At 60.6% G+C, this 922746-nt stretch carries 845 protein-coding genes, 12 tRNA genes, 6 rRNA genes, 1 other RNA gene, 12 pseudogenes and 1 riboswitch (2 of these 877 only partly in view); of the genes and pseudogenes, 356 read left to right on the forward strand and 520 right to left on the reverse strand.

The window, feature by feature from the left end:
- A protein-coding gene (purL, locus tag JN756_RS26285) for a phosphoribosylformylglycinamidine synthase (protein WP_017846153.1) crosses the window boundary here: on the reverse strand, positions 1–691 show its start. 3206 nt of this gene lie to the left of the window's left edge; only the first 691 of its 3897 coding nucleotides appear in the window; it begins with the start codon at positions 689–691; the stop codon falls past the left edge of the window.
- 286 nt (positions 692–977) lie between these two features.
- On the opposite strand from purL, the gene mltF reads away from it, so the two are divergent.
- A complete protein-coding gene (gene mltF, locus JN756_RS26290; RefSeq protein ID WP_046382191.1) occupies positions 978–2438 on the forward strand; it encodes a membrane-bound lytic murein transglycosylase MltF in 1461 nt (486 codons plus the stop codon).
- A gap of 66 nt (positions 2439–2504) precedes the next feature.
- Here the strand turns inward: mltF and JN756_RS26295 are convergent, their stop codons facing one another.
- The 5 genes from JN756_RS26295 to treP all read right to left on the reverse strand — a co-directional run bounded on the left by JN756_RS26295 (position 2505) and on the right by treP (position 9995).
- The gene (locus tag JN756_RS26295; RefSeq protein ID WP_017846155.1) at positions 2505–2801 is read right to left on the reverse strand and encodes a PTS sugar transporter subunit IIB; all 297 of its coding nucleotides are present in this window, start codon (positions 2799–2801) and stop codon (positions 2505–2507) included.
- 2 nt (positions 2802–2803) lie between these two features.
- The gene (gene ptsP, locus JN756_RS26300; protein ID WP_201021489.1) at positions 2804–5335 is read right to left on the reverse strand and encodes a phosphoenolpyruvate--protein phosphotransferase; all 2532 of its coding nucleotides are present in this window, start codon (positions 5333–5335) and stop codon (positions 2804–2806) included.
- Positions 5336–5456: 121 nt separating this feature from the next.
- Positions 5457–6677, reverse strand: coding sequence for a maltoporin (locus JN756_RS26305; RefSeq protein ID WP_026139927.1), 1221 nt, complete (start codon positions 6675–6677; stop codon positions 5457–5459).
- 111 nt (positions 6678–6788) lie between these two features.
- Complete coding sequence (gene treC, locus JN756_RS26310) at positions 6789–8435, reverse strand: alpha,alpha-phosphotrehalase (RefSeq protein ID WP_057004574.1); 1647 nt, start codon at positions 8433–8435, stop codon at positions 6789–6791.
- 117 nt (positions 8436–8552) lie between these two features.
- Positions 8553–9995 carry a PTS system trehalose-specific EIIBC component gene (gene treP, locus JN756_RS26315; protein WP_017846159.1) on the reverse strand — a complete coding sequence of 481 codons (1443 nt, stop codon included), beginning with the start codon at positions 9993–9995 and terminating at the stop codon, positions 8553–8555.
- A 238-nt stretch (positions 9996–10233) separates the two neighbouring features.
- Between treP and treR the strand changes: the two genes are divergently transcribed.
- From treR to JN756_RS26330, 3 genes are all read left to right on the forward strand, one after another.
- Positions 10234–10938 (forward strand): trehalose operon repressor, encoded by a 705-nt coding sequence (treR, locus tag JN756_RS26320; protein WP_017846160.1) that lies wholly within the window; start codon positions 10234–10236, stop codon positions 10936–10938.
- Between the two features lie 372 nt (positions 10939–11310).
- Entirely contained in the window at positions 11311–12342 is a 1032-nt protein-coding gene (locus JN756_RS26325; RefSeq protein ID WP_201021490.1) for a hypothetical protein, read from the forward strand.
- Positions 12321–13100, forward strand: a complete 780-nt coding sequence (locus JN756_RS26330) for a hypothetical protein (RefSeq protein WP_201021491.1) — start codon at positions 12321–12323, stop codon at positions 13098–13100. The genes JN756_RS26325 and JN756_RS26330 overlap by 22 nt, the downstream gene beginning before the upstream one ends.
- Before the next feature lie 243 nt (positions 13101–13343).
- Here the strand turns inward: JN756_RS26330 and JN756_RS26335 are convergent, their stop codons facing one another.
- Positions 13344–14588, reverse strand: a complete 1245-nt coding sequence (locus JN756_RS26335; protein ID WP_201021492.1) for a DNA cytosine methyltransferase — start codon at positions 14586–14588, stop codon at positions 13344–13346.
- Between the two features lie 156 nt (positions 14589–14744).
- Between JN756_RS26335 and JN756_RS32250 the strand changes: the two genes are divergently transcribed.
- Positions 14745–14921 carry a helix-turn-helix domain-containing protein gene (locus tag JN756_RS32250; protein WP_350339033.1) on the forward strand — a complete coding sequence of 59 codons (177 nt, stop codon included), beginning with the start codon at positions 14745–14747 and terminating at the stop codon, positions 14919–14921.
- Positions 14922–15136: 215 nt separating this feature from the next.
- On the opposite strand, the gene JN756_RS26340 is transcribed toward JN756_RS32250, so the two are convergent.
- Positions 15137–16287 (reverse strand): IS3 family transposase gene (locus JN756_RS26340; RefSeq protein ID WP_104502081.1). Its coding sequence is split into 2 segments (ribosomal slippage): positions 15137–16053 and positions 16053–16287, totalling 1152 coding nucleotides; the frame shifts between segments, so codons are not numbered across the junction.
- Between the two features lie 61 nt (positions 16288–16348).
- On the opposite strand from JN756_RS26340, the gene JN756_RS26345 reads away from it, so the two are divergent.
- Positions 16349–17227 (forward strand): restriction endonuclease, SacI family, encoded by an 879-nt coding sequence (locus JN756_RS26345; RefSeq protein ID WP_268933229.1) that lies wholly within the window; start codon positions 16349–16351, stop codon positions 17225–17227.
- Between the two features lie 68 nt (positions 17228–17295).
- Here the strand turns inward: JN756_RS26345 and JN756_RS26350 are convergent, their stop codons facing one another.
- The 4 genes from JN756_RS26350 to JN756_RS26365 form a co-directional block, all read right to left on the reverse strand.
- Entirely contained in the window at positions 17296–17469 is a 174-nt protein-coding gene (locus JN756_RS26350; RefSeq protein ID WP_201021496.1) for a hypothetical protein, read from the reverse strand.
- Positions 17470–17593: 124 nt separating this feature from the next.
- Positions 17594–18916, reverse strand: coding sequence for a DUF6602 domain-containing protein (locus tag JN756_RS26355; RefSeq protein WP_201021497.1), 1323 nt, complete (start codon positions 18914–18916; stop codon positions 17594–17596).
- 128 nt (positions 18917–19044) lie between these two features.
- Positions 19045–21192 (reverse strand): hypothetical protein, encoded by a 2148-nt coding sequence (locus JN756_RS26360; RefSeq protein WP_201021498.1) that lies wholly within the window; start codon positions 21190–21192, stop codon positions 19045–19047.
- Between the two features lie 243 nt (positions 21193–21435).
- Entirely contained in the window at positions 21436–21810 is a 375-nt protein-coding gene (locus JN756_RS26365; protein ID WP_201021499.1) for a plasmid mobilization protein, read from the reverse strand.
- Positions 21811–22110: 300 nt separating this feature from the next.
- On the opposite strand from JN756_RS26365, the gene JN756_RS26370 reads away from it, so the two are divergent.
- The 4 genes from JN756_RS26370 to JN756_RS26385 all read left to right on the forward strand — a co-directional run bounded on the left by JN756_RS26370 (position 22111) and on the right by JN756_RS26385 (position 25654).
- Entirely contained in the window at positions 22111–22476 is a 366-nt protein-coding gene (locus JN756_RS26370) for a hypothetical protein (protein WP_201021500.1), read from the forward strand.
- A gap of 376 nt (positions 22477–22852) precedes the next feature.
- Positions 22853–23590 (forward strand): P-type conjugative transfer protein TrbJ, encoded by a 738-nt coding sequence (trbJ, locus tag JN756_RS26375; protein ID WP_201022326.1) that lies wholly within the window; start codon positions 22853–22855, stop codon positions 23588–23590.
- 193 nt (positions 23591–23783) lie between these two features.
- Positions 23784–25331, forward strand: a complete 1548-nt coding sequence (trbL, locus tag JN756_RS26380; protein WP_201021501.1) for a P-type conjugative transfer protein TrbL — start codon at positions 23784–23786, stop codon at positions 25329–25331.
- Between the two features lie 2 nt (positions 25332–25333).
- Positions 25334–25654: a hypothetical protein gene (locus tag JN756_RS26385; RefSeq protein ID WP_201021502.1), complete on the forward strand. Its 321-nt coding sequence runs from the start codon at positions 25334–25336 to the stop codon at positions 25652–25654.
- A gap of 286 nt (positions 25655–25940) precedes the next feature.
- Here the strand turns inward: JN756_RS26385 and JN756_RS26390 are convergent, their stop codons facing one another.
- Together JN756_RS26390 and JN756_RS26395 are read right to left on the reverse strand one after the other, a co-directional pair.
- Positions 25941–27251: a replication protein gene (locus JN756_RS26390; RefSeq protein ID WP_250690862.1), complete on the reverse strand. Its 1311-nt coding sequence runs from the start codon at positions 27249–27251 to the stop codon at positions 25941–25943.
- Between the two features lie 162 nt (positions 27252–27413).
- Positions 27414–27632, reverse strand: coding sequence for a helix-turn-helix transcriptional regulator (locus tag JN756_RS26395; protein ID WP_082367901.1), 219 nt, complete (start codon positions 27630–27632; stop codon positions 27414–27416).
- Between the two features lie 91 nt (positions 27633–27723).
- Between JN756_RS26395 and JN756_RS26400 the strand changes: the two genes are divergently transcribed.
- Positions 27724–28665 carry a LuxR family transcriptional regulator gene (locus JN756_RS26400; protein ID WP_236255061.1) on the forward strand — a complete coding sequence of 314 codons (942 nt, stop codon included), beginning with the start codon at positions 27724–27726 and terminating at the stop codon, positions 28663–28665.
- Between the two features lie 121 nt (positions 28666–28786).
- Positions 28787–29632, forward strand: a complete 846-nt coding sequence (locus JN756_RS26405) for a PD-(D/E)XK nuclease domain-containing protein (RefSeq protein ID WP_201021504.1) — start codon at positions 28787–28789, stop codon at positions 29630–29632.
- A gap of 288 nt (positions 29633–29920) precedes the next feature.
- Here the strand turns inward: JN756_RS26405 and JN756_RS26410 are convergent, their stop codons facing one another.
- From JN756_RS26410 to JN756_RS26435, 6 genes are all read right to left on the reverse strand, one after another.
- Positions 29921–30481, reverse strand: coding sequence for a hypothetical protein (locus JN756_RS26410; protein WP_201021505.1), 561 nt, complete (start codon positions 30479–30481; stop codon positions 29921–29923).
- Between the two features lie 347 nt (positions 30482–30828).
- Positions 30829–32040 carry a tyrosine-type recombinase/integrase gene (locus tag JN756_RS26415; protein ID WP_201022328.1) on the reverse strand — a complete coding sequence of 404 codons (1212 nt, stop codon included), beginning with the start codon at positions 32038–32040 and terminating at the stop codon, positions 30829–30831.
- Between the two features lie 307 nt (positions 32041–32347).
- Entirely contained in the window at positions 32348–33925 is a 1578-nt protein-coding gene (gene guaA, locus JN756_RS26420) for a glutamine-hydrolyzing GMP synthase (RefSeq protein ID WP_046382186.1), read from the reverse strand.
- Between the two features lie 82 nt (positions 33926–34007).
- Positions 34008–35477 carry an IMP dehydrogenase gene (gene guaB, locus JN756_RS26425; protein ID WP_017846162.1) on the reverse strand — a complete coding sequence of 490 codons (1470 nt, stop codon included), beginning with the start codon at positions 35475–35477 and terminating at the stop codon, positions 34008–34010.
- A 240-nt stretch (positions 35478–35717) separates the two neighbouring features.
- The gene (locus JN756_RS26430) at positions 35718–36266 is read right to left on the reverse strand and encodes a hypothetical protein (protein ID WP_017846163.1); all 549 of its coding nucleotides are present in this window, start codon (positions 36264–36266) and stop codon (positions 35718–35720) included.
- Positions 36267–36402: 136 nt separating this feature from the next.
- Positions 36403–37170: a sulfite exporter TauE/SafE family protein gene (locus JN756_RS26435; protein ID WP_046382185.1), complete on the reverse strand. Its 768-nt coding sequence runs from the start codon at positions 37168–37170 to the stop codon at positions 36403–36405.
- Positions 37171–37269: 99 nt separating this feature from the next.
- On the opposite strand from JN756_RS26435, the gene JN756_RS26440 reads away from it, so the two are divergent.
- The 4 genes from JN756_RS26440 (at position 37270) to leuA (ending at position 42398) form a co-directional block, all read left to right on the forward strand.
- Positions 37270–38160 carry a LysR family transcriptional regulator gene (locus tag JN756_RS26440; protein WP_126588812.1) on the forward strand — a complete coding sequence of 297 codons (891 nt, stop codon included), beginning with the start codon at positions 37270–37272 and terminating at the stop codon, positions 38158–38160.
- 30 nt (positions 38161–38190) lie between these two features.
- Positions 38191–39570: an exodeoxyribonuclease VII large subunit gene (gene xseA / locus JN756_RS26445; protein ID WP_201021506.1), complete on the forward strand. Its 1380-nt coding sequence runs from the start codon at positions 38191–38193 to the stop codon at positions 39568–39570.
- Between the two features lie 3 nt (positions 39571–39573).
- The gene (locus JN756_RS26450; RefSeq protein ID WP_079444633.1) at positions 39574–40395 is read left to right on the forward strand and encodes a M23 family metallopeptidase; all 822 of its coding nucleotides are present in this window, start codon (positions 39574–39576) and stop codon (positions 40393–40395) included.
- Between the two features lie 323 nt (positions 40396–40718).
- The gene (gene leuA, locus JN756_RS26455) at positions 40719–42398 is read left to right on the forward strand and encodes a 2-isopropylmalate synthase (RefSeq protein WP_057004577.1); all 1680 of its coding nucleotides are present in this window, start codon (positions 40719–40721) and stop codon (positions 42396–42398) included.
- Positions 42399–42568: 170 nt separating this feature from the next.
- Here leuA and JN756_RS26460 read toward each other — a convergent pair whose 3' ends face one another.
- From JN756_RS26460 to trmJ, 21 genes are all read right to left on the reverse strand, one after another.
- Positions 42569–43360 carry an amidohydrolase gene (locus tag JN756_RS26460; protein ID WP_104904505.1) on the reverse strand — a complete coding sequence of 264 codons (792 nt, stop codon included), beginning with the start codon at positions 43358–43360 and terminating at the stop codon, positions 42569–42571.
- A complete protein-coding gene (locus JN756_RS26465) occupies positions 43348–44496 on the reverse strand; it encodes a pyridoxal phosphate-dependent aminotransferase (protein WP_057004578.1) in 1149 nt (382 codons plus the stop codon). The genes JN756_RS26460 and JN756_RS26465 overlap by 13 nt, the downstream gene beginning before the upstream one ends.
- A gap of 114 nt (positions 44497–44610) precedes the next feature.
- Positions 44611–46080 (reverse strand): ribosome biogenesis GTPase Der, encoded by a 1470-nt coding sequence (gene der / locus JN756_RS26470; protein WP_017846171.1) that lies wholly within the window; start codon positions 46078–46080, stop codon positions 44611–44613.
- A gap of 259 nt (positions 46081–46339) precedes the next feature.
- Complete coding sequence (bamB, locus tag JN756_RS26475; RefSeq protein ID WP_017846172.1) at positions 46340–47491, reverse strand: outer membrane protein assembly factor BamB; 1152 nt, start codon at positions 47489–47491, stop codon at positions 46340–46342.
- Positions 47484–48125: a YfgM family protein gene (locus tag JN756_RS26480; RefSeq protein WP_046382180.1), complete on the reverse strand. Its 642-nt coding sequence runs from the start codon at positions 48123–48125 to the stop codon at positions 47484–47486. The genes bamB and JN756_RS26480 overlap by 8 nt, the downstream gene beginning before the upstream one ends.
- A gap of 41 nt (positions 48126–48166) precedes the next feature.
- Entirely contained in the window at positions 48167–49456 is a 1290-nt protein-coding gene (hisS, locus tag JN756_RS26485; protein WP_017846174.1) for a histidine--tRNA ligase, read from the reverse strand.
- Positions 49457–49479: 23 nt separating this feature from the next.
- The gene (gene ispG / locus JN756_RS26490; protein ID WP_017846175.1) at positions 49480–50589 is read right to left on the reverse strand and encodes a flavodoxin-dependent (E)-4-hydroxy-3-methylbut-2-enyl-diphosphate synthase; all 1110 of its coding nucleotides are present in this window, start codon (positions 50587–50589) and stop codon (positions 49480–49482) included.
- Between the two features lie 2 nt (positions 50590–50591).
- A complete protein-coding gene (locus JN756_RS26495) occupies positions 50592–51617 on the reverse strand; it encodes a RodZ domain-containing protein (RefSeq protein WP_057004579.1) in 1026 nt (341 codons plus the stop codon).
- Entirely contained in the window at positions 51617–52375 is a 759-nt protein-coding gene (gene pilW / locus JN756_RS26500; protein ID WP_177030479.1) for a type IV pilus biogenesis/stability protein PilW, read from the reverse strand. Before pilW ends, JN756_RS26495 begins: the two co-directional genes overlap by 1 nt.
- A 12-nt stretch (positions 52376–52387) precedes the next feature.
- Positions 52388–53536, reverse strand: coding sequence for a dual-specificity RNA methyltransferase RlmN (rlmN, locus tag JN756_RS26505; RefSeq protein ID WP_017846178.1), 1149 nt, complete (start codon positions 53534–53536; stop codon positions 52388–52390).
- Positions 53537–53564: 28 nt separating this feature from the next.
- Positions 53565–53990, reverse strand: a complete 426-nt coding sequence (ndk, locus tag JN756_RS26510) for a nucleoside-diphosphate kinase (protein ID WP_017846179.1) — start codon at positions 53988–53990, stop codon at positions 53565–53567.
- A 91-nt stretch (positions 53991–54081) separates the two neighbouring features.
- Positions 54082–54282, reverse strand: coding sequence for a Fe-S cluster assembly protein IscX (iscX, locus tag JN756_RS26515; RefSeq protein ID WP_057004581.1), 201 nt, complete (start codon positions 54280–54282; stop codon positions 54082–54084).
- A gap of 14 nt (positions 54283–54296) precedes the next feature.
- Positions 54297–54638 carry an ISC system 2Fe-2S type ferredoxin gene (gene fdx / locus JN756_RS26520; protein ID WP_104904502.1) on the reverse strand — a complete coding sequence of 114 codons (342 nt, stop codon included), beginning with the start codon at positions 54636–54638 and terminating at the stop codon, positions 54297–54299.
- Positions 54639–54641: 3 nt separating this feature from the next.
- On the reverse strand, positions 54642–56504 hold the full coding sequence (gene hscA, locus JN756_RS26525) for a Fe-S protein assembly chaperone HscA (RefSeq protein ID WP_046382175.1): 1863 nt from the start codon (positions 56502–56504) through the stop codon (positions 54642–54644).
- Between the two features lie 51 nt (positions 56505–56555).
- Positions 56556–57077, reverse strand: a complete 522-nt coding sequence (gene hscB / locus JN756_RS26530; RefSeq protein ID WP_046382174.1) for a co-chaperone HscB — start codon at positions 57075–57077, stop codon at positions 56556–56558.
- An 8-nt stretch (positions 57078–57085) separates the two neighbouring features.
- Positions 57086–57409 (reverse strand): iron-sulfur cluster assembly protein IscA, encoded by a 324-nt coding sequence (gene iscA, locus JN756_RS26535; protein WP_010565230.1) that lies wholly within the window; start codon positions 57407–57409, stop codon positions 57086–57088.
- Positions 57410–57438: 29 nt separating this feature from the next.
- Entirely contained in the window at positions 57439–57825 is a 387-nt protein-coding gene (gene iscU / locus JN756_RS26540) for a Fe-S cluster assembly scaffold IscU (RefSeq protein WP_003443374.1), read from the reverse strand.
- Between the two features lie 99 nt (positions 57826–57924).
- Positions 57925–59139 (reverse strand): IscS subfamily cysteine desulfurase, encoded by a 1215-nt coding sequence (locus JN756_RS26545; RefSeq protein ID WP_046382173.1) that lies wholly within the window; start codon positions 59137–59139, stop codon positions 57925–57927.
- A gap of 50 nt (positions 59140–59189) precedes the next feature.
- Positions 59190–59681: a Fe-S cluster assembly transcriptional regulator IscR gene (gene iscR / locus JN756_RS26550; RefSeq protein WP_003194020.1), complete on the reverse strand. Its 492-nt coding sequence runs from the start codon at positions 59679–59681 to the stop codon at positions 59190–59192.
- A gap of 303 nt (positions 59682–59984) precedes the next feature.
- Complete coding sequence (gene cysE, locus JN756_RS26555; protein ID WP_201021507.1) at positions 59985–60767, reverse strand: serine O-acetyltransferase; 783 nt, start codon at positions 60765–60767, stop codon at positions 59985–59987.
- A gap of 2 nt (positions 60768–60769) precedes the next feature.
- The gene (trmJ, locus tag JN756_RS26560) at positions 60770–61540 is read right to left on the reverse strand and encodes a tRNA (cytosine(32)/uridine(32)-2'-O)-methyltransferase TrmJ (protein ID WP_003210307.1); all 771 of its coding nucleotides are present in this window, start codon (positions 61538–61540) and stop codon (positions 60770–60772) included.
- Between the two features lie 145 nt (positions 61541–61685).
- Between trmJ and suhB the strand changes: the two genes are divergently transcribed.
- On the forward strand, positions 61686–62501 hold the full coding sequence (suhB, locus tag JN756_RS26565) for a type III secretion system regulator SuhB (RefSeq protein ID WP_017846186.1): 816 nt from the start codon (positions 61686–61688) through the stop codon (positions 62499–62501).
- Between the two features lie 204 nt (positions 62502–62705).
- On the opposite strand, the gene JN756_RS26570 is transcribed toward suhB, so the two are convergent.
- From JN756_RS26570 to queA, 6 genes are all read right to left on the reverse strand, one after another.
- Entirely contained in the window at positions 62706–63248 is a 543-nt protein-coding gene (locus JN756_RS26570; protein WP_017846187.1) for a glycine zipper 2TM domain-containing protein, read from the reverse strand.
- 124 nt (positions 63249–63372) lie between these two features.
- The gene (gene secF / locus JN756_RS26575; RefSeq protein ID WP_017846188.1) at positions 63373–64287 is read right to left on the reverse strand and encodes a protein translocase subunit SecF; all 915 of its coding nucleotides are present in this window, start codon (positions 64285–64287) and stop codon (positions 63373–63375) included.
- A 9-nt stretch (positions 64288–64296) separates the two neighbouring features.
- A complete protein-coding gene (secD, locus tag JN756_RS26580) occupies positions 64297–66165 on the reverse strand; it encodes a protein translocase subunit SecD (protein ID WP_057004584.1) in 1869 nt (622 codons plus the stop codon).
- 62 nt (positions 66166–66227) lie between these two features.
- Positions 66228–66566, reverse strand: coding sequence for a preprotein translocase subunit YajC (yajC, locus tag JN756_RS26585; RefSeq protein ID WP_003175975.1), 339 nt, complete (start codon positions 66564–66566; stop codon positions 66228–66230).
- A gap of 43 nt (positions 66567–66609) precedes the next feature.
- Positions 66610–67725 (reverse strand): tRNA guanosine(34) transglycosylase Tgt, encoded by a 1116-nt coding sequence (gene tgt, locus JN756_RS26590; RefSeq protein ID WP_010565220.1) that lies wholly within the window; start codon positions 67723–67725, stop codon positions 66610–66612.
- A 5-nt stretch (positions 67726–67730) separates the two neighbouring features.
- Positions 67731–68780 carry a tRNA preQ1(34) S-adenosylmethionine ribosyltransferase-isomerase QueA gene (queA, locus tag JN756_RS26595; protein ID WP_017846191.1) on the reverse strand — a complete coding sequence of 350 codons (1050 nt, stop codon included), beginning with the start codon at positions 68778–68780 and terminating at the stop codon, positions 67731–67733.
- Between the two features lie 108 nt (positions 68781–68888).
- Between queA and JN756_RS26600 the strand changes: the two genes are divergently transcribed.
- From JN756_RS26600 to JN756_RS26625, 6 genes are all read left to right on the forward strand, one after another.
- A tRNA-Leu gene (locus JN756_RS26600) sits at positions 68889–68973 on the forward strand.
- 163 nt (positions 68974–69136) lie between these two features.
- Positions 69137–70456 carry a tyrosine-type recombinase/integrase gene (locus tag JN756_RS26605; protein WP_201021508.1) on the forward strand — a complete coding sequence of 440 codons (1320 nt, stop codon included), beginning with the start codon at positions 69137–69139 and terminating at the stop codon, positions 70454–70456.
- 330 nt (positions 70457–70786) lie between these two features.
- The gene (locus JN756_RS26610) at positions 70787–71065 is read left to right on the forward strand and encodes a hypothetical protein (RefSeq protein WP_201021509.1); all 279 of its coding nucleotides are present in this window, start codon (positions 70787–70789) and stop codon (positions 71063–71065) included.
- A 290-nt stretch (positions 71066–71355) separates the two neighbouring features.
- On the forward strand, positions 71356–72333 hold the full coding sequence (locus tag JN756_RS26615; RefSeq protein WP_201021510.1) for an integrase domain-containing protein: 978 nt from the start codon (positions 71356–71358) through the stop codon (positions 72331–72333).
- Entirely contained in the window at positions 72330–72602 is a 273-nt protein-coding gene (locus tag JN756_RS26620) for a hypothetical protein (protein WP_201021511.1), read from the forward strand. Before JN756_RS26615 ends, JN756_RS26620 begins: the two co-directional genes overlap by 4 nt.
- Before the next feature lie 438 nt (positions 72603–73040).
- On the forward strand, positions 73041–74045 hold the full coding sequence (locus JN756_RS26625; protein WP_201021512.1) for a DNA translocase FtsK: 1005 nt from the start codon (positions 73041–73043) through the stop codon (positions 74043–74045).
- A gap of 146 nt (positions 74046–74191) precedes the next feature.
- Here JN756_RS26625 and JN756_RS26630 read toward each other — a convergent pair whose 3' ends face one another.
- From JN756_RS26630 to JN756_RS26650, 5 genes are all read right to left on the reverse strand, one after another.
- On the reverse strand, positions 74192–75547 hold the full coding sequence (locus JN756_RS26630) for an ATP-binding protein (RefSeq protein WP_201021513.1): 1356 nt from the start codon (positions 75545–75547) through the stop codon (positions 74192–74194).
- Positions 75523–76188, reverse strand: a complete 666-nt coding sequence (locus JN756_RS26635; RefSeq protein WP_201021514.1) for a response regulator — start codon at positions 76186–76188, stop codon at positions 75523–75525. The genes JN756_RS26630 and JN756_RS26635 overlap by 25 nt, the downstream gene beginning before the upstream one ends.
- Positions 76189–76294: 106 nt before the next feature.
- Positions 76295–76732 (reverse strand): hypothetical protein, encoded by a 438-nt coding sequence (locus tag JN756_RS26640; protein WP_201021515.1) that lies wholly within the window; start codon positions 76730–76732, stop codon positions 76295–76297.
- A gap of 28 nt (positions 76733–76760) precedes the next feature.
- Positions 76761–77525, reverse strand: a complete 765-nt coding sequence (locus JN756_RS26645; protein ID WP_201021516.1) for a COG4705 family protein — start codon at positions 77523–77525, stop codon at positions 76761–76763.
- A 460-nt stretch (positions 77526–77985) separates the two neighbouring features.
- Complete coding sequence (locus tag JN756_RS26650; protein ID WP_201021517.1) at positions 77986–78465, reverse strand: MarR family winged helix-turn-helix transcriptional regulator; 480 nt, start codon at positions 78463–78465, stop codon at positions 77986–77988.
- Positions 78466–78531: 66 nt separating this feature from the next.
- Between JN756_RS26650 and JN756_RS26655 the strand changes: the two genes are divergently transcribed.
- Positions 78532–79239: a DUF2798 domain-containing protein gene (locus JN756_RS26655; protein ID WP_201021518.1), complete on the forward strand. Its 708-nt coding sequence runs from the start codon at positions 78532–78534 to the stop codon at positions 79237–79239.
- 272 nt (positions 79240–79511) lie between these two features.
- Here the strand turns inward: JN756_RS26655 and JN756_RS26660 are convergent, their stop codons facing one another.
- Positions 79512–79820, reverse strand: coding sequence for a DUF3077 domain-containing protein (locus JN756_RS26660; RefSeq protein WP_017846211.1), 309 nt, complete (start codon positions 79818–79820; stop codon positions 79512–79514).
- A 400-nt stretch (positions 79821–80220) separates the two neighbouring features.
- Here JN756_RS26660 and JN756_RS26665 point away from each other — a divergent pair, with 400 nt between their 5' ends.
- The 3 genes from JN756_RS26665 to JN756_RS26675 all read left to right on the forward strand — a co-directional run bounded on the left by JN756_RS26665 (position 80221) and on the right by JN756_RS26675 (position 82998).
- Positions 80221–80598, forward strand: a complete 378-nt coding sequence (locus JN756_RS26665; protein ID WP_201021519.1) for a c-type cytochrome — start codon at positions 80221–80223, stop codon at positions 80596–80598.
- A 209-nt stretch (positions 80599–80807) separates the two neighbouring features.
- Positions 80808–81788, forward strand: a complete 981-nt coding sequence (locus JN756_RS26670) for an AraC family transcriptional regulator (RefSeq protein WP_046382169.1) — start codon at positions 80808–80810, stop codon at positions 81786–81788.
- A 910-nt stretch (positions 81789–82698) separates the two neighbouring features.
- Entirely contained in the window at positions 82699–82998 is a 300-nt protein-coding gene (locus tag JN756_RS26675) for a 7(1) septoil knot domain-containing protein (protein ID WP_057004590.1), read from the forward strand.
- Here JN756_RS26675 and JN756_RS26680 read toward each other — a convergent pair.
- From JN756_RS26680 to JN756_RS26705, 6 genes and pseudogenes are all read right to left on the reverse strand, one after another.
- Positions 82991–83176, reverse strand: a pseudogene (locus JN756_RS26680) (DUF6124 family protein); the annotation flags it as partial. The gene JN756_RS26675 and the pseudogene JN756_RS26680 sit on opposite strands and share 8 nt — an antisense overlap.
- A pseudogene (locus tag JN756_RS26685) lies at positions 83168–83621 on the reverse strand (site-specific integrase); the annotation flags it as partial. The pseudogenes JN756_RS26685 and JN756_RS26680, both read right to left, overlap by 9 nt.
- A 93-nt stretch (positions 83622–83714) precedes the next feature.
- Positions 83715–84065 (reverse strand): DUF7079 family protein, encoded by a 351-nt coding sequence (locus JN756_RS26690; protein WP_046484735.1) that lies wholly within the window; start codon positions 84063–84065, stop codon positions 83715–83717.
- Positions 84066–84282: 217 nt separating this feature from the next.
- Entirely contained in the window at positions 84283–84522 is a 240-nt protein-coding gene (locus JN756_RS26695; RefSeq protein WP_169866149.1) for a DUF7660 family protein, read from the reverse strand.
- A gap of 218 nt (positions 84523–84740) precedes the next feature.
- Positions 84741–85277 (reverse strand): dihydrofolate reductase family protein, encoded by a 537-nt coding sequence (locus tag JN756_RS26700; RefSeq protein WP_169866139.1) that lies wholly within the window; start codon positions 85275–85277, stop codon positions 84741–84743.
- A 191-nt stretch (positions 85278–85468) separates the two neighbouring features.
- Positions 85469–85834, reverse strand: a complete 366-nt coding sequence (locus tag JN756_RS26705) for an SMI1/KNR4 family protein (RefSeq protein WP_201021520.1) — start codon at positions 85832–85834, stop codon at positions 85469–85471.
- A gap of 380 nt (positions 85835–86214) precedes the next feature.
- Between JN756_RS26705 and JN756_RS26710 the strand changes: the two genes are divergently transcribed.
- Entirely contained in the window at positions 86215–86577 is a 363-nt protein-coding gene (locus tag JN756_RS26710; protein WP_017846747.1) for a DUF167 domain-containing protein, read from the forward strand.
- A 227-nt stretch (positions 86578–86804) separates the two neighbouring features.
- Here the strand turns inward: JN756_RS26710 and JN756_RS26715 are convergent, their stop codons facing one another.
- On the reverse strand, positions 86805–87455 hold the full coding sequence (locus tag JN756_RS26715; RefSeq protein WP_057005266.1) for a LysE/ArgO family amino acid transporter: 651 nt from the start codon (positions 87453–87455) through the stop codon (positions 86805–86807).
- A gap of 545 nt (positions 87456–88000) precedes the next feature.
- On the opposite strand from JN756_RS26715, the gene JN756_RS26720 reads away from it, so the two are divergent.
- Positions 88001–88654 (forward strand): NBR1-Ig-like domain-containing protein, encoded by a 654-nt coding sequence (locus JN756_RS26720; protein WP_232565975.1) that lies wholly within the window; start codon positions 88001–88003, stop codon positions 88652–88654.
- 448 nt (positions 88655–89102) lie between these two features.
- Here JN756_RS26720 and JN756_RS26725 read toward each other — a convergent pair whose 3' ends face one another.
- The gene (locus tag JN756_RS26725; protein WP_057005268.1) at positions 89103–89990 is read right to left on the reverse strand and encodes a LysR substrate-binding domain-containing protein; all 888 of its coding nucleotides are present in this window, start codon (positions 89988–89990) and stop codon (positions 89103–89105) included.
- Positions 89991–90116: 126 nt separating this feature from the next.
- Here JN756_RS26725 and JN756_RS26730 point away from each other — a divergent pair, with 126 nt between their 5' ends.
- Together JN756_RS26730 and JN756_RS26735 are read left to right on the forward strand one after the other, a co-directional pair.
- On the forward strand, positions 90117–90626 hold the full coding sequence (locus JN756_RS26730) for a hypothetical protein (protein WP_046385181.1): 510 nt from the start codon (positions 90117–90119) through the stop codon (positions 90624–90626).
- Between the two features lie 370 nt (positions 90627–90996).
- A complete protein-coding gene (locus JN756_RS26735; RefSeq protein WP_017846741.1) occupies positions 90997–91326 on the forward strand; it encodes a hypothetical protein in 330 nt (109 codons plus the stop codon).
- 44 nt (positions 91327–91370) lie between these two features.
- On the opposite strand, the gene JN756_RS26740 is transcribed toward JN756_RS26735, so the two are convergent.
- Positions 91371–92006: a LysE family translocator gene (locus JN756_RS26740; RefSeq protein WP_046382117.1), complete on the reverse strand. Its 636-nt coding sequence runs from the start codon at positions 92004–92006 to the stop codon at positions 91371–91373.
- Between the two features lie 166 nt (positions 92007–92172).
- Between JN756_RS26740 and JN756_RS26745 the strand changes: the two genes are divergently transcribed.
- A complete protein-coding gene (locus JN756_RS26745; RefSeq protein ID WP_017846739.1) occupies positions 92173–92544 on the forward strand; it encodes a PH domain-containing protein in 372 nt (123 codons plus the stop codon).
- A 33-nt stretch (positions 92545–92577) separates the two neighbouring features.
- Positions 92578–92742: pseudogene (locus JN756_RS26750) on the forward strand (T6SS effector amidase Tae4 family protein); the annotation flags it as partial.
- Between the two features lie 411 nt (positions 92743–93153).
- Here JN756_RS26750 and JN756_RS26760 read toward each other — a convergent pair.
- Positions 93154–93531 carry a c-type cytochrome gene (locus JN756_RS26760; protein WP_201021521.1) on the reverse strand — a complete coding sequence of 126 codons (378 nt, stop codon included), beginning with the start codon at positions 93529–93531 and terminating at the stop codon, positions 93154–93156.
- A gap of 42 nt (positions 93532–93573) precedes the next feature.
- Entirely contained in the window at positions 93574–93915 is a 342-nt protein-coding gene (locus JN756_RS26765) for a demethoxyubiquinone hydroxylase family protein (RefSeq protein WP_236255062.1), read from the reverse strand.
- 181 nt (positions 93916–94096) lie between these two features.
- On the opposite strand from JN756_RS26765, the gene JN756_RS26770 reads away from it, so the two are divergent.
- The 5 genes from JN756_RS26770 (at position 94097) to JN756_RS26790 (ending at position 99425) form a co-directional block, all read left to right on the forward strand.
- Complete coding sequence (locus JN756_RS26770) at positions 94097–94477, forward strand: response regulator (RefSeq protein ID WP_017846735.1); 381 nt, start codon at positions 94097–94099, stop codon at positions 94475–94477.
- A 204-nt stretch (positions 94478–94681) separates the two neighbouring features.
- Positions 94682–94876 carry a hypothetical protein gene (locus tag JN756_RS26775; protein ID WP_046382114.1) on the forward strand — a complete coding sequence of 65 codons (195 nt, stop codon included), beginning with the start codon at positions 94682–94684 and terminating at the stop codon, positions 94874–94876.
- Between the two features lie 123 nt (positions 94877–94999).
- A complete protein-coding gene (locus JN756_RS26780; protein ID WP_201021522.1) occupies positions 95000–96895 on the forward strand; it encodes an alkaline phosphatase D family protein in 1896 nt (631 codons plus the stop codon).
- 134 nt (positions 96896–97029) lie between these two features.
- Positions 97030–98031 carry a sensor domain-containing diguanylate cyclase gene (locus JN756_RS26785; protein ID WP_201021523.1) on the forward strand — a complete coding sequence of 334 codons (1002 nt, stop codon included), beginning with the start codon at positions 97030–97032 and terminating at the stop codon, positions 98029–98031.
- A gap of 143 nt (positions 98032–98174) precedes the next feature.
- Positions 98175–99425: a 2-aminoadipate transaminase gene (locus JN756_RS26790; RefSeq protein ID WP_201021524.1), complete on the forward strand. Its 1251-nt coding sequence runs from the start codon at positions 98175–98177 to the stop codon at positions 99423–99425.
- Here JN756_RS26790 and JN756_RS26795 read toward each other — a convergent pair.
- Positions 99422–101446: a c-type cytochrome gene (locus JN756_RS26795; protein WP_201021525.1), complete on the reverse strand. Its 2025-nt coding sequence runs from the start codon at positions 101444–101446 to the stop codon at positions 99422–99424. The genes JN756_RS26790 and JN756_RS26795 overlap by 4 nt on opposite strands.
- A 229-nt stretch (positions 101447–101675) precedes the next feature.
- Between JN756_RS26795 and JN756_RS26800 the strand changes: the two genes are divergently transcribed.
- From JN756_RS26800 to JN756_RS26810, 3 genes are all read left to right on the forward strand, one after another.
- Positions 101676–101909 carry a type II toxin-antitoxin system Phd/YefM family antitoxin gene (locus tag JN756_RS26800; protein WP_227778728.1) on the forward strand — a complete coding sequence of 78 codons (234 nt, stop codon included), beginning with the start codon at positions 101676–101678 and terminating at the stop codon, positions 101907–101909.
- Entirely contained in the window at positions 101876–101953 is a 78-nt protein-coding gene (locus tag JN756_RS26805) for a type II toxin-antitoxin system YoeB family toxin (protein ID WP_141123716.1), read from the forward strand. Before JN756_RS26800 ends, JN756_RS26805 begins: the two co-directional genes overlap by 34 nt.
- Before the next feature lie 292 nt (positions 101954–102245).
- Positions 102246–102962 (forward strand): hypothetical protein, encoded by a 717-nt coding sequence (locus JN756_RS26810; RefSeq protein WP_046382109.1) that lies wholly within the window; start codon positions 102246–102248, stop codon positions 102960–102962.
- A gap of 59 nt (positions 102963–103021) precedes the next feature.
- Here the strand turns inward: JN756_RS26810 and ptaA are convergent, their stop codons facing one another.
- From ptaA to cyoA, 6 genes are all read right to left on the reverse strand, one after another.
- Positions 103022–104116: a pyoverdine biosynthesis transaminase PtaA gene (gene ptaA / locus JN756_RS26815; RefSeq protein WP_201021526.1), complete on the reverse strand. Its 1095-nt coding sequence runs from the start codon at positions 104114–104116 to the stop codon at positions 103022–103024.
- A 148-nt stretch (positions 104117–104264) separates the two neighbouring features.
- A complete protein-coding gene (cyoE, locus tag JN756_RS26820) occupies positions 104265–105152 on the reverse strand; it encodes a heme o synthase (protein WP_017846726.1) in 888 nt (295 codons plus the stop codon).
- An 11-nt stretch (positions 105153–105163) separates the two neighbouring features.
- Entirely contained in the window at positions 105164–105499 is a 336-nt protein-coding gene (gene cyoD / locus JN756_RS26825; protein ID WP_017846725.1) for a cytochrome o ubiquinol oxidase subunit IV, read from the reverse strand.
- Positions 105499–106125 (reverse strand): cytochrome o ubiquinol oxidase subunit III, encoded by a 627-nt coding sequence (locus JN756_RS26830; RefSeq protein WP_017846724.1) that lies wholly within the window; start codon positions 106123–106125, stop codon positions 105499–105501. The genes cyoD and JN756_RS26830 overlap by 1 nt, the downstream gene beginning before the upstream one ends.
- A gap of 3 nt (positions 106126–106128) precedes the next feature.
- Positions 106129–108147 (reverse strand): cytochrome o ubiquinol oxidase subunit I, encoded by a 2019-nt coding sequence (gene cyoB / locus JN756_RS26835; protein ID WP_128191942.1) that lies wholly within the window; start codon positions 108145–108147, stop codon positions 106129–106131.
- A 3-nt stretch (positions 108148–108150) separates the two neighbouring features.
- Positions 108151–109092, reverse strand: coding sequence for a ubiquinol oxidase subunit II (gene cyoA / locus JN756_RS26840; RefSeq protein ID WP_026139992.1), 942 nt, complete (start codon positions 109090–109092; stop codon positions 108151–108153).
- A 27-nt stretch (positions 109093–109119) separates the two neighbouring features.
- Between cyoA and JN756_RS32260 the strand changes: the two are divergent.
- Positions 109120–109409: pseudogene (locus tag JN756_RS32260) on the forward strand (hypothetical protein).
- 473 nt (positions 109410–109882) lie between these two features.
- Here JN756_RS32260 and JN756_RS26845 read toward each other — a convergent pair.
- Complete coding sequence (locus tag JN756_RS26845) at positions 109883–110389, reverse strand: disulfide bond formation protein B (RefSeq protein WP_017846721.1); 507 nt, start codon at positions 110387–110389, stop codon at positions 109883–109885.
- A 778-nt stretch (positions 110390–111167) separates the two neighbouring features.
- The gene (hmpA, locus tag JN756_RS26850) at positions 111168–112349 is read right to left on the reverse strand and encodes an NO-inducible flavohemoprotein (RefSeq protein WP_046484756.1); all 1182 of its coding nucleotides are present in this window, start codon (positions 112347–112349) and stop codon (positions 111168–111170) included.
- A gap of 146 nt (positions 112350–112495) precedes the next feature.
- Between hmpA and norR the strand changes: the two genes are divergently transcribed.
- A complete protein-coding gene (norR, locus tag JN756_RS26855) occupies positions 112496–114040 on the forward strand; it encodes a nitric oxide reductase transcriptional regulator NorR (RefSeq protein WP_057005278.1) in 1545 nt (514 codons plus the stop codon).
- Positions 114041–114247: 207 nt separating this feature from the next.
- Here the strand turns inward: norR and JN756_RS26860 are convergent, their stop codons facing one another.
- Positions 114248–115159: a DMT family transporter gene (locus JN756_RS26860; protein ID WP_057005279.1), complete on the reverse strand. Its 912-nt coding sequence runs from the start codon at positions 115157–115159 to the stop codon at positions 114248–114250.
- Between the two features lie 138 nt (positions 115160–115297).
- Here JN756_RS26860 and JN756_RS26865 point away from each other — a divergent pair, with 138 nt between their 5' ends.
- On the forward strand, positions 115298–116173 hold the full coding sequence (locus JN756_RS26865) for a helix-turn-helix domain-containing protein (protein ID WP_017849547.1): 876 nt from the start codon (positions 115298–115300) through the stop codon (positions 116171–116173).
- Here JN756_RS26865 and JN756_RS26870 read toward each other — a convergent pair.
- The 8 genes from JN756_RS26870 to JN756_RS26905 form a co-directional block, all read right to left on the reverse strand.
- Positions 116170–118677, reverse strand: coding sequence for a LuxR C-terminal-related transcriptional regulator (locus JN756_RS26870; RefSeq protein WP_128192588.1), 2508 nt, complete (start codon positions 118675–118677; stop codon positions 116170–116172). The two genes, JN756_RS26865 and JN756_RS26870, sit on opposite strands and share 4 nt — an antisense overlap.
- A gap of 226 nt (positions 118678–118903) precedes the next feature.
- Positions 118904–120262 (reverse strand): DUF1329 domain-containing protein, encoded by a 1359-nt coding sequence (locus JN756_RS26875; RefSeq protein ID WP_046382101.1) that lies wholly within the window; start codon positions 120260–120262, stop codon positions 118904–118906.
- Positions 120263–120288: 26 nt separating this feature from the next.
- The gene (locus JN756_RS26880) at positions 120289–122079 is read right to left on the reverse strand and encodes a DUF1302 domain-containing protein (protein WP_046382100.1); all 1791 of its coding nucleotides are present in this window, start codon (positions 122077–122079) and stop codon (positions 120289–120291) included.
- Between the two features lie 483 nt (positions 122080–122562).
- Positions 122563–123474 carry an SDR family oxidoreductase gene (locus JN756_RS26885; protein ID WP_017847774.1) on the reverse strand — a complete coding sequence of 304 codons (912 nt, stop codon included), beginning with the start codon at positions 123472–123474 and terminating at the stop codon, positions 122563–122565.
- A 118-nt stretch (positions 123475–123592) separates the two neighbouring features.
- The gene (locus tag JN756_RS26890) at positions 123593–124495 is read right to left on the reverse strand and encodes an alpha/beta fold hydrolase (protein ID WP_057005282.1); all 903 of its coding nucleotides are present in this window, start codon (positions 124493–124495) and stop codon (positions 123593–123595) included.
- A complete protein-coding gene (locus JN756_RS26895) occupies positions 124495–125277 on the reverse strand; it encodes a class II aldolase/adducin family protein (RefSeq protein WP_201021527.1) in 783 nt (260 codons plus the stop codon). The genes JN756_RS26890 and JN756_RS26895 overlap by 1 nt, the downstream gene beginning before the upstream one ends.
- Positions 125278–125426: 149 nt before the next feature.
- The gene (locus tag JN756_RS26900; protein ID WP_017847771.1) at positions 125427–126113 is read right to left on the reverse strand and encodes an LrgB family protein; all 687 of its coding nucleotides are present in this window, start codon (positions 126111–126113) and stop codon (positions 125427–125429) included.
- Complete coding sequence (locus JN756_RS26905) at positions 126103–126489, reverse strand: CidA/LrgA family protein (RefSeq protein ID WP_046488242.1); 387 nt, start codon at positions 126487–126489, stop codon at positions 126103–126105. The genes JN756_RS26900 and JN756_RS26905 overlap by 11 nt, the downstream gene beginning before the upstream one ends.
- Positions 126490–126587: 98 nt before the next feature.
- Here JN756_RS26905 and JN756_RS26910 point away from each other — a divergent pair, with 98 nt between their 5' ends.
- The gene (locus JN756_RS26910; RefSeq protein WP_046382098.1) at positions 126588–127484 is read left to right on the forward strand and encodes a LysR family transcriptional regulator; all 897 of its coding nucleotides are present in this window, start codon (positions 126588–126590) and stop codon (positions 127482–127484) included.
- Here JN756_RS26910 and JN756_RS26915 read toward each other — a convergent pair.
- A complete protein-coding gene (locus tag JN756_RS26915; protein ID WP_017847768.1) occupies positions 127465–127920 on the reverse strand; it encodes a flavodoxin in 456 nt (151 codons plus the stop codon). The two genes, JN756_RS26910 and JN756_RS26915, sit on opposite strands and share 20 nt — an antisense overlap.
- A gap of 129 nt (positions 127921–128049) precedes the next feature.
- Between JN756_RS26915 and JN756_RS26920 the strand changes: the two genes are divergently transcribed.
- Complete coding sequence (locus JN756_RS26920) at positions 128050–128517, forward strand: PAS domain S-box protein (RefSeq protein WP_017847767.1); 468 nt, start codon at positions 128050–128052, stop codon at positions 128515–128517.
- A 60-nt stretch (positions 128518–128577) separates the two neighbouring features.
- Entirely contained in the window at positions 128578–129183 is a 606-nt protein-coding gene (locus tag JN756_RS26925; protein ID WP_017847766.1) for a hypothetical protein, read from the forward strand.
- A gap of 3 nt (positions 129184–129186) precedes the next feature.
- On the opposite strand, the gene JN756_RS26930 is transcribed toward JN756_RS26925, so the two are convergent.
- Positions 129187–130146, reverse strand: coding sequence for a MerR family transcriptional regulator (locus JN756_RS26930; RefSeq protein ID WP_108524590.1), 960 nt, complete (start codon positions 130144–130146; stop codon positions 129187–129189).
- A gap of 217 nt (positions 130147–130363) precedes the next feature.
- Between JN756_RS26930 and JN756_RS26935 the strand changes: the two genes are divergently transcribed.
- Genes JN756_RS26935 through JN756_RS26960 form a run of 6 tightly spaced genes read left to right on the forward strand, consistent with a single transcriptional unit; the run spans position 130364 to position 133296 of the window.
- Positions 130364–130924: a putative antibiotic biosynthesis monooxygenase gene (locus JN756_RS26935; protein WP_046382095.1), complete on the forward strand. Its 561-nt coding sequence runs from the start codon at positions 130364–130366 to the stop codon at positions 130922–130924.
- A gap of 56 nt (positions 130925–130980) precedes the next feature.
- Positions 130981–131691, forward strand: coding sequence for a dihydromonapterin reductase (gene folM, locus JN756_RS26940; RefSeq protein WP_201021528.1), 711 nt, complete (start codon positions 130981–130983; stop codon positions 131689–131691).
- Between the two features lie 20 nt (positions 131692–131711).
- Positions 131712–132272 (forward strand): GTP cyclohydrolase I FolE, encoded by a 561-nt coding sequence (gene folE, locus JN756_RS26945; RefSeq protein WP_017847762.1) that lies wholly within the window; start codon positions 131712–131714, stop codon positions 132270–132272.
- A 2-nt stretch (positions 132273–132274) separates the two neighbouring features.
- Positions 132275–132646, forward strand: a complete 372-nt coding sequence (folX, locus tag JN756_RS26950) for a dihydroneopterin triphosphate 2'-epimerase (RefSeq protein WP_026140129.1) — start codon at positions 132275–132277, stop codon at positions 132644–132646.
- A 22-nt stretch (positions 132647–132668) separates the two neighbouring features.
- Positions 132669–132965, forward strand: a complete 297-nt coding sequence (locus JN756_RS26955) for a DUF1244 domain-containing protein (protein ID WP_017847760.1) — start codon at positions 132669–132671, stop codon at positions 132963–132965.
- On the forward strand, positions 132958–133296 hold the full coding sequence (locus JN756_RS26960; protein WP_017847759.1) for a HopJ type III effector protein: 339 nt from the start codon (positions 132958–132960) through the stop codon (positions 133294–133296). Before JN756_RS26955 ends, JN756_RS26960 begins: the two co-directional genes overlap by 8 nt.
- A gap of 209 nt (positions 133297–133505) precedes the next feature.
- On the opposite strand, the gene trxB is transcribed toward JN756_RS26960, so the two are convergent.
- Complete coding sequence (trxB, locus tag JN756_RS26965) at positions 133506–134462, reverse strand: thioredoxin-disulfide reductase (RefSeq protein WP_017847758.1); 957 nt, start codon at positions 134460–134462, stop codon at positions 133506–133508.
- A gap of 292 nt (positions 134463–134754) precedes the next feature.
- Between trxB and cysZ the strand changes: the two genes are divergently transcribed.
- The 4 genes from cysZ (at position 134755) to JN756_RS26985 (ending at position 138940) form a co-directional block, all read left to right on the forward strand.
- Positions 134755–135510, forward strand: a complete 756-nt coding sequence (cysZ, locus tag JN756_RS26970; RefSeq protein ID WP_017847757.1) for a sulfate transporter CysZ — start codon at positions 134755–134757, stop codon at positions 135508–135510.
- Positions 135511–136473: 963 nt separating this feature from the next.
- Positions 136474–137652, forward strand: a complete 1179-nt coding sequence (locus JN756_RS26975; RefSeq protein WP_017847755.1) for a glycosyltransferase family 4 protein — start codon at positions 136474–136476, stop codon at positions 137650–137652.
- Positions 137653–137916: 264 nt separating this feature from the next.
- A complete protein-coding gene (locus JN756_RS26980) occupies positions 137917–138519 on the forward strand; it encodes a chromosomal replication initiator protein DnaA (RefSeq protein WP_201021529.1) in 603 nt (200 codons plus the stop codon).
- Between the two features lie 241 nt (positions 138520–138760).
- Positions 138761–138940, forward strand: coding sequence for a hypothetical protein (locus JN756_RS26985; protein ID WP_032804636.1), 180 nt, complete (start codon positions 138761–138763; stop codon positions 138938–138940).
- Positions 138941–138989: 49 nt separating this feature from the next.
- On the opposite strand, the gene JN756_RS26990 is transcribed toward JN756_RS26985, so the two are convergent.
- The 7 genes from JN756_RS26990 to rplU form a co-directional block, all read right to left on the reverse strand.
- A complete protein-coding gene (locus JN756_RS26990) occupies positions 138990–140093 on the reverse strand; it encodes an NADH:flavin oxidoreductase (protein WP_017847753.1) in 1104 nt (367 codons plus the stop codon).
- A gap of 219 nt (positions 140094–140312) precedes the next feature.
- On the reverse strand, positions 140313–140795 hold the full coding sequence (locus tag JN756_RS26995) for a glutathione peroxidase (protein WP_017847752.1): 483 nt from the start codon (positions 140793–140795) through the stop codon (positions 140313–140315).
- A gap of 101 nt (positions 140796–140896) precedes the next feature.
- Positions 140897–141361, reverse strand: coding sequence for a CreA family protein (locus tag JN756_RS27000; protein WP_017847751.1), 465 nt, complete (start codon positions 141359–141361; stop codon positions 140897–140899).
- 16 nt (positions 141362–141377) lie between these two features.
- Positions 141378–142496, reverse strand: coding sequence for a glutamate 5-kinase (gene proB / locus JN756_RS27005; protein WP_057005288.1), 1119 nt, complete (start codon positions 142494–142496; stop codon positions 141378–141380).
- 139 nt (positions 142497–142635) lie between these two features.
- Positions 142636–143859, reverse strand: coding sequence for an Obg family GTPase CgtA (gene cgtA / locus JN756_RS27010; protein WP_017847749.1), 1224 nt, complete (start codon positions 143857–143859; stop codon positions 142636–142638).
- Positions 143860–144052: 193 nt separating this feature from the next.
- Positions 144053–144328 carry a 50S ribosomal protein L27 gene (gene rpmA / locus JN756_RS27015; protein ID WP_007901871.1) on the reverse strand — a complete coding sequence of 92 codons (276 nt, stop codon included), beginning with the start codon at positions 144326–144328 and terminating at the stop codon, positions 144053–144055.
- A gap of 34 nt (positions 144329–144362) precedes the next feature.
- The gene (rplU, locus tag JN756_RS27020) at positions 144363–144677 is read right to left on the reverse strand and encodes a 50S ribosomal protein L21 (protein ID WP_017847748.1); all 315 of its coding nucleotides are present in this window, start codon (positions 144675–144677) and stop codon (positions 144363–144365) included.
- Positions 144678–144916: 239 nt separating this feature from the next.
- Here rplU and JN756_RS27025 point away from each other — a divergent pair, with 239 nt between their 5' ends.
- The 3 genes from JN756_RS27025 (at position 144917) to JN756_RS27035 (ending at position 146839) form a co-directional block, all read left to right on the forward strand.
- Entirely contained in the window at positions 144917–145885 is a 969-nt protein-coding gene (locus JN756_RS27025) for a polyprenyl synthetase family protein (RefSeq protein ID WP_017847747.1), read from the forward strand.
- Positions 145886–146081: 196 nt separating this feature from the next.
- The gene (locus tag JN756_RS27030) at positions 146082–146423 is read left to right on the forward strand and encodes a zinc ribbon domain-containing protein YjdM (RefSeq protein WP_046382089.1); all 342 of its coding nucleotides are present in this window, start codon (positions 146082–146084) and stop codon (positions 146421–146423) included.
- 158 nt (positions 146424–146581) lie between these two features.
- On the forward strand, positions 146582–146839 hold the full coding sequence (locus JN756_RS27035; RefSeq protein ID WP_003194088.1) for a PA4570 family protein: 258 nt from the start codon (positions 146582–146584) through the stop codon (positions 146837–146839).
- Positions 146840–146974: 135 nt separating this feature from the next.
- Here JN756_RS27035 and bamJ read toward each other — a convergent pair whose 3' ends face one another.
- A complete protein-coding gene (gene bamJ / locus JN756_RS27040; protein WP_017847745.1) occupies positions 146975–147592 on the reverse strand; it encodes a BamJ family beta-barrel-assembly machinery protein in 618 nt (205 codons plus the stop codon).
- A 279-nt stretch (positions 147593–147871) separates the two neighbouring features.
- Here bamJ and JN756_RS32510 point away from each other — a divergent pair.
- Together JN756_RS32510 and JN756_RS32515 are read left to right on the forward strand one after the other, a co-directional pair.
- Positions 147872–148936, forward strand: a pseudogene (locus JN756_RS32510) (methyl-accepting chemotaxis protein); the annotation flags it as partial.
- Positions 148937–149194: 258 nt separating this feature from the next.
- Positions 149195–149791 (forward strand): annotated as a pseudogene (locus JN756_RS32515) (methyl-accepting chemotaxis protein); the annotation flags it as partial.
- A 605-nt stretch (positions 149792–150396) separates the two neighbouring features.
- Here the strand turns inward: JN756_RS32515 and JN756_RS27050 are convergent.
- The 4 genes from JN756_RS27050 to JN756_RS27065 are packed head-to-tail and all read right to left on the reverse strand — an operon-like array spanning position 150397 to position 154482.
- The gene (locus tag JN756_RS27050; protein ID WP_017847743.1) at positions 150397–150765 is read right to left on the reverse strand and encodes a glyoxalase superfamily protein; all 369 of its coding nucleotides are present in this window, start codon (positions 150763–150765) and stop codon (positions 150397–150399) included.
- 29 nt (positions 150766–150794) lie between these two features.
- Positions 150795–152258 (reverse strand): N-acyl-D-amino-acid deacylase family protein, encoded by a 1464-nt coding sequence (locus tag JN756_RS27055; protein WP_128192591.1) that lies wholly within the window; start codon positions 152256–152258, stop codon positions 150795–150797.
- A 1-nt stretch (position 152259) separates the two neighbouring features.
- A complete protein-coding gene (locus tag JN756_RS27060) occupies positions 152260–153120 on the reverse strand; it encodes a MurR/RpiR family transcriptional regulator (protein WP_017847741.1) in 861 nt (286 codons plus the stop codon).
- A gap of 12 nt (positions 153121–153132) precedes the next feature.
- Positions 153133–154482, reverse strand: coding sequence for a GntT/GntP/DsdX family permease (locus JN756_RS27065; RefSeq protein ID WP_198718519.1), 1350 nt, complete (start codon positions 154480–154482; stop codon positions 153133–153135).
- A 248-nt stretch (positions 154483–154730) separates the two neighbouring features.
- Between JN756_RS27065 and JN756_RS27070 the strand changes: the two genes are divergently transcribed.
- A complete protein-coding gene (locus JN756_RS27070; RefSeq protein ID WP_201021530.1) occupies positions 154731–155111 on the forward strand; it encodes a lysozyme inhibitor LprI family protein in 381 nt (126 codons plus the stop codon).
- A gap of 132 nt (positions 155112–155243) precedes the next feature.
- On the opposite strand, the gene JN756_RS27075 is transcribed toward JN756_RS27070, so the two are convergent.
- The 5 genes from JN756_RS27075 to JN756_RS27095 all read right to left on the reverse strand — a co-directional run bounded on the left by JN756_RS27075 (position 155244) and on the right by JN756_RS27095 (position 160307).
- Entirely contained in the window at positions 155244–156689 is a 1446-nt protein-coding gene (locus tag JN756_RS27075) for a SulP family inorganic anion transporter (RefSeq protein WP_046382084.1), read from the reverse strand.
- A 215-nt stretch (positions 156690–156904) separates the two neighbouring features.
- Positions 156905–157798 (reverse strand): NAD-dependent epimerase/dehydratase family protein, encoded by an 894-nt coding sequence (locus JN756_RS27080; RefSeq protein WP_201021531.1) that lies wholly within the window; start codon positions 157796–157798, stop codon positions 156905–156907.
- A 103-nt stretch (positions 157799–157901) separates the two neighbouring features.
- On the reverse strand, positions 157902–158798 hold the full coding sequence (locus tag JN756_RS27085) for a LysR family transcriptional regulator (RefSeq protein ID WP_201021532.1): 897 nt from the start codon (positions 158796–158798) through the stop codon (positions 157902–157904).
- A gap of 30 nt (positions 158799–158828) precedes the next feature.
- Positions 158829–159419 carry an NADPH:quinone oxidoreductase MdaB gene (gene mdaB / locus JN756_RS27090; RefSeq protein ID WP_017847735.1) on the reverse strand — a complete coding sequence of 197 codons (591 nt, stop codon included), beginning with the start codon at positions 159417–159419 and terminating at the stop codon, positions 158829–158831.
- Positions 159420–159542: 123 nt separating this feature from the next.
- Positions 159543–160307, reverse strand: coding sequence for a sulfite exporter TauE/SafE family protein (locus JN756_RS27095; RefSeq protein WP_201021533.1), 765 nt, complete (start codon positions 160305–160307; stop codon positions 159543–159545).
- A gap of 184 nt (positions 160308–160491) precedes the next feature.
- On the opposite strand from JN756_RS27095, the gene JN756_RS27100 reads away from it, so the two are divergent.
- Positions 160492–161388 (forward strand): LysR substrate-binding domain-containing protein, encoded by an 897-nt coding sequence (locus JN756_RS27100; protein ID WP_169866036.1) that lies wholly within the window; start codon positions 160492–160494, stop codon positions 161386–161388.
- On the opposite strand, the gene JN756_RS27105 is transcribed toward JN756_RS27100, so the two are convergent.
- Both JN756_RS27105 and kynU read right to left on the reverse strand, forming a co-directional pair.
- Positions 161334–162740: an amino acid permease gene (locus JN756_RS27105; RefSeq protein WP_201021534.1), complete on the reverse strand. Its 1407-nt coding sequence runs from the start codon at positions 162738–162740 to the stop codon at positions 161334–161336. The genes JN756_RS27100 and JN756_RS27105 overlap by 55 nt on opposite strands.
- 636 nt (positions 162741–163376) lie before the next feature.
- Complete coding sequence (kynU, locus tag JN756_RS27110) at positions 163377–164627, reverse strand: kynureninase (protein WP_201021535.1); 1251 nt, start codon at positions 164625–164627, stop codon at positions 163377–163379.
- 144 nt (positions 164628–164771) lie between these two features.
- Between kynU and JN756_RS27115 the strand changes: the two genes are divergently transcribed.
- On the forward strand, positions 164772–165245 hold the full coding sequence (locus JN756_RS27115; protein ID WP_017849466.1) for an Lrp/AsnC family transcriptional regulator: 474 nt from the start codon (positions 164772–164774) through the stop codon (positions 165243–165245).
- Positions 165246–165372: 127 nt separating this feature from the next.
- Here JN756_RS27115 and catA read toward each other — a convergent pair whose 3' ends face one another.
- Genes catA through JN756_RS27130 form a run of 3 tightly spaced genes read right to left on the reverse strand, consistent with a single transcriptional unit; the run spans position 165373 to position 167774 of the window.
- Positions 165373–166302 (reverse strand): catechol 1,2-dioxygenase, encoded by a 930-nt coding sequence (gene catA / locus JN756_RS27120; protein ID WP_201021536.1) that lies wholly within the window; start codon positions 166300–166302, stop codon positions 165373–165375.
- 41 nt (positions 166303–166343) lie between these two features.
- A complete protein-coding gene (gene catC / locus JN756_RS27125; RefSeq protein WP_017849468.1) occupies positions 166344–166634 on the reverse strand; it encodes a muconolactone Delta-isomerase in 291 nt (96 codons plus the stop codon).
- 12 nt (positions 166635–166646) lie between these two features.
- Positions 166647–167774, reverse strand: coding sequence for a muconate cycloisomerase family protein (locus tag JN756_RS27130; protein ID WP_201021537.1), 1128 nt, complete (start codon positions 167772–167774; stop codon positions 166647–166649).
- A 114-nt stretch (positions 167775–167888) separates the two neighbouring features.
- Here JN756_RS27130 and JN756_RS27135 point away from each other — a divergent pair, with 114 nt between their 5' ends.
- Complete coding sequence (locus JN756_RS27135; protein WP_017849470.1) at positions 167889–168764, forward strand: LysR family transcriptional regulator; 876 nt, start codon at positions 167889–167891, stop codon at positions 168762–168764.
- A 133-nt stretch (positions 168765–168897) separates the two neighbouring features.
- Here the strand turns inward: JN756_RS27135 and JN756_RS27140 are convergent, their stop codons facing one another.
- Positions 168898–169890 carry an AraC family transcriptional regulator gene (locus JN756_RS27140; RefSeq protein WP_046382074.1) on the reverse strand — a complete coding sequence of 331 codons (993 nt, stop codon included), beginning with the start codon at positions 169888–169890 and terminating at the stop codon, positions 168898–168900.
- A gap of 312 nt (positions 169891–170202) precedes the next feature.
- On the opposite strand from JN756_RS27140, the gene antA reads away from it, so the two are divergent.
- The 4 genes from antA to JN756_RS27160 all read left to right on the forward strand — a co-directional run bounded on the left by antA (position 170203) and on the right by JN756_RS27160 (position 174720).
- Positions 170203–171594, forward strand: a complete 1392-nt coding sequence (gene antA, locus JN756_RS27145; protein ID WP_128192637.1) for an anthranilate 1,2-dioxygenase large subunit — start codon at positions 170203–170205, stop codon at positions 171592–171594.
- Complete coding sequence (gene antB, locus JN756_RS27150) at positions 171594–172085, forward strand: anthranilate 1,2-dioxygenase small subunit (protein WP_017849473.1); 492 nt, start codon at positions 171594–171596, stop codon at positions 172083–172085. The genes antA and antB overlap by 1 nt, the downstream gene beginning before the upstream one ends.
- Positions 172086–172235: 150 nt before the next feature.
- Entirely contained in the window at positions 172236–173243 is a 1008-nt protein-coding gene (gene antC, locus JN756_RS27155; RefSeq protein WP_201021538.1) for an anthranilate 1,2-dioxygenase electron transfer component AntC, read from the forward strand.
- A gap of 73 nt (positions 173244–173316) precedes the next feature.
- Positions 173317–174720, forward strand: coding sequence for an amino acid permease (locus tag JN756_RS27160; protein ID WP_201021539.1), 1404 nt, complete (start codon positions 173317–173319; stop codon positions 174718–174720).
- 82 nt (positions 174721–174802) lie between these two features.
- Here JN756_RS27160 and kynA read toward each other — a convergent pair whose 3' ends face one another.
- Together kynA and kynB are read right to left on the reverse strand one after the other, a co-directional pair.
- Positions 174803–175660 (reverse strand): tryptophan 2,3-dioxygenase, encoded by an 858-nt coding sequence (gene kynA, locus JN756_RS27165; protein ID WP_046488227.1) that lies wholly within the window; start codon positions 175658–175660, stop codon positions 174803–174805.
- Complete coding sequence (kynB, locus tag JN756_RS27170; protein WP_201021540.1) at positions 175657–176307, reverse strand: arylformamidase; 651 nt, start codon at positions 176305–176307, stop codon at positions 175657–175659. Before kynB ends, kynA begins: the two co-directional genes overlap by 4 nt.
- Positions 176308–176692: 385 nt before the next feature.
- Here kynB and JN756_RS27175 point away from each other — a divergent pair, with 385 nt between their 5' ends.
- Positions 176693–177037 carry a cupin domain-containing protein gene (locus JN756_RS27175; RefSeq protein WP_010566207.1) on the forward strand — a complete coding sequence of 115 codons (345 nt, stop codon included), beginning with the start codon at positions 176693–176695 and terminating at the stop codon, positions 177035–177037.
- A 54-nt stretch (positions 177038–177091) separates the two neighbouring features.
- On the opposite strand, the gene mmsB is transcribed toward JN756_RS27175, so the two are convergent.
- Both mmsB and JN756_RS27185 read right to left on the reverse strand, forming a co-directional pair.
- On the reverse strand, positions 177092–177979 hold the full coding sequence (mmsB, locus tag JN756_RS27180; protein WP_017849480.1) for a 3-hydroxyisobutyrate dehydrogenase: 888 nt from the start codon (positions 177977–177979) through the stop codon (positions 177092–177094).
- A 15-nt stretch (positions 177980–177994) separates the two neighbouring features.
- Complete coding sequence (locus JN756_RS27185; RefSeq protein ID WP_057005303.1) at positions 177995–179512, reverse strand: CoA-acylating methylmalonate-semialdehyde dehydrogenase; 1518 nt, start codon at positions 179510–179512, stop codon at positions 177995–177997.
- Between the two features lie 131 nt (positions 179513–179643).
- Between JN756_RS27185 and JN756_RS27190 the strand changes: the two genes are divergently transcribed.
- Positions 179644–180594, forward strand: a complete 951-nt coding sequence (locus JN756_RS27190; RefSeq protein WP_017849482.1) for a LysR family transcriptional regulator — start codon at positions 179644–179646, stop codon at positions 180592–180594.
- Between the two features lie 204 nt (positions 180595–180798).
- Here JN756_RS27190 and hxsC read toward each other — a convergent pair whose 3' ends face one another.
- Genes hxsC through hxsA2 form a run of 4 tightly spaced genes read right to left on the reverse strand, consistent with a single transcriptional unit; the run spans position 180799 to position 183992 of the window.
- Entirely contained in the window at positions 180799–181962 is a 1164-nt protein-coding gene (gene hxsC / locus JN756_RS27195; RefSeq protein WP_201021541.1) for a His-Xaa-Ser system radical SAM maturase HxsC, read from the reverse strand.
- Positions 181956–183413: a His-Xaa-Ser system radical SAM maturase HxsB gene (gene hxsB / locus JN756_RS27200; RefSeq protein ID WP_201021542.1), complete on the reverse strand. Its 1458-nt coding sequence runs from the start codon at positions 183411–183413 to the stop codon at positions 181956–181958. The genes hxsC and hxsB overlap by 7 nt, the downstream gene beginning before the upstream one ends.
- Entirely contained in the window at positions 183406–183708 is a 303-nt protein-coding gene (gene hxsD / locus JN756_RS27205) for a His-Xaa-Ser system protein HxsD (RefSeq protein WP_026140347.1), read from the reverse strand. Before hxsD ends, hxsB begins: the two co-directional genes overlap by 8 nt.
- Positions 183708–183992 carry a His-Xaa-Ser repeat protein HxsA2 gene (gene hxsA2, locus JN756_RS32265; RefSeq protein WP_350339034.1) on the reverse strand — a complete coding sequence of 95 codons (285 nt, stop codon included), beginning with the start codon at positions 183990–183992 and terminating at the stop codon, positions 183708–183710. The genes hxsD and hxsA2 overlap by 1 nt, the downstream gene beginning before the upstream one ends.
- Positions 183993–184186: 194 nt before the next feature.
- On the opposite strand from hxsA2, the pseudogene JN756_RS27210 reads away from it, so the two are divergent.
- A pseudogene (locus tag JN756_RS27210) lies at positions 184187–184300 on the forward strand (LysR family transcriptional regulator); the annotation flags it as partial.
- Positions 184301–184614: 314 nt separating this feature from the next.
- A complete protein-coding gene (locus JN756_RS27215) occupies positions 184615–184905 on the forward strand; it encodes a DUF3077 domain-containing protein (RefSeq protein WP_017849488.1) in 291 nt (96 codons plus the stop codon).
- A 143-nt stretch (positions 184906–185048) separates the two neighbouring features.
- On the opposite strand, the gene yfiB is transcribed toward JN756_RS27215, so the two are convergent.
- The 20 genes from yfiB to mrcB all read right to left on the reverse strand — a co-directional run bounded on the left by yfiB (position 185049) and on the right by mrcB (position 212420).
- Positions 185049–185540 carry an outer membrane lipoprotein YfiB gene (gene yfiB / locus JN756_RS27220; RefSeq protein ID WP_079444696.1) on the reverse strand — a complete coding sequence of 164 codons (492 nt, stop codon included), beginning with the start codon at positions 185538–185540 and terminating at the stop codon, positions 185049–185051.
- Between the two features lie 4 nt (positions 185541–185544).
- Positions 185545–186807, reverse strand: coding sequence for a diguanylate cyclase DgcN/YfiN (dgcN, locus tag JN756_RS27225; RefSeq protein ID WP_046488234.1), 1263 nt, complete (start codon positions 186805–186807; stop codon positions 185545–185547).
- On the reverse strand, positions 186804–187379 hold the full coding sequence (gene yfiR / locus JN756_RS27230) for a regulatory sequestration protein YfiR (protein ID WP_046382063.1): 576 nt from the start codon (positions 187377–187379) through the stop codon (positions 186804–186806). Before yfiR ends, dgcN begins: the two co-directional genes overlap by 4 nt.
- A 143-nt stretch (positions 187380–187522) precedes the next feature.
- A complete protein-coding gene (recD, locus tag JN756_RS27235; RefSeq protein ID WP_201021544.1) occupies positions 187523–189592 on the reverse strand; it encodes an exodeoxyribonuclease V subunit alpha in 2070 nt (689 codons plus the stop codon).
- A complete protein-coding gene (gene recB, locus JN756_RS27240) occupies positions 189589–193263 on the reverse strand; it encodes an exodeoxyribonuclease V subunit beta (RefSeq protein ID WP_017849493.1) in 3675 nt (1224 codons plus the stop codon). The genes recD and recB overlap by 4 nt, the downstream gene beginning before the upstream one ends.
- The gene (gene recC / locus JN756_RS27245; RefSeq protein WP_201021545.1) at positions 193260–196712 is read right to left on the reverse strand and encodes an exodeoxyribonuclease V subunit gamma; all 3453 of its coding nucleotides are present in this window, start codon (positions 196710–196712) and stop codon (positions 193260–193262) included. The genes recB and recC overlap by 4 nt, the downstream gene beginning before the upstream one ends.
- A 136-nt stretch (positions 196713–196848) precedes the next feature.
- A 5S ribosomal RNA gene (gene rrf / locus JN756_RS27250) occupies positions 196849–196964 on the reverse strand.
- A 156-nt stretch (positions 196965–197120) separates the two neighbouring features.
- Positions 197121–200012: ribosomal RNA gene (locus JN756_RS27255) — 23S ribosomal RNA — on the reverse strand.
- A gap of 247 nt (positions 200013–200259) precedes the next feature.
- A tRNA-Ala gene (locus tag JN756_RS27260) sits at positions 200260–200335 on the reverse strand.
- 27 nt (positions 200336–200362) lie between these two features.
- Positions 200363–200439: transfer RNA gene (locus JN756_RS27265), tRNA-Ile, on the reverse strand.
- Positions 200440–200521: 82 nt separating this feature from the next.
- A 16S ribosomal RNA gene (locus JN756_RS27270) occupies positions 200522–202058 on the reverse strand.
- Together the 16S, 23S and 5S rRNA genes with 2 tRNA genes alongside form the textbook arrangement of a ribosomal RNA operon.
- Positions 202059–202602: 544 nt before the next feature.
- Complete coding sequence (gene msrQ, locus JN756_RS27275) at positions 202603–203223, reverse strand: protein-methionine-sulfoxide reductase heme-binding subunit MsrQ (protein WP_046382059.1); 621 nt, start codon at positions 203221–203223, stop codon at positions 202603–202605.
- Positions 203223–204236 carry a protein-methionine-sulfoxide reductase catalytic subunit MsrP gene (gene msrP, locus JN756_RS27280; RefSeq protein WP_017847455.1) on the reverse strand — a complete coding sequence of 338 codons (1014 nt, stop codon included), beginning with the start codon at positions 204234–204236 and terminating at the stop codon, positions 203223–203225. Before msrP ends, msrQ begins: the two co-directional genes overlap by 1 nt.
- A 63-nt stretch (positions 204237–204299) precedes the next feature.
- A complete protein-coding gene (pssA, locus tag JN756_RS27285) occupies positions 204300–205157 on the reverse strand; it encodes a CDP-diacylglycerol--serine O-phosphatidyltransferase (protein ID WP_017847454.1) in 858 nt (285 codons plus the stop codon).
- A 144-nt stretch (positions 205158–205301) separates the two neighbouring features.
- Entirely contained in the window at positions 205302–206318 is a 1017-nt protein-coding gene (ilvC, locus tag JN756_RS27290) for a ketol-acid reductoisomerase (RefSeq protein WP_003212125.1), read from the reverse strand.
- A 47-nt stretch (positions 206319–206365) separates the two neighbouring features.
- Positions 206366–206857, reverse strand: coding sequence for an acetolactate synthase small subunit (gene ilvN, locus JN756_RS27295; protein ID WP_003176102.1), 492 nt, complete (start codon positions 206855–206857; stop codon positions 206366–206368).
- Positions 206858–206859: 2 nt separating this feature from the next.
- The gene (locus JN756_RS27300; protein WP_046385175.1) at positions 206860–208584 is read right to left on the reverse strand and encodes an acetolactate synthase 3 large subunit; all 1725 of its coding nucleotides are present in this window, start codon (positions 208582–208584) and stop codon (positions 206860–206862) included.
- A 431-nt stretch (positions 208585–209015) separates the two neighbouring features.
- On the reverse strand, positions 209016–209345 hold the full coding sequence (locus JN756_RS27305; RefSeq protein ID WP_128191749.1) for a YqcC family protein: 330 nt from the start codon (positions 209343–209345) through the stop codon (positions 209016–209018).
- Positions 209345–210079 carry a tetratricopeptide repeat protein gene (locus JN756_RS27310; RefSeq protein WP_057005452.1) on the reverse strand — a complete coding sequence of 245 codons (735 nt, stop codon included), beginning with the start codon at positions 210077–210079 and terminating at the stop codon, positions 209345–209347. Before JN756_RS27310 ends, JN756_RS27305 begins: the two co-directional genes overlap by 1 nt.
- Before the next feature lie 16 nt (positions 210080–210095).
- Positions 210096–212420, reverse strand: a complete 2325-nt coding sequence (gene mrcB / locus JN756_RS27315; protein ID WP_026140090.1) for a penicillin-binding protein 1B — start codon at positions 212418–212420, stop codon at positions 210096–210098.
- A 117-nt stretch (positions 212421–212537) separates the two neighbouring features.
- Here mrcB and JN756_RS27320 point away from each other — a divergent pair, with 117 nt between their 5' ends.
- The 3 genes from JN756_RS27320 to JN756_RS27330 all read left to right on the forward strand — a co-directional run bounded on the left by JN756_RS27320 (position 212538) and on the right by JN756_RS27330 (position 215008).
- A complete protein-coding gene (locus JN756_RS27320) occupies positions 212538–214094 on the forward strand; it encodes a bifunctional aminoglycoside phosphotransferase/ATP-binding protein (protein WP_017847448.1) in 1557 nt (518 codons plus the stop codon).
- Between the two features lie 92 nt (positions 214095–214186).
- Positions 214187–214531 carry a pentapeptide repeat-containing protein gene (locus JN756_RS27325; protein ID WP_017847447.1) on the forward strand — a complete coding sequence of 115 codons (345 nt, stop codon included), beginning with the start codon at positions 214187–214189 and terminating at the stop codon, positions 214529–214531.
- A 204-nt stretch (positions 214532–214735) separates the two neighbouring features.
- A complete protein-coding gene (locus tag JN756_RS27330) occupies positions 214736–215008 on the forward strand; it encodes a TfoX/Sxy family protein (RefSeq protein ID WP_017847446.1) in 273 nt (90 codons plus the stop codon).
- 220 nt (positions 215009–215228) lie between these two features.
- On the opposite strand, the gene JN756_RS27335 is transcribed toward JN756_RS27330, so the two are convergent.
- The 3 genes from JN756_RS27335 to JN756_RS27345 are packed head-to-tail and all read right to left on the reverse strand — an operon-like array spanning position 215229 to position 217908.
- Positions 215229–215996 (reverse strand): heme ABC transporter ATP-binding protein, encoded by a 768-nt coding sequence (locus tag JN756_RS27335; RefSeq protein WP_046382057.1) that lies wholly within the window; start codon positions 215994–215996, stop codon positions 215229–215231.
- Positions 215996–216979, reverse strand: a complete 984-nt coding sequence (locus tag JN756_RS27340; protein ID WP_164887008.1) for a FecCD family ABC transporter permease — start codon at positions 216977–216979, stop codon at positions 215996–215998. Before JN756_RS27340 ends, JN756_RS27335 begins: the two co-directional genes overlap by 1 nt.
- Positions 216980–217029: 50 nt before the next feature.
- Positions 217030–217908 (reverse strand): heme/hemin ABC transporter substrate-binding protein, encoded by an 879-nt coding sequence (locus JN756_RS27345; protein ID WP_201021546.1) that lies wholly within the window; start codon positions 217906–217908, stop codon positions 217030–217032.
- 156 nt (positions 217909–218064) lie between these two features.
- Between JN756_RS27345 and JN756_RS27350 the strand changes: the two genes are divergently transcribed.
- Positions 218065–218382 carry a Rieske (2Fe-2S) protein gene (locus JN756_RS27350; protein ID WP_046382054.1) on the forward strand — a complete coding sequence of 106 codons (318 nt, stop codon included), beginning with the start codon at positions 218065–218067 and terminating at the stop codon, positions 218380–218382.
- On the opposite strand, the gene sfsA is transcribed toward JN756_RS27350, so the two are convergent.
- Both sfsA and JN756_RS27360 read right to left on the reverse strand, forming a co-directional pair.
- Positions 218379–219092, reverse strand: a complete 714-nt coding sequence (gene sfsA, locus JN756_RS27355; RefSeq protein ID WP_017847441.1) for a DNA/RNA nuclease SfsA — start codon at positions 219090–219092, stop codon at positions 218379–218381. The genes JN756_RS27350 and sfsA overlap by 4 nt on opposite strands.
- Positions 219092–220264, reverse strand: coding sequence for a pyridoxal phosphate-dependent aminotransferase (locus JN756_RS27360; RefSeq protein ID WP_046487535.1), 1173 nt, complete (start codon positions 220262–220264; stop codon positions 219092–219094). The genes sfsA and JN756_RS27360 overlap by 1 nt, the downstream gene beginning before the upstream one ends.
- 321 nt (positions 220265–220585) lie before the next feature.
- On the opposite strand from JN756_RS27360, the gene dksA reads away from it, so the two are divergent.
- The 14 genes from dksA to JN756_RS27430 all read left to right on the forward strand — a co-directional run bounded on the left by dksA (position 220586) and on the right by JN756_RS27430 (position 240033).
- On the forward strand, positions 220586–221029 hold the full coding sequence (gene dksA, locus JN756_RS27365) for an RNA polymerase-binding protein DksA (protein ID WP_017847439.1): 444 nt from the start codon (positions 220586–220588) through the stop codon (positions 221027–221029).
- 84 nt (positions 221030–221113) lie between these two features.
- Positions 221114–222001 carry a tRNA glutamyl-Q(34) synthetase GluQRS gene (gene gluQRS, locus JN756_RS27370; protein WP_046382052.1) on the forward strand — a complete coding sequence of 296 codons (888 nt, stop codon included), beginning with the start codon at positions 221114–221116 and terminating at the stop codon, positions 221999–222001.
- A gap of 62 nt (positions 222002–222063) precedes the next feature.
- A complete protein-coding gene (locus tag JN756_RS27375; RefSeq protein ID WP_003176118.1) occupies positions 222064–222240 on the forward strand; it encodes a hypothetical protein in 177 nt (58 codons plus the stop codon).
- Positions 222224–225178 (forward strand): sensor histidine kinase, encoded by a 2955-nt coding sequence (locus tag JN756_RS27380; RefSeq protein WP_164887002.1) that lies wholly within the window; start codon positions 222224–222226, stop codon positions 225176–225178. The genes JN756_RS27375 and JN756_RS27380 overlap by 17 nt, the downstream gene beginning before the upstream one ends.
- 22 nt (positions 225179–225200) lie before the next feature.
- A complete protein-coding gene (locus JN756_RS27385; RefSeq protein WP_017847436.1) occupies positions 225201–226640 on the forward strand; it encodes a sigma-54-dependent transcriptional regulator in 1440 nt (479 codons plus the stop codon).
- A 697-nt stretch (positions 226641–227337) separates the two neighbouring features.
- Complete coding sequence (locus JN756_RS27390) at positions 227338–228741, forward strand: polynucleotide adenylyltransferase PcnB (protein ID WP_046382050.1); 1404 nt, start codon at positions 227338–227340, stop codon at positions 228739–228741.
- 2 nt (positions 228742–228743) lie between these two features.
- The gene (gene folK / locus JN756_RS27395; protein WP_017847434.1) at positions 228744–229241 is read left to right on the forward strand and encodes a 2-amino-4-hydroxy-6-hydroxymethyldihydropteridine diphosphokinase; all 498 of its coding nucleotides are present in this window, start codon (positions 228744–228746) and stop codon (positions 229239–229241) included.
- Between the two features lie 240 nt (positions 229242–229481).
- Positions 229482–230282, forward strand: coding sequence for a 3-methyl-2-oxobutanoate hydroxymethyltransferase (gene panB, locus JN756_RS27400; RefSeq protein WP_201021547.1), 801 nt, complete (start codon positions 229482–229484; stop codon positions 230280–230282).
- Complete coding sequence (panC, locus tag JN756_RS27405; RefSeq protein ID WP_201021548.1) at positions 230279–231130, forward strand: pantoate--beta-alanine ligase; 852 nt, start codon at positions 230279–230281, stop codon at positions 231128–231130. The genes panB and panC overlap by 4 nt, the downstream gene beginning before the upstream one ends.
- A 213-nt stretch (positions 231131–231343) precedes the next feature.
- Positions 231344–233008, forward strand: coding sequence for a glucose-6-phosphate isomerase (gene pgi, locus JN756_RS27410; RefSeq protein ID WP_017847431.1), 1665 nt, complete (start codon positions 231344–231346; stop codon positions 233006–233008).
- Between the two features lie 105 nt (positions 233009–233113).
- Positions 233114–235051 (forward strand): acetate--CoA ligase, encoded by a 1938-nt coding sequence (acs, locus tag JN756_RS27415; RefSeq protein ID WP_126588582.1) that lies wholly within the window; start codon positions 233114–233116, stop codon positions 235049–235051.
- A 16-nt stretch (positions 235052–235067) separates the two neighbouring features.
- Entirely contained in the window at positions 235068–235937 is an 870-nt protein-coding gene (locus JN756_RS27420) for an oxygenase MpaB family protein (RefSeq protein WP_046382047.1), read from the forward strand.
- Between the two features lie 57 nt (positions 235938–235994).
- Complete coding sequence (locus JN756_RS27425) at positions 235995–237011, forward strand: class I SAM-dependent rRNA methyltransferase (RefSeq protein ID WP_046487567.1); 1017 nt, start codon at positions 235995–235997, stop codon at positions 237009–237011.
- 88 nt (positions 237012–237099) lie between these two features.
- Entirely contained in the window at positions 237100–240033 is a 2934-nt protein-coding gene (locus tag JN756_RS27430; protein WP_201021549.1) for a DUF748 domain-containing protein, read from the forward strand.
- Positions 240034–240225: 192 nt separating this feature from the next.
- On the opposite strand, the gene JN756_RS27435 is transcribed toward JN756_RS27430, so the two are convergent.
- The 16 genes from JN756_RS27435 to rlmE all read right to left on the reverse strand — a co-directional run bounded on the left by JN756_RS27435 (position 240226) and on the right by rlmE (position 256481).
- Complete coding sequence (locus JN756_RS27435; RefSeq protein ID WP_046382044.1) at positions 240226–240828, reverse strand: BON domain-containing protein; 603 nt, start codon at positions 240826–240828, stop codon at positions 240226–240228.
- Between the two features lie 295 nt (positions 240829–241123).
- Positions 241124–243229, reverse strand: a complete 2106-nt coding sequence (gene pnp, locus JN756_RS27440; RefSeq protein WP_017847425.1) for a polyribonucleotide nucleotidyltransferase — start codon at positions 243227–243229, stop codon at positions 241124–241126.
- A 195-nt stretch (positions 243230–243424) separates the two neighbouring features.
- Positions 243425–243694, reverse strand: a complete 270-nt coding sequence (rpsO, locus tag JN756_RS27445) for a 30S ribosomal protein S15 (RefSeq protein ID WP_003176135.1) — start codon at positions 243692–243694, stop codon at positions 243425–243427.
- Between the two features lie 159 nt (positions 243695–243853).
- Entirely contained in the window at positions 243854–244771 is a 918-nt protein-coding gene (gene truB / locus JN756_RS27450; protein WP_014719950.1) for a tRNA pseudouridine(55) synthase TruB, read from the reverse strand.
- Positions 244772–244774: 3 nt separating this feature from the next.
- On the reverse strand, positions 244775–245170 hold the full coding sequence (gene rbfA / locus JN756_RS27455) for a 30S ribosome-binding factor RbfA (protein ID WP_017847424.1): 396 nt from the start codon (positions 245168–245170) through the stop codon (positions 244775–244777).
- A 159-nt stretch (positions 245171–245329) separates the two neighbouring features.
- Positions 245330–247858 (reverse strand): translation initiation factor IF-2, encoded by a 2529-nt coding sequence (gene infB / locus JN756_RS27460; protein ID WP_046382043.1) that lies wholly within the window; start codon positions 247856–247858, stop codon positions 245330–245332.
- Between the two features lie 27 nt (positions 247859–247885).
- Positions 247886–249367 (reverse strand): transcription termination factor NusA, encoded by a 1482-nt coding sequence (gene nusA, locus JN756_RS27465; RefSeq protein WP_008057419.1) that lies wholly within the window; start codon positions 249365–249367, stop codon positions 247886–247888.
- Positions 249368–249414: 47 nt separating this feature from the next.
- Positions 249415–249873 (reverse strand): ribosome maturation factor RimP, encoded by a 459-nt coding sequence (gene rimP / locus JN756_RS27470; protein ID WP_026140087.1) that lies wholly within the window; start codon positions 249871–249873, stop codon positions 249415–249417.
- Between the two features lie 141 nt (positions 249874–250014).
- Positions 250015–250091: transfer RNA gene (locus tag JN756_RS27475), tRNA-Met, on the reverse strand.
- A 96-nt stretch (positions 250092–250187) separates the two neighbouring features.
- Positions 250188–250273, reverse strand: a tRNA-Leu gene (locus JN756_RS27480).
- A gap of 22 nt (positions 250274–250295) precedes the next feature.
- Positions 250296–250679, reverse strand: a complete 384-nt coding sequence (gene secG / locus JN756_RS27485; protein WP_010206600.1) for a preprotein translocase subunit SecG — start codon at positions 250677–250679, stop codon at positions 250296–250298.
- Positions 250680–250683: 4 nt separating this feature from the next.
- Entirely contained in the window at positions 250684–251439 is a 756-nt protein-coding gene (tpiA, locus tag JN756_RS27490; protein WP_046382042.1) for a triose-phosphate isomerase, read from the reverse strand.
- A 66-nt stretch (positions 251440–251505) separates the two neighbouring features.
- The gene (gene glmM / locus JN756_RS27495) at positions 251506–252843 is read right to left on the reverse strand and encodes a phosphoglucosamine mutase (protein WP_017847420.1); all 1338 of its coding nucleotides are present in this window, start codon (positions 252841–252843) and stop codon (positions 251506–251508) included.
- 16 nt (positions 252844–252859) lie between these two features.
- Positions 252860–253711 (reverse strand): dihydropteroate synthase, encoded by an 852-nt coding sequence (folP, locus tag JN756_RS27500; protein ID WP_026140085.1) that lies wholly within the window; start codon positions 253709–253711, stop codon positions 252860–252862.
- An 8-nt stretch (positions 253712–253719) separates the two neighbouring features.
- Complete coding sequence (gene ftsH / locus JN756_RS27505) at positions 253720–255630, reverse strand: ATP-dependent zinc metalloprotease FtsH (RefSeq protein ID WP_017847418.1); 1911 nt, start codon at positions 255628–255630, stop codon at positions 253720–253722.
- 200 nt (positions 255631–255830) lie between these two features.
- Positions 255831–256481 (reverse strand): 23S rRNA (uridine(2552)-2'-O)-methyltransferase RlmE, encoded by a 651-nt coding sequence (gene rlmE, locus JN756_RS27510; protein WP_017847417.1) that lies wholly within the window; start codon positions 256479–256481, stop codon positions 255831–255833.
- Positions 256482–256586: 105 nt separating this feature from the next.
- Between rlmE and JN756_RS27515 the strand changes: the two genes are divergently transcribed.
- Positions 256587–256895: a YhbY family RNA-binding protein gene (locus JN756_RS27515; RefSeq protein WP_017139256.1), complete on the forward strand. Its 309-nt coding sequence runs from the start codon at positions 256587–256589 to the stop codon at positions 256893–256895.
- A 9-nt stretch (positions 256896–256904) separates the two neighbouring features.
- Here JN756_RS27515 and JN756_RS27520 read toward each other — a convergent pair whose 3' ends face one another.
- From JN756_RS27520 to grpE, 8 genes are all read right to left on the reverse strand, one after another.
- The gene (locus tag JN756_RS27520) at positions 256905–257309 is read right to left on the reverse strand and encodes a hypothetical protein (RefSeq protein WP_017847416.1); all 405 of its coding nucleotides are present in this window, start codon (positions 257307–257309) and stop codon (positions 256905–256907) included.
- A 28-nt stretch (positions 257310–257337) separates the two neighbouring features.
- Positions 257338–257814 carry a transcription elongation factor GreA gene (gene greA / locus JN756_RS27525; RefSeq protein WP_017847415.1) on the reverse strand — a complete coding sequence of 159 codons (477 nt, stop codon included), beginning with the start codon at positions 257812–257814 and terminating at the stop codon, positions 257338–257340.
- Positions 257811–261032: a carbamoyl-phosphate synthase large subunit gene (gene carB, locus JN756_RS27530; RefSeq protein ID WP_017847414.1), complete on the reverse strand. Its 3222-nt coding sequence runs from the start codon at positions 261030–261032 to the stop codon at positions 257811–257813. Before carB ends, greA begins: the two co-directional genes overlap by 4 nt.
- Before the next feature lie 105 nt (positions 261033–261137).
- Positions 261138–262274 carry a glutamine-hydrolyzing carbamoyl-phosphate synthase small subunit gene (carA, locus tag JN756_RS27535; RefSeq protein ID WP_108525435.1) on the reverse strand — a complete coding sequence of 379 codons (1137 nt, stop codon included), beginning with the start codon at positions 262272–262274 and terminating at the stop codon, positions 261138–261140.
- 259 nt (positions 262275–262533) lie between these two features.
- The gene (gene dapB / locus JN756_RS27540; protein WP_026140082.1) at positions 262534–263340 is read right to left on the reverse strand and encodes a 4-hydroxy-tetrahydrodipicolinate reductase; all 807 of its coding nucleotides are present in this window, start codon (positions 263338–263340) and stop codon (positions 262534–262536) included.
- Between the two features lie 10 nt (positions 263341–263350).
- Positions 263351–264475, reverse strand: a complete 1125-nt coding sequence (dnaJ, locus tag JN756_RS27545) for a molecular chaperone DnaJ (RefSeq protein WP_017847411.1) — start codon at positions 264473–264475, stop codon at positions 263351–263353.
- 316 nt (positions 264476–264791) lie between these two features.
- Positions 264792–266708, reverse strand: coding sequence for a molecular chaperone DnaK (dnaK, locus tag JN756_RS27550; protein ID WP_017847410.1), 1917 nt, complete (start codon positions 266706–266708; stop codon positions 264792–264794).
- Positions 266709–266810: 102 nt separating this feature from the next.
- Positions 266811–267371: a nucleotide exchange factor GrpE gene (gene grpE / locus JN756_RS27555; protein ID WP_017847409.1), complete on the reverse strand. Its 561-nt coding sequence runs from the start codon at positions 267369–267371 to the stop codon at positions 266811–266813.
- Positions 267372–267625: 254 nt separating this feature from the next.
- Between grpE and recN the strand changes: the two genes are divergently transcribed.
- Positions 267626–269299: a DNA repair protein RecN gene (recN, locus tag JN756_RS27560; RefSeq protein ID WP_046382039.1), complete on the forward strand. Its 1674-nt coding sequence runs from the start codon at positions 267626–267628 to the stop codon at positions 269297–269299.
- Positions 269300–269388: 89 nt separating this feature from the next.
- Here recN and fur read toward each other — a convergent pair whose 3' ends face one another.
- Positions 269389–269793 (reverse strand): ferric iron uptake transcriptional regulator, encoded by a 405-nt coding sequence (fur, locus tag JN756_RS27565; protein ID WP_046385174.1) that lies wholly within the window; start codon positions 269791–269793, stop codon positions 269389–269391.
- A gap of 98 nt (positions 269794–269891) precedes the next feature.
- Between fur and JN756_RS27570 the strand changes: the two genes are divergently transcribed.
- Positions 269892–270419, forward strand: a complete 528-nt coding sequence (locus JN756_RS27570) for an outer membrane protein assembly factor BamE (RefSeq protein WP_046382038.1) — start codon at positions 269892–269894, stop codon at positions 270417–270419.
- 62 nt (positions 270420–270481) lie between these two features.
- On the opposite strand, the gene JN756_RS27575 is transcribed toward JN756_RS27570, so the two are convergent.
- Complete coding sequence (locus tag JN756_RS27575; protein ID WP_126588585.1) at positions 270482–270784, reverse strand: RnfH family protein; 303 nt, start codon at positions 270782–270784, stop codon at positions 270482–270484.
- Positions 270777–271211 (reverse strand): type II toxin-antitoxin system RatA family toxin, encoded by a 435-nt coding sequence (locus JN756_RS27580; protein ID WP_046382036.1) that lies wholly within the window; start codon positions 271209–271211, stop codon positions 270777–270779. The genes JN756_RS27575 and JN756_RS27580 overlap by 8 nt, the downstream gene beginning before the upstream one ends.
- A 168-nt stretch (positions 271212–271379) precedes the next feature.
- On the opposite strand from JN756_RS27580, the gene smpB reads away from it, so the two are divergent.
- Positions 271380–271862: an SsrA-binding protein SmpB gene (smpB, locus tag JN756_RS27585; RefSeq protein WP_017847403.1), complete on the forward strand. Its 483-nt coding sequence runs from the start codon at positions 271380–271382 to the stop codon at positions 271860–271862.
- A 38-nt stretch (positions 271863–271900) separates the two neighbouring features.
- On the opposite strand, the gene JN756_RS27590 is transcribed toward smpB, so the two are convergent.
- Entirely contained in the window at positions 271901–272668 is a 768-nt protein-coding gene (locus JN756_RS27590) for an FCD domain-containing protein (RefSeq protein ID WP_017847402.1), read from the reverse strand.
- Between the two features lie 261 nt (positions 272669–272929).
- On the opposite strand from JN756_RS27590, the gene JN756_RS27595 reads away from it, so the two are divergent.
- The 8 genes from JN756_RS27595 (at position 272930) to JN756_RS27630 (ending at position 282873) form a co-directional block, all read left to right on the forward strand.
- Positions 272930–274624, forward strand: a complete 1695-nt coding sequence (locus JN756_RS27595) for a lactate permease LctP family transporter (protein ID WP_126588586.1) — start codon at positions 272930–272932, stop codon at positions 274622–274624.
- 136 nt (positions 274625–274760) lie between these two features.
- Positions 274761–275585 (forward strand): (Fe-S)-binding protein, encoded by an 825-nt coding sequence (locus JN756_RS27600; protein WP_201021552.1) that lies wholly within the window; start codon positions 274761–274763, stop codon positions 275583–275585.
- The gene (locus JN756_RS27605; RefSeq protein ID WP_126588587.1) at positions 275582–277033 is read left to right on the forward strand and encodes a LutB/LldF family L-lactate oxidation iron-sulfur protein; all 1452 of its coding nucleotides are present in this window, start codon (positions 275582–275584) and stop codon (positions 277031–277033) included. Before JN756_RS27600 ends, JN756_RS27605 begins: the two co-directional genes overlap by 4 nt.
- Positions 277033–277704 (forward strand): LutC/YkgG family protein, encoded by a 672-nt coding sequence (locus JN756_RS27610; protein ID WP_046487594.1) that lies wholly within the window; start codon positions 277033–277035, stop codon positions 277702–277704. Before JN756_RS27605 ends, JN756_RS27610 begins: the two co-directional genes overlap by 1 nt.
- Positions 277701–280511 carry an FAD-binding and (Fe-S)-binding domain-containing protein gene (locus tag JN756_RS27615; protein ID WP_046382032.1) on the forward strand — a complete coding sequence of 937 codons (2811 nt, stop codon included), beginning with the start codon at positions 277701–277703 and terminating at the stop codon, positions 280509–280511. Before JN756_RS27610 ends, JN756_RS27615 begins: the two co-directional genes overlap by 4 nt.
- 137 nt (positions 280512–280648) lie before the next feature.
- A complete protein-coding gene (locus JN756_RS27620; RefSeq protein ID WP_017847396.1) occupies positions 280649–280933 on the forward strand; it encodes a PA2433 domain-containing protein in 285 nt (94 codons plus the stop codon).
- A 102-nt stretch (positions 280934–281035) separates the two neighbouring features.
- Positions 281036–281429, forward strand: a transfer-messenger RNA (tmRNA) gene (gene ssrA, locus JN756_RS27625).
- Positions 281430–281616: 187 nt separating this feature from the next.
- Entirely contained in the window at positions 281617–282873 is a 1257-nt protein-coding gene (locus tag JN756_RS27630) for an integrase domain-containing protein (RefSeq protein ID WP_169850659.1), read from the forward strand.
- Positions 282874–282992: 119 nt separating this feature from the next.
- Here JN756_RS27630 and JN756_RS27635 read toward each other — a convergent pair whose 3' ends face one another.
- From JN756_RS27635 to JN756_RS27655, 5 genes are all read right to left on the reverse strand, one after another.
- Positions 282993–283262 (reverse strand): hypothetical protein, encoded by a 270-nt coding sequence (locus JN756_RS27635; RefSeq protein ID WP_236250265.1) that lies wholly within the window; start codon positions 283260–283262, stop codon positions 282993–282995.
- The gene (locus JN756_RS27640; protein ID WP_169850660.1) at positions 283259–284242 is read right to left on the reverse strand and encodes an integrase domain-containing protein; all 984 of its coding nucleotides are present in this window, start codon (positions 284240–284242) and stop codon (positions 283259–283261) included. Before JN756_RS27640 ends, JN756_RS27635 begins: the two co-directional genes overlap by 4 nt.
- On the reverse strand, positions 284226–284579 hold the full coding sequence (locus tag JN756_RS27645) for a hypothetical protein (RefSeq protein WP_169850661.1): 354 nt from the start codon (positions 284577–284579) through the stop codon (positions 284226–284228). The genes JN756_RS27640 and JN756_RS27645 overlap by 17 nt, the downstream gene beginning before the upstream one ends.
- Positions 284566–285972 carry a YfjI family protein gene (locus tag JN756_RS27650; RefSeq protein WP_169850662.1) on the reverse strand — a complete coding sequence of 469 codons (1407 nt, stop codon included), beginning with the start codon at positions 285970–285972 and terminating at the stop codon, positions 284566–284568. The genes JN756_RS27645 and JN756_RS27650 overlap by 14 nt, the downstream gene beginning before the upstream one ends.
- A 1067-nt stretch (positions 285973–287039) precedes the next feature.
- Positions 287040–287576, reverse strand: coding sequence for a LasR-specific antiactivator QslA (locus JN756_RS27655; protein ID WP_057711090.1), 537 nt, complete (start codon positions 287574–287576; stop codon positions 287040–287042).
- 1060 nt (positions 287577–288636) lie between these two features.
- Between JN756_RS27655 and JN756_RS27660 the strand changes: the two genes are divergently transcribed.
- The 4 genes from JN756_RS27660 to JN756_RS27675 are packed head-to-tail and all read left to right on the forward strand — an operon-like array spanning position 288637 to position 292358.
- A complete protein-coding gene (locus JN756_RS27660; protein WP_169850663.1) occupies positions 288637–289206 on the forward strand; it encodes a hypothetical protein in 570 nt (189 codons plus the stop codon).
- Positions 289206–290579: a 7-cyano-7-deazaguanine synthase gene (locus JN756_RS27665; protein ID WP_169850664.1), complete on the forward strand. Its 1374-nt coding sequence runs from the start codon at positions 289206–289208 to the stop codon at positions 290577–290579. Before JN756_RS27660 ends, JN756_RS27665 begins: the two co-directional genes overlap by 1 nt.
- Positions 290576–291745 (forward strand): XRE family transcriptional regulator, encoded by a 1170-nt coding sequence (locus JN756_RS27670; RefSeq protein WP_169850665.1) that lies wholly within the window; start codon positions 290576–290578, stop codon positions 291743–291745. Before JN756_RS27665 ends, JN756_RS27670 begins: the two co-directional genes overlap by 4 nt.
- Positions 291720–292358: a PIN domain-containing protein gene (locus JN756_RS27675; RefSeq protein ID WP_057711086.1), complete on the forward strand. Its 639-nt coding sequence runs from the start codon at positions 291720–291722 to the stop codon at positions 292356–292358. The genes JN756_RS27670 and JN756_RS27675 overlap by 26 nt, the downstream gene beginning before the upstream one ends.
- Before the next feature lie 49 nt (positions 292359–292407).
- On the opposite strand, the gene JN756_RS27680 is transcribed toward JN756_RS27675, so the two are convergent.
- The 6 genes from JN756_RS27680 to JN756_RS27705 all read right to left on the reverse strand — a co-directional run bounded on the left by JN756_RS27680 (position 292408) and on the right by JN756_RS27705 (position 312716).
- The gene (locus JN756_RS27680) at positions 292408–294507 is read right to left on the reverse strand and encodes a UvrD-helicase domain-containing protein (protein WP_169850666.1); all 2100 of its coding nucleotides are present in this window, start codon (positions 294505–294507) and stop codon (positions 292408–292410) included.
- A complete protein-coding gene (locus JN756_RS27685; protein ID WP_169850667.1) occupies positions 294504–300836 on the reverse strand; it encodes a DEAD/DEAH box helicase family protein in 6333 nt (2110 codons plus the stop codon). The genes JN756_RS27680 and JN756_RS27685 overlap by 4 nt, the downstream gene beginning before the upstream one ends.
- A 5-nt stretch (positions 300837–300841) precedes the next feature.
- Entirely contained in the window at positions 300842–302626 is a 1785-nt protein-coding gene (locus tag JN756_RS27690) for a DUF262 domain-containing protein (RefSeq protein ID WP_057711083.1), read from the reverse strand.
- A 173-nt stretch (positions 302627–302799) separates the two neighbouring features.
- Positions 302800–307722: an Eco57I restriction-modification methylase domain-containing protein gene (locus JN756_RS27695; protein WP_201021553.1), complete on the reverse strand. Its 4923-nt coding sequence runs from the start codon at positions 307720–307722 to the stop codon at positions 302800–302802.
- A gap of 14 nt (positions 307723–307736) precedes the next feature.
- Positions 307737–310601 carry a DEAD/DEAH box helicase gene (locus JN756_RS27700; RefSeq protein ID WP_169850669.1) on the reverse strand — a complete coding sequence of 955 codons (2865 nt, stop codon included), beginning with the start codon at positions 310599–310601 and terminating at the stop codon, positions 307737–307739.
- 1194 nt (positions 310602–311795) lie between these two features.
- Positions 311796–312716 carry a LysR family transcriptional regulator gene (locus JN756_RS27705; RefSeq protein WP_201021554.1) on the reverse strand — a complete coding sequence of 307 codons (921 nt, stop codon included), beginning with the start codon at positions 312714–312716 and terminating at the stop codon, positions 311796–311798.
- Between the two features lie 159 nt (positions 312717–312875).
- On the opposite strand from JN756_RS27705, the gene JN756_RS27710 reads away from it, so the two are divergent.
- Complete coding sequence (locus JN756_RS27710; protein WP_201021555.1) at positions 312876–314186, forward strand: MFS transporter; 1311 nt, start codon at positions 312876–312878, stop codon at positions 314184–314186.
- 68 nt (positions 314187–314254) lie between these two features.
- Positions 314255–315439 (forward strand): M20 aminoacylase family protein, encoded by a 1185-nt coding sequence (locus tag JN756_RS27715; RefSeq protein ID WP_108525469.1) that lies wholly within the window; start codon positions 314255–314257, stop codon positions 315437–315439.
- 156 nt (positions 315440–315595) lie between these two features.
- On the opposite strand, the gene JN756_RS27720 is transcribed toward JN756_RS27715, so the two are convergent.
- Entirely contained in the window at positions 315596–316801 is a 1206-nt protein-coding gene (locus tag JN756_RS27720; RefSeq protein WP_046382023.1) for an MFS transporter, read from the reverse strand.
- Between the two features lie 110 nt (positions 316802–316911).
- Between JN756_RS27720 and JN756_RS27725 the strand changes: the two genes are divergently transcribed.
- On the forward strand, positions 316912–317538 hold the full coding sequence (locus JN756_RS27725; RefSeq protein ID WP_057005089.1) for a TetR/AcrR family transcriptional regulator: 627 nt from the start codon (positions 316912–316914) through the stop codon (positions 317536–317538).
- Between the two features lie 66 nt (positions 317539–317604).
- Here JN756_RS27725 and JN756_RS27730 read toward each other — a convergent pair whose 3' ends face one another.
- Together JN756_RS27730 and JN756_RS27735 are read right to left on the reverse strand one after the other, a co-directional pair.
- Positions 317605–318450, reverse strand: a complete 846-nt coding sequence (locus tag JN756_RS27730) for an MBL fold metallo-hydrolase (protein ID WP_201021556.1) — start codon at positions 318448–318450, stop codon at positions 317605–317607.
- Between the two features lie 46 nt (positions 318451–318496).
- The gene (locus JN756_RS27735; RefSeq protein ID WP_177029903.1) at positions 318497–319690 is read right to left on the reverse strand and encodes an MFS transporter; all 1194 of its coding nucleotides are present in this window, start codon (positions 319688–319690) and stop codon (positions 318497–318499) included.
- A 495-nt stretch (positions 319691–320185) separates the two neighbouring features.
- Here JN756_RS27735 and JN756_RS27740 point away from each other — a divergent pair, with 495 nt between their 5' ends.
- A complete protein-coding gene (locus JN756_RS27740) occupies positions 320186–321136 on the forward strand; it encodes a LysR family transcriptional regulator (RefSeq protein WP_201021557.1) in 951 nt (316 codons plus the stop codon).
- A gap of 146 nt (positions 321137–321282) precedes the next feature.
- Here the strand turns inward: JN756_RS27740 and JN756_RS27745 are convergent, their stop codons facing one another.
- From JN756_RS27745 to JN756_RS27755, 3 genes are all read right to left on the reverse strand, one after another.
- Complete coding sequence (locus JN756_RS27745; protein ID WP_201021558.1) at positions 321283–322647, reverse strand: glycosyltransferase family protein; 1365 nt, start codon at positions 322645–322647, stop codon at positions 321283–321285.
- Positions 322648–323045: 398 nt separating this feature from the next.
- Positions 323046–323324, reverse strand: coding sequence for a hypothetical protein (locus JN756_RS27750; protein ID WP_201021559.1), 279 nt, complete (start codon positions 323322–323324; stop codon positions 323046–323048).
- Positions 323325–323409: 85 nt separating this feature from the next.
- A complete protein-coding gene (locus JN756_RS27755) occupies positions 323410–324327 on the reverse strand; it encodes a LysR family transcriptional regulator (RefSeq protein ID WP_201021560.1) in 918 nt (305 codons plus the stop codon).
- A gap of 101 nt (positions 324328–324428) precedes the next feature.
- Here JN756_RS27755 and ilvD (JN756_RS27760) point away from each other — a divergent pair, with 101 nt between their 5' ends.
- The gene (gene ilvD, locus JN756_RS27760; protein WP_057005093.1) at positions 324429–326360 is read left to right on the forward strand and encodes a dihydroxy-acid dehydratase; all 1932 of its coding nucleotides are present in this window, start codon (positions 324429–324431) and stop codon (positions 326358–326360) included.
- Positions 326361–326428: 68 nt separating this feature from the next.
- Here ilvD (JN756_RS27760) and JN756_RS27765 read toward each other — a convergent pair whose 3' ends face one another.
- Positions 326429–326872, reverse strand: coding sequence for a tautomerase family protein (locus JN756_RS27765; RefSeq protein WP_017847343.1), 444 nt, complete (start codon positions 326870–326872; stop codon positions 326429–326431).
- Positions 326873–326967: 95 nt separating this feature from the next.
- On the opposite strand from JN756_RS27765, the gene JN756_RS27770 reads away from it, so the two are divergent.
- Positions 326968–327930 carry a GlxA family transcriptional regulator gene (locus JN756_RS27770; protein ID WP_201021561.1) on the forward strand — a complete coding sequence of 321 codons (963 nt, stop codon included), beginning with the start codon at positions 326968–326970 and terminating at the stop codon, positions 327928–327930.
- A gap of 52 nt (positions 327931–327982) precedes the next feature.
- Here the strand turns inward: JN756_RS27770 and JN756_RS27775 are convergent, their stop codons facing one another.
- A complete protein-coding gene (locus tag JN756_RS27775; RefSeq protein ID WP_177029908.1) occupies positions 327983–328477 on the reverse strand; it encodes a winged helix-turn-helix transcriptional regulator in 495 nt (164 codons plus the stop codon).
- A 111-nt stretch (positions 328478–328588) separates the two neighbouring features.
- Here JN756_RS27775 and fabF point away from each other — a divergent pair, with 111 nt between their 5' ends.
- Together fabF and JN756_RS27785 are read left to right on the forward strand one after the other, a co-directional pair.
- A complete protein-coding gene (fabF, locus tag JN756_RS27780; RefSeq protein ID WP_046382015.1) occupies positions 328589–329857 on the forward strand; it encodes a beta-ketoacyl-ACP synthase II in 1269 nt (422 codons plus the stop codon).
- A 113-nt stretch (positions 329858–329970) separates the two neighbouring features.
- Entirely contained in the window at positions 329971–330567 is a 597-nt protein-coding gene (locus JN756_RS27785) for an NADPH-dependent FMN reductase (RefSeq protein WP_201021562.1), read from the forward strand.
- A gap of 67 nt (positions 330568–330634) precedes the next feature.
- Here the strand turns inward: JN756_RS27785 and JN756_RS27790 are convergent, their stop codons facing one another.
- Both JN756_RS27790 and JN756_RS27795 read right to left on the reverse strand, forming a co-directional pair.
- On the reverse strand, positions 330635–331669 hold the full coding sequence (locus JN756_RS27790; RefSeq protein WP_201021563.1) for an alpha/beta hydrolase family protein: 1035 nt from the start codon (positions 331667–331669) through the stop codon (positions 330635–330637).
- Positions 331670–331798: 129 nt separating this feature from the next.
- Positions 331799–332662, reverse strand: a complete 864-nt coding sequence (locus tag JN756_RS27795) for a LysR family transcriptional regulator (RefSeq protein WP_017847337.1) — start codon at positions 332660–332662, stop codon at positions 331799–331801.
- 108 nt (positions 332663–332770) lie between these two features.
- Between JN756_RS27795 and JN756_RS27800 the strand changes: the two genes are divergently transcribed.
- Positions 332771–333163, forward strand: a complete 393-nt coding sequence (locus JN756_RS27800; protein ID WP_017847336.1) for a tautomerase family protein — start codon at positions 332771–332773, stop codon at positions 333161–333163.
- Between the two features lie 181 nt (positions 333164–333344).
- Here JN756_RS27800 and lpdA read toward each other — a convergent pair whose 3' ends face one another.
- From lpdA to JN756_RS27855, 11 genes are all read right to left on the reverse strand, one after another.
- On the reverse strand, positions 333345–334736 hold the full coding sequence (lpdA, locus tag JN756_RS27805; RefSeq protein WP_046382013.1) for a dihydrolipoyl dehydrogenase: 1392 nt from the start codon (positions 334734–334736) through the stop codon (positions 333345–333347).
- A 10-nt stretch (positions 334737–334746) separates the two neighbouring features.
- Positions 334747–335961 (reverse strand): pyruvate dehydrogenase complex dihydrolipoamide acetyltransferase, encoded by a 1215-nt coding sequence (locus JN756_RS27810; RefSeq protein ID WP_201021564.1) that lies wholly within the window; start codon positions 335959–335961, stop codon positions 334747–334749.
- Positions 335961–336446 (reverse strand): VOC family protein, encoded by a 486-nt coding sequence (locus tag JN756_RS27815; protein ID WP_046382011.1) that lies wholly within the window; start codon positions 336444–336446, stop codon positions 335961–335963. Before JN756_RS27815 ends, JN756_RS27810 begins: the two co-directional genes overlap by 1 nt.
- Entirely contained in the window at positions 336443–338635 is a 2193-nt protein-coding gene (locus tag JN756_RS27820) for an alpha-ketoacid dehydrogenase subunit alpha/beta (protein WP_201021565.1), read from the reverse strand. Before JN756_RS27820 ends, JN756_RS27815 begins: the two co-directional genes overlap by 4 nt.
- Before the next feature lie 62 nt (positions 338636–338697).
- Positions 338698–339540, reverse strand: coding sequence for an SDR family NAD(P)-dependent oxidoreductase (locus JN756_RS27825; RefSeq protein ID WP_079444744.1), 843 nt, complete (start codon positions 339538–339540; stop codon positions 338698–338700).
- A gap of 126 nt (positions 339541–339666) precedes the next feature.
- Positions 339667–340914 carry an OprD family porin gene (locus tag JN756_RS27830; RefSeq protein ID WP_371928143.1) on the reverse strand — a complete coding sequence of 416 codons (1248 nt, stop codon included), beginning with the start codon at positions 340912–340914 and terminating at the stop codon, positions 339667–339669.
- Between the two features lie 115 nt (positions 340915–341029).
- Positions 341030–341752 carry an ABC transporter ATP-binding protein gene (locus JN756_RS27835; RefSeq protein ID WP_079444746.1) on the reverse strand — a complete coding sequence of 241 codons (723 nt, stop codon included), beginning with the start codon at positions 341750–341752 and terminating at the stop codon, positions 341030–341032.
- Positions 341749–342504, reverse strand: a complete 756-nt coding sequence (locus JN756_RS27840) for an ABC transporter ATP-binding protein (protein WP_046382007.1) — start codon at positions 342502–342504, stop codon at positions 341749–341751. The genes JN756_RS27835 and JN756_RS27840 overlap by 4 nt, the downstream gene beginning before the upstream one ends.
- Positions 342501–343778 carry a branched-chain amino acid ABC transporter permease gene (locus JN756_RS27845; RefSeq protein WP_201021566.1) on the reverse strand — a complete coding sequence of 426 codons (1278 nt, stop codon included), beginning with the start codon at positions 343776–343778 and terminating at the stop codon, positions 342501–342503. The genes JN756_RS27840 and JN756_RS27845 overlap by 4 nt, the downstream gene beginning before the upstream one ends.
- A 3-nt stretch (positions 343779–343781) precedes the next feature.
- Positions 343782–344723: a branched-chain amino acid ABC transporter permease gene (locus JN756_RS27850; protein ID WP_046382005.1), complete on the reverse strand. Its 942-nt coding sequence runs from the start codon at positions 344721–344723 to the stop codon at positions 343782–343784.
- A gap of 59 nt (positions 344724–344782) precedes the next feature.
- Entirely contained in the window at positions 344783–346024 is a 1242-nt protein-coding gene (locus JN756_RS27855) for a branched-chain amino acid ABC transporter substrate-binding protein (RefSeq protein ID WP_052735750.1), read from the reverse strand.
- Positions 346025–346309: 285 nt separating this feature from the next.
- Between JN756_RS27855 and JN756_RS27860 the strand changes: the two genes are divergently transcribed.
- From JN756_RS27860 to JN756_RS27875, 4 genes are all read left to right on the forward strand, one after another.
- Positions 346310–347023: a FadR/GntR family transcriptional regulator gene (locus JN756_RS27860; protein WP_046382004.1), complete on the forward strand. Its 714-nt coding sequence runs from the start codon at positions 346310–346312 to the stop codon at positions 347021–347023.
- Between the two features lie 87 nt (positions 347024–347110).
- Complete coding sequence (locus JN756_RS27865) at positions 347111–347293, forward strand: hypothetical protein (RefSeq protein WP_126587246.1); 183 nt, start codon at positions 347111–347113, stop codon at positions 347291–347293.
- 8 nt (positions 347294–347301) lie between these two features.
- A complete protein-coding gene (locus JN756_RS27870; RefSeq protein WP_201021567.1) occupies positions 347302–348132 on the forward strand; it encodes a shikimate dehydrogenase family protein in 831 nt (276 codons plus the stop codon).
- Between the two features lie 29 nt (positions 348133–348161).
- Positions 348162–348902, forward strand: a complete 741-nt coding sequence (locus JN756_RS27875) for an SDR family NAD(P)-dependent oxidoreductase (protein ID WP_046382002.1) — start codon at positions 348162–348164, stop codon at positions 348900–348902.
- A 96-nt stretch (positions 348903–348998) separates the two neighbouring features.
- On the opposite strand, the gene JN756_RS27880 is transcribed toward JN756_RS27875, so the two are convergent.
- The 3 genes from JN756_RS27880 to JN756_RS27890 all read right to left on the reverse strand — a co-directional run bounded on the left by JN756_RS27880 (position 348999) and on the right by JN756_RS27890 (position 352204).
- Positions 348999–349772 (reverse strand): AraC family transcriptional regulator, encoded by a 774-nt coding sequence (locus JN756_RS27880; RefSeq protein ID WP_046382001.1) that lies wholly within the window; start codon positions 349770–349772, stop codon positions 348999–349001.
- Between the two features lie 11 nt (positions 349773–349783).
- On the reverse strand, positions 349784–351175 hold the full coding sequence (locus JN756_RS27885) for an MFS transporter (protein ID WP_057005099.1): 1392 nt from the start codon (positions 351173–351175) through the stop codon (positions 349784–349786).
- Between the two features lie 141 nt (positions 351176–351316).
- Complete coding sequence (locus JN756_RS27890; RefSeq protein ID WP_017847335.1) at positions 351317–352204, reverse strand: LysR family transcriptional regulator; 888 nt, start codon at positions 352202–352204, stop codon at positions 351317–351319.
- Positions 352205–352335: 131 nt separating this feature from the next.
- Here JN756_RS27890 and JN756_RS27895 point away from each other — a divergent pair, with 131 nt between their 5' ends.
- The 3 genes from JN756_RS27895 (at position 352336) to JN756_RS27905 (ending at position 355222) form a co-directional block, all read left to right on the forward strand.
- Positions 352336–353373, forward strand: coding sequence for an SDR family oxidoreductase (locus JN756_RS27895; RefSeq protein WP_201022329.1), 1038 nt, complete (start codon positions 352336–352338; stop codon positions 353371–353373).
- Entirely contained in the window at positions 353370–353933 is a 564-nt protein-coding gene (locus tag JN756_RS27900) for a histidine phosphatase family protein (RefSeq protein WP_017847333.1), read from the forward strand. Before JN756_RS27895 ends, JN756_RS27900 begins: the two co-directional genes overlap by 4 nt.
- Before the next feature lie 248 nt (positions 353934–354181).
- A complete protein-coding gene (locus JN756_RS27905; RefSeq protein ID WP_201021568.1) occupies positions 354182–355222 on the forward strand; it encodes an NAD(P)-dependent oxidoreductase in 1041 nt (346 codons plus the stop codon).
- Between the two features lie 10 nt (positions 355223–355232).
- Here JN756_RS27905 and JN756_RS27910 read toward each other — a convergent pair whose 3' ends face one another.
- Both JN756_RS27910 and JN756_RS27915 read right to left on the reverse strand, forming a co-directional pair.
- Positions 355233–355427 (reverse strand): hypothetical protein, encoded by a 195-nt coding sequence (locus JN756_RS27910; protein ID WP_046381997.1) that lies wholly within the window; start codon positions 355425–355427, stop codon positions 355233–355235.
- Positions 355428–355459: 32 nt separating this feature from the next.
- Positions 355460–355717, reverse strand: a complete 258-nt coding sequence (locus JN756_RS27915) for a hypothetical protein (RefSeq protein ID WP_079444752.1) — start codon at positions 355715–355717, stop codon at positions 355460–355462.
- Positions 355718–355836: 119 nt separating this feature from the next.
- On the opposite strand from JN756_RS27915, the gene JN756_RS27920 reads away from it, so the two are divergent.
- Positions 355837–356712, forward strand: a complete 876-nt coding sequence (locus JN756_RS27920; protein ID WP_017847330.1) for a BrxR family helix-turn-helix transcriptional regulator — start codon at positions 355837–355839, stop codon at positions 356710–356712.
- Here JN756_RS27920 and JN756_RS27925 read toward each other — a convergent pair.
- Both JN756_RS27925 and JN756_RS27930 read right to left on the reverse strand, forming a co-directional pair.
- Positions 356678–357337 carry an ankyrin repeat domain-containing protein gene (locus JN756_RS27925; RefSeq protein WP_186355083.1) on the reverse strand — a complete coding sequence of 220 codons (660 nt, stop codon included), beginning with the start codon at positions 357335–357337 and terminating at the stop codon, positions 356678–356680. The genes JN756_RS27920 and JN756_RS27925 overlap by 35 nt on opposite strands.
- Positions 357319–358791: a hypothetical protein gene (locus tag JN756_RS27930; RefSeq protein WP_201021569.1), complete on the reverse strand. Its 1473-nt coding sequence runs from the start codon at positions 358789–358791 to the stop codon at positions 357319–357321. Before JN756_RS27930 ends, JN756_RS27925 begins: the two co-directional genes overlap by 19 nt.
- Positions 358792–359341: 550 nt before the next feature.
- Here JN756_RS27930 and JN756_RS27935 point away from each other — a divergent pair.
- From JN756_RS27935 to JN756_RS27950, 4 genes are all read left to right on the forward strand, one after another.
- Positions 359342–360274, forward strand: coding sequence for a chemotaxis protein CheV (locus JN756_RS27935; RefSeq protein ID WP_201021570.1), 933 nt, complete (start codon positions 359342–359344; stop codon positions 360272–360274).
- Between the two features lie 76 nt (positions 360275–360350).
- On the forward strand, positions 360351–361493 hold the full coding sequence (locus tag JN756_RS27940) for a cyclic di-GMP phosphodiesterase (RefSeq protein ID WP_126588649.1): 1143 nt from the start codon (positions 360351–360353) through the stop codon (positions 361491–361493).
- A gap of 130 nt (positions 361494–361623) precedes the next feature.
- Complete coding sequence (locus JN756_RS27945; RefSeq protein ID WP_079444755.1) at positions 361624–363786, forward strand: methyl-accepting chemotaxis protein; 2163 nt, start codon at positions 361624–361626, stop codon at positions 363784–363786.
- Between the two features lie 158 nt (positions 363787–363944).
- Positions 363945–365384, forward strand: a complete 1440-nt coding sequence (locus JN756_RS27950; protein WP_169864213.1) for an ArnT family glycosyltransferase — start codon at positions 363945–363947, stop codon at positions 365382–365384.
- A 15-nt stretch (positions 365385–365399) separates the two neighbouring features.
- On the opposite strand, the gene JN756_RS27955 is transcribed toward JN756_RS27950, so the two are convergent.
- On the reverse strand, positions 365400–365888 hold the full coding sequence (locus JN756_RS27955) for a TIGR00645 family protein (RefSeq protein ID WP_017847323.1): 489 nt from the start codon (positions 365886–365888) through the stop codon (positions 365400–365402).
- Positions 365889–366051: 163 nt separating this feature from the next.
- Here JN756_RS27955 and JN756_RS27960 point away from each other — a divergent pair, with 163 nt between their 5' ends.
- The gene (locus tag JN756_RS27960) at positions 366052–367875 is read left to right on the forward strand and encodes a hypothetical protein (protein WP_126588650.1); all 1824 of its coding nucleotides are present in this window, start codon (positions 366052–366054) and stop codon (positions 367873–367875) included.
- Positions 367876–367881: 6 nt separating this feature from the next.
- Here JN756_RS27960 and JN756_RS27965 read toward each other — a convergent pair whose 3' ends face one another.
- Entirely contained in the window at positions 367882–368199 is a 318-nt protein-coding gene (locus JN756_RS27965) for a PA4575 family protein (protein ID WP_017847321.1), read from the reverse strand.
- Positions 368200–368378: 179 nt separating this feature from the next.
- On the reverse strand, positions 368379–370817 hold the full coding sequence (locus JN756_RS27970; RefSeq protein WP_017847320.1) for a Lon protease family protein: 2439 nt from the start codon (positions 370815–370817) through the stop codon (positions 368379–368381).
- A 267-nt stretch (positions 370818–371084) separates the two neighbouring features.
- Between JN756_RS27970 and JN756_RS27975 the strand changes: the two genes are divergently transcribed.
- From JN756_RS27975 to JN756_RS27995, 5 genes are all read left to right on the forward strand, one after another.
- Positions 371085–371573 carry a DUF3015 domain-containing protein gene (locus JN756_RS27975; RefSeq protein ID WP_046381990.1) on the forward strand — a complete coding sequence of 163 codons (489 nt, stop codon included), beginning with the start codon at positions 371085–371087 and terminating at the stop codon, positions 371571–371573.
- 92 nt (positions 371574–371665) lie between these two features.
- Positions 371666–373519 carry an Lnb N-terminal periplasmic domain-containing protein gene (locus JN756_RS27980; protein ID WP_046381989.1) on the forward strand — a complete coding sequence of 618 codons (1854 nt, stop codon included), beginning with the start codon at positions 371666–371668 and terminating at the stop codon, positions 373517–373519.
- A gap of 34 nt (positions 373520–373553) precedes the next feature.
- Entirely contained in the window at positions 373554–373859 is a 306-nt protein-coding gene (locus JN756_RS27985) for a chorismate mutase (RefSeq protein ID WP_046487702.1), read from the forward strand.
- Between the two features lie 94 nt (positions 373860–373953).
- Positions 373954–374310, forward strand: coding sequence for a hypothetical protein (locus JN756_RS27990; protein ID WP_046381987.1), 357 nt, complete (start codon positions 373954–373956; stop codon positions 374308–374310).
- Positions 374311–374380: 70 nt separating this feature from the next.
- A complete protein-coding gene (locus tag JN756_RS27995) occupies positions 374381–374878 on the forward strand; it encodes a GreA/GreB family elongation factor (RefSeq protein ID WP_201021571.1) in 498 nt (165 codons plus the stop codon).
- On the opposite strand, the gene gdhA is transcribed toward JN756_RS27995, so the two are convergent.
- Together gdhA and ettA are read right to left on the reverse strand one after the other, a co-directional pair.
- Positions 374875–376212: an NADP-specific glutamate dehydrogenase gene (gene gdhA, locus JN756_RS28000; protein WP_108525511.1), complete on the reverse strand. Its 1338-nt coding sequence runs from the start codon at positions 376210–376212 to the stop codon at positions 374875–374877. The genes JN756_RS27995 and gdhA overlap by 4 nt on opposite strands.
- 299 nt (positions 376213–376511) lie before the next feature.
- Positions 376512–378176 (reverse strand): energy-dependent translational throttle protein EttA, encoded by a 1665-nt coding sequence (gene ettA, locus JN756_RS28005; RefSeq protein WP_017848266.1) that lies wholly within the window; start codon positions 378174–378176, stop codon positions 376512–376514.
- A gap of 285 nt (positions 378177–378461) precedes the next feature.
- Here ettA and JN756_RS28010 point away from each other — a divergent pair, with 285 nt between their 5' ends.
- Positions 378462–382313, forward strand: a complete 3852-nt coding sequence (locus tag JN756_RS28010; RefSeq protein ID WP_057005133.1) for a sensor domain-containing protein — start codon at positions 378462–378464, stop codon at positions 382311–382313.
- 244 nt (positions 382314–382557) lie between these two features.
- Positions 382558–383811: a serine hydroxymethyltransferase gene (glyA, locus tag JN756_RS28015; RefSeq protein WP_017848268.1), complete on the forward strand. Its 1254-nt coding sequence runs from the start codon at positions 382558–382560 to the stop codon at positions 383809–383811.
- Between the two features lie 186 nt (positions 383812–383997).
- Here the strand turns inward: glyA (JN756_RS28015) and yjiA are convergent, their stop codons facing one another.
- The 3 genes from yjiA to JN756_RS28030 form a co-directional block, all read right to left on the reverse strand.
- Positions 383998–384957: a GTPase gene (yjiA, locus tag JN756_RS28020; protein WP_201021572.1), complete on the reverse strand. Its 960-nt coding sequence runs from the start codon at positions 384955–384957 to the stop codon at positions 383998–384000.
- Between the two features lie 156 nt (positions 384958–385113).
- Entirely contained in the window at positions 385114–385311 is a 198-nt protein-coding gene (locus JN756_RS28025; RefSeq protein ID WP_017737420.1) for a YbdD/YjiX family protein, read from the reverse strand.
- 15 nt (positions 385312–385326) lie between these two features.
- A complete protein-coding gene (locus JN756_RS28030; protein WP_057005111.1) occupies positions 385327–387393 on the reverse strand; it encodes a carbon starvation CstA family protein in 2067 nt (688 codons plus the stop codon).
- A gap of 175 nt (positions 387394–387568) precedes the next feature.
- Here JN756_RS28030 and JN756_RS28035 point away from each other — a divergent pair, with 175 nt between their 5' ends.
- Complete coding sequence (locus JN756_RS28035) at positions 387569–387937, forward strand: PilZ domain-containing protein (protein ID WP_108525513.1); 369 nt, start codon at positions 387569–387571, stop codon at positions 387935–387937.
- Between the two features lie 55 nt (positions 387938–387992).
- On the opposite strand, the gene radA is transcribed toward JN756_RS28035, so the two are convergent.
- The 3 genes from radA to katB all read right to left on the reverse strand — a co-directional run bounded on the left by radA (position 387993) and on the right by katB (position 391623).
- A complete protein-coding gene (radA, locus tag JN756_RS28040; RefSeq protein WP_017848272.1) occupies positions 387993–389360 on the reverse strand; it encodes a DNA repair protein RadA in 1368 nt (455 codons plus the stop codon).
- A 35-nt stretch (positions 389361–389395) separates the two neighbouring features.
- Positions 389396–389944 (reverse strand): ankyrin repeat domain-containing protein, encoded by a 549-nt coding sequence (locus JN756_RS28045; protein ID WP_104904399.1) that lies wholly within the window; start codon positions 389942–389944, stop codon positions 389396–389398.
- A 137-nt stretch (positions 389945–390081) separates the two neighbouring features.
- Positions 390082–391623, reverse strand: a complete 1542-nt coding sequence (katB, locus tag JN756_RS28050; protein ID WP_201021573.1) for a catalase KatB — start codon at positions 391621–391623, stop codon at positions 390082–390084.
- 287 nt (positions 391624–391910) lie between these two features.
- Here katB and mscL point away from each other — a divergent pair, with 287 nt between their 5' ends.
- Entirely contained in the window at positions 391911–392327 is a 417-nt protein-coding gene (mscL, locus tag JN756_RS28055; protein WP_017848275.1) for a large-conductance mechanosensitive channel protein MscL, read from the forward strand.
- Positions 392328–392372: 45 nt separating this feature from the next.
- On the opposite strand, the gene JN756_RS28060 is transcribed toward mscL, so the two are convergent.
- Complete coding sequence (locus JN756_RS28060) at positions 392373–393149, reverse strand: ferredoxin--NADP reductase (RefSeq protein ID WP_046381980.1); 777 nt, start codon at positions 393147–393149, stop codon at positions 392373–392375.
- A gap of 401 nt (positions 393150–393550) precedes the next feature.
- Here JN756_RS28060 and JN756_RS28065 point away from each other — a divergent pair, with 401 nt between their 5' ends.
- Positions 393551–394261: a helix-turn-helix transcriptional regulator gene (locus JN756_RS28065; protein WP_046381979.1), complete on the forward strand. Its 711-nt coding sequence runs from the start codon at positions 393551–393553 to the stop codon at positions 394259–394261.
- A 169-nt stretch (positions 394262–394430) separates the two neighbouring features.
- Entirely contained in the window at positions 394431–395555 is a 1125-nt protein-coding gene (locus tag JN756_RS28070; protein WP_057005115.1) for a methyltransferase, read from the forward strand.
- 69 nt (positions 395556–395624) lie between these two features.
- Here JN756_RS28070 and JN756_RS28075 read toward each other — a convergent pair whose 3' ends face one another.
- From JN756_RS28075 to JN756_RS28085, 3 genes are read right to left on the reverse strand one after another with little or no spacing between them, the layout of a single operon-like run.
- Positions 395625–395792, reverse strand: a complete 168-nt coding sequence (locus JN756_RS28075; protein WP_017848279.1) for a DUF2474 domain-containing protein — start codon at positions 395790–395792, stop codon at positions 395625–395627.
- Between the two features lie 12 nt (positions 395793–395804).
- Positions 395805–396812: a cytochrome d ubiquinol oxidase subunit II gene (gene cydB, locus JN756_RS28080; RefSeq protein WP_046381977.1), complete on the reverse strand. Its 1008-nt coding sequence runs from the start codon at positions 396810–396812 to the stop codon at positions 395805–395807.
- A gap of 1 nt (position 396813) precedes the next feature.
- Complete coding sequence (locus tag JN756_RS28085) at positions 396814–398253, reverse strand: cytochrome ubiquinol oxidase subunit I (RefSeq protein WP_046381976.1); 1440 nt, start codon at positions 398251–398253, stop codon at positions 396814–396816.
- A 317-nt stretch (positions 398254–398570) separates the two neighbouring features.
- Here JN756_RS28085 and JN756_RS28090 point away from each other — a divergent pair, with 317 nt between their 5' ends.
- Positions 398571–399809, forward strand: coding sequence for an MFS transporter (locus tag JN756_RS28090; RefSeq protein ID WP_017848282.1), 1239 nt, complete (start codon positions 398571–398573; stop codon positions 399807–399809).
- 48 nt (positions 399810–399857) lie between these two features.
- Here JN756_RS28090 and JN756_RS28095 read toward each other — a convergent pair whose 3' ends face one another.
- Complete coding sequence (locus tag JN756_RS28095) at positions 399858–400304, reverse strand: DUF4879 domain-containing protein (protein WP_046381975.1); 447 nt, start codon at positions 400302–400304, stop codon at positions 399858–399860.
- A 222-nt stretch (positions 400305–400526) separates the two neighbouring features.
- Between JN756_RS28095 and JN756_RS28100 the strand changes: the two genes are divergently transcribed.
- Positions 400527–401822, forward strand: a complete 1296-nt coding sequence (locus JN756_RS28100) for an NCS2 family permease (RefSeq protein WP_017848284.1) — start codon at positions 400527–400529, stop codon at positions 401820–401822.
- Positions 401819–402898 carry a tRNA (uridine(54)-C5)-methyltransferase TrmA gene (gene trmA, locus JN756_RS28105; RefSeq protein WP_057005117.1) on the forward strand — a complete coding sequence of 360 codons (1080 nt, stop codon included), beginning with the start codon at positions 401819–401821 and terminating at the stop codon, positions 402896–402898. Before JN756_RS28100 ends, trmA begins: the two co-directional genes overlap by 4 nt.
- 6 nt (positions 402899–402904) lie before the next feature.
- On the opposite strand, the gene JN756_RS28110 is transcribed toward trmA, so the two are convergent.
- Together JN756_RS28110 and JN756_RS28115 are read right to left on the reverse strand one after the other, a co-directional pair.
- Positions 402905–403342, reverse strand: coding sequence for a DUF2442 domain-containing protein (locus JN756_RS28110; protein WP_046381973.1), 438 nt, complete (start codon positions 403340–403342; stop codon positions 402905–402907).
- On the reverse strand, positions 403339–403767 hold the full coding sequence (locus JN756_RS28115; protein WP_193040357.1) for a DUF4160 domain-containing protein: 429 nt from the start codon (positions 403765–403767) through the stop codon (positions 403339–403341). Before JN756_RS28115 ends, JN756_RS28110 begins: the two co-directional genes overlap by 4 nt.
- Before the next feature lie 273 nt (positions 403768–404040).
- Between JN756_RS28115 and aroQ the strand changes: the two genes are divergently transcribed.
- Together aroQ and JN756_RS28125 are read left to right on the forward strand one after the other, a co-directional pair.
- Positions 404041–404481, forward strand: coding sequence for a type II 3-dehydroquinate dehydratase (aroQ, locus tag JN756_RS28120; RefSeq protein WP_017848288.1), 441 nt, complete (start codon positions 404041–404043; stop codon positions 404479–404481).
- A 5-nt stretch (positions 404482–404486) separates the two neighbouring features.
- A complete protein-coding gene (locus JN756_RS28125; protein WP_046482177.1) occupies positions 404487–405335 on the forward strand; it encodes a shikimate dehydrogenase in 849 nt (282 codons plus the stop codon).
- 64 nt (positions 405336–405399) lie between these two features.
- On the opposite strand, the gene JN756_RS28130 is transcribed toward JN756_RS28125, so the two are convergent.
- Both JN756_RS28130 and quiC read right to left on the reverse strand, forming a co-directional pair.
- A complete protein-coding gene (locus tag JN756_RS28130; protein WP_057005119.1) occupies positions 405400–406065 on the reverse strand; it encodes a TetR/AcrR family transcriptional regulator in 666 nt (221 codons plus the stop codon).
- 82 nt (positions 406066–406147) lie between these two features.
- Positions 406148–408046 (reverse strand): 3-dehydroshikimate dehydratase QuiC, encoded by a 1899-nt coding sequence (gene quiC / locus JN756_RS28135; RefSeq protein ID WP_201021574.1) that lies wholly within the window; start codon positions 408044–408046, stop codon positions 406148–406150.
- 210 nt (positions 408047–408256) lie between these two features.
- Here quiC and JN756_RS28140 point away from each other — a divergent pair, with 210 nt between their 5' ends.
- Positions 408257–409591 (forward strand): MFS transporter, encoded by a 1335-nt coding sequence (locus JN756_RS28140; RefSeq protein WP_046381969.1) that lies wholly within the window; start codon positions 408257–408259, stop codon positions 409589–409591.
- Between the two features lies 1 nt (position 409592).
- On the opposite strand, the gene JN756_RS28145 is transcribed toward JN756_RS28140, so the two are convergent.
- Positions 409593–410471, reverse strand: coding sequence for a DMT family transporter (locus JN756_RS28145; protein WP_017848293.1), 879 nt, complete (start codon positions 410469–410471; stop codon positions 409593–409595).
- Between the two features lie 185 nt (positions 410472–410656).
- On the opposite strand from JN756_RS28145, the gene JN756_RS28150 reads away from it, so the two are divergent.
- The 3 genes from JN756_RS28150 to JN756_RS28160 are packed head-to-tail and all read left to right on the forward strand — an operon-like array spanning position 410657 to position 412983.
- Positions 410657–411070, forward strand: coding sequence for a lipoprotein (locus tag JN756_RS28150; protein ID WP_046381968.1), 414 nt, complete (start codon positions 410657–410659; stop codon positions 411068–411070).
- Between the two features lie 44 nt (positions 411071–411114).
- Positions 411115–412002 (forward strand): KPN_02809 family neutral zinc metallopeptidase, encoded by an 888-nt coding sequence (ypfJ, locus tag JN756_RS28155; protein ID WP_017848295.1) that lies wholly within the window; start codon positions 411115–411117, stop codon positions 412000–412002.
- Positions 412003–412983: an alpha/beta hydrolase family protein gene (locus tag JN756_RS28160; protein ID WP_201021575.1), complete on the forward strand. Its 981-nt coding sequence runs from the start codon at positions 412003–412005 to the stop codon at positions 412981–412983.
- Positions 412984–413103: 120 nt separating this feature from the next.
- Here JN756_RS28160 and JN756_RS28165 read toward each other — a convergent pair whose 3' ends face one another.
- From JN756_RS28165 to JN756_RS28175, 3 genes are read right to left on the reverse strand one after another with little or no spacing between them, the layout of a single operon-like run.
- Positions 413104–413703 (reverse strand): HAD family hydrolase, encoded by a 600-nt coding sequence (locus tag JN756_RS28165; protein WP_046381966.1) that lies wholly within the window; start codon positions 413701–413703, stop codon positions 413104–413106.
- The gene (gene tesB, locus JN756_RS28170) at positions 413700–414569 is read right to left on the reverse strand and encodes an acyl-CoA thioesterase II (RefSeq protein ID WP_201021576.1); all 870 of its coding nucleotides are present in this window, start codon (positions 414567–414569) and stop codon (positions 413700–413702) included. The genes JN756_RS28165 and tesB overlap by 4 nt, the downstream gene beginning before the upstream one ends.
- A gap of 38 nt (positions 414570–414607) precedes the next feature.
- The gene (locus tag JN756_RS28175) at positions 414608–415177 is read right to left on the reverse strand and encodes a GNAT family N-acetyltransferase (RefSeq protein ID WP_046381964.1); all 570 of its coding nucleotides are present in this window, start codon (positions 415175–415177) and stop codon (positions 414608–414610) included.
- A 76-nt stretch (positions 415178–415253) separates the two neighbouring features.
- On the opposite strand from JN756_RS28175, the gene JN756_RS28180 reads away from it, so the two are divergent.
- Positions 415254–416174, forward strand: a complete 921-nt coding sequence (locus tag JN756_RS28180; protein WP_128191691.1) for a histone deacetylase family protein — start codon at positions 415254–415256, stop codon at positions 416172–416174.
- A gap of 171 nt (positions 416175–416345) precedes the next feature.
- Positions 416346–417572: a TIGR03862 family flavoprotein gene (locus JN756_RS28185; protein ID WP_017848301.1), complete on the forward strand. Its 1227-nt coding sequence runs from the start codon at positions 416346–416348 to the stop codon at positions 417570–417572.
- Between the two features lie 138 nt (positions 417573–417710).
- Here JN756_RS28185 and rhlE1 read toward each other — a convergent pair whose 3' ends face one another.
- Both rhlE1 and yedA read right to left on the reverse strand, forming a co-directional pair.
- Positions 417711–419045 (reverse strand): RNA helicase RhlE1, encoded by a 1335-nt coding sequence (gene rhlE1 / locus JN756_RS28190; RefSeq protein WP_017848302.1) that lies wholly within the window; start codon positions 419043–419045, stop codon positions 417711–417713.
- Positions 419046–419105: 60 nt separating this feature from the next.
- Positions 419106–420002 (reverse strand): drug/metabolite exporter YedA, encoded by an 897-nt coding sequence (gene yedA / locus JN756_RS28195; RefSeq protein ID WP_057005123.1) that lies wholly within the window; start codon positions 420000–420002, stop codon positions 419106–419108.
- A 160-nt stretch (positions 420003–420162) separates the two neighbouring features.
- Between yedA and JN756_RS28200 the strand changes: the two genes are divergently transcribed.
- Entirely contained in the window at positions 420163–420624 is a 462-nt protein-coding gene (locus JN756_RS28200) for an Lrp/AsnC family transcriptional regulator (RefSeq protein WP_046381959.1), read from the forward strand.
- A gap of 175 nt (positions 420625–420799) precedes the next feature.
- Here the strand turns inward: JN756_RS28200 and JN756_RS28205 are convergent, their stop codons facing one another.
- Positions 420800–421096, reverse strand: a complete 297-nt coding sequence (locus JN756_RS28205) for a DUF3077 domain-containing protein (RefSeq protein ID WP_017848305.1) — start codon at positions 421094–421096, stop codon at positions 420800–420802.
- Positions 421097–421590: 494 nt separating this feature from the next.
- Here JN756_RS28205 and JN756_RS28210 point away from each other — a divergent pair, with 494 nt between their 5' ends.
- Together JN756_RS28210 and JN756_RS28215 are read left to right on the forward strand one after the other, a co-directional pair.
- Positions 421591–422157, forward strand: a complete 567-nt coding sequence (locus JN756_RS28210) for a hypothetical protein (RefSeq protein ID WP_046381958.1) — start codon at positions 421591–421593, stop codon at positions 422155–422157.
- The gene (locus JN756_RS28215; protein ID WP_017848306.1) at positions 422147–422419 is read left to right on the forward strand and encodes an acyl carrier protein; all 273 of its coding nucleotides are present in this window, start codon (positions 422147–422149) and stop codon (positions 422417–422419) included. Before JN756_RS28210 ends, JN756_RS28215 begins: the two co-directional genes overlap by 11 nt.
- A 175-nt stretch (positions 422420–422594) precedes the next feature.
- Here the strand turns inward: JN756_RS28215 and JN756_RS28220 are convergent, their stop codons facing one another.
- From JN756_RS28220 to JN756_RS28230, 3 genes are all read right to left on the reverse strand, one after another.
- Complete coding sequence (locus JN756_RS28220; RefSeq protein WP_017848307.1) at positions 422595–423206, reverse strand: 3'-5' exonuclease; 612 nt, start codon at positions 423204–423206, stop codon at positions 422595–422597.
- A gap of 46 nt (positions 423207–423252) precedes the next feature.
- On the reverse strand, positions 423253–423729 hold the full coding sequence (locus tag JN756_RS28225) for an NYN domain-containing protein (RefSeq protein ID WP_128191689.1): 477 nt from the start codon (positions 423727–423729) through the stop codon (positions 423253–423255).
- Positions 423730–423857: 128 nt separating this feature from the next.
- Positions 423858–424622, reverse strand: coding sequence for a DUF2076 domain-containing protein (locus JN756_RS28230; RefSeq protein ID WP_017848309.1), 765 nt, complete (start codon positions 424620–424622; stop codon positions 423858–423860).
- 181 nt (positions 424623–424803) lie between these two features.
- On the opposite strand from JN756_RS28230, the gene JN756_RS28235 reads away from it, so the two are divergent.
- Together JN756_RS28235 and JN756_RS28240 are read left to right on the forward strand one after the other, a co-directional pair.
- Positions 424804–425463 carry a DUF7847 domain-containing protein gene (locus JN756_RS28235; RefSeq protein WP_046381956.1) on the forward strand — a complete coding sequence of 220 codons (660 nt, stop codon included), beginning with the start codon at positions 424804–424806 and terminating at the stop codon, positions 425461–425463.
- A 40-nt stretch (positions 425464–425503) separates the two neighbouring features.
- Positions 425504–426592: an endonuclease/exonuclease/phosphatase family protein gene (locus tag JN756_RS28240; protein WP_177029867.1), complete on the forward strand. Its 1089-nt coding sequence runs from the start codon at positions 425504–425506 to the stop codon at positions 426590–426592.
- A gap of 32 nt (positions 426593–426624) precedes the next feature.
- On the opposite strand, the gene hrpB is transcribed toward JN756_RS28240, so the two are convergent.
- A complete protein-coding gene (gene hrpB / locus JN756_RS28245) occupies positions 426625–429132 on the reverse strand; it encodes an ATP-dependent helicase HrpB (RefSeq protein ID WP_201021577.1) in 2508 nt (835 codons plus the stop codon).
- Between the two features lie 183 nt (positions 429133–429315).
- Here hrpB and pmcY point away from each other — a divergent pair, with 183 nt between their 5' ends.
- Positions 429316–429735, forward strand: a complete 420-nt coding sequence (gene pmcY, locus JN756_RS28250; protein ID WP_201021578.1) for a periplasmic Zn2+ metallochaperone PmcY — start codon at positions 429316–429318, stop codon at positions 429733–429735.
- Between the two features lie 15 nt (positions 429736–429750).
- Positions 429751–430644, forward strand: coding sequence for a cation diffusion facilitator family transporter (locus tag JN756_RS28255; protein WP_017848314.1), 894 nt, complete (start codon positions 429751–429753; stop codon positions 430642–430644).
- Here JN756_RS28255 and JN756_RS28260 read toward each other — a convergent pair.
- Positions 430641–431786 (reverse strand): DUF6515 family protein, encoded by a 1146-nt coding sequence (locus tag JN756_RS28260; RefSeq protein ID WP_128191685.1) that lies wholly within the window; start codon positions 431784–431786, stop codon positions 430641–430643. The two genes, JN756_RS28255 and JN756_RS28260, sit on opposite strands and share 4 nt — an antisense overlap.
- Positions 431787–432201: 415 nt before the next feature.
- Between JN756_RS28260 and JN756_RS28265 the strand changes: the two genes are divergently transcribed.
- Complete coding sequence (locus JN756_RS28265; protein WP_003194418.1) at positions 432202–432681, forward strand: Lrp/AsnC family transcriptional regulator; 480 nt, start codon at positions 432202–432204, stop codon at positions 432679–432681.
- A gap of 162 nt (positions 432682–432843) precedes the next feature.
- On the forward strand, positions 432844–433053 hold the full coding sequence (locus tag JN756_RS28270) for a DUF2788 domain-containing protein (RefSeq protein WP_026140189.1): 210 nt from the start codon (positions 432844–432846) through the stop codon (positions 433051–433053).
- Here JN756_RS28270 and JN756_RS28275 read toward each other — a convergent pair.
- The 4 genes from JN756_RS28275 to JN756_RS28290 form a co-directional block, all read right to left on the reverse strand.
- On the reverse strand, positions 433048–433683 hold the full coding sequence (locus JN756_RS28275; protein ID WP_046381941.1) for a pseudouridine synthase: 636 nt from the start codon (positions 433681–433683) through the stop codon (positions 433048–433050). The two genes, JN756_RS28270 and JN756_RS28275, sit on opposite strands and share 6 nt — an antisense overlap.
- Before the next feature lie 71 nt (positions 433684–433754).
- Complete coding sequence (amn, locus tag JN756_RS28280) at positions 433755–435227, reverse strand: AMP nucleosidase (RefSeq protein WP_164886999.1); 1473 nt, start codon at positions 435225–435227, stop codon at positions 433755–433757.
- A gap of 155 nt (positions 435228–435382) precedes the next feature.
- Positions 435383–437035 (reverse strand): acyl-CoA dehydrogenase family protein, encoded by a 1653-nt coding sequence (locus JN756_RS28285; protein ID WP_046381939.1) that lies wholly within the window; start codon positions 437033–437035, stop codon positions 435383–435385.
- 69 nt (positions 437036–437104) lie between these two features.
- Complete coding sequence (locus JN756_RS28290) at positions 437105–439498, reverse strand: hybrid sensor histidine kinase/response regulator (RefSeq protein WP_201021580.1); 2394 nt, start codon at positions 439496–439498, stop codon at positions 437105–437107.
- Positions 439499–439786: 288 nt separating this feature from the next.
- Here JN756_RS28290 and JN756_RS28295 point away from each other — a divergent pair, with 288 nt between their 5' ends.
- From JN756_RS28295 to JN756_RS28310, 4 genes are all read left to right on the forward strand, one after another.
- The gene (locus JN756_RS28295) at positions 439787–440584 is read left to right on the forward strand and encodes a hydroxymethylpyrimidine/phosphomethylpyrimidine kinase (RefSeq protein ID WP_026140190.1); all 798 of its coding nucleotides are present in this window, start codon (positions 439787–439789) and stop codon (positions 440582–440584) included.
- Positions 440585–440602: 18 nt separating this feature from the next.
- Positions 440603–441232 carry a thiamine phosphate synthase gene (thiE, locus tag JN756_RS28300; RefSeq protein WP_017848322.1) on the forward strand — a complete coding sequence of 210 codons (630 nt, stop codon included), beginning with the start codon at positions 440603–440605 and terminating at the stop codon, positions 441230–441232.
- Positions 441233–441243: 11 nt separating this feature from the next.
- Positions 441244–442527: a glutamate-1-semialdehyde 2,1-aminomutase gene (gene hemL, locus JN756_RS28305; protein WP_201021581.1), complete on the forward strand. Its 1284-nt coding sequence runs from the start codon at positions 441244–441246 to the stop codon at positions 442525–442527.
- A gap of 224 nt (positions 442528–442751) precedes the next feature.
- Entirely contained in the window at positions 442752–443306 is a 555-nt protein-coding gene (locus JN756_RS28310; protein WP_017848324.1) for a tetratricopeptide repeat protein, read from the forward strand.
- Between the two features lie 42 nt (positions 443307–443348).
- On the opposite strand, the gene JN756_RS28315 is transcribed toward JN756_RS28310, so the two are convergent.
- Complete coding sequence (locus JN756_RS28315; protein WP_003194436.1) at positions 443349–443675, reverse strand: DUF1820 family protein; 327 nt, start codon at positions 443673–443675, stop codon at positions 443349–443351.
- A 131-nt stretch (positions 443676–443806) separates the two neighbouring features.
- Between JN756_RS28315 and miaB the strand changes: the two genes are divergently transcribed.
- From miaB to lnt, 5 genes are all read left to right on the forward strand, one after another.
- On the forward strand, positions 443807–445132 hold the full coding sequence (gene miaB, locus JN756_RS28320) for a tRNA (N6-isopentenyl adenosine(37)-C2)-methylthiotransferase MiaB (protein ID WP_201021582.1): 1326 nt from the start codon (positions 443807–443809) through the stop codon (positions 445130–445132).
- Between the two features lie 184 nt (positions 445133–445316).
- Positions 445317–446318: a PhoH family protein gene (locus tag JN756_RS28325; RefSeq protein WP_017848326.1), complete on the forward strand. Its 1002-nt coding sequence runs from the start codon at positions 445317–445319 to the stop codon at positions 446316–446318.
- Complete coding sequence (ybeY, locus tag JN756_RS28330) at positions 446311–446769, forward strand: rRNA maturation RNase YbeY (RefSeq protein ID WP_017848327.1); 459 nt, start codon at positions 446311–446313, stop codon at positions 446767–446769. Before JN756_RS28325 ends, ybeY begins: the two co-directional genes overlap by 8 nt.
- A gap of 42 nt (positions 446770–446811) precedes the next feature.
- Positions 446812–447651 carry a CorC family transporter gene (locus JN756_RS28335; RefSeq protein WP_017848328.1) on the forward strand — a complete coding sequence of 280 codons (840 nt, stop codon included), beginning with the start codon at positions 446812–446814 and terminating at the stop codon, positions 447649–447651.
- Positions 447652–447659: 8 nt separating this feature from the next.
- Positions 447660–449183, forward strand: a complete 1524-nt coding sequence (lnt, locus tag JN756_RS28340; protein WP_017848329.1) for an apolipoprotein N-acyltransferase — start codon at positions 447660–447662, stop codon at positions 449181–449183.
- Positions 449184–449307: 124 nt separating this feature from the next.
- Here lnt and JN756_RS28345 read toward each other — a convergent pair whose 3' ends face one another.
- Positions 449308–450069 carry a YdcF family protein gene (locus JN756_RS28345; protein WP_108525541.1) on the reverse strand — a complete coding sequence of 254 codons (762 nt, stop codon included), beginning with the start codon at positions 450067–450069 and terminating at the stop codon, positions 449308–449310.
- Between the two features lie 107 nt (positions 450070–450176).
- Positions 450177–450494: a hypothetical protein gene (locus tag JN756_RS28350; RefSeq protein WP_046381934.1), complete on the reverse strand. Its 318-nt coding sequence runs from the start codon at positions 450492–450494 to the stop codon at positions 450177–450179.
- A gap of 262 nt (positions 450495–450756) precedes the next feature.
- Between JN756_RS28350 and leuS the strand changes: the two genes are divergently transcribed.
- From leuS to JN756_RS28375, 5 genes are all read left to right on the forward strand, one after another.
- Entirely contained in the window at positions 450757–453363 is a 2607-nt protein-coding gene (gene leuS / locus JN756_RS28355) for a leucine--tRNA ligase (RefSeq protein WP_046381933.1), read from the forward strand.
- 89 nt (positions 453364–453452) lie between these two features.
- Positions 453453–454058, forward strand: coding sequence for an LPS-assembly lipoprotein LptE (locus tag JN756_RS28360; RefSeq protein WP_017848334.1), 606 nt, complete (start codon positions 453453–453455; stop codon positions 454056–454058).
- Positions 454059–454097: 39 nt separating this feature from the next.
- On the forward strand, positions 454098–455135 hold the full coding sequence (gene holA / locus JN756_RS28365) for a DNA polymerase III subunit delta (protein ID WP_046381932.1): 1038 nt from the start codon (positions 454098–454100) through the stop codon (positions 455133–455135).
- Between the two features lie 160 nt (positions 455136–455295).
- Positions 455296–455460, forward strand: coding sequence for an alternative ribosome rescue factor ArfA (gene arfA, locus JN756_RS28370; protein ID WP_003176285.1), 165 nt, complete (start codon positions 455296–455298; stop codon positions 455458–455460).
- Between the two features lie 61 nt (positions 455461–455521).
- Positions 455522–456847 (forward strand): lytic murein transglycosylase, encoded by a 1326-nt coding sequence (locus JN756_RS28375; protein ID WP_201021583.1) that lies wholly within the window; start codon positions 455522–455524, stop codon positions 456845–456847.
- A gap of 128 nt (positions 456848–456975) precedes the next feature.
- On the opposite strand, the gene JN756_RS28380 is transcribed toward JN756_RS28375, so the two are convergent.
- From JN756_RS28380 to JN756_RS28440, 13 genes are all read right to left on the reverse strand, one after another.
- Complete coding sequence (locus JN756_RS28380; protein ID WP_201021584.1) at positions 456976–457908, reverse strand: S66 peptidase family protein; 933 nt, start codon at positions 457906–457908, stop codon at positions 456976–456978.
- Positions 457909–458059: 151 nt separating this feature from the next.
- On the reverse strand, positions 458060–459061 hold the full coding sequence (gene lipA, locus JN756_RS28385) for a lipoyl synthase (RefSeq protein ID WP_162231495.1): 1002 nt from the start codon (positions 459059–459061) through the stop codon (positions 458060–458062).
- Between the two features lie 26 nt (positions 459062–459087).
- A complete protein-coding gene (lipB, locus tag JN756_RS28390; RefSeq protein ID WP_046381930.1) occupies positions 459088–459735 on the reverse strand; it encodes a lipoyl(octanoyl) transferase LipB in 648 nt (215 codons plus the stop codon).
- The gene (locus JN756_RS28395) at positions 459735–460010 is read right to left on the reverse strand and encodes a DUF493 domain-containing protein (protein ID WP_017848340.1); all 276 of its coding nucleotides are present in this window, start codon (positions 460008–460010) and stop codon (positions 459735–459737) included. The genes lipB and JN756_RS28395 overlap by 1 nt, the downstream gene beginning before the upstream one ends.
- An 85-nt stretch (positions 460011–460095) precedes the next feature.
- Entirely contained in the window at positions 460096–461253 is a 1158-nt protein-coding gene (locus tag JN756_RS28400) for a D-alanyl-D-alanine carboxypeptidase family protein (protein WP_102616986.1), read from the reverse strand.
- A 183-nt stretch (positions 461254–461436) separates the two neighbouring features.
- The gene (locus JN756_RS28405) at positions 461437–462435 is read right to left on the reverse strand and encodes a septal ring lytic transglycosylase RlpA family protein (protein ID WP_017848342.1); all 999 of its coding nucleotides are present in this window, start codon (positions 462433–462435) and stop codon (positions 461437–461439) included.
- Positions 462435–463445, reverse strand: coding sequence for a lytic murein transglycosylase B (gene mltB, locus JN756_RS28410; RefSeq protein WP_046381928.1), 1011 nt, complete (start codon positions 463443–463445; stop codon positions 462435–462437). The genes JN756_RS28405 and mltB overlap by 1 nt, the downstream gene beginning before the upstream one ends.
- Positions 463446–463462: 17 nt before the next feature.
- Positions 463463–464566 (reverse strand): rod shape-determining protein RodA, encoded by a 1104-nt coding sequence (gene rodA, locus JN756_RS28415; protein ID WP_017848344.1) that lies wholly within the window; start codon positions 464564–464566, stop codon positions 463463–463465.
- 31 nt (positions 464567–464597) lie between these two features.
- Positions 464598–466496, reverse strand: a complete 1899-nt coding sequence (gene mrdA, locus JN756_RS28420) for a penicillin-binding protein 2 (RefSeq protein ID WP_046381927.1) — start codon at positions 466494–466496, stop codon at positions 464598–464600.
- A 15-nt stretch (positions 466497–466511) separates the two neighbouring features.
- Positions 466512–466979 (reverse strand): 23S rRNA (pseudouridine(1915)-N(3))-methyltransferase RlmH, encoded by a 468-nt coding sequence (gene rlmH / locus JN756_RS28425; protein ID WP_003176297.1) that lies wholly within the window; start codon positions 466977–466979, stop codon positions 466512–466514.
- Between the two features lie 9 nt (positions 466980–466988).
- Positions 466989–467483 carry a ribosome silencing factor gene (rsfS, locus tag JN756_RS28430; RefSeq protein ID WP_003176298.1) on the reverse strand — a complete coding sequence of 165 codons (495 nt, stop codon included), beginning with the start codon at positions 467481–467483 and terminating at the stop codon, positions 466989–466991.
- 69 nt (positions 467484–467552) lie between these two features.
- Complete coding sequence (gene nadD, locus JN756_RS28435) at positions 467553–468197, reverse strand: nicotinate-nucleotide adenylyltransferase (protein WP_017848346.1); 645 nt, start codon at positions 468195–468197, stop codon at positions 467553–467555.
- Positions 468197–469462: a glutamate-5-semialdehyde dehydrogenase gene (locus JN756_RS28440; RefSeq protein ID WP_046381926.1), complete on the reverse strand. Its 1266-nt coding sequence runs from the start codon at positions 469460–469462 to the stop codon at positions 468197–468199. Before JN756_RS28440 ends, nadD begins: the two co-directional genes overlap by 1 nt.
- A 174-nt stretch (positions 469463–469636) precedes the next feature.
- On the opposite strand from JN756_RS28440, the gene JN756_RS28445 reads away from it, so the two are divergent.
- Positions 469637–470320, forward strand: coding sequence for a DNA-3-methyladenine glycosylase (locus JN756_RS28445; protein WP_046381925.1), 684 nt, complete (start codon positions 469637–469639; stop codon positions 470318–470320).
- Positions 470321–470345: 25 nt separating this feature from the next.
- On the forward strand, positions 470346–471662 hold the full coding sequence (locus JN756_RS28450) for a bifunctional DedA family/phosphatase PAP2 family protein (protein WP_057005933.1): 1317 nt from the start codon (positions 470346–470348) through the stop codon (positions 471660–471662).
- Here the strand turns inward: JN756_RS28450 and JN756_RS28455 are convergent.
- From JN756_RS28455 to JN756_RS28470, 4 genes are all read right to left on the reverse strand, one after another.
- Positions 471656–471871, reverse strand: a complete 216-nt coding sequence (locus JN756_RS28455) for a hypothetical protein (protein WP_026140195.1) — start codon at positions 471869–471871, stop codon at positions 471656–471658. The genes JN756_RS28450 and JN756_RS28455 overlap by 7 nt on opposite strands.
- Positions 471872–471973: 102 nt before the next feature.
- Positions 471974–472564: an LON peptidase substrate-binding domain-containing protein gene (locus tag JN756_RS28460; RefSeq protein ID WP_017848351.1), complete on the reverse strand. Its 591-nt coding sequence runs from the start codon at positions 472562–472564 to the stop codon at positions 471974–471976.
- A 21-nt stretch (positions 472565–472585) separates the two neighbouring features.
- Positions 472586–473302 carry an LrgB family protein gene (locus tag JN756_RS28465; protein ID WP_017848352.1) on the reverse strand — a complete coding sequence of 239 codons (717 nt, stop codon included), beginning with the start codon at positions 473300–473302 and terminating at the stop codon, positions 472586–472588.
- Positions 473299–473661 carry a CidA/LrgA family protein gene (locus JN756_RS28470; RefSeq protein ID WP_017848353.1) on the reverse strand — a complete coding sequence of 121 codons (363 nt, stop codon included), beginning with the start codon at positions 473659–473661 and terminating at the stop codon, positions 473299–473301. The genes JN756_RS28465 and JN756_RS28470 overlap by 4 nt, the downstream gene beginning before the upstream one ends.
- Positions 473662–473820: 159 nt before the next feature.
- Here JN756_RS28470 and JN756_RS28475 point away from each other — a divergent pair, with 159 nt between their 5' ends.
- The 3 genes from JN756_RS28475 (at position 473821) to JN756_RS28485 (ending at position 476862) form a co-directional block, all read left to right on the forward strand.
- Entirely contained in the window at positions 473821–474276 is a 456-nt protein-coding gene (locus JN756_RS28475; protein WP_017848354.1) for a MaoC family dehydratase, read from the forward strand.
- A 195-nt stretch (positions 474277–474471) separates the two neighbouring features.
- Positions 474472–476190 (forward strand): C13 family peptidase, encoded by a 1719-nt coding sequence (locus JN756_RS28480; RefSeq protein WP_128191677.1) that lies wholly within the window; start codon positions 474472–474474, stop codon positions 476188–476190.
- A gap of 30 nt (positions 476191–476220) precedes the next feature.
- Positions 476221–476862, forward strand: a complete 642-nt coding sequence (locus JN756_RS28485) for an oxidoreductase (protein ID WP_046381921.1) — start codon at positions 476221–476223, stop codon at positions 476860–476862.
- A 59-nt stretch (positions 476863–476921) separates the two neighbouring features.
- On the opposite strand, the gene JN756_RS28490 is transcribed toward JN756_RS28485, so the two are convergent.
- From JN756_RS28490 to JN756_RS28510, 5 genes are all read right to left on the reverse strand, one after another.
- A complete protein-coding gene (locus tag JN756_RS28490; protein WP_017848357.1) occupies positions 476922–477206 on the reverse strand; it encodes a YceK/YidQ family lipoprotein in 285 nt (94 codons plus the stop codon).
- The gene (gene ubiX / locus JN756_RS28495) at positions 477199–477828 is read right to left on the reverse strand and encodes a flavin prenyltransferase UbiX (RefSeq protein WP_010206807.1); all 630 of its coding nucleotides are present in this window, start codon (positions 477826–477828) and stop codon (positions 477199–477201) included. The genes JN756_RS28490 and ubiX overlap by 8 nt, the downstream gene beginning before the upstream one ends.
- The gene (gene mpl, locus JN756_RS28500; RefSeq protein ID WP_128191676.1) at positions 477825–479174 is read right to left on the reverse strand and encodes a UDP-N-acetylmuramate:L-alanyl-gamma-D-glutamyl-meso-diaminopimelate ligase; all 1350 of its coding nucleotides are present in this window, start codon (positions 479172–479174) and stop codon (positions 477825–477827) included. Before mpl ends, ubiX begins: the two co-directional genes overlap by 4 nt.
- 195 nt (positions 479175–479369) lie before the next feature.
- On the reverse strand, positions 479370–480446 hold the full coding sequence (locus JN756_RS28505; protein WP_128191675.1) for a hypothetical protein: 1077 nt from the start codon (positions 480444–480446) through the stop codon (positions 479370–479372).
- Positions 480447–480657: 211 nt separating this feature from the next.
- Complete coding sequence (locus JN756_RS28510; RefSeq protein ID WP_057005937.1) at positions 480658–482583, reverse strand: sigma-54-dependent Fis family transcriptional regulator; 1926 nt, start codon at positions 482581–482583, stop codon at positions 480658–480660.
- 274 nt (positions 482584–482857) lie between these two features.
- Between JN756_RS28510 and exaC the strand changes: the two genes are divergently transcribed.
- The 9 genes from exaC to JN756_RS28560 all read left to right on the forward strand — a co-directional run bounded on the left by exaC (position 482858) and on the right by JN756_RS28560 (position 492245).
- Positions 482858–484378 (forward strand): acetaldehyde dehydrogenase ExaC, encoded by a 1521-nt coding sequence (exaC, locus tag JN756_RS28515; protein ID WP_017848361.1) that lies wholly within the window; start codon positions 482858–482860, stop codon positions 484376–484378.
- Positions 484379–484562: 184 nt separating this feature from the next.
- Entirely contained in the window at positions 484563–485996 is a 1434-nt protein-coding gene (gene eat / locus JN756_RS28525) for an ethanolamine permease (protein WP_017848362.1), read from the forward strand.
- Positions 485997–486059: 63 nt separating this feature from the next.
- The gene (locus JN756_RS28530) at positions 486060–487454 is read left to right on the forward strand and encodes an ethanolamine ammonia-lyase subunit EutB (RefSeq protein WP_017848363.1); all 1395 of its coding nucleotides are present in this window, start codon (positions 486060–486062) and stop codon (positions 487452–487454) included.
- Positions 487451–488284: an ethanolamine ammonia-lyase subunit EutC gene (gene eutC, locus JN756_RS28535; RefSeq protein ID WP_017848364.1), complete on the forward strand. Its 834-nt coding sequence runs from the start codon at positions 487451–487453 to the stop codon at positions 488282–488284. The genes JN756_RS28530 and eutC overlap by 4 nt, the downstream gene beginning before the upstream one ends.
- 92 nt (positions 488285–488376) lie before the next feature.
- Positions 488377–488835: a GNAT family N-acetyltransferase gene (locus JN756_RS28540; RefSeq protein ID WP_017848365.1), complete on the forward strand. Its 459-nt coding sequence runs from the start codon at positions 488377–488379 to the stop codon at positions 488833–488835.
- A gap of 309 nt (positions 488836–489144) precedes the next feature.
- Positions 489145–489801: a DedA family protein gene (locus JN756_RS28545; RefSeq protein ID WP_057005938.1), complete on the forward strand. Its 657-nt coding sequence runs from the start codon at positions 489145–489147 to the stop codon at positions 489799–489801.
- 6 nt (positions 489802–489807) lie between these two features.
- Positions 489808–490623 (forward strand): M90 family metallopeptidase, encoded by an 816-nt coding sequence (locus tag JN756_RS28550; protein WP_057005939.1) that lies wholly within the window; start codon positions 489808–489810, stop codon positions 490621–490623.
- Between the two features lie 107 nt (positions 490624–490730).
- On the forward strand, positions 490731–491258 hold the full coding sequence (gene ppa / locus JN756_RS28555; protein WP_003176323.1) for an inorganic diphosphatase: 528 nt from the start codon (positions 490731–490733) through the stop codon (positions 491256–491258).
- A gap of 213 nt (positions 491259–491471) precedes the next feature.
- Positions 491472–492245, forward strand: coding sequence for a LexA family transcriptional regulator (locus JN756_RS28560; protein ID WP_201021585.1), 774 nt, complete (start codon positions 491472–491474; stop codon positions 492243–492245).
- Positions 492246–492579: 334 nt separating this feature from the next.
- Here JN756_RS28560 and JN756_RS28565 read toward each other — a convergent pair whose 3' ends face one another.
- From JN756_RS28565 to JN756_RS28595, 7 genes are all read right to left on the reverse strand, one after another.
- Complete coding sequence (locus JN756_RS28565) at positions 492580–493713, reverse strand: ABC transporter permease (RefSeq protein WP_046381914.1); 1134 nt, start codon at positions 493711–493713, stop codon at positions 492580–492582.
- Position 493714: 1 nt separating this feature from the next.
- Positions 493715–496450, reverse strand: a complete 2736-nt coding sequence (rbbA, locus tag JN756_RS28570) for a ribosome-associated ATPase/putative transporter RbbA (RefSeq protein WP_201021586.1) — start codon at positions 496448–496450, stop codon at positions 493715–493717.
- Complete coding sequence (locus tag JN756_RS28575) at positions 496447–497520, reverse strand: HlyD family secretion protein (RefSeq protein ID WP_046381912.1); 1074 nt, start codon at positions 497518–497520, stop codon at positions 496447–496449. The genes rbbA and JN756_RS28575 overlap by 4 nt, the downstream gene beginning before the upstream one ends.
- Positions 497521–497527: 7 nt before the next feature.
- Positions 497528–499000 (reverse strand): efflux transporter outer membrane subunit, encoded by a 1473-nt coding sequence (locus JN756_RS28580; protein ID WP_079444792.1) that lies wholly within the window; start codon positions 498998–499000, stop codon positions 497528–497530.
- Between the two features lie 342 nt (positions 499001–499342).
- A complete protein-coding gene (locus tag JN756_RS28585; RefSeq protein ID WP_201021587.1) occupies positions 499343–500188 on the reverse strand; it encodes a MipA/OmpV family protein in 846 nt (281 codons plus the stop codon).
- A gap of 146 nt (positions 500189–500334) precedes the next feature.
- Entirely contained in the window at positions 500335–501510 is a 1176-nt protein-coding gene (locus JN756_RS28590) for a sensor histidine kinase (RefSeq protein ID WP_046381910.1), read from the reverse strand.
- On the reverse strand, positions 501507–502205 hold the full coding sequence (locus JN756_RS28595) for a response regulator (protein WP_046381909.1): 699 nt from the start codon (positions 502203–502205) through the stop codon (positions 501507–501509). The genes JN756_RS28590 and JN756_RS28595 overlap by 4 nt, the downstream gene beginning before the upstream one ends.
- 217 nt (positions 502206–502422) lie before the next feature.
- Between JN756_RS28595 and JN756_RS28600 the strand changes: the two genes are divergently transcribed.
- The 4 genes from JN756_RS28600 to ycaC all read left to right on the forward strand — a co-directional run bounded on the left by JN756_RS28600 (position 502423) and on the right by ycaC (position 506907).
- A complete protein-coding gene (locus JN756_RS28600) occupies positions 502423–503670 on the forward strand; it encodes an aminotransferase class I/II-fold pyridoxal phosphate-dependent enzyme (protein ID WP_200806983.1) in 1248 nt (415 codons plus the stop codon).
- Positions 503671–503685: 15 nt separating this feature from the next.
- Positions 503686–504810: a GNAT family N-acetyltransferase gene (locus JN756_RS28605; protein ID WP_079444794.1), complete on the forward strand. Its 1125-nt coding sequence runs from the start codon at positions 503686–503688 to the stop codon at positions 504808–504810.
- On the forward strand, positions 504807–506027 hold the full coding sequence (locus JN756_RS28610) for an MFS transporter (RefSeq protein WP_201021588.1): 1221 nt from the start codon (positions 504807–504809) through the stop codon (positions 506025–506027). Before JN756_RS28605 ends, JN756_RS28610 begins: the two co-directional genes overlap by 4 nt.
- A 247-nt stretch (positions 506028–506274) precedes the next feature.
- Entirely contained in the window at positions 506275–506907 is a 633-nt protein-coding gene (gene ycaC, locus JN756_RS28615; protein ID WP_046381905.1) for an isochorismate family cysteine hydrolase YcaC, read from the forward strand.
- An 88-nt stretch (positions 506908–506995) separates the two neighbouring features.
- Here the strand turns inward: ycaC and JN756_RS28620 are convergent, their stop codons facing one another.
- The 5 genes from JN756_RS28620 to JN756_RS28640 all read right to left on the reverse strand — a co-directional run bounded on the left by JN756_RS28620 (position 506996) and on the right by JN756_RS28640 (position 510873).
- A complete protein-coding gene (locus tag JN756_RS28620) occupies positions 506996–507715 on the reverse strand; it encodes a hypothetical protein (RefSeq protein ID WP_046381904.1) in 720 nt (239 codons plus the stop codon).
- Positions 507716–507783: 68 nt separating this feature from the next.
- Positions 507784–508011 (reverse strand): GTPase domain-containing protein, encoded by a 228-nt coding sequence (locus JN756_RS28625; protein ID WP_046381903.1) that lies wholly within the window; start codon positions 508009–508011, stop codon positions 507784–507786.
- A 41-nt stretch (positions 508012–508052) separates the two neighbouring features.
- Positions 508053–509180: a GTPase gene (locus tag JN756_RS28630; protein ID WP_057005487.1), complete on the reverse strand. Its 1128-nt coding sequence runs from the start codon at positions 509178–509180 to the stop codon at positions 508053–508055.
- 94 nt (positions 509181–509274) lie between these two features.
- Positions 509275–510405: a YcjF family protein gene (locus tag JN756_RS28635; protein WP_082643882.1), complete on the reverse strand. Its 1131-nt coding sequence runs from the start codon at positions 510403–510405 to the stop codon at positions 509275–509277.
- 207 nt (positions 510406–510612) lie between these two features.
- Positions 510613–510873: a hypothetical protein gene (locus JN756_RS28640; RefSeq protein ID WP_046381900.1), complete on the reverse strand. Its 261-nt coding sequence runs from the start codon at positions 510871–510873 to the stop codon at positions 510613–510615.
- Positions 510874–510992: 119 nt separating this feature from the next.
- Here JN756_RS28640 and JN756_RS28645 point away from each other — a divergent pair.
- The 9 genes and pseudogenes from JN756_RS28645 to JN756_RS28690 all read left to right on the forward strand — a co-directional run.
- A pseudogene (locus JN756_RS28645) lies at positions 510993–511259 on the forward strand (BrxR family helix-turn-helix transcriptional regulator); the annotation flags it as partial.
- A 123-nt stretch (positions 511260–511382) separates the two neighbouring features.
- Positions 511383–512027 (forward strand): NAD(P)H-dependent oxidoreductase, encoded by a 645-nt coding sequence (locus tag JN756_RS28650; protein ID WP_046381898.1) that lies wholly within the window; start codon positions 511383–511385, stop codon positions 512025–512027.
- The gene (locus JN756_RS28655) at positions 511966–512337 is read left to right on the forward strand and encodes a MerR family transcriptional regulator (protein ID WP_057005484.1); all 372 of its coding nucleotides are present in this window, start codon (positions 511966–511968) and stop codon (positions 512335–512337) included. Before JN756_RS28650 ends, JN756_RS28655 begins: the two co-directional genes overlap by 62 nt.
- 120 nt (positions 512338–512457) lie before the next feature.
- Complete coding sequence (locus JN756_RS28660; RefSeq protein ID WP_201021589.1) at positions 512458–513426, forward strand: Rossmann-fold NAD(P)-binding domain-containing protein; 969 nt, start codon at positions 512458–512460, stop codon at positions 513424–513426.
- Positions 513427–513484: 58 nt separating this feature from the next.
- A complete protein-coding gene (locus JN756_RS28665) occupies positions 513485–514096 on the forward strand; it encodes a helix-turn-helix transcriptional regulator (RefSeq protein WP_126589118.1) in 612 nt (203 codons plus the stop codon).
- 99 nt (positions 514097–514195) lie between these two features.
- Positions 514196–514438, forward strand: a complete 243-nt coding sequence (locus JN756_RS28670) for an exodeoxyribonuclease VII small subunit (protein ID WP_003176346.1) — start codon at positions 514196–514198, stop codon at positions 514436–514438.
- Positions 514435–515322, forward strand: coding sequence for a (2E,6E)-farnesyl diphosphate synthase (ispA, locus tag JN756_RS28675; RefSeq protein WP_017849569.1), 888 nt, complete (start codon positions 514435–514437; stop codon positions 515320–515322). Before JN756_RS28670 ends, ispA begins: the two co-directional genes overlap by 4 nt.
- A 110-nt stretch (positions 515323–515432) precedes the next feature.
- The gene (gene dxs / locus JN756_RS28680; RefSeq protein WP_046381896.1) at positions 515433–517331 is read left to right on the forward strand and encodes a 1-deoxy-D-xylulose-5-phosphate synthase; all 1899 of its coding nucleotides are present in this window, start codon (positions 515433–515435) and stop codon (positions 517329–517331) included.
- Positions 517332–517464: 133 nt separating this feature from the next.
- A complete protein-coding gene (locus JN756_RS28690; RefSeq protein WP_201021590.1) occupies positions 517465–519357 on the forward strand; it encodes a TonB-dependent receptor domain-containing protein in 1893 nt (630 codons plus the stop codon).
- A gap of 28 nt (positions 519358–519385) precedes the next feature.
- Here the strand turns inward: JN756_RS28690 and JN756_RS28695 are convergent, their stop codons facing one another.
- The 10 genes from JN756_RS28695 to nrdR form a co-directional block, all read right to left on the reverse strand.
- Positions 519386–520186, reverse strand: a complete 801-nt coding sequence (locus JN756_RS28695) for a cobalamin-binding protein (protein WP_046381894.1) — start codon at positions 520184–520186, stop codon at positions 519386–519388.
- On the reverse strand, positions 520183–520602 hold the full coding sequence (locus JN756_RS28700; protein ID WP_026140360.1) for a nuclear fragile X mental retardation-interacting protein 1: 420 nt from the start codon (positions 520600–520602) through the stop codon (positions 520183–520185). Before JN756_RS28700 ends, JN756_RS28695 begins: the two co-directional genes overlap by 4 nt.
- Positions 520599–521216 (reverse strand): GTP cyclohydrolase II, encoded by a 618-nt coding sequence (gene ribA / locus JN756_RS28705; RefSeq protein ID WP_017849574.1) that lies wholly within the window; start codon positions 521214–521216, stop codon positions 520599–520601. Before ribA ends, JN756_RS28700 begins: the two co-directional genes overlap by 4 nt.
- 142 nt (positions 521217–521358) lie before the next feature.
- On the reverse strand, positions 521359–522324 hold the full coding sequence (gene thiL / locus JN756_RS28710) for a thiamine-phosphate kinase (RefSeq protein WP_201021591.1): 966 nt from the start codon (positions 522322–522324) through the stop codon (positions 521359–521361).
- An 18-nt stretch (positions 522325–522342) separates the two neighbouring features.
- Entirely contained in the window at positions 522343–522843 is a 501-nt protein-coding gene (gene nusB, locus JN756_RS28715) for a transcription antitermination factor NusB (protein ID WP_017849576.1), read from the reverse strand.
- On the reverse strand, positions 522840–523316 hold the full coding sequence (ribH, locus tag JN756_RS28720; protein ID WP_017849577.1) for a 6,7-dimethyl-8-ribityllumazine synthase: 477 nt from the start codon (positions 523314–523316) through the stop codon (positions 522840–522842). The genes nusB and ribH overlap by 4 nt, the downstream gene beginning before the upstream one ends.
- A gap of 88 nt (positions 523317–523404) precedes the next feature.
- Entirely contained in the window at positions 523405–524496 is a 1092-nt protein-coding gene (ribBA, locus tag JN756_RS28725) for a bifunctional 3,4-dihydroxy-2-butanone-4-phosphate synthase/GTP cyclohydrolase II (protein ID WP_201021592.1), read from the reverse strand.
- Between the two features lie 15 nt (positions 524497–524511).
- A complete protein-coding gene (locus tag JN756_RS28730; protein ID WP_017849579.1) occupies positions 524512–525189 on the reverse strand; it encodes a riboflavin synthase in 678 nt (225 codons plus the stop codon).
- A gap of 47 nt (positions 525190–525236) precedes the next feature.
- A complete protein-coding gene (gene ribD / locus JN756_RS28735; protein WP_046381891.1) occupies positions 525237–526373 on the reverse strand; it encodes a bifunctional diaminohydroxyphosphoribosylaminopyrimidine deaminase/5-amino-6-(5-phosphoribosylamino)uracil reductase RibD in 1137 nt (378 codons plus the stop codon).
- Positions 526370–526834 carry a transcriptional regulator NrdR gene (nrdR, locus tag JN756_RS28740; RefSeq protein WP_026140361.1) on the reverse strand — a complete coding sequence of 155 codons (465 nt, stop codon included), beginning with the start codon at positions 526832–526834 and terminating at the stop codon, positions 526370–526372. Before nrdR ends, ribD begins: the two co-directional genes overlap by 4 nt.
- A gap of 139 nt (positions 526835–526973) precedes the next feature.
- On the opposite strand from nrdR, the gene JN756_RS28745 reads away from it, so the two are divergent.
- Genes JN756_RS28745 through trxA form a run of 3 tightly spaced genes read left to right on the forward strand, consistent with a single transcriptional unit; the run spans position 526974 to position 528993 of the window.
- Positions 526974–527429 (forward strand): YbaY family lipoprotein, encoded by a 456-nt coding sequence (locus JN756_RS28745; protein WP_017849582.1) that lies wholly within the window; start codon positions 526974–526976, stop codon positions 527427–527429.
- Positions 527426–528088 carry a class I SAM-dependent methyltransferase gene (locus JN756_RS28750; protein ID WP_201021593.1) on the forward strand — a complete coding sequence of 221 codons (663 nt, stop codon included), beginning with the start codon at positions 527426–527428 and terminating at the stop codon, positions 528086–528088. The genes JN756_RS28745 and JN756_RS28750 overlap by 4 nt, the downstream gene beginning before the upstream one ends.
- Before the next feature lie 32 nt (positions 528089–528120).
- Positions 528121–528993, forward strand: a complete 873-nt coding sequence (trxA, locus tag JN756_RS28755; RefSeq protein ID WP_177029849.1) for a thioredoxin — start codon at positions 528121–528123, stop codon at positions 528991–528993.
- Between the two features lie 101 nt (positions 528994–529094).
- Here the strand turns inward: trxA and JN756_RS28760 are convergent, their stop codons facing one another.
- On the reverse strand, positions 529095–529445 hold the full coding sequence (locus tag JN756_RS28760; RefSeq protein WP_128191662.1) for a hypothetical protein: 351 nt from the start codon (positions 529443–529445) through the stop codon (positions 529095–529097).
- A gap of 132 nt (positions 529446–529577) precedes the next feature.
- On the opposite strand from JN756_RS28760, the gene JN756_RS28765 reads away from it, so the two are divergent.
- The 5 genes from JN756_RS28765 to JN756_RS28785 all read left to right on the forward strand — a co-directional run bounded on the left by JN756_RS28765 (position 529578) and on the right by JN756_RS28785 (position 533496).
- Positions 529578–530183: a DUF2796 domain-containing protein gene (locus tag JN756_RS28765; RefSeq protein ID WP_046381887.1), complete on the forward strand. Its 606-nt coding sequence runs from the start codon at positions 529578–529580 to the stop codon at positions 530181–530183.
- A 6-nt stretch (positions 530184–530189) separates the two neighbouring features.
- Positions 530190–530900 carry an ABC transporter ATP-binding protein gene (locus JN756_RS28770; protein ID WP_057005475.1) on the forward strand — a complete coding sequence of 237 codons (711 nt, stop codon included), beginning with the start codon at positions 530190–530192 and terminating at the stop codon, positions 530898–530900.
- 1 nt (position 530901) lies between these two features.
- A complete protein-coding gene (locus JN756_RS28775; RefSeq protein ID WP_026140362.1) occupies positions 530902–532167 on the forward strand; it encodes an ABC transporter permease in 1266 nt (421 codons plus the stop codon).
- Between the two features lie 11 nt (positions 532168–532178).
- Positions 532179–532700: a DUF3299 domain-containing protein gene (locus JN756_RS28780; protein WP_046482555.1), complete on the forward strand. Its 522-nt coding sequence runs from the start codon at positions 532179–532181 to the stop codon at positions 532698–532700.
- Positions 532701–532794: 94 nt separating this feature from the next.
- Positions 532795–533496, forward strand: coding sequence for an OmpW/AlkL family protein (locus JN756_RS28785; protein WP_079444805.1), 702 nt, complete (start codon positions 532795–532797; stop codon positions 533494–533496).
- Between the two features lie 136 nt (positions 533497–533632).
- Here JN756_RS28785 and JN756_RS28790 read toward each other — a convergent pair whose 3' ends face one another.
- A complete protein-coding gene (locus tag JN756_RS28790; protein ID WP_026140363.1) occupies positions 533633–534517 on the reverse strand; it encodes a sugar nucleotide-binding protein in 885 nt (294 codons plus the stop codon).
- Between the two features lie 166 nt (positions 534518–534683).
- Between JN756_RS28790 and JN756_RS28795 the strand changes: the two genes are divergently transcribed.
- A complete protein-coding gene (locus tag JN756_RS28795) occupies positions 534684–538931 on the forward strand; it encodes a DEAD/DEAH box helicase (protein ID WP_201021594.1) in 4248 nt (1415 codons plus the stop codon).
- Between the two features lie 165 nt (positions 538932–539096).
- Here the strand turns inward: JN756_RS28795 and JN756_RS28800 are convergent, their stop codons facing one another.
- Positions 539097–540068, reverse strand: a complete 972-nt coding sequence (locus JN756_RS28800) for a GlxA family transcriptional regulator (protein WP_046482562.1) — start codon at positions 540066–540068, stop codon at positions 539097–539099.
- Between the two features lie 97 nt (positions 540069–540165).
- Here JN756_RS28800 and JN756_RS28805 point away from each other — a divergent pair, with 97 nt between their 5' ends.
- Complete coding sequence (locus tag JN756_RS28805; protein WP_169881740.1) at positions 540166–540726, forward strand: cysteine hydrolase family protein; 561 nt, start codon at positions 540166–540168, stop codon at positions 540724–540726.
- A 21-nt stretch (positions 540727–540747) separates the two neighbouring features.
- On the opposite strand, the gene tam is transcribed toward JN756_RS28805, so the two are convergent.
- Complete coding sequence (gene tam, locus JN756_RS28810; protein WP_046381880.1) at positions 540748–541509, reverse strand: trans-aconitate 2-methyltransferase; 762 nt, start codon at positions 541507–541509, stop codon at positions 540748–540750.
- Between the two features lie 252 nt (positions 541510–541761).
- Here tam and JN756_RS28815 point away from each other — a divergent pair, with 252 nt between their 5' ends.
- The gene (locus JN756_RS28815) at positions 541762–542586 is read left to right on the forward strand and encodes an alpha/beta fold hydrolase (RefSeq protein WP_057005471.1); all 825 of its coding nucleotides are present in this window, start codon (positions 541762–541764) and stop codon (positions 542584–542586) included.
- A gap of 82 nt (positions 542587–542668) precedes the next feature.
- Here JN756_RS28815 and JN756_RS28820 read toward each other — a convergent pair whose 3' ends face one another.
- Both JN756_RS28820 and JN756_RS28825 read right to left on the reverse strand, forming a co-directional pair.
- The gene (locus JN756_RS28820) at positions 542669–543184 is read right to left on the reverse strand and encodes a single-stranded DNA-binding protein (protein ID WP_017849542.1); all 516 of its coding nucleotides are present in this window, start codon (positions 543182–543184) and stop codon (positions 542669–542671) included.
- Positions 543185–543193: 9 nt separating this feature from the next.
- Entirely contained in the window at positions 543194–544588 is a 1395-nt protein-coding gene (locus JN756_RS28825) for an MFS transporter (protein ID WP_046381879.1), read from the reverse strand.
- 178 nt (positions 544589–544766) lie between these two features.
- Here JN756_RS28825 and uvrA point away from each other — a divergent pair, with 178 nt between their 5' ends.
- Complete coding sequence (gene uvrA / locus JN756_RS28830; protein WP_017849544.1) at positions 544767–547601, forward strand: excinuclease ABC subunit UvrA; 2835 nt, start codon at positions 544767–544769, stop codon at positions 547599–547601.
- A gap of 66 nt (positions 547602–547667) precedes the next feature.
- On the opposite strand, the gene bfr is transcribed toward uvrA, so the two are convergent.
- The 55 genes from bfr to tyrS all read right to left on the reverse strand — a co-directional run bounded on the left by bfr (position 547668) and on the right by tyrS (position 590219).
- The gene (gene bfr / locus JN756_RS28835; RefSeq protein WP_017848805.1) at positions 547668–548132 is read right to left on the reverse strand and encodes a bacterioferritin; all 465 of its coding nucleotides are present in this window, start codon (positions 548130–548132) and stop codon (positions 547668–547670) included.
- Between the two features lie 155 nt (positions 548133–548287).
- Complete coding sequence (locus tag JN756_RS28840) at positions 548288–549736, reverse strand: catalase (RefSeq protein ID WP_017848804.1); 1449 nt, start codon at positions 549734–549736, stop codon at positions 548288–548290.
- Between the two features lie 239 nt (positions 549737–549975).
- Positions 549976–550362, reverse strand: a complete 387-nt coding sequence (rplQ, locus tag JN756_RS28845) for a 50S ribosomal protein L17 (protein WP_003176402.1) — start codon at positions 550360–550362, stop codon at positions 549976–549978.
- Positions 550363–550403: 41 nt separating this feature from the next.
- Positions 550404–551405, reverse strand: a complete 1002-nt coding sequence (locus tag JN756_RS28850) for a DNA-directed RNA polymerase subunit alpha (protein WP_003176403.1) — start codon at positions 551403–551405, stop codon at positions 550404–550406.
- Between the two features lie 22 nt (positions 551406–551427).
- Positions 551428–552048 (reverse strand): 30S ribosomal protein S4, encoded by a 621-nt coding sequence (gene rpsD / locus JN756_RS28855; RefSeq protein WP_003176404.1) that lies wholly within the window; start codon positions 552046–552048, stop codon positions 551428–551430.
- Positions 552049–552066: 18 nt separating this feature from the next.
- Entirely contained in the window at positions 552067–552456 is a 390-nt protein-coding gene (gene rpsK, locus JN756_RS28860) for a 30S ribosomal protein S11 (protein ID WP_002555466.1), read from the reverse strand.
- Positions 552457–552486: 30 nt separating this feature from the next.
- A complete protein-coding gene (gene rpsM, locus JN756_RS28865) occupies positions 552487–552843 on the reverse strand; it encodes a 30S ribosomal protein S13 (protein WP_017848803.1) in 357 nt (118 codons plus the stop codon).
- A 129-nt stretch (positions 552844–552972) separates the two neighbouring features.
- Positions 552973–553089 carry a 50S ribosomal protein L36 gene (rpmJ, locus tag JN756_RS28870; protein ID WP_002555468.1) on the reverse strand — a complete coding sequence of 39 codons (117 nt, stop codon included), beginning with the start codon at positions 553087–553089 and terminating at the stop codon, positions 552973–552975.
- A gap of 27 nt (positions 553090–553116) precedes the next feature.
- Positions 553117–554445, reverse strand: coding sequence for a preprotein translocase subunit SecY (gene secY, locus JN756_RS28875; protein ID WP_003176406.1), 1329 nt, complete (start codon positions 554443–554445; stop codon positions 553117–553119).
- The gene (rplO, locus tag JN756_RS28880; RefSeq protein WP_003176407.1) at positions 554446–554883 is read right to left on the reverse strand and encodes a 50S ribosomal protein L15; all 438 of its coding nucleotides are present in this window, start codon (positions 554881–554883) and stop codon (positions 554446–554448) included.
- A gap of 3 nt (positions 554884–554886) precedes the next feature.
- The gene (gene rpmD, locus JN756_RS28885; protein ID WP_003176408.1) at positions 554887–555063 is read right to left on the reverse strand and encodes a 50S ribosomal protein L30; all 177 of its coding nucleotides are present in this window, start codon (positions 555061–555063) and stop codon (positions 554887–554889) included.
- A 2-nt stretch (positions 555064–555065) separates the two neighbouring features.
- A complete protein-coding gene (rpsE, locus tag JN756_RS28890) occupies positions 555066–555566 on the reverse strand; it encodes a 30S ribosomal protein S5 (protein WP_003186035.1) in 501 nt (166 codons plus the stop codon).
- A 3-nt stretch (positions 555567–555569) separates the two neighbouring features.
- Positions 555570–555920 carry a 50S ribosomal protein L18 gene (gene rplR, locus JN756_RS28895; RefSeq protein WP_003186037.1) on the reverse strand — a complete coding sequence of 117 codons (351 nt, stop codon included), beginning with the start codon at positions 555918–555920 and terminating at the stop codon, positions 555570–555572.
- Positions 555921–555930: 10 nt separating this feature from the next.
- A complete protein-coding gene (gene rplF, locus JN756_RS28900) occupies positions 555931–556464 on the reverse strand; it encodes a 50S ribosomal protein L6 (RefSeq protein ID WP_003176412.1) in 534 nt (177 codons plus the stop codon).
- A 12-nt stretch (positions 556465–556476) separates the two neighbouring features.
- The gene (gene rpsH / locus JN756_RS28905) at positions 556477–556869 is read right to left on the reverse strand and encodes a 30S ribosomal protein S8 (protein ID WP_017848802.1); all 393 of its coding nucleotides are present in this window, start codon (positions 556867–556869) and stop codon (positions 556477–556479) included.
- Positions 556870–557076: 207 nt separating this feature from the next.
- Positions 557077–557382 (reverse strand): 30S ribosomal protein S14, encoded by a 306-nt coding sequence (gene rpsN / locus JN756_RS28910; RefSeq protein ID WP_003176414.1) that lies wholly within the window; start codon positions 557380–557382, stop codon positions 557077–557079.
- A gap of 13 nt (positions 557383–557395) precedes the next feature.
- Positions 557396–557935 carry a 50S ribosomal protein L5 gene (gene rplE / locus JN756_RS28915; RefSeq protein ID WP_003194642.1) on the reverse strand — a complete coding sequence of 180 codons (540 nt, stop codon included), beginning with the start codon at positions 557933–557935 and terminating at the stop codon, positions 557396–557398.
- Between the two features lie 22 nt (positions 557936–557957).
- The gene (gene rplX, locus JN756_RS28920; RefSeq protein ID WP_007896770.1) at positions 557958–558272 is read right to left on the reverse strand and encodes a 50S ribosomal protein L24; all 315 of its coding nucleotides are present in this window, start codon (positions 558270–558272) and stop codon (positions 557958–557960) included.
- 11 nt (positions 558273–558283) lie between these two features.
- Complete coding sequence (gene rplN, locus JN756_RS28925) at positions 558284–558652, reverse strand: 50S ribosomal protein L14 (protein ID WP_002555479.1); 369 nt, start codon at positions 558650–558652, stop codon at positions 558284–558286.
- A 23-nt stretch (positions 558653–558675) separates the two neighbouring features.
- Positions 558676–558942, reverse strand: a complete 267-nt coding sequence (gene rpsQ / locus JN756_RS28930) for a 30S ribosomal protein S17 (protein WP_003176419.1) — start codon at positions 558940–558942, stop codon at positions 558676–558678.
- Positions 558943–558944: 2 nt separating this feature from the next.
- Positions 558945–559136, reverse strand: coding sequence for a 50S ribosomal protein L29 (gene rpmC, locus JN756_RS28935; protein ID WP_002555481.1), 192 nt, complete (start codon positions 559134–559136; stop codon positions 558945–558947).
- Positions 559136–559549, reverse strand: a complete 414-nt coding sequence (rplP, locus tag JN756_RS28940; protein ID WP_003232424.1) for a 50S ribosomal protein L16 — start codon at positions 559547–559549, stop codon at positions 559136–559138. Before rplP ends, rpmC begins: the two co-directional genes overlap by 1 nt.
- Positions 559550–559561: 12 nt before the next feature.
- On the reverse strand, positions 559562–560248 hold the full coding sequence (gene rpsC / locus JN756_RS28945) for a 30S ribosomal protein S3 (RefSeq protein WP_003176422.1): 687 nt from the start codon (positions 560246–560248) through the stop codon (positions 559562–559564).
- Between the two features lie 13 nt (positions 560249–560261).
- The gene (gene rplV, locus JN756_RS28950) at positions 560262–560594 is read right to left on the reverse strand and encodes a 50S ribosomal protein L22 (protein WP_003103908.1); all 333 of its coding nucleotides are present in this window, start codon (positions 560592–560594) and stop codon (positions 560262–560264) included.
- Between the two features lie 11 nt (positions 560595–560605).
- Entirely contained in the window at positions 560606–560881 is a 276-nt protein-coding gene (rpsS, locus tag JN756_RS28955; RefSeq protein ID WP_002555486.1) for a 30S ribosomal protein S19, read from the reverse strand.
- 16 nt (positions 560882–560897) lie between these two features.
- On the reverse strand, positions 560898–561722 hold the full coding sequence (rplB, locus tag JN756_RS28960; protein ID WP_003210080.1) for a 50S ribosomal protein L2: 825 nt from the start codon (positions 561720–561722) through the stop codon (positions 560898–560900).
- Positions 561723–561736: 14 nt separating this feature from the next.
- Entirely contained in the window at positions 561737–562036 is a 300-nt protein-coding gene (gene rplW / locus JN756_RS28965; RefSeq protein WP_002555488.1) for a 50S ribosomal protein L23, read from the reverse strand.
- A complete protein-coding gene (gene rplD / locus JN756_RS28970) occupies positions 562033–562635 on the reverse strand; it encodes a 50S ribosomal protein L4 (RefSeq protein WP_003210082.1) in 603 nt (200 codons plus the stop codon). The genes rplW and rplD overlap by 4 nt, the downstream gene beginning before the upstream one ends.
- A gap of 12 nt (positions 562636–562647) precedes the next feature.
- Positions 562648–563283: a 50S ribosomal protein L3 gene (gene rplC, locus JN756_RS28975; RefSeq protein ID WP_007253310.1), complete on the reverse strand. Its 636-nt coding sequence runs from the start codon at positions 563281–563283 to the stop codon at positions 562648–562650.
- An 81-nt stretch (positions 563284–563364) separates the two neighbouring features.
- Entirely contained in the window at positions 563365–563676 is a 312-nt protein-coding gene (gene rpsJ / locus JN756_RS28980; RefSeq protein WP_003186070.1) for a 30S ribosomal protein S10, read from the reverse strand.
- A 158-nt stretch (positions 563677–563834) separates the two neighbouring features.
- Positions 563835–565028, reverse strand: a complete 1194-nt coding sequence (tuf, locus tag JN756_RS28985) for an elongation factor Tu (RefSeq protein ID WP_017848801.1) — start codon at positions 565026–565028, stop codon at positions 563835–563837.
- 30 nt (positions 565029–565058) lie between these two features.
- Complete coding sequence (gene fusA / locus JN756_RS28990) at positions 565059–567164, reverse strand: elongation factor G (RefSeq protein ID WP_017848800.1); 2106 nt, start codon at positions 567162–567164, stop codon at positions 565059–565061.
- Positions 567165–567194: 30 nt separating this feature from the next.
- The gene (gene rpsG / locus JN756_RS28995) at positions 567195–567665 is read right to left on the reverse strand and encodes a 30S ribosomal protein S7 (RefSeq protein WP_002555493.1); all 471 of its coding nucleotides are present in this window, start codon (positions 567663–567665) and stop codon (positions 567195–567197) included.
- A gap of 118 nt (positions 567666–567783) precedes the next feature.
- Positions 567784–568155, reverse strand: coding sequence for a 30S ribosomal protein S12 (gene rpsL, locus JN756_RS29000; protein ID WP_002555494.1), 372 nt, complete (start codon positions 568153–568155; stop codon positions 567784–567786).
- Between the two features lie 217 nt (positions 568156–568372).
- Positions 568373–572572 carry a DNA-directed RNA polymerase subunit beta' gene (gene rpoC / locus JN756_RS29005; RefSeq protein WP_017848799.1) on the reverse strand — a complete coding sequence of 1400 codons (4200 nt, stop codon included), beginning with the start codon at positions 572570–572572 and terminating at the stop codon, positions 568373–568375.
- Positions 572573–572636: 64 nt separating this feature from the next.
- Complete coding sequence (gene rpoB, locus JN756_RS29010) at positions 572637–576710, reverse strand: DNA-directed RNA polymerase subunit beta (protein ID WP_017848798.1); 4074 nt, start codon at positions 576708–576710, stop codon at positions 572637–572639.
- 219 nt (positions 576711–576929) lie between these two features.
- Positions 576930–577295, reverse strand: a complete 366-nt coding sequence (gene rplL, locus JN756_RS29015; RefSeq protein WP_057005470.1) for a 50S ribosomal protein L7/L12 — start codon at positions 577293–577295, stop codon at positions 576930–576932.
- A gap of 78 nt (positions 577296–577373) precedes the next feature.
- On the reverse strand, positions 577374–577874 hold the full coding sequence (rplJ, locus tag JN756_RS29020; protein ID WP_016969477.1) for a 50S ribosomal protein L10: 501 nt from the start codon (positions 577872–577874) through the stop codon (positions 577374–577376).
- A 199-nt stretch (positions 577875–578073) separates the two neighbouring features.
- Positions 578074–578769, reverse strand: a complete 696-nt coding sequence (gene rplA, locus JN756_RS29025) for a 50S ribosomal protein L1 (protein WP_003232403.1) — start codon at positions 578767–578769, stop codon at positions 578074–578076.
- A complete protein-coding gene (rplK, locus tag JN756_RS29030; RefSeq protein ID WP_003176435.1) occupies positions 578769–579200 on the reverse strand; it encodes a 50S ribosomal protein L11 in 432 nt (143 codons plus the stop codon). Before rplK ends, rplA begins: the two co-directional genes overlap by 1 nt.
- 116 nt (positions 579201–579316) lie before the next feature.
- Entirely contained in the window at positions 579317–579850 is a 534-nt protein-coding gene (gene nusG / locus JN756_RS29035; RefSeq protein ID WP_003176436.1) for a transcription termination/antitermination protein NusG, read from the reverse strand.
- A 9-nt stretch (positions 579851–579859) separates the two neighbouring features.
- A complete protein-coding gene (secE, locus tag JN756_RS29040) occupies positions 579860–580228 on the reverse strand; it encodes a preprotein translocase subunit SecE (protein ID WP_003194658.1) in 369 nt (122 codons plus the stop codon).
- Between the two features lie 45 nt (positions 580229–580273).
- A tRNA-Trp gene (locus JN756_RS29045) sits at positions 580274–580349 on the reverse strand.
- Between the two features lie 161 nt (positions 580350–580510).
- Positions 580511–580586: transfer RNA gene (locus tag JN756_RS29050), tRNA-Thr, on the reverse strand.
- A 26-nt stretch (positions 580587–580612) separates the two neighbouring features.
- Positions 580613–580686 (reverse strand) — tRNA-Gly (locus JN756_RS29055).
- A gap of 24 nt (positions 580687–580710) precedes the next feature.
- Positions 580711–580795, reverse strand: a tRNA-Tyr gene (locus JN756_RS29060).
- Positions 580796–580937: 142 nt separating this feature from the next.
- Complete coding sequence (locus JN756_RS29065; protein ID WP_126586793.1) at positions 580938–581384, reverse strand: hypothetical protein; 447 nt, start codon at positions 581382–581384, stop codon at positions 580938–580940.
- Between the two features lie 7 nt (positions 581385–581391).
- On the reverse strand, positions 581392–582141 hold the full coding sequence (locus JN756_RS29070) for a pantothenate kinase (protein ID WP_108525571.1): 750 nt from the start codon (positions 582139–582141) through the stop codon (positions 581392–581394).
- On the reverse strand, positions 582131–583090 hold the full coding sequence (gene birA / locus JN756_RS29075; RefSeq protein ID WP_017848794.1) for a bifunctional biotin--[acetyl-CoA-carboxylase] ligase/biotin operon repressor BirA: 960 nt from the start codon (positions 583088–583090) through the stop codon (positions 582131–582133). The genes JN756_RS29070 and birA overlap by 11 nt, the downstream gene beginning before the upstream one ends.
- Before the next feature lie 167 nt (positions 583091–583257).
- A 5S ribosomal RNA gene (rrf, locus tag JN756_RS29080) occupies positions 583258–583373 on the reverse strand.
- A 156-nt stretch (positions 583374–583529) separates the two neighbouring features.
- A 23S ribosomal RNA gene (locus JN756_RS29085) occupies positions 583530–586421 on the reverse strand.
- 247 nt (positions 586422–586668) lie between these two features.
- A tRNA-Ala gene (locus JN756_RS29090) sits at positions 586669–586744 on the reverse strand.
- A 27-nt stretch (positions 586745–586771) separates the two neighbouring features.
- A tRNA-Ile gene (locus tag JN756_RS29095) sits at positions 586772–586848 on the reverse strand.
- Between the two features lie 82 nt (positions 586849–586930).
- A 16S ribosomal RNA gene (locus JN756_RS29100) occupies positions 586931–588467 on the reverse strand.
- 552 nt (positions 588468–589019) lie between these two features.
- On the reverse strand, positions 589020–590219 hold the full coding sequence (gene tyrS / locus JN756_RS29105) for a tyrosine--tRNA ligase (RefSeq protein WP_017847777.1): 1200 nt from the start codon (positions 590217–590219) through the stop codon (positions 589020–589022).
- A 209-nt stretch (positions 590220–590428) separates the two neighbouring features.
- Between tyrS and JN756_RS29110 the strand changes: the two genes are divergently transcribed.
- Both JN756_RS29110 and JN756_RS29115 read left to right on the forward strand, forming a co-directional pair.
- Positions 590429–591847, forward strand: coding sequence for a peptidoglycan DD-metalloendopeptidase family protein (locus tag JN756_RS29110; RefSeq protein ID WP_108524974.1), 1419 nt, complete (start codon positions 590429–590431; stop codon positions 591845–591847).
- 3 nt (positions 591848–591850) lie between these two features.
- Entirely contained in the window at positions 591851–592942 is a 1092-nt protein-coding gene (locus JN756_RS29115) for an anhydro-N-acetylmuramic acid kinase (protein WP_169863692.1), read from the forward strand.
- 78 nt (positions 592943–593020) lie between these two features.
- Here the strand turns inward: JN756_RS29115 and erpA are convergent, their stop codons facing one another.
- Together erpA and argC are read right to left on the reverse strand one after the other, a co-directional pair.
- On the reverse strand, positions 593021–593371 hold the full coding sequence (erpA, locus tag JN756_RS29120; protein ID WP_007906865.1) for an iron-sulfur cluster insertion protein ErpA: 351 nt from the start codon (positions 593369–593371) through the stop codon (positions 593021–593023).
- Positions 593372–593536: 165 nt separating this feature from the next.
- Positions 593537–594571 (reverse strand): N-acetyl-gamma-glutamyl-phosphate reductase, encoded by a 1035-nt coding sequence (argC, locus tag JN756_RS29125; RefSeq protein WP_017847781.1) that lies wholly within the window; start codon positions 594569–594571, stop codon positions 593537–593539.
- A gap of 136 nt (positions 594572–594707) precedes the next feature.
- On the opposite strand from argC, the gene hemJ reads away from it, so the two are divergent.
- The 6 genes from hemJ to coq7 all read left to right on the forward strand — a co-directional run bounded on the left by hemJ (position 594708) and on the right by coq7 (position 599146).
- Positions 594708–595136, forward strand: coding sequence for a protoporphyrinogen oxidase HemJ (gene hemJ, locus JN756_RS29130; protein ID WP_017847782.1), 429 nt, complete (start codon positions 594708–594710; stop codon positions 595134–595136).
- A 24-nt stretch (positions 595137–595160) separates the two neighbouring features.
- Positions 595161–596123 (forward strand): NAD(P)H-dependent flavin oxidoreductase, encoded by a 963-nt coding sequence (locus JN756_RS29135; protein WP_079444811.1) that lies wholly within the window; start codon positions 595161–595163, stop codon positions 596121–596123.
- Positions 596124–596192: 69 nt separating this feature from the next.
- Complete coding sequence (locus JN756_RS29140) at positions 596193–597143, forward strand: DUF805 domain-containing protein (protein ID WP_201021595.1); 951 nt, start codon at positions 596193–596195, stop codon at positions 597141–597143.
- Positions 597144–597206: 63 nt separating this feature from the next.
- A complete protein-coding gene (locus tag JN756_RS29145; protein ID WP_017847785.1) occupies positions 597207–597995 on the forward strand; it encodes an SDR family NAD(P)-dependent oxidoreductase in 789 nt (262 codons plus the stop codon).
- A 46-nt stretch (positions 597996–598041) separates the two neighbouring features.
- A complete protein-coding gene (locus JN756_RS29150; protein ID WP_017847786.1) occupies positions 598042–598380 on the forward strand; it encodes a histidine triad nucleotide-binding protein in 339 nt (112 codons plus the stop codon).
- 118 nt (positions 598381–598498) lie between these two features.
- Positions 598499–599146: a 2-polyprenyl-3-methyl-6-methoxy-1,4-benzoquinone monooxygenase gene (gene coq7, locus JN756_RS29155; RefSeq protein WP_017847787.1), complete on the forward strand. Its 648-nt coding sequence runs from the start codon at positions 598499–598501 to the stop codon at positions 599144–599146.
- A 57-nt stretch (positions 599147–599203) separates the two neighbouring features.
- Here coq7 and JN756_RS29160 read toward each other — a convergent pair whose 3' ends face one another.
- A complete protein-coding gene (locus JN756_RS29160; RefSeq protein ID WP_005792019.1) occupies positions 599204–599626 on the reverse strand; it encodes an OsmC family protein in 423 nt (140 codons plus the stop codon).
- 248 nt (positions 599627–599874) lie between these two features.
- Between JN756_RS29160 and crp the strand changes: the two genes are divergently transcribed.
- Positions 599875–600519 carry a cAMP-activated global transcriptional regulator CRP gene (gene crp, locus JN756_RS29165; RefSeq protein ID WP_017847788.1) on the forward strand — a complete coding sequence of 215 codons (645 nt, stop codon included), beginning with the start codon at positions 599875–599877 and terminating at the stop codon, positions 600517–600519.
- Here the strand turns inward: crp and JN756_RS29170 are convergent.
- From JN756_RS29170 to JN756_RS29235, 14 genes are all read right to left on the reverse strand, one after another.
- Complete coding sequence (locus JN756_RS29170; protein WP_128192554.1) at positions 600516–601211, reverse strand: lipoate--protein ligase family protein; 696 nt, start codon at positions 601209–601211, stop codon at positions 600516–600518. The two genes, crp and JN756_RS29170, sit on opposite strands and share 4 nt — an antisense overlap.
- Positions 601212–601393: 182 nt before the next feature.
- Positions 601394–602230: an indole-3-glycerol phosphate synthase TrpC gene (gene trpC / locus JN756_RS29175; RefSeq protein WP_201021596.1), complete on the reverse strand. Its 837-nt coding sequence runs from the start codon at positions 602228–602230 to the stop codon at positions 601394–601396.
- Positions 602227–603276 carry an anthranilate phosphoribosyltransferase gene (gene trpD, locus JN756_RS29180; protein ID WP_017847791.1) on the reverse strand — a complete coding sequence of 350 codons (1050 nt, stop codon included), beginning with the start codon at positions 603274–603276 and terminating at the stop codon, positions 602227–602229. Before trpD ends, trpC begins: the two co-directional genes overlap by 4 nt.
- A gap of 9 nt (positions 603277–603285) precedes the next feature.
- Positions 603286–603879, reverse strand: coding sequence for an aminodeoxychorismate/anthranilate synthase component II (locus JN756_RS29185; protein WP_017847792.1), 594 nt, complete (start codon positions 603877–603879; stop codon positions 603286–603288).
- 20 nt (positions 603880–603899) lie between these two features.
- A complete protein-coding gene (gene trpE / locus JN756_RS29190) occupies positions 603900–605381 on the reverse strand; it encodes an anthranilate synthase component I (protein WP_046381870.1) in 1482 nt (493 codons plus the stop codon).
- A gap of 69 nt (positions 605382–605450) precedes the next feature.
- Complete coding sequence (locus JN756_RS29195; protein WP_046381869.1) at positions 605451–606269, reverse strand: phosphoglycolate phosphatase; 819 nt, start codon at positions 606267–606269, stop codon at positions 605451–605453.
- On the reverse strand, positions 606266–606940 hold the full coding sequence (gene rpe, locus JN756_RS29200) for a ribulose-phosphate 3-epimerase (protein WP_046381868.1): 675 nt from the start codon (positions 606938–606940) through the stop codon (positions 606266–606268). Before rpe ends, JN756_RS29195 begins: the two co-directional genes overlap by 4 nt.
- An 84-nt stretch (positions 606941–607024) precedes the next feature.
- Positions 607025–608173 carry an iron-containing alcohol dehydrogenase gene (locus tag JN756_RS29205; protein WP_126587658.1) on the reverse strand — a complete coding sequence of 383 codons (1149 nt, stop codon included), beginning with the start codon at positions 608171–608173 and terminating at the stop codon, positions 607025–607027.
- Positions 608174–608357: 184 nt separating this feature from the next.
- Positions 608358–609182: an ABC transporter permease gene (locus tag JN756_RS29210; RefSeq protein ID WP_017847797.1), complete on the reverse strand. Its 825-nt coding sequence runs from the start codon at positions 609180–609182 to the stop codon at positions 608358–608360.
- A gap of 12 nt (positions 609183–609194) precedes the next feature.
- Positions 609195–610442, reverse strand: coding sequence for an ABC transporter permease (locus JN756_RS29215; RefSeq protein ID WP_046381866.1), 1248 nt, complete (start codon positions 610440–610442; stop codon positions 609195–609197).
- Between the two features lie 148 nt (positions 610443–610590).
- Positions 610591–611631, reverse strand: a complete 1041-nt coding sequence (locus JN756_RS29220; RefSeq protein WP_057005388.1) for an ABC transporter substrate-binding protein — start codon at positions 611629–611631, stop codon at positions 610591–610593.
- A gap of 44 nt (positions 611632–611675) precedes the next feature.
- Entirely contained in the window at positions 611676–612788 is a 1113-nt protein-coding gene (locus tag JN756_RS29225) for an ABC transporter ATP-binding protein (RefSeq protein WP_046381864.1), read from the reverse strand.
- Between the two features lie 225 nt (positions 612789–613013).
- Positions 613014–613643, reverse strand: a complete 630-nt coding sequence (locus JN756_RS29230; RefSeq protein WP_017847801.1) for a response regulator — start codon at positions 613641–613643, stop codon at positions 613014–613016.
- Between the two features lie 18 nt (positions 613644–613661).
- The gene (locus tag JN756_RS29235; RefSeq protein WP_046381863.1) at positions 613662–615656 is read right to left on the reverse strand and encodes a sensor histidine kinase; all 1995 of its coding nucleotides are present in this window, start codon (positions 615654–615656) and stop codon (positions 613662–613664) included.
- A gap of 77 nt (positions 615657–615733) precedes the next feature.
- On the opposite strand from JN756_RS29235, the gene JN756_RS29240 reads away from it, so the two are divergent.
- On the forward strand, positions 615734–616708 hold the full coding sequence (locus JN756_RS29240; RefSeq protein WP_201021597.1) for an alpha/beta hydrolase family protein: 975 nt from the start codon (positions 615734–615736) through the stop codon (positions 616706–616708).
- 23 nt (positions 616709–616731) lie between these two features.
- Here JN756_RS29240 and JN756_RS29245 read toward each other — a convergent pair whose 3' ends face one another.
- Genes JN756_RS29245 through JN756_RS29255 form a run of 3 tightly spaced genes read right to left on the reverse strand, consistent with a single transcriptional unit; the run spans position 616732 to position 619197 of the window.
- Positions 616732–617499 (reverse strand): TerB family tellurite resistance protein, encoded by a 768-nt coding sequence (locus JN756_RS29245; RefSeq protein WP_017847804.1) that lies wholly within the window; start codon positions 617497–617499, stop codon positions 616732–616734.
- Between the two features lies 1 nt (position 617500).
- Positions 617501–618175 (reverse strand): N-acetylmuramate alpha-1-phosphate uridylyltransferase MurU, encoded by a 675-nt coding sequence (gene murU, locus JN756_RS29250; RefSeq protein WP_201021598.1) that lies wholly within the window; start codon positions 618173–618175, stop codon positions 617501–617503.
- On the reverse strand, positions 618172–619197 hold the full coding sequence (locus JN756_RS29255; RefSeq protein ID WP_201021599.1) for an aminoglycoside phosphotransferase family protein: 1026 nt from the start codon (positions 619195–619197) through the stop codon (positions 618172–618174). The genes murU and JN756_RS29255 overlap by 4 nt, the downstream gene beginning before the upstream one ends.
- A gap of 130 nt (positions 619198–619327) precedes the next feature.
- On the opposite strand from JN756_RS29255, the gene JN756_RS29260 reads away from it, so the two are divergent.
- The 11 genes from JN756_RS29260 (at position 619328) to JN756_RS29310 (ending at position 633362) form a co-directional block, all read left to right on the forward strand.
- The gene (locus JN756_RS29260) at positions 619328–622105 is read left to right on the forward strand and encodes an LPS-assembly protein LptD (protein ID WP_169881909.1); all 2778 of its coding nucleotides are present in this window, start codon (positions 619328–619330) and stop codon (positions 622103–622105) included.
- Positions 622080–623420, forward strand: coding sequence for a peptidylprolyl isomerase (locus JN756_RS29265; RefSeq protein ID WP_026140134.1), 1341 nt, complete (start codon positions 622080–622082; stop codon positions 623418–623420). Before JN756_RS29260 ends, JN756_RS29265 begins: the two co-directional genes overlap by 26 nt.
- Entirely contained in the window at positions 623417–624406 is a 990-nt protein-coding gene (gene pdxA, locus JN756_RS29270) for a 4-hydroxythreonine-4-phosphate dehydrogenase PdxA (RefSeq protein ID WP_128192551.1), read from the forward strand. The genes JN756_RS29265 and pdxA overlap by 4 nt, the downstream gene beginning before the upstream one ends.
- Positions 624403–625215 carry a 16S rRNA (adenine(1518)-N(6)/adenine(1519)-N(6))-dimethyltransferase RsmA gene (gene rsmA / locus JN756_RS29275; RefSeq protein ID WP_108524964.1) on the forward strand — a complete coding sequence of 271 codons (813 nt, stop codon included), beginning with the start codon at positions 624403–624405 and terminating at the stop codon, positions 625213–625215. The genes pdxA and rsmA overlap by 4 nt, the downstream gene beginning before the upstream one ends.
- A gap of 107 nt (positions 625216–625322) precedes the next feature.
- Positions 625323–625703, forward strand: a complete 381-nt coding sequence (apaG, locus tag JN756_RS29280; RefSeq protein WP_017847811.1) for a Co2+/Mg2+ efflux facilitator ApaG/CorD — start codon at positions 625323–625325, stop codon at positions 625701–625703.
- On the forward strand, positions 625703–626554 hold the full coding sequence (locus JN756_RS29285; RefSeq protein WP_079444819.1) for a symmetrical bis(5'-nucleosyl)-tetraphosphatase: 852 nt from the start codon (positions 625703–625705) through the stop codon (positions 626552–626554). The genes apaG and JN756_RS29285 overlap by 1 nt, the downstream gene beginning before the upstream one ends.
- Before the next feature lie 33 nt (positions 626555–626587).
- The gene (gene glpE, locus JN756_RS29290; protein ID WP_046381857.1) at positions 626588–626917 is read left to right on the forward strand and encodes a thiosulfate sulfurtransferase GlpE; all 330 of its coding nucleotides are present in this window, start codon (positions 626588–626590) and stop codon (positions 626915–626917) included.
- Between the two features lie 285 nt (positions 626918–627202).
- Positions 627203–629125, forward strand: coding sequence for a PrkA family serine protein kinase (locus JN756_RS29295; protein ID WP_017847814.1), 1923 nt, complete (start codon positions 627203–627205; stop codon positions 629123–629125).
- Between the two features lie 113 nt (positions 629126–629238).
- Positions 629239–630510, forward strand: a complete 1272-nt coding sequence (locus JN756_RS29300; protein ID WP_017847815.1) for a YeaH/YhbH family protein — start codon at positions 629239–629241, stop codon at positions 630508–630510.
- Positions 630507–632069: a SpoVR family protein gene (locus JN756_RS29305; protein ID WP_046381856.1), complete on the forward strand. Its 1563-nt coding sequence runs from the start codon at positions 630507–630509 to the stop codon at positions 632067–632069. The genes JN756_RS29300 and JN756_RS29305 overlap by 4 nt, the downstream gene beginning before the upstream one ends.
- 63 nt (positions 632070–632132) lie before the next feature.
- Entirely contained in the window at positions 632133–633362 is a 1230-nt protein-coding gene (locus JN756_RS29310; protein ID WP_108524960.1) for a multifunctional CCA addition/repair protein, read from the forward strand.
- On the opposite strand, the gene folK (JN756_RS29315) is transcribed toward JN756_RS29310, so the two are convergent.
- Both folK (JN756_RS29315) and folB read right to left on the reverse strand, forming a co-directional pair.
- Positions 633357–633875, reverse strand: a complete 519-nt coding sequence (gene folK / locus JN756_RS29315) for a 2-amino-4-hydroxy-6-hydroxymethyldihydropteridine diphosphokinase (protein WP_046381854.1) — start codon at positions 633873–633875, stop codon at positions 633357–633359. The genes JN756_RS29310 and folK (JN756_RS29315) overlap by 6 nt on opposite strands.
- On the reverse strand, positions 633866–634219 hold the full coding sequence (folB, locus tag JN756_RS29320) for a dihydroneopterin aldolase (RefSeq protein WP_026140135.1): 354 nt from the start codon (positions 634217–634219) through the stop codon (positions 633866–633868). Before folB ends, folK (JN756_RS29315) begins: the two co-directional genes overlap by 10 nt.
- 72 nt (positions 634220–634291) lie before the next feature.
- Between folB and plsY the strand changes: the two genes are divergently transcribed.
- The gene (plsY, locus tag JN756_RS29325; protein WP_046489144.1) at positions 634292–634861 is read left to right on the forward strand and encodes a glycerol-3-phosphate 1-O-acyltransferase PlsY; all 570 of its coding nucleotides are present in this window, start codon (positions 634292–634294) and stop codon (positions 634859–634861) included.
- A gap of 33 nt (positions 634862–634894) precedes the next feature.
- On the opposite strand, the gene tsaD is transcribed toward plsY, so the two are convergent.
- Positions 634895–635920, reverse strand: coding sequence for a tRNA (adenosine(37)-N6)-threonylcarbamoyltransferase complex transferase subunit TsaD (tsaD, locus tag JN756_RS29330; protein WP_017847821.1), 1026 nt, complete (start codon positions 635918–635920; stop codon positions 634895–634897).
- Between the two features lie 203 nt (positions 635921–636123).
- On the opposite strand from tsaD, the gene rpsU reads away from it, so the two are divergent.
- The 5 genes from rpsU (at position 636124) to JN756_RS29355 (ending at position 644645) form a co-directional block, all read left to right on the forward strand.
- The gene (rpsU, locus tag JN756_RS29335) at positions 636124–636339 is read left to right on the forward strand and encodes a 30S ribosomal protein S21 (RefSeq protein ID WP_002551877.1); all 216 of its coding nucleotides are present in this window, start codon (positions 636124–636126) and stop codon (positions 636337–636339) included.
- A gap of 448 nt (positions 636340–636787) precedes the next feature.
- Positions 636788–638758 (forward strand): DNA primase, encoded by a 1971-nt coding sequence (gene dnaG / locus JN756_RS29340; RefSeq protein ID WP_017847822.1) that lies wholly within the window; start codon positions 636788–636790, stop codon positions 638756–638758.
- Positions 638759–638825: 67 nt separating this feature from the next.
- Entirely contained in the window at positions 638826–640676 is a 1851-nt protein-coding gene (gene rpoD, locus JN756_RS29345) for an RNA polymerase sigma factor RpoD (protein WP_017847823.1), read from the forward strand.
- Between the two features lie 133 nt (positions 640677–640809).
- Positions 640810–644553, forward strand: a complete 3744-nt coding sequence (locus tag JN756_RS29350) for an EAL domain-containing protein (RefSeq protein ID WP_201021600.1) — start codon at positions 640810–640812, stop codon at positions 644551–644553.
- Between the two features lie 15 nt (positions 644554–644568).
- A tRNA-Ile gene (locus JN756_RS29355) sits at positions 644569–644645 on the forward strand.
- Between the two features lie 74 nt (positions 644646–644719).
- On the opposite strand, the gene JN756_RS29360 is transcribed toward JN756_RS29355, so the two are convergent.
- Entirely contained in the window at positions 644720–645145 is a 426-nt protein-coding gene (locus JN756_RS29360; protein WP_108524955.1) for a VOC family protein, read from the reverse strand.
- A gap of 115 nt (positions 645146–645260) precedes the next feature.
- Between JN756_RS29360 and JN756_RS29365 the strand changes: the two genes are divergently transcribed.
- From JN756_RS29365 to pqqE, 9 genes are all read left to right on the forward strand, one after another.
- Entirely contained in the window at positions 645261–645707 is a 447-nt protein-coding gene (locus JN756_RS29365; protein WP_017847827.1) for an Lrp/AsnC family transcriptional regulator, read from the forward strand.
- 165 nt (positions 645708–645872) lie between these two features.
- Complete coding sequence (locus tag JN756_RS29370; RefSeq protein WP_046385157.1) at positions 645873–647555, forward strand: flavin monoamine oxidase family protein; 1683 nt, start codon at positions 645873–645875, stop codon at positions 647553–647555.
- Between the two features lie 11 nt (positions 647556–647566).
- Entirely contained in the window at positions 647567–648361 is a 795-nt protein-coding gene (locus JN756_RS29375; protein WP_046381847.1) for a carbon-nitrogen hydrolase family protein, read from the forward strand.
- A 48-nt stretch (positions 648362–648409) separates the two neighbouring features.
- On the forward strand, positions 648410–650800 hold the full coding sequence (gene pqqF / locus JN756_RS29380; RefSeq protein WP_201021601.1) for a pyrroloquinoline quinone biosynthesis protein PqqF: 2391 nt from the start codon (positions 648410–648412) through the stop codon (positions 650798–650800).
- Between the two features lie 159 nt (positions 650801–650959).
- Positions 650960–651034 carry a pyrroloquinoline quinone precursor peptide PqqA gene (gene pqqA, locus JN756_RS29385; protein ID WP_003194766.1) on the forward strand — a complete coding sequence of 25 codons (75 nt, stop codon included), beginning with the start codon at positions 650960–650962 and terminating at the stop codon, positions 651032–651034.
- Positions 651035–651105: 71 nt separating this feature from the next.
- Entirely contained in the window at positions 651106–652017 is a 912-nt protein-coding gene (gene pqqB, locus JN756_RS29390) for a pyrroloquinoline quinone biosynthesis protein PqqB (protein WP_017847831.1), read from the forward strand.
- Between the two features lie 105 nt (positions 652018–652122).
- Positions 652123–652875: a pyrroloquinoline-quinone synthase PqqC gene (gene pqqC, locus JN756_RS29395; RefSeq protein WP_017847832.1), complete on the forward strand. Its 753-nt coding sequence runs from the start codon at positions 652123–652125 to the stop codon at positions 652873–652875.
- Entirely contained in the window at positions 652872–653147 is a 276-nt protein-coding gene (gene pqqD / locus JN756_RS29400; RefSeq protein ID WP_046381845.1) for a pyrroloquinoline quinone biosynthesis peptide chaperone PqqD, read from the forward strand. The genes pqqC and pqqD overlap by 4 nt, the downstream gene beginning before the upstream one ends.
- Positions 653140–654270, forward strand: a complete 1131-nt coding sequence (gene pqqE, locus JN756_RS29405) for a pyrroloquinoline quinone biosynthesis protein PqqE (RefSeq protein ID WP_017847834.1) — start codon at positions 653140–653142, stop codon at positions 654268–654270. Before pqqD ends, pqqE begins: the two co-directional genes overlap by 8 nt.
- 5 nt (positions 654271–654275) lie before the next feature.
- On the opposite strand, the gene JN756_RS29410 is transcribed toward pqqE, so the two are convergent.
- Entirely contained in the window at positions 654276–654434 is a 159-nt protein-coding gene (locus tag JN756_RS29410; protein WP_010207008.1) for a YqaE/Pmp3 family membrane protein, read from the reverse strand.
- Between the two features lie 182 nt (positions 654435–654616).
- The gene (locus JN756_RS29415; RefSeq protein ID WP_046381844.1) at positions 654617–655885 is read right to left on the reverse strand and encodes an aspartate aminotransferase family protein; all 1269 of its coding nucleotides are present in this window, start codon (positions 655883–655885) and stop codon (positions 654617–654619) included.
- A 209-nt stretch (positions 655886–656094) separates the two neighbouring features.
- Here JN756_RS29415 and JN756_RS29420 point away from each other — a divergent pair, with 209 nt between their 5' ends.
- Positions 656095–656994 (forward strand): LysR family transcriptional regulator, encoded by a 900-nt coding sequence (locus tag JN756_RS29420; protein ID WP_046381843.1) that lies wholly within the window; start codon positions 656095–656097, stop codon positions 656992–656994.
- Between the two features lie 226 nt (positions 656995–657220).
- Here JN756_RS29420 and JN756_RS29425 read toward each other — a convergent pair whose 3' ends face one another.
- The 10 genes from JN756_RS29425 to bioB form a co-directional block, all read right to left on the reverse strand.
- Complete coding sequence (locus JN756_RS29425) at positions 657221–658999, reverse strand: acyl-CoA dehydrogenase C-terminal domain-containing protein (protein WP_128192548.1); 1779 nt, start codon at positions 658997–658999, stop codon at positions 657221–657223.
- Between the two features lie 122 nt (positions 659000–659121).
- Positions 659122–660891 (reverse strand): acyl-CoA dehydrogenase C-terminal domain-containing protein, encoded by a 1770-nt coding sequence (locus tag JN756_RS29430; RefSeq protein WP_201021602.1) that lies wholly within the window; start codon positions 660889–660891, stop codon positions 659122–659124.
- Positions 660892–660981: 90 nt separating this feature from the next.
- Complete coding sequence (locus JN756_RS29435; RefSeq protein ID WP_057005403.1) at positions 660982–662271, reverse strand: GGDEF domain-containing protein; 1290 nt, start codon at positions 662269–662271, stop codon at positions 660982–660984.
- Between the two features lie 204 nt (positions 662272–662475).
- On the reverse strand, positions 662476–664281 hold the full coding sequence (locus tag JN756_RS29440) for a phenylacyl-CoA dehydrogenase (RefSeq protein WP_057005404.1): 1806 nt from the start codon (positions 664279–664281) through the stop codon (positions 662476–662478).
- Between the two features lie 249 nt (positions 664282–664530).
- Positions 664531–664812, reverse strand: coding sequence for a hypothetical protein (locus JN756_RS29445; RefSeq protein ID WP_046381838.1), 282 nt, complete (start codon positions 664810–664812; stop codon positions 664531–664533).
- A 104-nt stretch (positions 664813–664916) separates the two neighbouring features.
- Complete coding sequence (gene bioD, locus JN756_RS29450; protein WP_046381837.1) at positions 664917–665597, reverse strand: dethiobiotin synthase; 681 nt, start codon at positions 665595–665597, stop codon at positions 664917–664919.
- Positions 665594–666406 (reverse strand): malonyl-ACP O-methyltransferase BioC, encoded by an 813-nt coding sequence (gene bioC, locus JN756_RS29455; RefSeq protein WP_017847843.1) that lies wholly within the window; start codon positions 666404–666406, stop codon positions 665594–665596. Before bioC ends, bioD begins: the two co-directional genes overlap by 4 nt.
- Entirely contained in the window at positions 666399–667130 is a 732-nt protein-coding gene (locus tag JN756_RS29460) for an alpha/beta fold hydrolase (protein WP_201021603.1), read from the reverse strand. The genes bioC and JN756_RS29460 overlap by 8 nt, the downstream gene beginning before the upstream one ends.
- On the reverse strand, positions 667123–668304 hold the full coding sequence (bioF, locus tag JN756_RS29465; protein WP_017847845.1) for an 8-amino-7-oxononanoate synthase: 1182 nt from the start codon (positions 668302–668304) through the stop codon (positions 667123–667125). Before bioF ends, JN756_RS29460 begins: the two co-directional genes overlap by 8 nt.
- A 154-nt stretch (positions 668305–668458) precedes the next feature.
- A complete protein-coding gene (gene bioB / locus JN756_RS29470) occupies positions 668459–669514 on the reverse strand; it encodes a biotin synthase BioB (RefSeq protein WP_017847846.1) in 1056 nt (351 codons plus the stop codon).
- A gap of 92 nt (positions 669515–669606) precedes the next feature.
- On the opposite strand from bioB, the gene JN756_RS29475 reads away from it, so the two are divergent.
- The 5 genes from JN756_RS29475 (at position 669607) to rarD (ending at position 675511) form a co-directional block, all read left to right on the forward strand.
- Complete coding sequence (locus JN756_RS29475) at positions 669607–670344, forward strand: ComFC family protein (protein ID WP_108524941.1); 738 nt, start codon at positions 669607–669609, stop codon at positions 670342–670344.
- Positions 670345–670402: 58 nt separating this feature from the next.
- Positions 670403–671167, forward strand: coding sequence for a TOBE domain-containing protein (locus JN756_RS29480; RefSeq protein ID WP_057005408.1), 765 nt, complete (start codon positions 670403–670405; stop codon positions 671165–671167).
- A gap of 90 nt (positions 671168–671257) precedes the next feature.
- Positions 671258–673156 carry a PhoX family protein gene (locus tag JN756_RS29485; RefSeq protein ID WP_177029588.1) on the forward strand — a complete coding sequence of 633 codons (1899 nt, stop codon included), beginning with the start codon at positions 671258–671260 and terminating at the stop codon, positions 673154–673156.
- A gap of 376 nt (positions 673157–673532) precedes the next feature.
- Positions 673533–674507: a serine/threonine protein kinase gene (locus tag JN756_RS29490; RefSeq protein WP_017847850.1), complete on the forward strand. Its 975-nt coding sequence runs from the start codon at positions 673533–673535 to the stop codon at positions 674505–674507.
- A gap of 119 nt (positions 674508–674626) precedes the next feature.
- A complete protein-coding gene (gene rarD, locus JN756_RS29495; protein ID WP_017847851.1) occupies positions 674627–675511 on the forward strand; it encodes an EamA family transporter RarD in 885 nt (294 codons plus the stop codon).
- Between the two features lie 222 nt (positions 675512–675733).
- Here rarD and JN756_RS29500 read toward each other — a convergent pair whose 3' ends face one another.
- Positions 675734–676252, reverse strand: coding sequence for a glycine cleavage system transcriptional repressor (locus JN756_RS29500; protein WP_017847852.1), 519 nt, complete (start codon positions 676250–676252; stop codon positions 675734–675736).
- 388 nt (positions 676253–676640) lie between these two features.
- Between JN756_RS29500 and JN756_RS29505 the strand changes: the two genes are divergently transcribed.
- The gene (locus tag JN756_RS29505; protein WP_201021604.1) at positions 676641–678818 is read left to right on the forward strand and encodes a malate synthase G; all 2178 of its coding nucleotides are present in this window, start codon (positions 676641–676643) and stop codon (positions 678816–678818) included.
- Positions 678819–678974: 156 nt separating this feature from the next.
- Here JN756_RS29505 and JN756_RS29510 read toward each other — a convergent pair whose 3' ends face one another.
- Complete coding sequence (locus JN756_RS29510; RefSeq protein WP_046381830.1) at positions 678975–679421, reverse strand: response regulator; 447 nt, start codon at positions 679419–679421, stop codon at positions 678975–678977.
- A gap of 247 nt (positions 679422–679668) precedes the next feature.
- Between JN756_RS29510 and JN756_RS29515 the strand changes: the two genes are divergently transcribed.
- The 8 genes from JN756_RS29515 (at position 679669) to JN756_RS29550 (ending at position 688912) form a co-directional block, all read left to right on the forward strand.
- Complete coding sequence (locus JN756_RS29515; RefSeq protein ID WP_032804651.1) at positions 679669–681591, forward strand: DUF294 nucleotidyltransferase-like domain-containing protein; 1923 nt, start codon at positions 679669–679671, stop codon at positions 681589–681591.
- Entirely contained in the window at positions 681588–682295 is a 708-nt protein-coding gene (locus JN756_RS29520) for a 3'-5' exonuclease (protein WP_017847856.1), read from the forward strand. The genes JN756_RS29515 and JN756_RS29520 overlap by 4 nt, the downstream gene beginning before the upstream one ends.
- Positions 682296–682392: 97 nt before the next feature.
- Entirely contained in the window at positions 682393–682911 is a 519-nt protein-coding gene (locus tag JN756_RS29525) for an RNA polymerase sigma factor (RefSeq protein ID WP_026140138.1), read from the forward strand.
- Complete coding sequence (locus tag JN756_RS29530; protein WP_201021605.1) at positions 682908–683876, forward strand: FecR domain-containing protein; 969 nt, start codon at positions 682908–682910, stop codon at positions 683874–683876. The genes JN756_RS29525 and JN756_RS29530 overlap by 4 nt, the downstream gene beginning before the upstream one ends.
- Before the next feature lie 228 nt (positions 683877–684104).
- Positions 684105–686534, forward strand: coding sequence for a TonB-dependent siderophore receptor (locus JN756_RS29535; RefSeq protein ID WP_201021606.1), 2430 nt, complete (start codon positions 684105–684107; stop codon positions 686532–686534).
- Positions 686535–686596: 62 nt separating this feature from the next.
- Positions 686597–687700, forward strand: a complete 1104-nt coding sequence (locus JN756_RS29540) for a PepSY-associated TM helix domain-containing protein (RefSeq protein ID WP_201021607.1) — start codon at positions 686597–686599, stop codon at positions 687698–687700.
- Positions 687697–687879, forward strand: a complete 183-nt coding sequence (locus JN756_RS29545; protein WP_017847861.1) for a hypothetical protein — start codon at positions 687697–687699, stop codon at positions 687877–687879. Before JN756_RS29540 ends, JN756_RS29545 begins: the two co-directional genes overlap by 4 nt.
- A 403-nt stretch (positions 687880–688282) precedes the next feature.
- Positions 688283–688912 carry a glutathione S-transferase gene (locus JN756_RS29550; protein ID WP_017847862.1) on the forward strand — a complete coding sequence of 210 codons (630 nt, stop codon included), beginning with the start codon at positions 688283–688285 and terminating at the stop codon, positions 688910–688912.
- Positions 688913–688996: 84 nt separating this feature from the next.
- On the opposite strand, the gene creD is transcribed toward JN756_RS29550, so the two are convergent.
- From creD to rloA2, 4 genes are read right to left on the reverse strand one after another with little or no spacing between them, the layout of a single operon-like run.
- Positions 688997–690370 (reverse strand): cell envelope integrity protein CreD, encoded by a 1374-nt coding sequence (creD, locus tag JN756_RS29555; protein ID WP_201021608.1) that lies wholly within the window; start codon positions 690368–690370, stop codon positions 688997–688999.
- 51 nt (positions 690371–690421) lie between these two features.
- Positions 690422–691861, reverse strand: a complete 1440-nt coding sequence (gene creC, locus JN756_RS29560) for a two-component system sensor histidine kinase CreC (RefSeq protein WP_046381824.1) — start codon at positions 691859–691861, stop codon at positions 690422–690424.
- Complete coding sequence (creB, locus tag JN756_RS29565) at positions 691861–692529, reverse strand: two-component system response regulator CreB (protein WP_057003915.1); 669 nt, start codon at positions 692527–692529, stop codon at positions 691861–691863. Before creB ends, creC begins: the two co-directional genes overlap by 1 nt.
- A gap of 9 nt (positions 692530–692538) precedes the next feature.
- Positions 692539–693039, reverse strand: a complete 501-nt coding sequence (gene rloA2, locus JN756_RS29570) for a retropepsin-like aspartic peptidase RloA2 (RefSeq protein ID WP_046381822.1) — start codon at positions 693037–693039, stop codon at positions 692539–692541.
- A gap of 172 nt (positions 693040–693211) precedes the next feature.
- Between rloA2 and yihG the strand changes: the two genes are divergently transcribed.
- On the forward strand, positions 693212–694117 hold the full coding sequence (yihG, locus tag JN756_RS29575) for a 1-acylglycerol-3-phosphate O-acyltransferase, YihG family (RefSeq protein WP_201021609.1): 906 nt from the start codon (positions 693212–693214) through the stop codon (positions 694115–694117).
- A 3-nt stretch (positions 694118–694120) separates the two neighbouring features.
- Here yihG and JN756_RS29580 read toward each other — a convergent pair whose 3' ends face one another.
- The gene (locus JN756_RS29580) at positions 694121–694324 is read right to left on the reverse strand and encodes a hypothetical protein (protein WP_017847868.1); all 204 of its coding nucleotides are present in this window, start codon (positions 694322–694324) and stop codon (positions 694121–694123) included.
- Positions 694325–694627: 303 nt separating this feature from the next.
- Between JN756_RS29580 and JN756_RS29585 the strand changes: the two genes are divergently transcribed.
- Positions 694628–695104 (forward strand): hypothetical protein, encoded by a 477-nt coding sequence (locus tag JN756_RS29585; RefSeq protein WP_128192633.1) that lies wholly within the window; start codon positions 694628–694630, stop codon positions 695102–695104.
- Between the two features lie 66 nt (positions 695105–695170).
- Here JN756_RS29585 and JN756_RS29590 read toward each other — a convergent pair whose 3' ends face one another.
- Complete coding sequence (locus tag JN756_RS29590) at positions 695171–695743, reverse strand: DUF2780 domain-containing protein (protein ID WP_201021610.1); 573 nt, start codon at positions 695741–695743, stop codon at positions 695171–695173.
- A gap of 136 nt (positions 695744–695879) precedes the next feature.
- On the opposite strand from JN756_RS29590, the gene JN756_RS29595 reads away from it, so the two are divergent.
- The gene (locus JN756_RS29595) at positions 695880–696338 is read left to right on the forward strand and encodes an anti-sigma factor (RefSeq protein ID WP_057003918.1); all 459 of its coding nucleotides are present in this window, start codon (positions 695880–695882) and stop codon (positions 696336–696338) included.
- Between the two features lie 274 nt (positions 696339–696612).
- Here the strand turns inward: JN756_RS29595 and fdhA are convergent, their stop codons facing one another.
- From fdhA to JN756_RS29635, 8 genes are all read right to left on the reverse strand, one after another.
- On the reverse strand, positions 696613–697812 hold the full coding sequence (gene fdhA, locus JN756_RS29600; protein ID WP_201021611.1) for a formaldehyde dehydrogenase, glutathione-independent: 1200 nt from the start codon (positions 697810–697812) through the stop codon (positions 696613–696615).
- A gap of 186 nt (positions 697813–697998) precedes the next feature.
- Positions 697999–698856, reverse strand: coding sequence for a formyltetrahydrofolate deformylase (gene purU, locus JN756_RS29605; protein ID WP_017847874.1), 858 nt, complete (start codon positions 698854–698856; stop codon positions 697999–698001).
- A 177-nt stretch (positions 698857–699033) separates the two neighbouring features.
- Complete coding sequence (locus tag JN756_RS29610) at positions 699034–699666, reverse strand: sarcosine oxidase subunit gamma (RefSeq protein WP_046381817.1); 633 nt, start codon at positions 699664–699666, stop codon at positions 699034–699036.
- A 110-nt stretch (positions 699667–699776) separates the two neighbouring features.
- Positions 699777–702794, reverse strand: a complete 3018-nt coding sequence (locus JN756_RS29615; protein WP_046381816.1) for a sarcosine oxidase subunit alpha — start codon at positions 702792–702794, stop codon at positions 699777–699779.
- Positions 702791–703093 carry a sarcosine oxidase subunit delta gene (locus JN756_RS29620; RefSeq protein ID WP_017847877.1) on the reverse strand — a complete coding sequence of 101 codons (303 nt, stop codon included), beginning with the start codon at positions 703091–703093 and terminating at the stop codon, positions 702791–702793. The genes JN756_RS29615 and JN756_RS29620 overlap by 4 nt, the downstream gene beginning before the upstream one ends.
- Positions 703094–703108: 15 nt before the next feature.
- Positions 703109–704359: a sarcosine oxidase subunit beta gene (locus JN756_RS29625; protein WP_003209185.1), complete on the reverse strand. Its 1251-nt coding sequence runs from the start codon at positions 704357–704359 to the stop codon at positions 703109–703111.
- A 22-nt stretch (positions 704360–704381) separates the two neighbouring features.
- Complete coding sequence (gene glyA / locus JN756_RS29630) at positions 704382–705635, reverse strand: serine hydroxymethyltransferase (RefSeq protein WP_017847878.1); 1254 nt, start codon at positions 705633–705635, stop codon at positions 704382–704384.
- Between the two features lie 251 nt (positions 705636–705886).
- A complete protein-coding gene (locus JN756_RS29635) occupies positions 705887–706615 on the reverse strand; it encodes a TraX family protein (RefSeq protein WP_201021612.1) in 729 nt (242 codons plus the stop codon).
- A 90-nt stretch (positions 706616–706705) separates the two neighbouring features.
- Here JN756_RS29635 and JN756_RS29640 point away from each other — a divergent pair, with 90 nt between their 5' ends.
- Positions 706706–707746: a threonine aldolase family protein gene (locus JN756_RS29640; protein WP_128192631.1), complete on the forward strand. Its 1041-nt coding sequence runs from the start codon at positions 706706–706708 to the stop codon at positions 707744–707746.
- Between the two features lie 115 nt (positions 707747–707861).
- Here JN756_RS29640 and JN756_RS29645 read toward each other — a convergent pair whose 3' ends face one another.
- The gene (locus tag JN756_RS29645; protein WP_057003921.1) at positions 707862–709679 is read right to left on the reverse strand and encodes a flavin monoamine oxidase family protein; all 1818 of its coding nucleotides are present in this window, start codon (positions 709677–709679) and stop codon (positions 707862–707864) included.
- 277 nt (positions 709680–709956) lie between these two features.
- Here JN756_RS29645 and JN756_RS29650 point away from each other — a divergent pair, with 277 nt between their 5' ends.
- Both JN756_RS29650 and JN756_RS29655 read left to right on the forward strand, forming a co-directional pair.
- A complete protein-coding gene (locus JN756_RS29650) occupies positions 709957–711402 on the forward strand; it encodes a purine-cytosine permease family protein (protein ID WP_046381813.1) in 1446 nt (481 codons plus the stop codon).
- On the forward strand, positions 711399–712214 hold the full coding sequence (locus JN756_RS29655; protein ID WP_046381812.1) for a nitrilase-related carbon-nitrogen hydrolase: 816 nt from the start codon (positions 711399–711401) through the stop codon (positions 712212–712214). Before JN756_RS29650 ends, JN756_RS29655 begins: the two co-directional genes overlap by 4 nt.
- A gap of 3 nt (positions 712215–712217) precedes the next feature.
- Here the strand turns inward: JN756_RS29655 and gbcB are convergent, their stop codons facing one another.
- Positions 712218–713318, reverse strand: coding sequence for a glycine betaine monooxygenase reductase subunit (gbcB, locus tag JN756_RS29660; RefSeq protein ID WP_017847881.1), 1101 nt, complete (start codon positions 713316–713318; stop codon positions 712218–712220).
- A 282-nt stretch (positions 713319–713600) separates the two neighbouring features.
- Here gbcB and gbca point away from each other — a divergent pair, with 282 nt between their 5' ends.
- Positions 713601–714893, forward strand: coding sequence for a glycine betaine monooxygenase oxygenase subunit (gbca, locus tag JN756_RS29665; RefSeq protein WP_017847882.1), 1293 nt, complete (start codon positions 713601–713603; stop codon positions 714891–714893).
- 685 nt (positions 714894–715578) lie between these two features.
- Here the strand turns inward: gbca and etfB are convergent.
- From etfB to JN756_RS29695, 6 genes are all read right to left on the reverse strand, one after another.
- Positions 715579–716349, reverse strand: coding sequence for an electron transfer flavoprotein subunit beta (gene etfB / locus JN756_RS29670; RefSeq protein ID WP_046487910.1), 771 nt, complete (start codon positions 716347–716349; stop codon positions 715579–715581).
- Between the two features lie 15 nt (positions 716350–716364).
- Positions 716365–717585 carry an electron transfer flavoprotein subunit alpha gene (gene etfA / locus JN756_RS29675; protein WP_201021613.1) on the reverse strand — a complete coding sequence of 407 codons (1221 nt, stop codon included), beginning with the start codon at positions 717583–717585 and terminating at the stop codon, positions 716365–716367.
- Complete coding sequence (dgcB, locus tag JN756_RS29680; RefSeq protein WP_201021614.1) at positions 717585–719528, reverse strand: dimethylglycine demethylation protein DgcB; 1944 nt, start codon at positions 719526–719528, stop codon at positions 717585–717587. Before dgcB ends, etfA begins: the two co-directional genes overlap by 1 nt.
- Positions 719529–719701: 173 nt before the next feature.
- On the reverse strand, positions 719702–721762 hold the full coding sequence (gene dgcA, locus JN756_RS29685; protein WP_017849541.1) for a dimethylglycine demethylation protein DgcA: 2061 nt from the start codon (positions 721760–721762) through the stop codon (positions 719702–719704).
- 16 nt (positions 721763–721778) lie between these two features.
- Positions 721779–722309 carry a DUF5943 domain-containing protein gene (locus tag JN756_RS29690; protein WP_046381807.1) on the reverse strand — a complete coding sequence of 177 codons (531 nt, stop codon included), beginning with the start codon at positions 722307–722309 and terminating at the stop codon, positions 721779–721781.
- Between the two features lie 51 nt (positions 722310–722360).
- A complete protein-coding gene (locus JN756_RS29695; protein ID WP_017849539.1) occupies positions 722361–723338 on the reverse strand; it encodes a dipeptidase in 978 nt (325 codons plus the stop codon).
- Between the two features lie 219 nt (positions 723339–723557).
- Here JN756_RS29695 and JN756_RS29700 point away from each other — a divergent pair, with 219 nt between their 5' ends.
- Positions 723558–723959, forward strand: coding sequence for a lysozyme inhibitor LprI family protein (locus JN756_RS29700; protein ID WP_046381806.1), 402 nt, complete (start codon positions 723558–723560; stop codon positions 723957–723959).
- 40 nt (positions 723960–723999) lie between these two features.
- Here JN756_RS29700 and JN756_RS29705 read toward each other — a convergent pair whose 3' ends face one another.
- Positions 724000–724962, reverse strand: coding sequence for a tyrosinase family protein (locus JN756_RS29705; protein ID WP_201021615.1), 963 nt, complete (start codon positions 724960–724962; stop codon positions 724000–724002).
- A 202-nt stretch (positions 724963–725164) separates the two neighbouring features.
- Here JN756_RS29705 and JN756_RS29710 point away from each other — a divergent pair, with 202 nt between their 5' ends.
- Positions 725165–725581 carry a DUF3010 family protein gene (locus JN756_RS29710; RefSeq protein WP_108524915.1) on the forward strand — a complete coding sequence of 139 codons (417 nt, stop codon included), beginning with the start codon at positions 725165–725167 and terminating at the stop codon, positions 725579–725581.
- A gap of 253 nt (positions 725582–725834) precedes the next feature.
- On the opposite strand, the gene JN756_RS29715 is transcribed toward JN756_RS29710, so the two are convergent.
- Together JN756_RS29715 and JN756_RS29720 are read right to left on the reverse strand one after the other, a co-directional pair.
- A complete protein-coding gene (locus tag JN756_RS29715; protein WP_046487921.1) occupies positions 725835–727013 on the reverse strand; it encodes an AAA family ATPase in 1179 nt (392 codons plus the stop codon).
- A 68-nt stretch (positions 727014–727081) separates the two neighbouring features.
- Complete coding sequence (locus JN756_RS29720; protein ID WP_017844925.1) at positions 727082–728026, reverse strand: GlxA family transcriptional regulator; 945 nt, start codon at positions 728024–728026, stop codon at positions 727082–727084.
- Between the two features lie 193 nt (positions 728027–728219).
- Here JN756_RS29720 and JN756_RS29725 point away from each other — a divergent pair, with 193 nt between their 5' ends.
- The 5 genes from JN756_RS29725 to JN756_RS29745 all read left to right on the forward strand — a co-directional run bounded on the left by JN756_RS29725 (position 728220) and on the right by JN756_RS29745 (position 732062).
- Positions 728220–729164, forward strand: a complete 945-nt coding sequence (locus tag JN756_RS29725) for a choline ABC transporter substrate-binding protein (protein ID WP_017844926.1) — start codon at positions 728220–728222, stop codon at positions 729162–729164.
- 87 nt (positions 729165–729251) lie between these two features.
- On the forward strand, positions 729252–730139 hold the full coding sequence (cdhC, locus tag JN756_RS29730) for a 3-dehydrocarnitine:acetyl-CoA trimethylamine transferase CdhC (RefSeq protein ID WP_017844927.1): 888 nt from the start codon (positions 729252–729254) through the stop codon (positions 730137–730139).
- Between the two features lie 85 nt (positions 730140–730224).
- On the forward strand, positions 730225–731190 hold the full coding sequence (locus JN756_RS29735) for an L-carnitine dehydrogenase (protein ID WP_046381800.1): 966 nt from the start codon (positions 730225–730227) through the stop codon (positions 731188–731190).
- Positions 731191–731203: 13 nt separating this feature from the next.
- Positions 731204–731701: a thioesterase family protein gene (locus JN756_RS29740; protein WP_108524909.1), complete on the forward strand. Its 498-nt coding sequence runs from the start codon at positions 731204–731206 to the stop codon at positions 731699–731701.
- Between the two features lie 97 nt (positions 731702–731798).
- A complete protein-coding gene (locus tag JN756_RS29745) occupies positions 731799–732062 on the forward strand; it encodes a hypothetical protein (RefSeq protein WP_108524907.1) in 264 nt (87 codons plus the stop codon).
- A 94-nt stretch (positions 732063–732156) separates the two neighbouring features.
- Here JN756_RS29745 and gbdR read toward each other — a convergent pair whose 3' ends face one another.
- A complete protein-coding gene (gbdR, locus tag JN756_RS29750) occupies positions 732157–733260 on the reverse strand; it encodes a choline metabolism transcriptional regulator GbdR (protein WP_017844931.1) in 1104 nt (367 codons plus the stop codon).
- 516 nt (positions 733261–733776) lie between these two features.
- The gene (locus JN756_RS29755) at positions 733777–735153 is read right to left on the reverse strand and encodes an L-serine ammonia-lyase (protein WP_017844932.1); all 1377 of its coding nucleotides are present in this window, start codon (positions 735151–735153) and stop codon (positions 733777–733779) included.
- Between the two features lie 415 nt (positions 735154–735568).
- On the opposite strand from JN756_RS29755, the gene JN756_RS29760 reads away from it, so the two are divergent.
- The 3 genes from JN756_RS29760 (at position 735569) to choV (ending at position 738606) form a co-directional block, all read left to right on the forward strand.
- A complete protein-coding gene (locus tag JN756_RS29760) occupies positions 735569–736516 on the forward strand; it encodes a choline ABC transporter substrate-binding protein (protein WP_017844933.1) in 948 nt (315 codons plus the stop codon).
- A 69-nt stretch (positions 736517–736585) separates the two neighbouring features.
- Positions 736586–737431: a choline ABC transporter permease subunit gene (gene choW, locus JN756_RS29765; protein ID WP_015886271.1), complete on the forward strand. Its 846-nt coding sequence runs from the start codon at positions 736586–736588 to the stop codon at positions 737429–737431.
- Positions 737428–738606 carry a choline ABC transporter ATP-binding protein gene (choV, locus tag JN756_RS29770; protein ID WP_046381796.1) on the forward strand — a complete coding sequence of 393 codons (1179 nt, stop codon included), beginning with the start codon at positions 737428–737430 and terminating at the stop codon, positions 738604–738606. Before choW ends, choV begins: the two co-directional genes overlap by 4 nt.
- Before the next feature lie 174 nt (positions 738607–738780).
- On the opposite strand, the gene JN756_RS29775 is transcribed toward choV, so the two are convergent.
- Positions 738781–740715 carry a BCCT family transporter gene (locus tag JN756_RS29775; RefSeq protein ID WP_231590018.1) on the reverse strand — a complete coding sequence of 645 codons (1935 nt, stop codon included), beginning with the start codon at positions 740713–740715 and terminating at the stop codon, positions 738781–738783.
- A gap of 390 nt (positions 740716–741105) precedes the next feature.
- Here JN756_RS29775 and betI point away from each other — a divergent pair, with 390 nt between their 5' ends.
- From betI to yccS, 10 genes are all read left to right on the forward strand, one after another.
- Entirely contained in the window at positions 741106–741699 is a 594-nt protein-coding gene (betI, locus tag JN756_RS29780; RefSeq protein WP_017844937.1) for a transcriptional regulator BetI, read from the forward strand.
- 110 nt (positions 741700–741809) lie between these two features.
- Positions 741810–743282, forward strand: a complete 1473-nt coding sequence (gene betB, locus JN756_RS29785; protein ID WP_017844938.1) for a betaine-aldehyde dehydrogenase — start codon at positions 741810–741812, stop codon at positions 743280–743282.
- Between the two features lie 141 nt (positions 743283–743423).
- The gene (gene betA / locus JN756_RS29790; RefSeq protein WP_057003932.1) at positions 743424–745127 is read left to right on the forward strand and encodes a choline dehydrogenase; all 1704 of its coding nucleotides are present in this window, start codon (positions 743424–743426) and stop codon (positions 745125–745127) included.
- A 205-nt stretch (positions 745128–745332) separates the two neighbouring features.
- Positions 745333–746775 carry a TldD/PmbA family protein gene (locus JN756_RS29795; RefSeq protein ID WP_046381792.1) on the forward strand — a complete coding sequence of 481 codons (1443 nt, stop codon included), beginning with the start codon at positions 745333–745335 and terminating at the stop codon, positions 746773–746775.
- Positions 746775–748091, forward strand: a complete 1317-nt coding sequence (locus JN756_RS29800) for a TldD/PmbA family protein (RefSeq protein WP_201021616.1) — start codon at positions 746775–746777, stop codon at positions 748089–748091. The genes JN756_RS29795 and JN756_RS29800 overlap by 1 nt, the downstream gene beginning before the upstream one ends.
- 235 nt (positions 748092–748326) lie before the next feature.
- Positions 748327–749217: an alpha/beta fold hydrolase gene (locus JN756_RS29805; protein ID WP_201021617.1), complete on the forward strand. Its 891-nt coding sequence runs from the start codon at positions 748327–748329 to the stop codon at positions 749215–749217.
- A 35-nt stretch (positions 749218–749252) separates the two neighbouring features.
- Complete coding sequence (gene mdtD / locus JN756_RS29810; protein ID WP_017844943.1) at positions 749253–750680, forward strand: multidrug transporter subunit MdtD; 1428 nt, start codon at positions 749253–749255, stop codon at positions 750678–750680.
- A gap of 131 nt (positions 750681–750811) precedes the next feature.
- A complete protein-coding gene (gene dbpA / locus JN756_RS29815) occupies positions 750812–752149 on the forward strand; it encodes an ATP-dependent RNA helicase DbpA (protein WP_232566626.1) in 1338 nt (445 codons plus the stop codon).
- A gap of 150 nt (positions 752150–752299) precedes the next feature.
- Positions 752300–753478 carry a BaiN/RdsA family NAD(P)/FAD-dependent oxidoreductase gene (locus JN756_RS29820; RefSeq protein ID WP_126585132.1) on the forward strand — a complete coding sequence of 393 codons (1179 nt, stop codon included), beginning with the start codon at positions 752300–752302 and terminating at the stop codon, positions 753476–753478.
- Between the two features lie 161 nt (positions 753479–753639).
- The gene (gene yccS, locus JN756_RS29825; protein ID WP_201021618.1) at positions 753640–755823 is read left to right on the forward strand and encodes a YccS family putative transporter; all 2184 of its coding nucleotides are present in this window, start codon (positions 753640–753642) and stop codon (positions 755821–755823) included.
- A 4-nt stretch (positions 755824–755827) separates the two neighbouring features.
- Here the strand turns inward: yccS and JN756_RS29830 are convergent, their stop codons facing one another.
- Entirely contained in the window at positions 755828–756565 is a 738-nt protein-coding gene (locus JN756_RS29830; RefSeq protein WP_046381789.1) for a substrate-binding periplasmic protein, read from the reverse strand.
- 202 nt (positions 756566–756767) lie between these two features.
- On the opposite strand from JN756_RS29830, the gene JN756_RS29835 reads away from it, so the two are divergent.
- Positions 756768–757220: a GNAT family N-acetyltransferase gene (locus tag JN756_RS29835; RefSeq protein WP_017844948.1), complete on the forward strand. Its 453-nt coding sequence runs from the start codon at positions 756768–756770 to the stop codon at positions 757218–757220.
- Between the two features lie 35 nt (positions 757221–757255).
- Here the strand turns inward: JN756_RS29835 and JN756_RS29840 are convergent, their stop codons facing one another.
- The 3 genes from JN756_RS29840 to JN756_RS29850 are packed head-to-tail and all read right to left on the reverse strand — an operon-like array spanning position 757256 to position 760221.
- Complete coding sequence (locus JN756_RS29840; protein WP_046381788.1) at positions 757256–757552, reverse strand: winged helix-turn-helix domain-containing protein; 297 nt, start codon at positions 757550–757552, stop codon at positions 757256–757258.
- A gap of 19 nt (positions 757553–757571) precedes the next feature.
- Positions 757572–758072 carry a M48 metallopeptidase family protein gene (locus JN756_RS29845; protein WP_010207148.1) on the reverse strand — a complete coding sequence of 167 codons (501 nt, stop codon included), beginning with the start codon at positions 758070–758072 and terminating at the stop codon, positions 757572–757574.
- 43 nt (positions 758073–758115) lie between these two features.
- Positions 758116–760221, reverse strand: coding sequence for a putative bifunctional diguanylate cyclase/phosphodiesterase (locus tag JN756_RS29850; RefSeq protein ID WP_108524897.1), 2106 nt, complete (start codon positions 760219–760221; stop codon positions 758116–758118).
- A 312-nt stretch (positions 760222–760533) separates the two neighbouring features.
- Between JN756_RS29850 and JN756_RS29855 the strand changes: the two genes are divergently transcribed.
- Positions 760534–761199, forward strand: a complete 666-nt coding sequence (locus JN756_RS29855; protein WP_046381787.1) for a polysaccharide lyase family 7 protein — start codon at positions 760534–760536, stop codon at positions 761197–761199.
- A gap of 151 nt (positions 761200–761350) precedes the next feature.
- On the opposite strand, the gene fba is transcribed toward JN756_RS29855, so the two are convergent.
- The 6 genes from fba to tkt all read right to left on the reverse strand — a co-directional run bounded on the left by fba (position 761351) and on the right by tkt (position 767783).
- Positions 761351–762415, reverse strand: a complete 1065-nt coding sequence (fba, locus tag JN756_RS29860; protein ID WP_003177554.1) for a class II fructose-bisphosphate aldolase — start codon at positions 762413–762415, stop codon at positions 761351–761353.
- 282 nt (positions 762416–762697) lie between these two features.
- Positions 762698–763030 carry an MliC family protein gene (locus JN756_RS29865; protein ID WP_046381786.1) on the reverse strand — a complete coding sequence of 111 codons (333 nt, stop codon included), beginning with the start codon at positions 763028–763030 and terminating at the stop codon, positions 762698–762700.
- Positions 763031–763090: 60 nt separating this feature from the next.
- A complete protein-coding gene (locus tag JN756_RS29870; RefSeq protein ID WP_017844953.1) occupies positions 763091–763318 on the reverse strand; it encodes a hypothetical protein in 228 nt (75 codons plus the stop codon).
- Between the two features lie 26 nt (positions 763319–763344).
- Complete coding sequence (locus tag JN756_RS29875; RefSeq protein WP_017844954.1) at positions 763345–764508, reverse strand: phosphoglycerate kinase; 1164 nt, start codon at positions 764506–764508, stop codon at positions 763345–763347.
- An 18-nt stretch (positions 764509–764526) separates the two neighbouring features.
- On the reverse strand, positions 764527–765576 hold the full coding sequence (gene epd, locus JN756_RS29880) for an erythrose-4-phosphate dehydrogenase (RefSeq protein ID WP_017844955.1): 1050 nt from the start codon (positions 765574–765576) through the stop codon (positions 764527–764529).
- Positions 765577–765785: 209 nt separating this feature from the next.
- Positions 765786–767783 carry a transketolase gene (tkt, locus tag JN756_RS29885; RefSeq protein WP_017844956.1) on the reverse strand — a complete coding sequence of 666 codons (1998 nt, stop codon included), beginning with the start codon at positions 767781–767783 and terminating at the stop codon, positions 765786–765788.
- 259 nt (positions 767784–768042) lie between these two features.
- On the opposite strand from tkt, the gene JN756_RS29890 reads away from it, so the two are divergent.
- The 5 genes from JN756_RS29890 to JN756_RS29910 all read left to right on the forward strand — a co-directional run bounded on the left by JN756_RS29890 (position 768043) and on the right by JN756_RS29910 (position 773014).
- A complete protein-coding gene (locus tag JN756_RS29890; RefSeq protein ID WP_026139787.1) occupies positions 768043–769038 on the forward strand; it encodes an ArsR/SmtB family transcription factor in 996 nt (331 codons plus the stop codon).
- Between the two features lie 19 nt (positions 769039–769057).
- On the forward strand, positions 769058–770248 hold the full coding sequence (metK, locus tag JN756_RS29895) for a methionine adenosyltransferase (protein ID WP_017844958.1): 1191 nt from the start codon (positions 769058–769060) through the stop codon (positions 770246–770248).
- Positions 770249–770467: 219 nt separating this feature from the next.
- Complete coding sequence (locus JN756_RS29900) at positions 770468–770818, forward strand: DUF1090 family protein (RefSeq protein ID WP_046487951.1); 351 nt, start codon at positions 770468–770470, stop codon at positions 770816–770818.
- 99 nt (positions 770819–770917) lie between these two features.
- Positions 770918–772579, forward strand: a complete 1662-nt coding sequence (ligB, locus tag JN756_RS29905; protein WP_201021619.1) for an NAD-dependent DNA ligase LigB — start codon at positions 770918–770920, stop codon at positions 772577–772579.
- Between the two features lie 39 nt (positions 772580–772618).
- Complete coding sequence (locus tag JN756_RS29910) at positions 772619–773014, forward strand: DUF1090 domain-containing protein (RefSeq protein ID WP_046381783.1); 396 nt, start codon at positions 772619–772621, stop codon at positions 773012–773014.
- A 5-nt stretch (positions 773015–773019) separates the two neighbouring features.
- On the opposite strand, the gene JN756_RS29915 is transcribed toward JN756_RS29910, so the two are convergent.
- Complete coding sequence (locus tag JN756_RS29915; protein WP_017844962.1) at positions 773020–773469, reverse strand: c-type cytochrome; 450 nt, start codon at positions 773467–773469, stop codon at positions 773020–773022.
- Between the two features lie 129 nt (positions 773470–773598).
- Here JN756_RS29915 and mltA point away from each other — a divergent pair, with 129 nt between their 5' ends.
- The gene (mltA, locus tag JN756_RS29920; RefSeq protein WP_046381782.1) at positions 773599–774783 is read left to right on the forward strand and encodes a murein transglycosylase A; all 1185 of its coding nucleotides are present in this window, start codon (positions 773599–773601) and stop codon (positions 774781–774783) included.
- Between the two features lie 52 nt (positions 774784–774835).
- Here mltA and JN756_RS29925 read toward each other — a convergent pair whose 3' ends face one another.
- From JN756_RS29925 to JN756_RS29940, 4 genes are all read right to left on the reverse strand, one after another.
- Positions 774836–775222 (reverse strand): MAPEG family protein, encoded by a 387-nt coding sequence (locus JN756_RS29925; protein ID WP_046381781.1) that lies wholly within the window; start codon positions 775220–775222, stop codon positions 774836–774838.
- Between the two features lie 180 nt (positions 775223–775402).
- Positions 775403–776290, reverse strand: a complete 888-nt coding sequence (locus JN756_RS29930; RefSeq protein WP_057003940.1) for a formate/nitrite transporter family protein — start codon at positions 776288–776290, stop codon at positions 775403–775405.
- Positions 776291–776361: 71 nt separating this feature from the next.
- Positions 776362–778293: a patatin-like phospholipase family protein gene (locus tag JN756_RS29935; protein ID WP_201021620.1), complete on the reverse strand. Its 1932-nt coding sequence runs from the start codon at positions 778291–778293 to the stop codon at positions 776362–776364.
- A 98-nt stretch (positions 778294–778391) separates the two neighbouring features.
- Positions 778392–778796, reverse strand: a complete 405-nt coding sequence (locus tag JN756_RS29940; RefSeq protein WP_017844967.1) for an acyl-CoA thioesterase — start codon at positions 778794–778796, stop codon at positions 778392–778394.
- Between the two features lie 198 nt (positions 778797–778994).
- A riboswitch (S-adenosyl-L-homocysteine riboswitch) is annotated at positions 778995–779101 on the forward strand.
- A gap of 21 nt (positions 779102–779122) precedes the next feature.
- Here JN756_RS29940 and ahcY point away from each other — a divergent pair.
- The 5 genes from ahcY to rhlE2 all read left to right on the forward strand — a co-directional run bounded on the left by ahcY (position 779123) and on the right by rhlE2 (position 785702).
- Entirely contained in the window at positions 779123–780532 is a 1410-nt protein-coding gene (ahcY, locus tag JN756_RS29945; RefSeq protein ID WP_017844968.1) for an adenosylhomocysteinase, read from the forward strand.
- Positions 780533–780704: 172 nt separating this feature from the next.
- Positions 780705–781550 (forward strand): methylenetetrahydrofolate reductase [NAD(P)H], encoded by an 846-nt coding sequence (metF, locus tag JN756_RS29950; RefSeq protein ID WP_017844969.1) that lies wholly within the window; start codon positions 780705–780707, stop codon positions 781548–781550.
- A gap of 78 nt (positions 781551–781628) precedes the next feature.
- Positions 781629–782711: a hypothetical protein gene (locus tag JN756_RS29955; RefSeq protein WP_046381779.1), complete on the forward strand. Its 1083-nt coding sequence runs from the start codon at positions 781629–781631 to the stop codon at positions 782709–782711.
- A gap of 63 nt (positions 782712–782774) precedes the next feature.
- A complete protein-coding gene (locus tag JN756_RS29960; RefSeq protein ID WP_057003943.1) occupies positions 782775–783578 on the forward strand; it encodes a substrate-binding periplasmic protein in 804 nt (267 codons plus the stop codon).
- A 222-nt stretch (positions 783579–783800) separates the two neighbouring features.
- Entirely contained in the window at positions 783801–785702 is a 1902-nt protein-coding gene (gene rhlE2 / locus JN756_RS29965; protein WP_201021621.1) for an RNA helicase RhlE2, read from the forward strand.
- 146 nt (positions 785703–785848) lie between these two features.
- Here the strand turns inward: rhlE2 and JN756_RS29970 are convergent, their stop codons facing one another.
- Both JN756_RS29970 and JN756_RS29975 read right to left on the reverse strand, forming a co-directional pair.
- The gene (locus JN756_RS29970; RefSeq protein ID WP_017844972.1) at positions 785849–786445 is read right to left on the reverse strand and encodes a YceI family protein; all 597 of its coding nucleotides are present in this window, start codon (positions 786443–786445) and stop codon (positions 785849–785851) included.
- A 32-nt stretch (positions 786446–786477) separates the two neighbouring features.
- Entirely contained in the window at positions 786478–787029 is a 552-nt protein-coding gene (locus JN756_RS29975; RefSeq protein WP_017844973.1) for a cytochrome b, read from the reverse strand.
- Positions 787030–787301: 272 nt separating this feature from the next.
- On the opposite strand from JN756_RS29975, the gene JN756_RS29980 reads away from it, so the two are divergent.
- Together JN756_RS29980 and JN756_RS29985 are read left to right on the forward strand one after the other, a co-directional pair.
- A complete protein-coding gene (locus JN756_RS29980) occupies positions 787302–788708 on the forward strand; it encodes an adenosylmethionine--8-amino-7-oxononanoate transaminase (protein WP_046381777.1) in 1407 nt (468 codons plus the stop codon).
- Positions 788709–788747: 39 nt separating this feature from the next.
- On the forward strand, positions 788748–789467 hold the full coding sequence (locus tag JN756_RS29985) for a 16S rRNA (uracil(1498)-N(3))-methyltransferase (protein ID WP_017844975.1): 720 nt from the start codon (positions 788748–788750) through the stop codon (positions 789465–789467).
- A gap of 18 nt (positions 789468–789485) precedes the next feature.
- On the opposite strand, the gene JN756_RS29990 is transcribed toward JN756_RS29985, so the two are convergent.
- The gene (locus JN756_RS29990; protein WP_057003945.1) at positions 789486–790388 is read right to left on the reverse strand and encodes a transporter substrate-binding domain-containing protein; all 903 of its coding nucleotides are present in this window, start codon (positions 790386–790388) and stop codon (positions 789486–789488) included.
- Between the two features lie 27 nt (positions 790389–790415).
- A complete protein-coding gene (locus JN756_RS29995) occupies positions 790416–791657 on the reverse strand; it encodes a D-amino acid dehydrogenase (protein WP_201021622.1) in 1242 nt (413 codons plus the stop codon).
- Positions 791658–791764: 107 nt separating this feature from the next.
- Between JN756_RS29995 and JN756_RS30000 the strand changes: the two genes are divergently transcribed.
- Entirely contained in the window at positions 791765–792667 is a 903-nt protein-coding gene (locus tag JN756_RS30000) for a LysR family transcriptional regulator (protein ID WP_057003947.1), read from the forward strand.
- Between the two features lie 141 nt (positions 792668–792808).
- Here JN756_RS30000 and trhA read toward each other — a convergent pair whose 3' ends face one another.
- Positions 792809–793426 (reverse strand): PAQR family membrane homeostasis protein TrhA, encoded by a 618-nt coding sequence (trhA, locus tag JN756_RS30005; RefSeq protein WP_017844979.1) that lies wholly within the window; start codon positions 793424–793426, stop codon positions 792809–792811.
- A gap of 144 nt (positions 793427–793570) precedes the next feature.
- Between trhA and JN756_RS30010 the strand changes: the two genes are divergently transcribed.
- Complete coding sequence (locus JN756_RS30010) at positions 793571–794491, forward strand: LysR family transcriptional regulator (protein WP_017844980.1); 921 nt, start codon at positions 793571–793573, stop codon at positions 794489–794491.
- A gap of 105 nt (positions 794492–794596) precedes the next feature.
- Here the strand turns inward: JN756_RS30010 and madM are convergent, their stop codons facing one another.
- The 19 genes and pseudogenes from madM to pilG all read right to left on the reverse strand — a co-directional run bounded on the left by madM (position 794597) and on the right by pilG (position 814081).
- A complete protein-coding gene (gene madM / locus JN756_RS30015) occupies positions 794597–795361 on the reverse strand; it encodes a malonate transporter subunit MadM (protein ID WP_017844981.1) in 765 nt (254 codons plus the stop codon).
- Position 795362: 1 nt separating this feature from the next.
- On the reverse strand, positions 795363–795776 hold the full coding sequence (gene madL, locus JN756_RS30020; protein WP_017844982.1) for a malonate transporter subunit MadL: 414 nt from the start codon (positions 795774–795776) through the stop codon (positions 795363–795365).
- Between the two features lie 66 nt (positions 795777–795842).
- Complete coding sequence (mdcH, locus tag JN756_RS30025) at positions 795843–796742, reverse strand: malonate decarboxylase subunit epsilon (RefSeq protein ID WP_046381773.1); 900 nt, start codon at positions 796740–796742, stop codon at positions 795843–795845.
- Positions 796739–797335, reverse strand: coding sequence for a malonate decarboxylase holo-ACP synthase (locus JN756_RS30030; protein WP_046381772.1), 597 nt, complete (start codon positions 797333–797335; stop codon positions 796739–796741). Before JN756_RS30030 ends, mdcH begins: the two co-directional genes overlap by 4 nt.
- On the reverse strand, positions 797329–798099 hold the full coding sequence (mdcE, locus tag JN756_RS30035) for a biotin-independent malonate decarboxylase subunit gamma (RefSeq protein WP_046381771.1): 771 nt from the start codon (positions 798097–798099) through the stop codon (positions 797329–797331). The genes JN756_RS30030 and mdcE overlap by 7 nt, the downstream gene beginning before the upstream one ends.
- A complete protein-coding gene (locus JN756_RS30040; protein WP_046381770.1) occupies positions 798096–798938 on the reverse strand; it encodes a biotin-independent malonate decarboxylase subunit beta in 843 nt (280 codons plus the stop codon). The genes mdcE and JN756_RS30040 overlap by 4 nt, the downstream gene beginning before the upstream one ends.
- The gene (locus tag JN756_RS30045) at positions 798931–799230 is read right to left on the reverse strand and encodes a malonate decarboxylase subunit delta (RefSeq protein WP_046381769.1); all 300 of its coding nucleotides are present in this window, start codon (positions 799228–799230) and stop codon (positions 798931–798933) included. The genes JN756_RS30040 and JN756_RS30045 overlap by 8 nt, the downstream gene beginning before the upstream one ends.
- Complete coding sequence (locus JN756_RS30050; protein WP_046381768.1) at positions 799230–800078, reverse strand: triphosphoribosyl-dephospho-CoA synthase; 849 nt, start codon at positions 800076–800078, stop codon at positions 799230–799232. Before JN756_RS30050 ends, JN756_RS30045 begins: the two co-directional genes overlap by 1 nt.
- Positions 800079–801749: a malonate decarboxylase subunit alpha gene (gene mdcA / locus JN756_RS30055; RefSeq protein WP_046381767.1), complete on the reverse strand. Its 1671-nt coding sequence runs from the start codon at positions 801747–801749 to the stop codon at positions 800079–800081.
- A gap of 242 nt (positions 801750–801991) precedes the next feature.
- Positions 801992–802432: a group II truncated hemoglobin gene (locus JN756_RS30060; protein ID WP_017844991.1), complete on the reverse strand. Its 441-nt coding sequence runs from the start codon at positions 802430–802432 to the stop codon at positions 801992–801994.
- A 499-nt stretch (positions 802433–802931) separates the two neighbouring features.
- Positions 802932–803033: pseudogene (locus JN756_RS32520) on the reverse strand (DUF6124 family protein); the annotation flags it as partial.
- A gap of 56 nt (positions 803034–803089) precedes the next feature.
- Positions 803090–803509, reverse strand: a complete 420-nt coding sequence (locus JN756_RS30065) for a hypothetical protein (RefSeq protein ID WP_046381766.1) — start codon at positions 803507–803509, stop codon at positions 803090–803092.
- Entirely contained in the window at positions 803487–803870 is a 384-nt protein-coding gene (locus JN756_RS30070; protein ID WP_082643803.1) for a polymorphic toxin type 44 domain-containing protein, read from the reverse strand. The genes JN756_RS30065 and JN756_RS30070 overlap by 23 nt, the downstream gene beginning before the upstream one ends.
- Positions 803871–804246: 376 nt before the next feature.
- A complete protein-coding gene (locus JN756_RS30075) occupies positions 804247–804702 on the reverse strand; it encodes a chemotaxis protein CheW (RefSeq protein WP_017844993.1) in 456 nt (151 codons plus the stop codon).
- Positions 804695–810514 carry an Hpt domain-containing protein gene (locus JN756_RS30080; protein ID WP_108524877.1) on the reverse strand — a complete coding sequence of 1940 codons (5820 nt, stop codon included), beginning with the start codon at positions 810512–810514 and terminating at the stop codon, positions 804695–804697. Before JN756_RS30080 ends, JN756_RS30075 begins: the two co-directional genes overlap by 8 nt.
- A gap of 162 nt (positions 810515–810676) precedes the next feature.
- On the reverse strand, positions 810677–812728 hold the full coding sequence (locus tag JN756_RS30085; RefSeq protein WP_046381764.1) for a methyl-accepting chemotaxis protein: 2052 nt from the start codon (positions 812726–812728) through the stop codon (positions 810677–810679).
- Entirely contained in the window at positions 812725–813249 is a 525-nt protein-coding gene (locus JN756_RS30090) for a chemotaxis protein CheW (RefSeq protein ID WP_169863666.1), read from the reverse strand. Before JN756_RS30090 ends, JN756_RS30085 begins: the two co-directional genes overlap by 4 nt.
- Before the next feature lie 12 nt (positions 813250–813261).
- Positions 813262–813627 carry a twitching motility response regulator PilH gene (gene pilH, locus JN756_RS30095; protein WP_017844997.1) on the reverse strand — a complete coding sequence of 122 codons (366 nt, stop codon included), beginning with the start codon at positions 813625–813627 and terminating at the stop codon, positions 813262–813264.
- 46 nt (positions 813628–813673) lie between these two features.
- Positions 813674–814081, reverse strand: a complete 408-nt coding sequence (gene pilG / locus JN756_RS30100) for a twitching motility response regulator PilG (RefSeq protein ID WP_010564379.1) — start codon at positions 814079–814081, stop codon at positions 813674–813676.
- Positions 814082–814320: 239 nt separating this feature from the next.
- Here pilG and gshB point away from each other — a divergent pair, with 239 nt between their 5' ends.
- The 7 genes from gshB (at position 814321) to JN756_RS30135 (ending at position 820349) form a co-directional block, all read left to right on the forward strand.
- Complete coding sequence (gene gshB / locus JN756_RS30105; protein ID WP_057003952.1) at positions 814321–815274, forward strand: glutathione synthase; 954 nt, start codon at positions 814321–814323, stop codon at positions 815272–815274.
- A 77-nt stretch (positions 815275–815351) separates the two neighbouring features.
- Entirely contained in the window at positions 815352–816257 is a 906-nt protein-coding gene (locus JN756_RS30110) for an energy transducer TonB (RefSeq protein ID WP_017844999.1), read from the forward strand.
- Between the two features lie 197 nt (positions 816258–816454).
- Positions 816455–817024 (forward strand): YqgE/AlgH family protein, encoded by a 570-nt coding sequence (locus JN756_RS30115; RefSeq protein WP_017845000.1) that lies wholly within the window; start codon positions 816455–816457, stop codon positions 817022–817024.
- Positions 817024–817461 (forward strand): Holliday junction resolvase RuvX, encoded by a 438-nt coding sequence (ruvX, locus tag JN756_RS30120; protein WP_005792259.1) that lies wholly within the window; start codon positions 817024–817026, stop codon positions 817459–817461. The genes JN756_RS30115 and ruvX overlap by 1 nt, the downstream gene beginning before the upstream one ends.
- A gap of 84 nt (positions 817462–817545) precedes the next feature.
- Complete coding sequence (pyrR, locus tag JN756_RS30125; protein ID WP_017845001.1) at positions 817546–818052, forward strand: bifunctional pyr operon transcriptional regulator/uracil phosphoribosyltransferase PyrR; 507 nt, start codon at positions 817546–817548, stop codon at positions 818050–818052.
- Positions 818053–818076: 24 nt separating this feature from the next.
- Complete coding sequence (locus JN756_RS30130) at positions 818077–819081, forward strand: aspartate carbamoyltransferase catalytic subunit (RefSeq protein ID WP_017845002.1); 1005 nt, start codon at positions 818077–818079, stop codon at positions 819079–819081.
- The gene (locus tag JN756_RS30135; protein ID WP_057003953.1) at positions 819078–820349 is read left to right on the forward strand and encodes a dihydroorotase; all 1272 of its coding nucleotides are present in this window, start codon (positions 819078–819080) and stop codon (positions 820347–820349) included. Before JN756_RS30130 ends, JN756_RS30135 begins: the two co-directional genes overlap by 4 nt.
- A 133-nt stretch (positions 820350–820482) precedes the next feature.
- On the opposite strand, the gene JN756_RS30140 is transcribed toward JN756_RS30135, so the two are convergent.
- Entirely contained in the window at positions 820483–820911 is a 429-nt protein-coding gene (locus JN756_RS30140) for a TM2 domain-containing protein (RefSeq protein WP_017845004.1), read from the reverse strand.
- A 250-nt stretch (positions 820912–821161) separates the two neighbouring features.
- Here JN756_RS30140 and JN756_RS30145 point away from each other — a divergent pair, with 250 nt between their 5' ends.
- Positions 821162–821797 carry a C40 family peptidase gene (locus JN756_RS30145; RefSeq protein WP_046381760.1) on the forward strand — a complete coding sequence of 212 codons (636 nt, stop codon included), beginning with the start codon at positions 821162–821164 and terminating at the stop codon, positions 821795–821797.
- A 75-nt stretch (positions 821798–821872) separates the two neighbouring features.
- Here JN756_RS30145 and JN756_RS30150 read toward each other — a convergent pair whose 3' ends face one another.
- The gene (locus JN756_RS30150) at positions 821873–822907 is read right to left on the reverse strand and encodes a type IV pilus twitching motility protein PilT (protein WP_046381759.1); all 1035 of its coding nucleotides are present in this window, start codon (positions 822905–822907) and stop codon (positions 821873–821875) included.
- A gap of 57 nt (positions 822908–822964) precedes the next feature.
- Here JN756_RS30150 and JN756_RS30155 point away from each other — a divergent pair, with 57 nt between their 5' ends.
- The 9 genes from JN756_RS30155 to JN756_RS30195 all read left to right on the forward strand — a co-directional run bounded on the left by JN756_RS30155 (position 822965) and on the right by JN756_RS30195 (position 829593).
- Positions 822965–823651, forward strand: coding sequence for a YggS family pyridoxal phosphate-dependent enzyme (locus JN756_RS30155; protein WP_017845007.1), 687 nt, complete (start codon positions 822965–822967; stop codon positions 823649–823651).
- A 33-nt stretch (positions 823652–823684) separates the two neighbouring features.
- Entirely contained in the window at positions 823685–824503 is an 819-nt protein-coding gene (gene proC, locus JN756_RS30160; RefSeq protein WP_017845008.1) for a pyrroline-5-carboxylate reductase, read from the forward strand.
- Between the two features lie 39 nt (positions 824504–824542).
- Positions 824543–825130, forward strand: coding sequence for a YggT family protein (locus JN756_RS30165; protein WP_017845009.1), 588 nt, complete (start codon positions 824543–824545; stop codon positions 825128–825130).
- A gap of 104 nt (positions 825131–825234) precedes the next feature.
- Positions 825235–826374 carry a homoserine O-succinyltransferase MetX gene (gene metX, locus JN756_RS30170; RefSeq protein WP_046381757.1) on the forward strand — a complete coding sequence of 380 codons (1140 nt, stop codon included), beginning with the start codon at positions 825235–825237 and terminating at the stop codon, positions 826372–826374.
- Positions 826375–826381: 7 nt separating this feature from the next.
- A complete protein-coding gene (gene metW / locus JN756_RS30175; protein ID WP_017845011.1) occupies positions 826382–827002 on the forward strand; it encodes a methionine biosynthesis protein MetW in 621 nt (206 codons plus the stop codon).
- 21 nt (positions 827003–827023) lie between these two features.
- Positions 827024–827458 carry a DUF4426 domain-containing protein gene (locus JN756_RS30180; protein ID WP_201021623.1) on the forward strand — a complete coding sequence of 145 codons (435 nt, stop codon included), beginning with the start codon at positions 827024–827026 and terminating at the stop codon, positions 827456–827458.
- Complete coding sequence (rdgB, locus tag JN756_RS30185; protein WP_026139793.1) at positions 827455–828051, forward strand: RdgB/HAM1 family non-canonical purine NTP pyrophosphatase; 597 nt, start codon at positions 827455–827457, stop codon at positions 828049–828051. The genes JN756_RS30180 and rdgB overlap by 4 nt, the downstream gene beginning before the upstream one ends.
- The gene (hemW, locus tag JN756_RS30190) at positions 828048–829250 is read left to right on the forward strand and encodes a radical SAM family heme chaperone HemW (RefSeq protein ID WP_046381755.1); all 1203 of its coding nucleotides are present in this window, start codon (positions 828048–828050) and stop codon (positions 829248–829250) included. The genes rdgB and hemW overlap by 4 nt, the downstream gene beginning before the upstream one ends.
- 19 nt (positions 829251–829269) lie before the next feature.
- A complete protein-coding gene (locus tag JN756_RS30195; protein WP_003176691.1) occupies positions 829270–829593 on the forward strand; it encodes a DUF3392 domain-containing protein in 324 nt (107 codons plus the stop codon).
- A 143-nt stretch (positions 829594–829736) separates the two neighbouring features.
- On the opposite strand, the gene trmB is transcribed toward JN756_RS30195, so the two are convergent.
- The 4 genes from trmB to JN756_RS30215 form a co-directional block, all read right to left on the reverse strand.
- Complete coding sequence (trmB, locus tag JN756_RS30200; protein ID WP_017845015.1) at positions 829737–830462, reverse strand: tRNA (guanosine(46)-N7)-methyltransferase TrmB; 726 nt, start codon at positions 830460–830462, stop codon at positions 829737–829739.
- A gap of 9 nt (positions 830463–830471) precedes the next feature.
- Positions 830472–831266: a thiazole synthase gene (locus JN756_RS30205; RefSeq protein ID WP_017845016.1), complete on the reverse strand. Its 795-nt coding sequence runs from the start codon at positions 831264–831266 to the stop codon at positions 830472–830474.
- 65 nt (positions 831267–831331) lie between these two features.
- Entirely contained in the window at positions 831332–831532 is a 201-nt protein-coding gene (gene thiS / locus JN756_RS30210; RefSeq protein ID WP_046381754.1) for a sulfur carrier protein ThiS, read from the reverse strand.
- An 85-nt stretch (positions 831533–831617) separates the two neighbouring features.
- A complete protein-coding gene (locus JN756_RS30215; protein ID WP_017845018.1) occupies positions 831618–831998 on the reverse strand; it encodes a DUF423 domain-containing protein in 381 nt (126 codons plus the stop codon).
- Between the two features lie 74 nt (positions 831999–832072).
- Between JN756_RS30215 and mtgA the strand changes: the two genes are divergently transcribed.
- On the forward strand, positions 832073–832795 hold the full coding sequence (gene mtgA / locus JN756_RS30220; RefSeq protein ID WP_046487827.1) for a monofunctional biosynthetic peptidoglycan transglycosylase: 723 nt from the start codon (positions 832073–832075) through the stop codon (positions 832793–832795).
- A gap of 48 nt (positions 832796–832843) precedes the next feature.
- Here the strand turns inward: mtgA and rpoH are convergent, their stop codons facing one another.
- The 4 genes from rpoH to ftsY form a co-directional block, all read right to left on the reverse strand.
- Positions 832844–833698 (reverse strand): RNA polymerase sigma factor RpoH, encoded by an 855-nt coding sequence (rpoH, locus tag JN756_RS30225; protein WP_017845020.1) that lies wholly within the window; start codon positions 833696–833698, stop codon positions 832844–832846.
- A gap of 129 nt (positions 833699–833827) precedes the next feature.
- Entirely contained in the window at positions 833828–834850 is a 1023-nt protein-coding gene (gene ftsX, locus JN756_RS30230; protein WP_017845021.1) for a permease-like cell division protein FtsX, read from the reverse strand.
- Positions 834847–835518 (reverse strand): cell division ATP-binding protein FtsE, encoded by a 672-nt coding sequence (ftsE, locus tag JN756_RS30235; RefSeq protein ID WP_017476533.1) that lies wholly within the window; start codon positions 835516–835518, stop codon positions 834847–834849. The genes ftsX and ftsE overlap by 4 nt, the downstream gene beginning before the upstream one ends.
- The gene (gene ftsY / locus JN756_RS30240; RefSeq protein ID WP_017845022.1) at positions 835515–836819 is read right to left on the reverse strand and encodes a signal recognition particle-docking protein FtsY; all 1305 of its coding nucleotides are present in this window, start codon (positions 836817–836819) and stop codon (positions 835515–835517) included. The genes ftsE and ftsY overlap by 4 nt, the downstream gene beginning before the upstream one ends.
- 341 nt (positions 836820–837160) lie before the next feature.
- Here ftsY and JN756_RS30245 point away from each other — a divergent pair, with 341 nt between their 5' ends.
- The 4 genes from JN756_RS30245 (at position 837161) to JN756_RS30260 (ending at position 841674) form a co-directional block, all read left to right on the forward strand.
- Positions 837161–838516, forward strand: a complete 1356-nt coding sequence (locus tag JN756_RS30245; RefSeq protein WP_017845024.1) for a M16 family metallopeptidase — start codon at positions 837161–837163, stop codon at positions 838514–838516.
- Positions 838509–839999, forward strand: coding sequence for a M16 family metallopeptidase (locus tag JN756_RS30250; RefSeq protein WP_201021624.1), 1491 nt, complete (start codon positions 838509–838511; stop codon positions 839997–839999). Before JN756_RS30245 ends, JN756_RS30250 begins: the two co-directional genes overlap by 8 nt.
- Entirely contained in the window at positions 839999–840616 is a 618-nt protein-coding gene (rsmD, locus tag JN756_RS30255; RefSeq protein ID WP_017845026.1) for a 16S rRNA (guanine(966)-N(2))-methyltransferase RsmD, read from the forward strand. The genes JN756_RS30250 and rsmD overlap by 1 nt, the downstream gene beginning before the upstream one ends.
- 62 nt (positions 840617–840678) lie before the next feature.
- Positions 840679–841674, forward strand: a complete 996-nt coding sequence (locus tag JN756_RS30260; protein ID WP_201021625.1) for a hydrolase — start codon at positions 840679–840681, stop codon at positions 841672–841674.
- Between the two features lie 27 nt (positions 841675–841701).
- Here the strand turns inward: JN756_RS30260 and JN756_RS30265 are convergent, their stop codons facing one another.
- Positions 841702–842556, reverse strand: coding sequence for a sulfurtransferase (locus JN756_RS30265; RefSeq protein WP_017845028.1), 855 nt, complete (start codon positions 842554–842556; stop codon positions 841702–841704).
- 33 nt (positions 842557–842589) lie between these two features.
- Positions 842590–843261 carry a TetR/AcrR family transcriptional regulator gene (locus JN756_RS30270; protein ID WP_017845029.1) on the reverse strand — a complete coding sequence of 224 codons (672 nt, stop codon included), beginning with the start codon at positions 843259–843261 and terminating at the stop codon, positions 842590–842592.
- A gap of 146 nt (positions 843262–843407) precedes the next feature.
- Between JN756_RS30270 and JN756_RS30275 the strand changes: the two genes are divergently transcribed.
- From JN756_RS30275 to JN756_RS30295, 5 genes are all read left to right on the forward strand, one after another.
- Positions 843408–844835, forward strand: coding sequence for a coniferyl aldehyde dehydrogenase (locus JN756_RS30275; RefSeq protein WP_046381748.1), 1428 nt, complete (start codon positions 843408–843410; stop codon positions 844833–844835).
- A gap of 28 nt (positions 844836–844863) precedes the next feature.
- Complete coding sequence (locus JN756_RS30280; RefSeq protein ID WP_201021626.1) at positions 844864–845409, forward strand: twin-arginine translocation pathway signal protein; 546 nt, start codon at positions 844864–844866, stop codon at positions 845407–845409.
- 36 nt (positions 845410–845445) lie between these two features.
- Positions 845446–847041 carry a GMC family oxidoreductase gene (locus JN756_RS30285; RefSeq protein ID WP_046381747.1) on the forward strand — a complete coding sequence of 532 codons (1596 nt, stop codon included), beginning with the start codon at positions 845446–845448 and terminating at the stop codon, positions 847039–847041.
- Positions 847042–847144: 103 nt separating this feature from the next.
- Positions 847145–847624 (forward strand): pantetheine-phosphate adenylyltransferase, encoded by a 480-nt coding sequence (coaD, locus tag JN756_RS30290; RefSeq protein WP_003176711.1) that lies wholly within the window; start codon positions 847145–847147, stop codon positions 847622–847624.
- A 103-nt stretch (positions 847625–847727) separates the two neighbouring features.
- Positions 847728–847979 carry a YfhL family 4Fe-4S dicluster ferredoxin gene (locus tag JN756_RS30295; RefSeq protein WP_003195146.1) on the forward strand — a complete coding sequence of 84 codons (252 nt, stop codon included), beginning with the start codon at positions 847728–847730 and terminating at the stop codon, positions 847977–847979.
- Positions 847980–848083: 104 nt separating this feature from the next.
- Here the strand turns inward: JN756_RS30295 and mutM are convergent, their stop codons facing one another.
- Complete coding sequence (gene mutM / locus JN756_RS30300) at positions 848084–848896, reverse strand: bifunctional DNA-formamidopyrimidine glycosylase/DNA-(apurinic or apyrimidinic site) lyase (protein ID WP_017845033.1); 813 nt, start codon at positions 848894–848896, stop codon at positions 848084–848086.
- A 21-nt stretch (positions 848897–848917) separates the two neighbouring features.
- Positions 848918–849730, reverse strand: coding sequence for an HDOD domain-containing protein (locus JN756_RS30305; RefSeq protein WP_169850532.1), 813 nt, complete (start codon positions 849728–849730; stop codon positions 848918–848920).
- 240 nt (positions 849731–849970) lie between these two features.
- Here JN756_RS30305 and JN756_RS30310 point away from each other — a divergent pair, with 240 nt between their 5' ends.
- On the forward strand, positions 849971–851167 hold the full coding sequence (locus JN756_RS30310) for a class I SAM-dependent rRNA methyltransferase (protein WP_046381745.1): 1197 nt from the start codon (positions 849971–849973) through the stop codon (positions 851165–851167).
- A gap of 131 nt (positions 851168–851298) precedes the next feature.
- On the opposite strand, the gene JN756_RS30315 is transcribed toward JN756_RS30310, so the two are convergent.
- Entirely contained in the window at positions 851299–851757 is a 459-nt protein-coding gene (locus JN756_RS30315; RefSeq protein ID WP_177031835.1) for an REP-associated tyrosine transposase, read from the reverse strand.
- A gap of 451 nt (positions 851758–852208) precedes the next feature.
- Between JN756_RS30315 and ilvD (JN756_RS30320) the strand changes: the two genes are divergently transcribed.
- Complete coding sequence (gene ilvD / locus JN756_RS30320; RefSeq protein WP_057003962.1) at positions 852209–854050, forward strand: dihydroxy-acid dehydratase; 1842 nt, start codon at positions 852209–852211, stop codon at positions 854048–854050.
- Between the two features lie 56 nt (positions 854051–854106).
- Here ilvD (JN756_RS30320) and JN756_RS30325 read toward each other — a convergent pair whose 3' ends face one another.
- The gene (locus tag JN756_RS30325; protein WP_201021627.1) at positions 854107–855285 is read right to left on the reverse strand and encodes a GDSL-type esterase/lipase family protein; all 1179 of its coding nucleotides are present in this window, start codon (positions 855283–855285) and stop codon (positions 854107–854109) included.
- Between the two features lie 222 nt (positions 855286–855507).
- Positions 855508–856569 carry an HAD family hydrolase gene (locus JN756_RS30330; RefSeq protein ID WP_046381742.1) on the reverse strand — a complete coding sequence of 354 codons (1062 nt, stop codon included), beginning with the start codon at positions 856567–856569 and terminating at the stop codon, positions 855508–855510.
- 241 nt (positions 856570–856810) lie between these two features.
- On the opposite strand from JN756_RS30330, the gene JN756_RS30335 reads away from it, so the two are divergent.
- Entirely contained in the window at positions 856811–858202 is a 1392-nt protein-coding gene (locus tag JN756_RS30335; RefSeq protein ID WP_169881778.1) for an L-cystine transporter, read from the forward strand.
- 100 nt (positions 858203–858302) lie between these two features.
- Here JN756_RS30335 and JN756_RS30340 read toward each other — a convergent pair whose 3' ends face one another.
- The gene (locus JN756_RS30340; RefSeq protein ID WP_046381740.1) at positions 858303–858815 is read right to left on the reverse strand and encodes a dihydrofolate reductase; all 513 of its coding nucleotides are present in this window, start codon (positions 858813–858815) and stop codon (positions 858303–858305) included.
- A gap of 90 nt (positions 858816–858905) precedes the next feature.
- Here JN756_RS30340 and JN756_RS30345 point away from each other — a divergent pair, with 90 nt between their 5' ends.
- Positions 858906–860285: a DUF2868 domain-containing protein gene (locus JN756_RS30345; protein ID WP_126585153.1), complete on the forward strand. Its 1380-nt coding sequence runs from the start codon at positions 858906–858908 to the stop codon at positions 860283–860285.
- Positions 860278–861645 (forward strand): DUF3482 domain-containing protein, encoded by a 1368-nt coding sequence (locus JN756_RS30350; protein ID WP_017845042.1) that lies wholly within the window; start codon positions 860278–860280, stop codon positions 861643–861645. Before JN756_RS30345 ends, JN756_RS30350 begins: the two co-directional genes overlap by 8 nt.
- A 6-nt stretch (positions 861646–861651) precedes the next feature.
- On the opposite strand, the gene JN756_RS30355 is transcribed toward JN756_RS30350, so the two are convergent.
- The 8 genes and pseudogenes from JN756_RS30355 to JN756_RS30390 all read right to left on the reverse strand — a co-directional run bounded on the left by JN756_RS30355 (position 861652) and on the right by JN756_RS30390 (position 871283).
- Complete coding sequence (locus tag JN756_RS30355; protein WP_046381737.1) at positions 861652–862194, reverse strand: hypothetical protein; 543 nt, start codon at positions 862192–862194, stop codon at positions 861652–861654.
- Between the two features lie 93 nt (positions 862195–862287).
- Positions 862288–862842 carry a phosphonate degradation HD-domain oxygenase gene (locus tag JN756_RS30360; protein ID WP_026139794.1) on the reverse strand — a complete coding sequence of 185 codons (555 nt, stop codon included), beginning with the start codon at positions 862840–862842 and terminating at the stop codon, positions 862288–862290.
- Positions 862842–863972: pseudogene (locus tag JN756_RS30365) on the reverse strand (TIGR03364 family FAD-dependent oxidoreductase); the annotation flags it as partial. The pseudogene JN756_RS30365 and the gene JN756_RS30360, both read right to left, overlap by 1 nt.
- A 125-nt stretch (positions 863973–864097) precedes the next feature.
- Positions 864098–865111, reverse strand: coding sequence for a putative 2-aminoethylphosphonate ABC transporter substrate-binding protein (locus JN756_RS30370; RefSeq protein ID WP_046381735.1), 1014 nt, complete (start codon positions 865109–865111; stop codon positions 864098–864100).
- 18 nt (positions 865112–865129) lie between these two features.
- A complete protein-coding gene (locus JN756_RS30375; protein WP_104904286.1) occupies positions 865130–866842 on the reverse strand; it encodes a putative 2-aminoethylphosphonate ABC transporter permease subunit in 1713 nt (570 codons plus the stop codon).
- A 1-nt stretch (position 866843) separates the two neighbouring features.
- Positions 866844–867908, reverse strand: coding sequence for a putative 2-aminoethylphosphonate ABC transporter ATP-binding protein (locus tag JN756_RS30380; RefSeq protein WP_046381733.1), 1065 nt, complete (start codon positions 867906–867908; stop codon positions 866844–866846).
- A gap of 236 nt (positions 867909–868144) precedes the next feature.
- A complete protein-coding gene (locus JN756_RS30385) occupies positions 868145–869008 on the reverse strand; it encodes a LysR family transcriptional regulator (protein WP_057003967.1) in 864 nt (287 codons plus the stop codon).
- Between the two features lie 16 nt (positions 869009–869024).
- Complete coding sequence (locus JN756_RS30390) at positions 869025–871283, reverse strand: heavy metal translocating P-type ATPase (protein WP_198864257.1); 2259 nt, start codon at positions 871281–871283, stop codon at positions 869025–869027.
- 84 nt (positions 871284–871367) lie between these two features.
- On the opposite strand from JN756_RS30390, the gene cadR reads away from it, so the two are divergent.
- Positions 871368–871817, forward strand: a complete 450-nt coding sequence (cadR, locus tag JN756_RS30395; protein ID WP_017845051.1) for a Cd(II)/Pb(II)-responsive transcriptional regulator — start codon at positions 871368–871370, stop codon at positions 871815–871817.
- Positions 871818–871899: 82 nt separating this feature from the next.
- Here the strand turns inward: cadR and JN756_RS30400 are convergent, their stop codons facing one another.
- The 3 genes from JN756_RS30400 to JN756_RS30410 all read right to left on the reverse strand — a co-directional run bounded on the left by JN756_RS30400 (position 871900) and on the right by JN756_RS30410 (position 874447).
- The gene (locus tag JN756_RS30400) at positions 871900–872733 is read right to left on the reverse strand and encodes a thymidylate synthase (protein ID WP_057003969.1); all 834 of its coding nucleotides are present in this window, start codon (positions 872731–872733) and stop codon (positions 871900–871902) included.
- A 52-nt stretch (positions 872734–872785) separates the two neighbouring features.
- Entirely contained in the window at positions 872786–873598 is an 813-nt protein-coding gene (lgt, locus tag JN756_RS30405) for a prolipoprotein diacylglyceryl transferase (protein WP_057003970.1), read from the reverse strand.
- Positions 873599–873664: 66 nt separating this feature from the next.
- Positions 873665–874447, reverse strand: a complete 783-nt coding sequence (locus JN756_RS30410) for a sulfite exporter TauE/SafE family protein (RefSeq protein ID WP_017845054.1) — start codon at positions 874445–874447, stop codon at positions 873665–873667.
- Positions 874448–874568: 121 nt separating this feature from the next.
- Here JN756_RS30410 and JN756_RS30415 point away from each other — a divergent pair, with 121 nt between their 5' ends.
- The gene (locus JN756_RS30415) at positions 874569–875315 is read left to right on the forward strand and encodes an NRDE family protein (RefSeq protein WP_201021628.1); all 747 of its coding nucleotides are present in this window, start codon (positions 874569–874571) and stop codon (positions 875313–875315) included.
- Positions 875316–875456: 141 nt separating this feature from the next.
- On the opposite strand, the gene ptsP (JN756_RS30420) is transcribed toward JN756_RS30415, so the two are convergent.
- Positions 875457–877736, reverse strand: coding sequence for a phosphoenolpyruvate--protein phosphotransferase (ptsP, locus tag JN756_RS30420; RefSeq protein ID WP_017845056.1), 2280 nt, complete (start codon positions 877734–877736; stop codon positions 875457–875459).
- Between the two features lie 22 nt (positions 877737–877758).
- On the reverse strand, positions 877759–878238 hold the full coding sequence (locus tag JN756_RS30425) for an RNA pyrophosphohydrolase (RefSeq protein WP_026139795.1): 480 nt from the start codon (positions 878236–878238) through the stop codon (positions 877759–877761).
- A 143-nt stretch (positions 878239–878381) separates the two neighbouring features.
- Between JN756_RS30425 and JN756_RS30430 the strand changes: the two genes are divergently transcribed.
- Positions 878382–879038 (forward strand): histidinol-phosphatase, encoded by a 657-nt coding sequence (locus tag JN756_RS30430; protein WP_046381729.1) that lies wholly within the window; start codon positions 878382–878384, stop codon positions 879036–879038.
- A 111-nt stretch (positions 879039–879149) separates the two neighbouring features.
- On the opposite strand, the gene JN756_RS30435 is transcribed toward JN756_RS30430, so the two are convergent.
- Positions 879150–879563: a DUF2269 family protein gene (locus JN756_RS30435; RefSeq protein ID WP_017845059.1), complete on the reverse strand. Its 414-nt coding sequence runs from the start codon at positions 879561–879563 to the stop codon at positions 879150–879152.
- Positions 879564–879604: 41 nt separating this feature from the next.
- A complete protein-coding gene (gene ilvA, locus JN756_RS30440) occupies positions 879605–881119 on the reverse strand; it encodes a threonine ammonia-lyase, biosynthetic (RefSeq protein WP_017845060.1) in 1515 nt (504 codons plus the stop codon).
- A gap of 135 nt (positions 881120–881254) precedes the next feature.
- On the opposite strand from ilvA, the gene rpiA reads away from it, so the two are divergent.
- Positions 881255–881926, forward strand: coding sequence for a ribose-5-phosphate isomerase RpiA (rpiA, locus tag JN756_RS30445; protein WP_079444884.1), 672 nt, complete (start codon positions 881255–881257; stop codon positions 881924–881926).
- Positions 881927–881957: 31 nt separating this feature from the next.
- On the opposite strand, the gene JN756_RS30450 is transcribed toward rpiA, so the two are convergent.
- The 4 genes from JN756_RS30450 to JN756_RS30465 form a co-directional block, all read right to left on the reverse strand.
- Positions 881958–882872 carry an SdiA-regulated domain-containing protein gene (locus JN756_RS30450; RefSeq protein ID WP_108524858.1) on the reverse strand — a complete coding sequence of 305 codons (915 nt, stop codon included), beginning with the start codon at positions 882870–882872 and terminating at the stop codon, positions 881958–881960.
- Between the two features lie 118 nt (positions 882873–882990).
- Positions 882991–883917: an SdiA-regulated domain-containing protein gene (locus JN756_RS30455; protein ID WP_169881783.1), complete on the reverse strand. Its 927-nt coding sequence runs from the start codon at positions 883915–883917 to the stop codon at positions 882991–882993.
- A gap of 171 nt (positions 883918–884088) precedes the next feature.
- Positions 884089–884754, reverse strand: coding sequence for a fumarylacetoacetate hydrolase family protein (locus JN756_RS30460; protein WP_017845064.1), 666 nt, complete (start codon positions 884752–884754; stop codon positions 884089–884091).
- A 22-nt stretch (positions 884755–884776) separates the two neighbouring features.
- Positions 884777–886171 (reverse strand): D-2-hydroxyglutarate dehydrogenase, encoded by a 1395-nt coding sequence (locus JN756_RS30465; RefSeq protein WP_046381725.1) that lies wholly within the window; start codon positions 886169–886171, stop codon positions 884777–884779.
- 367 nt (positions 886172–886538) lie between these two features.
- Between JN756_RS30465 and serA the strand changes: the two genes are divergently transcribed.
- Complete coding sequence (serA, locus tag JN756_RS30470; RefSeq protein WP_017845066.1) at positions 886539–887768, forward strand: phosphoglycerate dehydrogenase; 1230 nt, start codon at positions 886539–886541, stop codon at positions 887766–887768.
- A 67-nt stretch (positions 887769–887835) separates the two neighbouring features.
- Here serA and JN756_RS30475 read toward each other — a convergent pair whose 3' ends face one another.
- Positions 887836–888276 carry a DUF4399 domain-containing protein gene (locus JN756_RS30475; protein WP_046381724.1) on the reverse strand — a complete coding sequence of 147 codons (441 nt, stop codon included), beginning with the start codon at positions 888274–888276 and terminating at the stop codon, positions 887836–887838.
- Between the two features lie 133 nt (positions 888277–888409).
- Between JN756_RS30475 and JN756_RS30480 the strand changes: the two genes are divergently transcribed.
- Positions 888410–888904: a transporter substrate-binding domain-containing protein gene (locus JN756_RS30480; RefSeq protein ID WP_046381723.1), complete on the forward strand. Its 495-nt coding sequence runs from the start codon at positions 888410–888412 to the stop codon at positions 888902–888904.
- Between the two features lies 1 nt (position 888905).
- Here JN756_RS30480 and JN756_RS30485 read toward each other — a convergent pair whose 3' ends face one another.
- The gene (locus JN756_RS30485) at positions 888906–889406 is read right to left on the reverse strand and encodes a 2-thiouracil desulfurase family protein (protein ID WP_201021629.1); all 501 of its coding nucleotides are present in this window, start codon (positions 889404–889406) and stop codon (positions 888906–888908) included.
- A gap of 2 nt (positions 889407–889408) precedes the next feature.
- Entirely contained in the window at positions 889409–890041 is a 633-nt protein-coding gene (locus JN756_RS30490) for a 2OG-Fe(II) oxygenase (RefSeq protein ID WP_201022330.1), read from the reverse strand.
- A 131-nt stretch (positions 890042–890172) separates the two neighbouring features.
- On the opposite strand from JN756_RS30490, the gene JN756_RS30495 reads away from it, so the two are divergent.
- On the forward strand, positions 890173–890925 hold the full coding sequence (locus JN756_RS30495; protein ID WP_017845071.1) for a DUF2059 domain-containing protein: 753 nt from the start codon (positions 890173–890175) through the stop codon (positions 890923–890925).
- A gap of 105 nt (positions 890926–891030) precedes the next feature.
- On the opposite strand, the gene bipL is transcribed toward JN756_RS30495, so the two are convergent.
- A complete protein-coding gene (gene bipL / locus JN756_RS30500; RefSeq protein ID WP_046381721.1) occupies positions 891031–891972 on the reverse strand; it encodes a phospholipase BipL in 942 nt (313 codons plus the stop codon).
- A gap of 111 nt (positions 891973–892083) precedes the next feature.
- Between bipL and JN756_RS30505 the strand changes: the two genes are divergently transcribed.
- Together JN756_RS30505 and JN756_RS30510 are read left to right on the forward strand one after the other, a co-directional pair.
- Positions 892084–892659 carry a DUF6436 domain-containing protein gene (locus tag JN756_RS30505; RefSeq protein ID WP_046381720.1) on the forward strand — a complete coding sequence of 192 codons (576 nt, stop codon included), beginning with the start codon at positions 892084–892086 and terminating at the stop codon, positions 892657–892659.
- Positions 892660–892690: 31 nt separating this feature from the next.
- A complete protein-coding gene (locus JN756_RS30510; RefSeq protein WP_201021630.1) occupies positions 892691–895045 on the forward strand; it encodes a penicillin acylase family protein in 2355 nt (784 codons plus the stop codon).
- Between the two features lie 54 nt (positions 895046–895099).
- Here the strand turns inward: JN756_RS30510 and JN756_RS30515 are convergent, their stop codons facing one another.
- A complete protein-coding gene (locus JN756_RS30515; RefSeq protein WP_201021631.1) occupies positions 895100–896065 on the reverse strand; it encodes a GlxA family transcriptional regulator in 966 nt (321 codons plus the stop codon).
- Positions 896066–896315: 250 nt separating this feature from the next.
- Here JN756_RS30515 and JN756_RS30520 point away from each other — a divergent pair, with 250 nt between their 5' ends.
- A complete protein-coding gene (locus JN756_RS30520; protein ID WP_108524846.1) occupies positions 896316–896957 on the forward strand; it encodes an HD domain-containing protein in 642 nt (213 codons plus the stop codon).
- A gap of 181 nt (positions 896958–897138) precedes the next feature.
- Here the strand turns inward: JN756_RS30520 and JN756_RS30525 are convergent.
- From JN756_RS30525 to JN756_RS30570, 10 genes and pseudogenes are all read right to left on the reverse strand, one after another.
- Positions 897139–897240: pseudogene (locus tag JN756_RS30525) on the reverse strand (putrescine ABC transporter permease PotI); the annotation flags it as partial.
- A gap of 127 nt (positions 897241–897367) precedes the next feature.
- A pseudogene (locus tag JN756_RS30530) lies at positions 897368–897469 on the reverse strand (putrescine ABC transporter permease PotI); the annotation flags it as partial.
- A gap of 136 nt (positions 897470–897605) precedes the next feature.
- Positions 897606–898490 carry an ABC transporter permease subunit gene (locus JN756_RS30535; RefSeq protein ID WP_015886412.1) on the reverse strand — a complete coding sequence of 295 codons (885 nt, stop codon included), beginning with the start codon at positions 898488–898490 and terminating at the stop codon, positions 897606–897608.
- The gene (locus JN756_RS30540) at positions 898487–899407 is read right to left on the reverse strand and encodes an ABC transporter permease subunit (RefSeq protein ID WP_046381716.1); all 921 of its coding nucleotides are present in this window, start codon (positions 899405–899407) and stop codon (positions 898487–898489) included. The genes JN756_RS30535 and JN756_RS30540 overlap by 4 nt, the downstream gene beginning before the upstream one ends.
- Entirely contained in the window at positions 899404–900546 is a 1143-nt protein-coding gene (locus JN756_RS30545; RefSeq protein WP_017845078.1) for an ABC transporter ATP-binding protein, read from the reverse strand. Before JN756_RS30545 ends, JN756_RS30540 begins: the two co-directional genes overlap by 4 nt.
- A gap of 67 nt (positions 900547–900613) precedes the next feature.
- Positions 900614–901708 carry a polyamine ABC transporter substrate-binding protein gene (locus JN756_RS30550; protein ID WP_017845079.1) on the reverse strand — a complete coding sequence of 365 codons (1095 nt, stop codon included), beginning with the start codon at positions 901706–901708 and terminating at the stop codon, positions 900614–900616.
- A 239-nt stretch (positions 901709–901947) separates the two neighbouring features.
- On the reverse strand, positions 901948–903042 hold the full coding sequence (locus JN756_RS30555; RefSeq protein WP_046385153.1) for a polyamine ABC transporter substrate-binding protein: 1095 nt from the start codon (positions 903040–903042) through the stop codon (positions 901948–901950).
- 207 nt (positions 903043–903249) lie between these two features.
- Positions 903250–904614 carry an aspartate aminotransferase family protein gene (locus tag JN756_RS30560; RefSeq protein WP_017845081.1) on the reverse strand — a complete coding sequence of 455 codons (1365 nt, stop codon included), beginning with the start codon at positions 904612–904614 and terminating at the stop codon, positions 903250–903252.
- A 58-nt stretch (positions 904615–904672) separates the two neighbouring features.
- Positions 904673–906031, reverse strand: a complete 1359-nt coding sequence (locus JN756_RS30565; RefSeq protein WP_017845082.1) for a glutamine synthetase family protein — start codon at positions 906029–906031, stop codon at positions 904673–904675.
- A gap of 118 nt (positions 906032–906149) precedes the next feature.
- Entirely contained in the window at positions 906150–906422 is a 273-nt protein-coding gene (locus tag JN756_RS30570) for a glutamine amidotransferase (protein WP_128192375.1), read from the reverse strand.
- A 278-nt stretch (positions 906423–906700) separates the two neighbouring features.
- On the opposite strand from JN756_RS30570, the gene JN756_RS30575 reads away from it, so the two are divergent.
- Together JN756_RS30575 and JN756_RS30580 are read left to right on the forward strand one after the other, a co-directional pair.
- Positions 906701–908077, forward strand: coding sequence for a glutamine synthetase family protein (locus JN756_RS30575; RefSeq protein ID WP_026139798.1), 1377 nt, complete (start codon positions 906701–906703; stop codon positions 908075–908077).
- Between the two features lie 232 nt (positions 908078–908309).
- Positions 908310–908951 (forward strand): TetR/AcrR family transcriptional regulator, encoded by a 642-nt coding sequence (locus JN756_RS30580; protein ID WP_046381715.1) that lies wholly within the window; start codon positions 908310–908312, stop codon positions 908949–908951.
- 296 nt (positions 908952–909247) lie between these two features.
- On the opposite strand, the gene JN756_RS30585 is transcribed toward JN756_RS30580, so the two are convergent.
- The 10 genes from JN756_RS30585 to argE form a co-directional block, all read right to left on the reverse strand.
- The gene (locus tag JN756_RS30585; protein WP_017845085.1) at positions 909248–909463 is read right to left on the reverse strand and encodes a TOBE domain-containing protein; all 216 of its coding nucleotides are present in this window, start codon (positions 909461–909463) and stop codon (positions 909248–909250) included.
- Between the two features lie 28 nt (positions 909464–909491).
- Positions 909492–910298 carry an aliphatic sulfonates ABC transporter ATP-binding protein gene (gene ssuB, locus JN756_RS30590; RefSeq protein ID WP_046381714.1) on the reverse strand — a complete coding sequence of 269 codons (807 nt, stop codon included), beginning with the start codon at positions 910296–910298 and terminating at the stop codon, positions 909492–909494.
- Positions 910295–911083 (reverse strand): aliphatic sulfonate ABC transporter permease SsuC, encoded by a 789-nt coding sequence (gene ssuC / locus JN756_RS30595; protein WP_046381713.1) that lies wholly within the window; start codon positions 911081–911083, stop codon positions 910295–910297. The genes ssuB and ssuC overlap by 4 nt, the downstream gene beginning before the upstream one ends.
- A gap of 9 nt (positions 911084–911092) precedes the next feature.
- Positions 911093–912241 (reverse strand): FMNH2-dependent alkanesulfonate monooxygenase, encoded by a 1149-nt coding sequence (gene ssuD, locus JN756_RS30600; RefSeq protein ID WP_057003983.1) that lies wholly within the window; start codon positions 912239–912241, stop codon positions 911093–911095.
- Between the two features lie 25 nt (positions 912242–912266).
- Entirely contained in the window at positions 912267–913235 is a 969-nt protein-coding gene (locus JN756_RS30605; RefSeq protein WP_046381711.1) for a sulfonate ABC transporter substrate-binding protein, read from the reverse strand.
- Positions 913236–913328: 93 nt separating this feature from the next.
- Entirely contained in the window at positions 913329–913922 is a 594-nt protein-coding gene (gene ssuE / locus JN756_RS30610; protein ID WP_017845090.1) for an NADPH-dependent FMN reductase, read from the reverse strand.
- A gap of 319 nt (positions 913923–914241) precedes the next feature.
- Positions 914242–914880, reverse strand: coding sequence for a peroxiredoxin (locus tag JN756_RS30615; protein ID WP_046381710.1), 639 nt, complete (start codon positions 914878–914880; stop codon positions 914242–914244).
- 273 nt (positions 914881–915153) lie between these two features.
- Entirely contained in the window at positions 915154–916503 is a 1350-nt protein-coding gene (locus JN756_RS30620; RefSeq protein ID WP_057003984.1) for an OprD family porin, read from the reverse strand.
- Between the two features lie 734 nt (positions 916504–917237).
- On the reverse strand, positions 917238–918536 hold the full coding sequence (gene argA, locus JN756_RS30625; protein ID WP_017845093.1) for an amino-acid N-acetyltransferase: 1299 nt from the start codon (positions 918534–918536) through the stop codon (positions 917238–917240).
- Positions 918537–918669: 133 nt separating this feature from the next.
- On the reverse strand, positions 918670–919818 hold the full coding sequence (gene argE, locus JN756_RS30630) for an acetylornithine deacetylase (RefSeq protein WP_046488840.1): 1149 nt from the start codon (positions 919816–919818) through the stop codon (positions 918670–918672).
- Between the two features lie 158 nt (positions 919819–919976).
- On the opposite strand from argE, the gene JN756_RS30635 reads away from it, so the two are divergent.
- Complete coding sequence (locus tag JN756_RS30635; protein WP_017845095.1) at positions 919977–921344, forward strand: CYTH domain-containing protein; 1368 nt, start codon at positions 919977–919979, stop codon at positions 921342–921344.
- A gap of 84 nt (positions 921345–921428) precedes the next feature.
- Here JN756_RS30635 and JN756_RS30640 read toward each other — a convergent pair whose 3' ends face one another.
- Positions 921429–921899, reverse strand: a complete 471-nt coding sequence (locus JN756_RS30640; protein WP_046381706.1) for an Lrp/AsnC family transcriptional regulator — start codon at positions 921897–921899, stop codon at positions 921429–921431.
- 127 nt (positions 921900–922026) lie between these two features.
- Here JN756_RS30640 and JN756_RS30645 point away from each other — a divergent pair, with 127 nt between their 5' ends.
- The gene (locus JN756_RS30645; RefSeq protein ID WP_017845097.1) at positions 922027–922365 is read left to right on the forward strand and encodes an ACT-like domain-containing protein; all 339 of its coding nucleotides are present in this window, start codon (positions 922027–922029) and stop codon (positions 922363–922365) included.
- Between the two features lie 80 nt (positions 922366–922445).
- Positions 922446–922746 carry the start of a GspE/PulE family protein gene (locus JN756_RS30650; protein ID WP_201021632.1) on the forward strand. The gene runs 1382 nt beyond the window's last position, so only the first 301 of its 1683 coding nucleotides appear in the window; its start codon is at positions 922446–922448; its stop codon lies beyond the right edge, outside the window.

The following is a 922746-nucleotide window of genomic DNA, read 5'->3' on the forward strand; positions in this document are numbered from 1 at the left end:
GGCTTTCGCCGTCAATGTCCCAACTGGCGTTGAAGATCTTGTGACGGCAGTGCTCGGAGTTGGCCTGGGCGAACATCATCAGTTCGATGTCGTGCGGGTTGCGCTTCAAGCCGTTGAAGGCGTTGACCAGATAATCGATCTCGTCTTCGGCCAGGGCCAGGCCCAGCTCGGTGTTGGCCTTCGCGAGGGCGGCGCGGCCACCGCCGAGCACGTCAATCGCGGTCAGCGGCTTGGGCTCGGCGTGGCTGAACAGAGCACCGGCCTGTTCCAGCTGGCTGACGATGATCTGGGTCATGCGGTCGTGCAGGCTGCCGGCGATCAGCTCGGCTTCGGCCTCGCTGAACTGGCCCGCGACATAGAAGGCAATACCGCGTTCCAGGCGCTGGATTTTTTCCAGGCCGCAGTTGCGGGCGATATCGCTGGCCTTGCTCGACCAGGGCGAGATGGTGCCGAACCGCGGCAGAACCAGGAACAAGCGGCCAGTCGGCTCTTGAACGGGAACGCTTGGGCCGTACTTCAGAAGGCGTGCCAGCACTTGCTGTTCGTCGGCGGTCAAGACGCCGGTCACGTCGGCGAAATGAGCAAATTCAGCATACAGGCCTGTAACAGCTGGAACCTTCTGGCTCAGTTGCTCAAGGAGTTTGCTGTGGCGAAAGGCAGAAAGGGCAGGAGCGCCGCGCAGGATCAACATCTTCGGGACAGCCTCGGGAAGGGGTGTGCTTTGAGGCCGTGCATTCTAACGTAAACCGTCGTCAACGGCACCCGAAACACTAACGCTGGCCGCTGCCGAACGTCAGTTGGCTGGGTTTGCACGGTGCCGGGGCGTTATCCGGGGCGGCGGGCACAGTTATTTTAACCGTCACAATCGCTCTCCAAGCCACGTTTCTGCGGGCTGCAGCACAGTTTCAAGGCGGCTAGCAGACAAGTCCCCCGCTGTCGAGATATGGCGCCGTGGGCCGTTTGCGTATACTGCGCAGATGTTCTCCCCAACTGCTTTGCGCCCGCGATGCGCCAAATGGCTCATCGCCACCGGACTCTTCCTGATGCTCAGCGCCTGTGTTGATAAACCCAGCACGCTCGAGCGAATCAAGGAGGATGGCGTATTGCGGGTGATTACCCGGAACAGCCCGGCCACGTATTTCCAGGACCGCAACGGTGAAACCGGTTTCGAATACGAACTGGTCAAGCGCTTTGCCGACGACCTGGGGGTGAAGCTGGAAATCGAGACCGCCGACAACCTCGACGACCTGTTCGGCCAGTTGGGCAAACCCAACGGCCCGGTCCTCGCCGCCGCCGGCTTGGTCAGCAGCGAGCGACGCAAGCAGCAGGTGCGCTTTTCCCACCCTTACCTGGAAGTCACCCCGCAGATCATCTACCGCAACGGCCAGTCGCGCCCCACCAACGCGGCAGACCTGGCGGGCAAGAAGATCATCGTGCTCAAGGGCAGCACCCACGCCGAACAACTGGCCGAGCTTAAAAAGCAGAACCCTGCGATCGAATACGAAGAATCCGACGCCGTTGAAGTGGTCGACCTGCTGCGCATGGTCGACGAGGGCCAGATCGACCTGACCCTGGTGGACTCCAACGAAGTGGCGATGAACCAGGTTTACTTTCCCAACGTGCGCGTGGCGTTCGACCTCGGCGATGCCAGCAACCAAAGCTGGGCCGTGGCCGCCGGCGAAGACAACAGCCTGCTCAACGAGGTCAACAGCTACCTGGACAAGGTCGGCAAGAACGGCACCTTGCAGCGCCTGAAAGATCGCTATTACGGGCACGTCGATGTACTCGGCTACATGGGCGCCTACACCTTCGCCCAGCACTTGCAGCAGCGCCTGCCCAAGTACGAGAAACACTTCAAGACCTTCGCCAAGGAAGAAAAGGTCGACTGGCGCCTGTTGGCCGCCATCGGCTATCAGGAATCACTCTGGCAACCGGCGGTCACCTCCAAGACCGGCGTGCGCGGCCTGATGATGCTGACCCAGAACACCGCCCAGGCGATGGGCGTGTCCAACCGCCTGGACGCCAAGCAAAGCATCATGGGCGGCGCCAAGTACCTGGCGAAGATCAAGGACGAGCTGGACGACGATATCGCCGAGCCGGACCGCACCTGGTTTGCCCTGGCCGCCTACAACGTGGGCACCGGGCATCTGGACGACGCACGCAAGCTGGCGCAGAAGGACGGCCTGAACCCGAACAAGTGGCTGGACGTGAAGAAAATGCTGCCGCGCCTGTCGCAGAAGCAGTGGTACAGCAAGACCCGCTACGGCTATGCACGGGGCGGCGAGCCGGTACACTTCGTGGCGAACATCCGGCGCTACTACGACATCCTCACCTGGGTGACCCAGCCACAGCTGGAAGGCAACCAGGTAGTCGAAGGCAACCTGCATGTGCCAGGGGTCAACAAGACCAAGCCGCCGGAAGAGAACCCGCAGCTGTAAACCCGAAGCCCCCAAACACCACCGCCCAATGTGGGAGGGGGCTTGCCCCCTCCCACATTTGAATCGCTACTGGCCTTGGAGGCCGGTGAGCAGATGTACCGCGCCACCCGCCAGCACCATCACTCCCGACACTCCCGCTGCCTTTAACGCCGCCGCATCCACCCGCGCCGCATCCCGCAGTTGCACACGCACCCGCGTCAGCGCCACGCGTTGTTGCGACTGGAGGTTATCCGCGCCACCAAGGGCATTCAGCACATCGGCGGACAACAGGTTCTCCGCCGCCGGCACAGGCGCCGCGACGGTTTCGGCGATCAAGTCCGGGGTCAGGGCTTTCCAGAACGCCCGCTGCAATTTCTCGAACATGCTCAGTGCTCCACGACAGGTGAGGTTTCAACGGTGGCCGCGTGGTACAGGCGCAAGGCCTCGCGCACCTGCGCGGCTTCTTCAAGGCCGAGCACTTGATGGGCGATGATCTGGCAGTCCGCCAGGTCCAGCTCGCGCACGGTGGCCTTGATGGTCGGGATCAGCGGTACGCTGACCGACAGCTCGTCCACCCCCAGCCCGATCAACACCGGCACCGCCGACGCTTCAGACGCCAGCGCCCCGCACACGCCAACCCACTTGCCGTGGGCATGGGCGGCCTTGACGGTGGTGGCGATCAGACGCAGCACCGCCGGGTGAAAGCTGTCGGCCTGGCTGGCCAGGCGCGGGTGATCGCGGTCCATCGCCAGGGTGTACTGGGTCAGGTCGTTGGTGCCGATGGAGAAAAAGTCCACATGGGGCGCGAACACGTCCGCCATCAAGGCCGCGGACGGCACTTCGATCATGATGCCCAGCTTCGGCAGCTCGGCGAGCCCCAGCGCCAACGCTTCCTCTTCAAGCATCGTGCGCGCCAGGCGCAGCTCCGAGAGCAGGCTGACCATCGGCAGCATGATGTGCAGCCGCGTCAACCCGGCACTCGCGAGGATCGCGCGGAACTGTTCGCGCAACAACTCGGGGCGCTCCAGACACAAACGAATACCGCGCAAGCCCAGGAACGGGTTGGTCTCGGCATCCATCGGCACATAGGCCAACGGCTTATCGCCGCCGACATCCAACGTGCGTACCACCAGGTTGCGCTCCGGGCCCAGGGCGCGGGCGATGGCGTTGTAGGTGCCGGCTTGCTCCTCGGGGCTCGGTGCGCGATGGCGGTCCAGGTACAGAAACTCTGACCGCAGCAGCCCCACGCCTTCGCCGCCCAGGCTCAGGGATTGCTCGACCTCCTGAAGCGACGCGACGTTGGCCGTGACTTCGACGTGATGACCATCGCGGGTGATGGCCGCCAGGCGTGCCTGCGCGACGTCGCGTTGGCGCCGCGCTATTTGCTCCCGGTGGGTGGCCTGCAATTGCTCGATCTCGGCCAGGTCCGGGTCCAGGTGCAACTCGCCCTTGTCGGCGTCCAGCAACACCTGCCGACCGTCGGCCAACGCCAGTACCTGCGGCGGCACCCCGCAAATCGCCGGCAGCCCCAGCGCCCGGGCGAGGATCGCGACGTGGCTGGTCGCCCCGCCGCCGACGGTGACGAACCCAAGCACCTTGTGCGTGTCGAGGCTGGCGGTCTGCGACGGCGTCAGTTGCTCGGCGATCAGGATCGCGCGCTCGGGCAGTTCCCAGGCGCGGTCGTGAATGCCGAGGATCAGTTTCAGCACGCGCTGGCCGACGTCGGCCAGGTCCGCCGCACGTTCGGCGAGCAGGGCATTGCCCAGGCCCTGGAACAGTTGGGCGGTGGCGAGCGTGGCGCTGTTCCAGGCAAAGGCGGCGCTTTTGCCGACGACCAGCAGGTCGTGGGCTTGCTCCAGCAGGGTCGGGTCTTCGAGCAGTTCCTGATGGGCGCGGAAGATCTGCGCCTGGGCACTGCCGACCGCCTTGGCCTGCAAGCTCTGCAAGGCCTCGGTAGCGGCGTGCAGGCCACGGTCCAACGCCGCGCGTTCGAGTGCTTCGCCGCCGCCCGTTTCGGGAATGCTCAGCGCCGGCTCTGCCACCTGGACCACCTGGCCAAACGCCGAGCCCGGCGACGCACACACGCCCCGCAGCACGTTCGCGGACGCCAGCGACACACGCGGTTCGACGTCCTCGACCGGCGCCGCGACGCTCTCGCCGCACCCCTCGGCCAACAGCGCCACCAACGCCTTGATCGCCGCGGCGGCATCCTCTCCCGCCGCGCTCACCTGCAAGGTGTCGCCCTGCACGGTTTGCAGTGCCATGATCGCCACCAGCGACTTGGCGTTGGCGCTCTGGGTTTGCTTGTGCAGGTAGATACTGGCGTCAAACCCCTTCGCTGCCTGGGCAAACACCGCCGCCGGGCGCGCGTGCAAACCGTTGGCATTGGGCAACGTCAACGGTTTGGAGAACAGTGCGTCGCCCTCCTCTTCGTCCTCGGTTTCAGCCGCCTCGCCTGGCGACAGGCGCACCAGCGGCTGGCCCAGTGTGACCGGGCCGCTGTCCGACGCCAGCAGCGCAAACGGCTCGCCGCTGACCACCAGCATCAAGGTCAACAGGCTCCGGGCATTGAGCGCTACGTAGTCGGCGTCGAACTCGATCAACGGCTGCCCGGCCTCCACCCGCTGGCCTTCCCCGACCAAACGGCTGAACCCCTTGCCCGCCAGGTTCACGGTGTCCAGGCCGATATGCAGCAGCACCTGGACGCCATTGTCAGCCGTGATGCTCACCGCATGGCCAGTGTCCTGGATATTGCTGATCACCCCGGCCAACGGTGCGCAGAGGGTCTGCGAGGTCGGGTCGATGCACAGGCCGTCGCCGATCAGACGGCTGGAGAATACCGGGTCGGGGACCTTGTCCAGTGCCAGCAGCACGCCCGACAAGGGCGCAAGCAATTCCAGGGGTTGAGTTGCGGTCATGACTTCACCTGCTGTTTTGTTCTGTAAAAATCATTGGGTGGATACAAATCCCGAGGTGACAAAGATCAAATGTGGGAAGGGCTTGCCCCTCCCCCATTTAAGCCTGTCTACATCCGAAGATTCACTTCCACCAGTACTCGACTTGCACACCGACGTTCGAGCCATGCCGCGCGGTGCCGTAGGCGCCGGTGTCAGACAACGCCGACCCAGCCGCCAGCTCATTCGCCGCGCGTTTGGCCGCTGCGTTCCAGCTCGCATAGGTGTAGTACAGACGCACTTCCGGGCGCGCCCAGAAATCCGGGCCCTTGGGCGACCAGGTCGGGGCGAAGGTGAATTTGCTCAGTTTGCGCGTACCGCCGGTGGCGTCGACCTGATCATGACCAAGCTCGGTGACCAGTTTGAACTGCTCACTGATGGCATAGGCCGGGCGCACACCGATGGACATCCAGGTCTGGTCCTGGCTGCCGGGGCGAATGTCTTTCTGGTACACGGCCTCGATCTGCCCACCGAAACGCGGGGTCACCTGCCAGTCGAAAAACTCCACGGCGCGGTAGCTTTTGCTGCTGTTATCCAGGGCCGTATTGCCGGTGTAGCCAAGGCCGGTGCCGGGACCTTCGCCATACTGCAGGGCGAACTTGTTCTTGCCGCCAAGGAAAGGTTTTTGCACATGTTGCGCGGTCAGCGCCCAACCGCTGTTGGCATCACGCCCACCGGCTTTTTCGATGTAGCTCAAGCCCAGTTCCAGCTCGCCGCCGGGGTTGGTCTTGAAGCCGGCCACGTTGAAGTCGTGACGCGTGGCGTATTCCTTCTGGTACAGGTTGTCCTTGCGCGAAAGCGCGTAGCTGTATTTCAGGTCGCCAATCAGCACATCCTCGATGCCGCCGCCCGTGGCGCTCTGGTTCCAGTAGTAGAAATCGGAGATATGGATGTCGTTACGCTTGTAGTAACGCCGCCCCGCCCACAGCGAGCCGCCGTTGAGGCTGGGCAGGTTGGACCACTGTGCATACATCTGCGGCATGCGCGCCGAGCCGTTGTCTTCGCCCTGGAATTTAAGCGCGCGGTCGTACTTGTTGTAGAGCGAAGCCATGGCGTCGACGCTGAGCACGGAGCCGTCGTCGAGGGTCAGCAGGTCCTGGCGCAGTTCCAGTTCGGCGTACTGTTCGCATTCGTTGCCCAACCGGTATTTGGATTGCGCGCCCGGCAGTTGGAAGCATTGCTGCTTGCCACTGCCGGTCGACGTCCCCGCGCCGCTACGCAAGTAACCGGCAAACTCCAGGGCCTGAGCGCCGAACGGCAAGCTCAGACACGATGCAACGAGGCCCAGCTTTATTGTTGTTTTCATGAAGTACTCCGATATTTTTATTATGTTTGTGTGAAGCGCCCGGTGCTCCCACACCGGGAATTGACCTTCTGCTTCGCGTCGCGCGGGGCAGTTGCAACGACGTTCCAGCCGTCAGTCCTTGAGGTGCAGCACAAAGGATTCGTAAGGCCGCAACAGCAGCGGGCCCGTGCTGACCTGGCAATCGGGGTAGTTGCTGATCAGCAGGCGTTGTCGGGTAGCGGCGTTGAGGACGTGATCGGGCAGCTGGATTTCGCAGGGTTTGCCGTAGAAGTTGTTCAGCACCAGCAGGCGCTCGCCATGGCCTTCGCGCAGGTAGGCCCAGACCTGGAGGTGGCCCAGCAACAGTTCGCGGTAAACGCCGTCTTGAATCAGCGGTTCCTGGCGACGCAGGGCGATCAGGCTGCGGTAGTGATGCAGCACCGAATCCGGGTCATCCCGTTGGCTGTCGACGTTGATCTGCGCCGCGTTGGCCGGGATGCCGATCCACGGTTCGCCGCTGCTGAAACCGGCATGCTGGCGGGCATTCCACTGCATCGGCGTGCGCCCGTTGTCCCGCGACTTCTGCATGATCGCCGCCATGCTCGACGCCTCGGACTCACCGGCATCGCGCTTGAGGCGGTAGATGTTGAGGGTTTCGACATCGCGGTACTGCTCGATCGTGTCGAAGCCCGGATTGGTCATGCCCAACTCCTCGCCCTGGTACACATACGGCGTGCCCTGCAGGAAGTGCAGCGCCGTGGCGAGCATCTTGGCCGAGACCACACGATGCTCACCGTCATCCCCAAAACGCGAGACCACCCGTGGCTGGTCGTGGTTACACCAGAACAGCGCGTTCCAACCGCCGCCGGCCTGCATGCCCAGTTGCCAGTCGGAAAAGATCTGCTTGAGCTGCAGGAAATCGAAGTCGGCCTTCACCCACTTCTGCAGGTTCGGGTAGTCGACTTTCAGGTGGTGGAAGTTGAAGGTCATCGACAGTTCTTTGGACTCCGGCCGCGAGTAGCGGATGCAGTGTTCCAGGCTGGTGGATGACATCTCGCCGACGTTGATCAGGTCATGGCCTGCGAAGACTTCGCGGTGCATTTCCTGCAGGTACGCGTGTACGTTCGGACCGTCGGTGTAGAAACGCCGACCGTCGCTGGCGTCCTCGGGGAAATCGGCGGGCTTGGAGATCAGGTTGATCACATCCAGGCGGAAACCGCCGACGCCTTTGTCGCGCCAGAAACGCATCAGCTTGAACACCTCGGCGCGCACCTTGGGGTTGTCCCAATTCAGGTCGGCCTGGGTGTGATCGAACAGGTGCAGGAAGTACTGGCCGGTTTGCGCTTCGTATTCCCAGGCCGAGCCGCCGAATTTGGATTCCCAGTTGTTCGGCTGGTCGCGCCAGATGTAAAAGTCGCGGTACGGGTTGTCGAGGCTGCTGCGCGCCTGCTGGAACCACTCGTGCTCGATGGAGGTGTGGTTGACCACGATGTCGAGCATCAACTTGATGCCGCGCTTGGCCGCTTCGCTGATCAGTTGGTCGCAATCGGCCATGGTCCCGTAGCTCGGGTCGATGGCGTAGTAGTCGCTGATGTCGTAGCCGTTGTCGCGCTGCGGCGAGCGCAGGAACGGGGTGATCCACAGGCAGTCGACGCCCAGCCATTGCAGGTAGTCGAGTTTGTCCACGATACCCAGCAGGTCACCGGTGGCGTTACCCGCGTGGCTGTGAAAGCTTTTGGGGTAGATCTGGTAGATCACCGAGTGTTGCCAGTTTTGCATGGTGGGTTCCTTCAGTAAAATTGTGTACCCGCCGCTCGGGCCTCATCGGGAGCAAGCCCCCTCCCACAGGGGGAACGCATTCAACTGCGGGGCGGGCTTGCTCGCGAACGCGGTAATTCAGGCAACGCGATACCCAGGCCGCACGATCTTCATGCTCAATGCACAGGTCAGAACAAACGGCACGACCATCGCGATGACCATCCCGATCACAAACATCGGGATGGCATGCGGCACGATCGAGATAAACCCGGGCAAGCCGCCGACCCCGATGGCCGAGGCCTGCACCTTGTTCAGCGACAGGAAAATGCTGCCCAGTGCCGAGCCCAGCAGCGCGGCATAAAACGGGAACTTGAAGCGCAGGTTCACGCCGAACATCGCCGGTTCAGTGATACCGAAATACGCGGAGACAGCGGAAGTCGAGGCCATGCTTTTGTCCCGCGCATTGCGCGCCATGTAGAACACCGCCAGCGCGGCGCTGCCCTGGGCCAGGTTGGACATGACGATCATCGGCCAGATAAACGTGCCGCCCTGGGTGGAGATCAGTTGCAGGTCCACCGCCAGGAACATGTGGTGCATGCCGGTGATCACCAGCGGCGCATACAACAGGCCGAAAATCGCCCCGCCGAGCATCGGCGCCAGGTCAAACAGGGTGACCACGCCCTGGGTGATCAGGATGCCGAGGTGACGGGTCACCGGGCCGATGATCGCCAGCGCGAGCACGCCGGTGACGACGATGGTGGTGATCGGCACGACCAACAGTTGGATGGCATTTGGCACCCGCGCGCGCAGCCATTTCTCGATGACACTCATCACATACGCCGCCATCAGGATCGGCAGGATCTGCCCCTGGTAACCAACTTTCTCGATCTTGAACCAACCGAAAATATCGAAGTACGGCAGGCTCTGGCCATCGAGGCCGGCCACCGCCTTGCCGTAGTTCCAGGCGTTGAGCAGGTCCGGGTGGACCAGCATCAGGCCAAGCACGATGCCGAGGATTTCACTGCCGCCAAAACGCTTGGCCGCCGACCAGCCCACCAGCGCCGGCAGGAACACGAACGAGGTGTTGGCCATCAGGTTGATCAGGCTCCACAGGCCATCCAGGTTCGGGTAGGCCTCCAGCAGCGTCTTGCCCTCGATGAACATGCCCTTGGCGCCCATCAGGTTGTTCACGCCCATCAACAGGCCGGCGATGATCAACGCGGGCAGGATCGGCATGAACACATCGGAGAACACCCGCACCAGACGCTGCATGGCGTTGGTCTTGTCGGCGCCCTTCTTCTTGACGTCGGCGATGGTGGCGGCGGCGAGGCCGGTCTGTTCGCGCAGGGCGGCGTAGACCTTTTCCACTTCGCCGGGGCCGATCACCACCTGGAACAGCCCACCGGTAAAGAACGAGCCCTTGACCAGGTCGACTTGGTTCAACGCGCTGCCGTTGACCAGGCTCGGGTCCTTGAGCGCCAGGCGCAGGCGGGTCACGCAATGGGCGGCTTGCTCAAGATTGTCGCGGCCCCCGAGGTGCTCGAGAATTTCGCGGGCGATGTTCGAATAGTCGTGGCTCATGCTTGGTTTCCACTTTAATTTTTTTATTTGGGGGGCAGTCATTGGCAGCACGCCGAAGGCAAAAGTACTCGTACAGACGAGTTAAAGCAACAACTCGTCTGTACGAGTTACATATTGTCTATTTTTTCTGGATCAGGCCCCGCCACAGCCCACAGATTTCCGTGGGCCCAATGGACAAACCCCAGCCGTGCCACTAAGGTTCCTGCCTTGAACGCAAACGCGGCACAGAGCCATCCCCATGAGCAAATACAACCAGATCTATACCGATCTGCTTGCCAACATCACCACCGAACGCCTGCAACGCGGCACCCGTCTTCCCTCTGAAACCGAACTGATGGATGCCTACCAGGCCAGTCGTGGCACCGTGCGGCGGGCCATCGAGCAGCTGCAGGAGCGTGGGTTTGCGCAGAAAATCCATGGCAAAGGCACGTTTGTGTTATCGCCCAACCCCATCGAGTTCCAACTGGGCGGCATCGTCAGCTTCCACGAAACCCACGCCGACCTGGGCGATGACGTCCACACCGACGTCGTCGAATTCACCCAGTTCCCGCTGGAAGGCTCACTGCTGCAGCATATCGAGGCCGAACCCGGCACCCTGATCACCCGCATCAAACGGGTGCGGCGCATCGGCGGCAAACGGGTGATCCTCGACATCAACCACTTCGTCGCCGACCTGATCCCCGGCCTGGACCGCACCATCGCCGAGCAGTCGATCTACGCCTTCATCGAACAGACGTTGCAGCTGCACATCAGCTACGCCCAACGCACCATCGAAGCCCTGCCCCGCGGCAAAGACGACCAGGCACACCTCGACCTCGAGGGGCAAAGCCATGTGATCGTGGTAAGCAACCAGACGTTTCTGCAGGACGGGCGGCAGTTCGAGTACACCGAGTCGCGGCATACGTTGGATAAGTTCTACTTTTCGGATATTGCGCGGCGCTAAGGCCGAGCGAAGCTCAAACGTGGCCGCGGGCCGCTATCGCGACGATTCGGTGACCTCAGCCGAACGTGGACGCCGTGCCATGGGGGACCAGTCCACTTCGTCTTGCGATATGTCTTTCATATGATGTTGCCCGCCCTCCCGGCTTCCCGCTGAGGCGTTTTGAAGTCGAGCTCTATCAAAGATGCGCCTGAAGGTCGGTGAAATACGCTCCACGACGGCAAGGCAAACCTTCTATCAGAATCGGGCCCAGAACGAAAAAAACCGGCACGAATTGGCCGGGATGGGTAACTCGATCACGATGTTAACCGCTTTTTTGACTTGTTAACCATTGCTGTTTACAGTGTAAATAAATGGTTAACAAGGTGACGCGAAATGCCGGTTTTACTGGATGACATTAAGGGTTATCTCGAATCCACAGTAGGCTTGGAGGCGCATCTTCAAGCAGCCTCCGGCCTGAAAATCCCCTTTCACATCAAGGATGCCTACAAGCTCGTCTATCTGGTCCTTATGGTAGGGCCGAAAGCGAAACAGAAGCTACCGATGCTCCTACTGCTTCCAGTGGAAAATAAGTACCCGGGTGCCGTAACGCTAGGGAAGCACATCGCCCAGGTACAAAAAGCCACGGACAAGGTGGTTGTGTATGTATGCCAGTCACTGTCGGTACCGGAGCGGCGTAGCCTGATCGCCAACAACATCAACTTCATCCAGCCTGGCTATCAGATGTTCGTCCCAGAGTTGGCGATGGACCTGCGCGAGAGCGTTCGGACACGCCGAAACGAGAAAGACGTGTCCACTCTTCTTCCCGCAGCACAAGCGATGGTCTTGGCTCGCCTGTATGAAGGATGGGACAGCGACACGATCTTCAACTCCAACGGCATCATGAACGGTTTCAAATACAGCCGCGTCACACTTGCCAAAGTGATCGATCAGATGCTGAAGCTTGGCATCGTCCATCCTGCACAAAGTCAGGGATTCAAAAACTGCTATTCGTTCGGTGCACCTCCGGCCGAGGTCTTCAAAAATGTTCGCCGCTTTATGCGCTCTCCCGTTAAACGGAAGGTTGCGATCGACCGAGTGCTTCATACAGGCAACGGTGTATTTCTTGCTGGCGAGACCGCTCTGGCCAAATGCACGATGCTGGCGGGTCCCGTCCAACCGATTTTCGGAATGACCAAAAAGCAGTTCGACACCCTCGTCGAGGAGCAGGCATTCAAGGTCACCGACTCGGTGGATGAGACCCGGGCATGGGTGGAAATATGGGCTTATCGAAGCCTGAAGGAAGGAAAAAACATCGCCGATGAAGCGTCATTGCTTCTGAGCTTGGAAAACATCCCGGACGAACGTGTCCAGTTGGCTTTAGACGAACTTAAGGAGGCAGTGGCTTGGCTAAAATCAGAGGACTAGACGTATTCGGGCAACACTTCAGCGATTTTCGTGATCACTATGTGCTGATTGGCGGCGTTGCCTCCTGGCTCACAATGGATGAGGCGGGCCAATCGTTCCGCGCGACCAAAGATCTTGACATCGTGCTGGTTATTGAAGCGCTCAACGCCGATTTTGCTGGGGCGTTCTGGGCCTTTATACGTGCCGGACGTTACACCATCCGGCAGGTTGGTGGGGTTGACGGTCAGCGACCTGTTTTCTACCGGTTCCAGAACCCTGAGGATGAGGCTTATCCCGTCCAGATCGAATTGTTCTCGCGCGCACCCGAGGGTATCGAGTTCCCGGCGGACGCAACCCTGACTCCTATTCCCACAGACGAATCGGTATCAAGCCTGTCCGCCATCTTGCTCAATACCCCCTACTACCACTTCGTCCTTGAGGGTCGGCAGAGCAATGAAGTACTGACCTTCATCGGCGCCGACCGGCTGATCCCGCTCAAGGCCCAGGCATGGCTCGATTTGTCAGCACGAAAGGAGGCAGGCGAGCAGGTCGACAGCAAGAACATCAAGAAACATCGAAATGACGTTCTGAATCTGAGCGGTCAATTGACAGATGAGCCTATCGCGCTACCAAAAAGCATTCAGACCGACATGAGAGCGTTTCTGGAGCTCTTGGCATTGGAAAAGATCGATCTCAAGGCCATCGGATTGAAAGGGACCCTGGAGGACTATATCGAGCGCCTGACATTGAGTTTCGGCTTACAACAGCCAATCCAATAGGAACACACTCTGAAAACCACCGGTTCCGCTTGCTAGCGGGATGCACAAAGCTGCCAGAAGTTGCCACACCCAAAAAGCCAAAAGCCCGCAATTACGCGGGCTCCAGGGCATTTCTTGCTAGATGGTGCCGGACATCCAATCATTCCCACTCTATTATTAACAGAAGGCAAAAACCCAATAAAACCAGAGGATTCAACCTTCTAACAGAAGAAATACCATGAAAAAAGCCATTTAACATTAATATCACGCGTCCGACGCCAGGACAGACGAACGCAACCTTGCAGTATTTCCTTTCCCCGTGCCGGGGTGGGCTAGGTGTACACCTAACAGCGAATGGTATTTTTCAGGCACCGGACAGGCAGGCTCTGGCTTGGGAACGCTGGTTCTCCGTGGCGGGAGAAGGGTCAAAGGCCCCGCAAGGGCAGAATCCAAAAGTTGAACTCGGATCTCTCTCGCGAGAATTTCGGCGATCAGCGAAGGAACAGCATTACCCAGCATCCTCTGCATCTCCGTACGACCGCAGTCTACTCGAAGGTCATCAGGAAACGTTTGCAGGCGACAAAGCTCTGCAAAACTTAAACGTCTGCTGTCCCAGTGAAAGGGGCCGATTGCAGAGCCAGGTTGAGCTTGCACCGTCCATGAAGGAAGCCTCTTTGACAGCTTCAATAGGAAGCTCCAGTAGCGTGTTCGCCATCCGAACAGCGGCTGACCTCCACCCCTATCCGTATGCCAGAGGTAGTTTTGGCCCTCAGGTATGGTCGGAAGTAATTCGCCCCATTTGCCACCGGGACGAAGAGTTTTAAGCTCTTCAGTAGAGGGTGCCGGTAGATCGCCGAGCGCATCCCAAGCAGTGCGGAAAGGCTCCTTAGACGAAAATAGATCAGAGCTGAGATTTTCTGGCTTAGCGTGGGTTGTTTCCGGGAAGCGGAATTCACGGCCCTCCCTAGATCCGACCAGAAAGACACGCTCGCGTGTCTGGGGCACACCATATTCTGCGCAATTGATTACTCGCCAGCTTACGTGATAACGAGTTCCAACCTCACGGTTGATTTGATCGATACCGGTAAGGATGTATTGTAGACCTTCGTCTTTACCGGCATATGCAAGTCCTCCTACGTTTTCGAGAAGGAAAGCTCGCGGCTGCGTATCGCGGAGAACACGCAGATACCCAGTCAATGTATCAGCGCGAGGATCATTCAAACGGAGAGAATCTCCTTTTGACCAGTATCCAGCTTTGGAAAACGGTTGGCAGGGCGGCCCACCGATGAGAACGTCAGCCTCACCTACTGCGAGCTTTCCTGCCTCTAGGATTTGCTGAGACGAGACGTTATTGATGTCCGCCTCTATGACAGCCCAGTCACGATTGAGGCGCATGGTGCGACAGGAGGTGCGGTCTAACTCAAGGGCCACAGCCGTCTCGAATCCCGCAGCTTCAAAGCCAAAATCGAGGCCACCAATACCCGAAAATAGTGAAATAGTTTTTAACATAGGGGATGCTATGGCCTTAAAAAATAGGCAGTGGCACGGGTGCCATACTGAGAACGTACTGTGACACAAGAAAATTGTACTGTCAATACAACTTTTACGCTTCGCATACGATTGCGCGAAGCCATGGAGGCTCATCGGCAGCGTACCGGTACCCGAATGACGTACCAGACACTGGCTGAGGCGTCGGGATTATCTGTTTCAACCCTGCAGTCCTTGGCGGCGCGCCCTACTTACAACACTCGCCTCAGTACGATCGCGAGACTCTGCGTTGCTCTCCACTGTCAGCCAGGAGACCTTTTGGAGCTAATGGAAAGCGTAGATGGCAATTTCTAACTCAAATGCGGAACTAATACTTAGAGCTGAAGCTTCATCGGCCACAGGCCCCAATGCATGTAACAACGGGTGGCTGATTAAAATAGAGGAGCTTTCGCGCCTATGCGAAGTTGGTGGTTCAGCAACACACATAGCCTTTTTAGGTACGTCTATTCTTGCTAAAGCATCCTCCGACACTGTTGACCTATTCGCCATAATGAATCGCCCCGGGCTTTCTAGACACTCTCAAGGCTCGCTGCGTAACGCTTTTCAAACTCTACCGGTGACAGCTGATTGTTGAAACTGTGGCGTCGTTTTGGGTTGTAAAACATCTCGATGTAATCGAACACATCATCTCGAGCATCCTGGCGTGTAGTGTAGATTTTACGCTTGATCCGTTCCCGCTTCAGCAACTGGAAAAAGCTCTCCGCCACAGCGTTGTCGTGGCAATTACCTCGACGACTCATGCTGGCTACCAGGTTGTTAGCTTTCAAGAAGCTTCGCCAGTCTGAGCTGCTGTACTGACTGCCTTGATCCGAGTGGATCATCACCTCTTGCTTCGGCTTACGTCTCCAAACCGCCATCAGCAGTGCATCAATGGCTACGTCGCTGGTCATCTGCGACTTCATTGACCAACCAATGATCTGGCGTGAAAACAGATCGAGCACCACGGCCAAATACAGCCAGCCTTCATATGTTCGGATGTAGGTAATGTCTGTGACCCAAACTTTGTTGGGTTCTCTGACATCGAATTGGCGCTTCAGTAAGTTCGGTGAGGCAACGGCTGGCTTACCGCCGTATTTTCCAGGCCTCCGTCGATACCCAGTCTGAGAACGTAAACCTTCAAGGCGCATCAACCTAGCCACCCGGTGACGGCCACAGCTCTCACCAACCTCTCGCAGGTCATCATGGATCTTTCGATAGCCATAAACGCCACCGCTTTCCAGCCAGGAGTGTTTGATCAATCCAAGCAGTCGCTGATCGTCCTTGGCTCGCGCAGATTTTGGTTCTGATAGCCACGCGTAGTAGCCGCTGGGATGAACCTTGAGCGTCAGGCAAAGCCGTCGAATCGCGTAATGACCCGCTTGCTGCTTAATAAAGGCGTACTTCAGCCGCACTCCTTGGCAAAGTACGCGGCGGCCTTTTTTAAGATGTCTCGCTCCTCCGTCACCCGTTTCAGCTCGGCACGTAGACGACGAACCTCAGCGCTCTGATCATCCTCCTCAACGCGCTGTTCCTGAGGCTTGGTGTAGCGCTTAACCCAGGCATAGAGGCTGTGCACAGACACACCCAATCGTGCAGCCACCTCCGAGACAGGAAGCTGCTTTTCGGTCACTTGCTTGACCGCCTGGATTTTGAATTCTTCGGGATAACGCTGGTTGCTCATGGCACCTCCTAATGGGCCTCATTTTAAGGCTTGGAGGTGTCTACGAAACTAGGGGCGATTCATAAAGCCCAGACACTCCCCAGACAATAAGAATTCGTATTCAGCAAGGACTCTTTGTCACAGCGTGCTTGTTCCTCTCTCCGCAGAACTCGGCATAAATATTGGAGTAAATGGAAGAGAGCCATTAAACAACCAGCCATATTTCAGAATGTCGTATCTGAATGATGGAACCCCGATACACCCCCGCGCCGCACCAGCATTCAATTACATGCTAGAACTCATCACCGAACTTCAGCAATCAAACTCAAATGAAGCGAGAGAAGCACTTCGCTCGTTCATAGTTGTTAGAAAAAACTATCACACCATTTATGATATCGCTCAAACAGATATCATTGCTGACCAAATTAGCTTGGCATCCGCAATTGATGCTTTGGTTTCAAGTAATTCCGAAGGGGGAAGGCGTGCACAGGCTGCAGCCGCTGGGATCTTTGACTTATTCGCAGGCCCTGACCGCGTGGAAAGCGGCAAAATAAATGACCCAAGCAGGCATTACCCTGGAGACGTAGCAATTCGCGCCATAGATGGATCTTGGGAAAAATCCATTGAGGTTCGGGATAAACCAGTGAGCGAATCTGATATTTTCATTTTTGGTCGAGCCTGCCATTCAAAAGGAGTGCGAGAGGTAGGTTTTGTGCTCGCCTCGTCTAACCAACGGGAACTCAGAAGTAACGAACTACGTGAATGGGCAAACGGCTTAGGCATAGGCCTCAGCATATTTTACGGCTGGCATCGATTAGTAGATGAGGCGCTATTCTGGGCCTCAACGCCGACTATCGATGGAGTAAGACTTATCGTGGACTACATTGAGCGTCGACTGATATTGATTGAGGCTTCGAACGAATCTGTCAGGGCTTGGCAGAAGCTAACACGCTCTGAGTGATTCGCTCAAAAATAGAAATGTACAACTATATAGACAAGGACGCCTAACCGCGCCCTTGTTCACTACCATCAAGACGCTGGGTTGGATTCCTTAGTGGCAAAGGCTGTCAATAGCTGGCGCTCTAGGATGGCCAACTCATCCGCATTACCATCACGAACAACCTCGGCCAGCAGCTCAACCGCATACGACGGGTCGGTCCGGAAAAGCTCTACCATTGCCTCATCGTGAGTACAGTCTTTCATGAATCACCTCTAGATCGTAGATACCATCAAGCCTCAAAAATAGCCGGCCCAGGCCACTACAAAACCATCCGACTCTGGCCGATATTGCAGGTGTGAATTTTACCGACCACTAGCGGACTCTTACTTATTCGCCCACTAAAACAATTGACATATAGTGAGGCTCAATTTCGTTCTCTGCGCACCACAAATCAAAACGCTCCATCTCCGATGCAACGAACCCTGTCTCATCGTCATTTGTGATTACATAGGTTTCTGGATGTATTGGCCTGATGTATCCATCATCTCGCATAAACTGCCGAGTATTCACTAAAGCCTCAGTCAATTGCTCAATGGTCACACCATGATTTCGGCTCAGATACTCACTCATGCCGTCATCCAAGGGAAGATACCCTCCTTGCATCGCCATTATGTTTATTGCAGACATTTCAGGCTTATCTATCTTCGAAGGCGCCCAAAAATCATCATCGCCCCTCACCATATGTTTTTCCTTAAACTCTACTGTTCTATAAGCCCAACCTGCTGCCTCACCAACCTCCTTTGCCTCTGCAATTAACAGAGGTTGGACACTATCCATATGCAGGCCATCATCCCAAGGCATTCTGGCATTAAAGTACTCGCCAATTTTTGACCAGATCAACTCTAAGATCAATTTTGCCGAGTTATGCCTGGTAGAAAACACCGGCACCCACTCATTTTTATTTTGCATAACTAGAAAAGGATTGCCACCACCTTTCACGAGACAAAAATTATTCGATGTGACAAGTGTAGGAATGCTTGGCACCCCCCAGCCACTTCCGCTTTTCCAAGCATCTTCCAGAATATCTAAAAAAGCAGCTCTAAGACCGCTCTCGGTGTTATACCCTTCGTATCCATGAATGATCGAAATTGGCGACAATGACTCTTGAACAAGCGCATAAAACAATATCCCATCGGCTTTTGATAATTTATGGATATCGAGATATTCCTCAGGCCCCACTTTGCCAGTCAACTGAGAGAAACGTCGCCGCGCATTGGTGATATCTGGCCTGTACCCTTCGTTAATCAATCGATCTTCGAAATTATCAGCAAACTTTCTTCTGATTTTGGCCAAATGCTGCATAGCGTCAACGTAATCAGCCTTCCGCAAGTTCTTCTTGACTTCAAAGATACAAAGCACACTATTTATATCGTATTTATGCTGTTGAGTAAGCCCATATCTTTCCCCCTCCCCATGCACCAACATACAATCGACTTGCTCAGCTAACATCTCACCTCCAACCGAGATGAAACCTGAAACAACATGTAAATCTAAGTGCCTGGGAATAGCAAAATCTTGATATATACCTTGCTTCGTGATTTCTTCATACGCAGCGCCCAGAGTCGGCATGTGAGGCATATGAAAGCCATCGAGTTTTCTTTTCTCGACCGCAATGAATTCTTCAAGAAGTTCCGACGCCTTGCGAATCATACAAACCCCATCAAACAAAAGGAACGAACAGAAGAAGACAGACTTATTTTAGTCACTAAAAATATCCACTCTCGGCTTGTTCCTGCTGGTCATCTATTGGAATGGGCAGGCCGCCGTGTTAGCCCAAGTTAATCGGAAGTAACCGTTTCAATCAGCTTCTTCCACGTGATTTTCGCCATGATGGCGTGCCCTGCGAGATTGTCATAGAAGTACACTTCCTCGTTTGGGTCTGAAATAGGGACTAGCAAGCCAGTCATGCCCCTGTCGACGCATCCAGTCCCAATGGTTCCATCCAGTTGGCGGATGACTGCGCCGTGATAGTTACCGGCATCGTACAAAGATCGAATTCCTGCCTTGAGCCAATCCCAGTCAACTGCAGAGATTGGAACCGCTTTTGACTGGTGAAAAACCACAGGGATAATGCTGTCGATACCTTTCAAAATCTGCTTGGGAAACTCAGCGATCAGCTCATCATCGGGAATCGCATCGACCGCGCTCACCACTGACGTTTTGTCGTGACAAGATCCAATATCAAGATAGGGAGATAGATAGTCTGCAAACTCCTTGTACGCTTCACTGCGGACTTGGTATCCCACGCTGGCCGCAACCTTCGGGATCGCTTGCTTCATGATTTCACGCAGCTCACCAAGCATGTGCCCTCGGGGCTCTTGGGGAAGCTGATAGCCAAGTCGTAATGCCAAGTCACCAAACAGAAATGGCCCGCTACACCCGAGTTCAAAACAATGCTGATGAAAAGGATGGTCATCACCTAGAAGGTGGGAAAAAATCCAGAGCCTCATCGCTTCCGCAGAATGTAGCCTTTGCAGGGGATTATTCGTCAGGGTAGGAATGGGCTCCTCAATATCATCAGTTCCGATACTGATCTGCTGCATTTCAATCGCGTAGCGAAGCGCCTCGTATTGAGACCAGCAAACGAACGGCTCTAGTTTCAACGCCGCAGCTTCGCTGGCCGCTGCATTCCTTAGAGCGAGGATGAGGGTTCCGATAGCGATACCAGTCTTGAACGCGTCGCTACAACGTATCTGTCCCCCTGAAAATGGAGTGCCTTGCGCGAGGTTTTGGATAAGCGGAAGTGCTACATCTGGATCTGTCCAATCCAGATAATTGTGCCCAATGTATGGCATATACCGGTCGCGAACGCTTGGATTGCAAACAAACTTCTGGGCGTATTGTCCGAGACTGCCCCAAAACTCGAATCGTCTCGGCAGGGCTTGCATGCGGAGAGCCTTGACTTGAATATCCCAGCTAAATGCATCGCCAAACTCAAGATCGTAGCGATCACAAAGAAGAGCTTTTGCCTCATCGACGTGTGCAAAAACGGAGCCTGGTACTAGACGGGGCACATCGTCTAGATTTTTATCGAAAAAGAGAGCGATGTCGGAATCGCGCTGAGGAAGGCCATGGTCTCTCCACCATGCATACATCGCGTATGGATCAATGCCGCAAAGGGTTAAGCCCCATACACCTCTCCCCATACCGTTGACATCTTTCCAGAGCATCATGAAGCCGTGAGACCCAGCTCGATCACCAGCGCGAGCTATCACATCCATGGCGGTAATGACTGACCTCGGCGGCCAGTTTTCGTCCATGTCTGGGTCGTCTTCTGTCAAATACAGGTTAATGGTCTGCAAAGCTTCGGGAGCAAGCGCAAGGCTTCCGGTTAGGTGCCAAGCTTCCGGGAGGTGGCAACTCAGACTTAAATCCTTGCCGGGTACATCGAGAGCCAGCTTGAGGGCGAGGCATCGTTTACCCGACCAAGCATTCAATGCACCCACCGCGTGGTTCAAAAGGGTCGACCACTCGGTGGCTACCACCACGAAACAGATATCGTAGTCACCTACAAATGGCAGAAGGTTTCTCAACTCCTGCTCATAGCCTCCCAGCTCAGTGACTGTCTGGCGCTCAGTCTCTGCCGCTCTCTTAATCTCGAATACAACCAGCGTTCTTGACTCCGGGTTGAAGCAAAGAATGTCCGGGCGAAGCACCTCTCCAGTTGTAAGAGAAATGCTCATATTGACAGAGATGATTTCTAGCAATGTAAGCTGATTGAGCACATGCTCAGCTGCCTCTGCGGAGGCTAATCTGGATCTATAATCAATACCAAATGAAGGAATGAAGTGGGCCTGGCGCACGCCTTCGGCTATTGACACCAAGGCCTCTTTTCCAGCGATAGCGTCATGCAAACCTTCGCTTTCGATCAGGTGTACGAGCCAGGCCGCTACCTCGCTTTCCAGTGGTATCGACGATGCGCTCATGAGCCCTCCGTGGGAGCGGGATTGGAATTTCAACGATAGTTGTGAAGCGAGTCGCGCTTCATGGGGAGTTCTGTAGTAGGTGTTTCAGATGCTCGCCCCTGCCCCCCTATCTTAGCTGCTCTCTAGGGCGGCAAGAAAAGTCCCTGGTCGATGGTCGATGGTCGATGGTCAGGCAAGGCACAACTCTAGCTACTGACAATACTGAATTGGATTGCACAATCCAAAGAATTCCAGGCGTCAGCCCTAACGCTTTCGAGCAAAAACGACAGCGCTCATTTTTCCCCGAATACCTGCTTGCAACTCACGAAACTCGACCATCATCCGCTCAACCTCGATGGAGCTGGCTCCCAGGCCGTTTTTCTCCGCAAGCCACAGCTTCAACAAACCGGCAACCCGCCCCAAGTCGCCGTTAATTCTGCATAGATCAGCCACCGCCTTCAGGTCAACGACCGACCGTATGGGCGTGTTCAGTCCGAGTGCCCGCAGGTAGCCCGAACGGGACATGCCCGCTTCTTCGGCGCGCTCGGTGATGGCCGCCTTTTCCTCGTCAGTCACCCACACCTCTATCGGCTTTCCACGCCGTCGAGGTGGGGCCTTCCCTTTGGTGCCCTCTGTCATGGCTTGTGCTCCTGTTGTTGCTTTTCAGCTCTTAGACGCGGCAGCGGCTAGGGCCTCGCAGAGCAAGATGCCGTTGAGCCGCAGGCGAATAAGGGGCGGTGTTGGATGGGTTCGGGCTTGCCCGTACCCGTACAACACACATCTTGCCGTCCAGATAGACGCAAACATATGCGTATCTATGCGAACAGCTCATTAGGAACGATTGTAAGCATGCTTACGCATGTCTACGCTAGATTACGCATGTCAGATGTGCAATTTTATGCGCATAATTGCGCAACCATGCTTTAGGCGGAGTCTGCAATGACAAAAACACCAAAAGAAGGGCCTACAGGCGCAGGCCGAGTAGCATTTTTAGCCCGTCTTGAGGATTTCCGTAGCCTGATCCAGGCCGGGTGGCCGGTGACGGTCGTGTACGAGAACCACGGCGGAGATAACACTGGTCTGAGCTACAGCCAGTTCGCCCGATACGTCGGAAAATACATCCGCACGCCGACCAAGCGCGGAAATCAGCGACCAAGCGTTGCAGACGAGACACTACTTCCTACGACGCCACTGGTAGAACAAAAGCAGTCTGGCGCGACAATACAGCCAGGCACCATGTCAAAGCGTCAACCTGGGTTCAGGCATGATCCTAGCAGCGGCAACAATCGTGACGACCTGATCTAACTTTGGTGGATGCCCGAGAGTTTCAGCGACTTCACCTCTCTCAAGCTGTATACGGCCATTAAGGACGCAAAGATTGGCCCCTCCACCGGCATGCGAAGCCGACTGACTGAAAATCACATTCCGTCGGTTCTTTGAGAGTTTTCTGGGAAACCTTATCGACATTCGCCGCCCGTCGACATCTTGCATGTCAACCTAAATAGCCAATCATTCCATCGATGCGACCGGCATATCGGGGCACGATCAAGCACGAATAATAGTGACTGATTGAGGTCGACATATGCGTCAAATAATCTCAAAGCCCATCAAAGACAGAACGCTGTCAGCAGATACTTCGCACAAAACGACCGTTTATCCGCTCCGGAAACTTATTCGCCAAATGGCCAACAGCGCCAGGATTGTCGGAGCCGTTTTTGTAGGGATGGTATGCATCTCCCCTGCCCCTGCTTACGCAATCTATTGCTCGAACTGCTCGACGTTCTATCAGCAGATGTTCGAGTACGTCGAGCAGGTCAACACGGCATTGAATACCGCTGAGCAACTGCAAACGCAGATTCAGCAGTACCAAAACATGGTGTCGCAAGGCACGAGCTTGCCGAATTCGATGTTTGGCAGCATCGCGGCCGATCTAAAAAATGTGGCCAACATCTACAACCGCTCGCAAGCCCTAGGGCGACAAATCCAGGACATGGATTCGAAATTCAACACGGCCTTCCCAGGCTTCGAGTCTTACCTGAATCAAGCTGCGAACTCGGCAGAAGCTCCGAGCCGTGATCGCTATGAAAAGTGGTCCGTGCAGGGTCGTGACAACGTGAAAACGGCAATGAAAGCAGCGGATTTAAATACAGGAGCTTTCGAGTCTGAAGACGCTCAGCTCGCGCGCATGGTTTCACGTTCACAGTCAGCCGTGGGCCGGATGCAGGCGATTCAGGCAGGTAACGAAATAGCCTCACAAAATGTCCAGCAGTTGCAGAAGCTGCGCGATCTGATGGCCACACAAATCAACATGCAGGGCAACTACATGGCTCAGCAGGTTGATCGAAAGGCTGAGGGCGAGGCAACGGAACAGCAGTTTGAAGCACGTGAAAACACACGTGGTGGCGTGAAGGGGTACTGAGAATGACTATTTCAAAATGGCTTATCGCGTTGATCTGCTCCGGCTCAGCACTAACCGCTTTTATGGTCACCTTGGCAGTTCAAAGCAACAGCGAATGTACCTCGGTGACTGAGCACCAACGGCGACAGAGTGACGCTGATACCTCGTTTGAAGCACGCCCGAATACTCGCGGCGGCGTTAAGGGGTACTAGCTATGGATACTCGCCTACTATTGTTCCTCGTCTTGGCGAGTTCATTCGTGAGCGGAGATGCTATGGCCGCGACCGACCTTTCCCATGCCGACACATCGGTGCAGGGCCTACTCGACCTCGTTTTGCAGCAGTCGCACCAGTGGTCAGGAAAGCTGTATGACTATGCGATCAGATTATTCTGGCTGCTGGCCTCCATTCAATTCATTTGGACGTTCATACCTCTGATCATGAAACAAGCCGACTTCGGCGAGATTGTCGGCGAGCTGCTGCGCTTCGTCCTGGTGGTCGGCTTCTTCCTTGCTGTTATGAGGTACTCGGTGGAGTGGTCATCTGCCATTGTCGATAGTTTCCGCGATGCGGCTGCGTCTGCGAGCGGCCTCGGGCGTGCATTAGAACCCGGCGATATGCTGGCGGTTGCACTGGATTTTGGCCGCACTATGGTAAAGGGCATATCAGTGTTTTCTCCGGCCAAAGGACTTCTGATCGCAGTATGCGCAATCCTTGTATTGGCGTGTTTCGCCTTCATCGCTGCATTCATGTTCGTAACGCTCGTAGAGTCTTACGTCATCATCAATGCTTCGGTGCTGTTCTTTGGCTTTGGCGGCTCACAATGGACGCGTGATTTTGCGATCGCCCCAATGCGCTTCACCGTCGCAATAGGAGCCAAGCTGTTCGTCTTAACGCTAATCGTCGGCTTGATCGTCCAGTCGGCCAAGCAGTGGTTGGCCGCCTACACCAATGACGAAGCGTCGTTGATGACGATGGTCGGTCTGGCCTTGGTGTGCTGCTATCTGACAAAGACTATTCCCGACCTGATCGGCGGCATGATTAGCGGCACGTCGATGGGTGGCGGGTCAGCCATCGGTGGTATGGCGGCCGCCGGTGCTGCCGGTGCAGCGGCGGCAATCGCAACCATCGCCACGGCCGGGGCGGCAGCACCTGCTGCTGCCGGTGCAGCGGGTGCCGGAGGCATCAGCGGCGGCGGTCTGGCAGGGGCGATCAACTCCAGTTTTACCGGTGCAAGCTCCGCTGGTGCTGCCTCGCCAGTAGGTGGAGCTACGTCCCCCGGCGTAGGGTCTAGCACTGGCGGCGGCGCAGCGGCCAAGGCGGCGAGCTCCGCAGGTGCGAAGATCGGCGGTGGTGCAGCTACCCCATCGGCTACGTCCAACGACATCGTCCAGCAGACCGCTAAGCAGGCCGGGAAGGCCGCACAGAGCGGCGGTGACAATGATCAGAAAGCAACATCGAAAGGGGGAGCTGTTAGTTCCGGCAGCGCACTGTCCCAAGCGGCCAATGGTGGTGCAAAAGCGCTTGGCGTAATTGCCTCGCTGACAGTGCCAGGCATGGAGAATGCCCACTCAGCGTCGCTTGGTGCTGATCTTCTACAGCCAGCTCCCATTGACTCCAGTTCGCCCACGTCCGCAGAACCAACTGGGGAAACCGCAGGCATGGAATCCAACGTCATTCGACCAGATACGAACACCAGCTCGAATTCCGGCCGCCTCGTCGTTTCGAGCATAACCTCAAGCAACGACCACCCGGAGAAATAATCATGAATAGCATTCTAATGTTCGCTGGATTCGTAGTGCTCGCCTCCACCTTAGCCATTGGCATGTGGGCGTTCGGCCGTTGGCTGCGAAGCAAAGGCTACGGGCCATTGCTCGATAGACTGGATCGACAATGCACCGCGTTGCAGCTTCAAGTTAGCCCGCTGGCCCTTTCGGCTTCCTTTTACATGTTTTCTGGAGTGCAACATCTGAATCGCCTCCCTCTATTGGGTAGCAAGAGCAATGCTGCTCAAGCCCAGCAAATTCTGACGGCGATCCGAGCGGCGCAGGAAGCCCAAAGGCTCGACTCCTCCGTCAACCGCTGACCCTACAATCCCCCGCCAGAGTGCGGGGGTTTGTTTCCCGGGGCCACCATATCCAAGTAGTACGTACGGACTTGTCTCAGCTCACCCTTTCAGACCACCCGCACGTAACCGTAATCTCCCCCTAAGTTCAAAATCCGAGCCGCCTTATTACTTCGGACCAGCACCCTACTGGCACTCCATCACAACGACGACCCCAGACAGCCTTGATCCAACGCGCGGAAAGCTCTGCCATTAGTAATACGCACGGACTTTGAACACTTGGACCATCAGACTGGACGGGCCGCCGTCAAAGCGCGGGGGCTTCGCCATTAGTAATACGGACGGACTTGGTACACTGAATCTCCGACGTGTTTATGTACCTGGACACTGCCATAACTGATACACCCATTAGCTTAGCGATAGCCCGTACGCTCAACCCCTCGCGCCTTAGAGCCTGTGCCTGTGTTTGCTTGGCTTTAGCGGTATCAAGGTAGGTTTGTCGGTCTACTGAACCGGCAGCTCGCCTACGAAGCTCGTGGCGCCTCCTATCCCGCTCTGCAGCCTCGACCCGACTGACAATGGTCTTGAGCTGGTGTTGTTCGTCGGCAGTGATCCCGAACAGGTTGATAAGGGTGTCGTTCTTCGGCGTGTACAGCGGCGCGTAGTCCTTGCCGCCAAAGCTGACTTTCTCCCCGGCCTCGTAGGCTTTAGCCTTGCTGAACAGGGTCATAAGCTCTTTCGAGCGGCTATTCCACTGCGGATCAAGCTCGCGGGCCAGTGCGGCCGCTTCGTGGTACATCTGCTTGCTGTTGGTTGCACCGGAAAGCAACAGGAAGTTCAACCGCCAGAACAGGTGTTGCATCCGTTGGCCTTCCACGACGCCGCCGCGCAGCTCGGCGAGCTTGCGCAGGTCTTCGAGGCGATCCCAAGCGAGTTGGCGGCCCGAGAAACCGCGCAGATTGTCGGCCTTGCCGCCGGGCACCAAAAGGAAAGGCTTTTTCGTGGCGCGCCGCTGGCCCTGTCCCTGCCGCTGCTGCTCGATAGTCCACCGGGCAGTGGGTAGCAATGCCTCGGCCATGTACTCGAAGTTGTACCGGATCGGCTGGCCATCAATGCCGTTCGTGACATGCACCACGCGGCAGACTTCGCCGCTCTTGCTGTTGACCGTCTCAACGGTGCGCAATACCCGGCTTGCATCCTTGGCCATCGGGTCGGCCCCGATATGCGCGAGGCGATCCACTAGATACCGCTGGCAGGCGTTCCAGCGGGGCAGGGCTTGGCGCGGAATCGTGCCCTCTAGCAGCCACTTGGCCTGTATCCCCCGGCCGCTGTAGATCAGCATGGACGGCGCGGGCACGCCTTCTTCGGCACAAAAATACAACACTGAGGCGGCCAATTTTTCAGGGTCGCGGCCAGCCAGTGCAGGGATGCGGTAGGTATCAAGGTCGGCGAACAGCAGGCCAAGCCGCAGAAGATTAACGACTCGCCGATTGGGTCGGATGAACTCTGCTTGGGACATCCACGTGTCACGTTTTTTGTCCAACAAACTGAGCACTTTTGGCATATCAGCCAAACGATGAGAGGACTGGCGCTTTTCACCTTGGGAGTCGACGAGCAACGAAAAAAAACCGGCTCTCGTCCTATCGTGGTACATCTGCGCTTCGTCCTCAGAGCTGAAAAGCGCAAGCTGTAAACTTGCGCTTTTCAGCTCTACAAGGTCGTTTGCAGTTTCTGAGTAAGGACGCGATGTCGACCTTGTCTCAGGCCTGAGCCCCACCGCTCAGACTGCCATTCCTGGCCTAGGAGCGGGGCCGGACTCCCTGCATGTATCAATCCACTCCTCTACCTCGGCTAAATCCCATACGACCTTGCGGCTACTCACCGCAATTCGACGTGGAAATTTACCCTTCATTTCAAAGTTATAGATCGTGCGCTCACACAGCGGGATCATCGCCAGGAGTGTCTTTTTGTCGATTAGTTTTTTGCTCGATGAATGCATAGCTAGGCCCTATCAGTCACAGCGAATGTGTGCCTGATCGTGCCTTTAGGTGCCTATTGCTTCGACAGAATGATTGGCTAGAATGGTTGACATGAAAAAACAAATGACCATAGCTACTTGGGAGGGGTGTGATGCCTCCGTCGCAGAGGCCCTTCACCGATTCCTTGATCGCTGGGAGCCCTACTCCACAGCATCTAAACGCTATCCGATCGTTCGTCTGGTCGAAGAGCTTATCGACCCTGCCGTGGCGTCATATGCCGAAACGCTTCCATCGCGTTATCAGGGCCATATACCCGGGGCAGGAACGAATGTAGCGTTCAGCGCGATTATCCAGCTTGTTGGCATTGCCGCTATGGTCCGACTACAGCGTCAGCTGCTACGAGCTTTTGTTCTGACTCACGACAAGCAGTCGGGGGATGATCGCTGCTTCATTGCGACGCTTGAGACGTTGATAGAACTGGTGTTGGCATGTAAGCGCAAGCAGCCGTATACCAAGGATATGGACGGTTTGAACGGTCAACGCTTAAAGGGGTTTTGTAGATTCTGTGGCGCGCGAGCAGAGCTAGCATTGTTCGCAGAAGGTGAAGGTAAGCGTGACCTTGATGAACACCTACGCCTGAGCAACCTGTACTGCACCACCCACCGCCCAAAGACACCAGATGGACGCTGGAATCCGGCTTACAGGCAAGCAATGAGATCTGTAGCGCAGTTCGACCTAGAGCTGGCCAGATTGAGCAGACAATGCGCGATACGAGCAGAACCTAAGGCAAAGTCAGGTGACGAGCTCATCGACGCGTATATCTTTCAGTACATGCTTAGCCAAACACTACATCTAGCGGACGAAGCTCAGCTAAGAAATCTCGCTCGACTAATGGTGGACATGAAGTTGACAGACCGGAGAAAGCAAATCCTCGTGTTGCAGAAATTCGGCTTCAATCAGTCAGAAATTGCTCGCAGACTAGAGATCGAGCGCCAAGCAGTTTCCAAGGCACTTCGCTCAATCCCTGATAGCTTTCGACTTCCGACAGCGTAAGGTCGCCTTTTAAAATGCACGCATTGTTGACCGTACCGCCCTGAAGGGCGCTCCACGGAGCGTCGTAAAATTCTTGAAACATGTCCCACAGCGTTATACACAACCTATCACGGAGCGCCCATTGGAATACTTAGAAAACCGCATAAAAAGATTAATGTCTGAATCCAGACAACTTGAAGCAAGAGTCGCATACCATCAAATCGACTGGAGCAATTGGACGCCAAATAAAGACCAAAATAATCCACCGCAGTATTTACTTGACGCAGAGGACGAGTTCGTCAGACCTTTTCAGGAAACATTAGAGAGCATCTACCTAAACATCATCTGCTACTTAGACAATAAAAATCTAAATCACTATCTAAACACATACCTCCAAATATTTGGCAATAATCCGTCAAGTCTAAATCATCGAGATGAATTTGAGATAGATCATTATGGCTCGGGTGAGCCATACAGTGTATTCATAGCTAAAACGAGTAAATTCTTATCATCCTTTGAATTTACAGAATCAAGTGAAGATCAGTATGAAAGAATAACTGGCCTACAATACCTAGAAACGATACTTAAAAATACAGCCGTCATCATTTCAAAAAACAAATTAGAACCAAAATCAGAGGTCGATGTATACAAAGCGGTAAAGTCAACCCTAAACGTTGTCTTTGCAAGCTCAAAATCCCCAAAGAGCAATTTTATAAAAACAGCCAAAGAATATTACCCAGACATATTAATCCCCGAGCTATATGCGGCCGTAGAATATAAATACGCTGCTGACGAACAGAAACTGAAATCTACAATCGAACAAATTGCGGCAGATGTGAAAGGCTATACCGGAGATAGTGACTATCGCGTTTTCTACGCTGTATTTTATGTAACAGAAGATTTCTGGGGACAGCAGAAATTTTCGAAAGCCTGGAACGACCAAAATTTCCCAAAAAATTGGATGCCAATATACGTTGTGGGAAAGTAATTACGGCAAATGACTAGACTCCCTGGGGCCTTGAATCAAGCGCGAGACATGCGGATCGACAAAGAAGAGACCATAATCCCCTCTGGTCGTAGGCAGCCGTAAGGACGCTAGCTGGCAGTCCATACTATCTTCTCCAGTAGCGATAGACTGGAAACGGCCGTTGCCACCTATGTAAAAGGTAGCAATTGGCCGACTAAATACAGTCAGCCCCCGTCCACTAAAGGACCATAGCGAACGAAGGATTTATCGCGCTACCCACATGAAAGAGGTCGACAACTGACATATCAATCAGTACTGAATAATCATTTTTCTATAGAAATGGGGATCACTTAACGTAGGGCTAAACAAACAATCGACGAATTCGCCATCAGTCCCGCCAAAACCATCATCCATGCCAGATATCACGAAGTAGCCTCTATAATTTTCATAGATCTCATAGTGCAAATCTTGAAAGAAGTCTATAAAGTTTACATCACAAAAACATTCAGAAAGGATTCTAGACTCATAGAATCTCATTCTCTTGGTACTGCCATCGCTATATCTATAGAGATTCTCTAAGCGATTCAATACATTATTCTCTACGATTTTTAGCTCATTTAACGATATGTCGTGTCTGCATTTAAATGCACAGAATAAATAATAATTCGGATTTCCTGAGCTGTAGGATCTTGATATTAGATCCCCCATGGTCAGACCTAGTTTTGCGAAACTAGGGTTGCTGGCGTCAGCACCCAAATAGAGCCATCCATCTATTGACTCCATATCAAGCTTCGTCCTCTCCCAAACATACTCCATTTTGTAATCATCAAAGGCATCAATGTCTTCAATGGTTATTTTATCTTTTCTCAATCTCCCCACTCCCTAGCACGAAAAAACATAAAACCAGAAGCCTAAGAAGGGTTCTAAGGGATCATTCTTGGCCTGCGCATTATGACAGATGTATTTACTTTACGGCCATGAGACACGTCCCGCCGATTCGTATCAGCTGAAGCAGTACACACTTGGCATTGCATACGATGACGAATTGCTTTTGGTCGTTAGCAGTCAACCGTGAATTATTACTTTCACCCATCAGCCATACCTGTGACTGGTCATATCAAACGCAAATAACTAGTCGGCACCAATGAAAGCCGCTGCTTAAGCGCAGGGCAATTTCCCCCTAAGCGATTTGCTGGCATGAGAGATGACCATGCAGACTACCTATTCGTTTCTCGCAGTTTCTTAAGCGTCCATTCATCAATCATATCGGCCCAATCCTGCAACATCGCACGACGCTGATCCCGGTACTCGGCCTTGTTGTAAACGGCGCGCACGCCTTTCTGCTCGTGTGCGAGGCACTTTTCGATCCAGTCGGAGTTGTAGCCCGCCTCATGCAACAGCGTGCTGGCCGTGCGCCGCAGGTCGTGGGGACCGAACTTGCCTAGGGGCACCCCTTCCTTTTGGGCAAGGCGATAGGTGAGCGTCAGTACCTGATTGATCGTAGCGGCACTCATCGGCAAATCAGAGTCGTAGCGTGACGGCAAAACGTAGTCTGAACCTCCTGCCAAGGTTTTCAACGCGATGAAGAAGTCCAATGCCTGCTGGGACAGAAACACCAAATGAGGGTTACGTCGCTTCATCCGCTCTTTGGGGATCGTCCACAGCGCCTCGCTGAAATTGATCTCACCCCACGTTGCGTTGGTCAGCTCGCTCTTGCGCACCATCGTCAGCAGAAGGAGCTTTGCCGCAGCACGAACCGAAGTCGCGGTACCGATTCTGTCCATGTACTGGTACATCAGTGCGATTTCATCGGGCGTCAACGCACGGTCACGTGGCTCAAATTTCGCGATGCTGGCAGGCCGTACCAGATCTGCCGGGTTTTCAACCTTCTGACCACGCTCAATGGCCCAACGGAAGACTTGCAGCATGATCTCCCGTGAATGGACGGCGGTTGCAGGGGCACCCCGCTCCACTATGGCATCCGTCAGCGCTCGCAGATCCTCATGGGTGATTTCGACCAGCTTCTGATTGCCAAACTTCGGCTTCAACTCACGCTCATAGACTGATCGACGCATGTCTCGCGTCGAGTCCGCCATCTGGTAACCGCGCAGCCATTTTTCAGCCCAAGCGTCAAAAGTCTCGGCACCCTTCGTGCGCGCCTTCGCACGCGCTTTCTCCTTTGCCGGAGACTTCCCAGCGGCGACCATCTTCTTCGCCTCCCCTAGCAGCTCGCGAGCCTCTGCCAGAGTGATTCCCCCTCCGCCATAACGACCGAAGGTGATGGTCTCCTGCCGACCGTTGATAGAGTAGTTGTAGCGAAAGGAGATTGAGCCGGCCGGGGTGACGGCCACGTACAAGCCGTCACGGTCAATCACCTTGTAGAGCTTGTTCTGGGGCTTGAGATTTCGAAGTTTGGTATCGGTGAGCATGGCTTCCACTATTTCCATGAAAAAATACCATGCTCTGAAAAGCGCGGAAAAATGGGGTCGGCCCCCAGTAAAACCGGGCCTTTAAGCCAACTCGATACCATGCCATCACTGAGGAAAAGGACATGGTATTGAGCTTAAAGCATGGAATTAGATGCAGTCAGTACCCCGTACCATGCCACATAAACACCGTGCTTGGCGATGCAGAACACTACCCGAATTTACCAGACCCAAAAAGCCAAAAGCCCGCAATTACGCGGGCTCCAGGGTATTTCTTGCTAGATGGTGCCGGACAATGCCGGACGTCCAATCATTCCCACTCAATCGTCGCCGGCGGCTTGCTCGACACGTCATACGTCACGCGCGAGATGCCTTCGATTTCATTGATGATACGGCCGCTGACGGTTTCCAGCAGTTCGTAAGGCAGGTGTGCCCAACGGGCGGTCATGAAGTCGATGGTTTCCACCGCACGCAGGGCCACGACCCAGGCGTAACGACGGCCGTCACCGACCACGCCCACCGATTTCACCGGCTGGAACACCACGAACGCCTGGCTGACTTTGTGATACCAGTCGGCCTTGCGCAGTTCTTCGATGAAGATGTGGTCGGCGCGACGCAGCAGGTCGGCGTATTCCTTCTTCACTTCACCGAGGATCCGCACGCCCAGGCCCGGGCCCGGGAATGGGTGGCGGTAGACCATGTCGTAGGGCAGGCCCAGTTCCAGGCCGAGACGGCGGACTTCGTCCTTGAACAGCTCACGCAGCGGTTCGACCAGCTTGAGGTTCATTTCCTCGGGCAGGCCACCCACGTTGTGGTGGGACTTGATCACGTGGGCCTTGCCGCTCTTGGCGCCGGCCGACTCGATCACGTCGGGGTAGATGGTGCCCTGGGCGAGGTACTTGATGTTGTCCAGTTTGTTGGACTGGGCATCGAATACGTCGATGAAGGTGCGGCCGATGATCTTGCGCTTCTTCTCCGGGTCGGACTCGCCGGCCAGGTTGTTCAGGAACTGATCTTCAGCGTTGGCGCGGATCACCTTGACGCCCATGTTCTCGGCGAACATGGCCATCACTTGCTCGCCTTCGTGCAGGCGCAGCAGGCCGTTGTCGACGAATACGCAGGTCAGTTGATCACCGATGGCCTTGTGCAGCAGCGCAGCAACCACGGAGGAGTCAACGCCGCCGGACAGGCCGAGCAGGACGTTGTCGGTGCCGACCTGGGCACGCACGTTGGCGATGGCGTCTTCAGCGATTTTCGACGGGGTCCACAGGGCTTCACACTCGCAGATGTCGAGGATGAAGCGCGACAGGATGCGCCCGCCTTGCTTGGTGTGGGTCACTTCCGGGTGGAACTGCACGCCGTAGTAACCACGCTCGTCGTTGAACATGCCGGCGATCGGGCAGCTCGGGGTGCTGGCCAGGATGTGGAAGTCTTGCGGCATCTTGGTGACTTTGTCACCGTGGCTCATCCACACGTCGAGGCCGAACAGGCCGTCGGCGTCGACGTGGTCTTCGATGCCGTCCAACAGGCGGCTCTTGCCGACCACGTCGACACGGGCATAACCGAATTCACGCAGCTCGGAACCTTCAACCTTGCCGCCCAACTGCTCGGCCATGGTCTGCATGCCGTAGCAGATACCGAACACGGGCACGCCCAGGTCGAATACGGCTTGCGGGCAGCGCGGGCTGTTGGCTTCGTGTACCGACTCGGGGCCGCCGGCGAGGATGACGCCTTTCGGTGCGAATTCGCGGATCGCTGCGTCGTCCATGTCGAACGGATGCAGTTCGCAGTACACGCCGATTTCACGCACGCGACGGGCGATCAGTTGGGTGTACTGGGAACCGAAATCGAGGATCAGGATACGGTGGGCGTGAATGTCGAGGGCCATGAGATCAGTCTCGTCTAATGAATCAGAAACAACTCGGGGCTGAATAAGACAGCCCCGGTTACTTAACTTTATGCTGGAAGCCTCAACCTACGCGGTAGTTTGGCGCTTCCTTGGTGATCTGCACGTCATGGACGTGGGATTCGGCCATACCGGCGCCGGTGATCCGCACGAACTCTGGCTTGGTACGCATTTCGTCGATGTTGGCGCTACCGGTGTAGCCCATCGAGGAACGCAGGCCGCCCATCAGTTGATGGATGATCGCGCTCAGGGTGCCTTTGTACGGCACACGGCCTTCGATGCCTTCCGGAACGAGTTTCTCGGCGCCTGCCGAAGAGTCCTGGAAGTAACGGTCGGAAGAACCTTGCGCCTGGGACATGGCGCCCAGCGAACCCATGCCGCGGTAAGCCTTGTACGAACGACCCTGGAACAGTTCGATCTCGCCCGGGGCTTCTTCAGTACCGGCGAACATCGAGCCCATCATCACGCAGGAAGCACCGGCGACGATGGCCTTGGACAGGTCACCGGAGAACCGGATACCGCCGTCGGCGATCAACGGAACGCCCGTGCCTTCGAGGGCCTCGGCGACGTTGGCGATGGCGCTGATTTGCGGCACGCCCACACCGGCGACGATACGCGTGGTGCAGATCGAGCCAGGGCCGATACCGACCTTGACCGCATCCGCGCCCGCTTCGGCCAGGGCCTTGGCGGCAGCGCCGGTGGCGATGTTGCCGCCGATCACCTGGACTTCAGGGAAATTCTGTTTGACCCAGCGAACGCGGTCGATCACGCCCTTGGAGTGACCGTGAGCGGTGTCGACCACCACCACGTCCACACCGGCAGCAACCAGGGCCGCTACGCGATCACCGGTGTCTTTACCGGTGCCGACTGCCGCGCCGACGCGCAGACGACCTTGGTCATCCTTGCTGGCCAGCGGGTAAGCCTTGGCTTTTTCGATGTCGTTGACGGTCATCATGCCCTTGAGGGCGAACTTGTCGTCGACGATCAGCACGCGCTCGATGCGGTGCTTGTGCAGCAATTCGCGCACGTCGTTCTTGTTGGCGCCTTCCTTGACCGTGACCAGACGCTCTTTAGGCGTCATCACTTCGCGGACGGTGACTTCAAGACGGTTCTCGAAACGCACGTCACGGGAGGTGACGATGCCGACGAGGTCGCCATTGTGCAGCACCGGCACGCCGGAGATGTTGTGCAGACGGGTCAGTTCGAACAGGTCGCGCACGGTGGCGTCAGCGTCGATGGTGATCGGATCTTTCACCACCCCGGCTTCATAACGCTTGACCTTGCGCACTTCGGCAGCTTGCTGCTCGACGGTCATGTTCTTGTGGATGATGCCGATACCGCCTTCCTGAGCCATGGCGATGGCCAGACGGGCTTCGGTGACGGTATCCATGGCAGCGGAAACCAGGGGAATATTCAGCTCGATGCCACGGGTTAGGCGGGTCTTGAGACTGACTTCGTTAGGAAGCACCTCGGAATAACCGGGCACTAGGAGAATGTCGTCGAATGTCAGAGCTTCTTGGCTGATACGCAGCATCGCGGGGGCTCCCGAGCGGGAAAATGGAAGCGCGCCATTATACTCAGACACCCCTCAGGTCTCAACGTAAAACTCTGACAAACTTGGTAATACTGATAGATGGAGAAAAGATGCTGCTTTTCTGTAGGAGCGAGCTTGCTCGCGAAGAACACCAAGACACCGCGTTTAACCAGACTACCCGGATTATCGTTGACGATTTTCGCGAGCAAGCTCGCTCCTACAAAGGGTTGAGCTTGCAGCCTACAACTCGACCTTGACCCAACTGATCTTCTGGTCCAACCAATCGGCAAATTCGTCGATAAAGCTCTGCTTGAACCCCGCCTCCGCCCAGTTGTTGAAGATGAATCCGAGGTTGGAAAACCCACATTCCTGCAGGAACAGAAAACCGTTGATGTCATCCTCATGCCCACACAGCGGGCAGGTGAAGTTGTCGGTGTGGCCGGGCATCCACTCTTCCAGGCTGTCGAACAGCGCCTCGCCGATTTCCTTGAGGCATTCCGGGCAGCCGGCTTCTTCGAGAAAACCCTTGGCCGGTGTATAGATGCAACGCTTGTAGATGATTTCCAGGCCATTGACGGGTTCGTTGAACGGCAGCGCATCCGGGTGCAGCACCACGGCGCGGGCGCCGTCGGCCAGGGCGTAGGCCATGCGGTTGCCGGTGCGCCCGCAGGTGGTCAGCTCTTCCTTGATGATGTTCTTGCGCACCAGCCAGCGCACGATCGCCCGGGCACGGGGTTCGTGGACGGGCAAGGTGGAGATTTTCGGGACAAGGATGCTTTGGGAATTCATGGGAGCCCTGCGGTATGACGTCTGGCGCCGTCGCGGGCGAGCCCGGCTCCCACCTTGCAATGCGATCGACTGTGGGAGCGGGCTTGCTCGCGAAGAAGCCCTGAAGGCAGGCAGCTTAATCCCTGCCCGACACAGGTCAAGTACTCAGGTACCGCCCAATCAAGGCAATGCCACTGGCCAGCACCAGCCACGTGACCAATCGCACAAACGCCTCACGGGACATGCGCAACGTCAGCCGCCGCCCACACCACAACCCCAGGGCCATCGCCGGCAGCAGGCAAACCGCCAGCAGCAACAGCGGCATGTCGGCATACACCCCGGCGATCAGGAACAGGCTCAGGCGCACCACGGTGCTGCAACTGATCAACGCACTTTGCGTGGCGCGCGCGGCGTCCTTGGGCAAACGACTGCTCAAGTAGATCGCATATAGAAAGCCGCCACTGCCGAACAACGCACCGAACAAACCGCCGACGGTGCCCATGGGAACCGCCCAGCCCGCCGCCAGTTGCGCCGGCCGGGCCTTCACCGCCAAGGTGTAAATCGCGTAGGCGCTGATAAACAGCCCCATCAACAACAGCAACAGATCCGAATGCAGGTTGAGCAAAAACACCACGCCCAGGGTGCAACCGATCGCCATGCACGGCAGCAGTCGCAACAGCTCCGGCTTGTTCACATCCCGTCGCGATTGCAGCAGGTTGCCGAAGGCCGCGATGAAATCCAGCAACACCAGCAGCGGGATGATCTTCGACAGCGGCATGAACATAAGCAGGATCGGCCCCGCCACCAGCGCCGTACCGAACCCGGCGATGCCAAACACGATATAGGCCACGGCAACGCCCAGGCCGATCACCAGCCAATCTGTACCGCCAAACGACCACTGACTCATCAGCTCAACCGGGCTCATGGGTAATTCCTTGAAAGAGATGTCCATCACTTTAGCCATCGGTGAGAGTTGCGACTAATATCTTCAAAGCCCTCTACCCATCTCGAAAAGGCATGACGTGTGATTTCCACCCGCCAACTGCGCTACTTCGTCGAAATCGCCGACAGCGGCAGCTTCAGCGCCGCCGCCGAGCGCCTGTTTGTCGCGCAATCGGCCCTGAGCCGGCAGATCAAAGAACTGGAAAACCAACTGCACACCCCGTTGTTCGAACGCACCGCGCGCCAGCCTCGGCTGACCGCCGCCGGTGAAGCCTTCTACCCGCGGGCGCGCAACCTGCTGAGTGAACTGCACAAGGCCAGCGAGATGGCGACGCAAGTGGGTAACGGCCAGGTCGGCACCCTGCGCTTGAGCCATTCGAGCACCGTGCCGATGAGCGGCGCGCTGCTGCGCGGCATCAGCACCTGGCTGGAGCGCTGCCCCGGCGTATCGATGGATATCGCCAAACTGTCCTCCGAAGCCCAACTCGAAGAAATTGCCGACGGTCGCCTGGACGTCGGCCTACTGCGCCTGCCGGTGCTACGCCAGCGCGAAGGCGTGCGTGTGCTGCCTTTATACAGTGAGCAGTTACTGCTGGCCGTACCGCCGAACCACGCGCTAGCCCGCTGCCAGGCACCGGTCGAATTGGCCCGACTCAAGGACGAAGCGTTTATCTCGGTCCCCCACCCCCAGCGCGGCGGGCTGAGCTATCTGTCGGCCGAGTTGTGCATGCGTGCCGGATTTTTCCCCAAGGCCGCACGGGTCATGTCGCGCAAGACCACGCAGTTGCAGTTGATCCAGGCCGGCTTCGGTATTGCCTTGTTACCAAAATCGATGCAGGACATCGCCCCGGCCGCCGTGCATTTTTTACCCCTGGCCGACCCGGACTGCCTGAGTACCGTAGCCCTGGCCTGCCCGCACACACCGAGCGCGTTGGTGGAGCAATTCTGCCAAACCTTGCGCGAATGCCTATAAACTGCCGCCCATGATTAAAGATCCCTTTCCATGATTAAAGATCCGTTCGCCCGCTTGGGCCTGGACCGCGAGGTCCTGACTGTCAGCCAACTCAACGGCCGTGCGCGGGTGTTGCTGGAAGACGTGTTCACCAATATCTGGGTCGAAGGCGAGATCTCCAACCTCGCCCGCCCGGCGTCCGGCCATGTGTACTTCACCCTCAAGGACAGCGGCGCCCAAGTGCGTTGCGCGCTGTTCCGGCAGAACGCCGCGCGGGTGCGCCAGGCCTTGAAGGACGGCCTGGCGGTGAAAGTGCGCGGCAAGGTCTCGCTGTTCGAGGGCCGTGGCGACTATCAACTGATCCTCGACACCGTCGAGCCCGCCGGCGATGGCGCGCTGCGCCTGGCCTTCGATGCGCTGAAGGAAAAACTCAGCGCCGAAGGCCTGTTCAGCGCCGACCGCAAGGTGGCGTTGCCGGCCCATCCGCAGCGCATCGGCATTATCAGCTCGCCGACCGGCGCGGTGATCCGCGACATCATCAGCGTGTTCCGCCGCCGCGCGCCGCAGGTGCAGCTCACCTTGATCCCCACGGCCGTACAAGGTCGCGAAGCGGTGGCGCAGATCGTGCGCGCGCTGAAGCTGGCCGATGCGCGTGGCTTCGACGCATTGATCCTGGCCCGTGGCGGCGGCTCGCTGGAAGACCTCTGGTGCTTCAACGAAGAAGCCGTGGCCCGCGCGGTGGATGCGTGCGTGACGCCGATCGTCAGCGCCATCGGCCATGAGACTGATGTGTCGATCAGCGACTTTGTCGCCGACGTGCGCGCGCCGACACCGTCTGCCGCCGCAGAACTGCTCGCTCCGGACGCCAGCAACCTGGTGCGCCAGGTCGACAGCCTGCACCGCCGCCTGGTGATGCTGATGCGCAACCGGCTGAACCACGACCGCCTGCGCCTCGAAGGCATGGCCCGCCGCCTGCGCCACCCCGGCGAACGTCTGCGCCAACAGGCCCAGCGCCTGGACGACCTGGACATGCGCCTGCGCCGCGCCTTCGAACGCAGCCTCAATACCCGCCGCGAACGCTTGATCCGCCTGGAAACCCGCCTCGCCGGCCAACACCCCGGGCGCCAACTGGCCTTGCTGCGCCAACGCCTGGACAGCCTCGCCGAACGCCTGCCCCGCGCCATGCGCGAAGGCCTCAAGGCGCGCCGCCTGCAACTGCAAAGCCAGGTGCAGACGCTGCAAGTGGTCAGCCCGCTGGCGACTCTCGGCCGCGGCTACAGCATCCTGCTCGACGAGCACGGCCAGGCGATTCGCAATGCTGCGCAGACCCACACCGGCCAGCGCCTGACTGCGCGCCTCGGTGAAGGCCAATTGCAAGTGCGGGTGGAAGACAACCACCTGACACCCGTCACCCTTTCGTTATTGGATTGATCGATGCCACGTTTTTTCAGCCTGTTGATGCTGCTGTGCCTGACCGTCAACGCCCACGCCGACAGCTTCATCATCCGGGCCTTGAACAAGCCGGTGCCCGGCGGTGTGGCCGTCGTCGACCTGGGCCCCGCGGCGACCGCGCCGAAAGCCACCTACCAGGGCAAGCCGGTCCTGGTGGTCAAGGAGCAGGCCAACTGGCTGGCGATTGTCGGCATTCCGTTGACGGTCAAACCGGGCAACGAACGCATCAGCAGCGGCGGGCGCAACCTGCCGTTTATCGTCGGCTACAAGCAGTACCCGGAACAGCGCATCACCCTGAAGAACAAAAGCCAGGTCAACCCCGCCCCGGCGCAACTCAAGCGCATCGAGGCCGAGCTGGCGGTGCAGATCAAGGCTTACCGCAGTTTCAGCCCTAATCTGCCAAGCAACCTGCTGCTGGACAAACCGGTCAACGGGCCGCTGTCGAGCAAGTTCGGCGTGCGTCGCTTCTTCAACGGCGAAGAACGCAATCCGCATTCAGGCCTGGATTTCGCCGTCCCCGCCGGCACACCGATCAAGACCCCGGCGGCGGGCAAGGTGATCCTGACCGGCAACTACTTCTTCAACGGCAACACCGTGTTCGTCGACCACGGCCAGGGCTTTATCAGCATGTTCTGCCATATGTCGAAGATCGATGTCAGCGCGGGCCAGCAACTGGCACGCGGCGCGGTGGTGGGCAAGGTCGGCGCGACGGGTCGCGCGACCGGGCCGCATATGCACTGGAATGTCAGCCTGAACGATGCACGGGTGGATCCCGCGATCTTTATCGGCGCATTTCAACCTTGACCGACTCGATTGCGCAGCCGATAAAGGCTGCGCAATTAAAACCAGCCACAGACTATTTACCAAGCATAAAATCTCGTTTCCTACGCCCACAGAAGAACTTATCTCAATTTTTCTGGACTACTTGCCATCTTTCACCCCGGCGGTTAGGGTTGAGCTTATGAAAACCTCTCACACACTCATTTTGCTCCGCCAGCACCGCAGCCTGTGCCTTGTCAGCGCACGACTGCCAGGCTGAATCGATCTGCCTCGTCCCTTGTTTTATACCCCATAACAATTTTCCGGCAGGCCGCCCTTTTTCGGCCCCTCCACCAAAGGATTTCCCGATGAGCATGCTCAAAGACCCGTCTTCGAAGTACCGCGCGTTTCCGACCATCGATATTCCGGACCGCACCTGGCCGTCGAAAACCATCACCACCGCGCCGATCTGGTGCAGCTCCGACCTGCGTGATGGCAACCAGTCGCTGATCGAACCGATGGATGCAGTGAAAAAACTGCGCTTCTGGAAGACCCTGGTCGCCGTCGGCGTGAAGGAAATCGAAGCCTCGTTCCCGGCCGCTTCGCAAACCGACTTCGACTTCGTCCGCACCCTGATCGAAGGCAACCACATCCCCGAGGACACCACCATCCAGGTGCTGACCCAGGGCCGTGAAGACTTGATCGAGCGCACCTTCGAATCCCTGCGCGGCGCGAAAAAAGCCATCGTCCACCTGTACAACGCTACCTCGCCGTCCTTCCGTCGCATCGTGTTCAACCAGGACAAGGACGGGATCAAGGCCATCGCGGTCAACGCGGCCAAACTGTTCGTCAAATACGCCGCCCAGCAGCCGGAAACCCAGTGGACGTTCGAATACTCGCCAGAGACCTTCAGCGCCACCGAGCTGGAATTCGCCAAGGAAGTGTGTGACGCAGTGATCGAGGTGTGGAACCCGACGCCCGAGCACAAGATGATCCTCAACCTGCCGGCCACCGTTGAATGCGCCACGCCGAACATCTATGCCGACCAGATCGAGTGGTTCGGTCGTCATGTCAACCGTCGTGACAGCGTGATCATCAGCCTGCACACCCACAACGACCGTGGCACCGGCGTAGCTGCCACCGAATTGGGCCTGATGGCCGGCGCCGACCGTGTCGAAGGCTGCCTGTTCGGCAACGGCGAGCGTACCGGTAACGTCGACCTGGTCAACGTGGCGTTGAACCTCTACACCCAGGGCGTGAACCCTGAGCTGGACTTCTCCGACATCGACGGCGTGCGCAAAGTGGTCGAGGAATGCAACCAGATCCAGGTGCATCCACGTCACCCGTATGTCGGCGACCTGGTACACACCGCATTCTCCGGCTCCCACCAGGACGCAATCCGCAAGGGCTTCGCCCAGCAGAAACCCGACGCCCTGTGGGAAGTGCCGTACTTGCCGATCGACCCGGCCGACATCGGCCGCAGCTACGAGGCGGTGATCCGGGTGAACAGCCAGTCGGGCAAAGGCGGCATCGCCTACCTGCTGGAGCAGGAATACGGCATCAGCTTGCCGCGTCGCATGCAGATCGAGTTCAGCCAAGTGGTTCAGGCCGAAACCGACCGCGTGGGCCTGGAGATGAGCGCTTCGCAGATTCACGCGCTGTTGCAGCGTGAATACCTGCAAGCCAACACGCCCTACGCGTTGGTCAGCCATCGCCTGCAGGAAGAAAACGGTAACAGCACCGTGGAAGTGGAAGTCTCGGGCAAAGGCCAGGGCGAAACCAACCTGCGCTGGCACGGCAAGGGCAACGGCGCGCTCGAAGCCCTGGTCGCCAGCCTGCCGATTGGTGTGGAAATCATGGACTACAACGAACACGCGATCGGTGCCGGCACCAACGCCAAGGCTGCGGCCTACATCGAGCTGCGAGTGAACGGTGAGCGTCCGGTGCATGGCGTGGGCATTGATGAAAACTTCACCACGGCCAGCTTCAAGGCGGTATTCAGCGCCCTGAACCGCTCGTTGAGCCATCTGGAAGCGAAAGCGGCGTAAACACTGAGCGCTGACATGCAAAAGGCCCCTGGGTGAGAACTCAGGGGCCTTTTTTGTTGGGCTTTGGATGTGTGTGGTCTGTTGGGGCCTCATCGCGGGCAAGCCCACTCCCACATTTTGACCGTGTTCGACTCGAATGTGGGAGTGGGCTTGCCCGCGATAGCGGTCTGTCAGACAAACTGAAAAGTATCGGCATCCAGGTTCGCCGGAAATTTGCTGCGGTAAGCCGCCAATTCATCCGCTTTGAGGCACACTGTAAACACCCCGTCCGCCTCCCCCGCACTCAACAGGCTCTCACCCTGGAAATCCAGCACCTGGCTATCCCCGGTATAAGCGAAGCCTTTGCCGTCGGTACCCACCCGATTCACCGCCGCCACATAACACAGGTTCTCGATCGCCCGCGCTGGCAGCAACCGGTTCCAATGCTGGCGTCGCGCCCCCGGCCAGTTGGCGGTGTACAGCAGCAGGTCGGTATCCTGGGCGTCACGACTCCACACCGGAAAGCGCAGGTCGTAGCAAATCAATGGGCGAATACGCCAGCCCTTTATCTCGAACAGCACCTGGCGCTCGCCGGGCGTGTAGTGATTGTGCTCGCCGGCCATGCGGAACAGGTGGCGCTTATCGTAATGCAGCACCTCGCCATCCGGCCGCGCCCATAACAGGCGGTTGCGGTGGCTGCCGTCGGCGGCCTGGATGATCACACTGCCGGTGATCACCGCGTTGTACTTCGCCGCCTGGCTCTGGAGCCAGCGATGGGTCGGGCCATTTTCCGGTTCGGCCTGGGTGGCCGAGTCCATGGAGAAACCGGTAGTGAACATCTCCGGCAGGATGATCAGGTCAGCGCCACGGGCCTGTTCCAGCAACAGTTCGAAGTGATCGAAGTTGGCCTGGCGGTTGTGCCAGGCCAGGCTGGTCTGGACCAGGGCGATGTTCAGGTCGGGTAGTGCATTCAGATCACGCATAGTTTCTCAGCTGCTTGTTGCAGCGTCTCCTCGCGTTTGGCAAAGCACAGGCGCACCAGGCGCTGGCCTTGGGGTGGATGCTGATAGAACACCGAAACCGGGATCGTCGCTACGCCATGCTCGCGGGTCATCCACAACGACATGGCGACGTCATCCAGGTCTGGGCGAATCGCTGAATAATCCACCAGTTGGAAGTAAGTACCGGTGACCCGGGTAAAGCTGAAACGCGACGGCGTCAACAGGTCGCAGAACAGGTCGCGCTTGGCCTGGTAAAAGGCCGGCAGTTCTTCGACGTGTTCCGGGTGTTCGGCCATGAAGTCTGCCAACGCGTACTGCAGCGGGGTCACGCCGCAGAAGTTGACATATTGATGCACCTTGCGCAATTCGACGGTCAGTGCCGGTGGCGCGACCACGTAGCCGGTTTTCCAGCCGGTGACGTGATAGGTCTTGCCGAAGGAACTGACCACGAACGCACGTTGATACAGTTCTTCGTGGGCCAGCACGCTGACATGAGGCACACCGTCAAACACCAGATGTTCGTAGACCTCATCGCTGACCAGGTAAATATCGCGGTCGCGGATCAAGGCCGCCAACAGGTCCAGCTCGGCACGGCTGATCAGTGCGCCGGTGGGGTTATGCGGCGTGTTCAGGATGATCATGCGCGTGCGCGCAGACAACGCCGCCTGGATCTTTTCAAAGTCGAGGCTGAAGTTTTCCAGGTTCAGTTGCACATGCACGCAGCGACCGCCGGCCAACTCGACCGAAGGCTCATAACTGTCGTAGCACGGGTCGAACACGATGACCTCATCGCCGCTGCGGATCACCGCCTGGATCGCGCAGAAGATCGCCGCCGTGGCTCCGGGCGTGATCGTCACTTCGCTGTCAGGGCTGACCGTGGCGCCATAGCTGCGCGCGATCTTGGCCGCCACTTGCTGGCGCAGGGCTGGCAGGCCGGTCATCGGTGCGTATTGGTTATGGCCGCTGGCGACATGCTTGCCCACGGCATCGAGCAAACCCTGCGGGCCATTGAAGTCAGGGAAGCCCTGGGACAGGTTGAGCGCGCCGGTTTCGGCAGCGAGTTGCGACATGGTGGTGAAAATGGTCGTGCCGACATTTGGCAGCTTGCTGTTGATCATCGGAGGCCCCTGCAGGTGAACCCCAAGTTTTAAGCTGCCAACTGCATCGGGTCAAGGCGCAAACCACCGCGCACAAAAAAGGGCCCGTAAAGAGCCCTTTTTGCGAGGTCGGAATCAGCGCTTGTCGCGGCGCTTCTTGTCGGCCTTCTTGTGGTGAGTCATCAAACGACGCTTCTTGTTCACCTGACGGTCAGTCAGTGTGTTCTTGTTGCCTTCGTATGGGTTCTCGCCACCCTTGAACTCGATGCGGATCGGCGTACCGACCAGCTTCAAGACACGGCGGTAGGTGTTTTCCAGGTAACGCACGTAGGATTTAGGCACCTTCTCGATCTGGTTACCGTGGATCACGATAATCGGCGGGTTGGCACCACCCAAGTGGGCGTAACGCAGTTTGATCCGGCGGTTGTTGACCATCGGCGGTGCGTGCTCGCCGACCGCGTCTTCGAGGATCTGAGTCAGACGGTTGGTCGGCCAGCGGGTGACCGCGGACTTGAACGAGTTCTGTACGGACGCGTAGAGGTTGCCCACGCCGGTACCGTGCAGTGCCGAGATAAAGTGGATATCGGCGAACTCGACGAAGAACAGACGACGCTGCAGTTCGATCTTGACGAAATCGCGCTCGCTCGGCGTCATGCCGTCCCACTTGTTGATCGCGATCACCAGCGCCCGACCAGCCTCAAGGGCGAAGCCCAGCAGGTTGAGGTCGTGGTCCACCACGCCTTCGCGGGCGTCCATCACGAAGATCACCACGTTGGCGTCTTTGATCGCCTGCAGGGTTTTCACCACGGAGAACTTTTCAACTTCCTCATGGATCTTGCCGCGCTTGCGCACACCGGCGGTGTCGATCAGCGTGTACTTCTCGTCGTTACGCTCGAACGGGATGTAGATACTGTCGCGAGTAGTGCCGGGCTGGTCATACACGATGACCCGGTCTTCACCGAGCATACGGTTGACCAGGGTCGACTTGCCGACGTTGGGACGGCCGATGATGGCGATCTTGATACCGTCTTTTTCGCTCGGGCCCGGAATGCGCTTGGCTTCCTCACCTTCGGCGACGACCTCTTCTTCGCCCTCTTCTTCCTCGGCGTCATCCTTAGGGAAGTCGCGCAGGGCGATTTCCAACATCTGGGTGATGCCGCGACCGTGGGCACCGGCGATCGGGATCGCGTCGCCCAGGCCCATCGGGCTGAATTCGGCACGGGCCATTTCAGGATCGATGTTGTCGATCTTGTTGGCGACCACGTAGGAACGCTTGTTGCGCTTGCGCAGGTGCTCGCCGATCATCTGGTCGGCAGCGGTGTAGCCCGCGCGGGCGTCCACCAGGAACAACACGACATCGGCTTCTTCAATGGCCAGCAGCGACTGCTCGGCCATCTTTTCGTCCATGCCATGCTCGTCACCGGAGATACCACCGGTGTCGACAATAATGTAGGAGCGCCCTTGCCACTTTGCCTCACCGTATTGGCGATCACGGGTCAGACCGGACAAGTCGCCGACAATGGCGTCGCGAGTCCTGGTCAGGCGGTTGAACAAGGTGGACTTGCCGACGTTAGGTCGGCCCACCAGGGCGATTACGGGAACCATGCGGCTCTCCACTTCGTTATTTCAGAAAATACAAAAGCCGCTGCAAGGCAGCGGCTGGTGCTCGGGGCGGCATTTGAAATGCCACATACCCTGCCCGACACTGGTTCCTGTAGGAGCGAGCTTGCTCGCGAAAAACCTGAGGACGCCGCGTTTATCCAGAAACCCGCGTGAGCGTTGACGTCCTTCGCGAGCAAGCTCGCTCCTACATTAAGCAATGAAGCAGGGCCGCCTGGGGGTAACCCCAAGCATAGTCAAACCTTTACTTGATGGTCAGGGCTTCCAGCTTGCCGCTGTTGCCAAACACATAAAGCATGTTACCCACGACCAGCGGACGCGCACGCAGGCCGTCGCTGTCGATGCGCTCGCGACCCACAAAGCGACCGTCTACCTGGCTCAGCAGGTGCAGGTAGCCTTCGAAGTCGCCTACCGCTACGTAGCTGGAGAACACTTCCGGTGCCGACAGTTGACGGCGGGCCAGAGAGTCGTTGCTCCACAGCGCAGTGGTGGAACGTTCGTCGACACTTTCAACGGTGCCGGACGACAGGCTTACGTAGACGCTGCCAAACCCTTGGGCGACACCGGCGTAGCTGGAAGCATCACGCTGCCAGTTGACGCGGCCGCTTTGCAGGTCCAGTGCCGCGACACGGCCCTGGTAGGTAGCGACGTAGAGGGTTTCGCCGGACAGCAGCAAGCCACCGTCGATGTCGACGACGCGATCCAGTTCCGAACGACCTTGCGGGATCGCCACACGCGTTTCCCAGATCGGCACGCCGTTCTGGGTATTCAGGGCGACCACTTTACCGGTCGACAGGCCCGCAACGGCCAGATTATTGGTCACAACCGGACCACTGGTACCGCGCAGGGTCAGCACCGCAGGGGTGCTGTCGTACAACCAGCGCTGGGCGCCAGTGCTGGCGTCGAGGCCGATCACACGGTCGTCCTGGGTTTGCACCACGACGATGTCGCCGTTGGTGGCAGGCGGTGCGAGAACTTCACTGGTCACGCGAGCGCGCCATTTCTCTTCACCGGTGCTGGAGTCCAGCGCCACAACTTCGCCCTTGAGCGTGCCGAGCATGACCATGCCGTAACCCACGCCGACGGCGCCGGATACAGGCAGTTCGAGGTCCTTCTTCCACTTCACGTCGCCGTTCATGCGATCCATGGAGATCACCACGCCGGTCACGTCAGCGGCCACAATGTTGTCACCGTCGATTGCCGGTACCAACATGTTGTAGGTTTCGCCCTGACCGTCACCGATGGAGCGGCTCCACTGCTTTTGCAGGACCACTTCTTCCTTGAAGCTGGTCAGCTCGGCCGGAGGCAGTTCTTTTTTACTGTTGCTGCTGCAACCCGCGGCCAGAACGGCCAGAGCCAGCAATGCTGCATGTTTCCAACGGATCACGTCACGCATCCCCTTTGGCCAAGTCGTCGAGCTTGATTTGTAAGCCACCGACCGCCGCTTCATCAGACAGCGCCGCCTTGGCTTTTTTGTACGCAGCATTGGCTTCGTCGGTACGACCCAATTGGACCAACAGGTCACCCTTGAGCTCTTCGCGAGTGGCTACAAATGCCTTGTCAGCGTCGCCGTCGAGCAGTTTGAGTGCTTCGTCGGCCTTGTTCTGTGCCGCCAATACCTGAGCCAGGCGCTGACGTGCGATTTCACCCAGGGTCGGGTTGGTCGGCTTGTCGGCGATGGCCTTCAGTTCGGCGACGGCGTCATCCAGCTTGCCGGTGTCGACCGCGACTTTCGCGACGAACAGGCTGCCGTATTGGGCGTAGGTGCTACCGCCAAATTCGCTCTTGAGCTTGCCGGCCAGGTCTGCCACTTGCGCAGGATCGGGCTTGCCGCTCGGCGTCAGCGTGCTTTCCAGCAATTGCTGATAGAGGATCGAGGCGCCTTGGGACTGGTTGGCCTGATACTTGTGCCAGGCTTGCCAGCCGAACACCACCACTAAAGCCAGCAGGCCGCCGGTAACCAGGGGCTTGCCGTTACGCTGCCACCAGTCCTTGAACTCGGCCAGCTGCTCATCATCAGTACTCGACACCCCAACACTCCTTAATCGCTAAATTCGGCTGTTCGACAGCTTCAACCCTGCACGACGCAGGTGGCCAAGTGCGCGGCGAGCGCATCAAAGGCAATGTTCTGTTGCTCGCCCTGGCCACGCAGGGGTTTGAAACCTATCACTTGCTGGGCCAATTCGTCATCGCCGAGGATCAGCGCGTACAGCGCACCGCTCTTGTCGGCCTTCTTGAACTGGCTCTTGAAGCTGCCGGCGCCGGCATTGATCTGCAGGCGCAGGTTCGGCAACTGGTCGCGCACTTTTTCGCTCAGGGCCAGGGCAGCCAGTTCGGCGGCCTCGCCAAAGGCGCACAGGTACACATCCACCTGACGGGAGATTTCTTCCGGAACCTGTTCCAGGGTTTCCAGCAGCAGGATCAGGCGCTCGATACCCATGGCAAAACCCACGCCGGGGGTCGGCTTGCCGCCCATCTGCTCGACCAGGCCATCATAACGGCCACCGGCACACACGGTGCCCTGGGCGCCGAGCTTGTCGGTGACCCACTCGAACACGGTCTTGCTGTAGTAATCGAGGCCGCGCACCAGTTTCGGGTTGATCACGTAAGGAATCCCGGCGGCTTCCAGGCGCGCCTTGAGCCCCTCGAAGTGGGTGCGGGATTCGTCGTCCAGGTAATCGGCCATCTTCGGCGCATTGACCAGCACGGCCTGCGTGTCGGCGTTCTTGGTATCGAGGACGCGCAACGGGTTGGTTTTCAGACGGCGCTGGCTGTCTTCGTCCAACTTGTCCAGGTGGGCAGACAGGTACTCGACCAGGGCGACGCGATAGCGGCCCCGGGACTCACTGGTGCCCAGGCTGTTGAGTTCAAGCTTGACCGCATCGCGGATGCCCAGCAGGCCCCACAGGCGCCAGGTCAGCACGATCAGTTCGGCGTCGATGTCCGGACCGTCGAGGTTGAACACTTCCAGGCCGATCTGGTGGAACTGGCGATAACGGCCTTTCTGCGGGCGCTCGTGGCGGAACATCGGCCCGATGTACCACAGCTTCTGCGGCTGGCCACCGCCGGTGAGGCCATGCTCGAGCACGGCGCGCACGCACGCGGCGGTGCCTTCCGGACGCAAGGTCAGGGAATCACCGTTGCGGTCTTCGAAGGTGTACATCTCTTTTTCAACGATGTCGGTCACTTCACCGATGGAGCGCTTGAACAGCTCGGTGAACTCGACGATCGGCATACGGATCTGTTTGTAACCGTAGTTATCCAGCAGACGCGCAACGGTGTTCTCGAAGTAGCGCCACAGCGGCGTCTGCTCCGGAAGGATGTCGTTCATGCCACGAATGGCTTGCAGAGACTTGCTCACATCTATTCCTTAAATTCGCTGGATCAGCCGCGCGCGATAACTGCAGCGTCAGCCTCGACCTTTTCGGCCGCTTTCTGGCGGATCAGTCTTTCGAGCTCATCCACCAGATTGTCATTCGTCAGTTTCTGCGACGGCTTGCCGTCGATGTAAATCAGGTTCGGCGTGCCGCCGGTCAAGCCGATATGGGCTTCCTTGGCTTCACCCGGCCCGTTGACCACACAACCGATCACCGCGACATCCAGCGGCACCAGCAGGTCTTCGAGGCGCCCTTCCAGTTCGTTCATGGTTTTCACCACGTCGAAGTTCTGCCGCGAGCAGCTCGGGCAGGCAATGAAGTTGATGCCACGGGAACGCAAATGCAGGGATTTGAGAATGTCGTAACCGACCTTCACTTCCTCTACCGGGTCTGCCGCCAGGGAGATGCGGATAGTATCGCCAATCCCTTCGGCGAGCAGCATACCGAGACCCACCGCAGATTTCACTGTGCCTGAGCGCAAACCGCCCGCTTCAGTGATACCCAGGTGCAGCGGCTGCACGATTTCCTTGGCCAGCAGGCGGTAGGCTTCTACCGCCATGAACACGTCGGAGGCCTTTACGCTGACCTTGAAGTCCTGGAAGTTCAGACGCTCAAGGTGTTCAACGTGGCGCAGCGCCGATTCAACCAGCGCGGCCGGGGTCGGCTCGCCGTATTTTTTTTGCAGGTCTTTTTCCAGGGAACCGGCGTTGACGCCGATGCGGATCGGAATCCCGCGATCACGGGCAGCATCCACCACTGCGCGCACACGGTCTTCGCGACCGATGTTGCCCGGGTTGATGCGCAGGCAATCGACGCCCAGTTCGGCCACGCGCAAAGCGATCCGGTAGTCGAAGTGGATGTCGGCAACCAGCGGCACCTTGACCAGTTGCTTGATGCGGCCGAAGGCTTCGGCGGCATCCATATCCGGTACGGAAACCCGCACGATGTCGACGCCGGCGGCTTCCAGACGGTTGATCTGGGCGACGGTGGCAGCGACATCGTTGGTGTCGCTGTTGGTCATGCTCTGTACCGCGATGGGGGCGTCGCCACCCACCGGCACCGAGCCGACCCAGATCTTGCGCGATACGCGACGTTTGATTGGAGATTCGCCGTGCATGACTATTGTCCCAACTTCAGGCGAGCAGTTTCGCCACTGGTGAACGGCGCTACGTCGACAGGCTGGCCGTTGTAGGCCACTTGCGCGCCACGGGCAAAGCCCAGACGCAGCGTCAAAGGAGGCTTGCCGCCCTGGTCGAGCGTATCTCCCTTACGCTTCAGACCGCTAAACAGCACTTTGCCATTGCCATCGCTGAGTTGCGTCCAGCAGTCAGCAACGAAGGTAATTTGTACGTGCCCGTCACCGGCGATCAACACGGGAGTGGTCGGCGGCGAAATCGCGGGGGCCGTCGGGGCGGCGGCAGGCGCTGGCGCCTGCACGGGAGCGACCGGGGCGGTGGCTTGCGCCACAGGCGCCGCCGGAGTGTGCGCCGGTGCAGCCGGTACGACCGGGGCGTGCGCCGGTACGGCTGGAGCCGGCACCGCAGCAGTGGTGGCCGCCGGGGCCGATTCCGCCGCGGGTTGCTCGGCCGTCACTGGCGCTTCGGGCGCAGCCTGGCCTTCGGCGACAGCCTGGTCTTCCGGCTCGTCCAACGGGTGAATCTGCGTGGTGCCGTCGGCGCTTTCGACTTCGACGTGCTCCATGGCGTTGCTGGTCAGGTCCTTGGTGCGCTGGGAGGCCTGGTCCTGCCACCAGACGAAACCGCCACCAATCACGGCGATCAGCAGCAACAGGCTGACGATGCGCAGGATCGTATGGGACACCCGCACCGGCTCTTCGATGCGCCCCAGGCCATGGACGTTGCTGCCCTGGGAGTCGGTGCCGGTGACCTGGTCGAATTGCTGGACCAAGATGGCCTGGTCGATACCCAACAATTTGGCGTAGGCGCGGATATAGCCGCGGGCGAAGGTATGCCCAGGCAGCTTGTCGAACGCGCCGGCTTCCAGGTTGCCCAGTGACGTGGTGGTCAAATTGAGCTTGAGGGCCACTTCCGCCAGCGACCAACCATTGCTTTCGCGGGCCTGACGCAAGGTGTCGCCTGGGTTTACGCGATTAGCTGCTACAACTTCCGGGTGCGCCGCTTTCATCATTGCTCCGACAGGTATTGCTGATATTCCGGCGTACCGGGATAGAGTCGTTCGAGTTGCTGGCCATAACGTGCGGCCGTGTCGCGTTCTTCATGAACCGTCGCCAGGCGCACACCGAGCAATAGACTACGTGCATTTTGCCCGCTGAGCAGGCTAAAACGTTCGTAATAGTCACGTGCCGGCACATAATGCCTGTCTTCGTAAGACAACTCAGCCATTTCGAGCAAAGCGCGAGGCTGGCGACTGTTCAGGTGCAGGGCTTTTTCCAGGTGTTGGCGCGCGATGTCACGCTGGCCGAGACGCTTGGAGGCCACCCCAAGGTTCTCGAACACGCGCGACCGCTCTGGGTAGAGGGTATCGGCGCTGGCTTGCTGGAAATAACGGGAAGCCTGGTCATAGCGTTTCTGCTCGAACAGGAAGCTGCCGTAGTTGTTCAGCAACCGGGGATCGGCAGGACGGGAAGCCAGGGCCTTGCTGAAATACTGCTCGGCCAACTCAGGCTCGGCCTGGACCTGGAACACCAGGGCGAGTGCGCCATTGGCCTCGGCATCGTCGCCGTCCAGTTCAAGGGCCTTTTTCAACGGCACCTTGGCCTGCTCGCTCATGCCCTGGCGCAGGTAACCCAAGCCCAGTTGCACATAAGCCACTCGCGCCTCTTCGCGGCCCTTGCCGGTTTGCAAAGGGCTGTCATAGCCCGATGAAACACAACCGGTCGCGAGACCGGTAACAAGCAAAAGCAGCGCAAGGCGCAAGGGCATAGAGATCCTCTCTCAGGTTCGAGTCGCGGCGCTTTGCGGCACATCGTCGGCGGCGCTCAGTTCGCGCACGGCGATATAACGTTCGCTGCGACGGGTGCGATCCAGCACCTGTCCTACCAATTGGCCACAGGCGGCATCGATGTCTTCACCACGGGTGGTACGCACGGTGACGTTGAAGCCGGCCTGGTGCAGTTGATCCTGGAAACGGCGGATGGCGTTGTTGCTCGGCCGCTCATAGCCAGAATGGGGAAACGGGTTGAACGGAATCAGGTTGATCTTGCACGGGATGTTCTTGAGCAACTCGATCATCTCGATCGCGTGTTCGACCTTGTCGTTGATGTCCTTGAGCAAGGTGTACTCGATGGTCAGCACGCGCTTTTCGCCCAGGGACGACATGTAGCGCTGGCAAGATTCAAGCAGCATCTTAAGCGGATACTTCTTGTTGATCGGCACCAATTGGTTACGCAATGCGTCATTGGGTGCGTGCAGCGACAACGCCAGGGAGACGTCGATGTGCTTGGACAGCTCATCGATCATCGGCACCACGCCGGAGGTCGACAGGGTCACACGGCGCTTGGAGATGCCGTAACCCAGGTCGTCCATCATCAGGTGCATGGCCGCGATCACGTTGTCGAAGTTCAGCAGCGGCTCACCCATGCCCATCATCACCACGTTGGTGATGGCACGGTCGACGGTCGCCGGGACGCTGCCAAAGGATTTGTTGGCAATCCACACCTGGCCGATGACTTCGGCGGCGGTGAGGTTGCTATTGAAGCCTTGCTTGCCGGTGGAGCAGAAACTGCAGTCCAGGGCACAGCCTGCCTGGGACGAAACGCACAAGGTGCCACGTTTGCCCTGGGGAATGTAGACGGTCTCGACGCAGCTGCCGGACGCCACGCGCACCACCCACTTACGGGTGCCGTCGCTGGAGATGTCCTCGCTGACAACTTCGGGACCACGGACCTCGGCAATAGCCTTGAGCTTGTCGCGCAGGGCCTTGCTGACGTTCGTCATGGCGTCGAAATCATCGACGCCAAAGTGGTGAATCCATTTCATTACCTGACCGGCACGGAAACGCTTCTCCCCGATCGAGTCGAAGAATTTTTCCATTTCCTGTTGAGTCAGACCCAGCAGGTTGGTTTTTACAGTCGATGTAGTCATGGATTCACCTTCACTCTTAAGCCAATGCTTAGCGAGTGGTTACTTCAGTAGCTGCGAAGAAGTACGAAATTTCGCGGGCAGCAGCGGCTTCGGAGTCCGAACCGTGTACAGCGTTGGCGTCGATGGAATCAGCGAAATCAGCACGGATGGTGCCGGCAGCTGCTTCTTTAGGGTTGGTAGCGCCCATCAGCTCACGGTTCAGAGCGATAGCGTTTTCGCCTTCCAGAACCTGAACGACAACAGGACCGGAGATCATGAAGGCAACCAGGTCGCCGAAGAAGCCACGAGCGCTGTGCTCAGCGTAGAAGCCTTCAGCTTCAGCCTTGGACAGTTGCTTGAGTTTCGAGGCTACAACCTTCAGGCCGGCTTTTTCGAAACGAGTGGTGATCTCGCCGATGACGTTTTTTGCAACAGCGTCAGGCTTGATGATGGAGAAAGTACGTTGAACAGCCATGGTGTAACTCCAGAAACGGTAATTTGCGAAAAATTAAACCCGCGAATTATACGCGGGTTCTTGGGTATTGCCTAACTGCGTAAAGGAGGCGTCAGTCCTGTTCTTCGTTCCAGGCAGTCTGGATCGCTTCCAGGACCTTTTCACCGCCGCGGTCGCGCTCATCGTCAAACCCAGGCAAAGCCATGACCATGTCACGCAAAGCGACAAAGTTCAGCGAGTAGGGATCCATATCCGGATTGCCATCGGCCAACAGGATAGCGATCTCTTGCACATCAACCCATTTAAGACTCATGACACTTCCTTGAATCAATGCGGCGCTTCGGCCGCATGGTTGAGCGAATATTTCGGAATTTCGACGGTGATGTCTTCGGTCCCGACCTTGGCCTGACAGCTTAGGCGAGAAGTCGGCTCCAGGCCCCAGGCACGGTCAAGAAAGTCTTCTTCCAACTCGTCAGCTTCTTCCAGAGAGTCGAAACCCTCGCGAATGATGCAGTGACAAGTGGTGCAAGCGCAGACACCGCCGCAGGCACTTTCGATCTCGATGTGGTTGTCATGGGCAACTTCGAGGATGGACTTGCCGGTCTCAGCCTCCACGACCATACCGTCCGGGCAATGCTCGGCGTGTGGCAGAAAAATGACCTGCGGCATCAATTATTCCTCAATTTCATTCAGGTTGCGGCCCGCCAGGGCGGCTTTTACCGTCTGGTTCATGCGGCGGGCAGCGAAGGCATCGGTCACTTGCGACAGGCGCTTGGTCTGCTGCTCGATGGCATAGCCATCGGAGCCTTTCATCAATTCGGCGAGCTCCTGCATCTGCAGGTCGATAACCATGCGCTCTTCGGCATCCAACAGGCGTTCACCGTCGACATCCAGAGCGCCCTGCACCGCTTCGAGCAGGCGCTGGGCATCGACTTGCTGCTCGCGCAGCACGCGGGCGACCTTGTCGTCACTGGCATACTGGAACGAATCCTTGAGCATCTTGGCGATTTCGCCGTCGGTCAGGCCGTAGGACGGCTTGACTTGGATGCTGGCCTCAACGCCCGAGCCCAATTCACGCGCAGCCACACTGAGCAGGCCATCGGCGTCGACCTGGAAGGTCACGCGAATCTTCGCCGCGCCCGCGACCATCGCCGGGATACCGCGCAATTCAAAGCGCGCCAGGGAGCGGCAGTCGCTGATCAGCTCGCGCTCGCCCTGCAGCACATGAATCATCATGGCCGTCTGGCCGTCTTTGTAGGTGGTGAAGTCCTGGGCGCGGGCGACGGGGATGGTGGTGTTGCGCGGAATCACCTTCTCCATCAGGCCGCCCATGGTTTCCAGGCCCAGGGACAGCGGAATCACGTCGAGCAGCAACAGTTCGCCACCGTCGCGCTTGTTGCCCGCCAGGGTATCGGCCTGGATCGCGGCTCCGATGGCCACCACTTGATCCGGGTCGATTTCTGTCAGCGGCTGACGACCGAACGCTTCGGCAACGGCTTCGCGCACGCGCGGCACGCGGGTCGAACCACCGACCATGACCACGGCAGCCACGTCTTCGAGTTCTACGCCGGAGTCACGCACAGCGCGGCGACAGGCTTTGAGGCTGCGGGCAACCATCGGCTCGATCAGCGCATCGAAGGCTTCGCGGGTCAGTTTGGCCGACCAATTGCCGTAGGAAACGTCAACAGAGGCCGCGTCAGTCAGGGCTTCTTTGGCGGCGCAGGCGGTTTGCAGCAGATGGCGCTGCTCGCCCGGGTCCAGGTCATCGGACAAACCGGCACTGCTGATGATCCAGCGCGCGATCGCATGGTCGAAGTCATCGCCGCCCAGGGCGGTATCGCCGCCGGTGGCCAACACTTCGAAGACCCCGCCGGTCAGGCGCAGGATCGAAATATCAAAGGTACCGCCGCCCAGGTCGTAAATGGCGACCAGGCCTTCGGCCTGCTGGTCGAGGCCATAGGCCACGGCGGCCGCGGTCGGCTCATTGAGCAGGCGCAGTACGTTCAGGCCTGCGAGTTTCGCCGCGTCCTTGGTCGCCTGGCGCTGGGCGTCGTCGAAATACGCTGGCACGGTGATCACCGCCCCCACCAGTTCGCCGCCCAGGGTGGTCTCTGCGCGCTGGCGCAGCACCTTGAGGATATCGGCCGACACTTCCACCGGGCTTTTCGGGCCCTGGACGGTGTCGATGAACGGCATGTGCGACTCGCCGCCGACAAAGCGGTACGGCAGTTGATCGCCCAATTGCTTGACGTCGGACAACCCACGACCCATCAAGCGCTTGACCGACAGCACGGTGTTCAACGGGTCGGTGGACGCCGCCAGCTTGGCCGACTCACCGACTTCGGTGCGATCGGCGTGATAGCGCACCGCCGACGGCAGGATCACCTGGCCATCAGCATCGGGCAACGGCTCGGACAGGCCGCTGCGCAAGGCGGCGACCAGGGAATTGGTGGTGCCCAAGTCAATCCCGACCGCCAGGCGACGCTGGTGCGGTTGAGGACTTTGGCCGGGTTCGGCGATCTGCAGTAGGGCCATGGTAATCAGGTCTTATCTGTCTTTCAGGCGTGCAACAGGGGCAGCGCTGGGTTAATCGTCGAGGCGCTCTTCTAACTGGCGCACTTCGTAGGAGAGCTTGTCGAGGAACTGCATGCGCCGCATCAGGCGTTCGGCCTGCTCACGTTGCGCTGCATCGTCCCAACAGGCTGCGAAGCTTTCGTTGAGCTCATCCTGGGCCACTTTCAGACGCCGCTTGAAGACTGCGACACCCGCCAGATCGGCTTCGTCCTGCAAGTCTTCGAGTTCCTCGCGCCACTGCATCTGCTGCATCAGAAAGTCCGGATCATGCACCGTGACTTCCAGCGGCAACTCACCACCGTTCATCGCGAGCAGGTAACGCGCGCGCTTGGGGGGGCTTTTGAGGGTCTGATAGGCTTCGTTGAGGCTGGCCGACTGCTCCAGCGCCAGGCGCTGTTCACGCTCGGAAGCGTCGGCAAAGCGGTCCGGATGCACGCCACGCGCCAATTCACGGTAGCGCGTGGCAAGCTGCTCGAGGTCCAGCCGAAAGCTCGGCTGCAACTCGAATAAAGCGAAATGACAAGGAGTGCCCACAAGTAGCCTCAGATGTTGAAGCTTTCGCCGCAGCCACATTCACCGCGCACGTTGGGGTTGTTGAACTTGAAGCCTTCGTTCAACCCTTCCTTGACGAAATCGAGTTCGGTGCCGTCCAGGTAGGTCAGGCTTTTCGGGTCGATGATCACTTTCTCGCCGTGACTTTCGAACACCTGATCTTCCGCCACTACCTCGTCGACGAACTCCAGCACATAGGCAAGGCCGGAACAGCCCGTGGTGCGAACACCCAGACGAATCCCCTCACCTTTACCGCGCCCATCCAGGGAGCGTCGCACGTGCCGCGCAGCCGCTTCTGTCATGCTGATAGCCATCGTTGACTCCTTACTCGTCGCCAAATGCTTTAGATCAAGCCTTTCTTCTGCTTGTAGTCGCGAACGGCCGCCTTGATGGCGTCTTCTGCGAGCACGGAGCAGTGAATCTTCACTGGCGGCAAGGCCAGTTCTTCGGCCAGCTGAGTGTTCTTGATGGTCTCTGCTTCATCCAGAGTCTTGCCTTTCATCCACTCGGTCGCCAGGGAGCTGGAGGCAATGGCCGAACCGCAGCCGTAAGTCTTGAACTTGGCGTCTTCGATGATGCCTTGTTCGTTGACCTTGATCTGCAGGCGCATCACATCGCCGCACGCCGGAGCGCCGACCATGCCGGTGCCGACATCAGGGTCTTCCGCGTCCATCTTGCCGACGTTGCGCGGGTTTTCGTAGTGGTCGATGACCTTTTCGCTGTAAGCCATGGTACTGAATCCTCACTCATCAGGGCCGCTCTGGAACCCTGTAAAAACGTCTGCGTTTTCCGCCACGTTCCTACAGAGCTGGGGTGGCGGCTTCTATAGTTAGTGTGCCGCCCACTCGATCTTGGAAATGTCGATGCCGTCTTTGTACATGTCCCACAGCGGCGACAAGGTGCGCAGCTTGGTGACGGCCTCGCAGACTTTCTGCGCGGCGTAGTCGACTTCTTCTTCGGTGGTGAAACGGCCAAACGTAAAGCGGATCGAGCTGTGCGCCAGTTCGTCGTTGCGGCCCAGGGCGCGCAGCACGTAGGACGGCTCAAGGGAGGCCGAGGTGCAGGCCGAACCGGACGAAACCGCCAGGTCCTTGAGCGCCATGATCAGCGACTCGCCTTCGACGTAGTTGAAGCTCAAATTCAGGTTGTGCGGTACACGGGCAGTCATGCTGCCGTTGATGTACAGCTCTTCAAGGTTTTCGACCTGCTTGTAGAAGCGATCGCTCAGGCCCTTGATACGCACGTTTTCGGCAGCCATTTCTTCCTTGGCGATACGGAACGCTTCGCCCATGCCGACGATCTGGTGAGTCGCCAGGGTGCCCGAACGCATGCCGCGCTCGTGACCGCCGCCGTGCATGGTGGCTTCGATGCGAACGCGAGGCTTGCGGCTCACGTACAGGGCGCCGATGCCTTTGGGGCCGTAGGTTTTGTGCGCCGAGAACGACATCAGGTCGACTTTCAGCTTCGACAGGTCGATGTCGACCTTGCCGGTGGACTGAGCCGCGTCGACGTGCAGCAACACACCTTTGGAGCGGGTCAGCTCGCCGATGGCCGCGATGTCGTTGATGGTGCCGATTTCGTTGTTCACGTGGATCACGGAAACCAGGATGGTGTCTTCACGCATGGCCGCTTCGATCATCGCCGGCGTCACGATACCGTCGGTGGTCGGCTCGATGTAGGTGACTTCGAACCCTTCACGCTCCAGTTGGCGCATGGTGTCGAGGACCGCCTTGTGCTCGATCTTGGTGGTGATCAGGTGCTTGCCTTTGGTCGCGTAGAAATGCGCGGCGCCCTTGATTGCCAGGTTGTCGGATTCGGTGGCACCGGAGGTCCAGACGATTTCGCGTGGATCTGCACCCACCAGGTCGGCGACTTGGCGACGAGCGTTTTCAACCGCTTCTTCGGCTTTCCAGCCGAATACGTGGGAACGCGACGCCGGGTTGCCGAAGTTTCCGTCAACCAGCAGGCATTCGCTCATCTTTTGCGCGACACGCGGATCAACCGGGGTGGTCGCTGAGTAATCAAGGTAAATCGGCAATTTCATGGACTTTCTCCTAAATCAGGCTGGCTGGCGTGCCGTTAGCTCTTCGGCTGTCACTCGACGGCGGACGCTTCAATCTTGTCCAGACGCGGCGCCTTGGTGTTGCAACGGCGCTGGTCCTGACGCTGGGCTACTTCTTGCACCTCACGGCGAGTCACAAGATCAGCCAAGCTGATACCACTCAAAAACTCATGGATCTGCAGGCTCAAGTCACACCACAAGTGGTGGGTCAGGCAGGTGTCGCCGGCATGGCAATCACCCAAACCCTGGCATTTGGTGGCATCGACGGATTCGTTGACCGCGTCGATCACCTGGGCCACCTGGATGCCCTGCATGTCGCGGGACAGTTGATAGCCGCCACCCGGCCCACGCACACTGGAGACCAGATTGCTGCGGCGCAATTTGGCGAACAGTTGCTCGAGGTAGGACAGGGAAATGCCTTGGCGCTCGGAGATATCGGCCAGGGACACCGGCCCAGTTTGCGCGTGCAAAGCCAAGTCAAGCATGGCGGTCACCGCGTATCGGCCTTTTGTAGTCAGTCTCATGGACAAGTACCAAGGTGTTTCAGAATGGGAGCAAGTATGCTATTCCCGAGTATTTAAGTCAACTATAAGACCTAGTACTTTAGTCAGGATTACCCGTAAAAAGGGCGCGCAAATAATAGCAGGATGGGGTGGGGACGAACAGAAGGAACAGCGGTCAAGCAGGAATTCCAAGACCAATGGAGAACAACCTGTGGGAGGGGGCTTGCTCCCGATGGCGAAGGACCAGTCAATGTATGGGTGACTGACCCACCGCTATCGGGAGCAAGCCCCTTCCCACAGGGGACTTTTGGTGATCGTGAGGCTTCAGCCAGCCTTGGTGGCGGCTTCGTCTTTGATCTCGGCGAAGTCCTCTTCGCGCAGCTCAGGCAGGTCTTTCGCACAATAGTTACTGCCCAACTCCTTCAGCGCGCCGCACATGCCGTCCAGCTTGCCATCTACCGCCTGCAGGTGGTCGAGCAACTGGCCGATGGCACGGGCCACCGGGTCGGGCATGTCTTCGCTGACGCCGTAGGCATCGAAGCCGATCTTCTCAGCCATGGCCTTGCGCTTGGCTTCCTGCTCATCGCCGACTTCCGGCTTGACGATGATGCGCCCCGGAATGCCGACCACGGTTGCGCCCGGCGGCACCGCCTTGGTCACCACCGCATTGGAGCCGACCTTGGCCCCTGCCCCCACGGTGAACGGACCCAGCACCTTGGCGCCCGCCCCGACCACTACACCGTTTTCCAGGGTCGGGTGACGCTTGCCCTTGTTCCAGCTGGTGCCGCCCAGGGTTACGCCCTGGTACAGGGTCACGTCGTTACCGATTTCGGCGGTCTCGCCAATCACGATGCCCATGCCATGGTCGATAAAGAAGCGGCGGCCGACCTTGGCGCCCGGGTGAATCTCGATGCCGGTCAACCAGCGCCCAAAGTTGGACACCACCCGCGCCAGCCATTTCCAGCCCATGCCCCACAAGGCACCGGACAGGCGATGAATCCAGATCGCATGCATGCCCGGGTAGCAGGTCAGTACTTCAAAGGCGTTGCGCGCCGCCGGGTCACGGTGGAAAACACTCTGGATATCTTCTCGCAAACGCTCGAACATTTTTAATCCTTCCGCTTAAGAAGCTCGCCACGGGCCGCTTTCTGGGTTTCCGTGAGGATGCCACGCAATATATTCATTTCCGCCCGGCTGACCGAGCTGCGTCCGTACAGACGACGCAGGCGCGCCATCAAGTGCCGCGGTTTTTCCGGATCGAGGAATTCGATGGCCACCAGAGTTTGCTCCAGGTGTTCATAGAACCGCTCCAGCTCGTCCATGGTGGCCAACTCGCCACTCTTGGTCGACGCCACTTCATCCTTCTCAACCTTGCTCGGCTGCCCTTCAGCGGCCAGCCAGGCCATGCGTACTTCGTAACTCAACACCTGCACCGCCGCCCCGAGGTTCAGCGAGCTGAACTCCGGGTCTGATGGAATATGCACGTGATAATGACATCGCTGCAGCTCTTCGTTGGTCAGGCCGGAGTCTTCACGGCCGAACACCAGGGCGATTTCAGCGCCGCCGGCGGCCTCTTCCACCACTTTGGTCCCGCATTCACGCGGATCGAGCAATGGCCAGGGGATGCGCCGGTCGCGGGCGCTGGTGCCGAGCACCAGGTTGCAGCCGACCAATGCGTCTTCCAAAGTGGCGACGACCTGGGCTTTTTCAAGGATGTCATTGGCGCCGGATGCGCGGGCATCGGCCTCGTGGTGCGGGAACACGCGCGGCTCGACCAGCACCAGGCGCGTCAGCCCCATGTTTTTCATGGCTCGCGCCACCCCGCCGATATTGCCGGGATGACTGGTATTGACCAAGACGACACGAATGTTTTGCAGCAAGGGAGGCGCTCTCGGACACGGGAAAGGGGAGCAAATCTTACAGAACAGCCTAAGGTTATGCCACGAAAGCTCACGCCGTCCTTCACCTGAAGAAAGTTTCTGCTAGAATGCTCGGCTTTCTTTAACAACCTTAGGTGACACATCCATGCAGCCCATGCTGAATATCGCGCTGCGCGCCGCCCGCAGCGCCAGTGAATTGATCTTCCGCTCCATCGAGCGCCTGGATACCATCAAGGTCGACGAAAAAGACGCCAAGGATTATGTATCCGAGGTGGATCGCGCCGCCGAACAGAAAATCATCGACGCCCTGCGCAAGGCCTACCCGACCCACGGCATTCTCGGCGAAGAAACCGGCCTGCACAAAGGCAGCGGCGAAGGCGAAGACTACCTGTGGATCATCGACCCACTGGATGGCACCACCAACTTCCTGCGCGGTATCCCGCACTTTGCCGTGAGCATTGCCTGCAAATACCGTGGCCGCCTGGAACACGCCGTTGTGCTGGACCCGGTTCGCCAGGAAGAATTCACCGCCAGCCGTGGCCGTGGCGCCCAACTGAACGGTCGTCGCCTGCGCGTCAGCGGCCGCACCAGCCTGGACGGCGCCCTGCTGGGCACCGGCTTCCCATTCCGTGACGACCAGATGGACAACCTGGACAACTACCTGGGTATGTTCCGCGCCCTGGTTGGCCAGACCGCCGGCATCCGCCGCGCCGGTGCAGCCAGCCTGGACCTGGCCTACGTCGCCGCTGGTCGTTTCGATGCCTTCTGGGAATCGGGCCTGTCCGAGTGGGACATGGCAGCGGGCGCCCTGCTGATCCAAGAGGCCGGCGGCCTGGTGAGCGACTTCACCGGCGGTCATGACTTCCTGGAGAAAGGCCACGTGGTAGCCGGCAACACCAAATGCTTCAAGGCAGTGCTGACGGCGATCCAGCCGCACCTGCCGGCTTCGCTGAAGCGCTAAGCGAGCGAGCACAAAAAAGCACCCTTCGGGGTGCTTTTTTATGCCTGGAATTTGGTGTGAGCTTAAATACCAGCAACACCACAAGCCAACTGTGGGAGGGGGGCTTGCCCCCGATAGCGGAGTTTCAGCTACAGATAGGCTGACTGACACACCGCCATCGGGGGCAAGCCCCCTCCCACATTGTGAACTGTGCCAGGCCCGGGGTTATTGCTGGTTCTGGCCCAGGATCAGACGCCCCTCTTTATCGACCGGGATCTGGCCACCAGGGTCACGATCCATACGCACCGAACCTTCCTTGCCATCCAAGGTGTAACGCACGTCATAACCGACGACCTTGTCGCTGATGTCGTTGACGGTGTTACAACGGGTTTGCGTGGTGGTGTAGGTATCGCGGTTCTGCATGCCTTCCTGCACCTTGTTACCGGCATAACCGCCACCGACCGCACCGGCCACGGTGGCCAGCTTCTTACCGTTACCGCCACCGATCTGGTTGCCCAACAGGCCACCGGCCAGCGCACCGACCACCGTACCGACGATCTGGTGTTGATCCTGCACCGGCTTCTGCCGGGTCACGGCGACGTCCTTGCAGACCTCGCGCGGGGTTTTAATCTGGGTTTTCACCGGCTGCACCGCCAGCACTTGCGCATACTCAGGGCCGCTTTTTACCAGGCTGTAGGTGGCAACAGCACCCCCGGCAGTCACACCGACAGCACCCAATACCGCACCAACCAGTAACGACTTGTTCACGTTGAACCTCCTGACCATCACAAACGGACCGAAAGATCCGCGCTATACCCAGCCTTGGAGCAAAAAAAAAGGCGCGAGTTCAATACTCGCGCCTTCTTTGTAACAGCAGATCAACAACCACCCATCAAGGGCGGTCGTCGACCTCCTTGCCAGTCGCGGCCGGAGGGATCAGGTCTTCGCTGTTGAGGTTCAGCCAGATCAGCACCACGTTGGCGATGTAGATCGACGAGTAGGTGCCCGCCAGAACGCCGATAAACAGCGCCAGGGAGAAGCCCCACAGGTTGTCGCCACCGAAGATCATCAACGCTGCGATCGCCAGCAAGGTGGAGATCGACGTCGCCATGGTGCGCAACAGGGTCTGGGTAGTGGAGATGTTGATGTTCTCGATCAACGTCGCCTTGCGCAGTACGCGGAAGTTCTCGCGAACCCGGTCGAATACCACGATGGTGTCGTTGAGCGAGTAACCAATGATCGCCAGCACCGCGGCCAGCACGGTCAGGTCGAAGGTGATCTGGAAGTACGCCAGGATACCCACGGTCACGACCACGTCGTGGATCAGCGAGACAATGGCGCCGACACCGAACTTCCACTGAAAGCGGAACGCCAGGTAGATCATGATGCCGACCAGCGCCATCAGCATGCCGAGGCCGCCCTGGTCGCGCAGCTCTTCACCCACTTGCGGGCCGACGAACTCGACGCGCTTGACCGCCGCCGGGTTATCACCGCCGACCTTCTGCAAGGCCTCGGCAACCTGGTGACCCAGTTGCGGGTCTTCGCCCGGCATCCGCACCAGCAGATCGGTGGTCGCACCGAAGCTCTGCACGATAGCTTCGTGATAGCCGGCCTTGACCAGCTCTTCGCGCACCTGAGTCACGTCGGCCGGCTTCTCGTAGGTCAGCTCGATGAGCGTACCGCCGGTGAAGTCCAGACCGTAGTTCAGGCCCTTATGGAACCAGCTGAACAACGCCAGAACGGTAAGGAGCACGGTGACGCCGAACGCAATATTGCGAACGCCCATGAAGTTGATTGTACGTAACATGGCAGCCCCTTAAATCCACAACTTCTTGAAGTCACGCCCGCCAAAGATCAGGTTGACCATTGCGCGGGTCACCATGATGGCCGTGAACATCGAGGTAAAGATACCGAGGGACATGGTCACCGCAAAACCTTTGACCGGGCCGGTGCCCATGGCAAAGAGAATCCCGCCGACCAGCAATGTGGTCAGGTTGGAGTCGAGAATCGCGGTAAATGCCCGGCCGAAGCCTTCGTTGATTGCGCGCTGCACGGTCATGCCGGCGGCGATCTCTTCACGAATCCGCGAGAAGATCAGCACGTTGGCGTCCACCGCCATCCCCATGGTGAGGACGATACCGGCGATGCCTGGCAGGGTCAGCGTAGCGCCCAGCAACGACATCAAGGCCAGCAGCATTACCATGTTGCCCGCCAGGGCCACGGTGGCGATGATGCCGAAGAAGCGGTAGATGGCGATGATGAACAGCGACACGAACAGCATGCCCCACAAGGCCGCATCGATACCCTTGGTGATGTTGTCGGCACCCAGGCTCGGGCCGATGGTGCGTTCTTCAGCGAAGTACATCGGCGCTGCCAGGCCACCGGCACGCAGCAGCAGGGCCAGCTCGGACGATTCGCCCTGACCGTTCAGGCCGGTGATGCGGAACTGAGCACCCAGCGGCGACTGGATGGTCGCCAGGCTGATGATCTTCTTCTCTTCCTTGAAGGTCTGCACCGGCACGTCTTTCTCGACGCCGTTGACCATTTGCTTGGTGTAGGTGGTGATCGGGCGTTGCTCGATGAAGATCACCGCCATGCTGCGCCCGACGTTGCTGCGCGTGGCGCGGCTCATCAGTTCGCCACCATGGCCATCCAGGCGGATGTTCACTTCAGGCGTACCGTGCTCGCCGAAACCGGCCTTGGCGTCAGTCACCTGGTCGCCGGTGATGATCAAGCCACGCTCGATCTGCGCCGCAGGGCGGTTGCCTTCACGGAACTCGAACGTCTCGGAAGTGGCTTTGGAAGCACCCGGCTCGGCGGCCAGACGGAATTCCAGGTTGGCGGTCTTGCCGAGGATACGCTTGGCTTCAGCGGTATCCTGCACGCCCGGCAGCTCAACCACGATGCGGTTGGCGCCCTGGCGCTGAACGATCGGCTCGGCCACACCCAGCTCGTTGACGCGGTTACGCACCGTGGTCAAGTTCTGCTTGATGGAGTATTCGCGGATTTCCGCCAGCTTGGCCGGGGTCATCGCCAGACGCAGTACAGGTTGACCGTTGAGGTCGGCCGGTACGATGTCGAAATCGTTGAAGTTCTTGCGGATCAGCGCACGGGCCTGCTCGCGGGAAGCTTCGTCAGAGAAGCCCAGCTGGATGGCACCGTTGAGCTGCGGCAGGCTGCGATAACGCAACTTCTCTTTACGCAGCAGGCTCTTCACGTCGCCTTCGTAGACTTTCAGGCGCGCGTCGAGGGCTTTGTCCATGTCGACTTCCAGCAGGAAGTGCACACCACCGGACAAGTCCAGACCCAGCTTCATCGGGTGCGCGCCAATGCTGCGCAGCCATTTTGGCGTGGTCTGTGCCAGGTTGAGCGCGACAACGTAGTCGTCACCCATGGCCTTGCGCACGACGTCTTTGGCCGGCAATTGGTCTTCTTGCTTGGTCAGGCGCAACAAGCCGCCCTTCGCATCAGCTGCCAACGTTGCCGCTTTGACCTGGATGCCCGCATCGGTGAGCGCTTTGCTCGCGCGTTCCAGGTCAGCCTGATTGACCTTCAGCGAAGTGCTGGCGCCAGAGATCTGGATCGCAGGGTCATCAGGATAGAGATTGGGAGCGGAATAAATAAAACCGATCGCCAGCACCGCCAGGATCAGTAGGTATTTCCACAGAGGGTATTTGTTCAGCATCACGCCGCCCGCTTATAACGCGGGGCGCCTTGCGCGCCCCGTCGATTGGTAAAAGTTGTTACTCAGATCGCTTTGAGCGTGCCTTTAGGCAGCGTGGCGGCGATGGCGCCCTTCTGGAACTTCATTTCGACGGTGTCGGAGACTTCCAGAACCACGAAAGCATCGGAAACCTTGGTGATCTTGCCCGCGATACCGCCGGTGGTCACGACTTCGTCACCTTTCTGCAGGCTGCCGAGCAGGTTTTTCTGCTCTTTGGCGCGCTTGGCCTGTGGACGCCAGATCATCAGGTAGAAGATGACCAGGAAGCCGACCAGGAAAATCCACTCGAAACCACCGCCCATAGGGCCGGCAGCAGCAGGCGCAGCGGCATCAGCCATGGCGTTAGAGATAAAAAAGCTCATTTAGCACTCCAGTTGCAAATAGTGAATCTTAGGGTCGGAAAACTCAGTCCAAGGGCGGCACAGGGAGCCCGCGCTTGGCATAGAAGGCATCGACGAAGGCGGCCAATGTACCCTGTTGAATAGCCTCGCGCAAACCAGCCATCAGGACTTGGTAATGACGCAAATTGTGGATGGTATTCAACATGCTACCCAGCATTTCCCCACACTTGTCCAGATGGTGCAGATAAGCACGGGAGAAGTTCTGGCAGGTATAGCAGTCACAGGTGGGATCCAGCGGCGAATCATCATGGCGATGGAACGCGTTACGGATCTTCAGCACGCCTGTATCGATGAACAGATGCCCATTGCGGGCATTACGGGTTGGCATCACGCAATCGAACATGTCCACACCGCGGCGCACACCCTCTACGAGATCCTCCGGTTTGCCAACGCCCATAAGGTAACGAGGTTTGTCAGCGGGCATCAGGCCCGGCAGGTAATCCAGCACCTTGATCATCTCGTGCTTGGGCTCACCCACCGACAGACCGCCGATGGCCAGGCCGTCGAAGCCGATCTTATCCAGGCCTTCCAGCGAGCGCTTGCGCAGGCTTTCATGCATGCCGCCCTGGACGATACCGAACAGCGCCGCAGTGTTGTCGCCGTGGGCGTTCTTCGAGCGCTGGGCCCAACGCAGCGACAACTCCATGGAAACCCGCGCGACGTCTTCATCGGCCGGGTACGGCGTGCATTCGTCGAAAATCATCACGATGTCGGAGCCCAGGTCGCGCTGGACCTGCATCGACTCTTCCGGGCCCATGAACACTTTGGAACCGTCGACCGGCGAGGCGAAGGTCACGCCCTCCTCCTTGATCTTGCGCATGGCGCCCAGGCTGAACACCTGGAAACCACCCGAGTCAGTGAGGATCGGGCCTTGCCACTTCATGAAGTCATGCAGGTCGCCGTGCTTCTTGATCACTTCCGTGCCCGGGCGCAGCCACAGGTGGAAGGTGTTGCCGAGGATGATTTCGGCGCCGGTGGCGACGATATCGCGCGGCAGCATGCCTTTGACGGTGCCGTAGGTGCCGACCGGCATGAACGCCGGGGTCTCTACCGTACCGCGCGGAAAGGTCAGACGACCGCGACGGGCTTTGCCGTCAGTGGCCAGCAATTCAAACGACATACGACTCATAGTTGTTCCTCTGGGCCGCGTGGCGCCGGATTACGGGTGATAAACATCGCATCACCGTAGCTGAAAAAACGGTATCCATTGTCGATGGCAGCCTGATAAGCAGCCATGGTTTCCGGATAACCGGCAAATGCCGACACCAGCATCAACAGCGTGGATTCCGGCAAATGGAAGTTGGTCACCAGCGCATCGACCACATGAAACGGCCGGCCTGGGTAAATAAAGATATCGGTGTCGCCGCTGAACGGCTTGAGCACGCCATCACGCGCCGCGCTTTCCAGGGAACGCACGCTGGTGGTGCCCACGGCAATCACCCGCCCGCCGCGCGCCTTGCACGCGTTGACCGCGTCCACGACGTCCTGGCTGACTTCCAGCCATTCGCTGTGCATATGGTGGTCTTCGATGTTATCCACACGCACCGGCTGAAACGTGCCGGCCCCCACGTGCAGGGTCACATACGCGCTCTCGACGCCCTTGGCGGCGATCGCATCCAGCAGTGGCTGGTCGAAATGCAGCCCGGCCGTCGGCGCCGCGACGGCACCGAGGCGCTGGGAATACACCGTCTGATAGCGCTCGCGGTCCGCATCTTCGTCGGGGCGGTCTATATAAGGAGGCAACGGCATATGGCCGACGCGCTCCAGCAGCGGCAACACTTCCTCGGCAAACTTGAGCTCGAACAACGCATCATGACGCGCCACCATCTCGGCCTCGCCACCGCCATCGATCAGCAGAGTCGAACCCGGTTTCGGCGACTTGCTGGAGCGCACGTGGGCCAGCACGCGATGGCTGTCCAGCACCCGCTCCACCAGAATTTCCAGCTTGCCGCCGGAAGCTTTCTGGCCAAACAGCCGCGCCGGAATCACCCGGGTATTGTTGAACACCATCAAATCGCCCGGGCGCAAATGCTCAAGCAAATCAGTGAATTGACGGTGTGCGAGGGCACCGCTGAGCCCGTCCAGGGTCAGCAGTCGACTGGCGCGACGCTCGGCCAAAGGGTGGCGGGCGATCAGCGAATCAGGGAGCTCAAAAGTAAAGTCAGCAACGCGCATGATGGGGTTCGTCTAGCAGGGCCGGGAAGTCTAGCGGAAATAGTCAAAATTGACCATGAAACGTGATTGACCAACGGTAATCTCATCTCTATACTTCGCCGCCATTGAGCCCTGATGGCGGAATTGGTAGACGCGGCGGATTCAAAATCCGTTTTCGAAAGGAGTGGGAGTTCGAGTCTCCCTCGGGGCACCATTTGCAGTACATAGACGACTACCAGCGTCTACGGAACACCCCTAGAGCCCGCTAACTGCGGGCTTTTTGGTCTCAGGGGTTCCATCCCCATCTCTTGCAAGCCAGCCTCCTTTTGGTACATTTCCTGTACAGATTCCAGTTCGAGAACCGGAGGTGTACAGCCATGCCCCTCACCGCCTTGCAGATCAAAGCGTCCAAGCCGACCGACAAGCAATATACGTTGGGTGATAGTTCGGGTCTTGCCCTTCTGGTTCAGCCGAACGGGCGCAAGTACTGGCATTTCCGGTATACGTACCGTGGTCGACCGGCGCGGATGTCGCTCGGCGTCTATCCGACCATCTCCTTGCAGGAAGCTCGAGAACGGGCTGCTGAATGCCGCAAGCTGCTCAAGGACGATATCAATCCTGGAGCCAAGCGACGGGATGACAAGCAGCAGCAACGGGAGGCTGGGCTTAACACCTTCCGGCGGGCTACGGAGTACTGGTACCAGTTCAAGGCCGACTCTGGTCGCAGCCGTGCGACGCTAAAGAAGATTCGCGACTACCTCGACAAGGATCTGCTGCCGGCACTCGGCGAGATTCAGCTGGAGCACATCACTCGCGCCGACTGCGCGAAGTTGCAGGCCAGCATCGAAAAGCGCGGGGCGTTCAATGTGGCGGACAAGGCTCGGACTTGGCTCAAGCAGATTTTCAGTCAGGCGATTGCGCGGGGGTTGTGCGAACACAATCCAGCTTCAGAACTTCACGCCATTGCGTTGGCCCCTCCTCCCCCTGAGCACTATCCGCATTTACGTGAAAGCGAATTGCCGGAATTTCTCCAAGCGCTGAGCAAGACCACCAGCCGGCTGCCGTCGAGGATCGCTTCTTGGATGGCGATACTGACGGCGAGTCGACCCGGTATGGTTCGCTATGCGACGTGGGATGAAATCGATTTTGAAGAAGGTACGTGGACCATTCCTGCGGCGCGCATGAAGATGCGCAGAGACTACGTTAGTCCTCTGCCCCATCAACTGGTCGCCATGTTGATCAAGCTGCACCAATGCACGGGACGCAGTCGCTATCTTTTTCCGGGGAGTGGAGAGAAGCGGCCCGTCATCAGCGAGAACACGATCAATCTGGTGTTTGCCAAGATTGGCTATAAAGGGCGAATGGTCAGCCATGGCGTTCGTCACACCGCAAGTACGTTGCTGCGGGAACATGGGTGGTTGAAAGACCATGTCGAAAGTCAGCTGGCGCATGTCGAGGGCGGCATTGCTGGGGAGTACAACCAAGCGCTGTACCTGACGCAACGGCGGATCATGATGCAGTGGTATGCCGACTATCTCGATGCGCTCAGGGACGGGATTACGGCGAGCCTGCGGGATCAGTTTGATACGAGGGTTAATCAGTTCCTGTCGCACAAGGCCTCGGTGCTTCTCGGGGTCAACGCGGTTGGCCGCGACATCAGCGCCCTGGAAGATGAGCGTGGCGCATTTCAGCGATAACAGGTCACGCAGTTTCGCCTTCCACGCGGGTCCATCCAAACAGGGCTGCAAAGCCGCCCTGTTTGGATGGACCTCACTTAAAAATTCAAAAGCCACCGCAATCGTCTTCTGGAAACCACGGATTTCCATAGACGGCTGATGTCATTTGCAGCTGCAGGGTTCTCGAAAAATCGAGCCTTGACCCTGTCTATCGGCGAGCGTAGAAAAGATCGTGCAAGCGCTGTCGTTGACAGCAACCCAGGTAGCCAGAACCTTTAAGGCTACGCCACACCGTGGTGGTTCTCCCCCGAAGTGCGATTAGCGTCCGGCGGCTCGCACGGTCACAGCGATGTGAAGGATGCCTACTTCTACCAGCGTGCCCACTGCGGCAATTCATACATCTACATTCCTGCCCTGCAGCAACTTATCCGCTTGGCCATTTCATTGCGCCAACTTGCGCCCGTCTCTTTCCCCCGGAAAGAGACGGGCGCGCCTACCGCTGCTGCAGCCCACCTCGGACAAGGCTTTGCGGCATTCCCCCTCGTGACAATTGGCGTGACAAACACCGAAGTCACCAGCAACAGCAATGCAGATGATGGTGCCGCAGCCCAGGGAATGGACTGCACCTGACTGACAGTCAGGCATGCACCGGTCATCGCATCACTGCCTTCACCCAACTCAAGATCTCGCGGCGCCGGTCTCGTCAGCCAGTGCAGCCTCCACCCGCCCACTTCTTTGGAAGTGCTCAGGAGGCCAGATCATGAGATGCCCAAGCTCCCGGTCGTAAAGAGCCGCCAGTCCCGCGTTAGTGGACAACCCTCACAGGTCGCAGGGGCCTTGATCCCTGATAACACTCAGCATTCTTGGCGGGATGACGTGGGGGAAGGCTTCAAGGGTTTGGTTTCAAGAGGGGTTTGGTCATGGCGTTGGTCGGTAGACGGGATGGACGTAATTTTGGCTATGGTCGGCAGCTGAGCTATGCCGGGCCGCAGGCTCTCAAAGATCTGTTTGACGGCGGGCATTACGGGACCGTCAAAGCGCACAGTGATCGTTGGCAGGCCTTTGTGCGGTGGTGTCGGTCGGAGGATGGCCCGGGGTTTAACGATGCGCGGCAGATTGATCGGCAGACCTTGATGGATTACGCGGAGCATCTGCGTCACCTGGTTGAGCGCGGCGATATCGCCATCGCCACCGCACAAAATCGACTGTCCAGCGTCAACCGAACCATGGCTGCGCTTCGCGGTGATCAATATGTGAAAGTGCCAAGTCCGAGCCAGACGTTAGGCATGCAGCGGACCACGGTTCGCACGGCAGTTCCCCAAGGGCAAGACCGTGAGCAAGTGATGCGCATCTTCGAAGCGCTTTGCGAACAGCATCCGCGTGCCGCCGCCATCGCACAATTGGCACGTGCCACTGGCATGCGTCTGCGCGAAGCCATTCTGGCCGACCTACCACGACTCAAGCGTGAAGCCGAACACTACGACAAGATCAACATCCAGGACGGCACCAAAGGTGGCCGCGGCGGTGCAACAGCACCTCGCTGGATCATGGTGGATGATCACATTCGTGACGCGCTGAGGTTTGCCGAACAGGTATCTCCCGAGGGTAGCCGCAACCTGCTGGCACCGAACGAGAGCTACCTCGACTTCCAACACGAAATCGTCCGTCCTGCACGGGACATCCTCCATACGCACAACCTCAAAGGCTTCCATGAGCTCCGGGCGGCCTATGCGTGCGAACGCTACAAGCAAATCACCAAGCATCCTGCGCCTATCAACAGAGGCCGTTGCTACCAGATCGACCAACACCTCGATCAAGAGGCTCGCGTACGAATCAGCTATGAACTCGGGCACGGCCGTATCGACGTGGTATCGGCTTACATTGGCGGTCGAGCATGAGCAAGCCATTCGATATGGAGCTGTTCCTAGCGGGCGTCCTGACCGGATCGCACACCACGCGCCAACGCCATATTCGTCAGGCGAAGATCATCCAAACGGCAGTTGCCGAGCGCTGGCAACGGAACAATCCATGGACTTGGCAACGGAAGCATCTCCTATGGTTTCTGGATCACAGGATGGGTGATCTAGCAGAAGCGACGCGCTATTACTACCGCCTAACCATACAGTTGATTGCCCTACGCCTTGGAAAACCGTGGTTTCAATCGTAAGAAGTTCTGTTCGCGCCCAAAAGTCCAACCTCCAGCCACGATGTATTACAGACGTCAGCCAGCTCACCAATCCAAAGGAAAAAGCATCCCGAGGCGGCCAGTAATGGCAGGCAGAAAACGACCGATTGTGTTGAAAAAGTCGACTCGGCCTGACTAGCCATACATTGAGCGGTGAAAGCGCTTTTTTATACGCTGCCACGTCAAATCTGAGCCCTGAACAGCGGGTCAATTCGACTGACCGTTACCTCGCCTATCGAGGCATGCCAGGCAATTTCTTTGTTTTGGGCCAGAAGCCATTCGCTCAAATCAATGCAAGCGACCGAACAAATTTATTTTCAAAAATCGAAATGTTAGGAGGCCGTGGAGGCTGTTACTGCTGCTCATGCAGAAACGGTAGGTTTGTCTCCAAAATGAAATTGTACGCAAGGAGCGTCACACATGAATGCATCCCCAACTGATCACTCGCCTGACCTCATGGCTGCGGCCGAGGACGTCCTCGTCGCCGAGCAATGGGCTTCCATCTCGTTGTTACAGCGCAGACTCAAGCTAGGCTACAGTGCTGCCCGCTCATTGATGGACGCACTCGAGAGAAACGGAGTGGTCAGTAACCTGCATATCCATGGTTTTCTCACCCTTACCCCGACGTATATGAGGAAAATAGAGTCTGCGCGGCCGATGTCAGGGCGTGAGAAATATACTCGCAAGGTTTTTGAGACGGCACTTTTTCTCTGGGAGACTCACGAGGAAGGCGGATATGGCGATACACGAGCCATTAATTTTCTCTCGCCCATCGGAAGAGAGGCAGTAAAACAGCGCAACGTTGTATTTAAGGTGCTTGATGGCGCACCCAATGCGTCGCTGTTTAGTGCCGCTGGCGCGCTGGCTGGGTGGCTGCTAGAAAACTTTCTCCCTGCTGTGGAGTACGGGGATATCAAGTCTGAGCTTGCGACGTTGTGTGCTGCGCAAGAATGGAGATACCAAAAGGTCACGGATACCGAAGAAAAAATGGAACGGTCTTATCTTCGCCTCGCTAGATACATTCGACGGGTATTAACTGAAGAGGCTCCGCCGAACACAAATATATTTATATATTTCATTTGGGATGGCTTCGTTCCTAAAGGGCACGGAAAGAACGGCCCGGGTAGGGGGGAGCATGTAGTGCCACGAAAGTTTTTATTGCACGCGGGTGTTGGGCTGTTCAAAGCAGGTTGGCCGATTGACGGCGTAGCACGCGTACTGAGGTACAGCCTGGCTATCGTACATATCACATTGGATGAAAGTAGATTTCTGGATGCCAGCAGGATAAACGGCGGCTTGGGGCTCAAAGAGCTGATGCCAGAGGGTTGGCGCATAGGTGTTGACTGTATATACGAGCGTCTCCACAAGGCCAGGATTGCTTTTGATCCGCCAGCGGAACACGATGCATGCGCATGTGCCTTGTAAATAATGAATCGCCACTCGTTTGCTAGACCTCGCGCCCGGCTGTTTTGGGTCGACTGTTGTCTGATGCCCCCGGCAGAAGTCGGCCCATAGCTGCCCGTTATGGTTTCCAGGACATTGGAGGCGCTTCACAATCCAGCACAAAAGCTTCACGTTTTACCTCTTTTAAACCAGACCGAAACACATAACCCGCTCTTGTTCATCTCATCCGAAAAACTCAATCGGATGTGCGCCCCCGCACGATCGGCTATCGCCTTTACAATCGATAAACCCAGCCCGGAGCCTGCCTCATCGGTTCCCAAACTGCGGTAGAACGGATCGAACACCAGCATTTTTTCTTCTGCGCTGATGCCTGGGCCTGAGTCCTTGACTTGAAGGATCACTGTTTCCTGCGCCAACTCGACCGTCAGGTCGACTCGTCCGCCAACGGGGGTATAACGGATAGCATTATCCACCAGATTCTTGACCAGGATTAACAGATCCATTGCGTTGATATTGACCTGTACGTCTTCGATGCTTTCAACACCGATATCGATGCGCTTGCGCTCTGCTAGCGGCAGTAAGTCCTCTAGTACCCGTCGATAGACTTCATGGACTGAAACTGATGTCTGTGATCGATCCGAGCTTGATTGTGCTGCCGCCAGGGCCAGCAGTTGATCGATCAATTTTCTGCTGCGTTCAATTCCCCGAGACAATGGCAACAAACGTTCATAGGCCGCCGCCGACATTTCTATGGCCGACAGTCGCTCGGCTTGTAGTGAGAGGGCCGTCATCGGGGAACGTAGTTCGTGGGCTGCGTCGGCGATGAAGCGACGCTGGGCTTCCATGGACTGCGCAACGCGCATCAACAATCGATTGATGGCCACGACGAAAGGTCGGATCTCGGTTGGCAGGTGGTTATCGTCAATAGGATGCAACGCCTGTTCGTCGCGCTGATCGATTTCGTCCGAGAGGGTTGCTATGGGACGGAATAGTTTGCGTACCAGATCGCTCACCACCAGCAACAGCACCGGAAACAGAATGAGAAACGGCAACAGACTACGCCAAGCGCTTTTTCGCGCCTCTTTTTCACGCACGTCAGCTTCTTGGGCGACAACGATGCGTTCGCCACCGACCATTGTTCTAACCAGCACGCGAAAATTTTCGCCTGCCACGCTCAAGGTCGACAAGCCATCGGCTAGTCTTGCCGGGAAGGGCAACGGTGTTGTTGCGTCATCACTGCCGGTCGCTTTACTGCTGTCGGTCAGGTATTGGACGATAACCCTGGACTCTTCGTCGTCGCCAACTACCTGTTCAACCACAGGATAGTGAAAGGTCATCTTTTGCCGATCAAAAAGGATGGCCACTTGACGCAAGGTCTCGTCCTGCATTTCGTGCGCCTCGTTAATCGCAGAGACAAAAGCGAAAAAACCTGCCAGTACCGCCACGATCAGGATGGCCAGCGACAGCGTTACAGACAAACGCACCTGTACCGAGTCATTCAAGCGCTTTTTGAAACCATCCATCCCATTCCCCTGACATTCTTGATGACATGGTTCCCCAGTTTTCGCCGCAGTGCATGAATCAGAAACTCCACCGCATTGCTTTCCACTTCATTACCCCAGCCGTAAATACGGTCTTCCAGCTCACTGCGCGAGAGAATGGCACCAGGTCTTATTAATAGGGCCTGTAGCAGGGCGAACTCGCGGCTGGAGAGTTGAATATCGGGGGTTTCGGCAGTAGCCGCTTGTTTGGATAGCAGATCCAGCGACACTACACCGTTGTCCAGCACTGACTGGGCACTGCCGCCTTTGCGGCGTAAAACAGCTCGCATGCGTGCCAGTAACTCCGCCATGGCGAAGGGTTTGAGCAGGAAGTCGTCCGCGCCGCCGTCGAGGCCGCGCAGGCGATCATCGAGTCCATCCCTTGCGGTGATGATCAGCAACGGTACCGGGTTGTTGCGTCCACGAATGCCATCGAGGACATCGAGCCCGTCTTTGCCGGGCAAGCCGAGATCCAGCAGCACCATGTCATAAGCTTGTGTTTCCAGTGCTGCAAGGGCGGTGAGTCCGTTTTTTACCCAGTCTGCGGCGTAGCTAGCATCGTTCAGCGCGCCTTGAATGGCATCCCCAATCATAGGGTCATCTTCGACCAGCAATATCCGCATTTATCACTCCAGAAAAAGGCGCGCCGATCATGACCGTCGCGCCTGTATTGAAGCATCTGGGCCGGCGTTTGTCCGTCGCCGGATCAACGCAATGTGCGGCTGTCGGTCACTGCTTGCCCTTCATGGAGTCGAAGGCTTTCAACAGATCATCCATCGAAGCCTTGCAATAGCCCTGCTTCGGTGTGCTGGCGCGCAGGGCGTCGAGTGCCCGATCAATGGCTTTGTCCAGCACATGCCAGTCACTTGCAGCCCGGGGTTTGATGCCAGCTTCGGCGGAGTCCCAGGACGTTTCCAGATCCTTGATGCGGGTTTTCGCCCCCGGCAGGTCATTTTTATCGACGAGCGCGGCGACATCGGTGGCGATGGTGCGGAACTCGGACAGATCGCCCAGTTTTGAACCGGACTGGGCGGATGCGCTCACCGATGTGTTCGGCGTGCCGGCACCGGGTTTGTCCGCAGGTTTCGAGCAGCCGGCGGCGACGCTGAGTAAAAAGATCGACGAGACGATGGCAACGTGGCGAATGACATTTTGAAGTGGACGCATGACAAATCCTTGATTGGCTTTTGAAGGGTTACTGAGTGACGTTTTTGCGGTTGCCAATGCTGATTTGCGCGACCGCAACCAGAAGAACAATGACGCACAGGAAGATAGCGCTGGTCCAGGCGGCGCCCATGCCGAGGCCGCCGTAGGTTTTGGCCTGGGTCAGCAAGTCGCCGAGGGAGGCGCCAAACGGACGGGTAAGGATGTAGGCGATCCAGAAGGTAAGCACGACATTGCCGCCCAAGCGCCAGGCCACCAGGGTGGTGGCGATCAGCCCACCGAAAATCACGGCGCCGAGGGTGAAGCCCAGGCCCAGCGCTTCAGTAGCTAGGTCGCCCGCTGCTGTGCCGAGAGCAAAGGTGCAAAGCACTGTCGTCCAGTAGAAAAGCTCCCGTCGCGGGGTTACGATTTCGCGGATCGACAGGTTGTGCTCCACCCGGTACCAGACCAGGAAATTGATCGTCAGCAGAACGGCAAAGACCGCCGTGCTGGTGTACAGGCTGATGTCGAGCATGTCGGTCATGATGTCCGTGATCTGTGTCCCGACGATGCTTACCAGCACCACGGTTAACCAGTAGATCCGGGGTGAATAGGCCTTGGTACGCAGTTGGAAACACAACGCGAGCGCTAGCAAGACGGCCATACCGATGCTCGTCCAACCAGCGCCCAAACCGGCATCCACGGCCAGAAAGTCCGCTCCGGTTTCACCCACCGTCGTGGACAGAATCTTGATCACCCAGAATGACAGCGTCACCTCGGGTACTTTGTTGAGCCATCCGGATTTTTCGGGATTCATGTGCGGGTAGCCTCTCCTGAGCGGCGCTGAACTTGCGCAGGGGGGAAGATACTTAGCGAAACTTAGCTGAGACTGAGGGACGGCAATACGATTGCCGCAGTTCTCTTGCCGGGTAGATCGCTGAAGGCATTACTCCGGATTTGGGAACGTTACATATTACTTCCGCGGCCTATTCTGGAGGCTGGCATGCGCAATTGTCTGAAACGGAACCGATTGGCAGCTATTCGCAGATAGCTGCCCAAACAATGGGCAGCTCAACCCATACCGGCCGTTTGCGACCGCCAGAAAGCGGCCAGCTCTGGCCAGTGGTAACTCGCCGCATTGGCCAGAGGTAGACACTCGATGTGTCTACGAAATTGGGGGCGATTCAACCCTTCAGCTCAGCAGTCGTTAGTGATAAGGCCGTGCGTCCTTCCCCACAAGACATTCCCGACACCTGGCCCTTCCGCGCCCGGCGGCCTCAAGCGATGCCAGAGCTAGCCCTGGCGCGCAGGAGTAGCTGGCGGGCCAAGGCTTGGAGTTGTTCGGCCTCGTCCGCAGCCAGCTCGCCGAAGAGGTGATGGGCGAGTTCGGTCTCGATGGCCATGAAACGTTGCACCTCGGTGGCACCCGCGGCCGTCACGCTCATGCGCAGGAGGCGACCGTCCCCGGCGTCTGCCCTTCGTACCATCAGGCCGCGTGCCTCCAGTGCATGGATGAGGTGGGCCACCTGGCCTTTGTCGCGCCCTGTGAGATTGGCAAGCTGCTGCTGCGTGCCGCCAGGCTGCTCAAAGCACAGGCACAGGATTCTCATGTGCAGCGGCCCGAGTCCGTCGACCTGCTCAACGCGCATGCGATCCCTGAGGAGCTGCTGGGCCGTACCGAAGACCGTCATCAGCGAGACGAAGGTCGTGCGCGCAGTGTCGTCAGTTGGGGCGTGGCATGTCGTCAGTTTCTTCATGGGTCTACTCGTTGATGAGTTAAACATTATTGTTATACTGTTGAGATTATCAACGATATCCAGTCGATGCCCTCTATTTCTATGAAATCCAATCGCACCACCCGACCGTCCCTGCGCGCCATCCTTCCCGACCTAGTGTTGCTGCCCTCGGTCGCGCTAATACTCAGCTTCATCATGACCTGGGCGACGCTCGGTTTCACTCCTGAGTTCCTGGCGCGTTGGGGCCGAGGCTTCCTTACGACCCTGGTAGTGCTCCCCTTCGTGCTGGTGTGCCTTGGCGCGCTGGAAAAAGGGGTGGATAAGGTCATCGGCGGCATGAGCTGGGTGGCGCGCAAGCTGGTCGTCTCCGCCATCACCGCCTGCTTCATCGAAACCATCATTGCCTTTGCCGTGACTGCTGTGGGCCACCCCTTCGACGCTTCGTTCGCAGACACCTGGTGGCTGGCTTTCAGCCGCTCGCTACCGGCGGGCCTAGCCATCGCGTTCTTCATGTGCTTCTACATGAAGCCGCGGATGGATCGCATGCGCAAGGCTGCGCAAAAAGGCGTGCCCCCCAGCTCCGAACCTGAGCCATTTAGGGAACATCCTCGAACTTCTGCTCCTAGCCGTTTTCTGCCTGACACGACTGACCGGCTTGGGTCGAAAGTTTCCTATAGCGGCAGACCAGACTCCGCCAAATCCGATTGCTTTGTTAACAACAACTCACACAACACGCATCTCGTCGGAAATCAGAAAGGCGAAATAGGCAATCTTCCATCCACCAAGCTCCACTAATGCAAATCACTCGCACGTACACTTCCCCGCATATTAAAAAGTGTACATGCCCTTTTATAAATATTAATCAAATACTTAACCTACTCTTCGAGTCTCCCTCGGGGCACCATCTTAAAAAAAGACCTTGAAATTCAAGGTCTTTTTTTTCGCCTGTCGAAAAGTGGGCAACCAGCAAAATCCCCGACCAGCGCAACATCAACTTGAAACACAGCCCCTTGTGGGAGCTGGCTTGCCTGCGATAGCGTCAGCCGCAACACCCTCAAACCACCAGACTAACTACCTGCCACTTCACCCTCCTCCGTCACCCCATTGGCCAACATCCCATTCGCCAAATCATCCACCACCGCCTTCGCCATCTCCCCCAAATAATGCGCCGCCCAGGCATAACGATCCGCGCCCGTGTCCATGGCCGCATCCAACGCCAGCAGCTTTGAACAGTGGAGAAGTTCGGAGGCGTGCTCCAACGCATCGCGGATGGGCACGCCGGCGTTCACGCGGAATAGTCGGTGAAGGTTGGGCTGCTTGCCACAGGTGGAAAAGGTGATGACACCGAGGGTTTTGTTGAGGGGTGGGTTGATCATTGGGCACCTCCTGGATGGGCGGAGGTGTGGGTGGTGGGGTTGTGAGGGTATGGCCTGTCAGAAACGCTCATTGCTTAAGCTCCTAATATAGTGAGCCTATTGTTTCTCGGATTCTCAAGTCCGGTCGCTGGGTTGGAAGCGACGGGGAGAAAGTTAGCGCAGGAGCGATTGGGGTTGAAAGTCAGTATCTGTGGCGAAAAATTTCCGTTAGGTCGGTCGGGGACGCCGATTCCCCCAGATGCAGGAAACAACCGGGGTCTACCCCCGATTACCTCCGGGAAAACGTGTTGGTTTAATGGGCATCAGAAATGACCGTGTGCGCCGACGCGATGGCTGATATCTTTCCCGCGCGCCCAATCGCGTCCAATCAACGCCGGTCCCATCAAGGAAGATAAAAACAATGAAAGTATTGCTCATCGCTTCGCTAGGAATGTTGTCGCTGACTCAAACATCACTATCCTTCGCGGATAATGCTAATGGAAAAAATCTCTATCTACAGCGATGCAGCATGTGCCATGGAATGGATCTCAAAGCAACAGGACCGCTGGCTAAAAAAAGTAATCCGCCGACGCCTGATCTAACAACGCTCGCTTTCAAAAAACGATTAAATGATTATCCGGGCGTGATTGTGTCTTCGATAATACTTCGCCCAAATGGCGACTTAATTCCAAAAACCTTGCGAGAGAATGGAGTAAAGCTATCGCCGCACTCATGGAGCGTTAAGGATTTTCGCGATTTAAATCAATACATGGGTGGCGTTATTTCACAAACCCGATGACCGTCGAAGTGCCTGGTCCTGTGCTGTCTCCGTGGATTGACATGACGCTTTAAGCGCTCTGCCAACAGTTCAAACTCGATACCTTTGCTACAGATTGGCCTACGCTGGAGCTGCACGCTGCCGAGAAAGAAACGAAGAACGCGCTGCGGTTATCGCAGGAACTCAACGGCTCAACAGCCACATGAACGGTGATTTTTAGAATAGCTAACATGACGACCAAGCCTTCTGCGCAAGTATCCCGCGCTGAGTACGCGCGACGGATAAATCGTGTACTCAACTACATCGATGCTCACCTCGATCAGCCGTTAGATGGCGCGCAGTTAGCCGACATCGCCAATTTCTCGCGCTTCCATTTTCATCGAATTTTCGCCGCATGGATGGGCGAAACGCTTGGCAGCTATGCACAGCGTCGACGGCTCGAGAAGGCGGCCTTCCGGCTGTCCTGTGGTAGCCATGAAACAGTACTTGAAACAGCGTTGGCCACCGGCTTCCATTCGGGTGAAGCGTTTGCGCGAGCCTTCAAACTCAAGTTCGGCTGCACGCCATCGACCTGGCGCTCCACGACTCTTCAGCGGCTGAAAATGCAGGCGTCCGCGATCGGACAGCAACCAGGCAACCAAGAGAGCAATCCTGATCAGGTCTTCAGCAATATCCATCAGGAAGGCGAGCCCGCGCTCGGTGAATCTGACGTCTCTTATCGGCTAACGGAAACTTGTGCCATGGATGTACGTATCGTTGATTTACCAAAAGCACGCGTCGCGTATCAACGTTTGATCGGACCATATGGGCCCGCCATCGGCGAATTTTGGCGCGGCACCATTGCGCCGTGGATGCACTCAAATGGCCTCAGTGATGAAACGTGTTATGGCATAGGTCATGACGACCCGTCTCTCACTCCAGCCAACAAGTGCCGCTATGACGCGTGCGTCGAAGTACCCGCTCATTTTGTTGCTAGCGGCCAGGTAGATATTCTAACTCTGCCGGGCGGCCGTTATGCCGTAGCGAGTTTCAAAGGGAAAGCTGAGGTTTTAGGTAACGCCTGGATGTGGCTGACGCGTGAATGGATGCCGTCCAGCGGACTACAATGCGACGATAGGCCTTGCTTCGAGATGTTTTCTGCGACCACGGCACTTGACCCCCACACCGGTGAGTTTAGTTGCGACATCTGCATTCCAGTGCGAGCGCTGTAACGCAACTCCCGCGTGCCGCATTGTTTAGGGGCGTGAGCGCATCGCATTCACCAGCCACTATCGTTATGCCATGCAGCTGCATGGCATAACGCAAAATCGAGCAAGCGATAAGAGCCCATATCCCTAACGACGCATTCGTTAAAATCCCTCCTTGATCTAGCTGCACAGGTGAAAATCAGACGAGTTAATTCTCTTCACTCGAAATGGTTTACGGCCAAAAGCGGGCGATCACCACCAGCAGCTATGGGGCGAGAGCGGGGATTCGGAATAGGCCGCATTCGGCCAATAGTTGCCTGTCGGAACCGGCTGAAATAGCCCCAGAGCGGTCATCTCCGCGTTCCAGTATTATCATGCCGATCTTCGGACTATTTATTGGTAGGTTGATCCATGGTCAGAAGCGTTAGGCTTCAAAAAAAACTGCATACACGGCATCTGATCGAGACAGCTGAAGAGGTGGTACTTGATGACAGCCTTGTTGGAAAGCTATGGGCGCTCAATCAAGGTGACAGATTTGAGTTGAATTCAGCTTCTCTCACTTTATGGGCTGGCTGGTGAAATGACTGCATGAGCAAGCCTGAACCGGCCAAGTATAAAACGAGTAGCTGGTCACTTTCTTCCCGCGAAATAGAATTCCGAACCGCTAGATTTGGATAGCGGACTACAGTGATCGCTTTAGAGCGATAAGGCGTGGGCCTTCACGCTGCCAAGCAGCTCGACGCCATCGATGGCGCTTGAGCTCAATCGCGCAGTCGGCAAGGCTGAGGGGGTTGACCAAAGCCATCACAAGCCAGATCGCCGAGCCGTTGTATGTGCCGTATGATGACGCCGCCAGCAATCGGGCAGGTGAGTTGAAACGGCCCGCGTGGATATCGATAGACTGGAGGCTTCGATTTTTTAGGATGAAATGCTCATGTTCAAAGCTGCCCTCGCTTCCTTGCTGTTGACCTGCACTTTTTGCGCTCACGCCGGTACGACGGTCGATGTGTCGAAGATTTACGGCAAGATCCAGTTCGTGAACAGCTATCCCGACTACAAGGTGAAAGTGGTGAATCAGTACCCCGACCTTAAGGTAAAGAAGGTGGTTTCCTGGCCGGACTCTGTTGGCAAATGGCAAATCGTCGACAGCTACCCCGACTACAAGATCCAGATCGTCGATTCCTATCCGGACTTCACTATTGAATATGTGGAGAGCTGGCCTGGGGTCAATTGATCGCGGCAAGCCGTTGCAGGTGGCCTGAGACGGCTTGTTGGGCGGGTTGGCCAGGGCAAGGCGTTTCACGATCGAGCAATTTGGCGGTGAGGAGTACGCCCAGTTCGCTCAGTTGATGGATCGCCAGGGCGATGTCGCGGTGTTTGCCGTTCAGGTCTTCGTACAGGTCGAGCAGCAGTTGAACCGCCTGCAGGTTATTCGTCCTGCGATAGATCAGTGATGCCTTCTTACGTATCATCTCATGAGTGCCATACATGGCTGGATCAAGGCCAACGGCCTTCACCCAGCCTTTGACGATACGAGCGTATTGGCGAGTGGATAGATGGACTGTGTTTGTTCAGTAATCTTGAACTGCACTGGCCGCTGCGTTTTCTGCTGCATCACATGGCTCGTGATGATACGTGCTCGCCATGGACGACGTCGCGCACGCGGAGCATGGTTAAGTCGCAAGCTCGAAGTTTGCTGTCGATGGCCAGATCGAAGAGAGCCAGCTCCCTGGTTCTTTCCGCAATTTGAAGCCTTACTCGGATGGCCCAGATATCTCTCAGTTGTAGCGGGGGGGGCTGGCCCACCAATTTTCCTTTGTTCCAGGGCTGACGGCTGCGGGTAGCGATGATGCTCATGACATGTCCTCCACGTGTGGAAGGACAAGGATGGCAAACCAGAGCAACGGTCGCTAGGAGCCCGTAGCCACTAGGAGCATTAATGAAGTCGAGTCAGGCATATGCGAGCGGAAGCCGGGCTGCCACTTGCCCCCAGCATCTTCTGATTTCTTTAATAATGCCGCTGTCAACCAGCTTGTTCGTAGAGACCTCACATACCGACAAATGCTCTAACAGCCATTCATCTGTCCATCCCGCCCATTCACCTGCAATGGATTTGAGGTTTCCTTCAAGCACAGGGAAAACTTCATTCCAAAGGATGCTGTGAATTTCTTGGGGCGAATAGCCTGTCTCCAGGACTACGCGAGCAACATAGTCAAAAGTCGCGTCGGTGATCTCGGTATCGAGAAAAAACTCTGAAAGTGCCTGCCAGATCTTCAGGCGGTTTGCGTCGACAGTTTTCATACAATATCCCGAAGCTTGAATGGCGCCCAGCGGCTAGAAGTTATAGTAGCCGAAACGTTCAGACAGATATTCGCCGTCAGAATGGGCCGCTTTCGACCCAATACAGCCAGTTAAAATTGGCGGTGACCGACCAGAATCGGTCGATCGTGAGGTGGAGCCGAGCCCGTTCGGCTACCCCCTAGACGCAACGCTTAAAGCGAATAAACACTTCACCTGTTTACTCGTATATTTTTCCGCAGTACAAAAAATTAGCGAATTGCCGCCAAGGATTGGAGCCTTGAAGCCCCTGATCGACGCCAAAATTACTGTCCTCGGCCCATGCAATAGCTCCGTCTAGGAAGGCTTCTATCGTCCCGTTTTCCCAGTCACCATTCGATTTGTCTTCCGCCAGGGCGTGGGCAAAAGCCAGAAAGGTATTGGCGTCCTTGACCTGATCCAATTGCTCATGAAGCTCCATGGGTTTCTCCGCTCAAAGTCATAAGTAGCTCGTCGGATTATCCATAGAGCGAATAATGTCCGCTACTGGCCGATTTCTGCCTGTCATATCCGGTAGAAGTCGACCATTAACTGACTGCCAGCCAGAAGAAAAGCCAACGTTCGAGAATCGGCCTCGGCAAATAAATCCGCCCGCCCCTTTCCCCTCATTGCTCTAGATCGAACACCCTCGCGAACCGGTCATACCGTCAACCGATAGGTAGACTGCACCAACCCCGAAGGAAAGCTGCAGCTGGATACCAGTTTCAAGTCAATGTCCTGCTGAAGGGCCCCAAACAATCGCCTTCCCGATCCGATCAGTACGGGAACAGTGGTAATCACCATATCGGCGACTAACCCATCGCGCAGGAAGGATTGCACCAACTGCCCGCCATCGACATAGACACGATGCATGCCTTGCCTCGCCAGTTCGGCCATCAGCTCCCCTGGTGCGAGGTTTGAGAAGCGCAGCTTGCCCTTCAACGCCTTGGGCACCGGCGTACCGGCCAGTTGTTCAGACAGCACCACGACGGGCCGGTCGTAGAACCATGTGTCGAAGGTCAGCACCTTCTCATAGCTGCCTCGCCCCATCACGATTACATCCTTGTCGGCAACGAAGGCGCAGTAGCCATGATCTTCAGTCGGATCATCACGCTGCAAAAGCCAATCAATGTCGCCATCTGGCCGGGCGATGAAGCCGTCCAGGCTGACGGCGATGAAAACATGTGCAGTGGCCATCAGGACCTCCTAATTGAAACGACGTTTATTCATCCTTGATCATAAGCAGAATAAAAGATTCGCCTTCGCTGACTGCCGTTCAAAATTTCAGATTTAACGTAGATGCGCCCACTTCAATTTTGGCGAAGCGTTTTTACTTACTCTGGGCCAGCAGCGGACACCTGGTATGGATCGCAGATATCGTACATACACTACTCAAGGGCTATACAGACCTGTTCGAACCAGGCGGCAAAGGTTGGCCAACTTTCGTCTGTACTTCCGTTGTGGGACCAGTATCGAACAACACCAGCCTGCGATATGCAGAAGTAGTCGCTGTTGTCCTCAATGAAAGGCAACCAATCCCGAGGCAGGCCCTGGGCCCAGGCGGCTTCGGTAATTTCAAAGATATCCAGATGGCTGCATCCTCCCAAAATCACCGCGGGTTCAAATGCGGCGTTTGCGACATCGCTGCCACCTTTCAGGAAGCGGATATATTCATCGGGAAAGCGAAAATTGAGCCTGCTCTCTGCGTCAGCAATTTCAGCATCTGTTGGAATACGAAAAGGATTGTCTGTCATTCGTTCAAGTCCGAGTGTTGATCAGTATCGTGCGGTGGACGATAGCTTATTCAATCAGAGAGTGTAGAAGCCCGCTTGGGTCGACTTCTGCCGGTCGCAATAGGCCGGGACGGGCAAGAAGCAGTCGTTCGTCTTTTCCCCAAGCGCCGGTGCTACGGCTGCTGCCCTCTTGTCTTTCCTCCAAGCCCCGCGCTACCCTCGACACTGTTAAACACCGTTCGCAAAAGGAATTGCTGCAATGGTGTCTAACCGTTTTTACTTCCGCCCTCCTCGTAAATACTGCACTCCAGAGCGGCAGCGCACGTCCGCCCAAAAATGTTATGCACCCATTGATGTCTATTTATAGTTAGGCATTTTTATCCGACCTACGTAGGATCCATGTGAAGAAAGCAAAAGCGATTACCAAAAAGAAATCATCCGGCCGTGGCTTTGAGATGTCCTCGTTTTGTGGGTGGGATGGAGAGACTTTAGTTCTGAACATACTTGGAACTCCGAGCGCCAAAAAGGATGCCATCGGCAAGGCGAAAGGAAGTCAACTCAAGATCAGCGTCACCGCCGCACCCGTAGCAGGCAGGGCGACTGACCATATGGTTAAGTTTCTCGCCCGAGAGTTTGACGTCTCGGTTTCTGACATCACGGTTGTGTTCGGTCGTTTTAATTTGAACAAGCAAATGCGTATAAGGGCGCCCGGAAGCTTACCTGCCGTAGTGGCCAAGGCCCTGTCAGAAGCAGAAAGCACCTGACCATTCGCTACGGGCGCGTGCAGCCTAATGAGCCGCCCTGCTGTCATGGACTGTTCCAGTGTCTGCTTGCAATAAAAGGGGGGGACAGATTTATTTTCTGCACTAAGCGTCCGCTTCTGGCCGACTTCTGCCTATCGCAACCGGCAGATTACTCTTTCTCCAGCGCGATACGCCCAAGCCGACCTGGTGAAAGACGACATTGAGGCGTTCGCAGCCCTTTGGACTCTTCAGAGTCTGACCCCGATTACCTGCTGAAAGACACCCACTGAATCAGTGATCAACATCCCGGCCAGGTACACCATCAACACCGCCACACCCGCATCCAACCAGCGCCACACCACTGGCGCCTGGAACAGCCGCGTCAAACGCTGACATCCCAGCGCCAGTATCACAAACCACACCAACGATGCCGTCATCGCGCCACTCGCGAACAGTGCTTGTTGGCCGGTGGGTTTGGCTGCGCCGATCGAGCCGATCAGCACGACGGTATCAAGCCAGGCGTAAGGATTGGCAAACCCGAGCACCAGTGCGGTGCGCAGCAAGCCTCGTTGCGAGTGACCGCCTTGCGTGTTGGGCATGGACTGGTTACGTAGGCAGGCCAGCAAGCGTTGACCGCCAAACCAAAGCAAATACGCCGCACCGGACAGCAGCAACAGCGCCACCACACCCGGCCGACTTCCCAGCAATGAACCCAACCCTGCGACGCCAACAGCGATCAGTAGGACATCGGCGAGTACGCAGATAGCAACCACGGCCCAGATCGGACCCCGGCCCACACCTTGGCGGATGACCAAGGTGTCTTTCGGACCAGGCGCGGCGAACAGCCCCATGCCCAAAAGCAAGCCTTCGAGGTAAAGAGCGTTGAAGTTTAGAAGCATGGGATGTTCGAACCCGCTAGAATATTAGAGAAGTTGAATCGGTTGATTACCGAACTTGGTGTGCGGACGTTTATGGCACTATTTAAATTGATGGTTGCGAGCGGGAAAAATTTAGCAGCGTTTGAACAAAGGAAAATGAATCTTTAGTGGCCTGAGAGATTGCTGAATATCCATCAACAATTTTTTTGTAGTCCTGCAGCATGGCATCAGACATTTGCAGGATGCCGAAGCCTGATCGAACAATGGATTCACAGCACGTTTTTATTTGAGTCATCGCTATATCCAAAGATGATTGTAAAGGAATGCAACACACACAAGGTTCGCAAGCATGCGAGAAACCACGACACTGGATGTAGCCAACCCAAAAGGGACCTATCCATGTCCTTCACCACGTCGCTAGCAGGTCGCAAGTGTGCATCGCTCGATATACGTAGCGGCGAGCAGGTTGTCCTTTTTGGCGAACAACGTGACGACTATCACCAAGGACCGGAGATCAACACTCGAATATGAACATCAGAACACGCGATACGCTTCGAGCCTTGGTTATGCGACGCAGCCGAGAACTGGGAAAGCCCCTGACAGCCCTGGCCAAAGAAGCCGGCATTTCCCGAACCTACCTCTACGGATTGACCGGCGGAGCCTCACAAGATCCCTCAGTACGCACCCTGATCAAACTGGCCAAGGCGTTGCAGGTTTCGCCGCTGCTGTTATTCCGCTACTTCGCCGACCTGGCTGGCGCACCGGGCGATGCCTGTTCAATGGCAACCACTAATCGCGCCACCGGCCTGCGTGACCCCAGCGACATAGCTGTCTTCAACGCGGATGTCACCACCCCAGACCAGACCGTGGTGCTGCCCGGTGAGACGTTTCAGAAAACCTGGGAGATCCAGAACCTTGGCGCCCGCCCGTGGCGCGGTCGGAAATTGGTACGGGTCGACGGCGAATACGTAATCGCTCGCCGCAGCGCGTCCGGCGTTCCCTTGGAAGTGGTGATGGACACCCACCTGCGCAGCCTGAACAACGAAATCCCCATCGCCGACACCCTGCCCGGCCAGCCGGTACGTATCAGCGTGGAGTTCGGCGCCCCAAGGGAGACCTGCACACTCACGTCGATCTGGCGTATCGAAGATGAACAGGGCCAGCCTTGTTATGGACCCGCCTTCATCCTGCATGTAATCGTCAACGTCATGGCACGTTAAGGTCCGACGGGAGCCCCACAAATCTGTCCAAAACTCTGTGCCTGATGACGGGCGTCTATCAATGTAGACCGCAACGGCATTTACACCTCCATAAAAATAAAACCTCGACTACTGTATTAAACCAACTAACCCCCTCTTCCTTATTACACAAAATCAAAAAAACACATTGCACGCCCCTTCAACTCATCCAAAAGTCTTAACTCCCTACTAATAGGTCGTGGTTTTGCAAACAGACGTTGACGCATTTATCCCGCCAGGAATAAGGAACTCCAAAGGGGCTGGCGGTTTATCTCAATGGCGCGCGGATCAATGAAGCGTTCCGCGATACCGTGAATTTCGACCTGATGCCCAGCGTGGCCATCGACCACGCTGATGCATGCCGGTTTCAATGTGAAGTTCTGAGTCGCTCAGCGTCTGAACCAATCCGGTACAGGCCCCACCGCGTCCCCTACGTCACCTGCGCTTCCTCCAACAGCCAACGCGCAAATACCTGGATGGGCGCGCGGCTCAGTTCAAGCGGTTCGGGTAGCACGAGGCAAAAGGCCTTGGCGACATTCTTCTCTTGTGGCCATGGCGCGACCAGCCGGCCTTGCGCCAGTTCGGCTTCCACGTACAGGCGCGGTACGAGTGCCACGCCGAGCCCCGCCAGCGCGGCTTCGATCAGCATCGCATGCAAATCGTAGCGCGCGCCCATCGCGGCGTTGCTCAGGACAATCCCGGTTTGCTGGGCGTAACGCTGCCAGGCATCCGGGTTCTGTCGTCGGTGTAATCGCGGCAATGAATCCAGAGCCGTTGCCTGCTTGCCCGGCTTCAGCAGGCCAGGGTGACAAACCGGAATTAACACTTCGTTCAACAGGCGGTGCGTCTGCATGCCCGTCCACGCCGGGTGCTCAAAATGGATGGCGGCATCAAAACCGCTGCCGGCGAGCACGAACGGTTCCATACGTTCCGAGAGGTGCACGCAGATATTCGGGTGTTGCTGGCCAAAGCCGGCCAACCGCGGAATTAGCCAGCGCAGGGCAAAGGTTGGGCTGACGGCGATATCCAGGCTGGCGCCGTCGCTGGGCTGGCCCATCAAATACTGGCTGTCCCTGTCGAGCCGGTCGAGTAGTTCGCGCACTTGGGCCGCGTAGCGCTCACCGTTGGGCAAGAGCCGCACGCGGTTGCCAACACGCTCGAATAACGTGACCCCCAGAAACGCCTCCAGACGGCCTATCTGCCGGCTGATGGCGCCTTCAGTCAGGGCCAACTCGTCTGCGGCACGGGCGAAACTGCCATGCCGGGCTGCGGCTTCAAAGGCCATCAGGGCAGCGTTACTCGGGAGCTTTCGACGCATGGGCATTCCTGGTTCAAGTCAAGGCCTCCACCTTGATGTTTAATCACTGAAGAGTGCCGAAAAGTCGTTTTATGGATCATTACCGTGTCACTAGCATGATTAAACATCAACCAACGAAGTGACATGATGATTTATACAGTCGAATGCAACTACGCTGACCCCGCCAGCGAAGCTGAGTGGAATGCGTTTTACAGCCTGGAAAAACTGCCAGCGCTGATCTCGGTGAGCGGATTCAGCTCCTCGCAGCGTTTCAAAGCCTTGAGCGGCGATTGCCCGGCCTACCTGGCCCTGCATTCAGTCGACACGCTTGCCGTGTTGCAGAGCGACGAGTACCGCCAAAAAGGGGGAGGCAATTTTGCCCGTTGGCAGTCGCACATCACTGATTGGAAGCGCAACCTCTATGCCGGGCTGGACCGGGCAGTTGGCGTGGGCGCGGACGAATTCCTGTTGGTCAGTGAACAAGGCCCTCAAGTACTGATTGGATTAGGCCTTACACCTGTAGCGCTGCACGCGGTTGCGTTGGACAAGAACCCTGCACACCGTTGGCTGGCCAAACTGGGTTGCACTCAGGCAAGGGCCAGCGATCTGCAGGGGCTGAAGGTATATAGCGCAATGACCATGCAGTTAGTGTCATGAGCCACGCGGACATAAATCACTGGAGGCTTGCCGGCCGGCACAGGATTGGAAATCCATATTTAAGCGCCCGAAGCATAATCGTTCTAACTGTGGTCTGAATCGCCCCTGATTTACTGGTCGAATCTGACGGACTGCTTTTAGCCGATTTCTCCCGGTTTGGGGAACCATAGAAATGTGTCCGTTCTGCACAATCGAAAGCAGCCCCTCTCGGGCGGCCACTTCGGGTCGGTATCCCACCTATCGCTTGATCTAGGTTTTGCACGCGCCCGCCGCGTGGAGCTGATCCTGGAGCGCTGACGCGTGGGTCTTTTTTTTCCGGCGCAGAACAGTGATCATCGCCCTCCCCACCAAAACCCGAGGAAGCGAGACCATGGAATTGACGCTGGAAGCGGTTGCGCTCTTCGCACTGAAACTGGTGTACGAGACCGACGGCGGCAGCCCGGTCTTGCGTGACGATCTGGTGATGGACGGGTACGAGCGGGAAGTGTTTGGGTTACTGGTACGGCAGCGGGATTTGGCTGCGATTCAACGCAAGATCGAGGAATGCGTGGTGCAGGCGCTGGAGGCATTGGGCGGCGCCCACACGGTGCTGGGGCGGGAGTTGCGGCGGTTGGCGACTGACGTGCAAAACGTCCATCAACTCGACGCACTGCCCACGCCGCTAACCACCCTCAAGGACTATTTGAAAGACATCCTGTGAATCGCTGATCAGCGTGCCGGCTGCGGCCAAAAGCGCATGCCCGGTTAGCGCCGCCCTTCAACCGCCATCCGCACGGCCAAGCCCATCAGCACCGAGCCCATCAGCCAGCGCTGCACCACCTGCCAACCGGGCCGGGTGACGAAAAACACCGCGATGGAACCCGCCATCATGGCAATCATTGCGTTGACGCTCACGCTGATGAAAATCTGCGTAAAGCCCAGCACCAGGGATTGCGTCAGCACACTGCCGTGGCCGTTCGGGTCGATGAACTGAGGCAGCAACGACAGGTACATCACCGCGACTTTAGGATTCAGCAGGTTGGTCACAAAGCCCATCATGAACAGCTTGCGCGGGCTATCCAGGGGCAGGTCCCGCACCTGAAAAGGCGAACGACCACCCGGCTTGACCGCCTGCCAGGCCAGGTAGACCAGGTACAACGCACCGCCGAGCCGCAGCGCGTCATACGCCAAGGGAACCGCCATCACCAATGCGGTGATACCCAATGCCGCGCACAGCATGTAAACGATAAACCCCAACGCCACCCCGCCCAGGGAGATCATCCCGGCCATGCGTCCCTGGCAAATCGAGCGGGAAATGAGGTAAATCATGTTCGGCCCGGGCGTCAGCACCATGCCGAGTGAGATCAGCGCGTAGGCAAGCAAGCTGGACATATCGGGCATTGTTTAGCTCCTGGATTTTTATTCTGCCGGCGTGAAATCCTTCGCCGACGTTGCAGTGTCAGGCGCCATGGTAGGGCGTTGAAAAGCAGGGCGTTAGATACAGATCCACGAGCAAAACGTCATACACCGGCTGGCGATTACCGGCTCACTCACCCAGGACAGGCACATGATCGACTTCAACAACAAAGGCTTCTTCAAACTCAAGCAAAACAACGAATACGCCGAACGCGTCGCCGCCCTGCTGCTGGACGGCGAAGAAGTGATCGATGCCTACAAAGCCATGCGCGACGGCGTGGTCTTCACCACCAAGCGCATCATCGCGGTGAACGTGCAGGGGATTACCGGCAGCAAGAAGGACTTCACCTCGCTGCCGTACAAAAACATCGTGGCGTATTCGGTGGAAACCTCCGGGACGTTCGATCTGGATTCGGAGTTGGAGATTTACTTTTCGTCGCTGGGGAAAGTGAAATTCGAGTTCACGGGGAAGACTTCGATTGTTGAAATCTCGCGGATCATTTCCAAGCACCTGCTGGCGTGATCAGCGGGCAAAAAAAGACCTTGGCGCAGGAGGAATGAGACGTTTGGCAATCGCAGTGGTGACCACATTGATTTATGGAATGGACGGCGATTGACGGATTGGCTGAGCTACCCGCGAATTCAGTTGGGGTTCTCGATCGAAGGGACGTTCTCGGATTATCACGACTCCAGGGAAATATGGTTTTGGAGGGTTATATGAAGGTATGTAAGGCGGTCGTGTTCGTGTTTTTGGTGGTTGCCGTCGCTGTTGGGGTGTTTAACGGTGTGGTGATGGCGGTGGCGGCGTACTTTGGGCCGTTTTATGAGGGGGATGCGGAGCAGACTCGGAACTTTGGGATTTGGTTGGTGGGGAACGGGGTCACTGTTGTGGGGGCGGTTGTGGGTGGGGTGGTTTGGTATTGCAGGTATTTGGGGCGAGGCTGATGCACCGCGCCCACATTTGAGGGGATGTCCTTATCGGTGTAAGGGCTTCAGAACGACGCAGGTTTTATGTGGGAGTTGTCGAGCCCCAGCGAGGCTGCGATGCAGGCGCTGCGGTCTGGCAGGTGTCACGCGGTGATCCCATCGCAGCCTCGCCGGGGCTCGACAACTCCCACATGGGGTCAGGCGATCACTCAGGTTGAAACGTCGCCAGGTAGGCCAGGATGTTGTCGATCTTTTCCTGATCGCTGATACCCCAGAAGATCATGCGCGTGCCGCTCACCACCTTCTTCGGCGCCTCGATATAGGCCGCGAGTTTTTCCCGGGTCCAGACCACCCCGGAGTTTTTCATCGCATCTGAATACTGATAGTCGGGAGTGGTGCCGGCTGACCTGCCGATGATGCCGTTGAGTTCGGGGCCAAAGCCGCCGCGCGCGCCCTCGCCGATGCTATGGCAGCCGCCGCAGGTTTTGGCGAAGAGCTTGCCACCCGCTTCGGCATCGCCGGCGGCGAAGGCTGCGCCGGTGTTGAGGATCAGGACGAAGGTCAGTAACGCGCGGTATTTCATAAGGGCTCCACATCGGGTGATACGGGTAATTATGCCGGTTTGTCAGGAACGCATGCCCATCCAGATCACCGCTTCGGTCCACGCTGTTACCACCGGCGCCAGCGCCCTGAACCACGGGTCGTCCCGCTCGATCTGCGCGGCAGAGTGATCATGGTGGTGCTGTTCCTCCTCGACGATCGTGGCAATCGCGGCCACGGCCAGCGGGTCGATGTCACGCAATGTGTGGAGTTGATGGGCCAGGTGCCTGAGGACCACACTCTCGACCGCAACCGTGGTGGCAACAATCGCTTTGCGGCCGCACAGGCCGGTGATCAGCCCCAGTACCAGGCCGCCGAGACCGCATAGCCAGTAACTGCGGCAGCGGCGGTAACCCCGTCGTCGCAATTCGGCCTCAAGCAAGCGGACCGGGAGTGGGTGGAAAAGCGCCCGTATCGTGCAGCAGCACCCGGCAAATGCGCAACCTAGACGCGCAAAACGACCATCCATCGCTCAGCGCATATCGGATCGAACCTAATCCGCTCCGCCCCACTCCACCCTACTGAACCCTGATGGTGGAGTAAGGATCATGGCTCAGCCATCGATTTTAGTGCTGGAAGACGACGAAATCATTCGCGCGTTAATGGTGGACGTGTTGGAGGATTTCGGCGCACATGTCACCTCGTTTCCTTCGGCGGATGAAGGCATGATCTACCTGGAGCGGGCCGATGACCCGGTGGACCTGATTGTGAGTGATATCCAGATGCCTGGTTTACTCAACGGCTATGACCTGAGTCGAGTGGTGGCCCATCGCTGGCCGTCGGTGCCGGTGCTGCTGACGTCCGGCAACACCGGGCTGGCGGCGCAGCTGGGGGGATCGGTACGCTTCCTGCCCAAGCCGTGGAGCACCGAACATCTGCTCGAATGCGTACAAACCGCACTGACCCGGCAGGGCGCGTCGATGCATTGATAGCTTCGCGATATCGCTTTGCTCAACGTCACGACGGGCTGGCAGTGGGCTCCGATTTACGGTGCCCACGGTGAATGAAGATTCCCACTCCTGAGTAGTCTCGTTTTGACTCAATAGGTTTATAGCGACTGCCTTCTTACCCGCTGTAAGTTCGGTTCGCGTCGACAGTGTTCGCCGCAAACCGAACTTACAGAGGAAACCGTGATGAATATTTTCTACAGCCATCTGAACTTCGAAAATTCGTTTCTGCCGACCTACTTGAACACACAGGTAGACCACCACTCCCCCTCAAAAACGCCTCCTCAGGGAGCGGCCATTGACGTCAATGGCGAGCAGTCGCCTAAAAAAGACCGCGCCGTGAGCGGGCTGGACAGCCTGGGTCGGGGAAACATCATCTGAGGCGCCCAACCAGAGGCTGCCGACCTGCTGCCTCTTCCTCCTTTCGATCCGCCCGGCCTTAACACAATACTGACATCCGCCGGGTTAACCTTCGTGATCACCCTGCGCGGAGCTTTCAACCCTATGCCTCACGCCGGCACCCTGCCCGACGTCCTCGCCGGCCCGCTGCTGCGGCGCCTTGAACCCCTGCGCCTGGTAATGTGGCTGGTGGGGACACGGCAACTGCCTTTGACCCTCAGGCTGCACGTCGCCGGACAGAGCCGCGACATCGTGCTGGACCAAGGCCAGTGCCAAATCGTGCCGGTGGGGCGCCAGGCCTTTATCCACTTGATCGACATCCCGTTGGACGAGGCCCTGCCCCAGGACGCGCTGATCGGCTACGACTTGCTGATCGACGGGCGCGGCATCGCCCACTGGGCAGCGCACCTGCTCTATTGCGACGCGCAATCGCCGAGTTTCGTGCTGCATAGCCGTATTCATCAACTGGTCCACGGCTCCTGCCGCAAGCCCCATCACCCGGCGGACGAAGGCTTGCTGTGCGTCGATCGCCTGCTGGCCGACGCCCAGACCCCGGCCCAACGCCCGGCATTGTTGATGATGAGCGGCGACCAGGTGTACGCCGACGATGTCGCCGGGCCGATGCTGCGGGCGATTCATGGGCTGATCGCGCGCCTGGGGCTGTTCGACGAATACCTGGAAGGCGCCGTGGTGGACGACAGCGCCAGCCTCTACGGGCATCACGCCAGTTATTACCAACGGGCCGAACTGCTCCCCGCGCTGGACAGCAACGAGACCTTGCGCGAGCGTTTTTTCGGCGGCGTGAAGAAGCCGATTTTCACCAGCAGCACCGCCGACAATCATCTGGTGACCTTCGCCGAAGCGATGGCCATGTATTTGTTGGTCTGGTCCCCCACCCCCTGGACGCTGATCGCGCCACAGCCGCCGCAACTGAGCGCCGACGCGCAACAGCGTTATGCCCGCGAACAGGTGCAGATCGATCGCTTCCGCAACGGCCTGCCCGGCGCCGCGCGGGTGTTTGCCCATCTGTCCACGCTGATGATCTTCGACGATCACGACATCACCGACGACTGGAACCTCAGCGCGCAGTGGGAAGAAACCGCCTACGGCCATCCGTTCTCCAAACGCATCATCGGTAACGCGCTGCTGGCTTACCTGCTGTGCCAAGGCTGGGGCAACCAGCCGCAGGTATTTGGCCCGCTGATCAACCAGACCCAGGCGCTTGTCGCCCAGGCACAGCACAACCACCTGAACGCGAGTGCGCAGGATCAACTGCTCGACACGCTGCTGGCCTTCCAACAGTGGCATTACGTGCTGCCGACCACCCCTGCGCTGGTGGTGCTCGACACCCGCACCCGCCGCTGGCGCAGCGAATTCAACCTCAAGCAACCGTCCGGCCTGCTGGACTGGGAAGCCTTGAGCGAACTGCAACAAGCGCTGCTGGACCACCCGTCGGCAATCATCGTCTCCCCCGCGCCGATCTTTGGCGTCAAGCTGATCGAGACCGTGCAAAAAGTGTTCAGTTGGTGCGGCTACCCGCTGCTGGTCGACGCCGAAAACTGGATGGCGCATCGCGGCGCCGCCCAGGTGATCCTGAATATCTTCCGCCACTCCCGCACACCGGGTAACTACGTCATCCTCTCGGGCGACGTGCATTACTCGTTCGTCTACGAAGTGCTGATCCGCCATCGCAACGCCGGCCCCAAGCTCTGGCAGATCACCAGCAGCGGCATCAAGAACGAATTCCCGCCGCGCCTGCTGGAATGGTTCGACCGCCTCAACCGCTGGCTCTACTCGCCGCGCTCCCCACTCAACTGGTTCACCCGCCGCCGCACCATGCAGGTGGTGCCGCATATCCCGGAACACGCCGAAGCCGGTGAACGCTTGTGGAACTCGGCGGGGATCGGCCAGGTATTTTTCAACGAGCAAGGCCAGCCCGAGGCCATTTACCAGCACAACGCCAACGGGAAGGCACCGACGAGGATGCGGGCGCCGAAATAATGGCCCATCGCCGCACATCGACAGCTGCACAGTCGCTCTATTCAAAGCGTGCAAGCCCCGTTGTACAGTAGCGCCAGCCACGGAGTATCGGCGTCAATTTGACCGGCCTTGAGGCCCACGCAGGGAGCGCGCACATGGACGATACAGCCGGCAACAAACCGTCAACTGACCTCAATGCCGACATGTTGCATGCCGTCATGGAACTGGTCAGCGACGGGGTCTGGGACTGGAACGCGAATACGGGGTTCGTTTACCGCAACCCGGGCTGGTACGAAATGCTCGGTTACCCCCGCCACTCCCTGGAGAACAGCGTGTTCACCTGGGAGAACATCATCCACCCCGACGACTACTCCCGCGTGATGACGGTGTTCGATGACTACATCAACCGTCGCTCGCCCTATTACCAAATCGAATACCGTTGCCGCAAAAAAGACGGCAGCTACCTGTGGATCGAAGACCGCGGCTATGTGGTTGCGCGTAATCTCGACGGCTCGGTAGCGCGCATGGTCGGCGCCCATCGCGACATCAATACGCGCAAGTGCGCGATCGAACAGCTCGAACGGCGCAACCAATCCCTTGAAGCCTTGGTTGCCGAACGCACACGCGAGTTGTCGCGGGTCAACCAGCAACTGCAGTTGCAACTGGACGAGAACCGCTCCCTGGCCGAGCGTGACTCCCTGACCCGCGTGGCCAACCGTTATCGCCTGGAGAAAGTGCTGCTGGAAGAATGTGAGCGCGCCCAACGCTTTCGCCTGCCGTTGGCCCTGGTCGCCATGGATATCGATGACTTCAAGCCGATCAATGATCGACACGGCCACGGCGTCGGCGACCAGACCCTGATGAGCGTCGTGGAGAGCCTGGAGGCCTGCGTGCGCCCCGGTGACTTGCTCGCGCGCTGGGGTGGCGATGAGTTCGTGGTGGTGCTGCCCAAAAGCACCCTGGAGAGCGCAAAAAACCTGGCCGAGCGCATTCGCCAAAGCATGAGCGAAGTCCCCACCGTGGGCGACTTCAAAATCACCCTGAGCCTGGGGGTGGTGGAGCGTCATGCGGGTGAAGGCCCCGACGCCCTGATGGCGCGGGCCGATCAGGCGTTGTATCGCTCCAAGGCGGCGGGGAAGGACATCGTCTCGGAATGAATGCGCGGGTTTGTGGCCCCGAACGGCTGCTTGGCAAGCGCTCCTTCCGATTTGGAATGACCCGGCGACTTTATTTCGTTTGCGGCCCGGCCCGGCTCACGGCTTAGATAAAAAGACGCCCGCCACTGCCGAGTCCGAGATTCATGAGCCGCGAAACCATCAGCCAGTCGATTTCCATCGTCCACCCCATCAGCCTCAGCCACGGCAAGAACGCCGAAGTCTGGGACACCGCGGGCAAGCGCTACATCGACTTTGTCGGCGGCATCGGCGTGCTCAACCTCGGGCACTGCCACCCGGCGGTGGTCGAGGCGATTCGCCAGCAGGCGACCCAACTGACCCACTACGCCTTCAACGCCGCTCCGCACAGGCCTTACATCGAGCTGATGGATCGTCTGAGTGCATTTATCCCGGTGGACTACCCGGTCAGCGGGATGCTCACCAACAGCGGTGCGGAAGCCGCGGAAAACGCCCTGAAGATCGTGCGCGGCGCTACCGGCCGCACCGCGGTGATCGCCTTCGACGGCGCCTTCCACGGCCGCACCCTCGCCACCCTCAACCTGAATGGCAAGGTCGCGCCCTACAAGCAAAAAGTTGGTGTCCTGCCGGGCCCGGTGTATCACCTGCCCTACCCCAGCGCCGACAACGGCGTGACCTGCGCCGAAGCGCTGAAGGCCATGGACCGCTTGTTCAGCGTGGAAATCGACGTCGACGATGTAGCCTGCTTCATCATTGAGCCGGTGCAGGGTGAAGGCGGCTTCCTCGCGCTGGATATCGCGTTCGCCCAGGCCCTCCGCCGCTTCTGCGATGAGAAAAACATCCTGCTGATCGTCGATGAAATCCAGTCCGGTTTCGGCCGCACCGGGCAACGTTTTGCCTTCTCGCGCCTGAGCATAACGCCGGACTTGATCCTGCTCGGCAAAAGCATCGCCGGCGGTGTGCCGTTGGGTGCTGTGGTGGGGCGCAAGGCATTACTCGACAACCTGCCCAAAGGCGGGCTGGGCGGCACATATTCGGGCAATCCCATCGCCTGCGCGGCGGCGTTGGCCACCCTGGAGGTGATGACGGATGCACAGTTGCAGGCCTGGGGCACGCGACAGGAAGAGGCCATCCTGCGCCGCTACGAAACCTGGCGCGCGCAACGCCTGTCGCCTTACCTGGGCCGACTGACCGGCGTCGGCGCCATGCGTGGCATCGAGTTGGCCCACGCCGACGGCACGCCCGCGCCCCAGCAACTGAGCCAGTTGCTGAGCCTGGCGCGGGACGCCGGCTTGCTGCTGATGCCCAGCGGCAAGTCGCGGCACATCGTCCGCTTACTGGCACCGCTGACCATTGAGCCGGTGGTGTTGGAGGAAGGCCTGGACATCCTCCAGGCGTGCCTCAAGCAACTGGACTAGTAACGCGCATCCACCGGCTTGCCGCCGTTGGGCCAGTCTTTGACCTTGTCCGGGAAGTCCGGGCGAGGTTGCCCCGAGAAATACGCTGCGACGTCCACCGCTTCCTGGTCGGACAAACCGCCCTGGCCCAACGGGAATTGCTCGTGGAAGCCGATCGGCATGTTGCGTTTGACGAACGCCGCCGCCGTGTAGGTGCGTGCCATGCCGGCGCCGATATTGAACGACTGATCGCCCCACAGCGGCGGGTACACCCGCTCGCCGTCGGCACGCGCCAGGCCCTCACCGTTGTCGCCATGGCACACCGCGCATTGCTTGGCGTAGACCGCCTTGCCATTGGCCAGGTCCGGTTTGATCGCCGGGTCGACCTTGCCTACACCGCGCCCGGCCACCTTGTCTTCGGGGCGGGTGTTGTTCTTCATCCAGTCGAAGTACGCGACCATCGCCTGCATATCCGCCGATTGCGGCGGCAACGGTTTGCCGTTCATCGAGCGCCGGAAGCAGCCGTTGATGCGTTCTTCCAGGCTCACCACCTTGCCCGCGCGCGGTGCATAGCTGGGGAAGAAGGCCGACACACCGACGAAGGGCGAACCGTCCGCCACGGTGCCGGCGTTGAGGTGGCAACTGGTGCAATTGAGCGCGTTGCCGACGTTGTCGGGCAGCAATGCCTTGGTTTGCAGGTGCAGGCGCATGCCGCGCACCACCTGGTCGGCGTTCGGCGCCGCGAGCAGGTCGGCCAGGCGCGGGGTTTCGAAAGTGGAGGAGTCGGTCGTGGCCGGGTTGAGCTGATCGCGCAATGTCTTGACCTGCGCGGCGCTGATCGACGTGCCCTGGTTGCCCCAGCGCGTGCGAACGAAACTGAGGATTTCGGCGACCTCCTGGTCCGTCAGCCGGGCAAACCCGGGCATGGTGTAGACCCGTGGGTGAGTGGCCGTTTGTGCGGTCTCCCAACCGGTGAGGGTGATGTGCAGCAGGGATGTCGGGTCGTTCGAGACGATGCTCGGGTTGCCGGCCAATGGCGGGAACAAGCCTTTCACCCCCGCGCCATCACTGCGGTGGCAGTCGCTGCAGAACTGCATATAACCCAGGCCGCCACGGCTGGTGAACAGGTCGGCGGGCGGCGCGGCCGGTGCGCGGGCCACCGACGGCATCGGCAGATCGTCCGGGCCGGGCGGCAAGGATTTCAGATAGCGGGCAATCGCGGTCAGGTCGTCGTCGCTGAAATGCTGGGTGCTGTGGTGAATCACATCGGCCATGTTGCCGGCGACGGTGGCAAAGCGGTTCTGCCCGGTCTTGAGCAGTTGCACGGTGTCTTCCACGGTCCACAGGTTGCGCAGGCTCAGGGCGCGCCAATGCTCGACGGTTTCGCCGGCCAGGTAATGCTGGCCGCCGCGCCCGTCGTCGCTCATGGCCTTTTCCTGGAAGGCGATGCCCCGCGGGGTATGACAGGAGCCGCAGTGGCCCAGGCCCTGGACCAGATACGCGCCACGGTTGAGCTGCGCGTCACGGCCGGGGTCGGGCTGGAACGCTTGCTTGTCGAGAAAGGCGAAGTTCCACAAGGCCAGGCCCCAGCGCTGGTTGAACGGGAAGCCCATGTCCGCCTCGAGGTTGGCCTGCCGCACGGGTTCCACGCCTTGCATCAGGTAGGCGTACAAGGCGCGCATGTCCTCCTCGCTCATCTTGGCGTAGGACGGATACGGCATCGCCGGGTACAGGTTCATACCCGCAGGTGTGACACCTTCACGCATGACCCGGTCGAACTGTTCGAAGCTGTAGGCGCCAATACCGGTCTCGCGGTCCGGCGTGATATTGCTCGAATAGATCGTGCCCATCGGCGTGCTCAGCTCCAGCCCGCCGGCCATCGTGTTGCCTGGCTTGGCGGTGTGGCAGGCAATGCAGTCGCCCAATTGCGCGACATATTTGCCGTGTTCGATCAGTGCGGTATCGGCGGAATTGGCGTGCAGGGGTAGCGTCAGACCAAACGTCGCTCCCAGCAAGGCCAGGCGTGACAGAGAAAGCGCCATTGCATTAGTCCTTTAATGACCTCGCGTGGGGAAGCCCCCTCGGCGCAGGTCCGTTGTCGTTTTTATGGGTTCATCAGACCTTTGTGTTGTAACGGGTTTGGCGCTGCGGGGTTTTGATGTGGGTCAGGCTCAAACCGTAAGGGTGCCACCCATTGACCGTTGATAAGGAAACCCTTGAACACATGTACGTATTTCTGGACGTTTCGTACCATCAAGCGAGGACATACCCATGGAAACAATCAACTACACCAATGCCCGTGCCCATCTCTCCGAGACAATGGATCGGGTCAATGACGATCACATCCCGTTGCTGCTCACCCGGCAAAAAGGTGAGCCCGTGGTGATGATCTCGCTATCGGAATTCAATGCCCTTGAAGAGACGGCCCCGAACCACTCAAATACAACCTCAGTGGCTTCTGGTCTCGGCGAATCACCGCCGAACATCGCTTGGTCTATGGCATAGAGGATGATGAGACTCAGGTCTTGATGTGTCGTTATCACTATTAACGGGGAATACCTGTTGAAGCCGACTGCCCTGGTCCGCGCCTGAAAACATCCGACGCTTTTCTGCAGGGAAGCACACTGGCGCTGGCACCGTCGATACTGTCGAGCGGCGCCTGGGCGGGCGGCATGGTCATCGGCAGCCTGTTGAGCATGCGGGTTGACCGTAGGTCTGTTTTGCGGGCGCTGGCCGCGTTGCGTCGCAATAAGGGCATTGTGCTGCCTTGACCTGCCCCCCCTCCCCGCCGAAAATGCCCGACGCTTTTTTGTCCCTGTTTACTGAAGTAGTGAAATTTCAATGCCCGATTCCTACACCGCTGAATCCGCCGAAGAATCCGTAGTCGCCTTGCAATCCAAAGCTGAATACGAAAACGCCATCAATCTTTCACAGCATGTGCCAGCGGCCAAGATCATCAGCGAGATGGTGCTGGACGCGTTCCACACCTCCAAGGAAAGCGACCAGATCCGCGAGTTGCGCGTGGCCATCCGCCAGGCCCACGATGCCTTCGACGACGACAAGGCCTACGACCTGATGGGCCAACTCAAGCAGCTCAAGGACGCCGAAGCCGCCGACAACATCGCCCTGGAAGACCTGAGCAGCAAGTTCTCGATCAGCCGCATCCTGTCCAGCTTCAAGGACGACCCGGCGTTTCAGGAGCTGGTCTACGGCCTGGCCCTCAAGGTGTTGAACCAGTCCCACCAGGCCATCAGCAACCCGAGCGCCGGCAAGGGCAAGGCCGCGCGGCCGAAGAAAGACGCCGAAGTGTTTGTGATCAGCAAGGATGGCATCAGCGTCACCCTGCCGCTGCGCACGCCGCGCTCGAAGCTCAATGTCGACCGTGAAGCGTTCGAGTTCCTGGGTTTCAGCTTCGTGGGTGAAGGCGATGACGCCGAGCTGGAAGTCGAGAGCTTTGTGGATAACGCCGGCGCCGAACAGCCGTTGAGCCGCAAGAGCGTGATCACGGCGTTGCAGCAGCAGACCGCGTTCGATGGGTACAGCATCGCGCAGCAGTAGTACCGCAGAACCCAATGTAGGAGGGGGATTGCTCCCTCCCACATTGGTTTTGTATTGGGTTAAACGCTGCGCTGGACCTGCGCCGCAAACACCTCGCGAAACCGCTCCATCTCGTGCTTGTTCCCCACCGTCACCCGCACCCACTGCGGCCAACTCTTCCATACGCGGCCGATCATCACACCTTGCGCGGCCAGTTTCTCGATCACTTGCTCCGCCGGTTGCTTCACGTCGATCATGAAGCAGTTGCTCTGCGACAGCGTGCAGGTGAACCCGCGGGCCTTGAGCCAGGCGACGGTCTCCTCGCGCTGTTGCGCGTTCAGGGCCTTGCGTTGCGGCAACAGGTTGACGTCTTCGAGGCTGGCCTGCGCGCCGAGCAAGCCGCTGCCGGCAGGGACGTTGTCGCCCCCGAACACCGCGAGGCGCGCCAGCAACGCCGGGGCGCCGATCGCCAGGCCCACGCGCGCGCCGGCCATGCCGTAGATTTTCGAGAAGGTGCGCAACACCAGCAGGTCGTCGTGTTCCTTGACCCAACTGACACAGCTGGGAGCGTCGGCGAAGTCGATGTACGCCTCGTCCACCACCAGCACGCTGCCTTGGGGTTTGTTCGCCAGCGCGTGCCGGATGGCCTCGGTGGACGTCAGGGTACCGGTGGGGTTATTCGGGTTGCACAGGTAGAGCATGCCCGCCTGGGGATCGGCGGCGAGCATCGAGGGAATGTCGTGGGCGTGCTCGGCCGTGAGGCTCACTTCCTGCACCGGCGCCCCGCTCGCCTCGGCCGCCTGGCGCGGCACCTCGTAGGACGGCGTGGCCATCACCAGGCCGCGGCTTTCGCCGGTAAACGCCAACACCGCGTAGCGCAGCGCAGCCATGGAGCCGGAAAACACTGCCACCTGTGCTTCGGCAATCCCCTGCTGCCGGGCAAACAACGCGGCCAGGGCGTACATGTGGCCGTAGGGATAACGCCCGGCCGTGGCAATCGCGTCCTGCATCGCCTCGCGGGCGGCGCCCGAGGGGCCGTAGGGGCTTTCGTTATAGTTGAGCCGTACCTTCTCAGCCTTTGCCGGTGGTGGGCTGGCGACTGCCCAGTCCAGGCGCCCCAGCAAGGGCAAGGCCGCGCCCAAGGCGAGAAGGGACCGACGACTAACGCTGACCATGGTGACAACTCCTTGTACGCGGGTAATGGATTCGCACAGCTCGTACAGTGAGGTATGACGAGAAAGGCGCCGGCCGATTTAATCCCGCGCCCAAGAAAAAGCCCCGCACTTCTCACGAAGGCGGGGCTTGTTCACTGCTTGGAACCACTCAGGGCGCGTAGGTCAGCAACAGCTCTCTCGGCACCTGGAAATCCAGGGACATCATCACGCTGAGCGCGGTGATGGTGAAGATCGAGAACACGAACAGCTTGCGTGCCCAGACGGTGTCGTCCACCGCCTTGTAACCGGTCCAGGCCATGTACAACCAGTACATGCCCATGGCGGCGGCGACGGCAAGGTAGCTCATGCCGGCGTAGCCACTGAAGGTCAACATCAAGGTCGCCACGAGGAAGGCCAGGATGTACAGCAGGATGTGTTTCTTGGCCACCTGGATGCCGCGCTTGACCGGCAGAACCGGAATCGACGCAGCCAGGTAGTCGTTGAAACGGAAGATCGCGATGGCATAGGAATGCGGCATCTGCCACAGGCTGAACATCACCAGCAGCACCAGCGCGGCCATGTCGAAGCTATTGGTCACAGCCACATAACCAATCACCGGCGGCATCGCCCCCGACAGACTGCCCACCAGCGTGCCGTGAACCGACTTGCGCTTGAGGTACAGGCTGTAGAGGCCGACGTAGATGACAAAGCCGATCACGGCAAACAGCGCCGCCAACGGGTTGGCCACCTTGTACAACAACACCACGCCGGCAACACCCAGGACGGTCGCGAACAGCAGTGCCAGTTTCAGGGAGATAAGGCCCTGGACCAGCACGCGATTCTTGGTGCGTTCCATCTTGATATCGATGTCGCGGTCGATGCAGTTGTTGAACACACAACCGGAAGCTACCACCAGGGACGTGCCGATCATGGCGGCCAGGAAGATGGCCAGATCGACATGTCCCTTGGAGGCCAGGAAGAAGCCGCCTGCCACAGAAAGCACGTTACCGAAAATGATCCCCGGTTTGGTGATTTGGATAAAGTGCTTAAGCGACATCGGGTCTTACCTCACTTCGCCATCATGTAGGTGTGGATGCTGAACATGATCCACAGCGACAGACCAACCAGCAGAACGATCACCAGGCCTGCGAACACGAACGCAATCACGTTCTCGCGCTGGGCCTCGGAGCGGTCCAGGTGCAGGAAGTACACCAGGTGAACCAGGACCTGAATCACCGCGAACGCCAGGACGATCATCAAGGTGATCGACTTCGGCAAGGTTGGGTACATCACCAGGCCGAACGGGATCAGGGTCAGGATGACCGACAGGATGAAGCCGATAGCGTAAGTCTTTACGCTGCCGTGACTCGCATCATGGCTGTCATGGGAGTGTGCATTAGCCATTACAGGGTCCCCATCAAGTAGACGACGGTGAATACGCAGATCCAGACCACATCCAGGAAGTGCCAGAACAGGCTCAGGCAGTTCAGGCGAGTCTTGTTGGTGTTGGTCAGGCCGTGTTTATTGACCTGATACATCATCATCGCCATCCAGATCAGGCCAGATGTCACGTGCAGACCGTGGGTCCCCACCAGCGTGAAGAACGCCGACAGGAAGCCGCTGCGGCTAGGGCCGTAGCCTTCGGAGATCAGCAGGTGGAACTCGTTGATCTCCATGCCGATGAAGCCCAGGCCGAACAGGAAGGTCAGGCCCAACCAGGTCAGTACGCCCTGCTTGTTGCCCTTGTAGAAGGACAACATGGCGAAGCCGTAGGTGATCGAACTGAACAACAGCAAGGCGGTTTCGCCGAGCACGTAAGGCAGTTCGAAGATGTCGTGGCCCGCCGGGCCACCCGCTACGTTGTTTACCAGTACCGCGTACACCGCGAAGATCGACGCAAACAAGATGCAGTCGGTCATCAGGTAGAGCCAGAAACCGTAGACGGTTACCGGGCCCGAGTCGTGGTGATGGTCATCGTGCCCATGGTCATCGACATGGGCGTGTCCAGCATTGGTCACTAAGTTCGACATGGTTTAAGCCTGTTCCAACGAGGTTTCTACACGGTTGGCCGGGATCTTCTTCTCGGCCACCAGGCGAGCGTGCTGCTCGGCTTCGATGCGCTCGATCGTTTCGACCGGCACCATGTAGCCTTGATCATCACGTGCAGCGTGGACAATGAAGTAGCCGATGGTGCCCACCAGGCTCACGATTGCCAGCCACCAGATGTGCCAGATCATCGCGAAACCGAACACGGTCAACAGCGCACCCATCACCACGCCAGTGGCGGTGTTGTTTGGCATGTGGATCGGTTCGTAGTGCTTAGGCTGCTGGTACGCAGTACCGTTTTCCTTGGCTTCGGTGAACGCATCGATGGTGTTCGCGGTAGGAATCACGGCGAAGTTGTAGAACGGAGGTGGCGACGAAGTCGACCATTCCAGGGTGTGGCCGTTCCATGGGTCGCCCGACTCGCACATGTTCTGCTTGCGATCACGCACGCTGACATACAGCTGGATCAGCTGGCAGGCGATACCCACCGCGATCAGCACCGCACCGATCATGGCGACGTACAGGTACGGCACCCACTCAGGGTTGGTGGTGGCGTTCAGACGACGGGTCATGCCCATGAAGCCCAGTGCATAGAGCGGCATGAACGCGACGAAGAAGCCCGAGATCCAGAACCAGAATGCAGCCTTGCCCCAACCGTCGTGCAGCTTGAAGCCGAACGCTTTCGGGAAGAAGAAGCTGAAACCAGCGATGTAACCGAATACCGCACCGCCAATGATCACGTTGTGGAAGTGAGCGATCACGAACAAGCTGTTGTGCAGCACGAAGTCAGCACCCGGGATGGCCAGCAGTACGCCGGTCATACCGCCGATGGCGAAGGTCACCATGAAGCCCAGTGTCCACACGACCTGGCTGGTCATACGCAGACGGCCGTGGTAGATGGTGAACAGCCAGTTGAATAGCTTCACCCCCGTCGGGATCGAAATCAGCATCGTCGCCAGGCCGAAGAAGGCGTTGACGCTGGCCCCCGAACCCATGGTGAAGAAGTGGTGCAGCCACACCATGAAGCCCAGTACCGAGATCGCACCGGAGGCGTAGACCATCGAGTGGTGACCGAACAGGCGCTTGCCGGTAAAGGTCGAGATCACTTCGGAGAAGATACCGAACGCTGGCAGGATCAGGATGTACACCTCAGGGTGACCCCATGCCCAGAACAGGTTCACGTACATCATTGGATTGCCACCAAGTTCGTTGGTGAAAATGTGGAAATCCAGGTAACGGTCAAGCGACAGCAGTGCCAGCGTAGCGGTGAGGATCGGGAACGAAGCCACGATCAGCACGTTGGCCCAGGTGCAGGTCCAGGTGAAGATCGGCATGTCCATCATCTTCATGCCAGGGGCGCGCATTTTCAGCACGGTGGCCAGGAAGTTGACCCCCGTCAGCGTCGTCCCGAGCCCTGATAACTGTAGCGCCCAGATGTAGTAGTCCACACCCACGCCCGGACTGTATTTCAGGCCCGACAATGGCGGATACGCAACCCAACCGGTCTTGGCGAATTCGCCGACGCCCAGGGACACGTTGATCAGCACCACGCCAGACACCAGCAGCCAGAAGCTCAGGGAGTTCAGGAACGGGTAGGCAACGTCGCGGGCACCGATCTGCAGCGGCACTGCAAGGTTCATCAGGCCGGTGAAGAAAGGCATCGCCATGAAGATGATCATGATCACACCGTGAGCGGTGAAGATCTGGTCATAGTGTTCAGGCGGCAGGTAGCCTGGCGCGCCCTCAGTGGCCATGGCCAACTGGGTACGCATCATGATGGCGTCGGCAAAACCACGCAGCAGCATGACCATGGCAACGACGATGTACATCACACCGATTTTCTTGTGGTCGACCGAAGTCAGCCACTCAGTCCACAAGTAGGTCCACTTCTTGAAGTAAGTGATACCCCCAACCAGTGCCAGACCACCCAGCGCGATCATGGCGATGGTAATCATCACAATCGGCTCGTGGAACGGGACCGCATCCCAACTTAATTTACCAAACATCGTTTACTCCTCTGCCCCAGCAGTTGAATGCGAGCCCGTGTCAGAACCTTCAACCGCAGCCACTTCTTTCTTCTCGTGCTTGACCGGCTTGCCTGGTTTCATGCCTTCGTACTTGTCGACGACTTTCTGAAACAGGTCAGGCGTGTAAGTGGAGTACAGCGCGACTGGGTTGTTCTGGCTTGGTTTGGCAAGGGCTTCGTATTCAGCTTGATCAAGCTGTTTAGGTGCGGCCTTGACTTCGGCTACCCAGGCGTCGAATTCTTCCTGGCTCGTCGAGATCGCTTTGAATTTCATGCCGGTGAAACCTGCGCCGCTATAGTTGGCGGAGATGCCGTCCATTTCAGCTTTCTGGTTGGCGATCAGGTGCAGCTTGGTCTGCATGCCGGCCATCGCGTAGATCTGGCCACCCAGGCCTGGGATGAAGAACGAGTTCATCACAGTGTCGGAGGTGATCTTGAAGTTAACCGGGGTATGTTCCGGGAACACGATCTTGTTGACGGTGGCGATACCCAGGTCCGGGTAGATGAACAGCCACTTCCAGTCCAGCGCGACCACTTCGATGTTGATCGGCTTGACCTCGGAGTCCAGCGGACGGTATGGGTCCAGCGCGTGGGTGGACTTGTAGGTCACATAACCCAGGGCAATGATGATGAGGATCGGAACCAGCCACACCGCGATTTCAATCTTGGTGGAGTGCGACCACTTCGGCGCGTAAGTCGCCTTGGTGTTCGACGCGCGGTATTTCCAGGCGAAGGCGAAGGTCATGATGATCACAGGGACCACGACCAGCAACATCAGCAGGGTGGCAGTGATGATCAGGTTGCGTTCATCCAGACCGACCTGTCCTTTTGGGTCGAGCAAGGACCACTTGCAGCCTCCCAGCATTAACATCATGCCAAGCAGCGGCAAAAAGCCTAGTAATCGGGGGTACCTGTTTTTACTCATCTCACGACCTCTAAAGCAGCTTGCGCAATGCAGTTGGGTTTTGATCGCCAACACTTCACCCTGCCAAGGGTTGGCATTTCTCTTCGATTGAATAAGAGCCTGCCCGTGCGCCCTAATTGGACGGTTCGCGGACCTGCGGTGAGTTCTTATTCGATTTCGTGGTTAAAGGCCTTGTTACAGACCAATTCCATTTGGTGCGGATAGTTGAAAGGCTGCCGGAACCTGGGGTCGCACAGAGCCATCCATCTGCCCCTCGACCGCTCCAATGCTCAAATATTGAACAGCACCGGACATTCAGTGCGGGCGATTGTAGTTAGCTAGCGATGTATAAACCATGTCTTATAAAGAAATAATTTTTATCGATTCCAGCAATAATCCTTCACCTATTTTGCAAAGGTTCGCGATCTTATCGCGTTGGATTCTCAACAAAAACCACAAAAAATGCCGTGTTATAGGGCAAACTGCCACACCCCTTACCCGCCGTAAGGGCCTGAAAAAGCGCTCCAAGCCCCCATAAAACAGGGCACTCGCTGACCACCGAAAGCCGCGAACGGCGCGCTATTCGCGGTGTTGCTCAAACGATGAACTGACAGCACACATTAACGGCCATGGGCAAATTCACGCGGCGTTGTGACGGCTCGGAAACGCCCTGCGACAGCGCCTGTGTGACAACATGTCGCACACTGCGCGCCGTCAAAATTGTCCCGCGTCACTGTCCCTTCAAAAATCCCTACAAACAAAAACGCCCCGGTTTTCCTTTAAGAAAGGCCGGGGCGTTTCAATGAATGGCTCAGGCTTTGCGTTGGCGATTGCGATAGATACCCAGGGGCACCAGGATCACCGTCAGCACGAACGCCACCAGCGCCCATTGCGCCAGCGACAGGCCGAGCACCGGCGGGTACGGCGTGCTGCAGAAGCCGTCGACCTGGAAGACCAGCGGAAACACCTTGGCCAGGGGCAGGCCGTCAACGATCGGTTGCAGCACATCCACGCCGCAACTGACCTCAGGGAAGAACTGGGTGTACACATGGTGACCGGCAGCCGCCACACCGCCCAAGGCACTGAGCACCACCAACCCTTCAAACAGCGTGATCGCCCCTTTGTTGCGCATAGCCGCACCAATAAACGCAAAAACGGCAATCAACAGCAAGGCATAGCGCTGCAGGATACACAGCGGGCACGGCGCTTCGCCCAACACCACCTGCATGTACAGCGCACCGCCGATCAGCGCCAGGCAGATGATGCCCAGCAACACCAGAAAGCGCCGCTCCCTGCCTAAACGCAATTCGTCACTCATCTCCGTATCCCTTTGTTTGGTTGTGCCTGTGGCGGCAAGTTTACACACAGAGAGTGGTTTAAACAGAAGGGGGTTAACGGCGGATTAATACGCCACTTGTAGGAGCGAGCTTGCTCGCTCCTACAGGTGTATGGGTGTGGGGGTGTGGGGGGGTTATTCGAGGGCGGCGGGGGGCCGAAGAAGTCGTAGCGGCTTTGTTTTTCGGGTACGCCCAAGGCCTTGAGGTGGCGCTTAATACGCTACTTGTAGGAGCGAGCTTGCTCGCGAAGAACTCAAAGACGCTGCGGTCATCCAGGATGCAGGCGTTATCGTTGACGTTCTTCGCGAGCAAGCTCGCTCCTACAGGTGTGTGGGTGTGTGGGGGGGCCGAAGAAGTCGTAGCGGCTTTGTTTTTCGGGTACGCCCATGGCCTTGAGGTGGCGTTTAATATGCCACTTGTAGGAGCGAGCTTGCTCGCGAAGAACTTAAAGACGCCGCGTTCATCCAGGATGCGGGCGTTATCGTTGACGTTCTTCGCGAGCAAGCTCGCTCCTACAGGTGTGTGGGTGTGTGGGGGGTTATTCGAGGGCGGCGGCCGGGCCGAAGAATTCGTAGCGGCTTTGTTTTTCGGGTACGCCCAAGGCCTTGAGGTGGCGTTTAATATGCCACTTGTAGGAGCGAGCTTGCTCGCGAAGAACTTAAAGACGCTGCGGTCATCCAGGATGCAGGCGTTATCGTTGACGTTCTTCGCGAGCAAGCTCGCTCCTACAGGTGTGTGGGTGTGTGGGTGTGTGGGGGGTTATTCGAGGGCGGCGGCTGGGCCGAAGAATTCGTAGCGGCTTTGTTTTTCGGGTACGCCCAAGGCCTTGAGGTGGCGTTTGATTGCGGCCATGAAGCCTTTAGGGCCGAGGAAGTACGCATCCAGGTCGCGCTGCTCAGGCAACCACGCCGCCAGTTGTTCCTGGCTCAGCAGGCCCACGGTGTCGCCTGCCGGGCTCACGCCATCGTCCTCGTCATAGCAGTAGAAGCGCTTGAGCTGCGGATGCTTGGCCGCCAGGGCGTCGACCCATTCCCGAAACGCATGCACCCCGCCGTTACGCGCGCAGTGGATAAAATGCACCGGACGCTGGGTGGCCAGGGCCGCTTCGAGCATCGGCAGTGTTGGCGTGATGCCCACCCCGCCGCTGATCAGCACCAGCGGTTTATCGCTGGCGGCCAGGGTGAACTCGCCCGCTGGCGGGAACAGGTCGATCGTCGCGCCGACCTGCAATTGATCATGCAGGTAGTTGGACACCCGCCCACCGGCTTCACGCTTGACGCTGATGCGGTATTGGCCGGCATCGCTGAGGGCCGACAAGGAATAGTTGCGGCGCACTTCTTCGCCATCGAGCAGCAGCGTCATACCAATGTACTGACCGGGCTCGGCGGCGAGGATCGGGCCGTTGTCCAGCGGGGCGAAATAGAAGGAAGTGATTTCGGCACTTTCCTCCACGCGCTTGACCAGCTTGAACGGCCGCGCACCTCGCCAGCCGCCCGGTGCCTGGGCTTTCTCATCATAGATCGCAGCTTCGGCGCCGATCAGGATGTCCGCCAACTGACCGTAGGCCGCGCCCCAGGCGCTCATCACCTCGGGAGTGGCAATCTCGCTGCCCAACACTTCGGAAATCGCACGCAGCAGGCAGGCTCCCACGATCGGGTAATGTTCCGGCAGGATCTGCAAGGCCACGTGTTTGTTGATGATCTTCGCCACCAGATCACCCAGTTGATCCAACTGGTCGATATGTCGTGCATACATCAACACACCATTGGCCAGGGCACGGGGCTGGTCGCCGCTGACCTGGTGCGCCTGGTTGAACAGCGGGCGCACCTCCGGGTACTCGGAGAGCATCATGCGGTAGAAATGGGTGATCAGCGCTTCGCCGCCGCTTTCCAGCAGGGGCACGGTGGATTTGATGATGGCACGGTCTTGGGCACTAAGCATGGAGCCTCCTGGGCTTCTTTACTGATTGCCTTGGAGTACTCAGTATTCATGCCAACTAATAAATCGTTTAATTTCAATAAGTTAAATTACCAGTAGTCAGTATGACCTCCTACGCCTTATAGTCATAAGGACTACAAGGAGTCATTATGACTGCGCAATCGCTGCTCACCACCCTGCTCCCCCTGGTCGCCGACCTGTCCCGCGAACTGCCCGAAGGCGAGCGTTACCGCCGCCTGTTGCAAGCCATGCGCGCCCTGCTGCCGTGCGACGCCGCCGCGCTGTTGCGCCTGGACGGTGAGTCGCTGGTGCCGCTGGCAGTGGACGGCTTGAGCGCCGATACCCTGGGCCGACGCTTCAAGGTCAGCGAACACCCGCGTTTCGCCGTGCTGCTCGGCAGCCCCGGCCCGACGCGTTTCGACAGCGACAGTGAATTGCCCGACCCCTACGACGGCCTGGTGGACGGCCTGCACGGGCACCTCGAAATTCACGACTGCATGGGCTGCCCGCTGTATGTCGATGACAAACCATGGGGCCTGCTGACCCTGGACGCCCTCGACACCGAGCGCTTCGAACGGGTCGAGTTGGACGCCCTGCAAGCCTTCGCCAGCCTCGCCGCCGCCACGGTCAACGTCGCCGAACGCATTGAACATCTGGCATTGCGCGCCGAAGACGAACGCCAGCGTGCCGAGATCTACCGCCAGGCCAGCGGCCAGCAGCACAAAGAGATGATCGGCCAGAGCAAGCCCCACAAGCGCCTGGTCGAAGAGATCAACCTGGTGGGCGGCAGCGACCTCACCGTGTTGATCACCGGCGAAACCGGGGTCGGCAAGGAACTGGTAGCCCAGGCGATCCACGCCGCATCGTCCCGTGCGGACAAGCCGCTGATCAGCCTCAACTGCGCCGCCCTGCCGGAAACCCTGGTGGAAAGCGAGCTGTTCGGCCACGTGCGCGGTGCCTTCACCGGCGCGCTGAACGAGCGCCGGGGCAAATTCGAACTGGCCAACGGCGGCACGTTGTTTCTGGACGAAGTCGGCGAGCTGTCGTTGACGGTGCAGGCCAAGCTGCTGCGCGTCCTGCAAAGCGGTCAACTGCAGCGCCTGGGCTCGGACAAGGAACATCAAGTGGACGTGCGCCTGATCGCCGCCACCAACCGCGACCTGGCCGAAGAAGTGCGCAACGGCCGCTACCGTGCCGACTTCTACCACCGCCTCAGCGTCTACCCGCTGCAAGTGCCGGCACTGCGCGAACGCGGGCGCGATGTGTTGCTGCTGGCCGGGTTCTTTCTCGAACAGAACCGTTCGCGCATGGGCCTGGGCAGCCTGCGCCTGACCAGCGACGCCCAAGCCGCGTTGCTGGCCTACAACTGGCCGGGCAATGTGCGCGAGCTGGAACATTTGATCGGACGCAGCGCACTGAAAGCCCTGGGAAACTGTCGCGAACGTCCGAAGATTCTCAGCCTGAGCGCCCAAGACCTGGACCTGCCCGACGTCAGCGCAGCGCCGATCGCCCCACCACCCGAAGTCACCGCCATCGCCGGCGGCGACCTGCGCCAGGCCACCGAACACTACCAGCGCCAAGTCATCAACGCCTGCCTGGAACGCCACCAACACAACTGGGCCAGCACCGCCCGCGAACTAGGCCTGGACCGCGCCAACCTAGGCCGCATGGCCAAACGCCTAGGCCTCAAATAACCCAGATCCCCCAACCAAACCCAATAAATACTGAAATACTGAAATACTGAAATGCTGAAAATGTGGGAGGGGGCTTGCCCCCGATAGCGGTGGGTCAGTCACTTATTTGTAGCTGACCCACTGCTATCGGGGGCAAGCCCCCTCCCACCTAAAGCAACACCCTCCCACCTAAAGCAATCCCCTCCCACCTTAACCCCCCTTCCCACCTCAGACTTGCTTCGCCCTGAACACCGCCTCCCCCGCCTGAACCACCCTAACCCTACGAAACACCAACACATTCCCCACCATCACCAACACCAACCCCACCAACGCCGGCGCAGTCCACTGATACCCCTCAGCAAACGCCGACACATTCAGCGCCACCACCGGAAACAACACCGTGCAATACGCCGCCCGCTCAGGCCCCATACGCCCGACCAGCGTCAGATACGCCGTAAACCCAATCACCGACCCCGGAATCACCAAATACCCCAACGCCCCGACATACCGCGCACTCCAGTCCATCTCGAACGGAATACCGCGCACCACGCAATAGGTCGCCAACATCACCGCACCATATGCCATGCCCCAGGCATTGGTAGTCAACGGCCGCAACCCCGCCTTCTGCTGCAGGCTCGAAAGCATATTGCCAGCCGAAAAACACATCGTCCCCAACAGCGCCAAACCCAGCCCGAGCAAGGTCTGCGGGCTCGCGGTGTGCCCCGCCAGCTCCGGCCAGAACAACAGGCCCAAGCCCAGCAAGCCAAGGCCGCCGCCCATCAACACATTGCGCGCGACCCGCTGGCCAAAAAACACCCGCGCATTCAGGGCATTCCACAGCGTCGCCGTAGAAAACACCACCGCCACCAGCCCGCTGGGAATCCACTGGCTGGCCGTGAGAAAACACATGAAGTTCACACAGAACAGGCACAACCCCTGGGCCAGGCAGATCAGATGCCCGCGCCGGTTCATCACCTGCAACTTGCGGCTGAGCAGCAACAGCACAAACAACACCAACGCCGCCAGGGCGAAGCGATAGACAATCGACACGGGAATCGCCACCACACCCAGTTGCCACTTGAGGGCGATCCAGGTGGTGCCCCAGATCAGCACGGTGAGTAAATACAGGAAAAGGTTCATAACAGGCTCCGCTGGTTGAGCCACAGTGTCGCCTTCAAGCCCTGGCCGGCGCTTGCAGATTCTTGCGCTTTTGTCGCACGGCAGGCTCACAGCGCCAGCGGCTCGGAGTAGGATGCAAGGCGTCGGAGAGTACACACCATGTCAACGCTGGAATCCCTGCAAGTCTTTCAAGCCCTCAACCGCTCGCCCCACGCTCGCCTCGAAGCCTGCGCCGAGCTCGGTGACGGCTTGTCTGCGGCGTTGTGGAGCAACCACCACGATTCCCAGGACTACCAGGCGCCCGGCCATCACACCTTGTCCTGCTACATCGGCGGCGGCACCGGCACGTTTCGTCGCGACCAGCCGGGCACCAAGGGCGGGCCCGACAAGTTGTGCATCCTGCCGGCCGAGCATCAGTCGGCCTGGGTGATCAACGGCGACATCCGCCTGGCCCACGTGTATTTCAGCCAGGCGCAATTCGCCCTGGGCTGCATCACCCTGCTCGACCGCGAACCGCGCGCGCTGCAACTGCAGGAAAGCACCTTCCTCGAAGACCCCAGCCAGGCGCGACGCTTTCACCAGTTGATCGCCCTCAACTGGCACGAGCCCGCCGAACGCCTGCTGACCAGCAGCCTGGCCCATGAAATGCTCAGCCACACCTTGCTCAGCCAAGTCGGCGCGCGCGACGGGCTGCGTTTGAAAGGCGGGCTGGCGGCGCATCAGCGGCGGTTGTTGGTGGACTACATCGACCAGCACCTGGACGACCCCATCAGCCTCGGGCAATTGGCCGGGATGTGTGCGCTGTCGGAATACCATTTTGCGCGGATGTTCCGCCAAAGCTTCGGCCTGCCGCCCCATCAATACCTGCTGGCTCGGCGCCTGGCCCGCGCGCAGAACCTGCTGCGCAGCGGCAGCCTGCCCGTGGGTGACATCGCGTTGATGTGCGGCTTCTCCAGCGCCAGCCACTTCACCCATCGCTTTCGCCAGGCCATGGGCGCGACGCCCGGCGAATACCGTCAGGCGTTCTGCGCTTAAACCATCAAGCCCAACGTCTTGGCCTTGGCCACCGCCTGGGTGCGTCGCTCCACGCCGAGCTTGCTGTGGATGCGCCGCGCGTGGGTCTTGACGGTGTGCAGCGAGATAAACAAGCGGTCGGCGATTTCCAGGTTGGAGTTGCCCAGGGCGATCAGTTGCAGCACTTCCAGCTCGCGTTGGCTCAGCGGGTTGTCCGCCGTGCCGGTCGGCGAGGCCTGCGGTTCCAGGCCCAGCTCACTCAACAGCCCGGGCGAGCGTAAACGCAGCTCGCGGATCGCTTGCTGCACCTGGCAACGCCCTGCCAGTTCCAGGCCGTGTTGCAGTGAACGACGCGCCACCGCCGGTTCGCCCAGTTGCCAGGCCACTTCACCCAGCACCAGGTGCAATTCGGCCTCCAGACACAGCATGCCGCGTTGGCGGGAAGCGTCCAGCAGTGCGTTGAGCCGCGCCAGCGGTTGATCGGCGACACCCAGTTTGACCTCGGCCAACACCAGCAGGTATTCAAGACGCGGGATCAATTCCAGCGTGGCCGGCGGCGCCTGCTTGGCGTCGGGCCCTCGGAAATGGCGGAGCACCCGGCGCAGCGCTGCCACCGTCAATTCGGCGCGACCCTGTTGCAACCAGAAGTGCCCGCTGACCAGCAGCAACACCGCGCGGTACACCGTGTCCGGCACCTGGCGCTGCTGCATCAGGCGCTCGGCCTCGCGCAACTGGATAAAGGCCTGGGCGTAATCACCGTGATTGGCCGCCAACAACGCAAGGCCCAGATAGCCATACAACACGCGCTTGTCCTGGCTGTGCAGGCACATGCTCAAGCCCGTCTCGAAGCACTCGGCAGCCAACGCGTCCTGCCCCTGGCGCAGGGCCAGATGCCCACGCCGCAAGGCGATACGTCCGACCAGCGGCCCAGCCTTCAGCCGCTGCTTGAGCAACATCGCCTGCACCTGCTCCAACAGGTTTTGCGCGCGGTACGGCGCGCCGCGCTGTTCGAGCAATTGCGCGTGATCCAGCTCCAGCAGGGCTTCGAGCAACAGCGAACCATGGGCCCGCGCCAGGCACAGCGCTTCGCGGTTCAGGGTCTGGGCCGCCTCCAGCTCACCGCGCAGCAAGGCTTGCTGGGTCAGCCCCGACAGGCACATCAGACGTGATGTCCACGCACTGTCGGGCAACGCCTGCAAGGCCTCGAGGAAATGCTCGCGAGAACGTTGCGCATCACCCGCCAGATGCAGCAACCACCCCCACTGCGCCTGCCAGCGCGCCAACAACAGGCGTTGCTGCGGCGCCGACGGTTGCGGGGCGAAACGCGCCAGTTGGCCGATGCACAACGCGGCCTGCTCGAAGCGCCCGGCGAACAGCAACGCGGCCGTGACCAGCCCCACCAACTGCGCGGAACACAGCATCAGCTCGTCACCGTGTTGTTCATGCAGGCGCAACAACAGCACGGCATTCTGCTGGCGGAACAGGTCTTCGAAGCTGAAGTGCTGCAACAGGCTGACGGCCACTTCGTATTCTTCGGCCAGCAGCGCCTGCTCGAACGCGGCTTGCCAGTCGCCCTCGGCGCTGAACCATTGGCAGGCCCGTCGGTGCCAGGAGCGTTTGGCCGGCCAGGGCTCATCCCGTATCAACTGCGCAAGCGGCGCGAAGACTTGTAACCAGTCGGCGGCATCGTCCCAGGGCTGGATAAATGCGCCGAGCGCCTGCAAGTCCCGCAGGTACTGAGCGCCATCGCCAAAGCCGAACAGGTGCTCGCACAAGCCCGCATTGAAACGCGGCAAATGCGCCAGCACCCGCCAGGCTTCCTCCAGTTCCGCCGGCAAGGTGCTGAACAGCTCGTGTTGCAGGTAGTCGAGCAAGGTCTTGTCGGGATGGCCGTCGCCGAGCAAGGCGATGCGAACCCCGGCGCACCAACCGGCGCTGAACCGCATCACGCGCTCGACGCTGTGACCCGGCGCCTCGCCGAGCAGGGCCTGGACTTCCTCGGCGCTGAAGATCAACTCGGCCGCGCTGCATTCCAGCAGCTCATCGTCGAGCAGCAGCCGCGGCCAGTTGCACCCAGGGCGCCGCCGCGCACCCAGCCACCAGGTCAGCGCCGGGTGGCTGGCGCTGAGCAGGCGGTCGAGCAAGGCGTCCAGCTCGGGCGCGGGCAGACGGCTGAAATCATCGAGAAACAACCACGCCGACGTCTGCCAGCGGCTGAGATCCTGCAACAGCGTGGCTTCATCGGTAAACGCCAGGCCCAGGTTGTGCGCCAGGCGCCGGCACAAATCCAGCGGGCTTAGCGGCACGCCATTGAGCGGTAGCCAGTACACCTGACAACCCGCCGGCGCCTGCAAGGCGCACTCGGCGAGCAACGCGCTCTTGCCACTGCCGCCCGGGGCACAGAGCAACTTGACCCGCGCCTGCGCCGCCAACAACGGCTCGGCCAGGCGCGGGCGCAACAGATGATGGGCGGACAGCCGTGGCATGAATCCAGGACGGTCCAGGCAGCGTGTCATGGCGGTCATTGCTGCATCCTGCGTTTTTATTGTTATGCAACCTGACACCTACCCTAGCCCCGTGCTCGGCGATTCTTGAAGAAGTATTCAACGCAGTGATTAATAGCCATGCACAAAACCCAATGTGGGAGGGGGCTTGCCCCCGATGGCGGTGGATCAGTCAGCTCTCTGTAGCTGATCCACCGCTATCGGGGGCAAGCCCCCTCCCACATTAAGATTGCATTTCAAACAGGCATCAACGCACGCCCGAAGCCCTCAACGCCGCCGGCGTGTAGTCCGCCGCCTTGGCCGCAAACCCGAACACAAAACTGCTCTTCTCCTCATTCTTCATGCCCAGGGCGATGTAGCGTCCGGCGATGAGGTCGTACAGGGTTTCCACGGTGTAGGCCGGCACCTGATGGTCGTAGTAGAACTGTGCATGACCTTCGGCGACACGCCACAGTTGGCCGCGGCCGTCATAGTGATCCACCAGCGCGACCTGCCAGCTGTCTTCGTCGATGTACATGTGGCGCTTGGCATAGATGTGCCGTTCGCTCGGCTTGACGGTGCCGACCACTTCCCACACGCGGTGCAGCTCATAGCGGGTCAAGTCCTGGTTGATATGCCCGGCCTTGATGATGTCGTCGTACTTGAGGTTCGGCGAATCGAGCTTGTAGCTGTTGTAGGGGATGTACATCTCTTTCTTGCCCACCAGCTTCCAGTCATAGCGATCGGGGGCGCCGGAGAACATGTCGAAGTTATCCGTGGTGCGCAGGCCGTCGGACGCGGTGCCCGGGCCGTCGTAGGACACTTGCGGCGCCCGGCGCACACGGCGCTGGCCGGCGTTGTAGATCCAGGCCAGGCGCGGTTCCTTGACCTGGTCGAGGGTCTCGTGGACCAGCAGCACGTTGCCCGCCAGCCGCGCCGGGGCCGTTACCGATTGCTTGAAGAAACTCAGCACGTTGGCGGCCTTGGCGGCGTCGATATCCGGGATCGCCTGCGGCACCGCGACTTCTTCTTCAAAGCGGATCGGCGTGTAGCTGCCGTTCGTCTGCGGGGTGGCCTGGGTGATGATGCGCCGCAGGTTGCCGCCGTGGTAACGGGTGATGTGGTTCCACAGCACCTCCACGCCATTCTTGGGGATCGGGAACGCGTAGTAGCGGTTGCCGGTGAAGTTCTCCAGGCCGTTGCCGTCGTTGATCGCATGCACGTTCAGCGCGCTGCGCTTGATCGACTCGTAGATATCCGGCGGCAGGTTGACCGTGCGGTGGCTCGGGTACACCGGGATCTTGTAGGTCTCGGGGTAACGCTTGAACATCGCCACCTGGCCGTCGGAGAGTTTGTCCTTGTATTTGTCGACGGTCGCGGCGGTGATCACGAACAGCGGTTTTTCATTGGCGAACGGGTCGGCGAGGAAGCCCTTGCTGTCCACCGCACCGGCATTTTTTGGAATGCCGCCGGTCCAGGCCGGGATCGAGCCATCGGCGTTGCCGGCCTTTTCGGCGCCGACCGGGGTCAGGCTGGTGCCGAGCTTGGCGGCTTCTTCGGGCGACACGGCCGCCATGACGTTGGCGGCCAACACACTCAGGGCCATCACAGCAATTAACTTACGCATAGAGTCTTGTCCTTCTTTAAGCCAAATCAGAAGTTCACGCCGAAGCTGAGGGCGAGGAAGTCGCGGTCGGTCAGGGTGTTGTAGTCGCCACCAAAAAAGTCGGTGTAACTCAGGCTGGCGGTGTAGGTGTTGCGGTAGTCCGCATCGACGCCGACGCTGATCGCCTTGGCGCCCTGGTTGAACAGGCCGTTGGGGCCGTAGCCGTTGACGTCGTGGGACCAGGACAGGTTGGGCTTGAGGTTCACCCCGGCAAACACGTTGTTGTAGTCGAGGATGGCGCGGGCACGATAACCCCAGGAATTGGCCGTGACGAAACCGTCGGTGTCGCCACCGTAACCATAGGCGCCGTATACCGAGTCGCGGCCGTAGCGCAGTTTGCTTTTCGCTTCCAGCCCGCCGACGTGGACGAAGGCGGCCTCTCCCACCAGGGTCAGGCGTTCGGCCCCCAGTACCTGGTCGAAGAACTGAGTCATGGTGCTCTGGATCTGGGTGATTTCCTTGCGCCGGTAACCGGCATTGTCGGCGCCGAACGAGCTGTGGATCGGCGAGGCGGTGTTGCCGGCAATCGGGTTGATCAGGGCCAGGGTCAGGTCGGTGGTGTTGAGTTGCACCGGCGCATTCGGGCGGTAGCTGATTTCCCCGGTCCAGGCCGTGCCGGTGGGCAGGGTGGTGGAGAAGCTGGCGCCGTACAGGCGAATGTCTTCCGGGTAATCGAGATAGTACTGGCCACGGCCGAGCATGGTGCTCTGGGCCAGGGCCGAGCCGGTGCCTGGCGCAATGGCGTTGGCGGTGTTGACGATGCGCCCGATGGTGGCCAGGTTGGTGTTGGCGGTGAGGGTGCCGACGGTCGGCGTGCGGCTGTGGTAGTTCATGAAGTACAGGCCGTACTCGGTGTCGTCGCCCAGCCAGCGCAAGGCCGCGCCGAATTGGCCGCCATCGCGGGCATCACGGTCCTTGGCGCGCTGCACCACGACGCCTTCACGCGTGACCTCAAAGCCCTGGCCGAACGCTGCGGCCACCGGTTGCAACGGCGCAATCGCCGGGCTGCCGACCGTGTAGTTACCGTTGCAACCGTGGGCCGCCACGTCGCCACCAAAGAACGTGCCGCAGTTATCCAGCACGGTGTTTTCCCAGTTCAACTGGTAGAAGCCTTCTACCGTCAGTTGGTTGGTCAGGCTCTGGGAGGCGAACAGCATATTGACCGGTATCAGCCCTTCCTTGATCTCGGCGCCGGGGCGGCGGAAGGCCGATACGTCGATGGGGTTGATGCTGTTGATGGAGTTACCGATAAACGTACTCTCGCCCCAACTCACCACCTGCTTGCCGACGCGCACGTTGCCCGGCAGGTCGGCGATGGAATAGTTGTGATAGACGAACGCATCCAGCAGCTCGTAACCGGAGGAGCGCGCACCTTCGTCGCGATGGTGATTGCTGATCTGCTTGAACTCGCGGTCTTCGTCCTGCAGTTCGAAGTCGTACCAGTACTTGCCGCGCACGAACACGCCGCTGTCGCCGTACTTGAGTTCCAGGTCGTGGATGCCTTTGAAGATCTTGGAGAAGGTCTCGCCCTTCTTGAAGTTCAGTCGCCCGTCATCCCCGGTGGAAGCCTGCCCCGTGCCGCCATTGGACACGCCCACCAGTTTCTTGTCGGCATCGCGCATGCCCCAGCTGGCGCCGACCGACAGCGAGGAATCGAATTGCCCTTCGATCTCGCCGATGTTGAACGAAACAGCCTGTGCCTGGGCACAGCATCCCAACGCAACCGCGGCGGCCAGCGCCTGCGGCGTGAAGATGGCGCGCATTGTTGTTTTTGTCATGCGTCTTCCCCGGTGAGTGACAGAAGGCCCCACCCTACTGCCGCCCTTCGGGAGCGATAAGCGCACCAAGGAGGTATTCGTGTTGTCGCCCGAAAGGATTAACGCCGCTCTGGCGCGGCTCTGCGCGGGGGCATGCGCCCCATGGATGGCGGGTTATCAGGCCGGTGGATGGCGCCAGGGGGTGACTGTTGTCATATCCGTAACAGTCCTTGTCCTGAAGCGCTATTACTCATTTTGTTACAACCCTCTATTCTTGCCTGGCTTTCAGGGCAAACGGCCCGCTCCCACCTTCGGGAGAACAGCTGAAATTCGACGGATTGGCTACTGTATTCAATCTGTTACCGGTGTTCACTGACGTTGAGTCTGTCGCTCCTTGATCCAACGTCTTACTTCGGCCGCTGCTTTGCAGCGGCCTTTTTTATGCCTGAAAAAAAGCGGGGCGCCGTCAGCGCCCCGCAGTATTGAAGGTGTATCCGGCAATGATCAGAGGCTGAACTTCTGCAAATTGGCCATCATCTCCTTCAAAGCCTCGATAGTGTCCTTGGGATGCACCGCGCCTTCGAAGTCACAGATCTGTTGCCAGTGCGCGGCCACGTCGTCCGGCGAGAACCCGGCTTCCGGGTCGAAGCCCACACCCAGGCTGCGTTCCCAGCGGGTCTTGCCGATCCAGCCGCCGCCCACTTCGAACAAGCCTGAGGTTTCCTGGCACGCCTCGCTGCCCAGGTACACCACCAGCGGGCTGACCAGTTCCGGCTTGAGGCGCTCGAACACCTGCGGCGGGATCAGGCCTTCGGTCATGCGCGTGCCGCCGGTGGGGGCGATGGCGTTGACCAGGATGTTGTTCTTGCGCCCTTCCAGCGCCAGGGTGCGGGTCAAGCCATACAGGCCGAGCTTGGCCATGCCGTAGTTGGACTGCCCGAAATTGCCGTAGATGCCCGACGTGGACGCAGTAAAAATCACCCGCCCATAGCTTTGTTCACGCAGATGCGGCCAGGCGGCGCGGGTAACTTTGTAGGCACCTTCGACATGCACCCGGTAAACCAGGTCCCAGTCGCTGTCGTCCATTTTGTGGAAGGTCTTGTCGCGCAGGATACCGGCGTTGTTCACCACCACGTCGATACGGCCGAAGGCATCCAGGGCGTTCTGTACGATTTTCTCGCCGTCGGTGACGGAATCATGGTTGGCTTCGGCGATACCGCCGGCTTCGCGGATTTGTGCGACCACACGGTCGGCCGCCGACGCATTGGCGCCCTCGCCCTGGGTGGAACCGCCGAGATCGTTGACCAGCACTTTGGCCCCGTGCCTGGCGAACAGCAGCGCATGGGCCCGGCCCAACCCGCCGCCGGCACCGGTGACGATCACGACCTTATCCTGGAACTGCACTGACTCACTCATACCGAACTCCAATGGCGACGATGGGAATGGCTCGAGTGTCAGGCACGGCGCCTGCGGTCACAATAAATACGGCCACGGCTGAATGGTGCGCGATAAGGCAGCAGGATGATCGCCTGTTTCAGGAATAGGCCATGCGCGGCGGCGCGTGCGCGATCTGCTGTCGAAACTCCAGGTAATGCTTGAGCACCTGCACCGGCGCTTCGATCTGCGGGTAGTGGCCGATATTGGCCAGCAATACCGTGTCGGCGTGGGGCACCAACTGGCGGTAACGCTCGACCATGTGCGCGCCGGAAATCGGGTCGAACTCGCCGTCGATCACCCGCAGCGGCACGTCGCCACGTTGCAGGGCGCCCACCCAACGCTCACGCAGGCGACGGCGCTGGGGAATGTAGTTGATCAGTTTATGCAGGATGCGCGGCCCGTCATTACAGTCGATCAAGCTCCAGAAATCATCGAGGGCGCTCTCACTGGGGCGGGTCTGTGCGCCGAAGATCTGGCTGAAGCTGTCGGACAGGGCATTGCGCCCAAACGTGCGACCGATCATCCAGCCCAAGGGGCTGAGCAGCAGTTTCTGCACCAGGGCCAGGCGATGGGTTTCGGGGAACAACCCGCCATTGAGGAACACGCAACTGGCCATCTGGAAGCGGCCTTCGTGATGCCGCGCCAATAACTCCTGGGCGACGCTGTCCCCGTAATCATGGGCCAGCACATGCACCGGTTGTCGCACATGCAGGTGGTCGAGCAGCGCCTGTTGCAGATCCGCCTGTTCCAACAGGCAATAGTCGTGATCCAGCGGCTTGGCCGAATCGCCAAACCCGAGCATGTCGCAGGCGATCACCAGGTTGCGCTGGGCCAGGGGCTGCCACAGGTAATGCCAGTCCCAACTGGCGGTCGGGAAGCCATGGATCAGCAGCAGCGGCTCACCCTGCCCGGCCACCCAATAGCGAATGGTGTGGCCACGAAAAACAAAACTCTGGCCGCACTTGCGCCAGGCTCTGAGCGGAATTTCGGCGAGAGGCATCAACTTTTATACCCTGGATCTTGCAGGTCCAATTTACGCAGCAGCGCCGGCCAGGCCAGCGCGCCCCCCATACCTTGGGCGCTCTTTGTGACAGCCGCCACCATCGCCCTGGCCCCGGCGAGAATCTGCGGGTCGATGGCGATCAATTCAGCCCCGCCGTTGCGCGCAAGCACTTGGATATCACAGGCGCGCTGAAAGGTGAACATCATCAAGAAGGTGTCGGCGATGGTCGCGCCGCAGGTCAGCAGGCCATGGTTGTGCAGCATCAGGAAATTGTTGTCGCCGAGGTCGGCCTGCAAACGGGCTTTTTCCTCGTGGTTCAGCGCCACGCCTTCGTATGCGTGATAGGCCAGGCTGGACAACACAAACAAGGACTGCTGGCTGATCGGCAGTACGCCCTGCTTCTGCGCAGACACCGCAACCCCCGCCGCCGTATGGGTATGCAGCACGCACTCCACGTCGTGGCGCACTTCGTGGATCGCGCTGTGGATGGTGTAGCCGGCCGGGTTGATGTCGTAGGGGCTGTCCATCCGTTTGTTGCCGGCCTGGTCGACCTTGATCAGGCTCGACGCCGTGATCTCGTGAAACATCATCCCATAGGGGTTGATCAGGAAATCATCGGTGCCCGGCACCTTGGCCGAGATATGCGTGAAAATCAGATCATCCCAGTCGTGCAGGGCGACCAGGCGATAGCACGCAGCCAGATCGACGCGCGTCTGCCATTCGGCGGCGCTGACCTGATCTTTGACACTCTGTGGCGATACAACGGGGGCTAGGCTCACGGCAACGACCTCCTTGACGCACTTTCTTATTATTTTTTAAGTGAAGGGTCAGTGTAGTCAGACGTCGTGGCGCAGGTAGTTGCCTTCGCAGCCAGCTTGATGGCCGCACGAGTCAGCCATGAGAATAGTTTAAATCTGTCCAAGTCGCGTCAGAGAAGTGCCGCCAACAAAGGCGCGGCAAACAGGTTGAGCAGCCCCGTCAACACCATCATCAGGCCTGCGACAGAGCCCTCTTCGCCCCCCACTTCATGGGCCCGGCTCACGCCCGCGCCGTGCGCGCCCACCCCAAACAATGCCCCGCGTGCCAAAGGCGTGCGCAGCGGCAGCCACTTGAGCAGCACACCCCCGAGCATGGCGCCGAACACGCCGGTGAACATCACGAACACCGCCGTCAGTTCCGGCACGCCGCCGAGGTCAGAAGACATCGGCATGGCAAACGGTGTGGTGATCGAACGCGGCACCAGCGACATCGTCACCGCACTGTCCAGCGCCAGCGCCTTGGCCAGGCCGAACGAGGTGCCGATGGACGCCGCGCTGCCGGCCAGCATCCCCAGCAGCAAGGCCGACCAATACCGCGCCAGCAAACGTCGCTGCTGCCAGATCGGCACCGCGAACGCCACCGTCACTGGGCCCAGCACCAGCATCAGCCAATGGGTGTCGCTGGCGTATTCGGCATAGGCGGTGTGCATCGGCACGGCCACCGCGAGCAGCAGCGCGGGCACCAGGATCAGCGGCGACAACAGGTAGCGCCCGGTCCGACGGTAGATCCAGCGACTGAAGAAATACGCGCCCAGGGTCAGGGCAAGCCAGAACACTGGCATCAGTTCAAGCTTCATGGCGCAGCTTCCAGCGACACACCAGTTCCACGGTGAAGGCCGTCACCAGCATGACCGCCAGGGTGCTGAAGCCGATCACCAGCAGAATCCGCCAACCGTCATTGCGCACCAGGCCACCGTAGTCCAGCAGGCTCATCAAGGCCGGAATAAAGAACAACAACATTTCCGCCATCAACACGCCCGCCCCCAGTTGCAGGGCCGCCGGCTTGACCAGGCCGGTGGCGAAAGCCGCCAGCAACAGGCCCAGGCCCATCACCCCACCGGGGATGGGCCACGCCAACCAGGCCACCAGTTGCGTACCGAGCAGGTAGATGGCCAGCAGCACGACCAATTCAGTCAGCAGACGGCCGACGTGTTTGAAGCTTAAACGTTTCATGGGCTTTGGGTCCTCGTAGGCCTCCATTTTAGAGAGACCGCTTCCATCCCCACAGCGAATTGTTAGACTGCCAACTATTCCAAACTGGAATCGTACCCATGGAATTCAAACAGCTGCGCAGTTTTGTCGAAGTCATCCACCGCGGCGGTTTTACCCAGGCCGGGAAAACCCTGCACATCAGCCAGTCCGCCGTGAGCAAACAGGTCGCACAGCTGGAACACAGCCTGGGCACGCCGTTGCTCGACCGCATCGGCTCGCAGATCCGCCTGACTGCCGCCGGCCAGGTTGTGCTGCAACGCGCCGAAGCCATGCTGCGCCTGCAGAATGAGTTGCTCAGCGAGCTGGACGACATGCAGCACCTGACCCGTGGCGAGTTGCGCCTGGGCTTGCCGCAGTTGGGCGGCGATACGCTGTTTGCCGACTTGTTCGCCGAGTACCGCCGGCGCTATCCGAACGTCACCATCCAGTTGCTGGAGGGCGGCAGCCGCAGTATCGAGCAGGCGATTTTGAGCGGCGAGCTGGAAGTGGGCGGCAGCTTGAAACCCAGCGACCCGGCATTCGCCTGGCAAGACTTCTGCGATGAACCGCTGGATGCCTTGCTGCCGATGAACCACCCCTTGGCACAGAACGCCCAGGTGCGCCTGGAAGAATTGGCAGACACACCGTTCCTGATGTATCAGCGCAGCTTTGTCTTGAACGACCGCTTGACGCAGGCGTGTCAGCGAGTGGGCTTTACGCCGAAGGAAGGAGGCCGCAGCGGCCAGGCGGATTTTCTCGCCGCCCTGGTCGCGGCCGGTCAAGGCGTGGTGCTGTTGCCCAGCGTGGTCGCTCGCGGGCTGGTGCGGCCCGGGGTGGTGCGCCTCACGCTGAAGGCGCCCGACTTCCTGCGCTGGGACATCGCGTTTGTCTGGCGTGAGGGCGCCTATCTGTCGAAAGCCGCCCAGGCCTGGCTGGCGTTGTTGCGGGAGTTCCCGGTCAGCCGCGCAGGGCAGTGATCAACTCGGCCAGCCAGGGCTCGGCGTCGGTTTCCGGGGTGACGCTTTCGCTGGCGTCCAGGCGCAGCATCGGCTGCACTTCGCGCACGCCCAACTCACTGAACAGCTCACGCATGTGCTCGCCGCCGGCGCAGAAGGTATCGCCATAGCTGGCGTCGCCCAGGCCGATGACCGCGCCCGGCAGACCGCGCCAGGCTGCGGGCAACTGGTCGCGAATGCTCGAATACAGCGGTTGCAGGTTGTCCGGCAGTTCGCCCATGCCGGTGGTGGACGTCACCGCCAGCAACGCCTGCGGGGCAAAGGCCAACACGTCCGCCAGGGTCGCGCGCGGGTTGTGCCAGGCCTCGAAGCCGGCCGATGTAAGGATGCCGGCAGCGTGGCGGGCGACTTCTTCAGCCGTGCCGTACACCGAGCCGGAAAGAATGGCGACTCTCATCAATACTGATCCTGTCATTGAGCGAAAGCCTGGGATATTACCAGCTGGGGCAAATATTTCGGCGCGTGCCGTGCAACATTCAAGACTTGCCATAAACTGGCAGTTCAAGCACACGCCAGGGACCGCGCAATGATTAACGCCAAGCTGCTGCAAATGGTCGTCAACGCTTCCAACGACGGGATTGTCGTGGCCGAGCGGGAAGGCCGGGACAAACCGCTGATCTACGTCAACCCGGCATTCGAGCGCCTGACCGGTTACACCCTGGACGACGTCCTGTATCAGGACTGCCGCTTCCTGCAGTCCGGCGACCGTGATCAACCGGCGCTGATGGCCATTCGCGAAGCACTGGACAGCGGCGGCGCCTGCCGGGAAATCCTGCGCAACTATCGCAAGGACGGCAGCCACTTCTGGAACGAGCTGTCGCTTTCAACGGTGTACAACCATGCCGACAAGCAGACCTATTTCGTCGGCGTGCAAAAGGACGTGACCTTGCAGGTCAAGGCCCAGCAGCGCGTCGCGCAATTGGAGGCGGAGTTGGCGCAGGTCAAGGCCGAGCTGGCAGCGATCAAGGCGACGAGCGGATCTAACAAAACTTAGAAAATGATGTCTTTAGAGCGGATAATGGCGTTTTAACACTCTCCCCCTTGAGCAAGATCAATGCAACGCGACGCGCTTCTGACTCAGGACGAGTTGGATTTCATTCAGGACATGCAGCACAACCCCCAACTCAACCTGCGGGATGCATCGTCGAGCCTGACCGTCAACGGCGCTGCGCAGCTTCGCGATTTGCTCACTCGGCTGGCCGCCCACGATCACGTCACCCTCCAGGCGCAATTCGACAACCAGCAACTCACCTTCCCGCTGCAGTTGGTGGAAGACGAGTTTCATGCTGTGCATTTACGCCTGGGCGTACCGAGCATTTTTGAAGACGGGCCGATGATTCGTCCGTGGCGCCTGGCTCTTGAAACGCCAGTGGCGCTGGAAAATGTCAGGGGCAACCCGAGTGCGCTGTGGGTGCATGAGGTTTCGTTCAAGGGTGTGCTGGTGGAGATCCGTGGCCGGATCAAGACGCCGAAGACCTTTGCCCTGTGGTTCAGCCCTTCCGGCTATGAACGCATTGCGCTACGCGGCACGCTGGAGCGAGAAACCGCACGGGGACTGTTTGCCTATCGCCTGGGCCAGAACAACCCGGATGAGACCGAGCGCCTGCGCCAATTCATCCTGCACCAGCACCGCCTGGTACATCCGCAGATGCACGCCTGATCTTCAGGTATCCAGGTTACCGCTGAGAAATTGCTGCAAGCGCCGTTGCATCAAGCGTCCTTCATTGCCCAGGCAGCCAACGGCGGAGCCCGTCAGATCGGCCTGGGCCAAGTCCGACGCGGCACCGGCAAGAAACAGCGGGCAATCGAGGGTCAACGCCAGGCGGTTCAAACGCCCGGCCAACGCTTGGGTGTGTGAGTAATTGGAGAAGAGGACCAGCGCCTCGGGTTGCGTCTTTTCACACACCAGCGTCAATTCATCGAAAGGCTGCCCCATCCCCAGCACCTTCACGGCCAGATCGTCTCGACCGATCAACAGCCCCGCCACCAGCAATTCCAATTTACGGCACTCGCCGGGAATGGCCGCGAGCAACACCCGTGGCGCCGCCGACGCACACGCCAGTTGCAAACGCTGCAACACCCGCACCCGCAGGAAGTTGTCGAAGAACAGCCATTCACTGGCTTGGCCGAAGCGCCCCTGATGACGCAACAGGTCGTTCCAAAGAGGCATCAGGATGTCCTGGAACGCGACGTTGAGCGGGTAGGTGGCGATCACCTGGTTGTACAGTTGCTCCAGTTGACGATCATCGAACGCGCCCACGGCCAGCACCAGGCGCGCCTGCCATTGCGGCCATTCGCCTAGCTCGACCGTGTCGTGCTCGACACGCACGGCGGCGGCCTGCTGATCGTCACGCGCAAGGATCTTGCCCACTTTGCTCACGGCCACGCCACGCTCGATCCAATCGACAATGCGATGAACCGTTTGAATATCGGCCCTGGAGTACAGACGATGCCCGCTTTCGGTGCGCGTGGGTTGAATCAGGCCGTAACGCCGCTCCCAGGCACGCAGGGTGACCGGGTTGATGCCCGTCAATCTCGACACGTCACGAATCGGAAACAACTCATCGGAATCGGCAGGGCTGGGGGCGATGGATTCGCGAATAGGAGCAATGATTTCGGGCATCAGAGGTCATGAACGTCCGTTTGAAAGTGAGTCCCATTTAACGCCTTTACCGCGATGTATATCAAGGTGTGTACCTAATGGACCAATGCTGCTGGTGTATTTCTGCAAAACAGGAATAATCCTTGCTTACCGATAAAGCGTCGCTGCAACACCCCCGCAGCGTCGTCTGTGTGCCACCTACCCGGTTCAGCGCACCCGTTCTATTTGGAGATACACAATGTCTACCTCACCCGTCACCCTGATGGTTGCGCGCCGCGTGGCCAAGGGCCGCTACGAAGAGTTGATGGCCTGGCTGCGCGAAGGCGAGCGACTGGCCACTGACTTCCCCGGCTACCTGGGCTCCGGCGTCCTCGCACCACCGCCCCTTGATGATGAATTTCAGATTATTTTCCGCTTCGCCGACGAAAAAACCCTGCATGCCTGGGAATTTTCCGCGTCACGCAGCGCGTGGCTGAGCCGGGGCAGCGAGCTGTTTGCCGACCCGTCCGAGCATCGCGTGCGTGGCATCGATGGCTGGTTCGGGGCTGCGGGTACACGGCCGCCGCGCTGGAAACAGGCGGTGGCGATCTGGCTGGCGTTTTTCCCGGTGTCGTTGCTGTTCAACTTCGGCCTGGGGCCATTGCTCGGCGGGCTGGACCTGTTCAGCCGCGTGCTGGTCAGCACCTTGGCGCTCACTCCGCTGATGGTCTACTTGTTCATTCCACTCTCGACCCACCTGCTGGCCAACTGGTTGCACCCTTCGCCGCCACGCGCCAAGGCCAGCGAAGCCGCGGCGTGAGTACAGGGGGGCTCGTCACTGGTATGATTTGACCCTGCCAGCGACTCGAGCCTCCCATGACTGCAACGAACGCCCCGATCCTGATCACCGGCGCCGGCCAGCGCGTCGGCCTGCATTGTGCCGAACGCCTGCTCGACGAGGGCCACTCGGTGCTTTTCAGCTACCGCAGCGAACGCCCCGGCGTGCAGGCGCTACGCGAGCGTGGCGCGATCGGCGTGTTTGCCGACTTCTCCAGCGAAGCCGGGATTCTTGCGTTTATCGCCGAGTTGAAGCGTCATACCCAACGCCTGCGCGCGATCATCCACAACGCTTCGGCCTGGATCGCGGAAACCCCAGGCGACGAAAGCCGTGCCTTTACCGACATGTTCAGCGTACACATGCTTGCGCCGTACCTGATCAACCTGCATTGTTCACCCTTGCTGCATCGCTCTTCACCCGCCGACATCGTGCATATCAGCGATGATGTGGTGCGCAAGGGCAGCCGCCAGCACATCGCCTACTGCGCCACCAAGGCCGGGCTCGACAGCCTCACGCTGTCGTTTGCCGCGCAGTTTGCGCCGCTGATCAAAGTCAACGGCATCGCCCCGGCGATGGTGATGTTCAACGAAGGCGACGACGCGGCCTACCGTACCCAGGTACTGGCCAAGTCGGCACTGGGCATCGAGCCCGGGCCCGAGGTGATTTACCAGAGCGTGCGTTACCTGCTGGACAACCCCTACGTCACCGGTACCACCCTGACCGTCAACGGTGGGCGGCATATCAAGTAAGCCGTTTGTGAGGATGTTGTATGACCTTATCCCTGCCCCACCACTATCGCGAGATCCTTAAAGGCCTGGGTGAAGACCCGGAACGCGAAGGCCTGCTCGACACCCCCAAGCGTGCCGCCAAAGCCATGCAATACCTGTGTCATGGCTACGAGCAAAACCTCGAAGAGATCGTCAACGGTGCGCTGTTCGCCTCCGACAATGACGAGATGGTGATCCTCAAGGACATCGAACTGTACTCGCTCTGCGAGCACCACCTGCTGCCCTTTATCGGCAAGGCTCATGTGGCCTATATTCCGACCGGCAGGGTGCTGGGCCTGTCGAAGCTGGCGCGCATCGTCGACATGTTCGCGCGGCGCCTGCAGATCCAGGAAAACCTCACGCGGCAAATCGCCGACGCCATCCAGGACGTGACCCAGGCCTCCGGCGTGGCGGTGGTGATCGAAGCCAAGCACATGTGCATGATGATGCGCGGCGTGGAAAAACAGAATTCAACCATGAACACCTCGGTGATGCTCGGCGCGTTCCGCGAGTCGAACACCACGCGCATGGAGTTCCTGCAACTGATTGGACGGAGCAAGTAGCAATGCCACAACTTCAACCAGGCATGGCGCGCATCCGGGTCAAGGACCTGTGCCTGCGCACCTATATCGGCATCAACGAGGATGAAATCCTCAACAAGCAGGATGTGCTGATCAACCTGACCATCCTGTATGCCGCCCAGGACGCCGTGCGCGACAACGATATCGACCACGCGTTGAATTACCGCACCATCACCAAGGCGATCATCGCCCACGTCGAAGGCAACCGCTTCGCCCTGCTGGAGCGCCTGACCCAGGAACTGCTGGACCTGGTGATGAGCAACGAGTCGGTGCTGTATGCCGAAGTCGAAGTGGACAAGCCCCACGCGCTGCGCTTTGCCGAATCGGTTTCGATTACCCTGGCGGCCAGCCGCTAACCCCTGGATTTACGTGAGCCCTATGACCGATCAACAACGCCTCGAACTCGAAGCCGCCGCCTTTCGGCGGCTGGTCGCACACCTGGACAGCCGCAAGGATGTGCAGAATATCGACCTGATGAACCTCGCCGGCTTCTGCCGCAACTGCCTGTCCAAGTGGTACAAGGCCGAGGCCGACGAGCGCCAGATCGCGCTGAGCCTCGATGACGCCCGTGAAGTGGTGTACGGCATGCCGTATGCCGAGTGGAAAGCCCAATACCAGCAAGAAGCCAGCGCCGAACAACAGGCGGCGTTCGCCAAAGGAAAACCCCATGACTGACCTGAATACCCTGCGCGCCAGCCTCGACAGCGGCGAACATCTCTTCGCCGACACCTTGGCCTTCGTTGCCGCCGGTTACGACTACCAGCCGCAAGCCTTCACCAACGGCACCGTGGAAAACGCCGCCGGGCAGAACGAAGGTTCGTGCAAGACCCTGGGCCTGGCCTTGCTGGAAGGGTTGAGCGACCAGCACGCCTTGTTGGCGTTTGGCGAGCATTACCGTTCGGTGGTCGCCACGCCTGAGGGCAGTGACCATGGCAATATTCGGGCGTTGATCGCGCATGGGTTGGCGGGTGTGAAGTTTGACCAGCAACCACTGACTCGCCGCTGATCCAACGTGCAAACCCGATTTAATGTGGGAGCTGGCTTGCCTGCGATGGCGACGGTAAATCCTGCATAGACGTTGGCTGACACACCGCTATCGCAGGCAAGCCAGCTCCCACAGTGATTGGATTACCAAATTGAGATAGCGATGGATCATCAAATCCCGCGCAAAAAAAACCGGCTTTCGCCGGTTTTTTCATTTCAGCGGGTTCAGACCTAAGCGTTCTGCAAACCGTCGAGGTAACGCTCGGCATCCAGGGCCGCCATGCAACCGGCGCCGGCCGAGGTGATGGCCTGGCGGTACACGTGGTCAGCCACGTCACCGGCGGCGAAGATGCCTTCGATGTTGGTCGCCGTGGCATTGCCTTCGCGACCGCCCTGCACCACCAGGTAACCGTCTTTGGCGTCCAGCACGCCTTCGAACAACGAAGTGTTCGGCGTGTGGCCGATGGCGATGAACACGCCGTCGACTGTCAGCTCGTCGAAGCTGCCGTCGTTGTTTTTCAGGCGCGCACCGGTCACGCCCATGTTGTCGCCGAGGACTTCATCCAGGGTGGCGTTGAGCTTGAGGATGATCTTGCCTTCAGCGACACGCGCGTGCAGCTTGTCGATCAGGATCTTCTCGGCGCGGAAGGTTTCGCGACGGTGAATCAGGGTCACGGTGCTGGCGATGTTGGCCAGGTACAGCGCCTCTTCCACGGCCGTGTTGCCACCGCCGACCACGGCGACCGGCTTGTTGCGGTAGAAGAAACCGTCGCACGTCGCGCAGGCGGACACGCCCTTGCCCATGAACGCTTCTTCCGACGGCAGGCCCAGGTAACGGGCGCTGGCGCCGGTCGCGATGATCAGCGCGTCACAGGTGTAGACGCCGCTGTCGCCGGTCAGGCTGTAAGGCTTTTTCGAGAAGTCGACCTGGTTGATGTGGTCAAACACGATCTCGGTTTCGAAGCGCTCGGCGTGCTCTTTCATACGCTCCATCAGCACCGGGCCGGTCAGACCGTGGACGTCGCCCGGCCAGTTGTCGACTTCAGTGGTGGTGGTCAACTGACCGCCCGCCTGCATGCCGGTGATCAGCAGTGGCTTGAGGTTGGCTCGGGCAGCGTAGACGGCAGCGCTGTAACCGGCAGGGCCGGAACCGAGAATAATCACTCGCGAATGACGGGTATCAGACATGACTCGCTCCTGTCGACCGCCCGGACAACAAGGCGGCTGGAATAAAAAAGGACCGCGAAGCACTTGGGGAAGGCTTGAACTCGCAGATCCTGAAAATAATGGGTGCAGCGTATAGAGGGGGGCAAGATTAAGGAAATACGGAATAACAATCCAGCTCATAGGCAGTATCTATGCAGCAGGCCCAGTTGATCGACGCGTTTGTTTCTGCTGATGTCCTGGCATTGCGCGTGCTTTCGTCCTGAAGGCAAAGCCGGTAAGGTCGGCGCGTTCGTCATTCTGCTCGGAGTTCTCCATGCCCGCCCCTGTTCTTTCCGGTCCGCAATACCTGCGTGAAGGCCTCAAACTGGTGTTGAGCCCCGGCCTGCGCCTGTTTGTGCTGCTGCCGCTGGCGATCAACCTGGTGCTGTTCGTCGGCCTGATCTATTTCGCCGGCCATCAGTTCAGCCTGTGGGTCGACGCGTTGATGCCGACGCTGCCCGGCTGGCTGAGTTTCCTCAGCTATATCCTGTGGCCGCTGTTCGTGGTGCTGGTGGTGTTGATGGTGTTTTTCACCTTCACCATGCTCGCCAATGTCATCGCTGCGCCGTTCAACGGTTTTCTCGCGGAGAAAGTTGAAGTGGTGGTGCGTGGCACCGACGATTTCCCGCCGTTCAGTTGGGCCGAGCTGGTGGCGATGGTCCCGCGCACCCTGGCGCGGGAGATGCGCAAGCTGGGCTACTTCCTGCCGCGGGCCATCGGCCTGTTTATCCTGTCGTTCATTCCGGTGGTCAACCTGATCGCCGCGCCGTTGTGGCTGCTGTTCGGCGTGTGGATGATGGCGATTCAATACATCGACTACCCGGCCGACAACCACAAGCTGGGCTGGAACGAAATGCTCGCCTGGCTGCGCCAGAAACGCTGGCAGAGCATGAGCTTCGGCGGCAGCGTCTACCTGGTGCTGCTGGTGCCGGTGGTCAACCTGCTGATGATGCCGGCGGCGGTGGCCGGGGCGACGTTGTTCTGGGTGCGCGAGCAAGGTGCCGAGACGGCGTTGAACACACCGCGATAACGGTACGCTGGCCGGTCGACCGTTGCCGGAACTGATTGTTTTTTGAGGCCACACAACCTGAGCCGACCTTGGGGCAACCGAGGTCGGCAACCAAACCCGTGACAACAGGAGCCTCACAATGATCAGCACGCTTCCCAACCTGCCAACAAACACAGGACTCAGGATCGACCCGCCTCCCAGCGGGCCACCCCGCACCCCACCCAGCGTCCCGCCATCAAAACCAGGACCCAGGTTCGGGCCAATGCTTCCCGACTTTCCATTCAGGGACCAGAATACAAAACCACCAGGCCTGCCCGGCCCGCTTCCCGACTTTCCATCCAGGGACCAGAATCCAAAACCACCAGGCAGGCCCGGCCCGCTTCCCGACGTTCCATCCAGGGACCAGAATCCAAAACCACCAGGCAGGCCCGGCCCGCTTCCCGACTTTCCATCCAGGGACCAGAATACAAAACCACCAGGCATGCCCGGCCCGCGTCCCGACTTTCCATTCAGGGACCAGAATACAAAACCACCAGGCCTGCCCGGCCCGCTTCCCGACTATCCATCCAGGGACCAGAATACAAAACCACCAGGCAGGCCCGGCCCGCTTCCCGACTTTCCATTCAGGGACCAGAATACAAAACCACCAGGCCTGCCCGGCCCGCTTCCCGACTTTCAATCCAGGGACCAGAATACAAAACCAACAGACAGTAGCTCGATCAGCGTGCCCCCAAACGCGAACGGGACTCTGAACCCTGGCGACCGTGAATTCGGCCCGCAAAATAAAGTGCTCGGTGTGCAAGATACGAGCTATGTCACGCCGTCTAAAATCACCTTCTGAGCCCCCCAGGCCAGCGATCTGCACAGAGCCGAAGGGCTCTGTGCTTAAAGGATTGGCGCATTGCCGCCTGCCGCCAATGCCCGTCATAAATCCATCATCTGTATGACACATCGGCGACACAGCCCACAGCGACACTGTGGGTCATGACGACAGCTTCGCTTCACATCACTCTGATTACCGAAACCTTCCCGCCAGAGATCAACGGGGTGGCCAATACATTGGGTCGCCTGTGCGAGGGTTTGCGCGCGCGCGGCCATCAGGTCGAACTGGTGCGCCCGCGCCAAGGCATTGACCAAAGCCGCCCCAGCGACAACGAATTGCTGCTGTGCCGCGGTTGGCCGCTGCCCGGCTATCCAGGCCTGCAATGGGGCCAGTCGTCGATGCACAAGCTGCTGCGCCGCTGGACACGCCAACGCCCGGACGTGCTGTATATCGCCACAGAAGGACCGCTCGGGTTGTCGGCACTACGTGCAGCGCGTCGCTTGGGGATCAGCGTGGTCAGCGGTTTTCACACCAATTTCCAGCAGTACTCGAACCAGTACGGCCTGAGCATGTTGAGCCGCGTGGTCACGCACTACCTGCGCTGGTTTCATAACCGCTCGACCTTGACCCTGGTACCCAGCGCCAGCCAACGCCTGGAGCTGGAGCGCCGCCACTTCGAACGCCTGGGGATGTTGTCGCGCGGGGTCGACAGCCAGTTGTTCCACCCGGCCAAGCGCGATAACGCCTTGCGCGAAAGCTGGGGCCTGGGCAATGACGATATTGCAGTGCTGCACGTCGGGCGCCTGGCGCAGGAAAAGAACCTGGGCATGCTCAAGCGCTGCTTCGATGCCTTGCGCAGTACTTATCCACAGCGTCGCCTGCAACTGATCGTGGTCGGCGACGGACCGCAACGCGCGCTGCTCGAGCACGACCTGCCGCACGCCATATTCTGCGGCACCCAGCGCGGCGAAGAACTGGCGCGACACTACGCCTCGGGAGACCTGTTCCTGTTTCCCAGCCTGACCGAAACCTTCGGCAACGTGGTGTTGGAAGCCATGGCCTCCGGGCTCGCGGTGGTGGCATATGACCAGGCGGCCGCGACCCAGCATATCCGCCACGGTTACAACGGCGTGCTGGCGATGCCCGGCGATGAGGAAGCGTTCTGCGACGCGGCCAATTGGCTGCTGGAAGATCGCGAGCATTTGCGCAGGGCCCGCCTCAATGCGCGCCATCATGCCAGTCACCAGGGCTGGCCGGCGATCATCGAGCAGTTCGAGAACCAGTTACGCGATGTGTGCGCAGAACCGTTGGCTGCTCCAACGCAGCCTTATGTTCGTTGAACGATCTGCGAATAACGTCAGTTAGTTCGCCTTCCCTCCAGCCTTCCCCCTGAATAACGGCTTCAACATTAGGATTTTTTACCTGAAGCCATCGGAGTCGGCGCGCCACAACAGGATATTTCCGGAACGTCGCGCGATTTATCGCCACCTACATGACACCTGCCAAGGAAGAGGTGTCTGTCTCTGGACGCACTCAAAAAAGGCAGGTCATTCATGATGACACATTAATTAGAGAGCACTATGTCGACACTGATAAATGGATCAATGGCGCTGCGATTCCAACCGTTCAACACGCCCACTCAAGGGCCGACAGACACCTGCCCATCCAACAGCGCCCAGAACGATCACGGACGACCGTCACACCCACAACCCTATAACGCGAACCACGGCTGGAACCGCCCGCAGCCGGCACGTCCGGGCAACCAGTGGCAACGCCCGCAACCGTCGCGCCCTGGAAACGATTGGCAGCCGCCACAGAACGACTGGCAGCGCCCGCCACAGAACGGCGGCTATCGCCCGCAACCCACGCGCCCTGGAAACAACTGGCAGCCGCCGCAGAATGACTGGCAGCGCCCGCCACAGAACGGCGGCTATCGCCCGCAACCCACACACCCTGGAAACAACTGGCAGCCGCCGCAGAATGACTGGCAGCGTCCGCCGCACAACGACGGCTATCGCCCGCAACCCACACGCCCGGAAAACAACTGGCAGCCGCCGCAGAATCAATGGGAACGTCCGCACAACGGCGGCGGCTATCGCCCACAGTTCACTGACCGCCCGTCAACGCATGACGGTCAAGCATCCTACGCCACCACGCAATATGCAGCGGTCCATTCCGAACCGGCGGAAGATGCCTACTACGGTTAATCCGGATAGGCCAACAACAAGACAATAGGCCTTGAAAAACCCAACGCGCTGAAAACCGGCGGGAGGCCGGGCGCTGTCTACCCGGCCTCCCGCCCGAGCTAGCGGACCGTGTTGCACACCGATTGCCATAGGTTGCGCAAGGTTTACTCGATATTTCCCCCTGGAACGGCGAACGGTGGATGACCAATCATTGATACCTGCTGCTAACGCAGGTCCCTTAGATCAATGGAGACCCTGAGATATGGCAATTTACGGAATGGGAGTGCGCAATGGCATCAACATGCCAACCGCAGAGTGGACGCGTCAGCAACAATGGCTGGATCAGTCTCGAGCAGCACCGCCCACTTATGACCAGGCTGCGCGCCAAGACGGGCACAAGACCGATCACCGCCAGGAGCTGCGCAAGTCAGTAGAGTATTGACCGCTCCAACTGAACAGCTCCCGGTGGCAACCACCGGGAGCCCGGCCCGTTACACCAGGGTCGTCAACGCCTCACGACTGAACGGCAAGATGTCGCCCTCGCGGTGTTCGCGGACCTTCACCGCCCAATCCGGGTCCACCAGCAGGGCACGGCCGACGGCGACCAGATCAAACTCATCGTTGTTCAAACGCTCCAGCAGCTTCTCCAGGCTGGCCGGTTGCGCAACCTTGTCAGTGTTGACCATAAACTGCAGGAACTCGCCATCCAGGCCGACGCTGCCGACAGTGATGGTCGGCTTGCCGGTGAGCTGGCGGGTCCAGCCGGCCAGGTTGAGGTTGGAACCTTCGAACTCCGGCTCCCAGAAGCGCCGGGTGGAGCAGTGGAAAATATCCACGCCGGCGTCGGACAGCGGCTTGAGAAACTCGCCCAAAGCCTCGGGGGTTTGCACCAGGCGCGCGGTGTAGTCCTGCTGCTTCCACTGGGAAAAACGCAGGATGATCGGAAAATCCGGGCCGACGGCGGCACGGATGGCCTGGATCAGTTCGATGGCAAAGCGCGAACGGTTGGCCAGGCTGCCGCCGTATTCGTCGCTGCGCTGGTTGCTGCCTTCCCAGAAGAACTGGTCCACCAGGTAACCATGGGCGCCGTGGATCTCCACGCCGTCCATGCCGATGCGCTGGGCGTCCCTGGCCGCCTGGGCGAAGGCGGCAATCACGTCCTTGATGTCCTGATGGGTCATGCCGTGGACAACCACGTTGCCATCCTTGAGTTTTTCCATCGGTCCGTAGGCCGGTACGCTGGCATCCGGCTCGGTACCGATGCGGCGCACGCTGCCCACATGCCACAACTGCGGGACGATCTTGCCGCCTTCGGCATGCACGGCATCGACCACTTTCTTCCAGCCCGCCAGCGCCGCTTCACCATAGAAGTGCGGGACATTGGGATAGCCGTTGGACGCCGGGTGATCGACCACGGTGCCTTCGGTGATGATCAGGCCCACACCCGCCGCGGCGCGGCGGCGGTAGTACTCGATGACTTTGGAATTGGGGACACCGCCCGGGGAAAACGAACGGGTCATCGGCGCCATTACCACACGACTCGACAGTTGCAGCGTTCCGAGGTGGAACGGTTTGAACAAGGCTTGGACAGGCATGGCAACACTCCACGAAAGACGGTTTTTATGATGCCGATAATATGGCGCGTGCAGCGTGCTGAGTAGCACTATTGATCAGGGTGATTAAGGCTTAGAAATGCCGGACACCTGTAGGAGCGAGCTGGCTCGCGAAAATCGTCAACGATAACGCGTTCATACTGGATCAACGCGGTGCGCCTGGATTTTTCGCGAGCACGCTCACGCCTACAGGTCAGGGGATCAGCTCAGGGCTTTTTCGATGGCCTGGACGACGGCCGGATCATCCGGTGCCGTTCGCGGCGAGAAACGCGCAAGCACCCGCCCGTCTTTGCCCAGCAGGAATTTCTCGAAGTTCCAGGTGATGTCCCCAGGAAACTCGGCGCCCTCGCCCGCCAACAAGCGGTACAACTGGTGACGCTCAGGGCCGTTCACATCGAGTTTGCTGCCCAGCGGAAAGCTCACCCCGTAATTGAGGCTGCAGAATTCCTGGATGTCTTTCTCGGTCCCCGGTTCCTGGCCCGCAAACTGGTTGCAGGGCAGGCCGAGTACGGTAAACCCCTGGTCCTTGTACTGCTGATAGAGGTTTTCCAACGCCGCGTATTGCGGGGTCAAGCCACATTTGGAGGCCACGTTGACCACCAGCACAACTTTGCCCTTGAAGGGCGCCAGTGGCAGCTCTTGTCCGTCCAACGCTTTGAGTTTCAGGTCGTGGAAAGCACTCATGACGAACTCCAGATATCCCATGTTCTTTGCATTGCGGCTCTTCGAGATTACAACCCGCAAGCCTGCAATCATAGACGCCGATTACAAAACTCGCCTGCGGATCACTGCGCGGTCGGCCACGGCAAAATCGGAATCGCGGTAACGGCGTTCTGCGGGCTGCCTTCGATCAGGCGGTCGCTGTAGACCAGGTACACCAGGGTATTGCGCTTCTTGTCGAGGAAGCGCACCACCTGCATGGTCTTGAACACCAGCGACGTGCGTTCCTTGAACACTTCGTCGCCATCCTTGAGTTCTCCCTTGAAGCGGATCGGCCCGACCTGGCGGCAGGCAATCGACGCCTCGGAGCGGTCTTCGGCCAGGCCCAGGCCGCCTTTGACGCCGCCGGTCTTGGCGCGGGACAGGTAGCAGGTCACGCCATCGACCTTGGGGTCATCGAAGGCTTCGACCACGATCCGGTCGTTGGGGCCGACAAACTTGAACACCGTCGACACCTGGCCGATCTCTTCGGCCGACGCCAGCAACGGCATGGCCAACAGCAGGCCGAGCAATCCCTTCATCACACGCATCGTGTATTCCTTTCGTTTAAACCAGAATCAGGTTGTCGCGGTGGACCAGTTCCGGTTCCGCCATGTAACCCAACAGACCGACAATCGCCTCAGACGACTGCCCGATGATTTTCTGCGCTTCCAGCGCGCTATAGTTGGCCAGGCCGCGGGCGATCTCACGACCGTCCGGCGCCACGCACACCACCATCTCGCCACGGCGGAAGCTGCCCTGCACCAACTTGACGCCCACCGGCAGCAGGCTCTTGTGACCCAGGGACAACGCCGCCACGGCACCATCGTCGAGTACCAGGGTGCCGCGGGTCTGTAAATGCCCGGCCAGCCACTGCTTGCGCGCGGCCAGCATGCCGCGTTCCGGCGACAGCAGCGTACCGATGCGCTCACCGGCCTTGAGGCGGTCGAGCACGCGCTCCAGGCGCCCGCCGACGATGATCGTGTGGGCTCCCGAACGCGCCGCCAGGCGCGCCGCACGCAGCTTGGTCTGCATGCCGCCACGGCCCAGCGCGCCGCCGACGCTGCCGGCCACGGCGTCCAGCGCCGGGTCATCGGCGCGGGCTTCGTAGATCAATTTGGCGTCGGGGTTGGTGCGCGGGTCGGCGTCGAACATACCGTCACGGTCGGTGAGGATCACCAACAGGTCGGCTTCCACCAGGTTGGCCACCAGAGCGGCCAGGGTGTCGTTGTCGCCGAAACGGATTTCGTCGGTGACCACCGTGTCGTTTTCGTTGATCACCGGGATCGCCTTGAGCTCCACCAGCGCGCGCAACGTACTGCGGGCGTTGAGGTAGCGCTTGCGGTCGGACAGGTCGTCGTGGGTCAGCAGGATCTGCGCGGTGTGAAGGCCGTGCTCGGCGAAGCTGGATTCCCAGGCTTGCACCAGGCCCATCTGACCGATGGCGGCAGCGGCTTGCAGTTCATGCATCGCGCTGGGTCGCGCGGTCCAGCCGAGGCGGCTCATCCCGGCGGCAACCGCTCCGGACGAGACCAGCACCAACTCGACGCCGGCCTCATGCAAGGCCACCATCTGCTCGACCCACACGCTCATGGCTGCGCGATCCAGCCCTTTGCCATCCGCCGTCAGCAACGCACTTCCGATCTTTACGACCCAGCGCTGCGCACCTGTCACTTTGCTCCGCATCATCTTCAACCTTAGTTAGAGGGCGGGACGCGACCCAGCGCCGCCCATAACGTTATTCGTGACTACATTCGTGACTGCAGGTATCCCCAGATACCAAAACGCCGCTCGAGTGAGCGGCGCTTAAGTTTACTGCAACGAATCAGTCGCGCACGTAAATGATTTCCGGACCGTCTTCATCATCCACGTCTTCTTCGTCCCAATCATCGTCGCCGATGTCATGGACCGACTTCACGCCGCTGCGGCGCAAGGCACGCTGGTCGTCCAGGGCTTGCAGCTGGGCGCGGGCTTCGTCTTCGATGCGCTGGTCGAGCTCGGCGAGTTCGGCCTTGAACACCGGGTCGGCCGCCAGGCGGTCGGCGCGGTCTTCCAGGTAACGCATGATGTCGCGGGTCAGGCGTTCGGTGCCTTCTTTGGCGATGGCCGAGATCACGTAGACCGGACCGGTCCACTCCAGGCGATCGACGATTTCCTTGACGCGCTCCTCGTGCTCTTCCTCGAGGATCTGGTCGCACTTGTTCAGCACCAGCCAGCGATCACGCTCAGCCAGGGACGGGCTGAACTTGGTCAGTTCGTTGACGATCACTTCGGCGGCGTCCGGTGCGCTGGTGTCATCCAGCGGCGCCATGTCGACGAGGTGCAGCAGCAAACGGGTACGCGACAAGTGCTTGAGGAAACGGATACCCAGGCCCGCACCTTCGGAAGCCCCTTCGATCAGGCCGGGAATGTCGGCGATCACGAAGCTTTTCCAACGGTCGACGCTGACCACGCCCAGGTTTGGCACCAGGGTGGTGAACGGGTAGTCGGCGACTTTCGGCTTGGCGGCCGAGACCGAGCGGATGAAGGTACTTTTGCCGGCGTTCGGCAGGCCCAACAGGCCCACGTCGGCCAGTACTTTCATTTCCAGTTTGAGGTCACGCTGCTCGCCCGGCTTGCCTGGCGTGGTCTGGCGTGGCGCACGGTTGGTACTGGACTTGAAACGGGTGTTACCCAGACCGTGCCAGCCGCCCTGCACAACCATCAGCTTCTGGCCGGCCTTGGTCAGGTCGCCGATCACTTCCTGGGTCGCGGAGTCGATGATCGTGGTGCCGACCGGTACGCGCAGCACCATGTCTTCACCTTTTTTACCGGTGCAATCGGTGCTGCCGCCGTTGGAACCACGCTCGGCATCGAAGTGCCGGGTGTAACGGTAGTCCACCAGGGTGTTGAGGTTTTCGTCGGCCATCATGTAGATGGAACCGCCGTCACCGCCGTCACCGCCGTTGGGGCCACCGTTTTCGATGAATTTTTCGCGACGGAAACTCATGCAACCGTTACCGCCGTCGCCTGCTTTTACTCGGATGGAAACTTCATCAACGAACTTCATAACAAAACGCCTCTCGCCGCACGGACGAGCTTAAGAAACCAAGACATAAGACTCTTGCAAAAATGAGCGCAGCGACCTCAATCAACGACCGCAAATCCAGCGCTTGAGCTCATTACAAACAGCTTTGCAAGAGACTCACTCCACAAACGAAAAAGCCCCGTCGCGAGACAGGGCTTTTCCAGCAACTACGTAATTATGCCGCGACGACGTCAGTCTTCGGGACGATGCTCACGTAACGGCGACCGAAGGCGCCTTTTACTTCGAACTTGATCACGCCGTCGATTTTAGCGAACAGAGTGTGATCTTTACCCATGCCAACACCGTAACCGGCGTGGAATTGGGTGCCGCGCTGACGCACGATGATGTTGCCCGGAATGATAACCTGGCCGCCATACATCTTCACGCCAAGGCGTTTGGCTTCTGAGTCGCGACCGTTACGGGTACTACCACCAGCTTTTTTGTGTGCCATGAGTCAATTCTCCTAGTGAGGAATTAGGCTGAAATTAAGCCTGAATACCGGTGATTTTGATCTCGGTGTACCACTGGCGGTGGCCCATACGCTTCATGTGGTGCTTACGACGACGGAACTTGATGATGCGGACTTTATCGTGACGACCTTGGGAGATCACTTCAGCCACAACGGTAGCGCCAGCAACAACTGGAGCGCCAATGTTCACGTCATCGCCATTGGCGACCAACAGAACGCGATCAAAAGTCACGGAGTCGCCGGTAGCGAGTTCCAGTTTTTCGATCTTCAGGTATTCACCTGGGGCGACCTTGTATTGCTTGCCACCAGTAACAATTACTGCGTACGACATGGTATTTCTCCGATAATCCTGCTCACCCAGCGCTTTATAAGAAGAGGTATTGGCTGGCATGGCTGCATGGGATGGACGTCCCGAATGCAATTGCGTAAGGCAGGTGCTGCCCAGGAAGTTCAGGGTGCGCGATTGTACGCAAGGCGCGGATACGTTGCAAGAGGCCGTCTATCGCGCCTTGACACTGCGGGGTCAGGGTCCTAGCATGCCGCGCAACCCTTCTGGAGCGACTGTCGCTGATGCAACCCCAAGCTTTCTACCGCGCGGTCGCGGACGATTTTAGCGCCGTCGACGGCATCATCAAGCAGCAGCTGACGTCTAAAGTGCCGCTGGTCTCCAAAATTGGCGACTACATTACGTCGGCGGGCGGTAAACGCCTGCGTCCTTTATTAGTGTTGCTGTGCGGCAAGGCCCTGGGCCGCGAAGGCGATGACCTGCGCCTGCTGGCTGCCACCATCGAGTTCCTGCACACCGCGACCCTGCTGCACGACGACGTGGTCGACATGTCCGGCATGCGCCGTGGTCGCGAGACCGCCAACGCGATGTGGGGCAACGCCCCGAGCGTGCTGGTCGGCGACTTCCTGTACTCGCGCTCGTTCGAAATGATGGTCGAACTGGGCTCGATGCCGGTGATGAAGATTCTTTCACAGGCCACGCGCATCATCGCCGAAGGCGAAGTGTTGCAGTTGTCGAAGGTGCGTGACGCCAGCACCACCGAAGAAACCTACATGGAAGTGATTCGCGGCAAAACCGCGATGCTCTTCGAAGCCTCGACCCACAGCGCCGCCGCCCTGTGCCAAGCCACGGCCGAGCAGGCCGAAGCCCTGCGCACCTTCGGCGACCACCTGGGCGTGGCGTTCCAACTGGTGGACGACCTGCTCGACTACCGTGGCGACGCCGAGACCCTGGGCAAGAACGTCGGCGACGACCTGGCCGAGGGCAAGCCGACCTTGCCGCTGATCTACACCATGCGCGAAGGCACGCCGGAACAGGCGGCCCTGGTACGCAAGGCGATCCAGAAAGGCGGGATCGAAGACCTGGAAAGCATCCGCGCCGCCGTGGAAGCCTCCGGCGCCCTGGACTACACCGCCCACCTGGCGCGTGACTACGTGGCCCGTGCGATCAAGTGCCTGGACGCCCTCCCCGCCAGCGAATACCGGGACGCCCTGGTCGAGCTGAGCGAGTTCGCGGTCGCGCGCACGCACTAGAAATACCAAATGTGGGAGGGGGCTTGCCCCCGATAGCGGTGGATCAGTCAACTTATGCTTAGACTGAAATACCGCCATCGGGGGCAAGCCCCCTCCCACATTTAGTTTGTATTACCAATCCAAGACCGCGCCCTGTCTTCCTACAATTCCCTATATAATGTGCGACTTTAGCCATCCTGACCTTTAAGGAGCTTTAGTGAGCACGTTGCCACCCTGCCCGAAATGCAATTCCGAATTCACCTACGAAGACGGCGCCCAACTGATCTGCCCGGAATGCGCCCATGAGTGGTCCGCCACTGGCGAGGCCGAAGTGGCCGGCGATGAAACCGTGAAGAAAGACTCTGTAGGCAACGTCCTGCAGGACGGCGACACCATCACCGTGATCAAAGACCTCAAGGTCAAGGGCACCTCCCTGGTGGTCAAGGTCGGCACCAAGGTCAAGAACATCCGCCTGTGCGACGGCGACCACGATATCGACTGCAAGATCGACGGTATCGGCCCGATGAAACTCAAGTCCGAGTTTGTCCGCAAGGTCTGATCCTGCTGCTTCCATCCCGCGCCCGCCGCGGGATGGCGTTTCGCCCTGGCTGTTGATCCCTCGCACGACCCACGCAGAAAAATCCGCAAACCGCCAATAGGCACTTGCTATTCTACGAATAAGAATTATTCTCATTGAAACCCATCAAGGAGAACGACATGACTTATTTGATAGATGCCTGGCTGGACCGCCCACACCCTTACCTGCGCATCCTCCATCGGGAAACCGGGGAAGTCTGTGCGGTGCTGGAGGAAGAAGCGCTGAACGAACTGCAGGACCAGGGCGACCTGGACGTGAATGGCCTGAGTTCCAGTGAACCCGGTGTACTGAAGGAAGTGGTGCGCAACCTGTTTCTGTTCTGCTATGCCCGAGCATTGCGCCCGGCGACGGAACTCAATGGCAAGTTTCACCCATGAGCGACCGCGCAAAACCCTGTAGGAGCGAGCTTGTTCGCGAAGAACGCACAAGCAACGCGTTCATCCAGGATGCTCGCGTCATCGTTGACGTTTGTCGCAAGCAAGCTCGTTCCTACAGGTAATCAAAAGCAGGTCTTACAGAACGTCGAGCAGCTCGACGTCGAATACCAGAACGCTGTGCGGCGGAATGCTGCCAACGCCTTGAGCGCCGTAAGCCAGTTCGCTCGGCACGAACAGGCGCCATTTGCTGCCGGCATTCATCAGTTGCAGGGCTTCGGTCCAGCCGGCGATCACGCCGCCAACCGGGAATTCTGCAGGCTGGCCGCGCTCGTAGGAGCTGTCGAACACCGTGCCGTCGATCAGGGTGCCGTGGTAGTGAGTACGCACTTGGTCTTCACGGGTCGGCTTGGCGCCTTCACCGGCAGTCAGCACTTCGAATTGCAGGCCGGAAGCCAGAGTGGTGATGCCGTCACGCTTGGCGTTTTCCGCCAGGAACGCCAGGCCCTCGCCTGCAGCCGCTTCCGCCTTGGCAGCCGCTTCGGCTTGCATGATTTCGCGGATGACCTTGAAGCTCGCGGCCATTTGCTCTTGATCAACACGGCTTGGCTTGCCGGCGAACGCGTCGGTCAGGCCGGCCAGGATTGCGTCCAGGCTCACGCCCGGTGGCGGGTTGTCGCGCAGTTGGTCGCCCAACTGACGGCCGATACCGTAGCTGACGCGGGTTTCGTCGGTGGACAGATTAACTTCGGACATGAAGAGGCTCCGCTGTAGGGCAGCGCTGAAAACACGGTTTTCCCGCACCGCCCAGAACTAAAAGGGCCAGCAGACTAGCACAGAATGCGCGTGCGGAATGAGCCCCGCCCACGTCATGCCTGCCTGGCGCCGATGCTCGGTGATGCAGGGTCCCGTACATCGCGCGGACTAATTAATCGTTTCAGTTTCCCCTGCGCCCGCCGATATGGCCTAAACACCTTGGCTGGCTCAAACAACAACACCGTCCAGCAGACAAACATCATTTTTGCGGAGCACTCGATGAACAGCTGGTTCGGTAACATCAGCGTCAACCTCAAACTGGGCCTGGGCTTCGGCCTGGTGCTTGTCCTCACCTCGATCCTGGCGCTGACCGGCTGGACCAGCCTCGGCGGCCTGATCGACCGTAGCAACTGGATGAGCGACATCACCCAGCTCAACGCCTCCCTGACCAAGCTGCGCATCGTGCGCCTGCAATACATGCTGGCCAACGGCGATGAAAGCGTGGCGCAGAACGTACAAACCAGCCTGGATGCCTTCGCCGCCCAGCAGCAAACACTCCTGGACAGCTTCAAGAGCCCGGACAACGTCAAACTGCTCAACGAGCAGAAAGCCGTCATCACGGCGTATCAGCAATCGCTGAACAAAATGCGTGAGGCCTACCGTACCGGCAATGCTGCGCGCCAGGTCATGGGCGATAAGGCCGACATCGCCAACGCCCAGATCGACGCACTGGACAGCAGTGTGCAGCAGACGCCCGACAACCCCGAGCGCTTCACCCAGTACCAGGCCGTGACTCATGCCAAACAAGAGTTCCAGTTGGCCCGCTACGAAGTGCGCGGCTACACCGGCAACGTCAACGCCGACACCGAAGCCCGCGCCGCCGCCCAGATCGAAAAAGCCATCAACGGCTTGAAAGGCCTCGGCGCGGCGTTCGGCGGCAGCCAACAGGTCGCGCTCAGCGCCCTGGAAAGCGCGCTCGGCGCCTATCGCAGTGCGGTGCAGAACTACAAGGCGGCTAACGCCAATATCGTCGCCGCGCGCGCCGAAATGACCACCCAAGGGGCGGATATCGTCACCATCAGCGATAAGCTCTACGACATCCAGCTCGCCCGCCGCGACGCCGAAAGCGCCCAAGCCCGCAGCCTGCAATTGATCAGCACGCTGCTCGCGTTACTGGTCGGCATCGTCGCGGCACTGGTGATCACCCGCCAGATCACACGCCCGATCCAGGAAACCCTGGCCGTGGTCGAGCGCATTGCCTCCGGCGACCTGAGCCACAATATCCAGGTCACCCGCCGCGATGAGCTGGGCGTACTGCAACAAGGCATCCAGCGCATGGGCACGACCCTGCGCGAGTTGATCAGTGGCATTCGCGACGGCGTAACCCAGATCGCCAGCGCCGCCGAAGAGTTGTCGGCCGTGACCGAGCAGACCAGCGCCGGTGTGAACAGCCAGAAGATCGAAACCGATCAAGTCGCCACCGCCATGCACGAAATGACCGCCACCGTGCAGGAAGTCGCACGCAACGCCGAGCAAGCCTCCCGGGCCGCTGCCGATGCCGATGGCCAAGCCCGCGCAGGCGACAAAGTGGTGGCCGAAGCCATCGCCCAGATCGAACGCCTGGCCGCCGAAGTGGCGCGCTCCACCGACGCCATGAGCCATCTGCAACAAGAGAGCAACAAAATCGGCAGCGTGATGGACGTGATCAAGGCCGTGGCCGAGCAGACCAACCTGCTCGCGCTCAACGCCGCGATTGAAGCGGCGCGTGCCGGTGAAGCCGGTCGCGGCTTTGCCGTCGTCGCCGACGAAGTGCGTGGCCTGGCCCAGCGCACGCAGAAATCCACCGAAGAAATCGAAGGCCTGGTGGCCGGCTTGCAGAACGGCACCCAGCAGGTGGCCGCGGTGATGAACAACAGCCGCAGCCTCACCGACAGCAGCGTCGAACTGACGCGCAAGGCCGGCGTATCCCTGGAAAACATCACCCGCACGGTGTCGAACATCCAGTCGATGAACCAGCAGATCGCAGCGGCAGCCGAAGAGCAAAGCGCCGTGGCCGAAGAAATCAGCCGCAGCATCATCAACGTGCGTGACGTGTCGGAACAGACCGCCACCGCGAGTGACGAGACGGCCAAGTCGAGTGTGGAACTGGCGCGCTTGGGCAGCCAGTTGCAGCAGATGGTCAGCCACTTCCGGGTGTAAAAACCAAAAAGCCGCCTCGGTCTGCACCGGGGCGGCTCCACTTCTCAGACCTTAGCGGTCATCGAAGCTGTCTCGCAGGAATGTCCATGCGTGATAAACACGCAAGGCATTCATGACGAGGTTCCACGCACGTCGTGCAAACTTAGACATACTCGGCCCTCCATGAGTTGGGCCTTACCTCCAGCGCACTTACCGGAACATGTGAGCCTTTGGACGCACGTCAGTGCTCCTGTGAGGCGGCTGGGTTTATGGTCCTCTTGCATGAATCCGGCACGGATTACTAGCCCGTGGCAGTCGGTCCAAAATTAGCGCGCGAACCCAGCCAACCTACCTCACGATGAACGCAGAACGAGGGCGATACTAGCTCAGTCCCCTACGCCAAGGTGTGACAAGCAACGGCCAATTCCCCTTAAAAGTTGTTGCTGTTTTTTGCGGGGCTCAAGTGAAAGACCACCTATCGTCAGGCCTTGCATAAAGCCCCGAAGCGGCAGTAGTATCGCCAACACGTCAGTGCTTCCTGTGAGATCGCAACCCCAGCCGCAAACCGGGTTTGCACAAAAAAACCGCCCTACTAAGGCGGTTTTTTATTGCCTGCGATTTACCCCTCAGCCCTCGCCTTCCTCGACAAACACCAGCCGATTGCCAAACGGATCGTGGATGCTCATCTCCCGCGAACCCCAGGGCATTTCTTCAACGCCTGGCTTGGCAAAACGATAGTCCTTGCCCTGCAATTGCTGCTGATAGGCGTCTACACCCTGCGCCTGAATCCGCACCGCCGCACCCGGCGATGCATCGCCATGGTGCTCGGACAAATGCAGCACGCACTCACCCAACGACACCTGCAGGTACAACGGAAAATTCGCCTCGAAGCGATGCTGCCAATCGACCTTGAACCCAAGGAAGTCGACATAAAACTCCAACGCCTTGGCCTCGTCGAAAATCCGCAGGATGGGGGTGACTTTTCCTAAGTGCATGGCAACCGCTCCGTGTGTAAGAGCGCCCACTATAGAGTCGAAAACCCAGCCCGCAAATCCCCACTGCGCGCCAGGAACCGCCCCGGCCGCTGACCATTCGGCTGCCCGTCGCTGTAGCTCAACACGCCGTTGACCCACACGCCATCAATCCCTTCTGCCGCCTGCTGCGGCGCCTTGAAATCCGCCACATCGCGCACGCGCAGCGGATCGAACAGCACCAAGTCGGCCCAGTGCCCTACACGGATTTCGCCCCGCTCCGACAAGCCGAACCGCGCCGCCGACAAGCCGGTCATCTTATGCACCGCCGTGTGCAGCGGGAACAGCCCGACGTCCCGACTGAAGTGGCCCAACACCCGTGGAAACGCGCCCCACAAGCGCGGATGCGGGAACGGATCTTCGGGCAACCCATCCGACCCGACCATCGACAGCGGATGCGCGAGGATACGGCGCACATCCGCTTCGTCCATGCCGTAATACACCGCCCCCGCCGGTTGCAGGCGACGGGCCGCGTCCATCAGCGAAACATCCCACTCGGCGGCGATCGCCTGCAAGTCGCGCCCGCCCATTTCCGGGTGCGCTGTCGACCAGGTGATGGTGATGCGAAATGCATCGGTGACTTGCTTGAGATCCAGGGTCGAAGAACTCGCCGCATAGGGGTAACAATCACACCCCACCGGATGGGTTTTCGCCGCCTGCTCCAGCGCCGCCAACAGCTGCGGACTACGCCCCCAGTTACCCGCACCGGCACATTTGAGGTGGGAAATGATCACCGGCACCTGAGCATGCCGACCGATCAGAAACGCCTCGTCCATGGCCGCCAGCACCGGCTCGAACTCACTGCGCAGATGGGTGGTGTACACCGCGCCGAACGCCGTCAGTTCTTCGCTCAGTTGCAGCACTTCATCGGTCTCGGCATTGAACGCGCTGGCGTAGGCCAGGCCGGTGGATAAGCCAAGGGCGCCATCCTCCAGGCTCTCGCGCAACTGCGCGCGCATCGCGGCGATTTCATCGAAAGTGGCGCTGCGATGCAGGTCGTCCATATGGTTGCTGCGCAGCGCCGTGTGGCCGATCAGCGCCGCGACGTTGACCGCCGGCTGGGCGCGTTCCACGGCGGCGCGGTAATCGGCAAAACGCGGATAGGTGAACGCTTCACGCGGGCCCAACAGGTTCATCGGGTCCGGCGGCTCAGCGCGCAAACTCACCGGCGAGGCGCTGATACCGCAGTTGCCGACAATCACCGTGGTCACCCCCTGGCTGAGCTTGGGCAGCATCTGCGGCTGACGGATCACCACCGTGTCATCGTGGGTGTGTACATCGATAAACCCCGGCGCCAACACCCGGCCTCGGGCGTCGATCACCTGCGTGGCCAGCGCGGCCGACAAGTCGCCGATCGCCTCGATACGCCCGTCGCGCAGCCCCACATCGGCGACATACCCAGGCGTGTTGCGGCCATCCATGACCAGCGCCTGGCGGATCAGCGTGTCGTACTGCATATCAGTCTCCCAGCGGCAGGCTGTCGGGCCCGCCGCGATAGTCGTCGAGGGCCAGCTTGATGCGGCGCAGGCGTTCCTGGTTGTCGTCCGGCATGGCCAGCGCCAGCTCGGTGGCGAGCAGGTCGATGGCCAGCAGCATGCCGTAGCGCGCCGCCGTGGGTTTGTAGATGAAGCTGGTTTCGGCCGGTTGCAGCGCCAGCACCACATCCGCCAGCCCGGCCAGGGGTGAACCGGCCAGGGTGATGGCGACGATGGGCGTGTCGTAGTTGCGCGCCAGGGCCACCACGTCCAGCAACTCCGGGGTGAGGCCGCTGAGCGAACAAACGATCAGCGCCTGCTCGGGCCCCAGCGTCGCCGCCGTGACGCGCATCATCACCGGGTCATGGCAGGCGGCAATCGGATAGCCCAGGCGCACCAGACGCACTTGCAACTCCTCGCTGCACAGGCTCGACGGGCCGCCCATGCCGAACGCGTGGATCATCCGCGCCTTGCCCAGCAGGCTGACTGCGTCGACGAAGCCGGCCTGATCGAACCCCGACAGGTGCTGGCGCAACGTCGCCTCGATATCACCGAGAATCTGCCGATGAAACCCCGACTGCTCAGGCTTGCCCGCCGGGTCGAGGAAGCGGCTGCCCACGCCACTGGCCTGGGCCAGTTGCAGGCGCAAGTCACGCAAATCCCGGCACCCGACGCTGCGCGCAAACCGCGACAACGTGGCAGTGCTGACCTCGGCGCGTTGGGATAACGCCTCCAGGCTGGCCGACGCGGCAAAGCCCACGTCATCGAGCATCAGCTTGGCGATACGCCCTTCGCCGGCACTGAAAGACGCCTGGCGGGCGCGGATCTGGTAGAGGATGTCCATGGAGGCTCCGGGTTACAGGACGCAGGACAGACCATACGTCAGACCGAAGGCGACCAGCGAAATCAGGGTCTCCAACACGGTCCAGGTCTTGAAGGTCTGGATCACAGTCATATTGAAGTATTCCTTGATCAGCCAGAAGCCGCCGTCGTTGACGTGGGAAAAGATCACCGAACCCGCCCCGGTCGCCAGCACCAGCAATTCAGGGTGTGGATAACCCAGGCCCAGCGCAACCGGCGCAACCACCCCGGAAGCGGTGGTCATGGCCACGGTGGCCGAGCCGGTGGCGATACGCATCAACGCGGCGAACAACCAGCCCATCACCAGCGGCGACAGGTTGAACGCGTGGGCCAGGCCGAGGATTTCGTTGGTCACGCCGGCGTCCACCAGAATCCGGTTCAACCCGCCGCCCGCGCCCACCAGCAAGGTGATACTCGCGGTCGGCGCCAGGCATTCGTTGGTGAACTTGAGGATCGACTCGCGGTTGAAACCCTGCGCCAGGCCGAGGGTCCAGAAACTCACCAGGGTCGCCACCAGCAGCGCGATCACCGAGTTGCCGATAAACAACAGGAACTGGTTGAAACCGCTGCCGGGCGTGGAAATCAGATTGGCCCAGCCGCCGATCATCATCAGCACCACCGGCAACAGAATGGTGCCCATGGTCAGGGCGAAACTCGGCAAACGGCTGCGTGGCTCGCGCTCGATGAACTGGCGCTCCAGCGGGTTTTCCGCCGGCAGGTGAATGCGCGGCACGATGAACTTGGCGTACAGCGGGCCGGCGATGATCGCCGTGGGAATGCCGATCAAAATCGCATAGAGCACGGTCTGCCCGACCGAGGCGTTATACGCCAGCACCGCCATCATCGCCGCCGGGTGCGGCGGCACCAGCGCATGCACCACAGACAGGCCGGCAACCATCGGCAAGCCGACCATCAGGATCGACACCCCCACACGCCGCGCCACGGTAAAGGCGATCGGCACCAGCAACACAAAACCGACCTCGAAAAACAGCGGCAGCCCCACCAGAAAGGCAATGCACACCATCGCCCAATGGGCATTGCGCTCGCCGAACCGGTTGATCAACGTGCGTGCCACCTGCTCGGCGCCGCCGGATTCAGCCATCATCTTGCCGAGCATGGTGCCCAGCGCAACCACCAGAGCGATATGCCCCAGGGTTTTGCCGACGCCCGCTTCGTAGGAGCCCATGATGGTGTCCGCCGGCATCCCGGCCATCAGCGCCAGGCCGATGGACACCAGGGTGATGACGATAAACGGGTTGAGTCGGTAACGTGCAATCAGCACGATCAAAGCAATGATGGCGATGGCGGCGTATGCCAATAGCCCGAAGCCCGGTGATGCGGCCATGCGGTACTCCTCGGAAAGGGTCACGTCGAATTGGTTGTGAAACTCATAAATCATTACCGAGGAGCATTTTCAATTTTTATGAAAGTAATTTTCGCCCACAGATAAGCGCTGTCGCGTTGGGACATGCCCAACGGCCGTGCATGAAAATTCGGGGGGTGTTCTTACATCAAATTCAGAAAAGACCGGAAACTCAACGCGCACGCTTGAGTCTTAAAATGCGCCCCCACGAACATCCAGGACACTCGATCATGACCCGCACCTCTCTCACCGCCTGCGCCCTGCTGCTCGCCCTGTGCGGCAGCGCGTCGGCCGCCGACAACGCCGCACTGAAGAAATGCATGGACAGCGCCAACACGACCGTGGACATGGTCAAGTGCAACACCCAGCAGGCCAAGGTGCAGGACAAACGCCTGAACACTGCCTACCAGGCCGCCCTCGCCGCCCAGGAAGGCGCGCGCAAGCAGCAATTGCAGGACGTGCAGCGCCTGTGGATCAAATACCGCGATGCCAATTGCGCCTTTGCCGGCAGTGCCACCGGCGGCAGCATCGATCAGGTCAACGGCTCCGCCTGTGTACTGGACATGACCCAGACCCGCGCCCAGGAACTGGAAGACCTGGTCGGGCCGTAATGAATGAAAACCCTCGCCCTCCCGTAGGAGCGAGCTTGCTCGCGAAAATCGTCAACGATGACGCGTGTTGCCTGGATAGACGTGGCGCTCTCGGGTTTTTCGCGAGCAAGCTCGCTCCTACAGGGGTTGCGGTCAGTCGTGATGGACCTTGGCGCGCTTGAGCAGCTTCTTGCAGCGCTCGGACAAATGCAGCACGCGCAGATGCTTGCCGGCCTTGCTGTAACGCTCGCGCAAGGTCATCAGCGCGGCAATCGCGGAGTAGTCGACAACGCTCAGGTGGCGGCAATCCAGCGTCACCGCGGCCGGGTCGTTGGCCGGGTCGAATTGATTCAAAAACGGCGTGGTCGAGGCAAAGAACAACGTGCCATGCACGCGGTAGAGTTTGCTGCCGTCCGCTTCCAGATATTCATCGGCGTACAGTTCACGCGCCTGTTGCCAGGCGAAGTTCAGCGCCGCGATCACGATCCCGCAGAGCACCGCCGTGGCCAGGTCGGTGAACACGGTGATCACGGTCACCGCAATGATCACCAGCACGTCATTGAGCGGCACCTTGTTGATCACCCGCAGCGACGCCCAGGCGAAGGTCTGCTGCGACACCACGAACATCACCCCGACCAGCGCCGCCAGCGGAATGCGCTCAATCAGCGGTGACAGAAACAGAATGAACAACAGGATCATCACCCCAGCCAAGACCCCGGACAAACGCCCGCGCCCGCCGGAGCTGAGGTTGATCACGGTTTGCCCGATCATCGCGCAACCGCCCATGCCGCCGAACAGGCCCGAGACCATATTCGCCGCGCCCAGGGCCATGCTTTCGCGGTCGGGGTAGCCGCGGCTCTCGGTGATTTCGTCGGTGAGGTTGAGGGTCAACAGGGTTTCCAGCAGGCCGACCATTGCCATCAGAAACGCGTAGGGCGCGATGATGCCGAGGGTATCCAGGCTCCAGGGGATCTGCGGCAGTGCGAAGCTCGGCAGGCCACCGGCGATGTGGGCCATGTCGCCCAGCGTGCGCGTCGGCAAGCCCAGCAGGTACACCGCCAGGCCCACGCCGAGGATCGCCACCAGGGCGGGCGGCACGGCACGGGTCAGGCGCGGCAACAGGTAGACAATGGCCATGGTCACCAGCACCAGGCCGCTCATCACATACAGCGGCGTGCCGCTGAGCCAGGTATCACCGCTCTTGAAATGCTCCAACTGCGCCAGGGCGATGATGATCGCCAGGCCGTTGACGAACCCCAGCATCACCGGGTGCGGCACCATCCGCACCAGCTTGCCCAGGCGCAGCAGGCCGAAGACCAGCATGATCAGCCCGCCCAGCAGCACCGTCGCGAGCAAATACTCCACGCCGTGTTGCACCACCAGCGCGACGATCACCACCGCCATCGACCCTGCGGCGCCAGAGACCATCCCCGGCCGCCCGCCGAACAATGCCGTGAGGGTGCAGATGATGAATGCGCCGTAGAGCCCCATCAGCGGGTTGAGATGCGCCACCAGGGCAAAGGCGATGCACTCGGGCAGCAAGGCAAAAGACGTGGTGAGGCCGGCCAGGGCGTCGGCGCGAAGACGGGTGAGGTTCATGAGGTACCGGGCATTGCGGGGAATAAGGCGGGGAATGGTACGGAAATGCGGGCGGCGGGGCCAGTGAAGCGTCAGGGCAGATTGACCGGGATACCCCGTTCGCGGGCAAGCCCACTCCCATGGTTTGATCGGTGCACCCGTTATCGAGGTGTGAACACCGTCAAATGTGGGAGTGGGCTTGCCCGCGAAGGGTGCACCACGGTCTCACGCCGACATCAGACCATTTCGCGGCGAATCCACTCCACCACCGATGTGCGCTTGGGCACCCACCCCAACAATTCACGGGCATGCTTGCCGCGCACCCGGCTGTTGGAACCCAGGCCGTAGTTGGCCATTTCATAGCCCCATTCGGCTTCTGCGTCGGCCAACGGCCAGTCCTGCGGCTTGCCCAGGTTCAGGGCTTCGGCGATGGCGGTGGTCATGTCGATGAACGCCGCTTCACCGCTTTCCACGAAGTAGAACGTGCCCGGCACATTCTTCTCCAGCGCCAGCCGATAGAGCGCGACCACATCCTCGATATGCACATTGGACCAGATGTTCTGCCCCGTGCCGACATGGCGCCCCACTCCGCTCTTGCGCGCCTGCTTGAGCAAGCGCGGCAGTTGCACGCTGTCGCGCTTCACGCCCAGGCTGTGGCCGTAGATCAGGGTGTTGCAGATCACCGCCGAGTTCACCCCGTCTTGGGCGGCCGCCAGGATCAGGTTGTCGATGGCGACACGTGCGGCCTTGTCGACGGTCGGTTCCGGCAGGTGGTCTTCGACGTAGATGACATCGCTGGCCTTGCCGCCCGATGCATCGCCGACGATGCTCGAACCACTGGTGTGCAGGAACGGTTTGTTCGAACCTTTCAAGGCGGCCAACAGCGTTTCCACCGCCGCGCGATGGTCGCTGCTGGCGGCGTTGATCACCGCGTCGGCCTGCCGGGCCTGTTCGGTCAACACCGCACGGTCATCCAGGGTGCCGATGACCGGGGTGATGCCCAGGGCCGTCATCTCGGCGGCTTGATCGGCGCTGCGCACCAGGCCCGTCACATGGTGGCCGGCCTTGACCAGGCCGGTGGCGATGGAGCCGCCGATAAATCCGGCGGCGCCGGTAACGAATACGTTCATGGAGGTCTCTCCTGACTGAGTAAGTGATGGGCCCAGTATCAAGCCCCCATCCCTGGCGAATAAGACCGTGTTGCCCAATTCAATCTTGCGCGCAGGTCACGAATCAGCAGGCGTACCGCGCCAGCTTGGCCTGGATGAAGTCCAGGAAGCATTGGATGCGCAAGGCCAGTTGCGAGTTGCGGTAAAACACCGCGTGGATCGGCTGGCGATAACCGCTGTTGAAGGCTTCCAGCAGCGGCACCAGGCGCCCGGCGTCGATGTCGTCGCTGGTCATGAAGTTCGACAGGCAGCCAATGCCCTGCCCTTCGAGCGCCAGCTGGCGCACGGTTTCACCGCTGGACGCGGCAATGCCGGGCTCGATCAGCCAGCGGTCGCCCGCCACGTGGCGCAACGGCCAGTGGTTGAGCGTCTCGGTCTGGGTGAAGCCGAGCAAGGTGTGCTCGGCCAACTCGGCGACCGTGGTCGGCGTACCGTACTGCTTGAGGTAAGCGGGGCTGGCGAGGATATGCAGCGGGGTGCAGCCCAGGGACCGCGCATGCAGGGTGGAATCGGCCAGCGCGCCGATGCGAATCGCAATGTCGGTGCTCTGCTCCAACAGGTCGATGATCAAGTCATCACTGTTCAACTCCAGCTGGATCTCTGGGTACAGCCTGCGAAACTCGGCGATGTACGGCACGATCCCATGCAGCATGAACGGCACGGCGGCGTTGATGCGCAAGCGCCCCGCCGGTTTTTTCTGGCGCGACGACAAGCGCTCCTCCAGATCATCCATCTGCGCCAGGATCACCTTGGCCTGTTCGAAGAAGTACTTGCCCTCCTCGGTCAGGTCCATGCGCCGCGTGGTGCGGTTGATCAGCGTGGTGTCGAGCTTGGCTTCCAGGCGCGACAAGGTGCGGCTGACCGCCGACGGCGTCTGCCCGACCTGCTCCGCCGCCGCCGAAATCGAGCCGCACTCAATCACGTTGACGAAGATCTGTAGCTCATCGGATCGGGCTTTCACAGGCTGTCCTCTTTCTCGGTTCAGCGCAGCTTACACCGAGAGGTCGAACACCTGCGCCAGATGCTGCTCGTAGCGCGCCACATCGGCGTCGATGGCCGGGCGCTTCATGACGTCCACGCAGAGGAACGTCGGCAAGGCCGTCATGCCGAGGAACTCATTGGCCTTGTGAAACGCGAAGTACACCGCGTCCACGCCTTTGCCTTCAAAAAAATCGCTCGGGTCGTCGAAGGCTTGCTGCGGGGCGTTCCAGGTCAGCGACAACATGTATTGCTTGCCGTGGATCAGGCCGCCGCTGCCGTATTTCTGCGAGGCGTCGGAACGGGTACGGCCATCGCTGGCGTAGAGGCTGCCGTGGCCTTCGGTGAAGACTTCGTCGATGTACTTCTTCACGATCCACGGCGCGCCCATCCACCAGCCGGGCATCTGGTAGATGATCACGTCGGCCCAGAGGAATTTGGCGACTTCTTCGGCCACATCGTAGCCTTCATCGATATGCGTGACCTTGACGTCGATACCGCCACGGTCGAGCACAGCCACGGCAGCGTCATGCAGGGTGGTGTTGTAGCGACCGTCGGAGTGGGCGAATTTTTTACCGCCGTTGAGCAGCAGGACTTTTTTCATGGGGGAGCGCCTTGAGATTAAAAATGTCTGAAGGCAGGGTATCGATGTGCCTTGCGCGGAATAAGCCTTGGCGCGGCAAAATACATTTGACTGAAAATCACGAATAAAACTCTATTATTGCCTTTATCCACTGATCAACAGATGCGCGCCCAACAGCGCCATGCCGATAAAAAACACCCGCTTGAACAACACGGCACTGATCCGTTGGCGCAACACCTGCCCCAGCCACATGCCCAACAAGGCCGGCGCCAGCGCCAACAGCGAGGCATTGATCTCACCGCCGCCGAGGCTGCCGCGCCAGGCCAACCCGGCCGCCAGCGCCAGTGTCGACACGCTGAACGACAGCCCCAACGCCTGCACCAACTGATCGCGATTCAACCCCAGCGCTTGCAGATACGGCACCGCCGGAATCACGAAGACGCCGGTGGCCGAGGTGATCAGGCCGGTGACCAGCCCACACACCGGCGCCAACCAACGCTCGGTCGCGGGCTTCACCTTGAATGCGGGCAGGAACAGCCCACTCAACGCATACACCAGCAAGGCCGCGCCCAATGCGCGCACCACCCCGGCGCCACTGCCCATTCCCAGCCACAGCGTGCCCAACCCGGTGCCGAGGACAATCAACAGCAACAGCGGCCACAAGCGCTTGAGCAACACGCTCAAGTGGCCGCCGAAGGCCAGTTGCCAAAGGTTGGTCACCGTCGAAGGGATGATCAGCAACGCCGCAGCCTGCGCCGGCAACATAGCCAGGCCGAGCAAGCCCATGGCGACGGTGGGCAAGCCCAGGCCGATCACACCTTTGACGGTGCCGGCCAGCAGGAAGGTGCCGATCACCAGCAGGGTCAGGGCGGGGCCGAGGTTTTGGTAGAACGCGAGGAAGGTTGTCATCGGCCGAGTGTGGGGCTTTTCGCTGGGCGCGAAAATTCACCATATACTGAGGCTGCCTCTTGTTTTGCATGAGGCTGATGCCGCCATCGCGGGCAAGCCCCCTCCCACTGTTGAAATGCATTCCAAGTGTGGGAGCGGGCTTGCTCGCGATAGCGCCAGTCCAGCGAAAGGAAATCTTCCAGCCATGCACTTTGACCTGATCGACCTGCGCCTCTACCTGCACGTCCTCGATGCCGGCAACATCACCGCCGGCGCCAGCCGCAGCCACTTGTCCCTGGCCGCCGCCAGCGCGCGCATCCGCGCGATGGAAGCTGCGCTCGGGGTTGAATGCCTTGAACGCGGCCGCCGTGGCGTCACGCCGACGGCCGCGGGCCAGGCCTTGGCGCGTCATGCCCGGCTGTTGCTGCAACAGGCCGAGCACCTGCAACAGGACCTGGCGGAATACGCCAACGGCGTCAAAGGCCAGGTGCGCCTGCTGTGCAACACCACCGCCCTCAGCGAATACCTGCCGGAACTGCTCGCGGATTTCCTGCGCGACCACCCCAACCTGGACATCGACCTGCAGGAACTGCCCAGCCTGCGCATCACCCAGGCCTTGCGCCAGGGCACCGCAGACCTCGGGATCATCTCCGACGCGGTGGACACCCACGGCTTGCAGACCCTGGCGTTTCGCGACGATCCGCTGGTGCTGGTCATGCCGCTGGAGCATCCGTTGGCGGCAAGTACGGTGAGTTTTATCGACAGTCTGCATTACGACTATGTGGGCCTGGCCGCCCACAGCGCGCTGGCGGTGTACCTGGAAGAACAGGCGTTGCACGCGGGGTTTCGCTTGCACACGCGGATCCGCGCCGAGGGTTTTGACGGCGTGCTGCGCATGGTCGCACGCGGCGCGGGCCTGGGGATCGTGCCCCAGGCGGCGCTGGCGCGCTGGCCGTGGGCGCAGCGCGTCAAGGCCCAGCCGTTGCGAGAAGCTTGGGCCTGTCGAACGCTGCTGTTATGCGCGCGCTCGTTCGAACACCTGCCGGGTTATGCCAGGGCCTTGCTCGACACCTTGGCCCTGCCCTTGCGGAAAAATCCGTAATACACCGCCGACAGAATCAGCAGGAACGGCACGCCGAACACCAAGGTCATCTTGAACGCGTCGGTGAAATACGTGGTGATCATCACCGCGCCCATCAGCACCAGGCCCAGCAGCGTGCTGTAGGGAAACAGGCGCAGCTGGAACGACAACTTCGCCCCGCCATGACGCTTGCGATAACGGCGGAAGAACAGGTGCGTCAGGAAGATCATGAACCAGGTGAAGATCGCGCCGAACATCGAGATCGCCATCATCAGCGTGAACGAGCTTTCCGGGTAGACCACGTTAAGCAAGGTCGCCAGGCCGATGCCCGAGCTGGACAGCAACAAGGCGTTCAGCGGGATGCCGCTCTTGCTCAACGCACCCATGGACGCGGGCGCAAAGCCGGCGCGGGACAGGCTGAACATCATGCGTGTGGTGATGTAGAGCTGGCTGTTCATCGCTGACAGCGCCGCGATCAGGATCACGAAATTCATCACCCCGGTGGCGCCGGGAATGCCGAGGGTCTGCATCACTGTGACGAACGGGCTCTGCGTCTGCCCGGCCTGGTTCCACGGCACGATGGCCAGCATCAGCGCCAGGGTCAGCAGGTAAAACACCACCAGGCGCACGATGGTCGCGCGAAAGGCTTTCTTCACCGCCTGCTCCGGGTCGGCCGCTTCACCGGCGGCGACGGCGATCATCTCTACGCTCAAGTAGCTGAAGATCGAGACGATCACTGCGATCCACATACCGCTCAAGCCATGCGGGAAAAAGCCGTCGTGGGCCGTGTAGTTCTGCACCCCGTACTGCGGGTTGCCGGAGCCGAACACCACGTACACCGCGAGGAGGATGAAACCGACGATGGCGCTGATCTTGATCGTCGAAAACCAGTATTCGAAGTTGCCGAAGGTTTTCACGCTGATGGCATTGAGCAGGATCAGCACGCTGGAGAACGACACGATCCACACCCACTCCGGCACGTTGGCGAACCAGTACTTCATGTACATCGCCACCGCCGTGACCTCGGCGCCCACCGCCAGCACAATCGCCGCCCAATAGGCGTAGCGCACCAGGAACCCGGCCAGCGGGCTGATGTAGAACTCGGCGTAGGCCCCGAAGGAGCCGGAGGTGGAATGGGCCACCGTCATCTCCGCCAGGCAGCCCATCAGCAGCAAGGTGATCAACGCTCCGATGGCGTAACTCAGCAGCACGCTGGGCCCGGCATAGCCGATGGCATAGGCGCTGCCCATGAACAGCCCGGTGCCGATGGCGCCACCGATGGCGATCATGCTCATCTGGCCGGAAGTGAGCTGGCGCCTCAGGCCCAGTTCGCGGTGGGTGATTTCTGCAAAGCCGTCGTTTGGCGTGGTCACGTGGTGTGCCCCTTATTGTTGTGATTGCACGATTTGTCTGTTGCCGCAGATCCTCTGTGGGAGGGGGCTTGCTGGTGATAGCAGTCGTTCAGTTGATACCTTAGGTGACTGACCCGCCGCCATCGGGGGCAAGCCCCCTCCCACATTGAGCCTGCGTCAGGCACTCAATGGATGAACACCGCAGACCCCATATAGCAGTCTTTCAGTCGATACCTAGGTGACTGATCCGCCGCCATCGGGGGCAAGCCCCCTCCCACATTGAGCCTGCGTCAGACACTCAATGGATGAACACCGCAGACCCCATATAGCAGTCTTTCAGTCGATACCTAGGTGACTGATCCGCCGCCATCGGGGGCAAGCCCCCTCCCACATTGAGCCTGCGTCAGGCACTCAGTGGATGAACACCGCAGCCCCATATAGCAGTCTTTCAGTCGAGACCTAGGTGACTGACCCGCCGCCATCGGGGGCAAGCCCCCTCCCACATTGAGCCTGCGTCAGGCACTCAGTGGGTGAACACCGCAGACCCCATGTGGGAGGGGGCTTGCCCCCGATGGCGGTGTGTCGGTCGCCGGATTCGCACGCTGATACAGCGCTATCGGGAGCAAGCTCCCTCCCCCCATTGTTGTCTGTGTTTATTCAAGTGACGCTGTTACGGACTTTGAATTGCGCCTGGTCCCAGGTGCGGTTGTCGAGGATCTCACCGAGGATTTCCACGGCGTCCCACACTTCGGTAAAGCAGGTGTACAGCGGCGTAAAACCAAAACGCATGATGCGCGGCTCGCGGTAGTCGCCAATCACTCCACGGGCAATCAGTGCCTGGATCACCGCATAACCTTCAGGGTGTTCGAAACTCACATGGCTGCCGCGTCTGGCGTGTTCACGCGGGGTGATCAACACCAGGCCATGGGCGGCGCAGCGGGCTTCGACCAATGCGATAAACAGGTCGGTCAAGGCCAGGGATTTACTGCGCAGGCTGGCCATGTCGGTCTGTTCGAAAATCTCCAGGCCGCATTCCACCATGGCCAGCGAGGTGATCGGCTGGGTGCCGCACAGGTAACGCGCGATACCGGCACTCGGTGCATAACGCGTCTCCATGGCGAACTGCCGGGTATGCCCGAACCAGCCCGACAACGGCTGGCGCACCACGTCCACCAGCGCCGGGTTGACCCACACGAACGCCTGGGAACCAGGGCCGCCATTGAGGTATTTGTAGGTGCAACCGATCGCATAATCGGCGCCGGCCCGATGCAGGGCGATGGGCACCGCACCTGCCGAATGCGCCAGGTCCCAGAGGCTCAGCGCGCCGCACTCGTGGCTCAACGTGGTGAGCGCGTGCATGTCGTACATGTAGCCGGTCTTGTAGTTGACGTGGGTGAGCATCACCACCGCCACGTCCGGGTCGATGGCCTGGGGCAGTTCGTCCGGGCTGTTGACCAGGCGCAGCGAATAGCCCTGTTGCAGCAGTTCGGCGAGGCCTTCGGCGATGTACAGGTCGGTGGGGAAGTTGCTCGCTTCGCTGACGATCACCTTGCGCTGCGGCGCGCGTTGGCGCTGCACGCTCAAGGCGGCGCTGAGCACCTTGAACAGGTTGATGGAAGTGGTATCGGTGATCACCACTTCGCCCTCCCCCGCGCCGATCAACGGCGCCAGGCGATTGCCCAGGCGCTGGGACAAGTCCGCCCAACCCGCGCTGTTCCAGCTGCGAATCAAGCCATTGCCCCACTCCTCGGCGATCACCTGCTGCGCCCGCGCAAGCGCGGCCACCGGACGTGCGCCGAGGGAGTTGCCGTCGAGGTAGATCACCCCCTGCGGCAAGGCGAACTGGTGGCGCAGCGGCGCCAACCGGTCCTGGTCGTCAAGGGCTTGGCAATGGCTTCGAGTGATCATGGGCTGTCCTGGTTTTTATAAGTGAAGATGCCGTAAATAATGAGCGAAGTTTTAGAGAATTTTCGTGCAAAGTTGTGGGCAACAGGCTAATTAAGCTGTAGGAAATTCGAAGTTCAACCGAAAACACGCGGATTTATTCTAAGCATGATTCTCGACGCCACCGACCTGCGCCTCCTGCATTTCCTGCAACAGGACGGCCGTATCAGCAACCAGGAACTCGCGGAAAAAGTCGCGCTGTCGCCCTCCGCCTGCCTGCGCCGTCTGCGCCTGTTGGAAAGCGAAGGCATCATCAGCGGCTATCGGGCGGTGTTGAATGCCGAGCGGTTGGGGATCGAACTCGAGGCCATCGTCCACCTATCGGTGCGCCAGGACGTGGAGGACTGGCACGAGACGTTTATCCAGAAGGTGCAAGGCTGGCCGGAAGTGGCCAGCGCCTACGTGATCACCGGCGCCAGCAACTACGTGCTGCGGGTGCAGGCGCGCAACCTCAAGCACTTTTCGGACTTTATCGTGAACCACCTGAACCGCACGGCGGGGGTGATGGATATCCGTTCGGAGATCGTGTTGCAGAAGATCAAGGATCGCGATGAAGTGTTGGACCTGGTGCTGCGCAAATAGTCAGCCACACCACAAAACAATGTGGGAGGGTGGCTTGCCCCCGATAGCCGTGTGTCAGTCACTTAAATGCTTACTGATCCGCCGCTATCGGGAGCAAGCTCCCTCCCACATTTTTTGACCGCGTTGATCAATCTTCCAATGCACGCACGCGCTGCATGCGCTTTTGCTCCAGCGGCGCATCGGCAAGCTGCACCTCGAAGTCAAAATCGATCTGCGCAAAACGCCCTTCCACACCCAGTTCCCGCGCCAGGTGCTGATCGTCGCTGAAGCGAATTTCGGCAATCAATTCATCCCGTGTCGCGTAGGCAAAATCATCGTGCAGGTACGGGTCGTCCGACAGGTTGATCTGCGTGGTCAGGTGCCGATGCCCCGGCGCCGAGATGAAGAAGTGAATATGCGCCGGCCGCTGCCCGTGGCGTCCCAGTTGATCGAGCAACTGCTGGGTCGGCCCGGTCGGCGGGCAGCCATAACCCGACGGCACGATGCTGCGAAAACGGAAGTTGCCGTGGGCATCGGTCTCGATGCGGCGGCGCAGGTTGAATTCCGACTGCGCGGTGTCGAACCAGGAGTAAGTGCCGCCGGTATTGGCCTGCCACACATCGACAATCGCCCCGGCCAACGGCTTGCCCTGCGTGTCCCGTACCTGGCCGCGCATGAACAGCGGCACGCCCGGGTCCTGGCCGTCGTCCAGGCGCGCTTCGTATTTCGACAGCGGCGCCCCCGCCACATACAGCGGGCCTTCGATGGTGCGCGGGGTGCCGCCGGTTTTGCCGGTTTCTTCGTCGGCGGCGTCCATCAACAGGTCCAGGTAATGCTCCAGGCCAAGCCCGGCGGCGAGCAAACCGGCTTCCTGGTGTTGGCCCAATTCATTGAGGTAGTTGACCGCCGCCCAGAACTCTTCGGGGGTGACTTCCAGGTCTTCGATGATGTTCACCGTGTCCCGCAGGATCCGGTAAATCAGCGTCTTGGTGCGCGGGTTGCCGCTTTCGCTGCGGTGGCCGCTGGCTTCTTCGAGAAACTGTTGGGCATGGGCAGTCTGGGACAGTCGGATGGACATGGTGCAATCCTCATCTTGTAATTATTGGGGATAAAACAGGCTCAGCGGTCGTCCGCGTGGATCGACGACGGGTGCCGGCACAGCGCATTCACTTCGATGGCCATGTAGGGATAAAGCGGCAGTTGCATCAGCAGGTCGTGCAGTTCCTGCACGCTGTCGACATCGAACACGCTGTAGTTGGCGTAGAGCCCGGCGATGCGCCACAGATGGCGCCATTTGCCCTCTTGCTGCAGGCGCTGCGCCAGGGCTTTTTCGTCGGCCTTGAGGCTGGCGGCACGTTCGGGGTTCATGTCGACGGGCAGGTGTACGCTCATTTTTACGTGGAACAACATGGCAGGCGCCTCTTAGTGGTTGTCACGACGGAAGAACGCCAGGCGCTCTTCATCGATGGCCAGGCCCAGGCCCGGTGCGGTGCTGACATGCAGCTGGAAATCGCGGTACACCAGCGGCTCGGTGAGGATGTCTTCGGTGAGCAGCAGCGGGCCGAACAGCTCGGTGCCCCACGCCAGTGTGTCCAGGGTGAGAAACGCATGGGCCGAGGCCTGGGTGCCGAGGCCGCCTTCGAGCATGGTGCCGCCGTACAAGCCGATCCCGGCCGCTTCGGCAATCGCGGCCGTGCGCAACACCGCGCGCGGGCCACCGTTCTTGGCGATCTTGAGGGCGAACACCGAAGCCGCGCCTTCGCGGGCCAGGTTGAAGGCGTCCTCGACACATTCGATGGATTCGTCGGCCATGATCGGCACCGGGCTCGACAGATTAAGCCGGGCCATGCCGCCGCGGTTGTTGCGCGAGATCGGCTGTTCGATCAGGTCGATAGCGTTGTCGCCGAGCACCTTGCAGGCGCGCAGGGCAACGGCTTCATCCCAGGCCTGGTTGACATCGACGCGCACGCTGGCGCGCTCGCCCAGGGCTTTTTTGATCGCGATCACATGGGCCAGGTCGGCACTGACCTCACCGGCGCCGATCTTCAATTTGAAGACGCGGTGACGGCGCAGGTCGAGCATCTTCTCGGCTTCGGCAATGTCCTGCTCGGTGTTGCCGCTGGCCAGGGTCCAGGCCACCGGCAACGCATCGCGCACGCGGCCGCCGAGCAGTTCGCTGACCGGCAGGTGCAGGCGTTTGCCCAGCGCATCGAGCAAGGCGCTTTCGATGGCGGACTTGGCGAAGGTGTTGCCGCGAATGCTGCGCGCCAGGCGCGACATGGCGGCATTGATGTTGTTCGCGTCCTGGCCGATCAGCAGCGGGGCGAAGTGGCGGTCGATGTTGATCTTGATGCTGTCAGGGCTTTCGTTGCCGTAGCTCAGGCCGCCGATGGTGGTGGCTTCGCCGAGGCCTTCGATGCCGTCGGCGCAACGCAGGCGGACGATCACCAGGGTCTGGTTCTGCATCGTGTGCATCGCCAGCTTGTGCGGGCGGATAGTGGGGAGGTCGACGATGATGGTTTCGATCGACTCGATGGCACAAATCGGCATGGCTATACCCGTTGGGTTCTTTATAGATTTGAGCCGATTCTGTGCCGCATTTTTCTTGGCTTCCAATATAGAATTGGTCTCGCACAATACCTTCAAGGTATCAAAGGAGCTGTCATGGAACTGCGACATCTGCGCTATTTCCAGGTGCTGGGCGAAACCCTCAACTTCACCCGCGCCGCCGAACGCCTGCACATCGCCCAGCCGCCGTTGAGCCGACAGATCCAGCAATTGGAGGATGAATTGGGCGTGATACTGCTCGAGCGCGGCCGACCGCTGCGGCTGACCGAGGCCGGGCGGTTTTTCTATGAACACGCCACTGTGCTGCTGGAGCAGTTGGGCAAGGTCTGCGACACCACCCGGCGTATCGGCCAGGGCGAGAAGACCTGGCTGGGCATCGGCTTTGCGCCGTCGACCTTGTATGGCGTGCTGCCCGAGTTGATTCGGCGGCTGCGCAACCACGACGCGCTGGAACTGGAACTGGGGCTGTCGGAAATGACTACCCTGCAGCAGGTTGAAGCGCTCAAGGCCGGGCGGATCGACGTGGGCTTCGGGCGGATTCGCATCGATGACCCGGCCATCGTCCAGCGGGTGCTGGTCGAGGACCGCCTGGTTGCGGTGTTGCCCGCCGGCCACGCCTTGCTGGGCGCGCCCGCCACCCTCGCCCAATTGGCCGCCGAGCCGTTTGTGCTGTACCCCGGCAACCCGCGGCCCAGTTATGCCGACCATGTGATCGCGCTGTTCGACGCCCACGGTTTGAGCCTCAAGGTGGCGCAGTGGACCAACGAGTTGCAGACCGCCATCGGCCTGGTCGGCGCGGGTATGGGCGTGACGCTGGTGCCGGCGTCGGTGCAGGTGCTGCATCGCGCGGACATCGGCTACACGCCGGTGGTGGAAGCCACCGCGACCTCGCCGATTATTCTCAGCCGGCGGGTGAATGATCAGTCGCCGGGGCTGAATCATTGTTTGCAGTTGGTTGAAGAACTGATCTGAAATCTCCCAGGTACTGCAGATCTAATGTGGGAGGGGGCTTGCCCCCGATGGCGGTGTGTCAGCCCACACATCTACTGACTGACACACCGCCATCGGGGGCAAGCCCCCTCCTACATTTAATCTGCGGTGTTTTTTAGACAGTGCGCAGGCGCTTACGCTGCAGGGTTTGGCTCGGCGACTCATCGAACAGCTTGCGATACTCCGCCGAGAACCGCCCCAGGTGGGTGAAGCCCCAGCCCAGGGCAATCTCGGAGATGGTGCGGGTGGAGCCGTGTTCGAGGATCTCCTGGCGCACCGCCCCCAGCCGATACTTTTTCAGGTAAGCCATCGGCGACAGCGCGAAGTATTTGCGAAACGCATCGAACAGCTTGAACCGCGAGACCCCGGCGGCGGCTTCCAGGTCTTCCAGATGCACCGCTTCGCGGGCGTTGTCGTGAATGTGCTGGCGGGCGCGGATCAAGTAGTGCGGCAGCTTCACGCCAAGCACGTCGCGCAATTCCTCTGAATAATTATTCGGCTGGGCGAGGATCAGGCCCTTGATCAACGAGCTTTCCAGGTCGCGGGTAAACGCCGCCTGCTCGTACAACTCGCTGCTGCGCGCAAGCTCTGCGATGAAATAACGCGCCATGCGCCACCACGAGGCCGGGGCGCCGTCCACCGCATCCATCACCGGCTCGAAACGCAGCGGCGCCTCGATCGGCCGTTGCAGCAACCCTTCCAGCGACTCGCTCATCGCCGCCCGCGTAATCACCACCTGCAACTTGCGGCAATCGCCGGAAATCGCCAGCACCTGGTGCTCGTTGGGCGAGATGATCACGCCTTGATCGCGGTTGGAACTCAAGCGCTCGCCGTTCTTGCTCAACTCCTGCTCGCCTACCAGAGGCAGGCTCAGGCTGTAGCTGCTGAAGTGTTCGGCGTCCTCGATGTCGATGGTCACGTCGGTGCCGTATTCGATCACGCCCAAGGTGGTGGCGCGGGACTTGAACACGTTGGCGCTGTGATGGAAACGCAGGCGCTCGGGCGTGGCCGTCGCCAGGCGGTGCGGCCCGCAGATGCCGGACATCCAGCTGCGGGCGCCCTCCAAGTCGAAGCGTTCGATACGGATATCGCGTGTATGGCTACTCATCAGGCTGCACCCACGGCGGTTAGGCGGTTGCGCGCTCTGGCGGCGCGTCGTGACAGATCGACAGCAAGTTCTGCGCCACGGCGGCAGTCTCGCTGCTGGGTGGATAACAACGCTCGACTATGTGGATAAACCACCGACTTCTGCGCGCACCGCCCTGCATGACAGTAGCGCATCGCGTCACCGCCCTGCACCGGCGTGGGTATTTCATGCCCAACTATCCGGCCCGCCTTCGCCCATTAAGCGGATAGCCCGCCGCCTCGGCGCAGTCGCTTAATGGCTGACCCGTTCAGCCATTATCAAAAGGTGCGTCCCATGAGTGGTGCAAGAAGCGTCGAGCAATGGAAAAGCTTCATCGACAGCTGCCTGGATTTCCGCCCCGCCGATGAAGTGTTCCGCATCGCCCGCGACATGTTCACCGAGCCGCAACTGTTCGACCTGGAGATGGAACTGATCTTCGAGAAGAACTGGATCTACGCCTGCCACGAAAGCGAACTGGCGAATAACCACGATTTCGTGACGATGCGCGCCGGGCGCCAGCCGATGATCATCACCCGCGACGGCGACGGCCAGCTCAACGCGCTGGTCAACGCCTGCCAGCATCGCGGCACCACCCTCACCCGCGTCGGCAAGGGCAACCAGTCGACCTTCACCTGCCCGTTCCACGCCTGGTGCTACAAGAGCGACGGCCGGCTGGTGAAGGTCAAGGCGCCGGGGGAATACCCGGAAGGTTTCGACAAGGCCACGCGCGGCCTGAAAAAGGCGCGCATCGACAGCTACAAAGGCTTTGTGTTCATCAGCCTGGACGTGAACGGCACCGACAGCCTGGAAGACTTCCTCGGCGACGCCAAAGTGTTTTTCGACATGATGGTCGCCCAGTCCGCCACCGGTGAGCTGGAGGTGCTGCCGGGCAAGTCCGCCTACACCTACGACGGCAACTGGAAGCTGCAGAACGAAAACGGCCTGGACGGTTATCACGTCAGCACCGTCCACTACAACTATGTGGCCACGGTGCAGCACCGCCAGCAGGTCAATACCGCGAACGGCACCGCGGCCGGCACGACGCTGGACTACAGCAAACTCGGCGCCGGCGACGCGAATACCGACGACGGCTGGTTCGCCTTCAACAATGGCCACAGCCTGTTGTTCAGCGACATGCCCAACCCCACGGTACGCTCCGGCTACGCCACCATCATGCCGCGCCTGGTGGCAGAACACGGCCAGCCAAAAGCCGAGTGGATGATGCATCGCCTGCGCAACCTGAACATCTATCCGAGCCTGTTCTTCCTCGACCAGATCAGCTCGCAGTTGCGCATCATCCGCCCGTTGGCGTGGAACAAGACCGAGATCATCAGCCAGTGCCTGGGGGTGAAGCACGAGTCCGACGCCGACCGGGAAAACCGCATCCGTCAGTTCGAGGACTTCTTCAACGTCTCGGGCATGGGCACGCCGGACGATCTGGTGGAGTTTCGCGAGGCCCAGCGCGGTTTCCAGGGCCGCCTGGAGCGCTGGAGCGATATCTCACGCGGCAGCCACTGCTGGGCCACCGGGCCAACGCCGAACAGCGAAGCCCTCGGCATCCAGCCCGCCATGACCGGCACCGAATTCACCCACGAAGGCTTGTACGTCAACCAGCACCGCAACTGGCAGCAGTTCCTGCTCAACGGCCTCGACCAACGCGCGCTGAAGCTGCGGGAGGTGGAATGATGAATGCGCCATTGCAGTACCGGATCGAGCAATTTTTCTATCGCAAATCCGAGCTGTGCGACGCCCAGGACTGGGACGCCTACGTGCAGCTGTTCGACCCGCAGAGCGAATTCCACCTGCCGCAATGGGACTCCGAACACGTCTACACCCGCGACCCCAAGCGCGAAATGTCGCTGATCTATTACGCCAACCGCTCGGGCCTGGAAGACCGCGTGTTCCGCCTGCGCACCGGCAAGGCGGCGTCGGCCACGCCCATGCCGCGCACCTTGCACCTGATCCACAACGTGCGTATCGCCGAGCAGGCGGACGGCACACTGGAGGTGCGCTTGAACTGGCACACGCTGTTCTATCGCCTGGCCACGTCGGAGCAGTTCTACGGCCACGCGACCTATCGCCTCAAGCCCCATGGCGACAGCTGGCTGATCACCCGCAAGCACGCGTTGTTGCTCAACGACACCATCAACTCGGTGCTGGATTTCTATCACCTGTAACGCTGGCTAACGCCCCTTGTAGGAGCGAGCTTGCTCGCGAAGGACGTCAACGATGACGCGGGCATCCTGAATGCACGCGGCGTCCTTGAGTTTTTCGCGAGCAAGCTCGCTCCTACAAGGGTTCACACATGAACCCACGGAGTACTGGGGATGAATCACAAAGTGGCCTTCAGTTTTGCCGACGGCAAGACGCTGTTTTTCCCGGTGGGCGCGCATGAAATCCTGCTGGATGCGGCCCTGCGCAATGGCATCAAGATTCCGCTGGATTGCCGCGAAGGCGTGTGCGGCACCTGCCAGGGCCGCTGCGAGAGCGGCGAATACAGCCAGGACTATGTGGACGAGGACGCCCTCTCCAGCCGCGACCTGCAACAGCGCAAGATGCTCAGTTGCCAGACCCGGGTGAAGTCGGATGCGACGTTCTACTTCGACTTCGATTCCAGCCTGTGCAACGCACCGGGGCCGGTGCAGGTGCGCGGCACGGTGAGCGAGGTGCGGCAGGTCTCGACCGGCACGGCGATCCTGCAAGTGCAGCTGGACCAGGCGCTGGACTTTCTGCCGGGCCAATACGCCCGCCTGGCGGTTCCGGGCACCGACAGCTGGCGCGCATATTCCTTCGCCAACCGGCCGGGCAATCAGCTGCGGTTTCTGATCCGCCTGCTGCCCGACGGGGTGATGAGCAACTACCTGCGCGAACGTTGCCAGGTCGGCGATCCGCTGCTGATGGAGGCGCCGCTGGGTGCGTTCTACCTGCGCCATGTCAGCCGACCGCTGGTGCTGGTCGCCGGCGGCACCGGGTTGTCGGCGTTGCTGGGCATGCTCGATGAACTGGCGGCCAACGCCTGCGAACGGCCGGTCCACCTGTACTACGGCGTGCGCGGCGCCGAGGACCTGTGCGAAGCGGCGCGCATCGAGGGTTACGCGTCCACGCTCGCGGATTTTCGCTACACCGAAGTACTGAGCGACCCGCCGCCCGCATGGTCCGGCAAGCGTGGCTACCTCACCGAGCATTTCGACCTGGCCGAATGGCGGGACAGTTCGGCCGATATCTACGTGTGCGGGCCCCCTCCGATGGTCGAATCCATCCAACAATGGCTGGCGGATCAGGCACTTGATGGCGTTCAGTTGTATTACGAAAAGTTCACGCAGAGTAATATCTGACCCCTCAGCACTTCTGAGGGGTTGGGCGCGGCGTGCAATCAACCCCGAGAAAAACAAGTAGAAGGGAATGTTAATGGCGGATGACATGATTAACCCGGTAGGCCTCAAGCGTGGCCTGAAGAACCGGCATATTCAGCTGATTGCCTTGGGCGGCGCGATCGGTACGGGGCTGTTCCTCGGCTCGGCCGGCGTGCTCAAGTCGGCGGGGCCGTCGATGATCCTCGGCTACGCGATTGCCGGTTTTATCGCGTTCCTGATCATGCGCCAGCTCGGCGAGATGATCGTCGAGGAGCCGGTGGCCGGTTCGTTCAGCCACTTTGCCCACAAATACTGGGGCGGTTACGCGGGCTTCCTGGCGGGCTGGAACTACTGGGTACTCTACGTGCTGGTGGGCATGGCCGAACTGACGGCCGTGGGCAAGTACATCCAGTTCTGGTGGCCGGAGATTCCGACCTGGGTCAGCGCGCTGGTGTTCTTTGTCGCGGTGAACCTGATCAACACCCTGAACGTGAAGTTCTTCGGTGAGACCGAGTTCTGGTTCGCGATCATCAAGGTGGTGGCGATTGTCGGCATGATCGTGCTCGGCTGCTACCTGTTGTTCAGCGGCACCGGCGGCCCGCAAGCGTCGATCAGCAACCTGTGGAGCCACGGCGGTTTCTTCCCCAATGGCGGCATGGGGTTGTTGATGTCCATGGCGTTCATCATGTTCTCGTTCGGTGGCCTGGAGCTGGTAGGCATCACCGCCGCCGAGGCCAACGAGCCGCGTAAAGTGATCCCGAAAGCGATCAACCAGGTGGTGTACCGCATCCTGATTTTCTACGTCGGCGCGCTGACCGTGCTGCTCTCGCTGTACCCGTGGGATCAACTGCTGCAGACCCTCGGCGCGTCGGGCGATGCCTACAGCGGCAGCCCGTTTGTGCAGATCTTCTCGCTGATCGGTAACGACACCGCCGCGCACATCCTCAACTTCGTGGTGCTGACCGCGGCGCTGTCGGTGTACAACAGCGGCGTGTACTGCAACAGCCGCATGCTGTTCGGCCTGGCCGAGCAAGGCGACGCGCCGAAAGCGCTGATGAAACTCAACAAACAAGGCGTGCCGCTGCGGGCCCTGGCGATTTCGGCGCTGGTGACGCTGCTGTGCGTGGTGGTCAACTACGTCGCGCCGCACAGCGCGCTGGAGTTGCTGTTCGCCCTGGTGGTCGCCTCGCTGATGATCAACTGGGCGCTGATCAGCCTGACCCACATCAAGTTCCGCAAGGCCATGGCCGAGCAAGGCGTTGTGCCGTCGTTCAAGACCTTCTGGTTCCCGTTCAGCAACTACCTGTGCCTGGCGTTCATGCTGATGATCATCAGCGTGATGCTGGCGATTCCGGGCGTTCGCGATTCGGTGTATGCGATGCCGGTTTGGGTGGGGGTGATCTACATTGCCTACCGCTTGCGCGTCAAAAACGCGAAAGCGGTAGCCGCCGCGCAGTAATACTCCTGTGGGAGGGAGCAAGCCCCCTCCCACATTTGATTGCATTCCAAATGAAAAGCCCCGGTAATCCGGGGCTTTTTGTTTAGAGCGTGGAACGTACTCGCCACAGCTCGGGGAACAGCACCGTGTCGAGCATCTTGCGCAGGTAACCCACGCCCTCGGTGCCGCCGGTGCCGGGCTGGAAGCCGATGATCCGTTCCACCGTGGTCACATGGCGAAAGCGCCATTGACGGAAGGAGTCTTCCAGGTCGATAAACTTTTCGGCCAACTGGTACAGGTCCCAATAACGGCTCGGGTCGCGGTAGACCTCGCGCCACGCCGCTTCCACGGAGGCATCGTGAACCGTCGCCGCCGTCGGGTCGCGTTCGGCGCGTTGCGGGTCGATCGTCAGGCCGGCCTTGACCATCAGGTTGATCGCCTCGTCGTACAGCGACGGCGTGGCGATCGCCACTTGCAGTTCTTGCAACAATTGCGGGCGATGGGCGTGGGGCCGCAACAGCGCCGGGCTTTTGTTGCCGAGGATGAATTCGATCTCACGGTACTGGAACGACTGGAACCCGGACGATTGGCCGAGGAACGGGCGAATCGCCTTGTACTCCGACGGGGTCATGGTCGCCAGCACCGCCCAGGCGTGTACCAGTTGATCGAAGATCCGCGAGACCCGCGCCAGCATCTTGAACGCCGGCGGCAACTCGCCCAGGCGCAGGTGTTCGCGGGCGGCCTTGAGCTCGTGGAGCATCAGTTTCATCCACAGCTCGGAGGTCTGGTGCTGGATGATAAAGAGCATCTCGTTGTGGTCCGGCGACAGCGGGTGCTGGGCGCTGAGGACTTTGCCCAGGTCCAGGTAGTCGCCGTAGCTCATGGACTCGGAAAAATTCAACTCGGCGTTATGCCATTCTTCCGGCGGCTGGTAATCCTCTGAGAAGGGACATTGGCTCATCGTGCGGGCTCCACAAGCGGGCGCAGGATTGCGCGGACAGGGCTGGCGTCGAGGTGGGCAAACCGCAGCGGCAGGGCGATCAGTTCATAGTCGCCCTCCGGTACGTCATCAAGCACGATGCCTTCGAGTATCGCCATGCCATGACGGGCCACGGCATTGTGAGAATCCATGGTCTTGGACTGTTGCGGGTCCAGGGACGGCGTGTCGATACCAATCAGGCGCACGCCCAGGCTGGCGAGCAGCTCGATGGTCTGCGGGGCGATGGCGGTGAAGTTCGCATCCCATTCGGTCAGCGGCGCCTGTGGATAAGTGCGCAGCAACACACGTTCCGGCAAGTTATCCACACGCCCTTGCAACTGCTGCGGCTGCACCAGCGCGCCGCTGTCCAGGCAATGCACCACGCGGCACGGGCCCATGTACACGTCCAGCGACACCTCGCCGATCGGCGCGCCGTCCGCGCTGTAATGCAGCGGCGCATCGACATGGGCGCCGGTGTGCGGCGACAAGGTAACGCGCCCGACATTCACCGGGCACTCCGGGCCGAACTGCCACACGCGCTCTTCCTGGAACGGCGTATCCCCCGGCCAGGTCGGGGTCGCCGTACTCAAGGGCGGGCTGATGTCCCACCACGTTTTTATTGGGTTCATATCAAGGCTCTCGGTCGTGACTGAAGTGAATGATACGAGGGCCAGCCGTGAATTTTCTTGCGAATTCCTGCGACAAGCGGGAAATCTTTCGCACTTAATGCGAGGAAACGGCTTATCTACGCTCAAAAGTGTCGCCTAGCCACAGTGACGCTGCCACCGAGGGTCAATGTGGGAGGGGGCTTGCCCCCGATAGCAGTGTGTCAGTTGACACATGTGCTAGCTGATCCGCAGCCATCGGGGGCAAGCCCCCTCCCACATTAACTGCACATGGCCTGAGCAGTGGTGCTCGCCTGCGCTTCTGGGCATCCCGATGTCGAGTTCAGACCATTGACCCTGCCTGCGACGCTATAGGGTTCGACTCTCGTTCACTTGCCTCGGAGTCATCATGTCCAAGCCCATCACCGTACTGCGCGACACCCACCCCTTGCCGGTCCTGGATGCCTGCAAATGGGAAAAGCTCGAAGGCGACCCGCACACCGTCAACCTCAACGCCTACACCAGCGAAGACGGCAGCAAGATCATGGGCACCTGGATCTGCACACCGGGCAAGTGGTACGTGGAATACGTGAAGTGGGAATACTGCCATTTCCAGGAAGGCTACTGCGTGATCACCCCAGAAGGCCTGGAGCCGATCCACTTGCGCGCGGGGGATATCTTTGTGGTGGAGCCGGGGATGAAGGGGACGTGGGAAGTGGTCGAGACGGTGCGTAAGTATTTTGTGTTTGCCTGAACCGCAATAAATAAATAGTGGCGAGGGAGCAAGCGCCCTCGCCACAGGCGGTATCTATTTGGGCTTGCGGTAGCTGTTGATGATCGCCGAGAAGTCCTTGCCCCCTTCCCCGCGCTGGCTCATCGATTGATACAACTGCTGGGCCACAGCGCCGAGGATCACCGGCTGGTGCGCCTGGCGCGCAGCTTCGGTGGCCAGCCCCAGGTCCTTGAGCATCAGGTCGGCACCGAAACCACCGGTATAACCCCGCGATGACGGCGCGGTTTCGATCACGCCCGGCCACGGGTTGTACGTGTCGGAACTCCAGCAGCGCCCGGTGGAACTGTTGATGATCCCAGCCAGCACCTGAGTGTCGATGCCCAGCGCATCGCCCAGGGCCATCGCTTCGCTGACGCCGACCATGCTGATGCCCAGGAGCAGGTTGTTGCAGATCTTGGCGATCTGGCCGGTGCCGACGTCGCCGCAACGCACAATGTTGCGGCCCATCTGCGCCAGCACCGGTTGCAGGGTGGCGAACAAGTCCGCGCTGGCGCCGACCATGAAAGTCAGCGTCCCGGCTTGCGCGCCGCCAGTGCCGCCGGAGACCGGCGCATCGGCGACGGCCACCCCTTGCTTGGCTGCCGCCGCCGCGACATCGCGGATGGTCTGCGGGTCGATGGTGCTGCAATCCACCGCCGGCACGCCTTGGCCGATGCCGGCCAAAACGCCGTCTTCACCCAGCCAGACACTGCGCACATGGGCAGCGGCCGGCAGCATGGTAATCACCAACTCGGCACCGGTGGCCGCATCGCGCGGTGAACCGCTGATGCTGCCGCCCAGTTCGGCCAGTTCCTTGAGTACCGCCTGGTTCAGGTCGAACAGGTTCAGCGCGTGGCCGGCCTTGATCAGGTTGCGGGCCATGGGCGCGCCCATGTTGCCCAAGCCGATAAATGCAATCTTCATGCTCGTCTCCCGGAATCAGCGCAGGTTGATGGTGGTGTTGACGCCATCGTTGACCGTGTCGTCATCGAACCAGCGGCTGGTGACGGTTTTGGTCTGAGTGTAGAACTGCACCACTTGCTTGCCATACGGGCCGAGGTCGCCGAGCTTGGAACCGCGCGAACCGGTGAAGCTGAAGAACGGCACCGGCACCGGGATCGGGATGTTGATGCCGACCTGGCCGACGTCGATTTCGCTCTGGAACTTACGCGCCGCCGCCCCGCTCTGGGTGAACAGGCCGGTGCCGTTGCCGAATGGGTTGGCGTTGACCAGCGCGATGGCTTCATCGAGGGTGTCGACTTCCAGCACCACCAGCACCGGGCCGAAAATTTCCTGGGTGTAGATCTGCATGTCGGTGGTCACGCCCGAGAACAGCGTTGGGCCGACGAAATTGCCTTGCTCGAAGCCCGGCACCTGGATGTCACGCCCGTCCAGCTCCAGCTTGGCGCCTTCTTTCACGCCGCTTTCGATCAGTTCCAGAATGCGCGCCTTGGCACGCTTGGAAATCACCGGGCCGACATCCGTGCCGGCTTCGCTGCCGGCATTGACCTTGAGCTTCTGCGCCAGCGCCTTCAGATCGGGCAGCCATTGCTTGGAAGCGCCCACCAGCACCACCACCGAAGTGGCCATGCAACGCTGGCCCGCCGCGCCGAAACCGGCACCGACCAAGGCGTTGAGGGTGTGTTCGCGGTTGGCATCCGGCAACACCACCGCATGGTTCTTGGCGCCCATCATCGATTGCACGCGCTTGCCGTGTTTGCCGGCCAGGTCGTACACATGGGTGCCCACGGCGGTCGAACCGACGAACGACACTGCCTTGATGTCTTTATGCGTGCAGAGCGCATCCACCACGTCCTTGCCGCCGTGTACCACGTTGAGCACGCCGGCCGGCACACCGGCTTCCAGCGCCAGCTCCACCAGCAGCATCGTGGACAGCGGGTCTTGCTCGGAAGGCTTGAGGACGAAGGTGTTACCGCAGGCAATCGCCATCGGGAACATCCACAGCGGAATCATCGCCGGGAAGTTGAACGGAGTAATCCCGGCGCACACGCCGATGGGTTGGCGCAGGGTGTAGGTATCGACACCACCGGCGACGTTTTCAGCAAACTCGCCCATTTGCAGGGTGCCGATGGAGCAGGCGTGCTCCACCACTTCCAGGCCACGGAAAATATCGCCCTCGGCATCGGCAATGGTCTTGCCCTGCTCGGCGCTGAGGACCACGGCGATGCGCTTGGAGTGCTCGCGGATCAAGGCTTGCAGCTTGAGCATGATACGCATGCGTGCGCCGATCGGAGTCAGCTTCCAGGTCTGGAAGGCACGATGGGCGGCGTCGATGGCAGCGTTGACTTCTTCAGCGGTGGCAAACGGGACTTTGGCCAGCACTTGCTGGGTCGCCGGGTTGACGATGTCTTGCCAGTGGGTGGTCTTGGACTCGACCCATTCACCGTTGATCAACAACTTGACCTGTTGCACGGAAATATCGGCAGATGCGTTCATGTGGTCTCCAATTTGTATTTATAGGCAGAGAACCAAGGCGTTGAATCGCCTTGAGGATGAGGCGTTCGGACTGTTTTTGGAGTATAGATGTGCAAACTTCTAATAAGAACGCACATAAAAGCCGGTCCAATATGCAAAAAAACATCACATCACTGGGTTCCCTGAACTGGGACGACCTGAAGTTTTTCCTCGAAGTGGCCCGCACCCGCAAGGCCAGCGTCGCCGCCAAGCGGCTGGCGGTGGACTACACCACCGTGTCGCGGCGCATCAGTTCACTGGAAGTATCACTCGGCACCCTGCTGTTCGAAAAATCCCGGACCAGCGGTTTCGTCCTCACCAACGAAGGCCAGCGCTTGCTCGGCTACGCCGAATCCATCGAAAGCACCTTGCACATGGCCTGCGAACAAGTCTCCGGCTCCGGCGTGGCGCTGTCCGGGCATGTCCGCATGGGCTGCACCGAAGGCTTCGGCAGCTTCTTCGTCACCCCGCAGTTGAGCCACTTCGTCGACACCTACCCGGCGATCTCGGTCGACATCCTGCCCCTGCCCCACTTCATCAGCCTGTCCAAGCGCGAAGCCGACATCGTCATCGCCCTGGAACGCCCGGAACACGGGCCGTATGTGTGCTGCAAACTGTGCGACTACAAGTTGCAGTTGTACGCGACCCAGGACTACCTCGACCAACACCCACCCATCCACCGCCCGACGGATCTGGCCGAGCATCCGTTCATCAGCTACGTCGACGACCTGGCCTTCAGCTCGGAGCTGTTGTACCTGGCCAACGTAGTCCCCGGCGCCAGCGCCAGCCTGCGCAGCACCAGCGTGATCGCGCAGTACGTGGCAGCGCAGCAAGGACGGTCGATGGCGATTCTGCCGTGCTTTTTGGCAGCGCAGGATCCACGGCTATTGCCGGTGCTCGGGGAGCAGATTGCGGTTACGCGGCAGTTTTGGATGTATTGCCGGGAGGACTTGAGGAAGTTGAAACGGATTACGTTGTTGTGGGACTACATACGCGAGGTGACGGAGCAGAATCGGGGGTTGTTGATGGGGGAGACGCGGGAGATGCGGTTTGCCAGTCAGTAAGTCTGCGAGGACTCAGGCGGGCAAATCCTGACGAGGTCTGAGGGGGGCTGCCAGGTTTTGTAACTTGAGTTGGTCCTTGAGCCCTGAGTATTTCTGAGGACCACTCCGCAGAACTTACTGCCCGAAAACGCCTGCGCGAACGAAGCGAGTAAACCCGCTGCTTACATAGAGGACGCTGTGCGGCTTAGCCATCTGAGGCCAAAATCAAAATGGGGTTAGGTGCTTGCTGTAGCCGAATTTAACACCTGATGCGAAAAAGCCCCCGCACTCTCGTTGTTTTGCGCAGTTCTGGCACTCAGGCGCGTACTCATTCTTCCAGTCGCTGATTGACTTGCGGTAGTAGGGCTGAATGTCTGAATTCACCAAGCACAGCTGATGGTTATAGACCGAGATATTCATACCGTACTTGGCCAAAATGCCAACCGATCTGCTGAGAGTGTCTTTGTACTCGACCGGGTCGATCCACAGCTCATCAAGATTGGCCCTGGTGAAGCCCATCATCTCAAGGCCCATCAGCGCCACATGGTCAACAAACAGCAGATTGCGTGCGATGAACTCACACAGTTCAGGCAGGCGCTGCACCGATAGCTTGTGAATAACAACTCGGATCTCAACCTTTTGGCCCAAGCGCTTCAGATTGAGAATGCCCTGAATGGTTTCATCGAATGCGCCTTGGGCCTGGACGATGTAGTCATGCAGCATCGGATCGTCTGAATAGACAGGGATTCCGATCATCGCGTCGGGCAATTCAATCTGCGCATACCTTTCAGCGAATGCTGGGTCTTTGAAGCTGCGCCCATTCGAAAGAATATGGATTGCGGTCCTTGGCAGATAACTTTTGGTCAAGCTGATGATCTTCAGGAAGCGCTCCCGATTGGTCGTCGGCTCGCCCCCAGTAAACCCCAGCTCGCGGGTATCTTTTGGAATAAGCGGAATTAGACTCTCGATTTCGTCAAGTATCCACGAGTCATCAGCGGCCTTAGGTGGTTGTGAACACATAAGACAGTAATGATTGCATTGCTCAGTGACCAGAATGCTGTTGTGAGGCGACGATGCTCGAAACAGTACGCTAATGCTCTGACGATCTGCTGAAAGCCGGATGATGTCACCATCACCGATGTAGCTGTAGTCATTCGGTAAGATTGAGTAATCAGAGTCGGAAGGCAGCACCTCAACAAACTGCCGATGTTTCTCAAGCAAGAGGTAGTGCGCAAATCCTAGGGGGATCTGTTGATCGGAAACCAAGTAGGCCATTTCCCATCGCAAGACTTCGGGCAGATTTCGGCTGGTCGACACCTTGAGCAGAGTGAGGTCCCTATGAACATCAACCGCGTGGATACGGATAATCTTTCCGCCGAGTTTCAGCATCGGTTGGCCCAACCCATAAAAATCCGCTTTGTTTGCTCATCACGCCCCATCAGCTCAATAAGATGCTTGAAAATCCCCATGTTTCTCTTGCAGAAAGAAGACTCAGGTTTTCTTGCTACTACGTCCTTATGAATGGCGTGATGGTAGACGGGCTCAGCCCCACAGTAAGGTTCAAATGCACAGTCAGAGCACATTGGAGCACTTAAGGTGAAAGAGTTTTCCAGTGCATCCAGAAGCTGATCAGAGAGAATGATTTCTTCATATGAGTGCTCAAGAATGTTACCCAGACGGAACGTATGATCCCCCATTTCAGCAAGCATACGGCTTTCATCTGAGGCGTAGACCGATCCGTCGTAGTTGAACACGATGGCTGCGATACCAGCACCCGCAGGGTTCATCAAATCAACGAACCCTGGGTCCCCTGATGTCAGCATTTTTGTCAGCACGAGTGAAGAATATTGCTCTACAAATCGTATGCCTACCTTGTTTAGCTCAATGATGTACTCAAGGCCCTCCTTGTAGAATTCCAGCCAGCGCTCCGTATCATACGACATGAATTTTTTGGTCTTGATCGCAAAGCCGTAAGGGGAAAGGGAGCGAAGGAATATCCCATCAAAGCCCAGGCGCAAGTATTCATCAATAATATCGCGTGCTCGTGGCAGGCTCTTATCTGTAGTTGTCATCAGTGCGGAAACTTGGTCATAGCCGAGGGCTACACGGGCTTTCTTCAAGCCTTCCTCAAAACGCTGATGGCTATCTCGGCCTGGTCGTGGGCGATTTGCATTATGCAGCTCCATTGGCCCGTCGAGCGAAGATGAAAGCACGATGTTGTGCTGTTTACAGAAGTCGAGCACGTCATCGGTCAGTAGCGAAAGCGTGGTCGCAATGACAAACTGAAGGTCACGGCGTTCCTTGATGTTACGTTTTTTGGCCTCAAGAACAACGTACCTCACCATCTCGAAGTTCAGCAGCGGCTCGCCACCCTGAAATTCAATTTTGATGGCTGGATTGGGAGACCTAAAGACGAAGTCCAGTGACTTGTCTGCCATCTCTGTGGTCATATCGAATTCGCCTTTGCTCTCCGTCTGCCTTGAAACCTGACAGTATGGACAGCTATGGTCGCAGCGAAGAGTCACTACAAAGATATGCAGATTGGTGAACTCGGCCAGCCTGGACAATCGCGTGCGAATCTTTAGTGCCAGGAGCTGAAGTGGTGCTTGCTCATTGGGGAAGCGAATGAACTGCTTGGACCGAAGCGAAGGGATCAACTCTGACGAGAGCGGAAGTGTCTTGCGAATGATCGGCTCCAACATCGGCACCGGTATGACATGAAATTCGCCTGCCATGTTGGTAATGACGTACTCGTGGTCATTCAGGCGATCGAACTTAAAGGGCAGCAACTCATAAGAACGTTGCTGCGCGTAGAATTCCAGCTTTTGGAATTTACTCACTAATAAGCCCGGTTTTTGAAAAGGCCAGTCCGAGGATCAGGTTCTTGATCGGCTGCGTCTCAACTGCCAATCGGTGGCGTAACTGATAGTCGAGCACATCCTTCTTGAACTCTTGGATGGCAGACAGAAAGGACGGCTCGTCCATGCCGATATTCGATGACAACACACAGATAAACTGTCCCTCATCGGATGTGATATCAACCGTGAAAGCATTGATCGACCGATAAGCAGCTTTCTGCAAAACCTGTGCATCATAAAGCCGCTCATCAAAGACGATCATCTGAGAGAAAGCCATTATCGACCCGAATAGTGGGAGCTGTGGGAGCTGTGGGAAGAGTGGGAGCTATGGGAACTGTGGTAAGCCATCAGTTGTCCCTGATCCCCGCGCTTGAGGACGAACGAGAACAGATCATTGCCTCCGCGAACAGTAAGGTTCTCGCTTTGAGCTTCAGCTTGAAATGTGTTCTTGGCTTCCGAGCTGGGCTCGACAATGTCATGCGAAGTTAGGGCGGAAGCCTGTTCTGTAGCTACGGCTGCGGCCAGAGTGGCCAGAGGAACCAAGAAGGAACGCTTTCTCATCACGGTATATCCTTATAGATTTGATGGTTATTTGTTGAGTGTCGGTGACGTGCATTCATGATGTCAATGTGGAATCGACTGATGGCCTTTTACTCATCTCAATCCGACAGACGGCCCCCTCCTCAGCTTGGACTTATTCAATGGAGTTCAAGGCGCCCGCTAAATAAATCGCAGAGCATCCCAGCGATGACCTCGACTTGAGGAAGTTGAAACGGATTACGTTGTTGTGGGACTACATCAGGGAAGTGACGGAGCAGAATCGGGGGTTGTTGATGGGGGAGACGCGGGAGATGCGGTTTGCGGATTAAAGGGCCAGCAACGACGATTCGCTTTAAATTGCAGGACGATTCCTAGAGAATCTCCACCCTATTGCGCCTTAGGGTTCGAGTCACTAGCCTCCGTACTTCGCTGAAATCAGCGAACGGGTTTAGCGACCCGAACCCGGACACAGCCCCCAACGGCAGGAGCTTTGTGCTCTTCGTTCTCGTGTTATGGCGGCTGTGCGTGGGAGATCTTCGGGTCTGCCGGGTCCTGGGTCCGGTTCGCTAACCTGCGTACAGCTGCCACCCTTTCATGTTTAGCGACATGAATGGGTGGTTCCTAAAACTCCCAGGTATAGATCATGACCAAAATCGTCCCCGACCCACCGCTTTCTGCCTTCACCACCCTCGGCGTCGTCACCTTCGGCGACTACGGCGAAAACGAAAAACCACTGTTCCGCGTCAACGCGGGCATGCCGCTCGGCGAAGCGCTGGAACACGCCTCTACCCTGCTTTACTACGCCAAGAAACTCGCGATGGAAGCCGCCATGGATGTACGTGGCGAGCAATACGCCTGGGCGGCGCATTATCTGTGTGAGATGGGCAAGGCGGTGGTGGATGACTTGACGCAGGCGCTGACGCCGAGCAGTTAAGCGAACACTGTACAAATGTGGGAGGGGGCTTGCCCCCGATAGCGGTCGGTCAGACAGATGCATGCTGACTGACACACCGCTATCGGGGGCAAGCCCCCTCCCACATTTGATTGCATTTCACGCATTGGAATGGGCGAAGTCGCTTAGTCGGTACTTACCACAATCGACACCCGCCGATTCTCGGTGCGCCCTGCGGCGGTGTCGTTGGCGGCCACCGGCTGGCTGCTGCCCAGGCCGCGCAGTTGGATATTTTCCTCCTTCATCCCCACGCGGGTCAGCACCGTGGCCACGCTTTTGGCGCGGCGCAGGGACAGTTGCTGGTTATAGCTCTCTTTGCCCGAGGCGTCGGTGTGGCCGTCTACCCGCACGCGGTCGATGCCCACGCCCAGCAACGCCTTGCCGATGCGCTCGACAATGACCGTGCTGGGGGCGTTGAGGCTTTCGACGTCGCTGCCGAACAGCACTTTGCCCGACAGGCCGAACGCCCAGCCGTCGTCGGTCAGTTCGAAGCCTTGTTGCTTGAGGACGGCGACTTGCGCCGGGCTCAGGCCTTTGGGAGGGGGTGTCTGGCAGCCGCTCAGGGCCAGCAGGGCCACAAATAAGGTGATAAACACAACGCGTGCAGTCGAGAACAAGGGATCAACTCCTGTGGTGAACGTTGACGACGGGGAGCTCCGCCTCCGCCGTTTGCTGGCCGCCCAGTGACAACCGTTTGGCCTGGTACATCGCCGCATCGGCGGCGTTGAGCAGGGCGCCGGGGGTGACGCCATGATCGGGGTAGATGGCGATGCCGATACTCAGGGAGGTCAACACGTGGGTGTCGCCCGGCACCGGGATCGGTATGTCCATGCTGGCAATGATCTTGTCGGCGATGCGCTGGGCATCTTCCACCTTGTGCAGCGGCGAGAGCAGGATGGCGAACTCGTCGCCGCCCAGGCGTGCCACCAGGTCGTCTTCGCGCAATTGCGCGCGCACGCGCGTGGCAACCGCCACCAGCACCGCATCGCCGGCGGCGTGACCGAAGTTGTCGTTGATGTCTTTGAAGCGGTCACTGTCGAGAAACAGCACCGCCACCCGCTCGTTGGCCTTGGCGGCGCTGCGCAGGGCACGGATCAGGCGGCCTTCGAAGAACGCGCGGTTGGGCAGGCCGGTCAGGCTGTCGTGATTGGCCTGGTGGGCAAGGCTTTCGTTTTCGCTTTGCAGGTGGTTTTGCCAGGCTTGCATTTCTTCCAGCAGGGCATTGAAGTCGTTGCCCAGGCTGTCGAGTTCGGCGATTTGTGCCCGTGGCACGCGGCGGTCGAAGTCGCGCTCGATGCGCGCGGCGTGGGCCACCGCCGCGAGGCTGTGCAACGGCCCGGTAATCCCCTGCAACAGGCGCCGCGCCAAATGCACGGCGACCCAGGCGCTGAGGACGGTGCAGATCAGAATCCCGGCCAGGCCGCTGAGCAAAAAGCGCAACAGGCTGCCGCCGTGACCGGTCAGGTGAATGCTGCCGATGGTGCGCCCCTGGTGAACGATCGGCTGGCTGATCGGCTGTTCGAGCAGCGAATGAGCCAGTTGCAGCTCGACCCGGGACAACATCCCGGTGTCCGGCCGCAGCCACTGCGCCAGTAGCCGGCCGTTGGCGTCGAAGACTTGGGCCTGGGCCACTTCTTCGGTGGAGGCGATCAGGCTGAGGGCTTCGGTGGCCGCCGCACGGTCGTTGAACACCACCGCCGCTTCCACGGTGTAATTGATGGAGCGTGCGATCAGGTGCAGGTTGTGCTCGGCATACACGCGCAGCGCCAGCACCCCGAGCAAGGTCAGGGACACACTGGCCAGCGTCACCGCCACCAACGCCAGGATCAAGTGCCCGCGGCCGATGACCGAGCGCAGGGTCGGTTGCGCTTTCGTCCATCTCATGACGCAGGCGCTCGACGGCGCGACAGCTGCAACACGCTGGGGTGAATACGCACGCCGCTGCGGGCCACGGAGTCGAGGTTGACCTCGAACGACACCTGCTCATCGCCCACCCGCAGGCAGAACAGACTGCCGACGGTGCATTGGTCGCCGCCTTCGCTGATGCTCAGTACCGGGTGGCCCATCAATGACGCAAACAAGCGGCTGCGCTCATCGGTATTGAGTTCGCCGATGTACACAGCGTCGCAGGCATTGACGATATCGGGGTTGTCGGCCAGCAGGCGCTGCACCACCACCGGGCGACCGGTGGCTTGGGTGGTGCCTTTGACCAGGTCGTCGGTGTATTGGGTCGGCCCGACGACGCACAGGCGCAATTGCGCCGGTTCCACCGGCCAGCGCGCATAACTGAGGATACCCAGCACCACCTGGGTCACCGCCTGGGCACGGGAGTCGGCCATGCCCACGGGGCTGGCCGTCTGGGCAAAAGCACGCGGCGCGAGCAGGCACAGCACGGCCACCAGTAACATGCGTCTCCAGCTCAAGCGATGCTCTGTGGACGAGACAGCCACGTTCATGCAGCGATTCTCTCAGGTGTCAACGAGGGGTGATGCCGCAACGATAGCACAGCGGCGGAAAGCCCCGCGAGGCCACGCCTCGAAGGGTCCCGCTATTTTTTCAGAAAAATATGACACTCAAATCCGAAATACCAAATGACCGATCAGTCAGGTTTCCCGGGCTCATGCCCCAACTCCAGCATCAACCCGCTCAAGCGCTTGACCTTGCGCCGCACGGCTTCTTCGAACACCCCGCCGCGTGGCTCGATCAGGCTGAACCAGCGCTTGGCGCGGGTGATGCCGGTGTAGATCAGTTCTTTGGTGAGCACCGGGTTCAGCGCGTCCGGCAGGATCAACGCGGTGTGGGTGAACTCGGAGCCCTGGGATTTGTGCACGGTCATGGCGTACACGGTTTCCACATCGTTGAGCCGGCTGGGCAGCACAAAGCGCACGCCGCCCTGGCCGTCGTTACGCGGGAAGGCCACGCGCAACACGTGGGGGCCACCGGCGCTTTCGGGCAATTTCAGGGCGATGCCGATGTCGCCGTTCATCAGGCCCAGGCCGTAATCGTTGCGGGTCATCAGCACCGGGCGGCCTTCGTACCACTGCTCGTCGCCGTCGATCAGCCGCGCTTTGCGCAAGGCGGCGGTGATGCGCAGGTTCAGCCCTTCCACGCCCCAAGGTCCCTTGCGCACGGCGCAGAGCAGTTGGAAGGCGTCGAAGGCGTGCAGCAGTTGTTGCGCCCAATGGGTCCAGGCGGGGTCGTCACGCGGGGTGTCGAGAGACGGGCGCGCGGCGTGCAGCAGGTTCAGGTAGGCACGGTAGCCCTCGGCGCCATCGCCCGGCCCGTCCAGCACCAGGCGTTCCAATGCGTGGTCGTGTTCGCCCTTGAGGCTGACGCAGAACAAGTCGCGGTGGCTGCCCGCGGCCAGTAACCGTCGGGCTTCTTCGGCGTTCTGCTGGTTGACCCAACGCGCCAGTTGGCCGATGCCGCTGCCTTCGCCGAAGCGCCGCGAGTAGCGCAGCATCACCACTTGCTGGGCCAGCGGATGGCTGCCGTCGCGGTCTTCCTGCAGGCCGCTGTTGCCCAGGTCTTCACCGCTGACCGCTTGCAGCCATCGGCGGGTGTCGGCGCTGTACCAGCCGGCCTCGGCGTCGCGGCACAGGTCGCCGAGTACGGCGCCAGCCTCGACCGAGGCGAGTTGGTCCTTGTCGCCCAGCAGCACCAAGCGTGCGTGGGGCGGCAAGGCATCAAGCAGGTTGGCCATCATTTCCAGGTCGATCATCGAGGCTTCATCCACCACCAGCACATCCAGCGGCAATGGATTGCCCAGGTGATGGCGGAAGTGGCGGGTGCCCGGACGGCTGCCGAGCAGGCGGTGGACGGTGGTGACCTGGGTCGGGATTTTTTCCCGCACGTTCTCAGGCACATTCAACGACAGCACTTGCTGGCTGATGGACTCGGTAAGCCGTGCGGCGGCTTTACCGGTGGGCGCCGCCAGACGAATGCGCAACGGGCTGCCGGCTTCCACGGCCGGCGCCTGCAACAGCGCGAGCAAGCGCACCACGGTGGTGGTCTTGCCGGTGCCGGGGCCGCCGGTGACGATACTGAACGCCCCGCGAGTGGCCAGGGCGCAGGCGAGTTTCTGCCAGTCGATCACGCCATCGGGCGGCGCTTGGTCGAACAGGCCGTTCAGGCGCTGGGGCAGATCGGCGGCGAGGCTTTCTGCTGTGGCCAGGCGCAGGCGCAAGGCCGTGTCGATGCGCCGTTCGTAGGTCCAATAGCGGCGCAGGTACAAGCGTTTGCCAGACAGCACCAACGGGCGACTTTGCGCGGCCTCGCTGCCGTCGACGGCCAACGCGACCAAGGGGCTGGCGGCCAGGGCGTGGCACCAATGCGCGCCGTCCAGGCCCGCGAGCAGTTGCGACGGCAGCAGCATGGTGCCGGTTTGCAGGTCGCCTTCCGGCGGCAGGGACAGGGCGAAATCCGGTGCCTTGAGGGTCTCGAACAGGTCCAGGCACACATGGCCGTGGCCCAGTTGATGGCTGGTCAGGGCCGCGGCCAGCAACACCAAGGGGTCGGCCTGCGGGTCGAGTTCGTGCAGAAAGCCGACGAACGCCTTATCCAGCGCGCGCAGCCAGCCACGCTCGACCCAACGTTCGAACAGTTGCACCAGATCGGCGGCGCGGCTGAGGGGCATCAGTGCCTCCAGCGGTAACGGCGACAGGCTCATAGCAACACTCCTTGTTCCCAGGCGGGCTCAGCCTTGGGCGGTAACGATTGGCCTTGGAACATCAGGTCCAGGCTCTCGATCAGCGCCCGTGGCGGCCGCGTGAAGTACGCCCCCTGGCTGGCGGCCCGAGTGCCGCGCAGGAACAGATAGAGCGCGCCGCCGACATGGCGGTCGTAGTCGTAATCCGGCAGGCGCGCCTTGAGTTGGCGATGCAGGGCCAGCAGGTAAAGCACGTATTGCAGGTCGTACCGATGCTCAAGGATCGACTGTTCCATGGCGTCCTGGGTGTAGGCCGAATCATCGGGGCCGAGCCAGTTGGATTTGTAGTCGGCCACGTAATAACGGCCGTCGTGCTCGAAGGTCAGGTCGATGAAGCCCTTGAACATGCCGTTGAGCAACACCGGTTCCGCTGCGACGCGGGAGACGCCGTTGTGGGTGTACTGGCACACCAGCTTGTCGAGGGCGAGCACGTCGACTTTATGGCTGGCGAACCAGAACTCCATTTCGATCTGGTAGTGCTGCAGGCCACTGAGCGTGACCTGATCGTTATCCAGCGGCAGCGGTGTTTGCAGCAGATGACCGAGCCAACCGCTGAGGGTGATGATCCAGCCTTCCCAGTTGCGGCGGTTGCAGCGCGCGCCCACGGCCTTTTCGATAGCCTGCGGGGTCACGTCGAAGCCGTCTTCGCCCGCCCACTCCAGCAGGCCATGGAGGAAGGTGCCGGGGTTAGGGCCGCGTGGGAAACGGTGAATATCGCTGCCGGACGCAGCCGCTTCACGTGGTGCGTCAGGGTCGAGGCGTTCGTCGTCGAACAGCTTCTGGGCTTGCGGGCTTTCCGGCGCTTCAAGGTTGGCGGCGCTCATGCTGTCGCCGATGCGCAAGGCGCTGTAGGACGCGATCCACCAGTTTTCCGCAGCCTTGCGTTTGGGCAGCAAGGGCGCGAGCAGCGTGGCTTCGTTACGCGGCGGGTGGAAAACGCTGGCGTGGGCTTCGGGCATCGGCGCGTAATGCACGGCGGCACAGCCTGCCTGCAGGTCCAGCAACCAGCGCGCCAGGCCGGCGGACTCCGCCAACGCGGCGCCGGCACCGAGCAAATAGCCCAGCGCCGACAGGTGCAGCACCGAGCTGCTGTTGTTGCCGCGCTTGAGGTCGGCAATGCCCAGCCAGCACGCATGTTTGGCGCGGGTCAGGGCGACGTAGAACAGACGCAGGTCTTCCGCCAGGCGCTCGTCATCGGCCTGGGCGATCAACTCGGTGGTCGGGCGCAGGCTCACCTGCGACTTGCCGTTGGCATCGTGGTAATGCAGCGGCAAGCGGCTGCCATCCACCGGTTTGGCCGAGCAGATGAAGGGCAGGAACACCAGGTCGTATTCCAGGCCCTTGGATTTGTGGATGGTCACCACCTTGACCAGTTGCTCGTCGCTTTCCAGGCGCAGGATCTGTTCTTCACCGGCCTGCCCCGACAGCGCGAGGTGTTCGGCCAGGTGGCGGATCAAGGCCTGTTCGCCGTCCAGTTCGGAGGCCGCCTGTTGCAGCAGTTCGCTGAGGTGCAACAGGTTGGTCAGCACGCGCTCGCCATCGCTGCGGGCGATCAGGGTTTGCGGCAGTTTGAAGTCGTGAAGCAGGCGACGCAGCATCGGCAGCACGCCTTGGCTGCGCCAGATCGCGCGGTAGCCACGGAACTGCATCACGCGGCTTTCCCACGCCAGTTCGTCCTGGTTCAGACGCTCAAGTTCCGGCAGTGACAGGTTCAAGGTGACGCAAGCCAGCGCGGCGCGCAGCGGGCGTTCGACGTCCGGTTCGGCACAGGCCTTGAGCCAGGCCAGCAGGTCGTGCGCCTCTTGGGCGGCGAACACCGAGTCCTTGTCCGACAGGTACACGCTGCGCACGCCACGGGCGGCCAACTCGCCGCGCACGGCTTGGGCTTCCTTGCCGTCGCGCACGAGGATGGCGATGTCCGACGGCAACACGCCATCGAAGCTGCCGTCGGCGTGTAGGAAACCAGCGCGGCCTTGCTGCCCGCCATTGAGCAATTCGACAATCTGTGTGGCGCAGGCAGCCGCCAGTTGCTGGCGATAAACCGCGTTGGAAATCGGCTGATCGGTGGGCAGGTGCCAGAGGTTCAGCGCGGGCAGCGTCTGACCATCGACCTGCAGTTGCTCCTTGCGGCCTTGGGACAGCACCGGCTGGAACGGCACCGGGTTTTCGCCACTCGGCTTACGGAACAGAAACGCGCCACGCCCGGTTTCCGCACGCTGGAACACATGGTTGACCGCCTCGACCATCGCGTGGCTGGAGCGGAAGTTGGTGCCCAGGGTGTGATGCCGGCCGGTGGTGGATTGGCGCGCGCGCAGGTAGGTGTAGATGTCGGCGCCACGGAAGGCGTAGATCGCCTGCTTGGGGTCGCCGATCAGGAACAGGCCGCTGTCGAGGTGGTTTTCTTCGATGCGGTAGATGCTGTCGAAGATGCTGTATTGCACCGGGTCGGTGTCCTGGAACTCGTCGATCAGGGCGACCGGGAACTGTTCGCGGATCACGCTGGCCAGACGCTCGCCGCCGTCGCTTTGCAGGGCGGCGTTGAGGCGGATCAGCATGTCGTCGAAGCCCATTTCGGCGCGCCGGCGTTTTTCATCTTCGAAGCGTTTGCCGACCCACGCGGCGGCGTGTTGCAACACGGCGGCGTCGGGGGTGGGCAGCGCATCCAGGCTGGCCTTGAGGCTGGCCATGGCGTCGATGCCCGGGTGGTGCGGCGGCTCGCCCTTCCAGGCTTCGGCCATGCCGTCCGGGGTCAGGCGGGTGAAGCCGGTGCCGATGTCCAGTTGTTCGAGGGATTCGTCCGCGGCCCAGGCACTGATCTTTTCGAACCAGGGTTCGAAGTAACGCGCTTGCATCTTGCGCCCATCGACGGCTTTGGCGGCGACGGCTTGCAGGCAGATCTCGCGCAACTCGTCGGCCCATTGCGGCCACGGCGCCTTGAGGGCGACCAGGGCGGCGCGGCGTTCTTGCAGGCACGCAGTGATCAACTCGGCCGGCTCGCGGCTTTCGCCGCTGGGCCGTTCGCTGCCAAACAGCGCGCGCACCCGTGGCATCAGCGCAGCCGGGCCACCCCAGTTGTTGCGCACCCAGTTGAGCGCATCGTCGTGCATCGGGTAGCAAAACAGCCGCCAGTAGTCGCGCAGCACTTCGCCGAGCAGGTCGCTGTGGTCGGTTTCCAGGGTCTGGGTGAACAGGCTGCCGCTGTCGAAGGCGTGTTCGCGCAGCATGCGCTGGCACCAACTGTGGATGGTCGAAACGGCGGCTTCGTCCATCCATTGCGCGGCGATGTCCAGACGGTTGGCACAGGCCGGCCATTGCGCAGGCGGGTATTGATCGCGCAGTTCGGCGATCAGGGCGTCGGGCTGTTGGATCTCATCGCGAAAGAACCGCGCGGCTTCGGCCAGGCGGATGCGGATGCGTTCGCGCAGTTCCTTGGTGGCGGCGTCGGTGAAGGTCACCACGAGGATCTGCGGCGGCAGCAGTTCGCGGCCGAAGCCGGCGTCATCGCCACCGTGGCCGAGCACCAGGCGCAGGTACAGGGCGGAAATGGTGAAGGTCTTGCCGGTGCCGGCGCTGGCTTCAATCAGCTGGCTGCCTTTGAGCGGGAAGGCCAGGGCCAAGGGTTTGCTGCTCATGCGCCGGCCTCCTCGCCAGTGAGTGATCGCCAGGCGGCGTTGATCAGGGGCCGGTACAAGGTTTCGCACCAACCTTCGAATGCTTCGCTGGCCACCAGGGCCGCATAGTCGGGGAATTGCCGGGTCAGCGCGGGGCTTTCGCGGCGTTCGCCATCGGTGTTGATGCCATCACCTTCGTAGGCTTTGCTCGCGGCCGCCGCGGCTTTGGCCGGGTCGGTCTGACCGAGCCAGGCGAACGCAGTTTTAACCGCGACGGGCAGCGGTTTGGCCATGCCGACGTGCCAGGCCAGCAGCAGGTCGCCGAGGATGTCCTGGGCGCTGGAGGGTTCCAACGGGGCCAGCAACAAGGTGTCGTCGCTGGCCACCAGCGCGGTACTCAACGGCAGGCCGCAGGCGCAGGCCACCAAGTGGTTGACCCACGGGCGAATCAGCCGATGCCACTTGCGGGTCTTGATCGAGCCGATGCTGTTGGGGATGGTGGTGACGCTCAACAATCCGCCATCACTGCGCCGATGCAGGCCGCTGATCCAGCCTTCGAGCTGAATGCCTTGATGCTCGAAACTGATCGGTTCCGCGCCGGTGTGCGGAGTGGGCCAGAGGGCCAGCAGTTGTTGATAGCGTTGCAGCAGGCCGGGCAAGGGCTCGATCAGTTCGTTGCGCAGACACTCGCCGAAACCGACCATCGGCAGCAGGCCACTGCCTTGCAGGCGACGGGCCTGGGCGGTGAGCGCCTGGTCGACATGATCGGGCTGGCTCAGCGCGGCGTTCAGCAGGCTGTCGCTCAGGCTGTAGCGTTGCAGGGCGTCGAGGACAAAGGGTTCCTCATCGGCCAGCGGCACTTCGGCAGCCTCGAAGAATACTTTCAGACGCTGGCTGAAGAAGTGTTTGACCGGGTTGCGCAGGAAGTCCTGCAACTGACCGAGGCTCAGGGGTTCTTCCTGTCGATGGGCCGCCAGTTCGGTGTTGTCTGGCGGCGCATCCGTGACTTCGTGCAGCAACTGCCATTCGCGGGCGTAGCTGAACAGCGGGTCACCGGCGTGGAAATAGCGCGCACTGAAGGGTTGGAGCGGGTGTTCCTGGGTCATCGCGTCAAGCAGCGGTGCGTCGCTTTGGCTTGGCTGCCAGCCGCTGGCGAGATGATCGCGCAGTTGGCCGATCAATACCGATGCCGGGCGCTCGCTGTTGTCGCGAATGCTGCGGCCGACCCAGCTGATGTAGAGCTGGTCGCGGGCTGACAACAGGGCTTCGAGCAGCAGGTAGCGGTCGTCTTCGCGGCGTGAGCGGTCGCCGGGGCGGTAGTCGCTGCCCATCAGGTCGAAATCCAGCGGTGGTTGGGCGCGTGGGTAGTCGCCGTCATTCATGCCGAGCAGGCAGACCAGCTTGAACGGGATCGCGCGCATCGGCATCAGGGTGCAGAAATTGACAGCTCCGGCGAGGAAGCGCTGGGACAGGCGCCCTTGGTCGAGACCGGCTAGCCACGCTTCGCGGACTACGGTGAGCGGTAACTCGTCCTGCAGGCCGACGGATTCGCAGGTTTCCAGCCAGGTTTCGCGGAGCTGTTCGAGCTGGCCCAACAGGTAGTCGTCATGTTCGCTGCTGGGCAGGAAAAACAGCTGCATCAAGCGTTGCAGGCGCTCGCCCCATTCTTGCGGAGCCGCAGGTTGCGACAAGGCTTGGTGGGCGTCGCTGAGTGCGTCGAGCAACGCGACCAGCGGGCCGATCAAGGCGGCGTCGAGGCCGCCGATTTCGTCGTAGGGCTCGATGCCGTCACAGGCGACACCCGTGCCCACGGCATAACCGAGCAGCATACGGCGCAAACCAAATCGCCAGCTGTTTTGCTCCAGCTCGTGGGGTAGACCGAGACCGGCGCGCTGTTCGGCATTGAGGCCCCAGCGGATGCCGGCGCCTTCGATCCAGCGATGCAGCGTCGGCAGGTCGCGCTCCTTGATGGCGAAGCGTTCGCGCAGGGCCGGGACGTCGAGCAGGTCGAGGATTTCACTGACCGGGAAGCGGCTGTCGGGGAGCTTGAGCAGGTGTTCGACGGCGATCAACAGCGGGTCGCGCCCGCGTTGGCCCTGGTCGGTGAGGGTGAAGGGGATGAAGCGCGGGTCATTGCGGTCCAACTGGCCGAACACCGCGCGAATGTGCGGCGCGTAACTGTCGACGTCGGGGACCATGACGATGATGTCGCGGGGACGCAACGCAGGATCGGCGCTGAAGCGTTGGAGCAATTGGTCGTGGAGGATTTCCACTTCGCGTTGGGCGCTGTGGGCGATGTGAAAGCGGATCGAGGTATCGCGCTGCAGATCGACGGCGGGCCAGAGGTCGCGGGTTTCGTTGAGCGGGCGCAGTTCGAGGATATCGTCCTGGAGCTGGTTGAGCAGTGTGGTCGGTTCGCCGTCGCTGAACAGGTCGATGCGGCCGTCGCGGAAGGCTGCGCGGTAGCTGTTGGGATCGTCGTAGCTGTCGAGCAGGCTGATGTAGTCGCGACCTTGTTTGCCCCAGGCGGCGAGCAACGGGTGAGCATGCTGGTGCAAGGTTTGCGGGTCGATGGTGACCGGCATGCCGGCTTTGCGTGCCTGGCGTTTGTATTCGTTACGCAGCAAGTCCTTGTCGGCCACGATGTCGGACCAATGGTGGCGACAGGGGTTGTGGACGCAGAGCAGGACCTGACTGAAGCGCGCCAGGCCGGCGAGCGCTTCGAGTGCTTGGGCGGGCAATGAGGAAATGCCGAAAACAATCACTCGGGAAGGCAGCCCTGGCGGCGCTTGCTCAAGGCTATTGATCCGTTCGATAAAGCGCTGATGCACACCGGCACGGCTTTGCGCCATGCCGGCTTCGCCCACATCCAGCAGCAGGGCGCGCCATAACTCGGCTTGCCAGCAGTTGGCGGGGTCGAGGGGTTTGGATTCGCCGCGGCCGTTACGCAGTTGATGGCGGCCGGCGGCCCAATCTTCCAGCCAGTCGGCGCGGTAGACCTGGTATTGGTCGAACAGGTCGGCCAATCGCTCGGCGAGTTGGTAGCGTTTGCGCAGGTCGGAGTCGTCCGTGAGGAAGCGCTGCAGCGGCTCGAAGTGCGGTTGATTGATCAGCTCGGGGAGCAGGCGCATCAGGCGCCAGGTCAGCGGGGCTTTATCGAGCAGGGATTTGGGCGGGATTTCGTCGCGCCCCAGGACCATGCGATAGAGCTGCCACATGAAGCTGCCGGGCAGTTGCACGTCGATCGCCGCAGCAATGCCGCAGCCGCCCATGTCGTCATCTTCCGGATCTTCGGCCAGGGCCAGCTTGAGCCATTGGGCGATGCCGTTGCTCTGGACCAGGGCGATTTCATTTTCCAGAGGGGCCAGGGGATAACGGCGCATCCAACTGACCACCAGGCTGCGCAGTTCGTCCAGGCGGTTACCGTGAACCACCATGAATCCTGCGCTGAGAGGCATCGCATCCGGCATAACGGCTTCCTTGGCAAAAGCAAAATCGAGGCATGGACTTTAGCACTGAAGGCCGTCCGATGAGCCACTTGAGCCTTTTCGACCGCCCAAAACAAAACCCCTGTCTGCGCGAGCAAACAGGGGTTCTGGAATTTAATCTTGACGATGACCTACTCTCACATGGGGAAACCCCACACTACCATCGGCGATGCATCGTTTCACTGCTGAGTTCGGGATGGGATCAGGTGGTTCCAATGCTCTATGGTCGTCAAGAAATTCGGGTACTGAGTCGTGGCCAGCTGGCCTCGCTTCAGCAAATTGGGTATGCGATAGTTTTCGGTGTTTTGTAAGAGTCGAACTTTCGGTTCGTTTCGTCTTCACACACCGCAATCTGGTCTCTTTCGAGTTCGCAAATTGCTTGGGTGTTATATGGTCAAGCCTCACGGGCAATTAGTATTGGTTAGCTCAACGCCTCACAGCGCTTACACACCCAACCTATCAACGTCGTAGTCTTCGACGGCCCTTCAGGGGACTCAAGGTCCCAGTGAGATCTCATCTTGAGGCTAGTTTCCCGCTTAGATGCTTTCAGCGGTTATCTATTCCGAACATAGCTACCCGGCAATGCCACTGGCGTGACAACCGGAACACCAGAGGTTCGTCCACTCCGGTCCTCTCGTACTAGGAGCAGCCCCTCTCAAATCTCAAACGTCCACGGCAGATAGGGACCGAACTGTCTCACGACGTTCTAAACCCAGCTCGCGTACCACTTTAAATGGCGAACAGCCATACCCTTGGGACCGGCTTCAGCCCCAGGATGTGATGAGCCGACATCGAGGTGCCAAACACCGCCGTCGATATGAACTCTTGGGCGGTATCAGCCTGTTATCCCCGGAGTACCTTTTATCCGTTGAGCGATGGCCCTTCCATACAGAACCACCGGATCACTAAGACCTACTTTCGTACCTGCTCGACGTGTCTGTCTCGCAGTCAAGCGCGCTTTTGCCTTTATACTCTACGACCGATTTCCGACCGGTCTGAGCGCACCTTCGTACTCCTCCGTTACTCTTTAGGAGGAGACCGCCCCAGTCAAACTACCCACCATACACTGTCCTCGATCCGGATAACGGACCTGAGTTAGAACCTCAAAGTTGCCAGGGTGGTATTTCAAGGTTGGCTCCACGCGAACTGGCGTCCACGCTTCAAAGCCTCCCACCTATCCTACACAAGCAAATTCAAAGTCCAGTGCAAAGCTATAGTAAAGGTTCACGGGGTCTTTCCGTCTAGCCGCGGATACACTGCATCTTCACAGCGATTTCAATTTCACTGAGTCTCGGGTGGAGACAGCGCCGCCATCGTTACGCCATTCGTGCAGGTCGGAACTTACCCGACAAGGAATTTCGCTACCTTAGGACCGTTATAGTTACGGCCGCCGTTTACCGGGGCTTCGATCAAGAGCTTCGCGTTAGCTAACCCCATCAATTAACCTTCCGGCACCGGGCAGGCGTCACACCCTATACGTCCACTTTCGTGTTTGCAGAGTGCTGTGTTTTTAATAAACAGTCGCAGCGGCCTGGTATCTTCGACCGGCATGAGCTTACGGAGCAAGTCCTTCACCCTCACCGGCGCACCTTCTCCCGAAGTTACGGTGCCATTTTGCCTAGTTCCTTCACCCGAGTTCTCTCAAGCGCCTTGGTATTCTCTACCCAACCACCTGTGTCGGTTTGGGGTACGGTTCCTGGTTACCTGAAGCTTAGAAGCTTTTCTTGGAAGCATGGCATCAACCACTTCGTCATCTAAAAGATGACTCGTCATCAGCTCTCGGCCTTAGAATCCCGGATTTACCTAAGATTCCAGCCTACCACCTTAAACTTGGACAACCAACGCCAAGCTGGCCTAGCCTTCTCCGTCCCTCCATCGCAATAACCAGAAGTACAGGAATATTAACCTGTTTTCCATCGACTACGCTTTTCAGCCTCGCCTTAGGGACCGACTAACCCTGCGTCGATTAACGTTGCGCAGGAAACCTTGGTCTTTCGGCGTGGGTGTTTTTCACACCCATTATCGTTACTCATGTCAGCATTCGCACTTCTGATACCTCCAGCAAGCTTCTCAACTCACCTTCACAGGCTTACAGAACGCTCCTCTACCGCATCACTTACGTGATACCCGTAGCTTCGGTGTATGGTTTGAGCCCCGTTACATCTTCCGCGCAGGCCGACTCGACTAGTGAGCTATTACGCTTTCTTTAAAGGGTGGCTGCTTCTAAGCCAACCTCCTAGCTGTCTAAGCCTTCCCACATCGTTTCCCACTTAACCATAACTTTGGGACCTTAGCTGACGGTCTGGGTTGTTTCCCTTTTCACGACGGACGTTAGCACCCGCCGTGTGTCTCCCATGCTCGGCACTTGTAGGTATTCGGAGTTTGCATCGGTTTGGTAAGTCGGGATGACCCCCTAGCCGAAACAGTGCTCTACCCCCTACAGTGATACATGAGGCGCTACCTAAATAGCTTTCGAGGAGAACCAGCTATCTCCGAGCTTGATTAGCCTTTCACTCCGATCCACAGGTCATCCGCTAACTTTTCAACGGTAGTCGGTTCGGTCCTCCAGTTAGTGTTACCCAACCTTCAACCTGCCCATGGATAGATCGCCCGGTTTCGGGTCTATTCCCAGCGACTAGACGCCCTATTAAGACTCGCTTTCGCTACGCCTCCCCTATTCGGTTAAGCTCGCCACTGAAAATAAGTCGCTGACCCATTATACAAAAGGTACGCAGTCACCTAACAAAGTAGGCTCCCACTGCTTGTACGCATACGGTTTCAGGATCTATTTCACTCCCCTCTCCGGGGTTCTTTTCGCCTTTCCCTCACGGTACTAGTTCACTATCGGTCAGTCAGTAGTATTTAGCCTTGGAGGATGGTCCCCCCATATTCAGACAAAGTTTCTCGTGCTCCGTCCTACTCGATTTCATGACTAAGAGATTTTCGCGTACAGGGCTATCACCCACTATGGCCGCACTTTCCAGAGCGTTCCGCTAATCTCAAAGCCACTTAAGGGCTAGTCCCCGTTCGCTCGCCACTACTAAGGGAATCTCGGTTGATTTCTTTTCCTCAGGGTACTTAGATGTTTCAGTTCCCCTGGTTCGCCCCTTACACCTATGTATTCAGTGTAAGGTAACCATCTTATGATGGCTGGGTTCCCCCATTCAGAGATCTCCGGATCAAAGTCTGTTTGCCGACTCCCCGAAGCTTTTCGCAGGCTACCACGTCTTTCATCGCCTCTGACTGCCAAGGCATCCACCGTATGCGCTTCTTCACTTGACCATATAACCCCAAGCAATCTGGTTATACTGTGAAGACGACATTCGCCGAAAATTCGAATTTCTCAATTAAGAGAACTCACAAATTTTACCTTAGCCTGATCCGTTACCAGTGAAAGTAACGTTCAGTCTATCTTTCTATCACATACCCAAATTTTTAAAGAACGATCTAATCAAAGACTAGAAATCAACATTCACCATCATCACGATGGAATGCTCATTTCTAAGCTTTCAAACTTCAGAAGCAGTAGTGGTGGAGCCAAACGGGATCGAACCGTTGACCTCCTGCGTGCAAGGCAGGCGCTCTCCCAGCTGAGCTATGGCCCCGTATTTCTACAGGTTCCCACACAAAATTGGTGGGTCTGGGCAGATTCGAACTGCCGACCTCACCCTTATCAGGGGTGCGCTCTAACCAACTGAGCTACAGACCCAATTTCGGGCTGCTTCTTATCGTCTTCTTCAATGAATCAAGCAATTCGTGTGGGAACTTATGGAGCAGCTGATGTCGTCGATTAAGGAGGTGATCCAGCCGCAGGTTCCCCTACGGCTACCTTGTTACGACTTCACCCCAGTCATGAATCACACCGTGGTAACCGTCCCCCCGAAGGTTAGACTAGCTACTTCTGGTGCAACCCACTCCCATGGTGTGACGGGCGGTGTGTACAAGGCCCGGGAACGTATTCACCGCGACATTCTGATTCGCGATTACTAGCGATTCCGACTTCACGCAGTCGAGTTGCAGACTGCGATCCGGACTACGATCGGTTTTCTGGGATTAGCTCCACCTCGCGGCTTGGCAACCCTCTGTACCGACCATTGTAGCACGTGTGTAGCCCAGGCCGTAAGGGCCATGATGACTTGACGTCATCCCCACCTTCCTCCGGTTTGTCACCGGCAGTCTCCTTAGAGTGCCCACCATTACGTGCTGGTAACTAAGGACAAGGGTTGCGCTCGTTACGGGACTTAACCCAACATCTCACGACACGAGCTGACGACAGCCATGCAGCACCTGTCTCAATGTTCCCGAAGGCACCAATCTATCTCTAGAAAGTTCATTGGATGTCAAGGCCTGGTAAGGTTCTTCGCGTTGCTTCGAATTAAACCACATGCTCCACCGCTTGTGCGGGCCCCCGTCAATTCATTTGAGTTTTAACCTTGCGGCCGTACTCCCCAGGCGGTCAACTTAATGCGTTAGCTGCGCCACTAAGAGCTCAAGGCTCCCAACGGCTAGTTGACATCGTTTACGGCGTGGACTACCAGGGTATCTAATCCTGTTTGCTCCCCACGCTTTCGCACCTCAGTGTCAGTATCAGTCCAGGTGGTCGCCTTCGCCACTGGTGTTCCTTCCTATATCTACGCATTTCACCGCTACACAGGAAATTCCACCACCCTCTACCATACTCTAGTCAGTCAGTTTTGAATGCAGTTCCCAGGTTGAGCCCGGGGATTTCACATCCAACTTAACTAACCACCTACGCGCGCTTTACGCCCAGTAATTCCGATTAACGCTTGCACCCTCTGTATTACCGCGGCTGCTGGCACAGAGTTAGCCGGTGCTTATTCTGTCGGTAACGTCAAAACAATCACGTATTAGGTAACTGCCCTTCCTCCCAACTTAAAGTGCTTTACAATCCGAAGACCTTCTTCACACACGCGGCATGGCTGGATCAGGCTTTCGCCCATTGTCCAATATTCCCCACTGCTGCCTCCCGTAGGAGTCTGGACCGTGTCTCAGTTCCAGTGTGACTGATCATCCTCTCAGACCAGTTACGGATCGTCGCCTTGGTGAGCCATTACCTCACCAACTAGCTAATCCGACCTAGGCTCATCTGATAGCGCAAGGCCCGAAGGTCCCCTGCTTTCTCCCGTAGGACGTATGCGGTATTAGCGTCCGTTTCCGAACGTTATCCCCCACTACCAGGCAGATTCCTAGGCATTACTCACCCGTCCGCCGCTCTCAAGAGAAGCAAGCTTCTCTCTACCGCTCGACTTGCATGTGTTAGGCCTGCCGCCAGCGTTCAATCTGAGCCATGATCAAACTCTTCAGTTCAAACATCTTTGGGTTTTTAAGAAACCCTAAACTTGGCTCAGCAATCGTTGGTTACATCTTTGATTTCTCGCGGAGTAACTTGTGATGCTGATAATCTTGTTGACTATCAGTCTGACTCCACAAGCACCCACACGAATTGCTTGATTCAGTTGTTAAAGAGCGGTTGGTTAAGATCTTTCGTCTCAACCGAGGCGCGCATTCTACAGCAGCCTCATTTGCTGTCAAGTGATTATTTTCAGAAGTTTTCAAAGTTTCCTTTGTAACTTCAACCACTTGCGCTTCCGATCTCTCGTTAGCGGGAGGCGAATTCTACAGCGTTACACGCTGCTGTCAACACCTCTTTTTCTCCGCTTTCGACCGAGAAGATCGAAACGTTAATAGAGCCAAACAACATTGCTCTACCAACTCCTTCCAGGCTTCGATGAACTGAAGCAGGTCGCTGTCGAATCTTGCGTAACTCTTTGTTTACCAAGGAGTTTTCCGTTTCGACTGCGCCGGAAGTGGGGCGAATTATAGACGTCCAGGATTTGCCGTCAAGGGTTAATTACGCTTTTGTTGCAGAAGGTGCTTTTTTCGCAATAAGGCGCGGAATTCGCCGCATCACCGGCGGTATCCGCAGGACAAGAAGCAGCGCACCTATAGAAGCATAGATAGCCCACTCCTTCAGATCCGCCCGCACGATCCACAACATATGCAGCAAGCCAAGCCCAAGCACGCCATACACCAGGCGATGCAACTTCTTCCAACGGCTGCCCAACCGACGCTGACTGTAGCGATTCGACGTCAGCGCCAGCACCAACAAAGACAGGAAACCCAGGGCCCCCACAATAATGTAGGGGCGCTTACTCAATTCCACCCCCAACTGCGACCAATCCAGCCCCAGGACAAACACACAATATGCCGCCAGGTGCAGCACCACATAAGCAAAGCACCACAACCCCAACTGGCGCCGCACCGCGATCCACCCTGCCCAACCGCTCAACTTCTGCAACGGTGTCATCGCCAGGGTAATCAGCAGCAGGATCAACGTGCCCAAGCCCAGCCGGTCAACCAGCACCTTGCCTGGGTCCGGCCCCAAGGCAGAACGCCACGCTTCGTACAGCCAGAGCAACGGCCATACCGCGGTGGCGATAAACACGCCGATGCGCCAGATCGGGAAACGCATCAGTAGTTCTTCCGCAGGTCGAGGCCGGTATAAAGCGCCGCCACCTCATCCGAGTAACCGTTGAACATCTGCGTCTCGCGCACATTCGGGCTGAACAGGCCACTCGGCAAGCGCCGCTCACGCGCCTGAGTCCAACGAGGGTGGTCGACCGTCGGGTTCACGTTCGCATAAAACCCGTACTCATTCGCCGCAATACTTTGCCAGGTGGTTTTCGGCTGCTCGCTTACCAAGCTGATACGCACGATGGACTTCACGCTCTTGAAGCCATACTTCCATGGCACCACCAAACGCAACGGCGCGCCATTCTGGTTAGGCAACTCGCGCCCATACATCCCCACCGCCAGAATCGCCAGGGGATTCATCGCCTCATCCAGGCGCAGCCCTTCTACATAGGGCCAATCGATCAAGCCGAAACTCGAGCGCTGGCCCGGCATGCTTTTGGGGTCCTGGAGGGTTTCGAAGCGGATGTACTTGGCTTTGGAAGTCGGCTCAACCTGCTTGAGCAACGCCGAAATGGGAAAACCCATCCACGGAATGACCATCGACCACGCCTCCACACAGCGCAGACGGTAGATTCGCTCTTCCAATTGATACGGCTTCATGAAGTCTTCCAGGGCGTAACGCCCCGGCTTTGCGACCTCGCCATCGATCACCACACTCCAGGGTTCGGTCTTGAGCGAACCTGCATTCGCCGCAGGATCGCCCTTGTCCGTGCCGAACTCATAGAAGTTGTTGTAGTGGGTCGCGTCCTTGAACGGGGTGATGGCTTCGTCCTTGACGGTTACCGCCTGCCATTTCGTACCCGGCAGTTTTTCGGCAAACCAGCCTGGCGCCTTGCCTGGTTCGACATCCGCATACCGCGCGGCATCGTCAGCGCTGGCCCAGCGCGGCAAGCTGCTGGCGGCAACACCGGCCAGCGCACCACCGAGCAAGCTACGGCGAGACAGGTAGAAGGACTCAGGAGTGACGTCCGATTCATGACAATCGGACGCTTTGGGCAATTTGATTAACATGGCAACTCCGCAGCATTGGAGAACTGATGCACCAATAGACTGCGGAGTATGGGGGAAATTACATTAAGGCAATGTTTTGTCCCGACGCAGTTGCAGCAGATACTGAACTGGCCCGGAAGCGGCATACACCAGGAACACCAGCAGCAGAATACGCGGCGGATCGCTGAAGACCACGGCGAACACCAGCACCACCGCAAGGATGGCCACGAAAGGCACGCGCCCCTTGAGGTCGAGTTCCTTGAAGCTGTTGTACTTGATGTTACTGACCATCAGCATGCCGGCGGCCGCAACCATCAAGGCCACCAGGAACGACATCTTCGATCCCTGGATGCCGTAGTCACTGAACGCCCAGACGATCCCCGCCACCACGCCCGCAGCAGCCGGGCTGGCCAGGCCGATGAAGTAACGCTTGTCAGCGGTCCCCACCTGGGTGTTGAAGCGCGCCAGGCGCAACGCGGCGCCCGCGACATAGATGAAGGCCACCATCCAGCCGACCTTGCCCATGTCACCCAGGGCCCAGGCAAACGCCAGCAACGCAGGCGCGACACCAAAGGCAACCATGTCCGACAGCGAGTCATACTCGGCACCGAAGGCGCTTTGGGTATTGGTCATGCGCGCCACGCGCCCATCGAGACCGTCGAGCACCATGGCGACGAAGATGGCGATCGCCGCAAAACCGAAGTACTTGCTGGCACTCACCGCATCACCCGCCGCCAGCGCGCTCTGGGCGCTCATGGAGTTGATGATGGAGTAGAACCCGGCAAACAGGTTCGCCGTAGTGAACAGATTGGGCAGGAGATAGATGCCACGATGCCGGACCTTGCGGCCTTCCGCGTCATGCCCTTCTTCAACATGTTCATCGATCGGTAGCAGGCTATCGGCGTCAGAAGCCTGGTTTGGCTCTTCGGGACGTTCGCTCATGGACTTTACCTTGCAACGGTGTGAAAAAATTCGACAGATACTTGCGGCGAGTGTTCGCCCGCAAACGATGCAGCTTTATACCAGAACCAGCCACCCAAACGAAAAAACGCGGCCTAAGCCGCGTTTTTTCTAGATGCATCCGACTTAGTTTTTGGCTTTGTCGACGATCTTGTTGGCACCGATCCACGGCATCATGGAGCGCAGTTGCTCGCCGATGATTTCGATACCGTGAGCGGCGTTGTTACGACGCTTGGCGGTCATCGAAGGGTAGCCGGTAGCGCCTTCGCTGATGAACATTTTGGCGTATTCGCCGTCCTGAATGCGTTTCAGGGCGTTGCGCATGGCCTGACGGGACTCGGCGTTGATCACTTCCGGGCCAGTCACGTACTCGCCGTATTCGGCGTTGTTGGAGATCGAGTAGTTCATGTTGGCGATACCGCCTTCGTACATGAGATCCACGATCAGCTTCAGTTCGTGCAGGCATTCGAAGTAGGCCATTTCCGGCGCGTAGCCGGCTTCAACCAGGGTTTCGAAACCGGCTTTGACCAGTTCAACGGTACCGCCGCACAGAACAGCTTGTTCGCCGAACAGGTCGGTTTCAGTCTCGTCCTTGAAAGTGGTTTCGATGATGCCGGTACGACCGCCACCAACGCCGGCAGCGTAGGACAGTGCAACGTTCTTGGCGTTGCCCGACGCGTCCTGGTAGATCGCGATCAGGTCAGGGATACCGCCGCCTTTGACGAACTCGGAACGCACGGTGTGGCCCGGGGCTTTCGGCGCGATCATGATCACGTCGAGGTCAGCGCGTGGCACGACTTGGTTGTAGTGGATCGCGAAGCCGTGGGAGAAGGCCAGGGTGGCGCCCTTCTTGATGTTCGGCTCGATTTCGTTCTTGTACAGCGCGGACTGGAACTCATCCGGGGTCAGGATCATGACCAGGTCGGCAGCGGCAACGGCGGAAGCAACGTCAGTCACTTTCAGGCCGTGGGCTTCAGCCTTGGCAACAGTGGCCGAGCCTTTGCGCAGGCCAACAGTCACGTCAACGCCGGAATCTTTCAGGTTGCAAGCTTGCGCGTGGCCCTGGGAACCGTAGCCGATGATGGCGACTTTCTTGCCCTGGATGATCGACAGGTCACAATCTTTATCGTAATAAACTTTCATGAGGTTCCTCTATATATCCAGGCCTTAAGGCCATTCACTAATTTGGGTTAGATGCTGAGTACTTTGTCGCCACGGGCAATCCCGGTGACACCACTGCGTACGGTTTCCAGAATCGAGGCCGTCCCGATCGACTGGATGAAGCTGTCCAGCTTGTCGCTTGTACCGGTCAATTGCACGGTATAAACGCTGGCGCTCACATCGACGATCTGCCCGCGATAAATGTCGGTAGTACGCTTGATCTCGGCACGTTGGGCGCCCGTGGCCTTGACTTTAACCAGCATCAGCTCGCGCTCGATGTGGGCACTTTCCGACAGGTCGACCAGCTTGACCACTTCGATCAGCTTGTTGAGGTTTTTGGTGATCTGCTCGATCACCTCATCGTGGCCCACGGTGGTCAACGTCAGGCGCGACAGGGTCGGGTCTTCGGTCGGTGCCACGGTCAGGCTTTCGATGTTGTAGTTGCGTTGCGAAAACAAGCCGACAACACGAGACAGAGCGCCGGGTTCGTTCTCCAGAAGCAGGGAGATTATGTGCCGCATGATTAGGTACGCTCCGTCTTGTTCAGCCACATGTCACGCATAGAGCCGTCTTTGATCTGCATCGGGTAGACGTGCTCGCTGGTATCCACCTGAATATCGATGAACACCAGGCGATCCTTCATGGCGAACGCTTCTTCCATCTTCGGCTTCAGATCTTTCAGATCGTTGATGCGAATACCGACGTGGCCGTAAGCCTCGACCAATTTGACGAAGTCGGGCAGCGATTCCATGTAGGAATGGGAGTGACGACTACCGTAGCTCATGTCCTGCCATTGACGAACCATGCCCAACACGCCGTTGTTCAGGCACACGATCTTCACCGGAAGGCCGTACTGCAGGCACGTCGACAGCTCCTGGATGTTCATCTGGATGCTGCCTTCGCCGGTGACGCATGCAACGTCGCTGTCCGGGAAGCTCAGTTTGACGCCCATGGCCGCAGGGAAACCAAAGCCCATCGTGCCCAGGCCACCGGAGTTGATCCAGCGGTTAGGCTTGTCGAACTTGTAGTACTGCGCGGCGAACATCTGGTGCTGGCCCACGTCGGAGGTCACAAAGGCATCGCCCTTGGTCACTTCGCACAGGGTCTCGATCACGGTTTGTGGCTTGATGATGCTGCCGTCGCCCTTGTCATAAGGGAACAGACCGCGGTCACCGCGCCATTCGTCGATCTGCTTCCACCAGCTGGCGACAGCTTCTTTGTTCGGCGTCTCGCCGATTTCCTTCAGCGCAGCGACCATTTCGGTCAACACGCTTTCCACCGGACCTACGATCGGCACGTCGGCCTTGATGGTCTTGGAGATGGACGCCGGGTCGATGTCGATATGGATGATCTTGGCATTCGGGCAGAACTTGCTCGCGCCGTTGATCACCCGGTCATCGAACCGCGCGCCCACGGCCAGGATCACGTCGGCGTGGTGCATGGTCAGGTTGGCGGTGTAGCTGCCGTGCATGCCGAGCATGCCGACGAACTGACGGTCCGTACCCGGGAATGCGCCGAGGCCCATCAGGGTGTTGGTCACCGGCAGGTTGAGCAGCTTGGCCAGTTCGGTCAACGGTGCGGAACCGCCGCCCAGAATCACGCCGCCGCCCGAGTACAGCACCGGACGCTTGGCCGCCAGGAGCATTTCTGCCGCCTTGCGGATCTGCCCCGAGTGCCCACGAACGGCCGGGCTGTAGGAACGCAGCTTGGCTTTCTTCGGGAAGACGTATTCGAATTTCTCGGCCGGGTTGGTCATGTCTTTCGGGATATCGACCACTACAGGGCCCGGGCGACCGGACTGTGCGAGGTAGAACGCCTTTTTCATGACTTCCGGGATTTCCGAGGCATGCTTGATCATGAAACTGTGTTTCACGATCGGCCGGGAGATACCGATCATGTCGGTTTCCTGGAATGCATCGGTACCGACCATGGTGCTAGCGACCTGGCCGGAAATGATCACCATCGGGATGGAGTCCATATAAGCAGTCGCGATGCCGGTAATGGCATTGGTTGCGCCTGGACCGGACGTTACCAGTACCACGCCGGCTTTACCGGTGGCACGGGCATAACCGTCAGCCATATGGGTTGCAGCCTGTTCGTGGCGAACCAGGATGTGGGTAACAGCCGGTTCCTTGAACAGTGCGTCATAGACGTGCAGCAGAGCACCACCAGGGTACCCGTAGATATAGTCAACGCCTTCGTCACGCAAAAAGCGGACGAGCATCTCACCGCCAGATAAAAGCTCCACGTTGTTCACCTCTAAAACGCCAGAATACCGTCCGTTAAAAACCGACGGGTCTTAATAGGTTTACTTCTCAACAGAGCATGAGCGACGGTGGTCGCCGACTACGTCAGCACTGACTGAGCAAGTATTGGGATCGTCCCAAGTGTTGCGGGCTCTTCCCACCCAGCGCGAGGTAACGCGTTGCGGGTGTAACAGGTCGGCGCGGATGTGCGCCTCATGATCTGCTGAGCGGGCCTGCTTCTGGCAGTCCCGATACAGCGGACTTTGGATTCTTCTGTTTCAGGCCCTTCAAGTCAAGCAATAATTGCGCTTTTTTCCAACTAAGCGCATGAGAACGTAGAAGAAAGGGCTTTGAGGAGGGATAAAACTCGCCTGAATGTCGTCAAGCGGTAGAAATGTGCGCAAGACTGCCGGAAAAACCGGCAGCCAGGCAATTAACGAGCGTCGACGATCAATTGGTCGAACTTTTTCAGCGCATTGCGCAAACCCTGGCTTTCCAGCGGCCGGTCGGTGTAGACCATCTCGGCCATCTCCATGATCCCGGAAGCATTTGGCAACGGCAGGTTCTGTTCGAGGATCTGCTTCATTCGCACCAGGAAGATCCACTGCAGCCACTGGTGGAAGTCCAGGGTGTCGACCGAAAAGGGCTCGACGCTGCTGAGCGCCTCGGCGCTGGGGGACACCTCGTCCCACCAGCCCTGCAGGCGCAATTCGCGCTCAATCAGCAACAGCTGTTCGGCAATCGCTGGAAAACGCGCATCCATCAGAGGCTGACCTTGGCTTTCTGCCGAGCCTGGGCGGCACCGGCAGCGTCGCCTTGTGCGGCACGCGCATCACCGATCAAGGCCCACAGGCTGGCCTGCAGGTCAGGACGGCCGTTGGCCAGGGTCAGGCCGCGACGGGCGAACTGTTCGGCTTGCGGCGCATCGCCCTGGGCCATCCGCACCTGGGCCAGGCGATACAGCACCTGCGGTTCACGCGGCGCAACGCGCTGGGCGCGCTCGAGGCTCGACGATGCACCGTTCAAGTCGCCACCAGCCTGCTGTTGCTGGGCAGTGGTGAGCAAGGCCAGTACCGGGCCGTCCAGTTGCTCATCAGCCGACAGGCCGCCCGCGCTGGAGGACGACGGAATGCCGCTTGGCGTCGACGGCATGGTGTAGGTGTTCTGGTTGATCGGCGCGGCCTGGACCGGCGTGGAGTCAATCGGCCCCGACGTGCTAGGCCCTGGCGTCCACGGCTCGGCGCTGATCGGCGCCGATGTCGCGGCACCGGCGCCCGGCACCATCACCACCACACCCGAATCCTGCGGCACGGCGCGGGTCGCGGCCTGGGCAGGACGCTTGGTCACGGTCTGACGGAAACCGCCATTGGCCGAGATCCGATCGTTATTGGAGACGGTTGTGCTCGAGTCCACCACGGGAATGGAGCCGCGCTGAACGCTGGAGCAACCGCCGAGCAAAGCCAGAGCTGTAATAGCTGGAATCCACCACTTGTTCACTTGAAACCCTCTTTGCTTAATTCATCCAGCCCTTGACCCAATCCATCACCGATTCCGCGCTTGCAGGGGCACTGCCACCGCACGCGGCACCGGGAGGTGGTTCGCTGCCGCGAATATACGGCATCTGCACCGCGCCCGGACAGTTGGCATCGGAGCCCTGGCCGGTGTGCGGATCAATCCAGGCCTGCACGATGTTGTCCGGCTGCGGCATGCTCAGCGGCAACGGATCGGCCTTGCGCATGAAACTGGTCCAGACCTGCAACGCACCGGTCGCGCCGGTGAACGGCGTCTTGCCGTTGTCATCACGCCCCAGCCAGACCACGGCCAGCACATCCTGACCGAAGCCGGCGAACCAACTGTCACGCGAATCGTTACTGGTACCGGTCTTGCCCGCCAGTGTCAGGTTGGAAGGCAGGACCTTGTACACCGAGCTACCGGTACCTTCACGCATCACACGCTGCATGGCGTTCTGGATCAGGTAGATGGAGCCCGCGTCGAAACGCTGCTGAATCTGGAACGGATAGCGCTTGAGCGGCTCGCCTTCGGCCGTCAGCACGCTGCGAATGCCGCGCATCGGCGTGTTGAAACCACCGTTGGCGAGGGTCTGGTACATGGTCGCCACTTCCATCGGCGTCATGGCACCGGCGCCCAGAAGCATCGATGGGAAGGCCGGGAATTCACGGGTGATGCCCAGGCGCGCGAGGGTCTTGAGGACGTTCGGCACGCCCACTTCGAGCCCCAGGCGCGAGGTCGAGATGTTGTAGGAATGCGCCAGCCCCTGGTACAGGAACACCGTACCGTGAGAACGACGATCGAAGTTCTGCGGGGTCCAGACCTGGCCGTCAGCACCTTTGACCGACAGCGGGTCGTCCGACAGCCAACTGGTCAGGGTGTATTTGCTCGGTTTTTCCAACGCCGTCAGGTACACCGCCGGCTTGACCAGCGAGCCGATCGGCCGCACCGCGTCCAGCGCACGGTTGAAACCGGCGAAACTGGCCTGGCGGCTGCCGATCATGGCCTGGACTTCACCGGTTTCCGGGTTGGTCACCACCATGGCTGCTTCGACTTCGTCGGAGCCTTTACGCCCCGCCAGACGCTTGAAGGTGTCGTTGACCGACGCTTCGGCTTTCATCTGCAGGATCGGGTCGAAACTGGTGAAGATGCGCAGGCCTTCCTCGGTCAAGTCTTCGTCGCGGTAGTCTTCACGCAACTGGCGTTTGACCAGGTCGATAAAGCCCGGGAAGGAGCTGTCCGCCAGCTTGCCGCGGGTGGTCACGCCCAGTGGCATTTTCTTCGCCGCGGCAACCTGTTCCGCCGTGGCCACGCCCTGCTGCTCCAGCACGTCGAGCACCAGGTTACGCCGCTCAAGCGCGCGTTCAGGATTGCGCCGCGGGTTGTAGTAGGACGGCCCCTTGACCATGCCCACCAGCAACGCGACCTGATGCAACTTCAGCTCGGACAGCGGCTGGCCGAAGAAGAACTGGCTCGCCAGCCCGAAACCGTGGACCGCGCGCTGGCCGTCCTGGCCGACGAACACCTCGTTGAGGTAGGCCTCAAGGATTTCCTGCTTGCTGTAATGCAACTCCAGCAGCATCGCCATCATGGCCTCGGTGAGTTTACGGGTCAGGCTGCGCTCGTTGGTGAGGTAGAAGTTCTTCACCAATTGCTGGGTCAGCGTACTGCCGCCCTGGGTCATTTTGCCGCCGGAGGTGTTGACCCAGATCGCACGGGCAATGGACTTCGGCGACACGCCCCAGTGGCTGTAGAAATCGCGGTCTTCCACGGCAACCAGGGTTTCAAGCAGATACGGCGGCACCTGATCGAGCTTGATCAGGATGCGATCTTCCAGGTTCTTCGGGTAAATCCCGCCGATCATCAACGGTTCCAGGCGCACCACGGGCAGCTTCGAGCCATTCAGCGAGGACAGCTCGGCCACGTAGTCGCCGGAGAAGCGCACGCGCACCGGCTGGGGTTTTTCCAGGCCTTCATAGAACTGGAAGCCGCGGGTGTTCAAGTCCACGGTATTGCCGCTGACGGCCGCAGCGCCGGGACCATTGCTCACAGGTTCGCGGCGGTAGCCCAAGGCGTCGAGTTCGGTGAGGAAGTCATCCTTGCTCAGCTTCTGGCCGGTGAACAGCTCCAGCGGACGGGCGTACACCTTGGCCGGAATGGTCCAGCGCTTGCCGGAGAATTTTTCCTGGACCACGGCATCGAGGTACACCGCAAAGCCAGCGAGCACCACAAGACCCACCAGGCTGAGCTTGAGCGCCCAGCCCAGCCACGGGCGCAGGCCGCGGGAAGGAGGTTTTTTACGGGAACGGGGAGATCGGGTTCGAGTCATGGCGGCGGATTATACGCACTTTATCGATGATCAACATGAGCCGGACAGCGGTTTGCACAGCAGGCGTCAGCAGCCATAATGCCCGCCATGATTTCCCCTGACTTTGAAGGATCGCCCGTGAGCCAGCCCCTGATTGCCGCCCTGCAGAACCCGGCTTTATACCCCCATCCGGTTGAAGCGTTCCAAGTCATCGAGACCCATATTTCCTGGGTCATACTGACCGGCCCTTACGCTTATAAACTGAAGAAACCGGTGAACTTCGGCTTCCTGGACTTCACCAAACTGGAAGATCGCGGGCATTTCTGCAACGAAGAGCTGCGCCTGAACCAGCGCCTGACCAAAGATTTGTATCTTGAAGTGTTGCCGATCACCGGCACGGCCGAAGCGCCGCAATTGGGCGGTGACGGCCCGGTCATCGAATACGCGCTGAAAATGCGCCAATTCCCGCAAAGCCAGTTGCTCAGCACCTTGCAAGCCAACGGTGAGCTGACCAGCGCGCACATCGACGAGATGGCCAAACAGATCGCGCACTTCCACCTCACCGCACCGAAAGTGCCGCAAGAGCACCCGGCCGGCACCCCCGACGAGGTGATGGCACCGGTACGCCAGAACTTCGATCAGATCCGCCCGTTCCTCAGCGACAAAGCCGACCTGCTGCAACTCGAAGCCCTGCAAGCCTGGGCCGAAAGCAGCTTCGAACGCCTCAAGCCGCTGCTGGCACAGCGCAAGCACGATGGTTTCACCCGCGAGTGCCACGGCGATATCCACCTGGGCAACGCCACCTTGATCGATGGTCACGTGGTGATCTTCGACTGCATCGAGTTCAACGAACCGTTTCGCTTCACCGACGTGTACGCCGACACCGGCTTCCTGGCCATGGACCTGGAAGACCGCGGCCTCAAATCCCTGGCACGCCGGTTCATCAGCCAGTACCTCGAACTGACCGGCGACTACCAGGGCCTGGAAGTGCTGAACTTCTATAAAGCCTACCGCGCACTGGTCAGGGCCAAAGTCGCGCTGTTCAGCATGCCCAGCGAAGCGAGCCCGGTGCAGCGCGCCACCACCCTGCGCCAGTACCGCAACTACGCCAACCTGGCGGAGAGCTACAGCATTATTCCGTCGCGCTTCCTGGCGATTACCCACGGCGTTTCCGCTGTAGGCAAAAGCCACGTGGCCATGCGTCTGGTGGAAGCCTTGGGCGCCGTTCGCCTGCGTTCGGACGTGGAGCGCAAGCGCCTGTTTGGTGAACAACAGGTGGAAAACACGCCCCAGGCCGGCATCTATGCTGCCGACGCCAGCGCGAAAACCTACGCCCGCCTGAACGAGATCGCCGAGACTGTGCTGCGCGCCGGGTTCCCGGTGGTACTGGATGCGACCTTCCTGAAACGCGCACAACGCGATGCCGCCGCCAAAGTCGCCGAAGCGACGGGCGCGCCGTTCCTGATCCTGGACTGCAATGCGCCGCAGGCCGTTATCGCCAGTTGGCTGGCACAACGTCAGGCAGACAAGAACGATCCGTCTGACGCTACATTGACGATCATTGAAGAGCAGCAAGCCCAACGCGAACCGCTGACAGCCGAAGAGCTGTTGCTGAGCAAGCGCGTCGAGACCAATCAAAGCGGAACCCTCGATGCACTGGTCGAGCAAATTCGCCAGCGCATGCCTGGTCTGTAAGAAAAACTTCTTGGTCGCGTCGTCACCTTAGGCGAGCGGCCAAGCAATAGTGGCACTATAATGGCGCCATAAATCCAACAGGTGTCGCTATCATGAGTCAGCCCAAGCTTCTTGATACCCCGCTCTATTCGCTTCTGCATAAAGACGATATCCGCGGTTTCAACCAGGAACGCCCCAAAGACGGCGTCATCGACATGCGCGGTGGCGACTTCCGCGGGCTGGATCTGCGCGATCTGAACGCCAGCGGCGTGGATTTCACCGATGCGTACTTCCGTTCCGCCGATTTGCGCGGGCTGGACTTGCGCGACTGCTCATTGGAAGGCGCGAGCCTGGCCCATGCGCAGATTTCGGGCACCTACTTCCCGCCGGAACTGACGGCCGACGAGATCCTCATGTCGGTCAATTTCGGCACGCGCCTGCGCTACCGCACCAAGTAACACGCCCTCCCAAGCCCCCGGTCTCGTGCAATACGGACCGGGGACTTCGCGCCTGCCCGCAATAAAACGTCGACGCCATCCTTATAAGCTTTTGCGCCATTCCTGACCAAAGAACTACGCTTTTCCTACTGAGCGCTACACTCCTTTTCAGGCTTGCCTGGTCACGACACCCACCGCACCATTCGGCCGTCGCAAGGAGGCTCGATGAACGATGAGCTGCAACACCTGAGAAACCTTGGCAAGACCTCGGCGCAATGGCTGCATGCGGCGGGCATCCACAGTGCGTCAGACCTGCGGCGCCTGGGCGCGGTCGATGCTTATCGAGCCGTTCGCACGCGTGGCTTCCGTGCCTCGAAAGTCTTGCTGTATGCAATCGAAGGGGCATTGATGGATGTGCATTGGAACGACATCCCAGCCGAACGCAAGGAGGCGCTGAACCGCCAATTGGATGCTATCTCGGCGCGCCAGAAGAATTAGATCGACGACCCCACCCGCCGCGGACAAAGATTCCGGACAAGGGCCTGTGAAAACAAATCTTGACTCTCAAATGAGAATAGTTATGATTATCACAACTGGTCGCGAGACCAGCCGATAACTGAAAGACCATTGGTTCGGACTCTCAGATTATCTCCTCATCAGGCTAATCACGGTTATTTGACCCGGCTCTTGCCGGGTCTTTTTTTGCCGGTAAAAAGCCTCAGCGCGCAATGATCAACGGATGCCCGCGCTCCGGATGCGGCTGCACCAGCACATCCAGCCCGAAGACCGCTTTGAGCGGCTCAGGCCGCAGAACCTGTGCCGGGGTATCCAGCGCATGGGGGCGGCCCGCGTCGAGCAACAGAATCCGGTCGCAGTAACGCGCCGCCAGGTTCAGGTCATGCAGAATCACCAGCACTGCTGCGCCACGGTCAGCAAAGCGGCGTATCGCCTGCAAGGTCGTGTGTTGATGCAAAGGGTCAAGCATCGAGGTCGGCTCATCCAGCAGCAACGTCTGCCCCGCCTGCCCGGGCCATAACTGCGCCAGCACCCGCGCCAGGTGAACGCGCTGCCGCTCGCCGCCCGACAAGGCCAGGTAACTGCGACCGCTCAAGTGCCCGACATCCGCGGCCTGCAACGCGGCATCGATAATCTCGTCATCCCGCACGCGCCCGGTCTGATGGGGCAAGCGGCCCATGCCGACCACCTCTTCGACACGAAAGGCGAAATCCAGGGTTGAAGCCTGCGGCAACACGGCCAGGCGTTGCGCGCGTTGCGACCCGCTCCAGTCTTTCAGTTCGTGCTGATCCAGCCACACCTGACCTTGATCCGGGTGCAGTTCCCCGCACAACGCGCCCAGCAACGTGCTCTTGCCCGCGCCATTCGGGCCCAGTACGCCAAGCACCTGGCCGGGCAACAGGTCCAACGTGACATCCGCCAGTACGGTTTTGCGACCGCGACGAATCCTCAGCCCTTCCACTCGCAGCATCAGGCGCGCCCTCGCAACAACAGGTAAAGAAAAAATGGCGCACCAATCAACGCGGTGACGATACCGATCGGCAACTCCGCCGGCGCCAAGGCCAGGCGCGCGACCAGATCCGCCAACAGCAGCAAGCTCGCCCCCGCCAGCACCGAGGCGGGTAACAGCACGCGATGATCCGGCCCGGCCAACAATCGCACCAGGTGCGGCACCACCAGGCCGACGAAGCCGATCATCCCCGCTGCCGCCACCGCCGCGCCCACGCCCAATGCGGTGCAGAACACCAATTCGCGCTTGAGCCGCTCAACATCGACCCCGAGATGAGCGGCCTCGGATTCGCCGAGCAACAGTGCATTCAATGCCTTCGCCCGCCGCGGCAGCCACAGCGCCACGCCAGCGCTCACCAGCAGCAACGGCCACAGGCGCGAATAGCTGGCGCCATTGAGGCTGCCCAGGTTCCAGAAAGTCAGTGTGCGCAGGGTGGCGTCATCGGCCAGGTAGGTAAACAAGCCCACCGCCGAGCTGGCGAGCGCCGTGAGGGCGATACCGGCGAGCAGCATGGTCGCGACATGGGTCTGGCCGTTGCGCCGCCCCAGCCGGTAGACCAGCGCCGTCACCCCCAACCCACCGAGAAACGCGCACAACGACAACAGATATGGGCCGAACACCTCCGGCAACCCACCCAGAAACGAGCCGCCGACAATGGCGAAGGCCGCACCGAGTGCCGCGCCGCTGGATACCCCGACCAACCCCGGATCGGCCAACGGGTTGCGAAACAACCCCTGCATCGCTACGCCCGACAAGGCCAATACACCGCCCACCGCCAGCCCCAGCAAGGTCCGCGGCAAACGGATCTGCCCGAGAATCAGCTCCGCCTGCTCCAGGCCACTGGCCTCGATCGGCACGCCCATCAGGCGCAAGGCCGCCCTGAGCGTATCCAGCAACGGCAGGCTGACCGGCCCCAGCGCCAATGAAAGCCAGATCGCCAGCACACACAACAGCGTCAGGCCGATAAACAGCGTTCGGGGTTTCACCAGCGTACTCATGGGGCAGACGTGGCCTGGGACGGATAGAAGTCGGCCGACAACTGCACCAGGCTTTGCGGCAGACGCGGCCCGAGCCCGCCGACCAGCAGCGTCGGGTCCAACTCAAACACCCGTGCCTGTTTAGCCGCCGGCGTGGACGCCAGGATCGGGTTCTCCTTGAACAAGGCCGCACGCGCCGCCTCGCCGGTCAGCGCACGGTCGGCAAACACCAGCACCTCGGGGCTCAACCCGGCCAACGACTCCATGGAAAACGGCTTATAACCGCTGTGGGTCGCCAGGTTGCGCCCGCCCGCCTGCCGCAGCATCCAGTCAGCCGCCGTGTCTTTGCCAGCGATCAGCGGCTTGCCGCCGGCATTGCCGAGCAGCATCAACACCCCCGGGGCCTTGTGTGTGGCCTGGGCTGTGGCAACCCAACGTTTCTGCCGGTCAAGCGCCTGTTCATACGCGGTAAACAATGCATGGGCCTTGGCCTCACTGCCCAACAACCTCCCCAGGTGTTCGAGGTTGCCTTTCAACGTCGGCAAATCCGGCTGCGCCGAGAACATTTCCACCTGCACCCCGGCGTTGCGAATCTGCGCCAGCACCGGCGGCGGCCCCATTTCCTCGGTGCCCACCAGGACCTGCGGGCGCAGACTGAGAATGCCCTCGGCCGACAACTGCCGCTGATAACCGACGCTCGGCAATGCCTTGAGCGAAGCCGGATGCTGGCTGGTGGTGTCGACGCCCACCAACTTCGACTCACCGCCCAGGGCCGTCACCCACTCCGATAACGCGCCGCCAGCACTCACCCAGCGTTGCGGCAGTTCCGAGGCGTGCGCCCCAGGGTTGAGCATCAGTCCGACAACAAGCGCGATAGCGCTGGCACTCAAGCGCATAACAGGGTTTCCTTCCAGGGGCGGGGCTGCTGAAACACTCATGGATGTGACAGATACCTCTTGCCGGGCATCGTACTGAGCGCCCAGTCAGCTAACGGGCGAAGCCTGCATTTGATAATTGTTTGCATTTGAACGTCAAGGCACTTAAGGATTGGAATGAAGTTTCTCTGCCCCTCCGACACCCTCGCCCCCAACAGCAGCCGTGGTTTTGATATCGACGGGCACAAACTGTTGGCCGTGCGCCGGGATGGCATCGCCTACTTCTATCGCAATCGCTGCCCCCATCGCGGCGTCCCCCTGGAATGGCAGCCCGATCACTTCCTCGACGCCAGCGCCAGCCTGATCCAATGCGCCACCCACGGCGCGTTGTTCCTGATCGAGAGCGGCGAATGCATCGCCGGCCCCTGCGCGGGTCAAAGCCTCACTGCCCTGCCCGGCCGCGAAGACGAACAGGGCCTGTGGGTAGAACTCTAGTCGCCGAGCAGCACGTCCAAGCGGCGTTCGACGTAAATTTCCTCGGCCGTGACACGCACACCATACGCCAGCACTTCCACGCCCGCGGCCTTGGCCTCGCGCAGGGCGGCAGCGTAGGCCGCGTCGATTTCCACGGCCGGGCGCACGGCCTCGATCCCGGACAGGTTGACGCAATACAGCTGCACCGCCCGCACACCATCCCGGGCCAGGTGCGCCAGCTCGCGTAGATGCTTGGCACCGCGCTGGGTCACGGCGTCCGGAAACGCCGCAATCGAGGTGCCATCGAACCCCAGCGTCACACTTTTGACTTCGACATAGGCCGCCCCCTCGGGGTAATCCAGGCGAAAATCAATGCGGCTGTTCTCCTGACCGTAAGGCACTTCACGCTTCAACGCGCTAAAGCCGTTGAGTTCGGTGATGACCCCGGCATGCAACGCCTCCTCAACCAGTTGATTGGCACGCGCCGTATTGACGCACGCGAGGCGGCCTTGAGGCGTCTCGGCAATTTCCCAGGTGCCGGGCAACTTGCGCTTGGGGTCAGTGGAGCGACTGAACCAGACCTGCCCGCCCTCGACCATGCAATTGAGCATCGAACCGGTATTTGGGCAGTGAATGGTCAACAACTCGCCGGTAACGGTTTCGATATCGGTGAGAAAACGCTTGTAGCGGCGAATCAGCCGCGCCTCTTCGAGGGGAGGATGAAAGCGCATCAGCCCTGCCAGCTCCGCAGCCCACGGGCGATGCGCTCTACCGCCTCTTGCAGCCGATCAAGGTTTTGCGTGTAGGCAAAGCGCACATGGTGGCCGGCTTGATAACGACCGAAATCCAGCCCGGGGGTGAACGCCACATGTTCGGTCTCAAGGAAATGACGGCAAAACGCGAAGGCATCACCGCCGAACGCGCTGATATCGGCGTACAAATAGAACGCCCCTTCCGGTTCGACGGCAATACCGAAGCCCAACTCGCGCAGGGCCGGCAGCAGGAAGTCGCGACGGCGCCCGAACTCGGCACGACGCGCTTCCAGGATGCTCAGGGTTTGCGGGGTGAAGCAGGCCAACGCCGCGTACTGCGCCATGCTCGGAGCGCTGATGTAGAGGTTTTGCGCGAGCTTCTCCAACTCACCGACCGCATCGGGCGGTGCCACCAGCCAACCCAGGCGCCAGCCGGTCATGCCGAAATACTTCGAAAAACTATTCAGGACAAACGCATCATCGTCGACTTCCAGCACGCTGGCCGCCTCGGTGCCGTAAGTGAGGCCGTGGTAGATCTCGTCCACCACCAAATGGCCGTTACGCGCCTTGATGGCACTCGACAACCCCGCCAGTTCGTCCCGCGTCAGGATGGTGCCGGTGGGGTTGGCCGGCGATGCGACCAGCGCGCCCACGCTGTCCTGGTTCCAGTGCTTGGCCACCAGGTCGGCGGTCAATTGATAACGCACGTCCGGACCCACGGGCACCAACTGCGCCGCGCCTTCCACCAGGCGCAGGAAGTGGCGGTTACACGGGTAACCCGGGTCGGCCAACAGCCAGTGTTTACCAGGGTCCACCAGCAGGCTGCTGGCCAACAGCAACGCGCCGGAGCCGCCCGGGGTGATCAGGATGCGCTCGGGGTCCACGCTCAGGCCGTAGCGTTGCTGGTAGAAACCGCTGATGGCATGGCGCAGCTCCGGCAGGCCGCGGGCTGCGGTATAGCGGGTTTTGCCATTGGCCAGCGCGGCCTGGCCGGCCTGGATGATCGGCTCGGCGGTGGTGAAATCCGGTTCGCCGATTTCCAGATGGATGACATCATGGCCTGCCGCTTGCAGCTCATTGGCTCGCGCCAGCAACGCCATGACATGAAAAGGTTCGATGGCGCGACTGCGCGCACTGTAGGGCTGAGCCATTAGCCTTCCTTAACGGTGAGGACAAAAACAGCGATTCTACCGAACCCTCGCGGTAAAACATGCTCTATTGCCTGCCAGGCCGTCCACGATGAACCCGGCAAGCGCTTGCAAAACGACTAAAATCAACCTTCGAGACGATTCATACCCAGCCACAGCGGGTTGCTGCTGTTTGCAACCCCTGCGTGATGGGCCTCGACAACCGGGAGTGGCGCACCCTGAATCTATCTGGTAAGTTCGCCCGCTTGCAGCCGCAGGGCCGGCAGGTGTCGGTGACGTTGCAATCCTGCGCAATGGATTAGAAGAGTGAGAGGCGGTCTATTCATGTCCACCCAAGCAAAGCAACAGCAATCCCCAGGCCTCAGCGGCTTCGAACCTTACGTCACGAAGGAAGGTGAGGAGTACATGGGCGAGCCCATGCGCGAGCACTTCACCAAGATCCTTAACAAGTGGAAACAAGACTTGATGCAGGAGGTCGACCGCACCGTTGACCATATGAAGGACGAAGCAGCCAACTTCCCTGATCCGGCCGACCGTGCGAGCCAGGAAGAAGAGTTCGCCCTTGAACTGCGTGCCCGTGATCGCGAACGCAAGCTGATCAAGAAGATCGACAAGACACTGCAGTTGATCAAGGACGAAGAATACGGCTGGTGCGAATGCTGCGGCATCGAAATCGGTATTCGCCGCCTGGAAGCACGTCCTACCGCCGACATGTGCGTGGACTGCAAGAACCTGGCAGAAATCAAGGAAAAACAGGTCGGCAAGTAACCCCTGCCGAGCTGAACGAATGGGGCGTACAAACGCCCCATTTTTGTTTCTGGCGTTTAGCGATTTTCCAGTAGTATCCGGCCCATGACAGCCTCTCCCTATATCGGGCGTTTCGCCCCCACGCCCAGCGGCCACCTGCACTTCGGCTCGCTGGTCGCCGCCCTCGCCTCTTACCTTGACGCCCGCGCCAACCATGGCCGCTGGCTGATGCGTATGGAAGACCTCGACCCTCCCCGCGAAGAACCCGGCGCCCAGGCGGCAATCCTGCATGCCCTGGAAAGCTATGGCTTCGAGTGGGACGGTGAAATGGTCCGACAAAGCGACCGGCACGATGCCTACGCCAAGGTGCTGAACGACCTGTTCAACCACGGCCTGGCCTACGCCTGTACCTGCTCGCGCAAACAGCTGGAGCCCTACCACGGGATCTACCCGGGCTTGTGCCGTAATGCCGGTCATGAGCAGCACGATGCGGCCATCCGCCTGCGCGTCCCGGAGCTGGAATACCACTTTACCGACCGCGTACAGGGCGAATTCCGACAACACCTGGGCCGCGAAGTGGGTGACTTCATCATCCGTCGCCGTGACGGCCTCTACGCCTACCAACTGGCCGTGGTGCTCGATGATGCCTGGCAAGGTGTTACCGACATCGTGCGCGGCGCCGACCTGCTCGACTCCACGCCGCGCCAGCTGTACCTGCAAGAATTATTGGGGCTGCGCCAACCGCGTTACCTGCACGTGCCGCTGATCGTCCAGCCGGACGGTAACAAGTTGGGCAAATCCTATCGTTCCCCGCCCTTGACCACGGACCAGGCCACGCCTTTGCTGTTGAGAGCCCTGCGCGCCCTCGGCCAGCAACCCGGCGACGAACTGCTGCACGCCAGCCCACGGGAACTGCTGGATTGGGGCATTGCCCACTGGGATGCGCAGTTGATCCCGCGCACACTCACGCTGGCCGAAGCGCAGTTGCGCTGAAGGCGCTTGCAGCCGGCCAGGCATCCGTTACCATCGCCGCAGTTATTCAATCAGAGGCCAACATGTACATCTATCGCTTGGTCCTGCTGCTGGTCGTCGGGATCTACCTGTTTTCCCCCGCCATCATGGATTGGTGGATCGACGCCACGGGCGCCTGGTATCGCCCCTATCTGCTGTGGCTGATCCTGATCGTCGTGACTTTCATCCTGCAGAGCCAAAAAGATGCCGATGAGCTTTAGCCTCACCCAGATGCTGCTGATCAGCGCCGCCTACCTGGCCGCGCTGTTCGGTGTCGCCTGGATCAGTGAGCGCGGAATGATTCCGCGGGCGATCATTCGCCATCCGTTGACCTACACCTTGTCCTTGGGCGTCTACGCCAGCGCCTGGGCGTTCTATGGCACGGTGGGCCTGGCCTATCAGTATGGGTATGGCTTTCTGTCCAGTTACCTCGGGGTGTCCGGGGCCTTCTTGCTGGCGCCGGTGCTGCTGTACCCGATCCTGAAGATCACCCGCACCTATCAGTTGTCGTCCCTGGCCGACTTGTTCGCCTTCCGCTTTCGCAGCACCTGGGCGGGCGCGCTGACCACGATTTTCATGCTGATCGGCGTGTTGCCCTTGCTGGCCCTGCAGATCCAGGCAGTGGCCGACTCCATCAGCATCCTGACCCGTGAGCCGGTGCAGTATCGCGTCGCCCTGGCCTTCTGCGCGCTGATCAGCCTGTTCACGATTTTCTTCGGCTCACGCCACATCGCCACCCGTGAGAAACACGAAGGCCTGGTCTTTGCGATTGCTTTCGAGTCGGTGATCAAGCTGATCGCCATCGGTGGCGTCGGCCTGTATGCGCTCTACGGCGTATTCGACGGCCCGCAACAGCTGGAGTTGTGGCTGCTGCAAAACCAGACCGCCCTCGCCGCGCTGCACACCCCGCTGCAGGAAGGCCCGTGGCGCACGCTGCTGCTGGTGTTCTTCGCCTCGGCCATCGTGATGCCGCACATGTACCACATGACGTTCACCGAGAACCTCAACCCGCGCTCGCTGGTCAGCGCCAGTTGGGGCTTGCCGCTGTTCCTGCTGTTGATGAGCCTGGCGGTGCCGCTGATCCTGTGGGCCGGCCTCAAACTGGGCGCCACCACCAACCCCGAATATTTCACCCTCGGCGTCGGCATCGCCGCCAACAGCCCGGCCCTGGCGCTGCTGGCCTATGTCGGCGGGTTGTCGGCGGCCAGCGGCCTGATCATCGTCACCACGCTGGCGCTCTCGGGCATGGCGCTCAATCACCTGGTGCTGCCCCTGTACCAGCCGCCGGCCGAAGGCAATATCTACCGCTGGCTGAAATGGACCCGCCGCGCGCTGATCGTCGCGATCATCATGGCCGGCTACGGTTTCTACCTGCTGCTGGGCGCCGGGCAAGACCTGGCCAACCTGGGGATCGTCGCGTTTGTCGCCACCTTGCAGTTCCTACCGGGGGTGTTGTCGGTGCTGTACTGGCCGACGGCCAATCGGCGCGGCTTTATCGCCGGGTTGCTCGCTGGGATTCTGGTGTGGCTGGTGACCATGTTGCTGCCGTTGGTCGGCAACCTGCAGGGTTTCTACATCCCGCTACTGAACATGATCTACGTGCTCGACGACACCAGCTGGCACATGGCGGCGATCGCCTCGCTGGCCGCCAACGTGCTGATGTTCACCCTGATCTCGCTGTTCACCAACGCCAGCCCGGAAGAAACCAGCGCCGCCGAAGCCTGCGCGGTGGACAACGTGCGCCGCCCGCAACGCCGCGAACTGCATGCTGCCTCGCCCCAGGAGTTCGCCACGCAACTGGCCAAGCCCCTGGGCGCCAAGGCCGCGCAAAAGGAAGTCGAACAAGCGCTGCGCGACCTCTATCTACCGTTCGACGAGCGCCGCCCCTACGCCCTGCGCCGCCTGCGCGACCGAATCGAAGCCAACCTGTCCGGGCTGATGGGCCCCAGCGTGTCGCAGGACATGGTGGAAACGTTCCTGCCCTACAAGGCGAGCGGCGAAAACTACGTCACTGAAGACATCCACTTCATCGAAAGCCGGCTTGAGGATTACCACTCACGCCTCACTGGCCTGGCCGCCGAACTCGATGCCCTGCGCCGCTATCACCGCCAGACCTTGCAGGAACTGCCGATGGGGGTCTGCTCCCTGGCCAAGGACCAAGAGATTCTGATGTGGAACAAGGCCATGGAAGAACTCACCGGCATTGCCGCGCAACGGGTCGTGGGCTCGCGCCTCAATACCCTGGGCGACCCGTGGAAGGAACTGCTGCAAGGCTTTATCAACCTGCCCGACGAACACTTGCACAAGCAGCACCTGGCCCTCGACGGCCAGACCCGCTGGCTCAACCTGCACAAGGCGGCGATCGACGAGCCCCTGGCCCCCGGTAACAGCGGCCTGGTGTTGCTCGTCGAAGACCTGACCGAAACCCAGATGCTCGAAGACAAGCTGGTGCATTCCGAGCGCCTGGCCAGTATCGGTCGCCTGGCGGCGGGCGTGGCCCATGAAATCGGCAACCCGATCACCGGTATCGCCTGCCTGGCGCAGAACCTGCGCGAAGAGCGCGAGGAAGACGGCGAAATCACCGAGATCAGCGGGCAGATCCTCGAACAGACCAAGCGCGTGTCGCGCATCGTGCAGTCACTGATGAGCTTCGCCCACGCCGGCGCCCATCAGAACCACGACGAAGCGGTGTGCCTGGCCGAAGTGGCACAGGATGCCATTGGGCTGCTGGCCTTGAATCGGCGCAATTTCGAAGTACAGTTCTTCAACCTATGCGATCCGGACCACTGGGTCGACGGTGACTCCCAGCGCTTGGCGCAGGTGTTGATCAACCTGTTGTCGAACGCCCGCGACGCGTCCCCGGCCGGCAGTGCGGTACGCGTCAAGAGCGAGGCTTTCGAGCACACGGTCGACCTGATCGTGGAGGACGAAGGCAGCGGCATTCCACAGAACATCAAGGACCGCTTGTTCGAACCCTTCTTCACCACCAAGGACCCCGGTGAAGGCACCGGTCTGGGCCTTGCACTGGTCTATTCCATCGTTGAAGAGCATTATGGACAAATCACCATCGACAGCCCGGCTGACACAGAAAGCCAACGCGGCACCCGTATTCGGGTGACCTTGCCGCGTCATGTCGAAGCGACGTCCGCTGTGAACTGAGACCGTCGAGAGAATTGAATCAATGCCGCACATTTTGATCGTCGAAGACGAAACCATTATCCGCTCTGCCTTGCGTCGCCTGCTTGAACGTAATCAGTACCAGGTCAGCGAAGCCGGCTCGGTGCAGGAAGCCCAAGAGCGGTTCAGTATTCCCACGTTCGACCTGATTGTCAGCGACCTGCGCCTGCCCGGCGCGCCGGGCACCGAGTTGATCAAGCTCGGCCAGGGCACCCCGGTGCTGATCATGACCAGCTACGCCAGCCTGCGCTCGGCGGTGGACTCCATGAAGATGGGCGCGGTGGACTACATCGCCAAGCCGTTCGACCACGATGAGATGCTCCAGGCCGTGGCCCGCATCCTGCGTGACCGCCAGTCGGCCAGCAGCGCTACGGCCGAACAGCGTCCCGCCGGCAAGGCGGCCAACGGCGCCGACAAGCCGGGCGTCGACAACAGCAATGGCGAGATCGGCATCATCGGCTCCTGCCCACCCATGCAGGACCTGTACAGCAAGATCCGCAAAGTGGCGCCGACGGACTCGAATGTGCTGATCCAGGGCGAATCGGGGACCGGTAAGGAACTGGTGGCCCGCGCCCTGCACAACCTGTCCAAGCGCGCCAAGGCACCGATGATCTCGGTGAACTGCGCGGCAATCCCCGAATCCCTGATCGAGTCCGAACTGTTCGGCCACGAGAAAGGCGCGTTTACCGGCGCCAGCGCCGGGCGCGCGGGCCTGGTGGAAGCGGCGGACGGCGGCACGCTGTTCCTCGACGAAATCGGCGAGTTGCCCCTGGAAGCCCAGGCGCGCCTGCTGCGTGTACTGCAAGAAGGCGAAATCCGCCGGGTGGGTTCGGTGCAATCGCAGAAGGTCGATGTGCGCCTGATCGCGGCCACTCACCGCGACCTCAAGAGCCTGGCCAAGATCGGCCAGTTCCGTGAAGACTTGTATTACCGCCTGCATGTGATCGCACTCAAGCTGCCGGCCCTGCGGGAACGGGGTGCCGACGTCAACGAGATCGCCAATGCGTTCCTGTTGCGCCAGAGCGCGCGCATCAACCGTACCGACCTGCGGTTCGCCGCAGACGCCGAGCAGGCGATTCGGCACTACTCATGGCCGGGTAACGTGCGGGAGTTGGAGAATGCGGTCGAGCGTGCGGTGATTCTGTCGGAGAGCCCGGAAATTTCCGCCGAACTGCTGGGTATCGATATAGAACTCAGTGACCTGGAAGACGACGACTTCATCGGTCTGGCCCCGCAACAGGGCGCCGCCGGCAATACCAGCCATGAACCGACGGAAGATTTGTCACTGGAAGACTACTTCCAGCATTTCGTCCTCGAGCACCAGGACCACATGACCGAGACCGAACTGGCGCGCAAGCTGGGCGTAAGCCGCAAGTGCCTGTGGGAACGGCGCCAACGCCTGGGTATTCCACGGCGCAAGACCGGAGTGGCCAGCGAAAGCTGAGGGCGCGCGCCCACAGGTAACACCCGCCAATGTGAAAAAACTGTTACCGCGGATATTTCGCGTAACAAAAGCCGGGGCTTACGGTAACGAAGCCCCGGCTTTTTTTTCGCCGCCAAACAGCCAAAAATCCCTCAACCCCCTGGTTTTGCTGGTCGGCGCAAAAGTTGGCACGCACCCTGCTATATGCTTAGTACAAAAACAATAACAAGCTTTGTACAAGACAATAAAAATAAGACGAATCGACTCACGCACAATAAAAACAACACGGCGGAGGCGCAGCTAACTGATTCTTTTGGAGAGGCGTTGCATTTGGGGCTTGCCCCGCAACCAGGCCGAGAACAACAAAAACTGCCCTAAGGCAGAGCCTGAACTGGTTGGATCGTAGATCAGCAACACAGCGACCAAAGCAATCCGTTTGCTCTTGACTCCCGATTGGGAGTGTCATGAAGGTCACACTTCATGGCGAGGGCGATCAACAAAAACAAAAAGCCCGAAACCAATAATAAAAATAGAGCACGCAACTACTTCTGGGGGAGCTTCGGCTCCCCTTGTAGTTTCCGGTATTTGACGTTTTTAGGCTTATGGCGCAAGGCCTGTAGCTTGTTCCTACACCATCCCCCGACTAAATGCTAGAATCCCGGCCCATCATGCGGTCATTCTTCGTTATGGCCGAACATTCCTTCAAACAGTGCATCCCATGCTGAAGAAGTTGTTCCAGTCATTCCGTTCTCCCTTGCGTCGAACGCAACACAAACGCAGCACGCCTGAAGTGCTCAACAGCAGCCAACATTCGCTGCAACGCGCTCAGTTCAGCCGTTATGCAGTGAACATCGTCGAACGTTTGCAGAACGCCGGTTACCAGGCTTATCTGGTGGGCGGCTGTGTACGCGACATGTTGCTCAATATCACACCCAAGGACTTCGACGTCGCCACCAGCGCCACGCCCGAGCAAGTGCGCGCCGAGTTTCGCAATGCGCGCATCATCGGCCGCCGCTTCAAGCTGGTGCATATTCACTTTGGCCGCGAAATCATCGAGGTCGCGACCTTCCGTGCCGGTCATCCGCAAAACGATGAGGAAGAAGACACCAATCAGTCTTCCCGCAACGAAAGCGGACGCATCCTGCGCGACAACGTCTACGGCACCCTGGAAGAAGACGCGCAGCGCCGCGACTTCACCATCAACGCCCTGTATTACGACCCGGTCAGCGAGCGCATCCTCGATTACGCCAACGGCGTACACGATATTCGCAACAACCTGATCCGCCTGATCGGCGACCCGACGCAGCGCTACCAGGAAGACCCGGTACGCATGCTGCGGGCGGTGCGTTTCGCCGCGAAGCTGAACTTCGGTATCGAGCGCCACACGGCGGCACCGATTCGCGAACTGGCGCCGATGCTGCGGGAAATCCCCTCGGCGCGCCTGTTCGAAGAAGTGCTCAAGCTGTTCCTCTCGGGCTACGCCGCCGATACCTTCGAAATGCTCGTCGACCTGCAGTTGTTCGATCCCTTGTTCCCGGCGAGCGCCGAAGCACTGGAATACAACCCGACGTATACCCACACCCTGATCAGCGAAGCGTTGATCAACACCGACCTGCGCATCAAACAGAACAAACCGGTCACCCCGGCGTTCCTGTTTGCCGCCCTGTTGTGGCCGGCCTTGCCCAAACGCGTACTGCGCCTGCAGGACCGTGGCATGCCGCCGATCCCGGCCATGCAGGAAGCCGCTCACGAGTTGATCGCCGAGCAGTGCCAGCGCATCGCCATCCCGAAACGCTTCACCCTGCCGATCCGCGAGATCTGGGACATGCAGGAACGCCTGCCGCGTCGCAGTGGCAAGCGCGCCGACCTGTTGCTGGAGAACCCGCGCTTCCGTGCCGGCTACGACTTCCTGCTGCTGCGTGAAAGCGCCGGCGAGCAGACCGACGACCTGGGCGAATGGTGGACCGACTACCAGGACGCCAATGACAGCGAGCGCCGCGAGATGATTCGTGAACTCGGCAGCAAAGGCGATGGCGTCGGCGAAGGGCCCAAGAAGCGCCGTCGCAGCGGGAGCAAACGCAAGCGCAGCGCCGCCGATGCCTCGGGCGCCGCAGGCGAATAAACGTGGAACGCATCTACATCGGCATGGGCAGCAACCTGGCGGCCCCGGAGCAACAATTGCGCAATGCTATCGAGGCGTTGGCGCAATTGCCGGGCACTACCGTCGCCGGGGTGTCGGCCTTCTATCAAAGCGACTCCCTGCTCCCCGGCCAACCGCGCTACACCAATGCGGTCGCGGCCCTGGACAGCTGCCTGGCGCCACTGGAACTGCTCGATGCGCTGCAAGCCATCGAGAACGACCAAGGCCGCGAGCGCCTTGAGCGTTGGGGCCCACGCACGCTCGACCTGGATATCCTGCTGTTCGGCGACCGCCTGATCGACGAACCACGCCTGCAAGTGCCGCACTATCAGATGCACCTGCGCGCCTTCGTGCTGTACCCGCTGGCCGAACTGGCCCCGGCCACCCTGCAATTGCCCGATGGCCGGCGCCTCAGCGACCTGCTCGCAGCCTGCCCGTTTGTCGGCCTGGAACGCATGCCTGCGCTCAGCACCCAGCGTTGATCAGCCACTGCTGAATCGCATCAGTAACAGCGGTAACACCACCGTCGTAACAATGCGGTAACACATGCAATTGACTTCCCGTGTCCTCCTCACGACTATAGGCGTCCCGCTGCCGCCAACCGGCGCTAAAGGGCGCAATCCAGGCCTTATAAGCACTGCTCTCAAGAAAGTGCGCCTGTATAAACGAAGACTCACGCGCGTTACTCGCTGTTTCCATGCGCCTGAACGAGGACCCTTTTCATGCCAGACGTTACCCTGACCACCTTGCAGAGCCTCAAGCTCAAAGGTGAAAAAATCACGATGCTGACCTGCTATGACGCCACCTTCGCCCACGCCTGCTGCCAAGCCGGTGTCGAGGTGTTACTGGTGGGCGACTCCCTCGGCATGGTGCTTCAAGGGCATGACAGCACCCTGCCCGTCACCACGGATGAACTTGCGTACCACACCGCCAGCGTCAAGCGCGGTAACGACGGCGCCTTTATCATCGCCGACCTGCCGTTCATGGGTTACGCCACCGTCGAACAGACCTTCCACAACGCCGGCAAATTGATGCAAGCCGGCGCGCACATGGTCAAGCTCGAAGGGGCCGCCTGGCTCGCCGACTCGATCCGCATGCTGGCTGAACGCGGCGTGCCGGTGTGCGCGCACATGGGCCTGACACCGCAGTCCGTGAACATCCTCGGCGGCTATAAAGTCCAGGGCCGCAACGAAGCCCAGGCGCGCCAGATGCGTGCCGATGCCATCGCCCTGGAACAAGCCGGCGCCGCGATGATCGTGCTCGAGTGCGTGCCCAGCGAACTGGCCGCGGAGATCACCCATGCGGTCAAAGTGCCGGTGATCGGCATTGGTGCCGGGTCGGCCACCGACGGCCAGGTCCTGGTGCTGCACGACATGCTCGGCCTGTCGATGAGCGGCCGGGTACCGAAGTTCGTGAAAAACTTCATGACCGGCCAGGACAGCATCCACGCCGCGTTGAGCGCATACGTCGCCGAAGTCAAAGGCGTGACCTTCCCAGGCGCCGAACACGGATTCTCTGCATGAACACCGTAAAAACCCTACGTGAACTGCGGGCCGCCGTTACCCATGCCCGCAGCGCCGGCAAACGTATCGGCTTTGTGCCCACCATGGGCAACCTGCACAGCGGCCACGCGGCCCTCGTGGCCAAGGCGGCCCAACAGGCGGATTTCGTGGTCGCGAGCATCTTCGTCAACCCGCTGCAATTTGGCGCCGGCGAAGACCTGGACAAGTACCCGCGCACCCTCGCCGCCGACCAGGAAAAACTCCTGCAAGCCGGCTGCAACCTGTTGTTCGCGCCAAGCGTCGAGGAAATGTACCCCAGCGGCATGACCGGCCAGACCCGCGTCAGCGTGCCGCAATTGTCCGAAGGCCTGTGCGGCGCCAGCCGTCCCGGGCACTTTGAAGGTGTGGCCACGGTGGTCAACAAGCTGTTCAACATGGTCCAGCCGGATATGGCCGTGTTTGGCCAGAAGGACTACCAGCAACTGGCCGTGATTCGCGCCATGGTCCATGACCTGAACATGCCGATCCAGATCATCGGTGAACCGACCGTGCGCGCCGAGGATGGCCTCGCGCTGTCATCGCGCAACGGTTACCTCACCGCCGAGCAGCGGGCCGTCGCGCCGACGTTGTACCGCAGCCTGAGTCAGATTGCCGCCGCCATCAAAGGCGGCAACCGCGACTTCGCCAAACTGCGTGCCGAACAGGTTCAGCAGATCGAAGCCGCCGGCATGCGCGTGGATTACCTCGAAGTGCGCCAAGGCGTCCACCTGCGCCCGGCCACGGTCGAGGATCGCGATGTAGTGATCCTGGTCGCGGCCTACCTGGGCGCGACGCGCCTGATCGACAACCTGCATCTGACCCTCGACTGACCCCCTGCCCGTTGCCCAGCCTGATGCGCCGGTATAAAAAAGTACCGGCCACAGCGCAGACAAAGCCAAGACATATCGACACGCTAGGTTTAATGTATTCGCCCTGCGCTATGGTTAGCGCTGTCCGGAACCCATTGCTTGATGAAAGACTGGATGTTTCGGGCTTTGAAGTGTCCTAAAGGCAGTCCCCGTAATAAAAGGAAACCCGCAGCGATGGCGTACTACCGCACCCCTCATGACGTTACCGCTCTGCCCGCCTGGCGAGCGCTCAATCAACATCGCCAAGCCATGCAGGATTTCAGCATGCGCGACGCGTTCAATGCCGATCCTCAGCGTTTTTCCCAATTCACCTTGAGCAGCTGCGGGCTTTTCCTCGATTACTCGAAAAACCTGATCACCAGCGAAACCCGCAACCTGCTCGTGGACCTGGCCAAGGAAGTCGACCTTAAAGCCGCGATCGACGCGCTGTATGCCGGCGAGCCGGTGAACTCGTCCGAGGGTCGCCCTGCCCTGCACACCGCCCTGCGCCGCCCAGTGGGCGACAAGTTGTCGGTCAACGGCGTGAACATCATGCCGGACGTACACAAGGTGTTGAACCAGATCACTGACCTCGTGGGCCGCATCCACGACGGCCTGTGGCGCGGCTACACCGAGAAGCCGATCACCGACGTGGTGAACATCGGCATCGGTGGCTCGTTCCTCGGCCCGGAGCTGGTCTCCGAAGCGTTGCTGTCCTACGCCCACAAAGGCGTGCGCTGCCACTACCTGGCGAACATCGACGGCAGCGAGTTCCACGAGCTGACCATGAAGCTGCGCGCCGAGACCACGCTGTTCATCGTCTCGTCGAAATCCTTCAACACCCTCGAAACCCTGAAAAACGCCCAGGCCGCCCGCGCCTGGTACCTGGCCCAGGGCGGCTCGGAAGCCGAGCTGTATCGCCACTTCATCGCCGTATCGAGCAACAACGCGGCCGCCGTGGCCTTCGGCATCCGCGAAGAAAACATCTTCCCGATGTGGGACTGGGTCGGCGGCCGTTACTCGCTGTGGTCGGCCATCGGCCTGCCCATCGCCCTGGCCATCGGCATGTCGAACTTCAAGGAGCTGCTGTCCGGTGCCTACACCATGGACCAGCATTTCCAGAACGCGCCGTTCGAACAGAACATGCCGGTGCTGCTCGGCCTGCTGGGTGTGTGGTATGGCAACTTCTGGGGCGCGCAGAGCCATGCGATCCTGCCCTACGACCACTACCTGCGTAACATCACCAAACACTTGCAACAGCTGGACATGGAATCCAACGGCAAGAGCGTGCGCCAGGACGGTACACCCGTGTCCACCGATACCGGCCCGGTGATCTGGGGCGGCGTGGGCTGCAACGGTCAGCACGCGTACCACCAGTTGCTGCACCAGGGCACCCAACTGATCCCGGCCGACTTTATCGTGCCGATCGTCAGCTTCAACCCGGTCTCCGACCACCATCAGTGGCTGTACGCCAACTGCCTGTCCCAGAGCCAGGCGCTGATGCTCGGCAAGACCCGCAGCGAAGCCGAAGCCGAGCTGCGCGACAAGGGCCTGCCGGAAGCCGACGTGCAGAAGCTGGCCCCGCACAAGGTGATCCCGGGCAACCGTCCGAGCAACACCCTGGTGGTCGAGCGCATCAGCCCGCGGCGCTTGGGCGCACTGGTCGCGATGTATGAACACAAAGTGTTCGTGCAAAGCGTGATCTGGGGCATCAACGCCTTCGACCAATGGGGCGTGGAGCTGGGCAAGGAACTGGGCAAGGGCGTCTACAACCGCCTGACCGGCGCCGAAGAAAGCCTGGCCGACGATGCGTCGACCCAGGGCCTGATCAACTACTTCCGCGGTCGTCACCGCGGCTGATGTCGGTCACACAGGGCCGGCGTCCATTCGGACGTCGGCCTTGAACCCGCCCCCGACTGGGTGCATCTTTATGACTTGTCGCAAAAACAAGAATAAGGATCGCTCATGTTCGATATCAGCATGTTTCCCATCGCCGATGCCGTCCGCCGGGCTGCGCAACTGAGTCAAGAGGACTATCAGCGCCTCTATCGCCAATCCATCGAACAGCCGGACACGTTCTGGGCCGAACAGGCCAGGCGCTTTCTCGACTGGACCACGCCCTGGCACACCGTCAATACCTCGGACATCCAGACCGGCGCCACCCAATGGTTTGCCGGCGGCCAATTGAACGTCAGCTACAACTGCATCGACCGCCACCTGGCGCAACGCGCCGAGCAACCGGCCTTCATCTGGGAGGGCGATGATCCGACAGCGTCTTCCACCATCACCTACCGCCAACTGCATCAAAACGTCAGCCGCCTGGCCAATGTGCTGAAAAGCCGTGGCGTGAAAAAAGGCGACCGGGTGTGCATCTACATGCCGATGATTCCGCAAGCGGCCTACGCCATGCTCGCCTGTACGCGGATTGGGGCGGTGCATTCGGTGGTGTTTGGCGGTTTTTCACCCGACGCCCTGCGCGACCGCATTCTCGACGCCGACTGCCGCACGGTGATCACCGCCGATGAAGGCGTGCGCGGCGGCAAGCCGGTGGCGTTGAAACAAAATGTCGACAAGGCCCTGGCCAGTTGCCCGAACGTCAGCACCGTGCTGGTGGTAGCGCGCACCGGGGCCGCCGTGAACTGGAGCGAAGGCCGCGACCTCAACTATCAACAGGCCGTGGATGCCGCCAGCGATGACTGCCCACCCGAGCCGATGGACGCCGAAGACCCGCTGTTTATCCTCTACACCTCCGGCAGCACCGGCAAACCCAAGGGCGTGCTGCACACCACCGGCGGCTACCTGCTGCAAGCCGCGATGACCTTCAAGTACGTGCTCGACTACCGCGACGGCGAAGTGTTCTGGTGTACCGCCGATGTGGGTTGGGTCACCGGCCACAGCTACATCGTGTACGGCCCGCTGGCCAATGGCGCCACCTCGCTGATGTTCGAAGGCGTGCCCAGCTACCCGAGCAGCTCGCGCTTCTGGCAGGTCATCGACAAGCATCAGGTCAATATCTTCTATACCGCGCCGACGGCCCTGCGCGCATTGATGCGCGAGGGCCACGCTCCGTTGGAGAACACCTCCCGCGCCAGCCTGCGCCTGCTCGGCAGCGTCGGTGAGCCGATCAATCCGGAAGCCTGGGACTGGTACTTCAACGCCGTCGGCGAACAACGCTGCCCGATTGTCGATACCTGGTGGCAGACCGAAACCGGCGGCATCATGCTCAGCCCGCTGGTCAGCGCCCAGCGCATCAAGCCCGGCTGCGCGACCCAACCGATGTTCGGCGTGCTGCCGGTGCTGCTCGATGAGCACGGCAAGGAAATCAACGGCCCGGGCAGCGGCGTGCTGGCGATCAAATCCAGTTGGCCGGGGCAGATCCGCAGTGTCTATGGCGACCCGCAGCGCATGATCGACACCTACTTTAAACCCTACCCCGGTTATTACTTCACCGGCGATGGCGCGCGGCGTGACGAAGACGGCGACTACTGGATCACCGGGCGCATCGACGATGTGATCAACGTCTCCGGCCACCGTATCGGCACCGCCGAGGTGGAAAGTGCCCTGGTGTTGCATGACTGGGTCGCCGAGGCTGCGGTGGTGGGCTATCCCCATGACGTCAAAGGCCAGGGCATCTATGCGTTCGTCACGCCGATGAATGGCGTGGAGCCCAGCGATACACTGAAGAAACATCTGCTCGAACTGGTCAGCAAGGAAATCGGCAGCTTTGCCAAACCGGAACTGATCCAGTGGGCCCCGGCCTTGCCGAAAACCCGCTCGGGTAAGATCATGCGACGCATTTTGCGCAAAATAGCCTGCAACGAGTTGGACAGCCTCGGAGATACCTCCACCCTGGCCGACCCCAGCGTGGTCGCCGGCCTGATCGACAAACGCCTGAACCGATAGGAACCCGCGCGTCGCCATGGAATTTATCCGCAGCCGTATCGAAACCCAGTTGATGAGCCTCACCGGCTTGTCGCTGGGCCAGTTGGACCTGGAAAACCCCAAGGGCGACCCCGGCCTGTTCGGCCCGGACTCGGTCAGTTGGCAAGTGCATGGCGATTTCAGCAGCATGCTCATCGGCGGCATCAGCGCCTTGATGCTGCAAGCCTTGCACCCATTGGCGCTGGCTGGCGTGTGGGACCATTCGAACTTTCGCCAGGACATGCTCGGGCGCCTGCGCCGCACGTCGCAGTTCATTTCCGGCACCACCTTCGGTTCACGCAAAGACGCCGATTGGCTGATCGAGAAAGTACGCACCATTCACCTGCAGGTTGTCGGCCATGCACCCGACGGCCGCGCCTACGCGGCCAGCGACCCGCAGTTGCTGACCTGGGTGCATGTGGCGGAGGTCAGCAGCTTCCTCGCCGCGCACGTGCGTTATCGCAACCCGCAGCTGTCGGGGCGCGATCAGGATCGTTACTACAACGAAATCGCCCTGGTCGCCGAACGCCTGGGCGCGCGGAATGTGCCGCGCTCACGCGAAGAAATTGCGGATTATCTGGCGCGTATCCGTCCACAATTGTTGTGCGACGCGCGCAGCCGCGAAGTGCTGCGCCTGCTGCTCGAAGCCCCGGCGCCCAGCACCCTGGCCAAACCCTTTGGCGCCCTGATGATGCAGGCCGGGATCGACCTGCTGCCGGCCTGGGCCGCCGACATGCTGGGGCAACACCCGAGCCCGCTGCAACGCCAGCTGGTGCGTGCCGGGGTCAAGCGCAGCGCGCCGGTGCTGCGTTGGGCGATGCGCAATGGCTCGGTGCAGCGCGCGCATCGGCGGATGGGGTTGATGTAGGCGACGCTCCATAACTGCTAAACTCCGCGCCCACATTTACCCAGCAAGGCGCGCTCCATGTCTCCCCTGAACCAGGCGCTGCGCGCCGCCCTCGATCATCGTCAAGGCCTGATCAGCGAGTTGCATGCCCAAGGTACCGACTGTTACCGGTTGTTCCACGGCAGCCAGGAAGGCGCCGGTGGCCTGACCATCGACCGCTATGGCCCGCAATTGCTGGTGCAGAGCTTCCACCAACCGCTGGAAAGCGCAGACCTGCTGGACCTGCATCAACTGATCAGCCAGTACATGGGCCTGGAATTGCTGCTGGTGTACAACGACCGTTCCCGTGGCAACTCGCGGATCGACCGCGAAGACACGGTCTACCGCGCCACACCGCAAGCGCTGCAGGACCTGGTCGGCCACGAATGGGGCCTCAATTACCGCGTGCGCGGGCGCCATGCAGGGCAAGACCCGTTGCTGTTCCTCGACCTGCGCAACACCCGCGGCTGGGTCAAGACACACAGTGCCGGCAAAAGCGTACTGAACCTGTTCGCCTACACCTGTGGCGTGGGCCTGAGCGCCGCGGCCGGCGGTGCGCGTGACGTGTGCAACCTGGATTTTGCCGAAGGCAACCTGGCGGTCGGCCGCGAAAACGGCCTGCTCAACCCGCAACTGGCACCCATGACGTTCGTGCAATCCGATTATTTCCCGGCGATTCGCCAGCTGGCCGGCCTGCCGATCACTCAGCGGCGCGGACAGAAACTGCCGGGCTATCCGCGCCTGGAACCGCGTCAATATGACCTGGTGTTGCTTGACCCGCCGGCCTGGGCCAAGAGCGCCTTCGGCACCGTCGACCTGTTGCGCGACTATCAAAGCCTGCTCAAGCCGGCGCTGTTGGCAACCGCCGATGACGGCGTGCTGATCTGCTGCAACAACCTGGCAAAAGTGAGCATGGACGATTGGCGTGAGCAGGTGCTACGTTGCGCCGAGAAAGCCGGGCGTCCGGTGCGCGACTGGCAAATCATGCCTCCTGGCGCCGACTTTCCGTCGCAAGACCAGCAACCTCCATTGAAGACTCTGATCCTGCAGTTATAGGAATTTTCTGAAAGAGGGTGGCTCTTCGGAACCGAAAACCCGTGCCATACTCCAAGGCACTCCTGTTCGACATAGATGGCGCCGCCCCATGCCCAAAGGATTGATTCGCGCCACTGGCGCCTTGTTGACTGCCGTTGCCCTGTACAGCTTGCTGGGCTTTTTGATTTTGCCCGGCATTGCCCTTCGCATAGCCAACCAACAGTTGGCCAACTACGCCACGGTGCCGGCCCGCATCGAGCGTATCGAGCTCAACCCGTTCAGCCTGGAAGTGACGCTGTGGGGCCTCAAGATCGGCGATCCCGGCAAGGAACAAGTGGGTTTCGAGCGGCTCTACGCCAACCTGCAGCTCGACAGCCTGTGGACCCGCGCCCTGCACCTGGCCGATGTGCAACTCGACAAACCCAAGACCGAGTTGCTGTTCGACAAGTCCGGCCAGTTGAACCTGGCGCAGTTGTTCAAACTGCCACCCAGCGAACCGACACCGGCAGACCCCAACGCCAAACCGTTCCCGTTGCGGATCGAGCGGATCAAGCTGGCGGGCGGTTATCTGCACTTTGAAGACCTGCGCCCCAGCGAGCCGATCGAGTTCCTCTACGACAAACTCGACTTCGAGCTGAAAAACCTCAGCACCCTGCCGGAAGACAATGCCGACATGACCCTGGTCGCCGCCGGCCCGGAAGGCGGGCAGATCGACTGGAAGGGTAACGTCAGTCTGGTGCCGATCACGTCCAAAGGCACCCTGAAAATCACCGATGGCAAGATGAAAGCCTGGTGGCCCTATGTGCGCGACGCCCTGCCCCTGGTCCTCGAAAACGGCGTGCTCAACTTCAGCACGGACTACACGTTCAGCCTGGCCAAAGAAACCGAACTGAACCTGACCAACACCGCCGCCAGCATCGCGCCGTTCGCCATCAAGGCGCCGGATGGCCGGCCATTGGTGCGCCTGGAGCGCCTGGACGTCAGCGAAACCACGATCGACCTGGCCAAGCAGCAGGTGGTGGTCGGCAAGATCCGCAGCAACAAGCTGGAAACCTGGGCCGCCCGCGAAGCCGATGGCCAACTGGACTGGCAGAAACTGTTCGCCAGCCAGCCGGGCAAGCCGGCCAAGGCACCGGAAGCGGCCAGCGCGCCAGCAGCTGCCGACTCGCCCAAAGCCGCGCCTGCAGCGCCGAGCAAGCCTTGGCAAGTGCTGCTCAAGGATGTGCAACTGCGCAACTATCAGGTGCACCTGGCCGACCGCCAGGCCAAACCTGCGGTCGCGCTGGAACTCGGCCCGCTGAACGTCGATGTGCAGAACTTCGACAGCCTCAACGGCAGCCCCTTCACCCTCAAGGTCGACACCGGCCTGGGCAAGCAAGGCAAGATCCAGGCAACCGGCGAGGTCAACCTCAACCCGGTCAGCGCCAAGCTGAAAGTGAATACCCAGGACATCGATCTGCGGGTCGCGCAGTCCTATATCAGCCCGTTCATCCGCCTGGAACTGCGTAGCGGCATGCTCGGCAGCAACCTCGATGTGAACCTCAAAAGCACCGAGCCGCTGGCCCTACAGATCACCGGCCGGGCGCAGGTCGATCAGTTGCACACCCTCGACACCCTCAAGACCCGCGACTTCCTCAAATGGCAGCGCCTGGTGCTGGAAGGGCTGAACTACCAGCATGGCGACAGCCTGTCGATCGACAAGGTCAACCTGCAACAGCCCTATGTGCGCTTCATGATCAACGATGATCGCACCACCAACGTCGACGACCTGCTGATTCCACAGCCGGCCGACAGCGGCGCCAAGTCGGCGGCCAAGCCGGCCGCAAGCAAAGAAAAGCCGCTGGGTATTCATATCGGGCAGATCGCGATCAACGACGGTTCGGCCAACTTCGCCGACTTCAGCCTCACGCCCAACTTTGCCACCGCGATCCAACAGCTCAACGGGCAGATCGGCACCATTGACAGCCGCCAGGCCAAACCGGCAGCTGTCGACATCAAGGGCAAGGTGGATCGCTATGCACCGGTGACCATCAAAGGCAGCGTGAACCCGTTTGATCCGATGGCGGCACTGGATATCGCCACCAGCTTCAAACGTGTCGAACTGACGACCCTGACGCCCTACTCGGGCAAGTTCGCCGGTTTCCGGATTCGCAAGGGCCGCCTCAACCTCGACCTGCATTACGTGATCACCAAAGGCCAACTGAAGGCCGAGAACAAAGTGGTGGTCGAGCAACTGCAACTGGGTGAGAAAGTCGACAGTGCCGATGCGGTAGACCTGCCGATTCGCCTGGCGATCGCCCTGCTCAAGGACTCTGACGGCAAGATCTCGATTGAACTGCCCATCAGCGGCGACTTGAACAACCCGCAATTCAGCGTGATGCCGATCGTCTGGCAGACCCTGCGCAACCTGGTGGTGCGCGCGGCAACGGCGCCGTTCAAGTTTATCGGTGGGCTGGTGAGCGGCGGCGGTTCGGAAGACCTCGGCAATGTCTCGTTCGCCGCAGGCTCCAGCGAACTGAACAAAGACGCCGAGGGCGCCCTGAACACCTTGGCCAAGGCCCTCAAAGAACGCCCTACCCTGCGCCTGGAAATCGAAGGCACGGCGGCGGCCGACAGTGACGGCAAGTTCCTCGCCGAGCAGCGCCTGGAGCGCGAATACCAATATAACTACTACAAGATCCTGCAGCGCCGTGGCGACAAGGTTCCGGCCCAGGCGTCCTTGCTGCAAGTACCGGAAAAGGAAAAAGCCCCCTTGCTCGAAGGTATCTACCGCACCCGCCTGAAACAACAACCACCGGCGGAGTGGAAAAACCTGAGCGACGATGAACGCACGGCCAAACTCAAGGGCGGCGTGATCACGTTCTGGAGCAGCAGCGACGTGCTGTTGCGCCAGCTCGGTCAGGACCGCGCAAGCACCATCAAGGACTACCTGGTCGACAAAGGGCAGCTGGAAGATGACCGGGTGTACTTCGTCGACGCCAAACTGGGCCAGGCCGAGAAGGATGGCCGGGTGGTAACGCAGATGCATCTGGACGCCGAATGACCCCACGCGCCAGCGCAAGCTGGCGCCCACTTCGAAAGCATTCCTGGCCGGAATAGAACAGGCCCCGACACATGTGCCGGGGCCTGTAATGACCACATCCCTATGGTCGGTCGCATGAACCCGTGAGGTGCATTGAGTGGATATCTAACTCACTCGTTGCCGCCGCCGCCTAGTTCAGCGATTGGTTGGGCGTTACTCTGCTTTCAGGCCATCGGCCGATACAGCTTTCACGCCTTTGATTTTCTTGGTGATGTTCACCGCGGTAGTTTTCTGCGCTTCGGTCACTGCGACGGAAGAAGACAGGGAAACTACACCCTTGTTGGTTTCGACTTTGATGTCGGTACCCGGAATGCCTTTCTCGGTAACCAGGTCAGCCTTCACCTTGGTAGTGATCCAAGTGTCCGAAGTGGCCTCTTTGGATTTGTCGATGTTGTCGGCTTTTACCGCACCGCCAGCCAGCAGGCCGTCAGCGGATACAGCGGTCACACCTTTGATACGCTTGGTGATGGCGACAGCGGTAGCTTTCTGCGAGTCAGAGATGGCAACGGTCGAAGACAGGGAAACCACACCTTTGTTGGTCTCAACCTTGATGTCCGAACCTGGGATGCCCTTTTCGGTCAGCAGGTCAGCTTTGACTTTGGTGGTGATCCAAGTGTCCGAGGTGGACTCTTTGGCTTTGGTCATTTCGCCAGCTGCCAGCGTCATCGGCGCCTGCGCGGTTTGAGCGAAGGCAACGTTGGCCATGGCCAGGGTCAGGGCGGTAGCAGTTGCGGTAGCGAGAGCGAACTTCTTCATACGAGTAACTCCTGTTTTATTAAAAGTCTGCAGTGTGTGAACCTTGATGCTGCAGCATTAACAGGACTATTGCAGGCACTGTGCCAAGTCGAACTCTTCAAATAAACCCTTTAAAAACAATTAGTTATAGATTGAGCGAATTTTCGGATTCGTGCAATTTGCATGAAGCAGAGCGTGCCTGCATGCAAGTTGCGGCTTTTGGCTGTGATTAAGCGTCTGATTTTTCGGCATTTTCCTGCACGCATAAAAAAAGGACTCCGAAGAGTCCTTTTTTCAGCGTGAAGCCTGCGGGTATTTAAGCGCCCGAAGCCTTGGCTGCTGCCACGTCTTTGATGGACAGCTTGATACGGCCGCGGTTGTCCACGTCCAGTACCAGCACTTCCACTTCCTGGCCTTCTTTCAGAATGTCGGTCACTTTCTCAACACGAGCATCGCTCAGCATGGAGATGTGAACCAGACCGTCTTTGCCCGGCAGGATGTTGACGAATGCGCCGAAGTCGACGATGCGCTCAACTTTACCGACGTAGATCTTGCCGATCTCGGCTTCGGCAGTGATGCCCAGAACGCGCTGACGCGCCGCTTCTGCAGCTTCCTTGGTTTCGCCGAAGATCTTGATCGAGCCGTCGTCTTCGATATCGATCGAAGCCTTGGTCTCTTCACAGATCGCACGAATGGTCGCGCCGCCTTTACCGATGACATCACGGATTTTGTCGGTGTCGATTTTCATCGCGATCATGGTCGGAGCATTTTCCGACAGTTCGGTGCGGGACTGACCAATGATCTGGTTCATCTGACCGAGGATGTTCAGGCGCGCTTCCAGGGCTTGGCCCAGAGCGATTTCCATGATCTCTTCGGTGATGCCTTTGATCTTGATGTCCATCTGCAGCGCGGTAACACCTTTAGCGGTACCGGCTACTTTGAAGTCCATGTCGCCCAGGTGGTCTTCGTCACCCAGGATGTCGGTCAGGACGGCGAACTTCTCGCCTTCTTTGACCAGGCCCATGGCGATACCGGCAACCGGCGCCTTCATCGGCACACCAGCGTCCATCAGTGCCAGGGAAGCACCGCAGACCGAAGCCATGGAGCTGGAACCGTTGGACTCGGTGATTTCCGACACTACACGGATGGTGTACGGGAACACGTCGGCGGCTGGCAGCATGGCCTGAACCGAACGACGGGCCAGACGGCCGTGACCGATTTCGCGGCGACCGGCGCCACCCATGCGACCACATTCGCCCACCGAGAACGGCGGGAAGTTGTAGTGCAGCATGAACGGGTCTTTTTTCTCGCCTTCCAGGGTGTCCAGCAGCTGTGCGTCGCGGGCAGTACCCAGGGTCGCAACGACCAGGGCCTGGGTTTCGCCACGGGTGAACAGCGCGGAACCGTGAGTCTTCGGCAGAACGCCGACTTCGATGTTCAGCGGACGCACGGTGCGGGTGTCGCGACCGTCGATACGTGGCTTGCCGTTAACGATGTTTTCGCGAACGGTGCGGTATTCGATTTCGCCGAATGCTGCTTTGACGTCGCTGGCAGAAGGCTGGCCTTCTTCACCGGACAACTTGGCAACGACCTGATCCTTCAGCTCGCCCAGGCGAGCGTAACGGTCGGCCTTGACGGTGATGGTGTAGGCCTGGGAGATCGCTTCGCCGAACTCGGCACGGATCGCGCCCAGCAGTTCGGTGGCTTCGGCTTGCGGAGCCCAGGCCCAAGTTGGCTTGGCGGCTTCGGCAGCGAGTTCTTTGACGGCGTTGATCACAACCTGGAACTCGTCGTGAGCGAACAGTACCGCGCCCAGCATCTGGTCTTCGGTCAGCTCTTTGGCTTCCGATTCAACCATCAGTACGGCTTCCGAGGTACCGGCAACGACCATGTCCAGGCTCGAGGCTTTCAGTTGCTCGTAAGTCGGGTTCAGCAGGTAGCCGGTGCTTTCGTGGAAAGCCACGCGCGCGGCGCCGATCGGGCCATCGAAAGGAATGCCGGAGATAGCCAGGGCAGCCGAGGTACCGATCATCGCAGCGATGTCCGGATCGGTCTTTTTGCTGGTGGAGACGACGGTGCAGACAACCTGCACTTCGTTCATGAAGCCTTCTGGGAACAGCGGACGGATCGGACGGTCGATCAGTCGGGAAGTCAGGGTTTCTTTCTCGGAAGGACGGCCTTCGCGCTTGAAGAAACCGCCAGGGATCTTACCGGCAGCGTAAGTCTTTTCCTGGTAGTGAACAGACAGAGGGAAGAAGCCCTTGCTCGGGTCTGCGGTCTTGGCGCCTACAACGGTCACCAGTACGGTAACGTCGTCGTCAACGGTAACCAGCACTGCGCCGGAGGCTTGACGGGCGATACGGCCTGTCTCGAGGGTAACGGTCGACTGACCGAACTGAAATTTTTTGATAACCGGGTTCACGGTGTCCTACCTTCTTTGTGGCTCTTGGGGAACTTGTCTTCTTGCGAAATTCTTGGGCAATGTCGGGAATCGGCCCAACCCTTGTCCAGGGGTAAAACGTGTATCCAGATAAAACTTGAGGCTGGAAGCCTGCCATGGGCCAGCGGGAATCCCACTGACACACGGCAAACAACCAACCTCTAGCGCAATCGCTTATTAGCGACGCAGACCCAGGCGACCGATCAGAGCCTGATAACGACCCAGATCCTTGCCTTTCAGGTAGTCCAGCAGCTTACGGCGCTGGTTTACCATGCGGATCAGACCACGACGGGAGTGGTGATCTTTACCGTTGGCCTTGAAGTGACCTTGCAGTTTGTTGATGTTGTGGGTCAGCAGTGCAACTTGCACTTCTGGCGAACCAGTGTCACCAACAGCTTGCTGATAGTCAGCTACGATTTGTGCTTTTTCTTGAACGTCGAGAGCCATGAGGCAATCCTTTTTTCAGGAAACCACCCAAAGGGCAGTTTCAACAGGCCAGGGACAAATCCCTGTATCTAAAAATGAGTAGTGACCGTGCCTGTTAACAGCCACCCTCGTTCCAGTTTGCGTAAAGGCTGATACGCTTTTACCACAAACTGGTTTCGGTCATTCTGACCGAATCAGTCGACGCGGCGCGATGCGCCCGTCTTCGCTCACTTCACCGATACCGATAAAGCGACCGTTATGATCCTGTACCCGCACCATGCCGAATTTCGGCGCGTCCGGGGCACGTACCGGCTGGCCGTTGAGCCAGTAGAACGCGCTGTGCTCCGAGAAGTGCAGCAATGGCCAATCGAGCAAACCGCTGTCCGATGGCATCAAGAAGCGATCGACCGCTTCATTGCCGCCTTCGGCGTGTACCGCTTCCAACTCTTCCAGCGTCACCGTCTGGGCCAGGCTGAAAGGGCCGGCCTGGGTCCGTCGCAGTTCTGCGACATACGCGCCGCAACCGAGCTTTTCACCGATATCTTCCACCAGGGTACGGATATAGGTGCCTTTGCTGCAGTCCACGGCCAGGCGTGCGGTGTCGCCTTCACAGGCGAGCAATTCCAAGCGCGCAATAGTAACAGAACGCGGTTCGCGCTCCACTACTTCACCCGCACGAGCCAGCTTGTAAAGTGGTTGCCCATCGCGCTTGAGCGCCGAGTACATCGGCGGTATCTGACTGATTTGCCCACGAAAAGCGGGTAAAGCAGCCTCGATATCAGCACGACCAACGGTCACGTCGCGAACCTGCAAAACATCACCCTCGGCATCGGCCGTGGTGGTGGTCTTGCCCAGTTGCATCAGGGTTTCGTAACCCTTGTCGGAATCGAGCAGGTATTGCGAGAACTTGGTGGCCTCGCCAAAGCACAACGGCAACACACCGGTGGCCAGGGGGTCGAGGCTGCCGGTGTGCCCGGCTTTCTCGGCATTGAGCAGCCAGCGGACCTTCTGCAAGGCGGCATTGGAGGTAAAGCCAATGGGCTTGTCGAGCAGAATGATGCCGCTGACGTTGCGACGGATACGTTTGACCTGAGCCACCGCTTACTCCTTGGCGTCTTCAGGTGTGGACGGATGCTGATTATCCTCAGCCACGGCGCGCTCGATCAGTGCCGACAGGTGCGCGCCACGCACGACGCTTTCGTCGTAGTGGAAGTGCAACTGAGGCACGCTGCGCAGCTTCATTTCGCGGGCCAACTGCATGCGCAGGAAACCTGCGGCCGAGTTGAGCACCTTGATGCTTTGCGCGATTTCTTCGCTGCTGTCCTCACCCATCACGGTAATGAAGATTTTTGCGTGACCTACGTCACGGCTCACTTCAACGGCGGTGATGGTGACCAGGCCAACACGAGGATCTTTGACTTCGCGACGGATCAGTTGGGCCAGCTCGCGCTGCATCTGATCGCCGATACGTTGGGTACGGCTGTATTCTTTTGCCATGTCTTGTTACCTGTTACTGCCACACGGTGAAACCCGTGGGGTCTGAAAGCGGCAAACGCCCGGCCTGACAAAAGCCAGACCGGGCGTTGCGTTTAGAGTCCGGACGTTGCGCGGGGCATTTGCATGCCCACACGCGGCGTGGCTCCTGAAGTGCGCGAGTTAGAGGCTGCGAGCAACCTGAACCTTCTCGAAGACTTCGATCTTGTCGCCAACCTTGACGTCGTTGTAGCTCTTGACGCCGATACCGCATTCCATGCCGGCACGTACTTCGGAAGCGTCATCCTTGAAGCGGCGCAGGGATTCCAGCTCGCCTTCGAAGATAACGATGTCTTCACGCAGTACACGGATCGGACGGTTACGGTGAACGGTGCCTTCGATAACCATGCAGCCGGCGATCGCGCCGAATTTCGGCGAGCGGAACACGTCACGCACCTCGGCGATACCCAGGATGTTCTCCCGGACGTCGCTGCCAAGCATGCCGGTGAGGGCTTTCTTGACGTCTTCGATGATGTCGTAGATGACGTTGTAGTAACGCATGTCCAGGCCTTCCTGCTCGACGATCTTGCGAGCGCCAGCATCGGCACGCACGTTGAAGCCGAACAGTACAGCGTTGGAAGCCAGTGCCAGGTTGGCGTCGGACTCGGTGATACCACCGACACCGCCACCGACGACACGCACTTGCACTTCGTCGTTACCCAGGCCATTCAAGGCGCCGTTCAACGCTTCGAGGGAACCACGGACGTCAGATTTGAGGACGATGTTAAGCGTCTTCTTCTCTTCCTGGCCCATGTTCTCGAAGATGTTTTCCAGCTTGCCGGCGTGAGCACGGGCCAACTTGACTTCGCGGAACTTGCCTTGACGGAACAGAGCCACTTCACGGGCTTTCTTCTCGTCGGCAACCACGCTCATCTCGTCGCCAGCGTCCGGGGTACCGTCCAGGCCGAGAATCTCGACAGGGATGGACGGACCGGCTTCCTTGATGGACTTGCCGTTCTCGTCGAGCATGGCACGTACACGGCCATAGTTCGAACCGACCAGCACCATGTCGCCTTGGCGCAGGGTACCGTCTTGAACCAGAACGGTCGCCACCGGGCCACGGCCCTTGTCGAGGCGGGACTCAACCACAACACCACGGCCAGGAGCCGATGGCGTAGCGGTCAGTTCCAGGACTTCGGCTTGCAACAGAACAGCTTCGAGCAGTTCGTCAACGCCAGTACCGACTTTCGCCGAGACCGGTACGAATGGAGTGTCGCCACCCCATTCTTCGGAAGTCACGCCGTGAACCGACAGTTCGCTACGGATGCGATCGAGATCGGCGCCCGGCTTGTCGATTTTGTTCACCGCAACCACCAACGGTACGCCAGCTGCCTTGGCATGCTGAACGGCTTCGATGGTTTGTGGCATCACGCCGTCGTCTGCTGCAACGACCAGGATCACGATGTCGGTCGCCTTGGCACCACGGGCACGCATCGCGGTAAACGCGGCGTGACCAGGGGTGTCGAGGAACGTCACCATGCCGCGATCGGTTTCAACGTGGTAGGCGCCGATGTGCTGGGTAATACCGCCAGCCTCGCCTGCCGCAACCTTGGCACGACGGATGTAGTCGAGCAGGGAAGTCTTACCGTGGTCAACGTGGCCCATTACGGTCACGACCGGCGCACGGGAAACGGCTTCACCTTCGAACTTCAGGGACTCGGCCAGGGAATCTTCCAGGGCAGTGTCGCTGACCAGGGTCACTTTGTGGCCCAGCTCTTCAGCAACCAGTTGGGCAGTTTCCTGATCCAGTACCTGGTTGATGGTGGCCGGAGTGCCCAGCTTGAACATGAACTTGATGATTTCAGCTGCCTTGACCGACATCTGCTGGGCGAGATCGCCCACAGTGATGGTCTCGCCGATCTTCACTTCACGCACGACAGGGCCGGTTGGGCTCTGGAAACCGTGGGCGTTGCGTTTTTTCAGCTTGGCCTTGCCGCGACCACCACGACGGAAGCTGTCGCTTTCTTCGTCGGTAGTACGTGGGGCAACGCGTGGCGCAGGCGCTTTCTCTTTGACCGAAGCACGATGCGGAGCGTTTTTGCGCTCACCATCACCGCCGCCACCGCGACGACTGTTATCGTCGGCACGTGGTTTGTCCGGACGACGAGGTTCGTCGCGTTTACGCGCATCAGCAGCAGGTGCTGGTGCAGCGGCCACCGGAGCGGCCTCACGCACAGCTTCTACAGGCGCGGCAGCAGGAGCAGCGACCGCATCAGTGGCAGCAGGTTGCGCAGCAGCAGGCTGGCGACGCGCTTCTTCTTCGGCGCGACGCTTGGCTTCTTCTTCAGCCTTCTGACGAGCAGCATTTTCTACTGCGCGACGTTCTTCCAGTTCGCGTTTGCGCTCGGCTTCGATTTCTTCCGGGCTGCGCTGTACGAAGACTTTCTTCTTGCGTACTTCAACGCTGATGCTCTTGCTACCAGCAACACGCAGGGTGCTGGTGGTTTTGCGCTGCAATGTAATCTTGCGCGGTTCTTCCACTTTCGCCTTGTGGCTGCTCTTCAAGTGAGTCAGCAAAGACTGCTTCTCACTATCGCTCACACCTTCATCGGCGGCGGTGTGCGGCAGACCTGCCTCACGCATCTGCTGCAACAGGCGCTCTACCGGTGTTTTGACCTCATCGGCCAGTTGTTTCACCGTGACTTGCGTCATGCACTTCTCTCCTCAGGCCGCGCCTAATTACTCGAACCAATGGGCTCGGGCGGCCATGATCAACTTGCCGGCACGATCATCGTCAATGCCGTCGATGTCGAGCAGATCGTCAATAGACTGCTCGGCCAGGTCTTCGCGGGTAATTACGCCGCGCACCGCCAGTTCCATCGCCAAATCCTTGTCCATACCCTCAAGCGAGAGCAGGTCTTCGGCCGGATGGGCGTCTGCCAGCTTTTCCTCAGTAGCGATGGCTTTAGTCAACAAACGATCCTTGGCCCGAGCGCGAAGCTCGTTGACGGTGTCTTCGTCAAAGCCATCGATGTTGAGCATTTCTTCCAACGGTACGTAGGCAATCTCTTCCAGGCTGGTGAAGCCTTCATCTACCAGCACCTGCGCCAGGTCTTCGTCGACTTCCAGCTCGTCGATGAAGTTGCGCAGGATGTCACCGGTTTCAGCTTGCTGCTTAGCCTGGATGTCCGATTCGGTCATCACGTTCAGGGTCCAGCCGGTCAGTTGGCTGGCCAGACGCACGTTCTGACCACCACGACCAATGGCCTGAGCCAGATTGTCTGCGCCAACGGCGATGTCCATGGCATGGGCATCTTCGTCAACGATAATTGCCGCCACTTCAGCCGGCGACATGGCGTTGATCACGAACTGCGCCGGGTTATCGTCCCACAGGACGATATCCACACGCTCACCGCCCAACTCGCCCGACACTGCCTGGACGCGCGAACCGCGCATACCAATGCAAGCGCCCTGCGGGTCGATGCGTTTGTCCTTGGAACGGACCGCGATCTTGGCGCGCGAACCCGGGTCGCGGGACGCAGCCATGACTTCGATCAGGCCTTCGGCGATTTCCGGCACTTCGATGCGGAACAGTTCAATCAGCATTTCCGGCGCGGTACGCGACAGGATCAGCTGAGGACCGCGGTTTTCGGTGCGGATTTCCTTGAGCAGCGCACGCAGACGCACGCCGACACGGAAGGTTTCGCGAGAAATGATGTCTTCGCGGGCCAGCAACGCTTCGGCGTTGTTGCCCAGGTCGACGATCACGTTGTCGCGGGTAACTTTTTTCACGGTGCCGGAGATGATTTCACCCAGGCGCTCGCGATAGGCGTCAACGACTTGAGCGCGCTCGGCCTCGCGAACCTTCTGCACAATGACCTGCTTGGCAGTTTGTGCAGCAATACGGCCGAACTCGATCGATTCGATCTTTTCTTCGACAACATCACCGACCTTGGCGCCAGGGTGCGTTTCAGCGACCTTGCTCGGCCAGGTTTCGATGGCCGGATCATCAAGATCGGCTTCTTCAACGACCGTCCAGCGACGGAAAGTTTCATAGGCACCGGTGTGGCGGTTGATTTCCACACGCAGATCAACTTCGTCTTCAAAACGCTTTTTGGTCGCAGTGGCCAGGGCCAGCTCCAGCGCTTCAAAAATCACGTTTGCCGGTACGCCCTTTTCATTGGATACCGACTCAACAACCAGCAGTACTTCTTTGCTCATCGTACGCCTCGCCTTTCGCAAGCCATTGGATCCGCGGGATCCGCGTCTCAGTCAAAACTGGGAATAATGTTGGCCTTGTCGATCATATCGATCGGCAACAGGAACTCATGGTCTTCTACTTGCACCACGACATCCTGCTCTTCTACACCGCGCAGAAGGCCCTGAAAATTGCGTCGCCCTTCAAAGGGAGATCGCAGCTTGATTTTCACTTGTCCACCGGCAAATTTTGCAAACTGCTCGAGAGTGAACAGTGGGCGTTCCATGCCAGGCGAGGAAACTTCGAGGGTGTACTCAACGGCGATTGGATCTTCAACATCCAGGACACCACTGATCTGACGGCTGACAATGGCACAATCGTCCACCAGCACGCCGCCCTCTTTATCAATATAAACGCGCAACATTGAGTGGCGACCTTGAGCCGAAAACTCAATACCCCAGCATTCATAGCCCAGGGCCACGACCACCGGGGCCAGCAAGGCCTGCAACTCTTCTAGCTTGCTCGACACCTGAACCCCCTCGTGCATGTATGTGCATGCTGTGCAAAATAAAAAAATGGGCGAAACGCCCATCCTTGAAACGCCGTCGAATAGCGGCGTTGAAAGTGTCCAGCTAACAAAAAGCCCCTTAATAAGGGGCTCCGCTAAAACTGGTTGCGGGGGCCGGATTTGAACCGACGACCTTCGGGTTATGAGCCCGACGAGCTACCAGACTGCTCCACCCCGCGACAAAGCTGGGGCGGAAGTATACGACCGATCCCTTACAGGGTCAATGTAACCTTCCACCTACAAGAAAGCCCGCAACAGCGGGCTCTCCTGATAATTGGTACCGAGAAGGGGACTCGAACCCCTACACCCTATGGGCACAACCACCTCAAGGTTGCGTGTCTACCAATTCCACCACCTCGGCAATACAGCGTTTACAACCCTTCTTACTTCTGCTCTTGAGCTGGAGGCACGTCAGTCGCTGGAGTAGCCGACTTTTGCTCTTGAAGCACCGGGACATCATCAGAAGCCGGTTTTGCTTTTGGTACTTCCAACACTGCCGGGTTTGGCAAACCTACTTGAGTCAGCACATGAGCTTTCTCTTTAGCAAAGTAACCTAACCCTAAGCTGGTTATGAAGAAACCTGCGGCAAGTATAGCAGTAAACTTACTAAGAAAGGTAGAGGAACCTTGGCTTCCGAACACAGTATTTGAAGCACCTGCACCGAAAGACGCACCAGCATCCGCACCTTTACCCTGTTGCAACAAAACCAGGGCAACTACGCCCAGGGCAGCCAACAGATGAAAAACGACTACGACTGTTTCCAGCATTTTTTCAGTTTCCCGCGGCGCGACAAATCGCACCGAACTCATCTGCATTCAGGGAAGCTCCACCAATGAGCCCCCCATCGATATCCGGCATGCCGAACAGTTCGACCGCATTGGCCGCCTTCACGCTGCCGCCGTATAGAAGCCGCACACCTTGTGCGACCTCAGAATTCTCTGCCGCCAACTGCGCGCGGATAGCTGCATGCACATCCTGCGCCTGTTGCGGTGTTGCAGTCAGCCCGGTGCCAATGGCCCAGACCGGCTCGTAAGCGATGACTGCCTTCGCAAACGCACCAACACCCAGCTCCTCGATGATGCTGCCCAGCTGACGCGAGACAACTTCAAGAGTCTTGCCCGATTCGCGCTGCTCAAGGGTCTCCCCTATGCACAACACCGGAATCAAGCCACAAGCCTGTGCCGCTGCGAACTTGCGATTGAGTGTCCCATCCCGCTCGCCCATCAACTGACGGCGCTCGGAGTGCCCGACAAGCACGTAGGAACAACCCGCATCAACCAACTGACTTGGCGAAATCTCGCCTGTCAGCGCACCTTGCATGGGTTCCATTGCGCAATTCTGCGCGCCGACCTGAATCGACTTACCTTTCAAGCCATCAACCACTTGGTTGATATGCAAGCAAGATGGAAAAACCGCGACATCAACACCGCTCGGCAAGGCCAAGTGACGAAGGCCATTGATCAGCTCAGCGACACTGGCGCGGGTACCGTGCATCTTCCAGTTACCAGCTACCATAGTGCGACGCATGCTGTACCTCGTCGGTCAAAGTGGGCGCAGATGTTACCCAACCACACCATCACTGGCAAGCCGAATTCAGGAGCAAACTTCAGTTACTAGTTTTGCCAGGTCTTCGGCATGCCCGCGAACCAGGGTTTCGTCCTCACCTTCGACCATGACGCGCACCAGCGGCTCTGTGCCGGACTTGCGCAACAACACGCGCCCACGCCCCGCCATTGCCAGGGTCACGCGCTCGCAGGCCGCTTTGACAGCCGGGTGTTCGATCGGGTTGTCGCCACCGGCAAAGCGCACATTGAGCAGCACTTGCGGGCACTTGCGCAGGGCTTGACGCGCCTGGGCCAGGCTTTCCTGGCGACGGCGCAACGCCAACAGCACCTGCAGCGCGGCGATGATCGCGTCGCCCGTGGTGGTGTGCTGGAAGCACACGACATGCCCGGAGTTCTCGCCACCGATCTGCCAATTGCGCTCCAGCAGTTCGGCAATCACATAACGATCCCCGACATTGGCACGCACAAAAGGAATGCCCAGCTCGCCCAGTGCCAACTCCAGCCCGAGATTGCTCATCAGCGTACCGACGACACCACCCTGCAAGCGGTTACGCTCATGCAGGTCGCGGGCAATGATGAACATCAAGTCATCGCCATCAACCACGGCGCCGGTGTGATCCACCATCAGCACGCGGTCACCGTCGCCATCAAAGGCAATACCCAGGTCGGCATGCTCGGCCAGGACGGCAGCCTGCAATTGCTCCATATGCGTGGAGCCGCAGTTTTCGTTGATGTTCAACCCGTTAGGCTGGGCGGACAGCACCGTCACTTCCGCACCCAGCTCCTTGAATACGCTCGGCGCCACTTTATAGGTCGCACCATGGGCACAGTCGACGACAATCTTCAGCCCGGCGAAATTGGTGCTGCTTGGCACACTGCTCTTACAGAATTCGATATAACGGCCAGAGGCGTCGTTGATCCGCGACACCTTGCCCAGCTTGCTGGACTCGACCACCGTCATCGGCGCATCCAGCAGCTCTTCGATCATCAGCTCGATCTCATCCGGCAGCTTGGTGCCCTGCCCCGAGAAGAACTTGATGCCGTTGTCATCATGAGGATTGTGCGAAGCACTGATCACAATGCCGGCTTCGGCATGGAAGGTACGCGTCAGGTAAGCGATCGCCGGGGTCGGCATCGGGCCCAGCAGCATTACATCGGCACCGGCGGCGGACAAACCGGCCTCCAGCGCAGACTCAAACATATAGCCTGAGATACGCGTGTCCTTGCCCACCAGGATGCGGCACGCGCCCATGCTGCGGAACGCCATGCCTGCCGCCCAACCCAGCTTGAGCATGAAATCGGGGGTAATCGGAAACTCGCCGACCCGACCACGGATACCGTCGGTGCCAAAGTATTTCTTTGTCATAAGTGCTCCATCATTCTTATTCGGCCGATTCTACTGCGGCAATCATGCGGACAACATCCACGGTCTCAGCGACATCATGCACACGCAAGATACGCGCACCCTTGGTCACAGCAAGTGCCGCCAGCGCCAACCCACCATAAAGCCGCTCGCCCACCGGGCGATTCAGCGCCAGACCTATCATGCTCTTGCGCGAAACGCCGACCAACAAAGGTCGACCCAGGGCATGCAAGGCTTCCATATGCTTGAACAGACTTAGATTGTGCTGCAGGGTCTTGGCGAAACCAAACCCCGGATCGAGGATAATCTTGTCGGCAGCGATCCCTACGGCGGCGCATTGAGCAATGCGATCAGCCAGGAACCCGCTCACTTCGCCAACCAGATCATCGTAGTGCGGATTGTCCTGCATGGTGCCGGGCTCGCCCAGCATATGCATCAGGCACACCGGCAGGCCGGTCGCCGCGGCGGCGTCCAGCGCGCCATCACGCTGCAACGAACGCACATCGTTGATCAGCCCCGCGCCCAGGCGCGCCGTTTCGCGCATCACCGCCGGGGTCGATGTATCCACGGAAATGATCACATCCAGCTCGCGAGCGATGCGCTCGACGATCGGCGCCACCCGCTCCAGTTCCTCCACGGGAGAAACCACGCGAGCACCGGGCCGGGTCGACTCGCCGCCGACATCGATCAAGGTCGCACCCGCCGCCACCATCGCCTCGGCGTGACGCAACGCAGCATCGAGCTGATTGAAGCGACCACCATCGGAAAAGGAATCGGGGGTTACATTAAGAATGCCCATGACATGCGTATGGGCCAAATCAAGAACCCGGCTGCCGCAAGGCAACCGGGTGGAGGACGACGCAAAAGTCATTTCAAACCTTAGTGGTCAGCTGCAGGACCGCCGATCGGGTTTTCAGGGCGTTCGTTCTGAACCACTGGCGGCGTGCCAGAGGTGCCCGAACCACCTTCCCAATCGCGAGGTTCACGCGGTGTACGGCCCGCCATGATGTCGTCGATCTGATCGGCATCAATGGTTTCGTACTTCATCAGCGCATCCGCCATGGCATCCAGCTTGTCGCGGTTGTCGGTGAGGATCTGCTTGGCCGTGCCGTAGCACTGGTCAATGATGCTGCGCACTTCGGAGTCGATCAGCTTGGCTGTCTCACCGGAGAAGCTGGCACTTTGACCGCCACCGCCACGCCCCAGGAACACTTCACCTTCTTCCTCGGCGTACATCAAAGGACCGAGTTTTTCCGACAGGCCCCATTTGGTCACCATGTTCCGCGCAATCTGGCTGGCACGCATGATGTCGTTGGAAGCACCGGTGGTGACACCGTCAAAGCCCAGGGTCATCTCTTCAGCAATCCGGCCGCCGTACAGCGAGCAGATCTGACTGATCAACGCACGCTTGGAGAGGCTGTAGCGATCTTCTTCCGGCAGGAACATGGTCACACCCAGCGCCCGACCACGAGGAATGATCGACACTTTGTAGACCGGGTCATGCTCAGGCACGACGCGCCCTACGATAGCGTGACCGGCTTCGTGATAAGCGGTGTTCTGCTTCTCTTTCTCGGACATGACCATGGATTTGCGCTCGGCGCCCATCATGATCTTGTCTTTGGCCAGTTCGAACTCTTTCATTTCCACGATGCGCTTGCCGGTACGGGCCGCAAACAGCGAAGCCTCGTTCACCAGGTTGGCCAGGTCGGCACCGGAGAAGCCAGGCGTACCGCGGGCAATCACGGCCGGAGCCACGTCGTCGCCCATGGGTACTTTACGCATGTGGACTTTCAGAATCTGCTCACGACCACGGATATCCGGCAAGCCCACCACAACCTGACGGTCGAAACGGCCTGGACGCAGCAATGCAGGGTCCAACACATCCGGACGGTTGGTTGCGGCAATGACGATGATGCCGTCATTCATTTCAAAGCCGTCCATCTCCACCAGCAACTGGTTGAGGGTCTGCTCACGTTCATCGTGACCACCGCCCATGCCAGCACCACGATGGCGACCAACGGCGTCGATTTCATCGATGAAGATGATGCATGGCGCGTGCTTCTTGGCCTGCTCGAACATGTCGCGAACACGGCTGGCACCGACGCCGACGAACATTTCGACGAAGTCCGAACCGGAAATGGTGAAGAACGGCACCTTGGCTTCACCGGCAATCGCCTTGGCCAGCAAGGTTTTACCGGTGCCCGGCGGGCCGACCATCAGCACACCGCGTGGAATGCGGCCACCCAGGCGCTGGAACTTGCCCGGATCACGCAGGAACTCGACCAGCTCACCCACTTCTTCCTTGGCTTCGTCGCAACCGGCGACGTCAGCCAGGGTGGTCTTCACCTGATCTTCAGAGAGCAGGCGCGCCTTGCTCTTGCCGAAACTCATCGGCCCGCCCTTGCCTCCTGCACCACCTTGCATCTGGCGCATGAAGAACATGAACACGGCGATGATCACCAGGATCGGGAAGCTTGCCACCAGGAGTTGAGTCCAGATGCTCTGCTGCTCAGGCAGCTTGCCTTCGACAATCACGTGGTTATCCACCAGGTCGCCGATCAGACCGTTGTCCTGGATTGCCGGACGAATGGTCTTGAAGCCGTCGCCATCGTTGCGCTTGCCGGTAATCACGTAGCCATCAACCGCTACGCGCTCGACCTTGCCATCCTTAACTTGCTGGATGAAGTCGGAATAGTTGAGGGTCTGCGGCTCGTTAGGGCTGGAGAAGTTGTTCATCACCGTCACCAGGACAGCCGCGATGATCAACCACAGGATCAGATTCTTTGCCATATCGTTCAATTAACTACCCTCTGAAGCAAGCTCCGCTACTGGCGCGCGCTTCGCATGATATTCACCGGCCTAACTTACTACATTACCTACAACTCTGGCAGGCGCCGTCTGTAACCCTTTGTGAAACTTTGACTACACAATATTCGTAAAGCTTCGTGACGAAAGCGATATAAAAAAACCTATCGACTCCCCTCAAACCTTCAAAGGCGCTCATCACTCGCTGCACCTTCGATACCGCGGAACCCCCGCGCCAGCAGATATTGCTCGCGAGACCGGTCCCGTGAGGAGTCCGGTTTGCGCATCTGCACCTTATCGAACAGCTTGCGGATGTTCTTGTGGTACTCGTCGAAACCTTCGCCCTGGAAGACCTTGACCAGGAAATCACCACCCGGACGCAATACCCGCCCCGCCAGATCCAGCGCCAACTCGCACAGGAACATGGCTCGCGGCATATCAACAGCCGGTAATCCACTCATATTGGGGGCCATGTCGGAAATCACAAGGTCCACCTGCGAATTTCCCACAGCCTGCAGGATCTCAGCTAACACCGCATCCTGGGTAAAGTCACCATGGACGAAGGTCACATCCGGGATGCTGTCCATCTCCAGGATGTCGGAAGCGATCAACCGGCCTTGCCCGCCAATCAGACGACTGGCCACCTGGGACCAGCCACCCGGGGCGGCGCCCAGGTCGATCACGCTCATGCCGGGACGGAACAGTTTGTCCTTGTCCTGAAGCTCCAGCAGCTTGTAGCTGGCCCGGGAACGGTAGCCGTCCTTTTGCGCCTTTTTGACGTAAGGGTCGTTGAAATGCTCTTGCAGCCACTTAAGGCTAGTTTTGGAACGGGCCACGGGCCACCTCGAAAATAAAACGGGTCGTGATTAACTGGGCGGTCCCGGACTCGCTCGGGTAAACTGGCCGCCGCTTTTTACAAGATCAGACGCAGGGGTCAGATTATGCCGCTCACTCAAGAGCAGAAGAAACAGTACAAATCCATTGGCCACCATCTGAAACCAGTTTTGATCGTGGCCGACAACGGTTTGACTGAAGGTGTGTTAGCCGAACTTGAACGCGCATTGGGCGATCACGAACTGATCAAGATCAAGGTCAACATCCTTGACCGCGAAGCGCGCCTGGCCGCCATTGCAGAACTGTGCAAGGTTGGCAAGGCAGACCTGGTTCAGGTCATCGGCAAGATGGCACTGCTGTATCGCAAGAACTTCAGCGTCAACAAGCAACTGTCGAACGTTCATCGCTTCAAATGACAACAAGGGTCACGGGCGTGCTTCGCGCGCCCCGCCACTCCACCCAGGCGCCGGCTGCATCACCAGCACCAAGCCGGAAAACCCTAGCACAAGATAGCTGAATAGCTGCCAGCGCAACGCTTCCGGCAGCCACACATGCACGATGCAATACATTGCACACGCATACAGCGCCATCAACAGCAGTTGGCCGCGAATATCCCGCCACAAACTCCCCAAGCCTTCGGCCTTGATCAGCACCAGCGCCTGAAGCGTCACGCACGCCGCCGCAAAACCCACCAGCAGCGCACTCAGTAATCCATCGATCTCATCGATCAACAACGGCGCCAGGCCAATCAGGCCCAACGCCGGTAACACGCCAATATGCAACAACCACAGGCCACCCACCCACAGCATCTGGGCAAACTGCCAAAGCATGGCGCCCGCACGAAGCGGGCGCCGCCTTTCAGACATGGCGAACTTCAACAATCTCGTACTCGATCACGCCACCGGGCGTTTTCACAACCACCACATCACCCTCTTCCTTGGCAATCAAGGCACGGGCGAGTGGCGAACCGACGGAGATCTTGCCGAGTTTGAAGTCAGCTTCGTCTTCACCGACGATGTGGTACACCACGCTTTCGTCGGTTTCGACATTGGCGATTTCCACCGTGGTGCCGAAAATCACTTTGCCGGTGTGCGGGATGGTCGTGACGTCGATGATGACCGCATTCTGCATACGGCCTTCGATGTCACGGATCCGCGCCTCGACCATACCCTGCTGCTCGCGGGCAGCGTGGTATTCGGCGTTTTCCTTCAAGTCACCCAGCTCGCGGGCCGTACCGATGTCCTGGCTCAGCTTTGGACGTACGACCTTGGTCAGATGGGCGTGCTCCTCTTCCAGGGCCTTGGCGCCCCGAACGGTCATTGGGTATTTGATCATGCCTTCAATCCTGCGTGTAGATCCTGCAAGCGACGCACGGTCTTTTCCGGACCGAACTTGAGCGCTTCGCAGATAGCTTCGCCAGCAGCAATGGTCGTGGTGCAGTAGATCTTGTGCTGCAAGGCATTACGACGAATGGAGTAAGAATCCGCAATCGACTGACGACCCTCAGTGGTGTTGATGATCAGAGTGACTTCGTCATTCTTGATCATATCGACCACATGCGGACGGCCTTCCGTCACCTTGTTCACGCGACGCACTTTCAGACCCGCCGCTTCAATCAGCCTGGCGGTCCCGGCGGTGGCCACGATCTCGAAGCCCAAGTTGATCAGATCACGGGCCACGCCTGCAACCAGTGGCTTGTCATCGTCGCGCACGCTGATGAAAGCAGTACCGCCGGTCGGCAGCACTTCGCTGGCACCCATCTGGGCCTTGGCGAACGCTTCACCGAAGGTATCGCCCACGCCCATCACTTCACCGGTGGACTTCATCTCTGGGCCCAGGATCGGGTCCACGCCAGGGAATTTGGCGAATGGGAACACCGCCTCTTTCACGCTGTAGAAGTTCGGAATGATTTCCTTGGTGAAGCCGATTTCCTTCAGGGTCTTACCGGCCATCACGCGGGCAGCGATCATGGCCAGGGACACACCGATGCACTTGGACACGAACGGCACGGTACGCGAGGCGCGCGGGTTGACTTCGATGACGTAGATGTCTTCGCCTTGCAGCGCCAACTGTACGTTCATCAGGCCGACCACACCCAGTTCCAGGGCCATTTTCTTGACCTGTTCGCGCATCTCGTCCTGGATGTGCAGCGGCAGCGAGTAAGGCGGCAGCGAGCACGCGGAGTCACCGGAGTGAACGCCCGCCTGTTCGATGTGCTGCATGATTGCGCCGATGACCACGTCAGTACCGTCGCAAACCGCATCCACGTCCATCTCGATGGCGCAGTTGAGGAAGTGGTCCAGCAGCACCGGGCTGTCGTTGGACACTTTCACCGCATCACGCAGGTAACGCTTGAGTTCTTCTTCTTCGTAGACGATTTCCATCGCCCGGCCGCCCAGTACGTAGGACGGACGCACCACCAGCGGGTAGCCGATCTTGCTGGCCGCACGCAGGGCTTCGTCTTCGCTGCGCACGGTAGCGTTCGGCGGCTGACGCAGGTTCAGGCGCTCGACCATTTGCTGGAAGCGCTCACGGTCTTCGGCACGGTCGATGGCGTCCGGGCTGGTGCCGATGATCGGCACGCCAGCGGCTTCCAGGGCTCGGGCCAGTTTCAGCGGGGTTTGGCCGCCGTACTGGACGATCACGCCTTTAGGCTTCTCGACGCGCACGATTTCCAGCACGTCTTCCAGGGTGACCGGCTCGAAGTACAGGCGGTCGGAAGTGTCGTAGTCGGTGGAAACGGTTTCCGGGTTGCAGTTGACCATGATGGTCTCGTACCCGTCTTCGCGCAGGGCGAGGGCGGCGTGTACGCAGCAGTAGTCGAACTCGATGCCCTGGCCGATACGGTTCGGACCGCCACCCAGGATCATGATCTTGTCGCGACCCGACGGCGCAGCTTCGCACTCTTCCTCGTAGGTGGAGTACAGGTAGGCGGTGTCGGTGGAAAACTCGGCGGCGCAGGTGTCAACGCGCTTGTAGACCGGGAAGATGTCCAACTTGTGGCGATGAGTGCGCAGGTTTTTCTCAGTCACACCCAGCAACTTGGCCAGGCGCTGGTCGGAGAAACCTTTGCGCTTGAGGCGGAACATGGTGTCGCGGTCGATGCTGGCCAGACCCAGGGTCTTGACCTTCTCTTCTTCCTTGATCAGATCTTCGATCTGCACCAGGAACCACGGATCGATCATGTTCATGCCGAAGATGTCTTCGACGGTCATGCCGGCGCGGAACGCGTCAGCGACGTACCAGATACGCTCGGCGCCCGGCACGGTCAGCTCGCGCTTGAGCACGCTCATGCTTTCCGGATTGCTCAGGTCGAGCTTCTCGTCCAGGCCGCAAACGCCGACTTCGAGGCCGCGCAGGGCTTTCTGCAGGGATTCCTGGAAGGTCCGGCCAATGGCCATGACTTCGCCGACCGACTTCATCTGGGTGGTCAGGCGCGCGTCAGCCTTGGGGAACTTCTCGAAGGCGAAACGTGGCAGCTTGGTCACGACGTAGTCGATGGACGGCTCGAAGGACGCCGGGGTCTTGCCGCCGGTGATGTCGTTCGACAGTTCGTCCAGGGTGTAACCCACAGCCAGCTTGGCCGCGACCTTGGCGATCGGGAAACCGGTGGCTTTCGAGGCCAGGGCCGACGAACGGGACACACGCGGGTTCATCTCGATCACGACCATGCGGCCGGTGTTCGGGCAGATACCGAACTGCACGTTGGAACCGCCAGTCTCCACGCCGATCTCGCGCAGTACCGCCAGGGAGGCGTCACGCAGGATCTGGTATTCCTTGTCGGTCAGGGTCTGTGCCGGAGCAACGGTGATCGAGTCACCGGTGTGCACGCCCATCGGGTCGAAGTTCTCGATGGAGCAGACGATGATGCAGTTGTCCTTCTTATCGCGGACAACCTCCATCTCATATTCTTTCCAGCCGATCAGGGATTCGTCGATCAGCAGCTCTTTGGTCGGCGACAGGTCCAGGCCGCGGGCGCAGATTTCTTCGAACTCTTCACGGTTGTACGCAATACCGCCACCGGTGCCGCCCATGGTGAAGGACGGACGGATGATGCACGGGAAGCCCAGGGTCTCGAGGACCGCATTGGCTTCTTCCATGCTGTGGGCGATACCGGAACGCGGGCACGCCAGGCCGATGGACTTCATCGCCTTGTCGAAGCGCGAACGGTCTTCGGCCTTGTCGATGGTGTCGGCGTTGGCACCGATCATCTCAACGCCGAATTTTTCCAGGATGCCTTCGCGCTCCAGGTCGAGGGCGCAGTTCAGGGCGGTCTGGCCGCCCATGGTCGGCAGCAGTGCGTCCGGACGCTCTTTCTCGATGATCTTGGCAACGGTCTGCCACTTGATCGGCTCGATGTAGGTGGCGTCGGCCATGGCCGGGTCGGTCATGATGGTGGCCGGGTTGGAGTTCACCAGGATGACGCGGTAACCCTCCTCGCGCAGGGCTTTACAGGCCTGGGCGCCGGAGTAGTCGAATTCGCAGGCCTGGCCGATCACGATCGGGCCAGCGCCGAGAATCAGGATGCTTTTTATGTCTGTACGTTTTGGCATGGGTTTGTCACTCAAATCCGCAGGTCAGTCGGCAAGCCGTCTTGAACAATCTTTGAAGAGCCTGCGGGGGCCACCGACAGTCGGGGCCGCCCGCAGGCCGCTCAGTCAGCGTCGCTTGGCCATCTCATTGATGAAACGGTCGAACAGCGGCGCTACGTCGTTCGGGCCCGGGCTGGCTTCAGGGTGGCCCTGGAAGCTGAACGCGCTCTTGTCGGTGCGCTCGATGCCTTGCAGGGAACCGTCGAACAGCGACTTGTGGGTCGCACGGACGTTGGCCGGCAAGGTCGTTTCATCCACCGCAAAACCGTGGTTCTGGCTGGTGATCATCACTACGCCGGTGTCCAGGTCCTGTACAGGGTGGTTCGCGCCGTGGTGGCCGTGCCCCATTTTCAGGGTCTTGGCGCCGGAGGCCAGAGCGAGCAGTTGGTGGCCCAGGCAGATACCAAACACCGGAATCTCGGTCTCCAGCACGTCCTTGATCGCCTTGATGGCGTAGTCGCATGGCTCAGGGTCACCCGGGCCGTTGGACAGGAACACGCCGTCCGGCTGCAACGCCAGGACGTCGCTGGCCGGGGTTTGCGCCGGCACCACGGTCACGCGGCAACCGCGCTCGACCAGCATGCGCAGGATGTTGTACTTGATGCCGTAGTCGTAAGCCACTACGTGATAGGGCAGATCAGCAGCGTCGATGGTCTCGTGGCTGTCGGTCTTCAAGTCCCAGACAGTGGAGCGCCAATCGTACTGTTGCTGGGTGCTGACGACTTTCGCCAGGTCCATGCCCTTCAGGCCAGGGAAGCCTTGCGCCGCAGCAATTGCCGCAGCCTCGGAGATATTCTCACCGACCATGATGCAGCCGTTCTGCGAGCCTTTTTCACGCAGGATGCGTGTCAGGCGGCGCGTATCGATACCGGCGATCGCCACAACGTTGTTGGCTTTCAGGTAATCGGACAGCGACATCGTGCTACGCCAGTTGCTCGCAACCAGTGGCAGGTCACGAATCACCAGGCCCGCGGACCAGACGCGATTGGACTCGACGTCTTGCGGCGTAGTACCGGTGTTGCCGATGTGCGGATAAGTCAGGGTAACGATCTGTTGGGCGTAGGAAGGATCGGTAAGGATTTCCTGATAGCCGGTCATGGCAGTGTTAAACACCACCTCTCCAACGGTTTGACCGTCGGCTCCAATGGCTTCGCCGCGAAAAATGCTGCCATCAGCAAGGGCGAGTATGGCTGGCTTAGTCAAGAAGACCTCCCGTAAATAAAGCCTGAAAGGGCGATCGCAGGTTGTAAAAAAGCGGAGTGACGTATGGACACGTCACCCCGCTTCTTCACTGAATTATTCTGCGCGCTTTTAGTGGACACACTAAAGCTGTAGCTTACAGAAAAAGGCTGTTTTGGTCCACCGCTAATGAGCCTTAAAGGCAGGAGAATGCGACAGGACGTCGCTTAGCGGGTAAAAACGGGGCCTTAGGATAATCCCGAGGCCCCATTTTAGCTACTGATTAGTGCAGATCCAGCACATCGCGCATGTCATACAGACCCGGCGCACGCCCATCCAGCCACAGCGCGGCACGCACCGCCCCCTTGGCGAATGTCATGCGGCTGGAGGCTTTGTGCGTGATTTCCAGGCGCTCGCCTTCAGTGGCGAACAGCACGGTGTGATCACCGACGACATCGCCACCACGAACGGTGGCAAAACCAATGGTGTCACGCGCACGCGCGCCGGTATGACCTTCACGCCCGTACACCGCCACCTTCGACAAGTCGCGACCCAGGGCATCGGCGATAGCCTCACCCATGCGCAACGCGGTTCCCGACGGCGCATCGATCTTGTGGCGATGATGGGTCTCGATGATTTCGATATCCGCCTCATCGCCCAGCACGCGCGCCGCCAGATCCAGCAGCTTGAGCGACAGGTTCACGCCCACGCTGAAGTTGGCGGCAAACACGATGGGAATATCCTTGCCCGCCTCGACCAGCAACTGCTTCTGCTCAGCGCTCAAGCCGGTGGTGCCGATCACCATGGCCTTGCCCGCCTTGCGGCAGAACGCCAGGTTTTTCAGCATCACGTCCGGCAGCGTAAAGTCGATCAGCACGTCGAATTCGTCCGCCACCTGCTCCAGATTGCCGGACAACGACACCCCGATACGCCCCAGCGAAGCCAGCTCACCGGCATCGGCGCCGATCAGCGTACTGCCTGGGCGAACGATCGCCGCGGTCAGGCCGGAGGCCGGCGAGCGCTGCTGTACCGCTTCGATCAGGGTTTTACCCATGCGCCCGGCAGCGCCCATTACGGCTATACGTCGCATACTCAATTCCTTACAAGTCGCCGAAGAAGCGCTTCACGCCATCGAAGAAGCCCGTGGTTTTCGGCGAGTGGGAGTCGTCACCCTCCAGCGAACTGCGGAACTCTTCGAGCAACTCGCGTTGGCGACGACCCAGGTTAACCGGCGTTTCCACCGTGACACGGCACATCAGATCGCCCGCACCGCCACCACGCACCGGCGCCACGCCTTTGCCACGGATACGGAACTGCTTGCCGGTCTGCGTCCCCTCAGGGATCTTGAGCTTGACCCGACCATCCAGAGTCGGAATCTCCAGCTCGCCGCCCAGGGCCGCATCAACGAAGCTGATCGGCACTTCGCAGAACAGGTGTTTGCCGTCGCGCTGGAAGATCGAGTGCTCGCGCACATTGATCACCACATACAGGTCACCCGTCGGGCCACCCTGAGTCCCCGCCTCGCCTTCGCCCGACAGGCGAATGCGGTCACCGGTATCCACGCCCGCCGGCACTTTGACCGACAGGGTTTTGTACTCTTCGACACGCCCTTCACCGTGGCAGGCATCGCACGGGTCAGAAATGATCTTGCCTTGGCCTTGGCACCGCGGGCAGGTTTGCTGCACCGAGAAGAAGCCCTGCTGCATGCGGACCTGACCGATACCACCGCAGGTCGGGCAAGTGATCGGCGAGGAGCCTTTCTTGGCCCCCGAACCGTCGCACGGCTTGCAGTTGACCAGCGTCGGCACGCGGATATTGACGCTGGTGCCGCGCACGGCTTCTTCCAGGTTCAGTTCCAGGGTGTAGCGCAGGTCGCTGCCGCGCTGGGCACCGCCACGCTGACCACCGCGGCCACCGCCGAAGAAGTCGCTGAACACATCGCCGAAAATATCGGAGAAGTTCTGGCCGCCGAAGCCGGCACCGCCGCCACCCATGCTCGGGTCGACGCCGGCGTGACCGTACTGGTCGTAGGCCGCACGCTTGTTGGGATCACACAGGCATTCGTAGGCCTCGTTGGCCTCTTTGAACATTTCTTCGGATTCTTTGTTATCCGGATTACGGTCCGGGTGGTGCTTCATCGCCAGGCGACGGTAAGCCTTCTTCAGGTCCGCCTCGCTGGAACCGCGCTCCACACCCAATACTTCGTAATAGTCACGCTTTGCCATAAGTCTTTGCACTCTTAAGGACGTTCAGCCAGACCCTCCTGAGCCTTGCCGAACTCGTTGAGCCCCAATACAGGCCCGGACCCAACTCACGTCAATTCAACGATCCTGGTCATAACAGCTTTCAGCCAGGGACCCGGCCAAAAACGCGGTGACTGTCGCCGGAAAGCAGGAGCATTCCCGATCACACCGCCAGCATCCGAGCCTTGTCGCATGCTGTAAAAATTCGCATACCCCAGACACGCCAACGCGGGAGCAAGCTCCCGCGCGGCGACATCCTACCAGTCACCGCTTGATAGCGGTCAACCGGCCAAGCAGATTACTTCTGCTCTTTGACTTCTTCGAACTCGGCATCGACAACGTCATCGTGCTTGGCTTCAGGCTCTGCCTGATGCGCGGCACCGTCAGCTGGCTGACCTTGCTCGGCGTACATTTTCTGAGCAACCGGCGCGGAGACCTTCGACAGTTCCTCAACCTTGGCTTCGATGGCCGCCTTGTCGTCGCCTTTAACTGCGGCTTCCAGGGCAACCAAGGCCGCTTCGATTGCGGTCTTCTCTTCGGCAGTCACTTTGTCGCCAGCTTCAGCGATCATTTTGCGCGTCGAGTGTACCAGTGCGTCGCCCTGGTTACGGGCAGCCGCCAACTCTTCGAACTTCTTGTCAGCCTCGGCATTGGTTTCCGCATCACGAATCATCTGCTGAATTTCTTCATCAGACAGACCAGAGTTGGCCTTGATGGTGATCTTCTGCTCTTTGCCAGTAGCCTTGTCTTTGGCGCCTACGTGCAAGATGCCGTTGGCGTCGATGTCGAAGGTCACTTCGATTTGTGGCACGCCACGTGGTGCTGGTGGAATCTCGGCCAGGTCGAACTTGCCCAGGGACTTGTTCTGCGCCGCTTGCTTACGCTCACCTTGCAGCACGTGAATGGTCACGGCGCCCTGGTTGTCATCGGCCGTCGAGAACACTTGCGATTTCTTGGTAGGAATCGTGGTGTTTTTCTCGATCAGCGCAGTCATCACGCCACCCATGGTTTCGATACCCAGGGTCAGTGGGCTGACGTCCAGCAGCAATACGTCTTTCACGTCGCCGGCCAGTACCGCACCCTGGATGGCAGCACCCATGGCAACAGCTTCGTCCGGGTTCACGTCTTTACGTGCTTCTTTGCCGAAGAACTCGGTCACCAACTTCTGAACCAGTGGCATACGGGTCTGACCGCCGACCAGGATCACGTCGTTGATCGCACTCACTTCGATGCCGGAGTCTTTCAGCGCGATGCGGCAAGGTTCGATGGTGCGCTGAACCAGGTCTTCAACCAGCGCTTCCAGCTTGGCGCGCGAGATCTTCACGTTCAAGTGCTTAGGACCGGTAGCGTCTGCAGTGATGTACGGCAGGTTAACGTCGGTCGACTGAGCCGAAGACAGCTCGATCTTGGCTTTCTCGGCAGCTTCTTTCAGACGCTGCATGGCCAGAGGGTCACCCTTGAGGTTCATGCCGCTTTCTTTCTTGAACTCGTCAACGAGGTAGTCGATCAGACGGATGTCGAAGTCTTCACCACCCAGGAAGGTGTCGCCGTTGGTGGCCAACACTTCGAACTGGTGCTCGCCGTCAACTTCCGCGATTTCGATCACGGACACGTCGAAGGTACCGCCACCCAGGTCATAAACGATGACAGTGTGGTCGCCCTTGGCTTTGTCCATGCCGTAGGCCAGAGCGGCTGCGGTTGGTTCGTTGATGATACGTTTTACGTCCAGGCCCGCGATGCGGCCGGCGTCTTTGGTCGCCTGGCGCTGGCTGTCGTTGAAGTAGGCCGGAACGGTGATCACCGCTTCAGTCACCGCTTCACCGAGGTAGTCTTCGGCGGTTTTCTTCATCTTTTTCAAGATTTCAGCCGAGATCTGTGGCGGCGACATTTTCTGGCCGTTCACTTCAACCCAGGCGTCACCGTTGTCAGCCTTGGCGATTTTGTAAGGGACCATCTTGATGTCTTTCTGTACGACTTCTTCCTCGAACTTACGCCCGATCAGACGCTTCACCGCGTACAGGGTGTTGTGCGGGTTGGTCACCGCCTGACGCTTGGCCGACTGACCGACGAGGATTTCGCCGTCGTTGGCGTAAGCAATGATCGACGGCGTAGTACGCGCGCCTTCGGCGTTTTCGATGACTTTTGCAACGCCGTTTTCCAGCACGGAGACGCAGGAGTTGGTGGTCCCCAGGTCGATACCGATAATTTTGCCCATGATTTACTCTCCCGAAACTTGAATTTGGATGCCGCAGCAGTGGTGGCTAACTGCGGTAGCACTTAAACGCTTGACTTATAAATGGGGGCCTTGCGGCGTATTTCAAGCCTGCTCATCAATCGAAGGTGAAACCGGTGCAGGCGCCTTGCTGACCACGACCATTGCTGGACGCAGCAGGCGACCGTTGAGCTGGTATCCCTTCTGGAATACTTTCAACACGCTGTTTGGCTCAAGGTCATGACTTTCCTGCATCGCCATGGCCTGGTGATGCTCGGCATTGAACGGCTCGCCGCCTTGCGGATCGACAGCCTCCAACTGATAACGCTTCAGGGTGTCCTGGAACATTTTCAGGGTCAGCTCGATACCTTCACGCATCGGGCGGATGTTTTCGTCATCCGGGTTGGACAACTCAAGGCCGCGCTCCAGGCTGTCGATGATCGGCAACAGATCACCGGCGAATTTTTCCAGCGCGAACTTGTGGGCCTTTTCTACATCCTGCTCGGCACGGCGGCGGACGTTCTGCAGATCGGCGGCAACACGCAAAGATTGATCCTGCGCAGCGGCCAATTGCTCTTCGAGCACTTGCACACGAGTCGCCAGCTCATCACCGGCAGCCGAATTGGCGTCTGGAGTTTGCGTATCCTGCGTCTGTTCGTCAGCCATAGATTTCTCCTTTCAAAATCATGCGCGAACTCAACTCGCGCTTCTGTTCCGGTATATGGGGCCACAATTTCCAGGTTCAAGGGTGCGGGCGTCACCAAAAGTCTTTCATCTGATCCAGATCAATTCCGACCTATTCATTCCTCTTCGCACTAAAAAAAACATCGAAGCAAGCAAATCGAGCTAAGCGCCAGGATTGTCAGCCCGGAACAAAACACTGTATAAATAACCAGACCTAAAGCCTGGGAGCGGCCGTCATGCTCGTGCACCTGTCCGTACATAACTACGCCATCGTTGAACATCTGGATCTCGAACTGGATCGCGGGATGAGCGTAATCACAGGCGAAACCGGCGCCGGCAAGTCGATCATGCTCGACGCCCTCGGCCTGACCCTGGGCGACCGCGCCGACAGTGGCGTGGTACGCCCCGGCGCAGACAAGGCCGACATCCTGGCGACCTTCGACCTGGCGGACATCCCCGAAGCCGAAGCCTGGCTTGCCGAGCGCGACCTTAATAATGAAGGGCCGTGCATCCTGCGCCGGGTCATCACCGCCGAAGGCCGCTCCCGTGGCTACATCAACGGCACGCCCTGCCCGCTGGGTGACTTGAAGGCCCTGGGCGAGCTGCTGATCGATATCCACAGCCAGCACGAACACCAATCCCTGCTCAAAACCGATACCCATCGCCGCCTGCTCGATGAATACGCCGGCGCCACCGACCTCGCCCGCCAGGTCCAGCTCGCCGCCCAACGTTGGCGCCAGACCCGCCTGGAACTGGAGCGCCTCTCCAATTCCGGCGACGAGCAACGCGCACGCCACCAATTGCTCAGCTATCAACTCGAAGAGCTCGAAAGCCTTGGCCTCGGCGAAAGCGAGCTGGAACAGCTTGAGCAGGAACACAAGAACCTCACCAACGCCGAAACCCTGCTGGGTATTTGCCGCCAGGTGGTGGAGCAATGCAGCGAGAGCGACTCGGGCAATGTGCTCAATGCACTGACCGTCAGCCTCAATCGGCTGTCCAGCGTGAACAATGCGTCCGGCTCGCTGAATGAAGCCACGACCTTGCTGACCAGTGCGCAAATCCAGGTAGAAGAAGCCGTAGGCGAACTGAACCGTTTCCTCGATCACTTCGACGCCGACCCGGCACGCCTGCAGGAAATAGAAGAACGCCTGGACACCATCTACACCCTGGCGCGCAAACATCGGATCCAGCCGACTGAAGTGGCAACGATGCAGCAGAAGCTGCTGGATGAAATCGAAACCCTGAACGCGAATGACGAGTCCATTGAGCGCCTGGGCGACGAACTGGCTTCTTTCGCCCGCCATTACCAAGAGAAGGCCCGCGAACTGAGCGATCTGCGCCATCAAGCCGCCACGAGCCTGGCCAGCGCGGTCGAGCAGGAAATCCAGCGCCTCGGCATGCCCGGCGGCCGCTTCACCATCGAACTGCACAGCAATACCAGCGCCGAACTGCAGCCCCACGGCCTGGAACAGGTAGAACTGCTGGTCAGCGCCAACCCAGGGCAGCCGCTCAAAGCGCTGGCAAAAGTCGCCTCCGGGGGCGAACTATCGCGGATCAGCCTGGCGATTCAGGTGATCACCGCCCAAACCTCACGGGTTCCGACGCTGGTCTTTGACGAGGTAGACGTTGGCATTGGTGGCCCGACCGCAGAAATTGTCGGCCAACTGCTGCGTCGCCTGGGGGATCGCGGCCAGGTGCTGACGGTTACCCACTTACCGCAAGTAGCCGCCCAAGGGCATCAGCATTTGTTTGTACACAAAGTACGCGGCAGCGATGCGACGCATACGGCGGTGTCCAAGCTGAACAAGTCGGAACGCGTGGAGGAAGTCGCGCGCATGCTCGGCGGTATCGACCTGACCAAGGAGTCCCTGGCCCACGCGAAGAAAATGGTGGTGGCAGCGAAGGCCTGACCGAACCGGCAATTTTCTCTCTGTAGAAAGCACGAAGGCGACCCGGGGGTCGCCTTCAATCGTTCCGCAGAGCGAATCTGCGTCGATTTTTACTTTTTCTTACGTACGTAAAGAACCAAATTGTGGTCCGACAACTCGTAGCCATGCTCCTCGGCAATTGCCTTCTGCAACCGCTCGATTTCCGGGTTGGTGAATTCGATAACCTCACCAGTGTCCACGTCGACCATGTGGTCGTGATGACCACCATCAGCCAATTCGAACACTGCGTGACCGCCGTCGAAATTATGACGAACCACCAGCCCCGCGGCTTCAAACTGGGTCAGCACGCGGTAAACCGTGGCCAGGCCAACGTCCTCATTGGACTCCATCAGCGCCTTGTAAACATCCTCGGCACTCATGTGGCGCTGCTCAGCAGAATCGAGCATTTGTAGAATCTTGACGCGTGGCAGAGTCACTTTAAGACCGGCTTTGCGTAGTTCGCTATTTTCAACCATGGTTAGCTTTCTCGCGGATGCTGCTTCGCAGCTTCTCTTAATACGGGTATGATCGGCGTTTACGTTGTCCCAGCCAAGATAGTGGAAGTCGCCCACCGATGCAAAACACCAAGCTCTTGCTAACCAGTTTCACCTTTGTGGGACTGCTCGCACTCGCCGGTTGTTCATTCCCCGGGGTTTACAAAATCGACATCCAGCAGGGCAATGTCGTCACGCAGGACATGATAGACCAGTTACGCCCGGGAATGACCCGACGGCAAGTACGGTTTATTATGGGCAACCCCCTGCTGACTGACACTTTCCACGCCGATCGCTGGGATTATCTCTACAGCATCCAGCCTGGGGGCGGTGAACGCCAACAGGAGCGCGTCAGCGTCATCTTCAATGGCAATGATCAACTGGTCAGTCTGTCCGGCGATTTCATGCCCGGCGTAAGCCGCGATGAAGCCTTGCTGGGCAAGGATAACGGCACCAACGTGACTGCGCCTGCGCAGGAAGCCGAGAAGCCGAAATCCGAAGTACCGGCCAAGCCTGGCTCATTGCTCGACAAGATCCAGAAAGACGTCGACCGCGTACAAACAGTTCCAGTCCCGACGCCACAGCCTCTGGACACCAGCCCGCAGTAAGTTTGCGGCGCTCGATAAAAGCCCGGCATGCCGGGCTTTTTGTTGCCTGCAGATTCGCCGGCCTATGAACGCTGTTGCTTGACCAACGCCGCCTTGGCCGCACGCAGCCGCCGCACTTCTTTGGGGTCGGCCAGCAGCGGGCGGTAAATCTCGATACGATCACCTGACTGCACGGTGCAGGTATCGGGGTCGACCACTGCCTTACCGAATACCCCCAACGGGCAATCAGCAAGGTTCACCTCAGGAAAGTGCGTAGCAATCCCCGACGCCTGCACCGCAGCCCGCAGGCTCGTACCCGCTGGCACCGCGACCGCCACCAACACCTGGCGATCCACGCCGGCATACACCACTTCAATCTCAACCATGCAGTTGCTTGGCTCGCTGACAGAATGCGTCGACCAGGGTATTGGCCGCCTGATTGAACAAAGGCCCCAACGTCGCCCGCACAATGGGCCCCGCATAATCGAAGGACAGATCCAGGCTGATCTTGCAGGCTTTCTCGGTCAACGCCTTGAACACCCAGACACCATGCAATTGGGTAAACGGCCCTTCCTGCAGATTCATTTCAATGGACTTGCCCGGCACCAGGACATTGCGTGTCACAAAGTGCTGGCTGAGCCCCCCCTTGGCCACCCCGACACTGGCAACCATGTGCTCATCACTGCCTTCCAGCACCTCGGCGGTCGAGCACCAAGGCAGGAATTCCGGGTAACGCGCCACGTCGTTGACCAGGTCATAAAGCACCTGGGCCGGATAGGGCAGCAGGGCCGAACGTTGAATATGCGTCGTCATGTGAGCGTTATTTCCACAGCTGAGCGGCAAACATCGCGAAAGAACAACCCGATCCGCGAGAGAAAAAAACCAAAGAACTGCCGGTATTGTCCGGGATTCGTCCAACACGCTCAAGCACGCAGGTTGACCGTAGCCGACACGCTCGCAACGCCCTATAATGCCGCCCCTATGGCTAAACAAAAGAAACACCCCACAGGGACCATCGCGCAGAATAAAAAAGCGCGACACGATTACTTCATCGAACATCGGTTCGAGGCTGGTCTGGTCCTGGCCGGCTGGGAAGTAAAAAGTCTGCGTGCCAGCAAGCTGCAACTGGTCGACAGCTATGTGCTGCTCAAGGATGGCGAGGCATGGCTGCTCGGCAGTCATATCACCCCGCTGACCACCGCGAGCACGCACGTGATTGCCGACCCGGTACGCACACGCAAGCTGCTGCTCAATGCCCGCGAACTGGACAAGCTCGCCGCCGCCGTACAGCAGAAAGGCTATGCCTGCGTCTGCCTGTCCTGGTATTGGAGCAAGCATCTGGTCAAGTGCGAGATCGCACTGGGCAAAGGCAAGAAGGAATACGACAAGCGTGACACCGAGCGCGAGCGCGATTCCGACCGTGAACTGCATCGCGCCGTGCGCAACAAGGGCAAGGAAGAATAATCCTTGCGCCGCTGTAGCCTAGGGCGCTTCGCCCCTGGCTACATGCCCTTGCGCCGCGCCGCCCGGGCCACGCGCTGAACTTCCTGACGTACCTCCTCCAACACCTCCTGCACATACAACAGGTGACGTGTTGAGACTTCCCGCGCTTGCTCGGCCCGCCCCTCGATGATCGCCAGGTACAAGTCCCGGTGCTGACTGATCAGCATATCGCGGGTTTCCGTGCGCTGCTGGTACATGCCGCCAATGTTGGTCACCACGTTCCGCTTGAGCAGGTCGAACAACCCGCGGATGGTGTGCAACAGCACAGCATTGTGGCTGGCCTCGGCAATGGCCAAGTGAAACCGCGCATCCGCGGCCCCCTCCTCTGCGCGGCTGACCTTATCGTCGCGCGCGTAACAATCCTGTAGCGCTTCAAAGGCTGCCGTCAGCCGCTCACGGTCGACTTCGGTAGCGCGCAATGCCGCGTAATAGGCACAGGACGCTTCGAGGGTTTGGCGAAACTCCAGCAAATCACGCTGCGCCTCGGGATTGTTTTCCAGCAAGTGCAACAACGGATCGCTGAACGTCGAGCCCAACGAATCAGACACATAATTGCCACCGCCCTGGCGACTGACCAGCAACCCCTTGGCCGCCAGTTTCTGGATCGCCTCACGCAGCGAGGGGCGCGAAACGCCGAACTTTTCAGCCAACGCGCGCTCGGCCGGCAAGCGCTCGCCCGATTTCAGCGTGCCCTCAAGGATCATGCCCTCAAGCTGCTCGACAATATCGTCAGACAAACGGCGCTGACGCACCTGATCAAACCCCATAACTCTCTCTCCACGATCCCGACCACTCGCCGGGGCCTCTATTCTGGCCTATCGCAACGCTTGCAGCACCCATCAGAACATCTTCGATTGATGCGATCAGAGCGCCCGCCCTCCCGCTTAAGACCAAAGTTTCGCAGGCGGCAAATTGACACATCCCTGCCTAGGCTTTTACTCTAGCCAACAGCGGCTGTAAATTGGTATTACCAATTATCCAAGCCGACTAAAATGTGCCTGACCAACAACAATTAGGGGCCACCCCATATGCAAACCTGGCAACAGCTCTACAGCCCGCTCGGCAGCCTCGGCCTGTCCGCACTGGCCGCCGTTATTCCAATCGTATTTTTCTTCCTGGCTCTGGCCGTGTTTCGCCTTAAAGGCCACGTCGCCGGCAGCATCACGCTGGCGCTGTCGATCCTGGTGGCGATCTTTGCCTTCCAGATGCCGGTAGACATGGCACTGGCCGCTGCCGGCTATGGCTTTGCCTACGGCCTGTGGCCCATCGCCTGGATCATCGTCGCTGCGGTATTTCTCTACAAACTGACGGTCAAGAGCGGCCAGTTCGAGATCATCCGCAGCTCGGTACTGTCGATCACCGACGACCAACGCCTGCAGGTCCTGCTGATCGGCTTCTGCTTCGGCGCCTTCCTGGAAGGTGCCGCCGGCTTTGGTGCTCCCGTGGCGATTACCGCCGCGCTGCTGGTCGGCCTGGGCTTCAACCCGCTGTACGCCGCCGGCCTGTGCCTGATCGCCAACACCGCGCCCGTCGCCTTCGGTGCCCTCGGGATTCCGATCATCGTCGCCGGGCAAGTGACCGGCATCGACGCGTTCAAGATCGGCGCCATGACTGGTCGCCAATTGCCACTGCTGTCGCTGTTCGTTCCGTTCTGGCTGGTGTTCATGATGGACGGCCTGCGCGGCGTGCGCGAAACCTGGCCGGCCGCCTTGGTGGCAGGCTTGAGCTTTGCCATCACCCAATACTTCACCTCCAACTTCATCGGCCCGGAACTGCCGGACATCACCTCGGCCCTGGCCAGCCTGGTTTCCTTGACTCTGTTCCTGAAAATCTGGCAACCCAAGCGCACCGCCGGCGCGCAGATTGCCGGTGCGACCTCCAGCGCAACGGTCACCGCCAGCGCCGGCGGCTTCGGCCTGCCACGCAGCACTGTCGCTTCGCCCTACAGCCTGGGGCGAATCTTCAAAGCCTGGTCGCCGTTCCTGATCCTGACCGTGCTGGTGACCATCTGGACCCTCAAGCCCTTCAAGGCGATGTTCGCCGCAGGCGGCTCGATGTACAGCTGGGTGTTCAACTTTGCGATCCCGCACCTGGACCAACTGGTGGTCAAGGTTGCGCCTATCGTGACCAACCCGACGGCCATCCCCGCGGTATTCAAACTGGACCCGATTTCAGCGACCGGCACTGCGATTTTCTTTTCCGCGCTGATCTCGATGCTGGTATTGAAGATCGACATCAAAACTGGTCTTACCACTTTAAAAGAGACCTTCTACGAACTGCGCTGGCCGATCCTGTCCATCGGCATGGTGCTGGCGTTCGCGTTCGTCACCAACTACTCGGGCATGTCCTCGACCATGGCATTGGTCCTGGCCGGCACCGGCGCAGCCTTCCCGTTCTTCTCGCCGTTCCTCGGCTGGCTGGGGGTTTTCCTGACAGGCTCCGACACCTCGTCCAACGCCCTGTTCAGCTCGTTGCAAGCCACCACCGCCCACCAGATCGGTGTCAACGACGTCCTGCTGGTCGCGGCAAACACCAGCGGCGGCGTGACCGGCAAGATGATTTCGCCGCAATCGATCGCTGTGGCCTGCGCCGCTACCGGCCTGGTCGGCAAGGAATCCGACCTGTTCCGCTTCACCCTCAAGCACAGCCTGTTTTTCGCCACCATCGTCGGGCTGATCACACTGGCCCAGGCCTACTGGTTCACCGGCATGCTGGTGCATTGAGACCACAGGTAATCACGCAATAACCGACGCCGAACCGCGATTTCGGCGTCAGCTCTCCACAACCCTTCTGCCGGGCCGCTGAACACGCTGCGGCCCTGACGGACGGACAACCGGGACCACCCGGAGAACGCGCCTGATGAGCGAGCTTTTTTACAACGCCGTGCCGAATGCCACCCGTGTCGCGCCGCCTCTGGCCGAGCCACGCGAATACCCCCACGAAAAACCGCAGAAGGTCTACCTGTTCGGCACCTGCGTGGTCGATCTGTTTTATCCCGAAGCCGGCATGGACGCGATCCACCTGCTGGAACGCGAAGGGATCTGCGTGGATTATCCCCAAGGGCAAAGCTGCTGCGGGCAACCGGCCTACACCTCGGGCTATACCGACCAGGCCCGACAAGTGGCACGCGCGCAACTGGCGCTGTTCGCCGGTGACTACCCGGTGGTGGTGCCATCCGGCTCCTGTGCCGGCATGTTACGTGAGCACTACGCCGACCTCTTCAAGGACGAACCCGACACCCTCAAACAAGTGCAGGCCCTCGCGGCCCGGACTTATGAGTTGGCGGAGTTCCTGTTGTTCGTGTGCAAGGTGCAACTCAACGACAGCGGGGAGCCGGTCAAGGTCGCCCTGCACACGTCGTGCTCCGCGCGTCGGGAAATGAACACCCACCTTCACGGCCGCGAACTGCTTGCCCAATTGCGCAATGTCGAACGCGTCGACCACAGCCACGAAAGCGAATGCTGTGGCTTTGGTGGGACGTTCAGCGTGCGTATGCCAGACATTTCCGGCGCAATGGTGGCCGACAAGACCCGAGCCTTGCAGGACTCCGGCGCCCATCAAGTACTGAGTGCTGATTGCGGTTGCCTGATGAACATCAATGGCGCCCTGGAGAAACAACAGGCGGCCTTACGCGGGCAACACCTGGCCAGCTTTCTCTGGCAACGCACCGGGGGTGAACGATGAACGCCGCGCTGATTCCCACCGTCGAGGTGTCGGAAGACTTCCGCACCCGCGCCCACCATGCACTGGGCGACGCGCAACTGCGAAACAACTTTCGCAATGCGATGGATTCCCTGATGAGCAAACGGGCGGCGTCTTTCAGCGACGCCCACGAACGCGAACACCTGCGCGCCCTCGGTAACGCGGTGCGCGCCCGCGCCCTGTCGAAGCTGCCCGACCTGCTCGAACAACTGGAAGCCAACCTGACCCGAAACGGCGTGACCGTGCATTGGGCAGAAACGGTTGAAGAGGCCAATGCGATCGTGCTGTCGATCATCCGCCGGCGCGAAGCCACGCAGGTGATCAAAGGCAAATCCATGGTCAGCGAAGAGATGGAGATGAACCACGTACTCGCCGCCCAAGGCATCGAATGCCTTGAGTCGGATATGGGTGAGTTTATTGTTCAACTCGACCATGAGAAGCCGTCCCACATCATCATGCCGGCGATCCACAAGAACGCCAGCCAGGTCGCGTCGCTGTTCCACGAAAAACTCGGCGTGGAGTACACCAAGGATGTCGACCAGTTGATTCAGATTGGTCGCCGCGTGCTGCGGGAAAAGTTCTTCGAAGCGGATATCGGCGTCTCCGGCGTCAACTTCGCCGTGGCCGAAACCGGCACGCTGCTGCTGGTGGAAAACGAAGGCAACGGGCGTATGTCGACCACGGTGCCACCCGTGCATATCGCCGTGACCGGCATCGAGAAGGTCGTGGAAAACCTGCGCGACGTGGTGCCGTTACTGTCGCTGCTGACCCGCTCCGCGCTCGGCCAGCCGATCACCACCTACGTCAATATGATCTCCGGCCCGCGCAAGGCCGATGAGCTCGACGGCCCCGAAGAAGTCCACCTGGTGCTGCTGGACAACGGACGCAGCCAGGCGTTTGCCGACAGCGAATTGCGTCAGACGCTCAACTGCATTCGCTGCGGCGCATGTATGAATCATTGCCCGGTGTATACCCGAATCGGTGGCCACACCTACGGCGAGGTCTACCCCGGCCCTATCGGAAAAATCATCACACCGCATATGGTCGGCCTGGCAAAAGTACCGGACCATCCCAGTGCGTCTTCGTTGTGCGGTGCTTGTGGAGAAGTGTGTCCGGTAAAAATTCCGATCCCGGCCTTGCTGCGCCGTCTGCGGGAAGAGAACGTAAAAGCGCCGGATAGCCCACACCCCGTGATGCGCGGCCAAGGCAGCAAGTATTCGCGCCAGGAGCGGTTCATCTGGAACGCCTGGGCCAAGCTCCACAGCTCACCGACGCTGTACCGCCTGTTCACATTCGCCGCCACGCGCCTGCGCGCCCTCGTACCGAACAACGTCGGGCCATGGACGCAAAACCATAGCGCGCCTAAACCCGCCGCCCGTTCGCTGCATGACCTGGCACGCGAGCATTTGGCCAAACAGGGAGCGCGTTGATGAGCGCCAAGCAAAATATCCTCGGCAAATTGCGTCACAGCCTGACGGGCACAACACCAGTGCCCGACAACTTCGATGAGACCCTGGTCACACAGATCTACACCTACCCGCCAGAGCAGCGCATCGCACAATTGCGCAAGCTGATGGAGGCGGTGCATACCGAGATCCACCTGACCCGCGGCGCCGAATGGCCAGCTTTACTCGCGCAGCTGCTGCAAAAACGCGAGCTGCCCAGCCTGCTCATCGCGCCGACAACCGAGCATGGGCGGCGCATCACCGAGCACTGGTCGAACCATCCGCAATTGCCGCAGCTCAAAGCCTACGACCGCCCTGTGGAAGAATGGAAAGCCGAGCTGTTTAATGACACACCGGCCAGCCTGACCACGACCCTCGGCGCCATCGCCGCCACCGGTAGCCTGATTCTGTGGCCCACGCGGGAAGAACCGCGACTGATGAGCCTGGTGCCGCCGGTACACTTTGCACTGCTCAAGGCCAGCGAGATTTACGACAACTTTTATCAGGTCCAGCAGCAATTCGCCTGGGCCCAAGGCATGCCCACCAATGCCCTGCTGGTGTCCGGCCCGTCAAAGACCGCTGACATCGAACAAGTTCTGGCTTATGGCGCCCACGGTCCGAAGGACCTGGTGGTGCTGATCCTGGAGGACCAATGAGTCTGCCTGCCGCTTTCCTTGCTGACGTCGCACAGCTGATCCCGAAAATTCGTCGCTTCGACGACCCACTTTCCACCTTGGCATTTGGCACAGACGCCAGCTTTTACCGACTGATCCCACAGCTGGTGATTCGCGTCGAGTCGGAAGACGAAGTCGTGGCGCTGCTGAAACTGGCCCAGCGCGATCATGTTCCGGTGACCTTCCGCGCAGCGGGCACCAGCTTGTCCGGGCAGGCCATCAGCGATTCGGTGCTGATCGTACTGGGGGACAACTGGAACGGCCGCGAAATTCGTGGGCAAGGCACGCAGATCCGCCTGCAACCCGGCGTGATCGGCGCCCAGGCCAACGCCTGGCTGGCGCCATTCGGGCGCAAGATCGGGCCGGATCCGGCGTCGATCAACGCCTGCAAAATCGGCGGCATCGTCGCCAACAATGCCAGCGGCATGTGCTGCGGTACGGCGCAAAACACCTACCATACCCTGGCCGGGATTCGCCTGGTGCTGGCCGATGGCAGCCGCCTGGACACCGAAGATGCCGCCAGCGTCGCGGCATTTCGTCAGCAGCACGGCGCGCTGCTTGAACGCCTGGCCACACTCGGGCGGGAGACGCGGGCAAACGCTGAACTGGCCGCCAAAATCCGCCACAAATACCGTCTGAAAAATACCACCGGCCTGTCACTCAACGCCCTGGTGGATTTCGATGAGCCGCTGGATATCCTCAGCCACCTGCTGGTGGGTTCCGAAGGCACCCTGGGCTTTATCAGCGCAGTGACTTACGACACCGTCATCGACCACCCGAACAAAGCCTCGGCGCTGATCGTATTCCCCGATGTCGAGACCTGCTGCAATGCGGTGACCGTCCTGAAAACCCAACCGGTCTCAGCGGTTGAGCTGCTCGACCGACGCAGCATGCGTTCGGTGCAGGACAAACCCGGCATGCCCGCCTTCGTACAACATCTATCGGAAAATGCCTGCGCACTGTTGATCGAATCCCGTGCGGCATCGCCCTCTTTGCTTCAGGAGCAACTGGCGCTGATCATGGCGTCCCTGGCGGCGTTTCCGGTGGAAAAACAGGTCGACTTCACCGAAGACCCGGTGGAAAACGCCCGCCTGTGGGCGATCCGCAAAGACACCTTCCCCGCCGTCGGCGCCGTGCGCAAAACCGGCACTACGGTGATCATCGAAGACGTGACGTTCCCGGTCGAGCAGTTGGCCATCGGCGTTAACCGTTTGATCGAGCTGTTCGACAAACACCACTACGACGAAGCCATCCTTTTCGGACACGCTCTGGAAGGCAATCTGCACTTTGTGTTCACCCAAGGCTTCAACAGCAGCGAAGAAGTCGCACGCTACCAAGCGTTCATGGACGACGTCGCCCAACTGGTGGCCGTAGAGTTTGGCGGCTCACTGAAAGCCGAGCATGGCACCGGCCGCAACATGGCGCCGTTCGTCGAGCTGGAATGGGGCAGCGACGCCTATCAACTGATGTGGCAACTCAAACGCCTGCTCGACCCCAACGGTATTCTCAACCCGGACGTGGTGCTCAGCGAAGATCCGCAGATCCACCTTAAACACCTCAAGCCGCTGCCTGCCGCCGACGAGCTTGTGGATAAGTGTATCGAGTGCGGTTTCTGCGAGCCGGTATGCCCGTCGAAAGGCCTGACCTTGAGCCCGCGCCAGCGCATCGTGATCTGGCGCGATATCCAGGCGAAGAAACGCGCCGGCATCGACACCACTGAACTGGAAACGGCCTACCACTACCAGGGCATCGACACCTGCGCCGCCACCGGGTTATGCGCCCAGCGCTGCCCTGTGGGAATCAACACCGGCGACTTGGTGAAAAAACTCCGGGCCCGCGACGCCGACCATACGAAAACCGCCGAATGGTTGGCCACCCACTTCGCCACTGCGCTGCAAGGCGCGCGCTTTACCCTGCACGTCGCCAACGGCGCACGCATGCTGTTGGGCGCGCCGCGCCTGGCCAAGTTGTCGGCCACAGTGAGCAAGTTGTCCAAGGGACAAATCCCACAATGGACCAACGCCATGCCGCAACCGGAAAAAGCCATTCGCTTCAGTCCGGCGGTGACCGATGAGCGGCCACGCGTGGTCTACCTCGCGGCATGCGTCTCACGCGCCATGGGCCCGGCGGCTGGCGATAAAGAGCAAACGTCGCTGTACGACAAAACCCGCGGCCTGCTGGAAAAAGCCGGCTACCAAGTCGTCTTCCCCGACAACCAGGACAACCTGTGCTGCGGCCAGCCTTTCGCCTCCAAGGGCTATGCCGAACAGGCCGAACACAAACGCCAGGAACTGATCGGCGCGTTGCTCCACGCCAGCCGCGGCGGCCTCGACCCGATCTACTGCGACACCAGCCCCTGCACCCTGCGCCTGGTGCAAGACCTGGGCGAAACACGCCTGGACCTGTACGACCCGGTACGATTTATCCGAACGCACCTGATGGACCGCCTCGACTTCATACCGCAGGAAGCACCGATCGCCGTACACGTCACTTGCAGCACCCAGCACCTCGGGGAAAGCCAGGCCCTGATCGACCTGGCCCGCCGCTGCGCGAAAACCGTGGTGATCCCGGAAGGCATCCACTGCTGTGGTTTTGCCGGCGACAAAGGCTTCACCACCCCGGAACTCAACGCCCACTCCCTGCGCTCGCTGAAAGACGCCGTGCAATATTGCAGCGAAGGCATCTCCACCAGCCGCACCTGCGAGATCGGCCTGAGCCAGCATGGCGGCATCGATTACCACGGGCTGGTCTACCTCGTGGACCGCGTAACCCGACCGAGGGCGCACTAATCCGGCACAAAAACAGAACCCCTGCGCGGCGACGTAGTCATCTGCATAGGCCTCGGCGATCGAGGCTCATCAGTGATGTCGCTGGCAGCCCTTGAACGCCAGCAACGTCGAGCCCTTTTTCGCAAGGAGATACCCTTATGAAGCATTCCGCTCTTGCTGGCGTGTTCATTGCCGCTGCGATGCTGGCCTCACCGGCGTTTGCCGCCGGAAAAACCGACCAGCTTTGTCAGATTAATCTCGACAAAATCAACAACGGCAAAGCCCTGCTCGCCACCGACACCACTGGCAAAAGCGGCGAAATCGACACCGCCGTGTCTCAAGCCAAAGCCGCCCAAGCAGCAGGTGATGACAAGAGGTGCATAGAGATCACGTCCAAAGCCCTGCAAGACCTACAGAACAGCGACAAAGGCGCCAATCAGTAACACCCCGACGCTCATGGCCAACCTTCGGGTTGGCCTTCTGTGACCGTTTGGCGTACACTGCACAGGCTTGTCACTCACTAAGAAACAACGAGTTACAAGCACGGGGCCGTTTAGGATTCGACGCCGGTCGCGAAACTTTAGGTGCATGCCGAGTTGGTAACAGAACTCGTAAATCCACTGTTGCAACTTTCTATAGTTGCCAATGACGAAACCTACGGGGAATACGCTCTCGCTGCGTAAGCAGCCTTAGCCCTTCCCTCCTGGTACCTTCGGGTCCAGCAATCATCAGGGGATGTCTGTAAACCCAAAATGATTGTCATATAGAACAGAATCGCCGTGCAGTACGTTGTGGACGAAGCGGCTAAAACTTACACAACTCGCCCAAAGCACCCTGCCCGTCGGGTCGCTGAGGGTTAACTTAATAGACACGGCTACGCATGTAGTACCGACAGCGGAGTACTGGCGGACGGGGGTTCAAATCCCCCCGGCTCCACCACTTCATCATCTAAAGACGTCCACGGACGTCTTTTTTTGTGCCTTAAATCCAGTAAATACGGGGGTTTCAGGGCTAGGGACCGCTTTCTAGATTTTTTGAGTTCCAGCCGATTTGGTATTCCCAATGGTATTCCCGGCTACCCGGCGCTAATCTTGGGAATACCAAAAGGTGTCATGGAGTACTTCTCATGTGCGCTCAAACCACCCGCCTCTCCGACCGCCAGCTCAAGGCGGTCAAACCGAAAGACAAGGATTACGTCCTCACCGATGGCGACGGGCTCCAGCTGCGAGTCAGGGTCAATCGCTCGATGCAGTGGAATTTCAACTACCGACATCCCGTAACCAAGAACCGAATCAACATGGCACTCGGATCCTATCCCGAGGTTTCTCTTGCGCAAGCCAGGAAGAAGACCGTTGAAGCCAGAGAGCTGCTTGCACTAGGCATCGACCCCAAAGCTCAACGCAATGAGCTGCTAGAAGCCAAACGAGCGGAAACGGAACACACGTTCGAGAACGTCGCTACCGCCTGGTTCGAACTGAAGAAGGACTCGGTCACGCCAGCATATGCCGAAGACATCTGGCGCTCGCTCACACTGCATGTATTTCCAAGCATGAAATCAACACCGTTATCGGAAGTGAATGCTCCGCTGGTCATTAAGCTCCTTCGCCCAATTGAGGCCAAAGGCAGCCTCGAGACCGTTAAGCGAGTGAGCCAGCGCCTTAACGAGATCATGACCTACGGGGTCAACTCCGGAATGATCTTTGCCAACCCTCTCAGCGGCATTCGAGCGGTGTTCAAGAAACCCAAGAAAGAAAATATGGCCGCGCTACCGCCTGACGAGCTTCCGGAGCTCATGATGGAAATCGCGAACGCTAGCATCAAGCGGACGACCCGCTGCCTGATCGAATGGCAGCTTCATACCATGACCCGCCCCTCCGAAGCGGCGACCACCCGATGGGCAGATATCGATTTCGACAAACGCATCTGGACAATCCCTGCAGAGCGAATGAAAAAGCGTCGTCCGCACATAATCCCGCTTACCGAACATGCACTTTCGTTATTGGATACGCTTAAGCCCCATAGCGGCCACAGGGAATATGTGTTCCCGTCAGATAGAAACCCGCGCACCCACGCGAATAGCCAGACAGCCAATATGGCGTTGAAAAGAATGGGCTTTCAGGACCGCTTGGTCAGCCACGGCATGCGCTCCATGGCCAGCACAATCCTCAACGAGCATGGATGGGATCCGGAGCTAATCGAAGTCGCGCTGGCGCATGTCGACAAGGACGAAGTTCGGAGCGCTTACAACCGGGCGGATTACATCGAACGTCGGCGCCCGATGATGGCCTGGTGGAGTGAACATATCCAGAAAGCGGCTACCGGCAGCCTGTCAGCGTCGGCCATCAATCAAACCAGGGACCGCAAGGTGGTGCCGATACGCTGACATCACGGCGACAGTTCATGCCATCCGTGTAGTGGAGCTTGCCAGCGCTTCTTCGGCCAAGCCCCTGAGTATGGGAAGGCTCCGCATTCCCATACTCAGGGGCTCACGCTAAAGGCCTATCAGACAACCCCGAATTTCGCTTTTCTCCGGCGGATCATCCCTGCTGTTAATTCGTAGTAGTAGACGGTAGCTGGAGCTGAGCATCGCAGATAGTGCTCCAGAAACCATCTCATGTGCTTTTCTCTCCAGGACCAGGGAGTCGCGCAACCCCAGCGCTCACGAATCACCTCGTGCATCCTTTCTGCTTGTCTAATATGCCGCTGCCGCGTGGCATAAGCACCTTTGAGCACAGGGCGTAGGAACAGCGCTATGTCGAACTCCGCCGTCATCGCCGACCTCCGATGTAGGCACTCACCACATCGATGCGGTTATGTCCCAACTCGTGGCTGATTTGCTGTCGTGCACGCTGATCGAGCTGGCGATCTTCTCGATGCATACCACCGCCATTGATGGGTGCAGGGAAGTCAGTCAGTTGCTCATAGCGCTCACAAGCGTAAGCCGCCCGCAGCTCATGAAAGCCTTTTAATCCATGCTCATGCAGAAGGTCCCGCGCCGGTCGCACGACTGTCTGAATGAAGTCTTTGTAGCTTTCGTCGGGCGCCAACAAATTCCGACTGCCACTGGGTGAAGCCTCCCAGGCCCTATCCAAGGCGCCACGGATTTGATCAGTGACCGCGATCCAGCGCGGTGCTGACGCGCCTGATCGACCACCTTTGGTGCCGTCTTGGATGTTGATCTTGCCCAGTTGCCCGGCCTCACGTTGCAGTCGGGGCAGGTCCGCCAAAATCGCTTCACGCAGGCGCATGCCGGTCTCCCGGGCGAGAAGCACAATGGCACTCACCCTCGATTGCTGGCCTCGCTCTGACAACGCCTGTGCGATCAACTCGATCTGGACACGGTCTTGGCCTTGCGGGGCCTCACTACGCACACCTGAGCGCTGCAAGCCAAGCGCCTTGCTCGGACTGGGGATTTTGACGTATTGATCACCGCGCAGCGCGGCCATGGTTCGGTTCACACTGGACAGGCGGTTCTGCGCGGTGGCAATGCCGACGTTGCCCTGATCAACCTGCTCCCTCACATAAGTGGCGTACCGCATGAGGATGTCACGGTCGATCTGCCGCGCGTCATTGAGCCTTGGACCTTCCTCGGATCGACACCAATTCACGAAGGCCTGCCAGCGATCGCTATGGGCTTTGACGGTAGCGAAATGGCCGTCGCCAAACAGATCCTTCAGTGCTTGCGGTCCGGCATAGCTGAGCTGGCGACCGAAGCCGAAATTTCTTCCCGCTCGCTTACCGACCCGAGTCATTTTTCTGCTCCTGATCGACTGCCGCGAGAACACGCAAGAGGGCTTGCCAATGCGCACTCACGATGGCGAGCTGGGCCCAATCAGTCGGGCGAAAACATAGCGTGTTGTCGGTGACGTAGAGATGCGCGCCCTCCTCTTTCAAGCATTGGATGATGGCTGTCGTCGGGGTGATAGCTTTACGGGTGGTAGCGACATCGGCGACAGCGGCGACAACCCTTGTCCTGCTTCGCTTTGAGCGTGGCGACAAAGTGGCGACAGTCGCGGCGACAACCCGCGCTTTCGGCTCCTTTTGGCGCTGAGCCAGATGGTTGCGCAGTGCTTCATCAAGATTGAACATGGCGCACCTCGAAGGTGTGGCCGTCGGTGATCAGCCACTGATGATCAAGCAACTCGACTAACAGCTTGGTGGCATGGCGACTGCTTTTACGGGCAAAGCGGGGGCCGTTGCGATTCAGCTCTCGAATACTGAAGCGTTTCCAATTCTTGACCTGCAGCCAGCGCAGCAGCCGATCTGCTTCTTCCTTTACCCGACACACTGGCTCCTGCTCAGTCAGGCGCTGGATCTCGGTAAGGTAGTAGCCGACTAAAGCGGATGCCCGTTGGATATGGTCGACCTCCACGACGCTGCTCTCCTCCACTACTGCCAGATTGCCGGCGACGCGCAGCAGGTTATCGGCGGCCTTTGATCCGCTGGGCCGTACGCTGGCCAGCTCGCCAAACTCCCCCAGCTGAGCTTCGATAGCATCATGCAAATCAATCCAGCGACGACGCGCCAGCGGACTGAGGCTCAGCGTTGACAGCTGCAAGGCACCGTCAGCGGAAAGTGACCAAGGCTGATGAAACAGAGCCGAAAGGCGGTGATGATAGCGCTTGAGGGCGGCGTCTTTAGACAAGTCGACAGCCTGGTAGCTACGTTGCCCGGCTAGACTGATTGGCCAGGTCATCAAGCAGCGCCCTAAAATGCCTTGCCCCTGCAGCAACGGGTCACTGAGTAACTGCATGGCCAAATACGGTTGCAGCATCAGGTGCAGGCTCAGGCGTCGGTCATAGGCCCGTAGGCTTTCGCCTGCCATAGAGCGAGCACGATCAATCGGGCTACCGTCCCAGAGCGACGACAAGGTCGTGACCGCTTTCAAACGATTGTCCCGACTCATGGTGCTGCTGCCAAGGAATTGTCCGCCCTCGTCACAGAACAGCCCCATGCTAGGCAGGTCATGACAGAGCCCTTTGATCAGCGCTTCAATAGTTGGGTCCGTGGTAATCAGCCTGGGTGCAGAGGGCTCCGCTTCGAGCGGGACACCGTTCGCGGAGTCGGGATCGGCAGGGTTGATACGCTGCATCTGGCGCTGTGCGGCGCGGTACCGGGCAAGCTGTTCGCGGTAGCGCTTCCACTGCTCGCGCTCCCATTGGCGTGCTGGCAGCAATGCAGATCGGTCTGCTGCCGTTTTACGATCCCCCGAAGCTGCCACCGTGATCAGGTACAGCGACAGGGGATAATGTCTCCCGTCGAGCTGTAAGCCGGCATGACCTTGGGTAGCCAGCGCCGAGGCAGCCACCACCGATTGTGCAGCCAACGCCTGGGGCACGCCGATGACGTCCGCCATTCGCTCTACCGCAGGCCCAAGAATCCCACCCAGTGCCTGCACCGGATAAGGCTGGGGCACGGGGTTCGACTCAATCAACGGTCGAGGTGGTCGTGGTAGTTCAAGCTTCGGATCTAACTGCTGCATGGGCCCTCTCCTCGTTCATTGCTGGTTGCCCTCACGTAGTCCCGCCACGGATGTTGAGTGTTATCAGGGATCAAGGCCCCTGCAGCCTGTGAGGTGTTCACTGACGTGGAACGAACGGCTCCTTACGACCGGGAGCAAGGGCATGACCCCATGAATCTGGCCTCCCTAGACGCATCCGAAGATGCGGGCGGGTAGAGGCTGTGCCGACTGACGAGTTCGGCACCTGGAGATCCTGAGCGGGAGAAGGCAACAACATCGACACCTGGGGCATGCCTGACTGTCAGTCAGGTGCAGCCTTTCCATAGGCTGCAGCACCAGTGCCTGTGCTGTTGCGGAGGGTGACGAATCTGATTTGTCAGGCCGATTGTCACGAGGAGAATTGCGGCAATGCCCTGTACGACGTGGATTGCAGCAGTGATACGAGCGCCCGTCTCTTTCCAGAAGAAAGAGACGGGCGCAGTCTGGCGCAGCGAGGTGCGTCGAGAGGTGAGGTTGCTGCAGTGCAGCGAGGAAGGTCCATCGTCTGCCGCAGTGGGCAGATCAGTCGAGTAGGCATCCATCACTCTTGTGGAGTGACCGTGCGACCCGCCGGACGCTAATCGCACTTCGGGAGAACCACCACACAAGTGGCGTAGCCTTAAAGGTTCTGGCTACCTGGGCAGGTGCTGTCAACGACAGCGATCCGTGCGCCAATTTTTATACTCACTCGAAAAAGCGGTCAAGCGTCACTGCCGAAGTGCTCAGAAAGTGGCGACTGTCGCCAGTATTGTCGCCATGCTCCAGGCCACGTTCTACGTGGGTTGTCGCCAGCGTCGCCGCTGTCGCCACTCCTACATCCATGCCCAACGAAAAGATCCGCACATACACTGAAATGGCGCTGCGCTTGATAAAGGTTGCAGGGAATTACTGACGTGGGAAAGCAAGTGTGGCGTTCGTCAAATTGAAAATGGGAGGGTGGAACGCCGCAGCTTCGAGAAAAGCGAGTGAACCCTCCGATCGGCGCGATCAAAGATCGCTTGATCGGAGGGTTTGGCGGGAAAAGCAAATCTCAAACGTCAATTACAGACTCAGGCATCAAAGCGGGTTGATTGAGAAGTGACGGCCTCACGTCGCATGATCAGTGTCTGCTGCAACCGCAGCAGAAAACCTGCTTCAAATGCTTCTTGGGGATCACCTGGACGATGATGCTTTCGATTTTGCGCCAGTGCCCACCACAGCGGCAATGATGAACCATCGAGCCAGGTCTCAGCGCACCGAACGCCGTCCTCAATCATCGGGCGGAATTCATTGCCCCATGGTGTTCGAAGACCAGGACAGCCTTCAGCTGAAGGGACAGAGACGTACTCACCAACCTGTTGATGAACGCGCTGAGCTGGGATACCGGACAAACATCGAAACGCCTTGTCGAACAACACAGCCGCGTCGTCCAACAGCTCTACCGCCAGCTCAACATCCTGTGGAAAATGAAGCAGGACGCTCTGTGCTCCATTAAGCCGAAGTATTGCAGCCTGCCGTAGTTTAATCGCTGCATCTTCAGGGGTAAGCGATGAAGTATCGATGCTGTTAGGTTTGGGGAGGCCAATGAGAAGCGAAAGATCAAACATCGCGGAATCCTCCGAGATGGTTTGCAGCTTGAATCATTTGACCGGGGTGGCGCACGAGCTTAAAAGGGGGACAGGTCATTTTCCTTATCTCCTCGGACAGTTAAGGAGCCGTCCACCCAGCCGTTCTGACACGAAATGGGTGGCGGACCGTACGGGGGTCAGAAACCGGCGTCCGAGGGAACCGGCCAGGCCAAAGCCTGCCCCGCACGGACCGCCATAGAAAAGCAGCAGCTAAGCCTATGTAAGCACCTAATAGCTGGCTATGGCGCTATGCGCCTCGAACAATTCAGGTTCTGACACCCGTCCACGGGATTGACCGTGGCGGGACAAAGCGTAAATGTGAAGCAGTGATAAAACAAGCATGCAGTATCAATAAGCTATACATCGAATGAAGCTGCCAGCCAGATGATGACGCTCGACGTTGACTGGTGGCCCTGCACCGCTTCAGGTCTGACCTAGCGACGAATAATGCAGAGTCCGACCACGCTGATAGAATCTGCATGGTTGTACATAACGCCCTTCTGAGAAATGTTATGAATACAGAATTGACGGAAGAAGAGATGCGCCGGGCGCTATTCGGTGATTCTCAGCCCCCTGCGCCAGCATTTAACACACACGGAAGTGCTCACAAAACGCGTGCATCATCATTTTCGAGTTATGGGCCTCGGTGAGCTCTACGCTGCACAAGCTGCCAGTGAAATGGCAGATATCTCTTATTCGCTTGAGGAGGTCGGAGCTAGCTCAGGCCCCGATGGGGTTCGCCAGCATCTTGATGGTCAATTTCGTTCGCGATACGCCCGTGACACCAACTCTTGGAAAACTGCCCTGTACGAAGGGCTCAGAGACTCAGACTGGTTTTGCATTGAAGGCTACCGACTCATCCGTACCCCCCGCGCATAAATGGCATGTCCTATGCGCTGACGAAAATCAGCTTCTACTCTATTGAGAAACCGAAATCATCGGGCACATCCTTGTTTCCAATTGCGCCTTTGACATTGTCAGATTTTTAGTACTAATATCTGACAATGTCAAAACCGGTATTCACTGGGGGCTGGACGAAATGAGCGATGGGCCACATAGAAGCTTGAAGCTGCGAAAGCCATGGAAAGAACTGGCAAAGCGTGCGGACAAAGACACCTACGATGCCTCCCAGATAGCTGAGGCTACGAAGCATGCAGTTGCCAGTGACTTCAAAATGGAGGTCTCGTGGCTCCTGATGGAAGCCCTGAAAGCAGTGTTTACCGGTTGTGATAACTCTCTGGAAATTCGAGAAATCGCGCTTACGCAACTTGAAGATGCGAAAGCATTTGCAGCAGCCTCCGTTTTTGGAACGAATCTTGTGGAATGGAGCATCGCCCTTATCCATGAAGGGAAATTTGGAATTGAAGCATTCCATGAGGCAGTAGGCCTCGCCGCCAAAGACCGCTGCCACGCGAACATACGGTCGATTGAAGAACACTACCTTCGCGACTCAAACGAGCGAAGAGCAGAGCACGTGAGTAAGAGACTACAGAATGCCATTTCTACTCTATCGAGCACCCAGCTCGGTCTGGATCTTGTGGGCCCAGAGCCCGTACGAATCGCTCCACCGAGGAAGATGGAAGGTCTTGATGACGGGGTATCGTTGTGATGAACACCTTCCCGCCTAAGGAAATAGCTGTAGATATACTTGAACCTGGCGCCCGCAAAAGAAACGGCGTAATCCCGTGTTACATCGAGAAGAACATCGAGTTCGACCTCGAGGCTCTCGCATCCTTCTCATCCCATGACAAATGGGAGCCCGTAACGTATGACGCACTACTCATATCAGCTGCAGTTGAGTTCTGTGATCGCTACCTTGTCCGCAGTTCCATGAATTGGGGCCGTCGATTCATCGTTCACGCTCCAGTACACGACGTTGAGCGGTGGTCGAGTAACAAGGTAAACCGAGCGCTCGTCAACGCACTGAACCTTTTGACCGGAGACGACTGGCATTTCAATTTTGGACCTCGAAAACAAGCTGCACAGAGACCGCCGCAAGGCCAAATAGCTTTTCCTTCCGATGCAGAGGCTGTCATTGCCTTCAGTGATGGAATGGACTCACGTGCGGTCTCTGAGCTTGAGAGCAAGCGCCTAGGTAAACGCCTGATTCGTCTTCGAATAGGGAGCAAACAACACGACATTTCAAAAAAGGAACGCCAAAGGATTCCATTCACGGCCATCCCATATTCAGTCAAGCTTGATGATGCAAGAAGCGCTGAGAGAAGTGCACGCAGCCGCGGATTCAAATTCAGTATCATATCGGCAGTTGCGGCGTATCTAATTGATGCTCCAATGGCCATCATCCCCGAAAGCGGACAAGGTGCACTTGCACCTGTGCTCCTTCCTGTTGCACATGGGTATGAGGACTATCGAAATCACCCCGTCTTCACCAAGCTGATGGAGCGCTTTATCGAAGCACTTCTTGGTTACCGATTCCAGTACACCTTTCCCAGGCTTTGGATGACGAAAGGCGAGACCCTGCGCGAGTTTGTGGAAACCTGTGGCCCTAACGTGAATTGGATAACGACCAGGTCGTGCTGGCAGCAATCCCGGCAGGTAGCCGTTTCAGGCGCAAGAAGACAGTGCGGCATATGCGCCGCGTGTATGCTTCGCCGCCTTAGCGTTCACGCTGCAGGATTGGAAGAGCCACCAACGAATTATGTGTGGGAATCCCTAGATAGTCCGACCTGGAAGTCAGGCGCAGCAAAAGAATTCACCAGTTTTACCGAAGCCTTGCAACAATACGCTATCGCAGGGGTACTTCATTTCGAGCACCTTTCTTCGATTCGGGAATCTTCGCAGTACGAACTGATCAAACGCCGCAGAACGAGCGAACTGGCTCGAGCTCTGGCCGAGTCGCCACATGCCGTGGCGCAGAACCTTGACAGGCTCTTGCAGCAACATGCCAAGGAATGGTCAGCGTTCACGAGCGATATGAGATCAGAGTCGTTCGTGAGGAAGTGGATAGATGGCGCATCATGACCAAACCAAACTATGAACTGAACCCAGGTGAACTGGGTGAACGACTAAAGGTCGCGCGCGAAACCGCGGCCATGACCCAAGACGCAGCGGCCAAAGCAGTTGGCTTTGCTCGAACCACTCTTGTGGCTATTGAAAAAGGACAGCGCTCTGCAAAGCTTGACGAGATCCAGATGCTTAGCCGCTGTTATGGAGTATCTGCTAACTCTTTGCTACGCCGAGAAGCGGTCCATGTGGACCTTGTTCCTCGCTTCCGCTCACTCCCAGACACTGGTGATGCAGGCATCGACCAAGCTGCTCGGATGTTGAATGATCTCGTCAGGGCGGAAGTAGAACTTGAAAACATTTTAGGTGTTCGGAAAACCTCGAATTATCCGACCGAAAAAAGCATCTTACCAGGCGATGTACGCAAACAAGCAGAGCACGATGCTCATAGCCTCCGAAGCTGGCTAGGGCTCGGCGAGAGCCCCATCCAAGATCTGTTTTCACTCATAGAGATGCAACTTGGAATTCGTGTCTATAGCCGGAGACTTGAATCGAAAGTGTCTGGGCTATTTGCCTATGACGACGCCGTTGGCGCCTGTATGCTAATAAATGCAGTACATCGGAAGGATCGTCAAACCCAGACTGGCGCCCACGAGCTCGGGCACTTTATAGCGACGCGACGTCAGCCCGAGATCTATCAAGCCGAAAAGCATGAGAACTCGCGTGAAGAACGTTACGCGAATGCTTTCGGTAGTGCTTTTCTGACGCCTGCCCGCACTGTCATGGAAAAGTTCAAGGAAGTGACCATTGGATCAACCCACCTCACTCGTCGGCACATCATCCTGCTCGCTAGTTTCTTTGGCATTTCACGCCAGGCAATGGTGATGAGGCTTGAAGAATTAGATCTGACGAAAAAGGGAACGTGGGATTGGTTCATGGATAATGGCGGTATAACCGACGACCAAGCCCAGCAGGTACTAGGCACGATAGCTCAAGATTCCACGCCTATGGAAGGCGCGCAATCAACTAGGCTTTTTTTGTTAGCTATCGATGCCTGGAAAAAGGATCTAATCAGCGAAGGGCAAATGTCGGATTTGCTTAAGCTAGATAGGGCGAAAGTACGCGAGTTGCTTGATGAGGCAGAAGAGGATGAGGTTGATGACCTTTTCAAGCTGTCTCACTGATCGAGATAGCATTCTCGTTCTCGACGCCAGTGTCATCATAAACTTGCTGGCGACCGGCTATGCAAGCGCAATCCTGCAAGCAGTTCCGACTCCTATTGTTGTCACTGACAATGTAATACGGGAGATTGAGCTAGGAACGGTAAACGGCCGGCCTGAGCCGAAACAGCTTTTGGAGCTAATCCATAATCAAATTTTAAAGACAGAAGAGCTTTCTGGCATTGCATTAGAGCACTTCTTCGACTTGGTATCCGGATCCACAGCGGCCTCGCTCGGAGACGGAGAAGCCGCGACACTCGCGCTTGCACATAGCAACGGGTTTACCGCAGTCATTGATGAAAAAAAAGCGACTCAAATTTCCTCCCAACGTTTTGAAACACTGCGACTCATTACAACAGTCGATATTCTTGCTTACGAGCCCGTGCGTATTTCAATCGGAGATAAAGCCTTAGCCGTTGCAACGCTTCAAGCGCTGAAACACGCCAGAATGCAAGTCCGAGACAGCCAATTCGACTGGATTGAAAAGGTGATCGGACGCGAAAACGTAGGTTTATGCCCAAGCCTTAGGAGGCTTGCAAAGCTTAAGCTGGCCGGGCGTCGCAGTGTTAGCCAGTAATGCTGGGCCGACCTATACAGCTAATTTTTAGCTGTATAGGTCTGAGACTTCAGCCAACAGAGGGCCGCACTAGGAGAAACAAATTTCTCTTTGCTCGAGTAGCAGCAACGTGCAGCAGACATCTTTCAGAAGTTTCAGTGTCTTCGGTTACCCCGGCATCTTCATCACGGCTAAATTGCCCTGCATAAGTAGTGGTTCCCTTGTAGGCGGCAACAATCACTACGCTAAATTCAAGCCCCTTGATGCGGTGCATAGTGGCTAGACGGACGCCCAATAGTGCCGAATCGTCCGAGGTTGCGTTATCTAGTTTCAAGTGAATAATATTGGCTTGCTGCAGAGCTCTAGCAATGTTTTCCAGATCCTCGTTAGTACGTGCGGTGATGCAAATCTGTCGAGGCTCCATGCCATCGTCCTGCAGTTGTTTAAGGATCGTTTGTATATGCGGCATATCCTCATTAACGGAAGACGACTCAATGATATCCGGCACATCACCATGGGTAAGCGAACGGTAACCGCGCAGAGAATCCGCATTCCCGTCCAGGTCGTCGACAGCACATCCTTCAAGCTGAGCACAGGCCCATTGACGGATTTCGTCTGTGGTGCGGTAGTTCACCTTAAGGTTACGGCTGCGGCCACGAACCTCAATGCCCACCCGGCTCAGTACGACTTTGTGCCGGTAGATACGCTGGTGAGCATCGCCAACGATAAACAGGTCGTTTTCAGCTTCCTCTACGGCTGTGCGAATAAGCTCAAAACCTGCGTTGCTGATGTCCTGGGCTTCATCTACCACCATGGACCGAATTCCGAGTGCGGGCTGCTCTGTCCTTAACAACTGACAGGCTTCACGGAAGGCCTCTTCAGGCTCGCGCAAATTGGCGGCTTGCAGCTGGGCACGGTATTCGGCAAACACCGGCCAAATAGACTTACGCATCGCACGGCCGAGCTGACCGCCACGGCCGACTCGACTGGCACGCATATAGTCCTCAGCAGTTTCACAAGCTTGAGGCAGCACCACTCGCTCATACTCCGCACGCATGAACGTTAGGCTGAGATCAACCGATGTCGGCATCGCAGACAGAGCTGCTTGCCAGAAACGGCGACGATCGCCTTCGTTGTACAGCAGGTTATGTGGGTAGCCAAAACGACGCAGAAGGCTGGAAGCCCACTGATCCAGGTTCACCACTTGAATTTTCTCCAATTCCTGTGGGGTGCACAGCAGCGCCAAATGCTGGCGGATGTCCTCGGCAAGTGTTTTGGTGAACGTGGTAAACAAGACCGGACGACCAGGCAAGTCCGAATATTGTCGAGCAAGTCTTGCAGCGCGATGCATGGCGACAACAGTTTTACCAGTACCTGCACCACCGGTCACCTTCACTGGACCATTCCAGTCACGCTCCACCAACTTGCGCTGAGTTGGGTGCAGGAAGACCCTCCAGCGTTCTAGAGGTGCAGCCAGTAAGGCCTCCAGATCGCTGTCATCAGTCAGTACCACGAAATGACGACGCGAGCTATCGCGCTCCAGCGCAGCCCCGAAGTCTGCAGGGTCGACAGACTCTGGCGCGGCCTGATCACTGATGATCTTGTCGAAAAGCTCGCCGGCAGCAAATAGATACAACGCCTCGAATGCCTCATCGGGCAATTGCGCTTCCAGCGCCTCAAGTTCGCCTTCATTAGTTACGGCACGCACCGCTTCCAGCCGATCATCGGGTACGCCCAGCCGGCGAATCTCACGATCCTTGAGGGCATCGAACAGTCCCACTGCACGCACCTCGGCCGAGGCGTCAGATGCTTTCGTGTTAGCCACCTCCTGCACTGCATAAACCTGGATGCTGCCAACATCCGGATGGATCGCGACTCGATGGCGACGTGCCCACTGATAGGCATCGTCATGTTGGTCAACCCACAACAGGCAGTAAACGTTGCCCACATCAGGTTTAAGCACGATTCCACGCATATTGTCGTTGATCCGAACCGAGCGCATGTTCGGATCGGCGGCATCATGAATGCGCTCATAATTGATGCCGGTCGCCATTGGGTTCTGACGAAACTTTGCAACGAAGGTCAGTACCGCCTGCTGATGAGAACGTGGAACTACCGAAAACGACTTCAGAAAGTCATCGGACATTGCAATCTTGAGTGCCAGCGTCATGCCAGTGTCTCCATCAAAAGGGTTCTCAGCTCATCAGGCAACTCACTGCCATCAGCGGTAAAAGAATGCCAACCTTGGCCAGCAAAAAGCGCAGCCACTGCTCCAGAATCTGGCAGTAGTACGGCGGTACGAACATCTGGCCAAGCCAATTCGGCTTCTGCTATTACGCGGCCTTTCTCATCCATCAACTCATAGCCCACTTCTGGGGCGGTTACGTCCAGACCAGCCAGAGCCAAGCCCCAAGACTGTACTTCATGTGCAGCTAGACTCAGCGCTTCCTGCCAGGCTTCAGACAGTCCGCCGGATTTTGCTTTGAGCGCAGAACAATCCTGCAGCGCAGGTAACCCTGGCATTTCAGCGTTGCCAACCCAAATCTGACTCAGCGGCAACAATAAGTTAAGTGCCTGCCAAAGTTGCTGCCAGCGTAACTGCAGCTCGCTTTCGGGCAGGCCATCTTCTTTCCACTCGCCAACCAGAACAGGCTCAGAGTCTGCAGAGCCATTGCCCGTCATCACTTGCTTCAGATGCTCCGGGTGCATGGCAATGGCCAGCATCCAGGCTGTACCGAGCTGACGCAGGCTCAACCTATGCAGTTGCAGGTCAGGTAGCAGACCCAGCTCATCCAAACGCTGCCAGAAAGCCCCTTCGCGCAGGACTTGAAGCGCAGTAGTGTCACCCGGTGGCATCAACATTCCCGCAGCCAGGCAGACGGCCAATTTGCCGAGCGCTTGATGTTGCCCATGGGCTAAACGCTGATGCAGCTGGCTAAAGGACGGCAGCGATTTGAAATTGGAGAGTGTTGCGATGCCCTGTGCCGCGCACAGCTTCTGCACTACCTGCTGTGGATCATCATTAAGCAAAGTTGCCCAAGGCGATGGCGTAGGTAATACCTGGTTTTGCAAAGCGCATTCGACATCATCCCAGGTTAGCGTCCAGACTGAGAACTTCCCGCTCCTGGCCACCGCCATACGTTTGGCTATATCGGTAGTAATGATGTCTTTGTGGTACTGCCAACCATCAACAAAGACCGCCACGGGCAGGTCGTCGGCGGCATCGTCTGGCCAGAATACGAAGTCAGGCTTGCACGGAATCAACACACCTTCGCTGGCTCCCAGATTGACCTGCAACTCCATCCGCCAGCGACGCGAGCCAGCCTGTATCTGATAGCCCGCCTTGCCCTTGAACAATAGCTCACTCAGCTTGAACTTCTCACCTTCATGCTCACGGCGCAGCGCTTCGACAAACCGCCTCTCCAGCATGCTATCCAGTAACTGGTTAGCTGGCTGGACGTCGGCCAGATGGGTAACTGGCTTCAGTGCTCCCTTGTACTGCATCACCTCACCCAACAATTTCTGTGCTGTACGTCGCGAGATAGACTTACGATCATGGCTGTTGTGATAGCGGTACACACAGCGATAACAGCCATCGGTGTCCGCATTCTGGTTGCAAGTACAGGTATTGAGGGCTTGCAGTGCAATGTCGAATACTTCCAACAGCGGTTCGGGCGCGCGCATCAATTCCTTGAGATAGCCGGTGCCACCTGGCACGCTGTCGTAGATCACCAGATAACAACGCGGCGCATCTGAGCCCGCAGCCATACGCATATCTAGAGCAATACGCAGATGGTCCACTGCTCCCCTAAACCGCCGCGCCAACCCCAACTCCAGAGCCGACACAAAGCTCAGCAGGGCCTCGTTGGTATCGGCAAAACCCACCTCGGGCAAAAACAGACGAATGCCCTCACTAGTGAACTCGCGGTAGAGGAACACGCACTGCTGCGTGCTCGCCTCGGGGTTCTTGCGCTTCGCGCACCAGGACGAATGGTTGCGATATAGCTCCTCGGCCTTGCGCTTGCGCTGTAAGGTGCCGCACTCGGGGCAGATGCTAAAACCAGGGCGGCTGACTTCCTTCCCGCCGATCTCCATCGGCATGCCTTCCGCTGACTGCTCGCCAAAGTTCACCTCGCGAAAAGTCACCCGATCGAGAAACTCGAAGCCGAAAGGAAATGTTTGCTCGTCAATCACAAAGGCCTGACGCACCGCATCAGGCGGGCTATCCACCAAAGCTTGGCGCACATAAAAACCGCGCTGACGCTCGTCTGAGTCGTCAGCAATACGGCTATCGCGATCCAGCGTTCGGGCAAACACCGTGGTCAAACGCAACATCTCGTGCACCCGGCCACTGTCGCGCCACAGCGTATCGCCACAGCGTGGGCAGTTAGAGTGTTGATCACCTGAGGATAGCGGCTCGGTATAGGAGCACTGCCTACAGAAACGCCAGTGCTCCGGCTTGATCTTAGATACGTCGATCTGGTTGATCACCACCCGCCTGCCTTCGGCATAAAAGGTGTTGTTCGGTGCCAACTCAGTGATGGCCGTTGATCCAGGACGCTCATATTCGAAGGTCAGAGGATCAGGAGCGGATGTCCCGGCCTTTGAATCGCGCACAATGATCGAGCGCAACAGCACACCTTGCTCCGGGAACGCATAGTTGGGTAGCAAGCCCTCATCAGTCAGCACATTGAGCGTAGCCTTACCCTCAATGCTGCCAATCAAACGCGAAAGCGCAGTTCGATCCTGAAGCAGTCGTGCCAACTCCAGCTCCTGATCCTCACCACGCACCGTCAATGCCTGCAGCTTATCGATCTCCTTCACTGCGGCCTCACGCTTGCGCTTGATGCTTTCAACATCACTAGCAATGCTCTGCAAACGGTTGACGATCTTATACGCCAACGGGCTGCTATCACCGTTGCTGCCCTGAATGAAATTAGCCAGCCATTGGCACGTACCGTCGCTCAAAGGGCACATATCTCCCTGATTGAACAAGCGCAAGAACCGTTCAAGAAGCGACGCTTGGTGCTGCTCCACATGACTCAACCAAGGGTAAGGAAACTTGCTGTTGGTCTGATTATTGATCGCAGTGAACACCCCACGAATTTCCTGAGGGATCTGCGCCGCCCGCCCGTTCTCATGCACCCAGCAATCTAGAGTGAACGCTGTAAGTTGACGCTCAAGTACCGCCGAGGCGTTAAGGAAAATCCCAGGTGCCTGCACGGAACCTGCAATCATGGTTTTCGGGTCATCCCAGAAATACAGGTCATGCGGCTTGCTGGTCGCCATGCTCATCAGCAACGCATTACCAGTGCTACGCCCTGCCCGACCGGCTCGCTGAATGTAGTTTGCCTGCTGTGGAGGAACCGAACATTGCAGCACGCTGGACAAGTCGCCAATATCGATACCCATCTCAAGAGTGGGTGTCGCGGAAAGCACATTAATGCCCCCGGGGCGATCACTGTTGGATTTAAAGTTGCGCTCTACTGCCTCGCGCGTTTCGCGCGGCAGTAAACCAGTATGCTCGTGCGCCACTACCCGCCGAATGTCCGCATTCAGGTAGAGTTTGCGATAAAAATCACCGGGTACATCTAGTGCGTGCAACTCGCCCCGGCAATCGACGCGGCGACACGCTTGCTCAGAAAAATCATCCTCTGGGCCAGAGAGTGTTGTGCTGTGGCAGCTGGCACACCGCCACACCTTGCCACCCAAGATAACGTGGAAAGCAGAGGGCTCCAGCCCCCATACACGGATATCCGGCTTCTCGGTAGCCTCCTCAAAACCTGCTAAGCCAACGCTTTCCAATGCCTCAAGAGCAAGCCGATAAAGCGGCGCAATCAAGGCATCCGTACCCAGCGCCAGATCATGCAAAGCAGGCAATGCCTTGAACGCCCAGTCGCTAAACAAACGGGCATGGCTCTTAGTTATACTGACACAGCGACCAAACTCTGCCAGTGTCAAAAACCTCGGAGGCCGCGGGCTGGTTAGAAGCTTGAACTGGCTTGGATTCTTCTTATACCCCCAAGGGCTGCTACCCATTCGCGCATAAAACCCTAGCTCCTGATCACGCCAAGCCCCGATGCGCTGCATGTTTTCCAGTAGCCCGCGCAGTAAAACAACAACTTCTTCCAGCTGCGCGGCGGCTAACGGTTCAAGCGTGTCACGTAGACGTGGCAACAGCCATTGAGCGGCTTCGTCTAACTTGCCCGCAAGTGGCACTACGCATGCAGTTCCCGTCGCTACCAGAGTGCGACCAATATGAGCATCCTGGCCAAACTCTGCATTGAGGACCCAAGGCAACACCCTCGCCAACTCGCTAGGTAGGTTGCTGCTTTCAGGCAGCGCCCCCTCTTCCATCAGGGTCTCGTAATCACGTAGCCACTGCATTTGCGGCGGCAGGAAGTTAGCAATGTAATGACCATCACCTAGCGCCGTGCGCCAACGTTGCGCGAATGCTGTTGGCAAATTTTCTAGTGTCACAGGTCGCCCAGCTGCATAGGCATCAGCAATTACCTGCGCCAACGCCGGGCGTAAGTTCATTCGCCAGGTTCTCGCGGCAAGGAACCCTGCACGATGCGCCGCATCCTGTACCGAGTCAGAGAAAGCAATCAGCTTCTTGTCCGGATTGAAGCGCGTTGCAAACAACTGTCCCACCATCACCGCCGCCAGACTGGCCGCTTGCGAACCAACAATTGTCAGCGTTTTATAACCGGCACAGAAAGGACAATCATGGTGCGACTTGGTGTACTTCGCGCCATTGCGCGTACCTTCACGCAGGTTGCTGGCAATATCTATAGCCAGCAAAGGCTGATCCTCACAGTGTGAGCATTCGGTTTGTGATGCCTGATGCAAGGAGCCGCAGGCAGGGCATACCTGCTTGCGCTCGAACACTGCTGGGTTCGCCCCCGCACTGGAGGGAAAGATAAAACGGGTACTCACATCCTCGGCGAAGAACGCGCTGTAAAACGCCTGCAAATCATGAGTGAGTTGATTGGGGCTGATCTTTTGCTGCGTAGAACCCCAGCCGGTGGCGTGGCACTCGCGGCAATGGATCACCGGCAGATGCAGCCGCTCCATATCGGCTTTACGTAAGTCATCGTGATGCCGAAGCTGCGGTTCAGCATCCAGAACAGCCACCATGCGGCGCAGCTCACGTAGCCAGATTTCCACCTTTACCTGCAAGAAAAAGTTCTGATGTGCATCCTGGCGTGCATGCGCCACCAACGACAGCAGGCTAGACAACCAAAGCAGCGCAAAGCGCTCATCATCGCAGCTCGGCAAACGGCGCTTGAGCAGTACCAACAGGTCATCCAGCAACACGGACTTTGGTCCAAGACGCTCCAAATCACGCAAAAGATTCTGGAAGGCAAAGTGGCTCTTCAGGTCCTTACCCAAGCCACAGCGCCAAGCAAAATCCTCTGCCTGCGTGACCGAGCAAGGCTCACCGAACCACAAAGGCGCTTGGGCCGCCAGATAGGCATGCAGGTCGTCAAAGTTATCGGGTGCCAAGGTATCGAGATCACTGGGCTGCGGGCTTTGGGTGAACTCAACTAGGGCTTCAGCGAGATAATCCCCAACCGACTCGCGGTCCTCGGCGATAACCGCACTGTCATTCAACACTTCACCAAACACATCACCGGCAAAGGCCAGCAAATCGCTAACGCCATCATCGCCCAGCGTTGCCGAAGTACCGACGCACACCAACTGGCCCGGCGGCGCCTTCAGACGTCCCTTGAGACGGCGAATCAAACAGGCCAGATCAGTACCCTGCGCACCGTCAAAGGTATGCAGCTCATCCACCACCAAATAACGCAGCGTGTCCGGCTGCTGATGCGCCCACAAAGGGGCATCTGCTGCACGCAGCAGAAGAAAGTCCAACATCTTGTAGTTGGTCAGCAGAATATCCGGCGGATTTTCACGCAGGGCATTGCGGTCGGTAATCACCGAATAACTGCCGCCACTCAATTCGGCGACCGTTTGCGACTCTACAGCCGGTGCATCGCCCACATACAAGCCTGCACGAATCCCACTAAGGCCAGCGGCCTTAACGATTTCCTTGGCCACGCGCCCAGATTGGTCGCTGGCCAAGGCATTCATGGGATAGAGGATGATCGCCTTGATGCCACGCCGCCCCTCGGCACGCGCCACTCGACAATGCTCAAGGATCGGATATAGAAAGCACTCGGTCTTACCCGACCCCGTACCCGTTGCCACCAACGTGGATTGAGCCTCTGATCCCGCCAGCCGCGCAAAAGCCTTGGCCTGATGTGCATGGGGCACAAAGCTGGCGGGTAACCAAGGAAAAGCTGGTAACCCGCCATTAAGCTGCTTGCGAAATGGCAGTGGCAATGTCAGATATGGCCCTTTGAAGATATTGCTGCGCTCAGCCAAAAAGCGCTCCAGCAAGCCCTCAAAACCAGTAGTAGTGGACGGGAATGCGGTGCGCAGAAAGTCTGCGACGCCCTGAGTGACTTGCTGAGAAACGATAAGTGGCTGCATATTTTTTACTCGGCAAGATCAGCTTCAGTGAGGGGCCATTTTTTCACTGAGAACTTGGCAATCTCGATGCTACGGGCAAGGATCGCATCCTTGGAAAAGGCTGGATTGGCACTAGCGTTCTTGGCCGCCACCCCCTGGATTAACCTGAACTGCGAAGACCGGTACAATTTCTGATCGCGCATCTTGTTCTCCGCTGAGCAGTTATTGCAGGCACTGTTGATGCGCTTCTCAAGCGGTGCGAGATTACCGAGCAGATGGATATGCTCGAGATAGGCGTCTTCAGTGCGGAAACCATACAGACGGACGCCAAAGGAAGGCTCCTGCGGAAGAATATGCTCGATGGTCAGACCTGCAGTACTGATCTCGACCAGGTCTCCTATATCGAGCTGTGGCAAACCCACGGCGACTCTGGCTGCGCTCTCAGATTCCAACAAAACTCGCGCAAGCCCAGGGTTTCGGAACATCTCCTCCCCAGCCAAACGCGACTCGAACTTAGCGCTTGGCATAAACCGCTGACAAAAATTGATCAACCGCTCAGCAATCTCCTCAGTGGTTAAATGACTAAACGCTCGCATGAGAGCAGCCATGTCGGCTTGCGGATTCGTACCCTGCAGTTTAAACACACGAAGGTCTGCGAGCTCAATCAACTCAAGCATCGAATAATTCAGATAGCTAGGTACTTGCACCTCCAGCATCTTCGAAGTGAACAGGCGGATGATCAGCGGGTAAAGCGTGGCCGAGAGATCCTGAACAACCAGCAGCAGATAAAGGCCTCGGTTGGTTCGCCCCCCCTCAGCCAAACCGAGCAGACCTTTAAAGAACACCTCCAAATCACTGACATAATCACTGATAAACCTGGCTAAGCGCTCCTTGTCGCCGCGCATGGCTTTGAGTGCCGGCTTGAGGAAAGACTCCAGAACTGTTTCAGAGGTTGCGTTGTAATCCGCCCCGGACTCCACATCGTGTTGCTCGCCGTTAAACGCGAAATAGTGATACCGCAGCACGTCGTCTTCCCGGAACGGATCACGATTGATCAGACGAATCTGATAACCCGGCTCCGCCGCGAGCTTCTTGAGTTTGCTAAAGCTGCGGAAGGCCTCACCGAACTTATCAGCGATCATCGAATCCAATTCGCCATCCAGAAAGCGATTGGAGTAATAGATCAACAAACTCTTGACGATATCCATCTTCGCCAAAGGTACACCCCGGTCGTTGACCGACTGGAACATGCGAATGGCTTTACCCTCATTGGCCTCGGTGAACTCAAGCACCTCAAGATGGCTGATGCTCAGCAACCAGCTCTTGATGGCTTCCTGTCCTTGGTGCACCTTGATGGCTCTGATGCGTTGGCGAATCCACTGGTAGGCAACCAATAAGCGCTGCTGGCCATCAGAATCAGGCTCTGGCATCTCATCATTCAGTAGTGCAGAAAAGAATGACTTGTTACTGCCAAGAACGGTGAACTTGGGGCCGTATACAGGATGCGTGATGTAGGTACTGCGGTAATGCTCCTTGATGGGCAACTCATCGACTGCATCAACCAAAGCATCGAGCAGCATGGTCAGCGTGGTAAGCCGCTGCTGACCATCCACCACTCGCACCGGTGCCATCTTTCCAGTCTGCGACAAGATAAAGGTGCCCAGATAGTGGCCACCGCCCAGCTCCATCGCTTCCTCGATATCCTCAAACAAGTCGTCGATATTGCTGGTCGTCCAGGCGTAGTCACGCTGGTACGCGGGAATTTCCAGGGTCTTGCCGGTGAAGAACTGCTCGATGGTTTGGGTAGCCAAAATCCGTTTCCTTATGGTGGTAGCTCAGCGGTGTGCTGGTATCCAGGCTTTAGCGGCTAGCGCACGAAATAACGATGGCTCGCGCCATCACGCTTCAACATCTGTTGCTCATACAATCCGTCAGCAGAACTTTGAGCTGTCCGATATCCGCCTTGCTGAGTCCTCCAGTAGGGTTAGCAATGGTTCGCCTCCTTGGCAAAATGCGCCCAGGCTACGTGATAGTCAGCTTCGCGGTCAGCCAGCGTGAAAGGGGCGGTGTATTGGATGGTGCGGTGTATTGGGCCGCCGGGTTGGGTGTCGTCAAGGATAGGGCACTCGATGACGGTGCCGTCGGGGACTTGGGGTTGACCGTTTTTGGGTTTTACATCTTCCCAACCGAGACGACCGGTTTTGGTGCTGCCATCGGGCAGGCGCACGGTGCAGTTGGCGTCGCGCTTGCCGGCCTTGCGCTGCAGGCCCACGCCCGCAAGCCCAATGTTCACGGTGAAGATGATGCGCCCCTGAGCGTCGTACCATGTGTCACGCTCGTTCTGATGCATCACCGGGAACTGCACGCGGTAGATGGTGAGCAGTTCGTCAAGCGTGAGTCCGAGTGCCTGGGCAGCGAGCACGTCGATTTCCACCAGCGCCTGACGGCGAGCATAGTCGCTGCGCAGGGCACAGTTGCGCTGCCAGTCGGGGGTGAGCTGAGTGAAGAAGTCCTGCGTCAGGCGCGGGTCGTTACTGGCCCAACAATCCTGCTGAAAAGCGGGCTGCCAGCAGTCGCGCCAGAGGTCAGCGTAGTGAGTGGTGAGGCAGTTAAGTGTCAAGGTTCTCAACGCAGCAGCAGCCTGCATTTCCACCATAGGAAACTGCTCCCAGATAAAGTGCAGATTGCTTCGTCCGGTGGTTTTGATAAAGAAATCTGCGGTCAAAGACGACGAAAAGATCGCTTGATACAGCAGGTGCTCAACGCTTTTGAATACGGTGCTTTGCACGCCGTTAATATGCGCCTGTCCCGGTGCTGCAATTGAGCCAATCAAAGTACGCTCACCTGACTGGGACAGCATGCCGCGAAAAGCCATGCGATAATACCTTGTCGCCGCTCTCGCTTCGCGCTCGCCCTCTTCCACCCAGCTCACCCTTGGCACACGACGGGCGTACTCCTGTGCGTCGCAGGCTGGTAGGTAGTTAGTACGCGCCAGGTAGTCGTCAGGTAGTAATTCAAGGTCGAGCGGATCATAAGCACGTGGAGTTGTGCAAACCATACGAGGTGTCTTGTAGAACGGATTACCGACAAAGAAATGCGGGCCGGACAGCACAAACTCGGCGGGATCAGAGACAAAACCGTGTTCGCTGGTGTTACGGCGGCAGATGGTGCCGTCCTTTTGCGCGCCAGTTTCGTGCCACATTTCAAGGGTGCCATAATTACCCTGCAGATCTCCGAGTCTTCTTGGTACGCAGGCAAATTTTTCCAGCACTGCAACCAGCTCACGGCTATGTACCGCGGGCAAGCGGGCCTGCAATGCAGGAGTCCCAGGAATGTCATAGAGCTGAGCAAAGGTAGCCAGCAAGGCTTCATCCACTTCTATCACTCGACTGGCATGACCGGCCGTATTCCATCCACCTTCATTCCTTTTAATACCCGGAACGGAGCCACCGCCAGTATGTTCCAGGCTGGCCGCTACCGTCGCTGTCGCGAACAGGTTGGCCATTGTCCGGAAGCGAATCTCGTTCTGAACACTCCCATAAACGTTGATGGAATATCGGACCCAGATCATCACTTCCTGAAACAACAGATTCACATTGGTGAACTGGTAATGCGCCTTCAAGCGAGGATATAGGAATGCGCGCAGCTCTCCCGCCTTGGGGTCGTCATACACCCCCTCGGGGTGCAGTAGCGCCTGTACGCCACTACCGATCTGCCACACCAGCGGCAGAAAGCATTTGTACAGATTGTTCTGCTGACCCTTGAGTAGCGGATAGTTCTGTACGGCGTTGAGAAACTGCCCCATACCTTCTGTAGCCACGCACTCAGCCAGAAAATCAGCCTTTGCGTGCGGCAAGGCGGCAAACACCGCTTCACGCTGATCCGCAGTCTGCTTGGCGCTAAGCTTACGAATGGCAAAACGCGGATCAAAGTCCGAGAGCAGCGCCTGCTCGTTCCACTCCACCTTGATCCAAGGCGGGTTACCCAGCACTACATCAAAGCCGCCACGATCCTTGAAGACATCAGCAAACTCCAGCGCCCAATGCATAAAGTGCTGCTGGCCGGCCACTTGCTGCGCCACCTGCAGTTGAGGCAAGGCGTTGATCAGCGCGGCGATATCGACATAGCCGTAACGGTCACGCTCGGGAGCAAAGTCCAGCCCCTGCTGCGGGTGGGTTTCTGGGAATAGATCATCCGCCGACACACTGTTCAGGCTGGCATTGCCGAGCAGTACAGTTTCCAGCACAAACCACCAGTGTTCGCGGCTAGGCAACTCGCTGGCTTTATCCAGTGGCCAGAACCACAGGGCGCACCAGGCATCCATCACCAGTTTGAGGCGACGGTATGGGCTGGCATTTTTCTGCGCTTCGCTAAGCATTTCCCGCTGGTAGGCGGCATCTTTCTGCGCGGTGCTAGTCGGAGCGCGGTTCGCGGCCAGGTCGGGCCATACATGCAGCTCATCGCAAGTAGCGGCGCGCACACGGGCCAACTCCTGGGCGTGTTGCTGCCAGAGCTGCTCGGTGGCAACACTTAGCGCCTGTACCCGTTTGATTTCATCGCTACTCAGCGGCGCAGTAAAGGCGTTGCGCCATTGTTTGAATTGGTTAAAGGCCGCGGGCTTCAGTGCCTTTATCACCTTATCGCTGACCATACCCATGCCTTCAGCAGGTAGCAAAAAGTGGTATACATCGGTAGCGGCGGGCACTTGTGTGAGTGGCAAAGCACGCGGCGCGGCAGCGCGCCAGTCGCGTTCGGGCAGACCGTTTTCACCCCTGCCCGGGCTGAGCTGGGCGGTGCTAAACAGTTCGCGTCGCGCGCCCACCAGGGAGTTACCGTTGTACAGCTGCAAGCCAAACCACGGCACATGGCTGCCTTTGAAAATGGCGTTGAGCCACAAGGAGACTTCGGCTAGCTCCACCGCAATGGGGTTGAGGTCCACACCGAAGACATTGCTGTCGGCAATGAACATCTTCACCCGCTGTTTTTCTTCGGTGTACTGCTCGTGCGGGATAGTGCGGCCCAGCTCCTTCTGCTTGGCCTGCAGATAAGCTTCGGCTAATTGGCTGACGGCCTCGTTCAAGAACGCAGCGCTACCCATGGCCGGCTCGCACACGGTGAGCTTCAGAATTTCATCTGCCGACTTGCCGGGGACAATCTCCTTCAGCGCATGCTCGACCAGGCATTTGGTCAGCACTTCCGGGGTGTAATAGCTCGCCGATTTCTCGCGGGCACGACCGGCCAGGCGATAGATAAAACTGCCCTTAGGATGAATCTTCGTATTGCCACCAAACAAGCGTTCAGCGTCTGTATAGTGGCTGATGCTACTAGCAGGTACAAAATACGCCGCATCCAGCGGGTTGACCTCGGCATCTTTTTTCTTGTCGGCGGCGCTGGGGGTATCGAGGCCTTCCTCTCTGTCCGTATCACTCTCGCTCGAATCGTCTTCTTCGCTCTCGTCGCCCGTACTTGCCTTCTTACCCTTGGGGTCAGGGCGTACCTCGTAGAGATCTTCTTCGGCGAAAAAGCCACGGAAGGACAGCAGCGATTCGTACACCGCACCCAGCTGGTTGATACCGAGGGTGCCATAGCTGATACGCCCACGACGGCTCTTGCCACCGCCCCGGGACAATGACATTAGCTCGATCACTTTCTGCAGCACCGAGTTACGCAGCTTCACGCTACCAAGTAGCGGTGTGCGCGTAGGGTCAAACAGGTGTCCTTGTAGCGGCGCGATGGTGAAGCCGTTGTCGAGCAAGCTATCATGACTGCCACCCAAGTCGAGCTGACTCGCCCTGGCATCCCGGTGCGGATAGCCTTGCCAGATCAAGCCAAAGAGCTGCCTGAGGCTGTCGTGAAAATAGAAACCTTCCTGAGCTTCGCTGGTGGTCAGCGGGGTTTGTTCCAATTCGCGCAGGTGCTCGATGCTGTAGCCCTTGAGGTAGGCCTCGGCATCGATGGGCGCATACCCCAGCTCGGGCCGCGCCTCGATATAAAACATAAACAGCAGACGGTACATGTAGCGCAGGCTTTCACGACTGAGCTGGTCGGCTAGGTCGGTATCGTTACGCTCAAACACCTTCTCTTTGGCCACCGTGCGTTTGTACCATATAGCCTCATTGGCAATCAGCTCAATGCATTCACGTAGGGCGTATTTGAGATCAGTGGATACCTCAAAGGCATGCTTGTGCGAGCTGTCGTCCAGGCTGTCGAGCAGCGCCACGCCGCCTTCCACCGGAAGCACCGACTGGCTGCCCAGCAGCGCGGCCATAGCGCGGAATTGCTTGTCATCACGCGGGCCGAACAGTTCCGGCAGGTTGAAGCGCAGCAGTGCCTTGCGCCCCCATTTGCTGCGCTCGATCAGCAGCCACTCTTCATGGTGCAGCAGCAATACCCAGCGTGGCGGGTGGTCGTCGGCAAACAGGCGTTTGCTGAGGGTTTCCTCCCAATCGCTGTGGGCATATTTACCTTTGCCTTGTTCACTGGCCGCCGGCGCAAGCAATTGCAGTGGGCTGTTCTCGTCGTCTTCCGCATTGGCAATAGCTGCCGCAACAACCAACAGCGGCTGGTGCTTGGCATCGCGATATACTGCCAGCACCGGCAATTCGCCTTCGGCCAACGTAAGGTTCTGAGGCACTAGCTCGTAACCTAGGGCAGCGAGCAGAGGCTGCACTAAGTGAATAAACAGGCTGGCGCGCTCGCTAGTTTTGCGCTCATTCAGAAAGCGCTCGCGGGCACGGAAGTAACCATTAGCGCCCGCAGCAGTGCGCAGACGAGCGACGGGGCTTTGCGCGCCCTGCTCTTTCCATTGGTCAAACAGCGGCTTGAGGTCTTTTTCGAGGATCTCGTCCAGGTAGTGCTGGCTGTAGAACTCGTTGGCATTGGTGAGGCCGGTGATGGCAAAACTCATGCTGTATTCCTTCCTTAAGCCATCAGTGCGGCGACAACGGTGAACTGAGCGCGGTCATCCAGTTGCAGGGTGTCGCGAATCCATTGTTGGTAGTTGCTGAACAGGTCTGCGGTGGCGCTTTCTTTCTGCTTACGTTTGGCTGCGATGACCTGTTCTATACCCTTGGCGAAATCGATTTCCAGCTGTTCGTTGTGTTTGAGCTGCAGGGTTTGCAGTTTGGCCAACTCGCGCTCCAGACGTTGGCGGCAGTTGGCATCGAAGGCCTGCTTGATCGGTTTGATGTGTTTTTCAGCTGCCTGAATAACCGCCGGTAGTGCACTTTGCAGGGCACGGCTGTCGGGCGCCTGACCATCGTTGGCCTGGGCTTTCGCGGTGCTGGTGAGTCCTGTGCGCTGTAGTGTTTCCGCCAGGCTGAGTACGCCTACCACCTGCCCAGCAGCATCGAGCTGTACACCGAGCCACTCGGCTAGCACGGCTTGACCCCGGCGATTGGGCACCTGGGCGAGCACCAGCACGATGGCTTCGCCTGCGGTCAGCCCCTTCGCAACGCGCAGCAGCGGCGCACGCTGGCGACGAAACAGTGCCATAAGTTTGTAGTCGAGCCACTGGGCAATTGGGTTGAGCGCCCAGAGGTAGTGCAGCTGCGGCCAGGCATTGGTGTCGCGCGCCTGTTTGATGGCCTCTTCAACCACAGCCTTATCGGCGCTCAAGGCAAAGGTATTATCGTTCGGCCACATTTCGCTGGCCAGATCACGCTTGAGCACCTGGGCAAGGTCGCGACTGGGCTGGAAGCTCAGCGTGCGGCTGGCATCATCCGTTTTGATTGCAGCATGTTCGCGCGGCGACTGTTGCGCCAGCCAGCGCAAGGCATCGCGAAGGTAAATGTAGCTGTCGTTAAACAGACTGGTGAGTTCAGCAGTGGGCACCATGAGCACTGCTGTGCTGGCGGGCGCAACGCTATCAGTGCCGGGTACGTTCGCGCCCCACAGGGCTTCGAAAGGGTCGATATCATCCCCAGCCAGTAGCGCGGCGAATTCCTCGACAGTGCGGTTGCCTTCAATGGCCTTGGCCACTTCGAAGGCTTCCAGCTCCTCGTCATACAGCCCCATAAAGGCTGATGGATCGCCGATATTCTTCGCCGCCTGCACGTCCTTAGCAATCAGGATTTCCAGGTAGCGCAAGTCACCGCGAATTCTCTCGTGGCGAGGTTCTGTCAGCAGGTAGCCGATTTTCGGGGCATGCAGTTGACCATATCGATCCACACGACCATTGCGCTGCTGGAACACCATCAGTGACCAGGAAATATCGAAGTGGATCAGCCGATGAGCTTGGTAGTGCAGGTTAAGACCTTCGGAGGCCACATCCGAGGCAATCAGCAGGCGCAGGGGCGAATGGGTTTTGCCGAAATCTTCGACCGCCTGCTGGATGTCCTGGTCAGGCAATTGGCCGTGCAGGATGGCTACGGCGTTGTCTTTTAACCCCAAGGCCTTGGGCAGCTCTAGCTGGAGGAATTTCAGTGTTTCCACTCGCTCGGTGAAGATCACCAGGCGGTCACTTGGATCTTTGCCATCCCAACGCCAGTGCTGACCTTGTTTGAGCTGGCTGATGAGGTGCTGGAATTTGCTGAATTTGTCGGCACTGATGGCCTGCACCAGAACTTGAAGATCACGCAGCCCCTCAAGATCAGGATGGCGTGCGTCTTTTACCTCGAGCTTTCGGATGCGCTCTTTCAGCGTTTGTAGGCAGGCTGCCGGGGAAGAGAACAGCGCCTTTTCCAGCACGGTGCGGAACAACATGGCACCGTCGCGCGCACCGGTCCCGTCGCTATTAAGTTTGAGCTCGGCTAGGGCATCGAAGGCGAGGTTTTCCGCCGGGCTTGCGGCGCAGGCCAAACGAAACACTTCTCGCTCTGGGAACTCCTGCGTCATCTGCTCGCGCACGTCTTTCTTGAAACGGCGAACAAAGAGGTGATCAACATCCTCACGGGTGTAGTCGGCCCCTGCTGGTAGCACCGTGGGGTCGAGCATGCGCACGAGGCTGGCGAAGCTGTCTTTTTTGCCGTTGTGCGGCGTGGCGGTGAGCAAGATCAGTGCATCGGAGCGTTGCGAGAGTAACTCAGCCAAGCGATTACTTTGGGTACGATTGCCCTTGTAGGAAACGTTGTGGGCTTCGTCGATGATGATCAGATCCCACCAGGCGCTTTCCAGGTAGTGCCGGTACTCGCTGTCGCGCTTCAAGGTATCGACCGAGATTATGGTGCGGTCGAAGTAGTTGAAGGGATTGTGATTGGCTGGGATATCGCGACGAATGCGCTGAATACCGGATGAGTCCAGGCGGGTGAGCGGGATGGTAAAGCGGTTCCAGAACTCCTGCTGAAACTGGCGCATCATACTTTTGGTAGTAACAACCAAAATGCGGCGAGCTTTACCTCTGCGCATCAACTCGGCGGTAAGGATGCCGGCCTCAAGGGTTTTACCAAGGCCTACTGTATCCGCAATGAGCAAGCGCGGGCGCAGCTGCTGCAAGACTTGATGAGCAGGCTGCAACTGAAACGGCAACGCATCCATGACCCCATGCTGACCAATCACTACCGACTCGCTTTGCAGCGCCGACTGACGCAGACGCGCCTCGATAAACAGCCGCGAAGCAATAAATGTGGGCGACTCGTCGTAGACCAGCTCAGTCTTTGCTGGGTCAATTAGGGTGACGCCTTCGAGTTCAGTGAGGAAAAGCGCATGACGGTTGCGCACGGTTTCCGACACGCCTATGCAGGAGAGCTGCCAGCCACCAAGATTGCATTGGTCGGCGCTCTGGATAATCCATTCTTCATCGCGGATCAGTGCACGGGCACCGGGGGCTGGGGCTTGGGTCAGTTGCATTGGTGCAATCCTTGTCAGGACATGAGGTACACAGAAAACTGCAAGAAAATTCAATCGCCTAATTAACCCAGACAGATCGGCACTCTGCTGATCAATTCATCTCCGCTCAGTCGCGGCATGAGCCGTTGCATTCTCAGCAGCGATAACGTCCGTCGAGGACGCCACCACGTCTATCTGGCGGGTGGCACTTTACCAGCTTTGCGCTTTTTGGAACGGACGGGGTGAGTCCAGCAGTGCAAAATCAACGTTTCAAAATCAGGTAAGACACTCGCCCCATTTTCGGGACGGTTACCTGAGGGCATGAGGACATTCGGGCATGCGAAAGACGTAGAGAAGGTCATGGTAGAAAACCACCAGTGCACATGCTTGATACCTCGACCGACCCAATTATCCGATGTGGTAGCACTGGTCCAGCTGACACTACCTCGACCATTAGGCGAGTGACCGCTGGGCTGATCAAGGGATGGAATTTACCACTGGCTCAAAGTCGCAGCGAGTAAGAGGCTCTATTCAAGGGCTCCAAGCTGAACCCTCCTAGGACGAATACGCCGGAAGGCTGCATAACCAATACAGCGAGCACTAAGGCAAATGCATGCTGGTGAGCTCCCGAGCGCCATCGGGTACCACGGGTTGATAACGGTTTATGGCTTTTTTCTGCCTGTCGCCACCGGCAGCTATGGGCTGTCACTGTCAATCATGTTTACGAAGCGTGCTGGTCAGATCGAGTGCAAACGGGTGGTCAGGTGGAGCGCGGTATTCCTATTGGTATTCCAACTAAAAATCAAAATAGCTCTTTAAACTATAAATCAATAAATTACCAAATCGATTCAAATTACCCCGGCCCACCAATTCATCATCTAAAGACATCCACAGACGTCTTTTTTCACCTTAAACCCAACAAAATCAAATCCCTATAGGCCATCAGTACCCCTAGACATCCGCCCACCCCACATTACCGGGTACTCCAAATGGTACCAGTGGTCATTTTTGGAACACCAATTAACGCCATGGAACACCTCATGTGCGCCCAAGCCCCCGCCTCTCTGACCGCCAGCTCAAAGCGGTGAAACCGAAAGACACGGACTATCTCTGCGCCAAGACGCAGCGCGCGGGTGATTTGGCGACCATTAGCCCAGGGCCAGAATCTTCCATTTTTAAACTCATGCACCGGTTTTCGGGGCAGTTGGGTCAAGATTATTCAGAGACTTCAAAAACGGCCTTCTGTTTCAACATGGCCAACAACCTTTCAGCGGCAACTGACAGTTGCCGACCCGATCGGACCATCAGGTGTGCCTCGGCACTTTCGAATACTTCGCTGCGGGTCCTGAGCGCTACAAGCGTACCTTCCGCGATTTCATTGGCTACCGCGTGCGAGGACAGGAAGGTCACCCCGAGATGGGCTTTTACATAGCTCTTGAGGGTGGCGATTGAGTTGGTGACCAGATTGGATTCGAATTGAATGCGATCGTGGAATTGCGCCAGCTTAACCAGATTGCTTAAGCCAAAGCCGTTGGACATCAAGCCCACCGGATAGGGGCAAACATCACTCAATGCCAGTGGCTGCGGCTTCTCGGTAAGGGGATGGCCGGGCCAGGTGATGACGCACATTGGCTGTTTGCGCAACATCACCGTACGCACGGCGGGATCGATAGGCGGACGGTATGCCAAGCCGATGTGAGCCTGATCACTTGCCAGCATCCGCACTGTGTCGACGGCATTGGCGAACTCCAGCGTAACCACCAGCTTGGGGTGCTGCTGGCTGAAGTCCTGAAGCACCCAGCGGACTAATTCCTCGCGGAAACCCTCGCCCGCAACAATGTGAATCTCACCTCTCTCCAGACCCTTGAGTTCGGAAATCTGAGTCAGCAGCAATGCTTCGCTTGATCGCCGCTCACGACAATGGTTGATCACCAGTTTGGCAGCTTCCGTAGGGACGATCCCCCTGCCGTGGCGCTGTAGGAGTTGCACCCCCAACTCGCTTTCCAACTGGTGGATTTGCCGGCTGACAACTGAGGGCTCGATATTCAGACGATCCGCTGCGCCTCGGATCGAGCCGGCTTCTGCGACCTCTGAAAAATAGTGAAGTCGCCGTTCATTAAGGCCGATTTTTTGCAATTAGGGCTCTCCTGTCTGTTGACTTAAAGTCAACACTCGCAAGCGAAGATCGCTATTGTTTGAAGTTTCTGCGCTCCCCATACTTTCTGTCAATTGGGCGATGCCAAGCTCATTTAATCGACACAATAAAAAAAATGCGGAACTTGTGAGGACTTCACTATGGCTCAGGCCGCAATACTGATTACACCGACCTCCCCCGATGACCTCGCCCTACGCAAGATGTATCGCAAAATCAGTTGGCGCCTATTGCCCTTTCTGTTGTTGTGCTATGTCCTCGCCTATTTAGATCGGGTCAATATCAGTTACGCCAAGATTGCGATGCAGCAGGAATTCGGTCTGACCGATGCAGCTTATGGATTGGCGGCAGGGATTTTCTTTATCGGTTATGTAATGTTCGAAGTGCCGAGCAATCTCTGGCTGGCGCGGGTAGGAATACGTAAGACGCTCAGTCGCATCATGTTGTTGTGGGGGGTGGCTTCAACCTCGATGCTGTTTGTGCATGACAGCACTACCTTTTATGTCCTGCGGTTTTTTCTAGGGGTGTTTGAGGCTGGATTTGCTCCGGGCATGATCCTCTATCTGACCTTCTGGTTTTCAGGTAAGCGTCGCGCTCAAGTAATGGCGTGCGTCCTGTTGGCAGGGCCAGTCTCGAACGTCATCGGTGGACCATTGTCGACCTGGATTATGGGGACTTTCGCCGACATTCATGGTTTGGCGGGATGGCAGTGGATGTTCATCCTCGAAGGGGCGCCTTGCATTCTTTTGGGTATCGCGGCGTTCTTCTTTTTGAGTGACTCGCCGGAACAGGCCAAATGGCTGAGCCAAGAAGAAAAACGGCTGCTGGCGAATGATCTGGAGCAGGTGCAGGCGTCAAAACAACATACGTTCGCTGCAGCCTTGAAAGACTGGCGAATTTACCTGATGGCCCTCATTTACTTCTGTCTGATCTGCGGTCTGTATACCGTCAGTTTCTGGCTGCCGAGCATACTGCGGGACGCTGGCGTAAAGAATATTTTCGAAATCGGGCTCTATTCAATCATCCCTTACAGCGCCGCCATTTTCGCGATGCTGATCAATGCTCGGAGTTCCGACCGCCTGGGCGAGCGCCGCTGGCACGGCGCAGTACCCGCCTTTCTGGGCGCAATCGGCTTAGTGCTGACCGGTTTCAGTTCCGGCAACCTGACGTTGGCGCTGTGCAGTATTACCCTCGCAACGCTATCCACATACTCGGCCTATGCCGTGTTCTGGGCTGTGCCCTCCAGCTACCTCAAAGGTACTGCCGCCGCTGGAGGCATAGCCCTGATCAACAGCATCGGTGCCTTCGGTGGCTTTGTCAGTCCTTCCATCATCGGTGCTCTGAAGACCTTCACCGGCTCGTTCGCTGCGGGGATGGCCGTAATGGCCGTCCTTTTAGTGATCGGCGGTCTTTGTACGTTGACATTGCGTTTACCGGCCCAGGCTCAACCGTAGGAGCCGGGGATGCATCCCAACTGACGCCACTCCTGCACTCCATTATTCACCGCTAGGAACTTACTGTGATGAAGACTGAACCTCACTACTGCAAAGTCGATGATTTACGCCCTCAAGCTGAGGAACTGACACGTATTCGCCGCCATATTCACCAGCATCCGGAAATGGCCTACGAGGAGTTTCAAACCGCCAAACTCGTTGCAGAGCGCTTACGGGCCTGGGGGTTCAGCGTAACCGAAGGCGTTGGTGAGACCGGTGTGGTAGGCAGCCTGACGGTAGGCGCCGGCAAGAACATTGGCATACGAGCAGACATGGATGCTCTGCCGTTGACCGAGCAGACCGGCTTGCCTTACGCCAGTGTCCATCAGGGAAAAATGCATGCCTGCGGCCACGACGGCCATACCACCATGCTGCTTGGGGCCGCTGAATATCTGGCGCGCACACGAAACTTCCGCGGAACGGTGCACCTCTATTTTCAACCCGCAGAGGAGAAGGGCTTCGATAGCGGTGCGCAACGCATGGTAAATGATGGCTTGTTCGAACGCTTTCCCTGTGATGCCGTGTTCGGAATGCACAACCACCCCGGCGAGGCTCCGGGCACCTTCCTGTTTAGAAGCGGACCGTTCATGTCGGCGAGCGACAAGGTCGCGATTACCATTCATGGTCTCGGAGGCCATGCGGCTCGCCCACACCTTACGGTAGATCCGGTTGTGGTGGCGTCCAGCATCGTCATGTCGCTGCAGACCATTGTCGCGCGCAATATCAACCCTGTTGAACCCGCTGTAGTCACGGTCGGCCTGCTTCAGGCGGGGGTTGCTAACAATGTGATTTCCAGCAGCGCCTACCTTGAGCTGAGCATCCGCTCGTTCAGCAAGCGGGTCCGTAGCCAGTTGAAAGAGCGCATCGAAGCACTGGTCCACGCCCAAGCAAACAGCTATGGAGCAACGGCCACGATCGACTATATGGAAGGTTACCCGGTGATCGACAACGACCGAGCGCAAACCGAATTTGCTCTGCAAGTAGCACGGGAACTGGTGGGTGATGAGCATGTGATTGCCCATGCCGATCAGCTCATGTCCAGCGAGGACTTCGCTTACATGCTTGAGCAGCGGCCAGGTTGTTTTTTACGCCTGGGCAATGGCGTTGGCGAAGATGGTTGTATGGTTCATAACCCGGCCTACGATTTCAATGACAAAAACTTGCCAATCGGTGCTGCCTACTGGGCGCGCCTAGTGGAACGGTATCTAAACTAAAGCAAAAAACCAGACCCTCGTCTTGGGCGGTTCAGACTCGCCCAAGTCCGGTAAATCTATAGCAAGTCGCCGCTGCGGCTTAAATCACGTATTCATGCTGTTCACTCGTTGTAATGCGTTGGAAGCTTGAGCATGCAGCGCAATGCTGCCCACACATCAATGACCAGCGACCACTTGGCTGGACTGCCTGTCACCTTGCGCAAAGCCGTGGACCCGCGCTCTAGATGCAATGACCAGACTGAGGAGTAGCAGTATCAATAACACCCAGGGAAAGGAACCCACTCCCCACTGGCCAAGTAACACGCCACCCAAGAGTCCCCCGCCAGCGACAGCGCTGTTCCAGACGACAACGTTCATGGAGAGAGCAACATCGGCGCCCTTGCCTGCGGCGTCGGCAAGCGCGGTTTGTAGAAGCGTCGCGGCGCCACCAAAGGTCAGGCCCCAGATAAAAACACCTAGATAAATCGCCACGGCAGAGCCTGAAAACAAGCCGAAGAAAACCGAAACGGCTGCGAAGGTTGCGAGACTGGCCAACACTGTCTTGCGCAGATGCCGATCAACCAGCCGCCCCGTTATCCAGATGCCCGCCAAAGCGGCAACACCAAATACCAGCAGAACCAAACCAACCTCATCGGCCAACCCAGCCCTGGAAACAAACGGCGCGACGTAGGTATAAAGAATGTTGTGAGCCAGCATCCAGGTGAAGACGACCCCCAGCACCGAACGTACACCAGGTGTGAAAAAGACCTGACGCAACGCCATGCGCTGTGAGGAGGATTGGCCAGGGTAGTCCGGCACCTTGATCAGCACCCAGACAATCAACAGCAAGGTCATCCCGGACATCAATCCGAACGCCATGCGCCAGCCCATGAATCCCCCCAGCCAGGTTCCCAAAGGCACGCCCAGCGACAATGCGATGGGCGTTCCCACCATCGCTACTGCCAATGCGCGTCCCTGCAATTGTGGAGCAACCATCCGTCGCGCATAGCCCGCAATGAGACTCCAGGCCAGTCCCGCAGAAACGCCGGCAAAAAACCGCGCAATCAAAGTAAGCCAATAGTGGGAAGACAGCGCCGTGAGGGTATTGAATACCAGGAAGCCGACAACTGTTAGCAGCAACACCGTCCTGCGGCGCCAGCTTTGCGTGGCAATAGTCAGCGGAATTGCTGCCAGCAATGACCCCAAGGCATAAACGGTCACCATCTGCCCAGCCAAAGATGCCGAAATACCAAGCCCGCTGCTGATCTCGGGCAACAAACCCGCGGGCAATGTCTCAGTCACAATGCAAATGAAACCTGTCATCGCCAGTGCCAGTAATGCTCCAAGCGGAAGTTTCCCGCTCTGCGGCTCATCTGTAGTCATTCGATCACTCCCACTAATATACTGATCGGTATAAATATAGGGAGCGGCCGCAGGGTAGTCAATAACTTATGTATCGATTAGTATTTAAGTAACTCTGGAGGAGATCCGACATGGCACAGATGGGACGCCCGCGCACGTTTGACCGTGACCTGGCAATCACTCAGGCACTGCATTTATTTTGGGAGCATGGATACGATGCGACATCCCTGAGTCAGCTTAAGGCTAATATTGGTGGAGGCATCACCGCGCCGAGCTTTTACGCGGCGTTTGGCTCCAAGCAAGCCCTGTTCAACGAGGTAATGGAGCGCTACCTCACTACGCACGGTCGGGTCACCGACAGCCTGTTTGATACGACCCTGCCACCCAAGGAGGCGATTGAACTCACCCTTCGCCGGTCAGCGAAAATGCAATGTGAGCCCGATCATCCCAAGGGCTGTCTGGTGTCGTTGGGCCTGATGAGCGCTTGCTCGGACGAAAGCAAGGCCATTTCAGAACCTCTCGCACAGGCCAGGCGCTTAACCCGCGCAGGCATGGTTGCCTGTATCGAACGTGCTATCGCGGAGGGCGTGCTACCGGCGACCATTACCCCAGACACCCTCGCCGCGGTGTTCGACAGTTTCCTTCTGGGCTTGTCTACATTGGCGCGCGATGGTCTTCCACATGCCACGCTGGATGCCGCAGTGACTCAAGTGATGGGGATATGGGATAGCCTGTGTATTGTTCCCGACGGTCAATGAGCCAGACGTCTCAAACGTCAGGAACCTTCCACGTGGTGATGGGCAACTTCGCCTGCAACTGAACACTTAGGTTCTGCTGACCAGCTTCAATTCATAACCGCCTGCGCAACAGGTGTGGACGTGTCCAATTCCCATTACGTGCGGTCCCGTCACCAGCATGTCCTCCTGCGCGAGCCGCTCCAGCAATCGAACTCTCGTGTCGAGGGCCTGGACTGGGTCCATGTCAAAACCGATGCTCCAATGCGGATAGCGCAATTGCAAGAGTGTCGAATGTATGACATCTCCCCAGATCAACACACGCTGGCCACCGCTCTCAATCTGGATGCCACTGTGACCTGGCGTATGCCCGTGAAGTGGGATCAAGCTGACGCCAGGAATGACGTGTGCATCGGCAGGTAGTGCCTTGATACGTGGCGCATAGGCCGTCAATGCCGAGTTTGCCAATTTGAACAGGCCAGCCTGCGACATCTGAGGATGTTTTTCAGGAGCCGTCGGGTCGGTCCAGAACGCCAACTCCTCGTGCGAAAGAAAGAGCGTCGCGTTGGGATACAACGCACTACCGTCCTCTTTGATAAGACCGCCAACATGGTCCTCATGCATATGAGAAATAATAACGCCTTGAATCTGGTCAAGCGCATAGCCAGCAGACAGCAACGCCGCCGATGCTTTTCCGAAGCGAGGTCCCAACTCGCGACCACAACCGGCATCGATCAACCAAAGCTCGTCGTTTTTCTTCAAAAGGAATGCGTTGATCGGCTCAGGAACCGGCCCCGATGCGGGGAGACCTGCACTTTTGAATAATGCAGCCCCCTCTTCCGAGGCCGCGGCTTTAATCATGTCCGTACTGCATAGAAAAACTCCGTCCAGTAACGTGACTAGTGTGAATTCGCCGATAGTGTGCTCTTCAATCATTTCTTTATTCTCCAGATTGACCAGGGTAGGTACGCCGCAAGCGTCTTTACGCTCGCGCTCCAACCTTTGAGTGGTGGGTAAATTGCACGAGCAACGCAGCTGCGGAAGCGATCAAGGCCATGGCCATCACCGCGGTCCAGCCGCCGGACTGCCAGCCGATGCTGCCTGCGGCGGAACCGATGGCGCCGAAGGCGAATTGGGAAGCCATGAAAATGGTGTTGAAGCGGCCTCGGGCGGTGCCGGCGAGTGCGAGGATTCGCGACTGGTTGTAGATAAGAGACATCTGCAAACCGGTCGTCATCAGAATGGCTCCGACGCTAAGCCCCACCAGATTCACGAACGCGATCATTACGACAAAGCTCGCCACGACAAGGCCGATACCGACGTGACCGGCGTACTGGCCAGCAAGGCGCAACCCCAGTGGGGCAAGCATCACCCCGCCGAGTGCCACCACGCCGAAGAGCCCCGCAGTCCCACTGTTCAACCCAAACCCAGGGCCTTGCAGCAGGAGCGTGAGAATTGTCCAGAACGCACTGAAGCCGAAGAAAACGAGGCTTTGCACCAGTGCGGCCTGGCGAAGTTCAGCGCCATCGCGCACGACCCCAAACAATGAAACAAGCAACTCAATGTATGAAGCGCGTGATTGCGGTTGGCTGGTTGGAAGTTTCGCCGCGAGCCCTGCAAGCATCATCAGAGAAAGCACAGCGCCCAAGAGGAACATCGCGCGCCAGCTGAAATAGGCGCCCACGAAGCCGCTGATCACCCGAGCCAGCAACACCCCAACAAGCAGCGCGCTGGTGATTGATGCGAGAACTCGTTCCCGACTGCTTGGCGGGGATAATTCAGATGCGAGCGGGATGATGTGCTGGGCAATCGTCGCGAACACCCCAATCATGATGGACGCCATTGCAAGGCTATACAGCTCGGGGGCCGCGCTCGCGCAAAGCGTCGCTACCGTGAGCCCTATGCATTGAATGAGGATCAGCCGTCGACGGTCGATCTTGTCGCCTAGTGGCACCAGCAGAACCAAGCCCAACGCGTAACCAATCTGTGTCGCAATCGCGACGAGACTGACCTTGGTACCTATCCCGAAGCCGTCCGCAATCAGTCCGAGCAAAGGCTGGTTGTAATACTGGGTGCCTACTGACAAGCCGGTCGCTGCTGCAAGTAACAGTACAAGCCCCCGGCTCATGCCTGCGCCCTCAGTTTCCTGCTTGAGCTCTATAGATGGGGCGTTCATAACATGATCCTCCAGGCAGCGGGGTGCCGTTACCTGAGGTAAAACTCAGGCAAGCAAAAATTCGGGGTATGTGGTTTGTTGCGCTTACAGCCTTAGCGGCGGCTGAGAGGCATGCCGAACAAAACTCGTTTGTCCGCAGGATTTATCGATACATCATCAAGGCCCAGGTCGGTTCCGGTGCGCCACTCGCGCGGCCGCCCGTCGCACTGATCAGGACGCCCTGCCGCAACGCGGCCTGCCAATGGGTCCTGGAAGACTGTGATCGGCCCTCGCTGCGACTTCCGACCAATTCGTAGTGGACAGCGCGACGCCTTGGTAATCGTCAAGAATTGCTACTTTCATCACGTCACGTTCCTATATCCGATTTGGTCCTCAAGTACGCCTAAGCCAAGGCTCCATACCAACGGCTGGGTGCGATGCGTGAGATATTGACCGATCGATACATATCTGACAAATTGCTGTTCGTGATGGCATCTATCTCTGCGAGAGATGTAAATGACAACCCTTCGGACCCTCGATCTAAATCTCCTGCATGTGTTTTCCGTGCTCATGGAGGAGAAAAGTGTCAGTAAGGCCGCTGCACGACTATTTATTGGCCAACCGGGTCTTTCGGGCGCGCTGCGACGCCTGCGAGAGACGTTGGACGATGAGTTGTTTGTACGTGTTGGACGAGGTCTGCAGCCAACGCCCAGGGCACTCGCGATTGCACCGGAGATCGCCAAGGCGTTATCTACCATCGAACACGCAGTGCGGGCGCCAGGGGTGTTCGATCCCGCCACATGGGAAGGTGAATTCCGCATTGGCATGTGTGACAACTTCGAGGTAGCACTACTTGGGGCCCTCGCGGCTCGAATCCGCGAACTCGCACCGCGCTCGCGCGTATTGGCAGTCGCCTCGACGAAGCGCGATTCGGTTCAACTTTTAGAGCAGGGCGCTTACGACGTCAGCGTTTCCGTTCACGAAAACCCACCTTCGTGGCACATGTGTGAGTTGCTATTCCAACAACGTCTTGTCTGCCTTTATGACCCCAGGCAGCTAAAACTGACATTGCCGCTGAGCATCAAAAGCTACGCGAAGGCCCAACATGTCATCGTGTCGGCGGAAGGCGACGGCGCGACAAACTTGGACAGTGTGCTCAGCGCTGCCGGGGTCAGGCGCAACATCGTCGCAGGCGTGTCGAGGCACGCGTCAATTGCGCCGTTATTGCTGTCGGTACCGGCGATTGCAACTGTTCCCGAGATCACGGCTTATTGCATGGCGCCGCTTTACGGCCTTGAGGTCACCGCCGCGCCCTTCGAACTGCCTATGGAGCAAATCTCGATGTTGTATAGGCGCACTGATCAAATGGATGGCCGCTCTATTTGGTTCCGGAATATTCTTAAAGAGGTCATATCAGAGACATTAACAAGTCGCACGACGCTGGATGCAGTCGTGCGACTGTCTTGACTTGATCGCCCCCTCTGGACGTGCAAGGACGCGTATCACGATGTCTGAGCATTTTCTCCCTAAGCTCTTGCTCAAAGGTTTGTGATAGCTGCCAGCCATCCGGCGATGGTTGGAGAGTATCTAGAAAACCCGGGGCGATTCAGACCTCACCAAAACCAATACGGCAAAAACTTGGGTGTCGGCTCGTTGGCCAACTCCAAATGGTAAGTAACAGAGTTAAAGAAAAACATGTCCAGTATGAGAAAGGCGATAGCACCAAAAGAGAAAATCACAAATTCACGATGTGGATGCACGCTGAAACGTGTCACCATCCAGGGCCTAACGGCAACAAGGGCAATCAACCCCATGGACGCACCGAGATAGTTCGGCTGAAGTGGAGTCGCCGCATACAGACCATGAATAAACGCAAGCAGTAACACTCCCAGGCCAACCACTGGCAGGTTTAAGCAAAACCTCAGCAGTTTGTCTCGGATACTTGCAAAGAGAGCGCTGCGATCCACGAAGACGTAGGCAGCCAACAAGGAAATAGCGGGTGTAATTGAAAGTATGTAACGCGCCTTCTTGGAGCTTGGAATCGTGAACAGTACGATCACCACAAGGAGCCAGCCCGAGAGATACAAGAGCATGTTCGTGGCTGGATCAGGTGAGCGTTCAAAAAAGCACTTCCCCTTCTTGGCGATAACGCTCAAAGCGATAAGAGCTGTTACGCCATAGGTCAGCAAGCCGGCAGAGAAATAGAAGTAATAACGAGGCGCGTGGTCACTGCCAAACCGCCCCAGCCCTTGCATGATCAATACCTCTTGTAGAAACGCGTCTCCACCTTGTAGGTAGGCAGCCCATGTCAGCACCGCAATGCCTGTGGCCAGGACCAAGCCTGCCAGCAAGCAAAACACAACCAGCATGCGCCATTGCTTGCTCAAAAAATAATAAGCGGCGACCACACTGGCGGGGCCGATCAGACCAATGGGGCCACGAAATGCAAAGCCCAGCGCAAGGCCTGCGAGCACAAGCAGCACGCGGAAACGTTGTTTGTATACCTCTCCCGTGTAGGCCAGATAAAAACACACCACTGTAAAAAGCGCGGGGTATATATCCAGTGCCAAGGAGTTCACGCCGTCCAGAAATGACCAGGTGAACAGGGCAAATACAACACCATATGCGCCCCATTTTTTCTCATGCAATGCACCGAGCTTGTAAACAAACACCAGCATCAAGGCCGCGGCAACACAGAAGGGAAGGCCCATTGAAAGAATCGATACACGACCAAACGGCAAAGAAACCAGATAAACAAGGAGCGTATTGATCACCGTGTAATCGGGATATGGCCGCAGATCATCCGCAATTGGAAACAGCGTCACCCCATGCGCGAGCATATATTGAGCAAAATCGACAAAGCGCGTTGTGTAATTGAGCACAGCAGGCTTGTATTGCAGTACTGCAAACACGAGAAATGTCAATATAAAAATAAATGAGCATGGCTTTTTTACAGCCATTTCCTTTAGCACTTTCATGTGGACCTGCTATCCCAAAAAACTCGCAGGCTAGCATTTTGCTTTTTGCGCCATCCAGACAAAAACAGTGAAAACTTGTTAAACACATGCGACCTATTGACTCAACTAATCAACTAGCATGCGAGTTCTGAACATCAGCTGAACACACTCTAAAAACATGCAAACAGCCCAGCAGCGGTATTGACTCTCTCACCAATAAACTCTATGGATTCGCCAATTTCGAACTATCGAGCACGGACTAGCACGTACATCGGCGTCATGTTGCATCCAGGGAAATCCCCCGCCGTCGGGTGATATTCGTCATTGCCCGTGTTGTAACCCACCGCACGGTCTATGGCAGCGCCGACCACCGTGGGCTCCAGATCATCAAGATAGAGCAGGGCCTCCAGGCCAATGCATCACCAGTTCACAATCATCGGCAACCCGGGACGGAAATCGTGTGTCTGGCCGCTGGCGCCATGATCGATTTCCAGTAAGAGCAGGTGTTCATCACCCTGAACAATTTCAAATCCTTTCAGCTGGTTTGCGCAGGTGGCAGCGGTCGAAAACGCGTGGTGGTCGGGCGTGATAACCCGCAACGATGTCATCTCGCGAAAGCCGTTGGGATGTTCAAACGGCTGCGCTCGCTCAGCAGGCGCCTCATCTGGCCTCTTGGCAAACGAAAGAAAAAACCACATCGGTATTAATTCCCTTTAATCCCAGGCGTTGATTGCCCAACCATGCGGCCACAGGTTAACAACCTCACTCGCCCGCTGCATCGGATCAACTCATGTCCAGTTCGAGCAATTGACTGGCCGTGTTCAGGAAGTTGGCAAGCGTCGGTGTCGTATCGTCGCGGCGGTACACCAGGCCGGTTTCCAGATGTGGCGCATTTTCCTCCAAAGCGAGATAGCACACCCCCGAGCGAGCGAGATGGCGCAATGACGCCGGCACCAGCGCAATGCCCATGCCTGCCGATACCAAGCTAATGATCGTCTGCATCTGAATAGCGTGCTGGGCAATATGCAGGCTACCGCCGCACGCGGCGTAGTAGCCGGTGACCAGGTCATAGAACGCCGGTGCCGCACGCCTGGGAAAGACCACCAGCGGGCAAGATATCATCGCGTCCGAAGATAACCGGCCCTCCACATCGACCAGGCGCCCGTCCGCCATCCACGCTTGCGGCACAGCGGCAATCAGTGGCTCGACGACCAAAGACCGGTAGGCCAATTGATCGGGGATCGTGGCCCACGGGTTGGCAATGACAATGCCTGCGTGCCCCTTGCCCTCGAGCAGCGCAGCGATCTGAAGATCACTGGTAGCCTCCATCAACGAAAGCTCCACCGCCGGGTACAGGCTGCGGAACCGTTGGACCAGCACGGGAAGAATGCTGTAGTCAGCGGTACTGACAAACGACAGTTCCAACCCGCCGGCATCGCCGCGAAGGATGGCTTGCGCTGTATGACCCAGCGCATCGATAGCCCCCAGCGCGGCCCGCACCTGAGGTAGCCATTGCTCGGCGAACGGGGTCAGCGCCACGCTGCGCTTGGTCCGTACAAACAGCGAGGCACCAACTTCGCGCTCCAGCGCCATGATCGACTGGCTCAACGGCGGCTGGGTCATGCACAGGCGTTGCGCTGCCAGGCTGAAATGCAAAGTCTGGGCGACAGCGACAAAATGCCTGAGCTGGCGAACATCCATTTCTTATACCTCCAGAGACTTAATAAGCATTAAATAATATATTTCACAGCCTTCCAACCGATCTTTAGCCTGAGTCCATACCGTCAGCCCAGGAGGACTCAATGCCCGCTTATCGTTCGAGAACCACTACCCATGGCCGCAACATGGCCGGTGCCCGCAGCCTATGGCGCGCCACAGGTATGACCGATGACGACTTCGGCAAACCCATCATTGCCATCGCCAACAGCTTTACGCAGTTTGTTCCAGGCCACGTACACCTCAAGGACCTCGGCCAACTGGTTGCCGGCGAAGTGATGGCGGCCGGTGGCGTGGCGAAGGAGTTCAACACCATCGCCGTCGACGACGGTATCGCCATGGGCCATGACGGCATGCTTTATTCACTGCCCTCGCGGGAACTGATCGCCGATGCCGTTGAATACATGGTCAACGCGCATTGCGCCGATGCGCTGGTATGCATCTCCAACTGCGACAAAATCACCCCCGGCATGTTGATGGCTGCCATGCGCCTAAACATTCCGACCGTGTTCGTTTCTGGCGGGGCGATGGAGGCTGGGAAGGCGGTAATCAAAGGCACGCGCCAGTCTCTGGACCTGATCGACGCGATGGTGATCGCCGCCGATGACGCCTATAGCGACGAGGAAGTCGCCGCGGTCGAACGCGCCGCCTGCCCCACCTGCGGCTCATGCTCCGGCATGTTCACCGCCAACTCAATGAACTGCCTGACGGAAGCGCTTGGCCTGGCATTGCCCGGCAATGGCACGGTGCTGGCGACTCATGTTGAGCGTGAGGGCTTGTTTCGCCAGAGCGGGCGGCTGATTGTCGAGTTAGCCAAACGTTGGTATGAACAGGACGACGCACGCGCGTTGCCGCGCAACATTGCCAACCGCGCGGCGTTTGCAAACGCCATGAGCCTGGACATCGCCATGGGCGGCTCGACCAACACGGTCCTTCACCTGTTGGCAGCTGCGCGCGAAGGCGGCGTGGCGTTCAACATGGCCGACATTGACCGGCTGTCTCGCCAAGTCCCGTGGCTGTGCAAAGTCGCGCCCGCCTGCAGCGATGTACACATCGAGAACGTGCATCGCGCCGGTGGCATCATGGCGATCCTTGGCGAGTTGGACCGCGCAGGCTTGATCGACACAAGCCTGCCGACAATCCACGCGCCCACCTTGAAAGATGCGCTGGATCGCTGGGACATCGCCCGAAGCCCAGACCAGCAAGTGCAGACATTTTTCCGCGCCGCACCGGGCAATGCCCTCACCCAGCGAGCCTTCAGTCAGTCAGCGCGCTGGGATGACCTGGACACAGACCGGTCAACGGGCGCGATCCGATGCGCTGAACAGGCTTTCAGCAAGGACGGCGGCCTCGCGGTGCTGTTTGGCAACCTGGCGCCGGAGGGCTGTATCGTCAAAACAGCCAGCGTCGCCCCCTCCATGTTGGTGTTCGAAGGCAAAGCCGTGGTTTTCGAAAGTCAGGAGGCGGCGGTGGCTGGCATCCTTGGCGACCGGGTGGTGCCTGGCGATGTGGTGGTCATCCGCTACGAAGGCCCCAAGGGCGGCCCTGGCATGCAGGAAATGCTCTACCCCACCAGCTATCTCAAATCCAAAGCGCTGGCCAAGTCCTGCGCGCTTTTGACCGACGGGCGATTTTCGGGCGGCAGCTCCGGCCTGTCCATCGGCCATGTCTCACCGGAAGCGGCGGAAGGTGGACTGATAGGCCTGGTGGAAACAGGGGACGTGATCAAGATCGATATTCCCAACCGTTCCGTTGAACTGAGGGTCGACGAGGCAACGTTGAACCAGCGTTACCACTCGATGGATGCCAAGGAAGGGCAAGCCTGGCAGCCCGCCGCACGGGCGCGAAAAGTGTCGGCGGCACTTCAGGCCTACGCGGCACTGACATCGAACGCGGCTCGCGGTGCGGTCAGGGATGTGACGCAGGTTCAGCATCGAGCTGGCGGCAGACGAGCATCCCCCCCTGCCCCACCGCGAATCGCAACACTACCGCCAACCGTTTTTCTCGACAGGGACTGAAACAACCGACGGTTCGACCGGGGGACGAATAAGCGTACAGGTGCCCGCTTTCTGGCGGGCGCCTATCGTTAGTCAGCGAGATGTCCGTATCCGGCTGCACGGGTGAAGTCGGCCAAATGCCAGATCTCACCGTTCGCCCCCCACGTTCCGTCGACAACCTCCTCGATCTGTATCGAGCTCAGCAACCGGCGCTGATCCCCCGCCGCCAGGTTCGATTGTAGGGCGCCATGCAGTTCACTCACGTAGCGCTGGCGCATCGGTGCATCAAGGACGCCGGCGGGCACCTTGACGATGACCATGCACGGGACAACCTGGGCATGAGGAGCAACGCCTCCGCACAGCCATTGATCGGCCTGCACTTCCTCAATCAACACCCAGCACAACATACGTTGCTGAGGGGCATCGCCCATGTGTTCATTAATCATCGCCACGTCGCTCACGCTTCGAAGCAACTGGTGGCGCTGTGGCAGGTTGAATGCGCCGGTAGGCACCTTGATCAGGATGTTTGGCATGGCGAAACCTCGCGGTTAACTGGAGGCGCCATTGGGCCAGCTATCCCTTCCCTCGATAAGTGACCGATTCGTCTTCTTTCGGGCATAATCGGACAATGTACGATTTCACTGTCCTCGTCTTTCCAGGGGCGTTCGCCTCGAGCGTCGCAGCCACCCTGGACATCCTCGGCACCGCCGCAATACTTGCGCAGCGCCGCGGCCTTGCCGTGCCGCGCTGGCGCGTGTGTGGGCCGCAGCCAGGGTTGATTACGCTGGGCCAAGGCATGCTGCTGCAGGTTGACGCGCTGACCACAGATGTCGAGGACAACTCCTGCTGGGTCATTCCGGGCCTCAGCATCAGCGACTTCGACGTGCTGCTGCAGCGGCTTGAGGAAGACGTAGTCCTTCAGGCCCTGCCAGCGCTGAAGACACATGTGAATCAAGGCAAGGAGATTGCCGCCTCATGCTCGGCGGTCTTTCTCCTGCATGCCGCCGGGTTGCTCACGGGGCGACGGGTGACGACTTCCTGGTGGCTCGCCCCTTGGCTGTCGAGCATGGCGCCTGACTGCATTGTCGACCCCAACGTCATGGTGCTCCGCGATCCGCCGCTGACGACCGCCGGTGCAGCCTTCGCACAAACCGACTTGATGCTGCACCTGCTGCGCAGACGTCTGTCGCCGGAACTCGCCGACGCGGTGGGCAAGGCCCTGCTGCTCGATGGCCGGCAATTGCAGTCCCCCTTCATCAACCCGGCAATCATGGCCCAGGGCAATACGCTGGTCGCCAACCTCACCGCCTACATCGAAGCACGCCTGCCCCATCCGCCCAGTGTGCCGAGCCTTGCGGCATACGTCGGCATGTCTGAGCGAACGCTGTCGCGGCACCTTCGAAAAGCAACCGGTCTTTCAACTCGCAATCTGATCCAACGCGTGCAATTGAACAGAGCCCGCGTGCTGCTGGAAACCAGCAGGTACTCCGTTGAATCTATCGCCGCGCAGGTGGGATACCAAGATGCCACGGCCCTGCGGCGACTCATGCGCCGCCTGTTGAACGCCTCGCCAAAACAACTGCGCCAGTGAGTTCTAACCGCTGGCAGCCCTTGAGTGCCGCACTCCTCCGCTGCATGGCGCCTCACTCAATCCGGTCAGCCATGGACCCAAACCGCTGACGCATGCCCGCGCTGGCCGCGGGTCCGGCCTGCACGCTGCACTGGTCCAAGGGCACAAGACGGCCATCGGCGATATCCGCCATCACCGGCAGCACCGGCCGCCCCGTCTCCCGCTCGACAATCTGCACGCTTTCCCCTTCTGGCGCGTAATGGCGATTGCCCCAGGCCACGAAGGCCATGAGCACCACGCGGAAATCTTCGCCCTTGGCCGTCGGCACGTACTGGTAGCGCAACGGGCGCTGACTGTAAGGCTGACGCTCGAGCAGGCCCGCCTCCACCAGCGAGTTCAAGCGTCTGGTGAGCATGTTCGGGGCGATATCCAGGCTGCGGGAAAACTCCTCGAAGCGTCGCAGGCCATGCAGGGCGTCGCGCATGATCAAAATGCTCCACCACTCGCCAACCCGTTCCAGGCTACGGGCGATCGGGCATTCGGCATGAATGAGGGTCTTGCGCTGCATGACAGTTCCTTACGGGGTTCGAACATTTGGTGGCCAGGCATGTTACTTTCATAATGATAGTGACGTCCATATGTCGTTACCCCTCCCTTAAGCACAAAGAACTGGATCATCATGAACAAACGCATCGTCGTTACAGGAATGGGCGCGCTGACCCCACTTGGCTGCGGAGTCGAGCAAATATGGCAACGCCTGCTGGCAGGGCAGTCGGGGATCCGCCGGTTGCCACCGGAGCTGATCGGCGATCTGTCGATCAGCATCGGTGGCCAGGTTCCCGACCGCATCCAAGACCCGGAGGCCGGCTTCGATCCGGATCTACTGCTGGCCCCCAAAGAACAGCGCAAGATGGACCGCTTCATTCTGTTCGCCCTGGCAGCGGCCCATGAAGCGTTGACACAGGCCGGCTGGGCGCCGCAAACCCCAGAGGCGCAGGAGCGCACCGCCACCATCATCGCTTCGGGCGTGGGCGGGTTTCCGGCGATTGCCGAAGCCGTGCGGACGACTGACAGCAAGGGGCCACGGCGCCTGTCACCCTTCACCATCCCGTCATTTCTCAGCAATATGGCCGCCGGTCATGTCTCCATCCGTCATGGTCTCAAGGGGCCACTGGGGGCTCCGGTGACCGCATGTGCGGCGGGCGTCCAGGCCATCGGCGACGCTGCACGGATGATTCGCGCGGGGGAAATCGACGTAGCGCTCTGCGGCGGGACGGAGGCGGCCATTCACCGAGTCAGCCTGGCTGGCTTCGCTGCCGCACGCGCCCTCTCGAGCGATTACAACGACACTCCGGAGCGCGCCTCGCGCCCCTTCGATCAGGCCCGCGATGGTTTCGTCATGGGTGAAGGCGCCGGCCTGTTGGTCATCGAAGAGTTGCAACATGCCTTGGCACGCGGCGCCACACCCATCGCCGAGCTGGTGGGCTATGGCACCAGCGCCGACGCGTACCACATGACCGCCGGGCCCGAAGATGGCGACGGCGCCCGCCGCGCCATGCAACAGGCATTGCGCCAAGCCGGCGTGGACGCATCCCAGGTTCAGCACCTGAATGCCCACGCCACCTCGACCCCGGTGGGCGACAAAGGCGAACTAGCGGCAATCAAAGCCCTGTTCGGCACAGACAGCGGCCTTGCGATCAGTTCGACCAAGTCCGCCACTGGCCACCTGCTGGGCGCTGCGGGGGGGATCGAGGCGATCTTCACCGTACTTGCGCTGCGCGATCAGGTAGTTCCGGCAACACTCAATCTGCAAACTCCGGATGCCGCTGCCGAAGGCCTGAACCTGATTCGCGGCCAGGCCCAGCACCTGCCCATGGAATATGCGCTGTCCAATGGCTTCGGTTTCGGCGGGGTCAACGCCAGCGTGCTGTTCCGACGCTGGATCTAAAACCGGATATTGCGTCCGGCTTCAGTGTGGTTGAGGTCTCGGCACCGAGAGGTCGAGACCTCAACATCGGGTGCCGCCAAGCTCCCCGCTGAGCGCTGGATGGCTATGCCGCAATGGTGAACGAAGCTCAGCTCGTGCGAAACTTCACCGACTCACGAATCACGAACGGTGTTGAAATGGTGCGTTTGCTTGCTGTCTCGGGAAGTCTGCGTCAGGCCTCTTCCAACTCAATTTTGCTACGCGCAGTTGAGCATCTATGCCCCGAAGGGGTACAGGTCGCACATTACGAAGGCATCGCTGAATTGCCTCACTTCAACCCGGACCTGCTCGAGGATCCCCCCGAGTCAGTCTTGGCGTTGCGCGCAATTATCGGGCAGGCGGATGGGCTGTTGGTTTCGTGCCCCGAGTACGCTCGAGGTATTCCCGGCGCATTCAAGAACATGCTCGATTGGCTGGTGAGCAGTGAAGAGTTTCCGGGCAAGCCTGTCGCGCTGTTCAACGCATCGCCCAGAGCCAGCCACGCGCAAGCGGCATTGCGGCTGGTCCTGGAAACGATGTCGGCGAGCATCATCGAGCAAGCGTCAATCACGGTTAACCTCCTGTCCAGCCAGTCGAGCGCCGAGGGCATTGCCGCCGACCCGGTGATGGGCCCGTTGATCACTACTGCGCTCGGCGCGTTTAAACGGCGTCTCGAAACTCAAGAGCCTTGAGGCTCCAACATCGCTTGTCGAGTGGTTGCCCGCACGCATTGATTGCCAACGCTGGCCGCCAGTGCATTCACTGGCTGGCTCTGGCGTGAACCCACGCGTTTATCGTTTCAAGGGCACCTGGGGCGTAGGCATGGCGACTTTCCATGAGGAACCTGACAGTGGTGAACCAGGACCACTCACTGGTGAGTTGCGTGTTGTAAGCCGCCGCCTTGAGCAGCCCATGGGTTGCATCCGGTATGACTTCAATCCGGTTGGCGGGATGGTTGCCGCCGAGCGCCTTTCGGTAGAGGGCTGCGCTGGCTTCGGGATCGACATTCAGATCGTCCGCGCCCCATAGCGCAAGCAGTGGAATGTCGAGTTTTTCCAAGGCACCGGTTGCATCTTCGTGAAGATTGCGCCGCACAAACGCCCATCGCTCTGCACTCATGCCGTCCAGAAGGGCAACCGGCGGCACCTGCGCGGAGGCGAACAAACGCTCATCGGCGGCGGCGATCCGAGCCATCGTTGCGTCGATGTCGGGCTCGGACATCCCCGTGCGTTGCAACCGTGTCCGCGTGTAATAGTCACCTTGCCGTTGCCAGGATACCGCGCCGCCGACAAGCACCAGAAAGTCCGCATCCCCCGACGCCAGGCGGGGCAGTACCCAGCCGGCTTGTGAAAACCCAAGCGCACCGACAGGGATTGCTGGCAACTTACTGCGCAGGGCAGACAACGCGCTGCGCACGTCCACGTAGCGGTCCGTCATCGACTGGCTGAGCCAATTCCCCGGCGAATCCCCAACGCCCGGTTTATCCCACGAAACAACCGCAATGTCGGCATCGAGAAGCGCGTTGATGAGTGGATCGTAACCCTGCTGCGACGTGCGATCCTGGGGGCCATCCCCGTGAACCAGAACCACTGCCGCTGTTGCTGCGTGGTCGGGCAGCCAGAGCGTGCCGGCCAGGCGCAGTCCATTTGCGTCGAATGCAAACGGTTCGCTGGCTCTGCGATCCAGACCATAAGTGTCAAGCCGCGCGAGAACAAGCAACGCGATAGCCACGATGAGACAAACGACGGCAATCAACTTTACGCGGTAACGTTTCATCCAGATTTCTTTATGCATAGTCACTCCTTTTTTTCCTTTCAAGAGTCCCGGCTGACAGGCCCGAATCTCAGTGCCAATCCCTGACGCAGTGCATGCATTTCGCAACGCCCCGTAGCGCCCTAGCGGCGCTGCTGGCTTCTCGGACGATTAACTGAACTGGCTCGCAAGCATTTCCCTGACGGCCCCGACCAAGGGCGATTCGCCAGGACGAGGGGGCAACAGGCTGAACTCAACATCCGGCAATCCCGGTAAATGGTGCGCCGACTGGCAGACCTGCGCGCCCATCGGTACTGCGGACGCATTCAGACACGCGACGCCCAAACCTGCCAATAACGCTGATTGCAGCCCCGCGACGCCGGACGCCGAATGCGCAACCACATAAGGCACCTCGTGAGCCTCCAAGGTCTCTCTGGCGAGGCGCTGCAGGCTGCACCCCTGCGGCAGTACCAAAAGTGGCAACGGGGTGTTTTCCTCCCGCTCAGCCTCGAACCCCGCGACCGACACCCAACGCAACGCCTCCCGTCGCACCGGCAAGCCCTCAGGCAGGCTGCGCCCGTCGAGAATTCGCATGGAAAGGCCGATATCGAAGTCGCCTGAATCTGCCCCGCTCTCGATTTGCATGCTCTTGCGTACCGACACATGCAGGCGAAGGTGCGGATAGCGCACTCGCAGTTTCTTCAACAGGTCGGCGATCGAGCTGGGCAGAAAGTAGTCGGTGATGGCCAGCCGCAACTCGCCGACAAAGGTCACGCCACGCACGCTTTCAAGGGCACGCTCACTCAAGGCGAGCATGTCGCGTGCGTGGACCAATAAGCGTTCGCCAGCCGGTGTCGGCCTGACGCCTTTTTTACCCCGCTCCAGCAACGTAACCCCGGTGAAGGCCTCGAGCTTGCGCAATTGCTCGCTTAACGCCGACTGCGACCGACACAACTTAGGCGCCGCCTGCGCGAGGCTGCCTGACTCCATCGCAACCGCGAAGGCTCGCAAAAGTTCCAGGTCAAAGGGGCGCATGCTCATCCTGCCGTTTTTCCGAAGGATACGATCATATCTTCCGGCTTTTCAGCACTCAACCCATTCCTTACTCTGAGCCGGACATTAACGTCCTACGAGGTCTCCAACATGCCCGGCATCACACTCAAAATCTCTGGCCAACCTGACCTTGCGCGAGTCCAGGGGATCGTTTCCCAGCTCACCGCGCTAACCTGCGACGTGCTGGAGAAACGCCCGGAGCAGACGCTGGTGATGGTGCATTTCGTGCCTCATGAGCAATGGTTCATCAACAGTTGCTCGCTGGCCGAACTGGGTTACAACTCGTTCCGCCTGGAGGTCACCATCACCGATGAGACAAACACCAAAGCGCAGAAGGCGCGCTTTCAGCGCGAGGCTTTCGCGCTATTGGCCGAGGAAATCGGCAACCTGCATCCACACTCCAACATCCACCTCATCGATTGCAGGGCCAGTGCGTATGGGTATGGCGGCGTGAGCCAAGAATACAAACATCACCACCCTTGAGCCCCAAACCCGCGACATAGGGAATGACGCGTGACCGAAGACGGGTCTTCCGATCGGTTGAGGCCGTTGAGCATCACGCGGTCTTTCCTCGTACTTCTAGGCAGCCCCGAACGCTCCCGGCGCCTGCCGGACTGACACGACTCAACCTCGTACAGTTCGGCAATCGCTCGTGGATCAGTGCTCAGCAATGGAGGGCGCGTTCATAGGCGGCCAACACGGCCTCATGCATGGCTTCGGACATCGTCGGGTGCGGCAGAATGCTTTCGATCAGTTCGGCCTCGGTGGTCTCCAGGCCTCGCGCGATGGTGTAGCCCTGGATCATTTCGGTGACCTCCTCGCCGACCATATGCGCGCCGAGCAACTCGCCGCTGTCTGCGTCGAACACCACTTTGACGAAGCCCTCCGTGGCGCCCATGGCAATCGCCTTGCCGTTGGCGGCGAAGGGGAACTTGCCGACCTTGAGGGTCTTGCCGGCACTGCGCGCCTGGGCTTCGGTGTAGCCGACACTGGCGACTTGCGGGTGGCTGTAGGTACAAGCCGGCACGCTGCGGGGGTCCAGTGGGTGGGGGTTCTGACCGGCGATCTTCTCGACACAGATCACAGCTTCGTGGCTGGCCTTGTGCGCCAGCCACGGCGCCCCGGCCAGATCACCTATGGCGTAGACACCCGGCTCGCCCGTGCGGCAGAACTCATCCACTAACACATGGGTGTGCTGCACCTTGACCCCTGTGCCCTCCAGCCCCAGCTCCTCGACATTACCGACAATGCCCGCGGCCACCAGCACCACGTCAGCCTGCAGCGTCTCGTTGCTGTTGCCTTCGAGGCGCAACTGCACGGCGCCCTGCTCCACCTTGCTACCTTGCAGCGCACAGCCGGTGTACAGGCGGATACCGTCGCGAACCAGGGCCTGCGCCACATGGGCGCTGACCTCGTGGTCTTCTACCGGGAGGATCCGCTCCGCCATTTCCACCACGCTGACCTGGGCGCCCAGCGCGTGATAGAAACTGGCGAACTCGATCCCGATCGCACCGCCGCCGATGATCACCAACCGCTTGGGTACGCTGTCCGGCACCAACGCCTGGCGGTAGCTCCAGAAATGCTTGCCATCCGGCTCCATGCCCGGCAGCACTCGGGCCCGGGCCCCGGTGGCGAGAATAATATGCGGCGCATTCAGGCTCAGCTCGCCTTGCTCCCCACTGACTTTCAGGCGCTGCGGTCCATCCAGCCGCGCATGCCCATTGAACACCTGGACGCGGTGCTTTTTCATCAACCCGCTGACCCCACGGTGCAACTGGGCGGCGACATCGCGGGAGCGCTTGACGATGGCCTTCAGGTCCGGCCTGGCCGGCCCGACCTCAATACCAAAACTGCCTGCGCTGCCGATCAGGCGCAACACGTCGGCACTGCGCAACAGGGCCTTCGTCGGAATGCAGCCCCAGTTCAGGCAGACCCCACCCAGTTGCGCCTTTTCCACCAACGCCGTGCGCAGCCCCAACTGGCTGGCGCGAATGGCCGCCACGTAACCGCCGGGGCCGCCACCGACGACGATCAGATCAAATTTCATTTCGCTCATGGGTACTCTCTCAAATCAGCATGCCCAGCGGGTTTTCCATCAGGCCCTTGAACACCGCCAACCATTGCGCAGCGAGTGCGCCATCCACGGCCCGATGATCCACCGACAACGTGCAACGCAGTACCGCACCGACCTTCAGCTCACCGTTTTCAACCACCGGTTTTTGCTGCGTCGCACCCACCGCCAGAATCGCCGCGTGGGGTGGATTGATGATCGCGCTGAACTGCTCGACGCCGAACATCCCCAGGTTGCTGATGGTGAAACTGCCGCCCTGGTATTCCTCGGGGCGCAGACGTCCGTCGCGGGCGCGCCCGGCCAACTCCGCCACCTGCGCGCTGATCTGCGAAAGGGCCTTGCTGTCGGCATTGCGCACCACGGGGGTGATCAGGCCGCTCTCGGTGGACACCGCCACGCAGACATCCGCCTGGTGGTAGCGGTGCAGCGCCGTCTCGGTCCAGGTCACATTCATCGCCGGTACTTGCTGGAGGGCGACAGCCGCCGCCTTGACGATGAAGTCGTTGATCGAAATCTTCCTCGCTGCGGTCCGGTTGACCTGCTCGCGCAGGGCCAGCAGAGGTTCCATCCGGCATTCCACATCAAGATAGAAATGCGGGACCGTGGCCTTGCTCTCCACCAGGCGCCGGGCAATGGTCTTGCGCATGCTGCTGTGGGGGATTTCATCAAAGTCGACGGTCGACACGGGCGTCGGTGCGGCCACCGCAGCGGCAACGGCGACCGCCTCGACGTCGCGTTTGACGATGCGCCCGTTCGGCCCGCTGCCCTTGAGGCTCGCCAGGTCAAGCCCCTTGGCCGCTGCCAGGCGGCGGGCCAGAGGGCTGGCGAAGATCCGCCCGCTGTGCGCGTCAATCGCAGTCGTCACCTCGGCCCGAGGCTGGAGCACCGGCGCGTCATCCACCACCGGCTCATTGGCCGCCGCCAGCGCACCGGCCTTGGCCAACAGCGCGGCAATGTCGACATCGGTTTCGCCTCTGGCAAACAGCACCCCGATCGGCGCGCCCACTTCCACTTCGCGCCCCGGCTCGACCAGGATCTTGCCCAGCACCGCATCTTCCTCGGCGGCCAGTTCGACCAAGGCTTTTTCGGTCTCGATCTCGGCAATGCAATCACCGGCGCTGATGGTGTCGCCTTCCTTGAGGGTCCAGTTCTGGATCGCGGCGTGGGTGGCGTTGGCCGACACTTCCGGCATATGTAAGAGCTTGGCCATCAGGCGCTCCTGTCGCTGAACAGATCGGGACGGTAGGCGGCGATATCGGCGTACTCCACCAGTTCCAGCACGTTGCCCTCCGGGTCGCGGCAGAACAGCGCCTTCACATCGGGGCGCAGTTGGATCGGGGCAGCCTCGGCGCAGAAGCTCGCACCGGCATTTTTCAGGTCGTCCACCAGGCTGGCGATGTCTTCGACGATGAACGTCAGGTAACTCGCATTCTGCCGGTCGAGAATCAGCCCCGGTTCAGGCCGGACCGGCGCCCGCTCAGGCGCCAGCAACTTGATCCGTTCACCGTAAGGCGTCTGCAGACGCACCACGCTGTAGCCGCCTTCGCTCAGGCCCACCAACTGCGCGGCGGCGGCCGGCATTTGCACCTGTGCGACAAAGGTGAAACCCAGCACGTCCTGATAGAAACGGCTGAGGGCCGGGAGATCGACGCAGCAAATCCCCACTTCCATTGGAACCAGCATCTTCACGCTCATTGGTGTGCCCCTTTTTCACGGATGACCTGTTGCAGGCCTTCGATCACTTCCTCGGTGCGGGCACAGGCGGCGCGCTCCAGGACTTTGGAAATACTCGGTGAGCCTTCGCCACCGGTCACGCGCTGGATCGGCTGGTCGAGCCAGTCGAAGCAACGGCGCTGCAGTTCGTCGGCCAGCCAACCGCCATAGGACGTCCCTCGGGCGCCCTGCTCGACGATCAGCACATTATTGGTCTTGCGAATACTCGCCTCGACCGTGGCCCAGTCGAAGCTGGCGCGGTCGAGGAAACGCAGGTCAATGACTTCGGCATCGATGCCGGTCTGCTCCACGGCTTCCAGGGAGTGTCCGACCATGCTCAGGTACGTGAGGATGGTCAGGTCACGGCCTTCTCGGCGCACGGCGGCGGTCCCGAATGGAATCTGATAGTCCAAGTCGTCCACCGGCACTTCGCCGCTGTGGCTGTACAGGTCGACGTGCTCGATCACCAGTACCGGGTCCTTGCAGGCCAACGCGGTGTTCATCAGGCCGATGTAGTCGAACGGCGTGGACGCGGCAACGATGCGCCAGCCCGGGTTGGTGACGTAGATGCCGGCCGGGTCCATGGAATGCTGCGAGCCGTAGCCGGTGCCCATGGCGATCTTGGTGCGCAGCACCAGCGGCACGTCACTCTGCCCGCCGAACATGTGCCGCGCCTTGCCGATCTGGTTGAACACCTGGTCGGCGGCGACCCACATGAAGTCGGGGTACATGAACTCCACCACCGGTTTGAAACGCCCGTCCAACGCCATGCCGCCACCCAGCCCGCAGAAGGCGTTCTCGCTGATCGGGGTACCGAGGATGCGCTGCGGAAAACGCTCTTTCAGGCCGCGCGTGGCGCCGTTGGTACCGCCCTTGAGACGGTGTACGTCCTCACCCATGACCACGATGCTGTCATCGGTTTCCATGCGCCGGTTCATCACGTCGGCGATGGCATCGATGAACTTGCGTTGCTGCAGGCCGCCGCGATAGGTCGCCTGTTCACAGGTCCGGGCCGTGGCCAGTTCACTGAGGTCGCCACGAATCCCGACATCGCGAAAGTCCGGCGAAGGCCACAACTGGGGACGGATCCGTCGCTTGCCCGGTTTGCCCGCCGGGTCGGCTTCAAGCAATTCAGCCGCCGCCTGGGCCATGGCCAGCTTGATGGTTTCACGCAGATCGGCCAGGCCGGCGTCGTCGATCAGGTCGCGCTTTTTCATTTCGCGGGCCAGGCGTTCCAGCGGATCACGGGCGCGCCAGCTCTGCTCTTCTTCCTTGCTGCGGTAACCGAATGCGCTGCCGGGGAACGGACCGTTCTGATGGAAGAACCGGTACACATCGGCCTCGATGACGGTCGGTCCGTTGCCAGCGCGCATGTGCGCCAGGGCTTGCTGCATGGCCAGGTAAACCGCCAGCGGGTCCATGCCGTCGACCTTCCAGCTCGGAATATTGAAACCCAGCCCGCGTGCCGACAGGCGCGGCTCGGCAGTGGCTTCCTCAACCGTGGTGGACACCGCGTACAGGTTGTTCTCGATGAAGAAACACAGCGGCAGTTTCCAGGCCGCCGCCAGGTTCATGGTCTCCAGCACCGAACCGATGTTCACCGCGCCGTCACCGAAATAGGTGACCGCCACGGTGTCGGTCCCGGCATGCCGGTGTGCCCAGGCGGCACCGGCCGCCAGCGGCACACCACCGCCCACAATGGCGTTGGTCCCCAGGGCGCCGGCCTCGGCCCACTGCAGGTGCATCGAACCGCCCCGGCCTTTGCAGAACCCTTGGGCCAGGCCGAGAATTTCCGCCAGGGTACGTTGCAGCAGATCCTGGATGGGTGCAGTGACCGGCGCTTTCGGGTCGATACCCTCGGGCATCAGGTAGACCAACGCCTTGGCCAGGAACTGGTGATGACCACGGTGCGAGCCGTTGACTTCATCCGCCGCGCCCAGCGCAACGATCGAACCTACCGCGCCCCCTTCCTGACCGATGCTCGAATGCGCCGGACCATGCACCAGGCCTTCTCCGGCCAGTTCCAGCACGGTCTCCTCGAAGGCGCGGATCAGGTGCAACTGGCTGAGCATCGTGCCCAGCAACGCAGGGTCGGCCTGCTTCCAGTCGGCATCGGTGGAACTGAGCTCGACCCACGGCGAGGCCGGCGACAAGGCAACACTTTTCGGCATTTCACTTCTCCACAAAGAACTCGAATCGACGGGCCACGGCGGGCCGCCACAACGAAGGCGAACTAGAAACCGTTGGCGGTCCAGCCGCCGTCCGACACGTAGATCTGCCCGGTGATGAACGTCGCGCTGCTGGACGCCAGGAACAGCGCCAACTCGGCCATCTCGCCCGGCTCACCGAGGCGTTGCAACGGCGTGCGCTTGCGCAGGGCCTCGACGTCCAGGCGTCCGGCCCGTTGCAGTTCTTCCACCAGCGGTGTGCGGGTATAGCCAGGACCGATGGCGTTCATGCGGATGCCATGGCGGGCCCATTCCACTGCCAGGCACTTGGTCATGGAGACCACGGCGGCCTTGGTCGCGCAGTACGCCGTGCGATCGGCGGAGTGGGACACGCCCCACATCGACGAGGTGTTGATGATCACGCCCGCCTGCTGCTCGATCATGTGCCGGGCCGCCGCCTGGGCGCAGAAGAACACGCTGTTGAAGTTGATCTCGACGGCCCGACGCCATTCGGCCGGGCTGATATCGAGCGACGGTTTGTTGATCGATACGCCGGCGTTGTTAAGCAGCACGTCGATACGCCCGAAACAGGCCTTGGCGTGGGCAAAGGCCGCTTCAACCGCGTCTTCGTCAGCAACCGAAGCCTGGAAGCATTCGACTCGACTATTGGGGAAGGCTTCCTGCAACTCGCCCTTGGCGTCGGCCATGGCTTGAGCGTTGATATCGATCAGCAGCAAGTGCGCGCCGTTGCGAGCAAAACCTTTGGCGAGTGCCAAGCCGATACCGCTGCCACCACCGGTGACCACCACCACCTTGTCATGGATGCCGGCATAGGCGCTGTGCTGGAAAACAGCCGTTTCAGGCTGTGGTTGTACGGACGCAGGTGCTGAGCTATCTGAGTAGGACATGAGGTTCTCACTTATTTTTGTAGCTGGTCATACATTTAAAACAACTTGTCTGACCACCTCAGAAAAACTAACCCGCACTGCGGGGTCTGTCAAAGGAAATTGTTACCGGAATAGTCGGCATATCGATCAGAACAGCGCCAGGCTGTAGCTGACGATAAGTCGGTTATCGTCGACTGACGGACCGAAACTGGAACGCACCATGGCGTTTCTCCAGCGCAGGCCCAGGTTCTTCAGCGCGCCGCTCTGGATCACATAGGACACGTCAAAATCGCGCTCCCATTCCTTGCCGTCGTTGCTGCCCGCCACCAGTACGTTGTCGCCACTGACGTAACGCACGAAGGTCGTCAGCCCTGGCACCCCCATGGCGGCAAAGTTGTAGTCGTATCGCAGCTGCCAGGCTTTCTCTTGGGCGGAGGCGAAATTGCGCACCTGGATATCACTGGGCAGCACGGTGGTGGTCGGGCTTAGCCAGATGGTCCCGTCTTCGCCGTACATGCGCTGCCAGGCGGCCATCAGCGTGTGCCCGCCATGTGCCGCGCTGAGGGTGCTGTAGAACGAGCGGTTGTCGATTTTGCCGGCCTTGGCCTGGCCTTGTTCCTCGGAGTCGAGCAGGCCGACGGTGGTCCCAAGCGTCCAGGCACCGACCGGTTGCTTGTGGGCGAACTGGACTAAGCGTTGGCGATAGATATCCTCCAGTTCTGCGCCCCAGAGGCCGAGCATGGTCCGCTCCTGGTTGAAGCGGTACTCGCCACCCAGGTAGTTGTAGCGGTCGGACGTGGCGAACGAGCGGCCATCAATAAACAGGTCTTCGCGGTTACTGGAGTTGCGCTGAGTGAATGAGCGCATCTGCCCGGCATTGAGGGTCAGCCCGGTGATTTCTTTCGAAGTCAGCATCGCCCCCTGAAAGGTTTGCGGCAGCAACCGCGCATCGTTGTACTGGAGGATGGGCAGGCTCGGCAGCAGCTCCCCGACTTTCAGCTCGGTCTTCGACAGTTTCAGTTTGAGCGCAGCGCCCAGGCTGGAGAAATCATCCGCCGAGCCTTTGCCGTCCGCCGGCAACAACAGGCTGCCAGCACGCCCACTGCCGCTGTCGAGTTTGACCCCGAGACGGCCGATCAGATCGACGCCGACACCCACGGTGCCTTGGGTGTAGCCGGACTGTGCGTTAAGCAGAAAGCCCTGCGCCCACTCCTCGCTCTTGGCCTGGGCGGCACCGCTGTCGCGAAAGTCACGGTTGAAGTAGAAGTTGCGCATCAGCACGTTGGCCGTTGCACCTTCGATAAAGCCCTGCTCCTGGGCCAGGACCAGGCCCGGCAAGACGCTGAGCAACAGCAGGGGTTGTACGGTGATGTAGTTAGGCAGGCTCATTTTTATTGTTTTTCCCGGTGGATTTAAAACGCAGAACCCCCTGGCAAGCACACGTGCTGCCACACAATCGGGGGGGAAATTGGCAGGCGAACCTGCCGGGTTGAACATGCTGGCGGTCGGTCTAGACCGCCAACCATTCCTTCATCAAATTCGCATCGTCGGTCAGCGCCTGCGGCGTGCCCTCGAAGACAATCCGCCCATGCCCCATCACGCAGACTCGCGACGAGACCTTAAGCGCGATGGTCAGCTTCTGTTCCACCAGCAGGATCGAAACCCCACGTCGGTGGATCTCGCGAATAGCCTCGGCGACCACCGCCACAATCTTCGGCGCCAGGCCTTCGGTGGGTTCATCGATCAGCAGCACTTTGGGGCAGCCCAGCAACGACCGGCACAGGGTGAGCATCTGCTGTTCGCCCCCCGAAAGGTTGCCCGCGCCAGTGTTACGGCGCTCGCGCAGCCGCGGGAAAAACTCGAACATCTGCTCGACGGTCCACGCAGTGGCGCCGTCGGTGGGCGCTTGCTGGCCCATGCGCAGGTTTTCCTCGACGCTGAGGTTGGCGAAGACCTCACGTTCCTCCGGGACGAACCCGATGCCGGCACGGCTGATGCGATAGGGGCGCAGCCCGGTCAACTCGCGCCCGGCCAACTGCACGCTGCCGGCACTGGGCGGCACCAGGCCCATGACCGCTTTCATGGTGGTCGAGCGCCCGGCGCCGTTGCGCCCGAGCAGGCTCACCACCTCGTTGTGACCGATGTGCAGATCGACCCCATGCAATACATGGCTCTTGCCGTAATGCACATGCAGGTCGCTGATCGACAGCAGGTTTTGCGAAGTAGGGTTCATGCACATTGCTCCTCACCCAGGTAGGCTTCCTGCACCCGACGATCTGCGCGGATCTGGTCCGGCGTACCGGTGGCGATGACTTCGCCGTAGACCAGCACACTGATGCGGTCGCACAGGGAGAACACCACGTCCATGTCATGTTCGACGATCAGCAGCGAACGCCCCTGGGTCACCTCGCGGATCAGGTTCAGGGCGTAGTCGGTTTCTTCATGGGACATGCCCGCCATCGGCTCGTCGAGCAAGATCACCCGAGGGTCACAGGCCAGGGTCATGCCGATCTCCAAGGCGCGCTGTTCGGAGTAAGAGAGTTCGGCCGCGCACACCGTTTGCTTGTCCTGTAGCCGCACCTGTTCGAGCAATTGCTCAGTCTGCTCGCGCACCTCGGGGTAACGCTGGACGGAGCGCCAGAAGTGGTATTGCATCCGGTGCTTGCGCATCACCGCGATGCGCAGGTTTTCGAACACCGAGAGCCCGGGAAAAATGTTGGTGATCTGGAACGAGCGCGACAACCCCAGGTGATTGATGTGCTGTGGCGAGTAGCCCTGGATCGCTTCCGCGCCCAGGAGGATCTGCCCGCTACTGGGCTGCAACTGCCCGGAGATCAGATGGAACAAGGTCGATTTGCCGGCCCCGTTGGGACCGATCACCGCATGACGTTCACCGGCACGCAATTCAAGCTGCGCACCCCGAATGATGTGAGCCTCGCCAAACGACTTATGCACATCGCGTAACTGCAGGATCGCATCGCTCATGGTTGTTCTCCTTCGACCCGAGGCCTGAGTGCGGCGGCGTTGACCACCGGTTCGTCATCCAGCAGGCGCAGCCATTGGTGGCGGGCCAGTTTCAGGACCAACAGCCCGGCCCCCCCCAAGAGCAACGGCGTGGCCCAGGTCAGCAGCGCGCCCGGCAGCCATTCGCGGCCGAACAGGCTGATCGCCGGCCAGGCTTGGTCCGTCATCAACAGGGCCTGATAGTCCTGGCTGAATACGCGTTGCAACGTCTCGATCAAAAACACCACCGCCAGGCTCAACACCCCAGCGCCAAGCAGCGCCGAGAACGCCGCCGGGACGATCGCCAGCCAACCGCGCCGACGGATCTGCGCACTCCAGCACAGCACCAGCCCGGCCAGGCCGCTGGGCATGAACATCATCACCAGTACGAACAACAGGCCCTGATACAGCAACCAGGATTGCGTGAGGTCAGAGGCGGCGTTGCCAAAGAACGTCATCAGGGCAGCGCCGAGCACCGGCCCGAGGAACACGTTGACGCCGCCGATGTAGGTGTTGAGTACCACTTCGGCAGAAAAACGCATGTCGAACAGCACGTAGTTGGCCGACTCCAGGTTCAGTGCTTGCAAGCCACCGGCAATACCGGCAAACATCGCCGACAAGGCAAACACCAGCACTCGCAAGCGGTGAACGTTGTAGCCCAGGAACTGCAGGCGGTGGCCGTTCTCGCGCAAGGCGAACGTCAGGCGCCCCATGGGCGTCAGCGTGAAGGCGTAGAGCAAGGCAATCGACAGCACCACCCAACCCAGCGTCAGGTAATACACTTGGGTCGCGTCACCGAAATCCAGGCCCCAGGCAGGGGCGCGCATGGACGAAATACCCGCCTCGCCGCCAAACAGCGTATTCAGATGCGGGGCCAGGGAATGCAGCAACTCGGCCAGCGCCAGGGTGATCATGGAGAAGTAGACGCCCGCCCGTTTAGTGGCGAACCAACCGGCGCAGAGGCCGCAGATAAAGCCGCCCATGGCACCGATCAGCGGCAGCAACGGTGTCGGCAGCAGGCCTTGGCCATTGAGCGCACTCATCGCATGCAATGTAGCGAACGACCCCACGCCGAAGTACGCCGCATGACCGAACGAAAGCATGCCGCCCTGCCCGCACAACAAGTTGAAGGCACAGGCAAACAAGGCCGCGATAAGCATCTGGATGGCCGCGTTGACCATCGCCGCCGGCAGGATGGCGGGCAGCACCAGCAGGGCCAGCAACAGCACCGCCAGGAGGATATTCGTCAGTTTCATGGTTTACCCCTTCTCGCCCATCAACCCGGACGGCCGGATCAGCAAAATCAGCAGCATCAGCGCAAACGGAATGGTTGCCGCCACACTGGATACCTTGAGGGTCATCAACCCGCCCATCTGCTGCGCCCAGTCACCTGCCCCCAGCAAACCCAGGAGTGAAGCCAGGCTGAGGTCCACACCCACTGCGAACGAAGAAATCAGCCCGATCAGCAGCGACGCGATCATGGCCCCGGCCATCGAACCCAGGCCGCCAACCACCACCACGACAAACACGATGACCCCCAGCTCCAGGGCCATGTTCGGGTTGGTGGTGTAGAACGCCCCAGCCAGAGCCCCGGCCAGGCCGGCCAGTGCCGCGCCGATGCCGAACACGGCCATGAACACCAGCGGGACGTTGTGCCCCAGGGCCTCGGCCATTTGTGGACGATGAATCGCCGCCCGCACCACGATGCCGACCCGAGTGCGGGTCAACAGCAGGTAGATCAGGCCGAACACCAGCAGCGAGACCACACCCATCAACAAGCGATAGAACGGATAGTCGGTGCTGAACACCTGGAAGGCGGCAAAGTTGAGGAACTCTGGAACTCGGTATTCGACGGAAAAGTTGCCGTAAAACAACTTGATCAGTTCAGCAATGATGAACGTCAGGCCGAAGGTGAGCAGCAGTTCATGAGCATGGCCATGTTTGTGTACGCGGCGCAGGAAGAAGCGCTCGACGATCACGCCGAGCAGGCCCACGAGCACGGTCGAGAGCACTACCGCAGTCGTGAAGCCGACAACCTTCTGCAGGGTGTAGGCCAGGTAGGCGCCCACCATATAGAAGGAGGCATGGGCGAAATTGAGCACGCCCATCATGCCGAAAATCAGCGTCAGGCCGGCGGAAACCATAAACAGCAGCAGGCCGTAGATCACGCCGTTAAGCAGTGAAACTGTGAGAAATTCCATAGGCGACTCCAGCGTTCGCGATGGGCAGGAAGGCGTGCCGCTCGGCACGCCAGGCGGCGTCACTCGGGTCGTTGCATCCGGCAGGCATCCTGGACAGGCGCTGCGGCTTCATCGGCACTGAACGACTTGATCGGCACAAAGCCCATGTCGGTGCCGTCAACCTTGTAGCGCGCCTCCTTCGACACCACCGACACCACGAACGGCATCAGCAGTTGGTGATCCTCGGCACGCATCCGCACGTCACCCAATGGGTTGCGGTCGCTGGCCTGTTCCAGGGCCAGGGCGAAACTGCGGGTATTGAGACGGCCATCTTCGGCCGGCAGCTTCTTCAGCACATTGCCGACCATCTGCAAGGCAAATACCGTCTGTGGCTCGATGTAGGCTGGCAGGTGCCCGGTCTTGGCCTGATACTCGCTGGCAAATTTTTCGCCCTGCTCGCCCGCCGCCTCAATGTTGAACGGGTGGGAAACGTAGTGCCCCAGCGCGACATCGCCGGCGTTGGCGAGGTTGCCCGGCTGATCGAGAAAGGCCGTGCCGAAGCGCAGCTTCAGGCCGGCGGCGCGGCTGGCTTTCATCAGCAGCAACAGGTCGTTGCCCCAGTTGCCGGTCAGCACGGTTTCTGCGCCGGAGGCCTGGATGCGAGCGATATAGGGCGAAAAATCCTGCACCTTCTGCGTGTCGTGCAGGCTTTTACCCACCAACTGATAACCGCCAGCCGCGGCGTTTTCAGTGATGGATTTTTCCATGTCCTGGCCCCAGCTGTAGTTCTGGTTCATGGAATAGACTTTGCTGCCCAGGGTGCCCGCCTCTTTCATTGCCGCGACCAGGGTCTTGACCCGGATCGGTGCGTTACCGTTGAAACGGAAGTGATAGAAGTGGCATTTGCTGCCGGTCAGTTCAAGCGCTTCACCGCCGACGTTGAGGAACACCACCTCCTTGCCCTTATTGCGCAGGTTGTACTTGCGCACGTCTTCGGTGATCTGCCCGGCAGCCACTGACGAAGCCCCTTGGACAATCATTTGCGCGCCGCTGCCAATGGCGGCCTTGAGTTTCTCGGAGGCGCCCGCGGGGGTCCCCTGGCTGTCGAACTCGAGGAGCTGGATCGGTTCGCCGTTCCAACCGCCCTCGGCATTCAGCCGTTCGATCTGAAAACGCGTGGCGGCGCGGAACATTTGCCCGGTGGCGGCCGACGGCCCCGACAGGGTCTCGACCAACGCCACTTTCAAAGGATCAGCGCAGGCGATACCGGCGAACAGGGTCGTGCCGAGGGTGAGCAGACGCAGCGTGGTCTTGGTGTGCATGGAAACCTCGAATTTTTATTGTTATTTGCAATCTGGTAGTACATCAGCAAGCACATGTCTGACCAGTTGGCGAAAATTACGTCAAGCCTGCCGCGAAGTCAAAGCACTCCTACCACGTTTTATGCATTTATTTTTTATAAATGCACCTGCGGGCCTTTAAAACAGACAACTCCACCCTGGATTATTTTTTCAAACACTTGTAAGACCACAGCTCAATCCGTCACTATCAACAGCTCATCACATCAATGCCCGCACCCGTGCTGCCCCCTGGCAGAGGACCGAACCATGAAAAGCGACAACGCGCACCCCAACCAGCCCCTGCCCATGGAAATCGTTCACTGGCTCAGTGGCGAGATCCAATCCGGGCGGCTGGCCACTGGCGATCAACTGCCCAGCGAACGGCAACTGTGCGAACAGTTTTCGGTCAGCCGGGCGGTGGTGCGCGAAGCCTTGTCGCAGCTCAAGTTCGAAGAGCTGATCACCACTCAGCAAGGCAAGGGTGCCTTCGTCGCCAAGCGCGGCGAGCGCCATGCGTTTCGCTTGAAAGCAGTCTCGCTGGGTGAAGGGGACGCATTGCTGCATATCCTCGAATTCCTGATCACCATTGAAGTGGGCGCCACGCGCCTGGCAGCCTTGCGCCACACCCCCGAAGACCTGAAGAAGATTCGCCAGGCACTGGTTGGTATGGAATACGCCATGGTCAATGATCAACTGGGGGACGAAGAAGACTATGCCTTCCACCAGGCGATTGTCGCGGCCACGCACAACCCGCATTTCAAATCGCTCAACGAGTACCTCGACCACAGCGTCCGGCGCCTGATTCGCGAAGCTCGCAGCAACACCGCCGAAATCTACAACGAGCTGATCCAGGACGTGCAGGACGAGCACCAGGCCATCTTCCAGGCCATCCAGGCCCGTGATCCGGTGTTGGCCGGCGAAGCCGCCGAGCGCCATCTGCGCAATGCCGCCAAGCGGATGAACATGTACCTGCAGGCCTGATTCCCGGCAGCACCCTTGACACCGAAAAGCGAAGCCTTCTACCATCCTGTCAGACAACAATAAAATATGTCAGACAGGTTACTGCTCATGAGTTCTATCAGCGCACTGTTACAAGCATTGGCTTCATTGATCCGCACCTCCGACACCCCTCCTGCCCTCGGCACGACCGCCCACCCCGCGGTATTCCAGCTTCCACTCGATCCCTTTTTCGGCCCGGCTCTTTATGAGAAGCGCCTCGGCACGACCGCCCGTACCCACTCCTACCGTTGAGGTTTCCCATGCACATCAGTGGCCAGACGCAACTGATCGGCATCGTTGCCGATCCGATCGCCCATGTAAAAACCCCGCAAGTGATCAACCACAGTGCTGCCAACCAGGGCCTCGACCTGGTCTGCGTGCCGCTGCACGTGCAAGGGTCGAACCTGCACAAGGTGCTGCTCGGCGTATCCGGCATCGCCAATCTGCACGGCCTGGTAGTGACCATCCCGTACAAGGAAAGCATCGTTGAATACTGCGACGAACTGACCGAGACCGCACGTCAGGTCGGCTCGGTCAACGCGGTGCGGATCGACCCCGAGAGCGGCCGCTTGATCGGTGGCAACTTCGACGGCGAAGGCATGCTCGCCGGGCTGCATCAGCAAGGTCATAGGCTGGAAGGCAAACGCGTGCTGCTGGTGGGCGCCGGTGGCGCCGGCAAGTCGATCGCCGCAGCGATTGCCCGGCAGGAACCGGCACGGCTAGCGATCTACAATCGCTCCCCTGCCCGCGCCGAAGCGCTGTTGGAACGCCTGAAAACGCAGTTCCCCAAGGTCGAGCTAAGCATCAGCGACGGCAATGCGCAGGACTTCGACGTGATCATCAACGCCACCTCCCTGGGCCTCAAGGACGACGATGCCCTGCCGCTGGACCCCAGCACTCTGCGGGCTGATGCCCTGGTCTGCGAAGCCGTGATGCGCGCCGGCGACACCCCCCTGTTGGCCGCGGCTCGGCTGCGCGGCTGCCGCGTTCACCATGGACAACACATGATCTATGGCCAGATCGTGCAGATCTGTCGTTTTCTCGGCGTTGACCTGCAACACGAACATCTGGCGCGCATTCTCGGCCCATGAACCCAGGCACTCTTTCGGAGACAACGACCATGTACGATTTCAACAATCGCGTCCTGCTGCTGACGGGTGCCAACGGTGGCATCGGCCGCGAAGTGGCAAGGCTGTTCTATCAGTACGGCGCCTCGATGGTGCTCGCCGACCTGGACGGCGACGGCCTGGCGGATTTCGCCCGGGAACTGGACGCCAGCGGCGAGCGCGTCGCCACCCTGCGGATGAATGCGGCCGACCCTGCCGATTCGGCCAAGGCTGTGCAACTGGCCGTCGAACGCTTCGGCGGCATCGACTTCCTGGTGCCATCGGCCGGTTTGTACCAGTCGCAGCCGATTCGCCAAATGACCGATGAGCAATGGCGCCAAACGCTGGGCATCAACCTCGACGGCGTGTTCTACCTGTGCCAGCGGGCAATCCCGGTACTGCGTGCCAACAGCGCAATCGTCAACCTAACCTCGGTGGCCGCACATCGGGGGGCGTTCTCTAACGCGCACTATGGCGCCTCCAAGGGCGGCCTACTGAGCCTGACCCGCGCCCTGGCGCGGGAGTTGGGGCCGCAGACCCGGGTGAACGCGGTGTCCCCCGGGATCATCGAAACCCCGATGACCCAGCACCTGATCGCGAGCCGCGGCAGCGATTCGGTGGAGCAGACCCCGCTCAAACGCCTGGGTCAACCGAGCGAAATCGCCTCGGTGATCGCCTTTCTATGCAGCAACGGCTCAAGTTTCATGACCGGCGAAGTACTGCACGTGAACGGCGGACTGTACATCGCCGGATGAGCCTTGCGCGCCTCGTTTTTTTGCCCGTTGAGCGGTCAAGCGAGAAATGAGCGCGCGCCCTTCAGGGGCGCGGGCTCATGGGGCCAGCGGCCGCACTTACGCGCTGGCAACCTGCAAAGAGCTACGCACCTTGCCTGGGCTGCTGCCGGTGATGCGCCGAAACCAATGACCAAAGGAATCCCCCGACGCAAATCCCAGGTGCTGCGCCAGGGTCTCGTTGGAGTGTTCGCCTGCCAGGCCGCGGTATGCCTCCACGAGGAGCAGGCGGTTGTGCCAGTCCGTGTAGCGCAATCCGGTATCCTTGCGAAACAGCCGCGCCAGCGTCCGCTCCGTAGCGCCTACCTCGTGCCCCCATTCGGTCAGGCTCTTGCGCATCCCAGGCCTGGCGATCAGTTGCTCGGCCACACGCTTGAGCCGTGCGTCGCTCGGCAAAGGCAGGACCATGTTGCTGGGCACCCGCTCTTCGATCTCCTCGAACAACAACTGCAACATGCAGGCGCGCCGTTGTTCGCAAAGCGGTCGAGTGCCCTGCTCGGCCAACCGCTCGCACAGGGCGATGATCAGCGGGGATGCATCGATCAGCTTGACGCTCGGGGAGATGTGTTTGCACAGGTCAGGGTCAAGGTACAAGACCGTGAGGTCTACCGGGTTATACGCCTCGCCCGAGTGCAAGGTCTGTGGCGGAATCCAGACCGCCATTCCCGGTTTGAGCAACCAGCGTTGCTCGATGGCGTTGCCATGAAGCACACCGTTTTTGACTAACACAAACTGCCCGAAGGGGTGTTGATGAGCATGACGCTCCGCCTCGGGCAGCTTGGTTAACTGCCGTTCAACAACCAGTGCGGTGTGATCCAGGTCGACGAAACTCATTGCGACTCTGCTTACCCTTTCTGCGGTCCACCGCGCGCAGGCAGCTTGAAGGCAAAGAGTAAACCGAGTGCCATCAAAAGACCAAGCAACAGGAACGTGTCCGGGTAGGACTGGTCTGGCGGCAGGTACAACGCAACAGCCACCAGTGCATTGACGCCAAACGCCGCGCCAAGGTTGCGCAGAAACTGCACCGTGGAGGTATAGGCTCCCAACTGATCAGGCGGGGCGCTGTTCTGTGCGAGTACCAGGGTCGTTGTGGCTGTAAAGCCCATACCCAGCCCGACCAGAATCTGACCGATGCCCATCAGCAGCCACTGCGAGCAGTGCAACCCCGCAGCCACCCCCAGACAACCGAGCATCAGCATGGCCATCCCAACGATAGCCATGGACTTGAACCCGACATTCGCCAGACGCTTGCCACAGACGGTGGCACCGCCTACCCAGCCCAACGCGGCCAGCATGATCAGCCCGCCGGTCGACAATGCGCTGCCCGGCGAATGGCTCAGGGCAATTGGCAACACGCTGACCGTGGCGTACAAGCCGATACTGGAGATCACCACCAACGCCATGACCGCTCCCAGTGCAGGCCGTTCAAAGAAACCAAACGGCACTGGGCTACCGGCAGGTACCTGACGCACGCGAGCTATCAGCGCGACCAGACTGATGAGCACCACAAACGCCAGCGTCGCTATCGGGTATGGGATCATATCCAGACGCTGACTGCTCAACATGAACAGCCCCGCACAAGCAGCAATGGCCAAAAGGCCCTGCGCTATCGGGTCTACCGTCCTGGTCGATTGACCTCGACCGATAGCTGGTGTGAAACACAACACCGCCAATGCCAAACAGCCCAGCGGCAGATTGAGCCAGAATACCCAGCGCCAACTCAGGGTGTTGCCCAGCACCGTACCGGCAACCGGGCCCAACACAGCCGCCAGCCCCCAGACACTGCTGAGCATGCCCTGCATGCTGGCACGCTTGGGCCCGTCGAAGAGCGACGCCAGCATCGAGTAGGAAAGAACGATGATGCCACCCGCCCCGACGCCTTGCAGCGCTCTGCCGGCAATCAGCATGACCATGCTCTGGCTAGCGGCAACCAGCGCCGACGCGGCGATGAAGATCAGCAGGCTGACCTTCATCATCGACGAAACCCCGAACCGATCCGCCAGTGCGCCGGCCAGCGGGGCAATGAGTGCCAGGGGTAGCAGGAAGCCTGAGACCACCCAGGGATAGAGCGTCGCGTCCTGCATTTGCGCATTGATCTGCGCCAGTACCGTGCTGACAGCAGTACTGTCCATCGCCGCGAGAAACAACACGACGAGCACCGCCAGAACGCTCAGCGAGCGTTGGCGCTGCACATGATCATTCTCATCTCGCAAAGAGGCGCGAGTAACACTCTTCATAACCGATCCCTTCACGGCATTTACCTGGGATCAGGTTACGTAACCGCCTGGATGAGCGAAATGTTCCGTCAAGACAACTCATCGACTGAAACGGACGAGAACCATCAGCGGTGCCTCTTCGCGATCCGCACTGCGACGTTGTCAGCTCGCCCTTTGATGCGTGCCGACGCAGAGGACTTCGAGCAATACCTGCTCCAGAATGTCGAAGAAACATCTGATGTGCGCCTGTTTCAACGCCTGAGGCCGGGTTACCAGATAGACCTCCATCTCTGGAAGTTCCAGCTCCGGGAACAACTCCGTCAGGCCCTTCGCCAGAATACGCGGCAGTACAGCCACGCCCATGCCTTGCCGCACCGACTCCAGTTGGACGGCGAACGAGTTCACGCTGATTTGCGCACGGTCCAGGCCCGCAGCCTTTGCGGCACGCATTTGAGGCAACATATCCAGCGGAGGAAGCAAGGCGATGTTGACCGCCGTAGCCAGGGTCACTCCGGGAGATCGCTTCAGGTACCCGGCCTCAGCGAAGACGCCATAGGCGAGCTTGCCGATGGGTCGATAAATCAACGATGGCTCGCCCAGGTGCGCTGTGCGTATGGCGATATCCGCCACCCCGCGGACGATCTTGTGAAAGTCGGTGGCGACCAGTAACTCCACGGAACAGCGCGGATGCAGGGCCGTAAACCGGCTCGCGGCGTCCAGCACACAAGAAGAAAACCCCTCGCCGGCACTGACCAGCACGCTGCCACATAGCGCTGCGTGTTCCCCGGACAACTCCGCCGCCGTCTGACGCCTCAAGCCCGCCTCTGCTGCCACCGCGACGTCCACCAGGGCTTGGCCCCGCGAGGTCAACCAGCAGCCTTCAACGCCGCGCTCAACGAGCGGCTCACCCAGGGCCGCTTCCAGCTGGGTCAGGCGACGGGACACGGTAGACGCCGCGATCCCCAGCAACTGGCCAGCTTGAAGAAAACTGCCACGCCGCGAGACCGCCAACAGCAGACGAAGATCGTCCCAATTTGCCTGCAACGCCATACCTCCCATCCTCCAGGGTTTGCATATATGCAAAGCCATTATGCAGTAGTCGCTGTTTTTCAGGCGCAGCCTCAACGGTATATCTACCGGCCTTCGAAACGACTGGAATGAAATGTATGACTATGGACCCCATGCGCAATGCATTCGTCACTGGCGCAACCGGCTTGCTGGGCAACAACCTGGTGCGGGAACTGGTCGCACACGGCTACGCCGTCAAAGCCCTGGTCCGCTCACGGGCCAAGGGTGAGCAGCAGTTCAACGACCTGCCGAGCGTGGAACTGGTCGTTGGCGATATGGCCGACACCGACGCGTTCGCAACATCGTTGCAAGGCTGCGATACGGTGTTTCATACCGCAGCGTTCTTTCGCGATAACTACAAGGGCGGCAGCCACTGGGAAGCGCTCGAAAAGATCAATGTCGCCGGTACGCAAGCCCTGCTTCACCAGGCCTATCGCGCGGGGGTCCGCCGCTTCGTGCATACCTCGTCGATTGCCGTGCTCGACGGAGCCCCCGGCACCTCTATCGACGAGACATGCCTGCGGGCCGAAGCCGATGCGGATGACTACTATCGCAGCAAGATCCTCGCCGAGCGTATCGTCTTGACGTTCCTTGAAACCCATCCCCAAATGCATGCCTGCATGGTGCTGCCCGGCTGGATGTGGGGCCCGGGCGATATGGGCCCGACCTCCTCCGGACAATTGGTCAAGGACGTGATCAACGGCAAGTTACCCGGGCTGATCCCCGGCACCTTCTCCGTGGTCGATGCCCGCGATGTGGCATGTGCCCAGATCGCCGCAGCCAAACATGGGCGGCGAGGAGAGCGCTACCTCGCGGCCGGTCGCAACTTGACCATGCGCCAGTTGGTACCTGTGCTGGGGCGTATCGCGGGCGTCAAAACCCCTGTTCGGCAACTGCCAGTACCCGCGCTGTACCTGTTGGCGGCGGTGCAGGAGGTTTACGCGCGCGTTACCGGCAAGCCTATTTTGCTGAGCATGGCGACGTTGCGCCTATTGATACGAGAGGAGCACCGTACCTGTTTTAACCACCACAAGAGCGAACAGGAGCTTGGCCTAAGTTTTCGAGTGCTGGAGCAGACCGTTTCTGACACTGTGGCGTGGTATCGGAAACATGGCGTGGTTAAGCCAAACAAGGACGAAAACACACGATGAGCAAAACCATCATCCTGATGCGTCACGGCCAGCCCAAGATGGCCGCGCGCGAAAGAATCTCAATGTTCGAGATGAAAGACTGGATCGAGCAATACAACCGATCCGAAATCATCCGCCATCCGGCTCCGGACGCCAGCCAGCAACTCGCCGCAGCCGCCACCCTGGTTGTTTCAAGCAGCGCGCCTCGTGCGCTGACCTCGGTCGAGGTGCTCGGGCTGAAGCCTGCTGTCGTCGACGCGCTTTTCTGCGAAGCGCAACTGCCTTATGGCCGTTGGCGATTGCCGCGGCTATCGCCGTTTACCTGGGCATTTATCTTCCGGGTCTTATGGCTGTGCGGTTACTCACGCAATATCGAATCCGCTGGCGCCGCAAGGTTGCGCGCCAACACGGCCGCTCAACGACTGCAGTCCCTCGCCGGTGAAGGGCCGGTTCTGCTGCTCGGTCATGGCGTGATGAATCGAATGATCGCCAAACACCTGCTCGCAGACGGTTGGACCCGCCAACAGCACAATGGCAGCCAATATTGGAGCGCGACGGTGTATCAATACGCTGGTGTATAGACGGTGATCGGCTGAGCGCACGCAACCGTCCAGGTGGCACACCGCCCTGATACAGTGTCTTTGCTACGCGTGTGAAGTGCAGTGCTTCGGCTACGGCCAAAAGGAGCCTCACTCTCAGAAGCGCGGACAACGCTCCCGTTATGCCTGGAACGTGAATAACGCGGCTTCACGCTCTATGGTGGAGTGCGAACAAGGACGTCATCGAGGTGGCCGAGGGACTCAGGCACTCTTTCAAGAGGATCACGCGCATGGCATTCACCACCCTGATACTGGACGCCCCTGGCCCGCCGCTGCTATTTGAGGAAATCGACCGATTCCTTGAACTGGGGCTGGCCGTCACCCTGAACCTTCATTATTTCACCGACCAGGACGGCATCAGGAACCACTACGGCGAGCGCATTCAATACGCCCAGATCAATTGCCACGACAAGTCCGCCTTCATCGCGGCGGTAATCCAGGCCGGGGGCTACAGCGTGTTCAAGACGCGCCTGAACATCCCCCTCGATGGCGAACTGATCAGCGCCGCCGCCTCCCCTGCCTTGGCAACACCGTTGCGCGCCATCGCCCAGGCAGGCGTGGGGCTTAACCACATCGACCGGCAAGAGGCCGAGCGCACTGGCGTGACGGTACTGAACACACCAGGTTCCAACGCCACGGCCGTCGCTGAATACGTGGTGGCCCAAGCGGTGTTTTTATCCAGGGACCTCAGCCACTACAACACCGAAACCCATAAAGGCCACTGGTCCAAGGGCAGCCTACCTCCCGGCCAGGAGTTCTCCGAGCTGACGCTGGGGCTGGTGGGCACTGGCGGCATTGCCCAACAGGTCGCTCGCAAGGCGCGGGCACTCGGCATCAAGGTCATCGCCACCGGTTCGGAGCGCTTTACCGATCAGGTCGCACGGGACCTTGGGCTTGATCGAAGACCAACCCTCTCGCAGTTGCTCGGCGAAGCCGATGTCGTCTCGATCCATACACCACTCACGCCGCTCACACGGGGCCTGTTCGGCAGTACAGCGTTCAGCCAGATGCGCCCGGGCTCGATCCTGATCAATACCGCCCGCGGTGGCATCGTCGACGAGGACCAACTGGCAGCGTTCGTGACCCGCTTTCCCGGGCATATCAAAGCAGTCGCCATCGATACCTTTGCCCAAGAAAAGGACCGCTTCAACTCACCGCTGGCAGGCATTGCCAACGCACAACTGACGCCGCATATCGCGGGCAATACCGCAACGGCAATCAGGACGGCTTCACGCCAGATCGTCGACAAGATCCACGCGTTCAGCCTGTAGCTGTCGACGCCTACCGCCGCGCCACACACTCCGCCAGCGCTGCCTCCAGCCACCCGGCCGCGCGCATTTTCAAGGCCGTGCTGCCGCACTTCGGACAGCTCGCGAACCAGTCGCCGGGCATCAGCGCGTCACTGCGCGGCGCAATGGTTTTCTTCCACTTGCAGTCTTCACACACAAAGGTGAAGGGTCTGGGTTTTATCGGCATGAATGGGTTCTCCTGGATGGCGATACTGCGGATTATTCTGTGACCGGGAGCAGCGCTTGCAGCAATTCCAGCTTGCGCTGCAGCTGCGCGACGTGTTCTCGCTCGGCGCGCAACGCCGACCGCAGCTCGCGGTTTTCCATGTCCAAGATCTGCGCCAAACGCAGATCCTTCTGATAATGGGCAACCATTTTCCAAAGCTCGCTCAACTTCAAACAATGCTGTACCAGCACCAGCAGGATGATCCCCATCACCGCCAATGCCCCCGTCGAAACCACTTCCGACATACTCATGTTCACATCCTTCCATCCCTTCGAGATATTCCGAAGACAGCGACACGATATGTAGTGATTTACGACAGGTCTAGAATGTAGACTTATACAGGTAAAGTATTCACGCACATGGAGCAGGTATGAAACGCAAGCAATCCATCGAACAAGTGCGCTGGGACCTGGCACTTCGCTATCGTTTGATCGAGACCGTCGCCTGGTGGGAAGGCCGCCTGACCACGGGGCACTTGATCCAGAGCTTCGGCATCAGCCGCCAGCAAGCCTCCAAGGACATCAATACCTACATCAATGAACATGCGCCCCGAAACTTGACATATGACAAGCAACGCAAGGGCTATGTACCGAGCAAACACTTCAAGCCGCTGTTCATCGATGACAGCGCCAGTGCCTACCTGCACCTGCTTTACCAGAACAATGAACGGGCGCCGCACATCGAAGGCCTGGCCCTGGCATATGCCCATACCAAGGTGCTCGAAGTGCCGGACCGGCCGATCCGGCCAGAGATCCTGCGCCCCTTGCTCGCGGCATGCCGCGACGGTCTACGCCTGGAGACCGAGTACGTATCGCTCAATACCCCGAACGTGGAAATCCGCCTGATTGCCCCTCACACCCTGGTGTACACCGGGATGCGCTGGCATGTGCGCGCTTACTGCGAGAAGAATCGGCAGTACCGCGACTTTGTGCTGAGCCGCCTGCGCGGTGAGCCGGACCTGCTCGACGCGTCGCAGAACACACGGGAACTGGACGAAGACTGGAATACCGAAGTGCCGATCATCTTCGCCCCCGATGGCCGCTTGAACGCGGCGCAGCAGGCCATCATCGAAACCGACTTCGGCATGACCGACGGGCAACTGGTGGTGTCCAGTCGCAAGGCACTGGTGAAGTACGTCTTGCGCCGCTATCAGGTCGACCCGCGCAACCAGGCGACCAACCCCGAGGCCCAGCAGATCGTGGTCACCAATCTCAAAGAGTTGAGACCGTGGTTGATGCATGATTGAGGCGCATGTCCTGCCAGAGGCGCAGCGCACGCAGGCAATTGTCGATCTCGGCCGCGAGTAAGCGCTGTGCCAGTTCATGCTGGCCGTTGAGCAGAGCAATATTGCGCAGCGTATTGCCCTGGTGATTCTTCGCGCCCAGATCAAGACCGAACGTCATGGCGCGGTCGATGAAGTACCGCGCGGCCTTCAAGTGGCCATTGAGCAGCAGCCAATGCAGTGGCGTGTTCCCCAGCCCATCGCGGTCATTGAGGCTGGCACCCAGGCGGTAGCGGGCTTGCAGGGTTTTGACATTGCCGTATCGCGCAGGCAGGTGGATGTATTTGTCGTGGGGCATGAAGCTGCCCAGGCCGGCCCAGCCGCGAATCTGCGGGTTGCCCTGGGCGCCGAGTGACTCCAGCGTGTCGATCAGGCCGCTGCGGTTCAGCCGGTAAGCCATGTCCAGCGGCGTGTCACCCGCCAGGTCGCGCTGATTCAAGCCGGACGGATCGAGAGGCGGCGCCTCATCGAACAGCACGCAGAGGTGCCAGTCGCTGAGGCCAAGCTCGGCGCGATCATCGATGCGCTCAAACAGAGTGATCGGCCGCCCCACACACAACGTCGTGAGCGTCACGCCTCGAGCGAACATGCGCCGAAGAAACGCTCGAAGAGCGGCGTAGGCAAATGCTTGTCGTCCAACAGACCGAAGTGCTTGCCCACGTTGCGTCCCAGGGCCATCAGTGTGTTTGCGCTGTTTTTCGTGCCGGCGTACCCGGCGCTCAAGATCGACTCGACGCGCGCGTCACCGGTCGACTCTCGCTGATACGCCCGCCCCGTGATCATGACGTCTACCAGACACACGCTGACGCGCTCATCGCCCAAGGTGAAAGGCTCCAGCACCTCGCTCGCCAAGACGGCACGCAAGCCGTCCTCGCCACCGGCGACAATCCGCTCCAGCGCTTCGAGTGAGCGGTCGAAGAGGTCGAACTCCTGCATCGAAAACGCAAAACAGTAGTCCTGAGCGGTAGCCCGCGAGATCGGACGCGCGTGGTGCGGATGAATCGACAACCAGTCAACGAACGAGGCTTTATCGCTTTTTCCACCCTGGCGACGGAACAGCAGATAGTCGTTGATGACCTGACTGAAAGGGTTCCCCGTCGGCACCCAGCCCGTGCTGTCACGTTCTTCGGGTTCCGGCAGGTCAACCACCGGCACGGCTGACTTAGGCGTCCACCCAAAGCACCGCAGGTCATAGCCAAGCACAAACAGGCTGGCCTCGAACGCATGGCACCGCGCAGGCAGCGCGCCTTGCTCGGCGAACCAGCCGGTGCGCTCGAGCACGGCGCGGATAATCCAGCCCAACCGCACTTGCCAGCGGGCCCATGTCTCATAGCTGATCGAAGAGAACTGAGGCGCGGCCAGGCCGTTCAAAAATGCTCCGGGGTTGCGGATCTGGCTGCCACGAGCGGCTCCGGACGGGAAAGCCAGCAAGGGTTTGCCGCTCCCCGTCCATTGCTGGCGAAACAGTGAATACAGCATGCCTATCGCTGCGCCGACGCGGCTGTCATAGATGGGGGAGCCCGACGAATCAAACAACGCATGAATCTTGGTCAGGCCCGCATCGAAACGCTCGACGCTGATCGCATCGAGATCATCCAGGTCATTTTTGCCATCGAGCGACATCAGCCCGGCCATCTTTTGCAGATAGCTCGACAGCTTGCCGTTTGCGGCCAGCCGGTGCAAAAACGGAATGGCGCCCCGCACACCGCCCCAACGAAGAATCTGCAGGCAGGCTTGAAGCGCTTGCTGGTCATTCCCCTGTTTGACCGCACTCGTCAGCCATTCGCGAAGTTGCCCGAGAGAGCGTTGGGTTTCAGCCCAGGTGCGTGAATCCACCGAGCATTGGTGAGCATCCTGCCAGCTTGCCTTCCAGCGATAGTGCCCCAGCACCTGCTCGATGCCCTGGACATCAGCCGTCAAACCGCCAGGCACGAATTTGCTCGACTTGAAGCGCAGCTTGAAGGTCAGCGTCGGCAAGTTCGCTTCAAGCCATGCGATGAAGGACTCAATTTCAGGTTGCGCCAGGAACTGTTCGCGCTGCATGCAGACCACCTTGCCAGTAATATCGAATGGCCACACCCTAAGCAAAATCAGCGACCCCGTCCACGATGTTTGTCCGTACAGGTAAACAAATGGAGCAGGTTCTCAGGCCCGGACTAGACGCTTCTCGACCATCGCCAGGGTTCGGCCGAAACAGACATATGAACGGTTCAGACACCCCGCTTCTGTTTACACGCGGCCCATCGACTTATGCATCGGCGTGCCTTTGCAACGCATGCGCGAGATCGATGTGCCCGGCACCCGCAAGGATCATCAGCGGCGGTCATGCCTCGACTCCGACTTGGGCTATATGAACTATCGAATGTTGCAGATCATCTAAAACCTTCGATCTAAATCATTCTCAACAATAACAAACAATAAGTTAGCCAACTAAGCATTTAAAACAACTGTGCGAAAAGACATTCAGCTGACTTCATATCGCTTTAACGACCAAGCCTGGCATTCTTTTATTTTCACATATATTTTACATCCCCCTACATATGCTAATGTCATTACGACATCAGCGCTGTTCAACCAGGTTTAAGGAGTGTGTATGACCGGTGTATTGGCCTCCGTTAACAGCCGCACACAACTGGTCGGGCAGAACAGGCTCGAACTGTTGCTGTTCCGCTTCAACAACCACCAACTGTACGGGATCAACGTATTCAAAGTTCGTGAAGTTATCCGCTGCCCGAAGTTATCATCGATACCAAAGTCTAATAACAATATTTGTGGCGTGGCCAATATCCGGGGTGTCTGCATCCCTATTCTTGACCTGGCCATGGCAACGGGACTGCCCGGAGTCGAGGATCAGGAAAGCGCTTTTATAATACTTACGGAGTACAACAATCGCGTTCAGGGTTTCCTCGTCTACGCGGTCGAACACATCGTCAATCTGAACTGGGAAGACATCCATCCGCCGCCCAAGGGCAGTGGTGAGAACAATTACCTGACGGCCGTCACCCGCACGGACGACCGCCTGGTCGAGATCATCGATGTTGAAAAGGTGCTGACAGAAATATCGCCATCGTCCGAGGAAATATCCAGCGGCGTAATCGATCACGAAGTCACCCAGCAGGCGCGACACCTGCGGGTGTTGACCGTGGACGACTCGATGGTCGCGCGCAAACAGGTGACCCGCTGCCTGGAAACCGTGGGCGTCGAGGTAGTGGCCTTGAACGATGGCCGACAAGCGCTGGACTACCTGCGCGCCATGCTCGACGAAGGGCGCAAGCCGGATGAGGAGTTTCTGATGATGATCTCCGACATCGAGATGCCGGAGATGGACGGCTACACCTTGACCGCCGAGATCCGCAGCGACCCGCGCATGGCCAACCTGCACATTGTGCTGCACACCTCGCTCTCGGGGGGCTTCAACCAGGCCATGGTCAAGAAAGTCGGGGCCGACGACTTCCTGGCCAAGTTCCGCCCCGATGACCTGGCCGGCCGCGTCGTCTCACGTATCAAAGCCGTCAACACGAACTGACGCTCTACGACAACAACACTCAAGCCAAGGAGGCTGCAAGGAAACGAATAAGAACAAAATCAACAGAGGGCAAATCATGTTGAAATGTAATGAGCTCTATCATCTGGCGCCAGACAGCGGCGAGGCCAGGCCCTTCTGGCAAGGTCGCGCACGCGACGCGCAGGCGGATATCCAATGCGCCATGGGCTGCGGCGCGCAACTACCCGAGACGCCCCAGTCAGCAGAGCCGCCCCCTGCGCCCGCGGCGGCGACGATCACTCCCACCCGCATGAACGACGAGCTTGTTGCCGCCCAGGAAATCTGTGCCCGCGCCAAGACCGCCGTGGTCGAGATGTTCAGCCATGTCCGCATGGGCCGCGCCCTGGAGTTGGAGAATATCAGCGTACTGGTCGACGACATTTCCGCGTCGATCGCCCGCCATCCCAATGCCTTCATCAGCCTGGCACGCCTGAAAAGCCTCGACGATTACACCTATATGCATTCGGTCGCCGTGTGTGCACTGATGATTGCCCTGGGCAACCAGTTGAACCTGCCCGCCGTGTTGATTCGCCGGGTCGGGATGGCCGGCCTGCTGCATGACATCGGCAAAATGGCCATACCGGGCGCGATCCTCAACAAGCCCGGGCGCTTGAGCGGTGACGAATTGCAACTGATACGCACGCACCCGCTGGAAGGTGAGAAAACCCTGCTGGCGACTTCGCAGATGTGCGACATGGTCGTGGATGTCTGCCTGCATCACCATGAACGGGTGGACGGCAGCGGCTACCCCCATCAGTTGGTCGGCGACCAGATCAGTCTTTTTGCGCGAATGGCCGCCGTTTGCGATGTCTACGATGCAATCACCTCGGATCGTTCCTACAACCAAGGCTGGGACCCCGCGGTCGCCATCCAGCAAATGTCGACATGGGACGGGCATTTCGACGACGAGGTGTTCCGCGCGTTTTTGAAGTCCGTGGGTATTTATCCGGTGGGGTCTATCGTTCAGTTGAAAAGTGGCAGTATCGGCGTGGTGATCGAACAACACCCCGACTCTTTATTGACGCCAAAGATTAAGTTGTTCTTCGTGCCGGTGTTGAATATTTATATCACCCCAAAAATAATCGATCTGAGTGATCCCGAACAAACCGATCGCATCATTGCGCGCGTACCGTCACAGCGTTATGGCTTTAAAAACACCGAACGTCTCTGGCTCGACGATGAGGCGTCCGAGCAGAACTAAGCGACGCCCCAGCTGTACTGCATTTATATGCTCAAGCAGCCCATGATCAAGCAGTAAGCCTTGCGAACAAAAAAACTGAAATGCCGCCATCCAATTATGTCGGCAACTACTAGCGTGGGCAGGAAATACCATGAAATTCAACTCATTACAGACTCGGATTTGCTTCACCGCCGGACTCTGCCTGTTAATCTCTTGCGCAAGCCTGGTGTTATATGGGTTGTACTCCTCAACCGCCAATCAAGCCTACGTGGGCACCGAAGTTTCAACATTGATCGAAAGCGGCACCATTCGCGAAGTACAAAACCTGGCGGAGTCCCGTGCCAATGCGATCAGGGCGAAACTGCAAAATGCCTTGGACTCGGCACGCACGCTGGCCAATACGCTGGGCGCGAGTAAAAGTGCGCAAAGCCCGCTGGCACTGGGCCGCGATCAAATCAATACAATGTTGCTCAGCGTGCTCAAGGACAACCCCGACTTCAACGGCACGTATTCGTGCTGGGAGCCGGATGCGGTGGACGGCCAGGACCAAGCGTTTCGTAACAACGAAGGCGGCAACAACCCCTTGACCGGCCGCTTCACGCCCTATTGGACACGCGGCTCGGACGGCCATATCGCCGTGCAACCGCTGGTCGAATACGACTCCGATGCCCGCCACCCCAATGGCGTGCTCAAGGGCGGCTGGTACAGCGGCCCCCGGGACACCCTGAAAGAAAGCGTGCTCGACCCCCTTCCCTACGTGGTGCAAGGCAAAAATGTGTGGCTGACCACGCTCTCGGTGCCGATCACCGCCAATGGCAAGTTTTACGGCGTGGTCGGCGCAGACTTCGACATCTCGTTTATCCAGAAACTCAGCGAGCAAATGTCCGCCGACCTCTACGGCGGCAAAGGTTCGGTGTCGATCCTGAGCAACCAGGGCTTGGTGGTCGCCGACAGTAAACGGCCGGAACTGATCGGCCAGTCATTGAAGGCATTGCTACCCGACACCTGGGACAAGGTGCTGGCCAATGTGCAGAAAGGCCAGGGCGACAGTCGCCTCAACCAGGAGTCCCAGGAAATCGAAGTACAGATGCCGATCATCCTGGGCCGCACCGAAAAACCCTGGGCCATCTTGATCCACCTGCCCAAGGCGGTGGTCATGAGCCAGGCGATTGCCCTGGAGAAGGAACTGCAATCCCGTGGCGTCAGCAGCAGTATCTGGCAGGTCTCGGTCGGCCTGGGTATCTCGGTACTGGCATTGCTGGCGCTGTGGTTCGCCACCGCAAAAATCGTCGGGCCGATTCGTGAAGCCGCCGCCTTGGCTGCCAACATCAGCCTGGGGGATTTCTCGCGTCGCCTGGTGCAAAAATCCGACGATGAAGTCGGCCAGTTGTCCTTGGCCTTGAACGAGATGTCCGAAAGCCTGCAGCGTCAGGTCCGTGTGGCTGAACGTATCTCCGAAGGCGATCTGGACCTGGAAGTGCGTTTGTCTTCCCCCAACGACACGTTGGGCAAGTCCCTGGAAAAAATGGTCGGCAACTTGAACACCTTGATTTCCCAGGTGCAGGCCAGCGCCACGCAAATCACCGGCAGCTCCGCACAGGTCACCGAGTTGAGCCAGTCGTTGTCCGATGGTGCGTCCAACTCGGCGTCGTCCATCACTGAGATCAGTGCCGTCATGACGCAAATGGCCGCGCAGACCACCGACAACGCCGCCAACGCGAAAAAGGCCGACGAACAATCCCAGGCCTCACGCGCCGACGCCGGGGAAAGTGACAAGCTGATGAGCGAACTGATCGCCGCCATGACCGAAATCGACAACTCGGGCAAAGACATCACCGCGATCATCACCACCATCGACAACATCGCCGCCCAGACCAACCTGCTGGCCTTGAACGCGGCGATCGAGGCGGCACGTGCCGGCGAATTGGGCCGTGGCTTTGCCGTCGTCGCCGATGAAGTCAGGAGCCTCGCCGCCCGCAGTGCCGAAGCGGCCCAGCAAACCGCGGCGCTGATCGCCGACTCGTCGACCAAGACACAGCGCGGCATGGTCATCGCCGGTCGCACGGCCGACTCGTTGCGAAACATCGTCACCGGCACCAGCACCGTTTCCAGCCTGGTGTCGCTGATCTACCAAGCCTCGAGTGAACAGGCGTCCGGCTTGCAGCAAGCCAGTATCGGCCTGGAGCAGATCGACGAAGTCACCCAGCAGAATCAGGCCAACTCCCAACAATGCGCGGTGGCTGCCCGCGACCTGTCGGAACGGGCCAGCTCCATGCAACAAGGGTTGAGCCGGTTTAAAGTCAAAGCGACATAACCCCCATCCGCAATGAAGCCGGGGCGGAAATAAACCACCGCCCCGGTCCCCCTGCACAAACCTCGTACCCATTCATGAAATATTAAGAATCGCCCCCCTATACTCACCGATTGCGAGCCGTTCCCTCGAACGGCCCCCTGCCCCGGTAACCAGCCCCCATGACGCGTCCCGTTCCTCTGCTGCTCCTGCTTGCTGGCCTGTTGTTCTTCTTCGCCCTTGGTAACCATGAACTGCAAGGCTCCACTGAAGCCCGCGTCGGCGGGATCGCCATGGCCATGCACCTGGACAACGACTGGGTGGTGCCACGGCTGTTCCGTGAGCCGTTCCTGGAAAAACCGCCCCTGAGCCTGTGGCTCGACGCCGGCGCGATCCGCCTGTTTGGCGGCACGCCCGGGGCCGTGCGCCTGGCCTCGGCGTTCGCCGGGTTGTTCAGCGTGATGCTGCTTTACGGGATGCTCCGCACGTTCGGGCGGCCAAAGACACTGGCGTTCTGCGCGGCGCTGATCCTGGCGACCATGGCCAGTTACTGGAGCAATGTGCGCGGCGTCGGTGAAGATGCATTGCTCAGCCTGGGTGTGACCACCGCGCTGCTGGCGTTCTACCAGGCCATGCGGCCGGCGTCCGAGCGCCAGGGCTCAACCGCCTGGGCGTGGGCCCTGTTCACGGCCGGGATGGTGATCGCCACCCTGAGCAAAGGCGTGCTGGGCCTGGCGATGCCGGGCATCGTGATCTTTGTGTACCTGGCCTGCACCAGTTGGATGGACAAACGCCTGCGCATCGGCGACTGGCTGCGGCCGGCACTGTTTACCCTGCTGGCCTTGGTGCCACTGCTGATCTGGCTGGGGTTTCTGTTCCAGCGCGGCGGGCTGCAGGCGGTGGGCGAAGTGCTGTGGACCAACAGCGTCGGGCGGTTCAGCGGCTCGTTTGTCGAAGCCGGGCACTACGAACCCTTCTACTACTACATCGCCAAACTGCCCGAAGCCTTTTTGCCGTGGAATATCCTGGTGTACCTGGGGTTGTGGCACTTCCGTAAAAGCCTGGTGCGCAACCGCTACCGTCTGTTTTTCTGCGTCTGGCTGGTGGCGCAATTCACCCTGCTGACCCTGGCTTCCAGCAAGCGCACCGTATACCTGATGGCGCTGACGCCAGCCGCCGCCGTACTGGCTGCGGAATATGCGCAGGTGCTGCTGCACTGGCTGAAAGATCACAAACCGGCGCTGTATAAGCGGCATAAAATCGTGATTGGCGGCGTGTTCACCGTGCTCATCGCCTGCTACCTGAGCGCTGCTTTCTGGTTCGCGCCAAAGGCCGACAAAAAACAGTCCTTCGTGCCCGTGATGAGCCAGATCCAGGCGCTACAGGCCGAAGGCAAAAAGGTCGCGTTGTTCCGGCCCAACGAGCGCATCGATGGCGCCAGCGTGTTCTATCTGCAGGCCTACTTGCCGATTCTGCAAACCGAGCCCGAACTGCGCAGTTACCTGGCCGCCGCCCCCGGCAACGTCGCGCTGCTGGATAACACGGAGCAACTGACCGGCAAGGTCACGGTGATCAAGGAGATGGCAATCAATCGCCAGCCTTACTACTTCATCGGGCAGTAAGGCCGGCGCGGGGGATCAGTGCTTGGTGAGCTTGTCCAGGTAACCCATGGCGAACGCCGAGACCACAAAGGTCATGTGGATGATCACGTACCACATCAAATGCTGCGGATCGACGTTCTTGGCATCCATGAAGATGCGCAGCAGGTGGATGGAGGAAATCGCCACGATGGAGGCGGCCACTTTCATCTTCAGCGAGGAAGAGTCCATGGTGCCCAGCCAGTTGAGCTTTTCCTTGTTTTCATCGATGTCCAGCTGCGAGACGAAGTTCTCGTAGCCGGAGATCATCACCATCACCAGCAGGCCGCCGACCAGTGCCATGTCGATCAACGACAACAGCAGCAGGATCACTTCCGATTCGAGCATGCTGAAGATATTGGGAACGACGTGAATGATTTCCTGGAAGAATTTCAATGCCAGGATCAACAAGCCCAGGGACAACCCCAGGTAGATCGGCGCCAGCAACCAGCGCGAGGCGTACATCGTATTTTCGATAAAGCGTTCCATTGAATCTCACACAGCGTGGTTAGAAATGACGGCGAGTATACCAGCCGCTACCCAACACCTGTGACCGCGAGAAAACTGACCTGAGTGGCATCTGTAAGAGCGTTTTTCTGCTAGTGTCGAGGCCATCAACTCGGCTCAAAGACGTCGGACAGGAAAACTCAAGATGATGGATGTGCGTTCCCCTTGGGCCAGCATCGGCCTGTGTGCGGCATTGCTGCTGGCCGGTGGCTGTTCTCCCAGCGACGAGCAAAAGCAGACCACCCTCGAAGAGAAAACCAAGCAGTTCGAACAGTCGCTCGACAGTATCCAGGACCCCAAACTGCGCGACGCCATCGCCGACCTCGGCGGTTCGCTGTTGTTGCTGGAACGGGCGCGGGTCAAGCTCGCCAGCAAGCCCATCGAAGCCGAATACGGCGAAGACAGCCTGGCCCTGCTCAAGCACTACCCCACGCCCCAGGCCCTGGTCGACACCTACATCAACGGCCTGTTCGTGCTGCGCAAGACCTCCCACTCCGACTACCTGACCGATCTGCAGCCGGTGTTCCCGTTCAACTTCAACACCCCCGACCAGTTCCCGTTCCCCCACGGCCTGGAATGGCAGTCGGTGACCTTGAGCAACAGCAAAGTCATCCCCTTCCAGCCGGAATGGTCGGAAACCGATCCCGGCATCCAGTTGAGCCCCAGCAGTTCCAACCTGACCAACCCCGATGACCTGACGGTGACCTACCCGTTCATCGACGGCATCGAGACCGACAACAAGAGCCAGCCGCAGCCCGTCAGCCTCAAAGGTACAGTCGAGGTGGTCGCGCCGGGCAAGGTGCTGACGTTCGACCTGTCGAAAAAAGACCTCGGCCACCCACGCACCGAGGGCAATATCACCCTCAACCTGCTGAGCCTGGAAAAAAACTACGCCGAGATCGAACTGACCAACCACGAACCGCTGGCGGCGGAGGTCGGCGACGAATCACCGGACCCGTTGCTGGTGCAGGCCCGCGACAGTACCGGGCAGTTCCTCACGCGCTCGGGCTCGATCAACGAAAATGCCGCGCAGGTGGCGTTCTACGAGAAACAACTGGCGCAGATGCAAAAGCAGAAAGCCTGGTCGGACGCGTTTGAGAAACAACTGACGGACGAGCAGAAAGCCTTCGAACACCAGCAAAGCAGCCATTACGCCAAGGTCTACTTCAATGGCCTGATCGACACGCTGCAGGTCGACGTGCTGGACTTTTCCAAGGCCACGCTGACCCGCAAGGACCTCGACCTGCCCGTATTGCGCTTCGACAAGAACAGCCTGCAGAAAACCGTGCAAGCCTTGCCGATGGCGGTAACGGTGTACGACGACAGCACCGCCAGTTGGCTGAAAACCGCGACGATGACCGAGGACCAACTGAAAAACAGCGTGACCATCAGCCAGTCCGTCGAAGATGCCAGCGCCGCGCATATCGTGTTTGACCACCCCTACACCTTCAACGACGAATTGGCGGGCACCGAACGCAACAGCGACGAAGCCCCGGTGACGTTTTTCACAGCCAATGAAAAAGGCGAGCGCGGCGAGCCCATCGAGTTGCCGAGCGAAGCCTTCGAGCTGAACCCTGCACGCGGCACACTCACCTACGACCTCAACCTGTTCCCGGAGAACCCGGCGTTTGTGGTGGGCTCGATTCCGCTGTTCCTGGCCAGCATCGACCAAGCCACGATCGACGTGACCAAGCTGCCCAAGGGCCTGTCGCTCAAGGACAACGCGCTGATCGTCGACCAGGCGCAGTTCCCGTCCGACAGTTGGCGCTTCTATGCCAAGGACGCCAGCGGCAACTACCTCAAGGAAATCCTCGGGGTCAGCCACCACGCCGAGGAATACGGCACGGCGTTGTTTGATGTGCACTACTTCTACGGCCAGCCGACCCAGCTGGAAAGCTACCAGCGTACCAACCTGAGCACCGTGCAATACGGCTTCGAGGTCAAGCTGGACAAGCCCGAAGGCAAATAACCGGGCCTACAGGGCCAGGCATTCCTGCCCGTTATTGAGCTGACGCAGGTGGGCCTGCAGATGCAGGCACCAGATCTGCGGCTCCTGCGCCAGCTCGTAGCCTTGCTGGGTCAGGTTTTCGACGATTGATTGCAGGAAGGTTTCGGCCACGAACGGCCCGGGAAACGGTCCCTGGGATTTGATGGTCGAAGGCTGCTCACCGGTCATTCCAGCGGCAAACAACAACGTCCACATCCCGTTATCCCCCGCGAGAGGGCGAATGGAGCATTCGATGCGAGTGCCCAGGCCCAGACACTGGCGGGTCAGGCAAAGGTTGCGCGGCATGGCGGCGACCCTCGGTAGATCGGCGTTCAGCCTCAAGCACGGCGAGACTGTTTCTATCCTGCGACTCCGGTGGATATCCCTAGTGCTCAGAATAGAAGAAAAACGCGATAAACCAAGGTTGTAGAGACCAACGGGCGTTGGCCCCCAACCTGGAGTCAATTTAGTGGCGGGCTAACCGATCAGCTCGGTTTGGCTTCCGCCTGCGCGTGCAGCGCCAGTTCCTTCTCAGCTTCCTTCAAGTCTTCCTCGCTGATCATCTCGGCAATCGCGCGCAAACGCTCGACCACACGCGCATTCACCGTGCCTTCGGGGAATTGCCCTTCTGCGTCCGGCTCACCGGCCGGCTCGCCGACCAGCAGGCTCAACGCCTCATCCGCCTGGCGCACCGCATAGATATGGAATTGCCCGGCGCGCACGGCCTGCAACACCTTCTCATCGAGCATCAGCGTGGCTACGTTGGCCTGCGGAATGATCGCGCCTTGTTCGCCGGTCAGCCCACGCGCTTCGCAGAGGCGGAAGAAACCTTCGATCTTCTCGTTGACCCCGCCCACCGCCTGCACTTCACCAAACTGGTTGATCGAACCGGTGATGGCAAAACACTGTTTGAGCGGGGTTTTCGACAAGGCCGAAATCAAGGTACAGGCCTCGCCCAGGGACGCGCTGTCGCCGTCCACATAACCGTAGGACTGTTCCAGCGCGATACTCGCCGAGATCGCCAGCGGGAATTCCTGAGCATAACGGCTGCCCAGGTAACCGGTGAGGATCATCACACCCTTGGAGTGAATCGGCTGGCCGAGGTTGACCTCACGCTCGATGTCGACGATGCCGCTGCCGCCCGGGTACACCGTGGCGGAAATCCGCGCTGGCACGCCGAACGCCGAATCGCCGACTTCCAGCACCGTCAGCCCGTTGCACTTGCCGACCGCTGCGCCGGCGGTGTCGATCAGGATCACCCCGGCGAGCATGTCGTCGAGAATCCGCGCCGACACCCGCCCGGTGCGCGTGGCCTTGGCCTTCAGCGCACGTTCGATGTGGCCGGCGTCGGTCATTTCGTCGCCCGCCAGGTGGCGAATGAAATCCGCCTCGCTGACCAGTTGGAACAAGTCGCCAATGCGCGCCGACAACCGCCCCTGGTGTTCGGCCAGGCGTGCGCTATAAGTGGCCAAGCGCGCCACCGCGTCCGAGGTCAGCGGCGCCATGCCCTCTTCCGAGGTGCGGGTTTTCAGCAACTGCGCGAACTGCTCGAGGCTTTCGTCGACCATCGGGATGTCTTCGTCGAAATCCACCAGCACGCGGAACATTTCCTGGAAGTCCGGATCGGCGTCCTGCAACGCGTAGTACAGCTGGCGGGAACCGATGATGATCACCTTGACCTGCAACGCGATCATCTGCGGGTTGAGCGTCACCGTGGCCAGGCGGCCCAGCTCGCCCAGCGGCGACTCCATCTTCAGCTTGCGCGACTGCAGGGAACGCTTGAGGGCGTCCCACACAAACGGCTCGCTGAGCATCTTCTCGGCTTCGAGGATCAGGAACCCGCCGTTGGCCCGGTGCAAGGCGCCCGGACGCAACTGACGATAGGTGGTGTAGAGCGCGCCCTGATCGGTGCTGTATTCGATCCGGCCGAACAGGTTGTCGTAGGTCGGGTGCGGTTCAAACACCACCGGAGCGCCGCCGTTGACCGGATGGCCGACCACCAGGCTCGGGCAGTACTGTTCTTCGAGCAGCTTGCGGGCCTGGGCGTCGGTCTTGGCATCGTCCACCAATTGCTCGACCACGGTTTTCAGCAAGTACACCTGCATGGCTTGCAGGTAACCGCATACGGCGGCGTTTTCTGCGTACTTTTCCGACAACGGTGACAGCAATGGCTGTAGGGCCAGGGTGATGGTTTCTTCGTTGAACTGACGCAGTTGGTTGTTCGACTCACGCTTCCACTGCGGCAGGCTGGCCAGCTCTTCGTTGAGGCGTTCTTCCAGTTCGGAAATATCGGTGTGGAAGCGCTCGCGATCGACTTCCGGCAGCTGCGAGAACTCGGCCTCGTCCAGCGCCTTGCCGTCGAGCATCGGGGTGAACGCGATGTTGGAACTGTCGCGGTACAGCGCCACGTCCTTTTCCAGGGCCAGGCGTTCGATCACGTCCAATGCCTTGTCGTAACGCTGGTTGAACGCGCGGTCGATAGCGCTTTTGCGTTGTTGATACGTCGGGTGTTCGAACACTGCCGGGAAGGTCGCCACCAGGTTGTCGATCAAGCCGTTGATGTCGCTGATGAACGCCGCGGCGCCGCCTGCCGGCAGTTCCAAGGCGCGGGGTTCGCGGGGCTCATCGAAATTATTCACATAGACCCAGTCCGACGGGGTCTGCAGGCGTTTGCCTTCGGCCTTCAGGTAGCGTTTGACGAACGAAAAGCGACCGGTGCCCGGCTCGCCCATGACAAACACGTTGTAACCGGGGCGTGGCATGGCCACACCGAACTGCAAGGCTTCAACCGCACGTTCCTGGCCAAGCACACCGCGAAAGGGCTCCAAATCATTGGTGGTCGAGAAGCTGAACTGTTCAGCGGAGAAAGGGCGAGTCAGCGCTTCGGGCGCTAGACGCAAGCTGGCAGCAACAGGATCAGGCATCGGGCTTCCTTACATCAGGCGGGGCAGATGGCGGCATTCTGGCTCTCTGTTACGCGCTCTGGCAAGGCGCGCCTGAGGTAAAGCATAGACACGGGCTGCGTCCTACAAAAAAATCGAGATATCTCTGATTGTTTTATTAAAAATCACGGAACCCCTGGAACCTGCCTAAACTCCAAACTGCGCGGGCTGGACTAATAACCGGCCCCTAAGGCGCGTTACTGCGCCTGAACCCTTGTCCATTGGTTTGCACACAAAGAGAACAAAGCTATGAAACGGATCCTTCTCGGTACTCTCTTCACCGTCGTTTCCCTCAACGCAATGGCTGAATCACCCGGTGGCCCGAACTGCGGTTGGGGCAACATGCTGTTCGAAGGCCAGCGCGGCACGCCGGCGCACTTCCTGGCGTCCACCACCAACGGCACCTCGGGCAACGCTACCTTCGGCATGACCTCGGGCACCAACGGTTGCAGCACCAACAGTGCCCTGACCTACGGCGGCAAATCGTGGATTGCCATGAATGGCATGATGAACGAGCTGTCCGAAGACATGGCCAAAGGCAATGGCGAGGCGCTGACCACCTACGCCGTGGTACTGGGCGTTGCACCAGAAGATCGCGAGCACTTTGCTGCCGTGACCCACGAGCACTTCCAGCAAATCTTCAGCAAGGCCGACGTGACCGCTGACGATGTCCACAACAACACCCTGGCTGTACTGAAAAGTGATGCCCGCCTGGCGAAATACGCAACCCAGGCTTAAGCTCGAGCCGCCCGCGCCCTCCAAGGCGCGGGTCTTATTTTTGGACCCGCCTCCCCGCTTGGGTCTCACTTTTTCCGACTTAAGTTGCCCCTATGCTCAAACGCCTTGCCTGGATGGCACTCTTCGCCTGCGCCCCGTTGTATGCGGCGCCGCATCTTGATGATCAACGTTTGCAGCAATTGGCCAACGATCCGTTCTGGTTGTCCTTGGGCCATTACGAAGCCGGCAAAGTCAGTGGCTGGCGCAGCTATGTCAGCGACAAAAAATTCTTCCTCGCCGCCGATGGCGCCCATCACCCGGATGCCGAACTCAAGGCCACCGTCGACGCGCTCTACGCGCCGGCCAGCCTGGGTGAAAAACACGCACAATGCGTTTACCCCGCACGTACCCGCTGGCTCAAGGACCGGTTGCAACTGACCGACCTGCCCGCCGTGGGCTGCAACGAATTCAAGCAATGGTTCAAGGACGTCGCGCCCCATAGCGCGGTGATGATCTTCCCGGCGGCCTACCTCAACAGCCCTTCATCGATGTTCGGCCACACCCTGCTGCGCATCGACCAGGCTGACGTGCAGAGCAACAACACCGCGCTGCTCAGCTATGCGATCAACTTCGGCGCGTACATCGAAGGCTCGGACAACAGCATCCTCTACGCCTGGAAAGGCCTGATGGGCGGCTACCCCGGCCTGTTCGCCCTGGTGCCCTACCAGGAAAAACTCTCCGAATACCGCAGCCTGGAGAACCGCGACCTGTGGGAATACCGCCTGAACCTGACCCAGGTCGAGACCGAGCGCATGGTCGAGCACGTGTGGGAACTCAAGCAGATCCAGTTCGACTACTTCTTCTTCGACGAAAACTGCTCCTACCGCCTGTTGGAGTTGCTGCAAGTGGCCCGCCCCGGCCTGCGCCTGACCGAGCAATTCCCGCTCACTGCGATCCCCACCGACACGGTCAAGGCCGTGAAAGACGCCGGCCTGGTCGAGAAGATCGACTATCGCCCGTCCCGTGAGCGCGAGTTGCTGGAACGCGCCAAACCGCTGGACAGCGACGAGCAGCAATGGGTGCTGAAAGTCAGCGACGACCAGAAACAATTGCAGGCGCCTGCGTTTAAAGCGTTGCCGCGCGAGCGCCAGGCGCTGATCATCGACGCCGCCTACCGCCTCGGCCGCTACCGCGCCAATGGCCTGGAGCGCGACACCGAACGCTCCCAACGCAGCTTCGAACTGCTGCGTGCGATCAACCAGAACCCCGCGCCCGACCTGAAGATCACGCCCCCAGGCCTGCCGGAAACCGGCCATGAATCACGCACCTGGCAAGCCGGCATCGGTACGCGTGGCGACAAAGCCTTCGGCGAATACGGCCTGCGCATGGCCTACCACGACCTCAACGACAACGCCGAAGGCTTCCCCCTCGGCGCGCAGATCGAGATCCTGCAAATGAAACTGCGCCAGTACGAAGGCAACCACTGGCAACTGCAGCAACTGGACCTGGCCACCATCCGCTCCCTGACTCCGCGCAACGCGTTGCTGCAACCCTGGTCATGGCAAGTCACCGGCGGCCTGGAACGCGTGCCGGGCAAACACGACGATGAAACCCTGGTCGCCCACGTCAACGGCGGCGCCGGCGGCACCTGGCAACTGCGCGACGACATGCTCGGCTTCGCCCTCGGCACCGTGCGCGTGGAACACAACAACGACTTCAGCGAAGCCATCTCCCCCGCCGCCGGTTTCAACACCGGCGTACTGTGGAAAAACCCGCTGGGCAACCTGAGCCTGGAAGCCAAGGGAGATTTCTTCACCAATGGCGAAGTACGGCGCAGCATCAGCCTGAACCAGCAGTGGGAATTGTCGCGCAACCTCGGCCTGCGCCTGAGCGCCCAACGCGAGTACAGCCACTTGTCGACGCCGGTGAATGAGGTAATGCTTGAGATGAAGTGGTATCACTACTGACCAACGCCCAACCAGAATCAGGAGTTCACTCAACATGGCCGTTACCTGCACCACCCTTGAAGAAGTCCGAAGCAACATCGACCGCCTCGACCAGCAAATCGTCAGCCTGTTGGCCGAACGCGGCCACTACGTTTCCCAGGCGGCACGCTTCAAAAAAGACACCGACGGCGTCAAGGCACCACAGCGCGTCGAACAGGTGATCAGCAAAGTACGCGACCTATCCCACACGGTCGGCGCCAATCCCGACGTCACCGAACAGGTGTACCGCGCGATGATTGCGGCGTTTATCCAGCAAGAATTGGCTGAGCATGCTGCGCTGGCCAGCCATCAGACGACATAGCACCCAACACCTTTCTCACCCCCCTTTCACATCCCCCCGACGAATCCCCTTCTAAACTTCCCCTATCAGCCGTGAAACGGCCAGGGAGCAAGTAATGTGGCGGTATGCAGTAATGCTGTGTGCGGTGCTGGGGTTGTCGGGTTGCCAATCGACCCATCAGGAGTTGCTGGCCAAGGGCTATCCACCGGCGTTTGCCGATGGCTTCGATGACGGTTGCAGCAGTGGTCGCCAGGCCGCGGGGGTGATCACCGGGGAGTTTCGCAAGAATGTGCCGCGTTATCTGAAAGACCGCGTATACGCCGAAGGCTGGGAAGATGGCTTTCGCCAGTGCAAGGCCATGCGCGAAAACGAGGAGTTACGCGATTACAAAGATCATCACTGGGACGAGCGCGAGCGCGCCTGGCAGCAGGAGAAGGATCGCGACGCAGCCAAGGCTTATCGCTCGCAATAGGTCGCTTTCAGACATTCGTCGAAACTTAAGTGCGGCGAACATGGCCCAAACGCTATAGAGGGAGCCTGTCATGAGCCGAGCTTTTGTGAATGAAGACAGCGCCGCCGCCCAGGCCGACCCACCGGTCGAGCGTCAGGTCAGCGAGCAACCCAATCGCCTCACCGCGCGCGGGTTGGCGCAGTTGCAGGCCAAGGTCGCGCAGTTGCAGCAGGAATACAGCGTCGAATCCGCCAAGGGCGAACAGGCCGACAAACAGCGCCAGGCCGACCTTGAGCGGGATTTGCGTTACTTCAACCAGCGGCTACAGAGTGCCCAGGTGGTGCCGCCGGCCGTGTCCACCGACAAGGTGCAGATCGGCAGTTGGGTGACCTTTGCCAATGAGCAGGACGAGCAACAGCGCATTCAGTTGGTCGGTGAAGACCAGGCCGATGCCGGTGCGGGCCTGATCAACTGGGGTTCGCCCCTGGGTCGGGCGCTGCTCGGGGCGCGGGTGGGCGACGAGGTGCTGTGGCAGCGCCCCGTCGGCGATCAGTTGATCGAAGTGCTGCGCATCGAGGCCGAGACCTAGACGATGCCTTGGGCCAGCATCGCGTCGGCGACTTTGACGAAGCCGGCGATATTCGCGCCTTTCACGTAGTTGATCCGGCCGTTTTCCTCACCGTAATGCACGCACGCGTGGTGGATCGACTGCATGATGTTGTGCAGTTTGCTGTCCACCTCACCGGCGGTCCACAGCAGGCGCATGGCGTTCTGCGACATTTCCAGGCCACTCACCGCCACGCCGCCAGCGTTGGACGCCTTACCCGGGGCGAACAGAATGCCTGCGTCGATAAAGATATCCACAGCCTCCAGGGTGGTCGGCATGTTGGCGCCTTCGGCCACGCAGAGGCAGCCGTTGCGCAACAGGGCGCGGGCAGCGTCGGCGTTGAGTTCGTTCTGGGTGGCGCATGGCAGCGCGATGTCGCACGCCAGTTCCCACGGGGTTTTACCGGCGCGGAACTCCAGGCCGTAACGGGCCGCCAGTTCGCTGATGCGACCGCGCTGGACGTTTTTCAGCTCCAGCAGCGCCGACCATTGCTCCTCCGTCAACCCGTTTTCGGCGTACAGGGTGCCTTCGGAGTCGGACAGCGAAATCACCTTGCCGCCCAGGTCCATGACCTTGCGCGCCGCGTATTGCGCCACGTTGCCGGAGCCGGAGACCGCCACGCGTTTGCCCTCGACCCGCTGGCCATCGCGCTTGAGCATTTCTTCAGCGAAGTACACGCAACCGAAACCGGTGGCTTCGGGGCGGATCAAGCTGCCGCCGTAGGTCATGCCCTTGCCGGTCAGCACGGAAGTGAACTGGTTGCTCAGGCGCTTGTACTGGCCGAACAGGAAGCCGATCTCGCGGGCACCCACGCCGATATCGCCGGCCGGGACGTCCACGTCCGCGCCGATATGGCGGTACAACTCGCTCATGAACGCCTGGCAGAAGCGCATCACTTCGGCGTCGCTCTTGCCCTTGGGGTCGAAGTCCGAGCCGCCTTTGCCGCCGCCCATGGGCAACGAGGTCAGGGAGTTTTTGAAGGTCTGTTCGAAGGCGAGGAATTTCAATACGCCCAGGTTGACCGACGGGTGAAAGCGCAGGCCGCCCTTGTACGGGCCGATGGCACTGTTCATCTGGATACGGAAACCGCGGTTGACCTGAACCTTGCCGTGATCATCGACCCACGACACCCGGAAAGTAATCGCACGTTCCGGCTCGCAGATGCGCTCCAGGATGCCCGAGGTCAGGTAGTGAGGATTGGCTTCAAGAAACGGCCACAGGCTGCGTAGGACTTCTTCTACAGCCTGGTGGAATTCCGGCTGGTCGGGGTCGCGTTTCTTCAGGCGGGCAAGGAAGGATTCAACGGATTCGATCATGAAAAGTCTCGGCAAATTTATTGTCGTTAAGGGCGATTGAGCCGGACTTTATCAATTCATGTCGCACCGCGACAGGGCAAAATGTCGCCTTTGTGAATTTAAATGGTGCATTGGATATAAATAAACCTGAAAAACAGGCATTTATCGCACCTAAAAGGGGATTTCAAAACGGCGCCATGCACCAACTGAAAAACCGCTATCGGAGGCAAGCCTCCTCCCACATTTGATCGATGTTCGTCAGGAAGCAATGGGCAAAAAAAACGGAGCCCGAAGGCTCCGCTTTTCCAAACCGACCCGAATCAGGCCAGTTTCTTGTGCCGTACACGGTGCGGCTGGGCAGCGGCTTCGCCCAGGCGTTTCTTGCGATCCGCTTCGTACTCGGTGTAGTTACCTTCGAAGAACACCGCCTGCGAGTCATCTTCATACGCGAGGATGTGGGTCGCGACGCGGTCGAGGAACCACCGATCGTGAGAGATCACAATGGCGGCGCCCGGGAAGTCCAGCAGGGCTTCTTCCAGGGAACGCAGGGTTTCAACGTCGAGGTCGTTGGACGGTTCGTCGAGCAGCAGGACGTTGCCGCCCTCTTTCAGGGTCAGGGCCAGGTGCAAGCGACCACGCTCACCACCGGACAGGTCCTTGACGAACTTCTGCTGGTCGCCGCCCTTGAAGTTGAAACGGCCGACGTAGGTGCGCGACGGGATTTCATAGTTGCCGATACGGATCTGGTCGGAACCGTCGGAAATCTGCTGAAACACAGTTTTGCTGCCGTCGAGGTCTTCGCGGCTTTGGTCCACGCAGGCCAGTTGCACGGTTTCACCGACTTCGATGGTGCCCGAGTCCGGGGTTTCCTTGCCCATCAGCATGCGGAACAGTGTGGATTTACCCGCACCGTTACCGCCGATAACGCCGACGATCGCGCCTTTTGGCATGGAGAACGACAGGTTGTCGATCAACACGCGGTCGCCATAGCCTTTGGACACGTTCTTGAATTCGATGACCTTGTCACCCAGGCGCGGGCCGGCCGGGATGTAGATCTCGTTGGTTTCGCTGCGCTTCTGGAATTCCTGCGACTGCATTTCTTCAAAGCGTTGCAGACGTGCCTTGGATTTGGACTGGCGGGCCTTGGCGCCTTTGCGCACCCACTCCAGTTCTTCCTTCATGGCTTTTTCGTGGGCCGATTGCTGCTTGGATTCGGCGGCCAGACGGTCGGACTTGGCTTCGAGCCAACCGGAGTAGTTGCCCTCGTAAGGGATGCCGGCGCCACGGTCGAGTTCGAGAATCCAGCCGGCGACGTTGTCCAGGAAGTACCGGTCGTGCGTGATCGCAACCACGGTGCCCGGGAAGTCGTGAAGGAAATGTTCCAGCCAGGCGACGGAATCAGCGTCCAAGTGGTTGGTCGGTTCGTCGAGCAGCAGCATGTCGGGAGCCGACAGCAGCAGGCGGCACAGGGCCACACGGCGCTTCTCACCACCGGACAGGTGTTCGACCTTGGCGTCCCACGCCGGCAGCCGCAGCGCATCGGCGGCGACTTCCAGCTGGCGATCGAGGTTGTGACCGTCGCCAGCCTGCAGGATGGCTTCGAGCTTGGCCTGTTCGGCGGCCAGCTTGTCGAAGTCAGCATCCGGTTCGGCGTAGGCGGCGTAGACTTCGTCCAGGCGGGCCTGGGCGTCCTTGATCACGCTGACGGCTTCTTCGACCACTTCGCGCACGGTCTTGGCCGGGTCCAGGATCGGTTCTTGCGGCAGGTAGCCGATGTTCAGATCGGGCATCGGGCGGGCTTCGCCTTCGAACTCGGTGTCGACGCCGGCCATGATTTTCAACAGGGTGGATTTACCCGAACCGTTGAGGCCGAGCACGCCGATCTTGGCGCCGGGGAAAAAAGACAGCGAAATGTTTTTCAGGATTTCCCGCTTCGGCGGAACAACTTTGCCCAGCCGATGCATGGTGAAGACGTATTGAGCCATGGTGAACCTAGCGTCAGTGACTGATGAATTGAGCGGGCGAAGCCCGTGCCAGACCATGCGCCGCGCGGGCCGTTGACCTTGATCAATGCCTGCGAGCGGAAAAAGCCTGATTGTCTGGGGCTGGAACGCCCCCGCGTAACCGGCAAAGCTACCTGAATGCGCCAGGGCAGTCCAGCCAGGCAGGACTGGCACTTTGCCACAAGTCAAGGCATGCTAGCCGCCCTCCGGGCGTCCGGCTTATAGTGCATGTCGCGCGCCAGTCCAGCCAAACCGCAGGATCACAGTTTGTCCAACGTCACGCCGCCCACTCCCCTGCGCGCCGCTCACATAGCGCCGGGAGCGCCCCTGCACGGCACCCTCAAAGGCGCATTGGCGACGCTTGTCCTCATGTTGCTCGCGTTATTGTTCTGGCAACTGCTCGACCAACTGCAGCAGAACCAGAAAAACCAGCAGCAATACACCATCGACTACAGCGCCGACCTGGCGGAACAGATCAGCCTGAACATGGCCCTGAGCGCACAGATCGCGCTGAATCTGCTGCCGATGGTCGAGCCGCCGCGCAACGACGAACAGCAACAGGCGTTGATGCTCAGCTTGCAACGCTCTCTGCCGGAACTGCGCAGCTTCGCGCTGCTCGCCCCCAGCGGCGCGATAATCCGCGACACGGCCAAAGACAGCCAGGACAGCGACTTCCTCGAGGAACTGGTCAAACGCAGCCATTCCCAGCCCTACTACCTGAGCAACGACAACAACGGCACCATCATTTATCTGCTGCTGCATCAGCCCAGTGGCGATTCGAAAATGTACTGGGCGCTGCGCCTGGCGCCGAACTACCTGGCCAACCTTACCCGCCAGGATGGCCAGGGCCAGCGACCGATGTGGGCCGTCGAGAATCGCCTGAACCACCACGTAGTCAGCCGTGACAGCGGCATGCCGACACAATTGGCCGCCGCCCTGACCCCGGACGAGTTGAAAAAAAGCGTGCTGGTCACGCCACTGAGCAAAAGCGACTGGCAACTGCGCGGCCTCTTCGACCGTAACGCCGTGCTGGAACAATTGCTGCCGGCGTTTATCGGCAAGTGCCTGCTGGGCCTGGCCTTCTCGTTGGTGCCGGTGATCGTGCTGTTGAATATGCGCCGCCGCCAGCGCCAGGTGAACGAAGGTCGGCGGCGTTATCAGGATATTTTCGAAGGCACCGGCGTGGCCCTGTGCGTGCTTGACCTGTCGGGGCTCAACGCGTTCTTCGACAAGGCCAAGATCCGCACGCGCGAGCAATTGCACGGGTGGCTGCAGGGCAACCCCGAAGCGCGTCGCCAGTTGCTCAAGGAACTGCGCGTCACCGAGGTCAACCAGGTGGCGGTGCGCCTGTTGAACGTCAGCTCGTGCGAGCAAGCCTGGGAACGCCTGATCGATGACTGCCCACGCAACGCCACGGCCATCGGCTATCAGGTGCTCGAGGCGGTGCTGACCCAACAGAACCAGTTGGAACTGGAAATCCAGCTCAACGATGTGCTCGGCAACAACCAATACCTGTGGCTGGTGATGCGCCTGCCGGAACAGCGCGACGACTTCAAGGCGGTGATCCTCAGCATCAGCGACATCACCAGCCGCAAGCTGATCGAACTGTCGCTGGTGGAGCGCGAAAGTTTCTGGTCGGACGTGGTGCGAACCGTGCCCGATCACCTGTATGTGCAGGATGTGATCAGCCAGCGGATGATTTTCAGCAACCACCACCTGGGCCACACCCTCGGCTATAACAAGGCCGAATTGCAGCAAATGGGCGAGTACTTCTGGGAAATCCTGCTGCACCCCGAGGACGCCGAGCATTACCACGACTTGCGCCAGCAGCAGCGCCAGGCCGGTTATTCGAGCCAACTGCAATGCCAGTTGCGCTTTCGCCACCGCAACAATCAATGGCGCCGCTTCGATATCCGCGAGCAAGCCCTGGCCGGGGACAAGACCGCGCAGGTCACGCGCATCATCGGCGTGGCCAAGGACATTACCGATCAGATCGAGGCCAGCGAATCCCTGCGTGACAGCGAACAGCGCTACCGCATGCTGGCCGAAAGCATCAGCGACGTGATCTGCTCCACCGACAGCCGCCTCGCCCTCAACTACATCAGCCCCTCGGTCAACGCCGTGCTGGGCTATGACGTGGACTGGGTGTTCAAGAATGGCTGGCAGTCGATCATCGCCAACCCGCAGCAATTGGCCGGCATCTACAGCCTGGTCGAGCAAGTCAGCCGGGCCTTGGGCGACGCCGAGGCGCTGGCCAAGCTGCGCGATGACATCCACACCCAACTGTACCTGTTCGACTGCCTGCGCGCCGACGGGCGTAAAGTTCCGATCGAGCTGCGCCTGGTGCTGGTGTGGGACGAGCACGGCGCCTTCGAGGGCATCCTCGGCGTCGGCCGCGATATCAGCCAGCAGCGCCGCGCCGAGAAAGACCTGCGCATGGCCGCCACGGTATTCGAGCACTCCACGTCGGCGATCCTGATCACCGACCCGGCCGGCTATATCGTGCAGGCCAACGAGGCGTTCAGCCGCGTCAGTGGCTACGCCGTGGCGGACGTGCTCGACCAGTTGCCGAACATGCTCACCGTCGACGAGCAGCAGGAAGCCCACCTGCGCTATGTGCTCAAGCAGTTGCACCAGCACAGCACCTGGGAAGGCGAAGTGTGGCTCAAGCGCCGCAACGGCGAGCATTACCCGGCCTGGGTCGGCATTACCGCCGTGTTCGACGATGAAGGCGACCTGGCCAGCTACGTCTGCTTCTTCAGCGATATCAGCGAGCGCAAGGCCAGCGAACAGCGCATCCACCGCCTGGCCTATTACGACGCCCTGACCCACCTGCCCAACCGCACGCTGTTCCAGGACCGCCTGCACACCGCACTGCAGTCGGCCGAACGGCAGAAGTCGTGGGTGGTGCTGATGTTCCTCGACCTCGACCGCTTCAAACCGATCAACGACTCCCTGGGCCACGCCGCCGGCGACCGCATGCTCAAGGAGATGGCTACCCGCCTGCTCGGTTGCGTGGCCGAAGACGACACCGTGGCGCGCATGGGCGGTGACGAGTTCACCCTGCTCCTGCAGCCGCGGATCAGCCGCGAAATGGCGCTGAACCGCGCGATTCACGTGGCCGAGCAAATCCTCGCCAGCCTGGTCAGACCGTTCGTGCTGGAAGGCCGCGAGTTTTTCGTCACCGCAAGTATCGGCATCGCCCTCAGCCCGCAGGACGGCAACGAGCTGAGCCAGTTGATGAAAAACGCCGACACTGCGATGTATCACGCCAAGGAGCGTGGCAAGAACAACTTCCAGTTCTACCAGGCCGACATGAACGCCAGCGCCCTGGAGCGCCTGGAGTTGGAAAGCGACCTGCGCCACGCCCTCGACCAGAACGAATTCGTGCTCTATTACCAGCCGCAATTCAGTGGCGACGGCAAACGCCTGACCGGCGCCGAAGCCTTGCTGCGCTGGCGCCACCCGCGCCGTGGCCTGGTGCCGCCAGGGGACTTCATTCCAGTGCTGGAAGAGTTGGGCCTGGTGGTGGATGTGGGCGACTGGGTGATCAGCGAAGCCTGCCGCCAGCTCAAGAGCTGGCACCAGAACAAGGTGCGGGTGCCGAAAGTCTCGGTGAACATCTCGGCGCGGCAATTCTCCGATGGTCAGTTGGGTGAGCGTATCGCCAGCATCCTTGAGGACACCGGCCTGCCGCCGGCGTGCCTGGAGCTGGAGCTGACCGAAAGTATCCTGATGCGCGAAGTCAACGAAGCCATGCAGATCCTCGCCAGCCTGAAAAACCTCGGCCTGAGCATTGCGGTGGACGACTTCGGCACCGGTTATTCGTCGCTCAACTACCTCAAGCAATTCCCCATCGACGTGCTCAAGATCGACCGCACCTTCGTCGACGGCCTGCCGTCCGGCGAGCAGGATGCGCAAATCGCCCGTGCGATCATCGCCATGGCCCACAGCCTCAACCTGGCGGTGATCGCCGAGGGCGTGGAGACCCATGAGCAACTGGACTTCCTGCGCGAGCATGGCTGCGATGAGGTGCAAGGTTATCTGTTCGGGCGGCCGATGCCGCCGAATCGGTTCGCGGCGCAGTTCAGCAATGATGCGCTGTTCATGTTCGACTGAGAGTTTGTGGTGAAGCCGCTGGCCCCATCGGGAGCACGTCGAATCGTCGCACCGCCCCTCCCACACTTCGATTTGTGAATACATTCAAATGTGGGAGGGAGCTTGCTCCCGATAGCGGCGGTACAGTCCCCCCCACGTCAGATGAACACCACTTGTCCGCGACATGACGTCCTTTCATATGCCATCTAAAACCCATTAGGTTAGAATGCCTTCCTTTTCTGCCCCCCGATCCTTGAGGACCGCCATGTTCAGCCGTGATTTGACCATTGCCAAGTACGACGCCGATCTCTTCGCCGCCATGGAGCAAGAAGCCGTGCGCCAGGAAGAGCACATTGAGCTGATCGCTTCGGAAAACTACACCAGCCCTGCGGTAATGGAGGCTCAAGGTTCGGTTCTGACCAACAAGTACGCCGAAGGCTACCCAGGCAAGCGCTACTACGGCGGCTGCGAATACGTCGACGTGGTTGAGCAACTGGCCATCGACCGCGCCAAGCAACTGTTCGGCGCCGACTACGCCAACGTCCAGCCACACGCCGGCTCCCAAGCCAACAGCGCCGTGTACCTGGCCCTGCTGCAAGGCGGCGACACCATCCTGGGCATGAGCCTGGCCCACGGCGGTCACCTGACCCACGGCGCCAGCGTTTCGTCCTCCGGCAAGCTGTACAACGCCGTTCAATACGGTATCGATGCCAACGGCCTGATCGACTACGACGAAGTCGAGCGCCTGGCGGTCGAGCACAAGCCAAAAATGATCGTGGCCGGTTTCTCTGCCTACTCGCAGATCCTCGACTTCCCACGTTTCCGCGCCATCGCCGACAAAGTGGGCGCGTACCTGTTCGTCGACATGGCCCACGTGGCCGGTCTGGTCGCCGCTGGCGTCTACCCGAACCCGGTGCCGTTCGCTGACGTGGTCACCACCACCACCCACAAGACCCTGCGCGGTCCGCGTGGCGGCCTGATCCTGGCGCGCGCCAACGCCGAGATCGAGAAGAAGCTCAACTCTGCGGTATTCCCAGGCTCCCAAGGCGGCCCGCTGGAACACGTGATCGCCGCCAAAGCGGTCTGCTTCAAAGAAGCCCTGCAGCCTGAGTTCAAGACTTACCAGCAACAAGTGGTGAAAAACGCCAAGGCCATGGCCGAAGTGTTTATCGCACGCGGTTTTGACGTGGTATCCGGTGGGACTGAAAACCACCTGTTCCTGCTGTCGCTGATCAAGCAGGACATCTCCGGTAAAGATGCTGACGCCGCCCTGGGCAAAGCCTTCATCACCGTGAACAAAAACTCCGTGCCGAACGACCCACGTTCGCCGTTCGTCACCTCGGGCCTGCGTTTCGGCACCCCGGCCGTGACCACTCGTGGCTTCAAGGAAGCAGAGTGCAAGGAACTGGCCGGCTGGATCTGCGACATCCTGGCTGACCTGAACAACGACGCCGTGATCGACGCGGTCCGTGAGAAGGTCAAGGCCATCTGCAAAAAGCTGCCGGTGTACGGCGCTTGATTGCAGTTGCTTGAATAAAAAGCCCGGCTCTTGAGCCGGGCTTTTTTATGCAGATCAGGATTTGGAATACCGGCCAATGTGGGAGGGGGCTTGCCCCCGATGGCGGTGGGTCAGTCGACACATGTATGGCTGACACACAGCTATCGGGGGCAAGCCCCCTCCCACATTTTTGATCGCATTTCCAAGTTAGGCTTGATAGACCTTCGCAAAACCCTCGCGAATCTTGTCTTCCGGCAACTCATCGGCAATAAACACGATCACACTCTCCCGCGTTTCGCCCTCGGCCCATTCGGTATCCCAATCGAAGCCGTAGAGCTTCAGCACGCCCTGGAACACCATGCGCCGGTCTTCCCCGGCGATGTTCAGCACGCCCTTGTAGCGCAGCAGTTGCTTGCCGTGGTCTTCCAACAACTCGTTCATGAACTCGCTGAGGCGGTCGATATCCAGCGGCTGTTCGGTGCGCAGCACCAGGCTGGAGATGCGGTCGATGGACGGCGCTGTGCTGACCGGGCGCAGGTTCATGCCGGCGTTGAGGTTGAAGCCGCGCACGTCGAGCAGCTCGGCCAGGTCGATGGCGCCGTGGTCAACCACGCGAATCGGCGCGCGGCGGTTGATGCGGGTCAGGCGCTGGCTGAGGGCATCGAAGCTGGCGTCGTCCACCAGGTCGCGCTTGCTCACCAGCAGGCGGTCGGCAAACCCGATCTGTGCCTGGGCGATGGTTTGGGTCAGGTGGTGCTCGGCGTGGGCCGCGTCCACCAGGGTGATGATGCCGTCGAGGATGTAGCGCTCGCGCAGCTCTTCATCGATGAAAAAGGTCTGGGCCACGGGGGCCGGGTCGGCCAGGCCGGTGCATTCGATCACCAGGCGGTCGAAGGCGATTTCACCGCTGTCCAGGCGCTCCAGCAGCAGGTACAGGGCTTTGGTCAGATCGGTGTGGATGGTGCAGCACACACAGCCGTTGGACAGGGTCATGACTTGCACGGGCTCGTTGCCCAATAGCTGGGTGTCGATACCGGCGTCGCTGAATTCGTTTTCGATCACGGCGATTTTCAAGCCGTGCTCGGCTTTGAGCAGGTGACGCAGCAACGTGGTCTTGCCGGCGCCGAGGAAGCCACTGAGGACCGTGACGGGAATGGGAGAGGACAAAGACAGTTCTCCTGAAAATGGGGAGGTAAAAACAACTGTAGGAGCGCGCTCGCTCGCGAAGAACGTCAACGATAACCCGTGCTATCTGGATGCACGTGGTGTCCTTGCGTTGTTCGCGAGCAAGCTCGCTCCTACAGGTAAAGCGGTTTTACCAACTTAGCAGCACTTGGGCCCACCCTTGCCGCCGTAACGGGCTTCCTGGCGTTCCCGGAAGAACGTCTTGTAGTCCATCATCGGCTTGTCCGGGTGTTTGGTTTGCATATGCTCGACGTAAGTGTCGTAGTCGGGCATGCCGACCATCAGGCGCGCGGCCTGACCGAGGTATTTACCGAGGCGACTGATGTCATTGAACATGGCTGCAATCCTCGATCATGCGTCCGGTACGGCCTGGAACGGGGCTTCTTTATCCGTGCGCTCTTTGTTGCCCCAGGCGGCGACGCCGACTTTGAGCGCATAGAACAGGATACTGAAGACCACGAACAGGAACAGCGCCGTCAGCGTTGCGTTGGTGTAGGCGTTCCAGATCACATGCTGCATCTGGTCGATGCTCTTGGCCGGGGCGAGGATCTGGCCGTTGGCCAGCGCATCGCTGTACTTCTTCGCCAGCGACAGGAAGCCGATCGCCGGGTTGGCGTCGAACAGCTTGATGAAGCCCGCCGTGGTGGTGCAGATCAGCAGCCAGACGGCCGGCAGCATGGTCACCCAGATGTAGCGTTGGCGCTTCATTTTGATCAGCACGACGGTCGCCAGCATCAGCGCGATACCTGCCAGCATCTGGTTGGAGATACCGAACAGCGGCCACAAGGTGTTGATGCCGCCCAGCGGGTCGATCACGCCTTGATACAACAGGTAACCCCACATCGCCACACAACCGGCGGTCGCGATCAGGTTGGCCGTCCAGGACTCGGTGCGCTTGAGCGCCGGCACGAAGGAGCCCAGCAGGTCCTGCAGCATGAAGCGCCCGGCACGGGTACCGGCGTCGACAGCCGTCAGGATGAACAGCGCTTCGAACAGGATCGCAAAGTGGTACCAGAACGCCATGGTGTTTTCACCCGGCAGCACACTGTGCAGGATCTGCGCGATACCCACCGCGAGCGTCGGCGCACCGCCGGCACGAGCCAGCACGGTGGTTTCGCCGATGTCATGGGCAACGGCCGACAGCGCCTCAGGCGTAATCGCAAAGCCCCAGCTGCTGACGGTTTGAGCGACGGTGACCACGTCCGAGCCGACGATCGCCGCCGGGCTGTTCATGGCGAAGTACACACCCGGCTCGATCACCGAAGCGGCAACCATTGCCATGATGGCCACGAACGACTCCATCAACATGCCGCCATACCCGATGTACCGGGCGTGGCCTTCACTGGCCAGCAACTTCGGCGTGGTGCCCGAAGCGATCAGCGCGTGGAAGCCCGAGACCGCACCGCAGGCAATGGTGATGAACAGGAACGGGAACAGACCGCCCTTCCACACCGGGCCGGTGCCATCGATGAACTGGGTCAGCGCCGGCATTTTCAGGTCGGGCATGGTCACCAGGATACCGATGGCCAAGGCGACGATAGTGCCGATTTTGAGGAAGGTCGACAGGTAGTCACGCGGGGCCAGGATCAGCCACACCGGCAGTACCGCCGCGACGAAACCGTAGCCGATCAGCATCCAGGTGATCTGGATGCCGGTGAAACTGAAGACCTTGGCCCAGACCGGGTCGGCGGCAATCTGCCCGCCCAGCCAGATCGAACCGAGCAACAACAGCACGCCGACGATCGAAATCTCACCGATGCGGCCCGGGCGGATGTAGCGCATGTAGATGCCCATGAACATCGCGATCGGGATGGTCGCCATCACCGTGAAGATGCCCCACGGGCTTTCGGCCAGGGCCTTGACCACGATCAGCGCCAGCACCGCGAGGATGATGATCATGATCAGGAAGCAGCCGAACAGCGCGATGGTCCCGGGAATGCGGCCCATCTCTTCGCGGACCATATCCCCCAGGGAACGGCCGTTACGACGGGTAGACAGGAACAGCACCATGAAGTCCTGCACCGCACCGGCCAGTACCACGCCGGCGATCAGCCACAGGGTTCCGGGCAGATAACCCATTTGCGCCGCCAGCACCGGGCCGACCAAGGGGCCTGCACCGGCAATCGCCGCAAAGTGGTGACCGAAAAGGATGTGTTTGTTGGTCGGGACGAAGTCCAGACCGTCGTTATTGACCACTGCGGGGGTGGCCCGTCGTGGATCGAGTTGCATCACGTTGTTGGCGATGAACAGACTGTAGTAGCGATAGGCGACCAGATAGATCGCCACTGCTGCGACGACGATCCACAAGGCATTGATCGCCTCGCCGCGGCGCAAGGCCACTACGCCCAAAGCGCACGCACCTACTATGGCCAGTACCAGCCAGGGTAAGTGGCGTAGCAGGCTATTATTATTTTTCATTTTTTGTATTCCAGCCAGGGTGGACAGAAAGGACAACCAGCTCGAGTTTAGCGCTACTGGCCTTAAAGGCCAGCCCCCTACGTTGGTCTAGAGCCTTCCCACGGCAAAAAAAGCAGAAATAAAGCCTCAATAATGGCGTAGGGCTACAATCCCTTCATCCACAGAGGGTTTCACCATGACCGAGCATGCGTCTGATCGCCGTCGTTTTCGCCGGATCGCCTTTGATGCCAAGACCAAACTCCGGCAGAACGGTCGGGAATGGTCGGTGCAACTGGTGGACTTATCGCTGAAGGGCTTGTTGGTGCAGAAACCGACGCCCTGGCACAGCATCGGCACCGAGTCGTTCGATGTGGATATCCACCTGGACGCCAATACCGATGTGCAGATGCAGGTCAGGCTGACCCATGACCAGAACGGTCACCTGGGGTTTGAATGCGAGCACATCAGTCTGGAATCGATCAGCCATTTGCGCCGCTTGATCGAGTTGAACCTGGGGGATCAGGCAGAACTGGAGCGGCAGTTGGGCGCGCTGCTGGAGCACTGACCACCGGTGGGAGGGGGCTTGCTCCCTCCCACATGTGTACTGCGGTTGTTGCGGGCTACTCGAAAAGTGCATCCAACGCCTGCTCCAGCCGCGTCACTGCAATCACCTGCAACCCCGGCGGCGCTTCCTTCGGCGCGTTGCCCTTGGGCACGATCGCGCGCTTGAAGCCGTGTTTGGCCGCTTCTTTCAAACGCTCCTGACCGCTGGGCACCGGGCGCACCTCGCCCGACAGGCCAACTTCGCCGAACACCAGCAGGTCGTGGGGCAGCGGCCGGTTGCGCAGGCTAGACATCACCGCCGCCATCAACGCCAGGTCGGACGCGGTCTCCAGCACCTTGACCCCGCCCACCACGTTAAGGAACACGTCCTGGTCATGGGTCGGGATGCCGCCGTGCCGATGGAGTACCGCGAGCAGCATTGCCAGGCGGTTCTGGTCCAGGCCCAGGGTCACTCGACGCGGGTTTGCCAAATGGCTGTCGTCCACCAGCGCCTGGACTTCCACCAGCATCGGCCGGGTGCCTTCCCACGTTGCCATCACCACACTACCGGGGACTTCTTCCTGGGCACGGGTCAGAAAAATCGCCGAGGGGTTGGAGACTTCTTTCAGCCCGCGGTCGGTCATGGCGAATACGCCCAGCTCGTTCACCGCACCGAAGCGGTTCTTCACGGCGCGCAGCAAACGCAAACGGCCGTCGGACTCGCCTTCGAAATACAGCACGGTGTCGACCATGTGCTCCAACACCCGTGGCCCGGCCAGCGCGCCTTCCTTGGTCACATGACCGACCAGGAAAATCGCCGTGCCGCTCTGCTTGGCATAGCGCACCAGCAGCGCCGCGCTCTCACGCACCTGGGACACGCCGCCCGGAGCCGATTGCAGTTGCTCGGTGAAAATCGTCTGGATCGAGTCGATCACCATGACCTTGGGTTTTTCGATCCGCGCGGTGGCGATGATGCTTTCGATGCAGGTTTCGGTCATCACCCGCAGTTGGTCCTGGGGCAAGCCCAGGCGGCGTGCGCGCATGGCCACTTGTTGCTGGGATTCTTCGCCGGTGACGTACAACGCCGGCATGCGGCTGGCGATGCTGCACAGGGTTTGCAACAGGATGGTCGACTTGCCGATACCGGGGTCGCCGCCGATCAGCACCACCGAACCGTCCACCAGGCCACCGCCCAGCACGCGGTCGAGCTCACCGGACGCGGTGGAGAAACGCGGGACTTCCTCGACGCTGACTTCGGCCAGGGTCTTGATCTGCGCCTGTTGCCCGGTCCAGCCGGCACGGCCGCTGGGGGCCGCGGCGCCGCCGCTTTCGATCATGGTTTCGGTGAGGGTGTTCCACGCCCCGCACTCGGTACACTGGCCGGCCCACTTGGGAAAGGTCGCGCCGCACTCGGTGCAGCCGTACATGCGCTTGGCCTTTGCCATTTGAGAACCTCCAACCGAAAAACCGCGATGATAGCTCAGCGCGGCGCCGGGGTCCGGATTTCACCGCCGGCCAATCGTGAAGCACTGTTGCCGATCGGGTCTTCGGCATTCAGGTCGGCGCCTTTGGCCTTCAATTCGTCGAGCAGTTCGAGACGCTTGAACAGCCCGGCGTACATGGCGGCGGTCTGCCCGGCGCCGTTGCGCTGGTCGGGGTTGCAGTCGGTGGCCAGCAGGCGCTGGGCAATCTTCAGCTCGCCCTTGAAAATCGCGCCCATCAACGCGGTGTTGCCGCGCTTGTCCTGCACACAGGCATCGGCGCCGGCGGCGAGCAGACGTTCAACGTAGGCGCTTTCGCCATGGTAGGCGGCGAGGATCAGTGCGGTGTAGCCCTTGTCGTCCTGGGTATTGAGGGGGAAGCCGGCGTCGATGAAGGTATCGAGCATGGGCAGGTCGCCGCGACGTGCGGCATCGAAATAGTAGCCTTGCAATTGCGCCTTGAGCGCCGCTGCGTCATTGGGCGCAGGCTGCCCGGCAACCCCGCTCAGCGACCAGCAGGCCAGCAGCGCGCCGATGAAGGTACGCATTGATTCAACTCCTCTACAAAACCCTTGTAGGAGCGAGCTTGCTCGCGAAAAACGTCAACGATGACGCGTGCATCCTGGATGCACGCGTTGCCTGGCAGATCTTCGCGAGCAAGCTCGCTCCTACAGGGGGGGTGGGGTTAGTCGGTGAGTTTTTGTGCCAGCGCTTTCACGCGGGCCAGGTCACCTTTGGCGACCTTGGTCACGCCGGCGCCGTATTCCGGGTCGGCTTTATAGAGAAAGGACAGGATGATGTGCTTGCTCTCGTCGTCGGTGGTGGCCAGGGAGCCGCCGAAGTTGTCGATCAAGTCCTGACGTTCTTTCTTGCTGTAGGAGCGATACAGATCACCGGCCTGCTTGAAGTTCTGCTCACGCTGGATCTTCGCCTGCTGGGTACTGCCCGCCAGCGGCGACTGGCTGTAGCGCGCGGTTTGCGGCTCTTCCCGTGGCAACAGGCGGCTTGGCTGGTAGTTCACGCCGGTGCTGGTCTTGCCGGAATTCATCGCGCCGTCCTGGTTGCCGTTGTTGACGGTGACCCGTGGCGCGTTGATCGGCAGTTGCAGGGCGTTGGCGCCCAGGCGGTACATCTGCGTGTCGGCATAGGAGAACACTCGGCCTTGCAGCAGGCGGTCTTCCGACGGCTCGATGCCCGGCACCAGATTGGCCGGGGCCATGGCCACTTGCTCGGTTTCCTGGAAGACATTGGCCGGGTTGCGGTTCAACACCATCTGCCCGACTTTGCGCTCGGGTATGCCGGGCCAGATCTTGGTGGCGTCCAGCGGGTCGAAATCGAACTTGGCCAGTTCCTCAGGTTTGAGCACCTGCACGTACAAGTCCCACTTGGGGAAGTCGCCCTTGTTGATATGGGTGACCAAGTCATTCGTCATATGACTGTAGTCACGGCCCTGCACCTCAGTGACTTGCTTGGGATCAAGATTCTTGATGCCTTGCAGGCTCTTCCAGTGGAACTTGACGTAATGCACTTCGCCCTTGGCGTTGATCAACTTGTAGGCATGTACGCCGTTGCCGTCCATTTCGCGGTAACTGGCCGGCGTGCCGGAGTCGGAGTACAGCTCGGTCAGGGTGCGGGTGGCTTCGGGAACATGGGAGAAGAAGTCGAAACGACGCGAGTCATCATCCAGGTTAGTGCGCGGGTCGGGTTTGAAGGCATGGACCATGTCCGGGAACTTGATGGCGTCTCGGATAAAGAACGTCGGGAAGTTGTTGCCGACCAGGTCCCAGTTGCCGTCGGCGGTGTAGAACTTGGTGGCGAAGCCGCGAGGGTCGCGCAGGGTTTCCGGGGAGTGATTGCCGTGTACCACCGCCGAGAACCGCACGAATACCGGGGTTGCCTCACCGGCGGCGAAAACTTTGGCCTTGGTCAGGTCGCTGAGGTTATCGGTGACGGTAAACGTGCCGTGAGCGCCGGTGCCACGGGCATGTACCACGCGCTCGGGGATGCGTTCGCGGTCGAAGCGTTGCAGCTTCTGAATCAGTTGCACATCTTGCAGCAGCACCGGGCCGTTGGCGCCCGCGGTTTGCGAGTTCTGGTTGTCGCCGACGGCGGCACCATTGTCACGGGTCAGGTTGGCGGCCTGCACAGACAGCGAAAGCAGGCTGACGGTTGCCAGCACCAGCGCATGTCGCGCCAGAACGGGCGCGCGGCTCATTGGGTTGTTCATCGAGGTTTCCTCTGGTTTTTTTAATGCACATTCAGTTGTGCTTGCCAGAGGCTAGTGACCCGCGAGTCAGAAGATAAATAGAAAAACCCCAACGGGTCGATTGAGAAAATAATCTGGTAACTCACTGAAATCGCGGGTATTTCGCGCGCGATTGATGGCACTTTGCAAACTATTTGCGATTTAATGTGTCGATAAAAACCGACAGTGTTAACAGTTGTGTCAGGCAAGCCCGCTACGACTGACTTACACTGACTTCCACCCTTCTCATCTGTAACAAGGAATAACCTATGGGCGTGATCAGTGAGTTCAAGGCCTTCGCGGTCAAAGGTAATGTGGTCGACATGGCCGTCGGGATTATCATCGGCGCCGCCTTCGGCAAAATTGTTTCCTCGTTTGTAGGCGACGTGGTGATGCCACCGATCGGTCTGTTGATCGGCGGTGTGGACTTCGCTGATCTGGCGGTGACGCTCAAGGCTGCGCAGGGCGATGTCCCGGCGGTCGTGCTGGCCTACGGCAAGTTCATCCAGAGCGTGATCGACTTCCTGATCGTCGCGTTTGCGATCTTCATGGGTGTGAAGGCCATCAACCGCCTGAAACGCGAAGAAGCCGTGGCCCCCAGCCTGCCGCCGACGCCGAGCAAGGAAGAAGTGTTGCTGGGTGAGATCCGCGATCTGCTCAAGGCACAGAACGACAAACCGCAATAAGCCGTATCGGTTTGAACGAAGGCGCCTCCAGGGGCGCCTTTTTTGTTACCAGTAGTTCTCCACCGCCACCTGGCCGGGGCGCCGGGACAGGCTCAATTGCATATCGCGTTGTTTGAGCAACTGACGGGTGTCGTCGATCATCTGCGGGTTGCCGCAAATCATCACGCGCGAATGCTCTGGGGTCAGCGCGACGCCGGCTGCGCGCTCCAGCTCGCCATTCGCGATCAGGGTGGTAATGCGCCCGTGCAGGGCGCCGGGGTGCTGCTCGCGGGTGACCAGCGGCAGATAGGTCAGCTTGTGGGCGTACTCGGCCAGGTACTCACGCTGCGCCAGCCCCTGGATCAGCGACTGATAGGCCAGCTCCCTGGCTTCCCGGGCGCTGTACACGAGGATGATGCGCTCGAATTTTTCCCAGACCTCGAAGTCCTGCAGGATCGACAGGAACGGCGCCACTCCGGTGCCAGTGCCCAGCAACCATAAGTCACGACCGTCGACAAACCGGTTCAGGGTCAGGAAGCCTGTGGCCTGACGCTCGACCATCAACGTATCGCCGACGCGCAGACGGCTCAGCTCGCTGGTGAACTCGCCACCAGGCACCACGATCGAGAAAAAATCCAGGTACTCATCAAACGGCGACGACACCACGGAGTACGCGCGCCATACCGTGCTGCCATCGGCCTTGGTCACCCCCAGGCGCACGAACTGGCCGGCGGTGAACCGAAAGCCCGGGTCACGGGTGGTGCGCAGGGTGAAGAGGCTGGGGGTCAGCGATTGCACGTCGAGCAGGGTCTGGCGGGTAAATTTCTCAGCACTGGCCGTCATGGGGAGCTCCGTTCTACAGGTGCCCTAGTGTCCCCCAAAGTCACGTGCGGAAACACCCGCAGTCGGTAGTGGCATTGTGAATAGAGCAAAAAAAACCACAAGTTGATGGCTATTTAATTGCACTACTAAACATTTGGCTATTAGTCCAAGACACATCACAACATCGCCCCATAGTGCGATTGTCAGTGACGCATTACAGACGCTAAAACCCACTAAAAAAGGGCAAACCTTCGCAAAAAGTTGCGGACGGAAGTTGCACACCTGCTTAAAGAGTCTTAGAACACGACGAACAAGAACGAAAATTTCCGCTGCAAGTGTAGTCCGTGTCCTACACTAATTTGCGTGCAACATTGGGGGCCAGGACGTACCCAAGTCACAAAGAACTCCATGGAGAGCTTCCGATGGTCAACTGGCGCAATACACGACTCCCTAAACTGGAAGGCGAGGACAAGATCACCAGTGTATTTGAAATGGTCATCAACAAAACCTACGAGCTTGGCTTCCAATTCTGTTCCTTCACGATGAGTTCACAACGACCCACACACCCATGCAAACCGATTTGCCTCAACAACTACCCAAATGAATGGAACTCCCTGTACGACCAGGCCCACTTTTTCGACGTAGACCCGGTTGTCACCCACTGCAAACGTTGCGTACTACCGATTGTCTGGGAGGAAAAAGTGTTCGGCGCCGCGCCGAATTTGTGGGAACTGGCCCGGTCCTCTGGCGTGCATCTTGGATGGACCCAGGCGGTCCACGATTTCCAGGGCGTGTTCAGCATGCTGACTCTGGGACGCAGCAAGGGCGAGGTCAGCCCGGAAGAGCTGTACGAAAAGGCCGGCCAGGTATTGTGGCTCTGTCATGCGATGCATGCGGTGGTCGCACAGAAATATGCCGACAAGCCCAACGCGCCTTCGGCCTGCAAATTGACACCACGGGAGACAGAAATCCTCAAATGGTCAGCCCTGGGCAAAACGGCTGCCGATATCGCCGCCATACTGTGCCTGTCGGAACGCACCATTGGTTTTCATCTCAAAAGCATCTTCACTAAAATGGGCGTCAATAACAAAATCGCTGCGGTGCTCTGTGCCTCGAAAGCAGGCTTGTTTTAACCCGCTTTGAAACACCGCATGTAATCACTCCAAAAAAAAAGTAACATTTACGGCCAACTCTGAGTGTTGACGCAGCCCCTCGGTGCCGCCTCGCAGTTCACTCAGACGGTTCCGCCGGCCGCCACAGCGCCTGCCGAACACCCATCGATTACCCAGAGCCTCCCCCGCCATGCCCCTGCTCGAAAGCCCGTTCGCCCAGCTCGATCTGATCCGCCAACCCGAGCAGCACAATGATCCGCTGCAGGCCTTCGACGCCGCCGACGAGTATCTGCTCAGCTACCTGGCCGAACAGCAACCGAACGCCGCAACTCGCGTGCTGGTGCTTAACGATAGCTTTGGCGCATTGGCCGCCAGCCTTGAGGGCCATGTGCAGGTGACATCCAGCGGCGACTCGTTTCTCGCCGCCCAAGGCCTGGAAAAAAACCTGCTGCGCAACGGCAAGGCGTTCGATGCGGTGTCGTTCATCCCCGCCAGCCAAGTGCCTGTCGGGCCATTCGACCGGGTGCTGATCCGCGTACCGAAAACCCTGGCGCTGCTCGAAGAACAGTTGATCCGCCTGCAGGGCCAACTGGCGCCGGACGCTGAAGTTATCGCCGCAGCGATGGTCAAGCATCTGCCACGGGCCGCCGGTGAATTGCTGGAGCAGTACATCGGGCCGATGCACGCGTCCCTCGCGGTCAAAAAGGCGCGGCTGTTGATCGCCACCGTTGGGGAGCGCCCGGCCGCCGTCTCGCCCTACCCCACCCGTTACGCCTTGGACACTCCAGCCATCGCCCTGCTCAACCACGCCAACGTGTTCTGCCGCGAAAGCCTGGACATCGGCACCCGCGCCTTCCTGCCACACTTGCCCACGGGCCTTGGCAGTGCGCGAGTCGCCGACCTGGGTTGCGGCAATGGCGTACTGGCGATCGCCAGCGCCCTGCAGAACCCGGACGCGCATTACACCTTGGTGGACGAGTCCTACATGGCCGTGCAATCGGCCGCCGAGAACTGGCAAGCGGCCCTGGGTGATCGCGAGGTCATCGTCCGCGCCGACGATGGCCTGGCCGGGCAGGCACCGCAATCGTTGGATGTGGTGCTGTGCAATCCACCGTTCCACCAGCAGCAGGTGGTCGGCGACTTCCTCGCCTGGCGCATGTTCCAGCAGGCGCGCGAAGCGTTGGTGGTCGGCGGCGCCCTTTATATAGTCGGCAACCGTCACCTGGGTTATCACAGCAAGTTGGCGCGGCTGTTCCGGGGCGTCGAGCAAGTGGCCGCCACGCCCAAATTCGTCATTCTCAAAGCGCGCAAATAAAAAAAGACCCCGCCCCTCCAAAGAGGGGCAGGGTCAAAAAACCGTGCCGCAAGGCAACGGGATGGGATGTCAGTGCGTGGTCAGGCCGGCCGCGCTCATGAACAGGCGCATCAGGCTGGCCACGATGAACAGGGCCAGCACGCTGCCGCTCCAGATCATCGCCAACCAACCAAGGCGCCGCCACAGCGGTTGCTTCTCAGCCTGTTCAATCTCGTGCAACGAAGGTTTGCCGGACATGAAACGACCCTCCTAGTGATAACCGTCTTCATGGGTGACCTTGCCGCGGAACACGTAGTAGCTCCAGAAGGTGTAGCCCAGGATGAACGGGATGATGAACAACGTGCCCACCAGCATGAAGCCCTGGCTTTGCGGCGGCGCGGCAGCGTCCCAGATCGATACCGACGGCGGGATGATGTTCGGCCACAGGCTGATCCCCAGGCCGCTGTAGCCGAGGAAGATCAGCACCAGCGTCAGCAGGAACGGCGTGTAGTGCGCGTTGCGCGCCACGGCGCGGATCAGCCCGTACATGGTCACCAGCACCAGGATCGGCACCGGCAGGAACCAGAACAGGTTCGGCAGGGTGAACCAGCGCGAGGCGATTTCCGGGTGCGACAGCGGCGTCCAGATACTCACGATACCGATCACCGCCAGCACCACGAAGGCCAAGGGCCGCGCCAGGTCGTGCATCTGCTCTTGCAACTTGCCTTCGGTCTTCATGATCAGCCAGGTGCAACCGAGCAACGCGTAGGCCACGATCAGCGCCACGCCGCAGAACATCGTGAACGGCGTCGCCCAATCCAGTGAGCCACCGGCAAACTGGCGATCGACCACCGGGATGCCGTCGATGAACGCACCCAACGCGACGCCCTGGAAGAACGTGGCCGCCAGCGACCCGCCGATGAACGCCTTGTCCCACAGGTGACGCTTGTGGTCCTTGGCCTTGAAGCGGAATTCAAAGGCCACGCCGCGAAAGATCAGCCCGATGAGCATCAGCATCAGCGGCAGGTACAACGCCGACAGCACCACCGAATAGGCCAGCGGGAACGCGCCGAACAATGCCGCGCCGCCCAGTACCAGCCAGGTTTCGTTACCGTCCCAGACCGGGGCGACGGTGTTCATCATCACGTCACGGTCGGTCTTGCCGGGGATGAACGGAAAGAGGATGCCGATGCCCAGGTCGAAACCGTCCATGACCACGTACATCATGATGCCGAAGATGATGATCACGGCCCAGATCAGCGGAAGATCAATACCCATCTCAATGCCCCTTATGCTGGAGGTCGACGTGATCGTCATCGCTGCCGTCATCGGCCGCCGACAACGGCCGCGCCGGTGTGCGTTTCTGGCCTGGGCCACCGTGGGTTGGCTCGATGCCGTCGTGGGCCACCGGGCCTTTGCGCACCAGGCGCATCATGTAGCCCAAACCGGCGCCGAACAGCGCGAAGTACACCACCACGAACAGCACCAGGGTGATGCTCATCTGCGCCAGGCTATGCCCGGAGGACGCATCCGCAGTCCGCATCAGCCCGTAGACCACCCACGGCTGGCGGCCGATCTCGGTGGTGAACCAACCGGCGAGAAGCGCGATCAAGCCGGATGGGCCCATCCACAACGCCAGGTACAGGAACGGCCGGGACGTATACATCTTGCCGCCCCGACGCAGCCAAAGGCTGAACAGGCCGGTGAAGATCATCAGGAAACCCAGGCCGACCATGACCCGGAACGACCAGAACACGATGGTCGAGTTGGGGCGGTCCTCAGGCGGGAACTCCTTGAGCGCCGGTACCTGTTTGTCCAGGGAGTGGGTCAGGATCAGGCTGCCGAGGTAGGGAATTTCCACCGCGTACTTGGTTTTTTCCGCCTTCATGTCGGGCCAGCCGAACAGGATCAGTGGCGTCGGCTCGTTGCCGATGTTTTCCCAGTGGCCTTCGATCGCGGCGATTTTCGCCGGCTGGTGCTGCAGGGTGTTGAGGCCGTGGAAGTCACCGATCACTGCCTGGATAGGCGCGACGATCAGCGCCATCCACATGGCCATCGACAGCATCTTGCGGATCGCCGGGTTGTCCTTGCCGCGCAGCAAATGCCAGGCCGCCGAAGAACCGACGAAGAACGCCGTCGCCACAAACGCCGCCGTGGCCATGTGCATCAGGCGGTAGGGGAACGAGGGGTTGAAGATCACGGCCAGCCAGTCCGTGGGGATCACGCGGCCGTCGATGATTTCAAAGCCCTGGGGAGTCTGCATCCAACTGTTGGAGGCGAGAATCCAGAAGGTCGAAATCAGCGTGCCGACGGCCACCATCACGGTCGCGAAGAAGTGCAGCTTGCGCCCCACCTTGTTCCAGCCGAACAGCATCACGCCGAGGAAACCGGCCTCGAGGAAGAAGGCCGTGAGCACTTCATACGTCAGCAGCGGCCCGGTGACGGAGCCGGCGAAGTCGGAGAAGCGGCTCCAGTTAGTGCCGAACTGGTACGCCATGACCAAGCCGGAGACCACACCCATGCCGAAGTTGACGGCAAAGACCTTCGACCAGAAATGGTAGAGGTCACGGTAGGTATCGTTATGGGTCTTGAGCCACAAGCCTTCCAGCACCGCAAGGTAACTCGCCAGGCCGATGGTGATCGCCGGGAACAGGATGTGGAACGAGATAGTAAACGCGAACTGAATTCGGGCGAGATCTAGCGCCTCCAAACCGAACATAAGTCTTCCTCTGTCAGGTAATACCGAATGCTGGCTGGAGGCCGCATCCACTGCCCCCACGGATATGGAGTGTGGCGAATTTCAATTCGTTTCTTTTTTTACCAACCACGTAGGGAGTCAGGCCTTGCGGCCGCCAGAACAAATCCTGAAATAGCTTTGATCTGGATCAATCACAGTCAAAAGAGTAGTCCCATTTTGGTAATTGGCCTGTGTGGTCTTTTGCCGCGTGACAGCTTGCCTCAGCGCAGTTTCTGCAACTGTTTGTTACAGCTTGATGCTAATCTCGGGTTTCCCTACCGCGCTGGCCCGAACTCCCGATGCCCAATGAACCCGCGTTGCTGTTGCGTCACCACCGCCCTTTCATCGCGTTCTGGCTGGCGCGGATCTTCACCGCCAGCGGCTTCCAAATGCTCACCGTGGCCATCGGCTGGAACCTCTATCAACTGACCGGCAACGTGCTGGACCTGGGCCTGGTCGGCCTGGTGGAATTCGTTCCCCGCGTGCTGTTCATGCTGCACACCGGGCATGTGGCCGACCGCTATGATCGGCGCAAGGTGGCGGCTATCTGTCAGACCGTGCAGGCGCTGATTGCCGTGTCCCTGGCCATTGGCGGCCTGACCGGCAATGTGACCCGCGAGATGATCTTTATCCTCGCCTTCCTGCTCGGCGCCGCGCGCTCCTTTGAAATGCCCACCACCCAAGCGCTGCTCCCGAGCATCGTGCCCAGCACGCTGTTCCCGCGCGCCGTGGCCTCGTCGCAATCGGCCCAGCAACTGGCAACCATCGTCGCCCCGGCCCTCGGCGGTTTGCTCTATGCGTTCGGCAGCGTGTGGGTGTATGGCCCGACCGTGGTGCTGTACCTCATTGCCTGCACGCTGACCCTCAACCTGCCCGCGCGCCAGACGCCGCTGAACAAGGCCAAGGCCACGATGGACTCGCTGCTGGCCGGGATTCGCTTTATCCGCAGCCGGCCGGACATCCTCGGGGCGATTTCCCTCGACCTGTTCGCCGTGCTGCTCGGCGGTGCCACCGCGTTGCTGCCGGTGTTCGCCAAGGACATCCTGCTGACCGGCGCCTGGGGCCTGGGCCTGCTGCGTTCGGCGCCGGCGGTGGGCGCGCTGTTGATGTCGTTGTGGTTGGCGCGCTTCTCGGTCGACCGACACGTGGGCCGTGTGATGTTTACCGCCGTCGGAGTGTTCGGGGTGGCGACCATCGCTTTCGGCCTGTCCACCTCGTTCTGGTTTTCCCTGGCGGTGCTGGTGGTGCTGGGCGCCGCCGACATGATCAGCATGGTGATCCGCGCATCCTTCGTGCAATTGGAAACCCCAGACGACATGCGCGGGCGGGTCAGTGCGGTCAACGGCCTGTTTATCGGCGCGTCGAATCAACTGGGCGAGTTCGAATCCGGGATCACCGCCCACTGGTTCGGCACCGTGCCCGCCGTGGTCATGGGCGGGATCGGCACGTTGGTGGTGACCGGGACGTGGATCAAACTGTTCCCGACCCTGGCTCACCGCGACCGCATGCATGTGCCGCTGGACGAAGCCAAGGGCTGAACCTCACCACCAGCCGGTGCGGATATCCGTGACGTTCAGGGCCATTGATCAGCGGATATTGAGCTGGGTATTCAAGGTATTTCGCGGCGCGTTGATCGACGTGTTGCTGTATTCGAACCAGCCTTGGGCTTCGACGTTCAGGTCGAACACATAGATGTAGCCCATCAACGTGCCCGCGCCATTGCAGGCCTGGCTGACGTTGCCGACCTGGCACACCGCAGTGCGTTGCCCGTTGAGTACTGCGCCATTGAAGCGACCCATCGGGTTGTTGCCCAGGCCAACCTCCATCACCGACACCTGGGTAGGCCCACGGTGCGTACACATCTGTGTGCTCTGGGAGCGCTCCGGAATCGTTTCCACACACCCGGCCGACTCGACCTTGAACACCCGCACCTCGCTCAAGGCCGGTGCAGTCGCGCCCCACGCCGGTGCCGCGCCTAACCACGCGCTGATACAAGCGATCAGAGCTAGACTCCACGGGTTGGCTTTTTTCATGCTGTCGATGACCCTGAATTAAACATCGGCGCAGTATGCCTCAAGGCCATGATTCACAGCCATGCGCCACAAAGCCAAGCCCGTGCGCCACACGGCCTCGGCTGCTGGTATGATGCGCCGCTTTTTCCGATCCTCTCTGAAACCACAGGCGCTTGGCGCAATTTGTGCTTTGACTTAGAGGTCAACAAATAACGACGCAACATAGCGTCACAGGGAGCAGGCATGCTGGAAAAGCTGTTTCAACTCAAAGCACACAACACGAACGTGCGAACCGAGATCCTCGCGGGCATCACGACATTCCTGGCCATGGCCTACATTTTGTTCGTGAACCCGAGCATCCTCGGCGAAACCGGCATGGACAAGGGCGCAGTGTTCGTCGCCACCTGCCTGGCAGCGGCCATCGGTTCGACCGTGATGGGCTTGATCGCCAACTACCCGATCGCGCTGGCGCCGGGCATGGGCCTCAATGCCTTCTTTACCTACACCGTGGTCCTGCACATGGGCCATACCTGGCAAGTGGCGCTGGGGGCGGTGTTCATTTCGGCGGTGCTGTTCTTCATGCTGTCGATCTTCCGCATCCGTGAATGGATCATCAACAGCATCCCCCTGCCCCTGCGCTCGGCGATTGCTGCCGGTATCGGCCTGTTCCTGGCGCTGATCGCCCTGCACAACGCCGGGATCGTGGTGAGCAACTCGGCCACCATGGTCGGCCTGGGCGACCTGAAACAACCGGCACCGATCCTCGCCGCCCTCGGTTTCGCGCTGATCGTCGCGCTGGAAGCCCTGGCGGTACGCGGCGCGGTGCTGATCGGCATCCTGGCGGTGACCATTGTCTCCATTCTGCTCGGCGTGACCCCGTTCGGCGGCGTGACCTCGATGCCACCGTCCCTGGCCCCGACCTTCCTACAGCTGGATATCAAGGGCGCGCTGGACATCGGCCTGGTCAGCGTGATCTTCGCGTTCCTGTTCGTCGACCTGTTCGACAACTCCGGCACCCTGATCGGCGTGGCCAAGCGCGCCGGGTTGATGGACAAGGATGGCCACATGCCGAAAATGGGCCGTGCGCTGATCGCCGACAGCACCGCCGCCATGGCCGGTTCGCTGCTGGGCACCTCGACCACCACCAGCTACATCGAATCCGCCGCGGGCGTGAGTGCCGGTGGCCGCACCGGTTTGACCGCGGTCGTGGTCGCGATCCTGTTCCTGCTGGCACTGTTCTTCTCGCCACTGGCCTCCAGCGTACCGGCCTTCGCCACTGCACCGGCGTTGCTGTTCGTGGCCGTGCTGATGACCTCGGGCCTGGCGGAAATCGACTGGGATGACATCACTGTTGCAGCGCCGGTGGTGATCACCGCCCTGGCGATGCCCTTCACTTACTCCATCGCCAACGGCATCGCCTTCGGTTTCATCGCCTGGACCGCCATCAAGCTGCTTTCGGGCCGCTACCGTGAGCTGAACCCGGCGCTGGTGATTCTGTCGATTCTGTTTGTGATCAAGCTGGGCTGGTTCAACGCATGACTTTTGACGCCGCAAGCTACACCGTTCAACTGCAAGACAAGGTCACGCGCTTGCGTGACCTGCTGGCACCGTTCGACGCGCCACAACCTCAGGTCTTCGACTCGCCCCTGCAGAACTTCCGCCTGCGCGCGGAATTCCGCCTGTGGCGCGAAGCGGGGGAACGCCACTACGCAATGTTCTCCCAGGACGACAAGCGCACGCCGATTCTGATCGACGAGTTCCCCATCGCCAGCCAGCGCATCAACCAGTTGATGCCGCAGCTCAAGGCCGCCTGGCAAGCCAGCGCCGCCCTGAGCCACAAGCTGTTCCAGGTGGAGTTCCTGACCACCCTGGCCGGCGACGCGATGATCACCCTGTGCTATCACCGCCCGCTGGACGAGCACTGGCACACCGCCGCGAACCAGCTGGCCGCCGACTTGAACGTGAGCATCATCGGCCGCTCCAAGGGCAAACGCGATGTGATCGGCCATGACTACGTGGTGGAAAAACTCGACGTCGGTGGCCGCACCTTCAGCTATCGCCAACCCGAAGGCGCTTTCACCCAGCCCAACGGGGCGGTGAACCAGAAGATGCTCAACTGGGCATACGACGCACTCGGCGATCGCCCGGACGATCTGCTGGAGCTGTACTGCGGCAACGGCAACTTCACCCTGCCGCTGGCCACCCGCGTGCGCAACGTGCTCGCCACCGAAATCAGCAAGACCTCGGTGAACGCAGCCTTGAGCAACCTCGATGAAAACGCAGTGGATAACGTCACCCTGGTGCGCCTCTCCGCCGAAGAACTCACCGAAGCGCTGAACGACGTGCGCCCGTTCCGACGCCTGCACGGCATCGACCTGAAAAGCTACGAATTCGGCAGCGTCTTCGTCGACCCGCCGCGCGCCGGCATGGACCCGGACACCTGCGAACTGACCCGGCGCTTCGACAACATCCTCTACATCTCCTGCAACCCGGAAACCCTGGCGGCGAACATTGCGCAACTGCATGACACGCACCGGATTACCCAATGCGCGATGTTCGACCAGTTCCCATGGACGCACCATATGGAGTCCGGGGTGCTGTTGACCCGTCGATAACCTCCCTTACGGTTCCTTGCGCGGCCGACCGCCCTTCTTGCCATTGGCTCGGGCGGCGGCGGATTTGGCCGCGCTGCTTTTACGGCCGTTGTGCGACGCCACCAGGCTCACGGCCAGATCCATCAAGGGCTGGCTGGTCGCAATCAGGCCGGTGATGGAAACATGCAGGTCGCGGGCTTCACAGCACAGCGCCTTGCCGCCAAAGCCGACCTCCAATTGCTCGAAGTCCTGCGCGGAAAACCCTTCGAACTCCGGAAGACCGGCCACCGGCAACATGATGCGACTGCCATCGCTGAAGCCGATGGAGATGCAGTCATCCTCGTAACGCACCGAGCAGGCATTGGCGTACACACGCTTCAGTTTGCGCCCCCGCACTATGGCCTTATCGATATCGGCCTCAGTGATCGGTACATCGGGCAAAGTTTTGGCTTTTACGATTTTCATAGATCAATCTCCACACAATCTGGCGCCCTGACCAGATTCAAAAGGGTTCGCTGCCCCGCCACATCGTGTCGGGCGTTTGCAATCACATAGACGCCACGCCGAATGATCAACCCCGGCACCACCTCGTCGGCGTCCCAATCCCAGGAATGGTTCTCCAGGCAAACCGTTTGCAGTTTTTCCCACCAGATCCTTCGTACACGAGCCAGGACGTGTCGCTGCATCAACGTCTGGCGAATGCCCTCCAGAATCCCGGGGGGTGGCCGCCGCCGTTCGGGGTCTACATCCCAAAGCTCCACTCGCCCATCCAGAAAGCTGAAACGAAAACGCGCATCCCATTGCTTTCCCCTGACATGCACGTGAGGCGGGCAATGCTCATCCCTGAGAAACACCGCAATCACATGTCCTTTGTATGTGCCTATTTTCATCTTAACCCATCCGTTAGGTTATTTTCCGCCGGGTAACACTTTTCCATACATCACCCGACAACCGGCTCCTTGATCAGGGCGTTTTTCACAGCGTAGTAACGGCGGGCAAACCGTCGAATACGGTCTTGTAACGACTCATGGCAGCACCTGGAAATGCCCGGTCTCACTGATTAACGGTTCGATAATCGAACACATCTACCGCCATCGATTGACCAAATTAACCATTCAGTACATTTTATCCGCACAACGAACAATAACTGTGGAGATCCCCTTATGCCGCCCATCGTGCTGGTGCTCAACGGCCCCAACCTCAACCTGCTCGGCACCCGTGAGCCCGCCACCTATGGCCATGAAACCCTGGCCGACATCGCCGCGCTGTGTGGCCGCAGTGCCGAGCAACTGGGGCTGACCATCGAATTTCGCCAAACCAACCACGAAGGCGAATTGCTCGACTGGATTCACGGCGCCCGCGCCCGTTGCGCCGGTATCGTGATCAACCCGGCGGCCTGGACCCACACCTCGGTGGCGATTCGCGATGCGCTGGTGGCCAGTGAAGTGCCGGTGATCGAGGTGCATTTATCCAACGTGCATGCGCGCGAGCCGTTTCGTCATCACTCGTTCGTGTCGCCCATCGCCAAGGCGGTACTCGCCGGGTTTGGCAGCCACGGCTATCACCTGGCCCTGGAACATTTCAGCCGCACGGTGAAAGGATGAGCCCGATGAAACCGCGCGTCCTCGCCGGCCTGATCGGCGCCGGCATCCAGGCCTCCCGCACGCCCGCCCTGCATGAACAGGAAGGTGACGCCCAAGGCCTGCGCTACCTATATCGCCTGATCGACCTGGAACCGCTGCAGCTGGACATCAATGCCCTGCCCGACCTGCTGCAGGCCGCCGAGCAGATGAACTTCACCGGGTTGAACATTACCTACCCGTGCAAGCAGGCGATCCTGCCTTTACTCGATGAATTGTCCGACGAGGCCCGGGGCATTGGGGCGGTCAACACCGTGGTGTTCAAAGCGGGCAAACGCATCGGCCATAACACCGACTGCCTGGGGTTCGCCGAAGGTTTCCGACGCAACTTGCAGGATGTCGTTCGGCGACGCGTGGTCCAGATGGGTGCCGGCGGCGCAGGCGCGGCGGTGGCCCATGCGCTGCTGGCGGAAGGCGTTGAGCACTTGAGCATTTTCGACGTGGACGCCAGCCGTGCCCAGGACCTGGCGGATAACCTCGCACACTGTTTCGGCCCGGGACGGGCCCAGGTCGGCACCCATCTGGAAAACGCCATGGCCGAGGCCGACGGGTTAGTGAACACCACGCCGATGGGCATGGCCAAACTGCCCGGCACGCCCGTGCCACCGGCCTTGCTGCACGCGCAATTGTGGGTCGCGGAAATCGTGTATTTCCCACTGGAAACCGAACTGCTGCGCAACGCCCGCGCCTTGGGTTGCCGCACTCTGGATGGCGGCAACATGGCAGTATTTCAGGCGGTGAAGGCGTTCGAATTGTTCAGTGGCGTAGTGCCGGATGCACACAGGATGTTGGCGCACTTCCAGAGCATGAAGAGCTGACGGCCGAAACCGCATCCAAATGTGGGAGGGAGTTTGCCCCTCCCACCGTGAATCCGCGCCAACCTCAGGTTTGCAGGTAACGCAGCACCGACTCGCAAATCATCTGTCGATGCCGCTGCTTAACGGCCTTGTCCGACAGTTCGATCTGAAAAATCTCACTGAACGTATGGCGGTTGGATACGCGATAAAAACAGAATGAGTTGATCAGCAGGTGAACGTCCAGCGGCTCCAGCCCCTCGCGGAACAGCCCCATTTCGGCGCCACGGCGCAAGGTCGTGCCCAGCGCGTCCAGGATGTTGCTGTTCATCGCCTTGATTGAATCGGAGCGCTTCACGTACTCGGCATTGTGGATATTTTCGATGCAGACGATACGCACGAAATCCACGTTCCGGTCGTGGTGATCGAAGGTGAATTCCACCAGCCGACTGATCGCTTCGCGCGGTTCCAGGGCCGTGAGGTTCATGCGTGATTCGGTGTTGCGGATATCGCCGTAGAGCTTCTCCAGCACCTCGACGTACAACTGCTCCTTGCTGCCGAAGTAGTAATAGATCATGCGTTTGGAGGTGTGGATACGCTCGGCGATCGCATCCACGCGAGCGCCGGACAGGCCCTGCTGAACAAACTCGACAATGGCTTCTTGCAGTATGTTTTCGCGGGTCTTTTCCGGGTTGTTCTTGCGACTCTTGCGCGGTGCGTCTGACACTGCGGAGAGATCGGGAGTCAAGGTCATGGTGCGCTCACGGCCGTTTTTTTATTGTGCAGGCCGCGATTATGGGCCGCGGCGCGCCCCGAAGGAAGCACCGGCCCTGCCGTCACAACCGTGCCTGGCGTACCGCACCACTGCGCGACTTGGCCATCGCCGCCAGACGCACCGCCACATTGGCCGCACCGTAGCCGGCGTAGCTATGCTTGCGCTGGATAATCTCGAAGAAAAACCGCCCTTCGAACGGCTCGGTGTACACATGAAACAACTCACCGCCCTGGGCGTCGCGGTCGTACAGCACGTTGTAGTACGCCAGCTCGCTGAGGAACTCGTCGTCGAAATCAAAGCGCGCCGCCAGGTCGTCGTAGTAGTTGAGCGGGATATCCAGCAGCGGCACACCCGCCTCCTTGGCCCGGCGCACTTCGGCGAAAATATCCGCGCAGTCGAAGGCAATGTGATGCACACCCGAGCCGCGATAGCTCGACAGCGCGTGGGAAATCGCGGTGTTGCGGTTTTCGGAAATATTCAGCGGCAAACGAATCGAGCTGCAACGGCTGCGCAGCGCACGGCTTTTCACCAGGCCATACGGATCAGGCAGCACCACTTCGTCATCGGCCTCGAAATCCAGCAAGCTCTTGTAGAACAGCACCCAGCTGTCGAGGCTGTCGGCAGGCAAGGCCATCGCCATGTGGTCGATGCGCAAAAGCCCGCCGCTGGTGGCAGCGCCCGGTTGCAGATTGAAATCGGTGTCGTATACGCCTTCGCTTGGGTCCACCAGGTAAATCAGGCTACCGTCCGGCGCGCGCACCGCCGCCAATTCCAGCTCATTCGGCCCGACCAGGCCACGATACGGCTGGCCCTTGTAGGCCACCGCCCGCTCCAGGGCCTTGGCGCTGTCCTTGACCCGAATCGCGGTGGCGCACAGCGACGGCCCATGCGCCTCGAAAAAGTTGTGGGCGAAGGAGTAGGGCTCGCAGTTGAGGATCAGGTTGATATCGCCCTGACGCAGCAGGCTGACGCTCTTGGAGCGATGCTGGCCGGCCTTGACGAAGCCCAGGCGCTCCAGCCATTGGGTGAGCTTGGCGCCGAGGTTTTCGTCCACGGCAAACTCAAGGAACTCGATGCCGTCGTATTCGCTGGCGGGCGGGGTTTCGAAGAGAATATCCAGCGGTGCGGCAGGGCGTTCTTGCGCCAGGCGTTGGCGGGTTTTCTCTTCCAGGTAGAGCAGCGAGCGCAGGCCGTCCGCCGCGTTGGCTCGGGTTGGTGCGGCGCGGAAGCCGTCGTTGAAGATTTCCAGGGACAGCGGCCCGGTATAGCCGCTCTTGATGATCGGCGCGAGAAAACCCGCCAGGTCGAATTCGCCTTGGCCGGGGAAGCAACGGAAGTGTCGGCTCCACTCCAGCACATCCATGGCCAGGATCGGTGCATCGGCCATCTGCACAAAGAAGATCTTGTCGCCGGGGATCTCGGCGATGGCGCTCGGGTCGCCCTTGAGCGACAGGGTGTGGAAGCTGTCGAGCAACACCCCGAGGCTCGGGTGATCGACCTGACGCACCAGGTTCCACACCTGCTGCCAGGTGTTCACATGCCGGCCCCAGGCCAGCGCTTCATAGCCGATGCGCAAGCCACGGCGGCCGGCGTGTTCGGCGAGCAGGCTGAGGTCATCGAGTAGAATACGTTCATCGCCCACGCAATCGGCCGAGGCGTTGCTGCACACCAGCACCAGGTCGGTGCCCAGCTCGTGCATCAGGTCGAATTTACGCTCGGCGCGCTCCAGGTTGCGCGCCAGACGGTCGCGGCGGCAGCCTTCAAAGTCGCGGAATGGCTGAAACAAGGTGATGGCCAGGCCCAAGTCAGTGCATATTTGCCTGACTTCCCGCGGGCTGCCGTCGTAATACAACAGGTCGTTCTCGAAGATCTCGACCCCATCAAACCCGGCGGCAGCAATGGCTTCGAGCTTTTCCAGCAGGGTGCCGCTCAAGGAAACAGTGGCGATGGAACGTTGCATGGGGCGACTCCCGGCAATTGTTATTTACAGTAAATTATTCGCCCCCTAGCCTAATGCAGCAATTGAAATGTACGAACCAGTTAGTTTTCAGGGCGATTATCGAACACAATGGGCATTGGCGAATTGACGATTTTTTAGCCACTGCGCACCATCGATTCCGTAACAAAACCCAGAACACACCATAAAAATTTCAAAAACGGGTAAACCCTCATGCCTTCGCAAAACTCAGTCCTGGCTGCGCGCCCGGCCAACCCGCACGCCGGCATCGGCGACAAGATCCGCGGTGCAATGGCCGTCGGTAAAACTCGCTGGGGCATGCTGGCCCTGGTGTTCTTCGCGACCACACTCAACTACATCGACCGCGCCGCCCTCGGCGTGATGCAACCGATCCTGGCCAAAGAAATGAGCTGGACGGCGATGGACTACGCCAACATCAACTTCTGGTTCCAGGTCGGCTACGCGATTGGCTTTGTGCTGCAAGGCCGACTGATCGACCGCGTAGGTGTCAAGCGCGTGTTCTTCTGCGCGGTGCTGCTGTGGAGCGTGGCTACCGGCGCCCACGGCCTGGCCACCTCGGCCGTCGGCTTCATGGTTTGCCGCTTTATCCTCGGGCTGACCGAGGCCGCCAACTACCCGGCCTGCGTCAAGACCACCCGCCTGTGGTTCCCTGCCGGCGAGCGCGCAGTGGCCACCGGCATCTTCAACGCCGGTACCAACGTCGGCGCGATGATGACGCCGATGCTGCTGCCGTTAATCCTGCACGTATGGGGCTGGCAAGCGGCGTTCCTGTGCATGTCGGCACTCGGTGGGATCTGGCTGCTGTTCTGGGGCTTGAAGTACTACAACCCGGAAGAGCATCCGACGGTTAAGCAATCCGAATTGGACTACGTGCAACGGGAAGTCGAACCGGAACAGCCCCGCGTCCCCTTCAGCCGTATCCTGCGCATGCGCGGCACTTGGGCCTTCGCCATCGCCTACTCGCTGACCGCACCGGTGTTCTGGTTCTACCTGTACTGGCTGCCGCCGTTCTTGAACCAGCAATACAACCTGGGCATCAATGTCACGCAGATGGGTATCCCGCTGATCATCATTTACCTGACCGCCGACTTCGGCAGCGTGGGCGGTGGGATTCTGTCGTCGTTCCTGATCGGCCGCGGGATGAATTCGATCAAGGCGCGGCTGCTGTCGATGCTGCTGTTCGCCTGCTGCATCATCGGGGTGATCATGGCCGCCGGTTCCAGCCAGTTGTGGGTCGCGGTGTTCGCCATCTCCCTGGCGATTGGCGCACACCAGGCCTGGACCGCCAACATCTGGAGCCTGGTGATGGACTACACGCCCAAGCACATGATGAGTACGGTATTCGGCTTCGGCGGCATGTGCGCGGCCATCGGCGGCATGTTCATGACCCAGATTGTCGGCCACATCCTGACCGTGACGAACAACAACTACACCGTGCTGTTCACCCTGATCCCGGCGATGTACTTCATCGCGCTGACCTGGATGTACTTCATGGCACCGCGCAAGATTCCCAGGGTCGACGCCTGATTCAGCGCCGCCGCTGCTGCCAGGCAGCGGCCAACCCGCTCATGCAGATCACCCCGATGCCGACCACCGTGGTCAAGTCGGGGGTATGCGCAAACACCAGCCAGCCCAACACGCCCGCAAACACGATCTGGCAATAGCCGAACGGCGCCAGCAAGGCCGGCGCCGCGAAGCGGAAGGCCTGGGTCAGCAGCAAGTGCGCGGTCATCCCGCAGGTGCCCAACGCCAGCATCAACACGCCGTGCCACAGGGTTGGCACTTGCCAGAAGAACGGCACCATCGCACTCATCACCAAGGTATTGCACAGGCCGGCGAAGAAGTTACTGGTGGTGGGCGTGTCGTATTGGCTGAGGATGCGCGTGAGCAGTTGGTAGAAGCAGAAGAACAATGCCGAGCACAGCGGCAGCAGCACCGCCGGGGTGAACAGTTCACCGCCCGGGTGGATGATCACCAGCACCCCGACAAACCCGCAGATCACCGCCAGCCATTGGCCACGCGTCACGTGTTCACCGAGCAGAGGCACCGACAGCGCCGTCACCAGGATCGGCGCGAGGAAGTTCACTGCGGTGGCTTCCGCCAGCGGGATGTAATGCAGCGCGGCGGTAAAAAACAGGCTGGTGCCCAACAGGCACAAGGCCCGCACCACCTGCATCCCTGGCCGCTTGCTGCGCAGCACGCGCAAGCCCGATTGCGGCAGGAAAATCCCGGCCATCAACAAGGTATGCACCAGGTAACGCGCCCACACCACCATCACGATCGGGTAGAACCCGGCCAGGAATTTGGACAAGGCGTCGTGGCTGGAGAACAGAAAAGTCGCCACCACAATCAGCAGAATGCCTTTGAAGGGATGGTTGACGCCGGAAAGTGGGGTGCTGACAGTCATTGAATTCTCTTGCGTGGCGGGCTGAACGCGGTGGTACTCAACCCGTTAATCTAGCAGTCGGGCATGCGTCTGCCCCAAGAGCATAACCAAACACAGTGCGAACAGCGCACTAAATCACTGCAATCGAGTCCAACGCTGCACGTTCGCCCCGGCGTTGCACACTTTTTAACCAAGGCCTTGCCGCTATGAAAAAAACTGTCTTTCTTCTGTCTACCCTTGCCCTGCTCGCCGCGTGCAACCAAGAGTCCAAGGCGCCCGCCAAACCGGCGCCGCCTTCCGTGCAAGCGACCCTGGTACCGCAAACCCCACCCACCGACAGTTGGGTCGGCAAATGGATCGGCGTCGAAGGCTTGCACCTGACCATCGCCAAGGACGACAGCATCGGCCGTGGCCACTACCTTCTTACCATGCAATACGGCCTCGACGCCGACGCCGCCGGCACCTTCAAAGGTGAAGCGGCCGAAGACGGCATCGCCTTCACCCGCCCCGATGGCCCGCAACAGCTGCGCGCCGGTGACGGTGCGGCAACCGGGTTGAAGTGGCTGGCGGATAAAAAGAACTGCCTGATCGTCGCCACCGGCGAAGGCTATTGCCGTTAATCACGACCATAATCAATCACGCTTAGCACACAGAGGATTGCCCCATGCTATGGAAAAAAGGCCGACGCAGCGACAACGTGGTGGATGCCCGCGATGACAGTGGCGGTGGTGGTGGTGGCATGCGTTTTGGCGGCGGCAAGGGCCTGAGCCTGACCGCGATTGTGTTGATCGTCGGCATCGGCTGGCTGACCGGCCAGGACCCGCTGCAGATCCTCGGCCAATTGACCGGCCAGTTGGAGCAGGCGCCCTCGGTGAGCACCCCGTCGCGCCAGGCGCCGCCGGCCAATGATGAGCAAACCGACTTTGTCCGTGCGGTGCTCGGCGATACCGAAGACACCTGGGCCCAGGTGTTCCAGGAAAACGGCTTGGCCTACAAGAACCCGAAACTGATTCTGTTCCGTGGCCGGGTCAATTCCGCCTGCGGTGGCGCCACGTCCGCCAGCGGCCCGTTCTATTGCCCAGCGGATCAGCAGGTGTACCTGGACCTGGATTTCTTCCGGGAAATGTCGCAACGCTTCCAGGCCGCCGGCGATTTTGCCCAGGCCTACGTGATCGCCCACGAAGTCGGGCACCACGTGCAGACCTTGCTCGGCATCTCGTCGAAGATCCAGGCTGCACGCCAGCAAGGCCGGCAGATGCAAGGCGACGGCGGCCTGCTGGTGCGTCAGGAGCTACAGGCCGACTGCTTTGCCGGCGTGTGGGCCAACCGCGCGCAAAAACGCCTGAACTGGCTGGAACCCGGCGATATCGAAGAAGCGCTGAATGCGGCCAACGCGATTGGCGATGACCGTTTGCAGCAACAGGGCCAGGGCCGTGTCGTGCCGGACTCGTTCACCCACGGCACCTCGGCGCAGCGCGTGCGTTGGTTCAAGACCGGCTTTGCCCAAGGCCAGATCACTCAATGCGACACCTTCGCGGCCAAGAGTCTTTAAATGAATACGCGATTGCGAATGCTGCTGGGTGTGCTGGTCGCCTGCAGCGCCTCCACCTGGGCCGCCGAGCAGGGGGTCAAGGCGGTCAGCCCCGAGCGCTTTCACCTGCCGGCCGGCGACCTCAGCCTCGGCTTGAGCCAGGACTGGAGTAACCCCCTGCCCAACGTCACCCGTGCGTTGATCATCGTGCATGGTCGCCTGCGCAACGCACAGACCTACCTGCAGAGCGCTGAAGACGCCGCCGAACATGCCGGGGTTGGCGGCACGACGCTGGTGGTCGCGCCGCAGTTTCTCAATGACTCGGACGTGAAACGCCATCACCTGGCCCCGCAAGTGCTGCGCTGGAACGGCAATGACTGGATGGCCGGCGAGCCCTCCACGGGCCCCGGCCAGGTCAGTTCCTACGGCGCCCTGGACCAGATTATCGAGCACCTGGGCAACCGCACCGTGTTCCCGGCACTGAAAGAGATTGTGGTGGCCGGCCATTCCGGCGGCGGCCAGGTGGTGCAGCGCTTCGCGCTCACCGGCCATGCTCAACCGAGCCTGCAAAGCGCGGGCATCCGCCTGCGCTATGTGGTGGCCAACCCGTCGTCCTACGCCTACTTCAGCCCGCAGCGCCCGGTGCCGTTCAAGGTCGCCGACTGCCCTGGCTTCAATGACTGGAAGTACGGCATGCAACACCTGCCCGCCTATGCCAAGGGGCAAAGCGCCGAGCAACTGGAACAGGCCTATGTGTCGCGTGACATCACCTACCTGCTGGGCCGGCAAGACACCGACCCGAACCACCCGGCGCTGGATAAAAGCTGCGAAGCCGAGACCCAGGGCGCGTACCGCCTGATTCGCGGGCACAACTATTTCGACTACCTCAAGCAGCGCCACCCGCAACTGACCCAGAAGCTGGTGGAAGTGCCGGGGGTTGGGCATAACGGCGATGGGATCTTCACTTCGCCTGAAGGGCAGAAGGCACTGTTCACTCAGTAATACCTGCAGAAACCGGCTCAACCTGTGGGAGGGGGCTTGCCCCCGATTGCGGTGTAACAGTCAGCAATTTTTTAACTGACAGACTGCTATCGGGGGCAAGCCCCCTCCCACATTTGAGCTCTATTGCCCGGGCTGGATCATCCGGCGCAGTACCGCGCAGTCTGCGGCATGCCAGTCAGCCAGCTCGGGCCACGGGTTCTCCGGCAGGTTGACCAACACCGTTCTGGTCCCCGCCGCCCGGCCGCAATCCAGGTCAAAGCGGTAATCCCCCACCATCACCATCGCACTGGGCGATACATCCCAGGCCGCCGCCAGTTTCAGCAGGCCGCCTGGGTCGGGCTTGGGCGGCGCATCATCGCGCCCCAGTACATCCTCGACGGCAAAGCAGTCCGCCAGGCCAATCGCTTCCAACGTCACATGCGCCAGCTCCCGCGCGTTGCGGGTCAGGATGCCCAGGCGACAACCCCGCCCGGCCAATTCCCGCACCAGTTCCACCGAGCCTTGTGCCGCGACCGAACCCAGCGCCAGCTCGCGCTCATGCTCCAGCAACCAGGCATGTTTGGCCGCCGCGACATCCGCCGGCAATGCTGCGAGGTGGGTGAGGATGTCATCCTCGGGCGGAATATCCAGCGCTACGCGAATGGCCGCGAAATCATGCACGGCCACCGTGAGGGTGCCGTCCATGTCGAACACCCAATGTTTAATCTGCGCCAGGCTCATGCCCAGTCCTTACGGTGGCGGATCAGGCCTTCCTGAGTGACCGAGGCCACCAGTTGCCCAGCGCGGTTGTACACGCTGCCCCGCGAAAAACCACGGGAATTGCCGGCCCACGGGCTGTCCATGGCGTAGAGCAACCAGTCATCGGCGCGCAGGTCGGCGTGGAACCACAGCGCGTGGTCGAGGCTGGCGACCTGCATGTCTTTCTGCCACACGGTCTTGCCATGGGACAGCAGCGACGTGGTCAGCAAGCCGAAGTCCGAGGCGTAGGCCAGCAGGTACTTATGCAGCGCCGGCGTGTCGGCCAGGGCGCCGTCGGCGCGGAACCACACGTACTTGACCGGGTCGGACGGCTGCGGGTTGAACGGGTCTTTTTCGGTCACCGGGCGCACTTCGATCGGCTTGGGGCACAGCAACTTGTCGCGCATGTGCTCGGGGATCAGGTGGACGCGCTGCTTGGTCAGTTCCAGCTCCGACGGCAGGTTTTCCGGGCCGACCACCGCAGGCATGCTGGTCTGGTGCTCGAAGCCGGCTTCGTCGTACTGGAACGACGCGCTGCAGGTAAAAATCGGGTGGCCCTTCTGGATCGCCGTCACGCGGCGTGTGCTGAAGCTGCCGCCATCGCGCACGCGGTCCACCGAATACACCACCGGCAATGCGGCATCGCCGGGGCGCAGAAAATAACCGTGCAAAGAATGCACGTGCCGCTCGGCTTCTACGGTCTGGCTGGCAGCCGACAGCGACTGGCCGAGCACTTGCCCACCGAACAGTTGGCGAAAACCCAGGTCCTGGCTGCGGCCGCGAAAGAGGTTTTCCTCGATCGGCTCCAGGGTCAGCAAGTCCACCAGATCTTCCAATACTTGGCTCATAGAGCAACTCCTACAATCTATGGGGCATTCCGGGCTGCTTATCCGTGCAGCGTGTCCAACCATTGGGCGCGGGTGATGCGGTACAAAACATGCGGGCGCAGCGGGTCATCGGCCGCGACCTTGGGGTGTTCAAAATCTGCCTGGGGATCGTAATGCATCCCGATGGCTTGCATGACTTTTTGTGATGGCAGATTGGTTTGGGTGGTGAAGGCGACGATTTCGTCCAACTGCAGGCGGTCGAAACCACAACGCAACGCGGTCCATGCCGCCTCGCTGGCATACCCCAGGCCCCAATGCTCACGCGCCAGGCGCCAGCCGATTTCCACCGCAGGGGTGAAGGCGGTTTCAAAGCTGACATTCTGCAACCCGGTCAGGCCGATGAACTCGCCGCTGTCCTTGCGCTGCAAGGCCCACAGGCCGAAGCCGTATTCGGCGAAATGCCCACGAATCCGGCCGATCAACGCGGCGCTTTCCAGGCGGTCCAATCGGGCCGGGAAATAACGCATCACCTGCGGGTCGGCGCACATGTGCGCAAACGCCGGCAGGTCGGCATCGCGCCATTGGCGCAGCACCAGGCGTGCGCTGTGCAATTCCAGTATCGGCTCCATGGGTCCCCCTCCCTTGCCATGTGCGTGAGTGTACCGCGCTGTTAAGATCCGTCGCAGGTTCCCGTCAGAAAATCCCATGCCTTTGCCATTGATCTACCACGATGATTACAGCCCCGAGTTCCCGGCGGACCACCGCTTCCCGATGGACAAGTTCCGCCTGTTGCGTGACCACTTGGTGTCCACCGGGCTGACCCAGGACAGCCAATTACTGCGCCCACCGCTGTGCCCGGCGGACATTCTGGCCCTGGCCCATGAACCTGGGTATATCGAACGCTACATGAGCGGCGAGTTGTCCCGCGAAGACCAACGGCGCCTCGGCCTGCCCTGGAGCGAAGCCCTGGCGCGGCGTACCGTGCGTGCGGTGGGCGGTTCGATCCTGGCGGCGGAGCAGGCGCTGGAGCACGGCCTGGCCTGCCACCTGGCCGGCGGCACCCATCACGCCCACTACGATTACCCGGCGGGCTTTTGCATCTTCAATGACCTGGCCGTGATCAGCCATTACCTGCTGGCCAGCGGCCGAGTCAACCGCGTGCTGATCTTCGACTGCGACGTCCACCAGGGCGACGGCACCGCGCGCATCCTCCACGACACGCCGGACGCGATCACCGTGTCGCTGCACTGCGAAAAGAACTTCCCGGCGCGCAAGGCCCAGAGCGACTGGGACATCCCGCTGCCCATGGGCATGGGCGACGCCGATTATCTCAAGGTGGTGGACGACGCGCTCAACTACCTGCTGCCGCTGTACCAGCCGGACCTGGTGCTGTACGACGCAGGCGTCGACGTGCATAAGGACGACGCCCTCGGCTACCTCAAGCTGACGGACGAAGGCGTCGCCGCCCGCGATGAGAGCGTGATGCGCCATTGCCTGGACCGCGACATTCCGGTGATGGGCGTGATCGGCGGCGGCTACAGCAAAGACCGTGTGGCCTTGGCCCGCCGCCACGGCATCCTGCACCACAGCGCGCAACGGGTGTGGACGTCATCAGGTTGTCATTGAAATATGGGCGTTACCCACAATGCCTGTGGAACGGCCTGTGGATAACTTGAGCGTAAACGTCTGAAAGCCAGTAACCGCATAGGCTGTAGGAAGCTGTACGTTTTTTGATCAGGAACTTGCGCCGTCCTCGGGTAGAATGCTCGGCCTATTCACGCGACCGTAGCCCTGCCCATGCCTCAGACCCCTGCCCAACACGTCACCATTATCGGCGGCGGCCCTGCCGGCCTGATGGCCGCTGAAATCCTGAGCCAGGCGGGCCTGCGGGTGGACGTGTACGACGGCATGCCCTCGGTGGGGCGCAAGTTCCTGCTGGCCGGCGTGGGCGGCATGAACATCACCCATTCCGAGGCTTACCCGGCGTTCCTGTCACGCTACGCCGAACGTGCGCCGCAGATGGCGCCGTTGCTGCGTGCGTTTGGTGCGCAAGCGCTGTGCGAATGGATTCATGGCCTGGGCATCGACACCTTTGTCGGCACCTCCGGCCGAGTGTTTCCCACAGACATGAAAGCCGCCCCGTTGTTGCGTGCCTGGCTCAAGCGCCTGCGCGACCACGGCGTGGTTATCCACACCCGCCATCGCTGGCTGGGCTGGAGCGCGGATGGCGGTTTACTTATCCACAGCCCGGACGGCGAAAAAACCATCCACAGCGACGCCGTGCTGCTCGCCCTTGGCGGCGGCAGTTGGTCGCGCCTGGGCTCCGACGGCACCTGGCTCAAGCGGCTGGAAGCTAAAGGCGTGCCCTGCGCGCCGTTACAGCCGAGTAATTGTGGCTTCGAGGTGTCGGCCTGGAGCGAACTGATGGTCAGCAAATTCGCTGGCGCACCGTTGAAAAACGTCGCTATCGGCCTGGGAGATGACAAGCCGCGCCTCGGCGAATGCGTGATCACCGCCAGCGGTATCGAGGGCAGCCTGATCTATGCGCTGTCGGCACCGATTCGTGAGGCGATCAATCGCAATGGCGCCGCCACGGTGCACATCGACCTGCTGCCGAGCAAGCCGCTGGACAAGGTCCAGGCCGCCTTGGCCAAGCCGCGTGGGTCGCGCTCGATGAGCAAGCATCTGCACAGTCAGTTGGGGTTGGATGGGGTCAAGGCGGCGTTGTTGCGTGAGCTGGCACCCGCCGAACATTTCAACGACCCGGCGCAATTGGCTGTGGCTATCAAGGCATTGCCCCTGAGCCTGGTGAAAACCCGGCCGATGGATGAAGCGATCAGTACGGCGGGGGGGGTGCCGTTTGAAGCGCTGGATGAGCGGTTGATGCTCAAGCAATTACCGGGGGTGTTTTGTGCGGGGGAGATGCTGGACTGGGAGGCGCCGACCGGCGGGTATTTGCTGACGGGGTGTTTTGCCAGTGGCAGAGCGGCCGGGCGGGGGATGTTGGAGTGGCTTAAGCGCTGAGATCTGTGGTGAATTCAAAGCCGTCATCGGGGGCAAGCCCCCTCCCACAGTTTTGATCTGTGAATACATTCAAAATGTGGGAGGGGCGGTGCGACGATTCGACTTGCCCTCGATGAGGCCATCAGCAGCGCCGCAAAATCACTTCTTCTTACGCGGCCCGGTGTTGAACACCGGCACCTTGCGCACCGGCTTGATCGACGGCTCGGCAGGCGCGACCTCGCCACTGTCCACCCACTTGCCCAGGTTGCGCTTGCCGCCACCACCGGAAGCCTTGGGCTTCTTCGGCTTTTTCGGTTTCTTCACCACTTGCCCACTGGCATCGGTGTCCGGCACGCGGTGTTCCGGCTCGAAATCCTGTTCCATATGCCGGGTCAAGGTCTGACGGGTGAGCATCTCGATGGCCGACAGCATGTTCACTTCATCGGCGCACACCAGGGAAATCGCCTCGCCGGTGTTGCCCGCGCGGCCGGTGCGGCCGATACGGTGGATGTAGTCTTCAGCCACAATCGGCAGGTCGAAGTTGACCACCAGCGGCAGGTCTTCGATATCCAGGCCACGGGCCGCCACGTCGGTGGCCACCAGGATCTGCACGTCGCTCGACTTGAAGCGGTCCAGCGCACGTTGACGGGTCGCCTGCGGCTTGTCACCGTGGATGCCGTCGGCATTGATGCCCAGGCCCTGCAGCTTATCCACCAACGCGTCCACGCCGTTACGGGTCTTGGCGAACACCAGCACCTGCTTCCAGCGGCCCTTGCGCATCAGGTGGACAAACAGCTCCGGCTTGCGCTTCTTGTCCACCGGCACCACCCATTGCTTGACGGTATTGGCGGCGACGTTGCGCGGGCTGACTTCGATGCTCAGCGGGTCGTTGAGCATTTGCCCGGCGAGCGTGCGGATTTCATCGGAGAAGGTCGCGGAGAACAGCAGGGTCTGGCGCTTTTTCGGCAGCATGCGGTAAATATTCGCCAGCTCCTCGGAGAAGCCCAGGTCGAGCATGCGGTCGGCTTCGTCGAGCACCAGGGTTTGCAGCTGATTGAGTTTCAGCGCGTTCTGGCGAAACAGGTCGATCAGGCGGCCAGGCGTGGCGACCAACACGTCGACGCCTTTGCGCAGCTTCATCATCTGCGGGTTGATGCTCACGCCGCCGTACACCGCGTAGGTGGTGAGTGGCAGGTGCTGGGCATACTCAGCAACGCTGGCGTGAACCTGCTCGGCCAGCTCGCGGGTCGGGCACAAAATCAGCGCACGCGCCGAGTTGGCGGCGACTTTCGGCCCTTCCATGGTCAGCAGTTGCAGGAGCGGCACGGCGAAAGCGGCGGTCTTGCCGGTGCCGGTCTGGGCAGCGGCCATCAGGTCGCGGCCGGCCAGCACCGCCGGAATGGCTTGCGCCTGCACCGGCGTCGGGGTCTGGTAGCCGAGCGTCTCAAGGGCGCGCTGCAAGGGTTCGATCAGGCCAAGGGTGGCGAAAGTCATGTGGTTACCGTAGGGGAAATTCAGCGCCTAAGCGGGTAAAAAGGCGTTATGCGCGGCAGTTTACCTTATTTTCGGCCCAGGCTTTCGCCACTGGGGCAGGCTGATCAACAGCACGGCGCTGATGATCACCAACATGGCCAGTGCCTCTTCGATGCCGATGGACTCGCCGACAAACACGATCCCCAACAACACCGCCACCGCTGGGTTCACATAGGCATAGCTGGTCGCGGCAGCCGGACGCACGTGCTTGAGCAGGTACATATACGCGTTGAAGGCGATGATCGAACCGAACACCGTCAGGTAGGCCAGGGCCAGCCAGCCCTCCAGCGGCGGCATGGCTTGCAGGTGCTCACCGGACACCGCGCTGCCGAGCAACAGGGCCGCACCGGCCACCAGCATCTCCGCCGCACTGGCCATCGCGCCCTGGGGCAGCGGCAGTTGCCGGCTCCACACCGAACCGAACGCCCACGAAGCGGCGGCGAACAGCAGTAAAGCCGCGCCGATCGGGCTCGATTGCAAGGTGCTGCCCATGTTGAGCATGGCAATGCCGATAATGCCCAGGATCACCCCCGCCCACTCCAGACGGGTATTACGCGCGCCCCAGAAATAACCGCACAGCAAGGTGAACAGCGGCACGGTCGCCACGGCCAGCGCAGCGACACCGGACGACACCCCCGCGTGCTCCGCCAACGTGACGCCGCCATTACCGAAAGTGAGCAGCAAAATCCCGATCATCCCGGCAGACTTCCATTGCACCCACGTCGGCGCCGGCACTCCACGCCAGCGCAAAAACGCGTACATCAGCGCCCCCGCCGTACAGAACCGAATCCCCGCCAGCAACAGCGGTGGCCAGTACTCCACACCGATCCGGATCACCAGGTAGGTAGACCCCCAAATCACATACAGCGCAAAAAAGGCGGCGATCAACGGTAAGGGAAAGCGACGTGGGCCAGGCATTGGGCAGCTCTGCGGCAGAAAAAGAGAGGCTTATTCTAAAAAGACAGGTGCATAAACATAAGTTACAAAACCTGTTTAAACCGCCCATACACTTTTCAAAGCATGGTTATGAGGGCTATAAACCATGCTTTCGAAAGCCACCTGACGCTGGAGCCTTTTCATGGACAAATACGACCGCATGCTCCTCAGCGCCCTGCTCGAAGACGGCCGCGCGTCCTACGCGCAACTCGCGCGCACGGTCAACCTCTCCGCCCCCGCCGTGGCCGAGCGCGTGGCCAAGCTGGAAGCCAGCGGCGTCATCACCGGCTACCAGGCCAAGGTGGACCTGTCCAAAGTGGGTTTGCCGATCCAGTGCGTGATCGAACTGCGCCTGACCAACCATGGCAGCCAGAAGGTGTACGACGCCCTGGCCGAAATCCCCGAACTGACCGAATGCCACCGGGTCACGGGCGATCCGTGCGTGATCATGCAAGCGGCGGTAGGCACCATGCCGGAGCTGGAGAGTTTGATTAATCGGATAGCGAAGTTCGGGTTCAGCAAGACCTCGATCATTTTGTCGAGCGCGATAGAGCGGCGGGTGCCGTTGGGGCAGTTGGAGGGGAATGGGAAAAGTGGTGGCTGATCCAGCGCCATCGGGGGCAAGTCGAATCGTCGCACCGCCCTTCCCACTTTGATGGATGAACACAGTCAAAATGTGGGAGGGGGCTTGCCCCCGATAGCAGTGGATCAGTCAGCTTATGTGTAGCTGACCCACCGCAATCGGGGGCAAGCCCCCTCCCACATTCGTTATGTGTGGTTCAACGAGGTTGCACACACTCCAGCGCCCGATCCACCACTCCCTTCGCCATTTCCACCAAATGCATCACCGCACGCTGCTGCGCGTTCATCGCCTCACCCGGCAAGTGCGCAGTTTTCACCGCGCAATGCAGCAAGTCCGCCGCATGGGCGAGGGCATCTTCGAGGCTCAGGTTGTCATTCAGGATGAAGGTGGGCGCATCCGGGGCGGACGCTTTGAGGTAGTAGTCGATGGCGCGGCGGTTGAGCAGGGCGTCTTCGCTCAAGAAGTCTGGTGGATCGGGGGTGACTTTGACCATGGTGTAATTCCTCTGAAATAAGAGGCCGTCACCGTTCGCTTGCACGCGAATGAGGGTGGCAGCTGTACGCAGGTGTGCAAGACCGGGGCAAAGGAAACCCGGCAGACCCCGAAGGTCTCCAGCGCACAGCCGCCATAACAGATAAACGCCGACCACTAAAAACCAGGCGTTGAGATGTAGGGCGCTAGTGCACCTTTGCGAACCGGACTTGCACGTCCGATCATCGATGATTCGATGACGAGGCGAGACTAGCTACCTGATCCGAGGGGCGCAAGGCCGTGGAATTCTCTAGGAAACGTCCCGCAAATGAAAGGGATTGGTCTTGCTTGCCACTAAAACATCAGTTCTTTGTGGAGGCTTTTAGCGGTCTTCTGAAACGTCAGTAGGCTAAGCGCTACTGCTTCGTCGGACCTTTCTGGTTTTTCCCGCCAACCACCAATCGCCCTTTGCTGAAACTTACTATCCGCCTGTCATTTACGTACAGGGACTACGGCATGCAGGAAAGCGATCTTCATACAGCAATCATGCGAAGCAAGTTTGAGCTCGAAAGCAAGGGCATCGATTTCGGCTCAACTTCAAGCATGGCGTTTCATATGGGAAACACAATGACAAGCTGCCCGGCAGTCATGGCTTTGCCTAATTCGCCAGGCTGGACCCATGGCGCCAGTTATCAGTTACTCAAGCCCATTCATGCGGAATCCTCGGTGCCGAGCACTACTTTTGACGAACTCTGGAAGTGTACAAAGCAACACTACGGCTTGACGGCTGCAACGGTTCTCACTGGTGCGGCGGGCATACCGATAAGCAAAATTGCCGTGGGCACTTGGGTTCAAGTCGGCTCCAGCAAAACGACGAACCTGGCTAGCCTCATCGGAATGCGCTTCTTCCCTCGTACATTGATCAGGCAGCCAACCGTGGCCAGAATGGCGAAAGCAACATTTGGAACTGTCAGGGTATTTGGCATTATCGGGCGAGGCATTCCCTTCGTGGCTGCGGGGTTGGCTGTCTTTGATCTAATCAGTATTGGTAAGTGTGCCTACGAGGCAAGAAATGGAAAGTAATCTGACCCGAGCCGAGATCAGCGAAAAGGTCATTCAACTGTTCGTCGATATCATCGGCTTCATCGACCGCAGCCAGGTGACGGAACAAACGGATTTCATCCATGACTTCAAGATCATCGATGACGATTTGACTTGCTTTGTCATGCAGATCAAGTGGCAATTCAAACTGCGCGCGACGCAGGCAGATTGGGATCACATCACCACCCTTGAGCAAATTGTCGACTTGATCGTTCAGCGTTCAAATCTGCAGTGCGGGCTCTGACGCCATCGGGGGCAAGTCGAATCGTCGCACCGCCCTTCCCACTTTGATGGATGAACACAGTCAAAATGTGGGAGGGGGCTTGCCCCCGATTGCGGTGGGTCAGCTACACATAAGCTGACTGATCCACTGCTATCGGGGGCAAGCCCCCTCCCACATTTTGAACGGCGTTGTTCTATCAGAACCCGCGATGCTTCTTCAAATGCTCATTGATCTTCGCCGCCGGGACTTTCTGCAAGGTACACAGCAGGTCGTGGGACAGCTCGCGCAAGCCATGGGTCCGTCGCAGTTGCTCGGCCAGGTGCGCCGTCAGGTTAGCCGCCATCTCCGCATCGGCCATGGCCCGGTGAGCCTGGCCGGTGTGGGGCAGTTGGGCGTAGCTGTTGAGGGTGCCGAGTTTGTGGTTGGGTGCAGCAGGCATGAGGCGGCGGGCCAATAGCAGGGAGCAGGCGAATTTTTGCAGGCGGGTGCGGCGGATCAGGCCCAGTTCGAAGTCCCAGAACTTCTGGTCGAACGCGGCGTTGTGCGCCAGCAGCGGTGTGGTGCCGACGAACTCGTTGACTTCGTTCATCACCCGCTCGGCCGGCGGCGCGCTGCGCAGCATGGCGTTGCTGATGCCGGTGAGCTGTTCGATAAAGCCCGGCACGCGCACGCCGGCGTTCATCAGGCTCTGGTAGCGGTCCACGATCTGGCCACGTTCGAGGATGACCACCGCGATTTCCGTGGCCCGGCAGTGGCTGCTCGGGGTGATGCCGGTGGTTTCAAAGTCGATGACCGCTATACGTTCCAAACCTGTTCCAACTCCGTCTAAGCATTTATCTATTGAACCGCAGCGCTTATTTGAGCAGCAACGCGCCTTCGATCGGCACGTAGCGGCTGGCGGCGCGTATCAGTGAGTTGGCCGTCAGCCCCGGCACGCCATAGGCCACGGCGTCGACGCCATGCTTGTGGATGATGCGGTCGAGCAGCATGTCGAAATCACCGTCGCCGGAAGCCAACACCACTTCGTCGACGTTAGCGGCGGCGTCCATGATGTCGATGGTGATACCCACGTCCCAGTCGCCCTTGGCCGAGCCGTCGCTGCGCTGGATGTAGGGTTTGAGCTTCACGGTAAAGCCCAGGTTGCGCAGGATCTGCTGGAATTGCTGCTGCTTGCTGTCACCACGGTCGATGGCATAGGCATACGCCTCGACGATCTGCCCGCGCGAGCTGATGTCAGCCCACAGGGCGGCGTAGTTGAAGTGGCAGCCATACGCCTGGCGCACGGTGTAGTAGAGGTTTTGTACATCGGCGAACACTGCAATTTTCTTCACCGCACTTCCCCATGACTGCCGCTTGGACCCCGGACGCGAAGGTCCGCAAAGGTTGCCAGTATGCCAGCCACGGGAAAGTTTCCGGGAAAAATCAGCCCGGGGCGGCAAAGCGCCCCGGCCTGGATGCGTCAGACGAAGGAATCGTCGTCGTCGAAGGAGGACGAGTTGTCGGAATAATCACTGTCCGCGAAGCTATCGGAATTGTTGCTGCCCCAGTTGTCATTGCCCGCAAACTTCTGGTCATCGTTGCCCCAGTTGCTGTTGTCACTGGCAGGCGCGGGCACTTCACGGATGATTTCTTCCACCACTTGCGGCTGTTGCGAGTTGTGGTTGAACAGGCTGCTGATACCTTCCGCCAGCATCACACCACCGGCCACACCCGCTGCGGTTTTCAGGGCGCCACCGAGAAAGCCACTGCCGATGGGGGCGGCGGCGGGTTGTTGCGGCTGTTGGTAATTCTGCTGTGGGGCAGCGTAGTTTTGTTGCGGCGCAGGCTGTCCGAAAGACGGCCGAGCCGGTTCACGCCAACCGCCGCCGGATGAGGCCGGAGCGCTCTGTGGCGGTTGCGCGTCACGGGAACCGCCGCCGAAAATGCTCGACAGAAAGCCACCGCTGCTCGGCGCCGGTTGTGCCGCCTGGGACTTGGCCCGCTGCAGCTCGTCCTGCAATTGCTGGATCTGTTGCGCCTGCTGCTTGTTCTGCGCGTCGAGGTTCTTGAGCGCGTGTTCCTGCACCAGGATTGACTGGGTCATGTAGTACCCGGCCGCCGGTTGGCGCGTCATATGCTCCTTGATCCGCGCTTCGGCCTGCGCGTCGCGGGGGGCTGAGTCCGTTTCGGCCTGTTGCAGCCGTGAAAACAGTCCATCGATCAGGGTTTGCTCTTCGCTGTTCATGGCGACCTCGTTAGATTGCCGGTAGAAATCATGGTCCGGCCTGTGATCAGGCTCGGTCCTGCTAGTTATGGGGGTGTTACCAGTTGTTTCAATGGTCTTTACTCAAGGTTTACGTTTGCTTGCTCACGGCACCTATCGGTTAAAGTGTGCCCCTGCTTTTTTTCGGCCTGTGATGACTCTGATGAATCCGTTAGATGTGCTGCGCGACTCCCTCCGTTTCACCCAGCGCAACCTGGGCGCCATCGTCCAGCTGTGCCTGCCGCTGGTGATCCTCGAAGCCCTGCTGCAACAGGTGCTCGACCACACGCTCGGCCCGGATGCCTTCCCCGGCTACAGCGTGGTGGTGGGGTTGCTGGTGTATCCGCTGTACACCGGGGCGCTGATCCTGTTTCTCGACGCCCGCACCCGTGGCGAATCGCCGCGCACCAAGGATGTGTGGGCCATGGCCCTGACGCTGTGGCCGCGCTTCGCCCTGCTGACGGCGATGAGCACCCTGCTGATACTGCTCGGGCTGTCGCTGTATTTCCTGCCGGGCCTGTGGCTGATGGTGGTGCTGGCGTTCGCCGAATACCTGCTGGTGCTGCGCGGCATGCCTGCACTGGCGGCGATGAAGGAAAGTTTGCGCCTGACCCGCGGGCATTTCTGGCGAATCCTGGTGTGCCTGCTGTGCGTAATGACGCCACTGTGGCTGCTCAAAGGCGCCAGCATGGCGGCGTATCCCGAGCCCGCGCCGTTGCTGGGCGTGCTGATCGACAGCGCGCACAGCTTCCTGCAGCTGTTTACCAGTGTGGTGCTGTTCCGTTTATTTATGCTGATCGGTGGCGACGCCGACGTGCGGTGATATGCTCCGTGTCACCCCTGACACGCTATAAGCCGAGCCGATGACCCGTTTATTGCGCCTCACCTTGCTGGGCCTGCTGATCATCGCGGGCCTGCTGACGGCCCTGATCTACAGCCTGACCTGGCGCCCCGCCGACAAGCAAACCCTGCCCGTGAGCTGCATCGCGCCCCGTGCGCCGACCCTGCTGCCCGGGCAGGCGCTCAAGGTGATGACCTGGAACGTGCAGTACCTGGCCGGCAAGAACTACGTGTTCTGGTACGACACCGCCGACGGCAGCGGCCCGGACGACCGCCCCACCGTCGAAGACATGGCCTTCAGCCTCGACGAAGTGGCCCGGGTGATTCGCGACGAACAGCCCGACATCCTGCTGTTGCAGGAACTCGACGAAGGCGCCAAGCCGTCCCACTACCAGGATCAGGTGGCGCTGCTGCAAGAGCGGCTCGTCGATCTCTACCCCTGCAGCGCCCAGGCCTTCGACTGGAAAGCCGACTTTATCCCCAACCTGCATATTTTCGGCAGCGTCGGCCGCAAGCTGGTGACCCTGAGCCGCTACCAGATCGAACACGCCGAACGCCTGCAACTGCCCGTACCGCCCGCTGATTTCATCAGCCGTCAGTTCCAACCCAAACCGGCGTTGCTGCTGACCTATCTGCCCTTGAGCGACGGCGGCCAACTGGCGGTGCTCAACACTCGCCTGGAGGGCGACGCACCCGGGCGCAGTGCGGTGCAAGCACAAGTCCAGGCCACGGTGAAACTGCTGGATAAGTTCGAAAGCCGCGGTACGCCGTGGTTGATCGGTGGCGATTTCAATCTGCTGCCGCTGGGGCAATTCCTGCGCCTGGATGCCGGTAAACGCGGGCAGTATTCACCGGACAGCGAACTGCATCTGCTGTGGGACAAATACCCGATGATCCCGAGCAACAGCGAATCCAGCGGGATTGATCGTGAGCAGTGGCTGACGCACTTTCCGAATGACCCGAGCCTGGACGGGCCGGATCGCACCGTCGATTACCTGTTTTACAGCTCGCGGATCAAGCGTGTAGAAGCCAAGGTGCGCCAGGCGGATACGTTGCGCATTTCCAACCATCTGCCGGTCATCGCCCGCTTCCTGCTGCCCGCCGCGCAATAACCGCCCCTCCCACATTTGAATCGCGGTCACGCTTACTTGCGGGGCTTGATCCGCGCCGTCGCCTCGGCCACCAACGGGTCATCCGGCCAGTAATGCTTGGGATAGCGCCCTTTCAGATCTTTCTTCACCTCGGCGTAGGTACTGCGCCAGAAGTTCGCCAGATCCTGGGTCACCTGCACCGGCCGTCGCGCCGGGGACAGCAGGTGCAACTTGACCACCTGGCGCCCGCCGGCAATGCGCGGTGTATCCGCCAGGCCGAACAATTCCTGCAGGCGCACCGCCAGAATCGGCGGATGCTCGCTGTAGTCCAAGCGCACCGACGAACCCGAAGGCACTTTCAAATGGTGCGGTGCCAGTTCGTCCAGGCGTTGGGGCAACGGCCAGGGCAACAGGTTGTGCAGGTAGCTGGAAATATCCAGGTTGGCGAAATGACTGAGGCGCGAGACCTTGCCCAGGTAGGGCATCAGCCAGTGCTCCAGGCTGGCGAGCAAGGCGCTGTCGCTGACGTCGGGCCATTCGCTGGTGGTGCCGGTGTCCAGCTGGCGCAGCAACATCACGCGAGCCTGCCATTGGCGCAGTTCCGGCGTCCAGGGCAACAGCTCCAGGCCTTTGCGCCGAACCAGGTTGACCAGCGCCTGGCTGCGGGCGTTTTCGTCGAGGCCGCTGAGGGGTTCGCGGCTGAGCACCAGTTCGCCGACTTTGCGCTGGCGTTCGGCGCGCAGCACGCCTTCGCGCTCGTCCCAATCCAATTGGTCGACGGTGCGTACTTGTTCGGCGAGGACCGTGTCGAACAGCGCCGGATCAAAATCCGCCGCCAGGTAGATGCGTTCTTCGCGCTGGCCCTGGCGGCTGCCCAGGTCGGCAATCACCAGCCAGGCTTGTTTCATCAGGCTATCGGCCTCGGCGAACAAGGCGGCACGGCCATTGGCCAGGCGGTATTCGGCACCGCCGGGGCGGCGTTGTTGGGCCACGCGGTCGGGATAGGCCAACGCCAGCAGCGCGCCAAGCCAACGCGGGTGTTCGGGGTCGGCCACCGGCTGGGTCGCCTGGCCGCGCAAATAGCCGCGATATTGCCGGGCCAACTGCTTGGCGCGCTGAACACCACCCTGAGTGCCCCGCGCGCGTTCTTCACCGGACAATAACGCCAGGCGACTGTGCAGATCCGCGCCGCCCCCGCGCAGGATATCGCGCTCGCCCAGCAGCGCGGCGACATCACACGCGGTGGCCGCCAGCCCCAGATCCTGCCCGCGCAGCAGCAGATGGGCGATGCGCGGATGGGCCGGCAGCTCGGCCATCTTCTGGCCGTGGGCGGTCAGTTTGTCGTCATTCAAGGCGCCGAGGCGTTGCAGCAGGTCCTGAGCCTGGGCATACGCGGCAGCGGGCGGCATGTCGAGCCACACCAACTGCGCGGGCGCAACGCCCCAACGCGCCAGTTGCAAGGCCAGCCCGGCGAGGTCGGCGGCGAGGATTTCAGCGCTGCCATAGGCGGCCAGGCCTTCGTGCTGGTCCTCGGACCACAAGCGATAGCACACGCCCGGTTCCAGGCGCCCGGCCCGGCCGGCACGCTGGGTGGCGCTGGCGCGGGAGATGCGCTGGGTGTCGAGGCGGGTCATGCCGCTGCCGGGGTCGAAACGCGGCACACGCGCCAACCCGGCGTCGATCACCACGCGCACGCCATCGATGGTCAGGCTGGTCTCGGCGATGTTGGTGGCCAGCACCACTTTGCGCTTGCCGGCGGGCGCCGGGTCGATGGCGGCACGCTGGGCGTTCAGGTCGAGTTCGCCATGCAGCGGGCAGAGCAGCACATCGCGGCGATCACCGAGCGCGTCCGCCAGTTGCTGGTTGACCCGGCGGATCTCCGCCTGGCCGGGCAGGAACACCAGCACGCTGCCGGTTTCGTCATGCAAAGCGTCGAGGATGGTCTGCACCAGGCGCGGCTCGATGAATTCACCGGCCTGGTACGGCCGCCCCCAGCGCATCTGCACCGGGAACATACGCCCTTCGCTGCGCAGGATCGGCGCGTTGTCCAGCAGCGCGGCCAGGCGCTCGCCTTCGAGGGTGGCGGACATCAGCAGGATTTTCAGCGGCTGCTCATCGCGAAACAGGTCGCGGCCATTCAGGCTCAGGGCCAGCGCCAGGTCGGCGTCGAGGCTGCGTTCGTGAAATTCGTCGAAGATCAGCAGGCCCACGCCGTCCAGCGCCGGGTCGTCCTGCAGGCGGCGGGTGAGGATGCCTTCGGTGACCACTTCGATGCGCGTGTTGGGCCCCACTTTACTGTCGAGGCGGATGCGGTAGCCGACGGTTTCACCGACCTTTTCCCCCAGCTCGCTGGCCAGGCGCTCGGCGGCGGCGCGCGCGGCCAGGCGTCGGGGTTCGAGCATCAGGATGGTCTGCCCGGCCAGCCAAGGCTCATTCAACAAGGCCAAGGGTACGCGGGTGGTTTTACCGGCGCCGGGCGGTGCTTCCAGCACGGCTTCATGGCGATTCGCCAAGGCGTCACGCAGGGCGGGTAAAACATCATCGATCGGCAACGAATTCATACTGGCTCCAAAGCAGAGCGGCGAGTATAACGGCGAACTGTCGGATACCGGTGGTGGTCTCCCGTAGGCGCGAGCCTGCTCGCGAAAAATCACAGAGCACCACGCACATTCAGGCAGCACGCGGTATCGTTAACGTCTTTCGCGAGCAAGCTCGCTCCTACAGTGACTGACAGGAGATTTTCCATGCGTATCGCTTCCCGTGTCATCGGCGGTGTCCTCGCCGTCATTCTGCTGAGCCAACTGACGGCCTGCGGTTCGATTTTCTATCCCGATCGCCGCGGCCAGATCGACGGCAAGATCGACCCGACGATTGCCGTGCTCGATGCCGTGGGCCTGCTGTTCTACGTGATCCCTGGCCTGATCGCCTTCGGCGTCGACTTCGCCACCGGCGCGATCTACTTCGAACCGGGCAAGACCGCACAAGTCGCCCCGGAGAAACTGCAGCAAGCCATCGGTGCCGACGGCAAGGTCGACACCGCCAAGCTGCAGACCATCATCCAGCAGGAAACCGGTCGCACGCTGCCGCTGGACGACCCGCGCATGATCCAGTTCAAGGGCAGCGTGCAACAACTGGCGGCCCTCGGCTTACAACCGTCCGCCTAAGGATCTGACCCGCTTATGACCAGCAGTCCCGAACACGCCCGGCTCTTGCGCCTGGCCACCCGCGCGTCGGTGGGCGTCGCCTCTGTGCTGATTGTGACCAAGGCCATCGCCTGGTGGCTCAGCGGCTCGGTGAGCATGCTCGCCGGGTTGACCGATTCGCTACTCGATGGCGTGACCTCGCTGCTCAATCTGCTGGCGGTGCATTACGCCCTGCGCCCGGCCGATGACGATCACCGTTACGGGCATGGCAAGGCCGAGTCGCTGGCCGGGATGGCGCAGGCGCTGTTTATCGCCGGCAGTGCGGTGCTGATTGCGTTGCAGGCATTCGAACGGATCAAGCATCCCGAGCCGGTGGGCGCGCCGTGGCTGAGCATTGGCGTGATTATCTTGTCCCTGGCGCTGACCGTGGCCCTGCTGGTCCTGCAACACCACGTGGTGCGGGAAACCGGCTCAAGCGCCGTGCGCGCCGACTCGCTGCACTACCGCTCGGACCTGCTGCTCAATGGCAGTATCTTGATTGCGCTGATCCTGGCCGGTTTCGGCTTCCATCAGATCGACGCCTGGTTTGGCCTGGGCATCGCGGCCTACATTCTGTGGAGCGCGATCCAGATCGCCCGGGAAAGCTTTGCCGTGCTGATGGACGAAGAACTGCCGCCGGACGTCAGCCAGCACATGCTGGAATTGGCGCGTGGCGTACCCGGCGTGCTGGGCGCCCACGACTTGCGCACGCGGATTTCCGGCAACCACTGGTTTGTGCAACTGCACCTGGAATTGCCGGGGGAATTGACGTTGTCTGTCGCCCACGGCATCAGCGACCAGGCCGCCGATGCCATTCACAAAGCCTACCCGCGGGCCGAAGTGCTGGTACACGCCGACCCGTTGGATGTGGTGAGTGGCGCCCAGGCCTAGTACTGCACCTGATAGCCGCGACTGCTCAGGCAGTTGCCCTGGGCCTGGCGGTAGGCTTGCACCACTGCCGGGGCCGGAGCGTAAGTGACCGCTTGCGGGTCAAAGCCACTTTGCTGCACCGCCCAGCGATAACAGTCGTAACCATCCTGCTGCACCTGCGCCGGTGACTGGCCGTTGGCGGGATAGGCCACCACGTCATAACCGTTACCCTGGGGTGCTGGCTGCGGTGCCGGTACGGCGGTCGGCGGTTCCACCACCACGTACTGCTGGGTACTGTTTTCGTAGGTGTAATAGGCACCCGCCGCGAGGAAGAACAGCGCACCGCCCACCCACACTTCGCGCGCGTAGTCCGGCAAATAATGCACGCGGATGCCATACGGCGGCGCCACCACTACATAGCGCGGGCCTTGCGGGCGATACCAGTAGCCGCCGGAGAAGAAATAATCCTGGCCACGGTAAGGCACGCGGTAATTACGCTCGGGAAAACGATCCACCATATACCCCGGGCGATACTGCGGGCCGGGGCCCCAGCCGTTGCCGTGTCCATCGGGGCGACCTGGCCAGCGATTATCACCGGGACGCTCATTGTGGTAACCGCCGTCGTTGCCTGGACGTGAACCGGGGCCACCGGCCTCCCAATGTTGATTGCCGTCGTTGCGGCGCGGGATATCGCGGTAGTAACCCTCACGCGGTTCCTGGGTCTGGCGCACCGTATCGGGCCGCCCCTGGATCGGCAGGCTGTTCGACGGTTGTGGCTGCGGTGCCGGGCGACCCGGCTCATTGCCCTGGGGCCGGCCTTGCCCCTGACCGCCGCCGTTCGGGCCGCCGCGATCAAAATGCGGGTTCTCCGGGCGTGGCTGATTGTTCTCAGGCCGAGGCGGCGCGATCTGCGGGCGCGGCTGATTATTCTCGGGCCGTGACGGCGGGCTCTGCGGGCGCGGCTGATTATTCTCGGGCCGTGACGGCGGGCTCTGCGGGCGCGGCTGATTATTCTCGGGCCGCCCGCCACCTTCAGGGCCGCGTTCATGCTGCCCGCCGCCCTGCGGCCGCTCGGGTGAATTATCGCGCTCGTCCGCTGTTACCTGCGCGCTGACGCTGACCACCAACAAACCAACACCTGCCATTCGCCAGATGCGCTTCATGCTCTTCCTCACTGCGGTTTAGGGCTTATCAATGAGACTGGAAAAGCCTCGCCCGGTTCTGGAACAGGTTATCAGTCACGAGAACTATTTTCTTAAGGCAAAAAGAAAGGGGCAGCCCGTCGGCCGCCCCTTGAGAACTTCGTCCTGGCTCAACGCTTATGACGTTGGCTCACCTCACGCCGTCTTGTGGACAGTGTGCAGCCTGGAGGCCGGCTCAACCCTGCTGGGGTGGCGGCCGCAGCGGGCCTGATTGGGCGAGCTGCAGTGGACTATGTCCAGGCGGTGATTCTGTTGGTAATCATAGGCGCAGCGCCCCGGCAGATGATTGCGAAGATTGCGTCAATAAACAGTGCTTGCGCAATTTTTAACCCTTAAGGGATAATTCACCGCAATAGTTACGACAAAGGCCAGCCCCATGAGCAAACTTGACCGATACGACCTGAGTATTTTGGCGGAATTGCAGCGCGACGCGAGGATCTCCAACCAGGAGTTGGCCGAGCGTATCGGGCTGTCGCCGTCGCCCTGCTCGCGCCGGGTCAAGCAATTGGAGGACGACGGCTACATCGCCCGCCAGGTCGCGCTGCTCGACCGCAAGATGCTCGGCCTGAGCCTCACCGCCTACGTGCTGATCGGCATGGACCGCCACACCCCCGAGCGCTTCGAGAACTTCGAAGCCGCCATCCGCACCCTGCCGCAGGTGCTGGAATGCAGCCTGGTGACCGGAATGGATGCCGACTATCAGTTGAAAGTGGTGGTGCCCGACATGGATCACTACCAGAAGCTGCTGCTGGGCCACCTCACTCGGATCGAAGGCGTGACCAGCGTGCGCTCGAGCTTTGTGCTGAACCAGGTATTGAACAGCACCGAGCTGCCGCTGACCCACCTGCGTACTTGAGATCGGTGACGGTCAAAGGTGGGAGTGGGCTTGCTCCCTCCCACATTCAGCCTGTGTTTCAACCGTGAAGTCTGCCTGCGACGCACCGACGCAGGTCAATGCCCAGCCCGAGCACTGCCGTATACTTGCCGCCTGCCCTGTCGGAAGAAACCAATGAACTCGATTGACCCCGCACTATTCGAAGAATGGATGATGACCGGCCTGGTCACGATTCTGATCATTTTCATGGGCTTCATCGTCTGGGACCTGGCGAAGAAATCCAAGGCCGGGCGTTTTGGCTCGTTCATTCTGTTCTTCGTGCTGGGCCTGGGCGTGGCCGCGTTCGTCATCAAGAGCGTGGTGATCGGCCTGATCGAGTCCGGCGCCTTATAAGCGCGCCGGCACGGCCTTCCATTGGCCCTGCTCCAGGCCGTCGATGGACCAATCGCCAATCCGCACGCGCACCAGGCGCAAGGTGGGCAACCCCACCGCCGCGGTCATGCGCCGCACCTGGCGGTTTCGCCCCTCACGAATCACCAACTCCAGCCAGTGGGTCGGCACGCTTTTGCGAAAACGCACCGGCGGGTTGCGTGGCCATAACTCAGGCTCGTCCAGTTGCCGGGCTTCGGCGGGCAAGGTCATGCCGTCGTTGAGCTCCACCCCGTCGCGCAGGCGTTGCAGTTGTTCTTCGGTAGGTTCGCCTTCCACCTGCACCCAGTAGGTTTTCGCCAGCTTGTGCTTGGGGTCGGCAATCCGCGCCTGCAATTGACCGTCGTTGGTCAACAGCAGCAGGCCTTCGCTGTCACGGTCCAGGCGGCCCGCCGGGTAGATGCCGGGGATGTCGATAAAATCCTTGAGGGTCGCCCGCCCGCCTTCGTCGCTGAACTGGGTCAGCACGTCGAACGGTTTATTGAACAGGATCAGCTTCGGCTCGGCCGGTGGCGCCTTGGCGACGCGACGGGCTGCGGAATACGGGGCTTTCACGCCAGGGCGACGCGAATCGGGACGGCTGGGACGGGACATGGCGAAGGAACATCTAACGGTCAGGACCGACAATGCTAGTGGCCTGACCGCTAAATGACCATCCCAACCGCTTAGCGGAACGGCGGCTCGTCGAAGCTGCGCAGTTTGCGCGAGTGCAGCGAGTTGAGCTCGGTGCGCAACAGGTCGACCGCCTCGATGCCGATCTTCAAGTGCTGGCTGACCGCCCGCTCATAGAACGCGTTGGCCGAGCCCGGCAGCTTGATCTCACTGTGCAACGGCTTGTCCGAGACACACAGCAACGTGCCGTAAGGCACACGCAAACGGTAGCCTTGGGCGGCGATGGTGCCGCTTTCCATGTCCACCGCGACGGCGCGGGACAGGTTGATCAGCGGCCGTTCCTGGGCCCAGCGCAGTTCCCAGTTGCGGTCGTCGTAGGTCAGCACGGTGCCGGTGCGCAGGCGCTTTTTCAGCTCTTCGCCTTTTTCGCCGGTGACATTGGCCGCTGCTTGCTGCAAGGCCATCTGCACTTCGGCCAGGGCCGGGATCGGGATGTTCGGCGGCACTACGCGGTCGAGAATGCCGTCACGGCGCATATAGGCGTGAGCCAGGACATAGTCGCCGATGGTCTGGGATTGGCGCAGGCCGCCGCAGTGGCCGATCATCAGCCAGCAATGCGGACGCAGCACGGCCAGGTGGTCGGTGATGTTCTTGGCGTTGGACGGGCCGACGCCGATGTTCACCAGCGTCACCCCGTGGCCGTCAGTGGCCTGCAGGTGGTAGGCCGGCATCTGGTAACGGTGCCAGACCACGCCTGCGGCAATGGCGGACGCTTCGCCGTGGTCCATGCTCTTGTCGATGATCACGTTGCCCGGCAACACCATGCGGATAAAACGCGGGTCGCTGCGCAGTTGCTCCAGGCCATGCAGGATGAACTGGTCGACATAACGGTGGTAGTTGGTCAGCAGGATCCACGGCTGTACATGGCGCCAATCGCTGCCGGTGTAATGCACCAGGCGGCGCAGGGAAAAGTCCACGCGGGCCGCGTCGAACAGGGCCAGGGGCAGCGGGTCGGTGTTTTCCCAGTCGTACAGGCCGTCGGCGATGCCATCGGTGGCGGCCGACAGGTCGGTGCTGGGGAACACCCGCGCCAGGGTCGCGGCGGTCACGCCGGAGCCGGCCAGTTCGTCGCCCTGCTCGACCACATACGGGTAAGGAATATTCTGCTGGCTGACGCCGACTTCCACCGTCACGGTGAAGTCGTGCATCAGCGGCACCAATTGCTCCAGCAGGTATTTACGGAATGCCGACGGATGGGTGACGGTGACGCTGTAAGTCCCCGGCAGTTGGACCTTGGCATACGCCCGGGTGGTCTGTGGGACTTCGCCATGGCATTGGTAAGTCAGGCGCAGCTCCGGGTAACGAAACATCGCGCGTTGTTCGGCGTCGGGCTCGACGCGGTCCTTGAGGTATTGCTTGAGGGCCTGATTGAGCGCGCCGGTAGCACGCTCATGCAGAGCCGCCAGCCGGTCCACGGCTTCTTCGGCGGTTTGAACGACAACAAAAGCTTCGGTCACGGTAAGCATCCTGTGTGCTGACTTGCAGACCTTTATCTTGCCTGTATCCCTGTCAGACGCAAACTTTGAATTGGCATGCCTACTCAAGAAGAGCTCAGTCCCTGTGGGAGGCTGGCACACCGCGATCGCAGGCAAGCCAGCTCCCACATGTTGACCGCGTGTATTCAAAGGGCCTGTGGCGTGGACCGCGCGACAATCGCCTCAACATCCACACCACGTGGCAAGGTGCCATACACGCGTCCCGACGACTGGCCCAAACGGCTGGCGATAAACCCATCGCTGACCGCCGCGTTCCCGGCCTCCAGCAACAACTTGGCCTGCAACGCTACGGCAATGTCCTCGGTCAGTTGCCGCGCGCGGTACTGGATATCCTGGGTGTCCATGAACGCCGATTTCAGTTGCTCGACATGCCGCGCCAACTGCCTGTCGCCATGCCCGTCGCCCAGTTCGACGAACAGCGCTTCCAGCACGCCCGGTTCTTTGGACAAGGCGCGCAGCACGTCCAGGCACTGCACATTGCCGGAACCTTCCCACGTCGAATTCACCGGCGCCTCACGATACAAGCGCGGCAGGATACTGTCCTCCACATAACCGGCACCGCCCATGCACTCGGCGGCTTCGTTGATCATCGCCGGCGCGCGCTTGCAGATCCAATACTTGCCCACCGCCGTCACCAGCCGGGAGAACTTGGCTTCCTGCTCATCGCCCAAATGATCGAGGGCGCGGCCCATGCGCAGGCTCAAGGCCAGCGAGGCCTCGCTTTCCAGCGCCAGGTCGGCCAGCACGTTTTGCATCAGCGGCTGCTCGCTGAGTACGCGACCGCCGACCGAACGATGGGCGCAATGATGGCTGGCCTGGGTCAGCGCCTGGCGCATCAAGGCGCTGGAGCCGACCATGCAATCGAAGCGGGTCATGGCGACCATCTCGATGATGGTCGGCACGCCACGGCCTTCTTCGCCGACCATCCAGGCCAGGGCGCCGCGGAACTCCACTTCGCTGGACGCGTTGGAGCAATTGCCGAGTTTGTTTTTCAGACGCTGGATATAGAACTGGTTGCGCGTGTCGTCCGGACGGTGCCGAGGCAGCAGGAAACAGGTGAGGCCCTTGTCGGTCTGGGCCAGAGTGAGGAACGCATCGCACATCGGCGCCGAGCAGAACCACTTGTGCCCCACCAGTTCATAGGCTTGGCCGGGACCGCCCGCGCCCACGGGGTAAGCACGCGTGGTGTTGGCGCGCACGTCGGTGCCGCCCTGTTTCTCGGTCATCGCCATGCCGATGGTGGCACCGGCCTTGTGGGCGATGCCGACGTTGCGCGGGTCGTAGTCGGTGCTGAGGATTTTCGGCAGCCAGGTCTGCGCCAGATCCGGTTGCAGGCGCAGGGCCGGGACGCAGGCGAAGGTCATGGTCAACGGACAGCCGGTGCCGGCCTCGGCCTGGCTGTGCAGGTACGTCAGGGCAGCGCGGGCCACATGGGCGCCGGATTGTGGATGAGCCCACGGCAGCGACGGCAGGCCATGCTCGACGGCGGTGTGCATCAGCTCATGGTAGGCCGGGTGAAACTCCACCAGGTCGACACGGTGACCATAGCGGTCATGGCTGCTGAACTGCGGCTTGTTCTGGTTCGCCAAGAACCCCGCCGCCATCAGCGGCCCACCGGCCAACGCGCCATAGGCATCGAAGCGCGGTGCTGCCCAGCCGGCACCGAAGCGGTGCGACCAGTCTTGCAGCGGCACATCGATGCGGTACAGGTTGATGCCGTCCAGGGAGGGCGGCTGGTTGGTGACGTCGTGGGTTTCGGCGAACTGGTGCAGGTTCATGACGGGCCTCCTGGAAAAAAGGCCACCTGGAGTTGCGGCCCGAATTTCAGTTAAGCACCGTCATCTCGCTTAAAAAAGTGGCATACGCGCCGAATGTCCGGCGCTTTCGCCCTCTGACGGACACAGCAGCCGACGTTCCAGCAGCGCTTGCAGCGCGTCGAAACGTACTGGTTTGACCAGGCGCTCGGTGATGCCGATGCCATGGCAGCGCTCGCGTTCGGACACATTCAACGTGGTGCTCAGGGCGATCACCGGTAACTCGCCGCAGCCGGGCAACGCGCGAATCTGACAGCACAACGAGAAACCGCCTTCCGGTATATCCAGCAATACTGCGTCGAAGGTTTCCCCCTGCAACGCCGCCAACGCCGCCGGCCCGCTGTCGACGGTTTTCACCCGATAACCGAGCTTGAGCAACATGCCGCGCACCACCAACTGGCCGACGCTGTTGTCGTCCACCAGCAGCACCGCACACTGCGCAGGCGTGCGTGCGTGCGCGGGGCTTGCCGGGCGTGGCTCGGGCTGCAGCGGGGTGACCGCCAGTTCCAGCTGAAAACGACTGCCCTTGCGCGGTTCGGAATGATGGGTGAGGCGCCCGCCGAGTAATTCGATCAGTTGCCGGCAGATCGCCAGACCAATCCCCAGGCCGCCGTATTCGCGGGTCGTCGAGCCATCGAGCTGGAAGAACCGCTGGTACAGGGTGGCCTCGTCGAGGAACGCAAAGCCGATGCCCGTGTCGGTGACGATAAAACTCAGGCGCACGCTGCCATCGCTCAGGGGCACGCCGACCACCCGCAGACGCACGACGCCTTCGTGGGTGAACTTGAAGGCGTTGTCCAACAGGCAATCCAGGCACTGGCTGAGTTTGTCGGCATCGCCGCGCAGGCGATCGGGCAAGTCGTCGGCGACATCGATGGAAAAGGCCAGGCCTTTGCTCTGGGCGCTGGCGCTGAACTGCTGGCGCAAGGTGTCGAGCACGCCGCGCAGGCTGAACACCCTGGGCTGGGCACTCAGGCGCCCGGCCTGCAACTCGGTGAGGGTGAGGATGCCATTGACCATCCGCATCATGTCCCGCGCCGAGCCGGCGGCGGTTTGCTGGTAGTTCGCCAGGTCGTCGTCCAGGGGCACGGTCTGCATCAACTCCAGGGAGCCGATCACCCCATTCATCGGCGTGCGCAGTTCGTGGGTCAGGGTGGCGAGGAATTCGTCCTTGAGCCGGTTACTGCGGGCCAACTGCTGGTTGAGCACTTCGAGCTTCTGGCTCGCATCGTAGAGGATCTGCGCCTGTTGCTCGCGCATGGCGTTGATGCGGTCCGCCAGGGCCAGGGACAACAGCGCCACTTCGATCGCCGAGCCGATCTGGCTGGCGTACATGGTGAGGAACACATTCGGCAGGTAACCCAGCACCATCAAGGTGTTGACCACGCCGCCCAGCAGGAACGCCGACCAGGCGATGATGAAATAACGCGCCACCCGCTGGCCGCAGTACCAGGCCTTGATGGCGGCGACGAAGATAGTCACGGTGAACACCAGCGCCAGGCCGGTGGCCAGGCGCAGCGCGAGGGCGTAGCTGGTCATCAGTGAGAGCAGCATCACCACCGCGCCACAGGCCACCAGCGCCAGCAACAGGCGATTGATCCAGCGGCTGTGCTGGGCGGTGTGCAGGAAGCTGCGGGCGAACAAGCTGCCGAACAACGCCGCCGAGCCGATCATGAACGGCGTCGCGGCATTCGCCCACCAGGGGTTGTTCGGCCAGAAATACTCCACCGCCGCACCGTTCACCGACAGCTGGTACAGACCGAACGAAGCGATATAGAAGATGTAATAAAGGTAGCTGGTGTCGCGCACGCTGAGGTAGATGAACAGGTTGTACACCAGCATCCCCAGCAACACGCCATAGATCAGGCCCAATACATATAGGCGCAGCGGTTGTTGTTCCAGATAGGCAGTGCTGGACCACAGCGTCAGCGGCGCCTGGATCGAACCTTCGCTTTGCAGGCGCAGGTAGACGGTCTTGGTTTCGCCCGGCGTGAAGTCGACCTTGAACAAATAGTTGTTCTGGCGAATCTCGCGGCTGGAGAACGCCAAGGCGTCCCCGGTGCGACCGGCCAGGCGATAGTTGCCGGTGCTGTCGGGCAAGTACAGGTCAAGGTGGTCGAGGGGCGGATAGGCCAACTCCAGCAGCCAGGTGCGCTGGGTTTCAGGCGGCTTGGACTGGTAACGCAGGTTGACCTTGAGCCAGAACACCGAGCGCGAATAGCCGGCGTTGAGGGTGTCTTTGTCGTGGGGCTTGAACTGTGTGGCAGCGGCGGGAGCGCTCACATCAGCGATGGTCAGGGTGTTGGTCGGGTCTTCGAGCACTTGCATGGCCCGGCCCAGCGGCAGGCTTCGAGTGTCTTGGGTGAACTCAATGGCGTCGGCGAGCAGCGGTAGCCCGCACAATAATAAAATCAGCAAATAACGCATAGAGCCCCAGCGTGACCTGTCCGGTCATGTCAAAAAGCCCCCCATTCCTTTTGAGAAGACGTATACCGGCGATACAGTAAGTTGTTTCGAATCACTTTAGCATAGCTGCTAAAGGCCATTAGACACCATTGATATAATTTTTCTAAAGGCTCTAGAACAAGGCTTTCAGCGGACTTCACAACTAAAATCCGATACTAGCAAACAGCCATAACCCCACATAGTTCCGGGCAAAATTCAGCCATCGCCAGACGGCCACGCCAAAAGCGTTTGGTGGTAAGCTCGCGCACCATGAATATCTACAGCTCTCGCCCCGTTGTCCTCTGTCTCTCCGGCCATGATCCCAGTGGTGGCGCCGGCTTGCAGGCAGATATCGAAGCCCTGCTCGCCCAGGGTTGCCATGCGGCCCCGGCCGTTACCGCGCTGACGGTGCAGAACACCGTCAACGTCAGTGATTTCCGCGTGCTCGACCGCGAGTGGGTGCTGGCCCAGGCCAACGCCGTGCTCAGCGATTCGCCAGTGGCGGCGGTCAAGCTGGGCATGCTCGGCTCCACCGCGATGGTCGACACCGTGGTCGAACTGCTGCAGGCGCACCCGCACCTGCCGGTGGTGTGCGACCCCGTGCTGCGCGCCGGCGGCGGCGGCAGCCTGGGCAAGGACGAAGTCGGCTACGCCATGCGCGAGCGGCTGTTGCCGTTGTCGCTGATCGCCACGCCCAACCTGCCTGAAGCACGCATCCTTGCCGAACTGCCTGAGGGCACGGCGGACGAATGCGCGGAAAAGCTGTTGCCGTTTATCAAGCACCTGCTGATTACCGGCGGCCATGGCGATGAGCACCAAGTCCACAACCGCCTGTACAGCCGCGACGGCACGCGCCAGACCTTTACCTGCCAGCGCCTGCCCGGCAGCTATCACGGTTCGGGGTGTACGCTGGCCAGCGCGCTGGCGGGCCGGATCGCCCAGGGTGAAGGCCTGGTCAGCGCCGTGCAATCGGCCCTCAACTACACTTGGCGCACCCTGCGTGACGCCGAACAACTCGGCCAGGGCCAGTTCGTGCCTCGCCGGCTGCCGCTGGATTTCTGCTCGTAACACCAAGAGGCCTGCCCGATGAAACTACGTGGCCTTTATGCCATTACCGACAGCCAATTATTGGCCGGCAAATTCCTCGCCTACGTCGAAGCGGCGCTGGATGGCGGCGTGACCCTGCTGCAGTACCGTGACAAAAGCAGCGACGAGGCCCGGCGCCTGCGTGAAGCGGAAAAACTCCGCGAATTGTGCTCGCGCTACAAGACCCAACTGATCATCAACGATGACGCCGAACTGGCCGCGCGCCTGGGCGTCGGCGTTCACCTGGGCCAGACCGATGGCCCCCTGACCACGGCCCGTGCGTTGCTGGGCTCCAAGGCGATCATCGGCGCCACCTGCCACAGCCAGATCGAACTGGCCGAACAGGCCGCGAAAGAAGGCGCCAGCTACGTCGCCTTCGGCCGCTTCTTCAACTCCAGCACCAAGCCCGGCGCCCCCGCCGCCAGCCTCGAAATGCTGGCCCAGGCCCGCGCGCGCCTGCAGTTGCCGATCTGCGTGATCGGCGGCGTCACCCTGGAGAATGCCGAACCGCTGGTGGCCCACGGGGCCGACTTGCTCGCCGTGGTACACGGCCTGTTTGGTGCCGACAGCACCCAGGAAGTCACGCGCCGCGCCCGCGCTTTCAACGATCTTCTTAAATCTTCAGTTTAGAGAGCCCGATCATGTCCCGTTCCGAAACCCTGTTTGCCGATGCCCAGAAACACATCCCCGGCGGTGTGAACTCCCCCGTGCGTGCGTTCAAGAGCGTCGGCGGCACGCCGCTGTTCTTCAAGCATGCCGAAGGCGCCTACGTCACCGACGAAGACGACAAGCGCTATGTGGACTACGTCGGCTCCTGGGGCCCGATGATCCTCGGCCACAGCCACCCGGACGTACTCGACGCCGTGCGCCAGCAGTTGCAACACGGCCTGTCCTACGGCGCCCCAACCTCGATGGAAACCGAGATGGCCGATCTGGTCTGCTCGATCGTGCCGTCGATGGAGATGGTGCGGATGGTCAGCTCCGGCACCGAAGCCACCATGAGCGCGATTCGCCTGGCCCGCGGTTTCACCGGCCGCGACAGCATCATCAAGTTCGAAGGCTGCTACCACGGTCACTCCGACAGCCTGCTGGTCAAGGCCGGGTCCGGCGCGCTGACCCAGGGCGTGCCAAGCTCGGCCGGTGTGCCGGCAGACTTCGCCAAACACACCCTGACCCTGCCGTTCAACAACATCGCCGCCGTCGAGCAGATGCTCAATGAAGTGGGCCAGGAGGTGGCGTGCATCATCGTCGAGCCAGTCGCCGGCAACATGAACTGCGTACCGCCGACCCCGGGCTTCCTCGAAGGCCTGCGCGCACAGTGCGACAAGCATGGCGTGGTGCTGATTTTCGACGAAGTGATGACCGGCTTCCGCGTGGCCCTCGGTGGCGCCCAGGCGCATTACGGCGTAACGCCGGACCTGAGCACCTTCGGCAAGATCATCGGTGGCGGCATGCCGGTGGGCTGCTTCGGCGGCAAGCGCGAAATCATGCAATACATCGCGCCGCTGGGCCCGGTGTACCAGGCGGGCACCCTGTCCGGTAACCCGCTGGCCATGGCCGCCGGCCTGACCACTCTGCGCCTGATCAGCCGCCCGGGCTTCCATGCCGAGCTGACCGACTACACCTCCCGCCTGCTCGACGGCCTGCAACAGCGCGCCGATGCCGCCGGCATTCCGTTTGTCACCACGCAAGCAGGCGGCATGTTCGGCCTGTATTTCAGCGGCGCCGACGATATCGTCACCTTTGAGGACGTGATGGGCAGCGACGCAGGCCTGTTCAAGCGCTTCTTCCACCTGATGCTGGACGGCGGCGTGTACCTGGCACCGAGCGCCTTTGAAGCCGGCTTCACCTCGATCGCCCATGGCGACGCCGAGTTGAAACTGACCCTGGACGCTGCCGAGCGCGCCTTCGCCGCCCTGAAATAACCGGCACAGCATTCTGACGTCGCCCCCGGCGGCGTCAGATTTGCTACTTTGCTTACAGACTTTTCCTGGTTTTCTCGAGAAATCACCTGCAATCCGGCAGATAACTTGCCCAACCGGCAGAAAAACGAGTAAAGACTTTGTAAGCAGAGGTCTGCTTATTTCATAATGCGCGCTTATTGGACCCCCGAGGGTCCGCGTGCCCCGTCAGAGGTAAGTCGATTCCCATGAAACGCACCGGCCGCACCCTGGTCCTGGGCTGCCTGTTGCTCCTTCAGCCGCTGCTGGCACATGCACAAGCAGGCGGCAACTCGTTGTTAATCCCAGCGATGGGTCGTTGCACCCTCAATACCCAGCCAGACAGCCAGGCCGAAGCCCTGAGCGCGTGCCAGAAACAGGCCGACGGCGGGGATGCGCAGGCGCAATACGAGTTGGGCGAGTACTACCACGACGGCAAGAACCCCGCGCGCGACCTCAACAAAGCGTTGAACTACTTCGAAAAAGCCTCGCTGCAGGGCCACGCCCAGGCGCAATTCCAGCTGGGCACCATGTTCTTCAAAGGCGAAGGGGTGCCGGCCAATAACGTCCAGGCGTATATCGTGCTGAAAATGGCCGCGGTCAACGGCGCCGAAGACGCGCTGGACACCGCCGACGAAGTTGCCGAACACATGCAGCGCGATGAACTGGAACTGGCGACCCAGGTGCTGGGCCAGATCTTCCGCAATTATCTGCAGGAACTGCAGAGTGCGGATGGGCGCTCACCGTTCTCGCCCCTGCCCTGATCGACCGGTGACGAGGGAGCCAGCGCCCTCGCTACAAACGCCCTACTTCTCAGGCATCGGCATCGGAAACGGCATGACATTGCTCGTGCCACGCGCTTCGCTGATCTTCGGCGTGCCCAGGCGCTCGACTTCATCGATACGCACGATCGAATGCATCGGCACAAAACTGCGCACCACGCCTTCGAACTGGGCCTTGAGTTTTTCCTCGCCCGGGTCGACGACCAGCTGTGTGCGCTCGCCAAAGACGAACTCTTCCACTTCCAGGAAGCCCCACAGATCACTTTGATAGATCTGCTTGGCGTACATTTCGAACACCTGGCCCTGGTTGAGGAAAATCACCTTATAGATTGGAGCTTCACGTTTGGTCATGGTGGGCGGGGAACACATCGGGGATATAAAAGAGGGCGCGAACTATAGCATGGCACCCGATGCACAGTGCTAGGAACCGATGGACATGACCCCTATAATGCGCGGTTCTTTACCACCAGTTGACGATTCCCATGGCCAAGAAGCTCTACATTGAAACCCACGGTTGCCAGATGAACGAGTACGACAGCTCGCGCATGGTCGATCTGCTGGGTGAACATCAGGCCCTGGAAGTCACCGCCCGCGCCGAAGATGCCGACGTAATCCTGCTCAATACCTGCTCGATCCGCGAACGGGCACAGGACCGCGTGTATTCGCAGCTGGGCCGCTGGCGTGAATTGAAACTGGCCAACCCGGAGATGGTGATTGCCGTCGGCGGCTGCGTCGCCAGCCAGGAAGGCGCAGCCATCCGCGACCGCGCGCCCTACGTGGATGTGGTCTTCGGCCCGCAAACCTTGCACCGCCTGCCGGAAATGATCGACGCCGCACGCCTCACCAAGCTGCCCCAGGTCGACGTCTCGTTCCCGGAAATCGAAAAATTCGACCATCTGCCCGAGCCGCGCATCGATGGGCCGAGCGCCTACGTGTCGGTGATGGAAGGTTGCAGCAAGTACTGCACCTTCTGCGTGGTGCCCTACACCCGCGGTGAAGAAGTCAGCCGGCCGTTTGACGATGTAATGTCAGAAATCATCCACCTGGCCGAAAACGGCGTGCGTGAAGTGACCCTGCTGGGCCAGAACGTCAACGGCTATCGCGGCCAGACCCACGACGGGCGCCTGGCCGACCTCTCGGAGCTGATCCGGGTTGTCGCCGCGGTGGATGGCATCGAGCGCATTCGCTACACCACCTCGCACCCGCTGGAGTTCTCCGACAGCCTGATCCAGGCCCACGCCGAAGTGCCGGAGCTGGTCAAGCACCTGCACTTGCCGGTGCAATCGGGTTCGGACCGCATCCTGTCGGCGATGAAACGCAACCACACCGCCCTGGAATACAAATCCAAACTGCGCAAATTACGCGCGGCAGTGCCGGGCATCTGCATCAGTTCGGACTTTATCGTCGGCTTCCCCGGCGAGACCGAGAAAGACTTCCAGCAGACCATGAAGCTGATTGAAGACGTCGGTTTCGACTTTTCCTACTCGTTTGTCTACAGCCAGCGCCCCGGCACGCCTGCCGCCGACCTGCTGGACGAGACCCCGGAAGAGCTGAAAAAAGAGCGCCTGAACGCCCTGCAACATCGCCTGAACCAGCAGGGGTTCGAGATCAGTCGACAAATGGTCGGGTCCACCCAGCGCATCCTGGTCACCGACTACTCGAAAAAAGACCCGGGCGAACTGCAAGGGCGCACCGAGAACAACCGCATCGTCAACTTCCGTTGCGACAACCCGACCCTGATCGGCCAGTTCGCCGATGTCCACATCGATGCGGCGCAACCGCACTCGTTGCGCGGCTCTCTGGTGTAATAAATGTGCGAGGGGGCTTGCCCCCGATTGCGGTACATCAGCAGCACATGAGCTGCCTGACACTCCGCTATCGGGGGCAAGCTCCCTCCCACACTGGATCGGGTTGGATAAGTGCTTTCGCACACTGGCGCGTGGCGTTATCCTCTCTTTCACCTCAACAGCCAAAGGGCGGCTAAAAGCGACCTTGAACGCACCCATCGAACCCCATCGTTTTCTCCTCGAGCCGTTTGAGGCTCGCCGTTTCGCCAATTTGTGCGGACAGTTCGACGAGCACCTGCGCCTGATCGAACAACGCCTGAGCATCGAGATCCGCAACCGCGGCAATCAATTCGAGCTGATTGGTGAACCCCAGCACACCACGTCTGCAGAAAACCTGCTCCGCCGCCTCTACCGCGAAACCAAGGGTAGTGAGCTGTCGCCGGAAACGGTCCACCTGTACCTGCAGGAATCGGCCGTGGAAGACCTGGCCAACAACCCGGTGGCCGAAGCCAGCGTGGCCTTGCGCACCAAAAAGGGCATGATTCGCCCACGCGGCTTGAATCAGCAGCGCTACGTCAAAGAAATTCTCGGTAACGATATCAACTTCGGCATCGGCCCCGCCGGTACCGGCAAGACCTACCTGGCCGTGGCCTGTGCCGTCGACGCCCTGGAGCGCGAGCAAGTGCGCCGCATCCTGCTGGTGCGCCCGGCGGTCGAGGCCGGCGAAAAGCTCGGCTTCCTGCCCGGCGACCTGGCACAGAAAATCGACCCGTACCTGCGCCCGCTCTACGACGCGCTCTACGAGATGCTCGGCTTTGAATACGTGGCCAAGCTCATCGAGCGCCAGGTGATCGAGATCGCCCCGCTGGCCTACATGCGCGGCCGGACGCTGAACAACAGCTTCATCATTCTCGACGAAAGCCAGAACACCACCGTCGAACAGATGAAAATGTTCCTCACCCGTATCGGTTTCGGCTCCACCGCCGTGATCACCGGCGACGTCACCCAGGTCGACCTGCCCAAGGGCACCAAGTCGGGCCTGGCCCAGGTGATCGAGGTGCTCAAAGACGTGCCGGGGATCAGCTTCACGCACTTCATGCCCAAGGACGTCGTCCGCCACCCGCTGGTCCAGCGCATTGTCGAAGCCTACGAGCGCTTCGAGCACCGCGACGACGCCCCGGCCAAGGACACCCGCCGCGATGCTTGAGCTTGACCTGCAACTGGCAACCGACGCGCCCGCCCCCAGTGAAGAGCAGTTCCGTCAATGGTGCGCCCTGGCCCTACGCCAGCGCACCGCCGACTCGGAGCTGACCATCCGCCTGGTGGACGAACCCGAAGGCCGCGAACTGAATCACACCTGGCGCCAGAAGGATTACGCGACCAACGTGCTGTCCTTCCCCGCCGACGTACCCGACGAACTGCTGGATATCCCGTTGCTGGGCGACCTGGTGATCTGCGTCGAAGTCGTCGAGCGTGAGGCGCAGGAACAAGGCAAGGCCCTTGAAGCCCATTGGGCTCATCTGGTCATCCACGGCTGCTTGCATCTGTTGGGTTACGACCATATAGACGATGACGAAGCCGAAGAAATGGAAGCACTGGAACGATCGTTGCTTGCAGAATTGGGTCACCCTGATCCGTATGCAGATGACGAAAACTGATCAACACTCAACTGAAACATCAAAGGATTTAGAGTAATCGCTATGAGCGAAGACCGATCGAGCAACGGGCAAAAGTCATGGCTGGGTAAACTGACCCAGGCTTTTGCCCACGAGCCGAAAAACCGCCAGGAGCTGCTGGAGCTGCTGCGCGAGGCCCATCAGAACAAGTTGCTGGACAGCGAAGCGCTGGCCATCGTCGAAGGCGCCATCCAGGTGGCTGACCTGCAAGTTCGGGACATCATGGTCCCGCGTTCGCAGATGATCAGCATCAAGGCGCCCCAGACCCCACGGGAATTCCTCCCGGCCGTGATCGACTCGGCGCACTCGCGCTACCCGGTGATCGGCGAAAGCCATGACGACGTCATGGGTGTCCTGTTGGCCAAGGACTTGCTGCCGCTGATCCTCAAGGAGAACGGCGACAGCTTCAACATCAAGGACCTGCTGCGTCCGGCCACCTTCGTCCCCGAATCCAAGCGCCTGAATGTGCTGCTGCGCGAGTTTCGCGCCAACCACAACCACATGGCCATCGTGATTGACGAATACGGCGGCGTCGCCGGCCTGGTGACCATCGAAGACGTGCTGGAACAGATCGTCGGCGATATCGAAGACGAGCACGACGTCGAAGAAGACAGCTACATCAAGCCGCTGCCGAGCGGTGACTTCCTGATCAAGGCGTTGACGCCGATCGAGAACTTCAACGAGTTCTTCGACAGCGAATTTTCCGACGACGAGTTCGACACCGTCGGCGGCCTGGTGATGAGTGCGTTCGGGCACTTGCCCAAGCGTAACGAGACCACCGAGATCGGCGCTTATCGCTTCCGCATCCTGAATGCCGATAGCCGCCGGATTCATCTGATTCGCCTGACACCTATTGCCCGTTAAGGACTGACATGCGCCGTTTCATCGCTCCCGGCTGGCCCGGCAACTTGTTGGCCGTGGTGGCTGGCGCCATCACCACCCTGGCGCTGGCGCCATTCGATCTGTGGCCGCTTGCGCTGGTCGCGGCCGGATTGTTCTATATCGGGCTGCGCGAGTTGTCCCCACGCCAGGCCCTCGGCCGTGGCTGGTGTTTCGGTTTCGGCCTGTTTGGCGCCGGCACCAGCTGGATCTACTACAGCATCCACCACTTCGGCGGCGCTTCGGTGTTGCTGGCTGGCTTGCTGATGCTGGCGTTCACCGCCGCCATTGCCTTGTTCTTCGCCCTGCCCGCCTGGTTGTGGGCGCGCTGGCTGCGGCGCAATGAAGCGCCACTGGCCGATGCCCTGACGTTTGCGGCGCTGTGGGTCGGCCAGGAAGCGTTCCGGGGCTGGTTCCTGACCGGTTTTCCCTGGTTGTACTCCGGTTACAGCCAACTTGACGGCCCCCTCACCGGCCTCGCGCCGCTGGGTGGGATGTGGCTGATTTCCTTCGCCCTGGCCTTGACCGCCGCCCTGCTGTGCAACCTGCCGCGCCTGCTGGCGACCCAGCGCAACGCCTTCATCGGCGCTGGCCTGTTGCTGCTGGTGGCGCCCTGGGCCATCGGCCTGGCCCTCAAGCATCACGCCTGGACCTCACCGTCCGGCGACCCGCTGAGCGTGGCGGCGATCCAGGGTAACGTCGAACAAAGCATGAAGTGGGACCCCGAGCAGCTCAATGCACAACTGGCGCTGTACCGCGACATGAGCTTCAGCTCCAAGCGGGTCGACCTGCTGATATGGCCGGAAACGGCCGTGCCGGTGCTCAAGGAGTCCGTCGAGGGCTACCTCGGGATGATGGGCAAGTTCGCCGCCGAACGGCACACCGCGCTGATTACCGGCGTGCCGATTCGCCAGGAAGTGCATCACCAGAAGCGCTACTACAACGGCATCACCGTCGTGGGCGAAGGTGACGGCACCTACCTCAAGCAGAAGCTGGTGCCCTTCGGCGAGTACGTGCCGCTGCAGGACATGCTGCGCGGCTTGATTGCCTTCTTCGACCTGCCCATGTCGGACTTCGCCCGCGGCCCGTCCGACCAGGCGATGCTACAGGCCAAGGGCTATCAGATTGCGCCGTTCATTTGCTATGAAGTGGTCTACCCGGAATTCGCCGCCAGCCTCTCGGCCCAGAGCGACTTGCTGCTGACCATCAGCAACGACACCTGGTTCGGCACCTCCATCGGCCCCTTGCAGCACCTGCAAATGGCGCAGATGCGTGCGCTGGAAGCCGGCCGCTGGATGATCCGCGCCACCAACAACGGCGTGACCGGGCTGATCAACCCGTATGGGCAGATCACCGCGCAGATCCCGCAGTTCGAGCGCGGCATCCTCTATGGCGAAGTGGTGCCGATGCACAACCTCACGCCGTACCTGCAATGGCGTTCGTGGCCGCTGATCGTGGTGTGCCTGGTGTTGTTTGGTTGGGCGCTGCTGGCAGGCCGGATGTCCAAAACCGTCTAACAGAATCAAACCGAACCCAATGTGGGAGGGGGCTTGCCCCCGATAGCAGTGTGTCAGTCAGTAGATTTGATACTGATACACCGCAATCGGGGGCAAGCCCCCTCCCACATTTTGATTTGCGGTGCTATCGGTAGAACAACCGATACCCCACCTGCCCCACCGCCTCATTGAGCAACTGCCCGCTCTGCCACACCGACTTGAACTCCGGCATCCAACCGCCCAGCGGCCGGGCGTTATCCTGGCCGAGGAAGCCGACCGGCGCCGGCACCACGCTGAAACCGGCTTTTTCAAAGCTCCAGACCGCACGCGGCATATGCCAGGCCTGGGTCACCACCACGACGCGCTTGACCCCCTCGGGCAACAGAATCTCGGCACTCATCTGCGCATTTTCCCAGGTGGTGCGGCTGCGCTCTTCCTTCCAGCGCACCGCCACATCGAAGTCGTCTCGCATCGACACCGCCATCAACTCAGCTTCGCTGGGCGGTGTGCCGTAATGCAAACCGCCGCTGGTCAGCACCGGCAGCCCGGAGGCCTTGGCCAATCGCGCGGCGTAGCGCTGACGCTCCAGCCCGATGCCGGTTGGTTGGTCCGAACCCCAGGCCGGGTCGCCACGCTCGCGCCCCGAACCCAGCACCACAATGGCATCGGCGCGCCGGGCCAGGCTCGACCAGTCCTCCCGGGCCAACGGCGGCGCCGTCTCCAGGGCGCGCGCGCCCCACTCCACCATGATCGGCAGGCTCATCAGCCACATCCCGCCCAGGCCGAGGGCAAAGCAGCAGCCGGCCAGGCGCGGGCGGCTGCGGCGAAACCACCAGGCAAGGGCCAGCAACAGCAAGAGAATGCCGGGCGGCAACAGCAGTTGTTTGATGAAATAACGAATAGGCATCGAGCATCTCCATAGATGCCCGAAGCCTAAGGTGTAACGGGGTTTAGCGACAATCTTTACAAGAACGAAGCAGTGTCAGCGATGATCAGGAAACTAAGGGGCATGTATTACTTGAACCGCACGGACCGATGTTTTTCCGGGCCGCGAGCGGCTGACACATCCTTGAGCCACACCACCTTGGCCGACCGCACGGGCTCGTTGGGCGGCGTGCTCGCCACGCCGGTAAAAGCCGAACGTTCGTTCCTTGCCAGGTAAGCCTTGATCAGTTCCAGCTCCGCGTGGCTCAAGCCTCGCAGTTCCAACTCGACGGGCTGCTCATCACGCAATCGACCCGCCGTACTTGCTGCATCCAATGCACGACCCAAACGGTCGATGAGTCCTTGGTACACATCCGGTTTAGATAACATTCGCTGCGATTCCACCATCCCCTCACCTCATTGAAGATAAGACTCACTCCCCAATAAACAGCGTAGCCCCCATGGCTGCGCCTGCCCGGCGCCGCGACAGACGGCCTCGACCGCGCAATCAGGGTTTCCCTCGATAGAGTGGGGTCATGTATGCTACGGCGCTTCCTGTAACTCCACTTCCCGCAGGGTTTGGGCACGGACGCGGCGCTTTATGGTGTCGGCCAGCTCGGACAATGCACCGAAGAGGATTAGGCCACCCCTATTCAGTTCAAAAGTAGCCATGCACGAACAATATCAGCCCCGTGAAATAGAAAATGCCGCCCAAACCTTCTGGGACGAGCAAAAGTCCTTTGAAGTCAGTGAACAGCCGGGCAAGGAGACGTTCTATTGCCTATCGATGTTCCCTTACCCCAGCGGCAAGCTACACATGGGGCACGTGCGTAACTACACCATCGGCGACGTGATTTCCCGTTACCAGCGCATGCAAGGCAAGAATGTCCTGCAACCCATGGGTTGGGACGCCTTCGGCATGCCGGCGGAAAACGCCGCGATGAAGAACAACGTAGCGCCCGCCAAGTGGACCTACGAAAACATCGCCTACATGAAGACCCAGCTGCGCAGCCTGGGCCTGGCGGTGGACTGGTCCCGCGAAGTGACCACCTGCAAGCCGGACTACTATCGCTGGGAACAATGGCTGTTCACCCGCCTGTTCGAAAAAGGCGTGATCTACCGCAAGAACGGTACCGTGAACTGGGACCCGGTCGACCAGACCGTGCTCGCCAACGAGCAGGTGATCGACGGTCGCGGCTGGCGTTCCGGCGCGCTGATCGAAAAACGCGAAATCCCGATGTACTACTTCAAGATCACCGCCTACGCGGATGAACTCTTGTCGAGCCTCGACGACCTGCCGGGCTGGCCTGAACAGGTCAAGACCATGCAACGCAACTGGATCGGCAAGTCCAAGGGCATGGAAGTGCAGTTCCCGTACAACGTCGATTCGATCGGCGAAGCGGGCACCCTCAAAGTCTTCACTACCCGTCCGGACACCCTGATGGGCGCGACTTACGTCGCCGTGGCCGCGGAACACCCGCTGGCCAGCCAGGCCGCGCAGAACAACCCTGAGCTGCAGGCGTTCATCGCCGAATGCAAAGGCGGCAGCGTGGCGGAAGCCGACGTCGCCACCCAGGAGAAAAAAGGCCTGCCGACCGGGCTGTTCGTCGAGCACCCGCTGACCGGCGAAAAATTGCCGGTATGGGTCGCCAACTACGTGCTGATGCATTACGGCGATGGCGCAGTAATGGCTGTGCCGGCCCACGACGAACGCGATTTCGAATTCGCCACCCAGTACAACCTGCCGATCAAATCCGTGGTACGCACCAGCTCGGGCGACACCAACCCGGCCCCGTGGCAAGACGCCTACGGCGAGCACGGTGAACTGATCAACTCCGGCGAGTTCGACGGCCTGGACTTCGCCGGCGCCTTCGACGCCATCGAAGTCGCGCTGATCAAGAAAAACCTCGGTGCCTCGCGCACCCAGTTCCGCCTGCGCGACTGGGGCATCAGCCGCCAGCGTTACTGGGGCTGCCCGATCCCGATCATCCACTGCGAAACCTGCGGTGACGTGCCGGTGCCGGAAGACCAGTTGCCGGTGGTCCTGCCGGAAGACGTGGTGCCGGACGGCGCCGGTTCGCCTTTGGCGCGCATGCCTGAGTTCTACGAGTGCAGCTGCCCGAAATGCGGCCAGCCAGCCAAGCGCGAAACCGACACCATGGACACTTTCGTCGAGTCCTCGTGGTACTACGCCCGTTATGCCTCGCCGCACTACGAGGGTGGCCTGGTCGAGAAATCGGCGGCCGACCACTGGTTGCCGGTGGATCAGTACATCGGCGGTATCGAACACGCCATTCTTCACCTGCTGTACGCGCGCTTCTTCCACAAGCTGATGCGCGACGAAGGCCTGGTCAGTTCCAACGAGCCGTTCAAGAACCTGCTGACCCAGGGCATGGTGATCGCCGAGACGTATTACCGTCGCGAAGCCAATGGCAGCTACACCTGGTTCAACCCGGCGGATGTCGAGCTCGAGCGCGACAGCAAAGCCAAGGTCATCAGCGCCAAGCTGATCGCCGACGGCCTGCCGGTGGAAATCGGTGGCACCGAGAAGATGGCCAAGTCGAAGAACAACGGCGTCGACCCACAGTCGATGATCGACCAGTTCGGCGCCGACACCTGCCGCCTGTTCATGATGTTCGCCTCGCCGCCGGACATGAGCGCCGAATGGTCCGACTCCGGCGTCGAAGGTTCGCACCGTTTCCTCAAGCGCGTCTGGCGCCTGGCCCATGCCCATGTCAGCCAGGGCCTGCCGGGCAAGCTGGATGTGGCCGCCTTGAGCGACGAGCAGAAAGCCATTCGCCGCAGCACCCACCTGGCCATCAAGCAAGCCAGCCAGGATGTGGGCCAGAACCACAAGTTCAACACCGCCATCGCCCAGGTGATGACACTGATGAACGTACTGGAAAAAGCCCCGCAAGCCACCGAACAGGAGCGTGCGCTGGTTCACGAAGGCCTCGAGACGGTCACCCTGCTGCTAGCCCCGATCACGCCGCACATCAGCCACGAACTGTGGCACCGCCTGGGCCACAGCGAAGCCGTCATTGACGCCCGCTGGCCGGTGCAGGATGACAGCGCGCTGGTTCAGGACACGCTGCAACTGGTAATTCAGGTCAACGGCAAACTGCGTGGCCAGATCGACATGCCGGCCAGCGCCAGCCGCGAAGACGTCGAAGCGGCCGCGCGCTGCAACGAGAACGTACTGCGCTTTACCGAAGGCCTGACGATCCGCAAAGTGATCGTCGTGCCGGGTAAACTGGTCAATATCGTCGCCAGCTAAATCGGATCGGGCGCAGGGCTTGAGCGCTGCGCCGAACTAAACCTTCAGGGCCTCGATAAGGCCCGCATGGTTTCAAGGGGAGCAATAAAATGATCAAACGCAATTTGCTGGTGATGGGCCTTGCTGTGCTGCTGAGCGCTTGCGGCTTCCAGCTGCGCGGTACCGGCACCAATGAACTGACCATCAAGGAATTGGACGTCAGCGCCCGCAACGCCTACGGCGAAACCGTTGTGCAACTGCGCGACACCCTGAAAAACAGTGGCGTACACGTCTACACCGGCGCGACCTACAAGCTGTTCCTGGCCGACGAGAAAGAAACCCAGCGTAACCTCAGCTACGCCAGCGCTGGCCGTGCGTCCGATATCGAGCTGATCACTTCGTTGACGTTTGAAATGCAGGGCCGCGACCATCTGCCGTTGATGGGTGACAAGATCGAAGTGCAAAAGGTCGTGAGCCACGATGGCAACAACCTGGTGGGCTCGGACTCGGAAATGACCCAGGTGCGCAAAGAAATGCGTCGTGAGCTGGTCCAACGTGTGATGCTGCGCCTGCAACAGCTGACGCCGGAAAAACTGGAACTGCTGCAACAGACCGCCGACAACAAGGCCAAGGCTGACGCCGACGCCCTGAAAGCCGCGCAAGAGTACGAAAACAACACGCCGAAACAATCGCCTGTTGAAGTCCCTGTAGACTAAGCCAGACGGGGCGCCCCAGGCGCCCCGTTCATCGCGCCTATGAAACTCGCCCCCGCCCAACTCGCCAAACACCTGCAAGGTGCTCTCGCGCCTGTCTATATCGTCAGCGGCGATGACCCGTTGCTGTGCCAGGAAGCGGCAGACGCCATTCGCACCGCCGCGCGCCAGCAAGGCTTCGACGAACGCCAGGTGTTCAGCGCCGACGCCAGTTTCGACTGGGGCACGCTGCTGCAAGCCGGCGCGAGCATGTCGCTGTTTGCCGAAAAACGCCTGCTGGAACTGCGCCTGCCGTCGGGCAAGCCCGGCGACAAGGGCGCGGCGGCCTTCATCGAGTACTGTTCGCGGCCTGCCGAAGACACGGTGTTGCTGATCAGCCTGCCCAAGCTCGACGGCAGCGCGCAGAAAACCAAGTGGGGCAAAGCGCTGGTGGAAGGGGCACAGACCCAGTTCATCCAGATCTGGCCGGTGGACAGCAATCAGTTGCCGCAGTGGATTCGTCAGCGCCTGTCCCAATCGGGGCTGTCGGCCACGCAGGACGCCGTGGAACTGATCGCCGCCCGGGTCGAAGGTAACCTGCTTGCCGCCGCCCAGGAGATCGAAAAGCTCAAGCTGATGGCCGAAGACGGGCAGATCACCGTCGAAACCGTGCAAGGCGCGGTGGCTGACAGCGCGCGTTTTGACGTGTTCGGGCTGGTGGACGCCATCCTCAACGGCGAGCCTGCACACGCCCTGCGCATGCTCGAAGGGTTGCGCGGTGAAGGCGTGGAACCGCCGGTGATTCTCTGGGCGCTGGCTCGCGAGTTGCGGGTACTGGCCAATATTGCGCTGCAATACAGCCAGGGCACGCCGTTGGACAAATGCTTCAGCCAAGCCAGACCGCCGGTCTGGGACAAGCGCAAACCGCTGATGAGCAAAGCCCTGCAGCGGCACTCGGCGCAACGCTGGGCGCAACTGTTGCTCGAAGCCCAGCGCATCGATGCGCAAATCAAGGGCCAGGCGGCGGGTTCGCCGTGGATGAGCCTGAGCCGTTTGTCACTGCTGATGTCTGGCCAGCGCCTGACATTACCTGCCGAATAACCCCCCGCTTAAAAACACCGCAAAACCAATGCGGGACGGGGCAACCCCCCTCCCACATGTTGGCTGCATTTGTATTTCAAAAAACTTGTCGGGCTTTACAGCGGCCAGACTTCGGCAGATGATTTGCACCGCTGCATCCCACCTGAAGAGAGTAACGACCATGAGCAAAAAGCCATCTAAGCATGGCCCCAACAAGGCCAAATCCATCATCGCCCAGCCACTGTTCCGCAGCCGTCAGGAACGCGCCGGCAAGGGCAAAGGCAGCTACCGCCGCGAAGCCTTCCAGTCTAATAGCTGGGAGGCTTCTTACTTTCTGGCCGCCTGAAGGCAAGCGCCCCTCCGGCATGATAAGGTCAGCACTTGATTTGTAATCCCTGGACCTGTGCATGCCCTCTAGTCTTTCCCGTCGTTGGCACCTTCGCCAATTGATCGCTGCCTCCAGCCTCATTCTGCTTGTCGCCTGCGCGGAAAAACCTACCGCCGCAGATGCTCAACCCTTGCCGACACTGTCGACCGCACCGGTCGTAGCGCCCGCTGTCGTGGCCCCGCTGGCTGTGGATAACCTGGACATCCAGCCCACCCAGACCTTTGCCGAATGGCAGGCCGGTTTCCGTGCGCAAGCCTTGAAGGCCGGCATTACCCCAGCCGTGTTTGATATCGCCTTCGCCAACGTCACCCCGGACATGGCGGTGATCCGCGCCGACCGCAGCCAACCGGAATTCTCCCGCCCGGTGTGGGAATACCTCGACGGCGCCCTGTCGCCAGTACGCGTGCGTAATGGCCAGGCACTATTGGTCAAGTACGCCGACATCCTGCAAAGCATCGAGCAACGTTATGGCGTCGACCGCCAGGCGCTGGTCTCGGTGTGGGGCATGGAAAGTAACTTCGGTCAGTTCCAGGGCAATAACTCGGTGATCCGTTCCCTCGCGACCCTGGCCTACGAAGGCCGGCGCCCGGCCTTTGCCCAGGCGCAATTGCTTGCGGCGCTGCAAATCATCCAGCACGGCGATATCCAGGCCGACCAGATGCGCGGTTCGTGGGCCGGCGCCATGGGCCAGACCCAGTTCATCCCGACCACCTACAACACCCACGCCGTGGACTTCGACGGCGACGGTCGCCGCGACATCTGGAACAGCCCGGCCGACGCCCTCGCCTCCACTGCGCATTACCTGCAAAGCTCCGGCTGGCAGAAAGGCCAGCCGTGGGGTTTCGAAGTCAAACAACTGCCGGCCAACTTCGATTACACCCTGGCCGACGGTGGCGTGCGCAAGACCGTCGCCGACTGGCTGAAGCTGGGCATCCAGCTGCCACCGGGAGCGAGCATGCCGCCTAACGTCGACCAGCTCTCCGCCGCCCTGCTGCTGCCAGCGGGTTACCGTGGCCCGGCGTTCCTGGTGCTGGATAACTTCCGCGCAATCCTCAAGTACAACAACTCGTCATCCTACGCACTGGCCGTGGGCCTGCTGTCGGAACGGTTCGGCGGAAGTGGTGTGATTCGTGGCGATTGGCCGAAAGATGAACTGCCGCTGAGTCGTTCCCAGCGCATCGACCTGCAGACCGCACTCAGCAGCAATGGCTATGACGCGGGCAACCCGGACGGGATTATCGGCGCCAACACGCGCAAGGCGATCCGTGCGGCGCAACAGTCACTGGGCTGGCCGGCGGATGGTTATCCGACGGTGAAGTTGCTGGAGTCGTTGCAGAACCGTTAGATCGGCTTATGGCGACTACCGCTATCGGGGGCAAGCCCCCTCCCACATTTTGACCGCGTACATCCTTTGAAATGCAGTCAAATGTGGGAGGGAGCTTGCTCCCGATAGCGGTTTAGCAGACGACAGATTCAGCGGTTGAACACCACATCCTGCTCCAACACCACCCGCTGCGCCCCCGCATCCAACCGCACCCGCGCGCCCATCGGCAGCGTCACGTTCGGATCGCAATGCCCACTGCGCCAGCCAGACAGCACCGGAATGCACAGCGGTTCGAAGGTCTGCTTCAGCAGCCGCTCCAGCGCGGTGCTATCCACCCCCGCCACGTCCCCCACCAACACACCCGCTACCTGAGCCAGCTTGCCGGTCAGGCGCAGATGCGTCAGCAAGCGGTCGATGCGGTAGATCGGCTCGTTGACGTCTTCGATAAACAGGATGATGCCCTCGGCATCGATTTCGTAGGACGTCCCCATCATGGCCGCGATCATCGACAGGTTGCCGCCGAGCAAGCGCCCACAGGCGATACCGGGCTCGATCGTGGTCAATGGGTAGGCCACCGGGTGCGCCAGCACGCTGCCTGCACCTACCTGGCCACGCAGCATGTTGAACAACGACGACTCGGTGGGTGGCTGCTTGTCGCCGAGCAGGTCGGCATTCAGCATCGGGCCGTGGAAGGTCACAAAACCGGCATAGCGGTTGATTGCCAGGTGCAACGCAGTGATATCACTGTAACCCACGAAAGGCTTGGGGTTGGCGCGCAGCAGGTCGAAGTCCAGGCGATCCAGCAGGCGGGGCGTGCCGTAGCCGCCGCGCAGGCAGAAGATCGCATCGATATCAGGGTTGGCGAAGGCGGCGTGCAGGTCGCGCAAGCGCACGTCATCGCTGCCGGCCAGGTAGCCGTCGCGTTCATATACTCCGGGGAAGATGCGTAGCTCATAGCCACGGGCGCGCATCCATTGCCCGGCTTTTTCCACGTCCAGCGCGGCAGGGCCGGCGGGTGCGATCAGGCCGATGGTGGCTTCAGAACGCAATGCAGGTACGGCGGCGGCTAGTCGACTGGTCATCCCTGATTCTCCCTATATGACGCGGAACGAAATGTGGGAGGGGGCTTGCCCCCGATAGCGCTGAATCAGCCAGTACCTGTAGCGACTGACACACTGCCATCGGGGGCAAGCCCCCTCCCACATTGGATCTGCGGTGTTGCGCAGATCTGTATTACGAAATCAGGCTAGCCTTGACCAGCTTGGCCTGCTCATCGGCGTGGTACGAGGAACGTACCAGCGGGCCCGACGCGACGTTCTTGAAGCCCATCTTGTAACCTTCCTCGGCGAACCAGGCGAAGGTGTCCGGGTGAACGAAACGCTGTACCGGCAAGTGGCTGCGCGATGGTTGCAGGTATTGGCCGAGGGTCAGCATGTCGATGTCGTGCTCGCGCATGCGCTGCATGACTTCGATCACTTCCTCGTCGGTTTCGCCCAGGCCGAGCATCAGGCCGGACTTGGTCGGGATGTGCGGCATCATCTGCTTGAATTTCTGCAGCAGGGTCAGCGACCACTGGTAGTCCGAACCTGGACGCGCCGCCTTGTACAGGCGTGGCACGGTTTCCAGGTTGTGGTTGAACACATCCGGCGGCTCGGCGGCAGTGATTTCCAGCGCGACGTCCATGCGGCCACGGTAGTCCGGCACCAGGGTTTCGAGCATCACGTCCGGCGACAGCTTGCGGATTTCGCGGATGCAGTCGGCAAAGTGCTGGGCACCGCCGTCACGCAGGTCGTCGCGGTCGACAGAAGTAATCACCACGTACTTGAGTTTCAGGTCGGCGATGGCGATGGCCAGGCTTTCCGGCTCGTTGACGTCCAGTGGCTTCGGCCGGCCGTGGCCGACGTCGCAGAACGGGCAACGACGGGTGCAGATGTCACCCATGATCATGAACGTGGCAGTGCCGCCGGAGAAGCATTCGCCCAGGTTCGGGCAGGACGCTTCTTCGCACACGCTGTGCAGCTTGTGCTTGCGCAGCAACGCCTTGATACGGTCGACTTCCGGCGAGACCGGGATACGCACGCGAATCCAGTCAGGTTTTTTCGGCAGTTCGGTGGTCGGGATGATCTTGACCGGGATGCGTGCAACCTTCTCGGCGCCGCGCAGCTTGACGCCGGCTTCCACCTTGGCACGCGGGGCCTGGGCCGGACGTTCGGTGACGTCCAGCGTCGGGATCATGGTTTGCACTGCATCAGTAGTCATAATCAGTCGATTCCGCCCGTAAGGGTCGTCTGCTCAGCATAGTCGAGGTGTTTGACGAGCTGCGCACGCAGCCGGGCACTTACCTCGGCAAATTTAATCGGTGTGGCGTGGTCGCTCAACTGGGTCATCGCCAACCCGGCATAACCGCACGGGTTGATGCGCCGGAACGGCGCCAGGTCCATGTCCACGTTCAATGCCAGGCCATGAAACGAACAACCGTGGCGAATGCGCAGCCCCAGGGAAGCGATTTTCGCACCATCCACATACACACCGGGTGCATCGGGCTTGGCCACGGCGCTCACGCCGTAACTGGCCAACAGCTCGATCAGGCAAGCCTCCATACGGTTCACCAGGTCGCGCACGCCAAACCCCAGCTTGCGCACATCCAGCAGCAGATACGCCACCAGTTGACCGGGCCCATGGTAAGTCACTTGACCCCCTCGGTCGACCTGCACCACCGGAATATCACCCGGAAGTAGCAGATGCTCGGCCTTGCCGGCCTGGCCCTGGGTGAACACCGGCGGGTGTTCCACCAGCCAGATCTCATCGGGTGCCGAGGTGCCGCGCTCGTTGGTGAAGCGCTGCATCGCGTGCCAGACGGGCTCGTAGTCCATCCGGCCGAGCTCGCGAAAGCCCAGGACCTGTGGCATCACAGCACCATATGTACGAAGCCGGTGGCCCGCAGTTCGCTGTTGATGTCGTAAAGCTGGTCTTGACCGGTCGCAACGATGTGCAACTGGATCGTGGTGTACTTACCGTTGGTGCTCGAACGCTCATCCACACGGTTGTCGTTGATCGTCGCGTGTTTACGCACGATGTCGAGAATCTTGTCCTTGTTGCCCACACCGGTATCGCTGATCACCTTGACGGGATAATCCGTCACCGGGAATTCGATCTTTGGCGCCTTTACTTCTTTATCGGTCATGGCGTAACGGCCTCGTAAGCGTAAGCCGTGGCGACGGGCAAAGCCCCGCGTCGGATCAACACGGGGCTTTGCAGGTGCACACTTATCAGTTGAACAAGCTGTAGAAGAACAGGCGGATGCTATCCCACACGCGGCGGAAGATACCACCCTCGTCGACGGCATCCAGGGCGATCAGGTCGGCACTGTGTACCACTTTATCGTCCAGCTTCACTTCGACCTTGCCGATCACGTCGCCCTTGGCGATTGGCGCAACCAGGTGCGGGTTCATGGTCATGCTGGCCGCGAGCTTTTTCAGCTGGCCTTTAGGCATGGTCAGGGTCAGGTCTTCAGCCAGGCCGGCCTTGACTTGCGAGGTTGCGCCTTTCCATACCGGCGCGGTCGCCAGTTCAGCACCCTTCTGATAGAAGGTCTGGGTTTCGAAGAAGCGGAAACCGTAGGTCAGCAGTTTTTGCGTCTCGGCCGCACGGGCCTGCTCGCTGTTGGTGCCGAAGACCACGGCGATCAGGCGCTGGCCATCACGCACGGCGGACGACACCATGCAGTAGCCGGCTTCTTCGGTGTGGCCGGTTTTCAGACCGTCGACGGTCTTGTCGCGCCACAGCAACAGGTTGCGGTTAGGCTGCTTGATGTTGTTCCAGAAGAATTCCTTCTGGGAGTAGATCGCGTAGTGGACCGGGTCGACACGAATGATCGCGCGCGCCAGGATCGCCATGTCGTGAGCCGACGAGTAGTGCTCTGGGTTCGGCAGACCGGTCGGGTTCATGAAGTGACTGTTGGTCATGCCCAGGTCGGCCACGGTTTTGTTCATCATGTCGGCGAACGCGTCTTCGCTGCCGGCGATGTGCTCGGCCAGGGCGACGCTGGCGTCGTTACCGGACTGGATGATGATGCCGTGCAGCAGGTCACTGACCGTCACCTGCGAGCCAACCTTGATGAACATCCGCGAACCACCGGTGCGCCAGGCGTTTTCGCTGACGGTCACCGGGTCGTTTTCGCCGATCTGGCCGCGACGGATTTCCAGGGTCGCGATATAGGCTGTCATCAGCTTGGTCAAGCTGGCGGGCGGCAGGCGCTGGTCACCGTTGTTTTCCACCAGCACGTTGCCACTGGCGGCATCCATGAGGACCCAGGCCTTGGCGGCCAGTTGCGGTGAAGCCGGCACCATTTCAACCGCCCAGGCGGCCGGGGTGATGATCAGCGAGATAAGCAGGCACGTGCGTTTGGCTAAGGTGATGATGTTCATCCGTCTCTCGAAATTACGTATGGAAACTTGCCCTCGCGGGCAAAACTTATTCAGACAGCCCGTTACCGGTCTGTCGCGTGTTCGGTTGCCTGCTCACCCCTTGCCCCTGGGTTTTATTGTTCAACGAGCCAACAACCAGGGCCCAGGCCCGCGCACGGACCTGAACCATCAATCCTTTACGGTTTATTCGGCGCTGACCACGCTGGGTTGCCCCAGGTTGGCCAGGCGCACGCTGTTCTGCACTTGCGCGACCTCGCTCGGCGAACCGATCGGGCCCATACGCACACGGTGCAGGGTCTGTTGATTACGCACGATGGAACTGATGAAGACCGGCGCATTGACCATACTGCTCAGCTTGGACCTTAACAGCTCTGCCGCATCCGGGTTGGCGAAAGCGCCCACCTGCAGGTATTGCCCACCGGCAGCCGAAGCACCCGGTGCGGCGCGAGGCACCACGACCGTGTCGGGCGCGTGCTGTTGCGCGGGTGGCGTCCACTGCTCGATCTTGCCGGTCGAGGCTGTGACTTGCGGTTGCGCGGCTTGCGGCTCGTTGAGCATCAACGGTGCCGGTTTGCCACGCTGGGCCCAGTATTGCGCGGGGTCGATCCCTTCGACCTTGACCCGCGCGGTGCCGGTTTCGGCATAACCGAGTTTCTTCGCGGCGGCGTAGGACAAGTCGATGATCCGGTCCGAATAGAACGGCCCGCGATCGTTGACCCGCAGGATCACCGTGCGGTTGTTGTCCAGGTTGGTCACGCGCACATAGCTGGGCAGCGGCAGGGTCTTGTGGGCCGCGCTCATGCCGTACAGGTCGTAGACCTCGCCATTGGCGGTGTTCTGGCCATGGAACTTGGTCCCGTACCACGACGCCGTGCCCGACTGCACGTAGGTCTTGGAGTCCTGCAGCGGAAAGTAGCTCTTGCCCAGCACGGTATAGGGGTTGGCCTTGTACGGGCCGGTGTGCAGGGTCGGCGTGGCATCCGGGATTTTCGACACGTCGACGTCCCACCACGGCGCACCGTCTTTATGCGCGCGGTTGATGTCCAGCCCCGGCTGGGAACGAATAGCGGTGCCGCCGGACTTTTGCGTCGGCGCGCGACTGGTGGAGCAACTGACAACCAGCAAGGACAACGCGGCAAACGCCACCAGCTTGAGCGGTTTTTTCAACGGCGATGCCCGCATTACTTGTTGCCCCGTGCTTGGACCAGCATGTCAGACAGTTGATGCACGGCCATGGCGTACATCACACTGCGGTTATAACGCGTGATTGCGTAGAAATTCTTCAGGCCCATCCAGTATTCAGGGCCGTTTTCGCCTTCCAGGCGGAAAGCCGTGACCGGCATATCATCGCGCAGCGCATCATGACTTGACCAGCCCAGCGCCCGCAACTCCCCGACCGTCTTGGCCGGCTCGATGCCCTGGGTCAGGCCTTCATCGGCGCGCTCGCCGCTCACGTCGGCACGGCTGACGACCGGTTCGCCGCTCACCCAGCCATGGCGCTTGAAGTAGCTGGCCACGCTGCCGATGGCATCGTCCGGGTTGCTCCAGATATTGATATGGCCGTCGCCGTCAAAATCCACCGCGTAGGCGCGAAAACTGCTCGGCATGAACTGCGGCAAGCCCATCGCACCGGCGTAGGAGCCTTTGAGGGTCAGCGGGTCGACCTGCTCTTCGCGGGCCAGCAGCAGGAATTCACGCAGTTCCTTACGGAAGAATTCAGCGCGGGGCGGGTAATCGAAGCTCAAGGTCGACAAGGCATCGATCACCCGGTAACTGCCGGTGTTGCGCCCGTAGAAGGTTTCAATGCCAATGATCGCGACAATCACCTGGGCAGGCACGCCGTATTCCTGCTCGGCGCGAGCCAACGCGGCTTCGTGCTGGCGCCAGAAGTCCACGCCCCGGGCCACGCGGGCGTCGGTCAGGAACATCGGGCGATAGTCCTTCCACTGCTTCACGCGCTCGGCCGGGCGGGAGATGGCATCGAGGATCGCCTGCTTGCGCTGGGCCTCGCGGAACACGCCCATCAGCTGTTCACCGGCGAAGCCATAGTCACGGGTCATCTCACCGACGAATTCGGCGACCTGAGGTGAGCCATCGTAGTCACCGGCCTGCGCTTCGTGCATGGCGCCCAGCAGCCCGATCAGGCTCATCCAGGACGCATGCCGAGTCGCCCAGCCGCGCAATACTTGCATTGACATCTTCACCTTATTCAAACCTGTGCGATCCATTTGCGATGCGTGTGAATCGACATCAAAACCCCAAACGCTGACATCAATGTCACCAGCGAAGTTCCGCCGTAGCTAATGAACGGCAACGGCACCCCAACCACCGGCAAGAGGCCACTGACCATACCGATGTTGACGAAAACGTAAACAAAAAAAGTCATGGTCAACGAGCCCGCCAGCAATTTGCCGAACAACGTCTGCGCCTGCGCGGTGATCACCAGGCCACGCCCAATCAACAGTAAATAGATCAGCAGCAACGCGCAAATGCCCACCAGGCCGAACTCTTCGCCCATCACCGCAATAATGAAATCGGTGTGGCTCTCGGGCAAAAAGTCTAGGTGCGACTGGGTGCCCATCAACCAACCCTTGCCAAAGACACCGCCGGAACCGATCGCCGCCTTCGACTGGATGATGTTCCAGCCGGTGCCCAGCGGGTCGCTCTCCGGGTCGAGGAACGTGAGAATCCGCTGCTTCTGGTAGTCATGCATAAAGAAGAACCACATGGCCACGGCCACCGGCACGGCAGCGGCGAGCACGCTGAGAATCCAGCGCCAGCGCAAGCCACCCATGAACAGCACGAACGCACCGCCCGCCAGGATCAGCAGCGATGTACCGAGATCCGGCTGGCGCACGATGAGGATGAACGGCACGCCGATCAGGATCAGGCTGATCCCCACATGCTTGAGTTGCGGCGGCAAGGTGCGCTTGGACAGGTACCAGGCGATGGTCGCCGGCATCAGGATCTTCATGAATTCCGACGGCTGGAAGCGAATCACCCCCGGAATGTTGATCCAGCGGGTCGCGCCCATGGCGTTGTGGCCCATCACGTCCACCACCACCAGCAACAACACGCCGGCGACGTACCCCAGCGGCACCCAGCGCGCCATGAAACGCGGCTCCAGCTGGGCAATCACCACCATCGACAACAAGCCCAGGCCGAACGACGACGCTTGCTTGATCAGCAGGTCCCAGTTCTTGCCGCTGGCCGAATACAGCACGAACAGACTGCCGGCGGCCAGGGTCAGCAGCAGAATCAACAACGGGCCATCAATGTGCATGCGCTGCAGCAATGTCGCGCGGCGACGCATCACATCCTCACTGGAGAGGATGCGGTCAAAATTACTCTTCACTGGCCGTAACCTCGGTGCTTGAAGGGGGGCCGCCATATTCGGGCTTGAGCTTGCCGTCATCGGTCAACAGCCAGGCATCCATCACTTGACGGACCACCGGCGCGGCGACGCCCGAACCGGACTCGCCGTTCTCGACCATCACGGCGACCACGATCTTCGGGTCGTCCGCCGGAGCGAAGCCGACAAACAGGGCGTGGTCGCGGTGGCGCTCCTGGACTTTGGAACGGTCATATTTTTCGCCTTGCTTGATCGCAACCACCTGGGCCGTACCGCTCTTGCCGGCAATGCGATATTGCGCGCCGATCGCCGCCTTGCGCGCCGTGCCCCGGGCGCCGTGCATCACCTGCTGCATGCCGTGGTTGACCTTGGTCCAGTCCGACGGGTCACGCAGCACAATGTCCGGGATCGGGTTTTCATCCACCGGCTTTTCGCCTTCGATGGTGCGGGCCAGGTGCGGACGGTTCCAGATGCCTTTGTTGGCCACCAACGCCGTGGCCTGGGCCAGTTGCAGCGGTGTCGCCTGCATATAGCCCTGGCCGATGCCCAGGATCAGAGTCTCGCCGGGGAACCACGCCTGGCGGCGGGTCGCACGCTTCCATTCGCGCGACGGCATCAGGCCTGGGGATTCTTCGAACATGTCCAGGGAGACTTTCTGACCCAACCCGAACTTGCCCATGTAGGCCGACAGGCGATCGATCCCCAGCTTGTGGGCCAGGTCGTAAAAATAGGTGTCGTTGGACCGCATGATCGCGGTGTCCAGGTCGACATAGCCGTCACCGGTGCGGTTCCAGTTACGGTATTTGTGATCGTAATTAGGCAGCATGTAGTAGCCGGGGTCGAACACGCGACTCGACGCCGTGACCACGCCCGCGTCCAGGCCGGCAATCGCTACCGCCGGCTTGATCGTCGAACCCGGCGGATACAGGCCGCGCAACACCCGGTTGAACAGCGGCCGGTCGATGGAATCGCGCAGCTCGGCGTAGGCCTTGAAGCTGATCCCGGTCACGAACAGGTTGGGGTCGAAACTGGGCTGGCTGACCATGGCCAGGACTTCGCCGGTACTCGGGTCCAGCGCCACCACCGCGCCACGTCGCCCGCCCAAGGCCATCTCGGCCGCTTCCTGCAACTTGATGTCCAGGCTCAGCACAATGTCCTTGCCCGGCACCGGATCGGTACGCTTGAGCACCCGCAACACACGGCCGCGGGCGTTGGTCTCGACCTCTTCGTAACCCACCTGGCCGTGCAGCTCGGGCTCGTAGAAACGCTCGATGCCGGTCTTGCCGATATGGTGGGTGCCGCTGTAATTGACCGGATCGAGGCTTTTCAGCTCTTTCTCGTTGATCCGCCCCATATAACCGACGGAGTGCGCGAAGTGCGGCCCTTGCGGGTAATGCCGCACCAACTGCGCCACCACTTCCACGCCCGGCAGGCGGAACTGGTTCACCGCGATCCGGGCGATCTGCTCTTCGGTCAGCTCGAACAGGATCGGCACCGGCTCGAACGGCCGACGCCCCTGTTTCATGCGCTTTTCGAAGATCGCCCGATCTTCCGGGGTCAGTTGCAGCACGTCGACGATCACATCGAGAACCTGCTGCCAGTCGCCGGAGCGTTCGCGGGTCATGCTCAGGCTGAAGCTGGGCCGGTTATCCGCGACCACCACGCCGTTGCGGTCGAAAATCAGGCCACGGGTCGGCGGAATCGGCTGCACATGCACCCGGTTGTTTTCCGACAGAGTGGAGTGATAGTCGTACTGGATCACCTGCAGGAAATACAGGCGCGCGATCAACACCCCGATCAACGTCACCACCATGATCGCGCCAAAAACCACGCGCGAGCGCACCAGACGTGCGTCTTTCTCGTGGTCCTTGATGCGGATCGGCTGAGTCATCGGGAGGGGCGCAGACTATTTGTGGTAAGGGTGCCCGGACAGAACTGTCCAGGCGCGATACAGCTGTTCACCGATCAGGATCCTTACCAGCGGGTGCGGCAACGTCAGCGCCGACAGCGACCAGCGTTGGTCCGCCCGCGCGCAGACTTCCGGCGCCAGCCCCTCGGGGCCGCCGACCATGAAGTTGACGGTGCGCGAGTCCAGGCGCCAGCGATCCAGTTCCACCGCCAATTGCTCGGTGCTCCAGGGTTTGCCGTGGACTTCGAGGGTGACGATGCGCTCGTTGGGACCGACCTTGGCCAGCATGGCTTCGCCTTCCTGACGGATAAAGCGCGCCACGTCGGCGTTCTTGCCCCGGGTATTGAGCGGAATTTCCACCAGCTCAAGCGACAGCTCGGCGGGCAGACGCTTGGCATATTCATGCCAGCCTTCTTCCACCCACTTGGGCATGCGTGAACCGACAGCGATCAGACGCAGGCGCACAGCCGTTCCTTATTCCTGGTCTTTGTTGAGCTTGTCGAAGTGCGCGTGGCCCACTTCCGGGCTGTGGTGCTTGCCATCAGCGGCACGGCTCTGTTCGGCGCCTTTCCACAGACGCTCCAGGTCGTAGAACTGACGGGCGTTGGAGGTCATCATGTGAACGATCACGTCGTCCATGTCCAGCAGCACCCAGTCGCTGTCGCCCTTGCCTTCTTCACCCAGCGGCTTCACGCCCTGGGCTTTGACGGCTTCGCGCACTTTGTCGAGCATCGCGCCGATCTGGCGGTTGGAGGTACCGGTGGCGATGATCATGAAGTCGGTGATGCTCTGCTTGTCGCGCACGTCCAGCACCTGGATGTCCTGGGCCTTGACGTCTTCCAGGGCCGCCACGGCGACTTTCACCAGTTCTTCGCCAGCCAGTTCCGGGCCAACGTGGGCTTCAACCGGCAGTGGCGCGCTCTTGAAGGTGCCTTTGCGCTTAACTTTGCTTACGTCTTTGTTCGTCATATAAAACTCGTTTTGCTCGTATGTTCGGGCGCTCGCTGCACGACTGTTCGTGCGTTCAAGCGCGCCTTTTCAGTTCGACGCACGGTAAAGCCCGTGCGCATCGATGTAGGCCAGGACCGCGTCAGGCACCAGGAAACGTACCGACTTCCCGCTGGCCAGCAGTTGACGGATCTGGGTGGCGGACACCGCAAGCGGGGTCTGCCAGACGAATGCAATATTCCCGTTCGGCCCGGTCAGGGCCAAGGGGTCACTTACCGACCGCGCGGCCAGCAGGTTGCGCAAGGCATCCGGCGGTTCGCTGTCGGCATCCGGGCGTTGCAAAACCAGGATGTGGCAATGCTGGAGGAGTTCCTCCCAGCGATGCCAAGAGGGCAGGCCGCAAAATGCGTCCCAGCCCAAAAGCAGAAACAACTGGTCGTCCGCGGCCAACTCGGCACGCATCAGTTCCAGGGTGTCGACAGTGTAGGACGGTTTATCGCGCTTGAGCTCGCGGTCGTCCACCACCAGCGGCGGTATGCCAGCTACGGCAAGGCGCACCATTTCCAGGCGCTGCTGCGCTGACACCTGCGGCGTATCGCGGTGCGGCGGCCGGGCATTGGGGGTCAGGCGCAATTCATCCAGCGCGAGGGCATCCGCGACTTCCAGGGCACTGCGCAAATGGCCGATATGCACGGGGTCAAAGGTGCCGCCGAGCAACCCGATGCGTTTACCCATCAAGCGCGCACATGCCCGTCGCCGAACACTACGTACTTCTCGCTGGTCAGGCCTTCCAGGCCAACCGGGCCACGTGCGTGGAGCTTGTCGGTGGAGATACCGATCTCCGCGCCCAGGCCATACTCGAAGCCGTCGGCAAAACGCGTCGAGGCGTTGACCATCACCGAAGCGGAGTCCACTTCGGTGAGGAAACGCCGGGCATCGCTGAAATGCTCGGTAACAATGGCATCGGTGTGCTTGGAGCCGTATTTGTTGATGTGCTCGATGGCCTGATCCAGGTCGTCGACGATGCGGATCGACAGGATCGGCGCCGTGTACTCGGTGTACCAGTCTTGCTCGGTGGCTTCGATCACGTCCGCGCCGAGCAGCGCACGGGTGCGCTCGCAACCGCGCAGCTCAACGCCCTTGTCGCGGTAGATGGCAGCCAGCGGCGGCAGCACGCGATCGGCAATGCCGGCGTGCACCAACAGGGTTTCCATGGTGTTGCACGGCGCGTAACGGTGGGTCTTGGCGTTGTCGGCGATGCGGATCGCCTTGTCGATGTCGGCGGCGATGTCGATGTAAACGTGGCACACGCCGTCCAGGTGCTTGATCACTGGCACCTTGGCATCACGGCTGACGCGTTCGATCAGGCTCTTGCCACCGCGCGGCACGATCACGTCGACGAATTCCGGCATGGTGATCAGCGCGCCGACGGCGGCGCGGTCGGTGGTTTCCACCACTTGCACCACTTCGGCCGGCAATTCGGCCACGGCCAGGCCCTGCTGGATGCAGGCGGCAATCGCACGGTTGGAGTGGATCGCCTCGGAACCGCCGCGCAGGATGGTGGCATTGCCAGACTTGAGGCACAGGCTCGCGGCGTCGATGGTCACGTTCGGGCGCGACTCATAGATGATGCCGATCACGCCCAGGGGCACGCGCATCTTGCCGACCTGGATGCCGGACGGCAGGTAACGCATATCGCGGATTTCACCGATGGGGTCAGGCAGCTTGGCCACCTGACGCAGGCCTTCGATCATGTCGTCGATACGCGCCGGGGTCAGCGCCAGGCGGTCGAGCAACGCCGGTTCCAGGCCATTGGCGCGGCCGTTGGCCAGGTCCAGTTCGTTGGCGGCGGTCAACTCGGAGCGCGAAGCATCCAGAGCATCGGCGGCGGCCAGCAAGGCACGGTTTTTCTGCGCGGTGCTCGCACGGGCGATCAACCGCGAGGCCTGACGGGCAGCGCGACCCAGGCGGGTCATGTAGTCAAGAACGGACTCAGTCATGGTCAGGGAGTCTTGGCAAAGAGGAAAGCGGCAGATTATAGCTGTGACGCCGCCCGACTGACAGCGGTGAGGGGCGGATGGTCGAAATGAACTGTAAAAACCTGGGGTTCAGCCGTAATTAAGGTGGGAGTTGTTATTATTCCGTCACATTTAGCCGTATTAACCCTGAAGGCCATGTCGAGTTTCACCCCCCAACTCCCTGCCAGCGCCCTGCCCGACCGCTTCTTCGACCGCGATGCGCAACTGCTTGCGCGGGAATTGCTCGGCAAAATCATCCGTCATCGGGTCGGCGATCTCTGGCTTTCGGCGCGGATTATTGAAACCGAAGCGTATTACGTGGCCGAAAAAGGCAGTCATGCCTCACTGGGCTACACAGAAAAGCGTAAGGCTTTGTTTCTGGATGGCGGTCATATCTATATGTACTACGCCCGTGGCGGCGATTCGCTGAACTTCAGTGCCCAGGGCCCGGGCAATGCAGTATTGATCAAATCCGCCTATCCCTGGGTCGATGAGACCTCCGGCCCGGCCAGTTTGGCGCAGATGCTGCTGAACAACCCGGACGCCAATGGCAGGCCACGCGCCTCGCAGAAGCTCTGCGCCGGCCAGACCTTATTGTGCAAGGCGCTGGGCCTGAAAGTGCCGATGTGGGATGCCAAGCGCTTCGACCAGGAGCGGCTCTATGTAGAAGACGTCGGCCAGGTGCCGACGCACATTATCCAGACCACCCGCCTGGGCATTCCCGGCGGCCGGGACGAACACTTGATGTACCGCTTCGTCGATGCAGGCTATGCGCCTTATTGCACGCGGAACCCGCTGCGCCGGGGCCAGGTCGAAGGCCGCGACTATTTTTTGATTTGAAACGGTGACGAGGGAGTGAAGAAATATGGGCCAATGGCTCGATAGCATCACCGGCTGGCTGACCCTGAACCCCCAATGGCTGGCGGCGGCGGTGTTTATCGTGGCGTGCGTGGAATGCCTGGCCATTGCCGGTTTGATCGTGCCCGGCACCGTGCTGCTGTTCGCCATTGCCGTGCTGGCCGGCAACGGTGCGCTGTCGTTGAGTGAAACCCTGCTGCTGGGTTTTCTCGGCGGCCTGGTGGGCGATGGGGTGTCCTACTTCCTGGGACGCCATTTCCACCAGAACATCCGGCGCCTGCCCGGCCTGCGGCATCACCCTGAATGGATGAACGGCGCCGAGACCTACTTCCACAAGTACGGCATCGCCAGCCTGCTGGTCGGACGTTTCATCGGCCCGTTGCGCCCCATGCTGCCGATGGTGGCTGGCATGTGCGACATGCCGTTCCCACGCTTTGCCCTGGTCAGCATTCTCGCGGCGGCCGGCTGGACAGTCGCGTACCTGCTGCCGGGCTGGGCGACCGGCGCGGCTTTCCGCCTGCCATTGCCGGCGGGGTTCTGGCCCGAGGCGGGAATTGTCGCGGCATGCCTGGCGGTGTTGCTGGGGCTGAGCTTGAACAGCAGCCTGCGCGGCCATCGCCGTGCCACAGGGTGGATAGGTTGCGCCAGCCTGACCCTGTTGATCGCCCTGTTTATCGGCTACCCGCACCTCAACGACTTCGACCAGGGGCTGAGCGCCCTGGTGCAGGAGCATCGCAGCGCCTGGCTGGACGAGACCATGGTGAGGCTCACCCAACTGGGCGAGTTCAAGAAGATGTTTGTCGCCAGCGCCCTGTTCACCGGCCTGTTGTTACTCGCACGCCAATGGCGCCACGCGCTGTTTGTCGGCATCACGCTGGGCGTGGCCGCGGTGATCAATACCGCCACCAAGCTATTTTTTGCCCGCGGTCGCCCGGAAATCCTCACCGACCCGCTGACCAGCTTCAGCATGCCCAGCGGCCACGCCTCCGGCGCATTCGCGTTTTTCCTGGCGCTGGCGGTATTGGCCGGGCGCGGGCAGCCCACGCGCCTGCGCCTGACCTGGCTGCTGCTGGGCTGCATCCCCGCGGCATTCATCGCGTTGTCGCGGGTTTACTTGGGTGCCCACTGGCCCACCGACATCCTCGCCGGAATGCTGCTGGCGATGAGCGTGTGTGCATTGAGCCTGAGCGCAATCCAATACCGCAGCCCGCTGCCGCCGATGTCGCAGAAAGCCTGGTGGCTGGTATTGCCTGCCGTGGTGGCGGTGCTCGGCTTCATCGCCTTCAGCGGCACCTCGCACGCCCTGCTCAGGTATGCCTACTGACCCTTGGCCGGGCCGATCCAATCGATTGGCGCGGTTCGGCGCTCAACGCAACGTTCGCGCCGCTCCAGCAGCATTTCATCGGCAATTTCTGCGGCACGCTCGGCGATGTATTCCGGGCCGCGCTGTGCATCCTGCGCGAGCAGTTGTGAGGTAATGCTGACAAAAAAAGCGTCCCAGGCCGCCTGCTCCGATTGCGCTAGCCGAATCATGTTCATCCCCTGATCAGTGGTTGTGTGATCGGAAACTATTTCAGCCCGCGCGATGGGAGCAACGCAGAAATGTCTGAAAGCAGCACCAGACAATTCTGAAGATCAGGTGAACAGCTCACCTTGCAGTTCATCCAGCAGCCTCTGGATCGCATCCAGCCGTTGTTGCGGATCGTCGAGCTGCAGCAGGTCGATCTTGTCGGCCTCGGTGAACGGCAGCAAATACGCCAATTGATTGCCCAGGGCCTGCTGGCCGTCGGCATCGGCGCCCATGTCCAGCGAGGCCACCATCGGGTGTTCGGCCAGGGCCTGGAGCAAGGCCTGCAGGTCGGCGTCCGCCTCTTCCAGCGCGTGGTCCGGCCGCTCTTCCAGCCATTGCACCTCGGCCACCAGCAACTGGTCCTTCTGCACCTCGGCATCGCGGACACGGAAGCGCCGCCCGCCCTCGACACGAATGCCCAGCAGGCCGTTATCCTGCTGTTTGAAGTCGCGAATCAGCGCTTCACAGCCGATCAGCGCGTAGCCATCCGGGGCCGCGCCCACCTCTTTGCCGTCGAAGATGCACACCACGCCGAAACTTTCGCCCTTTTTCATGCAGCGGCTGATCATGTCCAGGTAGCGCGCCTCGAACAATTGCAGGTCGAGGGTGCAGCCAGGGAACAGCACGGTGTTGAGCGGGAACAGCGCCAGACTCATAAAGGTTTCCTTAACCCTGGTTCAAACAATCACCGACACGGCCAGCGGCAGGAACACCGCCGTCGCCACGCCCATCAGACTCATGGCCAGCGCCGCAAAGGCGCCGCACTCTTCGCTTTCCTGCAGGGCCACCGACGTGCCGACGGCGTGAGCGGTCATGCCCAGCGCCATACCGCGCGCCTCGGGGCTGTGGACGCCCAGGCGCGACAAGTACGCCGGGCCGATCATCGCCCCGATCACGCCGGTGATCAGCACGAACACCGCGGCCAACGCGGCCACGCCGCCGATCTGCTCGGCCACCAGCATGGCAATCGGCGAGGTCACGGACTTGGGTGCCATGGTCATCAACATCCTGTGTTCGGCACCGAACCACCAGCCCAGCAACACACACAGGCCGGTGGCCAACACACCACCTATCACCAGCGTAGTAAAAATCGGCCAGAACAATTGACGAATCCGACGCAGGTTCAGATAGAGCGGCACCGCCAGGGCCACGGTCGCCGGGCCCAGCAGGATGCTCATGATCTCGGTGCTCTTGCGGTACTCGGCGTAACTCAGGCCACAGGTGAGCAGCACGCCGATCACCAGCAGCATGGACACCAGCACCGGCTGCAGGAAGATCCAGCGGGTTTTCTCGAAGCCCGCGAGCACCAGTTGATAGGCGCCGAGGGTGATGCCGATGCCGAACAGCGGATGATGAATCACCGCCGCCCATGCGCCTTGCCAGTCGAAGGTCATGATTGCTCCTCCTGCTGCGCCTGGCGCTTGACCAGTTTTTGCATCAGCACGCCAACGAACCCCATGGCGATCACCAGCGACAACACCAAGGCACCGACGATGGCCCAAAAGTCTGCGGCGATGTCCTTGGCATACACCATCACCCCGACCGCCGGCGGCACCAGCAGCAAGGGCAAGTAACGCAGCAGGCTGCTGGCCGCCAGGCTCAGCGGCTCGCCGACTTCGCCGCGCCACACCAGGTAACCCAGCATCAGCAGCAGACCGATGATCGGCCCCGGCAACACCGGCAGCAGCAAATGGTTGATCGCCGTGCCGATCAATTGAAACAGCACCAGCCATGTCAGACCGCGTAATAGCATCCGTCCTTCCCCCCTCAAGACCCACCCGCATTATAAGCATGCCCGCGCTATGCTCCGGCATTCGCCATAAGCATGGTGGGTTGACCGGGCTGGTTGCCCATGATGATCTAACATGGTTCTCGCACATCAATAAAAACCGATGAACCAAGGAGAGACGCAATGCCCTATGTACCCGTAGCGCAGCTCAAAGATTATGTCGGCAAGGAACTGGGACGTTCCGACTGGCTCACCATCGACCAGGCCCGCATCAACCTGTTCGCAGAAGCCACTGGCGACCATCAGTTCATCCACGTCGACCCGGTCAAGGCCGCGCAAACCCCGTTCGGCAGCACCATCGCCCACGGTTTCCTGTCGCTGTCGCTGATGCCCAAGTTGATGGAAGACATCCTGATCATGCCCGAAGGCCTGAAAATGGCGGTCAACTACGGCTTGGACAGCGTGCGCTTTATCCAGCCGGTGAAGGTCAATTCCAAGGTCCGCCTGAACGTGACCCTCACCGACGTCACCGAGAAAAAACCCGGCCAATGGCTGTTCAAGGCCACCGCCACCCTGGAAATCGAAGGCCAGGAGAAACCCGCTTACATTGCCGAGTCGTTGTCGCTCTGCTTCGTGTAACCGCCTCCTTGTTCCCTGTAGGAGCTGGCTTGCCAGCGAAAAGCCCCCAGACGCCACATTCCCCCTGAATGCTCGCGTTTTCGTTGACCACCTTCGCCGGCAAGCCGGCTCCTACAGGTCATCATTCCCCAACAGACCACTAGGTATGGCTCCTTCGCTGCGGCATACTCGGCGCTCAATTATCCGGATCCCGCTATGCGCCCACTCGCTCCCCTTGCCCTTGTCCTGTTGCTCACCGCTTGCGGAGACGGCGAATCGCTGTTGCCGCCCGATGCGCGCCTGCCCGACGGCGGCCGTTACCGGGGTGATGTGGTCAATGGCTTGCTGCAAGGCCAGGGCCGCGTGGACTACCCCAACGGCAGTTGGTACGCCGGCCAGTTCGACAAAGGCCTGTGGCACGGCCAGGGCGAATGGCATGGCAGCAACGGCGAAGTCTATAAAGGCCAGTTCCAGCAAGGCCTGTTTGACGGCCAGGGCAGCCTGACCACTGCGGGCAGCCACTATGTCGGTGGCTTCAAGCAAGGCCGGCGCAACGGCGAAGGCACCCTCAAAGAGGGGCAAATGACCTATCGCGGCGAATTCAAGGACGACCAGTATTCCGGCCTCGGGCGCCTGGAGCTGGCCGACGGCAGCCAATACCAGGGCCAGTTCGCCCACGGCAAGCCCAACGGCGAAGGCCAGCGCAACGACGACAGCGGCAACCAGTTCAGCGGCCACTTCGTCGATGGCCAGCTGGAAGGCAACGGCACCTTCAACAGCGCTGACGGCGACATCTACGTCGGCCAGTTCAAACAGAACCAATTGAACGGCAAGGGTCGCTACGAAAACGCCGACGGCGACGTGTGGATCGGCCAGTTCAAGGAAGGCGCCCTCGGCGGCAAGGGCGAGTTGATCGGCGTCGATGGCAGCCACTACATTGGCCAGTTCAGCGATTGGCGCTTCAGCGGCGAAGGCCGCCTGAACCTCACCGACGGCAGCTTCTATATCGGCGGTTTCGACAGCGACAACTACCAGGGCCGCGGCACCCTGGTGCTCGCCGACGGCACCGTGCAAGCCGGCACCTGGGTCAACGGCATGCGCGTGCGCGACGCCGACGGCAAGCTGTTGCCCGACCCGTTGGAAATCGGCGTGCTGGCCCAAGGCCGCCTGCTCGATGCTGCCCTCGCCGCCGTGCCTCCTTCGACCCCCGCCGTGGAACTGTACACCCTGGTACTCGCCGGCGACGGCAAACAGAGCGTGTTCCTGCGCGAAGCCGATTACGTCAGCAACATGCTCGCCAGCCGCTTCGGTGCGCGCGGGCAGATTCGCCTGGTCAACCACCGCGACCATATCGCCGACCGCCCGCTGGCTACCCGCGAAAGCCTGCGCCGTGCGGTGCAGACCCTGGCAGAACGCAGCGGGCCGGAGGACCTGGTGTTTATCTACCTGACCAGCCACGGCACCCACGAAAGCGAACTGGTGCTCGATCAGCCGCGCATGGAGCTGGCCGACCTGCCGGCCGATGAGCTCGCCGCAGTACTCACGCCGTTGAAGAACCGCGACAAGGTCGTGGTGATTTCCGCGTGTTACTCCGGCGGTTTCATTCCCGCGCTGAAAGACGAGCACACCTTGATCATGACCGCTTCCCGCGCCGACCGCGTGTCGTTTGGCTGTTCCGAGGAAGCCGACTTCACCTACTTCGGCGATGCCCTTTTCGCCCAAGCCTTCAACCAGACCGACGACTTGCAGCAAGCCTTCAAGCTGGCGCAACTGCACGTGACCGAACGCGAACAGGCGGACAACTTCGAAGCCTCCGAACCGCAGATCTGGGCCCCCAAAGGCGTGATCGCCCATTGGCAACTATTACGCAAGCAGCAAGCACGAAAGGCGCTCGAAAGCGTCTCAATGAATAGCAAGGAAGCTAAAGGCAACTAAGCTGTAACGTGTAACAAAGGGGGAAACACCATGTACCTGACGCCTCAGCATATTTTGCTCGCAGGAGCCTCTGGCCTGACCGGCGAACACCTGCTCGATCGCCTGCTCAACGAACCCACCGTGACCCGTGTGCTGGCGCCCAGCCGCAAGCCGTTGGCCGAACATCCACGCCTGGAAAACCCAGTGGGCGACCCGGCGGTGGTCCTGCCGCAACTGCGTGGCCAGGTCGATATCGCCTTCTGCTGCCTGGGCACCACGATCAAGCAAGCCGGCTCCGAGGAAGCCTTTCGCGCGATCGACCTGGACCTGGTCGTGGCCTTTGCCAAGCGCGCGCGGGAAATGGGCGCGCGGCACCTGATTGTCATCAGCGCGATTGGCGCCGACCCGAAATCCTCGATCTTCTACAACCGGATCAAAGGGCAAATGGAAGACGCCTTGAAAGCCCAGGGTTGGCCGCAACTGACCATCGTGCGGCCGTCGCTGTTGCTGGGGGAGCGCCTCGAACCGCGCCTGGCCGAGCAATTGGCCGGGCCGTTGTCACGGCTGATTCCAGGCAAGTACCACGGCATCGAAGTGTGCGAACTGGCACGCGCCATGTGGCGCCTGGCGCTGGAAGAGCAAGATGGTGTGCGCGTGGTCGAATCGGACGAGTTGCGCAAGCTGGGTAAATAAACCCTGCCAACCGAGCTGCCAGCTCAACATGTGGGTTCAGATGGGGCCTGAGCGCGGAGTCACAGCCCACCCGTGGCGTTGAACCCTACCCCCAACACCGTCAACACCGACAGCGGCAACAGCAGGGTATCGAGCAACGCGCTGGCTGGCAGGTCGACGCCGGGATAGCTCGGCGCCTCGGCGCCAAAACGGTCCATCGCGCAACAGCCGCCGTTCATCGCATACAGGTCCAGCCGCGTGCCGGCATACACCACCGGCGCGCCAGGCTTCGCCGCATCCAGCGTGCGCGCGGTGGCGCAGCCCGCCAGTTGCAACGCCAGCAACACCAACAGCGCCTTATTCATCGCTGCTCAAATGGTGCTCACCCCAACGCGGGAGCATGTCCTGGGGAATGTTCAGCAGGTTGAGAATCCGCGCCACCACAAAATCCACCAGGTCATCGATGGTCTGCGGCTGGTGATAGAAACCGGGCGACGCCGGCAAGATGGTCACTCCCATGTTCGACAACTTGAGCATGTGCTCCAGGTGAATGCTCGAATACGGCGCCTCACGCGGCACCAAAATCAGCTGGCGCCGCTCTTTCAACGTCACATCGGCGGCCCGTTCGATCAAATTGTTGCAGGCGCCCGTGGCAATCGCCGACAACGTACCGGTGGAACACGGCACCACCACCATCGCCGCCGGCGCGCCGGAGCCGGAGGCCACCGGAGACATCCAATCCTCTTTACCGTAAACCTTGATCTGCCCCGCCGCCGCACCGGTGTACTCGGTGAGGAACGCCTGCATCATCTGCACCTTGGGCGGCAGCGCGACATCGGTCTCGGTGGCCATCACCAGTTGCGCGGCCTTGGAGATCAGGAAATGAACTTCACGCTCCTCGCGCACCAGGCAGTCGAGCAGGCGCAAGCCATAGGGCGCGCCGGATGCGCCGGTCATCGCCAGCGTCACGCGCTCGGGCCCGCTCATTTCAGGGCCTCGGCCAATTTGCCGTGCAGGCCGCCGAAGCCGCCGTTACTCATGACCACCACGTGGGTGCCGGGCGTGGCCTGTTGCTTGACGTGTTCAATGATGCCTTCGATCGAATCGCAGACCGTCGACGGCACGTGACACAGCGCCGCAATGGCGGGCAGGTCCCAGCCCAGGTTGGCCGGTGCGTACCAGACCACTTGGTCCGCATCATTGACGCTCTCCGGCAAGCCATCGCGGTGCGCGCCGAGCTTCATGGAGTTGGAGCGCGGTTCGATAATGGCAATGATCGGCGCATCACCGACCCGCTTGCGCAGGCCATCAAGGGTGGTGGCAATCGCCGTCGGGTGGTGGGCAAAGTCGTCGTAGATGGTAATCCCATTCACATCGGCAACCTTTTCCATGCGTCGTTTCACACTTTTGAACGCACTCAGGGCCGCGATGCCCATGGAAGGCACCACGCCAACATGCCGTGCCGCCGCCAAGGTGACCAGGGCGTTGGCAACGTTGTGCTGGCCGGTCATGTCCCAGTCGACCACACCCTGGGCCTCGCCTTCGAACAGCACTTCAAATGTCGAACCGTCTTCACTGAGCAAGCTGACCTGCCACTGCCCGCCCGCGCCGGTGGTTTGCACCGGCGTCCAGCAGCCCATGTCGATGACGCGCTGCAAGGCCGGCTCGGTGGTCGGGTGGATCACCAGGCCCTCACTCGGGATGGTGCGTACCAAATGGTGGAACTGCCGCTCGATGGCCGCCAGATCGGGGAAGATATCCGCGTGATCGAACTCCAGGTTATTCAGGATCGCCGTGCGCGGGCGGTAGTGGACAAACTTGGAGCGTTTGTCGAAGAACGCGCTGTCGTATTCATCGGCTTCGATCACGAAGAACGGCGTATCGCCCAGGCGCGCCGACACCGAGAAGTTCTGCGGTACGCCGCCGATCAGGAAACCCGGGCTCATGCCCGCGTGCTCCAGCACCCAGGCCAGCATGCTGCTGGTGGTGGTCTTGCCGTGCGTACCAGCGACCGCCAGCACCCAGCGCCCTTGCAGCACATGGTCGGCCAGCCATTGGGGGCCGGACACATACGGCAAACCTTTGTTCAGTACGTACTCGACCGCCGGGTTGCCCCGAGACATGGCGTTGCCGATCACCACCAGGTCGGGGACCGGATCGAATTGGGATGGATCATAGCCCTGGGTCAATTCGATGCCCTGGGCTTGCAGTTGCGTACTCATGGGCGGATAGACGTTGGCATCGGAACCCGTCACATGGTGGCCCAACTCCTTGGCCAGAACCGCCATCGAGCCCATGAAAGTACCGCAAATACCGAGAATATGAATGTGCATGGTCGACCTCGTAAAACATCGAGGCAGGTTAGCGCAGGGAGGGGGAAATCGCACTCTTTTAGCGGTACACGCCAGCTCAATCGTCTGAATTCGGCCGGCAGTGCGGTCGTTGAGCCCGGTGCCGTCACCCGCCGTGACTGCACCGGACTCAGCGTATACGAGGGGTCATTATGGGGTGTCAATTAATAACCCGCATCAGACAAACTGCATCGAGGATGGCGGCCCCTTCGGCTCCAACACCGTATTGATACGGGAGATCTGGTTTAAAACAGCCTGATTGCGTCGATCCAATGTTTCAAGGCGGCGCACAGGGTCTTTCTCGGTGGCGGCGGTATCACTTTTAAAGGGCCTGAATATAAAATCATTTTCCTTAGCGATTAATTCCAAGTTCGACTCGACGGTGTTGTATTGCTTTTCCAACATATCAAGTCGGGCAGTTGTCTCGGTTGGCCAATCGGGGCTTTTATCCAAGGCTTGACCCTCGCTCCCTTCGGTATAGGCCTGGATCGTATTACTGACCAAGAGCAGTTTTAATTCTGCATTGTCCAAGTGCAACGCCAGGTCTTGCGGCGATGAAGGACTCGGCGCCGATCCCGCCACACCGTTCTGTTGACTCGGCGCGGGCTGGTGCGCGGGAGGAAGTAAGGGGGTATTGGCGCTGAACGCCCCCTTGATCTGCTCGCCACTCCATACGGAGCCTGCGTAAGTACCAATACTCAATGGCGTACTGACCAAGCCGTTGACTGCGGCATTCACGAAAGCGTCCCGTGTCACGGTTTTCAGATCTGGCCCGGTCTTGAACACGCCAGCCTTGACCAGGCGATCGGCAGTGACGAGGTTTTGCGCCACCTCGCCAAACGTCTTGGGAACGGGGTGAGACCTGGAAGGAAGGGTAGAGCCCCCGAACCGGTTGTTATTAATCAGATCTCGAAAGGGCTTATTAGATGCATGAGTGGAAGGTGGGTTTGAGAAAAACGGTCCCTTATTAACCTGATTATATTGACCGGGCGTCCCAGACGGCACGCGGGAAGTGCTATGCGTCGGCCTGCGGAAAAAACGTCCGAAATCAATTCCCCTTTTGCTACGAACCTGCGTGTCCGAGTTCAAACGTTCAGCATCATAAGTAAGCTCGGAGCGATCATTTTGCCAAGTAGCCGAAGCGGCGTTGCGCGGGTTACCGGTCGATCCAGTATTATTGGCAGCTTGAGTAACATCAGCTGAAACGTCACTGGACGGTACTGTAGTATAAGTTGGAACACCTGTAACATTCATAATCATCACCTTAGTCAGTCAATAAAAACTTGCATTCACTGGGTGACAAAAATATCTATCTCAGTTCCACCGAAACAATATTACATGCATTTACTTCCGCACCAGCCAGGACACACTTTCTCAACAATTAACCCACAAAAGCAAAAGCAGTAAATCCCCCTACAATCAACAATTAAAAACCGCGCCCACACACTCGACAACAACTTACGAATTACAACGCCGAACGCAGTTCAATGCCATGTTTGCGTAACTTTCGATATAACGTGTTGCGGCTCACCCCCAACCGTTCAGCCACAAGGGTCATATGCCAGCGCTGCTGCGTCAGGACCTTCAACAATGCCAGGCGCTCGGCATCCTCAAGCAGCGACAGCGGGGGGACATCCGCAGCAGGCGTAGTCAAGGACGCCGGGCGGATCATCGGCGGCAAATCATCGACACCGATCAACGCGCCGTCACACAGTGCAACCAGGGTGCGCAACACCGTGCGCAACTGCCGCACATTGCCCGGCCAGGCGAACGCCAGCAATGCCTGACGCGCGCCGGCATCGAGCGTTATCGTCTGCTCCCCGGCTTCCTGGGCCAGCAGAAAATCCAGCAATTGCGGCTTATCACTGCGCTCGCGCAACGGCGGCAAGCCGATTTCGAGGCCATTGAGTCGGTAGTACAAATCTTCACGAAAGCTGCCGGCCTGCACACGCTGCAACAAATCACGGTGGGTGGCGCTGATGACTCTCACGTTTACCGCCTGGGGCTCGCCGCCGATGGGCACTACCAGGCGATCCTCCAGCACCCTCAAGAGCCGGGTTTGCAAAGCCAGGGGCATGTCGCCGATTTCATCCAGGAACAACGTGCCCCCATCTGCCTGTTGCAGCTTGCCGCGCATGCCTTCCTTGCGGGCACCGGTGAAACTGCCGCCGCGATAGCCGAACAGTTCGCTTTCGATCAGGCTTTCCGGGATGGCGGCGCAGTTGAGCGCAACAAAAGCCTTGTCCGCACGCTGGCTGGCCTGGTGTACGGCCTTGGCGAAGGCCTCTTTGCCGGAACCGGTTTCACCGTTGACCAGCAGCGGCACATCACGCTCGAACACGCGCAACGCCTTGCGAAAATCGCTTTGCAACGCGGAATCGCCCAGGCAGATACCGAGCAGACGCTCGGGCTTGGCGGCAACCACCGGCTGCGGCGGTACGGGCACCGGCACACTGCGCGGCTGGCCGCGCAACGCGGCAAACAGATGTCGACCGTCCCGCGTCCGCAGCGGCCAACTCGCTGTGGCATTGGCGCTGGCGCGGCCCAGCAGTTGATCCAGGGTGCATTCGAAAAGCGCTTCCACAGGCTGCCCCAGCAAGCCACCACGCATCTGCCCCAACAGGTTCAGGGCACTTTGGTTGACTGCGCAAATGCGCCCTTCACCGTCGAACGCCAGCAGCCCTTCACTGAACAAGCCCACGGACTCCGCCTGCAAGTGAAAACGCAGCAGCCAGTGGTGTTCAAAGTGACGCAGGAAGTAACAACTCTCGATCATCTTCGCCGACAGGTTGACCAGCGCCATGGTGTGGAACTGGCTCTGACGCGACACCGCTTCCCGCGCCGACGACACGTCCAGCACCGCCAGCAACTCACCATGGGGATCGAACACCGGGCTCGCCGAACAGGTCAGCCCGGTGTGGCGCCCGCGAAAATGCTCATCGCGGTGAATGGTCAACGACTGGCGCTCCACCAGGCAGGTGCCGATGCCATTGGTGCCTTCGCAGGCCTCGCTCCAGTCGGCGCCGAGCCACAACCCGGCGCGCTCGAAAATCTTGCGCTCGGACGGCGCGGTGACGCAGTTGAGGATCACCCCGCGCGCGTCGGTGAGCAACACGGCGTGACCGGCGCCCGAAAGTTGCTGATGCAGGCTGTTCATCTCGCCGCCAGCGATGTGCAGCACCTGCTGCAGGCGCTCGCGGCTTTCCAGCAGACGGCCATGTTCGAGCACGGTGGGGGCGATGCTCAGCGCAGGGTCGAGGTGATAATCCTCCAGGCAACGCAGCCAGGAGCGGGCGATGGACGGGTCGCTGCCGGGGCCCTGGGAAAGGTCTTGCCCACGGGTCACGGTCAAGACTTGCTGGGCATGGCGACTGAAATGATCGTGATGCATGTTCTTATTATTCTCCCTGCGTGAGAACGTCCAGCATCCCCCAGCCACCCGGCCATTGCAATCCCGCGCCGACCCACCGGTCACAGGTTGTACCGTGCATGGCACAAACTGTCACACAGACTGTACCAAGGCTGGCACAGCCGCACTTTTTGGCTCTCGCCAACCCCCTGATTTAACTGGCTTGCAAGGCAGTGGCCCGACCTTTGCTCTACGCTTTATCAAGCGCTTGCCGCGCTGCACTCCAATAAACATAAAAAGCCAGGAGATACCCACCATGCGTTACGCACACCCCGGTACTGAAGGCGCCATCGTTTCGTTCAAGGCCAAGTACGGCAACTACATCGGCGGCGAATTCGTGGCGCCGATCGATGGCAACTACTTCACCAACACTTCCCCGGTCAACGGCAAGCCCATCGCCGAATTCCCACGTTCCACCGCCAAAGACATCGACAAGGCGCTGGACGCCGCGCATGCCGCCGCCGACGCCTGGGGCAAAACCTCTGCCCAGGACCGCTCGCTGGTGCTGCTGAAGATCGCCGACCGTATCGAACAGAACCTCGAACTGCTGGCCATCACCGAAACCTGGGACAACGGCAAGGCCGTGCGTGAAACCCTCAACGCCGACATCCCGCTGGCCGCCGACCACTTCCGCTACTTCGCCGGTTGCATCCGCGCCCAGGAAGGCAGCAGCGCCGAAATCAACGAACACACCGCCGCCTATCACTTCCATGAGCCCCTGGGCGTGGTCGGCCAGATCATCCCGTGGAACTTCCCGCTGCTGATGGCCGCCTGGAAACTCGCCCCGGCCCTGGCCGCCGGCAACTGCGTGGTGCTCAAGCCGGCCGAGCAAACCCCGCTGGGCATCAACGTGCTGATGGAAGTCATCGGCGACCTGCTGCCGCCGGGCGTGCTGAACGTGGTCCACGGTTTCGGCAAAGAAGCCGGCGAAGCCCTGGCCACCAGCAAGCGCATCGCCAAGATCGCCTTCACCGGCTCTACCCCGGTGGGCGCGCACATCATGCATTGCGCGGCCGAGAACATTATTCCGTCCACCGTTGAACTGGGTGGCAAGTCGCCGAACATCTTCTTCGCCGACATCATGAAAGCCGAACCGCAATTCATCGAGAAAGCCGCCGAAGGCTTGGTGCTGGCGTTCTTCAACCAGGGCGAAGTGTGTACCTGCCCATCCCGCGCGCTGGTGGAAGAGTCGATCTACGACGACTTCATGAAAGTGGTGATGAAGAAGGTCGCGTCGATCAAGCGTGGCGACCCGCTGGACACCGACACCATGGTCGGCGCCCAGGCGTCCGAGCAGCAGTTCGACAAGATCCTGTCGTACCTGGAAATCGCCAAGGGCGAAGGCGCCGAGTTGCTGGCCGGCGGCAAGGTCGAGAAGCTGACAGGTGATCTGGCCACCGGCTATTACATCCAGCCGACCCTGCTCAAGGGCACCAACAAGATGCGGGTGTTCCAGGAAGAAATCTTCGGCCCGGTGGTGAGCATCACCACCTTCAAGGATGAAGCCGAAGCCCTGGCGATCGCCAACGACACCGAGTTCGGCCTCGGCGCCGGCCTGTGGACCCGCGACATCAACCGCGCCTACCGCATGGGCCGGGCGATCAAGGCGGGCCGCGTGTGGACCAACTGCTACCACCTGTACCCGGCGCATGCCGCGTTTGGCGGTTACAAGAAGTCCGGCGTCGGTCGTGAAACCCACAAGATGATGTTGGATCACTACCAGCAGACCAAGAACCTGCTGGTGAGCTACGACATCAATCCATTGGGCTTCTTCTAACCCAACACCGCCGGGGCGATAACCGCCCCCGTAGGAGCGAGCTTGCTCGCGAAGAACCTCAACGATTACGCGGATAGCCTGGCTCTGCGCGGTGCTCTGAAGTTTTTCGCGAGCAAACTCGCTCCTACATTACCCGGCGACAACTTGTCGGGACCAAAACAATAAGAATGAAAGGTACTTTCCCATGCCTAGCGAACCCACTGGATCCTCCGTCGACTTCGAAAAAGTCGATTCCCAATACTTCCAACAACGCGAACTGAAAAAAGGCGCCGCCGGCTGGGTGCTGCTGGTCGGCCTTGGCGTTGCCTACGTGATCTCCGGCGACTACGCCGGCTGGAACTTCGGCCTGGCCCAGGGTGGCTGGGGCGGCATGTTCCTCGCCACATTGCTGATGGCCACCATGTACCTGTGCATGTGCTTTTCCCTGGCCGAACTGTCTTCCATGATTCCTACTGCCGGCGGTGGCTACGGTTTTGCCCGCAGCGCCTTTGGCCCTTGGGGCGGGTTCCTGACGGGCACCGCGATCCTGATCGAATACGCCATCGCCCCCGCCGCCATCGCGGTGTTCATCGGCGCCTATTGCGAGTCGTTGTTCGGCATCGGCGGCTGGATGATTTACCTGGCGTTCTACATCATCTTCATCGGCATCCATATCTTTGGCGTGGGTGAAGCCTTGAAGCTGATGTTTGTCATCACCGCCGTCGCCGCCATTGCACTGGGCGTGTTCCTGGTCTCGATGGTGCCGCACTTCAACGTCGCCAACCTGCTCGACATCCCGGTGACCGACGCCAAGGGCGCCAGCACCTTCCTGCCATTCGGCTACGTCGGCGTGTGGGCGGCGATTCCGTATGCGATCTGGTTCTTCCTGGCAGTCGAAGGCGTACCGTTGGCCGCCGAAGAAACCAAGAACCCGAAGCGCGACCTGCCTCGCGGCCTGATCGGCGCCATTGTGGTGCTGACCAGTTTTGCCCTGCTGATCCTGGTGATTGCACCGGGCGGCGCTGGCACCTACGCGCTGATCAAGTCCGGCAACCCGCTGGTTGAAGCGTTGGCGCTGTCGTATGGCGGCTCGACCTGGATGGGCAGCTTCGTCAACCTGGTCGGCCTGGCGGGCTTGATCGCCAGCTTTTTCTCGATTATCTACGCCTATTCGCGGCAGATCTTCGCGTTGTCCCGCGCCGGCTACCTGCCGCGCAAACTGTCCCAGACCAACAAAAGCAAGGCGCCGGTCCTGGCGCTGGTGATCCCCGGCATTATCGGTTTCGGCCTGTCGCTGACCGGCCAGGGCGACCTGCTGATTCTGGTGGCGGTGTTTGGCGCGACCATTTCCTACGTGCTGATGATGGCCGCGCACATCACCCTGCGCATCCGTCGCCCCAAAATGGATCGTCCGTACCGCACGCCGGGCGGCATCTTTACCTCCGGCGTGGCCCTGGTATTGGCCTGCGTGGCCGTGGTGGCGGGCTTTCTGGTCGACCCGCGAGTGGTGATTGGCGCTGCAATCATCTATGGAGTATTAATTGCTTACTTTGCTTTCTACAGCCGGCATCACTTGGTAGCAGGCACGCCGGAAGAAGAGTTCGCGGCGATCCAGGCCGCAGAGGCCGCCTTGCACTGACTGCCGTAAACCTCGACGCGGGCGCCTTACCCATATTTGCCCGCGTCATCAAGGAGACACTGTATGGCAAGTTTTTCCCACGCGGTGGGTGCATCGACCTACCGCTTCGACAGCCTCAAGGACGTGATGGCCAAGGCCAGCCCCGCCCGTTCAGGCGACTTCCTCGCTGGCGTCGCCGCACAGAACGATGGCGAGCGGGTGGCGGCGCAAATGGCCTTGGCGAATATCCCGCTGAAGCACTTCCTGCAAGAGGCGCTGATTCCCTATGAAAGCGACGAAGTCACCCGGCTGATCATCGACACCCACGATAAACAGGCGTTTACCGCCGTCAGCCACCTGACCGTCGGCGGCCTGCGCGACTGGCTGCTCAGTGACGCAGCCGATGAACAATCCCTACGCGCCTTGGCGCCAGGGCTGACACCAGAAATGGCCGCCGCCGTGTCGAAGATCATGCGCGTGCAAGACCTGGTGCTGGTCGCGCAGAAGATCCGCGTGGTCACCCGGTTTCGCGGCACCATGGGCCTGCGCGGCCGCTTGTCGACCCGCCTGCAACCCAACCACCCCACCGACGAACCGGCGGGCATCGCGGCGAGCATTCTCGACGGCCTGTTATACGGCAACGGCGACGCCATGATCGGCATCAACCCGGCCACCGACAGCATCGCCTCGATCTGCGCCATGCTGGAGATGCTCGACGCGATCATCCAGCGTTACGAAATCCCCACCCAGGCCTGCGTGCTGACCCACGTCACCACCTCCATCGAAGCCATCAACCGTGGCGTGCCGCTGGATCTGGTGTTCCAGTCGATCGCCGGCACCGAGGCGGCCAACGCCAGTTTCGGCATCAGCCTGAGCGTGCTGCAGGAGGGCTACGAAGCAGGCCTGAGCCTGAACCGTGGCACCCTCGGGCAAAACCTGATGTATTTCGAAACCGGCCAGGGCAGCGCCTTGTCGGCCAACGCGCACTTCGGCGTCGACCAGCAAACCTGTGAAACCCGCGCCTACGCCGTGGCTCGGCACTTCAAGCCGTTCCTGGTGAACACCGTGGTCGGTTTTATCGGCCCCGAGTACCTGTACAACGGCAAACAGATCATCCGCGCCGGCCTCGAAGACCACTTCTGCGGCAAGCTGCTGGGGGTGCCGATGGGTTGCGACATCTGCTACACCAACCACGCCGAAGCCGACCAGGACGACATGGACACCCTGCTGACCCTGCTGGGCGTGGCCGGGATCAACTTCATCATGGGCATTCCCGGTTCCGACGACATCATGCTCAACTACCAGACCACCTCGTTCCACGACGCCCTGTACGCCCGCCAGACATTGGGTTTAAAGCCGGCGCCGGAGTTTGAACAGTGGCTGGCGAACATGGGCATTTTCACGCAAGCCGACGGCAAAGTGCGCTTCGGCAACAGCCTGCCACCGGCGTTTCGCCACGCCTTGGCGCAATTGGGATGAAGGAGCCGCCCGTGCAACCAGACTTACCCGAAAACCCGTGGCTGGAACTGCGTCGCCTGACCCCGGCGCGCATCGCCCTGGGCCGTACTGGCACCAGCATCCCCACCAGCGCACAGTTGGACTTCCAATTCGCCCACGCCCAGGCGCGGGACGCGGTCCACCTGCCCTTCGACCACGTCGGCCTCAGCACTCAGCTCGCCGAACGCGGGCGTGACAGCCTGTTGCTGCACAGCGCCGCCGTCGACCGCCACAGCTACCTGCAACGCCCGGACCTGGGGCGGCGTCTGAGCGATGAGTCGGCCCAGGCCCTGCGCGACCATGCGGCGGCCAACCCCGGCGGTATCGACCTGGCCGTGGTGGTGGCCGATGGTCTGTCGGCGTTGGCGGTGCATAAACACACGTTGCCGTTTCTCACGCGCATGGAGGAACAGACCCACGCCGAAGGCTGGTCCTTGTCACCGGTGATCCTGGTGGAACAGGGCCGCGTCGCGGTGGCCGATGAGATTGGCCAGCTACTCGGCGCCAAGATGGTGGTGATCCTCATCGGTGAACGACCGGGGCTCAGTTCGCCGGACAGCCTGGGCCTGTATTTCACCTACAACCCCAAGGTTGGCCTCACCGACGCGTACCGCAACTGCATCTCCAACGTGCGCCTGGAGGGTTTGAGTTATGGCATGGCGGCCCATCGCCTGCTGTACTTGATGCGGGAGGCCTGCCGTCGGCAGTTGTCGGGGGTCAACCTCAAGGATGAGGCGCAGGTTCAGACCATCGAGTCAGATGACCCGGACTTGGTGAAAGGCAATTTCCTGCTCAGCCCGCCCACCGACTGATCCCCGCACGATTGCGCTTTTTCACGTCTTTAGGCAGCATCGAGTCACGGCCGCTCGCGTGGTCATATACCATCTGGAAGTTGAGGCCTGGCATGCGGATCACTCAAGCGACCCTGGAACACCTGGACCTGTTGACCCCGTTATTCGTCAAATACCGCGAGTTCTACGGGGCGCTGCCGTTCCCGGACTCTTCGCGGGCCTTCCTGGAAAAACGCCTGCGCCGCAAGGAATCGGTGATCTACCTGGCCCTGGCCGATGACGACGACAAGCGCTTGCTCGGGTTCTGTCAGCTGTACCCGAGCTTTTCTTCGTTGTCGCTCAAACGGGTGTGGATCCTCAACGACATCTATGTCGCCGAAGACGCGCGCCGGCAACTGGTGGCGGACAACCTGATGCGCGCGGCGAAGAAGATGGCCAAGGAAACCCATGCAGTGCGGCTGCGGGTGTCGACCAGCAGCAACAATAACGTGGCGCAGAAGACGTATGAGTCGATGGGTTTTCGCGAAGACAGCGAGTTCAAGAACTACGTGTTGCCGATCAGCGAAGACTGACCCCATCCCCCAAGCCCCCCAAAATTCCTGTGGGAGGAGCTTGCTCCCGATAGCCGTGGACCCGTCAGACTATTTATAACTGACACGCGCCCATCGGGGGCAAGCCCCCTCCCACATTTGGTTCGGTGGTGCTCTGGGAGCAGAGTGCCATGACATCCCCCGCTACAAAACCCACACACTCTTTTCACTTCTCAATCCGTATAATGCCGACCTTTCAGGGTTGTAAGAAGCGCGACAAATACTTGTAGCCTTATTACCCGAGCCTCCGCACAGGCCTGCTGAGTCGGGCCATTCACACAGGTGCCATCCATGGATTTCAACCCGCTTGACCTTATCCTGCATCTCGACGTCTACCTCGACCTGCTGGTAAAAAATTACGGTCTGTGGATCTACGCCATTCTGTTCCTTGTAATCTTTTGCGAAACTGGCCTGGTGGTCATGCCGTTCCTGCCGGGTGATTCATTACTGTTCATTGCCGGCGCGGTGGCGGCGGGTGGCGGCATGGACCCGGTCTTGCTCGCCGGTCTATTGATGTTGGCGGCGATCCTCGGCGACAGCACCAACTACGTGATCGGGCGAACAGCCGGCGAACGCCTGTTCAGCAACCCGAACTCGAAAATCTTCCGCCGCGACTACCTGCAAAAAACCCACGACTTCTACGACAAGCACGGCGGCAAAACCGTGACCCTGGCGCGCTTCCTGCCGATCCTGCGCACCTTTGCGCCGTTCGTCGCCGGTATCGCGAAAATGCCCTACCCGCGCTTCTTCGGCTTCAGCGTGCTGGGCACCGTCTTCTGGGTCGGCGGCCTGGTAACCCTGGGCTACTTCTTCGGCAACGTGCCGTTCATCAAGAAAAACCTCTCGCTGCTGGTGGTGTTCATCATCCTGCTGTCGCTGGTGCCGATGATCATCAGCGTGTTCCGCAGCCGCTTTGGTCGCGCGTCTTCCGAAGCCAAGCCGCAGTAACCTGCGATGTGGTCCCTCAGCGCCTGGCGTCGCCGGCGCCTGCTGGCCAAGCATCCGATTGCCGATGACACTTGGCAGCGGGTGCGCGAGCACCTGACCTTCCTCGACGGCATCAGCGCCGAGCAAGACCAGTGGCTGCGCGAAGCCTGCGTGGTGTTTCTCGCCGAAAAACACCTCACCGCCCTGCCCGGCGTCGAGCTGCACCAGGAACAACGCCTGCTGCTCGCTGCCCAGGCGCAACTGCCACTGATGAACCTCGGCGACCTCGACTGGTATCAGGGCTTCCACGAGATCGTGCTGTACCCCGACGACTTCCTCAGCCCGCAACGTCATCGCGATGCCAGTGGCGTCGAGCACGAGTGGGACGGCGAGCACAGCGGCGAAGCCTGGCAACAAGGCCCGGTGATCCTCGCCTGGCCCGGCGTGCTGGCCAGCGGCAACTGGGAAGGCTACAACCTGGTGATCCACGAACTGGCGCACAAGCTCGACATGCTCAACGGCGACGCCAACGGCCTGCCGCCCCTGCACCACGACATGCGCGTGCAAGACTGGGCCCGCGTGATGCAAGGCGCCTACGATGAGCTTAACCGCCAGTTGGACGCCAACCCCGACGCCGAAACCGCCATCGACCCCTACGCCGCCGAAAACCCGGCGGAATTTTTCGCGGTCACCAGCGAATATTTTTTCAGTGCGCCAGATTTATTGGTGGAAAGTTATCCACAGGTGTACGCCCAACTCAGTCATTTTTACCGCCAGGACCCTCTGGCCCGCCTCGCGCAGCTGCAAGCGCACGACCCGCGTTATCAGCCACAAGGCGAATGACTGTACGACGTCTGGTGCATGGCATCGGCGTCAGAATATGCCTATAATCGCCGCCACTTTTAGGCCAATCCGGCCATGTACATGGCCAACTACGGGGGCAACGCCCAATGAGCTACAGCAAGATTCCGGCTGGCAAAGACCTGCCGAACGACATCTACGTCGCCATCGAGATTCCGGCCAACCACGCGCCGATCAAATACGAAATCGACAAAGACAGCGACTGCCTGTTCGTTGACCGGTTCATGGCCACCCCGATGTTCTACCCGGCCAACTACGGTTTCATCCCCAACACCCTGGCTGACGACGGAGACCCCCTCGACGTGCTGGTCGTAACCCCTTACCCGGTTACTCCAGGCTCGGTTATCCGCGCGCGTCCAGTCGGCATCCTGAACATGACCGACGACGGCGGCGGCGATGCCAAAGTCATCGCAGTACCCCACGACAAGCTGTCCCAGCTGTACGTGGACGTGAAGGAATACACCGATCTGCCGCCACTGCTGCTGGAACAGATCAAGCACTTCTTCGAGAACTACAAAGACCTCGAAAAAGGCAAATGGGTGAAGATCGACGGTTGGGGCAACGCAGATGCCGCCCGCGCCGAGATCATGAAGTCGGTCGCCGCCTACAAAGGCTGATACCGGCTCCTCATTGCTGCGGCAATCAAAAAGCCCCGATCATTCGGGGCTTTTTTTGTGGAAAAATTTAAACACCAAGTTCAATTATTAACACTCTATGTTGAACTAAGCAGCACCAACGAAAGATCAGGCTACAACTAAGTAAAAACCTACACCGGCAATTGAACGCATAGTTTATTTGATCTATTTTCCCGGCCAGTAAACTCAGCGTTTATGAATACATCAGGTGATCGCTTAAAAGCGCTATTACGGGAAGTTCATCTTTCCGCTTCCGACTTCGCCAAGAACCGCGGCGTCACGCCTCAGCACGTGAACAACTGGTTCAAACGCGGTGTTCCCATGGGCCGACTCAACGAAATCGCAGAACTGCTGTGCGTCTCCAGCCGCTGGCTGCACGCCGGTGTAGGCCCTAAACACCCACCGGCCAACTTCCTGTTGGACGCTCAAGATGCAAGGAAAGCATTGCCCACCCGCGAAGAAAGCGGCAAATACCTCACAGGCCCCGCCCGTTCCCCGGAAACAATCGATGTGGAGATCGCCCTCCATCCGTCCTTCACCTCAACCGAACGCATCCGCCTCTCCCGTCACACCCTCGAGACCTTAAACGTAAACCCCGACCGCGCCCTCGGCGCCTACATGGTCGATAACAGCATGGTCGACATCATCCAACAAGGCGCCACGCTCGCCATCGACCGCGGCCGCACTCAAATCATCGACGGCGAAATCTACGCCGTCGAACACGACGACATGCTGCGCATCAAATACCTCTACAACCGCCCCGGCGGCGGCCTGCGCATGCGCAGCCACAACGCCGGCGAACACCCCGACGAATACCTGACCTTCGATCAGCGCTTCGAACAGAACTTCCAGATCGTCGGCTGGGTGTTCTGGTGGTCCACCCTCAACAACCGCCGCCCACCCGTGCCGCTGGATGAACACCTGCTGGGCTGGGAAGGCTCTAAATCGGATACGGAGGTGGGCAACTGAGGTGAATATGGGTATCATGCGCCGCACATTTGGCAGGGGCTGGTTTTAGGCCATTCACCCTGCCAGGCGATGCGGAAAAACTCCCGCGGATGCCCCGACTATTCAGCCAGACGCGATGTTGGCTGAGCGATTTGAAGGCTGGTGAGGTTTGTCAAAAACAAGCTGAGGCGGTCCCCGAGAAGCCGGCCACAAGCCGGCTTTTTAATTGTCCGAAACAAGCCTATCCATTCGAGAAATCAACTGATAGCGTCTCTATTCAGAGGCCATAAGGTATTTCTCTGTCCAATGGGGTTTAACGCCACCTAACCTCATCCGGCGATGTGATGGGCGAGGATCAGCCTCCATCCATCTGCGCAAGCATCCGGCGAAAACGCTGCAACGAAAGTGCGAACAGCACGCTGCCGATGAGTAGTAGCGCAAGAAGTTGAACCCACACCACGTCCAGCCCCGCGCCGCGGTACAGCACGCCTTCTCCCAACTGCACCAAGTGGGTGGTGGGTGCGGCCAGCATCAGGTACTGCACCAGCGTGGGCATGCTTTCGCGCGGAGTGGCGCCGCCGGAGAGCAGGATCAACGGCAACAGCACCAGCATCAGCAACAGGCCGAACTGCGGCATGCTGCGGGCCACGGTGGCCAGATAGATGCCCAGGGCGGTGTTGGCGAACAAGCTCAGCGCGGCGCCGACCAGAAACAGCCAGATCGAGCCTTCGATGGGTACGGCGAGCAACCCGCGTACCACGAACTGCAACGACAACGCCGCCGCCACCAGCACCACCGTGCCCATCGCCAGGACCTTGGCCAGCATGATCTGCGTGGGGGTGACCGGCATCACCAACAGGTGTTCGATAGTGCCGTGCTCACGTTCGCGGATCAGCGCGGCTCCGGTCAGAATGATCGCCAGCATGGTGATGTTGTCGATGATCTGCAGCAGGCTGCTGAACCAAGTCTTGTCCAACGCCGGGTTGAAACGTGCGCGCAGCGCCAGTTCCACCGACGGGGCCGAATTGCCGCGATAACGCTGCACGAAGGTCTTGACCTCATCGGTAACGATCTGCTCGACATAGGCGCTGCCGCTGAAGGCTTGATCCATGCGTGTGGCATCGACGTTGAGCTGCACCTGCGCGGGACGACCCGCCAGAACATCGCGCTGCAGGTTGGGCGGCATGTACAGCACGAAGGTATAGCGGCCGGAGTCCAGACCGGCGTCCATCTCGGCAACACTGATGTGCTCTGGTTGCGTGAACTGAGGCGGGTAGAAAGCGGTGGCGATGCGCTGCGACAGGGGCGAATCATCTTCGTCGACGAAGGCGATCGGTGCGTTGTTCAGGGTATCTGGAATGGCCGAGGCGGCCGTGTAGACCATCGCCGTGAAGCTGAAGACGATCAGCAGCAGCATGACCGGATCGCGCCACAGACTGCGAAGCTCCTTGACGCCCAGTTGCCAGATATTGGAAAAAGTGCGTTTCATCTCAGCGCTCCTGTTTGTGCAGCATCGCAATCGCCAGACCCATCACCAGCGGTAGGGCCACCAACAAAGCAATGAAGGACTGCTGCAGATCAGCCAGCCCCAAAGCCTTCGCGAATACGCCACGGCTGATGAGAAACATGTGGGTGGCCGGGTAGGCTTCGCCGATCAGCTTGCCAATGCCCTCCAACGAGGAAACGGGTGTAGTCAGCCCGGCGAACTGGGTGGCAGGCACCAGCGTGCCGATCAGCGCAGCGAACATCGCGGCGATCTGACTGCGCGTGACGGCCGATGCGACCAGCCCCATGCCGGTGGAGATCACCAGAAACACCAGGGTGGCCAGCGCCAGGGTGGCAAAGCTGCCCTTCATGGGCACGTCCAGTACGGTCACCGCCAGCACGCTCATCAACAGGAAGTTCAGCATTCCCAGCGCCACATAGGGCAGTTGCTTGCCAAGCAGGAACTCGGTGCGGGTGACAGGGGTGACGTAGAAGTTGATGATCGCGCCCAGTTCCTTCTCGCGCACCACGGCTAGCGCGGTCAGCATCGCCGGCAGCATCAACAGCAGCAATGGCACCACCGCCGGGACGATGGCGGGCAGGCTCTTGATGTCCGGGTTGTAGCGAAAGCGCGTCTGCACTTCGACCGGGTTGGTGTAGGTTTTGCCGTTCAATCGCTGGGATTTTTGCGTGAGCCAGAGCAGGTGCATGCCCTGCACATAGCCTTGCACGGTTTCGGCGCGGCTGGGCATGGCGCCGTTGATCCAGGCACCGACCTGGGCGTTGTGCCCCAGCGTCGCGTCGCGGGCAAAGCCGGACGGGATCTCGATGACCAGACTCAGTTCGCCGGTCTGCATGCGTCGGTCCAGCTCTGCGTAACTGTGCAACGGCGGGCGCTCAAGAAAATACGGCGAACCGGAGAGCGCCAGGGTGTAGTCATGGCTCAGGCCGGTCTGATCACGGTCAAGCACGGCGTAGCGCAGGTCATTGACGTCAGTGCTGATGCCATAGCCGATAACAAACATCAGCAGCAGCGATCCCAGTAGCGCCAGTGTGGCGCGTACCGGATCGCGCCGCAGTTCCAGCGACTCGCGCCAGGCGTAGCTGAGTAGACGCTGCAGGCTGAACGACTGAGCCTGTTCGGCTGCTGTTGCGGCCGTGCCGTGCTGTGTGGGAGCGCTCTCATCCGGCACATGCGCGGCATTGTTATCGGCCTCGATCAGATAACCGATAAAGGCCTCTTCCAGGCTGGCGGCACCGCGTTTTTCCACCAACTGCTTTGGCGCATCACTGTCGAGTACCTTGCCCGCATGCATCATCGACATGCGGTCGCAGCGCTCGGCCTCGTTCATGAAGTGGGTGGAGATGAAGATGGTCACGTGGTCGCGCCGCGACAGTTGCACCAACAAGCGCCAGAACTTGTCGCGCGCCACCGGATCGACGCCCGAAGTCGGCTCGTCCAGAATAAGCAGTTCGGGCTTGTGAACCATCGCCACGGCCAGCGATAGGCGCTGGCGCATGCCCATGGGGATGCTAGGCGGCAGGCTATCCATGACGTCCAGCAATTCAAAACGCCCGGCCATTTGCTGCACGCGAGCGTCGATCTCTGTGGCGGGCACATGGAATAGTTTGGCATGCAGGACCAGGTTCTGCTTTACCGTCAATTCGTTATAGAGCGAGAACGATTGCGACATGTAGCCTACGCGACTGCGTGTGGCAAGGTCGTGAGAGTCGATCTCCTTGCCGAACAGCCAGGCACGGCCTTCGCTGGCGGGTAGCAGGCCGGTGAGCATTTTCATCGTAGTGCTCTTGCCGCAGCCGTTGGAGCCGAGAAACCCGAAGATTTCTCCGCGACGGATGCGAAAGCTCACGTGATCCACGGCCGTGAAGTCGCCGAAGCGCATTGTCAGCCCCTGGGCTTGGATGGCGATATCATCCGGGTCGGTCTGCAAGGGAGGAATGACCACGGGCTCATGGTCTTGCTTTTTCTCGTCCGGCAGCAAACTGATGAAGGCCGATTCCAACGAATCGCAATGGGTGCGTGCGAGCAGTTCGGCAGGCGTGCCGGTGGCCCGCACCCGACCTTCATCCATGACTGCCAGCCAGTCAAAGCCTTGAGCTTCATCCATGTAGGCGGTGGCGACGATCACGCTCATGCCGACTCGCTGGCGACGGATACGGGCGATCAGTTCCCAGAACTGCGCGCGCGCCAGCGGATCGACACCCGTAGTGGGTTCGTCGAGGATCAGCAGGTCGGGATCATGGATCAGAGCGCAGCACAGGCTCAGTTTCTGCTTCATGCCTCCCGAAAGCTTCCCGGCGGGTCGCGCAAGAAATGGATACATGCCGGTGCTACGGGTCAAATCGTCGATGCGTCGGCGCCGTTCGCTGGCGTTTTGACTGAACAACCGTGCGATGAACTGCAGGTTTTCTTCCACTGACAGTGTGGGGTACAGGTTCTTCCCCAGGCCTTGGGGCATGTAGGCAATACGCGGGCAGATCTGGTCGCGGTGGGCCTTGCTGGCGATGTCGGCGCCCAGCACCTCTACTGTGCCTTGCTGTACCCGACGCGCGCCGGAGAGCAACGACAGCAGACTGGACTTCCCTACGCCATCCGGGCCGATCAGCCCTACCATGCAACCGCCAGGGATGTCCTGGGTGATGCCCGACAGCGCCTGGGTCTTGCCGTAGTGCAGGCTTACGTCCCGCAGGCGAACCACGGGCTCAGCGAGGCTGTTCATGGCAAGTCCCTAAGCTGCAAGGCTTCAGGCCATTGGGCCTGAGGATCGGTCCTGATCCAGGCAACGCCGGGCAGGCCGGACTTTACATAATCCTGGTACTTGCTCAGCAATGCTTTGTCGATCCGAGCCTTGACCCGGAACATCAGCTTCTGCCGCTCATTGGCTGTCTCCACGAATTTGGGGGTGAACTGGGCCTGGCGCGAGACAAAGGTGACCGTGGCGGGTATCGGCAAGTGCGGCGCGGTGTCCAGCACGACGCGCACTTCACTGCCCAGGGCCACTTGCCCGGCGGCTTCGGTGGGCAAGAAGAAGCTCATGTAGACATCTGACAGGTCGATCAGGTTAAGCACCTTGCCGCCATCGCTGAGCATTTCGCCGGGCTGGGCCAGGCGATACTGCACGCGGCCACTGCGCGGGGCCTTGAGAGTGCTGTCGTCCAACTCGGACTGGATGCGCTCGACCGTGGCCTGCGCTGCCGCGACGGTCGATGTTGCGCCGGTGACTTCGGCGTCGCTGGCTTCGATGGCCGATCTGGCGGCGTTAGCCTGCGCGCGCGCGGCATTGAGCGCAGCGCCGGTATTCGCCACTCTGGCGCGGTCATCGTCCAACTCCTGGCCTGTTGTGGCGCCGTCCTTGACCAATACCTCGGTGCGTACCAGTCGACGCTGGGCGGCATTCAGTTCCGTATGGCGCTGAACCACGACAGCCTCGGCGGCGGCCTGCTCGCTGCGGCGCATGCTCACCTGCGCCTGAGTGGCCTTCACGGCATGTTCTGCCCGCTGCAATTGCGCCTGGGCCTCGCGCATCTGGGCCAGCAGCGAATCGATATGCATGTGTGCCAACACCTGCCCAGCCTGCACCTCGTCACCTTCATCGGCCAGGATCTGCGCGACGCGCCCACTAAATTTGGCGGCCACGTCCACCTCCGTGGCTTCAATGCGTCCATTGCTGACCATCAGACCGTCCGGCACAGCGCGTTGATCGAACCAGTCCCAGCCGATCCAGGTCGCACCGGCAATGGCCGCCACGATGGCAACTGCGGTGATTTTCTTCTTGATGGAGGCGCTCATGGCTGGGTTATTCCTCTGCAATATCTGAAAACAGGGTGGATGACGGCTGGTCGAGTAACGGGGCGTTCGGCACATGCCGTGAGCCGCCACCCAGTGCGGCATACAGCGCCACCCGGTTGCGTAGCAGTGCGTGTTGCGCTTGTACCTCTTGTTGCTGGGCCTGCAGACGATCACGTTCGGCGTCAAGCACCTCCAGGAAACTGGAGCGGCCACGGTCATGGCTCAGGAGCGCCAGCCGACTGCGTTCCTCCTGGATCTCGACGGCTTGCTGCTGCACTGATAGTTGCTGTTGCAGCCAGTGCTGGTTGGCCAGGGCATCCGCTACGTCGCGAAAGGCGCTCTGGATGGTTTGCTCGTACTCAACGACGGCAAGGTGTTTGCGCACATTCGCCAAATCCAGGTTGGCCTGGTTCAGTCCGCCATCGAAGACCGGCAACGACAGGCTTGGCGCGAAGTTCCAGGCACGGCTGCTTGCGCTGAATAAGTCACTCAGTTCTGCGCTGGCCAGGCCGCCGAAAGCGGTCAAGCTAATGCGCGGGAAGAAGGCCGCGCGGGCCGCGCCGATATGGGCATTGGCGGCACGCAGGCGATGCTCTGCTGCGACGATGTCCGGGCGGTTGATCAGCAGGTCGGATGGCAGGCCGGCATCCAGGGGCTGGACCAGGGTCTGATCGGCGACAGGCCTGTAGTTGGCATCGACGAGGTCAACCTGTCCGACCAGCAGATTCACGGCATTGTGTTGCAGGTCACGTTGCTGTTGCAGTTGCAGCGTCAATGCCTCGGCCTGGGTCAGCAGCGTCTGCACCTGGGTCAGTTCCAGCTTGGTCACTGACCCCATCTCGAACCGACGTGTGAAGATGCGCAGCGATTCGCTCTGGTTGGCCTGAGCGACATTAGCCAGGTGCAGGCGCTTATCCAGCTCGCGAAGGCTAATCCAGGCGTCGGCCACCTGCGCCACCAGGCTGATCGTCACTGCCTGATGCCCGGCCTGGGTCGCCAGGAATTGCTGCAAGGCTTCTTCGTTCAGGCTGGTGATACGTCCCCAGAAGTCGATCTCCCAACTGCTGATACCCACACCTGCCTTGAATTCGTTGCCCGTCGAGGTCTGACCGATTTCCGTCAGATCTGCAGGCGTGCGCGAGCGTTTCGCATCGACTCCCAGGGCAACCGTGGGCGTCAGGGCGCTGCGCTCGATGCGGTAGGCCGCCTGTGCTTGCCGAACCCGCAAAGCGGCACTGCGCAGGTCGTGGTTGTGAAGCAGCGCCTGGCGGATCAAAGCCTGTAGATGAGGATCGGGGAAATAGCTCTGCCAGGTTTTATCGGCCGCCGAGGTTAGTGCGGCATCCTCGGATTTTTTACCGCTCCCTTGCTGGTAATGCGCAGGCAAGGTGCTGTTGTCGGGGGTTGTATACGGCGGTATTAGCGTAGTGCAGCCTGATAGCAGCACCACCACAAATGCTGCATTGCACTGTCGTGACATGGTGTGAAGTTTCCGATCCAGAGGAGGCATGGAGGGAAGTGTGCTCTTCACGCGTCAATCGTCTTTCAAGGTTTAATCAAGATTTCATCAAGTGCGGCCAAATACCGGTCTGCGGAACAGACGCCCACGGCGCAACCTTGCCTTGAGCGTCTGAGATTATTTTGGAGGCTGTAGCGGTGTCGTCAGCACTGAAATGGGCGGCTCGCTCATGAGCAGCCAAGCGCCCGCCACCAATAACAAGACTGCCGCCACGGTGCAGGCCAACCAAATCAGTTTCCGGCACCCTGGCCTCCGCGCCGGGATGAGCTGTCTACGTAAGCGCACGGTGGATGTCTATTCGCCTCAGAATGAATAGTGCAATGAGGCAAAACTGGTGACGCCGGTTTTTTCTTCCACCACAGGACTTTTGTTCGCCTCTTCGCGGAACTCCATGACATTCAACCCGACCAACATCGCCCAATGCTGATTGAATTTATGTTGCCAGTCCGCTGACAACGAGTAGGCATAGACGCCGGAGTCGGCATCGAAACGAGAGAACCGGGAAGCCTGGGCATCGCTCACCCCGAAGTAGGTGCGGTTGTAGCGCTTATCCCCGGCATGCACGTTCATGCCAAGGGTAATCACATCACCTGCCGTTTTCAGTACGGTGCTTTCCAGGCCCAACCGGTAACGATTACCACGCTTATAACCAGCAACGCGCAGCTCTGCTTCACCCTTGATCGACAGCCAGGAGGTCAGATCCTGTGCCAGCTGAAACGTGGCAGTGGTCGCGCCTGTGACTTCACCCATCCCCTGGAGTCGCTTGGAGCCAGGGCGCCAAACGCTGTCTTCATCAGTACGGCCAAAGTCGTAGCCGATTGCCACGCTGGAGTAAAACCCGCTCTGAGTCAGGTATTCCGCGCCAAGGCCGCGCATGGAATCGGCAAAGAAAATGCCGCGATAAATACTCAGTGTCGGCACCAGCATGGCTCGCGATTGTTTTGCGCCCAGATAGCGAGGGGTATAGGCGGCACCCAGTCCCACCGTGACCTCGGTTTTTTCGCCAAACAAGCGGGTGGATACGTCAGCGACTTGCTGCTGGGCCTGGCTTTTCAGCGGCATCAGCAAGCAGAGGCTGCCGGTAATGAAAACCGAGACAGCGCTGGTCATGTGTTGCTTGTGTTTGTATCGAGAAACGGGCTTGCTCATGGCGGTTCATCCTTTGAGGTTCAGTACCCCGGTAGTGAGCCGCCTTCGATTCAAGGTCGCGCCAAGAAACGGTGAAGACTTCGTCAAGGACAACGGACCAGGTTTTGCCTGCGCCCGCTTTCGGCTGGCGCAGCCTTCGCCTTGAGTCAGCCTGGCAACTCGATATGGATGCGACCGCCGCCCTCGGCACGATTATGGACACTCAGCTTGCCACTATGGGCTTGGCAGATAGCGACTGCCACCGACAGCCCCAGCCCGCTGCCGCCTGCATGGCGAGAGCGCGAATGTTCGGCACGCCAGAAACGGTCGCACGAGCGCTCGATATGCTCCGGCGCGAAGCCCGGGCCAGCATCCTCGACGTCGAGCAGCACCCGGTCTTGCCGCTTGCTGGCCCGCAGCGCCAGATACCCCCCGGATGCTGCGTAGCACAGGGCATTGTCGAGCAGGATCGACAGTACCTGGCCTAAGCGGTCGCGATCGGCGATCAACATCAAACCGTCCGGACAGTCGAGGACGATGTTCACCGGTTGCTGTTGCAAGCGTGGTGCCGCCCAAGCCACTCGCTCTTCCATCAGGGACTTGAGTGCAAAGCTTGAGGGCATCAGCTGCAACTGGTCGGCTGTGGCCAGCGACAATAAGTACAGATCATCAATGAGCCGATTGAGCTGATCAAGCTGTCGCATGATCATGACCAACTGTTGCGGCGAGGCCTCGAATACGCCATCGATCAGCCCCTGTAGCCGCCCCTTGGCAGCGGTGAGGGGCGTGCGCAGCTCGTGGGCGATGGCGGCGCTGGATGCCTGTAATTCCCGCTCCTGCCGCTCCAGGCGCTCAGCCATGTGGTTGAAATCGGCCATCAAGCTATACAGCGCTGCGGGGGCATCGCGCACGTTGCCTGCTCGTGACCGGAAGTCTCCGCCAGCGATGTGCATTGCCGAGATCGCAACGGCGCTGAGTTGGCGCGACAGGCGCAACGAGACCCAGATGCCGCCGCCGATAATCAGGGGGAGCGCAATCAGCGCCAGCCCGCTGAACCACAGCAGATCCGCCCGGAGGACCTCTGGCGTGAAGTAATCGCCATAGAGGTATTGCCCATAGATTTCACGCAGGCGCTCGGCATTGGCGGCATGGTCGACTTCCAGGACCTTGAGTTCCTGGCGCACGGCCTCGGGCAGTGCGTTTCGCAGTTTGGTTTCCCACGAGAAGAAGCGTAACCACATGCCAGCCCCCACCACCAGCATGGCCGCCAGTGCCAGGCCGATCATGCGCAGGCTGATCCAGTACCAGAGTTGGCGGGAGAGTCCGTTCTTTGCCGTGCTCATGCCGGATTGCTGAAGCGATACCCCAGCCCCCGCACCGTCAGAACGACATCGTGAATGCCTACTCGCTCCAGCTTGCGTCGCAGGTTGTACAGGTGGGCATCGACCACTCGCTCCATCGCATCACTTTCGGGCAGGCAGTTGGCGAGCAGCTCGGCACGTGTGTACATGCGCGATGGCGCGGCCATCATCATGGACAGTAGATTGAACTCGGTGCGCGTCAACTCCAGGGGTTGATTGGTGCCATTGATTTCAATGGTCGCCAGTGCCGCATTCAAATCAATGACCAAGTGATTATGCCGTAGCAAGGTCGACTGACCCTGACCACCCCCACGCCAACGCCGCAGCACCGCATGCACGCGAGCAACCACTTCCCCTGGGTTGTAGGGTTTGACCACATAGTCATCAGCACCGTACAGCAGGGAGTTGATGCGGCTGGGTTCGTGCCCAACAGCGGTCACCATAATGACTGGGGTCGCTGAGTGTTGGCGAATGGCAGTCAAAACCTCGTTGCCGCTGAGTCCCGGCAACATGATGTCCAGCAGCACCAGATCCGGCCGCCAACGCGCGTGGTAGTCCAAGGCTTTATGGCCATCTGCTGCATGTCGCGTCTGGAATCCATCCCGGCCAAGATAGGCCTCCAGTACTTCAGCCCCATCGAAATCATCCTCGACGATCAGTACTCGTCCTAAACTCACAGGTCACTCCTTCATGCGATCTTGATGGCTTGTTGATCGTTACTTGATATTTCGGTGCAACGATAATTGCGCTTCTGAATGCGGCCGTAAATCGTTGAGACGACTAAACGCTACCACTTGAAACAAAATCGACAAGCTTATTTTTTGCAATTTGTCAAGTTCTATCAAGTGTTGGCAATCAGGATGAGAGGAGGGACATATGGAAATATCACCAAATGTGGATCGCTGGGGTTTTCAGCGCTTCGTTGAGTCGTCGGTGTCAGAAGGGTTCCTGCGCGAGCCGGTCCTGATGGAAGGAATGTCTGGTTCGCGCATCACGCGCAATGGCCTGCCGTATGTGAATTTTTCGGGGATCAACTACCTCGGCTGGCAACAGGACCCGCAAGTGCTCGATGCGTTCTGTGAGTCGGTCAAACGCTATGGGCTTTCCACCGGTGGGTCGCGGGCGACGCAGGGTGTCTGCGAGCCACATTTCCGATTGGAAACGTTGCTCAGCGAGCATCATGGCAAAGACAAAACACTCACGTTTGCCTCAGGCATGCTGGCCAACCTTGGCTTCATCAATGCCATGACAGCGAAGTTCAATTTCTCCCCCAGCAGCGGCATTGACAACCGCGATGCCGTGCTGATCTTTGACCGTGATTGCCACTGGAGTCTCTGGAAAGCCGCCGCGCACCTTAAGTACGGCGAATCGCTGCTGTCGTTCAAGCATAACGATGTGGCCGACCTTGAACGTGTTCTGCAAAATATCGGAGATCGAAAGGCCATTGTGGTTTTCGAAAGTGTCTACTCCTCCGACGGGAGCGTGGCGCCTATCGGTACGATCCTGGATCTGTGTGAACGATTCAATGCCCTGAGCTATATCGACGACGCCAATGGCTTCATGGTGTATGGCGAGCCGCAGCGCAATTTCTACGAAGAGTTCCAGCACCTTCGCCGCGCCGATTTCATCATGATCTCATTATCGAAATCAGTAGGCCTGGAAGGCGGCGCGATCAGCGCCAACGCGGAGTACATCGACGCCTTTGAAGTACTGAGTGGAACGTCGATCTTCACAGCCGCCATTCAACCGCCAACGGCAGACGCAGCGGCATCCATCATCGAGCGCCTCAAGCGCGACCCTTCCATCATGGATGACTTCCTGCGCAGAAGCCTGGCGTTTCGCCTGCGATTGCTTGACGGTGGCCTGCAGCTCAATAGCACACCGTCTTACATCACCTCCGTGTTGATCGGCAAGGACAGCAAGGCCGAGCAAGTTCGGGAGCAGTTGGAGCAACAAGGCTTCTGCGTACCGATCTTCCGCTATCCGGCGGTCAAGCCCAATCAGGCACTGATACGGCTGATCCTGCACCGGCACCACACCGACGCGGAAATCGAGAGGTTTGCCCAAAGCCTGGAAAATCTGCTCGGTTGCGATGATTCATCCAGTCGATTGGGCGAGAGCCTGCTAGCGGCAGCGAACTAGGTCAGGAAGTCGCATATGACACGCATGGAACAGGTGGTGCGGGTCGGCTTGCCGGCCAGCACAAATGACACCACTTGGGCGGCGGAACATATTGAAATCAAGGACTCGATTGCGACGATTGACCGAACGTCCTGGAATCAACTGTGCAAGCCTCATCAGTTTTGCAGCCATGAGTATATGGCTGCCCTGGAGGCCAGCGGCCTGGAATGCCAGTACCTTTATGCGCTGGCCATTTCAAACGGTGAACTGGTCGGCGCTGCTGTAGCCACCCTATGGCGGATTCATCTGCCATATGGGATGTCATTGCGCGTCACAACCCTGGGAACGCCGGTCAATACGGGGTTGCCGCTGATGTTAGCGGTCACTGCGAATTCCATAAGCCTGCGATATGGTCTGGTGGCTGCGCTGGAGCGGGCGTCAATCAAGCGCGGCGTCCGACTGTTCGTCGGGCGGGATTTTCCGACAGCCGACTACCTCCACAAGCAGGCGCTCGACAAGCTCTACAGCTGCGCGCATTTGGAGCTGCCCTGGACAGACTTTGAGCAGTATCTGGAGCAGCACCCCAAGCGCAAAAGCATACGCCGTGATCTGCGGTCGCTTGAAAAGGCAGGCTACTGTCTCGACATTCGCGAGGGTCAGGCACTGTCGACTGATGAAGCGCAGCGCTTGCACGCCTTATGGTTACAGCTGTATCGCAAACATCACTCGCCTGACCAGATCATGGTCACCGAAGATTTCTTTCTGCAAATGAGCCAGCTCGACCATGCGGTGTGGTTGCTGCTGCGCAAGGAAGGACGCATTGATGCGTTCGACCTCTGTTTTGTTCTGGGCGACCATCTGGAATCCACCTATTGCGGCGTGGATCTGGAGGCAACGAGTCGCCTGTCCATCCACCGCGCAATGGGCTACCACATCGTTCGCCACGCCATCGGCAAAGGACTGCGCAGCATTAACTTTGGTATTTCCAACGAGCAGGGCAAAGTCGAAATGGGCTGTCGCCTGCAAGCCTGTTACGCCTGGATGCAAGCCAATCCCAAGTGGCTCGGACGACTGCTTCGCATGATCCTGCATCGATTTGTGCTCAAGCACGACCAGGACAAGCTCGCGCAGGAAAACCTGACCGTGGAAGACCAGCGGTGAAGCGGCTGCTACACAAACATGGCGCCGGTCTTTTGCTCTTGACCGGTCTGCAATGGGTGATTTCGGTGGCGGATTGGATGCTGATCGTACTGCTGCAGATCGTGGTATTCGATCTGACCCAGTCGGCGTTCAACATCATGTTGCTGGTCATATGCGAGTTGATCCCGATGCTGCTGTTCGGCGCATGGGCCGGTGCAGTGGCCGATCGCACCGATCTCAAACGGGTACTGGTCTGGGCCTGTGTGGCGCGTCTGTTCATCATCCTGGCACTCTTGCTGCCGGCGATGCGTGGGCAGCTTATCCCGATCCTTGCCATTGCTGCCCTGGCGGCGACATGCAACCGGTTCTTCGTGCCGGGTGCCAGTGCCTTGTTACCCAGCCTGGTTTCGGCAGATAGGCTACCCGCTGCCAACGCCATCATCATGGCCGCGCGCATGTCAGGGATGGCCATCGGTACGCTGTTGGCTGGCGTGCTGGCCAGCCACTACGGGCATGGGGTGGCGGTTGTGGTAATTGGCGTGCTGCTGCTCATCGCCAGTGTCTTGTGTGTGTTGTTGCCCTCGTCCCATGTCAAGCGGGAGCAGGCCGATGAAGTAGGTATCTGGCGCGATTTGCGCACGGCGGTTTCACGCTATGGAGCCAGCCTGATACTGCCCATGACGGCCAGTATGCTGGTGATGCTGGCCCTTGGCAGTTTTGAGATTCTTGCGCTTGTCTATGTGGTCCAGGTGCTGGAGCGCCCACCGGCCGATGTCGGGTTGCTGTTCGGCGCCTATGGTGTCGGCATGCTGGCTGGACTTACTTTGTCGTCATGGCCCCGTGTCGGGCAGCAATATGGCGCATGGATGTTGATCAGTCTGACCCTGATATGTGCCTCTATCTGGGTTGTATCGAAAGTCGACAGCCTCGGTTTGGCATTGCCGTTGGTGGCTGTGACGGGGCTGGCGGAGGGGCTGGTCATTACCCTGAGCCTGTTGCGCATCTATCAGCAGGTTGCTGGGGATTTCTATGCCCGTGTGATTGCATTGCTGGATACCGGCACAGGCGCGGCCTTTCTTGTTTCGGTCATGCTGACAGGCGTCGTGGCCGATAAGGTACCGGCAAACATCTTGCTGCAAGGGCTCGCCATGACGCTCACCGGCTTGCTGCTGTTGGGGGTCATTGTGATGAAGGTGAGTACAGCCTGGCTTCACCTGAAAAAGGTGGAGCTCGAATAGAACACCGTTAATCACGCAGAGCACTGACGCCCGCTCTTTTGAAGAACACCCTCATACCGCTCCTGGAGTTCTCTAGGAAACATCCCGCAAGTGAAAAGGACCGATACTGCGGGTAGCTCAACCAATTGTCCCTTTTAAGTTGACAGTAAGACGCCTCCCAGCCGATTTATCCCCCACGTCCCGCCCATTAATCTGTGCCCATGTTGAACGCAACGCCCAACCCACTTAAACAAAAAAGGATTCAACCATGAGCACGCCAACCTACAACCGCTTGAACAAAGACGACGCCGTAGTCCTGCTGGTCGACCACCAGACCGGTCTGATCTCCCTGGTGCAGGACTTCTCGCCCAACGAGTTCAAGAACAACGTGCTGGCCCTGGCGGACCTGGCCAAGTTCTTCAACCTGCCGACGATCCTCACCACCAGCTTCGAGCAAGGCCCTAACGGCCCGCTGGTGCCGGAGTTGAAGGAGATGTTCCCGGACGCGCCGTACATCGCTCGCCCTGGCCAGATCAATGCGTGGGACAACGAAGACTTCGTCAAGGCGATCAAGGCCACCGGGCGTAAGCAGATCATCATTGCCGGTGTGGTGACGGACGTGTGCGTGGCGTTCCCGACGTTGTCGGCGCTGGCGGAGGGGTTTGATGTATTTGTGGTGACGGATGCTTCGGGCACCTTCAATACCACGGTGCAACAGGCGGCGTGGAGCCGGATGACGCAGGCCGGTGCGCAGATGATGAACTGGTTTTCGGTGGCGTGTGAGCTGCATCGCGACTGGCGCAACGATATCGAAGGCCTGGGCAATCTGTTGTCCCAGCGTATTCCGAACTATCGCAACTTGATGAATGGTTATGCGGCGCTGACGGCGCAGCAGAAGTAAGAAAACTGCCGTCAACGATAAGCCTGCTTGAAAAAGCAGGCTTGCTTCGTTAGGTGCTGCGATGGACGTTGTGGCGCCCGCACTTTACTCAGTAGAAATAGTTGGACTCGGCTTTTTTATCGAGCCCCACCAAAACACTCTGAGCAATTCGGCAGGCCGTCGGCGCGGCGTTGGGGCCCCAGTGCTGGCAGTAGTAACGACCTTCGTTCACCGATTTACCCTCCTCGGTGAAGACTTCGATCACTGCATTCCAGAGTGACACCCGTGGGGCGTCACTGGTGGGGTCGAGGCACAGCAGGTGGGTGATTTGTAATTCATCGTCATCGTTTGCCTGGTAACCCTGATAGCCGATAACCAGCAGCCAATGCGCCGCCAGGCCGTCGTCCCAATCGACACAGACGATCGGGATTTTGCGGTTGTCGACGGCGTCGGCAATATTGCGGATGGTCGTCTGTCGTCGCGGCGCTGCATCCAGCACTTCGGTCACAACCCCGGCGTGCTTGAACACATCAACCAGCCAGCTCACATCGAAATCGTCGGTGCCTTCCGACACCAGGGCGCCGAAGGCCAGTAGGCTTTCGCGAAAGCGACCCAGTCGGGTTCGGCCATCGTAACTGTCGAGTGATTGAGCCTGCTCGCGGGACATAACGCCCAATGCGATCAAGGTCATCGCCACGCAGTAAGGTCCACAGGCACCATCCATTTCGCCTTGGCGTAAATGAACATAGTCATGTGCGCGGGGGTGAGCACAGGTCACCGGGCCGTTGGGGGATACCGACAACCAAGGGCTTACAAACATTCGATTCATGCAGCGTCATTCCTTTGCAAAAAAAAGCAGCCGCCCAGCATGAGCGGCGTCACGATAAGAAGACAGGTTCAACTCAGGCGTTCAGGCTCGACGTAACTCAACACGGTGGTTTCCCGAGCATCCGACACGGCGAACTGCTCGCGCGCCACGAGGGCGTTGAGCAAGGCGTTCTTGCCATGGTTGTATTTGCCGATCACCGAAACCACCGGCAGCCGTGCGTCAGCCAACAAGTACTGCAAGCGGCTTATCTCGGCCGCGTGGTCTGGCAGCACCGCATAAATCGAATCGAAGCCCATGGTTAATGCTCTTCCTTAAATAGCGCTGATGCAGCCCGTGCTTAGAAAATGCCGAACAGTTTGGGCCTGATGAAGACGCGTCCCGTTAGATGACTGGCGAAGAAGTTGTCGTCCTCGGCATATTTGACGAAGAGCCTGTCGAGTTCTGCGTGGACACGACCAAAACCATCATCCAGCCATTCAATCATGGTCGATTTAAGGGTCAGGATGATTTTTGCCGCCTCATAGAGCGCGCCCACCTTGCGCAGGAGGCTATCGGACTCGAACCCGTCTTCGATCTCTTTGAAGCGGCCCTCCATCTCTCGCTGGAAGTCGTCAAACACACGGGTCACTGCGTTTTCCAGCTCATCGCTGGTCTCCCAGTCCCCCATGAAACCAAAGGATGAGAGGTAGTCATCGAAGCCTTTCAGATCGGAAAACACCTCATCAAAATCGGGCAACTCGATTTCCGTATCCAGATCGAGGTCCGCGATTCTAAAGATGCTGAGGTCTGCCTTTTCGATCTTGGCAACGACCGTATCGCGCATTTGGCGAAGCACACCTTTGAAGTTCAAGCAGCTCATCGCAGCCAGGCGCTTGCTGAGAAAGGCATGCGACTGTTCCAGGTAGAGCGAAAGCACTTCATCGCGACCAAAGGCTTGCGTCGACTGACCACCACGCCTACGTACCGATACCGAACACAGCGGCGTCACCGATACACCCGGGCATAGTTGGTGAATTTCTCGCTGGAGGGCCTCGACCTTATCGCCCGCAACGTCGGCATTGGTCAGGATGACTTGCAGGGGAATCCTGGCATCCAGTCCGAGCCGTTTGATCAGATTCACATCCACCGGTTCCAGCCGTGCGGAGCTGGCGTTGATCACATAGAAGGCGCCATGAATCCAGGTTTCCGGCTCCATCGGGCGCGCACGATGTTGCTGCATGAAACGGTCGAACTGTTGGAGCCATCGCTCATAGTTGTCAGCTTCCAGGCCAACGCTGTCGAACACATTCAACAGGTGCCCCTGGTGCTCGAAGGTGTGCGACTGAAAATTTTTCTCCCAGGAGGTGACGGGCTTGCCACTTCCCGTCTCAAACAAACCCACCTGGTCAAAAAGATAGTTGCAGAAGCTGCTTTTGCCGACGCCGCTTTTACCCAGCACGATGATGTTGATCGCGAACTGATCCATGTCTCTCTAAACCCTGAACCGCTGAAAGGGGATGAAGGCCTGCCTAGAAACAGATCTGTCTCTCGCCACGGCCTTCAGAGTGCGCCAAGTGGCTTCAAGCTTTTTGATTGCCCCATTTTCCCAGCGCAATCTTGAACGCCTGCATGAACTGCTCGTTAGAAAAGAGGCGAGCCCAGTCCGGTGACTTGCCTGTCTTCAGGTAGCCGTCCACGGCGCGTTCATAGACCTCGACCAGGGCCAAGCCAAGCGCTCCGGTGATCGCCCCGGCAACAGCGGCGTTAATGATCTGCCCAAGCACGGGGATCATCTTGGTCAGGCTGGCTGCCAACTGACGCCCCACCAGGCTGAGGATCTGGCCCTTGAGCAGGCTGACGGCCATTTCACCCATCGAGCCAAACCCGTAGAGCTTGGCCAGCGATGCCGCCATCGCCATCTGCTGAGGCACAATGAGTAACGCGTCCGACATCGGCACCGGGTTAAGTCCGGCGCTGGCGGCGGTGGTGCCGCTGTAGGTCATGATGATGGTCATCGCCTCGCTGCGTTTGGCTGGTAGCGACGCGATCTGGGCAGCCACGAAGGACTGGCGTAGCGCATCGTCCTTGAGTGATGCACTCGACCAGGCGATTAACTTTTCGAGGTCCAGTTTCAGCTCTGGGTCGTGGCTGGGGTTATTTGCACAGGTCTCGAAAACCTCACAATGAATACCGTGCTCGCGCAGCACGTTGCGAAACGCCCGGGAAGTCTCACCGTTGCCCTCATCGTCGATGGGTTCGGCATCGCACTGGGTGAGTACCACAGCCACCGGAATATCCAGTTCACCGGTAATCAATCGCAAGTTGTCCAGGTCAAAATCAGTAACCCGGTGGTTGGCTACGCTGAGGCAGTACCAAATGAGATGGATCTGTTCATCCAGCGCCTTGAACTTGCGCTGTTTGATCTCCGGGATGATTTTTTCCCGAAAGTTGCCTGTCGAGGGTTTGCCTTCCGTCACCTCATAACCTTCGGTATCAAAGATGACCAGAGGGATGTTGGCGTCTTCGTAGCGATGACAACCCCGAGTGACAGGCTGCCCGGTACCGACCTTGGCAATCGTTTTGCCGAAGATATGATTGATCAGGCTGCTCTTTCCAACACCGGTGCCACCAACAATCATCAGGTTCGGGCGTTTGACCGACGCCATTTCCTTATCGAACTGCTCTTCCAGTTGAGCTTCCATACTTGCCATTGTTCTATTCTCCGTCGCTACGCGGCGCTCAAAAGAGGGCGCGCTAAAAAAAAGGTTATCGCCCCGGACCCAAAATCCTAAAGCCTCAATCGCACTTTGCCACTATCCCTGTCAAGCGCAGCGGTTGGGTGGATAGGCTCCAACGGGTATTGTTTTTGACGCTCCTGCTCTCGTCTGAAAAGTGATCAGCGAGACATCCTTCTCTACCTATTCCTCCTGCGCAGTCACCCCCCCTTGCAAAAGCCCGACTTTCCTCTGCAACTGCTTGATATGCGCCTTCTCAGCGCGCAGCGCAGAACGCAACTCCCGGTTCTCAGCCTCATAGATCCGCCCCCAGCGCGCGTTCCGGCGGCAGGTAAGCGCCATTTTCCAGAGTTCACGCAGCCTCAAGTATTGCAGCAGGAGCACCAGCAGGATGCTCCCCAACACTACCAATGCCCCTGTCGACACTGCTTCTGCCATAGTCATGCGTACTTCCTTGCGTATACCCAATTTGTTTAAACGACAGCCACACGATATGTAGCAATAGACGACAGGTCTAGAATGTAGACTTATACAGGTAAAGTATTCGCACACGTCACGAGGGGATGGAACGCATGCATTCCATTGAACAGGTTTGCTGGGACCTGGCACTTCGCCACTGCTTGATCGAGATTGTCGCCCGGCAGGAGGGCCGGCAGACCACGGGGCACTTGATCCAGAGCGTTGGTAGCAAACGCCGGCAGGCCGCCAACGACATCAATATGCACATCGCCGAACATGCGCCTCAAAACCTTACACATGACAAAAAAATAACCGGCTACGTGCCAAGCAAAACGTTCCAGCCGCTGTTCATCGGTGACGAATCTCAAGCACTTGAGACCGGGGTTTTATGAGTAACCGGGCAAAACGTGGGGCAAGCCGCATCGCGCTATTGCCCTTGACTCTCCCCTATACGGCAGCCCCTACCCTGCAACCCCGTTTCAGGACTCATCCCCATGGCTCAGCGCATTCTGGTCATCCTCGGCCATCCCTCCAGCACCAGTTTCTGTTCGGCACTGGCGGACACCTACATCCAATCGGCCAAAAACGCCGACCATGAAGTACGCGTCCTACGGCTGGGCACGCTGGCTTTCGACCCGGTGCTGCATCACGGTTACACCGACATTCAAGCCCTGGAAGCCGATTTGCTCGGTGCCCAGGCAGATATCCTGTGGGCCACCCATTTGGCGTTTGTCTTGCCGATTTGGTGGGGTGGTATTCCGGCGTTGATGAAGGGCTTTATCGATAGAGTTTTCCTACCCGGCTTCGCCTTCAAGTACCGTGCAGGCAAGGCATTTCCTGACAAGCTGCTGCATGGCCGAACCGCACACTTGCTGGTGACGCTCGATACGCCGCCATGGTATTACCGCTGGTTCTACCGCATGCCGGGTATTCATCAGATGCGCAAGACGACGCTGGCGTTTTGCGGCATAACGGTGACCAAGACCTTGTTGCTCGGGCCGGTGCTGGGTTCCACGCCCGCGCAACGCGCTCGTTGGCTGACGCGGGCCGGCGGATTATTTGGAAAAGGGCGTTTTCATGTTCATCGGCAAAGCGGCGCAACTGTCGGGCACGACCATCAAGGCGATTCGTCACTATGAAGCGATCGGCCTGCTTCCCAGCCCGCAGAGAGCGGGGCGGTATCGGGTCTATTCGGCGCAGAGTGTCGAGCTGCTGATGTTGATCAAGTGTGCTCAGCAACTGGGTTTCAAGCTCAAGGAGTTACAGGCCATTTTGCACGGGCACCAGGGCGACGCGCTGCCCTGGGCGCGCGCGAGCCAGGCGATTGCCCGCAAGCAGGAGGAGCTGGCGCTGCAGATGGCGGCACTGCAGAAGATGCAGGCCGGGCTGGTCGAGTTTGACGCGATGCTTAAACACTCAAACCAGAATTGCACGATAAGTACAAATTAGACAATAAATATAAATCAGGTTAGTGTCGCGCTTTCGTCCCGTTGATATTCAGGAGCGCGCCATGACCACACTCTCGGACTTCAAGCTTAAAACCTGCGTTCCCCCGCAGGAGCGTGCGTGATGAGCGCGGTGCCACTGGCGGTTTACGAACTCAGTGCATTGCGCGCCGCGCTGTCGCGCCAAGACATGCTGCACGCGGTGGAACAGGCATTGATCAGTCACGCCGACGGCCGCATCGTGGCCCCGCCGCCGGGGGTGTTGTTGTTTGAAAACCCGCCGGGGGACTGTCATATCAAGTCCGGCTACGCGAAAGACGGTTCGGTGTTTGTGGTCAAGCTGGCCATGGGCTTTTATGAGAATCCTTCCCGCGGCCTGGAGACCAATAATGGCCTGGTGCTGGTGTTCGATTCTCACACCGGCAAGACCCGCGCCATCCTCAACGACGAAGGCTGGCTGACCAGTTGCCGCACTGCCGCAGCCGGTGCCTTGGCCGCACGGGCCGGGGCGCCCGCACGGGTGAGCGCGCTAGGCATTCTCGGCAGCGGGCATCAGGCGCAACTGCAGGCGCGCTGGACCTGCGAACTGCTGGGAATCGAGCGTGTGGTGATCTGGGGACGCGCTCCCGAGCGGGCACAACACCTCGCCAACGCACTGCAGCAAGCTGGGTTGAAAGCCCAAGCAGCCGACAGCATTGAGGCTGTTTTCGCACAGTGCAATCTGGTGATTACCTGCACGCCGTCGACCCAGGCAATCGTACCGGCCGACGTGGTGCGTACAGGCACTCATATTGTCGCCCTGGGCGCAGACAGCCCAGGCAAACAGGAACTGGACCCGTTGCTGCTGCAGAGGGCACGGGTGCTCATGACCGATGACCGTGCCCAATGCCTGGACCATGGCGAAATGAGCCACGCAGTACGGGCCCATTTGATCAGCGACCAGGCCGACGTTTCCCTCGGCCATGTGCTGGCCGGTAAGGCACGCGGGCGTTTCCGCGACGATGACCTGACCATCGCCGACCTGACCGGCCTAGCCGCTCAGGACATCGCACTGGCGACCCTCGCGGTGCAGCGCATGCGGGCCGTGGACTGACAACTGTTCGGACGCCTGCGTACAATCACCGTTCCTTTTTCCTGTGCCCGGTTAACCCATGGTCGATATCGCATTCATCAAGGCAACCGCCGACGGCATTGCCGCCCTGCTCTATCCGGACCTGGAAGCCGTGGTACACGACCTGCACACCGGGCGCATTGCCCACATCGCCAATGGCTTTTCCCGACGTCAGGTCGGGGATGAATCGCTGATCACTGACCTGGCTGAGTTGGCTGCCGGACCCGACACCGTCGGGCCGTATGAAAAGACCGGGATCAACAGCCGTCAGTTGCGTTCGATCTCCCTCGTCGCCCGTGCCGCCAACGGTGAACCCTGCGCCTTGCTGTGCCTGAACTTCGATGTGACCGCCCTGGCCCAAGTGCAGAAACTGATCAGCGGCTTTGCCGTAGGCCAGCAGTCCCAGGGGCGCCCAGAATCGCTGTTCAGCGGCGATTGGCGGGAAAAACTCAATGAGATCATCGAAACCCTCGCCGCCGAAAATCATTTGAAACCCGCCGATTTCGGCCGTGGCGAAATCATCCAGGTGCTGGTGCAGGCGCGGGAGCACGGCCTGCTGGATGTGCGTAACTTTGTCGACTACGTCGGCGACTACTTCAAGATTTCCCGGGCCAGTGTGTATAACTATTTGCGCGCCGCGGCGGCGCAGTAACAGGCGACCGCGCAATCGGCTCAGTCGCCCCGTTCATTTGCCCCCATCCCCCATGTCTGCTAGTGTCGCGCCGGTTTACCGTCTACCGGAATAGCCGCCATGGCCCGCAAAAAAGTTGCACTCGATTTCGAACAATCCCTCGCCGACCTGCAAACCCTGGTCGAGCGTCTGGAGAACGGCGAGTTGTCGCTGGAAGACTCGCTGACGGCGTTTGAACAAGGCATCGGCCTGACCCGCGACTGCCAGAGCGCGTTGGCGCAGGCAGAGCAGAAGGTTCAGGTGTTGCTCGAACGCGACGGGGAGTTGGCCGAAGAACCTTTCGATGCGGAACAGCCCGAATGATCGACGCGTATCAGGCCAGTAGCCAAGCCCGGGTCAATGCGGCGCTGGAGCCCTTGTTTGTTGCGCCAAGCCCGGAAATGAAACGGCTCTACGAGGCCATGCGCTACAGCGTGATGAATGGCGGCAAGCGGGTGCGTCCGTTGCTGGCCTATGCGGCCTGCGAAGCCCTCGGCGCGCCTGCCGAACAGGCCAACGGCGCGGCCTGCGCGGTGGAGTTGATTCACGCCTATTCCCTGGTGCATGACGATTTGCCGGCGATGGACGACGATGACCTGCGTCGCGGCCAGCCGACCACCCATAAAGCCTTTGACGAAGCCTGCGCGATCCTCGCCGGCGATGGCCTGCAAAGCCTGGCGTTCAGCGCATTGCTCGACCCGAGTTTGAGCAGCGTGAATGCCGAGATCCGCTTGCGCATGGTCACCACCCTGGCGGTTGCCGCAGGCCCCGCCGGGATGGTCGGTGGCCAGGCCATCGATCTCGGCTCGGTGGGCCAGAAGCTCGATCAACAGGCCCTCGAACACATGCATCGGCACAAGACCGGCGCCCTGATCGAAGCCGCCGTCCACCTGGGCGCCCTGGCCAGTGGGCGTGCCGAAGCCGCGCAATTGGCGGCTTTGCAGGTTTACTCCGGGGCCATCGGCCTGGCGTTCCAGGTGCAGGACGACATTCTCGACGTAGAAAGTGACACCGCCACCCTGGGCAAACGCCAGGGCGCCGATATCGCACGGGACAAACCGACTTATCCTGCGCTGCTCGGGCTGGATGCCGCCAAGGCTTATGCCCTGGAACTGCGCGACCAGGCCCTGGCCGCCCTGCGACCTTTCGACGCAGCAGCCGAGCCCCTGCGAGACCTGGCGCGGTACATCGTCGAACGTCGTCACTGATAACCGCGGCCATTACAGCCACATATCGGTCAAGTTCGGTGCTCTGCGTGGGCAGTTTGCGATGCTTGAGGTAAACTGCCGCCTCTTCTATACCTATAACGATTCGCCTGATGCCCACGACGTTTCAAGAGATTCCCCGCAAACGCCCGTCCACGCCTCTGCTCGACCGTGCTGTCACGCCGGACGGCCTGCGTCGTCTGGGTGAAGCCGAGCTGGTAACCCTGGCCGATGAATTGCGCCTGGAATTGCTCTACACGGTCGGCCAGACCGGTGGGCATTTCGGTGCCGGCCTGGGCGTCATCGAGCTGACCATCGCGCTGCATTACGTGTTCGACACCCCGGACGACCGGCTGGTGTGGGACGTAGGCCATCAGGCGTATCCGCATAAAATCCTCACCGGCCGTCGCGAGCGCATGAGCACCCTGCGCCAGAAGGACGGCATCGCCGCCTTCCCGCGTCGCTCGGAGAGCGAGTACGACACCTTTGGCGTCGGCCACTCCAGCACCTCGATCAGTGCCGCGCTGGGCATGGCGATTGCCTCGCGCCTGCAAGGCAGCGATCGCAAGGCGATTGCGGTGATCGGTGACGGCGCGCTGACCGCCGGCATGGCCTTCGAGGCGCTGAACCATGCGCCGGAAGTGGACGCCAACATGCTGGTGATCCTCAACGACAACGACATGTCGATCTCGCGCAATGTCGGCGGCCTGTCCAACTACCTGGCGAAGATCCTTTCCAGCCGGACCTACGCCAGCATGCGCGAAGGCAGTAAGAAAGTGCTGTCGCGCTTGCCCGGCGCGTGGGAAATCGCCCGCCGCACCGAAGAATATGCCAAAGGCATGCTGGTGCCCGGCACGCTGTTCGAAGAGCTGGGCTGGAACTACATCGGCCCCATCGACGGCCACGACCTGCCGACCCTGATCGCCACGCTGCGCAACATGCGTGACCTCAAAGGCCCGCAGTTCCTGCACATCGTCACCAAGAAAGGCAAAGGCTTCGCCCCGGCGGAAGTCGACCCGATCGGTTACCACGCGATCACCAAGCTCGACCCCCTGGACGCCCCCGCCGCCGCGCCGAAAAAAGCCAGCGGGCCAAAGTACTCCGGTGTGTTCGGCGAATGGCTGTGCGACATGGCCGCCGCCGACCCGCGCCTGGTGGGAATTACCCCGGCGATGAAGGAAGGTTCCGACCTGGTGGCGTTCAGCGAGCGTTTCCCGCTGCGCTACTTCGACGTCGCCATCGCTGAGCAGCACGCGGTGACATTCGCCGCAGGCATGGCCTGCGAAGGCGCCAAGCCGGTGGTGGCGATCTATTCCACCTTCCTGCAGCGCGCTTATGACCAGTTGGTGCATGACGTCGCGGTGCAGCACCTCGACGTGCTGTTCGCCATCGACCGCGCCGGCCTGGTCGGCGAAGACGGCCCGACCCACGCCGGCAGCTTCGACCTGTCCTACCTGCGTTGCATCCCCGGCATGCTGGTGATGACGCCGAGCGACGAAAACGAACTGCGCAAGATGCTCAGCACCGGCCACCTCTACAACGGCCCGGCCGCCGTGCGCTACCCGCGCGGCACCGGCCCGAACGCGGTGATCGAAAAAGACCTGGCGCCGATCGAAATCGGCAAGGGCATTGTGCGACGCCAAGGCAGCAAGACCGCGTTCCTGGTGTTCGGCGTGCAACTGGCCGAAGCCCTGAAAGTCGCCGAGAAGATCGACGCCACCGTGGTCGACATGCGTTTCGTCAAACCGCTGGATGAAGCACTGGTGCGCGAGATCGCCGCCGGCCATGAACTGCTGGTGACGGTCGAAGAAAACGCCATCATGGGCGGTGCCGGTGCGGCGGTCAGCGAGTTCCTGGCGCGCGAGAACATCCTCAAGTCGGTGCTGCACCTGGGCTTGCCGGATGTGTACGTCGAACACGCCAAGCCGGCGCAGATGCTCGCCGAGTGCGGGCTCGACGAGGCGGGTATCGAGGCGTCGGTCCGCGAACGCATGACACTCCTGGGTTTATAACCCCCCGAGACTTCTGTAGGAGCGAGCTTGCTCGCGAAAAACGTCAACGATGACGCGTGCACTCTGTATGCACGCGGCGTCCTCAGGTTTTTCGCGAGCAAGCTCGCTCCTACAAAAAGCTATGGACCGCTCTATGAATCACCTGCGCCTTGCCCTGCCCTTGCTGCTTCTGCCAGCCCACGACCTGCTCGCCGACAGCCGCGACGCCGCGCTGAAACTCCCCGACGTGGTCATCAGCGCCAACCGCCAGGTCCAGGCGCGCAACGACAGCAGCGCCGCCAACACCGTCTTCACCCGCGACGACATCGACCGCCTGCAACCGACCAGCCTGACCGACCTGCTCAGCCGCGTGCCCGGTGTGCAAGTGGCGCCCACCGGCGGCCGTGGCAGTTTGCCGGGCATCTACCTGCGCGGCACCAAGTCCGCGCAAAGCCTGGTGCTGGTGGACGGCCAGCGCATCGCCAACGCCACCTCCGGCGACAGCGGCCTGCAATACCTGAATGTGGACCAGATCGAGCGCGTCGAAGTGCTGCGCGGCTCGCGCTCGGTGATCTACGGCAGCGATGCAATTGGCGGGGTGATCCAGGTGTTTACCCGGCGCAACGCCGAACAGGGCCTGCAGCCGCGCCTGCGGCTGGGCTTCGGCAGCCACCAGAGCTGGGAGCGTAGCCTCGGGCTGTCCGGCGGCGACGAACACACGCGCTTCAACCTGGGCGCGAGCCTGGATGAAAGCGCCGGCATCAACTCGACACACACCTCGTTTCCCAGCGATGGCGACCATGATGCCTACCGCAACCAGTCCGTCAGCCTGAACCTCAGCCACAGTTTCAGTGACGCGTTGGAAGCCGGTTTCAACCTGCTGGATAGCCGCGGCAAGTCGGAGTACGACAACAGCTTCGGCCGCTACGACGTCGCCACCGGCCAGAGCGTCGGCCAGAAACCCTACACCGACTACGCCGTGAGCAGCGCCAGCGGCTATGCCGACGCCCGCCTCAGCGAACGCTGGCAATCGCGCCTGGAACTGGGCCACAGCGAGAACCGCGACACCAAGCGCGATACCCTCAGCGATGACTTCAGCGTATTCAACACCTACCGCGACTCTGTCAACTGGCAGAACGACCTGACCCTGAATGAGCGCAACAGCTTGATCCTCGGCGGCGACTGGTACGAAGACCGCTTCCACGGCTCCACCACGTTTACCGAAAACAGCCGCTGGAACCGCGCCGCCTTTGTCCAGCATCGTTTCCGTAGCGAGTGGTTTTCCACCGAACTGGGCCTGCGCCATGACCAGAACCAACAGTTTGGCAGCCAGAACAGCTGGAGCGGCACCCTCTCCGTGCCGATCAACCCCGACAACGATGTGCTGCTCAGCTACAGCGAAGGCTTCCGCGCGCCGACCTTCAATGACCTCTATTACCCGGACACGCAGTACAGCAACCCGAATCTTCAGCCCGAGACCTCCAAGAGTTACGAGCTGCAATGGCGCAGCCAGCTCGGCGACCACACGCGCCTGGAAACCTCGCTGTACCGCACCGACTTGAGCGACGCGATCATTCTCGACGGCGGCAAACCGCAGAACGTCGCAGCGGCGCGGATCAATGGTTTTGAAGCCGCGCTCAAGCACGAGCTGTTCGGCTGGCAGGGCAACCTGGGCGTTTCGCTGATCGACCCGCGCGACCGCGACAGCGGCCACACCCTCGCCCGCCGTGCGCGGCGCACCCTGAACCTGGACCTGGATCGGCAATTCGATCAACTCGGCGTCGGTGCGAGCTGGCAGGCGATCAGCAGCAGCTACGACGACGAAGCCAATCGCAATCGCCTGGGCGGTTATGCCTTGCTCGGGCTGCGCAGCAGTTGGGCGCTCAGCCGGGAAGTGGCGTTGTCGCTGAAAGTCGATAACGTGCTGGACAAGACTTACGCTCGGGCACGTTACAGCTATGACGATCCGGCGTTCCTGAACAATCAGGACTATCGGGAAGAAGGTCGGGTGTGGAGGGTTGGCGTGACCTGGACGCCGACGCTCTGATAGAAACGTCGGCGTGCCTGCGATTGCGTCAGCGGTTCGGCGCAATCACCTGACACAACCGCGCCAAGGCTTCCAACATCTGCCCGCTCGGCCGTTCCAGGCCTTTGTCCGGCACCAACAGCAAACGCCCCTGCGCCACCGCCGCCAGCTGCGGCCAGGCTTTCCAGGCATCCAACTGCGGTTGATCCGCCGCCAGAATCACCTCGGGGTTGCGCTGCAGCACCGACTCGACGCTGACCTGCGGCGCAGGCAGCGTGAGGTCGTCGAACACATTGCGCGCGCCGCACACACTCAGCGCATCGCTGATGATCTGCCCACCGCCCACGGTGTACAAAGGCGGGCTCCACACTTGGTAAAACACCCGCAAGGGTTCGGCACGCTGATAGCGCTGGCGCAACCCGGCCAGGCGCTGGCGCAACTGCGCAGACAATTGCCGGCCGGCGTCGGCGCGCCCCAGTTGCTCGGCGATGGCCTGGACCTGCTGGGTCAGTTGTTCGAGGTTATGGGGTTCGGCGACGTAGACCGGGATATTCAGGCGCTGCAACTGTTCACGCTGGGCCGGGCCGATGCTGCCGGGCCAGAGCAGGATCAGGTCGGGCTTGAGGCTGAGCAAGCGCTCGATGTTCAATTGCCCATAGCGCCCGACCGACGCGACCTTCGCCAGCGCCGCTGGCCGCTCGCCGCCATCGAGCACGCCCACCAACAGGTCGGCAGCGCCCAGTTCAACCACGATTTCCGACAGCGACGGCGCCAGGCTGACCACCCGCTCGACCGCCAGGGCCTGGGCAGCGAACGCCAGCAGCAGGAGCGCCAGCCAGCGAGGCTTCATCCCAATTGACGCGGGATGCGGTAGAGGTAAAACAACACCAGGGTCGACAATGCCAGCAGGAACAACGGCACCGCTTCCAGGCCGACGAATACCGCCAGCGCACCGATCCAGGCCGGCACGGAGGCAATCAGCAACGCCGTGCGCCGACGGGCGGCGAGGGTGATCCAGGCCGCCGGTTCTTCTGCGGTGTCGAGGGCTTTAGAGGTGGCGATCAACGCATGTTTATAGCCATGAAAATAGCGCAGGCTGAGAAACATCGAGGCCACGCCGGCAATGAAGAACGGCATGGCCAGCACCGGCAACAGCGGTTCGGCCTGAGCGAACACCAGGTTGATCACGAACAATGGCAGCAACGCCAGCGCCAGGTACTGCCACCAATTGAAGGACAGTCGCCGTTTCACCTGGCCTCGAGTCACGCGCGGTCGACCTCGCCCTGGTGCTCGTTGCCCATCATGTGGTCGAGCTTGCTGGCTTTGGTCGCCAGGTAGAGCTTGTTGTGCGGGTTGTGCCCGGTGTGCAGCGGCACGCGCTCGGCGACGGTGATACCCATCTCGGTCAAGGCTTTGACCTTGCGCGGGTTGTTGGTCATCAGGCGCAGGGATTTCACGCCCAGGTGCTCCAGCATCGGCAGGCAGATGCCGTAATCACGCTGGTCGGCGGCAAAGCCCAGGCGCTCGTTGGCTTCAACGGTGTCGGCGCCGCCGTCCTGCAACTCGTAGGCGCGGATTTTGTTCAGCAGGCCAATGCCACGACCTTCCTGGCGCAAGTACAGCAAGATGCCGCGGCCTTCATGGGCAATGGCGCGCATCGCCGCTTCCAGTTGCGAACCACAGTCGCAGCGCTGGCTGAACAGCGCGTCGCCGGTCAGGCACTCGGAGTGGATGCGGCCCAGTACCGGCGCGCCATCGGCGATATCGCCCAGGCTGAGCACGACGTGCTCGCGCCCGTTGGCTTCTTCGAGGAAGCCATGCATGGTGAACATGGCAAAAGGGGTAGGCAGCTTGGAAGCAGCGACGAAAACGACGGGCACCGTGTGCTCCTGATTTCAGATTTCACAGAGGCGGGCATTGTAACAGCACGTTCCTACAGACGCTTAAGCTGAATTATCGTTGATAAAGATCAATCGGCTCGATTGGCCTTCGTCTCGGTTCTATGCAGGTCTGAATGCTGACTCAGGGCGTCTCGCGAAAATGTTGATAACCGCGAACGGCCGGGGTGATGTCGCGCCCGTTCGCGTCGAGCAGCGTCACGCCCTGCCCCGCCTCGACCCGGCCGATCACATGCACCGGCCAGCCGCCCGCCAGCAATGGTGCCAGCCCGGCCGGTGGCAGGGTGAACACCAACACATAGTCGTCGCCGCCACTCAAGGCCGCCACCCGCGCCGCGTCATCGCCGACAAACGCGAGCAAGGCCTTGGATAACGGCAGTCGCTGGCGCTCGACCAGCAGGCTGACAGCCGATGCCTTGGCGATATGCCCACAATCGGCCAGGAGCCCGTCGGAAATATCCATCGCGGACGTCGCCTTGCCCCGAAGGGCAACGCCCAGGGCCAACTGCGGTTGCGGCGACCAGTAATGCGCCAGCAGCGGGTCGGCGATGCCGGCCTCGGCGCTGCGCTGGCCCAGCACCAACGGCAGCGCTCCCGCCGCGTTGCCCAATTCCCCGCCCACACACAGCAAGTCACCCGGCCGCGCACCGCTGCGGGTCAACGCTTGCCCGGCCGGCACACGGCCGAACACGGTCATGGTCAGGCTCAGCGGCCCGCGCGTGGTGTCGCCGCCGACCAGGCCCACGCGGCAGCTCTGCGCCATGGCGTTCAAACCCTGGGCATAGCGTTGCAGCCAATCGGCATCGACGGCGGGTGTTGTGAGGGCCAGGGTAAACGCGATGGGGTCGGCGCCCATGGCGGCCAGATCGCTCACCGCCACGGCCAGCGAGCGCTGGCCGAGCAGGAACGGATCACAGGGGTCGGCGAAATGCACGCCGGCCACCAAGGTATCGGTGGAGATTGCCAACTGCTCCCCGGCGGGGAGCGCCAGCAAGGCGCAGTCATCGCCGATCCCCAGGGCAATGCCCTCGCCGCCCTGCGCACAAGGCGCGGCGGCGAAGTATTTGCGGATCAGCTCAAACTCGCCCATCGGGAACTCAAGCGCGGATCAGCGCTTGTGTTCCTTCACTTCGGCTTCGCGCAGGCGCGGGGCCAGCTTGTCGAGCACGCCATTGACGAACTTGTGACCGTCGGTCGAACCGTAGACTTTCGCCAGTTCGATGCCTTCGTTGATCACCACGCGGTACGGCACGTCGACGCGCTTGAGCAGCTCCCAGGTGGACAGGCGCAGTACGGCCAGTTCAACCGGGTCCAGCTCGTCGAGGGTCAGGTCCAGGCACGGTGCCAGCGCGATGTCGATCTCGGTCTTATTGGCCGGGACGCCGTGCAGGATGTCGTGGAAGTAGCTGGCATCGACGTCGCTGAAATCGTTATCGACGCGAAATTGCGCTTCGATTTCGTTCAGCGAGGTTTTCGCCATGTGCCACTGATACAGCGCCTGGGTCGCAAGCTGACGCGCTTCGCGACGCTTGACGCTCTTGGACGGCTTGCCGGCGTCGGCTGGGCGTGGGTCGCGCGGGTTGAAACGATCGCTCTCGTCGGAAATCACTTGGCCTCCAACTGCGCCAGCAGGCTGACCATTTCCAGGGCGGACAGGGCAGCTTCAGCACCTTTGTTACCGGCCTTGGTGCCGGAACGTTCGATGGCTTGTTCGATCGAATCCACGGTCAGCACGCCGAATGCAACCGGTACGCCGAACTCCATGGACACCTGGGCCAGGCCCTTGGTGCATTCGCCAGCCACGTATTCGAAGTGCGGCGTACCGCCACGAATGACCGCGCCCAGGGCGACGATCGCCGCGTATTCACCCCGTTGCGCAACTTTTTGCGCAACCAGTGGAATTTCGAAGGCGCCAGGGGCACGGATGATGGTGATGTCGCTCTCGCTCACACCGTGGCGAACCAGGGCGTCCACGGCACCGCTTACCAGGCTTTCAACCACGAAGCTGTTGAAGCGGCCAACCACCAGGGCATAGCGGCCTTTGGGGGCGATGAAGGTACCTTCGATGGTCTTCAGGGTCATTCGACAAATCTCTTAAAGAGCCGGGACGCGAAAAGTGCGTCCCTCAGTGATGATTTAACCGCGAACAAGGGGCGAAAATCGCCAGCCTTTATTCGGAGGGCACGTATTCTACAACTTCCAGGTCGAAACCGGATATCGCATTAAATTTCATCGGTGCGCTCATCAGGCGCATTTTGCGCACGCCGAGGTCACGCAGGATCTGCGAACCGGCACCGACGATGCTGTAGGTGGTCGGCGTTTTGACCTGGGCCTGCTCGGCGGCTTCACGGATATGAGCAAGCAATACGTCGCCATCCACCGGGTTGCCCAACAGCAACACCACCCCGCTGCCGGCCTCGGACACCGCGGCCATCGCGGCGCGCAGGCTCCAGCGCCCGGGTTGCTTGACCATCAACAGGTCGCGCAGCGGGTCCATGTTATGCACGCGCACCAGGGTCGGTTCGTCGGCGCAGATGGTGCCCAGGGTCAGCGCCATGTGAACGTCGCCTTCCACCGAATCACGGTAGGTCACCAGGTTGAATTGGCCCAGTTCGCTGTCCAGCGGCTGCTCGGCAATCCGCTGAACGGTACGTTCGTGGATCATCCGGTAGTGAATCAGGTCGGCAATCGTGCCGATCTTGAGGTTGTGTTGGGCGGCAAAGGTTTCGAGTTCGCTACGACGGGCCATGGTGCCGTCGTCGTTCATCACTTCGCAGATCACCCCGCTCGGCTCGAAACCGGCCATGCGCGCCAGGTCGCAGGCGGCTTCGGTGTGGCCGGCGCGGGCCAGGGTGCCGCCCGGCTGGGCCATCAGCGGGAAGATGTGGCCCGGGCTGACGATGTCTTCGGCCTTGGCGTCTTTCGCGGCGGCCGCTTGCACGGTGCGCGCACGGTCGGCGGCGGAGATCCCGGTGGTCACGCCGGTGGTGGCCTCGATCGATACGGTGAACTTGGTGCCGAACCCGGAACCGTTGCGCGGCGCCATCAGCGGCAGCTTGAGCAACTCGCAGCGTTCGCGGCTCATGGGCATGCAGATCAACCCACGGGCATGCTTGGCCATGAAGTTGATGTGCTCCGGCTTGCACGCCTCGGCGGCCATGATGATGTCGCCTTCGTTCTCACGGTCTTCGTCATCCATCAGGATGACCATCTTGCCTTGGCGGATATCTTCAACCAGTTCTTCGATGCTATTGAGCGCCACAGGGCACCCCCTTGGTCAGGATTTCAGGTAGCCGTTAGCGGCCAGAAAACTTTCGGTGATGTTACTGGCAGGCTTTTGTCGAGAGTCAGACTCTGCGGCCTTATCGCCCATAAGCAGGCGCTCCAGGTAACGGGCAAGCAAGTCGACTTCCAGGTTCACCCGGCGACCTGGCTGGTACGACGCCATGATGGTTTCGCTCAGGGTGTGGGGAATGATGGTCAGTGCGAATTCGGCGCCATCCACGGCGTTCACGGTCAGGCTGGTGCCATCGACGGTGATCGAGCCTTTGTGGGCGATGTATTTGGCCAACTCCTTGGGCGCGCGGATGCGGAACTCCACGGCGCGGGCGTTTTCGCTGCGCGCCACTACTTCGCCGACGCCGTCGACATGGCCGCTGACCAGATGACCGCCCAGGCGCGTGGTCGGGGTCAGGGCTTTTTCCAGGTTGACCGGGCTGCCGGCCTTGAGGTCGCTCATCGCCGTGCAGTCCAGGGTTTCGCGGCTGACATCGGCGGCAAAGCCGTTGCCCGGCAAGTCGACGACGGTCAGGCACACGCCGCTGACGGCGATGCTGTCGCCCAGCTTGACGTCGCCCAGGTCGAGCTTGCCGGTGTCAACCAGCAGGCGCACGTCGCCGCCCTTGGGGGTCATGGCACGGATGCTGCCGATGGATTCGATAATGCCGGTGAACATGGCCTTCTCCTGGAAAACGGTGCGGGCGTTTGAGCGCCCGGTCAGAATTATACGCTCGCTGCTGGCACAGGGATGGCAGTGACTCGCCAGTCATCGCCCACAGCGCGCATTTCAGTGATCTTGAGTTGGGGCGCGTCGGCCAGTTTCTCAAGCGGCCAGTCCAGCAAAGGCCGGGCTGCTGAGCCGAGGAACTTGCCGGCGACGAAAATCACGTATTCGTCCACCAGGCCCTGCTGGGCGAACGCGCCCGCCAGGCTTGGCCCGGCTTCCACCAGCACGTCGTTGACGCCACGGGCCGCCAACGCCACCAGCGCCGAGCGCAGGTCGACCTGGCCATCGACACCGGGCACCACCAGGCACTCGGGGCCACGGGGGAACTGGTTTTCCGCAGTGACACAGGTGATGACCAGCGCCGGGCCGGCCTTGAAGAACGGTGCATTGAGCGGCACCCGCAGGCGGCCGTCGATCAATACGCGCAGCGGCGGACGCGACATGGCCAGCGCGGTGGTTTCTGCGTCCAGGCCGAGTTCGGCGGCGCGCACGGTCAGGCGCGCACCATCGGCCAGCACGGTGTCGGCGCCGGTCAGCACTACGCTGGCCTCGGCGCGCAGGCGCTGCACGGCGGCGCGGGCGGCGGGGCCGGTGATCCATTGGCTCTCGCCGCTGGCCATCGCGGTGCGGCCGTCCAGGCTCATCGCCAGCTTGACCCGCACAAACGGCAGGCCGTGTTCCATGCGCTTGAGGAAACCTTTATTGAGCGCCCGCGCTTCCACTTCGAGCACACCGCTGCGCACTTCGATGCCGGCCTGGGCCAAGCGCTGCATACCGCGCCCGGCGACGTCCGGGTTGGGGTCCTGCATCGCCGCGACCACCCGCGCCACCCCGGCACTCACCAGCGCATCGGCGCACGGCGGGGTATGGCCGTAATGGCTGCAGGGTTCCAGGGTGACGTAGGCCGTGGCGCCACGGGCTTTGTCAGCGGCTGCGCGCAAGGCATGCACTTCTGCATGGGGCTCGCCGGTACGTACATGCCAACCTTCGCCGACGATCTGCCCATCGCGCACAATCACACACCCCACACGCGGGTTGGGATGGGTGGTGTACAGGCCGTTGCGCGCCAGTTCGAGGGCGCGGGCCATGTAATGGGCGTCGAGGATGGCCTGTTCAGCAGACGGTGGGTTCATTTTTTGATCGGCTCACGGGCCAGGCGGTCGATCTCTTCGCGGAACTCATTGAGGTCCTGGAAACGTCGATACACCGAAGCGAAACGGATATAGGCGACTTCGTCGAGCTTTTGCAGCTCGCCCATCACCAGCTCTCCAACCACCAGGGACTTGACCTCGCGCTCGCCGGTCGCGCGCAACTTGTGCTTGATATGCGCCAGCGCCGCCTCCAGCCGCTCGACACTCACCGGGCGTTTTTCCAGGGCGCGCTGCATACCGGCGCGCAATTTGTCTTCGTCGAAAGGCTGGCGGCTGCCGTCGGATTTGATCAGGCGCGGCAATACCAGTTCGGCGGTTTCGAAGGTGGTGAAACGTTCACCGCAGGCCAGGCATTCGCGCCGGCGACGCACTTGATCGCCCTCGGCGACCAGACGCGAGTCAATGACCTTGGTGTCGTTGGCACCGCAGAAGGGACAGTGCATGGTGGCAGGCAACAAAAAAAGGGAGGGCCATGGTAGCGCATCCCCGTGGCAAGACAAGCCATAGCCTTTACGGTATATAGGCTGACGATTATGTTTCGTGTTTTTTAAGCCACGGATTTTGTCCTTTCTGGAGCCGTACATGCAGTTACGACCACTCGTTTTACTCACCTTGTTCGGTTTTCTGGTCGCCTGCAGCAGCGAAGCCCCAAAACCTTCGACGCCGCAGCCTCAGCCGGCGCAAGAGAAAAAAGTCCCCGGCATCGAAGACCTCGGCCCGCTGCCGGCCTACCAGCGTGAGATCAACGGCAGCCTGACCAACGTGCCCGCCGGCGCCGAAGTCGAAATGGCGCTGTTGGTGATCGACGACCGCAGCCGCCCGCAACAACTGCTCGCCAGCAGCGTGCTGAGCGGCAACGGCAAGCCCCTGGCCTTCCGCCTGCGCTTCAGCCCCGACGCGTTCCCGGCCGGTGCGCGGGTCGAACTGCGCGGGCGCGCCAGCCAGTCCGGCCAACTGATCCTGCACCTGCCCGCAGTACGCATCACCCAGGCCATCACCCAGACCACCGGCCCCCTGCAACTCGTCAAGGCACCATGACGCCACCGCTCGACCTGCAACGGGCGCTGAGCGCCCTGATCGGCGACGCACAGCTGGTGCCCTGCCCGTTGCCGGGCACCGACCTGGCGTTGTGGCTGCTCGACGCCGACAACATGGACCGCGCCTTCAGCCCCGAAGAAACCCGGCGCATCCTGCATGAGCCGCCCTACTGGAGTTTTTGCTGGGCCAGCGGCCTGGCACTCGCACGCTACCTGGCGGCGAACCCGGAATGGGTCGCGGGCAAGCGCGTGCTGGATTTCGGCGCCGGCTCCGGCGTCGCCGGGATTGCCGCGGTCAAGGCCGGCGCGCTGGAAGTGGTGGCCTGCGACCTGGACCCACTGGCATTGGCGTCCTGCCGTGCGAATGCCGAACTCAACGGGGTTGAACTGGGCTATTCGACGGACTTTTTCGCCGAGGCCGACCGCTTCGACCTGATCCTGGTGGCCGACGTGCTCTACGACCGCGCCAACCTGCCGCTGCTCGACCAATTCCTCACGCGCGGGCGTGAAGCACTGGTGGCGGACTCGCGGGTGCGGGACTTTCAGCATCCGGATTATCAGCGCCTGGCGATACTCGATGCCCTGACATTGCCGGACTTGGCCGAGCCTTGGGAGTTTCGCAAGGTGAGCCTGTACCATTCGCGGCGCCAGCCCTTATAGTTGCCCCATTCCCGCTTTATTCGAGACGCCCCATGAGTGAGCCCACGCCGTATATCTTCGACGCCACCACCGCCACGTTCGACCAGGCGGTGATCCAGAACTCCTTCGAAAAGCCCGTGCTCGTGGACTTCTGGGCCGAGTGGTGCGCGCCGTGCAAGGCGTTGATGCCGATGCTGGCGAAGATCGCCGAGAGTTATCAGGGCCAATTGCTGCTGGCCAAGGTCGATTGCGAGGCCGAGCAGGACATCGTTGCGCGCTTTGGTATTCGCAACCTGCCGACGGTGGTGCTGTTCAAGGACGGCCAACCGGTGGACGGGTTTGCCGGGGCGCAGCCGGAGTCGGCGGTGCGGGCGATGCTCGAACCTCACGTGCAGATGCCGCCGCCGGCTGCGGCGGACCCGCTGGAGCAGGCTCAGGCGCTGTTTGCCGAGGGCCGTATCAGTGAAGCCGAAGCCGTGCTGGTCGCGCTGCTGGGCGAAGACAACAGCAACGCCGGCGCGCTGATTCTGTACGCGCGCTGCCTGGCCGAACGCGGTGAATTGGGTGAAGCCCAGGCCGTTCTCGACGCCGTCAAGAGCGACGAGCACAAGGCCGCCCTCGCTGGCGCCAAGGCGCAAATCACCTTCCTGCGCCAGGCCGCCGACCTGCCCGACCCCGCCGACCTGAAAAGCCGCCTGGCGCAAAACCCGCAGGACGATGAAGCGGCCTATCAGTTGACCATTCAGCAACTGGCACGCCAGCAGTACGATGCCGCGCTGGAAGGCTTGCTCAAACTGTTCATCCGCAACCGCAGCTACAGCGAAGGCTTGCCGCACAAGACCTTGCTGCAGGTGTTCGAACTGCTGGGCAACGATCACCCGCTGGTGACCGCGTACCGCCGCAAGCTGTTCGCCGCGCTGTACTAATCGCCCTGTAGGAGCGAGCTTGCTCGCGAAAAACTCAAGGACACCGCATTCATTCAGGATGGGCGCGTTGTGGTTGACGCTCTTCGCAAGCAAGCTCGCTCCTACAACGGGTCAATCCAGGTATAGAGCGGCGTATCACCGCCGCTGCTGACCTTGACCTGGCCGCTATGGCGCAGGCGCACCAGCAGGCGCTTGCCCGCCGCGGCGTCGCCGGCCAGTCCTTCCAGTTGATCGAGCAATTCCAGCCCGTTGAGCTGGCCGGCGGCGCGCAACAGGTCCTGGGCGTTCTGCCACAGGTCATCGTTCTGCTTGACCGCAACAACCGGCGCAGCGGTGGCACTGGGCACCGGCGTCGTCTGCAACTGCGCGCGCAGGCGTGCCCAATCAGCGTCATCCAGCTCCAGGGTCAAGTCCACCGGCAGGTCGCCGACAGTTCCACGAATCCGCAACATCGTCCCTACTCCTGCATTTTTTCCGACGGGCATGCTCCCATGCGGCTTGCGCAACGCCAAGCGGACGGTCAAACTCTCGACACTATTGTTATAAGATCACATAACATAAATTTCATGTTCTGGAGCTTCCCCATGCGCCGTCTGCTGCTTGCTTTGCCGTTTGCCCTGCTGCCACTGGCTATCGCCCACGCCGCTGACGAGCATGATCATGAGCATGCCAGTCTGGGAGCCCATGAACACGGGGTCGGCCGTCTCAACGCAGTGCTCGACGGCCAGGCCCTGGAGCTTGAGCTGGACAGCCCGGCGATGAACCTGGTGGGGTTCGAACACCCGGCCACCAGCGCCGCCGACAAAGCCAAGGTCGCCGCCGTGCGCAAACAGCTGGAAAACCCAGCCGCCCTGTTCAACCTGCCCAAGGCCGCCGGTTGCGTGGTCAGCACCCAGGAACTCAACAGCCCGCTGTTCGGCGACAAGCCCGAAGCCGAGCATGATGACGACGATGACGACCACGCCACCGCCGACAAAGACGCGGCCGCCCACGAGCATCATCACGACCACAGCGAAATCCACGCCCACTACCAGTTCACCTGCGCCACGCCGACGGCCTTGAGCAACCTCGACCTGAGCCAGGTGTTCAAGACCTTCCCCGCCACCCAGAAAATTCAGGTACAACTGATCGGCCCGAGCGGCCAGCAAGGTGTGGAAGCGACGGTCACAGCAGCCACCCTGAAGTTCTGAGTAGCCATGAGCCACGCATTGATCGAACTGTCCGACCTGGGCTTCAACTGGCCCGGACACCCGCCGTTGCTGGACATCCCCGCGTTCCGCCTGGAACCGGGGGAGACCCTGTTTCTCAAGGGCCCCAGCGGCAGTGGCAAGACCACCCTGCTCGGCCTGCTGGGCGGCGTGCAGACACCCGGCCGAGGCAGCATCCGTCTGCTCGGCCAGGAACTGACCGACCTCTCGGCCGGTGCCCGCGACCGTTTTCGCGTCGACCACACCGGCTACATCTTCCAGCAGTTCAACCTGCTGCCGTTCCTGTCGGTGCGCGAAAACGTCGAGTTGCCGTGCCACTTTTCCAAGCTGCGCGCGCAGCGGGCCAAGCAGCGCCACGGCAGTGTCGACCAGGCCGCCGCGGCGTTGCTGGCGCACCTGGGGTTGAAGGACAGCGCCCTGCTGGAGCGCCGCGCCGACTCGCTGTCGATCGGCCAGCAACAACGGGTGGCCGCCGCCCGTGCGCTGATCGGCCAGCCGGAGCTGGTGATCGCCGACGAACCCACCTCGGCGCTGGACTACGACGCCCGCGAAGCCTTCCTGCAACTGTTGTTCGCCGAATGCCGCGAGGCCGGCGCCAGCCTGTTGTTTGTCAGCCATGACCAGAGCCTGGCTCCGCTGTTCGACCGTCACCTGTCGCTGGCCGAACTCAATCGCGCCGCCACGCCCGCAGAGGTTTGAGATGTATCTGTTCCGTCTAGCCATGGCCAGCCTGGCTAACCGCCGCTTTACCGCGATCCTCACCGCCTTCGCCATCGCCCTTTCGGTGTGCCTGCTGCTGGCGGTGGAGCGGGTACGTGTTGAAGCGCGCAACAGTTTCGCCAGCACCATCAGCGGCACCGACCTGATCGTCGGCGCGCGCTCCGGCTCGGTCAACCTGCTGCTGTATTCGGTGTTCCGCATCGGCAACGCCACCAACAATATCCGTTGGGACAGCTACGAACACTTCGCCGCCAACCCGCAGGTGAAATGGGCGATTCCGATCTCCCTCGGCGACTCCCATCGCGGCTACCGGGTGATGGGCACCAACGAATCCTATTTCGAGCACTACCAGTACGGCCGCAAGCAACACCTCGAACTGGCCAGCGGCCGCGCCTTCGCCACCGATCCGTTCGAAGTGGTACTCGGCGCCGAAGTGGCCGAAGCGCTGCACTACAAGCTCGGCGATCAGTTGGTGCTGGCCCATGGCGTGGCGGTGGTGAGCCTGGTCAAGCACGATGACAAACCGTTCACCGTGGTCGGCATCCTCAAGCGCACCGGCACCCCGGTGGACCGCACACTGCATATCAGCCTCGGCGGCATGGAGGCGATCCATATCGACTGGCACAACGGCGTGCCGGCCCAGGGCAAAGGCCGCATCAGTGCCGATCAGGCGCGCAACATGGACCTGACCCCGCAGGCGATCACCGCCTTCATGCTCGGCTTGAACAACAAGATCTCCACCTTCGCCCTGCAACGCGAGATCAATGAATTCCGTGGCGAACCGATGCTGGCGATCCTGCCCGGCGTGGCGCTGCAAGAGCTGTGGAGCATGATGGGCACCGCGGAAAAAGCGCTGTTCGTGATCTCGCTGTTCGTGGTGCTGACCGGTTTGATCGGCATGCTCACCGCGATCCTCACCAGCCTCAACGAGCGCCGTCGCGAAATGGCGATCCTGCGTTCGGTGGGCGCGCGGCCGTGGCATATCGCGACGTTGCTGATCTTCGAAGCCTTCGCCCTGGCGCTGTCCGGTGTGATCGCCGGCGTGGGTCTGCTGTACGTGTGCATCGCCGCTTCACGCGGGTACCTGCAGGCCAACTACGGCCTGGACCTGCCGATGGCCTGGCCCAGCGAGTATGAATGGAGCTTGCTCGCCGGTATCCTCGCGGCGGCGCTGCTGATGGGCAGCGTGCCGGCGTGGCGGGCCTATCGACAATCCTTGGCCGATGGCCTGTCCATACGTTTATGAGGAAGGCTTCGATGCGTCGTGCCCTGTTTGCCCTGTTGTTGCTGCTGGCTGCGCCCGCCTGGGCGGAGGATCAGCCCAAGGATTTGTCCTGGCAGGAGATGATCCCGGCGGACGCGCCGCCGGAAATCCCCAATATGAAACCGCTGCACGACCTGTCGAAAATGGCCGATGCGTTATCGGTGGAGGCCGCGCCAGCGGCCAAGCAGGACTTGCCCAACGCACCGGTGGTGCCAAGCCTCGACGGCCGGCATATCCGCCTGCCGGGCTATATCGTGCCGCTGGAAGTCAGTGAAGAAGGCCGTACCACCGAGTTCCTGTTGGTGCCGTATTTCGGCGCGTGCATTCACGTACCGCCACCGCCGTCGAACCAGATCGTGCATGTGAAAAGCGAAGTCGGCGTGAAACTCGACGAGCTGTATCAGCCGTATTGGATCGAGGGCGTGATGCAGGTCAAACCGTCCTCCAGTGAGTTGGCCGACGCCGGCTATCAGATGGATGCCGAGAAGATTTACGTCTACGAATTGCCGGAATAGCGCTTATCACCCATTCATTGAGCTGCGTCAAAAGACCGAACGGAACGATCTTTACCATTGGATGTACAACCTTTAAACGTCCTCTGGAGCTCCCATGAACAATAAGTCTCTGCTCGGCGCGTCACTCTTCGCGCTCGCCCTCGCCGCCCCCGTTGCCCACGCTTACGAGGCCGGTGACATCCTGATTCGTGCCGGTGCGATTACCGTGAACCCGAACACAGACAGCGGTAACGTCAAAGTTGACCAGGGCCCATCGACCGGCGCCAACCTGGGCGGCAAGGCGACCTTGAGCAGCGACACGCAACTGGGTCTGAACTTCGCCTATATGTTCAGCAGCCACTGGGGTATCGAACTGCTGGCGGCCACCCCGTTCTCGCATGACGTGAAACTCAAGGGCACTTCCGTAAACGCAGCCAACGGTAAGCTCGGCTCCCTGAAACAACTGCCGCCAACCCTGAGCGTCGTGTACTACCCGCTGGACAGCGCCTCGAAGTTCCAACCGTATGTGGGTGCCGGTATCAACTACACCTGGATCTATGACGAGAGCCTCAGCGGCAGCGCGAAACAAAGCGGTTTCAGCAACTTCAAGGCCGACAACTCCTGGGGCTGGGCCGCACAGATCGGTGCTGACTACATGATCACCGACAAGTGGATGATCAACGGCCAGGTCCGTTATATCGACATCAGCACCACGGCCACCGTGGAAAACAACGGTCTGGGCCCAGGCACTCGCGCCAAGGTCAATGTTGACGTTGATCCATTCGTTTACATGGTTGGTATCGGCTACAAGTTCTAAGCGATATTTAACAAACACCGCAAAACCAATGTGGGAGGGGGCTTGCCCCCGATAGCGCGGCGTCAGTCAACAGATTCATTGACTGAGCCACCGCTATCGGGAGCAAGCACCCTCCCACATTTTGCTTTGGGGTGTTTCAGCTACGGCGGTAGAACCGATCCAGCAACGCCGGCAACCCTGCTCGCCACGCCCGCGGCTTGATGCCGAAGGTGTGGAGGATTTTCTTGCAGGCCAGCACCGCGTGTTGTGGTTCTTCACCGGCATCCGGCCGAGCCGCATGGGCCTGGGCGGTGGGGGCTTCGATCACCAGCGCACGGAAACTGCGCGCTTCGGTGAGGATCGCCTGGCCCAGCGCCAACGGCGTGGTCGCCTCGTGACCGGCGTAGTGATAAGTGCCCCACAGCGGCGCCGCGCAGTCGAGTTGCTTGAGCACGGAGATGATCACCCGCGCCGCATCGTCCACCGGCGTCGGATTGCCGCGACGGTCATCTGCCATCAGCAGTTCTTCAGTCTGCTCGGCCCGCGCCAGGAAACGCCCGAGGGTGCCGTCGACACTGTCATCCAGCAGCCAGCCAAAGCGCAGCAACACATGCTGCGGGCAGGTGGCGCGCACGCTCTGTTCGATACGCCACAACGCCTGGCCGCGCAGGCCCAGGGGCACCGGCTCGTCCTTTTCGCTGTAGGCAGTGGCGCGGGAGCCATCGAACACGCGGTAGCTGGACGGTTGCAGCAAGGTGATGCTGTGGTGCTGACACAGTTCGGCCAGGCGTTCGATCGCCGACTCCTGGGCGGCCAGACGGCTTTCGCTGACCGTTTCGGCCTGGAACCAATCGAAATAGTAGGCGAGGTTGATCAACGCATCGGGACGGGTGTCGTCGAGCAATTGGGTAAGGCTCGCGGCATCCCAGCCGTCTTGGGGCGGTTTGGGGGCGAGGAAACCGATGTCTTCCTCTGCACCGAGGCGAATCAGCGCCTGCCCGAGGGCATTCCCGCCGCCCAACAACATAAGGCGCATTCGCATAGATTGAGCTGGCCCGGTCTGTTTGGAACGATGGCTAGTATCGACAGGCGTTTGAGCCTTGCCGTGGGTATTTGCCAGAATCGTTGCATTTTGCGGGTTTGTAGCGCAACCGTCACGGACAAAGTGCGGGCTTGCAACTTGGCCCGGGCGGTTGCATATAGGGATCATGAACCTTCCTGAAACAACCAATACGGTCTTGAACGGCTTTCACCCCGCCGTCAGCGCCTGGTTCCGCAGCACCTTCCCCTCGGTGACCCACGCCCAGGCCCAGGCGTGGCCGCTGATCCGCCAGCGCCGCTCGACGCTGATCGCCGCACCCACCGGCTCCGGCAAGACGCTGACGGCCTTCCTCGCAGTGCTCGATGACCTGGTTCATCAAGGCCTGGCCAACGGCGGGCAACTGCCGGATGAAACCCAGGTGGTGTATGTGTCGCCGCTCAAGGCGCTGTCCAACGACATCCAGATCAACCTGCAAACCCCGCTGACCGGGATCACCGCGCATTTACAGCAACTGGGCCTGCCACCGCTGGCGATCCGCACCGCCGTGCGTACCGGCGACACGCCGCAAAAAGACCGCGTGCTGATGCGCAAGCGTGCGCCGCATATTCTGGTGACCACGCCGGAATCGCTCTACGTGCTGCTGGGCTCGGACTCCGGCCGGCAGATGCTCGCCAGCACGCGCACGGTGATCGTCGATGAGATCCATGCGATCGCGGCGGGCAAACGCGGCAGTCACCTGGCCCTGAGCCTCGAACGCCTGCAAGGCTTGTGCGCCGAGCCGTTGATACGCATCGGTCTGTCGGCCACGCAAAAACCCATCGAGGCGGTGTCGCGTTTTCTGGTGGGCACGGCACGTCCGTGCGCGATCGTCGACATCGGCCATGCGCGCCCGCGTGACCTGGATATCGAAGTGCCGTCGGTGCCGCTGTCAGCGGTAATGGCCAACGACGTGTGGGAATTGGTCTACGACCGCCTCGCCGCCCTCGCCCGCGAACACCGCACCACGCTGATTTTCGTCAACACCCGGCGCCTGGCCGAACGCCTGGCGCGGCATTTAAGCGAGCGCCTGGGCAAGTCCGCCGTGGCCGCGCACCACGGCAGCCTGGCCAAGGAGTTGCGCCTGGACGCCGAACAACGGCTCAAGGCCGGCGCGCTGCAAGTGCTGATCGCCACCGCATCCCTGGAGTTGGGGATCGATATCGGCGAGGTCGACCTGGTGTGCCAGATCGGCTCGCCCGGTTCCATCAATGGGTTTCTGCAAAGAGTCGGCCGCTCCGGGCACCAGGTCGGCGGCACGCCCAAGGGGCGCCTGTTCGCTACCACCCGCGATGACCTGATCGAATGCGCCGCCCTGCTCGACTGCGTGCGCCGGGGCGAGTTGGACACCTTGCACATTCCGGTCGCGCCGCTGGACGTGCTGGCCCAGCAAATCGTCGCCGAAGTCAGCGCACGGGAATGGCCGGAACAGGCGCTGCTCGAACTTATCCACCGCGCCGCGCCCTATGCCGAGCTGGATGAACGCCATTACCAGGCGCTGGTGCAGATGCTCTGCGACGGCTACAACGGCCGCCAGGGCATCCGCAGCGCCTACCTGCACCGCGACGCCGTGACCGGCACCCTGCGCGGCCGTCGGGGCGCCAGGCTGACCGCCGTGACCAGCGGCGGCACCATCCCCGACAACGCCGACTACAGCGTGTTGCTCGAGCCTCAGGGCCTGAACATCGGCAGCGTCAACGAAGACTTCGCGGTGGAAAGCATCGCCGGGGATGTCTTCCAGCTCGGTAATACGTCCTACCGGATCTTGCGGGTCGAAGCCGGCAAGGTGCGGGTCGAGGACGCCCATGGCCAGCCGCCGACCATCCCGTTCTGGCTCGGCGAAGCGCCGGGGCGCAGCCGCGAACTGTCGGCGGCGGTCGCGCGTTTGCAGGGCCAGTTGGACGAACTGCTCGGCGCCACGCCCGGCGATCTGCAGCCCACCCTCGCCTGGCTCACCGACACCCTGGGCCTGAACCGCGCCAGCGCCGAGCAGATCGTGGATTACCTGGCCCGCGCGCGCCTGGCGCTCAGCGCGTTGCCGTCCCAGGACACGCTGATCATGGAGCGGTTTTTCGACGAGTCCGGCGGCACCCAACTGATCATCCACACGCCGTTCGGCAGCCGTATCAACCGCGCCTGGGGCCTGGCGCTGCGCAAGCGTTTCTGCCGCACCTTCAACTTCGAACTGCAAGCGGCGGCCAGCGAGAATGCGATCGTGCTGTCGCTGTCCACCAGCCACAGTTTCGCGCTGGATGAGGTGTGGCGTTATCTCAACAGCCAGACCGCCGAGCACCTGCTGATCCAGGCCGTGCTCGACGCGCCGTTGTTCGGCGTGCGCTGGCGCTGGAACGCCGGGGTGGCCCTGGCGTTGCCGCGTTTTACCGGCGGGCGCAAGGTGGCGCCGCAGATCCAGCGGATGAAAAGCGAAGACCTGATCGCCAGCGTGTTTCCCGACCAGATCGCGTGCCTGGAAAACCTCGCCGGCGAGCGCGAAGTACCCGACCACCCGCTGGTCGAACAAACCCTGGATGACTGCCTGCACGAAGCGATGGACAGCGACGCCTGGCTGGCCCTGTTGCGGCGCATCGAGCGCGGCGAGGTACGCCTGATCAGCCGCGACCTGCCGGCGCCCTCGCCCATGGCCGCGGAAATTCTCAGCGCGCGGCCCTACACCTTTCTCGACGACGCGCCGCTGGAAGAACGCCGCACCCAGGCCGTGCTCAACCGGCGCTGGAGCGACCCGCAGAGCACCGACGACCTTGGCGCGCTGGACGCCGACGCCATCGCCGGCGTGCGCGAAGAGGCCTGGCCGGCGCCCCATGGCCTGGATGAAATGCATGAGGCGTTGATGAGCCTGGCGTGCATCGTCGACAGCGAGGTCACGCCGCAATGGCGGCAGTGGTTGCAAACGCTGGCCAAGGGCGGACGCGCCTGTCATCTGCCCCAAGGCCAGTGGGTGGCGGTGGAACGCCTGAGTTGCTTGCGGGCGATTTACCCCAACGACTTGCCGCTGTTACCCGGCTTCGATGAGCCCTGGACCTTCGATGACGCGCTGGTGGAAGTGCTGCGCGCGCGCCTCGGGGGGTTCGGCCCGCTGAGCCTGATCGAAATCGCCGCGCCCCTTGGGCTGCCGGTGACCGACATCGCCCAGGCCCTGGCCCGCCTGGAGCAGGAAGGCTATGTGTTGCGCGGGCGTTTCAGCCCCGGCGCCCGCGAGGAACAATGGTGCGAACGGCACCTGCTGGCGCGGATTCATCGCTACACGGTCAAGCGCCTGCGCCGGGAAATCGAGCCTGTGGCGTTGCAGGACTTCATGCGCTTTCTGTTCGATTGGCAGCACCTGTCCGACGGTACGCGTGGCCAGGGCAGCGCGATGTTGCCGCAGATCGTCGCCCAGTTCGAAGGCTACGCGGCGGCCACCTCGGCCTGGGACAGTGACTTGCTCAGCGCGCGGCTCAAGGATTACACATCAACCTGGCTCGACGACCTGTGCCGCAGCGGCAAGCTGGTGTGGACACGCCTGAGCAACAAGCCCGGCGCCACCGCCCTGCGCAGCACGCCCGTGGTGCTGCTGCCGCGCAGCCAGGTGCCGCTGTGGAGCGGGCTGACCGAACAGACCGACAGCACGACGTTGTCGCCCAAGGCGCAGAAAGTCCACCAGACCCTGCGCGAACACGGCGCGTTGTTTTTCGATGAGCTGGCCCACGAAGCCCATCTGCTGCGCAGCGAGCTGGAAACGGCGCTGCAGGAGCTGGTCGGTGCCGGCCTGGTGAACGCCGACAGTTTCGCCGGGCTGCGTGCACTGACCACGCCCGCGAGTAAACGCCAGGCGCGCAGCAGCCGGCGCGGGCGCGGTGCATTTGTCGGCGGCATGGACGATGCCGGGCGCTGGGCGCTGATCCGGCGCCCGTCGACCGCCGCCGGCCCGCACTCGGCCGAAACCCTGGAGCATGTGGCGATGACCTTGCTGCGTCGCTACGGCGTGGTGTTCTGGCGACTGCTGGAGCGCGAGGCGGATTGGCTGCCAAACTGGCGCGAACTGTTGCGCACCTTTCACCGCCTGGAGGCACGCGGGGAGATTCGCGGCGGGCGGTTCGTCAGCGGGTTGGCGGGCGAGCAGTTTGCGTTGCCGGAAGCGATCCCGCTGCTGCGTGAGGTGCGGCGGCGGGCCCATGATGGAAGCCTGATCGCGGTGTGCGGGGCTGATCCGCTGAACCTGGTGGGCACGCTGCTACCGGGCAGCAAGGTGCCGGCGGTGAGTGGTAACCGGATTGTGTATCGCGATGGGCTGCCGGCGGCGGTGATGGTGGCTGGCAAGCAACAGATACTGCTGGATGTGGATCAGCAGGCGGTGCAGGAGAAGTTGATCAGGCATTGAGTCAGGGTGACTTTGAAGGCCTCATCGGGGGCAAGCCCCCTCCCACACGTTGATCTGTGAACACAATCAAATGTGGGAGGGGGCTTGCCCCCGATGAGGCCAGAACATCATCAGGCCTATAGGAAGCTGACGAGGCGAGCGAGGGCGGTGACGACGAAACATTCTTCACACACCAAACCGGCTGCGATACTCGCTGGGGGCCAGGCCGGTGATTTTCTTGAAGGTGGCGCGAAACGCGCTGGGGTCCTGATAGCCCACGGTCCAGGCGATATGGTCGATGGTGCCGTTGGTGAACTCGAGCATTTGCCGGGCTTTGCCCACTCGCAGGTGCTGGCAGTATTCGGTGGGTTTCAAACCCGTCGCGCCGCGAAAGCGCCGCAGGAACGTGCGTTCTTCGAGGCCGGCTTCCTGCGCCATCGCCGCCACCGAGACATCCACCGCGCCACTGGCTTGCAACCAGTGCTGCACTTTCAGGATCGCGCCGTCGCCATGCCCGAGAATCGGCGCAAAGTTGCTGCCGCACTGGCTGGCGCTGTCGCTGTGTTCGATCACCAGAAAGCGCGCCGTGTCCGCCGCAACGCTCGGCCCCATGAGGCGGTCGACCAGACGCAGGCCCAGTTCGGACCACGCCATCAGCCCGGCGGTGGTGATCAGGTCGCCGTCATCGACGATCGGTTTATCCGCTTCCAGACGCACCGCGGGGTAATGCTCTGCGAACGTACTGGCGGAAGACCAATGGGTGGTGGCGCTGCGCCCGTCCAGCAAACCACTGCGCGCCAGCATGATCGAGCCGATGCACACGCCACCGAGCACGGTGCCCGCCGCGTGTTGTTGGCGTAGCCATTGCAACAACGCGGGTGGCGTCTGTTGCTCGGTGAATTCGCCAATCGACGGTGGTACCAGCACGGCCATCAGCGGTTGGCCGGGGCCGGGATGGCTGGCGAATACGCGCGCGGGCGTACCATCTGCCGCCACCTGCCAATGGCTGACCCGCAGCAGCGGCAATTGCGCGGATTGGTGCGCGGCGGCGATCCGGTTGGCCACCCCGAACAGATCGGTCAGGCCATGCACCGCCGCCAGTTGCGCGCCCTGATAGATCAACACACCCAACTCGATGATCGAGCGTTCCACGGCCATTGTCAGTTTTCCCCCTGTTATTGTCGGTGCAGCCAATCCCCGGTCGGTGCGCCAGCTAAGATACTGGCGCCCATCAACCCATCACGAGGCAACACACATGGCCAAGCAAGCGCTCATCCTAATCGATATCCAGAACGACTACTTCCCCCAAGGCAAGTGGCCGCTCGACGGCGTGGAAGCCGCGGCAGACAAGGCCGCGCAGGCGCTGCAGGCATTTCGCCAGGCGGGCGATGCGGTGATTCATGTGCGCCATGAGTTCACCTCGGAAGATGCGCCGTTCTTCACCCCAGGCTCCGAAGGCGCGCATCTGCACCCCAAGGTGCTGAACGAAGGCAGTGAGCCGGTGGTGCTTAAACATTTCGTGAATGCGTTTCGCGAAACCCAGCTGCGCACCGTGCTGGAACAACGCAGCATCACTGACCTGGTGGTGGTCGGCAGCATGAGCCATATGTGCATCGACGCCGTGGTACGGGCGGCGGCGGACCTCGGTTACAAGGTCACCGTGCTCCATGACGCCTGCGCCACGCGGGATCAGGAGTTCAACGGGCAAGTGATTCCGGCGGCGCAGGTGCATGGGGCGTATATGGCATCGCTGGCATTTGGGTATGCGAGCGTGGTGTCGACGCAGGAATACTTGCAGGCGCAAGCGGCGGCCTGACCGCCACGTGCGGGCGTGGGGCTAGCGGGTTGCGATGATGAACAGGCGCGGGAAAGGCAGCAGCACGGTGCCATCAGCCAGGGCCGGATAAGCCTGGGTAATTCGCGCCTGATAGTCCTGCAGGAAAGCGGCTTTTTCGTCGTCACTCAACGGTGCGAGGAACGGCCGCAATGCCGAGGCCTTGAACCACTCCACCACAGCCGCGTGATCCGCCAGCGGGTGCAGGTAGGTGGTGCGCCACACGTCGACGGCGCTGCAGTGTTTGCTCAGCAGTTCGTAGTAATAGCTCGCCGTGTGCCGTTCATTGTGTTTGACCGCGCCGATCCTGGCGGACCATGGGCCATCGGCGGCGACTTCACGCGCCAGCCGATGGGCGGGCTCGTCGAGGTTGTCCGGGGTTTGCACCGCCAGGGTTCCGCCGGAGGTCAACTGGCTGACCAGGTGCGGGTAAAGCGTGGCGTGGTCCGGCAGCCATTGCAGGGAAGCATTCGCCAGGATCACATCGAACGGTTGCGCCGGGCTCCAGGCGCCGATATCCGCCCGTTCGAAGTTCAGCGTCGGCAGGCGCTTGCGGGCGTCGGCCAGCATGTCGTCGGAGCTGTCCATGCCGGTGACGCGAGCCTGCGGAAAACGCTCGGCCAACACTTGCGTGGAATTACCGGGGCCGCAGCCCAGGTCGACGGCGGTTTGCACCGCGGTATTGGGAATGGCCGCGACCAGATCACGGACGGGGCGTGTGCGCTGTTGTTCGAACAGCGTGTATTGCTTGGCGGACCAGGTCATCGCGGCGTTCCTTGTGTTTAAAGGTTGGCCACAGCCTAAATCGTGTGAGCCGCGAGAACAAACGCCAGGGATCACCTTACCATCGGAAGATGCCAACGCCCTTACGCAGCGCGCGCAAAACCGAACTAAGATCAGATTAGACCTGCACGAGCCAAGTCCTCTGCGGGTCGTTAATACCCATGCCAGCGTAGTGTCTACGGACGGTTTTCTGGCCTTCACCGCCAAGTCTGTACACGTCAATGGAGCTACGCCATGACTTATCTGACAACTCGCGAAGGCAACGAGCTTTACTATAAGGACTGGGGCAGCGGCCAGCCTGTTATGTTCTGCCACGGCTGGCCACTGAACAGCGACAGCTGGGAATCGCAAATGCTGCATTTCGCCAACAACGGTTTTCGCGCCATCGCGCATGACCGCCGAGGGCATGGCCGCTCAAGCCAGCCGTGGGGCGGCAATGACATGGACCACTACGCGGACGACCTGGCGGAACTGATTGAGCACCTGAATCTGAGCAACGTGATCCTCTTCGGTTTTTCCACCGGAGGCGGTGAAGTTGCACGCTATATCGCTCGTCATGGCACTTCGCGCGTGGCCAAAGCCGGCTTGATCTGCGCGGTAACGCCATTGATGCTGAAAACCCCCAGTAACCCCCAAGGGACGCCGATCGAAGTTTTTGACGGGATGCGTGCCGACTCTATTGCCAACCGTTCGCAGCTCTACCTTGATCTGGCCAGCGGCCCTTTCTATGGATTCAACCGGGTAGGCGTCAAACCCTCGCAAGGCTTGATCAATTCATTCTGGATGCAGGGTGTAATGGGAGGGCACAAAAATACCTTCGACAGCATCAAGGCATTTTCTGAAACCGACTTTCGGGATGACCTGAAGCATTTCAATATCCCCACGCTCATTATCCATGGGGGCGACGATCAGATCGTGCCGATCCAGGCGTCAGCCTTGGAAAGCAAACGCCTCATTCCAGACGCCCAGTTGTTGGTGTATTCAGGCGCCCCTCATGGGTTGACCGACACTCACAAGCAGCGGGTCAACGCCGATATGTTGCGCTTCGCGCAGTTTTAGACGATGTAAGGCGCATAAAAAACCGCGCGGCCTTGTCGGCGGCGCGGTTTTTTTAGTTTGCTGCGGGGTGCGTTGGTATGGCCTAGAACGGAATATCGTCATCAAAGCTGTCGAAATCCGCAGCCGGTTGCGGAGCGGCCTGCTGTGGCGCTGGGCGCGACTCACGCTGTGGTTGCTGGCTTGGCTGCGGACGCGACTGCTGTGGACGCGGTGCCGAGTTGGACATGCCGCCCTGGCCCTGTTGGTCGCCCTGTGGACGGCCGCCGAGCAGTTGCATGGTGCCTTGCATGTCGACCACGATTTCAGTGGTGTAACGCTTGATGCCGTCTTTTTCCCACTCGCGGGTCTGCAGTTTGCCTTCGATGTAGACCTGCGAACCTTTGCGCAGGTATTCACCGGCGATCTCTGCCACTTTGCCGAACATCGACACACGGTGCCATTCGGTTTTCTCGACCTTCTGGCCGGTCTGCTTGTCGGTCCACTGTTCGCTGGTCGCCAGACTCAGGTTGGTCACGGCGTTACCGTTAGGCAAGTAGCGAACTTCGGGATCCTGGCCGCATGTACCGACCAATATGACTTTGTTAACCCCACGGGCCATAACGTTCTCCTAAGCTGGGCGCGCTGTCGGCACTGGGTTGACCAGTTGCTCGAGCGTCGCGCGATCCAATAATTCGGTGTCCAATTTGATGTAGATGGCGGCTTCTTCAGCAATAACCACAGCATCGGTAACCCCTGTAACGGCCTTAAGACGCTCGGCCAAGCCAGCTTCGCGTATCGCTTCAGGCGATAACGGCAAGCGCAGACTCGTCACATAGGGAGGTTCGCGCATGGTAACAGCAAAGGCTAGCCAGAGGGCAGCCAGACCTGCGCATCCGAGGAACACAACCGACAAACCGCCGTGCTGGAACATCCAGCCACCCATGATGCCGCCCAGTGCAGAGCCCAGGAACTGGCTGGTGGAATACACCCCCATCGCCGTGCCCTTGCCGCCGGCCGGTGAAACTTTACTGATCAGCGAAGGCAGCGAAGCCTCCAGCAGGTTGAACGCGGTGAAGAACACCACCGTACCGATTACCAGCGCCCGCAGGCTGTCGCCGAACTGCCAGAAGAATAGCTCAGTGAGCATCAGCGTCACGACGGCGCCGAGCAAAATTCGTTTCATTTTGCGTTTCTTCTCGCCATAGATGATGAACGGGATCATGGCGAAGAATGAAATCAGCAGCGCGGTCAGGTAGACCCACCAGTGTTGTTCCTTGGGCAACCCGGCTTTTTGCACCAGGGCCAGGGGCAAGGCCACGAAGCTGCACATCAGCATCGCGTGCAACACGAAGATACCCAAATCCAGGCGCAGCAGGTCCGGGTGCTTGAGGGTCGGCAGCAGCGCCTGGCGCGCGACGCCGGATTCACGGTGCTGCAGAGTGCCGGTGGAACGCGGCACCATGAAGGCCACGATCACGATACCGAACAACGCCATGCCGCCGGTGGCCAGGAACAGCCCGTGCAAACCGAAGGCGCGGGTCAGCAACGGGCCGACCACCATCGCGACGGCGAACGACAGGCCGATGGTCATGCCGATCATGGCCATGGCCTTGGTGCGGTGTTGTTCGCGGGTCAGGTCCGACAGCAAGGCCATGACCGCTGCGGAAATCGCGCCGGCGCCCTGTAGGACACGCCCGGCAATCACGCCCCAGATCGAATCGGACTGGGCCGCGAGTACGCTGCCGAGGGCAAACACGATCAACCCGAGGTAGATCACCGGGCGGCGGCCGATGCGGTCGGAAATGATCCCGAACGGAATCTGGAAAATTGCCTGGGTCAGGCCATAAGCGCCAATGGCCAGGCCGATCAGGGCGGGGGTCGCGCCTGCGAGATCCATCCCGTAGGTCGCCAGCACCGGCAACACCATGAACATGCCAAGCATACGGAAGGCGAACACCAGGGCCAGACCGCTTGCTGCTCGGGTCTCGCCGCTACTCATGCGTTCGCTGTGGGGATCGTGCATGGAAAAACCTCGTGTGAACCGGCGGCGATTCTACCAGTCCCATCGATTGAGAGGGTATATGCGGCGGTTTGCCGCGCAGGTTTCATGTAAGGCTGCACCTGGCACCTTGACAGTGTATATTCATCCAGTCTTTAGCCGTATACTCCGGCATTATTTACGCCCGCCGTGCGAGGCCATCTTGGACAAGATCCTGATTCGTGGGGCTAGAACCCACAACCTGAAGAACATCGACCTGACCCTGCCCCGGGACAAACTGATCGTCATCACCGGTTTGTCCGGGTCCGGCAAATCGTCGCTGGCGTTCGACACGCTGTACGCCGAAGGCCAGCGGCGCTATGTCGAGTCGCTGTCGGCCTATGCCCGCCAGTTTCTGTCGATGATGGAAAAGCCCGACGTCGACACCATCGAAGGCCTGTCGCCGGCAATTTCCATCGAGCAGAAGTCGACTTCCCACAACCCGCGCTCCACCGTGGGCACCATCACCGAGATCTACGACTACCTGCGCCTGCTGTATGCGCGCGTCGGTATCCCGCGTTGCCCGGACCACGACATCCCGCTGGAAGCCCAGACCGTCAGCCAGATGGTCGACCTGGTGCTGGCCCAGCCGGAAGGCGCCAAGCTGATGCTGCTGGCGCCGGTGATTCGCGAGCGCAAGGGTGAACACCTTTCAGTGTTTGAAGAACTGCGCGCGCAAGGTTTCGTGCGTGCGCGGATTAACGGCAAGCTGTACGAGCTGGACGAAGCGCCGAAGCTCGACAAGCAGAAGAAGCACTCGATCGATGTCGTGGTCGACCGCTTCAAAGTACGCGCCGACTTGCAGCAGCGCCTGGCGGAATCCTTCGAGACAGCCCTGAAGCTGGCGGACGGTATCGCCCTGGTCGCGCCGATGGACGACGAACCGGGCGAAGAGATCATCTTCTCCGCACGCTTTGCCTGCCCGATCTGTGGCCACGCCATCAGCGAGCTGGAACCCAAGCTGTTTTCCTTCAACAACCCGGCCGGCGCCTGCCCGACCTGCGATGGCCTGGGCGTGAAGCAGTTTTTCGACATCAAGCGCCTGGTCAATGGCGAGCTGACGCTGGCGGAAGGTGCGATACGCGGCTGGGACAGGCGTAACGTCTATTACTTCCAGATGCTCGGCTCATTGGCCTCGCACTATAAGTTCAGCCTGGAAGTACCGTTCAACCAACTGCCGGCGGATCAGCAGAAGGTCATTCTCAACGGCAGCGGTTCGCAGAACGTCGACTTCAAATACCTCAACGACCGTGGCGATATCGTCAAGCGCTCGCATCCGTTCGAAGGCATCGTGCCCAACCTCGAACGCCGCTACCGCGAGACCGAGTCGGCGAGCGTGCGGGAAGAACTGGCCAAGTTCCTCAGCACCCAGCCCTGCCCGGATTGCCGAGGCACCCGCCTGCGCCGTGAGGCGCGGCACGTATGGGTTGGCGAGAAGACCCTGCCGGCGGTGACCAACCTGCCGATTGGCGACGCCTGTGAATATTTCGGCGTACTCAAGCTGACCGGACGCCGTGGGGAGATTGCCGACAAGATCCTCAAGGAGATTCGCGAGCGCCTGCAGTTCCTGGTCAACGTCGGCCTGGATTACCTGTCGCTGGACCGCAGCGCCGATACCTTGTCGGGCGGTGAAGCCCAGCGCATCCGCCTGGCCAGCCAGATCGGCGCCGGCCTGGTGGGCGTGTTGTATATCCTCGATGAGCCGTCGATTGGCTTGCACCAGCGCGATAACGATCGCCTCCTGGGCACGCTGAAACACCTGCGGGACATCGGCAACACGGTGATCGTGGTCGAGCACGACGAAGACGCGATTCGCCTGGCCGATTATGTGGTCGATATCGGCCCGGGCGCTGGCGTGCATGGTGGGCATATCGTCGCCCAAGGCACGCCTGCCGAAGTGATGGCTCATCCAGACTCGCTGACCGGCAAGTACCTGTCCGGGCGCGTGAGGATTGAAGTGCCGTCCAAGCGCACGCCACGCAACAAGAAGATGGCGTTGCACCTCAAGGGCGCGCGCGGCAACAACCTGCGCAATGTCGACTTGGAAATTCCGCTGGGTCTGTTGACCTGCGTGACGGGTGTTTCCGGCTCGGGCAAGTCGACGCTGATCAACAACACGCTGTTCCCGTTGAGCGCCACCGCCCTGAACGGCGCGACCACGCTGGAAGCGGCTGCACATGACAGCATCAAGGGCCTGGAGCTCCTCGACAAAGTGGTCGATATCGACCAGAGCCCGATTGGCCGTACCCCCCGCTCCAACCCGGCGACCTATACCGGGCTGTTCACGCCCATTCGCGAGTTGTTCGCCGGCGTGCCGGAATCCCGCTCGCGGGGCTACGGGCCGGGCCGGTTCTCGTTCAACGTCAAGGGCGGGCGCTGCGAAGCGTGCCAGGGCGATGGCTTGATCAAGGTGGAGATGCACTTCCTGCCGGACATCTACGTGCCGTGCGATGTGTGCAAGAGCAAGCGCTACAACCGCGAAACCCTTGAGATCAAATACAAGGGCAAGAACATCCACGAAACCCTGGAGATGACCATCGAGGAAGCGCGGGTGTTCTTCGACGCGGTTCCGGCGTTGGCGCGCAAGCTGCAGACGCTGATGGATGTGGGCTTGTCGTACATCAAGCTGGGGCAATCGGCGACCACGCTGTCCGGTGGTGAAGCGCAACGGGTCAAGCTGTCCCGTGAGCTGTCCAAGCGCGATACCGGTAAAACCCTGTATATCCTCGATGAGCCGACCACGGGCCTGCACTTCGCGGACATTCAGCAATTGCTGGATGTGTTGCACCGCCTGCGTGACCACGGCAACACCGTGGTGGTGATCGAGCACAACCTGGATGTGATCAAGACCGCCGACTGGCTGGTCGACCTCGGGCCGGAAGGCGGTTCCAAGGGCGGTCAGATCATCGCGGTAGGTACACCGGAGCAGGTCTCCGAGATGCCGCAATCGCACACGGGTTACTACTTGAAACCGTTGCTCGCGCGCGACCGGGCCTGATTTATCCGGCCCAATAAAAAGCCCCTGTCACTTCAACGGTGACAGGGGCTTTTTTACAGCCGGGAATCAGAACTGCGATTGCAGGTAATTCTCCAGGCCGACCAGCTTGATCAGGCCCAGCTGCTTTTCCAGCCAGTAGGTGTGATCTTCTTCGGTGTCGGCCAACTGCACGCGCAGAATTTCACGGGTGACATAGTCGTTGTGCTGCTCGCACAGCTCGATGCCCTTGCACAGCGCGGCACGGACCTTGTTCTCGAGGCGCAGGTCAGCGGCGAGCATCTCAGGCACCGTTGTGCCTACGTCCAAGTCGTCGGGACGCATGCGTGGCGTGCCTTCGAGCATCAGGATACGGCGCATCAGTGCGTCGGCGTGCTGGGTCTCTTCTTCCATCTCGTGGTTGATACGCTCGTAGAGCTCGGTAAAGCCCCAGTCTTCGTACATACGCGAATGGATGAAATATTGGTCACGAGCCGCGAGTTCGCCCGTCAGCAACGTGTTGAGGTAATCGATTACGTCGGGGTGACCTTGCATCGCCCTACATCTCCCTGCTTGAAAGTCTTTAGTTTGAACCATGCTGACCCATAGGTCACGGAGCCAACGGCAGAAAAGTGAAGATTTCCTGAGAAAAGCGGCTGAATTAACGCAAAAACCGCCCAAATGAGGGCGGTTCTACTTATCGTTTAGAGTCAGTTAATCGATACACCCAGCGCCTTTGCGATTGCTTCTCCATAAGCCGGATCGGCTTTGAAGAAGTGCTGCAACTGACGCTGGACCACATCACTGGAAACCCCCGCCATGGCGCCGGCGATGTTGCCGGTGAGCAAGGCTTTCTGCTCATCGTTCATCAGGCGGAACAGCGCACCGGCGTGGCTGTAATAGTCGGTGTCTTCGCGGTGATCGTAACGATCCGCGGCACCGCTCAGGGCCAATGCGGGCTCGGCGTACTGTGGCGCTTGTTTCGGCGCGTCGGCGTAGCTGTTTGGCTCATAGTTGGGCGCCCCACCGCCGTTGCTGCCGAAGGCCATCGAGCCATCACGCTGGTAGCTGTTGACCGGGCTACGTGGGGCATTCACCGGCAATTGCTGGTGGTTGGTGCCGATACGGTAGCGGTGGGCATCTGCGTAAGCGAAGACGCGACCTTGCAGCATGCGGTCCGGCGACAGGCCAACACCCGGGACCATGTTGCTCGGGCCGAACGCCGCTTGTTCCACTTCGGCGAAGTAGTTCTGCGGATTACGGTTGAGCTCCAGTTCACCGACTTCGATCAGCGGGAACTCCTTCTGCGACCAGGTTTTGGTCACGTCAAAGGGGTTCTCGTAATGTGCGTTGGCCTGGGCCTCGGTCATGATCTGAATGCAGACGCGCCATTTCGGGAAATCCCCGCGCTCGATCGCACCAAACAGATCGCGCTGTGCGTAATCAGGGTCGGTACCGGCCAAACGTGCCGCCTCGGCCGGTGCCAGGTTCTTGATGCCTTGCTTGGTCTTGTAGTGCCACTTCACCCAGTGCCGCTCGCCCTTGGCGTTGATCAAGCTGTAGGTGTGGCTACCGAAGCCGTGCATGTGGCGGTAACCGTCAGGGATACCACGATCGGAAAACAGGATGGTGACCTGGTGCAGCGCCTCCGGGGAGTGCGACCAGAAATCCCACATCATCTGCGCGCTTTTCAGATTGCTTTGCGGCAGGCGTTTTTGAGTGTGGATGAAATCAGGGAACTTGAGTGGGTCGCGGATGAAGAACACCGGGGTGTTGTTACCGACGATGTCCCAGTTGCCTTCTTCGGTGTAGAACTTCAAGGCAAAGCCACGAGGGTCGCGCTCGGTATCCGCCGAACCACGTTCGCCACCGACCGTGGAGAAACGCAGAAAGGTCGGCGTTTGTTTACCAACGGCCTCGAACAGCTTGGCGCTGGTGTACTGAGTAATGTCCCGGGTGACGGTGAACGTGCCGTAAGCACCCGAACCTTTGGCGTGTACGCGACGCTCAGGGATGTTTTCGCGGTTGAAGTGAGCGAGCTTCTCGATCAGGTGAAAATCATCGAGCAACAACGGGCCACGCGGGCCGGCGGAACGGGAGTTCTGGTTATCCGCCACGGGAGCGCCGCTGGCGGTGGTAAGAATTTTGTTCTGGCTCATGTTCAATCTTCCTCAGGTCGGACTTGGAACTGCCGGCTAATCGGCTTGCAGTGAGTATTGATCATCAACATGACGTCTACAAATTCATTAAATTGTGGACATCAATAGAAAATTACTACCAATACACCCGACGCCCATAATGCCGCGGCCAGATCGATGCACGCTTGTATCCATGGCGCTTTTCTTACGCGCACAAAAAACCGGGCGCTAGGCCCGGTTCTTCGTTACAGACTGTCGTCTTACTCGGCGCTTACAGCTTCGCCGGCAGTAGCACGATCAACCAACTCGACATACGCCATAGGCGCGTTGTCGCCAGCGCGGAAACCGCACTTGAGGATGCGCAGGTAGCCACCCTCACGGGTAGCGTAACGCTTGCCCAGGTCGTTGAAGAGCTTACCAACGATAGCTTTCGAACGAGTACGGTCGAAGGCCAGACGGCGGTTAGCCAGGCTGTCTGTCTTAGCCAAAGTGATCAGCGGCTCAGCAACGCGACGCAGTTCTTTAGCTTTCGGCAGTGTAGTTTTGATCAGCTCGTGCTCGAACAGCGACACCGCCATGTTTTGGAACATGGCCTTACGGTGCGAGCTGGTACGGCTCAGGTGACGTCCACTTTTACGATGACGCATGGTTCATTCCTTACCAAACTCACGTTCGGTGATTACGACGATCAGGCAGTCGCCTTGTCGTCCTTCTTAAGACTTGCAGGCGGCCAGTTGTCGAGGCGCATGCCGAGGGACAGACCGCGGGAGGCCAGAACGTCCTTGATTTCAGTCAAGGATTTCTTGCCCAGGTTCGGAGTCTTCAACAGTTCTACTTCGGTACGCTGAATCAGGTCGCCGATGTAGTAAATGTTTTCCGCCTTAAGGCAGTTAGCCGAACGTACAGTCAGTTCCAGATCGTCAACCGGGCGAAGCAGGATCGGATCGATCTCGTCTTCCTGCTCGATTACCACTGGTTCGCTGTCGCCTTTGAGGTCGACGAACGCAGCCAACTGCTGTTGCAGAATGGTTGCAGCGCGACGGATTGCCTCTTCAGGGTCCAGAGTACCGTTGGTTTCCAGATCAATAACCAGCTTGTCCAGGTTAGTACGCTGCTCGACACGGGCGTTTTCCACCACGTATGCGATGCGGCGAACCGGGCTGAACGAAGAGTCAAGCTGCAAGCGACCAATGCTGCGGCTTTCGTCTTCATCGCTCTGACGCGAGTCGGCCGGTTCATAACCACGACCACGAGCTACAGTGAGCTTCATGTTCAGGGCGCCGTTAGACGCCAGGTTAGCGATTACGTGATCGGGGTTAACGATCTCGACATCATGATCCAGCTGAATATCGGCAGCGGTAACCACCCCCGAACCCTTCTTCGACAAGGTCAGCGTAACTTCGTCACGGCCGTGCAGCTTGATAGCCAGACCTTTAAGGTTCAACAGGATTTCAATTACGTCTTCCTGTACACCTTCGATGGCGCTGTACTCGTGGAGCACACCGTCAATCTCGGCCTCGACTACTGCACAGCCGGGCATTGAGGACAACAGGATGCGGCGCAGCGCGTTGCCCAGGGTGTGGCCAAAACCACGCTCGAGAGGCTCGAGTGTGATTTTGGCGCGGGTTGGACTGACAACCTGCACATCAATGTGGCGGGGTGTCAGGAACTCATTTACCGAAATCTGCATGGATGCACCTATTTTCTAGCCCTTACTTGGAGTAGAGCTCGACAATCAGGCTTTCGTTGATGTCGGCGGACAGATCACTGCGAGCTGGAACGTTCTTGAAAACGCCCGACTTCTTCTCAGTGTCTACTTCTACCCATTCTACGCGGCCACGTTGGGCACACAGATCGAGAGCTTGGACAATGCGAAGTTGGTTTTTTGCTTTCTCGCGAACAGCGACCACGTCACCAGCACGAACCTGGTAGGACGGAACGTTTACGGTCTGGCCGTTAACGCTGATCGACTTGTGCGATACCAACTGACGGGATTCGGCACGAGTAGAACCAAAGCCCATACGGTATACAACGTTGTCCAGACGGCATTCGAGCAGTTGCAGCAGGTTTTCACCGGTTGCACCTTTCTTGCCAGCAGCTTCTTTGTAGTAGCCGCTGAACTGACGCTCGAGAACGCCGTAGATACGACGGACCTTCTGCTTTTCACGCAGTTGGGTGCCGTAATCGGACTGGCGACCGCGGCGTTGGCCGTGGATACCAGGTGCTGCTTCAATGTTGCACTTCGATTCGATCGCGCGCACGCCGCTCTTCAGGAAGAGATCGGTGCCTTCGCGACGAGCGAGTTTGCATTTTGGACCAATGTAACGAGCCATTCTTTACAATCTCCTGGATTACACGCGGCGCTTCTTCGGCGGACGGCACCCGTTGTGCGGGATTGGCGTCACGTCGGTGATGCTGGCGATCTTATAGCCACAGCCGTTCAAAGCACGGACAGCGGACTCACGACCTGGACCTGGACCTTTGACGTTAACGTCGAGGTTTTTCAGGCCGTATTCCAGCGCAGCTTGACCAGCACGTTCAGCAGCTACTTGAGCAGCGAACGGGGTGGACTTGCGGGAACCGCGGAAACCCGAACCACCGGAGGTAGCCCAAGAAAGCGCGTTACCTTGACGGTCGGTGATGGTCACGATGGTGTTGTTAAAAGAAGCATGGATGTGGGCGATGCCATCAACCACTGTCTTTTTAACTTTTTTACGAGGACGAGCAGCAGGTTTTGCCATGATAATTTTCCTGTCGATTCGCGGGGGCGATTACTTGCGGATCGGCTTACGCGGACCTTTACGGGTACGCGCGTTAGTCTTGGTACGCTGACCGCGTACTGGAAGACCACGACGATGACGCAGACCGCGATAGCAACCGAGGTCCATCAAACGCTTGATTTTCATGTTGATTTCGCGACGCAGGTCACCTTCAGTGGTGAACTTCGCCACTTCGCCACGCAGCAATTCAACCTGCTCGTCGCTCAGATCCTTGATCTTAGCGGCTGGGTTTACCCCAGCGACCGCGCAAATTTTCTGCGCAGTAGTGCGACCAACACCATAGATGTAGGTCAGCGAGATAACAGTGTGCTTGTTATCTGGAATGTTAACGCCTGCAATACGGGCCATTCAGTGGGACTCCAATTGACAGCTACCTACGCCCCGGAAGCCAAGAAATAGGGCGCGAGATAATATCGCTGTAATAACAAATAATCAACCCGGCAGCGCACTAGCTGCCGGGCTTCAAGCGGATCACACTCAGCCTTGGCGCTGTTTGTGACGCGGTTCCGCGCTGCAAATTACTCGAACAACACCTTCGCGGCGAATAATCTTGCAGTTACGGCACAGCTTTTTCACCGATGCACGAACTTTCATCACCAACTCCTCGAACCTTATGGGTACTCAGCGCAACATGCCGCTGCCGTAACCCTTCAGGTTGGCTTTCTTCATCAGGGATTCGTACTGGTGCGAAACGAGGTGCGATTGTACTTGGGACATGAAGTCCATCACAACCACGACCACGATCAGCAACGAGGTCCCGCCAAGGTAGAACGGAACGTTTGCTGCAACCACCAGGAACTGGGGCAACAAGCACACGGCCGTCATATATAGAGCACCGAACAGGGTCAAACGAGTCAGAACGCCATCAATGTAGCGTGCAGACTGCTCACCTGGACGGATGCCCGGAATAAAGGCACCGGACTTCTTCAGGTTTTCCGCTACGTCTTTCGGATTGAACATCAACGCCGTATAGAAGAAGCAGAAGAAAATAATCCCTGCACTAAACAGCAGAATATTCAACGGCTGACCAGGAGCGATCGACTGAGAGAGGTCCTGCAGCCAGCCCATGTTTTCAGACTGACCAAACCAGGTACCCAACGAAGCCGGAAACAGCAAGATGCTGCTCGCGAAAATCGCCGGAATAACACCGGCCATATTCACTTTCAGCGGCAAGTGGCTGGTCTGCGCGGCAAAGACCTTGCGGCCCTGCTGACGCTTGGCGTAGTGAACAGCAATACGACGCTGGCCACGCTCAATGAACACCACAAAACCGATAATCGCTACTGCCAGCAAACCGATGGCAACCAGGGCGAAAATGTTGATATCACCCTGACGTGCAGACTCGAAAGACTGCCCGATCGCTCTCGGAAGACCGGCGACGATACCTGCGAAAATCAACATCGAGATACCGTTACCAACACCACGCTCAGTAATCTGCTCACCCAGCCACATCATGAACATCGCACCAGCCACAAACGTGGATACCGCGACGAAATGGAAGCCAAAGTCACCAGTGAACGCAACACCCTGCCCCGCCAGGCCAACGGACATGCCGATAGCTTGAACCAGGGCGAGGATGACAGTGCCGTAGCGGGTGTACTGGCTAATCTTGCGACGGCCAGCTTCACCTTCCTTCTTCAACTGCTCCAGCTGCGGGCTGACGGCGGTCATCAGTTGCATGATGATCGATGCCGAAATGTACGGCATGATCCCCAGTGCAAAGATGCTCATCCGTTCCAGCGCGCCGCCGGAAAACATGTTGAACAAGCTAAGAATGGTCCCCTCATTCTGTCGAAACAGGTCTGCGAGTCGGTCCGGGTTGATACCTGGAACCGGGATGTGTGCGCCTATTCGGTAGACGATAATCGCCAGGAACAGAAAACGCAGACGAGCCCAAAGTTCAGACATACCGCCTTTGCCGAGCGCTGAGAGAGCACCTTGCTTAGCCATTTATTCCTCGAACTTGCCGCCAGCTGCTTCGATAGCCGAACGCGCACCTTTGGTGGCGCCGATTCCCTTGCCGATAGTGACAGCGCGAGTCACTTCACCGGACAGCATGATTTTCACACGCTGTACGTTGACGTTGATCACGTTGGCATCTTTCAGGGTCTGCACAGTAACGATGTCGCCTTCCACTTTAGCCAGCTCGGACAGACGCACTTCTGCGCGGTCCATGGCCTTCAGGGATACGAAACCGAACTTAGGCAGGCGACGATGCAGCGGCTGTTGACCGCCTTCAAAGCCTGGAGCAATGGTGCCACCGGAGCGGGAGGTTTGACCTTTGTGGCCACGGCCACCAGTCTTACCCAAACCGCTACCGATACCACGGCCCGGACGATGCTTTTCGCGACGGGAACCCGGCGCTGGACTCAGATCATTGAGTTTCATCGATTAACCCTCGACACGCAGCATGTAGTAAGCCTTGTTGATCATCCCGCGATTCTCGGGAGTATCCTGGACTTCTACAGTGTGACCGATGCGACGCAGACCCAAACCCTTAACGCACAATTTGTGGTTAGGGATGCGGCCGGTCATGCTTTTGATCAGCGTTACTTTAACGGTAGCCATGATCAGAAGATCTCCTTGACGCTTTTGCCACGCTTGGCGGCAATGGATTCAGGAGACTGCATTGCTTTCAAACCCTTGAAAGTGGCGTGAACCACGTTTACTGGGTTAGTCGAGCCGTAGCACTTGGCCAGAACGTTCTGAACGCCAGCAACTTCGAGGACAGCACGCATAGCGCCGCCAGCGATGATACCGGTACCTTCAGAAGCAGGCTGCATGTACACCTTCGAAGCGCCATGGGCGGACTTCATTGCGTACTGCAGAGTGGTGCCGTTCAGATCAACTTGGATCATGTTGCGACGAGCAGCTTCCATTGCCTTCTGGATCGCAGCAGGCACTTCACGTGACTTGCCACGGCCGAAGCCAACGCGCCCTTTACCATCACCCACCACGGTCAACGCGGTGAAAGTGAAGATACGGCCGCCTTTAACGGTTTTGGCTACGCGGTTAACTTGAACCAGCTTCTCAATGTAGCCTTCGTCGCGCTTTTGGTCGTTATTTGACATAACTTAGAACTCCAGCCCAGCTTCACGAGCAGCATCAGCCAGCGCCTTGACGCGACCGTGATACTTGAAGCCAGAGCGGTCGAAAGCCACCTGCGAGACGCCAGCGGCTTTAGCACGCGTAGCGACCAGCTGGCCAACCTTAGTGGCCGCGTCGATGTTGCCGGTGGCACCATCACGCAGTTCTTTATCCAAAGTCGAGGCGCTTGCCAGGACTTTGTTGCCGTCGGCCGAGATGACCTGGGCGTAGATGTGCTGCGACGAGCGGAACACGCAGAGACGCACGACTTCGAGTTCGTGCATTTTCAGGCGTGCTTTGCGAGCGCGACGCAGTCGAGTAACTTTTTTGTCGGTCATTTGCTATGCCCTACTTCTTCTTGGCTTCTTTACGACGGACGACTTCGTCCGCGTAGCGCACACCTTTGCCTTTGTACGGCTCTGGTGGACGGAAGTCGCGGATCTCAGCGGCCACCTGACCTACCAGCTGCTTATCGATGCCCTTGATCAGGATATCGGTTTGGCTAGGGGTCTCAGCGGTGATGCCTTCCGGCAGTTCGTAATCCACTGGGTGCGAGAAGCCAAGGGCCAGGTTCAAAACCGTGCCTTTTGCTTGCGCTTTGTAACCAACACCGACCAGCTGGAGCTTACGCTCGAAGCCTTGGCTTACGCCTTGGACCATGTTGTTTACCAACGCACGCGTGGTACCGGCCATTGCGCGAGTTTGTTGATCGCCATTGCGAGCAGCGAAACGCAGCTCACCAGCTTCTTCAACGATCTCAACGGACGAATGGATGTTCAGTTCAAGAGTACCCTTGGCACCCTTCACCGAAAGCTGTTGGCCTGCGAATTTTACTTCGACACCGGCTGGCAGCTTAACGGGGTTCTTAGCGACGCGAGACATGCTTATCCCCCCTTAGAACACAGTGCAAAGAACTTCGCCGCCGACACCGGCAGCGCGCGCAGCACGATCCGTCATCACACCTTTGTTGGTGGAGACGATAGACACGCCAAGACCGCCACGAACTTTCGGCAGATCTTCAACGGACTTGTACTGACGCAGGCCTGGACGGCTAACGCGCTTCACTTCCTCGATGACCGGACGGCCTTCGAAGTACTTCAGCTCGATGGACAGCAGTGGTTTGATTTCGCTGCTGATCTGATAACCCGCAATGTAGCCTTCGTCTTTCAGGACTTTGGCAACAGCTACCTTCAACGTGGAAGATGGCATGCTTACGACGGACTTTTCAGCCATCTGGGCATTACGGATACGAGTTAGCATGTCCGCTAACGGGTCCTGCATACTCATGGGCTAGACGCTCCTAATACAAAAAAATTAGCCTTGCGGCTACATATGTCGCTGAGTATCTCCGGGCATAGAAAACACGGGCTCAGGCGAGCCGGGTATTCTAGACACACTCCGGAAATGAAACAAGCCCCAAAAGGGGCTTGTTCCAGATTCAAGGTACCGGCGGTCAGTATCTTGCGATTCAGACCGTCCGGACTTTGAAAGTACTTACCAGCTGGCTTTAACCAGACCTGGTACGTCACCACGCATTGCCGCTTCACGCAGTTTGTTACGGCCGAGGCCGAACTTGCGGTAAACGCCGTGTGGACGACCGGTCAGGCGGCAGCGGTTACGCATGCGCGAGGCGCTTGCGTCACGTGGCTGCTTCTGCAGAGCTACTGTGGCTTCCCAACGTGCTTCTGGACTTGCGTTCAGATCAACGATGATTGCTTTCAGTGCTGCACGCTTCTTGGCGTACTTGGCAACCGTGAGCTGACGTTTCAGCTCGCGGTTTTTCATGCTCATCTTGGCCATGGTCCTACTCCAATCAGTTGCGGAACGGGAATTTGAAAGCACGCAACAGGGCGCGACCTTCATCATCGTTCTTGGCAGTGGTGGTCAGGGTGATGTCCAGACCGCGGAGAGCATCGATCTTGTCGTAGTCGATTTCCGGGAAGATGATCTGCTCTTTCACGCCCATGCTGTAGTTACCACGACCATCGAAGGACTTGGCATTCAGGCCGCGGAAGTCGCGGACCCGAGGCAGGGAGATCGACAGCAGACGATCCAGGAATTCGTACATACGCTCACGGCGCAGAGTCACTTTGACGCCGATCGGCCAACCTTCACGGACTTTAAAGCCAGCGATGGATTTCCGAGCGTAAGTCACAACGACTTTTTGACCGGTGATCTTTTCCAGGTCAGCAACAGCGTGCTCGATGACTTTTTTGTCGCCGATCGCTTCGCCCAGACCCATGTTCAGGGTGATTTTGGTAACGCGCGGAACTTCCATCACGTTCCCGAGCTTAAGTTCTTCCTTAAGCTTGGGGGCGATTTCCTTCCGGTAAATCTCTTGTAGTCGTGCCATGGTCTTATCTACCTAGCAGTGTTCAAGCATCAACCGCTTTTTGGGTCGACTTGAAGACACGAATTTTCTTACCGTCTTCTACTTTGAAACCAACGCGGTCAGCCTTGTTGGTTTCGCCGTTGAAGATGGCGACGTTAGAAGCGTGCAGTGGCGCTTCTTTCTCGACGATACCGCCTTGTACGCCCGACATAGGGTTAGGCTTGGTATGACGCTTGACCAGGTTCAGACCACCGACGACCAGACGGTCGTCAGCGAGAACCTTCAGCACCTTACCGCGCTTACCTTTGTCTTTGCCGGCGATCACGATGATCTCGTCGTCACGACGAATCTTTTGCATGTCGGATCTCCTTACAGCACTTCTGGGGCGAGCGAGACGATCTTCATGAACTTCTCAGTACGAAGTTCACGCGTCACTGGCCCAAAGATACGGGTGCCGATCGGCTCTTGCTTGTTGTTCAGAAGAACAGCAGCGTTGCCATCAAAGCGGATAATGGAGCCATCTGCACGGCGAACGCCGTGACGAGTGCGGACTACAACAGCAGTCATCACTTGGCCTTTTTTCACTTTACCGCGAGGAATTGCTTCCTTCACGGTAACTTTGATGATGTCACCGATACCAGCGTAACGACGATGGGAGCCACCCAGCACCTTGATGCACATAACACGGCGAGCGCCGCTGTTATCGGCCACATCGAGCATGGATTGAGTCTGAATCATATAATTTCTCCGACCCCTAGTCCTTAGACTTCCACAGCGCGTTCGAGAACATCAACCAGTGCCCAAGACTTGGTCTTGGCCAGCGGACGAGTTTCACGAATAGTGACTTTGTCGCCGATGTGGCACTGGTTGGTTTCGTCGTGCGCGTGCAGCTTAGTCGAACGCTTAACATATTTACCGTAGATCGGGTGCTTAACGCGACGCTCGATCAAAACGGTGATGGTTTTGTCCATCTTGTCGCTGACAACACGGCCAGTCAGCGTACGGACAGTCTTTTCGGCTTCAGCCATGATCACTTACCTGCCTGCTGGTTGAGCACAGTCTTCACGCGAGCGATGTCACGCTTAACTTGCGAGAGCAGATGAGACTGCCCCAACTGGCCAGTTGCTTTCTGCATGCGCAGATTGAACTGGTCGCGCAGCAGGCCGAGCAGTTGCTCGTTCAGCTGCTGTGCGGATTTTTCACGAAGTTCATTCGCTTTCATCACATCACCGTCCGTTTAACAAAGGCGGTGGCGAGCGGCAGCTTTGCAGCAGCCAGGGCAAAAGCCTCACGCGCCAGCTCTTCAGTTACACCCTCGATTTCATACAGGACTTTGCCTGGCTGAATCTGGGCTACCCAGTATTCCACGTTACCCTTACCTTTACCCATCCGAACTTCGAGGGGCTTTTTGGAGATCGGCTTGTCCGGGAATACACGGATCCAGATCTTGCCGCCACGTTTTACGTGACGGGTCAGAGCACGACGCGCTGACTCGATCTGACGAGCGGTGAGACGACCACGAGCTACAGACTTCAGCGCGAATTCGCCGAAGCTGACTTTGCTACCGCGCTGAGCCAGACCACGGTTGTGGCCTGTCATCTGCTTGCGGAACTTCGTACGCTTTGGTTGCAACATTTGGCGTACCCCTTACTTAGCAGCTTTTTTACGAGGCGCTGGTGCTTGTGGTTTCAGTTCTTCTTGGCGACCACCAATTACTTCGCCTTTGAAGATCCAAACCTTTACACCGATCACACCATAAGTGGTGTGAGCTTCGTAGTTGGCATAGTCGATGTCGGCACGCAGGGTGTGCAGTGGCACACGACCTTCGCGATACCATTCAGTACGTGCGATTTCAGCACCGCCGAGACGACCGCTCACTTGGATTTTGATGCCTTTGGCACCAATACGCATGGCGTTCTGTACGGCGCGCTTCATAGCGCGACGGAACATGACGCGACGCTCCAGCTGCTGAGCTACGCTCTGCGCAACCAGCATACCGTCGAGCTCCGGCTTGCGGATCTCTTCGATATTGATGTGCACAGGCACACCCATTTGCTTGGTCAGGTCCTGACGCAGTTTCTCAACATCTTCACCTTTCTTCCCGATAACGATACCTGGACGAGCGGTGTGGATGGTGATACGTGCAGTTTGTGCCGGACGATGGATATCGATACGGCTTACGGACGCGCTTTTTAGTTTGTCTTGGAGATACTCACGCACCTTCAGATCAGCGAACAAATAGTCCGCATAAGTCCGACCGTCTGCGTACCAGACGGAGGTGTGCTCCTTGACGATTCCCAGGCGAATGCCAATGGGATGTACTTTCTGACCCATCTCTTCGACTCCGTTACTTGTCAGCAACCTTGACAGTGATATGGCAAGACCGCTTGACGATGCGATCAGCACGGCCTTTGGCACGCGGCATGATACGCTTCAGCGAACGCCCTTCGTTGACGAAAACGGTGCTGACCTTCAGGTCATCAACGTCTGCGCCTTCGTTATGCTCGGCGTTGGCTACGGCCGACTCCAGCACTTTCTTCATGATCTCGGCGGCTTTCTTACTGCTGAAAGCCAACAGGTTGAGCGCTTCGCCCACCTTCTTCCCGCGGATCTGGTCGGCGACCAAGCGGGCTTTCTGGGCGGAGATTCGAGCGCCCGACAACTTAGCGGCTACTTCCATTTCCTTACCCCTTAACGCTTGGCTTTCTTGTCTGCCACGTGCCCACGATAAGTGCGGGTACCGGCAAACTCGCCTAGTTTGTGGCCGACCATGTCTTCGTTAACGAGAACTGGGACGTGTTGACGACCGTTGTGTACTGCGATGGTCAGACCGACCATTTGTGGCAGGATCATCGAACGACGCGACCAGGTCTTAACTGGTTTGCGATCGTTCTTTTCCGCCGCCACTTCGATCTTCTTCAGTAGGTGAAGATCAATAAAAGGACCTTTTTTCAGAGAACGTGGCACTGTCGTATCCCTCTATTTACTTGCGACGACGGACGATCATTTTGTCGGTACGCTTATTACCACGAGTCTTCGCGCCCTTAGTCGGGAAGCCCCATGGCGATACCGGATGACGACCACCAGAGGTACGACCTTCACCACCACCGTGTGGGTGGTCAACCGGGTTCATGGCAACACCACGAACGGTTGGGCGAACGCCACGCCAGCGTTTGGCACCAGCTTTACCCAGCGAACGCAGGCTGTGCTCGGAGTTCGAGACTTCACCCAGGGTCGCGCGGCATTCAGCCAGCACTTTACGCATCTCACCAGAACGCAGACGCAGGGTCACGTAGACACCTTCACGAGCGATCAGCTGAGCCGAAGCACCAGCGGAACGAGCGATTTGCGCGCCTTTACCTGGCTTCAATTCGATGCCGTGTACGGTGCTACCAACTGGAATGTTACGCAGTTGCAGAGCGTTGCCCGGCTTGATCGGTGCCAGAGCACCTGCGATCAGCTGGTCACCAGCACTCACGCCTTTAGGGGCGATGATGTAGCGACGCTCGCCATCTGCGTACAACAGCAGAGCGATGTGAGCAGTACGGTTTGGATCGTATTCGATACGCTCGACAGTGGCAGCGATGCCATCTTTGTCGTTGCGACGGAAGTCGACCAGACGATAATGCTGTTTATGGCCACCACCGATGTGACGAGTGGTAATGCGACCATTGTTGTTACGACCACCAGTCTTCGATTTCTTCTCGAGCAGCGGTGCGTGAGGAGCGCCTTTATGCAGCTCCTGGTTGACCACCTTGACCACAAAACGGCGGCCAGGGGAAGTCGGTTTGCATTTAACGATTGCCATGATGCACCCCTTCCTTACTCAGCACTGCTGCTGAAATCGAGATCTTGGCCTGGCTGAAGGGAGATAACTGCCTTCTTCCAGTCATTACGCTTGCCCAGACCGCGAGCAGTGCGCTTGCTCTTACCCAGAACATTCAGGGTAGTAACACGCTCTACTTTCACGCTGAACAGGCTTTCGACGGCCTTCTTGATTTCCAGCTTGGTTGCGTCAGTTGCAACCTTGAAAACGAACTGGCCTTTCTTGTCAGCCAGAACCGTAGCCTTTTCGGAAACGTGCGGGCCAAGCAGAACTTTAAATACGCGTTCCTGGTTCATCCCAGCAGCTCCTCGAATTTCTTCACGGCCGACACGGTGATCAACACCTTGTCGTATGCGATCAGACTAACTGGATCGGAACCTTGCACGTCACGTACATCAACGTGTGGCAGGTTGCGAGCAGCCAGGTACAGGTTCTGATCAACAGCTTCAGACACGATCAAGACGTCAGTCAGGCCCATGCCGTTCAGCTTGTTCAGCAGATCTTTGGTTTTCGGTGCTTCAACAGCGAAGTCCTGAACCACGACCAGACGATCAGTACGCACGAGTTCAGCAAGGATGGAGCGCAGTGCTGCGCGGTACATCTTCTTGTTGAGCTTCTGAGTGTGATCCTGCGGACGAGCTGCGAAAGTGGTACCGCCGCCGCGCCAGATTGGGCTACGGATAGTACCGGCACGAGCACGGCCAGTACCTTTCTGACGCCAAGGGCGCTTACCGCCACCACGAACGTCGGAACGGGTCTTTTGCTGCTTGCTACCTTGACGGCCGCCGGCCATGTAGGCCACGACTGCTTGGTGAACGAGCGTCTCGTTGAATTCGCCGCCAAATGTCAGTTCGGAAACTTCGATCGCTTGAGCGTCATTTACATTTAATTGCATGTCAGCTTCCCCTTAACCGCGAGCCTTGGCCGCTGGACGTACAACCAGGTTGCCGCCAGTAGCGCCAGGAACAGCACCCTTGACCAACAACAGATTGCGTTCAGCGTCGACGCGCACTACTTCGAGGGACTGCACGGTCACGCGCTCAGCGCCCATATGACCGGACATTTTTTTGCCCTTGAATACACGACCAGGAGTCTGGCACTGGCCAATAGAGCCCGGGACGCGGTGGGAAACGGAGTTACCGTGAGTGTTGTCTTGGCCACGGAAATTCCAACGCTTGATCGTACCCTGGAAGCCTTTACCCTTGGACTGACCGGTTACATCAACCAGTTGACCAGCGGCGAAGATTTCAGCGTTGATCAGATCGCCAGCCTGGTAGTCGCCTTCTTCAAGACGGAACTCCATAACAGTGCGACCAGCTGCAACGTTTGCTTTAGCGAAGTGACCTGCTTGAGCAGCAGTCACGCGCGAAGCACGACGCTCGCCGACAGTGACTTGCACTGCACGATAGCCATCGGTTTCTTCAGTTTTGAACTGGGTGACGCGATTCGGTTCGATCTCAATGACCGTGACCGGAATGGAGACACCTTCTTCGGTGAAAATACGGGTCATACCGCATTTACGACCGACTACACCAATAGTCATGTTGTAAACCTCATGAGTGTACGGGGCTTTCACCCGCTATGGCCGCCCATTTCAGAGCGTTACACGACTAAGACCCAAGTCTTAGCCGAGGCTGATCTGTACTTCCACACCGGCCGCCAGATCAAGCTTCATAAGTGCATCAACGGTTTTATCCGTTGGCTGGACGATGTCCAGTACGCGCTTATGAGTACGGATCTCGTACTGGTCACGCGCGTCTTTGTTGACGTGCGGGGAGACCAGAACGGTGAACCGCTCTTTACGGGTAGGCAGTGGAATTGGACCACGCACTTGAGCACCAGTACGTTTCGCGGTTTCCACGATTTCCTGGGTGGATTGGTCGATCAGGCGATGGTCAAAAGCCTTCAACCTGATACGGATTTGCTGATTTTGCATTGGATTTCAGACTCCGGCTGCTATTCCCAGCGAGCGCAATACGCCCGTTAAAAGGAGGCGCAATTCTATAGACGCCCCAGATAGGTGTCAACCCAATAAAAAAAGCCCCCGCTGAGCGGGGGCTTTTTCAAAACCTCGAAGCTAACTCAAAAAAGAGCTTACTCGATGATTTTAGCTACAACGCCAGCACCAACGGTACGGCCGCCTTCACGGATAGCGAAGCGCAGACCGTCTTCCATTGCGATGGTTTTGATCAGGGTAACAGTCATTTGAATGTTATCGCCTGGCATTACCATTTCAACGCCTTCTGGCAATTCGCAGTTACCAGTCACGTCAGTAGTACGGAAGTAGAACTGTGGACGGTAGCCTTTGAAGAACGGAGTGTGACGACCGCCTTCTTCCTTGCTCAGAACGTAAACTTCTGCGGTGAACTTGGTGTGCGGCTTAACGGTACCTGGCTTAACCAGAACCTGACCACGTTCAACGTCATCACGCTTGGTGCCGCGCAGCAGTACGCCGCAGTTCTCGCCAGCACGACCTTCGTCGAGCAGCTTGCGGAACATTTCAACACCGGTGCAAGTGGTAACGGTGGTGTCACGCAGACCAACGATTTCCAGTGGGTCTTGAACGCGAACGATACCACGCTCGATACGACCAGTCACAACAGTACCGCGACCCGAGATCGAGAATACGTCTTCGATTGGCATCAGGAATGGCTTGTCGGTCAGACGAACTGGTTCTGGGATGTAGCTGTCCAGAGTTTCAACCAGTTTACGAACGGCAGTGGTGCCCATTTCGTTGTCGTCTTTGCCTTCCAGCGCCATACGAGCAGAACCGATGATGATCGGAGTGTCGTCGCCTGGGAAGTCGTAAGTGCTCAGCAGATCGCGCACTTCCATCTCAACCAGTTCCAGCAGCTCAGCGTCGTCTACCAGGTCAGCCTTGTTCAGGAAAACCACGATGTACGGAACGCCTACCTGACGGGACAGCAGGATGTGCTCACGGGTTTGTGGCATCGGACCATCAGCGGCCGAGCAAACCAGGATCGCGCCGTCCATCTGGGCAGCACCAGTGATCATGTTCTTCACATAGTCAGCGTGACCTGGGCAGTCAACGTGAGCGTAGTGACGAATCTTCGAGTTGTACTCGACGTGCGCGGTGTTGATGGTGATACCACGAGCTTTTTCTTCTGGTGCGCTGTCGATTTTATCGAAATCAACGATTGCGGAACCGAATACTTCGGAGCAAACGCGAGTCAGAGCAGCAGTCAGAGTGGTTTTACCGTGGTCAACGTGACCGATGGTGCCAACGTTGACGTGCGGTAGGGAACGATCAAATTTTTCTTTAGCCACGACAATTAACTCCTTGCCTAAAGGACTGAATCAGCCTTGTTTTTTGGATACAGTTTCAGCGATGTGCGCCGGAGCTGTGTTGTATTTTTTGAATTCCATAGAGTAGCTTGCGCGACCCTGGGACATGGAGCGAACGTCGGTCGCATAACCGAACATCTCACCCAACGGAACCTCGGCGCGAATCACTTTGCCGGAAACCGTGTCTTCCATACCCAAGATCATGCCGCGACGACGGTTAAGGTCGCCCATGACATCACCCATATAGTCTTCAGGTGTAACAACTTCTACCGCCATGATTGGCTCAAGCAACTCACCACCGCCCTTCTGGGCCAGTTGCTTGGTTGCCATGGAAGCAGCCACCTTGAACGCCATCTCGTTGGAGTCGACGTCGTGGTAAGAACCGTCAAAAACGGTTGCTTTCAGGCCGATCAGCGGATAGCCGGCGACAACACCGTTCTTCATCTGCTCTTCGATACCCTTCTGGATAGCAGGGATGTATTCCTTAGGAACAACACCACCTACTACTTCGTTCACGAATTGCAGACCTTCCTGACCTTCGTCAGCAGGAGCAAAACGGATCCAGCAGTGACCGAACTGACCACGACCGCCGGACTGACGAACGAACTTGCCTTCGATTTCACAGTTCTTCGTGATGCGCTCACGATAGGAAACCTGAGGCTTACCGATGTTGGCTTCGACGTTGAACTCACGGCGCATCCGGTCAACCAGGATGTCCAGGTGCAACTCGCCCATGCCGGAGATGATCGTTTGACCAGTCTCTTCATCAGTCTTGACGCGGAAAGATGGATCTTCCTGAGCAAGTTTGCCCAGAGCGATACCCATTTTTTCCTGGTCATCCTTGGTCTTAGGCTCTACGGCAACCGAAATAACCGGCTCCGGGAAGTCCATACGAACCAGGATGATTGGCTTAGCAGCGTCGCACAAAGTTTCACCAGTGGTGACGTCCTTCATGCCGATCAGGGCCGCGATGTCACCAGCGCGCACTTCCTTGATCTCTTCACGGGCGTTTGCGTGCATTTGCACCATACGACCCACGCGCTCTTTCTTACCTTTAACCGAGTTGATCACGCCGTCGCCGGAGGCCAACACGCCCGAGTAAACGCGGACGAAAGTCAAGGTACCCACGAATGGGTCGGTTGCGATCTTGAACGCCAGAGCCGAGAACGGCTCGCTGTCATCGGCGTGACGCTCCATCTCTTCTTCCTCGTTATCAGGGTTGGTACCCTTGATAGCAGGAATGTCGGTTGGAGCAGGCAGGTAGTCGATAACGGCGTCGAGAACCAGGGGAACACCCTTGTTCTTGAAGGAAGAACCACAAACAGCCAAGACGATCTCACCAGCGATAGTACGCTGACGCAGAGCGGCCTTGATTTCCGCGTTGGTGAGTTCTTCACCTTCGAGGTACTTGTTCATCAGCTCTTCGCTGGCTTCGGCAGCAGCCTCAACCATGTTGTTACGCCACTCGTCAGCCAGCTCCTGCAGTTCAGCAGGGATAGGCTTACGAACAGGAACCATACCTTTGTCAGCGTCATTCCAGTAGACGGCTTCCATGGCGATCAGATCGATCTGGCCCTGGAAGTTATCTTCGGAACCGATTGCCAATTGAATTGGCACCGGAGTGTGACCCAGACGCTGCTTGATCTGACCGATCACGCGCAGGAAGTTGGCACCAGCACGGTCCATCTTGTTTACGTAAACAAGACGTGGAACGCCGTATTTGTTGGCTTGACGCCATACGGTTTCCGACTGAGGCTCAACACCCGAGGTACCGCAGAACACAACGACAGCGCCGTCGAGTACACGCAGGGAACGCTCAACTTCAATAGTGAAGTCTACGTGGCCTGGGGTATCGATAACGTTGAAGCGGTGCTCGTCTTTGTACTGCTTCTCGGAACCTTTCCAGAAGGCGGTAATAGCAGCAGAAGTAATGGTAATACCACGCTCCTGCTCCTGAACCATCCAGTCTGTGGTCGCGGCGCCGTCATGCACCTCGCCCATCTTGTGACTTTTGCCGGTGTAAAAAAGGACGCGCTCGGTGGTGGTGGTTTTACCAGCATCCACGTGAGCAACGATACCAATGTTACGGTAGCGATTAATCGGTGTAGTACGAGCCATAAAGCCCTCGCAAATTGAGTGACGCTGGATTTAGAAGCGGTAGTGCGAGAAAGCCTTGTTAGCTTCAGCCATACGGTGCACGTCTTCACGCTTCTTAACAGCAGCGCCTTTACCTTCAGCAGCGTCCAACAGTTCGCCAGCCAAACGCAGAGCCATAGACTTCTCGCCACGCTTACGGGCGAAGTCTACCAACCAGCGCATTGCCAGGGCGTTACGACGGGACGGACGAACTTCAACCGGAACCTGGTAAGTAGCACCGCCTACACGGCGCGATTTCACTTCGACCAGCGGAGCGATGGCGTCGAGAGCTTTCTCGAAGATTTCCAGGGGGTCGCTGTTCTTGCGTTCTTTAACCTTTTCCAGCGCGCCATAAACGATACGCTCGGCAACGGCTTTCTTGCCGCTTTCCATCACGTGGTTCATGAACTTGGCCAGGATTTGGCTTCCGTATTTTGGATCGTCAAGCACTTCGCGCTTGGCTGCTACGCGTCTTCTTGGCATGGATAAGCCCTCAAACGGTCTTCAGGTTCGCTCGGAATCGGTGCCCTTTCGGGACGCCTCCGACCTTACTCTTATCGACTCAGAAAATAAGATGATTCAGTTTTACAAAAAGCCGCTACTACTTAGGCTTCTTGGTACCGTACTTCGAACGACCCTGGTTACGACCTTTAACGCCGGAAGTATCCAAGGAGCCGCGTACGGTGTGGTAACGAACACCTGGCAAGTCTTTTACACGACCGCCGCGGATCAGTACCACGCTGTGCTCTTGCAGGTTGTGGCCTTCACCGCCGATGTACGAGGAAACCTCGAAACCGTTGGTCAGACGCACACGGCATACTTTACGCAGTGCCGAGTTAGGTTTTTTCGGCGTAGTGGTATACACGCGAGTGCATACGCCACGACGTTGCGGGCAGTTCTGCAGCGCAGGTACGTCGGATTTCTCGACGATACGCTTACGCGGCTGACGTACCAGCTGGTTGATAGTTGCCATCTACTAGCTCCACTGTTGTCTTGCGACGCTATTGTCTTGCAAGAAAAGCAAAATGGCAGGAACGAATTCCCGCCAAATTTAGGGGTACAAGAGTCTAAAGAGGATCTTGCCCCCAGTCAAGGCAAGGCCCCGACCTCCCCTCTCAACGAACCGGGGCAAAACTGCCTCGATCCGACGAATGGGGGCTGCCAGGGCCCAGACTTATTTATCGCAGAACTCAGTTACCGCTTGAGTTCAGCGCTTCGGTCAGTGCAGCTTCCACTTCACTGGCGCTTACGCGCAACGGCTTGTCAGCATCACGGCGGCGCTTGCGCTCGCTGTGGTAAGCCAAACCGGTACCGGCTGGGATCAGACGACCCACAACCACGTTTTCTTTCAGGCCGCGCAGGTAATCGCGCTTGCCGGTTACCGCTGCTTCGGTCAGTACGCGAGTGGTCTCCTGGAAGGAGGCCGCCGAGATGAACGACTCAGTGGACAACGACGCCTTGGTGATACCCAGCAGTACACGAGTAAATTTGGAAACAAATTTCTCGTCGGCTGCCAGACGTTCGTTTTCTACCAGTACGTGAGTCAGTTCCATCTGGTCGCCCTTGATGAAACTGGAATCGCCGGATTCAGCGATTTCAACTTTACGCAGCATCTGACGCAGGATGGTCTCGATGTGCTTATCGTTGATCTTCACGCCTTGCAGACGGTAAACGTCCTGGATCTCGTTAACGATGTACTTGGCCAGCGCACTCACACCCAGCAGACGCAGGATGTCGTGTGGATCGCTCGGACCGTCGGAGATAACTTCGCCGCGGTTTACCTGTTCGCCTTCGAACACGTTCAGGTGACGCCACTTCGGAATCAGCTCTTCATACGGATCGCTACCGTCGTTCGGGGTAATGACCAGACGGCGCTTGCCCTTGGTCTCTTTACCGAACGCGATGGTGCCGCTGACTTCAGCCAGAATCGACGCTTCTTTCGGACGACGAGCTTCGAACAAGTCGGCAACACGCGGCAGACCACCGGTGATGTCACGGGTCTTCGAAGTCTCTTGCGGGATACGCGCGATAACGTCACCGATCGCGATCTTCGCACCATCCGCTACACCGACCAGGGCGTTGGCTGGCAGGAAGTACTGAGCGATTACGTCAGTGCCTGGCAGCAACAGATCCTTGCCGTTGTCATCGACCATCTTCACGGCAGGACGGATGTCTTTACCGGCAGCTGGACGATCTTTCGCGTCGAGGACTTCAATGTTGGTCATACCGGTCAATTCGTCAGTCTGACGCTTGATCGTGATGCCTTCTTCCATGCCCACGTAGGTCACGGTACCTTTCATTTCGGTAACGATTGGGTGAGTGTGCGGATCCCACTTGGCCACGATTGCGCCAGCGTCGACCTTGTCACCTTCTTTAACCGAAATCACAGCACCATACGGCAGCTTGTAGCGCTCACGCTCACGACCGTAGTCGTCAGCGATTGCCAGCTCACCGGAACGGGACACCGCAACCAGGCAACCATCCACTCGCTCAACGTGCTTCAGGTTGTGCAGGCGGACGGTACCGCCGTTCTTCACCTGAACGCTGTCGGCTGCGGAGGTCCGGCTTGCCGCACCACCGATGTGGAATGTACGCATGGTCAGTTGGGTACCCGGCTCACCGATGGACTGGGCAGCGATAACGCCGACCGCTTCACCGATGTTCACCTGGTGACCACGAGCCAAGTCACGGCCATAGCACTTGGCGCAAATGCCGAAGCGGGTTTCGCAGCTGATCGGCGAACGAACGATCACTTCGTCGATGCTGTTGAGTTCGATGAACTCGACCCACTTCTCGTCAACCAGGGTGCCGGCAGGAACGATAATTTCCTCGGTACCCGGCTTGAATACGTCACGGGCAATAACACGGCCCAATACGCGCTCACCCAGCGGCTCTACAACGTCACCGCCTTCAATGTGCGGTGTCATCAGCAGGCCGTGCTCGGTGCCGCAATCGATCTCGGTTACAACCAGATCTTGTGCAACGTCTACCAGACGACGAGTCAGGTAACCGGAGTTAGCGGTTTTCAACGCGGTATCCGCCAGACCTTTACGAGCACCGTGAGTAGAGATGAAGTACTGAAGTACGCTCAAACCTTCACGGAAGTTCGCAGTAATCGGCGTTTCGATGATGGAACCGTCCGGCTTGGCCATCAGGCCACGCATACCGGCGAGCTGACGGATCTGCGCAGCAGAACCCCGTGCGCCCGAGTCGGCCATCATGTACATCGAGTTGAAAGACTCTTGATCGACTTCTACGCCATGACGGTCGATAACCTTCTCTTTCGAGAGGTTAGCCATCATCGCCTTCGACACTTCGTCGTTGGCCTTGGACCAAAGGTCGATCACTTTGTTGTACTTCTCGCCCTGGGTTACCAGGCCGGAGGCGTACTGGCTTTCGATCTCTTTCACTTCATCGGTGGCAGCACTGATGATGCGGGCTTTTTCATCCGGGATAACGAAGTCGTTAACACCGATGGAAACGCCGGAAATGGTCGAATAGGCAAAACCGGTGTACATCAACTGGTCAGCGAAGATCACGGTCTCTTTCAGACCAACCACGCGGTAGCACTGGTTGATCAGCTTGGAGATCGCCTTTTTCTTCATCGGCAGGTTGACGACGTCGTAAGACAAACCTTTTGGCACAACCTGGTACAACAGCGCACGGCCGACAGTGGTGTCGACGATACGGACATTGCTCACGCTGCCGCCGTCACGGTCGTTCACGGTTTCGTGAATCCGCACTTTGACCTTGGCGTGCAGTGCGGCTTCGCCGGCACGGAACACACGGTCAACTTCCTGCAGGTCAGCGAACACACGACCTTCGCCCTTGGCGTTGATCGCTTCACGGGTCATGTAGTACAGACCCAGTACAACGTCCTGCGACGGAACGATGATTGGCTCACCGTTGGCTGGCGACAGGATGTTGTTGGTCGACATCATCAACGCACGCGCTTCCAACTGGGCTTCCAGTGTCAGCGGTACGTGCACGGCCATTTGGTCGCCGTCGAAGTCGGCGTTGTACGCAGCACAGACCAGAGGGTGCAGCTGGATAGCCTTACCTTCGATCAGTACCGGTTCAAACGCCTGGATACCCAGACGGTGAAGGGTCGGTGCACGGTTGAGGAGAACCGGGTGTTCGCGGATCACTTCAGCGAGAACGTCCCAAACCTCTGGCAGTTCGCGCTCGACCATTTTCTTGGCCGCTTTGATCGTGGTCGCGAGACCGCGCATTTCCAGCTTGCCGAAGATGAACGGCTTGAACAGCTCAAGGGCCATCTTCTTAGGCAGACCGCACTGATGCAGACGCAGGGTCGGGCCTACGGTAATTACCGAACGACCGGAGTAGTCAACACGCTTACCGAGCAAGTTCTGACGGAAACGACCTTGCTTACCCTTGATCATGTCAGCCAGGGATTTCAGAGGACGCTTGTTCGAACCGGTGATAGCGCGGCCACGACGACCGTTGTCGAGCAGGGCATCGACGGCTTCTTGCAACATACGCTTTTCGTTGCGCACGATGATGTCCGGAGCGGACAGATCGAGCAGGCGCTTCAAGCGGTTGTTACGGTTGATCACGCGGCGGTACAGGTCGTTGAGGTCGGACGTCGCGAAACGACCACCGTCCAACGGTACCAGCGGACGCAGGTCTGGCGGCAGAACCGGCAGAACGGTCAGCACCATCCACTCTGGCAAGTTGCCGGAACCCTGGAAGGCTTCCATCAACTTCAGACGCTTGGACAGCTTCTTGATTTTGGTTTCGGAGTTGGTTTGCGGAATCTCTTCACGCAGACGGCCAATCTCGTGTTCCAGGTCGATAGCGTGCAGCAGTTCGCGGACAGCTTCGGCACCCATGCGGGCATCGAAATCGTCGCCGAACTCTTCCAGCGCTTCGAAGTACTGCTCGTCGTTCAGCAGCTGACCTTTTTCAAGGGTGGTCATGCCTGGATCGATAACGACATAGCTCTCGAAGTAGAGAACGCGTTCGATATCACGCAGGGTCATGTCCATCAGCAAGCCGATACGGGACGGCAGCGATTTCAGGAACCAGATGTGGGCAACCGGCGAAGCCAGTTCGATGTGCGCCATGCGCTCACGACGAACCTTGGCCAGTGCAACTTCAACGCCGCACTTCTCGCAGATCACACCACGGTGCTTCAAGCGCTTGTACTTACCGCACAGGCACTCGTAATCCTTTACCGGGCCAAAGATCTTGGCGCAGAACAGGCCGTCACGCTCGGGTTTGAACGTACGGTAGTTGATGGTTTCCGGCTTTTTAACTTCACCGAACGACCACGAACGGATCATCTCAGGCGATGCCAGTCCAATACGGATGGCGTCGAACTCTTCGACTTGACCCTGGTTTTTCAGCAAATTCAGTAGGTCTTTCAAGGCCTTTCCTCCTGGCGGAGCAGAGAGCGGGCCAAATAGCCCCGCTCTCGATTCGCGTCACGTGTTATTCGGTTTCCAGATCGATATCGATGCCGAGGGAACGAATTTCTTTGATCAACACGTTGAAGGACTCGGGCATGCCCGGCTCCATACGGTGATCGCCGTCCACGATGTTTTTGTACATCTTGGTCCGACCGTTCACATCGTCCGACTTCACTGTGAGCATTTCTTGCAGAGTGTAAGCAGCACCGTATGCTTCCAGTGCCCAGACCTCCATCTCCCCGAAACGCTGACCACCGAACTGAGCCTTACCACCCAGCGGCTGCTGGGTAACCAGGCTGTACGAACCGGTAGAACGAGCGTGCATCTTGTCGTCTACCAAGTGGTTCAGCTTCAGCATGTACATGTAGCCAACAGTAACCGGGCGCTCGAACTTGTTGCCGGTGCGGCCGTCGAACAGCTGCATCTGGCCGCTTTCGGGCAGGTCTGCCAGTTTCAGCATGGCCTTGATTTCGCTTTCCTTGGCACCGTCGAACACCGGGGTAGCCATTGGAACGCCGCCGCGCAGGTTCTTCGCCAGATCCAGGATTTCCTGGTCGGAGAAGGTATCCAGCTCTTCTTTGCGGCCGCCGATCTCGTTGTAGATCTCGTGCAGGAACTTGCGCAGGTCAGCAACCTTGCGCTGCTCTTCGATCATACGGTTGATCTTCTCGCCCAGACCTTTGGCCGCGAGGCCCAGGTGGGTTTCGAGGATCTGACCAACGTTCATACGCGAAGGTACGCCCAACGGGTTGAGGACGACGTCGACCGGGGTGCCATTGGCATCGTGCGGCATGTCTTCAACCGGCATGATCACGGAGACCACACCCTTGTTACCGTGACGACCGGCCATCTTGTCGCCCGGTTGGATGCGGCGACGGATTGCCAGGTAAACCTTGACGATTTTCAGCACGCCTGGAGCCAGGTCATCGCCCTGCTGCAGTTTGCGCTTCTTGTCTTCGAACTTGTCGTCCAGCAGACGGCGGCGATCGACGATGTAGGCCTGGGCCTTCTCGAGCTGCTCGTTCAGAGCGTCTTCAGCCATGCGCAGTTTGAACCACTGGCCGTGCTCAAGACCGTCGAGGACTTCGTCGGTGATGTCCTGACCTTTCTTCAGGCCCGCGCCGCCTTCGGCCTTGTGGCCTACCAGAGCGGAACGCAGACGTTCGAAGGTCGCGCCTTCAACGATACGGAACTCTTCGTTCAGGTCCTTGCGGATCTCGTCGAGCTGGGTCTTCTCGATGGACAGTGCACGAGCATCACGCTCAACGCCGTCGCGGGTGAAGACCTGTACGTCGATGACAGTACCTTTGGTACCGGTCGGTACGCGCAGGGAGGTGTCTTTAACGTCGCTGGCTTTTTCACCGAAGATGGCACGCAACAGCTTCTCTTCCGGAGTCAGTTGGGTCTCGCCTTTCGGAGTGACCTTACCGACCAGGATGTCGCCTGCGCCAACTTCAGCACCTACGTAAACGATACCGGCTTCGTCCAGCTTGTTCAGTGCAGCTTCACCCACGTTCGGGATGTCTGCAGTGATTTCCTCTGGCCCAAGCTTGGTATCACGCGCCACACAGGTCAGTTCCTGGATGTGGATCGTGGTGAAGCGGTCTTCTTGAACCACACGCTCGGACAGGCAGATGGAGTCTTCGAAGTTGAAGCCGTTCCATGCCATGAACGCGATACGCATGTTCTGGCCCAACGCCAGTTCACCCATGTCGGTGGACGGGCCGTCAGCCATGATGTCGCTGCGCTGAACGCGATCACCCTTACGCACCAGCGGACGCTGGTTGATGCAGGTGTTCTGGTTCGAGCGGGTGTATTTGGTCAGGTTGTAGATGTCGACACCGGCTTCGCCAGTTTCAACTTCGTCATCGGCAACACGCACCACGATACGGCTGGCATCAACGGAGTCGATCACGCCGCCACGACGAGCCACGACGCAAACGCCGGAGTCACGGGCTACGTTACGCTCCATGCCGGTACCTACCAGCGGCTTGTCAGCACGCAGGGTCGGTACAGCTTGACGCTGCATGTTGGAACCCATCAACGCACGGTTGGCGTCATCGTGTTCCAGGAACGGGATCAGCGACGCGGCGACCGAAACTACCTGCTTGGGCGATACGTCCATCAAGGTGACGTCTTCCGGCGCCTTGACGGTGAACTCGTTCAAGTGACGAACAGCTACCAGCTCGTCGACCAGGACCTTCTTCTCGTTCATCGTGGCCGAAGCCTGAGCGATCACGTGATCGGCTTCTTCGATGGCGGACAGGAATACGATCTCGTCGGTGACCAGAGCGTCTTTCACCACACGGTACGGGCTCTCAAGGAAGCCGTACTGGTTGGTGCGCGCATAGGCGGCCAGGGAGTTGATCAGACCGATGTTCGGACCTTCCGGCGTTTCGATCGGGCAAACACGACCGTAGTGCGTCGGGTGTACGTCACGGACTTCGAAGCCAGCACGCTCACGGGTCAGACCGCCCGGGCCCAGTGCAGATACACGGCGCTTGTGGGTGATCTCGGAGAGCGGGTTGTTCTGGTCCATGAACTGCGAGAGCTGGCTGGAACCGAAGAACTCTTTCACCGCCGCAGCCACTGGCTTGGCGTTGATCAGGTCTTGCGGCATCAGGCCTTCGCTTTCAGCCATCGACAGACGCTCTTTGACCGCACGCTCAACACGTACCAGGCCAACGCGGAACTGGTTCTCGGCCATTTCGCCTACGCAGCGAACACGACGGTTACCCAGGTGGTCGATGTCATCGACGATGCCTTTGCCGTTACGGATGTCGACCAGAGTCTTCAGGACCGCAACGATGTCTTCCTTGCACAGCACGCCCGAACCTTCGATCTCGGTACGACCGATACGACGGTTGAACTTCATCCGGCCGACCGCAGACAGGTCATAGCGCTCAGGGCTGAAGAACAGGTTGTTGAACAGGGTTTCGGCAGCGTCTTTGGTCGGTGGCTCGCCAGGACGCATCATGCGATAGATCTCGACCAGCGCTTCCAATTGGTTGCTGGTGGAGTCGATCTTCAGGGTGTCGGAGACGAACGGACCGCAGTCGATATCGTTGGTGTACAAGGTCTCGATGCGAACAACCTGGGCCTTGGCGATTTTTGCCAGGATCTCGGTGTTCAGCTCGGTGTTGCACTCAGCCAGGATTTCGCCTGTGGCCGGGTGAACGATGACCTTGGCGGTCGTGCGACCCAGGACGTAGTCCAGAGGCACTTCCAGCGACTTGATACCGGCTTTTTCGATCTGGTTGATGTGGCGCGCAGTGATACGGCGGCCGGCTTCAACGATGACCTTGCCATTTTCGTCCTGGATATCCAGGACAGCAATTTCACCACGCAGACGCGAAGCGATCAGTTCCAGGCTGAGGGTTTCGTCCTTCAGGCTGAACACGTTGGTGGTGTAGAAAGCATCAAGCACTTGCTCAGTGGTATAGCCGAGCGCGCGCAGCAGTACCGAGGCCGGCAGCTTGCGACGACGGTCGATACGCACGAACACGCAGTCTTTCGGGTCGAACTCGAAGTCCAACCACGAACCACGGTACGGAATGATCCGCGCGGAGTACAGGAGCTTACCGGAGCTGTGCGTCTTGCCGCGGTCGTGGTCGAAGAACACGCCCGGGGAACGGTGCAGCTGGGAAACGATAACACGCTCGGTACCGTTGATAACGAAGGTACCGTTTTCAGTCATCAATGGGATTTCGCCCATGTAGACTTCTTGCTCTTTGATGTCCTTGATCGCTTTGTTCGACGATTCTTTGTCGAAAATGATCAGACGGACTTTTACCCGCAAAGGTACGGCGTACGTAACACCGCGCAACACGCATTCTTTGACATCAAATGCCGGTTCGCCCAGGCGATAACCGACGTACTCCAGCGCAGCATTGCCGGAGTAGCTGATGATCGGGAAAACGGATTTGAAGGCCGCATGCAGGCCCACGTCGCGGAACTGATCTTTGGTCGCTCCCGCCTGCAAGAATTCACGATACGAATCCAGCTGGATAGCCAGAAGGTACGGGACATCCATGACGTCCGGCAACTTGCTAAAGTCCTTGCGGATACGTTTTTTCTCAGTATATGAGTAAGCCATCAGCGTTCCCCAGCTTGGTCACCTGCTTGTTTGGCCCTCCCGACGGGAGCAGCCAGAAAATCTTGCAAACCCCTTGGTTTGCACCACCGCACCGGGTGGCTACAGCACGTTAATGGCGGCGACCGAGTCGACAGCCAAGAACGGAAAAAGGCCGGTGGCAAGAGCCACCAGCCATCAGCCTTCAGCTTAACGCTTGGGCTGGAGACGCAAGGTCGATGCTTACTTCAGCTCGACTTTAGCGCCTGCTTCTTCCAGAGATGCTTTGGCTTTGTCAGCTGCGTCTTTGGCAACAGCTTCCAGAACCAAGGCAGGAGCGCCGTCAACTACAGCCTTGGCTTCTTTCAGGCCCAGACCGGTCAGTTCACGAACTGCCTTGATCACGTTTACTTTCTTCTCGCCAGCTTCCAGCAGCATGACGTTGAATTCGGTTTGCTCTTCAGCAACAGCAGCAACAGCGGCTGGGCCAGCGGAAGCAGCGGCAGCAGAAACGCCGAATTTTTCTTCGAAAGCTTTGATCAGCTCAACAACCTGCAGAACCGACATTTCAGCTACGGCGTTGAGGATATCTTCTTGGGAGATAGACATTACTGTATTTCCTGAATTGGGGGACGGCCTACGCGGCCATCGAAATAAACAAAAATACGCGAGAGAAAATGCTCAGCCTTAGGCTGCGGCAGCTTCTTTTTGCTCGCGAACTGCAGCCAGAGTACGAGCCAGCTTGCTGGTAGCGCCTTGAATCACGCTCATCAGTTGCGAAATAGCTTCGTCACGGGTCGGCAGTGTTGCCAGTACGTCGATTTGGTTAGCTGCGAGGAACTTGCCCTCGAACGCAGCTGCCTTGATCTCGAACTTGTCCTGACTCTTGGCGAACTCTTTGAACAAACGGGCAGCAGCGCCTGGATGTTCTTTGGAGAACGCGATCAGAGTCGGGCCGGTGAACACGTCGTTGAGGACACTGTATTCAGTGTCAGCAACAGCGCGCTTGAGCAGGGTGTTACGTACAACACGTACGTATACGCCAGCTTCACGAGCCTCTTTACGGAGTCCGGTCATAGCGCCTACTGTCACACCACGGGCATCAGCCACGACAGCGGACAGAGCAGCTTTGGCAGCCTCGTTGACTTCAGCGACGATGGCCTTCTTGTCTTCGAGATTAATTGCCACGGGTTTAACTCCTGCTTGTTACCGTTTCATCTGGCCGAAGCCGGATGTCGTTTTGGTGTCTGATTCGGTAAGGAACCGGGAGCACCATCTGCGTAGGCTTGAGGTTTAAGACTTGCGTCGCCTACGGTCTTGGATAGCCCCCGCCAGGCAGGGACCCCAATTTTTTCAATTGGCGCGATCGCTCACGCCAACTTGTGTCTTATACGTCCAGCGAGCCTTGGTCGATGACCAGACCTGGGCCCATAGTGGTGCTCAGGGTAACGCGCTTGACGTAGATGCCTTTCGAGGAAGCTGGTTTGATACGCTTCAGATCAGCGATCAGGGCTTCAACGTTTTCCTTCAGCTTGACGGCATCGAAGCCGACTTTGCCAACGGAAGTGTGAATGATGCCGTTTTTGTCGGTGCGATAACGAACCTGACCAGCCTTGGCGTTTTTAACCGCGGTAGCGACGTCTGGGGTTACGGTGCCGACTTTTGGGTTAGGCATCAGGCCACGTGGACCAAGGATCTGACCCAACTGACCTACAACGCGCATTGCATCCGGGGAAGCAATAACGACGTCATAGTTCAGGTCGCCGCCTTTCATTTCGGCAGCCAGGTCGTCCATGCCAACGCGATCGGCGCCGGCGGCCAGAGCAGCTTCAGCTGCTGGACCTTGGGTGAAGACAGCAACACGTACAGTCTTGCCAGTACCGTGTGGCAGCACAGTAGCGCTACGAACGACCTGGTCGGATTTACGTGGGTCAACACCCAGGTTCACAGCAACGTCAACCGACTCGCTGAACTTGACAGTCGACAGCTCGGTCAGCAGGGCAGCAGCGTCTACAAAGTTGTAGGCCTTGCCTGCTTCGATTTTGCCGGCGATAGCCTTTTGGCGCTTGGTCAGCTTAGCCATTACACACCCTCCACGTTAAGGCCCATGCTACGAGCAGAACCGGCGATGGTACGCACGGCTGCATCCATATCAGCTGCAGTCAGATCCGCGTTTTTGGTTTTCGCGATTTCTTCCAGCTGAGCACGAGTCACGGTGCCAACCTTAACGGTGTTAGGACGAGCGGAACCGCTAGTCAGACCAGCAGCTTTCTTCAACAGAACCGAAGCCGGGGTCGACTTGGTTTCGAAGGTGAAGCTACGGTCGCTGTATACAGTGATGATCACTGGAGTCGGCAGACCTGGCTCAAGACCCTGAGTACGGGCGTTGAAGGCCTTGCAGAATTCCATGATGTTCACGCCGTGCTGACCCAGAGCTGGACCGACGGGTGGGCTAGGGTTGGCCTGAGCGGCCTTCACTTGCAGCTTGATGTAAGCGGTAATCTTCTTGGCCATGAGGCACTCCAATTACGGGTTCGAACGCCTCGAAAGGCTCCCCGGTTACTTGCGCGTTTATCCCAGTGACGACAAAACCCCACAGCCTAGGCTGCGGGGTTGGGATGCTTGCTCAGTTAGACCTTTTCGACCTGACTGAACTCCAACTCTACCGGAGTAGAGCGTCCGAAAATGAGCACTGCCACTTGGATCCGGCTCTTTTCGTAGTTAACTTCTTCGACGGTGCCGTTGAAATCAGCAAACGGACCATCGGTGACACGAACAACCTCACCTGGCTCGAACAACGTCTTCGGCTTAGGCTTGTCGCTACCGTCAGCAACACGACGCAGAATCGCTTCTGCTTCTTTGTCGGTGATCGGAGCAGGCTTATCGGCAGTACCGCCAATGAAGCCCATGACACGAGGGGTATCCTTGACCAAGTGCCAAGTACCTTCATTCATGTCCATCTGAACCAGCACGTAGCCCGGGAAGAACTTGCGTTCACTCTTGCGCTTCTGCCCATTCCGCATTTCAACCACTTCTTCAGTGGGAACCAGAATTTCGCCGAAGCCATCTTCCATGCCTGCCAGCTTTACGCGCTCCAGCAAAGAGCGCATAACATGCTTCTCGTAACCCGAGTAAGCATGCACAACGTACCAACGCTTAGCCACGGGACACCCTTAGCCAACAATCAAGGAAACAAGCCAGCCGAGCAGGGAATCAAGCCCCCACAACAGCAACGCCATAACCAGAACAACAGCCACAACAATCAACGTGGTCTGCGTGGTTTCTTGGCGAGTCGGCCAAACGACTTTACGAATTTCGGTGCGAGCTTCCTTTACCAGGACCGCGAAAGACTTGCCTTTGGCAGTCTGCAGGCCTACAAAGGCAGCTACAGCAGCGAGGGCGAGCAAAGCGAGTACGCGGTACAGGATCGGCGAAGCAGAATAGTACTGATTGCCAACAACGCCTACGACCACCAATGCGACTACAGCGAGCCACTTGACCAGATCGAAACGAGAGCTTTGAGCTTCAGCCTTAGGAGTCATCTATGAAGATCCTGTGAAAAGAAAGCCAGATACACCACGTGAATCTGGCAGGTCAGGAGGGAATCGAACCCCCAACCTACGGTTTTGGAGACCGTCGCTCTGCCAATTGAGCTACTGACCTAAAACAAAATCAGGCCGACCATTATGCAGGCCTGAAAAAGACTTTACAACAGCCAACCCCTAGAGACTTGAAACCAACCGGCGAAAACGCCCGTTACAACAGAATCAAGCCGAGATAGCCGTTAAAACAAAGGCAGATATTTTCATATCTGCCTTGTTATATGGAGCTCTTGAGCGGATTTGAACCGCTGACCTCACCCTTACCAAGGGTGTGCTCTACCAACTGAGCTACAAGAGCAAAACACGCTGCACAACCTGCAAACTTGGAGCGGGTAGCGGGAATCGAACCCGCATCATCAGCTTGGAAGGCTGAGGTTCTACCACTAAACTATACCCGCGGAGCTTGCAGCTCACGCTAAAAATGGTGGAGGGGGAAGGATTCGAACCTTCGAAGTCGTAGACGTCAGATTTACAGTCTGATCCCTTTGGCCGCTCGGGAACCCCTCCTAAGCGAGCCGGCATTCTACATCATGCCAGCCTTCTGTCAAGCATTTTCTCATTAAAAATATGAGGTTAGCTGCGTTGACCTTCGCTTCACGCTGTAGGCCTTAAAGGTCTTCACTGCGAAGCGGGCGCCATTCTATGCAAACTATTCGAGAGTTGCAATGCCTTCGCACAGCATTATTTTATGTTTTAACTCATTGAATTCCTTAGCAAGGTTTTCAAACGGCAGATCCTCAGCCAGACGCCGGCTTTCAGGGGCCACACGAAGCCAGTAACCGGACGCCTCAGATGTGCTCAACAGTTGAACCTTGACCTTTATATCCAGGCTCGTGAGGCGCTGCTCAAGCGACTGCGCCTGGCGCTGGTCGGCAAAGCCGCCGATGTATAAGCAGGTATTCTGCGCCTCGGGCGCTTTTGCTCGGTCACGCCGGGACACCGAGTCCGAGGACTCGCTTAGCAGCCGAATATCCTGCTGAGGGCCACGATACAGACTCAGGGGCGTGACATCCTTGGCGCGCAACGGCGCCTCTTGCTGATGCCAAACGTAATAGAAGGCATTAAGAACGAGTAAAAGCAAAAACAGCCAACGCATAAACACCTCAGGACAATGGACACGCCATAGCCAGACCAACGAAAACCAGGTCCGGGACCAACCGCGCCTGCGGCACGGCGTCCGAGACCAGATCAGCATCCCCACCCGTCAGGAATACGGTGAAATCATCACCCCAGTAGCTGCGGGCCAACTCGAGCTGGGTCAACACGAAGCCCCTGAGCATCAGCGTACAACCACGCTCGACAGCCTCCGCGGTCGTGCGCCCGGGGGAGAGCCGCTCCAGGGCACGTTCAGCCGCCGCGTCGTCGTAGCGTATCTTGCGGGTGTGCGTGCGCAACTGGTTGCGCATCAACGGCATGCCGGGGCAAATGAAGCCGCCCAGGTGCTGGCCGTCTGCCGCGATGAAATCGGCGGTGGCTGCGGTACCAAAATCGAGTACCAGGCACGCGCCCGGAGCCAACTTGAAGCCGCCCAGCATCGCCAGCCAGCGATCAAGACCAAGGCGTTCGAAGTCTTGGTAGCCATTGCGCACGCCAGCCATCTCACGCGCGGGGACAGCACAGGAGACGACAACACCGAAAGCCCCTTGCAAAGCCTCGACCAGCTTATTGGTCTCTTCTGAAGCCCGAACACTCACCAATCGGCAACGCGCCAACGACAGGCCTGGTAGCGCTGCCAGGCTTTCGATCAATGCGAGGTCCGACCCCACAACACCTTCGGCGCAAGCTTTCGCCTGATCCGATTCAAGTACGCGCCATTTGATAAAGCTATTCCCACAGTCGAGCTCAAGAATCATCACGCAACCTCAGGCTTAGCTCACCACCGCTGTATATTTTTTCAACACCATCGACGCTCAAACGCAACGCACCCTGGCGGTCGACCCCCAGAACCACCCCGTCAACCTGATTGACTCCAGCAATGAGGGACACCGCCCTGCCCTGCCATAAGTGATTCTGCTCCCACTCCTCCTGAAGCGCCGCAAAGCCGGAGGCCGCGTGTCGCTCCAAGTAACGTTGCAACTGCAGCCCCAGCCGCGCCACCAGTAGATTGCGATCTACGGGAGAGCCCGTTTCAAGCTGCACCGACGTCCACTGCTGATCGATTGCCGCGACTTTCTGCATATTTACGTTGATGCCGATCCCGAGCACAACGTGGCAGATATCAGCAGGATCGCCGACCAACTCCAGCAGGATACCGGCAATTTTCTTCTGCCCCACCAAGACATCGTTTGGCCATTTCAAGGCGGCTCCTTGCACGCCCGACTCGCGCAAGGCCTGCATGACCGCAAGCCCCACAACCAGGCTCAGCCCCTCTAGCTGCCGCAGACCGCCCTCGATGCGCAGCACGAGGCTGTAATACACATTCTGAGCGAACGGGCTGACCCACTTGCGCCCCCGTCGACCTCGCCCGGCGCTCTGCTGCTCGGCGAGCACCAGGAATGGTGCCGCGCAACCCGCATCGACAAGGCGCAAGGCTTCAGCATTGGTGGAGTCAATGGAATCGGATATGTGGACGGGCCACGCCAGAGAAGGCGCCTTCAGCGCGATGTCTTCGGCATTCAAGAACACCAGCGGCGATGCCAATTGGTACCCCCTGCCACGCACTTTGTGGATGGGCAGGTTTAACTCAGCCTCAAGATGCTGAAGCTGCTTCCATACAGCACTGCGACTGACGCCCAGGGCAGCGCCCAGCGCTTCCCCGGAGTGGAATCGACCATCTTTCAGAAGTTTTAACAACGTCAGCATGCAAGTATCGCCTCACAATGAGGCACGCATGATAGCCATGCGCAGGGTCATTGCATAGAAAGGCCGGGCCTTAGCACTGACGTCCGTCGCAAAGAGCCACTTGACCTTTCCGACAGCCCAAAACAAAACCCCTGTCTGCGTAAGCAAACAGGGGTTCTGGAATTTAATCTTGACGATGACCTACTCTCACATGGGGAAACCCCACACTACCATCGGCGATGCATCGTTTCACTGCTGAGTTCGGGATGGGATCAGGTGGTTCCAATGCTCTATGGTCGTCAAGAAATTCGGGTACTGAGTCGTGGCCAGCTGGCCTCGCTTCAGCAAATTGGGTATGTGATAGTTTTCGGTGTTTTGTAAGAGTCGAACTTTCGGTTCGTTTCGTCTTCACACACCGCAATCTGGTCTCTTTCGAGTTCGCAAATTGCTTGGGTGTTATATGGTCAAGCCTCACGGGCAATTAGTATTGGTTAGCTCAACGCCTCACAGCGCTTACACACCCAACCTATCAACGTCGTAGTCTTCGACGGCCCTTCAGGGGACTCAAGGTCCCAGTGAGATCTCATCTTGAGGCTAGTTTCCCGCTTAGATGCTTTCAGCGGTTATCTATTCCGAACATAGCTACCCGGCAATGCCACTGGCGTGACAACCGGAACACCAGAGGTTCGTCCACTCCGGTCCTCTCGTACTAGGAGCAGCCCCTCTCAAATCTCAAACGTCCACGGCAGATAGGGACCGAACTGTCTCACGACGTTCTAAACCCAGCTCGCGTACCACTTTAAATGGCGAACAGCCATACCCTTGGGACCGGCTTCAGCCCCAGGATGTGATGAGCCGACATCGAGGTGCCAAACACCGCCGTCGATATGAACTCTTGGGCGGTATCAGCCTGTTATCCCCGGAGTACCTTTTATCCGTTGAGCGATGGCCCTTCCATACAGAACCACCGGATCACTAAGACCTACTTTCGTACCTGCTCGACGTGTCTGTCTCGCAGTCAAGCGCGCTTTTGCCTTTATACTCTACGACCGATTTCCGACCGGTCTGAGCGCACCTTCGTACTCCTCCGTTACTCTTTAGGAGGAGACCGCCCCAGTCAAACTACCCACCATACACTGTCCTCGATCCGGATAACGGACCTGAGTTAGAACCTCAAAGTTGCCAGGGTGGTATTTCAAGGTTGGCTCCACGCGAACTGGCGTCCACGCTTCAAAGCCTCCCACCTATCCTACACAAGCAAATTCAAAGTCCAGTGCAAAGCTATAGTAAAGGTTCACGGGGTCTTTCCGTCTAGCCGCGGATACACTGCATCTTCACAGCGATTTCAATTTCACTGAGTCTCGGGTGGAGACAGCGCCGCCATCGTTACGCCATTCGTGCAGGTCGGAACTTACCCGACAAGGAATTTCGCTACCTTAGGACCGTTATAGTTACGGCCGCCGTTTACCGGGGCTTCGATCAAGAGCTTCGCGTTAGCTAACCCCATCAATTAACCTTCCGGCACCGGGCAGGCGTCACACCCTATACGTCCACTTTCGTGTTTGCAGAGTGCTGTGTTTTTAATAAACAGTCGCAGCGGCCTGGTATCTTCGACCGGCATGAGCTTACGGAGCAAGTCCTTCACCCTCACCGGCGCACCTTCTCCCGAAGTTACGGTGCCATTTTGCCTAGTTCCTTCACCCGAGTTCTCTCAAGCGCCTTGGTATTCTCTACCCAACCACCTGTGTCGGTTTGGGGTACGGTTCCTGGTTACCTGAAGCTTAGAAGCTTTTCTTGGAAGCATGGCATCAACCACTTCGTCATCTAAAAGATGACTCGTCATCAGCTCTCGGCCTTAGAATCCCGGATTTACCTAAGATTCCAGCCTACCACCTTAAACTTGGACAACCAACGCCAAGCTGGCCTAGCCTTCTCCGTCCCTCCATCGCAATAACCAGAAGTACAGGAATATTAACCTGTTTTCCATCGACTACGCTTTTCAGCCTCGCCTTAGGGACCGACTAACCCTGCGTCGATTAACGTTGCGCAGGAAACCTTGGTCTTTCGGCGTGGGTGTTTTTCACACCCATTATCGTTACTCATGTCAGCATTCGCACTTCTGATACCTCCAGCAAGCTTCTCAACTCACCTTCACAGGCTTACAGAACGCTCCTCTACCGCATCACTTACGTGATACCCGTAGCTTCGGTGTATGGTTTGAGCCCCGTTACATCTTCCGCGCAGGCCGACTCGACTAGTGAGCTATTACGCTTTCTTTAAAGGGTGGCTGCTTCTAAGCCAACCTCCTAGCTGTCTAAGCCTTCCCACATCGTTTCCCACTTAACCATAACTTTGGGACCTTAGCTGACGGTCTGGGTTGTTTCCCTTTTCACGACGGACGTTAGCACCCGCCGTGTGTCTCCCATGCTCGGCACTTGTAGGTATTCGGAGTTTGCATCGGTTTGGTAAGTCGGGATGACCCCCTAGCCGAAACAGTGCTCTACCCCCTACAGTGATACATGAGGCGCTACCTAAATAGCTTTCGAGGAGAACCAGCTATCTCCGAGCTTGATTAGCCTTTCACTCCGATCCACAGGTCATCCGCTAACTTTTCAACGGTAGTCGGTTCGGTCCTCCAGTTAGTGTTACCCAACCTTCAACCTGCCCATGGATAGATCGCCCGGTTTCGGGTCTATTCCCAGCGACTAGACGCCCTATTAAGACTCGCTTTCGCTACGCCTCCCCTATTCGGTTAAGCTCGCCACTGAAAATAAGTCGCTGACCCATTATACAAAAGGTACGCAGTCACCTAACAAAGTAGGCTCCCACTGCTTGTACGCATACGGTTTCAGGATCTATTTCACTCCCCTCTCCGGGGTTCTTTTCGCCTTTCCCTCACGGTACTAGTTCACTATCGGTCAGTCAGTAGTATTTAGCCTTGGAGGATGGTCCCCCCATATTCAGACAAAGTTTCTCGTGCTCCGTCCTACTCGATTTCATGACTAAGAGATTTTCGCGTACAGGGCTATCACCCACTATGGCCGCACTTTCCAGAGCGTTCCGCTAATCTCAAAGCCACTTAAGGGCTAGTCCCCGTTCGCTCGCCACTACTAAGGGAATCTCGGTTGATTTCTTTTCCTCAGGGTACTTAGATGTTTCAGTTCCCCTGGTTCGCCCCTTACACCTATGTATTCAGTGTAAGGTAACCATCTTATGATGGCTGGGTTCCCCCATTCAGAGATCTCCGGATCAAAGTCTGTTTGCCGACTCCCCGAAGCTTTTCGCAGGCTACCACGTCTTTCATCGCCTCTGACTGCCAAGGCATCCACCGTATGCGCTTCTTCACTTGACCATATAACCCCAAGCAATCTGGTTATACTGTGAAGACGACATTCGCCGAAAATTCGAATTTCTCAATTAAGAGAACTCACAAATTTTACCTTAGCCTGATCCGTTACCAGTGAAAGTAACGTTCAGTCTATCTTTCTATCACATACCCAAATTTTTAAAGAACGATCTAATCAAAGACTAGAAATCAACATTCACCATCATCACGATGGAATGCTCATTTCTAAGCTTTCAAACTTCAGAAGCAGTAGTGGTGGAGCCAAACGGGATCGAACCGTTGACCTCCTGCGTGCAAGGCAGGCGCTCTCCCAGCTGAGCTATGGCCCCGTATTTCTACAGGTTCCCACACAAAATTGGTGGGTCTGGGCAGATTCGAACTGCCGACCTCACCCTTATCAGGGGTGCGCTCTAACCAACTGAGCTACAGACCCAATTTCGGGCTGCTTCTTATCGTCTTCTTCAATGAATCAAGCAATTCGTGTGGGAACTTATGGAGCAGCTGATGTCGTCGATTAAGGAGGTGATCCAGCCGCAGGTTCCCCTACGGCTACCTTGTTACGACTTCACCCCAGTCATGAATCACACCGTGGTAACCGTCCCCCCGAAGGTTAGACTAGCTACTTCTGGTGCAACCCACTCCCATGGTGTGACGGGCGGTGTGTACAAGGCCCGGGAACGTATTCACCGCGACATTCTGATTCGCGATTACTAGCGATTCCGACTTCACGCAGTCGAGTTGCAGACTGCGATCCGGACTACGATCGGTTTTCTGGGATTAGCTCCACCTCGCGGCTTGGCAACCCTCTGTACCGACCATTGTAGCACGTGTGTAGCCCAGGCCGTAAGGGCCATGATGACTTGACGTCATCCCCACCTTCCTCCGGTTTGTCACCGGCAGTCTCCTTAGAGTGCCCACCATTACGTGCTGGTAACTAAGGACAAGGGTTGCGCTCGTTACGGGACTTAACCCAACATCTCACGACACGAGCTGACGACAGCCATGCAGCACCTGTCTCAATGTTCCCGAAGGCACCAATCTATCTCTAGAAAGTTCATTGGATGTCAAGGCCTGGTAAGGTTCTTCGCGTTGCTTCGAATTAAACCACATGCTCCACCGCTTGTGCGGGCCCCCGTCAATTCATTTGAGTTTTAACCTTGCGGCCGTACTCCCCAGGCGGTCAACTTAATGCGTTAGCTGCGCCACTAAGAGCTCAAGGCTCCCAACGGCTAGTTGACATCGTTTACGGCGTGGACTACCAGGGTATCTAATCCTGTTTGCTCCCCACGCTTTCGCACCTCAGTGTCAGTATCAGTCCAGGTGGTCGCCTTCGCCACTGGTGTTCCTTCCTATATCTACGCATTTCACCGCTACACAGGAAATTCCACCACCCTCTACCATACTCTAGTCAGTCAGTTTTGAATGCAGTTCCCAGGTTGAGCCCGGGGATTTCACATCCAACTTAACTAACCACCTACGCGCGCTTTACGCCCAGTAATTCCGATTAACGCTTGCACCCTCTGTATTACCGCGGCTGCTGGCACAGAGTTAGCCGGTGCTTATTCTGTCGGTAACGTCAAAACAATCACGTATTAGGTAACTGCCCTTCCTCCCAACTTAAAGTGCTTTACAATCCGAAGACCTTCTTCACACACGCGGCATGGCTGGATCAGGCTTTCGCCCATTGTCCAATATTCCCCACTGCTGCCTCCCGTAGGAGTCTGGACCGTGTCTCAGTTCCAGTGTGACTGATCATCCTCTCAGACCAGTTACGGATCGTCGCCTTGGTGAGCCATTACCTCACCAACTAGCTAATCCGACCTAGGCTCATCTGATAGCGCAAGGCCCGAAGGTCCCCTGCTTTCTCCCGTAGGACGTATGCGGTATTAGCGTCCGTTTCCGAACGTTATCCCCCACTACCAGGCAGATTCCTAGGCATTACTCACCCGTCCGCCGCTCTCAAGAGAAGCAAGCTTCTCTCTACCGCTCGACTTGCATGTGTTAGGCCTGCCGCCAGCGTTCAATCTGAGCCATGATCAAACTCTTCAGTTCAAACATCTTTGGGTTTTTAAGAAACCCTAAACTTGGCTCAGCAATCGTTGGTTACATCTTTGATTTCTCGCGGAGTAACTTGTGATGCTGATAATCTTGTTGACTATCAGTCTGACTCCACAAGCACCCACACGAATTGCTTGATTCAGTTGTTAAAGAGCGGTTGGTTAAGATCTTTCGTCTCAACCGAGGCGCGCATTCTACAGCAGCCTCATTTGCTGTCAAGTGATTATTTTCAGAAGTTTTCAAAGTTTCCTTTGTAACTTCAACCACTTGCGCTTCCGATCTCTCGTTAGCGGGAGGCGAATTCTACAGCGTTACACGCTGCTGTCAACACCTCTTTTTCTCCGCTTTCGACCGAGAAGATCGAAACGTTAATAGAGCCAAACAACATTGCTCTACCAACTCCTTCCAGGCTTCGATGAACTGAAGCAGGTCGCTGTCGAATCTTGCGTAACTCTTTGTTTACCAAGGAGTTTTCCGTTTCGACTGCGCCGGAAGTGGGGCGAATTATAGACAGATATAAATCGCCGTCAACAGTTAATTTCAGACTTATTCGGATTTGAGCGTAATACGCGCAAATGCCTTCTTCCCAGCCTGGCAAACATGGGTCGCACCCAGCGCGTATATAAAGGTGCGATCAACCACTTCACCATCGATACGCACACCACCGGAACCCAAGAGGTCACGCGCGACCGCCGAGTTCTTCACCAGGCCTGCCTTATTAAGGACGGCCGCGATCGGCATTGCCTCGGCAGCAGTCAGCTCGATCTCCGGCAGATCATCCGGCAGCTCACCATCCTTCATCCGGTTGCCCGCCGCACGGTGAGCACTGGCCGCAGCCTCCTCGCCATGGAAACGCGCAACAATCTCTTCAGCCAGCTTGATCTTCACGTCGCGAGGATTGGCACCCGCCTCGACATCCGCACGCAGCGCATTGATCTCATCCATCGAGCGGAAGCTCAACAGCTCGAAGTAACGCCACATCAGCGCATCCGGAATCGAAACCAGCTTGCCGTACATCACGCCCGGCGCTTCCTGGATACCGACATAGTTGCCCAGGGACTTGGACATCTTCTTGACGCCGTCCAACCCCTCCAGCAACGGCATGGTCAGAATGCACTGAGCCTCTTGCCCATACGCACGCTGCAGCTCACGCCCCATCAGAAGGTTGAACTTCTGATCGGTGCCACCCAACTCAACGTCAGCGCGCAACGCCACCGAGTCATAGCCCTGGACCAGCGGGTACAGGAACTCATGAATCGCGATCGGCTGGTTGGTCGAATAGCGCTTGTCGAAGTCATCGCGCTCAAGCATGCGCGCCACGGTGTACTGGGATGTCAGACGAATGAAGTCCGCCGGCCCCATCTTGTCCATCCAGGTGGAGTTGAACGCCACCTCGGTCTTGGCCGGATCGAGAATCTTGAACACCTGGGTCTTGTAGGTCTCGGCATTCTCGAGAACCTGTTCACGGGTCAGCGGCGGACGCGTGGCGCTCTTGCCGCTTGGATCACCGATCATTCCGGTGAAATCCCCTATAAGGAAGATCACCTGATGCCCCAGGTCCTGGAACTGGCGCAGCTTATTGATAAGCACGGTATGGCCCAGGTGCAGATCCGGCGCAGTCGGATCAAAGCCGGCCTTGATACGCAGGGGCTGGCCACGCTTGAGCTTTTCGATCAGCTCCGCCTCGACCAACAGTTCTTCCGCACCACGTTTTATCAGCGCTAGCTGCTCTTCAACCGACTTCATAACAGACCCGCAAGGCTCAGATTCAAAAGGGAACCAACCATACAAGATCAGGGACTAATTACAAGTTTTGCCCTGCGCACGGACACCGTTCGACAAGCCCGGCGTTCGCGAGCTTGCGTCACAGATGATTTGGTTATATTTTATACAGTTATTTCATCTTCATCATGTCAGTCATCTTTTCCATTTCATCTTCAAAGTCAAAATTACCTATGACCACAGAACCGTCTAAAGCGCCGCCGCTTTACCCAAAGACCCACCTGCTCGCTGCAAGTGGTATCGCCGCCCTTCTGAGCCTGGCACTCCTGGTATTCCCTTCCAGTGACGTAGAAGCCAAACGAACATCCCTGAGCCTTGACCTGGAAAGTCCCACAGAACAACTGACACAAGATCAAGACGCTTCCGACGCGCAACAAGCCACAAATGCACCCGTCGATTCGCCGTTTGCCCAGATCGAAAGCGCCCCGGACGAAACCGACAAAACCGCCCAGCAGCAGGCTGCACCTGCCGTAGCGCAGGCCAAGAGCCCTCAGCATCGCGAGGTGCTCGTCGGCAAGGGCGACACGCTTTCCACGCTGTTCGAGAAGGTCGGCCTACCTGCCACTACGGTTAATGAGGTCTTGGCCAGCGATAAACAAGCCAAGCAATTCACCCAGCTCAAACGCGGTCAAAAACTCGAATTCGAACTGACCCCAGATGGCCAGCTGAACAACCTGCACAGCAACCTCAGCGACCTGGAAAGCATCACCCTGACCAAGGGTGCCAAGGGTTTCGCGTTCAATCGCATCACCACCAAGCCAGTGATGCGCTCCGCCTACGTACATGGCGTCATCAACAGCTCGCTGTCGCAATCGGCCGCCCGTGCCGGCTTGTCCCACAGCATGACCATGGACATGGCCAGCGTGTTTGGCTACGACATCGACTTCGCCCAGGACATCCGCCAGGGTGACGAATTCGACGTGATCTACGAGCAGAAAGTCGCCAACGGCAAAGTGGTCGGTACCGGCAATATCCTCTCCGCGCGCTTTACCAACCGCGGCAAGACCTACACCGCCGTGCGCTACACCAACAAACAAGGCAACAGCAGTTACTACACCGCTGATGGCAATAGCATGCGCAAGGCCTTTATCCGCACACCTGTGGATTTCGCCCGCATCAGCTCGCGCTTCTCCATGGGACGCAAGCACCCCATCCTGAACAAAATCCGCGCCCACAAAGGCGTCGACTATGCAGCGCCGCGCGGCACGCCCATCAAGGCCGCAGGCGACGGCAAGGTACTGTTGGCCGGACGTCGCGGCGGTTACGGCAACACCGTGATCATCCAGCACGGCAACACCTACCGCACGCTGTATGGCCACATGCAAGGCTTCGCCAAGGGCGTACAGACCGGCGGCAACGTGAAGCAGGGCCAGGTGATCGGCTATATCGGCACGACCGGCCTGTCCACCGGCCCACACTTGCACTATGAATTCCAGGTCAATGGCGTACACGTCGACCCGCTGGGCCAGAAACTGCCGATGGCCGACCCGATCGCCAAGGCCGAACGCGCGCGTTTCATGCAACAAAGCCAACCGCTGATGGCACGCATGGATCAGGAGCGCTCTACCCTGCTGGCTTCGGCGAAGCGCTAAGGTATGCCGCTCTATATAGGCGTGATGTCAGGGACCAGCCTCGATGGCCTGGATATCGCCCTGATCGAACAAGAGGCGGCGATCAAGCTGATCGCCACTCACTACATCCCCATGCCAGACAGCTTGCGCGCGGAGCTGCTTGGCCTGTGCGCCAGCGGCCCGGATGAGATCGCCCGCTCGGCAATGGCCCAGCAGCACTGGGTGACACTCGCCGCCCAGGGCATCCATGCCCTGCTCGACCAGCACAACCTCAAGCCCCAGGACATTCGCGCGATCGGCAGCCATGGGCAGACTATCCGCCATGAACCGGCACGCGGCTTCACCGTACAGATCGGCAACCCTGCCTTGCTCACCGAATTGACCGGCATCACCGTGGTCAGCGACTTCCGCAGCCGCGACGTTGCTGCAGGTGGCCAGGGTGCGCCGTTGGTACCGGCCTTTCATGAAGCACTGTTTGACGAACGCAGCGGGAATCGTGCGGTTTTGAATGTCGGAGGTTTCAGCAACCTCAGCCTGATCGAGACCGGCAAACCCGTAGCCGGCTTCGACTGCGGCCCGGGCAATGTCTTGCTGGATGCCTGGATTCATCAACAGCGCGGCGAACACTTTGATCGCGAGGGTCAATGGGCCGCCAGCGGCAAAGTCGAACCTCAGTTGCTCAACGCGCTGCTCAGTGACCCTTTTTTCTTGACCAAAGGCCCGAAAAGCACCGGGCGCGAAGTGTTCAACCTGGGATGGCTGCAACAACACCTGGCGCGCCTACCCGCCTTCGCCCCCCAGGACATCCAGGCCACGCTGCTGGAACTGACGGCCCTGACCATCGTCGAGGCCCTGCAAACCGCCCAACCCCAGACAAACACCCTGCTTGTCTGCGGCGGCGGCGCGCATAACCGCACGCTGATGAAACGCCTGGCCGCGCTATTGCCATCGACCCAGGTCAGCAGCACCGCTACCTGCGGCGTAGACCCCGATTGGGTCGAAGCCATGGCCTTCGCCTGGCTGGCCCATTGCTGCCTCGAAGGCATCGCCGCCAACCGCCCCAGCGTCACTGGCGCACGCGGGCTACGGGTGCTGGGCGCGATCTACCCCGCCTGACTGCCCGCCAGAATCCGCAGACAGCAAAACGCCGCTTGGCCGATCAAAGCCAAGCGGCGTTTTTGTATCCGTTACCGATCAGATCGAGAACGAAGACCCGCAACCACACGTAGTCGTGGCATTAGGGTTCTTGATCACGAAACGCGAACCCTCCAGACCTTCCTGGTAATCCACCTCGGCGCCTGCCAGGTATTGGAAACTCATGGGGTCCACAACCAGGCTCACGCCCTCGCGCTCGACGATGGTGTCGTCATCGGCCACTTCTTCATCGAAGGTAAAACCGTACTGAAACCCTGAACAACCGCCGCCCGTAACAAATACGCGCAGCTTCAAGCGATCATTACCCTCTTCATCGACCAGGCTCTTCACCTTGTGCGCAGCACCGTGGGTGAATTGCAAAGCCGTGGGGGTGAAGGACTCAACGCTCATGCTGATAATCTCCCGGCGTACCGCCGCCATATGCGTAATGGTCGGTATTATCCGCTTCTCCTAGAAAAGCGGTCAACTATTGTTACGGTATATCAATCTGCGCAGCCGCCATTAAAAACACAAAAGGCCCGATCGACGGGCCTTCTGCTTGGCGACCTGACAGCCTTACGGCAGCATGCCTGCGTGGGACAAGCCCAGCTTCTCATCCAGGCCGAACAGGATGTTCATGTTCTGCACCGCCTGGCCCGAAGCGCCCTTGACCAGATTGTCGATCACCGACAGCACCACCACCAGATCACCGTCCTGCGGCCGATGCACGGCAATCCGGCACACGTTGGCGCCGCGCACACTGCGGGTTTCCGGATGGCTGCCGGCCGGCATCACATCGACGAACGGCTCGTTGGCGTAACGCTTTTCAAACAGCGCCTGCAAATCCACCGAGCGATCCACCACCGTCGCATACAGTGTCGAGTGAATGCCACGGATCATCGGAGTCAGGTGCGGCACGAAGGTCAGCCCCACATCCTTACCGGCGGCGCGACGCAGCCCCTGACGGATTTCCGGCAGATGACGATGCCCTTTTACCGCGTAGGCCTTCATGCTTTCCGACGTTTCAGAGTACAGCGACCCCACCGCCGCCCCACGCCCGGCGCCGCTGACGCCCGACTTGCAGTCGGCAATCAAGCGCGAAACGTCGGCCAGCCCGGCTTCGAGCAATGGCAGGAAGCCCAACTGCGTCGCGGTCGGATAGCAACCCGGCACAGCGATCAGGCGCGCTTGCTTGATCTGCTCACGATTGACTTCCGGCAGGCCGTACACCGCCTCTTCCAACAGCTGCGGCGCGCCGTGTGGCTGGCCGTACCATTTGGCCCACTCGTCGGCATCCTGCAGGCGGAAGTCCGCCGACAGATCGATGACCTTGGTGCCCGCGGCCAGCAACTCGCCGGCCAGCGCATGGGCCACGCCGTGGGGGGTGGCAAAGAACACCACGTCACAGGCGCCGAGGGTCTTGATGTCCGGCACGCTGAACGCCAGGCCGTCGTAATGGCCTCGCAGGTTCGGGTACATATCGGCCACAGCCAGGCCGGCCTCGGATCGGGAAGTGATGACCACCACCTCAGCTTGCGGATGCTGAGCCAACAGACGCAGCAATTCGACACCGGTGTAACCCGTGCCGCCGACGATACCGACCTTGACCATAAACCTGCCCTCAAAGAACCCACTGGAAAGCCGTCGATAATAGGGGCCGCATTGTCCTGCGACAACCGCCAAGGTGACGTAAGGACGCATGAGCCACTACTATCTTCAGTTACCGTGAACCTGGGAATAACTAAAAATGCTTTATCTATGGGTCAAAGCCTTCCATATCGTCAGCATCGTGTGCTGGTTTGCCGGGCTGTTCTACCTGCCGCGCCTGTTCGTCTACCACGCCCAAAGCGAAGACACCGTCAGCAAGGAACGCTTCAGCGTCATGGAGCGCAAGCTGTATCGCGGCATCATGGGCCCGTCGATGCTTGCCACGCTGGTCTTCGGCATCTGGATGATCGCCCTCAACCCCGGCCTCTTCCATATGGGCGCCTGGCTCCACGTCAAGCTGACCCTGGTCGTTCTGCTGATCGGTTACCACCACATGTGCGGCGCGCAGGTAAAACGCTTCGCCCGTGGCGAAAACACCCGCAGCCATGTCTTTTATCGCTGGTTCAATGAATTCCCGGTTCTGATATTGCTGGCTATCGTAATTCTGGTCGTGGTCAAACCGTTCTAACGTCAATGCCTCGGGGTACCTCCAATGTCGCTGCCCGCTTTGCTTGAACAACATCTGCGCCTGCCCGTCGTGGCCGCGCCGATGTTCCTGATTTCCAATCCGCAACTGGTCCTGGCGTGCTGCCGCAATGGCGTGGTCGGAAGTTTCCCGGCACTGAACCAGCGCGAAAGCAGTGGCTTCAAGGCCTGGCTGGAGGAAATCGAAGCGGGCCTGGCGCAGTTGAGCAACCCTGCGCCCTACGCCGTCAACCTCATCGTCCACCACAGCAACCCACGGTTGGAGGCAGACCTGGCGATCTGCGTCGAGCACAAGGTGCCGATCGTCATCACCAGCCTCGGCGCGGTGAAGGCGTTGGTCGATGCGGTACACAGCTACGGCGGCCTGGTCTTCCACGACGTCACCACTCGACGTCACGCCGAGAAAGCCGCCGAAGCCGGGGTGGACGGCCTGATCGCCGTGGCCGCCGGCGCCGGTGGCCATGCCGGCACCTGGAGCCCGTTCGCGTTGATCGCCGAGATTCGCCAGTTCTTCGACAAAACCCTGCTGCTGGCCGGCTGCCTCAACCACGGGCACGAGATCCTGGCCGCCCAGTTGCTGGGCGCGGACCTGGCGTATCTGGGCACGCGGTTTATCGCCACCGCCGAAAGCCACGCGCCGGATGCGTATAAAGAGATGCTGCTCACATCAGGCGCCGTCGACATCGTGCACACTGCCGCAGTGTCCGGCGTGCCCGCGAGCTTCATGCGCCAGAGCCTGGCAAACGCCGGTTTCGACCTGGCCGCCCTGCAAGGCAAAGGCGAAGTCAATTTCGGCGCCAAGCTCAAGCCGTTGAACGACGAGGCCAAGGCCTGGAAGACCGTATGGTCTGCCGGCCAGGGCGTCGGTGAGATCGATGATTTGCCCGGCGTCGATGAACTCGTTGCGCGCCTGGATGCCGAATACCGCGAAGCCCGCGAGAAGGCGGCACAGTTGCGCTGGCCGCGCTGATACACTTGCCGGACCCGCTCATTGAAGCGGGCCTGCCCCCCTCCCCTGTAACATGACAAGGATGCCCGCATGAGCGACAACCGTTTCAAGATTGTGTTTGATGGAGCCCTGCTCCCGGGTGTCGAAAGCACCACCGCTAAACTGAATCTCGCCGAATTGTTCAAAAGCAACGTTGAGGCCATCGAGAAGCTCTTTACCGGTCGCCCCGTCGCCCTCAAGCGCGACCTCGCGCGCCCCGATGCCGAAACCTACCTCACCGCGCTGAAGAACGCCGGGATCGACGCGCGTATCGAAGCCGAACAGCCCGTGGCCTTCAGCCTTGACGAAACCCACGAGACCGAGCCCTCTGCCCGCCCTGCCGCCTCTCCGTATGCACCACCGCGTGCCGCAGTGGGTGACGATTTGCCGGAGTACGCCGAGCTCAAGATCTTCACGATCCATGGCCGCATCGGTCGCCTGCGCTACCTGGCCTGGACGCTGGTACTCACCGTCGCGATGCTCGTCGCCTCGGGCATCCTCGCCACTGCCGGCTTCGCCGTGGCGACCGCTTCGCCGACGGCGGGCATCATCCTGGGCTCGCTGCTGGGTTTCGCGCTGTTCGTGGCGATTGTCTGGGTCAGCGTGCAAATCGGCGTGCAGCGTCTGCACGACCTGGGCTGGTCCGGCTGGCTGTACCTGCTGAACCTGGTGCCGCTGGTGAACAGCATTTTCCCGCTGCTGCTGCTGGTGTTGCCAGGTAAAACCGGCGCCAACCAGTACGGTGCGCCGCCACCGCGCAACTCCACGGCAGTGAAAGTCCTGGCCTCCCTGTGGCTGGCATTTATTCCGTTGATGCTCATCATCTTGATGGCCTTGGGGATGAACGGCTACCTGGACCAACTCGAAAGCAACGTGGACAGCAGCTACGAAAGCAGCTCCATCACCTCCGATGAAGACGCCGATCAAAGCGTGATCGTCAATGAAGAAGACGTGCAAAGTGCTGACGACGCGGCCGAACCTGTAGACTCTCCAGAACAGTGAAAAAACGCCCGCCGCCTGTGATGCCTCTGTCACAGGTCCGGCGGCGTTGCGATGGAGAAAGGCATGACCCGTTACGCTCTGATCACCGGTGCCTCCAGCGGCATCGGCCTGGCCTTGGCCGAAGCACTGGCCCGGCGCGGCCGCAGCTTGATTCTGGTGGCCCGCCAGCGTGATCAGTTGGAAAGCATTGCAATCGAATTGACGCAACGCTTCGGCGTCGAGGTGCTGTTCCGCGCCTGCGACCTGGGTGAGCCGCTGCGTTTGTCCGGGTTCCTGTTGGAGCTTGAGGAAGGCGAGCGGCAGATCGACTTGCTGGTCAACTGCGCTGGCATGGGCACCAGCGGGCCGTTCCTGGCCCAGGACTGGATGACCGAGCAGGACCTGATCGAAGTCAACATCCTCGCCCTGACCCGTATGTGTCACGCCCTCGGCAATGCCATGGCCCTGCATGGCGGCGGGCAGATCCTCAACGTCGCCTCGATCGCCGCATTCCAGCCCGGCCCGTGGATGAGCAGTTACTACGCCAGCAAAGCCTATGTATTGCACTTCTCCGAAGGTCTGCGCGAAGAATTGAAAACCTGCGGCATCAAGGTCTCGGTGCTGTGCCCCGGCCCGACGCGCACGGCCTTCTTCGGCACGGCGCAAATGGACACCGCCAAGCTCGAGCGCAGCGCGCACTTGATGAGCCCGGAAGAAGTGGCGCTCTACACCGTGCGCGCCCTGGAAAAAAACCAAGCCATCATCATCCCCGGCCGCCGCAATCGCTGGCTCGCCTTCAGTCCGCGCTTGAGCCCACGCTGGCTGACCCGCAAGCTCGCCGGCGCGATCAACAAGGCCTATTGCCCGCGCTGAAGGCTTGAGTACACTCACCCTGCACATTCACCATGGAGAAACAGCTTTGGATACTCTGTTCACCAAGATCATCAACAGAGAAATACCCGCGAAGATCATCTATGAAGATGATCAGGTCCTCGCCTTCCACGATATCGCCCCACAAGCGCCGGTACATTTTCTGGTTATCCCGAAAAAACCGATCCGCACCCTGAACGATCTGACCGAAAGCGACAAAACCCTGGCTGGGCACATCCTGTTCACCGCTCAGCGCCTGGCCCTGGAACAGGGCTGCGAGAAGGGCTTTCGTGTGGTGATGAACTGCAATGAAGACGGTGGACAGACCGTTTACCATATCCACATGCATGTGCTGGGTCAGCGCCAGATGAACTGGCCGCCGGGCTGATACGCCTGACACACGGGTCGCCGGCCTCCCGCATGCGACCCCATGCCCTTGACTCAACGCAAACGCTTCGCCCTCTCTTGCGGTAAACTGGCCGCCGAGATTCTTCCCGGAGGTCAGCATGACTACCCAACGTCACTACTCGCCGATTGACCGTCTGTTGTTGCAAGCCGACACGGCCATACGCACGCTGCTGCCATTCAGCGGCCAGCCGTATCGCCCGTCGCCCGCCATCGTGCAGCCCGATGCACAGATGAACGAGACCGACACCCGCCACGTCGCCGGCCTGATGCGTATCAACCATACCGGCGAAGTCTGTGCCCAGGCGCTGTACCAGGGCCAGGCGCTGACCGCCAAGCTGCCGCAAGTGCGCGCAGCCATGGAGCATGCCGCCGAGGAAGAAATCGACCACCTGGCCTGGTGCGAGCAACGCATTCGCCAATTGGGCAGCCATCCCAGCGTGCTGAACCCGCTGTTCTATGGCCTGTCGTTTGGGATTGGCGCCGCAGCCGGCTTGATCAGCGACAAAGTCAGCCTGGGGTTTGTCGCGGCCACGGAACAGCAAGTATGCAAGCACCTGGATGAGCACCTGGAACAGTTACCGACCGAAGACGAAAAGTCCCGGGCGATTCTTGAACAGATGCGTATCGACGAAGAACACCACGCAGAAAGCGCACTGGACGCCGGTGGTTTCCGCTTCCCGGCGCCGGTGAGGTTTGGCATGAGCCTGATGGCCAAGGTCATGACCAAAAGCACCTACCGCATCTAACCTGCAAAAAAGGGCGCTATCAAAGCGCCCTGTCTTTATTGCCGACGAATCCCTGGATCAGCCCAACTCAATGATTTCGTAATCATGGGTAATGGCGACACCGGCCGCGCCCAGCATGATCGATGCCGAGCAATACTTCTCGGCCGACAGCTCGATGGCACGTTTGACCTGGGCTTCTTTCAGCGCCCGGCCCTTGACCACGAAATGCATATGGATCTTGGTGAACACCTTGGGATCTTCAGTCGCACGCTCGGCTTCGAGGAAGGCTTCGCAGCTTTCCACGGCCTGGCGGGACTTTTTCAGAATGCTGACCACGTCGAAATTGCTGCAACCGCCTACACCAAGCAGGAGCATTTCCATCGGGCGTACGCCCAGGTTGCGGCCACCGGCTTCCGGCGGACCGTCCATGACCACGACATGGCCACTGCCCGACTCACCGAGGAACATGGCTTCGCCCGCCCATTGGATGCGTGCCTTCATCGCCCAGACTCCACTGCTAAAAAAGGGTCGCCAGCTTAGCACACGACCCGCGGCCGGCAGCTTTTGCGCGTAAAGCCATCAATCGCCACAGTTACCCGGTAAATTGGCTAATCGAGTCACAATGTGTCTGGTAAGCTGGCGCCAAATGAATGGCGCATTGCCATCCTTTGTACAACGTGTATCAATGCAGATACAGCTGGATAAAAACAATTCCAACCACCCTGTGCAGTCTTTTTCGGGATACAACCATGGTTGCTTTTACTCCCATACCCAAGATCAAGAATCTCGACAGACTGCTGACGCATTGCCAGAGTCGTCGTTACCCGGCCAAGCACAACATCATCTGCGCAGGCGAACGCTCCGAAACACTGTTCTTCATTATCAAGGGCTCGGTCACCATCCTGATCGAGGATGAAGACGGCCGCGAGATGATCATTGCCTACCTCAATACCGGCGATTTCTTCGGCGAGCTGGGGTTATTTGAACAAGCGGGCAAAGAACAGGAGCGCAGCGCCTGGGTGCGGACCAAAATCGAGAGCGAAGTGGCCGAGATCAGTTACACGAAGTTTCGTGAACTGACCCAGCACGATCCCGACATCCTTTATGCACTGAGCGGCCAGATTGCCCAGCGCCTGCGGGACACCACGCGCAAAGTCGGCGACCTGGCATTCTTTGATGTCACCGGCCGTGTGGCCCGCTGTCTGTTGGAGCTGTGCAAGCAGCCTGACGCGATGACTCACCCCGATGGTATGCAGATCAAAGTCACGCGCCAGGAGATCGGGCGCATTGTCGGTTGTTCACGGGAGATGGTCGGTCGCGTGCTCAAGGATCTGGAAGAACGCAACCTGGTAGACGTCAAAGGCAAGACGATGGTGGTGTTCGGCACCCGTTAAACCGGCAGGAAGCTGGCCAGCATCTGCCGGTACAACGCATCCAGCCGACTGAGCGCGTCCGGTGCGGGGAAGGCTTCGTGCAGGGCGATATGGCTGTCGGCGCGAACGCGCTGTTCCAGGCCGCAGGCTTGATTGAAGCGATTGACCGCCGCGATCAGTTCTTCGCGATCGTTGTCCAGCAACAAGGCTCCGTGTACCAGCCCCACCGGACGGCCACCACTTTGGCGCCAGCGCTGGGCGGTGCCGACCATTTTGCGGCCATTGAGGTTGACGTTGTAGCGGCCGTCGCAGAACGCGCCGTCGATTTCGCCGACGGAAGCATCGCCGCCCAGTTCGATCAGCAAGTCACAGATCGGCTGGCACAAACGCAGGTAGCCGGTTTCGATGCGCCCCTGATCGCCTTCGCTGCGCGGCGGTGCGTAGACCAGGGCGATATTGACCGTGGCGTTTGATTGCGGCACCGGCTCGCCGCCGGTTTCGCGTAACAGCACCGGCCAGCCCGCCGCGGCTGACACTTGGCTGGCCACGTCAAACCCCGGCAGTCGGCTCAAGCGCCGCGGCATCACCAATGCCTGATCACTGGGCTGCCAGAACAGCAGGCCAAACGCCTGCTCCCCTGCACAAACAGCCGCCAGCAGGTTTTGCTCGGCAGCAAGCCCGGCTTCGACGCTCATCGACACTGGCTGGATCATCGAACACCTACCTCGCTGAATAAACACAAAACCCAATGTGAATGTGGGAGGGGGCTTGCCCCCGATGGCGGAGTGTCAGTCAGTACATCTATCAACTGATACACCGCCATCGGGGGCAAGTCGAACCGTCGCACCGCCCCTCCCACATGTTGACCGCACTTCAAATACTGACCGCGGTTTGATCAATCCAGGGTCGAACCGCTGACTGCCACACCACGCTCCGGGAAGAACAGGCGTTGCAGTTCGGCGCCCGGGTTCTCGGCGCGCATGAAGGTCTCGCCCACCAGGAACGAATACACGTCGCTGATTTCCATCAGCTCCACGTCGGCGCGGTTAACGATGCCGCTTTCGGTAATCACCAGGCGGTCGCGCGGGATAAGCGGCAGCAGGTCGAGGGTGTTTTCCAGGCTGACTTCGAAGGTGTGCAGGTTGCGGTTGTTGACCCCCACCAGCGGTGTGTCGAGGGTTTTCAGCGCACGTTCCAGCTCATCGCCGTCGTGGACTTCCACCAGCACGTCGAGGCCGACGCTTTTGGCCACGGCCGCCAGCTCGGCCATCTTCACGTCATCCAGCGCGGAGACGATCAGCAGCACACAGTCGGCGCCCAGGGCACGGGCTTCAACGATCTGGTATGGATCGATCATGAAGTCCTTGCGGATCACCGGCAACTTGCACGCGGCGCGGGCCTGTTGCAGGAACAGGTCGGAACCCTGGAAGAAATCGACATCAGTCAGCACGGAGAGGCAAGTCGCCCCGCCTCTCTCATAGCTGACGGCGATGTCGGCCGGTACGAAGTTTTCGCGGATCACGCCTTTGCTTGGCGAGGCCTTCTTGATTTCAGCGATGACAGCCGGCTGCTTGAGCTTGGCCTGGGCGATCAAGGTCTTGGCGAAGCCACGCGGCGCATCGGCGATTTTCGCCTGGCTTTCCAGCTCGGCCAGGCTCACGCGGGCACGGCGTTCCGCGACTTCTTCGGCTTTGCGGGCCAGGATCTTTTCCAGAACGGTCGGCACACTCATCCTTCATTCTCCATCTTGAACACCGCAGTAAAGGCCCCCAGTTCTTCGAGCTTCTCGCGGGCAAGGCCGGTGTGCAATGCATCATGCGCGAGGGCCACGCCTTCGTTAAGACTATAGGCGTGATCGGCGGCATAAAGCGCGGCACCGGCATTGAGCACAATCATTTCGGCGGCTTTCTGGCCGTTTTCGGTCTTGCGACGCCCCAAGGCGTCCTGAATCAGCGCCAGGGAGTCCGCCGGACTTTCCACTGCCAGGCCGTGCAGGCTCTGGCTCTTCATGCCGAGATCTTCAGGCTCGACCCAATATTCGGTGATCTGATCATTCTTCAGCTCCGCCACAAAGGTCGGCGCCGCCAGGCTGAATTCGTCCAGGCCGTCTTTGGAATGCACCACCAGCACATGCTTGCTGCCCAGGCGCTGCAACACTTCGGCCAACGGCCGGCACAACGCCTGGCTGAACACGCCGACCACCTGATGCTTCACACCGGCCGGATTCGTAAGCGGGCCGAGCATGTTGAACAGGGTGCGCAGGCCGAGATCCTTGCGCGGGCCGGCGGCGTGTTTCATCGCGCCGTGGTGGGACTGCGCAAACATGAAGCCGATGCCCACGTTGTCGATGCAGCGCGCCACTTGTACGGGGGTCAGGTTCAGGTAGATCCCGGCCGCTTCGAGCAGATCCGCGCTGCCGCTTTTGCCGGACACCGCTCGGTTGCCGTGTTTGGCCACGGTGCAACCCGCCGCCGCGACCACGAAGGAGGCCGCCGTGGACACGTTGAAAATATTCGCACCGTCACCGCCGGTGCCGACCACGTCGACCACGCCGTCGAGGGTCTTGAGCTCGACCTTGTCTGCCAGCTCGCGCATCACCGACACGGCGCCGACGATTTCGTCGATGCTCTCGCTCTTCATACGCATCGCCATCATGAACGCGCCGATCTGCGCGTCGGTGCATTGACCGGTCATGATCTCACGCATCACATCGCTCATTTCCGCGGTGCTCAGGTCCAGATGGCCGACGATACGGCTCAGGGCAGTCTTGATATCCATGAAAATTCCTTAGCGCGTGCCGCCGCTCTGCTTGAGAAAGTTGGCGAACAGCTCGTAGCCCTGCTCGGTCAGGATCGACTCGGGGTGAAACTGCACCCCTTCGATGTTCAGTGTCTTGTGGCGCAAGCCCATGATCTCGTCGACCGAGCCGTCTTCCAGCTGGGTCCAGGCGGTCAATTCCAGGCAGTCGGGCAGGGTTTCGCGCTTGACCACCAGCGAATGGTAGCGCGTCACGGTGACCGGCAGGTTGAGGCCTTCGAACACACCAAGGTTGTTATGGAACACCGGGCTGGTCTTGCCGTGCATCACTTGGCGCGCCCGCACCACCTCACCGCCAAACGCCTGGCCGATGGACTGGTGGCCCAGGCACACGCCGAGGATCGGCAGCTTGCCGGCGAAGTATTTGATCGCCTCCAGGGAGATGCCCGCCTCGGTCGGCGTGCAGGGCCCCGGCGAAACCACAATGCGCTCCGGGTTCAGGGCGGCGATTTCGGCGACGGTCAGTTCGTCGTTGCGCACCACCTTGACCTCGGCACCAAGCTCGCCCAGGTACTGCACAACGTTGTAGGTAAAGGAGTCGTAGTTATCAATCATCAGCAACATGGGGGAAACCTCAAGAATTCTTAGCCCTGGGGGGTCTGTTCAGCCAACGCCACTGCACGGAACATGGCGCGGCGCTTGTTCAGGGTTTCTTCCCATTCGAGGGCCGGCACCGAGTCGGCGACGATCCCGCCACCGGCCTGCACATGCAGTTCCCCGTCCTTGATCACCGCCGTGCGAATCGCAATGGCGGTGTCCATGTTGCCGTTCCAGGCGAAATACCCCACGGCGCCGCCGTAGACACCGCGCTTGACCGGCTCGAGCTCGTCGATGATCTCCATCGCGCGAATCTTCGGCGCGCCCGACAAGGTGCCCGCCGGCAGAATCGCCCGCAGCGCGTCCATCGCGGTCAGGCCGGCCTTCAATTCGCCGGTGACGTTGGAGACGATGTGCATCACGTTGGAGTAGCGCTCGATGACCATCTTCTCCGTCAACTTCACCGAACCGATTTCCGAGACGCGCCCGGTGTCATTGCGGCCCAGGTCGATCAGCATGAGGTGCTCGGCGATTTCCTTGTCGTCGCTGAGCAGCTCTTCTTCGAGCGCCAGGTCCGCTTCCTCGGTCGCGCCACGCGGGCGGGTACCGGCGATCGGGCGCACGGTGATCAGGTTGTCTTCGACGCGCACCAGCACTTCCGGCGAACTGCCGACGACGTGGAAGTCGCCGAAGTTGAAGAAGTACATGTACGGCGTCGGGTTGAAGCAACGCAGCGCACGGTACAGGTCGATCGGCGCGGCCTTGAAGTCGATGGACATGCGTTGCGACGGCACCACCTGCATGCAGTCTCCAGCGAGGATGTATTCCTTGATGGTATCGACCGCCCGCTCGTAGTCATCCTGGGTAAAGCTGGAGCGGAACACCGGGTCGGCCGCCGGCGGACGGCGCAGGTCCAGGCCGCGACGCGGGGTGATCGGCTGGCGCAGTTTTTCCAGCAGGGCTTCGAGGCTGGCCAGGCCTTGCTCGAACGCATCGCTCTGGGCGGGGTCGGCCAGCACGATTGCATGCATCTTGCCGGCGAGGTTGTCGAACACCACCACGGCGTCGGAGACCATCAGCAGAATGTCCGGAACGCCCAATGGATCGGGGTTCGGGCATTTACCCAGGCGTTTTTCCACATAACGCACGCAGTCGTAGCCGAAATACCCGACCAGGCCGCCGTTGAAACGCGGCAGCCCAGGGATGGTCGGCACGTTGTAGCGCGCCTTGAAGGTTTCGACGAAGGCCAGTGGGTCTTCGACGTCATGGCTTTCGATCTCGACGCCGTCATGGGTGATGCTGACGTGATGGTCGTACACGCGCATGACGGTGCGGCACGGCAGGCCGATGATCGAGTAACGGCCCCACTTCTCGCCGCCCTGTACCGATTCAAGCAGGTAGGAGTTGGGCGCGTCGGCCAGCTTCAGGTAGATCGACAGCGGCGTGTCGAAGTCGGCCAGGGTTTCGCAGGCCAGGGGGATACGGTTGTAGCCGGCAGCGGCCAAGCGCAGGAATTCTTCGCGGATCATGAGGTGCCTCGTGGCATGAGGGTCTAACAGTCAGGTGTGCAAACGTGCCGCAGCGCGGCCAGGATTCAGTCAGGCGCGCCAACGCCAGCGGGCCAGGGCCTTGATAACTTTCATCCAGAGTTTGCGAGTGACTACCACGATGGTATTTCCAGAAGGGGATGGATCGGTGTCGGCCAACGTTATCTCAGCGCCCGCTCCCAAGCAACCGGGGATTAGTCGGCGCAGGTCATCAATTACCAGCGCGGGCGACTCTTCGGCGATCGGCCGACCGTGGTTATAGCCGTAACTCAAGGCCACGCACTGCACGCCCGCCGCCTTGGCCGCCAGCACATCGCTACGCGAATCGCCGACAAACAACGACTGGGACGCCGGGATATTGGCCATTTTCATCACGAAAAACAGCGCCGCCGGGTCGGGTTTCTTCTGCGGCAAGGTATCGCCACCGATGATCCAGCGGAAATAACGACCGATTTTCATCTGGTCCAGCAACGGCGCGACGAAGCGCTCCGGCTTGTTGGTGATCAGGGCCATTTCCACGCCCTGCTTGCTCAGCCATTTGAGAGTGTCGCGCACGCCGGGGTACACCACGGTCAGTTCGTGGTGGTCTTCATAGGCGAGGTTGAACAATTCCAGGGCATGTTCGGCCTCGACATCATCGACCCCCTCGGCCTCGATGTGGTTGGCCAGCGCCCGGCGTACCAGTACCTGCGCACCGTTGCCGACCCATTTGCGCACCGACTCGATACCGACCGGCTTGCGCCCCAGCTTGAGCAGCATCTCGTCCACCGCCGCCGCCAGGTCCGGCACCGAGTCGATCAACGTACCGTCCAGATCGAACATCACCAGCCGTGGCAGTTTGCCGGGGAACAGCCGCTCGAAGCCGCTCATGGACGCGCCAGCGCCAGTTCCGCACGCATCTTGGCGATGACGTCCTGGTAGTTCGGCGCATTGAAGATCGCCGAGCCGGCGACAAAGGTGTCGGCGCCGGCGGCAGCGATTTCGCGGATATTGTTGACGTTGACCCCGCCGTCGATTTCCAGGCGGATCTCACGCCCCGAGGCATCGATCAGCGCACGGGCTTCGCGCAGCTTGTCGAGGGTGCCGGGGATGAACTTCTGCCCGCCGAAACCTGGGTTGACGCTCATCAGCAGCACCATGTCGACTTTGTCCATCACGTACTTGAGCACGTCCAGCGGGGTGGCCGGGTTGAACACCAGGCCCGCCTTGCAGCCGCCTTCGCGGATCAGTTGCAGGGTGCGGTCGACGTGCAGCGAGGCTTCCGGGTGGAAGGTGATGTAAGTCGCGCCCGCTTCAATGAAGTCCCCGACGATGCGGTCTACCGGGCTGACCATCAGGTGCGCGTCGATCGGCGCGGTGACACCGTACTTGCGCAACGCCGCGCAAACCATCGGGCCGATGGTCAGGTTGGGGACGTAGTGGTTGTCCATGACATCGAAGTGGACGAAGTCGGCACCGGCGGCCAACACGTTGTCCACTTCCTCACCCAGACGGGCGAAGTCGGCGGAGAGAATCGATGGAGCGATAACGAAGGGCTGCATGACGCACCTTTTTTGAGCTAAATCACAATGGCGCGCATTGTATACCTCATGCTTTGCCCAGCGCACCGTGACCTAACTCAACGGCTAGTACGCCGCCCGATAGATTTTCTCGATATCGGCAGCGCTGAGTTGGCGCGGATTGTTGCACATCAGGCGCTCGATGCCCGCCGCTTCCACGGCCATGGCCGCGAGGGCGTCTTCGGGGATACCGAAGCTGCGCAGGCCCGACGGGATCTCCACCGCGGCGCACAGTCGCGTCATCGCCTCGACCGCCTGGTCGGCGGCTTCATTGACGCTCAGGCCGGTGACATTCACGCCCATGGCCTGGGCAATGTCCTGCATGCGTTCGACACACGCCAGCTTGTTCCAGTGCATGACATACGGCAGCAACAGCGCATTGCTCACGCCATGGGCGATATTGAAGCGCCCGCCCAGCGGATACGCCAACGCATGCACCGCGCCGACCCCGGCGTTACCGAACGCCATCCCGGCCATCAGGCTGGCGGTGGCCATGTCGTCGCGGGCCTGCAGGTTGGCCGGGTTGGCGTAAGCCTTGGGCAACGCCTTGGCAATCAGCTTGATCGCGCCGATGGCCAAGGCATCGGTAATCGGCGAGGCGTTCAGCGACAGGTAGGACTCAATGGCATGCACCAGCGCATCCACGCCACTGGCGGCGGTGACGCTGCGCGGGCAGGTCAGGGTCATCTGCGGGCTGATGAGTGCGACGTCCGGCAGCAGGAAGTCACTGACGATGCCCTTTTTCAGTTGCGCGGCCTTGTCGGAGAGGATCGCGACGTTGGTCACTTCCGAGCCGGTGCCGGCCGTCGTGGGAATGGCGATCAGCGGCGGGCCCTTGCGCGGCACCTGATCGACACCGAACAGGTCCGCCAGCGCGCCGTGGTATCCGGCATAGGCCGCCACGCTCTTGGCGATATCGATCGCACTGCCGCCGCCCAGGCCGATCAGGCCGTCATGCCCGCCTTCGCGGTAGGCGCGCATGCAATCTTCGACAATGGCGATTTCCGGGTCGGGCAGCACCCGGTCGAAGATCTCGTAGGAGCGCTCGCCCAAATGCGCCAGCGCCAGCGCCACGGTGCCGGACTTGACCAGCGCGGCATCGGTGACGATCAGCGGGTTGTCGACATCCAGCCGCGTCAACTCTGCGGCCAATTGCTCGATGGCGCCGGCGCCAGTCAACAGTTTGTGGGCGATCTTGAATGAGGAAGTACTCATGTGCGCGGCCTCTTGTCGATTGTGGGCTGGCACAAGAGTAGCTGACGGAGATCGGTTGTCTTCCATTCAACAGCTGAATGGTCACAGTACCCATGTGGGAGGGAGCTTGCTCCCGATGGCGGTGGTTCAGCCAACACATCTATTGCCTGACACACTGCCATCGGGAGCAAGCCCCCTCCCACATTTAGACCTGGGCGGTGCGCAACTTCTCGCTACGGCCGCGCAGCCATTCCAGGGTCAGCAGCAGCAACACCGAGAAAGCAATCAGCAAGGTCGCCGCGGCGGCAATCGTCGGGCTGAGGTTTTCGCGGATACCGCTGAACATCTGGCGCGGCAGGGTCGCTTGCTCGGGGCCGGCGAGGAACAGCGTCACCACCACTTCGTCGAACGAGGTGGCAAACGCGAACAGCGCCCCGGAAATCACCCCCGGCGCGATCAGCGGCAAGGTCACCCGGCGAAACGCGGTCAACGGCGATGCCCCCAGGCTGGCCGCTGCCCGCACCAGGTTATGGTTGAAACCCTGCAAGGTCGCGGACACCGTGATGATCACAAACGGCACGCCCAACACGGCGTGGACCACGATCAGCGAGAAGAAACTGTTACCCAGCCCCAGCGGCGCGAAGAACAGGTAACTGGCCACGCCGATGATCACCACCGGCACCACCATCGGCGAAATCACCAGGGCCATCACCAGCGCCTTGCCGGGGAAATGCCCACGGGTCAGGCCGATCGCCGCCAACGTGCCGAACACCATGGCCAGCACGGTGGCCGCCGGGGCGACGATGACGCTGTTCTTCAGCGCCCGCATCCATTCGGCCGAGGCGAAAAAGTCCTGGTACCAGTGCAGCGAGAAGCCTTGCAGCGGGTACACCAGGAAGCTGCCGCTGTTGAACGACAGCGGGATGATCACCAGCACAGGCAGAATCAGGAACAGCAGGATCAAGCCGCAGAGGATCCGCAAGCTGTAGAACCACACCCGCTCCACGGGCGACATATAAGGGCTCAGCATCGCAAGGTCTCCTTAGCTCAGGCGCAGGCGGCTGGCGCCCACCAGCCGGTTGTAGATCAGGTACAGCAGCACGGTGGCCAGCAGCAGCAAGCCGCCCAACGCGGTCGCCATGCCCCAGTTGATGCTGGTGTTGGTGTAGAAGGCCACGAAGTAGCTGACCATCTGGTCGTTCGGGCTGCCCAGCAAGGCCGGGGTGATGTAGTAACCAATCGCCAGGATGAACACCAGCAGGCAGCCTGCGCCCACACCGGCGTAGGTTTGCGGGAAGTACACGCGCCAGAAGCTGGCGAATGGGTGACAGCCCAGGGAAATCGCGGCGCGCATGTAGGTCGGCGAGATGCCTTTCATCACGCTGTAGATCGGCAGAATCATGAACGGCAGCAGGATATGCACCATGGAGATGTAGACCCCGGTGCGGTTGAACACCAGCTCCAGCGGCTTATCGATCAGGCCCATGCCCATCAGCGCGCTGTTGATCAAGCCACCGGACTGCAGCAGCACGATCCACGCCGCCACGCGCACCAGGATCGAGGTCCAGAACGGCAGCAGCACCAGAATCATCAGCAGGTTGCTTTGCCGTGCCGGCAGGTTGGCCAGCAGGTAGGCCAGCGGATAGGCCAACAGCAGGCAGACAAAAGTGATCACCAGGCCCATCCAGAAGGTGCGGGCGAAGATGTCCAGGTAGATCGCCTGGTCCGGCGTGGCCGGGGCCACTTCGCCGAGGTCGTCGATACGGTGATCGACGGCCGCCAGCAGATAGTACGGCGTCAGGCTGCTGGTATTGCGCCGGATCGCCTGCCAGTACGCCGGGTCGCCCCAGCGTTCGTCGAGGGTTTCCAACGCTTCTTTATAAGAGGCCGGCGCTTCGGTAAACGGCAGCGCCCGCGCGGTTTTGGTCAGCAGGCTGCGATAGCCGGCCAGTTCCATGTTCAAGCGTTTCGACAGATCGCCGAGGGTCTGGTTCTTGCGCGCTTCGCCAAGGTCTTCGCTGAGCGCCTGGTACACCGGCTCGCCAGGCAAGCCGCGACCGTCCCAGGTCTTCACCGCCACCACCGTGCGCGGCAGGCCGCCCACGACTTCCGGGTTGCCGACACTTTTGTACAACAGCGCAACGATCGGCACCAGGAACACCAGCAGCAAAAACAGCACCAGCGGCGCAATCAAGGCCTGGGCCTTCCAGCGATTAAGCCGCTCAGCACGCGCCAGGCGCTGCTTGAGGGTGGGGCTGTTGACCTCGGTCGAGGGAACGGCGATGGCCATGGCTAACTCCGAAACTTGAAAATGAATGCACTCTGCCAAACGCAGCAGATCCCCTGTGGGAGGGGGTTTGCTCCCGATGGCGGTGTATCAGTTGATAGATGTTCTGACTGACACTTCGCTATCGGGGGCAAGCCCCCTCCCACATGGCTTATTTGGCAGCCCAGGAATTGAAGCGCTGCTCAAGTTGCTCGCCGTTATCCGCCCAGAAGCTCACATCGATCTGCACCTGGTTGGCGATGTTCTCAGGCGTGGTCGGCATGTCTTTGAGCACGTCCTTGGCCAGCAACGGTACGGCTTGGGTGTTGGCCGGGCCGTAAGCGATGTTTTCCGAGTAGATCTTCTGCTGCTGCGGCTGCACCGAGAAGGCGATGAACTTCTTCGCCGCTTCTGCGCGATCCTTGGCCAGGCCTTTTGGAATAGCCCACGCGTCGAAGTCGTAGATGCCACCGTTCCAGACCACTTTCAGGTTGCTCTCTTTCTGTACGGCAGCGATGCGACCGTTGTAGGCCGAGCTCATCACTACGTCACCCGAGGCGAGGTACTGCGGCGGTTGCGCGCCGGCTTCCCACCACTGGATCGACGGCTTGAGTTCGTCGAGCTTTTTGAACGCACGGTCCTGGCCGTCTTTGCCGGCCAGCACTTTGTACACATCCTTCGGCGCCACGCCGTCAGCCATCAACGCGAATTCGAGGGTGTATTTGGCACCCTTGCGCAGGCCGCGCTTGCCAGGGAATTTCTTGGTGTCCCAGAAGTCCGCCCAACTGGTCGGCGCGCTGCTCAGCTTGTCAGCGTTGTAGGCGAGTACGGTCGACCACACGAAGAAGCCCACGCCGCATGGCTGGATCGCGCCTTTGACGTAGTCAGCGCTGTTGCCGAACAGTTTCGGGTCCAGCGGCTCGAACATGTCTTCGTCGCAACCACGGGACAGTTCCGGCGATTCCACTTCCACCAGGTCCCAGGACACGCTCTTGGTGTCGACCATGGCTTTGATCTTGGCCATCTCACCGTTGTACTCGCCGGCGACGATTTTGCCGTTGCCCGCACTTTCCCACGGTGCATAGAAAGCCTTGACCTGTGCGGCCTTGTTCGCGCCACCAAAGGACACGACCGTCAGATCCGGGCCGGCCATGGCCTGGGTCGCGCCGATCAAGCCGATCGCCAGTGCGGAATACTTAAGGGATCTCAACATTGTTGTTCTCTCCACGTGCAGGGTTGGTGAAGCCATGGGGGCGATTATTTCGCCTCTAGAAGTGGGTCGAGTGCGCGAACGTGCTCGACTTGCCAGCCAATCGGTACCACGTCGCCGACCGCCAGTGCCGGGTCCAGCTCGGCGATCGGTTGTTTCACAAAAAAATCAGTCATGCCGCAGACTTCCAGGCGCACGCGCACGTGGTCGCCCAGGTAGACAAATTCCGCTACTCGCCCAGAGAAGCGGTTCACGCAACGTTCGCTAGAGCCATTGAGGCTGACGCGCTCAGGCCGCACCGACAAGGTCACCGGGCCGCCAACCTGGCCGACGTTCACCGCCAGCGCCTCGACTTTCTCGCCGCGCGCCAGTTCCACCACGCAGCGGTCGCCGGTGTGGCTGTGCAGGCGACCGTTGAGGCGGTTGTTTTCGCCGATGAAGTTGGCGACGAAGGTATTTTTCGGCTCTTCGTACAGGGTGCGTGGCGCCGCGATCTGCTGGATCTCGCCCTGGTGGAACACGGCCACCCGGTCGGACATGGTCAAGGCTTCGCCCTGGTCGTGGGTCACATACACCACGGTCACGCCGAGGCGTTGGTGCAGGTGCTTGATCTCCATCTGCATGTGTTCGCGCAATTGCTTGTCGAGGGCGCCGAGGGGTTCGTCCATCAGCACCAGCTGCGGTTCGAACACCAGCGCCCGGGCCAACGCCACACGCTGTTGCTGGCCGCCGGAGAGTTGCGCCGGGTAGCGTTGGGCGAAGGCGTCGAGCTGGACCATGCTCAGCACGCGCTTGACCCGCTCGCTGATATCGGTCTTGCTCAACCCTCGCACCGACAGGGGAAACGCCAGGTTCTCGGCCACGGTCATGTGCGGGAACAACGCGTAGTTCTGGAACACCATGCCGATATCGCGCTTGTGCGGCGGCACGTGGTTGATGGCACGCCCGGCCAGCTGGATTTCGCCGGCAGTCGGCGTTTCGAAGCCGGCCAGCATCATCAGGCTGGTGGTCTTACCCGAACCCGACGGCCCTAGCAGGGTGAGGAACTCGCCCTTGCGAATCTCCAGGTTGAGGTCTTTGACGATCAGGTTCTCGCCGTCGTAGCTCTTCTGCACGCCACGAAAGCTGACCAGCACATCATTTGAATCCGCCTCGCTCATACCCGCACCTTTGTATTTTGGACTGCTGTGGCACAAGCGTAGTCCAGGGGCGGGGCCCCGGAAATCGGGGGCCAGGAGAGAATCACATCAGCCGGATGGAAGGTTGGGGGTAGGGAACGCCCTACAGCGATGGCGGGGATAGAACAGCGCCGCTATGAGCGCCAGGCTGCAAGCGCCGAGAACGGGCAAATGGCGCCCTGAAGGAGGTCGCAAACAGGCATGTCGTCAGAGCAGCTTGTGCTCCATGGCGTACTTCACCAGTTCGGCCAGGGAGGTGATATTGAGCTTTTGCATCAGGCGTGCCTTATGGGTGCTGATGGTCTTGCTGCTCAACGCCAGTTGCTGGGCGATGTCGTTGACGTTGGCGCCCTGGGCCAGGCGTTCGAACACCGAGAACTCGCGTTCCGACAGCAGCGAATGCAAAGGTCGCGAATCGGTCAGGCCGACCTCGAAGACCATGCGATCGGCCAGGTCCGGGTCGATATAGCGCCCGCCGGCCGCGACCTTGCGAATCGCCATCAAGAGCAGGGCCGGGTCGCTGTCCTTGGTGGCATAACCGGCCGCGCCTACCTTCAAGGCCCGCGCGGCCATCTGCGCTTCATCGTGCATCGATAGCACCAGGATCGCTGGCGGATTGCTCAGCGCACGAATCCGCGCGATGGCTTCCAGGCCGTTGACGCCAGGCATCGAGATATCCAGCAACACCACCTCGCAAGGCACATGGCGCAAGGTCTCCAGCAACTGCTCGCCATTGCCCGCCTCGCCCACCACCAGCAAGTCTTTGGCCAGGCCGATCAATTGCTTGATGCCTTCACGCACGATGGTGTGGTCTTCGGCTACCAGTACACGGATCACAGGGGTTTCCTCTTATTGTTATGCATCCAATGGCACCGTCACACTCAGGGTGGTGCCCTCCCCCGGCTGGCTGTCCAGGTTCAACTGCCCGCCCATGATCAGCACGCGCTCACGCATGCCGACCAGGCCGAACGACACCGGGCGCCCCTTGGCCTCGATGAAACCGACGCCGTCGTCGCTGATGGTCAGCCGCAGTTGCTTGCCCTCCACCGCCAGGGTCAGCTCGACAGTATGCGCCTGGGCATGGCGCATCACATTGGTCAGCGCCTCCTGCAGGATACGGAACAGGCCGATGGCCTTGGCATCGCTCAAGGCCGGCAGGTTATCCGGGACTTGCACCAGGCAGGGAATCTGCGTGCGCGCTTCGAAGCGCCGCGCCTGCCACTCGATGGCCGAGGCGATCCCGGCGTCGAGAATCGGCGGGCGCAACGCCGTGGCCACGTCGCGCACCAATTGAAACAGTTGGGCGATCAGGCGTTTCATGCTGTTCAAGCGCTCGTTCAGGCCAGGGTCCAGTTGCGCATAGGCCAGCTCGCACATGGAGGTTTCCAGCTTGAGTACGGTGAGCATTTGCCCGAGTTCGTCGTGTACTTCGCGGGCGATGCGCGCCTTTTCTTCTTCACGCACGGTTTCCAGGTGCGCCGACAGTTCGCGCAACTGCGCTTCGCTTTGCAGCAACGCAGCCACATAACGGCGACGCTCAGTGACGTCATTGAGGTAGACCACCAGGTATTCGCCATCGGCAAACCGCAGAAAGCTCAACGACACCTCGGCCGGCAGGATGCTGCCGTCTGCGCGCAGGCAGTCGGCGGCGAAATGCTGTGGGCCCTCTTCGCTGGCACGCGCGCGTTTCCACAGGTTCAGCCAACGGTCCATGCTCAGGCTCGGGTCGAAATCGGCCAGCGGACGCTCGATCAGCGCGCCGGGGCCATAACCGAGCATGGTTTCCGCCGCCAGGTTGGCGTAGCGCACATGGCTGTCCCAATTGACCCAGAGGATGCCGACGGTACTTTGATCGATGGAAAACTGCGTCAGGCGCAGCGCTTCGGCACCGGCGGCGCGTGCGGCGCTTTCTTCGCGAGCGGCGAGCAGTTTGTGTTCCAGCACTCGTTGCTGGCGACGCTGCCAGAACACCACCGCCAGGCTGGCGAGCAGCAGCAACCCCAGCAGCAGGCTGAGGTTTTGCCACAGGCCGGGAGACTCGGACAGACGCGGGTATTTGGGTTGCAGCCAGCGGTTGTGCAATTGGTCCAGATCGCGGGCGGGGATGGCGCGCAACGCGCTTTCCATGATGCCGGACAGTTCCGGCCAGTCGCGGCGGGTCGCCACCCGCAGCAATTGCGGCAGGCCGATATCGCCGACCACCGCCAGCCCGGAGAACTCAGGCTCGCCCGACAAGCGGCTCAGTTGCGCCTCATCCACCACGGCGTAACGCGCCTGCTGACTGACCAGCAACTGCAAGGCCTGGCGCTCCATGGGCACGCCTTGCAGGTTGAGACCGGGATAGGTGCTGCGCAGGTAATCGGCCACGGCGCTGGGCATACGCACGGCGACGCGGGAATGTTCGTCGAGTTTTTCCAATTCCACCGCACCGCCGCCCTCACGCACACCGACGATACGCTGGGGCACGCGCATGTACGGGTCGGTGAACAACCACAGGCGCAAACCGGCCGGGGTTTGCTGCAGGCCGGGGGCGATGTCCACCTCGCCGTCGCGCAGGGCGGCTTCCAGTTGCTCCTGAGTGGGGAAATTGCGCCACGTCAGCTCGATGTTCAGGGCCTTGGCCAGCCATTGCATCAACTCGACATTGGCCCCCGACAAACGCTGCAGGCGCCGGTCGTATTGCGCATACGGCGCCTGCAAGACCAGCCCCACCCGCAACTCCGGGTGTTGCGCCAGCCATTCGCGTTGCGGCACAGAGAGCTGCGCTTGCGCAGCGACAGGCACGGGCGCAGCCCCCGCCATCAAGGCAAAGCACATACAGCCGATAACCAGCAGACAGCGAAAACCCATGATCCACGTCTCACATCACTGACAAATACTGACCAACCCATTAGGCTGCTGGAATCACTTCTGGCCGGGAATTAACGATGCCCTATCGAAACCGTTCGGCACTGCCAGCATTGTGCCTGTCACTCCTCTTTACCGCCGTCTTTTCTGCCCAGGCCGCCGACGCGCCTGCGCCGGTTGCGGAAAAACCGCTCGAACGCCAGCCCCTGCCGGAGCGGAGCCGGGAAGAAGCCAGCGCCCTCGAACGCCAGATCCCACGCGAAGAACAGCAACAGCTGCAGGCCGGCAGCGATTCATTCCTGGCCTTGTGGAAACCGGCCAACAGCGCCGAAGCCGAAGGCGTGGTGATTATCGTACCTGGCGCGGGTGAAAATGCTGACTGGCCGCAAGCAATTGCACCATTGCGGCGTAAATTGCCGGATGCCGGCTGGGGCACCCTCAGTCTGTCACTGCCGGACGTGAACCTGGACACCTTGCCACCACGGGTGATCGAAGCGCCCAACGCGGCCGTCGACACCAGCAGCAAAGACGGCAGCACCGCCGCCAAACCGATCGAGCAAGCCGCCAGCGCGGAAGCCGAAGGCACCGACCCGGCCGTGGTGCCGGGCGCGGACGAACAGGACAAGACCGATGCCAAGCGTATCTTCGAGCGCATCGATGCCGCCGTCGCTTTCGCCCAGACCCAAGGCGCCCGCAGCGTGGTGCTGCTTGGCCATGGCAGCGGCGCCTGGTGGGCCGCGCGGTACTTGAGCGAGAAACAACCGAGCCAGGTGCAGAAGCTGGTGATGGTGGCGGGCAAGGCCCCCGTGGGTCGCCAACCGGACCTGCAACAACTCGCCCCGGGCTTGAAAGTCCCCACGGCGGATGTCTTCTACCAGGACCTCGCCCAGGACCGGAACACCGCACGGGAGCGCGCCCAAGCCGCCAAACGCTTGAAGAATGGCGGCTACAAGCAAGTGTCGCTCAAGACCGTGCCCGGCAACAGTTCGGCCGAGCAGGAGCAGTTGTATCGGCGGGTGCGCGGGTGGTTGAGCCCAGAGCCAAAAGACAGCTGACCGCCAGCACCCAAATGGGATGACTAGCGGAAATCCCGCCGCTCGCGAATCAACGTATAGGCGTTATGCAGTTCGCGGGTTCGCTCGGTGGCCTCACGCACTTGCGCGGGGCTGGCGCCGCTACCGGCGATCTTGTCTGGATGGTGGCGGCTGAGCAGGCGGCGGTAGGCGCGCTTGATCGCCGAGGGCTCGGTGGTGCTGGTCACCCCCAGAATCCGCAACGCCTCCTGATACGCGGCGCCACGGCTGGCCACCGGCTTGCGCTCCGGCGCGTAATCGGCGGCCAGCGCCTGAAGCTGTTGCGGCGTCCAGCCCAACCACTTGCCCCACAAGTTGATCAGGTCACGCTCGGCATCATCCGCGCGGCCATCCGCCCAGGCCATGCGCCAACAGGCGCGCAACACGCCTTCTGACGCATGGGGCTGGGACTTGAGGACGCGCAGGTAGGCGCGCACCCGGTCAGAGCCGGATTTACCGCGGTTGAACGCCGCAATCGCCCGACGCTGGGCCGGTTCGGTCATGTCCAGCGCGCGCATTTCCTGGCGTGCCTGCTGGATATGCCCGTCCGCCACGCGGCCATTGCTTTTGGCCAGGCGGCCCAGCAGCACAAACAACAGTTCGTCATTGCGCAATGCCGGGCGCCCGCCCAGGCGCTCACGCAACTGTGCCCAGCTGTGCAGTTGCAGGCGGCGATCCAGCGCCTGCCCGAGCAAGGCTCCCAACAAGGCCCCCGGAATACTGGCAATGGCAAAGCCAGCCCCGGCGCCGATCAGCGTCCCAGGCCACAACATCTTAGCGCCCCGCTGTCAGCAGGGTTTCGACTTGCGCCAGGCGCTCCAGCGTGCCGACATCGATCCAGCGTCCCGTCATGTGTTCTCCCGTTACTTGACCTTGCGCCATGGCCGCGCGCAACAGCGGCGCCAGCTTGAAGGCACCGGTGCTGCAACCCGCAAACAACTTGGGGTCGAGCACTGATATGCCACTGAAGGTCAGGTTATCGGCACCGGGCGCCGCATCATGAAGCACACCATGATCCAGGTGGAAATCCCCGCCCGAGGGGTGATGCGCCGGGTTATCGACCATCACCAAGTGGGCCAGGCCCTGGAGCGGGCGCTGGAGTTGGGCGAAGTCGTAATCGGTCCAGATATCGCCATTGACCACCAGAAAGGGTTCATCCCCCAGCAACGGCAGCGCCTGGAAAATCCCGCCGCCGGTTTCCAACGGATCGCCCTCGGGGGAGTAGCGGATGCGCAGGCCAAACTGCGCACCGTCGCCCAGGTAGTTTTCAATCTGCTGGCCGAGCCAGGCATGGTTGATCACGACATCGGTGAACCCGGCCCTGGCCAGCGCCTCCAGGTGATACTCGATCAGGCGCTTGCCGCCCGCCTGCACCAGCGGCTTGGGCGTGTGCAAGGTGAGCGGGCGCATCCGCTCGCCTTTGCCGGCCGCCAGGATCATCGCCTTCATACGCTCGCCTCGGCGGGTTGGCGCAAGCTGGCCAGCAGCTCCGCCAGTTCGCCCAACTCCGGACGGTCCGCCAGTACCGCGTCTATATAGGCAAAGAAGCGCGGCACGTCGGCCAGGTAGCGTGGCTTGCCGTCGCGGTGGCAGATACGCGCGAAGATACCGATCACCTTGAGGTGACGCTGCACGCCCATCAGGTCGCTGGCGCGCAGGAAGTCGTCGAAATCCGCCTGCACCGGGATGCCCAGAGCTGCGGCGCGCTGCCAATAACCGCGCTGCCATTCGCGCACGCGGGCCTGGGGCCAACTGAGGAACGCGTCCTTGAACAGGCAGGTGATGTCGTAGGTCACCGGGCCGTAGACCGCGTCCTGGAAATCCAGCACGCCGGGGTTCGGTGCGCTGATCATCAGGTTGCGCGGCATGTAGTCGCGGTGTACCAGCACTTTCGGCTGGGCCAGGGCGCTGTCGATCAGGCGCTCGCTGACACGCTGCCAAAGCGCCTGCTGGTGCGCGTCGAATTCGATACAAAGGTGTCGGCGCACGTACCATTCAGGGAAGAGCTCCAGCTCGCGGCGCAGTAAAGCGACGTCATAGCTGGGCAGCGGCGCGTCCATCGGCAACTGCTGGAAAGCCAGCAAGGCGTCGATGGCATCGGCGAACAATTGATCGGCATTTTGCTCGTCAATCACGTCCAGGTAGGTTTTTCTGCCCAGGTCGTTGAGCAAAAGAAAGCCGCGCGGCAAATCTTCTGCATAAATTTTTGGCACATTGATTGCCGATTTCGCCAGTAAATCGGCGATATCGACGAAAGGTTTGCAGTTTTCCTGGGGGGGTGGAGCGTCCATCACCACGAAAGTATGCGCCCCGCCTTCCCAGCGGAAGTAGCGCCTGAAACTCGCGTCGCTACTGGCCGCGGTCAATGTGGCCGGGGGTACGACGCCCCAATCCTGAGCGTTGAAGAGGATCGGCAACTGCTCATCCAGCCAGACTTTCAGCTGTTGTAAACGTAGATCTTGCTCGGGCATTACAAGGGTCTCCGACGGCGCTAGCCGTCAAGCGGGTCATGCTTTATTATCACGCATCTTTTTCAGACCATCGAGAGGCGTGCGGCCCACACCGCGGGCAGATGGCACGCAGGAAGCCCGGACTAATAAGATGGCATTGAAATCCCCCGCGTTTCGTAGAAAATTTCCGTTGCTGGTAACCGGCAGTCTGCTGGCCATGCAACCTTTCGCCACCTCATTCGTGGTCGCCGCGGAACAGTATGACTGCTCAGTCTCTGCTTCGGGTGCCTGGGATTGCGCGCCGAAAACCGCCGCCGCCCCATTGCCACCGCGCCCGGTGCATGACGGTGCAGCCGTCAGCTCGGCCAACGGCACGGCGCAAGCCAACGCTGAAGGCGGCACCGAGGCCGAGCCGAAGACCATGCTGGTCACCGAATCCAAGGGCCGTGGCCTGCGTTCGCGCAGCGCCGACTACAGCCACTTGGACTGGGTGCCTCGCGAGAAGCTGACCGCCGCCCAACTGGCGGAAACCGGTCCTTATTGCTCCGGCGCGTACATCGAGCCGATTCGTCCTGGCATGAACGACAAGACGAACCAGAGCGATGCGCCGACCTTCATCGGCGCCAAGGCCTCGCGTTACGAGCAGGAACAGCAGGTCGCGACCCTGGCCGGTGACGTCGTCATGCGCCAGGGCAGCATGCAGCTGGAGTCTGAAGAAGCCAGCCTGTACCAGGCCGAGAACCGTGGCGAGCTGAACGGCAACGTCCGCCTGCGCGACAACGGCGCCCTGATCGTCGGCGACCACGCCCAGGTCCAGCTCGATACCGGCGCGGCACAGATCGACAACGCCGAATACGTGATGCACAAGTCACGCATCCGCGGTAACGCGCTGTACGCCAAGCGCGCCGAAAACGCGATCATCCGTCTCAAGGACGGTACGTACACCACCTGCGAGCCAGACAGCAACGCCTGGCAGCTCAAGGGCAACAACATCACGTTGAACCCGGCCACCGGTTTCGGTACGGCCACCAACGCGACGTTGCGGATCAAGAACATCCCGATCCTGTATACCCCTTACATCTATTTCCCGATCGACAACCGTCGTCAATCCGGCTTCCTGCCGCCGAGCTTCAGCACCGGCAGCGAGACTGGCTTTACGCTGGTGACGCCGTACTACTTCAACCTGGCACCGAACTACGACGCCACGTTGTACCCGCAATACATGACCAAGCGCGGCTTGTTGATGGAAGGCGAATTCCGCTACCTCACCAAATCCAGCGAAGGCCAGTTCGGCGGCGCGTACCTGAACGACGACAGCAACGAACGCAGCAAGCAGACCGATTACGAAAAAACCCGTTATATGCTCAATTGGCAGCATAAGGGCGGGTTGGATTCGCGACTGACGACTCAGGTGGATTACACCAAGATCAGTGATCCTTACTACTTCCAGGATTTGAAGTCGTATGAAGAGGGGGTTCAGAGTCGGGATTACCTGAATCAGCAAGGGTCTGTGACTTATCGAGGCGATTCTTACCAAGCGCGCGTGAACGTCCAGGCTTATCAGCTGGCAACGATCTCTCAGATCACGCCGTATGATCGCTTGCCGCAGATCACTTTCAATGGTGCGCTGCCGTACCATCCGGGTGGGTTGAACTTCACATACGAGACTGAAGCTGTTCGTTTTGAGCGTAGCCTGGAAAACGGCACGTTTACTGATGAGAATGGCCTTGTATCGCCTCGTCTGGACACCTACGTCACAGGCCTGACCCGTGCAAACGGTACGCGCTTGAACGCGGCTCCCGCCGTCGACTACCCGATGAACTGGACCTACGGCTTTATTACGCCGAAGTTGAAGTACGTCTATACCAAGTACGATCTCGACCTTGACGGTACGGGCAAGACGCAAATGGCTGCAGCCGGCCAGACGTTCAAGAGCTCGCAAGATCGCGCCGTGCCAATCGCCAGCGTCGACAGCGGCCTGTACTTCGACCGCAACACCAACTGGTTCGGCAAAGACTATCGCCAAACCCTCGAGCCGCGCGCGTTCTACCTTTATGTTCCGAATAAAGACCAGAGCGACATCCCGGTTTTCGACACCAGCGAATACTCGTTCAGCTACGCCTCGCTGTTCCGTGACAACCGCTTCAGCGGCACCGACCGGATCGGCGATGAGAACAAGCTGTCCCTGGGCCTCACCAGCCGCTGGATCGAAGAGAACGGCTTCGAACGCCAACGCGTCAGCGTCGGCCAGGCCCTGTACTTCAAGGACCGCGAAGTTCAACTACCAGGCGTCCTGGCAGCCGACCGCGCCGACGCCCAGAGCGACGTTTCGCCGATCGCGCTGGACTACGAGTTCCGCTTCAACCGCGACTGGCGCGCCACTGCCGATTACAACTGGGACACGGAAAGCCACGCCCCACGTTCCGGCAGCGCGATGTTCCACTACCAGCCGGAAGACAACCCGAACAAGATCGTCAACCTCGGTTATCGCTATCGCAACGACCAAGTGGTCTACAACCAGTTGACCGGCAAATGGCAGTTTGGTGGCGACTACGGCACGGAAGGCCAACCAAACTTCGTGAAGGATTACTACAAAATCCAACAACACGACTTCTCGATGATGTGGCCGATTGTTCCCCAGTGGAACATGATCACCCGCTGGCAGTACGACTACGCCCGCAACCGTACCTTGGAAGCCTTCGGTGGTTTCGAGTACGACAACTGCTGCTGGAAACTGCGCGTCATCAACCGTTACTGGGTTTCCAACGACGAATACAGCCAGATCGCCCCGCTTAACGAAAAGGGTGACCACGGGCTCTTCTTCCAGATCGTCCTCAAAGGACTCGGCGGCCTGACCGGCGCCAAGGTAGAGAGCTTCCTCGACAAAGGCATTCAAGGTTATCGTGAACGTGAAGATCAAGCTTTCTGATTGTCTGCGCCCGCTCGTGCTGGGCGCGCTGTTCCTGGGTACCGCATCGGCGCATGCCGCGGTTCAACAGCTGGATAAGGTCGTGGCCATCGTCGATAACGACGTGATCATGCAGAGCCAACTGGACCAACGGGTCAAGGAAGTTCAGCAAACCATCGCCAAGCGTGGCGGTGGTGTGCCGCCTACCAGCGTCCTGGACCAACAGGTGCTGGAGCGCCTGATCGTCGAAAACCTGCAATTGCAGATCGGCGATCGTTCCGGCATCCGTATTTCGGACGAAGAACTGAACCAGGCTGTTGGCACGATCGCGCAACGCAACAACATGAGCATCGATCAGTTCCGCGCCGCCCTGGCCCACGACGGCCTGTCCTATGAGGACGCGCGTGACCAGATCCGCCGCGAAATGATCATCAGCCGTGTGCGTCAGCGCCGTGTGGCCGAGCGGGTTCAGGTATCCGAGCAGGAAGTGAAGAACTTCCTCGCATCGGACCTGGGCAAGATGCAGCTCTCCGAAGAACTGCACCTGGCCAACATCCTGATCCCGACCCCGGACAGCGCCAACTCTGAGCAGCTCAATGCAGCCGCCGCCAAAACCCAGGCTATCTATGATCGCCTGAAGGCCGGTGCTGACTTCGCCCAGATGGCAATCGCCCAATCCGGCAGCGACAACGCCCTGGAAGGCGGCGATATGGGCTGGCGTAAAGCCGCTCAATTGCCACCGCCGTTCGACCGTGAGCTGAGTGCCATGGAAGTGGGAGGCATTACCCAGCCAGCCCGCACCCCAGGCGGCTTCATCATCCTCAAGTTGCTGGAACGTCGCGGCGGCGAGACCTCGCTGAAAGACGAAGTCCACGTTCGTCACATCCTGGTTAAACCAAGCGAAATCCGCACCGAAGCGCAAACCAAGGAACTGGCCCAGAAGATCTATGACCGCATCGAAAGCGGCGAAGACTTTGCCACCCTGGCCAAAAGCTTCTCGGAAGACCCGGGTTCCGCCCTCAACGGTGGCGACCTCAACTGGATCGACCCGAAAGCATTGGTGCCAGAGTTCCAGGAAGTGATGGCCAAGACCCCGCAAGGCGTACTGTCCAAACCGTTCAAGACGCAATATGGCTGGCATGTACTGGAAGTCCTTGGCCGCCGCGCCACCGACAACACCAGCCAGGCCCGCGAACAGCAAGCCCTGACCGTCCTGCGCAACCGCAAGTACGATGAAGAGCTGCAAACCTGGCTGCGTCAGATCCGTGACGAAGCCTACGTAGAAAACAAACTGCCAGGCGCCGAGCAAACAGGCACCAACCAGGCAAACCAGTGAAACCCCAGCGTTTCGCGGTGACACCCGGCGAGCCGGCCGGCATTGGTCCAGACCTGTGCCTGCTGCTCGCCTCGCAGCCCCAGCCACACCCCCTGATCGCCATTACCAGCCGCGACCTGCTCCTTGAGCGGGCCGCGCAACTAGGCGTGGCCGTCAAGCTGCTGGACGTTGCGCCGGGTAACTGGCCCGACCTGCCGGCTCCTGCGGGCAGCCTGTATGTATGGGATACCCCGCTGCAGGCCAAGGTGGTCGCCGGGCAACTGGACAAGGCCAATGCGGGCTTTGTGCTGCAAACCCTGACCCGTGCCGGGCAAGGGTGTATCGACGGCGACTTCGCCGGCATGATCACCGCCCCCGTACACAAGGGTGTGATCAACGAATCCGGCATCGCCTTTTCCGGCCATACCGAATTCCTCGCCGAACTGACCCACACCCCCCAAGTCGTGATGATGCTGGCCACACATGGCCTGCGCGTCGCCCTGGTGACCACGCATTTGCCGTTGCGCGACGTGGCCGATGCCATCACCGTCGAACGCCTGGAGCGCGTCACGCGCATCCTGCATGCCGACCTGCAACAGAAATTCGGCATCGCCCAACCGCGCATCCTGGTCTGCGGGCTCAACCCCCACGCCGGCGAGGGCGGCCATCTGGGCCATGAAGAAATCGACATCATCGAACCCACCCTGGAGCGTCTGCGCCAAGACGGCATGGACCTGCGTGGCCCATTGCCCGCGGACACTCTGTTTACCCCCAAATATCTGGAGCACTGCGACGCAGTGCTGGCGATGTACCATGACCAGGGGCTGCCCGTGCTGAAATACAAAGGCTTCGGCGCCGCAGTCAACGTGACGCTGGGCCTGCCGATCATCCGCACTTCCGTCGACCATGGCACCGCCCTGGACCTGGCGGGCAGCGGCAAGATCGATACCGGCAGCCTGCGCGTGGCCCTGGAAACCGCCTATCAGATGGCCGAGACCCGTATATGACCGAGCATTACCAACACCGGGCGCGCAAGCGCTTCGGGCAAAACTTCCTGCACGACGCTGGCGTGATCGACCGCATCCTGCGCTCCATCCATGCCAAGCCCGAAGACCGTCTGCTGGAAATCGGCCCGGGCCAGGGCGCACTGACCCAAGGCCTGCTGGGCAGCGGCGCGCAACTGGATGTGGTTGAGCTCGATAAAGACCTGATCCCGATCCTCAATCAGCAGTTTGGCGGCAAGTCCAACTTCATCCTGCACCAGGGCGATGCGCTGAAGTTCGACTTCACCAGCCTCAATGCCGCGCCCAACAGCCTGCGGGTGGTGGGTAACCTGCCGTACAACATCTCCACGCCGCTGATCTTCCACCTGCTGAACAACGCAGGGATCATCCGCGACATGCACTTCATGCTGCAGAAAGAAGTGGTTGAGCGCTTGGCCGCCGGCCCTGGCGGCGGCGATTGGGGCCGCCTGTCGATCATGGTTCAGTACCACTGCCGCGTCGAACACCTGTTCAATGTTGGCCCGGGCGCGTTCAACCCGCCGCCGAAGGTCGATTCGGCCATCGTGCGCCTGGTGCCTCACGCCGTGCTGCCGCACCCGGCCAAGGATCACAAACTGTTGGAGCGCGTCGTGCGCGAAGCCTTCAACCAGCGCCGCAAGACCCTGCGCAATACGCTCAAAGCGCTGTTGAGCAACGCCGAGATCGAAGCCGCTGGCGTCGACGGCAGCCTGCGCCCGGAACAACTGGACCTGGCCGCATTCGTGCGCCTGGCCGACCAGCTTGCGATCCAGCCGCCGCCCGTCGCGGACTGAAGCCCGCCCTGCACCAGGCCCGACAGCATGTCTGGCCTAGTGCCCGCCTCTTGGCCTAGACTGATCCGCATCTGCTGTCCTCCGCTTTTGCTTTTAAGGCCTCTTGCATGTCCGATCCTCGCTACCAGATCGACGTCAGCGTCGTTACCCGCTTCCTGGCGGACCAATCGCAACCTGAACACAACCGTTTCGCCTTTGCCTACACCATCACGGTGAAAAACAACGGGCTGGTGCCGGCCAAGCTGCTGTCACGCCACTGGGTGATCACCGACGGTGACGGTCAAGTGGAGGAGGTGCGGGGTGCCGGCGTGGTCGGCCAGCAACCGCTGATCGATATCGGCGCCAGCCATACCTACAGCAGCGGCACGGTGATGACGTCCAAGGTCGGCACCATGCAAGGCTCGTATCAGATGAAAGCCACTGACGGCAAACTGTTCGACGCGATCATCAAGCCATTTCGCCTGGCCGTGCCCGGAGCCTTGCACTGATGGCAACCTATGCGGTCGGCGACCTGCAAGGCTGCCTGCAACCCCTCAAGTGCCTGCTCGAACGCGTGGCCTTCGACCCAGCGAACGATCGCCTGTGGCTGGTAGGCGACCTGGTCAATCGTGGCCCCGAGTCCCTGGAGACCCTGCGCTATCTATATGGCCTGCGCGATTCCCTGGTGTGCGTACTGGGCAACCACGACCTGCACCTGCTCGCGGCCGGCAGTAACATCGAGCGTCTGAAAAAGGCCGATACCCTGCGGGAAATCCTCGAGGCCCCGGATCGCACCGACTTGCTGGACTGGCTGCGCCGGCAAAAGATCATGCACTACGACGAACAGCGCGACATGGTGCTGGTCCATGCCGGCATTCCACCGCAGTGGACGCTGAAAAAAGCCCTCAAGTGCGCCGCCGAAGTCGAAAGCGCCCTGGCCGATGACAACCTGTACGTCGCCTATCTCGACGGCATGTACGGCAATGAACCGGTGAAATGGGACAACGACCTGACGGGCGTCGCCCGCCTGCGCGTGATCACCAACTATTTCACACGCATGCGCTTCTGCACCGCCGACGGCAAACTGGACCTCAAGAGCAAGGAAGGCGCCGACACCGCGCTGCCCGGCTACAAACCGTGGTTCGCCCACAAGGAACGCAAGACCCGCGACACGAAGATCATCTTCGGTCACTGGGCGGCCCTCGAAGGCAAATGCGATGAACCCGGCGTGTTCGCCCTCGACACCGGCTGCGTGTGGGGCGGCGCCATGACCCTGATGAACATCGACACCGGCGAGCGCCTGAGCTGCCAGTGCCCTTCCCCTCTTCCCGTGACCCCGTCGGTTGCCGCGAAGCGCTAGACGCCGCTTGCAGCCAAACCCAAGGAGCCCGCCATGAGCGAATTCAAACGTATCCCACCCGAACAAGCCCAGGCCCTGCGCGAACAAGGCGCGGTGGTGGTGGATATTCGTGATCCGCAGACCTACGCCCTGAACCACATCAAAGGCGCCCGGCACCTGGATAACCACAACATCGCCGATTTCATCCGCGCCGCCGACCTCGACGCACCGGTGATCGTGGCCTGCTATCACGGCAATTCCAGCCAGAGCGCGGCCGCCTATCTGATCAGCCAGGGCTTCTCCGACGTCTACAGTCTGGACGGCGGCTTTGAGCTGTGGCGTACGACCTATCCTGCAGAAATTGCCTCCGGCGATTCGCAATAATTTTTTTCACACCCCGCCACCCCGCGTGACGCTTGGGCTTGCGCCGTTTCTGACGAACGGCGCACCCAAACTAATTGCGTATCCCTCCTTTACCTCGCGGATTCCGAACTATCCTTAAGCGCAGGCCATCCGAATCAGGGGAGAGCCGGTACACCGGCGTGCGGGTCATCGGTAGCGTTTCAGGGTGTTCTGGGGGGAAAACGGCCATTGGCGTTCGTCAATGACTGCCAGCATCGACTGATTGATCCGGCGTCGGCTCCACGTATCGAGCGAGGTGACGACGTCATGAGTATTTTTAGCCACTTCCAACAACGCTTCGAGTCCACGCAGCAGGAAGAACTCACACTGCAAGAGTATCTCGACCTGTGCAAGCGTGACCGCAGCACCTACGCGTCTGCCGCCGAGCGTTTGTTACTGGCGATTGGCGAGCCGCAGTTGGTGGACACCTCCAACAATTCGCGTCTGTCGCGAATCTTCTCGAACAAGGTGATCCGCCGCTATCCGGCCTTTGAAGACTTCCACGGCATGGAAGAATGCATCGACCAGATCGTCTCCTACTTCCGGCACGCCGCCCAAGGCCTGGAAGAGAAGAAACAAATCCTCTACCTGCTCGGCCCGGTTGGCGGCGGTAAATCGTCCCTGGCCGAAAAGCTCAAACAACTGATCGAGAAAGTGCCCTTCTACGCCATCAAGGGTTCACCGGTCTTCGAGTCGCCCCTGGGCCTGTTCAACGCCACGGAAGATGGCGCGATCCTCGAAGAAGACTTCGGCATACCACGGCGCTACCTCAACACCATCATGTCGCCCTGGGCGACCAAGCGCCTGGCCGAGTTCGGCGGTGACATCAGCCAGTTCCGCGTGGTGAAACTCTACCCGTCGATCCTCAACCAGATCGGCGTGGCCAAGACCGAGCCGGGCGATGAGAACAACCAGGACATCTCGGCGCTGGTGGGCAAAGTCGATATCCGCAAACTGGAAGAATTCCCACAAAACGACGCCGACGCCTACAGCTACTCGGGCGCACTGTGCCGGGCCAACCAGGGCCTGATGGAATTCGTGGAGATGTTCAAGGCTCCGATCAAGGTCCTGCACCCACTGCTCACCGCCACCCAGGAAGGCAACTACAACAGTACCGAAGGCCTCGGCGCGATTCCGTTCACCGGGATCCTGCTGGCCCACTCCAACGAATCGGAATGGCACACCTTCCGCAACAACAAGAACAACGAAGCCTTCATCGACCGGATCTACATCGTCAAGGTGCCGTACTGCCTGCGGGTCAGCGATGAAATCAAGATCTACGACAAGCTGCTGTTCAACAGCTCCCTGGCCAAGGCCCATTGCGCGCCCGACACCTTGAAGATGCTCGCGCAATTCACCGTGCTGTCGCGCCTCAAGGAGCCGGAGAACTCGAATATCTATTCGAAGATGCGCGTGTACGACGGCGAAAACCTCAAGGACACCGATCCGAAGGCCAAGTCGATCCAGGAATACCGCGACACCGCCGGCGTGGACGAGGGCATGAACGGCCTGTCGACGCGCTTCGCGTTCAAGATCCTGTCCAAGGTGTTTAACTTCGACCCTCACGAGATCGCCGCCAACCCGGTCCACTTGCTCTATGTGCTGGAGCAGCAGATCGAACAGGAACAATTCCAGGCCGAAACCCGCGAACGCTACCTGCGCTTCCTCAAGGAATACCTGGCGCCGCGCTATATCGAGTTCATCGGCAAGGAAATCCAGACTGCGTACCTGGAATCCTACAGCGAATACGGCCAGAACATCTTCGACCGCTACGTGCTGTATGCCGACTTCTGGATTCAGGACCAGGAATACCGCGATCCGGAAACCGGCGAAATCCTCAACCGCGTAGCCCTCAACGAGGAACTGGAAAAGATCGAAAAACCCGCCGGCATCAGCAATCCGAAGGATTTCCGCAACGAAATCGTCAACTTCGTGCTGCGCGCCCGCGCCAACAACAACGGCAAGAACCCCACTTGGCTCAGCTACGAGAAGCTGCGGGTGGTCATCGAGAAGAAAATGTTCTCCAACACCGAGGATCTGCTGCCGGTCATCAGCTTCAACGCCAAGGCCAGCAAGGAGGATCAGCAAAAACACAACGACTTCGTTACACGGATGGTCGAGCGTGGCTACACCGACAAACAGGTACGTTTGCTCTCCGAGTGGTATCTGCGGGTGCGCAAATCGCAGTAAGGCAGCGACGGGCGTGTACTGCCGGGCCCATGGCCTGGCAGTCGACCGCTTGTCTCTAAGCTTCCAGCTCGCGGCTTGAAGCTTGTAACGTGAAGCTGCCCGGAGGGCTCCCCATGAGCTATGTGATCGACCGACGCCTCAATGGCAAGAACAAGAGCACGGTAAACCGTCAACGTTTCCTGCGGCGTTACCGTGACCACATCAAAAAGGCCGTTGAAGAGGCCGTAAGCCGCCGTTCCATCACCGACATGGAGCATGGCGAACAGATCAGCATTCCCGGACGGGACATCGACGAACCGGTGCTGCACCACGGCCGGGGTGGCAAGCAGACTGTCGTGCATCCGGGCAACAAGGAGTTCACCACCGGCGAACACATCCAGCGCCCCCAAGGCGGTGGCGGCGGCAAAGGCCCCGGCAAGGCGGGTAACTCCGGCGAAGGCATGGATGAGTTCGTGTTCCAGATCACCCAGGAAGAATTCCTCGAATTCATGTTCGAAGACCTCGAACTGCCCAACCTAGTCAAGCGCAACCTGACCGGCACCGACACGTTCAAGACCGTGCGCGCCGGGATCAGCAACGAAGGCAACCCTTCCCGGATCAACATCATCCGCACCCTGCGTTCGGCACACGCCCGGCGCATCGCCCTGTCCGGCAGCAGCCGCGCCAAATTGAAGGAGGCCAAGGAAGAGTTGGCGCGCTTGAAACGCGAAGAACCGGACAACTTCGGCGATATCCAGGAAATCGAGACAGAAATCGAGAAGCTCAGCGCGCGCATTCACCGCGTGCCGTTCCTCGACACCTTCGACTTGAAATACAACCTGTTGGTCAAACAACCCAACCCAAGCTCCAAGGCAGTGATGTTCTGCCTGATGGACGTGTCCGGCTCCATGACCCAGGCCACCAAAGACATCGCCAAGCGCTTTTTCATCCTGCTGTACCTGTTCCTCAAGCGCAACTACGACAAGATCGATGTGGTGTTCATCCGCCACCACACCAGCGCCCGGGAAGTCGATGAGGAGGAATTCTTCTATTCACGGGAAACCGGCGGCACCATCGTCTCCAGCGCGTTGAAACTGATGCAGGAAATCATGGCCGAGCGCTACCCGGCCAACGACTGGAACATCTATGCGGCGCAGGCCTCCGACGGCGACAACTGGAATGACGATTCGCCGATCTGCCGCGACATCTTGATCAACCAGATCATGCCATTCGTGCAGTACTACACTTATGTCGAGATCACCCCCCGTGAGCACCAGGCGCTGTGGTTCGAATACGAGCGCATCGGCGAAGCCTTCGCCGACACGTTCGCCCAACAGCAATTGGTCTCGGCCGGCGATATCTATCCGGTCTTCCGTGAACTCTTCCAGCGCAGGTTAGTGACATGACCGCCAAAGAGCATAAACGCCAACCCATTTCCACGGGGTCTGAGTGGACCTTTGAACTGATCCAGGCCTACGACCGGGAAATCAGCCGCATCGCGGCCGGTTATGCCCTGGACACCTACCCCAACCAGATCGAAGTGATCACCGCCGAACAGATGATGGATGCCTACGCCTCGGTAGGCATGCCCCTGGGTTACCACCATTGGTCCTACGGCAAACACTTCCTCAGCACCGAAAAGTCCTACAGTCGCGGCCAAATGGGTCTGGCCTACGAAATCGTGATCAACTCCGACCCTTGCATCGCCTACCTGATGGAAGAAAACACCATCTGCATGCAGGCGCTGGTGGTGGCTCATGCCTGCTACGGGCATAACAGTTTCTTCAAGGGCAACTACCTGTTTCGTACCTGGACCGACGCCAGCTCGATCATCGACTATCTGGTGTTCGCCAAGCAGTACATCATGCAGTGCGAGGAGCGCCACGGCATCGATGCGGTGGAAGACTTGCTCGACTCCTGCCATGCCCTGATGAACTACGGCGTCGATCGCTACAAACGCCCGTATCCGATTTCCGCCGAAGAAGAACGCCTGCGCCAGAAGGAGCGCGAGGAACACCTGCAGAAGCAGATCAACGACCTGTGGCGCACCATTCCCAAACGCGCCGATAAAAACAGCGACAAGGACAATGCGCGCTTCCCCGCCGAACCTCAGGAAAACATCCTGTATTTCCTGGAAAAGCACGCGCCCCTGCTGGAGCCGTGGCAACGGGAAATCGTGCGTATCGTGCGCAAGATCGCCCAGTACTTTTACCCACAGCGCCAGACCCAGGTGATGAACGAAGGCTGGGCGACATTCTGGCACTACACCCTGATAAACGACCTGTACGACGAAGGCTTGGTCACTGACGGCTTCATGATGGAGTTCCTCACTTCCCACACCAGCGTGGTGTACCAACCCGGTTTCGACAGCCCGTATTACAGCGGCATCAACCCGTATGCGCTGGGCTTTGCCATGTACCGCGACATCCGGCGCATGTGCGAAAACCCCACTGAGGAAGACCGCCACTGGTTCCCGGAAATCGCCGGCACCGACTGGCTTTCCACCATCAAGTTCGCCATGAGCAGCTTCAAGGACGAGAGCTTCATCCTGCAGTACCTGTCGCCCAAGGTGATTCGCGACCTCAAGCTGTTCAGCATCCTCGATGACGACCTCAAGGACGACCTGGTGGTGCCGGCCATCCACGACGAGCCCGGCTACCGCACCATCCGAGAAACCCTGGCGGCGCAGTACAACCTGGGCAACCGCGAGCCCAACGTGCAGATCTACAGCATCGACGTGCGCGGCGACCGCTCGCTGACCCTGCGTCACCAGCAGCACGACCGCAAACCCCTGGGCGACTCCACCGAGGAAGTGCTCAAGCACCTGCATCGGCTGTGGGGGTTCGACATCCACCTGGAAACCCTGCAGGGCGATCAGGTGATGAAAACCCACCACGTCCCCCCACGCAGCGATCACAACGATAACGACTACGGCCGCCTGGACCTGGCCGTCGTTCATCTCTGAAACGGCAAAGCCTCCATTGGCCGGGCACAGGCGTTATCCTGTGCGGCTAATGGAGGCTTTTTCATGAAAATCTACAAAGTCGGCGGCGCGGTGCGTGACCGCCTTCTGGGCATCAAGGTCACCGATATCGACCGTGTCGTCGTCGGCGCAACGGCCGAGGAAATGCTCGCCAAGGGCTATAAACCGGTGGGCGCGGACTTCCCGGTATTCCTCGACCCGAAAAACGGCGACGAATACGCCCTCGCCCGTACCGAGCGCAAGAGTGGCCGGGGCTATGGCGGCTTTGTGTTTCACGCCAGCCCGGACGTCACGCTGGAAGAAGACCTGATCCGCCGCGACCTGACCATCAACGCCATGGCAGAGGACGACGACGGCAGGCTGACCGACCCCTATCACGGCCAGCGCGACCTTGAAGCCCGCATTTTACGCCACGTTTCCCCGGCGTTCGCCGAAGATCCCCTGCGCGTATTGCGGGTTGCGCGCTTTGCTGCGCGCTACGCCCACCTGGGTTTTACAGTGGCGCCGCAAACCCTGGACCTGATGCGTCAACTCAGCGAATCCGGTGAACTCGAAGCCCTGACGCCGGAGCGCAGCTGGAAGGAAATTTCCCGTGCCCTGATGGAAGATCAGCCCCAGGTATTCATCCAGGTGCTGCGCGATTGCGCCGCACTGAACACCTTGATGCCGGAAGTCGATGCCCTGTTCGGCGTGCCGCAGCCCGCAGCCCATCACCCCGAGATCGACAGCGGTGCTCACACCTTGAGCGTGCTCGAACAGGCCGCTTTGCATCACCAGCCGCTGACAGTGCGCTGGGCCTGCCTGCTGCATGACGTCGGCAAAGGCCTGACGCCTGTGGATAAGTTGCCACAGCATATTGCCCATGAGCAGCGCGGCCTGAAGCTGATCAAGGCGGTCAATGAACGCTTCAAGGCGCCGAGGGACTGCCAGGAACTGGCGCTGTTGGTGGGCCAATACCACACCCATGGCCATCGTGCCCTGGAGCTTAAAGCCTCGACATTACTGGAATTGCTGCAGAGTTTTGACGTTTACCGGCGGCCGCAGCGCTTTGAAGAGTTCGTGGTCGCCTGCGAAATGGACGCCCGCGGCCGCAAGGGCTTGGAACAACGCAGTTATCCACAGGCGGATTATTTACGCGGCGCCGCAAAGGCTGCGCGCGAGGTCGCGGTGGCGCCGTTGCTGGAGAAGGGTTTCAAGGGCCCCGAACTGGGCGAGGCCCTGAAGCGCGAACGGCTCAAGACCTTGAAAGCCTACAAGGAACAGCACGCCCTATAGCAGCGCGCTCGGCGTCAGTTGCTGGCCCCGCCATTCGAATCCGACGGGCGCCAGCACCTGATCGATCTGTGCATCCCGCCACAGCTCAGCCAGCGTCTTGCCCACTTCAGGGTGCACACGATCCGGCGCCATCATCGACAACGGCCACAGCACGAAGGCGTTTTTCAGGATTTCTGCACGCGGCAGGATCAGGCCATCGAAGTTGCCCACCAGATCGCCATACAGCAGCACGTCGATATCCAGCGGCAGGCCCTTGCGATCCGGCGCGTAACGGCCATTGTCGGCCTCGATGGATTTCAGCCGGCGATCCAGCTCCATCAACGACAGGTCGGTATAGGCCGACACCACCAGATTGAAGAACAGCCCGCTCTTGATGCCCACCGGCTGGCTCTCGAACACCGCCGAGCAGCGCATGTCGATCAAGAAGCCCGCGAGTGCATCCAGGCCCGCGCATAGATGGGGCTCGCGCTCGATATTGCTGCCAAGACCAAGGTAAACCTGAGTTAGCGACATCCGCGCTCGATCTCCACGCCCACGCCCTTGGCGGCCGGCACGGCCCCCGGCTTGGTCAACTTGAGGTGCAGCCAGGGAATCTGGAACTCGCTCATCAGCACTTCGGCCAGACGCTCGGCAAAGGTTTCCACCAACTGGTACTGCGACTGCTCGGCAAAGGCCTGGATACGCGCGGACACACTGGCGTAATCCAGTGCCAGGGTGAGGTCGTCACCCGCAGCGGCCGGGCGGTTGTCCCAGGCGAAACTCAGGTCCAGGCGCAAGCATTGCTTGATGCCGCGCTCCCAGTCGTAGGCCCCGATCACGGTGTCGACTTCCAGGCCTTCGATAAACACTCTGTCCAAGCTCTTCTCCGCAGCACGACAAGGGCGCGATGCCCCGTTAGAATCAGGGCGTCCTCGCCCGGAATAGTTAGCATGTTTTGGTCACTGGCGATTTTCGCCTACCTGCTCGGCTCGCTGTCCTTCGCCATTTTGCTCAGCCGCCTGACGGGAAATCCCGACCCGCGAATGGGTGGCTCAGGCAATGCCGGCGCCACCAACATGCTGCGCCTGGCCGGCAAGAAGCTCGCCGTGCTGACGCTGCTGGGCGACGTGTGCAAGGGCCTGTTGCCCGTACTGATCGCCAGCCTTGCCGGCCTTACTCTGCAACAGCAAGCCTGGATTGGCGTGTGCGCCGTCCTCGGCCATCTGTTTCCGTTGTACTTCCGTTTTCGCGGCGGCAAGGGTGTCGCCACGGCGGCCGGCATGCTGCTGGGGATCTACCCTCCGGCGGCGCTGCTGGCCATGCTCGCTTGGCTGCTGACCTTCTACCTGACCCGCACCAGCTCGCTGGCCGCGCTGATCGCCACGCCGCTCACCCTGCCGTTGCTGGCCTGGCAGGAACCGGCGGCGCTGTTGCCGATGAGTGTGCTGACCCTGCTGATCGTCTGGCGCCATCGCGGCAATTTACGCGACCTGTTTGCCGGGCGCGAACGGCATTTTTAAATCCGGCCGATGAATTCCGCTCACCTTGAGCGCCTACAACGGTGACAACTGCTCCATCGGCCAGCGTGCCTGCACGCTGATCGCCAGGCTTTCGTGCTGCCCGGCCTGCAGGCGCTGGCAACCGGCATAAGCGATCATCGCGCCGTTGTCGGTGCAGAATTCAGGGCGCGCATAGAACACATCACCCTTCATGTCGCCGAGCATTTTTTCCAAGGATGCGCGCAAGGCCTTGTTGGCGCTGACGCCGCCTGCGATCACCAGGCGCTGCATGCCCGCCTGTTTCAGGGCGCGCTTGCACTTGATGGTCAAAGTCTCCACCACCGCCTGCTGGAACGCCAGCGCGATGTCGCAACGGGCTTGCTCACTGTCGTCCCCGGCGCTGACGCTGTGCTGCCAGGTATTCAGGGCAGAGGTCTTCAAACCGCTGAAGCTGAACATCAGCCCCGGGCGATCACACATCGGACGCGGGAAGGTATAGCGACCGGCGACGCCTTTTTCGGCCAGGCGCGCGATTTCCGGACCGCCGGGATAATTGAGGCCCATCATCTTCGCGGTCTTGTCGAACGCCTCACCGGCGGCATCGTCCAGGGACTCGCCCAATAGCGTGTATTGACCGATCCCATCGACCTGAACCAGCTGCGTATGGCCACCCGAAACCAACAAAGCGACGAACGGGAACTGCGGCGGTGTTTTTTCCAGCATCGGCGCCAGCAAATGGCCTTCCATATGGTGTACGCCGAGGGCCGGAATGTCCCAGGCAAATGCCAGCGCCTGGGCGCAAGAAGCCCCAACCAGAAGGGCTCCGACCAATCCGGGGCCGGCGGTGTAGGCGATCGCATCGATCTCGGTCGGCACACAGCCGGCCTCGTCCAGCACCTGCCGAATCAACGGCAGCATGCGTTTGACGTGATCACGGCTGGCAAGCTCCGGCACCACGCCGCCATAGGCGCGATGCAAGTCGATCTGACTGAACAGCGCATCGGCCAAAAGCCCGCGTTCACTGTCGTAAAGTGCGACACCGGTTTCGTCGCAGGAGGTTTCAAGTCCCAGTACTAGCATGGGTTTGCGCCTTGTAGAGGCTGAATTCGAAGGCGCGCATAATAGTCGCCACTCCCCCTCCCGACTAGCGGTTTTCGATCAGAGGCTTTGCATTCCTGGCAATGAGGGGTTAACATCCGCAACCCTTAAAAACCGACGACCTCAGCCGCGAATTTTTTGCGACGAGAACGTTGATTCCCGGTAATGAAAGAAGGTAGCTCTGGATGCCAGCCGTCAAAGTAAAAGAGAACGAACCCTTCGACGTAGCTCTGCGTCGTTTCAAGCGCTCCTGCGAAAAAGCCGGTGTTCTGGCTGAAGTTCGTAGCCGCGAATTTTACGAGAAGCCAACTTCTGAGCGTAAGCGTAAAGCAGCAGCCGCTGTTAAGCGTCACGCCAAGAAAGTTCAGCGCGAGCAGCGCCGCGCCGTTCGTCTGTACTAATACACAGACGTTCGTAGCAAGCTTCTGCCAAGCCCGGCCCTAAGCCGGGCTGTTGGCATTTGCGGATATCGCTTGATGCTTCACCGTCGACGCCGCCCATGCGACCGAGACACTGCTTCACACGTCAGGACTGGCTCTTCTGCCAGCGGTGCGCGTCTCTTCTGACGAGTCTAACAAGGCTACTGACGAGCACACTTATTTCTTCAAGCAGACGATCGACTGTGTCGGCTGTGCCCATCGATGCGCTTCCGAGGCCCGCCATTGGCCAAGACCGGACGCCGGGGCAACATTTCTTCGCCGAACAGACTGAGTAGAAATTAACGTCAGTGGATGTTCGGCAGATACACTTCCTGACAGCCCAAGCAGACGATTGATGGTCGAGCCATACGATACGTGCGCTTGAGCACTTCACGGGCCCTCATTTCCACGCAGTGATGACGAGAACGCCATGGCCGGGCTGATTCCCCAGAGCTTTATTGACGACCTTCTGAACCGCACCGACATCGTCGATGTGGTCAGCTCGCGCCTGCAAATGAAGAAGGCGGGCAAGAACTACACCGCCTGCTGCCCGTTCCACAAGGAAAAGACCCCGTCGTTCAGCGTCAGCCCCGACAAGCAGTTCTACTACTGCTTCGGCTGCGGCGCGGGCGGCAACGCCCTCGGCTTTATCATGGACCACGACAACCTGGACTTCCCCCAGGCCGTCGAGGAACTGGCCAAAGCCGCCGGCATGGAAATCCCCCGCGAAGAAAGCGGCCGCCCGCACAAACCGCGGCAACCCACCGATTCGCCGCTGTACCCGCTGCTGACCGCCGCCGCCGACTTTTATCGCCAGGCGCTCAAGAGCCATCCGCAGCGCAAGGCCGCCGTCGACTACCTCAAGGGGCGCGGCCTCACCGGCGAAATCGCCCGCGACTTCGGCCTGGGCTTCGCCCCGCCGGGCTGGGACAACCTGTACAAACACCTGAGCAGCGACACCCTCCAGCAAAAAGCCATGATCGACGCCGGCCTGCTGGTGGAAAACGCCGAGACCGGCAAGCGCTACGACCGCTTCCGCGACCGCGTGATGTTCCCGATCCGCGACAGCCGTGGCCGGATCATCGCCTTCGGCGGCCGGGTGCTCGGGGACGACAAGCCCAAGTACCTCAACTCGCCGGAAACCGCAGTGTTTCACAAGGGCCAGGAACTCTACGGCCTGTTCGAAGCGCGCAAGAACAACCGCAACCTCGACGAAATCATCGTGGTTGAAGGCTATATGGACGTGATCGCCCTCGCCCAGCAAGGCCTGCGCAATGCCGTGGCGACCCTGGGCACCGCCACCAGCGAAGAACACTTGAAGCGCCTGTTCCGCGTAGTGCCCAGCGTGCTGTTCTGCTTCGACGGCGACCAGGCCGGCCGCAACGCCGCCTGGCGCGCCCTCGAAGCCACGCTGCCGTGCCTGCAGGACGGGCGCCGCGCACGCTTCTTGTTCCTGCCCGAAGGCGAAGACCCGGACACCCTGGTCCGCTCCGAAGGCACCGACGCCTTCCGCGCGCGCATCAACCAGCATGCGCAGCCGCTGGCGGACTATTTCTTCCAGCAACTGACCGAAGAAGCCGACCCGCGCTCCCTCGAAGGCAAGGCGCACATGGCCACCCTCGCAGCGCCGCTGATCGACAAAGTGCCGGGCGCGAACCTGCGCACCCTGATGCGTCAACGCCTGCTGGAAATCACCGGACTGAGCGGCGAAGCGGTCAGCCAGCTGGTCCACAGCGCACCGCAAGATGCGCCGCCGGCCTACGACCCAGGCATGGATTACGACGCCATGCCGGACTATTCCGACTTCCACCAACCGCAGGAGGCCTACACGCCCCAGCAGGAGTGGACACCGAAAAAGCCCGGCGCCGGCGGCAAGAAATGGGACAAGAAGCCCTGGAACAAAAACGGCAAGCGTGGTGACCGCGACGAGGCCTACGCCCCGCGCACCCCGGTGGCCGTAGAGGCGCCGACGCTGATTGCCCTGCGCACGCTCATCCACCATCCGCAATTGGCGGGCAAGGTCGAGAGTGCCGAGCACTTTGCCAACGAGAGCAATACCTATGCCCAGGTACTGATCGCGCTGATCGAGGCGGTGCAGAAAAATCCTAAGCTAAACTCCATTCAGCTGATGGCTCGCTGGCATGGCACCGAACAAGGGCGGTTGTTGAAAGCACTCGCAGAAAAGGAGTGGCTAATTGACGGCGATAACCTTGAACAACAGTTTTTAGACACCATTACTAGGTTATCCGCGGGTCAGCACACGCAGACCCTCGATGAACTCATCAAGAGAGCGAGGCAGCCGGGATTATCGGCTGAAGAGCAAATTCAGATAGCAAAACAGATGCGTGACCTCTTAAAACAGAATGTTTCCGCATCAAACCCGACCTCAGCTGGCGCGTGAGGTCATAGCTCGGGTATAATCCTCGGCTTGTTTTTTGCCCGCCAAGACCTTCAGTGGATAGGGTGTTATGTCCGGAAAAGCGCAACAGCAGTCTCGTATCAAAGAGTTGATCACCCTGGGTCGTGAGCAGAAGTATCTGACTTACGCAGAGGTCAACGATCACCTGCCTGAGGATATTTCAGATCCAGAGCAGGTGGAAGACATCATCCGCATGATCAACGACATGGGGATCCCCGTACACGAGAGTGCTCCGGATGCGGACGCCCTTATGTTGGCCGACGCCGATACCGACGAGGCAGCCGCTGAAGAAGCCGCTGCCGCGTTGGCCGCGGTGGAGACCGACATCGGTCGCACGACTGACCCTGTACGCATGTATATGCGTGAAATGGGTACCGTCGAGTTGCTGACACGCGAAGGCGAAATCGAAATCGCCAAGCGTATTGAAGAGGGTATCCGTGAAGTGATGGGCGCAATTGCGCACTTCCCTGGCACGGTTGACCACATTCTCTCCGAGTACACTCGCGTCACCACCGAAGGTGGCCGCCTGTCCGACGTCCTGAGCGGTTATATCGACCCGGACGACGGCATTGCGCCACCTGCTGCCGAAGTGCCGCCGCCTGTCGACCCGAAAGCCGTGAAAGCGGACGACGATGCCGAAGACGACGATGCCGAAGCCAGCACCGACGACGAAGATGAAGTCGAAAGCGGTCCAGACCCGATCATCGCTGCCCAGCGTTTCGGTGCGGTTTCCGATCAAATGGAAATCACCCGCAAGGCCCTGAAAAAGCACGGTCGCTCCAACAAGCTGGCAATTGCCGAGCTGGTGGCGCTGGCTGAGCTGTTCATGCCGATCAAGCTGGTGCCGAAGCAATTCGAAGGCCTGGTCGAGCGTGTTCGTAGCGCCCTTGAGCGTCTGCGCGCACAAGAGCGGGCGATCATGCAGCTCTGTGTGCGTGATGCGCGCATGCCGCGTACCGACTTCCTGCGCCAGTTCCCGGGCAACGAAGTTGACGAAAGCTGGACCGACGCTCTGGCCAAAGGCAAGGCGAAATACGCCGAAGCCATTGGTCGCCTGCAGCCCGATATCATTCGTTGCCAGCAGAAGCTGACCGCACTTCAGACCGAAACCGGTCTGACGATTGCCGAGATCAAGGACATCAACCGTCGCATGTCGATCGGTGAGGCCAAGGCCCGCCGCGCGAAGAAAGAGATGGTTGAAGCGAACTTGCGTCTGGTGATCTCCATTGCCAAGAAGTACACCAACCGTGGCCTGCAATTCCTCGATCTGATCCAGGAAGGCAACATCGGCTTGATGAAGGCGGTGGACAAGTTCGAATACCGTCGCGGCTACAAGTTCTCGACTTATGCCACCTGGTGGATCCGTCAGGCGATCACTCGCTCGATCGCCGACCAGGCCCGCACCATCCGTATTCCGGTGCACATGATCGAGACGATCAACAAGCTCAACCGTATTTCCCGGCAGATGTTGCAGGAAATGGGTCGCGAACCGACCCCGGAAGAGCTGGGCGAACGCATGGAAATGCCTGAGGATAAAATCCGCAAGGTATTGAAGATCGCTAAAGAGCCGATCTCCATGGAAACCCCGATCGGTGATGACGAAGACTCCCATCTGGGCGACTTCATCGAAGACTCGACCATGCAGTCGCCAATCGATGTAGCCACCGTTGAGAGCCTTAAAGAAGCGACCCGCGACGTACTGTCCGGCCTCACTGCCCGTGAAGCCAAGGTACTGCGCATGCGTTTCGGCATCGACATGAATACCGACCACACCCTTGAGGAAGTCGGTAAACAGTTTGACGTGACCCGCGAGCGGATTCGTCAGATCGAAGCCAAGGCGCTGCGCAAGTTGCGTCACCCGACGCGAAGCGAGCATCTGCGCTCCTTCCTCGACGAGTGATCCCAGAACCCCCGGCCCAGGCCGGGGGTTTTGCTTTCTACCGATTACTTTTTATAGATTCACCGCCGCGCCCTCCCTCCCCCGCAATGCCCGTCTACACTCGAAACATTCCCCGTGCCATAACGAGACCGTTATGCCCAGATTGCCGACCGTGCTTTTGCTGTCGCTGCTGACCTGGACCGCAACGGCTGGCGCCTTGACTCTCACGGAGGATGAGCGTGGCTGGTTGGCGGACCATCAGGAGCTGCGCCTGGGGGTGGATGCCTCCTGGCCGCCCTTCGAATACCGCGACGAGAACGGACGCTACCAAGGCTTGGCGGCGGATTACGTGCGCCTGATCCAAGACCGCCTGGGCGTCCGGATCAAGCTGATCGAGCCGGTGAACTGGAGCGCCGTCCTCGAACAGGCCCGCAACAACCAGCTCGACCTGCTGCCGGGCATCATGTCCACCCCCGAGCGCCAGGCCTACATGGCGTTCACGCGGCCTTACCTGGACTTCCCCATCGTCATCCTCGCCCATGAAGGCGGTGCGCAACCGCACAACCTGAAGGACCTCTATGGGTTGAAGATTGCCGTGGTGGAAAACTACGCGCCCCATGAATTGCTGCGCACCCACCACCCCGACCTCAACCTGGTGGCCTTGCCGAATGTCAGCTCGACCCTGCAGGCGCTGGCCACCGATGAAGTGGACGCAGTAGTCGGCGACCTGGCTTCGAGCGTATGGAGCCTGCGCCAACTCAAGCTCGATGGCTTGTACGTCAGCGGTGAAACGCCCTACCGCTACCAACTGGCGATGGGCGTGCCTCGTGAAAACAAAATGCTGGTAGGGATTCTGGACAAGGTCCTCGCTGACCTCAGCCCGGACGAAACGCAAGCGATCCAGCGACACTGGGTCGGCAGCCTCACCGATCACCACACGTTCTGGACGGATCTGCTGACGTATGGCCTGCCCACGATACTGCTGCTGAGCAGCGTATTGGTCGTCGTGATTCGGATCAATCGTCGGCTCAGTTCGGAAATTTCCCGCCGCGTCGCCCTCGAGCAGGAACTGCGCAGCAGCGAATATCACTATCGCGGCCTGGTGGAGAGCTTGTCCGCCATTGCCTGGGAAGCCAGCATTAGTGATTTCACCTACAGTTACGTGTCTCCGCATGCCGAAGAACTGCTCGGTTACCCCCGCGCCCATTGGCTGATTCCAGGCTTCTGGCGCAGCATCATTCACCCCGCCGACCTGACGCGCACCGAAGCCTATTGCTACCGCGAAACCCGCGCCAGCCGTGATCACAGCGTCGATTACCGGGTGATCACCGCCGACGGCCGTTGCCTGTGGGTACGCGATATTGTCAGCCTGATCGAACACGGCCATGAACCGGTGCTCCGTGGCTTGATGATCGACATCAGTGACGCCAAGCACACGGAAGAGGCGCTGCAATTGTCCGAGCAAAAATTTGCCTCGGTGTTCCAACAGTGCCCAGACATTCTGGTGATCGCACGAATGTCCGACGGCTGCCTGTTGGAGGTCAACAAAGCGTTTGAGGACCAGGTGGGCCTGAAGGCCGAAGACGTGATCGGTAAAACCGCTACTTCGCTGAATATCTGGGGTATCCCGGGCATCGGCCCGGACCTGCTGCAACGGCTGCAGACCACCAGCATCCGCAACCTGGAAATGCGCTTTCTGCGCAGCAACGGCCAAGCCTTTACCGGGCTGATTTCCGCCGAACCGTTCCAACTCGACACGACCGAAGCCCTGGTAGTTGTGGTGCGAGACATCACCCAGCTCAAGGAAACCCAGCAACAGCTGCAAACCTCCGAAGAGAAATTCGCCAAGGCCTTCCATGCCTCGCCCGACGGTTTGCTTTTGAGCCGTCAGAGCGATGGCCAACTGATCGAGGTCAACGAAGGGTTCAGCCGCATTACCGGCATCGCCAGCGTGAGTTCCCTCGACCAGTCAACCCTGGACCTGGGCATCTGGGTCGACCTCAACGAACGCAAACACATGCTGGAGCTGCTGCAACGCGACGGGTTTGTCCGCGATTTCATCTGCCATATCCGCCGCAGCGACGGGCAGATCCGGCTGTGCGAGTTGTCCAGCCGCCCACTGCCCATCGGCGATGACGACTGCATGCTGACCATCGCTCGGGACATTACCGAGCGCCAACAGATGCAGGAAAAACTGCAACAGGCCGCTACCGTCTTCGAAAGCACCGCCGAAGGCGTGTTGATCACCGACACCCGGCAAAACATCAGCGCCGTGAACCGCGCCTTCAGCGAGATCACCGGCTACAGCGAAGCCGAAGCCCTCGGCCACACCCCGCGCCTGCTCGCCTCCGGCCTGCATGACAGCGCATTCTATGCCGCGATGTGGCACCAGTTGACCACTCACGGGCATTGGCAGGGCGAGATCTCCAACCGTCGCAAGAATGGCGAGGTCTACCCCAGTTGGCTGACCATCAGCGCCGTGCGCAACCGCGACCAGGCGATCACGCACTTCGTCGCGGTGTTTGCCGACATCTCCAGCCTCAAACACGCCCAGGCCCGCCTCGACTACCAGGCCCATCACGACCCGCTGACCGGCCTGCCCAACCGCACCCTGTTTGAAAACCGGCTACAGGCCGCGCTCAACAATCAACAGGAGAGCGGCCACCAGGGCGCCGTGCTGTTCCTCGACCTGGATCGCTTCAAACACATCAACGACAGCCTCGGCCACCCGATCGGCGATCTGCTGCTCCAGAACATCGCCGTGCGCCTCAAGGAGCAACTGCGCGACATCGACACCGTCGCCCGCCTGGGCGGCGACGAATTCATCATCCTCCTGCCCGGCCTGCAGCAAGCCAGCGACGCCCAGCACCTGGCCAATAAACTGCTGGCCTGCTTCACCCCGCCGTTCCAGGCGGGTGAGCACGAGTTTTTTATCAGCGCCAGCATCGGCACCAGCCTGTACCCCCAGGACGGCATGGACGTCGCCACCCTGGTCAAAAACGCCGACGCCGCGATGTACCGCTCCAAGGCCAAGGGCCGCAACCGCGTCGAAGGCTACACCCGCGACCTGACCGCCCAGGCCAAAGAACGCGTGGCGCTGGAACATGAACTGCGCCGGGCCATCGAACGCGATGAGCTGAGCCTGTATTACCAACCCAAACGGAGCCTGGAGACCCAGCAACTGATCGGCGCCGAAGCGCTGATCCGCTGGCACCACCCGACCTTCGGCGACGTACCGCCCGAACACTTCATCGCCCTGGCCGAAGAGAACGGCATGATCCTGCAGATCGGCGATTGGGTCCTGGAACAGGCCTGCCAACAAATGCACGCCTGGCAAACCGTGTTCGATCACTTCGGCCCGCTGTCAGTCAACCTCGCCGGCGCACAACTGCGCCAGCCCAACCTGCTGTCACGCATCGAACAGCTACTGCGCGATTACCGCCTCGAACCCGGCTGCCTGCAACTGGAGATCACCGAAAACTTCATCATGAGCCAGGCCGAAGAAGCGCTGGACGTGCTGCACCAACTCAAACGCCTGGGCGTACAACTGGCAATCGATGATTTCGGCACCGGCTATTCATCCCTCAGCTACCTCAAGCGCCTGCCCCTGGACTTCCTGAAAATCGACCAATCCTTCATCCGCGGCCTGCCCGACGACCCCCACGACGTGGCGATCGTGCGCGCCATCATTGCCCTGGGCCACAGCATGCAATTCACCATCATCGCCGAAGGCGTAGAGACCCCCGCACAACAAACCTTCCTCGCCGCCGAGGGCTGCGAACAGATGCAAGGCTACATCGTCAGCCTGCCCCTGCCCCCGGAGCTTTTTGCCGCAACGTTTCTTCGTATGAGGGTTCAGGATTTTTCGGATAGCACAGCGGAGAAACCATCGCTATAATCCGCGACCTGTTAAGGGCCTATAGCTCAGTTGGTCAGAGCAGAGGACTCATAATCCTTTGGTCCACGGTTCAAGTCCGTGTGGGCCCACCAATTCGAAAGCCGCGCATTGCGCGGCTTTTGTGTGTCTGTCGCTGCCGTTTTAGCCAGCGCCCTCGCCCTCAGGCTCACGTCGCAAACAACTGCCCGATATCCCGGAACGCCTTGAACTCCAACGCGTTACCGCAGGGGTCAAACAAAAACAGTGTCGCCTGCTCCCCCACTTGGCCTTTGAAGCGAATGTGCGGTTCCAGCACGAACGCGGTCTGCCGTGCCTGCAAGCGCGCCGCCAGGGCATGCCAGTCGTCCCAGCTCAATACCACGCCGAAATGCGGCACGGGGACGTCGTGGCCGTCGACTGCGTTGGTGTGCGCCGCAGCCTGGGAGGCTGTTTTGGGGTGTTCATGAATCACCAGTTGATGGCCGAAGAAGTTGAAGTCGACCCAGTGGTCGCTGGAGCGGCCCTCTTGTAGGCCGAATACCTCAGCGTAGAAATGCCGGGCAGCCGCCAGGTCGAATACCGGAATAGCCAAGTGAAAAGGTGCCAGTGTCATCAGGTCAAACCTTTGTGGGTCGTGAAGTGCTCTGAGTTTAGCCTTGCTCCCGGCGATGAAAAGACGCCGCAAGCCTGTAACATATGCCCCCTATCCGTCCGCACCGGAGCTGCCCTTGCCTGTCCTCGATGAAATCGACCGCCAACTGATCGCCGCGTTGCAGATCAATGCCCGTGAAAGCGTCGCCATGCTGGCACGGCAACTCGGCATTGCGCGCACCACGGTGACGTCGCGCCTGGCTCGTCTGGAGAAAACCCAGGTGATTACCGGTTATGGCGTGCGCCTCGGCCAGCGTGTGGTGGATGGCGGGCTGCAGGCGTATGTCGGCATCACCGTGCAGGCGCGCTCGGGCAAGGACGTGCTGCGCAAGCTCAGCGCCATGGCCCAGGTTCAGCAACTGTGCGCGGTGAGCGGCGAGTTCGATTACGTGGCATGGCTGCGCACCGATTCGCCAGAACAGCTCGATCAATTGCTGGACCAGATCGGCAGCGTCGACGGCGTGGAAAAAACCACCACGTCGATCATCCTCAGCAACAAACTCGATCGCAGACAACCAATCTGACCGCCAACCTCGTCACTTTGACTGAAAACAATTCAATTCGACGACACTTTGCGTCTTATTAACGAACGCTACGCTCCCTAAACTGGCTGCCATCTTTTCCTATACTCAGCGGGTACGTCCCGCGAGCCGCTAGTAAGGTCAGCCATGAGCATTCCGTCCAGCAGCATCAGCAAGACCAATCGCCACCCCGCCGACGGTAAAAAACCGATCACCATCTTCGGCCCGGATTTCCCCTTTGCGTTTGATGACTGGATCGAACACCCCGCCGGCCTGGGCAGTATTCCGGCCGCCAACCACGGCGCCGAAGTGGCGATCGTCGGCGCCGGGATCGCCGGCCTGGTGGCCGCCTACGAACTGATGAAGCTGGGCCTCAAGCCCGTGGTGTACGAGGCCTCGAAGATGGGCGGCCGTTTGCGCTCCCAGGCGTTTGAAGGCGCCGAAGGGATCATCGCCGAGTTGGGCGGCATGCGTTTCCCGGTGTCGTCCACCGCGTTCTACCACTATGTCGACAAGCTCGGCCTGGACACCAAACCCTTCCCCAACCCGCTGACGCCGGCTTCCGGCAGCACGGTCATCGACCTGGAAGGCCAGACCCACTACGCACAAAAACTGTCCGACTTGCCTGCACTGTTCCAGGAAGTGGCTGACGCGTGGGCCGACGCCCTGGAAGCCGGCTCGCAGTTCGGCGATATCCAGCAAGCCATTCGCGACCGCGATGTGCCGCGCCTCAAGGCGCTGTGGAACAAACTCGTGCCGCTGTGGGACGACCGCACCTTCTACGACTTCGTCGCCACCTCCAAGGCCTTTGCCAAGCTGTCCTTCCATCACCGCGAAGTGTTTGGCCAGGTCGGCTTCGGCACCGGTGGCTGGGATTCGGACTTCCCCAACTCCATGCTGGAAATCTTCCGCGTGGTGATGACCAACTGCGACGACCATCAACACCTGGTGGTCGGCGGCGTGGCGCAGGTGCCCATGGGTATCTGGCGCCATGTGCCGGAGCGCTGCGCCCACTGGCCGGCGGGCACCAGCCTGAGTTCGCTGCACAGCGGCGCGCCACGGGCCGGGGTCAAGCGCATTGCCCACGCGCCCGGCGGCCGTTTCGCCGTGACCGACAACTACGGCGATACCCGCGAATACGCCGCCGTGCTGACCACCTGCCAAAGCTGGCTGCTGACCACCCAGATCGAATGCGACGAGACCCTGTTCTCGCAAAAGATGTGGATGGCCCTGGACCGCACCCGCTACATGCAATCGTCGAAGACCTTCGTGATGGTCGACCGCCCGTTCTGGAAAGACAAAGACCCGCAAACCGGCCGCGACCTGATGAGCATGACCCTCACCGATCGCCTGACCCGTGGCACTTACCTGTTCGACAACGGCGACGACAAGCCGGGCGTGATCTGCCTGTCGTACTCGTGGATGAGCGATGCGCTGAAAATGCTCCCGCAGCCCATCGATAAACGCGTGAAGCTGGCCCTCGACGCACTGAACAAGATCTACCCGAAAGTCGACATCAAGGCACGCATCATCGGCGACCCGATCACCGTGTCCTGGGAAGCCGACCCGCATTTCCTCGGGGCCTTCAAAGGTGCGTTGCCCGGTCACTATCGCTACAACCAGCGGATGTACGCGCACTTCATGCAGAAGGACATGCCCGCCGAGCAACGTGGGATTTTTATCGCCGGCGATGACGTATCCTGGACACCGGCCTGGGTCGAAGGCGCGGTGCAAACCTCATTGAACGCGGTGTGGGGCATCATGACCCACTTCGGCGGCCACACTCACCCAGAGAACCCGGGGCCGGGTGATGTGTTCGATGAAATCGGGCCAATTGCCCTGGCCGATTAAGGAGCCAAGCCATGCGTGTCGCCCTGTACCAATGCCCGCCGCTGCCGCTGGACGTGGCCGGCAACCTCGAGCGCCTGCATCGACTCGCGCATGAGGCGTCCGGCGCCGACCTGCTGGTGCTGCCGGAGATGTTCCTCACCGGCTACAACATCGGTGCCGAAGCTGTCGGCGCATTGGCCGAGGCGCAGGATGGCGAGTCGGCGCGAACGATTGCCGAACTGGCGCGAAGTGCCGGGCTGGCAATCCTGTACGGCTACCCGGAGCGCGCCGCGAACGGGCAGATCTATAACGCCGTGCAGTTGATCGACGCCCACGGCCAGCGCCTGTGCAACTACCGCAAGACGCACCTGTTCGGCGACCTCGATCATTCGATGTTCAGTGCCGGCGGCGATGATTTTCCGCTGGTGGAACTCAACGGCTGGAAACTGGGCGTGCTGATCTGTTACGACCTGGAGTTCCCGGAAAACACACGGCGCCTGGCCCTGGCCGGCGCCGACCTGATCGTGGTGCCCACCGCGAATATGGTGCCGTTCGACTTTGTCGCCGACGTCACCGTGCGGGCGCGGGCTTTCGAGAACCGGTGCTACGTGGCCTACGCCAATTACTGCGGGCACGAAGGCGAGATTCAGTATTGCGGGCAAAGCAGCATCGCCGCGCCGGATGGGCAGCGAATCGCCCAGGCAGGCCTGGATGAAGCCTTGATCGTCGGCACGCTGGAACACCAATCGATTCTCGATGCTCGCGCCGCCAATGACTACCTGCAAGACCGCCGCCCCGAACTGTACGGCACGCTGCACAAGCCCTGATCTGGAGGGTTTGCTAGCATAGGCACTTCCCTCGTATCGGAAGTGCCCATGCCTGCGCCGGCCCAGCCCCATCACCTTCACCTGACCCTGGCCAACGGCCTGCGGGTTTCCCTGCGCCATGCCCCGCGTTTAAAGCGTTGCGCCGCTGTTTTGCGGGTGGCGGCCGGCAGCCACGACGTGCCGTTGGCGTGGCCCGGCCTGGCGCACTTTCTGGAACATTTGTTGTTTCTTGGCACTGAACGTTTTCCGAGCGAAGAAGGGCTGATGACCTACGTGCAGCGCCACGGTGGCCAGGTCAATGCCAGCACCCGCGAGCGCACCACGGATTTCTTCGTAGAACTGCCGTTGTCGACCTTTGCCGATGGGCTCGAACGCCTGGCCGATCTGCTGACCCATCCGCGCCTGGCGCTGGACGATCAACTGCGCGAGCGCGAAGTGCTGCACGCGGAGTTCATCGCCTGGTCCCAGGACGCCAACGCGCAACAACAGGTCGCGCTGCTGGAGGGCCTGGCGGCCGATCATCCGCTGCGCGGCTTCCATGCGGGTAATCGCGACAGCCTGCCGGTGGAACGTCAGGCGTTTCAGCAAGCATTGCGGGATTTCCACCAGCACTTCTATCAGTCGGGGCAAATGACCTTGAGTCTGGCCGGCCCACAACCGCTGGCAGAACTGGAACGCCTGGCGCGGCGCTTCAGTGAGCAACTGCGCGCCGGCCCGCGACACCCGCAGGCGGCCCCGCCGGCGCTGATGCCCGCTCATACGCAGCATTTCCAACACAGCGCCGACGGCCATCTGCATCACGTCATCAGCGTCGACGCCCCCAGGGAAGCCTTGGATTTCCTCTGTTTCTGGCTCAACGCCTCGGCGCCCGGAGGGTTGCGCGCAGAACTGCAAGCGCGGCAATTGGCGAGCACCGTGCAGGCCTCCGTGCTCTACCATTTCGCCGGGCAAGCGCTGCTGGATCTCGACTTTACCCTCGGAACTCAAAGCGACGCGGCGACACAGATCGAAGCGTTGTTGTACGACTGGCTGAGCTTTTTCGCACACAGCGACTGGACATCTCTGCGCGAGGAATTCGCCCTGCTCAACGCACGCCAACAGCAGGTCCAAGGCGCCCTCGCGTTGGCGCGGCATGACAGCGAAGAACTCGAAGCGCCGGTGTCGGAGCAGCACGTTGCCGCCCTCAAGACCCTGCTCGACGCCCTGCCGCTGCAAGCCTGCCGACATGCGTGGCAACTGCCGCCCAACAACCCGTTCCTGCGCCCACCCGTGAAGGACGAACGCGCCGGCCTGATTCGCGGCCAGACCAGCGCCCACCGGGGCCTGCGCACCTTTGCCCAGGACCGTTCCCGAGGGCGGCGAGAGCTGTCGGCGTTGTCGTTCAGCCCGGCGTTGGCCGATGCCCATGAGGAAGGCGCGCTCTACCTGCGCTGGCGGCTGGATTGCGCGCGCCCATCGACACTGGAAAACACCCTGGCACCGTTGCGCGAAAATGCCCGCCAGGCCGGCGTCGACTTATCCTTCGACGCGATCGGCAATGACTGGCTGGTGAAGATGGTCGGTCTTCACCAACCCATGCCGGCGATACTCGATGAACTCGCGCGCAGCCTGAACCTGCTTGAGGAGGATCGGCAACACGCCACTGCCGGTACACCGCCGATTGCCATCCGGCAATTGCTCAAGGCGCTGCCGGCGTGCTGTGTCGGCGTTCGACCAAACCCGCCTGCGCCCTCGCTGCCGTGGACCCACGCACGCTGGGAAGGCCTGGGCATTGGGCTGCCCGCCCACTGCGAAGCGGCGCTCAGATCCGCCGCCACCCGCTTGCCCGGGCAACCGGCCATTCTTGAATCCGAATGCCCCAGCCTCAACGGCCAGCGTCTATGGCATGAGGTCCACACCGATGCCCACGATGCGGCCCTGCTGCTGTTCTGCCCGACGCCGACGCGCTCCCTGGCAGATGAAGCCGCATGGCGCCTGCTCGCGCACCTGCTCCAAGGGCCGTTCTACCAACGCCTGCGGGTAGAGCTGCAAATCGGCTACGCGGTGTTCAGCGGTATCCGACAGATCAATGGGCAAACCGGCCTGCTGTTTGGCGTGCAGTCGCCCAGCGTTTCCCTTGAGGGCATCATGCAGCACCTGCGCACCTTCCTCACGCAATTGCCGGCATTGATCGACGCCAGCGACGACCTCGGCCACCCAGCGCTGGCGCAACAATTCACGGCGCAGGCGCTGCCCCTCGCCCAGGCCGCCGAACTGTTGTGGCAGGCGCGCCTGGCCGGCCATCCAGCGGATTATCTGACGCTGCTTCAACACCAGATCCAAGCCCTGACGCACGCGGATCTGCAGCGCGCCGCCCAACAGGTGCAGGACGCCGCGGGCGGCTGGCGCTGCATCGCCAACGGCCCGCGCAGCGGCGGTGACTGGCAATCGGCAGACTGATCGTTGCCGCTGCCGCAATAGGCTTTTTCCACCAAGACAGCGCTAACTTGGAAAAAAATGCGTAATATTCATAGGCACACATCTGAACATCTCCGACTGGAGGTGGACTATATGTATTACTTGGTAGTAAACGTCCCATCCCTTCGTAGGAGTAAGAATATGACTTGGTCCAAACCTGCTTACACTGATCTGCGCATCGGTTTCGAAGTGACTATGTACTTCGCCAGCCGCTGATTGGCTGGGTAAGACAACGCCTCGGCTCGTCCGGGGCGTTTTTGTTTTCAGCTTTGTTTGATGGAGCGGCCATGTTTGTCCAGATTCTAGGTTCCGCCGCCGGCGGCGGCTTCCCGCAGTGGAACTGCAACTGCGCGAACTGCGCAGGCTTTCGTGATGGCAGCCTGCGAGCGCAGGCGCGTACCCAGTCATCCATCGCGATTTCCGACGATGGCGTGAACTGGGTACTGTGCAATGCCTCGCCGGATATCCGCGCACAACTGCAGGGCTTCGCGCCGATGCAACCCGGCCGCGCCCTGCGCGACACCGGCATCAGCGCGATCATCCTGATGGACAGCCAGATCGACCACACCACTGGCCTGCTGAGCCTGCGCGAAGGCTGCCCGCACCAGGTGTGGTGTACCGACATGGTCCATGAAGACCTCAGCAGCGGTTTCCCGCTGTTCACCATGCTCACCCATTGGAATGGCGGCCTGGCCTGGAACCGCATCGAGCTGGACGCCAGCTTCACCATCCCGGCCTGCCCCAACCTGCGTTTCACCCCGCTGCCGCTGCGCAGTGCCGCACCACCGTATTCGCCGCACCGCTTCGACCCGCACCCCGGCGACAATATCGGCCTGATCGTCGAAGACCTGCGCACCGGCGGCAAACTGTTCTACGCCCCAGGGCTGGGCAAGGTGGACGCGCCATTGCTGGAAATCATGGCCGGCAGCGACTGCCTGCTGGTGGACGGCACGATGTGGGACGATGATGAAATGCAGCGCCGTGGCGTCGGCACCCGCACCGGCCGCGAGATGGGCCACCTGGCGCAGAACGGCCCCGGTGGCATGCTCGAAGTGCTGGAGCACCTGCCGAAGCAGCGCAAGGTACTTATCCACATCAACAACACCAACCCGATCCTCGATGAAGATTCTCCCGAGCGGGCCGAGCTGGTGCGGCGCAATGTCGAAGTGGCTTACGACGGCATGAGCATTGAACTGTAGGAGCGAGCTTGCTCGCGAAAAACGCAAGAACACCGCAGATATTCAGGGTGCACGCGTCACCGTTAACGACCTTCGCGAGCAAGCTCGCTCCCACAGGAGACCCATATGACTGATATACCGATGAGCACCGATGCATTTGAAAAAGCCCTGCGGGCCAAGGGCGCCTTCTACCATATCCATCACCCGTACCACGTGGCGATGTATGAAGGCCGCGCCACCCGCGAGCAGATCCAGGGCTGGGTCGCCAACCGCTTCTACTATCAAGTGAACATCCCGCTGAAGGACGCCGCGATCCTGGCCAATTGCCCGGACCGTGAAATCCGCCGCGAGTGGATTCAGCGCCTGCTCGACCACGACGGCGCCCCCGGCGAAGACGGCGGCATCGAAGCCTGGCTGCGCCTGGGCCAGGCCGTCGGCCTCGACCCGGACCAACTGCGCTCCCAGGAGCTGGTGTTGCCCGGCGTGCGCTTTGCGGTGGACGCCTACGTCAACTTCGCCCGCCGCGCCTGCTGGCAGGAAGCCGCCAGCAGCTCGCTGACCGAACTGTTCGCGCCGCAGATCCACCAATCGCGCCTCGACAGCTGGCCGCAGCATTACCCGTGGATCGACCCCACCGGCTATGAGTATTTCCGCACCCGCCTGGGCCAGGCCCGCCGCGATGTCGAACATGGCCTGGCGATCACCCTGCAGCACTACACCACCCGCGAAGGCCAGGAGCGTATGCTGGAAATTCTGCAGTTCAAACTGGACATCCTGTGGAGCATGCTCGATGCCATGAGCATGGCCTACGAATTGAAACGCCCGCCCTATCACAGCGTGACCACACAGCGGGTCTGGCATAAAGGGATCGCCCTATGAGCTTTGATCGCAGCAAGAAACCGACCTGGCGCCAGGGTTATCGCTACCAGTACGAGCCTGCGCAAAAAGGCCATGTACTGCTCTACCCCGAGGGCATGATCAAGCTCAATGAAAGTGCCGCCTTGATCGGTGGACTGATCGACGGCGAGCGCGACGTCGCCACGATCATCGGTGAGCTGGATAAACAATTTCCCGGTGTGCCTGAGCTGGGCAATGACGTAGAGCAATTCATGGAGGTCGCCCGTGCCGAGCACTGGATCACCCTTGCCTGAAAAACCAGCCATCGGCCTGCCCTTGTGGCTGCTCGCCGAGCTGACCTATCGCTGCCCGCTGCAGTGCCCGTATTGCTCCAACCCGCTGGATTTCGCCGAGCAGGGCAAGGAGCTGAGCACCGAGCAATGGTTCAAGGTATTTCGCGAAGCCCGTGAGATGGGCGCCGCGCAGTTGGGCTTTTCCGGCGGTGAACCGCTGGTGCGCCAGGACCTCGCCGAACTGATCGCCGAAGCGCGCAAGCTGGGCTTCTACACCAACCTGATCACCTCCGGCATCGGCCTGACCGAGCAGAAGATCAGCGACTTCAAGAAAGCTGGCCTGGACCACATCCAGATCAGCTTCCAGGCCAGCGACGAACAGGTGAACAACCTGCTGGCCGGCTCGAAAAAGGCCTTCGCGCAAAAGCTGGAAATGGCCCGCGCAGTGAAGGCCCATGGCTATCCGATGGTGCTGAACTTCGTCACCCATCGGCACAATATCGACAAGATCGACCGCATCATCGAGCTGTGCATTGCGCTGGAAGCGGATTTTGTCGAACTCGCCACCTGCCAGTTCTATGGCTGGGCGCAGCTCAATCGCGTGGGGTTGTTGCCGACCCAGGAACAGTTGGTGCGCGCCGAACGCATCACCAACGAATACCGTGCCAAGCTCGAAGCCGAAGGGCACCCGTGCAAGCTGATTTTCGTCACCCCGGATTACTACGAAGAACGCCCGAAAGCCTGCATGAACGGCTGGGGCAGCATCTTTCTGACCGTAACTCCGGACGGTACCGCCCTGCCCTGCCACGGCGCCCGACAGATGCCGGTGCAGTTTCCCAACGTGCGCGACCACAGCATGCAGCACATCTGGTACGACTCTTTCGGTTTCAACCGCTTTCGCGGCTACGACTGGATGCCCGAGCCGTGCCGTTCATGCGATGAAAAGGAAAAGGACTTCGGCGGCTGCCGCTGCCAGGCGTTCATGCTGACCGGGGATGCAAGCAATGCCGACCCGGTGTGCAGCAAGTCCGAGCACCACGGCATCATCCTTCAAGCACGGGAAGAGGCCGAACACGCCACCCAGACCATCGAGCAACTGGCCTTTCGCAACGAGCGCAACTCACGACTCATCGCAAAAAGCTGAGGGCCTCAGCGCTTGGCGATGATGTACACCGCGTGAATGATGCCTGGGAAGTAACCGCACAAGGTCAGCAGAATATTCAGCCAGAACGCGCCGGCGAAACCCACTTGCAGGAACACACCCAGTGGCGGCAACAGAATGGCGATGATGATACGAATGATGTCCATGGGTTCAGCTCCTGAAAATCGGCTCGTGTGAGCCGTGTAGCTAATCGACCTTGGACGTTCGTGAGGGTTCAGTAGGATCTGGCACCGCGACCATCGTTCGCTGCACAAAAAAAAACGCCCCCAGCCAAAAAAAACAAGCTGGGGGCGCCGCGTATACCGCGAGACGGTTCAGGAATAAGGGGTCAGACGGCGATGCCCTTGCGACATTGCAGTTGTGCGGTGCGTACCCGGGAAAAGGCGTGCCCCAGGCGCAGGAGCATTTCGTCGATGTTGCTTTTGCTCACCGTCAGGGCCGGGGTGAAGCGCAGGCAGTTGGGTTGCGGGGCGTTGAGGATCAGTCCTTCGTCCAGAGCCGCTTTTACTACGGCATCCGCAGAATCATCCGATAACGTCAGGCCCCACATCAGGCCCTGGCCGCGCAGTTGACCGTGGCCATAGCGATAAGCCAGGCGAGCCAGACCTTCGCCGAGGTAACAACCAGACTCACGCACATGCTCGAAGAAGCCATGCCCCAGCACAGCATCGAGCACCGCCCCCCCGGCGCAGGCCATCAGCGCATTGCCATGATGGGTGCCTTCCAGCTCACCGACTTCAAAGCAACAAGCCTTGCCACGCGCCAGCAGTGCCGCCAGCGGTACACCACCGCCCAGGCCTTTGCCGAGCGCAATGATGTCGGCGCGTACACCGTAGTACTCTTCGGCGAGCAAGGTGCCGCAACGGCCGATGCCGGTTTGCACTTCGTCGAGGATCAGCAGAATGCCCAGCTCGCGGCACAGCCGCTCGACACCCTTGAGGTAATGCTCGGTCGCCGGGATGACGCCGGCTTCGCTCTGGATCGGCTCGAGCATGATGGCAACGGTTTGCGCGTCAACGGCCGCGTGCAGCGCCGCCAGGTCGTTGAGCGGGACGTGACTGAAGCCCGGCAATTGCGGTTCAAAGCGGTTTTCACGGCTGCTCGCCGAGGCCGACATCGCCGCGAAGCTGCGCCCATGGCAACCGTTGCTGGCGCTGATGATGCGATAAGCACCGCCGCGATACAGCTGACCCCACTTGCGCGCCAGTTTGATCGCCGCTTCGCAGGCTTCCGCGCCGCTGTTGAGCAAATACGCCTGGTCGCTGCCGGTGCGGTGGCACAGGCGGTCGACGAGGTTGAGTTGGGGACGGTTATGCAAGCCGTTACCGGGATTGATCAGCGCCTGGGCCTGATCGGCCAGGGCCCGGATCAATACCTGCGGGCTGTGGCCGAGGCTGTTGGCCGCGCAGCCCTGGCTGAAGTCCAGATAGGCGCGATCATCGCTGTCCCACAACCAGGAACCCTGGCCGCGCACGAAGACCTGCGGGGGGCGCGCTACGGTAGGCATCAGGCATCCACTGGGAAAATCTTCGCCACAAGCATCCAGGATCAGGTCATCCAGACTGGCCGCCGAGCGGCGCAAATTGAACAGGTTCACACTTTTCCTCCCATGGCAACCATGCCGTGGTCGGTATACCCCGCAAAACCTACCTGGAGGTTTTTTGACTTGCCTATGCAAACACCATCAACATAAACGCTAATCATCGCCCGATCTGGCCCTGTAAGCCTTGTGGATAGGCGCTAGACTAGGCGTCTTGGGGGCCAACGGCCATTTCGATTTTCCAGCTTTTTCGATAAGAATTACTTATGGATTTTAAGCAACTGCGTTATTTCGTCGCGGTGTATGAGGAAGGCCACGTAGGCCGTGCCGCTGAGCGTCTGTCGATCTCCCAACCGGCCCTGTCACAGCAGATCCGCCAGCTCGAACAAAACCTCGATGTGAGCCTGTTCGAACGCAGCAGCAAGCGCCTGCTGCCGACCCTCGCGGCCCATACGTTATACAACCACGCCCTGCCGTTGATCGATGGCATGCAGCAAGCCGTGGAGGCGTTGCGCAACTTCAAGGGCCAGGCATTGCGCACCTTGGCCATCGGTGTGTTGCAAACCGTACACACCAGCCTGGTGCCGCAGATGCTGGAGCGTGTGCGCAAGGCCCAGCCGCACCTGGTGGTGCAAATCTACGAACTGACCGGGCTGGAGATTGAACGGCGCCTGCTCAATGGTTCGCTGGACATCGGCATCAGTTACCTGCCGCCCCGCCAGCCGGGGTTGCACGGCGTGCTGCTGTATGAAGATGAGCTGAAGGTGGTCATCCCGGAGGATCACCCCCTGCGTGAATTCAAGAAAGTCTCCCTGACACAAGCGGCCGAGTTGCCGATGTTGCTGCTCGGGGAGGAGTTTCAGATCCGGCAGATCTGGCAGGGCCAGCTATCCAACCTCGGGCGGCGCCCGCAGGTGCAGGCGGAGTTGAATACCATGGTGGGGATTCTCGACAGCCTGCCGCATACCAAACTGGCCACGGTACTGCCGGGACGTTCCCAGGACCAACACAACAGCCAGGCGCTGCTGTGGAAACCCTTGAGTGAACCGAGGGTGCCGCTGAAAGTCGGGTTGGTGTGCCGCGATGTGCAACGCCAGCAAGCGACGTTGGCGCTGCTGCGCACCTTGCTGGAGGACGTGATGAACGCTCCGCAGGTGCCGGGCTGACTTTTTCGCGGGCAAAAGAAAACCCCGCCGAAGCGGGGCTTTGCAGACTGTTTCCCTGACATCCATTTCACTCCGCCATCCTGGCAGAATCCTACGTGTCCGTGTTGTTGCTTTGCGCTTCCTGCGCGACGTCCATGTGAAGTAGATTATCCGTGGATCCAATTTGGCGATAGAGGACGATTAGCAGCACGTCATGTAAGAGAATGCTTACAAAGCCTCTACACCCTTAGAACAGGGCCTCATCCAGCAAGAACAGCGATTCGCTACCGGCTTTTACCGACGCGCTCAACGACTGAATACGCGGCAGCAGACGGGCAAAGTAGAAACGTGCGGTGCCCAGCTTGCTGGCGTAGAAACCTTCCTCGGCTTCTTTGCCCAGCGCCGCCTTGGCCATCCTTGCCCACATGTAGGCGTAGGCCATGTAACCGAATGCATGCAAATACTCCACCGAGGCCGCACCGATTTCATTCGGGTTGCTCTTGGCACGGTCCAGCACCCAGGCCGTCAACTCATCCAGGCTATCCACCGCGGCATTGAGCGGCGCGGTGAACTCAGCCAGCTCCGCGCCCGCGGTGGCGGTGAACTGGCGGATCTCGTCGGCGAACAGGGTGTAGAACGCGCCGCCGCTGCCGACAATCTTGCGTCCCATCAGGTCCAGGGCCTGAATGCCGTTGGTGCCTTCGTAGATCTGGGTAATGCGTACATCACGCACCAATTGCTCCTGGCCCCACTCGCGGATGTAACCGTGGCCGCCAAAGATTTGTTGGCCGAGTACCGTGGTTTCCAGGCCCAGATCGCTGAGGAATGCCTTGGCCACCGGGGTCAGCAAGGCCACCAGGTTATCCGCGCGCTCGCGGGCGGCGGCGTCTTCGCTGAACTTGGCGATATCCAGCTGCATCGCCACATATGTGGAGAATGCACGGCCGCCTTCGTTCGACGCCTTCATGGTCAACAGCATGCGACGCACGTCGGGGTGGACGATGATCGGGTCGGCGACTTTGTCCTTGGCCTGGGCACCGGTCGGCGCACGGCTCTGCAGGCGGTCGCGCGCATATTCAATCGCGTTCTGGTAGGACCGCTCACCGGACGCCAGGCCCTGGATGCCTACGCCCAGACGCTCGTAGTTCATCATGGTGAACATTGCCGCCAGGCCCCGGTTAGCCTCGCCCACCAGGTAACCCACGGCTTGGTCGAAGTTCATCACACAGGTCGCCGACGCTTGAATCCCCATCTTGTGTTCGATGGAGCCGCAGCTCACCGGGTTACGCGCGCCCAGGCTGCCGTCGGCATTGACCATGAACTTCGGTACCAGGAACAGCGAAATGCCCTTCGGCCCCGCAGGCGCATCCGGCAGTTTGGCCAGGACCAGGTGGATGATGTTCTCGGTGAGGTCGTGTTCGCCGCCGGTGATGAAGATCTTGGTGCCGCTGATGGTGTAGGAACCGTCCGCCTGAGGCTCGGCCTTGGTGCGGATAATGCCCAGATCGGTGCCGGCATGCGCCTCGGTCAGGCACATGGAACCGGCCCACTTGCCGGAGTACATATTCGGCAGGTAAGTGGCCTTGAGTGCTTCATTGGCGTGGGTGTTGATCGACACGCAGGCGCCGGAAGTCAGCATCGGGTACAGGCCAAACGCCAGGCTCGACGAGTTGATCATCTCTTCGACTTGCGCCGACACCGCCTTGGGCATGCCCATGCCACCAAACGCCGGATCGCCGCCTACGCCCACCCAGCCGCCTTCGGCGTAGGTGGTGTAGGCCTGTGGAAAGCCGTCCGGGGTGCTGACAACCGTGTCGGCCCAGCGGCAGCCCTGTTCATCGCCGCTGCGGCTGAGCGGGGCGATGGATTTGGCGGTGACTTTACCGGCTTCTTCGAGGATTGCCTCAACGGTTTCGGCGTCGACAGTGTCTGCCAATGCCGGCAATTGGGCCCAAAGTGTGGCGACCTCAAAAACTTCGTTGAGGACGAAGCGCATATCACGCAACGGCGCTTTGTAATCAGCCATGGCAAACCTCGTGAGAACGTGAAAAGTAATTCGATAGGGTCGGTTTTACAGGCGCCGAGTGTACCCGAACAACTTTTCAGACACATAGGGTCCACTTTTGACTGATTGGTATTTTTAAGTCATCAGCCGCCGAATGCCTCCGCAGGCAGACTCATCAGGCACTCGCTGCCCGCTTGCACAGCAGCCCGATGGGTGGCGGTGCGCGGCAGCAGGCGCTTGAAGTAAAAGTCGCAGGTGGCCAGCTTGGCCTTGGCGAAGTCGGCATCGTCGTGGGTCTGCGCCGCGATCGCCATGCGCAGCCACAAATAGGCGAGGACGATGTAACCGCTGTACATCAAGTAGTCCACCGCGGCGGCGCCCACTTCGTCTGGGTTTTTCATCGCGGCCATGCCGACCTCGGTCGTCAGCTCGCCCCATTGCCGGTTCAGTTGATCGAGCTGCGCCACATACGCCTTGAGCTGCGCATGCTCGGCATGCGCCTCACAGAACTTATGCACAATCCGGGTAAAACCGCGCAGCAGCTTGCCCTGGCTGCCCAACACCTTGCGCCCCAGCAAGTCGAGCGCCTGGATCCCGTTGGTGCCTTCGTAGATCGACGCAATGCGGCAATCGCGCACCAATTGCTCCATGCCCCACTCGCGAATAAAACCATGGCCGCCGAACACCTGCATGCCGTGGTTGGTCACTTCCAGCCCGGTGTCGGTCATGAAGGCTTTGCAGATCGGCGTGAGGAATGCCAACAGGTCTTCGGCCTCCTGGCGCTGGCCGGCGTCGGCGCTCAAGTGCGCGGTGTCGAGCAGTTGCGCGGTGAAATAGGTGAGCGCCCGGTTGCCTTCGTTGAACGCCTTCATGGTCAGCAGCATGCGCCGCACGTCGGGATGGACGATGATCGGGTCGGCGGCTTTTTCCGGGGCCTTGGCGCCGGTCAGCGCGCGCATTTGCAGGCGGTCGTTGGCGTACCTGACCGCGCCCTGGAAGCTCGCTTCGCCGTTGCACAGCCCTTGCATCCCGGTGCCGAGCCGCGCGTGGTTCATCATGGTGAACATGCAGTTGAGGCCTTTGTTCGCCTCGCCGATCAAAAAGCCCTTGGCCCCATCGAAGTTCAGCACGCAGGTGGCCGAGGCCTTGATCCCCATCTTGTGCTCGATGGAGCCGCAATGCACCGCGTTGCGCTCGCCCGAATCGGCATGGAACTTGGGCACGATAAACAGTGAGATGCCTTTGGTGCCGGCCGGGGCGTCCGGCAGCTTGGCCAGCACCAGGTGGATGATGTTGGCGCTCAGGTCGTGCTCACCGGCAGAGATGAAGATCTTGCTGCCGCTGACCGCATAGCTGCCATCCGCCTGGGGCACGGCGCGGGTCTTGATCAGGCCCAGGTCGGTGCCGCAGTGGGCTTCGGTCAGGCACATGGTGCCGGTCCATTCGCCAGCGGTGAGTTTGCTCAGGTAGGTGGCTTTCTGTTCGGCGCTGCCGTGGGCGTGGATCGCCGACATCGCGCCGTGGGTCAGCCCCGGGTACATGCCCCAGGAGGTGTTGCTGGAGCCGATCATTTCGCTGAGCACCAGCCCCAGGGATTGCGGCAGGCCTTGACCGCCGTAGGCCGGGTCGGCTGCCACGCCGTGCCAGCCGCCTTGCACATACTGAGCGAAGGCTTCCTTGAAGCCCTTGGGCGTGGTCACCACGCCTTTGTCGAAATGGCAGCCTTCTTCATCGCCGCTGCGGTTGAGCGGCGCGAGCACGTTCTCGCAGAATTTCGCACCTTCTTCGAGGATCGCGCTGACCATGTCCGGGCTGGCGTCCGTCGCGCCAAGGGCGGCGTAGTGAGCGTGGAAATCAAACACGTTGTCGATCAGAAAGCGCATGTCGCGCAGGGGAGCTTTGTACTCAGGCATGGCAATGTCTCCGGCAGCAGATGGTTTCAACCTACTGCCGGCCACCGCCCCGGACAATCACTGTAGCGCCGCTGAATACAGCACCATCACTCAACCGGCAGCACTCTGCGTGCGTACCGCGCCACGGCGGGTTTGCCCGGCCGCAATCACGCAGTTACGCCCCGCGCCCTTGGCGGCATACAGCGCCTGGTCGGCGGATTTGAGCACCTCTTCGGAGGTGCGATGCTCGGCCTGGCGCTCGGCCACGCCGATGCTGACGGTCACCGAGACACTCGACGCACCGCTGCCCGCGCGCCGCTGGCGACCTTGCAGGTCATCCTGCGGGCGGTCCGGGTTGCGCAGCTTGATGTCGTAGTTGGCGATGATCTCGCGGATTTCTTCCAGGTGCGGCATGCATTCATCCAGGGTCTTGCCGGCAAACACCACGGCGAACTCTTCACCGCCATAACGGTAGGCGCGTCCGCCGCCATTGACCTTCGACAGCTTGCTGGCGACCAGGCGCAGCACTTGGTCGCCGACATCGTGGCCATGGGTGTCGTTGAAGCGCTTGAAGTGATCGACGTCGCTCATCGCCAGCACATAGTTGCGCCCCAGTCGCTGCATGCGCTCATTGAGTGCGCGACGCCCCGGCAGGCCGGTCAACTCGTCACGAAACGCCATCTGATAGGCCTCGTGGGCCACCGCGGCCGCAATCATCAGCATCACCTGGCTGCACATGATGTTCAGAGTGAACGGCAGGATAAACGTCTGCGGCAACATCCAGAACAATCCCACCAGCCCCACCATCTGCGCCGCGTGCAGCGGGCGCGGCTGGTACCAGTATTGCGCCACCAGGGTCAGGAAACCGATCAGGAACATCGGGTACGACAGCTGGATCAAGCTCATCCAGGCGCCATGCAGCGCCGGCCAGCGAATTTCCGCCAGCCAGTTCAGCAGCGCCTGGGGATAACTTTGCTCCAGCGCCAACGCGACACTGCCGACCGCCAGCAGCACCGCACAGCGCGCGACAAAATCACGGAACAAGTGGGTTTTTTCCTGCCACAGCCCATAGAGGCCGAACAGCAGCGGCAGCAACAGGCAGCACAAGTGGAACACCACCGCGGCGTCTTCGCGCACGCGGCCGTTGTCGCGGTAGTAGTCGGTCTGGGTGTCGAGCAGGAAGTAGGCGATGTACACCGTGATCATCAGGAACAGTTCACGCTGGCGACGATAGACCGCGCAATACGAACCGCCGAGCAACAGCACCAGGGTCGGCAACACGTTGAACAGCGAGGTGAAGAAGACGTTGAGGTCCTTGACATACGCAGCCGAGAGCCCGGCCAGTAACAGCAGCAATGAAGGGAGGAAATGACTGAAACGTAAAGCGGACGCGCGTGACAAGGGTAAAACTCCGACCCGCCAGGAATGATGGCACTGTGCCTTACTCCAGACAGTTAAACATACCCTGCCCGGCCTGTATCACATTGCCATCACTGTAACGGCAGCCAATCGCAATCCCTGAGCGCCCCGCTGCGTTTTTTATCGGCAAAAAAAAACCGTCGCCCCCAACAGGAGCGACGGTTTTTCAAGTGGGCTCGGTGAGGCTTAGTAAGCCAGGCCGAAGTCCTCTTCTTTCATGTCCATCAGGTTATTGGCGCCCGACAGCATGGTGGCCACGTGAGTACGGGTACGCGGCAGGATGCGCTGGAAGTAGAAGCGCGCGGTCTGCAGCTTGGCGGTGTAGAACGCCGCTTCGCTGGTGCCGGCGGCCAGTTTCTCGGCCGCCAGGCGTGCCATGTCGGCCCAGAAGTAAGCCAGGCAGGCGTAACCGGAGTACATCAGGTAGTCCACCGACGCGGCACCGACTTCTTCACGGTCTTTCATCGCCGCCATGCCGACCTTCATGGTCAACTCGCCCCACTCTTTGTTCAGCGCGGCCAGCGGTGTCACGAACTCTTTGACCGCTTCGTTGCCTTCGTTGGCCTGGCAGAACTTGTGGACGATCTTGGTGAAGCCCTTCAGCGCTTCGCCTTGGGTCATCAGCACTTTACGGCCGAGCAGGTCCAGCGCCTGGATGCCGGTGGTGCCTTCGTACAGCATCGAAATGCGGCTGTCGCGCACGTTCTGCTCCATGCCCCACTCGGCGATGAAGCCGTGACCGCCGTAGATCTGCACGCCGTGGTTGGCGGACTCGAAGCCGACTTCGGTCATGAACGCCTTGGCAATCGGGGTCATGAAGGCCAGCAGGCCATCGGCCTGTTTCTTGGCTTCGTCGTCGGTGCCGTACTTGACGATGTCCACTTGCTTGGCGGTGAAGTACACCATCGCACGGTTACCTTCGGCGAAGGCTTTCATGGTCAGCAGCATGCGGCGCACGTCAGGGTGGACGATGATCGGGTCGGCTGCTTTGTCCGGCGCTTTCGGGCCGGTCAGGGAACGCATTTGCAGGCGATCGCGAGCGTATTTCAGGCCGCCCTGGAAGCCGATCTCGGCGTGGGCCAGGCCTTGCAGCGCGGTGCCCAGGCGAGCGGTGTTCATAAAGGTGAACATGCAGTTCAGGCCTTTGTTCGCCGGGCCGATCAGGAAACCGGTGGCTGCGTCGAAGTTCATCACGCAGGTGGCGTTACCGTGGATGCCCATCTTGTGTTCCAGGGAACCGCAGGTCACCGCGTTGCGCGCACCGATCGAGCCATCGGCGTTCGGCAGGAATTTGGGCACGATGAACAGCGAGATGCCTTTGGTACCGGCCGGTGCGTCCGGCAGGCGGGCCAGGACGATATGGACGATGTTGTCGGCCATGTCGTGTTCGCCGGCCGAGATGAAGATCTTGGTGCCGGAGACTTTGTAGGTGCCGTCGGCCTGAGGTTCGGCCTTGGTGCGCAGCATGCCCAGGTCGGTGCCGCAGTGAGGCTCGGTCAGGCACATGGTGCCGGTCCATTCGCCCGACACCAGCTTGGTCAGGTAGGCGTCTTGTTGCTCGGGGGTGCCGTGCTCGGAGATGGTGTTCATCGCGCCATGGGACAGGCCTGGGTACATGCCCCACGACCAGTTGGCTTCGCCGACCATTTCGCTGACCGCCAGGCCCAGGGATTCCGGCAGGCCTTGGCCACCGTGCTCCACGTCGTGGGCCAGGCTCGGCCAGCCGCCTTCGACAAACTGTTGGTAGGCTTCTTTGAAACCAGTAGGGGTCTTAACGCCTGACTCGCTCCAGGTACACCCTTCGATGTCACCCACGCGGTTCAACGGTGCCAGTACTTGCTCACAAAACTTGGCGCCTTCTTCGAGAATGGCGTCAACCATGTCCGGAGTAGCGTCCTGGCAAGCCGGCAGGCTTTGATAATGCGCTTCATAGCCGAGCAGTTCGTCACGAACGAAGCGAATATCACGCAAGGGGGCCTTGTAGTCAGGCATAGCGATAAACCTCTGCTGATGTGTCTGGGATGAACAACCGCGTGGGATTTGTTATGGCGGTCAAACAGGTGTTTGAAACATACGTTTACCACCTGGGGATGTCAAGCGTCGTCCCGCTGCCGTTTGTCATGACACCGCTCAAGAGCGCGCACGACGATGCCTGCGGCGAGGCGCCACAAGGGTTATCGGGAAAAAGGCGAAGGTGCAGGCGCGAGCGGTGTGCCTGGCACACCGCGTTGCTTCAGGGGGTCAGGCGAAGGTGTCGATCAACGTGCCGAGCATTTCATCGGAAGCCTTGGCGACTTTCGCGCCCAGCTCCACCTGAAACTTGCCTTGGGCCATTTCGACCATATTGCTCGCCGAGTTGGTCGGCTGGGCGCGGTCATTGGCCTGCAGCAGGTCGCTCTGGGCGTCCGACGGCTGGGTAGTGGCGGCGCTGGCAATCCTGCCGGCGGCCTGGTCGACGCGGCTCTGCCCGGCCTGAATGGTGCTCAGGCCTGAATAAAACGCGCTGCTGCCAGAGATTTCCATGGCGTGGACCTGCTGAGAGAATCGTGAAGTTGAATTGAAACAGACATCCGGGCAAAAGGCCCGTCAAAAACGCTAATGGCATAATGCCTTATCGATAGCCAAAATCAGTCAAGCAAGTCCAAGTGCAGGTACTCGGCCACCGCGGCGCTGCTGGCGTGCTTGAGTTTGGGCACCCGGCCCAGGCACGGCGCGGGCAAGCGTTCGGCCAGGGTGGCGAGGTTTTCTTCCAGACGAGAGGTCTTCGGCTCGATGATATTCGCCACCCAACCGGCCAGCGGCAGGCCATCGCGCGCGATCGCTTCGGCGGTGAGCAGGGCATGGCTGATGCACCCCAGGCGCACGCCCACCACCAGGATCACCGGCAATTGCAGCGCCATGGCCAGGTCGGACAGGTTGTCCTGGTCGGCCAACGGCACGCGCCAGCCGCCCGCGCCTTCGATCAGGGTGAAATCCGCTTTTCGCGCCAGGATCTGTTGCATGGGTTTGAGCAGCGATTGCACCGTCAGCGCAACGCCCGCCTCGCGCGCGGCCAGGTGCGGCGCGATGGCCGGCTCGAACGCCACCGGGTTGACCTCGGCATAACTCAACGGCAACGAACACTCGGCCAGCAGTGCCAGCGCATCGGCGTTGCGCAAGCCTTTGGCGGTGACCTGGCAACCGGAAGCCACCGGCTTGCCGGCGGCGGTGCTTTTGCCGGCCAGGCGCGCGGCATGCAGCAGGCCGGCGGCGATGGTGGTCTTGCCGACATCGGTATCGGTGCCGGTGATGAAATAAGCGGCGTTCATAGAGGCTTCTCCAGTACGGCGTACACCACTTGGTAGGTGGCCGGCAGGCCCTGGGCCTGGCGGAACTGCTCGTAGGCGTCGATCAGTGCAACAATCCGCGCGCGGCCCGTCAACCCTCCCGGCCGCCCCGGGTTGAGATTGTGCGCGCCGAGCGCTTTCAATTCGTGGGTCAGGCTGCGCACATCCGGGTAATGCAACACATGAGCACGCCGCTCCAGGCTCCGCACCTTGAAGTCACTGGCCGCGCACAGCTGTTGATAGGCTTCGAAGCTGCGGAAGCGGTTGACGTGGACCCGCCCGTCCACCGCCCGCCAGCTTTCGCGCAACTCGTCCAATGTGCCCACGCACAAGCTGGCGAACGCCAGCACGCCGCCCGGCTGCAGCACGCGATAGGCTTCGCTGAGCACCGCCGCGAAATCCGCGCACCATTGCACCGCCAGGCTGGAGAAGATCAACCCGCAGCTGGCCGCCTGCAACGGCAGGCGCTCGGCGTCACCGGCGATAAAATGCTGCGCGCCGCCCAACGGCCGCGCATGGTCGAGCATGCCTTGGGCAATATCCAGCGCCACGCCTTGGCCGGCCGGCAGCCGTTCGCCCAGCACGCGGCTGAAATAACCGGTGCCGCAGCCCATGTCCAACCAGCGCTGCGCGCTGCAGGCCGGCGGCAGACGGGTCAGCAATTCATGCCCCACCGCGCGCTGCAACTCGGCCACGCTGTCGTAACTGGCGGCGGCACGGGAAAAGGAGGCCGCCACCTGGCGCTTGTCCGGCAACGCGCCTGGCAGGCAGGCATGGGCTAAATCAGTCATCAACGCACTCGTGCAAAAAAGCCTGGATGGCCCCCGCTACACCGTGGGGGTCCTCCAGGAGAAAAGCGTGGCCGGCCTGTTCAATCAGGCCGATTTCGACATCGGACAGCAGGCTCAGCAGGTCGCTGGCGGCTTCGGCGGGCACCAATTCATCCAGGCCCGCGAACAGGTGCAATTGCGGGCCGCGGTAGGCCACCAAGGCGTCGCGGGTATCCAGTTGGGCAAGCAGCTCGAGGCCGCTCATCAACACGTCCCACGGCGTCTGTGGTGCCGCGCTGGTCAGCAGACGCGCCAAGCCGCGAGGGTCCGCGGCGCCTTTGGCGCACAACAGGCCGAAGCGCTTGAGGGTGACCGGGACGTCGGCGTGGCAACCGGCGAGGAACGCCTCGAAGGTTGCGCCGGGCATCGCGTTCGGCCAACTATCACGGGCGACGAAACACGGGTTGCTCGCCAGGGTCAGCAACCCACAACAACGCTCACCGCGCCGCGCGGCCAGCTCGGAAGCGAGCATGCCGCCCAACGACCAACCACCGAGCCAGGCGTTGTCCGGCAGGCTCGCGTCGAGTTCGTCGAGCCATTCATCCAGGTCGCTGGAGGCCAACGCCGGCAACGGCTCGACCTGTACGCGCAGGTGCTCGTTCAGGCCGTGCAGGGCGGCGGCCAACGGCTCCAGCGGCGACACGCCGAGGCCCCAGCCGGGCAGCAGGATCAAGCGATCACGCATGGTCGGGCTCCGTCGTACCGGACAAGCGGAAACACGCTTCCAATGCGTTTAACAATAGCTGCACCTGCGCCGCGCTGTGGGCCGCGGTCAGCGTCACGCGCAAACGGGCGCTGCCGGCGGGCACGGTGGGTGGGCGGATCGCGGTGACCATCAGGCCGCGCTCGCGCAACATCCGCGACAACGCCATGGCCTTGGCACTGTCGCCGATCAGGATCGGCTGAATCGGCGTGAAGCTGTCCATCAGCGTCAGGCCGATCTGCTCGGCGCCGTGGCGGAACTGGCGGATCAGGCCGTTGAGGTGCTCGCGCCGCCAATGCTCGGTGCGCAGCAGCTCCAGGCTTTTGAGGGTGGCGCAGGCCAGGGCCGGGGGTTGGCTGGTGGTGTAGATGTAGGGCCGGGCGAACTGGATCAGGCTTTCGATCAAATCGTCACTGCCCGCGACAAAGGCGCCCGCAGTGCCGAACGCTTTGCCCAGGGTGCCGACCAGCACCGGCACATCCGCCTGGCTCAGGCCGAAATGTTCGACGATACCGCCGCCGTTCGCGCCCAACGGGCCGAAACCATGGGCGTCGTCCACCATCAACCAGGCGCCTTTGGCCCGCGCTTCACGGGCCAGCGCCGGCAAGTCGGCGAGGTTGCCGTCCATGCTGAACACGCCATCGGTGACCACCAGGGTATTGCCGGTGGCTTTCTCCAGGCGCTTGGCCAGGCTGGCGGCGTCGTTGTGCAGGTAGCGATTGAAGCGCGCCCCGGACAGCAGGCCGGCATCCAGCAATGAAGCATGGTTGAGGCGGTCTTCCAGCACCGTATCGCCCTGCCCCACCAGCGCCGTGACCGCACCGAGGTTGGCCATGTAACCGGTGGTAAACAACAACGCACGCGGGCGTCCGGTGAAGTCGGCCAGGGCTTCTTCCAGCGCATGGTGCGGCGTGGCATGCCCGACCACCAGGTGCGAAGCGCCACCGCCCACGCCCCAACGGGACGCACCGGCACGCCAGGCCTCGATCACCTGCGGGTGATTGGCCAGGCCCAGGTAATCGTTACTGCAGAACGCCAGTAGCGGTTGACCGTCCACCACCACTTCCGGACCTTGCGGGCTGTCCAGCAGAGGGCGTTGGCGGTAAAGGTGTTCGGCACGACGGGCAGCGAGACGCGCGGCGAGATCGAAAGACATGCAGGCCTCGGCAGATCAGAGAAATGTAAGACAGGGCGCGATCCCCTGTGGGAGCTGGCTTACCTGCGATAGCGGCAGGACTGTCACCACCGAAGTGTCAGAAAGACCGCTATCGCAGGCAAGCCAGCTTCCACATTTGGATCGCCGTGGTGCTTTAAACCGCGGCGTTGTAGAACTGCTCGCTGCTTTTCTGTTCCACCAACGCTTGCTCGATCGCCGCCTGGTGGACTTCGTCGGCGTGCTCTTCCCGCGCTTCCGGCAAGATGCCCAGGCGCGAGAACAGTTGCATGTCCTTGTCGGCCTGCGGGTTGGCGGTGGTCAGCAGTTTGTCGCCGTAGAAGATCGAGTTGGCGCCAGCAAAGAACGCCAGGGCCTGCATCTGCTCGTTCATCGCCTCACGGCCGGCCGACAGCCGCACATGGGACTGCGGCATCAGGATGCGCGCCACCGCCAGCATGCGGATAAAGTCGAACGGGTCGATCTCCTCGGCGTTTTCCAGCGGCGTGCCGGCCACCTTCACCAGCATATTGATCGGCACCGATTCCGGATGCTCCGGCAGGTTGGCCAGCTGGATCAGCAGGTTGGCGCGGTCGTCGAGGGACTCGCCCATGCCGAGAATGCCGCCGGAGCAGATCTTCATCCCCGAATCGCGCACATAGGCCAGGGTTTGCAGGCGCTCGGCGTAGGTGCGGGTGGTGATGATCGAGCCGTAGAACTCTGGCGACGTGTCGAGGTTGTGGTTGTAGTAGTCGAGGCCGGCCTGGGCCAGGGCTTCGGTCTGGTCCTGGTCGAGACGGCCGAGGGTCATGCAGGTTTCCAGGCCCATGGCCTTCACGCCTTTGACCATCTGCAGCACGTAGGGCATGTCTTTGGCCGACGGATGTTTCCACGCCGCGCCCATGCAGAAGCGGGTCGAACCGATGGCCTTGGCGCGGGCCGCCTCTTCGAGGACCTTCTGCACTTCCATCAGCTTTTCTTTTTCCAGACCGGTGTTGTAGTGGCCCGACTGCGGACAATATTTGCAATCTTCCGGGCAGGCGCCGGTCTTGATCGACAGCAGGGTCGACACCTGCACACGGTTCGCATCGAAATGCGCGCGGTGCACGGTCTGCGCCTGGAACAACAGGTCATTGAACGGTTGCACGAACAGTGCTTTGACTTCGGCCAAGGACCAATCGTGACGCAGGGTGGCAGTGGTGCTGGCGCTCATGGGCGATTCCTTGATTATGCTTTGGCAAACGCTGCGGGAAGGGCAATACCCACAGGCACGACACGGATGCTCGGCATATTTAAGGAAGATTCATGCACTGTCAACCTGGATACAAACACCAAGTTTACATATGGTCAAAAAACGTACAGAACTGTTTAATCTGCGATGAAGCCACTGAGTCGGCCGATTGTGTGTGCAACGCCTGCGAAACCGAGCTGCCCTGGCTGATGGAGCAGTGCGAGGTCTGCGCCCTGCCCCTGCCGCTGGACGGTCTGATCTGCGGCCAATGCCAGAAACACCCGCCGGCCTTTAAACAGGTCATTGCCGCCTGGCGCTACAGCTTCCCCGTCGATAGCCTGATCAGCCGCTTCAAGCATCAGGCGCGCTGGCCCCTCGGGCATCTGCTGGGGCGCTTGCTGGGACGCCATCTGCAGCACCGCTTCGACAACGCCGAACTGCCGCGCCCCGACTGCCTGCTGCCGGTGCCCATGGCGCGCAAACGCCTGCGCGAGCGCGGTTATAACCAGGCGTTGATGCTGGCACGCTGGCTCAGCGCCGAACTGCACATTGCCTACAATGAACACCTGTTGTTACGCCCCAGTGAAACCGTCGCGCAACAGGCGCTCGACGCCAAGAGCCGCCAACGCAACCTGCGCGGCGCCTTCGCCCTGGCGCATGGCATGGCGGTACACGACCGCCACTTTGCGCTGGTCGACGACGTGCTCACCACCGGCGCAACCGCCCACTGCCTGGCACGTCTGTTGATGGAGGCCGGAGCGCGACAGGTCGACGTGTACTGCCTGGCGCGCACGCCCAAACCGGGTGCCTGACTTGACTCCGGCCGGCCTTGCCCGCAACGTTCCGCTCATCTCATCGAAGCGTAACCCCATGTCTCTGCCGACCTCCCTCAGCCAACACATCATCCGTCGCCCGCAGCGCATCGCTTTGCTCGCGCATATCGCCGAGCAGGGCTCGATCACCCGCGCGGCGAAAAGCGCCGGCTTGAGCTACAAAGCGGCCTGGGACGCCATCGACGAACTGAACAACCTCGCGCAAAACCCGTTGGTGGAACGCAGCGTCGGCGGCAAGGGCGGCGGCGGCGCCAGGCTGACAGCCGAAGGCGAGCGCGTGCTGCGTCTCTATCAGCGCCTGCAAGTGTTACAGGCCGAAGTGCTCGGCTCGGACGAAGCTGCCAGCGACTTCAACCTGCTGGGCCGCCTGATGCTGCGCACCAGTGCGCGCAACCAACTGCATGGCCAGGTCGTCGCCATCGAGCGTCACGGCCGCAATGATCTGATCCGCCTGCAACTGGCCGGCGGCCTGAGCCTGAGCGCGCAGATCACCCACGACAGCACGCAACGGCTGGAGCTGGAAGCCGGTGTCGAAGTGGTCGCCCTGATCAAGGCCGGCTGGCTGGAGGTGTGTGCCAGCCAGCACCCAGAAACACCTGGACACAATTGCCTGATCGGCAGCGTCGACGCCATTCTCGACGCCGAGGACGGCCCCAGCGAAGTGCGAATCGCCCTGCCCAACGGCCAGGTACTTTGCGCCCTGGCCCAGCCCCACGCGCTCAAGGCCCTGGGTGCCGCCGAAGGCCAGCCGATCCAGGTGCAATTCGCGCCGAGCAATGTATTGCTCGGCACGCCCGTCTAAGCGCCGGGCCTGCTGCGCCCGCCGTCAAACTGCAACAATTTCGTCATGCCCGCTCCTTATGGTGTCTGCAAAAACCGCAGGGAGCCTGACATGAGCCTATTAGAAGAAAACCAAGCCACCGACCTCGAACAGATGGTCGGCCTCACCCGCCGCCGCTTCATCGGCGCCGGTGCCCTGTGCGGAGCCGCGATGTTCCTCGGCGGCAACCTGCTGACCCGCAGCGCGCTGGCCGTGAATGCCGCCAACGCCAGCCCGCTGCTGGGGTTCGCCAGCATCGCCGCCGCCACCAGCGACAGCATCACCCTGCCGCCCGGCTACAGCGCCTCGGTGCTGATCAGTTGGGGCCAGCCGCTGCACAAGAATGCCCCGGCGTTCGACCCGTCCGGCAACGGCACGGCCAAGGCCCAGGAGCAGCAGTTCGGTGACAACAACGATGGCATGAGCCTGTTCGCCTTCCCCGGCGACGACAACCGCGCGCTGATGGCGATCAATAACGAATACACCAACTACCGCTACCTCTTCGCCCACGGCGGCGCGCCGCAATCGGCCGAAGACGTGCGCAAGGCCCAGGCCAGCGAAGGTGTGTCGGTGATCGAAGTGCGCCGCCAGGGCGACACCTGGCAGTTCGTCCAGGACTCGCGCTACAACCGGCGCATCCACGGCAACTCGCCGATCCGCCTGAGCGGCCCGGCGGCCGGCCATGACTGGCTGAAAACCAGCGCCGACAAATCCGGCAAAAAAGCCCTCGGCACCTTCCAGAACTGCGCCAACGGCAAGACGCCGTGGGGCACTTATCTGACGTGCGAAGAGAACTTCACCGACTGCTTCGGCAGCAGCAACCCCCAACAAACCTTCGACGCCGGGCAAAAGCGCTACGGCGTGGTGGCGGCGAGCAAAGAGATCAACTGGCACCTGCACGACCCGCGTTTCGATATGGCCAAGAATCCCAACGAACTCAATCGCCATGGCTGGGTGGTGGAAATCGACCCGTTCGACCCGCACTCCACCCCCGTCAAACGCACCGCCCTTGGCCGCTTCAAGCATGAAAACGCAGCCCTCGCGGAAACCCGCGACGGCCGCGCCGTGGTGTACATGGGCGACGACGAGCGCGGCGAATTCATCTACAAGTTCGTCAGCCGCGACCCGATCGACCACCAGAACCCCAAGGCCAACAAAGACCTGCTCGACCATGGCACGTTGTTTGTGGCGATCTTCGACGCCGGCGACGGCAACGCCGACCACCCCAAGGGCAACGGCCAGTGGGTCGAGCTGACCCATGGCAAGAACGGCATCGACGCCAGCACCGGTTTCGCCAGCCAGGCCGAAGTGCTGATCCATGCACGCCTGGCTGCCAGTGTGGTGAAAGCCACGCGCATGGACCGCCCGGAATGGATCGTGGTCAGCCCCACCGACGGCCAGGTCTATTGCACCCTGACCAACAACGCCAAGCGCGGCGAAGACGGCCAGCCGGTCGGTGGGCCCAACCCACGCGAGAAAAACGTCTACGGCCAGATCCTGCGCTGGAAGCCCAACACCGATAACCACGGCGCCGCCGATTTCACCTGGGATCTGTTTGTGGTCGCGGGCAACCCCGGCGTGCATGCCGGTACGCCGAAGGGCGGCTCGTCGAACATCAACCCACAGAACATGTTCAACAGCCCCGATGGCCTGGGTTTCGACAAAGCCGGGCGCCTGTGGATTCTGACCGACGGTGACTACAGCAACGGCGGCGACTTCGCCGGCATGGGCAATAACCAGATGCTCTGCGCCGACCCCAACACCGGCGAAATCCGCCGTTTCATGGTCGGGCCGGTGGCGTGCGAGGTGACGGGGATCAGCTTCTCGCCGGATCAGAAGACCTTGTTCGTGGGGATTCAGCATCCCGGCGAAACCGGCGGTTCGACCTGGCCGGAGCATCTGCCCAATGGCAAGCCGCGTTCGTCGGTGATGGCGATTCGGCGGGATGATGGTGGGATCGTGGGCGCCTGACAGACCGCTATCGGGGGCAAGCCCCCTCCCACATGTTGATTTGTGAATACCTTCAACTGTGAGAGGGGGCAAGCCCCCTGCCACATTTTGATTTGTGAATACCTTCAACTGTGGGAGGGGGCAAGCCTCCTGCCACATTTTGATTTGTGAATACCTTCAACTGTGAGAGGGGGCAAGCCCCCTGCCACATGTTGATTTGTGAATACCTTCAACTGTGAGAGGGGGCAAGCCCCCTGCCACATGTTGATTTGTGAATACCTTCAACTGTGGGAGGGGGCTTGCCCCCGATAGCAATGGCACAGCCGCCCCCTATCTCAAGCCCGGTGCGTTACCATACCCGGCCGGACGCGGCGCCCTGCTGCGCGCAGGAGTTCGCATGGCCCATCCGTTTGAAACACTCACCCCCGACCTGGTGCTCGATGCTGTCGAAAGTATCGGCTTCCTCAGCGATGCGCGCGTATTGGCGCTCAACAGCTACGAAAACCGTGTGTATCAAGTGGGCATCGAAGACGCCGAGCCGCTGATCGCCAAGTTCTACCGACCGCAGCGCTGGAGCAACGAAGCGATCCTCGAAGAACACAGCTTCACCTTCGAACTGGCCGAGTGCGATGTGCCGGTGGTCGCGCCGATGATCCATAACGGCTCAAGCCTGTTCGAACACGCCGGGTTCCGCTTCGCTCTGTTCCCGCGCCGTGGCGGCCGGGCGCCGGAGCCGGGCAATCTGGACCAGCTCTATCGCCTTGGCCAGTTGCTCGGGCGCTTGCACGCGGTCGGCGCGACCCGCCCGTTCGAACACCGCGAAGCCCTGGGCGTGAAGAACTTCGGCCACGACTCCCTGACCACCCTGCTCGAAGGCAACTTCATTCCCAAAAGCCTGCTGCCGGCCTACGAGTCCGTGGCCCGCGACCTGCTCAAGCGTGTGGAAGAGGTGTACAAGGCCACGCCGCACAAGAACATCCGCATGCACGGCGATTGCCACCCCGGCAACATGATGTGCCGCGACGAGATGTTCCACATCGTCGACCTCGATGACTGCCGCATGGGCCCGGCCGTACAGGACCTGTGGATGATGCTCGCCGGCGACCGTCAGGAATGTCTGGGCCAGCTGTCGGAGTTGATGGACGGCTACCAGGAATTCCACGATTTCGACCCGCGCGAACTGGCGCTGATCGAACCGCTGCGGGCCTTGCGCCTGATGCACTACAGCGCCTGGCTGGCGCGGCGCTGGGATGACCCGGCGTTCCCCCACAGCTTTCCGTGGTTCGGCAGCGAGCGGTATTGGGGTGATCAGGTGTTGGCGTTGCGCGAACAGTTGTCGGCGCTCAACGAAGAACCGCTGAAACTGTTCTGACGGCGTTGCTTCCTGTGGGAGGGAGCAAGCCCCCTCCCACATAAAGCACTGCAGGCCCCACGAGCGGACAAATATCCTTACAATCGCGCTTTGTTAGCTGCCTAAGCAAGGATTCTGCAATGCACGCCGCCAACCCCCGCAAGGGCTACATCCTGGGCCTGAGCGCCTATGTCATCTGGGGTCTGTTCCCGCTCTATTTCAAAGCCATCGCCAGTGTCCCCGCCGCCGAAATCATCGTACACCGCGTGCTCTGGTCGGCGCTGTTCGGCACGCTGTTGCTGATGGTCTGGAAACACCCCGGCTGGTTCCGCGAACTGCGCGATAACCCGCGGCGCCTGGCGATCCTGGCGCTCAGCGGGGCGTTGATTGCGGCTAACTGGCTGACCTATGTGTGGTCGGTGAACAGCGGACGCATGCTCGAAGCCAGCCTGGGTTACTACATCAACCCGCTGGTGAACGTGTTGCTCGGCATGCTGCTCCTCGGCGAACGCCTGCGCCGCCTGCAATGGCTCGCCGTCGGTCTCGCCGCCGCGGGGGTGGCGCAACAGGTGTGGCAGGTGGGCAGTTTGCCGTGGGTGTCGCTGGCGCTGGCGCTGACCTTCGGTTTCTATGGCCTGATCCGCAAGCAGGCGCCGGTCAAGGCACTGCCGGGGCTGGTGGTGGAAACCTGGATGTTGGTGCCGATCGCCGTCGCCTGGTTGCTGTTCAACCCGTCGGCGCACAGCGCGCAGTTGGCATTCTGGAGTACGTCCGAAGCCTGGTGGCTGGTGGCCGCCGGCCCGGTGACGCTGATCCCACTGGTGTGCTTCAACGCCGCCGCACGGCATTTGCCCTACACCGCCCTGGGCTTTTTGCAGTACGTGGCGCCGACCCTGGTGCTGCTCGAAGCGGTGCTGCTGTTTGGTGAACAACTGGCAACCAGCACGCTGATCGCCTTCGCCTTTATCTGGGCCGGCCTGGTGGTCTACAGCCTGGACGCCTGGCTGACCGTGCGCAAACGCTGATCAAATAACGTACAAACCTCTGCAAGCCACGGCCCGCATGGCTTGCAGAGATCCACCCCAAGGTTATCCACAACCTGATCCCCGCCATTTGTGTACAAGCCCTTGAAACTGCTCGTTTTTTGCTCAGCTGACGGAGAAGCACGGCCGGCGTGGCCTGGCGCCGGGTCTCTACAGGTTATCCACAGGCCCATGCAAGATTTCCATGCATAACCTTGTGGGTGGTTATTCCTCGCGGCGCAGTTCCAACTCCACCATCAAGTCGTCGGCCAGGGTTTCCAGGGCCGCTTGCAGGGTGTCCAGCGCCAAGCCAGACGGCACCGCCAGTGATGCATCGGCGTGGAACAGCGGGTCGCCGCTCATCGGCGCCGGGCGCACGTCGGTGCTCAAGCGTTCGAGGTTCACCCCCTGCTTGCTCAACAGCGCGGTAATCTCACGCACGATCCCCGGCCGGTCGTTGCCCACCAGCGTCATGGTGATCGGTTTGGACGCCGCCGCCTGCCCGGCGCCGCTCTCGCCCACCAGCACGCGAATGCCGTGTGTGGATAAGTCCTCCAGCGCATTCACCAGGGCCTGACGGTTCTCGGCGGGAACGCTGACCCTCAGAATCCCGGCAAACTGCCCGGCCATGTGCGCCATGCGGCTCTCCAGCCAGTTGCCGCCGTGGGCCGCGATGTTCTGCGCAATGCGTTCAACCAGGCCGGGTTTGTCGGCGGCAATGATAGTGAGTACAAGATGGTCCATGGCGAAGCCCTCTGGAATTCAATCTACAAGGTGGACGCAGATGCCCCCGAAAACAAATCGTGTACCATTTTTATATTTATCTGGAACAATCCATCTGTTTCTTGAGAACATCCAAGACCCCACTGTGACCATACGACCAAAGTGGGTCGCTAAACGACGTATTTAGTCTAATTTTCACAAGCGCAAGTCATCATGTAGTATGCGCAATCGCGCACTACATAACGTTGGGTCGATGTCTGCCACGGCAACCATGCTCCGCGACACAGCCTGCCCAGCCGCCTTCACAGGCATGTACCGGCGCAGCGTGCCCGCGGTTTAAATGGCCAGAGGCTTCATTGGTAAATTGAAAAGCTGAAAAGCGCATAAGCTCCGCAGAGTGAGGCAAGCAATGACTGAACACGTTCAAGTCGGTGGCCTGCAGGTCGCCAAAGTCCTGTTCGACTTCGTGAACAACGAAGCCATTCCCGGTACCGGCATCACTGCCGACCAGTTCTGGGCCGGTGCCGACAAGGTCATCCACGACCTGGCACCGAAGAACAAAGCCCTACTCGCCAAACGCGACGATTTCCAAGCGCGGATCGACACCTGGCACCAGACTCACGCCGGCCAGGCGCATGACCCGGTGGCCTACAAAGCCTTCCTGCAAGATATCGGATACCTGCTGCCAGAAGCCGCAGACTTCCAGGCCTCGACCCAAAACGTCGATGACGAAATCGCCCGCATGGCCGGCCCCCAGCTGGTTGTGCCGGTGATGAACGCCCGTTTCGCCCTCAACGCCTCCAATGCGCGCTGGGGCTCGCTGTATGACGCGCTGTATGGCACCGACGCCATCAGCGAAGCCGACGGCGCCGAAAAGGGCCAGGGCTACAACAAGGTGCGCGGCGACAAGGTCATCGCCTTCGCCCGCGCCTTCCTCGACGAAGTCGCACCGCTCAGCGCCGGCAGCCACGTCGATTCCACTGGCTACAAGATCGTTGACGGCAAACTCGTGGTCAGCCTCAAAGGCGGCAGCAACAGCGGCCTGCGCGACGATGCCCAGTTGATCGGCTTCCAGGGCGACAGCGCCCAGCCGATTGCGATCCTGCTCAAACACAACGGCCTGCATTTCGAAATCCAGATTGATGCCAGCACCCCGGTCGGCCAGACCGACGCGGCCGGCGTCAAAGACGTGCTGATGGAAGCCGCGCTGACCACCATCATGGACTGCGAAGACTCCGTCGCCGCCGTCGATGCCGACGACAAAGTGGTGATCTACCGCAACTGGCTCGGCCTGATGAAAGGCGACCTGGCCGAAGAAGTGGCCAAAGGCGGCAAGACCTTCACCCGCACCATGAACGCCGACCGCGTCTACACCGGCGTGAATGGCCAGGACGTGACGCTGCACGGTCGCTCGCTGCTGTTCGTGCGCAACGTTGGCCACTTGATGACCATCGACGCGATCCTCGACAAAAACGGCAACGAAGTACCGGAAGGCATTCTCGACGGCCTGCTCACCAGCCTGGCGGCGATCCACAGCCTCAACGGCAACAGCAGCCGCAAGAACAGCCGCACCGGTTCCGTGTACATCGTGAAACCGAAGATGCACGGCCCGGAAGAAGCGGCGTTCACCAACGAGCTGTTCGGCCGCATCGAAGACGTGCTGAACCTGCCGCGCAACACCCTCAAGGTCGGGATCATGGACGAGGAGCGCCGTACCACGGTCAACCTCAAGGCCTGCATCAAGGCCGCCAGCGAGCGCGTGGTGTTTATCAACACCGGCTTCCTCGACCGCACCGGCGATGAAATCCACACCTCCATGGAAGCCGGCGCGATGGTGCGCAAGGCCGCGATGAAGGCGGAAAAATGGATCGGCGCCTACGAAAACTGGAACGTCGATATCGGCCTCGCTACCGGCCTGCAAGGCCGTGCGCAGATCGGTAAAGGCATGTGGGCCATGCCCGACCTGATGGCGGCGATGCTCGAACAGAAAATCGCCCACCCGCTGGCCGGCGCCAACACCGCCTGGGTGCCGTCGCCGACGGCGGCTGCGTTGCACGCGTTGCACTACCACAAGGTCGACGTGTTCGCGCGCCAGGCCGAACTGGCCAAGCGCGAGCGCGCGTCGCTGGACGATATCCTGACCATCCCGCTGGCGAACAACCCTAACTGGTCGGACGAAGAGATCCGCAACGAGCTGGACAACAACGCCCAGGGCATCCTCGGTTATGTGGTGCGCTGGATCGACCAGGGCGTCGGCTGCTCGAAAGTGCCGGACATCAACGACATCGGCCTGATGGAAGACCGCGCCACCCTGCGCATTTCCAGCCAGCACATCGCCAACTGGCTGCGCCACGGCGTGGTCACTCAGGATCAGGTGATGGAAAGCCTCAAGCGCATGGCGCCGGTGGTAGACCGTCAGAATGCCGGGGATGCGTTGTACCGCCCGCTGGCGCCGGACTTCGATAGCAATATCGCGTTCCAGGCGGCGGTGGAGTTGGTGATTGAAGGCACCAAACAGCCTAACGGTTATACCGAGCCGGTGTTGCATCGCAGGCGTCGGGAGTTCAAGGCTAAAAACGGCCTGTAAATGAAAAAGCCCTGGTCTTGCGATCAGGGCTTTTTCTTTGAGGCTTGTGGTGTCCGGAATGGCCTCATCGGGGGCAAGCCCCCTCCCACAGGATGTACGCGGTCAACTGTGGGAGGGGGCTTGCCCCCGATGAGGCCTTTACATACACCGCAAAAATCAGGACCTCATCCCCAACTCGCGCTTGACCATCTTCGCCAACTTCACGCTATCAATCGGCTTGAGCAGAAAGTCCACCACGCTCAAATGCATCGCATCGATCACATCCAGCGCTCCGGCGTTCCCGGACACGACGATGATCGGCAGCGCCGCGCGCTCGGATTCGCGCACTTCGCGAATCAACTGGAGGCCGTTGCTCGGCGCCATGCGCAGGTCGGTGATCAGCAACCCAATGGAGCGGCTCGACTTCAAGAGTTTCAAGGCTGCCTCACCACTCTCGGCGGTCATGCAGCGAATCCCGTCCAGGCCCAGGATTTCCGCCAGCAGTTCGCGCGCATCCTTGTCGTCGTCGACGATCAACACGCGTTGTGGCGGTAAATCAGGCTTCAGCATCACAGCGCTCAGCGCTTCGCGCTCGGCATCACTCAAAATATCGTGGTCGGACATACGGTTCTCAGCTAGCTCTCATCAATCTCCCAGCACACTCGTCAGACATCTGCGGAAGGGCGAACAATGTGCACTTCGTCGGAAAGTTTGCCTAGTGGGCGTTCTACGGGGTTTGGACGATCGTCATGTAAGGTTTTTCCCTAGTTATGCGCCGTTTTCATCGACCTAGACTTACGTCCAATGGGCACCCGCCGTGCAGGAGTCGACCATGCAGGACGATAACGACAAAAACATCGCGGTCATAGTTATGAGTAAAGCTGATGCATTCGCCCAGGCGGGAAAAACTGCGGTGTTGCAGAACATCCACGGCACCTTGCAGTTCCTGCAACGCTTCCCGCCGTTCAACCAAATGGAAAACGCGCACCTCGCGTTCCTGGTAGAGCAGTGCCAATTGCGCTTTTATGGCCCCGGCGAAAGCATCCTCAAACCGTCGGCCGGGCCGGTGGAGCACTTTTACATCGTCAAGCAGGGCCGGGTCATCGGCGAACGGCCGGATTCGGCCGAACCCACCTTTGAGATTGCCACCGGCGAGTGCTTCCCCCTTGCGGCACTGCTGGGCGAACGTGCGACGCGCACCGAGCACAAGGCCGCCGAAGACACCTTCTGCCTGCAACTGAACAAGCCGGCGTTTATCAAGCTGTTCGCGCTGTCCAGCGAGTTCCGCGATTTCGCCTTGCGCGGCGTCAGCAGCCTGCTTGATCAGGTCAACCAGCAAGTGCAGCAAAAAGCCGTGGAAACCCTCGGCACCCAATACTCCTTGAACACCCGCCTCGGCGAGTTGGCCATGCGCCACCCGGTGACGTGCAGCCCGGCTACTCCGTTGCGCGAAGCGGTGACGCTGATGCACGAGCAACAGGTCGGCAGCATTGTGATCGTGGATGAGCACAAGGCGCCCCTGGGGATCTTCACCCTGCGCGATCTGCGCCAGGTGGTGGCCGACGGCACCAGCGATTTCACCCTGCCGATCGACGCGCACATGACCCATGCGCCGTTCTTCCTCACCCCGGACCACAGCGCCTTCGACGCCGCCATCGCAATGACCGAACGGCATATCGCCCACGTGTGCCTGGTCAAAGACCAGCGTCTGTGCGGCGTGGTGTCCGAGCGCGACCTGTTTTCCCTGCAACGCGTGGACCTGGTCCACCTGGCCCGTACCATCCGCAACGCGCCCAAGGTGGAAAACCTGGTGGCGATACGCGGCGAGATCGGCCAGTTGGTGGAGCGCATGCTGGCCCATGGCGCGTCGTCGACCCAGATCACCCACATCATTACCCTGCTCAACGATCACACCGTGTGCCGAGTCATCGAGCTGACCCTCGCCGACAAAGGCGACCCCGGCGTGCCGTTCACCTGGTTGTGTTTCGGCAGCGAAGGCCGGCGCGAGCAGACGCTCTACACCGACCAGGACAACGGCATCCTGTTCGACGCCAAGGACGCCGCCGAAGCGGCTGAGATCCGCGCGCGCCTGCTGCCCCTCGCGCAGCAGATCAACCAGAGCCTGGCGCAGTGCGGCTTCACCTTGTGCAAAGGCAACATCATGGCCGGCAACCCCGAGCTGTGCCTGTCGCGGGCCGAATGGGCGCGACGGTTTGCGGCGTTCATCCGCGAAGCCACGCCGGAGAACCTGCTGGGGTCGACCATCTATTTCGACCTGCGGGTGGTGTGGGGCGATGAGCAGGGCTGTGAACAACTGCGCCAGGGCATTCTCGACCAGGTCGCGGATAACCGCCTGTTCCAGCGCATGCTGGCGGAGAACGCCTTGCGCCAGCGCCCGCCGGTGGGGCGCTTCCGCGATTTCGTGCTGACGCGCAAAGGCGGCGAAAAAGCCACCCTTGACCTCAAGGTGCAAGGCCTGACGCCCTTTGTCGACGGCGCGCGCCTGCTGGCCCTGGCCAACGACGTCCACGCCATCAACACCCTGGAGCGCCTGCGCCAGTTGGTGGTCAAGGAAGTGATCGAGCCGCTGGATGGCGCCGCCTATGAAGAGGCGTATCACTTTATCCAGCAAACCCGCATGCAGCAGCACCAATTGCAGATGCGGGAAAACCAGCCGTATTCCAACCGCGTCGACCCCGACAGCCTCAACCACCTGGACCGGCGCATCCTGCGCGAATCCCTGCGCCAGGCCCAGCGCCTGCAAAGCAGCCTGACCGTGCGGTATCAGCTGTGAACTTATTTGGTTGGTTGCGCACGGCCAAACCCCATCTCGACGCAACACAACAGCAGCGCCTGGCGCAGTTACCCCAGCCGGTCGCGCTGGGCGACGCGGCATTGCGCAGCCAGCGCTGGGTGGTGCTGGACCTGGAAACCAGCGGCCTGAACCTCAACCGCGATCAGGTGTTGTCCATCGGTGCGGTGGTGATCGAGGACGGCGCGGTGGATTTTTCCCAGATGTTCGAGCGCACCCTGCAACGCGCCGAAACAAAACTCAGCCCCAGCGTGCTGATCCACGGTCTCGGCCCCAGCGCGATCGCCGCCGGCAGTGACCCGGTGGACGCGTTGCTGGATTTCATGGAGTTCGTCGGCGACAGCCCGTTGCTGGCCTTCCATGCGCGGTTCGATCAACACATGCTGGCCCGGGCGCTCAAGGACAGCCTGGGTTATCGCCTGGCCCATACCTTCCTCGACGTGGCCGACATCGCCCCGCTGCTGTACCCCGAGGCGCTGCTGCGCGAAGCCGGGCTGGACGACTGGATCGACCACTTCCACCTGCAGGTGGGCGAACGCCATCACGCCAGCGCCGACGCCCTGGCCACTGCGGAGCTGATGCTGATCCTGCTCAGCCGCGCGCGCCAGCAGCACATCGACACACCGCGCGCCCTGCAAGCACGTTTGAGCCAATGGAAACGGCGCAAGCAGGCGCCATCGTTTTAATAGCACCGCCGGACAGACGCCAATTGCGCCCGCTGCACGCCTCTGACACAATCGCGAATAATTCTCGTTAGTTTAAACTTGTTTATTCGGTGATACCTTGTCGTCGGTCCAGACCCCACACAGTGAGCTTGTCGGTGCGTTGTATCGCGACCATCGCGGCTGGCTGCTGGCCTGGCTGCGGCGCAATGTGGCCTGCCCGAGCCGCGCCGAAGACCTGAGCCAGGACACCTTCATGCGCCTGCTCGGCCGCGACGGGTTGCGCGAACCCCGCGAGCCCCGCGCCTTCCTGGTGGCGATCGCCAAAGGCTTGCTGTTCGACTACTTCCGCCGCGCCGCCCTGGAACAGGCCTACCTCAGCGAATTGATGCTGATCCCGCAAAGCGAACAGCCGTCGCCGGAAGACCAGCAACTGATCCTCGAAGACCTCAAGGCCATCGACCGCCTGCTTGGCACGCTGTCGAGCAAGGCCCGCGCCGCGTTTCTCTACAACCGCATCGACGGCCTGGGCCACGCCGACATCGCCCGGCGCCTCGGCGTGTCGGTGCCGCGCGTGCGCCAGTACCTGGCCCAGGGCATCCGTCAGTGCTACATCGCGTTGTATGGCGAGCCGCTGTGAGTGCAATCAGTTGCAAACCGGTGTCAGCTCGGGTGCTGGATGCGGCGATTGCCTGGCAACTGTCCCTCGACTCAGGGGACGGCAGCGCCGTGGAACAGGAGGAGTTCGCCAAATGGCTGGCCAGCGATGCAGAACATGCCCGCGCCTGGCGCCAACTGGGCCTGCTCGACCAGCGCTTCAGCGTGGCCTCGGGCCCGGCGCGGGCGGCGTTGTTGCAGTCACGCGAGGGCATTCGCCAGCGCGTGCGCAAACTCGGCAGCGGCCTGGCGAGTATCGCACTGGTCTGCGGCCTGGCCTTGTTTGCCGGGGAACGTTATGTACCGCTCCACTATTGGCTGGCCGATCAACGCACCGCCACCGGCGAACAACGCACGCTGACACTGGCGGACGGCACGCAGATCAACCTCAACACCCACAGCGCCATCGATGTGCGCTTCGATGAAAAACGCCGGCTGATCGTGTTGCAGGAAGGCGAAATCCTCGTCGAAACCGGCCACAACGATGCGCGCCCGTTCTATGTGCAGACCCGCGACGGCAGCCTGCGCGCACTGGGCACGCGGTTTATCGTCAAGCGCGAGGACGCCGCCACGCGCCTGAGCGTGCTGCAATCGGCGGTGGCCGCACAACCCGAGGCGCTGCATCAGGAACAGATCTTCAAGGCCGGCCAGCAAGTGCTGATGCGCAGCGACAGCCTCGGCCCGCTGCTCGCCGTCACCCCCGCCACCGACGCCTGGACCCGCGGCATGCTGGTGGTGGACAACGCCCGCCTGGGCGATGTGGTCGAGGAACTGAGCCGTTATCGCCGCGGCTACCTGGGTGTGGATAACGCCGTGGCCAACCTGCGCATCACCGGCAGCTTCCCGCTGCACGACACCACCCTGGCGCTCAACGCACTGCTGCCGACGCTGCCGGTGCGGATCGAACAGCGCACGCCGTGGTGGGTGACGGTGAAGGGTAGGCCCTAGGTCCGGCGGTGTCGGGGATATTGCTCGCGCGAGCAATCCCGCTCCCACCTTCGACCGCGTTGTATCAGGCTGAACGCGGTCGAATGTGGGAGCGGGCTTGCCCGCGATGAGGCCCTCAAGAACACCGAATAGCCCCAGGCAACAATTATTTTCCCCAAGCCCTATCACTTTTCGAATCTCGCTCGGCACATGGGTAATTGCGAATTACTTCCATTCAGGAGCCGCCCTATGTCCCGCACGCTAGACACCTTGTTGCGCCCCAGCCTGTTAGCCGTGGCCATTGCCCTCAGCACCCCGCTGACCAGCAGCGTGCTGATCGCCGCCGAGCAAGCGTCCAGCGTGCGCGCCTACAACCTGCCCGCCGCGCCATTGGCCGCCACCCTGAACCAGATCGCCAGCCAGGCCGGCCTCGCACTGACCCTCAGCCCGGCACTGGCCGCGGGCAAAACCTCGGCGCCGGTCCAGGGCCAGTTCGACGCCCCGGGCGCACTGCGCGAGGCACTGCGCGGCAGCGGCTTGCAGGTGGAGCAGAGCAGCGCGGGGACTTACACGCTGGTGGCGATTGCGGACGGGGTCGTGGCGTTGCCGCAAACCAGCATCGTTGCCCAGGGCAACACTGAAAGCGCCTGGGGCCCGGTGCAGGGCTACCTGGCGACGCGTACCGCCGCCGGCACCAAGACCGATACCGCGCTGGTCGAAGCACCGCGCTCGATCTCCGTCGCCACCCGCGAGCAGATGCAGGACCGCAACGTGCAGAACCTGGATGACGCCGTCAAATACATGCCCGGCATTGTGTCCGCCAGCTACGGCAGCGACACCCGCTACGACTGGATGCGCGTTCGCGGCTTCGAACCGACCCAATTCCTCGACGGCCTGCCGTTGCCACGCGGCGTGTATGCCAACCCCAAGGCCGAAACCTGGAACCTGGATCGCCTCGCCCTGCTGCGTGGCCCGGCCTCCTCGGTCTATGGCCAGACCCCGCCGGGCGGCCTGCTGGACATGGTCAGCCGGCGCCCCAGCGCGGAGTCGAGCCATGCCATTCAAGTGCAATACGGCAGTGACAACTATCGCCAGATCAATTTCGCCAGCACCGGCAAGATCGATGATGAAGGCCAGTTCCTCTATGGCGTCAGCGGCGTGGTCCGGGATGCTGGCACCCAGGTCGACCATATCGACAACAAGCGCTACAACATCGCCCCCAGCCTGACTTGGAACATCGACACCGACACCAAGCTGACCCTGCTCTCGCAGTTCACCCGCGACGATACCGGCACCACCAGCCAGTTCCTGCCGATCCAGGGCACCAAGATCAAATCGCCGCTGGGCGAGGTCTCCCACCACAAGAACCTGGGCGATCCGGACTATGAATTTTACGACCGCACCTACTACGCGCTGGGCTATGCGTTCGAGCATCGCTTCAACGATACATGGCAGTTCCGCCAGAACCTGCGCTACACCAAGTCGGAGCTGGCGTTCCAGCAACTGACCGTGGGCTCACTGATCTACGGCCCTGCCGACGCTGCGGGCAACATCGGTCGTTCGTCGACCAACGTTGACGAAAACATCGGCCAATTCGCGGTCGACAACCATTTCCAGGCTGACTTCAACACGGCTGACATCACGCACACGCTGTTGCTGGGGCTCGATCATCAACGCACCGACACTTCGTATCTGTCGATTTTCGGCAGCGCCGGGACGACCAATATCTTCAACCCGACCTACGGCCAGACGATCGTCCGCCCGCCGCGCTCCGACGCGTACTACGACTACAACCAGAAAACCATACAGACCGGCCTCTACGTGCAAGACCAGATGGCCTTCGACAAATGGCGCCTGACCCTCGGCGGGCGTGAAGACTGGGTGCATCAGGGCACCACGTACTTCAACAAGGACGACGCGACCAACACCGACCGCAGCCGGAACTTCAGTGGCAACGCGGCGCTGAGCTATGTCTTCGATTCGGGCTTCGTGCCGTACCTGTCCTACGCCGAGTCCTTCCAGCCGGCGAGCAATGCCAGCGTCGACCCGGTCAAATCGTACAAGCCCACGCAGGGCAAGCAATGGGAACTGGGGGTCAAGTATCAGCCTCCCGGCTCCAACACATTGCTCAGCGCAGCGGTTTACGACCTGACCCAGAAAAACGTGCTGGTCACCAGCTTCGGCGCCGGGGGCGAATCGGTGACCGACCAGACCGGCGAAGTGAAGGTCAAGGGCCTGGAACTCGAAGCCGTGTCTGACGTGAGTGAAAACCTCAAGCTGATAGCCGCCTACACCCTGGCCAAGTCCGAAGTGCAAAAAGGCCAATACAAGGGCAACCGCCTGCAGCTGATGCCGAACCAGCAAGCCTCCCTGTGGACGGACTACACCTGGCACAGCGGCATGCTCGACGGTTTCGGCATTGGCGCCGGGGCCCGCTACACCGGCAATACCTATGGCGACCAGGGCAATACCTGGACGGGCAAGGCCAACGCCTACACGGTGTTCGACGCCGCCGTGCATTACGACCTCGGCCGCCTGGACAACAGCCTCAAAGGCGCCTCGCTGAAACTGAACGCGACCAACCTGTTCGACAAGGACTACCTCTCCACCTGTGACGGTTCCTACTGCTACTTCGGCGACCAGCGCAGTGTGGTCGCCAGCGCCACCTACCAGTGGTAAACGACTGAGTTGACCTCCCGGCCGCCTCCAGGGGCGGCTTGGGTGTGTCTGAAGGCCAACAAATGAAAAGCCGAACCATCCGCCGCTGGTCCTTTATCCACACCTGGACCAGCCTGATCTGCACCTTGTTCCTGCTGTTGCTCGCCCTTACCGGCCTGCCGTTGATTTTCCACCACGAGCTCGATCACCTGCTGGGCAACGAACCCGAGCTGCAGCAGATGCCCGCCGACACACCACAGCTGAACCTCGAGCAACTGGTGGCCAAAGCCCAGGCGCATCGCCCTGGCGAAGTCATGCAATACCTGGCGTGGGACGAAGACGACCCGCACGGCGTGATCGCGATCATGGCCGCCACCGCTGGCACCGAACCCAATGCGTCGCACACGTTCATGCTCGACGCGCGCACCGGCGCAACCGTGGAGATGCCGTCGGCCAACGGCGGCTTGACGCTGTTCCTGCTGCGCCTGCATGTGGATATGTTCGCCGGCCTGCCGGGCAAGTGGCTGCTGGCGTTCATGGGCCTGTTGTTTGTGCTGGCGATTGTCTCGGGCACGCTGCTTTACCTGCCGTTCATGCGCCGCTTGACGTTCGCCACCGTGCGCCAGAACAAATCCACCCGCCTGCGTTGGCTCGACCTGCACAACCTGATCGGCGTGGTCACCCTGACCTGGGCGCTGGTGGTCGGCGTGACCGGCGTGATCAGCGCTTGCGCCGACCTGATCATCGCCGCCTGGCGCAACGACAGCCTCAGCGCAATGATCGAACCGTACCAGCACGCCCCGCCGCTGACCCTGCGCGCACCGGCCAACGATCTGCTCAAGATCGCCGCCGCGGCCGCGCCCGGCATGCAGCCGGACTTCATCGCCTTCCCCGGCACGCGCTTTTCCAGTGAACACCATTACGCGGTGTTCATGAAGGGCAGCACCCACCTGACCTCGCACCTGCTCACGCCGGTGCTGATCGACGCCAGCAGCCTGGCCGTCACCGCGATCGCCGAGCGGCCGTGGTACATGGACGCCATGGGCATGTCGCAGCCGCTGCACTTCGGCGACTACGGCGGCATGCCGATGAAAATCCTCTGGGCGCTACTGGATGGGCTGACCATCGTCGTGCTCGGCAGCGGTGTGTACCTGTGGTGGGTGCGGCGCAAGGCGGGCAAGGCATGAGGCCGCGTCAATCGAGTTTCTGGAAAGTGTTCGGCATTCCGCTGGGGATCGGCCTGCTCAGCGCCGTCGGTTTGTTTGCCGCGTTGCTGGGGGATGGGCTGTGGGATGCGCTGAGTTGGGTCGGGTTGAGTATTCCTGCGGTCATTGGGACTTGGGCGTTGTTCAGGCGGCGTGGTTGAGGACGCTATCGGGGGCAAGCCCCCTCCCACATTTGGAATGCATTCCCCTGTGGGAGGGGGCTTGCCCCCGATGAGGCCCTCAAGAACCACAGGAATCCCCCTCGCCAGCCACGGCGCAACCCACTAGGCTAGCGACTGCCCATCCCATCCAGGGGGATGGGCTGTGGGATGCGCTGAGTTGGGTCGGGTTGGGTATTCCTGCGGTCGTTGGGACTTGGGCGTTGTTCAGGCGGCGTGGCTGAGGACGCCATCGGGGGCAAGCCCCCTCCCACATTGGAATGCATTCCCCTGTGGGAGGGGGCTTGCCCCCGATGAGGCCCTCAAGAACCACAGGAATCCCCCTCGCCAGCCACCGCGCAACCCACTAGGCTAGCGACTGCCCATCCCATCCAGAGGAATGCCCATGTCCGCTCCCAGCATGACCTTGTTCCACAACCCCGCTTCGCCGTTCGTGCGCAAAGTCCGCGTGCTGCTGGCCGAAACCGGCCAGCAGAACCGTGTGGCCCTGCAGCTTTGCATGCCGACACCGGTCAACCCGGATGTGCAACTGGTCAACGAAAACCCGGTGGGCAAGATCCCGGCCCTGCGCCTGGCCGATGGCACGGTGTTGCACGACAGCCGGGTGATCCTCGATTACCTCGACCACCAGCACGTCGGCAACCCGCTGATCCCGCGTGACGGCTCGGCCCGCTGGCGTCGCCTGACCCTGGCCTCGATGGCCGACGCCATCATGGATGCCGCCGTGCTGGTGCGTTACGAGAGCGCCCTGCGCCCGCCGGAAAAACACTGGGCGCCGTGGCTCGACGAACAGCGCAACAAGATCCGGCGCACCCTGGCGGAGCTGGAAGCGGATGCGATTGCCGAACTGGCCAGCCACTTCGATATCGCCGCGATCAGCGTGGCCTGCGCCTTGGGTTACCTGGATTTCCGCCACCCGGACCTGCACTGGCGCGACGCCAACCCCCAGCTCGCCGCCTGGTACGCCGAAGTCAGCCAGCGCCCTTCGATGCTTGAGACACAGCCGCCGGTTTGACCCTGCGCATAGGTGGCGCAGGAAACAACGCCACAATCCTCGCCACCAACTGCGCTCGCTCCCGCTGGTCCTCACGCAACCCGATCATTGCACCGCCTCCAGATCGAATGCCAAGGGCTCGGCCACCTTGCGTTTGCCCACGCCGTACCAATCCAGTTTGCGTGTCAGCACCATCACCGTCCCCAGCAGGCCGAACAGCAACAGCGAGCCCATCAGCAGCGCGTAGTCCTCGGCACTCAATAACCCGTACAACAAGCCATACAACGCCGCCAGCCCGGCCGAAAACCCCAGGCCGTGGGCGACGCTGCGCAGCACATGGCACACGTAGAAACCAATCAACAACACACAGGCACTGGCCGAGATCAGGTACGCCAAGGCAAAGCCCAGGTGCTCGGACAACGACAGCAACAACAGGTAGAAAAACGCCAGGGCGAACCCCACCAGGGCGTACTGGATCGGATGCACCGCCAAGCCCTTGAGCACTTCGAACAGGAAGAAACCGGCAAAGGTCAGGGCGATGAACAGCAGCGCATATTTGATCGCGCGGTCGCTCTTGAGGTACTGGTCCACCGGGTCGATGAAGTTCACCCCGAAGCTGCGGTTGTTGAAGTCGTCACAGCCGCGTTCGTCCAGGCAGCCGCGCAGGGCTTCTTCGAGGTTGGTGGAGAAGAATGAGGTCTGCCAGTTGGCGCTGAAGCCCTTGTCGGTGACTTCCCGTTGCGCCGGCAGGAAGTTGCCGATGAAGCTCGGGTGCGGCCAGTTGGAGGCCAGTGTGACCTGGCTGGTCTTGCCCACCGGCACCACTTGCAGTTGCTCGGTGCCTTGCAGGCGCAGGTCGAAGGCGAAGTCCAGCGCGGCCGGGGTTTTGCTGTCCTGCTCCGGCAGCGCCACATGCACCCCCTCGCCCAGCCACTCGACGTGGGTGCCTGGCGCAAACTCCAGGCGCTGGCTGCCCAGCTCCAGCTTCAGTGCGTTTTCGATACCGCGAATATCGCTGATACCCACCGCCAGAAACGCCGGCTCAAAGCGGTAATCGGCGAAATTTTCCTTGATGCCCCATTGCTCCGGCAAGACGAAGCGTCCGCTGATGCGGTTGTCGGCGTGGAACAGCCGGGCCTGGTAGATGCCACGCGCGCGCAGTTCGGTCTGCACCCGCCCGTCGAGCTCAAAACGCTCCGGCAGGAAATACAGACGACCGCGCACTTCACGGGTTTCCTCGTAGCGCTTGTTGAGTTTTTCATTGAGCTTCCACTCGCGGACAGTCTTGCGGTACGGCACCACCATCACCGGGCCGGTGAGGCGCTGGCTGTAGCTGGAGCTACGGGCGATATCCATCAGGACACTGTCGCGAGTGTATTGGCGGTCGGCGATGAGGCCGTTGATCATCAGCAATGGAATCAGCAATAGCAGGATCAATAGCGCAATCGCGCCAAGTTTGAAAAGCAGGCTGCGGTTCATGGGGCTCTCCCTGTTTTGATGGGGAAAGCGTGAGCCGCGCATGTGGGAAATTTATGTGGGCAGTGTGGAGACTGTGTGGAGATGCAGCACCACTTGCACGCCACCGTGTACGTTGCCGATCTGCAACGTGCCGCCATGCAGCTTCATCACTTCCTCGACAAAGTTGAGGCCCAGGCCGGTGCTTTTGCGCCCGCTGGCCGGACGCGGCAGCGAGTAGAAACGCTCGCTCAGGCGCGGCAAGGCGTAGTCGGGAATCGGCGCGGCCTGGTTGAACAGGCTGACCTGCACAGCGTTGTGCCGGGTCTGTGCGCTGAACCGCAACACCCCGCCCGCCGGCGTGAAGTCCAGGGCGTTGTCGAGCAGGTTGCCCAGGGCCTGGCGCAGCAGGAACGGTTCGCCGAAGACCTTCACCTCAGCGCCGATCGTTTGTTCGATGCGCAAGCCGGCACCTTCGATGCGCGCGCATTGGGCCTTGAGCACATCGTCCACCAGCGCGGCCAGCGGCAGGCTGGCTTGCGCCTCCAGGCCCTGGCGTTGCTCGACCTGGGCCAGGTTCAGCAAGCGCTCGATCAACTGCTGCAGGCGGGTACTTTCGCTGTCGATGTTGCCGACAAAGCGCTGTTGCTGCTCGCGGCTCATGTCGCCCTGCAACAGCTCGGCCGCGCCGCGAATCGCCGCCAGCGGGCTCTTCAATTCGTGGGTCAGGGTGTGGACGTAATGCTCCACATAAGCCTTGCCCTCCAGCTGTGTCCGCATGTGCTCCACGGCGGTGGACAACTGCTTCAGCTCGCCGCCACGGTAATGCGGCAATTCGGCGCGCCGCCCCTCGCTGACCGCCTCGGCATACGCGGTAAGCCGGCGCAGTGCCACGCTCAACCACCACGACAACAGCGCGCCGAGCAGCAGGCCGAGGATCACCAAGCCGGCGCCGTACCACAGCAACCGGTGCTCGGTGCGATCGACATAAGGCTGCAGCGAACTGTTCGGCTTGGCCACCGTGACCACACCGATGATCTGCCCGTTGTCGCGAATCGGCGCGCCCACGTGCATCACCGACGAGGCCGGATCATCCGGCGCGCTGCGGGTGGAGCGCGCGCCGTACTCGCCGCGCAGGGTCAGGTACACGTCGTTCCATTTGGAGTAGTCCTGGCCCACGGCTTCGCCGCTGGAGTCGAGCAACACCATGCCGTTGGCGTCGGTCACGTAGATGCGGTGGTTGACCTGGTTTTTCGGCAGGCCCCAGATGGTCGCGCCCGGCTGACGGGTGCCGTAGGCCTTGAGCAGCTCCGGCCAGTGGCTTTGGGCGAGGGTGCCGTTCTTGACGTCGTTGCGCAGGATTTCCGCCAGCAGGTTGGCGGTGTCCACCAGGGTTTCTTCGGTGGACTGGCGCACGCCGGGGCGGATTTCCTTCATCACGGTGTTTAGCACGAAGTAACCGGTGAAGCCGATAAACAGCGCGTAGACCAGGAAAAACCGCAGCCCCAGGCGCATCAGCTGTGGCTCGGGCTGTAGCTGTAGCCGAGGCCGCGATGGGTCTGGATCGGTTCGGCCTGCGCCGCCACGCTGCGTAATTTGCTGCGCAGGCTTTTGATATGGCTGTCGATATTGCGCTCATAGCCGGCATCGGCCGGCACGCCGACCGCGTCCAGCAGTTGTTCGCGGCTGAACACACGCTCGGGTTGTTCCAGCAGGCTTTGCAGCAAGCGGAACTCATGGCGGGTCAGGCTCAGTGCCAGGCCACGGTAGGTGATCTGCATGCGCTCCAGGTCGACCTGGAACAACGCCGGAGCGACGCCAGGGCCGACGCGCTTGAGGATCGCCCTGACCCGCGCCGCCACTTCCCGTGGGCTGAACGGCTTGACCACATAATCGTCGGCACCGATCTCCAGCCCGACCACGCGGTCGATCTCGCTATCGCGGGCACTGAGAAACATCACCGGCACTTCGCTGAAACGTCGCAGTTGCTTGCAGGTTTCAAAGCCGCTGATGTCGGGCAGGCCGATGTCGAGGATGATCAGGTCGGCCGGGGTCTGGCGCTGATGGGCCAGCGCTTCCTGGCCGAGGCTCAGCCAGGTGGTGGTAAAGCCCTCGCCTTGCAGGGCGAAAACCAGTGTGTCGGCTATCGCCGCTTCGTCTTCGACAATCAGGATGTGCGGCATGGCGGTCCGTCAGCAGTCCGGCTTGTCGGCGGTGTAGCGACGCGCCGGGTTCACCGCGGCGCCGAATTCACGCAGGGCCTTGGCGCCGATCAGCAGCGGGTAGTTGAAGCTGCTGCGGTCGGTGAGGTTGACCTCGACGGTGCGCTTGACGTTGCCCAGGCACATTTCCAGGTCAATCACCGGGCGCGTGGCCACGGTGGCTTCTTCCTTGTCCTCGTCTTCGTCGGCGCGGCTCTTGATCTTGCTGATGCGCGCCACCTTGTGTTCGTAGACTTTGTTGCCGGCGTCCTTGCCGCCGACGCGGAAGCGCACCCAATCGTCGCCGTCACGGGTGAAGGTCTCGATGTCACGGGCCGACAGCGAGGCGGTCAGCGCGCCGGTGTCCATCTTGGCCTTGAAGGTTTCGCCGATCTCCGGCAGTTGGATGTATTCGTAGCGACCGTAAACGGTCGGTTCGGCGGCCATGACGGGCAAGGCCGCCAGGGCGAGCGAGGCAAGGAGCAGTTTCACGAAGTGATTTCCTCGGAAAGAAGTAGGCGAATTCTAGACCGCAAAGGCCGCACTTAGTTAGTTCTGCAACCATACCCGGCATATTGTGAAACATTCGTCGGGCGATTTGCGATTTGGCCTCTAGACGCCGCTCTCTTATTATGTCCCGCCCACAGGACTCCAAGAGTTACTTATGCGCCGCCTGCTCACCGGCTGTTTCGTCTCGCTGCTGCTCCTGCTCAACACCCTGGTCCTGATCGGGCCGCTGACGGTGTTTGCCCTGCTCAAGCTGGTGGCCCCCGGTCGCTATCGCGATTACGCGTCATGGGCCGTGATGTGGATCGCCGAGACCTGGGCCGAAATCGACAAACTGATCTTCGCGCTGTGCATCCCGACCCAATGGGACATCCGCGGCGCAGACGACCTGCGCGGCGACACCTCGTACCTGGTGATCAGTAACCACCAATCCTGGGTCGATATCCCCGCGCTGATCCAGGCCCTCAACCGCCGCACGCCGTTCTTCAAGTTCTTCCTGAAGAAAGAACTGGTCTGGGTACCCTTCCTCGGCCTGGCCTGGTGGGCGCTGGATTATCCGTTCATGAAGCGCTACACCAAGGCGTTCCTGGCCAAGCACCCGGAACTGGCGGGCCAGGACTTGAAGATCACCCGCCAGGCCTGCGAGCTGTTCAAGCGCCAGCCGGTGACGGTGGTCAACTACCTGGAAGGCACCCGGTTCAGCGAGGCCAAGCGTGCCCAGCAAGGCTCACCGTTTGCCCACCTGCTCAAGCCCAAGGCCGGCGGCGTGGCGTTTGTGTTGGCGGCACTGGGCGAACAACTGGATGCCGTGCTCGACGTGACCGTGGTCTATCCGCAAGCGAAGACGCCGGGGTTCTGGGATCTGATCAGCGGGGCGGTACCGAAGGTGATCATCGATATCCGCACCCGTGAGCTGGACCCGGCGCTGTGGCAGGGCGACTACGAAAACGACCCGGCGTTTCGCCAGGTCGTACAGAACTGGGTGAACCGGCTCTGGATGGAGAAAGATCAGCGGATTCAGGAACTGCGAGGCGAAACCGCTGGGGCCTTATGGGCAAAGTAACCGTTACGGACGCTTAGGCCACGTGGCCGAATCGTCACCGGTACGCCACCCGTGCGCTATCTCGATGGTGTCGTGACTGCTCACGGTATCAGCCTGCTCCTGGCTGGCGTCGTGGGGCGCTTTTCCTTGCTCTGCGGCAGCGGGCTTGTGGGTCGCGGCGTGATACGAAGCGCTAGCGAGAGCGTTGTAGGTGTTGACGATGTTCATGGAAGACTCCTACCTGACCGGATTGAAGAATCCACCCCAGGAGGGTTGGTTTTCCTGGAGCAGCCCCCGTAGGTGGTGAAACATCCCACACAGTTCCTCGAGAGTTGTTGCGCAGCATTGCCAAACGAGGGGCTGACTCAATCCTTGGCTACCCGCGCCCCACGCCTGGACCCGCTTGCCCTGCTGCGAACCCGCGATAGGGCCTCGTCTGAAAACGCATAAAAAACTGTCAGAGTTAACAGTTCCGCCCGCCTTGGGCGGCTGATTAGGCTAAGGACTCCATCTCAGTCGAGTGCCCTGATCATGACCATCAAAGTCCTCTTCGCCGGCATGGCGTTACTGACAGTAGCGAACATTGCCCATGCAGAAATGGCCACGTGCCCCGCAGTCAGTTCAATAAAAGCTACGCCGTATACCGACCCGGACCTTCCTCCGGACTTCAACCAAGGCTTCAAATACGAAGCCCCCGGGCCCGGTGGCCAGATGTGGGAGGGCCAGTCCACGGCCACAAGCGAGACCTACCTCGAACCTAAATACAACCTGATGTTAGTCAGTGCCGAAATGATCCACGGGAAAATACTCTGCAGTTATGGCGGTACAACACAAAGAGAAAACGCAGAGCCGGTGAACAACGTTTCCAAACCCTATGTTCAATTGGGCCTGCGGTTTAACAACCCGAAGGCCGCGACCGGTACAGCATGGAACAAAACCAGCTGCGGGAATCAAGGCGGCGCTGTATCGATCGACGCCTCCCAATGTACTTTTGAGTACCAACCGTAACGCTGTTCCCCGCAACCTGCCGGCCACTTCAAAGCGGGGGCGAACCCGCTTTGAAGGACCACGGCCTTAGCTGCCGGTGCCCCAAGCCTGGCCCAGTTTGCCCAGCAGCGAACTGTTGGCACCCTGGCCGCCCAGGTATTGCAGGATCACCGGGGCGAATTGGCCGATCATGCCGCTGTCCATGCCCAGCGCGCTGAACGCGGTGTTCAGGTCGTTGGTGTTCTTCACGTTACCCAGCAGGCCGTCGAGGCCGCTGGTCTTGCTGCCACCGCTCTGGCCGAGCATCCCGCTCAAGGCGCCGAGGCTGCCCAACGCATTGCTGCCCGACAGTTGGTCGATACCCGGCACGCTTTTCCCCAGTTGCGAATAGTCGCTGCTGCTCAGTTGGTTCCTGGCCAGGCCCAGCATGGCGCCGGTGCCGCCGACGGCTTGCTCGGGGGTGACATTCAATTGTGAGGTCAGGGCACTCAGCAAACCGGCCGTTTCGGACGACGGCGCAACGGCAGCGGCTTTGTTGTTGCCGCCCTGCATACCGGAAATCGCATTGGCCGCATCGCCAAGGCTGAACCCGGCGGCGAATACCGGGCCGGCTGCCAGGGTCATCAGGCAGGAAAGGGCGAAACCGCGTGAAATCTTCATCGAAACAACCTCTGGATGTAGGGGTGAAAGCAGGCGTTTGACTGGCCTTTTCGTCACTTGTTCCAAACCCGCTCCGGAACCCAACTGCGATAAGCCGGTCCATGAACTGACTACAAAATTTGTCAGGAAGAGACTTATGACGACGATCCACCCCCAAGTGATTGATCACAAGCCTTCATTCTGGAGCCGCCCGCGCCTGTTCATCGGCGCCTGCGCTGTAGTGGCCGCCGGTATCGGCGGCGCGCTCTACACCCAGGACAGCGTCAAATCCGCCGCCACCCTGGTGACCACCACCCAGCAGCCGGCAGCGCAGATCATGGCCCACAAGGACTACCTGGAAGTGCAGCCGATTGCCTCCACGGCCCCTGCCCCAGATCAGAGCCTGGAGCTGTGGGCCATCCCCGAGGACGGCACGCCGGTATCCCTCGGCCTGTTGCCGGAAGATGGCAAAGGCATCATCGGCTTGAATCCACGCCAGCAGGAATCCATCAGCAAACCGGTGGGCTTGATGGTGAGCTCGGAAACCAAGGGTGGATCGGTGAGCAAGCAGCCGACCGGGCCGACGGTGTATCAAGGCGCGCTGGCGATTCGCTAAGCCACGGGCACCGCGGATTTCGCAGTGCCCTGCTGCTCCGGCATCCAATCAACCCCGTTCGTACACCGCCAATGGCAATGGCAAAACGTGGTCAGGGTTCAGGAGGCTAACGGAAAGCTATTCTGCAACTATGGTGGAAAAACACTTGAAGTACAGACGGAAAATGAAGAGGGCAAGCCAGAAACTATAAAATCGACCGCTAACCTTCGACTCTCGGCCCCACTCTAATTGATAAGGGCGCCCGTCGAGGCGCCCTTGTTTTTTGCTCTAGCGTTTACGCCGCGCTGAACAACTTATGCGGATCAATCACAAACTTCTTCGGCACGCCCGCATCAAACTCGCCATACCCACGCGGCGCGTCATCCAGGCTGATGACTTCGACCCCGACGATGTCGGCAATGTGAATGCGGTCCCACATGATCGCCTGCATCAACTGGCGGTTGTACTTCATCACCGGCGTTTGCCCGGTGTGGAAGCTGTGGGATTTGGCCCAGCCCAGACCAAAACGGATGCTCAGGCTGCCCATCTTCGCGGCGGCGTCGACGGCGCCAGGGTCTTCGGTGACGTACAGGCCGGGGATACCGATCTTGCCCGCCACGCGCACCACGCCCATCAGTGAGTTGAGCACCGTGGCCGGGGCTTCGTGCTTGACGCCGTCATGCCCGTGGCCGCGTGCTTCGAAGCCCACGCAGTCGACGGCGCAGTCCACTTCCGGCTCACCGAGCAAGGCAGCGATCTGTTCGTGCAGCGGCGTGTCGGTGGACAGGTCGACCACTTCAAACCCTTGCGCCTTGGCGTGAGCCAGGCGGATGGAGTTGACGTCGCCGATGATCACCACCGCCGCGCCCAGCAGGCGTGCGGAGGCGGCAGCGGCCAGGCCGACCGGGCCGGCACCGGCGATGTAGACGGTGCTGCCAGGGCCAACGCCGGCGGTGACGGCGCCGTGGTAGCCGGTGGGCAGGATGTCGGAGAGGCAGGTCAGGTCGCGGATTTTCTCCATGGCCTTGTCGCGGTCCGGCAGTTTCAACAGGTTGAAGTCGGCGTAAGGCACCAGCACGTATTCGGCCTGGCCGCCGGTCCAGTCGCCCATGTCGACATAGCCGTAGGCGCCACCGGCACGGGCCGGGTTGACGGTGAGGCACACGCCGGTGTGTTGCTCTTTGCAGGAGCGGCAGCGGCCGCAGGCAACGTTGAAGGGCACGGACACCAGGTCGCCGATTTTCAGGTTCTCGACGTCGCTGCCCTTCTCGATCACTTCACCGGTGATCTCGTGACCGAGCACCAGGCCGGTCTGGGCAGTGGTGCGGCCGCGCACCATGTGTTGGTCGGAGCCGCAGATGTTGGTGGAGACCACGCGCAGGATGACGCCGTGCTCAATCTTCCTGCCACGGGGGTCCTGCATTTTGGGATAGTCGATTCTCTGTACTTCGACCTTGCCGTTGCCGAGATACACGACACCACGATTACCAGACATGCTTTCACCTCGCTGTTGTTTTTATGAAAGCGCGTTGCCCGTGGGTGGGCAGCGCGTTGAGTGCTCGGGTACAGATGCTGTTTCTTGTGTTGTTTGTTAGGGCCTCATCGGGGGCAAGCCCCCTCCCACATTTTGATTTGTGAACACATTCAACTGTGGGAGGGGGCTTGCCCCCGATGGCGTCAGTCAGAGCACCACCGTTCTATTGGCATTCAAAAACACCCGCCGTTCAATGTGATACCCCACCGCCCGGGCCAGGGTCAGCCCTTCGATATCGCGCCCCTTGGCAATCAGATCCTCAGGGTAGTGGCTGTGATCCACCACCTCCACACCCTGGGCGATGATCGGGCCTTCATCCAGGTCGTTGTTGATGTAATGCGCCGTCGCGCCGACCAGCTTCACGCCCTTGTTGTACGCCTGGTGATACGGCTTGGCGCCCTTGAACCCCGGCAACAACGAGTGGTGGATATTGATGGCCTTGCCATCCAGCTTGCGGCACAGCTCCGGCGACAGCACTTGCATGTAGCGCGCAAGGATCACCAGTTCCGCGCCGGTGTCTTCAATCACTTGCCACACCTGACGCTCCTGGGACGGTTTGTCGTTGGGGTCGAGGGCGAAGTGGTAGTAGGGAATCTGGTGCCAGTCGGCCAACGGTTTCAGATCGGGGTGGTTGGACACCACCGCGACCACGTCCATCGACAGTTGGCCGATACGCTGGCGGTACAGCAAGTCGTTCAGGCAGTGATCGGCCTTGGACACCATGATCACCACTTTGGGCCGATAGTTCGGCGCCGTCAGTTCGAAGACCATGCCAAAGGCTTCCCCGCGCGCGGCCAGGCCATCGCGGAACGCTTGCTCATCGAAACCCTCCGGCTGACGAAACTCCACGCGGATAAAAAAGCGCCCTGACAGCCGGTCATCGAACGAGTGGTGCTCGGTGACGTAGCAACCCTGCTCGAACAGGTAGCGGGTGACCGCGTCCACCGTGCCGAGCACGCTGGGGCAGTCGGCGGTCAAAATCCATGTATCGGGTGCGCGGCTCATGACAGGTCACTCCTCAAGCAAAGCCCGGCCTCACCCACCCCTACCCCTGTAGGAGCGAGCTTGCTCGCGAAAATCGTCAACGATAACGCGGGCATCCTGGATGACCGCAGTGCCCTTGAGGTTTTCGCGAGCAAGCTCGCTCCTACAGGGTGGCGGGTGAGGGGGGTGGGGGTCATATCAGGCTTGAACGCTCAGGCCGAATTCGGCCGAGGCATCCTGCAACCACAACCACCAGTAATCCGAGAAGCTGCGACGAATCACCAGCTCCCAGGTGTCTTCGGCGGTATGGCGGATCACCAGTTGCGACTTGGCGAACACCGTGCCCACTGCCTTGCCCACCGGGAAGTTGTTGGGGTGTACGTCGTAGCTGGTGGACTTCATCAGCACGTCGCGCACGTTCGGGCCGCGCAGTTCGAGGATCTGTTGGCCGCCGCTGACATTGACGATCTGGATATGCAGATCGCCCAGGGCGGCACGCAGGTTTTGTTCGGCGGCGAATTCTTCACCGCTCGGCACCACCAGCAGCCACTCGTCCGGGCCGAGCCATTGCAGGCTGGTGTCGCCGTTGACAATCACCGTCAGCGCGCCGGGCAGTTCGATGCCCAGGGCCTTGTGGACGCCAGCGGCGAAGGCGGCGTCATGGCCGTCGCCGCGAATAGTCAGGTGGCCGAGCAGTTTCTTTTCACGCACGGTCACGCCGGCATTCTTGCGGCCCTTGCCGATCAGGCTGGCGAGGTCGGCATGGTGCAGCGACGACTCGGCCTTGGCCCCGGTGGTGGGGCGTTGTTGGTATACGTTGGCTGCTGTCATAGAGCACCTTTGCTGAATTCTGTTGTGTGGCTACTGGCGTCATCGGGGGCAAGCCCCCTCCCACATTTGGAATGCATTCCCCTGTCTCCCGATGGCCGCGCCTCGGTCTATCAGATGTTCTGGCGATCGCCTTTCGGATCAAAGAACACCGAGGACACAATCTCCGCCTCGATCACGCTGCCATCCGCTTGCGGCGAAAACACCCGCTCGCCGATGCGCTTCAAGCCGCCCTTGACCACCGCCAGCGCAAACGAATAACCGAGGGAGTTATGCGCGTAGCTGGAGGTGACGTGGCCGACCATCTTCATCGGGATCGTCTGCTTGGCGTCGAACACCAGTTGCGCGCCTTCCGGCAGCCACACCGCTGGATCGATCGGCTTGAGGCCGACCAATTGCTTGCGATCTTCGCGCACGCAGTCTTCGCGGTTCATCCCGCGCCAGCCGATCCACGAGAACGGCTTGGTACGGCCGACGCACCAGCCCATGTTCAGGTCGTCCGGGGTCATCGAGCCGTCGGTGTCTTGGCCGACGATGATGAAGCCCTTCTCGGCCCGCAGGACGTGCATGGTTTCGGTGCCATACGGGGTCAGGTTGTACTTTTTGCCGGCCTCGACGATTTGCTCCAGTACGCCCATGGCGTAGTCGGCCTGCACGTTGACTTCATACGACAGCTCGCCGGTGAACGAGATGCGGAACACCCGCGCCGGTACGCCGCCGACCAGGCCTTCTTTCCAGGTCATGAACGGGAAGCCGTCCTTGTCCAGGTCGATGTCGGTGACTTCGGCCAGCAGCTTGCGGCTGTTGGGGCCCGACAGGGTCATGGTCGCCCAGTGGTCGGTGACCGAGGTGAAGTAGACCTTGAGGTCCGGCCATTCGGTCTGTTGGTAGATTTCCAGCCATTGCAGCACACGGGCCGCGCCGCCGGTGGTGGTGGTCATCAGGAAGTGGTTGTCGGCCAGGCAAGCGGTCACGCCGTCGTCGAAGACCATGCCGTCTTCTTTGCACATCAGGCCGTAGCGCGCCTTGCCCACGTCGAGCTTGGTCCAGGCGTTGCTGTAGATGCGGTTGAGGAACTCGCGGGCATCCGGGCCCTGGATGTCGATCTTGCCGAGGGTCGACGCATCCAGCAGGCCGACGCTGTCGCGCACCGCCAGGCATTCGCGCTTGACCGCCGCGTGCAGGTCTTCACCGTTGCGCGGGAAGTACCACGGGCGTTTCCACTGGCCGACGTCTTCAAACTCGGCGCCATTCTTCACATGCCAGGCGTGCAGCGCGGTGTAGCGAACGGGCTCGAAGATGTGCCCACAGTGCCGCCCCGCAACCGCGCCGAAGGTCACCGGCGTGTAGTTGGGGCGGAACATGGTGGTGCCCATCTGCGGGATGGTCACGTTCAGCGAACGCGCCGCAATGGCCAGGCCGTTGACGTTACCCAGCTTGCCCTGGTCGGTGCCGAAGCCCAGCGCGGTATAGCGCTTGACGTGTTCCACCGACTCGAAACCTTCGCGGGTCGCCAGTTCGATGGCGGCCGCGGTGACGTCGTTCTGCAGGTCGACGAATTGCTTGGGCGCCCGTGCAGTGGCTTTCTCGTGAGGCACCTGGAACAGCGCCAGCGTCGGCTCTTCCAAGCGGTTCAAGGCTTTGGGCAGCGTGCCTTCCACCGGGCTAAAACCGGCTTCGCTGGCGGCGCGCACGCCCCCTTCAAAACCGTCCGCCAGGGAATCGCCCAGGCCGTAGACGCCGTTGATACCGCCAACGCACACGCGCTTTTGCGGTGCTTCACCCGGTACAAAACCGAGGATGTCTTCGCGCCAGGTCGGCTTGCCGCCCAGGTGCGAGGCCAGGTGGACCACCGGGCTGTAGCCGCCGGAGCTGGCCACCAGGTCGCAGTCCAGCCACTCGCCGGGGCTGGTGACGGTATGCGCTTTGACATCGATGGCGGCAACACGGGCGCCGCTCACATGCTTGCTGCCACGGGCTTCGATCACGGCGCTGCCGGTGAGGATACGAATGCCTTTGGCGCGGGCTTCTTCCACCAGCGCGCCGCGTGGGTTATGGCGGGCATCGGCCACGGCCACCACTTTCAGGCCGGCTTCCAACCAGTCCAGAGCGACGCGGTAGGCGTGGTCGTTGTTGGTCGACAGCACCAGTTTCTTGCCCGGCGCCACGCCGTAACGGCGCACGTAAGTCGAGACTGCACCGGCGAGCATATTGCCCGGCACGTCGTTGTTGCCGTACACCAGCGGACGCTCGCACGCACCGGTCGCCAGCACCACGCGCTTGGCACGCACACGGTGGATACGCTGGCGCACCTGGCCGATCGGCGCACGGTCGCCGAGGTGATCGGTGAGACGCTCGTGAATGGTCAGGAAGTTATGGTCGTGGTACCCGTTGACGGTGGCGCGGGGCAGCAGCACCACATCCGGCAGGGCTTTGAGTTCGGCGATGACGCTGGCGACCCACTCGGTGGCCGGCTTGCCGTCGAGGCTTTCGCGCGAATCGAGCAACGAGCCGCCGAACTCTTCCTGCTCATCGGCGATGATCACGCGGGCGCCGCTGCGCGCAGCGGCCAGTGCAGCGGCCAGACCGGCCGGGCCGGCACCGACCACGAGCACGTCGCAATGCCGGTTGAAGTTGTCGTAGGTGTCCGGGTCGTTCTCGGTCGGCGAGCGGCCTAAACCTGCAGCCTTGCGGATGTACTTCTCGTAGGTCATCCAGAACGACTGCGGGTACATGAAGGTTTTGTAGTAGAAACCCGGTGGCATCAGCTTGCCGCCGACTTTGCCGAGAATACCCATCACGTCGTTGTTCACGCTCGGCCAGCCGTTGGTGCTGGTGGCGACGAGGCCCTGGTACAACGCCTGTTGCGTGGCGCGCACGTTGGGAATCTGGGTGGCTTCGGTGGCGCCGATCTGCAGCACCGCGTTCGGCTCTTCGGCACCGGCAGCAAAGATGCCGCGTGGGCGCGAGTACTTGAAGCTGCGGCCGATGATGTCGACACCGTTGGCCAGCAGCGCGGCGGCCAGGGTGTCGCCTTCGAAGCCTTTGTAGGTCTGGCCGTTGAAGCTGAAGGTCAGGACTTTGTTACGGTCGATCCGGCCACCGTTGGACAGGCGATTGATCTGGCTCATACCTTCGCTCCAGCAGCCTTGGCGGTGAATTGCGGCTTGGTGCCGATTTTGTAGGTTTCAAGAATTTCGTAGGTCAGCGTGTCGCGGGTCGCGTTGAAGTACTGACGGCAACCGGCGGCGTGAATCCACAGCTCGTGGTGCAGGCCCCGGGGGTTGTCGCGGAAGAACATGTAGTCGCCCCACTCTTCATCGGTGCAGGCGTTGGGGTCCAGCGGGCGTGGGATGTGCGCTTGGCCGGAGGCATGGAATTCCTCTTCGGAGCGCAGTTCGCCACAGTGAGGACAGAAGATATGCAACATAGGGAATTTCTCCTGTTAGTGGGCGACGGCCGCAGCGCCGTGTTCGTCGATCAACGCACCGTTGTGGAAACGGTCGATGGAGAAAGGTGCGGCCAGCGGGTGCATTTCACCCTTGGCCAGGCTCGCGGCAAACACGTTGCCTGAACCGGGAGTGGCCTTGAAACCGCCCGTGCCCCAACCGCAGTTGAAGAACATGTTCGGCACCGGGGTCTTGGAGATGATCGGGCAGGCGTCCGGCGTGGTGTCGACGATGCCGCCCCACTGGCGGTTCATACGCACGCGCGAGAGCACCGGGAACATCTCGACGATGGCCTGGATGGTGTGTTCGATCACCGGGTACGAACCGCGCTGGCCGTAGCCGTTGTAGCCGTCGATACCGGCGCCGATCACCAGGTCGCCCTTGTCGGACTGGCTGATGTAACCGTGTACGGCGTTGGACATGATCACGCTGTCGATAATCGGCTTGATCGGCTCCGACACCAGTGCTTGCAGCGGGTGCGATTCGATCGGCAGGCGGAAACCGGCGAGCGAGGCCATGTGCCCGGAGTTACCGGCCGTGACCACACCGACGCGCTTGGCGCCGATAAACCCCTTGTTGGTTTCGACACCGATGCACACGCCGTTTTCCTTGCGAAAGCCGATCACTTCGGTCTGCTGGATCAAATCCACTCCGAGGGCGTCGGCGGCGCGGGCAAAGCCCCAGGCCACGGCATCGTGACGGGCCACGCCGCCGCGCCGTTGCACGGTGGCGCCCATCACCGGGTAGCGGGTGTTCTTCGAGCAATCCAGGTACGGAATCTCGTCCGCGACCTGTTTGGCGTTGAGCAGTTCGCCGTCCACGCCGTTGAGGCGGTTGGCGCTGACGCGACGTTCGGAATCGCGGATGTCCTGCAGGGTGTGGCACAGGTTGTAGACGCCGCGCTGGGAGAACATCACGTTGTAGTTCAGGTCCTGGGACAGCCCTTCCCACAGTTTCATCGCGTGTTCGTACAGGTGCGCCGACTCGTCCCACAGGTAGTTGGAACGCACGATGGTGGTGTTGCGCGCGGTGTTACCGCCGCCCAGCCAGCCCTTTTCGACCACGGCGACATTGGTGATGCCGTGCTCCTTGGCCAGGTAATAGGCGGTCGCCAGACCATGCCCGCCACCGCCGACGATGACCACGTCGTACACCTTTTTAGGGGTCGGCGTGCGCCACATCTTCTGCCAGTTTTCGTGGTGGCTGAGTGAGTGCTTGAAGAGGCCGAAGCCCGAGTAGCGTTGCATAGTCATTACTCCAAAACCGCGCTCAGCGATAAACCGGGAAATCAGCGCACAGGGCCGACACGCGCTTGGCCACGTCGGCCTCGACATCGGCGTCGCCGAGGTTGTCGAGGATGTCGCAGATCCAGCCGGCCAGCTCGATGCATTGCGGCACCTTGAAACCGCGCGTGGTCACCGCCGGCGTGCCGATACGCAGGCCCGACGTCACGAACGGCGACTGTGGGTCATTCGGCACGGCGTTCTTGTTGACGGTGATGTGGGCGCGACCGAGAGCGGCGTCCGCGTCTTTACCGGTGAGGCCCTGGCGAATCAGGCTGACCAGGAACAGATGGTTATCGGTGCCGCCGGACACTACATCGTAGCCGCGTTTGATAAACACGCCGGCCATGGCCTGGGCGTTGTCGATCACTTGCTGCTGATAGGCCTTGAAGCCAGGCTCCTGGGCTTCCTTGAAGCACACCGCCTTGCCGGCGATGACGTGCATCAGCGGGCCGCCCTGGGCGCCAGGGAATACAGCGGCGTTGAGTTTCTTTTCGATCGTTTCGTTGGCACGCGCCAGAATCAGGCCGCCACGCGGACCGCGCAGGGTCTTGTGGGTGGTGGTGGTGACCACGTCGGCGTAAGGCAGCGGGTTCGGGTACAGACCGGCGGCCACCAGGCCGGCGACGTGGGCCATGTCGACGAACAGCAGCGCACCGACCTTGTCGGCAATCTGACGGAAGCGTGGGAAATCCAGGGTCTTGGAGTAGGCGGAGAAACCGGCCACCACCATCTTCGGCTGGTGCTCCACGGCCAGGCGTTCGACTTCGTCGTAGTCGATCAGCCCGGTGTCGGTGTTGATGCCGTATTGCACCGCGTTGTACAGCTTGCCCGAGGACGACACTTTGGCGCCGTGGGTCAGGTGGCCGCCGTGGGCCAGGCTCATGCCGAGGATGGTGTCACCGGCGTTCAACAGCGCCAGGTACACCGCGCTGTTGGCGGATGAGCCGGAATGCGGCTGCACGTTGGCGTAGTCGGCGCCGAACAACTGCTTGGCGCGCTCGATGGCCAGGGCTTCGACCTTGTCCACATGCTCGCAGCCACCGTAGTAGCGCTTGCCCGGGTAGCCTTCGGCGTACTTGTTGGTCAGGCCGCTGCCCTGGGCTTGCATCACGCGCTTGCTGGTGTAGTTCTCCGACGCGATCAGCTCGATATGATCTTCCTGCCGCTGCTCCTCGGCATTCATCGCCGCGAGCAGTGCATCGTCATAACCCTGGATCTGGTCTTGTTTGCTGAACATCGCGTCTCTCCCAGCCTTTCGTATTGTTAAGGCCCGTGCAGGGCCCTTTGATGCGATGGTAGGGCTGGCGCAGGCAGGTCAAATGCCTACGGACGCCACGCAAAGGTGCGTTTACGACATTGCTGGAACAACGCAGAACAAATGTGGGAGGGGGCTTGCCCCCGATAGCGGTGTGTCAGCCACGGCATGTGCAAGCTGATCCACCGCTATCGGGGGCAAGTCGAACCGTCGCACCGCCCCTCCCACACTGGTTAGGCGATGATTTGACGGACGAGTAGCAGCAGCAGGAAATGCACAGGATAGAGGGCATACGCCCAGCGGCGTATGGCCGGTGGCGAGGTGTGTTGGGCGTGTCGCAACACGACCAGGCCGAGCAGTGGCGCGAGCAGGCAGGCGCTCAGTCCCATCCACGCCACCGGCGTGCCGCTATCAAGCAGGATTTGCCATTGATTGGCTGCCACACACAGCAGCCCCGGAAATACGCTGAAATACCATCGCCGACGAAACACCAACACCATCGCCCACGGCAGCAATACACCGAAGAAACCGAACATCAACTGCGTGGAAAACACAGCGCCTATCGCCAGGGCAATCAGCGCCAATCCTCGATCAACCAGCGCCTTCTGCTGCCATCCTCGGGCAACCAGCAGGCCCAACGCCAAGGTGGGCAACACATTCAACGTATCGGCATCTTCGATGAACAGCCGGTACGGCACTTCACTGATCAGGCTGAGCAACAGCAACCAGCCCAGGTAACGCCAGCGGCCGCTCACCGGCGCGTCTCGCACCCGATGCACATTCGCCGCAATCGCCAGGCAAAACCACGGGAACGCCAGGCGCCCCGGCACATACAGGCCATCCAGGCTCAACCCGACATAACGCAAGTGGTCCAGCACCATGCTCAGCAGCGCCAGCCACTTGAGCAAATCCAAGGCGCCATCGCGGACACGTCCGACAGGAATCGTTTCAGTAGCGTGCATAATTCCCCAGTGACTTTGCATTTACAGTGCGTGTGCACCCCGGACAATCTTGGTTAAAGTGTGCACCAACATCGACCACAGGAATGGGCCATGACCGACAAGAGCCAACAATTCGCCAGCGATAACTATTCCGGCATCTGCCCGGAAGCCTGGGCTGCCATGGAACAAGCCAACCACGGCCATCAGCGCGCCTATGGCGATGACGAATGGACCCACCGCGCCGCCGACGGTTTCCGTAACCTGTTCGAGACCGACTGCGAAGTGTTCTTCGCCTTCAACGGCACCGCCGCCAACTCCCTGGCGCTGTCGTCGCTGTGCCAGAGCTACCATAGCGTGATCTGCTCGGAAACCGCCCACGTCGAGACCGACGAATGCGGCGCACCGGAGTTTTTCTCCAACGGTTCCAAGCTGCTCACCGCGCGCACCGAAAACGGCAAGCTGACCCCGGAATCGATCCGCGAGATCGCCCTCAAGCGCCAGGACATCCATTACCCCAAACCCCGCGTGGTGACGCTGACCCAGGCCACTGAAGTCGGCAGCGTGTACACCCCGGACGAAATCCGCGCCATCAGCGCCACCTGCAAAGAGCTCGGCCTGAACCTGCACATGGACGGCGCGCGCTTCGCCAACGCCTGCGCGTTCCTCGGCTGTTCGCCGGCCGACCTGACCTGGAAAGCCGGGGTGGATGTGTTGTGCTTCGGCGGCACGAAAAACGGCATGGCCGTGGGCGAAGCGATTCTGTTCTTCAACCGCGCACTGGCCGAAGACTTCGACTACCGCTGCAAACAGGCCGGCCAGCTCGCGTCGAAGATGCGCTTCCTCTCTGCGCCGTGGGTGGGCCTGCTGGAAAACGACGCCTGGCTCAAACACGCGCGCCACGCCAACCACTGCGCGCAGATGCTGAGCAGCCTGGTGGCGGATATTCCCGGCGTGGAATTGATGTTCCCGGTGCAGGCCAACGGCGTGTTCCTGCAACTCTCGGAACCGGCGATCGCCGCGCTGACGGCCAAGGGCTGGCGCTTCTACACCTTCATCGGCAAAGGCGGCGCGCGCTTCATGTGTGCGTGGGACACCGAGGAAGAACGCGTGCGCGAACTGGCGGCGGATATTCGCGAAGTGATGGGCGCGTGAAACGACGGCCCGCGTCGCAGGCTCATGACCTGCGACGCGGGCCTGCAGCAACTTGCAGGCTCATGATTTAACGCCCAGCGCCTACCGCTCGCGCATCTCGCTCACACACGTATGCTCACAAGGCCTTCGGCTGAAGCGCTTGCCATTCATCAATAGGGCCACGGTTGGTGAGAAGGGTCCCGCCGTTGAATTTCACCGCCAGTTTATTTACCGCGTTCAAGGCCGTCGTCACCGCCCCTTCCGCCCAGCCTCCCGTCCACGAAACATCGTCACCCGCAAGAATGAAGCCGTCGGGGTTCGCGCTCGACACACCGTTCATGAACTGAGAAAACAACAAGCGCTGGTACTCGTACTGTCCCGGCAGGTTCATTTTGAACGCGCACAGGAAAAACGGCTGCTCTTCCCAGTTGATTTCAACAAACGGGTTGGTCATGCCGAACTCAGCGGCCAGATTCAACTGATGAGGGGCATACACGCTGTCCAGCAGGGTTGTGCATAACTGCACGTGGGACGGCAGCGGCGCACTGCGATCACCCAGGAATTTGAGGGCGTCATCATTCCAGGTGTAAGACAAAAACAGGCCACTGCCGTTGTGAGGCCCCTGGCTCTCGCTATAGTCCAGCAGGTAGGTGCCGCGGGTGATTCGATCCGACAACGTCACACTCATCCTGTACTGCGAATCAGCCTCCATATCGGTCCAGAACGGTCGTTTGGTTTGCGCGAAGATTTTTGCCGACTGCATGTAATGGGTGTACATCACCGCTTCCCATTCCTTGCCGGATAACAGGTCATTCATCGCGTTGAAGCGGGCAGCGCCATCCATATAACGGAATTTGTCGAGGACCCGTTTGTGCGGGGTATAGACCACGGCAGGAAAGGTGTATTGGCGGTCGCTTCCCAGATTGTGATCAAACACCCACACGTCGAACTGGCCATCCGGCCGACGTAGGATCTGCCGCACTTCCTGTTTCAAAGGCTGAGCGATGACCTGGGTAGTCAGGCCTTGGACGGTGGTGCCCGCAGGCCAATGGACCATGGCGTCGCCGAAGGTATCCGGGGCACGCGTCCACAGCCGGTTTGGCAGCTCGCTGGAGCCGTCATACATCAGCTTGTGGTTGGTATCCAACCCGGTATACAGCACCCGTAACACCTCCAGGAAGCAGTTCGGGTAATCGGTATTCCAGCCGCCAGTGCCGAAGCCGATCTGGCCGAACAGATCGATATCTTCGCGACTCCAACCCGCCTGCTCGACCATCGCGGCAAAAAAACTGAGGTTGTCCCAACCCGCATCAAGGATCGCGTTCCACAAGGCTTTGATCCGGGCCTGATCAAGGCTGCCCTCGGACATTGCCGCTTCCATCTCAGTGAACTTGATCGGGTCCTGCTCAAGAAATACTTCGAATAGCTTGCGCTCGATCTCGGCGTAATCAACCGGCAGATTATCGCCTTCGTAATAAACCTGTTTTTGCTGGTAGTCGACGACCGTGCTGGGGGTAAAAGGCGACCCCGGATTGGGAAAATCCGTCGAGTTGGCCCGCATGCCAACTTTGTCGAAATAGTGCATCAACGCCTTGCCTGAAACAGGAAAGCGCATGGCACCCATTTCGCAGATAACACTGTTATCCGGATCTTGCGGATCACCCGCCACATAGGAATACAGGCGCCCACCGATGCGGCCACTGGCCTCTACTACCACCGGGTGCAACCCCATACGCATGGCTTCATAGGCCGCGACCATTCCAGCGACGCCGGCGCCGACGATCAAGACCTGCTTGCCATAGGCCTGGCGGGATACCTGCGCCAACGGCGTGCCTAAACTGTCAGCCGTTTCAAGAAACCGGGCGTAATGAAAAGGAAAGTCCGGAACAAGTGCAGTGACATTCTTGGCAAGCAAGCGCGCTGCGCCTTTACTGCGGGAGGGGATAGCAGACATGGCAATCGTCCTTGGTATGTAATCAGGACGTCCACCTACTGCTTCAATGCGAAGGGCGAATACGACGTATGTGCTGCTCAGCGTAGATAATTGTAGGAAATGGCTCTATATCACTTGGAAATAAAAAGCCAATGCGTAATACAAGCCTTGCTTCAGAAGGCTTCAGGCAATCAGTTCAGAAATTCGTGAAGTGATTATTTGCAAATGCCGATTCAATAATCTTTTTAGTTACAAGACTCTTCATAGTCTCACTTAATAAAAACAGACCGTGATGCCTATGAACACGCCCCCCAACCGTTCGGCTGCTCCGCCATCCACCACACTGAAAATCGAAACCCGCTCCATTGACTACGTGCCGCGTAATGAGCGCCACGGCAAGGTCTGGCATCAGGCACCGTTCTGGTTCACCGGTAACTTCGTACTGACCACCCTGGTCACCGGGTTTACCGGCGCAGCCTTGGGGCTGAGCCTGGTGTATGCGATTCTGGCGATTGTCATTGGCGTGTGCCTGGGCACGTTCGCCATGGCGTTCCACGCCAACCAGGGGCCGCGCATGGGTTTGCCGCAGATGATCCAGTCGCGGGCACAGTTCGGCCTGCGCGGGGCAATCGTGCCCTTTATCGCAGTGGTGTTCGTGTATATCGGCTTTAACGTGTTCAACGTTATCCTGGCGACCGACGCCATCAATACCGTGCTGCCCGGCAACCGCGCACCGTGGTACGCCTTGATGATCCTCCTGGCCGTGGTGATTGCCGTGATCGGCCACGACCTCCTGCACACCGTGCAACGCTGGCTGACCTACGTGATGATCAGTGTGTTCGCGGTCCTCACGGTTGCTGCCGTGATGAACCTGCAGGCCGACATGGCGGTGGCCAACGCCCATTTTTCCTGGCCGGCTTTTCTGATCCAGCTTTCAGCCGCCGCGGGTTACCAGATCAGCTACGCCGTCTACGTCTCGGATTACTCGCGCTACCTGCGCCATGACACGCCGTCGCGCAAAGTCATCGCCTGGACGTACCTGGGCGCCGCCGGCTCGGCGCTGTGGCTGATGTCGCTGGGGGCCTTTCTCGCCTCGGCGCTGCCCTCACCCGACGCCATCGGCAGTGTGCAGGCTGTGGGCAACCAACTGCTTCCGGGGTTTGGCACCTTTACCGTATTGATCGCAGTGCCCGCACTGGTTGGCATCATGGCCGTCAACTGCTACGGCGCCATGCTGACGGGGATCAGCGCGATTGACGGCTTCGTGTCGATCAAACCGGGCATCAAAGGGCGCATCGTGGGAATCAGCCTGGTGGGCGGCGCGATTTTCGCCATCGCCTTGAGTATCCCGCAGAGCTACCTGGAGAGTTTCAATACCTTCGTCTTGCTGATGTTGTATTTCCTCGTGCCCTGGACCGCCGTCAACCTCGCGGACTTCTATGTTGTACGCAAGGGGCAATACGCAATCAGTGACATCTTCAACCCGAACGGTATCTACGGCCGCTGGTCGGGTGCCGGGCTTATTTCCTATTTCCTGGGCCTGGGGGCGATGACACCGTTCATCTCCCTGGGGTTTTACCAAGGGCCCATCGCGACGGCTTTGGACGGGGCCGATATTGCATTCGTGGTCGGCCTGGCAGTTTCTGCAATCGCCTACTGCCTGCTGTCATGTACACGTGACCTGACCGCCGAGCAACGCGCAATTGAAGCCAGCGACCGCCTGTTTGAAGGCGAAGAGTCATGACACCGGTACGCGTTGTCTGTCATCAATTGGAACCGCACCTGGGCGACACCGACTACAACCGTCGTCTGAGTGAAACGGCGATCCGCAGCGCCGCCGCCCTGGGCGCCCATGTGGTGGTGCTGCCCGAACTCATGCAAAGCGGCTACGCGTTCAATGACCTGGCAGAAGCCAGAGCGGTGTCGGAACCGCTCGACGGCCCGACGCTGTGTCTGTGGAAAGCCCTGGCTATCGAGTTGGGCTTGATCGTCGTCGCCGGCTTCTGCGAGCGTCTGAGTGCCGGCCGAGTTGCCAACAGCGCCGCGTTGATTGAGCCCGACGGTAGGCTGACGGTGTATCGCAAGGCGCATCTGTGGGACCGTGAAAAGCTGATCTTCACCGCCGGTGATGCGCCGCCACCGGTGGTCGACACCGCCGTCGGGCGGATCGGCATGATGATCTGCTACGACCTGGAGCTGCCCGAGTGGGTACGCCTGGCCGCGCTGGCGCAAGCCGACTTGCTCTGCACCCCGGTGAACTGGCCGGACGGCCCGCGCCCCGTGGGTGAGCGGCCGGCAGAGATCGTGCGAGTCCAGGCCAATGCGGCGGTCAACCGCATGTTCATCGCGGCGTGCGACCGCCATGGCGAAGAACGTGGCGTCAACTGGGTGGGCGGCTCGGTCATCGTCGACGCCGATGGCTACCCGCTGGCCGGAGCAAGCGCCCACCCGACGGAACAACAATTGGTGGCTGACTTGCCCTTGGCGCAGGCCAGGAACAAGTCAATCAGCGAGCACAACCACGTTCACCGGGATCGTCGGCCTGGGCTGTACTGAGCGTCAGAACTCAATCCGCACGTCGCCCTTCGGCACGCTGCAGCACGACAGGATGTAGCCCTCGGCTTCGTCTTCCTCGGTAATCCCGCCGTTGTGGTCCATCTCGACCTCGCCGCCCAGCTTGAGCACCTTGCATGTGCCGCAAATCCCCATGCCGCAGGCCTTGGGAATCAGCAGGCCGAGCTTGGCCGCAGCGGCGTGGACGGTTTCGCCCGGCGCCACGCGGATGCTCTTGCCCGAGGTGATGAACTCGACCTGATGCAGGTCCGCCAGGTCGATTTCCGGCGCATCGGCGGCTTGTTCGGCCTGTTCCACCGCATCGGCGCGGGCTTCCGCTGGCGTCGCGCCGAAGGACTCTTCGTGATAACGCGTCATGTCGAAACCCGCGGCTTCCAGCAGGCGCTTCACTGCGGTCATGTACGGCGTGGGGCCGCAGCAGAACACTTCGCGCTCCAGGAAGTCCGGCACCATCAATTCGAGCATCTTGTGGTTCAGGTAGCCGCGATACCCGGCCCAGGGCTCGCCCAGGCCGTGCTTCTCGCAGATCAGGTGCAGGCTGAAGTTGTCGATCCGCGAGGCCATGTGCTCCAGCTCGCGGTGGTAGATGATGTCTTTGGGCGAGCGCGCGCTGTGGATAAACGTCATGTCGACATTGGCGTTGGTGTCGTAGAACCAGCGCGCCATGGACATCACCGGGGTAATCCCGACGCCGCCGCTGAGGTACAGCACCTTGGGGCTTGGGAAGTCGATGGCATTGAACAGCCCGACCGGCCCGTGGACCGCCAGCTCCTGGCCCTCGTGCAGGGTGTCGTGCAGCCAGTTGGAGACCTTGCCGCCCGGCACGCGCTTGATCGTCACCGAGAAGCTGTAAGGCACCGACGGCGAGCTGGAGATGGTGTAGGAACGCATGATCGGCTGGCCGTCGATTTCCAGCTCCAGGGTGACGAACTGCCCCGGCTTGAAAAAGAACAGGATCGGCTGGTCGGCCATGAAGCAGAAGGTGCGAACGTCCCAGGTTTCCTGGATGACTTTGACGCAACGGACAATGTGCCGACCATTGGCCCAGGTCTGGGTGGTTACCGGATTCAGGAAGTTACTGGACATGCTGTTCTCCACCGCCGAGGCTCGGCCTTATGGTGGCGATTCTGCGTAACGCGAGAACCACCCATTTACCTATCTGCGACATTCACATACTTATCGCGACCAGCCCCCAACGACAGGGGGTTGCGCGTCGGGAACAGATTGGGCCATGTCGCCCATGGATAAGGTTCACCGCAACGGCGGCCGCACACTCGCTGCCAACAACGACACTTTCTTTACGCCTTGCACTGCACTAACCGTAGCCACTTTCGCCGGCCACACAGAATGGCCATGAGGACACACACGATGGACGTCACCGCAACCTTAAGCTTGGGCGATCCGCTGGAACCCGCACGCAAGGCCACCGCGCAGATGCTGCAAGAGCGCGAACGCACGTTCTCGCTGCCACAGCCGTTCTACTCTGATGAGCGGTTGTTTGATATCGATATGCAGGAGATCTTCCAGAAGGAATGGTTGATCGCCGGCATGACCTGCGAGATCCCCACCAAGGGCAACTTCCTGACCCTGCAAGTGGGCAAGAACCCGATCATCGTGATCCGTGGCGCCGATGGCGTGGTGCATGCGTTCCACAACGTCTGCCGCCACCGCGGTTCGCGCTTGTGTACCAGCGACAAAGGCAAGGTCGCCAAGCTGGTCTGCCCGTACCACCAGTGGACCTACGAACTGGACGGCCGCCTGCTGTTCGCCGGCACCGAGATGGGCGCCGACTTCGACATGAAGCAGTACGGCCTCAAGCCGATCAACGTGAAGACCGCCGGCGGCTACATCTTCATCAGCCTGGCGCAGAACCCGCCGGCCATCGATGACTTCCTGTCGACCCTGAACCACTACATGGAACCCTACGACATGGAGAACACCAAGGTGGCGGTGCAAACCACCTTGATGGAAAAGGCCAACTGGAAGCTGGTGCTGGAAAACAACCGCGAGTGCTACCACTGCAACGCCTCGCACCCCGAGCTGTTGAAAACCCTGCTCGAGTGGGACGACGTCACCGACCCGCGCGCCGACCAGGCCTTCAAGGACCACGTGGCCGCCAGCGCCGCGGCCTGGGAAGCCGAAAAAATCCCTTACGCCCACGCCAGCTTCGGCCTGCGCAACCGCATCGTGCGTATGCCGCTGCTCAAGGGCACCGTGTCGATGACCCTGGACGGCAAACAGGGCTGCAAGAAGTTGATGGGCCGCATCAAGAACCCGGACCTGGGCTCGATGCGTATCCTGCACCTGCCGCACTCGTGGAACCACTGCATGGGCGACCACGTGATCGTGTTCACCGTGTGGCCGATCAGCGCCCAGGAAACCATGGTCACCACCAAGTGGCTGGTCCACAAGGACGCGGTCGAAGGCGTGGACTACGACGTGGAGCGCATGCGCCAGGTATGGGACGCCACCAACGACCAGGACCGTCGCCTGGCCGAAGAAAACCAGCGCGGGATCAACTCCACCGCCTACCAGCCGGGCCCCTACTCCAAGACCTATGAGTTCGGCGTGGTGAACTTCATCGACTGGTACAGCGAGCGCATGTTGAGCAACCTCGGCGCGGCGCCGGCGCCCTACCTCAAAGGCGTGGCCGCCCAGTAACCATCCTTGTGGGAGCGGGCTTGCTCGCTCCCACATTGGGTTGCGCACTGATCAAAATTTGTTCAAGCACACTGAAGCCCTCTCGCCGCCTGCCCTCCAGCCTTTGCCCAACAACTTATCCACAGAGCCACCCACAGCAATTGTGCGCAAGTGCGCCTGCCCGCCGAAATTAAATCAAGAAAATCCGTGACTTATTCGACTTGGCCGTTTTAAGGCGCCACTGATCAATTTTTGAACAACTCCGTGTAAGCCATATGAACCGTGCCCTGTAGCGGTACGCGAACACCTTATCCACAGAAGCACCAACAGACTTTGGGGGCAACTTTGACGCGGCTGTGGAAAACCCCTTCAAACCTTCATAAACCGGGCTATCCACGCGTTTCAGCGGGCAAATGCGCGCAATTGATCAAATTTCGATCAGCCTAGCGTAAGCCTTTATTTATAAGGGCTGCAGCGGTAAGCGAACATCTTATCCACAGAAGCGCCAACAGACTTTGGGGGAAACTCTGCGCGGGGTAATCGCTGTGATCACACAGAAACCCAAGGAAAAACCGAGGGTTAGCCTGGTCGTTTTTTGTACGGAGGGCTGCAGGGCTTGATTTACAGGGGGTGTGGACAACCGCGAACAGGTTATCCACAGACGGGTCAACAGGGATTGTGGGTAAGCCATTCTCCCCGTTGCGGCTCAGCGAACCACGCCTTCCTCAAGCAACAACTTGAGAATCGCTTCAGCACCCGCTTCAGGGCTGAGGCCCTTGAGTACCTGCCCGCCGCCACCACTGGCCTTGGCCGTGGCCGCCTTCATCCGGTCCGCGCCGCTCTTGGCCTTGATCACCTTGAGCCGCTTGGGTCGTGGCTTGGCCGGTTGCAACACGGCGCCTGTGAATAACTCGTCCGCTTCAACCTCGACCTCGTGGGCCGCCAGTTCGCCGCGTTGCGCCGGGCCATAGGCGCTCTGCCGAGGCTTGGGTGCGGCGTTATCCACCGTGGCCAGAAACGGCAGGCGCACCTTCAAGCGCCGCCGCTGCCCACGGGGCAAGGCTTGCAGCACCAGGGCCACGCCGCTCTCGATGGACTCCACCTGCGCCAGCCCGACAATCAGCGGCCAGCCGAGGTGTTCGGCGAGCAGGAACGGCAACATCCCCGAACCTTCGCCGGTTTCGGCCTGGCTACCGGTGAGCACCACCTGGGCACCGGCGTCGCGCAGATACTCACTGAGCACCGGCAAAGCATCGGCGCCAGGCGGTTGTTCGAGCACATGCAACTGCGCCAGCCCCATGCCCAGGTAGCTGCGCAGCGTGGGTTCGGCGATGTCGCCGGCATGCAGCACCTGCAACTTATCCCCAGCCATTTGCAGGCCCAACTCGACCGCGCGCGCATCCTGCTCGGCGCGGCGCGGTCGCCCGGAGGTGGGGTGGGCGCCGATGGAGACCAAACTGATTACCTGCGTGTTCATGCCCTTATCCTTTGCTTAAGCCGCATCGCGCTTGGCGCCGTGGCGGTAGGCCTCGACCGCGGCGATCAAGGCTTGCAGAATCGCGGCGCTGTCGCCGATCACCGAGAGGTCGGCACGCTTGATCATGTCGCAGCCGGGGTCGAGGTTGATCGCCACCACCTTGTCGCAGGCGCCGATGCCTTGCAGGTGCTGGATCGCCCCGGAGATACCGACGGCCACATACACCCGCGCCGTGACCCAGGTGCCGCTGGCGCCGACCTGGCGATCGCGGGCCATGAAGCCATCGTCCACCGCGACGCGCGAGGCGCCTTCGGTAGCGCCCAGGGCGGCGGCGGTCTGGTGGAACAGCGCCCAGTCCTTCACGCCGTTGCCGCCGGAGAAAATAAACTCGGCTTCAGCCATCGGAATCGCCGCCGGGTCCACCGCCACCGCGCCGAGGTCTTCGATACGCGGCAGGCTGCGCGCCAGGGCTGTGGATAACTCCACGGGCAGCACTTCATGCCGAGTGTCGCTGACCGGATCGGCGCATTCGGCGGCGGCCAGGATCAGGCGCGGCAACGGCCGGGCCACGTCTTGCTGACCAGCACCGGCACGGCCGATGCACTGCTCGCCCTGGATCTGCCAGACCCGCGTGGCCGGGCGCTCGTTGAGGCTGGCGGCAAAACGCCGACCGAGTTCACCGCCACCGCTGCGGCTGTCCGGCAGCAACCAATGGCGCGGCTTGAACTGGTTATCCACAGCCCGCAGGCCCTGCACGCGTTGCTCCGGTGAATAACCGTCGAAGGCATGGCCTTCGAGCACCAGCAGGCGGTCGACGCCGGCCGTGGCAAATGCGTTTTCCTTGTGTTCGCCAAACACCACGGCCAGCACCGCACCGTCGCTGCCGGCGAGTTGCCGGGCCAGGCCGAGCAGGTCACGGTCGTGGCTGCTCAGGCGGCCGCCGACCATGTCCGGCACCACGTTGATGTAGAACGCGGGCGCCGCCACCTGATGCAGCGGCAACTGCACCGCCACCGCCGCCGTGCGCTTGGCCGCCCCGCCCTGCTGGGCGCCGCTGCGGTCGATGCGCTTGATGCCGTTGGGGCCGATAAAACCGACACCATGGACGTTCTTGCGGATGACGCCGTTGGGCCCCATCCAACTGTGTTGCACCGGCTGCATCGCCGCATGCAGCGGGTGCAGGCGGTTACGGGCGATCCATTCGGCGCGTGGGTCGCGGCGGATAATGTCGCTCATCAGTGTACCTCCGCGGGTTCACGCGTGATCGGGGCTTTGGCCGGCGCCGGCTCGTCGAGCAAGGCATCGGCCACCAACTCGGCGATGTCCTTGATCAGTGGGCGCGGTTCGACCACGCCTTCGAGCATCGCGGTGCATTGGGGGCAGCCCACGGCCACCAGTTCGGCGCCGGTTGTGCGGATGTCGTCCATCCGCATATCGGGGATGCGTTGCTTGCCCGGAATGTCGGTGATCGGCGCGCCGCCACCGCCACCGCAGCAGCGTGAACGGTAGCCCGAGCGTTGCATCTCCTTGACCTCGATCCCCAACGCGCGCAGCACCTGGCGCGGCGCCTCGTATTCGCCGTTGTAGCGGCCCAGGTAGCACGGGTCGTGATAGGTCACGCTGCTGCCTTTGTGCTGGCCCAGGTTCAGCGCGCCGTCGCCGATCAGCTCGGCCATGAAGGTGCTGTGGTGCTGTACGACATAGTCACCGTTGAAGGCGCCGTATTCGTTTTTCAGCACATGGAAACTGTGCGGGTCGCAGGTGACGATGCGCGTGAAGTTGTACTTGGCCAGGGTCTGGATATTGCGCGTGGCCAGCAGTTGGAAGGTCGCTTCATCGCCCAAACGACGGGCGACGTCGCCGCTGTCGCGCTCTTCCAGGCCGAGCACGGCAAAGTCGACCTTGGCCGCTTTCAGCACTTTGACGAAGGCGCGCAGGGTGCGCTGGTTGCGCATGTCGAAGGCACCGTCGCCGACCCAGAACAGCACCTCGCAGCGACCTTTTTCGCTGAGCAACGGCAGGTTCAGATCCGCCGCCCAGTTCAGCCGGCCGCCCGGTGCGAAGCCGCCGGGGTTGTCGGTGGCGATCAGGTTTTCGAGGACTTCGGCGCCCTTGTTCGGCGTGGCGCCTTTTTCCAGGGTGAGGTGGCGGCGCATGTCGACGATGGCGTCCACGTGCTCGATCATCATCGGGCACTCTTCCACACAGGCGCGGCAGGTGGTGCAGGACCACAACGTGTCGGCGTCCACCAGGCCGTTGACGATCGGTTGGTGCGGGTTGCCGCGGTGTTCACCGATCGGTTTTCCAGGATAAGCGCTGCCGGCGAACTTGGCATCGGTGCCGCCGGCCAGGCCGACCACCATGTCCTGAATCAGCTTTTTCGGGTTCAGCGGCTGGCCGGCGGCGAACGCCGGGCACGCCGCTTCGCACTTGCCGCACTGCACGCAGGCGTCGAAGCCGAGCAGTTGGTTCCAGGTGAAGTCTTTGGGTTTTTCCACGCCCAGGGGCGCGCTTTTATCGTTCAGGTCCAACGGTTTCAAACCGGTGGAACGGCCCCCGCCGAAGCGCTCGGCGCGGCGGTGCCAGGCCAGGTGCAAGGCACCGGCGAAGGCGTGCTTCATCGGCCCGCCCCAGGTCATGCCGAAGAACATTTCCGACACGCCCCACAGCACACCCACGCTCAACAACGCGGCCAGCAACCAGCCGCCGAAGTCGGCGGGCAGCACCCCGGCCACCGGCAGCGTTACCAGGAAGAAGCTCACAGAAAACGCCATCAGGCTTTTCGGCAGGCGCATCCACGGGCCTTTCGACAGGCGCGACGGCGGATTGCGCCGGCGCAGATAGACAAACGTGGCGCCGACAAACATCAGTACCGACGCCAGCAGCAAGGCAACGCCGAGGATGCGGTTATGCAGGCCGAAACCATGCACCAGGACCGCCAGCAGCGCCGACAGCACAAAACCCAGCGCCGTAGCGACGTGGGCGTTGGCGATGTATTTGTCGCGGGCGACCACGTGGTGCAGGTCGACCATGTAGCGCTTGGGCATGGCCAGCAGGCCTTTGATCAGGTCGACCTTCGACGCCCGCCCACGGCGCCACATGGCTGCCCGCCGCAGTGCGCCCAGAACAGCAAGGCCCAGCGCCGCGAACAGCAGAATCGGAAGAAGAGTATTCAACATGGTGAAGCTCCCACAGACCACACGGATCTACTGTGAAACCGGGTCTGAATGTGGGAGGGAGCTTGCTCCCGATGGCGGACTGTCAGTTGATACAGCTGTAGCTGACCCACCGCCATCGGGGGCAAGCCCCCCTCCCACATTTTTGACCGAGTACACATTGGTTCGGTGTCGGGTCAGAAATCCTTGCACAAGCGCAGGGCGTCATAGATCGCGGCGTGGGTATTGCGCTGCGCCACACAGTCACCGATACGGAACAGCAAGTAGCCCTCGCCCGCTTCGCTCAGGCACGGTTGCGGCTTGATCGCGAACAGCGCTTCGATGTCCATCTGCCCCTTGTTGCGCGAGCCGGGCTTGAGGGCGTAGTAGATCTCCTCATCGGGACGCACGCCGTTTTCCACCACCACTTGATCGACCACCCGCTCCTCTTTGGCGCCGGTGTATTCGTTCTCCAACACCGCCACCAGCTTGTCGCCTTCGCGGTAGACCTTTTCCAGCATCATGTCGCCGGTCATGATCACTTCCTTGGGGTACATGCTGCGGTAGTAGGTCGGGAACGACGTACCGCCGATGGCCACGCCGGGCTTGATGTCGTCGGTGACGATCTCGACCTGGCTGCCCTTGTCCGCGAGGAAATCGGCCACCGACATGCCGGTGAATTCGCAGATGGTGTCGTAGACCAGCACGTTCTTGCCCGGCGCGACTTTGCCGTCGAGCACGTCCCAACTGCTGACCACCAGGCCTTCGGCCGCGCCCCAGTGTTCGTTCTGCTCCAGGAACGGATGCCCGCCCACCGCCAGCACCACCACATCCGGGCGCAGGTCGAGGATGGCCGCCGCGTCCGCCGCCACGCCCAGGCGCAGGTCGACGTTCAACCGCGCCAGTTCCAGCTGGAACCAACGGGTGATCCCGGCGATCTGGTCGCGCTGCGGGGCTTTGGAGGCGGTAGTGATTTGCCCGCCGATAAAGGCTTTTTTCTCGAACAGGGTCACGTCGTGGCCACGCTCGGCGGCGACGCGCGCAGCCTCCATCCCCGCTGGCCCGGCGCCGACCACCACCACCTTGCGCTTGGGCCCGGTGGATTTTTCGATGATGTGCGGCACGCCCATGTATTCACGGGAGGTCGCGGCGTTCTGGATGCACAGCACATCCAGGCCCTGGTACTGGCGGTCGATGCAATAGTTGGCGCCGACGCACTGTTTGATCTGGTCGATCTGGCCCATCTTGATCTTGGCGATCAGGTGCGGGTCGGCGATGTGGGCGCGGGTCATGCCGACCATGTCCACATAGCCGCCTTCGAGGATGCGCGTGGCCTGGTTCGGGTCCTTGATGTTCTGCGCATGCAGCACCGGGGCCTTGACCACTTCCTTGATCCCGGCCGCCAGATGCAGGAACGGCTCCGGTGGATAACTCATGTTCGGGATGACGTTGGCCAGGGTGTTGTGGGTATCGCAACCCGAGCCGACCACACCGATAAAATCGAGCATGCCGGTGTCGTCGTAATACTTGGCGATCTGCTTCATGTCCTCGTGGGACAAGCCGTCCGGGTGGAACTCATCGCCGCACAGGCGGATGCCGACGCAGAAATCCGGGCCGACTTCAGCCCGCACCGCCTTGAGCACTTCCAGGCCGAAACGCATGCGGTTTTCAAAGCTGCCGCCCCATTCGTCGGTGCGCTTGTTGACCCGCGGGCTCCAGAACTGGTCGATCATGTGCTGATGCACCGCCGACAGCTCCACGCCATCCAGGCCACCGGCTTTCGCCCGCGCTGCCGCGCTGGCGTAGTTGCCGATCACGCGCCAGATCTCTTCCGGCTCGATGGTCTTGCAGGTCGCACGGTGTACCGGCTCGCGGATGCCCGAGGGCGACAGCAGGGTCGGCCAATGCTCGCCGTCCCAGCGCGAGCGGCGGCCCATGTGGGTAATCTGGATCATGATCTTGGCGCCATGCTTGTGCATGGCATCGGCCAGGTTCTGGAAGTGCGGGATGATCCGGTCATCGGCCAGGTTCACCGATTTCCACCAGCCCTGGGGGCTGTCGATGGCCACGCTGGAAGACCCGCCGCAGATGGCCAGGCCGATCCCGCCCTTGGCTTTCTCTTCGTAGTACTTCACATAGCGGTCGGTGGTCATGCCGCCGTCGGTGGCATACACCTCGGCGTGGGCGGTACTGAGCACGCGGTTGCGGATGGTCAGTTTGCCGATCTGGATCGGCGCGAACATTGCTTCGAAAGCCATGGCAGGGTTCCTCGACTTACAACGGCTTGACGGTGAACAGGCCGTCGTCATGGCCCTCTTCGGAGCCGCCGTAGACTTGTTCAGCCACGGTGCGAATAGTGCTGCCGCGCGCTTGCAGGATCTGGTCCATGGCCCCGGCAAACCAGCCGGTGAACATGTAGTCGACCTTGCGCCCGACCTTGCCGTACACGTAGACGAACGCCGAGTGTTCGAGCTTGACGCTGGCGGTGCCTTTGTCGAGGTCGATGTCCTGGATCTTGAACAGGCCCCAGCCGCGTTGCGACAGGCGCTTCATGTAGTGCTCGAACACCGCCACGCCTTCAAGGCCGTGGCATTCGGCTTCTTTTTCACACCAGTGCCAGGCGGATTTGTAGCCGGCCTTGTAGAGGATCTCAGCATAGGCCTCGGCGCCGAGCACTTCTTCGATGCCCATGTGGTTGTTGACGAAGAAATGACGCGGTACGTACAGCATCGGCAGGGCGTCGGAGGTCCAGACACCGGTTTCGCTGTCGACTTCGATAGGCAATTGCGGGGCGATCTTGGCCATGGAAACTTAACTCCAGAAAATTCGTAGTGGTGTTACCCGTGGGTGTTTGGCTTATTCGCCCCACACGTCCTTCAAGACGTTGACCCAGTTCTCGCCCATGATCTTGCGCACCACGCGTTCGCTGTGGCCGCGCTTGAGCAGGGTCTCGGTGAGGTTGGGGAACTCGCCCACGGTGCGGATGCCCAGCGGGTTGATGATCTTGCCGAAGCTGGTCAGGCGGCGGGCGTAGCCCTTGTCATGGGTCAGCATTTCGAAGAAATCCTGGCCATGGCCCTGGGTGAAGTCGGTGCCGATGCCGATGGCGTCTTCGCCGACGATGTTCATGGTGTACTCGATGGCTTCGGCGTAGTCGTCGATGGTCGAATCGATACCCTTGGCCAGGAACGGCGCGAACATGGTCACGCCGACAAAGCCGCCGTGGTCGGCGATGAACTTCAGCTCTTCATCGGACTTGTTGCGCGGGTGTTCCTTGAGCCCGGAGGGCAGGCAGTGGGAGTAGCACACCGGTTTTTTCGATTCGAGGATGACTTCTTCGCTGGTCTTGGAGCCGACGTGGGACAGGTCGCACATGATGCCGACGCGGTTCATCTCGCCGACGATCTCGCGACCGAAGCCCGACAGCCCGCCGTCGCGTTCGTAGCAACCGGTGCCGACCAGGTTCTGGGTGTTGTAGCACATCTGCACCACACCGACGCCGAGCTGCTTGAAGATCTCGACGTAGCCGAGCTGGTCTTCAAACGCGTGGGCGTTCTGGAAGCCGAAGATGATGCCGGTCTTGCCCTGTTCCTTGGCCTTGCGGATGTCGGCGGTGGTTTTCACCGGGATCACCAGGTCGCTGTTCTCGCGGATCAGGGTCTGGCTGGCGACGATGTTATTGATCGTCGCCTGGAACCCTTCCCACACCGACACGGTGCAGTTGGCGGCGGTCAGGCCGCCTTTGCGCATGTCCTCGAACAGCTCGCGGTTCCACTTGGCAATGATCAGCCCGTCGATAACGATGCTGTCGGCGTGTAATTGCGCTGGGCTCATCAGGCGTCCCCTTATTGGCGATTCGTGCGCCGAATCGTCTGCCGGCGCTTTGGGGCCAGCATATGCCGAGGGGCCGAGCGGACCGGGTGCAAAAACGACAGGGGAATTGCCGAAAGCGTCAATCCGCGACGAAGGTCGCTAAGACAGGTCTGTCTGGCGGCTGTTCTTTGTCTTACGCTTGGGCCAGAATTCCCGCATCAACCGATATGAGACGGCGCAATGAAATCGATTTTCCTGGCTTTGGCACTCATCGCAACCGGCGTCCACGCGGCCGAAGACACCGACAGCACGCCGTGCGACGGCATCGAAAACGACAAGCAAACCCTGGAATGCGCCACCTACAACAAAACCACCGCCGAGCAATTGCTCAAGGATAACTATCAAGGGTTGCTGGAGCGCATGGGTTCGACCTATGGCAGCAACAAGTCACAGCTGGCAGACATTACCGCTCGTCTGAAGGATGCCCAGCAGAAGTGGGAAAAATTACGTGACGCCGATTGCGCGGTGGACACCTTCCCGGCGGCGACCGGCACCAAGCCCTATGCGATCGAACTGAACGATTGCCTGGCGCGGATGAGTGATGAGCGGTCGGAGTTTTTGGAATCGATCGGCCAGGAGTGAAGCATTCCCGCGCATTGAACGCGGGAACGCTTCACAGGCGTCAGGCCATGAAGGGCGACTTGAACGGGCTTTTCGTCAATGGGCGGCTGGGCGCATAGCTGTAGCCCAGCGCGGCGATATCCATCACTTCACTGATCCGGCGGGTCCAGGGATTAATCACATCATCATAGTTGTGGCCCGGCGGACCGTCCTGCATGGGGCAATAGTGCGGGGCCAGGTCCGGCTCATCCAGGCGCTTCTGCGCCTGCCAGTCCGCCCAGATCTTGTCGATGAAACAGTGATGCAGGAAGAACACCGGGTCATCCGGTGAGGTCATGGGCAACATATTGCCGCCAATCCACAAATGCACACGGTTATGCAGCTGCGAACCGGAGGTTTTGACAGCAGGATCGCCGCGCTGGGTGATCCAGCCTTCCAGGCGGTTTCTGAAACCGCGGATGAAAGGGCTCGAGTTGTAATTGGGTTCGTCATACAGGCTTTCGTTCATCGCCACTCGCAGGTCGTCCTCGGTTGGCAGTGAGCTGATCACTTGCCCGAACTGGCGTTTGAGGCCTGGCCCGGGCAAACCCTCTTCGTCATAGGACGGCACGGGCCAGTTCCCGTATTTGTGGGCAAAGACCCCATCCTGCACGCGAAACTGATCGGCTTGGTCGCCATCACCTCCCAGGAAACCCTGGCGCCAGACCGGCGATTGTTCAGGGGCGGCCGCATCCTGCGTCCAGTCCCAATAAGGCAACGTCACGCCGACGTTGATCGCTTGTAGATCCGCCTCGAACTGCATCAACATTTCACGGTGCCACGGCAGAAATGCCGGCCCCCGGTGAGCACCGTTACGGTAGTTGGGATCTTGGGGTTCGTTCGGGTAGACCGTGGCCTTCATGACGGCGTGATGCCAATGAACATACTTGTCGTAGACACCGGAACGCTTCATCGCCAATAACGTGTTGATAAACTCCAGTTGTTCCGTTGCGGTCAGTGCGCGAATTTCCTTGCGAATATTCATTGCATAACTCCCTTGTCGGAATAGCCATGGAACAGGCCGGAACCCTCGGCAGGCTCCTTCAGGGAATCTATGAGACCGGGCACGCGGCGGTCTACTGTCAAAAATAACAGGTCGAGCACGTTCCCGACGGGTGGACGGCGGCCGTCTCAGCCCTCGACCCTGATACTATTGCGGCCTCTCTTTTTTGCCCCAAGGCGACCCAATGACTCTCTGCGGCATCGAAATCAAAGGCAGCGAAGCCATCATCGCCGTTGCCTCCCTGAACAATCAGACGCTGACCCACGTCGCCCTGGCCACCAAGAAAATCGCCCTCGAAGACGACGATGAAGCGGCCAACGTCAAAGCCTTCGCCGCCCAGGTGAAGGCGTTCGTGCGGGACAACGCCATCGAACGCATCGCCATCAAAAAGCGCAGCAAAAAAGGCGAATTCGCCGGCGGCCCGACCACGTTCAAGATTGAAGGGGTGTTTCAACTGCTGGAGGGGGTTGAAGTGACGCTGCTGTCGCCGCAGACCATCAATGCGCAGAACAAGAAGCACAATTTCGATCTGCCGGCGACGCTGAACAAGTACCAACATGAAGCCTTCAAGGCGGCGTGTTCGGCCCTGATAAAGCAATAAACACACCGACAATTCACTGTGGGAGGGGGCTTGCCCCCTCCCACATTTGATCTTTGTCGCTTACAGGAGAAGGGGTGTAGTACCAGCATGAAGCCTTCAAGACGGCGTGTTCGACCCTGATAAAGCAATAAGCACACCGACAATTCACTGTGGGAGGGGGCTTGCCCCCGATGGCGGTGTGTCAGCCACTCAGGTGCCGCAGATCCACCGTCATCGGGGGCAAGCCCCCTCCCACATTGGCTTTGTGGTGTGTTTAGCCGGGTGTACGGTGCTTGTGCAGCAGCCAGTCGCCGAAGGACTTGTCTTCCAGGGCATAACCGCCGCGGCTGGACTTCCATACCAGTTCCTTGTCACGCAGGGCATCGATACACGCCTGGATGGTCTGAGTGCCGGGCACCACGTCGCTGCCCATCTCCTCCAGCGCCTTGCTGACCGCAATGAGGGTGCTGTCGGTGAACGGGGCGAAGGGTTGATTGTGTTGCGAACGCTCCACCATCACTTGCAGCACGGCACGTTGCGCAAGGGTGAGGGCGTTCCAGGCGCTTTCGAATTCGTTCCAGACGCCGGCGCGCAGCACTTCCGCGCGGCTGTGCAGCAACTGGCCCAGGTTGCTCGCCTCGCCCAACTCCAGGGCCACTTCACCGATGATGGTGCGCAGCATCTCGGGGCGCCGGCCTACCAACTCAAACGCTTCGTCGATATCCGCCGCGTTGAATTGGTTGGTCTCGGCCAGGTGCGCGTTGAGATGCGCGGTGTAAGCCTGAGTGAACGCCTTACCCAGCAACGGAAACGGCGTGATGCTGGAGCCGAAAAACGGCTGGCTTTTGCCCAGCACCAAATGAGCAAGCTTGTCGCGGTTGGAGCCGGTGAACACCAGGTGTAAGCCACTGCCCTCGCCTTCGCGGCCCTGGTTGAGCTGGTCGCGTGCGGCCTTGAGGGCGAACATGGCGTTGATGCCCGCTTCGGTGGTGAGCGCGTGCTGGGCTTCATCAATCACCAGCACCACGGTTTTCTCGGCGGCGCGGTGAAGTAATTCCAGTGCTTGCGTAAGGGTCGCGCCCACGGGCAGTTGAGGCTTGGTGAAGTCCCAGGACAAGGTGCGCAGGAAGCTGAGTTTTTCGATGCCGATGTTCTTCGCCAGTTTGCGGATGCCCTTTTCGAAAGGCACCAACGCACCGGCAATGGCGCTGGAAATCAGCTCGGCGGGATCTTTCTCCTTGTCGGCCCACAGGTCCACATACACCGTCAGCCAACCCCGAGCCTGGCACTCGGGGAGAAGGTCTTCGCGCAGAAAAGTACTTTTGCCGGTACGACGCGGCGCCGCGAGAAACAGGCCAGAGGTGAAATCCTGGATACCCACGCCCACCAGGCCATCGGCAATACTGCTTGCCAGGGTGGGGCGGCGGAACACAAAACCGCTGGGCTTGGACATGCTTTTATACTCAATTATTGAACTAACTATAAATTATAGTCGTGAGTATAATTGACTATAATCGCCGGTCAAACCACCTCCCGTCGCCGATCCTCCCGCGGACACTTGGCAAATCGCGCCCGATAGCTGCGGGTGAAATACGACGGCGACTCAAAGCCGCAGGCAAGGCTCACCTCCAGCACGCTCATGTCGCTCTGGCGCAACAACTGCCGCGCTTTTTCCAGGCGCAGGCCGAGGTAGAAGTTGCTCGGCGTGTCGTTCAGATGCAGGCGAAACAGCCGCTCCAGCTGGCGCCGCGTGACTTTGATCGCCTCGGCCAGGGCCAGGGTGCTCAGCGGCGGTTCGGTGTGTTGTTCCATCTCGCCGATCACCTGCACCAACTTCTTGTTGTTGATGCCGTAGCGCGTGGCGATCTGCATGCGCTGGTGGTCTTTGCGCGGGCGGATGCGCCCGAGCACGAATTGCTCGGAGACCTGGATCGCCAGGTCGGGGCCGTGGGCCTGGGCGATCAGGTCGAGCATCAGGTCGATGGAAGCGGTGCCGCCGGCGCAGGTGATGCGGCGGCGGTCGATCTCGAACAGTTCCTGGGTCACGCTCAGGTGCGGATAGGCTTCCTTGAAGGCGTCGATGGCTTCCCAGTGCAGGGTCAGGCGGTGGCCGTCGAGCAGCCCGGCTTCGGCCAGGATGCAGGCGCCGGTGTCGATGGCGCCGAGGGTCACACCGTCATGGTCGAGGCGGCGCAGCCAATGTTCGAGGGCCGGGGTGGCGAATTCAAGCGGTTCGAAACCGGCGACTACCATCAGCGTCGCGCCTTTTTTCAGCGGCTCCAGCGCCGCGTCGGCGTTGACCGACATGCCATTGCTCGCCAACACCGCGCCGCCGTCGGCGCTCAATACATGCCAGCGGTACAACTCGCCACGAAAGCGGTTGGCCACGCGCAGCGGTTCGAGCGCGGAGATAAAGCCGATGGCCGAGAACCCCGGCATCAGCAGAAAGTAGAAATCCTGGGACATGGTGCGCTCTCGTAGGACCGGCAGCGTGGTCACTGTGATACGCCAGTTCAACGGCCCATTCAAGAGCACAGGTCGCTGCAGTGCAAGAGCGGGTCGCCGCCGTGCGTTTTGTCGCCCCTCAAGCTGCGTAACGTGACCCCACGGCGCACAAAGACGCCGGCCCCCACAATAACGACCTGCCGAGGGAACCACCATGAACCGACTGATCAGCCGCTGCGTGCTCGCCTTCAGCGCCAGCGCCATCTTGAGTACCAGCGTCTTCGCGGCCGACGCGCCATCCTGCCAGAACGTGCGTATGGGCGTGGTGAACTGGACCGACGTGATCGCCACCAGCGCCATGACCCAAGTGTTGCTCGATGGCCTCGGCTACAAGACCAAACAGACCAGCGCGTCCCAGCAAATCATCTTCGCCGGCATCCGCGACCAGCGCCTGGACTTGTTCCTCGGCTACTGGAACCCGCTGATGACCCAGACCATCGCCCCGTTCGTCGACGCCAAGCAGGTCAAGGTCCTCGATAAACCGAGCCTGGAAGACGCGCGCGCGACCCTGGCGGTGCCGACTTATCTGGCCGACAAAGGCCTGAAAACCTTCGCCGACATCGCCAGGTTCGAGAAAGAACTGGGCGGCAAGCTCTACGGCATCGAGCCGGGCTCGGGCGCCAACACCCAGATCAAGGCGATGATCGCCAAGAACCAGTTCGGCCTGGGCAAATTCCAGCTGGTGGAGTCCAGCGAAGCGGGCATGCTCGCCGCCGTCGACCGCGCGGTGCGTCGCAAGGAAGCCGTGGTGTTCTTCGGCTGGGCGCCGCACCCGATGAACGTCAACATCGCGATGACCTACCTCACCGGCAGCGAAGACGCCCTGGGCCCGAACGAAGGCATGGCCACCGTGTGGAGCGTCACCTCGCCGACCTACGCCGAGCAGTGCCCCAACGTCCACAAGCTGCTGACCAACCTGACCTTCACCGCCGCCGACGAGAGCCGAATGATGCAGCCGTTGCTGGAACACAAGGACGCCTTCGAGTCCGCCAAGCAGTGGCTCAAGGATCACCCGCAAGACCAGGCGCGCTGGCTCGAAGGCGTGACCACCTTCGACGGCAAACCCGCCGCCGCCAACCTGCAACTGACCAGCAAATAACGGTATTCGACGCACCGTTTCGCGGTCGTGCCTGACCGCGAACGGCCTCGCTACGCCTTGAAATCACGCCTGTAAGGAACCTGCCCCATGAACCACGACGTCATCATCACCTGCGCACTCACCGGTGCTGGCGACACGAGCGCCAGAAGTCCCCATGTACCGGTCACCCCCAAACAAATCGCTGCCGCCGCCGTGGAAGCCGCCAAGGCTGGCGCCACTGTCGTTCACTGTCATGTGCGCAACCCCGAGACCGGCAAGTTCAGCCGCGACGTCGCCTTGTACCGCGAAGTGATGGAGCGTATCCGTGAGGCCGACATCGACATTATCGTCAACCTCACCGCCGGCATGGGCGGCGACCTGGAGATCGGCGGCGGCGAGACGCCCATGGCATTCGGCCCCAACACCGACCTGGTCGGCCCGCTGACCCGCCTGGCCCATGTGGAAGCGCTGTTGCCGGAAATCTGCACGCTCGACTGCGGCACGCTGAACTTCGGCGATGGCGACACCATTTACGTGTCCACCCCGGCGCAACTGCGGGCCGGCGCCAAACGTATCCAGGCACTGGGCGTAAAAGCCGAGCTGGAAATCTTCGACACCGGCCACCTGTGGTTCGCCAAGCAGATGATCAAGGAAGGCCTGCTCGACGACCCGCTGTTCCAACTGTGCCTGGGCATCCCGTGGGGCGCGCCGGCCGACACCACCACCATGAAAGCCATGGTCGACAACCTGCCCGCCGACGCGGTGTGGGCCGGCTTCGGCATCGGCCGTATGCAAATGCCGATGGCGGCGCAGGCGGTGCTGCTGGGCGGCAACGTGCGGGTCGGGCTGGAAGACAACCTGTGGCTGGACAAAGGCGTGCTGGCCACCAACGGTCAACTGGTGGAACGCGCCAGTGAAATCCTCAGCCGCCTGGGCGCGCGGGTCATGACCCCGGCCGAAGGGCGCCTGAAAATGGGCCTCAAAAAACGCGGCTAACCCCCAGCCCAAACCGGATCAAAACCTGTGGGAGGGGGCAAGCCCCCTCCCACAGGGGAACATCACCTTATTCAGGAATGTCGCCATGCGTTTTATTACAGATATCAAAACCTTCGCCGCCCTCGGCAGCGGTGTGATCGGCAGCGGTTGGGTGTCCCGCGCCCTGGCCCACGGCCTCGATGTGGTGGCCTGGGACCCGGCGCCCGGTGCCGAAGCCGCGCTGCGCCAACGCGTCGCCAATGCCTGGGGCGCCCTGGAGAAACAAGGCCTGGCCCCCGGCGCATCGCAGGACCGCCTGCGTTTTGTCGCCACGATCGAGGCGTGCGTGAAAGACGCCGACTTCATCCAGGAAAGCGCCCCGGAACGCCTGGAGCTGAAACTGGAGCTGCACAGCAAGATCAGCGCGGCCGCCAAGCCGAATGCGTTGATCGGCTCCAGTACCTCGGGCCTGTTGCCCAGCGAATTCTATGAAGGCTCGACCCACCCTGAACGCTGCGTCGTCGGTCACCCGTTCAACCCGGTGTACCTGCTGCCGCTGGTGGAAGTGGTGGGCGGCAAACACACCGCGCCCGAGGCGATCCAGGCGGCGATCCAGGTGTATGAATCCCTCGGCATGCGCCCGTTGCATGTGCGCAAGGAAGTCCCCGGTTTTATCGCCGACCGCCTGCTCGAAGCCCTGTGGCGTGAGGCGCTGCACCTGGTCAACGATGGCGTTGCCACTACCGGCGAGATCGACGACGCAATCCGTTTTGGCGCCGGCTTGCGCTGGTCGTTCATGGGCACGTTCCTGACCTACACCCTGGCCGGCGGCGATGCCGGGATGCGGCACTTCATGGCACAGTTCGGCCCGGCGTTGCAGTTGCCGTGGACCCACCTGCCGGCGCCGGAGCTGACCGACAAGTTGATCGACGATGTGGTCGACGGCACCCGCGAGCAGTTGGGTAACCACAGCATTTCGGCGCTGGAGCGCTACCGTGATGATTGTCTGTTGGCGGTGCTGGAAGCGGTGAAGACCACTAAAGCCAAGCACGGCATGACCTTCGCCGAATAAGGAACCCCCCAGCATGCCGGCACTGACCACCTACACCACCCAGGTCCACCCCGACTGGGTCGACTACAACGGCCACCTGCGCGACGCGTTCTACCTGCTGATCTTCAGCTACGCCACCGACGCGTTGATGGACACCCTCGGCCTGGACAGCGAAAACCGCGCCGCCAGCGGCCATTCGCTGTTCACCCTGGAGCTGCACCTGAACTACCTGCACGAAGTGAAACTCGGCGCCGACGTGGAGGTGCGTACCCAACTGATCGCCCACGATGCCAAGCGCCTGCACCTCTATCACAGCCTGCACCTGGTGAGCGACGACAAGGAACTGGCGGGCAACGAACAGATGCTGCTGCACGTCGACCTCGCCGGGCCGCGCTCGACGCCATTCACCGAGGCGACACTGGAACGCCTCGCGGCCATCCGCGCCACGCAAGTCGACCTGCCCACTCCCGCCCTCCTCGGCCGCGTCATTGGCCTGCCCGCGCCAAATGGCCCGAAAACGACCTGTTCATAGCCATCCGAGCCATTCATGCATTCTGCCCTTGCCGACCGCCTGGTCGGCTACCAGAATCCAAATCGATCCCCCCGCTCCCTTCACCAGGATAAACGTCATGATGCATGCGGATTTGATTGACCAGGATGACCTGCTGAGCAAACTGCGCTCGCTCGGTTTCGAGGTATCCAGCGGCGCCAGCGCCGAGCAGGCCTGTGAATGTGCGGTACGCGGTTTGAGCGAAGCGCGGGCCAAGGCGCTCAAGGGCATGGTCGAGCAGATGTACAGCGGCAGTGCGACGATTCTGCCGGCGGTGCGGCAGGCGATCGATAAGCAGTTATTGCCGGCGCTGATGCAGTTCAAACAGAACTCCGGCGTCTGACAGACCGCTATCGGGGGCAAGCCCCCTCCCACATTTGACTGTATTCACAATTCGAGTGTGGGAGGGGGCTTGCCCCCGATGCAGGCGACTCGGTCTAGAGCCTCACACTGGCAAACGTCGACTCATTGCGCGCCTGGCTCAACGCCGACATCGGCCCCGACAACGGGGACAACACCAACGCCGGCGGAATCGGCATCATCGCCACCTGCTGGGTGGTGTTGGAACCGACGCGCTCATCCCGTGGCGGAATACCGAAGTATTCGCGGTAGCACTTGGAGAAGTGCGGCGTGGACACGAACCCGCACACCGACGCCACTTCGATGATCGACATCGGCGTTTGCTTGAGCAACTGCCGTGCGCGAATCAGGCGCAGCTTGAGGTAGTAGCGCGACGGCGAGCAGTGCAGGTATTTCTGGAACAGCCGCTCCAGCTGGCGCCGCGACACGGCGACGTACACCGCCAGCTCATCCAGGTCGATCGGTTCTTCGAGGTTGGCTTCCATCAGCGCAACGATTTCCTGCAACTTCGGCTGGTTGGTGCCGAGCATGTGCTTGAGCGGCACACGCTGGTGATCCTGTTCGTTGCGGATGCGCTCGTACACGAACATCTCGGAGATCGCCGCCGACAGTTCACGGCCGTGGTCGCGGCTGATCAGGTGCAGCATCATGTCCAGCGGCGCGGTGCCGCCGGAGCTGGTGAAGCGGTTGCGGTCGAGGGTGAACAGGCGGGTGCTCATCGACACGCGCGGGAAGGCTTCCTGCATCGACGCCAGGCATTCCCAGTGCACGCTGCAATCGAACCCATCGAGCAGCCCGGCGCAGGCCAGGGCCCAACTGCCGGTACACACCGCGCCGAGGCGACGGGACTGGCGCGCCTGGCTTTGCAGCCACGACACATGTTCACGGGTGACGGTGCGCTGGATACCCACGCCGCCGCACACGATGACGGTGTCCAGGGCCGGGGCTTTGTGCATGGCGGCATCGGGGGTGATTTGCAGACCGTCGCTGGCCCACACCTGGTTGCCGTCGACACTCAGGGTTGTCCAGCGATACAACTCGCGCCCGGACAACTGGTTGGCCATGCGCAGCGGTTCCACTGCCGAAGCCAGGGAAATCAGCGTGAAATTGTCCAGCAGCAGAAAGCCGATGGATTGAGGCGCACGGTTCTGGGGTTGGGCCCCGGAGTTGAACGACGTCATCGCGGTATCTCCTCACACAAAGCGGGTGATGGCCTCAGGCGAGGCTCTTGTTATTGCGCTCGTCTCTGATGCAGAGAGAGGCGTTGAGTTGATAGAGCAATTGCCATGCCTAAATTTGAATGGCCATTCAATAACTCCTGAAAACGACCTCTTGATGTGTCTAGACAAGCCCCTGCACGAAGTGCGGAATATGCCCCGAATCGGCGGCGCAAGCGGCCCCGTTCAAGGGCTGTGAGCAGATCGGTAGCACTTGTGGGTAGGCGCTTTGAGGGCGAAGCAAGCGTCTGTCACCGCAGGCACGGGTGACGGGTGGTCGGAGGGGAAAGTGTTTGGGGGGTACTTATCTGTTTGCGACGCGCTAAAAGGTGGCGCTTTTGGTTTTGGTGTTCACTTTATGAGCAGGGTTGTTTGGACTGGCGCTATCGGGGGCAAGTCGAATCGTCGCACCGCCCCTCCCACATCTGAAATGCGTTCCCCTGTGGGAGGGGGCTTGCCCCCGATAGCGGCGACGCGGTCTCAACACTCAACCGCACTGACCGCCAACCCACCCCGCGACGTCTCTTTGTACTTGTCATGCATGTCCGCCCCCGTATCGCGCATGGTGCGGATCACCCGGTCGAGGGAGATAAAGTGCTGGCCGTCGCCGCGCAGGGCCATCTGCGCGGCGTTGATCGCCTTCACCGCGGCAATCGCGTTGCGCTCGATACACGGCACTTGCACCAGGCCGCCCACTGGGTCGCAGGTCAGGCCGAGGTTGTGTTCCAGGCCAATTTCGGCAGCGTTGCACAGTTGCTCCGGGGTGGCGCCGAGGATCTCCGCCAACCCCGCCGCCGCCATGGCGCAGGCTGAGCCGACCTCGCCCTGGCAGCCGACTTCGGCGCCGGAGATCGAGGCGTTCTTCTTGCACAGAATGCCCACCGCCGCCGCGCTGAGCAGGTAGTCGACCACGTTGGCTTCGGTGACGTCGTCGCTGAACTTCATAAAGTAGTGCAGCACCGCCGGGATGATCCCCGCCGCGCCATTGGTCGGCGCGGTGACCATGCGCCCGCCGGCGGCGTTTTCTTCGTTGACCGCGAGGGCGAACAGGTTGACCCACTCCATCGCGCTCAAGGTCGAGCCGATCACGTTGGGCTTGCTCAACTCCAGCAAACTTCGGTGCAACTTGGCGGCGCGACGGCGCACATTCAGGCCGCCGGGCAGGATGCCTTCGTGCTTGAGGCCCTGCTCGACGCACGCCTGCATGGCGCGCCAGAGCGTCATCAGGCCGCTGCGGATTTCATCTTCGGAGCGCCAGACTTTTTCGTTGGCCAGCATCAGCTCGGCGACGCGCAGGTTATGGCTCTTGCACAGTTGCAGCAGCTCCACCGCGCTGGAGAATTCATAGGGCAATGCGCTGCGGTCCATATCCGCCACGCCGCTTTGCGCCTGGGCTTCATCCACCACAAAGCCGCCGCCGACGGAGTAGTAGGTGTCGCGGTGCAACTCGCCGTCAGCACCGAACACCACCAGGGTCATGGCATTGGGGTGGAACGGTAGGTTTTCGTCGAGCAGGCGCATGTCCCGCGCCCACACGAAAGGCACCGGTAAACGCCCGTCCAGCAGCAGCGTGTCGGTCTCGCGCAGGGTGTGGATACGCAGGCCGATCTGCGCCGGATCGATTGCGTCCGGCCACTCGCCCATCAGGCCCATGATGGTTGCGGTGTCGCTGCCGTGGCCGATGCCGGTGGCCGACAATGAGCCGTAGAGCTGAACTTCGACGCGCCGCACCTGTTCCAACCATTCACGTTCACGCAACCGTTGAACGAACAACGCTGCGGCGCGCATGGGGCCGACGGTGTGAGAACTCGAAGGCCCGATGCCGATCTTGAACAGGTCGAAAACACTGATAGCCATTGCCGTGGAACTCCTCGATAAGCACAGGCCAGGCTTGAACGAGGTGCTACGCTCAGATCGCCCAGATGGCGGCATCATCAGGCTTTTATCCGCCATCACGGCGTCTCACACCGACGCAACCATGCTCATCAGCGTCGCTCACGAGCAAGGGCCTGTTTTGGGCGTTTTTAGCGGTGCAGATGGGTAAAAACAGCGGTTTTTCCTTAGGAAAAATCTGTAAACGACGTCACCGACACTGGATGCGACCCTGCCTGTACTGGATACGACGCCCCCTGTAGGCGTCAGATTTTCACTGGTACATGATCAGTCTCGACTCGTTGGCAAGGCACCGTGCCGCCGCCTCAAAGCACGTTCCAACCGCAACACTTATAAAGCGCGGCGAATGCCGCCAGAAAGCACACAGGAGTCTAGCCCCATGAAAGGTTCACCCTCGTTGTTGTTGGCCGCCATGCTGAGTCTGCCAGTCCTGGCGCACGCTGCAGAACCGGCACAATGTCAGACCGTCAACTTCTCCGATGTCGGCTGGACCGACATCACCGTCACGACCGCGACCACCAGCGAAATCCTCAAGGGCCTCGGCTACAAGCCGCGCACCACGATGATTTCGGTGCCGGTGACCTACAAGTCCCTGGCCGACGGCAAGAACATGGACATCTTCCTCGGCAACTGGATGCCGACCATGGAAAACGACATCAAGGCATACCGTGATGCCGGCACCGTGGAAACCGTGCGCGCCAACCTGGAAAACGCCAAGTACACCCTGGCCGTTCCCGAGGCGCTGTATGACAAAGGCCTGAAAGACTTCGCCGATATCGCCAAATTCAAGGATGAGCTGGAAGGCAAAATCTACGGCATCGAACCCGGCAACGACGGCAACCGCACCATTCAAACCCTGATCGACAAGGACGCGTTCGGCTTGAAGTCGGCCGGTTTCAAAGTCGTCGAGTCCAGCGAAGCCGGGATGCTGTCGCAGGTCGAACGCGCCACCAAGCGCGGCAAGGCCATCGTGTTCCTCGGCTGGGAACCGCACCCGATGAACACCCGCTTCAAGATGAAGTACCTGACCGGGGGTGACGACTCGTTCGGTCCCAACTACGGCCAGGCCACCATCTACACCAACGTGCGCAAGGGCTACACCCAGGAATGCAGCAACGTCGGTCAGTTGCTGAAAAACCTGTCGTTCACCCTGAACATGGAAAGCACCCTGATGGGTAACGTCCTGGACGACAAGATGAAACCCGACGCCGCGGCCAAGGCCTGGCTGAAGAAGAACCCGCAAGTGCTCGATACCTGGCTTGCCGGTGTCACCACCGTCGATGGCAAACCAGGTCTGGAGGCCGTCAAAGCTTACCTCGCCAAGTAATCCCTGCTGACCCCGGGCTGGTGCGCTGGCCCGGGATGTTTTCCCCTTCGCATGTGGACATTCACTACCATGCTGACTGAACAGAAAATCCCACTAGGCCAGTACATCGCTGCCTTCGTCGAATGGTTGACCCAACACGGTGCCAACTACTTCGACGCAATCGCATCGACCCTGGAAACGATGATCCACGGCGTGACGTTCGCGCTGACCTGGTTCAATCCGCTGGCATTGATCGGTCTGATTGCGCTGCTGGCTCACTTCATTCAACGTAAATGGGGCCTGACTGTTTTTGTCATCGCCTCCTTCCTGCTGATCCTCAACCTGGGGTACTGGCAGGAAACCATGGAGACCCTCGCGCAGGTGCTGTTCGCCACCCTGGTCTGCGTGGTCATCGGCGTGCCGCTGGGCATTGTTGCCGCGCACAAACCGATGTTCTACACCCTGATGCGGCCGGTGCTCGATCTGATGCAGACCGTACCGACCTTCGTCTACCTCATCCCTACCCTGACCCTCTTCGGGCTGGGTGTGGTGCCCGGGTTGATTTCCACGGTGGTGTTCGCGATTGCCGCGCCGATCCGCCTGACCTACCTGGGTATCCGTGACGTACCGCAAGAGTTGATGGACGCCGGCAAGGCCTTCGGCTGCTCGCGCCGTCAATTGCTCTCGCGCATTGAACTGCCCCACGCCATGCCGAGCATTGCTGCCGGCATTACCCAATGCATCATGCTGTCGCTGTCGATGGTGGTGATCGCCGCCCTGGTGGGTGCCGACGGCCTCGGCAAGCCGGTGGTCAACGCACTGAACACCGCCGACATCGCCCTGGGCTTTGAAGCCGGCCTGGCGATCGTGCTGCTGGCCATCATGCTCGACCGCATCTGCAAACAACCCGACGCCAAAGTAGGGGGTGATGCATGAGCATTATCCGATTCGACAATGTCGACGTGATCTTCTCCAAAGACCCACGCGAAGCGCTCAAGCTGCTGGACCAGGGCATGAGCCGTAACGAGATCCTGAAAAAGACCGGCCAGATCGTCGGCGTTGAAAAAGCCAGCCTGGATGTGGAAAAAGGCGAGATCTGTGTGCTGATGGGCCTGTCGGGCTCCGGCAAGTCGAGCCTGCTGCGCTGCATCAACGGCCTCAACACCGTCAGCCGTGGCCAGTTGTTCGTCGAGCATGAAGGGCGCCAGATCGACATCGCCTCCTGCACCCCGGCCGAGCTGAAAATGATGCGTACCAAACGCATCGCCATGGTGTTCCAGAAGTTCGCCCTGATGCCCTGGCTGACCGTGCGCGAGAACATCAGCTTCGGCCTCGAAATGCAGGGCCGCCCGGAGAAAGACCGGCGCAAGCTGGTGGACGAAAAGCTCGAACTGGTGGGCCTGAGCCAATGGCGTAACAAGAAGCCGGACGAACTCTCCGGCGGCATGCAGCAGCGCGTCGGCCTGGCGCGGGCGTTGGCGATGGACGCCGACATCCTGCTGATGGACGAACCCTTCTCCGCCCTCGACCCGCTGATCCGCCAAGGCCTGCAGGACGAGTTGCTGGAGCTGCAAAGCAAGCTGAGCAAGACCATCGTGTTCGTCAGCCACGACCTCGACGAAGCCCTCAAGCTCGGCAGCCGCATCGCGATCATGAAAGACGGCAAGATCATCCAGTACAGCGTGCCGGAAGAAATCGTGCTGAACCCGGCGGACGATTATGTGCGTACCTTCGTCGCACATACCAACCCGCTGAACGTGCTGTGCGGGCGCAGCCTGATGCGGACGCTGGACAACTGCAAACGCATCAACGGCTCGGTGTGCCTCGATCCGGGCGGCGACTCGTGGCTCGACCTGGCCGAAGGCAACACCATCCGGGGCGCACGCCAGAATGGCGCGGTGATGAACCTGCAGAACTGGGCACCGGGGCAACCCGTGGAAGGCCTGGGCCGCCTGCCGACACTGGTGGACTCGAATATCGGCATGCGCGATGCGCTGCAGATCCGCTACCAGACGGGCAACAAGTTGGTGTTGCACGACAACAACCAGGTGGTGGGGATCCTGGGGGACAGCGAGCTCTACCATGCCCTGCTGGGCAAGAACCTGGGCTAACAAACACCGCAAAACCAATTGGAGAAACAGGGTCAAAATGTGGGAGGGGGCTTGCCCCCGATAGCGGTGTATCAGTAACAGATGAGCTGACTGACACACTGCAATCGGGGGCAAGCCCCCTCCCACATTTTTTGCCCCAGTGGTGTCAGTGGGGACACCACCAGGCTTCAACCATCAGCTATAGACACGGCCAAGGAGCTGCCGATGGCTTTCAAACTGATCGAGCACGTCCCGGGTGATCTGTTCCTGGGCGAAGCCCATCAGGTCGTACTCCTGAGGCCCGTTGTGCAGGTACACCTCGGCCCGGTAGTAACGGGCGCGCTCCGCCTCGGGCAGTTCGTCCGACGCCACCGCGTAGCCGTCCAGGCTCACTTCGTAGACAAACGGGTTGCCCTCTTCCATCTCGATACGCACGCCGATGCAACGCTTGGATTTGCCCAACAGGGTCTGCACGTCCAGCCCCTGGTCGCGCAACGCCTTCGTCGCGTCTTCCAGTGCCGGCGTGACGTGCTTGTCCATAAAGCGCTGCACCGTGGCCTGGCTCGGTTGCAGGTCCAGGGCGGTCAAGCGCTCGCTGAAACCACGACGGCCACGCTCGGCCAATTGCGCCTGCTCCAGTTCCGTCGCCATGTCCTGGCGCATCGCCTTGTGCAAACCGAACATAAAGACAATCAGCACCACCGAGAACGGCAGCCCCGCCAGCACCACCATGGTTTGCATGGCTTCGAAGTTACCCGCAAACAGCAGGCCGATAGTCACCAGGGTGATCACCGCCGACCAGAAGATCCGCAGCCAGTGCGGCGCGTCTTCGTCCACGTTGCCGCCTTTGCAGGACAGGTTGGCCATCATCACCGCGCCGGAGTCCGCCGGGGTCAGGAACAGCACGAAGCCGACAAAGATCGACACGCCGATGACGATTTTCGACGCCGGGTAATGCTCCAGCAATTGGTAGATGGCCATCGACGGTTGTTCCAGCGCCGTCTTGCCCAACGCCACCGCGCCCTGGTTCAACACCAGGTCCAGCGCCGAGTTACCGAAGATCGACAACCACGCCAGGGTGAAGCCCAGCGGGATCAGCAGCACGCCGGCCACCAGTTCACGCACCGTGCGACCCCGGGAAATCCGTGCGATGAACATGCCCACAAACGGCGCCCAGGAAATCCACCAGGCCCAGTAGAACAGGGTCCACAGGCCCATCCAGCGTTCGGTCTTGTCGGCGTCGCCTTCGTACACATACAGGTCGAAGGTTTTCAGGAGGATGCCGTTGAGGTAGTCACCGGTGTTCTGCACCAGGCCGTTGAGCAGGTGCAGGGTCGGGCCGAACAACAGCACGAAGATCAGCAAACCGCTGAACAACACGATGTTGAGGTTGGACAGGCGACGAATGCCGTTCTCCACCCCCGACACGGCGGCAATGGTCGCCACAGTGCTCATCACGATGATCACGATCAGCAGGTTGGTGTTGCTGTGCTGCATGCCAAACAGGTTTTCCAGGCCGGACGACACCTGCATCGCGCCGATACCGAGGTTGGTCACCAGGCCCAGCAGGGTCACGAACATGCCGAACCCGTCCACCGCATGGCCGGCCGCGCCTTTGACCCAACGCTCGCCCACCAGCGGGTACAACGCCGAACGCAGGGCCAGTGGCTGGTTATGGCGGTACGCGAAGTACGCCACGGCCAGGCCGACCAGCGCATAGATCGCCCAGCCGTGCAGGCCCCAGTGCAGGAAGGTCAATTGCAGCGCCTGGCGCGCCGCGCCGTTGCTGGCGGCCGCGCCTTCGGGCGGGTTGAAGTAATGGTCCAACGGCTCCGATGCGCCGAAATACAGCAACGAGATGCCGATACCCGACGAAAACAGCATGCCGGCCCAGGCGCCGTAGCTGAAGTCCGGGGTGTCGTCCTTGCTGCCCAGCTTCAGCTTGCCGTAGGACGAAAACGCCAGGCCGACCACGAACACCAGGTAGGCGGCGATCACCAGCATGTAGTACCAGCCGAAGCTTTTCGATAACCACGCCTGCGCCACGCCGAGCATCCGGCCGGCCTCTTGCGGGGCGACGATCAAAATGGCGGTCAGCAACAGAATCAGTGCGGTGGAGGTGTAGAACACCCAACCGTTGACCCGCACCTTTTCCGGTGGGGTTTTTATTAGAGAGGCAGAACTCATGGCGCAGATGCTCCAGGCAGTGCGAGAGAGAAACACAAGGCAGCGGTGATCCCGTGCTCATCGATTTTTCGGCAGTCGACGGACGGGTGTTATAAAGACACCCCGAAAATTCTTGAGCCCGCCGAAGCGGTGTTCAGGCTCTGAAATGGCCTGTTTCAAGGATTTTCACAGGTGTCAGATGTCGCCACCTACCTGTAGGAAATACCGGCAGGCAGCGACCATTTGTCGCAGAGCTTATTCTTTGTTGATTGAACGTTCAATCAAAACAAAATAGACTGGCCATCGAGTCGACGGACGTCATCGCCCGCCGGCAGGCCTGAGGAGAGGTACTCCATGCCCAAGGTCGGTATGCAACCCATACGCCGCCAACAACTGATCGAAGCCACGCTGACGGCCATCGATCAAGTCGGAATGGGAGATGCCAGCATTGCGCTGATCGCCCGTTTGGCCGGCGTTTCGAACGGCATCATCAGTCACTACTTCAAGGACAAGAACGGCCTGATCGCGGCCACGATGCGGTACTTGATGAATGTGCTGATCGAGAACGTCCACGAGCGGCGACAAGCGTTGACGGAGGACACGCCACGGGCGCACCTCCAAGTGATCATCGGCGGCAACTTCGACGCCAGCCAGGTCAACGGCCCGGCAATGAAAACCTGGTTGGCCTTCTGGGCGACCAGCATGCACCACCCGTCTTTGCACAGGTTGCAGCGGATCAACGATCACCGCCTGTATTCCAACCTGTGCTGCCAGTTCCGCCGCGTGTTGCCGCTGCCGGATGCACGCAGCGCAGCCCGAGGCCTGGCGGCCTTGATCGACGGTTTGTGGTTGCGCGGCGCCCTGTCGGGAGATGAATTCGACACGGCGCAGGCGCAACGGATCGCTTACGAATACATGGATTTCCAATTGGCCAAGCAGGTGAGTTAGAGCACACATAACCGCTCAACCCCTGAACCTCCACTGATCGGTGTTGCCAGACTCTTATTGGCCACCCCTCAGTGGTTAACGCCAACCACTTATGCACTTGCGAGGACTTTATGGCCCGTTTCGACCTGCAAAAACTCTACATTGACGGCGGCTACAGCGACGCTGGCAGCGATGCCACCTTCGAAGCCATCAACCCGGCTAACGGTGAAGTTCTCGCCCAAGTGCAACGCGCAACGTTCGATGACGTTGAACGTGCCGTGGTCAGCGCTGAAAAAGGCCAGAAAATCTGGGCCGCCATGACCGCCATGGAGCGTTCGCGCATCCTGCGTCGTGCCGTCGACATCCTGCGCGAGCGCAATGACGAACTGGCCGCCCTGGAAACCCTGGACACCGGTAAATCCTTCTCCGAAACCAAGTACGTCGACATCGTCACCGGCGCCGACGTGCTGGAATATTACGCGGGCCTGGTGCCAGCCATCGAAGGCGAGCAGATCCCGCTGCGCGACACCTCGTTCGTCTACACCCGCCGCGAGCCGCTGGGTGTGGTCGCCGGTATCGGCGCGTGGAACTACCCGATCCAGATCGCCCTGTGGAAATCCGCACCGGCCCTGGCCGCCGGTAACGCGATGATCTTCAAACCCAGCGAAGTCACCTCGCTGACCACCCTGAAACTGGCGGAGATCTACACCGAAGCCGGCGTTCCGGCCGGTGTGTTCAACGTGTTGACCGGCAGCGGCCGCGAAGTCGGCACCTGGCTGACCGAGCACCCGCGCATCGAGAAAGTCTCGTTCACCGGCGGCACCGACACCGGCAAGAAAGTCATGGCCAGCGCCTCCAGCTCTTCGCTCAAGGAAGTGACCATGGAACTGGGCGGCAAATCGCCGCTGATCGTGTTCGAAGACGCCGACCTGGACCGCGCCGCCGACATCGCGATGATGGCCAACTTCTACAGCTCCGGTCAGGTCTGCACCAACGGTACTCGCGTGTTCGTGCCCAAGCACCTGCAAGCCGCGTTCGAAGCCAAGATCGCCGAACGTGTTGCGCGCATCCGCATCGGCGACCCGCAGGACGACAACACCAACTTCGGCCCGCTGGTCAGCTTCGCCCACATGGAAAGCGTGCTCGGCTACATCGCCAAGGGCAAGGCCGAAGGCGCTCGCGTGCTGTGCGGCGGCGACCGCCTGACCGACGGCGACTTCGCCAAAGGCGCCTTTGTTGCCCCGACCGTGTTCACCGACTGCACCGACGAAATGACCATCGTCCGTGAAGAAATCTTCGGCCCGGTGATGAGCATCCTCACCTACGAGACTGAAGAAGAAGTGATCCGCCGCGCCAACGACACCGACTTCGGCCTCGCCGCCGGCCTGGTGACCAAGGACCTGAACCGCGCCCACCGCGTGATTCATCAACTGGAAGCGGGCATCTGCTGGATCAATGCCTGGGGCGAGTCCGACGCGAAAATGCCGGTCGGTGGCTACAAGCAGTCGGGCGTGGGCCGTGAGAACGGGATCAGCTCGCTGAACAACTTTACCCGCATCAAATCGGTACAGGTCGAGTTGGGCGATTACGCCTCGGTGTTCTAAGCCTGAGCCTTGCGTTGCCTGTGAGGCCGCTATCGGGGGCAAGCCCCCTCCCACATTTGAATTGTGAATACCTTCAAAGGTGGGAGGGGGCTTGCCCCCGATGAGGCCCGACCTGACCACACTTCAAAGAGGGTGCATTCAATGTCCCAAGAATACGACTACATCATTGTGGGTGCCGGCTCCGCCGGTAACACCCTGGCGACCCGTCTGACCGAAGACGAAGGCGTCACCGTCCTGCTGCTGGAAGCCGGCGGCCCGGATTACCGTCTCGACTTCCGCACCCAGATGCCCGCCGCCCTGGCGTTCCCGCTGCAGGGCCGTCGCTACAACTGGGCCTACGAGACCGATCCAGAGCCGCACATGGACGGCCGTCGCATGGAATGCGGGCGCGGCAAGGGCCTGGGCGGTTCCTCGCTGATCAACGGCATGTGCTACATCCGTGGCAACGCCATGGACTACGACAACTGGTCGAAACTGCCCGGCCTGGAAGACTGGACCTACCTCGACTGCCTGCCGTATTTCCGTAAAGCCGAAACCCGCGACATCGGCCCCAACGACTACCACGGCGGCGACGGCCCGGTCAGCGTGACCACGCCCAAGGCCGGCAACAACCCGCTGTTCCACGCCATGGTCGAAGCCGGCGTACAGGCCGGTTACCCACGTACCGAAGACTTGAACGGCTACCAGCAGGAAGGCTTCGGCCCGATGGACCGTACCGTCACGCCAAACGGCCGGCGCGCCAGCACTGCGCGCGGTTATCTGGACACGGCTAAAAAGCGTTCCACCCTGACCATCGTCACCCATGCCCTGACCGACAAAGTGCTGTTCGAAGGCAAGCGTGCGGTCGGCGTGCGTTACCTGATCGGCGCCGCCGAAGAACGCGTCGAAGCCCGTGCGCGTAAAGAAGTGCTGGTGTGCAGCGGCGCCATCGCCTCGCCGCAACTGCTGCAACGCTCCGGCGTCGGCCCGGCCAAACTGCTCGAAAGCCTCGACATCCCGGTGGTCCACGACCTGCCCGGCGTCGGCGAAAACCTGCAGGACCACCTTGAGCTGTACCTGCAATATGCCTGCACCCAACCGGTGTCGCTGTACCCGTCGCTGCTCTGGTACAACCAACCGGCCATCGGTGCCGAGTGGCTGTTCAACGGCACCGGCATCGGCGCCAGCAACCAGTTCGAAGCGGGCGGTTTTATCCGTACCCGGGAAGACTTCGATTGGCCGAACATCCAGTATCACTTCCTGCCGGTGGCGATTAACTACAACGGCAGCAACGGCGTGAAAGAGCATGGTTTCCAGGCGCACATGGGCTCCATGCGTTCGCCGAGCCGTGGCCGCGTGCAATTGAAGTCGAAGAACCCACGGGACTACCCGAGCATTCTCTTCAACTACATGGCCACCGAGCAGGACTGGCAGGAATTTCGCGATGGCATCCGCCTGACCCGCGAAATCATGCAGCAGCCGGCGCTCGACCCGTTCCGTGGCCGCGAAATCAGCCCGGGCATCGAGGTGCAAACCGACGAGCAACTCGACCAGTTCATCCGCGAACACGCCGAGACCGCGTTCCACCCATCCTGCTCGTGCAAGATGGGCAACGACGAGATGGCCGTGGTGGATGGCGAAGGCCGCGTGCATGGCATGCAGGGCCTGCGGGTGGTCGATGCGTCGATCATGCCGATCATCACCACCGGCAACCTGAACGCGCCGACGATCATGATCGCCGAGAAAATCGCCGACAAGATCCGTGGCCGCAAGCCACTGCCGCGCAGCACCGCGGACTACTACGTGGCAGGCGATGCGCCGGTGCGGGGCAAGCCGATGCGTGAAGTGGGGCCGACTGCGCAGTAACTGGGAGACCGTGTCGCCCTATCGGGGGCAAGCCCCCTCCCACACTTCGATTTGTGAATACATTCAAAATGTGGGAGGGGGCTTGCCCCCGATAGGGCCCGACCCAACACCGCAAACCTTACGCCTACACTCTCCTTGATCCGCTCCCCAGCCCAGGCCTACTCTGTTCGTCTGCCCGCGCTGAGCCGCCCACAAGGAAGGCCCCATGTTCGAACACCACGCCACACTCAAAAAGCATTTCAGTGCCCTGCGCACCACCGCCGAGTTTTTCTCCCTGCGTTACGTGCGCGAATCCGGCCACTACCTGTCGGTGCGCAAGAACGTCGCCGCACCACCGCACCTGAACCACGACGAAGGCGCCATGCTCACCGTGCGCGTCAACGGTGTCGAAACCTACGCCGCGACCCACGATATTTCCCTGCCCGGCCTGCAAGCTGCGCTCGAGCGTGCCGAACAGCAAGCACGCCTGATAAAACCCCACGCCCTGCTCGACCTGCGCGAGCAACACGTGTCCAGCGACGTCGCCGATTACCTGTCGCCCCACCTTGAGCAAGCCTTCCCCTCCTTGAGCGACTGCTACCAATTGCTCGGCGCTGAATCCGCAGCCGTGCCCCGGGACGAGCGCCTGGTGAACTGGGAAGTCAGCCTCGGCCTGAGCCACGTCGAACAGATCTACCTCAACAGCGCCGGCGCGGAACTGCGCCAGGCCCAGCGTTTTGTGTTCCCTGGCGTCAACGTCACGGCCTACGACGGCAACGACAGCCAGTCGCGCACCCTCGGCGGCAGTAACTTCGGCCAGCAAGGCGGGTTTGATGTGATCGAGCGCTTCGGCCTGGTCGGCGCCGCGCCGCGCATCGCCGACGAAGCCCTGCAACTGCTGCTGGCGCCGAACACGCCGCAGGGCCCGCGCGACCTGCTGTTGATGCCCGACCAGATGATCCTGCAGATCCACGAATCGATCGGCCATCCGCTGGAACTCGACCGCATCCTCGGTGACGAGCGCAATTACGCCGGCACCAGTTTTGTGAAGGCCAGCGACTTCGGCCACCTGCAATACGGCTCCAAACTGCTCAACGTGACCTTCGACCCGGACATCCCCGAACAACTGGCCAGCTACGGCCACGACGACGACGGCACCCCGGCCAGCAAGCAATTCCTGATCCGCGAGGGGCTGCTGCTCAAGCCGCTGGGCGGGGCGTTGTCGCAATTTCGCGCGGGCATGAGCGGCGTCGCCAACAGCCGCGCCAGCAGCTGGAACCGCCCGCCGATCGACCGCATGGCCAACCTGAACATCGAGGCCGGCGACCAGAACCTGGCGCAACTGATCGGCGGCATCGAACACGGCATCCTGATGTCGACCAACCGTTCGTGGTCCATTGACGACGCGCGCAATAAATTCCAGTTCGGTTGCGAATGGGGCCAGTTGATCGAAAACGGCGAACTCAAAGGCGTGGTGAAAAACCCCAACTACCGCGCCATTTCCGCGCAGTTCTGGCGCAAGCTCAGCGCCGTGGGCGACGCCAGCACCTTCCAGGTGTTGGGCACGCCGAACTGCGGCAAAGGCGAGCCCAACCAGGTGATCCGCGTCGGCCATGCCTCGCCCGCCTGTGTATTCAGCCATGTCGACGTATTTGGGGGAGACGCCTGATGAACAACTTCAAGGCATTGGTGGAGTGGCTCAAGCAGGCCCTCACCGACAAAGAACAATTTCACCTGGGCTACGCCGCGGAATCGTCCGAATTCGTGCGTTTCAACCATGCCAAGGTGCGTCAGGCCGGGCAGGTGCAACAAGCCAGCCTGACCCTCAAACTGATCAACGACGGCCGTCATGCCGACCTCGGCATCACCCTCGGCGGCGAGCCGGCGCTGGACCGCCAGCGCCTCGCCGCTGGCCTGCAACAACTGCGCGAAACCTTGCCGTTGCTGCCACACGATCCGTACCTGTTGCTGAACCACAACGCGTGGCAGAGCCAAAACGAACAGGCCCGGCCGCTGCCCGAGCTGGGCCAGGTGCTGGAAGACATCAGCCAGGCGGCACACGGCGTCGATCTGGTCGGTTTCTACGCCGCTGGTCCGATCAGCCGTGGCTTCGCCAGTTCGGACGGCGCGTTCGGCTGGCATCAGGCCAATAGTTTCAACTTCGACTTCAGCCTGTTCCACGCCAACGGCGAAGCGCTCAAAGCCAGTTACGCCGGCAATGAATGGAACAGCGCCGAGTTCGCCCGCCGCTTCCAGCAGGCTCGCGAACAGCTGGAATTCCTCGGACGGCCACTGCACAAGCTGGCGCCCGGCGAGTACCGCGCCTACCTGGCGCCGGCGGCCCTGGAAGAAATCATCAGCATCATCACCTGGGGCGGTTTTTCCGCCCAGGCCATCGCCAGCAAAAGCAGCTCGCTACAGCGGCTGTATGCCGGCGAGCAGGCGTTGAGCACGCTGGTGACGGTGGATGAGCACATCAGCGGTTCCCTGAGCCCGGCGTTCTCCAGCGAAGGCTACCCGTGCAGTGACGTCACGCTGATCAACGCCGGCCAGGGCGCCGGCCAACTGGTCAATTCGCGCAGCGCCGCCGAATACGGCCTCAGCACCAACGGCGCCAGCAGCGACGAGTCCCCCAGCGCGTTGCAGATGGCGGCGGGCAGCCTGGCCCAGGCCGATATCCTCAAGCAATTGGGCACCGGGCTGTACATCAGCAACCTGTGGTACCTGAACTACTCCGACCTGCCGGCAGCGCGCCTGACCGGCATGACGCGGTTCGCCACGTTCTGGGTGGAAGACGGCGAGATCAAGGCGCCGGTCAGCACCATGCGCTTCGATGACAGCGTCTACAGCCTGCTCGGCTCACAACTCGAAGCGCTGACCGCAGAGCGCGAACTGTTGCTGTCGGCCAGTACCTACAGCCAGCGCAACACCGCGTCCAATCTGTTGCCGGGGGCATTGGTCAAGCGCCTGACCCTGACCCTCTGACCGACAGTAGTCTGCTTGTGGGAGGGGCCCCCTCCCACATTGTTTTGTGTTGATTTCAGACGTCTTGTTTCGACATGTCCTACAGCTAAATCAGACCTCTCTCACCGCCCGCCCAAGGCCGGTTGTCGCCTGTAAAAAACCCCGTTATAACGGTTAGTGGCACCCCGCCACCTAACCCACGTGCCCGCACGTGATGCATGACCTCGCCCGGGAAAAGGCAAGCTGGAGCATTGACATGAACCATGGAAGTTTTGTCATAGAAAAGCTGTTCAAGCACTACAACGTTCATGTTGAGCAACTAGGTCACCATCCGCAAAAGAAAACCGTGCTGATGGTCAATGGCGCGCTATCCACCACGCGCTCCTTCGCCCGCACCAGTAAATGCCTGGCCGAGCATTTCAATGTGCTGCTGTTCGATTTACCGTTCTCCGGCTATTCACGCGAGCACAACACCGACCTGGACCTGGTGACCAAGGACGACGAAGTGCAAATCCTGCGGGCGCTGGTGGAGCGCTTCCAGGTCAACCACCTGGTGTCGGCCTCGTGGGGCGGCATCTCCACGCTGCTGACCCTGGCACACAACCCGCCCTCCATCGAAAGCTCGGTGGTGATGGCGCTGGCGCCGAACCTCAACCAGGCGATGCTCGACTATGTGGAGCGGGTGCGCGTGCTGATCGAAGCCGACGACAAATCCGCCGTCGGCCACTTGCTCAACGACACCGTGGGCAAATACCTGTCGCCGCGACTCAAGCGCAACAACCATCGGCACCTGTCGAACATGGCCACCACCGAATACCGCCAGGCGCGCTTTCATATCCACCAGGTGCTCGCGCTGAGCGATGGCAACTACCTGCCACAGCTCAGCCGGATCGAAACACCGGTGCATTTCCTCAACGGCACGCTGGACGAATACACCCCGGCCGCCGAGGCCCGACTGTTCCAGCACTACGTAGGCCGCAGCAGCTTTGCCGTCGCCGAACATACCGGGCATCTGCTCGACCTGGAGTCCCGCGAAGCGGCGCGGGCGGTACATCGCGCGCTGCTGGATTTTCTGGTGGGTGAGCACGCGATGTTGTCGGATGTAGACGAACCTTCAGTGGGAAAAGGAGCGACGAATGGCGCATAATCGCCGACACATAGCCTCCTAACAAAAGGGATCCCATGCCAAATCGCGCCCCTCTCGATGCCAAGACCGCCCGCTGGCTCCCCTGGGTGGTCGCGATTGCCTTCTTCATGCAATCGCTGGATGGGACGATTCTCAACACGGCACTGCCGGCGATGGCCCGGGACCTCGCGGAAAACCCGCTGCGCATGCAAGGGGTGGTGATCGCCTACATGCTCACCGTCGCCTTGCTGATCCCGGCGTCGGGCTGGATCGCCGACCGCTTCGGCACCAAGAAAATCTTCTTTGGCGCGATCATGCTGTTCAGCATCGGCTCGCTGCTGTGCGCGCTGTCCAGCAGCTTGACCATGCTCGTCGGCGCGCGGGTGGTCCAGGGCCTGGGCGGGGCGCTGATGCTGCCGGTCGGCCGGCTGGTGGTGCTGCGCGCTTATCCGCGCTCCGAGCTGGTGCGGATCATGGGCTTCATCACCATCCCCGGCCTGCTCGGTCCGTTGCTCGGCCCGACCATGGGCGGCTGGATGGTGCAATACCTGACCTGGCACTGGATCTTCCTGATCAACCTGCCGGTGGGCATGATCGGCTGCTACGCCGTGTGGAAACTGATCCCCGACCTGCGCGGCAGCGAGCGCACGCGGTTCGACGGCATCGGCTTCCTGCTGTTCGGCGCGGCGATGGTGTTGATCACCATCGCCATGGAAGGCCTGGGCGAATTGCACCTGCCGCACCTGCGGGTGATGTTGCTGCTGTTCGGCGGGCTGGCCTGCCTGGCGGCCTATTGGCTGCGCGCCGGGCATATCGATAACCCGCTGTTTGCGCCGGCGCTGTTCAAGACCCGTACCTTTGCGGTGGGCATCCTGGGCAACCTGTTCGCACGCCTGGGCAGCGGCGCCTTGCCGTTTCTGGTGCCGTTGCTGTTGCAGGTGGCCTTGGGCTATTCACCGTCCCAGGCCGGGATGAGCATGCTGCCCCTGGCGGCGGCGGCGATGCTGGCCAAGTCGGTTGCACGGCCGCTGATCGAACGCCTGGGCTACCGCGTGGTGTTGACCGGTAACACCCTGGCCTTAGGCCTGATGCTGGCGAGCATGGGCCTGGTCAGCGAACAGACGCCCTACCCGCTGCTGCTGGGCATGCTGGCGATACTCGGGGCGATCAACTCCTTGCAGTTCACCGCGATGAACACCGTTACCCTGATCGACCTCGACGATGCCCAGGCCAGCAGCGGCAACAGCTTGCTGTCGGTGGTGGCACAACTGTCCCTGAGCCTCGGCGTAGCCTGCGCCGGTGCGCTGCTCGGCGGGTTCACCGCCGAATCGGGCAATGACGGCGTGAGCACGGTACTCGGCGCCTTCCAACTGACCTTCCTCACCGTGGGCATCATGGCAATGCTGGCGGCGGCGATCTTCCTGCAACTGTCGCCAAAAGACGGCAAACGCATCGGCAGCCGCGAACACGACATCGAACACTAGCAGGCGTCTCGTCGAGAACTTGCAGGGAAAATCCCACGGGACTGCTACACTGCGCGACATTTTGTTTTTGCAGAGCCAGTCCCGTGACCACCATCGCCACCGCTTTTAATACGTTGCCGCTCTCCGCCGCCATGCTGGCTAACCTCGACTCGCTGGGTTATGCCGAGATGACGCAGATCCAGGCGCAGAGCTTGCCGGTGATCCTCAAGGGGCTGGACCTGATTGCCCAGGCCAAGACCGGCAGCGGCAAGACGGCTGCGTTCGGCATCGGCCTGCTGAACCCGATCAACCCGCGCTACTTCGGCTGCCAGGCCCTGGTGATGTGCCCGACCCGCGAGTTGGCCGACCAGGTGGCCAAGGAAATCCGTCGCCTGGCCCGCGCCGAAGACAACATCAAGGTGCTGACCCTGTGCGGCGGCGTGTCCCTCGGCCCGCAGATCGCCTCCCTGGAACATGGCGCCCACGTCATCGTCGGCACCCCGGGCCGCATCCAGCAACACCTGCGCAAGGGTTCGCTGGTGCTCGACGGCTTGAACACGCTGATCCTCGACGAAGCCGACCGCATGCTCGACATGGGTTTCTACGACGCCATCGAAGACATCATCAGCAAGACCCCGGCCCGCCGCCAGACCCTGCTGTTCTCGGCCACCTACCCGGTGAGCATCAAGCAGTTGGCCTCGAAATTCATGCGCGCGCCGCAGCAAGTGAAGGCCGAAGCGTTTCACTCCGATGAGCAGATCGAGCAGCGTTTCTACGAGATCTCGCCGGAAGAACGCATGGAGGCCGTCACCAAAGTCCTCGCGCATTTCCGCCCGGCCTCGTGCGTGGCGTTCTGCTTCACCAAGCAGCAAGTGCAGGAAACCGTCGATCACCTGACCTCCAAGGGCATCTCTGCCGTCGGCCTGCATGGCGACCTGGAACAGCGTGACCGTGACCAGGTGCTGGCGATGTTCGCCAACCGCAGCACCTCGGTACTGGTCGCCACCGACGTCGCTGCCCGCGGCCTGGACATCGACTCGCTGGACATGGTGATCAACGTCGAGCTGGCCCGCGACTCGGAAATCCACATCCACCGCGTCGGCCGCACCGGCCGTGCCGGTGAGACCGGGATAGCCATCAGCCTGGTGGCGCCATCCGAAGCACACCGCGCCCAAGCCATCGAGCAACTGCAGAAGTCGCCGCTGAACTGGGACCAACTGGACAACCTCAAGCCACAGAGCGGTGGCCCGCTGCTGCCGCAGATGAGCACCCTGTGTATCGCCGCCGGCCGTAAAGACAAGGTCCGTCCGGGCGATATCCTCGGCGCACTGACCGGTGAAGCCGGCATTCCGGGGGCCCAGGTCGGCAAGATCGCGATCTTCGATTTCCAGGCGTTTGTGGCCGTGGAACGCAGCGTCGCCAAGCAAGCGTTGCAGCGCCTGAACGACGGTAAGATCAAAGGCCGCTCGCTGCGCGTGCGGATCCTGTAAAAAACCCACCACCCTTGTAGGAGCGAGCTTGCTCGCGAAAAACCTCAACGATCACGCAGCGCTATCAGGTAGCCCGTGTCGTCTATGGGGTTTTCGCGAGCAAGCTCGCTCCTACAGGGATCGTACTGATTCATAGATGAGGACACCGTTGTGCGCTCGACCGAAGTTGTGATCATTGGCGCCGGCGCCGCAGGCTTGATGTGTGCTCTGACCGCCGCCGGACGTGGGCGCAAGGTGATGCTGATCGACCACGCGAACAAGGCCGGCAAGAAGATCCTGATGTCCGGCGGCGGTCGCTGCAACTTCACCAATATGTACACCGAACCGGCGAACTTCCTCTCGCACAACGCGCACTTCTGCAAGTCCGCCCTGGCCCGCTACACCCAATGGGACTTCATCGGCCTGGTGGCCAAGCACGGCGTGCCGTACCACGAGAAGAAGCTCGGCCAGTTGTTCTGCGATAACAAATCCAGCGACATCCTCGGCATGCTGCTCGACGAGTGCATCCAGACCGGCGTGAGCCTGCACCTGGACACCTCGATCGAAACCATCGCCAAGCTCGACAGCGGCTACCAGTTGCAGACCACCCTGGGCGAGCTGCGCTGCGAATCCCTGGTGATCGCCACCGGCGGCCTGTCGATCCCGACCCTCGGCGCGACCGGCTTCGGTTACCAGGTGGCCAGGCAATTCGGCCACGAACTGCTGCCGACCCGCGCCGGGCTGGTGCCGTTCACCATCACCGACCAGCTCAAGGAGCTGTGCGGCGAGTTATCCGGCACGTCGGTCGATTGCCTGGTCAGCTGCAACGGCCAGAGCTTTCGCGAGAACCTCCTGTTTACCCATCGCGGCCTGAGCGGGCCGGCGATTCTGCAGATTTCCTCCTATTGGGAGTCCGGCGACACGGTCGAGATCAACCTGCTGCCCGACCACGACGCCCACGCCTGGCTGCAACAGCAACAAGCCGAGCGCCCCAACAGCGAGCTGAAAACCCTGCTGGGTGAAATCTTCACCAAGAAGATGGCCAACCTGCTGGCAGAAACCTGGTTCGTGTCCAAGCCGATGAAGCAGTACACCCACGCCGAACTGGCCGACATCGCGCAAAAACTGGCGAGCTGGCAATTGGTACCGGCAGGCACCGAAGGTTATCGCACCGCCGAAGTGACGCTGGGCGGCGTGGATACGCGGGAGGTGTCGTCCAAGACCATGGAATCGCTGAAAAGCCCGGGCTTGTACTTCATCGGCGAAGTGCTGGATGTGACCGGCCACCTCGGCGGCTTCAACTTCCAGTGGGCCTGGGCGTCGGGCTACGCCGCCGCGCAATACGTCTGACACAACGCGGTAAAAATGTGGGAGGTGGGGCAAGCCCCCTCCCACATTTTGATTTTCAGTGTGCCCGGGAGAAATTTTGTGCAGTGATGTGATCACCACCCTTGCCGCAGCGTCCTTGATAGCTCAATTTAGCGGCATCGTCCCGGAAGACTCCAGCCTTCATGTCATCGACCTCGTTCAAGCAGTCCATGCGGCGCCTATGGGCACTGGATAAATTCAGTTACAGCGTTCGGGTATTCATCGCCCTCACCGGCAGCATGACGCTGTGCTGGTATCAGGATGAAATGACACTGCTGATCCCGCTGTTCCTGGGGATTATCGCCAGTGCCCTGGCCGAGACCGACGACAGTTGGCAAGGCCGCCTCAACGCCCTGGCGGTGACGCTGGTGTGTTTCAGCATTGCCGCGCTGTCGGTGGAGCTGTTGTTCCCCTACCCCTGGGCCTTCGCGGTCGCCCTGGCCCTGGCGAGTTTCGGCCTGACCATGCTCGGCGCCCTCGGTGAGCGTTATGGCGCGATTGCGTCGGCCACCTTGATCCTGTCGGTCTACACCATGATCGGCGTGGACCAGCGCGGCGGTGCCGTCACGGATTTCTGGCACGAACCGCTGCTGCTGGTGGCCGGCGCCGCCTGGTACGGTGCGCTGTCGGTGCTGTGGCAGGTGCTGTTTTCCAACCAGCCGGTGCAGCAGAGCCTGGCGCGGTTGTTTCGCGAGTTGGGGCATTACCTCAAGCTCAAATCGTCGCTGTTCGAGCCGATCCGCCAGTTGGACGTGGAAGCGCGCCGCTTGGAGCTGGCTCAGCAAAACGGCCAGGTGGTGGCCGCGCTGAATGCGGCGAAGGAAATCATCCTGCACCGCGTCGGCAATGGCCGGCCGGGCTCCAAGGTCAGTCGTTACCTCAAGCTGTATTTCCTGGCCCAGGACATCCACGAACGCGCCAGCTCGTCGCACTATCCCTACAACGCCCTGGCCGAGGCCTTCTTCCACAGCGATGTGCTGTTCCGCTGCCAGCGCCTGCTGCGCCAGCAAGGCAAGGCCTGCGAGGCCCTGGCCGAATCGATCCAGCTGCGCCAGCCGTTCATCTATGACGCCAGCTTCGCCGAAGCCTTGGGCGACCTGAACGCCTCCATGGAACACCTGCGCATCCAGAGCAACCCGGCCTGGCGCGGCCTGCTGCGTTCCTTGCGTGCGCTGGCGGCCAACCTGTCGACCCTCGACCGCCTGCTGGGCGACGCGAGCAACCCGGACGCCCTGGCCGACGCCAGCGACAGCAACCTGCTTGACCGTGCCCCACGCAACCTCAAGGAAATGTGGACGCGCCTGCGCACCCAGCTCACGCCGACTTCGCTGCTGTTCCGCCACGCCTTGCGCCTGGCCCTGGCGTTGACCATCGGCTATGGCACCCTGCATGCGATCCACGCTTCCCAGGGCTACTGGATCATCCTCACCACCCTGTTCGTCTGCCAGCCCAACTACGGCGCCACCCGACGCAAGCTCGGCCAGCGGATCATCGGCACGGCCATCGGGCTCACCGTGGCCTGGGCGCTGTTCGACCTGTTCCCCAGCGCCCTGGTGCAGTCGATGTTCGCCATCGCGGCGGGCCTGGTGTTCTTTATCAACCGCACCACCCGCTACACCCTGGCCACCGCGGCGATCACCCTGATGGTGCTGTTCTGCTTCAACCAGGTGGGCGATGGCTACGGGCTGTTCCTGCCACGCCTGTTCGACACCTTGATCGGCAGCGTGATTGCCGGCCTGACCGTGTTCCTGTTCCTGCCGGACTGGCAAGGCCGGCGCCTGAACAAAGTGCTGGCCAATACCCTGACCTGCAACAGCATCTACCTGCGCCAAATCATGCAGCAATACGCCGCCGGCAAAAGCGACGACCTGGCTTACCGCCTGGCCCGACGCAACGCGCACAACGCCGACGCGGCGCTGTCCACCACCCTGGCGAATATGCTGATGGAGCCGGGGCAGTTCCGTAAGGAGGCCGACGTGGGCTTCCGCTTCCTGGTGCTGTCCCACACCTTGCTCAGCTACCTGTCGGGGCTCGGCGCGCACCGCGAAACCCAACTGCCGGCCGACGTGCGCGAGCACTTGATCGACGGCGCGGGGAAAACCCTGGCGGCGAGCATCGACGAAATCGCCACGGGGCTGGCCAATAAACAGCCGATCTCGATTCAGAGCGATGCCGAGGAAGCCTTGGCTGCGGAGCTGGAACAGATGCCGGACGAGATCGATGAGGGGCAACGTCTGGTGCAGACGCAACTGGCGTTGATTTGCCGGCAGTTGGGGCCGTTGCGCACCCTGGCGGCCCACCTGATCAAAGACACCAGCGCGGCGTAGGCCACTACATGCCGTGCTGCTTCATCAACCGCGCATAACTGCCGTCGGCCTTCATCTTGGCAATCTCGCGGTCAAAACCGGCAACGATCTGCTCATGCTCGGGGTTCTTCAGGCTGACCAGAATATGCAGGCTGTTTTCACTCAACGGCTGCGGCAAAAACTCCACCGCATTGCGCACCCGCGCCGACTCCTGCGCCAGGTAATAACGGGCAACGAATTCGTCCTCCACCGTCAGGCGTACCCGGCGCGCAACGAGCATCCGCACCGCCATGGCGAAGTTGTGTACCGGGACTTTCTGTAACTGCGTGTCCTGGTCGAACGCCGCGGAATACGCATAGCCCCGCACCACGGCGATGGGATAGTCGTGCAGTTGCTCAAGGTTCTGGAACTCGATGGGATCGTCGCGACGCTTGATAAAAACCAGGCGGTTGATCAGGTATTCAGCAGAAAACTGCCCCAGGCGCGTGCGGGCCTCGTCATACCAGGCGTTGACCACCACGTCGTAGCGCCCATCGCCGACGCCCATCAACGCGCGAGCCCAGGGCACCTGCTCGAAATCACTGGCATAACCGGCGCGGGCCAAGGCTGTGCTGACAATATCGGTAGCCAGCCCGCCATTGATCAAGGTGGCATCGGTAAAGGGTGGCCAGGCATCCGCCACCAGGCGCAGACGCTGTGCGAACGCCGGCTGGGCCAGCAACAACATTCCAATCAAAGCAACGGCACGAGAAAATCGCGGCATGCTTAAAGTCCTTGGCAGGCAGGCGGTGGCCCTGGCTCAGGCGGTACCTGAGGATGTAACAGTAGCTCAGATTACACAAAGAACCCGCCGCTGAATGCATACAATGATGGCAGATTGACGTCACTGTTCCAAACAACCGATTTAGACAGAAGTGCCCGCCGCGCTTACTATCCGGGACAGACACTTCCAAGAGAATCACACCATGACAGTCGAATGGGTCTGCAAACATCACAACGACCTGGGCAAGGAGCAGCTGTACGCCATTCTGCGCCTGCGCAGCGAGGTCTTCGTTGTCGAGCAAAAGTGCGTCTACCAGGACATCGACGGGCAGGACCTGCAAGGCGATACCCACCATCTGATGGCCTGGAAAGGCGATGACCTGGTGGCCTACCTGCGCCTGCTGGACCCGGAGACCCAGGCCGGGGATGTGGTGATCGGCCGGGTGATCGTGGCACCGATGGCACGCGGCACCGGGCTGGGGCATCTGCTGATGGAAGAAACGCTCAAGCAGATTGACGATATCTGGCCAGAGACGCCGATCTTTCTCTCAGCCCAGGCGCATTTGCAGGGGTATTACGCGCGGTATGGTTTTTTGGTGGCGGGTGAGGAATACCTTGAGGACGACATTCCGCACATCGGCATGCGGCGCGCCTGATGGCCCCATCGCGTCAGCCCAGCGACCGCCAAGCCTCAGGGATAACCCAAGACCTGTTTGATCGACGCCAGATTCGCCTCGATCCACCGCCGATCGATCGCGCCCCAGTCGCGAATCCGATAGCACCCCGCATGATTGCGCGCGCCGTCTTCCTGCTCGAACTCGCAGACGATATCCAGATCCGCCAATGCCGCAATCGTGTCCTGCGCGGTGCGCCGGGGCATGCCCGTCACCTCGGTCAGCGCCGGCACGCTGCTGGCCTGCTCGCTGTCGATCAGATACGCCACGTACAGGCGGCGGTAGAAGCTGCTTTTGGTCTTGCTCACATCCATGGTCAACCGCCTTGGAAAGTCAGGGTTTGCCCTGCAGGTCGCGATACGTGAGGTACACGCGCAGGTCGAATTCCACCTGATGGTAGCCCGGCATCATGTACTCACAGAGTTTGTAGAACGCTTTGTTGTGGTCCGATTCCTTGAAGTGCGCCAGTTCGTGTACCACGATCATGCGCAGAAATTCCGGGGCGGCCTCCTTGAACAGCGCGGCGATCCGGATTTCTTTCTTGGACTTCAGATTGCCGCCCTGCACCCGCGAAATCGTGGTGTGCAGGCCGAGGGCACGGTGGGTCAGGTCGAGGCGGTTATCGAACAGCACTTTGTCGATAGCCGGCGCGTTGCGCAGGTGCTCCTGCTTCAAGGCCAGCGCGTAGGCATACAGGGCCTTGTCGCTCTGCACGGCGTGACGTTCGGGGTAACGCTGCTCCAGGTAGGCGCCCAACTGGTCCTTGGCGATCAGTTGGCGCACTTGCTCCTGAAGGGCAGCGGGATAGGCCTGGAGGTATTTCAGCGCGGTCATTGAGGTCTGCAACAGGGTTCGAATGGGCGCCAGTGTAGCGAATTCAGCAGGAACGGGCGCGCAACCAGTCGACCACCGCCCCGGCCATCAACGGTGGGGCCGCCCATGGCCCCTGGACAAACGGGCAACCATTGGCCTTGAGCCACTGGGCTTGCTCCAGCGTCTCTACGCCCTCGGCGACTACCAGCACGCCGAAATGCCCGCACAACTCGATAATGCTGCGGGCCATCGCCGCATCCCGCGCCGAGCCCGGCAGGCCCGCGACCAATTGGCGGTCCAGCTTGAGCGTGTCGAATGGCAGGTCGCGCAGATGGGCCAGGGAACAGTGGCCGGAACCGAAGTCATCCAGGGCGATGCGTACCCCCACCGCGCGCAGTAACTTGAACTGCTTGGCGGACGCTTCGAGGTTATGCATCAGGCTGTCCTCGCCGATTTCCACCTCCAACTGGCGCCCCTGCAACCCATGTCGGTCGAGTACCTGCTGCAGTTGGCTCGCCAGGTTGGGCATGTTGAACTGGCTGCTGCTCAGGCTCACGCTCAACACCAGTTCATCCTCGAACATGGCTTGCCACACCTGACGCTGGGCGGCGACCTGGTGGTAGATCCAGGCACTCAACTGGCTGATCAGCCGCGCCTCTTCCAGCAGCGGCAAAAACAGCCCCGGCGGTACATCGCCGACACTCGGGTGCTGCCAGCGCAACAACGCCTCGACGCCGCGCAGATGGCCGTCCTCCAGAGACACCTGGGGCTGGTACACCAGGGTGAAATCCTTGTTCTGGATGGCGTTGCGCACGCTGTCCTCGAGCATCAGCCGCGAGCGGGCGCGACCGTTCATTTCCTGATCGTAATAGCGATATTGCTGACGCCCCGCACGCTTGGCCTCATACATGGCGATGTCAGCCGCACGCAACAGGCCGCCCAAGTCCGAGCCGCAATCCGGAAAAGTCGCGATGCCGATGCTGACCCCGAGCATCACCTCCAAGCCATCCACCTGTTGGCAAACAGACACCCGCTCGATCAGTTTTTCCGCAATCTTCGCCGCCTGTTCGGGGAACTCCAGCTCCAACAACGCCGTGAATTCATCCCCGCCCATGCGTCCGAGAATGTCGTAGGAACGCAGGCAGCTCTGCAACTGTTCCGAAACCCAGCGCAGCACCCGATCACCCGCGTCATGCCCCAGCGAGTCGTTGACCCGTTTGAAGCCGTCGAGGTCCAGGTACAACAAGACCAGCGACTGCTCGGTGCGATCGCTGCGCAGCAGGGAGTTTTCCACGGCCTGGTAAAAGCCACGGCGGTTCAACAACCCGGTCAGCGGGTCGGTCACCGCCTGGAACTCCAGTTGCTGATGCAGGTGGCAGACCTCGGACATGTCCAGCACGGTCACCACCATGGCCTTCTGCTCGGCGGGCAACGGCGCACAAGAGAGCGCCACCGGCACCTGCTGACCGCGGCCGGTACGCAAGATCGCATCATGCAAACGCCAGGTTTGGCCTTGACGGAAACCGGCGTACATCTGCGATTCCAGCCAGGCAGGCACATGGGGTTTTTGCAGGAAACTCAAAAAATCCTTGCCCTTGAGCTCATCGTGCGTGGCATTGAGCAGGCGCGAAATCGCCGGGTTGGCGTACTCGATCACGCCCGCATCACTCACCACGAGGATGCCTTCGGCGGCGTTGTCCAGCACCGAGGCATTGAAGGCGCGGGCGGACTCCAGGTCATGGCTCAGGCGCTGCAACGCCCGACGGGTGCGCTGCTGCTCCAGCAACGCCTGGACCTTGGGTTTGAGGATATGCGGGTCGAAGGGTTTAAACAGGTAATCGATGGCGCCGCTGGCATAACCTTCCAGCACGGCGGCCGGCGATTGCGCATTCGCGCTGAGAAAGATGATCGGCGTCATGCGCGTGCGCTGGCTGCCGCGCATCAGGCGGGCGACTTCAAAACCGTCCATGCCGGGCATCATCACGTCGAGCAGCACCAGGTCTACCTCGTGCTGGAGCAACAGTTCCAGAGCCTCCAGGCCGGAACCGGCGGTCACCACCTGCCAGTCATCACGTTGCAAAAGGGCGCGCATGCTAATCAGATTTTCCGGGTAGTCATCGACCACCAGAAGAACCGAACCGCCATCGCCTTGGTGTGGAGCGCATTCCATGCTACGTCTCTTCCTTAAGGTGCCGCACCGGTCAGTTCTGACAGAAAACCCGGGCAAGCACTGAGGTCTCACTCTAGCCTTGGTTCCCAAAAATCAGAAGTGAAGCGGGTGCCATCATCGCACCAAAGACTGCTAAGCCGACTAACGGTCAACCCCTGCAGCCCGCGGTTCATGGGGAACATGGCTTTTTGACATTCCCTTGGCGCCAATAACTTGCCAGGCATTCATTAACAAGCGGCGGACTACCGCCTATAAAGATGCTGTCTGGCCCAAGGGCCAAAGCCTATACCTATCTGTAAAAAGGCCTACGCCATGATTGATCTTTCCACCTGGAACCTGAGCATTCCGGTCGGCTCGCCTCCCGCGACCATCGACACCCCGAAGCTGATGAGCGGCTTCAATGACCAATATTTCCAGGCCGAAGGCAGCAACGTGCAATTCTGGACACCCGTCACCGGCACACGTACCGAGAACGCCATTTACCCCCGCAGCGAACTGCGCGAAACCTACGCCGACGGGCGCCTGCGCAACTGGACCTACCCCGAAGCCGACAATTATCTGCGCGCCACGCTGGCCGTCAACCAGGTGCCCTCCTCCGGGAAAATCGTCATCGGCCAGATCCACGCCTACGACAGCCAGAAACCCTTGATCAAGGTGGAATACCAGTTCAAGGAAAAAACCCAGACCGGCAACATCGTCGCCAAGGTCCGCATGCGCCCGGACGACGATGAAAGCCGGGTGATCATCGTCGCCTCCAATGTGCCGCTGGAGAAGAGTTTTACCTACGTGATCAACCTCAACAAAGCCGGGTTGCTGAGTGTGGAAGCCGCCGACGGGCAGTGGAACGAGCGCATTGGCGCGGCCTGGGGCAGCAAGCCGCTGTATTTCAAGGCGGGGGCGTATGTGCAGGACAACAGCGGGGATAGCAAGGAAGGGGCGAAGGTGACGTTTGCGAAGTTGGATATTGATCACGAGTGAACGGATTGGCCTCATTACGAGCACTGGTAAACGCCGTTCCCCTGTGTAGCCTTAGGACTCGGTGCTGGTCCTACGCGCCTGCAAGCTGATCAAATTCCAGCCGCAAAAAAAAGCCCGCATCGCTGCGGGCTTCTTTTTAAACGCTTGAGGCTCAGTTCACCTTAGCGTTCAACTCACCTTTCAGGTAACGCTGGTACATCGCTTCCAGGGAGATCGGCTTGATCTTCGAAGCATTGCCCGCAGTACCAAACGCTTCATAACGTGCGATACACACATCGCGCATCGCGGTCACGGTGGCGCCGAAGAATTTACGTGGGTCGAATTCGCTCGGGTTGGTGGCCATCAGGCGACGCATCGCGCCGGTGGATGCCAGGCGCAGGTCGGTGTCGATGTTGACCTTGCGCACGCCGTACTTGATGCCTTCGACGATTTCTTCAACCGGTACGCCGTAGGTTTCTTTGATGTCGCCGCCGTACTGGTTGATGATCGCCAGCCACTCTTGCGGCACCGAGGAAGAACCGTGCATCACCAGGTGGGTGTTGGGGATGCGCTTGTGGATTTCCTTGATGCGGTCGATGGCCAGCACGTCGCCGGTAGGCGGCTTGGTGAACTTGTAGGCGCCGTGGCTGGTGCCGATGGCGATGGCCAGGGCGTCGACCTGGGTCTTCTTGACGAAGTCGGCGGCTTCTTCCGGGTCGGTCAGCATCTGGCTGTGATCCAGCACGCCTTCGGCGCCGATGCCGTCTTCTTCGCCAGCCATGCCGGTTTCCAGGGAACCCAGGCAGCCCAGCTCGCCTTCAACCGAGACGCCGCAGGCGTGAGCCATGGCCACGGTTTGTTGGGTGACGCGCACGTTGTACTCGTAGTCGGTCGGGGTCTTGCCGTCTTCGCCGAGGGAGCCGTCCATCATCACCGAGCTGAAGCCCAGTTGGATGGAACGCTGGCACACGTCCGGGCTGGTGCCGTGGTCCTGGTGCATGCACACCGGGATGTGCGGGAATTCTTCGATCGCGGCGAGGATCAGGTGACGCAGGAACGGGGCGCCGGCGTATTTACGCGCACCGGCCGAGGCCTGGACGATCACTGGGGAGTCAGTCTTGTCAGCGGCTTCCATGATGGCGCGCATCTGCTCAAGGTTGTTGACGTTAAAGGCTGGGACGCCGTAGCCGAACTCGGCTGCGTGGTCCAGCATTTGACGCATGCTGATAAGTGCCATTGTGTTGTCTCTCCCGGTCGAGGGTCGTTAATCGTGCAAGCCTGCCGTAGCGGCGGCTGCTATTCAAGTTATTGCCGGTCAGGCTTTGCATACCTGGCCTGCTGAATCGTTTTTTCACTATCCGGTTCACTGCCTGTATCACTTTGGAACCGGATCAATGTGGGAGGGGGCTTGCCCGCGATGGCGATTTACCTGTCGACATCGCGGGTGGCTGACCCAACGCTATCGGGGGCAAGCCCCCTCCCACATTGGGATCTCATTAATGTTGAGACCGTGTTCTGTTTACTGGGCCTTGCAGCCACGTCCGATCAAATCGTCGGTGGCCACCCAGTAAACCAGGCCTTCCTCACCTTTTGTGTGAAACGCCAACTGATCGTTGCTGTAGAGCACACCCGATGCCGCCACGTCCTGCTTGAGGCGGTAAACCTGGGTCGAGCCGCCGAGGCGGACATCCACTTCGGTGCGGGCCGGGTTGGCAAAGCGCCAGTTGACCTCGGCCTTGCTGTCGCAGGTCCAGGTCGTCCATTTGTCGGCAGGCTCTGCCTTGTTGAACATGTTCATGCTGCTGCAACCGGCCAATAACGCCAGTGCTACCAGGGCGAAAACGCCTTTCATTGCCAATCCTCGCACGCAGGCCTTGGGCCTGCGTTGCAGTCGGTTAGTTGATCAGACCCTTCAAGGGCAACCCTGTTCCTGACCGTTGGGCGCAGAGTCGTATTTCTCCAGCCGTTCGTTGCCCATGCGCTTGTTGATCACCGGCATGGTCTCGGCTTGCCAATCGGCTTGGTAGCAGCTTTTTTTCTGCGCCGGCAGCGCCTTTCCAGGTGCCGGCGCCGCGCTCGGCGTGCTGCCGCAGCCGGCCAACAGGCCCGCTGCGATCACCAGTGCCAACGACTTGATCATGGGAATGCTCCTTTTCCTGATCTGCCTCAGCCTTTGGCTCGGCTTTCCAGGACTTCAACCGCCGGCAGGACTTTGCCTTCGACGAACTCGAGGAACGCGCCGCCACCGGTGGAAATGTAGGAGATCTGGTCGGCAACGCCATATTTATCGATGGCCGCCAGGGTGTCGCCGCCGCCGGCGATGGAGAATGCCGAGCTTTCGGCAATGGCCTTGGCCAGCACTTTGGTGCCGTTGCCGAACTGGTCGAACTCGAACACACCGACCGGGCCGTTCCACAGGATGGTCCGGGAGGCTTTCAGCAATTGCGCGAAGTTGGCTGCGGTTTGCGGGCCGATGTCCAGGATCATGTCGTCAGCGGCCACGTCATCGATGAGTTTGACGGTGGCTTCAGCGCTTTCGGCAAATTCCTTGGCCACGACCACGTCCACCGGCAGCGGCACGCTGACCTTGGCCGCGATGGCGCGAGCGGTGTCCAGCAGGTCCGGCTCGTACAGCGACTTGCCCACCGGGTGGCCGGCTGCGGCCAGGAAGGTGTTGGCAATGCCGCCGCCGACGATCAACTGGTTGCAGACCTGGCTCAGGCTGTTGAGTACGTCCAGCTTGGTGGAGACTTTGGAACCGGCCACGATGGCCGCCATTGGTTGGGCCGGCGCCTTCAGGGCCTTGCCCAGTGCGTCCAGCTCGGCAGCCAGCAACGGGCCGGCGGCAGCGACCTTGGCGAACTTGGCCACGCCGTGGGTCGAACCTTCGGCACGGTGGGCGGTGCCGAAGGCGTCCATCACGAACACGTCGCACAGGGCGGCGTATTGCTGGGCCAGTTCGTCACTGTTCTTTTTCTCGCCCTTGTTGAAGCGCACGTTTTCGAACAGCACGACGTCGCCGGCTTTCACGTCGACGCCGCCGAGGTAGTCAGCCACCAGCGGCACGTCGCGGCCCAGGGCCTTGCTCAGGTAATCGGCCACAGGCTTGAGGCTGTTTTCGGCCGAGAACTCACCTTCGGTCGGACGACCCAGGTGGGAGCAGACCATCACGGCCGCACCTTTTTCCAGGGCCAGCTTGATGGTCGGCAGCGAGGCCAGGATTCGCGCATCGCTGGTGACAACACCGTCCTTGACTGGGACGTTGAGGTCTTCGCGAATCAGTACGCGTTTACCTTGCAGATCGAGGTCGGTCATCTTCAACACGGTCATGGGTGGCAATTCCTGAGGCTAAAGTTTTGGAGAGGCTGTTTGCAGATAGTGTTCTGCGACGTCCAGCATTCGGTTGGCAAACCCCCATTCGTTGTCGAACCAGGCCAGGATATTCACCAGCCTCGGGCCGGAAACGCGGGTCTGGCTGGCATCGACAATCGCCGAATGCGGGTCATGGTTGAAATCACAACTGGCGTGGGGCAACTCAGTGTAGGCCAGCAAACCTTTGAGCGGGCCGCTGGTGGCGGCGTCGCGCAGAATCCGGTTGACCTCCACCGCATCGGTGTCGCTGACGGTTTGCATGGTGATGTCCAGGCATGAAACGTTCACCGTCGGCACCCGCACGGCTTTGGCCTGAATTCGCCCGGCAAGTTCCGGCAACAGCCGTTCGATGCCACGCGCCAGACCGGTGGACACCGGAATCACCGACTGAAACGCCGAACGCGTGCGGCGCAGGTCTTCATGGTGATACGCGTCGATCACCGGCTGGTCGTTCATCGCCGAGTGGATGGTGGTGATCGACACGTAGTCCACGCCGATCGCCTGGTCCAGCAGGCGCAACAACGGCACGCTGCAGTTGGTGGTGCAGGAAGCGTTGGACACCAGCCGCTCAGCGCCGGTCAGGCAATCCTGGTTGATGCCGTAGACGATGGTGGCGTCGACATCCGCCTCGCTGGCCATCGGCTGGGAAAACAGCACACGCGGCGCGCCGGCATCGAGAAAACGCTGGCCGTCGGCACGGGTGTTATAGGCACCGGAGCATTCCAACACCAGGTCGACGCCCAGCGCCGCCCAGTCGATGCCCTCGGGGGTGGCACTGCGCAGCACTTTCACGCAGTCGCCCTTGATATGCAGACAATCGCCTTCCACCCGCACTTCGCCGGGGAACCGACCGTGGGTGGAGTCAAAGCGTGTCAGGTATTCGATGCTGGCCATGTCGGCCAAATCGTTGATTGCGACAATCTCAAACCCGGCCGCCGCCCCTCGCTCGAACAGAGCACGCAAGACGCAACGACCAATACGGCCGTAGCCGTTGAGTGCAACTTTGTAGGGACGCGGTTGGGGCATGGGGTTCTCGCAGTGTGGGCGACACAAACCATCTAACCAATGTAGGAGCGAGCTTGCTCGCGAAGATCGTCAACGATAACGCAGCGTCTCTGGTTTGACGCGGCGCTCTCTCGTTCTTCGCGAGCAAGCTCGCTCCTACAGTGGGTGCGATGGGCAGTCGCCACCGCACATCTGTGTGCAGCAGCCAGTTGGCCACCGCGTTCGCGCTTTTAGTCTTCCAGCAGCTCTTCAGCCTGACCCAGGATGTTTTCCAGGGTGAAACCGAACTCTTCGAACAAGGCTGGCGCCGGCGCCGACTCACCGTAGGTGGTCATGCCGATCACGCGGCCTTCCAGGCCCACGTACTTGTACCAGTAGTCGGCGTGAGCCGCTTCGATGGCGATACGCGCGCTGACCTGCAGCGGCAATACCGATTGCTTGTAGTCGGCGTCCTGGGCTTCGAACACGCTGGTGCAAGGCATGGACACCACGCGCACGTTGCGGCCCTGGGCAGTCAGCTTGTCGTAGGCCTGAACGGTCAGGCCGACTTCGGAACCGGTAGAGATCAGGATCAGCTCCGGCTCGCCGATGCAGTCCTTGAGCACGTAGCCACCACGGCTGATATCAGCGATCTGCGCGTCAGTGCGAACCTGATGTTGCAGGTTCTGACGGGAGAAGATCAGCGCCGAAGGGCCGTCCTTGCGCTCGATCGCGTGTTTCCAGGCCACGGCGGATTCGACCGCGTCGGCTGGGCGCCAGCAATCCAGGTTCGGCGTGGTGCGCAGGCTGGTCAATTGCTCGACCGGCTGGTGGGTCGGGCCGTCTTCGCCCAGGCCGATGGAGTCGTGGGTGTACACGTGGATCACGCGTTTCTTCATCAGCGCGGCCATACGCACTGCGTTGCGCGCGTATTCCATGAACATCAGGAAGGTCGCGCCGTAAGGCACCAGACCGCCGTGCAGGGACACGCCGTTCATGATCGCGCTCATGCCGAATTCGCGCACGCCGTAGTACATGTAGTTACCGCTGGCGTCTTCGGCGGAGACACCTTTGCAACCTTTCCACAGGGTCAGGTTGGAACCGGCCAGGTCGGCCGAACCGCCGAGGAACTCAGGCAGCAGCGGGCCAAAGGCGTTCAAGGTGTTCTGGCTGGCTTTACGGCTGGCGATGGTCTCGCCCTTGGCCGCGACTTCGGCGATGTAGGCCGAGGCTTTTTCCGCGAAGTCGGCAGGCAGGTCACCGGCGAGGCGGCGTACCAGCTCATTGGCAAGCTCCGGGAATTCGGCGGAGTAGGCGGCGAAACGCTGGTCCCACTCGGCTTCGGTGGCCAGGCCTTGTTCCTTGGCGTCCCATTCGGCGTAGATGTCGGCCGGGATTTCGAACGGGCCGTAGTTCCACTTCAGCGCTTCACGGGTCAGGGCGATTTCCGCGTCACCCAGCGGGGCGCCGTGGCAGTCTTCTTTGCCTTGCTTGTTCGGCGAGCCGAAACCGATGGTGGTCTTGCAGCAGATCAGGGTCGGCTGCTCGCTCTTGCGGGCGGTGTCGATGGCGGTCTTGATTTCTTCCGGATCGTGGCCGTCGACGTTGCGGATCACCTGCCAGTTATAGGCCTCGAAACGCTTAGGGGTGTCGTCGGTGAACCAGCCTTCGACTTCGCCGTCGATGGAGATGCCGTTGTCGTCGTAGAAGGCAATCAGCTTGCCCAGGCCCAAGGTACCAGCCAGGGAAGCGACTTCGTGGGAAATGCCTTCCATCATGCAGCCATCACCCAGGAATACGTAGGTGTGGTGGTCGACGATGTGGTGGCCGGGGCGGTTGAACTGCGCGCCCAGGACTTTTTCAGCCAGGGCGAAACCGACGGCGTTGGCCAGGCCTTGGCCCAGGGGACCGGTGGTGGTCTCGACGCCTGGGGTGTAGCCGAATTCCGGGTGACCCGGGGTACGGCTGTGCAACTGGCGGAAGTTTTTCAGATCGTCGATGGTCAGATCGTAGCCGGTCAGGTGCAGCAGCGAGTAGATCAGCATCGAGCCATGGCCGTTGGACAGCACGAAGCGGTCACGGTCGGCGAAAGACGGGTTGGTCGGGTTGTGTTTCAGGTAGTCACGCCAGAGTACCTCGGCGATATCCGCCATGCCCATCGGGGCACCGGGATGGCCGCTGTTGGCTTTTTGCACGGCATCCATGCTGAGGGCACGAATGGCGTTGGCACGCTCACGACGGCTGGGCATCGCTGTTCTCCTGAGGGTTGAATAAAAGAAACGGAAAAAAGGACCGGCATTTTCCCTCAGCCACCGCCTGCGGGCAATGACAGATAGTCACTTGAGGGCGTTTTTCCTGTGGTTTGCGCGGCAATCGCCTGCAGAACCCTGCCGCCGCTTCGTCTAACGGGAATAGCGCTCGCTTATAACCGCCACTTATCGACCAATATCAAAACTTTTTGATATTGGCCTTGCGATGATTTCCACCCGTCACTAGACTGCTGGCCTTATGAACTTACCCGTGCCCTCCCTGCGTCCCGACGATGGCGATGAACTGGCAGCCTTATGCAAGGCCGCTGGCGATCCGTTGCGCCTGAACGTCTTGCGGGTGCTGGCCAACGATTCCTTTGGCGTGCTGGAACTGGCGCAGATTTTCGCCATCGGCCAATCGGGCATGAGCCATCACTTGAAGGTCCTGGCCCAGGCCGACCTGGTGGCCACCCGCCGCGAAGGCAATGCGATTTTTTACCGCCGCGCCCTGCCCCACACCGAGTTGCTCGGCGGCAAGCTGCACAGCGCGCTGCTGGAAGAAGTGGACAACTTGAGCCTGCCCGGCGACGTGCAATCACGCATCGGCCAGGTTCACGGGCAGCGCGCGGCGGCCAGCCAGGACTTTTTCTCACGGGTCGCCGAGAAGTTTCGCGCCCAGCAAGACCTGATCGCCGGCTTGCCGCAATATCGCGAAAGTGTACTGGCGTTGTTGGACAAGCTGAGCTTCAGTCATAAAGCGACGGCCCTGGAAGTCGGGCCTGGCGATGGCGGCTTTTTGCCGGAACTGGCGCGCCGCTTTCAACAGGTCACGGCGCTGGACAACAGCCCGGCGATGCTCGAACTGGCACGCCAACTGTGCGAGCGCGAGGCCTTGGGCAACGTCAGCCTGCAGTTGGCCGATGCCCTGAATGACACCAGCCTGCGGGCCGATTGCGTGGTGCTGAACATGGTCCTGCACCATTTCGCCGCCCCCGCTGACGCCCTCAAGCAGATGGCGAATTTGCTGCAACCCGGCGGTAGCCTGCTGGTTACAGATTTATGCAGCCACAACCAGAATTGGGCCAGGGAGGCCTGCGGTGATCTCTGGTTGGGTTTTGAACAGGACGATCTGGCCCGTTGGGCCACCGCTGCGGGACTCGTTCCCGGGGAAAGCCTCTATGTAGGTTTACGTAATGGTTTCCAGATCCAGGTCCGCCATTTTCAGCGACCGGCTGGCGACACTCACCATCGGTAAATATCAGGAAAACATCGAGATGAGCGAATACTCCCTTTTCACCTCCGAGTCCGTGTCTGAAGGGCATCCGGACAAAATCGCCGACCAGATTTCTGATGCGGTGCTGGACGCCATCATTGCTGAAGACAAGTTCGCCCGTGTGGCGTGCGAGACTCTGGTGAAAACGGGCGTGGCGATCATCGCCGGCGAAGTCACCACCACGGCCTGGGTCGACCTGGAGCATATCGTCCGCGAGGTGATCACCAACATCGGCTATAACAGCTCCAACGTCGGCTTCGACGGCGCGACCTGCGGCGTGATGAACATCATCGGCAAGCAGTCCCCGGACATCAACCAGGGTGTCGACCGCGCCAAGCCAGAAGACCAGGGCGCCGGCGACCAGGGCCTGATGTTCGGCTACGCCAGCAACGAAACCGACGTGCTGATGCCAGCGCCAATCACCTTCTCGCACCAACTGGTGCAGCGCCAGGCCGAAGCCCGTAAATCCGGCCTGCTGCCGTGGCTGCGTCCGGACGCCAAGTCCCAAGTGACGTGCCGTTATGAAGGCGGCAAAGTGGTCGGTATCGATGCTGTCGTGCTGTCGACCCAGCACAACCCGGACGTTTCCTACGCCGACTTGCGCGAAGGCGTGATGGAGCTGATCGTCAAGCACGTGCTGCCGGCTGAACTGCTGAACAAGGACACCCAGTTCCACATCAACCCGACCGGCAAGTTCATCATCGGTGGCCCGGTGGGCGACTGCGGCCTGACCGGGCGCAAGATCATCGTCGACAGCTATGGCGGCATGGCCCGTCACGGCGGTGGCGCGTTCTCCGGCAAAGACCCATCCAAGGTTGACCGTTCGGCGGCCTACGCCGGTCGCTACGTGGCCAAGAACATCGTCGCCGCTGGCCTGGCCGAGCGTTGCGAGATTCAGGTGTCCTACGCCATCGGCGTGGCCCAGCCTACGTCGATCTCGCTGAACACCTTCGGCACCGGCAAGATCAGCGATGACAAGATCGTCAAACTGGTGCGCGAGATCTTCGACCTGCGCCCTTACGCGATCACCACCATGCTCGACCTGCTGCACCCGATGTACCAGGAAACCGCGGCCTACGGCCACTTCGGCCGTACCCCGGCGCAGAAGACGGTCGGCGACGACACCTTCACCACCTTCACCTGGGAAAAAACCGACCGCGCCAACGACCTGCGTATCGCTGCCGGCCTGTAATCGCTTGCGCTACCCAAAGCCCTGCCGGGTTCGCCCGGCAGGGCTTTTTATTGTCGGGCGATTCGCGTCGGTGTTCACATTTTTTGGATCCAAACCTTGCAGGCTAAATAATGGCCCACTAGAATCCGCGCCCTCTCGGGCCCTCCACCTTATTCTGGATATTGCACTGCGCCGGCCCGGGACTCATCAGCGCGCAGGCAATCGGACATTGAGGTTTTCATGCATATTTCCAAGCTCGCCCCTGCCGCCCTGCTGCTCAGCCTGTTTGCCCTGCCGGTGAACGCCGCCGACCTGAGCGCACTGAGTGGCGCACTGAGCTCCCAGCTCGGTGGCGGCAACTCCGGCGACTGCCAGCAGCATGCCAAAGACCTGCAAACCAAGATCGACGCGGCCAATGCCAAGAATGACGCGTTGAAAGTGAAGGCCTTCGAAGCCGCGCTGGAGCAGGTCAACAAAGGCTGTAACAAACTCGCCGAGTCCCAGGCCAACGTCGATGCCAAGCAGCAAAAGCAGCAGGCCAAGGCAGAAAACAACGATGCCGTGAAAGCCCTGGGTGGTCTGTTCAAGTAAGCAGAAACACCCGGTAAAAAGCCCCGCTCTGTCGGGGCTTTTTTGTGGGCGCGAAGATCCCTTAGGCTGAACGCCCCTTACCGAGCAAGGATGCTCCCGATGCGCTTGCTGATCGTTCTTTTACTCAGTGTTCTAACCGGGTTGGCCAGGGCTGAAGAGTGCCCCGATGACGCACGGGCACAAATCGGCCCGCTGGCTCGGCAAATCAGCCTCTGGGACGACAGTTACCACCGGCTCGGCCATTCGCCCATCAGCGACGAACTCTACGACCAGGCCCGCCAGCGCCTGGCTCACTGGCAACGGTGTTTCCCGCAACCGGCGGCGGTGGCCGACAAGCCTCTGGCCAGCTCACGGGGCACCTCGCCGCACCCGGTGGCCCATACGGGCCTGGGCAAATTGCTCGACGAACACGCCGTCGGCGAATGGCTCCAGGTTCGCCAAGATGTGTGGGTCCAGCCCAAGGTCGACGGTGTCGCCGTGAGCCTGGTGTACCGCCAGGGGCGCCTGCACCAAGTGATCAGCCGGGGCGACGGCTTGCTCGGCCAGGACTGGTCGGCCTGCGCGAAAAAAATCCCCGGTATCGTCCAGCAACTGCCGGAGCCCATCGACCTGGTGCTGCAAGGTGAGCTCTATTGGCGTCTCGACGACCATGTGCAATCAAGCCTGGGCGGGCTCAATGCGCGCAGCAAGGTGGCCGGTTTGATGAATCGTCGACGGTTGAGCGACGCCGAGGCCGCCGGGATCGGTCTGTTTGTCTGGGCCTGGCCCGATGGCCCGGCGGACTTCACCGAGCGCCTGGCCACCCTGGCAGGCTGGGGCTTCATCGACAGCCAACGCTACAGCCGGCCCATCCAGGACATCGTCGGCGCCGCCCGCTGGCGCACCTACTGGTACAACCATCCACTGCCTTTTGCCAGTGATGGCGTCGTGCTGCACCAGGCCACGCGCGCACCCGCCAAGCGCTGGCAGGTCAGTGCGCCTTACTGGGCAGTCGCCTGGAAATACCCCGCCGCCAAGGCTCTCGCACTGGTACGCAAGGTGCAGTTCAACATCGGCCGCACCGGGCGCATCACCCCTATCCTGGAACTCGAACCGGTGCGCCTGGACGACCGGCAGATCAGCCGCGTCAGCACCGGCTCCCTGCAACGCTGGAAAACCCTGGATATCCGCCCCGGCGACCAGGTCGCCATCAGCCTCGCCGGCCAGGTCATCCCGCGACTGGACGAGGTGGTCCTGCGCAACGAGACCCGAGTGGACATCCAAGTCCCCAACGCCCGGGACTTTCACGCCCTGAGTTGCTGGCAACTGGACCCTGGCTGCGAAGAACAGTTGCTGTCGCGCCTGACCTGGTTGAGCGGCAACCAGGGCCTGGGCCTGCCGCATATGGGCCGGGAGACGTGGAACGTATTGATCCAGGCCGGTCTAATCGCAGGCTTCCTCGATTGGTTGACCCTCGATGCGGCAGAGCTTGCTAACATTGAGGGCTTCGGCGATCGCAGCCGTGCGCGGGTGCTCGACAGTATCCAAAGCGCGCGGCAACGGCCTTTCGCTCAATGGCTCAAAGCCCTGGGTGTACCGCCTGCGGCACGCAATAACCTGGAAGGCGACTGGCAGGCGCTGGTTGCCAAGGACACCCGAGCCTGGCTGGCCCTGGATGGCATCGGCCCGGGCCGCGCGGCGCAACTCAGCGCTTTTTTTCGCGACCCGCAGATACAGGCTTTGGCTGAGACACTACGCGTGGCCGGAATAGACGGGTTTTGAACCCGACCCGGCCATCAGATTGCGACTTTGGAGCTCCATATGAAATTTTTAGCCCCTTTTGCCCTGCTGACCGTCGCATGCTTCATGGCGACGCCGCTGCTGGCAGCCGAAGAAGCAACCCCGCTGACCGGCTGCGCCGCCAAGCGCCAGGCCATCAGCACCCAGATCGAACAGGCCAAGGCCCATGGCGACAGCGCACAACAGGCCGGCCTGGAGAAAGCCCTGAGTGAAGTCACGGCCAACTGCAACGACGCGGCGTTGAAAAAGGAACGCGAAAACAAGGTGCTCGACGCCAAGCATGACGTCAGCCGCCGTCAGGCCGACCTCGACAAGGCGATGAAAAAAGGCGACGCGGACAAGATCAACAAACGCAAGGACAAACTGGCCGAGTCGCGCAAAGCACTGCAGGATGCGGTGGAAGAACTCGACCAGTAAACCGGTCAGTGGTCCCGGAACTGCTTATGACAGGCGCTGCAGGCATCTTCGACTTTCTGCACTGCAGGCGAAAGGTTACTGGCCTTGTAAGGCTGCACCTGGCTTGCGATCACCAATTCACCGGTGGCCGCTTCGAGGTCGCGGGCCATTTGCTGGAATTGCGCCTGTTTTTGCCAGACGTCGTCCTTGGCGCTGGTGTGGTCTTCCTCACGCACGCTCGGAAAATGCTTCCATGGCTCATGGGACAACGCATCGAGCTTGACCGCGCCTTCGGCGAACTTCGCGCCGTCGAACGGGATGCGCCCACGCAACATGCCACCCAGGTCTTCGCCGGTCTTGAGCATTTGCTTGAAGATCGCTTTGCGCTGGCCCAGGGGCGAATTCGGATCAACGCCGCCACAGGCGGACAGCGCCAGGCAGGCCAGCAGTACAACAGTCAGTTTTTTAAAAGTCATGGTGGCTTCGAGGTCACGGGAAACGGCGGCCAGTATCCTCGCCCCACCCGCAAAGACCAATAGCCCTATTAACGATAAGGGTTGCCCAAACGCGTCGACGCACGGGCAATCGCTTCAGGAATTGCTTGTATGAATATCGCTTTGAAACCCTGGAGCCGCCGTCTGGCGTGGGCTCTACCGATGATCGCGGTGCTGGCCGGCTGCGATGCGGGCAAGGACACGCACAAAGATGAAACAATCAAACCCCATGCGGTGGCCACCTATGTGAACGCACCGTGGGAAGCCCTGCCGGCGGTGTCCGACAGCGAACTGCTGGCCGGGTTTGAGTCCTGGCGCAGCGCCTGCCAACGCCTCAAGGCTGACCCGGTGTGGGGCGCGACCTGCGCGGCGGCAACGGCGGTGCCAGGCGATGCCGCGGCGGTTCGCGGTTTTCTCAAGGAACGCCTGGACGTATTCGGCCTGCGCTCGGCCGACAACACACCGAACGGCCTGATCACCGGCTACTACGAACCCGTCTACCCCGGCAGCCTGACCGAAACCCCCACCGCCCATGTGCCGGTGTACGGCGTGCCGGACGACCTGATCATCGTCAACCTCGAAAGCATCTACCCGGAACTCAAGGGCAAGCGCCTGCGCGGCCGCCTGGAAGGTCGTGTGCTCAAGCCGTATGACGACGCCAGCACGATCAACGGCCAAGGCTCCACCGCCAAGCCGATCGCCTGGCTGACCGACCCGATGGACCTGCAGTTCCTGCAGATCCAGGGTTCGGGGCGGATTCAACTGGCAGGCGGGCGCCAATTGCGCATCGGCTATGGCGACCAGAACGGCTACCCCTACCGCCCCATCGGCCGCTGGCTGGTGGAGCAAGGCGAGCTGAAGAAAGAAGACGTGACCATGGGGGCCATCGGCGCCTGGGCCAAGGCGCATCCGCAGCGCATTCCGGAACTGCTGGCGAGCAACCCCAGCTACGTGTTCTTCAGCGCCCGCCCCGACAGCAACGAAGGCCCTCGCGGCTCGCTGAACGTGCCGCTGACCGCCGGCTACAGCGTGGCGGTGGATCGCAAGGTGATTCCGCTGGGCAGCCTGCTGTGGCTGTCGACCACACGGCCGGACGGTGCGCCGATCGTGCGCCCCGTCGCCGCGCAGGATACCGGCGGCGCAATCACCGGCGAAGTGCGCGCAGACTTGTTCTGGGGCACAGGGGCGGCCGCAGGCGAACTGGCAGGGAATATGAAGCAGCAGGGGCAGATCTGGATGTTGTGGCCGAAGGGCGCCGCATTACCCCAGGTACCGGATGCCCCGGCCGGCACCTGACAGACGCTGATCGACAGTGTGGGGCAAGCCAGCCCCCACACTGCGGCAAGCGTTAGATCGAGACGAAGAAGAAACTCGCAATCAGCGCCATGCCCACCGCCCACACCAGCGAGCGCAGGATGGCCCAGTCCGCCAGGTAGCAGATGATGTACAGCAGGCGGCTGGTGATAAACAGCACCGCGAGGACATTGATCGTGACCAGTTCGGCGGTGCCGGCCAGGTGCGCGATGATCACTGCGGCAGCAAACGCCGGGGTCACTTCAAAGCTGTTGAGTTGCGCGTTATGGGCGCGTTTGGCGAAGCCTTCCAGGGTATCGAGGAAGGCACGCGGGTCATGGTTCTGCCGTGGCCCGAACTTGCCGCCACTGAATTTGGCCACACCGGTACACAGGTACGGCAGAAAGATTGCGATCAATACACACCAGAAAGCGACAGTCATCACTCATTCCTTTTTTGGTTTTATCAAGGCGATCAACGCTTTATCACGAACATGCCGATCCGCATCCAGCCACAGGCTCTGCGCCCAACCGCATGGCCCAAAGCACTCAAGCGTAGCTCATCAAAACGCACACCCCCAACCGCCATGGGTTCCGTGTCGGCAGCGCGTTGATTCTGCCGCTCACTGATCCTTATTGATCCGCTGCGGGTGCCTCGGGTCCGCTGCAACCTTACCCGGCAAGCTGCTTTCGCTGCGGATCTGCGCATGACTGATCAGCGCAAAGATACAACTGCCTCCAATGATATTGCCGGCCAGGGTCGGCCCGGCGAATATCAGCCAGAAATCCTTCCACGGCAGTTCACCGGCAAATACCAGGTAAGACACTTCCGCCGAGCCGACCACGATGTGGGTGAAATCCCCCAGCGCCATCAAGTAGGTGATCAGGATGATGATCCAGAGCTTGGCGCTTTCCATCGACGGAATCATCCACACCATGGTGGCGATCATCCAACCGGAAACGATGCCCTTGGCGAACATCTGGCCGGGGGCGTTTTCCATGACTTTGCGTCCGATCTCAAGGAAGGCCTGGTCGGTCCTGGTATCGAAGATCGGCAGGTGCAGCATCACATAAGCCACCAGCAAGGTGCCGCACAGGTTACCCACCAGCACCACCGTCCACAGCCGCAGCAAGCGCCCGGCATTGGCCAGGGTCGGTTTGCTCATCACCGGCAGCACTGCGGTCAGGGTGTTTTCGGTGAACAACTGCTGACGCGCGAGAATCACCGCCAAAAAGCCCGCGCAGTAACCGAAACTGGCAATGACTTTGAACCCTTCACCGTCCGGCAGGCGCGAGTTGAGCAGGCCCATGCCCATCAGTGACAGGCCCATGGTCAGGCCGGCCGCCAGCGCCGACCACCACAATGCCGCCACCGTGCGCTCCAGTTCCTGGTCGCCCTGGGTGCGGATGATTTCATGCAGCACCGCCGCGCGGGGTGGCTGGTTCTTGTCGACGTCGTGCTGCTCTTCCTTCGACAGGTTGGGGGTCTTGCCGTCGTCGTGCGTGGCCATGATGCTCCAGAGTCCAAGGGGTACCTGTAGCTACGACAGGCTGGAGCGATGGCTGTTCAGTGGCCTGGCAACTAAACCGGAATGCGCCAGGCCTTGGCCATCTCCACCGTGGTCGAGCTGAACGGTTTTGACCAGGGCTTGTTGCGCGCGCCGTAGTGCCGAATGATCTCGTCGAGCACCCGGTTGAACGCCGCGGGGGTGGTCGCCTTGGCCAAATCCGCCGCAGCGCGTTGCAGCAGGTCGACATTGGCGTCGGTCTGGCCTGGCCGGTACAGCGATGGGTAGATGACCTCGCGGGTGAAGTTTTCGGCCTTTACCGCGATGTCGCGCCGTTTCATTTCGGCGACCGCACTGGCCATGACGCTGGACATCGGCGAGGCGCCCGAAGTCTGCTTGGCCGCCACCTGCAACAACTGCTGAAAATTGCGCTGCCCCGCGGCATTCAATCGACGCCCCAGCCACTCGACGTGCTCAGGCCGACTGGCGAGCGCATCCAGGTTACGCAGCGCGGCAGACAGCTCAGGTGTGAAGATCAGGGTGTCGTGGGCCTGGTTCACCTTGGCAATGGCACTGTCCAGGGTTTGCAGCGCTTGTTGTGCGTTCTGTCTGAACATCAACACCGCGGCGGCGGCCGGGTCTTTCTGCAAGGTTGCCTGCGCACTGGCCAGCATCGCATCGTCCATTGCCAGCACCGCGTCATCCAACGAGGCGAACGTGTGATGCTCGCGCACCGTGTCGCGTTGTTCCAAGTGCGCCGCCACGGTTTTGCGCGCCTGTGCCTGCAGATGCTGCTTGTCTTGCGCGCTCATGGTGAAATTCACGGTGCCGTTGAGCGTGCCGCGAAAGTCCCCCTTATCCGTCTTCAGCGGCAGGACCACGGTCTGCTCGGCAAACGCCTTGAGCCGCTCATTTTGATAGGCCTCGGCGGACGCATGGGGCGTTCCGGTCAGCTTGTCGACGAGGCTGCTGAAAAAACCGCCGCCTTTTTTCGGCGTCGCTGCGTCTTCGGCTTCAAACTTGACGATCAGAGACTCGTGCTGGCTCAACGGGCTTTCTGCAAACGAGGGCTCGATCACCCCGGGGGCCGGCGTGTTGAGCAGCAGGCCACCGTCCTGGAATGCAGTGGCTTCGGCGGTTTCCTGGAAGGCATGCCCCTGCTCGGCAGGGCGCTTGAAAAGCACCGGCAACGACGCCGAAATGTGCGCGGCGCGGGCGATGTCCATGTCCGGGGTCAGGCTGGCGTTGAACGTCACCAGTTGCGGGCGGCCGTCGAACATCCCAGTGCCGGTGATATTGAGCGGTTTGATCGCCGGGATATGTCGGTTCAACACCTCAAGATCGCGAAACGTCGGAGCCTCGCCGGCGCTGAGCCGGTCGGCGATTTTCATGACTTCGCCAGGCCGGGTGGCCCTTGGCGTAGCGGCGATATGGGCAAGGACCGATTGGCGCGACTCATCGCGCAGCAATTGCTCCAAGGGACGCGCCTCGGTTTGCAGGCGCGGCATCATGGTCAGCAACAATTGAGAGATATTGCCCGCCGGGCCTGGCAAGCGCCTGGTGAGTTTGCCCAGGCGAGCACTGGCCTCTTGCAGCCAGGCTGTCAACGGGTCGTCGCTGTTCAACAGGCTCGGCAGGTCGATGCGGTTCGATAGCTTGCCGAAGACCTCGGCGTTCATGCCGCTGGCGAGCAACGAGGCAGAAATCGCGCCGGCGGATGAGCCGGAAATAACCTGGATACCTTGCAGCTTCCCACTGTCCTCCAGCGCCTGCACCATTCCCGGATAGGCAATGCCTTTGGCACCTCCGCCGCTAAGCACCAGATGGCTGGGCGGTGGCGGCGACAACACCACCTCCACCTGGCCGTCAATATTGCGGGAAAGACTCAGTTTGCGCGGTCCCGCGGCCTCAACCAACGTGGTTTTCACGTCTTGGCTGAGGGGGGCTTGCGATGACTGGAGCGAAAGCGGCTGCATCTGCTCAGCCGGATTGGACGACACTTTCATACATAGGCTCTCGATACAGAACGTAGTCCTGAGTCGTGAGAAAGCCTGGGAAAGATCCACGCGGAATGATTTGGTAAAGCAATCAAACCGCTGTGCGGTTACGCAGGAGGGCTGTCTTCCTTGAACTGGTCTTTCACGTATTTGATCTCGGTCCGGCCGTGAGGCGCGGGCAAACCGTCTTCGCCGAGGTTGACGAAGACCATTTTTTCCACGGTGAGGATGCTTTTGCGGGTGATCTTGTTGCGCACTTCACAGGTCAGGGTGATGGAGGTGCGGCCGAAATCGGTGGCGGTGATGCCCAGCTCGATGATGTCGCCCTGGCGCGAGGCGCTGACGAAGTTGATTTCGGAGATGTACTTGGTCACCACGCGCTGGTTGCCCAATTGGACAATCGCGTAGATGGCTGCTTCCTCGTCGATCCAACGCAGCAGGCTGCCACCGAACAGGGTGCCGTTGGGGTTGAGGTCTTCAGGTTTTACCCATTTGCGGGTGTGGAAGTTCATGGTCACTCCAAAGCGTCTTGCCGAATGATGGGCAATATCATGGCAGAGCCTGGGCGCAAGCTCTATGCGCCATTGCCTATCGCCCCCATGCGGGATCTTCATATCGCCGACAGAAAGGCTTGGGAAGTGCCGCGTACACAGCTATAATCGCACCCGCTTCAAAACGGTCATCTTCAGTTGATACCGTTCTCCCGCCACCTGTCCGAGGGGCGCTGCAGCAGGTTAGACCTGTCAGGCTCGGATGGGGCGTTGTCCGGCCTGGTTGTCCTGGCCTGATACTAAACGCACAACGGCGCCCATTCGCACACTACGAATGGAGGCTCTTCATGAGCGCTGTAATTACGCCTGCAGATTTCAACGACTACAAAGTCGCCGACATGTCCCTCGCTGCCTGGGGCCGTCGCGAAACCTTTATCGCCGAATCCGAAATGCCTGCCCTGATGGGCCTGCGTCGCAAGTACGCCGCTGAGCAACCGCTCAAGGGCGCGAAGATTCTCGGCTGCATCCACATGACCATCCAGACTGCCGTGTTGATCGAAACCCTGGTTGCCCTGGGTGCCGAAGTGCGTTGGTCGTCCTGCAACATCTTCTCGACACAAGACCAGGCCGCCGCCGCCATCGCTGCTGCCGGTATCCCGGTATTCGCCTGGAAAGGCGAGACCGAAGCAGAGTACGAATGGTGCCTGGAGCAAACCATCCTGAAAGATGGCGCGCCTTGGGATGCCAACATGGTCCTCGACGACGGCGGCGACCTGACCGAGCTGCTGCACAAGAAGTACCCGCAGATCCTCGACCGCGTCCACGGCGTGACCGAAGAAACCACCACCGGCGTACACCGCCTGCTGGACATGCTGGCCAAGGGCGAGCTGAAAATCCCGGCCATCAACGTCAACGACTCGGTGACCAAGAGCAAGAACGACAACAAGTACGGCTGCCGTCACAGCCTGAACGATGCGATCAAGCGCGGCACCGACCACCTGCTGTCGGGCAAGCAAGCCCTGGTGATCGGCTACGGAGACGTTGGCAAGGGTTCGTCCCAGTCCCTGCGCCAGGAAGGCATGATCGTCAAGGTCTCCGAAGTCGACCCGATCTGCGCCATGCAAGCCTGCATGGACGGTTTCGAAGTGGTTTCGCCGTTCATCGATGGCATCAACGATGGCAGCGAAGCGAGCATCGACAAGGCCCTGCTGGGCAAGATCGACCTGATCGTCACCACCACCGGTAACGTGAATGTCTGCGATGCCAACATGCTCAAGGCCCTGAAGAAGCGCGCCGTGGTGTGCAACATCGGTCACTTCGACAATGAAATCGACACCGCTTTCATGCGCAAGAACTGGGCATGGGAAGAAGTGAAGCCACAGGTACACAAGGTTCACCGTACCGGCTCGGGCGATTTCGACCCGCAGAACGACGACTACCTGATCCTGCTGGCCGAAGGCCGCCTGGTAAACCTGGGTAACGCCACTGGCCACCCAAGCCGCATCATGGACGGCTCGTTCGCCAACCAGGTACTGGCGCAGATCTTCCTGTTCGGCCAGAAGTACGCCGACCTGTCGCCGGCCCAGAAAGCCGAGCGTCTGACCGTGGAAGTGCTGCCGAAGAAACTCGACGAAGAAGTGGCCCTGGAAATGGTCCGCGGCTTCGGCGGCGTGGTGACTCAACTGACCAAGACCCAGGCCGACTACATCGGCGTGACCGTCGAAGGTCCGTTCAAGCCGCACGCTTACCGCTACTAAGTAACCAGCTCCACCTGCTCTAACCTGTAGGAGCGAGCTTGCTCGCGAAAAACCCAACGGCACCGCGTACAGCCTGTTTGACGCGTTATCGTTGACGTTCTTCGCGAGCAAGCTCGCTCCTACAGTGCAGGTGGGTTGCACAGTCGGCTTCTGAGTTTCCAAGGGTATTACCATGTCCCAAGACCGTCGCTACAGCTTCGAGTTCTTTCCGACCAAGACCGATGCTGGGCATGAAAAACTGATGGCGACTGCCAAGCAGTTGGCCAGCTACCACCCCGACTTCTTCTCCTGCACCTACGGCGCTGGCGGCTCGACCCGTGACCGCACGATCAACACCGTGTTGCAGCTGGAAAGCGAAGTCAAAATTCCCGCCGCGCCGCACTTGTCGTGCGTGGGCGACAGCAAGGCCGACCTGCGCGCCCTGCTGACCCAATACAAAGGCGCCGGCATCAAGCGCATCGTCGCCCTGCGCGGTGACCTGCCATCCGGCATGGGCATGGCCAGCGGTGAGCTGCGCTACGCCAACGACCTGGTGAGCTTCATCCGCGAAGAAAGCGGCGATCACTTCCACATCGAAGTGGCCGCTTACCCGGAGATGCATCCACAGGCGCGCAACTTCGAAGACGATCTGCAGAATTTCGTGCGCAAGGCCAACGCCGGCGCCGACAGTGCGATCACCCAGTACTTCTTCAACGCCGACAGCTACTTCTACTTCGTCGAGCGTGTACGGGCCATGGGTGTGAACATCCCGATCGTGCCAGGCATCATGCCGATCACCAACTACAGCAAGCTGGCGCGCTTCTCCGACGCCTGCGGTGCTGAGATCCCACGCTGGGTGCGTAAGCAACTGGAAGCCTATGGCGACGACGTCAAAAGCATCCAGGCATTCGGCGAACAGGTAATCAGTGAGATGTGTGAACAATTGTTGCAAGGTGGTGCGCCAGGGCTGCATTTCTATACCCTGAACCAGGCTGAACCTAGCCTTGCCATCTGGAACAACCTCAAGCTGCCACGCTGAAGTTTGCCCGGCTGTGCCAAGGCCCTCGTTTCTACGAGGGCCTTTGTCGTTTTACATGCCCACGGAACCCAGCAGTCCATGAATACAGTCCCCACGACTTCCCGCCCGCAACTGGTGTATCTGGTTTTCGGTGCCCAGACCTACCATCAGGAAGCCGTCTTCAGTATCGCCAGCGCCTTGGCTTTTCTGCAGGACACCCCGGACGCCGTCGTGGACATCCAGGTATTCAGCGACAACCCCGAACCCTATCGCCTGCTGCCGGTACGCGTGCGCCCGCTGGACGACGCCACCCGCAAACGCTGGAGCGAGCCCCATGGCTATCACTTCCGCACCAAACACGTGGTGCTGCGCCAGGTGCTGGAAGAGTCGTCGACAGCCCTGCTGATCGACACCGACACCTTCTTCCACCATTCGCCCACAGCCCTGTTCGAGCGCGTGCAACCCGGCACTCTGCTGTGCAACGCCTTCTACACCAAGTACGGCGACAATCACGAAAGCATCCTCTATAGCGCCTTGCACCAGCACCTGCTGGACATGGGCGTGGCCGACGATGACATGATGACCCTCAACTCCGGCGTCATCGGCCTGACGCAACAGGACGCGCACATCCTCGATCGCTCCATCGAGTTGATGGACGAACTGTTCCCCCACGCCCAGGGCGCCTACACCCTGGAAGAGTTCTGCCTGTCGATCGCCGCCTACCGCACCGTGAATGTGCGCGAGTGCCCGGACCTGATCCACCATTACTGGAGCCGCAAGCAGCTGTTCCGCGCCAAGGTCAAGGCGTGGATCGCCAAGCATGCGGCCGCCCCCACCAGCGCGCAGGCCCTGGCCGACACGCGTCAGGTTTCCTCGCACCTGCCGCGCCCGCCGCGCTTGCAGCGCCTGATGTACAAACTGATCACCCTGCTCTTGCCCAAGCACCAGCAGCAGTTCATCCGCGAAGTTCTCTACGGTTGCTACGAGCACGAGAACGAGTTCGACCAGGCGTGTGGCCCGGTGTGGTGGGACAAGGCGCGGCAGAATCAGGAAGAGCGCCAGCAACGTCCGCTCGACGCCCACCAACTGGAGCACTGGTTCGCCAACCCGGTGGTCAGGCTGATTCTGGGCGAGCGGCGCAGCGCGATCTACGAACACTTGATAACCTCGCCCGCCAAATAACGATCCTTGCAGATGCGCGTGCCAGAGCTTCTCTTTCATTCAGGAGCATCGTAACCTCAGGCCATGTCCGCCCTTCTGAAGCTGTTGACTGCGACTCTTTTTACTTGCCTGAGCCTGGCCGCTCACGGCGAGAAATTGCGCATCGTCACCGAACCGTGGGCGCCTTACGTGTATGACGACAACGGCACGATGCGCGGGCTGGACTATGAAACCACGGTGATCGTGTTCCAGCGCCTGGGCGTCGATGTGCAGTGGCAATTCCTGCCGTGGAAACGCTGCCTGGCGATGCTCGAACAAGGCCACGCCGACGGCGCGCTGGACATTTTCCACAGCCATGAGCGCGATGCCCTGCTGCTGTACCCCAGCGAACCGCTGTCGGAAGTGGAGTTCGTGCTGTTCTACGCCAATGAGCGGCCCCACCCGGTCCAGACCCTCGACGAGTTGCGCGGGCTGACCGTGGGCACCTCGCCGGGTTACCTGTACGGCGCCGAATTCAGTGAGTCCAACATGTTCCAACGCGAGCCGGCGCCGAGTCATGAAGCGAACTTCGGCAAATTGCTGCTTGGCCGCATCGATCTGCTGGTGACTGACCGCAGGGTCGGCCAGCATGTGATCGCGGCCTTGGGCCTGGAAGGCCAGGTCAGCCAGGCGCCCGCCGTGATCCGCCGCCAGCAGCAGTTCCTCGCCGTGCGCCGTGGCGCGGGCATGGACCTGCTGGTGCAGCGCTTTGCCGCCGAACTCAAGCGCTTCAAACAAGAGCCGGCCTACGCCGCCTTGAGTGCCAAATATGGTGGTATTCAAAGCGCAGCGGCGCCGATTACACTGCACGAACACACCGTTGAGCAGCAGGAAAGCAGCGCGCGGTGATTGCTCTGTTATACTCGGACCTTCCCGCCAGGCTTACGCCCGGCCGCTGAGGTCTTGAAAAAGACACCCAACCCAGCTACTGCGCAGCTTTGCGGCCCGCGCGAGCCATTGGAGTGTCCGCCAGACGCAGCAGGACCGGACGGGGTTGCGCTCCCCTAAGCGCCATTCACGCCCGGCAAGATTATCCCTTTGGGCCAAGCCCTAACTAAAACAGGATTACTCATGTCCTTTGCTTCCCTCGGTCTCTCCGAGGCTTTAGTCCGCGCCATCGAGGCAGCGGGCTATACCGAGCCTACTCCGGTGCAACAGCGGGCTATTCCCGCCGTGTTGCAAGGTCGCGACCTGATGGTTGCGGCTCAGACAGGTACTGGTAAAACCGGCAGCTTCGCCCTCCCGATTCTGGAGCGGTTGTTCCCCAATGGTCACCCGGACAAGTCCCAGCGTCATGGCCCGCGCCAACCGCGCGTACTGGTCCTGACCCCTACCCGCGAACTCGCCGCCCAAGTGCACGACAGCTTCAAGCTGTATGCCCGCGACCTGAAGTTCGTCAGCGCCTGCATCTTCGGCGGCGTCGGCATGAACCCACAGGTTCAGGCCATGTCCCGTGGCGTTGACGTCCTCGTCGCCTGCCCGGGTCGCCTGCTCGACCTGTGCGGCCAAGGCAGCGTCGATTTGTCCCACGTGGAAATCCTCGTGCTCGACGAAGCCGACCGCATGCTCGACATGGGCTTTGTCCATGACGTGAAAAAGGTCCTCGCCCGCCTGCCGGCCAAACGTCAGAACCTGCTGTTCTCGGCAACGTTCTCCAACGACATCACCGCCCTGGCCGGCAAGTTGCTGCACAACCCGGAGCGCATCGAGGTCACGCCGCCGAACACCACGGTCGAGCGTATCGAACAACGCGTGTTCCGCCTGGCCGCCAGCCACAAGCGTTCGTTGCTGGCGCACCTGATCACCCACGGCGCGTGGGAACAGGTGCTGGTGTTCACCCGCACCAAGCACGGCGCCAACCGCCTGGCCGAGTACCTGGACAAGCACGGCCTCACCGCCGTCGCCATCCACGGCAACAAGAGCCAGAACGCGCGCACCAAAGCGCTGGCCGACTTCAAGGCCGGTGAAGTACGCATCCTGGTGGCCACCGATATCGCCGCACGCGGCCTGGATATCGACCAACTGCCGCACGTGGTCAACTTCGAGCTGCCTAACGTCGACGAAGACTACGTACACCGTATCGGCCGTACCGGCCGTGCCGGTCGTTCGGGCGAAGCCATCTCCCTGGTTGCGCCGGACGAAGAAAAACTGCTGAAAAGCATCGAGCGCATGACCAAGCAGAAAATCGCCGACGGCGACCTGATGGGCTTCGATGCCAGCACCGTTGAGGCCGAGAAGCCTGAGGTGCGCGAGCGTCCGGACGTGCGTAACCCACGCAACCCACGCGGTCCGAAGGGCGATGGCCCGAACGGCGGCGGTGGTGGTGGCGGTCGTCGCGACAAGGGCAAGGACAAGGGCGGCAAGGAAAAAGCGTCGACCAACGGCCGCGGCGAACGCCCGGCCCGCGAGCAGAAGCCCCGCGAAGGCACCCCGGCCCGCGAACAGCGTCAGCCGAGCCAGCCAAGCCAGCCGCCACGCGCCAGCGCCGACCGCGCGCCGGACGAGTTCCTCGACGACGATGTGGATAACTTCGGTAACCGCGTCGACTACGTGCCCCAGGCCAAACCGGCCCAGGGCCGTGGCCGTCGTCCAGGCGCTCCGGCTCCGGGCGCTGGCACTGGCGCACCGCGTGGCGGCCAGCCACAGGGCGCGCGTCAGAACGGCCCGCGCAACAGCAGCGGCGGCACCACCGGTACGCCACCGGCCAAGCGCAGCGGCCCGCGTAACGGCGCACCGCGTGATGGCCAGGCGCGTCGCGAAGACTCGCGCAGCAACAACCGCCGCCCGGCCCGTGACGACCAGCCACGCTTGTCCGAGCCAGCGGTGCAGAACCCACGCGGCGGCCCTGCGCCGAAGATCATCCACAAGGAGTCGAAAGCCGACCGCTTCCCGACACCAGAGCAGCTGGATCAGTTGCCAGGCCGTCCTCGTGGTGAAAAACCAGCGCTGCTGACCCGCAACCGCGAAGCATAAAAAAAAACCCGTATCGCGAGATACGGGTTTTTTTGCCTGTAGGAGCGAGCTTGCTCGCGAAGGTCGTCAACGATAACGCTGGCAGCCTGAAAAAACGCGGTGTCTCTACGTTTTTCGCGAGCAAGCTCGCTCCAACAAGTGAAGCGTTACTTCGCTTTCACACCTTCAAACGTCACGTACAGCTCAACATTGTTGGACGCTGGGCCCAGGTCCATCTGCTTGCCGAAGTCTTGGCGATTGAAGCTGGTGGTGCCTTCAAAACCGGCACGGTAGCCGCCCCATGGATCCTTGCCTTCACCCAGGAAGGTGGCCTTGACGACGATCGGCTTGGTCACGCCGTGCAGGGTCAGGTCGCCGGTCACGTCGGCAGTGACTTGGCCCGCAGCATTCTTACCGGTGGTTTTAACACTGGTGGAGACGAACTTGGCATCGGCAAACTTGCCAACGTCCAGGAAGTCTTTGCTGGAGATGTGCTTGTCACGTTCAGCGTGGTTGGTGAACACGCTGGCGGTGCGGACGTTGAACTCAATCTTGCTGTCTTCAGGCTTGGCGGCATCGAAGCTGAACTTGCCGTCCAGGTCCTTGAACGTACCGGTGATGAAGCTGTAGCCCAAGTGGCTGATCTTGAAGTCGACGAAGGCGTGCTGGCCTTCTTTGTCGACAACATAGTCAGCGGCCATCACCTGGCCTGCGGACAGCAGAGCAGAACCGATTGCCAGAGCAGCGAGTGTCTTTTTCAACATGCTTTCTATTCCTTGTGAGTCGAGGTTGAACATCAGGCTTTGCGCCCCAGCATTCGCGTGAGGGTCGCATCACGATCGATAAAGTGGTGTTTCAACGCGGCCACGCCGTGCAGGCCGGCGAAAACCACCAGCACCCAGGCGAGGTACAGATGCACCACGCCTGCGGTGTCTGCCTGGTCCGGCAAGCCGGAAACCAAGGCAGGAATCTCAAACAGGCCAAACACCGGGATACCCACACCGTCCGCGGTGGAAATCAGGTAACCGGCGATCATCACGGCAAACAAGCCGACATAAAGGAACCCATGGCCAAATGCAGCACCGATCCGCGTCAGCCGGCTGTAGCTGGCCAGCGCCGGTGGCGGCGGGCTGATCAGGCGCCAGACGATACGCACCAGCATGATGGCGAACAGCGTGATGCCTATGCTTTTGTGCAGATCCGGCGCGTCTTTGCGCCATGCGCTGTAGTAGTCGAGACCGACCATCCACAAGCCCAGGGCGAACAGACCAAACACCACCAGGGCCACGCCCCAGTGCAATACCATGCTGACCCAGCCGTAGCGGGCTGGTGAGTTACGTAGCTGCATGTACTTAATCCCGTAAGAACTGTGCTCAAGACTAACGATTTACCTATCGAATTAAAGCGCAATTTTTTGCTTTGAAATATCGAGAAATATGATCATAAGCCTAGGCACAATACGTTAACGAGGGATTAAGACTATTCCTAAGAAACGTGACAGACCGTCCTGTGTTTACTGCGAATTGCCCCACAATGGCTTGTGACACGGGCCTCCATTGCATAGGCTTGCGCGATTGTTTCGCCTGCGCCGGGCGCAGGACCGCTTCGAGGAGATAGACGATGGGCTTGAACAACCAGTGGATGCAACGCGACCTTGCGGTGCTGTGGCATCCCTGCACCCAGATGAAAGACCACCAGCAACTGCCGCTGATCCCGATCAAGCGCGGTGAAGGCGTGTGGCTGGAAGACTTCGAAGGCAAGCGCTACCTCGACGCCGTCAGCTCCTGGTGGGTCAACGTGTTCGGCCACGCCAACCCGCGCATCAACCAACGCATCAAAGACCAGGTCGACCAGCTGGAACACGTGATCCTCGCCGGTTTCAGCCACCAGCCGGTGATCGAACTGTCCGAGCGCCTGGTGGCGATGACGCCCGCAGGCCTGACCCGGTGCTTCTATGCCGATAACGGTTCGTCGTGCATCGAAGTCGCGTTGAAGATGAGCTTTCACTACTGGCTCAACCGCGGCCTGCCGAACAAAAAACGCTTCGTCACCCTGACCAACAGCTACCACGGCGAAACCATCGCCGCGATGTCGGTGGGCGACGTGCCGCTGTTCACCGAAACCTACAAAGCGCTGCTGCTCGACACCATCAAGGTGCCAAGCCCGGACTGCTACCTGCGCCCCGAGGGCATGAGCTGGGAAGAACACTCGCGCAACATGTTCCTGGCCATGGAACAGACCCTGGCGGACAACCACGACACAGTCGCCGCCGTAATCGTCGAACCGCTGATCCAGGGCGCCGGCGGCATGCGTATGTACCACCCGGTATACCTCAAGCTGCTGCGCGAAGCCTGCGACCGCTACGGCGTACACCTGATCCACGACGAAATCGCCGTGGGCTTCGGCCGCACCGGCAGCATGTTCGCCTGTGAACAGGCCGGCATCCGCCCGGACTTCCTGTGCCTGTCCAAGGCCCTCACCGGCGGCTACCTGCCGCTGGCGGCGGTGGTCACCACCGAAGATGTCTACAGCGCCTTCTACGACGACTACCCGACCCTGCGTGCCTTCCTGCATTCCCACAGCTACACCGGCAACCCGCTGGCGTGCGCGGCGGCCCTGGCGACCCTGGATATTTTCGAAGAAGACAACGTCATCGAAAACAACAAGGCCCTGGCCCAGCGCATGGCCACGGCCACCGCGCACCTGGCGGACCACCCCCATGTGTCAGAAGTGCGCCAGACCGGCATGGTGCTGGCCATCGAGATGGTCCAGGACAAAGCCACCAAGACCGCCTACCCCTGGCAGGAGCGCCGTGGCCTGAAGGTGTTCGAGCACGCCCTGACGCGCGGCGCGCTGCTGCGGCCGTTGGGCAGCGTGGTGTACTTCCTGCCGCCGTATGTGATTACGCCGGAGCAGATCGACTTTTTGGCGGAAGTGGCCAGCGAAGGGATCGATATCGCCACCAACAGCAAGGTGAGCGTTGCCGTGCCCAAAGACTTCCACCCAGGCTTTCGCGATCCAGGTTGATTTGCCCTTCAAGCTTTGTATTTTTTCCAGAGAACAGACATGAGACTGTCCCGCTTTTTCACCGACACCCCGCTGAGCCTCGGCGATCACGAATTGCCTGAAGCCCAGGCGCACTACATCAGCCGCGTGCTGCGCATGGGCGAAGGCGATGCCGTGCAATTGTTCGACGGTTCCGGCCAGGAGTTTCGCGGCACGTTGCTGGAGGTCGGTAAAAAACACGTCAGCGTGCAACTGACCGAGCAATTCGCCGGGCAGGCCGAATCGCCGCTGCACATTCACCTCGGCCAGGGCCTGTCCCGCGGCGAGCGGATGGATTGGGCGATTCAGAAAGCCACCGAACTGGGCGTCAACGCCATCACGCCGATTTTCAGCGAACGCTGCGAAGTGCGCCTCAAGGACGAACGCGCCGACAAACGCCTGCTGCACTGGCGCCAGGTGGCAATCAGCGCCTGCGAGCAATGCGGGCGCTCGACGGTGCCGGTGATTCATCCACCGCTGCTACTGGCCGATTGGCTGAAGCAGACCGAGGCGGACCTGAAGCTGGTGCTGCACCCGGTGGCCGAGCCGATGGTCAGCCATGCCAAGCCATCGAGCCTGGCGTTCCTGATCGGGCCCGAAGGCGGCTTGACCGACCCTGAAGTCGACACCGCCCAAGACGCCGGCTTCCACGCCGCCCGCCTCGGCCCGCGCGTGTTGCGCACCGAAACCGCGCCGGTCGTCGCGCTGGCCGTCGCCCAACAACTGTGGGGCGACTTCTGACCGGCCCGAGGAGCGGGTTTATTCCACCGGGTCGCTGACCGGGGTGGCGAAGATCGCCTTCAACTCGGCGGTCATCGGAAACTCCAGGTTCAGGCCCTTCGGTGGGATCGGCTGTTCAAACCAGCGCCGGTAAATCCCGTTGATCTCACCGGTGCGGTACAGATCGCCCAAGGTGTCGTTGACCACCGCGAGAAACTGCGGATCGTCCTTGCGCACCATGCAGCTGTAGATCTCCCGCGACTGCTCCTCGCCCACCACCACCCAGCGATGCGGGTCCCTGGCCTTGGCGCGCTCGCCGTAGAGCAACGCATCGTCCATATAGAACGCGGCTGCGCGGCCGGTCTCGAGCATCTTGAAGGCTTCGCCGTGGTCCTTGGCGCTGATCACCGACAGGTTGCCGTTGTGCTCGGCGTTGTAACTTTTGAGAAAGCGTTCGTTGGTGGTGCCGGCGGTCGTCACCACGTTCTTGCCCTTGAGGTCGGCGAAGCCTTGGATGCCGCTGTCTTTCGCCGTCAGCAGTTGCCCCTTCACGTAGATGAAGCCGTAGGAAAACGCCACCTGCTTCTGCCGCTCGGCGGTCACCCCGGTAGAACCGCACTCCAGGTCGACGGTGCCGTTCTGCACCAGCGGGATACGGGTCTGGGAAGTCACCAGGTTGTACTTCACGCTAAGGTTGGCCACCCCGGTTTTCTGCTGGATGCGCTCGACAATCTTGTTGGCCAGGTCCACCGAATAGCCCATGGGCTTGCCGCTCTGGTCGCCCACGTAGGAAAACGGCACCGACGCATCGCGATAACCCAAGGTGATGGACTGGGTGCTGGCGATCTTACTCAACGTGCCCTCTGTCGGCGGTTCATTCGCCTGAACCGGCGCGCCGAACAAAAGCCCCAGGGTGCAACCGATCAACAGGATTTTTCTCATTGTTATTCTCCGTTGGTGTGTGACGATTCAAGCGGCGCGGGGCGCCAGGCCCTGCATATCAATCGACGGCATGTGCTGGCCGATCAGTTCGGCCAGCAGTTGGCCGCTGCCGCAGGCCAGGGTAAAACCGAGCGCGCCGTGGCCCAGGTTCAGCCACAGGTTGCGATAGGCACTGGCGCCGATCAGCGGCACCCCGGTCGGCGTGGCGGGACGCATGCCGGCCCATTCGACCGCCTGGGCGTAGTCGCCGGCCAAGGGGAATGTCTCGACCGCCTGGCGCCTGATCAACGCGAGCCGCTTGGGCTCGAGGCCGGCGTCGAAACCGACGATATCGACCATCGCCGCCACCCGCAATTGCTCGCCGATCCGGGCGTACACGATCTTGCGGTCGTAGTCGGTGATGCTCACATTCGGCGCCCGATGCTGCGCGCCAATCGGCACGCTCAGGCTGTAGCCCTTGAGCGGATACAGCGGCAGCGCCAGCCCCGGCAACCCCAACTCAGCGCTGCGATGCCCGGCGGCGAGGACCAGTTGCTCGACCGGCATTACCTCCTCGCCCAACTCGATGGCCTGCACCGCACCGGCGCTGTGACGGATCCCGGTGACCTTGCGCCCCAGCAAGAAGCGGCAATGCCCCGACGCTTGCAGGCGCGCCGCCAGGCGTTGGCAGAAGGCGTGACAATCGGCCACTTCCTCGTTCGGCGTGTAGATCCCACCGACAAAACCACCGCTCGCCAGCGCCGGCTCCAGGCGGGTGCAATCGGCCGCCGACAGCACCTGCTGTTGCAGGATATCCGTGACCTTGCGGCGCGCATGCTCGAAGGTGTCGGCGTTGCGAAACGTCACCAGCTTGCCGTTGCGCCGCCAGTCGAAGCCATCCAGGCGATCATCCTCGCGCCATTGCTCCAAGGTGGCCTGGCTCAGGCTCGCCAGGCGCAGCAGGTGGGCGGCATTGCGCCGGTTCACCGAGCCACGGCAGGCGCCGAGGAACGCCGCCATCCAGCGCCATTGCTGCGGGTCGAGGCGCGGGCGCAGCTTCAATGGCGAATCACCGCGCAGCAGCCAGCCAAGCGCTTGCAGCGGCACGCCGGCATCGGCCAGCGGCGCAACGTAGCGATACGACAACTGCCCACCGTTGGCGAAACTGGTTTCGCGGCCCAGGGTGTCGCGCGCGTCGATCAGCGTCACGTCATGCCCGGCGCGCACCAGCGCGTAGGCGCTTGCCAGGCCGATGACCCCACCCCCAATGATACAAACCTGCCTGGCCATCCCCGCTCCTCGCCGTTGAATAAGACGGCTCAAGCGTAGGGGCAGGTGACAGGCCCGCGACAATGAATAAAGATGGGTCACCTATAAGCAAAGGTTATGGACTCGCCATGCGCTTGCGTCATATCGAAATCTTCCAGGCCATCCGCCAGACCGGCTCCATCAGCGCCGCCGCGCAATTGCTGCACGTCTCGCAGCCGGCGGTGAGCAAAGTGTTGCAGCACGCCGAGTTGCAACTGGGCTTCCCGCTGTTTCTGCGCGTGCGCGGCAAATTGCAGCCCACGCCGGAAGCCCTGGCGTTGGAACGCGAAGTCGAGAAAGTCAGCGAAAGCCTGCAAGGCGTAAGGCGCCTGGCCAAGAGTCTGCGCCGGTCGCCGGCGCAGAGTGTGCGGATCGGTGCGATCCCGGCGCTGGCGCTGTCGTTGCTGCCACCGGCGATTCTGCAGTGGAAACGCGCTTACCCGGACATCGCCTGCGAACTGTCCAGCGACCATAGCCGCGAGTTGGTGCAGAAGCTGTTGATGCGCGAAATCGACCTGGCGCTGACCCTCAACTTCGCCGGCCACCCGGGGCTCACCACCCAAGTGCTGGCCAACGGAGCCTTGGTCGCGCTGGCGTCCAAGGGCTATTGGAGCGACGCGCAAACCCACCAGCCGCTGCCGTTGGCGGAGCTGGCGGGAGCGCCGTTGATTGGCCTGTCCAGCGCCGACCCGTTGGCGGCAAAGCTCGACAGTTACCTGGAGAAAGTCGACCCGCCACCACGGGTGAGCCTCTCGGTGCAGACCTACTCCCTGGCCCGCGCGATGGTCGAATCCGGCGCCGGCCTGACCGTCATCGACCCCTTCACCGCCCTCGGCGCGTCGACGGCGACCACCTGCATCCGCACGCTCACACCGCCGCTGCCGATCACCCTGTACGCCCTGACCCGCGCCGACGAACCGCCGCCGCACATGTTGGCCAACCTGCTGCAGATCTTCGGTGAACGTGCCCGGGAGCTGCTCGAACGCCTGTAGTCAGCGCCCTCAACCCCACTGAAGAACCAATGTGGGAGGGGGCTTGCCCCCGATGGCGGTGGTTCAGCCAGCATATTTGCCAACTGACACACCGCCATCGAGGGCAAGCCCCCTCCCACATTTTTTAGACCGCGTCGTGCGTTAGAGCACGTAATGCATGATCGCCACGAAATGCAGCAAACTGCCGCCGATCACAAACAGATGCCAGATCCCATGGGAATGCCGCAGGCGATCCTCCAGGGCGAAAAAGATAATGCCGACGGTGTACAACACCCCGCCCGCCGCCAGCCAGATAAACCCCGCCGTGCCCAGCGCGGCGATCAGCGGCTTGACCGCCACCAGCACGATCCAGCCCATCACCGCATAGATCACGATCGACAGAACCCGTGCTTCGGAACGCGGTTTGATCTCCTGCAGAATGCCGATCACCGCCAGCCCCCACACGATCCCGAACAACGTCCAGCCCCACGGCCCTCTTAAACTGACCAGGCAAAACGGCGTGTAACTGCCGGCGATCAACAGATAGATCGAAAAGTGATCGACCTTCTGCATGATCGCTTTTCGCCGCCCCTGCACGCTGTGATACACCGTCGACGCGCTGTACAGCACCATCAACGTAAACCCATAAATCGCCACGCTGACAATCTTCCAGGGGCTGCCGTCCAGGCTCGCCACCACCAACATCCACACCGCGCCCACACACGCCGCGACTGCACCGAGCAAATGGCTCCAGGCGTTGAATCGTTCCCCGTGGTACATCTGTCACTGACCTCCCGTAACCGTTGACCGCTGGCTGGCAAGCGTCCCGCCTTGCGCATCAGAGTGCAAGGGCCTTATGACGTTCCGGCGACGCCGCACGGTTTTGCGGGCACAATCGGCAGCATTCGAACAAGAGCCACGGCCATGTTGATCGACGAAGAGTTCACCCTCAAAAAGCTGGAAATCTTCCTGGCCTTCATGCGTACCGGCAACCTGGCCCGCGCCGCTGCCGAGCTGCAAACCAGCAACGTCAGCGTACACCGCGCCATCCACTCCCTGGAGAACGCCCTGCGCTGCCCGCTGTTCAAGCATGAAGGCCGCAACCTCACCCCGCTGGAAAGCGCCTACGTGCTCGAAGAGCGCGCACAAAAACTGGTGCAGGACGCAGTCGACAGCATCCGCCTGACCCGTGAAGCCGCCGGCTTCTCCGCCGAACGTTTCAAGCTCGGCTCGCTGTATTCGCTGACGGTGAAAACCGTGCCGCAACTGATCATGGGCCTGAAACTGCGCCGCAGCGAACTCAACATCGACCTGATCCTCGGCTCCAACTTCGACCTGCTGTATAAGCTCAAGAACATGGAAGTCGACGCGATCCTGATCTCCCTCGACGAACGCGCCAACGACCCCGATTGCGAACAGATCGCGTTGTTCTCCGACGACATCTTCCTCGCCACGCCCGCCGACTCGCCCTTCGACCGCGACCAGCAGATCGACCTGGCCGACGTGCGCGACGCCACGTTCATCACCCTCACCCAAGGCTTCGCCACCCACCAGGACGGCAACCGTGTGTTCAAGCAAGCGGGGTTCGAACCGAAGGTGGCGATGCAGGTCAATGACATCTTCACCCTGCTGAGCATGGTCAGTTCGGGGGTCGGTTATGCGCTGCTGCCGGGGCGGATTGCGGCGGTGTATGAGAACCGCGTGAAGCTGATACCGCTGCAACCCCGGTATCGGTTGCAGCAACATATCGGGGTGGTGTTCTTGAAGGCCAAGGAGCGTGATCCGAATTTGCTGGCGTTGTTGGCCGAATGTCGGATGTATGCCAATCGGCAGGTGACAGCCTGACAGACCGTCATCGGGGGCAAGCCCCCTCCCACATTTGGAATGCGTTTCAATGTGGGAGGGGCTTGCCCCCGATAGCGCCAGCCCAATCACCGCAAAACCCCAAAGTCAGCCCACCAACCCTCGCACAATGAAGTACAGCAACGAAGGCCCGAGCAAACAGCCAAGCCCGGTGTGGAACGTCGCGGTCAGCGCGCCATACGGCACCAGGCGCCGATCTGTTGCCGCCAGCCCCGCCGTCACGCCACTCACCGTACCGGCCAGCCCACCGAACACCATCGCCGAACGCGGGTTATCCAGGCCCATCCAACGCGCCGCAACCGGCGTGCCGACCATCACCAGAATCGCCTTGATCAAGCCAGTGGCAATCGACAGCGCCATCACATCCGAGGTCGCGCCGATCGCCGCACCGGTCACCGGGCCGACGATGTAGGTCACGGCGCCAGCGCCGATGGTGGTCATGCTGATCGCATCGCGATAACCGAACACCCAAGCCATGCTTGCACCGACGATAAACGGCAGGATCGTGCCCAGCAGCAGCGCAATCACACCGATCATCCCGGCCTTGCGCGCTTCGGTGGCTTGCACTTCAAACGCCGTGGCGACGATGGCGAAGTCGCGCAGCATTGCGCCGCCCATCAGGCCGATGCCGGAGAACAGCGATATATCCGCCAGGCCTTTTTGCCCGCCGGTCATGGTGCCGCCGACCCAGGCCAGCACCAGGCCGATCACGATGGCAATCGCCGAGCCGTGAACGCGCCCGAACGTCAGACGCTTGGACAGCACCACGGAAATCCACATCACCACGCCCACGAACGCAAAGGCAGTGACCAGGCCGTTATGCTCCAAACCCTTTTCAATGAGAGCCCACATATCAGCGGCCTCCTACGACAGGTGTCGGTGTGATCAGCGGTTCTTCATCGGGCAGCGGTTCGCCCTTGTGCGTGCGGCTGATCAACGCGATGGTGCAACCACACACCACCACCGAACCAATCGCCGCGAGTACCGCGACCGGGCCGCCGTGCAGAGCGGTGACCACGTTTTGCTGTGCGGCCATCGCCACCACCACGGGGATGTACATCGCGCCCCAGAAGCCGACGCCCATTTCGCAATCCTTGGTCATACCGCCGCGTTTGTGCATCCACAGCCGTGCGCAGATCAGCAGGATCATCGCGATGCCCACCCCGCCCACGTTGGATTTGACGCCGAGCAACACGCCAAGCATGTCGCCCATGATCACGCCCGCGAGCGTGCAGATCGCCAGCAATGCCACACCGTAAATAATCATTGTTGTTGTCCTCAAAGTGCTCGATCGATTTTTTGTTGTTGTGCTTCGAAAGCCTTGGGTGGTGCTTTATCGGTGGCGGCGCTCCTCCTCTTCCAGCAGGGCCTGCAAGGTGTCCAGGCGCGCACCTTCGCAGGCGATCACCGTGCCGTGTTCGAACACGCGGCGTGACAAGCCGGTGAGAACGGCGCCGGGGGGCAGTTCGATCTGCAGGCGCACGCCGCGCTCATAGGCGCTTTGCACGGTGCCGCGCCAGTCGACGACGCGGCACATGTTGAAGGCCAGGTCGTCGCGCAGTTGCGCAGGGTCGCCGATCGGCCGCGCCCGGGTGCTGCTCAAGTAGCTGATGCGCGGAGCCTTGAGCGTGACGAACGCTTCAGCCAGCACCTGGGCCGGGCGCTCCAGCAGCGCGCAATGGGACGGCACGCTGACGGCCAGGCGCTTGGCGATGCCGTTGCCTTTGACGCGCTGGGCGACACGCTGCATCGCTTCATCGCTGCCGGCGATCACCGTCTGGTTGTCGGCGTTGATATTGGCCAGGTACACCGGGGTTTCTGGACTATGGATGTCGGCCAGCAGGGTTTCGACAGTGGATAAATCCGGGCCGATCAGGGCGGTCATGCCGTAGCCCTGTGGATAAGCCTGCTGCATCAGTTCGCCACGCAGGCTGACCAGCCGGACGGCGTCGGCAAAGTCCAGGGCACCGGCAATCACCGCCGCTGGGTAAGCGCCGATGGACAAACCCGCCACATAGTCCGGCGTGCGCGCCAACAGGCGCGCATGGGCCACACCCGCAATCAACAGGCACAACTGCACAGCGCGGGTACTGGCCAAGGCTCGCGCAGAGTCGAGTTGGCGAACGTCTTCAGCCAAGGCCTCGCTGGCTTCGTCCAGCACCGACGCGGGCAAATGCCGAAGCATGCCAGGGCGTTGCGCACCCTGCCCCGGAAACACCAGCAGGCTGCTCATACCAGCGCCTGCCAGGGATCGATGACCAGGTGCGCGCCGCTGGCGGTTTTGAGTAATACGCGACGTGACGAGCCGGCCCATTCGCGCAAGGCGACGGCGCCAAACGGGGTTTGCAGTTGCAGGTCCACGGCGCAGACCGCCGTGTCCAGGATCGCCAGCAAGTCCTCGGCGTCGCGTCGCTCCAGCGGCTCGGGGGTGTGCAGGATCAAATCCAGATCGCTGGCGTCATGCAGCGCTTCGATGCCCGTGGCCAATTCAAAACCCGCACTGCCGCTGACGCCCCAATCCTTCTGCGCCAGCAGCGGCCGCAGTTGAGCCAGCGCCCGCAATGCCGGCAAATCCCGTGGCGATGTCACCTCGCGCAGGGCTTGCGGCGTCACGCGCCGCCGCACCAGCGCCAGCGGCATCTGGGCGGCGAAACGCTGCTCGCGCAAACGCCCGCGCACGCCGACCGCCACCTGGCCCGGTTGCGCAATGGCGCGGCGGACCACCACCGGCTGCCCGGCACCGAGCGCCTCCAGCACCCAGGCCGGCGCATCGGCAGGCACATGCGCCGGGGTCATGCCCCAGAGCAGGTCGTGGGCGTTCACCATTGCGCCCGCAGCAGTTGGCGCACATGGCTGGAGGCGGCGCGATGGGGCGCACCCAGGCGACCGCTCAAATCACGGCCATCGACATCCTTGATCGCACTGACCAGGCAATCGCTGACCCGCGCCACATCGTCCTTCGTCGGCTGTTCAATCTGGCTGACCGACAAGGTCTCCCAGAGCAAACCGAGGCTGGCATAACTGTCGATGTCATAGGCCATCGGCGGCACACTGGCGGCCAGGGCTTCGAGCTCTTCGACGCTGCGCAGGGTCACCCGCGCCGCCGAGGCCTTGCCCATGGCGTGAACCATCACGCCGGGGTCGCGCAGGGCGATCAGGCGGTTGGCCTGGTAGCCGTGGGCGAGGAACGCGCCGGACATGGCCTTGCCCACCAACAACCCGATCACCGGGTGCCCGGCCAGGCGGGCCCGAGCGTAGCTGTCGACCGCGGCGGCCAGGGCTTGATGGATGCCGAGGGCTTCTTCGCGACGGCCATAGGCCTGGCTCGGCACATCGACGATGGCGATCAACGGGCGCTGGTCGCCGGTCGCAATGGCTTCATCCACGGCTTTGGCCAACCCCCAGCCTTCGAGCAGGCCGACTTCGCCATTGCGTGCGCGGGGGAAGCGGTTTTGCGCGTCGGGGACCACGGCGATAAAGCGCACCTTGTGTTCACCCAATACGCCATCGGCGACTTTCAGCGAGTCCGGCAACCCTTCCACGGGTTGGGCGCCGGCACTCAACGCGTTGAACCACTGCAAGCCTCTCATGAGCGTTCTCCCTGATACAGATCGCGAACCGTCGCCGGGTCGATTTGCGGTTCGGCGTCCAGTTCAGCCAGGCGCGCCAGATAGAAGTCGGCGCGGCGACTGCGTTGTTGAGCGGGCAAGCCGAGCTGCAATAGCGCGCTGACGGTCTGCTGAATCTGCGCGACATCATCCGCCACGTAACGGTCGGCCAAGCCGCTGTTGAAGCGTTGTTCGCCACCGGTCAGGCTCCAGATAAAGGGCCGGTCGCGGGAATCGTATTCATCCAGGCCGGCTTCCTGCTCGATCACCTGCGGACCGTTCAGGCCCAGGCGCGCTTCGCGGGTCACCAGCAGATAGCTGCACAGCCCGGCGGCGATGGACATCCCGCCAAAGCAACCGACGCTGCCCGCCACCACGCCGATCACCGGCTGATACTGGCGCAGATCGACAATCGCGGCGTGGATATCGGCAATCGCCGCCAGGCCCAGGTTGGCTTCCTGCAGGCGCACGCCACCGGTTTCCAGCAGCAGCACGGCGCGGGTCGGGATGCCGTTGCGGTTGTCTTCGGCCGCCAGTTCAAGGGCGCCGGCGATTTTTGCGCCGCCGACCTCACCGAGGCTGCCGCCCTGGAAGTTGCCTTCGATCGCGGCGATCACCACCGGCTTGCCAGCGATGTTGCCTTTGGCGATCACCACGCCGTCGTCGGCCTGGGGCACCACGCCCTGACGGCTGAGCCAGGGCGACATGACCCGTTCGAACGGGTCGATCAGTTCGCGGTAAGAACCTGCGTCCAACAAGGCCTTGGCCCGCTGCCGTGCGCCCAGTTCGACGAAGCTGTGTTTGCTGAGCAAGTCAGTCATGGCCGATCTCCTCGAAGCCTTGTTCCAGGCGCAGGCGCACCACGCCGGGCGTGGCACCGAAGTCGTGGATATCAATGTTCAACGCGGGCGGCGTGTGCTCCTGGAAGATCCGCTCGAACAGGTGCTGCCAGCGCTGTTCGGCGCCATTCACCGAGGTCTGTACCTGAATGCTCAGGATGCCGGGCGTGCCCGGTTCCAGCAGCACTTCGAGGTCGCCCGAACCGACACACCCCACCAGCGCGCGACCTTTGGGCGGCTGCCCGGCGGGAAATTCAAAGGATAAGGTTTCCATCAAAACGCTCCATCGAGGCGGTCGATAAACAGGCAGGCGGCCAACAGGTCGGCGGCGCCGCCGGGGGAGGCATTCAGGGCCAACAGCTGTTGGTCGAGTTCGTGCAAATGGCGGCGACCGGCCAGGGTCGCGCTGCCGCCTGCGTCGAGCACCGCTTGGGCGCCGTGTTGCATGGCGTGCAGGCCCGCGGTGCCGGCGCGGTAGAGCACGCAGGTGTCGGCCAGGTCGGTCATGATCGCGAGCAACGCATCCAGGCGCGCGTTCTGTTCACCGGCCTGTTGCTGGCGGCTTTTGTGCAGTTGCGGCAGGCCGCGTTGCAACACCGAGGGGAAACCCAGCTGGGCTTCCTCACGGGCACCGCGTGCGCCGTAGCGTTGCGCCACCTGCGCGCCGTGGCTCATGGGTTGCGGGGCATGGCGATCGTCGAGCAGGGCCAGTTTTGCCGCTGTCAGGGTTACGGCATTCGGGTGAAGGGACTGGGGTTCCAATGCCGCTGCCGCAGTGAGTAAGCCGAGGGCCCAGATCGCACCGCGATGGGTGTTCACGCCGAGGGTGGTGACGAGCATCGCCTGTTCACCCTCACGACCGATGCGGCCGAGGGCTTCGCGCAGGGGCAAGCCGACTTCACCGATGTCGCGGGCGGCTTCGGCCATTGCCAGGAACATCGGCCACAGCGACAGCGCCGAGGCATGCATCAGGCCCAGGTGCAAATCGCGGTGGGCGCCGTTGCCACGACGGTCCACCAGGGCCGGTTTGGGCGACAGGTCGGCTTCGTCGATCAGGGCGTCGACGGCCAGGTCCGCCAGGCGTTCGGCAACGCTGAGTGGGTGCAGTTTGAGGGCGCGCATTTACCAGCTCCTGAACTTGGCGGGAGGGTTGTACAAACCGCCGGACCACTCCACCAAGTCGGCCACGCTCTTGGCGGCCAACAACTCACGGGTGGCGTCGGTGCGGCGGATGCCGAGGTCTTCGGGCCAGGCGATCAGGCCCTCACGGCGCATGCGCGCGGTGTCCTTGGGGTTATGGCGCATGCCGATGGCGGTCACCCCGGCGACGGCGGCGATCATCGCCTGGCGCTCTTCCAGGGAGCGCGCCTTGTACAGGTAGGCGATGCCTTCTTCGGTGAGCAAGTGGGTGACGTCGTCACCGTAGATCATGATCGGTGCCAGGGGCATGCCGCTTTTGCGCGCCACCTCCACCGCGTCGAGGGTGTTGACGAAGGTCGGTTTGCCGCCTTCCTGGAACGTCTCGACCATTTGCACCACGAGCTTTTTGCCGCGCTCCAAGAGTGCTTCGGGAGCATCCTCGTGACGCATGTCGAGCCAGGCCGGGGTGCCATGGCGGCGGCCACGCGGGTCGTGGCCCATGTTCGGTGCGCCGCCGAAACCGGCGAGGCGCCCGCGGGTGACCGTGGAGGAATGCCCGTCGCCGTCGACTTGCAGGGTGGCGCCGATAAACAGGTCCACCGCGTATTGGCCGGCGAGTTGGCAGAACATGCGGTTGGAGCGCATGGAACCGTCGCGGCCGGTGAAGAACACATCCGGGCGGGCGGCGATGTAGTGTTCCATGCCCAGTTCAGTGCCAAAGCAATGCACGCTTTCGACCCAGCCGCTTTCAATGGCGGGGATCAGCGTGGGGTGCGGGTTGAGGGTCCAGTTGCGGCAGATCTTGCCCTTAAGACCCAGGGATTCGCCGTAGGTGGGCAGGATCAATTCGATGGCGGCGGTATTGAAGCCGATGCCGTGGTTGAGCGACTGCACATTGTGTTTTTCGTAGATGCCGCGGATCGCCATCATCGCCATCAGCACATGCACCGGCTTGATGTGGCGCGGGTCACGGGTGAACAGCGGTTCGATGTAGAACGGCTTGTCGGCCACCACCACGAAGTCGACCCAACTGGCCGGGATGTCGACGCGGGGCAAGTCGGTGACGTCATCCACCAACTGATTGACCTGCACGATGACAATGCCATCGCTGAACGCTGCCGGCTCGATCAGCGCCGGGGTGTCTTCGGTACTCGCGCCGGTGTAGATATTACCGGCGCGGTCGGCCATGAAACCGGCCGAGAGCACCACATTGGGGATCAGGTCCACCACCAGCCGGGCGTAGAGTTCGATGTAGGTGTGGATCGCGCCGATTTCCAGCAGGCCATCTTCCAGCAACTGGCTGATACGCAGGGATTGGGTGCCGGCGAAAGAGAAGTCGAGCTTGCGCGCGATGCCCTTTTCAAACAGGTCCAAGTGCTCGGACCGGCCGACACTGGGCATGATCATGTGCAAATCGTGGAGCTTGGCCGGGTCGGCCTTGGCCAGGGAGCGCGAGAGGAAATCCGCCTGCTTCTGGTTATTGCCCTCCAGCACCACGCGGTCGCCGGGGAGGATCAGGGCTTCGAGGGCCTCGACGATTTTGTCGCTGGGCAGCACGGCCCCATCCGCATACTGCTTGACCAGCCCGAGCCGCCGCTGCTTCTCGTCGCGCCGCCGCGTCCAGCGCGAGTCGGGGGTAATTATTGTTGTCATGGTCGCTCCACGGGTTTGCTGTCGTGGGCTGTACCTTAGGAGTGATTCAGAGGGGCATCAATCAAGCTGGGCGGCGAATCGTTACGGCTGGAGTAATGAATCAGTGACAGACACGGGGTCAAGCCTAATGGGGAGCAACATGCCCCCCAAAACAACCCACGGCGCTACTCGAAGCGAGGTAAATGCGGAACCACCGTCGGCTTTTGCGCACGAAGCCTCCAGTTGGGAGAGTTAACCGACGTTCAAAGCGGCGCCGCAACACCTGCGCGGCTGCCATCGGTATTAATCATGTGGTCGGCCATTTCGGAAAACATACGTTGCAGCTTCGCATTCAGGACTGCGTCATCCACCTGCTCGTTGATTGCCTGACGCATGCACAGCATCCATTCGTCGCGCTCGACAATACTGACTGCAAAGGGCGCATGTCGCATGCGCAAACGCGGGTGGCCACGTTCCTGTTGAAACAGTGGCGGGCCGCCAAGCCAGCCACTCAGGAACTTGAATAGACTGTCGGCGCTGCCGGCAAGACTCGGCGGGTGCATCTGGCGCACTCTTCGCGCCTCGCACAGCACCTCCATCAATTCGTAAAAGCGGTCGACCAGTTTATGGATACCCGCCTCTCCCCCTAACTGGAGATAAGTACTGGTGTTGTTCTTATGCACGGTACTCAATAGTTCAGTCATATCGTCAGCACTCAATGTTGGAACTTTATCCCGCCCGCAAGCACATGCGTCACACAGCACTGCCATTGGCAGATAACGCCGCCGTCGTTTATCGCAACGGGCCATGACCAGGCAGTTAGCACGCGCCATGCCAAGAGCGGAAATGTGTTTTTTATTGATTGATAACAAATACTTAACTATTCGAGCACGAAGATGGCAGATGCGTTGGCAGTCACATCTTCTGCCAATCGGCTATGACGGCAGTGGTTGGCAGTCAGGGTGCGGGCGAGCGCCTACGACTTGTGGCAGGCCGAGCATTGGGAGCAGCGGATTGATTGAGCTCTGAAGACGAGCGCTAACCTGTGTGGGAGGGGGCTTGCCCCCGATGGCAGTGGCTCAGTTACAGATACTGAGACTGACACACCGCCATCGGGGGCAAGCCCCCTCCCACATTTGTTCGGTGATGTCTTTTAAATAGCGGTCCCCAAAAGGGAGTGATCAGTCGCTGTTTGGGAACGTTTCAAGATGCTGGAGAAGGGCTGACTTGATCCCGCGCTCTGTCGACCAGCAACTGCCCCAAAGCCGCCATTTGCTGGATTCCGAGCATGATTGCGCGCTGCGAGCGACACGTTCATGCAGGGCGCAAAATATTGCAGGAAGAATCCGAACGCTGACTCATCACAACTCCATCACCACCTTGACCGCTCCAAGACCTTCGAGGGCGTAGCTGTTGTACTCATACACGCCCCCCTGAATATCCAACCGAAGCACGCCCTCATGCTCACTTACTTGCACATCGGGTTCTTTGGTTTTCAGAAATGGATGAGCCGACACCAACCCTGTGAGTATTTCCTGATCACTCCCCAGGTCCTTATGAACGTAGTACCTGTAGGAAAAGCCCACCGTCGCACCACCCTGCCCATCCCGCGCGCCGTAGATTGAGGTGCCGTTGCCCAAGGAATGTTTCAACACCACCTCATCCAGATCCGGTGTCCCGGGCGACATGACCCAACTGCCCGCGATATAAATCAGGCAGACCACTAACAGGCAGTTACGCAGGATCGGTATGAAGCCTTCAGTGGCCTTGAGAAATCGCATACTCAATACCTCTCCTTATCCAATATTGATCTCGCGGGTCATCACCAAAAGGATCACCTCCCCACCATGATCCAAAATCCGGATGGGTGGTTTTTGCGATGGTCTGAGCAACACCAGCGGCGCGCAGCAACACGTGCTCAGGACTGCCCAACACCGTACCAGTTGCACCGTAATTGAAGTTACCAAAAGCCTCGTATTGGCGCCCTCGCTTCTTGTAGTTCCATGGCCCGGCAGCTCTGACCTGAGAATAAAACCAGGAGTAGGCGAACGCCGAGCCTGACTGGAGATGAACACGCTTGCATTTGGCTATTGCCATATTTTCTAGAAGTGAAACACCAGGCGGCATTAACGGTACGGCCATGTGCCGGTCCTTGTTGGCAGTGAGGGGTGCTGAAATTGGCATCCCACTCAGGCCAGAAAACCTGCCCAATCAAAGTAAAGAAATTGCCTACATAAACAACATCCCATTCCGACAGAGGCTCGCCCCCGATGGCAGTGGCTCAGTTACAGATACTGAGACACCGCCATCGGGGGCAAGCCCCCTCCCACATTTGTTCGGCGGTGTCTTTTAAATAGCGGTCCCCAAAAGGGAGTCCCATTCAGGCCGGAAAACCTGTCCAATCCAGGCAAAGAACTTGCCTACATAAACAACATTCAATTCTGACATCAGTGCGCTCAACGCTAACCTGTGTGGGAGCAAGCCCCCTCCCACATCGGGATCATCGCAAGGCTTATGTTCAGGCCAGGCCGGATTCAACCAGCAGGGCTTCTAACCCCATCAAATCCGGCACTTTCGCCACATGCTCCCCCACCTGCACCGCCGCCAGTTCCAGCGGGCACAGCGGCACATCCACGTAGCTCAACTGGCTATCGAGTTTGTAGGAGCGGGGAATCCCCTGGATCACCATCGCAATGAACTTCAATGACGGCCGCCCGCCCAGGGCGTTCAGCACGACGATGCGCGAGCGCTCGCCGGTCACGCTGGCTTCACCGCAGGCCGCTTCGAAGCTGATCAGCGGCAATTGCCGGTCGCGCCAGGTCACTTGCCGCAGGTACCAGGGCGGTGCGTCGCTGGCCGGTTCGCCGCGCTGGAAGTCGATCAGTTCAGCGATGGCGACGTTGGGCAGCACCAGGTGGCGGTCGGCGAGGGGCAGGAGCAGGCCGGTGAGTTGGCTGGTGCGGTGGTCAAGCATGGGACTTGCTCCAATAGGCGATGCTTTCCAGCAGCACCGACTCCTGATACGGCTTGCCGAGGTAGTCGTTGACGCCGATGGCCATGGCGCGGTCGCGGTGTTTCTGGCCGGTGCGGGAGGTGATCATGATGATCGGCAAGCGCATCAGCCGTGGGTCGTTGCGCACCTGGATGGCCACTTCGAAACCGTCCATGCGCGGCATTTCGATGTCCAGCAGCATCAGGTCCGGGGTGTGTTCTTCCAGCACGGCCATGGCGTCGATGCCGTCCTTGGCGGTGAGGACGTTCATGCCGTTGCGCTCGAGCAGGCGGCTGGTGACTTTGCGCACGGTGACCGAGTCGTCCACCACCAGCACCAGCAGCGGGCGCTTTTTCAGCGGCGCGTTGAGCAGCAGCGGGACATCCACCACCTGCGCCGGCAAGGCCGGTTGCCGGGCGCGGATGTGGGCGAGCAGGTCGATGATCAAGACCACGCGGCCATCGCCGAGAATGGTCGCCCCGGAGAGCCCCTTCACCCCGGCAAACTGCGGCCCCAGGCCCTTGACCACGATTTCCCGGCTCCCCGCCATGCTGTCCACCTGCACCGCCACGTGCCGTTCGTTGTACTGCACCAACAGCACGGGAAGCGGTTGGTACTGGCCCAGCAGTTTCGGGCGGGCGACCGTGTGCAGCAGGTCGCCGAGGTAAAACAGCTCATAGCGCTGGCCGGCGTATTCATAACGCGGCGGGTCCAGTTGATAGTGCCCTTCCAGCTCATGGGGCAGCACACGCACCAGGCCTTCGATGGTGTTGAGCGGCATCGCGTATTGATCGTCCGCGCACTGCACCATCAGCGCACGGTTGACCGACACGGTGAACGGCAGGCGAATACGAAAATGCACGCCCGCCCCCGGTATCGAATCGATAAACATCGAGCCGCCAAGCTGTCGCACTTCTTCATGCACCACGTCCATGCCCACGCCACGCCCGGAAATCTGGGTGATCTTTTCCGCGGTGGAGAACCCCGGCTGCAGGATGAACTGCAACACGTCATGGTCGCTGATCTCTTGATCAGCGGCGAGCAGGCCGCGCTTGATCGCCTTGCGCCGTACCGCATCCAGAGACACGCCGGCACCGTCGTCGCGCAGGTCAAAGACGATATCGCCGCCTTCGTGGGTCAGGTCCAGGGTGACGCGGCCCTTCTCGGGCTTGCCGGCCAGCAGCCGCGCCTCGCGGGACTCCAGGCCGTGATCGACGGCGTTGCGCAGCATATGTTCCAGCGGCGCGACCATGCGTTCCAGCACGTTGCGGTCCATCTCGCCCTCGGCATTGCCGACCACGAATTCCACGTCCTTGCCCAACTCCTGCGCGACCTGGCGCACGATGCGCTTGAGGCGCGGCAGCATGCGTTCAAAGGGCACCATGCGCGTTCGCATCAGGCCTTCTTGCAATTCGGTGTTGATGCGCGCCTGTTGCTGCAACAGGTCGTGGGCATCCTGGTTGCGGCGTTCGAGGGTTTCCTTGAGGTCGAGCAAGTCGGAGGCAGACTCGAACAACGCCCGGGACAGTTGCTGCAACTGTGAATGACGGTCCATTTCCAGCGGGTCGAATTCGTCATAGTCCAAGCGCTCGGCTTCGGCCTGCTGACGGCTGAAGAGGCGGCCCTGGGTTTCGCTGTCGAGCCGACGCAGTTGGTCGCGCATGCGCTCGAGGGTGGTTTCCACCTCGTTGAGGGCAACCTGCGCGTCGTTGACCTGCTGTTCGATTCGGCCACGGAAGATCGAAGTTTCACCGGCCAGGTTGACTAGGTCGTCCAGCAGGTCGGCGGAGATTTTCACCATGTCGGCCGTCGGTTCGACAGCCGCTTCGGCCTTGCCCGTCACCAACGCCACCGCCGCCACCGGCTCATCGCTGGGGTGGACCAGGCTCTTGATGCGCTCGATGAGTTTGTCCACCGAGCCCACCGGCAAGCCCGCCGCCACCGCATCGATCATCTGCGCCAGGCGGTCGTGACAACCTTGCAGCAAGGCGAACAACTCAGAGGACGCCACGAGCAAACCGGAGGACAAGCCTTCGTAGAGAAACTCCAGCTCATGGGCCAAGTCGCCGATCGGGCCGATCTCGACCATGCGCGCACCGCCCTTGAGGGTGTGCAGGTCGCGCAGCAGGGTTTCGACTTCCTGGCGGTTATGGGGCTCAGCCTGCCAGCGCAGCAACGCCGCGCCCGAGCTGTCGAGAATGTCGGCAGCTTCTTCGAGGAAGATATCCAGCAATTCAGGGTCGATGCCCAAGGTATGCGCGGCCGCGGCCGGCGCTGCGGGCGGGCCGCTGTGGCGCAACGCCCGGACTTTGGCGATCAACTCACTGGAATCGCTCAGCGCCTGATGCTCTTGCAACTGGTCCAACTGCAACGCCAAGTGCTCATGACTGGACATCAGTACCTGGGACAGCTCGCCGGAATAGCTGTAGCGGCGGTCCGCCAGGCCTTCGTAAAGGCCTTCCAGCTCGTAGGCAAGGTCGCCGACCGGCCCGATTTCGGCCATGCGCGCGCCGCCCTTGAGGGTGTGCATATCGCGCTGCAACGAGGTCAACGGCGCTACGCCCTCGGGTTCCAGCAACCAGCGCTTGAGGGATTGCCCGGCGCTGTCGAGGATATCCACGGCTTCTTCGAGGAAGATCTCGACGATCTCATCATCTACCACCGCGTGCCGATCCAGGCGGGCCGTCGCGGCGCCCAGTTCGGAGATGCTCAGCGCACGGCTGCCGTCGCTTTTGATCAGGCCGGTGGCGGACGGATCGAGGGCGCCATCCAGCAGCTCGCGCAAGGCTTGCATGCGCGTCGGGGCCGGGCTGATTTCCTGGCCGGCGGCCAGTTCGTCGAGCATGTTGATCAGCGCTTCGTGGGCCTGTTCGGCCTCCTGGAAAAACCGCTCGCTGACCGCCAGGCTGCTTTCTTCCACGGCGCCGTAAAGGTCGAGCAGGGCTTCGCACAGTTCGTCGATGGCGTGCAGGTCGGCGAGGTGCGCGCCCTGCCCCAGGGTGGTCAATTCATCCAGCAGCGCGGTCAGTTCCTGGCGTTCGCCGGGGTGTTGTTGCCAGCGGCGCAGCAGGCTTTCGGCGTCGAGCAGGATGTCCATGCCCTGGGCCAGGAAGTTGTTGATCAACTGCGGATCACGCTTGATCCGCAGCCCGGTGCTCGGCGCTTCGAGCTGGGCTTGAAGCTGCTGATCGAGCAGGCTTTGGGTGCGACCGATCAGGTCGGCGGCCCCTTGGATCGGCATCAGCGGGTCGCCGTTCAACTGGCGCAAGCCCCGTTGGAACAGGCCCTCGGCCTCCAGCAGCAGTTCCACTTCATCCAGGTCCAACGGCAGGCGGTGGGCCTTGTACTCGCGGGTCAGGTGATCGAGCGGGCGCGCCAGTTCGGCGATCGGCAGCACGCCGGCCATGTAGGCGCTGCCTTTGAGGGTGTGCAAGGCGCGTTGCAGCTCATCGCTGACTTGCAGCGGCACATGCTCGGCGGCCTGGCGCAGGAAATGGTTGAGGCTGTCGAGGTGGCTCTGGACTTCGTTGCGGAAGATCTCCAGCAGCATCGGGTCATGGGGTTCGGCAGCCGCCACAGCAGTGCCGCTGGCCAACGCGTGGGCGCGCGCGGCCAGGGCGTCGACCGCGTCCCGCTGGCGCTGGGCACCGGCGGCGAAGTCGGCGATCAGTTCCGGCAGCAGGGCCACTGCTTCATCCAGCACCTGTTGCACCTCGGGGCCGGCGGCCACGCTGCGCTCCAGCACGCGGTTGAGCAGGTTCTCGACGGCCCAGGCCAGTTCCGCCAGCACCAGGGCCCGCACCATGCGGCCGCTGCCTTTGAGGGTGTGGAAGGCTCGGCGCATTTCGCCGAGGGCGGTTTTATCGACGCCGCTCGGTAGATGGTGGTGCAGCACCTCGAGGACTTCGGCGGTCTCTTCGAGGAACACTTCACGCAGTTCGTCGTCGATCGGCTCTTCACCGGCCGGCGGTGGCAGCAGGCTGCCGGGGCGTTGCAGGGCGGGCGGGTTCAAGCGCGAAGCGGGATTGGCCAGCGCGTCGAACTGGGACTGGCTCGGCGTGCTCTCGCTCGACAGCGCGCCATCCGGCGCCACCAGCGCCTGGCGCCAGGGCTTTTCGGCAGGCAGGTAACCCAGCGCGGCCAGGCCCCGGGTGGCCAGCTCCAGCACCCGTTCGCCAGCGGCGTCGGGGTCTTGGAGCATGCGTTCCAGGTAATACTCCAGGCCGCTGATCACGTCGGCGAAATGCTCCAACTGCTCTGCGGACGGCACTGCGTCGTTGATCATCAGTTGTTCATCGACGTAATCGGTGCAACCGCGCATCAGGCTCGCTGCGCGTGGCAGTGGAATCATCGCCAGGGCGCCGCGCACCTGGCTCAACAGCTCCGGCAGGGACTCCAGGCGCTGGCGCTCCCACTGGGCGTCGATGCAGTCGATCACCAGCTCTTTGGCTTGCTTGAGGCACTGGCAGGACTCGCGGATCACCAACTGATGAATCTGCGTCAGGTCGGTGGTGGGCAGGCGGCTTTCTTCGCGGTTTTCCGGCTCGACCGTGCCCGCCATCCCGGCCAGCGTGGCTTCGACGTAGAGCAACGCGCCGGCGACATCCATCAGCACCGCATCGTTGGGTTCGCGCTGGCCCTGGGCCAGGCTCAACACCACCGCAAGCTGGTCGATGATGACTTTGCGCGGCTGGCCAAAGCCCAGCACCGCGAGGGTATCGGCGATTTGCCGCAGCGGCGCCAACAGCGCATCGAGGTCGCTGGTGTGTTGACGGTCGCTGCGCACGAACAGGTCGAGGCGTTCCTTGACCCGCACCAGCTCCTCGCACAACGCGCCGAGCACCGAGCCCATCGCATTGCGGTCCGGCCCGGCCAGGCGCGCCCGTTCGGCATCGACCACGGCGCTGTCGGGCAAGGCTTCATCGAGGCCGTAGCGTTCTTTCAGGCTTTGCATGCGCGGCGTTGGCCGGGTGACTTTGGCGACGTAGAACAGCAGGCTCTTGAGCAGTTCATCCGGCGCCGGCTGGTTGATGCCGCCAATGCCCTGGACGAGCAGGCGCTTGAGTTGCTTGTCGCTGGCCTTGAGCAGGCTGCGCAGCGCCGGGCTGTTGGCGATCACGCCGGTCAACATGCCCTCGACCAGCGCCGAGGTGACTTGCCACAGCGGCAACAGCGGCGCGCCCTGGCACAGCGCTTCGAGGCGGGCGAAGACCCGCGCCATGTCTTCCAGGTTGCTCGGGCCGTGATCTTCGCGCAGCAACCCGGCCAGGGCTTGCTGCAGCAGCAAGTGCCACTGGCGCACCTGCTCGTTCAGGTCCGGCGGCGCGCGTTGCGCCAGCGTTTCTTCGGACAACGGCGCAATCGACAGCAGTTGCGGGCTGAACAGGCTGGTTTCGGACAACAGGCTTTCGCCGCGCGCACTGCGCAGGTCGTTGAGCAGCGGCAACACCACCAGCGGCAAGTCGCGGCGCGCGCTGTGGATGCGGTCCAGGTACAGCGGCAATTGGCCGAGGGCTTGTTGTAGCAGGCGGATGCTTTCATCGCGCTGGCTGACGCGCCCGGCCTGCAGGGCCAGAGCCAGGGCTTCGATTTCTTCGGCGAGCAGCGCCGCGCCGTAGAACTCGACCATTTGCAAAGCGCCATGCACTTGATGGATGCACGCCAGGCAGTCGCCGAGGGTGTCGTTGTCGGTGGTTTCGACAAACGCGTCCAGCGCCGAACGGGCCTGTTTCAGGGTTTCGGCAATGTCGCCCTTGACCCATTCGAGGGCCACGTAGTCGTGCCGATCAACCATAACTGCTCCGCTTAGAATTCATGAGTTGCTGGTGTTCTTGAAACAAAGAGCGAGATCACATGTGGAGGGGGCTTGCTCCCGATGACGGTGTATCAGTCACCTGATTCATTGACTGACCCACTGCCATCGGGAGCAAGCTCCCTCCCACATTTGGATTGCATTTCAATCATCAGCCTGCTTAGCAGCCGGGAGGGTGAAGCCCGATACTGAGCGGCGCAGCTGGCTGGCCATTTTCGCCAGGTTGCCGATGCTCTCGGCGGTGGCAGTCGAGCCCGATGAGGTCTGGCTGGTGATCTGCTGGATGACGTTCATGGTCAGCGAGATCTGCCCCGCCGACGACGTCTGTTGCTGCGCCGCGTTGGAAATACTCTGGATCAGCGCCGCCAGGGTTTTCGACACGCCTTCGATCTCTTCCAGCGCCACCCCGGCGTCCTGGGCCAGCCGTGCGCCGCGCACCACTTCGGTAGTGGTCTGTTCCATCGAGATGACGGCTTCGTTGGTGTCGGCCTGGATCGCCCGCACCAGGGTTTCGATCTGCCGCGTGGCCGCCGAGGAGCGTTCGGCCAGGCGTTGCACTTCATCGGCAACCACCGCGAAGCCGCGCCCGGCATCCCCGGCCATGCTTGCCTGGATCGCGGCGTTGAGCGCAAGGATGTTGGTCTGGTCGGCGATGTCATCGATCAGGCTGACAATGTCGCCGATCTCCTGGGACGACTCGCCCAGGCGCTTGATGCGCTTGGCGGTGTCCTGGATCTGCTCGCGAATGTTGTCCATGCCGTGGATGGTGTTGTGTACCACTTCATTACCCTTGTTGGCGATTTCCACCGAGCGCTCGGCCACCGCCGAGGATTCAGCCGCGTTCGCCGACACCTGATCGATCGACTGGGCCATCTGCTTGATCGCGGTGGAGGCCTCGGCGATCTGCTGGGCCTGATGCTCCGAGGCCTGCGCCAGGTGCATCGCGGTGGCCTGGGTGTCCTGCACCGCGCCGGCGACCTGGCCGGCGGTGAGGTTGATGGTAGCGACAAGGTCGCGCAGTTGGTCCACGGAATAGTTGATGGAGTCGGCGATGGTGCCGGTGAAGTCTTCAGTCACCGAGGCCGTCACGGTGAGGTCGCCGTCGGCCAGGTCTTCGATTTCATCCAGCAGGCGCATGATCGCGTTCTGGTTGCGCTCGTTCTTCTCGGCGGTTTCCCGCAGTTGCTGGTTGGTGGCGCGGACCATCACCAGGCCGATCAGGATGATCGAGGCCAGCGCCAGCAAGCCCAGCACATAGCCGCCGATCGTGTCGAAGCTGCGCCCGCCGGCGAGGTTTTCAAAGCCGGTGGCCAGGTGCGAGGCTTCATCGAGCAGGGTTTGCGAGAGGTTGAAAATATTGCTCGCCGAGGCCCGGACCTGGAACAGTTGCGGCGAGGTTTCGAGGATCTCGTCCACGGAGCCGGAGACAAACTCGAACAGTTCGGCGATTTCCGCCAGGCGCGCCCGTGCGTCGTGGTCCTCGACCTGGGTGATGCGCAGCCCGGGGTTGCCCTGGAGCATGCCGGTGAGCACCTGGCCGAAGCGGTTGGCATCGCGGCCAAAGGCATCGGCGGCCTGCGCGGCGGTTTCGTCACCGGCCAGCACGGTGTTGACCGCCCCCAGGATCCGCTCGGCCAGCAGCGACTGGCGCTGGGCCAAGGCCACCTGGCTGGCCGGGGCGCCGCGTTGCAGCAGGATATCCACGACCTTTTCCGATTCCATCTGCAGTTGCGGCACGGTTTCGGCCAGGGTTGCGGCAACTTGATGCAACGACAGCACGGTCTGTTCGCTGGCGAGGATCGCGTCGGTGTTTTTCAGCAGCGCTTCCCAATCGGTCTGCACCGCCCGCATCTCTGCACGTACCGCACTGGGCGCGGCGGGCAGGCCGGTGTCCGGGTCGCCCTTTTTCAGGTAACCCCAGCGCCGGGCAAAGTCATTGCGCGCTTCCGCCAGCAACTTGAACGCCGCGGCCTTGCCGGCGGCGGCTTCGGTGGCGTTCTTGGCGATACGCTGGGACAGCACCCGCAACTCGCCGGCGTGGCCGATGTACTGCTTGTCGTAGGTGGACTGGGTGTTGAGGTACGCGAAGTTGGCGAACAGCAACATGATGAACACGATCAGCGCAATAAACAGCACGATGATCTGCGAGCGGCTGCGTGAGCCTGCCTGGGGTTTGGGTGTGGTAGCGGTGGTCATGCGGCAACATCCATGAAGCCAGGGGCCTGGGCCAGAGCGAAGGGGCTGAAGACCTGCCACTGCTGATCAGCGTCGAACCGGCCACTGATAAAGGGCACGCCGGGGGTGGCGCTGGACAACAAGGCGTCTTGTGCGAAATGCTGCATACCCACCACCTCGTCCACCAGCAGCCCGATAAATATGTCCTGGTATTCCACGACCAATACCCGCCGCTGCTTGTCTGCCTTGGACAGCGCATGGCCGAGGAACCCGCCGAGATCCATCACCGGCAGCAGGCGCCCACGCAGGTTAGCGACTCCTCTGATCCAGGTCTTGACCCCGGGCATTAAAGTGCAGCGCGGCTCATGCAGCACTTCGGCGACTTCGCGCATGGGCGCGACAAACCACTGTTCGCCCACGCGAAAGCCGATCCCGCTCCAGCCTTGCAGGCGGGTTTCCTGGGACGGCAGGTCAGCGGCCAGCAGGCGACAGCGGCGGTCGATGTCCAGCAGCAGCTCGAAGGCGGTTAGCGACTCGGTCATGATGGCGTGCCGTCAGCGGGCCAAGACCTTGTTCAGGGTGGCGATCAGCGTGGCTTCGTCCACCGGCTTGGTCAGGTAATCCTTGGCGCCCTGGCGCGCGCCCCAGATTTTGTCGGTTTCCTGGTCCTTGGTGGTGATGATGATGATCGGGATGCCATTGGTTTCCCGCTCCTTGGACAGCTGGCGGGTGGCCTGGAAGCCATTGAGGCCCGGCATCACGATGTCCATCAAGACCGCGTCGGGCTTTTCCTGGCGGGCCAGGGCCACGCCGTCGGCACCGTTTTCCGCTTTCAAGACCTGATGACCGTGCTTTTCCAGCATGCCGGTCAGTTTGTACATTTCGGTCGGCGAATCGTCGACGATCAGAACACGTGCCATGGTTTTCCCCACTACATTGGAAGACGCACGCCCTTGTGAGGTTGCGTCAGTGTGCTTGTTCTACTGCGGCGAAACCCGGCACGTAGGCCTTGATCGCGCCCAGCAGTTCTTCCTTGCTGAAAGGCTTGGTCAAAAACTGATCGACACCGACGATACGCCCCTTGGCCTTGTCGAACAGGCCGTCCTTGGAAGACAGCATGATCACCGGGATCGACTTGAACGCCGGGTTGTTCTTCACCAGGGCGCACGTCTGATAGCCATCCAGGCGCGGCATCATGATGTCGACAAAGATAATGTGCGGGTGATGATCCACAATCCGGGCCAGGGCATCGAAACCATCGATGGCCGTGATGACATCGCAGCCCACGTTCTTCAACAGGGTTTCGGCGGTGCGGCGGATCGTTTTCGAATCGTCGATCACCATCACTCTCAAGGCGTTGGAATGCTGTTCCATATCTGCTCTACCATCGCCACAGCGAATCGGTTTTCGGTGTGTACGGCCTGATACTGCCCAGGATGAGCGTCACAAGCCTTGGAATTCAGGGGCTGCTGCGCCGTGGCAGTCTTTTTAGCACAGTCTCGTGGAGCAATCTATCGAGCGACCCGCCAGGTGGTTTTTCCTTGACCCACAACAGTCGCAGCGCCACTCTGACGCCACTTTTATGCGCCCTAATTTGCTAGAGGAAATCCCCCATGAGCGTTCGCGTCGGCATTGTCATGGACCCTATCGCCAGCATTTCCTATAAAAAGGACAGCTCGCTGGCCATGCTCCTGGCCGCCCAGGCCCGCGGCTGGAGCCTGTTCTATATGGAACAGCGCGACCTTTACCAGGGCGGCGGCGAGGCGCGTGCGCGGATGCGTCCGCTCGAGGTGTTCGCCAACCCTGAAAAGTGGTTCGAGCTGCAAGACGAAATCGACAGCCCCCTGAGCGACCTGGACGTGATCCTGATGCGCAAGGACCCGCCGTTCGACATGGAATTCGTCTACTCCACCTACCTGCTGGAGCAAGCCGAGCGCGCCGGCGTGCTGATCGTCAACAAGCCGCAGAGCCTGCGCGACTGCAATGAGAAGCTGTTCGCCACGCTGTTCCCGCACTGCACGCCGCCGACCGTGGTCAGCCGCCGCGCCGATGTGCTGCGCGAATTCGCCGCCAAGCACGGCGATGTGATCCTCAAACCGCTGGACGGCATGGGCGGCACCTCGATCTTCCGCCACCGCGCCGGCGACCCGAACCTGTCGGTGATCCTCGAAACCCTGACCGCCCTGGGCACCCAGCAGATCATGGGGCAGGCTTATCTGGCGGCGATCAAGGACGGCGACAAGCGCATCCTGATGATCGACGGCGAACCGGTGGACTATTGCCTGGCACGCATCCCGGCAGCCGGCGAGACCCGCGGCAACCTGGCGGCCGGCGGTCGTGGCGAAGCCCGGCCTTTGTCGGACAAGGACCGCTGGATTGCTTCCCAGGTCGGCCCGACCCTGCGGGAAAAAGGTTTGCTGTTCGTAGGCCTCGACGTAATTGGTGAACACCTCACCGAAATCAACGTCACCAGCCCGACCTGTATTCGCGAGATCGACAATGCATTTGGCACGAACATCGGCGAAATGCTGATGGCCGCGATTGAGCGCAAGCTACAAGCCAAGTGACATAGAACAGCCGGACACCCGCCAACATTGCGTTATCATGCGCCACCTGTGAAACACGCGATGTTGGTTTTCTTGTCATGACACTCCCGTCCGATCTGCCCTTCGAACCCTCCCCCAGCGGCGTGCGCCCGGCTGATCGGCTCGGATTTACCCTGTTTCTCGCGGCATTGATCCACCTGGCGCTGATCCTCGGCGTGGGTTTCACCATGGTCGAACCCAAGCAAATCACCAAGACCCTGGAAATCACCCTCGCCACGTTCAAGAGCGAAAAGAAGCCCGAGAAGGCCGATTTTCTCGCCCAGGACAATCAGCAAGGCAGCGGCACGCTGGACAAGAAAGCCGTGCCCAAGACCACCGAAGTGGCGCCGTTCCAGGACAACAAGGTAAATAAAGTCTCCCCGCCACCGACGCCCAAGCCCGAAGTCCCCCAGGCCGCGCCCAAGCCTGTGGTGACCACCGTCGCGCCGAAACCGCAAAAAGCCGCGACCCAGCGCGAGAAAACCAAGACCGAACCGCGACCCGAGCCCGTCAAGCCGGCGCCGACCTTCGACAGCTCGCAGCTCTCCGACCAGATCTCCAGCCTCGAAGCCGAACTGGCCAATGAGCAACAGCTGTACGCCAAGCGCCCGCGCATCTACCGCCTGAACGCGGCGTCCACCATGCGCGACAAAGGCGCCTGGTATAAGGACGAGTGGCGCAAGAAGGTCGAACGCATCGGCAACCTCAACTACCCGGACGAGGCCCGCCGCCAGCAGATTTATGGCAATTTGCGCTTGCTGGTGTCGATCAACCGCGACGGCACGTTATATGAAGTGCAGGTACTCGAATCGTCCGGCCAGCCGCTGCTGGACCAGGCCGCCCAGCGCATCGTGCGCCTGGCCGCGCCCTTTGCGCCGTTCAGCGGCGACCTGAATGACGTGGACCGCCTGGAAATCATCCGCACCTGGCGGTTTGCCAAGGGCGATCGCCTGTCCAGCAACTGATAACCCCAATCAACACCAATCACTGTAGGAGCGAGCTTGCTCGCGAAAAACTTGAGAGCGACGCGGTTCTACCTGGAGCACTTCGTTATCGTTGGCGTTTTTCGCGAGCAAGCTCGCTCCTACAGAAAAGGCGGCGGCGCTGTATTCGGATCACTCCCAGCTTGTCAGTTCGCCCCTCCAACGCCACACTAGCGGACATGAAAAATGTCAGCCCGACCTACCTCAAGCACCAATTCCTGATCGCCATGCCCCATATGGCCGACCCGAACTTTGCGCAGACCTTGACCTACATTGTCGAGCACACGGCCAATGGTGCCATGGGGTTGGTGGTGAACCGCCCGCAAGAGCTGAACCTGGCCGATATCCTCGAGCAACTGCGCCCGGAGATCGACCCGCCAGCCCGCTGCCAGGGCGTGCCGATCTATATCGGCGGGCCGGTGCAGACCGATCGCGGCTTTGTGCTGCACCCGACCGGGCCGAAATTCCAGGCCACGGTGGACCTCGACGGCGTGTCGCTGTCCACATCCCAGGATGTGTTGTTCGCCATCGCCGACGGCGTCGGCCCCGAACAGAGCGTGATCACCCTCGGCTACGCTGGCTGGGAAGCCGGGCAACTGGAGGCCGAGCTGGCCAGTAACGCCTGGCTGACCTGCCCCTACGATGCCGACATTCTGTTCAACACTGCCGCCGAGCTGCGCCTGGACGCGGCCGCGGCCAAGCTGCGGGTCAACCTCAGCCTGCTGACCAGCCAGGCGGGGCACGCCTGATGGCCTTGCGTCTGATCCTCGGTTTTGACTACGGCACCAAACAGATCGGCGTCGCTGTCGGCCAGGTCATCACTGGCCAGGCCCGCGAGCTGTGTACCTTGAAAGCCCAGAACGGCATACCGGACTGGAACCAGGTCGAAGCCCTGATCAAGGAGTGGAAGCCCGACGCGGTGGTGGTCGGCCTGCCCTTGAACATGGACGGCACCCCCAGCGACATGTGCCTGCGCGCCGAAAAGTTCGCGCGCCGCCTCAACGGCCGCTACAACCTGCCTTTTTATACCCACGACGAGCGCCTGACGACCTTCGAAGCCAAGGGTGAGCGCCGCGACCGTGGCGGGCAGAAAGGCAGCTACCGCGACAACCCGGTGGACGCCATCGCCGCGGCCTTGCTGTTGCAGGGTTGGCTGGATGAAAACACCGCGTTATTTGAATCCTGACTGACGCGGCTTGCCGCGTCTTTTTACGTTTGAGCCCGGTCCTTGCTGGCAAACCCTGCCGCGCAAGGCCTTGAAGGAGCGACCATGAGCCTGCCAAACCCCGCCGAACTGATCAGCCAGATGGCGATTCGCCTCAAGGCCCACCTGAAACACCGTGGCATCAGCGAGCCGCGCTTCATCGGCATTCGCACGGGTGGCGTGTGGGTGGCCCAGGCGCTGCTGCAAGAGCTGGGCAACGATTCGCCGCTGGGTACGCTGGATGTGTCCTTCTACCGCGACGACTTCAGCCAGAACGGCCTGCACCCGCAAGTGCGCCCGTCGGCCCTGCCGTTCGAGATCGAAGGCCAGCACCTGGTGCTGATCGACGACGTGCTGATGAGCGGCCGCACCGTCCGTGCCGCGCTGAACGAGCTGTTCGACTACGGCCGCCCCGCCAGCGTGACCCTGGTCTGCCTGCTGGACCTGGACGCCGGCGAGCTGCCGATCAGCCCGGATGTGGTCGGCGCGACCCTGTCGCTTTCAGCCCAGCAGCGGGTAAAATTGTCCGGTCCCACGCCGCTCGTACTCGAACTGCAAGACCTTGCCCTTTAACCCGCCTTGTAAAGAGTCCCCGCGATGACGCCTCTAGATGCCAAGCGCCCGCTGCAGCTCAATGCTCAGGGCCAGCTGCAACACTTCTTGTCCCTCGACGGTTTGCCCCGCGAACTGCTCACCGAAATCCTCGACACCGCCGACTCGTTCCTCGAAGTCGGTGGCCGCGCGGTGAAGAAGGTCCCGCTGCTGCGCGGCAAGACCATCTGCAATGTGTTCTTCGAGAACTCCACGCGCACCCGCACCACCTTCGAACTGGCGGCCCAGCGCCTGTCGGCCGACGTGATCACACTGAACGTGTCGACCTCGTCGGCGAGCAAGGGCGAGACCCTGCTCGACACCCTGCGCAACCTTGAAGCGATGGCCGCCGACATGTTCGTGGTGCGCCACGGCGACTCCGGCGCCGCGCACTTCATCGCCGAGCACGTCTGCCCGCAGGTGGCGATCATCAACGGCGGCGACGGCCGTCACGCCCACCCGACCCAGGGCATGCTCGACATGCTCACCATCCGTCGGCACAAAGGCAGCTTTGAAAACCTTTCGGTGGCCATCGTCGGCGACATCCTGCACTCGCGGGTAGCGCGCTCGAACATGCTGGCCCTGAAAACCCTGGGTTGCCCGGATATCCGCGTGATCGCGCCGAAAACCCTGCTGCCGATCGGCATCGAGCAGTACGGCGTGAAGGTCTACACCGACATGACCGAAGGCCTCAAGGATGTGGACGTGGTGATCATGCTGCGCCTGCAACGCGAACGCATGTCCGGTGGCCTGTTGCCGAGCGAAGGCGAGTTCTACCGCCTGTTCGGCCTGACCACCACGCGTCTGGCCGGAGCCAAGCCGGATGCCATCGTGATGCACCCGGGGCCGATCAACCGAGGGGTGGAGATCGAATCGGCGGTGGCCGACGGCAACCAGTCGGTGATTCTCAACCAGGTGACCTACGGCATCGCCATACGCATGGCGGTGCTGTCCATGGCCATGAGCGGGCAAACCGCGCAACGTCAATTCGAGCAGGAGAAGGCCCAGTGAAGCTCAGCATTCTCGGCGCCCGCGTCATTGATCCGGCCAGTGGCCTGGATCAAGTCACCGATCTTCATCTGGAAGCCGGCAAGATCATCGCCATCGGCGCTGCGCCCGCTGGCTTCAGCGCCAGTGAGACCCTCGACGCCAAGGGCCTGGTGGCCGCGCCTGGCCTGGTCGACCTGAACGTCGCCCTGCGCGAGCCGGGTTACAGCCGCAAAGGCAACATCACCAGCGAAACCCGCGCCGCCGCCGCCGGTGGCGTCACCAGCCTGTGCTGCCCGCCGCACACCAAACCGGTGCTGGACACCTCGGCCGTGGCCGAGCTGATCCTCGACCGCGCCCGCGAAGCCGGCAATTGCAAAGTGTTCCCCATCGGCGCCCTGAGCAAAGGCCTGGAAGGCGAGCAACTGGCCGAACTGATCGCGCTGCGCGATGCCGGTTGCGTGGCCTTCGGCAACGGCCTGGAGAGTTTCCGCAGCACCCGCACGCTGTGCCGTGCCCTGGAATACGCGGCCACCTTCGACCTGACGGTGATCTTCCACTCCCAGGACCGCGACCTGGCCGAAGGCGGCCTGGCCCATGAAGGCGCCGTGGCCAGCTTCCTCGGCCTGCCGGGCATCCCGGAGACCGCGGAAACCGTGGCCCTGGCCCGCGATCTGCTGCTGGTGGAACAAAGCGGCGTGCGCGCGCACTTCAGCCAACTGACCAGCGCCCGCGGCGTCGCCCTGATCGCCCAGGCCCAGGCCCGTGGGTTGCCGGTGACGGCGGACGTGGCGCTGTATCAGTTGATCCTGACGGACGAGGCGCTGATCGACTTCTCCAGCCTGTATCACGTACAACCGCCGCTGCGCACCCGTGCCGACCGCGAGGGTTTGCGCGCGGCGGTGAAGTCCGGTGTGGTGTCGGCGATTTCCAGCCATCACCAGCCCCACGAGCGCGATGCCAAGCTGGCACCGTTCGGCGCGACCGAGCCGGGTATCAGCAGCGTCGAGCTGTTGCTGCCGTTGGCGATGACGCTGGTGGAGGATGGCTTGCTCGACCTGCCGACGCTGCTGGCGCGCCTGAGTGCAGGCCCTGCCGAAGCCTTGCGCCTGCCAGCGGGCAAGTTGGCGGTGGGGGCGGCGGCAGACCTGGTGCTGTTCGATCCGGCCAGCTCGACGATTGCCGGCGAGCACTGGCTGTCCAAGGGCGAAAACTGCCCGTTCATCGGCCATAGCCTGCCGGCGAGCGTGCGCTACACCCTGGTGGACGGACGCATCAGCTACCAGGCCTAAAGCGGGCTCGGTAAAAAATGTGGGAGGGGGCTTGCCCCCGATAGCAGTGGGTCAGCTACAGATAAGCTGACTGGTCCACCGCCATCGGGGGCAAGCCCCCTCCCACATTGGGTTCTCTATAGAGCTTGAGAGATCAGCGCCCGCCTCTTAGCTCGGCGTTACGGATCGATATCTGCGTATTCAACGTCCAGAAGTCATACAGCACCCCCACCAGGAACAGGCCGCCGGTCAGCAGGTACAGCAGGCCGGTGATCCATTTGCCCTGGTACATCCGGTGTACACCGAACACCCCGAGAAACGCCAACAGAATCCAGGCCACGTTGTATTCGATCGGGCCGGCGGTAAAACGCAGGTCGGCTTCACGGTCCATCGCCGGAATCAGGAACAAGTCGATCAGCCAGCCAATACCCAGCAAGCCCAACGTGAAAAACCAGATCGTCCCGGTGACGGGTTTGCCGTAATAGAAGCGATGCGCCCCGGTAAAACCAAAAATCCAGAGCAGGTAACCGATCACCTTGCTGTGGGTGTCTTGCTGCGAAACATCCTGTCGATAGGTGTTCATGGCGTACCTCTTTTGCTGCGATAGATAAATTTTTTCACTTTCTTTGTGACTTTTTTACATGCACCCGACGTATGGCCGATGGTATCTTCGCTCCCCTGAAAGCCTGATGCCACCTGACTTGTGTAGGACAATTGCGGCGATTCGTCGCGTATTTCCTGAGTTTGACCCCAAGGTTCAGTCGACAAACGGCCTGAGAACGACACAAAAAGCTGTTATAAAGTTGCGCGCAAACCCATAAGAGCCACGCCTAATGCGACCATTTTTCAAGACATGGCTAACCATTTGCCTATTAATGCCACTGGCCGCCCACGCCACCAATCGTGAGCAACGACTTCCTAACGTCAACGGCTTCACCCCGAAAGTCCACAGCACACCCAGCACGGCCAAATCCGTAAAGCCTACCGTCAGCCGCCCGACTCAACTGAGCAAGGCCCACGGTAAGGCAACACCCGGCCTGATGGCGGGTAACACCAAGCAAAGCAGCACCGTCCTCAGCCGCGCCGTGAATGTGCTCGGTACACCTTATCGTTGGGGCGGCAGCAGCCCAAGTAAAGGGTTCGACTGCAGCGGCCTGGTAAAATATGCATTCAACGACGTTGCCGCGGTGGATTTGCCACGCACCTCCAACGCCATGGCCGCCGGCCACGGGCAGAAGGTTGACCGCAAGGACTTGAAGCCGGGCGACCTGCTGTTCTTCAAACTGAAGAGCCGCCGGGTTAACCACGTTGCCATCTACCTGGGCAACGACCGCTTTATCCACGCACCGCGCCGTGGCAAGTCGGTCAGCATCGATACCCTGAAGAAGCCGTTCTGGGACAAGAACTACGTGATCGCCAAGCGGGTTCTGCCGAAAGAACAGAACAACCTGCGGATCGTCCAACGCTGATCTGAAGCTGGAATACAGTACCCATGTGGGAGGGGCTTGCCCCCTCCCTCATTTGATTTCATTGCCCACAAGATCTCATATGTCTGTCGGCACCCTCGCCTTCTCCCGCGCCGCCTCCCGGCTGATCACGCCCTGCGTGACCAAGGCCTTCAAGCGCATATCCAACGTCTGCATCCCCGATGCGCCACCGGTCTGAATCGCCGATACGATCTGCGCCACCTTGTCTTCGCGGATCAAATTGCGAATGGCGGGCGTACACAGCATGATTTCATGGGCCGCCACGCGCCCGCCGCCGATCTTCTTGACCAACACCTGGGACACCACCGCCTGCAGCGACTCCGAGAGCATCGAGCGGACCATGGGCTTTTCTCCCGCCGGAAACACGTCCACCAGGCGATCCACGGTCTTGGCCGCCGACGCGGTGTGCAGGGTGCCGAAGACCAGATGCCCGGTCTCAGCCGCCGTCAGCGCCAGGCGGATGGTTTCCAGGTCACGCAGTTCACCCACCAGGATCACATCCGGGTCTTGCCGCAGTGCCGAACGCAAGGCCGCCGAAAAACTGTGGGTGTCGCGGTGCACCTGGCGCTGGTTGATCAGGGCCCGGCAGGGCTGGTGGATGAACTCGATGGGGTCTTCCAAGGTGAGGATGTGCTGGCGCCGGTGCTGGTTGAGGTGATCGATCAGCGCCGCCAGGGTGGTCGACTTGCCCGAGCCGGTGGGCCCGGTCACCAGCACCAGGCCGCGCGGCAGTTGGGCGATACGTTGGAACACCGCGCCCAACCCGAGGTTTTCCAGGCTCTGGACCTGGGCGGGGATGTTGCGAAACACCGCGCCCATGCCACGCGCCTGCTGGAACACATTCACCCGGAATCGCCCGACACCGGGCAGTTCGAAGGCGAAATCCGTTTCAAGAGATGTTTCGAAATCCTTTTGTTGGTACTGGTTGAGCAAAGGGCTGAGCAAATCCGCCACGTGCGTGGGTGACAGCACTGGCCCATCCAGGGACCAGACCTCGCCATCCATCCGCAGCATCGGTGCGAGGCCGGCCGACAGGTGCAGGTCGGAGGCGCCCCGGCGCACGCTGTGCGTGAGTAATTCAGTGATATCCATAGGGCTTTCCATTTCCAGTAGAATGCCGCGGACTCCATATCCACGGGCGCATCTTGAATGTCGACGATAGCAGACAACATTGGCCAGGTTCGCCAGCGCATCCGCGCCGCAGCCGACGCCGTGCAACGTGACGCAAACAGCATCCACCTGCTGGCCGTGAGCAAGACCAAGCCCGCGCAAGCCGTGCGCGAAGCCTATGCCGCGGGGATGTGCGATTTCGGCGAAAACTACCTGCAGGAAGCCTTGGGCAAACAGGCCGAATTAACCGACCTGCCCTTGAGTTGGCACTTCATCGGCCCCATTCAATCGAACAAGACTCGCGCGATCGCCGAGAACTTCGCTTGGGTGCATTCCGTGGACCGCCTGAAAATCGCACAACGCTTGTCCGAACAACGCCCGGCCGACCTGGCGCCGCTGAACATCTGCATCCAGGTCAACGTCAGTGGCGAAGCCAGCAAGTCCGGCTGCACGCCCGCCGACCTGCCGGCGCTGGCCAACGCGATCAGCGCCCTGCCGCGCTTGAAGTTGCGCGGTTTGATGGCGATCCCTGAACCGACCGAAGACCGCGCCGCACAGGATGCAGCGTTCGCCGCCGTCCGCGACCTGCAGGCCAGTTTGAACCTGCCGCTCGACACACTTTCCATGGGCATGAGCCACGACCTCGAGTCGGCCATCGCCCAAGGCGCCACCTGGGTGCGGATCGGTACCGCCCTGTTTGGCGCCCGCGACTACGGTCAGCCGTGAAATGGCCGACTTCCCACTGAATAAGGACCTGTCATGAGCAACACGCGTATTGCCTTTATCGGCGCCGGCAACATGGCGGCCAGCCTGATCGGCGGCCTGCGGGCCAAGGGCCTGCAAGCCCAACAGATCCGCGCCAGCGATCCGGGCGCCGAAACCCGCGCCCGCGTCAGCGCCGAACACGGTATCGACACCTTCGCCGACAACGCCGAGGCCATCCAGGGCGTCGACGTGATCGTGCTGGCGGTCAAGCCGCAAGCCATGAAAGCCGTGTGCGAAAGCCTGCGCCCGAGCCTGCAGCCGCACCAGTTGGTGGTGTCCATCGCCGCCGGCATCACCTGCGCCAGCATGAACCGCTGGCTCGGCGCCCAGCCCATCGTGCGCTGCATGCCCAACACCCCGGCGCTGCTGCGCAAAGGCGTGAGCGGTTTGTATGCCACCGCCCAGGTGAGCGCCGAACAGCGCGACCAGGCCCAGGAACTGCTGTCCGCCGTGGGCATCGCCCTGTGGCTGGAACAGGAAGAGCAACTGGACGCGGTGACCGCCGTCTCCGGCAGCGGCCCGGCCTACTTCTTCCTGCTGATCGAAGCCATGACCGCCGCCGGCGTGAAACTGGGCCTGAGCCGGGACATCGCCGAGCAACTGGCCGCGCAAACCGCCCTGGGAGCCGCGCAGATGGCCGTGACCAGCGACGTGGATGCCGCCGAACTGCGCCGCCGCGTGACCTCCCCCGGCGGCACCACGCAAGCCGCCATTGAATCGTTCCAGGCCGGGGGCTTCGAAGCCCTGGTGGAAAAAGCACTGGGTGCCGCGGCACATCGTTCGGCCGAGATGGCCGAGCAACTGGGCAAATAGTCGTCCCCAACCTGCAACTGGACTAGATAGGAATCGAACATGCTCGGAATCAATGACGCTGCCATTTTCATCATCCAGACCCTGGGCAGCCTGTACCTGCTGATCGTGCTGATGCGCTTTATCCTGCAACTGGTGCGGGCGAACTTCTACAACCCGCTGTGCCAGTTCGTGGTGAAGGCCACCCAGCCGCTGCTCAAGCCCCTGCGCCGGGTGATCCCGAGCCTGTTCGGGCTGGACATGTCCTCGCTGGTGCTGGCGCTGCTGCTGCAGATCCTGCTGTTCGCGGTGATCCTGATGCTCAACGGCTACCAGGCCTTGACCCTGCTGCTGCTGCCATGGGCGCTGATCGGGGTTTTCTCGCTGTTTTTGAAGATCCTCTTCTGGTCGATGATCATCAGCGTGATCCTCTCGTGGGTCGCACCCGGCAGCCGCAGCCCTGGGGCCGAGCTGGTCGCGCAGATCACCGAACCGGTGCTGGCGCCGTTCCGCCGGTTGATCCCCAACCTGGGCGGTCTGGACATCTCGCCGATCTTCGCGTTTATCGCGATCCAGCTCCTGCAAAGCTGGGTGATCCCGCGCCTGGCGTTCTATGCATTCATGCCCAAAGAGCTGTTCGGGCTGATCTGATTCAGCCCCGCTTGCGTGTCAGGGCCGGATAACCTCCGGCCTTTGCTTGCCGCTAGGGGCAGCGGTCTTTAGACTTACGCCTCATTTAAACGAGAGCAGGGTCGATGCCAGCTGCCTTTCCCCCCGATTCTGTTGGACTGGTCGTGCCCCAAATGGCGCACTTCAGCGAACCGCTGGCCCTGGCCTGCGGACGTTCGCTGCCAGCCTACGACCTGATCTATGAAACCTACGGCCAGTTGAACGCCACGGCGAGCAACGCCGTGCTGATCTGCCACGCCTTGTCCGGCCATCATCACGCCGCGGGCTTCCACAGCGTCGACGAGCGCAAGCCCGGCTGGTGGGACAGCTGCATCGGCCCCGGCAAGCCCATCGATACCAACAAGTTCTTTGTGGTCAGCCTGAACAACCTCGGCGGCTGCAACGGCTCGACCGGCCCCAGCAGCCTCAACCCGGAAACCGGCAAGCCCTTCGGCGCCGACTTCCCGGTGCTGACCGTAGAAGACTGGGTCCACAGCCAGGCGCGCCTGGCCGACCGGCTGGGCATCCAGCAATGGGCCGCCGTGATCGGCGGCAGCCTCGGCGGCATGCAGGCCCTGCAGTGGACCATCACTTACCCCGATCGCGTGCGCCATTGCCTGGCCATCGCCTCGGCCCCCAAGTTGTCGGCGCAGAACATCGCCTTCAACGAAGTGGCGCGCCAGGCGATCCTGACCGACCCGGACTTCCACGGCGGCTCGTTCCAGGAAGCCGGCGTGATCCCCAAGCGCGGCTTGATGCTGGCGCGGATGGTTGGGCATATCACCTACCTGTCCGACGATTCCATGGGCGAGAAATTCGGCCGCGGCCTCAAGAGCGAGAAACTCAACTACGATTTCCACAGCGTCGAGTTCCAGGTGGAAAGCTACCTGCGCTATCAGGGCGAAGAGTTCTCCGGGCGGTTTGACGCCAACACCTACCTGCTGATGACCAAGGCCCTGGACTACTTCGACCCGGCCGCCAACTTCGACGACGACCTGGCGAAAACCTTCGAGGGCGCGTCGGCCAAGTTCTGCGTGATGTCGTTCACCACCGACTGGCGCTTCTCGCCGGCCCGCTCGCGGGAACTGGTGGATGCCTTGATGGCGGCGAAGAAAGACGTCTGCTACCTGGAAATCGATGCTCCGCAAGGCCACGACGCCTTCCTGATCCCGATTCCTCGTTATCTGCAGGCGTTCAGTAACTACATGAACCGCATAACTCTGTGAGAACGCCATGAGAGCCGACCTGGAAATCATCCAAGACTGGATACCCGCCGGCAGCCGCGTGCTCGACCTTGGCTGCGGCAATGGCGAACTGCTGAGCTGGCTGCGCGACAACAAGCAAGTCACCGGCTATGGCCTGGAAAACGACCCGGACAACATCGCCGAGTGCGTGGCCAAGGGCATCAACGTGATCGAGCAGGACCTGGACAAGGGCCTGGGCAACTTTGCCAGCAACAGCTTCGACGTCGTGGTGATGACCCAGGCCCTGCAGGCGGTGCATTACCCAGACCGCATCCTCGACGAAATGCTGCGCGTCGGCCGCCAGTGCATCATCACCTTCCCCAACTTCGGTCACTGGCGCTGCCGCTGGTACCTGGCCACCAAGGGCCGCATGCCGGTGTCGGATTTCCTGCCGTACACGTGGTACAACACTCCGAACATCCACTTTTGCACCTTCGAAGACTTCGAAGCCCTGTGTGGCGAGCGGGAAGCCAAGGTGATCAACCGCCTTGCCGTCGATCAACAGCACCGCCACGGCTGGGCGAGTAAACTATGGCCCAACCTGTTGGGTGAAATCGGGATTTACCGGGTCAGCAGCCCGGGCCTGACAGACCACAAGATCGCCGTCTAACTATTTTCGAGGAAGACGAATATGAGACGCCTGGCTGTATTTCTACTCACCGCGTGCATGGGCGTCAGCGCCATGGCCGCCGATGCCATCGACAGTAAGCGCCAGAAGGAATTTGGCGATATCACCGTACACTACAACACCTTCACCTCCAGCTTCCTGCAACCCGATACGGCCCAGGCTGTCGGCGTGGTACGCAGCAAGAACAAGGGCTTGATCAACGTGACCGTGATCAAGGGCGTGACGCCCGTGGCCGCGCAAGTGACCGGCACGATCAAAGACCTGAGCGGCAGGAGCGAAATCCTGACGTTCAAGCAGATTACCGAAAAAGGTGCGATCTATTACCTCGCGCCCTACAACGTACCGCAACAGGAAGTGCGGGTTTTCACCATCAACGTTGAAACCGGCGGCAAGGCCCATGGTTTCCAATTCAACCAGGAACTGTTTCCGGCGGACTGATGAACCTGACTCAACTCGTGCTGGCCAGCCATAACGCCGGCAAACTCAAAGAACTCCAGGCCATGCTCGGCGAGTCCGTGCAACTGCGCTCGATCGGCGAGTTCAGCCAGGTCGAGCCCGAAGAAACGGGCCTGTCGTTCGTCGAGAACGCCATCCTCAAGGCGCGCAATGCCGCGCGCCTGTCCGGCCTGCCGGCGCTGGCGGACGACTCGGGCCTGGCGGTGGACTTCCTCGGCGGCGCCCCCGGTATCTATTCGGCGCGCTATGCCGACGGCAAAGGCGACGCGGCGAACAACGCCAAGCTGCTCGACGTGCTCAAGGACGTGCCGGATGCCGAGCGTGGCGCGCAGTTCGTCTGCGTGCTGGCCCTGGTGCGACATGCCGACGATCCGTTGCCGATCCTCTGCGAAGGCCTGTGGCACGGGCGCATCCTGCATGCAGCCAGCGGCGCGCATGGGTTTGGCTACGACCCGCTGTTCTGGGTGCCGGAGCGCGATGTCTCCAGCGCCGAACTGAGCCCGGCCGACAAAAACCAGATCAGCCACCGCGCCCGCGCCATGGCTTTGCTGCGCCAGCGCCTGGGCTTGAAATGACCCAGAACACCTCCGCGCAGCCGCTGATCCACGGCGGCGCGCAAACACCACGGGCGGCCCTGCCCCATCTGCCGCCCCTGGCGCTGTACATCCACATCCCGTGGTGCGTGCGCAAATGCCCTTATTGCGACTTCAACTCCCACACCGCCAGCCCCGTGTTGCCGGAAGAAGAGTACGTCGATGCGCTGCTGGCCGACCTCGATCAGGACCTGCACGCGGTTTATGGCAGGGAACTGAGTTCGATCTTCTTCGGTGGCGGCACGCCGAGCCTGTTCAGTGCCGCCGCGCTGGGCCGTCTGCTCAAGGGCGTGGAAGCGCGCATCCCGTTTGCCGACGACATCGAGATCACCCTGGAAGCCAACCCGGGAACGTTCGAGCAAGAGAAGTTCGTGGCGTACCGCAAGCTGGGGATCAACCGCCTGTCCATCGGCATCCAGAGCTTCCAGCAGGAAAAACTCGCGGCCCTGGGCCGTATCCACAACGGCGATGAAGCCGTGCGCGCCGCCGGCATGGCGCGCCAGGCCGGGTTCGACAACTTCAACCTGGACCTGATGCATGGCTTGCCCGATCAGTCCCTGGACGACGCTCTGAGCGACCTGCGCCAGGCCATCGCGCTCAAACCGACCCATTTGTCGTGGTACCAACTGACCCTGGAGCCCAACACCGTATTCTGGAACCAGCCGCCGACGCTGCCGGAAGACGACACCCTGTGGGATATCCAGGAAGCTGGCCAGGCGCTGCTGGCCGAACACGGTTACGCGCAATATGAAGTCTCGGCCTATGCGCAACCGGGGCGAGCGGCGCGACATAACCTCAACTACTGGAGCTTCGGCGACTTCATCGGCATCGGTGCCGGCGCCCATGGCAAGCTCAGCCACCCGGACGGGCGCATCGTCCGCACCTGGAAGACCCGCGCACCGAAGGACTACCTCAACCCGGCCAAAAGCTTCCTGGCCGGCACGAACGCGCTGACCAACGAAGAGCTGCCGTTCGAGTTCCTGATGAACGCCCTGCGCCTCACCGAAGGCGTCGACGCCAAGCTCTACGCCGAACGCACCGGGCTGGCGCTGGCGAGCCTCGCACAAGGCCGCACCGAGGCAGAACAAAGTGGCTTAATGCAGGTCGAACCGTCACGCCTGGCGGCGACTGACCGCGGGCAACTCTTTCTCAATGACCTGTTGCAGAAGTTTTTGAGCTGATCGCTCTTAAGGAAATCGAATGGATTTGGTACTCGACCTGCTCGCCACCGTATCCCGCTGGAGCCGCAGCAACCTGTCGGAAATCTCCCTGGCCCTCGTCGGCTGCCTGTTGGTGCTGTTCGGCGCCGATATCAAAGGCTGGGTCGAAGCCCGCCTGGGCAGCATCGCCGGCGCCTTGCGCGTACCGTTGATGGCCCTGCTGTGCATGATCGGCAGCGGCGCCGCGCTGATCTACGCCACGCCGTGGATTGTGCGGGGGCTGAGCCAGTTCAATAACTACAGCCTGGCGCCGGTATTGGTGGTGGTGCTGGTATTGATTGGCGTCGTCGCCGACCGCCGCTGATCACAAACCCAACACAAAACCAATGTGGGAGGGGGCTTGCCCCCGATAGCAGAGTGTCAGTCAACCACTCTATGACTGACCCACCGCTATCGGGGGCAAGCCCCCTCCCACATTTTTTGACCGCATTCCAAGTTACTGGCTGATCAGTCGACTTTCTCGAACTTCAGATCCCACACCCCATGCCCCAACCGCTCGCCGCGGCGTTCGAACTTGGTGATCGGGCGCTCGGCCGGGCGTGGCACGCATTTGCCGTCTTCGGCCAGGTTGCGGTAGCCAGGGGCGACGTTCATCACTTCCAGCATGTATTCCGCATAGGGTTCCCAGTCGGTGGCCATGTGCAGGATACCGCCGACTTTCAGCTTGCTGCGCACCAGCTCCGCGAAAGACGCCTGGACGATGCGGCGCTTGTGGTGACGGCTTTTGTGCCATGGATCGGGGAAAAACAGCATCAGGCGATCGAGGCTGTTGTCGGCGATGCAGCGGTTGAGCACTTCAATCGCGTCGCAGTCGTAGACCCGCAGGTTGGTCAAACCCTGGGTCAGCACGCCATTGAGCAGCGCGCCGACACCCGGGCGATGGACTTCCACACCGATGAAATCCTGTTCCGGCGCGGCTGCGGCCATTTCCAGCAGGGAATGGCCCATGCCGAAGCCGATTTCCAGGGAGCGCGGGGCCGAACGACCGAACACTTGGTCATAGTCCACCGGCGCGTCGGCCAGGGGCAGGACGAACAGCGGCGTGCCTTGCTCCAGGCCCTTTTGCTGGCCTTCGGTCATGCGACCGGCGCGCATCACAAAGCTCTTGATGCGGCGGTGCTTGGACTCGTCGCCCTGTTCCACGGTGTTCGGCGTTTCGTTTGATTCAGTCATCAATGGCTCTTACTTGATCAGACCATCCAGCGGCGAGGAGGCGCTGGCGTAGAGTTTTTTCGGCATGCGCCCGGCGAGGTAGGCCAGGCGGCCCGCGACGATGGCGTGTTTCATGGCTTCGGCCATCATGATCGGCTGTTGGGCATTGGCGATGGCCGAATTCATCAGCACCGCTTCGCAGCCCAGCTCCATGGCGATGGTCGCGTCGGAGGCAGTGCCCACGCCCGCATCCACCAGCACCGGGATCTTGGCTTCTTCGAGGATGATCTGCAGGTTGTACGGGTTGCAGATCCCAAGGCCAGTGCCGATCAGGCCGGCCAGCGGCATCACGGCGATGCAGCCGATTTCGGCCAGTTGGCGAGCGATGATCGGGTCATCGCTGGTGTAGACCATCACGTCGAAGCCTTCCTTGACCAGGGTTTCGGCGGCCTTGAGGGTTTCGATCACGTTGGGGAACAGGGTTTTCTGGTCGGCCAGCACTTCCAGCTTCACCAGGTTGTGGCCGTCGAGCAGCTCACGGGCCAGGCGGCAGGTACGCACGGCTTCGATGGCGTCGTAGCAGCCGGCGGTGTTCGGCAGGATGGTGTAGCGGTCCGGCGGCAGGATATCCAGCAGGTTCGGTTCGCCCGGGTTCTGGCCGATGTTGGTGCGGCGCACGGCCACGGTCACGATCTCGGCGCCCGAGGCTTCGATGGCCAGGCGGGTTTCTTCCATATCGCGATACTTGCCGGTGCCTACCAGCAGACGGGACTGGTAGGTACGACCGGCCAGGACGAAGGGCTTGTCGCTACGAACGATGCTCATGGGAAATCCTCGAAGTGGGGTGAGGTTCTGCAGAATCCGGGGTGGCGCGCCTGGGCGCCGGACGACTAGCCGCCGCCGATGGCGTGGACCACTTCGACCTGGTCACCTTCGGTGAGCGCAGTCTCGACGTGTTGGCTACGCGGGACGATATCCTGGTTGAGCTCCACTGCGACGCGACGCCCGGTCAGGTCCAGACGGGTCAGCAGGGCCGCAACGGTTTCACCGTCGGGCAGTTCAAAGGGTTCGCCGTTCAACTGAATGTGCATGCCATGGGCCGCCATCGTTTTTAGGGGCAAGCATTCTAGCCCGATTGGCGTAGCTGGCCCAAGGCCCTTTGATCAGTAGCGCGCTTCAGGCCGCCTGCTGCAAGCGCCACGCCGCCAGCCCCAGGAGGAACCAACCGAGCAGAAACGCCAGGCCACCGAACGGCGTGATGATGCCGAGCTTGCTGATGCCAGTCATCGTCAGCACGTACAGGCTGCCGGAGAACAGCAGGATGCCGACGACGAACGACACGCCCGCCCACGTGACCAGGCGGCCCGGCAGGTGCGCCGCGAGCAACGCCACGCCGAACAGCGCCAGGGTGTGGACCAGTTGGTAGGTCACGCCGGTATGGAAAATCGCCAGGTACTCGGCGCTCAGGCGGTTTTTCAAGCCGTGGGCAGCGAACGCACCGAGGGCGACACCGGTGAAGCCGAAAAAAGCAGCCAGCATCAGAAAGCCACGCAGCATGAGGAACTCCAGTCAGACTCATTGGGCAGGGTCTGTATAATGGCCCGCTCAACGGGTTCGGCCAAGCCATCTCTATGCTGCGTGTCCTCTTCAGTCGTTTTCTCAAAGCCGTGAAATGGTTTGCCATCGGCAGCGTGTTGCTGGTGCTGCTGTTTCGTGTCGTACCGCCGCCGTTCACGGCGCTGATGGTGGAGCGCAAGATCGAATCCTGGTTTGACGGCGAACCGATTGACCTGCAGCGCACCTGGGTGCCGTGGGATGAGATCTCCAACGACCTCAAAGTGGCGGTGATGGCGGGTGAAGACCAGCGTTTCCCACAACATTGGGGCTTCGATTTCGGCGCGATCCAGGCGGCGCTCCTGCACAACGAGCGCGGCGGCTCGATCCGCGGCGCCAGTACGCTGAGCCAGCAGGTATCGAAGAACCTGTTCCTGTGGTCCGGCCGCAGTTATCTGCGCAAGGGCCTGGAGGCCTGGTTTACCGGGCTGATCGAGGTGCTGTGGCCCAAGCAGCGGATCCTTGAGGTGTACCTCAACAGCGTGGAATGGGATGAAGGGGTGTTCGGTGCGCAAGCGGCGGCGCAGCATCACTTCGGGGTGAGTGCCAAGGCGCTTTCTCGGCAGCAGGCCAGCTACCTGGCGGCGGTGCTACCCAATCCACGGGTATGGAGCGCCAGCCATCCAACGGCCTATGTGGCACGGCGGGCGGCATGGATTCGCCAGCAGATGAGCCAATTGGGTGGGGATGGCTATCTGGTTGAGTTGAACAATTCGCGCAAGGCGCCTTGGTCCGACTGACACAACACAGAAATAAATGTGGGAGGGGGCTTGCCCCCTCCCACAGTTTTAAGCGGCGATCGACAGCTTCAGCTTGTTCATCGCGCTTTTCTCAAGCTGACGAATCCGCTCGGCCGACACGTTGTACTTCTGCGCCAGGTCGTGCAGCGTGGCTTTTTCTTCGGCCAGCCAGCGCTGGTAGAGGATGTCACGGCTGCGGTCGTCCAGCACTTCCAGCGCTTCGTGCAGGTTGTGGTTGGAGTTGTCGCTCCAGTCGGCGTCTTCCAGTTGACGCGCCGGGTCGTACCGGTGGTCTTCCAGGTAGTTGGCCGGCGATTGGAAGGCGCTGTCGTCGTCCGCTTCAGCGGCCGGGTCGAAGGCCATGTCATGGCCGGTCAGGCGGCTTTCCATCTCGCGCACTTCACGCGGCTCCACACCGAGGCTTTCGGCCACGCGGTGGACTTCTTCGTTGTTCAGCCACGCCAGGCGTTTTTTCTGGCTGCGCAGGTTGAAGAACAGCTTGCGCTGGGCCTTGGTGGTCGCGACTTTCACGATGCGCCAGTTGCGCAGGATGAACTCGTGGATTTCCGCCTTGATCCAGTGAACGGCGAACGACACCAGGCGCACACCCATTTCCGGGTTGAAGCGCTTCACTGCCTTCATCAGGCCGACGTTGCCTTCCTGGATCAGGTCAGCCTGGGCCAGGCCATAGCCGCTATAGCTACGGGCGATATGTACGACAAAACGCAGGTGGGCGAGCACCATCTGCCGAGCCGCCCCCAAATCCTGCTCATAGTAGAGACTCTCGGCCAGTTCACGCTCCTGCTCCGGCGTCAGCAATGGAATGCTGTTGACCGTGTGCACATAGGCCTCCAGGTTCGCACCCGGGACCAAGGCATAAACAGGTTGCAAAGAAGTGGTCATACGAAAAAACCTCCGACTCACATAACTCGTGCAGTTCAGCACTGCGAAAATTGACCGGGAACCGTAGGACAAGTTCCCTAAACCACTGATACGGTCAATACAAACGAAACCACATTAATCTGACATTAACTACTTCGGTGCCAGCTCACGTAAATGCCGTGCGACCGCAATCCACGCACCGATATACCCCAACAAGACCGCGCCAAGCAAGAGCGACAGACCATCGGCGACCGGCACCCCGGCCAGGGCGAAATCACTGCCGTACAAGCCGGCCAGCCCGATGACCGCGTCGTTCAGCCAGTCCAGGCCGAACGCCAACAAGCCCCAGGACAAAATCCCCGCACCGAAGCCATAAAGCGCGCCCATGTACAGAAAAGGACGACGCACATAGCTGTCCGTGCCGCCGACCAGTTTAATCACTTCTATCTCGGTGCGACGGTTTTCAATATGAAGACGAATGGTATTACCTATCACCAAAAGTAATGCAGACACCAACAACACCGTCAGGCCGAACACAAAGCGGTCGCCCAGCTTGAGAATCGCCGCCAGGCGCTCTACCCAGACTAGATCAAGTTGCGCCTGTTGCACCTTGGGCATCTCTGCGAGTTTTTGTCGCAGGGCTTCCAGGGCCGGTTTGTCGACTTCATTCGGCGTCACCAGCACCACGCCCGGCAGCGGGTTCTGCGGCAGCTCCTTGAGCGCCTCGCCCAGGCCGGACTGTTGCTGGAATTCCTCGAGGGCCTGATCGCGGCTGATGTACTCGGCATCCGCCACGCCCGGCAGGTTCTTGATCTCTTCGCGCAGGGCTTCGCCGTCTTTGGCGCTGGCATCCAGGTTCAGGTACAGCGAAATCTGCGCGGCGCGCTGCCAGGAACCGCCCAGGCGCTCCACATTATTAAGCAGCAGCGACAAGCCCATGGGCAGGCTCAAGGCCACGGCCATCACCAGGCAGGTGAAAAAGCTGCCGATCGGCTGCTTGCCCAGGCGACGCAGGCTGTCGAGCAGGCTGGCACGATGGCTTTCGATCCAGGCACGCAGCAGCGTGGCGAAATCCGGGCCGTCGTCTTCGTCGTGTTTTTTCTTTTTCGGTTGCGGGTCGGCCGGTTTCGGCGCCACGCGCTCGGAAACCTTGGGGCTGCGTGTCGCACTCATACGCCAGCCTCCCCGTCGCCGATCAGGCGACCGCGTTGCAGGGTCAGCATGCGATGGCGCATGCGCGCGATCAGTGCCAGGTCGTGACTGGCGATCAGCACGCTGGTGCCCAGGCGGTTGATGTCTTCGAACACGCCCATGATCTCGGCCGCCAGGCGCGGGTCGAGGTTACCGGTGGGTTCGTCCGCCAGCAGCAAGGCCGGGCGGTGGACGATGGCGCGGGCGATGCCGACGCGCTGTTGCTGGCCGGTGGACAGGTCGCCGGGGTAGAGGTCGGTCTTGTCCGACAACGCCACGCGCTCCAGCGCCGAGTCCACGCGCTTGATGATTTCGGCCTTGGACAGCCCAAGGATCTGCAACGGCAACGCAATGTTATTGAACACCGTGCGATCGAACAGCAACTGGTGGTTCTGGAACACCACGCCGATCTGGCGGCGCAGGAACGGGATCTGCGCATTGCTGATGGTGGCCAGATCCTGGCCGGCCAGCAACAGCTTGCCGGTGGTCGGGCGTTCCATGGCCAGCAGCAGGCGCAACAGGGTACTTTTGCCGGCACCCGAATGGCCGGTGACAAACAAGAATTCGCCGCGACGCACTCGAAAACTCAGCTCATGCAAGCCGACATGCCCATTGGCATAGCGTTTACCGACCTGTTCGAATCGAATCATGAACGCTCCCGCTCGGCAAACAGTGCCTGGACAAAGGGTTCGGCTTCAAAGGTGCGCAGGTCGTCGATACCTTCACCGACGCCGATATACCGAATCGGCAACCCGAACTGCTTGGCCAGGGCGAAGATCACGCCGCCCTTGGCCGTGCCGTCGAGCTTAGTCAATGCCAGGCCGGTCAGTTGCACCGTCTGGTGGAATTGTTTGGCCTGGCTGATGGCGTTCTGGCCAGTACCGGCGTCGAGCACCAGCAAGACTTCGTGCGGAGCCTCGCCGTCGAGCTTGCCGATCACGCGGCGCACTTTCTTCAGCTCTTCCATCAGGTTGTCTTTGGTGTGCAGGCGACCGGCGGTATCGGCGATCAGCACATCAATGTTGCGGGCCTTGGCGGCTTGCACGGCATCGAAGATCACCGAAGCGGAATCGGCGCCGGTGTGCTGGGCGATGACCGGGATCTTGTTGCGCTCGCCCCAGACCTGCAGTTGCTCGACGGCCGCGGCGCGGAAGGTGTCGCCGGCGGCGAGCATGACTTTCTTGCCTTCCAACTGCAGCTTCTTGGCCAGTTTGCCGATGGTGGTGGTCTTGCCGGCGCCATTGACGCCGACTACCAGGATCACGAACGGCTTCTTCGGAGTAATCACCAACGGCGCTTCGACCGGCTTGAGCATCGCGGCCAGCTCGGCCTGCAGGGATTTGTACAGCGCATCGGCGTCGGTCAACTGCTTGCGCGCGACCTTCTGGGTCAGGCTCTGGATGATCACGGCGGTGGCTTCGACACCCACGTCGGCGGTCAGCAGACGGGTTTCGATGTCTTCCAGCAGTTCGTCATCGATGGTCTTCCGACCCAGGAACAGGCTGGCCATGCCTTCGCCGATGGTCGCGCTGGTTTTGCTCAGGCCTTGCTTGAGGCGGGCGAAGAACCCGGTTTTGCTCGGTTCGGCGGCAACCACGGGCGACGGCGCGATCACGGCGGGCGCCGCGGCCACAACAGGCGCGGGAGTCGGCTCGACCGCCACCGGCTCAACCTGCGGAATCGGCGGCGTCACATGCTCGGCCTGCACATCTTCGACCAGTGCCACGGGCTCTTCGGCCACTGGCAGTGCCAGCCACGGTTTGTGCTCAGGCTCGGCTTGCGCCACCGGCGCGGTCGGTTCGGCGCCTACCAAGGGCTCAGGGATTGGCTCAGATTGAACCTGCGGCTGTTCGACGACGGTTTCCTGCGGCTTTTTGCGCAGCCATCCGAACAGGCCTTTTTTCTCGCCAGCCGCAGCTGGACTCTTCTTGTCGTCGTTGGAACCAAACATGGAGGACGGCTATCTCAAGGTAGCGACGCGCCAAGGGCGCCTCGGTAAATAAAAATTCGATGCAGAACAGACTGCTTTAACGCTCGCTCGTTCATGCGCAACATTTTGTAAGGCGTAAATAAAGGCCTCAACAAATCGATTCAATATGGAATTGAAGCGACAACATCGGCGAAAAGCTGAAGATTGTCGGGGAAAACCGTAGCAAACTTCAAAATTCCTACAACTGAATCCAGAACGGTATGACGACCGCAGTGGCCGTCCCCAAATCGGATCAGTATCCTAGCACCTCCTCGCCCGCCGACGCTAAGACCAAGCGGGCAGCCCAACAGGTTTAAAAACGAATGAATGCTCTAGCCCGCCGCGCCGCAGGCCTGCTGCTCAGCACAGTTTGTCTGCCCCTCTCAGCCTTGGCTGCCGACCCACAACCCACCCATGAATTCACCCTGGATAACGGCCTCAAAGTGGTCGTGCGCGAAGACCATCGCGCGCCGGTGGTGGTTTCCCAGGTCTGGTACAAAGTCGGTTCGAGCTACGAAACCCCGGGCCAGACCGGTTTGTCCCACGCCCTGGAACACATGATGTTCAAGGGCAGCTCCAAGGTCGGCCCCGGCGAAGCCTCGCTGATCCTGCGCGACCTGGGCGCCGAAGAGAACGCCTTCACCAGCGACGACTACACCGCCTACTACCAAGTGCTGGCGCGTGACCGCCTGGGTGTCGCCTTCGAACTCGAAGCCGACCGCATGGCCAGCCTGCGCCTGCCGGCCGACGAGTTCAGCCGCGAGATCGAAGTCATCAAGGAAGAACGCCGCCTGCGCACCGACGACAACCCGATGTCCAAGGCCTTCGAGCGCTTCAAGGCCATGGCCTTCCCGGCCAGCGGCTACCACACGCCGACCATCGGCTGGATGGCCGACCTCGACCGCATGAAGGTCGAAGAACTGCGCCACTGGTACCAGTCCTGGTACGTGCCGAACAACGCCACCCTGGTGGTGGTCGGCGACGTGACCCCGGACGAGGTGAAGAACCTGGCCCAGCGCTACTTCGGCCCGATCCCCAAGCGTGACGTGCCACCGGCGAAGATCCCGCTGGAACTGGCCGAGCCCGGTGAGCGCCTGCTGACGATGCATGTGCAGACCCAACTGCCGAGCGTGATCCTGGGCTTCAACGTGCCCGGCCTGGCCACCGCGCCAGACAAACGTTCGGTACAAGCCCTGCGCCTGATCTCGGCCCTGCTCGACGGCGGCTACAGCGCGCGCATTTCGGAACGGCTCGAACGCGGTGAAGAGCTGGTCTCCTCCGCCTCCACCAACTACGACGCCTACACCCGCGGTGACAGCCTGTTCACCCTGAGCGCCACACCGAACCAGCAGAAGAAAAAGACCATCGCACAAGCCGAAGCCGGCCTGTGGCGCCTGCTGGAAGAACTCAAAGCCAAGCCGCCGACCGCCGAGGAACTGGAGCGCATCCGCGCCCAGGTCATTGCCGGCCTGGTCTACCAGCGCGACTCGATCACCAGCCAGGCGACCGCCATCGGTTCCCTGGAAACCGTCGGCCTGTCCTGGAAATTGATGGACACCGAACTGGCCGACCTGCAAAGCGTGACCCCGGACGATATCCAGAAGGCCGCACGCACCTATTTCACCCGCGAACGTCTCAGCGTCGCCCATGTCCTGCCTGAGGAGACCGCTCATGAGTGATCGCAAAAGCAGCCGCCTGATCCTGCCCGGCCTGATCGCCGTCACCCTGATCGCGGCGAGCGCGGTGTATTTCCTGCGCCCAAGCGAATCCGTCGCCAGCCCGGCGCTGGAAAAAGCCCAGTCGACCCACACACTGCAATCCCTGGCGGAACTGGACGGCAAGGCGCCGACCAACCGCAAGCTCGACGTGCAGACCTGGAACACCGCCGAAGGCGCCAAGGTGCTGTTCGTCGAAGCCCACGAACTGCCGATGTTCGACATGCGTATCCTGTTCGCCGCCGGCAGCAGCCAGGACGGCAACGTCCCCGGCGTGGCGCTGATGACCAACGCCATGCTCAACGAAGGCGTGCCGGGCAAGAATGTGAGCCAGATCGCCAGCGGCTTTGAAGGCCTCGGCGCGGACTTCGGCAATGGCGCTTACCGCGACATGGCGCTGGTGTCCCTGCGCGGCCTGAGCGACAGCGACAAGCGCGACGCCGCCCTGGCGCTGTTTGACCAGGTGATCGGCAAACCGACCTTCCCCGCCGACTCCCTGGCGCGCATCAAGAACCAGATCCTCGCCGGCTTTGAGTATCAGAAGCAGAACCCCGGCAAACTGGCGAGCCTGGAGCTGTTCAAGCGCCTGTACGGCGACCACCCGTATGCTCACCCGAGCGAAGGCACGGCCGAGAGCGTTCCGACAATCACCCAGGCGCAGTTGCAGGCATTCCACGCCAAGGCGTATGCCGCGGGTAACGCTGTGATTGCCGTAGTGGGCGACCTGACCCGCGCCGAGGCCGAAGCCATGACTGCCAAGGTCTCGGCCTCGCTGCCCAAAGGCCCGGCCCTGGCGAAGATCGCCCAGCCGACCGAGTCCAAGGCCGGTTTGAGCCATATCGAGTTCCCGTCCAAGCAGACGCACCTGCTGTTCGCGCAACTGGGCATCGATCGCGCCGACCCGGACTACGCCGCCCTGTCCCTGGGCAACCAGATCCTCGGCGGCGGGGGCTTCGGCACCCGCTTGATGAGTGAAGTGCGCGAGAAGCGCGGCCTGACCTACGGCGTCTACTCCGGTTTCTCGCCGATGCAAGTGCGCGGCCCGTTCATGATCAACCTGCAGACCCGCGCGGAAATGAGCGGCGGCACCCTGCGCCTGGTGGAAGACGTGCTGGCCGACTACCTCAAGACCGGCCCGACGCAAAAGGAGCTGGATGACGCCAAGCGCGAGCTGAGCGGCAGCTTCCCGCTGTCCACCGCGAGCAACGCCGATATCGTCGGGCAGCTGGGCGCCATGGGTTTCTACAACCTGCCGCTGAGCTATCTGGAAGATTTCATGAAACAATCCCAGGCCCTGACCGTAGAACAGGTCAAAGCGGCTTTGAACAAACACCTGAGCGCCGACAAGATGGTCATCGTGACCGCCGGCCCGACGACTGCGCAAAAGCCACTACCGCCCCCCACTGATAAACCTGCCGAGCAGCCGCTCGGGGTTCCGGAGCATTAATGGCCAGTTCATCTCGCCCGAAAAAACCTGTCCACAACGTGCATAACGGTGTGGGCCAACTGCGCATCATTGGCGGTGAATGGGGCAGCCGCAAGCTCAGCTTCCCCGACGTCGTGGGCCTGCGCCCAACGCCGGATCGCGTGCGTGAAACCCTGTTCAACTGGCTGGCACCCTACATCGCCGGGGCCAAGGTACTCGACCCGTTTGCCGGCAGCGGCGCGCTGTTCCTCGAGGCGCTGTCCCGTGGCGCGGCCCAGGCACAGGCGCTGGATGCCAGCAATGTGGCGGTGTCCAGCCTCAAGGAACACCTGGGCACCCTGCGTTGCACCAACGGCCAGGTGCAGACCGCCGACGCGCTGCGCTACCTGGAAACCCAGGCCGCCAGCGAATACGACGTGGTGTTCCTCGACCCGCCGTTCAACCAGAACCTGCTGCCGACCGTGTGCGCGTTGCTGGAAGAGCGCCAATGGCTGGCGCCGGACTCGTGGATCTACACTGAAAGCGAAAGTGCGCCATCCAGCCTGGGCCTGCCCGGCAGCTGGCGCCTGCACCGGGAACAAAAATCCGGGCGGGTGTATTACGCATTGTGGCAACGTTCGGTACAGCCCTCGGCCTGAACGGGCTTTTGTGGCGAGCAAGCTCGCTCGCCACAGTGAGTCCGCGTGCCACAGAGAGTGTCATGACCCCCTCTTCAGACCTGTTCAAACCCGCCTTCGGCCTCGGCAACCCTCATCTGCAAACGTTGTGGGGGCCGCTGTGGCGCCCGACCACGCACCTCGAACGCCCACGCGAACGCCTGTGGCTGGACGACGGCGACTTTCTCGACCTCGACTGGCATGGCCCCCATGACGCGCAAGCGCCGTTGGTGCTGGTACTGCATGGGCTGACCGGCTCGTCCAACTCGCCTTACGTGGCCGGCCTGCAAAAAGCCCTCGCCGCCCAGGGCTGGGCCAGTGCGGCCTTGAACTGGCGCGGATGCTCGGGCGAGCCGAACCTGTTGGCGCGCAGCTACCACTCGGGCGCCAGCGAAGACCTGGCGGCGGCGATTGCCCATCTGCGCGCCAAGCGGCCGTTGGCGCCGTTGTATGCGGTGGGTTATTCCCTGGGGGGCAACGTGCTGCTCAAGCATTTGGGCGAAACCGGCGCGAATTCGGGGCTGCAAGGCGCGGCGGCGGTGTCGGTGCCGTTTCGTCTGGATCAGTGCGCCGATCGCATCGGCCTGGGCTTTTCGCGGGTGTACCAGAAGCACTTCATGCGCGAGATGGTGACGTATATCCGTGTCAAACAAAGCCGCTTTTTACAGGATGGTCGCGCTGAAGGGCTCAAGGCCCTGGAGGCACTCGGGTCTCTGGAGAAGATGCACACGTTCTGGGACTTCGACGGCCGGGTCACCGCGCCGCTGCATGGTTTCCTCAGTGCCGAAGACTATTACCGCCGCGCGTCGAGCCGTTACTACCTGGGCGATATCCGCACGCCGACCCTGATCATCCAGGCGGCCGATGACCCGTTTGTCTTCGCCCATAGCCTGCCCGAAGCCAGCGAGTTGTCGGATTGCACCGAGTTCGAATTGCTGGCCAAGGGTGGGCATGTGGGGTTTGTCGACGGTTCGCTGAAGCGCCCCGGTTACTACCTGGAGCGGCGGATTCCGCAATGGCTGCTGACACAACCCCGTTAAACAAGGTGGGTTTACACGCAGGACAACTCAGTCGCCCGTCGCGATTTCCCGCGTTGGATCGGTAATCCACTCGCTCCACGATCCCGCATACAACTTGCCCAACGGGTAACCCGCCAGGCTCAGGGCGAACAGGTTGTGGCACGCCGTCACGCCCGAACCGCAATACGCCACCAACTCATCCGGCGAACGGCCTTGCAACTGGGCGGCGAAGCGCTGCTTGAGCTGCTCGGCCGGCAGGAAACGCCCATCGCTGCCCAGGTTTTCGGTGAACGCCGCACATTGCGCGCCGGGAATGTGCCCGGCAATCGGGTCGATAGGCTCGACATCGCCGCGAAAGCGCGGCTGGGCGCGGGCGTCGATCAGGGTCAGGCCCGGTTGGCCCAGGCGTTTTTGCAGCTGCTTGGCATCCAGCAGCAGGCGATTGTCCGGCGTGCCGACAAAGGTGCCGCGCTCGATCACCGGCGCATCCAGGCTTAACGGGAAGCCGGCCGCGTGCCAGGCCTTCAAGCCACCGTCCAGGATAAACACGCCATCACGCTTGCCCAGCCACGCCAGCGACCACCAGGTGCGGGCGGCATAAACACCAGGGCCGTCGTCGTAGAGCACCACATCGGTATCGGCATTGATGCCCCAGGCACGCAGTTGCTCGGCGAGCGTCTGCGCCTGCGGCAACGGGTGACGCCCGGTCACGCCCTTGGTCACCGGCCCACTGAGATGACGCTCCAGGTCGGCATATTGCGCGCCTTCGATATGCCCTTCGGCGTAGCTGCACATTCCGTAGTCCGGGTCTTCCAGGGCAAAGCGGCAGTCTAGTATCACCAGAGCGCCGCGCTGTTGGCGCTCGGCCAGTTGCTGGGGGCTGATCAGTTGGGCAAGTGGCATGACAGACTCCTGTGAACAAATTCGGGAAAGATCCTACTTCACTTCTTCCAGTGCCTGGTTCAACGGCACGTAAAACTCTTTGAACAGTGCATCCACCGCCGCTTTGGCCTGCGGCGTGACAAACCCCGCTTCCAGCACCAGCACCTGATACACCCCGCGCTTGATCGCTTCGGCGCTCAGATGTGTGGATTTTTCATTGGTGGTACACAAAAACCGCACCCAGGAGGTAAGGATGATCCAGGCGTTGAGGGTCAGCGCCTCGGTTTGCACCGGGTCCATATTGAGAATGCCGGCATCGACAAACCCTCGGTAAATGGCGCCCCCCTGAATCAGGCAACGCTGGGAAAAGCGCCGGTAGCCGGTGGCCAGTTCCGGGTCGCTCTCCAGCAGGTGTTCGAGGTCACGGTGCAGGAAACGGTAGCGCCACATGCCGGCCAGGACCGCCTGCAGGTAGAAGCGCTTGTCCTCCACCACCATGGTGCGACCCTGGGGCGGGCGCAGGAAACTGTCGACCAAGGCTTCGTATTCGCGAAACAGCACGGCGATGATCGCCTGCTTGTTGGGGAAGTGGTAGTACAGGTTGCCCGGCGAAATTTCCATATGGGCGGCGATATGGTTGGTGCTGACACTGCGCTCGCCCTGCTGGTTAAAAAGCTCCAGGCTGGTTTGCACAATGCGCTCGCTGGTCTTTACTCGTGGTGCCATAGGGGATCAGCTTCTGTACACGTGATCGACCATCTTACGGCCTAACCTTGCCGGGATAAATCCAGTTATGGCTGCAATGCCATTTGACAATTTAGAGCAATAACTCTAAAAATCCAGGCAGACCAATAACAATCCGGAACTGCACCATGTCTGCCAACGTTGCCTACCCGCAAGATTCCCAGACACTGGATCAACTCCAGGGCCTGTTCGACGCCCAACGCCGCGCCTATGCCGCCAACCCGATGCCGCCGGCCGCGCAACGCCAGCAATGGCTCAAGGCCTTGCGCGAAGTGCTCAGCGACGAACGCCAGGCGCTGATCGACGCGATCAGCCAGGACTTCAGCCATCGCAGCGCCGACGAAACCCTGTTCGCCGAACTGATGCCCAGCCTGCATGGCATTCACTATGCGAGCAAACACCTCAGTGGCTGGATGAAACCTTCCCGCCGCGCTGTAGGCATCGCCTTCCAGCCCGCCTCGGCCAAAGTCATCTACCAACCGCTGGGCGTGGTCGGGGTGATCGTGCCCTGGAACTACCCGCTGTACTTGGCCATCGGGCCATTGGTGGGCGCGTTGGCCGCGGGCAACCGGGTGATGCTCAAACTCAGCGAATCGACCCCGGCCACCGGCGAACTGCTCAAGACCCTGCTGGCGAAGGTCTTCCCCGAAGACCTGGTGTGCGTGGTGCTGGGCGAGGCCGACGTCGGCATGGCATTTTCCAGGCTGCGCTTCGATCATCTGCTGTTCACCGGCGCCACCAGCATCGGTAAACATGTGATGCGTGCGGCGGCCGAGCATCTGACCCCGGTCACGCTGGAACTGGGCGGCAAATCGCCGGCGATCGTTTCCGCCGATGTGCCCCTCAAGGACGCCGCCGAACGCATCGCCTTCGGCAAGGCCCTGAACGCCGGGCAAACCTGCGTAGCGCCGGACTACGTGCTGGTGCCGGAAGATCGCGTCGAGGGTTTCGTCGAGGCCTACAGCAAGGCGCTTCGTGGTTTTTACCCGATACTGGCCAACAACCCGGACTACACCGCCATCATCAACGAACGGCAACTGGCCCGGCTCAACGCCTACGTGAAGGACGCCACCGACAAGGGCGCCACCCTGATCCCTCTGTACGACCAGGGCCAGGCACGCCGCATGGCCCACAGCCTGCTGTTGAATGTCAGCGATGAAATGACGGTGATGCAGGACGAAATCTTCGGCCCGGTGCTGCCGATCGTGCCTTATCGCGGCATCGACCAAGCCTTTGCCTACATCAATCAGCGGCCTCGCCCACTGGCCCTGTACTACTTCGGCTACAACAAGCGCGAACAGAACCGCGTACTCCACGAAACCCACTCCGGCGGCGTATGCCTGAACGACACGCTGCTGCATGTGGCTCAGGACGACATGCCTTTCGGCGGCATCGGCCCGTCGGGCATGGGCCACTACCACGGCCATGAAGGGTTCCTCACGTTCAGCAAGGCCAAGGGCGTGCTGGTCAAGCAGCGCCTGAACGCCGCGAAGTTGATCTACCCGCCCTACGGCAAATCGATCCAGAAGCTGATCCAGAAGCTGTTTATCCGCTGATACCGCCACCCTCGGGATAACCATAACAATGAACCCAAGCCTGACTGATTCACCCGCGCTGTCGCGGCGCGGCGTCCTGAAAATCGGCCTGTGCGCCAGCGCCTTCCTGGCCACCGCCGGGCTGGGCGCGAGCCTCAGCGGCTGCTCCAGCAGCACTCCGGCCAGCGGCTTTGCCCTGTTGCGCAGCAGCGACTTGCCGTTTCTGCGCGCGGTGATCCCGGTGCTGCTGGAAGGCGTGGCCAGCACCCAGGAAGTCGCCAGCGGGATTGAAGACACCCTGAAAAAACTCGACTACAGCCTGCAGCACCTGTCGCCGGAGATGTTCAAGCTGACCCAGCAACTGTTCGACGTGCTGGGCATGGGCATCACCCGCGGCCCACTGACCGGGGTCTGGGACAGTTGGGAAAACGCCAGTGGCGAACAGATCCGCAACTTCCTGCACCGCTGGGAAAACAGCTACCTGAACCTGCTGCGCATGGGCCAGGGTTCGTTGCTCAAGCTGGTGATCATGGCCTGGTACTTCCGGCCGGCGTCGTGGGCCCATTGCGGCTACCCCGGGCCGCCGAAGATCTGATTCGCATCCCCCCAATAAAAACAAGAGACGACCCCGATGCCTGTACCCGATCTGTTCCGCGACGGCCTGGCCCGCGGCTGGAAAACCCACAATGGCGCCGCCCTCGACCGCGACCTGACGCTGGAAGCCGACGTAGCGATCATCGGCAGCGGTGCCGGCGGCGGCACCACTGCCGAAATCCTCAGCGCCGCCGGCTACAAAGTGCTGCTGATCGAAGAAGGCCCGCTCAAGACCAGCAGCGATTTCAAGCTGCTCGAAGACGAGGCCTACGCCAGCCTGTATCAAGAAGGCATCGGCCGCATGAGCAAGGACGGCGCCATCACCATCCTGCAAGGCCGGGCCGTGGGCGGCACCACGCTGATCAACTGGACCTCCAGCTTCCGCACCCCGGACGCCACCCTCAGCCACTGGGCCAGCGAATATGCGGTCAAGGGCCACAGCAGCGCGGACATGGCGCCATGGTTCGAAAAAATGGAACAGCGCTTGGGCATCGCTCCCTGGGCCATGCCGCCCAACGCCAACAACGACGTGATCCGCAAAGGCTGCGAACAGCTGGGCTACAGCTGGCATGTGATCCCGCGCAACGTGCGCGGCTGCTTCAACCTGGGTTATTGCGGCATGGGTTGCCCGGTCAACGCCAAGCAGTCGATGCTGGTGACCACCATCCCCTCCACCCTGGAGAAAGGCGGCGAGCTGCTGTACCTGGCCCGCGCCGAACGCCTGGTCTACAGCGGCGACCGCATCAATAGCCTGGAATGCGTGGCCATGGACGAACGCTGCGTGGCGCCGACTGGACGCAAGATCACGGTCAAGGCCAGGCATTACGTGCTGGCCGGCGGCGGCATCAACAGCCCGGCGCTGCTGATGCGCTCGGCCGCCCCCGACCCGCATTCGCGGCTGGGCAAGCGCACCTTTTTGCATTTGGTGAACTTCTCCGCGGCGCTGTTCGACGAGGTGATCAACCCGTTCTATGGCGCGCCGCAGTCGATCTATTCCGATCACTTCCAATGGCTGGACGGCACCACCGGCAGAATGTCGTACAAGCTCGAAGCGCCGCCGCTGCACCCGGCGCTGGCCAGTACGCTGCTCGGCGGCTACGGCACCCAGAACGCCCTGGACATGAGCCAATTGCCACATACCCACGCAATGCTTGCCCTGCTGCGCGACGGCTTCCACCCCGACAGCCCCGGCGGCAGCGTGGAACTGCGCGGCGACGGCACACCGGTGCTCGATTACCAGGTGTCGCCTTACGCCTGGGACGGCCTGCGCCGCGCGTTCCACAGCATGGCCGAGATCCAGTTCGCGGCGGGCGCCAAGTCGGTCAAGCCGCTGCATCACGATGCGCGCTACGTGAAGACCCTGGCCGAAGCACGCAGCCTGATCGACGGCCTCAACCTGGAATTGCACCGCACCTGCCTGGGCAGCGCCCACGTGATGGGCGGCTGCGCCATGGGCGAAGAGCCGAAAAATGCGGTGGCCGACAGCCTCGGTCGCCATCACCAACTGCGCAACCTGTCGATCCACGATGGTTCGCTGTTCCCCACCAGCATTGGCGCCAACCCGCAGTTGTCGGTGTACGGATTGACCGCGCAACTGGCGAGCGCATTGGCCGAACGTCTGAAAACGGCATGAAAAAACAGGGTATTTCGCGGGTCTATCTGCATAAGTCGACTTGGCCGACCGGGACGGCTGCGATACCATCCGGTTCCCCAACGGACTCCGCCAGGACGACGCGATGAACCGAGTGTTGTACCCAGGTACCTTCGACCCGATTACCAAAGGCCATGGCGATCTGGTCGAACGCGCCTCGCGCTTGTTCGACCATGTGATCATCGCGGTCGCTGCCAGCCCCAAGAAAAACCCGCTGTTTCCCCTGGAACAGCGCGTGGAGCTGGCGCGCGAGGTCACCAAGCACCTGCCCAACGTCGAAGTGGTGGGTTTCTCGACGCTGCTGGCACATTTCGCCAAAGAGCAGAACGCCAATGTGTTCCTGCGCGGCCTGCGCGCGGTATCGGACTTCGAATACGAATTCCAGTTGGCCAACATGAACCGCCAACTGGCGCCGGACGTGGAAAGCCTGTTCCTCACGCCGTCGGAGCGTTATTCGTTCATTTCCTCGACGCTGGTCCGTGAAATCGCGGCCCTGGGCGGGGATATCACCAAGTTCGTGCATCCGGCCGTGGCTGATGCGCTGACCCTGCGCTTCAAGAAGTAAGACCGCTCACTCGGCGCCCGCTCGCACTGCGGGCGCCAATGCGGCACAATTGCGCGCATTAGTTTTCCAGATGCCTTGGCTGACTGCCCTGGCAGGAGTTTCCATGTCCTTGATCATCACCGACGATTGCATCAACTGCGACGTCTGCGAACCCGAGTGCCCGAACGCCGCGATTTCCCAAGGCGAAGAGATCTACGTGATCGACCCCAACCTCTGCACCCAGTGCGTCGGCCACTACGACGAACCGCAGTGCCAGCAGGTGTGCCCGGTGGATTGCATTCCACTGGATGAAGCCCATCCGGAGACTGAAGAACAGTTGATGGAGAAGTACCGGAAGATTACCGGTAAGGCTTGAGCCTGGTGGCGTCTGTGAGGGCCTCATCGGGGGCAAGCCCCCTCCCACATCAAAATGTGGGAGGGGGCTTGCCCCCGATGGCGATATCCGCCATCACACAGCAATCAGCTCTGGCACTTAGGGCAAAACACACTCGCCCGCTGCCCCAGCACCACATTGCGCAACTCGCTCCCGCAGACCTTGCACGCCTCGCCGCCCCGGCCGTAGACGAACAGTTCCTGCTGGAAATACCCCGGCTGCCCGTCGCCGCCGATAAAGTCGCGCAAGGTGGTGCCGCCGCGCTCGATGGCGGCCGCCAGAATGCGCTTGATCTCGATCGCCAGCTTCAGATAGCGCCCGCGTGAAATGCCACCGGCCTCGCGGCGCGGATCGATCCCCGCCGCGAACAGCGCTTCGGTCGCGTAGATATTGCCCACGCCCACCACCACCGCGTTGTCCATGATGAACGGTTTGACCGCCATCGAACGCCCACGGGACAGTTTGAACAGGCGCTCGCCATCGAACAGGTCGGTCAACGGCTCCGGCCCCAGGCGGATCAGCAGTTCGTGGTTATGCGGGTCCTGGCTCCAGAGCATCGCGCCAAAACGCCGAGGGTCGGTGTAGCGCAGGGCCAGGCCCGACTCCAGCTCGATGTCCACATGCTCATGCTTGGCCGCCGGCAGGCCGACTTCCACCAGGCGCAGGTTGCCCGACATGCCCAGGTGACTGATCAGGGTGCCCACTTCGGCGTTGATCAACAGGTACTTGGCCCGCCGCTCCACCAGCACGATGCGCTGCCCGGACAGGCGTACATCGAGGTCTTCCGGGATCGGCCAGCGCAGGCGTCGCTCGCGCACCACGACGCGGCTGACCCGCTGGCCTTCCAGGTGCGGCGCAATCCCGCGCCGAGTGGTTTCGACTTCTGGTAACTCGGGCATGTGTGCCTCGTGAGGTAAGGGTCAGTGCGCGCCCAGTTCGCGGATCGACAACTTCATGCTTTCGAAGTCGTAGTCCGACAGGCCCACGTAGTCCAGCACCAGATGGCCAATCGCGTCCCACTCATAGTCGACCGGCTGGTTGCCCAACACCCGGTACGACGCGCAGATGTGCTCGGCCATTTTCAGGATCGCCAGCAGGTTCTTGAGCTGCGGATTGCGCGGCGACTCATCGCTGAAGATCGCCAGGGCGTTGTGATGGTTGGCAATGGCGTCGGTCACATGCTCCGGCAGGCGCCAGGACTTGGCGGTGTAATAGCCGACCACCGCATGGTTGGTGTTGAACGCATTGTTTTCGGTGTCGACCACTCGGCAGTCGGCACCGGCATTGGCGTAGGACTCTTCGAGCACCACCATGTAATTGGGGAAGCGCTTGAGCATCAGCGGCACGCCGCAATCGTGGAACAGCCCCAGGGCATAGGCTTCGTCCACCGCCTGGGCGCCGGTGCGCTTGGCCAGGGTGAGGCAGGTCATGGCCACGTCCTGGGCGGTGTCCCAGAAACGGTTGAGGGTGACGATGGTGTCGTCGCTCATCTCGCCCTTGATCGACAGGGCGTTGATCAGGTTGATGATCGAACGGCTGCCCAGCAGGTTAACGGCGCGCTGGATCGAGGCGATCTTGTTGCTCAGGCCGTAATACGACGAGTTGACGATCTTCAGCAGCGCGCCGGACAGGCCCGGGTCCTGGGAAATCAACCGCGCGATCACTTCCAGGTCCGGGTCGGGCATGTACTGTTCCATCTGCAAATCCACCATGATTTGCGGCTGAGGCGGCACACTGATGCCTTGCAGGGCCTGCTGGATCTGTTCGGCGGAAAGCTCTTGGGACATAAGTACACACTCTGGGCGAGAGGGGGATTCTAACCCCGATGGGAAGCTGACCGACACCTCAAAAAACCAAATGGCACTCCTATCAAATGGACGCCACAGCACGCGCGCCCCCTGCAACCCATCAGGCCAAGCCACGAAATGTAATGCAACACGGTATACTCCCGCTCTTTTTTCCGGAGCGACGTCATGTCCCTGCCAAGCCTGCGTCTCAAAGCCAACGCCGATCGTCGTTTGCGCAACGGCCACCTGTGGGTCTACAGCAACGAAATCGACGTGGCCGCCACCCCACTTCACGGCTTCCAGGCGGGCGACCAGGCCATCCTCGAAGCGGCCGGCGGCAAGACCCTGGGCATCGTGGCCATGAGCCCGAACAACCTGATCTGCGCGCGCCTGCTGTCGCGTGACATCAAGTTGCCTTTGGACAAGTCGCTGCTGGTACACCGCCTGAACGTCGCCCTGTCCCTGCGCGACCGCCTGTTCGACAAGCCGTTCTACCGCCTGGTCTACGGCGATTCCGACCTGCTGCCGGGCCTGGTGGTCGACCGTTTCGGCGACATCCTGGTGGTACAGATCGCCTCGGCGACCATGGAAGCGCATAAAGAAGACGTGATCGCCGCTCTGACCCAAGTGCTCAAGCCGAGCGGCATTCTGTTCAAGAACGACTCCGCCGCGCGCGACGCCGAAGGCCTCAACCGCTACGTCGAAACCGTGTTCGGCCTGGTGCCGGAGTGGGTCGCGCTGGAAGAAAACGGCGTGAAATTCGAAGCCCCGGTGATCCAGGGCCAGAAAACCGGCTGGTTCTATGACCACCGCATGAACCGCGCACGCCTGGCCCCGTATGCCAAAGGCAAGCGCGTCCTCGATCTGTACAGCTACATCGGCGGCTGGGGCGTGCAAGCCGCGGCCTTCGGCGCCACTGAAGTGTTCTGCGTCGACGCCTCGGCCTTCGCCCTCGACGGCGTCGAGCGCAACGCCGCGCTGAACGGCGTCGCCGAGAAAATGACCTGCATCGAAGGCGACGTCTTCGAAGCCCTCAAAGAGCTGAAAGCCAGCGAAGAACGCTTCGACGTGATCGTCGCCGACCCACCGGCCTTCATCAAACGCAAAAAAGACATGAAAAACGGCGAAGGCGCCTACCGCCGCCTCAACGAGCAAGCCATGCGCCTGCTCAGCAAGGACGGCATCCTGGTCAGCGCCTCGTGCTCGATGCACCTGCCGGAAGACGACCTGCAGAACATCCTGCTGACCAGCGCCCGCCACCTGGACCGCAACATCCAGATGCTCGAACGCGGCGGCCAGGGCCCGGATCACCCGGTGCACCCGGCGATTGTTGAGACGCGCTACATCAAGAGCATCACCTGCCGGTTGCTGCCAAATAGCTAAAGACCAAAACCGTCCCCCTGTAGGAGCGAGCTCGCTCGCGAAAAACGCATAGACGACGCGGGCTACCTGATAGCGCTGCGTCATCGTTGACGTGCTTCGCGAGCAAGCTCGCTCCTACAAGGGGGAAGAGGTCACAACCAGATGGCGTCCCATAGCGGGTACTGGCCGATATGCTTGACCAGCCCTGCACGCAAGGGATTGGCCACGATATAGCGGGCCATTGCTTTCAAATCTTCCTCCCGACGCAGTGCGCGGTCGAAGTAACCTTTTTGCCATAGGGTCCCGAACGAACACCTGGCCTGGTTGATGGCACGGGCACTTCGCGACTTGGTGATTCGCATCAGCCTTGGCAAGTCGCCGTTATGCAACTCGACCAGCCAATGGAAATGGTCAGGCATGACCACCCAGGCCAGCGAAGTCGCCTCACCCTCGTCCTGAGCCTGCCTGAACTCACTGACAAGCAGGCGGCCGATGCGCCAGTCCTGAAAGATCAATTGCCGTTGATGGGTAACCGCAGTGATCAGGTAAATACGGCCCGACTCCGAACAGCGTCCGATGCGCAGCCGATGTGCACGTTGCTGGGTGGACATTCCTTCGTCCTCTTCTGTGAGTGAAAGAGAAACGGTAGGCGCAGCGACGTCAACCGGCCTCTAAACAGTGGTTCTGAATATGTCCCTCCCCTGTAGGAGCGAGCTTGCTCGCGAAGAACGTCAACAATAACGCCGTACTATCAGGAGGCCCGTGTCGCCTGTTCGTTTTTCGCGAGCAAGCTCGCTCCTACATCAGATTGGTTGATCCGGGCGTGCGTCGCCACGGCGCTTTTCGCCATTCCCTCCAGCCGCCAGCGGTGTAGAATCGGCCTATTCATCGCCAGTCATCCCCCGGCGGGTTTATGAGCTCGAGGCCAAAACGCACGGCGATCCCGTAACGTTTGCGGCAACGTCCGGACACCAGTGCCATTTTTCGGGTGTTCCAGACGTCCATAGAAGCTCACTCCCCTTAGCACCTGATTAGTTTTGATTAGCCGCCCGGAGGGCTCAAATGCCAGATTACCGCTCGAAAACATCCACCCATGGCCGCAACATGGCCGGCGCCCGCGCACTGTGGCGTGCCACGGGGATGAAAGATGACGACTTCAAGAAGCCGATCATCGCGATTGCCAACTCGTTCACCCAGTTCGTCCCCGGCCACGTCCACCTCAAGGACCTGGGCCAACTGGTCGCCCGCGAGATCGAACGCGCCGGCGGTGTCGCCAAAGAATTCAACACCATCGCCGTGGACGACGGCATCGCCATGGGCCATGACGGCATGCTGTATTCCCTGCCGAGCCGCGAGATCATCGCCGACTCCGTGGAGTACATGGTCAACGCCCACTGCGCCGACGCCATCGTGTGCATCTCGAACTGCGACAAGATCACCCCCGGCATGCTGATGGCCGCCCTGCGCCTGAACGTCCCGGTGATCTTCGTCTCCGGCGGCCCGATGGAAGCCGGCAAGACCAAACTCGCCTCCCACGGCCTCGACCTGGTCGATGCCATGGTCATCGCCGCCGATTCCAGCGCTTCTGACGAGAAGGTCGCGGAATACGAGCGCAGCGCCTGCCCGACCTGCGGTTCGTGCTCCGGCATGTTCACCGCCAACTCGATGAACTGCCTGGTGGAAGCCCTGGGCCTGGCCTTGCCGGGCAACGGTTCCACGCTGGCCACCCACAGCGACCGCGAGCAACTGTTCCTGCAGGCCGGCCGCACCATCGTCGAGCTGTGCAAGCGCTACTACGGCGAGAACGATGAGTCGGTGTTGCCGCGCAACATCGCCAACTTCAAGGCGTTCGAAAACGCCATGACCCTGGACATCGCCATGGGCGGTTCCACCAACACCATCCTGCACTTGCTGGCCGCGGCCCAGGAAGCCGAGATCGATTTCGACCTGCGCGACATCGACCGCCTGTCCCGTCATGTGCCGCAACTGTGCAAAGTCGCGCCGAACATCCAGAAGTACCACATGGAAGACGTGCACCGCGCCGGCGGGATCTTCTCGATCTTAGGTTCCCTGGCGCGCGGCGGCCTGCTGCACACCGACCTGCCGACCGTACACAGCAAGTCCCTCGCCGAAGGCATCGCCAAGTGGGACATCACCCAGACTGACGACGAAGCCGTACACACCTTCTTCAAGGCCGGCCCGGCGGGCATCCCGACCCAGACCGCGTTCAGCCAGTCGACCCGTTGGGACACCCTCGACGCCGACCGTGAAAACGGCTGCATCCGCAGTGTCGAGCACGCCTATTCGAAAGAAGGCGGCCTGGCCGTGCTGTACGGCAACATCGCCCTCGACGGCTGCGTGGTGAAAACCGCCGGTGTGGATGAGTCGATCCACGTCTTCGAAGGTCGCGCCAAGATCTACGAAAGCCAGGACAGCTCGGTACGCGGCATCCTCGCCGACGAAGTCAAGGAAGGCGACATCGTGATCATCCGCTACGAAGGCCCGAAAGGCGGCCCGGGTATGCAGGAGATGCTCTACCCAACTTCGTACCTGAAATCCAAAGGCCTGGGCAAAGCCTGCGCGCTGTTGACCGACGGCCGTTTCTCCGGCGGCACCTCGGGCCTGTCCATCGGCCATGCTTCGCCTGAAGCCGCTGCCGGCGGCGCGATTGGCCTGGTACAGGACGGCGACAAGGTACTGATCGACATTCCGAACCGCTCGATCAACCTGTTGATCAGCGACGAAGAACTGGCCGCGCGCCGGGTCGAGCAGGACAAGAAGGGCTGGAAGCCGGTGGAGAAGCGTCCGCGCAAAGTCACTACCGCGTTGAAGGCTTATGCGTTGCTGGCGACCAGTGCCGACAAGGGTGCGGTGCGTAACAAGGCGATGCTGGACGGGCTGTAAGGCCTAATCCTGCGCATAAAAAAGCCCCGCCCAGTGCGGGGCTTTTTGTTAAAGGTTTACTGCCCAGCCAAGCGGGTTTGCAAATAACGATAAAGCCCGGCCGCACTCTTTCGATAGCCTTGCTCGTTCAGGTGAACCAGATCGTTCTGAGCAAGGTGGTCGGCCTGCCAAGCCTCAATCGAACAGGGGCCTCCCATATACGCTTGCCAGTCCCAGAACAGAGCCCCCGCGCGTAAGGCGGCCTGCCGTTGGATCTGGATGACCCGAGACAGATTTTTCGGCTGACGCTCTTCGCACGCCATGCCGGACCGCTGCTTTATCGAGTCTGCCGGCCCGACCAACAAAAGCACGGTGGCGGGTAATGTGCGGCGCAAGAACGCGAGCTTTTCAAGCAACTCATCGTGATAACGCCTCGGATCCAGATCGTCATCGAACGCTTCGTTACCGCCATACGCCAGCACCAGCAGGTCGGGATGCAGCGCGTTCAACGTATGCTCCCATCCGGCCTGCCACGCATCGACCGAATTCAGGGTTGCACCGTTGATACCCAGTGCCGAGTAAGTCACTCCAGTCTGTTGCTGTGACTCGATATTCCAGCCGCCGAGCGCAACCCCCCGTTCACTGATGATCGCCAGGTCCAATGGCAGGGCCAGATTTTCGAGCGCCCGACTGAACCGCCATTGCCCGGAAGTCGACAACAATGGCACCGCCATGTGACGAATGCCGTCATCCGCCACCAAACCGCTGTCAACATCAGCTCGGTACAGCGCAGAAACCCGGTAGCGCATTTCATGGGGTTCTCGCACACCAATCCTGACGTGGGCGTTGGGCGCCACGGGCAACGCCAGATAACCACCGAGCGGGAATTCATCGCGGTGCTGATAACGGCTTGAAATCAGGCGCCATTGGTCACTATCAGCCGCCAGTACCACTTGATCGTAACGGGTGCCTGGGACCGGTGTAGCCGCGACGAAACCTATTCCGCCCTCACCATATTGCAGTTGGAACAAACGGCGCATTTCACCGGAAAACCAATCAGCCGCCGTATGGGAGTCGCCCAACTGCACGATATTGACGGAACTACCGTGCGAAACCTTGAGCTTGTCGGCCAACGTCACTAAACCAGAAACAGGCACTGCTTGCGGTTCTGCCGCCAAGGCCCGAATCGAGAACAGCGCACTGCATCCGCCTGACACCGCCAGCAACACCATCGAGCGACATAGCCATAGCCACATGTTGCAGTCCCCTGACCATCCCGATAGTTGACTATAGCCGTCGCTCAGCGGCACAGGCCCGATAAAAATCCGCGCCGTGCGGGGCATTTTTTTGCCTGGAGAAAACCTCCAACACACGGGAGATCAACAGGTGGGAGGGGGCTTGCTCCCGATAGCGGTGGGTCAGTCAACACTGCTATCGGGAGCAAGCCCCCTCCCACAATTACCGGCGTACACCCGTGGTTACTGGATCTCGTCAGGCTTGACGATCACCCAGTTCTTGTCCGCCGTCACCGGCAAGCCTTCCTTGGCCTGGGCGGCCGCGTGTTTGGCCATCATGCCGTTGAGCTGGGTCATGTACTTGTCTTTGCGGTTGACCCACAGATGAATGCCGCCCTTGGCCACGTCCACATCGTGGAACAGCATGTAGCCGTCGCTGGTCGGGGTATCGCCGCCGACGATTACCGGCTTTTTCCATTCGTCGATGTAGGTCAGGATCGCGGCGTGCTTACCGGCCATCCAGGTCGCCGGGGTCCACAGGTAGGGGGTCAATTCCAGACCGAGGTTGGCTTTTTCGTCGTATTTGCCGGCAGTGATCTGCTTGCGTGCGGTGGTCAGTTCGCCGGTCTTGCGGTCCTTGAGCAGGGTGCTCACGCCGATGACGTTCTGCGGTTTGACGTTGTAGCCGTACTTCGGATCGGCAGCGACCATGCGTACCAGCTCTTCCGACGCGGCGGTCATCACATACACCTCGATGCCGTTTTCCATGAGCTTGTTGTACAGCTCAGCCTGACCGGTGAAGACTTTCGGCGGCTGGACTTCGGAGTTCTTCACCGCGTCGCCTTCGAAATAGCTGACCGGCACTGGCTTGCCGGAGGCCATCAACTCATCGACCTGGACCTTGAGTTCCTTGAGGGTAAAACCTGCAAACACCTGGGCCACCCACGGGTAGCAGACCATGTCGTCCACTTCGCAGAGGCGATAGTAGTAACTGAACAGGCTTTCCTTATGCTCGGCGGTGTCTTTGAAGGGCATAAGCTTGAGCGACGGGTCGAGGCTGTCGCGGGTGATCAGGCCCTTGTTTTCCATGTAGGGCAGCAGGGACTCTTCGAGGTCGTAGCGGTAGCTGGTGTTGTCCATGTCGAACACCGCGAAGTTACCCTTGTTGGCGTTGGCGGCGATCATTTCGTTCAGTTGCTTGGCGGCCGGGGCCGGCCAGTGTTTCAACTCGGTGGCGGCGAACGCCTGGCCGGCGAGTGCGAGGCAGAATGCGGCGGATACCAGTAGTTTCGGCGCGAGCTTCATAGGCGTTGTCTCCCTGAGTGAAAGACATCGACGCTAACAAATCCCTGTGACAGTTTTCGCCCGGTCGCGACCGCTTGCGTTCTGATTCCGCCATTGCCATGTGCCTGAGCGCCAACTACTTATTCCAAAAACGACAGACACCATTCCATATTGGTATTAAATCAATATATATCAAGCTGTTAGGCTTCCCGGTTCGCAATCGCAGGCTCACGCGATTGGCAACACTCTCAACGGAGCTTCAATGAATCTGCCCCTGATTCTCAACTTACTGGTGTTCGTGGCCCTGTTGCTGGGCCTGGCACAAACCCGTCGAACGAACTGGAGCCTCGCCAAGAAGGTCCTGTTCGCCCTGATACTCGGCGTGGCGTTCGGTACGGCCTTGCACACCATTTACGGCGATGGCAACCCGGTCCTCAAAGCCTCTATCGGCTGGTTCGATCTGGTCGGCAACGGTTATGTGCAGTTGCTGCAAATGATCGTGATCCCGCTGGTGTTCGCTTCGATCCTCAGCGCCGTGGCACGTCTGCACAACGCCGCGTCCCTGGGCAAGATCAGCTTCCTGACCATCGGCACCCTACTGTTCACCACCGCGATTGCGGCGCTGATCGGCATCGGCCTGACCAACCTGTTCGGCCTCACCGCCGAAGGCCTGGTGGCCGGCACCCAGGAAATGGCGCGCCTGCAAGTGATCCAGAACGACTACGCGGGCAAGGTCGCCGACCTGAATATCCCGCAGTTGCTGTTGTCGTTCGTGCCGCAAAACCCGTTCGCCGACCTGGCCCGCGCCAAGCCGACCTCGATCATCAGCGTGGTGATCTTCGCCGCCTTCCTCGGCGTGGCCGCGCTGCAACTGCTCAAGGATGACGTGGAAAAGGGCCAGAAAGTGCTCAACGCCATCGACACCCTGCAAGCCTGGGTGATGCGCCTGGTGCGCCTGGTGATGAAGCTCACGCCCTACGGCGTATTGGCGCTGATGACCAAGGTGGTCGCCGGCTCCAACCTGCAAGACATCATCAAGCTCGGCAGTTTTGTCGTGGTCTCGTACCTGGCGCTGGGGCTGATGTTCCTGGTGCATGGCCTGCTGCTGTCGCTGGCCGGGATCAACCCGCTGCGCTTCTTGCGCAAGGTCTGGCCGGTGCTGACGTTCGCCTTCACCAGCCGCTCCAGCGCGGCGGCGATCCCGCTGAGTATCGAAGCGCAGACCCGCCGCCTGGGCATCCCGCACGCCATCGCCGGTTTCGCCGCCTCGTTCGGCGCGACCATCGGCCAGAACGGTTGCGCCGGTCTCTACCCGGCAATGCTGGCGGTGATGGTCGCGCCGACGGTCGGCATCAACCCGTTGGACCCGCTGTGGATCGCGACCCTGGTGGCGATTGTGACCTTGAGTTCGGCGGGCGTTGCCGGCGTGGGCGGTGGGGCGACGTTTGCCGCGCTGATCGTACTGCCGGCGATGGGCTTGCCGGTGTCACTGGTGGCGCTGCTGATTTCCGTGGAGCCGCTGATCGACATGGGCCGTACCGCGTTGAACGTGAACGGTTCGATGACAGCCGGGGCGATTACCAGCCAGATCATGCAGCAGACGGATAAAGAACGGCTGAATGCGGATGAGCATGCGGAGTTGGCGCAGGCCTGATAGACCGCTATCGGGGGCAAGTCGAATCGTCGCACCGCCCCTCCCACACTTGATCGCATTCACTCGGTCAAATGTGGGAGGGGGCTTGCCCCCGATGCTTTTAGGCTTTTTCCCAGACTTCGAAGTTGTAAGCCGGCTTGTCACCTTCGGCTGGGTTCTGCAGATTGGAAACCAACTTCCACTGGTTCTCATCAAACGCCGGAAACCACGCATCCCCTTCCGGGCTCAGCGCCACCCGCGTCAGGTACAGGCGATCCGCCTGTTCCAGCCCCTGCGCATAAAGCTGCGCGCCGCCGATCAACATCAGCTCATCCACGCCCTGCTCCAGGGCCCACGCTTGCGCACGCGCCACCGCCGCTTCAAGCGACGGAAAAACTTCCGCACCTTCCAGCGCCAGGTCGGTCTGACGACTGACCACAATGTTCAAGCGCCCCGGCAGCGGTCGACCCAGGGAATCCCAGGTCTTGCGCCCCATGATGATCGGCTTGCCCAGGGTGGTGGCCTTGAAATATTTGAAATCCCCCGGCAAATGCCAGGGCATGCTGTTGTCGACGCCGATCACACGGTTTTCACCGAGGGCTGCGATCAGGCTTAGAGGGAGAGTTTTTTTCATGGCGACGAGAATACCAGAGCCACGCGAAGCGTACCCCAACCGGCTGCACAGCGGTTATGCTCCAGGCTCACTGACACAACAGGACGGCGCGTGACTGCACTGACCCCCCTGCAAACACTCTGGCTGACGGAAACCGTGCGCCTGCGCGAAGAACACGCCGGCCCGCTGGAAGATCAGCAAGCCAATCGCCTGGCCCGCACGGCCGGCGGCGACCTGTCGACGCGCATTCAACAGCGCGCCCTGCACCTGGCCGAGCGCGATGGGCTGACAACCGCCCTCATCCGCTGGCTGCAAGGTGCGCGTTTGGCCCTGATACTGCTGGCGATAGTCGCGGTGATCAGTGGTGCAGGCCTGGCCTTTGCTGCGCTGGGTAACGGCCTGACCCCGGTGAATGTGTTCTGGGCGCTGGGCAGCCTGCTCGGCTTGAACCTGATCCTGCTGATCAGTTGGGCATTGGGCCTGCTGTTTGCCGGAGAACACAGCGCCAGCCTCGGCCGGCTGTGGTTGTGGCTCAGCGAAAAACTCGCGCGTGACGCCAAAGCCGCGCAACTGGCGCCGGCGTTGCTGCTGCTATTGCAGCGCCAGAAGCTCAATCGCTGGGCCGTCGGGGTGCTGGTCAACAGCCTGTGGTTACTCGCGTTGCTCAGCGCGCTGGCGATCCTGCTGACGCTGCTCGCCACCCGGCGCTACGGTTTTGTGTGGGAAACCACCATCCTCGGCGCCGACACCTTCGTCGCCGTGACCCAAGCCCTCGGCGCCCTGCCCGCCCTGCTTGGTTTCAACGTCCCCACGGTGGAGATGATCCGCGCCAGCGGCGATTCCGCCCTGAACATCGACAGCGCCCGCCAGGCCTGGGCCGCCTGGCTGGTGGGCGTGTTGCTGGTCTACGGCCTGTTGCCGCGGTTGATTCTCGCCCTGCTGTGCCTGTGGCGCTGGAAACGCGGACGCGCCGCCCTGCGCCTGGACCTCAACCTGCCCGGCTACAGCCAACTGCGCGAACGCCTGATGCCGAGCAGCGAACGGCTTGGGGTCAACGATGCGGCACCGGAGCAGTTGCACGCCGTCAGCGGCGGCGTCAGCGAACTGCACAGCGACGGCGCTCTGGTGGTCGCCATCGAACTCGACGACCAGCACCCGTGGCCGCCGAAGCTGCCGGGCAACGTGCAGAACGCCGGCATCCTCGACAGCCGCGAATCACGCCACAAACTGCTGGAACAACTGACCCGCTTCCCGCCCGCGCGCCTGGCCATCGCCTGCGACCCGCGCCGCTCGCCCGACCGGGGCAGCCTGGCGCTGATCGCCGAACTGGCGCGCAGCGCCAGCGCCACCCGCGTGTGGCTGCTGCAAGCGCCACCCGGCCAGGCGCTGGACGCCGAGCGCCTGGGCGATTGGCACGCGGCGCTGCAACAACTGGAACTGCCCTTCGCCGATTGCGCGCCGTTGAACTGGCTGGAGAGCGGCCATGACTAAACCCCTGAAACTCGCCGTGGTCGGCCACACCAATGTCGGCAAGACCTCGCTGCTGCGCACCCTGACCCGCGATGTCGGTTTCGGCGAAGTCTCCCATCGCCCCAGCACCACGCGGCATGTCGAAGGCGCGCGCTTGTCGGTCGAGGGCGAAGCCCTGCTGGAACTCTACGACACCCCCGGCCTGGAAGACGCCATCGCCCTGCTCGACTATCTGGAGCGCCTCGATCGCCCCGGCGAACGCCTCGACGGCCCAGCACGCCTGGCGCGTTTCCTGGAAGGCAGCGAAGCCCGCCAGCGTTTCGAACAGGAAGCCAAGGTGCTGCGCCAACTGCTGGCCTCCGATGCCGGCCTGTATGTGATCGACGCTCGCGAGCCGGTGCTGGCCAAATACCGCGACGAACTGCAAGTGCTGGCCAGTTGCGGCAAACCGTTATTGCCCGTGCTCAACTTCGTCAGCAGCAACGATCATCGCGAACCGGACTGGCGCGAAGCCCTGGCCCGCCTCGGCCTGCACGCACTGGTGCGGTTCGACAGCGTCGCGCCGCCGGAAGACGGCGAACGCCGCCTGTATGAAAGCCTCGCCCTGCTGCTGGAAAACGCCCGGCCCCAACTGGAACGGCTGATCCTCGACCAGCACGCCCAACGCCAGGCCCGCCAGCAAAGCGCCGCGCGGCTGATCGCCGAACTGCTGATCGACTGCGCCGCGTGCCGGCGCAGCGTGGTCACTGAAGAGGAACCGCAAGCCATCGGCGATTTGCGCAAGGCCGTGCGCCAGCGCGAGCAGCGTTGCGTGGAAGCCTTGCTCAAGCTGTTCGGCTTCCGCCCGCAGGACGCCGCCGCCAGCGACTTGCCGCTGCTCGACGGGCGCTGGGGCGATGACCTGTTCAACCCGGAAACCCTCAAGCAACTCGGCGTGCGCGTCGGCGGCGGGATTGCCGCCGGCGCGGCCGCCGGTGCCGGGGTCGACCTGCTGGTGGGTGGGTTGACCCTTGGCGCCGCCGCGCTGGCGGGCGCCATTGCCGGTGGCGCGCTGCAAACCGCGCGCAGCTATGGCGGGCGCCTGCTGGGCAAGATCAAGGGCCAGCGCGAGCTGACCGTCGACGACAGCGTGCTGCGCCTGCTGGCCCTGCGCCAACGCCAATTGCTCAAGGCCCTGAACCTGCGCGGTCATGCGGCGATGCACAGCATCAAGGTCGACACGCCGCAGGACAAGACCTGGCGCGAAGGCAAACTGCCCGATGCCCTGCACAAGGCCCGCGCCCACCCGCAGTGGTCGTCCCTCAACCCCCACGCCAAATTGAGCCAGGCCGAGCGCCAGGAGCAGGTCGAAGCCCTGGCCGCCCGGCTCGATGAAGCCTGACCCCGCTTATTGACGCGCGTACCACTCAAAGCCCAGAAAGGTCGTACACAACGTGCGGATCAGCTCTTTATCGGCCTTGTCCGCAATACCGTCGCGGTCGATGTCACTGTTGGTAAACGATTCCAGCACCCCGTCGCCATCGCCGTCATAGGCGGCGGCCTTGTAGATCAGCGAGCCCTTGCACTGCGGCGCCGTGCGTTCTTGGAATTCCAGCTTGACCGCGTTGGGCGTGCCGGCCTTGGCGTAATGATCGACGTACAGCGTCAACGTGCGCTGCCAGTGGCTGCGCCGATTGAACCAGTTCAATTTCAAAAAGCAGTCGGCGAAAGTGTCCACCCGCTGTTTTTCCAGCCGACAAGGGCGAGTGACCGGGTTCAGATCGTCCGCCCATTGCAGGTCGACCCGGCCGTCCGCGCTCATGTCCACGGCGAAGATCTCGTGGATCAGTTCATCAGGACAGCCAGCCTGCTGCTCATAGAAGTGCAGGATGACTGTGTCCGCCCGACCGTTGCCGCTCATGTCCTGGGCCGTCACTTTTAAGTAGCGCATCAGCGTTGCTCCTTGGATTGAAGAAGCAAGCCACCTTAGTGATCCGACCTCAGGGGCTCTAGGCGGCGCATCTGCGTTTGGCGTAAGGCCAATCTACGCAACCAGTAGCCGCGCGGCCTTGGCCTTGAGTACCTGCAGATCGAGCACCGGCACCTGCGCTTGCTTGGCCTGTTCGTCCCAGTGGCGCAGACGCAGGCTGATGGCGTAGAGCGGGTCTTGCTCGAACGCCCGCGCTTCGTCAGGCGTCATTGCCCCGCCTTGATACGCCAACGTGCGGCGGCTGGCTTCGCTCAACCGGGCGTAGTAGTCCGGCTGGCTGAATGTCAGGTAGCGCTTGGCCTCGACGTGATATTCCACCAGCCGCGCCAGGCGCTCGCTGAAACCGACGCGGCGCAGGTAATCGGCGCCCAGCCGCTCATGGCTGACCACGCCATAGCCGCCCATGTTCGCACCGCCCTGGCCGCAAAGATGGCCGATATCGTGGAAAAACGCCGCCAGCACCACTTCATCGTCGAAGCCTTCGGCCATGGCCCACTGCGCGGCCTGGGACATGTGTTCGAGCTGCGACACCGCCTCGCCGATGTAATCCGCCGTGCCGTGTTGCTCGTACAGGCCGAAAACCTCGGCAATCACCTGCTGCGGATTCATCATGCCGCCCCCCACAGTGCGCTGATATTGCGCTCGCCCAGCGCCGGCCCCACGCTCATGCCCACGCCGGTATGCATCAACGCGGCGCTGACGCCGGGCGCCACGCGCAGGAACGAGAACGGCACCCGCCCGCGTGCGCCGTAGACGCCCTGCCAACGCTCGACCACCTGGACCTTGCAACCCAGGGTCTGCTCGGCCAGTTCGAGCATCCAGTCATCGACCTGCTCGGCGTTGAACGGCGACGCATCGCGGCCGTAGTCGTGGGAGTCGCCGATGATCAGTTCGCCATGGGGCGTCGGGCTGATCAGCAAGTGAATCCCGTGCTCATGCAGGTACGGTGCCTCGCGCAGGATCTGCGCCTGCACCGCCGCCGCTTCCGGCAGGTCGGCAAACGCGCCGTAATGCACGCAACTGAGGCCGGTGAGCAAGGCATGTTGCAGGTTCAGGTTGACCGCCGGCCGTGCGCGCAGCATTTGCAGGCGGCAGATATGCGGGTCGAGTTCGGCAATCGCTTCGGCCAGCAGGGTTTGGTAGTCGTGGCCCGAGCAGACCACGATCTGCGCGCCACGAAAACTGCCCGCCGTGCTGTGCAACTGGCCGGGCTCGACGTCGCGCACCAGGGTCGAAAAGTGAAACTCCACCTGCAGTTCCTCGCGCAGGTAATCGATCAGCGCCGGGATCGCCTCGCGCGAATACAGCTGCTGATCGTCCTTGCCGTGCAACGCTGCGCGGTGATGACGGAATTGGCCGCCGTACAGATCCCGCAACGCCGCGCCCTGCAGCAGTTCGACGTTATAGCCATACGCCTGGGCGCGGCCGGCGCAGAAGGCTTCCAGCAGGTGTTCTTCGGCTTCACTGCGGGCGAACAGATACGAGCCGTTGCGCTTGAGCTGCAAGCCGGCCAGCCGCGCCCATTCGCCCCAGATATCGCGGCTTTGCCGCGCCAGGTCGAGCATCGGGCCTGGCGGTTGGCCGGTGACCAGGGCCTGGCCGAAGTTGCGTACCGAGGCGCCCAACGGCGTGGCGCTGCGCTCGAACACCTTGACCTTGAGCCCGCGCTTGGCTGCTGCGTAGGCGTGGGACAGGCCGAGGATGCCGGCGCCGATGATCAATAAATCTGTCATGACATACGTAACCCTCTGTAGGAGCGAGCTTGCTCGCGAAGCACGTCAACGATAACGCAGCGCTATCAGGTAGCCCGCGTCGTCTATGGGTTCTTCGCGAGCAAGCTCGCTCCTACAGGTAGAGGTGAAATTTATTGTTTTTCCGACTTGCCGTCATAGCGCTTGCGCCATTCAGTCAGAATGCTGTCGCGGTTTTTCGAGGCCCAGGTGAAGTCGTTCTTGATCAGCCGCTGCTCGTAGTCCGCCGGCAATTCGGTCTGCGGCTTGGCGATGCCCGGCTGGGCGAGCACGGCGAAGTTGTCCTTGTACAGGTCCATCGCGGCGGTGCTGGCGGAGAAGTCGGCGAGTTTCTTCGCCGCGTCGGCGTGGGCGCTGCCTTTGATCACCGCCGTCGCTTCGATGTCCCAGCCCAGGCCTTCTTTTGGCAGGATGATGTCCAGCGGCGCGCCCTGGCGCTTCAGCTGCACGGCCGGGTATTCGAAGGAAATACCGATCGGGAATTCACCCGAAGCCGCCAGCTTGCACGGCTTGGAACCGGAGTGGACGTACTGGCCGATGTTCTGGTGCAGGTCGTCCATGTACTGCCAGCCCTGCTTCTCGCCGAAGGTCTGCAGCCAGGCGCTCACATCCAGGAAACCGGTGCCCGAGGACGCCGGGTTGGGCATCACGATCTTGCCCTTGTACTCAGGCTTGGTCAGGTCTTGCCAGCTCACCGGTTTGCTCAGGCCCTGCTTCTCGGCTTCGACGGTGTTGAAGCAGATCGTCGCGGCCCAGACGTCCATGCCGACCCACGCAGGCGGGTTGGCGGCGTCACGGTAGTGTTTGCCGATCTTGTCCAGGCCCTTGGGCGCGTAACTTTCGAGCATGCCTTGCTGGTCGAGGATCGCCAGGCTCGACGCGGCCAGGCCCCAGACCACATCGGCTTGCGGGCGGTCTTTTTCCGCGAGCAGCTTGGCGGTGATGATGCCGGTGGAGTCACGCACCCATTTGATTTCGATGTCGGGGTTGGCCTGCTCGAAGGCCTGTTTATAGGTCTTCAATTGCTCGGCTTCGAGGGCCGTGTACACGGTCAATTCAGTCTTGGCGAAGGCATTCAGGCTGAATGCAGTGAGTACGGCAGCGACCAACGCGAGGGGCTTGAACATGGCATACCTCCTTCAGGGTTATTGGCCCGGCGCGGTCTGGCGCCAGGCTTGGGAGCGGCGCAACGCGCCACGTGAGGCCCACGCCAGCAGCAGCGAGACGCTGGCCGAAGTGAACAGAATCAAAGTGGACATGGCCGCCGCGCCGCCCACATTGCCGGCGTCGTCCATGTTCAACACGGCGACGGCGGCGAGGATGGTGTCGGGGCTGTAGAGGAAGATCGCCGCCGAGACAGTGGTCATCGCCGACACAAACAGGTAGCGCACGATGTCCAGCAGCGCCGGCAGGCAGATCGGCACGGTGACGCGCAGGTAGTGGCGGTACAGCGGCGCCTTGAGCGACAGCGCGGCGGCTTCGAACTCGGCATCGAGCTGGCGCAGCGCGGTGGTGGCGGTCATCTGCGCGGTGGTCAAATAATGAGCGATGGTACACACCACCAGCAGCGTCATGGTGCCGTAGAACACATGCAGCGGGTTGCCGCTGAGGTTGAAGAAGAAGACGTAGCCCAGGCCCAGCACCAGGCCCGGCACGGCCATCGGCACGAAGCTGAGCATGCGCAGCGCCAGGTTCAGGCCTTTCTGGCCCTGGGTCTTTTCCATCAGGTACGCGCCGGTGAAGATCAGCACGCTGCCGATCAACGCCGTACACAGCGCCAGGGTCAGGCTGTTGCGGTACGCCAGCCAGCCGCCGCCGGCTGTGTCTTCGAACTGGTAGTGGTTGAGCGACAGCGACAGGTTGTAGGGCCAGAACTTCACCAGCGACGAGTACACCGCCATGCCGAACACCAGCAGCAACACCGCGCAGATCAGCAGCACGATGGCCAGGTAACAGGCATCGCGCCGCCGCGACGGGGCCGGCTGGAACACCTGGGCACGGCCGCCCATAGCATCACCCTGGCGCCGACGCAGCCAGGTATCGACGCCAAAGCTGAACAGCGCCGGCAGCAGCAACACCATGCCGATCAACGCCCCGCGCCCGAACTGTTGCTGGCCGACCACGGCCTTGTAGGCTTCCAGCGCCAGCACCTGATAATCGCCGCCGACCACCACCGGTACGCCGAAGTCGGTGATGGTCAGGGTGAACACCAGGCAAAACGCGGCGAACACCGCCTGGCGCGTGGCAGGCCAAGTGATGCTGCGAAATGCCCGGGCCGGGCTGGCACCCATGCTCGAGGCGGCATCGAACAAGCGCGCATCCGCCAGGGAAAGCGCCGACAACAGGATCATCAAGGCGTGTGGGAAGGTGTAGATCACCTCACCGAGGACAATGCCCCAGAAGCCGTAGATATTCTCCGACAACAAACCGCGCAGCAGGCCCTGGTTGCCGAACAGATAGACCAACGCGATCCCCGGCAGCATTGACGGCGCCATCAACGGCAGCAGCGACAACCCGCGCCAGAGCGCCTTGGCCGGGATCAGTGTGCGTTGCAGCGCGTAGGCAAACAGATACGCCAGCGGTACGACAATGACCGCCACGCTGAGGGAGACTTTCAGGCTATTCCCAAGCAGCCAGTGGAAGTTGGCGCTGCTGACCAGTTCCCGTGCCGCCACCAGCCCGCCGCCCTGCCCGGCTTCGCTGCTGAAGCCGCGCCAGAAGATCGCCAGCAGCGGCAACAACACCGCGATACCCAGCAGGCACAGCCATAGCCATTTGCCGCCCAGCACGAAAAGGCGGTCGCCCAACTCGGCGCGGGACACCCGGCGTGCAATGGGCAGCGTCATCAGCGCACCCATGTCAGGCAAACACCTGCAGGCTGCGCGGCGGCAACGCGACCCAGATGTCCTGGGCCCCCAGGCGCGGCATGGCTTCCGGAGCCAGTTCGGCCAGCAGCGGATGACCGGGCAGTTGCGCCAGTTCAAAGCTCATGCGGCAACGGTTGCCGAGGAAGGTGATCTCGCGGACCTTGGCCGCAAACAGGTTCTCTTCATGCACCAGCGGGTTGACGCTGATCGCCTCCGGGCGGCAGAACAGGCGCCCGGAGGTGGCCGCGCCAGCATCATCGGCCAGGCGCATGTGCATCCCGCCGACCTGGGCGTGGCTCGCGCTGCTGCGGCTGAACGGCAGCCAATTGCCCTGGCCGACGAACTCCGCCACGAACGGTGTGGCCGGGCGGTCGTAAATCTCTTGGGGCGTGGCGTATTGCTCGACCTTACCGTTGTTCATCACGGCAATGCGGTCGGCCATCAACATGGCTTCGTCCTGATTGTGGGTGACCATCAGCGTGGTGACGCCCAGGCGCCGTTGCAGTTGGCGCAGTTCGGTACACAGGTGCTCACGGACGCGGGCGTCGAGGGCCGACATCGGCTCATCGAGCAGCAACAGCGAGGGTGCCGGCGCCAAGGCACGGGCCAGGGCGACCCGTTGTTGCTGGCCGCCGGAGAGTTGGCCGGGGTATTTCTTTTCGCTGCCGAGCAGGCCGACCAGTTCGAGCATCTGACCGACACGCTTGCGCACTTCATCGCGACCGCTGCCGGTGAGGCCGTAGCCGATATTCGCTTCAACGCTGAGGTTGGGGAACAGCGCGTAGGACTGGAACAAAATGCCGTAGTCCCGCGCCTGCGGCGGCAGCAGGGAAACATCCCGCTCACCCAGATAAAGCTCCCCACTGTCCTGGCGCTCGAGGCCGGCGATGCAGCGCAGCAGCGTGGTCTTGCCACAACCGGACGGGCCCAGCAGGCACACCAGCTCGCCGGCGGCGACGTCCAGGGACACGTTGTCCAGCGCGGTAAAGGCGCCGAAGCGTTTCTGGATACCGCGCACCTTCATTGGCGCGCCGGGTTGGGTCAGGGCTGTGTTCATGGAGGCACCTCATCAAACAGATGAGGGCCATGCTAGGCAGGCAATGCGTCCCTGATGTGGCAGAAAGGCAAAACGTGGCGATAGTGGTATTGGTGGATTTGGGTAGGGGGGTGCCAGGTCTGGCGCTATCGGGGGCAAGCCCCCTCCCACATTTTGACCGCATTCTCATGTTGGAACTCGGTCAAGTGTGGGAGGGGGCTTGCCCCCGATAGCGCCCTCAAGGCCACCACCGGATTTCAGATCGGCGACATTTCCTGCGCCAACCCGAGAAAAGCAGCTGGCAGGCGAGCGCCTTTTCTTTCCTTGAGACAGTAGAGGTACTCAGCGATCTGCGGCGCGTTCTCGATGGTCAGCACCCGCAACTGCGGGTCATGGGGCACTTCCTGGCGGGCGATGATGCTGATGCCGATATTGCGCAGCACCGCTTCACGAATCGACTCGCGGCTGCCGATTTCCAGCAGCGGCCCGTAACTCACGCCGGCGCCCTGCAGCAGCTGTTCCGTCAGGCGTCGCGTGGTGGAGCCGGCTTCACGCATCAACAGCGTATGCCCGGCCAGCGCGGTCAACGGCACATGATCGAGCGTCGCCAACGGGTGGTTGCGATGCACCGCCAGCACCAGCGGATCGGTGCCCAGCACACGGCGAATCAGACGCGGGTCTTCCAGCAGTTGCGAGGACGCGGCGACGTCGACGCGGTAATCATCCAGGGCTTCGAGCACCTGTTGGGAGTTGCCGATTTCCACCGACACGTCCACCTGGGGCAAACGCTCACGGAAGGCTTTGACCAGGTCGAGGATGTAATACGGCGCCGTCGCAGCAATCCGCAATGCGCCCTGGACCTGGCCACTGTTACGCAGGAAAAACTCGATATCCGCTTCCTGCTGCAACAGCGTCTTGACCATCGGCAGCAGGCGCGCGCCTTCGTCGCTGACCGTCAGGCGGCGGCCCCCGCGATAGAACAGCTCGACGCCGTACTGGCTTTCCAGGTTGCGGATCTGCGTGGTGACGGTGGGCTGGCTCAGGCCGAGTTTTTTCGCCGCCTGGGTGATGCTGCCCAGGCGGGCGACCATAAAAAACGCCTTCAACTCGGCACTCAGCACACCACCCTCACATCATTTATTTGCGCAGCAGGCGCAGGCCATTGAACACCACCAGCAGGCTTACGCCCATGTCGGCAAACACCGCCATCCACATGGTGGCCATGCCCAGGAAGGTGACCGCGAGGAAGACCGCCTTGATCACCAGCGCCAGGGCGATGTTCTGCTTGAGGATACTCGAGGTTTGCCGCGACAACCGAATGAAAGCCGGAATCTTGCGCAAATCATCGTCCATCAAGGCCACGTCGGCAGTTTCGATGGCAGTGTCGGTGCCTGCCGCGGCCATGGCAAAACCGATCTCGGCGCGGGCCAACGCCGGGGCGTCGTTGATGCCGTCGCCGACCATGCCCACGCGCCGGCCTTGGCCGTAAAGGGCTTCGATGGCTAGCAGTTTGTCGGTGGGCAACAGGTCGCCCTGGGCCTGGTCGATGCCAACCTGGGCCGCAATCGCCTGGGCAGTGTGGGTGTTATCGCCGGTGAGCATCAGGGTTTTGATGCCCAGCTCGTGCAACTGCTGGATCGCTTCGCGGCTGCTGTCCTTGACCGTGTCGGCCACGGCGAACAGCGCCAGCGGGCCGGATTTGTCGAGCAGCAGCACCACGGATTTGCCTTGTTTCTCCAGGGCGAAGAGTTTGTCTTCCAGCGCGGGCGAGCACAGGCCGAGTTCTTCCACCAGGCGGTGGTTGCCCAGGTGGTAGGTTGCGCCGTTGATATCACCGCGCACACCGCGACCGGTCAGGGCAGTGAAGTTATCCACAGCATGGCGCGGCAGGTTTTTATCCACAGCCGCGTTGGCGATGGCCAGCGATACCGGGTGGTCGGAACGCCCGGCGAGGGCGGCGGCCAACGCCGGCGCACTGTCTTCGACATTCGGGAACAGGGCCAGGTAGTCGGTTTGCACCGGTTTGCCGTGGGTGATGGTGCCGGTCTTGTCGAGGGCCAGGTAGTCGAGCTTGTAACCGCCCTCCAGGTACACGCCGCCCTTGATCAGGATGCCTTTGCGCGCCGCTGCGGCCAGGCCGCTGACGATGGTCACCGGGGTGGAGATCACCAAGGCGCACGGGCATGCGACCACCAGCAGCACCAGGGCGCGGTAGATCCAGTCGAACCAGACGCCAGCCATGAACAGCGGCGGGATCAGCGCCACGCCCAGGGCAAACAGGAACACCGCCGGGGTGTAGATCTTCGCAAAACGGTCGACAAAACGCTGGGTCGGCGCGCGGGCGCCCTGAGCCTGTTCCACGGCGTGGATGATCCGCGCCAGGGTCGAGTTGCTGGCGGCCGCCGTGACTGCGTATTCCAGGGAACCGGCCTGGTTGATGGTGCCGGCGAAGACTTTATCGCCCACGGTTTTTTCAATCGGCAGGCTTTCCCCGGTGATCGGCGCCTGGTCGATGGTCGACTGGCCGGCGGTGACTTCGCCGTCCAGGCCGATGCGCTCGCCGGGGCGAACCCGCACGATGGCGCCCAATTCCACACTGTTCACTTCCCGTTCGGCCCAACTGCCGTCGGCCTGACGCACTGTGGCCCGTTCCGGGGTCATCTGCATCAAGCCGCTGATGGCATTGCGCGCGCGGTCGAGGGACTTGGCTTCGATCAATTCGGCCACGGTGAACAGGAACATCACCATCGCCGCTTCCGGCCATTGGCCGATCAGGATCGCGCCGGTCACGGCGATGCTCATCAGCGCGTTGATGTTCAGGTTGAGGTTTTTCAGGGCGATCCAGCCCTTTTTATAGGTGGTCAGGCCGCCGCTGAGGATCGAGACCAGCGCCACCAGGGCGATCACCCAGGTCGGGGCCGCATTGGTGAAGTGGATCACTTCGGCCGCCAGGGCGCCGACGCCGGACAACGCCAGCGGCCACCAGTGTTTCTTAGCGGGTGGCGCGGCGGCCGGGGTGCCCTCTTCGATCGGATCGGCCTGCATGCCCAGGGACTTGATGGCGTCGATGATCGGCGCGGTGCTCGGCAGGTCATGGGTGACACCGAGGATGCGGTTGATCAGGTTGAATTCCAGCTGCTGCACACCGGCAAGCTTGCCCAGTTTGTTCTGGATCAGGGTCTGCTCGGTGGGGCAGTCCATGGCTTCGATGCGGAAGGTGCTCAGGCGCGAATCGGCGCTGGGCGCGGCGCTCAGTTGCACCAACGCCGGGGCTGGCGTGCCGGAGCAGCAGGCACCGGCGTGGCCGTGGTCATGCACCGGTGTCAGTTTTTTCGGCGCATGAGCGTGGTCATGCGCGTGATCGTGCGTGTGCGGGGTGTGATGGGAGTCGCTCATCTGGTCGCGTCCGTAAGGTGCCTGTTGCCAAGTAAAGACCCTGTAGCCACTATAGGGTCAAGCACCCATTTGGAGATTGTTGCGATGAAGATCGGCGAATTGGCCAAGCTGACCGACTGCCCGGTGGAAACCATCCGTTATTACGAGAAGGAAGGCTTGCTGCCACCACCGGCACGCACCGAGGCCAACTACCGCGTGTACACCCAGGCGCACACCGAGCGGTTGGTGTTTATCCGCAACTGCCGCAGCCTGGACATGACCCTGGAAGAAATCCGCAGCCTGCTGGGCTTACGAGACAGCCCGCAGGACCAATGCGAAAACGTCAACGCGCTGATCGACGAGCATATCCACCATGTCAAAGCGCGGATCGACGGCCTGTTGGCATTACAGGAACAGCTGATCGACCTGCGCCAGCGCTGTGGCAGCGGGCCGGAGCTGGATCAGTGCGGGATATTGCAGCGGCTGGAGGTCAGCGGCAGTGTCGCCGCCAGCGAGGCTGAGCCTTCGCATGTGGGCAGAAGCCATGGGCATTAATTCAGCCTGGTAACCGAATCAAAGTGTGGGAGGGGACTTGCTCCCTCCCACACAAGCCCACACCTTTAGACTGAGGCAGGCTTTAGATGGCGACGTCGGCTTTAATGCTTGGGTCAGCGTTGTAACCGACGATTTCGAAGTCTTCGAACTTGTAGTCATAGATCGACGCAGGCTTACGCTTGATCACCAATTCCGGCAGCTTCTTCGGCGTGCGCGCCAGTTGGGTCTGGATCTGTTCCATGTGGTTGCTGTAGGCGTGGGTGTCGCCGGTGGTGACGATGATCTCGTGGGGGATCAGGTCGCACTGCTGGGCCAGCATGTGGGTCAGCAGCGCCAGCGCGGCGGTGTTGTACGGCAGGCCGAGGAATACGTCGGAGCTGCGGATATACAACTGCATCGACAGATGGCCGTCATGCACGAACGCCTGGTACAGCAGGTGGCACGGCGGCAGGGCCTGCTTGCCGTTGCGCGCATTTTCCTGGGGGCTCTTGGTCTCGTCCGGCAGGTACTCGACGTTCCAGCCGTGGAACAGAATGCGGCGGCTGTTGGGGTTGGTCTTCAGCGTCTCGACCATGTAGTCGATCTGATTGATCGTGCCGCCGTCCTTGGTCGGCCAGGCGGTCCACTGCTCGCCGTATACCGGGCCCAGATCACCGTCTTCGGTGGCCCACTCGTCCCAGATACGCACGCCGTTCTCGTTCAACCACTTGATGTTGGTGTTGCCGCTCAACATCCAGATCAATTCGTTGGCGATGCTTTTGAAGTGAAGCTTCTTGGTGGTCAGCAGCGGGAAGCCGTCGGCCAAGTTATGCCGATACTGACGGGCAAACACAGCCTTGGTGCCGGTGCCGGTGCGGTCGCCCTTGGTCAGGCCATTGGTCACGACGTCGTTCAGTAGTTCGAGATATTGCTTCATGTCATTACCCGTATCGGTGCAGCCGAGACCTCGCAGGCCTCGGCATTCGAATTCAAAGCGCGGTGTTCTTCAACGGTTGCGGACGGTTGTACGCCCACCACAGCAGGCCCAGGCCGACGATGATCATCGGCAGACTGAGGATCTGGCCCATGGTCACCCAACCGAACGCCAGGTAGCCCAGTTGCGCATCCGGGACGCGCACGAACTCGACGACAAAACGGAAGATGCCGTAGAACAACGCGAACATACCCGACACAGCCATGGTCGGCCGTGGCTTGCGCGAGAAAATGTACAGAATGAGGAACAGTGCCACACCTTCCAGGGCGAACTGGTACAGCTGCGACGGATGACGCGGCAATTGCGCCGGGTCGCTGAACGGCGGGAACACCATGGCCCACGGCACGTCGGTCGGCTTGCCCCACAGTTCGGCATTGATGAAGTTACCGATACGCCCGGCGCCCAGACCGATCGGCACCAGCGGCGCAACGAAGTCCATCAGCTCGAAGAACGACTTGCCGTTGCGACGGCCAAACCACCAGGCGGCGAGCATCACGCCGATAAACCCACCGTGGAAGGCCATGCCGCCCTTCCATACCTCGAAGATCAGCGTCGGGTTGGCGATGTAGGCGGGCAAGTCGTAAAACAGCACATACCCCAGGCGTCCGCCGACGATGACCCCCATCGACAACCAGAACACCATGTCGGAGAGTTTCTCCTTGGTCCAGGTCGGGTCGAAACGGTTCAGGCGCCGGGAAGCCAGCAGCCAGGCGCCGCCGATGCCGATCAGGTACATCAACCCGTACCAGTGGATTTTCAGCGGACCGATGGCCAGGGCCACCGGGTCGATCTGCGGGTAAGGCAGCATTGCGACTCCTCGTTAAATCATTCGTTATGGCGACCGGGACCATGCCCGGGCGCGATTAAGGCTGCGTTACAGCAAGAAATTCAAACCCACGCAAAACAGCAGCCCGGCAAACAGGCGTTTGAGCAAGCGCGGCGACAAACGGTGCGCCAGGCGCGCGCCGAAGCGGGCAAACACCATGCTGGTCAGGGCAATGCCCAGCAGCGCCGGCAAATACACGAACCCTAGACTATGAGCGGGCAGCAGCGGGTCATGCCAGCCCAGAATCATGAAACTTAATGCACTGGCCAGCGCAATCGGCAGCCCGCAGGCCGACGAAGTGGCCACCGCTTGCTGCATCGGCACGCTGCGCCAGGTCAAAAACGGCACGGTCAGCGAACCGCCGCCAATCCCGAAAATCGCCGAGGCCCAGCCGATCACCGTGCCCGCCAGGGTCAGACCGAGCTTGCCCGGCACCGTTCGACTGGCCTTGGGCTTGACCTCCAGGGCCAACTGCACGGCGATGATCAGCGCGAACACGCCGATGATCTTCTGCAAGTGGGGGCCGGAAATCGCCTCGGCGGTCAGCGCGCCAAAACCGGCGCCGATCAGGATGCCCACGGTCATCCACACAAAGATCGGCCAGCGCACCGCGCCCCGTCGATGGTGCTCACGCACGGCATTGATCGAGGTGAAGATGATCGTCGCCAGGGACGTGCCCACGGCCAGGTGGGTCAGCACCTGCGGGTCGAAGCCCTGCAAGGTGAAGCTGAACACCAGCACCGGCACGATAATGATCCCGCCGCCCACGCCAAACAGCCCGGCGAGCACCCCGGCACAGGCGCCCAGCAGTAAATACAGCAGAAATTCCATGGGAGCCCCCAAACCAAGTCCGGCATGTTAACGGATGGAAGGCATGCGACCCAACTGGATACGATGGAACGCCCGCGCCAGTGTAGGTAGAGTGGCCAAACACACAAAGGGAGATCGCCTGATGTGCCTGATTGTTTTCGCCTGGCGGCCGGGCCATGCCCAACCGCTGATCGTCGCGGCCAACCGTGACGAGTTCTACGCCCGCCCCAGCCTGCCGCTGGCCCAATGGCCGGATGCGCCTGCCGTCTATGCCGGCCGCGACCAGGAAGCGGGCGGCACCTGGCTGGGGGTGAACGCCGACGGGCGATTTGCCGCCCTGACCAATATCCGCGACCCACACCAGCCGCCGGCCCGCAAGTCGCGTGGGGAATTGGTGGCGCGGTTTCTCAGCGGTTCGCTGCCGCTTGAGCAGTATTTGGCGGAGATCAACGGCCGCGCGATTGAATATGCCGGGTTCAACCTGTTGGTGGGCACGCGGGATGAACTGTGGCATTACAACGCCCGCGACAGCGTGCCTACGCAGCTGCCCGCCGGGGTGTACGGCCTTTCCAATGCAGGGCTCGACACGCCATGGCCGAAATTGCTCAAGGCCAAGGCAGCGCTGGGCGAGGTACTGGAGAACCCGCAGCCGGAAACCTTGCTGGATATCTTGAGCGACCCGCAAACCGCGCCGTTTGCCGACTTGCCGGACACCGGCGTGGGCTTGGCGACCGAGAGTTTGCTATCAAGCGTATTTATCGCCAGCCCCAGTTATGGGACACGGGCGAGTACAGCGCTGATTGTGAATGCGGACGGCACGCGGCAGATAGTGGAGCGCAGTTTTGGGCCGCACGGTGGGCGGCTCGGCGAAGTCGAACTCTCGCTCTAGACACACCACAAAACCAATGTGGGAGGGGGCTTGCCCCCGATTAGGGTGTATCAGCCAAAAGTGTGCTGACTGACACTCCGTAATCGGGGGCAAGTCGAATCGTCGCACCGCCCCTCCCACATTTTTGATCGGCGCCAGGTTTTAGAGGGTCTTGGCAGAGGCCGGGTTGATCATCCGCGTCAACCCCAGGTTCTTCAGCGCCAGTTGCAGCGAGCTGTGGATAACTTGCGGGTTGTCGATGGTCATCAGCTCGGCCAGCAGTTCCTTGGCCATGCTCAGGTTGACCTGGCGCAGCAGCCACTTCACCTTCGGCAAGTTGGTGGCGTTCATCGACAGGCTGTCAAAGCCCATCGCCATCAACAGCACCGCTGCCGCCGGATCGCCGGCCATTTCCCCGCAGATGCTCACCGGCTTGCCTTCGGCATGGGCGTCGCGCACCACATGTTGCAGCGCTTGCAGCACCGCCGGGTGCAGGTAGTCGTAGAGGTCGGCCACCCGTGGGTTGTTGCGGTCCACGGCCAGCAGGTATTGGGTCAGGTCGTTGGAGCCCACCGACAGGAAGTCGACCTGCCGCGCCAGTTCCTTGGCCTGGTACACCGCCGCCGGAATTTCGATCATCACGCCGATCGGCGGCATCGGTACGTCGGCGCCTTCGTCGCGCACCTCGCCCCAGGCGCGGTGGATCAGGTGCAGGGCTTCTTCCAGCTCATGGGTGCCGGAGATCATCGGCAGCAGGATGCGCAGGTTGTTCAGGCCTTCGCTGGCCTTGAGCATGGCGCGGGTTTGTACGAGGAAAATTTCCGGGTGGTCGAGGGTGACGCGAATCCCGCGCCAGCCGAGGAAGGGGTTGTCTTCCTTGATCGGGAAATACGACAGTGACTTATCGCCGCCAATGTCCAGGCTGCGCATCGTCACCGGCAACGGATGGAAGGCGGACAGTTGCTCGCGATAAATCGCCAGCTGCTCCTTCTCGCTCGGAAAGCGCTGGTTGATCATGAACGGCACTTCGGTGCGGTACAGCCCCACCCCTTCGGCGCCGCGTTGTTGCGCGCGGGCCACATCGGCGAGCAGGCCGGTGTTGACCAGCAGCGGCACGCGATGCCCGTCGAGGGTCACGCAGGGCAGTTCGCGCAAGGCGTCGAGGCCCTGGGACAGCTGGCGTTCCTCTTCCACCACCTCGGCGTACTGCTTGCGCATCACTTCGCTGGGGTTGGTGAACACTTCGCCACGGTTGCCGTCGACGATCATTTCGATGCCGTCGACCTTGGAATACGGCAGGTCCACCAGGCCCATCACCGTCGGAATGCCCATGGCCCGGGCCAGGATCGCGACGTGGGAGTTGCCCGAACCGAGCACCGAGATCAGGCCCACCAGTTTGCCTTCCGGCACTTCGCCGAGCATGGTGGCGGTCAGTTCTTCACTGATCAGGATGGTGTTGTCGGGGTAGACCAGGTTGGTGGAACGGTCTTCCTGCAAGTAAGCGAGCAGACGGCGACCGAGGTCGCGCACATCCGAGGCGCGCTCGCGCAGGTAGGCGTCGTCCATCAATTCGAAACGGTTGACGTGATCGGAGACCACCTGGCGCAGCGCGCCCTGGGCCCACTGGCCGGTCTTGATCACGTTTTTGACTTCGCTGCCCAGCGACGCGTCATCCAGCATCATCTGGTACACCTCGAACAGCGCTCGCTCTTCGGGGCGCAGTTGGGTGGCGAGCTTGTTCGACAGGTTGCGCATGTCGGCGCGCACGCCTTCCAGGGCGGTCTTGAACAGTTTGATTTCGGCGTCGATGTCGCTGACGGTCTTGTCCGGCACCACATCGAGGTCGGCCGGCGGCAACATGACCACGGCCGTACCGACGGCCGCACCTGGCGAGCCCGGTACGCCGACGAACTTGGCTTCCTGGATGCCCTTGCCCTGGCGCCCCAGGCCGCGAATCGAGCCGGTGGCTTCGGCATGGGCGATCACCCCGGCCAATTGCGCGCTCATGGTCACGAGGAAGGCTTCTTCGCCTTCGTCGAACTGGCGGCGTTCTTTCTGCTGGATGACCAACACGCCGACAACGCGGCGGTGGTGAATGATCGGCGCGCCGAGGAACGAGGCGTAGCGCTCTTCGCCGGTTTCGGCAAAGTAGCGATAACGCGGGTGATCAGCCGCGTTTTCAAGGTTCAGGGGTTCTTCACGCGTCCCTACCAAGCCCACCAGACCTTCATTGGGCGCCATGCTGACCTTGCCGATGGAGCGCTTGTTCAAGCCCTCGGTCGCCATCAGCACAAAACGGTTGGTCTCGGGGTCCAGCAGGTAAACCGAGCAGACCTGGCTGCCCATGGCTTCCTTGACGCGCAACACAATAATCCCCAACGCCGCCTTGAGATCCTTGGCGGAGTTAACTTCCTGGACGATCTTGCGCAGCGTATTGAGCATGGCTCGGGGTCGAACTCCGTCGTCAGTCGCGCGTTAAAAGGCGCGGGGCAAGCTCTTTGAGAGCGCGACGATAAACCTCGCGCTTGAATGTCACCACCTGGCCCAACGGATACCAATAACTGACCCAACGCCAGCCATCGAACTCCGGTTTACCGGTCAAATCCATCCGCACCCGCTGCTCGTTGGAGATCAGGCGCAGGAGAAACCATTTCTGCTTCTGGCCGATACACAGCGGTTGGCTGTGGGTACGCACCAGGCGTTGCGGCAAACGATAACGCAACCAGCCACGGGTACAGGCCAAAATTTGCACATCTTCGCGCTCAAGGCCGACTTCTTCGTTCAACTCGCGGTACAAGGCGTCTTCAGGGGTTTCGTCAGGGTTGATCCCACCTTGAGGAAACTGCCAGGCATCTTGGTTGATTCGGCGAGCCCATAGGACCTGTCCGGAATCATTCGTAAGAATAATCCCGACATTAGGACGGAAACCATCGGGGTCGATCACGGCAACAACCTCGCAAACGCATGTCGTCGCATTGTTCCACAAAGGTTGTTCCAGCGGCAACGAGGCTTCTTAGCTTATGTGCAGTCTTGTGAAAAGACCGTATTCTGGACGCCTTTTTACAGACTTTTCAGCGGGTAACTGTAATGCGCCTGGCTTTATTCGACTTGGACAACACGCTTCTGGGGGGTGACAGCGATCACGCCTGGGGCGATTACCTCTGTGAACGCGGATTTCTCGACCCGGTGACCTACAAGGCACGCAACGACGAATTCTATCAGGACTACCTGGCCGGCCAGCTGGATAACGCGGCCTACCTGAATTTTTGCCTGGAAATCCTCGGCCGCACCGAAATGGCCCAATTGGAGGCGTGGCACAACGACTACATGCGCGACTGCATCGAGCCGATCATGCTGCCGCAGGCATTTGAACTGCTGGCCAAGCACCGCGCCGCTGGCGACAAGCTGGTGATCATCACCGCGACCAACCGCTTCGTCACCGCGCCAATTGCCGCACGCCTGGGCGTAGACGCCCTGATCGCCACCGAATGCGAGATGGAAGACGGCCGCTACACCGGGCGCAGCACCGATGTGCCGTGCTTTCGCGAAGGCAAGGTGACGCGCCTGAACCGTTGGCTGGAAGAAACCGGGCACAGCCTGGAAGACAGCTACTTCTACAGCGATTCGATGAATGACTTGCCGCTGCTGGAGCAGGTGACGTATCCGATCGCGGTAGACCCGGACCCGAATCTGCGGGCTGAGGCCGAGAAGCGGGGCTGGCCGGTGATTACGCTGCGGAGCTGATGGCCCTATCGGGGGCAAGCCCCCTCCCACATTTAACTGCATTTCAACGGATGTACGCGGTTAAATGTGGGAGGGAGCTTGCTCCCGATGCAGACAACTCGGTGTAAAGCCTTAAACCGGCTTGGCCCCCATCAACCCCGCAATCGCCACAAACCCCACCAGGCTGACCACCGCCAATGCCAAGGTGAAATTCAGGCTACCGCCCTCGCCCTTGCGCAAGCGATTGAGCCGCGCCACCAGCCAGAACCAGCACAGCGCCGCGACGGTGTAGAGCAGGCTGGAACCCAGAATCCAGGTCTGCCCCAGCGGCCAGCCGACCAGATGCACCAGCCACCAGCCGGTAAACGGCATGCTGATCAGGCAGATCCCCATCAACAACCATACGAACGCCCACGGGCGCTGCACGGTGATCGCCGGGCCGGCGCTGCGTTTGCGCCAGGCCAGCAGCGCCAGGCCGAGGCCGCTGAGCAGCAGCAACACAGTCGCCGCCATGTGGATAACTTTGAGGGTGGTCAGGGTTTCCATGTGTCGTCTTCCTTAAAGGCCGCCCCAATCAGCGTAGTCGCTCAACCGAGGAACAGTTTGTAAGCCGGGTTATCGCTTTCATCCCAGTACGGGTAGCCGATGGCTTCAAGGGCTGCCGATACCAGATGGCGCTCGTCCGCCGGGACTTGCAGGCCGGCGACCACGCGGCCGTCGGCTGCGCCGTGGTTGCGATAGTGGAACATCGAGATGTTCCAGCGCCCGCCTAATTTGTTAAGAAAGTTGAACAAGGCGCCCGGCCGCTCCGGGAATTCGAAGCGAAACACCACTTCATCGCTGACCTTCGCCGCGTGCCCGCCAACCATGTGGCGGATGTGCAACTTGGCCAGTTCGTTCTCGGTCAGGTCGAGCACCGGGAAACCCTGGCTGGTCAGGCTGGCGATCAATGCGCTGCGCGGATCGTTTTCCGGATGGGTCTGCACGCCGACGAAAATGTGCGCCTCGCGGCCGGAGTGGTAGCGATAGTTGAATTCGGTGATCTGGCGCTTGCCCACGGCCTCGCAAAACGCCTTGAAGCTGCCCGGCTTCTCGGGGATGGTCACGGCGATGATAGCTTCGCGGCCTTCACCCAGCTCGGCGCGCTCGGCCACATGGCGCAGGCGGTCGAAGTTGACGTTGGCGCCGGAGTCGATGGCCACCAGGGTTTGCCCGGTGACGCCACGGCTCTCGACATATTTCTTGATGCCCGCCACACCCAGGGCGCCCGCTGGCTCGGTGATGGAGCGGGTGTCGTCATAGATGTCCTTGATCGCCGCACAGATTTCATCGGTGCTGACGGTGATCACTTCGTCCACATAGTCTTTGCAGATGTCGAAGGTGTACTGGCCGATCTGCGCCACCGCCACGCCATCGGCAAAAATCCCCACGGTCGGCAGCACCACGCGCTCGCCGGCGGCCATGGCGGCCTGCAGGCAGTTGGAGTCGTCCGGCTCGACGCCGATGATCTTGATCTCCGGACGCAGGTATTTCACATACGCCGCGATACCGGCGATCAGCCCACCGCCGCCGACCGGCACGAAGATCGCGTCCAGCGGCCCAGGGTGCTGGCGCAGGATCTCCATCGCCACGGTCCCCTGCCCGGCAATGGTGTGCGGGTCGTCGTAGGGGTGAATGTAGACGTAGCCTTTTTCGTCGACCAGTTTCAGCGAGTAGGCCAGGGCTTCCGGGAACGAATCACCGTGCAGCACCACTTTGCCGCCACGGGAACGCACGCCTTCGACCTTGATTTCCGGGGTGGTCTTGGGCATCACGATAGTGGCCTTGACCCCCAGCACCTTGGCCGCCAGGGCCAGGCCCTGGGCATGGTTGCCCGCCGAAGCGGTGACCACGCCGCGCGCGCGCTCATCGGCCGTCAACTGGGTCAGCTTGTTGTACGCGCCGCGAATCTTGAACGAGAACACCGGCTGCAAGTCTTCCCGCTTGAGCAAGACCTTGTTGCCCAGCCGCTCGGAGAGCTGGCGGGCGGCCTGCAACGGGGTTTCTATGGCAACGTCGTAAACGCGCGAGGTGAGGATCTTTTTGACGTACTGTTCAAGCATCGGCAGGCATCACTGGGCGGAGTGGGCAGGGTCGACGAGTCTAACTCAGCGTTTGGCCGGGCGACCACACGAATCCAAAGGTTTTGATGGGTTATACTCGCGCCCTCTCTACTCCCCGCCCGTTCCGGAGCCCGCATGACCCAGGATCAACTCAAACAGGCAGTGGCCCAGGCCGCCGTCGATTTAATCCTTCCTAAACTCGATGACAAGAGCATCGTCGGCGTCGGCACCGGCTCCACTGCCAACTGCTTCATCGATGCGCTGGCCAAGCACAAGGGCGCGTTCGATGGCGCCGTGGCCAGCTCCGAAGCCACCGCCGCGCGCCTCAAGGGCCATGGCATTCCGGTGTACGAGCTCAATACCGTCAGCGACCTGGAGTTCTACGTCGACGGCGCCGATGAAAGCGACGCGCACCTGAACCTGATCAAGGGCGGTGGCGCGGCCCTGACCCGCGAGAAGATCGTCGCGGCCGTGGCCAAGACCTTTATCTGCATCGCCGACGCCAGCAAACTGGTGCCGGTACTCGGCGCCTTCCCGCTGCCGGTGGAAGTGATCCCGATGGCCCGCAGCCACGTGGCCCGCGAGCTGGTGAAGCTGGGCGGCGACCCGGTGTACCGCGAAGGCGTGTTGACCGACAACGGCAACATCATCCTCGACGTGTACAACATGCAGATCACCAACCCGGTGGAGCTTGAGACGCAGATCAACGCCATCGTCGGCGTGGTCACCAACGGCCTGTTCGCCGCACGCCCGGCTGACGTGCTGCTGCTGGGCACCCCGGAAGGCGTGAAAACCCTCAAGGCCTGATGCACAACCGAATGTGGGGTCGGCGGTGTGTTCAGGCTTCTGGTTTCTTGAACACGTAGAACAGGTTCGGCTCGCTGACCAGGTACAACGTACCCGCGTCATCCATGGCGATCCCTTCGGCCTGCGGCACCCGCGTATTCAGGCCATGGCGCCCGTTAAGCAGCGACAAACTGCTTAACGGGCGACCGTCGATATCCAGCTCCAACACCAGGAACGATTCATCCGACAGCGCCAGTAAATGGCCGCTGCGTTCGTCGTATTGCAGGCTCGACAGGTCGCGCACGAACAGCCCGGCATCGCGCTTGGGGTTGTTGATGACGTGGACCGAGTAGGTTTTTTCCGGTTTGAAATGGGGAAACCCATGAACCTCATAGATCACCATCGGGTCGCGTTCCTTCGCCACGAACAGGCGCTTGCCCACCGAGTCGTAGGCAAGCCCTTCAAACCCCTTGTTGCCCCCCACATGCACACCCAGGGTCATCTGCTCCGCGTCGGCGGCGTCGAGGAACTGCGTATCGTCATCCACATGCACCTTGATCAGGCGCTGTTGGCGCTCATCGCTGATGACATAGATGTTGTCGCTGATAAATTCCACGGCCTCGGCATCTCCGAAGCCAACCAGGGGAATCCTTCGCAGGATCTTGCCAGCGAGGGACAGTTCGACCAGCTCGGCGTTTTTGTTGGTGACGGTAAACAGGCTTTTACGCACCGGGTCGTAGGTCAGCGCGGAGACGTCGTCATCCAGGCCTTCGATCACCTGGCCCTCGACGCTGACCCGGTAATCCGCCAGGCCAATGGCGCGGTCGCCAACAGGCTGGCCCCACACCTGCCAATTGAACCAGGCCCGTTCGAACAGACGAAACTGTTGTGCGACAACGCCCGCGCCCATCAAGGCGATCAGCACCAGTATGAAAAAAGCCGGTTTGGGGCGGGCAAGTCGACGCATCGGGCGGGCTCAAAGTCAAAAATGGCGAATGAATATCACGCCCGCCTGAATTTAAACTTAAACGCGCCCGGTGTGTGGCGTATGCCGCGGATAGAGAAATATCCGACGTAATCGGTTGTTATTTCTGCTTTTCGAAACGATAGAACAGGTTCGGCTCACTGACCATGTAGAGGTTGCCGTTCTCGTCCAGGGTCACGCCTTCGGCACGCGGGATCGTGTTCTTGAGGCCGTTGAAGCCGCCGAGCAAGGTCATGAAGCTGACTGGCTCGCCCTTTTCATCCAGTTCCAGCAGCAGGTGGGACTCGGCCGACAGCGCCAGCAGGTGCCCGGTGCGCGGATCGATGGCCAGCGCCGAGAGGTTGCGCATGTCGAGCTTTGTATTGGCGAGCTTTTGCTTGTCACCGACCAGGGTCTGGCTGCCGTCGCTTTTCCAGGTGAACAGCGCTGGCGGGCGTTCTTCGCCGAGCACGAACTGCTGGTTGCGCTTGTCCCAGGTGACGCCTTCAAAGGCTTTGTTCTGGTCTTTGGACGGGCCCAGGTCGTAACTCGGGAAGTCGGCCTTGTTCAACGCCGTGGTGCTGGCGTCGACCTTGACGATGGTCAGGCTGTGCTGGCGTTCATCGACCACGGCAATCAGGCCGTTTTCCATCACCGTCACACCTTCCGGGTTGTTCCAACCGTTAAGGGGCATCTTGCGCAGCACATCGCCTTGCAGGGTCAACTCGACGAGGAATGGATTTTTGCCCATGACGGAAAACAGGGTTTTCGTCTGCGGGTTGTAGGACAGGTCCGAGGCCTCGTCCTTCTCCATACCGGGCAGCAGCTTGGCGTCGATGACGGCGCGGTAATCCGGGAGCCACACGCTCGCTTGGCGTTTGGCCGGGCTTTCAAAACGCTCCACGACCCACAACACACCCCGGTCGTCCCAATGCATGGCCCAGGCAACGCCATACACGATCGCCCCAACCAGAAGCAGCCAGGAATACCAGCGCAGAGCAAAACGAGAGCGTGGCTTGGGGGTAAAGGTAGGCAGGGACACGGCCATTGGGCGCTTTTTCCGGAAAGTCAGCGTTAGGTGAAAGCACAGGAATAACCGGCCCGCGCGCTAGAGGCTGAAGATTATCCGGATGGGGTGTGAAAAAAATGCAAACAACCGAAACGGGTGCGGGACCTGTGGCGAGCGAGCTTGTTCGCTCGCCACAGGGTTGTGCCGAAGTTAGCGAACGCTGCTTTCGAAGCGGGTCACACCGGACAGTTCCAGCACCAGCTTGTCACCGACATTCAACGGCCCAACGCCAGCGGGGGTGCCGGTGAGGATCACGTCGCCGGCCTGCAGCGAGAAGCAGCCGGCCATGTACTGGATCATCGGGATGATCGGGTTGAGCATGGCCGCGCTGTTGCCATTCTGGCGCACTTCGCCGTTGATGCTCAGGCGAATGCCGATATCGGTCAGGTCCGGGAAGGTGCTGCCGACCACGAACGGCGCGATCACCGCCGCGCCGTCGAAGGACTTGGCGATTTCCCACGGCAAGCCCTTGGCTTTCAATTCAGCCTGCTTGTCGCGCAGGGTCAGGTCCAGGGCCGGGGCGAAGCCGGAGATGGCATCGAGCACTTCTTCGCGGCTAGGCTTGGTCGACAGGGGTTTGCCGATCAGCACCGCAATTTCCGCTTCGTAATGCACCGAACCGCGTTCGGTCGGAATGCTGAAACCGCCTTCCAGCGCCACAACGCAGCTGCCCGGCTTGATGAACAGCAACGGTTCGGTCGGTACCGGGTTATCCAGTTCCTTGGCATGTTCGGCGTAGTTACGCCCAATACACACCACTTTACCCACCGGGAAGTGGATGTTGGTGCCGTCGACATACTTGTGCTGGTAGCTCATGGAACGACTCCTTCAGGGGCGGTTAAACAGCGAAGATCTTGCCGGGGTTCATGATCCCGTTCGGGTCAAACACCGCTTTCACGGCCTTCATGTATTCGATTTCAACCGGCGAGCGGCTGTAGGTCAGGTAGTCGCGCTTGGTCATGCCCACGCCGTGTTCGGCGGAGATCGAGCCGTTGTACTTCGCCACGGTTTCGAACACCCACTTGTTCACGGTGGCGCACTTGGCAAAGAACTCATCCTTGCTCAGGTTTTCCGGCTTGAGGATGTTCAGGTGCAGGTTGCCGTCGCCGATATGGCCGAACCAGACGATCTCGAAGTCGGGGTAGTGTTCGCCGACGATCGCGTCAATTTCCTTCAAGAATGCCGGCACTTTCGATACCGTCACCGAAATGTCGTTCTTGTACGGCGTCCAGTGGGAAATAGTCTCGGAGATGTACTCGCGCAGTTTCCACAGGTTGTGCAGCTGGGTTTCGCTCTGGCTCATCACCCCGTCCAGCACCCAGCCCTGCTCGACGCAGTGCTCGAAGGTTTCCAGGGCGTGGTTGGCGACTTCTTCGGTGGTGGCTTCGAATTCCAGCAGTGCGTAGAACGGGCACTCGGTCTCGAACGGCGCCGGCACGTCACCACGGCCGAGGACTTTGGCCAGGGCCTTGTCAGAGAAAAACTCGAAAGCGGTCAGGTCCAGCTTGCTCTGGAATGCGTGCAACACCGGCATGATCGCGTCGAAGTCGGTGGTGCCGAGCACCATCGCGGTGAGGTTTTTCGGCGCACGGTCCAGGCGCATGGTGGCTTCCACCACAAAACCCAGGGTGCCTTCGGCGCCGATGAACAGCTGGCGCATGTCGTAGCCGGTGGCATTCTTGATCAGGTCGCGGTTCAGTTCCAGCACGTCGCCTTTGCCGGTGACGACCTTCATGCCGGCGACCCAGTTACGGGTCATACCGTAGCGAATGACCTTGATCCCGCCGGCATTGGTGCCGATATTGCCGCCAATCTGGCTAGAACCGGACGAAGCGAAGTCCACCGGGTAGTACAGGCCGTGCTCTTCGGCGACGTTCTGCAATTGCTTGGTGACCACGCCCGGCTGGCACTTGGCGGTGCGGTCGGTGAGGTTCACCTCGAGGATCTGGTTCATATAGTCGAACGAGACGACCACTTCACCATTGGCCGCAACGGCGGCAGCCGACAGGCCGGTACGCCCACCGGACGGCACCAGCGCGACCTTGTGCTCATTGGCCCAGCGCACGATGGCCTGCACCTGTTCAACCGTCTTGGGGAATACGATGGCAGTCGGGGCCGGGGCGAAGTGCTTGGTCCAATCCTTGCCGTAAGCCTCCAGGGAGTCGGCGTCGGTCAGCACTTTGCCGGGCTCAACCAGGGTCTTTAGCTCATCAATCAGGGCAGGATGGGTCATCGACAGAACTCTCGAACAATTCATGGTCATCCTGAGAACGCTTCACGTCGCAGGAATAGGTGTTTAGCGGGGCGCGTATGCTAGCATACCGCCCCCGTAGGACAGAGCCCAAGGGCGTTCTGCGGTGACGGCTTTCCTGCCGTCCGGGTCAGCTCTGTGCCCTGATTTACCAATACGTTTCTGTTTGACGAGTGGCTGTTGTCGTCAGGCAAGGCGCCGCGACGACTCATAGCTCTGGCTATGGGGAGGAGCGGCAACGCAGCATGACGGCAACAGACGCCGTCAAACGGGAACAGTATTGGTGAATCAGGACACATCCGGCGATCCGATTCCCTGCCATTTTTCTCCGGGATACAGGTTTACGCAGATGAGCAAGACTTCTCTCGATAAGAGCAAGATCAAGTTCCTTCTTCTGGAAGGCGTCCACCCATCGGCTGTCGAAGTTCTGAAAGCCGCCGGGTATACCAGCATTGAGTACATCACCAGTTCTCTGCCGGAAGCCCAGCTCAAGGAAAAGATCGCCGACGCGCACTTCATCGGCATTCGCTCCCGCACTCAGCTGACCGAAGAGGTCTTCGATCACGCCAAGAAACTCGTGGCGGTCGGCTGCTTCTGCATCGGCACCAACCAGGTCGACCTTAACGCAGCGCGCGAGCGCGGCATCGCGGTGTTCAACGCACCGTACTCCAACACCCGTTCCGTCGCGGAGCTGGTGCTGGCCGAGGCCATCCTGCTGCTGCGCGGCATTCCGGAGAAGAATGCCTCCTGCCACCGTGGCGGCTGGATCAAGAGCGCAGCCAACTCCTTCGAAATCCGCGGCAAGAAGCTGGGGATCATCGGTTACGGTTCAATCGGCACTCAACTGTCGGTCCTGGCCGAAAGCCTGGGCATGCAGGTGTTCTTCTACGACACCCTGACCAAGCTGCCACTGGGTAACGCCACGCAAGTGTCGAGCCTGACCGAGCTGCTGGGCATGTCCGACATCGTCACCCTGCACGTGCCGGAAACCGCTGAGACCCAGTGGATGATCGGCGAGAAGGAAATCCGCGCGATCAAGAAAGGCGGCATCCTGATCAACGCTGCCCGCGGCACCGTGGTCGAGTTGGACGCCCTGGCCGACGCGATCAAGGACAAGCACCTGATCGGCGCCGCCATCGACGTGTTCCCGGTGGAGCCACGCTCCAACGACGACATCTTCGAAAGCCCGCTGCGTGGCCTGGACAACGTGATCCTGACCCCGCACATCGGCGGCTCCACCGCTGAAGCCCAGGCCAACATTGGCCTGGAAGTCTCGGAAAAGCTGGTCAAGTACAGCGACAACGGTACGTCGGTATCCTCGGTCAACTTCCCGGAAGTGGCCCTGCCGGCTCACCCTGGCAAGCACCGTCTGCTGCACATCCACCAGAACATCCCGGGTGTGATGATGGAGATCAACAAGGTCTTCGCGGAAAACGGCATCAACATTTCCGGTCAGTTCCTGCAGACCAACGAGAAGGTCGGCTACGTGGTGATCGACGTCGACGCCGAGTACTCGGACCTGGCGCAACAGAAGCTGCAACACATCAACGGCACGATTCGTTGCCGCGTGTTGTTCTAACGCTTCAAACGCCCTACGAAAAATGGGAGGCCCGCAGGGGTCTCCCATTTTTTTGTCTGAACAAATCTTACTTGACGTTAACCGTGATCACTTTCGAGGCTACAGTCGGGTTGAACTGCATGTGCAGTTTATCGCCGGCGACCAGTTGCAAGGTGTGCTTGCCAGGGGTCAGGGTCAGCTCGGTTTCGGTCTGGGCCTTGCCGAAGTGGATTACGCTGTCGGTGGCCGGGATCGGCACGCTGGCGTCGGGCAGCGCCTTCTGGTCGACCAGCAGGTGATGGTGGCCGGTGCCTGGGGTCTGGTCGGTGGCCGGGGCCAGTTTCAGACCTTCCATGCCGAACTTGACGGTGAAGGTTTTATCGACGGTGGCGCCGTCTTTCGGCGAAACGATAAACACTTTGGCATTTTCAGGTGGCGCGCTGCGAGGGATGCCGTCTGCGGCGGTCACCAACATCGAAGCACCCAATAGTACGCCGGCAATCGTTACACGAGACAAAAGGGCTTTCATTCGCTTCTCCACTTTTCTATGAAATTTGTAGGGTTATGACAACTTAGCGACTAATTGCTGTCCAAGGCACTCAACACCATAACAAAGCGATGCTGAACCGCGCCTCGCACATTCGAATTATTTAGGAGTGACCATGCGCTTTTCGCCTGGCCTGTTACTGCTGCTTCCTCTGATGAGCCCCTTGGCTCACGCCGAATTGATTGATGATGTGTTTGACCGCGGTGAACTGCGCATCGCCCTCGAGGCCAATACCCCGCCCTTCAACTTCAAGGACGGCGAGAAACTCACCGGTTTTGAAGTGGAACTCGGTGAACAACTGGCCAAAGAGATGGATGTGCGCCCCTCGTTCATCACCACCGACGACAGCGACATGCTGCCCGGCGTGGCAAGCGGCAAGTACGACGTGGCCATCAACCATATCGCTATGACTGCCGAGTTGCAGGATCAGTTCGATTTCAGTGAGCCTTATCGCGACAAGCCGGCGCTGGCCATTCCGTTCCAGAAGGGCAACCCGGCGTTCAAGGCGAGCCTGGACAATGCGCTGCAACGGGTGAAAGCCGATGGCCGGTTGAAGGCGCTGGGGCAGAAGTGGCTCGAAAGCGACACGGCGGAAGTCAAAGCACAGTAAATCAAAATGTGGGAGGGCTTGGGAGACGGGCCAGGGCTTGCGCCGCCTCAAGCAACTCCAACTCACTGAACACCAGCACCCCATGGCGCTTGAGCAGCGCCGCCGTGACGCCTTCGCCGCTCACCTTCACACCGCTGAAAGTGCCGTCATAGGTCAGCACATTGCCACAGGACGGGCTATTGGCCTTGAGCACGGCGATACGGATATTGTGGCGCTGCACCAGCGCCAACGTCTGGCGGGCGCCGTCGAGGAAGGCGGCGCTGAAGTCCTCGCCCGCGGCGGTCAGCACCTGGGCGCGGCCCTCCCACACGTCGATACCCTGCCCGCCAGGAATCTCGGCGGAAGGCCTGGGCGTGGGCAAACCGCCCGCCACTTCCGGGCAGATCGCAACCACGCGGCCTTCGGCCTGCCATGCCGCCAGTTGATCGAACGGCCCGCTGGCGCCGCCGTCATAGCGCACTTTGTGCCCGAGCAGGCAGCGGCTGACGAGAATTTTTTCCATGCTTAAAACGGCTCGTTACCGCGCCGACGAAACCAGCCGGTCAGCGACAGGCGCTCGCGGGTAGCAGGCAGCACTTCGTGGGGCACTTCGCCGGACAGGAACACCACCAGGCAACCCCCGCTGGGCACCACGTCGAGTTCGACGCCGTCCTTGAGGTACATGCGCAACTGGCCGCCGTGTTCCGGCAGCCACTCGTCGTTCAAGTAGATCACCGCCGAGACCGTGCGCCGGTCGTCGTCGCGAAACCGGTCCAGGTGCCTGAGGTAAAACGCCCCCGGCGGGTACATCGCGAAATGGCTTTCGAAATCTTCCAGGCCGAGGAACAAGCTGCGGTTTATCGCCAGGCGCAGGCTGTCCATCACCGCCATATAGCGGTCGCAGACGACGGCGTCGCCCTCCTCCAGCCACTGGATATGGTCGCCACGAATACCCTCGCGAATCTCCTGGGCCGGCCCGCGCCCGACCGCCGCCGGGGCCAGCTCACCTTCAGCCGCACGTTTACGGCACTCAGCCGCCAGTTCCAGGGTCAGAGCCTGGGGCAGGAAGCCGTTTTGCTGCGACCAACCCTTTTCGGCCAGGTCGTCGACAATGCGTTGCAGCAATGGGTGATCGTGGGATATTTGCATGGCGCGCATAGTATCCATACGCCTGTGAATCCGACAGAGCCGCTGAGCGTCTGAACGCACTTTAGTCAGGTGACTGATAGGACTTCTCGACAAATCCTACGCCCGACACGGACAATAGTGGCCGACTGACAGGAGTCCATATGCGTCGTTTGTTTTTTTCCTTGCTGATGTTCTGCGTTTTGCCCGCTTGGGCAGACGGCCATGACCAGTTGTACAAGGTCGCCGGCTGGGCCGAACAACGCGCGCATTTCAATGACGCCCTCAGTGCCGCCCAGCAACGCTACCGCAACAGCCTGCCGCCGGCGGTGTACCAGGCGCTGGTCGACAACAGCAACAAGCGCTTCGCCGCCCAGGCCGTGGACCGGCGCGCCGAAGCCCAGCTGCGCAAGCACCTGGCGGACCCGGCACCGGCCCTGGCGTTTTTCCAGTCGCCACTGGGGCGCAAGATTGTCGCTGCCGAACTGCTGGCCACCCGCCGCGACCAGCTGGCAAAAAATGCCCAAGGCCTGCCGCACATCGAAGCCGACGCCACCCGCAGCCTGATCATCGGCCACCTGGCCCAGGCCCTGCCCGCCCGCGAAGCCGGCGCCGAAGTCAGCCTGGCGATCGCCGGCGTGGCGGCCGACAGCTTGAGCCAGATGATCCCCGGCCTGTTGGGCGGCGGCCAGGCCCAGGGCATGCTGGATGGACAACGCGAACGGCTGATGCAACAGATCGGCAATGACCTGAACAACACGTTGCTGTACGTCTATCGGGATTTGTCCGACCCGGAACTGGAAGAATTCGCTACGTTTGCCGAGTCGCCGCAGGGTAAGGCGTATTACCAGGCGGCGCTTGCCGCCGTTCGCGCAGGGCTGGCGGTCGGCCAAAGCACCTCAAGCCTGGCGCAGTAACAAAATGTGGGAGGGGGCTTGCCCCCGATGGCGGTGGGTCAGTATCAGATGTGCTGACTGACACCCTGCTATCGGGGGCAAGCCCCCTCCCACATTTGGTCCGCGTTATTTCAGGTGGTCGGTGAGGTACTTGAAGTATTCCTGGCGAATCTCCGGGATCTCATTGGCCAAGTGATGCCGGCCGCGCTTGAGCATCAACACCTCAGGCTGATCGAACTTGCCCCGCAGCACCTGCAGGTTGTGCTGCCAATCCACCGTCATATCCTCTTCGCCCTGCACAATCAGCGGCCGCCGCGGGCTGCGCGGTGCGGCTTCGATTTGCCTGATCCAGCGCGCCAGTGCCCCGACCCAGGCGGTCGGCAATTGGCGCGGCTGCAAGGGGTCGGCTTCGAGGAACGGCTTGAAGGCCGGGTCATTGGTGTTTTCGCTGAACCGTCGGGCGATGCCTTTGACGAACGGCCGCAGCAGGTAATAGCTGACCTGCGACCAGCCCCACCCACGCGGACGCACCAAGGGTGAAAGCAGAAAAGTCTTACCCTGGGCCGGGCTGTCGGCGCCATGGTTGAGCAAGTGATCCACCACCACCGCACCGCCGGTGCTTTGCCCGAACAGGTGCCAGGGCCGTGGCAGGTGCAGCGCTTCGGCCTGGGCGAACAGCGCCTGCACCACGTCCTGGTACACCGCAAAATCATCGATACTGGCCCGCGCGCCGCTGGACAAGCCATGGCCCGGCAGGTCGCAGGCGATCACCACGAAACCCTGGTCCAGCGCCCAGTCGACGACGTGGCGGTACAGCCCCATATGGTCGTAGAACCCGTGGAACATGAACATCGTCGCCACCGGCACCGGCGGCCACCACACCTGGGCGACCACCGCGAACCCATCGACCTCGAACCGGCCAAGGCGGCTCACCGCCGGCACCTGGCGCGCCCGCAGGTCCAGCCCATAGAAGCGCTGATAGACCCGCGCCTCGGCGCTGAGTGGCTGCGCATCCACCAGGGGCCGCAAGCTGTCGCGCAGGTGATCGGGGTCAAAGGTGACGGGCATAAGAGGTTCCAGACTTGGGGCTTCACGCGCTGCGCAGAGGAATATCGAGCTGCGATATTCATCTGTCGGGGCAAGCATGGCAAGCTACGCGTCCTTCGAGGATTGATCTGAATGCGACAGCCCTACCGCACCACCCTGTTCGCCAGCCTGCTGCTGATCCTCTGCGCCGGCGTGTTATGGGCGGCGTATGACTGGTTCCAAGGCCGCTACCTGCGTGCCTTCAGCGAACACACGGCGGTGTTTTCCGGCGACGCGCTGCGCCTGCCCGACGACCTCGCCGGCCCCGGCCCGATCCGCCTCGTGCATTTCTGGGACCCGGCCTGCCCGTGCAACGTCGGCAACCAGCAGCACCTCGGCGAATTGATCGAGCACTACGCGCCCCAGGGCGTCGAGTTCTACGCCCTGCAGAAACCCGGCAGCCACGGCCAGTTGCCCGACAACCTGCGCCAGATGAAAATCCTCAGCAGCCTGCCCGGCGCCGATCAGATACCCGCGACCCCGGCCGTGGCGATCTGGGACCGCAGCGGCAAGCTCGCGTATTTCGGGCCCTACAGCGAAGGGCTGACGTGCAACGCCAGCAACAGTTTTATCGAGCCGATCCTCAAGGCCCTTGCAGCAGGCCGCGCAGTGAATGCCACTCACACCCTGGCGGTGGGCTGCTATTGTTCGTGGCCAACCGGTTCGTAGCCCGTCGCCCCACTCTTGGTAAGGAATGTTCATGAAGCGCCTCTTGCAGGTTCTCGCGGTGCTGCTGGCGCTGGTCGCCGTCGGTGCCGGCTGGTACGTCTACAGCAAGCAACCCACCCGCCAGGGCGCCGTAACGCTGGCGAACCTGCAAGGCTCGGTCACGGTGCGCTACGACGAGCGTGGCGTGCCGCATATCCGCGCCGAGAACGAGACCGACCTGTACCGCGCCCTGGGCTATGTGCATGCCCAGGACCGGCTGTTCCAGATGGAAATCATGCGACGCCTGGCGCGCGGCGAATTGGCCGAAGTGCTCGGCCCCAAGCTGCTGGACACCGACAAACTGTTCCGCAGCCTGCGCATTCGCGAGCGCTCCGCCACTTATGTGGCGCAGTTGGACCACGAGTCGGCGCACTGGAAGGCCCTGCAAGCCTATCTGGACGGGATCAACCAGTATCAGGACAACCACGCCAGCCCGATGGAGTTCGATGTGCTGGGCATCCCCAAGCGGCCGTTTACCGCCGAGGACACCATCAGCGTCGCCGGGTATATGGCCTACAGCTTTGCTGCGGCGTTTCGTACCGAACCATTGCTGACCTATGTACGCGACCAGTTGGGCAGCGATTACCTGAACGTGTTCGACCTCGCCTGGCAACCCAAGGGCGCGCTCAACCTGGCCGCCAGCGACTGGCAAAACCTCGGCGCCATCGCGGCCCTGAGTGAACAGGCCCTGGCCGACAACGGCTTGCCGCAGTTCGAAGGCAGCAACGCCTGGGCGATCAGCGGCAGCCGCACCCAGAGCGGCAAGCCGTTGCTGGCGGGTGACCCGCATATCCGCTTCTCGGTGCCGTCGGTGTGGTACGAGGCGCAGCTGTCGGCGCCGGGCTTTGAGTTGTACGGCTATCACAACGCGCTGGTGCCGGTGGCGTTCCTGGGGCACAACCTGGATTTCGGCTGGAGCCTGACCATGTTCCAGAACGACGACCTCGACCTGATCGCCGAGCAGGTCAATCCGGACAACGCCAACCAGGTCTGGTACCACGGCCAATGGGTCGACATGACCCGCAGCGAGCAACAGATCGCGGTCAAGGGCCAGGCACCGGTCACCTTGACCCTGCGCCAATCGCCCCACGGCCCGATCATCAATGACGTGCTCGGCGAGAACGCCGGCAAGACGCCGATCGCGATGTGGTGGGCGTTCCTCGACACCCAGAACCCGATCCTCGAAGGGTTCTACCAGCTCAACCGCGCCGACACCCTGGCCAAGGCCCGTGCCGCGGCAGCCAAGGTGTCGGCGCCGGGGCTGAACATTGTGTGGGCGAATGCCCAGGGCGATATCGGCTGGTGGGCGGCGGCGCAGTTGCCGATCCGCCCGGCCGGCGTCAACCCCGGGTTTATCCTCGACGGCAGCACGGCCCAGGCCGACAAGCTGGGCTTCTACCCGTTCAGCGCCAACCCCCAGGAAGAAAACCCGGCGCGTGGCTATGTGGTGTCGGCCAATGCACAGCCGGTGTCGCCCAGCGGCATGGAGATCCCCGGCTATTACAACCTGGCCGACCGTGGCCAGCAGTTGAACGCGCAGTTGAGCGACAAGCGCGTGAAGTGGGACGTGAACAACAGCCAGGCCCTGCAACTGGGCACCACCACCGCCTTCGGCCCGCGCCTGCTGGCACCGCTGTTGCCGGTGCTGCGCGAGGTGGTCAAAGACCCGGCGCAGTTGCAGCTGGTGGAGCAACTGGCGGCCTGGAAAGGCGATTATCCGCTGGACTCCACCAGCGCCACGCTGTTCAACCAGTTCCTGTTCAACCTGGCTGACGCGGCCTTCCACCCGAAACTCGGCGACGCCATGTTCAAGACCCTGCTCAGCACGCGGGTGATCGATGCGGCGTTGCCCCGCCTGGCCGCGAGCCCGGATTCGCCCTGGTGGAACGGCAAGCGTGCCGACACCGTCAAGCTCGCCTGGGACAACAGCCTCGCGCACCTCAAGGCGACCTTCGGCGATGACCCGGGCCAATGGCAGTGGGGCAAGGCCCATACGCTGACCCACGGCCACCCGCTGGGTTCGCAGAAACCGCTGGACCGGCTCGTCAACGTCGGCCCCTTCCCCGCGCCGGGCAGCCACGAAGTGCCGAACAACCAGTCAGCCAATATCGGCCCGGCACCATGGCCGGTGACCTACGGCCCGTCGACCCGGCGCCTGATCGACTTCGCCGACGTGCCCCACGCGCTGACCATCAACCCGGTGGGGCAAAGCGGTGTGCCGTTCGACAAGCACTATGGGGACCAGGCGGAAACGTATATCGAGGGCGGCTACGAGCAGGCGCATTTCAGCGATGAGGAAGTCACGGCCAATACGCGCGGTACGCTGAAGCTGCTGCCTGCCCGCTGACCGCCTGGAACGCGGTCAAAATGTGGGAGGGGGCTTGTATCTGCGGTGTTGCACCTACACCGGTGCGGCGAAGTTGAGCCGGAACTGTTGCGGCGTCACCCCCAGTCGGCGGTTGAACACACTGCGCATGTGCTGGGCATCGCGAAACCCGCATTGATAGGCCACGGTCTTGAGCGGTGCGCGGCTGCTTTCGAGCATCACCCGCGCCGCATCCACCCGCGCCCGCTCGACGAACTCCGCCGGGGTGATCCGCGCTTCACGGGCGAACACCCGGGAGAAGTTGCGCGCACTCATATTGGCCGCGTTGGCCAGGTCCGCGATGGTCAGGTCGCCGGTCAGGTTCGCCAGCACATACACCTGCACCAGCGCCACCGCCGAGGTGGTTTCGGCGTGGGGCGTGAGGAACGGGCTGAACTGCGACTGCCCGCCCGCACGCTGGGTGAACACCACCAAGCGCTTGGCCACGCTCAACGCCACTTCCGGCCCGTGGTCCTGGGCCAGCAGGTACAGCGACAGGTCGATCCCCGCCGTGACCCCGGCCGAGGTGTAGAGGTTGCCGTCCTGCATATAGAGACGGTCGGCCTCGACCCGGGCGCTGGGGCACAACCGCACCAGGTCGGCGGCATCGCCCCAATGGGTGGTGACGGTTTTCCCGTCGAGCAGGCCGGCGCGGGCCAGTATGAAAGCGCCGTTGCAAATCGAACCGAAGCGCTGCGCCCGCGCCGCGGCCCCGCGCAGCCAATCATCGAAGTGCGCGCCGAAATCCTCGAAAGGCAACTGCGGCCCGCCGGCGACCAGAAGCAGGTCATAGGCTTGCAACGCTTCGCGGTAATGCCGATGGGCCTGCAACGACAGGCCGTTGGAACAGGCCATATTGCCGTGGTCCAGGCCGATCACGTCCAACTGGTACTGATCGTCGGGCGACAGGAAACGGTTCGCTTCGCAGAACACATCCAGCGGGCCGGTCACGTCCAGTGACTGGACGCCGGGGAAAATCAGAATGCCGACGGTCTTGCTCATGAACAGGCACACCTTTACCTAACCGGATAAACACAGAACCCTTGTGGGAGGGGGCAAACGCCCTTCCACCTTTGGATTTTCGCAGGCTTCAAGGGCGATATCGCCAGCTACACCCTAGCCGACTTTCACTTGGCACGATGTAGCAGCACATTGGCCGACATCGCACCCTCGCTGCGATAGCCCCTTCCCCGGCGCGCGACCAGACTGGCTGCCTCGGCGCCACCCCGGCGCTTTCTTGCGGAGAACGACCATGAGCACCAGCATCGCCGGCATCAAGATCCCGGACAGCGCCCTGGCCAGGGCCACCACCGACTACATCCGCGATATCGAATCCGACCTGCTCTACCACCACTCGCGCCGGGTGTTTCTGTTCGGTGCGTTGAGCGGTGAGCGCAAGCAACTGGCCTATAACCCGGAGCTGCTTTACGTCGGCGCGATGTTCCATGACCTGGGCCTGGTCGAAGGCCATCGCAGCGACGACCAGCGTTTCGAAGTCGACGGTGCCAACGCGGCGGCGGACTTCCTCAAGCCGCATGGGCTGAGCGATGACGACATCGAACAGGTGTGGCTGTCCATCGCACTGCACACCACGCCGGGCGTGCCACAGCATCTGCGGCCGACCGTGGCGCTGGTCACCGCCGGCGTCGAGATGGACGTACTGGGCATGGACTACGCCGCATTTACCCCCGTGCAGCGCGAAGCCGTGGTGCATGCACATCCACGCGGTGAAGGGTTCAAGGAATGCATCATCTGCGCGTTCGCCGACGGCTTGCGCCATCGCCCGCTGACCACGTTCGGCAACGTGAAGACCGATGTGCTGGTGGATCAGGAGCCGGGGTTCAAGCCGATGAACTTTGTCGAGGTGATTCGCCAGTCGCCGTGGACGGCCTGATCAACCTGGAATGCGGTCAAAATGTGGGAGGGGGCTTGCCCCCGATGGCGGTGGATCAGTCACAGCTTCAGTGACTGACACTCTGCTATCGGGGGCAAGCCCCCTCCCACATTTGCACCGTGCCGGCCATTAGACCGGCGCAGGCGCCCGACGCTTGTCCGGCTGCTGCCAGCCATCGGCTGGCCGCTTCTTCGATCGACAGGTCCAGCTCGCGCAAGCGCGCCGACACCACCACCGCCACATACGCCGCGCAGAACGTGGTGTGGGCGATCCAGATGGTGACGGCCTGATCAACCTGGAATGCGGTCAAAATGTGGGAGGGGGCAAGCCCCCTCCCACATTTGCACCGTGTCGGCCATTAGACCGGCGCAGGCGCCCGACGCTTGTCCGGCTGCTGCCAGCCATCGGCTGGCCGCTTCTTCGATCGACAGGTCCAGCTCGCGCAAGCGCGCCGACACCACCACCGCCACATACGCCGCGCAGAACGTGGTGTGGGTGATCCAAATGTGGACGGCCTGATCAACCTGGAACGCGGTCAAAATGTGGGAGGGGGCTTGCCCCCGATGGCGGTGGATCAGTCACAGCTTCAGTGACTGACACTCTGCTATCGGGGGCAAGCCCCCTCCCACATTTGCACCGTGTCGGCCATTAGACCGGTGCAGGCGCCCGACGCTTGTCCGGCTGCTGCCAGCCATCGGCGGCCGCTTCTTCGATCGCTTGCTGGATCGCCTTCTTGCGCATCTCTTCGGCACGTCGGCTGAAGAACCACACCAGGAAAGTCACCAACGACACCGCCAGCAGAATCAGGCTGGCCACGGCGTTGATCTCCGGTTTGACCCCCAGGCGCACCGCCGAGAAGACTTCCATCGGCAACGTGGTCGAACCCGGGCCCGACACGAAGCTGGCGAGTACCAGGTCATCGAGGGACAGCGCGAAGGACATCATCCCACCCGCCGCCAACGACGGCGCGATCATCGGGATGGTGATCAGGAAGAACACCTTCCACGGCCGCGCGCCCAGGTCCATCGCCGCTTCTTCGATCGACAGGTCCAGCTCGCGCAAGCGCGCCGACACCACCACCGCCACATACGCCGCACAGAACGTGGTGTGAGCGATCCAGATGGTGACAATGCCACGCTCCTGGGGCCAACCGATCATCTGCGCCATCGCCACGAACAGCAGCAACAGCGACAGACCGGTGATCACCTCGGGCATGACCAACGGCGCGGTCACCAGGCCGCCGAACAGCGTGCGGCCCTTGAACTGGCTGATGCGCGTCAGCACGAACGCCGCCAATGTACCCAGCGCCACGGCCGCGACGGCCGTGTAGCAGGCGATTTCCAGGGAACGCGCCACCGAGCCCATCAACTGGGTGTTGTCCAGCAGGCCCACGTACCACTTGATCGACCAACCGCCCCACACCGTCACCAGCTTGGATTCGTTGAACGAGTAGATCACCAGGATCAGCATCGGCAGGTAGATGAACAACAACCCCGCCACCAGCATGAAGCTTGAGAAACTGACGCGCTTCATATCTTGCCCTCCATCTCTTTGGCTTGGCTGCGGTTGAACAGGATGATCGGCACGATCAGGATCGCCAGCATCACCACCGCCAGGGCAGAAGCCACCGGCCAGTCACGGTTGTTGAAGAATTCTTGCCACAACACTTTACCGATCATCAGGGTTTCCGGGCCGCCGAGCAGTTCCGGGATCACGAACTCGCCCACCACCGGGATGAAGACCAGCATGCAACCGGCGATGATGCCGTTCTTGGACAGCGGCACGGTGATCTTCCAGAAGCTGTTGAAGGTGCTCGAACCCAGGTCCGAGGCAGCTTCCAGCAGGCTCTGGTCGTGTTTCACCAGGTTGGCGTACAGCGGCAGGATCATGAACGGCAGGTACGAATAGACCACGCCGATATACACCGCGATGTTGGTGTTGAGGATCTGCAGCGGCTCGTTGATCAGCCCGATGGACATCAGGAAGCTGTTGAGCAAGCCGTTGTTGCTGAGGATGCCCATCCACGCGTACACGCGGATCAGGATCGCGGTCCAGGTCGGCATCATGATCAGCAGCACGAGGACGGTCTGCATCTCTTTGCGCGCACTGGCAATCGCATAGGCCATCGGGTAGCCGATCACCAGGCACAGCAGGGTGCTGAAGAACGCCATCTTCAGCGAGCCCAGGTACGCGGCGATGTACAACTCATCGTCGCCGAGCATCGCGTAGTTGGCCAGGTTCAGCACCAGTTGCAGCTTCTGCTCAACGAAGGTGTAGATCTCGGTGTAAGGCGGGATCGCCACGTCGGCTTCGGCAAAGCTGATCTTCAGGACGATGAAGAACGGCAGCATGAAGAACAGGAACAGCCAGAGGAAAGGGATCCCGATGACCACATGCCGGCCACCGGGGGTTATTCGTTGCAGCTGGCGCTTGAATTTTTTCATGTTCATGAGCGAAGTACCACGCCGCTGTCGTCTTCCCACCACACGTACACCTGATCACCCCAGGTTGGGCGCTGGCCACGGCGTTCGGCGTTGGCGACGAAGGATTGCACGAGCTTGCCGCTCGGCAACTCGACGTAGAACACCGAGTGGCCGCCGAGGTAGGCGATGTCGTGGACTTTGCCGCTGGACCAGTTGTGCTCGCAGGTCGGCATTTGAGTGGTGACCAGCAGTTTTTCCGGGCGGATGGCGTAGGTCACCGACTTGTCTTCCACCGAAGTGGCGATGCCGTAGCCAACGTAGATGTCGCGGTCCAGGTCCGGGCACTTGAGCACTGCGTGGCCTTCAGCGTCGTCGACCACCTGGGTGTCGAAGATGTTGACGTTGCCGATGAACTCGCACACCAGGCGGCTGGTCGGCGTCTCGTAGATGTCGACCGGGCTGCCGATCTGCGCGATCCAGCCCAGGTGCATGATCGCGATGCGCTCGGCCATGGTCATGGCCTCTTCCTGGTCGTGGGTCACCATCACGCAGGTCACGCCGACGCGCTCGATGATTTCCACCAGTTCCAGTTGCATCTGCGAACGCAGTTTCTTGTCCAGCGCCCCCATCGGCTCATCGAGCAGCAGCAGTTTCGGGCGCTTGGCCAGGGAACGGGCCAGGGCCACACGCTGGCGCTGGCCACCGGACAACTGGTGTGGCTTGCGCTTGGCGTACTGGCTCATCTGCACCAGCTTGAGCATCTCGGCCACGCGGGCGTCGACTTCGGCCTTGGGGATCTTGTCCTGTTGCAGGCCAAACGCGATGTTCTGCGCCACGGTCATGTGCGGGAACAGCGCGTAGGACTGGAACATCATGTTGATCGGCCGCTCGTAGGGCGGCATGTCGGTGATGTCCACACCGTCGAGGTAGATGCGACCCTCGGTTGGGCGCTCGAAACCTGCGAGCATGCGCAACAAGGTGGATTTGCCCGAACCCGAACCGCCGAGCAAGGCGAAGATCTCGCCTTTCTTGATTTCCAGGGACACATCGTCCACGGCAATCGTCTCGTCGAACTTCTTCGTGACCCGGTCGATTTTGACCAGCACCTTTTTCGGTGTCTGGTCGCCCTCGAGGGCTTTCTTATAGGCGCCGGAGGCAACTGCCATTTACGAAACTCCCAAAAAAAAAGAGTGCAGTTCGCCCGACGCGGGCGAACCCAGGATAGTTTGAGCCTTACTTGCCCGTCTTGACCTTGGTCCAGCTACGGGTCATTAAACGCTGCACTTTCGGGGGTAGCTCGAAGTTGACAAATGTCCGGTCGAGAACCGCCTGCGGTGGGTAAACCGCTTCGTCGGTGCGTATCGATTGCTCCATCAGTGCGTCCGCCCCTGGGTTAGGGTTGGCATAACCGACGTAATCACTGACCTGAGCGATAACCTCAGGTTGCAGTAAATAGTTGATGAAGGCGTGGGCTTCTTTAACGTTGGTCGCGTCCTTGGGGATCGCCAGCACGTCAAACCACAGGTTGCCGCCTTCTTTCGGAATCGCATAGGCGATGTTCACGCCCTTGCCCGCCTCGGCTGCGCGGGCCTTGGCCTGGAACACATCGCCGGAGAACCCGGCCGCCACGCAGATGTTGCCGTTGGCCAGGTCGGAGATGTATTTGGAAGAATGGAAGTAGGTCACATAAGGCCGCACTTTCAGCAGTTTCGCTTCGGCCTTCTTGTAGTCTTCGGGGTTCTCGCTGTTGGGGTTCAGGCCCATGTAGTTGAGCACCGCCGGCAGCATTTCATCTGCCGAGTCCATGAAGGACACGCCGCACGTCGCGAGCTTCTTCATGTTTTCCGGCTCGAACAGCACGGCCCAGGAGTCGATCTTGTCGACGCCCAGCACTTCTTTGACTTTATCGACGTTGTAACCGATGCCGTTGGTGCCCCACAGGTACGGCACGGCGTATTGGTTGCCCGGGTCGTTCTTTTCCAGGCGCTTGAGCAGCGCCGGGTCGAGGTTGGCGTAGTGAGTCAGCAACGACTTGTCGAGCTTCTGGAACGCCCCGGCCTTGATCTGTTTGCCAAGGAAGTGATTGGACGGCACCACCACGTCGTAACCGGTACGTCCGGCCAGCAACTTGCCTTCCAGGGTTTCGTTGGAATCAAACACGTCATACACAGGCTTGATACCGGAGGCCTTTTCAAAGTTGGCCAGGGTGTCGGGGCCGATGTAGTCCGACCAGTTATAAACATGCACAGTCGATGCGGCCTGCACGCTGACAGCCAGCGTGATACCTGCACCTACCAGCAAGGCTTGGCGAAATAAAGAAAATGGCAAGTGGAGGTCCTCTTAAATAGTTGGGCCCAAAGTTGTTGCCCGGCAACAAAACCGGCGCGCAACTTACCCTCGATAAACCGATCCGGCAAAACTTTCTGTCATTTAATTACTGTACGGCTGCCGCTCTTTGTAGGAGCGAGCTTGCTCGCGAAGAACTCACAGGCAACGCGGGCGACCAGAGGCGCTGCGTTATCGTTGACGATTTTCGCGAGCAAGCTCGCTCCTACAGGTTTCCTCGCTTATTTGCCCGATTTGATTTTGGTCCAGCTACGGGTCATTTCACGCTGAGTCGCTGCCGGCAAGTCGGCAATGGCATACAGCTTGGCTTGCACGTCCGCTGGCGGGTAGATGCCTGGGTCGCTGGTGATGTCTTTGTCGACCAATGCGGTGGCTTTCTCGTTACCGTTCGGGAAACGCACGCTGTTGGTGATCGCAGCCATGACTTTCGGCTCGAGCAGGTAGTTCATGAACTTGTAGGCCGCTTCGACGTTTTCGGCATCTTTAGGGATGGCGACCATGTCATAGAAACTGCCGGCGCCTTCCTTCGGAATGTCATACGCCACTTTGACCTTGCCACCGGCTTCAGCCGCGCGGGATTTGGCCTGCTGGATGTCACCCGAGTAACCCACGGCTACGCAGATGTTGCCGTTGGCCAGGTCGGAGATGTACTTGGACGAGTGGAAGTAGCCGATCGAAGGACGGATCTTCAGGAACAGGTCTTCAGCTTGCTTGAGGTCGGCTTTCTTCTGGCTGTCGGTCGGCAGGCCCAGGTAATGCAGCGCGATCGGCAGCATTTCGGTTGGCGAATCGAGGAAGCTCACACCGCAGCTCTTGAGCTTGGCGATGTTTTCCGGCTTGAGCAGGATGTCCCACGAATCGATCTTGTCGACGCCCAGCGCGGCCTTGACCTTCTCCGGGTTGTAACCGATGCCGATCGAACCCCACATGTACGGGAAAGCGTGCTTGTTGTCCGGGTCGCTGACCGACACGGCCTTGAGCAGCGACGTGTTCAGGTTTTCGTAGTTGGACAGCTTGGACTTGTCCAGCTCCTGGTAGACGCCGGCCTTGATCTGCTTGGCGAGGAAGTTGTTCGACGGTACGACGATGTCGTAACCGGACTTGCCTGCCAGCAACTTGGCTTCAAGGGTCTCGTTGCTGTCGAATACGTCGTACACCACTTTGATGCCCGACTCTTTTTCAAAGTTGGCGATGGTGTCCGGAGCAATGTAGTCGGACCAGTTATAGACGTGCAGCACTTTATCGTCTGCCTGGGCCGCGCCCGCCATTGCGCCCATCAGGGACAACGCGAGGAGGGTCTTGCCAGCGTTCTTCAAACCTAATGCCTTCATTTGGTGATGCTCCAATTTTCTTTTTTGGGCCGCAGCATGCTTCATCGATACACAGCTGTTCGGCAGCCCGTCGAAGGGCAGCAAAACAGGACAACAGTCTGGCAACTTAGGGGGCCGGCTTTCAACTAACCCCCCACTTTTATAACTGCCCGAACGCAGCACCCGAGAGTCACTGCGTTCTGAGCCTAGCACTTAGCCCTGCAATGCCGCCAAAGTCAGGTCCAGGCAATGACGAGCCTTGGTCACCAGCTCGTCGATTTCGGTCTTGCTGATCACCAGCGGCGGCGAAATGATCATGGTGTCACCCACGGCGCGCATGATCAGGCCATTCTCGAAGCAGAAGGTTCGGCAGATCATGCCAACACCGCGGCCTTCGTAACGCTTGCGCGTCGCTTTGTCCTGAACCAGTTCAATCGCACCGAGCATGCCGACACCACGCACTTCACCCACCAACGGATGATCAGCCAGCTCCCTCAGACGTTTCTGCAAATACGGTGCCGTTTCATCATGCACACGCTTAATAATTTGTTCATCGCGCATGATGCGGATGTTTTCCAGAGCGACCGCCGCGGCCACCGGGTGACCGGAGTAGGTGAAGCCGTGGTTGAAATCGCCGCCTTCATTCAGCACCGCCACCACCTCGTCGCGCACGATCAGGCCACCCATCGGGATGTAGCCCGAGGTCAGGCCCTTGGCGATGGTCATCATGTCCGGCTTGAGGTCGTAGAAATCGCTGCCGAACCACTCGCCGGTACGGCCGAAACCGCAGATCACCTCGTCGGCGACGAACAGGATGTCGTACTTGGCGAGGATTTCCTTGATGCGCGGCCAGTAGCTGTCCGGCGGCACGATCACGCCACCGGCGCCCTGGATCGGCTCGGCAATGAAGGCGCCGACGTTGTCCACGCCCAGTTCCAGAATCTTCGCCTCCAGCTGGTTGGCGGCCCACACACCGAACTCTTCGGGGCTCATGTCGCCGCCTTCGCCAAACCAGTACGGCTGGGCGATGTGGACGATACCCGGGATCGGCAAGTCGCCCTGCTCATGCATATAAGTCATGCCGCCGAGGCTGGCGCCGGCCACGGTGGAGCCGTGGTAGCCATTCTTGCGGCTGATGATGATTTTCTTGTTCGGCTGGCCCTTGATCGCCCAATAGTGGCGGACCATGCGCAACATGGTGTCGTTGCCTTCGGAGCCGGAACCGGTGAAGAACACGTGGTTCATGCCGGCCGGTGCAACGTCGGAGATCGCCTTGGCCAGTTCCAGCACCGGCGGGTGGGCGGTCTGGAAGAACAGGTTGTAGTACGGCAGTTCTTTCATCTGCTTGGCGGCGGCGTCAGCCAGTTCATCGCGACCGTAACCGATCGCCACGCACCACAGGCCGGCCATGCCGTCGAGGATCTTGTTGCCTTCGCTGTCCCACAAGTAAACGCCGTGGGCTTTAGTAATGATCCGTGGGCCTTTCTCTTTCAACTGCTTGAAGTCGCTGAACGGCGCCAGGTGGTGATCACTGCTCAAGGCTTGCCATTCACGGGTTTGCGGGTTGTTGCTGGACATACCAATCTCCTAGACTTTTCAGTGGAGGGCGCGCCGTTCAACGGGCGCGCCCGGCGCATCAGACGGCGAAGAGCAGGAACTCCCGCTCCCACGAACTGATCACGCGCTTGAAGTTTTCATGCTCGGCCCGCTTGACCGCGACGTAGCCAGTGATGAATTTGTGACCCAGGTATTTCTCGATGGTCTTGCTGTTTTCCATGCGCTCCAGGGCGTCTTCGATGGTCAACGGCAGGCGCAGGTTGCGCCGCTCGTAACCACGGCCGACGACCGGCGCGCTTGGGTTGTGCCCTTCGACCATGCCGATGTAGCCGCACAACAGGCTGGCGGCGATCGCCAGGTACGGGTTGGCGTCTGCGCCCGGCAGGCGGTTTTCCACGCGACGGTTCTGCGGGCCGGCATCCGGTACGCGCAGGCCGACGGTGCGGTTTTCTTCGCCCCACTCCACGTTCACCGGCGCCGAAGTGTCCGGCAGGAAGCGGCGGAACGAGTTCACGTTGGGGGCAAACAGCGGCAGCAATTCGGGGATGAATTTCTGCAGGCCGCCAATGTGGTTGAGGAACAGTTGGCTCATGGTCCCGTCTTCATTGGAGAAGACGTTCTTGCCGGTGGCGATGTCGATGATGCTCTGGTGCAGGTGCATCGCGCTGCCGGGCTCGCCGGTCATCGGCTTGGCCATGAAGGTGGCGGCCACGTCGTGCTTGAGCGCGGCTTCACGCATGGTGCGCTTGAACACCAGGATCTGGTCGGCCAGGGACAGCGCGTCGCCGTGACGGAAGTTGATTTCCATCTGCGCCGTGCCGTCCTCGTGGATCAGGGTGTCGAGGTCCAGCTCCTGCAGTTCGCACCAGTCGTAGACGTCCTCGAACAGCGGGTCGAATTCGTTGGCCGCTTCTATAGAGAACGACTGCCGACCGGTTTCCGGGCGCCCGGAACGGCCGATCGGCGGTTGCAGCGGGAAGTCCGGGTCTTCGCAGCGCTTGGTCAGGTAGAACTCCATCTCCGGCGCCACGATCGGCTGCCAGCCTTTGTCGGCGTAGAGCTTGAGGACTTTCTTGAGCACGTTGCGCGGCGACAGCTCGATCGGGTTGCCTTGCTTGTCGTAGGTGTCGTGGATCACCTGGGCGGTAGGCTCGATGGCCCACGGCACCAGGAACACCGCGTTCTGGTCGGGGCGGCAGATCATGTCGATGTCGGCCGGGTCGAGCAATTCGTAATAGATGTCGTCTTCGACATAGTCGCCGGTCACGGTCTGCAACAGAACGCTCTCGGGCAGGCGCATGCCTTTCTCGGCGATGAACTTGTTGGTCGGCGAGATCTTGCCCCGGGTGATACCGGTGAGGTCGCCAATCATGCATTCGACTTCTGTGATCTTGTGGTCTTTCAACCAATCGGTGAGCTGGTCGAGGTTGTTACTCATAAATGCCTCTGGGCTGGGTTTCCTGACGTTCATTAAAGGTCAGGCGTCGGTTGACGCATCGGCGTCGCTGGTTCATCAGAGTGGGAGCTTAACCGCCATTTGGGGTGCCGTTGCACTCCTAAAGCAAAAGGCTTGCCTCCCGTGCAGGATAATGAGCGGCAACCGCAAAAAAGGCAGGACCGGCGTCATGAAAAGGGCGAGTACAAGAAAATGAACGGGGCACGCGAACAGCGTCCTGGCCGTCAAGAATAATGGCCGGGTCGAAGGGGCTTATCGGGGATGGAATCATCAATGGGAATGCGCGTTCGCAACATTCGACACGGATCTGAAAAGCATGCAGACCGACCTGTTTCGCGCAGGTGGTGATGCCGATTAACGGCAGGCCAGACATGAAGCACCCCGGTATTATTGCTGTTATGGGTTTAAATCGAGCTTAGCCTTGTTCATTTTTTTACACAACACCCCCGTAAAAAATACAACACGGCCCGCTCAAGCCTGCTAGTCCCAAGCCGGGCAACCGAGCAAAACCGCCCCAAAAAGCCCCAAAAAAGCCCTCATGGCGCTTTTTTGGGGCAAAAAAGGCCTCGCTTGACTTCGGCATGCCGTTCGGGTTGACTGAAACCTGAAAAGATCAATGATTGATATTTTTAACAACAAAGGTGTTGCATCATGTCGGTACCCCCGCGTGCCGTTCAGCTTAACGAAGCGAACGCGTTCCTTAAGGATCATCCTGAGGTTCTGTACGTAGACCTTCTAATTGCGGATATGAATGGTGTGGTGCGCGGTAAGCGCATCGAACGCACCAGCCTCCACAAGGTTTACGAGAAAGGCATTAACTTGCCTGCCTCTTTATTTGCCCTGGATATCAACGGCTCAACGGTGGAAAGCACCGGCCTGGGCCTGGACATCGGTGATGCTGACCGAATCTGTTATCCAATCCCCGACACCCTGTGCAATGAACCTTGGCAAAAGCGCCCGACCGCGCAACTGCTGATGACCATGCACGAAATTGAAGGTGAACCTTTCTTCGCCGATCCGCGCGAAGTACTGCGTCAGGTTGTAAGCAAATTCGACGACCTCGGTCTGACTATCTGCGCTGCCTTCGAGCTTGAGTTCTACCTGATCGACCAGGAGAACGTGAACGGCCGCCCACAACCGCCCCGCTCGCCGATCTCCGGCAAACGCCCGCACTCGACACAGGTCTACCTGATCGACGACCTCGACGAATATGTCGACTGCCTCCAGGACATCCTGGAAGGTGCCAAAGAGCAAGGCATCCCGGCTGATGCCATCGTCAAGGAAAGTGCCCCGGCGCAGTTCGAAGTGAACCTGCACCACGTGGCCGACCCGATCAAGGCCTGCGACTACGCGGTACTGCTCAAGCGCCTGATCAAGAACATCGCCTACGACCATGAGATGGACACCACCTTCATGGCCAAGCCTTACCCAGGCCAGGCAGGCAACGGTTTGCACGTACACATTTCGATCCTGGACAAGGACGGCAAGAACATCTTTGCCAGCGAGGATCCCGAGCAGAACGCCGCATTGCGTCACGCGATCGGCGGTGTGCTGGAGACCCTACCCGCCCAAATGGCGTTCCTGTGCCCCAACGTCAACTCCTACCGTCGTTTCGGCGCACAGTTCTACGTGCCGAACTCGCCGTGCTGGGGCCTGGACAACCGCACCGTGGCGATCCGCGTGCCGACCGGCGCGGCCGACTCCGTGCGTATCGAACACCGCGTGGCCGGTGCCGATGCCAACCCCTACCTGCTGATGGCTTCGGTCCTGGCGGGCGTACACCACGGCCTGACCAACAAGATCGAACCGGGCGCGCCAGTGGAAGGCAACAGCTACGAGCAGAACGAACAAAGCCTGCCGAACAACCTGCGCGATGCCCTGCGCGAGTTGGACGACAGCGAGGTGATGGCCAAGTACATCGATCCTAAATACATCGATATCTTCGTCGCCTGTAAGGAAAGTGAGCTGGAAGAGTTCGAACACTCCATCTCCGACCTTGAGTACAACTGGTACCTGCATACCGTGTAAGCGCTGGTTGCACTGAAAAAACGTCGCAGGCCTTTGGTCTGTGGCGTTTTTTTATGGGTTGCTTTTGGTAGACCGAGTTGGCCGCCATCGGGAGCAAGCTCCCTCCCACATTTGAACGAGTTTTCCTGAAGAAACCGGTTCGAGTGTGAGAGGGAGCTTGCTCCCGATGGCGGCCTGGCAGACAACACCGGCTCCTGCTCATACAATGCCCGCTGCCTTGTAGGAGACTTCCATGACCACCCGCCCCGCCGCCCCTCGCAAACCCCGCGCCCGCAGCCAGGCCCGGATCGACGCGATCCTCGACGCCGCCCGCACGTTGCTGGCGTCCGAAGGTGTGGCTGGTTTGTCGATCTACAGCGTGGCCGAGCGCGCACAGATTCCGCCATCGTCGGTGTACCACTTTTTCGCCAGCGTGCCGGCGCTGCTGGAAGCGTTGACCGCCGACGTCCATGCGGCATTCCGCGCCGCAATCCAGGCGCCCATCGCGCATGATTCACTCAAGTATTGGCGCGACCTGTCTTACATCGTCGAACAGCGCATGCTCACCATCTACAGCAACGACGCCGCCGCCCGCCAGCTGATCCTGACCCAGCACGGGCTGACCGAAGTGAATCAGGCCGACCGCCAGCACGATCTGGAGTTGGGTGACTTGATGCTGGCCGTATTCAACCGGCATTTCGAAGTGCCAACCCTGCCCGCCGATGTGGACGTGTTCGCGCTGGCGCTGGAATTGAGTGATCGCGTGTATGCGCGTTCGGTGCATCAGCATGGGCTGATCACGCCGCGCATGGCCGAGGAAGGCATGCGCGTGTTCGATGCATATGTGGGGCTTTATCTGCCGGCGTATTTGCCCAAGCGGGGCGTCACTGTCTGATGGATGTGTTGTCTGGCAGGGCCTCATCGGGGGCAAGCTCCCTCCCACATGTGACCGAGTTTTCCTGAAGAAACCGGTTCGAATGTGGGAGGGAGCTTGCTCCCACATGTGATCGAGCTTTCCTGAAGAAACCGGTTCGAATGTGGGAGGGAGCTTGCTCCCACATGTGATCGAGCTTTCCTGAAGAAACCGGTTCGAATGTGGGAGGGAGCTTGCTCCCACATGTGATCGAGCTTTCCTGAAGAAACCGGTTCGAATGTGGGAGGGAGCTTGCTCCCGATAGCGCCCTCAAGTGATCACAACTTGGCGATCGACACCTCGGTGGATTTGACGAAGGCAATCACCTCGCTGCCGATCACCAGCTCCAACTCCTTGACCGAACGGGTGGTGATCACCGACGTCACGATCCCGGACGCGGTCTGCACGTCGATTTCCGAGAGCACGTCGCCTTCGACGATTTCCTTGACGGTGCCTTTGAACTGGTTACGCACGTTGATGGCTTTGATAGTCATGTCGTTTTTCCTTCATGGGACAAGTGAGTTATTGCGCCCACCGCAATTGCGTAGGCAACGGTGAAACAGGTTCGGGTTCCGGCGGGGTGCCGGGCAGCGACAGCACACGGTTGAGCACCTGCGCTTCGAGCGCGGCCAGGCGATGCGAGCCTCGGGCGCGTGGACGCGGCAGGTCGACAATCAGGTCGAGGCCGATTTCGCCGTCTTCGATCAGGATCACCCGGTCGGCAATGGCCACGGCTTCGCTGACGTCGTGGGTTACCAGCAACACGGTGAAACCATGCTTCTGCCAGAGGCTTTCGATCAGTTGCTGCATCTCGATGCGGGTCAACGCATCCAGCGCGCCCAACGGCTCATCGAGCAACAACAGACGCGGCTGATGAATCAACGCACGCGCCAGGGCCACACGTTGCTTCTGGCCACCGGATAAGGCCGCCGGCCACTCATTCGCACGCTCGGCCAGGCCGACCGCTTCGAGCGCTTCCAGTGCCTTGGGACGCCAGTTGCCCTTGAGGCCGAGGCCGACGTTGTCGATGATCTTTTTCCACGGCAGCAGACGCGCTTCCTGGAACATCAACCGCGTGTCTTCGATCGCCGCGCCAAGCGGCGCGGAGCCGGCCAGCAGCTCACCGCTGCTGGCCTTGTCGAGGCCGGCGAGCAGGCGCAGCAAGGTACTTTTACCGCAGCCACTGCGGCCGACCACGGCAACGAACTGGCCCGCCGGAATATGCAGGTCGATGCCCTTGAGCACTTCCCGCGCGCCAAAGGCCTTGCGCAATTTGCGCACCGCCAGGGGAATCCCCTTCAGCAGGCGCGGAGGTTGTTGAGCGGTCATGCCGCACCTCCTTTATTCACTTGATAAGCCGGATGCCAGCGCAGCCACACACGCTCCAGGCCGCGCGCTGCGAGGTCGGCCAGCTTGCCGAGAATCGCGTACATGACGATGGCCAGCACCACCACGTCGGTTTGCAGGAATTCACGGGCGTTCATCGCCAGGTAACCGATACCGGAACTGGCCGAAATGGTTTCCGCCACGATCAGCGTCAGCCACATGAAGCCCAGGGCAAAACGCACGCCCACCAGGATCGACGGCAGCGCGCCCGGCAGGATCACCTGGCGGAACAGGCTGAAGCCGGACAAGCCGTAGCTGCGCGCCATTTCCACCAGCGCCGGGTCGACGTTGCGGATGCCGTGGTAGGTGTTGAGGTAGATCGGGAACAGCGTGCCGAGGGCGACCAGGAAAATCTTCGCGGTCTCGTCAATGCCGAACCACAGGATCACCAGCGGGATCAACGCCAGGTGCGGCACGTTGCGGATCATCTGCACCGAGCTGTCCAGCAGGCGCTCGCCCCACGTCGACAGGCCGGTGATAAAGCCCAGGGCCAGACCGATGCTGCCACCGATCACAAAACCCAGGCCCGCGCGCCAGCCGCTGATGGCCAGGTGCGTCCAGATTTCACCGCTGCGTACCAGGTTGACCCCGGCCTCGATCACCGCGCTCGGCGCCGGCAGAATCCGCGTCGACAACCAACCCGCCGACACCGACAACTGCCACACCGCCAACAGCAACACCGGCAGCACCCAAGGCGCCACGCGATGGCTCAGTTTTTCCACATTCATGGCGCCACCTCAGCTCTGTGACGCCGCTTTGGGAAGGATGTCGTTGGCGACCATCTCGCCGAACGGGCTCACGTACCCAGCACTTTTCGGCAACTCGGGGCGTTCGATATCCAGGTGCGGGAACAGCAACTCGGCGACGCGATACGATTCTTCCAGGTGTGGATAACCGGAGAAGATAAAGGTGTCGATGCCCAGCGCCGCGTATTCCTTGACCCGCGCCGCGACCGTCGGGCCATCGCCCACCAGCGCGGTGCCGGCCCCGCCGCGCACCAGGCCGACGCCGGCCCACAGGTTGGGGCTGACTTCGAGGTTGTCGCGACTGCCGCCATGCAAGGCCGCCATGCGCTGCTGGCCGACCGAATCAAAGCGCGCCAGCGAGGCCTGGGCACGGGCGATGGTGTCGTCGTCCAGGTGCGAGATCAGTTTGTCGGCAGCTTTCCAGGCTTCATCGTTGGTTTCGCGCACGATCACATGCAGACGAATACCGAAGCGCACCGTGCGCCCGAGTTTCGCGGCCTTGGCCCGCACCTGTTCGATTTTTTCCGCGACCGCGGCCGGTGGCTCGCCCCAGGTCAGCACCATGTCCACCTGTTCGGCCGCCAGGTCCTGCGCGGCTTCGGAGGAACCGCCGAAGTACAGCGGCGGACGCGGTTGCTGGATCGGCGGGTAAAGCAGTTTGGCGCCTTTGACGCTGATGTGTTCGCCGTCGTAATCCACGGTTTCGCCTTCCAGCACGCGACGCCAGATGCGGGTGAACTCCACCGAGGCCTGGTAGCGTTCTTCGTGGCTGAGGAACAGACCGTCGCCGGCCAATTCTTCCGGGTCACCGCCGGTCACCAGGTTGAACAGCGCACGGCCGCCGGACAGGCGATCGAGGGTCGCGGCCTGACGCGCGGCCACCGTCGGCGAAATGATCCCGGGGCGCAGCGCGACCAGGAACTTCAGACGCTGGGTCACCGGGATCAGCGAAGCGGCCACCAGCCACGAGTCTTCGCAGGAACGCCCGGTGGGGATCAGCACCCCGCCGAAGCCAAGGCGGTCGGCCGCCTGGGCCACTTGCTGCAGATAACCGTGGTCGACGGCGCGAGCGCCTTCGGCGGTGCCAAGGTAATGACCGTCGCCGTGGGTAGGCAGGAACCAGAAAATAGTGAGGCTCATGGAGTTGTCTCCTGAAGAAGTCGGATTACGGCGCGTTGGCCACGGCGGCAGGTGGAGTCCAGATCACGTCCTTGATGCTCAAGGGTTTGGGGATCAATTTGAGTTGGTAGAAGCTGTCGGCAATCTTCTGCTGCGCGGCGACCACCGCCGGGGTCAGGAACAGCGCGCCATAGCCCTGGCGTTTCACCGAGGTCAGGGTGATGTCAGCCGGCAGGCCGAGCAGCGGCGCGACCTGTTCGGTGACTTGCTGCGGGTTGGCCTTGGACCACTCGCCCACCGCGCGCACTTCTTCCACCAGCGCCTTGATCACTTCGGGGTGTTTTTCGGCGTAGGGCCTGGTGGCCAGGTAGAACTGGTGGTTGTCGGCAATCCCGCTGCCGTCACGCAAGGTGCGGGCTTGCAGTTGTTTCTCGGCGGCGGCCTGGTACGGGTCCCAGATGACCCAGGCGTCCACGCTGCCACGCTCGAACGCGGCACGCGCATCGGCGGGCGGCAGGAACACGGTCTGTACGTCGGTGTATTTCAGGCCGGCATCTTCCAAGGCCCGCACCAGCAGGTAGTGAACGTTGGAGCCCTTGTTGAGCACGACTTTCTTGCCCTTGAGCTCGGCCACCGATTTGATCGGCGAGTCCTTCGGCACCAGGATCGCTTCACTGGTCGGCGCCGGCGGTTCGTAGGCCACGTAGAGCAGATCGGCACCGGCGGCCTGGGCGAATACCGGCGGGGTTTCGCCAGTGACGCCGAAGTCGATCGAGCCGACATTCAGGCCTTCGAGCAATTGCGGGCCGCCCGGGAACTCGGTCCACTGCACCTGCACACCGTCGGCGGCCAGGCGCTTTTCCAGGGTGCCCTTGGCCTTGAGCAGCACCAGGGTGCCGTATTTCTGATAGCCGATCCGCAAGGTTTCGGCAGCGTGGGCTTGAACAATGGCGCCGAAGGACACAGCCGCAGCAAACAGTGCGACCAGACCACGACGCAAGATGACAGTGAGCATGGCGCTCTCTCCAAAAATGCGATTGGGGGGTTGGCTGCACCTGCTTGGCCGTTGGCGGCTGAGTAAGGTGAGTACTTCGTGAATCGGTAAGGCTTAAATGCTCCAGCGAGCACTCAACAAACGTTCATTCAACACATGCGGGTCCAGCGGTTTCGGGCGACGGGCCATGGCGGCGTAGAAAGTTTCCAGAGCCTCGCTCAAGCGTTGTTCGAGGACCGGCACCAGTTGCGCCTGGGCACTGCCTTCGCCGTAAGCGATCTGGCTGTCTTCGGCAAAGATCCCGTGGAGCAATTCCTGGGCTTTGAGCGCCGACAGCACCGGCTTCAATGCGTAGTCCACCGCCAGCATGTGGGCGATGCTGCCGCCGGTGGCGATGGGCAATACCACCTTGTGGGCCAGGGCGCGTTCGGGCAGCAGGTCGAGCACGGTTTTCAGCGCGCCCGAGAACGAGGCCTTGTACACCGGCGTGGCGATCACCAGGCCGTCGGCATTGGCCACTTGTTGCAACAAGTCGATGACTTTGGGGCTGTCGAAGCGCGCATGCAGCAAGTCTTCGGCCGGGAAGTCCCGTATCTGATAACTCACCACTTCCACGCCCTGCTGTTGCAGCCACTGACGGGTTTTATCCAGCAAGACCCCGGAGCGGGAACGCTGACTGGGACTGCCTCCAAGTGTTACGACCAGCATGTAGGAAATTCCTTTAGCAAGTGTCGGCGGTTCGCTGTGTGGCGATGGCGCCAAGATGGAACAGACCATATCAGCAGATTTATATATCCATAAATCTTATTTTTTCATTTGTTTATTCCTTAAAAGAATAAACCATCCATCAATCGCCAGGCGAAAAAAAAGGCCGTCGAAACGGCCTCAAAACCCCTGCCATGTGAGTACACAGCGTCTATCTGTAGGAGCGAGCCTGCTCGCGAAAACCGTCAACGATGACGCAGGCTTTCTCGATGTCCGCAGTAACCGCGCATGCTTCGCGAGCAAGCTCGCTCCTACAGGTAATTCAGCGATTGGGTTGCGGTGTCAGCCGCAGATACGGCTTCACCGCCCGGTACCCTTTGGGAAAGCGTTTCTTGATTTCTTCCTCGTCCTTGAGCGACGGCACGATCACCACTTCATCGCCGTCCTGCCAGTTGGCGGGCGTGGCAACTTTGTAGTTGTCGGTCAGTTGCAACGAGTCGATGACCCGCAGGATTTCGTGGAAGTTGCGCCCGGTGCTGGCTGGGTAGGTGATCGTCAGGCGGATTTTCTTGTGCGGGTCGATCACGAACAAGGAACGCACGGTGAGGGTGTCACTGGCGTTCGGATGGATCAGGTCGTAGAGGTCCGAGACCTTGCGGTCGGCGTCGGCCAGGATCGGGAAGTTGACGACCGTGTTCTGGGTTTCGTTGATGTCTTCGATCCACTTGAGGTGCGAGTCCACCGGGTCTACCGACAGGGCGATGGCCTTGACGCCACGCTTGGCGAATTCGTCCTTGAGCTTGGCGGTGAAGCCCAGCTCGGTGGTGCATACCGGCGTGAAGTCCGCCGGGTGGGAAAACAGCACACCCCAGCTGTCGCCCAGCCACTCGTGGAAACGAATCTTGCCGGCGCTGGAATCCTGTTCGAAGTCGGGGGCGATGTCGCCCAGTCTTAGGCTCATGGTGTGGCTCCTGATGAGTGCTTATGGAGCCCACTGTGCATGGATTACGGATTATTTAAAAAGAATAAATATCGATTTATTTAGACGATATAGGAATATTAAAAATGTGTTCACTGGACCTTGAAACAGGCGAGAGTCAACATTCCGTCCAAGGTTCGAGAAGGCCTTGAGACGCTGTAAAAAGAGGGGTTCAGGAAGGGCTTGCGGGGGTTGAGCCCGACTTGAAAAGCAAGACACCTTGCCCGGCATTGCGCCGGGCAAGGTTTTACAGGCTTACAACAGTGGGATCGAGTAGCTGACGATCAGGCGGTTTTCGTCCTGGTCGCGAGTCGCAACGTCGGTGCGCCACATAGCGTTTTTCCAGGCAACACCGAGGTTTTTCAGTGGGCCTTGTGGAATAACGTAAGCCAGGCTGATGTCACGTTCCCATTCAGACTTGTCACCAGTGGTGGTCTGAATGTTGGTGCCTTTCAGGTAAACCACACCCGCGGTCAGGCCAGGCACACCCACTTGGGCGAAGTCATAAGCGTAACGCGCTTGCCAGGTACGCTCGCCGGCACGGGCGAACTTCTGGATTTGCATGTCGGTAGTGATGCTGGCCGACGAACCGTCACCTTGGTTCAGCCAAGGGAAGTCACTGTCACCCTTGGTGTACTGATAACCGCCACCGAAGGTGTGGCCGCTGACCGAGTACAGTGCCAGGTAGCTGTACAGGTCGTTGTCGACCTTACCGCTGGTAACCGGCTTGGCGCCATCGTTGTAGTAACCGCTGGTGTAGTACGCAGAGTTGTTAGCGTTCTCACCGTTGTCGCGGCTGCGGTAGTAGCGCAGGTCACTTTTCAGCACGCCCGGGCCGATTGCCCAGTTGTGTACCAGGCCCAGGAAGTTCTGGGAGTAGAAATCTTTCAGCTCGCCGAAGTAGTACGAAGCGGTCAGATCCTTGGTGATCTTGTAGTCGGCACCGGCGTAGTAGAACTTGTTGCTGAATTTGCCGGTGTCATAGTTGGAGCTTTTGTTCGCGCCAGCAATCGACAGGTTTTCGTTGTTGCTGGAGTTACGGCCCTTGGCCGACTCGATTTGACCAGCGGTCAGAGTCAAGTCTTTGATTTCGTTAGAAACGATCTCGCCGCCCTGGAAGGTCTGAGGCAACAGGCGACCGTCGTTGGTCTTGATCACCGGGTTGTTTGGCTGCAGGGTGCCCAATTTTGCCACGGTCTGGGAAATCTTGATCTTACCGGTCAGACCCAGGCTAGCGTAGTCGTCGACAGCCTTGTTGCCGTCGCTTGGGAAGACGGTGCCGCCGGACGCAGTGCCGGTGTAGTTGCCGTGGTCTGCGCGGCTGGAGTCCAGACGCAGGCCGTACAGGCCAATGGCGTCAACGCCGAACTGAACGGTACCTTGGGTGAAACCCGAGATGAAACGCAGATCGAAGCCTTGGCCCCATTCGGCGTTCTTGCTACGGGTGTTCGAGGTAGACGATGGCTGGCCATCACGGTTGTCAGTGTTGATGTAGAAGTTACGCAGGCCCAGTGTGGCCTTACTGTCTTCGATAAAACCGGCGGCGCCTGCATGCTGGGCGATTGCCCCGAGTGCTACAGCCAATGCCAAGGTGGACTTCTTCATGTACCGCTCCTCTCATTTCTAATTTTTGTATTTCTTTGGTCTCAGGTCTAACGCCGGAGATCCACAGATGCGCGATTAGCGCCAGATAGTGACCGCCAAGTCAATCGTAACCTTGTGTGTCTACTACCTTCGTCTAATCGCAGTTTGTTTGGTCCCTGCAGGGTAATGAATTTTTCATACACCCAAAAAGAATTATTTCATTCTTTTTCATATGCTTTTGGAATAAGTCTCTGCATAAAGCAAGACGCGTCAGCATAGACGAACCTTTGCATAAGCTAATTCCTAAAAGGCATTTCTTGATCGCTTTTTAGATCTTTTTAGCTGAACGCACCGTCACATACGTCACCCAGGATCAAAAAGGCGACGCCATCATGGCCAAACGCCCATCTTCCCGTCAATTTGTTACAGTTTTTGTATCGCTAATATTTCATGCCGGCCTGAGAGCCGCTGATCGAGCCGTCTGGCAGCGAAAGCTTCGCGCAATTTATCCCTCTACGCCTTGATCGTATCGGCTCAAAATCAAGAATCCTTAAACTTTAGTAGGGGGCACGGGTGGCACGATGACGCACCCCGGGGTTTGATCGGCCACGTCATCGCTACGCCCTTCGCCCGTGGGACGTACCGATCTTCGAAGTGACGAGCTGGTTTGGCGGCGAACGCATCACCTCGGGTTAACGCAACGACCGAGGCCCGCATCGCAGGCAAACCAGCTCAGAGGCTGGGAGGGCGGGGTATTACAGGGCCTTCTCGAAAATCTTCGAGTTACGCTGATAGTTGTACAGCGATGCCCGCGCCGAAGGCAGGCGATCCACGCTGCTGGGCACAAAGCCGCGCTCGCGGAACCAGTGCGCCGTGCGCGTGGTGAGCACGAACAGGGTCTTCAACCCCTGCGCCCGGGCGCGAGCCTCGATGCGCTCGAGCAGTTCATCGCCGCGCCTGCCGTGGCGATACTCCGGGTTGACTGCCAGGCACGCCAACTCCCCCGCGTCCGAATCGGCGATCTGATACAGCGCCGCGCAGGCGATGATCATGCCTTCGCGTTCGACCACGCTGAACTGCTCGATCTCGCGCTCCAGCACTTCCCGCGAACGGCGTACCAGGATGCCCTGCTCTTCCAGCGGGCTGATCAGGTCGAGCAAGCCGCCGACGTCTTCGATCGCCGCCTCGCGCACCAGCTCGAATTGTTCCTGGGCCACCAGCGTACCGCCGCCATCACGGGTGAACAGTTCGGTGAGCAGCGCACCGTCTTCGACATAGCTGACGATATGGCTGCGGCCTACCCCGCCCCGGCAAGCTTCGGCAGCCGCATCGAGCAATTCAGCCTGGTAGTTGCTGCCCAGGCGTTGCAGATGCGCCGGCACTTGTTGCGGGCGCAGTTCACGCACCAGGCGGCCATTTTCATCGATCAGGCCAGGATCGGCACCGAACAGCAGCAACTTATCGGCGGCCAGGTCGATGGCGGCGCGGGTGGCGACGTCTTCGCAGGCCAGGTTGAAGATCTCGCCGGTGGGCGAATACCCCAGGGGCGACAACAGCACGATGGAGCGCTCGTCCAGCAGGCGATTGATGCCTTTGCGGTCGACCCGACGCACTTCGCCGGTGTGGTGGAAGTCCACGCCTTCGAGCACGCCGATCGGGCGCGCCGTCACCAGGTTGCCGCTGGCCACGCGCAAGCGCGAGCCCTGCATCGGCGACGAGGCCATGTCCATCGACAGGCGCGCTTCAATGGCGATGCGCAGATGGCCGACCGCATCGATCACACACTCCAGCGTGGCGGCATCGGTGATGCGCAGGCCGTTGTGGTAAACCGGGTTGAGCCCGCGCGCTTCGAGGCGCGCTTCAATCTGTGGGCGCGAACCGTGGACCAGCACCAGTCGCACTCCCAGGCTGTGGAGCAGCACCAGGTCGTGGACGATATTGCCGAAGTTCGGATGATCCACACCGTCGCCGGGCAGCATGACCACAAAGGTGCAGTCGCGGTGGGCGTTGATGTAGGGCGAAGCGTGACGAAGCCAATTGACGTAGTCGGGCATGGAACCTGGGCCTGTAATAAAAAGCAGCCGAAAAAGGATGAGTCGTGAAAACGCACAGCAGGCTGATGGTTATCGTCGGAACAGGCTTGGCAACACGCTCGCTCTCCTTATGTACGCATGGGCAGGGATTAATTTATGCAGGTGTCAGGCAGTAATGTTCGATCAGTTCCCGCAATAGACGCACTGTAGGCGTCAAGCGTGACATTTCGAGGTACTCGCCCGGCTGGTGGGCGCAGGCAATATCGCCAGGGCCAAGCACCAGGGTTTCACAACCAAGGCGCTGAAGATAAGGCGCTTCGGTGCCGAACGCTACTGCTTCGGCGCGATGACCGGTCAATCGTTCGGCGACCCGCACCAGCTCTGCGTCTTCGGCCTGCTCGAACGGCGGCACTTCGGCGAACAGCGGCGCATAGTCGATCTTCACCTTATGGCGCTCGGCCACTGGTTCGAGTTTCTGCCGGATCGCCGCGCGCAGCACCTGCGGGTCCATGCCGGGCAAGGGCCGCAGGTCGAACTCCAGGGAACACTGGCCGCAGATGCGGTTGGGGTTATCGCCGCCGTGGATGCAACCGAAATTCAGGGTCGGTTGCGGCACGCTGAACTGCGGGTTGCGGTACTCGCGCTGCCAGGCCAGGCGCAGGCCGCGCAGTTCGCCGATGGCGTCGTGCATGGCTTCCAGCGCGCTGTGGCCCAGGCGCGGGTCCGACGAATGACCGCTGCGGCCGAGGATGTCGATGCGCTCCATCATCACACCTTTGTGCAGGCGGATCGGCTTGAGGCCGGTCGGCTCGCCGATCACCGCCGCACGCCCCAACGGACGCCCGGCCGCCGCCAATGCACGGGCGCCGGACATCGAGCTTTCTTCATCGCAGGTGGCAAGGATCAGCAATGGCTGCTTGAACGGTTGGTCGAGCAGCGGCAACACCGCTTCGATGGCCAGCGCGAAAAAACCCTTCATGTCGCAGCTGCCCAATCCTACCCAGCGACCGTCGACTTCCGTCAGCTTGAGCGGGTCGGTCTTCCACAGCGCGGCGTCATACGGCACGGTATCGCTATGGCCGGCCAACACCAGGCCGCCGGGGCCCGTGCCGAAACTGGCGAGCAGGTTGAACTTGCCGGGGCTGACGGGCTGGATGTCGATGGCGAAGCCCAGATCGCCCAGCCAGCCGGCGAGCAGGTCGATCACCGGGCGGTTGCTCTGGTCGAGAGACGCTTGGGTGCAACTGACCGACGGTGTGGCAATCAAGGCGGCGAATTGCTCTTTCATGGACGGTAACGGCATGCGCGGTCTCCCTACTTCCCGGATGAACCTCACTATAGAGGCATCTGCACGACACAATAAACCGTTGCGGCGCGTTGCCGGGCTCAGTCCTGTACACTGCACGACCTTGGCAGCCACTCTTTTTCCCGGCTGCGCTCCCGATCCTGGATTTTCCGGCCATGCAGAAAGAAACCGAAATCAAGCTCCGCGTCAGCCGCGAAACACTCGCCGCGCTGCGTGAGCACCCGCTACTGAAAAAACGCAACAAAAGTGGCTGGGAACGCCGTGAGTTGATGAACCAGTACTTCGACACCCCCGAGCGCGACCTGGCCAAGGCCAAAGTCGCCCTGCGTTTGCGCAAGGACGGTGACGACATTATCCAGACCCTCAAGACCCGTGGCCAAAGCGTCGCCGGCTTGTCGGAACGTAACGAATACAACTGGGAATTGCCCAAAGCCAAGCTCGACGTGAAGAAACTCGACGGCGAATGCTGGCCCGAGGAACTCGCCGAGCTGGACAAAAAGACCCTCAAGCCGATCTTCACCACCGACTTCGTGCGCGAACGCGCCGAAATCGCCTGGGGCCGGGGCAAAGCCAAAGTGGTGATCGAAGCCGCACTGGACCTGGGCCATGTAGTGGCCGGCAAGCAGAAAGAAGAAATCTGCGAACTGGAACTGGAACTGCGCGAAGGCGAACCGGCCGCCCTGCTGGAACTGGCCGCCGAACTGGCCGCCACCCTGGCACTGATGCCATGCGACATCAGCAAGGCCGAACGCGGCTATCGCCTGTATGACGCCAGCAGCTACTCCCTGAGCCTGCCGGCGCCGCAACTGCACGCCGAAATGCCACTGGACGACGCCTTCGCCGCGATCATGTGGCACCTGCTGGGCAGCAGCCAGCGCCTGGCCGAGCAATACCGTTTCAATGGCCACTGGCGCCTGTTGCAGGACTGGGTCGACAACCTCGGCGAACTGCGCGCCCTGCTCGGCAGCCTCGGCCAGGCCGCGCCGCGTCAATCCACCAGCGAACTGCGCAGCGCACTCGATGCCCTGCTGGAAGACTGGCGCCCGCTGGTCCAGGCCGGTGACGACGATGAAGACATTCGCAAAGCCGCGCCGGAGCAATTCGCCGAAGAATTGACCGACGTGCGCTGGGGCCTGTTCTCGCTGAACACCTCCCGCTGGCTGCTGAACCGCACCTGGACCGCCGACCGCAACGTGCGCGGTAACCGTCAGGGCGCCGCGCAAATCACCAACTGGTTGCCACGCCTGCTGGCCGAAGACGCCGTCGCCCTGCAACTGCCGCGCTATCAGCAGCAACCGGAAGACCTCGCCGAGCAACTGCCGCGCATCGAGCGCATCCAGGCCTGGCTGCACCACGCACGCCAGGTGGTGGACATTGCGGAACTCGACCGCCTGTACGGTGAGCTGAACAAGCTGGCGCAACTGGCCAACCAGCCGATCACCGATGAATCGCTGGATGCGCGCATGCATCAGGCGATCGCGGTGTATCAGAACCGTGCCTGGAAGACCCTGCTGCGTCTGTAACCCCCGCTTTCGAAAGCAACCCCTCCCACATTTGGAATGCATTTCAATGTGGGAGGGGGCTTGCCCCCGATGAGGCCAGCCCTGTCAGCCCAATACTGGCAGGCTAGTGGTGGACTTGATCTCCGACAACGCCACGATCGAATTGACCTCCTGAATCCCCGGCACCATCGACAACTTCTCGAAGAAAAACCGCTCGTAAGCCTCGATGTCCGACGTGACAATGCGCAGCAGAAAATCCACCGCCCCCATCAACACATAACACTCCAACACTTCCGGAAAACCGCGGATCGCCTCGGTGAACTCGGTGAAGTTGGAACGCCCGTGGGCATTGAGTTTGACCTCGGCAAAAATCTGCGTATTGAGGCCGATCTTCTTGCGGTCCAGCAGCGTGACCTGGCTGCGGATCACGCCCTCGTCCTTCAGCCGTTGGATACGCCGCCAGCATGGCGATTGAGACAGGCCGACCTGCTCGGCGATCTGCGCGCTGGAGAGCGAGGCATCCTCCTGCAGCAGGGCCAGGATACGGCGGTCGTAGACGTCCAGCTCGCTGCGCATAGAAATACCTTTAATACGGGTTGTCTTGAATTGATTTGTGCATTTATCGACGAATCAGGCTCATCTTAGATAAGAAATCTCCTTTCGCGAATGTAAGAATTTCTCCAATCGAATCTGGAGAGTCCGCATGCACGCCGTCGAAACCACCTGCCCTGTCACCCGCGTCGATGCGTGGGCCGTCGACAGTGCCCATTGCCAGGCCCATTACCAGATCGTCGCCGAGGCCGAACCCGATGTGCTGTGCCGGGTGCTCAACTATTTCGCGCTGCAGTTCCTGACGCCGCGCCAGGTCAGTGTGAATCGCCAGGACGATGTGCTGACCGTGGATATCGTGATGGATGGCGTGAGCTGGCACCGAGCCCAGGTGATCGGTGAAAAGATTCGAAACCTGATCAGCGTGTGCTCGCTGGAGATGTGGTCGGCTGATTCTGTGCGGCCTCAGGCGCTGGCGGCCGGCGCCCAGTAAAAGCCTGCAATACACGCGCAAGGCTGCGGGTCAGGGGCTGACTAGCCTGGGTATACACCCGGCGCCCCAGGAAAACCTCAATGCCTGTTGATCAGCGATTGGAATTGCCCCCGTTGTTACCGGCCCTGGTCGAGCAGGGCGTGATCACCCTCGATGTGGCTCGGCGCTTGTCGACGCTGCCGGCCAGCCACACTCAGCATCCCCTGGAATGCATCGCGGCCCAGGGGCCTTGCCTGGAAACCCTGACGCAATGGCTGGCGCGGCACAGCGGGCAGCCTTACCTGCGTATCGACCCGCTGAAGATCGATGTGGCGACGGTGGTGCCGCTGATGTCCCACGCCTTCGCCCAGCGCCACGGCATTCTTGCGGTGGCCGTGGATG

The sequence above is a fragment of the Pseudomonas sp. Y39-6 genome, from assembly GCF_023651955.1.
GTDB lineage: Bacteria > Pseudomonadota > Gammaproteobacteria > Pseudomonadales > Pseudomonadaceae > Aquipseudomonas > Aquipseudomonas veronii.

Coding starts and splice junctions, on each gene's coding strand:
- JN756_RS28650 (WP_046381898.1), top strand. CDS start 511,383: ATGGCTCAGCGCATTCTGGTCATCCTCGGCCATCCCTCCAGCACCAGT.
- JN756_RS29870 (WP_017844953.1), bottom strand. CDS start 763,318: ATGATCAAGTCGTTGGCACTGGTGATCGCAGCGGGCCTGTTGGCCGGC.
- trxB (WP_017847758.1), bottom strand. CDS start 134,462: ATGTCTGATACCCGTCATTCGCGAGTGATTATTCTCGGTTCCGGCCCT.
- JN756_RS27835 (WP_079444746.1), bottom strand. CDS start 341,752: ATGAACCCTACTTCGCAAAACCTGCTGTCGATCAGCGACCTGCATGTG.
- JN756_RS28255 (WP_017848314.1), top strand. CDS start 429,751: ATGACCAGCAGTCCCGAACACGCCCGGCTCTTGCGCCTGGCCACCCGC.
- JN756_RS26675 (WP_057004590.1), top strand. CDS start 82,699: ATGTTCAAAGCTGCCCTCGCTTCCTTGCTGTTGACCTGCACTTTTTGC.
- mdcE (WP_046381771.1), bottom strand. CDS start 798,099: ATGAGAGGCTTGCAGTGGTTCAACGCGTTGAGTGCCGGCGCCCAACCC.
- creB (WP_057003915.1), bottom strand. CDS start 692,529: ATGCCGCACATCCTGATTGTCGAAGACGAAGCGGCGATAGCCGACACA.
- JN756_RS30140 (WP_017845004.1), bottom strand. CDS start 820,911: ATGAACACCTATCGACAGGATGTTTCGCAGCAAGACACCCACAGCAAG.
- JN756_RS28540 (WP_017848365.1), top strand. CDS start 488,377: ATGCGGATCACTCAAGCGACCCTGGAACACCTGGACCTGTTGACCCCG.
- tpiA (WP_046382042.1), bottom strand. CDS start 251,439: ATGCGTCGCACTATGGTAGCTGGTAACTGGAAGATGCACGGTACCCGC.
- JN756_RS26305 (WP_026139927.1), bottom strand. CDS start 6,677: ATGAAAACAACAATAAAGCTGGGCCTCGTTGCATCGTGTCTGAGCTTG.
- JN756_RS26370 (WP_201021500.1), top strand. CDS start 22,111: ATGACAAAAACACCAAAAGAAGGGCCTACAGGCGCAGGCCGAGTAGCA.
- JN756_RS27595 (WP_126588586.1), top strand. CDS start 272,930: ATGCAAACCTGGCAACAGCTCTACAGCCCGCTCGGCAGCCTCGGCCTG.
- recN (WP_046382039.1), top strand. CDS start 267,626: ATGCTCGTGCACCTGTCCGTACATAACTACGCCATCGTTGAACATCTG.
- pgi (WP_017847431.1), top strand. CDS start 231,344: ATGGCGTACTACCGCACCCCTCATGACGTTACCGCTCTGCCCGCCTGG.
- JN756_RS29170 (WP_128192554.1), bottom strand. CDS start 601,211: ATGATCCAGCCAGTGTCGATGAGCGTCGAAGCCGGGCTTGCTGCCGAG.
- JN756_RS26545 (WP_046382173.1), bottom strand. CDS start 59,139: ATGAAATTGCCGATTTACCTTGATTACTCAGCGACCACCCCGGTTGAT.
- JN756_RS30475 (WP_046381724.1), bottom strand. CDS start 888,276: ATGAAAGCCCTTTTGTCTCGTGTAACGATTGCCGGCGTACTATTGGGT.
- JN756_RS30430 (WP_046381729.1), top strand. CDS start 878,382: ATGCGCCTGGCTTTATTCGACTTGGACAACACGCTTCTGGGGGGTGAC.
- JN756_RS30165 (WP_017845009.1), top strand. CDS start 824,543: ATGCTCGGAATCAATGACGCTGCCATTTTCATCATCCAGACCCTGGGC.
- JN756_RS27590 (WP_017847402.1), bottom strand. CDS start 272,668: ATGGGGTTTGATCAGGTGCGTCAGCGCCGTTTGTCTGACGATATTGTC.
- JN756_RS27335 (WP_046382057.1), bottom strand. CDS start 215,996: ATGCTGCGAGTGGAAGGGCTGAGGATTCGTCGCGGTCGCAAAACCGTA.
- JN756_RS27685 (WP_169850667.1), bottom strand. CDS start 300,836: ATGCAGCCACTTATCGTTTCTCAGCAAGTCACTCAGGGCGTCGCAGAC.
- JN756_RS28315 (WP_003194436.1), bottom strand. CDS start 443,675: ATGACCAAACGTGAAGCTCCAATCTATAAGGTGATTTTCCTCAACCAG.
- nadD (WP_017848346.1), bottom strand. CDS start 468,197: ATGGGTAAACGCATCGGGTTGCTCGGCGGCACCTTTGACCCCGTGCAT.
- JN756_RS29695 (WP_017849539.1), bottom strand. CDS start 723,338: ATGAGCCCAGCGCAATTACACGCCGACAGCATCGTTATCGACGGGCTG.
- fdx (WP_104904502.1), bottom strand. CDS start 54,638: ATGCCGCAGGTCATTTTTCTGCCACACGCCGAGCATTGCCCGGACGGT.
- JN756_RS30195 (WP_003176691.1), top strand. CDS start 829,270: ATGGATTTGGTACTCGACCTGCTCGCCACCGTATCCCGCTGGAGCCGC.
- gbdR (WP_017844931.1), bottom strand. CDS start 733,260: ATGACGTCGTTCAACTCCGGGGCCCAACCCCAGAACCGTGCGCCTCAA.
- JN756_RS28440 (WP_046381926.1), bottom strand. CDS start 469,462: ATGACTGAGTCCGTTCTTGACTACATGACCCGCCTGGGTCGCGCTGCC.
- JN756_RS26655 (WP_201021518.1), top strand. CDS start 78,532: ATGCCCTCTATTTCTATGAAATCCAATCGCACCACCCGACCGTCCCTG.
- JN756_RS28505 (WP_128191675.1), bottom strand. CDS start 480,446: ATGAATGTTACAGGTGTTCCAACTTATACTACAGTACCGTCCAGTGAC.
- JN756_RS29650 (WP_046381813.1), top strand. CDS start 709,957: ATGAACACGCCCCCCAACCGTTCGGCTGCTCCGCCATCCACCACACTG.
- JN756_RS27115 (WP_017849466.1), top strand. CDS start 164,772: ATGATTCTCGACGCCACCGACCTGCGCCTCCTGCATTTCCTGCAACAG.
- JN756_RS28115 (WP_193040357.1), bottom strand. CDS start 403,767: ATGAAAATAGGCACATACAAAGGACATGTGATTGCGGTGTTTCTCAGG.
- JN756_RS27660 (WP_169850663.1), top strand. CDS start 288,637: ATGAGCGATGGGCCACATAGAAGCTTGAAGCTGCGAAAGCCATGGAAA.
- JN756_RS30285 (WP_046381747.1), top strand. CDS start 845,446: ATGCCTGTACCCGATCTGTTCCGCGACGGCCTGGCCCGCGGCTGGAAA.
- JN756_RS27940 (WP_126588649.1), top strand. CDS start 360,351: ATGTTGAAATGTAATGAGCTCTATCATCTGGCGCCAGACAGCGGCGAG.
- JN756_RS27650 (WP_169850662.1), bottom strand. CDS start 285,972: ATGCAGCAGTTAGATCCGAAGCTTGAACTACCACGACCACCTCGACCG.
- mdaB (WP_017847735.1), bottom strand. CDS start 159,419: ATGAAAAAAGTCCTGCTGCTCAACGGCGGTAAAAAATTCGCCCACTCC.
- JN756_RS27025 (WP_017847747.1), top strand. CDS start 144,917: ATGCAACCCCAAGCTTTCTACCGCGCGGTCGCGGACGATTTTAGCGCC.
- etfB (WP_046487910.1), bottom strand. CDS start 716,349: ATGAACACGCAGGTAATCAGTTTGGTCTCCATCGGCGCCCACCCCACC.
- JN756_RS28585 (WP_201021587.1), bottom strand. CDS start 500,188: ATGAGCAAGCCCGTTTCTCGATACAAACACAAGCAACACATGACCAGC.
- JN756_RS27065 (WP_198718519.1), bottom strand. CDS start 154,482: ATGGCCGCATCACCGGGCTTCGGGCTATTGGCATACGCCGCCATCGCC.
- JN756_RS29255 (WP_201021599.1), bottom strand. CDS start 619,197: ATGCCCGAGCAAGATCTACGTTTACAACAGCTGAAAGTCTGGCTGGAT.
- coaD (WP_003176711.1), top strand. CDS start 847,145: ATGAACCGAGTGTTGTACCCAGGTACCTTCGACCCGATTACCAAAGGC.
- glpE (WP_046381857.1), top strand. CDS start 626,588: ATGAGCGAATTCAAACGTATCCCACCCGAACAAGCCCAGGCCCTGCGC.
- JN756_RS26770 (WP_017846735.1), top strand. CDS start 94,097: ATGGCTCAGCCATCGATTTTAGTGCTGGAAGACGACGAAATCATTCGC.
- antB (WP_017849473.1), top strand. CDS start 171,594: ATGAATGCGCCATTGCAGTACCGGATCGAGCAATTTTTCTATCGCAAA.
- trpE (WP_046381870.1), bottom strand. CDS start 605,381: ATGATCCGCGAAGAATTCCTGCGCTTGGCCGCTGCCGGCTACAACCGT.
- crp (WP_017847788.1), top strand. CDS start 599,875: ATGGTTGCTTTTACTCCCATACCCAAGATCAAGAATCTCGACAGACTG.
- JN756_RS28475 (WP_017848354.1), top strand. CDS start 473,821: ATGCCCTATGTACCCGTAGCGCAGCTCAAAGATTATGTCGGCAAGGAA.
- JN756_RS29535 (WP_201021606.1), top strand. CDS start 684,105: ATGTCCCGCACGCTAGACACCTTGTTGCGCCCCAGCCTGTTAGCCGTG.
- JN756_RS29235 (WP_046381863.1), bottom strand. CDS start 615,656: ATGGGTTTTCGCTGTCTGCTGGTTATCGGCTGTATGTGCTTTGCCTTG.
- msrP (WP_017847455.1), bottom strand. CDS start 204,236: ATGTTAATCAAATTGCCCAAAGCGTCCGATTGTCATGAATCGGACGTC.
- proB (WP_057005288.1), bottom strand. CDS start 142,496: ATGCGGAGCAAAGTGACAGGTGCGCAGCGCTGGGTCGTAAAGATCGGA.
- JN756_RS26860 (WP_057005279.1), bottom strand. CDS start 115,159: ATGAACCTTTTCCTGTATTTACTCACCGTGCTGATCTGGGGCACCACC.
- JN756_RS28210 (WP_046381958.1), top strand. CDS start 421,591: ATGCAGGAAAGCGATCTTCATACAGCAATCATGCGAAGCAAGTTTGAG.
- JN756_RS27955 (WP_017847323.1), bottom strand. CDS start 365,888: ATGGAACGCTTTATCGAAAATACGATGTACGCCTCGCGCTGGTTGCTG.
- JN756_RS30050 (WP_046381768.1), bottom strand. CDS start 800,078: ATGCGCGCCCTCAAACTGCACCCACTCAGCGTTGCCGAACGCCTGGCG.
- JN756_RS27775 (WP_177029908.1), bottom strand. CDS start 328,477: ATGCAGCGCAAGACCCTCATTCATGCCGAATGCCCGATCGCCCGTAGC.
- JN756_RS27330 (WP_017847446.1), top strand. CDS start 214,736: ATGAACGATGAGCTGCAACACCTGAGAAACCTTGGCAAGACCTCGGCG.
- fur (WP_046385174.1), bottom strand. CDS start 269,793: ATGGTTGAAAATAGCGAACTACGCAAAGCCGGTCTTAAAGTGACTCTG.
- panC (WP_201021548.1), top strand. CDS start 230,279: ATGAACACCGTAAAAACCCTACGTGAACTGCGGGCCGCCGTTACCCAT.
- mltB (WP_046381928.1), bottom strand. CDS start 463,445: ATGCAAGTATTGCGCGGCTGGGCGACTCGGCATGCGTCCTGGATGAGC.
- JN756_RS30450 (WP_108524858.1), bottom strand. CDS start 882,872: ATGCGTCGACTTGCCCGCCCCAAACCGGCTTTTTTCATACTGGTGCTG.
- JN756_RS28655 (WP_057005484.1), top strand. CDS start 511,966: ATGTTCATCGGCAAAGCGGCGCAACTGTCGGGCACGACCATCAAGGCG.
- thiL (WP_201021591.1), bottom strand. CDS start 522,324: ATGGGCGAGTTTGAGCTGATCCGCAAATACTTCGCCGCCGCGCCTTGT.
- JN756_RS29760 (WP_017844933.1), top strand. CDS start 735,569: ATGAAAGGTTCACCCTCGTTGTTGTTGGCCGCCATGCTGAGTCTGCCA.
- JN756_RS27035 (WP_003194088.1), top strand. CDS start 146,582: ATGACTTATTTGATAGATGCCTGGCTGGACCGCCCACACCCTTACCTG.
- JN756_RS26605 (WP_201021508.1), top strand. CDS start 69,137: ATGCCCCTCACCGCCTTGCAGATCAAAGCGTCCAAGCCGACCGACAAG.
- JN756_RS26365 (WP_201021499.1), bottom strand. CDS start 21,810: ATGACAGAGGGCACCAAAGGGAAGGCCCCACCTCGACGGCGTGGAAAG.
- eutC (WP_017848364.1), top strand. CDS start 487,451: ATGAAGGAGCCGCCCGTGCAACCAGACTTACCCGAAAACCCGTGGCTG.
- folP (WP_026140085.1), bottom strand. CDS start 253,711: ATGACTTTTGCGTCGTCCTCCACCCGGTTGCCTTGCGGCAGCCGGGTT.
- JN756_RS29910 (WP_046381783.1), top strand. CDS start 772,619: ATGAAATTTTTAGCCCCTTTTGCCCTGCTGACCGTCGCATGCTTCATG.
- creD (WP_201021608.1), bottom strand. CDS start 690,370: ATGAACCGCAGCCTGCTTTTCAAACTTGGCGCGATTGCGCTATTGATC.
- hemL (WP_201021581.1), top strand. CDS start 441,244: ATGTCCCGTTCCGAAACCCTGTTTGCCGATGCCCAGAAACACATCCCC.
- ligB (WP_201021619.1), top strand. CDS start 770,918: ATGCGCTTGCTGATCGTTCTTTTACTCAGTGTTCTAACCGGGTTGGCC.
- JN756_RS29925 (WP_046381781.1), bottom strand. CDS start 775,222: ATGACTGTCGCTTTCTGGTGTGTATTGATCGCAATCTTTCTGCCGTAC.
- hxsC (WP_201021541.1), bottom strand. CDS start 181,962: ATGCTGAAACTCGGCGGAAAGATTATCCGTATCCACGCGGTTGATGTT.
- hxsA2 (WP_350339034.1), bottom strand. CDS start 183,992: ATGAGAAAGCGTTCCTTCTTGGTTCCTCTGGCCACTCTGGCCGCAGCC.
- pqqB (WP_017847831.1), top strand. CDS start 651,106: ATGTTTGTCCAGATTCTAGGTTCCGCCGCCGGCGGCGGCTTCCCGCAG.
- JN756_RS30180 (WP_201021623.1), top strand. CDS start 827,024: ATGAGACGCCTGGCTGTATTTCTACTCACCGCGTGCATGGGCGTCAGC.
- JN756_RS27985 (WP_046487702.1), top strand. CDS start 373,554: ATGGCCGTTACCTGCACCACCCTTGAAGAAGTCCGAAGCAACATCGAC.
- JN756_RS27935 (WP_201021570.1), top strand. CDS start 359,342: ATGACCGGTGTATTGGCCTCCGTTAACAGCCGCACACAACTGGTCGGG.
- JN756_RS28295 (WP_026140190.1), top strand. CDS start 439,787: ATGAATATCTACAGCTCTCGCCCCGTTGTCCTCTGTCTCTCCGGCCAT.
- JN756_RS28110 (WP_046381973.1), bottom strand. CDS start 403,342: ATGAAAATCGTAAAAGCCAAAACTTTGCCCGATGTACCGATCACTGAG.
- JN756_RS29590 (WP_201021610.1), bottom strand. CDS start 695,743: ATGAAGATTTCACGCGGTTTCGCCCTTTCCTGCCTGATGACCCTGGCA.
- JN756_RS27860 (WP_046382004.1), top strand. CDS start 346,310: ATGAAAAGCGACAACGCGCACCCCAACCAGCCCCTGCCCATGGAAATC.
- rarD (WP_017847851.1), top strand. CDS start 674,627: ATGCACGCCGCCAACCCCCGCAAGGGCTACATCCTGGGCCTGAGCGCC.
- JN756_RS30295 (WP_003195146.1), top strand. CDS start 847,728: ATGTCCTTGATCATCACCGACGATTGCATCAACTGCGACGTCTGCGAA.
- JN756_RS30350 (WP_017845042.1), top strand. CDS start 860,278: ATGACTAAACCCCTGAAACTCGCCGTGGTCGGCCACACCAATGTCGGC.
- dapB (WP_026140082.1), bottom strand. CDS start 263,340: ATGCGACGTATAGCCGTAATGGGCGCTGCCGGGCGCATGGGTAAAACC.
- catA (WP_201021536.1), bottom strand. CDS start 166,302: ATGTCCATCCGACTGTCCCAGACTGCCCATGCCCAACAGTTTCTCGAA.
- JN756_RS30520 (WP_108524846.1), top strand. CDS start 896,316: ATGAGCACCAGCATCGCCGGCATCAAGATCCCGGACAGCGCCCTGGCC.
- rsmA (WP_108524964.1), top strand. CDS start 624,403: ATGACCGAGCATTACCAACACCGGGCGCGCAAGCGCTTCGGGCAAAAC.
- JN756_RS29865 (WP_046381786.1), bottom strand. CDS start 763,030: ATGAAAGGCGTTTTCGCCCTGGTAGCACTGGCGTTATTGGCCGGTTGC.
- JN756_RS28275 (WP_046381941.1), bottom strand. CDS start 433,683: ATGTCCCGTCCCAGCCGTCCCGATTCGCGTCGCCCTGGCGTGAAAGCC.
- JN756_RS30085 (WP_046381764.1), bottom strand. CDS start 812,728: ATGACCACCGCTACCACACCCAAACCCCAGGCAGGCTCACGCAGCCGC.
- rpiA (WP_079444884.1), top strand. CDS start 881,255: ATGACCCAGGATCAACTCAAACAGGCAGTGGCCCAGGCCGCCGTCGAT.
- JN756_RS27630 (WP_169850659.1), top strand. CDS start 281,617: ATGTGCGCTCAAACCACCCGCCTCTCCGACCGCCAGCTCAAGGCGGTC.
- JN756_RS29915 (WP_017844962.1), bottom strand. CDS start 773,469: ATGACTTTTAAAAAACTGACTGTTGTACTGCTGGCCTGCCTGGCGCTG.
- JN756_RS27000 (WP_017847751.1), bottom strand. CDS start 141,361: ATGCGTGTGATGAAGGGATTGCTCGGCCTGCTGTTGGCCATGCCGTTG.
- JN756_RS26635 (WP_201021514.1), bottom strand. CDS start 76,188: ATGCGGATATTGCTGGTCGAAGATGACCCTATGATTGGGGATGCCATT.
- JN756_RS28445 (WP_046381925.1), top strand. CDS start 469,637: ATGTCGAGTTTCACCCCCCAACTCCCTGCCAGCGCCCTGCCCGACCGC.
- rplE (WP_003194642.1), bottom strand. CDS start 557,935: ATGGCACGACTACAAGAGATTTACCGGAAGGAAATCGCCCCCAAGCTT.
- ptsP (WP_017845056.1), bottom strand. CDS start 877,736: ATGCTCAATACGCTGCGCAAGATCGTCCAGGAAGTTAACTCCGCCAAG.
- JN756_RS29740 (WP_108524909.1), top strand. CDS start 731,204: ATGCCGGCACTGACCACCTACACCACCCAGGTCCACCCCGACTGGGTC.
- rhlE1 (WP_017848302.1), bottom strand. CDS start 419,045: ATGACTTTCGCCACCCTTGGCCTGATCGAACCCTTGCAGCGCGCCCTT.
- JN756_RS28345 (WP_108525541.1), bottom strand. CDS start 450,069: ATGCCTATTCGTTATTTCATCAAACAACTGCTGTTGCCGCCCGGCATT.
- bioB (WP_017847846.1), bottom strand. CDS start 669,514: ATGAGCGCCAGCACCACTGCCACCCTGCGTCACGATTGGTCCTTGGCC.
- JN756_RS27845 (WP_201021566.1), bottom strand. CDS start 343,778: ATGAAACTGACGAATATCCTCCTGGCGGTGCTGTTGCTGGCCCTGCTG.
- JN756_RS26705 (WP_201021520.1), bottom strand. CDS start 85,834: ATGACAGACAATCCTTTTCGTATTCCAACAGATGCTGAAATTGCTGAC.
- dnaJ (WP_017847411.1), bottom strand. CDS start 264,475: ATGGCAAAGCGTGACTATTACGAAGTATTGGGTGTGGAGCGCGGTTCC.
- JN756_RS27870 (WP_201021567.1), top strand. CDS start 347,302: ATGCACATCAGTGGCCAGACGCAACTGATCGGCATCGTTGCCGATCCG.
- JN756_RS27785 (WP_201021562.1), top strand. CDS start 329,971: ATGGTGAACGAAGCTCAGCTCGTGCGAAACTTCACCGACTCACGAATC.
- JN756_RS30045 (WP_046381769.1), bottom strand. CDS start 799,230: ATGGAAACCTTATCCTTTGAATTTCCCGCCGGGCAGCCGCCCAAAGGT.
- kynU (WP_201021535.1), bottom strand. CDS start 164,627: ATGATCACTCGAAGCCATTGCCAAGCCCTTGACGACCAGGACCGGTTG.
- der (WP_017846171.1), bottom strand. CDS start 46,080: ATGGTTCCCGTAATCGCCCTGGTGGGCCGACCTAACGTCGGCAAGTCC.
- secY (WP_003176406.1), bottom strand. CDS start 554,445: ATGGCTAAGCAAGGTGCTCTCTCAGCGCTCGGCAAAGGCGGTATGTCT.
- JN756_RS26725 (WP_057005268.1), bottom strand. CDS start 89,990: ATGCGTCGAAAGCTCCCGAGTAACGCTGCCCTGATGGCCTTTGAAGCC.
- grpE (WP_017847409.1), bottom strand. CDS start 267,371: ATGGCTGACGAACAGACGCAGGATACGCAAACTCCAGACGCCAATTCG.
- betI (WP_017844937.1), top strand. CDS start 741,106: ATGCCCAAGGTCGGTATGCAACCCATACGCCGCCAACAACTGATCGAA.
- JN756_RS29690 (WP_046381807.1), bottom strand. CDS start 722,309: ATGGCCAAGATCGCCCCGCAATTGCCTATCGAAGTCGACAGCGAAACC.
- ahcY (WP_017844968.1), top strand. CDS start 779,123: ATGAGCGCTGTAATTACGCCTGCAGATTTCAACGACTACAAAGTCGCC.
- JN756_RS27185 (WP_057005303.1), bottom strand. CDS start 179,512: ATGAACGCATCTGCCGATATTTCCGTGCAACAGGTCAAGTTGTTGATC.
- JN756_RS30435 (WP_017845059.1), bottom strand. CDS start 879,563: ATGGAAACCCTGACCACCCTCAAAGTTATCCACATGGCGGCGACTGTG.
- rpmA (WP_007901871.1), bottom strand. CDS start 144,328: ATGGCACACAAAAAAGCTGGTGGTAGTACCCGTAACGGTCGCGACTCA.
- mscL (WP_017848275.1), top strand. CDS start 391,911: ATGGGCGTGATCAGTGAGTTCAAGGCCTTCGCGGTCAAAGGTAATGTG.
- JN756_RS29115 (WP_169863692.1), top strand. CDS start 591,851: ATGCCGCTCTATATAGGCGTGATGTCAGGGACCAGCCTCGATGGCCTG.
- JN756_RS26890 (WP_057005282.1), bottom strand. CDS start 124,495: ATGCCTCTCGCCGAAATTCCGCTCAGAGCCTGGCGCAAGTGCGGCCAG.
- JN756_RS26465 (WP_057004578.1), bottom strand. CDS start 44,496: ATGATCAACAGCAAGCTGCCAAATGTCGGCACGACCATTTTCACCACC.
- mltF (WP_046382191.1), top strand. CDS start 978: ATGTTCTCCCCAACTGCTTTGCGCCCGCGATGCGCCAAATGGCTCATC.
- JN756_RS27720 (WP_046382023.1), bottom strand. CDS start 316,801: ATGACTACAGATGAGCCGCAGAGCGGGAAACTTCCGCTTGGAGCATTA.
- JN756_RS30410 (WP_017845054.1), bottom strand. CDS start 874,447: ATGGAATTTCTGCTGTATTTACTGCTGGGCGCCTGTGCCGGGGTGCTC.
- JN756_RS27875 (WP_046382002.1), top strand. CDS start 348,162: ATGTACGATTTCAACAATCGCGTCCTGCTGCTGACGGGTGCCAACGGT.
- rodA (WP_017848344.1), bottom strand. CDS start 464,566: ATGCGTCGCCGCGCGACATTGCTGCAGCGCATGCACATTGATGGCCCG.
- JN756_RS27880 (WP_046382001.1), bottom strand. CDS start 349,772: ATGAGTTTCGTCGACCTGGATCACACCGCACTGGTTGTTGAACGGCAG.
- coq7 (WP_017847787.1), top strand. CDS start 598,499: ATGACTACCCAACGTCACTACTCGCCGATTGACCGTCTGTTGTTGCAA.
- rpsG (WP_002555493.1), bottom strand. CDS start 567,665: ATGCCAAGAAGACGCGTAGCAGCCAAGCGCGAAGTGCTTGACGATCCA.
- JN756_RS32250 (WP_350339033.1), top strand. CDS start 14,745: ATGACGTACCAGACACTGGCTGAGGCGTCGGGATTATCTGTTTCAACC.
- ispG (WP_017846175.1), bottom strand. CDS start 50,589: ATGCACGGCGAATCTCCAATCAAACGTCGCGTATCGCGCAAGATCTGG.
- ilvN (WP_003176102.1), bottom strand. CDS start 206,857: ATGCGGCACATAATCTCCCTGCTTCTGGAGAACGAACCCGGCGCTCTG.
- ruvX (WP_005792259.1), top strand. CDS start 817,024: ATGGCCTTGCGTCTGATCCTCGGTTTTGACTACGGCACCAAACAGATC.
- JN756_RS30075 (WP_017844993.1), bottom strand. CDS start 804,702: ATGCTTGACCACCGCACCAGCCAACTCACCGGCCTGCTCCTGCCCCTC.
- JN756_RS28630 (WP_057005487.1), bottom strand. CDS start 509,180: ATGGATCAGTTCGCGATCAACATCATCGTGCTGGGTAAAAGCGGCGTC.
- JN756_RS29065 (WP_126586793.1), bottom strand. CDS start 581,384: ATGCGTTGGCTGTTTTTGCTTTTACTCGTTCTTAATGCCTTCTATTAC.
- JN756_RS29070 (WP_108525571.1), bottom strand. CDS start 582,141: ATGATTCTTGAGCTCGACTGTGGGAATAGCTTTATCAAATGGCGCGTA.
- leuS (WP_046381933.1), top strand. CDS start 450,757: ATGCACGAACAATATCAGCCCCGTGAAATAGAAAATGCCGCCCAAACC.
- JN756_RS30130 (WP_017845002.1), top strand. CDS start 818,077: ATGACGCCTCTAGATGCCAAGCGCCCGCTGCAGCTCAATGCTCAGGGC.
- radA (WP_017848272.1), bottom strand. CDS start 389,360: ATGGCAAAGGCCAAGCGCATGTACGGCTGCACCGAGTGCGGCGCGACC.
- JN756_RS29410 (WP_010207008.1), bottom strand. CDS start 654,434: ATGGACATCATTCGTATCATCATCGCCATTCTGTTGCCGCCACTGGGT.
- JN756_RS30325 (WP_201021627.1), bottom strand. CDS start 855,285: ATGTGGCTATGGCTATGTCGCTCGATGGTGTTGCTGGCGGTGTCAGGC.
- aroQ (WP_017848288.1), top strand. CDS start 404,041: ATGCCGCCCATCGTGCTGGTGCTCAACGGCCCCAACCTCAACCTGCTC.
- rpsC (WP_003176422.1), bottom strand. CDS start 560,248: ATGGGTCAGAAAGTACATCCCATTGGCATTCGCCTGGGAATCGTCAAG.
- apaG (WP_017847811.1), top strand. CDS start 625,323: ATGTCCGATCCTCGCTACCAGATCGACGTCAGCGTCGTTACCCGCTTC.
- JN756_RS27810 (WP_201021564.1), bottom strand. CDS start 335,961: ATGGCCAAGCTCTTACATATGCCGGAAGTGTCGGCCAACGCCACCCAC.
- JN756_RS30090 (WP_169863666.1), bottom strand. CDS start 813,249: ATGACCGAGTCGCTAACCGCCTTCGAGCTGCTGCTGGACATCGACCGC.
- folK (WP_046381854.1), bottom strand. CDS start 633,875: ATGTCGCTAACTCAGGTTTACCTTGGTCTTGGCAGCAATATCGAGCGC.
- JN756_RS30415 (WP_201021628.1), top strand. CDS start 874,569: ATGTGCCTGATTGTTTTCGCCTGGCGGCCGGGCCATGCCCAACCGCTG.
- rpmD (WP_003176408.1), bottom strand. CDS start 555,063: ATGGCTACCGTTAAAGTAACGCTGATCAAAAGCATGACCGGCCGCATC.
- JN756_RS28510 (WP_057005937.1), bottom strand. CDS start 482,583: ATGCATCACGATCATTTCAGTCGCCATGCCCAGCAAGTCTTGACCGTG.
- JN756_RS27765 (WP_017847343.1), bottom strand. CDS start 326,872: ATGCCAAACATCCTGATCAAGGTGCCTACCGGCGCATTCAACCTGCCA.
- JN756_RS28165 (WP_046381966.1), bottom strand. CDS start 413,703: ATGAGCCTGGCGCAGATTAAACATTGGGTGTTCGACATGGACGGCACC.
- JN756_RS29930 (WP_057003940.1), bottom strand. CDS start 776,290: ATGGCCACGCACGACGACGGCAAGACCCCCAACCTGTCGAAGGAAGAG.
- JN756_RS30570 (WP_128192375.1), bottom strand. CDS start 906,422: ATGTCTGGCCTGCCGTTAATCGGCATCACCACCTGCGCGAAACAGGTC.
- JN756_RS27075 (WP_046382084.1), bottom strand. CDS start 156,689: ATGAACCTCACCCGTCTTCGCGCCGACGCCCTGGCCGGCCTCACCACG.
- JN756_RS29620 (WP_017847877.1), bottom strand. CDS start 703,093: ATGTTGCATATCTTCTGTCCTCACTGTGGCGAACTGCGCTCCGAAGAG.
- JN756_RS28150 (WP_046381968.1), top strand. CDS start 410,657: ATGAAAAAAACTGTCTTTCTTCTGTCTACCCTTGCCCTGCTCGCCGCG.
- secE (WP_003194658.1), bottom strand. CDS start 580,228: ATGACTCCTAAGGCTGAAGCTCAAAGCTCTCGTTTCGATCTGGTCAAG.
- ftsY (WP_017845022.1), bottom strand. CDS start 836,819: ATGTTTGGTTCCAACGACGACAAGAAGAGTCCAGCTGCGGCTGGCGAG.
- JN756_RS26985 (WP_032804636.1), top strand. CDS start 138,761: ATGGCAATTTACGGAATGGGAGTGCGCAATGGCATCAACATGCCAACC.
- JN756_RS27425 (WP_046487567.1), top strand. CDS start 235,995: ATGTCTCCCCTGAACCAGGCGCTGCGCGCCGCCCTCGATCATCGTCAA.
- iscA (WP_010565230.1), bottom strand. CDS start 57,409: ATGGCTATCAGCATGACAGAAGCGGCTGCGCGGCACGTGCGACGCTCC.
- JN756_RS26450 (WP_079444633.1), top strand. CDS start 39,574: ATGCCACGTTTTTTCAGCCTGTTGATGCTGCTGTGCCTGACCGTCAAC.
- JN756_RS30155 (WP_017845007.1), top strand. CDS start 822,965: ATGTCGACGATAGCAGACAACATTGGCCAGGTTCGCCAGCGCATCCGC.
- ftsE (WP_017476533.1), bottom strand. CDS start 835,518: ATGATTCGATTCGAACAGGTCGGTAAACGCTATGCCAATGGGCATGTC.
- JN756_RS30110 (WP_017844999.1), top strand. CDS start 815,352: ATGACACTCCCGTCCGATCTGCCCTTCGAACCCTCCCCCAGCGGCGTG.
- rplN (WP_002555479.1), bottom strand. CDS start 558,652: ATGATTCAGACTCAATCCATGCTCGATGTGGCCGATAACAGCGGCGCT.
- trpC (WP_201021596.1), bottom strand. CDS start 602,230: ATGAGTGTGCCGACCGTTCTGGAAAAGATCCTGGCCCGCAAAGCCGAA.
- JN756_RS26845 (WP_017846721.1), bottom strand. CDS start 110,389: ATGAGTGACGAATTGCGTTTAGGCAGGGAGCGGCGCTTTCTGGTGTTG.
- metW (WP_017845011.1), top strand. CDS start 826,382: ATGAGAGCCGACCTGGAAATCATCCAAGACTGGATACCCGCCGGCAGC.
- JN756_RS28805 (WP_169881740.1), top strand. CDS start 540,166: ATGGCCAAGCAAGCGCTCATCCTAATCGATATCCAGAACGACTACTTC.
- rplO (WP_003176407.1), bottom strand. CDS start 554,883: ATGAAACTCAATGATCTGAGTCCAGCGCCGGGTTCCCGTCGCGAAAAG.
- JN756_RS30340 (WP_046381740.1), bottom strand. CDS start 858,815: ATGAAAAAAACTCTCCCTCTAAGCCTGATCGCAGCCCTCGGTGAAAAC.
- JN756_RS28140 (WP_046381969.1), top strand. CDS start 408,257: ATGCCTTCGCAAAACTCAGTCCTGGCTGCGCGCCCGGCCAACCCGCAC.
- purU (WP_017847874.1), bottom strand. CDS start 698,856: ATGAGCCGCGCACCCGATACATGGATTTTGACCGCCGACTGCCCCAGC.
- rpsD (WP_003176404.1), bottom strand. CDS start 552,048: ATGGCTCGTTACATTGGTCCAAAATGCAAACTCGCTCGTCGCGAAGGC.
- JN756_RS27515 (WP_017139256.1), top strand. CDS start 256,587: ATGCCGCTCACTCAAGAGCAGAAGAAACAGTACAAATCCATTGGCCAC.
- JN756_RS30245 (WP_017845024.1), top strand. CDS start 837,161: ATGAATGCTCTAGCCCGCCGCGCCGCAGGCCTGCTGCTCAGCACAGTT.
- argA (WP_017845093.1), bottom strand. CDS start 918,536: ATGCCCGACTACGTCAATTGGCTTCGTCACGCTTCGCCCTACATCAAC.
- JN756_RS27800 (WP_017847336.1), top strand. CDS start 332,771: ATGCCCGGCATCACACTCAAAATCTCTGGCCAACCTGACCTTGCGCGA.
- JN756_RS27095 (WP_201021533.1), bottom strand. CDS start 160,307: ATGACAACCTTCCTCGCGTTCTACCAAAACCTCGGCCCCGCCCTGACC.
- JN756_RS29295 (WP_017847814.1), top strand. CDS start 627,203: ATGAGTATTTTTAGCCACTTCCAACAACGCTTCGAGTCCACGCAGCAG.
- JN756_RS29735 (WP_046381800.1), top strand. CDS start 730,225: ATGCGTTTTATTACAGATATCAAAACCTTCGCCGCCCTCGGCAGCGGT.
- hscA (WP_046382175.1), bottom strand. CDS start 56,504: ATGGCCCTACTGCAGATCGCCGAACCCGGCCAAAGTCCTCAACCGCAC.
- rhlE2 (WP_201021621.1), top strand. CDS start 783,801: ATGTCCTTTGCTTCCCTCGGTCTCTCCGAGGCTTTAGTCCGCGCCATC.
- erpA (WP_007906865.1), bottom strand. CDS start 593,371: ATGAGCGTTGAGTCCTTCACCCCCACGGCTTTGCAATTCACCCACGGT.
- trhA (WP_017844979.1), bottom strand. CDS start 793,426: ATGTACCACGGGGAACGATTCAACGCCTGGAGCCATTTGCTCGGTGCA.
- JN756_RS28745 (WP_017849582.1), top strand. CDS start 526,974: ATGCAGTTACGACCACTCGTTTTACTCACCTTGTTCGGTTTTCTGGTC.
- JN756_RS28260 (WP_128191685.1), bottom strand. CDS start 431,786: ATGAAGCGCATCTGGCGAATGGCAGGTGTTGGTTTGTTGGTGGTCAGC.
- JN756_RS26615 (WP_201021510.1), top strand. CDS start 71,356: ATGGCGTTGGTCGGTAGACGGGATGGACGTAATTTTGGCTATGGTCGG.
- JN756_RS30645 (WP_017845097.1), top strand. CDS start 922,027: ATGCACGCCGTCGAAACCACCTGCCCTGTCACCCGCGTCGATGCGTGG.
- JN756_RS28800 (WP_046482562.1), bottom strand. CDS start 540,068: ATGGCCGTGGAACGCTCGATCATCGAGTTGGGTGTGTTGATCTATCAG.
- JN756_RS26740 (WP_046382117.1), bottom strand. CDS start 92,006: ATGCCCGATATGTCCAGCTTGCTTGCCTACGCGCTGATCTCACTCGGC.
- mdcA (WP_046381767.1), bottom strand. CDS start 801,749: ATGACAACAATAATTACCCCCGACTCGCGCTGGACGCGGCGGCGCGAC.
- JN756_RS28545 (WP_057005938.1), top strand. CDS start 489,145: ATGGATTTCAACCCGCTTGACCTTATCCTGCATCTCGACGTCTACCTC.
- JN756_RS27350 (WP_046382054.1), top strand. CDS start 218,065: ATGAAGTTTCTCTGCCCCTCCGACACCCTCGCCCCCAACAGCAGCCGT.
- cysZ (WP_017847757.1), top strand. CDS start 134,755: ATGCCCGCCCCTGTTCTTTCCGGTCCGCAATACCTGCGTGAAGGCCTC.
- JN756_RS26690 (WP_046484735.1), bottom strand. CDS start 84,065: ATGAAAACTGTCGACGCAAACCGCCTGAAGATCTGGCAGGCACTTTCA.
- JN756_RS30040 (WP_046381770.1), bottom strand. CDS start 798,938: ATGACTGACTTGCTCAGCAAACACAGCTTCGTCGAACTGGGCGCACGG.
- folX (WP_026140129.1), top strand. CDS start 132,275: ATGCCACAACTTCAACCAGGCATGGCGCGCATCCGGGTCAAGGACCTG.
- JN756_RS30030 (WP_046381772.1), bottom strand. CDS start 797,335: ATGGTGAACGCCCACGACCTGCTCTGGGGCATGACCCCGGCGCATGTG.
- JN756_RS29745 (WP_108524907.1), top strand. CDS start 731,799: ATGATGCATGCGGATTTGATTGACCAGGATGACCTGCTGAGCAAACTG.
- JN756_RS26640 (WP_201021515.1), bottom strand. CDS start 76,732: ATGCGTCCACTTCAAAATGTCATTCGCCACGTTGCCATCGTCTCGTCG.
- cgtA (WP_017847749.1), bottom strand. CDS start 143,859: ATGAAGTTCGTTGATGAAGTTTCCATCCGAGTAAAAGCAGGCGACGGC.
- JN756_RS27950 (WP_169864213.1), top strand. CDS start 363,945: ATGACGCGTCCCGTTCCTCTGCTGCTCCTGCTTGCTGGCCTGTTGTTC.
- folE (WP_017847762.1), top strand. CDS start 131,712: ATGACCTTATCCCTGCCCCACCACTATCGCGAGATCCTTAAAGGCCTG.
- JN756_RS30205 (WP_017845016.1), bottom strand. CDS start 831,266: ATGAGCATCGTTCGTAGCGACAAGCCCTTCGTCCTGGCCGGTCGTACC.
- JN756_RS28285 (WP_046381939.1), bottom strand. CDS start 437,035: ATGAACCTGCACCAGTTCGCCGAAACCCACGACGTCACCAACCAGCCG.
- JN756_RS27375 (WP_003176118.1), top strand. CDS start 222,064: ATGTACATCTATCGCTTGGTCCTGCTGCTGGTCGTCGGGATCTACCTG.
- JN756_RS29215 (WP_046381866.1), bottom strand. CDS start 610,442: ATGGCCATCGCCGTTCCCTCGACCGAGGTCAACAGCCCCACCCTCAAG.
- JN756_RS26495 (WP_057004579.1), bottom strand. CDS start 51,617: ATGAAAGCGGCGCACCCGGAAGTTGTAGCAGCTAATCGCGTAAACCCA.
- JN756_RS29285 (WP_079444819.1), top strand. CDS start 625,703: ATGGCAACCTATGCGGTCGGCGACCTGCAAGGCTGCCTGCAACCCCTC.
- iscR (WP_003194020.1), bottom strand. CDS start 59,681: ATGAGACTGACTACAAAAGGCCGATACGCGGTGACCGCCATGCTTGAC.
- JN756_RS29460 (WP_201021603.1), bottom strand. CDS start 667,130: ATGCGTGATCGCTTGATCCTGCTGCCCGGCTGGGGCCTCGGCGTGTCG.
- JN756_RS26660 (WP_017846211.1), bottom strand. CDS start 79,820: ATGATCAACCCACCCCTCAACAAAACCCTCGGTGTCATCACCTTTTCC.
- JN756_RS27215 (WP_017849488.1), top strand. CDS start 184,615: ATGACCAAAATCGTCCCCGACCCACCGCTTTCTGCCTTCACCACCCTC.
- treR (WP_017846160.1), top strand. CDS start 10,234: ATGAGCAAATACAACCAGATCTATACCGATCTGCTTGCCAACATCACC.
- JN756_RS29625 (WP_003209185.1), bottom strand. CDS start 704,359: ATGCAACGCTACTCGGGCTTCGGCCTCTTCAAGCACTCACTCAGCCAC.
- fusA (WP_017848800.1), bottom strand. CDS start 567,164: ATGGCTCGTACTACACCGATTAATCGCTACCGTAACATTGGTATCGTT.
- betA (WP_057003932.1), top strand. CDS start 743,424: ATGTCCCAAGAATACGACTACATCATTGTGGGTGCCGGCTCCGCCGGT.
- ilvA (WP_017845060.1), bottom strand. CDS start 881,119: ATGCTTGAACAGTACGTCAAAAAGATCCTCACCTCGCGCGTTTACGAC.
- yedA (WP_057005123.1), bottom strand. CDS start 420,002: ATGCCTGGCCCACGTCGCTTTCCCTTACCGTTGATCGCCGCCTTTTTT.
- yajC (WP_003175975.1), bottom strand. CDS start 66,566: ATGAGCTTTTTTATCTCTAACGCCATGGCTGATGCCGCTGCGCCTGCT.
- JN756_RS30505 (WP_046381720.1), top strand. CDS start 892,084: ATGCGACAGCCCTACCGCACCACCCTGTTCGCCAGCCTGCTGCTGATC.
- JN756_RS28350 (WP_046381934.1), bottom strand. CDS start 450,494: ATGGTGGAATCGCAGCGAATGTTATCTAAACCGGATGTGTACCAAGGA.
- madL (WP_017844982.1), bottom strand. CDS start 795,776: ATGATTATTTACGGTGTGGCATTGCTGGCGATCTGCACGCTCGCGGGC.
- JN756_RS26360 (WP_201021498.1), bottom strand. CDS start 21,192: ATGAGCGCATCGTCGATACCACTGGAAAGCGAGGTAGCGGCCTGGCTC.
- JN756_RS27715 (WP_108525469.1), top strand. CDS start 314,255: ATGAAGACTGAACCTCACTACTGCAAAGTCGATGATTTACGCCCTCAA.
- JN756_RS28695 (WP_046381894.1), bottom strand. CDS start 520,186: ATGAAGCCTCGCTGGCTGGCGCTCCTGCTGCTGGCGTTCGCTGCCCAG.
- antC (WP_201021538.1), top strand. CDS start 172,236: ATGAATCACAAAGTGGCCTTCAGTTTTGCCGACGGCAAGACGCTGTTT.
- acs (WP_126588582.1), top strand. CDS start 233,114: ATGTTCGATATCAGCATGTTTCCCATCGCCGATGCCGTCCGCCGGGCT.
- JN756_RS28780 (WP_046482555.1), top strand. CDS start 532,179: ATGCGTCGTGCCCTGTTTGCCCTGTTGTTGCTGCTGGCTGCGCCCGCC.
- pilG (WP_010564379.1), bottom strand. CDS start 814,081: ATGGAACAGCATTCCAACGCCTTGAGAGTGATGGTGATCGACGATTCG.
- JN756_RS27430 (WP_201021549.1), top strand. CDS start 237,100: ATGCCCAAAGGATTGATTCGCGCCACTGGCGCCTTGTTGACTGCCGTT.
- etfA (WP_201021613.1), bottom strand. CDS start 717,585: ATGAGCGACATTATCCGCCGCGACCCACGCGCCGAATGGATCGCCCGT.
- rplL (WP_057005470.1), bottom strand. CDS start 577,295: ATGTCTATCTCCCAAGAAGATATCCTCAACGCCGTAGCTGAAATGTCG.
- JN756_RS28670 (WP_003176346.1), top strand. CDS start 514,196: ATGGCCCGCAAAAAAGTTGCACTCGATTTCGAACAATCCCTCGCCGAC.
- rbbA (WP_201021586.1), bottom strand. CDS start 496,450: ATGAACAGCCTCGCTGAGCCCGTGGTTCGCCTGCGGGACGTAAGCCTG.
- JN756_RS29310 (WP_108524960.1), top strand. CDS start 632,133: ATGAAAATCTACAAAGTCGGCGGCGCGGTGCGTGACCGCCTTCTGGGC.
- JN756_RS30535 (WP_015886412.1), bottom strand. CDS start 898,490: ATGAAGCGCGTCAGTTTCTCAAGCTTCATGCTGGTGGCGGGGTTGTTG.
- JN756_RS26295 (WP_017846155.1), bottom strand. CDS start 2,801: ATGTTCGAGAAATTGCAGCGGGCGTTCTGGAAAGCCCTGACCCCGGAC.
- rplQ (WP_003176402.1), bottom strand. CDS start 550,362: ATGCGTCATCGTAAAAGTGGACGTCACCTGAGCCGTACCAGCTCGCAC.
- JN756_RS26745 (WP_017846739.1), top strand. CDS start 92,173: ATGATCGACTTCAACAACAAAGGCTTCTTCAAACTCAAGCAAAACAAC.
- katB (WP_201021573.1), bottom strand. CDS start 391,623: ATGAACAACCCAATGAGCCGCGCGCCCGTTCTGGCGCGACATGCGCTG.
- mpl (WP_128191676.1), bottom strand. CDS start 479,174: ATGCACATTCATATTCTCGGTATTTGCGGTACTTTCATGGGCTCGATG.
- mrcB (WP_026140090.1), bottom strand. CDS start 212,420: ATGACTCGAACCCGATCTCCCCGTTCCCGTAAAAAACCTCCTTCCCGC.
- ilvD (WP_057003962.1), top strand. CDS start 852,209: ATGCCAGATTACCGCTCGAAAACATCCACCCATGGCCGCAACATGGCC.
- JN756_RS29835 (WP_017844948.1), top strand. CDS start 756,768: ATGACAGTCGAATGGGTCTGCAAACATCACAACGACCTGGGCAAGGAG.
- recC (WP_201021545.1), bottom strand. CDS start 196,712: ATGCCGGATGCGATGCCTCTCAGCGCAGGATTCATGGTGGTTCACGGT.
- JN756_RS30215 (WP_017845018.1), bottom strand. CDS start 831,998: ATGCTGCGTGGCTTTCTGATGCTGGCTGCTTTTTTCGGCTTCACCGGT.
- JN756_RS28825 (WP_046381879.1), bottom strand. CDS start 544,588: ATGCACGATCCCCACAGCGAACGCATGAGTAGCGGCGAGACCCGAGCA.
- JN756_RS30540 (WP_046381716.1), bottom strand. CDS start 899,407: ATGAACATGAAAAAATTCAAGCGCCAGCTGCAACGAATAACCCCCGGT.
- guaA (WP_046382186.1), bottom strand. CDS start 33,925: ATGGCCCTCGACATTCACGCCCACCGTATCCTGATCCTCGATTTCGGT.
- tam (WP_046381880.1), bottom strand. CDS start 541,509: ATGACCTGGTCCGCCAAGCAATACACGCTGTTCGAACAACAGCGCACA.
- JN756_RS28235 (WP_046381956.1), top strand. CDS start 424,804: ATGAATCCGTTAGATGTGCTGCGCGACTCCCTCCGTTTCACCCAGCGC.
- ssuD (WP_057003983.1), bottom strand. CDS start 912,241: ATGAGCCTCACTATTTTCTGGTTCCTGCCTACCCACGGCGACGGTCAT.
- lgt (WP_057003970.1), bottom strand. CDS start 873,598: ATGCTGCCTTACCCGCAGATCGACCCGGTGGCCCTGGCCATCGGTCCG.
- ybeY (WP_017848327.1), top strand. CDS start 446,311: ATGCTTGAGCTTGACCTGCAACTGGCAACCGACGCGCCCGCCCCCAGT.
- gbca (WP_017847882.1), top strand. CDS start 713,601: ATGGACGTCACCGCAACCTTAAGCTTGGGCGATCCGCTGGAACCCGCA.
- trmA (WP_057005117.1), top strand. CDS start 401,819: ATGACTTTTGACGCCGCAAGCTACACCGTTCAACTGCAAGACAAGGTC.
- treP (WP_017846159.1), bottom strand. CDS start 9,995: ATGAGCCACGACTATTCGAACATCGCCCGCGAAATTCTCGAGCACCTC.
- JN756_RS30455 (WP_169881783.1), bottom strand. CDS start 883,917: ATGGCCGTGTCCCTGCCTACCTTTACCCCCAAGCCACGCTCTCGTTTT.
- JN756_RS27825 (WP_079444744.1), bottom strand. CDS start 339,540: ATGTCCTACTCAGATAGCTCAGCACCTGCGTCCGTACAACCACAGCCT.
- cyoA (WP_026139992.1), bottom strand. CDS start 109,092: ATGAGTAAAAACAGGTACCCCCGATTACTAGGCTTTTTGCCGCTGCTT.
- cadR (WP_017845051.1), top strand. CDS start 871,368: ATGAAGATCGGCGAATTGGCCAAGCTGACCGACTGCCCGGTGGAAACC.
- JN756_RS28565 (WP_046381914.1), bottom strand. CDS start 493,713: ATGAAACGCACTTTTTCCAATATCTGGCAACTGGGCGTCAAGGAGCTT.
- JN756_RS27920 (WP_017847330.1), top strand. CDS start 355,837: ATGAAACGCAAGCAATCCATCGAACAAGTGCGCTGGGACCTGGCACTT.
- nrdR (WP_026140361.1), bottom strand. CDS start 526,834: ATGCACTGTCCCTTCTGCGGTGCCAACGACACCAAGGTCATTGACTCG.
- JN756_RS29300 (WP_017847815.1), top strand. CDS start 629,239: ATGAGCTATGTGATCGACCGACGCCTCAATGGCAAGAACAAGAGCACG.
- carB (WP_017847414.1), bottom strand. CDS start 261,032: ATGCCAAAACGTACAGACATAAAAAGCATCCTGATTCTCGGCGCTGGC.
- JN756_RS27890 (WP_017847335.1), bottom strand. CDS start 352,204: ATGGCGTTGCAGGCAAATTGGGACGATCTTCGTCTGCTGTTGGCGGTC.
- JN756_RS30565 (WP_017845082.1), bottom strand. CDS start 906,031: ATGAGTAACAACCTCGACCAGCTCACCGATTGGTTGAAAGACCACAAG.
- JN756_RS27900 (WP_017847333.1), top strand. CDS start 353,370: ATGAGCAAAACCATCATCCTGATGCGTCACGGCCAGCCCAAGATGGCC.
- JN756_RS30335 (WP_169881778.1), top strand. CDS start 856,811: ATGAATCTGCCCCTGATTCTCAACTTACTGGTGTTCGTGGCCCTGTTG.
- mdcH (WP_046381773.1), bottom strand. CDS start 796,742: ATGAGCAGCCTGCTGGTGTTTCCGGGGCAGGGTGCGCAACGCCCTGGC.
- JN756_RS27980 (WP_046381989.1), top strand. CDS start 371,666: ATGCTCAAACGCCTTGCCTGGATGGCACTCTTCGCCTGCGCCCCGTTG.
- JN756_RS28485 (WP_046381921.1), top strand. CDS start 476,221: ATGTACCTGACGCCTCAGCATATTTTGCTCGCAGGAGCCTCTGGCCTG.
- arfA (WP_003176285.1), top strand. CDS start 455,296: ATGAGCAAAAAGCCATCTAAGCATGGCCCCAACAAGGCCAAATCCATC.
- JN756_RS28025 (WP_017737420.1), bottom strand. CDS start 385,311: ATGTTCAATGACATCAGTCGCCTCGGTAAATACCTCGGTCAGGCCGCG.
- JN756_RS27190 (WP_017849482.1), top strand. CDS start 179,644: ATGCAAAAAAACATCACATCACTGGGTTCCCTGAACTGGGACGACCTG.
- JN756_RS30070 (WP_082643803.1), bottom strand. CDS start 803,870: ATGGCCGTACCGTTAATGCCGCCTGGTGTTTCACTTCTAGAAAATATG.
- JN756_RS29830 (WP_046381789.1), bottom strand. CDS start 756,565: ATGCCGCGATTTTCTCGTGCCGTTGCTTTGATTGGAATGTTGTTGCTG.
- JN756_RS26730 (WP_046385181.1), top strand. CDS start 90,117: ATGATTTATACAGTCGAATGCAACTACGCTGACCCCGCCAGCGAAGCT.
- rplK (WP_003176435.1), bottom strand. CDS start 579,200: ATGGCCAAGAAGATTACCGCTTACATCAAGCTGCAAGTGAAGGCCGCT.
- JN756_RS27570 (WP_046382038.1), top strand. CDS start 269,892: ATGCAAAACACCAAGCTCTTGCTAACCAGTTTCACCTTTGTGGGACTG.
- JN756_RS29725 (WP_017844926.1), top strand. CDS start 728,220: ATGAACCGACTGATCAGCCGCTGCGTGCTCGCCTTCAGCGCCAGCGCC.
- JN756_RS28640 (WP_046381900.1), bottom strand. CDS start 510,873: ATGACTATGGCAGAAGCAGTGTCGACAGGGGCATTGGTAGTGTTGGGG.
- JN756_RS28230 (WP_017848309.1), bottom strand. CDS start 424,622: ATGAACAGCGAAGAGCAAACCCTGATCGATGGACTGTTTTCACGGCTG.
- JN756_RS28185 (WP_017848301.1), top strand. CDS start 416,346: ATGCCTCAGACCCCTGCCCAACACGTCACCATTATCGGCGGCGGCCCT.
- JN756_RS28605 (WP_079444794.1), top strand. CDS start 503,686: ATGACACGCATGGAACAGGTGGTGCGGGTCGGCTTGCCGGCCAGCACA.
- JN756_RS26775 (WP_046382114.1), top strand. CDS start 94,682: ATGAATATTTTCTACAGCCATCTGAACTTCGAAAATTCGTTTCTGCCG.
- mltA (WP_046381782.1), top strand. CDS start 773,599: ATGAATATCGCTTTGAAACCCTGGAGCCGCCGTCTGGCGTGGGCTCTA.
- JN756_RS27635 (WP_236250265.1), bottom strand. CDS start 283,262: ATGACGGCGGAGTTCGACATAGCGCTGTTCCTACGCCCTGTGCTCAAA.
- JN756_RS29615 (WP_046381816.1), bottom strand. CDS start 702,794: ATGAGCCAGATCAATCGCCTGTCCAACGGTGGCCGGATCGACCGTAAC.
- ypfJ (WP_017848295.1), top strand. CDS start 411,115: ATGCTATGGAAAAAAGGCCGACGCAGCGACAACGTGGTGGATGCCCGC.
- tesB (WP_201021576.1), bottom strand. CDS start 414,569: ATGAGCCAAGTATTGGAAGATCTGGTGGACTTGCTGACCCTGGAGCCG.
- JN756_RS26980 (WP_201021529.1), top strand. CDS start 137,917: ATGGCGCTGCGATTCCAACCGTTCAACACGCCCACTCAAGGGCCGACA.
- JN756_RS30000 (WP_057003947.1), top strand. CDS start 791,765: ATGCGCTTGCGTCATATCGAAATCTTCCAGGCCATCCGCCAGACCGGC.
- ribD (WP_046381891.1), bottom strand. CDS start 526,373: ATGAACCCACCGTCTGCTGAACAGGCCATCCTCGACGCCCATTACATG.
- JN756_RS28665 (WP_126589118.1), top strand. CDS start 513,485: ATGGTCGATATCGCATTCATCAAGGCAACCGCCGACGGCATTGCCGCC.
- JN756_RS28450 (WP_057005933.1), top strand. CDS start 470,346: ATGGGCCAATGGCTCGATAGCATCACCGGCTGGCTGACCCTGAACCCC.
- JN756_RS26350 (WP_201021496.1), bottom strand. CDS start 17,469: ATGAAAGACTGTACTCACGATGAGGCAATGGTAGAGCTTTTCCGGACC.
- JN756_RS29260 (WP_169881909.1), top strand. CDS start 619,328: ATGGCATTGAAATCCCCCGCGTTTCGTAGAAAATTTCCGTTGCTGGTA.
- JN756_RS26900 (WP_017847771.1), bottom strand. CDS start 126,113: ATGAAGCTTGAACTGATGCCAGTGTTCTGGCTTGCCCTGACCCTGGGC.
- JN756_RS26935 (WP_046382095.1), top strand. CDS start 130,364: ATGTCTACCTCACCCGTCACCCTGATGGTTGCGCGCCGCGTGGCCAAG.
- JN756_RS29220 (WP_057005388.1), bottom strand. CDS start 611,631: ATGTTGAGATCCCTTAAGTATTCCGCACTGGCGATCGGCTTGATCGGC.
- JN756_RS26790 (WP_201021524.1), top strand. CDS start 98,175: ATGAGCCGCGAAACCATCAGCCAGTCGATTTCCATCGTCCACCCCATC.
- dnaK (WP_017847410.1), bottom strand. CDS start 266,708: ATGGGCAAAATTATCGGTATCGACCTGGGGACCACCAACTCCTGCGTC.
- JN756_RS26955 (WP_017847760.1), top strand. CDS start 132,669: ATGACCGATCAACAACGCCTCGAACTCGAAGCCGCCGCCTTTCGGCGG.
- JN756_RS27645 (WP_169850661.1), bottom strand. CDS start 284,579: ATGTTCAATCTTGATGAAGCACTGCGCAACCATCTGGCTCAGCGCCAA.
- JN756_RS27790 (WP_201021563.1), bottom strand. CDS start 331,669: ATGCATAAAGAAATCTGGATGAAACGTTACCGCGTAAAGTTGATTGCC.
- rplF (WP_003176412.1), bottom strand. CDS start 556,464: ATGTCTCGCGTCGCTAAGAACCCCGTTAAGCTGCCAGCCGGTGTCGAA.
- JN756_RS30065 (WP_046381766.1), bottom strand. CDS start 803,509: ATGCGATTTCTCAAGGCCACTGAAGGCTTCATACCGATCCTGCGTAAC.
- mrdA (WP_046381927.1), bottom strand. CDS start 466,496: ATGACTCAGCCGATCCGCATCAAGGACCACGAGAAAGACGCACGTCTG.
- tkt (WP_017844956.1), bottom strand. CDS start 767,783: ATGCCCAGCCGTCGTGAGCGTGCCAACGCCATTCGTGCCCTCAGCATG.
- guaB (WP_017846162.1), bottom strand. CDS start 35,477: ATGCTGCGTATCAGCCAAGAAGCTCTGACATTCGACGACATTCTCCTA.
- rplA (WP_003232403.1), bottom strand. CDS start 578,769: ATGGCTAAGCTGACCAAGCGCCAAAAGGCTATCGCCGGCAAAATCGAA.
- suhB (WP_017846186.1), top strand. CDS start 61,686: ATGCAGCCCATGCTGAATATCGCGCTGCGCGCCGCCCGCAGCGCCAGT.
- JN756_RS26385 (WP_201021502.1), top strand. CDS start 25,334: ATGAATAGCATTCTAATGTTCGCTGGATTCGTAGTGCTCGCCTCCACC.
- JN756_RS29505 (WP_201021604.1), top strand. CDS start 676,641: ATGACTGAACACGTTCAAGTCGGTGGCCTGCAGGTCGCCAAAGTCCTG.
- JN756_RS29645 (WP_057003921.1), bottom strand. CDS start 709,679: ATGTCTGCTATCCCCTCCCGCAGTAAAGGCGCAGCGCGCTTGCTTGCC.
- JN756_RS27895 (WP_201022329.1), top strand. CDS start 352,336: ATGCGCAATGCATTCGTCACTGGCGCAACCGGCTTGCTGGGCAACAAC.
- rplP (WP_003232424.1), bottom strand. CDS start 559,549: ATGTTGCAACCAAAGCGTACGAAGTTCCGCAAGCAGATGACAGGCCAC.
- pmcY (WP_201021578.1), top strand. CDS start 429,316: ATGCGTATCGCTTCCCGTGTCATCGGCGGTGTCCTCGCCGTCATTCTG.
- JN756_RS27905 (WP_201021568.1), top strand. CDS start 354,182: ATGGCATTCACCACCCTGATACTGGACGCCCCTGGCCCGCCGCTGCTA.
- murU (WP_201021598.1), bottom strand. CDS start 618,175: ATGAAGGCGATGATCCTGGCGGCCGGCAAAGGCGAGCGGATGCGCCCG.
- JN756_RS29210 (WP_017847797.1), bottom strand. CDS start 609,182: ATGCTGAGCCCTTATATGTCGCCCGTGGAGCGGGTGTGGTTCTACAGC.
- JN756_RS28690 (WP_201021590.1), top strand. CDS start 517,465: ATGAATCACCTGCGCCTTGCCCTGCCCTTGCTGCTTCTGCCAGCCCAC.
- JN756_RS29240 (WP_201021597.1), top strand. CDS start 615,734: ATGCCCTATCGAAACCGTTCGGCACTGCCAGCATTGTGCCTGTCACTC.
- ilvD (WP_057005093.1), top strand. CDS start 324,429: ATGCCCGCTTATCGTTCGAGAACCACTACCCATGGCCGCAACATGGCC.
- JN756_RS28215 (WP_017848306.1), top strand. CDS start 422,147: ATGGAAAGTAATCTGACCCGAGCCGAGATCAGCGAAAAGGTCATTCAA.
- JN756_RS26885 (WP_017847774.1), bottom strand. CDS start 123,474: ATGAGTGAGTCAGTGCAGTTCCAGGATAAGGTCGTGATCGTCACCGGT.
- JN756_RS28490 (WP_017848357.1), bottom strand. CDS start 477,206: ATGAATAAGGCGCTGTTGGTGTTGCTGGCGTTGCAACTGGCGGGCTGC.
- fba (WP_003177554.1), bottom strand. CDS start 762,415: ATGGCACTTATCAGCATGCGTCAAATGCTGGACCACGCAGCCGAGTTC.
- smpB (WP_017847403.1), top strand. CDS start 271,380: ATGGCTAAACAAAAGAAACACCCCACAGGGACCATCGCGCAGAATAAA.
- JN756_RS29195 (WP_046381869.1), bottom strand. CDS start 606,269: ATGAGCGGCTTCGAGCGGCTGTTCCCCGGCAAACTGCCACGGCTGGTG.
- JN756_RS28265 (WP_003194418.1), top strand. CDS start 432,202: ATGAGCAAACTTGACCGATACGACCTGAGTATTTTGGCGGAATTGCAG.
- pssA (WP_017847454.1), bottom strand. CDS start 205,157: ATGAGCGAACGTCCCGAAGAGCCAAACCAGGCTTCTGACGCCGATAGC.
- JN756_RS27885 (WP_057005099.1), bottom strand. CDS start 351,175: ATGAAGAGTGTTACTCGCGCCTCTTTGCGAGATGAGAATGATCATGTG.
- dbpA (WP_232566626.1), top strand. CDS start 750,812: ATGCTGGCTAACCTCGACTCGCTGGGTTATGCCGAGATGACGCAGATC.
- JN756_RS28840 (WP_017848804.1), bottom strand. CDS start 549,736: ATGAGCCAGAACAAAATTCTTACCACCGCCAGCGGCGCTCCCGTGGCG.
- norR (WP_057005278.1), top strand. CDS start 112,496: ATGACTGCGCAATCGCTGCTCACCACCCTGCTCCCCCTGGTCGCCGAC.
- JN756_RS26695 (WP_169866149.1), bottom strand. CDS start 84,522: ATGGAGCTTCATGAGCAATTGGATCAGGTCAAGGACGCCAATACCTTT.
- JN756_RS29550 (WP_017847862.1), top strand. CDS start 688,283: ATGTCCGCTCCCAGCATGACCTTGTTCCACAACCCCGCTTCGCCGTTC.
- secF (WP_017846188.1), bottom strand. CDS start 64,287: ATGTTACGTACAATCAACTTCATGGGCGTTCGCAATATTGCGTTCGGC.
- JN756_RS27435 (WP_046382044.1), bottom strand. CDS start 240,828: ATGAAGAAGTTCGCTCTCGCTACCGCAACTGCTACCGCCCTGACCCTG.
- bipL (WP_046381721.1), bottom strand. CDS start 891,972: ATGCCCGTCACCTTTGACCCCGATCACCTGCGCGACAGCTTGCGGCCC.
- rplD (WP_003210082.1), bottom strand. CDS start 562,635: ATGCAATTAAATGTAAATGACGCTCAAGCGATCGAAGTTTCCGAACTG.
- JN756_RS27970 (WP_017847320.1), bottom strand. CDS start 370,817: ATGCCTGATCCTGTTGCTGCCAGCTTGCGTCTAGCGCCCGAAGCGCTG.
- JN756_RS27855 (WP_052735750.1), bottom strand. CDS start 346,024: ATGCACACCAAGACCACGCTGCGTCTGCTCACCCTCGGCACGACCCTG.
- JN756_RS29425 (WP_128192548.1), bottom strand. CDS start 658,999: ATGGCTGATTACAAAGCGCCGTTGCGTGATATGCGCTTCGTCCTCAAC.
- rpsL (WP_002555494.1), bottom strand. CDS start 568,155: ATGGCAACTATCAACCAGCTGGTACGTCAGCCGCGTAAGCGTATCGTC.
- JN756_RS28380 (WP_201021584.1), bottom strand. CDS start 457,908: ATGACCAGTCGACTAGCCGCCGCCGTACCTGCATTGCGTTCTGAAGCC.
- JN756_RS26665 (WP_201021519.1), top strand. CDS start 80,221: ATGAAAGTATTGCTCATCGCTTCGCTAGGAATGTTGTCGCTGACTCAA.
- ppa (WP_003176323.1), top strand. CDS start 490,731: ATGAGCTACAGCAAGATTCCGGCTGGCAAAGACCTGCCGAACGACATC.
- ssuE (WP_017845090.1), bottom strand. CDS start 913,922: ATGCTGGTCGTAACACTTGGAGGCAGTCCCAGTCAGCGTTCCCGCTCC.
- argC (WP_017847781.1), bottom strand. CDS start 594,571: ATGGTCAAGGTCGGTATCGTCGGCGGCACGGGTTACACCGGTGTCGAA.
- JN756_RS28045 (WP_104904399.1), bottom strand. CDS start 389,944: ATGCGTACCTTCATCGGCGCGCTGCTGGCCTGCTGGTCGCTGAGCGGG.
- rsmD (WP_017845026.1), top strand. CDS start 839,999: ATGGCCAGTTCATCTCGCCCGAAAAAACCTGTCCACAACGTGCATAAC.
- JN756_RS26830 (WP_017846724.1), bottom strand. CDS start 106,125: ATGTCGAACTTAGTGACCAATGCTGGACACGCCCATGTCGATGACCAT.
- serA (WP_017845066.1), top strand. CDS start 886,539: ATGAGCAAGACTTCTCTCGATAAGAGCAAGATCAAGTTCCTTCTTCTG.
- ftsH (WP_017847418.1), bottom strand. CDS start 255,630: ATGGCAAAGAATCTGATCCTGTGGTTGATCATCGCGGCTGTCCTGGTG.
- rpe (WP_046381868.1), bottom strand. CDS start 606,940: ATGCAGCCCTTCGTTATCGCTCCATCGATTCTCTCCGCCGACTTCGCC.
- thiS (WP_046381754.1), bottom strand. CDS start 831,532: ATGCACATTCAGTTGAACGGCGAACCCTTTGAACTGCCCGACGGTGAA.
- cyoD (WP_017846725.1), bottom strand. CDS start 105,499: ATGGCTAATGCACACTCCCATGACAGCCATGATGCGAGTCACGGCAGC.
- ycaC (WP_046381905.1), top strand. CDS start 506,275: ATGAGCACGCCAACCTACAACCGCTTGAACAAAGACGACGCCGTAGTC.
- JN756_RS26630 (WP_201021513.1), bottom strand. CDS start 75,547: ATGGATGGTTTCAAAAAGCGCTTGAATGACTCGGTACAGGTGCGTTTG.
- JN756_RS30515 (WP_201021631.1), bottom strand. CDS start 896,065: ATGAGCAAGACCGTCGGCATTCTGATTTTCCCCGGCGTCCAGTCACTG.
- JN756_RS28075 (WP_017848279.1), bottom strand. CDS start 395,792: ATGTCCGGCAAACCTTCGTTGCACGAGATTGAACAGGCTGAGAAGCAA.
- JN756_RS29140 (WP_201021595.1), top strand. CDS start 596,193: ATGAGCGACAACCGTTTCAAGATTGTGTTTGATGGAGCCCTGCTCCCG.
- trmB (WP_017845015.1), bottom strand. CDS start 830,462: ATGACTGAATCAAACGAAACGCCGAACACCGTGGAACAGGGCGACGAG.
- JN756_RS28775 (WP_026140362.1), top strand. CDS start 530,902: ATGTATCTGTTCCGTCTAGCCATGGCCAGCCTGGCTAACCGCCGCTTT.
- JN756_RS26920 (WP_017847767.1), top strand. CDS start 128,050: ATGATTAACGCCAAGCTGCTGCAAATGGTCGTCAACGCTTCCAACGAC.
- JN756_RS28205 (WP_017848305.1), bottom strand. CDS start 421,096: ATGGTCAAAGTCACCCCCGATCCACCAGACTTCTTGAGCGAAGACGCC.
- JN756_RS27135 (WP_017849470.1), top strand. CDS start 167,889: ATGGAACTGCGACATCTGCGCTATTTCCAGGTGCTGGGCGAAACCCTC.
- JN756_RS26400 (WP_236255061.1), top strand. CDS start 27,724: ATGAAAAAACAAATGACCATAGCTACTTGGGAGGGGTGTGATGCCTCC.
- queA (WP_017846191.1), bottom strand. CDS start 68,780: ATGCGCGTTGCTGACTTTACTTTTGAGCTCCCTGATTCGCTGATCGCC.
- JN756_RS29490 (WP_017847850.1), top strand. CDS start 673,533: ATGGCCCATCCGTTTGAAACACTCACCCCCGACCTGGTGCTCGATGCT.
- JN756_RS30275 (WP_046381748.1), top strand. CDS start 843,408: ATGTCTGCCAACGTTGCCTACCCGCAAGATTCCCAGACACTGGATCAA.
- JN756_RS27815 (WP_046382011.1), bottom strand. CDS start 336,446: ATGAGCGTGAAGATGCTGGTTCCAATGGAAGTGGGGATTTGCTGCGTC.
- JN756_RS26430 (WP_017846163.1), bottom strand. CDS start 36,266: ATGAATTCCCAAAGCATCCTTGTCCCGAAAATCTCCACCTTGCCCGTC.
- dgcA (WP_017849541.1), bottom strand. CDS start 721,762: ATGGCTTTCGAAGCAATGTTCGCGCCGATCCAGATCGGCAAACTGACC.
- rlmN (WP_017846178.1), bottom strand. CDS start 53,536: ATGACTACATCGACTGTAAAAACCAACCTGCTGGGTCTGACTCAACAG.
- JN756_RS28625 (WP_046381903.1), bottom strand. CDS start 508,011: ATGGGCTTCGATTCGATTTATGCGGTGCTGCCAGACCACGCGGCCGAG.
- JN756_RS30270 (WP_017845029.1), bottom strand. CDS start 843,261: ATGGCACCACGAGTAAAGACCAGCGAGCGCATTGTGCAAACCAGCCTG.
- JN756_RS30460 (WP_017845064.1), bottom strand. CDS start 884,754: ATGAGCTACCAGCACAAGTATGTCGACGGCACCAACATCCACTTCCCG.
- rplR (WP_003186037.1), bottom strand. CDS start 555,920: ATGACCGACAAAAAAGTTACTCGACTGCGTCGCGCTCGCAAAGCACGC.
- hemJ (WP_017847782.1), top strand. CDS start 594,708: ATGCTTTATCTATGGGTCAAAGCCTTCCATATCGTCAGCATCGTGTGC.
- pqqC (WP_017847832.1), top strand. CDS start 652,123: ATGACTGATATACCGATGAGCACCGATGCATTTGAAAAAGCCCTGCGG.
- JN756_RS27345 (WP_201021546.1), bottom strand. CDS start 217,908: ATGCGCTTGAGTGCCAGCGCTATCGCGCTTGTTGTCGGACTGATGCTC.
- JN756_RS27770 (WP_201021561.1), top strand. CDS start 326,968: ATGTACGATTTCACTGTCCTCGTCTTTCCAGGGGCGTTCGCCTCGAGC.
- JN756_RS29350 (WP_201021600.1), top strand. CDS start 640,810: ATGCCCAGATTGCCGACCGTGCTTTTGCTGTCGCTGCTGACCTGGACC.
- JN756_RS27080 (WP_201021531.1), bottom strand. CDS start 157,798: ATGAACGTATTCGTTACCGGCGCCGCCGGATTTATCGGCGGCTCCATC.
- JN756_RS26975 (WP_017847755.1), top strand. CDS start 136,474: ATGACGACAGCTTCGCTTCACATCACTCTGATTACCGAAACCTTCCCG.
- JN756_RS30360 (WP_026139794.1), bottom strand. CDS start 862,842: ATGAATCCGCAGCAGGTGATTGCCGAGGTTTTCGGCCTGTACGAGCAA.
- miaB (WP_201021582.1), top strand. CDS start 443,807: ATGGCCAAGAAGCTCTACATTGAAACCCACGGTTGCCAGATGAACGAG.
- glmM (WP_017847420.1), bottom strand. CDS start 252,843: ATGACAAAGAAATACTTTGGCACCGACGGTATCCGTGGTCGGGTCGGC.
- mdtD (WP_017844943.1), top strand. CDS start 749,253: ATGCCAAATCGCGCCCCTCTCGATGCCAAGACCGCCCGCTGGCTCCCC.
- JN756_RS29800 (WP_201021616.1), top strand. CDS start 746,775: ATGAACAACTTCAAGGCATTGGTGGAGTGGCTCAAGCAGGCCCTCACC.
- rpsK (WP_002555466.1), bottom strand. CDS start 552,456: ATGGCAAAACCTGCTGCTCGTCCTCGTAAAAAAGTTAAAAAGACAGTG.
- JN756_RS30575 (WP_026139798.1), top strand. CDS start 906,701: ATGTCGGTACCCCCGCGTGCCGTTCAGCTTAACGAAGCGAACGCGTTC.
- greA (WP_017847415.1), bottom strand. CDS start 257,814: ATGATCAAATACCCAATGACCGTTCGGGGCGCCAAGGCCCTGGAAGAG.
- JN756_RS27745 (WP_201021558.1), bottom strand. CDS start 322,647: ATGAAAGTGCTAAAGGAAATGGCTGTAAAAAAGCCATGCTCATTTATT.
- JN756_RS27615 (WP_046382032.1), top strand. CDS start 277,701: ATGAGTCTGCCTGCCGCTTTCCTTGCTGACGTCGCACAGCTGATCCCG.
- gshB (WP_057003952.1), top strand. CDS start 814,321: ATGAGCGTTCGCGTCGGCATTGTCATGGACCCTATCGCCAGCATTTCC.
- JN756_RS27675 (WP_057711086.1), top strand. CDS start 291,720: ATGACCTTTTCAAGCTGTCTCACTGATCGAGATAGCATTCTCGTTCTC.
- JN756_RS30490 (WP_201022330.1), bottom strand. CDS start 890,041: ATGCGCGCCATGCAAATATCCCACGATCACCCATTGCTGCAACGCATT.
- JN756_RS28030 (WP_057005111.1), bottom strand. CDS start 387,393: ATGAAAAATAATAATAGCCTGCTACGCCACTTACCCTGGCTGGTACTG.
- JN756_RS27140 (WP_046382074.1), bottom strand. CDS start 169,890: ATGAGTAGCCATACACGCGATATCCGTATCGAACGCTTCGACTTGGAG.
- JN756_RS28770 (WP_057005475.1), top strand. CDS start 530,190: ATGAGCCACGCATTGATCGAACTGTCCGACCTGGGCTTCAACTGGCCC.
- JN756_RS26625 (WP_201021512.1), top strand. CDS start 73,041: ATGAATGCATCCCCAACTGATCACTCGCCTGACCTCATGGCTGCGGCC.
- cydB (WP_046381977.1), bottom strand. CDS start 396,812: ATGGGTATTGATCTTCCGCTGATCTGGGCCGTGATCATCATCTTCGGC.
- JN756_RS29540 (WP_201021607.1), top strand. CDS start 686,597: ATGAAAAGCCGAACCATCCGCCGCTGGTCCTTTATCCACACCTGGACC.
- JN756_RS29705 (WP_201021615.1), bottom strand. CDS start 724,962: ATGAATATTCGCAAGGAAATTCGCGCACTGACCGCAACGGAACAACTG.
- JN756_RS28580 (WP_079444792.1), bottom strand. CDS start 499,000: ATGTCACGACAGTGCAATGCAGCATTTGTGGTGGTGCTGCTATCAGGC.
- dnaG (WP_017847822.1), top strand. CDS start 636,788: ATGGCCGGGCTGATTCCCCAGAGCTTTATTGACGACCTTCTGAACCGC.
- JN756_RS26670 (WP_046382169.1), top strand. CDS start 80,808: ATGACGACCAAGCCTTCTGCGCAAGTATCCCGCGCTGAGTACGCGCGA.
- JN756_RS28730 (WP_017849579.1), bottom strand. CDS start 525,189: ATGTTCACCGGCATTATCGAATCCATCGGCAGCATCCGTGCCATGACC.
- JN756_RS26995 (WP_017847752.1), bottom strand. CDS start 140,795: ATGAGTGCTTTCCACGACCTGAAACTCAAAGCGTTGGACGGACAAGAG.
- trxA (WP_177029849.1), top strand. CDS start 528,121: ATGAGTGAGCCCACGCCGTATATCTTCGACGCCACCACCGCCACGTTC.
- JN756_RS27360 (WP_046487535.1), bottom strand. CDS start 220,264: ATGGCTCAGCCCTACAGTGCGCGCAGTCGCGCCATCGAACCTTTTCAT.
- JN756_RS27580 (WP_046382036.1), bottom strand. CDS start 271,211: ATGACGACGCATATTCAACGTTCGGCCCTGCTGCCCTATCCGGCCCAG.
- JN756_RS29420 (WP_046381843.1), top strand. CDS start 656,095: ATGGATTTTAAGCAACTGCGTTATTTCGTCGCGGTGTATGAGGAAGGC.
- rpsN (WP_003176414.1), bottom strand. CDS start 557,382: ATGGCCAAGATGAGCATGAAAAACCGCGAGCTGAAACGTCAGCTCACG.
- mtgA (WP_046487827.1), top strand. CDS start 832,073: ATGCTGCGTGTCCTCTTCAGTCGTTTTCTCAAAGCCGTGAAATGGTTT.
- JN756_RS28480 (WP_128191677.1), top strand. CDS start 474,472: ATGCGCCCACTCGCTCCCCTTGCCCTTGTCCTGTTGCTCACCGCTTGC.
- JN756_RS28790 (WP_026140363.1), bottom strand. CDS start 534,517: ATGCGAATGCGCCTTATGTTGTTGGGCGGCGGGAATGCCCTCGGGCAG.
- hemW (WP_046381755.1), top strand. CDS start 828,048: ATGACCCAGAACACCTCCGCGCAGCCGCTGATCCACGGCGGCGCGCAA.
- hxsD (WP_026140347.1), bottom strand. CDS start 183,708: ATGGCTTTCTCTCAGATGATCGTCTTTGATGAGCGGCTTTATGATGCA.
- JN756_RS27385 (WP_017847436.1), top strand. CDS start 225,201: ATGCCGCACATTTTGATCGTCGAAGACGAAACCATTATCCGCTCTGCC.
- dgcB (WP_201021614.1), bottom strand. CDS start 719,528: ATGTTGAATACTCTTCTTCCGATTCTGCTGTTCGCGGCGCTGGGCCTT.
- JN756_RS30585 (WP_017845085.1), bottom strand. CDS start 909,463: ATGACTATCAAAGCCATCAACGTGCGTAACCAGTTCAAAGGCACCGTC.
- JN756_RS27915 (WP_079444752.1), bottom strand. CDS start 355,717: ATGAGTATGTCGGAAGTGGTTTCGACGGGGGCATTGGCGGTGATGGGG.
- JN756_RS28760 (WP_128191662.1), bottom strand. CDS start 529,445: ATGTTGCGGATTCGTGGAACTGTCGGCGACCTGCCGGTGGACTTGACC.
- JN756_RS26785 (WP_201021523.1), top strand. CDS start 97,030: ATGGACGATACAGCCGGCAACAAACCGTCAACTGACCTCAATGCCGAC.
- JN756_RS27160 (WP_201021539.1), top strand. CDS start 173,317: ATGGCGGATGACATGATTAACCCGGTAGGCCTCAAGCGTGGCCTGAAG.
- ftsX (WP_017845021.1), bottom strand. CDS start 834,850: ATGAGTGCGACACGCAGCCCCAAGGTTTCCGAGCGCGTGGCGCCGAAA.
- JN756_RS26990 (WP_017847753.1), bottom strand. CDS start 140,093: ATGCCTGTCCAAGCCTTGTTCAAACCGTTCCACCTCGGAACGCTGCAA.
- hmpA (WP_046484756.1), bottom strand. CDS start 112,349: ATGCTTAGTGCCCAAGACCGTGCCATCATCAAATCCACCGTGCCCCTG.
- JN756_RS30330 (WP_046381742.1), bottom strand. CDS start 856,569: ATGAAGCTCGCGCCGAAACTACTGGTATCCGCCGCATTCTGCCTCGCA.
- JN756_RS28145 (WP_017848293.1), bottom strand. CDS start 410,471: ATGACTGTCAGCACCCCACTTTCCGGCGTCAACCATCCCTTCAAAGGC.
- JN756_RS28455 (WP_026140195.1), bottom strand. CDS start 471,871: ATGATTCGGCTAGCGCAATCGGAGCAGGCGGCCTGGGACGCTTTTTTT.
- tyrS (WP_017847777.1), bottom strand. CDS start 590,219: ATGAAGTCGGTTGAAGAGCAGCTAGCGCTGATAAAACGTGGTGCGGAA.
- dgcN (WP_046488234.1), bottom strand. CDS start 186,807: ATGAGATGGACGAAAGCGCAACCGACCCTGCGCTCGGTCATCGGCCGC.
- JN756_RS28765 (WP_046381887.1), top strand. CDS start 529,578: ATGCGCCGTCTGCTGCTTGCTTTGCCGTTTGCCCTGCTGCCACTGGCT.
- JN756_RS27050 (WP_017847743.1), bottom strand. CDS start 150,765: ATGCACTTAGGAAAAGTCACCCCCATCCTGCGGATTTTCGACGAGGCC.
- ptsP (WP_201021489.1), bottom strand. CDS start 5,335: ATGACCGCAACTCAACCCCTGGAATTGCTTGCGCCCTTGTCGGGCGTG.
- JN756_RS30400 (WP_057003969.1), bottom strand. CDS start 872,733: ATGAAGCAATATCTCGAACTACTGAACGACGTCGTGACCAATGGCCTG.
- JN756_RS27965 (WP_017847321.1), bottom strand. CDS start 368,199: ATGCCGCGCAACCTTTGCCTGACCCGCCAGTGTCTGGGCCTGGGCACT.
- cysE (WP_201021507.1), bottom strand. CDS start 60,767: ATGTTCGAGCGTTTGCGAGAAGATATCCAGAGTGTTTTCCACCGTGAC.
- holA (WP_046381932.1), top strand. CDS start 454,098: ATGAAACTCGCCCCCGCCCAACTCGCCAAACACCTGCAAGGTGCTCTC.
- rpmJ (WP_002555468.1), bottom strand. CDS start 553,089: ATGAAAGTTCGTGCATCGGTGAAAAAGCTGTGCCGTAACTGCAAGATT.
- dxs (WP_046381896.1), top strand. CDS start 515,433: ATGCCCACGACGTTTCAAGAGATTCCCCGCAAACGCCCGTCCACGCCT.
- JN756_RS29135 (WP_079444811.1), top strand. CDS start 595,161: ATGTCGCTGCCCGCTTTGCTTGAACAACATCTGCGCCTGCCCGTCGTG.
- JN756_RS27850 (WP_046382005.1), bottom strand. CDS start 344,723: ATGGAATTTCTCACAGTTTCACTGCTTAACGGCGTGATCTACGGCCTG.
- JN756_RS29995 (WP_201021622.1), bottom strand. CDS start 791,657: ATGGCCAGGCAGGTTTGTATCATTGGGGGTGGGGTCATCGGCCTGGCA.
- JN756_RS28200 (WP_046381959.1), top strand. CDS start 420,163: ATGGACAAATACGACCGCATGCTCCTCAGCGCCCTGCTCGAAGACGGC.
- JN756_RS29855 (WP_046381787.1), top strand. CDS start 760,534: ATGATTGATCTTTCCACCTGGAACCTGAGCATTCCGGTCGGCTCGCCT.
- JN756_RS29715 (WP_046487921.1), bottom strand. CDS start 727,013: ATGTCCAAGCCCAGCGGTTTTGTGTTCCGCCGCCCCACCCTGGCAAGC.
- recD (WP_201021544.1), bottom strand. CDS start 189,592: ATGAGCCTGTCGCCGTTACCGCTGGAGGCACTGATGCCCCTCAGCCGC.
- JN756_RS30010 (WP_017844980.1), top strand. CDS start 793,571: ATGTTGATCGACGAAGAGTTCACCCTCAAAAAGCTGGAAATCTTCCTG.
- JN756_RS27865 (WP_126587246.1), top strand. CDS start 347,111: ATGAGTTCTATCAGCGCACTGTTACAAGCATTGGCTTCATTGATCCGC.
- rpsM (WP_017848803.1), bottom strand. CDS start 552,843: ATGGCCCGTATTGCAGGCGTTAACATTCCAGATAACAAGCACACTGTT.
- JN756_RS26415 (WP_201022328.1), bottom strand. CDS start 32,040: ATGCTCACCGATACCAAACTTCGAAATCTCAAGCCCCAGAACAAGCTC.
- rplU (WP_017847748.1), bottom strand. CDS start 144,677: ATGTCGTACGCAGTAATTGTTACTGGTGGCAAGCAATACAAGGTCGCC.
- epd (WP_017844955.1), bottom strand. CDS start 765,576: ATGCCCCAACCGCGTCCCTACAAAGTTGCACTCAACGGCTACGGCCGT.
- JN756_RS26795 (WP_201021525.1), bottom strand. CDS start 101,446: ATGGCGCTTTCTCTGTCACGCCTGGCCTTGCTGGGAGCGACGTTTGGT.
- bioF (WP_017847845.1), bottom strand. CDS start 668,304: ATGTCTTTCGATCTCGCCGCGCGTCTCGCTGCCCGTCGTGCCGAACAC.
- JN756_RS26910 (WP_046382098.1), top strand. CDS start 126,588: ATGGAATTCAAACAGCTGCGCAGTTTTGTCGAAGTCATCCACCGCGGC.
- JN756_RS28530 (WP_017848363.1), top strand. CDS start 486,060: ATGGCAAGTTTTTCCCACGCGGTGGGTGCATCGACCTACCGCTTCGAC.
- JN756_RS29305 (WP_046381856.1), top strand. CDS start 630,507: ATGACCGCCAAAGAGCATAAACGCCAACCCATTTCCACGGGGTCTGAG.
- JN756_RS30510 (WP_201021630.1), top strand. CDS start 892,691: ATGAAGCGCCTCTTGCAGGTTCTCGCGGTGCTGCTGGCGCTGGTCGCC.
- JN756_RS28750 (WP_201021593.1), top strand. CDS start 527,426: ATGACGCCACCGCTCGACCTGCAACGGGCGCTGAGCGCCCTGATCGGC.
- JN756_RS27680 (WP_169850666.1), bottom strand. CDS start 294,507: ATGACGCTGGCACTCAAGATTGCAATGTCCGATGACTTTCTGAAGTCG.
- JN756_RS26700 (WP_169866139.1), bottom strand. CDS start 85,277: ATGGCCACTGCACATGTTTTCATCGCCGTCAGCCTGGACGGCTTCATC.
- JN756_RS30480 (WP_046381723.1), top strand. CDS start 888,410: ATGCGCTTTTCGCCTGGCCTGTTACTGCTGCTTCCTCTGATGAGCCCC.
- iscX (WP_057004581.1), bottom strand. CDS start 54,282: ATGAGTCTTAAATGGGTTGATGTGCAAGAGATCGCTATCCTGTTGGCC.
- rplW (WP_002555488.1), bottom strand. CDS start 562,036: ATGAACCAGGAACGCGTATTTAAAGTTCTGCTTGGCCCGCACGTTTCC.
- bamJ (WP_017847745.1), bottom strand. CDS start 147,592: ATGTCCGAAGTTAATCTGTCCACCGACGAAACCCGCGTCAGCTACGGT.
- JN756_RS27750 (WP_201021559.1), bottom strand. CDS start 323,324: ATGTGGTTTTTTCTTTCGTTTGCCAAGAGGCCAGATGAGGCGCCTGCT.
- rplV (WP_003103908.1), bottom strand. CDS start 560,594: ATGGAAGTAGCCGCTAAGTTGTCGGGCGCTCGAATCTCCGCCCAGAAA.
- JN756_RS30260 (WP_201021625.1), top strand. CDS start 840,679: ATGACCCCCTCTTCAGACCTGTTCAAACCCGCCTTCGGCCTCGGCAAC.
- JN756_RS26735 (WP_017846741.1), top strand. CDS start 90,997: ATGGAATTGACGCTGGAAGCGGTTGCGCTCTTCGCACTGAAACTGGTG.
- cyoE (WP_017846726.1), bottom strand. CDS start 105,152: ATGTCGCTTAAGCACTTTATCCAAATCACCAAACCGGGGATCATTTTC.
- JN756_RS27420 (WP_046382047.1), top strand. CDS start 235,068: ATGGAATTTATCCGCAGCCGTATCGAAACCCAGTTGATGAGCCTCACC.
- JN756_RS29545 (WP_017847861.1), top strand. CDS start 687,697: ATGAGGCCGCGTCAATCGAGTTTCTGGAAAGTGTTCGGCATTCCGCTG.
- glyA (WP_017848268.1), top strand. CDS start 382,558: ATGTTCAGCCGTGATTTGACCATTGCCAAGTACGACGCCGATCTCTTC.
- bamB (WP_017846172.1), bottom strand. CDS start 47,491: ATGCGTGACGTGATCCGTTGGAAACATGCAGCATTGCTGGCTCTGGCC.
- JN756_RS26335 (WP_201021492.1), bottom strand. CDS start 14,588: ATGTTAAAAACTATTTCACTATTTTCGGGTATTGGTGGCCTCGATTTT.
- JN756_RS26915 (WP_017847768.1), bottom strand. CDS start 127,920: ATGAGAGTCGCCATTCTTTCCGGCTCGGTGTACGGCACGGCTGAAGAA.
- JN756_RS29975 (WP_017844973.1), bottom strand. CDS start 787,029: ATGCAGCTACGTAACTCACCAGCCCGCTACGGCTGGGTCAGCATGGTA.
- bioD (WP_046381837.1), bottom strand. CDS start 665,597: ATGAACGCCGCTTATTTCATCACCGGCACCGATACCGATGTCGGCAAG.
- JN756_RS27175 (WP_010566207.1), top strand. CDS start 176,693: ATGTCCAAGCCCATCACCGTACTGCGCGACACCCACCCCTTGCCGGTC.
- JN756_RS26810 (WP_046382109.1), top strand. CDS start 102,246: ATGCCCGATTCCTACACCGCTGAATCCGCCGAAGAATCCGTAGTCGCC.
- JN756_RS29585 (WP_128192633.1), top strand. CDS start 694,628: ATGACCATCAAAGTCCTCTTCGCCGGCATGGCGTTACTGACAGTAGCG.
- JN756_RS26355 (WP_201021497.1), bottom strand. CDS start 18,916: ATGATTCGCAAGGCGTCGGAACTTCTTGAAGAATTCATTGCGGTCGAG.
- JN756_RS26780 (WP_201021522.1), top strand. CDS start 95,000: ATGCCTCACGCCGGCACCCTGCCCGACGTCCTCGCCGGCCCGCTGCTG.
- JN756_RS30060 (WP_017844991.1), bottom strand. CDS start 802,432: ATGACTGAACTATTGAGTACCGTGCATAAGAACAACACCAGTACTTAT.
- JN756_RS28125 (WP_046482177.1), top strand. CDS start 404,487: ATGAAACCGCGCGTCCTCGCCGGCCTGATCGGCGCCGGCATCCAGGCC.
- JN756_RS28060 (WP_046381980.1), bottom strand. CDS start 393,149: ATGACGGCCAGTGCTGAGAAATTTACCCGCCAGACCCTGCTCGACGTG.
- JN756_RS29185 (WP_017847792.1), bottom strand. CDS start 603,879: ATGTTGCTGATGATTGATAACTACGACTCCTTTACCTACAACGTTGTG.
- rpoB (WP_017848798.1), bottom strand. CDS start 576,710: ATGGCTTACTCATATACTGAGAAAAAACGTATCCGCAAGGACTTTAGC.
- JN756_RS27130 (WP_201021537.1), bottom strand. CDS start 167,774: ATGCCGATTTGTGCCATCGAGTCGATCGAAACCATCATCGTCGACCTC.
- JN756_RS27380 (WP_164887002.1), top strand. CDS start 222,224: ATGCCGATGAGCTTTAGCCTCACCCAGATGCTGCTGATCAGCGCCGCC.
- JN756_RS30370 (WP_046381735.1), bottom strand. CDS start 865,111: ATGTTCAAGCCCCTCGCGTTGGTCGCTGCCGTACTCACTGCATTCAGC.
- JN756_RS26620 (WP_201021511.1), top strand. CDS start 72,330: ATGAGCAAGCCATTCGATATGGAGCTGTTCCTAGCGGGCGTCCTGACC.
- JN756_RS29960 (WP_057003943.1), top strand. CDS start 782,775: ATGTCCGCCCTTCTGAAGCTGTTGACTGCGACTCTTTTTACTTGCCTG.
- antA (WP_128192637.1), top strand. CDS start 170,203: ATGAGTGGTGCAAGAAGCGTCGAGCAATGGAAAAGCTTCATCGACAGC.
- rpsE (WP_003186035.1), bottom strand. CDS start 555,566: ATGTCAAATAACGACCAAAAGCGCGACGAAGGCTACATTGAGAAGCTG.
- JN756_RS29110 (WP_108524974.1), top strand. CDS start 590,429: ATGACCACAGAACCGTCTAAAGCGCCGCCGCTTTACCCAAAGACCCAC.
- panB (WP_201021547.1), top strand. CDS start 229,482: ATGCCAGACGTTACCCTGACCACCTTGCAGAGCCTCAAGCTCAAAGGT.
- leuA (WP_057004577.1), top strand. CDS start 40,719: ATGAGCATGCTCAAAGACCCGTCTTCGAAGTACCGCGCGTTTCCGACC.
- JN756_RS27605 (WP_126588587.1), top strand. CDS start 275,582: ATGAACGCCGCGCTGATTCCCACCGTCGAGGTGTCGGAAGACTTCCGC.
- choV (WP_046381796.1), top strand. CDS start 737,428: ATGAGCATTATCCGATTCGACAATGTCGACGTGATCTTCTCCAAAGAC.
- JN756_RS28590 (WP_046381910.1), bottom strand. CDS start 501,510: ATGAGCACGGCAAAGAACGGACTCTCCCGCCAACTCTGGTACTGGATC.
- madM (WP_017844981.1), bottom strand. CDS start 795,361: ATGTGGGCTCTCATTGAAAAGGGTTTGGAGCATAACGGCCTGGTCACT.
- JN756_RS28470 (WP_017848353.1), bottom strand. CDS start 473,661: ATGCTATTACGCGGTCTGACATGGCTGGTGCTGTTTCAATTGATCGGC.
- JN756_RS30380 (WP_046381733.1), bottom strand. CDS start 867,908: ATGAACACAGCCCTGACCCAACCCGGCGCGCCAATGAAGGTGCGCGGT.
- JN756_RS28575 (WP_046381912.1), bottom strand. CDS start 497,520: ATGAGCGCCTCCATCAAGAAGAAAATCACCGCAGTTGCCATCGTGGCG.
- JN756_RS27575 (WP_126588585.1), bottom strand. CDS start 270,784: ATGGTTGAGATTGAAGTGGTGTATGCCGGCGTGGATCGCCAGGTGTTG.
- JN756_RS27795 (WP_017847337.1), bottom strand. CDS start 332,662: ATGCGCCCCTTTGACCTGGAACTTTTGCGAGCCTTCGCGGTTGCGATG.
- gluQRS (WP_046382052.1), top strand. CDS start 221,114: ATGACAGCCTCTCCCTATATCGGGCGTTTCGCCCCCACGCCCAGCGGC.
- JN756_RS26800 (WP_227778728.1), top strand. CDS start 101,676: ATGGAAACAATCAACTACACCAATGCCCGTGCCCATCTCTCCGAGACA.
- JN756_RS28395 (WP_017848340.1), bottom strand. CDS start 460,010: ATGACCGATAAAGAAGTAAAGGCGCCAAAGATCGAATTCCCGGTGACG.
- JN756_RS26905 (WP_046488242.1), bottom strand. CDS start 126,489: ATGAAACGTTTAAGCTTCAAACACGTCGGCCGTCTGCTGACTGAATTG.
- JN756_RS28095 (WP_046381975.1), bottom strand. CDS start 400,304: ATGAAAAAAGCCAACCCGTGGAGTCTAGCTCTGATCGCTTGTATCAGC.
- JN756_RS29430 (WP_201021602.1), bottom strand. CDS start 660,891: ATGCCTGAGTACAAAGCTCCCCTGCGCGACATGCGCTTTCTGATCGAC.
- JN756_RS29375 (WP_046381847.1), top strand. CDS start 647,567: ATGCGTGTCGCCCTGTACCAATGCCCGCCGCTGCCGCTGGACGTGGCC.
- JN756_RS27670 (WP_169850665.1), top strand. CDS start 290,576: ATGACCAAACCAAACTATGAACTGAACCCAGGTGAACTGGGTGAACGA.
- pqqD (WP_046381845.1), top strand. CDS start 652,872: ATGAGCTTTGATCGCAGCAAGAAACCGACCTGGCGCCAGGGTTATCGC.
- ilvC (WP_003212125.1), bottom strand. CDS start 206,318: ATGAAAGTTTATTACGATAAAGATTGTGACCTGTCGATCATCCAGGGC.
- JN756_RS26715 (WP_057005266.1), bottom strand. CDS start 87,455: ATGCTTCTAAACTTCAACGCTCTTTACCTCGAAGGCTTGCTTTTGGGC.
- JN756_RS29485 (WP_177029588.1), top strand. CDS start 671,258: ATGAGCCTATTAGAAGAAAACCAAGCCACCGACCTCGAACAGATGGTC.
- folM (WP_201021528.1), top strand. CDS start 130,981: ATGACTGCAACGAACGCCCCGATCCTGATCACCGGCGCCGGCCAGCGC.
- JN756_RS27725 (WP_057005089.1), top strand. CDS start 316,912: ATGGCACAGATGGGACGCCCGCGCACGTTTGACCGTGACCTGGCAATC.
- JN756_RS28085 (WP_046381976.1), bottom strand. CDS start 398,253: ATGTTCGGTTTGGAGGCGCTAGATCTCGCCCGAATTCAGTTCGCGTTT.
- metX (WP_046381757.1), top strand. CDS start 825,235: ATGCCAGCTGCCTTTCCCCCCGATTCTGTTGGACTGGTCGTGCCCCAA.
- JN756_RS27990 (WP_046381987.1), top strand. CDS start 373,954: ATGTGGCGGTATGCAGTAATGCTGTGTGCGGTGCTGGGGTTGTCGGGT.
- JN756_RS26875 (WP_046382101.1), bottom strand. CDS start 120,262: ATGCGTAAGTTAATTGCTGTGATGGCCCTGAGTGTGTTGGCCGCCAAC.
- tsaD (WP_017847821.1), bottom strand. CDS start 635,920: ATGCTAGTACTGGGACTTGAAACCTCCTGCGACGAAACCGGTGTCGCA.
- JN756_RS30615 (WP_046381710.1), bottom strand. CDS start 914,880: ATGAGCCTAAGACTGGGCGACATCGCCCCCGACTTCGAACAGGATTCC.
- JN756_RS28550 (WP_057005939.1), top strand. CDS start 489,808: ATGTGGTCCCTCAGCGCCTGGCGTCGCCGGCGCCTGCTGGCCAAGCAT.
- JN756_RS30495 (WP_017845071.1), top strand. CDS start 890,173: ATGCGTCGTTTGTTTTTTTCCTTGCTGATGTTCTGCGTTTTGCCCGCT.
- JN756_RS28100 (WP_017848284.1), top strand. CDS start 400,527: ATGCTGGAAAAGCTGTTTCAACTCAAAGCACACAACACGAACGTGCGA.
- JN756_RS29710 (WP_108524915.1), top strand. CDS start 725,165: ATGACTCTCTGCGGCATCGAAATCAAAGGCAGCGAAGCCATCATCGCC.
- tgt (WP_010565220.1), bottom strand. CDS start 67,725: ATGTCGTTTGAATTGCTGGCCACTGACGGCAAAGCCCGTCGCGGTCGT.
- JN756_RS26930 (WP_108524590.1), bottom strand. CDS start 130,146: ATGCCCGAAATCATTGCTCCTATTCGCGAATCCATCGCCCCCAGCCCT.
- JN756_RS27735 (WP_177029903.1), bottom strand. CDS start 319,690: ATGAACGCCCCATCTATAGAGCTCAAGCAGGAAACTGAGGGCGCAGGC.
- exaC (WP_017848361.1), top strand. CDS start 482,858: ATGCGTTACGCACACCCCGGTACTGAAGGCGCCATCGTTTCGTTCAAG.
- JN756_RS27100 (WP_169866036.1), top strand. CDS start 160,492: ATGCACTTTGACCTGATCGACCTGCGCCTCTACCTGCACGTCCTCGAT.
- JN756_RS27060 (WP_017847741.1), bottom strand. CDS start 153,120: ATGGACATCCTCTACCAGATCCGCGCCCGCCAGGCGTCTTTCAGTGCC.
- JN756_RS30390 (WP_198864257.1), bottom strand. CDS start 871,283: ATGAGCGACTCCCATCACACCCCGCACACGCACGATCACGCGCATGAC.
- JN756_RS28400 (WP_102616986.1), bottom strand. CDS start 461,253: ATGAACATCATCACCTTAGCCAAACGCACGTGCCTGCTTATCTCGCTG.
- JN756_RS30605 (WP_046381711.1), bottom strand. CDS start 913,235: ATGCTCACTGTCATCTTGCGTCGTGGTCTGGTCGCACTGTTTGCTGCG.
- eat (WP_017848362.1), top strand. CDS start 484,563: ATGCCTAGCGAACCCACTGGATCCTCCGTCGACTTCGAAAAAGTCGAT.
- mutM (WP_017845033.1), bottom strand. CDS start 848,896: ATGCCCGAGTTACCAGAAGTCGAAACCACTCGGCGCGGGATTGCGCCG.
- JN756_RS28070 (WP_057005115.1), top strand. CDS start 394,431: ATGCCCCTGCTCGAAAGCCCGTTCGCCCAGCTCGATCTGATCCGCCAA.
- lipB (WP_046381930.1), bottom strand. CDS start 459,735: ATGCCACAGGTCCTGGGCTTTCGCGAGCTCGGCCGGATGGACTACGAG.
- JN756_RS29985 (WP_017844975.1), top strand. CDS start 788,748: ATGAGACTGTCCCGCTTTTTCACCGACACCCCGCTGAGCCTCGGCGAT.
- JN756_RS29805 (WP_201021617.1), top strand. CDS start 748,327: ATGAACCATGGAAGTTTTGTCATAGAAAAGCTGTTCAAGCACTACAAC.
- JN756_RS29440 (WP_057005404.1), bottom strand. CDS start 664,281: ATGCCTGACTACAAGGCCCCCTTGCGTGATATTCGCTTCGTTCGTGAC.
- recB (WP_017849493.1), bottom strand. CDS start 193,263: ATGAGCAGCAAACCCTTGGCCCTGGCCTTCCCGCTCAAAGGCAGCCAG.
- betB (WP_017844938.1), top strand. CDS start 741,810: ATGGCCCGTTTCGACCTGCAAAAACTCTACATTGACGGCGGCTACAGC.
- quiC (WP_201021574.1), bottom strand. CDS start 408,046: ATGCAACGTTCCATCGCCACTGTTTCCTTGAGCGGCACCCTGCTGGAA.
- JN756_RS28405 (WP_017848342.1), bottom strand. CDS start 462,435: ATGCGGGCATCGCCGTTGAAAAAACCGCTCAAGCTGGTGGCGTTTGCC.
- dksA (WP_017847439.1), top strand. CDS start 220,586: ATGTCCACCCAAGCAAAGCAACAGCAATCCCCAGGCCTCAGCGGCTTC.
- JN756_RS27520 (WP_017847416.1), bottom strand. CDS start 257,309: ATGCTTTGGCAGTTTGCCCAGATGCTGTGGGTGGGTGGCCTGTGGTTG.
- JN756_RS28240 (WP_177029867.1), top strand. CDS start 425,504: ATGACCCGTTTATTGCGCCTCACCTTGCTGGGCCTGCTGATCATCGCG.
- ptaA (WP_201021526.1), bottom strand. CDS start 104,116: ATGGTCAGCGTTAGTCGTCGGTCCCTTCTCGCCTTGGGCGCGGCCTTG.
- JN756_RS29970 (WP_017844972.1), bottom strand. CDS start 786,445: ATGTTGAAAAAGACACTCGCTGCTCTGGCAATCGGTTCTGCTCTGCTG.
- gbcB (WP_017847881.1), bottom strand. CDS start 713,318: ATGTCCAGTAACTTCCTGAATCCGGTAACCACCCAGACCTGGGCCAAT.
- kynA (WP_046488227.1), bottom strand. CDS start 175,660: ATGAGCCAATGTCCCTTCTCAGAGGATTACCAGCCGCCGGAAGAATGG.
- iscU (WP_003443374.1), bottom strand. CDS start 57,825: ATGGCTTACAGCGAAAAGGTCATCGACCACTACGAAAACCCGCGCAAC.
- yccS (WP_201021618.1), top strand. CDS start 753,640: ATGTCATCGACCTCGTTCAAGCAGTCCATGCGGCGCCTATGGGCACTG.
- JN756_RS28850 (WP_003176403.1), bottom strand. CDS start 551,405: ATGCAGATTTCGGTAAATGAGTTCCTGACACCCCGCCACATTGATGTG.
- JN756_RS28290 (WP_201021580.1), bottom strand. CDS start 439,498: ATGCGTTATTTGCTGATTTTATTATTGTGCGGGCTACCGCTGCTCGCC.
- JN756_RS28560 (WP_201021585.1), top strand. CDS start 491,472: ATGAATACATCAGGTGATCGCTTAAAAGCGCTATTACGGGAAGTTCAT.
- JN756_RS30580 (WP_046381715.1), top strand. CDS start 908,310: ATGACCACCCGCCCCGCCGCCCCTCGCAAACCCCGCGCCCGCAGCCAG.
- JN756_RS29595 (WP_057003918.1), top strand. CDS start 695,880: ATGACGACGATCCACCCCCAAGTGATTGATCACAAGCCTTCATTCTGG.
- ssuC (WP_046381713.1), bottom strand. CDS start 911,083: ATGAATGTGGAAAAACTGAGCCATCGCGTGGCGCCTTGGGTGCTGCCG.
- JN756_RS29635 (WP_201021612.1), bottom strand. CDS start 706,615: ATGCACGCTACTGAAACGATTCCTGTCGGACGTGTCCGCGATGGCGCC.
- thiE (WP_017848322.1), top strand. CDS start 440,603: ATGAAACTACGTGGCCTTTATGCCATTACCGACAGCCAATTATTGGCC.
- JN756_RS29755 (WP_017844932.1), bottom strand. CDS start 735,153: ATGGCTATCAGTGTTTTCGACCTGTTCAAGATCGGCATCGGGCCTTCG.
- JN756_RS27600 (WP_201021552.1), top strand. CDS start 274,761: ATGAGCGAGCTTTTTTACAACGCCGTGCCGAATGCCACCCGTGTCGCG.
- JN756_RS29360 (WP_108524955.1), bottom strand. CDS start 645,145: ATGACACTGGCACCTTTTCACTTGGCTATTCCGGTATTCGACCTGGCG.
- JN756_RS26870 (WP_128192588.1), bottom strand. CDS start 118,677: ATGACCGCCATGACACGCTGCCTGGACCGTCCTGGATTCATGCCACGG.
- JN756_RS29160 (WP_005792019.1), bottom strand. CDS start 599,626: ATGAAGGCACGCATCCAATGGGCGGGCGAAGCCATGTTCCTCGGTGAG.
- ubiX (WP_010206807.1), bottom strand. CDS start 477,828: ATGAGCGGGCCCGAGCGCGTGACGCTGGCGATGACCGGCGCATCCGGC.
- lpdA (WP_046382013.1), bottom strand. CDS start 334,736: ATGAGCGAAATGAAATTTGATCTGATCGTCGTCGGTGGCGGCCCCGGC.
- JN756_RS27820 (WP_201021565.1), bottom strand. CDS start 338,635: ATGCCGAAAAGTGTTGCCTTGTCGCCGGCCTCGCCGTGGGTCGAGCTC.
- JN756_RS29510 (WP_046381830.1), bottom strand. CDS start 679,421: ATGTCCGACCACGATATTTTGAGTGATGCCGAGCGCGAAGCGCTGAGC.
- JN756_RS27910 (WP_046381997.1), bottom strand. CDS start 355,427: ATGCCGATAAAACCCAGACCCTTCACCTTTGTGTGTGAAGACTGCAAG.
- JN756_RS27655 (WP_057711090.1), bottom strand. CDS start 287,576: ATGTTTGATCTTTCGCTTCTCATTGGCCTCCCCAAACCTAACAGCATC.
- JN756_RS29840 (WP_046381788.1), bottom strand. CDS start 757,552: ATGGATGTGAGCAAGACCAAAAGCAGCTTCTACCGCCGCCTGTACGTG.
- JN756_RS29245 (WP_017847804.1), bottom strand. CDS start 617,499: ATGTTGTGGCCTGGGACGCTGATCGGCGCCGGGGCTGGCTTTGCCATT.
- JN756_RS29445 (WP_046381838.1), bottom strand. CDS start 664,812: ATGGAAATCTCTGGCAGCAGCGCGTTTTATTCAGGCCTGAGCACCATT.
- JN756_RS28465 (WP_017848352.1), bottom strand. CDS start 473,302: ATGACCTTCGACTGGCAAGGCGCATGGGCGGCGGTGATTCATCATCCG.
- JN756_RS29990 (WP_057003945.1), bottom strand. CDS start 790,388: ATGAGAAAAATCCTGTTGATCGGTTGCACCCTGGGGCTTTTGTTCGGC.
- rplC (WP_007253310.1), bottom strand. CDS start 563,283: ATGACTATTGGTGTAGTCGGTCGTAAATGCGGTATGACCCGTATTTTC.
- JN756_RS29515 (WP_032804651.1), top strand. CDS start 679,669: ATGAGTAAAGCTGATGCATTCGCCCAGGCGGGAAAAACTGCGGTGTTG.
- JN756_RS30355 (WP_046381737.1), bottom strand. CDS start 862,194: ATGCGCTACTTAAAAGTGACGGCCCAGGACATGAGCGGCAACGGTCGG.
- JN756_RS30465 (WP_046381725.1), bottom strand. CDS start 886,171: ATGACCCATCCTGCCCTGATTGATGAGCTAAAGACCCTGGTTGAGCCC.
- JN756_RS27700 (WP_169850669.1), bottom strand. CDS start 310,601: ATGCAACTGACCCAAGCCCCAGCCCCCGGTGCCCGTGCACTGATCCGC.
- JN756_RS29850 (WP_108524897.1), bottom strand. CDS start 760,221: ATGGAATGCGCTCCACACCAAGGCGATGGCGGTTCGGTTCTTCTGGTG.
- JN756_RS29980 (WP_046381777.1), top strand. CDS start 787,302: ATGGGCTTGAACAACCAGTGGATGCAACGCGACCTTGCGGTGCTGTGG.
- xseA (WP_201021506.1), top strand. CDS start 38,191: ATGATTAAAGATCCGTTCGCCCGCTTGGGCCTGGACCGCGAGGTCCTG.
- JN756_RS30115 (WP_017845000.1), top strand. CDS start 816,455: ATGAAAAATGTCAGCCCGACCTACCTCAAGCACCAATTCCTGATCGCC.
- JN756_RS27755 (WP_201021560.1), bottom strand. CDS start 324,327: ATGGATGTTCGCCAGCTCAGGCATTTTGTCGCTGTCGCCCAGACTTTG.
- JN756_RS26720 (WP_232565975.1), top strand. CDS start 88,001: ATGCGACGCAGCCGAGAACTGGGAAAGCCCCTGACAGCCCTGGCCAAA.
- JN756_RS30150 (WP_046381759.1), bottom strand. CDS start 822,907: ATGGATATCACTGAATTACTCACGCACAGCGTGCGCCGGGGCGCCTCC.
- JN756_RS30145 (WP_046381760.1), top strand. CDS start 821,162: ATGCGACCATTTTTCAAGACATGGCTAACCATTTGCCTATTAATGCCA.
- nusA (WP_008057419.1), bottom strand. CDS start 249,367: ATGAGCAAAGAAGTACTGCTGGTTGTTGAGTCGGTATCCAATGAAAAG.
- JN756_RS29225 (WP_046381864.1), bottom strand. CDS start 612,788: ATGAGCGAGGCGGATTCAAATGATGTGCTGGTCAGCTTTCGTGGCGTG.
- metK (WP_017844958.1), top strand. CDS start 769,058: ATGAGCGAATACTCCCTTTTCACCTCCGAGTCCGTGTCTGAAGGGCAT.
- JN756_RS27730 (WP_201021556.1), bottom strand. CDS start 318,450: ATGATTGAAGAGCACACTATCGGCGAATTCACACTAGTCACGTTACTG.
- JN756_RS28175 (WP_046381964.1), bottom strand. CDS start 415,177: ATGGAGCCGATACTGGAATTGCACAGCGCACGCCTGGTGCTGCGCCAA.
- rplX (WP_007896770.1), bottom strand. CDS start 558,272: ATGCAAAAGATTCGTCGTGACGACGAGATCATCGTGATCGCCGGCAAA.
- JN756_RS27960 (WP_126588650.1), top strand. CDS start 366,052: ATGATGGATGTGCGTTCCCCTTGGGCCAGCATCGGCCTGTGTGCGGCA.
- ribH (WP_017849577.1), bottom strand. CDS start 523,316: ATGACCCTGAAGACCATCGAAGGTACCTTCATCGCCCCCAAAGGCCGC.
- rpsJ (WP_003186070.1), bottom strand. CDS start 563,676: ATGCAAAATCAGCAAATCCGTATCAGGTTGAAGGCTTTTGACCATCGC.
- treC (WP_057004574.1), bottom strand. CDS start 8,435: ATGCAAAACTGGCAACACTCGGTGATCTACCAGATCTACCCCAAAAGC.
- JN756_RS28620 (WP_046381904.1), bottom strand. CDS start 507,715: ATGAATCGAATGTTTGTAAGCCCTTGGTTGTCGGTATCCCCCAACGGC.
- JN756_RS27665 (WP_169850664.1), top strand. CDS start 289,206: ATGAACACCTTCCCGCCTAAGGAAATAGCTGTAGATATACTTGAACCT.
- JN756_RS28815 (WP_057005471.1), top strand. CDS start 541,762: ATGACTTATCTGACAACTCGCGAAGGCAACGAGCTTTACTATAAGGAC.
- rsfS (WP_003176298.1), bottom strand. CDS start 467,483: ATGACGAACAAAGACGTAAGCAAAGTTAAGCGCAAAGGCACCTTCAAG.
- JN756_RS28795 (WP_201021594.1), top strand. CDS start 534,684: ATGAACCTTCCTGAAACAACCAATACGGTCTTGAACGGCTTTCACCCC.
- JN756_RS27070 (WP_201021530.1), top strand. CDS start 154,731: ATGACCCGCACCTCTCTCACCGCCTGCGCCCTGCTGCTCGCCCTGTGC.
- JN756_RS27840 (WP_046382007.1), bottom strand. CDS start 342,504: ATGAGCGATGCGATCCTGCAGTTACGCGATGTGCATAAGTCGTTTGGC.
- rpsO (WP_003176135.1), bottom strand. CDS start 243,694: ATGGCTCTCGACGTTCAAGAAAAAGCACAAATCGTAGCTGACTATCAG.
- ndk (WP_017846179.1), bottom strand. CDS start 53,990: ATGGCTGTTCAACGTACTTTCTCCATCATCAAGCCTGACGCTGTTGCA.
- JN756_RS26960 (WP_017847759.1), top strand. CDS start 132,958: ATGACTGACCTGAATACCCTGCGCGCCAGCCTCGACAGCGGCGAACAT.
- trbJ (WP_201022326.1), top strand. CDS start 22,853: ATGGCCAACAGCGCCAGGATTGTCGGAGCCGTTTTTGTAGGGATGGTA.
- JN756_RS28820 (WP_017849542.1), bottom strand. CDS start 543,184: ATGGCCCGTGGGGTTAACAAAGTCATATTGGTCGGTACATGCGGCCAG.
- JN756_RS27610 (WP_046487594.1), top strand. CDS start 277,033: ATGAGCGCCAAGCAAAATATCCTCGGCAAATTGCGTCACAGCCTGACG.
- JN756_RS27695 (WP_201021553.1), bottom strand. CDS start 307,722: ATGAGTTTTGCCATCACCGGCCTCACCAATGCCAACGAGTTCTACAGC.
- yihG (WP_201021609.1), top strand. CDS start 693,212: ATGCGCCGCCTGCTCACCGGCTGTTTCGTCTCGCTGCTGCTCCTGCTC.
- bioC (WP_017847843.1), bottom strand. CDS start 666,406: ATGACTGATTTAGCCCATGCCTGCCTGCCAGGCGCGTTGCCGGACAAG.
- rplB (WP_003210080.1), bottom strand. CDS start 561,722: ATGGCAATCGTTAAATGCAAACCGACTTCCCCTGGCCGCCGTTTTGTG.
- JN756_RS29610 (WP_046381817.1), bottom strand. CDS start 699,666: ATGACAGCAGCCAACGTATACCAACAACGCCCCACCACCGGGGCCAAG.
- JN756_RS29580 (WP_017847868.1), bottom strand. CDS start 694,324: ATGAACATCGTCAACACCTACAACGCTCTCGCTAGCGCTTCGTATCAC.
- pyrR (WP_017845001.1), top strand. CDS start 817,546: ATGAGCCTGCCAAACCCCGCCGAACTGATCAGCCAGATGGCGATTCGC.
- JN756_RS29875 (WP_017844954.1), bottom strand. CDS start 764,508: ATGACCGTGTTGAAGATGACCGACCTCGATCTGCAAGGTAAACGCGTA.
- JN756_RS29205 (WP_126587658.1), bottom strand. CDS start 608,173: ATGAGTACTTCCTCATTCAAGATCGCCCACAAACTGTTGACTGGCGCC.
- JN756_RS30560 (WP_017845081.1), bottom strand. CDS start 904,614: ATGTCCAGCAACAACCCGCAAACCCGTGAATGGCAAGCCTTGAGCAGT.
- amn (WP_164886999.1), bottom strand. CDS start 435,227: ATGCTTACCGTGACCGAAGCTTTTGTTGTCGTTCAAACCGCCGAAGAA.
- yfiR (WP_046382063.1), bottom strand. CDS start 187,379: ATGAACGTGGCTGTCTCGTCCACAGAGCATCGCTTGAGCTGGAGACGC.
- JN756_RS28130 (WP_057005119.1), bottom strand. CDS start 406,065: ATGACCTTGACTCCCGATCTCTCCGCAGTGTCAGACGCACCGCGCAAG.
- JN756_RS30620 (WP_057003984.1), bottom strand. CDS start 916,503: ATGAAGAAGTCCACCTTGGCATTGGCTGTAGCACTCGGGGCAATCGCC.
- catC (WP_017849468.1), bottom strand. CDS start 166,634: ATGTTGTTCCACGTAAAAATGAGCGTACACCTGCCCGTCGACATGAAC.
- JN756_RS29890 (WP_026139787.1), top strand. CDS start 768,043: ATGAACTTACCCGTGCCCTCCCTGCGTCCCGACGATGGCGATGAACTG.
- JN756_RS29900 (WP_046487951.1), top strand. CDS start 770,468: ATGCATATTTCCAAGCTCGCCCCTGCCGCCCTGCTGCTCAGCCTGTTT.
- JN756_RS27945 (WP_079444755.1), top strand. CDS start 361,624: ATGAAATTCAACTCATTACAGACTCGGATTTGCTTCACCGCCGGACTC.
- JN756_RS29480 (WP_057005408.1), top strand. CDS start 670,403: ATGTCTCTGCCGACCTCCCTCAGCCAACACATCATCCGTCGCCCGCAG.
- JN756_RS28635 (WP_082643882.1), bottom strand. CDS start 510,405: ATGGCAAGTATGGAAGCTCAACTGGAAGAGCAGTTCGATAAGGAAATG.
- gdhA (WP_108525511.1), bottom strand. CDS start 376,212: ATGATCGAATCCGTTGAATCCTTCCTTGCCCGCCTGAAGAAACGCGAC.
- JN756_RS26395 (WP_082367901.1), bottom strand. CDS start 27,632: ATGCATTCATCGAGCAAAAAACTAATCGACAAAAAGACACTCCTGGCG.
- JN756_RS30545 (WP_017845078.1), bottom strand. CDS start 900,546: ATGGCAGTTGCCTCCGGCGCCTATAAGAAAGCCCTCGAGGGCGACCAG.
- JN756_RS26650 (WP_201021517.1), bottom strand. CDS start 78,465: ATGAAGAAACTGACGACATGCCACGCCCCAACTGACGACACTGCGCGC.
- JN756_RS26760 (WP_201021521.1), bottom strand. CDS start 93,531: ATGAAATACCGCGCGTTACTGACCTTCGTCCTGATCCTCAACACCGGC.
- JN756_RS30485 (WP_201021629.1), bottom strand. CDS start 889,406: ATGGAAAAAATTCTCGTCAGCCGCTGCCTGCTCGGGCACAAAGTGCGC.
- metF (WP_017844969.1), top strand. CDS start 780,705: ATGTCCCAAGACCGTCGCTACAGCTTCGAGTTCTTTCCGACCAAGACC.
- sfsA (WP_017847441.1), bottom strand. CDS start 219,092: ATGCGCTTTCATCCTCCCCTCGAAGAGGCGCGGCTGATTCGCCGCTAC.
- choW (WP_015886271.1), top strand. CDS start 736,586: ATGCTGACTGAACAGAAAATCCCACTAGGCCAGTACATCGCTGCCTTC.
- JN756_RS29795 (WP_046381792.1), top strand. CDS start 745,333: ATGTTCGAACACCACGCCACACTCAAAAAGCATTTCAGTGCCCTGCGC.
- JN756_RS28310 (WP_017848324.1), top strand. CDS start 442,752: ATGAAACGCACCGGCCGCACCCTGGTCCTGGGCTGCCTGTTGCTCCTT.
- cdhC (WP_017844927.1), top strand. CDS start 729,252: ATGAACCACGACGTCATCATCACCTGCGCACTCACCGGTGCTGGCGAC.
- JN756_RS30635 (WP_017845095.1), top strand. CDS start 919,977: ATGCAGAAAGAAACCGAAATCAAGCTCCGCGTCAGCCGCGAAACACTC.
- JN756_RS29640 (WP_128192631.1), top strand. CDS start 706,706: ATGACCGACAAGAGCCAACAATTCGCCAGCGATAACTATTCCGGCATC.
- lipA (WP_162231495.1), bottom strand. CDS start 459,061: ATGATCCCGACGCTGGACGTCACCGAACGTCCGGCCCAGGCCCCGCGT.
- JN756_RS30640 (WP_046381706.1), bottom strand. CDS start 921,899: ATGCGCAGCGAGCTGGACGTCTACGACCGCCGTATCCTGGCCCTGCTG.
- JN756_RS30080 (WP_108524877.1), bottom strand. CDS start 810,514: ATGGTTGATCGGCACGACTACGTGGCCCTCGAATGGGTCAAGGGCGAC.
- JN756_RS29845 (WP_010207148.1), bottom strand. CDS start 758,072: ATGACCGCGCTGAAATACCTCCAGGCCTATCCCGCTGCCCTTCAGGAG.
- creC (WP_046381824.1), bottom strand. CDS start 691,861: ATGCGCCTGGGGCTGCGGTTTTTCCTGGTCTACGCGCTGTTTATCGGC.
- rpoH (WP_017845020.1), bottom strand. CDS start 833,698: ATGACCACTTCTTTGCAACCTGTTTATGCCTTGGTCCCGGGTGCGAAC.
- rbfA (WP_017847424.1), bottom strand. CDS start 245,170: ATGGCAAAAGAATACAGCCGTACCCAACGTATCGGCGATCAGATGCAG.
- JN756_RS29720 (WP_017844925.1), bottom strand. CDS start 728,026: ATGTCCCAGGATTTCTACTTTCTGCTGATGCCGGGGTTCTCGGCCATC.
- rpsH (WP_017848802.1), bottom strand. CDS start 556,869: ATGAGTATGCAGGACCCGTTAGCGGACATGCTAACTCGTATCCGTAAT.
- ssuB (WP_046381714.1), bottom strand. CDS start 910,298: ATGACCGCTCAACAACCTCCGCGCCTGCTGAAGGGGATTCCCCTGGCG.
- JN756_RS30315 (WP_177031835.1), bottom strand. CDS start 851,757: ATGTCCACCCAGCAACGTGCACATCGGCTGCGCATCGGACGCTGTTCG.
- argE (WP_046488840.1), bottom strand. CDS start 919,818: ATGCCGTTACCGTCCATGAAAGAGCAATTCGCCGCCTTGATTGCCACA.
- JN756_RS27930 (WP_201021569.1), bottom strand. CDS start 358,791: ATGCAGCGCGAACAGTTCCTGGCGCAACCTGAAATTGAGTCCTTCATC.
- rpoD (WP_017847823.1), top strand. CDS start 638,826: ATGTCCGGAAAAGCGCAACAGCAGTCTCGTATCAAAGAGTTGATCACC.
- JN756_RS30310 (WP_046381745.1), top strand. CDS start 849,971: ATGTCCCTGCCAAGCCTGCGTCTCAAAGCCAACGCCGATCGTCGTTTG.
- JN756_RS27390 (WP_046382050.1), top strand. CDS start 227,338: ATGCTGAAGAAGTTGTTCCAGTCATTCCGTTCTCCCTTGCGTCGAACG.
- JN756_RS30265 (WP_017845028.1), bottom strand. CDS start 842,556: ATGCCACTTGCCCAACTGATCAGCCCCCAGCAACTGGCCGAGCGCCAA.
- JN756_RS27925 (WP_186355083.1), bottom strand. CDS start 357,337: ATGTTCGCTCGAGGCGTGACGCTCACGACGTTGTGTGTGGGGCGGCCG.
- JN756_RS28360 (WP_017848334.1), top strand. CDS start 453,453: ATGATCAAACGCAATTTGCTGGTGATGGGCCTTGCTGTGCTGCTGAGC.
- JN756_RS29700 (WP_046381806.1), top strand. CDS start 723,558: ATGAAATCGATTTTCCTGGCTTTGGCACTCATCGCAACCGGCGTCCAC.
- JN756_RS26925 (WP_017847766.1), top strand. CDS start 128,578: ATGCAACGCGACGCGCTTCTGACTCAGGACGAGTTGGATTTCATTCAG.
- JN756_RS26435 (WP_046382185.1), bottom strand. CDS start 37,170: ATGAGCCCGGTTGAGCTGATGAGTCAGTGGTCGTTTGGCGGTACAGAT.
- JN756_RS29475 (WP_108524941.1), top strand. CDS start 669,607: ATGCACTGTCAACCTGGATACAAACACCAAGTTTACATATGGTCAAAA.
- JN756_RS29655 (WP_046381812.1), top strand. CDS start 711,399: ATGACACCGGTACGCGTTGTCTGTCATCAATTGGAACCGCACCTGGGC.
- secD (WP_057004584.1), bottom strand. CDS start 66,165: ATGCTGAACAAATACCCTCTGTGGAAATACCTACTGATCCTGGCGGTG.
- msrQ (WP_046382059.1), bottom strand. CDS start 203,223: ATGCGTTTCCCGATCTGGCGCATCGGCGTGTTTATCGCCACCGCGGTA.
- mmsB (WP_017849480.1), bottom strand. CDS start 177,979: ATGAAGATTGCATTTATCGGCTTGGGCAACATGGGCGCGCCCATGGCC.
- hrpB (WP_201021577.1), bottom strand. CDS start 429,132: ATGAATTCGTTGCCGATCGATGATGTTTTACCCGCCCTGCGTGACGCC.
- JN756_RS26865 (WP_017849547.1), top strand. CDS start 115,298: ATGTCAACGCTGGAATCCCTGCAAGTCTTTCAAGCCCTCAACCGCTCG.
- lnt (WP_017848329.1), top strand. CDS start 447,660: ATGCGCCGTTTCATCGCTCCCGGCTGGCCCGGCAACTTGTTGGCCGTG.
- JN756_RS27995 (WP_201021571.1), top strand. CDS start 374,381: ATGAGCCGAGCTTTTGTGAATGAAGACAGCGCCGCCGCCCAGGCCGAC.
- JN756_RS28460 (WP_017848351.1), bottom strand. CDS start 472,564: ATGAGTCTGGCGCTGTTCCCGCTCAACACCGTGCTGTTCCCTGGCTGC.
- JN756_RS27740 (WP_201021557.1), top strand. CDS start 320,186: ATGACAACCCTTCGGACCCTCGATCTAAATCTCCTGCATGTGTTTTCC.
- rpsU (WP_002551877.1), top strand. CDS start 636,124: ATGCCAGCCGTCAAAGTAAAAGAGAACGAACCCTTCGACGTAGCTCTG.
- JN756_RS28160 (WP_201021575.1), top strand. CDS start 412,003: ATGAATACGCGATTGCGAATGCTGCTGGGTGTGCTGGTCGCCTGCAGC.
- JN756_RS28785 (WP_079444805.1), top strand. CDS start 532,795: ATGAACAATAAGTCTCTGCTCGGCGCGTCACTCTTCGCGCTCGCCCTC.
- JN756_RS26325 (WP_201021490.1), top strand. CDS start 11,311: ATGCCGGTTTTACTGGATGACATTAAGGGTTATCTCGAATCCACAGTA.
- cyoB (WP_128191942.1), bottom strand. CDS start 108,147: ATGTTTGGTAAATTAAGTTGGGATGCGGTCCCGTTCCACGAGCCGATT.
- JN756_RS27055 (WP_128192591.1), bottom strand. CDS start 152,258: ATGCAGTACGACACGCTGATCCGCCAGGCGCTGGTCATGGATGGCCGC.
- JN756_RS26460 (WP_104904505.1), bottom strand. CDS start 43,360: ATGCGTGATCTGAATGCACTACCCGACCTGAACATCGCCCTGGTCCAG.
- JN756_RS29935 (WP_201021620.1), bottom strand. CDS start 778,293: ATGAAAGTGTCGTCCAATCCGGCTGAGCAGATGCAGCCGCTTTCGCTC.
- JN756_RS30375 (WP_104904286.1), bottom strand. CDS start 866,842: ATGGGTGCGCTGATGACGCTGCCCATTGCACGCCGGGTGTCCCGCGCC.
- JN756_RS27640 (WP_169850660.1), bottom strand. CDS start 284,242: ATGACTCGGGTCGGTAAGCGAGCGGGAAGAAATTTCGGCTTCGGTCGC.
- ettA (WP_017848266.1), bottom strand. CDS start 378,176: ATGGCTCAATACGTCTTCACCATGCATCGGCTGGGCAAAGTTGTTCCG.
- JN756_RS28335 (WP_017848328.1), top strand. CDS start 446,812: ATGAGCGAAGACCGATCGAGCAACGGGCAAAAGTCATGGCTGGGTAAA.
- JN756_RS27325 (WP_017847447.1), top strand. CDS start 214,187: ATGAGTCAGCCCAAGCTTCTTGATACCCCGCTCTATTCGCTTCTGCAT.
- pqqF (WP_201021601.1), top strand. CDS start 648,410: ATGCCTGCGCCGGCCCAGCCCCATCACCTTCACCTGACCCTGGCCAAC.
- proC (WP_017845008.1), top strand. CDS start 823,685: ATGAGCAACACGCGTATTGCCTTTATCGGCGCCGGCAACATGGCGGCC.
- ispA (WP_017849569.1), top strand. CDS start 514,435: ATGATCGACGCGTATCAGGCCAGTAGCCAAGCCCGGGTCAATGCGGCG.
- JN756_RS29940 (WP_017844967.1), bottom strand. CDS start 778,796: ATGAACTTCCACACCCGCAAATGGGTAAAACCTGAAGACCTCAACCCC.
- JN756_RS27305 (WP_128191749.1), bottom strand. CDS start 209,345: ATGGATGCGCGTTTTCCAGCGATTGCCGAACAGCTGTTGCTGATTGAG.
- pilW (WP_177030479.1), bottom strand. CDS start 52,375: ATGCCCTTGCGCCTTGCGCTGCTTTTGCTTGTTACCGGTCTCGCGACC.
- JN756_RS28660 (WP_201021589.1), top strand. CDS start 512,458: ATGAGCGCGGTGCCACTGGCGGTTTACGAACTCAGTGCATTGCGCGCC.
- JN756_RS30280 (WP_201021626.1), top strand. CDS start 844,864: ATGAACCCAAGCCTGACTGATTCACCCGCGCTGTCGCGGCGCGGCGTC.
- JN756_RS28090 (WP_017848282.1), top strand. CDS start 398,571: ATGCCCAATGAACCCGCGTTGCTGTTGCGTCACCACCGCCCTTTCATC.
- secG (WP_010206600.1), bottom strand. CDS start 250,679: ATGCTGGAAACAGTCGTAGTCGTTTTTCATCTGTTGGCTGCCCTGGGC.
- glyA (WP_017847878.1), bottom strand. CDS start 705,635: ATGTTCAGCAAACAAGACCAGATCCAGGGTTATGACGATGCACTGCTC.
- bfr (WP_017848805.1), bottom strand. CDS start 548,132: ATGCAAGGTCACCCCGACGTAATCGATTACCTCAACACGTTGCTGACG.
- kynB (WP_201021540.1), bottom strand. CDS start 176,307: ATGAACCCAATAAAAACGTGGTGGGACATCAGCCCGCCCTTGAGTACG.
- pilH (WP_017844997.1), bottom strand. CDS start 813,627: ATGGCACGTGTTCTGATCGTCGACGATTCGCCGACCGAAATGTACAAA.
- JN756_RS28035 (WP_108525513.1), top strand. CDS start 387,569: ATGACCGAGCATGCGTCTGATCGCCGTCGTTTTCGCCGGATCGCCTTT.
- JN756_RS28180 (WP_128191691.1), top strand. CDS start 415,254: ATGCCTTTGCCATTGATCTACCACGATGATTACAGCCCCGAGTTCCCG.
- JN756_RS27710 (WP_201021555.1), top strand. CDS start 312,876: ATGGCTCAGGCCGCAATACTGATTACACCGACCTCCCCCGATGACCTC.
- fabF (WP_046382015.1), top strand. CDS start 328,589: ATGAACAAACGCATCGTCGTTACAGGAATGGGCGCGCTGACCCCACTT.
- JN756_RS28375 (WP_201021583.1), top strand. CDS start 455,522: ATGCCCTCTAGTCTTTCCCGTCGTTGGCACCTTCGCCAATTGATCGCT.
- infB (WP_046382043.1), bottom strand. CDS start 247,858: ATGACGCAAGTCACGGTGAAACAACTGGCCGATGAGGTCAAAACACCG.
- JN756_RS27975 (WP_046381990.1), top strand. CDS start 371,085: ATGAAACGGATCCTTCTCGGTACTCTCTTCACCGTCGTTTCCCTCAAC.
- JN756_RS26645 (WP_201021516.1), bottom strand. CDS start 77,525: ATGAATCCCGAAAAATCCGGATGGCTCAACAAAGTACCCGAGGTGACG.
- birA (WP_017848794.1), bottom strand. CDS start 583,090: ATGCTGACGTTGTTAAAACTTCTGAAAGATGGTCGATTCCACTCCGGG.
- JN756_RS29500 (WP_017847852.1), bottom strand. CDS start 676,252: ATGGACCATCTTGTACTCACTATCATTGCCGCCGACAAACCCGGCCTG.
- JN756_RS30250 (WP_201021624.1), top strand. CDS start 838,509: ATGAGTGATCGCAAAAGCAGCCGCCTGATCCTGCCCGGCCTGATCGCC.
- rpsQ (WP_003176419.1), bottom strand. CDS start 558,942: ATGGCTGAAGCCGAAAAGACTGTCCGTACGCTGACTGGCCGTGTTGTC.
- JN756_RS27620 (WP_017847396.1), top strand. CDS start 280,649: ATGAAGCATTCCGCTCTTGCTGGCGTGTTCATTGCCGCTGCGATGCTG.
- trbL (WP_201021501.1), top strand. CDS start 23,784: ATGGATACTCGCCTACTATTGTTCCTCGTCTTGGCGAGTTCATTCGTG.
- JN756_RS26880 (WP_046382100.1), bottom strand. CDS start 122,079: ATGACAAAAACAACAATGCGCGCCATCTTCACGCCGCAGGCGCTGGCC.
- plsY (WP_046489144.1), top strand. CDS start 634,292: ATGTTTTGGTCACTGGCGATTTTCGCCTACCTGCTCGGCTCGCTGTCC.
- fdhA (WP_201021611.1), bottom strand. CDS start 697,812: ATGTCTGGTAATCGTGGTGTCGTGTATCTCGGCAACGGCAAGGTCGAA.
- JN756_RS28065 (WP_046381979.1), top strand. CDS start 393,551: ATGGTCAACTGGCGCAATACACGACTCCCTAAACTGGAAGGCGAGGAC.
- rpmC (WP_002555481.1), bottom strand. CDS start 559,136: ATGAAAGCGAATGAACTTCGTGAAAAATCCGCACAGCAGCTGAACGAG.
- trpD (WP_017847791.1), bottom strand. CDS start 603,276: ATGGATATCAAGACTGCCCTGAGCCGTATCGTCGGCCATCTGGACCTG.
- JN756_RS29955 (WP_046381779.1), top strand. CDS start 781,629: ATGAATACAGTCCCCACGACTTCCCGCCCGCAACTGGTGTATCTGGTT.
- JN756_RS29145 (WP_017847785.1), top strand. CDS start 597,207: ATGACCCGTTACGCTCTGATCACCGGTGCCTCCAGCGGCATCGGCCTG.